Origin of the sequence: Pseudohoeflea suaedae (assembly GCF_004354915.1) — a bacterium.
Lineage (GTDB): Bacteria > Pseudomonadota > Alphaproteobacteria > Rhizobiales > Rhizobiaceae > Pseudohoeflea > Pseudohoeflea suaedae.
This window is the reverse complement of sequence record NZ_SMSI01000001.1, coordinates 793,772-1,714,584: the sequence shown is the minus strand read 5'-3', so window position 1 is coordinate 1,714,584 and position 920,813 is coordinate 793,772. Positions and strand designations below refer to the sequence as shown.

The 920,813-nt window shown below is 62.4% G+C and carries 869 protein-coding genes, 8 tRNA genes, 4 pseudogenes and 3 riboswitches (2 of these 884 running past the window's edge); of the genes and pseudogenes, 407 read left to right on the top strand and 474 right to left on the bottom strand.

The window, feature by feature from the left end; translation table 11 throughout:
• On the top strand, positions 1–1,118 hold the 3' portion of the coding sequence (locus E2A64_RS08055) for a methyl-accepting chemotaxis protein (protein WP_133283858.1). It extends 397 nt beyond the left edge of the window; the window shows 1,118 of its 1,515 coding nt (coding positions 398–1,515); its start codon lies beyond the left edge, outside the window; it ends in the stop codon at positions 1,116–1,118.
• A gap of 6 nt (positions 1,119–1,124) precedes the next feature.
• Here E2A64_RS08055 and E2A64_RS08050 read toward each other — a convergent pair whose 3' ends face one another.
• Entirely contained in the window at positions 1,125–1,997 is an 873-nt protein-coding gene (locus tag E2A64_RS08050; RefSeq protein WP_133283857.1) for a LysR family transcriptional regulator, read from the bottom strand.
• Positions 1,998–2,106: 109 nt separating this feature from the next.
• Here E2A64_RS08050 and E2A64_RS08045 point away from each other — a divergent pair, with 109 nt between their 5' ends.
• The 3 genes from E2A64_RS08045 to E2A64_RS08035 all read left to right on the top strand — a co-directional run bounded on the left by E2A64_RS08045 (position 2,107) and on the right by E2A64_RS08035 (position 4,343).
• A complete protein-coding gene (locus E2A64_RS08045) occupies positions 2,107–3,447 on the top strand; it encodes an aspartate aminotransferase family protein (protein WP_133283856.1) in 1,341 nt (446 codons plus the stop codon).
• Between the two features lie 224 nt (positions 3,448–3,671).
• Positions 3,672–3,756: transfer RNA gene (locus tag E2A64_RS08040), tRNA-Leu, on the top strand.
• A 17-nt stretch (positions 3,757–3,773) separates the two neighbouring features.
• On the top strand, positions 3,774–4,343 hold the full coding sequence (locus tag E2A64_RS08035; protein WP_133283855.1) for a hypothetical protein: 570 nt from the start codon (positions 3,774–3,776) through the stop codon (positions 4,341–4,343).
• A gap of 677 nt (positions 4,344–5,020) precedes the next feature.
• On the opposite strand, the gene E2A64_RS08030 is transcribed toward E2A64_RS08035, so the two are convergent.
• Both E2A64_RS08030 and wrbA read right to left on the bottom strand, forming a co-directional pair.
• Positions 5,021–5,230 carry a cold-shock protein gene (locus tag E2A64_RS08030; protein ID WP_133283854.1) on the bottom strand — a complete coding sequence of 70 codons (210 nt, stop codon included), beginning with the start codon at positions 5,228–5,230 and terminating at the stop codon, positions 5,021–5,023.
• A 435-nt stretch (positions 5,231–5,665) separates the two neighbouring features.
• Entirely contained in the window at positions 5,666–6,265 is a 600-nt protein-coding gene (wrbA, locus tag E2A64_RS08025) for an NAD(P)H:quinone oxidoreductase type IV (protein ID WP_133283853.1), read from the bottom strand.
• Between the two features lie 227 nt (positions 6,266–6,492).
• Here wrbA and E2A64_RS08020 point away from each other — a divergent pair, with 227 nt between their 5' ends.
• The 5 genes from E2A64_RS08020 (at position 6,493) to E2A64_RS08000 (ending at position 13,977) form a co-directional block, all read left to right on the top strand.
• On the top strand, positions 6,493–7,251 hold the full coding sequence (locus E2A64_RS08020; RefSeq protein WP_428977467.1) for a competence/damage-inducible protein A: 759 nt from the start codon (positions 6,493–6,495) through the stop codon (positions 7,249–7,251).
• Positions 7,252–7,358: 107 nt separating this feature from the next.
• Positions 7,359–8,201, top strand: a complete 843-nt coding sequence (locus E2A64_RS08015) for a universal stress protein (RefSeq protein WP_133283851.1) — start codon at positions 7,359–7,361, stop codon at positions 8,199–8,201.
• Positions 8,202–8,395: 194 nt separating this feature from the next.
• Positions 8,396–8,893, top strand: a complete 498-nt coding sequence (gpt, locus tag E2A64_RS08010) for a xanthine phosphoribosyltransferase (protein WP_133283850.1) — start codon at positions 8,396–8,398, stop codon at positions 8,891–8,893.
• 101 nt (positions 8,894–8,994) lie between these two features.
• Positions 8,995–9,510: an NUDIX hydrolase gene (locus E2A64_RS08005; protein ID WP_158285719.1), complete on the top strand. Its 516-nt coding sequence runs from the start codon at positions 8,995–8,997 to the stop codon at positions 9,508–9,510.
• A gap of 660 nt (positions 9,511–10,170) precedes the next feature.
• Positions 10,171–13,977: a vitamin B12-dependent ribonucleotide reductase gene (locus tag E2A64_RS08000; protein ID WP_133283848.1), complete on the top strand. Its 3,807-nt coding sequence runs from the start codon at positions 10,171–10,173 to the stop codon at positions 13,975–13,977.
• Between the two features lie 502 nt (positions 13,978–14,479).
• On the opposite strand, the gene E2A64_RS07995 is transcribed toward E2A64_RS08000, so the two are convergent.
• Positions 14,480–14,791, bottom strand: coding sequence for a GIY-YIG nuclease family protein (locus tag E2A64_RS07995; protein ID WP_133283847.1), 312 nt, complete (start codon positions 14,789–14,791; stop codon positions 14,480–14,482).
• Between the two features lie 393 nt (positions 14,792–15,184).
• Between E2A64_RS07995 and E2A64_RS18145 the strand changes: the two are divergent.
• From E2A64_RS18145 to E2A64_RS07970, 5 genes and pseudogenes are all read left to right on the top strand, one after another.
• Positions 15,185–15,589, top strand: a pseudogene (locus tag E2A64_RS18145) (BrnT family toxin); the annotation flags it as partial.
• Between the two features lie 84 nt (positions 15,590–15,673).
• On the top strand, positions 15,674–15,961 hold the full coding sequence (locus E2A64_RS07985) for a helix-turn-helix domain-containing protein (RefSeq protein WP_133283846.1): 288 nt from the start codon (positions 15,674–15,676) through the stop codon (positions 15,959–15,961).
• Between the two features lie 296 nt (positions 15,962–16,257).
• Positions 16,258–18,039 carry a hypothetical protein gene (locus tag E2A64_RS07980; RefSeq protein ID WP_133283845.1) on the top strand — a complete coding sequence of 594 codons (1,782 nt, stop codon included), beginning with the start codon at positions 16,258–16,260 and terminating at the stop codon, positions 18,037–18,039.
• An 80-nt stretch (positions 18,040–18,119) separates the two neighbouring features.
• The gene (locus E2A64_RS07975) at positions 18,120–18,338 is read left to right on the top strand and encodes an alkylphosphonate utilization protein (protein ID WP_133283844.1); all 219 of its coding nucleotides are present in this window, start codon (positions 18,120–18,122) and stop codon (positions 18,336–18,338) included.
• Between the two features lie 192 nt (positions 18,339–18,530).
• On the top strand, positions 18,531–20,081 hold the full coding sequence (locus tag E2A64_RS07970) for a sensor histidine kinase (protein ID WP_133283843.1): 1,551 nt from the start codon (positions 18,531–18,533) through the stop codon (positions 20,079–20,081).
• 2 nt (positions 20,082–20,083) lie between these two features.
• Here E2A64_RS07970 and E2A64_RS07965 read toward each other — a convergent pair whose 3' ends face one another.
• From E2A64_RS07965 to E2A64_RS07950, 4 genes are all read right to left on the bottom strand, one after another.
• Positions 20,084–21,286, bottom strand: coding sequence for an APC family permease (locus E2A64_RS07965; RefSeq protein WP_133283842.1), 1,203 nt, complete (start codon positions 21,284–21,286; stop codon positions 20,084–20,086).
• 772 nt (positions 21,287–22,058) lie between these two features.
• The gene (locus tag E2A64_RS07960; protein WP_133283841.1) at positions 22,059–23,339 is read right to left on the bottom strand and encodes an O-acetylhomoserine aminocarboxypropyltransferase; all 1,281 of its coding nucleotides are present in this window, start codon (positions 23,337–23,339) and stop codon (positions 22,059–22,061) included.
• A gap of 263 nt (positions 23,340–23,602) precedes the next feature.
• Complete coding sequence (locus E2A64_RS07955) at positions 23,603–23,797, bottom strand: CsbD family protein (RefSeq protein ID WP_133283840.1); 195 nt, start codon at positions 23,795–23,797, stop codon at positions 23,603–23,605.
• 108 nt (positions 23,798–23,905) lie between these two features.
• A complete protein-coding gene (locus tag E2A64_RS07950; RefSeq protein ID WP_133283839.1) occupies positions 23,906–24,442 on the bottom strand; it encodes a CoA-binding protein in 537 nt (178 codons plus the stop codon).
• A 122-nt stretch (positions 24,443–24,564) separates the two neighbouring features.
• Here E2A64_RS07950 and E2A64_RS07945 point away from each other — a divergent pair, with 122 nt between their 5' ends.
• Positions 24,565–24,900: a hypothetical protein gene (locus tag E2A64_RS07945; protein ID WP_244598179.1), complete on the top strand. Its 336-nt coding sequence runs from the start codon at positions 24,565–24,567 to the stop codon at positions 24,898–24,900.
• A 4-nt stretch (positions 24,901–24,904) separates the two neighbouring features.
• Here the strand turns inward: E2A64_RS07945 and E2A64_RS07940 are convergent, their stop codons facing one another.
• The gene (locus E2A64_RS07940) at positions 24,905–25,645 is read right to left on the bottom strand and encodes a GNAT family N-acetyltransferase (RefSeq protein WP_158285718.1); all 741 of its coding nucleotides are present in this window, start codon (positions 25,643–25,645) and stop codon (positions 24,905–24,907) included.
• 11 nt (positions 25,646–25,656) lie between these two features.
• Complete coding sequence (locus E2A64_RS07935; RefSeq protein WP_133283837.1) at positions 25,657–26,478, bottom strand: enoyl-CoA hydratase; 822 nt, start codon at positions 26,476–26,478, stop codon at positions 25,657–25,659.
• 91 nt (positions 26,479–26,569) lie between these two features.
• Between E2A64_RS07935 and E2A64_RS07930 the strand changes: the two genes are divergently transcribed.
• From E2A64_RS07930 to E2A64_RS07915, 4 genes are all read left to right on the top strand, one after another.
• Entirely contained in the window at positions 26,570–27,001 is a 432-nt protein-coding gene (locus tag E2A64_RS07930; protein WP_133283836.1) for a PaaI family thioesterase, read from the top strand.
• Between the two features lie 232 nt (positions 27,002–27,233).
• Positions 27,234–27,698, top strand: coding sequence for a 50S ribosomal protein L13 (gene rplM / locus E2A64_RS07925; protein WP_133283835.1), 465 nt, complete (start codon positions 27,234–27,236; stop codon positions 27,696–27,698).
• Positions 27,698–28,183, top strand: a complete 486-nt coding sequence (gene rpsI, locus E2A64_RS07920; RefSeq protein WP_133283834.1) for a 30S ribosomal protein S9 — start codon at positions 27,698–27,700, stop codon at positions 28,181–28,183. Before rplM ends, rpsI begins: the two co-directional genes overlap by 1 nt.
• An 89-nt stretch (positions 28,184–28,272) precedes the next feature.
• Positions 28,273–28,893, top strand: coding sequence for an FMN-binding negative transcriptional regulator (locus tag E2A64_RS07915; protein WP_133283833.1), 621 nt, complete (start codon positions 28,273–28,275; stop codon positions 28,891–28,893).
• A 6-nt stretch (positions 28,894–28,899) separates the two neighbouring features.
• On the opposite strand, the gene E2A64_RS07910 is transcribed toward E2A64_RS07915, so the two are convergent.
• On the bottom strand, positions 28,900–29,970 hold the full coding sequence (locus tag E2A64_RS07910) for an acyltransferase family protein (RefSeq protein WP_158285717.1): 1,071 nt from the start codon (positions 29,968–29,970) through the stop codon (positions 28,900–28,902).
• Between the two features lie 282 nt (positions 29,971–30,252).
• On the opposite strand from E2A64_RS07910, the gene speB reads away from it, so the two are divergent.
• Positions 30,253–31,194: an agmatinase gene (gene speB / locus E2A64_RS07905; protein WP_133284312.1), complete on the top strand. Its 942-nt coding sequence runs from the start codon at positions 30,253–30,255 to the stop codon at positions 31,192–31,194.
• 93 nt (positions 31,195–31,287) lie between these two features.
• Positions 31,288–32,214, top strand: coding sequence for an N-acetyl-gamma-glutamyl-phosphate reductase (gene argC / locus E2A64_RS07900; RefSeq protein WP_133283831.1), 927 nt, complete (start codon positions 31,288–31,290; stop codon positions 32,212–32,214).
• A gap of 21 nt (positions 32,215–32,235) precedes the next feature.
• Here the strand turns inward: argC and E2A64_RS07895 are convergent, their stop codons facing one another.
• Positions 32,236–32,517 (bottom strand): YrhK family protein, encoded by a 282-nt coding sequence (locus E2A64_RS07895; RefSeq protein WP_133283830.1) that lies wholly within the window; start codon positions 32,515–32,517, stop codon positions 32,236–32,238.
• A gap of 72 nt (positions 32,518–32,589) precedes the next feature.
• A complete protein-coding gene (locus tag E2A64_RS07890) occupies positions 32,590–33,687 on the bottom strand; it encodes a COX15/CtaA family protein (RefSeq protein ID WP_133283829.1) in 1,098 nt (365 codons plus the stop codon).
• 180 nt (positions 33,688–33,867) lie between these two features.
• On the opposite strand from E2A64_RS07890, the gene E2A64_RS07885 reads away from it, so the two are divergent.
• Together E2A64_RS07885 and E2A64_RS07880 are read left to right on the top strand one after the other, a co-directional pair.
• Entirely contained in the window at positions 33,868–34,089 is a 222-nt protein-coding gene (locus tag E2A64_RS07885; protein WP_133283828.1) for a DUF2842 domain-containing protein, read from the top strand.
• A 136-nt stretch (positions 34,090–34,225) separates the two neighbouring features.
• Positions 34,226–35,467, top strand: a complete 1,242-nt coding sequence (locus E2A64_RS07880) for a GNAT family N-acetyltransferase (protein ID WP_158285716.1) — start codon at positions 34,226–34,228, stop codon at positions 35,465–35,467.
• Positions 35,468–35,493: 26 nt separating this feature from the next.
• On the opposite strand, the gene E2A64_RS07875 is transcribed toward E2A64_RS07880, so the two are convergent.
• Positions 35,494–37,740 (bottom strand): GumC family protein, encoded by a 2,247-nt coding sequence (locus E2A64_RS07875; RefSeq protein WP_133283826.1) that lies wholly within the window; start codon positions 37,738–37,740, stop codon positions 35,494–35,496.
• A 320-nt stretch (positions 37,741–38,060) separates the two neighbouring features.
• Here E2A64_RS07875 and E2A64_RS07870 point away from each other — a divergent pair, with 320 nt between their 5' ends.
• From E2A64_RS07870 to E2A64_RS07855, 4 genes are read left to right on the top strand one after another with little or no spacing between them, the layout of a single operon-like run.
• The gene (locus E2A64_RS07870; RefSeq protein ID WP_133283825.1) at positions 38,061–38,591 is read left to right on the top strand and encodes a polysaccharide biosynthesis/export family protein; all 531 of its coding nucleotides are present in this window, start codon (positions 38,061–38,063) and stop codon (positions 38,589–38,591) included.
• 3 nt (positions 38,592–38,594) lie between these two features.
• On the top strand, positions 38,595–39,764 hold the full coding sequence (locus E2A64_RS07865) for a glycosyltransferase family 4 protein (RefSeq protein WP_133283824.1): 1,170 nt from the start codon (positions 38,595–38,597) through the stop codon (positions 39,762–39,764).
• A 55-nt stretch (positions 39,765–39,819) separates the two neighbouring features.
• Entirely contained in the window at positions 39,820–41,373 is a 1,554-nt protein-coding gene (locus tag E2A64_RS07860) for an undecaprenyl-phosphate glucose phosphotransferase (RefSeq protein ID WP_133283823.1), read from the top strand.
• Between the two features lie 59 nt (positions 41,374–41,432).
• Positions 41,433–42,644 (top strand): O-antigen ligase family protein, encoded by a 1,212-nt coding sequence (locus E2A64_RS07855; RefSeq protein WP_133284311.1) that lies wholly within the window; start codon positions 41,433–41,435, stop codon positions 42,642–42,644.
• 138 nt (positions 42,645–42,782) lie between these two features.
• Here the strand turns inward: E2A64_RS07855 and E2A64_RS07850 are convergent, their stop codons facing one another.
• Positions 42,783–42,959 carry a DUF2735 domain-containing protein gene (locus E2A64_RS07850; protein WP_133283822.1) on the bottom strand — a complete coding sequence of 59 codons (177 nt, stop codon included), beginning with the start codon at positions 42,957–42,959 and terminating at the stop codon, positions 42,783–42,785.
• A 443-nt stretch (positions 42,960–43,402) separates the two neighbouring features.
• On the opposite strand from E2A64_RS07850, the gene E2A64_RS07845 reads away from it, so the two are divergent.
• Positions 43,403–44,437: a glutamine synthetase beta-grasp domain-containing protein gene (locus tag E2A64_RS07845; RefSeq protein WP_133283821.1), complete on the top strand. Its 1,035-nt coding sequence runs from the start codon at positions 43,403–43,405 to the stop codon at positions 44,435–44,437.
• A gap of 184 nt (positions 44,438–44,621) precedes the next feature.
• Here E2A64_RS07845 and E2A64_RS07840 read toward each other — a convergent pair.
• From E2A64_RS07840 to E2A64_RS07830, 3 genes are all read right to left on the bottom strand, one after another.
• Positions 44,622–44,698: transfer RNA gene (locus tag E2A64_RS07840), tRNA-Pro, on the bottom strand.
• 235 nt (positions 44,699–44,933) lie between these two features.
• Positions 44,934–45,212 carry a hypothetical protein gene (locus E2A64_RS07835; protein WP_133283820.1) on the bottom strand — a complete coding sequence of 93 codons (279 nt, stop codon included), beginning with the start codon at positions 45,210–45,212 and terminating at the stop codon, positions 44,934–44,936.
• A 35-nt stretch (positions 45,213–45,247) separates the two neighbouring features.
• Complete coding sequence (locus E2A64_RS07830; protein WP_158285715.1) at positions 45,248–46,306, bottom strand: GNAT family N-acetyltransferase; 1,059 nt, start codon at positions 46,304–46,306, stop codon at positions 45,248–45,250.
• Positions 46,307–46,544: 238 nt separating this feature from the next.
• Between E2A64_RS07830 and E2A64_RS07825 the strand changes: the two genes are divergently transcribed.
• Together E2A64_RS07825 and E2A64_RS07820 are read left to right on the top strand one after the other, a co-directional pair.
• Positions 46,545–47,543, top strand: a complete 999-nt coding sequence (locus tag E2A64_RS07825) for a LysR family transcriptional regulator (protein WP_133283818.1) — start codon at positions 46,545–46,547, stop codon at positions 47,541–47,543.
• Entirely contained in the window at positions 47,540–47,743 is a 204-nt protein-coding gene (locus E2A64_RS07820; protein WP_133283817.1) for a hypothetical protein, read from the top strand. Before E2A64_RS07825 ends, E2A64_RS07820 begins: the two co-directional genes overlap by 4 nt.
• Before the next feature lie 25 nt (positions 47,744–47,768).
• Here the strand turns inward: E2A64_RS07820 and E2A64_RS07815 are convergent, their stop codons facing one another.
• The 6 genes from E2A64_RS07815 to E2A64_RS07790 all read right to left on the bottom strand — a co-directional run bounded on the left by E2A64_RS07815 (position 47,769) and on the right by E2A64_RS07790 (position 52,480).
• A complete protein-coding gene (locus E2A64_RS07815; RefSeq protein WP_133283816.1) occupies positions 47,769–48,308 on the bottom strand; it encodes a MerR family transcriptional regulator in 540 nt (179 codons plus the stop codon).
• Positions 48,309–48,562: 254 nt separating this feature from the next.
• Positions 48,563–48,880 (bottom strand): integration host factor subunit alpha, encoded by a 318-nt coding sequence (locus E2A64_RS07810; protein ID WP_133283815.1) that lies wholly within the window; start codon positions 48,878–48,880, stop codon positions 48,563–48,565.
• A gap of 197 nt (positions 48,881–49,077) precedes the next feature.
• Positions 49,078–50,049 (bottom strand): beta-ketoacyl-ACP synthase III, encoded by a 972-nt coding sequence (locus E2A64_RS07805; protein ID WP_133283814.1) that lies wholly within the window; start codon positions 50,047–50,049, stop codon positions 49,078–49,080.
• The gene (gene plsX, locus E2A64_RS07800) at positions 50,049–51,116 is read right to left on the bottom strand and encodes a phosphate acyltransferase PlsX (RefSeq protein WP_133283813.1); all 1,068 of its coding nucleotides are present in this window, start codon (positions 51,114–51,116) and stop codon (positions 50,049–50,051) included. Before plsX ends, E2A64_RS07805 begins: the two co-directional genes overlap by 1 nt.
• A 216-nt stretch (positions 51,117–51,332) precedes the next feature.
• Positions 51,333–51,890 (bottom strand): YceD family protein, encoded by a 558-nt coding sequence (locus tag E2A64_RS07795; protein WP_133283812.1) that lies wholly within the window; start codon positions 51,888–51,890, stop codon positions 51,333–51,335.
• Between the two features lie 5 nt (positions 51,891–51,895).
• Positions 51,896–52,480 carry a ubiquinol-cytochrome C chaperone family protein gene (locus E2A64_RS07790; protein ID WP_133283811.1) on the bottom strand — a complete coding sequence of 195 codons (585 nt, stop codon included), beginning with the start codon at positions 52,478–52,480 and terminating at the stop codon, positions 51,896–51,898.
• A gap of 152 nt (positions 52,481–52,632) precedes the next feature.
• Between E2A64_RS07790 and E2A64_RS07785 the strand changes: the two genes are divergently transcribed.
• Positions 52,633–53,142 carry an outer membrane protein assembly factor BamE gene (locus E2A64_RS07785; RefSeq protein ID WP_133283810.1) on the top strand — a complete coding sequence of 170 codons (510 nt, stop codon included), beginning with the start codon at positions 52,633–52,635 and terminating at the stop codon, positions 53,140–53,142.
• Positions 53,143–53,221: 79 nt separating this feature from the next.
• Here the strand turns inward: E2A64_RS07785 and E2A64_RS07780 are convergent, their stop codons facing one another.
• The 5 genes from E2A64_RS07780 to E2A64_RS07760 form a co-directional block, all read right to left on the bottom strand.
• On the bottom strand, positions 53,222–55,366 hold the full coding sequence (locus tag E2A64_RS07780) for a sodium-translocating pyrophosphatase (protein WP_133283809.1): 2,145 nt from the start codon (positions 55,364–55,366) through the stop codon (positions 53,222–53,224).
• 206 nt (positions 55,367–55,572) lie between these two features.
• Positions 55,573–56,817, bottom strand: a complete 1,245-nt coding sequence (locus E2A64_RS07775; RefSeq protein ID WP_244598178.1) for an MFS transporter — start codon at positions 56,815–56,817, stop codon at positions 55,573–55,575.
• 11 nt (positions 56,818–56,828) lie between these two features.
• Positions 56,829–57,323 carry a transcription antitermination factor NusB gene (nusB, locus tag E2A64_RS07770; RefSeq protein ID WP_133283808.1) on the bottom strand — a complete coding sequence of 165 codons (495 nt, stop codon included), beginning with the start codon at positions 57,321–57,323 and terminating at the stop codon, positions 56,829–56,831.
• 4 nt (positions 57,324–57,327) lie between these two features.
• Positions 57,328–57,783: a 6,7-dimethyl-8-ribityllumazine synthase gene (gene ribH / locus E2A64_RS07765; protein ID WP_133283807.1), complete on the bottom strand. Its 456-nt coding sequence runs from the start codon at positions 57,781–57,783 to the stop codon at positions 57,328–57,330.
• A 172-nt stretch (positions 57,784–57,955) separates the two neighbouring features.
• Positions 57,956–59,581, bottom strand: coding sequence for an MFS transporter (locus tag E2A64_RS07760; protein WP_280177525.1), 1,626 nt, complete (start codon positions 59,579–59,581; stop codon positions 57,956–57,958).
• A gap of 313 nt (positions 59,582–59,894) precedes the next feature.
• Between E2A64_RS07760 and E2A64_RS07755 the strand changes: the two genes are divergently transcribed.
• From E2A64_RS07755 to E2A64_RS07745, 3 genes are all read left to right on the top strand, one after another.
• Positions 59,895–61,592 (top strand): methyl-accepting chemotaxis protein, encoded by a 1,698-nt coding sequence (locus E2A64_RS07755; RefSeq protein ID WP_133283806.1) that lies wholly within the window; start codon positions 59,895–59,897, stop codon positions 61,590–61,592.
• 505 nt (positions 61,593–62,097) lie between these two features.
• Positions 62,098–63,609 (top strand): methyl-accepting chemotaxis protein, encoded by a 1,512-nt coding sequence (locus E2A64_RS07750; RefSeq protein ID WP_133284308.1) that lies wholly within the window; start codon positions 62,098–62,100, stop codon positions 63,607–63,609.
• 107 nt (positions 63,610–63,716) lie between these two features.
• Positions 63,717–64,307: a hemerythrin domain-containing protein gene (locus E2A64_RS07745; protein WP_133283805.1), complete on the top strand. Its 591-nt coding sequence runs from the start codon at positions 63,717–63,719 to the stop codon at positions 64,305–64,307.
• A 16-nt stretch (positions 64,308–64,323) separates the two neighbouring features.
• Here E2A64_RS07745 and E2A64_RS07740 read toward each other — a convergent pair whose 3' ends face one another.
• Positions 64,324–65,247, bottom strand: coding sequence for a LysR family transcriptional regulator (locus E2A64_RS07740; RefSeq protein WP_158285714.1), 924 nt, complete (start codon positions 65,245–65,247; stop codon positions 64,324–64,326).
• A 140-nt stretch (positions 65,248–65,387) separates the two neighbouring features.
• On the opposite strand from E2A64_RS07740, the gene E2A64_RS07735 reads away from it, so the two are divergent.
• Both E2A64_RS07735 and E2A64_RS07730 read left to right on the top strand, forming a co-directional pair.
• Complete coding sequence (locus tag E2A64_RS07735; RefSeq protein ID WP_133283803.1) at positions 65,388–66,080, top strand: hemerythrin domain-containing protein; 693 nt, start codon at positions 65,388–65,390, stop codon at positions 66,078–66,080.
• Between the two features lie 374 nt (positions 66,081–66,454).
• A complete protein-coding gene (locus tag E2A64_RS07730) occupies positions 66,455–66,838 on the top strand; it encodes a heme-copper oxidase family protein (RefSeq protein WP_133283802.1) in 384 nt (127 codons plus the stop codon).
• A gap of 6 nt (positions 66,839–66,844) precedes the next feature.
• Here the strand turns inward: E2A64_RS07730 and E2A64_RS07725 are convergent, their stop codons facing one another.
• Positions 66,845–67,453: a riboflavin synthase gene (locus E2A64_RS07725; RefSeq protein WP_133283801.1), complete on the bottom strand. Its 609-nt coding sequence runs from the start codon at positions 67,451–67,453 to the stop codon at positions 66,845–66,847.
• A gap of 2 nt (positions 67,454–67,455) precedes the next feature.
• Complete coding sequence (gene ribD / locus E2A64_RS07720) at positions 67,456–68,562, bottom strand: bifunctional diaminohydroxyphosphoribosylaminopyrimidine deaminase/5-amino-6-(5-phosphoribosylamino)uracil reductase RibD (protein WP_133283800.1); 1,107 nt, start codon at positions 68,560–68,562, stop codon at positions 67,456–67,458.
• Between the two features lie 169 nt (positions 68,563–68,731).
• Here ribD and E2A64_RS07715 point away from each other — a divergent pair, with 169 nt between their 5' ends.
• Positions 68,732–69,055, top strand: a complete 324-nt coding sequence (locus E2A64_RS07715; protein ID WP_133283799.1) for a hypothetical protein — start codon at positions 68,732–68,734, stop codon at positions 69,053–69,055.
• A 40-nt stretch (positions 69,056–69,095) separates the two neighbouring features.
• Here E2A64_RS07715 and nrdR read toward each other — a convergent pair whose 3' ends face one another.
• A complete protein-coding gene (gene nrdR, locus E2A64_RS07710) occupies positions 69,096–69,584 on the bottom strand; it encodes a transcriptional regulator NrdR (RefSeq protein ID WP_133283798.1) in 489 nt (162 codons plus the stop codon).
• 3 nt (positions 69,585–69,587) lie between these two features.
• Positions 69,588–70,874 (bottom strand): serine hydroxymethyltransferase, encoded by a 1,287-nt coding sequence (glyA, locus tag E2A64_RS07705; RefSeq protein ID WP_133283797.1) that lies wholly within the window; start codon positions 70,872–70,874, stop codon positions 69,588–69,590.
• 249 nt (positions 70,875–71,123) lie between these two features.
• Here glyA and E2A64_RS07700 point away from each other — a divergent pair, with 249 nt between their 5' ends.
• From E2A64_RS07700 to E2A64_RS07690, 3 genes are all read left to right on the top strand, one after another.
• Complete coding sequence (locus E2A64_RS07700) at positions 71,124–71,819, top strand: Ntn hydrolase family protein (protein WP_133283796.1); 696 nt, start codon at positions 71,124–71,126, stop codon at positions 71,817–71,819.
• A gap of 369 nt (positions 71,820–72,188) precedes the next feature.
• On the top strand, positions 72,189–73,070 hold the full coding sequence (locus E2A64_RS07695; protein WP_133283795.1) for an SMODS domain-containing nucleotidyltransferase: 882 nt from the start codon (positions 72,189–72,191) through the stop codon (positions 73,068–73,070).
• Positions 73,048–73,653 carry an SLATT domain-containing protein gene (locus E2A64_RS07690; protein WP_206662423.1) on the top strand — a complete coding sequence of 202 codons (606 nt, stop codon included), beginning with the start codon at positions 73,048–73,050 and terminating at the stop codon, positions 73,651–73,653. Before E2A64_RS07695 ends, E2A64_RS07690 begins: the two co-directional genes overlap by 23 nt.
• A 7-nt stretch (positions 73,654–73,660) precedes the next feature.
• Here the strand turns inward: E2A64_RS07690 and E2A64_RS07685 are convergent, their stop codons facing one another.
• From E2A64_RS07685 to E2A64_RS07675, 3 genes are all read right to left on the bottom strand, one after another.
• Entirely contained in the window at positions 73,661–74,548 is an 888-nt protein-coding gene (locus E2A64_RS07685) for a DUF7946 domain-containing protein (RefSeq protein WP_133283794.1), read from the bottom strand.
• 391 nt (positions 74,549–74,939) lie between these two features.
• On the bottom strand, positions 74,940–75,611 hold the full coding sequence (locus tag E2A64_RS07680; RefSeq protein WP_133283793.1) for an outer membrane protein: 672 nt from the start codon (positions 75,609–75,611) through the stop codon (positions 74,940–74,942).
• Positions 75,612–75,948: 337 nt separating this feature from the next.
• Positions 75,949–77,475 (bottom strand): catalase, encoded by a 1,527-nt coding sequence (locus tag E2A64_RS07675; protein WP_133283792.1) that lies wholly within the window; start codon positions 77,473–77,475, stop codon positions 75,949–75,951.
• A gap of 311 nt (positions 77,476–77,786) precedes the next feature.
• Here E2A64_RS07675 and E2A64_RS07670 point away from each other — a divergent pair, with 311 nt between their 5' ends.
• The 4 genes from E2A64_RS07670 (at position 77,787) to E2A64_RS07655 (ending at position 82,402) form a co-directional block, all read left to right on the top strand.
• Positions 77,787–78,809, top strand: coding sequence for a heme-binding protein (locus tag E2A64_RS07670; RefSeq protein WP_133283791.1), 1,023 nt, complete (start codon positions 77,787–77,789; stop codon positions 78,807–78,809).
• Positions 78,810–78,877: 68 nt separating this feature from the next.
• Positions 78,878–80,725: a caspase family protein gene (locus tag E2A64_RS07665; RefSeq protein WP_133283790.1), complete on the top strand. Its 1,848-nt coding sequence runs from the start codon at positions 78,878–78,880 to the stop codon at positions 80,723–80,725.
• A gap of 22 nt (positions 80,726–80,747) precedes the next feature.
• Positions 80,748–81,419: a hypothetical protein gene (locus tag E2A64_RS07660; protein WP_133283789.1), complete on the top strand. Its 672-nt coding sequence runs from the start codon at positions 80,748–80,750 to the stop codon at positions 81,417–81,419.
• Complete coding sequence (locus E2A64_RS07655; protein WP_133283788.1) at positions 81,416–82,402, top strand: hypothetical protein; 987 nt, start codon at positions 81,416–81,418, stop codon at positions 82,400–82,402. The genes E2A64_RS07660 and E2A64_RS07655 overlap by 4 nt, the downstream gene beginning before the upstream one ends.
• Positions 82,403–82,485: 83 nt before the next feature.
• Here the strand turns inward: E2A64_RS07655 and E2A64_RS07650 are convergent, their stop codons facing one another.
• From E2A64_RS07650 to E2A64_RS07640, 3 genes are all read right to left on the bottom strand, one after another.
• Positions 82,486–83,787: a L,D-transpeptidase family protein gene (locus E2A64_RS07650; protein WP_133283787.1), complete on the bottom strand. Its 1,302-nt coding sequence runs from the start codon at positions 83,785–83,787 to the stop codon at positions 82,486–82,488.
• Positions 83,788–84,171: 384 nt separating this feature from the next.
• Positions 84,172–84,684, bottom strand: coding sequence for a transcriptional regulator LdtR (ldtR, locus tag E2A64_RS07645; protein WP_133284306.1), 513 nt, complete (start codon positions 84,682–84,684; stop codon positions 84,172–84,174).
• 145 nt (positions 84,685–84,829) lie between these two features.
• Positions 84,830–85,267 (bottom strand): DUF6163 family protein, encoded by a 438-nt coding sequence (locus tag E2A64_RS07640; RefSeq protein ID WP_133283786.1) that lies wholly within the window; start codon positions 85,265–85,267, stop codon positions 84,830–84,832.
• Positions 85,268–85,464: 197 nt separating this feature from the next.
• On the opposite strand from E2A64_RS07640, the gene E2A64_RS07635 reads away from it, so the two are divergent.
• The 9 genes from E2A64_RS07635 (at position 85,465) to E2A64_RS07595 (ending at position 94,497) form a co-directional block, all read left to right on the top strand.
• Entirely contained in the window at positions 85,465–86,196 is a 732-nt protein-coding gene (locus E2A64_RS07635; RefSeq protein ID WP_133283785.1) for a helix-turn-helix transcriptional regulator, read from the top strand.
• 83 nt (positions 86,197–86,279) lie between these two features.
• Positions 86,280–87,320 (top strand): porphobilinogen synthase, encoded by a 1,041-nt coding sequence (gene hemB / locus E2A64_RS07630; RefSeq protein ID WP_133283784.1) that lies wholly within the window; start codon positions 86,280–86,282, stop codon positions 87,318–87,320.
• An 86-nt stretch (positions 87,321–87,406) separates the two neighbouring features.
• Complete coding sequence (locus tag E2A64_RS07625) at positions 87,407–87,877, top strand: RDD family protein (protein ID WP_244598176.1); 471 nt, start codon at positions 87,407–87,409, stop codon at positions 87,875–87,877.
• A 182-nt stretch (positions 87,878–88,059) separates the two neighbouring features.
• Positions 88,060–89,871, top strand: a complete 1,812-nt coding sequence (locus E2A64_RS07620; protein ID WP_133283783.1) for an SLC13 family permease — start codon at positions 88,060–88,062, stop codon at positions 89,869–89,871.
• A gap of 131 nt (positions 89,872–90,002) precedes the next feature.
• Positions 90,003–90,752 carry an arginyltransferase gene (locus E2A64_RS07615; RefSeq protein WP_133283782.1) on the top strand — a complete coding sequence of 250 codons (750 nt, stop codon included), beginning with the start codon at positions 90,003–90,005 and terminating at the stop codon, positions 90,750–90,752.
• A gap of 78 nt (positions 90,753–90,830) precedes the next feature.
• Positions 90,831–91,052: an AbrB/MazE/SpoVT family DNA-binding domain-containing protein gene (locus E2A64_RS07610; RefSeq protein WP_133283781.1), complete on the top strand. Its 222-nt coding sequence runs from the start codon at positions 90,831–90,833 to the stop codon at positions 91,050–91,052.
• Positions 91,049–91,438, top strand: a complete 390-nt coding sequence (locus E2A64_RS07605) for a type II toxin-antitoxin system death-on-curing family toxin (protein WP_133283780.1) — start codon at positions 91,049–91,051, stop codon at positions 91,436–91,438. The genes E2A64_RS07610 and E2A64_RS07605 overlap by 4 nt, the downstream gene beginning before the upstream one ends.
• 52 nt (positions 91,439–91,490) lie before the next feature.
• Positions 91,491–92,261, top strand: coding sequence for a DUF3750 domain-containing protein (locus E2A64_RS07600; RefSeq protein ID WP_133283779.1), 771 nt, complete (start codon positions 91,491–91,493; stop codon positions 92,259–92,261).
• Between the two features lie 184 nt (positions 92,262–92,445).
• The gene (locus E2A64_RS07595) at positions 92,446–94,497 is read left to right on the top strand and encodes a methyl-accepting chemotaxis protein (protein ID WP_133283778.1); all 2,052 of its coding nucleotides are present in this window, start codon (positions 92,446–92,448) and stop codon (positions 94,495–94,497) included.
• Positions 94,498–94,587: 90 nt separating this feature from the next.
• Here E2A64_RS07595 and parC read toward each other — a convergent pair whose 3' ends face one another.
• Positions 94,588–96,837 carry a DNA topoisomerase IV subunit A gene (gene parC, locus E2A64_RS07590; protein ID WP_133283777.1) on the bottom strand — a complete coding sequence of 750 codons (2,250 nt, stop codon included), beginning with the start codon at positions 96,835–96,837 and terminating at the stop codon, positions 94,588–94,590.
• Positions 96,838–97,104: 267 nt separating this feature from the next.
• Here parC and E2A64_RS07585 point away from each other — a divergent pair, with 267 nt between their 5' ends.
• Entirely contained in the window at positions 97,105–98,304 is a 1,200-nt protein-coding gene (locus E2A64_RS07585) for a hypothetical protein (RefSeq protein WP_133283776.1), read from the top strand.
• Positions 98,305–98,398: 94 nt separating this feature from the next.
• Here the strand turns inward: E2A64_RS07585 and arsC are convergent, their stop codons facing one another.
• From arsC to aspS, 4 genes are all read right to left on the bottom strand, one after another.
• Positions 98,399–98,815 (bottom strand): arsenate reductase (glutaredoxin), encoded by a 417-nt coding sequence (arsC, locus tag E2A64_RS07580; RefSeq protein ID WP_133283775.1) that lies wholly within the window; start codon positions 98,813–98,815, stop codon positions 98,399–98,401.
• Complete coding sequence (locus E2A64_RS07575; RefSeq protein ID WP_133283774.1) at positions 98,812–99,492, bottom strand: aquaporin; 681 nt, start codon at positions 99,490–99,492, stop codon at positions 98,812–98,814. Before E2A64_RS07575 ends, arsC begins: the two co-directional genes overlap by 4 nt.
• A gap of 80 nt (positions 99,493–99,572) precedes the next feature.
• A complete protein-coding gene (locus E2A64_RS07570; protein ID WP_133283773.1) occupies positions 99,573–99,929 on the bottom strand; it encodes an ArsR/SmtB family transcription factor in 357 nt (118 codons plus the stop codon).
• 532 nt (positions 99,930–100,461) lie between these two features.
• Positions 100,462–102,246 carry an aspartate--tRNA ligase gene (gene aspS, locus E2A64_RS07565; protein WP_133283772.1) on the bottom strand — a complete coding sequence of 595 codons (1,785 nt, stop codon included), beginning with the start codon at positions 102,244–102,246 and terminating at the stop codon, positions 100,462–100,464.
• 262 nt (positions 102,247–102,508) lie between these two features.
• On the opposite strand from aspS, the gene rnd reads away from it, so the two are divergent.
• Positions 102,509–103,666 (top strand): ribonuclease D, encoded by a 1,158-nt coding sequence (gene rnd, locus E2A64_RS07560; RefSeq protein WP_133284304.1) that lies wholly within the window; start codon positions 102,509–102,511, stop codon positions 103,664–103,666.
• A 31-nt stretch (positions 103,667–103,697) separates the two neighbouring features.
• Here the strand turns inward: rnd and E2A64_RS07555 are convergent, their stop codons facing one another.
• The gene (locus E2A64_RS07555) at positions 103,698–104,999 is read right to left on the bottom strand and encodes an SAM-dependent methyltransferase (protein ID WP_133283771.1); all 1,302 of its coding nucleotides are present in this window, start codon (positions 104,997–104,999) and stop codon (positions 103,698–103,700) included.
• 225 nt (positions 105,000–105,224) lie between these two features.
• On the opposite strand from E2A64_RS07555, the gene E2A64_RS07550 reads away from it, so the two are divergent.
• From E2A64_RS07550 to E2A64_RS07535, 4 genes are all read left to right on the top strand, one after another.
• Entirely contained in the window at positions 105,225–105,449 is a 225-nt protein-coding gene (locus E2A64_RS07550) for a hypothetical protein (RefSeq protein WP_133283770.1), read from the top strand.
• 77 nt (positions 105,450–105,526) lie between these two features.
• Complete coding sequence (locus E2A64_RS07545; RefSeq protein ID WP_133283769.1) at positions 105,527–106,606, top strand: glycosyltransferase family 8 protein; 1,080 nt, start codon at positions 105,527–105,529, stop codon at positions 106,604–106,606.
• A complete protein-coding gene (locus E2A64_RS07540) occupies positions 106,603–107,430 on the top strand; it encodes a hypothetical protein (protein WP_244598175.1) in 828 nt (275 codons plus the stop codon). Before E2A64_RS07545 ends, E2A64_RS07540 begins: the two co-directional genes overlap by 4 nt.
• Complete coding sequence (locus E2A64_RS07535; protein WP_133283768.1) at positions 107,423–108,280, top strand: glycosyltransferase family A protein; 858 nt, start codon at positions 107,423–107,425, stop codon at positions 108,278–108,280. The genes E2A64_RS07540 and E2A64_RS07535 overlap by 8 nt, the downstream gene beginning before the upstream one ends.
• A 244-nt stretch (positions 108,281–108,524) precedes the next feature.
• On the opposite strand, the gene E2A64_RS07530 is transcribed toward E2A64_RS07535, so the two are convergent.
• Positions 108,525–109,862, bottom strand: a complete 1,338-nt coding sequence (locus E2A64_RS07530) for a UDP-glucose dehydrogenase family protein (RefSeq protein WP_133283767.1) — start codon at positions 109,860–109,862, stop codon at positions 108,525–108,527.
• Positions 109,863–110,154: 292 nt separating this feature from the next.
• Here E2A64_RS07530 and E2A64_RS07525 point away from each other — a divergent pair, with 292 nt between their 5' ends.
• The 5 genes from E2A64_RS07525 to E2A64_RS07505 are packed head-to-tail and all read left to right on the top strand — an operon-like array spanning position 110,155 to position 113,058.
• Positions 110,155–110,775: a TetR/AcrR family transcriptional regulator gene (locus tag E2A64_RS07525; RefSeq protein ID WP_133283766.1), complete on the top strand. Its 621-nt coding sequence runs from the start codon at positions 110,155–110,157 to the stop codon at positions 110,773–110,775.
• Positions 110,772–111,248 carry an SRPBCC family protein gene (locus E2A64_RS07520; RefSeq protein ID WP_133283765.1) on the top strand — a complete coding sequence of 159 codons (477 nt, stop codon included), beginning with the start codon at positions 110,772–110,774 and terminating at the stop codon, positions 111,246–111,248. Before E2A64_RS07525 ends, E2A64_RS07520 begins: the two co-directional genes overlap by 4 nt.
• A 38-nt stretch (positions 111,249–111,286) precedes the next feature.
• Positions 111,287–111,787 carry a VOC family protein gene (locus E2A64_RS07515; protein WP_194086911.1) on the top strand — a complete coding sequence of 167 codons (501 nt, stop codon included), beginning with the start codon at positions 111,287–111,289 and terminating at the stop codon, positions 111,785–111,787.
• A gap of 1 nt (position 111,788) precedes the next feature.
• Positions 111,789–112,697, top strand: coding sequence for a VOC family protein (locus E2A64_RS07510; RefSeq protein ID WP_133283764.1), 909 nt, complete (start codon positions 111,789–111,791; stop codon positions 112,695–112,697).
• 1 nt (position 112,698) lies between these two features.
• Positions 112,699–113,058, top strand: coding sequence for a DUF1428 domain-containing protein (locus tag E2A64_RS07505; RefSeq protein WP_133283763.1), 360 nt, complete (start codon positions 112,699–112,701; stop codon positions 113,056–113,058).
• Between the two features lie 25 nt (positions 113,059–113,083).
• Here the strand turns inward: E2A64_RS07505 and ppx are convergent, their stop codons facing one another.
• The 5 genes from ppx to E2A64_RS07480 form a co-directional block, all read right to left on the bottom strand.
• Entirely contained in the window at positions 113,084–114,610 is a 1,527-nt protein-coding gene (gene ppx / locus E2A64_RS07500; RefSeq protein ID WP_133283762.1) for an exopolyphosphatase, read from the bottom strand.
• A gap of 53 nt (positions 114,611–114,663) precedes the next feature.
• Positions 114,664–116,922 (bottom strand): RNA degradosome polyphosphate kinase, encoded by a 2,259-nt coding sequence (locus E2A64_RS07495; protein ID WP_244598173.1) that lies wholly within the window; start codon positions 116,920–116,922, stop codon positions 114,664–114,666.
• Between the two features lie 75 nt (positions 116,923–116,997).
• Complete coding sequence (gene hdaA / locus E2A64_RS07490) at positions 116,998–117,702, bottom strand: DnaA regulatory inactivator HdaA (protein ID WP_133283761.1); 705 nt, start codon at positions 117,700–117,702, stop codon at positions 116,998–117,000.
• A gap of 20 nt (positions 117,703–117,722) precedes the next feature.
• Entirely contained in the window at positions 117,723–118,847 is a 1,125-nt protein-coding gene (locus tag E2A64_RS07485) for an AI-2E family transporter (protein ID WP_133283760.1), read from the bottom strand.
• A 60-nt stretch (positions 118,848–118,907) separates the two neighbouring features.
• Entirely contained in the window at positions 118,908–119,444 is a 537-nt protein-coding gene (locus E2A64_RS07480; RefSeq protein WP_133283759.1) for a CDP-alcohol phosphatidyltransferase family protein, read from the bottom strand.
• Between the two features lie 244 nt (positions 119,445–119,688).
• On the opposite strand from E2A64_RS07480, the gene purM reads away from it, so the two are divergent.
• Positions 119,689–120,759: a phosphoribosylformylglycinamidine cyclo-ligase gene (purM, locus tag E2A64_RS07475; protein ID WP_133283758.1), complete on the top strand. Its 1,071-nt coding sequence runs from the start codon at positions 119,689–119,691 to the stop codon at positions 120,757–120,759.
• Positions 120,756–121,448 carry a phosphoribosylglycinamide formyltransferase gene (purN, locus tag E2A64_RS07470; RefSeq protein WP_133283757.1) on the top strand — a complete coding sequence of 231 codons (693 nt, stop codon included), beginning with the start codon at positions 120,756–120,758 and terminating at the stop codon, positions 121,446–121,448. The genes purM and purN overlap by 4 nt, the downstream gene beginning before the upstream one ends.
• Positions 121,449–121,547: 99 nt before the next feature.
• Here purN and E2A64_RS07465 read toward each other — a convergent pair whose 3' ends face one another.
• A complete protein-coding gene (locus tag E2A64_RS07465; RefSeq protein WP_133283756.1) occupies positions 121,548–121,964 on the bottom strand; it encodes a DUF7282 domain-containing protein in 417 nt (138 codons plus the stop codon).
• Positions 121,965–122,115: 151 nt separating this feature from the next.
• On the bottom strand, positions 122,116–122,541 hold the full coding sequence (locus E2A64_RS07460; protein WP_133283755.1) for an organic hydroperoxide resistance protein: 426 nt from the start codon (positions 122,539–122,541) through the stop codon (positions 122,116–122,118).
• Positions 122,542–122,670: 129 nt separating this feature from the next.
• Between E2A64_RS07460 and E2A64_RS07455 the strand changes: the two genes are divergently transcribed.
• Positions 122,671–123,135: a MarR family winged helix-turn-helix transcriptional regulator gene (locus E2A64_RS07455; RefSeq protein WP_133283754.1), complete on the top strand. Its 465-nt coding sequence runs from the start codon at positions 122,671–122,673 to the stop codon at positions 123,133–123,135.
• A 44-nt stretch (positions 123,136–123,179) separates the two neighbouring features.
• Here the strand turns inward: E2A64_RS07455 and E2A64_RS07450 are convergent, their stop codons facing one another.
• The gene (locus tag E2A64_RS07450; RefSeq protein WP_133283753.1) at positions 123,180–125,315 is read right to left on the bottom strand and encodes a molybdopterin oxidoreductase family protein; all 2,136 of its coding nucleotides are present in this window, start codon (positions 125,313–125,315) and stop codon (positions 123,180–123,182) included.
• Positions 125,316–125,407: 92 nt separating this feature from the next.
• On the opposite strand from E2A64_RS07450, the gene E2A64_RS07445 reads away from it, so the two are divergent.
• The 5 genes from E2A64_RS07445 to E2A64_RS07425 all read left to right on the top strand — a co-directional run bounded on the left by E2A64_RS07445 (position 125,408) and on the right by E2A64_RS07425 (position 129,220).
• The gene (locus tag E2A64_RS07445; RefSeq protein ID WP_133283752.1) at positions 125,408–126,262 is read left to right on the top strand and encodes a 23S rRNA (adenine(2030)-N(6))-methyltransferase RlmJ; all 855 of its coding nucleotides are present in this window, start codon (positions 125,408–125,410) and stop codon (positions 126,260–126,262) included.
• Positions 126,263–126,428: 166 nt separating this feature from the next.
• A complete protein-coding gene (locus E2A64_RS07440) occupies positions 126,429–127,319 on the top strand; it encodes a LysR family transcriptional regulator (protein ID WP_133283751.1) in 891 nt (296 codons plus the stop codon).
• Between the two features lie 112 nt (positions 127,320–127,431).
• Positions 127,432–127,857: a hypothetical protein gene (locus E2A64_RS07435; RefSeq protein ID WP_158285712.1), complete on the top strand. Its 426-nt coding sequence runs from the start codon at positions 127,432–127,434 to the stop codon at positions 127,855–127,857.
• Between the two features lie 33 nt (positions 127,858–127,890).
• Complete coding sequence (locus tag E2A64_RS07430) at positions 127,891–128,586, top strand: ribonuclease T2 family protein (protein ID WP_244598172.1); 696 nt, start codon at positions 127,891–127,893, stop codon at positions 128,584–128,586.
• Positions 128,587–128,623: 37 nt separating this feature from the next.
• Positions 128,624–129,220 carry a glutathione S-transferase family protein gene (locus E2A64_RS07425; RefSeq protein ID WP_133283749.1) on the top strand — a complete coding sequence of 199 codons (597 nt, stop codon included), beginning with the start codon at positions 128,624–128,626 and terminating at the stop codon, positions 129,218–129,220.
• Positions 129,221–129,330: 110 nt separating this feature from the next.
• Here the strand turns inward: E2A64_RS07425 and E2A64_RS07420 are convergent, their stop codons facing one another.
• Complete coding sequence (locus E2A64_RS07420; protein WP_133283748.1) at positions 129,331–129,975, bottom strand: outer membrane protein; 645 nt, start codon at positions 129,973–129,975, stop codon at positions 129,331–129,333.
• A gap of 204 nt (positions 129,976–130,179) precedes the next feature.
• A complete protein-coding gene (locus tag E2A64_RS07415) occupies positions 130,180–130,821 on the bottom strand; it encodes an outer membrane protein (protein WP_133283747.1) in 642 nt (213 codons plus the stop codon).
• Positions 130,822–131,103: 282 nt separating this feature from the next.
• Here E2A64_RS07415 and E2A64_RS07410 point away from each other — a divergent pair, with 282 nt between their 5' ends.
• The 8 genes from E2A64_RS07410 to E2A64_RS07375 all read left to right on the top strand — a co-directional run bounded on the left by E2A64_RS07410 (position 131,104) and on the right by E2A64_RS07375 (position 138,035).
• Positions 131,104–132,045 (top strand): calcium/sodium antiporter, encoded by a 942-nt coding sequence (locus E2A64_RS07410; protein WP_133283746.1) that lies wholly within the window; start codon positions 131,104–131,106, stop codon positions 132,043–132,045.
• A gap of 29 nt (positions 132,046–132,074) precedes the next feature.
• Positions 132,075–132,845, top strand: coding sequence for an SDR family oxidoreductase (locus E2A64_RS07405; protein ID WP_133283745.1), 771 nt, complete (start codon positions 132,075–132,077; stop codon positions 132,843–132,845).
• Entirely contained in the window at positions 132,842–134,935 is a 2,094-nt protein-coding gene (uvrC, locus tag E2A64_RS07400; protein WP_133283744.1) for an excinuclease ABC subunit UvrC, read from the top strand. The genes E2A64_RS07405 and uvrC overlap by 4 nt, the downstream gene beginning before the upstream one ends.
• Positions 134,936–135,032: 97 nt before the next feature.
• Positions 135,033–135,617 (top strand): CDP-diacylglycerol--glycerol-3-phosphate 3-phosphatidyltransferase, encoded by a 585-nt coding sequence (gene pgsA, locus E2A64_RS07395; RefSeq protein WP_133283743.1) that lies wholly within the window; start codon positions 135,033–135,035, stop codon positions 135,615–135,617.
• Between the two features lie 11 nt (positions 135,618–135,628).
• Positions 135,629–135,880 (top strand): molybdopterin converting factor subunit 1, encoded by a 252-nt coding sequence (gene moaD, locus E2A64_RS07390; protein WP_133283742.1) that lies wholly within the window; start codon positions 135,629–135,631, stop codon positions 135,878–135,880.
• Between the two features lie 2 nt (positions 135,881–135,882).
• A complete protein-coding gene (locus E2A64_RS07385) occupies positions 135,883–136,359 on the top strand; it encodes a molybdenum cofactor biosynthesis protein MoaE (RefSeq protein ID WP_133283741.1) in 477 nt (158 codons plus the stop codon).
• Positions 136,356–137,045: a uracil-DNA glycosylase gene (ung, locus tag E2A64_RS07380; RefSeq protein WP_428977455.1), complete on the top strand. Its 690-nt coding sequence runs from the start codon at positions 136,356–136,358 to the stop codon at positions 137,043–137,045. Before E2A64_RS07385 ends, ung begins: the two co-directional genes overlap by 4 nt.
• A gap of 102 nt (positions 137,046–137,147) precedes the next feature.
• Positions 137,148–138,035 carry a DMT family transporter gene (locus E2A64_RS07375; RefSeq protein WP_206662422.1) on the top strand — a complete coding sequence of 296 codons (888 nt, stop codon included), beginning with the start codon at positions 137,148–137,150 and terminating at the stop codon, positions 138,033–138,035.
• Between the two features lie 83 nt (positions 138,036–138,118).
• On the opposite strand, the gene ndk is transcribed toward E2A64_RS07375, so the two are convergent.
• The 4 genes from ndk to E2A64_RS07355 all read right to left on the bottom strand — a co-directional run bounded on the left by ndk (position 138,119) and on the right by E2A64_RS07355 (position 140,755).
• Positions 138,119–138,541: a nucleoside-diphosphate kinase gene (gene ndk, locus E2A64_RS07370; protein ID WP_133283739.1), complete on the bottom strand. Its 423-nt coding sequence runs from the start codon at positions 138,539–138,541 to the stop codon at positions 138,119–138,121.
• A 134-nt stretch (positions 138,542–138,675) separates the two neighbouring features.
• Positions 138,676–139,368 carry a glutathione S-transferase family protein gene (locus tag E2A64_RS07365; protein WP_133283738.1) on the bottom strand — a complete coding sequence of 231 codons (693 nt, stop codon included), beginning with the start codon at positions 139,366–139,368 and terminating at the stop codon, positions 138,676–138,678.
• A gap of 121 nt (positions 139,369–139,489) precedes the next feature.
• Positions 139,490–140,101 carry an SH3 domain-containing protein gene (locus E2A64_RS07360; RefSeq protein WP_133283737.1) on the bottom strand — a complete coding sequence of 204 codons (612 nt, stop codon included), beginning with the start codon at positions 140,099–140,101 and terminating at the stop codon, positions 139,490–139,492.
• A gap of 27 nt (positions 140,102–140,128) precedes the next feature.
• Positions 140,129–140,755 carry a DUF2799 domain-containing protein gene (locus E2A64_RS07355; protein WP_133283736.1) on the bottom strand — a complete coding sequence of 209 codons (627 nt, stop codon included), beginning with the start codon at positions 140,753–140,755 and terminating at the stop codon, positions 140,129–140,131.
• Positions 140,756–141,111: 356 nt separating this feature from the next.
• Between E2A64_RS07355 and E2A64_RS07350 the strand changes: the two genes are divergently transcribed.
• The 3 genes from E2A64_RS07350 to E2A64_RS07340 all read left to right on the top strand — a co-directional run bounded on the left by E2A64_RS07350 (position 141,112) and on the right by E2A64_RS07340 (position 144,463).
• Entirely contained in the window at positions 141,112–141,711 is a 600-nt protein-coding gene (locus E2A64_RS07350; protein ID WP_133283735.1) for a hypothetical protein, read from the top strand.
• 156 nt (positions 141,712–141,867) lie between these two features.
• Positions 141,868–143,748 carry an ABC-F family ATP-binding cassette domain-containing protein gene (locus tag E2A64_RS07345; protein ID WP_133283734.1) on the top strand — a complete coding sequence of 627 codons (1,881 nt, stop codon included), beginning with the start codon at positions 141,868–141,870 and terminating at the stop codon, positions 143,746–143,748.
• A 142-nt stretch (positions 143,749–143,890) separates the two neighbouring features.
• A complete protein-coding gene (locus E2A64_RS07340; protein ID WP_133283733.1) occupies positions 143,891–144,463 on the top strand; it encodes a DUF922 domain-containing protein in 573 nt (190 codons plus the stop codon).
• 20 nt (positions 144,464–144,483) lie between these two features.
• Here E2A64_RS07340 and E2A64_RS07335 read toward each other — a convergent pair whose 3' ends face one another.
• Positions 144,484–144,681 (bottom strand): hypothetical protein, encoded by a 198-nt coding sequence (locus E2A64_RS07335; RefSeq protein WP_133283732.1) that lies wholly within the window; start codon positions 144,679–144,681, stop codon positions 144,484–144,486.
• A gap of 463 nt (positions 144,682–145,144) precedes the next feature.
• On the opposite strand from E2A64_RS07335, the gene E2A64_RS07330 reads away from it, so the two are divergent.
• Positions 145,145–147,697, top strand: coding sequence for a bifunctional diguanylate cyclase/phosphodiesterase (locus E2A64_RS07330; protein WP_133283731.1), 2,553 nt, complete (start codon positions 145,145–145,147; stop codon positions 147,695–147,697).
• On the opposite strand, the gene E2A64_RS07325 is transcribed toward E2A64_RS07330, so the two are convergent.
• The 3 genes from E2A64_RS07325 to E2A64_RS07315 are packed head-to-tail and all read right to left on the bottom strand — an operon-like array spanning position 147,694 to position 150,279.
• Positions 147,694–148,299, bottom strand: a complete 606-nt coding sequence (locus tag E2A64_RS07325; protein WP_133283730.1) for a hypothetical protein — start codon at positions 148,297–148,299, stop codon at positions 147,694–147,696. The genes E2A64_RS07330 and E2A64_RS07325 overlap by 4 nt on opposite strands.
• Positions 148,300–148,327: 28 nt before the next feature.
• Positions 148,328–148,786 carry a DNA polymerase III subunit chi gene (locus E2A64_RS07320; RefSeq protein ID WP_133283729.1) on the bottom strand — a complete coding sequence of 153 codons (459 nt, stop codon included), beginning with the start codon at positions 148,784–148,786 and terminating at the stop codon, positions 148,328–148,330.
• Positions 148,787–148,794: 8 nt separating this feature from the next.
• Complete coding sequence (locus E2A64_RS07315) at positions 148,795–150,279, bottom strand: leucyl aminopeptidase (RefSeq protein WP_133283728.1); 1,485 nt, start codon at positions 150,277–150,279, stop codon at positions 148,795–148,797.
• Positions 150,280–150,658: 379 nt separating this feature from the next.
• On the opposite strand from E2A64_RS07315, the gene E2A64_RS07310 reads away from it, so the two are divergent.
• The 6 genes from E2A64_RS07310 (at position 150,659) to rsmA (ending at position 158,382) form a co-directional block, all read left to right on the top strand.
• The gene (locus E2A64_RS07310; RefSeq protein WP_133283727.1) at positions 150,659–151,867 is read left to right on the top strand and encodes an LptF/LptG family permease; all 1,209 of its coding nucleotides are present in this window, start codon (positions 150,659–150,661) and stop codon (positions 151,865–151,867) included.
• On the top strand, positions 151,864–152,958 hold the full coding sequence (lptG, locus tag E2A64_RS07305; protein ID WP_133283726.1) for an LPS export ABC transporter permease LptG: 1,095 nt from the start codon (positions 151,864–151,866) through the stop codon (positions 152,956–152,958). Before E2A64_RS07310 ends, lptG begins: the two co-directional genes overlap by 4 nt.
• A 92-nt stretch (positions 152,959–153,050) precedes the next feature.
• Positions 153,051–155,345, top strand: a complete 2,295-nt coding sequence (locus tag E2A64_RS07300) for an LPS-assembly protein LptD (RefSeq protein ID WP_133283725.1) — start codon at positions 153,051–153,053, stop codon at positions 155,343–155,345.
• A 174-nt stretch (positions 155,346–155,519) separates the two neighbouring features.
• Positions 155,520–156,461 carry a SurA N-terminal domain-containing protein gene (locus E2A64_RS07295; protein ID WP_174235752.1) on the top strand — a complete coding sequence of 314 codons (942 nt, stop codon included), beginning with the start codon at positions 155,520–155,522 and terminating at the stop codon, positions 156,459–156,461.
• An 11-nt stretch (positions 156,462–156,472) separates the two neighbouring features.
• Positions 156,473–157,507 carry a 4-hydroxythreonine-4-phosphate dehydrogenase PdxA gene (gene pdxA / locus E2A64_RS07290; protein ID WP_133283724.1) on the top strand — a complete coding sequence of 345 codons (1,035 nt, stop codon included), beginning with the start codon at positions 156,473–156,475 and terminating at the stop codon, positions 157,505–157,507.
• Between the two features lie 29 nt (positions 157,508–157,536).
• Positions 157,537–158,382: a 16S rRNA (adenine(1518)-N(6)/adenine(1519)-N(6))-dimethyltransferase RsmA gene (gene rsmA / locus E2A64_RS07285; RefSeq protein WP_133283723.1), complete on the top strand. Its 846-nt coding sequence runs from the start codon at positions 157,537–157,539 to the stop codon at positions 158,380–158,382.
• Between the two features lie 14 nt (positions 158,383–158,396).
• Here the strand turns inward: rsmA and gmk are convergent, their stop codons facing one another.
• From gmk to fabD, 7 genes are all read right to left on the bottom strand, one after another.
• Complete coding sequence (gene gmk / locus E2A64_RS07280) at positions 158,397–159,068, bottom strand: guanylate kinase (RefSeq protein WP_133283722.1); 672 nt, start codon at positions 159,066–159,068, stop codon at positions 158,397–158,399.
• A gap of 2 nt (positions 159,069–159,070) precedes the next feature.
• Positions 159,071–159,958 carry a YicC/YloC family endoribonuclease gene (locus tag E2A64_RS07275; RefSeq protein WP_133283721.1) on the bottom strand — a complete coding sequence of 296 codons (888 nt, stop codon included), beginning with the start codon at positions 159,956–159,958 and terminating at the stop codon, positions 159,071–159,073.
• Positions 159,959–160,014: 56 nt separating this feature from the next.
• Positions 160,015–161,226 carry an endolytic transglycosylase MltG gene (gene mltG / locus E2A64_RS07270; RefSeq protein ID WP_133283720.1) on the bottom strand — a complete coding sequence of 404 codons (1,212 nt, stop codon included), beginning with the start codon at positions 161,224–161,226 and terminating at the stop codon, positions 160,015–160,017.
• 133 nt (positions 161,227–161,359) lie between these two features.
• Positions 161,360–162,622, bottom strand: a complete 1,263-nt coding sequence (fabF, locus tag E2A64_RS07265; RefSeq protein WP_133283719.1) for a beta-ketoacyl-ACP synthase II — start codon at positions 162,620–162,622, stop codon at positions 161,360–161,362.
• A gap of 119 nt (positions 162,623–162,741) precedes the next feature.
• A complete protein-coding gene (locus E2A64_RS07260; RefSeq protein ID WP_133283718.1) occupies positions 162,742–162,978 on the bottom strand; it encodes an acyl carrier protein in 237 nt (78 codons plus the stop codon).
• A 277-nt stretch (positions 162,979–163,255) separates the two neighbouring features.
• A complete protein-coding gene (fabG, locus tag E2A64_RS07255; protein WP_133283717.1) occupies positions 163,256–163,993 on the bottom strand; it encodes a 3-oxoacyl-[acyl-carrier-protein] reductase in 738 nt (245 codons plus the stop codon).
• Positions 163,994–164,032: 39 nt separating this feature from the next.
• A complete protein-coding gene (gene fabD, locus E2A64_RS07250; RefSeq protein ID WP_133283716.1) occupies positions 164,033–164,980 on the bottom strand; it encodes an ACP S-malonyltransferase in 948 nt (315 codons plus the stop codon).
• 268 nt (positions 164,981–165,248) lie between these two features.
• On the opposite strand from fabD, the gene E2A64_RS07245 reads away from it, so the two are divergent.
• The 9 genes from E2A64_RS07245 (at position 165,249) to E2A64_RS07205 (ending at position 173,005) form a co-directional block, all read left to right on the top strand.
• Positions 165,249–165,584, top strand: a complete 336-nt coding sequence (locus E2A64_RS07245) for a hypothetical protein (RefSeq protein WP_133283715.1) — start codon at positions 165,249–165,251, stop codon at positions 165,582–165,584.
• A 6-nt stretch (positions 165,585–165,590) separates the two neighbouring features.
• Complete coding sequence (locus E2A64_RS07240; RefSeq protein ID WP_133283714.1) at positions 165,591–166,541, top strand: calcium/sodium antiporter; 951 nt, start codon at positions 165,591–165,593, stop codon at positions 166,539–166,541.
• Between the two features lie 95 nt (positions 166,542–166,636).
• A complete protein-coding gene (locus tag E2A64_RS07235) occupies positions 166,637–167,683 on the top strand; it encodes an aldo/keto reductase (RefSeq protein ID WP_133283713.1) in 1,047 nt (348 codons plus the stop codon).
• Between the two features lie 404 nt (positions 167,684–168,087).
• On the top strand, positions 168,088–168,501 hold the full coding sequence (rpsF, locus tag E2A64_RS07230) for a 30S ribosomal protein S6 (protein ID WP_133283712.1): 414 nt from the start codon (positions 168,088–168,090) through the stop codon (positions 168,499–168,501).
• 12 nt (positions 168,502–168,513) lie between these two features.
• A complete protein-coding gene (rpsR, locus tag E2A64_RS07225) occupies positions 168,514–168,762 on the top strand; it encodes a 30S ribosomal protein S18 (protein ID WP_133283711.1) in 249 nt (82 codons plus the stop codon).
• 168 nt (positions 168,763–168,930) lie between these two features.
• Positions 168,931–169,890, top strand: a complete 960-nt coding sequence (locus tag E2A64_RS07220; protein WP_133283710.1) for a YybS family protein — start codon at positions 168,931–168,933, stop codon at positions 169,888–169,890.
• A gap of 32 nt (positions 169,891–169,922) precedes the next feature.
• Complete coding sequence (rplI, locus tag E2A64_RS07215; RefSeq protein ID WP_133283709.1) at positions 169,923–170,528, top strand: 50S ribosomal protein L9; 606 nt, start codon at positions 169,923–169,925, stop codon at positions 170,526–170,528.
• Between the two features lie 118 nt (positions 170,529–170,646).
• A complete protein-coding gene (locus E2A64_RS07210) occupies positions 170,647–171,543 on the top strand; it encodes a uracil-DNA glycosylase (protein ID WP_133283708.1) in 897 nt (298 codons plus the stop codon).
• 181 nt (positions 171,544–171,724) lie between these two features.
• The gene (locus E2A64_RS07205; protein WP_133283707.1) at positions 171,725–173,005 is read left to right on the top strand and encodes an MFS transporter; all 1,281 of its coding nucleotides are present in this window, start codon (positions 171,725–171,727) and stop codon (positions 173,003–173,005) included.
• 22 nt (positions 173,006–173,027) lie between these two features.
• Here E2A64_RS07205 and E2A64_RS07200 read toward each other — a convergent pair whose 3' ends face one another.
• Positions 173,028–174,038 (bottom strand): DMT family transporter, encoded by a 1,011-nt coding sequence (locus E2A64_RS07200; protein ID WP_133283706.1) that lies wholly within the window; start codon positions 174,036–174,038, stop codon positions 173,028–173,030.
• Between the two features lie 14 nt (positions 174,039–174,052).
• The gene (locus E2A64_RS07195; protein ID WP_133283705.1) at positions 174,053–176,347 is read right to left on the bottom strand and encodes a xanthine dehydrogenase family protein molybdopterin-binding subunit; all 2,295 of its coding nucleotides are present in this window, start codon (positions 176,345–176,347) and stop codon (positions 174,053–174,055) included.
• A gap of 197 nt (positions 176,348–176,544) precedes the next feature.
• Here E2A64_RS07195 and pepN point away from each other — a divergent pair, with 197 nt between their 5' ends.
• Both pepN and E2A64_RS07185 read left to right on the top strand, forming a co-directional pair.
• Positions 176,545–179,181 (top strand): aminopeptidase N, encoded by a 2,637-nt coding sequence (gene pepN / locus E2A64_RS07190; protein WP_133283704.1) that lies wholly within the window; start codon positions 176,545–176,547, stop codon positions 179,179–179,181.
• Positions 179,182–179,469: 288 nt separating this feature from the next.
• The gene (locus E2A64_RS07185) at positions 179,470–181,887 is read left to right on the top strand and encodes a PAS domain-containing sensor histidine kinase (protein WP_133283703.1); all 2,418 of its coding nucleotides are present in this window, start codon (positions 179,470–179,472) and stop codon (positions 181,885–181,887) included.
• Between the two features lie 68 nt (positions 181,888–181,955).
• Here the strand turns inward: E2A64_RS07185 and E2A64_RS07180 are convergent, their stop codons facing one another.
• From E2A64_RS07180 to E2A64_RS07025, 32 genes are all read right to left on the bottom strand, one after another.
• On the bottom strand, positions 181,956–182,474 hold the full coding sequence (locus tag E2A64_RS07180) for an EF-hand domain-containing protein (protein WP_158285711.1): 519 nt from the start codon (positions 182,472–182,474) through the stop codon (positions 181,956–181,958).
• A gap of 94 nt (positions 182,475–182,568) precedes the next feature.
• Positions 182,569–185,544, bottom strand: coding sequence for a bifunctional [glutamine synthetase] adenylyltransferase/[glutamine synthetase]-adenylyl-L-tyrosine phosphorylase (locus E2A64_RS07175; RefSeq protein WP_133283701.1), 2,976 nt, complete (start codon positions 185,542–185,544; stop codon positions 182,569–182,571).
• A complete protein-coding gene (locus E2A64_RS07170; protein ID WP_133283700.1) occupies positions 185,541–186,959 on the bottom strand; it encodes a sensor histidine kinase in 1,419 nt (472 codons plus the stop codon). Before E2A64_RS07170 ends, E2A64_RS07175 begins: the two co-directional genes overlap by 4 nt.
• Positions 186,960–186,966: 7 nt before the next feature.
• Entirely contained in the window at positions 186,967–187,692 is a 726-nt protein-coding gene (locus E2A64_RS07165; protein WP_133284297.1) for a response regulator transcription factor, read from the bottom strand.
• Between the two features lie 194 nt (positions 187,693–187,886).
• Entirely contained in the window at positions 187,887–189,437 is a 1,551-nt protein-coding gene (locus E2A64_RS07160; RefSeq protein ID WP_133283699.1) for a DegQ family serine endoprotease, read from the bottom strand.
• Between the two features lie 182 nt (positions 189,438–189,619).
• On the bottom strand, positions 189,620–190,093 hold the full coding sequence (locus E2A64_RS07155) for a cytochrome c-type biogenesis protein (RefSeq protein WP_133283698.1): 474 nt from the start codon (positions 190,091–190,093) through the stop codon (positions 189,620–189,622).
• A complete protein-coding gene (locus E2A64_RS07150; RefSeq protein ID WP_133283697.1) occupies positions 190,090–192,075 on the bottom strand; it encodes a heme lyase CcmF/NrfE family subunit in 1,986 nt (661 codons plus the stop codon). The genes E2A64_RS07155 and E2A64_RS07150 overlap by 4 nt, the downstream gene beginning before the upstream one ends.
• 55 nt (positions 192,076–192,130) lie before the next feature.
• Positions 192,131–192,601 (bottom strand): cytochrome c maturation protein CcmE, encoded by a 471-nt coding sequence (gene ccmE / locus E2A64_RS07145; RefSeq protein ID WP_133283696.1) that lies wholly within the window; start codon positions 192,599–192,601, stop codon positions 192,131–192,133.
• A gap of 4 nt (positions 192,602–192,605) precedes the next feature.
• Entirely contained in the window at positions 192,606–194,165 is a 1,560-nt protein-coding gene (gene ccmI / locus E2A64_RS07140; protein ID WP_133283695.1) for a c-type cytochrome biogenesis protein CcmI, read from the bottom strand.
• 162 nt (positions 194,166–194,327) lie between these two features.
• The gene (locus E2A64_RS07135) at positions 194,328–194,795 is read right to left on the bottom strand and encodes an RT0821/Lpp0805 family surface protein (protein WP_428977454.1); all 468 of its coding nucleotides are present in this window, start codon (positions 194,793–194,795) and stop codon (positions 194,328–194,330) included.
• 157 nt (positions 194,796–194,952) lie between these two features.
• A complete protein-coding gene (locus tag E2A64_RS07130; RefSeq protein ID WP_133284296.1) occupies positions 194,953–196,338 on the bottom strand; it encodes a sensor histidine kinase in 1,386 nt (461 codons plus the stop codon).
• A 2-nt stretch (positions 196,339–196,340) separates the two neighbouring features.
• Complete coding sequence (locus E2A64_RS07125) at positions 196,341–197,018, bottom strand: response regulator transcription factor (RefSeq protein ID WP_133283693.1); 678 nt, start codon at positions 197,016–197,018, stop codon at positions 196,341–196,343.
• Between the two features lie 68 nt (positions 197,019–197,086).
• Entirely contained in the window at positions 197,087–197,329 is a 243-nt protein-coding gene (locus tag E2A64_RS07120) for a hypothetical protein (protein ID WP_133283692.1), read from the bottom strand.
• 177 nt (positions 197,330–197,506) lie between these two features.
• A complete protein-coding gene (locus E2A64_RS07115) occupies positions 197,507–197,713 on the bottom strand; it encodes a hypothetical protein (protein WP_133283691.1) in 207 nt (68 codons plus the stop codon).
• A gap of 37 nt (positions 197,714–197,750) precedes the next feature.
• Entirely contained in the window at positions 197,751–201,611 is a 3,861-nt protein-coding gene (locus E2A64_RS07110; protein ID WP_133283690.1) for a baseplate multidomain protein megatron, read from the bottom strand.
• A gap of 6 nt (positions 201,612–201,617) precedes the next feature.
• On the bottom strand, positions 201,618–202,067 hold the full coding sequence (locus E2A64_RS07105) for an NlpC/P60 family protein (protein WP_133283689.1): 450 nt from the start codon (positions 202,065–202,067) through the stop codon (positions 201,618–201,620).
• Between the two features lie 9 nt (positions 202,068–202,076).
• Positions 202,077–202,970 carry a DUF2163 domain-containing protein gene (locus E2A64_RS07100; protein WP_133283688.1) on the bottom strand — a complete coding sequence of 298 codons (894 nt, stop codon included), beginning with the start codon at positions 202,968–202,970 and terminating at the stop codon, positions 202,077–202,079.
• Positions 202,967–203,596, bottom strand: coding sequence for a DUF2460 domain-containing protein (locus E2A64_RS07095; RefSeq protein WP_133283687.1), 630 nt, complete (start codon positions 203,594–203,596; stop codon positions 202,967–202,969). The genes E2A64_RS07100 and E2A64_RS07095 overlap by 4 nt, the downstream gene beginning before the upstream one ends.
• Before the next feature lie 11 nt (positions 203,597–203,607).
• Positions 203,608–204,198, bottom strand: coding sequence for a phage tail tape measure protein (locus E2A64_RS07090; RefSeq protein ID WP_133283686.1), 591 nt, complete (start codon positions 204,196–204,198; stop codon positions 203,608–203,610).
• Positions 204,185–204,409, bottom strand: a complete 225-nt coding sequence (locus E2A64_RS07085) for a phage tail assembly chaperone (RefSeq protein ID WP_133283685.1) — start codon at positions 204,407–204,409, stop codon at positions 204,185–204,187. Before E2A64_RS07085 ends, E2A64_RS07090 begins: the two co-directional genes overlap by 14 nt.
• Positions 204,409–204,768 (bottom strand): gene transfer agent family protein, encoded by a 360-nt coding sequence (locus E2A64_RS07080; protein ID WP_133283684.1) that lies wholly within the window; start codon positions 204,766–204,768, stop codon positions 204,409–204,411. Before E2A64_RS07080 ends, E2A64_RS07085 begins: the two co-directional genes overlap by 1 nt.
• Positions 204,768–205,175 (bottom strand): phage major tail protein, TP901-1 family, encoded by a 408-nt coding sequence (locus tag E2A64_RS07075; RefSeq protein ID WP_133283683.1) that lies wholly within the window; start codon positions 205,173–205,175, stop codon positions 204,768–204,770. The genes E2A64_RS07080 and E2A64_RS07075 overlap by 1 nt, the downstream gene beginning before the upstream one ends.
• Positions 205,176–205,201: 26 nt before the next feature.
• Entirely contained in the window at positions 205,202–205,609 is a 408-nt protein-coding gene (locus tag E2A64_RS07070) for a DUF3168 domain-containing protein (RefSeq protein ID WP_133283682.1), read from the bottom strand.
• A complete protein-coding gene (locus E2A64_RS07065; protein WP_133283681.1) occupies positions 205,606–205,941 on the bottom strand; it encodes a phage head closure protein in 336 nt (111 codons plus the stop codon). The genes E2A64_RS07070 and E2A64_RS07065 overlap by 4 nt, the downstream gene beginning before the upstream one ends.
• A complete protein-coding gene (locus tag E2A64_RS07060) occupies positions 205,941–206,507 on the bottom strand; it encodes a head-tail connector protein (protein ID WP_133283680.1) in 567 nt (188 codons plus the stop codon). The genes E2A64_RS07065 and E2A64_RS07060 overlap by 1 nt, the downstream gene beginning before the upstream one ends.
• Positions 206,508–206,626: 119 nt before the next feature.
• Positions 206,627–207,922 (bottom strand): phage major capsid protein, encoded by a 1,296-nt coding sequence (locus E2A64_RS07055; RefSeq protein ID WP_133283679.1) that lies wholly within the window; start codon positions 207,920–207,922, stop codon positions 206,627–206,629.
• A 32-nt stretch (positions 207,923–207,954) separates the two neighbouring features.
• On the bottom strand, positions 207,955–208,518 hold the full coding sequence (locus E2A64_RS07050; protein WP_133283678.1) for an HK97 family phage prohead protease: 564 nt from the start codon (positions 208,516–208,518) through the stop codon (positions 207,955–207,957).
• 49 nt (positions 208,519–208,567) lie between these two features.
• Entirely contained in the window at positions 208,568–208,900 is a 333-nt protein-coding gene (locus E2A64_RS07045; protein ID WP_133283677.1) for a DUF6107 family protein, read from the bottom strand.
• A 41-nt stretch (positions 208,901–208,941) separates the two neighbouring features.
• Complete coding sequence (locus tag E2A64_RS07040) at positions 208,942–210,183, bottom strand: phage portal protein (RefSeq protein ID WP_133283676.1); 1,242 nt, start codon at positions 210,181–210,183, stop codon at positions 208,942–208,944.
• 955 nt (positions 210,184–211,138) lie between these two features.
• Positions 211,139–211,438, bottom strand: a complete 300-nt coding sequence (locus E2A64_RS07035) for a Dabb family protein (protein ID WP_133283675.1) — start codon at positions 211,436–211,438, stop codon at positions 211,139–211,141.
• A gap of 74 nt (positions 211,439–211,512) precedes the next feature.
• The gene (locus E2A64_RS07030) at positions 211,513–212,814 is read right to left on the bottom strand and encodes a DNA-packaging protein (RefSeq protein ID WP_133283674.1); all 1,302 of its coding nucleotides are present in this window, start codon (positions 212,812–212,814) and stop codon (positions 211,513–211,515) included.
• Positions 212,815–213,768: 954 nt separating this feature from the next.
• Positions 213,769–214,278 carry a hypothetical protein gene (locus E2A64_RS07025; RefSeq protein ID WP_133283673.1) on the bottom strand — a complete coding sequence of 170 codons (510 nt, stop codon included), beginning with the start codon at positions 214,276–214,278 and terminating at the stop codon, positions 213,769–213,771.
• 727 nt (positions 214,279–215,005) lie between these two features.
• Here E2A64_RS07025 and E2A64_RS07020 point away from each other — a divergent pair.
• On the top strand, positions 215,006–215,416 hold the full coding sequence (locus tag E2A64_RS07020) for a hypothetical protein (RefSeq protein WP_133283672.1): 411 nt from the start codon (positions 215,006–215,008) through the stop codon (positions 215,414–215,416).
• Between the two features lie 117 nt (positions 215,417–215,533).
• On the opposite strand, the gene E2A64_RS07015 is transcribed toward E2A64_RS07020, so the two are convergent.
• Together E2A64_RS07015 and E2A64_RS07010 are read right to left on the bottom strand one after the other, a co-directional pair.
• A complete protein-coding gene (locus E2A64_RS07015; RefSeq protein ID WP_133283671.1) occupies positions 215,534–217,072 on the bottom strand; it encodes a cryptochrome/photolyase family protein in 1,539 nt (512 codons plus the stop codon).
• Between the two features lie 95 nt (positions 217,073–217,167).
• On the bottom strand, positions 217,168–217,632 hold the full coding sequence (locus E2A64_RS07010; protein WP_133283670.1) for a YcgN family cysteine cluster protein: 465 nt from the start codon (positions 217,630–217,632) through the stop codon (positions 217,168–217,170).
• A 157-nt stretch (positions 217,633–217,789) separates the two neighbouring features.
• Between E2A64_RS07010 and E2A64_RS07005 the strand changes: the two genes are divergently transcribed.
• From E2A64_RS07005 to E2A64_RS06995, 3 genes are all read left to right on the top strand, one after another.
• Complete coding sequence (locus E2A64_RS07005) at positions 217,790–219,967, top strand: transglycosylase domain-containing protein (protein WP_244598171.1); 2,178 nt, start codon at positions 217,790–217,792, stop codon at positions 219,965–219,967.
• Between the two features lie 138 nt (positions 219,968–220,105).
• Complete coding sequence (locus E2A64_RS07000) at positions 220,106–220,693, top strand: DUF1214 domain-containing protein (RefSeq protein WP_133283668.1); 588 nt, start codon at positions 220,106–220,108, stop codon at positions 220,691–220,693.
• Entirely contained in the window at positions 220,683–221,234 is a 552-nt protein-coding gene (locus tag E2A64_RS06995) for a DUF1254 domain-containing protein (RefSeq protein WP_133283667.1), read from the top strand. The genes E2A64_RS07000 and E2A64_RS06995 overlap by 11 nt, the downstream gene beginning before the upstream one ends.
• Positions 221,235–221,404: 170 nt before the next feature.
• Here E2A64_RS06995 and E2A64_RS06990 read toward each other — a convergent pair whose 3' ends face one another.
• Complete coding sequence (locus E2A64_RS06990; RefSeq protein WP_133283666.1) at positions 221,405–221,626, bottom strand: hypothetical protein; 222 nt, start codon at positions 221,624–221,626, stop codon at positions 221,405–221,407.
• 283 nt (positions 221,627–221,909) lie between these two features.
• Here E2A64_RS06990 and E2A64_RS06985 point away from each other — a divergent pair, with 283 nt between their 5' ends.
• Positions 221,910–223,022, top strand: a complete 1,113-nt coding sequence (locus E2A64_RS06985) for a hypothetical protein (RefSeq protein WP_133283665.1) — start codon at positions 221,910–221,912, stop codon at positions 223,020–223,022.
• 12 nt (positions 223,023–223,034) lie between these two features.
• Here the strand turns inward: E2A64_RS06985 and E2A64_RS06980 are convergent, their stop codons facing one another.
• Genes E2A64_RS06980 through E2A64_RS06970 form a run of 3 tightly spaced genes read right to left on the bottom strand, consistent with a single transcriptional unit; the run spans position 223,035 to position 226,309 of the window.
• Positions 223,035–223,385 (bottom strand): DUF1491 family protein, encoded by a 351-nt coding sequence (locus E2A64_RS06980; protein WP_133283664.1) that lies wholly within the window; start codon positions 223,383–223,385, stop codon positions 223,035–223,037.
• A 55-nt stretch (positions 223,386–223,440) separates the two neighbouring features.
• Positions 223,441–224,481 (bottom strand): peptidoglycan-binding domain-containing protein, encoded by a 1,041-nt coding sequence (locus E2A64_RS06975; protein ID WP_158285710.1) that lies wholly within the window; start codon positions 224,479–224,481, stop codon positions 223,441–223,443.
• A complete protein-coding gene (locus E2A64_RS06970) occupies positions 224,456–226,309 on the bottom strand; it encodes a sensor histidine kinase (protein WP_158285709.1) in 1,854 nt (617 codons plus the stop codon). Before E2A64_RS06970 ends, E2A64_RS06975 begins: the two co-directional genes overlap by 26 nt.
• Positions 226,310–226,765: 456 nt before the next feature.
• Between E2A64_RS06970 and E2A64_RS06965 the strand changes: the two genes are divergently transcribed.
• The gene (locus E2A64_RS06965; protein WP_133283661.1) at positions 226,766–227,218 is read left to right on the top strand and encodes a DUF5330 domain-containing protein; all 453 of its coding nucleotides are present in this window, start codon (positions 226,766–226,768) and stop codon (positions 227,216–227,218) included.
• A gap of 123 nt (positions 227,219–227,341) precedes the next feature.
• Positions 227,342–227,761, top strand: a complete 420-nt coding sequence (locus E2A64_RS06960) for a SufE family protein (protein ID WP_133283660.1) — start codon at positions 227,342–227,344, stop codon at positions 227,759–227,761.
• Between the two features lie 4 nt (positions 227,762–227,765).
• Here the strand turns inward: E2A64_RS06960 and E2A64_RS06955 are convergent, their stop codons facing one another.
• From E2A64_RS06955 to E2A64_RS06910, 10 genes are all read right to left on the bottom strand, one after another.
• Positions 227,766–228,572: a DUF6456 domain-containing protein gene (locus E2A64_RS06955; protein ID WP_133283659.1), complete on the bottom strand. Its 807-nt coding sequence runs from the start codon at positions 228,570–228,572 to the stop codon at positions 227,766–227,768.
• A complete protein-coding gene (locus E2A64_RS06950; RefSeq protein WP_158285708.1) occupies positions 228,556–228,918 on the bottom strand; it encodes a helix-turn-helix domain-containing protein in 363 nt (120 codons plus the stop codon). Before E2A64_RS06950 ends, E2A64_RS06955 begins: the two co-directional genes overlap by 17 nt.
• Before the next feature lie 371 nt (positions 228,919–229,289).
• On the bottom strand, positions 229,290–229,727 hold the full coding sequence (locus E2A64_RS06945) for a Ros/MucR family transcriptional regulator (protein ID WP_133283657.1): 438 nt from the start codon (positions 229,725–229,727) through the stop codon (positions 229,290–229,292).
• Positions 229,728–230,128: 401 nt separating this feature from the next.
• On the bottom strand, positions 230,129–230,479 hold the full coding sequence (gene mnhG, locus E2A64_RS06940; RefSeq protein WP_133283656.1) for a monovalent cation/H(+) antiporter subunit G: 351 nt from the start codon (positions 230,477–230,479) through the stop codon (positions 230,129–230,131).
• Positions 230,476–230,874, bottom strand: a complete 399-nt coding sequence (locus E2A64_RS06935) for a cation:proton antiporter (protein WP_133283655.1) — start codon at positions 230,872–230,874, stop codon at positions 230,476–230,478. Before E2A64_RS06935 ends, mnhG begins: the two co-directional genes overlap by 4 nt.
• Entirely contained in the window at positions 230,871–231,344 is a 474-nt protein-coding gene (locus E2A64_RS06930; RefSeq protein ID WP_133283654.1) for a Na+/H+ antiporter subunit E, read from the bottom strand. The genes E2A64_RS06935 and E2A64_RS06930 overlap by 4 nt, the downstream gene beginning before the upstream one ends.
• Positions 231,341–232,912 (bottom strand): Na+/H+ antiporter subunit D, encoded by a 1,572-nt coding sequence (locus E2A64_RS06925; protein ID WP_133283653.1) that lies wholly within the window; start codon positions 232,910–232,912, stop codon positions 231,341–231,343. The genes E2A64_RS06930 and E2A64_RS06925 overlap by 4 nt, the downstream gene beginning before the upstream one ends.
• Positions 232,913–232,933: 21 nt before the next feature.
• Positions 232,934–233,311: a Na+/H+ antiporter subunit C gene (locus tag E2A64_RS06920; RefSeq protein ID WP_133283652.1), complete on the bottom strand. Its 378-nt coding sequence runs from the start codon at positions 233,309–233,311 to the stop codon at positions 232,934–232,936.
• Positions 233,311–233,730 (bottom strand): Na(+)/H(+) antiporter subunit B, encoded by a 420-nt coding sequence (locus E2A64_RS06915; RefSeq protein WP_133283651.1) that lies wholly within the window; start codon positions 233,728–233,730, stop codon positions 233,311–233,313. Before E2A64_RS06915 ends, E2A64_RS06920 begins: the two co-directional genes overlap by 1 nt.
• Positions 233,730–236,102 carry a putative monovalent cation/H+ antiporter subunit A gene (locus E2A64_RS06910; RefSeq protein ID WP_133283650.1) on the bottom strand — a complete coding sequence of 791 codons (2,373 nt, stop codon included), beginning with the start codon at positions 236,100–236,102 and terminating at the stop codon, positions 233,730–233,732. The genes E2A64_RS06915 and E2A64_RS06910 overlap by 1 nt, the downstream gene beginning before the upstream one ends.
• 270 nt (positions 236,103–236,372) lie before the next feature.
• Between E2A64_RS06910 and msrB (E2A64_RS06905) the strand changes: the two genes are divergently transcribed.
• The 3 genes from msrB (E2A64_RS06905) (at position 236,373) to E2A64_RS06895 (ending at position 240,579) form a co-directional block, all read left to right on the top strand.
• The gene (gene msrB / locus E2A64_RS06905; RefSeq protein ID WP_174235776.1) at positions 236,373–236,789 is read left to right on the top strand and encodes a peptide-methionine (R)-S-oxide reductase MsrB; all 417 of its coding nucleotides are present in this window, start codon (positions 236,373–236,375) and stop codon (positions 236,787–236,789) included.
• Between the two features lie 169 nt (positions 236,790–236,958).
• A complete protein-coding gene (locus E2A64_RS06900) occupies positions 236,959–239,052 on the top strand; it encodes a S9 family peptidase (protein ID WP_133283648.1) in 2,094 nt (697 codons plus the stop codon).
• A 348-nt stretch (positions 239,053–239,400) separates the two neighbouring features.
• Positions 239,401–240,579 carry a vWA domain-containing protein gene (locus E2A64_RS06895; protein ID WP_133283647.1) on the top strand — a complete coding sequence of 393 codons (1,179 nt, stop codon included), beginning with the start codon at positions 239,401–239,403 and terminating at the stop codon, positions 240,577–240,579.
• A 98-nt stretch (positions 240,580–240,677) separates the two neighbouring features.
• On the opposite strand, the gene E2A64_RS06890 is transcribed toward E2A64_RS06895, so the two are convergent.
• The 3 genes from E2A64_RS06890 to E2A64_RS06880 all read right to left on the bottom strand — a co-directional run bounded on the left by E2A64_RS06890 (position 240,678) and on the right by E2A64_RS06880 (position 242,854).
• On the bottom strand, positions 240,678–241,646 hold the full coding sequence (locus tag E2A64_RS06890) for a cytochrome c (RefSeq protein WP_133283646.1): 969 nt from the start codon (positions 241,644–241,646) through the stop codon (positions 240,678–240,680).
• Positions 241,643–242,089: a c-type cytochrome gene (locus tag E2A64_RS06885; RefSeq protein ID WP_133283645.1), complete on the bottom strand. Its 447-nt coding sequence runs from the start codon at positions 242,087–242,089 to the stop codon at positions 241,643–241,645. The genes E2A64_RS06890 and E2A64_RS06885 overlap by 4 nt, the downstream gene beginning before the upstream one ends.
• Positions 242,090–242,251: 162 nt before the next feature.
• Positions 242,252–242,854: a superoxide dismutase gene (locus E2A64_RS06880; protein ID WP_133283644.1), complete on the bottom strand. Its 603-nt coding sequence runs from the start codon at positions 242,852–242,854 to the stop codon at positions 242,252–242,254.
• 387 nt (positions 242,855–243,241) lie between these two features.
• On the opposite strand from E2A64_RS06880, the gene E2A64_RS06875 reads away from it, so the two are divergent.
• On the top strand, positions 243,242–244,510 hold the full coding sequence (locus E2A64_RS06875; protein ID WP_158285707.1) for a pilus assembly protein TadG-related protein: 1,269 nt from the start codon (positions 243,242–243,244) through the stop codon (positions 244,508–244,510).
• 128 nt (positions 244,511–244,638) lie between these two features.
• Here the strand turns inward: E2A64_RS06875 and E2A64_RS06870 are convergent, their stop codons facing one another.
• Complete coding sequence (locus E2A64_RS06870) at positions 244,639–245,511, bottom strand: branched-chain amino acid aminotransferase (protein ID WP_133284295.1); 873 nt, start codon at positions 245,509–245,511, stop codon at positions 244,639–244,641.
• A 234-nt stretch (positions 245,512–245,745) separates the two neighbouring features.
• On the opposite strand from E2A64_RS06870, the gene E2A64_RS06865 reads away from it, so the two are divergent.
• The 5 genes from E2A64_RS06865 (at position 245,746) to E2A64_RS06845 (ending at position 250,531) form a co-directional block, all read left to right on the top strand.
• Entirely contained in the window at positions 245,746–246,399 is a 654-nt protein-coding gene (locus E2A64_RS06865) for a haloacid dehalogenase type II (RefSeq protein ID WP_133284294.1), read from the top strand.
• Between the two features lie 179 nt (positions 246,400–246,578).
• Positions 246,579–247,385 carry a trehalose-phosphatase gene (gene otsB / locus E2A64_RS06860; protein ID WP_133283642.1) on the top strand — a complete coding sequence of 269 codons (807 nt, stop codon included), beginning with the start codon at positions 246,579–246,581 and terminating at the stop codon, positions 247,383–247,385.
• Position 247,386: 1 nt separating this feature from the next.
• On the top strand, positions 247,387–248,799 hold the full coding sequence (locus tag E2A64_RS06855) for an alpha,alpha-trehalose-phosphate synthase (UDP-forming) (RefSeq protein WP_133283641.1): 1,413 nt from the start codon (positions 247,387–247,389) through the stop codon (positions 248,797–248,799).
• A gap of 205 nt (positions 248,800–249,004) precedes the next feature.
• Positions 249,005–249,751, top strand: coding sequence for a L,D-transpeptidase (locus tag E2A64_RS06850; protein ID WP_244598169.1), 747 nt, complete (start codon positions 249,005–249,007; stop codon positions 249,749–249,751).
• Between the two features lie 138 nt (positions 249,752–249,889).
• A complete protein-coding gene (locus tag E2A64_RS06845; protein ID WP_158285706.1) occupies positions 249,890–250,531 on the top strand; it encodes a M23 family metallopeptidase in 642 nt (213 codons plus the stop codon).
• Here E2A64_RS06845 and E2A64_RS06840 read toward each other — a convergent pair.
• A complete protein-coding gene (locus E2A64_RS06840) occupies positions 250,515–252,098 on the bottom strand; it encodes a helicase HerA-like C-terminal domain-containing protein (RefSeq protein ID WP_133283639.1) in 1,584 nt (527 codons plus the stop codon). The genes E2A64_RS06845 and E2A64_RS06840 overlap by 17 nt on opposite strands.
• Positions 252,099–252,296: 198 nt before the next feature.
• On the opposite strand from E2A64_RS06840, the gene E2A64_RS06835 reads away from it, so the two are divergent.
• From E2A64_RS06835 to E2A64_RS06825, 3 genes are all read left to right on the top strand, one after another.
• Positions 252,297–253,229, top strand: coding sequence for an L-lactate dehydrogenase (locus E2A64_RS06835; RefSeq protein WP_133283638.1), 933 nt, complete (start codon positions 252,297–252,299; stop codon positions 253,227–253,229).
• 100 nt (positions 253,230–253,329) lie between these two features.
• Positions 253,330–253,701 (top strand): DUF2267 domain-containing protein, encoded by a 372-nt coding sequence (locus E2A64_RS06830; protein ID WP_133283637.1) that lies wholly within the window; start codon positions 253,330–253,332, stop codon positions 253,699–253,701.
• A 405-nt stretch (positions 253,702–254,106) separates the two neighbouring features.
• A complete protein-coding gene (locus tag E2A64_RS06825) occupies positions 254,107–255,492 on the top strand; it encodes a TIGR03808 family TAT-translocated repetitive protein (protein WP_133283636.1) in 1,386 nt (461 codons plus the stop codon).
• Here E2A64_RS06825 and E2A64_RS06820 read toward each other — a convergent pair.
• Complete coding sequence (locus tag E2A64_RS06820) at positions 255,489–256,493, bottom strand: asparaginase (protein WP_133283635.1); 1,005 nt, start codon at positions 256,491–256,493, stop codon at positions 255,489–255,491. The genes E2A64_RS06825 and E2A64_RS06820 overlap by 4 nt on opposite strands.
• Before the next feature lie 134 nt (positions 256,494–256,627).
• Between E2A64_RS06820 and E2A64_RS06815 the strand changes: the two genes are divergently transcribed.
• Positions 256,628–257,461, top strand: a complete 834-nt coding sequence (locus E2A64_RS06815; protein ID WP_158285705.1) for an N-acetylmuramoyl-L-alanine amidase — start codon at positions 256,628–256,630, stop codon at positions 257,459–257,461.
• A 9-nt stretch (positions 257,462–257,470) separates the two neighbouring features.
• Here E2A64_RS06815 and E2A64_RS06810 read toward each other — a convergent pair whose 3' ends face one another.
• Complete coding sequence (locus E2A64_RS06810; RefSeq protein ID WP_244598168.1) at positions 257,471–258,037, bottom strand: TetR/AcrR family transcriptional regulator; 567 nt, start codon at positions 258,035–258,037, stop codon at positions 257,471–257,473.
• A gap of 207 nt (positions 258,038–258,244) precedes the next feature.
• On the opposite strand from E2A64_RS06810, the gene E2A64_RS06805 reads away from it, so the two are divergent.
• Both E2A64_RS06805 and E2A64_RS06800 read left to right on the top strand, forming a co-directional pair.
• Complete coding sequence (locus E2A64_RS06805; RefSeq protein WP_428977453.1) at positions 258,245–258,697, top strand: anthrone oxygenase family protein; 453 nt, start codon at positions 258,245–258,247, stop codon at positions 258,695–258,697.
• Positions 258,698–258,876: 179 nt separating this feature from the next.
• Positions 258,877–259,767, top strand: coding sequence for an EamA family transporter (locus E2A64_RS06800; RefSeq protein WP_133283631.1), 891 nt, complete (start codon positions 258,877–258,879; stop codon positions 259,765–259,767).
• Here E2A64_RS06800 and E2A64_RS06795 read toward each other — a convergent pair.
• Both E2A64_RS06795 and E2A64_RS06790 read right to left on the bottom strand, forming a co-directional pair.
• Positions 259,764–260,513, bottom strand: coding sequence for an SDR family NAD(P)-dependent oxidoreductase (locus tag E2A64_RS06795; protein ID WP_133283630.1), 750 nt, complete (start codon positions 260,511–260,513; stop codon positions 259,764–259,766). The genes E2A64_RS06800 and E2A64_RS06795 overlap by 4 nt on opposite strands.
• On the bottom strand, positions 260,510–261,676 hold the full coding sequence (locus E2A64_RS06790; protein ID WP_133283629.1) for an acetyl-CoA acetyltransferase: 1,167 nt from the start codon (positions 261,674–261,676) through the stop codon (positions 260,510–260,512). The genes E2A64_RS06795 and E2A64_RS06790 overlap by 4 nt, the downstream gene beginning before the upstream one ends.
• A gap of 191 nt (positions 261,677–261,867) precedes the next feature.
• Between E2A64_RS06790 and E2A64_RS06785 the strand changes: the two genes are divergently transcribed.
• The 11 genes from E2A64_RS06785 (at position 261,868) to cysN (E2A64_RS06735) (ending at position 273,522) form a co-directional block, all read left to right on the top strand.
• Positions 261,868–262,200 (top strand): hypothetical protein, encoded by a 333-nt coding sequence (locus E2A64_RS06785; RefSeq protein WP_133283628.1) that lies wholly within the window; start codon positions 261,868–261,870, stop codon positions 262,198–262,200.
• Positions 262,201–262,258: 58 nt separating this feature from the next.
• Positions 262,259–262,942, top strand: coding sequence for a L,D-transpeptidase (locus tag E2A64_RS06780; protein WP_133283627.1), 684 nt, complete (start codon positions 262,259–262,261; stop codon positions 262,940–262,942).
• A 145-nt stretch (positions 262,943–263,087) separates the two neighbouring features.
• Positions 263,088–263,678, top strand: a complete 591-nt coding sequence (gene betI / locus E2A64_RS06775; protein WP_133283626.1) for a choline-binding transcriptional repressor BetI — start codon at positions 263,088–263,090, stop codon at positions 263,676–263,678.
• 1 nt (position 263,679) lies between these two features.
• Positions 263,680–265,212: a choline-sulfatase gene (betC, locus tag E2A64_RS06770; RefSeq protein ID WP_133283625.1), complete on the top strand. Its 1,533-nt coding sequence runs from the start codon at positions 263,680–263,682 to the stop codon at positions 265,210–265,212.
• The gene (locus E2A64_RS06765) at positions 265,209–265,490 is read left to right on the top strand and encodes a cytoplasmic protein (protein WP_133283624.1); all 282 of its coding nucleotides are present in this window, start codon (positions 265,209–265,211) and stop codon (positions 265,488–265,490) included. Before betC ends, E2A64_RS06765 begins: the two co-directional genes overlap by 4 nt.
• Positions 265,491–265,539: 49 nt before the next feature.
• The gene (betB, locus tag E2A64_RS06760) at positions 265,540–267,006 is read left to right on the top strand and encodes a betaine-aldehyde dehydrogenase (RefSeq protein ID WP_133283623.1); all 1,467 of its coding nucleotides are present in this window, start codon (positions 265,540–265,542) and stop codon (positions 267,004–267,006) included.
• Between the two features lie 39 nt (positions 267,007–267,045).
• Positions 267,046–268,725, top strand: coding sequence for a choline dehydrogenase (betA, locus tag E2A64_RS06755; protein WP_133283622.1), 1,680 nt, complete (start codon positions 267,046–267,048; stop codon positions 268,723–268,725).
• A 106-nt stretch (positions 268,726–268,831) separates the two neighbouring features.
• Entirely contained in the window at positions 268,832–270,211 is a 1,380-nt protein-coding gene (locus tag E2A64_RS06750) for an O-antigen ligase family protein (protein ID WP_133283621.1), read from the top strand.
• A gap of 124 nt (positions 270,212–270,335) precedes the next feature.
• Positions 270,336–271,121, top strand: coding sequence for a phosphoadenylyl-sulfate reductase (locus E2A64_RS06745; protein ID WP_133283620.1), 786 nt, complete (start codon positions 270,336–270,338; stop codon positions 271,119–271,121).
• The gene (gene cysD, locus E2A64_RS06740; protein ID WP_133283619.1) at positions 271,118–272,062 is read left to right on the top strand and encodes a sulfate adenylyltransferase subunit CysD; all 945 of its coding nucleotides are present in this window, start codon (positions 271,118–271,120) and stop codon (positions 272,060–272,062) included. Before E2A64_RS06745 ends, cysD (E2A64_RS06740) begins: the two co-directional genes overlap by 4 nt.
• The gene (cysN, locus tag E2A64_RS06735; RefSeq protein WP_133283618.1) at positions 272,062–273,522 is read left to right on the top strand and encodes a sulfate adenylyltransferase subunit CysN; all 1,461 of its coding nucleotides are present in this window, start codon (positions 272,062–272,064) and stop codon (positions 273,520–273,522) included. Before cysD (E2A64_RS06740) ends, cysN (E2A64_RS06735) begins: the two co-directional genes overlap by 1 nt.
• A 23-nt stretch (positions 273,523–273,545) precedes the next feature.
• Here cysN (E2A64_RS06735) and E2A64_RS06730 read toward each other — a convergent pair whose 3' ends face one another.
• The 3 genes from E2A64_RS06730 to mog all read right to left on the bottom strand — a co-directional run bounded on the left by E2A64_RS06730 (position 273,546) and on the right by mog (position 276,833).
• Entirely contained in the window at positions 273,546–275,087 is a 1,542-nt protein-coding gene (locus E2A64_RS06730) for a CYTH and CHAD domain-containing protein (RefSeq protein ID WP_133283617.1), read from the bottom strand.
• Positions 275,088–275,284: 197 nt separating this feature from the next.
• Positions 275,285–275,965, bottom strand: a complete 681-nt coding sequence (locus E2A64_RS06725) for an energy-coupling factor ABC transporter permease (protein WP_133283616.1) — start codon at positions 275,963–275,965, stop codon at positions 275,285–275,287.
• 49 nt (positions 275,966–276,014) lie between these two features.
• Positions 276,015–276,232: riboswitch (cobalamin riboswitch) on the bottom strand.
• Positions 276,233–276,308: 76 nt separating this feature from the next.
• Positions 276,309–276,833, bottom strand: a complete 525-nt coding sequence (gene mog, locus E2A64_RS06720; protein WP_133283615.1) for a molybdopterin adenylyltransferase — start codon at positions 276,831–276,833, stop codon at positions 276,309–276,311.
• A gap of 220 nt (positions 276,834–277,053) precedes the next feature.
• Between mog and E2A64_RS06715 the strand changes: the two genes are divergently transcribed.
• The 7 genes from E2A64_RS06715 (at position 277,054) to E2A64_RS06685 (ending at position 284,563) form a co-directional block, all read left to right on the top strand.
• Positions 277,054–277,848, top strand: a complete 795-nt coding sequence (locus E2A64_RS06715) for an inositol monophosphatase family protein (protein WP_133283614.1) — start codon at positions 277,054–277,056, stop codon at positions 277,846–277,848.
• 188 nt (positions 277,849–278,036) lie between these two features.
• Positions 278,037–279,062: a BMP family protein gene (locus tag E2A64_RS06710; RefSeq protein WP_133283613.1), complete on the top strand. Its 1,026-nt coding sequence runs from the start codon at positions 278,037–278,039 to the stop codon at positions 279,060–279,062.
• Complete coding sequence (locus E2A64_RS06705) at positions 279,062–280,624, top strand: ABC transporter ATP-binding protein (RefSeq protein ID WP_133283612.1); 1,563 nt, start codon at positions 279,062–279,064, stop codon at positions 280,622–280,624. The genes E2A64_RS06710 and E2A64_RS06705 overlap by 1 nt, the downstream gene beginning before the upstream one ends.
• A complete protein-coding gene (locus E2A64_RS06700; RefSeq protein ID WP_133283611.1) occupies positions 280,614–281,663 on the top strand; it encodes an ABC transporter permease in 1,050 nt (349 codons plus the stop codon). Before E2A64_RS06705 ends, E2A64_RS06700 begins: the two co-directional genes overlap by 11 nt.
• A gap of 1 nt (position 281,664) precedes the next feature.
• Positions 281,665–282,036: an endonuclease domain-containing protein gene (locus tag E2A64_RS06695; protein WP_244598167.1), complete on the top strand. Its 372-nt coding sequence runs from the start codon at positions 281,665–281,667 to the stop codon at positions 282,034–282,036.
• Between the two features lie 314 nt (positions 282,037–282,350).
• Positions 282,351–283,292 carry an ABC transporter permease gene (locus E2A64_RS06690; RefSeq protein ID WP_133283610.1) on the top strand — a complete coding sequence of 314 codons (942 nt, stop codon included), beginning with the start codon at positions 282,351–282,353 and terminating at the stop codon, positions 283,290–283,292.
• Positions 283,289–284,563: an amidohydrolase family protein gene (locus E2A64_RS06685; RefSeq protein ID WP_133283609.1), complete on the top strand. Its 1,275-nt coding sequence runs from the start codon at positions 283,289–283,291 to the stop codon at positions 284,561–284,563. The genes E2A64_RS06690 and E2A64_RS06685 overlap by 4 nt, the downstream gene beginning before the upstream one ends.
• Before the next feature lie 14 nt (positions 284,564–284,577).
• Here E2A64_RS06685 and E2A64_RS06680 read toward each other — a convergent pair whose 3' ends face one another.
• Positions 284,578–285,351 (bottom strand): MipA/OmpV family protein, encoded by a 774-nt coding sequence (locus E2A64_RS06680; RefSeq protein WP_158285704.1) that lies wholly within the window; start codon positions 285,349–285,351, stop codon positions 284,578–284,580.
• Between the two features lie 113 nt (positions 285,352–285,464).
• Here E2A64_RS06680 and E2A64_RS06675 point away from each other — a divergent pair, with 113 nt between their 5' ends.
• The 4 genes from E2A64_RS06675 to E2A64_RS17810 all read left to right on the top strand — a co-directional run bounded on the left by E2A64_RS06675 (position 285,465) and on the right by E2A64_RS17810 (position 287,542).
• Complete coding sequence (locus E2A64_RS06675) at positions 285,465–285,818, top strand: hypothetical protein (RefSeq protein WP_133283607.1); 354 nt, start codon at positions 285,465–285,467, stop codon at positions 285,816–285,818.
• A 170-nt stretch (positions 285,819–285,988) separates the two neighbouring features.
• Entirely contained in the window at positions 285,989–286,759 is a 771-nt protein-coding gene (locus E2A64_RS06670) for a class I SAM-dependent methyltransferase (protein ID WP_133283606.1), read from the top strand.
• A 104-nt stretch (positions 286,760–286,863) separates the two neighbouring features.
• On the top strand, positions 286,864–287,358 hold the full coding sequence (locus tag E2A64_RS06665; protein WP_133283605.1) for a BON domain-containing protein: 495 nt from the start codon (positions 286,864–286,866) through the stop codon (positions 287,356–287,358).
• Positions 287,359–287,371: 13 nt separating this feature from the next.
• A complete protein-coding gene (locus E2A64_RS17810) occupies positions 287,372–287,542 on the top strand; it encodes a hypothetical protein (RefSeq protein WP_158285703.1) in 171 nt (56 codons plus the stop codon).
• Between the two features lie 227 nt (positions 287,543–287,769).
• Here E2A64_RS17810 and E2A64_RS06660 read toward each other — a convergent pair.
• Positions 287,770–287,846, bottom strand: a tRNA-Pro gene (locus tag E2A64_RS06660).
• A 185-nt stretch (positions 287,847–288,031) separates the two neighbouring features.
• Here E2A64_RS06660 and E2A64_RS06655 point away from each other — a divergent pair.
• The 12 genes from E2A64_RS06655 to E2A64_RS06600 all read left to right on the top strand — a co-directional run bounded on the left by E2A64_RS06655 (position 288,032) and on the right by E2A64_RS06600 (position 302,767).
• Complete coding sequence (locus E2A64_RS06655; RefSeq protein ID WP_133283604.1) at positions 288,032–289,189, top strand: DSD1 family PLP-dependent enzyme; 1,158 nt, start codon at positions 288,032–288,034, stop codon at positions 289,187–289,189.
• Between the two features lie 148 nt (positions 289,190–289,337).
• Positions 289,338–289,547 carry a hypothetical protein gene (locus E2A64_RS06650; RefSeq protein WP_133283603.1) on the top strand — a complete coding sequence of 70 codons (210 nt, stop codon included), beginning with the start codon at positions 289,338–289,340 and terminating at the stop codon, positions 289,545–289,547.
• A 298-nt stretch (positions 289,548–289,845) separates the two neighbouring features.
• Positions 289,846–290,847 carry an efflux RND transporter periplasmic adaptor subunit gene (locus tag E2A64_RS06645; protein ID WP_133283602.1) on the top strand — a complete coding sequence of 334 codons (1,002 nt, stop codon included), beginning with the start codon at positions 289,846–289,848 and terminating at the stop codon, positions 290,845–290,847.
• Positions 290,844–294,065: an efflux RND transporter permease subunit gene (locus tag E2A64_RS06640; protein ID WP_133283601.1), complete on the top strand. Its 3,222-nt coding sequence runs from the start codon at positions 290,844–290,846 to the stop codon at positions 294,063–294,065. Before E2A64_RS06645 ends, E2A64_RS06640 begins: the two co-directional genes overlap by 4 nt.
• 105 nt (positions 294,066–294,170) lie before the next feature.
• Positions 294,171–294,848, top strand: coding sequence for an HAD family hydrolase (locus E2A64_RS06635; RefSeq protein ID WP_133283600.1), 678 nt, complete (start codon positions 294,171–294,173; stop codon positions 294,846–294,848).
• 265 nt (positions 294,849–295,113) lie between these two features.
• Positions 295,114–296,070, top strand: coding sequence for a sugar-binding transcriptional regulator (locus E2A64_RS06630; RefSeq protein ID WP_133283599.1), 957 nt, complete (start codon positions 295,114–295,116; stop codon positions 296,068–296,070).
• 186 nt (positions 296,071–296,256) lie between these two features.
• Positions 296,257–297,570, top strand: coding sequence for an ABC transporter substrate-binding protein (locus E2A64_RS06625; protein ID WP_133283598.1), 1,314 nt, complete (start codon positions 296,257–296,259; stop codon positions 297,568–297,570).
• Positions 297,571–297,704: 134 nt separating this feature from the next.
• Positions 297,705–298,577, top strand: a complete 873-nt coding sequence (locus tag E2A64_RS06620) for a carbohydrate ABC transporter permease (protein WP_133283597.1) — start codon at positions 297,705–297,707, stop codon at positions 298,575–298,577.
• Between the two features lie 13 nt (positions 298,578–298,590).
• Positions 298,591–299,421, top strand: coding sequence for a carbohydrate ABC transporter permease (locus E2A64_RS06615; RefSeq protein ID WP_133283596.1), 831 nt, complete (start codon positions 298,591–298,593; stop codon positions 299,419–299,421).
• Between the two features lie 10 nt (positions 299,422–299,431).
• Positions 299,432–300,448 (top strand): ABC transporter ATP-binding protein, encoded by a 1,017-nt coding sequence (locus E2A64_RS06610; protein ID WP_133283595.1) that lies wholly within the window; start codon positions 299,432–299,434, stop codon positions 300,446–300,448.
• Positions 300,445–301,218, top strand: a complete 774-nt coding sequence (locus E2A64_RS06605) for an L-iditol 2-dehydrogenase (RefSeq protein ID WP_133283594.1) — start codon at positions 300,445–300,447, stop codon at positions 301,216–301,218. The genes E2A64_RS06610 and E2A64_RS06605 overlap by 4 nt, the downstream gene beginning before the upstream one ends.
• A 79-nt stretch (positions 301,219–301,297) precedes the next feature.
• Positions 301,298–302,767: a mannitol dehydrogenase family protein gene (locus tag E2A64_RS06600; protein WP_133283593.1), complete on the top strand. Its 1,470-nt coding sequence runs from the start codon at positions 301,298–301,300 to the stop codon at positions 302,765–302,767.
• Positions 302,768–302,845: 78 nt separating this feature from the next.
• Here E2A64_RS06600 and mdoH read toward each other — a convergent pair whose 3' ends face one another.
• From mdoH to E2A64_RS06565, 7 genes are all read right to left on the bottom strand, one after another.
• The gene (gene mdoH / locus E2A64_RS06595) at positions 302,846–304,621 is read right to left on the bottom strand and encodes a glucans biosynthesis glucosyltransferase MdoH (protein ID WP_133283592.1); all 1,776 of its coding nucleotides are present in this window, start codon (positions 304,619–304,621) and stop codon (positions 302,846–302,848) included.
• Positions 304,622–304,849 carry a hypothetical protein gene (locus E2A64_RS06590; RefSeq protein WP_158285702.1) on the bottom strand — a complete coding sequence of 76 codons (228 nt, stop codon included), beginning with the start codon at positions 304,847–304,849 and terminating at the stop codon, positions 304,622–304,624.
• Between the two features lie 23 nt (positions 304,850–304,872).
• Positions 304,873–306,423 (bottom strand): OpgD/OpgG family glucan biosynthesis protein, encoded by a 1,551-nt coding sequence (locus E2A64_RS06585; protein ID WP_133283590.1) that lies wholly within the window; start codon positions 306,421–306,423, stop codon positions 304,873–304,875.
• Positions 306,424–306,779: 356 nt separating this feature from the next.
• Entirely contained in the window at positions 306,780–308,393 is a 1,614-nt protein-coding gene (locus E2A64_RS06580) for a GMC family oxidoreductase (RefSeq protein WP_133283589.1), read from the bottom strand.
• 117 nt (positions 308,394–308,510) lie between these two features.
• On the bottom strand, positions 308,511–309,032 hold the full coding sequence (locus E2A64_RS06575) for a copper chaperone PCu(A)C (RefSeq protein WP_133283588.1): 522 nt from the start codon (positions 309,030–309,032) through the stop codon (positions 308,511–308,513).
• Between the two features lie 37 nt (positions 309,033–309,069).
• Entirely contained in the window at positions 309,070–310,473 is a 1,404-nt protein-coding gene (locus E2A64_RS06570; protein ID WP_133283587.1) for a PepSY-associated TM helix domain-containing protein, read from the bottom strand.
• Positions 310,474–310,662: 189 nt separating this feature from the next.
• Positions 310,663–311,082, bottom strand: coding sequence for a hypothetical protein (locus E2A64_RS06565; protein ID WP_133283586.1), 420 nt, complete (start codon positions 311,080–311,082; stop codon positions 310,663–310,665).
• Positions 311,083–311,435: 353 nt separating this feature from the next.
• Between E2A64_RS06565 and urtA the strand changes: the two genes are divergently transcribed.
• The 8 genes from urtA (at position 311,436) to E2A64_RS06525 (ending at position 319,435) form a co-directional block, all read left to right on the top strand.
• Positions 311,436–312,734: an urea ABC transporter substrate-binding protein gene (urtA, locus tag E2A64_RS06560; RefSeq protein ID WP_174235751.1), complete on the top strand. Its 1,299-nt coding sequence runs from the start codon at positions 311,436–311,438 to the stop codon at positions 312,732–312,734.
• 82 nt (positions 312,735–312,816) lie between these two features.
• A complete protein-coding gene (gene urtB / locus E2A64_RS06555; protein WP_133283585.1) occupies positions 312,817–314,856 on the top strand; it encodes an urea ABC transporter permease subunit UrtB in 2,040 nt (679 codons plus the stop codon).
• 4 nt (positions 314,857–314,860) lie between these two features.
• Positions 314,861–316,030 (top strand): urea ABC transporter permease subunit UrtC, encoded by a 1,170-nt coding sequence (urtC, locus tag E2A64_RS06550; protein WP_133283584.1) that lies wholly within the window; start codon positions 314,861–314,863, stop codon positions 316,028–316,030.
• Positions 316,027–316,767, top strand: coding sequence for an urea ABC transporter ATP-binding protein UrtD (gene urtD, locus E2A64_RS06545; RefSeq protein ID WP_133283583.1), 741 nt, complete (start codon positions 316,027–316,029; stop codon positions 316,765–316,767). Before urtC ends, urtD begins: the two co-directional genes overlap by 4 nt.
• Before the next feature lie 6 nt (positions 316,768–316,773).
• Positions 316,774–317,469 (top strand): urea ABC transporter ATP-binding subunit UrtE, encoded by a 696-nt coding sequence (gene urtE / locus E2A64_RS06540; protein WP_133283582.1) that lies wholly within the window; start codon positions 316,774–316,776, stop codon positions 317,467–317,469.
• A 452-nt stretch (positions 317,470–317,921) separates the two neighbouring features.
• Positions 317,922–318,236 (top strand): hypothetical protein, encoded by a 315-nt coding sequence (locus tag E2A64_RS06535; protein ID WP_133283581.1) that lies wholly within the window; start codon positions 317,922–317,924, stop codon positions 318,234–318,236.
• A gap of 57 nt (positions 318,237–318,293) precedes the next feature.
• Positions 318,294–318,584, top strand: a complete 291-nt coding sequence (locus E2A64_RS06530; RefSeq protein ID WP_133283580.1) for a hypothetical protein — start codon at positions 318,294–318,296, stop codon at positions 318,582–318,584.
• 269 nt (positions 318,585–318,853) lie between these two features.
• Positions 318,854–319,435: a transglutaminase-like cysteine peptidase gene (locus tag E2A64_RS06525; protein ID WP_244598165.1), complete on the top strand. Its 582-nt coding sequence runs from the start codon at positions 318,854–318,856 to the stop codon at positions 319,433–319,435.
• Between the two features lie 80 nt (positions 319,436–319,515).
• Here the strand turns inward: E2A64_RS06525 and msrB (E2A64_RS06520) are convergent, their stop codons facing one another.
• From msrB (E2A64_RS06520) to E2A64_RS06505, 4 genes are all read right to left on the bottom strand, one after another.
• Positions 319,516–320,049: a peptide-methionine (R)-S-oxide reductase MsrB gene (gene msrB, locus E2A64_RS06520; RefSeq protein ID WP_133283579.1), complete on the bottom strand. Its 534-nt coding sequence runs from the start codon at positions 320,047–320,049 to the stop codon at positions 319,516–319,518.
• Positions 320,050–320,226: 177 nt separating this feature from the next.
• Positions 320,227–320,781 carry a fasciclin domain-containing protein gene (locus tag E2A64_RS06515; protein ID WP_133283578.1) on the bottom strand — a complete coding sequence of 185 codons (555 nt, stop codon included), beginning with the start codon at positions 320,779–320,781 and terminating at the stop codon, positions 320,227–320,229.
• Between the two features lie 495 nt (positions 320,782–321,276).
• The gene (locus tag E2A64_RS06510; protein WP_133283577.1) at positions 321,277–321,984 is read right to left on the bottom strand and encodes an anti-sigma factor; all 708 of its coding nucleotides are present in this window, start codon (positions 321,982–321,984) and stop codon (positions 321,277–321,279) included.
• Positions 321,981–322,532, bottom strand: a complete 552-nt coding sequence (locus E2A64_RS06505) for a sigma-70 family RNA polymerase sigma factor (RefSeq protein ID WP_133283576.1) — start codon at positions 322,530–322,532, stop codon at positions 321,981–321,983. The genes E2A64_RS06510 and E2A64_RS06505 overlap by 4 nt, the downstream gene beginning before the upstream one ends.
• A 398-nt stretch (positions 322,533–322,930) precedes the next feature.
• Here E2A64_RS06505 and E2A64_RS06500 point away from each other — a divergent pair, with 398 nt between their 5' ends.
• From E2A64_RS06500 to galE, 4 genes are all read left to right on the top strand, one after another.
• Positions 322,931–323,956: a glycoside hydrolase family 25 protein gene (locus E2A64_RS06500; RefSeq protein ID WP_133283575.1), complete on the top strand. Its 1,026-nt coding sequence runs from the start codon at positions 322,931–322,933 to the stop codon at positions 323,954–323,956.
• A gap of 90 nt (positions 323,957–324,046) precedes the next feature.
• Positions 324,047–325,036 (top strand): KpsF/GutQ family sugar-phosphate isomerase, encoded by a 990-nt coding sequence (locus tag E2A64_RS06495; RefSeq protein ID WP_174235750.1) that lies wholly within the window; start codon positions 324,047–324,049, stop codon positions 325,034–325,036.
• 84 nt (positions 325,037–325,120) lie between these two features.
• Complete coding sequence (locus E2A64_RS06490; RefSeq protein WP_133283573.1) at positions 325,121–326,113, top strand: MraY family glycosyltransferase; 993 nt, start codon at positions 325,121–325,123, stop codon at positions 326,111–326,113.
• 190 nt (positions 326,114–326,303) lie between these two features.
• Positions 326,304–327,317, top strand: coding sequence for a UDP-glucose 4-epimerase GalE (gene galE, locus E2A64_RS06485; protein ID WP_133283572.1), 1,014 nt, complete (start codon positions 326,304–326,306; stop codon positions 327,315–327,317).
• Positions 327,318–327,374: 57 nt separating this feature from the next.
• On the opposite strand, the gene E2A64_RS06480 is transcribed toward galE, so the two are convergent.
• Positions 327,375–327,449: transfer RNA gene (locus tag E2A64_RS06480), tRNA-Gln, on the bottom strand.
• A 308-nt stretch (positions 327,450–327,757) separates the two neighbouring features.
• Between E2A64_RS06480 and E2A64_RS06475 the strand changes: the two genes are divergently transcribed.
• From E2A64_RS06475 to E2A64_RS06460, 4 genes are all read left to right on the top strand, one after another.
• Positions 327,758–329,356, top strand: a complete 1,599-nt coding sequence (locus E2A64_RS06475) for a glycosyltransferase family 2 protein (protein WP_133283571.1) — start codon at positions 327,758–327,760, stop codon at positions 329,354–329,356.
• Positions 329,353–330,630 carry a glycosyltransferase family 4 protein gene (locus E2A64_RS06470; RefSeq protein WP_133283570.1) on the top strand — a complete coding sequence of 426 codons (1,278 nt, stop codon included), beginning with the start codon at positions 329,353–329,355 and terminating at the stop codon, positions 330,628–330,630. The genes E2A64_RS06475 and E2A64_RS06470 overlap by 4 nt, the downstream gene beginning before the upstream one ends.
• 133 nt (positions 330,631–330,763) lie before the next feature.
• The gene (locus tag E2A64_RS06465) at positions 330,764–332,785 is read left to right on the top strand and encodes a glycosyltransferase 61 family protein (RefSeq protein WP_133283569.1); all 2,022 of its coding nucleotides are present in this window, start codon (positions 330,764–330,766) and stop codon (positions 332,783–332,785) included.
• Positions 332,785–333,624 carry a sulfotransferase family 2 domain-containing protein gene (locus E2A64_RS06460; RefSeq protein ID WP_133283568.1) on the top strand — a complete coding sequence of 280 codons (840 nt, stop codon included), beginning with the start codon at positions 332,785–332,787 and terminating at the stop codon, positions 333,622–333,624. Before E2A64_RS06465 ends, E2A64_RS06460 begins: the two co-directional genes overlap by 1 nt.
• A gap of 13 nt (positions 333,625–333,637) precedes the next feature.
• Here E2A64_RS06460 and E2A64_RS06455 read toward each other — a convergent pair whose 3' ends face one another.
• Both E2A64_RS06455 and E2A64_RS06450 read right to left on the bottom strand, forming a co-directional pair.
• On the bottom strand, positions 333,638–334,231 hold the full coding sequence (locus E2A64_RS06455) for a hypothetical protein (protein ID WP_133283567.1): 594 nt from the start codon (positions 334,229–334,231) through the stop codon (positions 333,638–333,640).
• A 300-nt stretch (positions 334,232–334,531) separates the two neighbouring features.
• Positions 334,532–335,968, bottom strand: a complete 1,437-nt coding sequence (locus E2A64_RS06450) for a DUF2793 domain-containing protein (protein ID WP_158285701.1) — start codon at positions 335,966–335,968, stop codon at positions 334,532–334,534.
• 157 nt (positions 335,969–336,125) lie between these two features.
• Here E2A64_RS06450 and E2A64_RS06445 point away from each other — a divergent pair, with 157 nt between their 5' ends.
• The 4 genes from E2A64_RS06445 (at position 336,126) to E2A64_RS06430 (ending at position 340,800) form a co-directional block, all read left to right on the top strand.
• Positions 336,126–336,917 carry an ABC transporter permease gene (locus E2A64_RS06445; RefSeq protein ID WP_133283565.1) on the top strand — a complete coding sequence of 264 codons (792 nt, stop codon included), beginning with the start codon at positions 336,126–336,128 and terminating at the stop codon, positions 336,915–336,917.
• Between the two features lie 112 nt (positions 336,918–337,029).
• Positions 337,030–337,758 (top strand): ABC transporter ATP-binding protein, encoded by a 729-nt coding sequence (locus E2A64_RS06440; protein ID WP_133283564.1) that lies wholly within the window; start codon positions 337,030–337,032, stop codon positions 337,756–337,758.
• A 43-nt stretch (positions 337,759–337,801) separates the two neighbouring features.
• Positions 337,802–340,006: a glycosyltransferase family 2 protein gene (locus tag E2A64_RS06435; protein WP_133283563.1), complete on the top strand. Its 2,205-nt coding sequence runs from the start codon at positions 337,802–337,804 to the stop codon at positions 340,004–340,006.
• Complete coding sequence (locus tag E2A64_RS06430; protein WP_158285700.1) at positions 340,003–340,800, top strand: sulfotransferase family 2 domain-containing protein; 798 nt, start codon at positions 340,003–340,005, stop codon at positions 340,798–340,800. Before E2A64_RS06435 ends, E2A64_RS06430 begins: the two co-directional genes overlap by 4 nt.
• 93 nt (positions 340,801–340,893) lie before the next feature.
• Here E2A64_RS06430 and E2A64_RS06425 read toward each other — a convergent pair whose 3' ends face one another.
• The 9 genes from E2A64_RS06425 to cysD (E2A64_RS06385) all read right to left on the bottom strand — a co-directional run bounded on the left by E2A64_RS06425 (position 340,894) and on the right by cysD (E2A64_RS06385) (position 350,221).
• Positions 340,894–341,853, bottom strand: a complete 960-nt coding sequence (locus tag E2A64_RS06425; protein ID WP_133283561.1) for a hypothetical protein — start codon at positions 341,851–341,853, stop codon at positions 340,894–340,896.
• Positions 341,850–342,746: a dTDP-4-dehydrorhamnose reductase gene (gene rfbD, locus E2A64_RS06420; RefSeq protein ID WP_133283560.1), complete on the bottom strand. Its 897-nt coding sequence runs from the start codon at positions 342,744–342,746 to the stop codon at positions 341,850–341,852. The genes E2A64_RS06425 and rfbD overlap by 4 nt, the downstream gene beginning before the upstream one ends.
• Positions 342,746–343,810, bottom strand: a complete 1,065-nt coding sequence (gene rfbB, locus E2A64_RS06415; RefSeq protein ID WP_133284289.1) for a dTDP-glucose 4,6-dehydratase — start codon at positions 343,808–343,810, stop codon at positions 342,746–342,748. The genes rfbD and rfbB overlap by 1 nt, the downstream gene beginning before the upstream one ends.
• Positions 343,810–344,388 carry a dTDP-4-dehydrorhamnose 3,5-epimerase gene (gene rfbC, locus E2A64_RS06410; RefSeq protein ID WP_133283559.1) on the bottom strand — a complete coding sequence of 193 codons (579 nt, stop codon included), beginning with the start codon at positions 344,386–344,388 and terminating at the stop codon, positions 343,810–343,812. Before rfbC ends, rfbB begins: the two co-directional genes overlap by 1 nt.
• 12 nt (positions 344,389–344,400) lie before the next feature.
• Entirely contained in the window at positions 344,401–345,276 is an 876-nt protein-coding gene (gene rfbA, locus E2A64_RS06405) for a glucose-1-phosphate thymidylyltransferase RfbA (RefSeq protein ID WP_133283558.1), read from the bottom strand.
• 99 nt (positions 345,277–345,375) lie between these two features.
• On the bottom strand, positions 345,376–346,296 hold the full coding sequence (locus E2A64_RS06400) for a glycosyltransferase family 2 protein (RefSeq protein WP_244598164.1): 921 nt from the start codon (positions 346,294–346,296) through the stop codon (positions 345,376–345,378).
• 215 nt (positions 346,297–346,511) lie between these two features.
• Positions 346,512–347,378, bottom strand: a complete 867-nt coding sequence (cysQ, locus tag E2A64_RS06395; RefSeq protein ID WP_244598163.1) for a 3'(2'),5'-bisphosphate nucleotidase CysQ — start codon at positions 347,376–347,378, stop codon at positions 346,512–346,514.
• Between the two features lie 33 nt (positions 347,379–347,411).
• Complete coding sequence (cysN, locus tag E2A64_RS06390) at positions 347,412–349,316, bottom strand: sulfate adenylyltransferase subunit CysN (protein WP_133283557.1); 1,905 nt, start codon at positions 349,314–349,316, stop codon at positions 347,412–347,414.
• Positions 349,316–350,221, bottom strand: coding sequence for a sulfate adenylyltransferase subunit CysD (gene cysD, locus E2A64_RS06385; protein WP_133283556.1), 906 nt, complete (start codon positions 350,219–350,221; stop codon positions 349,316–349,318). The genes cysN (E2A64_RS06390) and cysD (E2A64_RS06385) overlap by 1 nt, the downstream gene beginning before the upstream one ends.
• 497 nt (positions 350,222–350,718) lie before the next feature.
• Here cysD (E2A64_RS06385) and E2A64_RS06380 point away from each other — a divergent pair, with 497 nt between their 5' ends.
• On the top strand, positions 350,719–352,644 hold the full coding sequence (locus E2A64_RS06380; RefSeq protein WP_158285699.1) for a nucleoside-diphosphate sugar epimerase/dehydratase: 1,926 nt from the start codon (positions 350,719–350,721) through the stop codon (positions 352,642–352,644).
• Positions 352,645–352,814: 170 nt separating this feature from the next.
• Entirely contained in the window at positions 352,815–353,723 is a 909-nt protein-coding gene (locus E2A64_RS06375) for an MBL fold metallo-hydrolase (protein WP_133283554.1), read from the top strand.
• 3 nt (positions 353,724–353,726) lie between these two features.
• On the opposite strand, the gene E2A64_RS06370 is transcribed toward E2A64_RS06375, so the two are convergent.
• Positions 353,727–354,689, bottom strand: a complete 963-nt coding sequence (locus E2A64_RS06370) for a DUF1499 domain-containing protein (RefSeq protein ID WP_133283553.1) — start codon at positions 354,687–354,689, stop codon at positions 353,727–353,729.
• A gap of 75 nt (positions 354,690–354,764) precedes the next feature.
• Between E2A64_RS06370 and E2A64_RS06365 the strand changes: the two genes are divergently transcribed.
• On the top strand, positions 354,765–355,148 hold the full coding sequence (locus E2A64_RS06365) for a hypothetical protein (protein WP_133283552.1): 384 nt from the start codon (positions 354,765–354,767) through the stop codon (positions 355,146–355,148).
• A 47-nt stretch (positions 355,149–355,195) separates the two neighbouring features.
• Here the strand turns inward: E2A64_RS06365 and E2A64_RS06360 are convergent, their stop codons facing one another.
• Both E2A64_RS06360 and E2A64_RS06355 read right to left on the bottom strand, forming a co-directional pair.
• Entirely contained in the window at positions 355,196–356,287 is a 1,092-nt protein-coding gene (locus tag E2A64_RS06360; RefSeq protein WP_133283551.1) for a YeeE/YedE family protein, read from the bottom strand.
• A gap of 122 nt (positions 356,288–356,409) precedes the next feature.
• The gene (locus E2A64_RS06355) at positions 356,410–357,537 is read right to left on the bottom strand and encodes a zinc-binding metallopeptidase family protein (protein WP_133283550.1); all 1,128 of its coding nucleotides are present in this window, start codon (positions 357,535–357,537) and stop codon (positions 356,410–356,412) included.
• Between the two features lie 499 nt (positions 357,538–358,036).
• On the opposite strand from E2A64_RS06355, the gene E2A64_RS06350 reads away from it, so the two are divergent.
• Positions 358,037–358,321 carry a GIY-YIG nuclease family protein gene (locus tag E2A64_RS06350; protein ID WP_133283549.1) on the top strand — a complete coding sequence of 95 codons (285 nt, stop codon included), beginning with the start codon at positions 358,037–358,039 and terminating at the stop codon, positions 358,319–358,321.
• Between the two features lie 789 nt (positions 358,322–359,110).
• On the opposite strand, the gene ppdK is transcribed toward E2A64_RS06350, so the two are convergent.
• On the bottom strand, positions 359,111–361,774 hold the full coding sequence (gene ppdK / locus E2A64_RS06345; protein WP_133283548.1) for a pyruvate, phosphate dikinase: 2,664 nt from the start codon (positions 361,772–361,774) through the stop codon (positions 359,111–359,113).
• A 166-nt stretch (positions 361,775–361,940) separates the two neighbouring features.
• The gene (locus E2A64_RS17805) at positions 361,941–362,900 is read right to left on the bottom strand and encodes a nucleoside recognition protein (RefSeq protein ID WP_158285698.1); all 960 of its coding nucleotides are present in this window, start codon (positions 362,898–362,900) and stop codon (positions 361,941–361,943) included.
• A 131-nt stretch (positions 362,901–363,031) separates the two neighbouring features.
• On the opposite strand from E2A64_RS17805, the gene E2A64_RS06330 reads away from it, so the two are divergent.
• Entirely contained in the window at positions 363,032–363,484 is a 453-nt protein-coding gene (locus E2A64_RS06330; protein WP_133283545.1) for an Lrp/AsnC family transcriptional regulator, read from the top strand.
• 22 nt (positions 363,485–363,506) lie between these two features.
• Here E2A64_RS06330 and E2A64_RS06325 read toward each other — a convergent pair whose 3' ends face one another.
• From E2A64_RS06325 to E2A64_RS06295, 7 genes are all read right to left on the bottom strand, one after another.
• Complete coding sequence (locus tag E2A64_RS06325; RefSeq protein ID WP_133283544.1) at positions 363,507–365,243, bottom strand: TadG family pilus assembly protein; 1,737 nt, start codon at positions 365,241–365,243, stop codon at positions 363,507–363,509.
• The gene (locus E2A64_RS06320) at positions 365,243–365,665 is read right to left on the bottom strand and encodes a TadE/TadG family type IV pilus assembly protein (protein ID WP_133283543.1); all 423 of its coding nucleotides are present in this window, start codon (positions 365,663–365,665) and stop codon (positions 365,243–365,245) included. Before E2A64_RS06320 ends, E2A64_RS06325 begins: the two co-directional genes overlap by 1 nt.
• Positions 365,666–365,908: 243 nt before the next feature.
• Positions 365,909–369,370 carry a chromosome segregation protein SMC gene (gene smc, locus E2A64_RS06315; protein ID WP_133283542.1) on the bottom strand — a complete coding sequence of 1,154 codons (3,462 nt, stop codon included), beginning with the start codon at positions 369,368–369,370 and terminating at the stop codon, positions 365,909–365,911.
• A 78-nt stretch (positions 369,371–369,448) separates the two neighbouring features.
• Positions 369,449–370,252, bottom strand: coding sequence for a DsbA family protein (locus E2A64_RS06310; RefSeq protein WP_133283541.1), 804 nt, complete (start codon positions 370,250–370,252; stop codon positions 369,449–369,451).
• Between the two features lie 165 nt (positions 370,253–370,417).
• Positions 370,418–371,689 (bottom strand): SAM-dependent methyltransferase, encoded by a 1,272-nt coding sequence (locus E2A64_RS06305; protein ID WP_133283540.1) that lies wholly within the window; start codon positions 371,687–371,689, stop codon positions 370,418–370,420.
• A gap of 169 nt (positions 371,690–371,858) precedes the next feature.
• Positions 371,859–372,362: a DUF721 domain-containing protein gene (locus E2A64_RS06300; protein WP_133283539.1), complete on the bottom strand. Its 504-nt coding sequence runs from the start codon at positions 372,360–372,362 to the stop codon at positions 371,859–371,861.
• A gap of 99 nt (positions 372,363–372,461) precedes the next feature.
• Entirely contained in the window at positions 372,462–373,343 is an 882-nt protein-coding gene (locus E2A64_RS06295) for a DMT family transporter (protein ID WP_133283538.1), read from the bottom strand.
• 84 nt (positions 373,344–373,427) lie between these two features.
• Between E2A64_RS06295 and mutY the strand changes: the two genes are divergently transcribed.
• From mutY to E2A64_RS06280, 3 genes are all read left to right on the top strand, one after another.
• Positions 373,428–374,534: an A/G-specific adenine glycosylase gene (mutY, locus tag E2A64_RS06290; RefSeq protein ID WP_133283537.1), complete on the top strand. Its 1,107-nt coding sequence runs from the start codon at positions 373,428–373,430 to the stop codon at positions 374,532–374,534.
• A 25-nt stretch (positions 374,535–374,559) separates the two neighbouring features.
• A complete protein-coding gene (locus tag E2A64_RS06285; RefSeq protein ID WP_133283536.1) occupies positions 374,560–375,186 on the top strand; it encodes an HAD family hydrolase in 627 nt (208 codons plus the stop codon).
• Positions 375,187–375,290: 104 nt separating this feature from the next.
• Entirely contained in the window at positions 375,291–375,635 is a 345-nt protein-coding gene (locus E2A64_RS06280; RefSeq protein ID WP_133283535.1) for a hypothetical protein, read from the top strand.
• A 58-nt stretch (positions 375,636–375,693) separates the two neighbouring features.
• Here E2A64_RS06280 and E2A64_RS06275 read toward each other — a convergent pair whose 3' ends face one another.
• Both E2A64_RS06275 and E2A64_RS06270 read right to left on the bottom strand, forming a co-directional pair.
• Positions 375,694–376,119 (bottom strand): PACE efflux transporter, encoded by a 426-nt coding sequence (locus tag E2A64_RS06275; RefSeq protein WP_133283534.1) that lies wholly within the window; start codon positions 376,117–376,119, stop codon positions 375,694–375,696.
• A 256-nt stretch (positions 376,120–376,375) separates the two neighbouring features.
• Complete coding sequence (locus tag E2A64_RS06270) at positions 376,376–377,512, bottom strand: site-specific DNA-methyltransferase (RefSeq protein ID WP_133283533.1); 1,137 nt, start codon at positions 377,510–377,512, stop codon at positions 376,376–376,378.
• A gap of 212 nt (positions 377,513–377,724) precedes the next feature.
• Here E2A64_RS06270 and E2A64_RS06265 point away from each other — a divergent pair, with 212 nt between their 5' ends.
• Positions 377,725–378,414, top strand: coding sequence for an HAD family hydrolase (locus E2A64_RS06265; RefSeq protein WP_133283532.1), 690 nt, complete (start codon positions 377,725–377,727; stop codon positions 378,412–378,414).
• Positions 378,415–378,433: 19 nt separating this feature from the next.
• On the opposite strand, the gene E2A64_RS06260 is transcribed toward E2A64_RS06265, so the two are convergent.
• Complete coding sequence (locus tag E2A64_RS06260; RefSeq protein WP_133283531.1) at positions 378,434–378,988, bottom strand: hypothetical protein; 555 nt, start codon at positions 378,986–378,988, stop codon at positions 378,434–378,436.
• Positions 378,989–379,187: 199 nt separating this feature from the next.
• Here E2A64_RS06260 and thrC point away from each other — a divergent pair, with 199 nt between their 5' ends.
• The 4 genes from thrC to E2A64_RS06240 are packed head-to-tail and all read left to right on the top strand — an operon-like array spanning position 379,188 to position 385,474.
• Positions 379,188–380,585, top strand: a complete 1,398-nt coding sequence (gene thrC, locus E2A64_RS06255) for a threonine synthase (protein WP_133283530.1) — start codon at positions 379,188–379,190, stop codon at positions 380,583–380,585.
• 17 nt (positions 380,586–380,602) lie between these two features.
• Positions 380,603–381,901: a M16 family metallopeptidase gene (locus E2A64_RS06250; RefSeq protein WP_133283529.1), complete on the top strand. Its 1,299-nt coding sequence runs from the start codon at positions 380,603–380,605 to the stop codon at positions 381,899–381,901.
• A gap of 16 nt (positions 381,902–381,917) precedes the next feature.
• Entirely contained in the window at positions 381,918–382,538 is a 621-nt protein-coding gene (locus E2A64_RS06245) for a GNAT family N-acetyltransferase (protein WP_133283528.1), read from the top strand.
• A 44-nt stretch (positions 382,539–382,582) separates the two neighbouring features.
• Entirely contained in the window at positions 382,583–385,474 is a 2,892-nt protein-coding gene (locus tag E2A64_RS06240) for an EAL domain-containing protein (protein ID WP_428977452.1), read from the top strand.
• Between the two features lie 48 nt (positions 385,475–385,522).
• Here E2A64_RS06240 and E2A64_RS06235 read toward each other — a convergent pair whose 3' ends face one another.
• On the bottom strand, positions 385,523–386,140 hold the full coding sequence (locus tag E2A64_RS06235) for a YqgE/AlgH family protein (protein WP_133283527.1): 618 nt from the start codon (positions 386,138–386,140) through the stop codon (positions 385,523–385,525).
• A 173-nt stretch (positions 386,141–386,313) separates the two neighbouring features.
• Between E2A64_RS06235 and E2A64_RS06230 the strand changes: the two genes are divergently transcribed.
• Together E2A64_RS06230 and E2A64_RS06225 are read left to right on the top strand one after the other, a co-directional pair.
• Positions 386,314–387,147, top strand: coding sequence for a protein-disulfide reductase DsbD domain-containing protein (locus E2A64_RS06230; protein ID WP_133283526.1), 834 nt, complete (start codon positions 386,314–386,316; stop codon positions 387,145–387,147).
• A 99-nt stretch (positions 387,148–387,246) separates the two neighbouring features.
• Positions 387,247–387,732, top strand: a complete 486-nt coding sequence (locus E2A64_RS06225) for a peroxiredoxin (RefSeq protein WP_133283525.1) — start codon at positions 387,247–387,249, stop codon at positions 387,730–387,732.
• Between the two features lie 60 nt (positions 387,733–387,792).
• Here the strand turns inward: E2A64_RS06225 and rnhA are convergent, their stop codons facing one another.
• The 12 genes from rnhA to coxB all read right to left on the bottom strand — a co-directional run bounded on the left by rnhA (position 387,793) and on the right by coxB (position 397,180).
• Complete coding sequence (rnhA, locus tag E2A64_RS06220) at positions 387,793–388,230, bottom strand: ribonuclease HI (protein ID WP_133283524.1); 438 nt, start codon at positions 388,228–388,230, stop codon at positions 387,793–387,795.
• Positions 388,227–389,219, bottom strand: a complete 993-nt coding sequence (locus E2A64_RS06215; protein ID WP_133283523.1) for a homoserine kinase — start codon at positions 389,217–389,219, stop codon at positions 388,227–388,229. Before E2A64_RS06215 ends, rnhA begins: the two co-directional genes overlap by 4 nt.
• Positions 389,220–389,221: 2 nt before the next feature.
• Positions 389,222–390,229, bottom strand: coding sequence for a 4-hydroxy-3-methylbut-2-enyl diphosphate reductase (gene ispH, locus E2A64_RS06210; protein ID WP_133283522.1), 1,008 nt, complete (start codon positions 390,227–390,229; stop codon positions 389,222–389,224).
• A gap of 107 nt (positions 390,230–390,336) precedes the next feature.
• Entirely contained in the window at positions 390,337–391,077 is a 741-nt protein-coding gene (locus tag E2A64_RS06205; RefSeq protein ID WP_133283521.1) for an SURF1 family protein, read from the bottom strand.
• Positions 391,070–391,462 carry a DUF983 domain-containing protein gene (locus E2A64_RS06200; RefSeq protein ID WP_133283520.1) on the bottom strand — a complete coding sequence of 131 codons (393 nt, stop codon included), beginning with the start codon at positions 391,460–391,462 and terminating at the stop codon, positions 391,070–391,072. Before E2A64_RS06200 ends, E2A64_RS06205 begins: the two co-directional genes overlap by 8 nt.
• A 36-nt stretch (positions 391,463–391,498) precedes the next feature.
• Positions 391,499–391,777 carry a GNAT family N-acetyltransferase gene (locus E2A64_RS06195; protein ID WP_133283519.1) on the bottom strand — a complete coding sequence of 93 codons (279 nt, stop codon included), beginning with the start codon at positions 391,775–391,777 and terminating at the stop codon, positions 391,499–391,501.
• 78 nt (positions 391,778–391,855) lie between these two features.
• Positions 391,856–392,737, bottom strand: a complete 882-nt coding sequence (locus tag E2A64_RS06190; RefSeq protein WP_133283518.1) for a cytochrome c oxidase subunit 3 — start codon at positions 392,735–392,737, stop codon at positions 391,856–391,858.
• A 61-nt stretch (positions 392,738–392,798) separates the two neighbouring features.
• Positions 392,799–393,407, bottom strand: coding sequence for a cytochrome c oxidase assembly protein (locus E2A64_RS06185; protein ID WP_133283517.1), 609 nt, complete (start codon positions 393,405–393,407; stop codon positions 392,799–392,801).
• Positions 393,408–393,425: 18 nt separating this feature from the next.
• On the bottom strand, positions 393,426–393,578 hold the full coding sequence (locus tag E2A64_RS17905) for a hypothetical protein (protein WP_174235748.1): 153 nt from the start codon (positions 393,576–393,578) through the stop codon (positions 393,426–393,428).
• Position 393,579: 1 nt separating this feature from the next.
• The gene (locus E2A64_RS06180) at positions 393,580–394,527 is read right to left on the bottom strand and encodes a heme o synthase (protein ID WP_133283516.1); all 948 of its coding nucleotides are present in this window, start codon (positions 394,525–394,527) and stop codon (positions 393,580–393,582) included.
• 104 nt (positions 394,528–394,631) lie between these two features.
• Entirely contained in the window at positions 394,632–396,287 is a 1,656-nt protein-coding gene (gene ctaD / locus E2A64_RS06175; protein WP_133283515.1) for a cytochrome c oxidase subunit I, read from the bottom strand.
• Between the two features lie 17 nt (positions 396,288–396,304).
• Positions 396,305–397,180: a cytochrome c oxidase subunit II gene (coxB, locus tag E2A64_RS06170; RefSeq protein WP_244598161.1), complete on the bottom strand. Its 876-nt coding sequence runs from the start codon at positions 397,178–397,180 to the stop codon at positions 396,305–396,307.
• Positions 397,181–397,565: 385 nt separating this feature from the next.
• Between coxB and E2A64_RS06165 the strand changes: the two genes are divergently transcribed.
• The 3 genes from E2A64_RS06165 (at position 397,566) to E2A64_RS06155 (ending at position 400,829) form a co-directional block, all read left to right on the top strand.
• Positions 397,566–398,060 (top strand): invasion associated locus B family protein, encoded by a 495-nt coding sequence (locus E2A64_RS06165; RefSeq protein ID WP_428977466.1) that lies wholly within the window; start codon positions 397,566–397,568, stop codon positions 398,058–398,060.
• 143 nt (positions 398,061–398,203) lie between these two features.
• A complete protein-coding gene (gene tldD, locus E2A64_RS06160; protein ID WP_133283513.1) occupies positions 398,204–399,619 on the top strand; it encodes a metalloprotease TldD in 1,416 nt (471 codons plus the stop codon).
• Positions 399,620–399,755: 136 nt separating this feature from the next.
• The gene (locus E2A64_RS06155) at positions 399,756–400,829 is read left to right on the top strand and encodes a polysaccharide deacetylase family protein (RefSeq protein WP_133283512.1); all 1,074 of its coding nucleotides are present in this window, start codon (positions 399,756–399,758) and stop codon (positions 400,827–400,829) included.
• A 12-nt stretch (positions 400,830–400,841) separates the two neighbouring features.
• Here E2A64_RS06155 and pdxH read toward each other — a convergent pair whose 3' ends face one another.
• On the bottom strand, positions 400,842–401,462 hold the full coding sequence (gene pdxH, locus E2A64_RS06150) for a pyridoxamine 5'-phosphate oxidase (RefSeq protein ID WP_133283511.1): 621 nt from the start codon (positions 401,460–401,462) through the stop codon (positions 400,842–400,844).
• 155 nt (positions 401,463–401,617) lie between these two features.
• On the opposite strand from pdxH, the gene E2A64_RS06145 reads away from it, so the two are divergent.
• The 5 genes from E2A64_RS06145 (at position 401,618) to E2A64_RS06125 (ending at position 405,219) form a co-directional block, all read left to right on the top strand.
• Entirely contained in the window at positions 401,618–401,959 is a 342-nt protein-coding gene (locus E2A64_RS06145) for an RT0821/Lpp0805 family surface protein (protein ID WP_158285697.1), read from the top strand.
• A 121-nt stretch (positions 401,960–402,080) separates the two neighbouring features.
• Entirely contained in the window at positions 402,081–403,142 is a 1,062-nt protein-coding gene (locus E2A64_RS06140) for a DnaJ domain-containing protein (RefSeq protein WP_133283509.1), read from the top strand.
• A 127-nt stretch (positions 403,143–403,269) separates the two neighbouring features.
• Positions 403,270–404,088 carry an enoyl-ACP reductase FabI gene (fabI, locus tag E2A64_RS06135; RefSeq protein ID WP_133283508.1) on the top strand — a complete coding sequence of 273 codons (819 nt, stop codon included), beginning with the start codon at positions 403,270–403,272 and terminating at the stop codon, positions 404,086–404,088.
• A gap of 37 nt (positions 404,089–404,125) precedes the next feature.
• On the top strand, positions 404,126–404,722 hold the full coding sequence (locus E2A64_RS06130; RefSeq protein WP_428977451.1) for a histidine phosphatase family protein: 597 nt from the start codon (positions 404,126–404,128) through the stop codon (positions 404,720–404,722).
• A gap of 23 nt (positions 404,723–404,745) precedes the next feature.
• Positions 404,746–405,219, top strand: coding sequence for a GFA family protein (locus E2A64_RS06125; protein WP_133283507.1), 474 nt, complete (start codon positions 404,746–404,748; stop codon positions 405,217–405,219).
• 26 nt (positions 405,220–405,245) lie between these two features.
• Here the strand turns inward: E2A64_RS06125 and E2A64_RS06120 are convergent, their stop codons facing one another.
• The gene (locus E2A64_RS06120; RefSeq protein ID WP_133283506.1) at positions 405,246–405,506 is read right to left on the bottom strand and encodes a DUF1344 domain-containing protein; all 261 of its coding nucleotides are present in this window, start codon (positions 405,504–405,506) and stop codon (positions 405,246–405,248) included.
• A gap of 279 nt (positions 405,507–405,785) precedes the next feature.
• Here E2A64_RS06120 and aroC point away from each other — a divergent pair, with 279 nt between their 5' ends.
• Both aroC and ribB read left to right on the top strand, forming a co-directional pair.
• The gene (aroC, locus tag E2A64_RS06115; RefSeq protein WP_133283505.1) at positions 405,786–406,880 is read left to right on the top strand and encodes a chorismate synthase; all 1,095 of its coding nucleotides are present in this window, start codon (positions 405,786–405,788) and stop codon (positions 406,878–406,880) included.
• Positions 406,881–406,893: 13 nt separating this feature from the next.
• Positions 406,894–407,991: a 3,4-dihydroxy-2-butanone-4-phosphate synthase gene (ribB, locus tag E2A64_RS06110; RefSeq protein ID WP_133283504.1), complete on the top strand. Its 1,098-nt coding sequence runs from the start codon at positions 406,894–406,896 to the stop codon at positions 407,989–407,991.
• A 9-nt stretch (positions 407,992–408,000) separates the two neighbouring features.
• Here the strand turns inward: ribB and E2A64_RS06105 are convergent, their stop codons facing one another.
• Complete coding sequence (locus tag E2A64_RS06105) at positions 408,001–409,191, bottom strand: winged helix-turn-helix domain-containing protein (RefSeq protein ID WP_133283503.1); 1,191 nt, start codon at positions 409,189–409,191, stop codon at positions 408,001–408,003.
• 183 nt (positions 409,192–409,374) lie between these two features.
• Between E2A64_RS06105 and E2A64_RS06100 the strand changes: the two genes are divergently transcribed.
• Complete coding sequence (locus E2A64_RS06100) at positions 409,375–410,148, top strand: NYN domain-containing protein (RefSeq protein ID WP_133283502.1); 774 nt, start codon at positions 409,375–409,377, stop codon at positions 410,146–410,148.
• Positions 410,149–410,175: 27 nt separating this feature from the next.
• Here E2A64_RS06100 and E2A64_RS06095 read toward each other — a convergent pair whose 3' ends face one another.
• Both E2A64_RS06095 and E2A64_RS06090 read right to left on the bottom strand, forming a co-directional pair.
• The gene (locus tag E2A64_RS06095) at positions 410,176–411,078 is read right to left on the bottom strand and encodes an NAD(P)/FAD-dependent oxidoreductase (RefSeq protein ID WP_133283501.1); all 903 of its coding nucleotides are present in this window, start codon (positions 411,076–411,078) and stop codon (positions 410,176–410,178) included.
• Positions 411,068–411,529: an Rrf2 family transcriptional regulator gene (locus E2A64_RS06090; protein ID WP_133283500.1), complete on the bottom strand. Its 462-nt coding sequence runs from the start codon at positions 411,527–411,529 to the stop codon at positions 411,068–411,070. Before E2A64_RS06090 ends, E2A64_RS06095 begins: the two co-directional genes overlap by 11 nt.
• Before the next feature lie 135 nt (positions 411,530–411,664).
• Between E2A64_RS06090 and E2A64_RS06085 the strand changes: the two genes are divergently transcribed.
• From E2A64_RS06085 to E2A64_RS06070, 4 genes are all read left to right on the top strand, one after another.
• On the top strand, positions 411,665–412,591 hold the full coding sequence (locus tag E2A64_RS06085; protein WP_133283499.1) for a histone deacetylase family protein: 927 nt from the start codon (positions 411,665–411,667) through the stop codon (positions 412,589–412,591).
• A gap of 2 nt (positions 412,592–412,593) precedes the next feature.
• Positions 412,594–412,869: an exodeoxyribonuclease VII small subunit gene (locus tag E2A64_RS06080; RefSeq protein ID WP_133283498.1), complete on the top strand. Its 276-nt coding sequence runs from the start codon at positions 412,594–412,596 to the stop codon at positions 412,867–412,869.
• A gap of 111 nt (positions 412,870–412,980) precedes the next feature.
• Positions 412,981–413,901 (top strand): pirin family protein, encoded by a 921-nt coding sequence (locus tag E2A64_RS06075; RefSeq protein ID WP_133283497.1) that lies wholly within the window; start codon positions 412,981–412,983, stop codon positions 413,899–413,901.
• 114 nt (positions 413,902–414,015) lie between these two features.
• The gene (locus tag E2A64_RS06070) at positions 414,016–414,255 is read left to right on the top strand and encodes a hypothetical protein (RefSeq protein WP_133283496.1); all 240 of its coding nucleotides are present in this window, start codon (positions 414,016–414,018) and stop codon (positions 414,253–414,255) included.
• Between the two features lie 82 nt (positions 414,256–414,337).
• Here the strand turns inward: E2A64_RS06070 and E2A64_RS06065 are convergent, their stop codons facing one another.
• Positions 414,338–414,967 carry a glutathione S-transferase family protein gene (locus E2A64_RS06065; protein ID WP_428977450.1) on the bottom strand — a complete coding sequence of 210 codons (630 nt, stop codon included), beginning with the start codon at positions 414,965–414,967 and terminating at the stop codon, positions 414,338–414,340.
• 201 nt (positions 414,968–415,168) lie between these two features.
• Here E2A64_RS06065 and dxs point away from each other — a divergent pair, with 201 nt between their 5' ends.
• The 7 genes from dxs to E2A64_RS06030 all read left to right on the top strand — a co-directional run bounded on the left by dxs (position 415,169) and on the right by E2A64_RS06030 (position 420,967).
• Positions 415,169–417,085, top strand: coding sequence for a 1-deoxy-D-xylulose-5-phosphate synthase (gene dxs, locus E2A64_RS06060; RefSeq protein ID WP_174235747.1), 1,917 nt, complete (start codon positions 415,169–415,171; stop codon positions 417,083–417,085).
• Positions 417,086–417,263: 178 nt separating this feature from the next.
• The gene (locus tag E2A64_RS06055) at positions 417,264–417,533 is read left to right on the top strand and encodes a hypothetical protein (RefSeq protein ID WP_133283493.1); all 270 of its coding nucleotides are present in this window, start codon (positions 417,264–417,266) and stop codon (positions 417,531–417,533) included.
• A gap of 134 nt (positions 417,534–417,667) precedes the next feature.
• Positions 417,668–417,994: an ArsR/SmtB family transcription factor gene (locus E2A64_RS06050; RefSeq protein ID WP_133283492.1), complete on the top strand. Its 327-nt coding sequence runs from the start codon at positions 417,668–417,670 to the stop codon at positions 417,992–417,994.
• A 2-nt stretch (positions 417,995–417,996) separates the two neighbouring features.
• Entirely contained in the window at positions 417,997–418,461 is a 465-nt protein-coding gene (locus E2A64_RS06045) for an SRPBCC family protein (RefSeq protein ID WP_133283491.1), read from the top strand.
• Positions 418,462–418,480: 19 nt separating this feature from the next.
• A complete protein-coding gene (locus tag E2A64_RS06040) occupies positions 418,481–418,897 on the top strand; it encodes a GFA family protein (RefSeq protein ID WP_133283490.1) in 417 nt (138 codons plus the stop codon).
• Between the two features lie 61 nt (positions 418,898–418,958).
• The gene (locus E2A64_RS06035) at positions 418,959–419,720 is read left to right on the top strand and encodes a TlyA family RNA methyltransferase (RefSeq protein WP_244598160.1); all 762 of its coding nucleotides are present in this window, start codon (positions 418,959–418,961) and stop codon (positions 419,718–419,720) included.
• A complete protein-coding gene (locus E2A64_RS06030; RefSeq protein ID WP_133283489.1) occupies positions 419,717–420,967 on the top strand; it encodes a class I SAM-dependent RNA methyltransferase in 1,251 nt (416 codons plus the stop codon). The genes E2A64_RS06035 and E2A64_RS06030 overlap by 4 nt, the downstream gene beginning before the upstream one ends.
• 347 nt (positions 420,968–421,314) lie before the next feature.
• Here the strand turns inward: E2A64_RS06030 and E2A64_RS06025 are convergent, their stop codons facing one another.
• The 4 genes from E2A64_RS06025 to E2A64_RS06010 all read right to left on the bottom strand — a co-directional run bounded on the left by E2A64_RS06025 (position 421,315) and on the right by E2A64_RS06010 (position 426,522).
• Entirely contained in the window at positions 421,315–422,727 is a 1,413-nt protein-coding gene (locus tag E2A64_RS06025; RefSeq protein WP_133283488.1) for a pentapeptide repeat-containing protein, read from the bottom strand.
• 72 nt (positions 422,728–422,799) lie between these two features.
• A complete protein-coding gene (locus tag E2A64_RS06020; protein WP_133283487.1) occupies positions 422,800–423,798 on the bottom strand; it encodes a hypothetical protein in 999 nt (332 codons plus the stop codon).
• A 158-nt stretch (positions 423,799–423,956) separates the two neighbouring features.
• Positions 423,957–424,712: a crotonase/enoyl-CoA hydratase family protein gene (locus E2A64_RS06015; RefSeq protein ID WP_133283486.1), complete on the bottom strand. Its 756-nt coding sequence runs from the start codon at positions 424,710–424,712 to the stop codon at positions 423,957–423,959.
• Positions 424,713–424,737: 25 nt separating this feature from the next.
• Positions 424,738–426,522, bottom strand: coding sequence for an acyl-CoA dehydrogenase family protein (locus E2A64_RS06010; protein WP_133283485.1), 1,785 nt, complete (start codon positions 426,520–426,522; stop codon positions 424,738–424,740).
• 210 nt (positions 426,523–426,732) lie between these two features.
• Here E2A64_RS06010 and E2A64_RS06005 point away from each other — a divergent pair, with 210 nt between their 5' ends.
• Together E2A64_RS06005 and E2A64_RS06000 are read left to right on the top strand one after the other, a co-directional pair.
• A complete protein-coding gene (locus E2A64_RS06005; protein ID WP_133283484.1) occupies positions 426,733–427,707 on the top strand; it encodes an L-threonylcarbamoyladenylate synthase in 975 nt (324 codons plus the stop codon).
• 46 nt (positions 427,708–427,753) lie between these two features.
• Entirely contained in the window at positions 427,754–429,175 is a 1,422-nt protein-coding gene (locus E2A64_RS06000) for an FAD-binding oxidoreductase (protein ID WP_133283483.1), read from the top strand.
• A 10-nt stretch (positions 429,176–429,185) separates the two neighbouring features.
• Here E2A64_RS06000 and E2A64_RS05995 read toward each other — a convergent pair whose 3' ends face one another.
• Positions 429,186–432,068, bottom strand: coding sequence for a DUF1217 domain-containing protein (locus tag E2A64_RS05995; RefSeq protein WP_133283482.1), 2,883 nt, complete (start codon positions 432,066–432,068; stop codon positions 429,186–429,188).
• A 314-nt stretch (positions 432,069–432,382) separates the two neighbouring features.
• Here E2A64_RS05995 and E2A64_RS05990 point away from each other — a divergent pair, with 314 nt between their 5' ends.
• Positions 432,383–432,931: a DUF6101 family protein gene (locus E2A64_RS05990; protein WP_133283481.1), complete on the top strand. Its 549-nt coding sequence runs from the start codon at positions 432,383–432,385 to the stop codon at positions 432,929–432,931.
• Between the two features lie 87 nt (positions 432,932–433,018).
• Here the strand turns inward: E2A64_RS05990 and ubiA are convergent, their stop codons facing one another.
• The gene (ubiA, locus tag E2A64_RS05985; protein WP_133283480.1) at positions 433,019–433,993 is read right to left on the bottom strand and encodes a 4-hydroxybenzoate octaprenyltransferase; all 975 of its coding nucleotides are present in this window, start codon (positions 433,991–433,993) and stop codon (positions 433,019–433,021) included.
• Positions 433,994–434,138: 145 nt separating this feature from the next.
• Positions 434,139–434,489, bottom strand: a complete 351-nt coding sequence (locus E2A64_RS05980) for a hypothetical protein (protein WP_133283479.1) — start codon at positions 434,487–434,489, stop codon at positions 434,139–434,141.
• A gap of 206 nt (positions 434,490–434,695) precedes the next feature.
• Here E2A64_RS05980 and purD point away from each other — a divergent pair, with 206 nt between their 5' ends.
• A complete protein-coding gene (purD, locus tag E2A64_RS05975) occupies positions 434,696–435,970 on the top strand; it encodes a phosphoribosylamine--glycine ligase (RefSeq protein WP_133284282.1) in 1,275 nt (424 codons plus the stop codon).
• A gap of 120 nt (positions 435,971–436,090) precedes the next feature.
• A complete protein-coding gene (locus tag E2A64_RS05970) occupies positions 436,091–436,669 on the top strand; it encodes a plant virulence effector HPE1-like domain-containing protein (RefSeq protein WP_133283478.1) in 579 nt (192 codons plus the stop codon).
• Between the two features lie 67 nt (positions 436,670–436,736).
• Here E2A64_RS05970 and glyS read toward each other — a convergent pair whose 3' ends face one another.
• The 4 genes from glyS to E2A64_RS05955 form a co-directional block, all read right to left on the bottom strand.
• Positions 436,737–438,863 carry a glycine--tRNA ligase subunit beta gene (gene glyS, locus E2A64_RS05965; RefSeq protein ID WP_133283477.1) on the bottom strand — a complete coding sequence of 709 codons (2,127 nt, stop codon included), beginning with the start codon at positions 438,861–438,863 and terminating at the stop codon, positions 436,737–436,739.
• A 98-nt stretch (positions 438,864–438,961) separates the two neighbouring features.
• Complete coding sequence (locus tag E2A64_RS05960) at positions 438,962–440,890, bottom strand: DUF2207 domain-containing protein (RefSeq protein ID WP_158285696.1); 1,929 nt, start codon at positions 440,888–440,890, stop codon at positions 438,962–438,964.
• A gap of 160 nt (positions 440,891–441,050) precedes the next feature.
• The gene (locus E2A64_RS17900; RefSeq protein WP_174235746.1) at positions 441,051–441,200 is read right to left on the bottom strand and encodes a hypothetical protein; all 150 of its coding nucleotides are present in this window, start codon (positions 441,198–441,200) and stop codon (positions 441,051–441,053) included.
• Between the two features lie 91 nt (positions 441,201–441,291).
• Positions 441,292–441,855 (bottom strand): LemA family protein, encoded by a 564-nt coding sequence (locus E2A64_RS05955; protein ID WP_133283475.1) that lies wholly within the window; start codon positions 441,853–441,855, stop codon positions 441,292–441,294.
• Between the two features lie 254 nt (positions 441,856–442,109).
• On the opposite strand from E2A64_RS05955, the gene E2A64_RS05950 reads away from it, so the two are divergent.
• On the top strand, positions 442,110–443,600 hold the full coding sequence (locus E2A64_RS05950; protein WP_133283474.1) for a sensor domain-containing diguanylate cyclase: 1,491 nt from the start codon (positions 442,110–442,112) through the stop codon (positions 443,598–443,600).
• A gap of 13 nt (positions 443,601–443,613) precedes the next feature.
• Here E2A64_RS05950 and E2A64_RS05945 read toward each other — a convergent pair whose 3' ends face one another.
• The 6 genes from E2A64_RS05945 to E2A64_RS05920 all read right to left on the bottom strand — a co-directional run bounded on the left by E2A64_RS05945 (position 443,614) and on the right by E2A64_RS05920 (position 447,650).
• The gene (locus E2A64_RS05945; protein WP_133283473.1) at positions 443,614–444,192 is read right to left on the bottom strand and encodes a hypothetical protein; all 579 of its coding nucleotides are present in this window, start codon (positions 444,190–444,192) and stop codon (positions 443,614–443,616) included.
• 22 nt (positions 444,193–444,214) lie between these two features.
• Positions 444,215–445,189 (bottom strand): glycine--tRNA ligase subunit alpha, encoded by a 975-nt coding sequence (locus E2A64_RS05940; RefSeq protein ID WP_133283472.1) that lies wholly within the window; start codon positions 445,187–445,189, stop codon positions 444,215–444,217.
• 160 nt (positions 445,190–445,349) lie between these two features.
• Positions 445,350–445,541: a hypothetical protein gene (locus tag E2A64_RS05935; RefSeq protein WP_133283471.1), complete on the bottom strand. Its 192-nt coding sequence runs from the start codon at positions 445,539–445,541 to the stop codon at positions 445,350–445,352.
• Positions 445,542–445,563: 22 nt separating this feature from the next.
• A complete protein-coding gene (locus E2A64_RS05930) occupies positions 445,564–446,421 on the bottom strand; it encodes a S49 family peptidase (RefSeq protein ID WP_133283470.1) in 858 nt (285 codons plus the stop codon).
• Positions 446,422–446,562: 141 nt separating this feature from the next.
• Entirely contained in the window at positions 446,563–447,348 is a 786-nt protein-coding gene (locus E2A64_RS05925; RefSeq protein WP_133284281.1) for a tRNA1(Val) (adenine(37)-N6)-methyltransferase, read from the bottom strand.
• Positions 447,349–447,413: 65 nt separating this feature from the next.
• Positions 447,414–447,650 carry a putative signal transducing protein gene (locus E2A64_RS05920; RefSeq protein WP_133283469.1) on the bottom strand — a complete coding sequence of 79 codons (237 nt, stop codon included), beginning with the start codon at positions 447,648–447,650 and terminating at the stop codon, positions 447,414–447,416.
• Between the two features lie 104 nt (positions 447,651–447,754).
• On the opposite strand from E2A64_RS05920, the gene E2A64_RS05915 reads away from it, so the two are divergent.
• The 3 genes from E2A64_RS05915 (at position 447,755) to E2A64_RS05905 (ending at position 451,653) form a co-directional block, all read left to right on the top strand.
• Positions 447,755–448,771, top strand: coding sequence for a polyprenyl synthetase family protein (locus E2A64_RS05915; RefSeq protein ID WP_133283468.1), 1,017 nt, complete (start codon positions 447,755–447,757; stop codon positions 448,769–448,771).
• Between the two features lie 145 nt (positions 448,772–448,916).
• The gene (locus E2A64_RS05910) at positions 448,917–450,749 is read left to right on the top strand and encodes a tetratricopeptide repeat protein (RefSeq protein ID WP_133283467.1); all 1,833 of its coding nucleotides are present in this window, start codon (positions 448,917–448,919) and stop codon (positions 450,747–450,749) included.
• A gap of 7 nt (positions 450,750–450,756) precedes the next feature.
• Positions 450,757–451,653: a 4-(cytidine 5'-diphospho)-2-C-methyl-D-erythritol kinase gene (locus tag E2A64_RS05905; RefSeq protein ID WP_133283466.1), complete on the top strand. Its 897-nt coding sequence runs from the start codon at positions 450,757–450,759 to the stop codon at positions 451,651–451,653.
• Positions 451,654–451,662: 9 nt separating this feature from the next.
• On the opposite strand, the gene E2A64_RS05900 is transcribed toward E2A64_RS05905, so the two are convergent.
• On the bottom strand, positions 451,663–452,178 hold the full coding sequence (locus E2A64_RS05900; RefSeq protein ID WP_133283465.1) for a glycosyltransferase: 516 nt from the start codon (positions 452,176–452,178) through the stop codon (positions 451,663–451,665).
• Between the two features lie 170 nt (positions 452,179–452,348).
• On the opposite strand from E2A64_RS05900, the gene E2A64_RS05895 reads away from it, so the two are divergent.
• Both E2A64_RS05895 and rnhB read left to right on the top strand, forming a co-directional pair.
• Positions 452,349–453,506, top strand: a complete 1,158-nt coding sequence (locus E2A64_RS05895) for a PA0069 family radical SAM protein (RefSeq protein WP_133283464.1) — start codon at positions 452,349–452,351, stop codon at positions 453,504–453,506.
• 153 nt (positions 453,507–453,659) lie between these two features.
• Entirely contained in the window at positions 453,660–454,322 is a 663-nt protein-coding gene (rnhB, locus tag E2A64_RS05890) for a ribonuclease HII (RefSeq protein WP_133284280.1), read from the top strand.
• 70 nt (positions 454,323–454,392) lie between these two features.
• Here the strand turns inward: rnhB and E2A64_RS05885 are convergent, their stop codons facing one another.
• The 9 genes from E2A64_RS05885 to E2A64_RS05845 all read right to left on the bottom strand — a co-directional run bounded on the left by E2A64_RS05885 (position 454,393) and on the right by E2A64_RS05845 (position 461,601).
• On the bottom strand, positions 454,393–454,884 hold the full coding sequence (locus tag E2A64_RS05885) for a F0F1 ATP synthase subunit B (RefSeq protein ID WP_133283463.1): 492 nt from the start codon (positions 454,882–454,884) through the stop codon (positions 454,393–454,395).
• Between the two features lie 14 nt (positions 454,885–454,898).
• On the bottom strand, positions 454,899–455,507 hold the full coding sequence (locus E2A64_RS05880) for a F0F1 ATP synthase subunit B (protein WP_133283462.1): 609 nt from the start codon (positions 455,505–455,507) through the stop codon (positions 454,899–454,901).
• A gap of 66 nt (positions 455,508–455,573) precedes the next feature.
• Complete coding sequence (locus E2A64_RS05875) at positions 455,574–455,801, bottom strand: F0F1 ATP synthase subunit C (protein WP_133283461.1); 228 nt, start codon at positions 455,799–455,801, stop codon at positions 455,574–455,576.
• Between the two features lie 76 nt (positions 455,802–455,877).
• On the bottom strand, positions 455,878–456,636 hold the full coding sequence (locus tag E2A64_RS05870; protein WP_133283460.1) for a F0F1 ATP synthase subunit A: 759 nt from the start codon (positions 456,634–456,636) through the stop codon (positions 455,878–455,880).
• Positions 456,637–456,704: 68 nt separating this feature from the next.
• The gene (locus E2A64_RS05865; RefSeq protein WP_133283459.1) at positions 456,705–457,109 is read right to left on the bottom strand and encodes an AtpZ/AtpI family protein; all 405 of its coding nucleotides are present in this window, start codon (positions 457,107–457,109) and stop codon (positions 456,705–456,707) included.
• Positions 457,110–457,382: 273 nt separating this feature from the next.
• Positions 457,383–458,552, bottom strand: a complete 1,170-nt coding sequence (locus E2A64_RS05860; RefSeq protein ID WP_174235745.1) for a cell wall hydrolase — start codon at positions 458,550–458,552, stop codon at positions 457,383–457,385.
• Between the two features lie 175 nt (positions 458,553–458,727).
• Positions 458,728–460,215 carry a ribosome biogenesis GTPase Der gene (gene der, locus E2A64_RS05855; RefSeq protein ID WP_133283458.1) on the bottom strand — a complete coding sequence of 496 codons (1,488 nt, stop codon included), beginning with the start codon at positions 460,213–460,215 and terminating at the stop codon, positions 458,728–458,730.
• 34 nt (positions 460,216–460,249) lie between these two features.
• Entirely contained in the window at positions 460,250–460,921 is a 672-nt protein-coding gene (locus tag E2A64_RS05850; RefSeq protein WP_133283457.1) for a tetratricopeptide repeat protein, read from the bottom strand.
• A 92-nt stretch (positions 460,922–461,013) separates the two neighbouring features.
• A complete protein-coding gene (locus tag E2A64_RS05845; protein WP_133283456.1) occupies positions 461,014–461,601 on the bottom strand; it encodes an NnrU family protein in 588 nt (195 codons plus the stop codon).
• 224 nt (positions 461,602–461,825) lie between these two features.
• On the opposite strand from E2A64_RS05845, the gene E2A64_RS05840 reads away from it, so the two are divergent.
• Positions 461,826–462,845: a polysaccharide deacetylase family protein gene (locus E2A64_RS05840; RefSeq protein ID WP_133283455.1), complete on the top strand. Its 1,020-nt coding sequence runs from the start codon at positions 461,826–461,828 to the stop codon at positions 462,843–462,845.
• Positions 462,846–462,904: 59 nt separating this feature from the next.
• Here the strand turns inward: E2A64_RS05840 and sbmA are convergent, their stop codons facing one another.
• The 3 genes from sbmA to E2A64_RS05825 form a co-directional block, all read right to left on the bottom strand.
• Positions 462,905–464,230: a peptide antibiotic transporter SbmA gene (gene sbmA, locus E2A64_RS05835; protein ID WP_133283454.1), complete on the bottom strand. Its 1,326-nt coding sequence runs from the start codon at positions 464,228–464,230 to the stop codon at positions 462,905–462,907.
• 221 nt (positions 464,231–464,451) lie between these two features.
• Positions 464,452–466,071 carry a BCCT family transporter gene (locus E2A64_RS05830; RefSeq protein WP_133283453.1) on the bottom strand — a complete coding sequence of 540 codons (1,620 nt, stop codon included), beginning with the start codon at positions 466,069–466,071 and terminating at the stop codon, positions 464,452–464,454.
• Positions 466,072–466,389: 318 nt separating this feature from the next.
• Positions 466,390–467,571 carry a YbfB/YjiJ family MFS transporter gene (locus E2A64_RS05825; RefSeq protein ID WP_428977449.1) on the bottom strand — a complete coding sequence of 394 codons (1,182 nt, stop codon included), beginning with the start codon at positions 467,569–467,571 and terminating at the stop codon, positions 466,390–466,392.
• A gap of 198 nt (positions 467,572–467,769) precedes the next feature.
• On the opposite strand from E2A64_RS05825, the gene E2A64_RS05820 reads away from it, so the two are divergent.
• The 8 genes from E2A64_RS05820 (at position 467,770) to E2A64_RS05785 (ending at position 477,645) form a co-directional block, all read left to right on the top strand.
• The gene (locus E2A64_RS05820) at positions 467,770–468,543 is read left to right on the top strand and encodes a 3-hydroxybutyrate dehydrogenase (RefSeq protein WP_133283452.1); all 774 of its coding nucleotides are present in this window, start codon (positions 467,770–467,772) and stop codon (positions 468,541–468,543) included.
• Positions 468,543–469,625, top strand: coding sequence for a patatin-like phospholipase family protein (locus tag E2A64_RS05815; RefSeq protein WP_133283451.1), 1,083 nt, complete (start codon positions 468,543–468,545; stop codon positions 469,623–469,625). The genes E2A64_RS05820 and E2A64_RS05815 overlap by 1 nt, the downstream gene beginning before the upstream one ends.
• A gap of 96 nt (positions 469,626–469,721) precedes the next feature.
• Complete coding sequence (gene xdhA / locus E2A64_RS05810) at positions 469,722–471,215, top strand: xanthine dehydrogenase small subunit (RefSeq protein WP_133283450.1); 1,494 nt, start codon at positions 469,722–469,724, stop codon at positions 471,213–471,215.
• Positions 471,212–473,551 (top strand): xanthine dehydrogenase molybdopterin binding subunit, encoded by a 2,340-nt coding sequence (gene xdhB / locus E2A64_RS05805; RefSeq protein ID WP_133283449.1) that lies wholly within the window; start codon positions 471,212–471,214, stop codon positions 473,549–473,551. Before xdhA ends, xdhB begins: the two co-directional genes overlap by 4 nt.
• Complete coding sequence (gene xdhC / locus E2A64_RS05800) at positions 473,548–474,363, top strand: xanthine dehydrogenase accessory protein XdhC (protein WP_133283448.1); 816 nt, start codon at positions 473,548–473,550, stop codon at positions 474,361–474,363. Before xdhB ends, xdhC begins: the two co-directional genes overlap by 4 nt.
• A 99-nt stretch (positions 474,364–474,462) precedes the next feature.
• Positions 474,463–474,942 carry a MarR family winged helix-turn-helix transcriptional regulator gene (locus E2A64_RS05795; RefSeq protein ID WP_133283447.1) on the top strand — a complete coding sequence of 160 codons (480 nt, stop codon included), beginning with the start codon at positions 474,463–474,465 and terminating at the stop codon, positions 474,940–474,942.
• Complete coding sequence (locus tag E2A64_RS05790) at positions 474,939–476,081, top strand: HlyD family secretion protein (RefSeq protein WP_133283446.1); 1,143 nt, start codon at positions 474,939–474,941, stop codon at positions 476,079–476,081. Before E2A64_RS05795 ends, E2A64_RS05790 begins: the two co-directional genes overlap by 4 nt.
• Positions 476,082–476,100: 19 nt before the next feature.
• The gene (locus E2A64_RS05785; RefSeq protein WP_133283445.1) at positions 476,101–477,645 is read left to right on the top strand and encodes a DHA2 family efflux MFS transporter permease subunit; all 1,545 of its coding nucleotides are present in this window, start codon (positions 476,101–476,103) and stop codon (positions 477,643–477,645) included.
• A gap of 18 nt (positions 477,646–477,663) precedes the next feature.
• Here the strand turns inward: E2A64_RS05785 and ugpC are convergent, their stop codons facing one another.
• The 4 genes from ugpC to E2A64_RS05765 all read right to left on the bottom strand — a co-directional run bounded on the left by ugpC (position 477,664) and on the right by E2A64_RS05765 (position 481,884).
• Positions 477,664–478,725 (bottom strand): sn-glycerol-3-phosphate ABC transporter ATP-binding protein UgpC, encoded by a 1,062-nt coding sequence (ugpC, locus tag E2A64_RS05780; protein ID WP_133283444.1) that lies wholly within the window; start codon positions 478,723–478,725, stop codon positions 477,664–477,666.
• 8 nt (positions 478,726–478,733) lie between these two features.
• Positions 478,734–479,576 carry an ABC transporter permease subunit gene (locus E2A64_RS05775; RefSeq protein WP_133283443.1) on the bottom strand — a complete coding sequence of 281 codons (843 nt, stop codon included), beginning with the start codon at positions 479,574–479,576 and terminating at the stop codon, positions 478,734–478,736.
• Positions 479,577–479,587: 11 nt separating this feature from the next.
• A complete protein-coding gene (locus E2A64_RS05770; protein WP_133283442.1) occupies positions 479,588–480,469 on the bottom strand; it encodes an ABC transporter permease subunit in 882 nt (293 codons plus the stop codon).
• Positions 480,470–480,576: 107 nt separating this feature from the next.
• Complete coding sequence (locus E2A64_RS05765; RefSeq protein ID WP_133283441.1) at positions 480,577–481,884, bottom strand: extracellular solute-binding protein; 1,308 nt, start codon at positions 481,882–481,884, stop codon at positions 480,577–480,579.
• A gap of 272 nt (positions 481,885–482,156) precedes the next feature.
• On the opposite strand from E2A64_RS05765, the gene E2A64_RS05760 reads away from it, so the two are divergent.
• Genes E2A64_RS05760 through E2A64_RS05750 form a run of 3 tightly spaced genes read left to right on the top strand, consistent with a single transcriptional unit; the run spans position 482,157 to position 485,131 of the window.
• Positions 482,157–483,395, top strand: coding sequence for a urate hydroxylase PuuD (locus E2A64_RS05760; RefSeq protein ID WP_133283440.1), 1,239 nt, complete (start codon positions 482,157–482,159; stop codon positions 483,393–483,395).
• On the top strand, positions 483,392–484,696 hold the full coding sequence (guaD, locus tag E2A64_RS05755) for a guanine deaminase (RefSeq protein ID WP_133283439.1): 1,305 nt from the start codon (positions 483,392–483,394) through the stop codon (positions 484,694–484,696). Before E2A64_RS05760 ends, guaD begins: the two co-directional genes overlap by 4 nt.
• A gap of 27 nt (positions 484,697–484,723) precedes the next feature.
• A complete protein-coding gene (locus E2A64_RS05750; RefSeq protein WP_342210781.1) occupies positions 484,724–485,131 on the top strand; it encodes an OsmC family protein in 408 nt (135 codons plus the stop codon).
• A 184-nt stretch (positions 485,132–485,315) separates the two neighbouring features.
• On the opposite strand, the gene uraH is transcribed toward E2A64_RS05750, so the two are convergent.
• The 5 genes from uraH to E2A64_RS05725 form a co-directional block, all read right to left on the bottom strand.
• The gene (gene uraH / locus E2A64_RS05745; protein WP_133283437.1) at positions 485,316–485,690 is read right to left on the bottom strand and encodes a hydroxyisourate hydrolase; all 375 of its coding nucleotides are present in this window, start codon (positions 485,688–485,690) and stop codon (positions 485,316–485,318) included.
• 11 nt (positions 485,691–485,701) lie between these two features.
• Entirely contained in the window at positions 485,702–486,193 is a 492-nt protein-coding gene (locus E2A64_RS05740; protein ID WP_133283436.1) for an ureidoglycolate lyase, read from the bottom strand.
• Positions 486,190–486,690: a 2-oxo-4-hydroxy-4-carboxy-5-ureidoimidazoline decarboxylase gene (uraD, locus tag E2A64_RS05735; protein ID WP_133283435.1), complete on the bottom strand. Its 501-nt coding sequence runs from the start codon at positions 486,688–486,690 to the stop codon at positions 486,190–486,192. Before uraD ends, E2A64_RS05740 begins: the two co-directional genes overlap by 4 nt.
• A 103-nt stretch (positions 486,691–486,793) precedes the next feature.
• Positions 486,794–487,708 (bottom strand): allantoinase PuuE, encoded by a 915-nt coding sequence (gene puuE, locus E2A64_RS05730; protein ID WP_133283434.1) that lies wholly within the window; start codon positions 487,706–487,708, stop codon positions 486,794–486,796.
• A 70-nt stretch (positions 487,709–487,778) separates the two neighbouring features.
• Entirely contained in the window at positions 487,779–488,978 is a 1,200-nt protein-coding gene (locus tag E2A64_RS05725; protein ID WP_158285695.1) for an NAD(P)/FAD-dependent oxidoreductase, read from the bottom strand.
• Between E2A64_RS05725 and mnmC2 the strand changes: the two genes are divergently transcribed.
• A complete protein-coding gene (gene mnmC2, locus E2A64_RS05720; RefSeq protein ID WP_133283432.1) occupies positions 488,977–489,690 on the top strand; it encodes a tRNA (5-methylaminomethyl-2-thiouridine)(34)-methyltransferase MnmC2 in 714 nt (237 codons plus the stop codon). The two genes, E2A64_RS05725 and mnmC2, sit on opposite strands and share 2 nt — an antisense overlap.
• Positions 489,691–489,693: 3 nt before the next feature.
• Here mnmC2 and E2A64_RS05715 read toward each other — a convergent pair whose 3' ends face one another.
• Complete coding sequence (locus tag E2A64_RS05715) at positions 489,694–493,353, bottom strand: response regulator (RefSeq protein ID WP_133283431.1); 3,660 nt, start codon at positions 493,351–493,353, stop codon at positions 489,694–489,696.
• Between the two features lie 122 nt (positions 493,354–493,475).
• Entirely contained in the window at positions 493,476–494,363 is an 888-nt protein-coding gene (locus E2A64_RS05710) for a DMT family transporter (protein ID WP_133283430.1), read from the bottom strand.
• A 236-nt stretch (positions 494,364–494,599) separates the two neighbouring features.
• Between E2A64_RS05710 and E2A64_RS05705 the strand changes: the two genes are divergently transcribed.
• From E2A64_RS05705 to E2A64_RS05690, 4 genes are all read left to right on the top strand, one after another.
• Entirely contained in the window at positions 494,600–495,994 is a 1,395-nt protein-coding gene (locus E2A64_RS05705; protein ID WP_174235773.1) for a circularly permuted type 2 ATP-grasp protein, read from the top strand.
• A gap of 3 nt (positions 495,995–495,997) precedes the next feature.
• Positions 495,998–496,942 carry an alpha-E domain-containing protein gene (locus tag E2A64_RS05700; RefSeq protein WP_133283428.1) on the top strand — a complete coding sequence of 315 codons (945 nt, stop codon included), beginning with the start codon at positions 495,998–496,000 and terminating at the stop codon, positions 496,940–496,942.
• Between the two features lie 5 nt (positions 496,943–496,947).
• Positions 496,948–497,742: a transglutaminase family protein gene (locus tag E2A64_RS05695; protein WP_133283427.1), complete on the top strand. Its 795-nt coding sequence runs from the start codon at positions 496,948–496,950 to the stop codon at positions 497,740–497,742.
• 164 nt (positions 497,743–497,906) lie between these two features.
• Positions 497,907–498,641 (top strand): proteasome-type protease, encoded by a 735-nt coding sequence (locus tag E2A64_RS05690; RefSeq protein ID WP_133283426.1) that lies wholly within the window; start codon positions 497,907–497,909, stop codon positions 498,639–498,641.
• Between the two features lie 3 nt (positions 498,642–498,644).
• Here the strand turns inward: E2A64_RS05690 and ureG are convergent, their stop codons facing one another.
• The 13 genes from ureG to E2A64_RS05625 all read right to left on the bottom strand — a co-directional run bounded on the left by ureG (position 498,645) and on the right by E2A64_RS05625 (position 507,267).
• Positions 498,645–499,277 carry an urease accessory protein UreG gene (gene ureG / locus E2A64_RS05685; RefSeq protein ID WP_133283425.1) on the bottom strand — a complete coding sequence of 211 codons (633 nt, stop codon included), beginning with the start codon at positions 499,275–499,277 and terminating at the stop codon, positions 498,645–498,647.
• 34 nt (positions 499,278–499,311) lie between these two features.
• Positions 499,312–499,983: an urease accessory protein UreF gene (locus tag E2A64_RS05680; protein ID WP_244598158.1), complete on the bottom strand. Its 672-nt coding sequence runs from the start codon at positions 499,981–499,983 to the stop codon at positions 499,312–499,314.
• Positions 499,967–500,560, bottom strand: coding sequence for an urease accessory protein UreE (locus E2A64_RS05675; protein WP_133283423.1), 594 nt, complete (start codon positions 500,558–500,560; stop codon positions 499,967–499,969). Before E2A64_RS05675 ends, E2A64_RS05680 begins: the two co-directional genes overlap by 17 nt.
• Before the next feature lie 140 nt (positions 500,561–500,700).
• On the bottom strand, positions 500,701–501,159 hold the full coding sequence (locus tag E2A64_RS05670) for a host attachment family protein (RefSeq protein WP_133283422.1): 459 nt from the start codon (positions 501,157–501,159) through the stop codon (positions 500,701–500,703).
• 59 nt (positions 501,160–501,218) lie between these two features.
• The gene (locus tag E2A64_RS05665) at positions 501,219–501,401 is read right to left on the bottom strand and encodes a hypothetical protein (RefSeq protein ID WP_133283421.1); all 183 of its coding nucleotides are present in this window, start codon (positions 501,399–501,401) and stop codon (positions 501,219–501,221) included.
• 294 nt (positions 501,402–501,695) lie between these two features.
• Positions 501,696–503,408: an urease subunit alpha gene (ureC, locus tag E2A64_RS05660; protein ID WP_133283420.1), complete on the bottom strand. Its 1,713-nt coding sequence runs from the start codon at positions 503,406–503,408 to the stop codon at positions 501,696–501,698.
• 16 nt (positions 503,409–503,424) lie between these two features.
• Complete coding sequence (locus E2A64_RS05655; RefSeq protein WP_133283419.1) at positions 503,425–503,871, bottom strand: lysozyme inhibitor LprI family protein; 447 nt, start codon at positions 503,869–503,871, stop codon at positions 503,425–503,427.
• On the bottom strand, positions 503,868–504,191 hold the full coding sequence (locus tag E2A64_RS05650; RefSeq protein WP_133283418.1) for an antifreeze protein: 324 nt from the start codon (positions 504,189–504,191) through the stop codon (positions 503,868–503,870). Before E2A64_RS05650 ends, E2A64_RS05655 begins: the two co-directional genes overlap by 4 nt.
• On the bottom strand, positions 504,191–505,006 hold the full coding sequence (locus tag E2A64_RS05645) for a cyclase family protein (RefSeq protein WP_133283417.1): 816 nt from the start codon (positions 505,004–505,006) through the stop codon (positions 504,191–504,193). The genes E2A64_RS05650 and E2A64_RS05645 overlap by 1 nt, the downstream gene beginning before the upstream one ends.
• A 57-nt stretch (positions 505,007–505,063) precedes the next feature.
• Positions 505,064–505,369, bottom strand: a complete 306-nt coding sequence (locus E2A64_RS05640; RefSeq protein WP_133283416.1) for an urease subunit beta — start codon at positions 505,367–505,369, stop codon at positions 505,064–505,066.
• Between the two features lie 29 nt (positions 505,370–505,398).
• On the bottom strand, positions 505,399–505,977 hold the full coding sequence (locus E2A64_RS05635; protein ID WP_133283415.1) for a HupE/UreJ family protein: 579 nt from the start codon (positions 505,975–505,977) through the stop codon (positions 505,399–505,401).
• 126 nt (positions 505,978–506,103) lie between these two features.
• On the bottom strand, positions 506,104–506,406 hold the full coding sequence (locus tag E2A64_RS05630) for an urease subunit gamma (RefSeq protein WP_133283414.1): 303 nt from the start codon (positions 506,404–506,406) through the stop codon (positions 506,104–506,106).
• Between the two features lie 54 nt (positions 506,407–506,460).
• A complete protein-coding gene (locus E2A64_RS05625; protein ID WP_133284277.1) occupies positions 506,461–507,267 on the bottom strand; it encodes an urease accessory protein UreD in 807 nt (268 codons plus the stop codon).
• A gap of 439 nt (positions 507,268–507,706) precedes the next feature.
• On the opposite strand from E2A64_RS05625, the gene E2A64_RS05620 reads away from it, so the two are divergent.
• The 4 genes from E2A64_RS05620 to E2A64_RS05605 all read left to right on the top strand — a co-directional run bounded on the left by E2A64_RS05620 (position 507,707) and on the right by E2A64_RS05605 (position 510,779).
• On the top strand, positions 507,707–507,976 hold the full coding sequence (locus E2A64_RS05620; protein WP_174235744.1) for a YMGG-like glycine zipper-containing protein: 270 nt from the start codon (positions 507,707–507,709) through the stop codon (positions 507,974–507,976).
• 575 nt (positions 507,977–508,551) lie between these two features.
• Positions 508,552–508,803: a hypothetical protein gene (locus E2A64_RS05615; RefSeq protein ID WP_133283412.1), complete on the top strand. Its 252-nt coding sequence runs from the start codon at positions 508,552–508,554 to the stop codon at positions 508,801–508,803.
• Positions 508,800–510,503: a methyl-accepting chemotaxis protein gene (locus E2A64_RS18105; protein WP_280177523.1), complete on the top strand. Its 1,704-nt coding sequence runs from the start codon at positions 508,800–508,802 to the stop codon at positions 510,501–510,503. The genes E2A64_RS05615 and E2A64_RS18105 overlap by 4 nt, the downstream gene beginning before the upstream one ends.
• A 199-nt stretch (positions 510,504–510,702) precedes the next feature.
• Positions 510,703–510,779 (top strand) — tRNA-Arg (locus E2A64_RS05605).
• A gap of 50 nt (positions 510,780–510,829) precedes the next feature.
• On the opposite strand, the gene E2A64_RS05600 is transcribed toward E2A64_RS05605, so the two are convergent.
• Positions 510,830–511,246 carry a hypothetical protein gene (locus tag E2A64_RS05600; protein WP_133283410.1) on the bottom strand — a complete coding sequence of 139 codons (417 nt, stop codon included), beginning with the start codon at positions 511,244–511,246 and terminating at the stop codon, positions 510,830–510,832.
• A 113-nt stretch (positions 511,247–511,359) separates the two neighbouring features.
• On the opposite strand from E2A64_RS05600, the gene E2A64_RS05595 reads away from it, so the two are divergent.
• Positions 511,360–511,548: a helix-turn-helix domain-containing protein gene (locus E2A64_RS05595; RefSeq protein ID WP_133283409.1), complete on the top strand. Its 189-nt coding sequence runs from the start codon at positions 511,360–511,362 to the stop codon at positions 511,546–511,548.
• Positions 511,545–511,766, top strand: a complete 222-nt coding sequence (locus E2A64_RS05590) for a hypothetical protein (protein WP_133283408.1) — start codon at positions 511,545–511,547, stop codon at positions 511,764–511,766. Before E2A64_RS05595 ends, E2A64_RS05590 begins: the two co-directional genes overlap by 4 nt.
• Before the next feature lie 552 nt (positions 511,767–512,318).
• On the opposite strand, the gene E2A64_RS05585 is transcribed toward E2A64_RS05590, so the two are convergent.
• The 14 genes from E2A64_RS05585 to E2A64_RS05530 all read right to left on the bottom strand — a co-directional run bounded on the left by E2A64_RS05585 (position 512,319) and on the right by E2A64_RS05530 (position 519,169).
• The gene (locus E2A64_RS05585; protein WP_133283407.1) at positions 512,319–513,032 is read right to left on the bottom strand and encodes a hypothetical protein; all 714 of its coding nucleotides are present in this window, start codon (positions 513,030–513,032) and stop codon (positions 512,319–512,321) included.
• Positions 513,029–514,537, bottom strand: coding sequence for a phage tail tape measure protein (locus E2A64_RS05580; RefSeq protein WP_133283406.1), 1,509 nt, complete (start codon positions 514,535–514,537; stop codon positions 513,029–513,031). Before E2A64_RS05580 ends, E2A64_RS05585 begins: the two co-directional genes overlap by 4 nt.
• The gene (locus tag E2A64_RS05575; protein ID WP_133283405.1) at positions 514,534–514,764 is read right to left on the bottom strand and encodes a hypothetical protein; all 231 of its coding nucleotides are present in this window, start codon (positions 514,762–514,764) and stop codon (positions 514,534–514,536) included. Before E2A64_RS05575 ends, E2A64_RS05580 begins: the two co-directional genes overlap by 4 nt.
• Positions 514,765–514,801: 37 nt before the next feature.
• Positions 514,802–515,026 carry a hypothetical protein gene (locus E2A64_RS05570; protein WP_133283404.1) on the bottom strand — a complete coding sequence of 75 codons (225 nt, stop codon included), beginning with the start codon at positions 515,024–515,026 and terminating at the stop codon, positions 514,802–514,804.
• Positions 515,016–515,234: a hypothetical protein gene (locus tag E2A64_RS05565; RefSeq protein WP_133283403.1), complete on the bottom strand. Its 219-nt coding sequence runs from the start codon at positions 515,232–515,234 to the stop codon at positions 515,016–515,018. Before E2A64_RS05565 ends, E2A64_RS05570 begins: the two co-directional genes overlap by 11 nt.
• Positions 515,227–516,465, bottom strand: coding sequence for an HK97 family phage prohead protease (locus E2A64_RS05560; protein WP_158285694.1), 1,239 nt, complete (start codon positions 516,463–516,465; stop codon positions 515,227–515,229). The genes E2A64_RS05565 and E2A64_RS05560 overlap by 8 nt, the downstream gene beginning before the upstream one ends.
• A 14-nt stretch (positions 516,466–516,479) precedes the next feature.
• Complete coding sequence (locus E2A64_RS17800) at positions 516,480–516,755, bottom strand: hypothetical protein (protein ID WP_158285693.1); 276 nt, start codon at positions 516,753–516,755, stop codon at positions 516,480–516,482.
• A gap of 314 nt (positions 516,756–517,069) precedes the next feature.
• On the bottom strand, positions 517,070–517,243 hold the full coding sequence (locus tag E2A64_RS17795; protein ID WP_158285692.1) for a hypothetical protein: 174 nt from the start codon (positions 517,241–517,243) through the stop codon (positions 517,070–517,072).
• The gene (locus E2A64_RS05555; protein ID WP_133283401.1) at positions 517,240–517,950 is read right to left on the bottom strand and encodes a helix-turn-helix domain-containing protein; all 711 of its coding nucleotides are present in this window, start codon (positions 517,948–517,950) and stop codon (positions 517,240–517,242) included. The genes E2A64_RS17795 and E2A64_RS05555 overlap by 4 nt, the downstream gene beginning before the upstream one ends.
• A complete protein-coding gene (locus E2A64_RS05550; protein ID WP_133283400.1) occupies positions 517,947–518,135 on the bottom strand; it encodes a hypothetical protein in 189 nt (62 codons plus the stop codon). Before E2A64_RS05550 ends, E2A64_RS05555 begins: the two co-directional genes overlap by 4 nt.
• Entirely contained in the window at positions 518,132–518,332 is a 201-nt protein-coding gene (locus E2A64_RS05545) for a hypothetical protein (RefSeq protein WP_133283399.1), read from the bottom strand. Before E2A64_RS05545 ends, E2A64_RS05550 begins: the two co-directional genes overlap by 4 nt.
• A complete protein-coding gene (locus E2A64_RS05540) occupies positions 518,329–518,571 on the bottom strand; it encodes a hypothetical protein (protein WP_133283398.1) in 243 nt (80 codons plus the stop codon). The genes E2A64_RS05545 and E2A64_RS05540 overlap by 4 nt, the downstream gene beginning before the upstream one ends.
• Positions 518,568–518,942: a hypothetical protein gene (locus tag E2A64_RS05535; RefSeq protein ID WP_133283397.1), complete on the bottom strand. Its 375-nt coding sequence runs from the start codon at positions 518,940–518,942 to the stop codon at positions 518,568–518,570. The genes E2A64_RS05540 and E2A64_RS05535 overlap by 4 nt, the downstream gene beginning before the upstream one ends.
• Positions 518,939–519,169, bottom strand: a complete 231-nt coding sequence (locus E2A64_RS05530; RefSeq protein WP_244598156.1) for a hypothetical protein — start codon at positions 519,167–519,169, stop codon at positions 518,939–518,941. The genes E2A64_RS05535 and E2A64_RS05530 overlap by 4 nt, the downstream gene beginning before the upstream one ends.
• Before the next feature lie 105 nt (positions 519,170–519,274).
• Between E2A64_RS05530 and E2A64_RS05525 the strand changes: the two genes are divergently transcribed.
• Positions 519,275–519,682 carry an Arc family DNA-binding protein gene (locus E2A64_RS05525; RefSeq protein ID WP_133283396.1) on the top strand — a complete coding sequence of 136 codons (408 nt, stop codon included), beginning with the start codon at positions 519,275–519,277 and terminating at the stop codon, positions 519,680–519,682.
• On the opposite strand, the gene E2A64_RS05520 is transcribed toward E2A64_RS05525, so the two are convergent.
• Positions 519,679–520,950 (bottom strand): tyrosine-type recombinase/integrase, encoded by a 1,272-nt coding sequence (locus tag E2A64_RS05520; protein WP_133283395.1) that lies wholly within the window; start codon positions 520,948–520,950, stop codon positions 519,679–519,681. The genes E2A64_RS05525 and E2A64_RS05520 overlap by 4 nt on opposite strands.
• Positions 520,951–521,073: 123 nt before the next feature.
• Here E2A64_RS05520 and E2A64_RS05515 point away from each other — a divergent pair.
• Positions 521,074–521,164, top strand: a tRNA-Arg gene (locus E2A64_RS05515).
• Positions 521,165–521,213: 49 nt separating this feature from the next.
• On the opposite strand, the gene E2A64_RS05510 is transcribed toward E2A64_RS05515, so the two are convergent.
• The gene (locus tag E2A64_RS05510) at positions 521,214–521,456 is read right to left on the bottom strand and encodes a hypothetical protein (protein WP_133283394.1); all 243 of its coding nucleotides are present in this window, start codon (positions 521,454–521,456) and stop codon (positions 521,214–521,216) included.
• On the opposite strand from E2A64_RS05510, the gene E2A64_RS05505 reads away from it, so the two are divergent.
• The 4 genes from E2A64_RS05505 (at position 521,445) to E2A64_RS05490 (ending at position 525,980) form a co-directional block, all read left to right on the top strand.
• Positions 521,445–522,341: a bile acid:sodium symporter family protein gene (locus E2A64_RS05505; RefSeq protein WP_133283393.1), complete on the top strand. Its 897-nt coding sequence runs from the start codon at positions 521,445–521,447 to the stop codon at positions 522,339–522,341. The genes E2A64_RS05510 and E2A64_RS05505 overlap by 12 nt on opposite strands.
• Before the next feature lie 230 nt (positions 522,342–522,571).
• The gene (locus E2A64_RS05500) at positions 522,572–523,612 is read left to right on the top strand and encodes a helix-turn-helix domain-containing protein (RefSeq protein WP_158285691.1); all 1,041 of its coding nucleotides are present in this window, start codon (positions 522,572–522,574) and stop codon (positions 523,610–523,612) included.
• Between the two features lie 377 nt (positions 523,613–523,989).
• On the top strand, positions 523,990–525,594 hold the full coding sequence (locus tag E2A64_RS05495; RefSeq protein ID WP_487371829.1) for a phosphoethanolamine transferase: 1,605 nt from the start codon (positions 523,990–523,992) through the stop codon (positions 525,592–525,594).
• On the top strand, positions 525,591–525,980 hold the full coding sequence (locus E2A64_RS05490) for a diacylglycerol kinase (RefSeq protein WP_133283390.1): 390 nt from the start codon (positions 525,591–525,593) through the stop codon (positions 525,978–525,980). The genes E2A64_RS05495 and E2A64_RS05490 overlap by 4 nt, the downstream gene beginning before the upstream one ends.
• A gap of 106 nt (positions 525,981–526,086) precedes the next feature.
• Here E2A64_RS05490 and E2A64_RS05485 read toward each other — a convergent pair whose 3' ends face one another.
• Together E2A64_RS05485 and E2A64_RS05480 are read right to left on the bottom strand one after the other, a co-directional pair.
• Positions 526,087–526,626, bottom strand: a complete 540-nt coding sequence (locus tag E2A64_RS05485; RefSeq protein ID WP_133283389.1) for a cytochrome b/b6 domain-containing protein — start codon at positions 526,624–526,626, stop codon at positions 526,087–526,089.
• 3 nt (positions 526,627–526,629) lie between these two features.
• Entirely contained in the window at positions 526,630–526,896 is a 267-nt protein-coding gene (locus E2A64_RS05480; protein WP_133283388.1) for a PepSY domain-containing protein, read from the bottom strand.
• Positions 526,897–527,050: 154 nt separating this feature from the next.
• Here E2A64_RS05480 and E2A64_RS05475 point away from each other — a divergent pair, with 154 nt between their 5' ends.
• On the top strand, positions 527,051–527,719 hold the full coding sequence (locus E2A64_RS05475) for a response regulator transcription factor (RefSeq protein ID WP_133283387.1): 669 nt from the start codon (positions 527,051–527,053) through the stop codon (positions 527,717–527,719).
• Positions 527,709–529,064 carry a sensor histidine kinase gene (locus E2A64_RS05470; RefSeq protein ID WP_133283386.1) on the top strand — a complete coding sequence of 452 codons (1,356 nt, stop codon included), beginning with the start codon at positions 527,709–527,711 and terminating at the stop codon, positions 529,062–529,064. The genes E2A64_RS05475 and E2A64_RS05470 overlap by 11 nt, the downstream gene beginning before the upstream one ends.
• Positions 529,065–529,203: 139 nt before the next feature.
• Here the strand turns inward: E2A64_RS05470 and E2A64_RS05465 are convergent, their stop codons facing one another.
• From E2A64_RS05465 to E2A64_RS05440, 7 genes are all read right to left on the bottom strand, one after another.
• Positions 529,204–529,977 (bottom strand): ABC transporter ATP-binding protein, encoded by a 774-nt coding sequence (locus tag E2A64_RS05465; RefSeq protein WP_133283385.1) that lies wholly within the window; start codon positions 529,975–529,977, stop codon positions 529,204–529,206.
• Complete coding sequence (locus E2A64_RS05460) at positions 529,974–530,972, bottom strand: FecCD family ABC transporter permease (protein WP_244598227.1); 999 nt, start codon at positions 530,970–530,972, stop codon at positions 529,974–529,976. Before E2A64_RS05460 ends, E2A64_RS05465 begins: the two co-directional genes overlap by 4 nt.
• 41 nt (positions 530,973–531,013) lie before the next feature.
• Entirely contained in the window at positions 531,014–532,027 is a 1,014-nt protein-coding gene (locus E2A64_RS18020) for an ABC transporter substrate-binding protein (protein ID WP_158285690.1), read from the bottom strand.
• Between the two features lie 172 nt (positions 532,028–532,199).
• A riboswitch (cobalamin riboswitch) is annotated at positions 532,200–532,397 on the bottom strand.
• A gap of 97 nt (positions 532,398–532,494) precedes the next feature.
• Positions 532,495–533,328, bottom strand: coding sequence for a metal ABC transporter permease (locus tag E2A64_RS05455; protein ID WP_133283383.1), 834 nt, complete (start codon positions 533,326–533,328; stop codon positions 532,495–532,497).
• Positions 533,325–534,194: a metal ABC transporter permease gene (locus tag E2A64_RS05450; protein ID WP_133283382.1), complete on the bottom strand. Its 870-nt coding sequence runs from the start codon at positions 534,192–534,194 to the stop codon at positions 533,325–533,327. Before E2A64_RS05450 ends, E2A64_RS05455 begins: the two co-directional genes overlap by 4 nt.
• Positions 534,191–535,096 (bottom strand): manganese/iron ABC transporter ATP-binding protein, encoded by a 906-nt coding sequence (locus tag E2A64_RS05445; protein WP_133283381.1) that lies wholly within the window; start codon positions 535,094–535,096, stop codon positions 534,191–534,193. The genes E2A64_RS05450 and E2A64_RS05445 overlap by 4 nt, the downstream gene beginning before the upstream one ends.
• A 6-nt stretch (positions 535,097–535,102) precedes the next feature.
• Entirely contained in the window at positions 535,103–536,005 is a 903-nt protein-coding gene (locus E2A64_RS05440; RefSeq protein WP_133283380.1) for a metal ABC transporter substrate-binding protein, read from the bottom strand.
• A gap of 118 nt (positions 536,006–536,123) precedes the next feature.
• Here E2A64_RS05440 and E2A64_RS05435 point away from each other — a divergent pair, with 118 nt between their 5' ends.
• Positions 536,124–536,561, top strand: a complete 438-nt coding sequence (locus tag E2A64_RS05435; RefSeq protein ID WP_133283379.1) for a Fur family transcriptional regulator — start codon at positions 536,124–536,126, stop codon at positions 536,559–536,561.
• A 127-nt stretch (positions 536,562–536,688) separates the two neighbouring features.
• Here E2A64_RS05435 and E2A64_RS05430 read toward each other — a convergent pair whose 3' ends face one another.
• A complete protein-coding gene (locus tag E2A64_RS05430) occupies positions 536,689–537,648 on the bottom strand; it encodes a LysR family transcriptional regulator (RefSeq protein WP_133284275.1) in 960 nt (319 codons plus the stop codon).
• Between the two features lie 94 nt (positions 537,649–537,742).
• Between E2A64_RS05430 and E2A64_RS05425 the strand changes: the two genes are divergently transcribed.
• The 10 genes from E2A64_RS05425 to E2A64_RS05380 all read left to right on the top strand — a co-directional run bounded on the left by E2A64_RS05425 (position 537,743) and on the right by E2A64_RS05380 (position 547,472).
• On the top strand, positions 537,743–538,609 hold the full coding sequence (locus E2A64_RS05425) for an ABC transporter permease (protein ID WP_133283378.1): 867 nt from the start codon (positions 537,743–537,745) through the stop codon (positions 538,607–538,609).
• Positions 538,609–539,406 carry an ABC transporter permease gene (locus tag E2A64_RS05420; RefSeq protein WP_206662421.1) on the top strand — a complete coding sequence of 266 codons (798 nt, stop codon included), beginning with the start codon at positions 538,609–538,611 and terminating at the stop codon, positions 539,404–539,406. The genes E2A64_RS05425 and E2A64_RS05420 overlap by 1 nt, the downstream gene beginning before the upstream one ends.
• Before the next feature lie 39 nt (positions 539,407–539,445).
• Positions 539,446–540,585: an extracellular solute-binding protein gene (locus E2A64_RS05415; protein ID WP_133283377.1), complete on the top strand. Its 1,140-nt coding sequence runs from the start codon at positions 539,446–539,448 to the stop codon at positions 540,583–540,585.
• Between the two features lie 70 nt (positions 540,586–540,655).
• Complete coding sequence (locus E2A64_RS05410) at positions 540,656–541,729, top strand: ABC transporter ATP-binding protein (RefSeq protein ID WP_133283376.1); 1,074 nt, start codon at positions 540,656–540,658, stop codon at positions 541,727–541,729.
• A complete protein-coding gene (locus E2A64_RS05405) occupies positions 541,726–543,090 on the top strand; it encodes an aminotransferase family protein (protein WP_133283375.1) in 1,365 nt (454 codons plus the stop codon). The genes E2A64_RS05410 and E2A64_RS05405 overlap by 4 nt, the downstream gene beginning before the upstream one ends.
• 9 nt (positions 543,091–543,099) lie before the next feature.
• Positions 543,100–544,026, top strand: a complete 927-nt coding sequence (kce, locus tag E2A64_RS05400) for a 3,5-dioxohexanoate:acetyl-CoA acetone transferase (protein ID WP_133283374.1) — start codon at positions 543,100–543,102, stop codon at positions 544,024–544,026.
• A 36-nt stretch (positions 544,027–544,062) separates the two neighbouring features.
• Positions 544,063–545,088 carry a histone deacetylase family protein gene (locus E2A64_RS05395; protein ID WP_133283373.1) on the top strand — a complete coding sequence of 342 codons (1,026 nt, stop codon included), beginning with the start codon at positions 544,063–544,065 and terminating at the stop codon, positions 545,086–545,088.
• Positions 545,085–546,191 carry an NAD(P)/FAD-dependent oxidoreductase gene (locus E2A64_RS05390; protein ID WP_133283372.1) on the top strand — a complete coding sequence of 369 codons (1,107 nt, stop codon included), beginning with the start codon at positions 545,085–545,087 and terminating at the stop codon, positions 546,189–546,191. Before E2A64_RS05395 ends, E2A64_RS05390 begins: the two co-directional genes overlap by 4 nt.
• 27 nt (positions 546,192–546,218) lie before the next feature.
• A complete protein-coding gene (locus E2A64_RS05385) occupies positions 546,219–546,566 on the top strand; it encodes a RidA family protein (protein ID WP_133283371.1) in 348 nt (115 codons plus the stop codon).
• Between the two features lie 135 nt (positions 546,567–546,701).
• Entirely contained in the window at positions 546,702–547,472 is a 771-nt protein-coding gene (locus E2A64_RS05380) for an HpcH/HpaI aldolase family protein (protein WP_133283370.1), read from the top strand.
• Here E2A64_RS05380 and E2A64_RS05375 read toward each other — a convergent pair.
• A complete protein-coding gene (locus tag E2A64_RS05375; RefSeq protein ID WP_133283369.1) occupies positions 547,456–548,139 on the bottom strand; it encodes a type 1 glutamine amidotransferase in 684 nt (227 codons plus the stop codon). The two genes, E2A64_RS05380 and E2A64_RS05375, sit on opposite strands and share 17 nt — an antisense overlap.
• A 212-nt stretch (positions 548,140–548,351) precedes the next feature.
• On the opposite strand from E2A64_RS05375, the gene E2A64_RS05370 reads away from it, so the two are divergent.
• Positions 548,352–549,113 carry a hypothetical protein gene (locus E2A64_RS05370; RefSeq protein ID WP_133283368.1) on the top strand — a complete coding sequence of 254 codons (762 nt, stop codon included), beginning with the start codon at positions 548,352–548,354 and terminating at the stop codon, positions 549,111–549,113.
• 63 nt (positions 549,114–549,176) lie between these two features.
• On the opposite strand, the gene E2A64_RS05365 is transcribed toward E2A64_RS05370, so the two are convergent.
• The 10 genes from E2A64_RS05365 to E2A64_RS05320 form a co-directional block, all read right to left on the bottom strand.
• Positions 549,177–550,997 carry an acetyl-CoA hydrolase/transferase C-terminal domain-containing protein gene (locus E2A64_RS05365; RefSeq protein ID WP_133283367.1) on the bottom strand — a complete coding sequence of 607 codons (1,821 nt, stop codon included), beginning with the start codon at positions 550,995–550,997 and terminating at the stop codon, positions 549,177–549,179.
• A 6-nt stretch (positions 550,998–551,003) separates the two neighbouring features.
• On the bottom strand, positions 551,004–553,073 hold the full coding sequence (locus tag E2A64_RS05360; protein WP_133283366.1) for a 3-hydroxyacyl-CoA dehydrogenase NAD-binding domain-containing protein: 2,070 nt from the start codon (positions 553,071–553,073) through the stop codon (positions 551,004–551,006).
• Positions 553,070–554,356, bottom strand: a complete 1,287-nt coding sequence (locus E2A64_RS05355; protein ID WP_133283365.1) for an acetyl-CoA C-acetyltransferase — start codon at positions 554,354–554,356, stop codon at positions 553,070–553,072. Before E2A64_RS05355 ends, E2A64_RS05360 begins: the two co-directional genes overlap by 4 nt.
• Positions 554,353–556,599: an acyl-CoA dehydrogenase gene (locus tag E2A64_RS05350; RefSeq protein WP_206662420.1), complete on the bottom strand. Its 2,247-nt coding sequence runs from the start codon at positions 556,597–556,599 to the stop codon at positions 554,353–554,355. The genes E2A64_RS05355 and E2A64_RS05350 overlap by 4 nt, the downstream gene beginning before the upstream one ends.
• A gap of 74 nt (positions 556,600–556,673) precedes the next feature.
• On the bottom strand, positions 556,674–558,362 hold the full coding sequence (lhpI, locus tag E2A64_RS05345) for a cis-3-hydroxy-L-proline dehydratase (protein ID WP_133283363.1): 1,689 nt from the start codon (positions 558,360–558,362) through the stop codon (positions 556,674–556,676).
• A 100-nt stretch (positions 558,363–558,462) separates the two neighbouring features.
• Positions 558,463–559,404: a dihydrodipicolinate synthase family protein gene (locus E2A64_RS05340; protein WP_133283362.1), complete on the bottom strand. Its 942-nt coding sequence runs from the start codon at positions 559,402–559,404 to the stop codon at positions 558,463–558,465.
• A 33-nt stretch (positions 559,405–559,437) separates the two neighbouring features.
• Positions 559,438–560,748: a TRAP transporter large permease gene (locus tag E2A64_RS05335; RefSeq protein WP_133283361.1), complete on the bottom strand. Its 1,311-nt coding sequence runs from the start codon at positions 560,746–560,748 to the stop codon at positions 559,438–559,440.
• Positions 560,749–560,751: 3 nt separating this feature from the next.
• Entirely contained in the window at positions 560,752–561,267 is a 516-nt protein-coding gene (locus tag E2A64_RS05330; protein ID WP_133283360.1) for a TRAP transporter small permease subunit, read from the bottom strand.
• Positions 561,268–561,289: 22 nt separating this feature from the next.
• Entirely contained in the window at positions 561,290–562,351 is a 1,062-nt protein-coding gene (gene dctP, locus E2A64_RS05325; protein ID WP_133283359.1) for a TRAP transporter substrate-binding protein DctP, read from the bottom strand.
• Between the two features lie 222 nt (positions 562,352–562,573).
• Positions 562,574–563,281, bottom strand: coding sequence for a GntR family transcriptional regulator (locus E2A64_RS05320; RefSeq protein WP_206662431.1), 708 nt, complete (start codon positions 563,279–563,281; stop codon positions 562,574–562,576).
• A gap of 155 nt (positions 563,282–563,436) precedes the next feature.
• On the opposite strand from E2A64_RS05320, the gene cydD reads away from it, so the two are divergent.
• The 9 genes from cydD to E2A64_RS05275 all read left to right on the top strand — a co-directional run bounded on the left by cydD (position 563,437) and on the right by E2A64_RS05275 (position 573,887).
• Positions 563,437–565,167 carry a thiol reductant ABC exporter subunit CydD gene (gene cydD, locus E2A64_RS05315; protein ID WP_244598154.1) on the top strand — a complete coding sequence of 577 codons (1,731 nt, stop codon included), beginning with the start codon at positions 563,437–563,439 and terminating at the stop codon, positions 565,165–565,167.
• Entirely contained in the window at positions 565,164–566,834 is a 1,671-nt protein-coding gene (gene cydC / locus E2A64_RS05310; RefSeq protein ID WP_133283358.1) for a thiol reductant ABC exporter subunit CydC, read from the top strand. Before cydD ends, cydC begins: the two co-directional genes overlap by 4 nt.
• A 96-nt stretch (positions 566,835–566,930) precedes the next feature.
• Entirely contained in the window at positions 566,931–568,556 is a 1,626-nt protein-coding gene (locus E2A64_RS05305; RefSeq protein WP_133283357.1) for a cytochrome ubiquinol oxidase subunit I, read from the top strand.
• Between the two features lie 12 nt (positions 568,557–568,568).
• Positions 568,569–569,732: a cytochrome d ubiquinol oxidase subunit II gene (gene cydB, locus E2A64_RS05300; RefSeq protein ID WP_133283356.1), complete on the top strand. Its 1,164-nt coding sequence runs from the start codon at positions 568,569–568,571 to the stop codon at positions 569,730–569,732.
• 21 nt (positions 569,733–569,753) lie between these two features.
• Positions 569,754–569,894: a cytochrome bd-I oxidase subunit CydX gene (gene cydX / locus E2A64_RS05295; RefSeq protein WP_133283355.1), complete on the top strand. Its 141-nt coding sequence runs from the start codon at positions 569,754–569,756 to the stop codon at positions 569,892–569,894.
• A 201-nt stretch (positions 569,895–570,095) separates the two neighbouring features.
• A complete protein-coding gene (locus E2A64_RS05290) occupies positions 570,096–571,115 on the top strand; it encodes a TRAP transporter substrate-binding protein (protein ID WP_133283354.1) in 1,020 nt (339 codons plus the stop codon).
• Positions 571,112–571,651 carry a TRAP transporter small permease gene (locus E2A64_RS05285; protein ID WP_206662419.1) on the top strand — a complete coding sequence of 180 codons (540 nt, stop codon included), beginning with the start codon at positions 571,112–571,114 and terminating at the stop codon, positions 571,649–571,651. Before E2A64_RS05290 ends, E2A64_RS05285 begins: the two co-directional genes overlap by 4 nt.
• Positions 571,648–572,937 (top strand): TRAP transporter large permease, encoded by a 1,290-nt coding sequence (locus tag E2A64_RS05280; protein WP_133283353.1) that lies wholly within the window; start codon positions 571,648–571,650, stop codon positions 572,935–572,937. The genes E2A64_RS05285 and E2A64_RS05280 overlap by 4 nt, the downstream gene beginning before the upstream one ends.
• 92 nt (positions 572,938–573,029) lie before the next feature.
• Positions 573,030–573,887, top strand: coding sequence for a transglycosylase SLT domain-containing protein (locus E2A64_RS05275; protein WP_158285689.1), 858 nt, complete (start codon positions 573,030–573,032; stop codon positions 573,885–573,887).
• 8 nt (positions 573,888–573,895) lie between these two features.
• On the opposite strand, the gene E2A64_RS05270 is transcribed toward E2A64_RS05275, so the two are convergent.
• The 7 genes from E2A64_RS05270 to E2A64_RS05240 all read right to left on the bottom strand — a co-directional run bounded on the left by E2A64_RS05270 (position 573,896) and on the right by E2A64_RS05240 (position 579,845).
• The gene (locus tag E2A64_RS05270; protein WP_133283351.1) at positions 573,896–575,032 is read right to left on the bottom strand and encodes an ABC transporter permease; all 1,137 of its coding nucleotides are present in this window, start codon (positions 575,030–575,032) and stop codon (positions 573,896–573,898) included.
• On the bottom strand, positions 575,029–575,946 hold the full coding sequence (locus tag E2A64_RS05265) for an ABC transporter ATP-binding protein (RefSeq protein ID WP_133283350.1): 918 nt from the start codon (positions 575,944–575,946) through the stop codon (positions 575,029–575,031). Before E2A64_RS05265 ends, E2A64_RS05270 begins: the two co-directional genes overlap by 4 nt.
• Positions 575,943–576,899, bottom strand: a complete 957-nt coding sequence (locus E2A64_RS05260) for an HlyD family secretion protein (RefSeq protein WP_133283349.1) — start codon at positions 576,897–576,899, stop codon at positions 575,943–575,945. The genes E2A64_RS05265 and E2A64_RS05260 overlap by 4 nt, the downstream gene beginning before the upstream one ends.
• A complete protein-coding gene (locus tag E2A64_RS05255) occupies positions 576,896–577,573 on the bottom strand; it encodes a CerR family C-terminal domain-containing protein (RefSeq protein ID WP_158285688.1) in 678 nt (225 codons plus the stop codon). The genes E2A64_RS05260 and E2A64_RS05255 overlap by 4 nt, the downstream gene beginning before the upstream one ends.
• Positions 577,574–577,684: 111 nt before the next feature.
• Positions 577,685–578,095 carry a Fur family transcriptional regulator gene (locus E2A64_RS05250; protein WP_133283347.1) on the bottom strand — a complete coding sequence of 137 codons (411 nt, stop codon included), beginning with the start codon at positions 578,093–578,095 and terminating at the stop codon, positions 577,685–577,687.
• Positions 578,092–578,937, bottom strand: a complete 846-nt coding sequence (locus E2A64_RS05245; RefSeq protein ID WP_133283346.1) for a metal ABC transporter permease — start codon at positions 578,935–578,937, stop codon at positions 578,092–578,094. The genes E2A64_RS05250 and E2A64_RS05245 overlap by 4 nt, the downstream gene beginning before the upstream one ends.
• The gene (locus E2A64_RS05240) at positions 578,937–579,845 is read right to left on the bottom strand and encodes an ATP-binding cassette domain-containing protein (RefSeq protein WP_280177534.1); all 909 of its coding nucleotides are present in this window, start codon (positions 579,843–579,845) and stop codon (positions 578,937–578,939) included. Before E2A64_RS05240 ends, E2A64_RS05245 begins: the two co-directional genes overlap by 1 nt.
• A 106-nt stretch (positions 579,846–579,951) precedes the next feature.
• Between E2A64_RS05240 and znuA the strand changes: the two genes are divergently transcribed.
• Positions 579,952–581,001, top strand: coding sequence for a zinc ABC transporter substrate-binding protein ZnuA (gene znuA, locus E2A64_RS05235; RefSeq protein ID WP_133283345.1), 1,050 nt, complete (start codon positions 579,952–579,954; stop codon positions 580,999–581,001).
• A gap of 3 nt (positions 581,002–581,004) precedes the next feature.
• Here znuA and E2A64_RS05230 read toward each other — a convergent pair whose 3' ends face one another.
• The 4 genes from E2A64_RS05230 to E2A64_RS05215 form a co-directional block, all read right to left on the bottom strand.
• The gene (locus E2A64_RS05230; RefSeq protein WP_133283344.1) at positions 581,005–581,892 is read right to left on the bottom strand and encodes a transglutaminase family protein; all 888 of its coding nucleotides are present in this window, start codon (positions 581,890–581,892) and stop codon (positions 581,005–581,007) included.
• Between the two features lie 22 nt (positions 581,893–581,914).
• Positions 581,915–584,320: a circularly permuted type 2 ATP-grasp protein gene (locus E2A64_RS05225; RefSeq protein ID WP_133283343.1), complete on the bottom strand. Its 2,406-nt coding sequence runs from the start codon at positions 584,318–584,320 to the stop codon at positions 581,915–581,917.
• Between the two features lies 1 nt (position 584,321).
• Positions 584,322–587,672: a transglutaminase family protein gene (locus E2A64_RS05220; RefSeq protein ID WP_133283342.1), complete on the bottom strand. Its 3,351-nt coding sequence runs from the start codon at positions 587,670–587,672 to the stop codon at positions 584,322–584,324.
• Between the two features lie 206 nt (positions 587,673–587,878).
• A complete protein-coding gene (locus E2A64_RS05215) occupies positions 587,879–588,346 on the bottom strand; it encodes a chemotaxis protein CheW (RefSeq protein ID WP_133283341.1) in 468 nt (155 codons plus the stop codon).
• A gap of 406 nt (positions 588,347–588,752) precedes the next feature.
• Here E2A64_RS05215 and E2A64_RS05210 point away from each other — a divergent pair, with 406 nt between their 5' ends.
• Positions 588,753–589,982 (top strand): efflux RND transporter periplasmic adaptor subunit, encoded by a 1,230-nt coding sequence (locus E2A64_RS05210; protein WP_133283340.1) that lies wholly within the window; start codon positions 588,753–588,755, stop codon positions 589,980–589,982.
• Positions 589,983–590,005: 23 nt separating this feature from the next.
• Positions 590,006–593,125 carry an efflux RND transporter permease subunit gene (locus E2A64_RS05205; protein ID WP_244598153.1) on the top strand — a complete coding sequence of 1,040 codons (3,120 nt, stop codon included), beginning with the start codon at positions 590,006–590,008 and terminating at the stop codon, positions 593,123–593,125.
• Here the strand turns inward: E2A64_RS05205 and E2A64_RS05200 are convergent, their stop codons facing one another.
• Positions 593,126–593,467 (bottom strand): DUF6665 family protein, encoded by a 342-nt coding sequence (locus tag E2A64_RS05200; protein ID WP_133283338.1) that lies wholly within the window; start codon positions 593,465–593,467, stop codon positions 593,126–593,128.
• Positions 593,468–593,504: 37 nt separating this feature from the next.
• Complete coding sequence (locus E2A64_RS05195; protein WP_133283337.1) at positions 593,505–594,965, bottom strand: MFS transporter; 1,461 nt, start codon at positions 594,963–594,965, stop codon at positions 593,505–593,507.
• Positions 594,966–595,087: 122 nt separating this feature from the next.
• Between E2A64_RS05195 and E2A64_RS05190 the strand changes: the two genes are divergently transcribed.
• Together E2A64_RS05190 and E2A64_RS05185 are read left to right on the top strand one after the other, a co-directional pair.
• A complete protein-coding gene (locus E2A64_RS05190) occupies positions 595,088–595,990 on the top strand; it encodes a LysR family transcriptional regulator (RefSeq protein WP_133284269.1) in 903 nt (300 codons plus the stop codon).
• 363 nt (positions 595,991–596,353) lie between these two features.
• Positions 596,354–597,751, top strand: a complete 1,398-nt coding sequence (locus tag E2A64_RS05185) for a protein adenylyltransferase SelO (protein WP_133284268.1) — start codon at positions 596,354–596,356, stop codon at positions 597,749–597,751.
• Here the strand turns inward: E2A64_RS05185 and E2A64_RS05180 are convergent.
• A complete protein-coding gene (locus E2A64_RS05180) occupies positions 597,748–598,479 on the bottom strand; it encodes a helix-turn-helix transcriptional regulator (protein WP_158285687.1) in 732 nt (243 codons plus the stop codon). The two genes, E2A64_RS05185 and E2A64_RS05180, sit on opposite strands and share 4 nt — an antisense overlap.
• 281 nt (positions 598,480–598,760) lie before the next feature.
• Between E2A64_RS05180 and E2A64_RS05175 the strand changes: the two genes are divergently transcribed.
• Positions 598,761–600,398 carry a long-chain-fatty-acid--CoA ligase gene (locus E2A64_RS05175; protein WP_133283335.1) on the top strand — a complete coding sequence of 546 codons (1,638 nt, stop codon included), beginning with the start codon at positions 598,761–598,763 and terminating at the stop codon, positions 600,396–600,398.
• Between the two features lie 60 nt (positions 600,399–600,458).
• Entirely contained in the window at positions 600,459–601,379 is a 921-nt protein-coding gene (locus tag E2A64_RS05170) for a 2-dehydro-3-deoxygalactonokinase (RefSeq protein WP_244598152.1), read from the top strand.
• Here the strand turns inward: E2A64_RS05170 and E2A64_RS05165 are convergent.
• From E2A64_RS05165 to E2A64_RS05155, 3 genes are all read right to left on the bottom strand, one after another.
• Positions 601,355–602,716: a putative bifunctional diguanylate cyclase/phosphodiesterase gene (locus E2A64_RS05165; protein WP_133283334.1), complete on the bottom strand. Its 1,362-nt coding sequence runs from the start codon at positions 602,714–602,716 to the stop codon at positions 601,355–601,357. The two genes, E2A64_RS05170 and E2A64_RS05165, sit on opposite strands and share 25 nt — an antisense overlap.
• A gap of 130 nt (positions 602,717–602,846) precedes the next feature.
• Positions 602,847–604,763, bottom strand: coding sequence for a response regulator (locus E2A64_RS05160; protein ID WP_133283333.1), 1,917 nt, complete (start codon positions 604,761–604,763; stop codon positions 602,847–602,849).
• 71 nt (positions 604,764–604,834) lie between these two features.
• Positions 604,835–606,121 carry a glycerate kinase type-2 family protein gene (locus E2A64_RS05155; protein ID WP_133283332.1) on the bottom strand — a complete coding sequence of 429 codons (1,287 nt, stop codon included), beginning with the start codon at positions 606,119–606,121 and terminating at the stop codon, positions 604,835–604,837.
• A 131-nt stretch (positions 606,122–606,252) separates the two neighbouring features.
• Between E2A64_RS05155 and mutL the strand changes: the two genes are divergently transcribed.
• On the top strand, positions 606,253–608,070 hold the full coding sequence (gene mutL, locus E2A64_RS05150; protein WP_133283331.1) for a DNA mismatch repair endonuclease MutL: 1,818 nt from the start codon (positions 606,253–606,255) through the stop codon (positions 608,068–608,070).
• A gap of 62 nt (positions 608,071–608,132) precedes the next feature.
• Positions 608,133–608,360, top strand: coding sequence for a DUF2093 domain-containing protein (locus tag E2A64_RS05145; RefSeq protein WP_133283330.1), 228 nt, complete (start codon positions 608,133–608,135; stop codon positions 608,358–608,360).
• A 3-nt stretch (positions 608,361–608,363) separates the two neighbouring features.
• Here E2A64_RS05145 and lpxK read toward each other — a convergent pair whose 3' ends face one another.
• From lpxK to E2A64_RS05115, 6 genes are all read right to left on the bottom strand, one after another.
• The gene (lpxK, locus tag E2A64_RS05140) at positions 608,364–609,407 is read right to left on the bottom strand and encodes a tetraacyldisaccharide 4'-kinase (protein WP_133283329.1); all 1,044 of its coding nucleotides are present in this window, start codon (positions 609,405–609,407) and stop codon (positions 608,364–608,366) included.
• Positions 609,401–610,747: a lipid IV(A) 3-deoxy-D-manno-octulosonic acid transferase gene (gene waaA, locus E2A64_RS05135; RefSeq protein WP_133283328.1), complete on the bottom strand. Its 1,347-nt coding sequence runs from the start codon at positions 610,745–610,747 to the stop codon at positions 609,401–609,403. Before waaA ends, lpxK begins: the two co-directional genes overlap by 7 nt.
• A complete protein-coding gene (locus E2A64_RS05130) occupies positions 610,744–611,391 on the bottom strand; it encodes a lysophospholipid acyltransferase family protein (RefSeq protein WP_158285686.1) in 648 nt (215 codons plus the stop codon). The genes waaA and E2A64_RS05130 overlap by 4 nt, the downstream gene beginning before the upstream one ends.
• A gap of 140 nt (positions 611,392–611,531) precedes the next feature.
• Entirely contained in the window at positions 611,532–611,765 is a 234-nt protein-coding gene (locus E2A64_RS05125) for a DUF4170 domain-containing protein (RefSeq protein WP_133283326.1), read from the bottom strand.
• Between the two features lie 60 nt (positions 611,766–611,825).
• Positions 611,826–612,629: a 3'(2'),5'-bisphosphate nucleotidase CysQ gene (locus E2A64_RS05120; protein ID WP_133283325.1), complete on the bottom strand. Its 804-nt coding sequence runs from the start codon at positions 612,627–612,629 to the stop codon at positions 611,826–611,828.
• Positions 612,630–612,639: 10 nt separating this feature from the next.
• Complete coding sequence (locus E2A64_RS05115) at positions 612,640–613,980, bottom strand: TldD/PmbA family protein (RefSeq protein WP_133283324.1); 1,341 nt, start codon at positions 613,978–613,980, stop codon at positions 612,640–612,642.
• A 102-nt stretch (positions 613,981–614,082) separates the two neighbouring features.
• Here E2A64_RS05115 and E2A64_RS05110 point away from each other — a divergent pair, with 102 nt between their 5' ends.
• Together E2A64_RS05110 and E2A64_RS05105 are read left to right on the top strand one after the other, a co-directional pair.
• The gene (locus E2A64_RS05110) at positions 614,083–615,936 is read left to right on the top strand and encodes a monovalent cation:proton antiporter-2 (CPA2) family protein (RefSeq protein WP_133283323.1); all 1,854 of its coding nucleotides are present in this window, start codon (positions 614,083–614,085) and stop codon (positions 615,934–615,936) included.
• A 13-nt stretch (positions 615,937–615,949) separates the two neighbouring features.
• Positions 615,950–616,366 carry a VOC family protein gene (locus E2A64_RS05105; protein WP_133283322.1) on the top strand — a complete coding sequence of 139 codons (417 nt, stop codon included), beginning with the start codon at positions 615,950–615,952 and terminating at the stop codon, positions 616,364–616,366.
• Here E2A64_RS05105 and E2A64_RS05100 read toward each other — a convergent pair.
• From E2A64_RS05100 to E2A64_RS05090, 3 genes and pseudogenes are all read right to left on the bottom strand, one after another.
• Positions 616,363–617,250 carry a patatin-like phospholipase family protein gene (locus tag E2A64_RS05100; RefSeq protein WP_133283321.1) on the bottom strand — a complete coding sequence of 296 codons (888 nt, stop codon included), beginning with the start codon at positions 617,248–617,250 and terminating at the stop codon, positions 616,363–616,365. The genes E2A64_RS05105 and E2A64_RS05100 overlap by 4 nt on opposite strands.
• A gap of 32 nt (positions 617,251–617,282) precedes the next feature.
• Entirely contained in the window at positions 617,283–617,837 is a 555-nt protein-coding gene (gene rsmD, locus E2A64_RS05095; protein ID WP_133283320.1) for a 16S rRNA (guanine(966)-N(2))-methyltransferase RsmD, read from the bottom strand.
• A 339-nt stretch (positions 617,838–618,176) separates the two neighbouring features.
• Positions 618,177–619,377: pseudogene (locus tag E2A64_RS05090) on the bottom strand (pseudouridine synthase); the annotation flags it as partial.
• Between the two features lie 90 nt (positions 619,378–619,467).
• Here E2A64_RS05090 and E2A64_RS05085 point away from each other — a divergent pair.
• Positions 619,468–619,896 (top strand): nucleoside deaminase, encoded by a 429-nt coding sequence (locus E2A64_RS05085; protein WP_133284266.1) that lies wholly within the window; start codon positions 619,468–619,470, stop codon positions 619,894–619,896.
• A 21-nt stretch (positions 619,897–619,917) separates the two neighbouring features.
• Here E2A64_RS05085 and E2A64_RS05080 read toward each other — a convergent pair whose 3' ends face one another.
• The 5 genes from E2A64_RS05080 to E2A64_RS05060 form a co-directional block, all read right to left on the bottom strand.
• Positions 619,918–620,583 carry a hypothetical protein gene (locus E2A64_RS05080; protein WP_133283318.1) on the bottom strand — a complete coding sequence of 222 codons (666 nt, stop codon included), beginning with the start codon at positions 620,581–620,583 and terminating at the stop codon, positions 619,918–619,920.
• A gap of 171 nt (positions 620,584–620,754) precedes the next feature.
• The gene (gene ileS / locus E2A64_RS05075) at positions 620,755–623,667 is read right to left on the bottom strand and encodes an isoleucine--tRNA ligase (RefSeq protein ID WP_133283317.1); all 2,913 of its coding nucleotides are present in this window, start codon (positions 623,665–623,667) and stop codon (positions 620,755–620,757) included.
• Between the two features lie 342 nt (positions 623,668–624,009).
• Positions 624,010–625,182: a GGDEF domain-containing protein gene (locus tag E2A64_RS05070; RefSeq protein WP_133283316.1), complete on the bottom strand. Its 1,173-nt coding sequence runs from the start codon at positions 625,180–625,182 to the stop codon at positions 624,010–624,012.
• 114 nt (positions 625,183–625,296) lie between these two features.
• Positions 625,297–626,274, bottom strand: coding sequence for a bifunctional riboflavin kinase/FAD synthetase (locus E2A64_RS05065; protein WP_133283315.1), 978 nt, complete (start codon positions 626,272–626,274; stop codon positions 625,297–625,299).
• Positions 626,275–626,289: 15 nt separating this feature from the next.
• Entirely contained in the window at positions 626,290–627,150 is an 861-nt protein-coding gene (locus E2A64_RS05060) for a TIGR01459 family HAD-type hydrolase (protein ID WP_133284265.1), read from the bottom strand.
• A 233-nt stretch (positions 627,151–627,383) separates the two neighbouring features.
• Between E2A64_RS05060 and groES the strand changes: the two genes are divergently transcribed.
• The 4 genes from groES to E2A64_RS05040 all read left to right on the top strand — a co-directional run bounded on the left by groES (position 627,384) and on the right by E2A64_RS05040 (position 630,685).
• Positions 627,384–627,677 (top strand): co-chaperone GroES, encoded by a 294-nt coding sequence (groES, locus tag E2A64_RS05055; RefSeq protein ID WP_133283314.1) that lies wholly within the window; start codon positions 627,384–627,386, stop codon positions 627,675–627,677.
• Between the two features lie 58 nt (positions 627,678–627,735).
• Positions 627,736–629,376 carry a chaperonin GroEL gene (gene groL, locus E2A64_RS05050; RefSeq protein WP_133283313.1) on the top strand — a complete coding sequence of 547 codons (1,641 nt, stop codon included), beginning with the start codon at positions 627,736–627,738 and terminating at the stop codon, positions 629,374–629,376.
• 379 nt (positions 629,377–629,755) lie between these two features.
• Complete coding sequence (locus tag E2A64_RS05045) at positions 629,756–630,202, top strand: hypothetical protein (RefSeq protein WP_133283312.1); 447 nt, start codon at positions 629,756–629,758, stop codon at positions 630,200–630,202.
• Between the two features lie 105 nt (positions 630,203–630,307).
• On the top strand, positions 630,308–630,685 hold the full coding sequence (locus E2A64_RS05040; RefSeq protein WP_133283311.1) for a DoxX family protein: 378 nt from the start codon (positions 630,308–630,310) through the stop codon (positions 630,683–630,685).
• A gap of 80 nt (positions 630,686–630,765) precedes the next feature.
• On the opposite strand, the gene hisG is transcribed toward E2A64_RS05040, so the two are convergent.
• From hisG to E2A64_RS05020, 4 genes are read right to left on the bottom strand one after another with little or no spacing between them, the layout of a single operon-like run.
• Positions 630,766–631,470, bottom strand: coding sequence for an ATP phosphoribosyltransferase (gene hisG, locus E2A64_RS05035; protein WP_133283310.1), 705 nt, complete (start codon positions 631,468–631,470; stop codon positions 630,766–630,768).
• Positions 631,467–632,594, bottom strand: a complete 1,128-nt coding sequence (locus E2A64_RS05030) for an ATP phosphoribosyltransferase regulatory subunit (RefSeq protein ID WP_133283309.1) — start codon at positions 632,592–632,594, stop codon at positions 631,467–631,469. The genes hisG and E2A64_RS05030 overlap by 4 nt, the downstream gene beginning before the upstream one ends.
• Before the next feature lie 5 nt (positions 632,595–632,599).
• On the bottom strand, positions 632,600–634,165 hold the full coding sequence (gene hisS / locus E2A64_RS05025) for a histidine--tRNA ligase (RefSeq protein ID WP_133283308.1): 1,566 nt from the start codon (positions 634,163–634,165) through the stop codon (positions 632,600–632,602).
• A gap of 50 nt (positions 634,166–634,215) precedes the next feature.
• Positions 634,216–635,139, bottom strand: a complete 924-nt coding sequence (locus E2A64_RS05020) for a LysR family transcriptional regulator (protein ID WP_133284264.1) — start codon at positions 635,137–635,139, stop codon at positions 634,216–634,218.
• A gap of 100 nt (positions 635,140–635,239) precedes the next feature.
• Here E2A64_RS05020 and E2A64_RS05015 point away from each other — a divergent pair, with 100 nt between their 5' ends.
• A complete protein-coding gene (locus tag E2A64_RS05015; protein WP_133283307.1) occupies positions 635,240–636,310 on the top strand; it encodes a YeiH family protein in 1,071 nt (356 codons plus the stop codon).
• 60 nt (positions 636,311–636,370) lie between these two features.
• On the opposite strand, the gene E2A64_RS05010 is transcribed toward E2A64_RS05015, so the two are convergent.
• The 3 genes from E2A64_RS05010 to E2A64_RS05000 form a co-directional block, all read right to left on the bottom strand.
• Positions 636,371–636,805, bottom strand: coding sequence for a BA14K family protein (locus E2A64_RS05010; protein ID WP_133283306.1), 435 nt, complete (start codon positions 636,803–636,805; stop codon positions 636,371–636,373).
• A 104-nt stretch (positions 636,806–636,909) separates the two neighbouring features.
• Positions 636,910–637,353, bottom strand: coding sequence for a DUF1801 domain-containing protein (locus E2A64_RS05005; RefSeq protein WP_133283305.1), 444 nt, complete (start codon positions 637,351–637,353; stop codon positions 636,910–636,912).
• Positions 637,331–637,972, bottom strand: a complete 642-nt coding sequence (locus tag E2A64_RS05000) for a DNA-3-methyladenine glycosylase I (protein ID WP_133283304.1) — start codon at positions 637,970–637,972, stop codon at positions 637,331–637,333. Before E2A64_RS05000 ends, E2A64_RS05005 begins: the two co-directional genes overlap by 23 nt.
• Positions 637,973–638,227: 255 nt before the next feature.
• Between E2A64_RS05000 and E2A64_RS04995 the strand changes: the two genes are divergently transcribed.
• Positions 638,228–639,016 carry a L,D-transpeptidase gene (locus E2A64_RS04995; RefSeq protein ID WP_133283303.1) on the top strand — a complete coding sequence of 263 codons (789 nt, stop codon included), beginning with the start codon at positions 638,228–638,230 and terminating at the stop codon, positions 639,014–639,016.
• Positions 639,017–639,285: 269 nt separating this feature from the next.
• The gene (locus tag E2A64_RS04990) at positions 639,286–639,885 is read left to right on the top strand and encodes a L,D-transpeptidase (protein WP_133284263.1); all 600 of its coding nucleotides are present in this window, start codon (positions 639,286–639,288) and stop codon (positions 639,883–639,885) included.
• Between the two features lie 67 nt (positions 639,886–639,952).
• On the opposite strand, the gene glcF is transcribed toward E2A64_RS04990, so the two are convergent.
• From glcF to E2A64_RS04970, 4 genes are read right to left on the bottom strand one after another with little or no spacing between them, the layout of a single operon-like run.
• Complete coding sequence (gene glcF / locus E2A64_RS04985) at positions 639,953–641,290, bottom strand: glycolate oxidase subunit GlcF (RefSeq protein WP_133283302.1); 1,338 nt, start codon at positions 641,288–641,290, stop codon at positions 639,953–639,955.
• Between the two features lie 56 nt (positions 641,291–641,346).
• Positions 641,347–641,742, bottom strand: a complete 396-nt coding sequence (locus tag E2A64_RS04980) for a DUF4870 family protein (protein ID WP_133283301.1) — start codon at positions 641,740–641,742, stop codon at positions 641,347–641,349.
• A gap of 36 nt (positions 641,743–641,778) precedes the next feature.
• Complete coding sequence (gene glcE, locus E2A64_RS04975; RefSeq protein ID WP_133283300.1) at positions 641,779–642,993, bottom strand: glycolate oxidase subunit GlcE; 1,215 nt, start codon at positions 642,991–642,993, stop codon at positions 641,779–641,781.
• Positions 642,990–644,429 (bottom strand): FAD-binding oxidoreductase, encoded by a 1,440-nt coding sequence (locus E2A64_RS04970; RefSeq protein WP_133283299.1) that lies wholly within the window; start codon positions 644,427–644,429, stop codon positions 642,990–642,992. Before E2A64_RS04970 ends, glcE begins: the two co-directional genes overlap by 4 nt.
• Before the next feature lie 182 nt (positions 644,430–644,611).
• Between E2A64_RS04970 and E2A64_RS04965 the strand changes: the two genes are divergently transcribed.
• From E2A64_RS04965 to E2A64_RS04915, 11 genes are all read left to right on the top strand, one after another.
• The gene (locus E2A64_RS04965; protein WP_174235743.1) at positions 644,612–645,490 is read left to right on the top strand and encodes a LysR family transcriptional regulator; all 879 of its coding nucleotides are present in this window, start codon (positions 644,612–644,614) and stop codon (positions 645,488–645,490) included.
• 61 nt (positions 645,491–645,551) lie between these two features.
• Positions 645,552–646,379, top strand: a complete 828-nt coding sequence (locus E2A64_RS04960) for a FadR/GntR family transcriptional regulator (protein WP_133283297.1) — start codon at positions 645,552–645,554, stop codon at positions 646,377–646,379.
• A gap of 32 nt (positions 646,380–646,411) precedes the next feature.
• Positions 646,412–647,188 carry a (Fe-S)-binding protein gene (locus E2A64_RS04955; protein WP_133284262.1) on the top strand — a complete coding sequence of 259 codons (777 nt, stop codon included), beginning with the start codon at positions 646,412–646,414 and terminating at the stop codon, positions 647,186–647,188.
• 9 nt (positions 647,189–647,197) lie between these two features.
• Complete coding sequence (locus E2A64_RS04950) at positions 647,198–648,646, top strand: LutB/LldF family L-lactate oxidation iron-sulfur protein (RefSeq protein WP_133283296.1); 1,449 nt, start codon at positions 647,198–647,200, stop codon at positions 648,644–648,646.
• On the top strand, positions 648,646–649,317 hold the full coding sequence (locus tag E2A64_RS04945; protein ID WP_133283295.1) for a LutC/YkgG family protein: 672 nt from the start codon (positions 648,646–648,648) through the stop codon (positions 649,315–649,317). Before E2A64_RS04950 ends, E2A64_RS04945 begins: the two co-directional genes overlap by 1 nt.
• On the top strand, positions 649,317–650,081 hold the full coding sequence (locus E2A64_RS04940) for a metallophosphoesterase (protein WP_133283294.1): 765 nt from the start codon (positions 649,317–649,319) through the stop codon (positions 650,079–650,081). The genes E2A64_RS04945 and E2A64_RS04940 overlap by 1 nt, the downstream gene beginning before the upstream one ends.
• Before the next feature lie 58 nt (positions 650,082–650,139).
• The gene (locus E2A64_RS04935) at positions 650,140–650,781 is read left to right on the top strand and encodes a LysE family translocator (RefSeq protein WP_133284261.1); all 642 of its coding nucleotides are present in this window, start codon (positions 650,140–650,142) and stop codon (positions 650,779–650,781) included.
• A gap of 1 nt (position 650,782) precedes the next feature.
• Positions 650,783–651,436, top strand: coding sequence for a hypothetical protein (locus tag E2A64_RS04930; protein WP_133283293.1), 654 nt, complete (start codon positions 650,783–650,785; stop codon positions 651,434–651,436).
• 31 nt (positions 651,437–651,467) lie between these two features.
• Positions 651,468–652,214 carry a 16S rRNA (uracil(1498)-N(3))-methyltransferase gene (locus tag E2A64_RS04925; RefSeq protein ID WP_133283292.1) on the top strand — a complete coding sequence of 249 codons (747 nt, stop codon included), beginning with the start codon at positions 651,468–651,470 and terminating at the stop codon, positions 652,212–652,214.
• Positions 652,215–652,375: 161 nt separating this feature from the next.
• On the top strand, positions 652,376–653,749 hold the full coding sequence (locus E2A64_RS04920; RefSeq protein ID WP_133283291.1) for a glutamate--cysteine ligase: 1,374 nt from the start codon (positions 652,376–652,378) through the stop codon (positions 653,747–653,749).
• Between the two features lie 89 nt (positions 653,750–653,838).
• Positions 653,839–654,675 (top strand): DUF937 domain-containing protein, encoded by an 837-nt coding sequence (locus E2A64_RS04915; protein WP_342210780.1) that lies wholly within the window; start codon positions 653,839–653,841, stop codon positions 654,673–654,675.
• A 93-nt stretch (positions 654,676–654,768) separates the two neighbouring features.
• On the opposite strand, the gene E2A64_RS04910 is transcribed toward E2A64_RS04915, so the two are convergent.
• Positions 654,769–655,062, bottom strand: a complete 294-nt coding sequence (locus tag E2A64_RS04910) for a YjiS-like domain-containing protein (protein ID WP_133283289.1) — start codon at positions 655,060–655,062, stop codon at positions 654,769–654,771.
• 140 nt (positions 655,063–655,202) lie between these two features.
• Here E2A64_RS04910 and E2A64_RS04905 point away from each other — a divergent pair, with 140 nt between their 5' ends.
• Complete coding sequence (locus E2A64_RS04905) at positions 655,203–656,150, top strand: LysR substrate-binding domain-containing protein (protein WP_133283288.1); 948 nt, start codon at positions 655,203–655,205, stop codon at positions 656,148–656,150.
• 64 nt (positions 656,151–656,214) lie between these two features.
• Here the strand turns inward: E2A64_RS04905 and katG are convergent, their stop codons facing one another.
• Positions 656,215–658,410: a catalase/peroxidase HPI gene (gene katG, locus E2A64_RS04900; RefSeq protein ID WP_133283287.1), complete on the bottom strand. Its 2,196-nt coding sequence runs from the start codon at positions 658,408–658,410 to the stop codon at positions 656,215–656,217.
• 268 nt (positions 658,411–658,678) lie between these two features.
• On the opposite strand from katG, the gene E2A64_RS04895 reads away from it, so the two are divergent.
• Entirely contained in the window at positions 658,679–659,623 is a 945-nt protein-coding gene (locus E2A64_RS04895; protein WP_133283286.1) for a LysR substrate-binding domain-containing protein, read from the top strand.
• Here E2A64_RS04895 and E2A64_RS04890 read toward each other — a convergent pair.
• The 6 genes from E2A64_RS04890 to E2A64_RS17785 form a co-directional block, all read right to left on the bottom strand.
• A complete protein-coding gene (locus tag E2A64_RS04890; RefSeq protein ID WP_133283285.1) occupies positions 659,607–660,029 on the bottom strand; it encodes an MAPEG family protein in 423 nt (140 codons plus the stop codon). The genes E2A64_RS04895 and E2A64_RS04890 overlap by 17 nt on opposite strands.
• A gap of 59 nt (positions 660,030–660,088) precedes the next feature.
• Entirely contained in the window at positions 660,089–661,591 is a 1,503-nt protein-coding gene (guaB, locus tag E2A64_RS04885) for an IMP dehydrogenase (RefSeq protein ID WP_133283284.1), read from the bottom strand.
• A gap of 234 nt (positions 661,592–661,825) precedes the next feature.
• The gene (locus E2A64_RS04880) at positions 661,826–662,599 is read right to left on the bottom strand and encodes an MBL fold metallo-hydrolase (RefSeq protein WP_133283283.1); all 774 of its coding nucleotides are present in this window, start codon (positions 662,597–662,599) and stop codon (positions 661,826–661,828) included.
• Between the two features lie 153 nt (positions 662,600–662,752).
• Positions 662,753–663,508, bottom strand: a complete 756-nt coding sequence (locus E2A64_RS04875) for an RlmE family RNA methyltransferase (protein ID WP_133283282.1) — start codon at positions 663,506–663,508, stop codon at positions 662,753–662,755.
• Positions 663,505–665,208: a Ppx/GppA phosphatase family protein gene (locus E2A64_RS04870; RefSeq protein WP_244598150.1), complete on the bottom strand. Its 1,704-nt coding sequence runs from the start codon at positions 665,206–665,208 to the stop codon at positions 663,505–663,507. The genes E2A64_RS04875 and E2A64_RS04870 overlap by 4 nt, the downstream gene beginning before the upstream one ends.
• Positions 665,209–665,366: 158 nt before the next feature.
• Positions 665,367–665,531: a hypothetical protein gene (locus E2A64_RS17785; RefSeq protein ID WP_158285685.1), complete on the bottom strand. Its 165-nt coding sequence runs from the start codon at positions 665,529–665,531 to the stop codon at positions 665,367–665,369.
• A 245-nt stretch (positions 665,532–665,776) separates the two neighbouring features.
• On the opposite strand from E2A64_RS17785, the gene E2A64_RS04865 reads away from it, so the two are divergent.
• A tRNA-Gln gene (locus E2A64_RS04865) sits at positions 665,777–665,850 on the top strand.
• A gap of 168 nt (positions 665,851–666,018) precedes the next feature.
• A complete protein-coding gene (locus E2A64_RS04860) occupies positions 666,019–667,038 on the top strand; it encodes a hypothetical protein (RefSeq protein WP_133283281.1) in 1,020 nt (339 codons plus the stop codon).
• A gap of 424 nt (positions 667,039–667,462) precedes the next feature.
• Here E2A64_RS04860 and E2A64_RS04855 read toward each other — a convergent pair.
• Positions 667,463–668,589 (bottom strand): IS3 family transposase gene (locus E2A64_RS04855; RefSeq protein ID WP_133284259.1). Its coding sequence is split into 2 segments (ribosomal slippage): positions 667,463–668,349 and positions 668,349–668,589, totalling 1,128 coding nucleotides; the frame shifts between segments, so codons are not numbered across the junction.
• 20 nt (positions 668,590–668,609) lie between these two features.
• Between E2A64_RS04855 and E2A64_RS04850 the strand changes: the two genes are divergently transcribed.
• Positions 668,610–669,077, top strand: a complete 468-nt coding sequence (locus E2A64_RS04850) for an autotransporter outer membrane beta-barrel domain-containing protein (protein ID WP_133283280.1) — start codon at positions 668,610–668,612, stop codon at positions 669,075–669,077.
• Positions 669,078–669,261: 184 nt separating this feature from the next.
• Positions 669,262–669,726: an invasion associated locus B family protein gene (locus E2A64_RS04845; protein WP_158285684.1), complete on the top strand. Its 465-nt coding sequence runs from the start codon at positions 669,262–669,264 to the stop codon at positions 669,724–669,726.
• A gap of 410 nt (positions 669,727–670,136) precedes the next feature.
• Here E2A64_RS04845 and E2A64_RS04840 read toward each other — a convergent pair whose 3' ends face one another.
• The 3 genes and pseudogenes from E2A64_RS04840 to E2A64_RS04835 form a co-directional block, all read right to left on the bottom strand.
• A complete protein-coding gene (locus E2A64_RS04840; protein WP_244598149.1) occupies positions 670,137–672,092 on the bottom strand; it encodes an autotransporter family protein in 1,956 nt (651 codons plus the stop codon).
• 102 nt (positions 672,093–672,194) lie between these two features.
• Positions 672,195–672,725 (bottom strand): annotated as a pseudogene (locus tag E2A64_RS18165) (autotransporter outer membrane beta-barrel domain-containing protein); the annotation flags it as partial.
• Between the two features lie 615 nt (positions 672,726–673,340).
• Positions 673,341–673,709: a hypothetical protein gene (locus tag E2A64_RS04835; protein WP_133283277.1), complete on the bottom strand. Its 369-nt coding sequence runs from the start codon at positions 673,707–673,709 to the stop codon at positions 673,341–673,343.
• A 667-nt stretch (positions 673,710–674,376) separates the two neighbouring features.
• On the opposite strand from E2A64_RS04835, the gene E2A64_RS04830 reads away from it, so the two are divergent.
• Positions 674,377–674,979 carry an acyltransferase gene (locus E2A64_RS04830; RefSeq protein WP_133283276.1) on the top strand — a complete coding sequence of 201 codons (603 nt, stop codon included), beginning with the start codon at positions 674,377–674,379 and terminating at the stop codon, positions 674,977–674,979.
• 140 nt (positions 674,980–675,119) lie between these two features.
• On the opposite strand, the gene E2A64_RS04825 is transcribed toward E2A64_RS04830, so the two are convergent.
• Entirely contained in the window at positions 675,120–676,415 is a 1,296-nt protein-coding gene (locus E2A64_RS04825; protein ID WP_133283275.1) for an MFS transporter, read from the bottom strand.
• Positions 676,415–678,643, bottom strand: a complete 2,229-nt coding sequence (locus E2A64_RS04820; RefSeq protein ID WP_244598146.1) for a TonB-dependent receptor — start codon at positions 678,641–678,643, stop codon at positions 676,415–676,417. The genes E2A64_RS04825 and E2A64_RS04820 overlap by 1 nt, the downstream gene beginning before the upstream one ends.
• Positions 678,644–678,862: 219 nt before the next feature.
• On the opposite strand from E2A64_RS04820, the gene E2A64_RS04815 reads away from it, so the two are divergent.
• A complete protein-coding gene (locus E2A64_RS04815) occupies positions 678,863–679,894 on the top strand; it encodes a siderophore-interacting protein (protein WP_133283273.1) in 1,032 nt (343 codons plus the stop codon).
• On the opposite strand, the gene E2A64_RS04810 is transcribed toward E2A64_RS04815, so the two are convergent.
• From E2A64_RS04810 to E2A64_RS04800, 3 genes are read right to left on the bottom strand one after another with little or no spacing between them, the layout of a single operon-like run.
• The gene (locus tag E2A64_RS04810; RefSeq protein WP_133283272.1) at positions 679,864–681,633 is read right to left on the bottom strand and encodes an IucA/IucC family protein; all 1,770 of its coding nucleotides are present in this window, start codon (positions 681,631–681,633) and stop codon (positions 679,864–679,866) included. The two genes, E2A64_RS04815 and E2A64_RS04810, sit on opposite strands and share 31 nt — an antisense overlap.
• Positions 681,634–681,635: 2 nt before the next feature.
• Positions 681,636–682,508, bottom strand: coding sequence for a GNAT family N-acetyltransferase (locus E2A64_RS04805; protein WP_133283271.1), 873 nt, complete (start codon positions 682,506–682,508; stop codon positions 681,636–681,638).
• Positions 682,505–684,145, bottom strand: a complete 1,641-nt coding sequence (locus tag E2A64_RS04800; RefSeq protein ID WP_158285683.1) for an IucA/IucC family protein — start codon at positions 684,143–684,145, stop codon at positions 682,505–682,507. Before E2A64_RS04800 ends, E2A64_RS04805 begins: the two co-directional genes overlap by 4 nt.
• 105 nt (positions 684,146–684,250) lie before the next feature.
• On the opposite strand from E2A64_RS04800, the gene E2A64_RS04795 reads away from it, so the two are divergent.
• Complete coding sequence (locus E2A64_RS04795; protein ID WP_133283269.1) at positions 684,251–685,351, top strand: MFS transporter; 1,101 nt, start codon at positions 684,251–684,253, stop codon at positions 685,349–685,351.
• Positions 685,348–686,661, top strand: a complete 1,314-nt coding sequence (locus tag E2A64_RS04790) for a lysine N(6)-hydroxylase/L-ornithine N(5)-oxygenase family protein (RefSeq protein WP_133283268.1) — start codon at positions 685,348–685,350, stop codon at positions 686,659–686,661. Before E2A64_RS04795 ends, E2A64_RS04790 begins: the two co-directional genes overlap by 4 nt.
• A 1,056-nt stretch (positions 686,662–687,717) precedes the next feature.
• On the opposite strand, the pseudogene E2A64_RS04785 reads toward E2A64_RS04790, so the two are convergent.
• From E2A64_RS04785 to E2A64_RS04770, 4 genes and pseudogenes are all read right to left on the bottom strand, one after another.
• Positions 687,718–687,930, bottom strand: a pseudogene (locus E2A64_RS04785) (transposase); the annotation flags it as partial.
• Between the two features lie 822 nt (positions 687,931–688,752).
• Positions 688,753–689,217, bottom strand: coding sequence for a hypothetical protein (locus E2A64_RS04780; protein ID WP_133283267.1), 465 nt, complete (start codon positions 689,215–689,217; stop codon positions 688,753–688,755).
• Between the two features lie 198 nt (positions 689,218–689,415).
• Positions 689,416–690,633 carry an MFS transporter gene (locus E2A64_RS04775; RefSeq protein WP_133283266.1) on the bottom strand — a complete coding sequence of 406 codons (1,218 nt, stop codon included), beginning with the start codon at positions 690,631–690,633 and terminating at the stop codon, positions 689,416–689,418.
• A 330-nt stretch (positions 690,634–690,963) separates the two neighbouring features.
• Positions 690,964–691,866: a LysR family transcriptional regulator gene (locus E2A64_RS04770; protein WP_133283265.1), complete on the bottom strand. Its 903-nt coding sequence runs from the start codon at positions 691,864–691,866 to the stop codon at positions 690,964–690,966.
• Between the two features lie 107 nt (positions 691,867–691,973).
• Here E2A64_RS04770 and hglS point away from each other — a divergent pair, with 107 nt between their 5' ends.
• Genes hglS through E2A64_RS04745 form a run of 5 tightly spaced genes read left to right on the top strand, consistent with a single transcriptional unit; the run spans position 691,974 to position 698,941 of the window.
• Positions 691,974–693,371, top strand: coding sequence for a 2-oxoadipate dioxygenase/decarboxylase HglS (gene hglS / locus E2A64_RS04765; RefSeq protein ID WP_133283264.1), 1,398 nt, complete (start codon positions 691,974–691,976; stop codon positions 693,369–693,371).
• A 4-nt stretch (positions 693,372–693,375) separates the two neighbouring features.
• Positions 693,376–694,815: an FAD-binding oxidoreductase gene (locus E2A64_RS04760; protein WP_133283263.1), complete on the top strand. Its 1,440-nt coding sequence runs from the start codon at positions 693,376–693,378 to the stop codon at positions 694,813–694,815.
• Positions 694,816–694,840: 25 nt separating this feature from the next.
• Positions 694,841–696,367: an L-piperidine-6-carboxylate dehydrogenase gene (gene amaB, locus E2A64_RS04755; RefSeq protein WP_133283262.1), complete on the top strand. Its 1,527-nt coding sequence runs from the start codon at positions 694,841–694,843 to the stop codon at positions 696,365–696,367.
• 4 nt (positions 696,368–696,371) lie between these two features.
• Complete coding sequence (locus E2A64_RS04750) at positions 696,372–697,607, top strand: pyridoxal phosphate-dependent aminotransferase (protein ID WP_133283261.1); 1,236 nt, start codon at positions 696,372–696,374, stop codon at positions 697,605–697,607.
• Between the two features lie 56 nt (positions 697,608–697,663).
• Positions 697,664–698,941 (top strand): NAD(P)/FAD-dependent oxidoreductase, encoded by a 1,278-nt coding sequence (locus E2A64_RS04745; RefSeq protein WP_133283260.1) that lies wholly within the window; start codon positions 697,664–697,666, stop codon positions 698,939–698,941.
• 187 nt (positions 698,942–699,128) lie between these two features.
• Here E2A64_RS04745 and E2A64_RS04740 read toward each other — a convergent pair whose 3' ends face one another.
• Positions 699,129–699,788 carry a GntR family transcriptional regulator gene (locus E2A64_RS04740; RefSeq protein ID WP_133283259.1) on the bottom strand — a complete coding sequence of 220 codons (660 nt, stop codon included), beginning with the start codon at positions 699,786–699,788 and terminating at the stop codon, positions 699,129–699,131.
• Positions 699,789–700,167: 379 nt separating this feature from the next.
• On the opposite strand from E2A64_RS04740, the gene E2A64_RS04735 reads away from it, so the two are divergent.
• Genes E2A64_RS04735 through E2A64_RS04720 form a run of 4 tightly spaced genes read left to right on the top strand, consistent with a single transcriptional unit; the run spans position 700,168 to position 703,520 of the window.
• The gene (locus E2A64_RS04735) at positions 700,168–700,965 is read left to right on the top strand and encodes an ABC transporter permease (RefSeq protein ID WP_133283258.1); all 798 of its coding nucleotides are present in this window, start codon (positions 700,168–700,170) and stop codon (positions 700,963–700,965) included.
• Entirely contained in the window at positions 700,958–701,743 is a 786-nt protein-coding gene (locus E2A64_RS04730) for an ABC transporter permease (protein WP_158285682.1), read from the top strand. The genes E2A64_RS04735 and E2A64_RS04730 overlap by 8 nt, the downstream gene beginning before the upstream one ends.
• A 12-nt stretch (positions 701,744–701,755) precedes the next feature.
• Positions 701,756–702,517, top strand: a complete 762-nt coding sequence (locus tag E2A64_RS04725; protein ID WP_133283256.1) for an ABC transporter ATP-binding protein — start codon at positions 701,756–701,758, stop codon at positions 702,515–702,517.
• A gap of 49 nt (positions 702,518–702,566) precedes the next feature.
• On the top strand, positions 702,567–703,520 hold the full coding sequence (locus tag E2A64_RS04720) for an ABC transporter substrate-binding protein (protein ID WP_133283255.1): 954 nt from the start codon (positions 702,567–702,569) through the stop codon (positions 703,518–703,520).
• A gap of 96 nt (positions 703,521–703,616) precedes the next feature.
• On the opposite strand, the gene E2A64_RS04715 is transcribed toward E2A64_RS04720, so the two are convergent.
• From E2A64_RS04715 to E2A64_RS04660, 12 genes are all read right to left on the bottom strand, one after another.
• The gene (locus E2A64_RS04715) at positions 703,617–704,387 is read right to left on the bottom strand and encodes an ABC transporter ATP-binding protein (protein WP_133283254.1); all 771 of its coding nucleotides are present in this window, start codon (positions 704,385–704,387) and stop codon (positions 703,617–703,619) included.
• Entirely contained in the window at positions 704,377–705,174 is a 798-nt protein-coding gene (locus tag E2A64_RS04710) for an ABC transporter ATP-binding protein (RefSeq protein WP_133283253.1), read from the bottom strand. Before E2A64_RS04710 ends, E2A64_RS04715 begins: the two co-directional genes overlap by 11 nt.
• Positions 705,171–706,004 carry an ABC transporter permease gene (locus tag E2A64_RS04705; protein WP_133283252.1) on the bottom strand — a complete coding sequence of 278 codons (834 nt, stop codon included), beginning with the start codon at positions 706,002–706,004 and terminating at the stop codon, positions 705,171–705,173. Before E2A64_RS04705 ends, E2A64_RS04710 begins: the two co-directional genes overlap by 4 nt.
• A complete protein-coding gene (locus tag E2A64_RS04700; protein ID WP_133283251.1) occupies positions 706,001–706,993 on the bottom strand; it encodes an ABC transporter permease in 993 nt (330 codons plus the stop codon). Before E2A64_RS04700 ends, E2A64_RS04705 begins: the two co-directional genes overlap by 4 nt.
• A gap of 20 nt (positions 706,994–707,013) precedes the next feature.
• Positions 707,014–708,624, bottom strand: a complete 1,611-nt coding sequence (locus E2A64_RS04695) for an ABC transporter substrate-binding protein (RefSeq protein ID WP_133283250.1) — start codon at positions 708,622–708,624, stop codon at positions 707,014–707,016.
• 257 nt (positions 708,625–708,881) lie between these two features.
• On the bottom strand, positions 708,882–709,625 hold the full coding sequence (gene pldH, locus E2A64_RS04690) for a pyridoxal 4-dehydrogenase, SDR-type (RefSeq protein ID WP_133283249.1): 744 nt from the start codon (positions 709,623–709,625) through the stop codon (positions 708,882–708,884).
• Between the two features lie 33 nt (positions 709,626–709,658).
• Complete coding sequence (ppaT, locus tag E2A64_RS04685) at positions 709,659–710,843, bottom strand: pyridoxamine--pyruvate transaminase (RefSeq protein WP_133283248.1); 1,185 nt, start codon at positions 710,841–710,843, stop codon at positions 709,659–709,661.
• 14 nt (positions 710,844–710,857) lie between these two features.
• A complete protein-coding gene (gene pldA, locus E2A64_RS04680; RefSeq protein ID WP_133283247.1) occupies positions 710,858–711,664 on the bottom strand; it encodes a 4-pyridoxolactonase in 807 nt (268 codons plus the stop codon).
• A 63-nt stretch (positions 711,665–711,727) separates the two neighbouring features.
• Positions 711,728–712,663 carry a putative B6 ABC transporter permease subunit 1 gene (locus E2A64_RS04675; RefSeq protein WP_133283246.1) on the bottom strand — a complete coding sequence of 312 codons (936 nt, stop codon included), beginning with the start codon at positions 712,661–712,663 and terminating at the stop codon, positions 711,728–711,730.
• Position 712,664: 1 nt separating this feature from the next.
• Positions 712,665–713,777: a putative B6 ABC transporter permease subunit 2 gene (locus E2A64_RS04670; RefSeq protein ID WP_244598144.1), complete on the bottom strand. Its 1,113-nt coding sequence runs from the start codon at positions 713,775–713,777 to the stop codon at positions 712,665–712,667.
• Positions 713,774–715,354, bottom strand: a complete 1,581-nt coding sequence (locus E2A64_RS04665) for a putative B6 ABC transporter ATP-binding protein (protein WP_244598143.1) — start codon at positions 715,352–715,354, stop codon at positions 713,774–713,776. Before E2A64_RS04665 ends, E2A64_RS04670 begins: the two co-directional genes overlap by 4 nt.
• Before the next feature lie 29 nt (positions 715,355–715,383).
• Positions 715,384–716,397 (bottom strand): putative B6 ABC transporter substrate-binding protein, encoded by a 1,014-nt coding sequence (locus tag E2A64_RS04660; RefSeq protein WP_244598142.1) that lies wholly within the window; start codon positions 716,395–716,397, stop codon positions 715,384–715,386.
• A 130-nt stretch (positions 716,398–716,527) separates the two neighbouring features.
• Here E2A64_RS04660 and E2A64_RS04655 point away from each other — a divergent pair, with 130 nt between their 5' ends.
• Positions 716,528–716,896, top strand: a complete 369-nt coding sequence (locus tag E2A64_RS04655) for a hypothetical protein (RefSeq protein WP_133283244.1) — start codon at positions 716,528–716,530, stop codon at positions 716,894–716,896.
• A 5-nt stretch (positions 716,897–716,901) separates the two neighbouring features.
• Here the strand turns inward: E2A64_RS04655 and E2A64_RS04650 are convergent, their stop codons facing one another.
• From E2A64_RS04650 to E2A64_RS04605, 10 genes are all read right to left on the bottom strand, one after another.
• Positions 716,902–717,927, bottom strand: coding sequence for a TRAP transporter substrate-binding protein (locus E2A64_RS04650; protein ID WP_133283243.1), 1,026 nt, complete (start codon positions 717,925–717,927; stop codon positions 716,902–716,904).
• A 29-nt stretch (positions 717,928–717,956) separates the two neighbouring features.
• On the bottom strand, positions 717,957–719,231 hold the full coding sequence (locus E2A64_RS04645) for a TRAP transporter large permease (RefSeq protein WP_133283242.1): 1,275 nt from the start codon (positions 719,229–719,231) through the stop codon (positions 717,957–717,959).
• A complete protein-coding gene (locus E2A64_RS04640; RefSeq protein WP_158285681.1) occupies positions 719,228–719,737 on the bottom strand; it encodes a TRAP transporter small permease in 510 nt (169 codons plus the stop codon). Before E2A64_RS04640 ends, E2A64_RS04645 begins: the two co-directional genes overlap by 4 nt.
• 32 nt (positions 719,738–719,769) lie before the next feature.
• The gene (gene fhmpcd1, locus E2A64_RS04635) at positions 719,770–720,699 is read right to left on the bottom strand and encodes a 5-formyl-3-hydroxy-2-methylpyridine 4-carboxylate 5-dehydrogenase (protein WP_133283240.1); all 930 of its coding nucleotides are present in this window, start codon (positions 720,697–720,699) and stop codon (positions 719,770–719,772) included.
• Positions 720,696–722,330, bottom strand: coding sequence for a GMC family oxidoreductase (locus E2A64_RS04630; protein WP_133283239.1), 1,635 nt, complete (start codon positions 722,328–722,330; stop codon positions 720,696–720,698). Before E2A64_RS04630 ends, fhmpcd1 begins: the two co-directional genes overlap by 4 nt.
• A 95-nt stretch (positions 722,331–722,425) precedes the next feature.
• A complete protein-coding gene (locus E2A64_RS04625; RefSeq protein WP_133283238.1) occupies positions 722,426–723,148 on the bottom strand; it encodes a class II aldolase/adducin family protein in 723 nt (240 codons plus the stop codon).
• A 69-nt stretch (positions 723,149–723,217) separates the two neighbouring features.
• The gene (locus tag E2A64_RS04620) at positions 723,218–723,676 is read right to left on the bottom strand and encodes a YbhB/YbcL family Raf kinase inhibitor-like protein (RefSeq protein ID WP_133283237.1); all 459 of its coding nucleotides are present in this window, start codon (positions 723,674–723,676) and stop codon (positions 723,218–723,220) included.
• A 30-nt stretch (positions 723,677–723,706) separates the two neighbouring features.
• The gene (locus E2A64_RS04615; RefSeq protein WP_133283236.1) at positions 723,707–724,297 is read right to left on the bottom strand and encodes an amino acid synthesis family protein; all 591 of its coding nucleotides are present in this window, start codon (positions 724,295–724,297) and stop codon (positions 723,707–723,709) included.
• A gap of 59 nt (positions 724,298–724,356) precedes the next feature.
• The gene (locus tag E2A64_RS04610) at positions 724,357–725,505 is read right to left on the bottom strand and encodes an FAD-dependent oxidoreductase (protein WP_133283235.1); all 1,149 of its coding nucleotides are present in this window, start codon (positions 725,503–725,505) and stop codon (positions 724,357–724,359) included.
• A 43-nt stretch (positions 725,506–725,548) separates the two neighbouring features.
• Complete coding sequence (locus E2A64_RS04605) at positions 725,549–726,346, bottom strand: alpha/beta fold hydrolase (protein ID WP_244598141.1); 798 nt, start codon at positions 726,344–726,346, stop codon at positions 725,549–725,551.
• A 218-nt stretch (positions 726,347–726,564) separates the two neighbouring features.
• On the opposite strand from E2A64_RS04605, the gene E2A64_RS04600 reads away from it, so the two are divergent.
• The 4 genes from E2A64_RS04600 (at position 726,565) to E2A64_RS04585 (ending at position 731,000) form a co-directional block, all read left to right on the top strand.
• Entirely contained in the window at positions 726,565–727,236 is a 672-nt protein-coding gene (locus tag E2A64_RS04600) for a GntR family transcriptional regulator (RefSeq protein WP_133283233.1), read from the top strand.
• 40 nt (positions 727,237–727,276) lie between these two features.
• A complete protein-coding gene (locus tag E2A64_RS04595; protein ID WP_133283232.1) occupies positions 727,277–728,821 on the top strand; it encodes a GMC family oxidoreductase in 1,545 nt (514 codons plus the stop codon).
• Between the two features lies 1 nt (position 728,822).
• Positions 728,823–729,236: a carboxymuconolactone decarboxylase family protein gene (locus tag E2A64_RS04590; protein WP_133283231.1), complete on the top strand. Its 414-nt coding sequence runs from the start codon at positions 728,823–728,825 to the stop codon at positions 729,234–729,236.
• Positions 729,237–729,362: 126 nt separating this feature from the next.
• Positions 729,363–731,000: a GMC family oxidoreductase gene (locus tag E2A64_RS04585; RefSeq protein ID WP_133283230.1), complete on the top strand. Its 1,638-nt coding sequence runs from the start codon at positions 729,363–729,365 to the stop codon at positions 730,998–731,000.
• Between the two features lie 33 nt (positions 731,001–731,033).
• Here the strand turns inward: E2A64_RS04585 and pdxR are convergent, their stop codons facing one another.
• Positions 731,034–732,533, bottom strand: a complete 1,500-nt coding sequence (gene pdxR, locus E2A64_RS04580; RefSeq protein WP_158285680.1) for a MocR-like pyridoxine biosynthesis transcription factor PdxR — start codon at positions 732,531–732,533, stop codon at positions 731,034–731,036.
• Positions 732,534–732,666: 133 nt separating this feature from the next.
• On the opposite strand from pdxR, the gene E2A64_RS04575 reads away from it, so the two are divergent.
• From E2A64_RS04575 to E2A64_RS04545, 7 genes are all read left to right on the top strand, one after another.
• Positions 732,667–733,770, top strand: a complete 1,104-nt coding sequence (locus E2A64_RS04575) for a mandelate racemase/muconate lactonizing enzyme family protein (RefSeq protein WP_133283228.1) — start codon at positions 732,667–732,669, stop codon at positions 733,768–733,770.
• A 1-nt stretch (position 733,771) separates the two neighbouring features.
• Positions 733,772–735,265: an aldehyde dehydrogenase family protein gene (locus E2A64_RS04570; protein WP_133283227.1), complete on the top strand. Its 1,494-nt coding sequence runs from the start codon at positions 733,772–733,774 to the stop codon at positions 735,263–735,265.
• 5 nt (positions 735,266–735,270) lie between these two features.
• Positions 735,271–736,566 carry an NAD(P)/FAD-dependent oxidoreductase gene (locus E2A64_RS04565; RefSeq protein WP_133283226.1) on the top strand — a complete coding sequence of 432 codons (1,296 nt, stop codon included), beginning with the start codon at positions 735,271–735,273 and terminating at the stop codon, positions 736,564–736,566.
• A gap of 213 nt (positions 736,567–736,779) precedes the next feature.
• Positions 736,780–737,853 (top strand): extracellular solute-binding protein, encoded by a 1,074-nt coding sequence (locus E2A64_RS04560; RefSeq protein WP_133283225.1) that lies wholly within the window; start codon positions 736,780–736,782, stop codon positions 737,851–737,853.
• Between the two features lie 74 nt (positions 737,854–737,927).
• Positions 737,928–738,998, top strand: coding sequence for an ABC transporter ATP-binding protein (locus E2A64_RS04555; protein WP_133283224.1), 1,071 nt, complete (start codon positions 737,928–737,930; stop codon positions 738,996–738,998).
• Complete coding sequence (locus tag E2A64_RS04550) at positions 738,998–739,864, top strand: ABC transporter permease (RefSeq protein ID WP_133283223.1); 867 nt, start codon at positions 738,998–739,000, stop codon at positions 739,862–739,864. Before E2A64_RS04555 ends, E2A64_RS04550 begins: the two co-directional genes overlap by 1 nt.
• A gap of 4 nt (positions 739,865–739,868) precedes the next feature.
• Positions 739,869–740,726 (top strand): ABC transporter permease, encoded by an 858-nt coding sequence (locus tag E2A64_RS04545; RefSeq protein ID WP_133283222.1) that lies wholly within the window; start codon positions 739,869–739,871, stop codon positions 740,724–740,726.
• A 111-nt stretch (positions 740,727–740,837) separates the two neighbouring features.
• Here E2A64_RS04545 and E2A64_RS04540 read toward each other — a convergent pair whose 3' ends face one another.
• The 4 genes from E2A64_RS04540 to E2A64_RS04525 form a co-directional block, all read right to left on the bottom strand.
• Entirely contained in the window at positions 740,838–742,343 is a 1,506-nt protein-coding gene (locus E2A64_RS04540) for an aldehyde dehydrogenase (NADP(+)) (protein WP_133283221.1), read from the bottom strand.
• A gap of 251 nt (positions 742,344–742,594) precedes the next feature.
• Positions 742,595–743,791 (bottom strand): M24 family metallopeptidase, encoded by a 1,197-nt coding sequence (locus E2A64_RS04535; RefSeq protein ID WP_133283220.1) that lies wholly within the window; start codon positions 743,789–743,791, stop codon positions 742,595–742,597.
• 23 nt (positions 743,792–743,814) lie between these two features.
• Complete coding sequence (locus E2A64_RS04530; RefSeq protein ID WP_133283219.1) at positions 743,815–744,228, bottom strand: cupin domain-containing protein; 414 nt, start codon at positions 744,226–744,228, stop codon at positions 743,815–743,817.
• Between the two features lie 27 nt (positions 744,229–744,255).
• Positions 744,256–745,446, bottom strand: coding sequence for a Tm-1-like ATP-binding domain-containing protein (locus E2A64_RS04525; protein ID WP_133283218.1), 1,191 nt, complete (start codon positions 745,444–745,446; stop codon positions 744,256–744,258).
• A gap of 479 nt (positions 745,447–745,925) precedes the next feature.
• Between E2A64_RS04525 and E2A64_RS04520 the strand changes: the two genes are divergently transcribed.
• From E2A64_RS04520 to E2A64_RS04495, 6 genes are all read left to right on the top strand, one after another.
• Positions 745,926–747,230 (top strand): ABC transporter substrate-binding protein, encoded by a 1,305-nt coding sequence (locus tag E2A64_RS04520; RefSeq protein WP_133283217.1) that lies wholly within the window; start codon positions 745,926–745,928, stop codon positions 747,228–747,230.
• Between the two features lie 192 nt (positions 747,231–747,422).
• Positions 747,423–748,313, top strand: a complete 891-nt coding sequence (locus E2A64_RS04515) for a carbohydrate ABC transporter permease (RefSeq protein WP_428977465.1) — start codon at positions 747,423–747,425, stop codon at positions 748,311–748,313.
• Position 748,314: 1 nt separating this feature from the next.
• On the top strand, positions 748,315–749,274 hold the full coding sequence (locus tag E2A64_RS04510; RefSeq protein WP_133283215.1) for a carbohydrate ABC transporter permease: 960 nt from the start codon (positions 748,315–748,317) through the stop codon (positions 749,272–749,274).
• Entirely contained in the window at positions 749,271–749,504 is a 234-nt protein-coding gene (locus E2A64_RS04505; protein ID WP_133283214.1) for a hypothetical protein, read from the top strand. The genes E2A64_RS04510 and E2A64_RS04505 overlap by 4 nt, the downstream gene beginning before the upstream one ends.
• Positions 749,501–750,601, top strand: a complete 1,101-nt coding sequence (locus E2A64_RS04500) for an ABC transporter ATP-binding protein (RefSeq protein ID WP_133283213.1) — start codon at positions 749,501–749,503, stop codon at positions 750,599–750,601. The genes E2A64_RS04505 and E2A64_RS04500 overlap by 4 nt, the downstream gene beginning before the upstream one ends.
• On the top strand, positions 750,601–751,668 hold the full coding sequence (locus E2A64_RS04495; RefSeq protein ID WP_133283212.1) for an ABC transporter ATP-binding protein: 1,068 nt from the start codon (positions 750,601–750,603) through the stop codon (positions 751,666–751,668). The genes E2A64_RS04500 and E2A64_RS04495 overlap by 1 nt, the downstream gene beginning before the upstream one ends.
• A 67-nt stretch (positions 751,669–751,735) precedes the next feature.
• Here E2A64_RS04495 and E2A64_RS04490 read toward each other — a convergent pair whose 3' ends face one another.
• The 4 genes from E2A64_RS04490 to E2A64_RS04475 all read right to left on the bottom strand — a co-directional run bounded on the left by E2A64_RS04490 (position 751,736) and on the right by E2A64_RS04475 (position 755,574).
• Entirely contained in the window at positions 751,736–752,725 is a 990-nt protein-coding gene (locus E2A64_RS04490) for an NAD(P)-dependent oxidoreductase (protein ID WP_133283211.1), read from the bottom strand.
• Positions 752,726–752,727: 2 nt separating this feature from the next.
• Positions 752,728–753,453 (bottom strand): FadR/GntR family transcriptional regulator, encoded by a 726-nt coding sequence (locus E2A64_RS04485; protein WP_244598226.1) that lies wholly within the window; start codon positions 753,451–753,453, stop codon positions 752,728–752,730.
• 2 nt (positions 753,454–753,455) lie between these two features.
• The gene (locus E2A64_RS04480) at positions 753,456–754,625 is read right to left on the bottom strand and encodes a mandelate racemase/muconate lactonizing enzyme family protein (RefSeq protein ID WP_133283209.1); all 1,170 of its coding nucleotides are present in this window, start codon (positions 754,623–754,625) and stop codon (positions 753,456–753,458) included.
• A gap of 61 nt (positions 754,626–754,686) precedes the next feature.
• Positions 754,687–755,574 (bottom strand): sugar phosphate isomerase/epimerase family protein, encoded by an 888-nt coding sequence (locus tag E2A64_RS04475; protein WP_133283208.1) that lies wholly within the window; start codon positions 755,572–755,574, stop codon positions 754,687–754,689.
• Positions 755,575–755,813: 239 nt separating this feature from the next.
• On the opposite strand from E2A64_RS04475, the gene E2A64_RS04470 reads away from it, so the two are divergent.
• The 3 genes from E2A64_RS04470 to E2A64_RS04460 all read left to right on the top strand — a co-directional run bounded on the left by E2A64_RS04470 (position 755,814) and on the right by E2A64_RS04460 (position 758,985).
• The gene (locus E2A64_RS04470; RefSeq protein ID WP_133283207.1) at positions 755,814–756,668 is read left to right on the top strand and encodes a sugar phosphate isomerase/epimerase family protein; all 855 of its coding nucleotides are present in this window, start codon (positions 755,814–755,816) and stop codon (positions 756,666–756,668) included.
• A 104-nt stretch (positions 756,669–756,772) separates the two neighbouring features.
• Positions 756,773–757,828 (top strand): sugar phosphate isomerase/epimerase family protein, encoded by a 1,056-nt coding sequence (locus E2A64_RS04465; protein WP_133283206.1) that lies wholly within the window; start codon positions 756,773–756,775, stop codon positions 757,826–757,828.
• Complete coding sequence (locus tag E2A64_RS04460) at positions 757,828–758,985, top strand: Gfo/Idh/MocA family protein (protein WP_133283205.1); 1,158 nt, start codon at positions 757,828–757,830, stop codon at positions 758,983–758,985. The genes E2A64_RS04465 and E2A64_RS04460 overlap by 1 nt, the downstream gene beginning before the upstream one ends.
• Positions 758,986–759,024: 39 nt before the next feature.
• On the opposite strand, the gene E2A64_RS04455 is transcribed toward E2A64_RS04460, so the two are convergent.
• From E2A64_RS04455 to E2A64_RS04430, 6 genes are all read right to left on the bottom strand, one after another.
• A complete protein-coding gene (locus E2A64_RS04455; RefSeq protein ID WP_133283204.1) occupies positions 759,025–759,720 on the bottom strand; it encodes an ABC transporter ATP-binding protein in 696 nt (231 codons plus the stop codon).
• On the bottom strand, positions 759,717–760,466 hold the full coding sequence (locus E2A64_RS04450; RefSeq protein WP_133283203.1) for an ABC transporter ATP-binding protein: 750 nt from the start codon (positions 760,464–760,466) through the stop codon (positions 759,717–759,719). The genes E2A64_RS04455 and E2A64_RS04450 overlap by 4 nt, the downstream gene beginning before the upstream one ends.
• Complete coding sequence (locus E2A64_RS04445) at positions 760,459–761,454, bottom strand: branched-chain amino acid ABC transporter permease (protein ID WP_133283202.1); 996 nt, start codon at positions 761,452–761,454, stop codon at positions 760,459–760,461. The genes E2A64_RS04450 and E2A64_RS04445 overlap by 8 nt, the downstream gene beginning before the upstream one ends.
• A 1-nt stretch (position 761,455) precedes the next feature.
• Entirely contained in the window at positions 761,456–762,376 is a 921-nt protein-coding gene (locus E2A64_RS04440) for a branched-chain amino acid ABC transporter permease (RefSeq protein ID WP_133283201.1), read from the bottom strand.
• Positions 762,373–762,987, bottom strand: coding sequence for a LysE family translocator (locus E2A64_RS04435; protein ID WP_133283200.1), 615 nt, complete (start codon positions 762,985–762,987; stop codon positions 762,373–762,375). Before E2A64_RS04435 ends, E2A64_RS04440 begins: the two co-directional genes overlap by 4 nt.
• A 63-nt stretch (positions 762,988–763,050) precedes the next feature.
• On the bottom strand, positions 763,051–764,187 hold the full coding sequence (locus E2A64_RS04430; RefSeq protein WP_133284256.1) for an ABC transporter substrate-binding protein: 1,137 nt from the start codon (positions 764,185–764,187) through the stop codon (positions 763,051–763,053).
• Between the two features lie 165 nt (positions 764,188–764,352).
• On the opposite strand from E2A64_RS04430, the gene E2A64_RS04425 reads away from it, so the two are divergent.
• Together E2A64_RS04425 and E2A64_RS04420 are read left to right on the top strand one after the other, a co-directional pair.
• Positions 764,353–765,177 carry an alpha/beta hydrolase gene (locus E2A64_RS04425; RefSeq protein ID WP_133283199.1) on the top strand — a complete coding sequence of 275 codons (825 nt, stop codon included), beginning with the start codon at positions 764,353–764,355 and terminating at the stop codon, positions 765,175–765,177.
• Between the two features lie 31 nt (positions 765,178–765,208).
• Positions 765,209–765,739 (top strand): gluconokinase, encoded by a 531-nt coding sequence (locus E2A64_RS04420; protein WP_133283198.1) that lies wholly within the window; start codon positions 765,209–765,211, stop codon positions 765,737–765,739.
• 57 nt (positions 765,740–765,796) lie between these two features.
• On the opposite strand, the gene E2A64_RS04415 is transcribed toward E2A64_RS04420, so the two are convergent.
• The gene (locus E2A64_RS04415) at positions 765,797–766,570 is read right to left on the bottom strand and encodes a DeoR/GlpR family DNA-binding transcription regulator (RefSeq protein WP_244598139.1); all 774 of its coding nucleotides are present in this window, start codon (positions 766,568–766,570) and stop codon (positions 765,797–765,799) included.
• A gap of 280 nt (positions 766,571–766,850) precedes the next feature.
• On the opposite strand from E2A64_RS04415, the gene glpD reads away from it, so the two are divergent.
• The 10 genes from glpD (at position 766,851) to E2A64_RS04365 (ending at position 778,051) form a co-directional block, all read left to right on the top strand.
• Entirely contained in the window at positions 766,851–768,452 is a 1,602-nt protein-coding gene (gene glpD, locus E2A64_RS04410; protein ID WP_133283197.1) for a glycerol-3-phosphate dehydrogenase, read from the top strand.
• Between the two features lie 20 nt (positions 768,453–768,472).
• The gene (locus E2A64_RS04405) at positions 768,473–769,561 is read left to right on the top strand and encodes an ABC transporter ATP-binding protein (protein ID WP_133283196.1); all 1,089 of its coding nucleotides are present in this window, start codon (positions 768,473–768,475) and stop codon (positions 769,559–769,561) included.
• An 11-nt stretch (positions 769,562–769,572) separates the two neighbouring features.
• Entirely contained in the window at positions 769,573–770,649 is a 1,077-nt protein-coding gene (locus E2A64_RS04400) for an ABC transporter ATP-binding protein (protein WP_133283195.1), read from the top strand.
• A complete protein-coding gene (locus tag E2A64_RS04395) occupies positions 770,649–771,521 on the top strand; it encodes a carbohydrate ABC transporter permease (protein ID WP_133283194.1) in 873 nt (290 codons plus the stop codon). Before E2A64_RS04400 ends, E2A64_RS04395 begins: the two co-directional genes overlap by 1 nt.
• A gap of 86 nt (positions 771,522–771,607) precedes the next feature.
• On the top strand, positions 771,608–772,384 hold the full coding sequence (locus E2A64_RS04390) for a carbohydrate ABC transporter permease (RefSeq protein WP_244598224.1): 777 nt from the start codon (positions 771,608–771,610) through the stop codon (positions 772,382–772,384).
• 40 nt (positions 772,385–772,424) lie between these two features.
• Entirely contained in the window at positions 772,425–772,703 is a 279-nt protein-coding gene (locus tag E2A64_RS04385) for a DUF2160 domain-containing protein (protein ID WP_133283192.1), read from the top strand.
• Between the two features lie 96 nt (positions 772,704–772,799).
• Positions 772,800–774,485 (top strand): ABC transporter substrate-binding protein, encoded by a 1,686-nt coding sequence (locus tag E2A64_RS04380; RefSeq protein WP_428977464.1) that lies wholly within the window; start codon positions 772,800–772,802, stop codon positions 774,483–774,485.
• 114 nt (positions 774,486–774,599) lie between these two features.
• Entirely contained in the window at positions 774,600–776,093 is a 1,494-nt protein-coding gene (glpK, locus tag E2A64_RS04375) for a glycerol kinase GlpK (RefSeq protein ID WP_133283190.1), read from the top strand.
• Between the two features lie 74 nt (positions 776,094–776,167).
• Positions 776,168–776,890 (top strand): PAQR family membrane homeostasis protein TrhA, encoded by a 723-nt coding sequence (gene trhA / locus E2A64_RS04370; RefSeq protein WP_133283189.1) that lies wholly within the window; start codon positions 776,168–776,170, stop codon positions 776,888–776,890.
• Between the two features lie 12 nt (positions 776,891–776,902).
• On the top strand, positions 776,903–778,051 hold the full coding sequence (locus E2A64_RS04365) for an iron-containing alcohol dehydrogenase (protein WP_206662418.1): 1,149 nt from the start codon (positions 776,903–776,905) through the stop codon (positions 778,049–778,051).
• Between the two features lie 2 nt (positions 778,052–778,053).
• On the opposite strand, the gene E2A64_RS04360 is transcribed toward E2A64_RS04365, so the two are convergent.
• On the bottom strand, positions 778,054–779,115 hold the full coding sequence (locus tag E2A64_RS04360) for an AI-2E family transporter (RefSeq protein ID WP_206662417.1): 1,062 nt from the start codon (positions 779,113–779,115) through the stop codon (positions 778,054–778,056).
• A gap of 121 nt (positions 779,116–779,236) precedes the next feature.
• On the bottom strand, positions 779,237–780,796 hold the full coding sequence (locus E2A64_RS04355) for a CHASE domain-containing protein (protein ID WP_158285679.1): 1,560 nt from the start codon (positions 780,794–780,796) through the stop codon (positions 779,237–779,239).
• A gap of 227 nt (positions 780,797–781,023) precedes the next feature.
• Here E2A64_RS04355 and E2A64_RS04350 point away from each other — a divergent pair, with 227 nt between their 5' ends.
• Positions 781,024–781,221 carry a CsbD family protein gene (locus E2A64_RS04350; RefSeq protein WP_133283186.1) on the top strand — a complete coding sequence of 66 codons (198 nt, stop codon included), beginning with the start codon at positions 781,024–781,026 and terminating at the stop codon, positions 781,219–781,221.
• Between the two features lie 220 nt (positions 781,222–781,441).
• Here the strand turns inward: E2A64_RS04350 and E2A64_RS04345 are convergent, their stop codons facing one another.
• The 3 genes from E2A64_RS04345 to E2A64_RS04335 form a co-directional block, all read right to left on the bottom strand.
• On the bottom strand, positions 781,442–782,434 hold the full coding sequence (locus tag E2A64_RS04345; protein WP_133283185.1) for a sensor histidine kinase: 993 nt from the start codon (positions 782,432–782,434) through the stop codon (positions 781,442–781,444).
• 89 nt (positions 782,435–782,523) lie between these two features.
• Complete coding sequence (locus E2A64_RS04340; protein ID WP_133283184.1) at positions 782,524–782,688, bottom strand: DUF1328 domain-containing protein; 165 nt, start codon at positions 782,686–782,688, stop codon at positions 782,524–782,526.
• A gap of 95 nt (positions 782,689–782,783) precedes the next feature.
• Complete coding sequence (locus E2A64_RS04335) at positions 782,784–783,578, bottom strand: response regulator (protein ID WP_133283183.1); 795 nt, start codon at positions 783,576–783,578, stop codon at positions 782,784–782,786.
• Between the two features lie 149 nt (positions 783,579–783,727).
• Between E2A64_RS04335 and E2A64_RS04330 the strand changes: the two genes are divergently transcribed.
• The 5 genes from E2A64_RS04330 (at position 783,728) to E2A64_RS04310 (ending at position 787,508) form a co-directional block, all read left to right on the top strand.
• Positions 783,728–783,916, top strand: a complete 189-nt coding sequence (locus E2A64_RS04330) for a NepR family anti-sigma factor (RefSeq protein WP_244598223.1) — start codon at positions 783,728–783,730, stop codon at positions 783,914–783,916.
• Positions 783,909–784,463, top strand: a complete 555-nt coding sequence (locus E2A64_RS04325) for an RNA polymerase sigma factor (protein ID WP_133283182.1) — start codon at positions 783,909–783,911, stop codon at positions 784,461–784,463. The genes E2A64_RS04330 and E2A64_RS04325 overlap by 8 nt, the downstream gene beginning before the upstream one ends.
• Before the next feature lie 122 nt (positions 784,464–784,585).
• Entirely contained in the window at positions 784,586–785,329 is a 744-nt protein-coding gene (locus tag E2A64_RS04320; RefSeq protein ID WP_133283181.1) for a Crp/Fnr family transcriptional regulator, read from the top strand.
• Positions 785,330–785,343: 14 nt separating this feature from the next.
• Positions 785,344–786,255 carry a diacylglycerol/lipid kinase family protein gene (locus E2A64_RS04315; protein ID WP_158285678.1) on the top strand — a complete coding sequence of 304 codons (912 nt, stop codon included), beginning with the start codon at positions 785,344–785,346 and terminating at the stop codon, positions 786,253–786,255.
• Positions 786,252–787,508: a DUF2254 domain-containing protein gene (locus E2A64_RS04310; RefSeq protein ID WP_133283179.1), complete on the top strand. Its 1,257-nt coding sequence runs from the start codon at positions 786,252–786,254 to the stop codon at positions 787,506–787,508. The genes E2A64_RS04315 and E2A64_RS04310 overlap by 4 nt, the downstream gene beginning before the upstream one ends.
• 91 nt (positions 787,509–787,599) lie before the next feature.
• Here E2A64_RS04310 and E2A64_RS04305 read toward each other — a convergent pair whose 3' ends face one another.
• From E2A64_RS04305 to E2A64_RS04290, 4 genes are all read right to left on the bottom strand, one after another.
• Positions 787,600–788,112: a Dps family protein gene (locus E2A64_RS04305; protein ID WP_133283178.1), complete on the bottom strand. Its 513-nt coding sequence runs from the start codon at positions 788,110–788,112 to the stop codon at positions 787,600–787,602.
• Between the two features lie 55 nt (positions 788,113–788,167).
• The gene (locus tag E2A64_RS04300) at positions 788,168–788,554 is read right to left on the bottom strand and encodes a hypothetical protein (RefSeq protein WP_133283177.1); all 387 of its coding nucleotides are present in this window, start codon (positions 788,552–788,554) and stop codon (positions 788,168–788,170) included.
• Between the two features lie 78 nt (positions 788,555–788,632).
• Positions 788,633–788,968: an ElaB/YgaM/YqjD family protein gene (locus E2A64_RS04295; protein ID WP_133283176.1), complete on the bottom strand. Its 336-nt coding sequence runs from the start codon at positions 788,966–788,968 to the stop codon at positions 788,633–788,635.
• 115 nt (positions 788,969–789,083) lie between these two features.
• Positions 789,084–790,250 carry a PRC-barrel domain-containing protein gene (locus tag E2A64_RS04290; RefSeq protein WP_133283175.1) on the bottom strand — a complete coding sequence of 389 codons (1,167 nt, stop codon included), beginning with the start codon at positions 790,248–790,250 and terminating at the stop codon, positions 789,084–789,086.
• Positions 790,251–790,588: 338 nt separating this feature from the next.
• On the opposite strand from E2A64_RS04290, the gene E2A64_RS04285 reads away from it, so the two are divergent.
• Together E2A64_RS04285 and E2A64_RS04280 are read left to right on the top strand one after the other, a co-directional pair.
• A complete protein-coding gene (locus E2A64_RS04285; RefSeq protein WP_133283174.1) occupies positions 790,589–790,942 on the top strand; it encodes a BLUF domain-containing protein in 354 nt (117 codons plus the stop codon).
• 735 nt (positions 790,943–791,677) lie between these two features.
• Positions 791,678–792,001, top strand: a complete 324-nt coding sequence (locus E2A64_RS04280; protein ID WP_133283173.1) for a hypothetical protein — start codon at positions 791,678–791,680, stop codon at positions 791,999–792,001.
• 77 nt (positions 792,002–792,078) lie between these two features.
• Here E2A64_RS04280 and E2A64_RS04275 read toward each other — a convergent pair whose 3' ends face one another.
• Genes E2A64_RS04275 through E2A64_RS04265 form a run of 3 tightly spaced genes read right to left on the bottom strand, consistent with a single transcriptional unit; the run spans position 792,079 to position 795,866 of the window.
• The gene (locus E2A64_RS04275) at positions 792,079–793,290 is read right to left on the bottom strand and encodes a glycosyltransferase family protein (RefSeq protein ID WP_133283172.1); all 1,212 of its coding nucleotides are present in this window, start codon (positions 793,288–793,290) and stop codon (positions 792,079–792,081) included.
• 15 nt (positions 793,291–793,305) lie between these two features.
• Positions 793,306–794,079 carry an HAD-IIB family hydrolase gene (locus E2A64_RS04270; protein ID WP_244598137.1) on the bottom strand — a complete coding sequence of 258 codons (774 nt, stop codon included), beginning with the start codon at positions 794,077–794,079 and terminating at the stop codon, positions 793,306–793,308.
• Between the two features lie 8 nt (positions 794,080–794,087).
• Positions 794,088–795,866, bottom strand: a complete 1,779-nt coding sequence (locus E2A64_RS04265; RefSeq protein ID WP_133283170.1) for a sugar phosphorylase — start codon at positions 795,864–795,866, stop codon at positions 794,088–794,090.
• 138 nt (positions 795,867–796,004) lie between these two features.
• Between E2A64_RS04265 and E2A64_RS04260 the strand changes: the two genes are divergently transcribed.
• The 6 genes from E2A64_RS04260 (at position 796,005) to E2A64_RS04235 (ending at position 802,762) form a co-directional block, all read left to right on the top strand.
• Positions 796,005–796,469: a YaiI/YqxD family protein gene (locus E2A64_RS04260; protein WP_133284252.1), complete on the top strand. Its 465-nt coding sequence runs from the start codon at positions 796,005–796,007 to the stop codon at positions 796,467–796,469.
• A 98-nt stretch (positions 796,470–796,567) separates the two neighbouring features.
• On the top strand, positions 796,568–797,578 hold the full coding sequence (alc, locus tag E2A64_RS04255; RefSeq protein WP_133283169.1) for an allantoicase: 1,011 nt from the start codon (positions 796,568–796,570) through the stop codon (positions 797,576–797,578).
• A 106-nt stretch (positions 797,579–797,684) separates the two neighbouring features.
• Positions 797,685–799,043, top strand: a complete 1,359-nt coding sequence (locus E2A64_RS04250) for a uracil-xanthine permease family protein (RefSeq protein WP_133283168.1) — start codon at positions 797,685–797,687, stop codon at positions 799,041–799,043.
• A gap of 105 nt (positions 799,044–799,148) precedes the next feature.
• Positions 799,149–800,354 (top strand): glycosyltransferase family A protein, encoded by a 1,206-nt coding sequence (locus E2A64_RS04245; RefSeq protein WP_133283167.1) that lies wholly within the window; start codon positions 799,149–799,151, stop codon positions 800,352–800,354.
• Positions 800,351–801,520 (top strand): glycosyltransferase, encoded by a 1,170-nt coding sequence (locus E2A64_RS04240; RefSeq protein ID WP_133283166.1) that lies wholly within the window; start codon positions 800,351–800,353, stop codon positions 801,518–801,520. Before E2A64_RS04245 ends, E2A64_RS04240 begins: the two co-directional genes overlap by 4 nt.
• 39 nt (positions 801,521–801,559) lie before the next feature.
• On the top strand, positions 801,560–802,762 hold the full coding sequence (locus E2A64_RS04235) for an ATP-grasp domain-containing protein (RefSeq protein ID WP_133283165.1): 1,203 nt from the start codon (positions 801,560–801,562) through the stop codon (positions 802,760–802,762).
• A gap of 1 nt (position 802,763) precedes the next feature.
• Here E2A64_RS04235 and E2A64_RS04230 read toward each other — a convergent pair whose 3' ends face one another.
• From E2A64_RS04230 to E2A64_RS04215, 4 genes are read right to left on the bottom strand one after another with little or no spacing between them, the layout of a single operon-like run.
• Positions 802,764–803,432, bottom strand: coding sequence for a class I SAM-dependent methyltransferase (locus E2A64_RS04230; RefSeq protein WP_133283164.1), 669 nt, complete (start codon positions 803,430–803,432; stop codon positions 802,764–802,766).
• Positions 803,429–804,214 carry an amidohydrolase family protein gene (locus E2A64_RS04225; RefSeq protein WP_133283163.1) on the bottom strand — a complete coding sequence of 262 codons (786 nt, stop codon included), beginning with the start codon at positions 804,212–804,214 and terminating at the stop codon, positions 803,429–803,431. The genes E2A64_RS04230 and E2A64_RS04225 overlap by 4 nt, the downstream gene beginning before the upstream one ends.
• A gap of 18 nt (positions 804,215–804,232) precedes the next feature.
• Positions 804,233–804,967 carry a cephalosporin hydroxylase family protein gene (locus E2A64_RS04220; protein WP_133283162.1) on the bottom strand — a complete coding sequence of 245 codons (735 nt, stop codon included), beginning with the start codon at positions 804,965–804,967 and terminating at the stop codon, positions 804,233–804,235.
• Positions 804,964–805,677 carry an RraA family protein gene (locus E2A64_RS04215; protein WP_133283161.1) on the bottom strand — a complete coding sequence of 238 codons (714 nt, stop codon included), beginning with the start codon at positions 805,675–805,677 and terminating at the stop codon, positions 804,964–804,966. Before E2A64_RS04215 ends, E2A64_RS04220 begins: the two co-directional genes overlap by 4 nt.
• A 342-nt stretch (positions 805,678–806,019) precedes the next feature.
• Between E2A64_RS04215 and E2A64_RS04210 the strand changes: the two genes are divergently transcribed.
• The 6 genes from E2A64_RS04210 (at position 806,020) to E2A64_RS04185 (ending at position 812,191) form a co-directional block, all read left to right on the top strand.
• Positions 806,020–806,949, top strand: a complete 930-nt coding sequence (locus tag E2A64_RS04210; protein WP_133283160.1) for an ABC transporter permease subunit — start codon at positions 806,020–806,022, stop codon at positions 806,947–806,949.
• Entirely contained in the window at positions 806,949–808,391 is a 1,443-nt protein-coding gene (livM, locus tag E2A64_RS04205) for a high-affinity branched-chain amino acid ABC transporter permease LivM (RefSeq protein WP_133283159.1), read from the top strand. The genes E2A64_RS04210 and livM overlap by 1 nt, the downstream gene beginning before the upstream one ends.
• 2 nt (positions 808,392–808,393) lie before the next feature.
• Positions 808,394–809,821: an ATP-binding cassette domain-containing protein gene (locus E2A64_RS04200; RefSeq protein WP_428977444.1), complete on the top strand. Its 1,428-nt coding sequence runs from the start codon at positions 808,394–808,396 to the stop codon at positions 809,819–809,821.
• Positions 809,818–810,552, top strand: coding sequence for an ABC transporter ATP-binding protein (locus E2A64_RS04195; RefSeq protein ID WP_133283158.1), 735 nt, complete (start codon positions 809,818–809,820; stop codon positions 810,550–810,552). Before E2A64_RS04200 ends, E2A64_RS04195 begins: the two co-directional genes overlap by 4 nt.
• 9 nt (positions 810,553–810,561) lie before the next feature.
• The gene (locus E2A64_RS04190) at positions 810,562–810,912 is read left to right on the top strand and encodes a DUF6867 family protein (protein ID WP_133283157.1); all 351 of its coding nucleotides are present in this window, start codon (positions 810,562–810,564) and stop codon (positions 810,910–810,912) included.
• 184 nt (positions 810,913–811,096) lie between these two features.
• Positions 811,097–812,191, top strand: coding sequence for a branched-chain amino acid ABC transporter substrate-binding protein (locus E2A64_RS04185; RefSeq protein WP_133283156.1), 1,095 nt, complete (start codon positions 811,097–811,099; stop codon positions 812,189–812,191).
• A 121-nt stretch (positions 812,192–812,312) separates the two neighbouring features.
• Here the strand turns inward: E2A64_RS04185 and E2A64_RS04180 are convergent, their stop codons facing one another.
• A complete protein-coding gene (locus tag E2A64_RS04180; protein ID WP_133283155.1) occupies positions 812,313–812,957 on the bottom strand; it encodes a nucleoside triphosphate hydrolase in 645 nt (214 codons plus the stop codon).
• Positions 812,958–813,123: 166 nt separating this feature from the next.
• Positions 813,124–813,212: riboswitch (glycine riboswitch) on the top strand.
• Positions 813,213–813,352: 140 nt separating this feature from the next.
• On the opposite strand from E2A64_RS04180, the gene gcvT reads away from it, so the two are divergent.
• The 7 genes from gcvT to E2A64_RS04145 all read left to right on the top strand — a co-directional run bounded on the left by gcvT (position 813,353) and on the right by E2A64_RS04145 (position 823,454).
• On the top strand, positions 813,353–814,504 hold the full coding sequence (gcvT, locus tag E2A64_RS04175; RefSeq protein WP_487371828.1) for a glycine cleavage system aminomethyltransferase GcvT: 1,152 nt from the start codon (positions 813,353–813,355) through the stop codon (positions 814,502–814,504).
• 22 nt (positions 814,505–814,526) lie between these two features.
• Positions 814,527–814,889, top strand: coding sequence for a glycine cleavage system protein GcvH (gene gcvH / locus E2A64_RS04170; RefSeq protein ID WP_133283153.1), 363 nt, complete (start codon positions 814,527–814,529; stop codon positions 814,887–814,889).
• Between the two features lie 9 nt (positions 814,890–814,898).
• Positions 814,899–817,751 (top strand): aminomethyl-transferring glycine dehydrogenase, encoded by a 2,853-nt coding sequence (gene gcvP, locus E2A64_RS04165; RefSeq protein ID WP_133283152.1) that lies wholly within the window; start codon positions 814,899–814,901, stop codon positions 817,749–817,751.
• A 234-nt stretch (positions 817,752–817,985) separates the two neighbouring features.
• Positions 817,986–818,624: a TetR/AcrR family transcriptional regulator gene (locus E2A64_RS04160; RefSeq protein WP_158285677.1), complete on the top strand. Its 639-nt coding sequence runs from the start codon at positions 817,986–817,988 to the stop codon at positions 818,622–818,624.
• Positions 818,621–819,811 (top strand): efflux RND transporter periplasmic adaptor subunit, encoded by a 1,191-nt coding sequence (locus E2A64_RS04155; protein WP_133283150.1) that lies wholly within the window; start codon positions 818,621–818,623, stop codon positions 819,809–819,811. The genes E2A64_RS04160 and E2A64_RS04155 overlap by 4 nt, the downstream gene beginning before the upstream one ends.
• An 11-nt stretch (positions 819,812–819,822) precedes the next feature.
• Positions 819,823–823,104: an efflux RND transporter permease subunit gene (locus E2A64_RS04150; protein WP_133283149.1), complete on the top strand. Its 3,282-nt coding sequence runs from the start codon at positions 819,823–819,825 to the stop codon at positions 823,102–823,104.
• A 113-nt stretch (positions 823,105–823,217) separates the two neighbouring features.
• Entirely contained in the window at positions 823,218–823,454 is a 237-nt protein-coding gene (locus tag E2A64_RS04145; RefSeq protein ID WP_133283148.1) for an Lrp/AsnC ligand binding domain-containing protein, read from the top strand.
• A 90-nt stretch (positions 823,455–823,544) separates the two neighbouring features.
• On the opposite strand, the gene E2A64_RS04140 is transcribed toward E2A64_RS04145, so the two are convergent.
• Both E2A64_RS04140 and E2A64_RS04135 read right to left on the bottom strand, forming a co-directional pair.
• Positions 823,545–823,621: transfer RNA gene (locus E2A64_RS04140), tRNA-His, on the bottom strand.
• A 207-nt stretch (positions 823,622–823,828) separates the two neighbouring features.
• Complete coding sequence (locus E2A64_RS04135) at positions 823,829–824,293, bottom strand: phasin family protein (protein WP_133283147.1); 465 nt, start codon at positions 824,291–824,293, stop codon at positions 823,829–823,831.
• Between the two features lie 273 nt (positions 824,294–824,566).
• On the opposite strand from E2A64_RS04135, the gene E2A64_RS04130 reads away from it, so the two are divergent.
• A complete protein-coding gene (locus E2A64_RS04130; RefSeq protein WP_133283146.1) occupies positions 824,567–828,679 on the top strand; it encodes a PAS domain-containing sensor histidine kinase in 4,113 nt (1,370 codons plus the stop codon).
• A 243-nt stretch (positions 828,680–828,922) separates the two neighbouring features.
• Here E2A64_RS04130 and E2A64_RS04125 read toward each other — a convergent pair whose 3' ends face one another.
• Complete coding sequence (locus tag E2A64_RS04125; RefSeq protein WP_133283145.1) at positions 828,923–830,875, bottom strand: acetoacetate--CoA ligase; 1,953 nt, start codon at positions 830,873–830,875, stop codon at positions 828,923–828,925.
• A 170-nt stretch (positions 830,876–831,045) separates the two neighbouring features.
• Here E2A64_RS04125 and E2A64_RS04120 point away from each other — a divergent pair, with 170 nt between their 5' ends.
• Positions 831,046–832,953 carry an AsmA family protein gene (locus tag E2A64_RS04120; protein WP_133283144.1) on the top strand — a complete coding sequence of 636 codons (1,908 nt, stop codon included), beginning with the start codon at positions 831,046–831,048 and terminating at the stop codon, positions 832,951–832,953.
• Positions 832,954–832,966: 13 nt separating this feature from the next.
• Here E2A64_RS04120 and E2A64_RS04115 read toward each other — a convergent pair whose 3' ends face one another.
• The 5 genes from E2A64_RS04115 to E2A64_RS04095 form a co-directional block, all read right to left on the bottom strand.
• Positions 832,967–833,788 (bottom strand): ABC transporter permease, encoded by an 822-nt coding sequence (locus E2A64_RS04115; RefSeq protein ID WP_133283143.1) that lies wholly within the window; start codon positions 833,786–833,788, stop codon positions 832,967–832,969.
• A complete protein-coding gene (locus E2A64_RS04110; protein ID WP_133283142.1) occupies positions 833,785–834,681 on the bottom strand; it encodes an ABC transporter permease subunit in 897 nt (298 codons plus the stop codon). Before E2A64_RS04110 ends, E2A64_RS04115 begins: the two co-directional genes overlap by 4 nt.
• A gap of 10 nt (positions 834,682–834,691) precedes the next feature.
• Entirely contained in the window at positions 834,692–835,831 is a 1,140-nt protein-coding gene (locus E2A64_RS04105) for an ABC transporter ATP-binding protein (protein ID WP_133283141.1), read from the bottom strand.
• Between the two features lie 74 nt (positions 835,832–835,905).
• Positions 835,906–837,006 (bottom strand): polyamine ABC transporter substrate-binding protein, encoded by a 1,101-nt coding sequence (locus tag E2A64_RS04100; protein WP_133283140.1) that lies wholly within the window; start codon positions 837,004–837,006, stop codon positions 835,906–835,908.
• Between the two features lie 196 nt (positions 837,007–837,202).
• Positions 837,203–838,639, bottom strand: a complete 1,437-nt coding sequence (locus E2A64_RS04095; protein ID WP_133283139.1) for a helix-turn-helix domain-containing protein — start codon at positions 838,637–838,639, stop codon at positions 837,203–837,205.
• Between the two features lie 246 nt (positions 838,640–838,885).
• Between E2A64_RS04095 and aceA the strand changes: the two genes are divergently transcribed.
• Positions 838,886–840,175: an isocitrate lyase gene (gene aceA / locus E2A64_RS04090; protein WP_133283138.1), complete on the top strand. Its 1,290-nt coding sequence runs from the start codon at positions 838,886–838,888 to the stop codon at positions 840,173–840,175.
• Positions 840,176–840,254: 79 nt separating this feature from the next.
• Positions 840,255–840,494: an SMc00767 family acetate metabolism repressor gene (locus tag E2A64_RS04085; RefSeq protein WP_133283137.1), complete on the top strand. Its 240-nt coding sequence runs from the start codon at positions 840,255–840,257 to the stop codon at positions 840,492–840,494.
• Between the two features lie 76 nt (positions 840,495–840,570).
• Here the strand turns inward: E2A64_RS04085 and E2A64_RS04080 are convergent, their stop codons facing one another.
• Both E2A64_RS04080 and E2A64_RS04075 read right to left on the bottom strand, forming a co-directional pair.
• A complete protein-coding gene (locus E2A64_RS04080) occupies positions 840,571–841,758 on the bottom strand; it encodes a multidrug effflux MFS transporter (protein WP_133283136.1) in 1,188 nt (395 codons plus the stop codon).
• Between the two features lie 344 nt (positions 841,759–842,102).
• Positions 842,103–844,634, bottom strand: a complete 2,532-nt coding sequence (locus tag E2A64_RS04075) for a methyl-accepting chemotaxis protein (RefSeq protein WP_133283135.1) — start codon at positions 844,632–844,634, stop codon at positions 842,103–842,105.
• A gap of 264 nt (positions 844,635–844,898) precedes the next feature.
• On the opposite strand from E2A64_RS04075, the gene E2A64_RS04070 reads away from it, so the two are divergent.
• From E2A64_RS04070 to edd, 5 genes are all read left to right on the top strand, one after another.
• The gene (locus E2A64_RS04070; protein ID WP_133283134.1) at positions 844,899–846,335 is read left to right on the top strand and encodes a glutamine synthetase family protein; all 1,437 of its coding nucleotides are present in this window, start codon (positions 844,899–844,901) and stop codon (positions 846,333–846,335) included.
• 25 nt (positions 846,336–846,360) lie between these two features.
• The gene (locus E2A64_RS04065; protein WP_133283133.1) at positions 846,361–847,650 is read left to right on the top strand and encodes an NAD(P)/FAD-dependent oxidoreductase; all 1,290 of its coding nucleotides are present in this window, start codon (positions 846,361–846,363) and stop codon (positions 847,648–847,650) included.
• 151 nt (positions 847,651–847,801) lie between these two features.
• The gene (gene zwf / locus E2A64_RS04060) at positions 847,802–849,277 is read left to right on the top strand and encodes a glucose-6-phosphate dehydrogenase (protein WP_133283132.1); all 1,476 of its coding nucleotides are present in this window, start codon (positions 847,802–847,804) and stop codon (positions 849,275–849,277) included.
• A 7-nt stretch (positions 849,278–849,284) separates the two neighbouring features.
• Positions 849,285–849,986 carry a 6-phosphogluconolactonase gene (gene pgl / locus E2A64_RS04055; protein WP_133284250.1) on the top strand — a complete coding sequence of 234 codons (702 nt, stop codon included), beginning with the start codon at positions 849,285–849,287 and terminating at the stop codon, positions 849,984–849,986.
• A 42-nt stretch (positions 849,987–850,028) separates the two neighbouring features.
• Positions 850,029–851,846, top strand: coding sequence for a phosphogluconate dehydratase (gene edd, locus E2A64_RS04050; protein ID WP_133283131.1), 1,818 nt, complete (start codon positions 850,029–850,031; stop codon positions 851,844–851,846).
• Between the two features lie 16 nt (positions 851,847–851,862).
• Here the strand turns inward: edd and bglA are convergent, their stop codons facing one another.
• The 3 genes from bglA to E2A64_RS04035 all read right to left on the bottom strand — a co-directional run bounded on the left by bglA (position 851,863) and on the right by E2A64_RS04035 (position 857,033).
• Positions 851,863–853,539, bottom strand: coding sequence for a beta-galactosidase BglA (bglA, locus tag E2A64_RS04045; RefSeq protein ID WP_133283130.1), 1,677 nt, complete (start codon positions 853,537–853,539; stop codon positions 851,863–851,865).
• Positions 853,540–853,734: 195 nt separating this feature from the next.
• Positions 853,735–854,634 carry a bifunctional methylenetetrahydrofolate dehydrogenase/methenyltetrahydrofolate cyclohydrolase FolD gene (folD, locus tag E2A64_RS04040; RefSeq protein ID WP_133284249.1) on the bottom strand — a complete coding sequence of 300 codons (900 nt, stop codon included), beginning with the start codon at positions 854,632–854,634 and terminating at the stop codon, positions 853,735–853,737.
• Positions 854,635–854,813: 179 nt separating this feature from the next.
• Positions 854,814–857,033, bottom strand: a complete 2,220-nt coding sequence (locus tag E2A64_RS04035; RefSeq protein ID WP_158285676.1) for a GumC family protein — start codon at positions 857,031–857,033, stop codon at positions 854,814–854,816.
• A 587-nt stretch (positions 857,034–857,620) separates the two neighbouring features.
• Between E2A64_RS04035 and E2A64_RS04030 the strand changes: the two genes are divergently transcribed.
• On the top strand, positions 857,621–858,949 hold the full coding sequence (locus E2A64_RS04030) for a lipopolysaccharide biosynthesis protein (RefSeq protein WP_244598136.1): 1,329 nt from the start codon (positions 857,621–857,623) through the stop codon (positions 858,947–858,949).
• A gap of 3 nt (positions 858,950–858,952) precedes the next feature.
• On the opposite strand, the gene E2A64_RS04025 is transcribed toward E2A64_RS04030, so the two are convergent.
• The 3 genes from E2A64_RS04025 to E2A64_RS04015 form a co-directional block, all read right to left on the bottom strand.
• Complete coding sequence (locus tag E2A64_RS04025) at positions 858,953–859,837, bottom strand: DUF6492 family protein (protein ID WP_133283128.1); 885 nt, start codon at positions 859,835–859,837, stop codon at positions 858,953–858,955.
• Between the two features lie 28 nt (positions 859,838–859,865).
• Complete coding sequence (locus tag E2A64_RS04020) at positions 859,866–860,666, bottom strand: WecB/TagA/CpsF family glycosyltransferase (RefSeq protein WP_244598134.1); 801 nt, start codon at positions 860,664–860,666, stop codon at positions 859,866–859,868.
• Positions 860,667–860,750: 84 nt separating this feature from the next.
• Positions 860,751–861,923 carry a glycosyltransferase gene (locus E2A64_RS04015; protein WP_342210779.1) on the bottom strand — a complete coding sequence of 391 codons (1,173 nt, stop codon included), beginning with the start codon at positions 861,921–861,923 and terminating at the stop codon, positions 860,751–860,753.
• 151 nt (positions 861,924–862,074) lie between these two features.
• On the opposite strand from E2A64_RS04015, the gene E2A64_RS04010 reads away from it, so the two are divergent.
• Positions 862,075–863,061, top strand: a complete 987-nt coding sequence (locus E2A64_RS04010; protein WP_244598133.1) for a glycosyltransferase family 2 protein — start codon at positions 862,075–862,077, stop codon at positions 863,059–863,061.
• Between the two features lie 16 nt (positions 863,062–863,077).
• Here E2A64_RS04010 and E2A64_RS04005 read toward each other — a convergent pair whose 3' ends face one another.
• From E2A64_RS04005 to E2A64_RS03825, 37 genes are all read right to left on the bottom strand, one after another.
• Positions 863,078–863,605, bottom strand: a complete 528-nt coding sequence (locus E2A64_RS04005; RefSeq protein ID WP_133283125.1) for a hypothetical protein — start codon at positions 863,603–863,605, stop codon at positions 863,078–863,080.
• Positions 863,602–863,982, bottom strand: coding sequence for a hypothetical protein (locus E2A64_RS04000; RefSeq protein ID WP_133283124.1), 381 nt, complete (start codon positions 863,980–863,982; stop codon positions 863,602–863,604). Before E2A64_RS04000 ends, E2A64_RS04005 begins: the two co-directional genes overlap by 4 nt.
• Complete coding sequence (locus tag E2A64_RS03995; protein ID WP_158285675.1) at positions 863,979–864,551, bottom strand: rod-binding protein; 573 nt, start codon at positions 864,549–864,551, stop codon at positions 863,979–863,981. Before E2A64_RS03995 ends, E2A64_RS04000 begins: the two co-directional genes overlap by 4 nt.
• Before the next feature lie 73 nt (positions 864,552–864,624).
• Positions 864,625–865,029, bottom strand: coding sequence for a hypothetical protein (locus tag E2A64_RS03990; RefSeq protein WP_133283122.1), 405 nt, complete (start codon positions 865,027–865,029; stop codon positions 864,625–864,627).
• A complete protein-coding gene (gene fliR, locus E2A64_RS03985; RefSeq protein WP_133283121.1) occupies positions 865,029–865,787 on the bottom strand; it encodes a flagellar biosynthetic protein FliR in 759 nt (252 codons plus the stop codon). The genes E2A64_RS03990 and fliR overlap by 1 nt, the downstream gene beginning before the upstream one ends.
• A complete protein-coding gene (gene flhA / locus E2A64_RS03980) occupies positions 865,784–867,871 on the bottom strand; it encodes a flagellar biosynthesis protein FlhA (protein WP_133283120.1) in 2,088 nt (695 codons plus the stop codon). The genes fliR and flhA overlap by 4 nt, the downstream gene beginning before the upstream one ends.
• A gap of 144 nt (positions 867,872–868,015) precedes the next feature.
• Positions 868,016–868,282 (bottom strand): flagellar biosynthesis protein FliQ, encoded by a 267-nt coding sequence (gene fliQ / locus E2A64_RS03975; RefSeq protein ID WP_133283119.1) that lies wholly within the window; start codon positions 868,280–868,282, stop codon positions 868,016–868,018.
• Positions 868,283–868,309: 27 nt separating this feature from the next.
• Positions 868,310–868,702, bottom strand: a complete 393-nt coding sequence (gene flgD / locus E2A64_RS03970) for a flagellar hook assembly protein FlgD (protein WP_133283118.1) — start codon at positions 868,700–868,702, stop codon at positions 868,310–868,312.
• Positions 868,693–869,142, bottom strand: coding sequence for a flagellar biosynthesis repressor FlbT (gene flbT, locus E2A64_RS03965; RefSeq protein WP_133283117.1), 450 nt, complete (start codon positions 869,140–869,142; stop codon positions 868,693–868,695). The genes flgD and flbT overlap by 10 nt, the downstream gene beginning before the upstream one ends.
• Positions 869,139–869,486: a flagellar biosynthesis regulator FlaF gene (flaF, locus tag E2A64_RS03960; protein ID WP_133283116.1), complete on the bottom strand. Its 348-nt coding sequence runs from the start codon at positions 869,484–869,486 to the stop codon at positions 869,139–869,141. The genes flbT and flaF overlap by 4 nt, the downstream gene beginning before the upstream one ends.
• 51 nt (positions 869,487–869,537) lie before the next feature.
• Positions 869,538–870,590, bottom strand: coding sequence for a flagellar hook-associated family protein (locus tag E2A64_RS03955; protein ID WP_133283115.1), 1,053 nt, complete (start codon positions 870,588–870,590; stop codon positions 869,538–869,540).
• A gap of 8 nt (positions 870,591–870,598) precedes the next feature.
• Entirely contained in the window at positions 870,599–872,062 is a 1,464-nt protein-coding gene (gene flgK / locus E2A64_RS03950) for a flagellar hook-associated protein FlgK (RefSeq protein WP_133283114.1), read from the bottom strand.
• Positions 872,063–872,099: 37 nt separating this feature from the next.
• Entirely contained in the window at positions 872,100–873,290 is a 1,191-nt protein-coding gene (locus E2A64_RS03945; protein ID WP_133283113.1) for a flagellar hook protein FlgE, read from the bottom strand.
• A 112-nt stretch (positions 873,291–873,402) separates the two neighbouring features.
• Positions 873,403–874,074, bottom strand: coding sequence for a response regulator transcription factor (locus E2A64_RS03940; protein ID WP_133283112.1), 672 nt, complete (start codon positions 874,072–874,074; stop codon positions 873,403–873,405).
• Between the two features lie 283 nt (positions 874,075–874,357).
• Entirely contained in the window at positions 874,358–874,924 is a 567-nt protein-coding gene (locus tag E2A64_RS03935; protein WP_133283111.1) for a transglycosylase SLT domain-containing protein, read from the bottom strand.
• On the bottom strand, positions 874,866–876,263 hold the full coding sequence (fliK, locus tag E2A64_RS03930) for a flagellar hook-length control protein FliK (protein WP_133283110.1): 1,398 nt from the start codon (positions 876,261–876,263) through the stop codon (positions 874,866–874,868). Before fliK ends, E2A64_RS03935 begins: the two co-directional genes overlap by 59 nt.
• Positions 876,260–877,855 (bottom strand): chemotaxis protein, encoded by a 1,596-nt coding sequence (locus tag E2A64_RS03925; RefSeq protein WP_133283109.1) that lies wholly within the window; start codon positions 877,853–877,855, stop codon positions 876,260–876,262. The genes fliK and E2A64_RS03925 overlap by 4 nt, the downstream gene beginning before the upstream one ends.
• 1 nt (position 877,856) lies before the next feature.
• On the bottom strand, positions 877,857–879,062 hold the full coding sequence (locus tag E2A64_RS03920; protein ID WP_133283108.1) for a MotB family protein: 1,206 nt from the start codon (positions 879,060–879,062) through the stop codon (positions 877,857–877,859).
• Positions 879,059–879,688 (bottom strand): hypothetical protein, encoded by a 630-nt coding sequence (locus E2A64_RS03915; RefSeq protein ID WP_133283107.1) that lies wholly within the window; start codon positions 879,686–879,688, stop codon positions 879,059–879,061. Before E2A64_RS03915 ends, E2A64_RS03920 begins: the two co-directional genes overlap by 4 nt.
• 256 nt (positions 879,689–879,944) lie before the next feature.
• Entirely contained in the window at positions 879,945–880,922 is a 978-nt protein-coding gene (locus E2A64_RS03910; protein ID WP_133283106.1) for a flagellin N-terminal helical domain-containing protein, read from the bottom strand.
• Between the two features lie 251 nt (positions 880,923–881,173).
• Positions 881,174–882,148: a flagellin N-terminal helical domain-containing protein gene (locus E2A64_RS03905; protein WP_133283105.1), complete on the bottom strand. Its 975-nt coding sequence runs from the start codon at positions 882,146–882,148 to the stop codon at positions 881,174–881,176.
• Positions 882,149–882,416: 268 nt separating this feature from the next.
• Positions 882,417–883,391, bottom strand: coding sequence for a flagellin N-terminal helical domain-containing protein (locus E2A64_RS03900; RefSeq protein WP_133283104.1), 975 nt, complete (start codon positions 883,389–883,391; stop codon positions 882,417–882,419).
• Positions 883,392–883,650: 259 nt separating this feature from the next.
• Positions 883,651–884,625, bottom strand: coding sequence for a flagellin N-terminal helical domain-containing protein (locus E2A64_RS03895; protein ID WP_133283103.1), 975 nt, complete (start codon positions 884,623–884,625; stop codon positions 883,651–883,653).
• A 280-nt stretch (positions 884,626–884,905) separates the two neighbouring features.
• Positions 884,906–885,646, bottom strand: coding sequence for a flagellar type III secretion system pore protein FliP (fliP, locus tag E2A64_RS03890; RefSeq protein ID WP_133283102.1), 741 nt, complete (start codon positions 885,644–885,646; stop codon positions 884,906–884,908).
• Entirely contained in the window at positions 885,643–886,158 is a 516-nt protein-coding gene (locus E2A64_RS03885; RefSeq protein WP_133283101.1) for a flagellar basal body-associated FliL family protein, read from the bottom strand. The genes fliP and E2A64_RS03885 overlap by 4 nt, the downstream gene beginning before the upstream one ends.
• A gap of 14 nt (positions 886,159–886,172) precedes the next feature.
• Entirely contained in the window at positions 886,173–886,880 is a 708-nt protein-coding gene (flgH, locus tag E2A64_RS03880; protein ID WP_133283100.1) for a flagellar basal body L-ring protein FlgH, read from the bottom strand.
• Complete coding sequence (locus tag E2A64_RS03875) at positions 886,877–887,464, bottom strand: MotE family protein (protein ID WP_133283099.1); 588 nt, start codon at positions 887,462–887,464, stop codon at positions 886,877–886,879. The genes flgH and E2A64_RS03875 overlap by 4 nt, the downstream gene beginning before the upstream one ends.
• Positions 887,461–888,585: a flagellar basal body P-ring protein FlgI gene (locus E2A64_RS03870; protein WP_174235767.1), complete on the bottom strand. Its 1,125-nt coding sequence runs from the start codon at positions 888,583–888,585 to the stop codon at positions 887,461–887,463. The genes E2A64_RS03875 and E2A64_RS03870 overlap by 4 nt, the downstream gene beginning before the upstream one ends.
• The gene (flgA, locus tag E2A64_RS03865; RefSeq protein WP_244598132.1) at positions 888,585–889,058 is read right to left on the bottom strand and encodes a flagellar basal body P-ring formation chaperone FlgA; all 474 of its coding nucleotides are present in this window, start codon (positions 889,056–889,058) and stop codon (positions 888,585–888,587) included. The genes E2A64_RS03870 and flgA overlap by 1 nt, the downstream gene beginning before the upstream one ends.
• Positions 889,059–889,073: 15 nt before the next feature.
• Positions 889,074–889,862 carry a flagellar basal-body rod protein FlgG gene (gene flgG / locus E2A64_RS03860; protein ID WP_133283097.1) on the bottom strand — a complete coding sequence of 263 codons (789 nt, stop codon included), beginning with the start codon at positions 889,860–889,862 and terminating at the stop codon, positions 889,074–889,076.
• Positions 889,863–889,890: 28 nt separating this feature from the next.
• Positions 889,891–890,217 (bottom strand): flagellar hook-basal body complex protein FliE, encoded by a 327-nt coding sequence (gene fliE / locus E2A64_RS03855; protein WP_133283096.1) that lies wholly within the window; start codon positions 890,215–890,217, stop codon positions 889,891–889,893.
• Positions 890,217–890,636 carry a flagellar basal body rod protein FlgC gene (flgC, locus tag E2A64_RS03850; protein ID WP_133283095.1) on the bottom strand — a complete coding sequence of 140 codons (420 nt, stop codon included), beginning with the start codon at positions 890,634–890,636 and terminating at the stop codon, positions 890,217–890,219. Before flgC ends, fliE begins: the two co-directional genes overlap by 1 nt.
• A gap of 2 nt (positions 890,637–890,638) precedes the next feature.
• Positions 890,639–891,022 carry a flagellar basal body rod protein FlgB gene (gene flgB / locus E2A64_RS03845; RefSeq protein WP_133283094.1) on the bottom strand — a complete coding sequence of 128 codons (384 nt, stop codon included), beginning with the start codon at positions 891,020–891,022 and terminating at the stop codon, positions 890,639–890,641.
• An 86-nt stretch (positions 891,023–891,108) separates the two neighbouring features.
• Positions 891,109–891,672, bottom strand: a complete 564-nt coding sequence (locus E2A64_RS03840; protein WP_133283093.1) for a flagellar protein — start codon at positions 891,670–891,672, stop codon at positions 891,109–891,111.
• Between the two features lie 6 nt (positions 891,673–891,678).
• Positions 891,679–893,106: a flagellar protein export ATPase FliI gene (gene fliI / locus E2A64_RS03835; RefSeq protein ID WP_133283092.1), complete on the bottom strand. Its 1,428-nt coding sequence runs from the start codon at positions 893,104–893,106 to the stop codon at positions 891,679–891,681.
• Positions 893,107–893,126: 20 nt separating this feature from the next.
• Positions 893,127–893,852: a flagellar basal-body rod protein FlgF gene (gene flgF, locus E2A64_RS03830; protein WP_133283091.1), complete on the bottom strand. Its 726-nt coding sequence runs from the start codon at positions 893,850–893,852 to the stop codon at positions 893,127–893,129.
• Positions 893,852–894,634 carry a DUF1217 domain-containing protein gene (locus E2A64_RS03825; RefSeq protein ID WP_133283090.1) on the bottom strand — a complete coding sequence of 261 codons (783 nt, stop codon included), beginning with the start codon at positions 894,632–894,634 and terminating at the stop codon, positions 893,852–893,854. The genes flgF and E2A64_RS03825 overlap by 1 nt, the downstream gene beginning before the upstream one ends.
• A gap of 199 nt (positions 894,635–894,833) precedes the next feature.
• Here E2A64_RS03825 and motA point away from each other — a divergent pair, with 199 nt between their 5' ends.
• From motA to E2A64_RS03795, 6 genes are read left to right on the top strand one after another with little or no spacing between them, the layout of a single operon-like run.
• Positions 894,834–895,712: a flagellar motor stator protein MotA gene (gene motA / locus E2A64_RS03820; RefSeq protein WP_133283089.1), complete on the top strand. Its 879-nt coding sequence runs from the start codon at positions 894,834–894,836 to the stop codon at positions 895,710–895,712.
• Between the two features lies 1 nt (position 895,713).
• Positions 895,714–896,751, top strand: coding sequence for a FliM/FliN family flagellar motor switch protein (locus E2A64_RS03815; protein WP_133283088.1), 1,038 nt, complete (start codon positions 895,714–895,716; stop codon positions 896,749–896,751).
• A gap of 53 nt (positions 896,752–896,804) precedes the next feature.
• Positions 896,805–897,470, top strand: coding sequence for a flagellar motor switch protein FliN (gene fliN / locus E2A64_RS03810; protein WP_133283087.1), 666 nt, complete (start codon positions 896,805–896,807; stop codon positions 897,468–897,470).
• Position 897,471: 1 nt separating this feature from the next.
• A complete protein-coding gene (locus E2A64_RS03805; protein WP_133283086.1) occupies positions 897,472–898,509 on the top strand; it encodes a flagellar motor switch protein FliG in 1,038 nt (345 codons plus the stop codon).
• A gap of 18 nt (positions 898,510–898,527) precedes the next feature.
• Positions 898,528–899,619: a flagellar biosynthesis protein FlhB gene (gene flhB / locus E2A64_RS03800; RefSeq protein WP_133283085.1), complete on the top strand. Its 1,092-nt coding sequence runs from the start codon at positions 898,528–898,530 to the stop codon at positions 899,617–899,619.
• A complete protein-coding gene (locus tag E2A64_RS03795; protein WP_133283084.1) occupies positions 899,616–900,074 on the top strand; it encodes a hypothetical protein in 459 nt (152 codons plus the stop codon). The genes flhB and E2A64_RS03795 overlap by 4 nt, the downstream gene beginning before the upstream one ends.
• A 12-nt stretch (positions 900,075–900,086) precedes the next feature.
• On the opposite strand, the gene E2A64_RS03790 is transcribed toward E2A64_RS03795, so the two are convergent.
• The 13 genes from E2A64_RS03790 to E2A64_RS03730 form a co-directional block, all read right to left on the bottom strand.
• On the bottom strand, positions 900,087–900,815 hold the full coding sequence (locus E2A64_RS03790; RefSeq protein WP_133283083.1) for a response regulator transcription factor: 729 nt from the start codon (positions 900,813–900,815) through the stop codon (positions 900,087–900,089).
• Between the two features lie 9 nt (positions 900,816–900,824).
• Positions 900,825–901,511, bottom strand: a complete 687-nt coding sequence (gene visN / locus E2A64_RS03785; protein WP_133283082.1) for a transcriptional regulator VisN — start codon at positions 901,509–901,511, stop codon at positions 900,825–900,827.
• Between the two features lie 302 nt (positions 901,512–901,813).
• Positions 901,814–903,514 (bottom strand): flagellar basal-body MS-ring/collar protein FliF, encoded by a 1,701-nt coding sequence (gene fliF / locus E2A64_RS03780; protein WP_133283081.1) that lies wholly within the window; start codon positions 903,512–903,514, stop codon positions 901,814–901,816.
• Between the two features lie 109 nt (positions 903,515–903,623).
• On the bottom strand, positions 903,624–904,013 hold the full coding sequence (locus tag E2A64_RS03775) for a hypothetical protein (protein WP_133283080.1): 390 nt from the start codon (positions 904,011–904,013) through the stop codon (positions 903,624–903,626).
• Between the two features lie 13 nt (positions 904,014–904,026).
• A complete protein-coding gene (cheD, locus tag E2A64_RS03770; protein WP_133283079.1) occupies positions 904,027–904,587 on the bottom strand; it encodes a chemoreceptor glutamine deamidase CheD in 561 nt (186 codons plus the stop codon).
• On the bottom strand, positions 904,584–904,973 hold the full coding sequence (locus E2A64_RS03765) for a response regulator (protein WP_133283078.1): 390 nt from the start codon (positions 904,971–904,973) through the stop codon (positions 904,584–904,586). The genes cheD and E2A64_RS03765 overlap by 4 nt, the downstream gene beginning before the upstream one ends.
• Positions 904,974–906,023 (bottom strand): protein-glutamate methylesterase/protein-glutamine glutaminase, encoded by a 1,050-nt coding sequence (locus E2A64_RS03760; protein ID WP_133283077.1) that lies wholly within the window; start codon positions 906,021–906,023, stop codon positions 904,974–904,976. It lies immediately after the preceding gene.
• On the bottom strand, positions 906,020–906,907 hold the full coding sequence (locus E2A64_RS03755) for a protein-glutamate O-methyltransferase (protein WP_133284245.1): 888 nt from the start codon (positions 906,905–906,907) through the stop codon (positions 906,020–906,022). The genes E2A64_RS03760 and E2A64_RS03755 overlap by 4 nt, the downstream gene beginning before the upstream one ends.
• 35 nt (positions 906,908–906,942) lie before the next feature.
• Positions 906,943–909,267, bottom strand: coding sequence for a chemotaxis protein CheA (locus tag E2A64_RS03750; RefSeq protein ID WP_133283076.1), 2,325 nt, complete (start codon positions 909,265–909,267; stop codon positions 906,943–906,945).
• A gap of 13 nt (positions 909,268–909,280) precedes the next feature.
• Positions 909,281–909,646: a response regulator gene (locus E2A64_RS03745; RefSeq protein ID WP_133284244.1), complete on the bottom strand. Its 366-nt coding sequence runs from the start codon at positions 909,644–909,646 to the stop codon at positions 909,281–909,283.
• On the bottom strand, positions 909,646–909,942 hold the full coding sequence (locus tag E2A64_RS03740) for an STAS domain-containing protein (protein ID WP_133283075.1): 297 nt from the start codon (positions 909,940–909,942) through the stop codon (positions 909,646–909,648). Before E2A64_RS03740 ends, E2A64_RS03745 begins: the two co-directional genes overlap by 1 nt.
• Before the next feature lie 25 nt (positions 909,943–909,967).
• Positions 909,968–911,485, bottom strand: coding sequence for a methyl-accepting chemotaxis protein (locus tag E2A64_RS03735; protein ID WP_133283074.1), 1,518 nt, complete (start codon positions 911,483–911,485; stop codon positions 909,968–909,970).
• A 595-nt stretch (positions 911,486–912,080) separates the two neighbouring features.
• The gene (locus tag E2A64_RS03730) at positions 912,081–912,281 is read right to left on the bottom strand and encodes a YgaP family membrane protein (RefSeq protein WP_133283073.1); all 201 of its coding nucleotides are present in this window, start codon (positions 912,279–912,281) and stop codon (positions 912,081–912,083) included.
• A 420-nt stretch (positions 912,282–912,701) separates the two neighbouring features.
• On the opposite strand from E2A64_RS03730, the gene E2A64_RS03725 reads away from it, so the two are divergent.
• Positions 912,702–913,037 carry an ArsR/SmtB family transcription factor gene (locus E2A64_RS03725; RefSeq protein ID WP_133283072.1) on the top strand — a complete coding sequence of 112 codons (336 nt, stop codon included), beginning with the start codon at positions 912,702–912,704 and terminating at the stop codon, positions 913,035–913,037.
• An 83-nt stretch (positions 913,038–913,120) separates the two neighbouring features.
• Here E2A64_RS03725 and xylA read toward each other — a convergent pair whose 3' ends face one another.
• The 4 genes from xylA to xylF form a co-directional block, all read right to left on the bottom strand.
• On the bottom strand, positions 913,121–914,431 hold the full coding sequence (xylA, locus tag E2A64_RS03720) for a xylose isomerase (RefSeq protein ID WP_133283071.1): 1,311 nt from the start codon (positions 914,429–914,431) through the stop codon (positions 913,121–913,123).
• A gap of 65 nt (positions 914,432–914,496) precedes the next feature.
• Positions 914,497–915,285 (bottom strand): ATP-binding cassette domain-containing protein, encoded by a 789-nt coding sequence (locus tag E2A64_RS03715; protein ID WP_206662416.1) that lies wholly within the window; start codon positions 915,283–915,285, stop codon positions 914,497–914,499.
• A complete protein-coding gene (locus E2A64_RS03710) occupies positions 915,285–916,580 on the bottom strand; it encodes a sugar ABC transporter permease (RefSeq protein ID WP_133283070.1) in 1,296 nt (431 codons plus the stop codon). The genes E2A64_RS03715 and E2A64_RS03710 overlap by 1 nt, the downstream gene beginning before the upstream one ends.
• Before the next feature lie 91 nt (positions 916,581–916,671).
• Positions 916,672–917,703: a D-xylose ABC transporter substrate-binding protein gene (xylF, locus tag E2A64_RS03705; protein WP_133283069.1), complete on the bottom strand. Its 1,032-nt coding sequence runs from the start codon at positions 917,701–917,703 to the stop codon at positions 916,672–916,674.
• Positions 917,704–917,954: 251 nt separating this feature from the next.
• On the opposite strand from xylF, the gene E2A64_RS03700 reads away from it, so the two are divergent.
• The 3 genes in view from E2A64_RS03700 to E2A64_RS03690 are tightly spaced (each overlapping or abutting the next) and all read left to right on the top strand, a layout consistent with a single transcriptional unit that may run on beyond the window.
• Positions 917,955–919,217, top strand: coding sequence for an ROK family transcriptional regulator (locus E2A64_RS03700; RefSeq protein ID WP_133283068.1), 1,263 nt, complete (start codon positions 917,955–917,957; stop codon positions 919,215–919,217).
• A complete protein-coding gene (locus E2A64_RS03695; RefSeq protein WP_133283067.1) occupies positions 919,201–920,640 on the top strand; it encodes a cytochrome c family protein in 1,440 nt (479 codons plus the stop codon). The genes E2A64_RS03700 and E2A64_RS03695 overlap by 17 nt, the downstream gene beginning before the upstream one ends.
• Positions 920,637–920,813 carry the 5' end (the start) of a CRTAC1 family protein gene (locus E2A64_RS03690; protein ID WP_133283066.1) on the top strand. It continues 1,503 nt past the right edge of the window, so only the first 177 of its 1,680 coding nucleotides appear in the window; the start codon lies at positions 920,637–920,639; the stop codon falls past the right edge of the window. The genes E2A64_RS03695 and E2A64_RS03690 overlap by 4 nt, the downstream gene beginning before the upstream one ends.

Sequence of the window (920,813 nt, the reverse complement as noted above, 5' to 3'; positions counted from 1 at the left end):
AGTCGATGGCGAGCAGCGCCGGCGAGGTCACCCGGGTTCTCGACGAGGTATCCGCCCAGATTCGCGAAATCCACGGCTTCTCCGAATCCATTCGCGGCATCGCCACGCAGACCCAGCTGCTTGCGGTCAATGCCGGCATCATGGCAGCCCATGCGGGGGACGCAGGCCGCGGCTTCGCGGTCGTCGCCGATGCGGTCAAGCAGCTCGCCGACAAGACCGGCAACGTCTCGCGCGACATGGTGGCCAGGCTCGAAGCCCTGCGCGGTGTCGTCACCGACCTGCAGTCGCGCAACGCCGAAAACGAAGCCGTCGCGAACACCGCCTATCAGCGCTCGACCGAGATCGACGGCGAGCTTCACAAGTTCACCGGCTTCGGCAAGACCGTCGAGGGCATGATCGGCGATATCGAGCGGATCACCGATCCGGTCGAGCACACGACACAGATCTGCGCCAGGGTGCTCTCGAAGGTCTCCGAACTCGACCGCGACGTCAGTCAGTCGAGCGCGCAACTGACAAGCGCCTCGCAACGCATCGACAAGCTGGTCGGCTTTTCGGAAGACGTCATCGGCCTTGTCGCGGCGAGCGGCATCGAGACCGAGGACACGCCGCTCATTCGCCGCTGCATCGAGGCGGCCGGGGAAACAGGCGCCTTGTTCGAAAACGCCATCGACAGCGGCCTGTGCCGTCTCGACGACCTCTTCGACGAAAACTACGTTCCGATCGCGGGCACCAATCCGCAACAGGTGACGACGCGCTTCTCGCGGCTGACAGACAGGCTGATGCCCCCGATCCAGGAAGGCATGCTCGATTTCGACCCGCGCGTGACCTTCTGCGCGGCCGTCGACCGCAACGGCTATCTGCCGACCCACAACAGGATCTATTCGCACCCGCAGAGCGACGACCCGGTCTGGAACGCCGCCAACTGCCGCCATCGGCGCATCTTCAACGACCGCACCGGACTGGCTGCGGGCCGCAGCACCCGCCCCTTCCTGCTCCAGACCTACCGGCGCGACATGGGTGGCGGCAATTTCGCCCTGATGAAGGACCTCTCGGCCCCCATCCACGTGAAGGGCCGCCACTGGGGCGGCCTCAGGATCGGGTTCAAGATCGCCCTGTAAGGCGCCCTATACCGCTGCGCCGTCACCCGAGGGCAATAGCCTGGCAATGTGATCGCCGAAAGCGCGGGCGGCGGGGGAACGCCCCGTCTCCGCATAGGCGACCCTGATCCCGAGCCGCGGCAGAACCGGCAGCGGAGCGCCCAGGACATGGAGATCGGGCGGCACGGAATTCTCCGTCATCACACTGACCGCGAGGCCCGAGCGGGTGACCGCCACCAGACCCGCATGGCTGTTGCTGGCATAGGCGATCCGGTAACGCAGGCCGGCGCGTTCCATCGCATCGCAGGCCGCGCGGTGATCGAGCGTGTTGGACGCAGTCAGCGCCAGCGGCAGCGGTTCGGCGAAACGGCCGGCTTCCAGGGACCGCTGCGACCCCACCCAGACCAGAGCTTCGGAGGACACGATGTCGTCGGCATCGGTCAGGTCACGGGTGGAAACCAGCGCCAGATCCACCTGTTTGGACTGCAGCAGCCGTCTCAACTGGTCCGTCGATGCGGCCACCACGCGGATCTCCACTTCCGGATGTGCCTTGCCGAAGCCTTCCAGAAGCGGCGGAAAATGCGAGACGAGATAATCTTCCGGGCAGCCGAAGACGATCGACCCCGAAAGCGTCGTGCCGCTGAAGGCCGAAACCGCCTCCTCCGACAGGGTGAGGATGCGCTCGGCGTAAGCCAGGAAACGTTCGCCGCTTCCCGTCAGCCGCACGCCGCTGCCCGCGCGATGCAGGAGGTCCTGCCCCACCAGCTGTTCGAGCCGCCGCATCTGCATCGTCACCGCCGACTGGGTGCGCCCGACCTGAACGGCGGCGGCGCTGAGGGAGCCGAGCCGCGCGGCCTGCACGAATGTGGCGAGAAGTCTGGGATCGAGCTGCGGTTTCATATCAATTTTCCTGATATCTGAAACAGAGAACTATCAATTTTTCACGCAAAGCTCCAGCGGCTATTCTCCATCCAGCAACCACTCGCTTCTTTTCAAAGGAGACCGTTCGATGTCGAAGAACAATGACGCTGCATTCTGGGCTTCCGCCGACAGGCATCTGATCCGCTATGCGGGCGGCGGCGCCTTCGAGCCCGCCATCATCGAGCGGGCCAAGGGCTCCTATGTCTACGACGCAGACCACCGGCCCATCCTCGACTTCACCTCGGGCCAGATGAGCGCCCTCGTCGGCCATTCGCATCCCAGGATCGTCGAAACCGTCCAGCGGCAGATGGAAAAGGCGGCGCATCTTTTCTCGGGCATGCTCTCGCGCCCGGTGGTCGAACTGGCCGAGCGCCTTGCCGCCCTCGCGCCGGGGCTCGAAAAAGTGCTGCTCCTGTCAACCGGGGGCGAATCCAACGAGGCGGCCATCCGCATGGCCAAGCTGATCACCGGCAAGCACGAGGTCGTCGCCTTTTCGCGGTCCTGGCACGGCATGACGGGGGCCGCGGCATCCGCCACCTATTCGGCAGGGCGCAAGGGCTACGGCCCGGCCACGGTCGGCTCGCTCGCCATCCCGACGCCGAACGCCTTCCGTCCGCGCTTCAAGAACGCGGACGGCTCGCTCGACTGGCGCACCGAGATCGACGACGCCTTCGCGCTGATCGACAGCCAGTCGACGGGCAGCCTGGCCGCCTTCATAGCCGAGCCGATCCTGTCGAGCGGCGGCATGCTGGAACTGCCGCACGGCTATCTCGCGGCGCTGAAGCAGAAATGCCGCGAGCGCGGCATGCTCCTCATCCTCGACGAGGCGCAGACCGGCATCGGCCGCACCGGAAAGATGTTTGCGCATGAGCGCGAGGGCGTGCAGCCCGACATCCTCACACTGTCGAAGACCATCGGCGCCGGCCTGCCGCTCTCCGCCGTCATGACCACGCCGGAAATCGAGGCGGAAGCGCATGCCCGGGGCTATCTCTTCCTGACCACGCACGCATCCGACCCCCTGCCCGCCGCCGTCGGAACCGCAGTTCTCGATATCGTCGAGGAAGAAGGCCTCGTCGAACGCTCGGCCCTGATGGGCAAGCGGCTGTTCGACGGATTGTCGGCGCTCAAGGCGGAGCACGAATGCGTCGGCGACGTGCGCGGACGCGGGCTGTTTCTCGGCGTGGAGATCATCCGCGACGCCGAAAGCCGCCAGCCCGATCACGAATTGGGCTCGAAGATCTCCGAGGAAGCGTTCCGCCGCGGGCTGAACATGAACATCGTCAAGCTGCCCGGCATGGGCGGCGTCTTCCGCATCGCTCCGCCGCTGACCATCTCGGAAGAAGAGATCGATCAGGGCGTAAACATTCTGGCCGACTCGATCGCGGCGGTGACGGGAAAGGGACGGAGACAGGCTGCGAATGTGGCGTGAGGGATGCGCTCTGGTGCGGACGACGGGAATCGAACCCGTATGACCAAAGGCCGAGGGATTTTAAGTCCGATCAGAATTTAGCGTTTGTGGGGTTTTAAGTGTGATCTAGTGACAGCGCCGACACAGTTTGGCACAGCTTTGGCACAGTCATCTCTCCCCAATTATGTGTGAAATTTGGGTCTAGGTTTGCAAAGCGGGCGAGAGTCAGTAAACCAGTATGCCGCGCGGGCGTGATGGAATTGGTAGACATACCGGACTTAAAATTCGGAAGCTTTGGCTGTGCGGGTTCGAGTCCCGCCGCCCGCACCATTTGAGGGGAAGCCGGTTTGAAGTTTCAACTGCTCCTAAGTGGCCGCATTCCCTCGGGCAACAAATCCGTTAATCCGGATTTTGCCAAACGTATCAGACTTCAGATCCACGACCAATTGCAAAGCCTTTGGCAATCCCTTCCGCTGTCCGAATATTCGAAGTGGAAAGATTACGATGAATATAGCGATGTTAGTTGGGAGGGGTGTTGCGTCTTTCCCATCCTCGACGTTCGACACATTGCACTAATAAACTCTCGTAATTTTGCTGCGGCGCGGCTCGATATTCACTTTTATGACCCTGAAGGCGGCCTCAACCTCAAGAGCGAAGTTGTTGACGTCGACAATAGATTAAAAGTCTTATTTGACGCACTTCAAATACCCCAAAACAATCGGCACATACCTGACGGTATCGAGAGACTTCATACTCTACTGGAAAATGATCGATTTATCTGGGATGTTTCAGTGCAGCGCCACCGCCTGCTCCGAAAAATTGAAGACAGTGATTTTTTCACGCAAATAATAGTAGAATTTATACCTCAAAGAGTCGTAATCGGCAATTTGTCTCTATTTGGAGTTGAGGCACACTAGCCCCACCACCTAATTGTCGGCATCTCCGTTACCAGATTCACTTCTGGCAACGGAACTGATTTTTATCCCATTGAAAAAACTGGCTTTTCCAGAACACATCGTCACATCCGGCAAGATTTTCCGGATTTGTCGTAGAGATCGCGAACGAGTTTTCGTCAGATGCCAAAAGGATTGAGTGCCAAAAACGCAGATAACGTTGCTTTAGCTGACTTAAAATACAGGTAAGCCATTGTTTTTATTATGGCTAGACGACTCTGGTGGATACAGAATGTTTTAAGTCCCTTGCGTCTACCAATTCCGCCACGTCCGCACGGAGACGACCGGTAGCCGAGCGGCGCGCCGGGATCAAGCCTTGCCAGACCGAACTTCCCCGCGCCCGATCAGATATGCAGGCTCGAGAGCACGATATAGGCGAGGCCGAGACCGATCGCGGCGACGACCAGAAAGAGGATCCAGGCCATCGGTTCCGCTGTAATGTGTCTGAAGAATCTCATTGGACATCGTCCTTCATGATGAAATTCGTCCGGCCGCTCCGTCGGCAGCCTTCATGACCGCATGTTCCGGGCTGTGGGCTGCCGCAAAAAGCAAAAAGGCCGGGCTGTTGCCCCGGCCTTTCCAAACGCCTCGAAGATACCGTGCCAGTACATCCGTGGTCACGGATCAGAAGCGCCATATCGTTACGCTGCCCGCAGGTTCTCTGCAGAACTGCGACCGCTGCGCTGGTCTTCAACGATCTCGAAGCTGACCTTCTGGCCTTCCACAAGAGTGTTCAGGTCGGAGCGCTCGATAGCGCTTGCATGGACGAATACGTCGGACCCGCCACCTTCCTGCTCGATGAATCCAAAACCCTTGGCGGTGTTGAAGAACTTTACTGTTCCAGTAGTCATGTCGATTTCCTTTCAATCGTCCATAGAAAATCCGTTGCTGCGTAACGCACGCAACAATCGGGTCAATCGATTTGAGAGAGGAAGATCGCAGTTGGCGCCAGTGGAGCCAGAGACAAAGTTCGAAAAACAAATTCGATGGACTTTACATATGTCATACCAGCATCGCGCACAAGGGCAGAAAAACTTTTAAATTATTTTGCAGATTTCAGGGCGACAAAGAAAAAGCGGTCCGCGATATATCTCACGGACCGCTTCGTTCAGGTGTCGTCGCCGGAACTGGAGAGACCGACGACTACGCCCGTCAGGAGTGCCCGATCGGGGCCCTTGTGACGACGAGAGTGGTCTGGCGCCCTCGCCGCTCGCATCACCCGGTCATATCGGACTGCCTGGAACGACCGGCTCGTGCAGTTGTCCGGAGCTTTCAGGCCGGAGCCGTCAGCCGTGCAGCTTGATGGCGATCTCGGCGGTGCGCTTACCCTGGAACTTCGCGCCTTCCAGCTCCTGCTCAGAGGGCATGCGCGAACCGTCACCGTCGGACATGGTCGTCATGCCGTAGGGCGCGCCGCCGCGCACCTTGTCGACGCCCATCTGGCCCTGATAGGCGTAGGAGAGCGGAACGATGATCATGCCGTGGTGCTGAAGCAGGGACTGTGTGGATACCAGCGCCAGTTCCTGGCCGCCGTGCTGGGTGGCGGTCGAGGCCATGACCGAGGCAACCTTGTCAATAAGCTTGCCCTGCGCCCACAGACCGCCGGTCTGGTCGAAGAAATTCTTCATCTGCGAGGCCATCATGCCGTAGCGCGTCGAAGCGACGATGATGAAGGCGTCATAGTCGGCAAGTTCGGCCGGGGTGGCGACTTCGCCGACCTTGTCCATCTTGTAGCCGGCGGCCTTCTGCTGCTCTTCGGTCAGGAGTTCGGGGATCTGCTTGATGGTCACGTCGGCCCCGGCTTCCTTGGCGCCTTCGGCGGCGGCTTTCGCCATGGCTTCCATGTGGCCGTAGCTGGAATAGTAGAGAACGAGCAGCTTGGTCATTTCAAATCTCCAGTGTGTCATTTCGTGTCTCCGGCGCCCGCGGGCAACCGGCCTGTGACGGGAAGATATGCCACCACCGACCGATTGACAGCGACGGAATGCTTGACTGACTGTTCACAGCGGCCTCGACGGCAGGCGCGCACATATCCGCGGCTAGGCGTTGACATTTTCACGGCCGGGCTTGCCAATGCGGCGCCCGACCTCCATGTCTGAGGTCTCGAAAGGACCTGCCGATGGACAAACCAGCCCCAGTCACTGCCGCCATGCTCGCGATCGGCGACGAATTGTTGTCCGGGCGCACGAAGGACAAGAATATCGGGCATCTGGCGGAGCTGCTGACGGCAGCCGGGATCGAGCTCAGGGAAGTCCGCATCGTCGGCGACGAGGAGGATCACATCGTCTCCGCGCTCAATGCGCTGAGGCAAGGCTACGACTACGTCTTCACCTCGGGCGGAATCGGTCCAACCCATGACGACATCACGGCGGACGCGGTTTCGCGCGCATTCGGCGTACCCTGCCTTTACGACGACAAGGCCATGGCACTGATGGCAGCGCATTATCAGAAGCGCGGCGTCGAGTTCACCGAGGCGCGCAAGCGCATGGCGCGGATGCCGCAGGGGGCCGAGCACATCGACAATCCGGTCTCCGTGGCGCCGGGCTTCGTGATCGGCAATGTTCATGTGATGGCCGGCGTGCCCTCGGTTTTCCAGGCAATGCTGGACAATGTGATGCCGACGCTGCGCAAGGGCCGGCAGGTTCTTTCGCGCTCCATCGGCTGCCCGCTTCCCGAAGGCGATATCGGCGAACCCCTGCGCGCGGTGGCGCAGGCCAACACCGCTGTGTCCATCGGCTCCTATCCCCGGTTCACCGATACGGGCTTTGCCAACGAGATCGTGGTGCGCGGAACCGAGCAGAGCGACGTCGATGCAGCCATCGAGGCGGTTCAGGCGATGATCGACGATCTGGTGGCCAGACGCGCCGGCTGATCCGCGGCGATCACAACTTCGCTCCGATTGACCCTGATCAAGGCTTTCGGTCGCCGAAAGGTTTCCTATCGGGCCAGTTCCTCTCGCCCCGTGAATGGAGACCTTCCATGACCTACAAGACCGTTCTTGCCGTTCTCTCCTGCCCCGCCGATGTCGATCCGGTGCTCAAGGCCGCGCTCAACCTGCCTGCCGGACGTGACATTCACCTCGTCGGCTGCCATGGCGAACCGTCGCAGTTCGTGATGATGGCAGCGCCCATCGACATGCCGGACGCTGCCACGCTGAACGCGCTCTACGAGGAAGCCGACAGGCGCATGTCGGCGGTTGCCGATGCCTTCACGAAGGCCTGCGAGCGCGAGGGCATCTCGTTCGAATGGCGCAGCCTGCGCACGCCCGGCGGCGACAGCGCGGCCTCGGCGCTGTCTTCAGCGCGCACGGCCGACATCGTGATCGCGCGTCAGGCCGACCCTGCCAGGGACAATGCGCCGGCCACGGATTTCGAGACGATGCTGTTCGAGGGAGGACGCCCGGTCCTGATGATCGGCAGCGAGACTGAGGTGACTACGCCCGCCAAGCGCGTGCTGATCGCCTGGGACGGTTCGCGCGAGGCCGCGCGCGCGGTCCAGGATGCCCTGCCCCTGCTGAAGGCTGCCGAAGAGGTACAGGTGGTGGTGGTCGATCCCGACAAGCTTGCCGATATCGACAGTGCGCTTCCGGGCGCGCAGATCGCCACCAGCCTCGACCGCCACGGCATCCGCGTGAACGTGGAGACGGTCGGCAGCGGCATCCGCTCGACAGCGCAGGTCATCGAGGCGCATGTGAAGGCGACCAACGCCGATCTACTGGTCATGGGCGCCTATGGTCACCCGCGGCTGCGCGAATGGCTCTTCGGCGGGGTGACCCGATCGATAATGGGCAAGGTGCCTGTGCCGACCCTGCTGTCGCGCTAAGACTTTCAGGGATGACGAAAAGGGGCCGTTCGCGGCCCCCTTTGCCTCGCACGCCTTTTTATCCCCAGAACACAATGCTCCCCGGCTTGCCCTTGAGGGCCTTGCGCGGATAATCGACAGCGCATAACGGGTGCCGCTCGATATTGCGCAGCCTTGCGCACCTGCAAACGCCCGACACTTGCGAGGAGCCCATCATGTCGATGCCGGAAAAAGCCTTTCCCGTTTCCTGGGACCAGTTTCACCGCGACGCCCGTGCGCTGTCCTGGCGCCTGAGCGGCACCGGCGAAACCTGGAACGCGATCGTCTGCATCACCCGCGGCGGCCTCGTTCCCGCAGCCATCCTGGCGCGTGAGCTCAATATCAAGCGCATCGACACGGTGTGTGTGGCCTCCTATCACGACTACACCACGCAAGGTGAGATGCAGATCCTCAAGGATGTCCACCCCGACATCCTCGAAACCGAGGGCGAAGGCGTGCTGATCGTCGACGATCTGACCGATACCGGCAAGACCGCAGGCATCGTGCGCGCCATGCTGCCCAAGGGCCATTTCGCGACCGTCTATGCGAAACCGAAGGGGCGGCCGCTGGTGGATACCTTCGTCACCGAAGTCAGCCAGGACACGTGGATCTATTTTCCCTGGGACATGGGCTTTACCTACCAGGAGCCGATCTCGAACGGCCACAAGGGCTGAGCGCCGGGCCGCCAGGCCCCCTGCCCGTTGCGATTGACGCAAGCTTGATTGTGACATGGTATGGTCCGACCATGAAACATGGACAATCAGCGAGTCGTGCCATGAACGCCTTCGACCGCATCTTTTCGATTCTCGATCATTTCCGCCCCATCGGCGCGGGAAAGGTGCGCCCGCATGTCGAGATCGAGGAACGCGAGCCGGGCGCCCGTCAGGCGGCGGCCCTCGTGATGCGCGAACGCAAGGGGCGTCGCGAGATTCTCCTGATCACCAGCCGGGATACCGGTCGCTGGATCGTGCCCAAGGGCTGGATCGAGGACGACGAGGACGGCGCCACCGCCGCGGAACGCGAGGCCTGGGAAGAAGCCGGCGTCATCAGCACCGCCATCGGCAAGTCGCTCGGCAGCTATGAATATCTCAAGCTCCGCCCGAAGAACGGCGATATCGTGTGCAATGTCGATGTCCATCTGATGCAGCTCGAGGAAGAACGCGGCCGCTGGCCCGAACGCAAGCAGCGCAAGCGCAAGTGGGTGCATCTGTCCGAGGCCCTCACGTCGATCGAGGAGCCCGGCCTCGTCGATCTTTTGCGCACGACCCGGCTTTTTTCCGCAGCCGCCTGACCCCTCCGCTCGAAGCCTCGTCCTGGCACAAGAGCTTGTGGGCGGGCCGCGCCCTGGCACGCCTGACGCGCCGGAGCTGTCAATCATGAATTTCGTCGGCAAAAATATCCACCGCGAAAAGGTTAACGCGTAAACGCCTGACAGGGCTTGAATTTCCGCTCCTCCCCGGCGCGCAGGGCTTCCCGAAAAAGGGAAAAAATCTTCACGGCGTCCCCATTTTCCACACCCTCCCCGCACAATATGTTGTATTCAAAAATCCGTCACAAACTACCCCTTGACGCTTGGCGCCGAGTCGATGCTTATAGGGTCAAGGTCGCTGAGCGGCGAGGTCGGGACGGCAAGAGTTGAGTTCCGGATCCGGCCAAATCCTTAAATTCGAGGGCATGAAGCACTGGTTTCGCCGCAGAACGCGGCTCGCCGGTTTGTGGGGTGTCTTGGCCTCGGATCAGGCGGCCTTGTGGGGAAAAAGCGCTGGAAGAAACTTTTTGTTAACACTATATTTAGTGTTTCCGGCGATCATAGACACTAGATAAGGGGCTTCGGGGGACCGAAATAACCTTCACGAGTTGAGTTGAGCTGGCCGGGAAATGACTTTCGGCTTGTGGGGACAATTGCGCCGTCTGAAAGACAGGTCGGCGATACTGCGACATAGAGGTAGAGATGCACATCGACAGGCAATTCACGACCGAGGGCCAATCCGCCTATGCGTCGATCCCGTTCCGCAAGGCGACGAGCGAGATCCGCAATCCGGACGGTTCGATTGTGTTCAAGCTCGAAAATATCGATGTCCCGCAGCAGTTCAGCCAGGTGGCGGCCGACATTCTGGCGCAGAAATATTTCCGCAAGGCAGGCGTGCCCGCGGCCCTGAAGAAGGTCGAGGAAAACGACGTTCCGTCATGGCTGTGGCGTTCGGTTCCCGATGACAAGGCCCTTGCCAAGCTGCCCGAAGATCAGCGTTTCGGCCCCGAGACCGATGCCCGCCAGGTCTTCGACCGTCTTGCCGGCACCTGGACCTATTGGGGCTGGAAGGGCGGCTATTTCGACGGCGAGGAAGATGCCCGCGCCTTCATGGACGAGCTTGCCTACATGCTCGCCACCCAGCGCGTCGCGCCGAATTCCCCGCAATGGTTCAACACCGGCCTGCACTGGGCCTATGGCATCGACGGCCCGGGCCAGGGCCACTTCTATGTCGACCCCTTCTCCGGCAAGCTCAAAAAGTCCGATTCCGCATACGAACACCCCCAGCCGCATGCCTGCTTCATCCAGTCCGTGGGTGACGATCTCGTCAACGAGGGCGGCATCATGGACCTCTGGGTGCGCGAAGCGCGCCTGTTCAAATACGGCTCGGGCACCGGCTCGAACTTCTCCTATCTGCGCGGCGAAGGCGAAAAGCTTTCGGGCGGCGGCAAGTCGTCGGGCCTGATGAGCTTCCTCAAGATCGGCGACCGCGCCGCCGGCGCCATCAAGTCGGGCGGCACCACCCGCCGCGCGGCCAAGATGGTGGTGGTCGACATCGACCACCCGGATATCGAGGAATACATCAACTGGAAGGTCAAGGAAGAGCAGAAGGTGGCGGCCCTCGTCACCGGCTCGAAGGTTGTCGCCAAACACCTCAAGGCCATCATGAAGGCCTGCATCAATTGCGAGGCCGACAACGACGCCTGCTTCGACCCCAAGCAGAACCCTGCCCTCAAGCGCGAAGTCCGCGCCGCCAAGAAGGCGCAGGTTCCGGAAAACTACATCAAGCGCGTTATCCAGTTCGCTCACCAGGGCTACAAGGATATCGAGTTCAAGACCTATGACACCGACTGGGATTCGGAAGCCTATCTGACGGTTTCGGGCCAGAACTCCAACAACTCGGTCTCCATCAAGGACGACTTCCTGCGCGCCGTGGAAGCCGACGCCGACTGGTACCTGACCGCCCGCAAGGACGGCAAGGTGATGAAGACCCTGAAGGCCCGCGACCTGTGGGAAAGCATCTCCTATGCCGCCTGGGCCTCGGCCGATCCGGGCCTGCACTTCAACACCACGATGAACGACTGGCACACCTGCCCGGCGGCCGGCCCGATCCGCGCCTCCAATCCGTGCTCGGAATACATGTTCCTCGACGACACCGCCTGCAACCTGGCTTCGCTGAACCTTCTGCGCTTCAAGGATGCCGAGACCAAGCGGATCGACATCGCGGCCTACGAACATGCCGTGCGTCTGTGGACCATCGTTCTCGAAGTCTCGGTGATGATGGCGCAGTTCCCGTCCCGTGAAATTGCGGAACTGTCCTACAAGTACCGCACGCTGGGCCTCGGCTACGCCAATATCGGCGGCCTGCTGATGACCTCGGGCATTCCGTACGACTCCGCCGAAGGCCGCGCCATCTGCGGCGCGCTGACCGCCATCATGACCGGCGTCTCCTACGCCACCAGCGCCGAAATGGCCGGTGAGCTCGGCCCCTTCCCGGGCTACAAGGAAAACGCCAAGAACATGCTGCGCGTGATCCGCAACCACCGCCTGGCCGCCCATGGCGAGGCGACCGGTTACGAAGGCCTGTCGGTCAACCCGGTGCCGCTCGTCCATGGCGAATGCCCGGACCAGGACCTCATCACCCACGCCAAGGCGGCATGGGACAAGGCGCTCAAGCTCGGTGAGAAGAACGGCTACCGCAACGCCCAGTCGACCGTCATCGCGCCCACCGGCACGATCGGCCTCGTCATGGATTGCGACACGACCGGCATCGAGCCCGACTTCGCGCTGGTGAAGTTCAAGAAGCTCGCCGGCGGCGGCTACTTCAAGATCATCAACCAGGCGGTGCCGGAAGCACTCCGCACGCTCGGTTACTCGGAAAGCCAGATCGCCGAGATCGAAGCCTATGCGGTCGGTCACGGCAACCTCAACCAGGCGCCCGCGATCAACCCGGGTTCGCTCAAGGCCAAGGGGCTGACCGACGAGAAGATCGAGGCGCTCAACGGCGCGCTCAAGAGCGCCTTCGACATCAAGTTCGCCTTCAACAAGTGGACGCTGGGCGAAGAGTTCTGCAGGGACGTCCTCGGCTTCACCGACGAGCAGCTCAACGACTTCACCTTCGAGATGCTGCCGGCACTGGGCTTCTCCAAGAAGGATATCGAGGCTGCCAACATCCACATCTGCGGTGCGATGACGCTCGAAGGCGCGCCCCACCTGAAGACCGAGCACTACCCGGTCTTCGACTGCGCCAATCCGTGCGGCAAGATCGGCAAGCGCTACCTGTCGGTCGACAGCCACATCCGCATGATGGCGGCCGCCCAGCCCTTCATCTCGGGCGCGATCTCGAAGACCATCAACATGGCCAACGAGGCGACCGTCGAAGACTGCAAGAACGCCTACATGCTGTCCTGGAAGCTGGGTCTGAAGGCCAACGCGCTCTATCGCGACGGCTCGAAGCTCTCCCAACCGCTCAACGCCTCGCTGATCGAGGACGAGGAGGACGAGGACGACGCACTGGAAGCCCTGCTCGAGCAGCCGATGGCCGCCCGTGCGGTGGAAGTCACCGAGCGCATCGTCGAGCGGGTGGTCGAAAAGGTGATCCGCGAGCAGGAAAAACTGCCCGCCCGCCGCAAGGGTTACACCCAGAAGGCCAAGATCGGCGGTCACACCATCTTCCTCAGGACCGGCGAGTATGATGACGGCCGCCTGGGCGAAATCTTCCTCGACATGAACAAGGAGGGCTCCGCCCTTCGCGCCTTCATCAACAACTTCGCGATCTCGGTGTCGCTGGGTCTGCAGTACGGCGTTCCGCTCGAGGAATATGTCGACGCCTTCACCTTCACCAAGTTCGAGCCGGCCGGCATGGTTCTCGGCAACGACGCGATCAAGAACGCCACGTCGATCCTCGACTACGTGTTCCGCGAACTGGCGATCTCCTATCTGGGCCGCCACGACCTCGCGCATGTCGACCAGTCCGATTTCGGCGCCACCGCACTCGGCAAGGGCATGAAGGAAGGCAAGGCCGACCTCTTCTCCAAGGGTCTGACCCGTGGCTACAAGCCGACGCTGGTTTCCAGCCAGGCAGGCAGCGGCGAGCCCAAGGGATCGGCGGCCAACCAGCCGATCAAGGGCGGCAAGCTCACCAACGTGACCGCGCTCGCAACCGCAACGGCCCGCAAGATCGAGGCGATCGCCGAGGTGGACGAGGACGAGGCCCGCGCCTTCAAGCGCGACTATGAAGAGCGTGCCGCCGAACTCGCCGAGGAAGTGGCTGCCGAGGAACTGCGCGAAACCAACGCGCTGTTCACCGAGCAGGCCGCCAACGACGCGGCCCAGGCCAAGTCCGAGACGAAGACGGACGCCAAGAAGATCGAGGCCGAGCGCCGCCTCCAGTCGATCGCCCAGGGCTATACCGGCAACATGTGCTCGGAGTGCCAGAACTTCACGATGGTGCGCAACGGCACCTGCGAGAAGTGCGACACGTGTGGCTCGACGAGCGGCTGCAGCTGATCGGCTGAAAGCCTGATGAAATACAGAAGGCCGCCTCTCGGGGCGGCCTTCTTGTTTGCGCTTCGTATCTCGAGTGTACGGGTACGCAACATCACGGTATGGATGCCCGGATCAAATCCGGGCATGACGAAGGTGAAGGGATCGCACGACAGCCGAGGTCGTTGTTGCTGAGCGTCAAAGTTGATCGTTTCCGGTCACTCTCCGGGCAAGAGACGTGCGCTGCGAAGAAGAGCGTCGTTGAAACGCCACTCGCAGGACTAACAGGACGAAGGCCTTCAGTCGGCATTCACCGTCGGAGCAGTTGCAGCAACCACGACTTGAAGAGGCAGCCAAGATCCCTCCTCATCGTCATGCCCGGACTTGATCCGGGCATCCACACCGTGATCCCGCCTCACGGGGTGCGCCCTCGCCCGAGCTCACAGATCGGCACTAAGAGACCGAGCAAATGCCCCTCTTTCGTCATGCCCGGACTTGATCCGGGCATCCATACCGCGATCTCCCGTCATGGCACGCAGCCGCGAGCGGGATACCACCCGATCCCGCGCATCAGATCGAACCAGTCTGGGTTCTCCCGCTCGATCAGTTCCACCTTCCACTGCCGGGGCCAACCCTTGATGGTCCGTTCCAGCTGGATGGCGTCGCGGATATCGAAGTGTTCCTCATGCCAGACGAGCCGCTGGACCGCGTATTTGCCAGTGAAAACCGAGCCATCGCCTGACTGGTGTTCGTCCACCCGGCGCGGAAGATCGTTGGTGACGCCGGTATGGATCGTCCCGCCCCTGCGCGACGCAATCATGTAGACGAAGCGGACCATGACGGGAGGCCCTCGATGGTTCGCAATCAGAAAGATTGATCACGGTATGGATGCCCGGATCAAGTCCGGGCATGACGAAGGTGAAGGGATCGCACGGCAGCCGAGGTCGTTGTTGCTGAGCGTCAAAGTTGATCGTTTCCGGTCACTCTCCGGGCAAGAGACGTGCGCTGCGAAGAAGAGCGTCGTTGAAACGCCACTCGCAGGACTAACAGGACGAAGGCCTTCAGTCGGCATTCACCGTCGGAGCAGTTGCAGCAACCACGACTTGAAGAGGCAGCCAAGATCCCTCCTCATCGTCATGCCCGGACTTGATCCGGGCATCCACACCGTGATCCCGCCTCACGGGGTGCGCCCTCGCCCGAGCTCACAGATCGGCACTAAGAGACCGAGCAAATGCCCCTCTTTCGTCATGCCCGGATCAAGTCCGGGCATGACGAAGGTGAAGGGATCGCACGGCCGCCGGTAGCCCTCCGCACGAGAAGCCCTCCCGGGTTTTGCGATCCGACGAATTCCATTTTAGATTGTCCAGGGACCATCGTTATCGCAACTACTGGATTCCAGTATATGACTATGCTAGAATTCGAATGGGATGACGACAAGGCGGTCGGCAACCTCATCAAGCACGGTATCAGTTTTGTCGACGCCCGGGATGTGTTCAACGATCCCTCGGCGATCGAAAGCGAAGACCGATCGATGCGATACAGCGAGATGCGATGGCGCATCATAGGAATGGGCGAGGGTCGCATCATCACCGTGGTCTATACCGAACGCGGAGACAGATCCGCCTCATCTCGGCCTGCAAATCAACGAAAGCAGAGCGACAGGCCTATGAACAAGCCAGCGCATGAGACGGACAGATCGGATTGGGTACGGGTTGACGCCATGACGGACATGCAAGCGGAGGCCAATGCACGCGCCGATCCCGACAATCCGCCGCTCGACACGGCGGCGCTTTCCGCCATGAGGCGGGTCCCCAGGGTCAAGGTCATCCGCCGGGCGCTGGGCCTGACGCAGCAGGCGTTCGCCGAGCGTTTCGCCATTCCGCTCGGAACATTGCGTGACTGGGAACAGGGGCGCTCCTCACCCGATGCCCCGGCGCGGGCCTATCTCAATGTCATAGCTGTCAATCCCGAAGCTGCAGCGGAAGCCATCCGCAAAGGCGCGACATAAACCTGCTCTGCCCCTTTTGGGGAAATTTCACCACGGGCGACAAAGGGGATAGCCCTCCGCAGATAGCGGCACCTGCCGCGTCTCCCTCCGTCCGGCAAGTCGGACATCTCACCGGCGGGGGAGAGAGGGAGTGCAGTTCTCACACATCGCATTTCAGCGGACCCTCTGGAACTTGTCCCCTGCGACACCTCCGCCGACTTGTCGCGCGGATCTTTTGGCGCGCCTCCCATCCTATGCATTAAGCATGCCGCATATTAGTCGTTGATCAGAAACGGCACGAATGCTGTGAAGGGGGGATGAAACAGGGAATCGGGCAAGGCGGGCACTGGAACATGATGGCGGCAGACAGCAATACGCTCCGTGCGGCAGGCGCGGGGCTTCTCTTTCTCGGCTGCGTCATCGCGCTTCTCTGCCTTCTGGCTTTGCCGTTTACGGCTGCCATCGGTCCGTTCTACTGGGACACGCTCATCTACTATGACGCAACGGCGCGCATCGCGTCCGGCCAGATCCCGACCATCGACTTTCTCGCGCCCGTCGGCCCCTTGAGCTACTGGCTGTTTTACGCGCTGCACGAGCTCTTTCCGGATGGCCAGGGCGTCTATCTTGCGACCTGGTCCATCCTCCTGGTCTCGGCCCCCGCCATGGCGCCGGTCATCTGCGACGCGGCACGCAAGAGCGGGCTGGTGGCAATGGCGCTGGCGGTGCCGTTCCTCGTCTTTTCCGCCCTGCCCTTCAATGTCGAACAGTTCTACCCCTATCCCGGCGTCGATGGTTATGGAATCTATAACCGCCATATAAGCCAGCTTCTCTATGTCGTGGTGGCAGCCCTGATGTTCGCCGGCAGCGCTGTGGCGCGGGTGATCTCGCTGACCATCGCGCTGGCGGCACTCTTTCTGACCAAGATCACCGGCTTTGTCATTGCGCTGCCGCTTGTGCTCCTCGCCCTGTTCGCCCGGCGGCTTCGGTTACGCGAATTATGCACCGTTGCCGCGCTCCTTGCGGCCGTGCTGGCCGGGCTCGAACTGTGGTGCGGCTTGACCAGCGCCTATGTCGCAAGCGTTGCCGAGCTCGTGGCGATGAACGAAGGCGAACTGCTCATCAACATCGCTCATGCGGGCGCCACCCATATCGCCATCCTCACGGCGCTGGGCCTTCTCCTCCTCATGCTGTTCTGGTTCGATCGCGACGACCTTGCCGAGGCATGGGACGATTTCATCGCCGGGCGCTGGGCCGCCGCTATCGGCACTGTCGCCCGGTCCACATGGATGTGGCTGCTGGCCGTGACCATTGGCGGCATGATGCTCGAAAGCCAGAACTGGGGCGGACAGGCGTTTCTGTTCATCTGGCCGGTGCTCCTGAAGGCCGCCCTCCTCGACCGTTCCGCATGGCCGGCGCGCGGTGGCGCCTTCGTCACCGTGCTCATTGCCGCGGCAACGCTTCCGACACTGGCCAATATCGGCGGCCGGGCCATCCGCACCTATGCGGCCCAAATGCAGTATGACGTGGTCCAAATCGAGGAACTCGGTCCGCTCTCGGCAATCTCCAAGCGCGACAAGATCGACCGGCGGGTCGCCCTCATCCGTGAGCAGTCGATCAGCAATCCCGACTATTTCCTGTCCTACGCCGCTGCCGGCGAACTGCCCCGGTTCACCTATTATGCAGACCCTGAATTCCAGCTCGCCTGGCTCGCCGCGATCGGCGAAGGCGTGGCGGCCATCAGGACCTATGAAGCCCGCAACGACGTGCGGTTCGAGACGATCCTGAGCCTGAACTTCGTCAACCCGTTTCCCTATCTGCTGGGCCGCGACGCAGTCCGTCACGTGACCATCGGCAAGGATCCGGCCAGAACACTTCCGCCGATCGATGCGCAGGCCAACGCTGAAATTGCCGATACCGATCTCGTGCTGTGGCCGAAATGCCCGGTCACCGTCGCAAACGCGAAAATCCGCGAGGCCTATGGCGCGCATCTGGACGACCGGGACACGGTCTCGCTTTCCCCTTGCTGGGACGGGCTGATACGGCCAGAACTGGCGCCCGACGCATCAGGATCGGAAACCGCGACGGCAAACGGTGAGTGAGCCGATTTTCGCCGCACGTCGTGTTTCCCTTCGCCCGCCCGCGCGCTACACGCGGCCCAGGACAATGAAGGAATCATCCCATGAGTGACGAAACGCGCGATTCGAACGGCGCCATCCTCAATGACGGCGACAATGTCACCGTCATCAAGGACCTCAAGGTCAAGGGCACCTCGACCACCATCAAGCGCGGCACGCTGGTCAAGGGCATCCGGCTCACCGGCGATCCCGATCTCATCGAATGCCGGGTGGAAAAGGTGAAGGGACTGGTGCTGCGCACCGAGTTTCTCAAGAAGGCCTGACCTGCCCCGGGGCCAGGGCCGGCTCGGGGCCTGACCGGCGCGGTGCGCAAACAGTTGCCGGACGCCCTTTCCTTTCGGCCAAAATGCCACATCTACAGGGTGCAAGGTGTTGCAGAACATTGATCTCGTTGTGTTTCACCGGCCGACGCGATATCGGTAGCTCTTGGCCACATCTCCGGTTGGATTTGCATTGTGACAGAGACTGATTTCCGCCCTGAACCGGCGGTTCGTTCCATCCGGAAGCTCGCATTGTTCGGGTTGTTGCTGGTCGTCATCATGGCGGTCACGATGGTGGTCATGGAATATCGCGCAGAACAGGCCAAGGCCGAGCTTCGCGCCCATACCTCGGCCCATGTCGTGGCCACCCAGTTCGAATGGCTGCTGGAAGCCAGCGCGCAGGCGCTTCGCCGCATCGAGCGCGCCGTCAACGAACGCGCGGAAAACCGCGACAGCGATGCGATCACCAACCTCAACGCGGCGGTGGAAAACCTGCCCTCCAGTTTCCAGTTCTCGGTCTATGACCGGACGGGAAAGCTGACCTACTCTTCCATCGACAACGTCCCCGGAATCAATGTCTCCGATCGCGACTATTTCGGCGAGCTTCAGCGCGGGGCGGAACTTGTCATTTCGCCGGCGCTCGTGTCGCGCCAGGACGGACGGGCGATCTTCATCATCGCGCGGCGGATCATGCGCGACGGTCGGTTTGCCGGCGTTGCCACGATCGCGGTGCCGAGCGCGGTGCTGACGAACCTGTCGGAATCCCTCAGCCTCAGCGGCGCGTCCACCGTCAGCCTGATCCGCTCGGACGGCTGGCTCATCGCCCGTTCGCCGGCGATAGCGGCGGTGGATCTGTCCAAGAGCGAGGTCTTCACCCGGCTCAAGGAAAAGTCCGACGGCTATTATCATGCCACCTCGCCCGCCGACGGGGTGTCGCGCATCGTGGGCTACTGGCGCGTCAACAACTGGCCGGTGGTCGCCCTGGCCGGCCTCGACCAGCGTGCCGTGCGCAGCGAGTTCTGGCGCGTGCTGCAGTTCTGGCTGGTGCTCGCAGCACCGGTGCTGCTGGTGCTCGGCTTCGTCGTCAACCGGCTTTTCAAGACGCTGCGCCGCGACGAGCAGAAGGCCATCGCGCTGCAGCTTGCCAATGAGCGCAACGCCTTCCTGCTGCGCGAAATCCACCACCGTGTGAAAAACAACCTGCAGACTGTCATGTCGCTGATCCGGCTGCAGAAAATGCCGCAGGACGACAAGGACTCGCTGCTCGGGCGCATCGCCTCGATGGTTGCGGTCCATCAGGAGATGTATTCGACCGACCGGTTCGAGAATGTCGAGGTCGCGGCCTATCTCAGAAAGCTCGTCGAAGAGATATCCCAGGCCTATGGACGCGAGGTGGATGTCGCCTTCTCCGCAGATCCGGTGCATTTGTCCGGAGACCGCGCGATGCAGCTCGGGCTTCTCTATAATGAACTCATTTCCAATGCCTTCAAGCATGCCTGGAGCGAAGGCTCCCAGGCCCATCTCGACATCTCGCTGACCGAGGACGAGAACGGGATGGCCGAGCTGATTGTCGCCGACAACGGCCGCGGCTTCGTCGAGACCGGGCAGAAGAAGAACATGGGCTCGCGGCTCATCGTCGCCTTCGTCTCGCAGCTCGGCGGCGAGATGGAGACGGTCAACGACAACGGCACGAAGGTCATCGTCCGCTTCCCGGTCGAACAGCCGGGCCCCGAACCGGTCGAATAAACCTACTCGACGGGCGTGCCGAGGATCGCCATGGCGATGCCGAGGACGGCGAGACCGGCGAAGGCCGCGATGCGCATCGTTCCCCCTTCCCTGCGCCGTGCGGTGAAGGCCGCAAGTGCGGCCTGCACACCGTAATAGGCCGCGAAGGCGCGCGAGGCATAGGCGATGATCTCGAAAATGTCGGCGAGCCATGTCAGCCCCAGGCCGACGGCGACGAGAACGAGATAGGCGTGACGCGGCTCGAGCCTCCTGCCGCTCAATTCGGAGATCAGACCGCCAGAACCGCCCGTATCGGCGATTGCCGCCGAAAACTGAGCGCTCAATGCGGCCACCACGAGAAGGATCGGCAGCGACACGGCGACGATGCGCATCATGTCGATGATCTCGGTCTCCTCGAGCTTTCCGGCCACGGGCGGAAAGGCGTAGGTCAGAAGCACGATGTAGAGGAGATAGATCGCGGTCGAGAGCCATTGCGCCACCCGCATCGAACGGATGCGGGTTTGTGCGTCATAGATATTGCCGAGATAGCGCGATGTCTCGAAGCCCTGGACGGTCACGATGAGGCCGAACCCCAGGGTGATCGCCTGCCAGCCGGTAACCGTGGCGGGCGCCAGCACGATATCGCCGCTCGACACCTGACCGGCGCCATACCAGGCAAGCCCCGCCAGGAGGCCGGCGATGATGGCCAGCTTGAGACCGACGGAAACGCGTTCCAGGCCTTCAAGCGCCTTGAACCCCCTGAACCAGCCGACCGCCAGGACAAGCAGGAAGACCGAAGACGTTACCAGCCGCGCGGCAAGGTCGCCGGCAAAGGGCGTGAGATCGACGGCAAAGGCGCCGAAGAGATTGAGATAGTAGGCCACCGAAATGAAATAGGCGAAAGCCAGCACCCAGGATGCCAGATCGTCCATCCGCTCCTCGAGCATCGGGCGGCTACCGGTCTGGCGTTCGATCGACGCGATATTATAGCGGACCGCCCAGCCGAAGGCGTAGGCGACGGCGCACAGCCCGGCCATCGCAAGCGGGGCGTAGCGACCGAACGAGACATCGAGGATCGGCCCCAGAACCAGAAAGCCGCTGCCGATGATGGACGCCAGCGGTGTTGTCGTCGCCTGCCAGAGCCTGGCGCCGGACAATCGCGGCCAAACGAGTATGGCTCCCACGATCAGCGTGGCGGCAAGGACGAAGATGTCGATGGATGTCATGGAATTCCGGCCGGTTGGCGAAGGCAGAAGGATGTGGACCAAGCCTATATATGGCCGTCAGCGAAAGCCAACCCCAAGCCGAACATCCGTTTGCGCCTCCATGACATTGCGACACGATGCGCGACGCAGACGCGAACAATGTCTATCGCGGCCAGACCCATAGTGTTTCTGGGAACTGAATTGGCCTCCCCCCAGCAGACAGATACAGGCCCCGGATGCATCTCACTGCGATCCACAACATGATCAACCAAGTTATATTTGTAAGCGGGATGAACCACATATCTAGCTGCCTGTGCTGGATGGGCGTATCTGCCGGCACCAATGAAATCAAAGCAACAGCTACGAGAGCTAAAGCGAACAAGCCGATCAGGGCAAGCGAAGTCGTCCTGTACTGAAACACATAATGGCTCTGCTCCGGTCCCGCAGGCTTACCGAGTCTTTTCCGTGCAATAAAGTGTGCGAAGACGATGAATGGCAGGACGATGCCGCCGATGAGAATGAAGGCGTAGTTTCGCGCTACCGCAGATCTCGTTGCGGCTGTTTCTATAGAGGTTTCCATTTCACCGCCGCCGTTCTTTCTAGCCTGCACTCATGCAACCATTGAAAAGTAACAAAATCAATATCGCTACCAGAGAGAGTACAATATTCCCGGCCATTTGGCGTGGCCATTGTCAGCCTCGGTTGCCTCAGAACTGCAAAGGCAAGCGGCAAGCTGGCATAAGGAAATGCCCGGGCGCGAACCCGGGCATCGTCATTCGTCCGCCTGTGCAGATCAGGCCTTGTCGAGCGCCTGCTGGAGATCGGCGATGATGTCTTCGATGTCCTCGATGCCGACGGAAAGCCGCACCACATCGGGGCCGGCGCCGGCCGCTTTCTGCTGCTCGGGCGACAGCTGGCGGTGCGTTGTCGAGGCCGGATGAATGACCAGCGAACGCGTGTCGCCGATATTGGCCAGATGCGAGAACATCTCGAGGCCCTCGACGAATTTCACGCCGGCTTCATAGCCGTCCTTGAGGCCGAAGGTGAAGACGGCACCGGCGCCCTTGGGCGAGTAGCGGGTCTGCATCTCGTGGTTCGGGTCGTCTTCGAGCCCCGCATAGGAGACCCAGGCGACCTTCGGGTGCTTCTTGAGCCATTTGGCGACTTCGAGCGCATTGTCGCAGTGCCGCTGCATGCGAAGGGCCAGCGTTTCCGCACCCGTCAGGATCATGAACGCGTTGAACGGCGAGATCGCCGGGCCGAAATCGCGCAGGCCGAGAACGCGGCAGGCGATGGCGAAGGCGAAGTTGCCGAAGGTTTCGTGCAGTACCATGCCGCCGTAATCGGGCCGCGGCTCGGAGAGGCTCGGATACTTGCCGGATTTCGACCAGTCGAAGGTGCCGCCATCGACGATGACGCCGCCGATCGAATTGCCGTGTCCGCCGATGAACTTGGTCAGCGAATGGACAACGATATCGGCACCGTGGTCGATCGGACGGACGAGATAGGGCGAGGCCATGGTGTTGTCGACGATCAGCGGCAGGCCGTTGTCATGGGCGATCCTGGCGATCGCCTCGATATCGACGAAGGTGCCGCCGGGATTGGCGAGGCTTTCGATGAAGATCGCCTTGGTCTTCTCGTCGATCTGGCTTTCGAAGGTCGACAGGTCCGACGGATCGGCCCAGCGGACCTGCCAGTCGAACGACTTGAAGGCATGGCCGAACTGGTTGATCGAACCGCCATAGAGGCGCCTGGCGGCGATGAAATTGTCGCCCGGGCTCATCAGCGCCTGGAAGGTGATGAACTGCGCGGCGTGACCGGAAGCAACCGCGAGCGCGGCAGTGCCGCCCTCGAGGGCGGCCATGCGTTCCTCGAGCACGGCCTGGGTCGGGTTCATGATGCGGGTGTAGATGTTGCCGAAGGCCTTCAGCCCGAAGAGCGAGGCGGCATGGTCGGCATCATCGAAAACATAGCTGGTGGTCTGGTAGATCGGCGTGGCGCGCGCGCCGGTCGCCGGATCCGGCTGCGCACCGGCATGAATGGCTAGCGTGTTGAAACCCGGTTCCTTGGACATCGTCCTCTCCCTTGAAAATGCGCTCTGGTCTTGTGGGTAAGGGGTTATCTCGCAAGCGGAGGCGAGCGTCAAAGACGATTTTTCGAGGCTTCGGCCGGGAAAGGGAAAAAGCCACCCGTTTCCGGATGCAAAGTGCCGACAGCTTGGTCCGGACTGTCAGAAGAGCCAAACCGCAGGGAGGCCAGAACGCAGGAAGGGACGGAACGCAGGAAGGGACGGAGCGCGGGGGCGGTCCATCCCTTCCGTTCGAGGTGGCGGCGCTATCAGAGGTGCTTGTTCGCCGCGTCCTTGACGGCGGCCTTCGCCTTGCCAAGAGCCTGCTGGCCTTCGCCCTTGAGCTCCTGGGCCTTGCCCTTTGCCTGCATCTCCTTGTTGCCCACGGCCTTGCCGGCAGCCTGTCTTGCCTTGCCGGCGGCTTCGTTGGCCATTCCGGCGACCTTGTCCTTGGTGCTACCCATTGTCGTTATCCTTGTTGATGACCGCTCCGATCAGCGGACGGTGCATCAGTAAACGCGGCCAGGGTCCGGCAGTTCCCGACCGAAACCCGGACGGGACCTGATTTTCGATCACCGCGGCTTCGTCGGATCGCCGCGCAGGCCGAAGCTCTGGAAGCCCTGCCGCATGACCTTCTTGCGTGACGAAATCACGCGGCTGTTCACACCGTTCCAGCCGATCTCGCCCGACAGGCGGGCATATTCGATCTTCGGGCAGCGGTTCATGACGACCTTGATGCCCTTCTCCTCGAGCCGCGCGGCCTGTTCGTCATTTCGCACGGTGAGCTGCATCCAGACCACCTTCGGCAGCGGATCGAGCGCCAGCACCTCGTCGACGACACCGGACACCGCGTCGGACGCGCGGAACACATCGACCATGTCGATCGGCCGGTCGATATCGGCAAGCCTGGCATAGACCTTCTCGCCCAGAATATCCTTGCCGGCCCGGCCCGGATTGACGGGGATGACGTCGAAGCCCTTGTCGAGCATGTATTTGACGACAAAATAGCTCGGCCGCACCTCATTGGCCGACGCGCCGACCACGGCGATCGTCTTCACCTCGTGGAGGATTCCGGAAATATAGGGGTCGTCATAGCTGTCGTGGTTCATGCTGGGGTCCGATCAGGCGCATCGTCAATTCGGCGCGCGGCCCTCGCCACGCCCTCAATAGACCCTATTTGGCAGTGATGATGCCACAAGACAAGAAACAGACTGACAGGAGGACGCCGCCCATGGGTCGCAGACTTTCCCGCGCTCTACTCGCAATCACCGCTTCGGCGATGCTGGCCACGCCTGCACTCGCCATTTCGCGGGTGAACACCGCGAATGCGAGCTGCGCCGCCGTGAAGGGCGTTCTCCAGAGAGAGGGTGCGGCCATCCTGCGCTATCCCTCGTCGCGCTCGAACAAGTTGCTCTATGACCGTTATGTCAGCAACCGGCACTCCTGCATTCTGGGCGAGATCACCAAGCGCGCGACCGTGCCGACCGCCGACACGGCGCATTGTCCGGTGCTCAAATGCTACCGGCCGGACCGGGACAGGCGCTCGAAATTCCTGCGCCGCTTCTGACCGCTCAGCCCGGCTGGCGATAGTAGCAATAGCCGTAAAGATCCTCGGCAAAGCCGAGCCGACCGTAAAGCGAGAGAGCGGGCTCATTGCCGGCCACGACCTGGAGCGCCGCATCGCGCGCGCCCTGCGCGCGAGCCCGCGACATCAGCGCGGCAAGCATTGCGCGCGCATGGCCCCTGCCCCGGAACCGAGGATCGGTGGCGACGGCTTCCAGCACCAGACAGCCGTCGAGAACGACACCATAGGCAATGGAGACAACCTCCCCCTTGTCCCGTGACAGCGAGAAACATGCCGGCGCGGTTATGAGCTTCAACGTGGCGGCAAGGCTTTGCGCCGAACCGCCCGCCATCCTCGTCCGCGCGGACAGCCAGTCGTCCGTCATCCTGTCGGTGAGTTCGATATCGGCCGAGGCAGTCTCGGCGTCGATGAGCGGGGTGTAGAGCGTGCGCGTCGGCCCCTCCCTTCCGTAGCCACGCGCCAGCATCGCTCGATCGTCCAGACCCAGAAAATCCGGCAGCCGGACAAAGGCGGGATAGCCGCGCTCGGCATAGTAGGCTTCCGCCTCGGCCAGAAGCGCAGCGTCCGGTGCCTCAGCGCCCGGCAACGGGTTCAGCGATCCTGTGCGCCGCGTCGCGTCGTCGGTGAAACGGAATTGCCAGCCGCCGCTTTCGTATTCTTCCGCTGCCGGCCAGGCCGCACGGCACGCCATTTCGACGCGCCAGAGGAGATCATCGTTACGGGACATCGGCGAGCGGCTTACTCGCCCGTCCATTCCGGTTTGCGCTTGCCGATAAAGGCGGCGATGCCTTCCTCGGCGTCGCGGGCCAGCATGTTTTCGACCATCACCTGCACCGTGTAATCATAGGCGTCCGACAGCGACATTTCGGACTGCCGATAGAAGGCTTCCTTGCCGATCTTCAGCGTCAAAGACGATTTGGAAAGAATGCTTTGAGCGTAAAGGTTCACAGCTTGAGTCAGATATTGTTTCGGCACGATGCGGTTGACGAGACCGTAGTCGCGGGCGTCCGACGCGCCGATCGTCTCGCCCGTCAGCAGCATTTCCATGGCCTGCTTGCGGTGGACGTTTCGCGACAGCGCCACCATCGGCGTCGAGCAGAAAAGGCCGATATTCACGCCCGGCGTGCAGAAGGTCGAGGTATCGGTACAGATGGCGAGATCGCAGGAGGCGACGAGCTGGCAGCCGGCCGCCGTCGCCAGTCCGTCGATCTCGGCGATCACCGGCTGCGGCAGGTGCACGATCGTCTGCATCAGCTCCGAACAGAGCTTCATGGTCTTCTCGAAGAACGACCGGCCGCGATCCTCGTCGGCGCGATGGAGCGTGAGCTCCTTGAGGTCGTGGCCGGCGGAAAAGAGCTTTCCGGCGGCAGCCAGGATCACCACACGCACGTCCCTGTCCTGTCCGGCCGCATCTAAATGACCCTTGAGCTCTTCCATCAGGGCGATCGAGAGCGCGTTTGCGGGCGCGTTGTTGAGCGTCAGCCGCAGGACACCACCGTCGAACTCCCTCAGGACGAGCGGTCCGGTATACGCAGTTTCGGCGTTCGATGCTTCCGACATGATCAACTCCTGAATTTCGAAGCGCGGAATTTGCATGACTTGACGCGCGAATGCCACCCCCGTCATGTGGACGCAGCGGGAGGAGAAGCAGATGGACAACAGGCCGGTGATGACGGTGGCGGAACTGAGCGCGTTCCTGGACGCGGAGTTTCCGCAGATCAATGCCCGCGGCCGGCACTATACGGTCGCGGAGATATCGCCCGGCGAAGCCGTGCTGCGGCTCGATCCCGACCAGTCGCATGTCCGTCCCGGCGGAACGATATCCGGCCCGACCCTCTTCTCGCTGGCGGATCTCGCCGCCTATGCCGTGATCCTCGCCCATATCGGGCCGGTCGCCCTTGCCGTCACCACCAGTCTCAACATCAACTTCCTGCGCAAGCCGGATGTCGAACCGCTTGCGGGAAAGGCCCGGATTCTCAAGCTCGGCAAGCGGCTGGCAGTGGTGGAGATCGCAATCGAAGCCGCGTCAGGCGGCGATGTTCTCGCCCATGCCACGGCGACATACTCCATTCCGCCACGCTGATTTTATGTGGTAATTAGATACCTATTTTTTAAGCTATTGTTTTTGCTTTACTATTCTGCGCAGAGACTGCGAAACCCGTATTGACGGTCGTTCCGACCTCCCCTATAAGCCTCACATTCGCGGTCCTTCACGGGGCCGCGTTTGGTTGTGCGGGGTTTCCCGCCCAACACAAGCAACAAGAAAAGTCCGTTCGAGCTTCGGCTGATCCGGATCGAAACCAAGAGAGAAAACCATGAAAACCTTCTCGCAGAAGCCTGCTGAGGTGGAGAAGAAGTGGATCATCATCGATGCCGAAGGCATCGTTGTCGGCCGCCTCGCCACCCTCGTCGCCAACCGCCTGCGCGGCAAGCACAAGGCCACCTACACCCCGCATGTCGATGATGGCGACAACGTCATCATCATCAATGCCGACAAGGTCGTCTTCACCGGCAAGAAGTACACCGACAAGAAGTATTACTGGCACACCGGTTATCCCGGCGGGATCAAGGAGCGCACCGCGCGCCAGATCATCGAGGGCCGTTTCCCCGAGCGTGTCGTCGAAAAGGCCGTCGAGCGGATGATCCCGCGTGGCCCGCTCGGTCGTCGCCAGATGAAGAACCTGCGCGTCTATGCAGGCACCGATCATCCCCATGAAGCGCAGCAGCCGACCGTTCTCGATGTCGCCGCGCTCAACCGCAAGAACAAGAGGGTTGCATAATGGCTGAGCTGAACTCGCTCGAAGAACTGGGCGCTGCCACCGGCACCGAAGCACCCGCCGCTGAATCCGCACCGGTTCACGTCCGCAAGGTCGACGAACAGGGCCGTTCCTACGCGACCGGCAAGCGCAAGGACGCCGTCGCACGCGTCTGGATCAAGCCGGGCTCCGGCAAGATCTCCATCAACGGCCGCGAATTCCCGGTCTATTTCGCCCGTCCGGTCCTGCAGATGGTTGTCCAGCAGCCGCTCGTCGCGACTTCGCGCGAAGGCCAGTTCGACATCATCGCAACGGTCACCGGCGGCGGTCTCTCCGGCCAGGCCGGTGCCGTCCGTCACGGCATCTCCAAGGCCCTTACCTACTTCGAGCCTGAGCTTCGCTCGGTGCTCAAGAAGGGTGGCTTCCTGACCCGCGACAGCCGCGTCGTCGAGCGTAAGAAGTACGGTCGCGCCAAGGCTCGCCGGAGCTTCCAGTTCTCCAAGCGTTGATCTTTCGATCCGCTTGTCGGAACTTCGAAGGCCGGGCACATCGCCCGGCCTTTTTCGTTGCAGGCTCACAGTAACTGGAAAGCTTTGCCATGTATCTGCCCGAGCATTTCGCCGAGAACCGGCCCGAGGAAATCGACCGGCTGATCGACGCCTATCCGCTGGCCACGATCGTCGCGCAGACCGAAGCCGGGCTGGCAGCCAGCCACATCCCGTTGCTGCGCGAGGGGACCGACAGGCTGATCGGCCACGTGGCGCTGGCCAACGACATGCACCGCGACATCGGCGAGGATACACAGGTGCTGGCGATCTTCCGGGCCGAGCACGCCTATATCAGTCCGAACTGGTATCCCTCGAAACTCGAAAACCACAAGAGCGTGCCGACCTGGAACTACCAGGCCGTTCATGTGAAAGGCCGGATCCGTTTCGACCACTCGGAGAAATTCAAGCGGATGATCGTCGGCCGCATGACCAAGCATTTCGAGGCTGTCACTTCGGGCGACAAGGCCTGGCGCATGGCGGACGCGCCGCGCGACTATATGGAGATGATGCTGGGCAATATCGTCGGCCTGGACATGACGATCGAGCGGGTGATCGCCAAGTCGAAACTCAGCCAGAACCGCACGCAGGGCGATCACGACAGCGTGGTCCGACAGCTTGATGAACGCGGCGACGGCGCACTGGCGAATGCGATGCGCAACGTCGAGCGCTAGGGCTGCTCAGGCTTTGGCCGTCATTCGGGGCTGCAGGACGGGCCCGGCCCCGCGCGCGGCGAACCGCCTCACGACCAGGCGATTGAGCGGCACCTCGATGAAGCGGTGAAATGTCCAGGCCACGGTGAGCGCGATCGCCGTCATCGCCGAATAGTGCCAGAGCCACATCAACCCCAGATCCGGCATGTGCGGCATGACGATGCGGATATACCCGGCGATTACGAACAGATGGGTGAGATAGAAGGCGTAGGACCAGTCTCCGAGCGCCGCCATGGCAGGGCTGGAAAACCGCATCATCCGCAATCCCCCCAACAATATCATCGCGCCCGGGATGCCCCAGTAAAGCGTGCGGTAATTGCCCGGATCGGTCTCGTGCTGAAGGGCAAGAAAGAGCGTACCGGCGAAAAAGCTCACGAAATAGACGACGTCCCTCCCCTCGTCCGACAGATATCGATGCAGGTGCCAGACGAGGATGCCGAATGCGAATTCGAGCAGGATGGCATCGGTATAGAAAGCCAGTGTCCCGTTCTCGGGTTCGGCGACCCAGCCGACGAAGGCCAGAGCCGAAACGACCGCGACCAGACCATAGAGTTTCCGATCGCCGAAAAGTCCCGCCATCAGCAGCACGAGGGCATAGAAGAACATCTCGTAGTTGAGGGTCCAGCCGACGAGCAGAAGCGGCGCCATGGCTCCCTCCCCGTCGGGCCAGGGCACGAAGGCAAGCGAGGCCGCAAGGCGAGCGACGTCCGCCGTGGTCGAACCCAGTATCGAGGGCACGGCGATTGCCAGCAGAAAGACCGCAAGGGTGGCGATGTAATAGCCGGGCACGACGCGGGCCAGCCTGCGAAAGATGAAATCGCCCGGTCGAAAGGCGCCGGGGCGCGACACGATCATCACCATGACGAAGCCGGAAATGACGAAGAAGAGATCGACACCTGCCGCGCCGACATGGTCGATGCCTGCCGCATTGGGTCCCCAGGTTGCCACCGTCAGGCTGGAGACGTGAAACAGGAAGACCGCCAAGGCAGCGAAGCCGCGCAGATACTGCACGGCCGGGATGAGATTTCCCTGTATCACTCCATTTTCACGCCTGCGGCCGGGCATGCTGCTGCTCCTGTTTCAAATCCGACATATCATGATAATTCGATGATTTGCCGCGAAACCTTCCGTCAACCTTAACGGCGCGCCGCGTGCTTGATTGCCGCAACCCGCTCCCCGCGCGGCAGCGCGGCCGCTTCCAGTCGCGCATTCGGCTTGGCCGAAAGGCTTTTCGACCTGATCGAGCGCTCTGCACTGGCAATTCCGATTGCGACCGCTCATATTCCGGACACCAAGAATTTTCCGGAGGCCCGCCTTTTCATGCCGTCGAAATCGATCGATCACGCTTTCACCGCCTCGCGCCTCACGGGTGCGGCGACCGACCCGACACATGCGGGCGCGCTATCCTTCATGCGGCGGAAATATACCAAGTCGCTCGAGGGCGTGAATGTGGCGGTATGGGGCATTCCGTTCGATGCCGCCGTCTCCAACCGGCCGGGCGCGCGCTTCGGCCCGCAGGCGATCCGCCGCGCCTCGGCGATCTTCGACAACGACCCGCAATATCCTTTCGGGCGCGACCTGTTCGACGAGATGGCAGTCATCGACTATGGCGACTGCCTGCTCGACTACGGCAACCACCAGGAGACGCCGGGCAAGATCGAGGCCGAAGCCGCCAAAATCATCAACGCCGGCGCGTTCCTGCTCACCCTCGGCGGCGACCATTACGTCACCTGGCCGCTCCTCAAGGCGCATGTCGACAGGCACGGTCCGCTGGCTCTCGTGCAGTTCGACGCCCACCAGGACACCTGGGACGATGACGGCGAGCGCATCGACCACGGGTCCTTCGTCGGCCGGGCGGCCAGGCAGGGTCTGATCGACACATCGAAATCGATCCAGATCGGCATCCGTACCCATGCGCCCGAAGACTGCGGCATCCGCATGATCTACGGCCACGAGGTCGAAGACATGAGCGCGCAGGAGATCGCCGATATCATCGTCGAACATACCGGCGGCGCACCTGTCTATCTCACCTTCGATATCGATTGCCTGGATCCGGCGTTTGCGCCCGGCACCGGCACGCCGGTCGCAGGCGGGCCCTCCTCGGCCAAGGCGCTTTCAATTCTCCGCAAGCTCGGCGCTCTCGATATCCGCGGCGCAGACGTGGTCGAAGTCGCACCCGCCTATGACCACGCTGACGTGACCGCGATTGCAGGGGCGACGATTGCCATGTACATGCTCGGTCTGCTGGCCGAAAAGCGATGAGGCTTCTTCTGCCAAACTGATTCAACGGCTTGCCGGATCGATTCCGGTTTTCGAGCCAACCGACTGACAGACAAGAATTTTCCAGGAAAGCCCATGGCTCCCAAAATCTTCATCGACGGCGAACACGGCACCACGGGCTTGCAGATCGTCAGCCGGCTCGGCGGCCGGAGCGACATCGAAGTGATCTCGATCCCGGGCGACAAGCGCAAGGATCCCGAAGCGCGCGCGGAGTATCTGCGCAAGGCCGACATCGCCATTCTCTGCCTGCCGGACGATGCCGCGCGTGAAGCTGTGGCGCTGGCCGGCGATGCCGGAACGCGCTTCGTGGACGCCTCCACCGCGCACCGGACCGCCGATGGCTGGGTCTACGGTTTTGCCGAAATAGACAAGGACCAGGGCAGCAAGATTGCTCGGGCGCAGTTTGTCGCCAACCCCGGCTGCTGGCCGCAGGGACCGATCGCAGGACTTCGTCCGCTGCTGACCGCCGGATTGATCCCGGCCGATTATCCGGTGACGATCAGCGGGATCACCGGCTATTCGGGCGGGGGCAAGCAGATGATCGCCGACTACGAGGCGAAGGGCGACGAAGCATCCGAGTTCATGCCCTACGGCCTGACGCTCAATCACAAGCACGTGCCCGAAATCAGGACCTATGCCAAGCTCGCATCCATGCCGCTGATGCAGCCGGCGGTCGGGGATTTCGCGCAGGGCATGCTGACGCTGGTGCCGCTGCAACTGGGTGCCCTGCCCTCTATCCCCAAGGGCAAGGATCTGCATGCAGCAATCGCCGACCATTTCGCATCGATCCCGGATTCGCTCGTCGATGTCGCGCCGTTCGAAGCGACGGAGCGCAATGCCGCGATCAACCCGCAGCGCCACAACGACACCGACCGGATGACGCTCCACGTCTGCGCCAATGACGACCGCGCACAGGCTGTGCTCATTGCCGTCTACGACAATCTCGGCAAGGGCGCGAGCGGTGCCGCGGTGCAGAATCTCGACCTCATGCTGCGCGGCTGAGCCGAAACCGAAACCGGGGCGTCATTTGCCCCGTTTTTCCAGCATGTCGTCGTAGTCGCCTTCGGAAAAATAGTAGATCTCGCGATAGATGCGGATGGTGGGCTTGAGCGCGAAGCAGATCGAGCCGATCAGAAAGCACCATGTCCCCGGCGTTTGCCAACTGTCGGAGAAGAACATCACCGAGCCGATGATGAAGAGCAGCGCGGCGGCCACGTCGACCGCTGTGTAGACCAGTTCGAAGATGGCATAGGCCTTCTCGTCGTTCTGGTATTTCCGTTTGTGCGATGGCTTGAAAAGCGGCATGACGGGTCTCCTCGGGCCTTGCCTCCGGCTCGCCCGCACCTTCCGCCGCACGGGCTTTGTGACGATGTCGCCTCAGCTTCCCACGGCGATTTCGGTCTCGCGCGGATATTCGCCATAGAAGCCGCGATAATGGGCGACCGCGAAGCCCAGCACCACGACCGCCCCGCCCTGGTGGGTGAGAGCGGCGTCGAACGGCACCTGCAGAAGCAGCGTCACGATACCGACGATCGCCTGGATCGTCACCAGCGCGAAAAGGACGACGGATCGCCGCGCATGGGTCGTTCCGGGCATGCGCGCAAGCGACGTCACCATATGAGCGAGCGCCGCCAGCCAGACGAGATAGCCGAACAGGCGGTGGTCGAGCTGAACGAGCTTGGGGTTTTCGAAAAAATTGCGCCAGACGGGTTCGATGGCAAAAACATCACCGGGAATGAAGGCGCCGTCCATCAAGGGCCAGGTGTTGTAGCTCAACCCCGCATCGAGGCCGGCAACCAGTCCCCCCAGATAGATCTGCACGAGCACCATGAGCACCAGAATGCCGGCAAAGAAGCGCAATCCCTGCGGCGGCTCCTGGCGGTGCGAATGCGGCGCCAGCCCCCGCTGCACCCACATGATCGCGGCGAAGATGATGCAGGCCAGCGTCAGATGCGTCGCCAGGCGGTACTGGCTGACATCGACACGTTCGACGAGGCCGGATGCGACCATCCACCAGCCGACCGCCCCCTGCAGTCCGCCGAGGAAGAACAGGCCGGCGAGCGGCCATCTCAACCGGCTTTCGACGCGGCCGGTGAGCAGAAAGAAGACGAAGGGCACGGCAAACAGCACGCCGACGGAGCGGGCCAGAAAGCGGTGCGCCCATTCCCACCAGTAGATGCGCTTGAACTCGTCGAGCGACATGCCCTTGTTGATCTGCTGGTATTCCGGGATCTGGCGATAGAGTTCGAGCTCTTCCTGCCACTCCTCGACCGACAGCGGCGGAATGACGCCGTGGATCGGTTTCCATTGGGTGATAGAGAGGCCCGAATCGGTGAGCCGCGTGGCACCGCCCACGAGCACCAGCGCAAAGATCGCCACAAGCACCACACCCAACCAGACGCGCATGTGGAACCGGTTGCGGTCGGTGCGCTCGCGCTTGGCAAGCAGGGAACTGGCGGAAGAATGAGTGGTCATGGCGGCTCGCTCGGGCGAATTGGGGGATCCGGGCTTCATGTGCACCACACGAGATTGCAAGGCAAGCCTGCGGCAATTGCGGCATGGGGTCGCGCAAATTCCGACAATTCGGACTTTTGTCTTTCCGGCTAAGCAGCTATCTCATGTCAACGGATACAGACACGGAGGGCTTCAGCCCCAATGCCAGTCAGACTGAAGAAGTTGATCGGGATGATCCTCATCGTCCTTCTTGTCATCGTCTACGCGCTTCTCGCCACGACGATCGCAACATACCGGCTGGCCGAATCTCCCTGGTATGTCCACTTCCTGTATTTCCTGCTCTCGGGCATCCTCTGGATCGTGCCGGCCATGTTCATCATCCGCTGGATGGCCGGGCCGAAGTCCAGCGACAAGCAGGTCTGAAGCGCCTTCCGTTAGGCCAGCGTTAACCCTGAATTCTCATTTGCGGGATCTGACCGGGCCAAGGTCACCAAAAATTCGCAGTCTCGCGTCCATCATCGGACGAAATGCGGAATTCTGGCAGGAACGCGATCCCGGAATGGTACATGTAGACGATATAAACGGACGCCGCGTGATTACCGCGCAGAACAGCCCCAAGGGCGCGTGTTCGGTGGGGCATGTCCGCCTGTCGGCCATGATCATCAAGCGTATCGAGAAAGCCGAGAACGTCTGGCGGGCGATGGAAACCGCACCGCACGTCACCCTGCACCAGACCTATGACTGGGCTCGCGCCTGGGCCACCCTGCCCGGGCTTTCAACGCTCGTGGTGCTCGTCTCGCTCGATGGCCACCCGGCCGTGTTGTTGCCGCTCGAGATCGTGCGGAAATTCGGCGTGCGCGTGGCCAGGCTGATCGGCTCGCCGCACTCCAACCACAACGCGCCGCTCTATTCCGAGCGCTTTCTCGCCGAAGCCGATGCGGCAATGATGGACGAGCTTCTGGACACCTTGTCGGCGCTCAACATTCCCGCCGACGTACTCGCGCTCGACAAGCTCCGTCCCATGGCCGGCCAGCGTGAGGAGCCCCTTCTCGCGTTCAGGCACGTCACGAGCCAGAATGCGAGTTTTCAGCTCCCGCTGAAACCCGACTTCGCCGAGACGCTCAGTCAGATCAATGCCAAGCGGCGGCGGAAGAAATTCCGCACTTCAGAGCGCCGGCTGGAGCCCGTGGGCGGCTATCGGCATATTACCGCCGATGACGATGCGAGTGCCCGGCGCCTGCTGGGCGAGTTCTTCCGCCAGAAATCGCTGCGCCTTACGGAGCAGGGTTTGCCCGACGTCTTCGCCGAACCCGGCATTCACGATATCTTCGGACGCCTGGCGAGCTTCTCGGCCAATGACGGCGCGCCCGTCCTTGCCCTTCACGCAGTCGAGATCGAGGATGACGGGGTCGCCAAGCTGATCGCCATCGCCGGCCTGACCCGTAAGGGTGCCCACATCACCTGTCAGTTCGGTTCCGTCGACGACAGGACCGTGCCGGACGCAAGCGCTGGCGAATTGCTGTTCTACCTGATGATCGAGCAGGCCTGCGCGACTGGCGCCGAGTGCTTCGATTTCGGGGTCGGAGACCAGCGCTACAAGCGGTCCTGGTGCCCGGTCGAAACCCCGCATTTCGACGTCTTCCTGCCGCTCAACAATCGTGGAGCAATGGCCGGGCGTGCCATGGCAGCCATTGTCGGCGCCAAGCGCTTCGTCAAGACGTCGCCGCGCATGCGCGCCATCGCCAGCCGGATTCGGGCGCTGACGCTCAACGAAAAGCCGGCCTCCGAAGACGCCGGCTGATCGAGATTTCCGAAGGTTCAGGCCGTTCAGGCCACCGCGCGGCGGTGACCCGGCCTGTCGGGATACTGGCTCGGCGTCATCAGCAACACATCCTCGAAACCATTGTCGAAGAAATCGCTCAATGCCGCATCGAGCTCTTCCTTGCTCGGATCGACGACCGAGAGCACGATTTCCGTACCGTCGCGGCTGGCGATCCGGCCGACGCTTGCAGCATTGGTCATGCCGCATTCGACGATGACGAGATCATAGGCCTCGGCAAAGCTGTCGAGCAGCATCGGCAGGCGGTCGATTGCGCGCATGGCGCGGCGTGCATTGGCGTTGCCGTGCGGCACGATCTGCGCATCGGACAGGCGATCCGCATGGATGACATCGGCGATCGCCACCTCTCCGCAAAGGAGATCGGTCAGGCCCGGGAGCCTGCGCGATTCGGCCATCAGCTCGGTCGGGCAGCCCGACCCCGTCAGATCGACGAGCAGCACCTTGGCGCCTTCGGCAGCCACGGTGCGCGCCAGCATGACGGCTGACAGCGAACCGCGATCGCCTTCGGGCGAGACGGAGATCGCCATCAGGGTCTGGTCGGCGAGAAGCTGGTCGGCGACGGCCTCGACGGAGAAATCAAAACTGCCTTCGACCACAGGTGCGGCTTCAGGCTTCGGTTCGACAGGCGCGGACAGTACCGACACCTGCTCCCGCCTGCGCTCGGACTGCACGGGCGCACCTGTAACAGCAGCGATGCGGGCAGCGGGGACTTCGGGGGCCGCGGGCGCGGCAGGTTCTGCGGGCGCGGCAGGTTCTGCGCGCGGAGCCCTGCGAGCGACTGCCGGATGGCTGGCGGGGACGTCCACGCGGGCGGTAGCCGCGTCCGCTTCATATGCCCCCTCCGCCGGGCGCAGCGCACGTCCGGAGAGAAGCTCGGTCAGCATGGTCCAGATCGCTGTCAGCAGGAAGGCTGCCAGGGCCGCAACGATGATGATCGGCACTGTCTTGGGGAAATAGGGTTCTGCGGGCGGAACTGCACGCGAAATCACGCGGGCGTCGGCGGGCGCGGAGGCAGGAGCCGAACGCGAGGCCGATTCCCGGAAACGGGCGAGATAGGTCTCCAGCAGATCGCGCTGGGATGCCGCTTCGCGCTCGAGTTCGCGCAGCTCCACGGATTCCTCGCCTTCGCGGGCCGAGCCGGTCTTCAGGGCATTGACCTGGGAGACCAGTTCCTCTTCACGCGCAGCCGCCAGACGAGCATTGCTTTCGAGGCTCGAAAGCACCTTGCGGGTCTCGTTGCGCACCTGGCCTTCGACATCGGCGAGCTGCGAGCGCAGCGCCTTCATGCGCGGGTGACCCTCGAGCAGAGTGGTGGACAGGTCGGCGATCTGGGCGCGGATGTTGCTTTCGCGCTCCTTGAGCCGCTGGACATTGCTGGATGCAAGGACGTCGCCGATCGAATCCGACTGGCCGCTTTCAAGCGCCGCACGGACGTTACGTACGCGGGCCTCCGCATCGGCCTTTTCACCGCGCACACGGCTGAGCTCGGCGGAAATGTCGGACAGCTGCTTGGCGGCGATGGTTTCCGTATCGCTGACCTGCAACAGCCCCTTTTCGGCGCGATAGCGGGCAATCCTCTCCTCGCTCTCGCGCACCTTCTGGCGCAGATTGTCGATCTCCGGGCCGAGCCAGGCGCTGGCATTAGAGTTGTTCTCGATCTTCAGCCCGGCGTTGAACGTCAGATATTCGTCCGCCATCGCATTGGCGACTTCGGCAGCGAGCGCCGGATCTTCCGAAGTGAACTCGATGGCCACAATGCGCGAGGACGGGACGACATAGACGTCGAGCTTCTCGTTGAAGTGCTTGAGCACGCGCTCGCCCGCGCTGCTATTGACCGGGCTCTTCAGGCCGAAGCCGACGAGAATTTCGGAAATCGCCGACGTGTCGGCAGAGGCATCGAACTCCGGACGGGATGCGAGATCGAGCTTCTCGGCAACCTGCGTGATGAGGTCGGAGGATTTGAGAATCTCGACCTGGCTCATGATCGACAACTCGTCGAAGTTGGGCTCCGCCGGCTGCCTTTGACCGCTCTCGCCGGTATAAACGGGTTCACGGGCGGTGATGAGAAGCCGCGCCTCCCCCTTGTAACGGGGGGCGATCGTCGTTGTTACGAGGAAAGCCGCGACCGCAGCTATAATCGTAACAAGTGCGACCGTAATTCGCCGCTCCCAAACTGCGGCGACGAGCCGCCCGAGATCGATATCCACATCTGACTGATTTGCCGCCACGCTCATTGAGCCACTCCATACTTGCAATCGCCGGGCATGGTAAATGAACATGGTAACACAAGTCTTAAAGCCTTGTTTAGCAAGCGTTTACCTTTCAAGGACGCAGCCCAAGCGGGCATAGGCGCCAATTTTCTCCAGCTTCGCCTCGCGCGCGCGTACCGGATTATAACTCCCCTCCCACCGCGATCTCGTCGCCGAAAAATAAGCAGATGCTTTACCCACCGTTAACCCTAACGGGATGATAACTGCCTCACACAAACGGTAGATTGCGGAGCGGCAACGTGGCCTCGGGTCGATTTTCAGTAGCGCGAATTTTTGCGGCAGCGATGACTTCGGTCGTTCTGGCGGGTTGCTCGGGTTACCACCCTGCCCCGAAGGCATTTCATGAGGCCGTCATCCAGCCCTACAGGCTTGATTCCGGTGACCGCCTGCGCGTCACGGTCTTCGAGCAGCAGGGTCTGACCGGCAATTATACCGTGGATCAGGCGGGCTACATCGCCTTCCCGCTCGTCGGCTCCATTCCGGCACGCGGCCACACGATCAAGCAAATCGAGAGCCAGCTCGCAACGAAGCTGCGCGAAGGCTACCTGCGCGATCCGGACGTCTCGGTGGAGGTCGATCGCTACCGCTCGTTCTTCATCATGGGCGAAGTCGGCCAGGGCGGACAGTATTCCTATGTGGCGGGCATGACCGTCCAGAACGCCATTGCGATCGCCGGAGGGTATTCCCCGCGCGCCAACCAGCGCAGCGTCGACATCACCCGAACGATAAATGGTGAAGTCATGACCGGTCGCGTCTCCATTTCCGACCCGATCATGGCCGGCGACACGATTTACGTCCGCGAGCGTCTTTTCTAGGCAATGAGCGAGACAAGGCCCTTGCGCATCCTCCACTGCTTTCGCTCGCCTGTCGGCGGCATCTTCCGCCATGTGCGTGACCTCGCCGAGGAACATGCCCGGGCCGGGCACGAGGTGGGCATCCTTTGCGATTCCATCACCGGAGGATCGTTCGAGGACGCGCTTTTCGACGGCATTCGTCCGCATCTCTCGCTCGGCGTGAGGCGGCTGGCGATTCGCCGATCGATCGGGCCATCGGACATCTCGTCATTCCTGGAGACATACTCCGAGGTCAAGGAATTGAAACCGGACGTCCTGCACGGACACGGCGCCAAGGGTGGCGCGTTCGCGCGGATGGTCGGTTCACGTCTACGGGTATCAGGTAGTTGCGTTGCCCGTTTATACTCTCCCCATGGCGGCAGCCTGCATTACGACCGGCGCAGCGCCAGGGGTCAGCTCTTCTTCGGCATCGAGCGCATGTTCGAACGGTGGACGGACAGCCTTGTCTTCGTCTCCGACTACGAGCGGCGCACCTATGCCGAGAAGATCGGGAAACCGAAGGCCGACTGGGAGCTGATACATAACGGGCTGCGGCCGGGCGAATTCGAGCCCGTGACCGCTCTGCCGGACGCACCGGAATTTCTCTACATAGGCATGATGCGCGACCTGAAGGGTCCCGATGTCTTCATCAACAGCCTGCGCCGCGCCGAACAGATCGTCGGACGCCCGCTTCGCGCCGTGATGGTGGGCGACGGGGACGACAAGCCACGCTATCAGGCGATGATAGACCGGATGGGCATGGGCGCGCGGATATCGATGCACGACGCGATGCCGGCACGCCAGGCTTTCGCGCTCGCGCGGCACGTGGTGGTCCCCTCGCGCGCGGAATCCATGCCGTATATCGTCCTCGAAGCGATCGCTGCGGGCAAGTCCATGCTTGCCACACGCGTCGGCGGCATTCCCGAAATCCTCGGCACGCAATCGGAAGCGCTTGTCGAGCCTGACAATGTGGAAGCAATGAGCCAGGCGATGGCGCATGCCGTCATGGAAGAGAACTGGCTTGCAAACGCCATGCCGGAACGCGACGCGTTCCGTGAACGCTTCTCGGCCTCCCGCATGGCCGCCGACATGCTGGCGCTGTACGAAAAACTGACAAGCGCCTCGCAGCAGGCCAAAGCCACGGCGGCGGAATAAAGCTTTTCTTAGGGGCGATCTGCTATTCCGAACGGCAAGGTTTGGAGTGGGGCTCGTGAACAAGATCGAAAAATCCTCGCAATTTGACAGCGAATCGCTTCGGGAAGCGCTGCAGAAGGCACCGGCTGATCGCGACAGGGTGCCGGAACCGGAAGAACTCAACCGGATTGCCAAACAGACAGCCAAGCGTCTGGCCCAGGAAAGCTATACGCCCACGATGATCACCGGCCTGTTGCGGCTCGCCGAGTTCTCGGCGCTGTTTCTCGTCGGCCTTGCCATCCATCTCATCTATGACGGTCCGGCGCTGGGCCTGACCGGCGTCTATTACCTGCCTGCCCTGCTGTTCGGCTCGCTGATGGCGATCGTCGTGATGCAGCTGTCGGACTGCTACCTGGTTCCGGCGCTGCGGACGGCCATTCATACCTATCCGCGGGTGTTCGCCTCCTGGACCGGCACGCTCGCGGTCCTGGCCGTCATCGGCTTCTTCCTGCAGTTCAGCCTGGTCTATTCGCGCATCTGGTTTCTTGCCTGGTTCATCGCCGGCGCCGCGGTCCTGTTCCTGTCGCGCACGCTGCTGGCCTTCTCCATTCGCCGCTGGGCGCGCAACGGCGTGATGGAACGCCGCGCGGTAATCGTCGGCGGCGGCGACATGGCCGAGGCGCTCATCCGCTCGATCGAGCAGGAGCCCAACAACGACATCCGCATCTGCGGCATCTTCGACGATCGCAGCACCCGCCGCTCGCCCGAGGTGGTGGCCGGCTATCCGAAGCTCGGCACGGCCAGCGAACTGGTGACATTCGCGCGGCTTGCCCGCATCGACATGCTGATCATCGCGCTGCCGCTCTCGGCCGAACTCCGCGTTCTCCAGCTTCTCAAGAAGCTCTGGGTGCTGCCGCTCGACATCCGCCTGGCCGCCCACGCCAACCGGCTGCGCTTCCGCCCACGTTCCTATTCCTATGTCGGCGCCGCACCGCTTCTCGATATCTTCGACCGCCCGATCACCGACTGGGATTCGGTGGCCAAGCGCGGCTTCGACATCTTCTTCAGCCTGGCGGCCATTGCCGCCCTCTGGCCGGTAATGCTGGGCACGGCGATTGCCATCAAGCTCGATTCCAAGGGGCCGGTGATCTTCCGGCAGAAGCGGCACGGCTTCAACAACGAGGTCATCGACGTCTTCAAGTTCCGCTCGATGTATACCGAGATGTGCGATCCGGAAGCCAAGGTGCTCGTATCCAAGGGCGATCCGCGGGTGACCAAGATCGGACGCTTCATCCGCAAGACCTCGATCGACGAACTGCCGCAGTTCTTCAACGTGCTCAAGGGCGACCTCTCCCTCGTCGGCCCCCGCCCCCACGCGGTTGCCGCCGGCACCAAGGACCTCCAGTTCACCGAGGTGGTCGACGGCTACTTCGCCCGCCACCGGGTCAAGCCCGGCGTGACCGGCTGGGCGCAGATTTCCGGCTGGCGCGGCGAGATCGACAATGACGACAAGATCCGCCAGCGCGTCGCCTGCGACCTCTATTACATCGAGAACTGGTCGCTGCTGCTCGACCTCAAGATCCTGTTCCTCACGCCGATCAGGCTTCTCAATACGGAAAACGCATATTGAGCGTGACTGCCACCCATAGCCACGCCGCGCATTATCGCGGCGTCCATCCCGGAATCACGATGCCGCACCGGGCCGGCATCAGCGTGCTCGCCTCGCTGGCGATCGCCTTCGGCGTTTTCCTCTCCGGTTTCGTGATCCGCGAGCCCGCACCCTATGAGCTCTACATGGCCGCGCTCATCGGCCTGTGGGCGATCATGGGACTGCGGCTGTCGCGACATATCGCGCCGCTCATCGCGCTCTACATCACCTTCAACATCGGCGGCATGTTCTCGATCCTGACGATGCCGAACGTGAAGGGCACGCCGATGTACATCGCCGTGTCGCTGTTCCTCGCCATCTCCGCGATGTTCTTCGCGGCCGTGATCGAGGCCGACTGGCGGCGGCTCAACCTGATCTTCAAGGCCTATGTGGTGGCGGCAATCATCACCGCGCTTCTGGGCATCCTGGGCTATTTCGGCCTCATTCCGGGTGCTGCCGCCTTTACCCGCTACGACCGCGCCATGGGCGCCTTCCAGGACCCGAACGTCTTCGGTCCCTATCTCGTTCTGCCTTCGATCTACCTGATGTACGGACTTCTGGACGGCAAGCTGTCGACCGCCCCCATCAAGGCGCTGGGCCTGGTGGTCCTGACGATCGGCGTTTTCCTGTCCTTCTCGCGCGCGGCATGGGGTCTGTTTGCGTTTTCAATGCTCGCCCTGATCTTCTGCATGCTCATCAAGCGGCGGACCGGATCCTTCCGGCTGAAGATCGTGATCATGTCGATGATCGGCGTGGTGGCGCTGGTGGCCGCCGTCGTGGTGGCACTGCAGATTCCCCAGGTCTCGAGCCTTTTCGAAACCCGCGCCAAGCTCGTCCAATCCTATGACGGTGCGCATCTGGGCCGTTTTGCCCGCCACGCCATCGGTTTCGGCTGGGCTCTCGATCATCCGCTCGGCATCGGCCCGCTGGAATTCGGCCTCGCGCTCGGCGAGGACACGCACAATATCTGGCTCAAGGCGCTGATGGATTACGGCTGGATGGGCTTCATCAGTTATGTGACGCTGATCATCTGGACGCTGACGCTGGGCGTGAAATACATGTTCCGCGACCGGCCCTGGCAGCCCTTTCTGATGATGGCGATGGTCCTCATCATCGGCCACACGATGATCGGCAACGTCATCGATACGGACCATTGGCGCCATTTCTACCTTCTGATGGGCATAGCATGGGGCTGCATCGCGCTCGAAAAGCGCTGGCAGACCCGCCTGCGGGCCGAACGCTCCGCGGCCTGACGCCCTTCCCCCGATCAGCATGCCGGACAAGACAAAAACCCGCCGCGCCTTTAAAAGGCGGGCGGGTTTGTTCATTCGCGCGTGCGGCGGCGCCTGGAATTCAGCCCGACCTGGCCGGGCCGGCCGAGCCGATTTGCCTCAGCTTTCTTCCTTCATCGCGGCGTCGTGATACCAGCCGTCGGTCGAGAGTACCGGCACGAGGGCCTGGGCGGACGACATGCCGCGAAACTTTGCATCCTCGGTTGCGCCTGGACGACGGAACTTGCGGGGAAATTCAATGATCTGGGCAGTTCTGCCCTGAGTGTTCATTTCCATCTGCGTTTCCTCCCCCGTTTCCGGGTTGTTCGGGTAAGGCGGCCTCCTACCGCCGTAAGACCTTCAATATAACATCTCCAGAATAGGTTTACAGCAGAAAGACACAAAAAATAGTCATTTGCCTATTATTTAGGCGCTAAATTATTGTGCATTCGCAGAGCCCCGATTTTCGCACCTTGGTGCGAGGAATGCAGGCCGAAGCTGCGTCAGGATGACACCCCCTCACCCGAGCAACAGAGAATCAAGACCTTAGACCCCGGCGCTGCGGCAAGACCGGCGAATATCGGCGAAACCGGCCATGAAGCGCATCATCTCTCCGCGCCACAAGCCAACTGGCATGAAACGTGCATTCTTCCCTGTCGGGATCGGCACACCCGATGGGCGGCGCCGACACACCAGAAAAATCAACGGCCAAGTCCCGGCAGGTCAGGAGACTTTACTACATGACCAAATACAAGCTCGAATACATCTGGCTCGACGGCTACAAGCCCGTCGCCAACCTTCGTGGCAAGACGCAGATCAAGGAATTCGATTCCTTCCCGTCGCTCGAAGAACTCCCGCTGTGGGGCTTCGACGGCTCCTCGACCGAACAGGCTGAAGGCTCCAGCTCCGACTGCGTCCTCAAGCCCGTCGCCGTCTATCCGGACCCGGCCCGCAAGAACGGCGTCCTCGTCATGTGCGAAGTCATGATGCCGGATGGCGTCACCCCGCACCCGTCCAACACCCGCGCAGAGATCATGGACGACGAAGGCGCCTGGTTCGGCTTCGAGCAGGAATATTTCTTCTACGAGGACGGCCGGCCGCTCGGCTTCCCGGAACAGGGCTATCCCGCTCCGCAGGGCCCCTACTACACCGGCGTCGGCTACAAGAATGTCGGCTCCATCGCTCGCGAGATCGTCGAAGAGCACCTCGACCAGTGCCTCGAGGCCGGCATCAACCACGAAGGCATCAACGCCGAAGTGGCCAAGGGCCAGTGGGAATTCCAGATTTTCGGCAAGGGCTCCAAGAAGGCCGCCGACCAGATCTGGATCGCCCGCTACCTGCTGCTCCGCATCTGCGAAAAATACGGCATCGACATCGAATGGCACTGCAAGCCACTCGGCGACACCGACTGGAACGGCTCGGGCATGCACTGCAACTTCTCGACCAAGTACATGCGCGAAGTCGGCGGCAAGGCCTATTTCGAGAAGCTCATGGCTCAGTTCGAAAAGAACCTGCAGGACCATATCGACGTCTACGGTCCGGACAACCACATGCGCCTGACCGGCAAGCACGAAACCGCTCCGTGGAACAAGTTCTCCTACGGCGTGGCTGACCGCGGCGCCTCGATCCGCGTCCCGCACTCCTTCGTCAACAACGGCTACAAGGGCTACCTTGAAGACCGTCGTCCGAACTCGCAGGGCGACCCCTACGCAATCGCTTCGCAGGTTCTCAAGACCGTCTCCGAAGTCGAAAACGAAATGTCGGCCGCAGCCTGACCGACCCACTGGACGCACCAGCGTCCGGACGCAATCACACCCCGGATGGCAACATCCGGGGTGTTTTTCATTGGAGACGACACGACTGCCCGCGCCGCCGACCGCACAGCGGCAAGAGGCGCGCTTGACACCTGAGAAGCCGCGAGGGCGGCGGGACTGAAAGGGAAAAATCGGGGGAAGGAAATGGTCGGAGCGGCGGGATTCGAACCCACGACCCCTTGACCCCCAGTCAAGTGCGCTACCTGGCTGCGCTACGCTCCGAACCGGGATTGGCTGTAAATGATGGAGCCTGAGGGCGCAAGGCCCACCAGCACGAAAATACGTAGAGGCCGGCGATTTCAGTGATCCGCACCGCCCGGCGAGATCCACCGCGGCAGATGATACGTAAACAGACGGCGACCGATGCGCACGGTCGCGCACTGCATGAGAACCGGACGGGCGCGTTCCGTGCAATCGGAGGCGTCAACCCTGCGCCCGCCCGGCCAACCGCAGAGAATCAGACCTCCCCGGCGGTTTTCGAATTCAGAACCACGACGTTCTCGTCGGTCTGCGAATAAGCGAGTTTCATCTTGAGTCTCAGCAGACTTTCCAGATGATCGTTCTTCCCGGACGGCGCCGGGTCGATTCCCTCCCAATCCAGCGCAGTCTGAAAGATCGCGAGATTGATCAACTGCGAAAGATCTTCGAGTCCCATCTTTTCAGCTTCCCGACGACACGACACCAGCGTGCGTATCATCCAGGCAAAGACATCGGCATTGGTCGTCTGCGTAGTCATATCATATTACCAATCCAGCTAGAACTACCTATCCTTCATGCCGCTCCACGATCTGCCGACCGCTCGAGCGGTCCGGGCACGTGCCAGGCCCCCTCGGGGCGGATGATCCGATAGGGTCCGTCGGATATCCTGACAGCTTTCGCCGAAGGCTCGACCTCCTCGACCATCTCGACGAAGGAATGATCGGAGAAGGTGAAGGGCGCGCCGTTCTCCTTCACCTTGAAGCCGAAATGCTGCCAGAAGCGCAGATAGTCCTCCCGCGCATGGCCATAGAGCCGGCGATAGCCCTTGTCCCGGCACAGTTCGACGCTCGCGCGCACCAGGTCGAAGGCCGTTCGCGTATTCCGGAACTCCTTGCGCACGGCCAGACGCTCCATCTTCGCGAACTCTCCGAAGAAGCGGATGCGCATGCAGCCTGCGGGTTCGTTGTCGACGAAAGCGAGAAGGTGGGTGGCAGCGAGATCGTTGCCGTCGAATTCCTCGTCGAAGGGACAGGACTGCTCGCCGATGAAGACCGCCGAGCGGATCGCCGCCACACGCATCATGTCGTCGAAACCGTTGACGACGCGAATGCCGGTGGGATGCAGTGACTTGTCGTGATTGGCGTAGCGAGGCTCCGAAGCCGCCAGCGACTGCGGTGAACGCTTGAGGATGTAGAATTGTTCGAGCCGCTTGCCGTCGAATTCCACCCCTTTTTCGAAGCCGCGATTGATCATTGCCCTGTGGCCGCGCAGCGTGAACGAGGTCGAGACAATGTCGGCCCGGGCATAATGCGGGCTGTCGAATCGGTCGAAGACGCGCGGGATACCAGCGGCCATCAGGCCGGGCGTATAACTCGCCCATACATAGATGACGGCGGGGCTTTCATGCTGAGCCGCGAGGTATTCGGCCTGCGGATCGAGGAGATCGAGTGAGCCGTCGAAAAGCGCGACGCGGCCAGCCTCGTTGAGCAGGAGGGTTGCGACAAATCCCTCGGCGCGATCCCTGCCCTTGCGTGAAAAGATCCACACGGCATCCGGATTCGTATCAGCAATGCGAATGACGGTCTGGACAGAGGCCAGTTGCCCGATGACGGCGCCAGCGGCATCCAGCAATCGCGGCACGTCCTCGTGTCGCATCCGGTTGGAGACGGAGACGAGCGCGGCCGCCCGTGCGAGCTTGTCACCGCTGTTGGTACTGCTACTGATTGCATTTCGCAAACTTGCAATAGGATGAGAAAAACTATCTTCTTGTAAGACCTGCATATTAGCACCCCCTAAGGTTGTTGGGGTGTAAACTAGCGCTACAAAGCCGGCATGGCTTTGGTCAAGTTTGAGACGGAGCGTTCCACCGATGGAACACCTTTTGCGTAACGTCGACTGGAACAGCATCCGCACGCTGTTGGTGGTGGCGCAGACTGCAAGTTTCAGAAAGACGGCGGAGGAGACCGGACAAGCGGTCAACACCATTCGCCGCATCATCTCACGGCTCGAAGACATTCTTGGCTATCCGTTGCTTTATCGCGAGGCGGACGGCGTACGCCTGACGCCGGAGGGGCGCCGCGTCATGCAGGCGGCCCGCGACGTCGAGAACTCGATGGCGGACATGCTGAAAGTGGCGCAGGCAGCGAAGGAGAATGCCAGGGGACCGGTGCGGGTGGCCATCACCGAAGGACTGGGAACCTTCTGGCTGACGCCGAAGATCGTCGACTATATGGAGACGACGCAGAACCAGAGCCGCGTCGAGCTTCAATGCGCCATGCGCTCGGTGGACGTGATGCGGCTCGAGGCGGACATCTCCATCCAGCTCGTCAAGCCGGAGCGCCCGGAACTCGATGTCGTGAGACTGGGCTACCTGCATCTCGTTCCCTTTGCCTCGCAGAGCTACATCGACCGGCACGGCGCGCCCACCTCGTTGAGCGAACTCGCCTCACACCGGGTCGTCGAGCAGGAAACGGAACAGCTGCAGGGCTACAATCTCGACAGGATCTTCAATCCCGAGATCGCCAGCCGGATGGTCCGGCTGAAGACGAATTTCTCCTCGGCCCATTACTGGGCGATCACCAAGGGTGCCGGCATCGGGATGATGCCGAATTATGCCCGGGCGATCGGAGGCGATGTGGTCGCGCTCGACTTCGGCATCAACTTCCGCACCGAAATCTGGCTTGCGACGCACCCTGAAACCAAGAAGTCGGTGCGCCATCAGCAATTCATCGACTTCCTCAAGACCAGTTTCGATGAACGGAAATATCCGTGGTTCGGCAAGGAACTGATGTCACCGGCGACGATAGAAAGGGAATTCGACCGCGAAGACCTGCGTGACTATTTCGAAGGGTTCACGGCGAAGCGATGAAGAAGTCACAGCCTGTCCATCCTATCGTGGGAACCGTCAGCCATGCGACGCAGACCGAGTTGCAGCGCCTTGCGATGATGATGATGCAGCTCGACATGGCCGTTGCCATGGCGCGTGAAAAGGGACTTCTCGAGGCTCAGGGAACACTTGAACTGGCGCTTGCCGAAGCCAGGCGCGCCCGCGACAGACTGCTTCAGTAAGCGCACGCCTCGACGGGCATTGCCGTCAGCGAACCTGGTCGAGAAGCCGCTTGCATTCCAAGAGGTCGTAGAGCGCCTCCTGCAGCAGCGCCCGGTCCTCGCTGGAGACCGGCGCACCGGTTCCCCGCCCCTCGCCCGCGGCCACCGTCTTCTCGTCGCCACCGCGGCTGAAAAAGCGGCGCGATACCGGGGCCTTGGCCTTGCCGAGAATCTGATCGTCCTCCGCAACGGCAGGCGCCACCCTTTCAGGTTCGTCCGGCATGCCCTTGGCCAGCGCCTCGAAGGCGCTCGCATCGCCCGAGCCGATGGCGACGACGAACTTGTTTCCGTTTTGCTTGAGAAGCTTCTGGACGCCCTTGATCGTGTAACCCTGATCGTAGAGCAGGTGCCGGATGCCCTTGAGCAGTTCGACATCCTCCGGCCGATAATAGCGACGGCCGCCGCCGCGCTTCATCGGCTTGATCTGGCTGAAACGCGTCTCCCAGAAGCGAAGAACATGCTGCGGAAGATCCAGGTCCTCGGCTACTTCCGAAATCGTACGAAACGCGTCCGCGCTCTTGTCCATCTCATCCCCTAGAGCGATTTTGATTTTGACGTAATCGGCAAAATCGAAATGCGTAAATGAATTCGGTCGCTTGCCGATCCGATCCGTTTGCACCTCAAGGTGAAACGGTCAGGCGAACGAATCACTCAGCTTGGCAAAGAATGCGCCATTGCAACGATTTGCGGGCTAAATATCAAGTGCCCCGGGACGCAAAGTCCCGGGTTTCCGGCCCGCTTGCGAGCGCGACACGGCCGGCGGGCGGCCCCAAAGGGCGTTCAGCCCTTCGGCTTGCTCTTCTGATGTCCCTTGAGGACCCGGTTCTTGAGAACGTTCGAAGCCTTGAAGGTCATGACGCGACGAGGAGAAATCGGCACTTCCTCACCGGTCTTGGGGTTTCGGCCGATGCGTTCCTTCTTGTCGCGCACCTGAAACGTCGCGAAGGAGGAAAGCTTGACGCTGTCGCCCCGCACAATGGCGTTGCAGACTTCGTCGATGACCATCTCGACCAATTCCGCAGACTCGGTCCGCGAAAGCCCGACCTTCCGAAATACGGCTTCGGCGAGATCAGCGCGTGTTACGGTTTTACCAGTCATGAATCCCTGCCACCGTGCTGCTCCCCATCGAAACAGCCGGATTCAACTTTAGGAGCCATGTCTGCCGAGGTCAAGTAACCCACTGACACCATTGGGCCAGTGGCGGAAAAAAGCGCGGCCGCCAGTGTCAACGCAAAATGAAAATCGCGCCGATCACATCCCGTTTCGGGTCACAGAGGCGGATGAACGGCGCGCCGTTACCAGCGGACGAGCACCGAACCCCAGGTAAAGCCGCCGCCCATGGCTTCGAGCAGAACGAGATCGCCTTCCTTGATCTTGCCTGCGGATGCAGCCTCGTTGAGGGCCAGCGGGATCGAAGCGGCAGAGGTGTTGCCGTGCTTGTCGACCGTCAGGACCACCTTCTCATCGGCAATTCCGAGCTTCTTCGCGGAGGCCTCGATGATGCGGCGATTGGCCTGGTGGGGCACGAACCAGTCGATATCCTCCGACGACAGGCCGGTGGCATCATAGGCGGCTTCGATGACATCCGTGATCATGCCGACCGCGTGCTTGAAGACTTCCCTGCCCTGCATGCGCAACTGGCCCACGGTTCCGGTGGAGGACGGACCGCCATCGACGTAAAGCTTGTCCTTGTGGGCGCCGTCCGAGCGCAGATGGGCGGTCAGGATGCCGCGATCCGAGGTGACGCCCTCGCCTTCGCGCGCCTCGATGATCACCGCGCCGGCACCGTCGCCGAAGAGCACGCAGGTGGTGCGGTCGGTCCAGTCGAGAATGCGGGAGAAGGTTTCCGCACCAATGACCAGCACGCGCCGGGCCATTCCGCTCAGGACATAGTTGTTGGCGGTCGTCAGCGCGAAGATGAAGCCCGAGCAGACAGCCTGCACATCGAAGGCCGCACCGTGATGCATGCCGAGGCGGTTCTGGATATTCACCGCGGTCGCCGGGAAGGTGTTGTCGGGCGTCGAGGTCGCGACGATGATCAGATCGATGTCGTCGGCGGTCAGGCCGGCGCGATCGAGCGCCTGGCGGGCCGCAGCCTCGCCGAGCGATGCCGTGGTCTCGGTTTCGTCGGCAATGTAACGCTGGCGGATGCCGGTTCTCTGGGCAATCCATTCGTCGCTGGTTTCGACGATGCCCTCGATCTCGGAGTTCGCCATCGCCTTTTTCGGCAGGGCAGCCCCGTACCCGCAAATTACTGACCTGATCATTACGCCTTGTCCTGCTCGCCACTCTTCGTATCGGCATCGGAAGCGCCGACGCGCCGGGAGTGGTAGAAATTGAGATCGTGCTCGATGCGGGCTTTCAGCCCTTCGCGCGCCATGTCGAAACCGACATCGACGGCGTTGGCGAAGCCGTCGGCATCCGCACCGCCATGCGACTTGATCACGACACCATTAAGGCCGAGAAACACCCCGCCATTGACTTTTCCCGGGTCCATCTTTTCGCGCAGGCGGTCGAAGGCGCCCTTGGCCAGCAGATAGCCCAGCTTGGCCGTCCAGGTGCGCGACATCGCCGAGCGCAGATATTGAGCGATCTGGCGCGCCGTGCCCTCGGCGGTCTTGAGCGCGATATTGCCGACGAAGCCTTCGGTCACGACCACGTCCACCGTGCCCTTGCCCAGGTCGTCGCCCTCGACGAATCCATGATAGGCCAGATTGGGCATGTTGGCCTCGCGAATGAGACGGCCGGCCTCCTTGACCTCCTCATTGCCCTTGATCTCCTCGACGCCGACATTGAGCAGACCGATGCTCGGGCGCTCGATGGCGAAGAGCGCGCGCGACATGGCGGCTCCCATCATCGCGAAATCGATGAGCTGCTGGGCATCGGCGCCCACCGTGGCACCGACGTCCAGAACAATGGATTCGCCGCGCATCGTCGGCCAGATCGCGGCGATCGCCGGGCGCTCGATATTGGCCATCGTGCGCAGGCAGAATTTCGACATCGCCATCAGCGCACCGGTGTTTCCGGCGGAAATGCAGACATCGGCATCGCCGTTCTTCACGCTCTCGATGGCGCGCCACATGGAGGAACGGTAGCGGCCCTGACGCAGCGCCTGGCTCGGTTTTTCATCCATCGCCACGGCCATTTCGGCGGGCACGAAGGTGGAGGCCTGCTTGAGCGGCTGGTACTTTTCAAGAATGGGTTCGCACTCGGCGGCAAGACCATGAAGGACGAAACGGATATCGGGATGGCGCTCGAGCGCCAGGGCCGCACCGGGAATCGTGACCGACGGTCCGTGGTCACCTCCCATCAAATCCACTGAAATGCGTACCACGCGCCCTACTTCTCCCCTGCATTAAAGCAGATGTTAATTCTCGAATGTCCGTTTTCCAAGCCCGGCCGGTGAGCGGCGTGCAAAACGGCGTCCCTCTTGCCGACGTGTCCCGGCCGTTTCGCGCCAGGGTGGCGCGCACTTTGAACGAGCGCGCAGAAAATACCCGTTTTCATCTGCCGCACAACCGCTTTGTGGAAAGCGGCCGCAACGCCCGGATCACTCGCCTTCATTCCCGGGCTTGGCGAATTTGAGGACCGCAAAGGGCGATTCCTTCTTGTCCTCGGCGGGATCGGATTCGATGAATCCCTCGAATTCGACGCCTTCCTTGCGCGGATAGGGATCAATGGCAAGCGCCGCGAATTCGGCCGCGACGGCTCCCAGATCGATCGAATCGCCGGTGAAGGTCTCGGGGATATCGGCTCCCTCGGGATCGACCACGAGCTCTCCGTCGGTCGTATCCTGACGGGCAAGCCGGGAATTTTCCGGCACGAAAAGCGCCTCGAAACGTTCCGCGATGTCCTGTTCCACCGGTTCGAGCGTCACCACGCATTCCTGCACGATACGGACCTTGACCTCGCCCTTGACGCGCACGCCGTCACGCTTCCAGCGGGCAACGGAGGCCTCGCCGGAGAAGGATTCGACCGCAGGCACATCCCATATCCTGGCGATCTCCCTGCGTTCGGCCTCATCGGCCTCGAAGGTCACGGTGATCGGATTGGCAGCGACATGGCCGACTCGGACCTTGTAACTGTATGCTTGTTTCTCGGTCGTCATATCTCTCAAGCCTTCCGGCTGTTTTCCGCGTTATGGGTATCCGGGCCCGTGTCGGGGCCGGCATCGGGAAACGTCACACGTCCAGCCTCGAATTCGGCTGCGGATACCTCGGCGAGTATTCCGTTCGTCTCCACCATGTAACGCGCGAGCGCCGTCATGGCAGGCCTTGCGTCACCTGCCTCCGGGTGAATGTTGCGTCCCAAGGCTGCCGCCAGCGCATCGGCATCGCCTGCCGCGATCGCTTCCTCGTAGCTCTTGGCGCGACCATAGAACATATGGCTGAACTTCTTCATCCGCTTGGGAACCGAGGTGTCGCCGATTCCCAGTTCGCGGATCGAATGGTCCACATCCTCGAAGAAGGCATCCACGATTTCCTGGGCGATCCGGGCAGCGGTCTCGCCGGCCTTGTTGGATGCCCTGAGATAGAGGATCAGGTGGACCGAGATCATCTCGAAGCGCCCCATTACCGTATCGGGCACATCCATCGACGCATAAAATACCGGCCGACGGGCGGCGTTGGTGATCAGCTCGTACTGGCGTTCGATCACCTGACGGTTGGATTTTTTTCGTTGAAATAGCGAGAAGATCATCAAATTGCCTTTTATGGCAGTTGGGTAGCGCTGTCCGGCCACAGTTGCATCGGGACGGAAGCTGGTTTACCGAATGGGGCGCAAAAGGCAATGGCCGTTCCCGTGCCCCTCGGAATCGGGATTTTGATAGCGCTGCGTACGCCCCAGGGGAGATGTCGTTGACGAATAGATTTTTCAAGGCAGCAGACAGGAACATGGTCCTGGGCGCGGCAATGGTCGCGATCTCGGCCGTTGCGGTTTCCGGCTGCACGACCAAGGAAGTTTTCAATCAGGGTTATGTGATCGACCAGAATGCGCTCGAACTGACACCGGTCGGTTCCAGCCGCGAGCAGGTTCTGCTGTCTCTCGGCACGCCCTCGACCACTGCGACCTTCGACAACGAGGTGTTCTACTACATATCGCAGAAGCGCGTTCGCGGTGCCGCCTTCATGAAGAGCAAGCTCGTCGACCAGAACGTGCTGGCGGTCTATTTCGACGAGGAAGGCACCGTCAGCAACATTGCCAATTACACGCTCAAGGACGGCAGGGCGTTCGACATGATCTCGCGCACGACGCCGACTGCGAGCAAGGACGAGACCTTCATTCTGCAGATCCTGCAGGGTGCCGGTGGTGCGGGTACCGCAAACTCGGTGGCAAAGTCGATATTCGGCACCGGCGGCTGACGCGACCGCCGGACGCAAGCCGACATAAAAAACCCCCGCCGGATCTCTCCCGCGGGGGTTTTCTTTTCAGCTCCCCGTATCAGCCCGAGTGGGCCAGCACGGCGAGAAGCAGAAGGGCCACGATATTGGTGATCTTGATCGCCGGGTTGACGGCCGGACCGGCGGTATCCTTGTAGGGATCGCCCACCGTGTCGCCGGTCACCGAAGCCTTGTGCGCTTCCGAGCCCTTCTCGTGCCTGGTGCCGTCCTTGTCGACAAAACCATCCTCGAAGGATTTCTTGGCATTGTCCCAGGCGCCCCCGCCCGACGTCATCGAAATGGCGACGAACAGGCCGTTGACGATCACGCCGAGCAGCGAGGCGCCGAGTGCGGCAAAAGCCGAGGCGCGGGAACCCGATATCAGCAGCACGCCGAAATAGACGACGAGCGGCGCCAGTACCGGCAGAAGCGAGGGAATGATCATCTCCTTGATCGCAGCCTTGGTCAGCATGTCGACCGCACGACCGTAGTCGGGCTTCTCCCTGCCTTCCATGATGCCCGGCTTTTCGCGGAACTGCCTACGCACCTCCTCGACCACCGCGCCCCCTGCCCGGCCGACCGCCGTCATCGCGATGCCGCCGAACAGATAGGGGATCAGGCCGCCGAAGATCAGGCCCGCGACCACATAGGGGTTGGAGAGCGAGAAAGAGATGTCTCCCATATCCGCGAAATACGGATAGGTGTCCGCATTGGCCGCGAAGAACTGGAGGTCGTTCGAATAGGCGGCGAAGAGCACCAGCGCGCCGAGACCGGCCGAACCGATCGCGTAGCCCTTGGTGACAGCCTTCGTCGTATTGCCCACGGCATCCAGCGCATCCGTCGACTTGCGGACTTCGGACGGCAGACCGGACATTTCGGCAATGCCGCCGGCATTGTCGGTGACCGGACCGAAGGCGTCGAGCGCGACGATCATGCCGGCGATGCCGAGCATGGCGGTGACCGCAATGCCGGTTCCGAACAGACCGCCCAGCTGGAAGGTCGCGATGATCCCCGCCACGATGACGATCGCCGGCATGGCGGTCGATTCGAGCGAGACCGCGAGGCCCTGGATGACGTTCGTCCCGTGGCCGGTGACCGATGCCTGGCTGATCGAGTTGACCGGACGCTTGTTGGTGCCGGTGTAGTATTCGGTGATCACCACGATCAACGCGGTGACGATCAGCCCGACGATACCGCACCAGAACAGGTTCATGCCGTTGACCACGGTGCCGTTCGTCATCGTCATGTCGCCGAAGCCGACGGTGGCCCAGGTGGCAAGCCCGAGACCGACGATCGAAAGCGCACCGGTGACGACGAGCCCCTTGTAGAGGGCGCCCATGATCGAGCCGTTGGCGCCGAGCTTGACGAAGAAGGTGCCGATGATCGAGGTGATGATCGAAGCCCCGCAGATCGCCAGCGGATAGAGCATCGTGGCGCCAAGCACCGCCGAACCGCCGAAGAAGATGGCGGCCAGCACCATGGTTGCGACCACGGTCACGGCATAGGTTTCGAACAGGTCTGCGGCCATGCCGGCGCAATCGCCGACATTGTCGCCGACGTTATCGGCAATGGTGGCCGGATTGCGCGGATCGTCCTCGGGGATACCGGCCTCGACCTTGCCGACGAGGTCGCCGCCGACATCGGCACCCTTGGTGAAGATACCGCCGCCCAGACGGGCGAAGATGGAAATGAGCGATGCGCCGAAGCCGAGGGCGACCAGCGCGTCGATGACCGAACGGCTGTCGGGCGAAAGCCCCATCATGCCCGTCAGATAGCCGTAATAGACGGAGACGCCCAGAAGCGCGAGGCCGGCCACCAGCATGCCGGTGATGGCGCCCGACTTGAAGGCGACGTCGAGGCCGGCGGCAAGACTGCCGGCTGCGGCCTGGGCGGTGCGCACATTGGCGCGGACCGAGACGTGCATGCCGATGAAACCCGCCACGCCGGACAGGATGGCGCCGATCAGGAAGCCGACCGCGGCGAGCGCCCCGAGAAGGATCCAGGTCAGCACGAAAACGACGGCGCCGACGATGGCAATGGTGGTGTATTGGCGCGAGAGATAGGCCTGAGCCCCCTCCCGGATGTAACCAGCGATCTCCTGCATGCGTTCATTGCCCTGGTCGGCTGCGAGAACCGAGCGGACAGCCCAGATCGCGTAAACGATGGACAACAGGCCACATGCAATGACGGCCATGAGTATGGTCATGCGTTCATTCCTCCAGAAGACGGCCGGTCTCTCTAGTCCCCCCGGCCGAGAAACACATTTGGCGAAATTGGGAAGAGCCCCAACTCCCAGGTGTCGGGGCGGATGTTGCGGCAGGGCTTATACATCGTCAAGGGCGCACCCTCGCGCGCCCGAGATGCCAGTGCAATTTTGCGGGAAAAGGGACTGGAATGAAGATCAGTCGAAGGTCAGAGGGCGGCGGCGCGGCGGTCGGAGAGCATCTGCAGGCCCAGAACGGACAGACAGAAGAGCGCCACCGGCCAGAACGTCATGCTCAACGTTTCCCAGCCCCAGGCGTTGAGAACCTTGCCGGACATCAGCGATGAAAGCGCCACGCAGCCGAACAGGGTGACATCGTGGAAGCCCTGTACGGCGTTCCTTTCAGAGGCGTGATAGGTGCTTGTGACCATCGCGGTCGCGCCGATGAAGCCGAAATTCCAGCCAACACCGAGAAGAATGAGCGCGAGCCAGAAGTTCCACAACTCGATACCCGCATGGGCAACGATCGCGCAGCCGAGCAGAATCAGGAGGCCGACCCCCGTGATCACGTCGCGACCGAAACGGCGGATCAGCCGGCCGGTGATGAAGCTCGGCGCAAACATCGCCATGACGTGCCACTGGATGCCGAGTGTGGCGAGGTTCGGTGAGAAGCCGCAGCCGACCATGGCGAGCGGCGCGCCGGTCATCATGAACGACATCAGCGCATAGGTGCCGATGCCGCAGATCATCGCAGTGATGAAGCGGCGCTGGGTGATGACCGCGAGCAGCGGGCGCGCCGGCCTGTCGTCGTGATCCTCGTCACCGGCCACCGTATCCTGCGGGATCTTGAGGAACGTCAGGATCAGGATCGACAGCGCTGCCAGCGGCAGGATGGCGAGGAACGAACCGGCAAAGCTCACCGGCGCGAAGAATTCGCGCGTGTAGATGACAGTCTGCGGGCCGATGATGGCTGCGAAAACGCCGCCCGCGAGAACCCACGAGATGGCCGAAGCCTTGAACGAGGTCGGCGCGCCGTCGGCGGCGGCAAAGCGATATTGCTGCGTGAAGGCCGCGCCCATGCCGATGATGACGAGGCCGACGATGAAGAGGATGAAATCGGAGCGGAACAGCGCGATCGCCGCAACAAGCCCGCCCAGCGCCAGCGAGGCTGCCCCCGTCATGAAACCGTAGCGTCGGCCGATCTGGCGCATGAGCCAAGCTGCCGGCAATGCTCCGAAAGCCACGCCGATATTGAAGCCGGTGACCGGTGCGGTTGCCAGCGACTTGTCGGCGCCCAGCAGATAGAAGCCGGCAAGACCGCCGAGCGAAATCGAGATGGGGCTTGCGGAACCGGCGACAGCCTGGGTCGCGGCAAGGAGAAGTGCATTGCGTCGCGCCAACGCCATTCTGGCATGAAGCCGTCCAGGTCCGTCGGCGCTATCGGCAACACTCATTGACCGGTTCCCTATTCCGCCTTCTTGTCCGCCGGCTTCTGTCGCTTGCGGCGGGCGAGACGGTCGAGGACCGCATTGACGATCTTGGGCTCCTCGTCCTCGTAGAAGGCGCGGGCGATATCGACATATTCGTTGACGATGACCGCCGTGGGCACATCCTGCTTGAACTCGATCTCCCAGGCGCCGGCGCGCAGGATCGCGCGCAGCGTGGCATCGAGGCGCGAGAGCGGCCAGTCCTCGGTCAGCGAGGCGCGGATCTCGGGATCGAGATCGCGCTGGGTCTCGACCACGCCCGCGACGATGGCGCGGAACCAGGCCGGGTCGGCCTTGAGATATTGTTCGCCGTCGATCTCCTGACCGAGACGATGGTTCTCGTACTCGCTCACGATCTCCATCAGACCATTGCCGGCGACGTCCATCTGGTAGAGCGCCTGGACGGCGGCCAGACGGGCGGCACCGCGCTGATTGGCGTGTTTCATCACCGGGGCCTTCGGGTCCTTCGCCATGTCCTCAGTTCCCCAGCTTTTCACGCAGCGCGATCATCGAAAGCGCCGCACGGGCGGCAAAACCGCCCTTGTCGAGATTGTCGGGGGACACGCGCGCCCAGGCCTGGGCCTCGTTCTCGACGGTCATGATGCCGTTGCCGAGCGCAAGCGATTCCGAAACCGCGAGGTTCATCAGACCACGTGAACTCTCGTTGGACACGATATCGAAGTGATAGGTTTCTCCGCGGATGACGACACCGAGCGCGATGAAGCCGTCATAGACCGTGCCGCCATCCTCGGTGGCGTCGAGAGCCATGGCGATCGCCGGCGGAATTTCCAGGCAACCGGGAACGGTGATGGCTTCCCAGGTCGCACCCGCGGCTTCAAGAGCTGCGGTTGCGCCGGCCAGGAGCGCGTCCGACATGTCGTCGTAAAAACGGGCCTCGACGATGAGAATGTGCGGCGCGGATTGGGATGACATGACGAACCTCGGAGAATTCCCTTGAGCGGCAGGCGGCACGGAACGTGCCCGCCCCCTGAAACAGAATGGCGGTAAAATCACTTTGTCCGCCGCTTGGCAAGTCAATTCAGGTATTCGCGCCGCTCATGGCAGCCGGGTCGCCTGCCCGATGCAGCGCGCGGCGCGGGAGGCGCTACTGATCCGCGGTATAAGGCTTGAGCGGCATGTCGTCTGTCAACGGCACGGTCTGGCGTTCGATCATCCGGTGAACGCGGATGGGGCCCTGCCCCTTGTGAAGCTCGCGCAGCTTCTCCGTGACCTCGGCGTCGCCCTTGGTGCGGCGCTCGTTGTGGCGGACATATTCGATCCAGGTGGCGACGTGATAGGTCTCCGTCCAGATGTCCGGATTTTCGAGATCGCGCAGCAGCGCCCATTGCCGCGCGCCGTCACGAATGCGGATGCGGCGGCGATCGGCCATCAGCGCAAGAAAGCGCGGCACGTCTCTCTGATCGATCTCGTAATCCACCATCACCATGATCGGACCGCTTCGGGTCTTCAGGTCAAGCCGCAGTTCGGGTTCGCGGAAGCGGCCCAGCGGATCGAGCTCGTCGCCACCCGCATCCGGCAGGGAAAAGAAGTACCCGATGACGGCACCCGCCACGAGCAGCGCGCCGGCAATGGCAAGCGACGCCGAAGAGCCGTGGGCGCCGGCAAATCCGCCCCAGAGCCAGCTTCCCAGCGCCATGCCGCCGAAGACGCAGGACTGGTAGATGGCGAGCGCGCGCCCCACCACCCAGCGCGGGGTGGAAAGCTGCACCGTCACGTTGAACAGCGACAGCGCGAGAAGCCAGCTGGCACCCGCGACGGTCAGGACGAGACAGTCGACGATCAGGTTGGTCGATTGCGACAATGCGAACAGGGACAGGGCCATCGCGACGAAACATCCGCGCACGATGTGCTCATTGTCGAAGCTCGCGCGCAGTTTCAGGCTCGAAAGTGCGCCGGCGATCGCGCCGACACCGTAAAATCCCAGAAGCAGGCCATAGGTCACGGCCGTTCCGGCCAGGATGTCCCGGGCAATCAGCGGCAGCAGGGCCAGAACCGCCACCGCGCCGAGACCGAAGACGAAACCGCGCGAGAGAACCCGCAGAAGCTTCGGCGACATGCCGACATAACGGACACCGGCGCTGACGGCGAGCATGAAGGGTTCGCGAGGCAGGCCCCTTTCCGGAACCGGCCGACGCCAGAAGAACAGCGCGGCCAGGAGGAAGACATAGCTGCCCGCATTGACCGCGAAGGCGAGCGCCGCGCCCGCAACGGAAACCAGGAAGCCTCCGAATGCCGGACCCACCGAGCGCATCAGGTTGAAGCCCATGGAGTTCAGGAGCACCGCCGAAGGCACATTCTCGCGCGGGACGATGTCGCGCACCGAGGATTGCCAGGCGGGGTTGTTGAGCGCAGTCCCGCAGCCGATGAGAAAGGTGAAGGCCAGAAGCGACCATGGGGTGAGAAGATCGAACCAGGCGGCCAGCGTCAGCCCTATCGAGACCACAAACATGAAGCCCTGAGCGAAAATCATCAGCTTCCGGCGATCAAAGGAGTCGGCCAATGCCCCTGCAGGCAGGGCGAACAGCATGATCGGCAGCGTATTGGAGGCCGCCACCAGCGCGACCTGCACCGGCGAGGTGGAAATCGAGGTCATCATCCAGCCGGCGCCGACGGTTTGAACCAGCGTTCCGAGATTGGAGACGAGTGTCGCCGACCAGAGCATGCGGTAGGTGCCGTTTTCGAGGAGGTCGAGCGGGGATCCGGTTTTCAATGGCCTGGTACTTTCTGATCTGAACTGGCGGTCCCTTCAAGATCACCAGATCGCATGCGGTGCTTCAAAAATTCACACACCCCTCCGCGCAGTCAATCTGCAGTAAAAATCATAAATTTCAAGGGGATGGACGCGCGAATATCCTCCATTCCGTAATTTTACCGACCCCTCATTATATAGGGTATTTTTAATACCTGCTCTTCATACCCTATCAATGCGCCCCCGTTAGTTCTCATGCCGAACATCACGTTATTGGCGCCTGAATCATGAGAACGATCGCCGGAGAGTGACGAGCAAAGAAGGAGATAGTGGGATGAGAATAGGCTTCCTTTCTTCCGGGCACCAGACCAAGGGAATTTTCGACGCCGTCGACAAGTCCATGGCCATGATCGAATTCGATCTGTCCGGTAATATCCTCCATGCCAACAAGAATTTCCTGGATGCCGTCGGCTATGAACTCAAGGACATAGTCGGCAAGCACCACAGGATCTTTGTCGACCCCAGGATCGCCGACACCAGCGAATATCGCGCGTTCTGGGCCAAGCTGGCTGCGGGCGAGCATGACAGCGGCCGCTACAAGCGCTTCGGCAAGGGGGGCCGGGAGATCTGGCTCGAGGCGTCCTACAATCCGATCCTGCGCAACGGCAAACCGGTCAAGATCGTCAAGTTTGCGACGAACATCACCGAAAACATCCGCCGGTCCACGGAATCGAGAGGCATGATCGCCGCGCTTTCCCGCTCACAGGCGGTCATCGAGTTCGAGATCGACGGCACGATCATCACCGCCAACGAGAATTTCCTGGCGACAATGGGCTACAGACTGGACGAGATTGCCGGCAGGCACCACTCGATGTTCTGCGAGAAGGACTACGCAGCGAGCGCTGAGTATCGCGAATTCTGGGCGACCCTCGCCAAGGGCGAGTTCAAATCCGACGAGTTCCTCCGGATTGGCAAGAACAGCAAGCGGATCCATATCCAGGCCACATACAATCCGATCATCGACGATGAAGGGCGCGTCCTGAAGGTCGTGAAATTCGCTTCCGACGTGACCGAGCGCGTCGCCAATGTCGAGACACTGGGCAAGGCGCTCACGGCGATGTCGGAAGGCGACCTTTCGTTGCACATCCATACACCATTCATCCCGGCGCTCGACAAAGTCAGGACCGACTTCAATCGCTCGGTTGAACATCTGTCCGAAGCCATGAGCCAGGTGACGACGAACGCGTCGTCCATCGATGCCGCCGCGAACGAGGTTCGCAACGCGTCCGGTTCCCTCGCGCAACGCTCGGAACGCCAGGCCGCGTCCGTTGAAGAAACCGCCGCCGCGCTCGAGGAAATCACCACCACCGTGGTGGATGCCGCGCAGCGCGCCAAGGAGGCGGGCGCACTTGCAAACGAAACCCGGGAAAGTGCCGAAAGGGCCGGAAAGATCGTATCCGACGCCGTCGAGGCGATGGGGCTGATCGAGAATTCGTCGAGCGAGATCAGCAAGATCATCAGCGTCATCGATACAATTGCCTTCCAGACCAATCTTCTGGCGCTCAATGCCGGCGTCGAGGCCGCGCGCGCAGGTGAAGCCGGCAAGGGGTTTGCCGTCGTCGCCCAGGAAGTGCGTGAACTCGCCCAGCGCTCGGCCACCGCGGCAAAGGAGATCAACGAACTGATCTCGGCCTCGACCGGCCATGTCGGAAAGGGTGTGCGACTGGTCGGGGCGACCGGCGAAACCCTGGCCAATATCGTCGAGCAGATCAGCAACGTGGCCGCGAACGTGGACAGGATCGTGACCGCGTCGCAGGAGCAGTCAGTCGGGCTTCGCGAGATCAACCAGGCCGTCAACACGATCGACGAGGGGACGCAGCAGAACGCCGCCATGGTGGAAGAGTCCGCCGCTGCGGCGCATAGCCTTTCAACCGAAGCGGCGTCCCTGTTCGAACTGGTGGCCAGGTTCAAGCTGAGGAACGATCAGGACGGTTCGAAGGCCGTCAGGTCCGTGTCTTCGCGCGCTGCCTGACGATACCATCCCTGCTGAAGGACAGCCCCGGAGCCCCCGCTCCGGGGCAATTTTCGTCTTCGAGCATGGCACTGTCCTCCCCTCCGCCCCGGCACGGCCATGGTGGCAGAGTTTGCGCGACAGTCCCTCCGTGCAGCACCTCCCCGCCCGCGCCCCACAGCGGAAAATTTCGGCACACGATGTCACGCCGCCCGAGAACTCAATCTCCACGTGCCCCGGCTCTCATCGACCCGACAAGGTAGATAGGTCAAAAATTGCGGTGCCAATTCACCCCGCATAAATATCTGGGCCGCAGATTTACAACCATGCAGGGAGGGTTGCGACCCCGGCAGCCATGACGGCAACGCCATGTGAGTTTCCTCTGCCATGTTGAAAAACCGGCGTTATCGACGCCGCGCGGTTATTCTTTCCGCGTTGTTTTGGGGGAAACATTGTGATTTTCAGTAGAAACCCGGTGGTGCAATCCAGCAAGGCCGATGAAACGCTGGCCGCAATCAGCAAGTCGATGGCCATTATTGAATTCGAGCTGGACGGCACGATTATCACCGCCAACGAGAATTTCTGCGCCGCACTCGGCTACACGCTCGACGAGATCAAGGGCAAGCATCATTCCATCTTCGTCGAGCCGGAAGTGGTCGGATCGGATTCCTACCGCGGCTTCTGGCACAAGCTGGGAACGGGCGCCTTCGACAGTGGTCGCTACAAGCGCATCTGCAAGGATGGCAAGGAAATCTGGATCGAAGCCTCCTACAACCCGGTCTTTCACGATGGCACGCCCTACAAGGTGGTGAAATTCGCAACAGACATCACCGCGAGCGTCAAGAAAGCGGCCGAAACGGAGGGCAAGATGACCGCCCTCTCCCGCTCCCAGGCGATCATCGAATTCGAGATCGACGGCACCATCATCACCGCCAACGAGAATTTCCTCGCGACCCTGGGCTACCGGCTCGAAGAGATCGAAGGCAAGCATCACTCGATCTTCTGCGAACCGTCCTATGTGGCGAGCGGGGAGTATCGCGATTTCTGGCCGAACCTTGCTTCGGGCCACTTCAGTTCCGGCGAATTCAAGCGCTACGGAAGAGGCGGAACGGAAATCTGGATCCAGGCGACCTACAATCCGATCTTCGACGCCGACGGCAGGGTCTTCAAGGTCGTCAAGTTCGCCAGCGACATCACCGAGCGCGTGAAGACCAACCAGTTCATCGCCGATGCGATGGTACAGGTCAGCGAGAACGCCCGCTCCATCGACGCGGCTGCCGGGGAAGTCCGCCAGGCGTCCGACGAACTGGCGCACCGTTCCGAGCGCCAGGCGGCCTCGGTCGAGCAGACCGCCGCGGCGCTGGAACAGCTGACCACGACGATCAGCGATTCCGCGATGCGCGCCAAGGAAGCCGGCCAATTGGCCAACCGCACCCGCGATACCGCCGAAAAAGCCGGATCGATCGTCAATGACGCGGTGGAAGCCATGGGCCGGATCGAGAACTCCGCAGCCGAGATCAGCAAGATCATCGGCGTCATCGACCAGATCGCCTTCCAGACCAATCTGCTTGCGCTCAATGCGGGCGTCGAGGCGGCACGCGCCGGTGAGGCCGGCAAGGGCTTTGCGGTCGTCGCACAGGAAGTGCGCGAGCTCTCCCAGCGGTCGGCCACGGCGGCCAAGGAGATCAAGGAACTGATCGCCAACTCCGATCGCCATGTGGAAACCGGTGTCGGCCTCGTCGGCAAGACCGGCGAAACCCTCACCTCGATCGTCCAGCAGATCATGGAAGTGGCAACGAATGTCGACGCCATCGTCCGCGCGTCGCAGGAACAGTCGTCCGGCCTCAGCGAGATCAACGAGGCGGTCAACGTGATCGACCAGGGTACGCAGCAAAGTGCGGCCATGTGCGAGGAATCCACTGCCGCCGCCCACACGCTCGCCCGCGAGGCAGCCGATCTCTTCGGCCTCATCGAACAGTTCGAGAAGACGCAGGCAGCGAAGAAGAACGCGTCCGACGCCGTCCAGAAGGCCGCCTGACCTCTAACGACAGGCGCAATGGTGTCGGGCGGCGAGCGCCCGGCATTTCCGTTGTGTCGCTGCAGGCAGGCGCTTGAAATCGCGGCGCAACGCCGTAGGTTCGGGCCATGACCACGACGCCCGATCCCTTTCCTCTCGCCAGCCGAGGCGGACTTCCAGACGACCTCACCCTGCTGGTCTCGCAATATCCGCGCGAGATCTGGCAATCGCATGAAAATCTCGGCGACATGGCGACATTCTGGCTGCAACGCCACGACATGTTCCGCGAGATGGGCGCCATGCTGACGGGCGCAATCGGTGACTGGCGCGAGGGCAGGCTCGAGGACAAGGCGTTCGCCGGTTTCTTCGTACCGCGCCTCAATTGGTATCTCGGCAATCTCGACGGCCACCACAATATCGAGGACCACCACTATTTCCCCGTCTTCCGCAAGGCGGAACCGCGGCTGGTGCGCGGGTTCGACATTCTCGACCGCGATCACCATGTCATCCACGATGCGCTGGAGATGAACGCGGAGGCGGCGCGCGGCTTCCTTGAGGGTCTCGAACAGGGCGGCGATGCGCTCAAGCGCGCAGGCGAGGCCTATGCCACCGAGAACGAGCGGCTGATGGGGTTTCTGACCCGGCATCTCGAAGACGAGGAAGATCTCATCATTCCGGTCATTCTCGATCAGGGCGAGCGCAAACTCGGCGTGACCTGACCGCGGAGAGATCGGATCAATCGACCTGACGAACGCCCCATTTGCGGCGTGTGCTGTCGTTGAGCTCGATCAGGAAATCCTCGAAAACCCTGAGCTTGCGCGGCTTGAACCGGTGTCGCGGCTGGACGATGCGCATTGTCGCGGAGGACGGCCGGAAGGTTTCGAGAACCGGCGTCAGCTGGCCGTCCCGGATCGGGTGGTAAACCAGATAGCTCGCCAGTTGCATGATGCCGAGCCCCTTGATCGCGGCGGCCACCGCCATCTCGTTGGATTCGAAGCAGACCCTGCCCTCGACATGGACGGTCATCTCTCCCTCGGGCACACGGAAGCGCCAGGGCAGCTTCTCGTAGGTCAAGCTCGATATGAAGGGCAGGCACTGGTGCGAACCGAGATCGGCGGGGGTGGCGGGTATGCCTGCCCGCGCGAGGTAGGCGGGCGCGGCGACAGTCGTGAAAGGAATGTTTCCGATCACCCGGCAGGAAATATCGAGATCCGGCAACTCGCCGAGGACAATGGCGGCATCGATCCCGTCGCCAACGAAGTCGGGCACCCCGTTGCGCGACAGCATCTCCAGTTCGACATCCGGATAGGCTTCGAGGAACCGGGGCAGCGCCGGCGCGACCACCAGACGGGCAAGGCCGGCGGGGATCTGCACCCTGAGACGGCCGCGCGGACGCCGCTCGGCGGAGCCGACGTCATCCTCCAGCGCATGGAGTTCGTCGAGGAGGTGAATTGCCCGGTCAAGATAGGCGCGACCGTCGTCGGTCAAACGCAGATTCCGGGTCGTGCGCTCGATCAGCCGCACGCCCAGGCGACGCTCGAGCTGCGCGACGACGGCGCTTGCGGCCCCGCGCGCCAGACCGAGATCAGCGCTGGCGGCCGAGAAACTGCCGCGTTCGGCCACACGCCGGAAGATGGACATTGCACGAAACTGATCCATGGCCCGCTCCCGCACCTGTCGGCCCATTGTCGCATTATTTCGGACAGTGTTTCAGTTCTGGCATGGTTTTTCCCGTTTGGAAAGCTGTCTAGAAGCCCGCCCCATAGCGCCGCCGGAGAGAGCGGTCATGGAGAGAGATCATGAAACACGAGACTGCCGTGCCGGCTCATGTCGAGCCGAAGGATGACCTTTATTATGCCATTCACAAGGCGCTGCGCCTTGGCAATGCCCGGATGCTGATCGCCCTGGGGCAGACCGATCCCGAGAGCCCCTCCTCAGTCGCCGGAACGCTCACCATGCTGAGGGAGCATCTGAAGGCCTGCGAAAAGCACCTCGAGCACGAGAACGACTTCGTGCATTCCGCGCTGGAAAGCCGCCTGCCCGGCGGCTCGTCTCACGCCGACGAGGACCACGAGGCCCATGAACGCAGCTTCGCCGAGATCCGCGAGATGATCGGCGCGATCGAGGCGGCAACGAGCGGGCGGTCGCTGCTGTGGCGCAAGCTGTATCAGCGCTTCGCGCTGTTCTTCGCCGAAGACCTCGAGCACATGCACGAGGAGGAAACCCAGGTCATGCCGCTGATCGCGGCGCATTTCTCGCCCGAGGAAACGAAGGCGATCGAGGGGCGCATCATCGCCTCCATTCCGCCGGCAGACATGGTGGAAGGAATGCGCCTGATGATGCAGGCGGCCTCGCAACCGGAGCGACAGGACATGGTGCGCGGCCTGCAGGCCGGCATGCCCGGAGAGGTTTTCGACGGCTTCATGTCCGCCATCACCCGCGGAACCTGGCGGCTGGGCGATTTCGACAGTCTGGAGCGCGGATTATGCTGAAAGGCGTGATGCTAACCCTTGAACGCTGCGCGGTGGCAACGGGCTGGACACGCCCCGGACGCCCGCGCCCCTGCGGCCGCTCCAGCTGCGCCGATTGCCCGATGCGAAAGCACAGCCTCCGTCCGGACTGAGGCCCCGTCACACCGCTCCGGCCCGTCCGGAGCGGCAGGCCGGTGGTGATTGAAACGCCCCTCCATCACACCGGCCACATATCACAGGCTTGCGCGCGCCCCATCGGGCCCGTGCACTCGCCACAATAGCCGGATCGCCCGGATCATCCGCGGCGGTCCGGCTGCGACCTGTAAAAACCCTCATCTTCAATCCGCGAGCCTTTGGCGTATGATCGCCGAGGGACAACATACCGGAGTACGACCATGCGAGGCATATCCTACTGGTTTTATCTCGTGGCGGCCCTGTCCGTCACTTTCGGCATGATCTGGGGGATCGTCATGGCGATCAGCCAGGACCACACCCTCTCGCCCGCCCATGCCCACCTCAACCTGGTGGGTTGGGTGACGATGGGCCTCTTCGGCATCTACTATCACCTAGTTCCGGAATCGGGCGCCACACGTCTCGCGAAGATCCACTTCGTGGTGGCGACGGCGGGTCTGGTTCTGCTGGCGCCCGGCATCGCAATCGCCCTTCTCTATGATTTCGAAGGACTGGCGGCGATCGGATCGCTCGTCACGCTCGCCTCGATGCTGATCTTTCTCTGGACCGTCATTCGCGACGGGCGGGGACGCAAGCTGGCCTTCTGAGACGCCTCAGCGCGGAAATTCGGCGAGCCGGGCCGCATATCGGGCCATCGTGTCGATCTCGAGATTGACGCGGTCGCCCGTCTTGCGCTCGCCCCATGTCGTCACCTCGAGCGAGTGGCGGATCAAGAGAACGTCGAAGCGGTTGCCGTCGACCGTGTTGACGGTAAGCGAGGTGCCGTCGAGCGCCACAGAACCTTTCGGCGCGATAAAGCGGGCGAATTCCGCGGGCGCCTCCAGCGTGAAGCGCCGGGCCTCGCCCTCATCCTCGATCTTCACGATCTCCGCCGTGCCGTCGACATGGCCGGACACCAGATGTCCGCCGAGTTCGTCGCCCATCTTCAGGGCGCGTTCGAGATTGATCGGCATGCCTTCCGACCAGCTGCCGGCGGTCGTCAGGCGCAGCGCCTCTTCCCAGGCCTCGACCTCGAACCACTTGCCGTTGTCCCCCTCGCCCGGCAGTGCCGTCACCGTCAGGCAGACACCGGAACAGGCGATGGACGCGCCGATATCTATGCCCGCCGGTTCGTAGACCGTATCGATGCGCAGACGCACGCCCTGATCGAGTTTCGTGGCGGAGGCGATGCGCCCCACATCCGAGACAATTCCGGTGAACATGTTCAGCCAAGCCTTTCGAATTCGTCGAAGCGATCCTCGCCGAAAAAGTCGGTACGCCGGCGGACGAAGCCGGCCGGGACCGTTTCGGCGGTGACGGGAGCTGCGACACCCTCGCCCGCGACAGTTTTCGTGGATGTATAGATTTGCAGGCGGTCGACAAGCCCTTCTGCGAGGAAGGCGCCGGCAACGGCGGCGCCGCCTTCCACCATCACCGTCGAAAGCCCGCGCTGGGCCACATCCTCGAGAAGCTCGGGAAGCGCGATGCGGTTGTTGATCACGTCGGCCGCGATGAATTCGGCGCCGGCTTCGGCGAGCGCCATACGCGCCGGATCGTCGGGCGGAGCGGATGTGGCGATCCAGAGGGGAGCCTGGCCGATGTTCCGCACGAGCTTCGACGCGACCGGCAGCCTGAGGTTTTCATCGAGGACGAGGCGGATCGGCGAGCGCTCCTCGAGCCCGGCGAGGCGCACCGTCAATTCGGGATCGTCGGCAACTGCCGTGGCGGAACCGACGAGGATGACGTCCGAGCGCGCGCGGGTGACATGTACCTGGCGGCGGGCCAGCGGACCGGTGAGCGCGACCTGCCCTTTCCCCTTGAGGCCGATCATGCCGTTCGCCGAAACCGCAAGTTTGAGAGTCACATGCGCGCGGTTGCTGATGCGTCGAGTCAGGTAGCCGGCAAGGCCCGCGGCGGCCTCGTCGGCGAGCACATGCTCCTCGACCTCGATTCCGGCGGAACGCAATATCGCGTACCCTTTGCCCGACACCCGCGGATCCGGATCCGCCGCGGCGCCGACGACGCGGGCGATACCGGCGGTGACCAGCGTGTCGGCACAGGGCGGGGTGCGGCCGTGATGGGCGCAGGGTTCGAGGGTGACATAGGCAGTGGCGCCGCGCGCAAGCTCTCCGGCCTGGGCCAGCGCCTGCGGCTCGGCATGGGGCCTGCCGCCGACCGCGGTGACGCCCGAGCCGACGATCACCGGACCGTCTGCGGTTTCGCGCACGATGAGTGTCGCGACGGAAGGATTGGAACCGGTGCGCCCCTCATGCAGCCGGGCAAGCCGGATGGCGGCAGCCATGAAGCGACGGTCGCGCGCAGTGTCGGTCATCTCTCATTCCCCGATCGGTACCGGAGATCGGGGATGAAAACCACGAACCCGGGCATGTGCGCGCTTCCTAACAGATCGTCACAGGGCTTGACCAGAGCACGCGCGCGCCCCGATTGACAGGCGCTTTAAACGCGTGCAAGCGTCCGCCAAACGCAACGGATATTTCCCCATGCTCAAAAGACTGTTTCTCGCCGCAACCCTTGGCGCCCTCGCCGCGCCGGTTCTCGTTTCCCCCGCCGCAGCCGATACCAGCTGCCGCCAGGCGCTCGGGGAATACAAGAGCAAGTACGAGCCGTTCCTGAGCGAATTCTACAACATGAACGACAAGGCGGCGCAGTGCGCGCTGGTCGATCAGCGCCGGCGCGAGATCAGGAATTTCGGCACCAAGCTGAAAAGCGCCTGCACCGGCACGTCGACCGACCAGGTGCAGAGTGCGCGTGACGATATCGAGACATTCGCGCTGACCGCGCTGAACATCTGCGGCCCGCAATAGGAGCGGATTTCGGTCGTCGGAAGAGCCCAGCCCTCCCCGCTCAGTCCTCGCTGAGCGGGACGATGGTGTCGCCGGCAATCTGCGCCTGGAGTTCGGCGATGGTGCGCTCGAAATCCTCGGGTCCGGAAAAGTCCCGATAGACCGAGGCGTAGCGCACGAAGCCGACATCATCGAGCGCCTTCAGGGCCTCGAGCACCAGAAGGCCGATCGCATCGGTCGCCACTTCCGTTTCACCCGAGCTTTCCAGACGCCGGACGATGCCCGAGACCGCGCGGTCGATGCGGTCGCGATCGACGGGACGCTTCCGCAAGGCGATCTCGAAGGAGCGCTGCAGCTTCTCGCGGTCGAAGGGCACGCGGCGTCCGGTCTTCTTCAATACGACCAGATCGCGCAACTGCACCCGCTCGAAGGTGGTGAAGCGGCCGCCGCAGCTCGGACAGACACGGCGGCGGCGGATCGCGGCGCCGTCTTCCGCGGGCCGCGAATCCTTCACCTGGCTATCTTCCGAACTGCAATAGGGACAGCGCATCAATCAGCCCATATACGGGTAGAGCGGGAAGCGGTCGGTGAGCGAGATCACCTTGGCCTTGACGGCCGCTTCCACGGCCTGGTTGCCCTCGTCGGAATTGGCGGCCTTGAGGCCGTCGAGCACTTCCGAGATCAGGTTGCCGATTTCGCGGAATTCCGCCTCGCCGAAGCCACGCGTGGTGCCGGCAGGCGTGCCGAGACGCACGCCCGAGGTCACGAAGGGCTTTTCCGGGTCGAAGGGAATGCCGTTCTTGTTGCAGGTGATGTTGGCGCGGCCGAGAGCGGCCTCGGCGCGCTTGCCGGTGGCGTTCTTGGGGCGCAGGTCGACGAGCATCAAATGGTTGTCGGTGCCGCCCGAGACGATGTCGAGGCCGGTGTCCTTGAGCGCCTGAGCCAGAGCCTTGGCATTGGCCACGACATTGGCCGCATAGGTCTTGAATTCGGGCTCGAGCGCTTCCTTGAAGGCCACCGCCTTGGCGGCGATGACGTGCATGAGCGGGCCGCCCTGCAGGCCGGGGAAGACGGCCGAGTTGATCTTCTTGGCGATCGCCTCGTCATTGGTCAGGATCATGCCGCCGCGCGGCCCGCGCAGCGACTTGTGGGTGGTGGTGGTGCAGACATGGGCGTGCGGCACCGGCGAGGGATGGACGCCACCGGCCACGAGACCGGCGATATGGGCCATGTCGACCATCAGATAGGCGCCGATGGAATCGGCGATCTCGCGGAAGCGCTTCCAGTCCCACACGCGCGAATAGGCGGTACCGCCGGCGATGATGAGCTTGGGCTTGTGCTCCTCGGCTTGTCTCTGGATCTCGTCCATGTCGAGACGGTGATCGTCCTCGCGCACGCCGTAGGAGACGACGTTGAACCACTTGCCCGACATGTTGACGGGCGAACCGTGGGTCAGGTGGCCGCCGGAATTGAGATCGAGACCCATGAAGGTGTCGCCGGGCTGCAGCAGCGCCAGGAACACCGCCTGGTTCATCTGCGAACCAGAATTCGGCTGGACATTGGCGAAGTCGCAGCCGAACAGCTTCTTGGCGCGTTCGATGGCGAGCGTCTCGGCCACGTCGACGAATTCGCAGCCGCCATAATAGCGCTTGCCCGGATAGCCTTCCGCATACTTGTTGGTCATGATCGAGCCCTGCGCTTCCAGAACGGCGCGGGAGACGATGTTTTCCGACGCGATCAGCTCGATCTCGTGGCGCTGGCGGCCGAGTTCGTCGGTGATGGCGCCGAAGATCTCGGGATCGGATTCGGCAAGCGGGCGGGTGAAGAAGGCTTCAGTCATCGGGCCTCTACCTCGTGCGTGAGTGGGTGAAGCAAACGCCAGCGGACCGAGTTCAGCCCGCCGGCTGGAATGCGTGGCTGTTTAAACCCCTCGCATGGCGAGAGCAAGACGGACGCGCCTGAATGCGGCGGATGTCAACGGTTTTAGGACGCTTTCGCCGCCTGCCGCGCCGCGCTTTCGCCGCTTGGAACGCAACCATGTCGTCGCGCGACCATTCCCCTTTCGGACAAACCGCGAGAGGAGCATCAAATGACAGTCGTGCTGGCCACCGTGTGCAGGGATGGAGTGGTGCTGGGATCGGACTCCCAGATCACCGACAAGGGACGCGGCATGACCTACCCGGCCGAAAAGCTCCATCCGCTCGGCGACAGGGCCGCATGGGGCGGCAGCGGCGCGCGCTCGGTGCTCTACGACGTCGAGCGGCTGTTCAACGACAACAGCGCCACGATCCTCGATGCGCCCGATATCGGCCGGGCGATCCAGGAACAGGTGCTGCCGATCATGCGCCACCACTACGACACCTTCATCCCCGACGTGCCGGGCGAGGAAGGCGGCGGCACGCCGTCGGCCTATGTGATGGCGGCGGGCTGGCGGAACGACGCCCCGTGGATCATCGAGATCACGCCTTCCGGCATGATCGGCCATTACGGCGATCTCGGCTTCCACGCCATCGGCAGCGGCGCGCCGATGGCGCAGCAGGCGGGCTCGCTGCTTTCGCATTTCCACCTCACCGAACGCTCCACCCGCTTCGGCTGCGCCGCGGTGCTGCGCGTGCTCAAGGCCCTCGACCTCACCTCGCCCACCGTCGGCGAACCCTTCAGCCTGTGCCGGATCGACAAGGATGGCGCGCATCACCTGAGCGAGAAGGAAATCGAGACGGTGAACAAGGACGTGAAGAAATGGCAGGACGCCGAGCAGCGGGTGATCGGGGAAGTCTTTGATTAGGGGGGGGGGGAATCCCGTCCGCAAGCGTGATGTCATCTGAATTGCAGAACGGATGATCATGCGGAGCGTATCGGTCGCAAATTGGCGCGAGTTGGGAAGTGTCGATTTGGGTATACCCCTACGGACAACATCCCATACCCCCGCCTTATGACTGCCCTTCTCACAAGTCACTGGATGTGGAAGATCACACACTCTGCTGATTAAGACGCGACACCCTCGACCGGCTCCACCCCACGGGGGAAACGGCTGCACAACGCAGATTAAATGCCCCCTCGTAAAAATCCGCTGGATTTCTCGTTCCTGAAGTGTTCTGCAATTGCAATCCGTCCTACGTCTTCCTAAGTTCATGCAACTAAATCGAGGGGCACCATGGGCGTTGCTGAGGAATTCATTCAATTCAAGAATGGCTACAATATCGATAAAGAGCTTATCTCCTCTATTTCCTATCGGTATCAGCGCATAACGGGGCAGTTGAACAAGGATTTTCGATCATCTGACAGCAAGACTTCAAACAGCCTTTATGTCGGATCATACGGGCGAGACACATCGGCACGCGGTATCAGCGATTTGGATATGGCCTACCTTCTTCCGGCTAGCGTCTATTGGCAATACAATGCTTACAGCACCAACGGACAGTCAGCACTGCTTCAGGCGGTTAAGAAGTCCATTCAAAATACCTACAAGACATCAGACAGTTTTGGCGATGGACAGGTTGTGGTTGTAAATTTCACCGATGGCGTGACCTTTGAAGTCCTGCCGGTGTTCGATAACACGCAAGGCACATGGACCTACCCAAATGCCAATAACGGAGGGAGCTGGCTGACCTGCAATCCACGTGCAGAGATTGAGGCGCTGCACACACGTAACCTAGCCAGCAATCGCAATTTGAAGCACCTCTGCCGAATGATGCGGGTCTGGCGCGATCACAACAAGGTTCCCATATCCGGCGCTCTGATAGACACCCTCGCATATCAATTCATCGAAAATTGGGAGCACCGGGACAAGTCTTTCCTGTATCATGATTACATGGCGAGAGACTTTCTTGGATACCTCGCGGCACAAGACACAAACAAAACCTATTGGCGCATGCCGGGAAGCGGTTCTTATGTTTGGAAGAAGGGAAATTTCCAAGCCAAGGCCAGAGTTGATTGCACAATTGCGTTCGCAGCTTGCACCCTTCTGAAGGAATACGAGGGTGCGCAGCGTCGTGCTAAATGGAGGTCGGTATTTGGCGCAACATTCCCAAATTGAACCGGAACGTTACGCTCTCGAAAGTCAAATTCGGGAATGCTACGGTCGCTGTGCCTATACACATAAGACACATGAAAAAATGGCGGAACGGCTTCACTCTCGGCATAAGGCGGGGAAGTGGGCCAACATAATTCTTTCGTCTTTAATCACAGGCGGGGCAGTCAGCGCGATTTTTGACAAAGGCTCGACATGGGAGGGGTATGCCATCTACGCCACCGTTGTTCTATCCGTTCTTAGCCTGATCTTTAATGCCTACCTAAAGGACCTCGACCCTGGAGCCCTTGCCCAGCGACACCGTGAAGCGGGCTCGGATATATGGAATGTACGAGAAGCGTACCTAAGCCTGATTGCGGACATCACAGCGCAGAATTCTGACCTGCAAGCGTTGCGCCAACGCAGAGACAATTTACAGGCTGCTTTACATAAGATTTATCATGCCGCTCCGCATACAGACGGCAAAGCTTATGGCAAGGCGCAAGATGCGTTGAAGAACAATGAGGACCTAACCTTTTCTGAACATGAGATCGACGCGATGCTTCCAAACAGCCTTCGTCGTACACCTCAATCCATTGACCGACCGTGACGGGCTGCTAGGGATTAGCGGAGGGCACAACGCGAGTAATCAGGAGGCGTTTTAATCGTCCTGTGCTGCTTTCAAAACGGAAAGCTACAAAACGTACTTCGCCGTCTGCACCAAACCTATCGCGAGCATTTCTCTGCAAGCTTTGGGTAACCGCCTGCACACTTTGGAAATCACGGCAGCCTTCGGCGAGATCGAAAGGAATAGGGCGATGTTCGTTCGAAACGAATATGCGCCCTTTAAATGTATTTATGTTATAGCTGCTAACTCGACCCGTATTTTCAATTGGTCTCTCAACCTGCATTGTTAAATTCACGTAATCAAATGTATCCAAATCAATTTCAGCTATATTGGTAACTGCTCGTTTGTAGGTAGACTTTATAACGGCATTCTCAGCCGTCTTTGATGCGTAGATAGGTCTGTGCATTTCCTTGACAGAACTCTCGCATTTCTCAATAAGAGCGTCCATTTGAGACTGGGTAATCGTAGGTGCTATCGGCTTGCGCTGCCTTTGAACCTCTTCATACTGTTCGCCCAGAGTTTTGTCGAAGTCGACATGAAAACCCAGCGTCTCGTTGACCACATAATCATAGGCCGATGTTACGAGATTGCCCAAAACAGTATCTCTAGGAGCAGTGCCGAGCTGGTGAGCTCCCGCCATAATCATTCCAACAGTAGTGACGACCTTCCAGCTTCCTTGTTCGGGAGATTTTATCAGTATTCTTGCGCCCTTAAGGGAGGGCGCTTGTGTGATTATCTCGCCATTCAATACAAGATGCGTCGTTAATGCCAATGATCGCTGGAAGCCGGTCAAGGCATCAGCCGCATCGTAGAAATCCAACTGATTGTTGTCAGCCTCATTGCCTTCAAACGCTAGCGAAAATTTGACGTTTATCATCCGACCCCTTGCACCCTGTTCGGCATACACCCCTAGATTGATTTCGCATCCTATCGCTGAGACGTTATCTGGACAAGCGACATACCCATAAGTCGCGTTCATGTTGCAAGCGCGCGCCGCATGTGCGACGCAGAGACAAACAAGGGGGACATAGTGTCCCCCTATCCATCCCTGAAAGCCCAGTTTCTAAGGCTTTAAACGAACGGTGGCCTCTCCCTCCAGACCCACCACGACCAGAAGCTGGCCGTGTTCGTTTGCGTTCCGACATGCCGGGCGCAGCCGGTCTGCGCCCCAGCCCTATGCCCCCCCCCAATCGCCCTTCCCCCCCCTTCCAGGCAACAAAAAAGGCGCCCGAAGGCGCCTTTTCCGGAAGTGTTGAACCTGAAACGGATCAGAACTTGACGCCGAGACCGGCCTTGATCGTGTGCTGGGACAGTTCGGTGTCGATGTCGACGTCGCCGAAGGTCAGGATCTCGCTGTCGAACTCGTTGTAACGATAGTCCACGCGGGCGAAGATCCTGTCGTTGATCGCATAGTCGACGCCTGCACCGATGGTGTAGCCGTTGAAGACGGCGTCGTCACGGAACACGTCGCCGCCATCGGCGATTTCGGCCTCGGCCTGAGCGGCCGTCCAGCCTGCTGCGACATAGAACAGCGTGCGGTCGAAGGCATAACCGAGGCGGCCGCGGACGGCGCCCTGCAGGTTCATCTCGGCCGTGGCATCGCCCAGTTCCGTCTCGAAGTCGTCTTCGTTCCAGTGGTATTCGATGTCGCCCTCGACGCCGATCACGACATTGTTGTCGAACTGGTAATTGTAACCGGCAAACGCACCGAACACGGCGCCTTCGAAGTCGTTGCTCTCGACATCACCGTTGTCGACATCGGTAAAATCGCCGCTGGTAAATCCAAAACCGCCCTGGACACCGAGATATCCGCCCGCCCAGGAAAATGCGACGGGGGTTTCGACTGCCACGGGTGCCTCGGGGATATCGAGGATGGCGTCGGCGGCGAAGCTCGGGCCGGCGAGAAGCAGGGCGGTGGTTGCGAGGAGAATGCTCTTCATGGTCGGTTCCTGATTTGGAGGCGTTGTCGTTGCGGAACATTTCAGAGAATGCTCCTTAACCGACTGCTTATTAATGTGCTCCTCAAAGATCAACGTGCAACCGCGAATTCGGCGTCAGGCCTGCCACACGTCATGGCCGCAGTGTGACTATCCGGCAACATGAGCGGCAGCCACAGGAGGGCCCGGCCATGCGACGGCGGCTTTCCTGCCGGGCGCGGGAAGCGCGCCGCGACCGGTTTCGGCGACATGCTCCGCGCCCTCCCCGTCCACACGAAAAGGCCCCGGGTCCGAACCGTCTCCCGGGGCCTTCTCCGATCCGGAATTCGCTTCTTGCACCCTATTCGGCGGCGGCCTTCCCGATGCTCTCGGCGGATGCCATGCCGGGCGCGCCGGAGGTGCCGCCGAGTTTTTCGCGGACGCCCTTTTCCACGTTCCTGCCGGTTTCCTCGTCGATATTGCGCCAGTATTCGAAGGCGCGGAGGAGAATCCTCTCGCTGACACCGTCTGCGAGGTGGCCGACGATATTGTCGACGAGGCGCTTGCGGGCGGCTTCGTCCATCACCTCGCGAATCAGCGCGCGGGCCTGGCTGAAATCGTCGTCGTCCTTACGCGGCGTATAGGCCTGGCGCACCATGTCGCCGTCGGCATGCCAGAGCCCTGCCTCATGGGGATCGGGCCGGGCAGCGGGGCCGCCATAGCTGTTGGGCGCATAGACCGGATCGGAGACATTCTCGACCCGCATCGCGCCGTCCTTGGAGTAGCTGTTGACCGGGCTCTGCGGCTTGTTGACCGGGATCTGCTTGTAGTTGACGCCGAGCCGGGCACGGTGCGCATCCGCATAGGAAAAGCCGCGCGCCAGAAGCATCTTGTCGGGGCTCAGTCCGACGCCCGGCACCATATTGTTGGGCTCGAAGGCCGCCTGCTCGATCTGGGTGTGGAAATCGGTCGGGTTGCGGTCGAGCACCAGCCTGCCCACCTCGATCAGCGGATAATCGGCATGCGGCCAGACCTTGGTGAGGTCAAAGGGGTTGATGCGGTAGGTCTTCGCATCCTCATAGGGCATGATCTGCCATTTGAGCGTCCAGCTCGGATGGTCGCCCCCGGCAATCGCATCGAACAGGTCGCGGCGGTGATAGTCGCCGTCCGAGCCAGCCAGCCTGTCGGCCTCGTCCTGGCTCAGATAGGCGTTGCCGTCGCCCTGGTCGGTGTGGAAGTGGAACTTCACCCAGAATTTCTCGCCATCCGCGTTGACGAGCGAATAGGTGTGGCTCGAATAGCCGTTCATCTCGCGCCAGCTCCTGGGGATGCCGCGGTCGCCCATCAGATAGGTCACCTGGTGGGCGCTTTCGGGCGAGAGCGTCCAGAAATCCCACTGCATGTCGTGGTCGCGCAGGTCGTTGTCGGCGCGGCGCTTCTGCGAGCGGATGAACTGCTGGAACTTGATCGGATCGCGGATGAAGAAGATCGGCGTGTTGTTGCCGACCATGTCGAAATTGCCCTCCTCGGTGTACATCTTGACCGAGAAGCCGCGCGGGTCGCGCCAGGTGTCGGGGCTGCCGCGCTCGCCGGCCACCGTCGAGAACCGCACCAGCGCATCGACCTTCGCGCCCGGCTGGAACACGCTCGCCCTGGTGTAGCGGCTCACATCCGCCGTCACCTCGAAATGGCCGAAGGCGCCGCCGCCCTTGGCGTGCGGCTGGCGCTCGGGAATGCGCTCGCGGTTGAAATTCGCCATCTGCTCGAGAAGGTAGTGGTCGTTCAGAACGATCGGCCCGTCGGGACCGACCGTGAGCGAATGTTCCTCGCTCTGCACGCGGATGCCCGCATCATTGGTGGTGTGTGGAACCCGTTTGTCGTCGCTCATCTCTTCGCCCTCTTGCGCGTTTGAAACCTCTCACTCAACGGCCCCGGAAGACGAAGGTTCCTTGCCGTTCCGGGCGAAGTTCCGCGGGCCGGCAGCTCCTCGCGCCATGCACCCCTCACCCGCCATATTGACAGCAAATACAATTCAAGAGAGAATTTCGCCGCGGCGCGCAACCCACCCATTTCCGCGCTGCAAGCAGCAGTATCCGACCGGCGATTTCGATATCGGCCGGCGCATCAATGCCGGAACCCGGTCAGGCTCTGTGGAGGGCCCGCCCGGAGCGGTTCAGTGCACCCTCGAAAGGAGCTGTCATGCCGATCCAGACCGATTTCAAGTTCGAGCAGAAGCATTCCCGATCCGCCAGACTGCCCAGGACGGCGCGGCAGGCAGCACCCGGCGAGAGCCAGGATTTCCTTGGCCTCCTGCGCGATCTCTGCGGCGAAGCGCCGGCCGGAAATGCCCAACGCACATGGAAGGGCAAGGGCTTCAACATGATCTGGCGGCCCAACAATCCGGTCGTCACGCCCGATTTCGGCGATCAGCGGCACTTCCTGCAATTGAACATGACCGACGAAACACTGGCCTTCACCGATATCAGCGGTCCCACGGGGATCGCCAACCGGGCCCTGCTGCAGGAGGACATCTTTCTCGGCGGCGTGGCCTATCTGCAGACCATCAACGACAGTTTCGACAATTCCGGCCAGCATTTCGAACCCGGCGTCTTCAACAACGTGCCCGCCACCAGCGACCCGGAGGTGCCGGCCTCGATCGTGCGCATGGGCTCGATCCCCCACGGCACGACGATCAACATGCAGGGCCGATCGTTCACCACCGAACAACCGCGCATCGACCCCACGTCGATCGTCCCCTTCCCCATCGGCGGGGTCGATGACGGCGCGACCGGTCTGATCAACTTCCCCGAGCAGGATCTGTCTGTCGAGATGAACTCGCGAACCGATCTGGCGCGGGTCGCCGAACTCGACCAGGCGCATCTGAACGATCCGAACCAGTTCCTCCGCGATGCGCTGCAAGGACAGACGATCACCGAGACCATCGTCCTGACATTCTCGACGGATTCGACGCTGCCCGATGCGGTGCCCGATATCGGCGGCGGCGCGTCCAATATCGCCTTCCTGGTCGGCAGGAGCGAGCCGAACTCCGACATGCCGCGCGCGACGAGCATCTTCTGGATCGAAAAGGGGACGGACCGGGACGGCAAGCCGCTGTTGCAGCTTCAATACACCCAGCGCGTGCTGCTCGATTTCGGCGGGCTGAGCTGGCCGCATGTGACGGTCGCCACACTCCGTATGGTCGAGACACCGTCAGACTACTAGGGCGCAAATGGGGCAACGGTCGCTCCTGTCCGGGGCGATCGCGTTGAAAGGGGGACGTGGAAGACGGCATGAGCGAGACACTCAAGATCATGTGCGTGCACGGGCTGGGCGACCAGCGCCGCAGCGGCTGGGAAGCCAAATGGAAGGATGCGATCGAGACGGTCATCGGCGCCGATGCCGGCGTCACCCCGGAGTTCCGCTTCGTCAATTATGACGATATATTCGCCGATACCGACATCAGCTTCTTCGAAACGATGGAGGCGTTCTGGAAACTGGCGGGTTCGGGGCTCGGGGCCCGCCGCCGACGCGGGCTGATTTCCAAGATCAGCGACCGGCTGCGCTGGACGGCCGGCTATGTCGTCGCCTGGGTCGCCGATGACGGCTTCCAGGAGGAGACCCGCAAGCTCATCCTCGACGAGATTCGGGACTTCGCGCCCGACGTCGTCCTCGCCCATTCCCTCGGCTCGCTGATCACCTACAACGCCTTTTCGCACAAGGACGCCGGGGAGAAGAAAGCGGCAAGCGCCCTCAAGAACGCGCATTATGTCACCTTCGGCTCGCAGATCGGCAATCCCTTCGTCCTCGGCAATCTCACGCATGGCCGCGTCGCGAAACTCGACGTCCGGCACTGGCACCATCTCTTCAACGAACATGACGACATCTTCACCGCGCCGCTCGTGGTGCCGGGCGCGGTGAACTTCAGCCAGCACCTGACGTCTTTCGATCTCGCCGGCTTCGGCGACCATGACGCCGTGTCCTATATCGGCCACAACGTGACACGGAGCTCCTTCTGGGCGCCGCTTATCGACGGCATCGCACAAGCTGCGCAGTCGGGCCGGTCACGCGGGCGGGCGCGCGGCATCGCCGATCCGTGGAGCCGGGCGGTCAACGCCAAGGACCGGCCGGAGAGAAAACGCGCCCTTCTCATCGGCATCGACGACTACCCCAACGATTCCCAGAAGCTCGAGGGGTGCGTCAACGACGTCTATTCCATGAGCGCCACGCTGCAGGATTGCGGCTTCGAGCCGGAGGAGATCCGTATCTGCCTCAATGATCGCGCCACGACCGAGGGGATCCTGTCGCGCTTCGAATGGCTGGTGGAGGATGCACGGGGCGGCGACAAGCTGGTGTTCTATTATTCCGGGCACGGGGCACGGGTGCCGGAATACGGGGCACGCGAGGAACCCGATCACATGACGGAAATCCTCGTTCCCCACGATTGCGATTTCTCGCCGGAACGCTCGATCTCGGACGAGCAGATCTTCGAACTCTACTCGCAGCTTCCCTACGACACGCAAATGCTGATGTTTTTCGACTGCTGTCATTCCGGCAGCATGCATCGGCAGGGGGTCAACAAGGCGCGCGGCGCGGCACCGCCCGACGACATTCGCCACCGCGCGCTCAAATGGAACAGCAAAGTGCAGATGTGGGAGGAGCGCAGTTTCACCGAACTCAATCGCAGCTTTTCCAGCAGGAAGACAGACCGCGCGAAGTTCTTCGGCGACAACCGGTCGACGGTGCGGATCGGCCGCGCGCCGATGCTGCGACAGGCGAAAGAGACCGATTACAAGAAGGCCAAGGCCGAGAGCGACGGCCCGGTCGGCCCCTATCTGCCGCTCATCATCGAGGCTTGTGACGAACAGGAATTCAGCTGGGAGTATCGCCACGGCGCCACGAGCTATGGCGCCTTCACCTTCTGCCTGACCTCGATCCTGAGGGAAGAAAAGAACATCACCTACGAGGAACTGGTGTCGCTGGCCGCCAGGCGGCTTAAGGAACTGGGCTATGAACAGACGCCCAAGATATTGGGGCCGAGCACTCATCTCACCGCGAAGATTCCCTTCAAGACAGGCCAGGCGTCCCGCCGGCGCGTGACGGATCTTCCCGGCTCTTCGACGCCGCGGACTTCGGGATGACCGGGGAATGAAGGAGCCTTTCTTGAACAATCAGCAGCCTCAATTGGCCGATCCGGCCGGAAGACAAGCTTCACCTCCGCAGAAAGACATCCCGCATCCACCCGAAAGCGGCAAGGGGACGGGCCTGAGCCGCCGCCGGAAGCTTGGTGTCGCCATCATCGCCCTCGTCTTCCTGATGATTGCGACCGTCTTCGCGATGAGCCTGGCGGGGCTCGTGTTCACGGACAGCTATGTGTCCGACCCGAATGAGGCCGATCCTGAACTTCTCCTGCCCTGGCGCATCACGACCACCCTTGTCGAACTGGGGGCTCGGACCAATGTCATTTTCGCGGGCTTCATCGCGATCATCGTCACCGGAACGGCCTGGGTGACGGAGGTCTTCCGCAAACCATGGCAATTCTGGCTGATAGTCTTGTCTTGCCTGCTTGGTCTCACGAGCGCCTTTTACCTGATGGTCGAACTCGGCCCCAGGGAGATTGCCCAGCTGAAATTCTATGGCGACCTGTTTGACGGCACGGGAGGCGATCGGGAGCGGCTTCAGCAGACAACGGATGCCTTCAGCGCCTTCGAAATCGGCCTGATCTTGCTTTTCTCGTCCTTTCTGACCTCCAGCCTCGGCATTCGCGCGGCGCCGGACGACGGCAAATTACGGGAACTGTTGAAGAAATATCTTGGAGAGGGAGGCGCTCAATGAAGTGGCATGCCATGGCATTCTTTCTGGCGGGAGCAATTCTATGCAGGGATCCGGCGGTCGCGCAGAGCGTGACCAACAATGTTCCCATCGTCATCGACTGGGCTGACGCGATTGCACCTACGAGCATCTCATTCGATCTGCCGGACGGCGAACAACCCTTCGTTTCAGGCGACAAGCTGTATCGCGGGCAAAGAAGCGGCAGCGGTCCCTGGCTCCAGCACTTCATCTCGCTGCATTATCCAGGCTTTTCCCTGCCGCTTGAACTGCGAACATGGCATGAATCGACCGCGTTGAGATTGAGCGGCCAATTGTGGCAGGTCGGCTGCGACAAGGACGATTTTCGGCGCATCCAGCGTGTCGGAATGAGTTCGAGCTATCGTGAGATCGTCGGGGCCATCATCGCGGCCCGTTACATCTTCAGGATGTCCGACAGTGCCTGTCCTGCGGATGAAACGAGAAAGATGGGCCAGGTCTACTTCAATCTGAGCTGCAACTTCGCGAAGAAGGTGGATTTCTTCGTTCTCTCCGACGATGCCAAGGACGCATATCGCAAGAGCCGCCCGGACGGCGGCAACGAGGCCGAGGCATGCGCGGTTCAGTCGCAAGGCGTGGCGCTCAGGGAATTGAACGAGGCCCACAAGGCCGCGACAGAAAATCACGACTGGGCGCTTGCCGACAAATACACGAATGAACTTCGCGGCCTGCTCGAGGACGAGCAATGGTCTCAAGCCTTCGCAGTGGTCGGCGTGGATCGCACGTCGATCGATGCGCTTGCATTCAAGCGGACCTATGGGCGAACGCTGGAGGCGAGCCAGACGGGCGATTATGCAAAGGCCCTCTCGCTCAACCGGAAACTGCAAGCGGCCTTCGCCATCGAAGACAATCAAGCGGCGTTCAGGGCAGTGAAAATCGACGGCACGCTGCTTGAGACCGATGCGAGATTTTTCGAGGCTCGAATTGCGGCTGACACTTCCTGGAATTAGGCTACCGGGCTATCGAAACTCAGCCCAACAAAAAGCCCCGGTCTCCCGGGGCTTTGCATTTCTCAATCCGCATTGAAGCCGATTTACTGCACACCTTCCTCGGTGGCGTAGTTGGTCTGCATGGCGAGTTCGTCGACACCGTCGCGTTCGTAGATATCGTCGCGGAACTGGACGACACCGTCTTCGGACGCCCAGGCGGTGATATAGACGAAATAGACCGGCACCGGATCGACGAGCGAGATCGGTGTGTTGTTTCCGGTCTGAATGGTCTGCTCGATCTGCTGGCGGCTCCAGCCCGGCGTGTCGCGAAGCAGCCAGGTGGAAAGGTCGCGCACGTTCTGCACGCGCACGCAGCCCGAGGATTCGAAGCGCATCAGCTGCCCGAAGAGCGACTGCTGCGGCGTGTCGTGCATGTAGACCGCATGGGGGTTCGGGAAGTTGATCTTGGTCGACGCCATGGCGTTGATCTTGCCGGGATCCTGACGGAACATCAGGTTCGGCGCCTTCTCGGCGTTCCAGTCGACGGTATCGGGCGAGACTTCATTGCCCTCCCCGTCGAACAGGCGGATCGAGTTGCGCTCCAGATAGGTCGGATCCTTGCGCATCAGCGGCATGATATCCTTCTGGATGATCGAGCGCGGCGAGGTCCAGTACGGATTCAGGATCACTTCGTTGATCTTGGAATTCAGGATCGGGGTCTGGCGGTCGATCTTGCCGACGATCGCGGTATGGCGCTGAGCTACGCGGCCATTCTCCACAGCCTCGATCTGTGCTGCCGGGATGTTGACCATCACGTAGCGGTCACCCAGGAAACCCGACATCGCGTTGAGCCGCACGAGGTTCGTCTGGAGCTGGCCGAGACGGATATTGGCCGAAACGTTGAGCGCCTTGTAGCTATAGGTCCCCAGAACGCCGTCGGCGGGCAGGCCGTGGCGGGCCTGGAAGCGCTTGACGGCGCCATCGACGTAGGAATCGAAGGAATCCGACACGCCGGCCGTGCTGTCGAGGTCACCCGAAATCATCAGCCTCTGGCGCAGGACGCGCACGTTCGGCGAAACGTTGCCGAGCTGCAGTTTCTCGTTCGCCGGCACATTCGGCCAGCCGCCGCGCGAGACGATTTCCTGATACTGGTAGATGGACCGTTCGACGTAACCGACGGTTTCCTGCGAGGTGATCGGCACCTTGGTCGCCACCTGCTTGACGGCGCGCGAGGATTTCGCGTCGAACTGGTCGTCCCAGTTGCCGCGTCGCGGCGCCTTGATGATATCCATGATGGAGGCCTGCGCCATCGCCGTGCCGCTCGCTGCCGCAAGCGCTGCCAGGCTCGTCGCGCCGCCCAGGAACATGCGACGGGGAAGTGAGCGGGGTGCGTTTGGCTTGGTCATCTGGCTATCACTACCTTTGATCTGGCTGAGGCCTTGAAGCTCTCACATGGCTTGGCGGGGTCTGGCCCGCTTTCCGCCGAGAACGGCATTCCGCGAGGAAATACCATGTTAGCGTTAACAAATATATCCGGAGCGCACGGTTTCCAGTGACGCATCGCACAATCGGCGATGCCGGACACGTCGAACCTCAAAGCCGGACGCCCCGATCCAGCTTGCTGTACCTGCGTTTCCACGGATTTGTGGCCAATTGATGGTCCCCTGCCCTGGTTGCGTCCCCATGTCGCGATTAATCGACATGATCCGCCCGGGACGCTGCTCGTGCCTCATAACGCGAAAAGGCGGGCCTGGGCCCGCCTCTATCGATTCGTCCGGTTGGGCTATCGCTCAGAGACGATAGGCGATGGTGTCGTTCCAGAAGCGGTCGAGACGCTGCATGAGCTTGTTGAGAACCTCGAACTCGTTCTCGCCGATGCCGCCGACCTTGGAGATCGAACCGACGTGACGGTCGTAGAGTGCCGAGACGGTCGCGGCGACATCCGTACCCTCATCGGTGAGCGAAATGCGGACCGAGCGGCGGTCGACACGCGAACGCTGGTGGTTGATGTAGCCCAGATCGACCAGTTTCTTGAGATTGTAGGACACGTTGGAGCCGAGATAGAAGCCGCGCGAGCGCAGTTCACCGGCGGTCAGTTCCGAATTGCCGATGTTGAAGAGCAGCAGTGCCTGTACGGCGTTGATGTCGGAACGGCCCTTGCGATCGAACTCGTCCTTGATGACATCCAGTAGGCGACGGTGCAGACGCTCGACCAGTTGGAGGGATTCGAGGTAGAGATCGCGCAGGTCGTTTTCGTCGTGCGCTGCGATTTCGCGGGGGGCCTTTGCGGCTGCCTGGTGCATGATTGCCATTGGTATTGCCTCACTGTCCTGTTTGTGGCGGCTTTTGTGCCGTCCTTGAGGCGAACCTAGCGAATGCGCATAAAATTCTACTTAAAATGCAGGCTTAACAGCTACTTACCAAAGCCGAACCGGCAATCAGGGTGAATCATTTCCTACCCTGCCTTCGATCCTGCCAGTTGCGCAGTGCCATTGCGAGACGCAGCGCGACGAAGAGCCCGACGACCAGCACGGACAGAAGAACGACGAATGGACGGGTGCCGAACAGGTTCGTCATGAAGTGGTACATCACCACCTCGCCGCCTGCCGCCAGACACCAGATGACCACGCCCCAGGCTGCGCCCAGCCACAGGCCGAGCGCGGCAATCGGGAAGAGAACCGAGAGGCAGGCGATGGCAAGCTGCCAGTGCGCCGGCAGAACGTCGAAGCGGAAACCGCCGCCCATGGTGTAGCCGGTCAGCCGCCCCCAGTAATAGAGAGCGCTCATGAGGCAGCTCAGCGCCACCACACGCATGAAGATCATATACAGCGTGTCGAGCAGACCCGACTCGATTGCCGGGCCGGTTTCGATGTCCGAGTCCACCATCACTTTTTCGGTCCCCTTGCCGGGCCAATCAACGCGATTCCAATCGGCGGCGCAAGCTGCGCGGCGGCGCCAGCCTATCATTCGTCCGGCCAGACGATGGCAGCGGCCCGCCCGGCAAGCCTTCGCTACTGTCTTTTCCTGTCAGCAGATCGATGTACACTGACAGTTCCTGTCACCATCAAGTCCTCGGTCTTTCCATGTCCCGCGCCCGCCGTCTGCTCGATCTCGTCCAGGAGCTTCGCTCCCATCGCAATCCGGTCACCGGCGCCAGGCTGGCCGAGGCTACCGGCGTCTCGCTCAGGACGCTCTATCGCGACATAGATGCCCTGAAGGCTCAGGGCGCGCCGATCGAGGGCGAGCCGGGGCTCGGTTACGTCTTGATGCCGGGCTTCATGCTGCCGCCGCTGATGTTCACCGAGGACGAGATCGAGGCGATCGTGCTCGGTTCCAAATGGGTGGCGATGCGGGCCGACGAGAACCTCGGCGACGCGGCGCGCTCCGCCCTTGTGAAGATCGCCAGCGTCCTGCCGCCGGATCTCAAGGCCAGTGTCGAGGATTCGAGCCTTCATGTGGGGCCGGGCGCGCCGGTACCTGAAGGGGTGACGCGATTGAGCGACATTCGCGATGCGATCCGGCGCGAGCGCAAGGTGGTGGTCCGCTACGAGGATCTCGCGGGGGCGGTCACCGAACGGACGATATGGCCGTTTGCGCTCACCTTCTTCGAAAAGGCACGGCTGGTGATCGGCTGGTGCGAGCTGCGTGAAGATTTTCGCAGTTTCCGCGCCGACCGCATTCTCTCCTTCACCGTCTGCGAGCGCCGTTACCTGCGCCGCCGCCAGGTCCTGATGAAGGAATGGCAGGCGCGACAGCAGGCGCGCGAGGCGGACGCCCGGTCCTGCGGGGCGATCGAGCGACGCAGGGCCGGCTGACCCCGCCGACTTACTTGACGACCGGAGCCTGCAGGTTCAAACAAACGGAAATTTTCGCAAGACTACCCCGAAAGGCCGCCGTCATGGACAAGAAGCTGATCAACGAACGGGCGCAGGCTGCCCCCGATGTCGACGGGATCACCGGCCATCGCCGCATGCGCCGCAACCGGAAAGCCGAATGGACCCGCCGGCTGGTGCGCGAGAACCACCTCTCGGTCGATGACCTGATCTGGACGATATTCCTGGCGCCCGGCAGCAATGTGCAGGAGCCGATCGATGCCATGCCCGGCGTCTACCGTCTCTCGGTCGACAAGGCGGTGGAAGCCGCAAGGCGCGCCGCCGATCTCGGCATCCCGGCGCTCGCCACCTTCGGCAATATCGAGCAGGATCTGCGCGACGAGACCGGCTCCAACATCCTGCTGGCGGGCAACCTGATCAACCAGGCCACGGCCGCGATCAAGGCAGCCGTTCCGGAGATCGGCGTCATCACCGATGTCGCCCTCGATCCGTTCACCAGCCACGGCCATGACGGCATCCTGCGGGACGGCGAGATCGTCAACGACGAGACGGTGGCGCAGATTTCGCGGGCGGCGGTCATCCAGGCCGATGCCGGTTCTGACATCATCGCGCCCTCGGACATGATGGACGGCCGGATCGGAGCGATCCGCCGTGCGCTCGACGAGGCCGGTCACCACAATGTCGGGATCATGTCCTACGCGACCAAGTTCGCTTCCGCCTATTACGGTCCCTATCGCGAGGCCATCGGCACCGCCGGGCTTCTCAAGGGCGACAAGCGCACCTATTACATCGACCCGGCCAATGCCGCGGAAGCCGTCCGCGACGCCGCGCTCGACGTCGAGGAAGGTGCCGACATGCTGATGGTCAAGCCCGGCCTGCCCTATCTCGATATCTGCCGTGCACTGAAGGATGCGTTCGGCATGCCGACCTTCGCCTATCAGGTCTCTGGCGAGTACGCGATGATCAAGGCCGCCGCCGCCAATGGCTGGATCGACGGCGAGCGGGTGATGATGGAATCGCTGCTTGCGTTCAAGCGGGCGGGCTGCGACGGCATCCTCACCTATTTCGCGCTGGAAGCCGCCGAAATTCTCAACCGCCGTGGCTGATGCGGCGATTTGAAAGGGACCGGAGCAATCACCATATCTTCTGCAGAGGGTGCGTCCCAGCACCTTGAAAAAGGAGAATGATGGCGATGAGCCAGGCAGAGACCACCTACGCCGTGACCGACATGTACGAAAATCCCGCCCTCTATGACGGGGTCAGGACACGGCGCGTGCTGGCCTTTTTCATCGACTACTCGCTCATCCTGCTTCTGTGCATCCCCGCGGCGATCGTCGTGTTCGTTCTGGGCCTGCTGACACTTGGACTGGGCTTCTTCCTCTACGGCGCCCTCTTCTTCCTGGTGGCCATCCCCTATATCGGCCTGTCGCTCGGCGGTCGCGGCCAGGCCACGCCCGGCATGCGGATGACGGGAATTCGGCTCGAGCGCCTCGACGGCGGGCGGATCGACTTCCTGTTCGCGCTGGTCCACAGCGTCCTGTTCTGGGCAGCCAACGCCATCCTCACGCCGCTCATCCTGCTGGCAACGCTGTTCCTGGACCGAAAGCAGACCGTCCATGACCGCCTGCTGGGCACGGTCGTGGTTCGCACCGACATTTCCTGATCCCGGACTGACCCCGCGCCGGGTGAGAAACGCATGATTTAGCGGAACAATATTCTCCTGACGGGCCATCATTCGCTTCTTCACTTGCCGGAGAGAGGCAAAGCGTGAGAGTTTGAACCTGTGGAGAGGGACTTCGAGGCTGTAATGTCCCCTCGCCTCCGATTTCACGACGAAGCGAGTCCATGGACTTTCATCTTTACGCCACTTTCGCCATCATCGCCGTCACCATCGTCGCCTTCGCCATCGAGCGCTGGCCGCTGGAGGGCGTATCGCTTGGCGCGCTGACCGTGCTCATCCTGCTTTTCGGGCTGTTTCCCTACACGCCGACCGGCGCGGAGGAAGCCCTCGGGATGGACGATCTGCTGGCCGGTTTTGCCGATCCTGCGCTCGCCACGGTGCTTGCGCTGCTGATCGTCGGCCAGGGACTGTTCGCGACAGACGCCGTGGACACGCTGGCACGCGTGATCGGCAAGTTCAGCGGATCGGGAGCGTGGCGGCCGATCATCATGATACTGGTGGCGTCCGGCGTGCTGTCGGCCTTTCTCAACAACACCCCGGTGGTGGTGATCTTCATTCCGATCATGGTGGTGATCGCCGCCCAACGCGCCATCAAGGCAAGCAGGGTGTTCATTCCTCTGTCATACATCACGATCCTCGGCGGCATGACCACGCTCATGGGGTCCTCCACCAACCTGATCGTGGCGGGCGTCGCCCGTGACTACGGGTTCGATCTGGGCTTTTTCGACATCACCGCGCTCGGTGTTCCCCTGGCGCTGATCGGGGGCGTCTATGTGCTCGGCCTCCTGCCCCGCATTCTGCCAGAGCACGATTCAAGTGCCGGGCCGAAGGCGAAATCCGGCGCCCAGTTCATCGGCGAGATCACGCTTGGAAGCCATCATCCCTTTGTCGGGCTGCAATCGAAGGGCGGCATGTTTCCCGGGCTTGGCGACCTGACCCTTCGCATGCTGGAGCGTCGGGAAGAACCTTTTCTGCCGCCGTTCGACGAACTGGAACTCGAGCCCGGCGACACGCTGGTGGTGACCGGCACGCGCCGGGCCTTCTCCCGCGCGCTCGCCCATGGCCGCACGTCCAACGAGCCCGTGGAGGAGACCGAAGAAGTCGAGGGGCCGCCCGGACCGGATTACCATCTCGCCGAAGCCGTGATCGCGCCGGGTTCACGCTATTCGGGCCGCACCATTCAGCTGTCGGGCCTTTCCGTGCGTCTCGGCGTCTCGGTTCTCGGCCTGCAACGCAAAAGCCGCATGGCGCGGACGGCCCTTTCCGAAATCCGGCTCGAACCTGGCGACACGCTGCTGATCGGCGGCCCGATCGAGAACATCCGCGCGCTGCGCGGCAACCACGACCTCCTGCTTCTCGAACATTCCGCCGAAGCCGTGCCGCAGTCGCGCAAGGCGCCCATCGCCGGGCTCATCTTCCTGGCCATCGTCATCTGCGCGGCCTTCTCCATCCTGCCGATCGTGACGGCAGCGATAGCCGGCGTGGCCGCCATGCTCGCGACCGGCTGCCTGACGCTCTACCAGGCCGGCCGCGCCTTCGACCGGCAGATCTATCTCCTCGTCGGGGTATCGATCGCACTGGCGACCGCCATGGAACGGACCGGAGGCGCGGAGCTGATAGCCCATGGCGCGGTGAGCCTGCTCTCCGATGCGCCGCTGGCGGTCACGCTTTCCGGCTTCTTCCTGGTCATTGCCCTCATGACCAACATCCTGTCGAACAATGCCACTGCGGTATTGTTCACGCCCATCGCGATCGGCCTCGCACAGGGATTCAACGTTCCACCGGAAGCCTTTGTCGCGGCAGTGATCTTCGGCGCCAACGCCTCCTTCGCAACGCCGGTGGGCTACCAGACAAACCTGCTGGTGATGGGGCCGGGACATTATCGCTTCTCCGACTTCATCAAGGCCGGAACGCCACTCGTGCTTCTGATGTGGATCGCGTTCTCGATAATGGCGCCCTTGTATTACGGTCTCTGAGCGGTTCGACTACCCCGCCCCGAACCGGGCATGCCCGCCCCGGTTGACCCTTGGCGCGGCTACGCCATGGTAAAACCGGAATCGACCGAGTATGGTGGTCTCATAAAGAAGCCCGGGAATCATAAGCGGACATGACAACTCATTCCGTCAACTCACCGCAGTTCTTTCTCACCGCGCCCTCGGCCTGCCCCTACCTCGAGAGCGAGATGGAGCGGAAAGTCTTCACCCATCTCGTCGGCCCCAAGGCAAGCGAACTCAACGATCTTCTGACCCAGGGCGGGTTTCGCCGGTCCCAGAACATTGCATATCGCCCGGCCTGCGAGACCTGCCGGGCCTGCATCTCCGTCCGGATCCTGGCCGACGAATTCAAGCCCGGAAAGACGCTGCGGCGGGTGACCGGCGCAAACACCGATCTGATTTCCACCGATTACGCCGCCGAGCCGTCCACGGAGCAATACACGTTGTTCCGGAAATATCTGGGGAGCCGCCACCAGTCGGGCGGCATGGCGGAGATGACGATCGGCGACTACGCCATGATGGTCGAGGACACGCATGTGAATTCGCGCGTCATCGAGTACAGGCTGCGCGAGCCCGGAGACGGCATTGCGGAGAATCCCGCCGGCCGCCTCGTCGCGGTCGCCCTTACCGACGTGATGGGGGACGGACTTTCCATGGTCTATTCCTTCTTCGATCCGGAAGAGACGAAACGCTCTCTCGGGACCTACATGATCCTCGATCATATCCGCATGGCGCAGGCCCGCGGACTGCCGCATGTCTATCTGGGCTACTGGGTGAAGAACTCGCCGAAGATGGGCTACAAGACACGCTTCCAGCCGCAGGAACACCTGATGCCGCAGGGCTGGCGGCGCCATGAGGGCTAGATCCGCCCTCTCCTGATCGCGCACCGTTTGCACGGCTGGCGGCCCAATGTTATAACTTCGTTATTACAGGAGATCGTCATGAACACCACCATCCGCAAGATCGGCAATTCCGAAGGCATCATCATTCCGAAGGAAATCCTCCAGCGCCTCGGCCTGAAGGCGGGAGACGAGGTGGAGTTGCGAGAAGGAAGCCGCGGGATCGAGCTCGTGGTCCGGCCCGCCGACCTGTCCGAGCAGCTTCAGGCCGCGCGCAAGGGGATGCAGAAATACCGCAATGCCCTTCGCGAGCTGGCTAAATGATCACGATCAAGTGGTTGTCGCGCAAAGCAGTTGATCTCATCCATGAGGAGCAGATTGCCGAGCACGGCGGCCTGCCGGGTCTGAAAGACGACAACGCGCTTGAAGCCGCCCTCGCACGTCCGCTCAACAAGTCGGCCTATGGGGAGACGGACATACATCGGCTAGCCGCCGCCTATCTCTATGGTATCGTGCGAAACCATCCATTTTCAGATGGCAACAAGCGAACGGGCTTTCTGGCCGCCTATACGTTCCTTGCTATCAACGGCCAGGAATTGATAGCGGAAGAGGCGCAAGTGATAGCTTTCGTTCTTGCCGTTGCCGCCGGCGAGATCGACGAGGACGGCGCTACGCGGTTCTTCGCCGATTTCACCGAGCCGATGGCGTGAGGAACCGGGTGGGCCGTATTTTCGCCACAGCGGCGGACTTCGCTTCCAGGCAATGAAAGCTCTCAAATATTTCGCAGCCTTCCTGCTTGTCTGCTTCCTTCTTCCAGCCGGCGCTTCCGTGGCGCTCTATCTGTCGGGCGAACATCCTGCATCATGGCGCAATGCCGACTGGTCGGCGACCGGCATCCTGCCAGCGCCGCGACCGGACGACGAAGCGGCGATCTATATCATGTCGGCACGCACCGGCGGCCTGAAGGGCGCGCTCGCCTCGCACAGCTGGATCCTGCTCAAACCTGCAAACGGCGCGCCTTACGTGCGGTACGACAAGGTGGGCTGGGGCTCGCCCATAAGGCGCAACGGCTATCCACCCGATGGGCGATGGTATTCGAACATCCCGGAAGTCGTGGGCGCGCTCAGGGGGGAAGAAGCCGCAGGGCTGATCCCCGAGGTCGAGGCAGCGATCGCTGCCTATCCCTACGCGGATCGCGGGGGCTACAGGATCTGGCCCGGGCCGAACTCCAACACCTTCGTCGCGACCGTCCTGCGCGACGTTCCGGCCCTCGGCATCCGGCTTCCACCGGAAGCGGTCGGCCGCGATTATCTCCCCCTCGCCTCGCCGGTCTCGATCACCCCCGGCTGGCGGGATATCGACCTTTCCTTCGGCGGATATGCCGGCTTGGGACTGGGGCTCGATACGGGTATCGAAGTGCGCATCGCAGGCCTTGTGTTCGGGATTGACCTGCTTCGTCCCGCGCTGAAACTTCCCGGCTTCGGGCGGCTCGGACTGCCGCTCGCCGACAGGGTTTCCGCTCCCTCGACCTAACGGCTTTCAGGGGGTCGCCGGACTCTCTTTGTTAACGATGATCGTTTCATAGTGCACCGCATCGGGGAGACCACGTATCCGGCGGTCCGAACCGGATACGCACACCATACCGGCTTGATGCCCCGGACCGGAAACGAGGTCTCGTTCAACGGTCGTGGCGGCGCTTCGACCAGGGGATGAACTCGTGAAGATCAGTACCAAAATCAAGTTGATCGGCATCGCTTCGGCGGTCGGCTTTGCAAGTCTCGTGGCCATTGGATGGACGGCAGGAAACCGCACGTCGAGCACGCTTCAGACCGTCAAGGACGCATCCGCCAATCTCAGCGTCGTCGAGCAGATGAAGATCGCCCAGCTCAACCTGATCCTGGCCGCGATGGACGCCATCGTCGACCGCGAGGAAGGCGCCATCGCACCCGAACGGCTGCAGATCATCCAGTCCTCCATCGACGACATCCGCGAAGGTCAACCCGAAGCCCTCGAAGTGGCGCAGATGCTCGACCGACCGGAACTGATGGACGGTTTCGACGCGAGCCTGAATGTCGTCGCTGAAGCAATCCAGGTCGAACTCCCCCGCCTGATCGAAGCACGTGCGGGCGCCGACGCCTTCGGGGCGATCGACGATGCGATCGACGCGGGCGGCGAACGCATCGGCGAAACACTGGAAACACTCGCCGTCGACGGCCAGGCCTACATCAAGGCCGCGCTGAACTCCACAGAGGAAATGGCCGACGCTTCCACCCTTTTCCAGTCGATCTCGGCGGCGGTCTTCCTCATCGGTATCGGCGCCTTCATCTGGTATATCGGCCGCAGCGTCACCGGCTCGATCGCCGAATTTTCCAGCGACATGAATGCCATTTCAGCCGGCGATCTCGACCATGAAGTCCAGAGTACCAACCGCAAGGATGAAGTCGGCGCCATGGCCGAAATCCTCGTCGGCTTCCGCCAGGCTGCTCTCGACAAGCTTGGCCTGGAGAAAAATTCGGCCGATGCCCGCGACCGCGAAGAACGTGAGCGGAACGCACGGGAAGACGAGCGCACCCGGGACGCAGCGGCACTCAACCAGGCCATAGACCAGTTGGCTGCCGGCCTTGAAAAACTCTCCTCCGGAGACTTGACGGCGCATATCGACACCAGCTTCGAGGGCGATCTCGAGCGGTTGCGGCGCGATTTCAACGAATCCGTCCAGAAGCTTGCGGAGACGCTCGGCGATATTTCCCACGCTACCGGCTCCGTCCGTGGCTCGATCTCGGAAATCACCGCCGCCAGCGACAACCTTTCGCGTCGTACCGAGCAGCAGGCAGCCTCGCTCGAGGAAACGGCCGCCGCTCTCGACCAGATCTCCTCCACGGTGCGCTCTTCGGCTGAGCGGGCAGACGAAGCCTCGTCCATGGTCAGCACGACGAAGAAGAATGCCGAGAATTCCGGCATGATCATGCGCGAGACCATCACCGCGATGGAGAAGATCTCGGAAACCTCCGGACAGATCACCCAGATCATCACCGTGATCGACGAGATCGCCTTCCAGACCAACCTGCTGGCGCTCAACGCAGGCGTGGAAGCTGCGCGCGCTGGCGAAGCCGGCAAGGGCTTTGCCGTCGTTGCACAGGAAGTGCGCGAACTCGCCCAGCGCTCGGCGGGTGCAGCCAAGGAAATCAAGGAACTGATCTCCAGCTCCTCCGACCAGGTGGAAGCGGGTGTATCGCTCGTCAACCGCACCGGCTCGGCGCTCAGCGAAATCGAAACCGAGGTGAGCCGTATCAACGATCACATCAACTCGATCGTGACCTCCAGCCGCGAGCAGAGCACCGCACTCAGCGAAGTCAATTCGGCCGTCAACCAGATGGATCAGATGACCCAGCAGAACGCAGCCATGGTCGAACAGACCAATGCCGCCACCCAAGGGCTCGGCGAAGAAGCGGGTCGCCTCGAAAAACTCGTCGCACGCTTCCGGATACCCGGAACGGGTGCGGCCCGTCCGGCCTTTGCGACGGCCAGCACCGCGTCACGCGCTCCGGCCGCACCGGCCGGCACGACACGGCCGACCGCCCCCCGCGTGCAGACGACCTCCTCCCCGGCCGCCAGACCCAGTGCCGGTCCGCGTATCGTCGAAGCGGGCAAGGCATCCTCTGCCCCTTCCCCTGCCCGCGCGCTGAACCAGAAGCTGGCCTCGGCCTTCACCGGCGGGGCAGCCGCGCCCGCATCGAACCCAAGCACGGATGGCTGGGAAGAGTTCTGAGTACCCGATCATCCGCGCAAACGGAAAACGCCGCCGGTCTGACCGGCGGCGTTTTTCGTTGTGTCTTTCGCAGTGACGGGACGGACAGACCTAGCTGAACTTGCCCGAACGCGGGAACCCCTTCGGCACCGTGCGGCCGGCCTGGGCGCGGTCGCCCATCCATTCGCGCAGCTCTTCGGCGCTGCGGGTGTGAACACGGCCTGCGCTGTCTTCCCAGCTCAATCCCTCCGCGAGGGTGAAACAGCGGATGTCGGAGATGCCGCCATCCTTGTAGCGCTGCAGCCGGACGCCCTTGCCACGCGACATCTCGGGCAACTGGGTCAGCGGGAAGATCAGCATCTTGCGGTTCTGGCCGATGACGGCGACATGATCGCCGCTCACGGGCACGCAGATCTTGGTTTCGGCGGGCAAGCTGACATTCATGATCTGCTTGCCCTTTCGGGTATTGGCCACCATGTCGCTTTCGGAAACGACAAAGCCGTTGCCGATATTGGAGGCGATCAGCAGCTTGCGGTCGGGTTCGTGGTTGAACGCCGTCAACACCGCCTGGTCGTTGTCCATGTCCACCATCAGGCGCAAGGGCTCGCCGTGCCCCCGCCCGCCCGGCAGCTTGTCGGCGCCGATCGTGTAGGCCTTGCCGCCAGTCGTCACGATGACGAGCTTGTCGGTGGTGTGCCCGGGGAAAGCGATCTTGAGCTTGTCGCCATCCTTGAAGGTCAGGCTCGAATAGTCCGAGATGTGGCCCTTCATGCCGCGGATCCACGCCTTGTCGGAGATGACGATGGTGATCGGTTCCTTCTCGATCATCGCCTGGTGGATCGCCTCGAGATCAGCCACCGGCGCATCCGCGAAGGTGGTGCGGCGGCGGCCGAGATCCGTCTCCTTGGAGAAGTTCTTGCGCACGTCGCCGATTTCCCAGGCGACGGCCGCCCACTGCTTGCTTTCCGAAGCGAGCAGTTCCTCAATCTCCGCCTTTTCACTGGAGAGACTGTCGAACTCCTTCCTGATCTCGAGTTCCTCGAGCTTGCGCAAGGACCGCAGGCGCATGTTGAGGATGGCTTCGGCCTGGATATCCGAAAGCTCGAAAGCCTTCATGAGTTCCTGCTTGGGCTCGTCCTCCTCGCGGATGATGCGGATCACCTCATCCAGATTGAGATAGGCGATCAGGAAGCCCGAGAGCAGCTCCAGCCGGCGCTCGATGGCAGCCAGACGGTGGCGCGACCGGCGTTCGAGAACCTCGCGACGGTGGGCGAGCCACTCGCTGAGCACCTCGTTGAGCGCCATGACGCGGGGCACACGGCCCATCGACAGGACGTTGAGGTTGAGCGGGACGCGGCTTTCCAGATCGGTGAGCTTGAACAGGCTTTCCATCAGCAGCGTCGGATCGACGGTGCGGTTCTTGGGCACCAGCACGAGGCGGATGTCCTCGGCGCTCTCGTCGCGGATGTCGTCGAGCAACGGCAGCCTGCGGGCGATCAGGAGCTCGGCGACTTTCTCGATCAGCCGCGACTTCTGCACCTGATAGGGAATCTCGGTGACGATGATCTGATAGCCGCCGCGACCGAGATCCTCGGTCTCCCAGCGGGCGCGGACACGGAAACCGCCGCGGCCGGTCTTGTAGGCCTCCAGCATGGTCGCCTTGTCGTCGACCACGATGCCGCCGGTCGGGAAGTCCGGACCTTCGACATATTCCATCAGATCCTCGACACTGGCGCCGGGCTTGCGGATCAGATGGAGCGCTGCCTCGCAAAGTTCGGCGGCATTGTGCGGCGGGATCGAGGTCGCCATGCCCACGGCGATGCCGGTCGCCCCGTTGGCGAGCAGGTTCGGGAAGGCGCCCGGAAGCACGGTCGGCTCGCGGCCTTCCTCGTCATAGGTGGTCCGGAAATCGACCGAATCCTCGTCGATGCCTTCGAGCAGGAGTTCCGCTACCGCGGTCATCTTGGATTCGGTGTAACGCATGGCGGCGGCGTTATCGCCGTCGATATTGCCGAAATTGCCCTGCCCGTCCACGAGCGGATAGCGGACGGCGAAATCCTGCGCCAGACGCACCAGCGCATCATAGATCGCCTGGTCGCCGTGGGGGTGGAAGTTACCCATCACCTCACCGACGATCTTGGCGGACTTCTTGTGCGAGGAATTGGGCCGCAGCCCCATCTCGCGCATGGCATAGACGATGCGGCGGTGAACGGGCTTCAACCCGTCCCGCACATCCGGCAATGCCCGGTGCATGATGGTCGACAAGGCGTAGGCAAGGTAGCGCTCTTCGAGCGCCTTCTTCAGGTCGACCGGTTCGATATCGTCACCACCGCCACCAGGCGGCAAAATGCTTTGTCCCATAGGGATTTTCCTACTGGACCGGGTGATTCGGGGCAAGGCCGCGACGGGCTTAGACCACAGGCAATGTCAAGATGTGCGTCTTCTCACAGACCGTCATGTTTCAGCCAGCATATGGAAATAGCGTCCTGCCCGACACGGACGCTGCATCGCCACGCCGAAATGCGTTACGGTACTGGTTGCCGCAGGCGTCCGCTATCCGATCAATCCGTGCTCACCCGGGTACGTGAGACTGCCGGCGCGTCGCGCCATTCGTTTGGAGGTTTTTAGATGAATTTGTTCCTTGCATTCTTCCGCCGCGCACATCTGCCGATTGCGGCAGCGCTGCTTGCCGGCACGGCGATTCCGGCGCTGGCGCTCGACGGCGATGCGTTTGCGACCAAGCTCAACGACTCCTATTCGATGAAGGGAGCGAACCTGTCCTATGACAGTGCCGACGTCAGCGGCTCCACCGTCACGCTGAGGAACGCGAAGCTCAACAGCCCGGGTGCGCCTGAGATGAATGCCGGCGATCTGGTTTTCGAAGGTGTCGAGGAAAGTGACGATGGCGGCTACACCGTCGACAGGGCAAGGCTCGACGACATCGATTATGCCGCCGAAAATACCCGTGTCACAATGAAGGACATCGAGGTGGCCGGCCTTGTCATTCCCGGCACGCCAGGCACCGACACGATCGACCAGATCCTCTTCTACGACAGCTTCTCCACCGGCGCGATTGCCGTGAGCGTGGACGGCAAGGACGTCTTCTCACTGGCTTCCGCAGACGGCAGACTGACCCGCCTTGCCGATGATGACGGGTTCGAGATGTCGGCGTCGGCCGGCGGCATCACGATCAACACCGACGGAATCGAGGAGGCCAAGGCAAAGAAGACGCTGTCCGATCTCGGTTATGACAAGCTGACCGGGTCCGCCGAGATGACCATGACCTACGAGCTCGACACCGGCAGGGTCAATGTCGAGGACTACTCCCTCATCGCCGACGATGTCGGCCGCCTGAACATCTCCTTCGACATTTCCGGCTACACGATGGAACTGATGAAGGCGATGCAGACGGCGGGCGCGAAAGCCGCGGAAAATCCCGACGACAAGGCCGCTCAGCAGGCGCAGGGCCTGATGATGCTCGGCCTGATGCAGCAACTGACCTTCACGGGCGCAGAAATCTCCTTCGAGGATGCATCGCTCACCAGCCGCCTGCTCGATTACACCGGCAAGCAGCAGGGCATTTCCGGCGACCAGATGGCGCAAGCCCTCAAGGGCATGCTGCCGCTGATGCTCGGCCAGCTTCAGATCCCTGCCCTGCAGCAGCAGATCACAGCCGCGGCCAATGTCTATCTGGACGACCCCGGGTCGCTGACCATCACCGCAAGCCCCTCGCAGGCCGTGCCCTTCGCCCAGATCATGGGTATCGGCGCAACCGATCCGAGCCAGCTCGTCGATCTCCTCGACGTGAAGGTGACGGCGAACGACTGACGTTCGCACCCCCTCCGACAGCAGGAAGCCCCGTCTTGCGGGGCTTCTTCATTTCAGCGAAAACTTATCGTGGCGAACGCTTCAACGCCGGAGTTCACGATCCCTTCGCGCCGGTGACGACCGTTTCGCCATCTTCCTTGGTGAAGGTGCCGGGACCGGTGGGATCGAGTATCTCGTAAACCTTTTCCGACGGGCGGCAGAGCCGGATTCCCTTGGGACTGACCACGATCGGACGGTTGACCAGAACCGGATGCTCGACCATCGCGTCCAGAAGTTCGTCATCGGTCACGTCCGGGTTCGTAAGTCCCAGTTCCTCGGCCGGCGTCTTGCTCGTTCTCAGCGCGTCGCGCGGCGTCAGCCCCGCGCCGGCAAACAGCGTCTGCAACTGCGCACGGGTCCACCCCGTCTTGAGATATTCGATGACGACCGGCTCGATACCGGTCGAGCGGATCATTTCAAGCGTATTGCGCGAGGTGCCGCACTGGGGATTGTGATGGATGACGACGATCATTCGGAAAACGTCTCCTGCCGGAGTTGCCAGTTGCAATAGACCCAGGCAAGTGCCGCTGCCAGGCACTGGGCGATGATGAAGGGAAGAACGTCTGCGGGGCGGATGCCGGCAAATGTATCGGAAAAGCCGCGCGCGATGGTGACCGCCGGGTTGGCGAAGGAGGTCGAGGCGGTAAACCAGTAGGCCGCGGTGATGTAGAGCCCGACGGCCATCGGCACGGCGGCTTCACGCACCTTCAGGGTGATCAGGATGACGGCGACCAGCCCGAAGGTCGCAACCCCCTCGGCGAACCATTGCGCCCCGCCGCTGCGCACCTTGAGCGAGAACTGCAAGAGCGCCTCGCCAAACATCAGGTGAGCCACCCAGACGCCAATGAGGCCACCGGCGACCTGAGCCAGGACGTAAAGGCCGGCCTCGCGATTTGACAGTTCCTTGCGCAGGCGAAAGACGAGGCTTACGGCAGGATTGAAGTGGGCGCCTGAGATGGGGCCAAACATCGTTATGAGAACGACCAGAATGGCGCCGGTGGGGATGGTATTGCCCAGAAGTGCGATGGCGACGTTTCCGTCAGCCAGCCGTTCGGCCATGATCCCCGACCCGACGACGGTGGCCAGCAGGAGGGCCGTTCCCATGAATTCCGCCGCAAGTCTGCGGGGCAGATCTGGTGAAGTCCTCATACCGGCCACCTCGCCGGAGGTGGCATGTCCGGGGGTACCGGATTCGATCACTGAATATCCCTACCCCCGGCTCATTCTGTTCAGCAGGCTTCGTGGAGGGCCTGATCGAGGACGGGTTCGCGGATGACCTCGTCGAACACCGGCTCGCACAGTTCCGGGCTACCGCCGCAGCAATCTTCCATCAGGAAGCCAACCACGTGGCGAATGCCGGAATAATCCGCAAAATATCTGATCTCTCTGCCGCTCCGCTCGCTGCGGATAAGACCGGCCCGGCTGAGAATGCCGAGATTGGTCGACATCGTGTTCTGCTTCACGTTGAGATGATCACTCACCTCACCAGCGAGCATTCCACGCTCTCCACGCTGAACGAGGAGGCGCAAAACATCGACTCGGGTCTTTTGGCTGAGTGCCGCGAATGCTGTAATGGTCTTGTCCATTCTCATATATCCAGATTGGTAGATTTATACGACGGTTTGATGACGCTGTCACGTTCCATGCGTAAAATCTGATACTAAGTCGGAAAATATTCAACGCGCTTCATTTCTCTCTCTGCGCATATTTCTTGACCATTTGTGCAGACGAGGTCCTCAAGCGTGCACTTGCGTCAAAACATCGGGAAACCTGGCATTCGCCGCGTGGCCGAAATGGATCGGCAGGACGCGAGCCCGTAAAAATTGAAGAGCTCAAGAGATAAAATACAGGGTTGCAGAAACAACTACAGGCATCGTCCTGCCCTGACAAGAGCAAGTGACTTATCGCAATGTGAGCAGATGGGACCGGGTTCTGCCCAATGTCGGGCGCCACCGGGTCGTCGACCGGAAGGAGGGCCGCGCGGATGTCGCAGCCCTACTGCAAGACCCGCCCCGGCTTCGAGTTGGCGGTATCGGCGCGTCGGTCGAACTGACCGGCGCGTCCGGGCAATGAGCTAAGCCAGTTGTCCGGACGCGCCGACGTTTCGTTGCCCGGACTTCATTCCTTGGGCGGAATGACCCGGATGCCGAGATCGCGAAGCTGCGCGGGCGAAGCCGTGCTCGGCGCGCTCATCAGGAGGTCGGCGGCCTGCTGGTTCATCGGGAACAGCGTGACTTCGCGCAGGTTCTTGGCACCGACGAGAAGCATGACGATGCGATCGACGCCGGCCGCCATGCCACCGTGGGGCGGCGCGCCGTACTGGAAGGCGCGATAGAGCCCGCCGAAGCGCTCTTCCACCACGTCCGCCCCCAGACCCACGGCACCGAAGGCCTTGACCATGAGTTCGGGCATGTGGTTGCGGATACCGCCCGAGGCGATCTCGAAACCGTTGCAGACCATGTCGTACTGGTAAGCCTTGATCGACAGCGGATCCTGGTTTTCAAGCGCATCCATCCCGCCCTGGGGCATCGAGAACGGGTTGTGCGCGAAGTCGATCTTCTTTTCGTCCTCGTTGTATTCGAAGAACGGGAAATCGACGATCCAGCACAGTTCGAACCGATCGCGATCGACGAGGTCGAGCTCTTCGCCTACCCGGGTGCGGGCGTCACCGGCGAATTTGTGGAACTTCTCGGGCAGACCGGCGACGAAGAAGCAGGCATCGCCCTCACCCAGACCAAGCTGCTCGCGGATGGCTTCGGTGCGCTCGGGGCCGATGTTCTTGGCAAGCGGACCGGCGCCCTCGAGGCTCTCGCCTTCCTTGCGCCAGAAGATGTAACCGAGGCCGGGCTGGCCCTGGCCCTGCGCCCAGGAATTCATCCGGTCGCAGAATGCGCGAGACCCACCGGTCTTGGCCGGAATACCCCAGACTTCGACCTTCTCGTCATTGGCGATCATGTTGGCAAAGACCTTGAAGCCAGAACCGGCGAAATGGCCGGTGACGGCTTCCATGACGATCGGGTTGCGCAGGTCGGGCTTGTCGGAGCCGTATTTGCGGATCGCCTCGTCATAGGCGATGCGCGGGAAGGTCTCGGTGACCGGCTTCCCATCGGCGAATTCCCTGAAGACGTCGCGGATGACCGGCTCCATGGTCGACAGGATGTCTTCCTGCTCGACAAAGCTCATCTCGAGGTCGAGCTGGTAGAATTCGCCCGGCAGGCGGTCGGCGCGCGGGTCTTCGTCGCGGAAGCAAGGTGCAATCTGGAAATAGCGGTCGAAGCCCGAGGCCATCAGAAGCTGCTTGTACTGCTGCGGCGCCTGCGGCAGCGCATAGAACTTGCCCTGGTGAATACGGCTCGGCACGAGGAAGTCGCGCGCGCCCTCCGGAGACGAAGCCGTCAGGATGGGCGTGGAGAACTCGGTAAAGCCGGCGCCTTCCATGCGCTTGCGCATGTCGGAGATAATTCTGGTGCGCTTGACGATGTTGGAATGCAGCGTATCGCGACGCAGATCGAGGAAGCGGTATTTGAGGCGGACGTCTTCGGGATAATCGGGCTCGCCAAAGACCGGCAGCGGCAGTTCCTTGGCCTTGCTCAGGACTTCGATATCCTGGGCGAAGACTTCGATCGAGCCGGTCGGCAGATTGGCGTTGACGGTATCCTCGGTCCTTTCCTTGACCAGACCATCGACGCGGATGACCCACTCGCCGCGAACCGCCTCTGCCGTATTGAAGGCCGGAGAATCGGGATCGGCAACCACCTGGGTGACGCCGTAATGATCGCGCAGGTCGATAAACAGAAGTCCGCCATGATCTCGTACCCGGTGCACCCAGCCAGACAGGCGGACGGTGGACCCGGCGTCGCTCTTTCTCAGAGCCGCGCAGGTGTGGGAACGGTAACGGTGCATGTTCATCCTCGTGGGGCTTGTAGCTCTCGGGTTTCGGCCGGCTGGCGATCGGCGCTTCGGCGCGCGCGCAAACCGGGAAAAATCGCGCGGAAAAGCGCATGACGCGCCCCATTTGTCAAGGTGAAAGGGGGCGGACGCAACCGCGCGCGCCGCTTGTTTCCATATGCCGGGCAGACGGGAAGCGCATGCCAGCTATTCACATCTTAACAAACGGGGATAGAGACAAAGCCGATCAAACGCGCTAATCGGATGCACCATGGACATGATTACTTCGACCGAGGCGCTTGCTGCCGCCTGCACCAGACTCGCCCGACACCCGTTCATAACCGTGGATACGGAGTTTCTCCGCGAAACGACCTTCTGGCCGAAACTGTGCCTGATCCAGGTCGCCAGCGAAGACGAGGCGCTCATCATCGATCCGCTGGCCGGCAATATCGATCTCGCTCCCTTCTTCGACCTGATGGGCAATCCCGACCTCATCAAGGTGTTTCACGCCGCGCGCCAGGATATCGAGATCATCGTTCACCTGGGCAATCTGGTTCCGCACCCGATCTTCGACACCCAGGTCGCAGCCATGGTGTGCGGCTTCGGCGAGTCGGTCTCCTACGATCAGCTCGTCCAGCGCATCGCCGGCGAACAGATCGACAAGTCGTCGCGCTTCACCGACTGGTCGCGCCGTCCGCTCTCCGACAAGCAGCTCGCCTACGCGCTTGCCGACGTGACCCATCTCCGCGAGGTCTACAAGGAGCTCAAGGCCGAGCTCGAACGCGAAGACCGCACCGAATGGCTGACCGACGAGATGGCCATCCTGGAATCGCGAGGCACCTACGAAACCGATCCGGAAGACGCCTGGAAGCGTCTGAAGATGCGGGTCAAGAAGCCGCAGGAACTGTGCGTGCTCCAGCATCTTGCCGCATGGCGCGAACGCGAGGCGCAGACCCGTGACATGCCGCGCGGGCGCATTCTCAAGGACGATGCGCTTTATGAGCTGGCCCAGCAGCAGCCGACCAGCACCGAGGCGCTCGGCCGTCTTCGCACGATCCCGAAGGGCTGGGAACGATCGAGCCAGGGCCGCGACATCGTGGAAGTGGTCAAGACCGCGCTCGAAACGCCGAAGGAAGACATGCCGAAAGTTCCGCGCCGCCGTCAGCCTCCGGAAGGCGCGCAAGCCGCAAGCGAGCTTTTGCGCGTGCTCCTGAAGATGGTCGTCGAGAAGCAGAACGTCGCCGCCAAGGTCATCGCCAATTCGGACGATCTCGAACGGATTGCCGCGGAAGGCGAGGATGCCGACGTCGCCGCCTTTTCCGGATGGCGCAAGGAGATTTTCGGCGATCTGGCGCTCAAGCTGCTGCGCGGCGAAGTGGCCCTGCGCTATGTCGACGGCGCCGTGACGCTGATCGAACTGCCGACGGGCGCCTGATACTCAGGTACCCGCCGGCTCCGGCGCCCGATCAGACTTCTCGGTAGAGATCGTCGCGCGTCTGCGGCATGACAGAGGGCCCTTGCCTTCGCGGCGTGGCCACCGTCTGGTAAATCCGCGCGCTGCTGCGCTCGAATGCGATCGAGCACGCCGCCAGATAGACAAGCCAGAGGCGGGTGGTGATCTCCCCGCCCTCCTTCACGGCCTTGTCGTAATTTGCATTCAGCCGGTCGTGCCACAGCCGGCAGGTGCGCCCGTAATGCTCGCGCCAGTTCTCGACGTCGTGCACCTCGAACCCGAACTGCTCCATCTGCTGCACCGTGCCGCCGATATTGTCGAGCGCGCCGCCGGGAAAGATGTAGCGGGTAAGCAGCTGCTGGTCGCGGCTCTGCACCCTGTTGTCACGCGGATCGCGCTTGGCCGGACGCGTGATGGCGTGATGCAGAAAGATCCCGGACGGCTTGAGCACACGTTTCACCGTCTTGTAATAGGTGGGGAAATTGTCGAAGCCGACATGCTCGAAGAAGCCCACCGACACGACCTTGTCGAACTCTCCTTCGACGGTCGAATAATCCTTGAGCTCGAAAGTGCAGCGATCCGAAAGCCCCATTTTCTCGGCTTTCTCGCGGGCATAGGCAATCTGGTTTTCCGACAGCGTCACGCCGACCGTGGTCACGCCGTAGTGCTCGGCCGCATAGAGGCAAAGCCCGCCCCAGCCGCTGCCGATATCGAGAAGCCTCTCACCGGGTTTCAGTCGCAGCTTGCGGCAGATCATCTCCAGCTTGTCGCGCTGCATGCGGTCGAGATCGCTTTCCCACGTCCGCGCATAGCCGCATGTATAGACCATCTCACGGTCGAGAAAGAGCTCGTAGAAGGCGTTGGAGACATCGTAGTGGAAGGCGATATTGCGCTTGTTTTCGGCCTCGCTCCCGTCGGTCGGACGGTTGGGCGCGACGTCGTCGAGCGGCCAGGGGCCGCCGCGCGAAACGAGGAGAAACCGTGACAGGGTCGTGAACAATTGCCGCTTGCCGACACGCTTGCGCATTTCGCGGCTGCGCATCTGAGGGCGCCGTTCAAGCAGGTCGAACAGGGTTCCGTTTTCGAAATCGATTCGCCTGGTCACCCAGATATTGGCAAGCGTTTCGGGCTTCGGGCTGCGCAACAGGGCTGCAACCACGCCCTCGTCGGCTATGCGGATGGTGAAGGCGTCCTCCGGCCAGTCCTCGGGCACCAGCGAACCGTCCCAGAGGCGAAAGCCCATATCCAGACTGAGTTCGTCTCGCAGGCGAACGAGGAGCTTGCGAAACGAAATGATGCGGGCAGTCGCACTCATGGGCGATCCTCTTCTGAAATGACTGTCTTGCGCGACCTGTGAAAGCCCCGCTGCAAAGCCGGATTGATATCTCCGGCACGGCGAATATTAGCCGATTATGACGTAATTCGAATGGGCATGCCAGCATTGCCCTGTGTGTGAAGGCGCACAGACCCGCGCCGCGAGAACAGGCATCCGGGTTGGCCATGCGGCAAGGGCCGCGCCGCGGAATTTCGAGACGCCCCGATGAAAACCGTCATATCCTTCGCCTGCCTGATCATGCTGCTGGCCGGCACCTGCATGCATCTGTCCGCCAGTGATTTCCGCGTCCGTTCCGGCCGGACGATCGACCCTGCGACAGCCTCTGTGAACACAGGGATATCCGCTTATCCAGAAATTCGGAATATCAAATTGTTTCCGTTTGACTGGCGGGAGATTGCTTCTATAACGCCGCCCATACACAGCCATTAGAATTAACGACGAGCGACGGTGCCACATCCAGCGATCACTGGTGTGCCCAGGCTCGCGAACTTGAAGCAGCTGCCGCTTTGAAAAACGCTATCTACATGATCACCGATCTTCGTTTCGTGAAGATCACCGGCGCGCTCGGCTCAAGGCTGTCGAAGCAGTGGGGCTGCGACGTTCACGTATTCGTCGAAGGCCGCGGAGCGGAAACCGTTGACGTTCCCGGTGCTGCCAACATCCATATTCATCGCAACAGGATCAAGTTCGATCTCCCGGACGATATTCCGGTATCGGAAAAGTGGCCGAGGGTGGTGTTTCTGCGCAATTACGCGCCGTCCCTGCTCCGCGATTATGACCGCATTCTCTACCTCGACGTCGACATGCTGTGCGAAAAGGTCGACCATTCGATCTGGGACATCGACCTGCCCTACGGCTTCGGCGCGGTCAGCGATACCGCCACGATCGACAAGTCGCCGCGCGGAACCGGGCTTTCCCGCGAGGAGTGGCTGGATCGCATAGGGGTTGAAAGCGGCCGGTATTTCAATTCCGGCATGATGCTGATCGAACCCGCCCGCTGGGACATCGGGCTGCTCGGGCAGCGCCTGGCCAATTATTACAAGAACCGTGACGTTCACGGCATCAAGTCACAGGACTTCCTCAATCACGCGCTGGATGGCCGCTGGACCGAGCTCAGCCCGCGCTGGAACTACCAGCCCCCCTTCTTCGAGCTGGGGGTCGACGATTGGGTCGATCCGGTGTTCCTGCATTTCTGCACGCCCATCAAGCCATGGTTTCTGCCCGATCATCCCGGCGCCTCGAACAGGCGGATCGCCCACGAAGAGGCATTTTTCCGCATTCTCGATGAAGCCGGCGTCGATCCCAGGGACGTCGCCATTCCGGGGCATTACAAGCGGATAAGAGCGCTGCGCAGAAGCTTCAGGCGCATCCTGTCGGAAAAGGGCATCAGAACGCCCAAGGAACGCCGCGAGCGCGCCCTCTGGTCGGAGAGGCGGGAAAAAATGGTGCGCTACCTGCGAAACGCGCAGAAGGACCACCTTTTCGCCGATCCGCTGGCTCTGGAGGCAGAACCCGAACTGTCCGGGCGCCTTCATTTCGACGGACGCAATCTCTGGCTTGATCGCCAACAGGGAGACAAGGCTTGACCTCAACGGGCACGGCAGTGGACGACCCGAGAGCTCCGGTGCTCATCCTGACGATGAAGTGGGGCGATTTCTACGGCCCCCACTTCGTCAACAGGCTGAGGCGCGGCGTCAAGCGTCACCTGTCGCGCCCGCACCGATTTATCTGCTTCACCGACGACACGCGCGGTCTTGACCAAGAGGTAGAAGCGCTTCCCCTGCCCGAGATCGAGCTGGCCGAGGGCATGGACGACACACGCTGGCAGAAGATGGCCTTGTTCAAAAAGGATCTCGCCGGACTTTCGGGCACCGCGCTCTATCTCGACCTCGATCAGGTGATCGTGGGAGATCTCGAGCCCTTTTTCACTTTTCCGGGCAAATTCCGGATCCTGCGCGATGCCGAACTGTTTCGGGCAAAGCCCCTGAGGTGGGTCAACCCGGCGCGCCGCGCGCTTTTGAACTCGGTCGGCAACAGCTCGGTCTTCCGCTACGAAATCGGCGCGCACAGCCATATTCTAGACGCCTACCTCGCCGATCCCGACGGAGCGGTCAGGGATTATGGAATCTCGCAACGATTCCAATCGGCCCAGCTCGCCCGAAGCGACGATCTGCACTACTGGCCGAAAGGATGGTGCGTGAGCTTCAAGAACCAATGCGTCCCCCGGCATCTGTTGAGCTTTTTCAAGGACCCTGCCCTGCCCGAAGGCGCACGCATCGTCTGCTTTGCCGGCCAACCCAAGATGGAAGATGTGTTCAGCGGAAACGGGGGGCGATGGTATCGACGGATCGGCGACGTTGAGTGGTTGCGACGGGCCTGGCAGATGCCGGAGAACGACAGCCATGACTGATCCGAAATGGTTTACCGACCTCAAGCGCCGCGTCCGAAGCGCGCGAATGGCGCATGAGGTGCTGCGGCGCGATCCGGCCAGCCACCCGCACGGGCTTTCCGCGCCGCTGATCGTTTCGCTGACCAGCTATCCGGAACGTTATGCGACGCTTCACCTGACGCTTCGGGCCGTCATCAGACAGACGGTCAAAGCCGACCGGATCATACTGACGCTCACCGAAGGCGACGAGTCGAAGCTTCCGAATGAGATCCTGGGGATGCAGAAGGATGGTCTCGTCATCCGGACCTACAGGAACAATATCAAGTCCTACACCAAACTGGTTCCCGTGTTGCGCGAGCATCCGGAGGCCTTCGTCGCCACCTGCGACGATGATGTCTATTATCAGAAGGACTGGCTTCGGTCGCTGGTCGATTGCGCCAGGCAGCATCCGGGCCGGATCATCTCACACAGATCGCACCGCGTTCTCCACGGCGAGGACGGCCGCCTGCTCTCCTACGAAGCGTGGGATAAAAACATCGGCGAGGCGGCCGAAGGGCCGGACATTTTCGCAACCGGCGTGAGCGGTGTGCTGTACCCTCCGAACGCGCTCGACCCCATGGTTTTCGACGAGGAACGGTTCATGCGTCTGTGCCCGACCGCCGACGATCTCTGGTTTTACTGGATGGCACGGCGTCACGGCACGACGGTTCGGCATATCGGCCCGAAGACGCGTATCGTCGAGTGGCCTGGCTGCGACCTGTCCGGACTTGCCCTGACCAATCGCGGCGTCCCGCATGACAACGACAATGACCGCGCGATCCGGGCGCTGACGTCGGAACTGGGCCTGCCGTTCCTGCCTGCCGACGCCTGACGCCTCGCCACGCGGCGCGAAACCGTCAAGCTTTGTCGCGACCGTCGCGTTTCATCGCCTCGAATAGCCTGAGAAGTGGGATCTCAGACGTATCTTTATCGGCTTCCATATTTTCTGTTCAGGCAGCTTTGCCAAGGCCTTCCACTCGAGGAGCCGGCGTTCCCACGGAGGAAGGGTGATCCTCTGGACGGGATGCGGCGGCTTCTTGAACTTCAGGCTACGCGCCATCGCCTGCATGCACTCGTTAGGAGACGGCGCGTCCGATCCCGCAAAGCGTCAGACCGTGACGGGCAAGAGATGACGGATCATAAATATTTCTCCCGTCGAACACCAGTCGCTCACGCAAGCTATCGCCCAGCAGCTTCAAGTCGGGTGACTGGAACTCCTTCCACTCGGTCATCACCACGAGTGCATCCGCTCCTGTCAGGGCCTGTTCCTGAGACGCGCAGAACACGAGCCCTTCCCGCCCGCGATAGATGCGCCCGCATTCCTCCATCGCCTTGGGATCATAAGCACGCACAGTTGCGCCCGCCGCGAGAAGAGAGTCGATCACCACCCGTGACGGTGCCTCGCGCATGTCGTCGGTGTTCGGTTTGAAGGCGAGTCCCCAGAGCGCGAAAGTCCTTCCGCGAAGATCGGCGCCCAACCGGCTCACGATCTTTTCGAATATCACCTGTTTCTGAAGCTGATTGCGCCGCTCCACGGCCTCCGTGATCAGCGGCTCGAAGTTGACGCCACGCCCCATTGAAATGAGCGCTCGTACGTCCTTGGGGAAGCATGATCCACCATACCCTGCGCCAGGATAAATGAACTGGTTTCCGATACGCGGATCCGACCCGATACCCAGCCGGACGCTTTCGACATCGGCGCCGAGGCGATCGGCGAGGTTGGCGATCTCGTTCATGAAACTGATCTTGGTCGCCAGCAAGCAGTTCGCAGCATATTTCGTCAGTTCGGCGCTTCGCACGTCCATCACGATTATCTTTTCGTGATTGCGATTGAACGGGGCATATAGTTCGCGCAGCGTCCGCTCGGTCGCCGACCCGCCGGCTCGGATGCCGAGAACGATCCGATCGGGCTTCTGGCAGTCCGCAACTGCCGCGCCCTCCTTCAGGAACTCCGGGTTTGAAACGACATCCAGCGAGAGATCGTCGCGCCCCCGGCTGGCGAGCTCCCGCTTGATGGCAGCCTCCACCTGATCGGCGGTTCCAACGGGGACGGTCGACTTGGTGACGACGATCCTGTCATTTTCCATCACCCTGCCGATCGTCGAGGCGACCGCCAGGACATATTTGAGATCGGCCGACCCGTCCTCGTCGGTGGGCGTCCCCACCGCTATGAAGATGATCTCGCCAAACTCCACCGCTTCACGCGGATCGGTCGAGAAGGTGAGACGACCGGCATCCCTGTTGCGTATAATCAGCGCCTCGAGGCCCGGCTCGTATATCGGCACGATTCCGAGCTTGAGGTTCTCGATTTTCGCCGCGTCGACATCGACGCAGGTGACCTTGTTACCTGCGTCGGCCAGTACGGCCGCGAGCACAAGCCCGACATAGCCAGTGCCGAATATGGTCAGCTGCATGAATGCAATCCCATCTGTTCACTGAGTAGACGCCCCACAACCTGTTCGACGCGGGGTGGCCTCTGCCAATGGAAAAGTCAAGGTCGTAACGACCGGCGATTGCAGGGCTGTAAATACGCAGTGGCCATCGCGCGGATCGCTCCGTCCTTGTCGAGAGCCGTTGCATACTGTCCGACAGGCAGCGCACCTTCTTGAGGAGACATGATTTCAATACGTTACACGAATTCAGCAAATACCCATTGCCAAACATACCGACCGGTTGGTATGTAATTTGTCAGAAAGCGAGGAGAATGTGGCTCGAAGACATATCCAGGCCCGGGAGAGATTGCTGGAAGCGGCGCGGGACGTCGTGCGCGCCAAGGGGTTTTCCGCGACCAGCATCGATGATCTCTGCCGCAGCGCCGGTGTGACCAAGGGCGCCTTCTTCCACCATTTCCGCAGCAAGGAGGATCTGGGTGTGGAGGCAGCCCGCTTCTGGGCCGAGACGACCTCCGAGCTCTTTGCAAACGCCCCCTATCACCAGCCCGCCGATCCGTTCGACCGGCTGATCGCTTATCTCGAGTTTCGCAAGCTGCTGCTGGCCGGCGAGGTTCCCGAATTCACCTGCCTCGTCGGCACGATGGTGCAGGAAACCTATGACAGCGCCCCCGCCATCCGCCAGGCGTGCGATGCCACGATCACCGGCCACGCGATGACGCTGGTCCCCGACATTCAGGCCGCCATGGCAGCCTGCGGCGTGACCGGCACAACCGCCGAGAGCCTGGCGCTGCACACCCAGGCGGTGCTGCAGGGCGCGTTCATCATGGCAAAAGCCCGAGGTTCGGCGGAGATTGCCGCCGATACGATCGATCATCTGATCCGCTACATCCGCCTGTTGTTCAACACACCAACTCCGGAGGAGATCCGCCAATGAACCATGAATTCCCCGCCAGCCGCGAACTCGTCCTCGACCGCGTGATCTACGCACCCCGCGCCGCCGTCTGGCGCTGCTGGACCGAGCCGGATCTGATCGTCAAATGGTTCACCCCTGCCCCATGGTCGACGCAAAGCTCGGATGTGGATGTGCGGGCGGGTGGCCGTTTCAATACCGTCATGCAGGATCCGGATGGCAACCCCCACCCGAACACGGGCATCTATCTCGAGGTCGTCCCGGGCGAGAGGCTCGTCTTTACTGACGCGATGACTGAAGGGTTCAAGCCTTCGGACAATCCCTTCATTGTCGCGACATTGACATTCAGCGACGAGGGCGGCGCCACGCGCTACCGCGCCGTCGTCCGGCATTTTTCGGAAGACGCCAAGAAGCGACATGAGGAGATGGGGTTTCATGACGGCTGGAATGCCGCGGCCGACCAGCTGGAGGCGCTTGCGAAGACGCTCGATTACTGAACCAGAAGCACTATGACCCGGTACTGAGGAGAACCGACATGCCGACCCCCGCCAGCAGCTACAAACCCGACAACATGCAACCCGTCTCGCCGCATCTGATCTGCCGTGGCGCGGCCGAAGCCATCGATTTCTACGTCAGGGCATTCGGCGCCGTGGAAAGGGGCCGATTTGCAGGTCCCAACGGCAAGATCATGAACGCCATGATCGAGATCGAGGGATCGTCGATCATGCTGGTCGACGAAAACCTTGCCTATGGCATGAAAGGGCCGCTCGAATATGGCGGCAGCCCGGTTTCGATGCATGTCTATGTCAGGAACGTGGACGATTTCGTCGCCAGGGCGCAAGACGCCGGAGGTACGGTGACGATGCCGGCGGCCAACCAGTTCTGGGGCGATCGCTTTGCCATGATGCGCGATCCCTTCGGTCACGTCTGGTCGTTCGCGACCCATATCTTCGACCCGACGCCCGACGAAATGCAGGCGGGAGCGATGGCGGAGGCGGACGAAGGCTGCGGCGACATGCCCGCAAGGGAGGCCTGAGATGGAAGCCCAGAAAATCGCACCGTTCTTCTGGTTCGACGGACAGGCGGAACAGGTCGCGCGGTTCCATACGGAACTGTTCGGCGGGACGATCACCAATATCTCGCGCTACAGCGAGGCGGGTTGCGACGTCCATGGCCAGCCGGCCGGCCAGGTGATGGTGGCAAGCTACGAAATTCTCGGCTACCGGCTCCATGCCATCAATGCCGGGCCGATCTTCAAGCCATCCCCGGCACTCTCGCTCTTCGTGCAGATGGACAACCGCAGCGACGTCGAGCGCATCTGGAAAGGCCTTTCCGAGGGCGGCGAGGTGCTGATGCCGCTCGACAGCTACGAGTGGAGCGAACTCTTCGGATGGTGCAACGACCGTTTCGGCGTCTCGTGGGAGATCTCGCTCCCGATGGGCGGCGAGGACGTCCGGCCGGTCACCCCGATGCTGATGTTTACCGGAAAGGTCGCGGGCCGCGCGCGGGAAGCCCTCAATTTCTACGCGGACGTCTTTCCGGATTCGCAGGTCGAGCTGACCAATGACTATCCGGAAGCGTCCGGCGAGCCGGCAGGCTCGATCAATCACGGACGCGCCAGGATTGCAGGCACCGGCCTGATGGCGATGGACAGCGCGATGGATCACAAGTTCGGTTTCGATGAAGGCGGATCGCTGACGATCGGCTGTCACAGCCAGGACGAGATCGACCATTATTGGGAAAGGCTGGTGGAAGGCGGCGGCGAGCATGGCCCCTGCGGCTGGCTCAAGGACCGTTTCGGCTTCTCGTGGCAGGTCGTCTCCACCGAAGTGATCGCCCTCTTCTCGCAGCCGGACAAGGAGGCGGCTTCGCGGGCCATGGAGGCGATGATGAAAATGAGCAGGATCGACATCGCGGCAGCCAAAGCCGCAGCAAAGGGAGAGTAGAATGGCTTACGTCCAGGGATTTCTGTTGCCGGTACCGAATGCCAACAAGGCGAAATATACCGAGATGGCCGAAATGGGGTCGCGCATCTTCAAGAAGCACGGCGCGCTCAGTGTCTTCGAATGCTGGGGCGACGACGTGCCCGACGGCAAGGTGACCTCGTTCCCGCTGGCGGTAAAACTCGAAGAGGACGAAACCGTGGTCTTCTCCTGGATCGTCTGGCCGGACAAGGCGACATCCCAGAGCGGCATGGACGCCTCGATGAAGGACTTCGAGACCGAACTGGGCTCCGATCCTTCGAACATGCCTTTCGACGGCAAGCGGATGATGTGGGGCTTCTTCGAGCCTATCGTGGAGGATTGAGGAGCGAGAAACCCGGGACTCGCCCTCACCCCAGCCTGATGGCGAGTTTCTTTCCGGTCAGTTTCGAGAGCTGGTTGAGCCGCCCCTCGACGCGCTCACCGAGGAAATTGGCCATGTCCCGGGGCAAGGTGAAGTAGATTTCCGCATTCTCGTCGCCCGGTTCGGCGCGCTCGAACTTCAGGCGGGGCACCACACCGTCCATCGAGGCCGAGCAGAGATAGATCACGCGCAGCATCCCGCCCAGCAGCTTGGCGAATTCGACATAGCGCGGGGTGGCGATGGTTGCGAGCGAGCGGGACGAGCCGTCGTCGTTGAGCCCCTCGAAGCGGTAGTAATTGGCGAGCGCGATATAGGCGCGGCCGGCGTGGCTGATGCCGGAGAGGGTCGAGTGGGCGATGATGTTGAGCGCCTGCAGGCCGCGATAATCCGGATGGGCGCGCCAGGATATGTCGGCCAGCAGGCAGGCCGCCTGACGATAGCGCGCGTCGTCCTCGGTCTCCTCTATGCCGAAGACCTCGAACATCTTCCCCGTCCATTCGGCAAGTTCCCGGGCATGGCGGGGCGAGCGGGCACGCAGGTTGGCCAGCACGTTCGAGGCCGCAAGCAGCGAGTCCTGAACCGCGTCCTCCTCCGGCAGAAGCGAGTAGAGATAGCCCTCGCGCACACCAAGGGCGGAGAACGACAGCTTCTGGGGTTTCATGATCTCCATGAGCTCCTGCAGCGCTACCGCGCCGAAAGGCAGGAGCGCGCGGCGGTTGCGAGAGATCTTCTTGAGTTCCTCGTCGCGGTTCGGCTTCATCCGCGCGACCTTCGCGAGAAACTCGAGCGCCTCATCGAGCGGGATCTCGTAGGCCTGCATCATGTGCAGCGGGTAGCCGCTCATCTCCATATGAAGCTTGGCGATGTTTCGCCAGGTGCCGCCGACCGAATAGAAGGTTCGCCCCACCCCGCCCTTGAGCAGTTCCGCCTTTCTAAGATGCGTGCGCGCGATTGTCCGTGCCTTGGTGATCGAACCGCCGGAGAGTTCCGACAGCCGCAGACCGCCGAGCGGCAGGGTGATGCCGCCCGAATAATCACGCCCGCGCACATCGACCAGTTCCAGCGATCCGCCGCCGAGATCGCCGGCGATACCGTCGGGATTGTGAAAGCCGCTGATGATGCCGAGCGCGGAGAAACGAGCCTCCTCGACGCCTGTCAGCACGCGGATCTCGCAGCCTATCGCCTCCTCGGCGGCCTCGATGAATGAGGCGCCGTTTTCCGCTTCGCGCGCCGCAGCCGTCGCGAGAACATGGATTTCCATCGCACGCGCCTGATCGGAGAGCGCCCGGAACCGGCGGAGAGCATCGATCGCGCGGCTGATTGCCTCCTCGTCCATCCGGTTGCCGGAGGCGAGGCCCTTGCCCAGACCGCACAGCACCTTCTCGTTGAAGAGGACGGAGGGAGAACGGTTGAGCGCCTCGTAGATGACGAGACGCACGGAGTTCGATCCAATGTCGACGACGGAGACGGGATAGGTTCCCGGCGCTCGCCCATGGGCTTCAGTTTCTATCATGCAGGAAGACTAGTTCGTTTCAGGTGCAACTTGAACTGGGCAAAATGCCGGCTCTAGCGTTCGGGATGAGACACGCGCCGCGCAATCAGCCTCGGAGCATTGGATTTAAGGGCTTCCCCGCGGCCGGAAAGGCTCGGGTTGGTCATGAAATAATGCTGTGCATTGAAAGGTTCCTCGCCTTCTTCGGCGACGATGCGACGCGAGGTGCCATCGGGCAGGATTTCGTAGCTCTGCTGATTGTCGATGACGTTGCCGAGCATGATCTGGGAGAGGATCTGCTCGTGAACAGTCTGGTTGGTGATCGGCACGAGTGTTTCGACACGCCGGTCGAGATTGCGCGGCATCAGGTCCGCCGACCCGATATAGACCAGCGCCTGTTTCGACGGCAGGCCGTGGCCGTTACCGAAGCAATAGATGCGGGAGTGCTCGAGGAAACGGCCGATGATCGACTTGACGTGGATCGTTTCGGACAGGCCGGGAACCTGCGGGCGCAGGCAGCAGATGCCGCGCACCACGAGTTCGACCTCGACACCGGCGATCGATGCCCGGTAGAGCGCGTCGATGATCTGCGGGTCGACCAGCGAGTTCATCTTCATCCAGATGGCAGCCGGACGCCCCGATTTCGCATGGCGGATTTCGGCCTCGATATTGTCGAGGATGCGCGGGCGCAGATTGATCGGCGACACAGCAAGCTTCTCGAGCCCTTCCGGTTCGCCGTAACCGGTGATGAAGTTGAACACACGCGAGACGTCGCGGGCAATCACCGGGTCGCAGGTGAAGTAGCTCAGGTCGGTGTAGATCTTGGCCGTGACAGGGTGGTAGTTGCCGGTGCCCAGGTGGCAGTAGGAGACGAGCTTGCCCTCCTCCCGGCGCACGATCAGCGACATCTTGGCGTGGGTCTTGAGCTCCACGAAGCCGAAGACCACCTGCACCCCGGCGCGCTCGAGATCGCGTGCCCAGCGGATGTTGGCTTCCTCGTCAAAGCGCGCCTTGAGCTCGACCAGAGCCGTCACCGATTTGCCGGCTTCGGCCGCGTCGATCAGCGCCCGGACGATGGGGCTGTCGTTCGAGGTCCGGTAGAGCGTCTGCTTGATGGCGAGGACTTCGGGATCGCGCGCGGCCTGAAAAAGGAACTGCACCACCGCATCGAAGGATTCGTAGGGATGATGGATGACCAGATCCTTCTCCCGGATCGCGGCCAGCGTGTCGCCGGCATGTTCGCGGATGCGCTCGGGGAAGCGGGCATTGTAGGATTCGAATTTCAGGTCGTCGCGCGGCGCCTTGCAGATCTCCGACAAGGTGTCGAGCGCCAGTAGCCCCGGCAGCACGGCCACCCGATTCTCCGGGACATTGAGCTCATGGACGACGAATTCACGCAACGACTGCGGGATCTCGGAATCGAACTCGATGCGGATCACCGAGCCACGCCGGCGGCGCTTGAGCGCGGTCTCGAAGTACCGCACCAGGTCCTCGGCCTCTTCCTCGAGTTCGATATCGCTGTCGCGGATGATGCGGAAGGTACCGGACCCCTTGACCTCATAACCGGGATAGAGCCGTTCGATGAACATCGAAACGACGTCTTCGAGCGTGATGAAGCGGATCACGCCGGTATCGGTGTCGGGCAGGCGCAGAAAGCGATCGAGGGCGACCGGAAGACGCACGAGGGCCGTCATCGGCTCGCGTCCCTTGCGCCGTTCCAGCTGCAGGCAGATCGAGAAGCCCAGATTGGGAATGAAGGGGAACGGATGCGCCGGGTCGATGGACAGCGGCGTCAGCACCGGGAAGATCGACTGGAGGAAGGTTTCTTCCACCAACGCCTTGTCCTCGTCCTCCAGCTGCGCCGGGCGGACGAAATGAATGTTCTCCGACGACAGATATTGCTGGAGGACCGCAAGCGAAGCCTGCTGCTCGAGCTGAAGCCCGTCGACCTCGCCCAGGATACGGTCGAGCTGTTCGGCGGGATTGAGGCCGTCGGCGGACCGGGTTGCGATGCTCTGGCGCACCTGCCCCTCGAGACCGGCAACGCGGACCATGAAGAATTCGTCCAGGTTGGTGGCCGAAATCGAGAGAAAACGGACGCGTTCGAGCAGCGGATGGTTCTCGTTGAGCGTCTCCTCGAGAACACGCCGGTTGAACTGCAGCCAGGAGAATTCGCGATTGACGAAACGGTCCGGGCTGTCGAGCAGGTCGTTGTCCGGGGTTTCCGGCGTCGGCTTGATCAGCGACTTCGTCTCCGGGACCCTGATCTCGGGGGTCTCGGGCGCCTTGGTATCGACGGTCGGGTTTTGCGGGGTTTCGCTCATCTCGTTCATTGCCGTAGCATTCCTTTAATGGGCCGTCCTGTCCAGCGGCAGCCCGGGATCGATTCGCAGAGATAGATCAGAAAACTATGACAATGAGGCGTCGGAAATCCCGCCTTCGAATTCGGCGAGGACTTCCGAAGCCAGCTGGCGGGAGATCTTCGATTGCCGGGAAAGGGCCAGATCGTCGAGGCGGGCAACGATGCGACAGGCCGCATCGAGCGAGCGTTCCATGCGTGAGACGAGGTAGGATACAACCCGCTCGTCCGGCACGATCTGGCGGTCGGCGAAAAGCTTGACCAGCACCTGCGCCAGCAGTTCGTCGTCAGGCTCGCCGATTTCCACCGTGGTCGCGGCCTTCAGGCGCGAGGCAAGGTCGGGGAGCCTGACGTTCCAGGCCGCGGGCCAGAGCCGGCTCGTCATCATCAGCGTGGTGCCGTTCTGGCGCACCGCGTTGATGAGATGGAAAAGCGCGGTATCGTCGAAGCCGATGCGATCGACATCCTCGACCAGCACCGGACCGGCGGCGGCGAGTTCCAGCGTCACCGCATCGGGCCTGTCAACGAGAACGGGAACCGCACCCGATTGCTCCGCCCAGACCGATGCCAGATGCGACTTTCCCGACCCGGTCGGGCCGGCCACGATGACGACCGGCGACGGCCAGTCCGGCCAGCGATCGATCAGGCTTATGACCGCGTCCAGCCGGTCCGACACGATGAGATCCTCACGGCCAGCCGAGGGCTGGTGACCGAAATTGAGCGGGATCTGTCCCTGTTTCGAACTGTGCGGCATGGGGCGCGGCGCTTTCCTCGTCAGATCGCGTCGTCACGCTTGGTCTCGGTGACCAGAAGCTGACGCGACTGGCCGTGATAAAGATCACTGTCGAGATATTTTTCAAGGGCGAAACGGACCAATACACCGAGGGCTGCTGCCGCTGGAACGGCCACCAGCATGCCGACGAAGCCGAACAGCGCACCGAAGGCGAAGAGCGCAAACATCAACCAGACCGGATGAAGCCCCACCGAGGAGCCGACCAGACGCGGCTGGAGGATATTGCCTTCGAGGAACTGGCCGATGAAGAAAATCCCGAGAACCACGCCGATCATGATGTAGTCGGGCCAGAACTGGACCAGCGCCACGCCGAAGGCGAGCACGAGGCCGATCGTCGAGCCGACATAGGGAATGAAGCTGATCAGACCGGCGAACAGGCCGATCAGCAGGCCGAAATTGAGCCCGGCGATCGACAGCGCGATGCCGTAGAACAGCCCCAGCACCATGCAGACAGTGCCCTGCCCGCGAATGAAGCCGGCCACCGTGCGGTCGATGCGCCTGGCGAGTTCACGCACCGTGTCGACGTGATCGCGCGGGATCCAGGCGTCGATCTTGGCCACCATGTCGTCCCAGTCGAGAAGCAGGTAGAAGGCAACGACGGGGGTGACCACCAGAAGGGCGACGACGTCGACAATGGACTTGCCGGAATTCCAGATCTGCTGGAGGACGGAGCCGAGGAACCCGGCGCCTTCCTTGATCAATCCGGAGAAGGAATTCTTCATGCCCTCGATCTGGCCGGCAAGCCAGTCGGGCATGTAGTCGTGCGCCGAGGTCGTGACCAGGTGCTGGAGGTTCTCGAAATAGCCCGGCACCTTCGAAGCGAAATCGGCGGCCTGGGTGACGAGCAGCGGGATGATGATGATGAAGCTCGCGATGAACATCACGACGAAGACAAGCAGGATGAGCGCCGTGGCGGCGAGCCGGCTCATGCCAAGCTTCTGCAGGCGGTCGGCCACCGGATCGAGAAAATACCCCAGCGCCATGCCGGCCACGAAGGGCAGCAGGATCGACGAGAAGACGTAGAGAAAGAAGGCGAACATCGCCAAGGCGATCAGCCAGAAAAATATCTGCCTGCGCAGCGCCGCGCGATCTACGTGGGTCGTCATGCATCGCACTCCTGTTTCGGCGGCGCTGACATGACAGATGACGTGGATGACACCGTCTGTCTAGCTCGTCTCTGCCATATGCCGCATCCAGGTGCGGAGATAGGCTGCCGCGGAAGCTGTGGTCAAGGCCGCCGTTCCCAGACCGAGCCAGAAAAGGATCGCCGACAATTCCGATAGCCCGGCCTGATCGGCAAGGGCCACCGCTACCAGGACGATCTGGATGGTGGTGGTCATCTTGGAGACGAAGATCGGACGGACCTCCACCGGCTGCGACATCAGGTGCGAGATCAGCACCGCACCGACGATCAGCACGTCACGCGACACCACCAGCACCACCAGCCAGCTCGGGATTTCACCGAGATAGCCGAGCGTGATGAAGCCGCTGACCAGCAGAAGCTTGTCGGCGATCGGGTCGAGATAGGTGCCGAGCTGACTGACCTGCCGGAATTTGCGGGCGAGATAGCCGTCGACCGCATCGGAGATGCCGGCAATCAGGAATACCAAAAACGCCCATTCCGTCTCGCCGTCGAGCATTGCGAGAATGAACACCGGAACGAGAACAAGGCGACCCATGGTGATGAAATTCGGCCAGGTCATCGCCGCTAGCACTGCCTCCGTTATCGCAATTCTCCCTCGCTCATAGCAGACTCTAGTTCGTCGAGCCCCGTCCGATTTGCAAGCCGGTGGCGGTTTTACGTGCATGTGCGGGTGTGGATACCCGATGACCGAGGGAATAGCGGCTTGCGCATATGCCGCCAAAATGCGATTTCGCGGGCAGATACCCGCTGCGGGCCGGACCGCCCGCCGGGCAAGGACAAATTGCGAAAGAGGGTGCCGGCGGATGAGCAGCAAGGGCAATGGCCTGACCTACAGCGATGCAGGGGTCGATATCGACGCGGGCAACGAACTGGTCAATCGCATCAAGCCGCTGGTCAAATCGACCCGCCGCCCGGGCGCCGACGGAGAAATCGGCGGTTTCGGCGGCCTGTTCGATCTCAAGGCTGCCGGTTTCACCGATCCCGTTCTCGTCGCCGCCAATGACGGCGTCGGCACCAAGCTGAAAGTCGCCATCGAAGCGGACAAGCACGACACGGTGGGCATCGATCTCGTCGCCATGTGCGTCAACGATCTCGTTGTCCAGGGCGCCGAACCGCTGTTCTTCCTCGACTATTTTGCCACCGGCAAGCTCGATCCCGCACAGGGCGCCGATATCGTGGGCGGCATTGCCGAGGGCTGCAAACAGGCCGGCTGCGCTCTGATCGGCGGCGAAACGGCGGAAATGCCGGGCATGTATTCCGCTGGCGACTACGACCTCGCAGGCTTCGCGGTAGGCGCAGCCGAGCGTGGCCAGCTGCTGCCCGCCGGTGATCTGGCTGCGGGCGACGTCATCCTGGGCCTCGCCTCCTCCGGGGTTCACTCCAACGGCTATTCGCTGGTGCGCAAGATCGTCGGCCTCTCCGGTCTCGCCTATGCCGACAAGGCCCCGTTCGATCCGGAGATCACGCTCGCCGAAGCGCTGCTGGCGCCGACGAAAATCTATGTGAAGCCGCTCCTCAAGGCGATCCGCCAAACAGGTGCCATCAAGGCGCTCGCCCACATAACCGGCGGCGGCTTTCCCGAAAACATCCCGCGGGTGCTTCCCGAAGGACTTTCCGCCGAGATCGATCTCGATGCCGTCAAGGCACCGGCCGTCTTCGGCTGGCTGGCCCGGACCGGCGGCGTGGAGCCCAAGGAAATGCTGCGCACCTTCAATTGCGGCGTGGGCATGATCGTCGTCGTCTCCGAGGAGAACGCGCGCAAGGTCGCCGACATTCTGACCGGCGAGGGCGAAAGCGTCGTCCGTCTCGGCGTGATCGGCACCCGCGCAGCCGGTGCGCCCGGCGTGGCCTACAAGGGAACACTGAGCCTGTGAGCGAGAGCGAAGCCCCTGCCCCGTCCCGCAAGCCGCGCCGCAAGGTCGCCGTGCTCATCTCCGGTCGCGGGTCCAATCTCGGCGCGCTGATCGCTGCCGCCATGAAGCCCGACTACCCGGCGCAGATCGTGGCCGTCATCTCGGACAAGGCGGATGCCGCCGGGCTCGAACGGGCAAAGGGTTTCGACATTCCTGCCAGGGCGGTCGCACGCAAGGATTACGACAGTCGCGAGGCCCATGAGGCCGCGGTGCTGGAAGCGATCGAGGAGACGGGCGCGGAAATCGTCTGCCTGGCCGGCTACATGCGCATCCTCTCCGAGGATTTCGTGCGCCGCTGGAAGGGGCGGATGATCAATATCCATCCGTCGCTGCTGCCGTCATTTCCGGGACTTGATACGCATCACCGGGCCCTGGCAGCCGGCTGCCGGGTGCATGGCGCAAGCGTGCATTTCGTCACCGAAGTCATGGATGACGGTCCGATCATCGCCCAGGCCGCGGTTCCCGTCCTGAACAAGGATACCGCCGAAGCACTGGCCGAGCGGGTATTGAAGGCCGAGCACAAACTCTATCCGGCGGCTCTGGCGCTTCTGGCGCGCGGCGATGTGCGGATGAGCGGAGACGGAATGTCGTCAGCCTCGGGTGCCGGCACGTTCTCCACCGAAGACGAGATGCTGATCGTCACCGGCTGACCCGCATCGACGAAAAAAGTGTCTGCCGGCACGGGGGATTGCCGACAGACACTGCCGCATTTTTCCTGGGAAGGAATGCGGGGGACGTCCAGATGACGTTTACTTGGCTGTGATGACAGTCATGACGAGCTTGCCGTCGACCTTGATCGGGCCGTCTTCCTTGGCGCCGAGGGTATATTCGAATTCACCCTCCTTCATGCCGCCTTCCTCGCCGTGAACCATCAGCATCAGCATGTCGCCGGATGCCACGTCCTCGTCGAGATCGGCAGTGACGTCCTTGTTGTCACCCTTCTTGATCCAGGCATGGCCAACGACCGGACCTGGCTTCATGTCGGCATCGGTGCGGTGAACGACGAGCCAGCCGTCCTGAGCGGTCATGATGTCGGAGGCGGTGACGGTGCCGCCGGAAACGTCCTGGTCGGAACCGGAAATCGAGTATTCGTCCATGGCGCCGGCCATGGCGACCGATGCAGCGAGAGCGGTGGCGGTCAGGATCGAAGTGCGGAAAAATGTCATGTCTGTCTCCTCGTTGTAATTTTGATTGCGTCCGGGGAGACGAGGCCGCACACGGAAAAGTTTCACCTCATCAAGAAATATCGAAAAAAAAATTCGGCCCGGGCGGGAAATTCCCGTCCAGGCCGTTTCTGAACACCTTTGGCCGGCGGGATCAGGCCAGTTCAGGCGTGATCGACAGCGTGCCGGACGTGGCGTGCGAGTAGGGGCAGACCTTGTGGCCGCCGGCGATGAGGTCTTCGGCGACATCCTTCTCTACGCCCGGAAGATCGACCTTGATCTTCACATCGAGACCGAAGCCGGTGTCCTCACGCGGGCCGATGCCGACGGAGACGGTGACTTTCGCGTCGTCGGGCACCTTCACCTTCTTCTGGCCGGCATAAAAGCGCATCGCGCCCATGAAGCAGGCCGCGTAACCCGCGGCGAAGAGCTGTTCGGGGTTTGCACCATTGCCGCTGCCGCCCATCTCCTTCGGAACGGCGAGGTCGAGATCGATCGTGCCGTCCTCGGTGCGGGTGTGACCGTCGCGGCCTCCCCCGGTGGCGGTTGCAGTGGCGGTGTATGCGATCTTGGTCGGCATGACATTCTCCCTGTCAAATTTAATTGCTTACGATTATATCGTGCACGATATATATGGGCGACACGCAAGGCCGTCAAGTCTTGCAGCCCAATCGCGCACGACATAGTTTCGGTACAGGAGTCAAACGCCATGACCGACGAAAAGTTGCCTGAGACCTACCGCCCGGCCCCGGAATCGATGCTGTGCTTCGATCTCTATGCGACCCATCATGCCGTCGGGCAGGTCTATCAGCCTTTGCTCGCGGAACTGGGCCTCACCTATCCGCAATATCTCGTACTGGTCACGCTCTGGACCGGTGACGGGCTGACGGTCGGCGAACTCGGTCAGCGGCTCGGGCTTGAATCCTCCACATTGACCCCCCTCATCAAACGGCTGGAAAACAACGGGGTTCTCTTACGCGCGCGCGACAAGTCCGACGAGCGGAAGGTGCGTATTCACCTCACCGAGGCGGGAAAGCAGATGGAGGGACGCGCCCGCCACATTCCCGGCTGCATCGCGGAAGCCTTCGGACTGCCGCTCGCCGACCTCCACCGTCTGCACGAGACGCTGACCCGTATGCGGGCTTCGCTGAAGGCGAGCATGGAGCAGAGCTAGCAACGCCCTGACACGAAACAGGCCATGAGGGAGAGCGCGACCGGTCAGTCCGCCTTCTTCATCCAGACATGGGTATCGTGGAAAGCGGCACCGCCGAAGGGCGCGATGGCATCCGCGCCGGTCAGCACGTTGATCCCCTCGCCGCGCTCATGCGCCTTGTTGGGCCAGATGCCCTCGGCGATCAGGGTGCCGCGCTTGGCCTCGACCGTCACTTTGGCGTGGAGCACCACTTCACCGCGTCCATTGCCGATCTCGACCCGGTCGCCGGTCGCCAGGCCCGACATTTCGGCGTCATCGGGATGGACCATGAGCTGCGGCCGCCCTTCGCGCTTCACCGAACCCGGCGTCTCGGTGAAGGTGGAGTTGAGGAACTGCCGCGCCGGCGAGGTTGCCAGGCGGTAAGGATGTCCCGCGTCGGCGGTCTCGATGAGTTCGACGTGGTCGGGAAATTCCGGCAGGTCGTCGACAGGCCCCTGCAGGCCCATGGTTTCAGGCGGACGCGTGGCCGTCTGCTGGCCGCGCCAATCGGGCCTGAAACGGTACTTGCCGTCCGGGTGACCGAAGCCGTTGAGGAAATGGGAGGTCTCGAAATCCGGCTGCACATCGGCCCAGCGCTCTTCGGCGAATGTCTCGAAGTTGCCCAGCCCCCGCGCTTCGAGCATGCGATCGACATGCTCGCGCGCGGTCAGCCCGAAACCTTCGCGGTCGGCGACACCGAGGCGTTTGGCGAGTTCCTCGATCACGTAGAGGTTTTCGCGCGGACCTTCCGGCGCCTCGATCAGTTTTGGCCCGAGCAGAATGTGCTGGTTGCCGCCGCCACGATAGATATCGTCATGTTCGAGAAACATGGTGGCGGGCAGGACGACATCGGCCAGTTCCGCCGTCTCGGTCATGAACTGTTCGTGCACGCAGGTGAAGAGATCCTCGCGCAGGAACCCTTGCTTGACCAGCCGCTGCTCCGGCGCGACGTTCACCGGGTTGGTGTTCTGGATCAGCATCGCGGTGACCGGCGGCCCGCCATAGAGTTCGGCCGGATCGTTGGTCAGCACGCGTCCGATCTTGGACTGATCGAGACTGCGGATCGACTTGTCCTCGTAGGACGTGCCCTCGACCAGCGACTTCTCGATATTGAAGATGCCGCCATTGGTATGGAAGGCGCCGCCACCCTCGTATTGCCAGGCGCCGGTGACGCTGGCCACCGAAAGCGCCGCATGCATGTTTGCGGTACCGTTGCGGGAACGCGAAAACCCATAGCCCAGACGGAAATAGGTCCGTCTCGTCTCGCCGACGAGCGCGGCGAAAGCTTCGATTTCCTCCACGGAGAGGCCCGTGATCTCCGCTGCCCATTGCGGCGTGCGGCTCTTGAGGTGCCTTTCGAGCCCGTGCGGGTCGTCCGTGAACTTTTCGAGATAGGGCCAGTCGGCATGGCCGTCGCGGAACGCGACATGCATGACGGCGCAGGCGAGCGCGCCATCGGTGCCGGGTTTCAGCACCAGCGCCATGTCGGCCTGTTTCATGGTCGGCGTATCGTAGACGTCGATGACGACGATCTTCGCGCCGCGTTCCTTGCGCGCCTTGACCGCGTGGGTCATCACATTGACCTGGGTGGTCACCGGATTGGTGCCCCAGATCACCACGCAATCGGACTTGGCCATCTCGCGCGGATCGGGACCACGCAACGCCCCCGTTCCCATGGCGACGCCGGTCCATGCGGCATTGACGCAGATCGTGCCGAAGAAGCCCGAATACCGCTTGGCATGACGCAGGCGGTGGATCGAATCGCGCTGAACAAGCCCCATCGTGCCGGCATACTGATACGGCCAGACGGTCTCGGAGCCGTATTTCTCTTCCGCCGCCAGAAATTTCTCCGCCACCAGATCGAGGGCAGCTTCCCAGCTTGCCTCCTGCCACCTGCCTTCGCCCCGCGCACCGGCACGGACGAGCGGCTTCATCAGCCGGTCGGGATGGTGGACGCGTTCGGAATAGCGGGCGACCTTGGCGCAGATGACACCGGCGGTATAGCTGTTGTCGGGCGCACCGCGAACGCGGCCGATCTTGCCGGGTCCGAGAATTTCGACGTCCAGCGCACAGGTCGAGGGGCAGTCATGGGGACAGGCAGAGTGGCCGATCCGGACCTCGGACGCCTGACCCTTGCTGCGGATGGGGCTCGCTTCGTTCATCGTTTCCCTATATGGGAAAGGCGCGACGACCGCCAGTTGTGCGGGTGAGCTGATTTTCCTCTTTTTGCCCTTTGTGGCAGGCAAATTTTCCCATGAACTACCGCCATATCTATCACGCCGGAAACTTCGCCGATGTCCTCAAGCACGCCATTGTCGCGGCGATCATCACCTATCTGCAGAAAAAGGACGGCGCCTTCCGGGTGATCGACACGCATGCCGGGCTGGGAGCCTACGATCTGGGATCGGAAGAAGCGCAGAAGACCGGTGAATGGCAGACTGGCATCGGCCGTATCGCGCAGGCCGATCTTTCGGCCGAGCTGAAAACCTTTCTCGCGCCCTGGCTCGCGGCGGTCGCCGAGATCAACGGCGGATCGCTCGTGCCGCTGAAACGCTATCCCGGCTCGCCCCTCCTCGCCAGAACGCTGTTTCGCAAGCAGGACCGGCTTTCGGCGATCGAACTGCACCCGGCGGACGCGGCGAAGCTTGCCAGGCTCTTCGAGGGCGACCACCAGGTTCGTGTCACGGAACTCGACGGCTGGCTGTCACTCGGCGCGCATTTGCCGCCCAAGGAAAAACGCGGGCTGGTGCTCGTCGATCCGCCTTTCGAGAAGGAAGGCGAGTTCGCCCGCCTCGTCGATGGCCTCGACCGGGCGACAAAACGCTTTCCCGGCGGGACTTACGGGCTATGGTACCCGCTGAAATCGGATGCCGACACGGCAGGCTTTCATGACAGTCTGAAGGCTCTGGGCCGCCCGCGAACTCTCGTTGCCGAGCTCTGGGTAAGGGATCTGAAGACCGAGAAGGGGCTCAACGGGTCCGGCATGATCGTGGTCAATCCACCCTTCACGCTGGCCGGAGAACTGAAGACAGTCCTGCCGGAACTGACCGCGCTTCTGGCGCAGGACAAGGGCGCTGGCTTCCGCGTCGACATGCTGGTCGGAGAATGAGAGGGACGGCGGATACGGCGAATGGACAGGTAAAAATCTTGTTCAATAAAGTTTAAACCTTTTAACGAGCCGATTTCGTTCCTATCTACAGTTTCGTGTAACCTATCCGGCGCACGCGCCGACATGCCTCGGGGGACCCGGGGAGCAGACAGACATTGGATCGACGATGAGCCAGTCCGACATTGGGTGGGAGCTGTGGCGCAGCTTTCTTGCCGTCATGAGCGAACGCTCCCTTTCCGGCGCCGCCCGCAGCCTCGGGGTGTCCCAGCCCACCATCGGCAGGCACATCGACCAGCTGGAGACCGCCCTCGGGGTGGGACTGTTCACACGCGCGCAGAACGGGCTGACACCCACGGACCTCGCAACGGCTCTCGAACCGCAGGCCCAGGGCATGGCGGCATCGGCCGCCGCTCTGTCGCGCACGGCGTCGGCGGGCGCGAATTCCGAAGACGGCATGGTCCGCGTATCGGCCACGGAAATCATGTCGAGCGAAATGCTTCCGCTCATTTTCGAACCGCTGCTGCGCGAACATCCCGGCCTGCAGCTCGAGATCGACGCCTCGAACCGGACCGTCGACCTGCTGCGCCGCGATGCGGACATCGCCGTCAGGATGCAGCGGCCTGAACAGGGTGCGCTGCTGGCGCGCAAACTCGGCGTATTGCGGCTCGGCCTGTTCGCGACGCGTCAATATCTGGGCAACCGGCCATTGCCCGACAAGCCCTCCGACCTGGCCGAGCACCGGATCATCGGCCCGGACCGCGACCCCATCTACCGCAGTCGCTTCTCGTCGACGGTGCCGGAGATTTCGCCGGAGATCTTCACCTACCGCAGTGACAGCCACACAACCCAGCTCGCTGCACTGCGCGCCGGTATCGGTATCGGCATTTGCCAGGTGTGGATCGCGGAAAACCAGCCCGATCTCGTGCCCGTCCTGCCCGAATCCGTACACTTCGAACTCGAAGTCTGGCTGACGATGCACGAGGATCTGCGCCACAGCCGGCGGATCAAGATGGTCTACGACCACATCGCGGCATGCCTGCCGGCCTATCTCACCTGAGCGATGACGCGCAACTCGGCCTTAAAATCCTTGACCTTTAGGCCGGCCCTGCGCATCTTTCCGCAACTGCTGAATCATATCTGCCATGAAGCGCTCGAGGGCTGAGAGAATGTTGAAATCGTTGCAAGCATTTGTCGCGGCCGCGACCCTGACGACCGCATTTGCAGGCGTCGGAGCCCCGACCCCGGCCAACGCGTTCACCGGCGGCAGCTTTCCCGCCTGTACCGAACAAGGCGTGCTCTCCTACATGGCGCACCGCTTCGTGTGGACGGACGACCACGTCATCCAGCGTGGACTGAGAGTGGACGACATCACCCACGCCCGCGAGAACAAGTACGAGCCGGCAACCGAGATCCATCAGGTCGGCCGCCGCTATTGCCAGGCGACCGCCTGGATGAACGACGGCACCAAGCGCGAGATGTGGTACCTGATCGAGGAAGGCATGGGCTTTGCCGGTCTCGGCGACAATGTGGAATTCTGCATTTCCGGCCTCGATCCCTGGCACGTCTACGGAGCCTGGTGCCGCTCGGTCCGCTGACCCTTGCCTGCGACCAGGCGGATAGCGGGATTTTTGCCGCTCCTCGCCGCCGCGCTTCTTCTGGGTGCCTGTTCGGAAGCAGAAACGCCGGACCAGCCTGCCCCCGAGATCAAGTCGACCTCGGCAAGGCCCGTCGCCGCCGACTTGCCGCAAGGTTCCGGCTTCGATTTCTACGTTCTCGCCTTGTCCTGGTCGCCGACCTATTGCCTTCATGAAGGGCGCGAGCGGCAGGATCGCACGCAATGCGGCGACGGCAGGAGCCATGGCTTCATCGTCCACGGGCTGTGGCCGCAGTTCGAGCAGCGCCATCCGGAATATTGCCCGACACGCCTGAGCGACCGCGTTCCCGACAAGCTCATCCGCTCCCTGATGGATCTGACACCCAGCTACGGGCTGATCGGCCATATGTGGCGCAAGCACGGCACCTGCTCGGGGCTTTCGCAAGACGACTATTTCACCGTGGTGCGGTCCGCGCGGGAGCGGCTCGTGATGCCGGCGGCCTTCGACGCGGCGAAATCGAAGCAGACCATTTCACCGCAACAGGTCGAGACGCTGTTCAGCGAGGCCAATCCCGGCCTGACGGCCGATCGAATGGCGGTTACCTGCACCGGCGGAGAGTTGCGGGAGGTCCGTATCTGCCTTACCACCGAACTGGAGTTTCGCTCCTGTCCCGAGGTCGACCGGTCCGGTTGCCGCGCGACAGCACTCTTCGTTCCGCCGCCCGGCTGACCGCATTTTCCAGCAACTGCCCGACAGAGGTCATGTCATGAAACTGCTTTTCTCTTCCGCCTCCCCCTACTCGGCTAAGGTCCGCATGGCTGCCGAGGTGGCAGGCCTATCGATCCAGTCCGTCCCCATCGCGACGGCTGACGAACCCGCCGAACTGATCGACAACAATCCGCTCGGCAAGATCCCGACACTGATCACGGATGGCGGGATCACCGTGTACGACAGCCGCGCGATCATGGGCTATCTCGACCGCACGGGCGCCCAGCGCATCTATCCGCGCAACGCCGAAAAGCGGACCGAAGTGGATGTGCTCGAAGCCCTGTGCGACGGCATTTGCGACGCGCTTCTGCTGTGCGTCTACGAAAAGCGCTTCCGTCCGGAAGACAAGTATCATCAGCCGTGGGTGGATACCCAGTGGCGCAAGGCCATGCGCGGCCTCGATGCCCTCGAAACGCGCATTCCGCGCATGGGCAAGACGCCGACCGCCGCCCATATCGCGATAGCTGCGGTGACCGGGTACCTGGCGCTGAGATTTGACGGCCAGTGGGAACGCGGCCGCCCCAAGCTCAAGGCCTACGGGAAGAAGTTCGCGGCGAACTATCCGGCACTCGCTCCGCTGATGCCTTCGGCCTGATCTCGTCCGCGCTCACCCTAGCGCGCCAGGCAAAAGAAAAGGCCCGGGACGAACCCGGGCCTTCGAAACGTCCAGCCCGATCGAAACCGGGGCGGAAGTGACGTCGAACGTCAGAACTTGAGGCCGATACCGGCGCGAACGGAATGGGTATCGAAGCCGGTCGACACGTTGGTGCCAGCCAGATTGAAATCCTCCGAACCGTAATCGGTGTAACGGTACTCGAGACGTGCGGTGATGTTTTCGGTGATGAAGGTTTCAGCACCGGCACCGACGGTCCAGCCGATCATCGTGTTGTCGTCAGACGCACCACCACCCGGAGCGGTCACTTCGAGGTTGGTCGCAGCGACACCGGCCGTACCGTAGATGAGGACCGGGTTCAGGTCGTAACCGAACCGGGCACGGATCGAACCTTCGACGCCCTGTTCCGCAGTGGTGCCGACAGAAGAGACGCCATCGGCGCCCGAGTAACCGACATCACCTTCGATACCGTAGACGAAATTGTCGGCCTGCCAGTTGTAACCACCGTAGACACCACCGTTCCAGCCGTCCGTGTCGGAGGCCACGCCGTCGGTGTCACCCCAGTTGTAACCACCGAACACACCGGCATAACCGCCGGCCCAGAGGTATGCGGGAGCGGTTTCGATGGCAACCGGAGGCGCGGGCGGAGCCTCGACGATGGCATCAGCGGCACGCGCCTGCAGCGTAAGCGGCAGCGCCATTGCGGTCGTGGCGAGAGCCAGCGTGAACTTGCGCATGTATGAACTCCTTTTTTGCACACCCGACATAACGGGTGGCAGGACATGTTGTTCCCTGCAGCGGAGAGAATATTTCCAAACTCTGATGCAGCAGGCATTCGGGATATCGCGTTCGAGGGCCCGGAAAACTCTCCGACCCCTTTACTTTCAGGCTGCTGGCCGAATCCTTTCACGAATTCGGCCAAGCGCTGAGGTGGACCGAAATCAGAATTTCAGGCCGATACCGGCGCGGATCGAGTGATCGTCGTAACCCGATGACACGGTACCGCTATCGAGGTTGAAATCATCCGAGCCGTAGTCGCTGTAGCGGTATTCCACCCGCGCAGTCACCTTCTCGGTCAGGAAGGTTTCGACACCTGCGCCGACCGTGTAGCCGACCATGGTGTTGTCGTCGGACGAAGCGCCGTCGGACATTTCCAGATTGGTGGCTGCGACACCTGCCGTACCGTAAACGAGGAACGGGTTCATGTCGTAACCGATACGGGCACGGAGCGAACCTTCAGCGCCGGATTCGGTGCTGAAACCGGTCGCCGCGGATGCACCGTCGGCACCCGAGTAGCCAACATCGCCTTCGACACCGTAGACGAAGTTGTTGGCCTGCCAGTTGTAGCCGCCGTACACGCCACCGTTCCAACCGTCATTGTTGGAAGTGACATCGGTTTCACCCCACTTGTAACCGCCGTAGACACCGGCATATCCACCGGCCCAGAGATAGGCGGGAGCGGTTTCGATTTCGGCGACCGGCGGTGCGGGCGGTGCTTCGGAAATTGCATCGGCAGCACGCGCCTGAATTGTCAGCGGCAGCGCCATGGCGGTGGCGGCGAGAGCCAGCGTAATCTTGCGCATGTAATAACTCCTTATTTGCACACTCGTCTCATTGGACGGACAGACGGATTGCGTTCCGTCTTGGCAATGATATCTGGACCTCGAATGCGGCATCGGAGGAGCCACATTGTGACGACACGGCGGCAGGAAGAAGACTCAATGTGACGTTGCCGAAAAACCACACCGCCTGCATGGGCCCGTATTGCAGGGAGTTGCGCTCTCTCGATTGCATCTGAAGCCCGTCGGCCTATATGAGGGGCAAACCTTTTCGCCATTCAGCCTGCCCGCGAGACACATTCCTTCATGATCAGTTTTTCCATGCTTGTCGCCGGGATGGCGCTGTTGATGTTCGCGGGCGACTATCTCGTCAGGGGCGCGGTCGGCCTGGCGGCCCGTTTCGAGATCAATCCGCTCATCATCGGCCTGACGGTGGTCGCCTTCGGCACCTCCGCTCCGGAACTCTTCGTCTCGCTGCAGGCGGCGTGGGACGGCGTGTCCGGCATCGCCATCGGCAATGTGGTGGGATCCAACATCGCCAACGTGCTGCTGGTCCTCGGCGCACCGGCCTTGATTGCGGCCCTGCACTGCTCGGAGCGCGGAATCGGCGCCTCCCTCGCGGTCATGATGCTGCTGACCGTTCTGCTGATGGCTTTCATGGCCACCGGAACGCTATCGCGGGTCGAAGGCGTCGTCCTTCTCCTGGTGATGGCCGGCTATCTCGCCTGGCAGATCCGTCGCGCCGTGAAGGATCCCGCGCACGCCGCGATCGGTCATGAAGACGACGAAGAGATCGTGCCGCCCGATTCGTCCACGAAGATTGCTCTTTTCATCCTTCTCGGTCTTGTCGGCCTGCCGATCGGTGCCTGGCTCACCGTCGCGGGGGCCTCGGAAATCGCCCGCATGTTCGGCGCGTCCGAAACCGCGATCGGGCTTACCGTGGTGGCCATCGGGACATCCCTGCCGGAACTGGTCACCTCGGTGATGGCCGCCTGGCGGAAATCGGGCGCGGTCGCCATCGGCAACGTCGTCGGCTCCAACATCTTCAATATCGGCTTCATTCTGGGCATCACCAGCCTGGTGCTGCCACTTCATGTCGATGAGCGTGTTATCCATGTCGACATGTGGGTGATGCTCGGCACGTCCGCCCTCATCGTCGCGCTGTCGCACTGGAACCGCCCGATCGGCAAGATCGGCGGCATTGCCATGCTGGCGGCGTTCGCACTTTATATCGTGACGGTATTCTGAGCCGTCGAATCGGCTGAAACGGAGCAACCGTGGTCACGGAAGACACATCGACGATCGCCCTGGTCACCGGCGCCGGCAAACGCATCGGTCGCGCCATCGCGCTCGACCTCGCCGTTCACGGCTTCAAAGTCGCCGTCCACGCCAACACGTCGAAGCACGACGCCGAGGAAACCGCCTCGATGATCCGCGATGCGGGCGGCAAGGCGGAGGTGTTTCTGGGTGACCTGACGAAGGCCGACGTTCCGGCGAAACTGATGGCCGCCGTGACCGAGAGCCTCGGCGCTCCGCGTCTGGTGATCAACAATGCCTCCATCTTCGAGGCGGATTTCGCCGACGAATTCGATGGCGAACTGTTCGACCGTCACATGGCGGTGCACGTGAAGGCCCCCGCCCTTCTGGCCGCCTCCATGGCCAAGGCATTGGCGAAAGATGTCGACGGCCTCGTCGTCAACATGATCGACCAGCGGGTGAAGCGGCTGACGCCCAACTTCTTCTCCTACACGCTGTCGAAATCGGCGCTATGGACCGCCACGCGCACCATGGCGATGGCCTATGCGCCGAAAATCCGCGTCAATGCCATCGGCCCGGGTCCGACGCTCAAGAGCTCGCGCCAGAGTGACGCGGAATTTGCCAGGCAGGTCGAAAAGGTCCCCCTCGAACGCTCGCCGGAACTCGGCGAGTTCGGCGCCACCATCCGCTATTTCTGGGCGAACAAGTCGATCACAGGGCAGATGATCGCGCTTGACGGCGGCCAGCATCTGGCCTGGGAAACGCCCGACGTCCTGGACATAGAGGAATGAGCACCCCCTCCTCACCACGTCGCGAGAAGCGTGGCTCGTCGTCCGATTCGGGCGGCGTGATCTATGACGGGACGGAAACCGACGAGGACGATCAGGATGAGGCTGCTCTCCCCGCCGACACGCCGGCCAACGCCGTCCTGTCATCCATCGAGTGGAACGAGAGCCCGGTCGTCAATCCGGGCCTGAAGGGCGCGGAAGTCATCCAGGCCTTCGTCAAGCACCTGCCCAACCAGCCCGGCGTCTACCGCATGATGAACGGCGACGGCGACGTGCTTTATGTCGGCAAGGCCCGCTCGCTGAAGAAGCGGGTGACCAATTACGCCCAGGGTCGCGGCCATTCCAACCGCATCACCCGGATGATCCGCGAAACGGCGAACATGGAGTTCGTCACCACCCGCACCGAGACCGAAGCGCTTCTTCTGGAAGCCAACCTGATCAAGCGGCTGAAGCCGCGCTTCAACGTCCTGATGCGCGACGACAAGTCGTTTCCCTATATCCTGATCACCGGCAACCACGAGGCCCCCGCGATCTACAAGCACCGTGGCGCACGCGCCAGGAAAGGCGACTATTTCGGCCCCTTCGCCTCCGCCGGTGCGGTCGGTCGCACGATCAATTCGCTGCAGCGCGCCTTCCTTCTGCGCACCTGCACGGATTCGGTCTATGACAGCCGGACGCGCCCCTGCCTTCTCTACCAGATCAAACGGTGTTCGGGTCCCTGCACCGGCGAGATCTCGCCCGAGGATTATGCCGGGCTCGTCGACGAGGCGAAGGGCTTCCTGTCGGGCCGCAGCCAGACGGTGAAGAACCATCTCGCCGAAGCGATGCAATCGGCCTCCGAGGACCTCGATTTCGAGCGCGCCGCGGTCTATCGCGACCGTCTCTCGGCCCTCTCCCATGTGCAGAGCCATCAGGGCATCAATCCGCGCACGGTCGAGGAAGCCGATATTTTCGCAATCCATGTGGATGGCGGGCTCGCCTGCATCCAGGTCTTCTTTTTCCGTACCGGGCAGAACTGGGGCAATCGCGCCTATTTCCCCCGCGCCGACGCCTCGATGGAGCCGGGCGAGATCCTCGGCGCCTTCATCGGCCAGTTCTACGACGACAAGCCGGTGCCGCGTCAGATCCTGATCTCCGCCGAATTCGAGGACCGGGAACTGCTGGCCGAAGCACTCTCCACCCGTGCGGAGCGGAAGGTGACGGTGAGCCTGCCGCAGCGCGGAGAGAAACGCGAACTCGTCGACGACGTGCTGAACAATGCCCGCGAGGCCCATGGCCGCCATCTCGCCGAGACGGCCTCACAGGCGCGGTTGCTCAAGGGCCTGGCAGAAACCTTCGGGCTCAAGTCGGTGCCCCGCCGTATCGAGGTTTACGACAACTCCCACATCATGGGCACCAATGCGGTGGGCGGGATGATCGTCGCCGGCCCCGAAGGTTTCGTGAAGAACCAGTACCGCAAGTTCAACATCCGCTCCGAGGACATCACGCCGGGCGACGATTTCGGCATGATGCGCGAGGTGATGCAGCGGCGCTTCTCACGCCTCTTGAAGGACCACGCCGAAGACATGCCGAAGGCGGCGAGCGACATAACGGAAGCCGGCGAGGACGACGACACCGCGGACAGCCCCTTCCCGGCCTGGCCGGATCTCGTCCTCATCGACGGCGGTCAGGGGCAGATGACGGCGGTGCGGGCCATTCTCGACGAACTCGGCATCCGCGAGAACGTCACCGCGATCGGCGTTGCCAAGGGCATGGACCGCGAAGCGGGGCGCGAGCGCTTCTTCATGGACGGAAGGCAACCCTTTACCCTGCCGCCACGCGACCCGGTCCTCTACTTCGTCCAGCGGCTGCGGGACGAGGCCCACCGCTGGGCCATCGGCAGCCACCGGGCGCGGCGCAAGAAGGAGATGGTCAAGAACCCGCTCGACGAGGTTGCGGGCATCGGCCCCACCCGGAAGCGGGCGCTGCTCCTTCATTTCGGTACCGCCAAGGCCGTCAGCCGGGCGGGCATCGAAGACCTGCGCGAGGTCGAAGGCATTTCGGCGGCCATGGCGGAACTGATCTATAACCATTTTCATGAGGACAAGCGCTAGACTTGCCCGACTAAGGGCCACAGCGGCAGTGCCACCCTTGACGCCGGGCGGGTGGCGGGTTCATTTGGCGTCAAATGACTGATGCGGTAATATTTCCATGGCCTCGCGCGCACTGAATATCCCCAATCTCCTGACCTACGCACGGATCGTCGCTGTTCCGCTGATCGTCCTTTGCTTCTTTATCGAAGGCCGGCTGCACGGCTCGGACTTTGCACGCTGGTCGGCACTCGCGCTGTTCTCGCTCGCCTCCATCACCGACTTCTTCGACGGCTATCTTGCCCGCATGTGGGACCAGACATCGAATATCGGCCGCATGCTCGACCCCATCGCCGACAAGCTGCTGGTGGCCTCCGTGCTGCTGCTGGTGGCCGCCGACGGCACAATCGCCGGCTGGTCGATCTGGGCGGCGATCATCATCCTCTGCCGCGAGATTCTCGTCTCCGGTCTGCGCGAATATCTGGCGGCACTGAAGGTTTCGGTTCCGGTCACGAAGATCGCCAAGTGGAAGACCACGGTGCAGATGTTTGCCATCGCCTTCCTGCTTGCCGGCCCGGCGGGCGACAAGGTGCTGCCCTACACGACGGAGATCGGCATCGGGCTTCTTTGGATCGCGGCGATCGTGACCATATACACAGGGTATGATTATTTCCGCGCCGGTCTCCGGCACGTGATCGACGAATAGGATACCCCACGATGAAACTCATCTATTTCGCCTGGGTGCGCGAAAGGATCGGCAAGGCCGACGAGGAAATCGACCTGCCGGAGGGCGTCGTCACCATCAGCGACCTCATCGAGCACCTGAAGACGCGGGGCGAGGAATACGAGGCTGCCTTCGCATTTCCCGAAGTCATCCGCGCAGCCATCGACCATGAGCATGTCGAGCATTCCGAAAAGATCGGCAGCGCCAAGGAAGTCGCCCTCTTTCCGCCCATGACCGGAGGCTGACCATGGCGAGCGCGCCGCGCGTCGAGGTTCGGGTTCAGGCTGAAGATTTCGATCTCGGCGCGGAAATGGCCGCGCTCACCGGAGGGCGCGCCGATATCGGCGGCGTGGCAAGCTTCATCGGCCTCTGCCGCGACGAAGGCGGCACGCTCGCCGCACTCGAACTCGAACACTATCCCGGCATGGCCGAAAGCGCGATCCGCGCTATTGCGGAACAGGCGGCGGAGCGTTTCTCGCTGTCCGCCATTCTGGCCATCCACCGCTACGGCAAGATCGCGCCCGGAGGCCAGATCGTGCTGGTTGCGGCAGCGGCCCCCCATCGCCATGCCGCCTTCCAGGGTGCGGAATTCCTGATGGACTACCTCAAGACCGAAGCCCCCTTCTGGAAGAAGGAACATCTCGCCGACGGATCGAGCGGAGACTGGGTCTCCGCCAAGGACGCTGACGACAGCGCCCGCGACCGCTGGAAGGCGGGATCGTGAGCGAGGTTCAACTCGAGGCAAGCTGGAAGACCGCTCTCGCGCCCGAATTCGACAGCGCCTATATGGCGGACCTCAAGCGTTTCCTGAAAGACGAGCACGCCGCTGGCAAGGCGATCTTCCCGAAGGGACCGGAATATTTCCGCGCGCTCGACCTCACGCCGCTGGACAGCGTCAAGGTCGTCATTCTCGGCCAGGATCCCTATCACGGCGACGGCCAGGCCCATGGCCTGTGTTTCTCGGTCCAGCCAGGCGTGAAGGTGCCGCCCTCGCTCGTCAACATCTACAAGGAGATCGAGGCCGATCTCGGCATCGCGCGCCCGCGCCACGGCTTCCTCGAGCACTGGGCCAGGCAGGGCGTGCTGCTTCTCAACAGCGTGCTCACCGTCGAGCGCGGGCTTGCGGCGTCGCATCAGGGACGCGGCTGGGAAAAATTCACCGACAAGGTGATCGAGAAGGTCAACGCGCTCGATCAGCCGGTGGTGTTCATGCTGTGGGGATCCTACGCCCAGAAGAAGGCAAGCTTCGTCGACACGTCGAAGCATCTGGTGCTGACGGCACCGCACCCCTCCCCGCTCTCCGCCCATCGCGGCTTTCTCGGATGCGGGCATTTTTCGAAGGCCAACGCCTTTCTGGAGAAGAACGGGCGCGCACCGATCGACTGGAGCCTTCCGGAAACCGTCTCCTGACGCCTGGCGTCAACAGGCGGGCCTTCTACAACTCTGCCGAGGTTTCCGCCGCTTCGTTTTAGCGATATGTGAACGGCGACGACGCGCGGCGGAGACTGACCTGTGACACCCAAGAATGCCGATTTCGGCTCGGCGGCGACCAACCGCAAGGCCATCCTTTTGATGTGCCTGGGCGCATTGCTGCTGGTGATGAACGATACCTCCGCCAAATGGCTGGTCGATCGCTACGATCCGTTCCAGATCACTTTCGTGCGCAGCGTAATCACCGTGCCGATGATCGTGACCCTCATCCTGATGAAGGACGGCTTTCAGGGACTGAGCACGAAACGGTTCGCGCCGCACGCGTTTCGCGGTCTGCTGGTGCTGGCCGCCACCTTCTGCTTCTTCAACGCGCTGAAGGTTCTTTCCCTCGCCGACGCCACGGCGCTTTTCTTCGCAGCCCCCATCTTCATCACCGCTCTTTCGGTGCCGCTTCTCGGCGACAAGGTGGGCGCTCGCCGCTGGAGCGCCGTCCTCGTCGGCTTCGTCGGCGTCATGATAATCGTGCGGCCGAGTGCGGAGACATTCCAGCCGGCTTCACTATTCGCGGTTGCGACGGCATTCGTCTACGCGTTCATCATGATCAGTTCGCGCTGGCTTCACTCCGCCGACACGATGCGAACGGTTGTGTTCTACCTGAGCGCCGTCCCGGCCGTTTACTCGAGCTTCGTGCTGTTCGGCGAGTGGCCGGAAATCACGGGGACGGATTTCGCCGTCTTCGTGGCCATGGCGATCTTCTGGTCGTTCGGCGTGGCCGTCGTCAGCGAAGCCTTCCGGACTGCCCCGGCGGCAGTGGTGGCGCCGTTCGACTATACCGCGCTGATCTGGGCGAGCATCGTCGGCTGGCTGGTCTGGGGCACGATCCCGGACATGACCACCTATCTCGGAGCGGTGATCATCGCTGCTTCGGGCATCTACATCCTGTTGCGGCAGGAAAAGCTCAAATCCTGACCGGGCAACAAAAAACCGGGCCCTTGCGAGCCCGGTTTGATGAGTCATTCCAGCGACTTCGCAGCGGAAGCCGGGAAAGTGATTCAGCCGACGATTTCGGTGCCGGAGAACCAGTAGGCGATTTCCTCGGCAGCGGTTTCCGGAGCATCCGAACCGTGGACCGAGTTCTCGCCGATCGACAGGGCATGGAGCTTGCGGATGGTGCCTTCGGCAGCATCGGCCGGGTTGGTGGCGCCCATGACTTCGCGGTTCTTGGCGATGGCGTTTTCACCTTCGAGAACCTGAACGATGGTCGGGCCCGAGGACATGAATTCGGTCAGTTCGCCAAAGAAGGGGCGTTCCTTGTGGACGGCGTAAAAGCCTTCGGCTTCACGCAGGCTCATCCAGACGCGCTTGGAGGCAACGACGCGCAGGCCGGCATCTTCGAGCATCTTGGTGATCGCGCCGGTGAGGTTGCGCTTGGTGGCATCGGGCTTGATCATCGAGAAGGTACGTTCGATCGCCATGGTTCTCTTTCCGTGGTTGAGCGCGGCCGGAGCGACCGCCGATTGGTGATTGCGAGACCGGGCAGCCATTGGCCGCCCGGAGTTGGCGCTTCAATAGCGGTCAACGCGCCACGAAACAAGGGGCAAGGACCCCATCAGGCGGCGGCAGGCACCTTGCGTCCGGCCCCGTCGAAGAGGTCGAGACAACGCTCGAACCAGGCACTGACCGGATCGTCCTGCGCCAACAGCGTCACGCCGGAGGCGACGCGCGCCCATTGCAGGCCGCCGAAGACGATGTAATCGGAAAACAGCGGTGTCTCGCCGCCGAGGAAGGGCTGGAAGGACAGCGTCTGGCGGAGCGGTTCCAGCCTGGCGGGATAGGCCGCGAGTGCGGCGTCGCCACCGGCTGCCACGTCTTCGAGGGTCTTGCCGAGACGGGCCTCGCGGCTTTCGCGGAAATAGGCCTGATCCTCAGCCGCCAGCTTGTCGTAGATGTCGAGAATGATGACAGGCATCATCGGCGCCTGGACGTTGGCGAGGCTCCAGCGCTCGATGAAACGGGCAGCGGCCTTGCCGCCGGGTCCACCGAAGAGCGAGGGCGCATCCGGATAGGCCTCCTCCAGATATTCGGCAATCGCAAAACTGTCGCCGACGGTCCTGTCGCCATCGACGAGAAGCGGGACCGTTCTGGAGGCGCCGTTCTCGATCTGCGGGATCTTCGTGAAGGATGTCGGGACCGCGTCGAACGCGAGCCCCTTGTGGCGGAGCGCCATTTCCGCCTTCCAGGCATGGGGGGAAAAATGGCGGTCAGTGTCGGCACCACAGAGGGTGTAGAGCTTGCGGGTCATGTGTTGCTCCTGATGGGAAACCTGGCTGGATGTGCTCCGGTATCGGACCGCACTGCGGCGCGCGCAAATCAAAAAGTTTGAACGTCGCCGTGATCGCCGCCCCGCCCCGAAGCGCGCCGCCTCAGTTGGTCGCGCCGCACATTCGCTGCAAGCCGGCCAGTTCCAGACGTTTCGAGCAGAGCGCCCCGCCCCACTGATAGCCCACGCGACCATCCGACAGGGCCACGCGGAACCACTCGAAGTCGTCATGGACGACATGGGAATTCGAAATGATGATCAGCGGCATGCCGTCCGGCAAGGTCGCGATTTCCGGGAATTCGGTGCCGGGTCCTTCGCGCAGCTTGCCGCCGAGCGAATGACCGGGTGCATTGATGTCGGTTTCGCCCATCGGCCGCTCGCCCTCGGCCGGCGGCGCCATGCCCGAAAGATCCGACGGAGCGGCGGCCGCGTCCTCGCACGGAAACTCCGCGCCGCCGAGCACCACCATGGGAGGCATCCTCTCCGGAATGAACTGCACGCCGGATTCCCTGTTCACCCAGGCTCCCTGCCCGTCCGGTGTCAGCAGACCCCCGCGCCCCATTCCGTCAAATCCGCCCACGCCGTTTTCCGGTGCGATATCGATCGTGATGGAGAGGCCGCGTGCCGGATCGCCGCAACGGTAGGATTGAGCGGCAAGGGCAGCGGAAGAGAAGGAGGCGAAGGCCAGGGCCGACGCCAGCAGAAGCGTTTTCATCGGTTACTCCAAGAGAAGGATCGGACGTCAGTACCGGTATCGCGGCGGGATGACCATATCCGGATTTGCGGCGAAAATTTCGCCGTCCCGTTCAATGGTGCGCAGATCGAGTTCCTCGCTGATCATTTCCAGCCTCAGGCGCCGTCTCTCGCGATTGAGCCGGCGAAGCTCAGGTTCCGCTTCGGCCTGCTTGAGCGTGCCGTCGGCGATTTTCTTCCGGAGTTCGGCGATGCTGAACTCCAGCTGGCTTATCCGGCTGTCAAGACTTTCGACGCGGTGGCGCTGGTCATACTCGGTCTTACCGAGGTGATAGCCGCGCAGGAAGCCTTCCGAAGAGTTCACCGGGCAGACATTGTGATAGATCTTGCCCGTCCTGCCCTGCTCGAGGCCATTGAGCGGAGTGCAGTAGCGGACGACGCCCTTCTCGAAGCCCTCATACCAGGCCGTCTGGTCAGGGACGACGCCGGCTTTTTGACAGCTCTTTGCATGCGCGGCGAAACGCGTCTGCGGATCGTAGCCCGCAGCCCCGTCGGTTTCGCCGACCAAGCCCCAGTCGGCGGCCACACATTCATCCCTCGACATCGTCGCACAGGAGCCGAGCATGAGGGGAAGTGCCAGAACCGCTCCACCCAGTGCCAATCGCGAAAACTTCATGGACCATTCCCCTGCGGCCGACCGCGCACCGGGCTGCCGGTGCCTCACGACCTGGCGGAATCTTTAGGAAAGCCCGTGGTGGGTGTCAATTTTCAATCCAAGCCAGCCATATCTCAGTATAGCACATTGCGGCGCAGGACAGGTTCGCGCTCATCACCCGGCAAAAGCGCAATTCAGCATTTGGAATCAGAACTTTCAAAGAATACACATCCATCATATAAAGAATTATATATGTATTTCGTATAGATTATCCTCACCACGCCGGCAGTCGAAGCGGAACCAACCGGCACCACCTCGCATTGTTCTTACAGCCCAGGACAACCCCGGGCAGAAAAGAAAAAACGAGGAACAGCATCATGAGGACCTTCACACAGCGACTTGCTATCGGTCTTGCGGCCGGTTCACTTGTCCTTGCACTCCCGTCGCTTGCCAACGCGCAATCCATCGGCGGCAACAATAATGGCGGCATCGGCGTCAGCGTCGGCGGCGTCTCGGCCGGGATCGGCGGCAATGGAAGCGGCGGCATCGGTGCCGGCGCAAGTGTCGGCGGCGCCGCCAGCGCCTCCGCGAGCGTCGGTGGCAGCGACAGCGTTGCCGATGTCGATGCCAATGTCGGTGGCGCCGGCGGCGTCAACGCCGATGCAACGGTCGACGCCAATAACGGCGTCAATGCCGATGTCGATGTCGGGGTCGGCAATCTGAACGCAGAGGCGGATGCGAGTGTCGGCCAGAACACGGGTATCGCCGCCGCACTCGGCTTCACGAGCAATGACAATGACGACACCACCCCGCCCTCCGGCATCGATCCGGATGCAACTGCGGCGATCGGGAAGCTGAGCGACGCCCAGCTGGCTGACTACAAGAGAAAATGCATCGACGTCCTTCGCTCGCCGCAGCGCTTCGAGCGCGACCTCGTCGACCTGTGCAAGCTGGTGCGCGTAGCGGCCTCGCGCTGACGCGGGGGTTGCTCCCCTGGCACGGACAGGCGGCCCTCTCGGGGGCCGTCCTTTTTGCCGCTCAATACCCTCCCTCGGCGGGTTCTTTTGTCACAATGGCCGGATTTCACGTTCCATGGCTTGCAACGGAACGCCGCCTCCGCCAAAAGCGCGGGCATGATCACGCTCAACGACATTTCCGCCCGCATCGCAGGCCGCCTGCTCATCGAAAACGCCACCGTATCCTTTCCGGATGGCGCCAAGGTCGGTTTCGTCGGCCGCAACGGAGCGGGAAAATCGACGCTCTTCCGGGTGATCACCGGCGAGCTGGCATCGGAGACCGGTTCGGTATCGATCCCGAAGAATACCCGCATCGGCCAGGTGGCGCAGGAAGCACCCTCGGAGGAAACACCGCTCATCGATATCGTGCTCAGAGCCGATACCGAGCGCGCCTCGCTGATGGAAGAGGCGGAAACGGCGACTGATCCGCACCGTATCGCGGAGATCCAGACGCGGCTCGTGGATATCGACGCCCATTCGGCGGAAGCCCGTGCCGCCTCCATTCTCGCGGGTCTCGGTTTCGACGAGGCGGCGCAGCAGCGGCCCGCTTCGAGCTTCTCCGGTGGCTGGCGGATGCGCGTAGCCCTTGCCTCGGTCCTCTTCTCGGCGCCCGACCTGCTGCTTCTCGACGAGCCGACCAACTATCTCGACCTCGAAGGCACGCTCTGGCTCGAGGAATATATCCGCCGCTACCCCTATACCGTCATCATCATCAGCCACGACCGCGACCTCCTGAACACCGCGGCGAACATGATCGTGCATCTCGACCAGCGGAAACTGACGCTCTATCGCGGCAATTTCGACCAGTTCGAGCGCCAGAAGGCCGAGCGCGACATGCTGCAGATGAAGGCGCGCGAGAAGAACCTCGCCAAGCGCAAGCACATGGAATCCTTCGTCGAGCGCTTCCGCGCCAAGGCGTCCAAGGCGCGTCAGGCGCAGTCCCGCCTGAAAGCTCTCGAAAGGATGGGCACGGTCGACGCGGTCATCGAGGACCACGTCAGCGGTTTCACCTTCGCAGCGCCCGAGAAGATCCCCTCCTCCCCGATCATCGCGATCCGCGAAGGCTCCGTCGGCTACGAGCCGGGCAAGCCCGTGCTCAACCGCCTGGATCTGCGGATCGATGCGGATGACCGCATCGCGCTTCTGGGTTCGAACGGCAACGGCAAGTCGACATTCGCCAAGTTGATTGCCGGACGGCTGGAAACCGGGAGCGGCGACATCAAGCTGGCTCCGCAGCTCAAGGTCGGTTTCTTCGCGCAACACCAGCTCGACGATCTGCGCCCCGGCGAAAGCGCCGTCGCCCATGTGCGGGCGCTGATGCCGGAAGCCGCCGAGGCGAAGGTGCGCTCCCGCGTGGCCCGCATGGGGCTGACGACCGAGAAAATGAATACGCCCGCCAAGGATCTCTCGGGCGGTGAGAAAGCACGGCTCCTGATGGGGCTGTCGACGTTCGACAACCCCAATCTCATCATCCTCGACGAGCCGACGAACCACCTCGATATCGATAGCCGCGCGGCCCTGATCACCGCCCTCAATGAATTTCCGGGCGCAGTGATCCTGATTTCGCACGATCGCCACCTGATCGAAGCCACCGTCGATCGTTTGTGGGTGGTTCGTGACGGTACGGTCAGCAATTTCGACGGCGATCTCGAAGACTATCGTCAGGATATCGTGTCGGGTGGAAAGAGCCGCTCGAAGCAGGAAAACGGCGACGGATCGTCGAAGGCGGAGAAACGCCGCGAGGCCGCCGACAAGCGCTCCGCAAATGCGACGCTGAAGAAAAAGATCAATGATCTCGAATCCTTGACCGAGAAACTTGGCAAACAGATTCAGTCTCTTGATGAAGAGCTTGCAGATCCGGAAACGATTGAGAATGCGTCCTGGAAGATCGCCCAGCTTTCCAAGAAGCGCGCAGACAAGGCCAGCGAACTCGAGCGCACCGAAGAGGAATGGCTCGCGCTTCAGGCTGAATACGAACAGGCTGTCGGCGAAGACTGACGGGCTGTGACTGCAGCTATTCTACAACAGGTACCGACAAACCTGCCCAGGCCCCGCGGTCCCGGTTTCAATTTCAGGCAAGTTTCGTAGCCTACCCTTTCCTTTGGAGGAGAAACCAAGGGAACAAGAATGGGGACAGCTGATGAATACTCGAAAGATCGGCGCCACGGCTTCGGCTCTGGCGGTCGCGGCTTCGTGCCTTGCGTGGTGGGGACCCGCAAACGCTGAAGTCACACAGATCGTCAATCACTACGATGTCGGCGGATCCGACATTCAGGGGTTGAAGAACAGCATCCGGCTGGGCGGGCCGCTCGGCGGCAAGGCCTTCGGGCTTACCAATGTGGTGATCGAGCCGCAATTCGCCTACATGTCGGACGGCGTGACCTGCAAGACCGCCAAGGTCCGCGTCAACATGAACATCGACATGACGCTGCCGCAATGGGACGAAGCCACCCCCATCCCGGCCTCGATGTCGGGGCAGTGGAAGACGCTCGAGGACACCGTGCGCGAGCACGAGCAGATGCATGTGACGATCGCAGAAGAATTCGCAGCGCGCATCGAGCACGTCATCTCGAACGCGAGCAGCACGGAAGGTTGCGAGACACTCGAGGCCGGCCTGACCAAGAAAGTCCGTGGCCTGCAGATGGCTCACCGCTTTGCCCAGAAGGCGTTCGACATGGAGGAACGCACGCGGCTGAGGGCGCTTCTGCCCTGAACATCTCTCCCTGGGAGAGATCAGTCGTCGGCCACGGGGCCTTTGCCGTTAGCGGCTTCAGCGCGTTCTTCAACGCGGTCCGCGCCTTTGCGCTTGTCGCGCCCGACCTTCTCCTCGAAGGCCCGTTCGCGCTTGAGCGCTTCCTTTTCGAGCCCCTCGCCGGCCTTCGCGGCGTGGCAGACCTTCATCGTTTGCGAGACTTCCCTGGGTTCGTCCATGACTTCCTCCATACGGTTTCCCTCAATGAATTACGTGCCGGATACGGATTGGTTCCCGTAAGGATGCAGCAAGCGGGAGCCCCGAACCGGTCTCAGGCCCGGCCGCCGCCACCATGCCCCGCGCATGACGGACGCGGATCGACATGCGACGGGGCGCGGCGCGCAGGTTTGCGGGTCACCCCCACCCGGAAAGGAACGGGCGAACGGCCTTCGCGCAAGCCATTGATTTACCTGAATGAAGCCGAGCCAGCCATCAAGCGGCCCGCTTTGGCGATTTATCATACAAAATGGATATTTGATTAACTTTCGCAACGTAGCCTGCGCAAACGAGCGTCGTACAAAGTTCCGGGCGAACCTTTCAACATGATCCTGCCACCCATAGCGCAGCAGCTTCATCGACCGTTTCAGTGCGGAACGGGAATGGTTTTTGGCCGTTCGGGTTCGGAGCGCGGGGTGACGACACATGGCGGCTGAGATGATTGCGGCTACGCGGGACGTTGCCGACGCCGAGCTTGCAGAAGCCTGGAACGGCCTGTTTGCAAGCGCGGCCGTCGGTCTTTTCGTGGTCGATGCCGCCGGTCGCATTCTTCACATCAGCAAGCGCCTCTGCGAATATTCCGGGCTTACCGCCGAACAGTTCATCGGCACCGACGGCATGCATCTGCTGCATCCGGATGAGCGCCTTTCCTACCGCGCGGCCTTCATCGCGCTGACCGAAGGAACGAAGGACAGCTGGACCGCCGAACGCAGAATTCTCAACAAGGACGGCGAATTCCAGTGGGTGCTCTTCTCGACAGCGAAGATGCCCGGCATGAGGGCGAATGGCGGGCCGGCCTTCGTCACTCAGGTTACCTCCATTGGCAAGCAGAAAAGGGCTGAAAAGGCCGCAGCGGATGTGTTGCAGCGGTGGACCTTCGCGCTTGAAAACGCCGGACAGGGCATGTGGGATTACGACGTCGAGAACGACGTCTGGGAGTTCTCCGCCGCCTGGAAGAGAATGCGCGCCTTCGACGAAGACGCGACGGTCGAGTTCATTACCAGTCACGGCTTCGGCTTCATTCATCCCGACGACCGCGACATGGCCACCGACCTTTTCGCCAAACAGAAGTCCGGCGAAGTCGACGAGATTGCCTATGAGTACCGCTATCGGCGTCAGGACGGCAACTGGATCTGGATCATGGTCCGCGGCTGCTGCCTGGAGCGCCGGGAAGACGGCACCCCGCTCCACATCATGGGCACCGACACCGACATCACCGAGCTCAAGAAGAGCCAGGAAACCTATCATGAGTTGAGCGAGCGCCTGCAATTGGCCCTGGACACCTCCCGCATCGGCATCTGGGAAACCGACCCCGCGACGCTGGAGACCATCTGGGACGAGCGGACATGCGAGATCTTCGGATGTTCGCCAGCTGATTTCGAGCATTCGTCGCTGGCCTGGCCGAGCATGCTTCATCCGGATGACCGAGAACACGCGATGGCGATCGCCGGAGCCGGCGTGACGACGCGGAGCAACTACAACTGCCAATACCGCATCATCCGTCCCGATGGCGAAATCCGGCACCTGCGCTCCTATGCCACCTTCTCCCAGCTTGCCGGTGGCGGCTGGAAAATGCTCGGCGCGAACTGGGACATCACGACGGATGTCGAGCGCGCCGAGGCCCTCGACCGCGCCAAAATCCTGGCCGAGCAGCGCAACGTCGAGATCGAGACCGCACGCGCGGCGATGGAACATGCGTCGCTTCACGATGCGCTGACAGGGCTCGCCAACCGGCGCTACCTCGACAGGCTGCTCGATTCCCTCTCCAACGAGCGCGGTTGCGACAACGTCACCATCCTTCACGTCGATCTGGATCGCTTCAAGCAGATCAACGACACGCGCGGCCATGCGGCGGGCGACGCCCTTCTCGTGCACATGGCAGGCATGCTGAGCGCCATAGTCGGCCCGCGCAACACCGTCGCGCGTATCGGCGGCGACGAGTTCGTGGTCATCCTGTCGCCCTCCCCCGGTCCGGAACGGCTGCACGGCATGATCAACGAGATCATCCAGCGCAGCAACGTGCCCATCTACTGGCGCGGCCAGGAATGCAGGACCTCCACGAGTATCGGCGTCGCCATCGCCGACGGCCGGACATCAGCGCGGCAGCTTCTCATCAATGCCGACCTGGCGCTCTACCGGGCCAAGAATCTCGGCCGCAACCAGGCCACCCATTTCGATGCACGGATGCATTCCGAGATCGTTGCCCAGAAGCAGTGCGGCGACGACATCATCAAGGGGCTGGCGCAGGGCGACTTCTTCGCCTTCTACCAGCCGCAGTTCTGCAGCCGCACACTCGACATCATCGGCGTCGAGGCACTGGCGCGCTGGCGGCACCCGGTCGAAGGCATTCTCACGCCCGACCGCTTCCTCAGCGTGGCGCAAGATCTCAACGCCATGCATGAGATCGACCGCGCGATCCTCGAAAAGGTTCTCAAGGACCTCAAACGCTGGGACGAGGCGGGCATCGCGGTGCCGGAAGTGTCGGTCAACGTGTCGGCCAACCGGCTTGCCGACGAAGGCCTGATCGACACGCTCGCCCGAAACGACTGGGCACGCAACCGCATCTCCATCGAGTTGCTGGAATCGATCTTCCTCGACGACAGCGATCCGGTCTACGACAAGCACATCGGCAAGCTGCGCGAACTCGGGGTGGATATCGCCATCGACGATTTCGGCACCGGGCACGCCTCGATCATCGGACTGCTGAAACTGAGCCCGTACCGGCTGAAGATCGACCGGCGACTCATCGCCCCCATCGCGGACAGTCCCTCGCAACGCGGACTGATCAAGTCCATCATCGACATCGGAAAATCGCAGGGGATCCAGGTCTGCGCCGAGGGCGTCGAGACGCGCCAGCATCTCGAGATCCTGCGCGAGCTCGAGTGCGAGTGCCTGCAGGGCTTCTATTTCGGCCAGCCCATGGCTGCCGGCGACCTGCCTCGCTATGTCGCCCGGGAGGACTGGCGCCGCGACAGCTAGCGGCCCCATCTGTGCGAGCGAGGCGGGCGCGGATCGCTGCCCGGCTTCCTGCGCCGCCCCATCAGCGTGAATGCCACGCCACCGATCACGAGAAGCAGGAACCCCGCAGGCGCGATGCGCTCGTCCGGAACCACTGCCTTGCGCCTGACCGAGAGGACGACGCTGGCGAGCTTCACGCCGTTTCCTCTGCGCGCGACGGATATCCGATAGGGCCCGCCATCCATGGGATCGACCAGCAGTGCAAGCTGTGTCTGGCGTGGCCGGCTCGGCTTGAGCGCCCTGTCGTTCGCCGGATAGGTGAACCGAAAGCTGACGTCCCTACGCTCGACCACCTCGGCCCCGCTCGTGACGGTCAGCGCATACACGGCCGTGGAAGGCCCCTCGGCGGGCCTTTCGGCGATATTGGGGACGGCGGCGGTGAGATAGATGCCGACGGGCGCATCGGCCGCCGAAAGTGTCAGCGTCGGACCGCTGGGTGCGGCGGGTATCGTGGCGACGGAATAGCGACCGATCTCCGCGCCGGAGCCCAAGTCGATCCAGGCGGTGTAACCAAAGGCCATCAATGCGCCGGCTATCGCGACGAGAAGAGCGATCAGACGCATGAAACCTTCCGTGCCGCCTCCATCATCTTCACGCCTTGCGCTCCCAGCGCCGGTCGGGTGTCTGCTGCCAGTAGGTCAGCGTGTGATCGCCGGCCTTGAGGTCCTTCCACTGCGCCCGTGCCCGGTCGACCTGCGACTGGTCGTGCCCGTCGAACATCAGGACAAGACGCTCGCAGCCCTCGAGCGAGGGCACATCCGATCCGTCGACGGCAAAACGCACACTGGCCTTGTTGGCCGGTTCGTTCGACAGCGTCAGAAGCACGGGCTGGCGCTCCGCCATACCGTCATCGGCCGCGAAGTCGATGCCGTGCGGAAGGAAACTCTCGTCGCGGAATGTCCAGAGATGGGCATCGAGCGCATCGCGGCGCTCTTCGCTGCCCATGTGGACGGACACCTTCCAGCCGCGTTCCAGACTTTTCTCCAGAAGCGGCGGGAGGGCATCCTCAAGGCGGGTTTCCGTCAGATGATAGAACAGCGCCTCGGCCATTTCGGCACTCAGTTCTCGTGGGTGTCGCGGACGTAGCGGTCGAGCAGGCGAACGCCGAAACCCGATCCCCAGGAGCGGTTCACATCGTTGGACGGCGACCCCATTGCGGTGCCGGCCACGTCGAGATGCGCCCAGGGCGTGTCCTTGACGAAGCGCTTGAGGAACTGCGCGGCCGTGATCGAGCCGGCCGAACGGCCACCGGTGTTCTTCATGTCGGCGAACTTGGAATCGATGAGCTTGTCGTATTCCGGGCCGAGCGGAAGCCGCCAGACCTTTTCCTCGGAGCGCAGTCCGGCGCTGGTGAGCGCGGCGGCGAGATCGTCGTCATTGGAGAACATGCCGGCATGGTGATGACCCAGGGCAATAATGACCGCACCTGTCAGCGTGGCGAGGTTGATCATCACTTTCGGATCGAATCGCTCACGGCAATACCAGAGCGCATCGCAGAGGACGAGGCGCCCCTCGGCGTCGGTGTTGATGATCTCGATTGTCTGGCCGGACATGGAGCGCACGATGTCGCCCGGACGCTGCGCAGCACCGTCGGGCATGTTCTCGACGAGACCGAGTATGCCGACCGCGTTGACCTTGGCCTTGCGGGCCGCCAGCGTGTGCATGAGGCCGATCACGGCAGCCGCGCCGCCCATGTCGCCCTTCATGTCCTCCATGCCGCCGGCCGGCTTGATGGAAATGCCGCCGGTATCGAAGACAACGCCCTTGCCGACGAAGGCGAGCGGCTTGTCCTTCGACTTGCCGCCCTTCCATTGCATCACGGCGAGGCGCGGCGGGCGGGCGGAGCCGATGGCGACGCCGAGCAGCGCCTCCATCTTGAGGTCCTTGAGTTCCTTCTCGGTGAGGATCGTCACCTCGACGCCGAGCTTTTCGAGTTCCGTGGCCTTGGCGGCGAACTCGACCGGGCCGAGTATGTTGGCCGGTTCATTGACAAGATCGCGGGCGAGCTTGACGCCGCCTGCCACTGCCTCGCGGTCGGCGAACGCCTTCTTGCAGGCGCTTGTATCGGAATGAACGATCGTCACCTTGACGGTGCCGGAGGCGTCTTCGTCGTCTTCCTTCGGTGTCTTGTAGGTGTCGAAATCATAGGCGCGCATGATCAGGCCAAGCGCGAGATCGGCGGCAGCCTCCGCATCGGGCTCATCGGCTTCGCCGAGAGCGATCGTGACCGTTTTGGCCGAGCGGATCAGCGTGAAGATCTTGCCGCCGATACGCATCCAGTCATATTCGCTGCGCTCTTCCGGCTTGCCTGCCCCGACAATGGCGATGCGGTCGGCCGGAGAATCCTTCGGCGCCAGAACGTCGACCGTCGCATAGGCTTTGCCCTTGAAGCCGGCGACCGAGACGGCCTTGTCGAGAATATCGGCGGGATCGAAGCCGCGCGCCGCCGCCGAGACCGGCTCTGCCTCCGTACCGATGGCGACTGCGAGGCCGCCGGAAACCTTGGCGGATTTTGCGAAGGAAATATCGATTTCGACAGACATGGGTTCTCCAGAAATGCGTTTGTTCAATTGGGGGCCGGGCTCCGGCCGGCGATCTTCACCCTTTTGGCCCCAAAGGCAAGGTTCGGGTCGCGTGGTTCCGGCGCCGATGGCCGGTCCCCAGCAGGATTGTTATGGTAGTGTATGCCCCTGCCCTTTCAAGCCTGCCCGCCCTTTGGCGCGGTTCGCGCGAAAAGTCCACGGGGCGAATTCCCGTAACAGGAAAAGTGGGATTTGGTTAACCCTGTTTGTTACCTCACAATTAGCCAAATTCATTTGTAATGGGGAGACCGGATCGATTGACACTGTCAGGCGGGGGCGTTACCCGCCCGTGCGCCGTTCCAGAACGTCCTCCGGCGTGTGACTGACGAAACAAGGGTCTATGAGAGAGTTCGAAGGCTATCTTTTCCGGCGCATGGCGGTTCTGACCTTCTGGTCGCTGGTTTCGGCGACCCTTCTGGTGCTGACCACTCAGGTCCTGTTGCGGCTCAACATCCTGACATCGAGCGAACAGGCGCTGCTCGCCTTCGGCAAGATCACCATTTTCCTCATTCCCAGCGTGCTTTCGATCGTCGCCCCGTTCGCGCTTCTCATCGGGATCACCCAGGTGCTCAACGGCATGAACTCGGATTCCGAGTTGGTGGTGATGGAGTCCGCCGGTGCCGGCCAGTGGGTCGTCCTGCGTCCCATTCTCGCGCTGTCGGTTCTCATTTCAGCTTTGACCTTTGCCAGCGCCAACGTGCTGGAGCCGAGGGCGAACCGGGCGTTCGGCGATACGCTTGCCGCAGCCTCCGCCGACCTGTTGTCGCTCGCGGTGCGAAAGGGCAGCTTCCAGCGCCTGAGCGACGGCCTGTATGTCCATATCGACGAGATGTTTCCCGGCGGGGAGTTTGGCGGCATCTTCCTGTCCGACCGGCGCAGCGAGAACACCGACCTGGTGTATTTCGCCAATCGCGGCCGCGTGGTTCAGGTGGCCGACGAGCGCTTTCTGGTACTTGCCGAGGGGCAGGCCCAGCAGCGCGACACGAAGTCCGGCAACATCTCGATCGTCACCTTCGATTCCTATGCGCTGGACCTGTCGTCCTTCCTGCCGAGCACCGGCGACCGCAAGATCTTCCGGCCGCGTGAACAATCGACGCCCTATCTGCTGAACCCGCCGGAAGACGATTTCTTCCGGAAACGGTATCCCGGCGAAATCTCCAAGGAAGTCGTCGAACGGATGACCGGCTGGCTCTATCCGCTCGCCTTCGGCTTCCTCGCCTTCATCTATATGGGCAAGGCCGTGACCAACCGGCAGGAGAAGGTGCAGAGCATCGTCGGCGTCGTCGGCGGCGTGGTGCTGCTGCGTGCCTTCGGCTTCTACTCCGCCGAGGAGGCCGGCCAGTCCACCGCCATGTATCTTGCCGCCTTTGCCGTACCGGTAGCCGCCACGGCCATATCGTTCCTGTTGGCCGCCACCGGCGCAACGCCGCGCATGCCGTCCGCCATTTCACGCCGCATCGCCATCGTCACGCATCGGGTCACGAAGCTCTACGAACAGCTGGAAGCCCGTTATCGCCGGAAGTTGCGGCGGGAAGCGAAGGTGAGATGAGCATCGTGCCCGGAACCCTCTGGCGGTATTTCTTCCGCCATTATCTCAAGACCTTCACCGGCTATTTCTTCGCCGTCGTGCTCATCATCCTTCTCGTCGATTTCAACGAGACGGCCGGGCGGCTTTCGAGTTCTCCGGGCTACACGATCGGTCTCGGGCTCTACATCTCGCTGCTGCGGGTACCTCTCGTGGTGCAGACCGCCATTCCCTTCATCGCGCTTCTTGCGTCCATCGCCACCCTGATGCAGCTCAACCGGAAATACGAGCTGGTGGTCGCACGGGCCTCCGGGGTGTCCGCCTGGCAGTTTCTCGCGCCCTTGCTCGTCGCCAACCTTATCCTGGGCCTGGCAACGATCTTCCTGCTCAATCCGCTGGCCACGAATTCGAACTCGATCGAAGACAATGTGATGCTCGATACCGGCATGCGCTCGGCACAGCCGGCAGAAGACACGGGGCCGCCCTTCTTCAGGCAGCACACCGAAGAGGGTGACACGATCATTTCCGCGGAAGTCAGCGCCGATGGCGGCACGCGGCTCGGAGATGCGACCTTCATCCGCTTCGATGCCGAAGGAGAGCCGCTCGACCGGCTGGAAGCCAAGCAGGCCGAACTCGGCGACGGGGCATGGCTGCTGACCGACGTCACCCGTTTTCGGGCAGGTGCGCCGCGCGAAGCACTCGAGGCCATCGAGGTGCCGACCAACCTTTCATCGGAGTTTCTCGACGAATCACTCGTGCCGCCCGATTCCATATCGATCTACGAGCTGCCCGGGAAAATCGCCGCCGCCCGCTCCTATGGCGTGTCGGCCGACGGATACGCCATGCAATTTCACCGACTTGTTGCACTTCCGGCACTATTCTCGGCAATGACGCTGATTGCGGCCATGGTCTCGCTGAGATTCGTAAGGTTCGGTCAATCAATGGCTGTGATTCTGGGTGGCATCCTCGCCGGCTTCGTGCTTTATGTCGTTTCCGAAGTCATACAGGCCTTCGGCGAGGCTGGAACCCTGCCTCCCGTTGTTGCTGCCTGGCTGCCCGTAGTGGTAGCGGCTTCATTGGGGACGACGGTGCTTCTCCACAAGGAGGACGGATAGTGAGTGCATTGAGCCGATTTGATAAATCAGCTCTGAATGGGGTATTGCGCGCCAGTGCGGCTGCGTGCGCGATTTTTGCCGGGGTGGGTGCAATGGCGCCCTCGCCCGTCTTTGCGCAATCCGTCCCGAGTATCGATGCCCCCGCCGATGCGCGCATGATGCTCACCGCAAACGAACTCATCTACAACAACGACACCGAGAAGGTAATCGCCACCGGTGGTGTGCAGATCGACTATTCGGGCTACAATCTCGTGGCTGATCGCGTCGAATACGACCAGCAGACCGGCCGGATGCGCGCCTATGGCCGCGTGCAGATCCTCGAGCCGGACGGCAACAAGATTTCCGCCGACGAGATCGACATTACCGATGACTTCGCCGATGGCTTCGTCAACGCTTTGCAGATCGTCACGCCGGATGACACGCGTATCGCCGCCGAGAGCGCCGAACGCCGCGGCGGTGTGGAGACGACCTTCAACAATGGCGTCTACACGGCCTGCGAGCCGTGCAAGGAGCACCCCGAAAAGGCCCCCATCTGGCAGGTGAAAGCCGAAAAGGTGGTGCAGGACGAGCGCACGCGCACGGTGAAGCTGCGCAATGCGCGATTCGAGCTGTTCGGCATGCCGATCGCCTACCTGCCCTATCTGGAAGTGCCGGATTTCGACCGCAAGCGCAAAAGCGGTTTCCTGACCCCGTCCTTCGGCAGCGATGACGCTCTCGGCACATGGGCACGCGTTCCCTACTTCCTGACGCTCGGACAGAGCGCGGACGTGACGATCGAGGCATCGGGCTATACCAATCAGGGCTTCCTGCTGGATACCGAATTCCGCAAACGTTTCGAGAACGGCATCGTGACGCTGCGTGCGGCGGGCATTTCCCAGACCGGCCAGGACGAGTTCGATCCGGTCACGGCCGCCGTCGACCGCGCCGCAGAGGAACGCGGACTGATCGGTACGACCGGCGATTTCAAGATCAACCCACGCTGGGCCTTCGGCTGGAAGGTGATGTGGGAATCGGACCCGGCCTTCGCCCAGACCTACGCCATCGACGGATTTGACGACGACCGGCAGAAATCCGAGATCTACCTGACCGGCCTCGGCAAGCGTAATTACTTCGATGCGCGGGCGTTCTGGGTCGATATTCGCGATGGGCGCATCTACGACGGCAGCGTGACGTCATACGGCACGGACAACAGCTATCTCGGCCGTGACATGGCCGATTTCCGTGAGGATCGCGAAGCCCGCGTTCATCCGGTCATCGACTACAACAAGATCTTCTCGCAGCCGGTCGCCGGCGGCGAACTCTCTCTCGACGTCAACGGCCAGTCGATCAGCCGCAAGCGTGAATATGTCGTCGACGACATCTACCGCGGCATCGAGGGTTCCAACGAGCGCGCCACCGCCGAACTGGAGTGGAAGCGGACGCTGACCACCGAGGGCGGGCTGCGCCTGACGCCGATCCTGGCGGCGCGCGGCGACCTCAATCACTTCGACACCACCTCGACGGCTGATACGCTATCCGACAGCAACAGCGCCGCACGCGCCATGCTGACTGCCGGCCTCGAAGCCAGCTATCCCCTTCTCGTCACGGCACACTCGTCGAGCCACGTGATAGAGCCGATCGCGCAGGTCTTCGTGCGCAACGACGAAAGGCTCGCCGGCGGCCTTCCCAACGAGGATGCGCAGAGCTTCGTTTTCGATGCCACCAGCCTGTTCGAGCGCGACAAGTTCTCGGGCTATGACCGGATCGAGGGCGGCACCCGCGCCAATCTCGGTTTCCGCTACACCGGTACCTTCGACAACGGCGTCACGACACATGGGCTGTTCGGCCAATCCTACCAGCTGGCGGGGCTGAACTCCTTCGCCGTGGACAGCCTGACCTATGCCGGCAACAACTCGGGCCTCGAAGAGGACGCTTCCGATTTCGTCGGCTATGCAGGCATCGAGCTACCGGTCGGCGTCGGCTTCTCGGCGAGTGCCCGATTCGACAAGGACGACTTCAATGTCGAGCGCGCCGACCTGACCGCCATGTTCACCCATGAGAAGCTGAGCGGCGCGATCACCTATTCCGACATCAATGCCCAGCGTCCTGCCGGGTCACCCGGCTACGGCTCGGAAGTCGACCGCTCCGGTATCAACGGCTCGCTCAGCCTGAGGTTTGCGGAAAACTGGCGCGTCTTCGGCGCGTCCGGCTACGATCTCGTCGACAACCGCTTCTCCACCTCCTCCGTCGGCGTGGCCTATGAGGACGAGTGCGTTGCCCTGACCATCGTCTACAAGCGCAAGCCGAGCTATGTGAGCGATCCCAAGAAGTGGAGCATCGGCGCTCGTCTCAGCCTCCGCACCCTCGGAGACCTTGACTACGGCGACGCGACCGGGAAAACATTCTGACACGACAGTTAACGCGTCCGCCTGGGCGGCGAAGACCGATGGCAGCCTCCGGCGCCGTCATCCTTTCGCCGCAAGTAGGGGCGAATGAGGCGGGCAATCAGAGCTGACACCTTCCCTGCGAACGGTGTCAGATGAGAGACCGGCGGAGGAGCCGGACAGAAAAGGATACTCGAGATGATTTCAGCGCCCGTCAGTCGCGTTGCCCGCTGCCTTTTCGCGGCGATGGTAACCGCATCCCTTGCAGGTCCGGCCGTCGTCGCCCCTGCGCAGGCAGCCAGCGAAATCAAGATCGTGGTCAACAAGCAGGCCATTACCAGCGTCGACCTGTCACGGCGCGTGGCGTTTCTCCGGTTGCAGCGCCAGAGCGGCAACCTTCAGGAAAAGGCACGCAAGCAGCTGACGGAAGAAGCGCTGAAGATGCAGGAAGCCAACCGGGTGGGTGCCGCCATCCCCGATGCTCAGGTCGAGGCGTCCTTCCAGCGTTTCGCCGCCAACAACAAGATGTCGACGGCGCAGCTTACCCAGGTCCTGTCGCAGGCCGGCGTCACCGCCGAGCACTTCAAGAACTTCATCCGCGTGCAGATGACCTGGCCGCGCATGGTCAAGGCCCGTTACGGTTCCGAAAGCTCGTCGACGCAGGATCTGGTGTCCAAGATGCTCGAACAGGGCGGATCGAAGCCTTCGACGACCGAATACATTCTCCAGCAGGTCATCTTCGTGGTGCCGCAGAACAAGCGGTCGAGTTCCTATCTGGGCGCACGCCAGGGCGAAGCCGAGCGGATGCGCGGCCAGTTCTCCAATTGCAGCGCCACCCACGACATGGTCCGCAGCCTCAAGGATGTGACGGTGCGAGACCTGGGGCGCGTTCTGCAGCCGCAGCTGCCGGGTGACTGGAAGCAGGCGATCGAAAGCACGAAGTCCGGCGGCACCACGCGGACCCGCCAGACGGATCGCGGCATCGAGTTCATTGCGATCTGCTCGTCGAAGACCGTCTCTGACGACGTGGCCGCCGCCATGGTCTTCCAGGCGGAGAACGATGATGGCGCCGGTGACAGCGCCGATGCCGAAAAGTATCTCGACGAACTGCGCAAGCGCGCGGTGATCTCGAACCGCTAGGACAGGCTGCTATGAAACCCGAAGACGGATCGGGCACTCTTGCGCTGAGCTTGGGCGACCCGGCCGGAATCGGCCCCGATATCGCGCTCATGGCCTGGGCACGCAGGGAACCGGCCCGCCTCCCGGCATTCATCGTCGTCGGCGATCCTGCGGTTCTGAAGAGCCGGGCACATGCGCTCGGCCTCGATGTTCCGCTGGTCGAGGCTTCGCCGGAGGAGGCGGCATCCCATTTCGCCGCAGCCCTTCCGGTGGCACCCGTGCACTACCCGGAAGCCGTTTCCGCAGGCAATCCGACCCCGGCCAACGGTCGAGCCGTCATCGAGACGATAAGCCTCTCGGTCGAATATGCCTGCGAGGGGCGGGTCGATGGCGTCGTCACGGCGCCGATCGCCAAGTCCGTTCTCTATGACGCCGGCTTCAAGTTTCCGGGCCACACCGAATATCTGGGTGCTCTCGCGTCAGAGCGGGCCGGGGTCGAACTCCTGCCCGTGATGCTTCTGGCCAACCAGTATCTCCGCGTTGCCCCAGTGACCATCCACATCCCGCTCAACAGGGTTCCCAAGGCGCTCAGGACCGAGGACATCGTGGCGACCGGCCGGGTTCTCGCCGACGGGCTGGAGCGTCGTTTCGGCATTCGCGCCCCCCGCCTTGCCGTTTCCGGTCTCAATCCGCATGCCGGGGAGAACGGAGCGCTGGGCATGGAAGACGAGGAGGTCATCCGTCCCGCGGTCTCGCAGCTGCAGGCGGAAGGCATCCTGTGCTACGGCCCCCTGCCCGCGGATACCATGTTCCACGAGGAGGCACGCGCGACCTACGATGCGGCGATCTGCATGTATCACGACCAGGCACTCATCCCGGTCAAGACGCTCGGCTTCCACGACGGCGTCAACGTGACGCTCGGCCTGCCCTTCATCCGGACCTCGCCCGACCACGGGACCGCCTTCGACATCGCCGGAACCGGCAAGGCGCGCCCCGACAGCCTGATTGCGGCAATCCTGATGGCCGCGGGCATGGCGGCCAGCGAAGCCGCAGCGCGCCAGGACTAGGCCGTGGACCTTCCCGTGAGCAATACCCCATGAGCCTTGCATTCGACGGTCTGCCACCGCTGCGCGATGTCGTCGCCCGGCACGGGCTCGATGCGCTCAAGGCGCTCGGCCAGAACTTTCTCTTCGACCTCAACCTGACCCAGAAGATCGCGCGTTCGGCGGGATCGCTCGACAATCACGTGACCATCGAGATCGGCCCCGGCCCCGGCGGTCTGACGCGCGCCCTTCTCGCCTCCGGCGCCAGGAAGGTCATCGCCATCGAGCGCGATACACGTTGCCTGCCTGCGCTTGCCGAGATCGGCGATCACTATCCTGGAAAGCTGGAGGTCATCGAGGGCGATGCGCTGAAGGTGGATCTGGCGGAGCTTGCAGCGGGCGAGAAGGTGCGGATCGTCGCCAACCTTCCCTATAATGTCGGCACGCAGCTTCTGATCAACTGGCTCACGCGCGATGTCGAAAAGCCGTTCTGGGCCTCCATGACGCTGATGTTCCAGAAGGAAGTCGGCCAGCGCATCGTCGCCAGGCCGGGATCCAACCATTACGGGCGGCTGGGCGTGCTGGCCGGCTGGATCGCCGACACCGAGATCCTGTTCGACATTCCGCCGCAAGCCTTCAACCCGCCGCCGAAGGTCACCTCCTCCGTCGTTCACCTGACACCGAAAGCGACCCGCCTGCCCTGCGCGCTTGCAGACCTGGAACGGATCACGCAGGCAGCGTTCGGCCAGCGCCGCAAGATGCTGCGCCAGAGCCTGAAGCCGGTAGGAGGGGAAGCGCTGCTCGAAGCCGCGGGAATCGATCCCACACGGCGGGCGGAAACGCTTTCACTGGAAGAGTTCTGCCTGCTGGCGCGCCCCCAGAACCAGCGGCGCGGCTGAGGCCTGCGCTGCCGTCAGTTGCGGTCGGTTTCCTTGAGCAGATCGGAGACGAATTCGAACAGGCCCGGTCGACGATCGCGGCGCAGACGTTCCGATTGCACGATGGCCTTCACCGCATCATAGGCGCGCTCGAGATCGTCGTTGACCACGCAATAGTCATATTCGCGCCAGTGCTCGATTTCGGCGCGCGCATTGGCGAGCCGGCGCTCGATGACTTCCGCGGTATCCTCCGCCCGGCGGTTGAGGCGAAGGCGCAGTTCTGCCATCGAGGGCGGCAGCACGAAGATGGAGACGACGTCGGCGGACATGCGTTCCTGGAGCTGTTGCGCGCCCTGCCAGTCGATGTCGAAGAGCATGTCGCGGCCTTCCGACATGGCACGCTCGGCGGCCTCGCGCGGCGTGCCGTAGAAATTGCCGTGGACCTCGGCCCATTCCAGCAATTCGTCGTTGTCGCGCATGCGGGTGAATTCGCGCTCGGTGAGGAAGTGGTAATGCACGCCATCGATCTCGCTGCCGCGACGCGGGCGGGTGGTGACGCTGACGGACAGGCTGAGCTGCCGGTCCGTATCGAGCAGGTTGCGCGCAATGGTGGACTTGCCTGCGCCCGAGGGCGAGGACAGGACCAGCATGAGGCCCCGCCGCTTGATGCGGTTTGAAGGCAGTTCGTCGGGGCTGATGCCGGACATGGTCACTCCAGATTTTGGATTTGTTCGCGAAACTGATCGATGAGCACCTTCAGATCAAGGCCGATGGCAGTCACCTGAGCGGCATTCGACTTGGAGCAAATCGTATTGGTTTCGCGGTTGAATTCCTGCGCCAGGAAATCGAGCCGCCGACCGACGGGACCGCCCTCGGCGAGCAGTTCGCGCACCGCGCCGACATGGGCCTTGAGCCTGTCGATCTCCTCGCGCAGATCGGCCTTCGTCGCCAGGATCGCCGCTTCCATGTGAATACGGTCCATGTCGAGGCTCTGGTGGGCGTCGAGAAGATTGGCAACCTGCTCGGCCAGGCGCGCCCTGATAGCCTCCTGGGAGCGCGCCGGGCTGTTTTCGACGGCATCCGCAAGTTCTGCGATACGGTCGACCTGGCCGGACAGAACGCGGACCATCTCGGCGCCCTCGCGCTCGCGCATGGCGACCAGCGCCTTGATCGCCTCGTCGAGCCCGTTGAGGATCGCCTTGTCGCGGTCGGCCCGCTGACCGGCCTCGAGCTCGGGTTCCCGGAGTTCGAGAATGCCGCGGATATTGAGAATCCCGTCGAGCGTCGGCTTCCGGGCATCGATGCGGTCACCGAGCTTTTCGACGAGACCGATGACGGCTTCGAGCGCCTCTTCGTTGACCACCGCCTCGATCGCCTGCGCGCCCTCGCCCGCCTGGAGCGTGACCTGCATATTGCCGCGGGCAAACGCATCCGAGACAGCCTTTCGGGCGGCAACTTCCAGCGCCTCGAAGCCCTGCGGCAGGCGCATGCGGACATCGAGACCCTTGCCGTTGACCGAGCGGATCTCCCAGACGAACCGGGCGCCGTTCCAGCGGGTTTCAGACCGGGCGAACCCGGTCATGGATTGTACCGACATGCTCCCTCCATCCAGGGCGGCATCGACGGCGCGGCAAGCCGCGCGCGCTCGACCGCCTACTGGCTCCCCTCGGCCTGACCGGCCGCATCGGCTTTCGCCTTGGCTTCCTGCTCGCGCATCAGCTTGCGCCAGCGCGCCACGTTGGCGTTGTGCTCGTCGAGCGTCTTGGCGAATGTGTGCCCGCCATAGCCGTCCGCGACGAAATAGAGATCCTCGGTGCGCGACGGGTTGGCCACGGCCTCCATCGATTCACGCCCCGGATTGGCGATCGGAGCCGGCGGCAAGCCGCTTATCGTGTAGGTGTTGTAGGGCGTGTCCTTTTCGAGATCGGACTTGTAGATCGGCCGGTCGGAGGGTTTCCCCTCACCGCCGAAAATGCCGTAGATCACGGTCGGGTCGGACTGCAGCCGCATGCCCTTGGCAAGCCTGTTGTAGAAGACGCTGGCCACACGGGGCCGCTCGTCGGCCCGCGCGGTCTCCTTCTCAACGATCGAGGCAAGGATGACGAGTTCTTCCTTGCTCTCGAGAGGCAGGTCCGGATCGCGGCGGTCCCAGATCTGGTCGAGAGCGCGGGTCTGCGCCCGTTCCATCTGGGCCAGAATGTCGGCGCGTTCGGCGCCACGCGAGAACTTGTAGGTTTCGGGCAGCAGGTCGCCCTCCTCGGGAAGGTCCTGAGGGAGATCGCCCGTCAGGAGCGGTTCTTCCCGCAGCTTTTCGATGATATGATAGGTGGTATAGCCTTCCGGGATCGTGAAGGAGTGCAGGATCGACCGGCCGTCGCGCATCAGGTCGAGGATCTGGCGCATGGAGGCATGGGCCTTGATCTCGTATTCGCCGGCCTTGATCGTGTCGTCGCCCATGACGGTGCGGCCCGCGACGCGGAACACGCGCTGATCCGAAATGATGCCGCGCTGCTCGAGCGAGGATGCGATCTGGTTGAAGCCGGCGCCTTCGGGGACCATGAAGGCGGTCGTCTGCTCGAGCGGGCCTTCGCCCTCGAATTCGGTCTTGCCGTACCAGAACAGGCCGACGCCCGCGACCGCGACCAAGATCATCATCGTCATGATGAAGTTGAGGAATATCACGACCTGGCTGCGCGCCCGGCGCGAGCGCTTCGGCGGCGGCGGCACTTTTTCCGGCTTGAGGGCCTGGGAGGGAGAAACGGGGACGATGGGACCCTTGGCCTGGCCCGAAGCGCCCTCGTCCTGGCTCTTGTCGGCGCTGGCCCGTCCGAAAGTTACCTTGTTGGCGTGGTTGGATTCAGTCACGTCGCATCCTCATTTCGAATCCCCGAAATTTCAGGGATCAATGTGGCAAAAAGCCGGTTTGCCGCGCAATGGGCATACGCGTGGATTCGGTCTGAAAGATAGGGATAACGCACCGCAAATCGACGTTTGCGGATCAATCCTGATAGCGACGCAGAACCAGCGAAGCGTTGGTGCCGCCAAAGCCGAAGGAATTGGACAGCGCAACATCCACCTGACGCTTGCGGGCGACCTTCGGAACCAGGTCGATCTTCGTCTCCACCTCGGGATTTTCGAGGTTGAGGGTTGGCGGAACGATGTTGTCGCGAATGGCGAGCGCCGAGAAGATCGCCTCGATGGCACCCGCGGCCCCCAGAAGGTGACCGGTCGCCGACTTGGTCGACGACATGGAGACCTTGGAAGCCGAACCGCCGAGCAGACGCTCGGCTGCGCCGAGTTCGATCGTGTCGGCCATGGTCGAGGTGCCATGGGCGTTGATGTAGTCGATGTCCGCGGCCGTGAGACCGGCGCGCTTGAGCGCCATCGTCATGCAGCGATAGGCGCCGTCGCCGTCCTCGGCAGGTGCCGTGATGTGGTAGGCGTCGCCTGAAAGGCCGTAACCGACCACTTCGGCGATGATGTTGGCGCCGCGGGCCTTGGCATGTTCGAGTTCTTCGAGAACGACGATGCCCGCGCCCTCGCCCATGACGAAACCGTCACGGTCGCGATCATAGGGGCGCGATGCCTCGGTAGGCCGGTCGTTGAAGTCGGTTGCCAGGGCCTTGCAGGCGGCGAAGCCTGCGAGCGCGATGCGGCAGACGGGCGATTCAGCACCGCCGGCGACCATCACGTCGGCGTCGCCGAGCATGATCAGACGGGCGGCATCGCCAATGGCGTGCGCACCGGTCGAACAGGCCGTGACGACGGAATGATTCGGACCGCGCAGCTTGTGGCGGATCGAAACCTGACCGGAGACCAGGTTGATCAGGCGGCCGGGAATGAAGAAGGGGGAAATACGCCGTGCGCCCTTGTCGCGCAGCGTGTAGCCGGCCTCGACGATACCTTCGAGACCACCGATACCCGATCCGATCAGCACGCCGGTGGCGATCTGATCTTCGTCGGTTTCGGGTTTCCAGCCTGCATCCTTCAGCGCCAGCTCGGCGGCTGCCATGCCGTAAACGATAAAGGGATCGACCTTGCGCTGCTCCTTCGGCTCCATCCAGTCGTCGGGATTGTAATATCCCTCGTCCGCAGGATCCGTTGGAATCTGCCCGGCAATCTGTGCGGCCAGATCGTCCACCTCGAAGGAGGTGATGCGGCCGATGCCGCTCTGGCTGTCCAGAAGTCGTTTCCAGGTGATCTCGGTTCCGCATCCAAGCGGTGTGACCAGCCCAGTGCCGGTTATGACAACGCGTCTCATCTATTCAGGTCCGGATTAATCTGATGCTGCGGTGTTTAAACTATTCCCTCACGGGAAAGTTGCCACCGGAATCCAAAACCGCCGGAGGATACGCATATCCGTCCGGCGGTCGGGATGGATCAGGCCTGGGCCTTCTCGATGAATTTGACAGCGTCGCCGACGGTCAGAATGGTGTCGGCCGCATCGTCCGGAATTTCGATACCGAACTCTTCTTCGAAGGCCATGACGAGCTCGACAGTGTCAAGCGAGTCCGCGCCGAGATCGTCGATGAAGCTTGCGCTTTCGGTGACTTTTTCTTCCTCAACGCCCAGATGTTCGACAACGATTTTCTTAACGCGGTCTGCGATATCGCTCATAACGGTTTCCTCAACCTGTCCAAGTTACTCCAACGCCCTTTAAAGGCGTCGGCACTACCAATCAAGTTCGGCGGGACTTTTAGTTTGCCGGGTCGCTGCCCGCAAGGGCAGGACTGTGGATTAAGCATCCATGTTCCCCGGTTGCCGCCGGTTCCGCGCCATGGTCGGCGGGACGTAACACGGTTCTTTTGCCGGGAAAAGCCGAAAATTAACCCTGTAATACACGTTCCCCGCCAGTATTGCGAAGGGACCGGCCCAAGCCGCCCCCTCGCGCATATCAGATCATCGCCATGCCGCCATTGACGTGAATCGTCTGGCCGGTCACGTAGCTCGCCTCGTTCGACGACAGATAGGATACCGCCGAGGCCACTTCAGCCCCGGTTCCCATGCGCGACATCGGGATCGCGCCCATGATCGCGCCACGCTGCTTTTCGTTGAGCTTGTCCGTCATCGCCGATTCGATGAAGCCGGGCGCCACGCAGTTGACCGTGACGTTGCGGCTGGCAATTTCCTGCGCGAGGCTCTTGGACATGCCGATCATGCCGGCCTTGGAGGCACAGTAGTTGGCCTGGCCGGGGTTGCCGGTCACGCCGACCACCGAGGTGATGTTGACGATCCGGCCGTGGCGGCGGCGCATCATCGGGTGAGCCAGTTCGCGGGTGAGGCGAAAGACCGAACCGAGATTGACCTCGATGACGTCGTCCCACTGCTCGTCCGTCATCCGCACGAACAGGCCGTCGCGGGTGATGCCGGCATTGTTGACGAGAATGTCCACGCCTTCGAGCGTTTCCTCGGCGCGCTTGCCGAGGGCAGCCACTTCGGCGCGGTCCGACAGGTTGGCGGCAAGGACATGGCAGTTGGAGCCGAGATCGGCGGCCAGCGCCTCGAGCTTCTCGACGCGGGTCCCGTGGAGGCCGACGATCGCGCCCTGCGCGTGGAGCGCGCGGGCCACCGCTTCGCCAATACCGCCGGAAGCGCCGGTGATGAGGGCCTTGCGGCCGGTCAGATCGAACATGGGATCATCCCTTTCAGGGTCGGTTCTTACGTAAAACTATCAGCTTTCGAGGCTTGCAAGGAAGGCGTCGATGTCCGACGGCGTTCCGAGAGCCACTGAATTCAGGTTGCGGTCGATGCGGCGGGCAAGACCCGAGAGCACCTTGCCGGCACCGACCTCGGCCAGCGTGTCGACGCCGTTTGCCGCGAACCAGGCAACGGTCTCGGCCCAGCGAACCTGGCCGGTCACCTGCTCGACGAGCAGTTCGGCGATTTCTTCGGGATCGGTGACGGGGGCGGCACGGACGTTGGCAATGACCGGGACGACGGGCGCCTTCTTCGACACGTCGGCCAGCGCCTGCCGCATCGCGTCGGCAGCGGGCTGCATCAGGGCCGAATGGAACGGCGCGGACACGGGCAGCATGACGGCGCGCTTGGCGCCCTTATCGGTGCAGATGCGGGCGGCATGCTCGACGGCGGGCTTCATTCCGGAGATGACGAGCTGTCCGCCGCCATTGTCGTTGGCGATCTGGCAGACCGCATCGCCTGCGGCAGCTTCCTCGCAGGCGGCCTGAACGTCTGCAGCCTCGAGCCCGATGATGGCAGCCATGGCGCCCTCGCCGGGAGCGACGGCAGACTGCATGGCGTTGCCGCGAATGCGCAGCAGACGGGCGGTATCGGCGAGCGAGAAGGTGCCGGCGGCGCAGAGAGCCGAATATTCGCCAAGGGAGTGGCCGGCGACATGGGAGGCGAGGTCCTCGAGCCTGTGGCCGCGCGCCTCGATCACGCGCATGACGGCCATCGATACCGCCATCAAGGCCGGCTGGGCGTTGGCGGTGAGCGTCAGCGTCTCCTCGGGCCCCTCGAACATGACGGTCGAGAGCTTTTCGCCCAGGGCCTCGTCGACTTCATCGAAGACCGCCCTCGCCTCTGCGAAAGTCTCGGCAAGTTCCTTGCCCATGCCGACGGTCTGGCTTCCCTGACCGGGAAAAGTGAATGCGCGCGCCATGACGTCTCCCTTATCGGTTTTGTCTGATTGCCGGAAATCCCTGCGGGTCTGCCGGCAAACGCTTGTTCGTTTGGGCGCGTTCCATCGACATTCCCGAAGGTAATGTCAAGGCGATGGAGCCGCCATGCAAGTTTTCAAACCGTTTCCCACCACCCAACCACGACTATTTTGTGCTCCCGCAGAGACCCCACTTGAAAGCGCCGCAATGCGCGCTCATCTATTCGCACGCAGCGCTCGATTTCAGCAGCGCCATATTCGGATTGTCGCCATGCCGCATCCCGCCTCCGCCGGTCAGAGCCCGGATACCGCCTCCTCCAGCATCAAGGTGATGGAAAAAGCCCCGCCGGTTCGCCGCAGCCTGATTGCGGCACTTGCGCTGGCCTCCGGCGCGATCGTGCTGATCGGTTCGGAAATCTGGCTCGTCGCCATGCTGCTCTACTGGGCGACCGTCGATTTCATCGGCCACGGCATGGTCATCCAGGTCGTCTTCGGCGCCCTGATCCTCGTGCCCGCCCTCTGGGCCACCTGGAAGCTGGTCGAGATGGCGATCGCGGCGGAACGCTATCCCGATCCCAAGCCCGAAGCCGACGCGCTGGACGCCTGACGCCAGATGTCCACAGCCCTCATCTCGACGCTGCCGGGTCTTCTCGGCGGCCTTGTCCTGCTGTCATTGGGCGCCGAGGCGCTCGTTTCGGGCGCGGTGACGACCGCCCGCCGCTTTTCAATGCCGCCACTCCTGATCGGAGTAACCATCGTCGGCTTCGGCACGTCTTTGCCGGAACTCGTCGTTTCGGTGAAAGCGGCGCTCGATGGAGCGCCGGACATCGCCATCGGCAACGTGGTGGGATCAAATATCGCCAATATCCTGCTGATCGTCGGGGTGGCCGCCCTGATTGCCCCGATCGCCGCGAAGTTCATCGCCTATCGGCGCGATCTCCTGGCGATGCTCGCAGCCAGCCTGCTGATGGTCGCACTCGGCATCTGGGGCGGCGTCGAACGGATTGCCGGCGGCGCCATGCTGCTGATGCTCATCGGCTATCTCACCTATGCGGCGCGCAGCGGCATGGGTGAAGCGGGCGACGAGCAGCCCGATACGCTTCCCGCCTGGCGGCGGTCCATGCCGATTGCGGCGGCTTCGATGCTTGCAGGGCTCGTCGCGCTGTTTCTCGGCGCCAACTGGCTGGTGGGTTCGGCAATCGAGATCTCCCGCGCATTCGGGCTGTCTGAGGCGACCATCGGGCTGACCGTGGTTGCCGTCGGGACCTCGCTGCCGGAACTCGCAACGTCGGTTGCCGCCGCCATCCGGCGGCACGGCGACGTCGCCCTCGGCAATGTCATCGGCTCGAACGTCTTCAACATTCTCGGCATTCTGGGGATCACGGCGCTGATTTCACCGGTCGGCATTTCAGCGGGAATGGCATCCATCGACATTCCCGTGATGGTTCTCACGGCCGTCGCGCTGGCCGGACTGATCGCCGCGGGCCGCGGAATCGGTCGATTGGCGGGGATCGCGCTCCTCGTTCTTTATTGTGGCTATACCGGCTGGCTGCTGCTCGCATGAGCCTGGCCTGAGCTGAGCGGTCGGCAGGGTTGATCTCGACCGCTCAGCCCTTATCTTGCTGCACACCACTCCCGACCAACCGGAAAATTCCTGACATGAAAATGAACCCGCTCGGCCGCACCGGCATGACCGTGAGCGAAATCTGCCTCGGCACGATGACCTTCGACGAACAGAATACCGAGGCCGAAGGCCACGCCCAGATGGACCGCGCGCTCGACGCCGGCGTGAACTTCTTCGATACCGCCGAACTCTACCCCACCTGCCCCCTGCGGGCCGACACCCAGGGCAAGACCGAGGAAATTCTCGGCAGCTGGTTCAGGAAGTCCGGAAAGCGCGACGAGATCATTCTTGCCAGCAAGATCACCGGTAACGGCAATGAGTGGATTCGCGGCGGCGAGGATATTTCGCGCGATTCCATCACCCGCGCGCTCGACATGAGCCTCGAGCGTCTCGGGGTCGATCACATCGATCTCTACCAGCTGCACTGGCCCAATCGCGGCTCATACCATTTCCGCAAGAACTGGAATTTCGACGCTTCGCGTCAGCCCAAGGGCCGCAAGATGCTCGAGGATCTCCTCGACACGCTGCGCGGTCTCGACGATGCCGTGAAGGCCGGCAAGATCCGCGCCTACGGCGTTTCCAACGACAGCGCCTGGGGCATCATGCAGCTCATCCGGCTCGCCGAGGACAACGGCCTGCCGCGCGTCGCCTCGGTACAGAACGAATACAACCTGCTCTGCCGGCATTTCGACCTGGATCTCGCCGAGGTCGCCCATCACGAGGACGTCGGGCTTCTGACCTATTCGCCGCTTGCCGCCGGAATCCTGACCGGCAAATACCAGGACGGCTCGGTTCCGGAAAATTCTCGCCGCTCGCGCGTGGAAAATCTCGGCGGACGCTGGACCCCCGACGTCAAGGCCGCGACCGACGCCTATCTGGCGGTCGCCGGGAAGCACGGCCTCGATCCCGCGCAGATGGCGCTCGCCTTCTGCATGGGCCGTCCCTTCATGACCTCGACCATCATCGGCGCCACGACGATGGATCAGCTCGACAATTGTCTCGGTGCGGTGGACGTGAAGCTGTCGGACGAAGTGCTGGCCGACATCGAAGCCGCACGCCGCGCGCATCCGATGCCGATGTAAACCGGGTGACACCAGTACAGGACGGGACGATCCCGCCCTTCGATCAGGAGGCGACCGGCTCTCTTTCAGGGCCGGCGCTCTCCCGGCGGCTGGCGACGAAGCGGTTGAGAATTGCAGCGCCCAGTTCGTCGGCCGCCCTTCGCATATCCGGGCATTGGAGCGATTGCCCTTGCCATCCAGCGACATTGCGCGTATAGGCCAGCCCGTTCGAACACCCGGTCAATCGGCTGGTGGCTGAACGGAGGGCTGGCAGTCAGCCTGCAGGGGCAGAAGTGCCCCGGCCTCCCGTGTCTCCGCTCACGACCGTCTCGAAACGTCTTTCTTGCGCGGTGCAAACCGACAGGCAAGTCGCTGGGGCTTAGCGCCGATCCGGGTGAAACAAACGCAAGAAAGGCAAAGAAATCATGGCGCTTTACGAGCACGTATTCCTTGCCCGGCAGGATGTATCCGCCCAGCAGCTCGATGAACTTGTGAACACCTACAAGGGCATCATCGAGGAAAATGGCGGCAAGGTCGGGCGTATCGAAAACTGGGGCCTCAAGTCCCTTACCTACCGGATCAAGAAGAACCGCAAGGCCCATTACGCGCTGATGGACATCGACGCACCGGCCAAGGCTGTCCAGGAAATGGAACGCCAGATGCGCTTCAACGAAGACATCCTGCGCTTCATGACCGTGTCGGTCGAAGCTCACGAGGAAGGCCCGTCGGCCATGCTGCAGAAGCGCGATCGTGATGATCGTGGCGATCGAGGCCCCCGTGGCGACCGCGGTGACCGTGGCGATCGTGGTGATCGTGGCCCGCGCCGTCCGCGCGACTAAGGAGAGACAATCATGGTCGATATCAACCAGATCCCGACGCGCCGCCCGTTCCACCGCCGGCGCAAGACCTGCCCGTTCTCCGGTGCCAACGCTCCGAAGATCGACTACAAGGACATCCGTCTTCTGCAGCGCTACGTTTCCGAGCGCGGCAAGATCGTCCCGTCCCGCATCACGGCCGTGAGCCAGAAGAAGCAGCGCGAACTCGCCAAGGCGATCAAGCGCGCCCGTTTCCTCGGCCTGCTGCCCTACGTCATCAGCTAAGCTGATCTGCCGGCGATCCACGGATCGCCGGTCATGCCTCTTTCGGGCGGACTTCGGACCACCCGAACTTCCTTTTCGCGGGAGGCCGCGAAACAGGAGCAAAGCTAAAACCAAGTTGGGGCCCTGAGGCTGACGCCCGCCCCTAACTGCGCACCGCAGGACAGCGACATGCAAGACACCAAAGCCATATCGGCCCAAGTCGGCCTGATTGCCGGGATCGCATCCGCGCTCCTGCTGGCGGGTGCCGTCGCGCCGTCATACATGGCCATGCTTCTGATCGCATCCGCCTCGCTGCCCGTTCTGATCGCCGGGCTCGGCTGGTCGAACCTGGCTTCGATCATCGCGGTCGTCAGCGGTACCGCCGTCATCGCCACCATGTCCGGGCCCCTTGCCGCATTGTCCGCAGCCCTGACCTCGCTCGGCCCCGCTGCGTGGATCGCCCACCTGAGCAATCTGGCGCGCCCCGCCGAGGAGATCGGCGGACCGGAAGGTAAGCTGGCCTGGTACCCGCTCTCCGATATCGTTACGCAGATCTGCATGATCGTCGCCGTCGTGCTCGTCATTCTCGGCGCGGTCATGGGCTATGGCCCCGAGCTTGCCGGAGAGCTGGTCGATTCCTTCGTCCAGATCCTCAACGAAGGCAATCAGGGCCTGACGCTCGACGCGGCGAGCATCGAGGACATGAAGGCGCTGATGCGGGTCATGCTGCCGCTGGTGCAGGGCGCCACCTGGGTCGGCATCCTGTTCGGCATGTATTACATCGCCCGCGGCATCGTCTCGATGTCGGGCCGGGCCAAGCGTCCGCGCGAGGACGTGCCGGCACAGCTGCGCATGCCGCGCACCTCGCTCTACACCTTCGGCATCGGCATCGTGATCACGCTGCTTGCACCCGCGCCCTACGATCTCGTGGGCTGGGTGATCATGGGGTCGTTCGGCGCAGGCTTCGTTCTCTCGGGCTTTGCGCTGATGCACTTCATGACACGCGGCAAGCCCTGGCGGCCGATCGCGATCTGGCTCGCCTACATGGCGGTGATCCTCTTCACCCTGCCGCTCATCCTCTTCCTGGTCTTCGGACTGACTGCCACAGGCCGTCTGGCGACCATGACACCCAACCAACCGAAATCCTGAACTCAAAGAATCACCACGAAAGGACTCTGAAAATGGAAGTCATTCTCCTCGAACGCGTCGCCAAGCTCGGCCAGATGGGCGAGACCGTAAAGGTCCGCGACGGCTACGCCCGCAACTTCCTTCTGCCGCACGGCATGGCGCTGCGCGCAAACGAAGCCAACAAGAAGCGCTTCGAAGCGCAGCGTGCGGATCTCGAAGCCCGCAACCTCGAGCGCAAGTCGGAAGCCGAAACGGTTGCCGAGAAGCTTGCCGGCAAGTCGTTCATCGTCGTCCGTTCGGCCGGCGAAACCGGTCAGCTTTACGGTTCGGTCGCCGCCCGTGACGTCGTCGCCATCCTCAGCGAGCAGGGCTTCACCATCGGCCGCAGCCAGGTCGACCTGAACAACCCGATCAAGACCATCGGCATCCATGCCGTCAATCTTGCCCTGCACCCCGACGTCGTCGTCACCATCGAGTTCAACGTCGCCCGTTCGGCCGATGAAGCAGAGCGCCAGTCCAAGGGTGAAGACCTCACCTCGGCTGATGCCATCTACGGCGTTGACGAAGACGAAGCCGCTGCGGCCGCGGAAGCTGCCGCCAACGACCCGGACTTCGAAGACGACGACGCAGAAAACGCCGAAGGCGAAGAGCAGGCCTGATCGGCTCACTCGCATGTCTTCCAGAACGCCCGGGTCTTCAGGCCCGGGCGTTTTCTTTTGCGGTCTGCCCCGCAGCTCTCCCCTTCCCCCGCGCCGCCCATCGTCGTAGAAGGGGAACATGACCGTTTCCACCGAGCCGACAGATGCAGGTGCGCTTGAGGCGCTGATGATGTTCTATGCCGATGCCGGCGTGGACACGCCGCTCGAGGACTTGCCGGTCGACCGCTTTGCCGAAAGCCAGGAAGAGGCGCGAAAGCGGCAGGCCGCGCGTGCGACCGCACGTCCGGCCGGCAGCGGCGCCCAGGCCACCCAGCAGGATCGGGGTCGCCAGTCGCCGGGCCAGAACGGGGCGGCCAGACAACCCACCCCCAAGCCGCCCGGCGCGCCGCAGCAGCTCACCGTTCCGGATGCCGCAGCCTTCGAGGATGCACGGGCCACGGCAAAAGCCGCGAACACGGTCGCCGAACTCCAGGCCGCGCTCGAGAACTACAATGGCTGCAACCTCAAGCATTCGGCGCGCAACACGGTCTTCATGGACGGCAACCCCGAAGCCAGGCTGATGATTGTGGGCGAAGCGCCGGGCCGGGACGAGGATCTTCAGGGCCTTCCCTTCGTCGGCCGCGCCGGCCAGCTTCTCGACCGGATGCTCGCGGCCATCGGCCAGGACCGGACGAGCGTGTGCATCACCAATGTCATTTACTGGCGCCCGCCAGGCAACCGAACGCCCACGGCGCACGAGGTCGAACTCTGCCGGCCATTCGCAGAACGCCATATCGAACTGATCAAGCCCGACGTGCTTCTCTTCCTCGGCAATGTGCCGACCAAGGCGCTCCTGAAGACGGACAAGGGCATTCTCTCGATCCGCGGCAGGTTTCAGACCTATGAGCGCGACGAACTGGCCATTCCTGCACTGCCGAGCCTGCACCCGGCCTATCTGCTGAGAAGTCCGGCGCAGAAGAAACTCGCCTGGGCCGACCTTCTCGCCCTGTCCGACAAGCTCGGCGCCACCCGCTAGAAGACCGCCTCGCCCCGCCAACTCGATCAAGACGAGAATCGCCTCGCCCGTTGCCACCGCACCATGTCGGGATTTTCCCCGAGAGTGTCGTGGGCGCGCACTTTTTACTTGCGGCGCAATGGCAAAATCCTCATGGGAGAACTTGAAAACGCAACACGCATCTAACCGGGATATCCGCCTTATGATGAGCACCATCGCCCCGGTCGGCGCACTGCTACTTTCCACTTTCTTCGTGCTTGTTGCAGCGGGTCTTTCCGGCTACGTCATTCCGCTCCGCGCGGTCGCCGAAGGCTGGCCGACACTCGTCATCTCGCTGATGGCGACCAGCTATGCGGTGGCCTTCACCGCCTCCTGCGTGATCTCGCCGCGTCTGGTGCGACGCGTGGGCCATGTGCGCGTCTTCGGCGTCATGGTGACCATGCTCTCGGTCTCACAGCTTCTCAACGTGCTGGTGGTGGATCCGACGATCTGGATCATCTCGCGCGGGATGACCGGCTTCGCGCTTGCCGGGAGCTACATGATCATCGAGAGCTGGCTCAACGAGAAGGTGACCAACGAGAACCGCGGGGCGCTGTTCTCGGTCTACATGGTCGTCACGATGGGTGGCCTGACCGTCGGCCAGTACATGGTCCCCTTCGGCGATCCGCTGCTGCCGACGCTCTTCATCATTTCAGCCGTCATCTACTCCTTCGCGATCATGCCGACCTCGCTGTCGAGCGCCCAGTCGCCGCAGCCCCTGCACCAGGTCCGGATGAACATTCCGCGCCTGTTCCGCAATTCTCCGGCGGCTGTTGTCGGCATGGTGATGACCGGCCTGATCGGCGGCATCTGGAACGGTCTGGCGCCGGTTTTCGCCTCGCTGGCCGGCCTGTCGACGGCGGAAGGCGCCACCATGCTCGCGACCGCCATGATCGGCGGCACGGTTTTCCAGTATCCGCTGGGCCGCGCATCGGACCGGATGGACCGTCGCCGCGTCATGGTCGTTGCCGGTGGCATCGGCTCGGTCGCCTGCCTCATCGCAGCGCTCTTCGGCGCGGAATCGCGCTGGGTCTTCTTCGGCGGCATGTTCCTGCTCGGCACCGTGCTGTATCCGATCTACGCGCTCAATGTCGCCCATGCCAACGACCGCGCCGAGCCCGACGAATTCGTCGACATCTCGTCCGGACTGATGATCATTTACGGGGTCGGCGCCATGTTCGGGCCGCTGATTGCGGGTGCGGCGATGGATTCGTCCGGTCCTGCCGGCTTCTTCATTTCGCTGCTGGTCTTCTTTATTGCCTATGGCAGCTATGCCGCCTGGCGCATCACCCGCCGCGAGGAAATGCCGGAAGAAGAGCGCGGCGAATTCCAGGCCACCCTGCCCGGCCAGGAAACGACGCCGCAGACGACCGAACTCGATCCGCGCTCGGATCCGGAGTGGGGCCAGAGCGAGGACGAGGAAGCCGACGAGGCAACGGCCTAGGCGAAGAGCTCAACCAAGGGGCTCAGCCCTGCGATGTGACCAGTCTGCGCTGGGCCTTGCGCTCCAGCCCGAGGCGGTGTTCGCGGAAGATGATCGCGATGCCGGCGGAGACCACGATCGCGGTCCCGATCAGCATGGACAGCGTTGGGGCTTCCCCGAACAGGAAATAGCCGATCGCCAGACCGAAGATGATCGAGCCGTATTCGAACGGCGCGATCGTCGAAACATCGGCATAACGATAGCTCTGGGTGAGAAGGATCTGCGCTCCGCCCCCGCAGATGCCCGCAATGATCAGGAGAACCAGCGTCAGCGGATCGGGCATGACCCAGCCGAGCGGAAAGGTCAGAAGCGACAGGACTGTCGCGCTGAGCGAGAAATAGAGCACGATCGTGTAGGTCTGCTCGGTGAGGACCAGCCGGCGCACCTGAATCGCGGCGGCAGCCGCCAGCACGGTAAAGCCGAGCATGGCGATGAGCCCGAGAGCCTCTCCCGAGCCAAGTCCGCTCTCGATGAGAGTGACCTTCGGCAATGAAATGATCAGGACCCCGAAAATGCCAACGGCCACCGCCGTCCAGCGGAAGAGCCGCACCTTCTCGCCAAGAAACACCGCCGCGAAAATCACCGTCATCAGCGGCATGGCATAGCCGATGGCGATCGCGTCGGGGAGCGGCAGCAACATGACCCCGAGAAAATTGCAGGCCATCGCAGCCGAGCCGACAAGACCACGCCAGGCGTGACCGAGCGGATGCTGCGTCTTCCATGCCTGCACGAAAACCCCGCGCGCGATCATGTAGGCGAAAACCGGCAGCGTGGCGAAGGCGGAGCGGAAGAACACGATCTCGCCCAGCGGGATCTCTTCCTGCCCCGCCAGCTTGATGATCGTGATCATCGCCATGAAGGAGACGAGCGACATCAGCTTGAGCGCGATGCCGAAGAGCGGCGAACTGCCTCCCGGCTCGGGTGTCTTCAGCGCCGGCGCCTGATGGGCGCCCGTCGGCGCGCCGGCGCCGGCCGGAACCTGTTCGGATTTCATTGCCATTCCCGTGGTCAGCCGTTGAGGAGCTGCCACACCTTGAGCGGGGTCACCGGCATTTCCACATGGCGGATGCCTTTTGCGTGTCCGAGCGCGTCAACGACGGCGTTCATGACCGCTGGGCACGCGCCGATCGTTCCGGCTTCACCGGCGCCCTTCATACCGAGCTTGTTGGTCGTCGACGGCACGTTGCGGGTCTCGAACTCGAAGAACGGAACGCCGTCGGCGCGCGGCATGGCGTAATCCATGAAACTCGCCGTCGTCAGCTGCCCCTCGGGTTCGTAGACCACTTCCTCGGCGAGCGCCTGCGCCATGCCCTGAACGATGCCGCCATGGACCTGGCCGAGCAGAAGCGTCGGGTTCACCGTCATGCCGAAATCGTCGACCACGGAATAGTTGACCACCTCGATCAAGCCGGTTTCCCGGTCAATCTCGATCTCGCAGACATGGGTTCCGTTCGGATAGGTGTTCTCGTCCTGCGCGATATCGGCGTCGGCCTTGCGGTCAGCCTCATCCCTAGCAGCCCTGGCGAGCGCGGAGTAATCCATCGACCTGTCTGTGCCGACGATGCGGGCAACGCCGTCCACGAGTTCGATATCGGCAGGCGCTGCCTCGAGTTCGTCGGCAGCAATCTTCTTCATCTTCTCGGCAAGCTTCTCGCTCGCCGCATCGACCGAAACACCGCCCAGGGGAATGGAGCGCGACCCTCCGGTGCCCCCGCCATTGGGAAGGTGGATGGTGTCGCCCTGGCGCACGATGATCTTGTCGAAATCGATGCCGATCCGGTCGTAGATGAACTGTGCATAGGCCGTCTCGTGGCCCTGACCGTTGGTCTGCGTGCCGATGTCGAGAATGATCTCGCCGTCTTCGGTCAGTTCAAGCCGGGCCTCTTCCGATCCGGCGAAGGCACAGGCTTCGATATAGGTGGCGAAACCATAGCCGCGCAGCTTGCCGTTCTTCTCGCTTTCGGCGCGACGGGCTGCAAAGCCGGCATAATCGGTCTTTTCGAGCGCGCGGGTCATGTGACCGTCGAACTCGCCGACATCGTACATGCGTCCGCCCGGCGTGTGATAGGGAAACTGTTCCGGTCTGATGAAGTTGCGGCGGCGGATCTCGGCCCTGTCGATACCGGTCTCATGGGCACACTCGTCGACCAGTCGCTCGATCAGGTAGGCCGCTTCCGGGCGCCCCGCCCCGCGATAGGCATCCACCGACATCGTATTGGTGAAGACGGCATCGACGGTGACGTCCATCGAGGGGATGTCGTAGACACCGGTGGACATGGTGATGCCGCCGGTCGGGATATTGGGGCCGTACTGGCCCATATAGGCGCCCATCGCGGCGGTGAGCCGGGCTTTGAAAGCCAGGAACCGGCCATCCTTGTCGAGCGCCATCGCGGCTTCCACGACATTGTCGCGGCCATGGCTGTCGGCCATGAAATGCTCGGTACGATCGGAGACCCACTTGACCGGTCGGCCGAGCTTTTTCGCGGCGACCATGGTCAGCGGGTATTCGCGGAACATGAACATCTTGGTGCCGAAGCCGCCGCCGACATCCGAGGTGACGACGCGGATCTTGTCGCCGTCCATCCTGAATATCTTCTTCGCCAGCGCGTCGCGCATCTGGTGGACGCCCTGAGAACCGGTGTGGAGCGTGAAGGAGCCCTCGGCCTCGTTCCATTCGGCGAGGCAGGCGCGCGGTTCGATGTAGTTGGAGGCCAGCCGGGTGTTCAGGAAGGAGATCGAGACGACCTTGTCGGCCTTGTCGAAGGCCGCGGCAGTCGCCTCCCGGTCTCCCATCTGGTAGAGGTAGGCGCGGTTGTCCGCGGCATCGTCCCAGACGAGTGGCGCGTCCTCATCGAGAGCCCTGGCCGTAATGGCATTGGCGTCCTTTTCCTGCCAGTCGATCATGATCATCTCGGCGGCGTCCTGCGCCTGCGCGAGCGTTTCGGCCACCACATATGCCACGGCGTCGCCGACATATTTCACTTCGCCGTCACACAGGACCGGAGCCGGACGAAGTGTCGGCCTTGTGCCATCGGGCTGCTTGATGCCGGTGAAAACCGGAACGGCCCCCAGGTCGGCGACATCTTCCGCCGTCAGGATCGCGACCACCCCATCGGCCTCGCGGGCCATATCGAGATCCTCGAAGGTGAAACTCGCGGCCGGATAGGGCGAGCGGACGACATAGCCGTACAGCTGGCCATCGAGGTTCTTGTCTGCCGTATAGGTGCCGTGCCCCTGGATGAATCGCTTGTCTTCCTTGCGCAACGCGGAAGCGCCGACGCCGAACTTCGGTATAGCCGTCATGAATGAGTCCTGAAATCTTCTGAGCAGGTCAATGGCGAATGGCTCGAGGATGCCGTATCGGTGGAATGTATAACTTCACCGGCTTTTGTCGAGGGCCAAGGTAAACGGCCCGCCCCTCAAGGATTGCGACATATGTAGATATTACGTTAGGACATCAAGGTTACTGAGAATGAAAATCGAGTGATTCTGGGGATCTCATGCGGACGGAAACGGGACAGGTATTCCATCTCAAGGACTATACACCGACAGCTTTCGAGGTTGAGCGCATAGACCTCACCTTCGAACTCCACCCGACGGAGACGAAAGTTGCCGCCCGATCCATCCTGAAGCGCCGCAAGGGCGCGGCGGCCGATGCCCCGCTGGAGTTCGACGGCGACGAACTGACGCTCGATGCCTTGCGCATCGACAGCATCGATGTTCCAGACAGCGATTACGATGTCGGCCCGGACAAGCTGACGGTGCGCAACCTGCCCGCATCCGACCCTTTCGAGATCACCATCGAAACCACGCTTTCGCCGGAAACCAATACCCAGCTGATGGGGCTCTACCGCTCGAGCGGCAATTACTGCACCCAGTGCGAGGCCGAAGGCTTCCGGCGCATCACCTATTTCTACGACCGTCCCGACGTGCTGACAGTCTATACCGTCACGATCATCGCGCCGAAGGACGTGCCGATCCTCCTGTCGAACGGCAATTCGCTCGGCACCGGCAATTACGACGCCGGCCGGCACTTCGCTGCCTGGTACGATCCGCATCCCAAGCCGTCCTACCTGTTCGCGCTCGTCGCCGGTGATCTCGGCGTCATCACCGATACGTTCATCACCATGAGCGGCCGCGAGGTCGAGCTGAGGATCTATGTCGAGCACGGCAAGGAAGAGCGCGCGACCTACGCCATGGATGCGCTCAAACGCTCGATGAAGTGGGACGAAGACGCCTATGGACGCGAATACGATCTCGACATCTTCATGGTCGTGGCGGTGTCCGACTTCAATATGGGAGCGATGGAGAACAAGGGCCTGAACGTCTTCAACGACAAGTATGTGCTCGCCGATCCGGAAACCGCGACAGACCAGGACTACGCGAATATCGAGGCGATCATCGCCCACGAATATTTCCACAACTGGACAGGTAACCGCATCACCTGCCGCGACTGGTTTCAGCTGTGCCTGAAGGAAGGCCTGACGGTCTATCGCGATCACACGTTCTCGCAGGACCAGCGATCGGCCCCAGTCAAGCGCATCGCCGAGATCAAGACCCTGAAAGCGCACCAGTTCCCCGAGGATTCGGGTCCGCTCGCGCATCCGGTACGGCCCGCGACCTACAAGGAAATCAACAACTTCTACACGGCCACCGTCTACGAGAAGGGGTCCGAGGTCGTCGGCATGATCCGCACCATCATCGGTCCCGCGAAGTTCCGGGAAGGCATGGACCTCTATTTCGGGCGCCATGACGGGCAGGCTGTCACGATCGAGGATTACATCGCCTGTTTCGCCGACGTCTCGGGCGTGGCGCTCGACCAGTTCATGCTGTGGTACAATCAGGCCGGCACACCGCTGGTCTCGGCCTCCACGACGTATGATGCCGCCGCGAAGACGCTCTCCGTCTCGCTTGAACAGACCGTGCAGCCGACGCCGGGGCAGGCCAACAAGTCGCCGATGCACATCCCGCTGGCCTTCGCGCTCATTGCGCCTGACGGCACCGTGACAACGCCCTCGCCGGACGAGACCGGCCATGAGGGCGGGGTACTGGAGCTTACCAAGCGCTCACAGACCTTCACCTTCTCCGGGATCGAGGAACGCCCGGTGCTTTCGCTCAACCGCGGATTTTCGGCCCCGGTGAACCTCCAGATCGAACAGTCGGCCGGCGATCTCGCTCACATCGCGCGGCACGAGACCGACGGCGTGGCGCGCTGGCAGGCGATCAATGCCTCGGCCACCGATCTTCTGATCAAGGCCTCGAAAGTTGCCCGTGACGGCGGCGACCTCCCCTCCGCCGACGATCTGGCCGACATCCTGATCGCGGCCACACAGGACGACAGTCTGGAGCCGGCCTTCCGCGCACAGGTGTTGCAGCTTCCCTCGGAGGCGGACATCGCCCGTGAAATCGGCAGCAATATCGATCCCGACGCCATCCACACCGCGCGGCGCTTCGCCTTCGACGCGATTGCCAGAAAGGGCGAAGCGCTCTTCGCCAGGCTCTCGGAGGATCTTCCGGACGGCGCCTACTCGCCCGCGGCCGAGGATGCCGGCAAACGCGCGCTGGCGGCCATGGCGCTGTCCTATGTCTCGGCAGCCGTGGACACCCCTTCGCGGGCCAAGGCGGCCTACGATGCCGCCGACAACATGACCATGCTGGCGGCGGCGCTCCAGATCCTCGTTCACCAGTTCCCCGACGCTGAGGAAACGAAGGAGGCCCTCGCCGACTTCGAAAACCGTTTCGGCGACAATCCGCTGGTGATGGACAAGTGGATGTCGATCCAGGCCATGGCGCCGGGTGCCGCAACGAGCGAGCGGGTGATCGAGTTGATGGACAGCCCCCACTACAATGCCGGCAATCCGAACCGCGTTCGGGCGCTCATCGGGGCCTTTTCGGCGGGCAATCCCACGGGCTTCAACCGGGCGGACGGCCAGGGTTACCGCCTGCTGGCCAAGGTCGTCACGGAAACCGATCCGAAGAACCCGCAGCTCGCCGCCCGTCTGCTGACTGCCATGCGCTCCTGGCGCTCGCTCGAAAGCGGACGGCAGGAAGAGGCAAGGCGGGCGCTGGTCGCGATCCAGTCGACCGAAAAACTCTCGACGGATGTCAGCGACATCGTCGAGCGGACGCTGAACTGAGGACATAGCCTCGGCATTCCTGTGCAGACCTTCGGGGGTTCCCCCGGAGAATGCGCAACCGCGTCATCGTCCGGCAACAATAAGTGATTTGCCCCAAATACATGATTTGCATCGCGAATCAGAGTGATTCGCGCTCCCGAACGCGACTCGAATCCGTAAGAAAACGATCAAAAACAAATGGTTAAAAAAGTTTTTACGGAAGCACTGGACAAGCCGAATCGGCAATGATTCATTATGGCAGATTCGGCGATGCGGAAGCCGGATCCCAACGGGGACATAGTGAACATCATGGCGGATGCGCAGCATATCACTGCGGCCGGACGGTCGAGTAATGCCCAATCGGGCGCGCGGGCAAGAGGCTTTTCCGGCCACGCACGCTTCTTCGCCCAACCGGCCTACGAGCGGCTCATCAGCGCAGAGCCTTTTCTGAAGAAATCCATTCCCGTTCTCATCATCGCGTTTCTCGCGGTTGTCGCAATCGCCCGCTTCACGAACATGGTGGACGATTACCAGGCCAAGGAAACGTCGCTCAGGCAGGTGACCGGCCTGACGCTTTCGGCCACCCTCGCCTCACTGGCGGCGGACCCGGTGCCCGTCGGCGAGCGCCAGCGCTGGGAAATCGAGGCGCGCATCAACCGCGCATTCGCAGGCATGCCCGACAACCACACCAACTTCGCCGTTCTGGTGACCAATGCCGACGGCAATATCGTCGCGGCCAATTCGACCGGGGCGGCCTATGTCGGCCAGCCGATCGAGACTTTCGTGCCGGACTGGTCGCCGCTTGCCCTCTTCGGCGCACGTGCGGGCATTCAGGAAATCGAGTTCGACGGCGTTCTGGTTCTGGCGGCAATGGGCAAATTGCCGGAAAAGGGCGGCCAGGTTCTCGTCGCCGCCCCGGCCGGCCATCTGCGGACCGTCTGGCGCCGCTCGGTCTCGGTCAACGCCACACTCTTCATCGCCACCTCGGCGATCCTGCTGGTCATCCTCTACGCCTATTTCTCGCAGGCCGGGCGGGCGCAGGAAGCCGACGAGATCTATCTCGAATCCCATCGACGCGTCGACATGGCGCTGTCACGCGGCCGCTGCGGCCTGTGGGACTGGGACATGGCGCGGGGCCGGCTCTACTGGTCGCGCTCGATGTACGACATTCTCGGACTGGAGAGCCGCGACAGCGTGATTTCCTTCGGGGAAGCCTCGGAACTCATCCATCCCGAAGACGGTAACCTCTACGAGATCGCCCGACAGGTGGCTGCCGGCGAAATCAGCCAGGTCGACCACCTCTTCCGAATGCGCCACGCCAAGGGACACTGGGTCTGGATGCGCGCCCGCGCCCAGGTCGTCGATCCGTCAGCGGCCCAGACGCATCTGATCGGCATCGCAATGGACGTGACCGAACAGCACCGGCTGCAGCAGCGCTCCGCCGAAGCGGACCAGCGTCTCTTCGACGCGATCGAGAGCACATCGGAAGCCTTCGTGCTGTGGGATCACGACGATCGCCTGGTTCTCTGGAACAAGCACTTCCAGGCCGTCCACGGCCTGCCGGACGACTGCCTGGTGCCCGGCGCGACCCGGGCAGCGGTCGAACACGCCGCAACCCGCCCGGTGATCGAACGCCGTCTTGCCACCCCCTTCGCCGCAGGTCAGGCGCGAACCTACGAGGTCCAGCTTGCCGACGGCCGCTGGCTGCAGATCAACGAGCGCAAGACCCGCGACGGCGGCGAGGTTTCCGTCGGCACCGACATCACCCAGCTCAAGCGCAACCAGGAACGGCTGCGCGATTCCGAAAAGCGGCTGATGGCCACCATCGACGACCTCTCGGTCAGCCAGGCGGAACTCAAGCGCAAGGCCATGGAGCTTTCGGCGCTCAACCAGGATTTCCAGATCGAGAAGGAGCGTGCGGAAGCCGCCAACCTCGCCAAGTCCCAGTTCCTGGCCAATATGAGCCACGAGCTGCGCACGCCGCTCAACGCCATCATCGGCTTCTCCGAAATCCTGCAGGCACGCATGTTCGGCCCGCTCGGCTCGGAGAAATACGAGGAATATACCTGCGACATCCACAATTCGGGCATTCATCTGCTCAGGCTCATCAACGACATTCTCGACATGTCGAAGATCGAAGCCGGCCAGATGCAGCTGAATTGCGAGGAAGTCGACATCGCGCCGCTCGTCGACGAGACGATCAGGCTGGTCTCGGTCAATGCCGAGAAGAAGAACATCACCGTCGAGCAGGAAATCGACAAGGAACTCCGGGTGGAAGCCGACCAGCGCGCCATCAAGCAGATCCTGCTCAACCTCTTGTCGAACGCCACGAAGTTCACCGACGACGGTGGCAGGATCTCGGTCCGGGCGCGCAAGACATCGAGCGCGGTCACCCTGACGATCGCCGACAGCGGCATCGGCATCCCGGCGGCCAACCTGCCGAAAATCGGACAGCCCTTCGAGCAGGTGCAGAACCAGTTCTCCAAGAGCCAGGGCGGCTCGGGCCTGGGTCTGGCAATCTCGCGAAGCCTGGCGCTGCTTCACGGCGGCTCGATGCGCATCTTCTCCACCGAAGGCATCGGTACGATCATCAGCGTGCGCATTCCGCTTGAATGCATATGCGACGATGACGACGGCGACCTGCCCCTCGACGAGGATGACGGAGAATTCGCGATGGCTGCCCTGCATGAGAGCGAAGGCCGGCAGGAGATCGCCGCCACCAGCTGACAACAACACGGCCGCCCCTCGCGCGAGGAGCGGCCGTTTTCTTCAGGCCGGAGTTTCGGCGGGAGGGATCAGTCGTCCCAGCCCTTGTGCCATTCGCCGCGACGGTGATCGCGGTCACCCTTGCGACCGTCCTTGCCCCAGCCCAACTCGCGGTATCCCTTGCGGAACTCCTGTTTCGAGATCACGCCGTCATTATTGGCGTCGAGAAGGGCAAAGCGCTTCTCCTGGCGGTCCTTGAGCTCGGAAACGCTGACCTTGCCGTCGCCGTCGACATCGAAGCGGCGCAGGAAGCGCTTCTTCATCCGCTCTTCGCGTCTGGCTTCCCATGCGGCCTTCATTTCATCGAAGGTGATCTCGCCGTCGGCATCTGCATCGGCGCCCTCGATCATGCCCGGACCCATTTCCATGAATTCTTCCATGGAAATCGCTCCGTCGTCATCGGCGTCGAAACGGCCCATCATGCGGCCGCCATGCTCCATCTTGCGGTGCTTCATCGCACCGTCTTCCGGGCCCGTATCCTGGGCGTAGGCCGGCATTGCGATCAGAAGTGCGGCCAGGCCGGCGAATGTCGTCAGGGTCTTGGTCATCATGCATATCCTTTGCATCGTTGTGTCACCCCCGATGCGGGTTCTGGTCCTCTCCCGACGCTCCCATGCGCCGGGGACAACCGGTTGCGGAGCATCAGGCTCCCTTCCCCGCCGCCGCTTCCGGCGACCGGGAATTCCGTGTGATCTCGTCAAACAGCGCGCGGATGTCGCGCGAGGTCATCGTCATGTCCGCCTCGAGCGCCCGCATGTCCGGCGCATTCGCGGCGCGAAGCAGGATGTCCGTCAATCCGGCGGGCGCGTCGTCGGGGTCGAAGACGCCTTCCACGCAGAGCCGCAGGATCTGCGTCTGCGCCATCCAGAGATGATGGGCGGCTACGAGTTTCTCGACGGCCTCCAGTCCGATCCTGTCCGGTCCCAAGGTCTCGAGCACCTCGATCGTTCCCGTCAGCGCCTCACCGGGCGCGAGGCCGTCGGCACGTGCCGTGAGCGAGAGATACTGCGCGATGAATTCGATATCTATAAGGCCGCCAGGGACGAGCTTGACGTCCCACTTGTCTTTCGGCGGCTTCTCGGTCTCGATCAGGCCGCGCATCTCGCGCAGGTCCTTGAGCAGAACCTTCGCGTCGCGTTCCCTGCCCAGAACCCCGTCGATCGTTTCGCGGACATCGGTTGCAAGCCGATCATCGCCGGCAACCACACGGGCGCGGGTCAACGCCATGTGTTCCCAGGTCCAGGCCTCCTCGACCTGGTATTTCGAAAAGGCCCGGATGGAGGTTGCGACGGGCCCCTTGTTACCGGACGGACGCAGCCTGAGATCGACCTCGTAGAGCACGCCCTCGGCCATCGGCGAGGACAACGCCGCCACCAGGCGCTGGGTGAAGCGGGTGTAATAGCGCACCGGATCGAGCGGCTTGTCGCCATCGGAATCAGGCAGGTCCGGATCGCAGTCATAGAGCAGGATGATGTCGACGTCGGAACCCGCAGTCAGTTCGCGGCTGCCGAGCTTGCCCATGCCGAGAACCACGGCGCGCCCGCCCGGCACCGTGCCATGCGCCTCCTCCATCTCCGCCTGCACCGCATCGAGCGCTGCGGCGATGATGAGATCGGCGAGATCGGTGAAAGCCTCGCCGGCACGCGCGGCAGTGATCGAGCCGGTCAGCAGCCGCACACCGATCAGGAACTTCTGTTCCTGGGCGACGATGCGCAGCCGGTCGAGGGTCTCCTCGTAGGACAGTGTCCCGGCAAGCGTGGCGGAGAGCCTTTCTTCCAGATAAGCGCGTGTGGGAAGTTCCGCCATCAGCGTCGGGTCGAGCATGCCGTCGAAGACATGCGGACGGCGGGCGATGAGATCGGCAAGCTTCGGCGCCGCCGTCATGACGGTGACGAGGAACGACAGAAGTCCCTTGTTGTTGCCGATCAGGGAAAAGAACTGGATGCCTGCCGGAAGCCCCTTCAGGAACTCGTCGAAGCGGATGATCGCCTCGTCGGCGCGGCGGGTGGCACCGAACACTTCGAGGAGGCGCGGTGTGAGTTCGGTCAGTTGCTCGCGGGCTTCCGCCGAGCGGGTGGCACGGTAGCGGCCATAATGCCAGGTACGGATGATGCGCGAGACATCGGCGGGTCGCTCGAAGCCGAGCCGCGCGAGCGTTTCCAGCGTGCCGGGATCATCATCCTCGCCGGTGAAGACAAGATTGCCGGCTTCCCCGGAGAGCCGTTCTTCCTTCTCGAAGAGACCGGCATAGATCGTCTCGACTGTCTTCAGCCGTTCGGTGAGCGCCCCGCCGAAGGCCCCGATATCTTTGGCACCGGCCATGAGCGCGACGCGGCGGAGTTCGTCCTCGTCCTCGGGCAGGGTGTGGGACTGCTCGTCGCGCATCATCTGGATACGGTGTTCGATATCGCGCAGGTACCAGTAGCAGGCAGTGAGTTTCTCGGCCGATTCCGGGTCGATCCAGTGAGCCTCGGCCAGCTGGGCCAGCATCTCGTCGGTACGGCGGCCTCGCAAGGCGGGCGTCCTGCCGCCGGCGATGAGTTGCTGGGTCTGGACGAAGAACTCGATCTCGCGAATGCCACCGCGCCCGAGCTTGACGTTATGGCCCCTGACCGCGATCTCGCCGAAACCGCGATGACTGTGGATCTGCCGCTTGATCGAGTGGATGTCGGCGATGGCGGCGTAATCGAGATATTTGCGGAATACGAAGGGCGCCATCTCGGCGATGAAGCGCGCACCGGCTTCCACATCCGCCGCGACGGGACGCGCCTTGATATAGGCGGCGCGCTCCCAGTTCTGGCCGCGGCTTTCGTAATAGTTCATCGCCGCATCCACGGGGAAGGCCAGCGGCGTGGAACCCGGATCGGGTCGCAGCCTGAGGTCGGTGCGGAAGACGTAACCGTCGGCGGTGCGCTCCTGCATGATGCGCACGAGCCGGCGCACGAGCCGGGCGAACGTGTCGGTCGCCTCTTCCGCATCGACGACAATCCCGGCCTCCGGCTCGAAGAAGACCACGATATCGATATCGGAGGAGAAGTTGAGTTCCCCTGCCCCGTGCTTGCCCATGCCGAGGACCACGAGGCCGGAATTCCGCGACGGGTTTTCGGGGTCCGGCAGCCTGAGCTTGCCGCTGTCGTGGGCGGAGCGCAACAGGAAGTCGAAGGCGCCCGCGAGCCCGGCATCGGCCAGCCGCGTCAGACCGGACGTCGTGTCCTTCGCACCCGTCAGCCGGGCGAGATCATGGAGCGCCAGGGCGACGGCCGCGCGCCGCTTGCAACGCCTCAGCACGGTCATCAGGGTCGCTTCGGATACCACCCCGTCCTCGTCGCGCCAGGCATCGCGCATATGCGTTTCGGCATCCGCGAGAAGATCGCCGAGCGGAGTGAAGAGCGCGTCGGCCAGGGCATCCGGATCGACGCGGGCACTGTCCGACAACCAGGGCGAAAGCGAGAGCGCCGCGCACAGGAAATCCCGGGCCACACTCTTCCGGCCGGCAAACCCGGCGAGCCGCGGCTGCTCCTCGCCGAGTTCGACCAGCAGTTCGAGCGCCTCTTGCGCATCGTCCTTCGAGAACGGCTTGATCGGCGAACTGGCGAGATCGACGAGACGGTTTGTCATGACGTCACCCTTGCAGGCAGAATAATCGTGGCGCTGAGGCCGGGGCGCTCCGTATTGCCGGAGTCGGTGGCCGCGAGTTCCAGCGCGCCGCCATGCAGGCCCGCCACCGCGTGGACCAGGCTCAGGCCAAGACCAGTCCCGGGCTTCGTGCGGCTTTCATCGAGACGCACGAAACGCTTGATCACATCCTCACGCCTGTCTTCCGGAATGCCCGGCCCGTTGTCGCTGACGCAGAGCCGGACATTCTGCCGGTCGCCCGCAAGCGTGACCGTGATGCGACTGTCCTGGCCGTCGCCCGCATATTTGACCGCATTGTCGATCATGTTGGCAAGCGCCTGGGCGAGAAGTTCGCGGTTGCCCTTGACCGTGACGCCTTGTGCGATGTTCTGGGTGAGCGTCACGCCCTCTTCCTCGGCCACCGGCTCGTAAAGCTCCGCGGCATCCGCAGCCAGTCCGGACAGATCGACTTCACCCATTTCGGCGACGGAGGAGCCGGCTTCCACGCGGCTGATCATCAGCAGCGCATTGAAGGTGCGGATCAGCTGGTCGCTTTCCGCAATCGTCTCTTCGAGCGCCTGGCGGTAGCCTTCCTTGTCGTCGGTCGAAACAAGTGCGGCCTCGGCCCTGTTTCTCAGCCGCGTCAGCGGTGTCTTGAGATCGTGGGCGATATTGTCGGAGACCTGACGCAGGCCCTCGTTGAGACGTTCGATGCGGCCCAGCAGCGTGTTGAGCGAACGGCTGAGACGGTCGAACTCGTCGCCGGAGCCGTCCTCGGGCAGCCGCTGACTGAGGTCGCCGGCCAGGATCTTGCGGCTGGCGTCCGACATGTGGTCGATGCGCTTGAGCGCGCGTCGCCCGACGAAGAACCAGATGGCGAGCGCGCCGACAAACATGATGGCAAGGGCGCGGGCAAGCGCATGGCGCACGAGGCCGCGGAACTTTTCCGGCTCACCGACATCGCGGCCGACCAGAAGCCGCATACCGTTGGGAAGCGCAACGATCCGCGCCATGGCCCGGTGGGTCTCCTCGCCCTCCTCGGCATCACCGTAGCGTTCATAGGTGAAGGGGGTATCGATCCACCCTTCCCGGTCGAGAACGCCCGGCTGCAGCGAGGCGACGTTGCCGGCAATGATCTGCCCCTGCGGCGCGGCGATGATGTAGAGATTGGCGCCGGGCTGGCGGGAGCGGCGCTCGATGGCGCGGACCATGCCGGCCATGCCGCGCACCTGATAGATGCGGGAGATATCGCGCAGTTCGGCGTGGATCGCGGTTTCGGTCTGCCCCCGCAGCAAGCCTTCCGACAGGGAAGTCACGTAGAAGACGAGCACCACGGCACAGATAGCAAACAGCGCGAGATAGAGGGCGGAGAGCCTGACGGCGGTCGTGCCCAGCATGGCGCGGAAACGGCCCCACATGCCGGGTTCAGTCCCCCGCCTTCATCATGTAGCCGGCACCGCGAACGGTGCGCAGGAGCGGCGCGTCGAAATCCTTCTCGATCTTCGACCGCAGCCTCGAGATATGAACGTCGATGACGTTGGTCTGCGGGTCGAAGTGATAGTCCCAGACATGCTCGAGCAGCATGGTGCGGGTGACCACCTGCCCGGCATTCTTCATCAGATATTCGAGAAGACGATATTCGCGCGGCTGCAGCGGGATGATCTTGCCGGCGCGCTTGACCTCATGGCTCAGCCGGTCGAGTTCGAGATCGCCGACCCTGTACTGGGTATCGGCCTCGCGCACGCTCTTGCGGCGACCGAGGATTTCCACACGCGCCAGCAGCTCCGAAAAGGCGTAGGGCTTGGAGAGATAATCGTCGCCTCCGGCGCGCAGCCCGGTTACCCGGTCATCGACCTGCCCGAGCGCGGAGAGAATGAGCGCGGGGGTATCGTCGCCGGAGGCGCGAAGCCCGGAGATGATCGACAGGCCATCCCGCCTGGGAAGCATGCGATCGACGACGAGAACGTCGTAGTCATTCTCCGAGGCAAGAAAGAAACCGCTGTCGCCGTCGCTGGCGTGGTCAACGGTCATGCCGGCCTCGCGAAAGGCCTTGAGGAGATAGGACGCTGTCTCGAGGTCATCCTCGATGATGAGAATCTTCATGGCGTCCGTCTTAGCGGTATTGCCGCTTTCCCCACAAGCCTCGGCCATGCAAGCCGGCTGTTGCGAGCCGTCGGTCTGGAAAGATACATGGTCGGTCATCACGAGGTCTCCCGGGTCATGGGTTCATGGCCCTTTGGCGACAGCGGGCCGATGGGGCAGCCCGCTGTCTTTGCTTGCATCGCACCGGCCGGGGGGCGACTGGTCGATCGGCCGGTTCCTGCAGGCAGTTCGGCCGGGGCTACTCAGCCCTGGTCGATGGGCAATGCGACGAAGCGCGAGCGGTTCTCGTTCTCGACCTGGAAGAGCGCTGCCTTGCGCCCGTCCTTGGCCGCCTTGTCGATGACCTGGGTCATCTGCTTGGCGTCGGTCACCTGCTGGTTGTTGACCGAGAGAATGACGTCGCCGGCACGAAGACCGCGCTCGGAGGCCGCGCTGTCGGGATCGACATCGGTGATGACCAGGCCCTTGCCGTCATCCGCCGGGACCACGGTGAGACCGAAATCATCGAGCGTCGTCATCTCCGACGGTGCCTGGTCTTCCGGCTGCTCCTGGTCCGTCTGCGCGGAAGCCATGTTCATCGGAAGGGTGCCGAGGGTGACGGTCTTCTCCTGGCTTTTTCCGTCACGCCAGATGGTCAGGTCGACCTCCTGACCGGGCTCGATATTGCCGATCTTGCGGGCCAGCTCACGCGGCCCCTTGACGGTTTCGCCGTTGACCGCAGTCACGACGTCGCCGGATTCGATGCCGGCCTTGGCAGCCGGGGTATCTTCCTGCGGCTCGGCGACGAGCGCGCCTTCCGCTTCGGCGAGGCCGAGCGATTCGGCAATGTCCTTGGTCACAGGCTGGATCTGCACGCCGAGCCAGCCACGCTGGACGGAACCGTCGCGGATAAGATCCTGGACGACGTCCTTGGCGGTCGAGGCGGGAATTGCGAAGGCGATGCCGACATTGCCGCCCGAGGGCGAGAAGATGGCGGTGTTGATGCCGATCACTTCGCCGCTGAGGTTGAAGGTCGGACCACCGGAGTTACCCTTGTTGACAGCCGCGTCGACCTGAATGAAGTCGTCGTAGGGGCCGGCACCGATGTCGCGGCCACGGGCCGAGACGATGCCCGCGGTCACCGAACCGCCAAGGCCGAACGGGTTACCGACGGCAACCACCCAGTCACCGACACGTACCTTGCTGTCGTCCGCGAAATCGACATAGGTGAACTTGCGCGCTTCCTCGACCTTGAGAACGGCGAGATCGGTGCGCGGATCCTTGCCGATCAGCTTGGCATCGAGCTCGGTGCCGTCGTCCATGATCACGGTGAAGGCGGTGCCGTCATCGACGACGTGATTGTTGGTGACCAGATAGCCGTCTTCGGAGATGAAGAAGCCCGAGCCCTGGCTGACGGGACGCGCACGGCCGTGATGCTTGGGACCGGGACGCTCGGCGCGGGGCCCGCGATCATTGTCGCGGCCGCCGAACTGGCGGTCGAACTGATCGAAGAAGCGGCGCAGAGGACTGTCTTCGGGAAGCTGGTCGAGGCCGCGTCCGTTGAAGTCGAAGCTGAAACCGTCATTGGAAACGGGCTCGACATCGGAAGCCACGCGCACCGACACCACGGCCGGGGAAACGGCTTCAACCACATCGGCGAAGCTCGGGGCCTGCGGCGCCTGAACCTTCACGGCGTCCGCAAGTGCCGGATTGGTGTGCATCGGCACGCCGACGGCGAGCATCGCGGCGGCGATGCCGGCGATTGCGGTGGTTGCGAGCAGGCGGTTGGTTTTCCTGGGGGACTTGCTGGACATCTGGGTCTCTTCCTCTTCTCGAAAGAAATTTCGAATTTCGGGCGCCGGGAACTCCCTGATCGGGGACAGGGAGAGACTGGAGGTCCGGCGTTGGAAGAGAGATGTAGAGGAGTGTGGTTTACGGCAACCTTTCCGGAACATTAAAGCTTCGTAAGGTTGGCGGAGCAAAGTACCGCGCGCGGCTATTCCCCGCGCTTCATCAGGCGGTCGATTTCCGCCTGTTCTTCGGCGCTGAGCGCCGGCGTTGCACGCCTTGCAGCGCGGTTGCGCGCACCCATGAGGATGGCCGCGATGCCGATCAGCAGAATGAGAACGGGCGTGCCCCAGAGAAGAATTGTGCGCACCGAGAAACGCGGCTTGAGAAGCACGAACTCGCCATAGCGCGAGACCACGTAATCGAGGACCTGCTCGTCGGTGTCGCCTTCCTTCAGGCGCTCGCGGACGAGAACCCTCAGATCATGAGCGAGATCGGCGTTGGAATCGTCGATCGACTGGTTCTGGCAGACAAGGCAGCGCAGTTCGAGCGAGATCTCGCGGGCGCGGGATTCGAGCGCAGGGTCAGCCAGAACCTCGTCCGGGTTGACGGCAAAACCGGGACGGACGAGGGAAAGCCCCGCCAGGAGCGAAAGCGCGAGAACGAGACAGAAACGCTTCACGCCACCGCCTCCGCGGTCCTGGCCGGACGGGCAGCCTTGCGCGGCGCGCCGATGCGCAGGCGACGGTCGGAGAGCGACAGCGCACCGCCGATCATCATCAGGACCGTGCCGTACCAGATGAAGGTCACCCAGGACTTCCACCAGACGCGGACGACGAGCTTGCCGTTCGATTCCATGTCGCCTAAGGCAACGTAGAGCTGGCTTGCGCCGAAGGTCCGGATCCCCGCTTCGGTGGTTGGCATCTGACGCGCCGGATAGAAGCGTTTCGCGCTTGTCACCCGCGCCACTTCCGCCCCGCCCCGGGAAATGACGAACAGACCGGATTTGGCGGTATAGTTCGGTCCCTGCACATCCCTGAGACCTTCGAACCGGACCGTGTAGCCGCCCGCTTCGACGGTGTCGCCGGCGTTCATCGCGCTGACATGCTCGGTCGAATAGACGCTGGCCGCCACGACACCGATCATGGTGATGCCGAGACCGGCATGGGCGAATGCCGTCCCGAATGCCGATCGCGGCAGGCCCTTGAAGCGGGCCCAGGCCGTTGCGGCGGGAAGCCTGCCGGCGCCGGACCGGTTCACCAGATCCGTCAGCGCGCCAAGGATGACGAAGGCACCGATCGCCATGCCGGCAGCCGCGAGCACCGGTTCGTCAGTGGTGAACGCCATGACGACGAGACCGACGAGGATGGAAATGCCGATTGCCGCGTAGAGCCGTTGTGTCGCGCCCATCAGGTCGCCGCGCTTCCAGGCCAGAAGCGGGCCGAAGGGCACAGCGATCATCAGCGGGATCATCAGCGGGCCGAAGGTCAGGTTGAAGAAAGGGGCTCCGACGGAAATCTTGGTGCCGGTGGTGGCTTCGAGAAGCAGCGGATAGAGCGTGCCGACCAGCACGGTTGCGGTCGCCGTCGTCAGGAACAGGTTGTTGAGCACCAGCGCCCCTTCCCGGCTGATCGGCGCAAAGAGGCCGCCGGTTCTGAGCGCCGTCGCCCGCAGGCCGAACAGCGCGAAGGCGCCGCCAATGAAGACAGCCAGAATGCCGAGGATGAACACGCCGCGCGCAGGGTCTGTCGCGAAAGCATGGACGGAGGTCAGCACGCCCGAGCGCACCAGAAATGTGCCGAGCAGGGAGAACGAGAAGGTGAGGATTGACAGAAGAACGGTCCAGACCTTCAAGGCTTCCCGCTTTTCCATCACCAGCGCCGAATGCAGAAGCGCGGTGCCGGCAAGCCAGGGCATGAAGGAGGCGTTCTCGACCGGATCCCAGAACCACCAGCCGCCCCAGCCGAGCTCGTAATAGGCCCAGTAGGAGCCCATGGAGATGCCTGCGGTCAGGAAGGTCCAGGCGACCAGGGTCCAGGGCCGGACCCAGCGCGCCCAGGCAGCGTCGAGCCGGCCTTCGATGAGCGCCGCGATGGCGAAAGAGAAGGAGATCGAGAACCCCACATAGCCGAGATAGAGGAGCGGCGGATGGATGGCGAGACCCAGATCCTGCAGGATCGGATTGAGATCGTTGCCTTCGGCCGGCGGGTTTGCCAGCCGCATGAAGGGATTGGACGTCAACAGAATGAACAGCAGGAAAGCGACGGTGATCCAGGCCTGCGCCGACAGGACATTGGCGCGCAGCTTGTCGGGAAGGTTTCTGCCAAAATTCGCCACCAGCGCGGAGAACAGCACAAGGATCAGAACCCAGAGCAGCATCGAGCCCTCATGGTTCCCCCAGACGCCGGTGATCTTGTAGAGCATCGGCTTCATGGAGTGGGAATTCTCCACCACGTTCAAAACCGAGAAGTCCGAGATCACATAGGCATAGGTGAGCGTGAGGAAGGAAAACGCGACCAGCACGAAGGAGAGGTTCGCAGCCATCGGGCCGACCGCCATCATGCCTGCATCATTGCGCTGTGCGCCGATGAGGGGCACCAGCGACTGAACCAGCGCGGTGGCGAGCGCAAGTATCAGAGCGTAATGGCCGAGTTCGGTAATCATGGCCTCATCCCTTCGTTCCAGTCCCCGGCCCCGGGCCGCAGGCAGTCTCTCGCAGTCAGTTGTTTGCGGACGCCGGTTTGGGTCCGCCTTCGCCTTCCTGCCACACGCCCTGCGCCTTGAGGGCATCCGCCACTTCCTTGGGCATGTAATTCTCGTCGTGCTTGGCAAGGATCGTGTCGGCAGTGAAAACGCGCGACGCCGGATCGTAGATGCCTTCGGCCACGACACCCTGTCCCTCGCGGAAGAGATCCGGCAGGATGCCGTTATAGGTCACCTCGACGGAATCGTTGGTGTCGGTGACCTTGAAGGTAACTTTGGCGCCCTCGCCGCGGATGACCGTCCCCTCTTCCACCAGACCGCCGAGACGGATCCGTGTGTCGGGGGAAACCGGTCTGGAGTGGATATCCGTGGGCGAGGAGAAGAACACGATCTGGTCGTTCAGTGCCGACATCACGAGCGCCGCGGCAGCTGCGAGAAAGATCGCGCCACCGGCAATGATCGACAGTCGTTTCTGCTTCCTGTTCATCGTTTCAGTTCCGTTCTCCGATGGCCAGATCATTGGCCAGTGCGTCGATTGCGCCGATTTGCTCGGTCTGGCCGCTGAAGGCCGATTTTGCGCGCGCGACGGCATTTCGGGCCTCGTCGCCCTCGCCGAGCACGACATAGGAACGGATCAGACGCAGCCAGCCTTCGATATTGTCGGGTTCGGCAGTCAGCTTCTCGTCGAGCGAGGCAACCATGGAGCGGATCATCGCCTGACGATCGTCGGCCGACATTTTTTCGGCATCGGCAATGGCTTCGGCTGATGGATTGCCGAGTGCGGGGGAATCCGTTTCGGTCTCGCGGGCTTCGCCATTCGGCACGATGAAGGGCTCGCTCGCCGCGCTGCCGTTGCCAGCAGCGGGCGCGGCAACCGGATTGTTGGTCGTCGCCATCGGCACGCCACCCAGTTCGGCCTTCGCATTGAGACCAAGTTCGTTGCCGAGCGCGACGAGCGCCGGCCCCTGGGGAGCTTCAGGGAAGACGACGAGCGCGCGATTGAGCGAACGCTGCGCGCTTGCCTGGTCTCCGACGACAATCTGGGAGCGGATGAGCATCTTCCAGCCGTCGAAATTGTTCGGGTCCCGCGCCAGCCGCGATTCCAGTGTCGACACCATCGAGCGCACCATCTCGTCGCGCTCCTCCGGCGACTTGCCGGCGGCCGCGGCCGCAATTTCCGCAGGCGTAGGACTGTTTGAACCCTCGTTGCTCTCGGCTTGATCGAGCGAGGCGAGCTGCTGCTCGATTGCCGGGATCCAGGGCGCATCCGGCGTGGAACGGTCGATCAGCGCCTGGAACTGGCGGCGTGCCTCGTCGGTCTTGCCTTCCTGGGCCTTGGCCATGGCGAGGAAGAAGGCCGGGCGCGGATCTTCGGGATCCAGTTCACGGGCACTCTGGAAGATGAGGCGGGCTTCCTCGGTGACGATACCGTCGGACTCGCTGACGAGCGTTTCCCCGAGCCCCACCTGACGACTGGCGGAGGGGCCGAGCAGAGCAATCGCCTTGCGGAACGCATTCTCGGCGTCATCGATGCGCCCGATGCGCAGATAGATCGGCGCGAGCACGTCCCAGCCGCGTCCATCGTCCGGGTTGGCGGTCAGATGGCTTTCTGCATCGGCAATGAGAACGGAGATATCGGACTTTTGCGCGTCCTGTGACAGGCGCGCGGAGAGCGGCTGCTGCTCTGCGCCTGGCGCGCCGAGTTCAAGATAGGCGGGAACGGCTGCGAGGGGGACCAGGATCAGAATGGCGGCGGCGACATAGCGTCGACCGGTGCGGCGCGGCTTCCGCGCAGCTTCGCCGGCCTCGACCTTGCGGGCAGCACCCAGAAGACGGCGGCCGATCTCCGCGCGGGCGATCTCGGCCTCCTGCGCATCGATAAGTCCCTCGGCATGGTCGCGCTCGATCTCGGCGATCTGGTCGCGATAGACCTCGACGTCATGGGCTTCGGACGCGCTCGCCGCACCGGCATCGCTGCGCCGCAGAAGAGGCAGCAGCAACGCCATGCAGGCGGCGAAGGTCATAAAGGCGGCTATGATCCAGAAAAACATCGGCTTTCATTATCCGAGAGACCGATTATTGCCAACAGCATTCGGCCCGTCACACAGCCATTAGGGCAATTGGTCGCGATCAACTTTGTGCTAGTTCAAACCGGCAGCGCTTTTTTGACCTGCTCGTTCACAGAAAGCCCGACAACTGCCGGTCAGCACTGCTCAGGTCAAGGGCGTCCAGCTGCCGTCGGGATTGCGGCAAGCCGCCCCCTGCCCCGTGACCGTCTGGCCGCCGATCGTGGCCGAGTGGGTGTACTGGCGGCAATTCTGCTGGCCGACCTGATAGGGTGTCGCCGCGATCACCTGGCCATTGGCACGCCCGTCAAAACTCTTCCAGGCGACCGGCAGTCCGCCCGGCGCGGATTCGAGCGCCTTGTACTCGGCTTCAAGAACCCGCAACCGATCGGATTTCGACAGGTCCGTCATCGATCCTGCCGGCAGAACGCCGCCATTAAGGGCCGAGAGAAGCTGGTTCGAGCCGAGCTCCGATGATTTCCCCGCGCTTGCGAAGGACAATGGTGAAACGCCGGAATTCGAGGTCGCGCAACCGGCGACTGCGAGAGCCAAGGTCAACGATGCCGCCGTGAAAACCGATTTAAGGTTATCAGTCGTTGTGCCGCACGCGATCATCCTGGTCCGTCTCCTCAAAAAATCGTTCGCCGAAAAACAACACGGGGAGAGAGGCCGATCGGACCACTCCACTCGTTCCCCGCCTTGGTGCGGCATTGCTGTGGCGGCAATATGGCGCAGTTCGCCGACAAATCGAGGGTCAAGCGACGCATTGTCGTCAGGCCTCGGCCTGCAAGCCCGGCAGAACCATCCGGGCGGCAAGTCCTCCGGCTTGGGATGTCTCCAGCGAGAAGCTGCCGCCATACTCGGAACAGATCTCGGCCACGATGGACAGGCCGAGCCCGGTGCCGGGCCGTGATTCATCGAGCCTGCGCCCGCGCTTGAGCGCTTCCTTGCGCTCCTCTTCCGTCAATCCCGGCCCGTCATCCTCGACGGAGACCGCAAGCCAGCCTGTCGCTATCGCAGCACCATCCGGGGGATGTGCCGGCGCGACCCGGACCACGACGCTTTTCCTGGCGAAGCGCGCCGCGTTCTCCATCAGATTGCCGAGTGCCTCCTCGAAATCCTGCTGTTCGACGGCAAGCCTGGGCTGGGCGGTTTCGATGGCTTGGGAAAATTCGACCTCGCGGTTCAATTTGCCCATTACCCGTATCATCCGTTCGATGGCACTGCGCGCATCCGCGCGAGCCAGAACGCTGCCGCGCTGGGCAGCGATGCGGGCGCGGTCCAGATAGGTCTGCACCTGCGCCTGCATGGAGTCCACCTGGGCGCGAACCAGGCGGCCCTTCTCGGGCTCGAATTCGCGGCTCTCGTTGAGCAGCACGGCGATCGGCGTCTTGAGGGAATGGGCGAGATTGCCGACCTGCTTCCGGGCACGCTCGACCACGCGGGTGTTCATTTCTATGAGCTGGTTGATCTCGCTGGCCAGCGGCGCGATCTCGCTGGGAAAATCGCCGGTCAGCCTGTCTGCCTGCCCGGCACGAATGCGCTCGAGCGCCCGGCGGGCGTGGTCGAGCGGCTTGAGCCCGACGAGAATGGCGATTCCGTTGATGATCAGGCTGCCTATGCCGAAAAGTCCAAGTGCAAGGAACAGGCGATAATTGAAGCGGGAGATGTCGTTTTCGATCACGGCAAGATTTCCGGCAACGCGGATGCGCGCGGCGCCGGGCCCGAGATCGACCTCGGTTTCGGCGACCACGAGCTCGTTGCCCGCCTGATCGGTTGCCGGGTAGGTCCGGACATAGCTTTCGGAGAAGGGATATTCCTCGACGGAAGGAATTGCGGGACCTTCCCCTCCGAGCGATGCCGATACAAGGCGGCTGCCGCCGGCAGGCGGGATCGGATCGACGATCCAGTACCAGCCGCTGTCCGGCCGCGAATAGGCGAGAGAGCCGAGTTGCGGACTGCCGCTGAGCTCGCCGGTCTCATCCATCGAGACAGCATTGATGATGCCGTTGAGATTGGCACGCAGCAGGAAACGGAAGCCACGCTCGGAGGCATTGCGATAGAGGCCGGAGATGACGAGGGCGATGGCGACGATGCCGATCGCCGCCCATATGGAGCCGAAGAAGAGAACGCGGACGGTAAGGGAATTGAACCGCAGCATCATCCCGCTTCTTGGTCACCGGGCGCACGCATGCGATAGCCGAGGCCGCGTACGGTTTCGATCAGGTCGACACCCATCTTGCGGCGCAAACGACCGACGAAGACTTCGATAGTGTTGGAATCGCGGTCGAAATCCTGATCGTACATATGCTCGACCAGTTCGGTACGCGACACCACCTCGCCAATATGGTGGATGAGGTAGGAGAGAAGCCGAAATTCGTGGGAGGTCAGTTTGAGCGCCACACCGCCGACTGTCGCCTTGGAGGACTTGGTGTCCACCTTGAGTGGACCGCAGGTGAGTTCGGACGAGGCGTGGCCGGCCGAGCGCCGGATGAGCGCACGGATACGCGCCATGACCTCCTCGAGATGAAAGGGTTTGGCCACATAGTCATCGGCACCGGCATCGATACCGGCGACCTTGTCCGACCAGCGATCGCGCGCGGTCAGGATCAGAACGGGCATGGCACGACTTTCTGCGCGCCACTTCTCGAGCACCGTGATCCCGTCCATCTCCGGCAGGCCGATATCGAGAATGACGGCATCATAGGGCTCGGTATCGCCGAGGAAATGCCCCTCCTCGCCGTCGAAGGCACGATCGACCACATAGCCCTGCTCGGTCAGCGCCTCGCAAAGCTGCCTGTTGAGATCGTGATCGTCTTCCACCACCAGAATGCGCACTAAATCCACTCCTCCGCGCTCTTATGATTCATCGTCCGGCTATATATAAGCAAGAGACGTTAGCGCAATCAGGAGCGAACAGTAAGCGTGAGCTTCTTGGGTCGCTCATCGCCGTGGCCCGGAACGAGGACGGTAACGACGCAGACGTTCCGTCCGCCCCTGTTCTGCGGCGTTGCCGACAGAAGCTCTCCGCCAGTCTCCGAGACCACACGGGCAACGGCCCGCGAGCAGTCTGTGGCCGAGCTGGGCGCAGTCAGCGACAGCAGAGCCGCGAGCGCAAGAGTGGTTTTCGTCAAAAGATCAAGTTGCATATCAAGCCCCGTTATCCGCCTGGTTAGCAGGATTTGGCGTTTTGTTGCATCCCTTCTAGGTGAAGCTGGCTGAACGGGGAATGAATGACAAGAGGTATTGCGGGGGCCACTCGTCCCCTGACAGGCAAATGGCCCGCCCTGAGATGCAAATGGCCCGCGCGGCGTCGAAGTTCTCTCTCAGCCGATCCGCTCCTTGGCCACGAGGCGGCCGACGAGCGAAACAAGCGCGCCGACGGACCCGGCCGCGGTCGTCGTCAGCGTGATAAGCGCCTGCTGATCGGCAGGGGTGACGGGCGTGCCGACGATTGCAGCCACCATCGAACCGATCGTGATGATCGAACCCCAGACGGATTTCGACTGGTACCAGGCTTTGGTCTCGTTCATTGCATTCTCCTCTTCTCGCGTTGCTGTGTCGGTATGTTCAGATGACGGGGACATGGGCATTGCGCGGCACGCCCCAGGGAACCGTCCGGCCGCCCTGCTCGATGCGGATGTCGAAGGCGGTCCGTGCGCTGCCGAAATCGGCGATTTCGGCACTTTCCGCGTATGTCCAGGCCGTTTGCGTGGTTTGGGCCACACGGATCTCGGCTTCACCGTCGAGAATCGTGATGCGGTAGCGCTCGCCGGCTTCGACGAAAGGCACCTCCACGGCCGCCCAGTCGTCGGCTTCGGGCGCACGACTGCGCCGGATCCAGCTGAAGCGGACGCCTTCCTCGGTGCGGACGGCTTTGGGATGAACGGGAGATAAGGGCTTGCGCGCCCTCAACCCGCCGGAAAAGGCGCTCGGCGAGGTCCGGCCTCCGTCGCCACCTCCCGCGAGCTCGGCCACATAGTTGCGTGATCGCCCCGCCTCACCCGGTGTCAGGCCCAGCATATTGACAGCGCGGTCGAGCATGAAGACGCGCGCGCCCTCCTCCGCGATCTCCCGCATCATGTCGTCGGTGCCGGCCTGACCGCGCAGGAGCGATCCCAATCGCCACAAACGGGCCTCGATTTCCTCGGCGGTCTCGAACTGCAGGATCTCCCAACCGGAGGCGTGTTCGAGCGCCAGGATATTGCCGCCATCGAGCACGGCCTCTCGGGTCAGGTTCTCAAACCCGCCGAACGGCAGCTGGACGAGAATGTCGTCCGAAGCGTCGAAGCGCCCCTCCACGGCCCCCGGGGCAAGGGCGTCGGCAAGGCGTCCAACGCGAGCCGGCAGGTCGAGACGCGTACGCTGCCGGTACCCCATCGAGCCGGAGGAAGCGGAAATGACGAGTGGTCGCCACGGCTTCATGTGGGCAGCCGCGACCGCCCAGGCGCTTTCGTCGATGCCGGACATCATCGGCAGATCCGCGAGGACCAGATCAGGCGCAAATCCGGCGCTTGCATCGCCGGTCGCAAGCATCCGCAGCGGCGCCGCCGGTTCGAGAGGCAGCGGAAAGGAATGGGCGCGCGCCTGGATGCGGCGAAAGGCGCCATCCTCGATCCGCTCGACGCGAAAGATCCCGTCCGGCGCACCCTCGAATGTACAGCGGAACAGGTCACCCGGCTCGATGGCGACCTTTGCCGGTGACACCGCAAGCCGCAGCGAACGGCGACCGCTCCAGCGATCCTTGAGCCAGAGATCGGCAGTGCCACTCGCGCTTGCCACATCGAGCGCGAGATCGAGAGACAGCGTGGTCTGGTTGATCGATCCGTCGATCAGACGCCGCGAGCGTGCGCTGGCCGTCTTGTAATCTTCAAGCGGATCGAAAAACCGTAACAGGCATTCACCGGGAAGCTCGGTTTCCTGCTCGCGGGCTTCCTCGAAGCGCGGTTCGTCTTCGGGATCGGCCACGACATCGATCCGATGCGGAATGCCCGAAACGGAGAGACGCGAGAAGAACTCCAGGCCGCCGGCTCCTTCCCGCATGTCGATCGCGAATGCTTCCATCAGCGGTTCGAGGATCTGCCGGACCGACCCGGTGCCGTTGACCGCGTGCCCGCCGACGGCGCCGGTGATGCCGGAGACGTCGAACCGGGTGAAGCCGGCCCGCATCAGCACGTCGGCGAAGATGTCCGACAGCACGGCGCCACCCATCCGGCCGTTGAGCCAATGGCCCGTGCGCCAGTTGCCGTGATCCGACCACAGGTCCGCAAGTGCCGGAAATGCGGGATAGGGCCGCGCGTCCCATGTCCAGGCGAAGACCTTTGCCGGATCGACCATGCCATCCGCATTGGCCGGGCCGGTCCAGTGGTCGATATGGGCCGAGAGAAAGGCGCGCTGCACGGTATCGTCGCGGGCTCCGGTGGAAAAATGCGGCAGCCCACCCTCCGCCGAGCGCAGGTCGGGAAAACGGTTGGGTTCGTTTGCGCCCTTGTCCACCGCCGGACAGCCGATCTCAGTCAGCCAGACGGGCTTGGACGCCGGCACCCAGGCGGTAGGTTCGACGGCCTCCACCCCACCTTGGCGGTCGTAATGGGGGTTTTCCCACCAACCCCGGATATCCTTGACGCGGTAGACCCAGTTCTTTCCCGCCAGTCCATCGGCGATCGGGGTGCGGATACGCGCCTTCCGGTCGCCTTGCGAGGCATAATACCAGTCAAACCCCTCACCCGCCGTGATCGCACGGGCGAACCCGTCGCGGTCGGCACCGTGGCGGTCCCCGTCCGGGTTGCCGGTCTCCCGGTCGCCGTCGCGCCAGTCGGAGAGCGGCATGTAATTGTCGATGGCCACTGCTCCGACCGCCGGATCGGCCCATAATTTGTCGAGATGGAAGAGCACGTCGCCGGACCCGTCGTCGGGGCGATGCCCCCAATATTCGCTCCAGTCGGCGGCATAGGTTACCACCGTGTCCGGACCGAGCATGGCTTTGACGTCCTCAGCCAGTTCGCACAGCGCATCGACGAACGGAAAGGCGCCTGTCTCGTCCCTCAGCGGCGTCAGGCCCCGCATTTCCGAGCCGATCAGAATGCCATCGACACCGCCCGCGGCCTTGGCGAGGGCGGCATGGTGCAGGATCATGCGGCGATACCCGTTATCGCCGCCGCTCCAGGTCACGGTACGCCCGGAAACATGAACCTGTCCTGCCGTCATGGAACCGCAGAAGGAAGCCACGTCGGAACGTATCTGCGCGCTTCCATCGGGCGAGCCCGCCTCGCCTGGCGCCGGGTGACAGGTGATCCGGCCACGCCATGGGAGAGCAGCCTGTTCCGGACCGCCATAGGGATCGGGCTGCCCGTTGCCGGCCGGGATGTCCATCATGACGAAGGGATAGAGCAGCACCTCTAGCCCGCGCGCCTTGAGATCGCGTATCGCCTCGATGACCGAGGCGTCGGACGGTGTTCCTCCATAGGCCGGATGGCCATCGGTGCTGCTGACGAGGCGGGCCGAAAAGCGGTTGAAATTGCCGACGCGCCAGGCCGGTCTTTCGAAGGACCGCAACCTCACCTCGACACCGGGTAGAAATTCGCATTCGCTCATCCGCAGGTCGCTGCCCATCCAGGCGGTGACCAGCGCGACGGTCTTCAGCTTGGGACAGAGGGCCGTCAGTTCGTCGATCGAAACGGTCCAGTCACTCCCCCCGCGGAGGGTGTTGCGATTGATCAGCTTTTCTTCGCCGAACCACGGCGTTTGGCTCACCTTGGTCAGGGCATAGCCGTGCTCGGTACTTGCCGGAATACAGGTGACGGCCTCGATGCGGGCTTCCAGATCGCCGATCGGTCGCACCACTTCGAAGTTGAAGACCGGAATGCGGTTGGCGAAATCGCCCAGCGGCAAACGCTCGAAAACGACATAGCTCAATCCGCGCCAGGCCGGCGTCTGGCCCACGCCCTGTTTCGCCTCGATCAACGGATCGGGCAGCTGGTCGTCCGTACCGCGATGAAGCCGCATCTCGATGGTCGAAAGATCGAGCTCGCGCCCGTCGGCCCACACCCGGCGGACGAGTGCGACCGGGCCTTCGCAAAGACCAAAGGCGAAATTGCCGAAATAGACATGCTGCTCGATTTCCACTTGACCGCCGCCACCCTTGCCGCCGGTGCGTTCGGTGCGTATCCGCTCCTCGAAACGGGTGGCCCAGATCAGCGTGCCGCTGATACGCGCGGCCCCCTGGACACGGGCAATCGGACTGCCCTCGTCGGCGGCGGGTATGCGCACGGAAGACAGCCCCTGGCCGCGGATCGTCCGGCTGCTGCCGAACAGGGCGGAATCGATCATGCTGCCGGCGATCGCGCCCGCGGCGGTCCCGACAATCGCGCCGACCGTGCCGAAGACGCCGCCAAGCGCCGCGCCTGCTGCCTGCAGGATGATGACAGCCATGGCGGTTCACTCCCCGGGGAAACGGAAGACACCGACGACCCGGCGCGCCCAGCCCGGTGTCAGCGGCGATTCGATCACGCCTGCCTGCTCGTAGGCGTGGATGAAACGGCGGGGCGCAGAGAGGATGCCGGCATGTTTCGCGGCGGAATGATCGCGCCAGCGAAAAACCAGGATGTCGCCGGGGCGCGCCTGCGTGAAATCGAGCGGTTCGCCGCAATGGGCGCGCGCGGCGTCGAGCAGTCGCTCCTCGCCCGAATATTCGGCCCAGTCGGCGGCATAGGGGGCGGGATGTTCCGGCACCCTGCCGGTGACGTCCTCGAAGACCCCGCGCACCAGCCCCAGACAATCCGCCCCCACGCGGATACGGCTCGCCTGATGACGATAGGGCGTGCCGATCCATCTGCGCGCTGCCGCGACGATCAGATCGCCGCGCGCGTCCTCGGTAATCTTGCTCATGAAACGTCCTCAGGTAATCAGTGGACGGGCGTCATGCTCGGTCTCGCCATCGGCATAGCCGTAGGCGAAATCGCTGCCCGGCATGAAGGGAAAGCCCTGAAAGTTCAGAATATTGGCGAAACGGTCTCGACAGGTCTCGCGCCGCTTGTCGCAGCCCGCCACGATGGTGAACCCGTCGCCGGGTTCGGGCCGCGCGGAGGGCGGCGACCAGAGCGTGATCCGCGCCCCGCCATCCACATCGTCATGTTCTGCGACGAGGAAGGAAATGCCTTCGAGAGGGCCGGAGGAAAACCGGATCTTTCCCTGCCTGAACCAGCCGTCCTCGTATCCCTCCAGTCCCGAGACACCGAACACGTCGTCGGCGAAGACGTCGCTGACGGCGCCCGAGGCGGTATAGGCAAGGCTGTCGAGATCGACGCGGCATCGCCCGTCGCCGAGTTCGGCATCGCAGCTTCGGGAATAGACCCGCCCACCGGGCCGGTCGAGCCGGGCGGCGAGACTTCTCAGTTCGGCGTGAAAGGCGTCCGGCCCGCTTCGCACCTCGCCGAGTTCGCGTGTCGAACGCAGCACATGTTCGTCCGGAGACTGCCAGTTGACCAGGAACGTCTCCACCAGCGCCCCGTCGTAGCGACCTGCGGTCAGGTCGGCGCGGGTGATGACATCCGCGCAGAAGGCACCGATCACTTCGGCTGCATCGGCGCCCAGACCGAGGCCGCTTTCCACCTCGCTGCCATCGGCGAAACCTGTCATGGCCGCGAAGATCGTTCCGTCGAACAGGAGATCGCGATCATGATCGGTGAAGCCCATCACCATCCCGTCCGGGCGGGTCAGCCGCCAGGCGTGGCAGGTCGTGGTCGCATCCCCTTCAAGGTGAGCGGCGAGCATGTCCGGGATCTGTCTCATGGCCGGATCTCCACCAGCGGCACCGTGGGGGCCGAGCCGGCGCGAAAGGCCGCCAGATTGACCTCGATCCTGTCGGCGTCGAACCGCACCGGGATATCGAACGCGTAGCCGGCGGAAACGATCGCACCTGCGGCCGGAATTGCTCCCGCTTCGAAGATGATCTCGCCGGACGTCTCGTCGGCGATGACATCTGCCGCATCGATTGCCACACCGTCGACGGCCACCAGAACGCTTCCCGCGACAGGCTTGCCGATGATCCGCTTCGTTTCACCATAGTGCTTGATGAGCTGAAAGACTGACGTCTCACCGTCGCCGATGCCGATCTCCTGATCGGTCGCGGCAATCGGAGCGCCCGGCGCCGCGCTCGCGTGGTCAACCGGATCGCGGAAGCGGAAGCCGTAGAGTTGCCCGCGCCTGGCCTCGAAGAAGGCCGTGAGCGCATAAAGGTCCTCGATCGACCGGATGCCCGTCCCCACATCGTAGCGGCGGCGGGAATCGGCCCAGCGGGCATTGCGCGTCTCGCCTCCATTCGACAGCGCCACGATATCGGTGCGCCGCGCCGGGCCGCCGCTCGCTCCCAGCGCCAGCCGCAATGGCAGTGAAACCTCGTGAAAACCTTGGGTCATTCTCCCCCTCCTCACAGCCCGCGGCGACCGCGCCCCACCGCACGCACCAGCATGGCGGTGACCTGTGCCTCGGATTTCTTGAAGCTCGCGGCATCGGGCGTCGTGACGTTGAAAGTCACCTGCACGGATGCTGCCGTGCCGCCGCCTGCCACGCCCAGCCGTCCGTCGGGGCCACGCGCAAGCGGCAGGATCGCTTCCGTTCCCGCCTCTCCCATCAGACCGACATCGCCTCCCGGCATCGGGAAAAGCGTCGGCCCGCCTACCAGACCGCCATCCGCGAAGGGGATCGTCCGCCCCGGCACCCCACCGTGCTCGAAGGGCAGAAGATTGCCGATCCCCGCTGTCAGGCTGGAGGTGAGATTTCCGGCGAGTCCCGAAAGCAGGTTCTCGAGCGGAGCCAGCCCGGCGTCGAGTGCGATCGCCGACATGCGTGCAGCCAGACCGCGCAGCACATCATCGAGGCTGCGCCCGTCGATGACCGCCTGCTGCAGGGCACGGGTGATCGCCGAACCGAACGAATTGGCCCGCCGTTCGAGTTCGGCAAGTCCGCGAGCCGTCTCCTCGATATCGTAGTCGGGCAGGTTCAGGTCATCCTCGGCCATGTCTCTCTCCATCGGGGTAGCGCTGCGCCAGCGCTTCCAGTTCGGCGCGTCCCGGCATCGCCAATCGCAAGGGTGCCGGCGGGGTGGCCATCACCCTCACTTCGGCCAGGCTGAGTGCCCAGAATGTCTCGGGGGAAAGCCGCATCCGCGTGAGCCCGAACGCCATCAGCGCCGACCAGGGGATCGGCGCGTTCGAGTGAGGCTTCGTCATCACGGATGCGGCTTCGGAGGGTTTGGAGCGTCTCCCGTCCCGAAGGCCGAGACGAGCAGTTCGGCGGCGATGCGCGCCATTTCCGGCACCCCGCCGACGAAGCTCATGGCCGCGACGTCCTCGTCGCTCGCCACATTGCCGCCGCCCCGCAGTCCGGCCGCAAGAATGCGGATCAGATCGGTCGAGGAAAAGCTGCCGGCGGCCAATCTGGCGCAAAGTCCCGCCAGTCCGTCTGCCTCATAGGCCCCTTCGAGTTCGGCGAGCGCGCCGAGGGTGAGGCAAAGGATCCGGCTTTCGCCGTCGATTCTCGCCGACACCTCGCCGCGCAACCGGTTGGGTGGTCGTCCGAAACTCGCCATCAGGCCGCTCCGAACACAAGTTCACCGGCGGATTCAAGCGCCATCTCGAATGTCACCTCGCCATCATGTCGACCGGCATATTCGAGAGCCACGATCTGAAACGGTCCGGTGACGGTTCCAAAGTCGGGGATCATCACCTGCCAGGAACGTATCTCGCCGGAAAAGAAGACCTGGCGGACGAGCGCGTCACTGGTCGCGTCCTTGAACAACCCGCCGCCGGATAGCGAAGCGCGCTGAACGCCCGCTCCGGCCAGCAATTCACGCCAGCGCCCGGCGGACTCGGCGTCGGTCACATCGACAGCCGCGGCATTGAAGGCGAGCCGCCGCGCTCTCAGTCCGGCCACCGTCACATATGCGCTGCCATCATCGATCTTGAGCAGCAGGTCCTTGCCCTTTTGTGCGGACATATCGCGTCTCCCTTCGAGGGTTGAACTCAGAATGCGGCGGGTTCGAGAACCGCGCGGAACGCGATCCGCGCCCGGATGTGCCGCGATTTCGGCTCGCGCCCGCTCCGGGTTCGCGTGTGCCGCAGATTGACCAGGTGAAAGCCCGGCAAACCAAGCGTCGCATCGTGAAGTGCGGCGCGAACCGCTTCGGCAAGGCTTGCCGCCTGCTTGCGGCCCCGCGCATCGGACCAGATCTCGATCTCGAAACGGTGCTCCGCGCCCTCTTCCGATCCAGTCGACCAGTCGTCGATCCGCCAGTCGCCGAAAACGAGGTAGGGCGGCTGCATCCGTTCCGGACGGCCGTCGAAAACCTTGCCCGGGCCTGCCAGCGCGGTGACATCGGCGTCAGCGGTCAGCCGCTCGAAGACTGCCCGCTGCAGCGCGTTCGCACTCATGGAGCCATCTCCCGGCACATGCAGTCGAGATAGGCACCGCTCTCGTCGGGGTCGCTGACGGCTTCAATGGCCAGTACCCGCCCCCGCCAGGAAAAGCGCATGCCGCGCAACACGTCGTCGCGCGCCCGGATGGTCACCCGATGCGTAAGCGTGGCGTTAGCCACGGCCGCTTCCTCGCCCGGACGGACCGAAACCGGATGGACGGCGCCCCAAAGGCCTGCCACGCTCACCCAGTCACGTGTTGCGCCCCCCTGCCCGTCCGCCGCTTCGGATGGCACCTCCAGTGTCAGCCGCGCGTCGAGCCAGCCCGGATCATTGAAGCTCCGGCGCATCAGATCGCCCTCCGCACCCACGGACCGATCAGCGAGCGGTAGCCGTGCGGAATGGCGGCGGGCTGCATGTCGGGACTTACCGCGCCGCGGAATTCATACATCAGCGCCACATGCAGAAGCATGGCGCGCTTGAGTTCTGGCGGTATGTCGGCGGCGGTGCCGAAGCCTGCGGTGAAATCGATCTCGATCCCGTTGATCCCCCGCGCGGCCGGCGGTCGGCCAGCAGTGAGAAGCCGCGCGGGGCGTGCCCGCCCGTCGAGCGTCATGGCGGTGAGATCGAGTTCGAGCGACTCGCCGCCGGAATCGAAAACAGTCACCGAATCAATGGTCTCGACCGGAGATTTGGGGATTTGAATCACCGGCGTGTCAGGCCAGTCGTCGAGGAACAGCCGGAAGCTCTGGGTCATCAGCGCCAGTCCCGTTTCCGCCTCGCAATGGGCGCGCGCAGCCGCAATCAGGCTGCCGACGAGATCGTCATCGGCGCTCGTGTCGAGACGCAAGTGGCCCTTCGTTTCGGCGAGCGTCAGCGGCTCGCCGAGCGCAGGCCCGGTAAGGATCAGGGTCATTGAATATCTCCGATGAAAGGGAGAATGCCGCCCCGGCTTGCGGGAGGTCGGACAATTCGGAACGGCATCCCGATCTCCCCGCGCCGTACGGCGCAAGGAGATGTCGCTGTCGTGCCGGCCTACGCCTCGGCGAATTTCAGCATCTTGATGGCTTCGAAATTCTGTACCCCGCCGCCCACGCGCTTGGTGGTGTAGAAGAGCACGTAGGGTTTGACGGAGTACGGATCGCGCAGCACCCGCACGCCGACCCGGTCGACCACCAGATAGCCGCGGCGGAAGTCCCCGAAGGACAGCGCCAGCGCATCGGAAGCGATATCCGGCATCGCCTCGGCTTCGGTGACCGGGAAGCCCATCAGCGAAGCCTCGCCACCTGCGGCTGCCGGCGGCATCCACAGATAGGCCCCGTCGGCATCCTTGAACTTGCGGATCTCGGCCTGGGTGGAGCGGTTCATCATGAAGCGCCCGTTCTGGCGATAGCCGGATTTGAGCGCGTAGATGAGGTCGATCAGCTTGTCGGACGGATTGGCGCCGAAGCCGCCATCCACGCCTGTCGCCACATGGCCGAGCTTGCCCCATGTCCAGGAACCGTCGGCAATCGTGTCGTAGTCGATGAGCCCGCGCGGCTTCTTCACTCCGTCGCCGGCGATGAAGGCCTCGGCTTCCTGCTCGGCGAAAGCTGCTTCGACTTCCGAGGCGATCCAGGCTTCCACGTCGATTGCCGCGTCGTCGAGCAGCGAGGCGGTCGCCGCCGGCATGGCGTAGAGTTCCATGGTGGGAAACTGCAGTTCGGCAAGCTGGGCATTCGCCGTCTGCGGCCGGGCGTCCTCCTCGCCCACCCAGCCGGTCGCCATGCCGGAGATCGCAAACGGCTTCTTCAGCACCGCGCCCGATACCTGCCTTACGGTGGCGACAGACCGCACCGGCGACAGCATCGTCAGACGGCGACCGATCTCGGTATCGAGTTCATCGGGCACCAGATAGCCGCCATTCGGATCGCTGCCGACCGACATCGCCTTTTCCTCCACCTGGCGTAGCTCATGCTCGTCGCCACGGCGGATATAGGCGGAGAACGCCTCCTTGTGCTCGCTCGCGCCCGCATCCTGGCGGGCTCTGCCGAGCGGCGGACGGGCTCGCTTGAGAACCAGATCGTCAAGCATGCGCTTGTGCTCGTCGATGGCACGGTTGATCCGGTCCACCTTCTCGACCGAAATGACGTCCGGGGCAGACCGGCGCTCGATCTCGTCGAGACGCCGGTCGTTGGCCTCGCGAAAGTCCTGGAAGGTTTCCATGAACTCGTCGAAGGCCGCGGCGACATCGCTGTCGGCGACCTTTGTCTCGAGCCCGCCCGCCGGCTCCTTCCGCCCCTTGGTCTCGAGCTCGTTCTCGTCCGGGCGCGCGCCCGTCTCACGCATCATCTCCATGTCCTTGGTCCTTTCGGTTGAAAAAGTCAGTGGCGTCCGCCGATCTGTCGTGTCGCACGGCGGATTGCGGCGACGAGGCCTGATCGCTCGCCTGCCTGCCCGGTCAGGTGCTTGACGCTGGTCACCCGCGCGCCCGGCTGCATCGGGAAAGTGACGACCGAGATCTCCCAGAGGTCGGCCGCGAGAATGCGGCGGATGCCGTCCCCGCCCTTGCGCGCGGCGCGCACCGTTCGAAAACCGATCGACAGGCCGTCGACGGCGCCCGATTTCATCAGCTCGTGCACCTCCCGGCCGCGCGCGGTCGCAAGGGTGAGCTTGCCCTCGACGAAAAGCCCGCGCCCGTCCTCGCGGATCTTTGTCCAGCGCCCGATCGGCTGGTCCGGGTCGTGCTGGAACAGCATCCGGATCTCGCCCGGACGGCGTTTTCCCAGGCACGCGGCGAAGGCGCCCGGTTCGATCACGTCGCGGCCGAGATCGACCGCGCCGAAAATGCTCGCATAGCCGGAAAACCGGCCGTCGCCCGCCACCGTGTCGAGTTCGAGCTCGACACGCTTGTTCTGCCAGCCGCCCGGTCGCGCGCCTGTCACCATGATCCGTCCTTTCGAAATTGATCCCTGAACTGTCGCGGCTCTTACCGCCTCAATCCCGGCCGCTCTTGCCGTCATTGCGGCCTGCCCTGTCGGCGATGCGCACCAGCGCGCCAAGCACCCACCAGACGCTCATGCTGGCTGCGGCCGAACCCATCAGCAGGATTTCCGGCGGCCCGACCTGCGCGGTGATCGCAAACCTTTCCGCCAGCGCAGCGCCCACCGGGGCACCGAAGACGAGCCCCGAAGCGACGCCCGCAAGCGCCCGCGCGGCCGCTTCCCGCGTACTCTTCGGCATGAGATAGACAAGCGACACCAGCGCGCCCGCCACCGATCCGCAAAGCCGTGCGGCCAGCATCGCGGGATCGGGATCGATCGAACTCATCGCCCTCTCCTTTCGCCTCGCCGCTTCTTTGAAAGATTGATTCAACTGTCTTGCGAACTGAGTCCGGTTTTCTCGCCAAGCCTCTGATATCCAACGGCTTCGCGCTTCTCGTCGGCGGTCAGGAAATCCGCTTCTCCGAGCCGTTTCCACAATTGCTCGCGCTCTGAGGCCAAGCCGGGCAGCTGGTCGGCATCGAAGGTCAAACGCAGTTTTCCGCCGTAGACCGGGGCCAGCCAGCCGGTCATCGCCTCGGCCGTGCGGGCCACCAGCGGCAGTACCGTGTGGCGGCAGAAGGCGCGGTTGGCTTCCTGATAGTTCGCATAGGTCAGGTCGCCGGGAATGCCGATCAGCATCGGCGGCACGCCGAGCGCCAATGCGATATCGCGCGCCGCCCCGTTGCGGGCTTCGGAGAAATCCATGTCCTTCGGCGTCAGCCCCATCGCCTTCCAGTCCAGCCCGCCCTCGAGCAGCATCGGCCGGCCGGCGCGGCTCGCACCCTGATAGCCCTCCTCGAGCTGCGCCTTCAGCCGGTCGAACTGTTCCTCGGTCAGGTTGCCGCCATCCTTGGGCTGATAGACGAGCGCGCCGGATGGCCTTGCGGAATTGTCGAGCAACGCCTTGTTCCAGGTCATCGCCTGGTTGTGCATGTCGAGCGCCATCTGCGCCGCTCCCAGCGGCGCGAAGCCCGCATGGTCGTCGAGCGGATGGAACAGCCGCAGATGCAGAAGCCCCCGCCCTGCGATCGGCTCCACCGGATAGCGGCGCCGCGCCTCACCGACTGCATATTCGTGCGCCACCGGCCAGCCGTCGGCGCCTTCGATCACCCGCACCCGGTCGGGCCGCAAAAGATTGAGCCCGATCGGCCCGTCGGACCCCTCCACCGCCTCGATCCAGGCGTTGCCCGCAATCAGCAGATGGCCGTAGAGCGTTTCCAGAAACTCGGTGCCGGAGCACTGCGCATTGGGGCGGGAGAGAAGTTCGAGCAGCGGATGGTCGTCGAGTTCGTTCGCGCCGTCGAAAAGCAGCCAGGGCGCAGCGGCCGCGGTTTCCGAAATCATCCGGACCGCCCGATGGGCCACCGGGTTTTTCATGAAGCCCTCGCGGGCCAGCGCCGCATAGCCGCGCCCCGACCATGCCGCGCCCGTTGCGCCCGCGAGCGCCGCCAGCACCGCCGGGTTTGCGGCTGCCGCCTTGCCGTCCGGCGGCCGAAGCCTTGTCTGTGAGCGATCGGCACGCGAAGAGACGCGCGCGCCACCGAATGGCAGCCGCGGGAACCAGGCCATGAACTGTCCTCCAACAAAAAAACCCGCCGGAGCGGCGGGCTTGCTATCTCTCTATCTCGTCATGCCCGGACGTGATCCAAGGATCCATACCGTGATGTCACCGCCTGCAGTTCGCCATGCTGATGCGGCGCATTCCCATTCGAGCATGAGTTCGAACCCGTTGCGAGGCTTGAGGTATGGATGCCCGGATCAAGTCCGGGCATGACGAAGATCGTTGGTTCCGCGCGCCAGATGTGTGCAGAAGATACCGTTTTGCCGTCGCAGCTTCCCACATCCAATCCCGTCGTCCCCGGGCGCCCTCTCTCCCGTCGTCCCCGGAGCGCCCCTCTCTCTTCTCGTCATCCTCGGACTTGATCCGAGGATCCATACCGTGATGTCACCGCCTGCAGTTCGCCATCCTGATGCGGCGCATTCTCATTCGAGCGTAAGTTCGAACCCGTTGCGAGGCTTGAGGTATGGATGCCCGGATCAAGTCCGGGCATGACGAAGATCGTTGGTTCCGCGCGCCAGGTGTTTGCAGAAGATACCGTTTTACCGTCGCAACTTCCCACATCCAATCCCATCCTCCCCGGGCGCCCCTCTCTCCCGCCGTCCCCGGCGCTCCCTCTCTCCCGTCATCCTCGGAGCGCGCCCTCTCTCCCGTCATCCTCGGAGCGCCTCCTCTCCCTTCGTCATCCTCGGGCGAGCGAAGCGAGACCCGGGGATCCAGCAGCGCGCAAGTCCTTGCGCGCGGGCATCCATTCCGTGATCTCGCAGCGTTGCGAAAGCGTTTCATCTTGCTCCCCTCTCCCCCCTTGCGGGGGAGATGTCACCAAAGGTGACAGAGGGGGGGTGGTGCGGCGAACTCCATCTCTCTTCTCGTCATGCCCGGATCAAGTCCGGGCATGACGACCATTATTGGCTCCGCGCCCAGACTATCTCGTCAATCTCGCCGGCATGGGACTTTGCTCCGCCGCTACTCCGCTTCCGGCACCACGTAATCCGCGGCGACACGCATCTCTCTGAGCGGTCGAACGAGGTCGATCGATTCCTGGTAGACCGGATGCGCCTTGTAGGCGGCCAGCTGCTCCTCGTCGTCGAATTCGCCATAGACCACGAAATCAACCGTTTGCGAGATCGCGTCGAGCTTCTTGTCCACGCAGCCCACTTCCAGGTGGCGCTTGTGCGGATTGGTCTTCAAGAGTTCGAGGCCCTTTTGGACCTTCTCGCGGTTTTCCTCGGCGGCAACGCTGAAGAAGACGATATGGCGCAGCATGTCATGTTCCTGAATGTCATCGGGTGCGATCCGCCTAGCCCATGCGGCGTCCGCGGTAAAGCCTTGCACGTCCTTTACAATTGCCGCACCCCCGGTTCCCCGCGACGATTGAGCACCAGTTCGGTCAGCGCCCAGACCAGCGCGTCGAGCCGGTCCGGCGAGTGGCCGGAACTCAGGCCGTCGGGACCGAAATCGCACATCTGGTCTTCCAGCGCGGGAAAATGGCCCGCATGGACCACCCGCCCCTGCTCGTAGAGAGCCGCCACCGGTTCGGCGCGCAGCCACTTGCCGCGTGTCGCCCGCACTTTCCGGATTGGCAGCCTGGCGTCGACGGTCCTGAGCACCGCCTCCACCATGTCGCCGCCCTGGTTGATCTCGGCGACGATGCAGTCCGCGTCATAGCGCCGGTAGAGCGCCGTCGCCTTCTGCGCCCATTCCTGCGGCCGCGCGTTCTCGACAGATCCGTCATGCAGGACCAGGGCCTGCCCGTCTCCGTCCAGACCGGCGACCACGATCCCGCAACAGCTGCCGCGCGCCGCACTGCTCGCCGGCGGATCGACCGCCACGACGATGCGCCTGAGCGGCCCGTGCTTGCGCACCACCAGCGCATCGAGCTGGCCCCGCCGCCAGAGCCCGTCCTCGCGATCCTCGATCAGCTCGCCATCGAGTTCCTGCCGTCCGAGCCGCGTGCCGCCATAGCGCTCGGTCAGCGCGCCGATAAAGCCGCGCGCCAGGTTCTGCGCATTGGCCGCCGTCGAAATCCGCGTGAGCCGCGTGCCGGGATCGGCGACCAGCGCCTTCATCAGGGGCGTCGGTCGCGGCGTCGTCGTGACCAGCTGCCGCGGGTCGCGCCCGAGCCGCAGCCCGAATTGCAGCATGTCCCAGGTCTCGCGCTGGTGACGCCATTTACCGAGTTCGTCGCACCAGGCCACATGAAACTGCGGACCGCGTAACCCCTCGGGATCTTCCGAGGAAAACAGCTGCGCCACGGCGCCCGACGGCCAGACCAGCCGCCGCCGCGTCGCCTCGAAATGCGGCCGGTCATGCCGCGCGATCGCGCAGATCCCCGACACGCCGTCGATCATCACCTCGCGCGCATCGGCGAATGTTTCGCCCACCAGCGCAATGCGGCCGTCGCCGCCGAGCCCTGCGAACTGCCCGGTCGCCAGTCCATGCACCCATTCCGCCCCGGCGCGCGTCTTTCCCGAGCCGCGCCCGCCCATCAACAGCCAGTTGCGCCATTCACCGGAGGGCGGCATCTGCTCCGGCCGCCCCACCAGCTGCCAGTCGCCCGCCAAGGCCCCTGCTTCCCGGTCGTCGAACACCTCCAGCTGCGCGAGAAGCCAGGCGCGGTCGAGGTCTGGGGCGGTCGGCATGCGTTACGTCACCTCGTCAGATCGATTGCCCCGATGGTCTTCAGGCGTGGATCCCCGGGTCAAGCCCGAGGATGACGCGTGGAGGGTTCGGCTCCCGCCACTCTCCCCCCTTCGCGGCGGAGATGTCGGCGCCAGCCGACAGAGGGGGGATGCCGCACACTCATATCTCGCGGGGCTCACCCCCTCTGTCACCTCCGGTGACATCTCCCCCGCAAGGGGGGAGAGTGGACCGGCCTACTTCCCGTCATCCTCCCGCCGCCCCGTCCCCGTCTTCGGTGCCCTTCTCTCCATCCTCGGCGCCCCTCCTTCTCCACCCTCCGGCGCCCGTCTCCGTCCTCGGGCGCCCCTCTCTTCTTCGTCATCCTCTCCATCCTCCGGCGCCCCCTCTCCATCCTCGGGCCCCTCTCTCCTTCGTCATCCTCGGGCGAGCGGAGCGAGACCCGGGGACCCAGCGGCGATCATGTCCATGATCGCGAAAGACCATTCCGCCGCAGGCCCTGGATCCCCGGGTCAAGCCCGAGGATGACGAATGGATGGTTCGGCAACCGCCACTCTCCCCCCTTCGCGGGGGAGATGCCGGCGCCAGCCGACAGAGGGGGGATGCCGCACATTCATATCTCGCGAGGCTCACCCCCTCTGTCACCTCCGGTGACATCTCCCCCACAGGGGGGGAGAATGGACCGGTCTACTTCTCTCCATCCTCGGGCGCTCCTCCCCCATCCTCGGGCCCCTCTCTCCTTCGTCATCCTCGGGCGAGCGGAGCGAGACCCGGGGACCCAGCAGCGGTCATGTCCATGATCGCGAAAGACCATTCCGCCGCAGGCCCTGGATCCCCGGGTCAAGCCCGGGGATAACGAGTGGAGGGTTCGGCAACCGCCACTCTCCCCCCTTCGCGGGGGAGATGTCGGCGCCAGCCGACAGAGGGGGATGCCGCACACTCATATCTCGCGAGGCTCACCCCCCTCTGTCACCTTTGGTGACATCTACCCCGCAAGGGGGGAGAGAGGCATGTCCATCGCCCTCGTCCCGCATCCGCGCAACCTTCCGTTCCGCCAGCGTGTCGATCAGATCGGCCACCGTCTGGCGCAGGGCCAAACGGTCGCCGGGCGTCATCTGCTGGCGCTCGGCATCCACCTCGGCCATCTGACGCTCCAGCTGGTCGACCTTTTCGAGCGTACGGGCAATCAGCGAGACCAGATCCACCGCCGCCTTGCCGTCGACGCCAACGCCGTCGGGACCGCTCGCGGCATATGCGAACCTGTCGAGTTCGCGCGACAGCACGCCGCGCATCTGGGCCAGCATCTTCGCCGTCCCGGACGGATCGGCCCGTCCCGCCCCCGCCTCGACGCGGCTGTCGAGCGCCTGCTTGATCTCGAGAATGCGCGCGACCGGTGCCATCTTGTCCTCGGGGCGTATCCCGGGCCCGCCGCGGAAATCATCCGCCTCACGCATCGGCTCACCCATCCCGCGCCTCCTTCACCAGCCCAAAACAAAAACGCCCGCGAAACCCGCGAGCGTCCACCCAACCCAAATTGTCCGTAAAATAGACCGGTTGCCCGGCGTGAAATCTTGTCTGTCAGAGAGGTTCTTCAGCCGCCCCGATCACCCGATCCGGACGCAATTTCCTGACGATGACACAACCCTACCAAACCACCGTTGCGCTGTCAAGGAATTTTTTCCTATTGCGTGACACGCTCAAGCGGATACTGAGGACGCCCCGAAATCTCACGCTAGCAAATCAGCGCCATAGAAAAAGAGCGATCAACCCTCCAGCAAGTAATCGTAAACCGTAACTTAGTGTGTTTTACTCCGCAAAGTTCAGTTGCGGAGGAGGCTCATGATTTGGAGAGTTGCAGCAGTAGCTGCGTTGGCTGTTTTAGCGTCTAATTCCATAGCGGACGACGGAGATGCGGCAACGCTCGTTTATCAAGACGGGCCGAAGGTATCATACACGACTGGAGCGATGGCCGACGTTTTGCTGGAGCAAGACGGTAAGGCGCTTGCGGACTGCCCTTCTGGGACGTTTTGGTTTTCGATAGATGGTCAACTCATAGACTGCTCAAATGGCGAGGCTTACGCGGTCGTTCCAACTGGGAACGGCAATAGTATTTTCCCCGCCCGGATCGAACGCATTGGTGACCCCAGCGATAAAACAGATGAACCGGGGCCGAGCGCAAAATAGGGGTAATCGATGGGCGACGAAGATTTGAAAGCGCGCCGCGAAAAAGTAATACAAACCAAGGCGGACATCACCGGAAACATTAGCTCGACCTGCCGGTTCGTAGGATTTGGGCTTCTTGCAATTTTCTACACAATACAAACAGGCGATAGCGGCTATGCCCAAGCCGTACGTCTATCCCTTGGCTGGTGGCTTTGGATTGTTGGAGTCTCTGGAGCAATCACCATCCTGCTTGACTACCTTCAATACGTATTTGCGTGGCGTTCAGTGGCATCCGCGTTGGCGGACCCCGAGTATTTGTATGATACGAAGTCCCTATCGTATTGCAGCTGGACTACCCTCTTTATCCTGAAACAATGTGCATCTGTGTTTGGTGTTGCAGCACTTTGCGCGGTCGTCATTTTTTCAGACTTCTGTGTTTAACAAGAAGCCTTCGCGCCTTCTGCTTAAGCGTATGCGGCTTCACCAATCCGCCGATAGTTTAGGCGCTTTCCGCCGATGCGTGAAAGCAGATCGTCATGGCGCTTTAGGCATCACAACCTACCCCATCCCTTCGATCACCTCCTTCGCCCGTTTCCTCAGCGCCTTTTGCGTCTCCTCGTCCATCCGCTCCCAGTTGGAATAGATCCGCCCCATGCGCGGATTGCCCTTCAGCGTCTTTTCGTGGCGGGCGACGAAATCCCAGTAGAGCGAGTTGAACGGGCAGGCGTCGTCCTCGGTGCGCTTCTTCACGTCATAGGCGCAGTTGTCGCAATAGTTCGACATGCGGTCGATATAGGCGCCCGAGGCCGCATAGGGTTTGGAGCCCAGAATGCCGCCGTCGCCGAACTGGCTCATGCCGAGCGTGTTGGGCAGCTCCACCCATTCGAAGGCGTCGATATAGACGGCGAGATACCATTCGTGCACCTGGCGCGGCTCGACGCCGTAGATGAGCGCGAAGGTGCCGGTGATCATCAGCCGCTGGATATGGTGGGCATAGGCATGGTCCCGCGTCTGGCCGATCGCAGCCTTCAGGCATGCCATGTCGGTCTCGCCCGACCAGTAGAACCAGGGCAGGTCGCGCTGCGCCCGCATGGCGTTGCGCTCGCGATAGTCCGGCATTTCCCGCCAGTAGATGCCGCGCACATATTCGCGCCAGCCGAGGATCTGGCGGATAAATCCTTCCGCCGAGTTGAGCGGGATCTTCCCGTCCTCATAGGCCTCAGCCACCTGCCTGCAGACATCGAGAGGGTCGAGAAGGCCGACATTGAGATAGGGCGAGATCAGCGAATGCCAGAGGAAGGGCTGCCCCTCCAGCATCGCGTCCTGATAGGTGCCGAAATCCCCAGCCGCCGCGCCGAGGAAATGTTCGAACGCCTTTTCGGCGTCCTGTCGCGTCACCGCCCAGCCGAACTCTTCGAGAGTGCCGAAATTGTTGGCGAACTTTTCGCCCACCATCTCGATCACCTCCGCGGTGATCCTGTCCGGCTCGAAGCGCTGGCGCTTGGGGAGAAACAGGTCGTCACCGGCAGGCTTGCGGTTCTCCTTGTCGTAATTCCACTCGCCGCCGGCGGGCTTGTCGGCCTGGGTCATCAACAGCCCGGTCTTCTTGCGCATTTCGCGGTAGAAATACTCCATCCTGAGGCTCTTGCGGCCCTCGGCCCAGTCCTCGAATTCGGATTTCGAGCAGATGAAGCGCTTGTCGGGCAGGCAGTCGACGTCGATCTCGAATGTCTGCGACCAGCCGTCGACCATCTCCTGCACGCGGTATTCGCCGGCATCGGTGATCACGATGCGGTCGGGCTCGTGCCGCTTGATCGCCCGCTCCACCTCGCCGGTGAAACTGCCGCTGTTGGCCTTGTCATCCAGACGGATGTAGTCGACCGTCCAGCCGGCCTCCTCCAGTTCGCCGGCGAAATGGCGCATGGCCGAGAGGATGAAGGCGATCTTCTGCTTGTGGTGGCCGACATAGCTCGTCTCCTCCTCCACCTCGCACATCAGCACCACGTCGCGATGCTTGTCGGCGGAGGAAAGACTGGTCATGCCGGGTGACAGCTGGTCGCCGAGAATGACGACGAGAGACGGGCGATCTTCGGGCATGGGCGGCTGCTCCTCCTGGCAATGCTTCCTTGCTAGATGGAAGCGTCAGGGAAAACGGCCAGCCTCGAAATCAAGCCGTCAGGCGATTTCGCGGGCTACTTCGCGCCCTCGGGGATCTCGTCGGGCCAGGAGACGAGATAATCCTCGTAATCCTCCACATCGAGGCCTTCCTCGCTTACCGTCCTGCCGCGCACGGAGACGCCCGCCTCGTGCACGGTGTCGCGATCGCCGGATACGAGATAATGCCACCAGTAGAGGTCCGCGCCCTCGTCGACCAGCCGGTAGGCGCAGGTGGGCGGCAGCCAGGTGATCTTGCGCACCATCTCGGGCGTCAGGCCGATACAGTCGGGCACGATCTTCTGCCGGTTCTCGTAGTCGGAACAGCGGCAGCTCTCGCCGTCGAGAAGCTGGCAGCCGATATTCGTCCAGACGATTTCGCCGGTATCCCAGTCCTCGAGCTTGTTCAGGCAGCAGCGGCCGCAGCCGTCGCAAAGGCTTTCCCACTCGGCGCGCGTCATCTCGTCGAGCGTTTTTTGTTGCCAGAATGGCACTGTGTTCATCAAAATCTCCGGATATGGCGCAAGCCACGTCCCAGTCATGCAAGTTACTTGTCCTTGCGCGGAAAATACGCCAAAAGCGGGATTATGCCAGACCGCAAGGGGCAGCAAATGCGCGCTGGTCGGCCGGCCCTTTGGGCCGATACGGGAGCTTGAGCCGTTGCAAGATCCTTTTGACGGGAAAAATCGCCCGCGCAAGCGGTCAAACATTCTGTTGCGGATCGATTCATGGATCGACTCGACGATGTGGAATGCCGGTTTCTCGGCCTCGCAGCGTTGGGAAGACATCACGATCTTCTTCCGCCGGTTCCGCACCCGCGGGCCGATGAAGGTTCTCTTCGAGATCGCCGGCGAAGGCATGAATCTCGGCGCCGCAGGTGCCGTGCTCATGCTCGCCCTCGCCCTCCCCGCCTTCGAGGAAACCGCCGGCAACTGGCGCGCCCGCGACGATTTTGCCGTCACCTTCCTTGATCGCTACGGCAACGAGATCGGTCACCGGGGCATCATCCACGAAGATTCGGCACCCGTCGACCAGCTGCCCGATCATCTGGTCAAGGCCGTGCTCGCCACCGAGGACCGCCGCTTCTTCGAGCATTTCGGCATCGACGTCCTGGGCCTTGTCCGCGCCATGACCGAGAATGCCCGCGCCGGCGGCGTCGTCCAGGGCGGTTCGACGCTCACCCAGCAGCTCGCCAAGAACCTCTTCCTCACCAACGAGCGCACCATCGAGCGCAAGATCAAGGAAGCCTTCCTCGCCCTGTGGCTCGAAGCCAACCTGTCGAAGAAGGAAATCCTCTCGCTCTATCTCGACCGCGCCTATATGGGCGGCGGCACGTTCGGGGTGGCGGGTGCGTCACAGTTCTATTTCGGCAAGTCCGTCACGGAAGTCTCGCTGGCGGAATCCGCCATGCTCGCGGGCCTCTTCAAGGCGCCTGCCCGCTACGCGCCGCACATCAACCTGCCGGCCGCGCGCGGTCGCGCCAACGAGGTCCTGACCAATCTCGTCCAGGGCGGCCTGATGACCGAAGGCCAGGTCATCGGCGCGCGTCGCAACCCAGCTACCGTCATCGACCGCGGCACGATCGAGGCGCCGGACTATTTCCTCGACTGGGCCTTCGACGAGGTCAAACGCCTCGCGCTCCGGTTTGACGAACACTCGCTGATCGTGCGCACGACCATCGACATGGGCCTGCAGAAGGCCACGGAAAGCGCCGTTGAAAGCGGCCTGCGCCAATACGGCAAATCCATGCATGCCGGCCAGGGCGCCGCCGTGGTGATGGAAAACGGCGGAGCCATCCGCGCGATGGTCGGCGGGCGCGATTACGGCGAGAGCCAGTTCAACCGGGCCAGCCGCGCGCTGCGGCAGCCGGGATCGTCCTTCAAGGTCTATGTCTATGCGACCGCGATGGAGAACGGATACACGCCGGAATCCACCATTTCCGACGCTCCGATCACCTGGCGTGGCTGGTCGCCGCGCAATTACGGGCGTTCCTATGCCGGCCGGGTCAATCTCACCACCGCGCTTGCCAAGTCGATCAACACCGTTCCGGTGCGGCTGTCGCGCGAACTCGGCACCGAAGCCGTGGCCGCCAAGGCCCGGGCGATGGGCGTCGAAACGCCCATCCGCACCGACAAGACAATGGCGCTCGGCACCTCCGAGGTCACGGTTCTCGACCAGGCAACCGCCTACGGCGTCTTCATGTCCGACGGCATGCAGACACGCCGCCACGGCATTACCCAGATCCTCGACTACAAGGGCGACCTTCTCTACGACTTCTGGCGCGATGAGGCGCCGGCGGAGCGCGTCCTGACCAAGCAGGCTTCCGATTCGATGAACCAGATACTAAGTCAGGTTCCGGAGTGGGGCACGGGGCGGCGCGCGAAACTCGACGGCATCAGGACTGCGGGCAAGACCGGCACCACCCAGGCCTACCGCGATGCCTGGTTCTGCGGCTACACCGGCAACTTCTCCACGGCGGTCTGGTTCGGCAATGACGACTACACCTCCACCAACCGGATGACCGGCGGCTCGCTGCCGGCAATGACCTTCAAGCGCATCATGGAATACGCCCATCAGGGCATCGAGCTGAAGCCGATCCCGGGCATCGAGGATCCCCTGCCCGATCCGGAAGCCGCTGCGGAGGCCACCATCGCAGCCAATGCCGCCAATGCGGAAGATGGTTATGTGCCTGCGGTCCGCCCGCGCACCCTCGGCGCGCAGACGACTGCCTTGTTGCGAGATCTCATCGGTGTCTTCCGCTCGACCGAGCCGCTCAAGGCCAGCAGCGAGAAGATCGCGGCGGCGCAAACTCAGGTTCCCCAAACGACCAAACAGTGATAATCGAATTGCGGTGTTTCGGAAGGCGGCGCCGGAGCGCGTTTTCCTCTTTCGACCGCCGAGATTGTCAGTCATCAGACGTCCCGTGGTGCCAATCGTGGCGGGACGGCACCAGAGCCCGAGAAGCCGTCCCCAACCGTGTTCCGTCTTCCGATTTACGTCCTGCTCTCTCTTTCCATCGCATTTGGTGGCGGCACCTGGGCGAGCATTCGCATCCTCAAGGCGACATCCGGCTTCGGCGCGATCACCGTCGGCCCCTGGCAGGCATTTCCGGAACTCCAGACAGCCGATGCCGATCCCTATGCGCGCGCGCACCGGGCCGATGACGGCCGGCTGCTCTTCGGACGCGCCGAAGGGCTCGTCTTCACGGCCGCGCGGGATTCCGACGGCCGAGCGCTGTCGGCCTTGTGCTCCTATCGCCTCGACGGGCAGACCCCGCCGGCGCGTTTCTGGACCCTGCGTGTCACCAACCGCGCCGGAACGCCTGTCGCGCCGCAGCCAACCACGCCCCGCAGCCTGCAATCATGGCGTCTTCTGCAAGACAATGACGGCACTTTCCACGCCACCATCGGCGGCAGGCCGCATCCAGGCAACTGGATCTCGATGACGGGCGGCGGAGACGTGAAATTCGTCCTCACCCTCCTCGACACGCCGACGGCGGCCTCGGTCTCGCTCGGTGAGGTTCATCTGCCCGATATCACGCGGGAGGCATGCGATGACGCGTAATCTCATCCTCTCCGTGCTGACCGGTCTCGTGGGGGCAGCACTGCTGCACATCATCATCGTGCTCGCATTGCCGGGCTGGGCCGGTCGCGATGCCTTCAGCCGCGTGGTCGGCCTGGGTGAGACGGGGCAGTTCTATTCGCTTGCCAACGAGGAAAATCCCACCGGGCTTGCCAATGAAGATCCGCATATCCGTTCAGCGGTCTGCCGGTTCGATCTGTCGGCGAACCCAGTGCGGATCACCGCCCGGACGCCGGTGCCGCTCTGGACACTCGCGATTTTCGACGATGCATCCGACGAGGTCTATTCGATGTCGGACCGCTCGGCCATCGGCAACGGCGTCGACATCACGCTCGTCACCCCGGCGCAGATGCTGCAGCTGCGGCGCAACATGCCGCCGGCGCTTGCCCAGTCGGTGCTCGTGGAATTGTCGGATGTCGAAGGGTTTGTCGTCCTGAGGGCGATCGCCCCGGAGACCAGCGGCGAACGCGCCGCGCGTAGTTTCTTGTCGGAAGCCAACTGCCTTCCGCTCGTCTTCGGCTGATTTTCTTCGGATTGCCCGCAGTCCGCCTCCCCGTCTTCGGAAAAGGGCACGTCCGGCCGGCTCGGTTTCGATCTCGACGGCTCCGGCAAAACCGGAAGGCCTGAACGATCTCGGCAACGTGCCGAGGCTATCCGTTTACGCGTGAAAGCCTGACGGACGAATGCGGCCGGTCACTTGCAGGTTTCGCCGATCATCTGACGCTTGCCGAGCTTGTGGCTGATCGAGGGACGCTGTCTCACATTGCGCGGGCCGTCGGCCGCGACGAAGACGGCCTCCTCACGGCGCTCGTAACGAACACCCGTGAAGAACAGTACTTTCGCGGGGCCTTTGCACGCGCCGCCGCGTGGCGCAACTCGTCGCGGTTCGGGATCGAAGGTAATAATCTCCGCCATCATCGGTCTCCATCGTCCCTGCGGGCGGACCGTGGTCACGCCCAGGTGAATGTGCCGAGAATCGGATGCTCAGGGACGTCTACATCCATCTACGGCCGGGAATGACGCGCAACATGATGTTCCCTTGTATTGCTGTATCAAGCCATCACATAGTTAACAGCTTGCTAACGATTACGAGGTAATTTTATCGATAGTGTGTATTGCGTCTATAGGTGTACCAGTGTCGAACAGGTTCCGTGACCTCGAAGATCCGTCCGCAGGCAACAAAAAGGACATTGTCCTCATGGCCGCGGTCAGCGGGTTCGAAAGCCTGACCCGCCCGACCCGCGAAGACAACGTCCGTTTCTCCGCGCTCTTTCCCAACCTCTTCGAGAATGCCAGCGAGGAAACGCGCCGCACGGCCGCTGCCGCCCTCTCCCGGCTCAAGCATGTCCCCGACGACATCGTGGAATTGATCGTCAATCAGCCGGTCGATATCGCAGCCCCCTTCATCAACCACTACGAAAATCTCTCGGAAGCGACGCTTGCCCGCGCGATCGGTCGTCACGGTGCCGGCCATGCGCGCGCTGCCGCCCGCCGCACCGATCTCTCCCATGTCGGACTTCACGTTCTCTGGGCGCTCAAGGACAAGGGCGTCGACCAGGCACTCAAACTGCGCGGCCTGACCGTCGACAGCCTCTTCGGGACCGAGCTCGACAACCCGACGTTCGATGCGCTCGATGCGCTTGAGAACATGGCGAATGTTCCGCCGCTCGCCCGCATGGATGAACTCAACGGCACCGACGCCGCCTCCGAAGGCCTCAGAGACGTGTTGCGCCAGATGGCGACGGCGGAAGTTCGCAAGACTGCGAGCGCTGTCCGTCCGGCCGCCCACCACATGTCCGATCTGAAGGACGCCTATTGGAATTACGGCCCCGACGTCGTGCGCGAGGGTCTCGGCGTCGCCGCGCATCTCGAGCGCATGGCGCGCTTTGCCGCCAACGGCAATGCCGAGTGGTTTGCCACGGCGCTGGCCGACGCGATGGGCACCGGCTTCGCGCTTGCCGAGCGCATCATGCTGGATCTTTCCGGCCGCCAGCTCGCCACCGCCATGCTGGCGCTCGGTGCGCATCGCGACGTCATCGTGACCGCGCTCGAAACCTATTTCCCGCATCTCAAGACGGCCACCGACGGGCGGTCGAAGGCCGAGCACGAGATCGATGCCCTGCACAAGCACGAGTGCCTGGCCCGCCTTGGCGCCTGGCAGCGCGCCGACGCCTATACCCGCCATCTCGAGGGCGCCGACAGCGAGCCGACGCCGAACCCTGCCGATCAGTGGGACGACTTCGATATTCCGGACGCGTCCAACGACGACCGGCACGAGCCCGCGCCACTCGATCATCGCCGAAGGGCCTGAGGCGCTCAGCCCTCAGCGGTTCGCGTTGTCGATGTCCAGATAATCCTCCGGCCGCTCGGTCTCGATCTCCACGATCCAGATATCGGGATCGAATTCCCGTTCGCGTGCCAGCGCCTCGCCCACGTCCCATTCGGGCACGCGGGCTTTGCGGATCTCGAAGAGCCTTTCTTCGGGCCTGCCTGTCTCGAAAAAGGACTGCGGCGCCGGCGACAGCCACGTCTCGGTACCGTCGCGGTGACGGACACGCACGTGGATCGCGCCGGCTTCGGGCGCGCCGCGCCGTTCGATTGCGCCCGTGCCACCTTCGGCGAACATCCGCCTCAGGAGCGCTGCGACAAAAATATCTGACTTGAGCCGGCTCATGGGCCGTTCTTAGGCTGCTTCGGCGCCGCTGGCAAAGGTGTTGAGAGGAAGCGCCTCAGAGGGCGCCTATTTCCTTGAGCTTGTTCAACACCGCATCATTGGGCTCTCCGGTCACCGGCAGGCGATAGTGCTTTTCGAAAGCGCGGATCGCGTTCTTCGTCTGCTCTCCCGCATAGCCGTCCACCGCGATATCGGCATAGGCGATATTGCCGAGCCCCGCCTGGATCTTGCGGACCATCTCGTCGCCACCGGTAACGGCAGGGATAGCGGCCGCGCTCCTGTTGGCGCTGGCATTGATCAGATCGCGCAGTGTCGGCTCGCTGCCGGCATCGGACCGGCTCGCGATCTCTGCCGCAGGCTTCGGCCGCACCTGGGCGCTACGCTCCGCCTTCGGCTTGCTGGCCGGTGCAGGCGCGGCTGCGGGGACGGCGACGGGGGGCTCCACGCGCTTGACGATGGAATCCGGACGACCGCCGATCTTGAGACTTTCGAGAACCAGTGCGGACGGCTTGCCGTCGATATCCATCCCCGCCTTGCGCTGCCAGTTGGTGATGGCCGCGGCACTCATCGGCCCCATCAGTCCGTCGACATCGCCGCCGTAGAAACCCTTGCGCTTGAGCTCCTTCTGGATCGCGCTCAGCACCGGATCGGGTTCGGGCATGGAGGGCGCGGCCTGCCTGTTGCCGGCAATCGAGGCGGGTTGGCTGGTCACCTGCAGCCCGGTTTCAGGGCGATGGCTGGGAACCGGAATGCTCGCGGTCTGCGGGTTGTCCTCGGCGCGCTCGATCTTGAAGGCGCTGACTTCGCGTTCGGGGGAAGCCTCGATGGCCTGGCGCATCGCGGCGTCGTCCGGGGCCACGGCGATTTGCTGGCTTTCGACTGCAGCGCCGCGCGTCGGCAGGATCGGCGCGGGATGACGGCCGCTCTGGTAGAACAGCGCGTTGATCGAGACGAAGCCGAATATGACCGCAAAGGCTGCACTGCCCCCGGCAATCGACGGATAGGCCGCGATCAGTTCGCCAACGCCGGCGAGAAAGCCGCCCTGGAATTCCTCGTCGTCGAGATAAGGATCAGGCAATGCGCGCTGTCGCGTCATTATCGCTCTCCTGTTCGTTTCCGTCTTTTCCGGGCTCGGCTGAAAGGCGCGGCGGGAAGGCCAGCATCTGGTCGTGCACCACGTCTCCGCTGGACATGCCTTCTCCGTTCGCCGGAAGCTCGATGGAGATGCTTGTTCCCTCGCCTTCGCGGCTTTCGATAAGGAAGCTGCCGCCATGGAGCGATACCAGCCCCTTGACCAGCGACAGGCCGAGACCCGTGCCTTCGTAATTGCGCGAGAGTGAATTCTGTCCCTGCACGAAAGGTTCTCCGATACGGGCAAGCTGATCTTTCGGAATGCCGACGCCGGTATCCGAGACGACGATGCGCAGGGCATCGCCGGCGCGCTCTATGTCGGTGCTGACCACGCCGCCGGGCTCCGTGAACTTGATGGCGTTGCCGACGAGATTGATGAGGATCTGCTGGATCGCCCGGCGATCGGCGACGATCTCGCCGGCATCGCGCGCCAGGCGCTTGGTCAGCGTCACGCCCTTTTCCTCGGCCTGCAGCCCCAGCATGGCCACGCAGTTCTCCACCGATTCGGAAAGCGGGAAGGTTTCGGCAACCAGCTCGTAGCGCCCGGCCTCGATCTTCGACATGTCGAGCATGGTGTTGACCAGCGACAGGAGATGATGGCCGGAGCGATGGATCAGGCCGACATATTCGCGCTGGCGATCATTGGCGAGCGTGCCGAAATACTCCCGCGCCAGAATGTCGGAGAAACCGATGATGGCGTTGAGCGGCGTGCGCAGCTCGTGGCTTACGGCGGCGAGAAAGCGGCTCTTGGCATCATTGGCGTTCTCCGCCTGAGCGACCGCGCCCGCCAGCTGCGTGCGGTTTTCGACGAGCTCGGACACGTCACGGCTCTGCACCACGGCACCGAGGAAAGCCCCCTCCTCCGTGCACTCGGCCATCAAGTCGACGGCCAGATGCGAAAACTGAGGTTCACCCGATCCTAGGCGCTCCATGCGCAGTTCGACGCGACGGCGGCTTTCGCCACGACGCAGCGCATCGAAGGCATCGAGAAATGCGATCCGGTCGCTGATGTGGATGCGCGCCAGGAAGTGATTGCCGACCGGGTCGCCCATCCAGTCGATGAACGCCTTTCTGTCGGCGCCGGCGGCACGGATGACCTGACCGTTGCGATCGTGAAGCGTCACCAGTCCCGGAAGGCGATCGAAAATGTCTGACGGATCGAAGGCGGCCGCTTCCGGCTCTTCATCCTCGACCGGCTCTTCCTCGACGACGCGCGGTGCCGCCGAGAGGCTTAAGGCGCGCGCGCTGCAATAGACGACGAGGAAGACCAGCGTTGCAGCCGTCGCGTTCGCAGGAACCGCAGAGACGACGCCCGAAAACGAGGCGATGGCGGCAGCGCTCACGACCGCGGCACTTGCCACGAGCCCGGCCACCACGCAGCGCAAGCCGCGACGGGCGAAAGCCGATTCGAAGGGCAGGAGAGCCGCGAGCAGAAGGAAGGGAGAGCCGAGGCCGCCGGTTGAAACGGCGAGTGCCGCCATCCCCAGACCGCAGGCTGCGAGTGCCGTCAGGCGACCTGCGGTGAGCGAACCGGTACCGGCGAGCAGCCCGCAAGCCGCGAGCGGAACGGATGCAGCATAAAACCCGCCGGCAATCGCCAGCGGCAGGTTGAGGCTGATCGCGAGGACCGGCACGGCGATCGCAAGAAGCACGATGCCAGCGCCGAGCCAGTCGACGATCTGGTCCAGCGCCTCATCGCGTTCCGGACCGGACAGCGCACCACCGGCGAGCCAGCCATCAGCCGCCTCGACCAGCAGGTCCTCCAGTTTTCCGGTAAAATTCGCCTTCCGCATTCCTGCCGATTCCATACACGCCGCAGTTTCTTGTTAGCTGGGCCAACACTGCCAAAGGCGACTTAAGGAATGGATAAGGCTGCGCTTGGAAATCACCCGGAAGAAATAGTGAACGCACGGTTTTTCGCTCAAATCGGAAGGACTTCGTGCAACGTGGTTAACAGCGGGTTCAGGCAGACGGGCCGCACGGCCGGTTTTCCCGGTTTTACAGATGTTCGGGGCGGATTTTGCCCATCTGCCCGCATCGAAACGGAACAGGTTTGGCCCCGAAAAGACCTGCTTCTGTGAATTGTGTAAAATTTGAATCAAATCCTGCCGCGCAACACAAACCCGTTTTGGGACATTTCCCTGATGATCGCCCTGTCTTCGGAAAAATGCTTTCCGGCCCGACGGACGAAGGGCCACCGGCAAGCAGGCACGCCGAGGGCGGGGACAAGGACAGAAAGACACGGGACCATGTGGTTTTTGATCAAGACGACGTTTTGGGGAATGCTGGTGCTGGCCGCGCTGCCTTTCTTCGTGAAGGCCGATGTGGAACCCACCAGCCAGCCGCAGGAAGAACAGGCGCAGATCGGCGTGACCGAAAGCATCGGAGCGGCCATTTCCGCGCTGAACGACATTCGCCAAATCTGCGGCCGCCAGCCCGAAGTCTGCGAAAAGGGCGGTGAAGCGCTGCACGCACTGGGCTTGCGCGCCCGTGACGGCGCACTGATCGCCTATCAGCTGATCGATGCGAAGCTCTCGGACGAGGACAAGGCCGCCCTCGCCCCGATTGCCGCGGACCTGGCGGAAGCCGGCATCGACGAGAACGATGTCGCCCAGATCATCACCGGCTCGCTGCCGGCGTCCCAGGAATATCCCGGTGAGCCCGAACCCGCCAACGTGCCGGTTCCGACCTTCTACCGGTAACGCCTGCAACCGGCATTGTCTTGAAACCGGCCTTCTACGGCCGGTTTTTCATTGCCTTCACTCGGCTACGGGTGGCAATTCGTCCGCGTTTTAGTATATCGGCTCACATAAACGGAGCCGCAGATGACCGATATCCAGACGATCAAGGACGATTTCGCCTTTCTCGACGATTGGGAAGACCGCTATCGCTATGTCATCGAACTCGGCAAGGCGATGCCGGATCTGCCGGAAGCAGACAAGACCGACGAGAACAAGGTGCGCGGCTGCGCCAGCCAGGTCTGGCTGGTCACCGAAACCTCGGGCAGCGGCTCCGATCCGGTCATGACCTTTCGCGGCGATTCCGATGCCCATATCGTGCGCGGCCTGGTCGCCATCCTTCTGGCCGCCGCCACCGGCCGCAAGGCCTCCGATCTTGCGACACTTAATGCCGGCCTGCTGCTCGATGAACTGGGCCTGGGGGACCACCTGACGGCCCAGCGCGCCAACGGGCTGCGGTCCATGGTCGAACGGATCAAGGCGGAAGCCGCGCGCGCCGGCGCCTGATCGCTCATCCTCTCAGATCGGCTTCGATATCCGGACGAAATCCCTCCGCACCCCAATTGCGGATCGGTCGCGACGTCGCCCCTCCCGGTTCGTAATGCCGCGCCAACATGTTGAGTGCGGCAAGCAGCATGAGTTTCGCGGAACGCTGCGGCCATTGTCTCTCGCGCTCGACCAGTTCCAGCCCCTTGAGGTGACAGCAGACATCGACGAGCAGGCCCGACAGTTCCGGGCCGACGGCCTTCATTGCCTTCTCCACCCGCATCCGGGCCGCAAGTGCTGCTTCCGTCATTTCGGCAACCCCGCCACCGCGCGCGGCATTGCCGCGACTTGTCACCGGTTCGAGGCGCGCGCCCATCGCCTGCATGTATTGTCCCCGGGTGAAGTCGGCGCGCAATCGGTCGCCGGCTGCAATGAGTGCCGGGGCGAACCAGCACTCGCCGTCCTTCCTCTTGAGCCGGGAGAGCGAGGCCAGCGGGGATTCGGTCAGGTTGACGGCCACCTGACCTCCGTCCTCAACCGGCCGAAAGGCGATGTCCCGGTGCTGGGCCGCGAACCGGTCGCTGCCCGCGTCGATCCGGCGCAAGGCCGCCTGTCCTGCGGCGGTAAGCAGCAGTCTCTTTCGCCGGCGCAACGCGATTCCGCGACGCTCGAGATCAAGCAGGATCGCGGTGGAAATGCGCGCGCGGCTTCCATCCTGCTTTGTGAGGACGGCCAGACCGGCTTCGCCATCTGTAATGCCGCAGCCTTCGCCCCCGGCGGATGCGAGCAGCCTGATCAGGGAGATCACCGACCTCTCAGCTGCGCGCGACATCACAGTCCTCGTCCGCCTGCCCGAAAACCACGCGCACGCATTGCTCGCAGCGATCCATGAAAGCGTCGTAGTCCGGCGCGTCCCGCCGGTCCTCGATCGCCGCACATCCGTGAATGACTGTGGAACGGTCGCGGCCGACAGCTTCGGCGATGTGCTGGTAGGGCATCGAAAGGACCACCCTGCAAAGATACATGGTAATCTGGCGCATGTGGCAGCCAGGACGCCTGGCGGCCGTTCCGGCGCCGAGCGCCCCCTGACATCCGAGATCGAACAGCTGGGCCACGAGCTTCTGGATAATGGCAACCTGCGTCTGGCGGGAGGCACGGCGCTCCCGCCCCCCGGACATTCCGGCTGTCGCCGATGCATGGTCGCTTTCGGACCGGGGAGAAGTTATGTTCGTTGCGGGCGGCATATCGGCCCTTTGCCGACATTGTCCCGTGCATGCTTCCTGTCTCATGGTTCGCCTCCGTGATAGGAATATATTCTTATCACTTAAGCAGAAAGAGGGGACTTGCAGCCAGAACCAGCGCACAACCGAGCGTTGTTTTTTCTGGGATATTTGCTGTTCAGCCGGGAAATTCGAAGATTTTTTCTCCTCTCCGTTTCCCTGGACACCTCACGGCAGGGCAACTCAGTCCGGACCGCGCCCGATCAGAGCCGCCAACGAAAAAGGCCCCGGAGAATTCCGAGGCCTTGATCCGGATAAGACAACTGACGTCAGGCAGCCTTGGACTTGCCACGGCGGCGCTTCTGACCCAGGCCCATCTCCTTCGCAAGGCGCGAACGGGCTTCGGCATAGGCCGGGGCAACCATCGGATAGTCCGCCGGCAGATCCCACTTTTCGCGGTACTGTTCCGGGGTCAGACCGTAATGGGTCATGAGGTGACGCTTCAGCGACTTGAATTTCTGGCCATCCTCCAGGCAGATAATGAAGTCGTTCTGCACCGAGCGCCGGACCGGAACTGCGGGCTTCGGCTTTTCGGCTTCCTCGGCCTTGTCGCCGAGAGCAACGCCGCCGAGGGCGTTATGGACGTTGTTGATCAGCGTCGGCAGATCGGTGGCAACAACAGCATTATTGCTCACATATGCGGCGACGATGTCTGCAGTGAGTTCGATGAGGAGAGTTTTGTTGTCCTCGTGGGAATGTTCGCTCATTTCTTGATCCTTATTACGTCATGCATGCGGCGCAATTTATCGGAAGATTTCATTTCTTCCCGAAATTACGATGATCACTTCCAAACCCCCACCCAAGTCTGGAACCGATTCAATTTGTGAATACTCTCTATTCTTGAAAAGACAAGAGAAATACAATTCGTGTATCCATTTTGAATACACCCTCCACAAAAATCGGGCAAAAAAAAGGAGGAACTCGCTTAGAATCCGTTAAAACTAAACCTATGCTTGCATAAATGGCGCTCGACACTCTACTGACGCCCCCATAACTATGAATTCTAACCTGCAATAAATACTTGGAACTTGTTGCGTAACGCCAGAATACATCTGGAAAGCAAGAATTTAGCAACTACGGAAATACTAAAAGCTGAAAATTGTAACGTTTAGTCACGCTCGGCGGGCGTGTGGTCGGCCATCTCATCGCGTACGGCATTAGGCCCCAGACGGTAGCCGACCGAATAAGCAGCCTTGGCAAGAAGATGGGCTGAAATCGGCGCCGTCAGCAGGAAAAACACCACACCGGCGAGTGCACGGGCAAAAACACCGGCATCAGCTGCATGGACGGCCAGCGCTATCAGCAGCAGCCCTGACCCCATCGTGCCGGCCTTGGAAGCGGCATGCATCCGGCTGTAGAGGTCCGGCAGCCGTAACAGGCCGATGGACGCCACAAGCGCGAAGAACGAGCCGATCAGCACGAAAGCTGCGGTTAGAAGCATGATGACGTCGCTGATCATCGGTTCAGCCTTTCTTCCTGCCTGCGCGCCTTCTCGATGCGCTTTCTCTCCTCATTCGCCTTCTTGCGTGCGTCCTCCGCAGCAGTGCGGACCTCACGCAGGATGTCATCCTCGGTCTTGCCGCGAGACAAAACGAAACGGGCAAAGGCAACGGTCGCCAGGAAGCCGACGAGACCGAGCGCGATGGCGATATCGATATACAGAATGAAGCCGGTCTTGATGCCGATCGCGGCGATGAAGCCGATGGCGGCGGCCACCAGCATGTCCAGACCGAGGATCCTGTCCGGCAAGGTCGGACCGCGCACAATGCGGATAATCGTCAACAGGAAAGAAATGCTGAGAATGACGAGGGCAATATTGACCGAATAATCGAGAACGGTTTCCGCAAAGTTCATCGGAAGGCCTCCATGATCTTGCGTTCGAAGCCCTCGGCAATGTCGCGGCGCGCCTGTTCCGGATCCGAGGCGTCTATCGCATGAACGTAAAGCGTGCGGCGATCATCGGACACGTCCACCGACAGCGTACCCGGCGTCAGCGTGATGAGGTTTGCCAGCAGGGTGATCTCGAAATCGCGATCGACCTTGAGCGGATAGGCGAAAATGCCGGGCTTGAGGTTCATCTTCGGCGACAAGACGAGTATCGCCACCCGCATCGCAGACAGGATCAACTCATAGATGAACAGAAGGAACAGGGAGATGATCCGGCGGGCGCGCGAGAAGTAGCCGACCGAGCCCACCTGCTCGCGGATCAGCGACAGCGTTGCCATTGCCAGCACGAAGCCGAAGGCGAGGTTGAGGAAGGTGAACGACCCCGTCACCGCCGCCCATGCAAGGGCGAGAAGGACATTGACCAGGAACAGGCTCATTGCGGCACCTCCCCGGGAAAGACCGACAGGACGAAGGACGAGGTATCGATCAGACCCCGCGCCGCATCCTGGGATATGGCGATCAGCGGCTCGGGCCAGAGGCCGAACACGACGGTAAGGACCGTCAGCATACCCAGGCCGATCACCGACGTCATCGGCACCTTCTGGCTTGCCGGATCGAGCGGCTCGGCGTCCGCGGCCCTCGGTTTCCAGTAGGCGAGCGCCCAGATGCGGCCGACGGTAATGGTGGTCAGGAAACCGGTGACCAGGATCGCGCCGGCCAGCCACCATTCACCGACATCGAGCGCTGCCTTGACCAGCATGACCTTCGGCCAGAGGCCCGAGAAAGGCGGAAGTCCGGCCATGGAGAGGAACAAGGCGAGCGTCGCAAAGGCCAGAACCAGATGCGAGGGATAGATGCCGCCGGAACGCGACAGAAGGAAACTCCCCGACACGCGGCCGCCTATGCCCGCGGCAAAGTAGATCGCCGTCATCACCACCATGGAATGGGCGGCATAGAGAATGGCGCCCGCCAGCCCGCTGGGGCTTCCGAGCGCGATGCCCGCGAGCATCATGCCGATACCGGAAATCACCAGGAAGCCGACCGCGCGGCGGGTATCGTTCTGCGCCAGCGCACCCAGCACACCAAGCAGCATGGTGCCGGCAGCGAGCACGGCGATCACCCAGCCGAGTTCGGCCCGCTCGATCGGGAACAGCATCACCAGAACGCGCAGCAGCGCATAGATGCCGATCTTGGTCAGCAGGCCGCCGAACAGGCCGGAGACCACCAGCTTCGGGGTATGATAGGACGCCGGCAGCCAGAAATTCACCGGGAAAGCCGCCGCCTTCATCGCGAAGGCGAGCAGATAGAGACATACCAGCGTCATCAGCGGCGCGGTCTGGCGCAGTTCCGGCGCCTTGATCAGGATGTCGGCCATGTTGAGCGTGCCGAACAGACCGTAGAGATACCCGGTCGCCACGAGGAACAGCGTCGTGCCGACGAGGTTGAGGAAGGCGTATTTGGTCGCGCCGTCGATCTGCTCCCGCTCCGAGCCCAGCACCAGAAGGCCGAAGGACGAGATCAGGAGAACCTCGAACCAGACATAGAGGTTGAACACGTCGCCGGTCAGGAAGGCACCGGAAACACCGGCCATCAGCAGAAGCAGGAAGGGATAGAAGCCGTAGCGGCGACCCGTGCTGTCCACGTCATCGCGACCGAAGATGCCGGCGGCCAATGCCACGAGACCCGACGTCATCGTGAAAAAGGCGCCCAGCAGATCCACCGTAAAGGCGATGCCGAAAGGCGGCAGCCAGCGGCCCATCACCATGGTGAAGGGCCCCTCCTCCAGAACGCGCCACAGCAGCGCGGCATCGAGAAGGCACAGACCGACGAGGGCCACGATACCGATCGACGCCTGCAATTCGGTGCGCTTGCGCAGCATCAGGAGAATGGCGCCCGCCAGCAGGCACCAGACCACCGGCATGACCACCAGCCAGTCGGCAAGCGGCGTCGGGTCCACATTCATGGCCTGGGAAAGATCGACACTGTGAGATGATGTAGCGGCCATCTGGTCGCGGGTCTCCTGGTGTTAATAGCCCAGCGGCGGGGCTTCTTCGTCAGCCGGCTCGGCGACACGCATTTCGTCGGTGTCGTCGGTCTCCAGTTCCTGGAAGGCGCGATAGCCGAGAACGAGAAGGAAGGCGAAGAACGAGAAGGAAATAACGATCGCCGTCAGGATGAGCGCCTGAGGCAGCGGATTGGCGGCAGCCTGCTGCAATGTGTATTCGTCGGCCGCGATGACCGGCGGCACCTCGCGCAGAAGGCGGCCATTGGTGAAGATCAGAAGGTTCACGGCATTGCCGAGGATCGCCACGCCCATCAGCACACGGATGATGTGCTTGGAGAGGAACAGGTAGATCGATACGGCGAACAGCGCGCCGACGAGAACGGAGAAGAGCGCTTCCATCAGTCGCGGTCCCTTTCCTCGAGTGCCAGCGCGATCGACGTGATCGCTCCGACGACGACGAAATAGACGCCGATGTCGAAGATCAGAACGCTCGACAGGTCGATATCGACGCCGAAGAACGAGAGCTGCATCCAGTTGCCGGTCATGAAGGGAACGGACAGCGGCAGCGAAATCATGCCGGCGATCGACGACATGAACAGGCCGAAAGCAGAGATCGCCATGGGATGGAAATAGATGGCCCTGCGCACCGGTGCGACGCCGCAGGCGATACCGTAGATCGCAAAGGCGGAGGCCGCAATCAGCCCGCCGATGAAGCCTCCACCCGGTTCGTTATGGCCGCGCAACAGCACGAAGATGGAGAAGAGCACCATCAGGCTGGTGAGATAGGGGGCGACCGTGCGGAAAATGACCGTGCGCATCACTTCTTCTCCTCAGTCGGAGCGTCGGGATCGTTCTCCGCCAGCATGCCCGGTTTCCAGCCCGGCCGCACGCGGATGAGCGACAGGATCGCCAGGCCTGTGACCATCACGACTGCGATCTCGCCAAGCGTATCCGTCCCGCGGAAGTCGACGATGATGACGTTGACCACATTGGCGCCGTGGGCGATCACCTTCGAATAGGCGATGAAGAAGTCGCTGAGATAGCTGCGGAACGGCACTTCCGTGACCGCCAGCAGGTAGAGCATGAAACCCGCACCGCAAGCGATGGCGACCGTAGCATCCCCGATCTTCTGGCCGGTGGGCCGATGGTCGGATAGCGTCAGGCGCAGGCGGGTCATGACGAGCGCGAGGATGACCACCGACAGCGTTTCGACCATGAACTGGGTGAACGACAGGTCAGGCGCACCGAAGAGCATGAAGATCAGCGCCACGGCAAAGCCCTGGATACCGAGCGATACGATCGCCGTCAGCCGGTCCTTCGCCGCGATCACCGCACCCAGGCCGATAAAGGCGATCAGGATGACGGCGAGTTCGTGAATCTCGGCGTCGGCCGGCCATGCGGGCATCGCCGGCAATTCGTCGAAGATGATCATCGGGGCAAGGAGCGTCACCGCCACGGCGGCGAAGGTCACCGTCATATAGATGTCGAGCTGGCCCGGCTGGGCGATTTTCGTCACCCGCCGCGACAGCCGGACCATGCCGGAAACGAACTGGTCGAAGCCCTTGTCCGGCCCCCAGCCAATCGCCGTCAGCGTGGCTGCGATAGCCGAACGTGCGCTGTCGACCTTGAGGTAGACGAGGACCGCGAAGACGATGGTGACGAGCGACAACAGAAGCGGCATGCCGATATGCGGCACCAGCGATATGGTGACCTCCTCGGCCTCGCCCGACACCGCCGAAACCATCGGCGAGGACACATACTGGTGGAAGATCGGCGAGAACACCGCAGCAAGAAGACCGCCCGTCGCCAGCGTCGCCGGCCCGATCCACATCAGGAGCGGGGCTTCGTGCGCGTGTTTGGGTGTCTTCACCTCCCGGCCGAGGAAAGGCTTGATGGCGATGGCGAAGCCGACCACGAACATCAGCCCGTTGCCGACGATGGCGACCACCGTCATGAAGATCGACCAGGGATCGGCATGCCAGAGGCCGTAATAGATTTCCTCCTTCGACAGGAAGCCGAAGAAGGGCGGCAGGCCGCCCATCGAGAAGGCCGCGGCCATGGCGGCGAGGAAGCTGATCGGCATCAGCTTGCGCAAACCGCCGAGCTTGGTGATGTCGCGGGTTCCGGCCTCGTGATCGATATTGCCGGCGAGCATGAAGAACGCGCCCTTGAACATCGAGTGAGCGATCAGATAGAGCACGCCCGCTGCCGCCGCATGTTCCGAGCCGAACCCCGTCATCATGACCATCAGGCCGAGCGACGACACCGTCGTATAGGCGAGCATCAGCTTGAGGTCGGTCTGGCGGATCGCCAGGAGAGAACCGACGATCAGCGTCGTTCCGCCGAAGACCGGCAGGATGGTTTCCCAGGCCACCGTGTCACCGAAGGCAGGATTCATGCGCATGACGAGATAGACGCCGGCCTTCACCATGGTGGCCGAGTGCAGATAGGCCGAAACGGGCGTCGGCGCTTCCATGGCGTTGGGCAGCCAGAAATGGAAGGGAAACTGGGCAGACTTGGTGAAGGCACCGCCGAGCAACAGGATCAGCGCCATCAGGTAGAACGGGCTCGCGCGCACCTCGTCGCCGAGATTGACCAGAAGCGAGAGCTGCGTCACGCCGGTGATGTTCCAGACGACAAGAAGTCCCGCCATCAGCGAGAGGCCGCCGAGCCCGGTGACGACAAGCGCCTGCAGCGCCGAGCGGCGCGAGGCCTCGCGACCATGGTCGAAGCCGATCAGCAGGAACGAGGTGATCGAGGTCAGTTCCCAGTAGACGAAGAGCATCAGGAAGCTGTCGGAGATCACCAGCCCCAGCATCGCGCCCATGAACAGGAATATGAAGGAATAGAAGCGGCCGAGCTGCGCGTGTCCCTTCAGATAGCCGCCCGTATAGAACACGATCAGTGTGCCGATACCGGAGATCAGCAGGGCGAATATCAGCGAAAGTCCGTCGATGAACCACGAAAAGCTGACATTGTAGGACGGCACCCACTGGAAGCCGCCGGTGATGGCGCTTCCGGCCGAAACCTCGGGCAGGAATTCGAGAAAGCGGACGAATACGAAAAACGGAAACAGCGCGAGCACCCAGGCCGCATTGTGGCCGAGACGGCGAACAAGGGCGGGAGCAACGAGTGCTGCGATAAAAGGCAGGCCGAGAGCAATGATCGTCATGCCATCCAGGGCAGCCATCAGTTCTCCATGGGTTTCGGGCCGCAAAAGCGGCATTGGCGGTTGAATTGACACTTAAATTCTGTAGGTCCGCATCGCAAGCCGAACTGGTGGCCATCCCGTGGAAATTCGCCGTTTCCCGGATGCGATCCAGTTGCGGGACACCTTTTTTCTTACACCCTGGCGGCCCGCAACCCCCTGCCCTGTCTCATTTGTTCAACTTCGCGTCACCGGCCTTGTGAGAACAGTCACGCGACACTATGTCCCGGTATGTCAATCCGGCTTCAAACCATCAGCGAGTTCAAGAATCCCATGCCGCATAAATCGAAAGAAGAACTGCGCAGAAAACTCACCCCTGAGCAGTATAAAGTCACCCAGGAACACGGCACCGAACGCGCCTTTACCGGCCCTTACCTCGACAACAAGGATGACGGCCTGTACCGCTGTGTCTGTTGTGGCAAGCCGTTGTTCCGTTCGGAAACGAAATACGAATCCGGCAGCGGCTGGCCGAGCTTCTACGCGCCGGTCGACGAGGAGGCCATCGCCGTGTTCCGCGACCAGTCGCACGGCATGATCCGCAACGAAATCCGCTGCGCGGAGTGCGACGCCCATCTGGGACATGTTTTCGAGGACGGTCCGCAACCGACCGGCCTGCGTTTCTGCACCAACGGTCATGCGCTCGATTTCGACAAGGACGAGAACGCCTGATCCTCAGCCGACGAGGGTTTTCAGCCGGCTCCACGCCGTCGCCCGGCCAGGCGGCGGCGTTTTTCGTGTGTAGCCGCCGGTTCGGGCTTCCCGCTGGCCGGTGCCGACTTGATCGGCCGGATGGCAGGACTTAAATCGGGGCACCGAAATCGCATACCGGAGTCCTCATTTGTCCGCCTTCAAGAACCTTCCTGCCGCCCCGCGCGCCGAGAGCCGTCCGGCCAGCGATACCCGCCACGGCATTACCCGAACCGACAATTACGCCTGGCTGAGAGCCGACAACTGGCAGGCGGTCTTCAAGGATACCGATCTCCTCGATCCCGCCATCCGCTCGCATCTGGAAGCCGAGAACGAGTACCAGAAGGCAGCGATGGCCGACACCGCGGAGCTGCAGAAGACGCTGCTTGCGGAAATGCGCGGCCGCATCAAGGAAGACGACAGCTCGGTGCCCTCGCCCGATGGCCCTTGGCGGTACGGCGTGCGCTATGTCACCGGCGGCGAGCAGCCGATCTACTTCCGCCTGCCACGCGAGGGTGGCGAAGAGGCCGTTCTGCTGAACGGCGACGACGAAGCCAGGGGCAAGGCCTATTTCCGTCTCGCCGGCACTTCGCACTCGCCCGATCATGCGCGTCTGGGCTGGGCGGCCGACGACAAGGGCTCCGAGTTCTTCACGCTGCATGTGCGCGACACGGCGACCGGAAAAGATCTGCCGGACACGATCGAGAACACCGGCGGCGGCGCTGCCTGGGGCGCCGACAGCCAGGGCTTCTTCTATACGGCCGTCGACGACAATCATCGCCCCACCCATATCTATTACCACCGGCTGGGCACCGAACAGTCGCAGGATATCGTCGTGCGGGAGGAGACCGATTCCGGCTTCTTCATGAGCGTCGGCACAAGCCGCCTCAACGATTTCATCTTCATCGAGGTCAACGATCACGAGACCAGCGAGTGCTGGATCCTGCCGGCAGACCAGCCGAATGCCGCACCGCGTCTCGTCGCCGAGCGGCGCACCGGCGTCGAATATTCGCTCGAGGAAGGCGGCGACGTCTTCTTCATCCTCACCAATGCCGATGGCGCGAAAGACTTCAAGATCGTCGAGGCGCCGGTTTCGGCACCCGAACCCGAGAACTGGAAGGAAGTCGTGCCGCACGAGCCGGGCCGGCTGATCCTGGCCGTCTCCGCCTATGCCGGACACGTCGTCTGGCTCGAGCGCAAGGACGGGCTGCCGCGGCTCATCGTACGCGATCGTGCCACCGGTGAGGACCATGCCATCGCCTTCGACGAGGAAGCCTATTCGCTCGGCTTCCAGGGTTCCATGGAATACGACACCGAGACGGTGCGGTTCAGCTATTCCTCCATGACCACGCCGGGTCAGCTGTTCGAATACAATATGCGGACCCGCGAGCGGACGCTTCTCAAGCAGGATGAAGTTCCCTCCGGCCACGATCCGGACGACTACGTCACGCGCCGCATCATGGCGCCCGCCCATGACGGAGAAGAGGTTCCGGTCACCCTGCTCTACCGCAAGGACACGCCGCTCGACGGTTCCGCTCCCTGCCTTCTCTATGGCTATGGTTCCTACGGCATCTCGATCCCGGCCGGCTTCAACACCAATTGCCTGTCGCTCGTCGACCGCGGCTTCGTCTACGCCATTGCGCATATTCGTGGCGGCAAGGACAAGGGTTTTGCCTGGTACGAGAACGGCAAGCGCGAGAAGAAGGCCAATACGTTCCGCGATTTCATCGCCGCAGCCCGCAACCTCGTGGAGAAAGGGTTCACCAGCCACGACAGGATCGTGGCGCAAGGCGGCTCGGCCGGCGGCATGCTGATGGGTGCCGTCGTCAACATGGCTCCCTCCGCTTTCGGAGGCATCATTGCAGCCGTGCCCTTCGTCGACGTCCTGAATACCATGCTCGACGACACGCTGCCTCTCACCCCGCCCGAATGGCCCGAATGGGGCAATCCGGCGGCGTCCGAGCGCGACTACCGGACGATTGCCGCCTATTCGCCCTATGACAACGTCTCACGGCAAGCCTATCCGCCGATACTGGCGCTTGCTGGCCTCACGGACCCGCGCGTGACCTACTGGGAACCTGCAAAATGGGTTGCCCGCGTGCGGGAGTTCTCGACCAGTGGGGAACCGGTATTGTTGCGCACCAACATGTCGGCCGGGCATGGCGGAGCCGCGGGACGTTTTCAGCGTCTCGAGGAAATTGCGTTCGAATACGCCTTTGCGCTCAAGGTTACCGGCAGGGACTGAGCAAGCCCCGCTCCAGGCGCCACGTGACCGCGCGTGGCACGGCGGAACGCGATATTTTCGACTGCTTCCAGCTTCGAGCTTCCGGCGCACCGCGCCGGGAGCTTTTTTATGTGCATGAGATCGACCCGAACAGGGCAAGCCCACCCGTTTCCCGGCAAGGGGAGGCAGACGTTAATAGATGTCTCTAATATACGAAGAGGTGATCGCCTCATATCCGGGGCTCGGAGGACCGCAGCGGACGCGGCGAAAAACGCGCGTTCATTCAAATTTTACATACAATCTTAGGATGATCATTACCGGCGATTGCTAATTTTCGCCTACGAGGTGTCTTACCAGAAGGGTTGACAGATGTTTTTGCGACGGCTTGCGCATACCGTTCGCTCCTTCGTTGCGAAGGAGGACGGCAATTTTGCAATTGTTGCGTCTCTCGCGATTCCGATGACATTTGCAGCAGGTAGTCTCGCGGTTGATTTCGCGAGCATGACATCGATGAAAACGCGCCTGCAGAACGCGGTGGACGGAGCGGCTCTTGCGACAGCGAACCAGCTGGCGAAGAAAACAATCACCCAGGACAATGCGCAGCAATATGCGCTGAATTTCTTCAACGGAATGATTGCGGGCGATTCTCAGGCCTATAACGGCTTCACGGCCTCTCCCACCGCGACCGTCACGCCGATCGCGAACGGGCCATCGACGATCTGGAAGGTCGAGGTCAAATCCACCGGCACGCAACAGTTGACGCCGATGGCTCATGTCGTCGGCCATGACAGCATCACCATCAAGGTCTCCGGCACGTCCGAAGCCACGGTCGACGCCACGACGCCGCTGTCGATGTTTCTCGTTCTCGATCGCTCCGGATCGATGGGACAGAGCTCGGGTCAGCAGGTAAATCCGAACGAAACCTGCAAGAAATTTCTGAACTTCTACACCTGCAAGACGTACACCAAGCTCGACATCCTGAAGGCAGCGGTCAGTGATCTCGTTGACCACATCAAGTCTTCGGACCCGGAAAACAAGTACTCCCGGATGGGTGCGATCGCCTATAATACCAAATCGCTGGCTGCCGACATGCTCGTGGCTGACTGGAACAAGGACCGGATAACGACTTTCACCAATCAGCTTGTGGCAGATGACGGGACCAATTCTTCGGCAGCGATGAAATGGGCACGACAGCAGATGGTCAACGACAAGAACACCGAAGAGAACGCCCACCTTGCGATGAACGGCTCGAACAAGCCGGAGAAATTCATCGTCTTCATGACCGACGGGCAGAATGAAACCGGTTCGGACTGGGGTGACGATGACGTTGACCGTCGGACGAAGCAATACTGCAACGAAGCCAAGGCTGCCGGCGTGACGATCTTTTCCGTCGCGTTCCAGGCGCCCCTGCGCGGCGAGCAGCTGCTGGAAGCGTGCGCAAGCGGCATGGAATATTATTATGATGCCGACAGCGCCGACGCGCTTATCCAGGCCTTCAAGGAAATCGGGGCGAAAGCAACGAAGATGTCCACACGCCTCGTCATGTGAGACGACATACATCATCTGAATCAGCACATGCGGGCTGAGCACGCAACGCCGGGCTTCTCCAGGAGGCCCGGCGTTGCGCTATTTTCTGGTTTGGCTGCTCAATACCCGTTGGGATGTGACGGCACGGCCTTGAGGTAGGCTGCGATAGCCTCCCGGTCCGCGGCTTCGAGCTCGGCCATGTTTTTCTGCACATCGACCATTGATCCGCCGACGGAATCGAAATCAGGCGTGAAGCCGCTTTCCAGGTAATAGGCGATGTCGGAGGCACTCCAAGCAGAGATGTCCGGGCCACCGGGCGTGATGTTCGGCACGATACCCTCGCCTTCCGGGTTTGGCGCACCCGCCAGCCACTCGGCGGCCTTCAGACCGCCCAGCAGATTGCGCGGTGTATGGCATTCGCCGCAATGGCCGGGACCCTCGACGAGATACTGGCCACGCGACAGCTGATCGTCGGCGTTCGCGAGCTCCACACGCGGATCGTTGTTGAGGAACAGAAACTTCCAGCCCCCCACCAGACGCCGGATCGAAAACGGGAAATTCAGCTCGTGAGGCGCGTTGATCTCGTCGCTGGCAGGCAGCGTCTGCATGAATGCATACAGGTCCGCCACGTCCTGATCGCTCATCCTTATGTAGGAACCGTAAGGAAAGGACGGATATAGATGGCTGCCGTCAGGGCCGATGCCCGCCAGCATGGCATTGGCGAAAGACTTCAGATCCCAACCGCCCATCCCCGCCTTCGCATCGGTCGATATGTTCGGCACCACGAAGGTCCCGAAATCACTCGTCAGACGGTGGCCGCCGGACAGCACCAGGCGATCTTCGCCTTCCGCGCCGTCCGCAGCGTGGCAGGAGGCGCATCCGCCGGCCCAGAACAGGCTTTCACCGCGCGCGGCATCCGCATCCGCCGCTTCGATTGCGGCGAGACGTTCGTCGGAGACGGGATGAGGTTCGGTGACGAACCAGAAAATGCCAGCCCCGATGACTGTCGCAAGCGCCAGCCCGCCCAAAACATAAACGCCCGCCCCTTTCGAGGCGGGACGCTTGGCTTCACCGGAAGGAGAACTCATCCCTCTTTCTTCAGCCTGTAGGTTTCATGGCAGCTGCCGCAGCTCTTGGTGAGCGGTCCGAACATGGCCTTGAGGCCGTCGAGATCCGCCGGCGGATTGGCAATGCCAGCATCCGCCTCTTCCTTCAGCGACATCGCCTTGGCCTCGAAATCGTCCTTCTTCTCCCAGATCGCCGGAGCGGCTTCGGTGTCCATGCCGGTCTCCGAGCCTTCGGGGAACTGCGCCGGGAATTCCGCCATGCTGCTGGAGATCGTCGTCAGCGCCTCGATCACCTTGGCCTGGTCGAAATCTTCCTGCCCCTTGACCATCTTGGCCATGGCGCCGGTGGCTCCGCCAACCTGCTTCATCATCTCCTGGCGAACTTCCTGCGGCTCGGCAGCATAGGCTGCGACGACGGCGGCCAACCCGAAGGTCGCTGCGGTGATCAAGGTTCGGACAGTCATTAAATTCTCCGTGAATTGCTCGGGTAAGGATGGCCCATGATTGCGGCAAGTGCCTCCGGGGAAAAGTCACATAAGCGTGAACCACTTCACGCCCGGAGCATCAAAAAAGCCTCCGGGGCGATAAACCCCGAAGGCTGGTGTTTCGTTCCGTGTCTGGAAAGGTCAGACGGCGGCTTCGTACATTTCGAGAACATGATCCCAGTTGATCAGGTTATCCACGAAAGCCTCGAGATACTTCGGACGCGCATTGCGGTAATCGATGTAATAGGAGTGCTCCCAGACATCGACGCCGAGAATCGGCTTGGCGCCGTGCATCAGCGGGTTTTCGCCGTTCGGGGTCTTCATGATCTCGACCTTGCCGTCCTTGACGGCGAGCCAGGCCCAGCCGGAGCCGAACTGGCCGACGCCGGCTGCGACGAAGTCCGACTTGAACTTGTCGAAGCCGCCGAGATCGGAGTTGATCGCCTTTTCGAGCGCACCCGGAAGCTTGTTGCCGCCTCCGCCCTTCTTCATCCACTGCCAGAAATGGATATGGTTGTAGTGCTGGCCGACATTGTTGATCACGCCGGCATTGCCGTCCTTATAGGCGGCCGCGCAGATCTCTTCGATCGACTTGCCTTCATAGGGGGAGCCCGAAATCAGCTCATTGCCCTTGGTGACATAGGCCTGATGGTGCTTGTCGTGGTGAAACTCGAGCGTTTCCTTCGACATGTATGGAGCAAGTGCCTCATAATCATACGGCAGGGCCGGCAGTTCGAGAGCCATGGTTTTATCTCCCTTTTTCAGGTTGTCGGCGCACGCGGCGCCCTTTGGAAAAATCGTGCTGTTCGCACCTTGAACTTGAATGGCGCAGGTGGCGGTCAACCCACGCTGGAAATAGCTTTATCAACGTCTTGCGACCAACATAGTGCTGCACCCTTGCTCTGGCAACGCAAGCCGCGAGGCTTTTGTTCCGTTTGCCCACGAGGTCTGCAAGCGGGGCGGCGGCCGATACCGTTAACGAGCGCTTAATCCTGTATCCAAGATTTGAGGGGAGCGTTGGGTAAAGTCCTAACTTTTCTAATTTAGGCTCCTACCAAGAAATAAGCTGGAGTGGGATCCATGGTTGATCTGAAGAAGAAGTTCGCGGCGGACAGGCGCGGAAATTTTGGCATGATAGCGGCGCTTTGTATCGTTCCGCTATTCGCGGCCGCCGGCCTCGGTCTCGACATGACGAACGCCTATTCGGCCAAGACGAAACTCGACAACGCCGCCGATTCCGCCGCGCTCGCGGCCCTGCAGAGCGCCGCCAGAGCATCGCCCATAGCTGGCAGCGTGGAGAATTTCTCTGCCCAGGAACTTCTCGGCAACACGATGATGATGACGAATATCGAGCAGGAATACGGCATCTCGATCAATTCGTTCACCGTGGAAGTCGCCAATAACGGCACAGCGCTCGAGGCGAAGGCCACCTACGACGCCAATCTCGACACGACCATCATGCGGGTCTTCAGCCGCGATCAGATCAGAATCTCCAACACAGTGCTTGCCGCCACGTCGCTGAGCAAGAGAATGAACCTCTACATGCTCCTCGACAACACGCCTTCCATGGGCGTGGGCGCAACGCCGTCGGACATATCGGCTTTGGAGAGGGCGACGAAGAATCACCCTAATCAGGCTTTGCGCGATTGCGCCTTCGCCTGCCACACGACGGAAGAGGAAATCGGCACGTCGAACTACGACATCGCCAAGAATATTGGCGTGGACATGCGTATCGACGTGGTGCGCACCTCCACCCGCAATCTGATCGAGGACATCAAGCGGAAGCAGGCCTATTCGGGCCAGGTCAAGGTCGGGATCTATTCTTTCGGCACGGCTGCCGAAGATTTGAAGCTGACGGAACTGGCTGCACCATCCAGCGATTTCCACATGCAGATGATGCGGCTCAAGCGCCTCGACCTGATGACGATACCCTATCAGCGCTATAAAGAGGACCAGCTCACCGATTATGACGGCACGCTGAAGTCACTGACCAAAATCATCAAAAGCGATGAGGCCGGAGGTGACGATTCCGAGAAGATCGTCTTCCTGGTTACCGATGGCGTCGGCGATTCCTTCAAGCCGTTGAGGTGCACGCGCCCCACCGTGGAGAGCGTGAACAATGTCTATGGGCGCTGTGTCGAGCCGATAGACGCGAGGGTCTGTGACTCAATCAAGAACAATGGCTACAAGCTGGCCATTCTCTACACGACCTACCTGGCGCTGCCAGACAGCCCCTTCTATGTCAAATGGGTCAGCCCGTTCCACCGCGACCTGTCCAAGAAGCTCGAGAGCTGCGCCACCGCCGGCATGTACGCCGAGGTCGGCTTCGGCAGCTCGGTGCCCGACGCCATGATTTCGCTCTTCAACGCGGCAACGGCTGCCCCGCGCCTGATCTACTGATCGCACGAGCATCTGCCTTGCATCCAACGCCGGCCTTTGGGCCGGCGTTTTTTTGTTTCAAGGTTTGCAGCTAACCGACGCGGCTGGCACTCAATTGAAAGACCGAAGCCGGACCATGTCCCTGGGGGTCAGGAGTGTGCCCAGTCCATATAGGCCTCGCGCGCCAGGCGCGCGACCGGGCCTGCCTGGAACTCGCGATCCTCGAATTTCGTCACCGGCACCACCTTCGAGTGATTGCCGGTGGAGAAAATCTCGTCGGCCTCCAGGAAATCCTGCACGCTCAACGTCTTCTCGACCACTTCGGTACCGGCAGCGCGCATCAGTTCGATCACGCGGTGGCGCGTGATACCCGCCAGGAAACTTCCGTTCGGGATCGGCGTGAAGACGACGCCATCCTTGACCATGAAGATATTCGACGCCGCCGTCTCGGCGACATTGCCGTTCATGTCGAGCATCAGCGCGTTGTGATAGCCTCGGGACTGAGCCTCCCGCATCGCGCGACCGCTGTTGGGATAAAGGCAGGCAGCCTTGGCATTGGTCGGCGCCACCTCGATGCTGGGGCGGCGGAAAGGCGAGACGGTCATCGAGAAGCCGGTCGCCTCGAGCATCGGCGATTCGAACAGGCAAAGGCAGAAGCGCGTCGATGCCGGGTCCGCAGTCACGCCCATGAAGCCGCCTTTTTCCGCCCAGTACATCGGCTTGATATAGATGGCGGTATCGCCCGAAAACTTCTTGATCCCCTCGCCCGCGAGCGCCTCGATCTCCTCAGCCGTCCTGGTCGGTTTCAGGCCGAGCGCCTCGGCGGAACGGTTGATGCGCTGGCAATGCATATCGAGATCGGGCGACACGCCATCGAACCAGCGCGCACCGTCGAACACCACCGAGGCCAGCCACATGGCATGGGACATCGGGCCCAGAAGCGGCGGGTTGCCGGACAGCCATTCGCCATCGACAAAGGTCCAGCTTTCGAGCGGGGTTGCGGCATTCGCGGCCATGGTCATCTCCTCGACACTAATCTGCGCAGCCAACCAACTCCCCCGGCCCGACCGCGTCAAGGCGAAATGCGCCGCATCGAACTGTTTTGTCTAATATAAGCAGCATCGTTTCACAAAGCTTCGCCGCCGCGCATGATCGCGTCTCGGACGACCATGCGCGGACCGCGCGAGACTTGACGTGGACGATAGAGAATGAACATCGTCGCCCGCGTTTTCTTTCCGGGGGAGCAGGAGTATCCCATGCCGCATGCCGCTTTTGTCTTCGATGCCTATGGCACGCTTTTCGACGTTCACGCGGCGGTGCGCAAACATTCGGACCGGGTGGGCCCCGACGGCCAGTTTTTCTCGGAGATCTGGCGCGCCAAGCAGCTCGAATATTCCTGGACCCGCACGCTGATGGGCGCATACCGCGACTTCTGGGTTCTGACCGAGGAAGCGCTGGATTATGCGTTCGCCCGCGTTCCCACGGCCGATCGCTCTCTTCGCGCCGACCTGCTTGATGCCTATTTCAAGCTCGACTGCTATCCGGAAGTCCCTGCCGTGCTGAGAGCATTGAAGGAAACCGGCTCCAGGGTTGCCATCCTGTCCAACGGCTCGCCGGAAATGCTGGCGTCCGCGGTCAAGAACGCGGCGCTCGATACCGTGATCGACGACGTCTTCTCCGTCCACCCCATCAAGCTGTTCAAGACCGCGCCCGACGTCTACGACATGGTCACGACCGCCTACCGTCTCTACCCGGAGGCCGTCTCGTTCCAGTCGTCAAATCGCTGGGACATTGCCGGCGCCACGAAGTTCGGTTTCCGCACTGTCTGGATCAATCGCTCGCAGATGCCCGACGAATATCCCGACCTGAAGCCCGACATGATCCTGCCGGACCTCAACGCCCTCGCCTGACTGCGTTTTCCCGGACCGGCGCGCTGCCCACAGGGAGGGCAGAACGAAATTCTGCCCTCAAAATTTGCATCGCACTGCAACAACGGCTATACTGCAAGTGCTAAATAACTTTTGGAAAGTGATGGAACCTTCCCGCCACGCCGATGTTAATCGGTATAGCGTAGCGGGAGCAGGACATAATGGAAAACTCAACAAGCTTTTACCAATTCGTCGGGTTTCAGCCGCCACAGAGCCACGACACTGACGGAATTGAAGAGCTCGACATCGACCCCGGCGAACACGCCCTGTTTTCCGATTTCGACGGCACGATCGTCGACATCGCCCCCAGACCAGACGCGATCCGGTATACCGGCGAGGATGCCGGCCTTTTTGCAAAGGCAATGAAGAGCTTCGGCGGCGCGGTTGCCATCGTGTCGGGACGAAATCTCGACGACGTCGCAGGCTATGTCGGCGCATTCGACGGGGTGATTTCAGGCGGGCACGGGACCGAGCTCCGCATCGGCGGCGAGATCGAGCGCCACGAACTCCCCGATCCGCAACACCTCGAGCACATCAAGGCTGCGGTCGCGGAATTCGCCGTCATCGATCCCCGGGTGATCCTGGAGGAAAAGACCTACGGCATCGTGCTTCACTTCCGGCAGAATCCCGAGATGGAGTTCAAGGCCCGCAAGTTTGCCGAATGCCTTCTCGAAGGCCGCGACGACTTCGAAATACAGCCCGCCAAGATGGCGCTGGAGATCAAGCCGAAGAACATTTCGAAGGCAGCCGCGATCGAAAAGATCATGCTGGCGCCGGCGTTCTACGGCAGAACCCCGATCTATGTCGGCGACGACGCGACGGATGAAAGCGCCTTCGCCTATGTCAACGAACATGGCGGCATATCGATCAAGATCGGCGACGGCCCCACTGTCGCCCAGTACCGAACCGGAAGCCCGGCAAGCTACAAGACGTGGCTCAGCCGACAAATCAGCAAACGGAGAGACTGACGTGCCCAGATTGGTGATCATTTCCAACCGAGCCCCCTCGCTGGATGGAGCGGGAGATTCGGGAGGACTGGTCGTAGCCCTCAAGGACGCGCTCAAGTCACGTGGCGGACTTTGGATCGGCGGCGCACCGGCGACTTCGGAGAATCCCTCCCCCACCATCCTCATGCACGAAAGGCCAGATTTCGACATCGGCCTCTTCGAACTCGAACCTCAACTGCAGCACGACTATTATCTCGGATATTCGAACTCGGTTCTATGGCCCGCTTTCCACGGACGCCTCGACCTGATCGATGTTCGGGAGCACTACACCTCCGCCTACAAGGAAGTGGCCCGCCGTCTGGCCGAGATGGTCGCCAAGGTGATTGCAGACGACGATATTCTCTGGATTCACGACTACCAGCTGATTCCGCTCGCCTTTGAACTCAAGAAGCTCGGCGTGAGCAACAAGATGGGCTTTTTCCTGCACATCCCGCTTCCCGACCTGCAGACATTCAAGGCAATTCCGAACTGGATGGAATTGTCGGAGTGGTTCGCCGCTTTCGACATGGTCGGCTTCCAGACCCGGCGCGATCTCGCCCACATGATCGACATATTCCGCCAGACGATGCGCGGCGAATTGCGCTTCAACGGCAATATCGACATCAATGGTCGCGAGATTTCGCTCGGCTGCTATCCCATCTCAATCGACGTGAAGGGATTTGCGGAGATGGCGGCGGAGAAGGCGCAGACCGTCGATCCGGCGCGGCTCACCCGCCTGATCGGCGTCGACCGCCTCGACTATTCCAAGGGCCTGCCGCAGCGGCTTGCGGGATACGAACAGTTTCTCGCCGACTATCCCGACTATTGCGGCAAGGTTTCCCTGCTGCAGATCGCCCCGCCGACACGCGACAATGTCGAAGCCTATCAGGACATCCGCGAGGAGATGGAAGCGACGTCGGGCCGCATCAATGGCCGTTTCGGCACCATCGACTGGGTGCCGGTGCAATACATGCACCGCGCCTTGCCGCGTGACGAACTCGCCGTTCTTTATCGCTATTCCTATATCTGCCTCGTCACTCCGCTGTTCGACGGGATGAACCTGGTGGCCAAGGAATTCGTGGCGGCCCAGGATCCTGAAGATCCGGGCGTGCTTCTTCTGTCTCAGTTTGCCGGCGCGGCGGAAGAGATGAAGGAAGCCGTCATCATCAATCCGCACGATCCCCACGGCCTCTCGCGCGCCATAAAGCAGGCGCTCGACATGTCGCTCGAGGAACGCAAGGAGCGCCATAACGCCCTTTACGAGCGGCTGGCGGCCAATGATGTGTCGAAATGGAGTGCCGAATTCCTGCGCCGGCTCGAGAAACCGGCCGGCATTCCAGGCGCCAGGCACCCCTCTCTCAAACTCCCGGATGTGCCCTTTCACGCGGGCCAGTAACACGGTCCCGCGATAGCCTCGTGGACGCATTCGCATTTTTCGATGGAACCAACCCGGCCCTGAACACTTTCTGCGAGGGGGCCGGGTTCACGCTTACGTCATGTCGACAAGTGCCAGGTGTGTCCAGCCCGCCACAAGCTGGCCGTCGGATAAACACATTCGCGCGCACAGTGCCGGACTGAAACGGCCCATCACGGAAGATGAAATGACTGACATTATGCGTAACCCCGCGTCCTCCACCGGCTTCTCGCGCCGCAACCTGCTGCGCCTCGGTGCCGGCGGTGCCGCGGCAGGCCTCCTCGGTGGTTGTGCCGCCCCGCAATCGACTGCCAATTTTCGCGCCCAGACCGCGCCGATCTATCGCTCGGACAACCAGCCCGAGCGCGGCCTGACACGTCGCGATCCCTTCTACGACGAAATCTACGGCCCCAAGCCCGACGAGGAATTTCCGCTTCCGGCGATCCCCTACTGGGAAATCGAGCCGCAATATCTGCGCCAGGAGGTGGAAGACCCCACCGGCGAGCGACCCGGCTCGATCGTCGTCGATACCCAGCAGCGCTTCCTCTATCTCGTCCGCGAGGGTGGCCGCGCCATGCGCTACGGCGTCGGCATCGGCCGTGACGGCTTCTCCTGGTCGGGGCGCGCCATCGTTCAGTGGAAGCAGCGCTGGCCGACATGGACCCCGCCCGCCGAGATGATCGCACGCCAGCCCGAGCTCGAGCCCTATTCGGCGGAGAACGGCGGTATGCAGCCGGGCCTGATGAACCCGCTCGGCGCACGTGCGCTCTATATCTTCCAGGGCGGCGAAGATACGCTCTACCGCCTCCACGGCAGCCCGGAATACAAGTCGATCGGCAAGGCCGTGTCGTCGGGCTGCGTGCGCCTGTTGAACCAGGACATCTGCGACCTCTACGATCGGGTACCGGCCAAGACACCGATCCTGGTGCGCTGAGCCAGCACCCGAAGACGAATGAGAAGGCCCGGAGCACCGAGTGCTCCGGGCCTTCTGATTTATTGGTTCATCACTTTATTTTTCCACTTTAGGTGGTATTTTCCCTCGGGGCTGAGCGCATGTGAGCGGGGGAGCGACATGGCGCGAGGGCATGCATTCGCGATCATGACTGCGAGCTGTACCGCTGCCGCGGCCTGTTCGGGTTGCGTGCCGAGCGGCACCGGCTGGGCAGCTCCCTATCTCGAGGATCAGAGCCCGAAGATCGCCGTTGTCATGCCGGCGCGCGCGCCGTCCATCTCGCAGGAATTCCGCTACAACGAGAATATCGCCGGCCATGAGGGCATCGACATCCTGGCGCCGGTCCGCACACCGGTGATCGCCGCGGCCGATGGGGTTGTGCGAAATTCGCTGTTTGAACCGATGTACGGCAACCGGCTTGTGATCGACCATGGAAGCGATGCCGCAGGGCGGCGGATCGTCACCGTCTACAAGCACCTCAAGGCACGGATAGCCAATCCGGGCTCACATGTGCAACGCGGAGAGACGATCGCCCTTTCGGGCAATACCGGCGCGCTTGCCGGCGGAATTCCGCATCTGCATTTCGAGGTTCACCGCCAGGCTCACTCGCAGAGCGCCGGAATGTCGCCGATAGACCCGCACCTGGTATGGGCGAACGGCGCGGGCCGGGTCAGCTGTTACACCCCCCACGCGCAAGAACAGCCGCAAAGTGACGCGCTGACCTATCCCCTCGCCTGCGGTCCGCTCAGAACCCCTTCTTGAGGGATCCGAGAATGCCGCGAACCAGCGCCCGGCCGATCTGGCTGGCGGCTGTGCGGGCAACCTGCTTGATAACGACCTCGGTCACCGTCTGGCGCTGATAGCCGGACCGTCTGCGGGTGGAGGATTTGCGGCGCCCGCGATCGTCGCGGTCGTCATCGTCATCGTCGCCGCCGAAGCCCGGCAGTGTCCAACGCCGGTTCTCGGGGATCTCCCTGTCCTGTTCCTCCTCCTTGCGACGGCGTTCTTCCTCTTCCTTCGCCGCCTCCTCTGCCCGCCTCGCCAGGATCTCGTAGGCACTCTCGCGATCGATATCCGTGTCGTACTGGCCGGCAACCGGCGAGACAGCCATCACCTTCTGCCGTTCGGCCTCGGCGATCGGACCCAGCCGCGACGCCGGCGGGCGGATCAGCGTGCGCTCGACCATGGAAGGTACGCCCTTGGATTCGAGTGTGGAGACCAGCGCCTCGCCAACGCCGAGCTGGGTGATAGCCTCGAAGCAGTCGAACTCGGGATTGGGGCGGAACGTCTCCGCCGCCACCTTCACCGCTTTCTGTTCGCGCGGCGTATAGGCGCGCAGCGCATGCTGGATGCGGTTGCCGAGCTGGGAGAGCACGGTTTCGGGCACGTCGAGCGGGTTCTGCGTGACGAAGAACACCCCCACGCCCTTGGAGCGGATGAGCCTGACCACCTGCTCGACGCGTTCGATCAGCGCCCGCGGCGCATTGTCGAACAGAAGGTGGGCTTCGTCGAAGAAGAACACGAGCCGCGGCTTGTCGGGATCGCCGACCTCGGGCAGTTCCTCGAAGAGTTCGGAGAGCAGCCAGAGAAGGAAAGTCGCATAGAGGCGCGGGTTCATCATCAGCTTGTCGGCTGCGAGAACGGAAATCGCGCCTCGTCCGTCATTGGTGGTGCGCATGATATCGGAGATCTTGAGCGCGGGCTCGCCGAAGAACTGCTCCGCGCCCTGCTGTTCCAGCACCAGCAGATCGCGCTGGATCGCAGCAACCGACTGCGGCGAGATGTTGCCGTAGACACGCGAGAGTTCGGCCGCATTTTCCGACATGTAGGTCAGCATCGAACGCAGATCCTTCATGTCGAGGATCGGCAGACCGCCATCATCGGCGATCTTGAAGGCGATGTTGATCACGCCTTCCTGCGCGTCAGTCGCATCCATCAGCCGCGACAGAAGAAGCGGACCCATTTCCGATACGGTCGTGCGGATGCGGTGGCCCTTCTCGCCGAACAGATCCCAGAAGATGACAGGGAATTCCTGCAGGTCGTAGGGATCGAGGCCGATGGCCTGAGCGCGCTTCTCCAGAAAATCCTTTCGCTCGCCCACCGCCGCGATCCCCGAGAGATCGCCCTTCACGTCGGCACAGAACACCGGCACGCCGGCATTGGAGAAACCTTCCGCGAGGATTTGCAGCGTGACCGTCTTTCCGGTGCCCGTCGCTCCGGTCACCAGCCCATGACGGTTGGCGTATTTGAGGTCTAGATACTCACCCTTGTTGATCGTGTCGTCCGGTTTGCGGCTCGTGCCGACATAGATCTTTCCGTCCTGGAGCATTCCAACCTCGTCCCTCGCTGCAAGCCGCGAACCTCTTCGGGCAAGTCCTCGATGAAAACTTATAGGCATGTTCCACCGCGCAAACAATGCTCGCCAGAGGTCTCGGGAAACGACCGTTGACCTGTCATGCAAGCCTCCTATGGTGGCATTGTGCGGTGCGAAAGCACCCTGACGGGAACCGGACAAGGAGCCTTGGTCATGAAAGTCGGAATCGTCGGGACCGGCATGGTCGGAAGTTCGGCGGCCTATGCGATGGCGCTTCTGGGCGTCGGCAACGAGATTGTGCTGGTCGATGCCAATCAGAAACTGGCGCTGGCCCAGGCCCAGGACATCGCGCACGCCACGCCCTATGCGACGACGACCTCCGTCCGCGCGGGCGGCTATGGCGACCTCGCGGATGCGAGTATTGTCATCATCGCGGCAGGCGTCAGCCAGAAGCCCGGCGAGGACCGGCTGGCCTTGCTCGAGCGCAATGTCGAGGTGTTCAGGAAGGTCATCGACGGCATCATGGAAGCAGCGCCCGGGGCCATCCTGCTGATTGCCTCGAACCCGGTCGACATCATGACCTTCGCGGCACAAAGACTGTCCGGACTTCCCGCAAGCAGGGTCATCGGCTCGGGCACGATCCTCGACACGGCTCGCTTCCGCAACCTGCTCGGCCGGCATCTGGAAATCGCGGCGCGATCCGTCCACGCCGACATTCTGGGCGAGCATGGCGACAGCGAAGTGGCGATCTGGTCGTGGGCAACCGCCGGATCGATGCCGATCATCGCGTTCGCGGAGGAAATCGGCAGACCGCTCGACGTCGAGACACGCAAGCGCATCGCGGTCGAGGTGCGGGATGCCGCCTATACCATCATCGAGGGCAAGGGCTCGACCTATTACGGCATCGGTGCGGGGCTGGCGCGCATCGTCCGCGCAATTCTCGCCAATGAGCGCGCGGTGCTCACAGTCTCGCAGGTCACGCCCGAGATAACCGGCGTGCCGGAGGTTGCCCTGTCACTTCCCCATATCGTGGGCGCCCAGGGCGTAGCCGCCGCGATCATGCCATCGCTCGACGATGACGAACGTGCCGCCCTCCAAAAAAGCGCGGAGCTCATCGGCAGCTATTGCGGCAATCTGTCATTGTGACGGACAGGGAACCAAGCTTAAATTCGACACGCGGCGCTTGCATCCAAACCTTACCTTGTCTAGGCGTTACGTAAACATTTTCGGGAGAAGGAGCCCATCCATGGAAGAACTCATCAAGCGCATCGAAGCAGCAACCGGTCTCGACGCCGAAACCGCGCAAAAGGCCGTCGGCGCCATCCTCAACTTCCTCAAATCCGAAGGCCCGGACGGCAAGGTCGCCGAAATGCTGGCCAAGATGCCCGGCGCTGACGTCTTCATGGAAATGGCGCAGGGCGAAGGCGGCGGCATGCTCGGCGGACTGATGGGCGGCGGCGTCATGGGCCTCGGCTCGAAGCTGATGGGCATGGGCCTCGACATGGGCCAGATTTCGTCGGTCGCCCGGGAAACCGTCGGCTTTGCCCGCGAAAACGGCGCTGGCGATGCGGTCGACGACATCATCAACTCGATCCCCGGCCTGAGCCAGTTCGTCTGATCGGCAATAGATCCAAAGCGAAAAGGCCCGGCGGTCGATCCACCGGGCCTTTTTTTTCGGCATGAGCACCCGCTGAAACATGCAGCGGCAATCTCGACGGACACGCATCGGTGATGCGCCTGTCCGTTGGTGACCTGTGGTGAGAGCGTCGTCGGACGGGCGGCTCCTGCGGAAGGCTCCCGCCTTGTTGCACTCCCGGGTACACCGCTTCCGTCCGACGCATATGACAATAATGCCGGCATGAAGCGGCGCTTTGACCTGCATCAAACGAGTCTGATTTTTCCATGCTGGCCGAGCAGGCTTGCCGAAATGCCCCTTACCGCCGACGCCGATGAAAGCGACCGGCCTTAACCTTTTTCATTCCTCTGCGGTTTATGTTGACCTGGTTTGTGCCCAGGACGTGTCATGACCAGTAACCGCGTATTTTCACGACGAAGCCTGATCGGCGGCGTCCTTGTCTCCAGCTGCGCCATGTCCGCCTCCCCCGGACGGGCAGCGAGCGGGCTTTTCACCGATATCGGCTTGCGCGGCGGGCATGACGCAGACCTCGCCGATCTCCTGCCCGACACCGCCGACGACCAGAGCCGCCGGCTGCAGGACGCAATCGACAGCTCCGCGAAGGCAGGCAGGATCCTGCGGCTGCCGCCCGGCAGTTTCCATTTTTCCAACCTCACGCTGCCTGACGGCACCCGCATGGCCGGCGTGCCCGGCGCGACCCGGCTCATCTACACAGGACAGGGCCATGGTCTGCTGGCGGAATCGGGGCGATCCGTGCGGCTTGCAGGACTGACCATCGACGGTGCCAATCAGCGGCTGGGCGAACATGTTCGCGGCCTCGTTCACCTCCGCCTCGTCGAACAGGTCTTTCTCGATGACGTGACGATCGCCGGCTCCTCACGCGACGGGCTGGTGGTGGAAGGCTGCGGCGGACGCGTCGAACGCTGCGACATCTCGGGGGCTGCCGATTCCGGCCTCTTCGCCGTCGAAAGCCGGGAGCTCGCGATCACCGGAAATTTCGTCCACGATTGCGGCAATGGCGGCATCCTCGTCCATCGCTGGACACAAGGCGCCGACGGCACCGTCGTTTCCGACAACAGGGTAACGCGGATTGCCGCGCGGCGCGGCGGCACCGGCCAGTTCGGCAACGGCATCAACCTGTTTCGCGCCGGCAACGTCACGGTCAGCGACAATCACGTAAGCGATTGCGCCTTTTCCGCCATTCGCGCGAATTCGGCCGACAATGTGCAGATCCTGTCGAACAAGGCGCTACGCTCCGGCGAGACCGCGCTCTACGCGGAATTCTCCTTCGAGGGGGCGCTGATTTCCGGCAATCTGGTCGATGGCGGGACAATGGGGATATCGGTTGCCAATTTTGCCTCCGGCGGACGGCTGGCCGTGATCTCGGGCAACATGATTCGCAACATGCGCGCCGACGGACCCTATAAGGCCGAAAACTCAGGATTCGGCATCGGGATCGCGGTGGAAGCCGATGCGACCGTGACGGGCAACACCATCGAAGGCGCCCCCAAATGGGGCATGATGGTGGGATGGGGTCCCTATCTGCGCGATGTGGCGATCACCGGCAACGTCATCCGCAACGCAGGCCTCGGCATCGCCGTGACTGTCGTCGATGGCGCCGGCAAGGCGCTGATCAACGACAACGTTTTCTCCCATACCCGCGGCGGCGCCGTCGTCGGCACGCGCTGGAACGATGCGGTCACGGGCGACATGGCCAAGACAGGCGCATCCGCCTGGCCGCATCTGACAGTGGAAGGCAATACCGTAAGCTAGGCCAGTTCGCCGGCGGGCTGCAAACCACCGACCATCATCTTGTTCCAGTTGGAAAGTTTCGGCCGCGCCATCTCCGCCAGTTTCGCGGACAGCTCGGCGTCGTCCGTCAGAAGCTTGGCGAGCACCGCGGCGATCATCACGTTGGCCGCGCGCTCAGCGCCGTCCTCGCACTTGAGCGCTATGCCGAGACCCAGTTCGGGGATCGCGCCGCAATACACGCCCTCGGCCCCCACCTTGACGAAGATCCGGCCCGGCGCGAGTTCCATCAATTCGGTGCATGCGCGCCCTGTTCCCGCGACATAGAACGGCTCGGCCATGCAGGCGCTCATCAGCATTTTTGCGGCCTTCGCGCGTTCCGCCCCCAGCCGAACGCCGGTCGCCATGCGGGCAAACCCGTGAGCGATGGATTTCAGCGGGACCGCATAGGTGGGGATCGAGCAGCCGTCGTAACCGCAGACATCGGTGCCGAGCGGCGCGCCGGTCAGATCCTCCATGACGTCGCGGATCCCCTCCTGAACGAAGTGGTCATATCCGGTGTAGCCGTGGTGGTCGACGCCCGCATGGCATGACACGCAGAGAAAGCCGGCATGCTTGCCGGAGCAGTTGTTGAAGAGCTGATCCGGCTTGTTGTGGTCGCGCACCTGCTCGATCATCACCTTCGGATAGAAGCTCCAGTGCGAACCGCATTCGAAATCGACTTCCGACAGCCCGGCGCGCGCGACCATGTCACCGGCGGCGGCGACGTGTTCCGGCTCGCCGGAATGGGAAGCGCAGGACATGGCGAGTTCCCGGTTGCCGAACCCGTAGGCCGCGGCGGCGCCGTTCTCGACCAAAGGCAGCGCCTGCATGGATTTGACCGCAGAGCGCGGATAGACCGGCAGCTCGATCTCGCCGAGCCCCATGACGAGATTGCCATCACCATCGACTACCGCGACCATCCCCCGATGGGCGCTTTCGACACGGTCCCCGCGGGTAACCTCGACAAGAACGGGATTCTGCATGGTTGAAGGCTCCATTATCTGAGGGGAGTTTCCATCGCAGAAAGGCGGTTCCTGCGCAAGAAATTCACCGCGCTTTCGTCCACCTCCGCAGCAACCGGCCGATCATGGGAGCCTGTTGGCACAGGAGGACATCCATGCGCATCGACACTCACAGGCTCATCGGCAATGACGGCGCACCGGTCACATTTCTCAAGGCAGCGCATTCGGGCGGACAGATCATCCCGCGCTTCGTGGTCATTCACTATACCGCCGGTGGCAGCGCGGAGGCCACGGCGCGTTACTTCGCCTCCGACGCGGCACGCGCATCGGCCCATTTTATCATCAGCCGGGACGGCGCCGTGATCCAGCAGGTGCCGACCGACAGTGCCGCCTGGCATGCCGGCAAGAGCTCCTGGCAGGGGCTTTCGGGGCTGAACGCCCATTCCATCGGGATCGAACTTGCCAATTGGGGCAAGCTGTCGCGCAGTCCGGGCGGGTACGCGAGCCATACCGGCACGCCGGTGCCCGCCTCCCGGGTGGTGCTTGCGGCGCACCGCAATGCGCCGGACCGGGAAGAGGCATGGGAACGCTTCGACGCGCCCCAGCTTGCTGCCGCGGCCGAAGTGGCCACTGCCCTTCTGACTGCCTACGGGCTGACTGAAGACGCGATCATCGGGCATGACGACATCGCCCCGGGACGCAAGATCGATCCCGGGCCCGCCTTCGACATGCGCGCCTTTCGCGGGGCGGTTGCCGGACGCGGCGAGGATGGCGAGCTTGCGCAAGACATCCGGGTGGTAACCGCGCCCGCCGGGCTGAACCTGCGCACTGGCCCCGGCATCGATTTCGCACCGGTCGCGCTCATGCCGGACGGCATGCGCGTGCGCGTGGTCGCGCCGGGCGCTCCCTGGGCTTTCGTCGCGGCGCGTGAACACGGCTATGACGGCCCGAGCGGCTATGCCCACACGGCCTGGCTGAGAGTGATATGAGAAGCCGGGTCAGTCAGGGCTCTCGGGAAGCATTTTGCTGAAACGCGCCAGGCTCCTGGCCGCATCCTCGGGCTCCATCGTCAGCGCGTCGCGCACGGCAGCGGCAATAAGAACGATCACCAGTCGGCAGAACCGGGTGCGTTCCTCCGCGTCTCCCTGCCCCGCCACGCGTTCAATGGCGTCGAAAAGGAGACCGGCCAGATATTTCCCGTCTTCAGCATCAAGCCTCTGAAGCATGCGGTCACCCTGCGTCGCTTCCCAGATGACAAGCATGACCGGATGACTGACGAACATGTCGTAATAGTCATGCGTAATCCGCTCCAACGCCACGCGCAACACGTCCGGGCGATCCAGTCTGGCCAGTTCATCCGCAACGCAACGATGACCGAGATGATTGTAACGCTCGGCAAGCGTTGCGATGACCGATGTCCGATCGGGGAAATACTGGTAGAGCGAACCGAAAGGCACGCCCGAACGCTCGGACAGATCGCTCATCTTGAAGCCCTCGGCCCCCTTCTCCATGAGAAGTTCTTCCGCGCAGGCGAGAATGAGATCGTATCGCACCTGGCTGCGCATTTGTTTAGGTCGCGGCCTCGCAAGAACCTGCGGCCCCTCCCCGTTCGCATCCTCGGTCTCTCGTTTCGCACTTTCCGAACCCGTCATGCACATCCCCAGATTTACGAGAATATCTCGTTTTCACTTGACTCCAGAAATACGAGAGTTTATCGCCTTTTGCAAATACGAGATGTTCTCGCATATTTGCTCAGAAGGAAATGCGCTATGATGACTGTGCTCTTATGGTTTGCAGCCCTCGGCACCGGCCTGATGGCAGGCGTGTATTTCACCTTCTCCGGCTTCGTGATGGCCTCGCTTGCCAGATTGCCGGATGACCGCGCGGCAGCAGCAGTGAACACGATCAATGACGTGATCTTGCGGTCGCCCTTCATGCCACTCTTCATCGGCACCACACTGGCAGCGGCTGTCATTGCCATTCTTGCGCTGTCGCGCTGGAACGAGCCCGGATCGGCCATTCTTGCCGGCGGTGGCGCTATTTATGTGGTCGGCATGTTCGGCGTGACTGCGACCTTCAACGTTCCGCTCAACAACCGGCTCATCACCGAAGCGGCAACGCTTTGGCCGGCTTATCTGGACACCTGGACCAACTGGAACCACGTACGCACATTCGCCTCGCTCCTCGCGGCCGCCGCCTTTACCTATGGCATCGCCGTCAGATGAGCGTTTCGTCCATGACGGGGCACGAGGAGCGGTCCCGACAGACCGCTCCTGTCCGCAGGTCGTGAGAAGCGGCTTCATTTTACCATCTGGACAAAACCCGACCCCGGGAGTCATGGTCCCAGCTCACCGGCGCGGCCGGTTCCTCACTATAGAACGTCCGTTTCCGGACCGGATCGCCCATGCTCCAGACCATCCTGACCTCCGTCCTCGGCCCGATGCTTTGGGGCACGTCCTATGTGAACTTCACGGAACTGCTGCCGGTCGATCATCCGTTCTTCGTCGGGGCGATCCGGGCGCTCGCCGGCGGGCTGATCCTGCTGGCGATCAATCCGCGCATGCCCCGGCCCGCCGTGATGGCCCGCTACGCGGTGCTCGGCACGCTCAACATGGCGCTGTTCTTCGCCCTTCTTTTCGTGGCCGCGGCACGCATGCCCGGCGGACTTGCCGCCACGCTCGGCGCCGTCCAGCCGCTTGTCGTCATCGCCCTGTCGTCGCTCCTCATCCGCCGCATGCCGCATCCGGTGCAACTTGCCGCCGGCGTTGCGGGCGTGATCGGCGTCGGCCTGCTCGTCCTGTCGCCGTCCGAGCACAAGCCGGATCTGATCGGCGTTCTCGCAGCTATCGGCGGCACCTGCTCGATGGCCGTCGGAACCGTGCTGATCGACCATTGGGGGCGCGACGGCAAGCCGCTCGAGATGGCGACGTGGCAGTTGATCCTGGGCGGGGCGATCCTGTTGCCGGTCGCGTGGATCAAGGAAGGCCTGCCGCCCGTCCCGGACGGCCCGGCGCTTGCCGGCTACGCCTGGCTGATCCTGCTCGGCACGGCCTTCGCCTATTATGTCTGGAACCGCGGCATCACCCGGCTGGGCCCGAGCGGCGCCTATCTGGCCCTCGCCAGCCCGGTCGTCGCAACGCTCATCGGCACGATCTGGATGAGCGAGATCTTCAGCATCTGGCAGTGGATCGGCATCGTGCTGGTTCTGGGCGCCATCATCGCCGGCGTCAGCGTCAAGCGGCGCGCGCCCGTCGATCCCAATCCGGTGCCGACTGCGGCGGCGGGGAAAGCCTAGCCTTCCGTCGTGATGCCAGCCGACAGGAATCCGCCATCGACGGCCAGCACATGGCCGTTGATGTAGCTGGCTTCCTCGGACAGGAGGAAGAGAATGGCATTCGCGACCTCGCCCACATTGCCGTAGCGGCGCATCGGGGTGCGCGACGTCCAGACCTTGCGATCGTCTGCCGTGTGCAGCGTGCGCACCATCGGACTGTCGATCGGCCCCGGCGCGATCACGTTGACGCGCACGCCATGGCCACCCCACTCATTGGCGAGCACCTGGCTCATCATCACGACGCCGGCCTTCGACGCGCCATAGGCCACGCGGCCCGCATTGGCGCGCAGCCCGGACACCGAAGCGATGTTGACGATCGAGAGCCGGTCATCCATCTGCTCGAGCGCGGCCTGGCACATGATGAAGGAACCGGTCAGGTTGACGTCGAGGATCTGGCGGAATGTCTCGACCGGGGTCTTCTCGGCGGGCATGTCGCGCGCGATCCCGGCGCAGTTGACGAGGCCTGTCAGCGGACCGAAGGCACCGGCGGCCTCTGCAAGCCGCTCGGCCACTTCGTCCTCATCGGTCACATCGCAGGTGAAGGCGGCGATATCCTCGCCCTCGAAACGATCCTCCATGCGCATGACCGCATCCCGGTCGGCATCGAGCACGGTGACCGCCACGCCCTCGTCGAGAAGCGCGACTGCGGTGGCCTCTCCTATCCCCGACGCTCCGCCGGTGATGACGACGTGACCGGAAACCGTCACCGAATCCGTTCCAGGATGGAAACGTAATTGGCGACTGCCGCACCCCCCATGTTGAAGATGCCGGCCAGCGTGGCGCCAGGGATCTGGATGCCGCCCGCCTCGCCCGTCAGCTGCATCGCAGAGAGCACATGCATGGATACGCCGGTGGCCCCGATCGGGTGCCCCTTGGCCTTGAGGCCGCCAGACGGATTGACCGGCAACCGGCCATCCTTCCCGGTTTCACCGGACATTGCCACATCCGCGCCCTGCCCGGGCCTGGCGAGCCCCATGGCCTCGTATTCGATCAGTTCGGCGATTGTGAAACAGTCATGGGTTTCGACCAGCGAAAGATCGTCGAGCGTGGTGCCAGAATTCGCAAATGCCCGTTTCCAGCCCTCCGCGCAGCCCTCGAAGGCGAGGATGTCGCGCTTCGACATGGGCAGGAAATCCTGCACGTGCTCTGCGGCGCGGAACAGGATCGCGCGCGGCGCGGTCATCGCGGCGGAAACGTCGGAAAGAACGACGGCGGCCGCTCCATCGGAGACGAGCGAGCAATCGGTGCGCTTGAGCGGGCCGGCGACGAACGGGTTCTTTTCGCTTTCGGTGCGGCAGAACTCGAAGCCGAAATCCTTGCGCATCTGGGCGTAGGGGTTTTCGACGCCGTTCCTGTGGTTCTTCGCCGCGATCGCCGCCAGCGCGTCGGACTTGTCGCCATAGCGCTGGAAATAGCTGTCGGCGATCTTGCCGAAGACCCCGGCGAAACCGGCGGGCGTCTCGCCATCCTCGGGCAGATAGGACGCCTTGAGAAGATTGAGGCCGATCTCCGGTCCGGGTGTGGTGGTCATCTGCTCCACCCCGACGACGAGCACGCGCCTTGCAGCCCCCGCCCTGATCGCCTTGATCCCCTGATGAACCGCGGCCGAGCCGGTGGCGCAGGCGTTCTCAACCCGTGTGGCCGGCTTGAAGCGAAAATCGTCATCGGCCTGGAGCACCAGACTTGCGGTGAAATCCTGAGCGGAGAAACCGGCATTGAAGTGCCCGAGATAGATCTCGTCGATATCGCCTGCCGCAAGACCCGCATGCTCCACCGCCTCGCGGGCAACGCGGGTGATGAGGCTTTCGACGGTCTCGTCCGGATGCTTGCCGAACGGCGTGTGGGCCCAACCGATGATACAGGCGGTCATGCAGAACTCCTCCATAGTCATGTGCGGGGAATGATGCGCCAAACAGATCGCTTGTAAAGGCCATTCCGGTTTATCCCGGCTTCGGGCTAGCTCCGCCCGGCCTGTCTTTCGCCGCCCAGCTCACCCGATTGTGATCCCGAAAATGCCTTTCCCCGCTGGGAAGACCATTCTTTTCCGGTAGACAGGGCGGCATGTGCATCCGTCGCCTCATTGTCTGCTGCCTCCTGTTCCTGGCGCTGGTTTCCGCCGGCCCCTTCGGCGCCTCGCTGTCGGGCCGGGATTCGGCAAACGCGCCCATCAGGGTTGCGACGTCCGATGCTGCGATGACGGCCAAGACGCGTGGTGTCCGGCACTGCCAGCGCGGTATCGCCGGGCTCGTGAGCTGCAGCATCGACAAGACGATTGTGCGGACCGAGTTCGGGCCGCGATCGGACGGCGCGGGAAACAAGCTCGACGTCTCCGAAGCACCGCTGCCTTCCGACCAGCACGTGTCCGAGCATTTCCGTCCGCCGCGCCTGTCCTGAGCCTGCACACGCGCGCGCGGCAGCGCGCCTTCGTCATTTCAGACCTCAGGACAATACCATGATCACCCGACGCATCTTCATGGGGGCCGCCGCCTCCGTCGCTCTTTCCGGCTGCACGACGGCCGGCACGAACGGAGGGATCGCCGTTCCCGCCGCTCCGAAACCGGCCATGCCGGATTATTACGGCCCGGTGCCCGACGAACTCTTTCCCATTCCGGCCGTCCCCGCCGGCGTGGTGCCCGAGCGCTACTGGCGGACCACGGTGGATAACCCCTATCCGCAATTCGCGCCCGGCACGGTGGTGGTCGATCCGGGCCGCTTCTATCTTCACCATATCGAGCGTGACGGCAGCGCCACGCGCTACGGCGTCGGCGTGGGCAAACAGGGTTTCTCCTGGGCCGGGAACGCCGTGGTTCAGTACAAGCGCAAATGGCCGCGCTGGAAGGCGCCCGACGACATGGTGGCACGCAATCCGGAACTCGCTCCGTATTCGGTCGCTGCCGGCGGAATGGATCCGGGGCTGATGAACCCGCTCGGCGCGCGGGCTCTCTATCTGTTCGAGAACGGCAAGGACACGCTCTACCGGCTGCACGGCAACCCGGAAGCCGATTCGATCGGCAAGGCCGTTTCCTCCGGCTGCATCCGGCTGCTGAACCAGGACGTGATCGATCTGCATGATCGCGTTCGCGACGGAAGCCGCGTGGTCGTGCTCAACGCGTCGATGCCCGACGGGCTCGCCTGACGGCAGGACAAATCCTGCGAAACCCGCTCGCGCCGGTCCGGTGGAACCACGCCAGGCTCCGCCGGCCGAGGCTTTTGCCTGCCGCCCGCACGGGTTGATTGATCAATCAATCAATTCTATTCTTCGTCTTGAAGGAGCACTGCTCATGGCGAAGACAGGAATTGAAACAGAACGGCGCAAGGCGCTGACGGCTGCCGCGATCAAGGCCGTCGGCGCGCAGGGGTCGATGGACGTGACGATGGCCGACATCGCCGCACGCGCCGGCGTATCGCCTGCCCTCGCCCACCACTATTTCGGCTCCAAACAGGACCTGATGACCGCCTCCGTCCGTGCGCTGCTCGCCGAACTGAGGGCAGATACGGTAACCGCGCTCAGACAGACGCGGACACCGCGCGGCAGGGTTTCCGCGATCATTCAGGTTTCCTTCTCCGCCAAGCAGTTTTCAGGCGACATCGTCGCGGCCTGGCTCGCCTTCTACGTCGAGGCGCAGCGCAATGCGGCTCTCTCGCGGCTGCTCGGCATATACGGCCGCCGTCTGCACTCGAACCTCGTCAGCGGTCTGAAGCCGCTGGTCGGCGAATACGAGGCCGGCCGTATCGCGGAAGGCGCGGCCGCCATGATCGACGGACTTTATATCCGCAAGTCGCTCGGCTCGGCCGGCACCCGCGCTGAACCTGTCGCGCTGGTGGAAGACCACATCGAGACCCAGATCGCTTCGGTAAGGAGATTTGCCTGACATGAGTGCGCCGTCCCACCCCAATATCCTCGTCCTGATGGTCGACCAGCTCAATGGCAAGCTCTTTCCGGACGGTCCGGCAGATTTCCTGCATGCGCCCAATCTCAAGAAGCTCGCGGCGCGCTCCTGGCGCTTTTCCAACAACTACACGGCCTCTCCGCTTTGCGCGCCGGGCCGGGCGTCCTTCATGTCGGGCCAGTTGCCGCGCCGCACCCGCGTCTACGACAATGCCGCCGAGTTCGCCTCCGACATTCCTACCTTCGCGCATCATCTCCGGCGCGCGGGCTACCAGACCTGCCTGTCCGGCAAGATGCATTTCGTCGGCCCCGACCAGCTGCACGGTTTCGAGGAGCGGCTGACGACGGACATCTATCCCGCCGATTTCGGCTGGACCCCGGATTACCGCAAGCCCGGCGAGCGGATCGACTGGTGGTACCACAATCTCGGCTCGGTCACCGGCGCCGGCGTCGCGGAAACCTCGAACCAGATGGAATATGACGACGAGGTCGCCTTCTTCGCCAACCAGAAGCTCCACCAGCTCTCTCGCGAGAGCGAGGACGATGACCGCCGCCCCTGGCTCCTGACAGTGTCCTTCACCCATCCGCACGACCCTTACGTGGCGCGGCGAAAATACTGGGATCTCTACGAGGGCATCGACGAACTCAAGCCCGACGTCGACGCCATCGCCTTTGAGGACATGGATCCGCACTCCCAGCGTCTCTACAAGGCGAGCGATTGCGCCAATTTCGACATTACCGAAGAGAATATCCGCCGTTCGCGGCAGGCCTATTTCGCCAATATCTCCTATCTCGACGACAAGATCGGGATGCTGCTCGAAACGCTCGAAGCGACCCGCATGGACAAGGACACGGTGATCCTGTTCTGCTCGGACCATGGCGACATGCTGGGCGAGCGCGGCATGTGGTTCAAGATGAGCTTCTTCGAGGGGTCATCGCGCGTGCCGCTCATGATTGCCGTGCCCGGCAATGATGGCGGCTCGGTCGTGGCGCCCGTTTCCAATCTCGACATCGCCCCGACCATGGCGGATATCGCAGGCGTCTCGATCGCGGATATCGCGCCGTGGACCGATGGCGAGAGCCTGATGCCGCTCACACGCGGGACGGCCCGCACCTCGCCGGTGCTGATGGAATACGCGGCCGAAGGCTCCTATGCGCCGCTCGTGAGCATTCGGGAAGGCAGGTTCAAGTTCAACCATTGTGAGCTCGACCCGCCGCAACTGTTTGATCTTGAATCGGATCCGTTCGAACTCGACAATCTTGCCGGGGAGCCGGAATTCGCCGACCTGGTGGCCGGCTACATGGCCCGCGTGCGCGAGCGCTGGGACATGGCGGCCTACGACGCCGAGGTACGCCAGAGCCAGGCGCGCCGCTGGATCGTCTACGAGGCACTGCGCAACGGCTCCTACTATCCGTGGGATTTCCAGCCGCTGCAGCGGGCCTCCGAACGCTACATGCGCAACCACATGGATCTGAACGTGCTTGAGGAAAACAAGAGGTTTCCCCGCGGAGAATGACGAACCGATATGAACTCGAACGGGCCCACGCCCATTGCACGCACAACCGCGCAGAACTTGAGAAGAGCCGCCGCTGCGGCTGCTTCCACTGCGAATCCGTGTTTACGGCCAGCGCGGTCCTGCATTGGATCGACAAGAGCGAGCCAAGCGAGAAATGGACGGCGCTCTGCCCGAGCTGCGGGATCGACGCCGTGCTGGGGGATGCCGCCGGTTTCGGCATGAGCCCGGTCTTCCTCCGTGAAATGAGGGATCGATGGTTCGGCTCGGGCCGCGCCTGATCCCCTCCCCGCAAAGATACACAGACTCCAACCGCCAGAGGCCAGACACATGACCGCCGCACAGCCGAAAGCTTCCCACTATATCAACGGTGCCTATCGCGACGATACATCGGGCAAGTCCTTCGAGAGCCGCTACCCCGCAACCGGCGAGGTGATTGCGACGCTCAACAGCGCCTCCCTCCCGCTCGTGGATGAAGCCGTCGCCGCAGCCCGTGCCGCCCAGCCGGCCTGGGCGAGGATGACCGGGATCGAGCGCGGCCGCGTGCTGCGCAGGGCCGCCGACATCATCCGCGAGCGCAACGCGGAAATCTCCCGCATCGAGACGCTCGACACGGGCAAGGCGATCCAGGAAACGCTGGTGGCCGATGCCGCTTCGGCTGCCGACTGCCTCGAATATTTCGGCGGTCTGGCCGGCGGCATCACCGGGGAAACCGCCGATCTCGGTGGCGACTTCGTCTACACCCGCCGCGAGCCGCTTGGCGTCTGCGCCGGCATCGGAGCCTGGAACTATCCGATCCAGATCGCGGGGTGGAAGGCCGCGCCGGCGCTTGCCGCGGGCAACGCCTTTGTTTTCAAGCCTTCCGAAATGACTCCGCTGACAGCGCTTGTCCTGGCTGAAATCCTGACGGAAGCCGGCCTGCCCGACGGGGTCTTCAACGTGGTTCAGGGCTTTGGCGATGTCGGGGCGCACCTCGCCTCGCATCCGGGCGTCGACAAGATTTCGCTGACCGGCTCGGTGCCGACCGGCGAGAAGGTGATGGGCGCCGCCGCAACGACGCTCAAGGACATCACGATGGAGCTTGGCGGCAAGTCGCCGATCCTCGTTTTCGACGATGCCAATCTCGAAGACGCCGTCGGCGGCGCCATGCTCGGCAACTTCTACTCGACGGGCCAGATCTGCTCGAACGGCACCCGCGTCTTCGTCCAGCGCGGCGTCTATGACCGTTTCGTCGACCGTGTCAGCGAGCGCACGGAAGCCATCCGCATCGGCGATCCGCTGGATCCCGACACCCATCTGGGTCCGCTGATCTCGGCGGCACAGCTTGAAAAGGTGCTTGGCTATATCGAAACCGGCAGGACCGAAGGCGCACGTCTGGTGGCCGGAGGCAACGCGCTGTCCCTGCAGGGCTTCGAGAACGGCCACTACATCGCGCCCACCATCTTCGCCGACGTCACCGACGAGATGACCATCGCGCGCGAGGAGATATTCGGACCGGTGATGTCGATCCTTCCCTTCGACACCGAGGAAGAGGCGATCCGCCGCGCCAACGACACCGAGTTCGGTCTGGCGGCCGGCGTTTTCACCGCCGATCTCACCCGCGCCCACCGCGCGGTCGCCGCGCTCGAAGCCGGCACGACGTGGATCAACACCTACAACCTCACGCCCATCGAAGCTCCCTTCGGCGGCATCAAGCGCTCGGGCATCGGGCGCGAGAACTCCCGGGCGGCGCTGGACCACTATACGCGGCTCAAGAGCGTCTACGTCGCCAGCGGCCCGGTCGACAGCCCCTACTGAAGCACCTTCCGCCCAAGAACGTGAAGTCGAGGATTTTTCATGGAAGCTGATTTCGTCATCGTGGGCTCCGGCTCTGCCGGTTCGGCTCTTGCCGCCCGCCTTTCGGAGGACGGCAAGAACTCGGTCATCGTCATCGAATATGGCGGCTCCGATGCCGGACCGTTCATTCGCATGCCGGCAGCCCTGTCCTACCCGATGAACATGGGCATGTATGACTGGGGCTATTCGAGCGAACCGGAGCCCAATCTCGGCAACCGCCGCCTGGCGGCGCCCCGCGGCAAGGTCATCGGCGGCTCCTCCTCCATCAACGGCATGGTTTTCGTGCGCGGCCATGCGGAAGACTTCAACCACTGGTCCGAAATGGGCGCGACGGGATGGTCCTATGCCGACGTGCTCCCCTACTTCAAGCGGATGGAAACGTCGCACCAGCACGGGGGCATTGGCGGCGAGGCCGGATGGCGCGGCACCGACGGCCCGCTGAACGTCCGCCGCGGCGAGCTGAAGAACCCGCTGTTCAAGGCATTCATCGAGGCGGGACGCCAGGCGGGTTTCGGCGTGACCGAAGACTATAACGGCCGCCGGCAGGAAGGCTTCGGCGAGATGGAGCAGACGATCCATGACGGTCGTCGCTGGTCGGCCGCCGACGCCTATCTCAAGCCCGCGCTGAAGCGGCAAAACGTGAATCTGGTCAAGGGACTGGCACGCCGCGTTGTCATCGAGAATCACCGCGCCACAGGTGTCGAGATCGAGGTTCGGGGCCGGGTTCAGGTCATCAGGGCAAGGCGCGAAGTCGTGCTTGCCGCCTCGGCCTTCAACTCGCCGAAGCTATTGATGCTGTCGGGCATCGGACCGGCGGAGCATCTCGCGGCCCACGGCATCCAGGTCGTCGCCGACCGCCCGGGCGTCGGGTCCAACCTGCAGGATCACCTGGAGCTCTATATCCAGCAGGCGTCGACCAGGCCGGTCACGCTGAACGCTCATCTGAACCTCTTCTCTAAGGCGCTGATCGGTGCGCAGTGGCTTTTTCTCGGCAAGGGGCTCGGCACGTCCAACCAGTTCGAGGCGGCAGCCTTCGTCCGCTCGGCAGCCGGTGTCAAATATCCCGACATCCAGTTCCACTTCCTGCCGGGCGCGATCCGCTACGATGGCAAGGCGGCAGCAGCCGGGCACGGGTTCCAGGCCCATGTCGGGCCGATGCGCTCGCCATCGCGCGGCACGGTGCGGCTGAGATCGGACGACCCGAAGGCGGCCCCTGAGATCCGCTTCAACTACATGAGCAGGGAGGAGGACTGGCGCGACTTCCGCCACTGCATCCGCCTCACCCGCGAAATCTTCGGCCAGCAGGCCTTCGATGAATGGCGCGGCGAGGAGATATCTCCAGGCAGCCGGGTGCAGTCCGACGAGGACCTCAACGCCTTCATCCGCGACCACGCCGAGAGCGCCTACCACCCCTGCGGCACCTGCCGGATGGGGCGTGCGGACGACCCGATGGCCGTCGTCGATCCCGAAACCCGCGTGATCGGCGTCGAGGGTCTGCGGGTCGCTGATTCTTCCCTGTTTCCCCGCATCACCAACGGCAACCTCAACGGCCCGTCGATCATGACCGGGGAGAAGGCCGCCGACCACATTCTCGGCAGGACGCCGCTCGCGCCCTCGAACCTCGAACCGTGGATCAACCCGGACTGGGAAACGACGGACCGGCTGGTCGAGACGGCATAGCGCGTCCGGATGCCAATCCGGCCAACATGGTTAACGGGGAATTAACCAGGCGCGAGGCAATGTCGGGCCGGTATTCTTTCCGGCAGGGACGGGTTGGCTTCGCATCATGGCTCAGGCGCCGACGACATATGGACAGCTGTCATCCGGTTTCGGATATGGCGGCACGGAGCGCCTTTCCACATCATCCCCGCTGATCCGGCTGATTATCGTGATCCTGTGCTTTGCGGGGCTTTCGCTGATCCTGATATCGCTGCGCCCGTTCCAGGCGCAGAGCATCGTCGCGGAAATTCCCGATAGCGGCGACCAGCTCAAACAGGTCGGCTTTCTCGCCGCAGGGCTCGTTTTCGGCCTTGCCCTTCTCACCATGGCCGACCCGCGCAGGATCCGCAGCCTGATGACCCCGAGCTTCGCGCTTCTCGGCGGCCTCATCGCCTTCGAGATGCTTCGCGCACCCGACGGCATGGCGACGGTGCGCGCGCTGATCCTCACCGTGATCGGCATGATGATGACCCTTGCCCTCATCATCCTGCCCCGGACGGAGCGAGATTTCCGCAGCGCTCTGGCGCTGGCCGCGATTGCCCTGATGGCCGTTTCCTACGCCGGGATCATATTGCTGCCGGATCTCGCCATACACGGCTACGACGCCTATGAGCCCCAGCATGCGGGGCTCTGGCGCGGTCCGTTTTCGCACAAGAACGCCGCCGGGCCGGTGATGAGCGTGATCACCATCTTCGGGATCTACATGTTCAGGTCCGGAATGCGGTTCTCCGGCCTCGTCGTAGCCCTCGCCGCGTTCGTTTTCGTGCTGAAGACCGGCTCGAAGACCACCTCCGGCTTCCTGCCTTTGTCGATCCTGATCATCGGACTGGCCGCAGCGACCGGCAAGACATGGATCGCCATTCTCGTCCATGTCGTGGCGTTCTCGGCGGCAGCGGTGCTCACCCTCGGCGCGGCCTTCGACAAGGGGATCTTCTCCCTCGTTCGCTCGCTTCTCGGCGACGGAACCTATACCGGCCGGACGACGCTGTGGGAGTTCAACGCCTCGATGGTACCGAACCATCTCTGGTTCGGATACGGCTACGACAATTTCTGGCTCAAACCTCCCGTCCTCAGCCTCGACGAACCGTTCTGGGCGGCGTGGGACTATCGCTACATCATCCATGGCCACGAGAACTTTCTGGACATCCTCAACAATCTCGGCGTGGTGGGTGGATCCATCGTGTTCTGGGTGCTCTTCATCGGCCCCCTCTTCAACTACGCAAAGGCGCGGAAAATTCCGAACAACCGGAAGCTCGCCGACATGTTCGCCACCATCATCGTTTTTCTGACGCTGATGTCGCTTCTGGAAACCTTCTTCCTGCGCCGCGTCGACCCCATCTGGGCGATGCATTCGCTGGCGGTCTTCGGGCTGCACATCACCGCCCGCTTCGATCTCGGCGGCATCCACAGGCGCCGCCGGAAAGGGCGTCGCGTCGCACAGGCGTGATATTTTCCTGTCACATTTCCATTGAATAGAACGTATGCCCGCATGCGACGGTGCAAAAAGGATCGTCATTCCTCGCGACTTCGTGCGCCAGCAGCGATGATCGGCAGCGAAACGGAGAGTATCCATGCAAAACGCACGGGACGCGGCACACAGCCATAAATCGCGCCGTCATGACGAAGCACACGCACTTGCAGTCGAGCTTGCCAGGGTTCCCCTTGACGAGCGGCTGAGGCGGGCTGCCGAGCTTGGCCGTGCGGTGTTCACCACGTCTCTCGGTCTCGAGGATCAGGTCCTGACCGCAGCCATCGCCCGTTCGGGTGCGGCAATCGCGGTCAAGACGCTCGAAACCGGGCGTCTCTTTCCCGAGACGGTCGAGCTTATCGGCGTGACCCGCCAACGCTACGGCATCGAACTGGAAGAGGTTCATCCGGCGGAGGCCGACGTGCAGGCTTTCGTGAACGCCTACGGTCTCAACGGCTTTTACGAGAGCGTCGAGGCCCGTCACGCCTGCTGCGACGCGCGGAAAATGAAGCCGCTTGCCATTGCTCTTGCAAGCGCGGACGTCTGGATCACCGGCATACGCCGCGGCCAGTCGCAGAACCGCGCGGACACGCCGCTCGCCGAATACGATCCCGTCCGCGATCTCATCAAGATCAATCCGCTCGCGGACTACGATCTCGAAACCCTGAAGGATCTGGTGGCCATCGAGGACATCCCGGTCAATCCCCTGCATGCACGCGGCTTCCCCTCGATCGGCTGCGAGCCCTGCACCCGCGCCATCAAGCCGGGCGAACCCGAACGGGCCGGCCGCTGGTGGTGGGAAAACGACGAAAAGCGCGAATGCGGCCTGCACGTCCCCTCGGCTGCAAGCCCGATCAAGACAGAAGCCGGAAAGGCACACACGGCATGACTTCCACTCCCCATATCGTCGAGCACGGGCGCGGACGCCCGCCGCTCGATCCACACCTGAAGGCCCTCGAGAACGAGGCGATCCACATCTTCCGCGAAGTCGCGGCCGAATTCGAGCGTCCGGTGATGCTCTATTCGATCGGCAAGGATTCCTCGGTTCTCCTGCATCTGGCACGCAAGGCCTTCCATCCCGGAAAGATCCCCTTCCCGCTGCTTCACGTCGACACGACCTGGAAGTTCGCGGAAATGATCGAATTTCGCGACCGGATCGCTCAGGAATACGATCTGGATCTTCATGTGCATACCAATCCGCGCGGCCGTGAGGAGAACATCACTCCGTTCACCCATGGCTCCGCGCGCTACACCGACATCATGAAGACCGAGGCGCTGCGCCAGGCGCTCGACGCCGGCAAGTATGATGCGGCCTTCGGTGGCGCACGACGCGACGAGGAAGCCTCGCGCGCCAAGGAACGCATCTACTCGTTCCGCACGCCCGATCACCGCTGGGACCCGCGCAACCAGCGCCCCGAACTCTGGTCGATCTATAACGGCATGATCCGCCCCGGCGAGAGCGTCCGTGCGTTCCCGCTGTCAAACTGGACCGAGGTCGATATCTGGCGCTACATCGAAGCCGAAGAGATCCCGCTCGTGCCGCTCTACTATGCGGCAAAGCGCAAGTTCGTCGAGCGCGACGGCATGCTGATGATGGCCGAGGACGAGCGGTTCGAACCGCTTCCCGGCGAGACGATCCAGGAAGACTTCATCCGCTTCCGCACGCTCGGCTGCTGGCCGCTCACGGGCGCCATCCGTTCGCGCGCCTCCAACCTCACCGAAGTTATCGACGAGCTCGAAATCGCCACGGTCTCCGAGCGGCAAGGCCGCGCGATCGACCGCGACCAGTCGGGCTCCATGGAAAAGAAAAAGCGCGAGGGATATTTCTGATGACCGCACCCTCAACTCCCGCCGTCAGCCTCGTCAACTTCGAGGACGACGCGCCTGCACCCCAGCATGCCGGCAAGGATTCCAGGCCGCTGCGCTTCATCACCTGCGGCTCCGTCGATGACGGCAAGTCGACGCTGATCGGCCGGCTGCTCTGGGACACCAAGGCCGTCAAGGAAGACCAGGCGGCAGCGCTGTCGCGCGATTCCACCGGCAAGCAGAACGATCTCGGGCTTCCCGATTTCGCCCTGCTGCTGGACGGGCTGCAGGCCGAGCGCGAACAGGGCATCACCATCGATGTCGCCTATCGCTATTTCTCGACCGACAAGCGCGCCTTCATCGTCGCCGATACGCCCGGCCACGTGCAGTACACCCGCAACATGGCGACCGGCGCCTCGACCGCCGATCTCGCCGTGCTTCTGGTCGATGCGCGCACCGGTCTCCTCGAGCAGACCCGCAGGCATGCCACGATCGCGGCGCTCATGGGCATCCGTCAGTTCGTGCTGGCGGTCAACAAGATCGACCTCACCGATTACGACGAGGCCGGCTATCACAAGATCGCGCGCGATTTCCGCGAACTGGCGCTGACACTCGGCGTCAACAACGTGGTGTCGATCCCCGTCTCCGCGCTGAAGGGCGAGAACATCGTTCTTTCCGCCAAGGCATCGATGCCGTGGTATGACGGCCCCACGCTTGTCGAGGTACTCGAACGCGCCACCCAGCGCGGCGGACAGTCGACCGGTTTCCGGCTTTCGGTCCAGCGCGTCTCCCGCCCCGGCGAAGGGTTTCGCGGCTATCAGGGCACCGTCTCCGGCGGCTCGATCAAGCCGGGCGACAGTGTCGTGGTCCTGCCCTCGGGCGTGGAAGCCAACGTCAAGCAGATCGTCACCTTCGACCTGATCCGCAACGCCGCGGTATCGGGCGATGCGATAACCCTGGTGCTGGACCGTCCGGTCGACATCGCCCGCGGCGACATGATCGTGGCGCTCGACCAGCGTCCGCAGACCGGCACCGCGTTCTCCGCACGCCTCGTGGCGCTGTCGCCGGATGCCATCGAACCGGGCAAGCGCTACTGGCTGAAGGCCGGCTCGCGTCGTCAGCGTGTCACCGTGACGCCGACCCAGAATCTCGATCTCAATTCGGGCAAATGGCAGCCGGCGACCACGCTGCCGCTGAACGCCATCGGAACCGCCGATCTCGATTTCGACGAAGCGGCAATCTTCGACGCCTACGAGACCAATCGTCAGACCGGCGCGTTCATCCTGATCGATCCCGACACCAACAACACGGTGGCCGGCGGCATGATCCAGGGCCGGCGGAAGTCATCCGATGGCCTTGCCCGCGACGGTGCCGACAAGGTGACGGTGACGATCCCCGCGCATCTGCTCGAAGCATTCCGCGCAAGCGACTTTGCCCGCGACCATGCCGGCGAAATCCGGATTTCGGCTGACGAGGACGAGTAGTCTTCCCGTGATCGGCCGGCCCCTTACTTCCAGAAGGGGCCGGCCTTCTCCAGATCCTTCCAGAGATCGGCGGCGTGCGCCCATTCAAGCCGCGCCTTGACCTTTCCCGATCCGATGACCCAGCCGATCGCGCGCTGCAGGCCGGGGTCCGTCTCTTCGATCAGACCCGCATCCCGAAAGAGCTGGCGCGCCACGTTTGCATCCACGACATCGCCGAGAACCGTCTGGATAGACTTGAGCTGCCCGAGGAACGCCTTGACGTCCTTCTTCCTGTACAGCGGGGCGAAGAACTCGACGAGATAACGGAGCTTCTTGAGCTCCTTGCGCAGTTCGTGTCGCCCCTCGATCTCGAGTTTACCGACCTCGTCTCCCGCCTTCTTCCGCGCCTTGTGCCAGCGTCTGGACAGCGCCTTTTCGGCAAAGCCGGAAAGAGGCTGGTCAAGATCGCCGGCTTCGGCGCTGCCCTCGCCCAGAGTTTCGGACATCAGCGACAGGTCGAGCAGGAAACCTTGGGTGCGCACGTCGCCAAGCAGTGCGCGCAGCCTGGCGCGCCGGCTTGCGGCCTGGCGTTGGAGAGCTGAAATCAGTGCCTCGAAACCGGTCTCCTCGGGATTGGCCTCGGCGAGCGGGCGGATGACATCGGCAATCACGGCTTCGATGTCACGCAATTCTCCCGCGCCGGAAAAAAGCCAGCGGGCATCTGCCGCCAGGAGACGCAAGCGGGTTTCGTCGGCCACCGGTCCGAAGACCATGAGGAGGCTTCTGAGACGCCTGAGACCGATCCGCAGCTGGTGGGGGCCTTCCGGTTCGATGGTCTGCTCGACCACCGGGATGTTGAGGGAAATCTGCTCGATACATTCACGAAACGTTGCACGCATGGCGTCCCGCACGCTCTCATCGGGATCGAGCGCAACGGGCCTGGCGCGGCGCGCCGTGGGTTCGGGTTCGATCACGCCTTTCTCGGCCAGCATGTAGCCACGCTCGGCCTTGGAGAAGCGTGAAAACCGCAAACCCCCTTCCGGAAACAGTTTTCCCGCCAGCGCATAAAGCGAGCGTGCTTCGCCCTCGACCAACTCGATCTCGACTTCGCAGAAATCGACGGAATGGTCGCCGGCGGAAATCAGGCCGGTATCGAGCGCGAGCTCGACCACCGAGCCGTCATCGAGATGGATCTTGTCGGCGCGGCGATTGATCATCGTCCAGCAGACCGGCTCGACCGGATCGTCGCCGATCTTCGAGCGGACCTTCCTTCGTGCCTTGTCATCCGGAATGGCCAGAAGCTCGACCGTCTTGCCGGGCACCTCCACCTCGAACTCCTCGGCCCGCGACAGGCCGGCATTGAGCCGCCGCTTGTATTTGACCGTCTGGAGCCACCTGTCGCCGTCGCGGCGGATACGCAGCGATATTCCTGCCTTGCGCAGCCGCTTGTCCGGTGTGTCGTAATAGATGCTTTCAAGCTGGCGTACGGACGGTTCGGCATGGGCATAGCCGAGTTCGATGGCGCGGTTCCAGACCGGCCTTCCCCGTCCCTCCTCGACCATGAACTTGAGTTCGATCTCGCTCACAGACGTACTCCATACTACCCGGCGTCCCGATCAGGGACGGCTCTTTTGCCATGACCATGCATCAGGCTGGCGATAGATTGCAAATATTGCAGTTTGAAGAAGAAGCCCGTGGCGATCTGGGGACAACGAAAAACCCCGGCCGTTTCGGGCCGGGGCTTCACAGTCAAACAGCAAGAAGCCGCTTGTTTCTGAATCGCTTACGCGGCCTGGTGAAGGCGCGAGTAGAAGAGCGGGCCGGAGGACAGGGTCCGTGCTGCCTTGGCGCCGGCGAGCACGGCCAGATCGATGAGCGGCTCGAGCACGATCACCAGCATGTAGGCTGCACCGAACGAGCCGATCGAGGCCAGGTTGGCGGCCGTGAAGCCGTGACCGTAGAGCGCCCAGAAGCCGACCCAGCCGACGATACCGGCCTGGTAGGCGCTCGACAGCGCCAGCGCCTGACCGTAGCCCAGATCGACGTATGCCGTATCCTTGCGGATGATCTTCCCGGCAAGCACGGAAACGCCCCAGAGCGGCACCAGAAGCGTGGTGACGTTCATGCCGTATTGCGGCAGGTCGAAAGGTGCGAAGAACAGGCCCTGCAGGAGAAGTCCCATGGCCAGACCGATGGCAGCCGGGCCGGCGCCAAAGAGAAGATAGAGCGTCGAGCCGAGAATGAGGTGAACTTCGGATACGCCGACCGGGTAGTGCGGCAGGATTTCGAAGAACGAGAAAACGAGGCCGGTGGCAATCACCGAACGCGACAGAAGGGCTGAAACGCCGCCTTCCTCGCCGAGGGTTTTTGCCGACATCCTGGCTGCGAGGCCGAGCGAGGCGATTGCGGTCGCATAGCTGAGCGCGATCTTGGCGCCGTCGACGACGCCGGGTTCGATATGCATCTGTGTGCTCCTGTCCGCACCCACCGTGCGGTTCCGGGTTGAAGGTTGGACATTTCCGTCCGCTGGATGGCAGGTTTCCTGGCTCGCGGTTCTCGCCTCATCCGCCTTCCCGGCACATTCGCGCCAGTGGCATGTCCGGATTCGGCAACCGCTTACAGTTGCGGGGGCAGCCACGGTTTCGGTCCCTGATGGGTACGCCTCACCGTGTTCCCTTTTACATCCCGCCTCGCTTCGTCTGACGCGGGAACCATCGCCGACCAACCTATGCGAACCGCGCAACACCCCGCAAGTGGCGAAAGAGACAATTCATTGGCTATGGGCGACGTCGTACAGACCTGCAGTCTTACGCACCCTTCGGGCGGAACGCCTTTATGAAGCCTTCATTGGCCTCGACACGGCCGGCGCCGATCAAGTCGAGGCAATAGGGTATGGCCGGGAAGACGGCCTTCAGGCAGGTGTCGATCGCGGCAGGCTTGCCGGGCACATTGACGATCAGCGTCGTGCCGCGCACGCCTGCCGTCTGACGCGAGAGGATGGCCGTCGGCACCTCCTCGAGGCTTACCCGGCGCATCAGTTCGCCAAAGCCGGGCAGTTCCATGGTGATGACTTCACGCATGGCTTCCGGTGTCAGGTCGCGCGGGCTCGGGCCCGTGCCGCCGGTGGTCAGGATCAAATCCGCCTTCTCGTTGTCGCAAAGATCGATCAGCGTATCGCGCACGCTCTCCATGCCGTCCGGGACGATGCGGCGGACCATCTCGAAATCCGAGGCTATCGCCTTGCGGCACCAGTCCTCCAGCGCCGGGCCGGACTTGTCCTCATACTCGCCCTTGCTGGCGCGGTCGGAAATGGTAACGGCGACGATCTTCATGCGGCACTCCTTCGCTCTCAACACGAGACCTAGTGGAAAAGGAGCGGCAGGAAAAGCGCTGGCCCGTTTCGCCAAGGGCCGTCATCAAACCTTCACAGGCAAACATGCAAGGGGATAGCGCCCCAAGCGGGTTGGCAAGCCGGAACGCCGGGAGTATCCGGATGCAGCCAGTCGCGCGGGGATCATCCCTGCCCTTACCGCATTCCGAAAGGACGCCTTCATGGCCGACAATTCCGACCGCCTCTCCTTTGCCATCGATCTCGCCCAGCGCGCAGGTTCGAGCGCGCTTGCCTCGTTCCGCAAGCTCGAAACGCTGACCATCGAGAAAAAAGGCCATCAGGATCTGGTATCGGAAGCCGATCGCGACACCGAAACATTCATCCGTGCGGAGATTGCCAAGGCTTATCCGGATGATGCGATTGTCGGGGAAGAGCATGCGCCAACATCCGGCACCTCCGGATGGACCTGGGTCATCGACCCGATCGACGGTACCGCCAATTTCGTCTCCGGCATTCCGCAATGGTGCGTGATCATCGCAGCCGTCAAGGATGGCGAGATCGAAGTCGGCGTCATCGAGGAACCCTGCAGCGGCGAGACCTTCTCCGCCGCACGCGGCAAGGGCGCCTTCGTCAACGGCCGTCCGATGAAGGTGTCGGACGCCACGAGCCTCGGCGAAGGTTCGGTCGGCGCGGGCTATGCGGCCCGGGAAGACGAGAAGGCCGCAATTGCCGTTCTCGCCGACCTTCTCGGACAGGGCGGCATGTTCTTCCGCAACGCGTCCGGCGGCCTGATGCTCGCCTATGCCGCCGCGGGCCGGCTGATCGGCTATATCGAGGAATCGATGAACCCGTGGGACTGCCTTGCCGGAATGCTGATGATCACCGAAGCGGGCGGCACGGTGCTGATGCCGGCGCCGGAAGCACTTACGGCCCAGCGCGTTCCCCTCGTCGCCGGTGGCCCCGGCGTCTATGACGCGATCGAGACACTGGCCAGGACCCATCTGCCGACCGTCTGATACCCGGACGGTCCGACCAATCGACCAGCGCAGACGACGCCAAAACAGGCACCCCGAAGAGGTGCCCAACGACTGTGCATTTTTATGGGATTTCGCAATGTTCGAGCATTGCCAACCCCAAGGTAGTCTTTTAACGTTTGGTCAAAATTTCAAGAAAACGGGACCAGTTTCAAACAGGAGCGTCTGACATGTCGAACTCTTCGAATTTCCTCTTCAAGCGTCGCCAGATTCTGGCGGCGAGCGCGCTCGGCGCCCTCGCCCTGACCGCACCCGGGCTCCTTGGCACGGCTTACGCGGAAGACCCGATCAAGGTCGCCGCCATCTACACCGTGCCGGTGGAGCAGCAGTGGGTGAGCCGCATCCACAAGGCGGCCCTCGCCGCCCAGGAACGCGGCGACATCGAATATGTCTTCTCGGAAAGCGTTTCCAACAACGATTATGAGCGCGTGATGCGGGAATATGCGGAAGCCGGCAACGAGTTGATCGTCGGCGAGGCCTTCGCCGTGGAAGACGCCGCCCGCGCGGTCGCCGACGATTATCCGGACAAGGCGTTCCTCATCGGTTCGTCCTTCAAGCCCGACGACGCGCATCCCAACTTCGCGGTCTTCGACAACTATATCCAGGACGCCTCCTACCTGACCGGCATCATTGCAGGCGCGATGACCAAGACCAACAATATCGGCATGGTCGGCGGCTATCCGATCCCGGAAGTCAACCGCCTGATGCAGGCCTTCATGGCGGGCGCCAAGGAGATCAATCCGGACGTGAAGTTCCAGGTGGCCTTCATCGGTTCGTGGTTCGATCCGCCCAAGGCCAAGGAAACCGCTTTCGCGCAGATCGATGCGGGTGCGGATATCCTCTACGCCGAGCGCTTCGGTGTTTCCGACGCAGCCAAGGAGAAGGGCCTGCTCGCCATCGGCAACGTGATCGACACCCAGGCCGACTACCCGGACACGGTCGTGGCCTCGGCGATCTGGCACTTCGAGCCGACGCTCGACGCGGCCATCGAGAAGGTCAAGGCCGGCAACTTCAAGGCTGAAGACTACGGCGTCTATTCCTTCATGAAGGAGGGCGGCGCCTCTCTCGCTCCGCTCGGCACTTTCGAAGGCAAGGTTCCGGAAGAGGCCATGAAGATGGTCGACGAAAAGCGCGAAGCCATCACGTCCGGCGCGTTCACCGTCGAGATCAACGACGAGGAGCCGAAGTCCAACTGATGGACGAGAATGCTGCGGGAAAGGCGGAGGAGGTTCTCCGCCTTTCGGGGATCACAAAACGTTTCGGCAAACTGACCGCGAACAACGCCATCTCGCTGACGCTCAGGCGCGGCGAGGTGGTGGCGCTCCTTGGCGAGAACGGTGCCGGCAAGACAACGTTGATGAACATTCTTTTCGGCCACTACACGGCCGATGAGGGCGACATCGAGGTCTTCGGCGAACGCCTCGCCCCGGGCGATCCCCGCGCAGCGCTTAATGCAGGCGTCGGCATGGTGCATCAGCACTTCACGCTCGCCGAACAGATGAGCGTTCTCGACAATATCGCCCTCGGCACGCAGTCGATCTGGCGCCCCTTTCTCGACCGCAGGGCCGCACGCGAGCGCATTTCGAAGCTCGCAGCCGATTACGGCCTCGCAGTCGACCCCGACAGGCAGATCAGCGACCTTTCCGTTGGCGAACGCCAGCGCGTCGAAATCCTCAAGGCGCTCTACCGCGATGCCCGCATTCTCATACTCGACGAGCCGACAGCCGTTCTGACCCCGATGGAGGTCGAGGCGCTCTTCAACACGCTGAAGAAACTGGTCGCGGACGGTCTGTCGGTCATCTTCATTTCGCACAAGCTTCACGAGGTGATGGCTGTCTGCGATCGCGTCGTCGTGTTGCGTTCGGGCACCGTGGCCGGTGCACGCCAGATCGGCGAAACCGATACGCACGACCTCGCCCAGCTGATGGTCGGCTCCGAACTTCCCCAGGACGACGTCTCGCCCGCCATCCCGGGCAAGGTGCTTTTCGCCCTGGAGAAGGCGTCGACCAAAGCCGAGGGTGGCGCGGGCCTCGACGCCATCACGCTCGAACTGCGCGCCGGTGAAATCACCGGGCTTGCCGGCATTTCCGGCAACGGCCAAGCAGCACTTGCCGCGGCAATCGCCGGCACGCTGCCGCTGACGTCGGGGTCGATCCGGATCCACGGTGAAACGATGAGCGGCTGGAGCCCGCGCAAGGCGCTCGCCAACAAGCTCGGCCGCATTCCGGAGGATCGCCACGCGACCGGCATGATCGGCGACATGAGCGTGGCGGAAAACGTCATCTCCGAGGCCTATCCGACCCGTCGCTTCTCCCGCTTCGGCATCATCGACTGGAACGCTGCCGCGGCCTTCGCCCGCGAGATCATCGCGGACTACGACGTCAAATGCCCGTCCGAGAATGCACGCGTGCGGCTTCTGTCGGGCGGCAACATGCAGAAGCTCATTCTCGGCCGGGCGCTCGATGGCGATCCGGACGTCATCCTCGCCAGCCAGCCGACGCGCGGGCTCGATATCGGCGCGGTTTCCTATGTGCACCGCAAGCTGATCGAGGCGCGCGACCGCGGTGCGGCCATCCTCCTGATCTCCGAGGATCTCGACGAAATCCAGTCGCTGTCCGACCGCATCGTGGTCATGTCGGAGGGCCGGCTATCGGCACCTTCCCTGCGCGGCGAACGCAGCCAGCGCGAACTCGGCATCCTGATGGCCGGTCACGGCATGGATCAGGGCCCTGCGGGAGACACCATCCATGCGGCTTGAACCCCGCCCCAACCCGTCGCTTGCGCGCACGCTCGGCTTCACCGCGCTTGCCATCGCGGGTGCCGTGATCTTTTCCTCGATCCTCGTGATGCTGGCGGGCGCCAATCCGTTCAACGTCTTCTCGCTGGTGATCAAGGGTGCCGCCGGAACACAGTTCGCGCTTCTGGAAACGCTGACGCGCGCCACGCCGCTCATCTTCACCGGCCTGGCCGTTGCGGTTGCCTTCCGCGCGCGGCTCTGGAACATCGGGGCGGAAGCCCAGCTCTATATCGGCGCGGTGATGACCGTGGTGCTCGGCACCGGGGCGATCACCATTCCGTCGTTCGGGCTGATCCCGATCATCATGGTCGCGGCGATGCTGGCAGGCGCCCTCGTTCTGCTCGGCCCGGCAATCCTGAAGACCCGTTTCGGCGTGGACGAAGTGGTGACCACGCTGCTTCTCAACTTCATCGTGATCCTGTTCGTCTCGCTTCTGCTCGAAGGTCCGCTCAAGGACCCGATGGGGCTCGGCTGGCCGCAATCCAAACGCATCATCGCCGAAGCCAAGCTGCCGCGCATCATAACGGGCAAGCGGCTGCATTACGGGTTCGTTCTCGCCATCGTGTCGGCCGGCATCGTCTGGTTCATCATGAAGAAGACCGTGCTCGGCTACGAGATGCGCGCCGTCGGCCACAACGCGGAAGCCGCGCGCTTTGCCGGCATTCCGGTCAATCGCGTGATCGCCAAGACAGCGCTGATTTCAGGCGGCCTTGCGGCACTGGCCGGCTTCTCGGAAGTCGCGGGCCTGAAGGGCAACCTGACGCTCGATCTGTCGCCGGGATACGGCTACACCGGCATCGTCGTCGCCATGCTCGCCATGCTCAATCCGCTCGGCGTCGTGCTCGCCGCGATCTTCGTGGCCGGCATCTTCGTCGGAGCCGATGCCATGAGCCGGTCGGCAAACGTTCCGAGCTACATCGCCCAGGTCATGGTCGCCTCCGCCCTTCTCACCATGGTCACCGCCATGATGCTCATGCGCTACCGGATCAGGTGGAAGTAAGATGATGGTTGCCAGCCACCACCCCGTCCCGCCGCGCAATCGCGCCAACGCCAAACGCATGCGACGGACAATGACGGATGCCGAGCGCAAGCTCTGGTACGAATTGCGCGGGCACCGCCTGATGGGGCTCGGGTTCCGGCGGCAATCTCCAATCAAGGGCTTTATTGTCGATTTCGCATGTCCGGAGCGTCGACTGATCGTGGAACTCGACGGCAGCCAGCACGCGCGAGCCTCGGCGGAAATTTCGGATCAGGCCCGAACAACTGCTCTGGAGGCTGATGGGTGGACCGTCTTGCGATTCTGGAACGATGATGTGCTGAAATCTATCGGCGACGTGTGCGAGCATATCGTCCGCGTCGTGGAGGGGCGTTAATGGCCAGAGCACTTCATCCAGCCGTGAGTCACCCCCCTCTGTCGGCGATGCCGACATCTCCCCCACAAGGGGGGAGAGAGGTGCGAGGCGCGACCTCCCGGTTACATGGAGGCCTCGGCGACAGGGGATACAGCCGAGTACAGTTCTCACTCCCGGACTCCGGCTTCGACCTCACTATCCCGGAAAAGACGAAGCACTCGATCTGGCCGGATGACGGCCGCACATTCCCCTCTCCCCCCTTGTGGGGGAGATGTCGGCATGGCCGACAGAGGGGGGTAACGCGGCAAACCCAAATGCTGGAGGCGAACTGACCCATGGAAGCCTTCGAGATTCTTCTGACGGCGAGTTTCTGGGTGGCGGCCATCCGCATTGCCTCGCCGCTGATCTTCGCGACCATGGGCGAACTCGTATGTGAACGCGCGGGCGTGCTCAATCTCGGCATCGAGGGGATCATGACGGCAGGCGCGTTCGCCGGCTGGTTCACGGTCTATCTCGGTTTCGGGCTCTGGACGGGTGTCCTCGTTGCGGCACTCGCCGGCGCGGCATTCGGCCTCCTGCACGGGTTTCTGACCGTCCCGCTCGGCCTGTCGCAGCACGTGACCGGCATCGGCATCACATTGCTTGCGACGTCGCTCACCTATTTCTCCTATCGCATCCTTCTGCCCGAGGTTTCTTCGCCGCCGAAGATCGAGCCGTTCCAGCCCTTCGAGGTTCCGGTCCTTTCGGATATCCCCGTCATCGGCCAGGCGCTCTTCAACCAGACGCCGCTCACCTATTTCGCCTTCGTCTGCGTGGCACTCGTGGCCTGGATCCTCTACCGGACGCCCGCAGGCGTGGCCGTTCGCGCAGTCGGCGAAAATCCCTCCGCCGTGGAGGCGCAGGGGATTTCCGTGACGACGGTACGCATGGGCGCGGTCATGGCCGGTTCGGCGCTGATGGCGATCGGCGGGGCGTTCCTCACCATGTCGTCCTTCAATTCCTTCTTCTTCGAGATGATCAACGGCCGCGGCTGGATCGCCATCGCGCTGGTGGTCTTCGGCTCGTGGAGGCCGGGCAAGGCGCTGATCGGGGCCATCCTGTTCGCCGCCTTCGATGCCTACCAGGTGCGCCTGCAGCAACTGACCGGCGGCGTGATCCCCTATCAGGTGTTCCTGATGCTGCCCTATGTGCTGTCGATCGCAGCACTCGTGCTGGTGGCACGACGCGCCGGCTATCCGAAGGCGCTGATGACCCCCTATCAGAAAGGCGAGCGATGAGTTTCGACCTCCTCCTCAAGGGCGGCACCCTGCCCGATGGCAAGACAGCCGATATCGCGATTACCGGCGGCAAGATCGCGGCGGTGGAAGACGACATTACCGGCGAGGCCCGCGAGACGATCGACGTCTCCGGCCACTTGGTCAGTCCGCCCTTCGTCGATCCGCATTTCCACATGGATGCGACGCTGTCCTACGGAACGCCGCGCATCAATGCGAGCGGAACGCTGCTCGAGGGCATTGCGCTCTGGAACGAACTCAAGCCGGTCCAGACGATCGAGGAAATCGAAAAGCGCGCCGTGGATTATTGCGACTGGGCGGCCTCCATGGGGCTGCTCGCCATCCGCACCCATGTCGATACTTCCGACGAGAACGGGATGAAGGGTGTCGAGGCGCTTCTTTCGGTTCGCGACAAGGTGAAGGACTATCTCGACCTGCAGCTCGTCGCCTTCCCTCAGGACGGGCTCTACCGCGCCCCCGCAGCCCGGGACTGCACCATCCGCGCACTCGACATGGGCGTCGATGTGGTCGGCGGCATTCCGCATTTCGAGCGCACCATGGAGGATGGGCGACGCTCCGTCACCGAACTTTGCGAGATCGCCGCCGAGCGCGGCCTGATGGTCGACATGCACTGCGACGAGAGCGACGATCCCCTCTCCCGCCATATCGAGCAGCTTGTCCATGAAACGCAGCGGCTCGGCCTGCACGGCCGTGTGGCAGGCTCGCACCTGACCTCCATGCACTCGATGGACAATTACTACGTCTCGAAACTGCTGCCGCTGATGGCGGAAGCGGAAGTGGCCGCCATCGCCAATCCGCTCATCAACATCACGCTGCAGGGGCGGCACGACACCTATCCGAAGCGGCGCGGAATGACCCGGGTGCCGGAAATGCTCAGATACGGCATTCGCGTCGGCTTCGGCCAGGATTGCGTTCTCGATCCCTGGTATTCGCTCGGAACCGCCGACATGCTGGACGTCGCCTTCATGGGCTTGCATGTGGCGCAGATGACGAGCCCCGCCGACATGACCCAGTGTTTCCATATGGTGACGCGGGAGAACGCCGCGATCATGGGTCTGGAAGGCTACGGGCTCGCGAAGGGTTCGGTCGCCAGCCTTGTGGTGCTTGATGCGAACGGGCCGGTGGAGGCCGTTCGTCTGCGCGCCCAGCGCCTGCTCGTCGTCTCAAGGGGCAAGGTCATCGCGCGTCGCGAGAAATCGCCGATGACGCTGTCGATTCCGGGACGCCCGGCGTCGGTCGACCGGCGGTTCTAGACCACCGGCCCCCGTCAGAAATCGATGCTGAACTTGCGGATGAGCGCGAACGACAAGCCGTACTGGTCTCTCGACCCTTGCGCGGTGATCGGCGAATCCCCCGCATCGCCCTGCAATCGGCTCCAGCTCGCCTTGCTCTCGGCGGCCCATGTATCGTTGAAATCGTAGCGCGCGCCGACTTCGAGGCCGGTGCTCAGAAGGCCTCCATCCACCGCGGTCTCCGGGAAGGCCGAGACCGCCGCTTCCGCCGCCGAGACGCCGAAATAAGTATTGGTGAACTCGTCATCGGCAAAGCCGAAGCGCGGGCCTGCATAGATCGCAAGCTTTTCGGTCGGCTTGAAGAGCGCGTCGACGCCCACTTCGCCGCGAATTCCGTGATGCCCGCCGAAGCCGTGGCGGATGTCGCCGGACACACGCAGGTTCTGGAACGTGTAGCTGGCGCTCAGGCCAAGCTCGACGGCCGCATCGACCGTGTCGAGGCCGGCGAGAACCGGATGATCGGAAGCCGAACGCTTGCCGATGAAATCAAACGAGGGACCAATCGAGAATCCGGTCTCCGGGCCGCCGCCGAAGGTCCGGCCATTGGGCAGCGTCAGACGCTGAATGCGAATGACAGGAACGGGCGACAGGATATAGCTGCTGGAGCCGAAATATTCCGGCGAAACGCCTGCACCTAGACCCAGTTCGAAATCGATGCCGGGCGCCTGTCCGTAGCTGTCCTGGGCATGGGCCGTGGCAGGAAGGAGAAGTGCGAGGGCGAGGCTCGCGGAACGGAGCGGCTTGATCATCGAGGATATCCCACTGTGCATGCAATTCTTCAGCGCAGGCGCAATGTGGGGCAAAAGTCGTTTCCAGTCTGCAAATGCAGCGGGAAATCGCTCGCTCGGCGCGGGGAAGGACGATGGCTGTGACATTCCCGCAACTCGACCCGATCACGGAACGGTTCCCGCCGAAAAGCGTTTTGCCTGGAAACGGGAGTATTGTCATGAGCAAAGAGAATTTCGAAATCGAACAGCGTCTTAACGGCTACAGCTTCGTGATCGACAATCGCCATTCACCTGTCTATTCGACCCGCGAGATGGCGGAGACCGCCGCGCGCGAAGAACTCAAGACCTTGAAAGAGCGCGAAGACGATGAGGACGAACTCAACGAAGGTCTGGAAGATACCTTTCCGGCCAGCGACCCTGTTGCGGTGACATCGAGCGGACATGCCGGCGAACCGGGCCGCGGAGAGAACAAGCACAACGAGCGTTAGGCGTTAGGCCTGAGGCCCGAGAGCCACGGATTGCGGGCGAGGTTGCCCTGCCCCCGAGCCAGGCCACGGCGCGACAAGACATGTGAAGCCTCGGCCCGCCGGGGCTTTTCTTTTGCCCGGCCTTTATCTGCAGTGTCGCTTTTGGGAACGTCGCTCGTTAAAGACGATCCATGGGACGGTGGCAGAGACAAATTCTCGACTGGCTGAAGGTGGCCGTATCGCAGGGATTGATGATCGCCCTGCTGATCGGCGCGGCTCGACTATCGATTGTTCCGTCCGGAAACGTCGCGGCCATCGTCGCGGCGCAGGCAATCGGTGCCGCCGCGATAGGCCTTCTGCTGCGTCTCCGGCTCATCTGGCTGCCGGTGCAGCTTCTTCTTCCGGTCGGCCTCGTCTATGGCGGCGCCGCTCCGGCCTGGATCTATCTTCTCGCCTTCGCCGCCATCGCGCTCGTCTCATGGAACGCCCCATCTGAGCAGGTGCCGCTCTATCTGACCAACCGGAAGACGCGCGAGGCGCTCGCCAGACTTGTCACCGAGAGCGGAGCCTCATCTTTCGTCGACCTCGGCTGCGGCACCGGCAGCGTTCTCGCATCGCTCAAGCGAAGCCATCCGCGACTTGCCGTAGCGGGGGTGGAAACCGCGCCGCTGGTCTTCGCACTGGCCTGGTTGCGGCTATTGCCTTTACGGGGAAGAGGAGTCGCCTCAGTGGCTTACCGGAGCCTGTGGAAGGAAGATCTCAGCCGCTACGATATCGTCTATTGCTTCCTGTCCCCCGCCCCCATGGCCAAGCTCCACGCCAAGGCGACGTCCGAGATGAAACCGGGCGCACTGTTCGTTTCCAACAGCTTCAAGGTTCCCGATGTCGAACCCGAGCGGACCATCGAACTCGGCGACGGACGCCAGACGGGCCTTCATCTCTATCGTCCCGGCGGCGTCTGAGGCCAGCCAAATAGGCGTCTGAGGCCAGCCAAATAAGAGCGCTCCCGTCGAACCAAATCGGCAGCCAATCGTTGTTCCATCGAAGAACAAGAAGGAGCCCGATCATGGCGAGACCGAAACGAGACCCCTCCGCCCTTTCCCGTGAAGAAGACTATCGCGATTACGAAGCCCGCGAGATCGAAGAGGGGTGGCCCTATTCGGACGAGGACGGCGAGAAGAAGGCGGCCAATGTCGGCTATGGCAATTCAGAAAGCAATTTCGACGAGTCCGAGGTCCCGGGCGCCGAAATCTCGAGCAATACGGCGATCGAGAGCACCGGTGGCCCATCCCCATTCCCCGAGGACGAGGATTCCATCATCGAGGACGATGCCATCGGCGAGCAGATCGCCCTCGCCTATGAGAGCAACGATCTCGACGACCATGACGTCACGATTACCGTCCGCGACGGCATCGCCGCACTTGCAGGACGCGTGGATTCCGACGAGGACAAGGCCAAGCTTCTCCGCGTGGCGCTTGCCGTGCCGGGCGTCAGGAACGTGACGGACGGCATCATCCTCTCAGGGGTCGACACCCACATTCCGTCCGACGTCACCGAGTAGGAGGAGAGAGAAGATGCAACGCCGGATTCCCTCGGAGTTCGGCCGGCGGATGCCGCAGGTCTTTCCGGCGGCGGCATCAAGCCAGACCGAGGTGACGGCCAGGCGGCGGCTCATGTGGTCGCTGCTGGTCGCCGGCATATCCATCATCTGCCTTGCCGGAGCTTTCGCCCTGCTTGCGGGCTGATCGATGGCATCCCACCCCAAGAGGCGTCGAGCGCGCCATCGCCGTCCTGCCGAGGGGACGGCGGCCAAAACAAACCACCGGCCTGACGGAACGGCGTGACGCGGCATTCGTTTAGTGTGCTGAACTCCCGATGCGAGAATTCAATGCATAGACGCAGCTGTCTGAGTGGAAATGCCGGCGCACGACCGGCAGATACGAAAAAACCCGCCGAGGCGGGTTTTGCTGGCTGGTCGGAGCGAGAGGATTCGAACCTCCGACCCCCTCGTCCCGAACGAGGTGCGCTACCAGGCTGCGCTACGCTCCGATCCAGCGGCGTCCGTATAGCCGCCCCGTTTCCGTTCATCAAGCCCCCTCATGCGGGTTTTGATACAATTGGGCATGGCCACGCCGGAAGACCCGGCTTTGCATGGCGCGGGAAAAGGGCGCATAGTGCCCGCAACCCAGCGAATCTCGCGTCAAAGCAGGGAATCCGGCTCCGGAGGCCCAGGCATGAAAATTGACAAGTTCCTCGATGGATTGACGGTCGGATACGACATTCCGGCCTTGCCTGGCATGCGTCAGGAGGAGATCGTCACCCCCTGCCTGGTGATTGATCTCGACAGACTCGAAACCAATCTCAGGACGATGGGAGATTTTGCCCGCAGGAGCGGCGTGAAATTGCGGCCGCACGGCAAGATGCACAAGTCGGCGGACATTGCGCGTCTGCAGATGGAGATCGGCGGAGCTACCGGAATATGCTGCCAGAAGGTCAGCGAGGCGGAAGCCTTCGTGCGGGCGGGCATCACCGACATCCTGATTTCAAACGAAATCCGCAATCCCCTGATGATCGACCGGCTGGCGCGGCTTTGCGCCGAGGGTGCCAAGATCTCCGTCTGCGTCGATGATCCGGACGCCGTCACCCAGCTCCAGGAGGCCGCGGTCCGGCATGAGACGACGATCACCTGCCTTGTCGAATTCGAAACCGGAGGCCGGCGCTGCGGCGTCAGCACTCTGACGGAACTGCTCGAAATCGCCCGCGCCATCGTTGCCGCCGACCGCCTCGATTTCGGCGGCGTGCAGGCCTATCACGGCATGATGCAACACATCGTGAGCTACGAAGACCGGCGATCGGCCGCCATCAAGTCGATCCAGCATGCCAATGCCGCAGTCGAGATGCTGAGGGTCAACGGCATCAGATGTCCGAGGGTGACGGGCGGCGGCACAGGAAGTTACGCCTTCGAAGCAGGCTCGCGCTTGTATACCGAGCTGCAATGCGGCTCCTATGCCTTCATGGATGTCGACTACGCCCGCATCGAGGACGAAAGTGGCAGGCGCTGCCAGGATTTTGACCAGGCGCTGTTTCTTCTGACCAGCGTGATGAGCACCTCAAGCGCCGGCCGCGCGGTCTGCGATGCGGGGCTCAAGGTGCAATCGGTCGACAGCGGCCTTCCCCTCGTCCACGACCGCGACGACGTGGCCTATGTCTCCGCCTCGGACGAACACGGCACCCTCACCGATCCCTACGGGCATCTGGCCGTCGGCGACCGTTTGCGCCTCGTCCCGGGCCATTGCGACCCCACCTGCAATCTGCACGACTGGTATGTCGTCATGCGCCACGGCAGGGTGGAAACGATCTGGCCGGTAACCGCGCGCGGCAAGGCTTTCTGACCCGATTTTCGTGCTGCAATCCGACTTCTGCACGGCTATATCCAAGGTGCCGGAAAGCTGATACACTCATAATCGTAGAAATACTAATATATGCATTTAATGAGCCATAGCTTCGGTTACGCTCCACCGCCCCTATGGAGGTGAGTCCATGTCTGAATACGAATACTCTGCCCTTTCCGTTTCCTGTCACCGCTGCCAGAAACAGAATACGATCGTCGGCAATATTCCCGAGTTCGAGATCGTCAATTGCTCCGGTTGCGGCAAGCCCATGGGCCAGCTGCGCGTGCTCATGGCCGATGCGATGATCGAATCGCACGAGCCAGGCGCACAGATCAACGAGGCCGGCACCCCGGCCTGACGGATATCCGGGCTGCCTCGATGGGGCCCGGTCCGACCAAAGTTCCAAAGCCCTGACCGTTTCCCGCTGACATCAGGTTGAACGACCCGGCTTTTCAAAGCATCTCCGCCCGGCCAGCTTCAATTGGCCGGGCTTTCGGCTTTGCCGCATCCCGGCAGCACTCGCGGGAGCGGGTCTTGACTATCGGGCATTGCATATACACCTACATCAATATAAATGGTCGTTGATATTAGAAAACGACGCAGTATCGGTGATGAACGGCCGCTCTGAAGCGAAACGCCGTTCGGGGTTGGATGATATGACATCACGTTTGGCACCCGCTCTAGCCGCGGGACTTTCTCTCTACGCGGGCAGCCTGTCCTGCAGCGCGCCCGCACTTGCGGAAACCATTACGCTTGCCCCTGTGAGCGTGACGGAGTGGAAGGCCGTCCACGGCAGTGTCGAGACCCGCGACGTCGCCCCTGCCCGGGCCCGTATCGGCGGCGTCGTGGTCGAGTTGACCATCACCGAAGGCGACGAGGTCGAAGAAGGCCAGGCAATCGGGCTCGTGCGCGACGACAAGATCAGTTTCCAGATCGAGGCTCTCGATGGCCAGCTCGCCGCTTTCGAATCCCAGCTCAAGACCGCCGACACCGAACTCGACCGCGCGCAAAAGCTGATCGCGCAAGGTGTGGTCACGCGCCAGCGGCTCGACCAGCTTTCCACCCAGTCCGACGTGTTGCGCAACCAGATTGCATCGACCAGGGCCAACCGTGCCGTTCTCGAACAGCAGCAGAGCGAGGGAGAGATCCTGGCGCCGGTCTCCGGCAAGGTTCTCTCCGTGCCGGTCACCCCCGGCGCCGTGATCATGCCCGGCGAAGCGGTGGCGACGATCGGCGGCGGCGGCTTCTTCCTGCGGCTCGCGCTGCCGGAACGGCTTGCGCCGATGCTGGCCGAGGGTGCGGAGATCCGCATCTCTACCGATACCGGCGAGAAATCCGGCACGCTCGCCAGGATCTATCCGCAGATCGAGGGCGGCCGCGTCACGGCTGACGTGGAGGTGGAAGCACTTTCCACCCGGTTCGTCGATGCGCGTGTGCTCGTGGACGTGCCTGTGGGCGACCGGCAGGCGCTCACCGTTCCGCAATCGGCCATTGCCAGCCGCAACGGCCTCGACTTCGTGACGGTGGACACCGGCGCGGGGACCGCCGAACGCGTGGTCGTCACCGGAGGAGCGGTCGAGACGACCGACGCCGGACAGGGCGGGCTCGTCGAAATCCTCAGCGGCCTATCGGCCGGGGACCGGGTGATCGTGCCATGACCACGCCCGACGCATCGAAGAGCCCCGGCCTGGGCATCGCCGGCGCCTTGACCCGTGCCTTCATCAAGTCGCCGCTCACGCCGCTGTTTCTCATTGCCGCCTTCGCCTTCGGCCTGGTGGCGTTGATGACGCTGCCGCGCGAGGAGGAGCCGCAGATCTCCGTTCCGATGGTGGATATCCAGGTTCGCGCCGACGGGCTGAACGCAGCCGACGCCGAGAAGCTGATCACCGAACCGCTTGAAACAATCGTCAAGGGCATCAACGACGTCGAGCACGTCTATTCGCAGACCCATGACAACAAGGTTCTGGTCACCGCACGCTTCATCGTCGGTACCGAGGCGGATTCGGCGGTGTTGCGCGTCCACGACAAGGTACGCGCCAATCTCGACCGCATTCCGGTCGGCATTCCGGAGCCGCTGATCGTCGGGCGCGGTATCGACGACGTCGCCATCGTCACGCTAACGCTCACCCCCAAAAACGCATCCGATACCGAGGTGACGGCAGCCGACATCTCGCGCGTGGCGCGGGAATTGCGCACCGAACTCGCCAAGATCGACGATGTGGGACTTACCTATCTCGTGGGAGAGACCGACGAGATCATCCGCATCTCGCCCGATCCGAAACGTCTTGCCCTTTACGGCGTGACGCTGCAGCAACTCGCGCAAAAGGTCACCGGCGCCAACCGCGCCTTCCCGGCGGGCCAGGTGCGCGACGACGGCGCCCAGATCGAACTCATGGCAGGCGAGACGCTGTTCGCACCGGCCGAGATCGGCAATCTGCTGATCACGAGCCGCGACGGTCGCCCGGTCTATGTCCGCGACGTGGCGTCGATCGAGCTGGCGCCTGACAGTTCGGAGCATATCGTTTCGACAATCCGCCGCGAGAACGGCGCGACCATACGTGTCCCGGCCGTCACCATCGCACTCGCCAAACGGGCCGGATCCAACGCCGTAAGCGTCGCTCACAACGTGCTTGAACGGGTGGAAGCGCTTGACGGCCGGCTGATCCCGGATTCCATGTCCGTCGAGATCACTCGCGACTATGGCGAAACGGCCAACGAGAAAGCCAACGAGCTGCTCTACCACCTCGGCCTTGCGACGGTGTCGATCATCGCGCTGGTCTGGATTGCGATCGGCTGGCGCGAAGCCTTGGTGGTCGCGGTGGTGATCCCCGTCACGATCCTGCTCACGCTCTTCGCCTCGCGGGTGATGGGCTACACGCTCAACCGCGTGTCCCTTTTCGCCCTCATCTTCTCGATCGGCATTCTCGTCGACGACGCCATCGTGGTCATCGAGAACATCGCGCGGCACTGGGGGATGAAGGACGGGAGGGACCGGCAGTCCGCCGCTATCCAGGCCGTGGCGGAAGTCGGCAACCCGACGATCGTGGCAACTCTCACGGTGGTCGCGGCGCTGCTGCCGATGCTCTTCGTCTCCGGCATGATGGGGCCGTATATGAGCCCGATTCCGGCGAACGCCTCGGCGGCGATGGTGTTCTCCTTCTTCGTCGCGGTCATGGTCACGCCCTGGCTGATGCTGAAGGTCGCCGGCAAGGCTGAGCTGCATCACGGCGCGGGGAACGACGGCGCTCATGCCGGCGGCGCACTGGGCCGCGCCTACCGCGCGGTGGCGACCCCCATTCTCGCCAGCAAGACGCGCGCCTGGCTTTTCCTGCTTCTCGTCGGTGCCTTGACGCTTGGATCGCTCACCCTCTTCTACACGAAGGACGTGACGGTGAAGCTGCTCCCCTTCGACAACAAGTCGGAGCTTCAGGTGACCGTCGACATGCCGGAGGGGACCGCGGTGGAAGCCACCGACGCGGTGCTGCAAGCAGTCGCGCAGAAGGCGCTGACGCTCGACGAGGTTCTGTCCGCGCAGACCCATGCCGGAACCGCTGCGCCGTTCAACTTCAACGGGCTGGTTCGCCATTCCTTCTTCCGCACCGACAGTTTTGTCGGCGACGTGGCACTCAACCTCGCCCCCAAGAATGCCCGGGAGCGGACGAGCCATGAGATCGCGCTGGATATCCGCGCGCGGCTCGCCGACATTCCGGTGCCGGACGGCACCGTCTTCAAGGTCGTCGAGCCCCCGCCCGGTCCGCCGGTCATGGCAACGCTTCTGGCCGAGATCTACGGGCCCGATCCCGAAAGCCGGCGCGCTGTCGCCGAGAAAGTGGAAGCTGCCTTCCTGTCGGTGCCCTTCATCGTCGACACCGACAATTCGTGGGGGCAGCCGGCCCGACGCCTGCGCGCCACCATCTCGACTAACGACGCCGAGTTCTACAAGGTGGAGGAAGGCGACGTGTTCGACACGATGGCGATCCTCAACCAGGGCCGGACCGTGGGCTATTCGCACCGTGGCGGCGGCCGCCAGCCGATCGCCATCCGGCTCGAACGCTCCAGGGGCGAACGGGTGGTGGACGAGGATTTCCTGACCACGCCGATTCCCGCCAACGTTCTGCCTGGCGGACGCGGGGTTGTGGAGCTGGGTGACGTCGTCCATGTCAGCGAAGAGCGCGCCTCTTTCCCGATCTTCCGGCACAATGGCCGGCCGGCGGAACTGGTGATGGCCGAACTGGCGGGCGACTACGAAGCACCGCTCTACGGCATGCTGGCGGTGCAGGAGGCGCTCGACGCGCAGGACTGGACCGGCCTCGACAAACCCGAGATCAGGCTGCACGGCCAGCCCGCCGACGAAAACGCGCCGGTGCTGTTGTGGGACGGCGAATGGGAAGTCACCTGGGTGACGTTCCGCGACATGGGCGCCGCCTTCGGCGTTGCTCTTCTGGGGATCTACATCCTCGTGGTGGCGCAGTTCGGATCGTTCAAAGTGCCGCTCGTCATCCTGACGCCTATACCCCTGACCTTCATCGGCATTCTCGGCGGCCACTGGCTGTTCGGCGCGCCGTTTTCGGCCACCTCGATGATCGGCTTCATCGCGCTTGCGGGCATCATCGTTCGCAATTCGATCCTGCTCGTCGATTTCATCCGCCATGCCGACCATGAAGGCCGGAGCCTGACGGATATTCTGGTCGAGGCCGGCGCCATCCGCTTCAAGCCGATCCTTCTGACGGCGCTTGCCGCGATGATCGGGGCGGGCGTGATCCTCACCGATCCGATCTTCCAGGGGCTGGCGATCTCGCTTCTTTTCGGCCTCGCCTCCTCGACACTTCTGACGGTGCTCGTCATACCGGCGATCTACCGGGTCCTCAGGACCTGAGAGGCTGATTGACAATGGGGCGGCTTAACCGGCAAGAACAGGCCGGAGCCGCCCTGCCCCTCCTCTGTTCAGGGACGGTCGAGGAGAGAGAGTGTTCGCCGTCCCATGGCAAGCCCGACGCCCCCTGTAGAGCTGGTGATCTTCGACTGCGACGGTGTCCTCATCGACAGCGAGATCATTTCCGCGCGCGTGCTTCTGGCATTGCTGAAGACCGTCGGCGTGAGCGTCGATTTCGCCCATTTCCAGGCCAATTTCCTGGGCCGCAGCTGGCCCAAGGTCGTCGCCGACATCCGGATCAATTACGGGCTGTCGCTGGGCGAGGAGTTCGAGGAAAGCTACCGCGGCAAACTGCTCAAGGCCTTCGAGACGGAGCTCGAAACCACGCCGGGTGTGCGCGAGATCCTGGCCGGATTGAAGGTCGCTTCCTGCGTTGCGACGAGTTCGACCCGGCGGCGGCTCACGCGATCGATGGAGATCACCGGCCTGGACCGCCATTTCGGCGACAATACCTTCACAGCTTCCCAGGTGGAAAACGGCAAACCTGCGCCTGACCTCTTCCTGCTGGCCGCCCGGACAATGGGCGTGACGCCCGAACGCTGCCTGGTGATCGAGGACTCCGCGCCCGGCATCGAGGGCGCCAGACGCGCGGGCATGCGATGCTACCACTATACCGGCGGCAAGCATCTGCGCGGCCATGAGGTTCCAGACAGCGGCGTGATGCGCATAAGCGACTGGCATGAACTCGCCGGATTCGAACCGGCCCTGTTCGAGACCTCGACCTGAAACCCATTCCCGAAATCGTCTTCCTGGCGCCGTCGCCGGCGTGTTCACGGTCCCCGGACAAAAATGCTCTCGCTGAGTGGATAAACGGAAAAATCGGTGCCATACGCACTGAAATCGTCCTGAAGCCGCGACTGCCTGACTGGAGGTATTCGAGGACATGGGGCCAAGCATCCGGCAGCGGGCTCAAAACCCCACGCAACACGCCGGGCTTGACATCAGGGGCAACGCCGGAACGCTATAGGCGGGGAAACGAGGGAGGCAGGAGATGGCTGGAAAAGCTGATGGCGAGGCAAGTCGCCTCGACGATGCGGCACGCGCCGGCTGGCTCTATTACGTCGCCGGCAATACCCAGGACGAGATTGCCCGCAAGCTCGGCGTCTCGCGTCAGTCCGCCCAGCGCCTGGTTTCGCTCGCCGTCACCGAACGGCTGGTGAAGGTAAGGCTCGACCATCCGATCGCCAAATGCATGGAACTGTCGATGCGGCTCAAGGAGCGCTTCGGGCTGCTGGGCTGCGAGATCGTTCCGTCCGACCCGGATGCGCCGAACTCCATGACCGGCGTGGCGCAGGTGGGCGCCGTCGAGATGGAACGGCATCTGAAATCGCACCACCCCAAGATCATCGCCATCGGCACCGGCCGGGCGCTGCGCTCGGCGGTGGAGCAGCTTCCGCCGATGGACTGCCCGCAGCACCGCATCGTCTCGCTGCTCGGCAACATGATGTCGGACGGCTCGGCGACCGCCTACAACGTCGTCATCCGCATGGCCGAACGGGCCAATGCCCGCCACTACCCGATGCCGCTTCCGGTTTTTGCACGCTCGGCCGAGGAGAAGAAGATCCTCCACAACCAGGAGCCGGTGCACAATATCCTCGAACTCGCCCGCCAGGCCGACGTCACCTTTGTGGGCGTGGGCAATATGGGGCTCACGGCCCCCCTCTTCGTCGACGGCTTCCTGACCCGCGACGATGTCCGCTCGCTCGACCGCGCCGGGGCCGTGGGCGAGATCACCAGCTGGGTGTATGACGCCGCGGGCAAGCTGATCGATGGCCTGGTCAACGATCGGGTGGCGAGTTCGCCGCTGATGGTGAACCCGGCGAACCCCGTCGTCGGCATCGCCGCCGGAGAAGCGAAGGTTCAGGCCATTCTGGGGGCGATGCGCGGCAAGCTGATCAACACCCTGATCACCAACGAGCACACGGCAGAGCTTCTGCTCGAGAGCTGAGCAAAAGAATTCCCCAGCTCAAATACCTGATTTTACGCGCAAATGCTTTTCAGTCGCTGCAGTGCAGCGACGATTTCCCGGTATGCGGTGATTGACTTGGACACGCGGCTTTGTGAATATTCGCCCGCCAGTTAGGCAAATGCCCAACGTAAGCGAATGCCCTTTGAGGGATTTTGGGAGGATACCATGAAGACTTTCGTTCGCGCCCTTCTCGGCGCGTCTGCGATGTGTGCCGTTGTTTCCGCCGCACAGGCCGAGAAACTCACCATCGCCACCGTGAACAATGGCGACATGATCCGGATGCAGAAGCTGACGGACGAATTCACCAAGGCCAATCCGGACATCGAACTCGAGTGGGTGACGCTCGAGGAAAACGTGCTCCGCCAGCGCGTGACCACCGACATCGCCACCAAGGGCGGTCAGTACGACGTCATGACCATCGGCACCTACGAAGTTCCGATCTGGGGCAAGCAGGGCTGGCTCGTCAGCCTCAACGACCTGCCCGAAGCCTATGATGTCGACGACCTTCTGCCCGCCATCCGCGGCGGTCTGACAGTCGACGGCGAGCTTTATGCCGCTCCCTTCTACGGCGAAAGCTCGATGGTCATGTACCGGAAGGACCTGATGGAAAAGGCCGGCATGGAAATGCCGCAGGAACCGACCTGGGCCGACATCAAGAAGGCCGCCGAGGCCATGACCGACAAGGACAATGAAGTCTACGGCATCTGCCTTCGCGGCAAGGCCGGCTGGGGCGAGAACATGGCCTTCCTCGGCGCCATGGCCAACTCCTATGGCGCGAAGTGGTTCGACATGGACTGGAAGCCCCAGTTCGACACCGAAGAGTGGAAGGCCGTTCTCACCGACTATCTCGACCTGATGAACAATTACGGCCCGCCCGGAGCTTCCAACAACGGCTTCAACGAAAACCTGGCGCTGTTCCAGCAGGGCAAGTGCGGCATGTGGCTCGACGCCACCGTGGCTGCGTCCTTCGTGACCAACCCGGATGATTCGACCGTGGCCGACAAGGTCGGCTTCGCGCTGGCCCCGAACAAGGAAGGCGTCGAAAAGCACGCCAACTGGCTGTGGGCATGGTCGCTGGGCATCCCGGCCGGTTCCCAGAAGGTCGATGCGGCGAAGAAGTTCATCGCCTGGGCGACCTCGAAGGACTACACCAAGCTCGTCGCCGAGAAGGAAGGCTGGGCCAACGTGCCTCCGGGCACCCGTACTTCCCTCTACGAGAACGAGGAGTACAAGAAGGTCCCCTTCGCCGAGATGACGCTCGAATCCATCAAGGCGGCCGACCCGAACAATCCGACGGTCGACGAAGTGCCTTATGTCGGCGTCCAGTTCGTGGCGATCCCCGAGTTCCAGGGTATCGGCACCGCGGTGGGCCAGCAGTTCTCCGCAGCGCTGGCAGGCCAGGTTTCGGCCGAGCAGGCGCTCCAGAGCGCCCAGCAGCTCAGCGAACGTGAGATGACCAAGGCTGGCTACATCAAGTAAGTCTCCTCCAGGGCAGAGGCCGGTTTGCACACTCCGGCCGGCCTCTCCCACTTCGCTTTTTCTATCGAACCGACTTCGTCCGACCGCGCGTCTGGCCTCAATGGCGGACCGGTTGACCAATGGGGATGATGACGATGGCCACCGCTCACTCGAGAACCGCCGCCCGTTTCATGATCGCGCCCGCGGTGCTTCTGCTCCTGGCGTGGATGATCATTCCCCTGTCGATGACGCTCTACTTCTCGACCCTGCGCTACAATCTGCTGATGCCGGGGATGGAAGATTTCATCGGCTTCGACAATTACAGCTACTTCCTGACTGATCCGGCCTTCTTCGCGGCCCTGACCAACACGCTTCTGCTCGTGGGCGGGGTGCTGCTGATCACCGTCATCGGCGGCATTCTCCTGGCCCTCCTCCTCGACCAGCCGATGTTCGGCCAAGGGATCGTGCGCATCCTGGTGATTGCGCCGTTCTTCGTCATGCCGACCGTGTCGGCGCTGGTGTGGAAGAACATGTTCATGAACCCGGTCAACGGTCTGTTCGCCTTCCTGACCAAGGCCGTCGGGCTGCAACCCTTCGATTTCCTTTCCCATGCGCCGCTGACCTCGATCATCATCATGGTCGCCTGGCAATGGCTGCCGTTTGCGACGCTCATTCTGCTGACCGCCATGCAGTCGCTCGACAGCGAGCAGATCGAGGCGGCCGAAATGGACGGCGCCGGTGCGTTCGCGCGCTTCTTCCACATCGTTCTGCCGCATCTGACGCGCGCCATCACCGTGGTGGTGCTGATCCAGACGATCTTCCTCCTTTCGGTCTTCGCCGAGATCCTGGTGACCACCAATGGCGGTCCGGGCACGGCATCGACCAACATCACCTATCTCGTCTATGCCCAGTCGCTTCTCCAGTTCGACGTCGGCAGCGGCTCCGCGGGCGGCATCGTCGCCGTCATTCTCGCCAACATCGTTGCGATCTTCCTGATGCGGATGATCGGCAAGAACCTGGACATCTGAGGGAGGAACGGACATGGCAAGACGCGTTCCCACGAGCCGCAAATGGTTGGTCACCATCGCCGCATGGGCGATCGGCTTCCTGATCTTCTTCCCGATCCTGTGGACGATCCTGACCAGCTTCAAGACGGAAGCCGAGGCCATCGCCTCGCCGCCTTCCTTCCTGTTCTTCGACTGGACGCTCGACAGCTACCGTGAAGTGCAGTCGCGCTCGAACTACTTCCTGCACTTCTACAATTCGGTGATCATCTCGCTCGGCTCGACGCTGCTCGGCCTCGTCATCGCCATTCCCGCCGCCTGGTCGATGGCCTTTGTGCCGGCCAAGCGCACCAAGGACGTGCTGATGTGGATGCTGTCGACCAAGATGCTGCCGCCGGTTGGCGTGCTCATCCCCATCTACCTGCTGTTCCGCGATTTCGGTCTGCTCGATTCCCGCTTCGGGCTGGTGATCGTGCTGACGCTCATCAACCTTCCGATCATCGTGTGGATGCTGTTCACCTATTTCCGCGAGATCCCGGGCGAAATCCTGGAAGCGGCCCGCATGGACGGCGCGACGCTCTGGGCCGAGATCGTGCACGTGCTCACCCCGATGGCGGTGCCGGGTATCGCCTCGACGCTCCTTCTCAACGTCATCCTCGCCTGGAACGAGGCCTTCTGGACGCTCAACCTGACGGCTGCCAAGGCCGCCCCGCTGACCGCGTTCATCGCCAGCTATTCCAGCCCCGAGGGCCTTTTCTACGCAAAACTTTCCGCAGCTTCGACCATGGCGATCGCGCCGATCCTCATCCTTGGCTGGTTCAGCCAGAAGCAGCTTGTTCGCGGCCTCACCTTCGGCGCCGTCAAATAAGGAGTTCGACATGGGACAGATCAAACTCGAAAAGGTCACCAAGGCCTTCGGCAATACCCAGGTCATCCCGCCGCTCGACCTCGAGATCGAGGATGGAGAGTTCGTGGTCTTCGTCGGACCGTCGGGCTGCGGCAAGTCCACCCTGCTCCGCCTGATCGCGGGTCTCGAGGATGTGACCTCCGGCGACATCGTGATCGACGGGACGAACGCCACGGCACTGCCTCCGGCACGCCGGCGGCTCGCCATGGTGTTCCAGTCCTACGCGCTCTATCCGCACATGAGCGTGAAGAAGAACATCGCCTTCCCGCTCAAGATGGCGAAGATGCCGGAAGACAAGATCGAGGAGAAGGTGAAGAACGCCGCCCACATCCTCAATCTGACCGACTATCTCGAGCGTCGCCCCGGCCAGCTTTCGGGCGGCCAGCGCCAGCGCGTCGCCATCGGCCGCGCCATCGTGCGCGAACCCGCAGCCTTCCTCTTCGACGAGCCGCTGTCGAACCTCGATGCGGCGTTGCGCGTGAACATGCGGCTCGAGATTTCCGAACTCCACCAGTCGCTCAAGACGACGATGATCTACGTCACCCACGACCAGGTTGAAGCCATGACCATGGCCGACAAGATCGTGGTGTTGCGCGCGGGCAATATCGAGCAGGTCGGCTCGCCGCTCGATCTCTACCGCAGCCCCAACAACCTCTTCGTCGCCGGCTTCATCGGCTCGCCCAAGATGAATTTCCTCGAAGGCGAGGATGCCGCAAAGCACGGCGCGCACACGATCGGCGTGCGACCCGAGCACCTGCGGGTGATCCACGGGGCGACCACGAGCAGCGGATGGACCGGTACGGTGGGCGTGATCGAACATCTGGGTTCTGACACGTTCATGCACGTGCATCTCGACGGCGATCGCGGCACCATCACCGTCCGTGCCGACGGCGACAATCCAGCAAAGGTCAACGACAAGATCACCGTCGAAGCCCTGTCCGAAGATCGCATCTATCGCTTCGACAAGGGTGGAATGGCCATCCGATGAAACGGCTCGCAGGCAAATCCGCGCTGATCACGGGGTCGGCGCGCGGTATCGGACTGAAATTCGCCGAAGCCTATGTCCGTGAAGGGGCAAAGGTGGTGATCGCCGATATCGATCTCGACCGCGCGAAGAAGGCGGCAAGCAATATCGGCGATGCCGCCATCGCCGTCCGCATGGACGTGACCGACCAGTCCTCGATCGACGAGGCGATCCGGACAGCCGACGAGGCCTTCGGCGGCATCGACATTCTCGTCAACAATGCAGCGCTGTTCTCCGCCGCGCCGATCGTGGAAATCGAGCGGCCCGATTACGACAAGCTGTTCGCCGTCAATGTCGCGGGCACGCTGTTCACCCTGCAGGCTGCGGCAAAATCGATGATTGCGCGCGGCAAGGGCGGAAAGATCATCAACATGGCAAGCCAGGCAGGCCGCCGGGGCGAAGCGCTCGTCGCCGTCTACTGCGCCACCAAGGCGGCCGTGATCTCGATCACCCAGTCGGCAGGGCTCGATCTGATCAGGCACGGCATCAACGTCAACGCCATTGCACCGGGCGTGGTCGATGGCGAGCACTGGGACGGTGTCGACGCCTTCTTCGCCAAATACGAGAACAAGGCACCCGGCCAGAAGAAGAAGGAAGTGGGTCAAGCCGTCCCCTTCGGCCGAATGGGAACTGCCGAGGACCTGACGGGCATGGCGATTTTCCTCGCCTCGCCGGAAGCCGATTACGTCGTCGCACAGACCTACAATGTCGATGGCGGGAACTGGATGAGCTGAGCCCGGCAACAGGGCAGAACCGCAATGACCGAAAGAGCGTGACGGCCGGTCGGCCGCCGCCAAAAGGAAGGGGTCGAAAATGATCCACAAGCTTGCTCCCGATGAAGGCGTTTCGCCCGCGAACGCGCTTTCGCGCCCGAAATACGACCGCTCGCGGTTGAGCGCCGGCATCGTGCATATCGGCGTCGGCAATTTCCATCGCGCCCATCAGGCCCACTATCTGCACCGGTTGTTCAACACCGGCCGCGACCATGACTGGGCGATCATCGGCGCGGGCATCAAGTCCTTCGACGCATCGATGCGCGACCGGCTGGAGCAGCAGGACTGGCAGACGACCGTCATGGAACTCGACCCGGCGGGCTTCTCGGCCACGATCGTCGGTTCGATGATCGATTTCGCGCCGATCGATCCGCAGGCGATCATCGACACGATGAGCCGCCCCGAGATCCGCATCGTTTCGCTGACGGTCACCGAAGGCGGCTATTTCATCGACGCCAAGACCGGCAGTTTCGACGCGAGCCATCCGGAAATCGTGGCTGATGCCAACAATCCTCGAACCCCGAAAACGGTCTTCGGCATCATCATCGCCGCGCTGCAGCAGCGACGCGAGGCCGGCCTGCCGCCTTTCACGATCATGTCGTGCGACAACCTGCCGGGCAATGGACACGTCACCAAGACCACGGTGATGGGGCTCGCAAGCCAGATGGGCGGCGACATTGCGTCCTATATCGAGGACAATGTTGCCTTTCCCAACGGCATGGTCGACTGCATCACGCCGGCCACGGGCCCCCGCGAGATCAAGCTCGTCAACGAGACCTTCAATCTCGATGACAAGGCGCCCGTGGTGTGCGAGCCCTTCCGTCAGTGGGTGCTGGAAGACGTGTTTCCGCAAGGACGGCCAAAACTCGAGGATGTGGGCGTCGAGTTCGTGGAGGACGTCGCGCCCTACGAGCTGATGAAGCTGCGCATCCTCAATGGCGGACACGCCGTGATCGCCTATTCATCCGCCCTCCTGGGACACACCTACGCCCATGAAGGCATGGCGGATCCGCTGGTCACCGGCTTTCTCGAAAAGCTCGAATTCTCGGAGATGATCCCGACGGTTCCGGAAATTCCGGGGGTCAGCCTGACCGACTACTACCACAAGATAGCCGAGCGCTTCGCCAATGCCGAACTCGGCGACACGATCGCGCGGCTTTGCCTCGACGGTTCGAACCGTCAGCCGAAGTTCATCCTGCCGACGGTCGCCGACCGGCTTGAAGCAGGTGAAAGCGTCAACGGGCTGGCTCTCGAATCCGCTCTCTGGTGCCGTTACTGCACCGGAACCGGTGAAGACGGAAGCACGCACATGATCGACGACGTGCATGCCGAGCGGCTCAAGGCCACGGCCCTGGAGGCCAGGTCCAATCCCGACGCCTGGCTGGCAATGCACGATATCTACGGTGCGCTCGGAGAGGACGAAACCTTCCGCAAAGCCTTCGCGAAGGCGCTTAAGGCCATCTGGACGGACGGCACGCGCGCCACGTTGGAAGCGTATATCAAGGGTTGACGCGACAGCGCATAAGACGACAAAGCCCCTGGTTTCCGAACCGGGGGCTTTTCGTTTGCCGGTGTCTTTCAGGCGAACTCAGGCGATTGCCAGTTCGGGCCCCTCGCCCTCGGGATCCGGGCCCTCCGGCCGGCCTTCCCAGGCGGCCAGATAGCGGTCGTGAAGGGCGAGAATTGCCGGCGGATTGGTGTCGCCGGGAACCTGCATCATCGAGGTGCGCGCGGGCAGCGAACTCCAGCGCAGGATGATGGCGGAGAGGATCATCGGGACGCCGACCGGCAGGAGCCAGGGAAACAGGACCGGAGCGAACTGCCAGGTGATCGCCAGACCGCCGGCACCGATCGCGGTGATCCACCAGGACGCCAGGAAGCTTTCCTCATAGGTCAGGCGGCCGTCACCGCGATTGTTGGACGGCCAGCCGCCATCGCTGCCGGAGAGAACCTGCCAGACCGAACGGGTCGCGTACATGAGAAGCACGGGGGCGAGAAGCGAGGTGAACAGAAGTTCGAGAACGGTCGAGGCGAAGGCATCCGCCGCTCCGCCAAAACCCCGGGCCCGGCCGGTGATCGACGCCTTGAGCGCGATCAGCAGTTTCGGCACGACCAGAAGACCGAAAACACCGATGAAAAGACCGACTGCCTTCCAGGCCTCGGAGGGCGGGAAGTAAGGGAAAGGCCAGTTGGGTTCGGGAAAATAATCGGGCTCCGCGACGAAGGCCGGCGCCATGACGGATGCTGCGATGAACCCGAGCCAGAAGAGCGGCGCGATATAGGCCATGATTAACTGTGCGAAGACAAAGCGCGACCAGAGGCGGATCCGCGGCGCCCCGATGATCCGGGCGTGCTGCAGGTTGCCCTGACACCAGCGGCGCTCGCGCTTGGCGTAATCGACGATGTTTTCGGGGCCTTCCTCGAACGAGCCTTCAAGATCGTCGTCGACGCGCACCGTCCAGCCGGCGCGGGCCAGAAGTGCCGCTTCCACGTAATCATGGCTCAGGACATGGCCGCCGAAAGGCGGTTCGCCGCGCAGGGCCGGCAGGCCGCAGGATTCGGCGAAGGCCTTGACGCGCACGATCGCATTGTGCCCCCAGAACGGGCCGGTATGCCCCTGCATCATCGCAAGGCCGCGGCAGAAGACCGGCGAGAAGAATGACGCCGAGAATTGCATGGCGCGACCGAAGCGCGAGCTCGCATTGACGATCTTGGGAAGCGTCTGCAGCAGGCCGAGCTTCGGATCGGCCTGCATGCGACGGATCATTTCGAGGATGGTTTCGCCTTCGATCAGGCTGTCGGCATCGAGAATGACCGCATAGTCATAGGCGCCGCCGGACCGCGTGATGAAATCCTCGATATTGCCGGCCTTCTTGCCGGTATTGTCGGCACGGCGGCGATAGAAGAAGCGACCGATGCCGTCATGTTCGGCCACGAGCTTGGCGAACAGCAGCTCCTCGCGTTGGGCGATATCGTCCCTGCGGGTATCGGACAATACGGCGAAGTGGATGTCGGCAGCGGTGCCGGTAGCACGCAGGGAGCTTTCCATTGCCGCGAGCCGGGTGAAGGTCGCGACCGGATCCTCGTTATAGACCGGCATCAGGATGATCGTCTTGCGCTCGATGGGGCGCGAGCGGTCATATTCCGGCGCACGTGCGGTCGTCGTCAGGCCGATCAGGCCGAGAGCGGCGCCCCAGGCGAGCCACAGCGTGGATATGAAGATCAGCAGCGCACGGACGACATCGAGCGTATCGATGCCATCCGCGCCGCCGAACTGCAGAAAGAGTATGAAGGCGCCGGCAGCGGTCAGGAGCGAGAAGGCAACCGCCGCGCTTCGCAGACCCCAGAGGCCGATGCCGCCCATTCAGACGCTCCGTTCGGGCGAGCCGAGCGGCAGGCGACGGGCCTGAAGCCTGAGCGCCTTGACGACCCGGCGACCGAGCGAATGCTCGCGCTCCAGTTCCTGGCGCGGCATGGTGAGCGGCGCTTCGGGAAGCGCGCAGGGACCGGAGATCAATTCCGCCGGTGTCATGAATTCGTCGGAGCGGACGTTTTTCACTGCAAACTGGTCATGGCTGAGTGGCATGTTCATGGACATGGGAGATTCCTTGAATGTCACGGTTTGATCCATTGATACGCCCAGGTTTCACTGAGCTTTCGTTCGTAACCTTCGAGACGGGCGGTAAGTTCCACGGTTGCATTACTTTCCGCTGAAATATCCATCACGAAGCGCCAAACCCCCTCCTCCGGGATTGGCGTAAGCGTCTCATGCTCGATCTTGCCGTTGATGACAGTGGCAACAGGCCTGATGTGATCGGCTTCGGACGCGGGCAGGTTGGTGAGCGGACCACCCTTGAAGTCGACCACGAACTTGCGAAATCCTTCGGTGTTCTCGACGCCGGACACGCCACCGCTGCCGGCTCTGCTTGCCAGCACGTAAGCCAGATCGCCATCTTCCTGCGGCGGCAGATCGCCCCAGGAAAGACGATATTCGAATTCGAGCGCATCGCCGGCCTTGCCGTCCCGCTCGGGAATCCAGAAGGCGACGATGTTGTCGTTGATCTCGAGATCCGACGGGATCTCCACCAAGCGCACCACACCCTTGCCCCAGTCGCCCTTGGGCTCGACGCGAAGGGACGGACGGCGCTCGTAGGCCGCCGAGGCGTCCTGGTAGTGGTCGAATTCACGCTCGCGCTGGTACAGGCCGAAGCTCCTCGGATTGGTCTCCGAGAAATAGCTCGATGCAAGCCGGCTCGGGTTGGAAAGCGCACGCCAGATGTGGGTACCGTTCTGGTCCTCGATCATCAGGCCGTCGCTGTCGTGAACCCGCGGACGGTAATCGTCGAACTTCTCGCGATTGCGCTCGCCGTAGAGATACATGGAGGTCAGCGGCGCCACGCCGAGCTCCCTGATGTCGGAACGCAGGAAAAGGCGCGCGGTCACGTCCATCGTGGTTGCCTCACCCGGGGTGATGACGAAGCGGTAGACGCCGGTCAGCGAGGGGCTGTCCATCAGCGCATAGATGTTGATCGAGATGTCGCCGGAAACGGGACGTTCGATGTAGAACCTGGTGAAAACCGGAAACTCCTCCGGTTCCGAGGTGCCGGTGTTGATGGCCAGACCGCGAGCCGAAAGGCCGTAGGTCGAACCGCGGCCCAGCGCCCGGAAATAGGAAGCTCCCTGGAAGGCAATCAGCTCATCGAGGATGTCGGGGCGGTTGAGCGGGCTGTGCAGACGGAAGCCTGCGACACCGGGAAGCTCCCAGTCGGCCGGCAGCTTGCCCTGGGCCTCGCGCTGGTAGAGAAAATCCTCGGTGGTGAACTTCATCGGCCTGGCGCGATCGCCCTCGACCTCCATCAGCGTGATGGGGTTGGAGAACAGCCAGCCGAGATGGAAGGCCTGAAGCTGAAAATGGCTGCGCGGCACATCGGCGAAGCGGGCGCGGGACGGGTTGAAGCGGATCAGGCGATAGAGGTCATAGTTCAGCTCGGAAAGGAAACCGCCGACCTTGGCCGGTTCCTTGTAATCCTCACCGGCCTTGCGACGCATTTCATCGGTCAGCAGATCAAAGCTGAAGGGCTGCGAGCCATCCGCAGCCGGCATCAGCTTGTCGTCCGCATCCGCATTCTCCGACGCTGCATCCTGCGCGTGGGAAGATCCGGTCATGGCCAGCAGAACGCCGGCAGAAGCCGAGGCAAGAAACTTCCGGCGACAAAAAAAACGAGACTGGGGCGCGGTGCCGTCCCATCGCGAATTAAAGGAATCCAAGATCAAACAATCCTTACGTCAGTCACTCACGAAAACGTCTTACAATGCGGCAGGCGCGTACGCCAACGGTCGAAACCATTGTGCACTGCCGAAACGCTTATGCGCGAGAAAAGTTCCTGCCTGAAAATACGGAAAATTTGGGGCAGATTCCGTATCCCCTGCCAAAAAGGCTCATACGCCCGGTAAGCTTTGGTTACAATCGGATAAATTACTGACTTTTATCTGTTTTCTGTGAACAACCTGCGCGGGGTGCCTCACAGGTTGTACTTCATTTCGCCCGCAATTTTCTCGGCAATCATGACTGTCGGGGCATTGGTGTTTCCGCCAATGAGGCTGGGCATGACGGAGGCATCGACAATTCGCACATTCTCAGCACCTCGCAATCGCAGCATGGGATCGACGACCGAAACTGCATCGCTTCCCATGCGGCAGGTGCCGACCGGATGATAGATCGTATCGGCCCGGCTGCGGATGGCGTCCATCAATTCGGCGCCCCGCATCCGATCTTGGCCGTGGATCTCACCCTTGTCGTAGGGAGCCATCGTGGAGGCGCGCATGATCGTCTGGAGGATTTCAGCGCCCCGGATCAGTGTCAGCGCGTCGCGTTCGTCGGACAGGAAACGGGGATCGATCCTCGGTGCGTCAGCCGCATCGGCGCTTCCCAGCATGACCGAACCGCGCGAATGCGGTCGAAGCACGCAGACATGCGCGGAATAGCCGTAGCCCGGATGGAACTTGCGCGAATGGTCGTCGACGATGCCCACGGTGAAGTGGAGCTGCAGGTCCGGCACGTCGAGTTCGGGATGCGACTTGAGGAACCCGCCGGCCTCCGCGGCCGGCGTGGCACACAGCCCCTCCCCGGTTCGCCACCACTTCACGGCTTCGGTGGCGAGACGCCATCCCCCGCGAAAGCCGTAGCCGACGCTCTCGGTGCTCGATGTCCGGAAGTTCATGACAAAATCGACGTGGTCCTGCAGGTTTTCGCCCACCTGCGGCACATTCGAAAGGACCGGGATACCGTGCCGCGAGAGTTCGTCGGCAGGACCGATGCCCGATAGTTTGAGCAACTGGGGCGATCCGAAAACGCCTGCGCACAGAATCACTTCGGCCCGCGCCTTAACAATCCGATTCGTGCCGTTACGACGGAATTCGAGCCCGGTCGCACGGCTGTTTTCGAAGAGAATACGGGTCGCATGCGCATGGGTTATGACATGAAGGTTCGGCCAGTCCAGGCGTGGATGAAGATAGGCGGCGGCCACCGAGCAGCGCTCGCCGCGCTTCTTGCCGTCGAAGAACTGTGTGACCTGATAAAGCCCCACGCCTTCCTGTACCCGGCCATTGAAATCATCGTTGAGCGGATAGCCCGCTTCCCTTGCGGCGGCGATGAAGGCCTTGCTCATGGAACGGGGCTGTTTCTGATCGCCGACCTGAAGCACGCCCGAAAAACCGTGATAGGCATCCGTGCCACGCTCGTTGCGCTCTGAAAAGCGGAACCACGGCAGCACATCCTCCCAGCCCCAGCCGGTGCAGCCCCTGGCGGCCCAGCCGTCATAGTCGGAGGGATGGCCGCGCGTGTAGAGCATGGCGTTGATGGCGCTCGATCCCCCGAGACAGCGACCACGCGGCTGATAGCCGCGGCGTCCGTTCAGGCCGGCCTGCGGCTCGGTCTCGTAGGCCCAGTTGGCGAAGCGGAAGAAGGGAAATGCGGGTACCGTTCCGGCGACACCCAGCGGCATGCGGATGGCAAGCTGGCGCCCCGAGCCGCCCGCCTCGACCAGACATATCTTCAATCTGGGATTTTCGGCCAGCCGTGCGGCCATGACACAGCCGGCGGAGCCGCCGCCGACGATCACATAATCGAATTCCAAGGCTCTCCTCCCGCCGCACGCTTTCGAAATGCGACGGGAGGAGACTACGCCCTCGGGTGGGCAAGACAAGCCGTAATGACACGCGGCTTCGAGGATCGGTTCGCCAAGGCTGGCCGATCATTTGGAATGATCGGCGTGAGCGTCCCCTTCCATCTTGGAATGATCCATCTTCGAGTGATCCATGGCGCCATCGGCAGGCTTCGGCGACTGGACGGCGAATTCGACCGCGACGTCACCGGCATGTTCGAAGCTCAGCGTGGCCGCCTTCATTTCGCCTTCCTCGAGCGGCTCTGTGAGCTTCATGAACATGATGTGCAGGCCGCCCGGCTCGAGCTTGACGGTCTCACCCGGCGCGATCTCGATGCCGTCTGCGAGCTGACGCATCTTCATCACGCCGTCGTTCATGGACATTTCGTGGATCTGCACCTCCCCTGCGAAATCGGCCTTTCCCGAAACCAGGCGGTCGGCCTTGCTGCCGTTGTTGGTGATCTCCATGAAGCCGCCACCGACGGGCTGGTTGGGCAGGGTGGCCTTGGCCCAGGGGTGATGAATGGCGAGATCGCCGACAGTGAAGTCATGGGCCTGGGCGATGCCGGCCATTGCGGAAAACGCCAGAACGGCGGCCAGAAGCTTATTCATGAGTCTTTTCCTTTGGTTGAATGTGGGATTTGAAACATCAGTTGACCGCCCGCCGGAGCGCCGGCAGCCGTGAGATGACGAGAGAATCGAGGATCAGCACCGCAAGAAGCGTGAGCCCGACCAGCGGGAAGAGCATCGCGGTGAACAGCATGACGATGGTGGCAGCCCGCCATTCGGGCATGTTCGACGGGACCGGAGGCGCGGCAAGACGGAAGCCACCCGAAGGACGACGTTTCCACCACATGACGAAACCGGTTCCCGCGAGCACGACGATCGACAGGCAGAAGAGCGTGTTGACGGCGATATTGATCACGCCCATGTCGCCTTCGTGCAGCGCGATGCCGACGGCCAGGGCTTTGCCGGGTACGGAATAGTCCTGATAACGGATATCGGCGAGGATCTTGCCGGTGTAGCGATCGACATGGACCGTGCGGTCGCTCGTCGGATCCGCATTGTCGTTGCTCATCGAATCCTGCGACAGCGTCCAGACCCCGGTCTCGCCGGACGGATAGTTGACATGGAAGCGCTTGGAGAAACCGAGCTTGCGACCGAGCGCGACGAGAGACGAGAGGCTGGGCTCGACGCCTTCGGCAAGCCCGGCCCTTCCCGCGGCCGACCCCGAAGCCGGCATCGGCGTCTGCTCGATCGCCCAGGGCACATGCTTGATGCCGTCGTGATTGAGCGAGGCGTGAGTGACATCGGACAGTGGAATATCGTCCCATTTTTCCGCCGGGAAAGTGCTCCAGGCCTGCACGAACTTCTCGCCCCAGATACCGGTCCAGGAATGGCCGGACAGCAGGAAGGCAACGAGAAGCGGTGCGGCGCAAAGGCCGATCACCCTGTGCCACCGCTTCCACTTCTCGCGCGGCGAGGGTCTTGCCGGGGTCCGGCGCGACTTGCGCGGCCAGGCGAGATAGACGCCGGTGATGGTGAGCACGATGGCAAAACCCGCCGCCGTCTCGATCAGCCGGTCGCCGAGCGTGCCGGCCATGAGCGTGCCATGAATGGTTTCGGCGAAATCATAAAGACTGTCGCGGCGCGGCCATTCCTGAACGATCAGCCCCGTATAGGGATCGACCGCGACCATGATTTGCGCTCCGTCCTCGGCGATGCGGAAGACCGAGACCGTGTCGTCGGTACGGTTGCCGATCCACTCGACGAGCGAGCCGCCGGGATGGGCTGCGCGAACCGAGGCTTCCTGGGCGGCGACTGATATTTCCGGCGCGGCGGGCACGACGTGGATCTTCTCGCCGTCGCGCCCCGAAAGGACCGAAGAATAAAGCATCATCAGGCCGGTGACGGCGAGCATGACGAGGAAGGGCGCCACGAAGAGACCGGCATAGAAATGCCAGCGCCAGGCGGCTGCATAGAAGCGTGATGTGGAGGCCTTTGTTTTCCCGCCCGCGTCTGAAACGGAGAAATCGCCCGAGATGTCTGACATTGTTGCCTGTCGTGAAGTGCCGGCGGATTTGCGGACCCACCGGATTACCGGGGACCGAAGGCGGATGACCTTCGGCGGACACCGGATTTCCTTCCCGTCGCATCCGGACGCCGATCGGCACGGGAACGAAAGGAGTGGGCGCGTCATCGACCCCGAACGGGTATCATAGCACGACCGGAAACCGGGAGATCAGGCGACAGTAGCTGGAGGGCCCTGCGGCGGCGCGGCGGGCCAGAAGGCAGGTTCGCCCCGAAGAAGACTTGCCAACGTGACGGGAGAGACACGCTTTGCGGCGTCGATCGGGGCACCATGGAGAGCGGGCGGAACCGCAATGGCAATCGCACCGGCGATGCGGCAGAATTCGCAGGCCGCATTCCCCTGGTGATGGTCGCCATCTTTCTCGCCAGTGCCGGTCAGACAGATGACTGGAAGCGAGCCGTCCGGCAGGGCATAGGCGAGGAAATTTGTCGCCGGGGCTGCATTGACGGGCGCTGCGCGGTGGGCAAAGGCGGTCAAAGCCAGTGCGACGACGACCATGAGCCGGACGAGGAGAAGCCCCCCGCCCGCAAATATCGCCCGCCCCGGCGCTATGTGCGAATGCCTGCGCATGAGGAAATTCTATAATTCGCGTCGCTGGATGGAACAAGTCGGAATTGCGTGGTGCTGTCTGCGTCTGAATGCCGCCCTGTCTCCGTGTTCCTCCAGTTCGAGCGACGAGCCGGCAGCATTCCAAAATCTTCAGTCCGATGTCTTCCGCTGACGGACATCAACGAAAGCACATACTTTAATCGCTGCCTATATTTTAGGCTTTATCGCGTATTTTTTCGCCAGATTTTCAGGGCGTTCCTGTCGGCACCGCCGAAACCGTCCTGAAAACCGGCCCGGTCAGCGGGACCGGTCCGAACTGGCAAAGGTCTTGCATTGCACTGCCCCGTGGACACGCAACAGCACGGAGGCTGAAAATGAAATTCTCTACCAAGACTTTGCGGTTGGCGGGCGTTGGCGCCCTTCTGGCAACCACCATGACCTATTCCCCCGCCCAGGCCGCCGACGACACCATCAAGGTCGGCGTCCTTCATTCTCTTTCCGGCACCATGGCCATCTCCGAGACGACGCTGAAGGATACGGTCCTGATGCTGATCGAAGAGCAGAACAAGAAGGGCGGCGTACTCGGCAAGCAGCTCGAAGCCGTCGTCGTCGATCCCGCATCCGACTGGCCGCTGTTTGCAGAAAAGGCCCGCGAGCTGCTGACCGTCGAGAATGTGGACGTCATGTTCGGCTGCTGGACGTCGGTTTCGCGCAAATCCGTGCTGCCGGTGATCGAGGAACTGAACGGGCTGCTGTTCTATCCGGTGCAATATGAGGGCGAGGAATCCTCGAAGAACGTCTTCTATACCGGTGCCGCGCCGAACCAGCAGGCGATTCCGGCGACCGACTACTACCTGGAAGAACTCGGCGTCGAGAAGTTCGCGCTTCTGGGCACCGACTACGTCTATCCGCGCACGACGAACAAGATCCTCGAAGCCTATCTCAAGGACAAGGGCATCGCCGAAGAGGACATCTTCGTCAACTACACCCCGTTCGGTCACTCCGACTGGTCGAAGATCGTGGCCGACGTTAAGGCGCTCGGCGCCGACGGCAAGAAGGTCGGCGTGATCTCGACGATCAACGGCGACGCCAATATCGGTTTCTACAAGGAACTGGCGGCACAGGGAATTTCCGCCGACGACATTCCGGTGGTGGCCTTCTCGGTGGGTGAGGAAGAACTCTCCGGCCTCGACACCACCAACCTCGTCGGCCACCTCGCCGCCTGGAACTACTTCCAGAGCGCCGACGTGCCGGTCAATGCAGAGTTCATCGAAGCCTGGCACGCCTATACCGGCGACGAGGAACGCGTGACCAACGACCCGATGGAAGCCACCTATATCGGCTTCAACATGTGGGTGAATGCCGTCGAGGCAGCCGGCACCACCGACGTCGATCCGGTGATCGACGCCATGATCGGCCAGAAATATCCGAACCTGACGGGCACCGAAGCCGAGATGCTGCCGAACCACCACCTGACCAAGCCGGTGCTCATCGGCGAGATCCAGGCCGACGGCCAGTTCGACATCATCTCGCAGACCGAGCCCGTGCCCGGCGATGCCTGGACCGATTTCCTGCCGGAATCCGCCGTTCTGGAGTCCGACTGGAAGGATCTGAAGTGCGGCATGTACAACACCGAGACCAAGACCTGCGTGCAGATGAAGTCGAACTACTGATTTCATCACTGACCTGCCACGCAACAGGGAGGCCCGGCAATGGGCCTCCCGCCACCTTCCCCTGGCTCCCGGTACCATCCTCATGCTTCGACCGATCCTGATCGCCGCCCTGCTTGCGCTCGCCGCGCCGCATCTCGCGCATGCGCAAGACGCCGCCTCGCCGAGCGACACGCCGGCTGCCAGCGAAGAAATCCTCGACGACGCGGGGCCAGCACAGGCGACGGCGCCGGCCCCGGCCGGTCCGCTGCAGGCCATCCTGCAGGCGCATAAGGACAAGGTCGCCAAGGCCTCGCGCCGAACCGTCGATGAAGTCATCACAGCCGTCCGCGAGGCCGGGCTGCCGCAGGGGCTGACCTTTCTCGAACGCTGGGGCGACCGCGAACTCTGGCAGCGCGAGGAAGACGGGCTCTTCTTCTTCACCAGGAAGGCCGACGGCCAGAACCTCACCCTCATCGACATCGATACCGGCGAGGAAGTCGGCACCATCTCCAAGGGGGAGATGAACCAGCTCAAGCCCAATAGCGGCGTGCGCACGGTCATCGCGTCGAGCCTTGTCGCCAGCCAGCTCGAGGATGCCGATCCCGCACGGCGCCGCCAGGCCCTCAATGCGCTCGAACGCAATGCCGATGAAAGCCATCTCGAACCGCTGCGCGCCTCCATAGCGAAAGAAGACGATCCCGCCCTCAAGGCACGCAAGGAACGCCTGCTCCGCGTCATCACCATTTCCTTCGGCCAGACCACGGAAGACCGCGTCGAGGCAATCCGCAGCTTCTCGCAGGATCTCAGCATCGACGCCCGCGCCGCGCTCAATCCGCTGGTCGTCACCCGCATTGGCTATTCCGAGGGCAATCCGGAGGGCGTCAACGTGGCCCGCCTGCTGACACCGGGAAAGACCATTGCCCGCGAGGACGCCTACAGGCTGCTGGTCGACGACGGCAAGGCGGTGGCCGCGCGCACACGCGGCGAGCGCAAGGCCGCGCTCGAAGCCAATATCGAAGATGGCACGGTCGGCGGCGTGCCGGTGGCCGAACTCTCGTCACAAGAGGCGCGCGACCGGGCCTATTCGAACCTCGTCGCCGACGGCAAGGCGCCTGCTTTCGTCACCGACGAGACGATGGACGCGGAACTCGCGAAGTACACCTTTTACGAGGCCTATGCGGATTCGAACACGGACGTGACCACCGCGGCGGCAGAGACGCTCGATTCGATTGATCAGTATGTCGGACTGAACCGCTTCTTCTCGCTGGTTCTCGACGGGATTTCCCTCGCCTCGATCTACTTCCTGGCCGCCATCGGGCTGGCAATCACATTCGGCGTGATGGGCGTCATCAACATGGCCCATGGCGAATTCATCATGATCGGCGCCTATACCGGCTATGTCGTCCAGCAGATCATCCCGAACTACACGGTGTCGATCATCGTCGCCCTGCCGCTCGCCTTCATCATCGCGGCAGCCGCCGGAATTGCGCTCGAGCGCCTCGTCATACGCCATCTCGCCAGTCGCCCGCTCGAAACACTGCTCGCGACCTTCGGCGTATCCATCGCGCTCCAGCAGATCGCCAAGAACGTGTTCGGCACGCAGGCGCGACCGCTGACCTCGCCATCCTGGCTCGACGGCGCCTGGGTGATCAACGACGTGGTGGCGGTCTCCTATATCCGCATCGCCATCTTCGTGCTCGCCATCCTCTTCTTCGCCCTGCTGCTCTTCGTGCTCAACAGGACCCGACTGGGACTCGAGGTGCGCGCCGTGACGCAGAACCCGCGCATGGCGTCCTCCATGGGCATCAATCCCGACCGCATCAACATGCTGACCTTTGCCCTGGGTTCGGGCATTGCCGGCATTGCGGGCGTGGCGATCGGGCTGTTCGCCAAAGTCACCTCCGAACTCGGCCAGGCCTATATCGTGCAATCCTTCATGACCGTGGTGGTCGGCGGGGTCGGCAATATCTGGGGAACGCTGGCGGGCGCGACCATGATCGGCTTCCTGCAGAAGGTGATCGAATTCTTCAATCCGTCCAACACGCTCGCCGCCCAGACCTACATGATCATCTTCATCATCATCTTCATCCAGTTCCGGCCGAAGGGCATCATTGCCCTCAAGGGCCGCGCGGCGGGGGATTGAGGCCATGAAAAACACCTTTCTCGCACGCCAGCCATCGGTCATCGTCTTTATTCTCGTCCTGGCCGTCATCACCTTGCTCGCCACCGTCTTCTCGGAGGCCTACGGCAGCGGACTGCTGCCGACGAACTACGTCAAGATCCTCGGCAAGACGCTCTGCCTGTGCCTCATCGCAATCGCGATGGACCTTGTCTGGGGGTATTGCGGCATTCTCTCGCTCGGCCATTTCGCCTTTTTCGGGCTCGGCGGCTACATGATCGGCATGTGGCTGATGTATGCCCGGACCGAGGACATCGTGATTGCCTCGATGTCCAAGGCCGCGCTTCCACCGACGCCCGGCGAGGTGCGCGACGCGATCGGCACGCAGATTTTCGGCGTGGTCGGCGGTTCCGACGTTCCGGTGATCTGGAGCTTTGCCCACAGCCTGCCCATCCAGCTGGCCCTCGTCGTCATCGTCCCGGGATTGCTGGCGCTCGTTTTCGGCTGGCTCGCATTCCGCAGCAGGGTGACGGGCGTCTACCTCTCGATCCTCACCCAGGCGATGACGCTGGCCTTGTCACTCTATCTCTTCCAGAACGACAGCGGCCTGCGCGGCAATAACGGCCTGTCGGGCCTGCAGAACATTCCCGGCCTGACGGACATCCCGCAATCGGTGATCTCGATCTGGTTCATGTGGGGTTCCGCCCTCGCACTCGGGATCGGATATGTGTTCGCCGGCTGGATCGTCTCCGGCAAGTTCGGCAACGTGGTCAAGGCCATTCGCGACGATGAGGCGCGCATCCGCTTTCTCGGCTATTCGGTGGAAGCCTACAAGCTCTTCATCTTCACCATCACCGCCGTGATCGCCGCCATCGCAGGCGCGATCTATTATCCGCAGGCCGGTATCGTGAACCCGGCCGAGATTGCCCCGATCGCCTCCATCTATCTTGCGGTCTGGGTAGCGATCGGCGGACGCGGCCGGCTCTACGGCGCCGTGATCGGCGCAGCTCTCGTCTCTCTATTGTCATCATGGTTCACCGGCGGACAGGCACCCGACCTGCCGTTAGGCTTCTATACGATCAAGTGGGTCGATTGGTGGCAGGTGCTTCTGGGGCTGTCCTTCGTGCTGGTGACGCTGTTCGCGCCACGCGGCATTGCCGGCATGTTCGATCGCCTCGTCAGAAAGGATGCGGCATGAGCGCGCTCCTCGAAGTCCTCGGCGTCTCCGTCACCTTCGACGGATTCCGCGCGATCAACGACCTGTCCTTCTCGATCCAGCCTGCCGAACTGCGTGCGATCATCGGGCCGAACGGCGCAGGCAAGACCACCTTCATGGATATCGTGACCGGCAAGACCCGTCCCGACAGCGGACGTGTGCAATTCGGCACGCCCCCGGTCGATCTGCTTCGGCTGCGCGAGAGCGATATCGCCAAGATCGGTATCGGGCGGAAATTCCAGCGGCCGACAGTGTTCGAGGCGCAGACGGTCTTCGACAACCTTTCGATGGCGCTCAAGAACGAACGGTCGCCATTTGCGGCGCTCGGTTACAAGGCGGACCGCCGCGATATCGGGCGCATCGAGGAGATCGCCGCCGAGATCGGGCTTGCCGATCATCTCCGGCGGCTCTCAGGCGAGCTGTCGCACGGACAGAAGCAATGGCTCGAGATCGGCATGCTGCTGGCGCAGGATCCGCAGCTGCTGCTCGTCGACGAGCCCGCGGCCGGGATGACGCTCGGCGAGCGCGAGCACACGACCGACCTCCTGGTGCGAACGGCCAAGACCCGCGCCGTCATCGTGGTCGAACACGACATGGAGTTCGTCCGTCGCCTCGCATGCCCGGTCACCGTTCTGCACGAGGGATCGGTGCTGGCGGAAGGATCCCTCAGCCACGTCACCGCGAACCCCGACGTCATCGAAGTCTATCTGGGGAGATAAGCCGCCATGCTCGAAGTCTCAGACCTCACCCTCCATTACGGCCAGTCCAAGATCCTCAACGGCGTGTCGCTGACGGCGGAGGTCGGCAAGGTCACCTGCCTGATGGGCACGAACGGGGTCGGCAAGACCAGCCTTCTGAAAGCCATTTCCGGCGTCAAGCACCGCTCGGGCGGAGACTACCGGCTGGACGGCGAGGAGATCGCCTACCCGCCGGCCCATGCGCTGGCCGCCAAGGGGATCGGCTACGTGCCGCAGGGCCGCGACATCTTTCCGCTCCTGACGGTGACCGAGAACCTGCAGACGGGTTTTGCCTGCCTTCCGAAGGAGGAGCACACAATTCCCGATCACATCTACGAGCTGTTTCCGGTGCTCAAGGATATGCGAGGCCGGCGCGGCGGCGACCTCTCCGGCGGCCAGCAGCAGCAGCTCGCCATCGCGCGCGCGCTCATCACCAAGCCGAAACTCCTGCTGCTCGATGAACCCACCGAGGGCATTCAGCCCAACATCATTCAGCAGATCGGCCGGGTGATCGCGCATCTGAGGGATCAGGGACAGATGGCGATCGTTCTGGTCGAGCAATATTTCGAGTTCGCCTACGACCTGGCTGACCGGTTTACCGTATTGAAGCGCGGAACGGTGGTGATGGAAGGCATGAAGGACGAACTCAGCAAGGATTCGCTGCGGGATTCCGTCTCCGTCTGACCGAATGCCTCACGAAATTCACGCCATCGAGCTCTTCGGTTTCGGACTTGGGGCGAAAAAAGCCGGCATTGTTCACCGCACACGAACGCTGCGGTCAGGAATTAAACTTTATTATAGCCCTTTTGCGCGCGACCTCACACGGACGCGAGGAATTGTGACATATTCATCCTATTGTTTTTAAACATTATTCTCGCCCTGTAAATTGAAATATGACAATTTCAAGAGCACAAAAATGTCAGCCCGGAACACAATAACGTTCTTTGAAACCAATCGCTTCAAGGCGCATTTGCACTCCATCGACGGCGGGCAATAACGCACCGCCCGATCGGAAAGCCGCCCAACCGGCACATGCAATACGGCTGACGCCGGTAGCTTCCGAACGAAACTTTCGGGTCGCCCTCCCCGTAACCCAAGATACGGGACGGCAACGACCCAACTGATGGAGAGATGAAATGAAAAACGTTCTTATCGCACTCGGCCTGTCCCTTGCAGCCACCACCGGCGCTTTCGCACAGAGCTCGATCCTCGACGTTCAGGATACCCCTGAATTCACGGCCGGCAACGCCGCAGTATCGGCCCCGCTGAGCACCTATGACGGCAGCAACGAGCTGACCAACAACGGTCCGTTCGACGATCGCTCGCCGACCTATGCCGCTCCGGTCAACGCCGGAATCGACTACACCGCCACGGCATCGATCGACGACGGCCAGCCTGGCCCGGCAGTCGTTCGTCAGCCGCGTCTCGGCGACGGCGTCCTCCCCTACTAAGGGGCGGACAACCGACCTTCAGATCAAACAAATCAATTCGGATTACGGAGTAAGAAAATGAAAAACGCTCTTATCGCACTCGGCATCACCCTCGCAGCAACCTCCGGCGCCTTCGCCGCCACCACGGCACGTGACGCACAGTTCCTGCCGCAGGAAACCGCAGCCTCCAACCCGGCCGCACAGATTGCCCGGAGCACCGATGCAAACGGCTTCGTCAACACCGGCCCGTTCGGCGACCGTTCGCCGACCTACACCGGCCCGGCCGCCACGCAGATCGACTACACTGCCACCTCGACCATCGGCAGTGGCGTGAACGTGCCGCTCAACAAGAGCCCGCGCGCCTACTAATCCCGATTTCCCCCATCCGGGGAAAACAGGTTTCATCCGGCAGTCGCCACCGTTCGGATGAAAAGGGCGGAACACCGCCTGGTCCTGACGGAGACCGATAAGCATTTCCGTTGCCGATGGGGGCGCGACCTGGTCGCGCCCCCATCTTCGTATCATACGGGGTTATTCGCATCCGGTGTCATCAAAACGCTGCAAAACCGTGACAGCTGTTGACGTAACCAGGATTTGCGGCACATTCTAGCCGCACTGGAAGCGAAAGGAGCCGCCCCTTGAAAAAGGCCCGTATCTACCTCTCTTCCGCGGCTTGCGCCGCCGCATTTCTCACTTCGCCCGCCGCTCACGCGTCTGTCTGGCTGAAGACGGGAGGCGAAACGTCGCGCCCCTATGGACATGTCGAGTATTGCAGGACGCACAGCGCCGACTGCCGCGCGCAATCTGCCAATGTGCTGCCGCCCGCCAATCTCTCGATGCTCAACCACGTCAACAGGACGGTCAACCGGTCGATCAAGCCGATGTCCGACATCAAGCAGTTCGGAAAGCGGGAGTACTGGACAGCCAATACGAATGCCGGCGACTGCGAGGATTTTGCACTCGCCAAGCGCCGGGCCCTGATGGCGCGCGGCTTCAAGCCGGCCAATCTCCTTCTCACGATGACGCGACGGCGCGGCGAGGCGCACACCGTTCTCGTGGCGCGCACGCGCGATGGCGATTTCGTTCTCGACAACATGCTCGACGACGTCCTGCCGGTGAACCGCACCGGGCTCGGTTATGTGAAGATGCAGTCCGACCGCAATTCCGCGCGCTGGGTGAACATTACCGGAAAGACGCAGAAGGTGGCCGAAGTGCAGTGACGGCACTCCGGACAGCGATATAGAAAAAGGCCGCCCCGGAAGGCGGCCTTTTCGTTTTGCCGGATGAACGGGCAAGGACGTCAGCCCGATGTCGTACCGCCGGCTTCCGCCGCCACGAAGGTGAGTGCCACGCCGTTGAGGCAATGCCGTTTTCCCGTCGGTTCCGGTCCGTCATCGAAGATGTGGCCGAAATGCCCGCCGCAGCGCCGGCAATGCACTTCCGTACGTCTCATGAAAAGGGAGTTGTCCTCCTTGGTACCGATCGCGTCGGGCAAGGACTGCCAGAAGCTCGGCCAACCGGTTCCACTGTCGTATTTCGCCTCGGACGAATAAACCGGCAGGTCGCAGCCCGCACAGTTATAGATGCCCTTGGCGTAATTCTTGTTCAGGGGACTGGTGAAGGGGCGCTCGGTGGCCTCTTCGCGCAGCACCGCAAATTGCTCTGCGTTGAGCTTCTTCTTCCACTCCGCCGGCGTCAGCGATATCTCGAAATCGCCTTCGGTGGCCTCCGCCTTGCCGGAGAACGGCCGCAGCAGCGCGGAGAGCCCGACGATGGCGCCTCCGCCAACGGTCGCAAGCAGTACGGATCTGCGATTCAATCTGGATGAGGTCATGATCTTCTCCTTCCTCTCCATAGCTAGCGGAGCACGCGCCGTCTTTCAAAACAAGCAGGCTCAACTGACCGTGAGCGCGCGTGAGCGGACAAAACCAGACAACCCCGCGCGTTGCCGCGCAGGGTTGTCCGGCCTCGCCGGCGGGTGATGAGGCCAATGCCCGCCGGCTTTGCGATCTTACATCTTGGGCAGAAGAACCTTGTCGATGACGTGGATAACACCGTTCGACTGATCGACATCGGCAATGGTCACATTCGCGACATTGCCGTTCTCGTCCTCGACCATCACCTTGTCGCCTTCATAGGTGATGTTGAGCTTGCAGCCCCCGACCGTCTCGACCGGGTGCGTGCCGCCATCGTCATCGACCATTTTCATGATCGCGGCGGCATGCGCATCGGCGGCCACCACGTGGCAGGTCAGGACCTTGGTGAGCTGATCCTTGTTCTCGGGCTTCAGAAGCGTCTCGACGGTGCCGTCGGGCAGGGCCTCGAAGGCTTCGTTGGTCGGCGCAAAGACGGTGAAAGGTCCTTCGCCGTTGAGCGTATCGACCAGACCGGCAGCCTTGACCGCGGCAACCAGCGTCGTGTGATCCTTCGAATTGACGGCGTTCTCGACGATGGTCTTGTCGGGATACATCGCTGCGCCACCGACCATCGGGTTCTCGGCATGCGCGACGGTCAGTCCGGCGGCCATGACGGCAGTGGCTGCGAGCATACGAAGTGCGATTTTCATGATTGAAACCTCCTCACGGGGACCGATTTTCTTACAGTCCCTCCTTTCGCAGCATCGGCTGGATGCCGACGCCTACACAGGAAACGACGAGGCTGACGGCGATAAAGTTTCAGGAAAAATTGGTTGCGCCGGGATATATCGACGGTAGCAGCAGGGATTTACGGTACCCCTGAACGCAACAACCCCCGCGCGGTAGCACGGGGGCTGTGCCGGATACCAACAGGCGGTGCGGCGAATTGCCCGCTGGCATCGACTTGGAATCCCTGGAGCTGACGTCTCGCCGGAACATCCCGGCTCATCCGCTCCATCTGTTTGCCGGGATAGAGGGTCTCAGCCCTTTCAACCACCGGTTAGCATTGTCTACGAGCGAGCCCGACGACTGGATCTAATTTTTACAGAAAATCCTCATATCCATTTATTCCGATTTTGCAATGCCAAAGTCACAGATAAAACTACCTATCGCGACTTCGGCCTCCGCACGGCCTTACACTCTTGCTACTGGAGCGCTCCGGCCACAAGCACCGGCCCGGTGGGTGACCCCGTGGGCGAGCCGCCGGAAGGCTCGAGGCTGACTGCGAGCGTCACGCCCTGGCCGAGCTCATCGGCCTGGCTGCGATCGATGGCGATCAGACCGCCGTCGGGCGGAACCAGACCAAGCGAGCGCGGCACGCCGTCGCCCGGCACCGCCCAAAGCTCGAGCGAATGCCCACCGTCGTCCTGCATCGCGGCCGGCACGATATGGATGGTGTTGTTGCCGCTATTGAAGTGGGCGACGAGCCCGATCGGCGCATTCTCGCCGGCGAGATCGGCAATCAGAACCGGCGCGCTGTCGCCGGTCGGCGCCACGATACCGGATATCGTGACCGCGAGCCCTGCGGCGACCAGGACCGAAGCCAGCGTCAGTCCGCGCCAGAAGGCGAGCGAGCCCCAGAGGCCTGCAGACTGCGCAACCTCATCACCGAAAAGGCGGCGCTCGATGCGCGCGGCGATCGCCGGCGGTACGTTCTCGGGCGCAAAATGTTCGTCGAGCACGGCCAGATCGGACTGCCAGCTTTCAACCATGGCAGCGAAAGATCCGTCGGTCGCCATCCTGCGCTCGGCTGCGCTGCGCTCAGCCGCAGGCAGCACTCCGAGCACATATTCACCGGCGAGTGCGATATCGCGCTCGCGTCCCGGTTCCATGGCTGTGGTGTCGCTGCTCATCGCTGCAGGCACTCCTTGAGTTTGATCAGGCTGCGCCGGAGCCAGGTCCGCATCGTATTGAGCGGCACGCCGTGCTCCTCGGCGAGTTCCTGATAGCTGTATCCTTCAACATAGGCACTGACCACGGCGTTGGCCCGGTCGGTGTCCAGCTCTTCCAGGCACATGTCGATCCGACGCCCCTCGCCGGCGCTTACGGCGGCGGCTTCGGGGTCGGGCTTCTCGTCTGCCACGGCCGGTGCGTCATCGATATCCACCGGATCGGGACGGCGCGCGCGGATCACGTCGATACAGTGATTGCGTGCGATCGTCACCAGCCACGCCATCGGCGCGGCCTTGCCTGCGGCAAAGCTTGCGGCGCGCCGCCAGATTTTCACGTAGATTTCCTGGAGTGCGTCTTCGGCTTGGGCCTGTTGCCTGAGGATACGAAGGCAGACGCCAAAAAGTTTCGGGCTTGTCGTCTTGTACAGAGAAGAAAAGGCAGCGCGGTCGCCCATGGCGATACGGGAGATCATCTGGCCGAGTTCGTCATCGCTGGCGATTGTCGACATGTTGTAAGAACGCCCCCCTGCTTCGGCCCTGCGACCGCCGTTCAAGATTATAGACGAACAATCTAGGGGCTCAATGGGCAGGAGCAAGGCAGGCGCCTGACAAAGCTTGCAAAACGGCTGCCGAAGCAGGCGGGAGGCCGTTTACCGGCTCTTTACCAATTAACGAGTGTTACCGACGGTTCTTCCGGCAAAGGCCTGCAATGCCACGCCGAACGCATCCGGAAGACGCAATCATTTCAATTCCTTGAGCCTAGAGCGCCTTCGCCGGGTCCGTTTCATGAGCCAAAGCACGGCGTCGTCCCGAAACCGAACGGAATTCAGTCTTTCTTCGCAATTCATCGTTAAGGATGAGGACTTGTACGAACCGTCACCCCCACACGTAAAGAGTTCGGGTCATCATGCGGATCTCAGCCTATAGCGGCACTGCCCTGGCAGTCCTTCTCAGCCTTCTCGCGGGCTGCACATCGTCAGGTATCGACGCACTGGATATCGTAAAATCCAGCAAGATCGATCCCGCTGCCACCGCTTCCATCCGCCCCATGGTTCCGCCAACCGGCCTGGATGTTGCCGAGGCGCCTCGTCAGACGGCATCCACCATCGAGGTGACGAGCGAACTCGGCTTTGCCGCCGAGCATGCCCAGTCGCCGGTCGAACTGGCCGTCATTCGCGCCGAAGAGCCGGTGGCTCCCGCCGCGATCCCGGTGCCGGCCCCGACCGACTTTGCCCGACCCAAGGTTTACAAGGCATCGTTCACCGACGCCAAGCCGATCAATTTCGGCCGCCTCTCACCTCACCCGTTCGAGGTTCACGGTGTCGACGTTTCCCGCTGGCAGGGCGACATCGACTGGCAGAAGCTCCGGCGCGACGGCGGCAATTTCGCTTTCATCAAGGCAACCGACGGCGGCGATCACACCGATCCCAATTTCCGCACGAACTGGAATGCCGCACGAGAAGCAGGCGTTCCGCGCGGCGCCTACCACTTCTTCTACTGGTGCCGCACCGCAAGTTCGCAGGCCGACTGGTTCATCCGCAACGTGCCGAAGGAAAAAGGCGCCCTGCCCCCGGTGATCGACGTGGAGTGGAACCACACCTCGAGCTGCAAGAAGCGCCCGTCGCCTGCGACCGTGCGTGAGAAGATGCAGGTTTTCATGGACAAGCTGGAAGCGCATTACGGCCAGCGTCCGATCATCTACACGGCGCCGGACTTTTACGAAGACAATCTGCAGGGTGCCTTCAAGGACTATCCGTTCTGGCTGCGCTCGGTGGCGGCTCATCCCTCGAAGGTGTATCCGAACCGGGATTTCGTGTTCTGGCAGTATTCCGGCACCGGGTTGGCGGCAAGCCACGATACCCGCATCGATCTCAACGTCTTCAACGGCTCTGAGGCCGGATGGCACAAGTGGCTGGCACGCAACCGGCACTGAAGCCGTCGGGTAAAAGCCGGGAAAGTCTTTGCAACAGGGGCCCATGACGACTATTGAGGCGTCCTAGACGTTCCTCTGGAGTTGATGGCGATGCTCGACAAATCGCAAAAGATCGGTGCCGACGAGATACTCGCGCATGGGCGCGACGTGATCGCGATGGAAGCCGAAGGTCTTGCGGCGCTCGCCACCTCGCTGGATGGCGCTTTCGCCGAGGCAGTCCACGCCTTTCTCAATGTCGAAGGACGTGTCGTGATTTCCGGCCTCGGCAAATCCGGCCATGTCGGCAAGAAGATTGCCGCCACCCTGGCTTCGACCGGCACGCCCGCCTCCTTCGTTCACTCCGCCGAAGCTGCTCATGGCGACATGGGCATGATCTCGTCGCGCGACGCGCTGATGCTGCTGTCCAATTCCGGCGAGACAGCCGAACTGATGCCGGTGATCGAGCACGCGCACCGGATCGGAATTCCGGTGATCGGAATATCGTCCGGCAGCGATTCGACGCTGATTAAGGCGGCCAGCATTCCGCTCGTCCTGCCCGCCGCCCAGGAAGCCTGCCCCATCCGCATGGCGCCGACGACCTCGACCACCATGATGCTGGCGCTTGGCGATGCGCTCGCCATGGCGACGATGCGCCTGCGCGGTTTTTCGCGTGAAGACTTCCAGAAGCTCCATCCCGGCGGCAGCCTGGGGCTCAAGCTGATGAAGGTGCGGCAGTTCATGCACTCCCGCGACCGCCTGCCGCTGATCCCCGCGGACATGCCGATGGCGGAAGCCGTCATGGTCATGACGTCGAAGAGCTTCGGGCTCGCGGGCGTCATCGACGCCGACGGCCAGCTGATCGGCGTCGTCTCCGACGGCGACTTGCGCCGGCACCTGCACGAGCTGAATTCCGCGCTCGCAGGCGAAGTGATGAACAGCCATCCGCGCATGATCCAGGCCGACATGCTGGCGGAGGACGCCTTGCGATTTCTCAACGAGCAGAAGATCACGGCGCTCTTCGTGGTTGAAGACGAGACTGCCGACCGCACGCCGGTCGGGATCGTCCACGTCCACGATTTCATTCGTCTCGGCCTTGCCTGATCACCGATTTGCAGCCTTGCGCGCGGACCGCTTAAGATCGGACCGTGTAACCGCACAGCGCAAAGGGGGCAGATCGGAATTGTGATGTTGATCACCGCCATCGCAACAGCTCTTGCCGCCGGTGCAGGCGCCTTCGTGCTGATCGCCGCGCTCAATCGCCTGTTGCCGACAGGCATGCTGGCAGCCGGCATCACCGACCGTTCCGCGCATGCGCACCCGGCCCGTCAGTTCGGCGGCCTGGGCGTCGTTCCCGCAGCCCTTTTCGCCGCTTTCATCGGCTGCGGCCTCTACGGCGCGGACGCAGCGGCACTGCTCGGTCCCGCGACCGGCATGGCCCTGCTTTTCGCCCTGGGCATGATCGATGATATCCGCGACGTCGGGCCGTTCATCAAGCTGCCGGCCCAGATCGCTTCGGCCGCGCTGGCGCTGACAAGTCTCGACCCTGGTGCCGGCTGGCTTGGCCTTCTGCCCTCCCCGCTTGCCTATGTTGTCGCCATGATCGTGATCGTGGGCTTCATCAATCTCGTCAACTTCATGGATGGCATCGACCTCATCAGCGCGGCGGGCGCCGGAACCGGCCTGCTGTTTCTCGGGCTCAGTTTGCTGATATCCGGGCATGCGACCGTCGGACTTATGGCACTGGCACTCTGGGGCGCGATGATCGGGTTCGGCTGGCACAACCGGCCGAAGGCAAAGGTGTTCCTGGGAGATTCGGGCAGCCTTCCGCTCGGCCTGGCCGCGGGCTATCTGACGCTGGTTGCGGCGCAGGACATTGTCCTCCCCGCGGCCCTGCTGCCCTTTGCATATTATCTTGTCGACGGCCTTGCCACGCTGGCGATGCGACTGAGGGACGGCGAGAACATTCTTCAGGCGCATGCCCGCCATGCCTATCAGCACGCCAGACGCTGCGGCTTGAATGAATGGCGGATCGTCACGGAGATTGCAGTCGTGACCTTAACCGGCGGCCTCGCCGCGTTGCTGAGCCCGGGCATGCCGCCCCTCCTGGCATGGCTTTTCATCGGAGGCGGCTGGCTGATGGCGATCGCCCTGTACTGGCGTTTCCGGCTTCTGTCCTGACAGGTCAACCGCAGACGGCAATTCGGGCAGACCAGCCCGCATCAGCTCGTTCCGGCCGGCACCGCTTGGGAATTCTGCCGCGCAAACCCCCATCCGGAATTGCGAAAGAGGCCTTATCGAAAGGGCAAGACTTTCCGCCTATGCTCATTTTCGCCGCGCGAAATGACATGCAGATTTCCTGGGGGAAGATATGACCAACGTCCTGGTGACCGGCGGTGCCGGATATATCGGCGCACATACCTGTGTCGCGCTTGTCGAAGCCGGCTACAGTCCCGTCATATACGACAACTTCCACAATTCGTCGGCGGACGTGCTCGATCGCATCGAGGCGATTTGCGGCAGGCGCCCGGTTCTGGTTCAGGCGGACGTCCGCGACCGCGCGGCGCTGGACCGCACATTTGCGGACCACAGGATCCAGGCGGTCATCCATTTCGCCGCATTGAAGGCGGTCGGAGAGAGCGCGGCGATCCCGGTCGATTACTACTCCGTGAATATCGGCGGCACGCTCACGCTGATCGAGGCGATGAAAGCCGCAGGGGTCAGGTCGCTCGTCTTCTCGTCATCCGCCACGGTCTATGGCGAGCCGGCCAGCGTGCCGGTCCGTGAGACCTTTCCTCTTTCGGCAACCAACACCTATGGCCGGACGAAACTGATGGGCGAGATGATCCTCGAGGATCTCGCTCGGGCGGAGCCGGACTGGCGGATCGCGCGGCTTCGCTATTTCAATCCGTTCGGGGCCCATGAATCGGGACTGATCGGGGAGGATCCGCACGGAGTACCCAACAATCTCGGCCCCTATATCGCCAAGGTCGCCAGCGGCGAGCTCGACCAGGTCTCGATATTCGGCGACGATTACGACACGCCCGACGGAACCGGCGTGCGCGACTTCATCCACGTCATGGATCTGGCCGAAGGCCATATTGCCGCCCTGCAGGGCATTGCCGCATCGCCGGGGCTCATGACGGTCAACCTGGGCACGGGCAAGGGCTATTCGGTCCGCGAGCTCATCCACGCCTTCGAGCAGGCGAGCGGGCAAGCGATCAGGTTCACGATCGCGCCGCGCAGGCCCGGCGACGTCGCCCAGTCCTACGCCGACCCGACGCTGGCGGAAAACCTGCTCGGCTGGAAAGCCCGCCGCGGTATCCAGGAGATGTGCCGGGACACCTGGCGCTGGCAACGCCGGAGAAGCGGGGCCGAGGCGTGAGCCGCCCCTGTCCTGCCGCAACATCATCGCAATTGAAGGTCATAAGCCGGACCGTGATGGCTGGGGCGCCTGGATTCGAACCAGGGAATGGCGGTACCAAAAACCGCTGCCTTACCACTTGGCTACGCCCCACCGTCATGTGTGCCGTGACCGGCGTTCACTCACGGTGCGCGGGACTTACCCAATTCACGTTTCGAATGCAATCCTGGACGGAGCGCGCCTGACCAAATATAGCACAAGCCACGGTTGCGCGAAGGCAAGCGGGCGTTTTTCCCAATGCTAAAGCCGTGATATGGTTATATCCAGATACAACCAGACCTCCTCTCCAGCCTTTACGCCTCCCCCATACTGTGGCATGCGATACATGGATCACGGGGCTTAAAAGACAGGCGGACAAACACGCTGTGAACATCAAGCGGCTAGCGAAAGCGGTTTTCAAATTGTTGCCAGAATTCATCCAGACACCGCTGCGGCGCGCGTTTGCCGGGCACGGAATTACGCCGGCCCGGGCCAAGCGCGCCGCCAAGAAAGATCTTGTGACGGTCGCCGACACGGCGGACCTCGCCGCCGGTGCGGGTGCAGGCGCCGGTGCAGGCAGGGCAGCGGTTTCCCAGCCGGTTCCGGAACCGGAGGCCGCCGCCCGGCTGCCGGCGCCGCGCGGGCATCTGGACATGGTGATCCGCTGCCCCGACGATTCGGTGATCGTCGTCGGCTGGGCGCTGCCCTCCGGCTCGCCGCTGCTGATGGTCGAAGGGGCCGGCACGACGGCCTGCCTGACGGACTCCTTCTCCTCCTACCGGCCCGACCTGACGGGGCCGTTCGGCGGCGAATTCGGCCCGATGGCGGCCTATGGCGGCTTCATCCTGCGGCTGCCCAGGCAGACGACGGCGCCGGCCAGCGTGGCCCTGTCGCTGGCGTCCAGCGGCAGGATCATCCATTCGGTCAAGGCCGAGCAGATCGGCGCGCAGCCCATCGAACTGGCGCGGCGGCTGTTCTCCGTCGATACGCCGCCGCATCTGCTGACCGAACGCTTCTCGACCACCGACCTTCCGGCGATCGCCGCGGCGATGAAGGAGAACGAGCGGATCGTCGAAACCTATCCGGTCGAGCGCTGGCAATTCGGCGAGGCGCCGGTAGCGCCCGCGACCAGTCTCATCATCCCGCTCTATGCCCGCTGGGACTTCGTCGAGCACCAGCTGCTGGCCTTCTCCCGCGATGCCGACATCCTGTCGCGGTGCGAGATCATCTATGTGGTGGACGATCCCAACATCCTGCCGCACTTCCTGGCACAGGCGCGTGAGCTGAGCGAACTCTACGGCGTGGCCTTCACCATCGTCTGGGGACAGGTCAATCGCGGCTATGCGGGGGCCAACAATCTGGGCGCCGGCCAGGCGCGCGGCGACAAGCTGATCCTGATGAACAGCGACGTCATTCCCGACGCGCCGGGCTGGGCGGCGACGCTGACCGACCTGCTCGATGCAAATCCCGGCTTCGGCGTCATCGCGCCGCGGCTGATGTTTCCCGACGGCGGCATCCAGCATGCGGGCATGGCCTTCCAGTGGGATGCGCGGCTGCAGGTCTGGCTCAACGACCATCCGCTTCTCGGGCTGCCGCGGGAAGCCGACCCGACGGTCGGACTGAGCGAAAGGCAGGCGGTGACCGGGGCCTGCATGGTGCTCCGGCGCAGGGAGTTCGAGGAACTCGGCCGCTTCGACACGGGCTACCTGATCGGCGATTTCGAGGACAGCGACCTGTGCCTGAAATACCGCGAGCGCGGGCTGCTGCCGGGCTATTGCGCCGATGTGGAACTCACCCATCTGGAACGCCAGTCGCTGCGCAGCGCCGGCGATCCCGGCTTCCGCCAGAAGGTCACCATCCTCAACGCCGTGCGCCACCAGGAACGCTGGGGCGCGACGATCGCGCGGCTGGCGGGCGGCGGGCTTACGAGCGGGGGACTGGCGGGCGGGGGGCTGGCGGGCGCCGGACTTAAGGGCGGGAGACTGCTCGGGCAGGACGACGGCAAGGAGAACCGCCCATGACGCGGCCCGAGACATCTGCGGGCAAGCGCATCGCCATCATCGCCCACGGCCACCCGGATTTCAGCCTCGGCGGCGCGGAAATCGCCGCCTACAACCTGTATCTGGCCTATCGCGACCATCCCGAGATCGAATCCGCGGTCTTCCTGGCCGCACACCGGCGCCCCGGCGAAGGCCCGACCAACATGATCACGCCCCGGCGGCCCGGCGAATATCTGTGGAGCCGGGAAATGATCGACTGGCACATGTTCAAGGGGTTCAACCGGCTGCAGGCCAACCAGCGCTTTGCCGCATGGCTCGAAATGGTGCGGCCCGACATCGTGCATGTGCACCATTATGCCCATATGGGCATCGAGATGTTCGACACCATCCGCAAGACCTGCCCGGACACGCAGATCATCCTGACGCTGCACGAGTATCAGGCGATCTGCAAGAACCACGGCCAGATGGTCAAGACCGGCGAAGGCACCAGACTGTGCCTGAGGGAATCGCTCGAGGACTGCCACCGCTGCTTTCCCTCGCTCAGCCGCGAGGATTTCTGGCTGCGCAAGAATTTTATCCAGACCCATTTCTCGGTCATCGACGGTTTCGTGGCGCCGTCGGATTTCCTGCGGCAGCGCTATGTCGACTGGGGCATCCCCGACGACAGGATCACCACGATCGAGAACGGCCAGATCCTCAACGCGCCGACGCCGCACCGCGAGGCCGGGCCCGGGGGCGCGCGCAACCGTTTCGGCTTCTTCGGCCAGCTCAACCCGTTCAAGGGCATCGACGTCATGCTCGAGGCGCTCGCCATCACCATCGAACAGGACGCGGCCCCGGTCCAACTCGAGGTGCACGGCGCCAATCTGGAAATGCAGGCGCCGGAATTCATCGAGAAGATCCTGGCGTTGCGCGACAAGCTCTTGCCCACCGGCCGGCTGCAATGGCACGGCCCCTACGAGCAGGAAAACCTCGCCGCGCGGATGCGCAACATCGACTGGGTTGTCATGCCCTCCATCTGGTGGGAAAACTCACCCATGGTGATCCAGGAAGCCTATATGCACCGCCGCCCGGTCATCGCGTCCAATATCGGCGGCATGGCCGAGAAGACGGCCACGGGCACGCCGGAGACGCATGTGGAACCGCGCAGCCCGTTGGCGCTTGCCGAAGCGATGACGACGCTCGCGGCCGATACGGCCCTGTGGGAGGAAAACGTCGCGCGCATCCCCCCGCCGCTCACCAACACCGACAGTGCCGCCGCGCATCTGGCGTGGTTCGGAGAGATGGCGAGATAATTACTCTGTGTACCCATTGGGAACACGATGAGTCGCTACACTTCAAATCCGGCCCATAGATTGCCCGCCTTCATCGTGCTTTATTGGCTCCGAATCTGAACTCATCCCTTTCCAATTCAACCAGAGAACAGCAATGAATAGTTTGGCAATCGTCATGATGCAGCGAAACGAAGGAGAGCTTCTCTCTAGCTGGATCAAATATCATCAGGATATCGTAGCCCCCGAAGATATTCACATACTGGATAACAATTCAGATGACATATCTACATTGTTTTACCTTTCCGAAGCTAAAAAAGCTGGCTGCAATGTAACTTATGGAATTGAGGATTTCGAAAAGAAAGGGAGAATTGTTAGCGAACTTATCGGCAATCTTACTGAGACATATAAATATGTCGCCCCCTTGGATTGCGATGAATTCATCGGCGTTCTGGATAACTCTTTTCAATTCCAAAATGATATCGAGAGCATCATATCAGAACTCGACCGATCATCAGGAGAACTTGAAATCTATCTCCGCGTGCAAGAGTCCATCTGGAACATCCCCTTTAGCACCAAAGGGTACCACCTACCGATTAAGAAAATTATTGTTTCGAGAATGAGAAATCCACGACTCGACCTCGGATTCCACTTATATGATTGGTACACGAATGGTCCGACCGTTCCTCCGGAGACAATTCGCACGTCACGTATTTGCTACCTCCATTATCACAACGGGCCATTTGAGAGAGTTATTACATCGGCACGACGCAAACTTGCTCAGCGCCTAGATGGCTTTACCAAAAAAGACTTCGAAAACTACAAAGGTGCAGGAAAGCATCTTTTGAGATACTTTACTATTAGCGAACAGGAATACATGGAGAGCTTCCCTCAAGCGACCCACGACCTAAGCGCAGCATTTCTTAATAAAGGCGGAGACATGCCCTTTGTGGCGAGGGACATATTGCTGCGCACGGCGAAAACATGGTCCGACAACAATCACGCGCTACAGCTAGCAAAATGGACGGAGATACCGAAGGCGGAGGTGAACGAAACCCCTCAAGGCCCGACGATAGTACATTTGGCTGAGGCTGGGACCGCTACAAGGAAGCCGCCATTCGCGGTCCATGACCCCGAGGAACTGGGGTTGTGTGACAATCTAAGAAACCCCATTGAGGTTAAAGTCAGTTCACGTGAAGTTCTAGTGCTGCCCCGTTCACGCCTATTCGGCCAACGGATGCTAGCCTCCAACGGGCACCTATATAGTGACTTTGAACTAAACTCGAACCACATTGACCGGTATATAAACAACCGGTTTGACGTGCGGCAAAGCGAATATCAGCTTTCAGCGGGCGCCGATGGTTACTGGTCCAACAAACTTCAAAGCGACCCGATTAAGATTGAAGGGCGGACGGCACTCGTCAGCTCCTCTGAACCCGTGAATTACGGCGCCTGGCTAATTCGGGTGATTCCGAAGATCGAGGCGGTGAGACGCCTATTCAAAAGCGACGTGCGCTTTGCCGTTTTTGCAGAGCGGGATTGGCAACGAGAAATCCTTTCGCATTTGGGGATAGGAGAAGACAGACTCATACGTCAGCATTTCGGAAAGACCTATGAGCTTGAGCAAGCCGTTGTCCCCAACTGGCCTAATAGACACAAATACCTCGACACCCATACGTTGCAAGCGTTAGGGCACATTCGCGACGAGGCGCTTGCTAGCGACACTCGGACTGACCGGGCGAAGGCGATTTATGTTTCAAGGCGGTCATGGGGAGCGGCGGCTCCAAGCGCTATAAAGCGCAGAGAATTTCTCAATGGGGAAGAATTTGAGATTGCACTAGCATCGCGCGGGATCAAAATTGTAGAGCCGGAAAAAGATGGCTTCGAGGAAACCATCAGGAATTTTGCCTCTGCCGAACTCGTAATTGGCCCACAAGGATCAGGCTTGTTCAATTGTGTGTTCTGTTTTCCCGGCACGACAGTGATCGACATAGAACACTTGCCGAATTTCTTAGAAGGCCACTCGAACCTGTTCGCGAGCTGCAATCTGAATTATGCGCTCATTGTTGCAAGAGCCATTGATGACGCAGGTGCAGACCCTGTGCATCGGTCGTTCAGCTTAAACATCCCAGCAGCCTTGGCATTTATCGACGGCATTTTAGAAGGGAGATACCGCTGATGGTCTCTTCGATCTTTACCAACACACCCCTTACTCAGTCTGAACTGCGATATATTATACGGGTCCGAAAACCACTATTTGATCAAAAATTCCCCTTAGTGCTCATGTGGTCGGAAAAATCCGGGTGCACGACAGTAGTTCAGTGGTTCTTTTGGCAAATTAATGAGCTAGAGAACGCAAGGAATTATTCGAGCTGGATCCACAACTATGAAAATTACGTCTTTAAGAAGCGCGAAGATTACTACGACGAACTACAATCATCGCTTGTCAATCAGGACAAGCCTCTAATCAAGTTTGTACGAAACCCCTTTCAACGAGCTGTCAGCTCCTATCTATTATTGCTAGGCAATGAGGGGATAACACAGCCCAATCATTTCGTTTCAAAAACTTGGCCTAAAATTCGTCTCCACTTCTATGGAAGCGAAACTGACAGTCGCGGCATTTCTTTTAGAAATTATCTTCATTGGCTTCAGGCGAACGGGGTTGCAGCAGGCGATGTCAACAATCATTTTGCCCAGCAGTACATTGAGGGCGAAGAGCACTTAAGTCCCCGATATGTAAAAATCGAAGATATGGCCAATGTGCTTGCGACCCTAGAGAATGAAGCCGGCCTGCCGCGCGGGCCCGAATTCCTATATGGAAAACAACACCAGTCACCGTATGGCGACAAACGGATGAGTGCCGCAGATGAAGCATTCAAGGAGGGCGACAGAAACCGAACAAAAATTCCGAATTGGAAATCTTTCTACGATCTCGACACTATAAATATGGTCCGCGACCTATTTAGCGCGGACTTCTCCCTCTATGAATATAATACAAATCTAGATATTGACGCTTAGTCTGCCAAAGCCTCTATCCCCACAGGACAGAATATCTAGCAATGTACTCTGCAATCTCCCTCTGATCTTCAACGCGCTCAGCACGGAACACGGCTAGCCGCCCGTATCCCTCAATTATATTACAGAATTTCTCAACGATGTGATAGTGTTCGCGATCACGATAATCATCGAACAAAATTTTCGTCCCCTTTTCGCATGCCATCAATGTGTATAGAAACGATGCCACTCGAAATCGTCCGTCAATTAACACAAGATCTGGCTTGAGTTTAGCTCGATCAGCCATATGCCAAGGCTTACACATATACTGCCAGAACTTGGTCACATGAGTGCGATCAATTGGCGACCCCCAATCGCCGACTGGACCAATATCGCAGTGCTCAATCATCAACTGATTAGGTGTAGCGGTTTGAACGGAAGTTCGAATCGTGTCTGACCATCGCTTATCTGAATCGATCGATACGACGTGCGGCACTTTAGCAGTTTCCACGGCATATATGGTTGAACCACCGCTACCATACTCAAGATAGCATTTTGATTTCCCAACGCATTCCTTAAAGACAGTGAGGCCCTCAGGCTCCATGTGCGGCAGTGATGGCAATTGAACCATAGCGGCGTCTCCTATCGAGTTCTATTGTTGGGACTTCGGCGAGAAACGTGATCGTTCGAAATGCTCCGCCCCTTAGCTTGTTTTTCAGGCGGCACTACGAGCCACCTAATATCTAAACAATTTTGCTCTTGCTCGCTGTCTTTATGCCTATCCAGATCATGGCGCTCAATCTTAAATGCAAATTCATTTGACCGTTGCAGTTCAGCCAAGTTGGTTTCGACCAATCGTGAACTCGCATGACAAAAAACCGTACGCTGCAACTACAGACACATTCCAGTTCGCGGCTCCTTCGCCGCAGCCTCAAGCAAACACGCCCCCGCTTTGCGTCGTTCCGGCATTGTCGTTCGGGAAATAGCTCGCGCCGCCGCCATTGGTGTGCACGATGGCATTGGTCTGCACCACATGGCGATAGCCGCCGAGGGCTGCGCCGTTGAAGGTGTTGGCATAGGCGAAGACGATGCCGCCGATGCTGGCGAGGGCGAAGATGCCGACATTCGGTGATGCGGTGAGGTCTATGCTGGCACCCTCAATCGTCAGATATCCGTTTCGCGACGCCATGAGCAGGGTATAGCACTGATCCGCCACGACCAGCGTGCCCTTGACCTCCACATAGGCGTTGACGCTGGCCATGATCGTGTGGGTGCGGCCTGCACCCGACATCTTGTTTCTGGTCGCAAGCTCGATGCGTGCGCCCGCGAGTGCGCGGACAAGGTTCGTGGTCGTCGTGCGGGTGACATGCAGCCCCTCCAGAGCAATTTTCGTCCCCGCATTCTGCACATCGATGACCGCTGAGGAGCCCGGATTGTCGCGGATTGTGCAATTATCGGGGGTGTCGGTGTCGCCGCGCAGGACGATCCGTCCGGCGCCGACCTGGGGATCGAGCACCTCGAAACCCGCATAAGCGCCCGAGGCGAGCTGTATGGTGATGTCGAAGCCGCCGAGATCGAGCGTGCCGTAAACAACATCAACAGCCTTCTGCAGGGTGGCGAAGGGGGTGGCGGGGGTGCGGCCGTCATTGGCGTCGTCGCCGGCCGGGGCGACGTGATAGCTACGCGGGGCTGTAAGTTTCTCGCGCACGCCGCCCGAGGGAAAGGCGATCCTGCCCGTGCCCGCCTCGACCGTCAGCGCCTCGCGCCAGGTCACCCCGTCGGCGCTGACCTTGACGACGAAATCGTCGCTGCCGGCGGTTCCCATTTCGGCACGTCCGCTCCAGCCGGTCTGGAACACCAGCGAGGCGGTGCCCGCTTGCGCCTGCCGGTTGAGCACGGCGCGTATGTCGCCGCTGCCCGGCGTCACGTCGTCATGGCTCAGCAGCACCGCATCGGACTTCACCGCCAGGCGGTTGGTCGCGTCGGCATCGGTATTGACGCCGAAACGCGGCGCGCGCGCCGTCTCCACCGCCGCCGTCCAGCCTTCGCCGGGGCGATAGCGCAGGAGCGCCTGTTCGTCGTCGACATAGGCGAGCCAGCCCGGCCCCGGTTCATGAAAGGCCCAGGCGCCGTCGACGAAATGGGCCAGCCGGTCCTCCCGCCCGCTCCATGCGCCCGCCGCGGGGGCGGCCACGATATAGCGCGCACCGGGGGCCGGATCATCCGGCGGGGCGGCCAGCGTGCGGCTTGCTGCGGCGGGCTGGACGAGGGCATCGAGCGCGTTGAGCGCCTCGTTGTGGGTGACGTGTTTCTGCGCCTGCTGCGGCATGATAAACGGCAGGGCCAGATTGGGTGTCGCGTCCGTCATCGGCGTGTCCTTGCGTTGGCGCCGCCCCGGCGGCAGCTTCGCGCACAGCCTAGCGCGGGCGCGGGCAAGGTGGACGGAACGGTCCCGCGCCACGCATTGCCACCGCGCGCATGGCCGTGGTAACTGCCCGAATTCCTTGCAACCGGAGGGCGCCGACATGGCTTCGCCATTTGCCGAGGCGATCGGCGATTTCCACACCGCACTGAAGATGCGCCCCGTCTGGATGGCGCTCGCGCAGGAGGATATCGGCGAACAGCACCGCCGCACCACGCTGGGGCCGTCCTGGCTTTTGATCAACTACCTTCTGCTGGTGGGCACCTTCATCGTGGTCTTCGGCTACCAGACCGATCCGCGCGCCTTCGCCCGCTACGCGGCCAGCGGCATGCTCGTCTGGCTCTACATCACCGACATCGTGACGCTGTCGACCTCGCTGTTCGTGCGCGAGGCGAGCTTCATCAAGGGCACCCGCCTGCCCTTCTCGGTCTATGTGCTGCGCCTGCTGATGCAGGCGATCATCCGCTTCGGCTACATGGCGCTCGGCTGGGCCGGGATCATGATCCTGACCGGCGCGCCGGTGAGCCCCGGCTGGCTGTGGATCGTGCCTGCGCTTGCCGTCATCCTGCTTGCCACGGTGCCCGCCATCATCGTCTTCGCCGTCAGCGGCGCGTTCTTTCCCGACCTGCAGTTCATCATGCAGAACCTCGTGCGGGTCGGCATGTTCCTCACCCCCGTCTTCTGGGGAATGGACGGCAGGATCGCCGGGCTGCGCGGGCATCTCTACACGTTCAACCCGTTCACCCATTTCCTCGAGATGTTCCGCGAGCCGGTCCTTCACGGAACGTTACCCGTGCCATCGTTCGTCATTTGCACCGCCATCACCTTGGCGTTATGGCCCATGGCTCTCTACCTGCTCGGCAAGACGCGCAGGCAGATCGTTTTCGTGGTATGACGCACAAGTTGAACTGAGTGATTCCCGTTACCTCAAGTAGCGCGAGCCGGCTCCGGCCGCCGTCCCGCAGGTTGTGGCGGCGCGGGCAGAAGGTGAAGGAAGCGACCCTCCGATGAGCGGTGCATCGATCAAAGCGAGCGAGATCGGGCTGACCTACAGGCTGATGAGGCGCCTGTCGTTCGCCCGGGGCCGCCATGCGCCCGTGCATCACCGCGTCGAGACGGAGGGACGCAAGCAGTTCGTCACCGCGCTCGACGGTGTGAGCTTCGAATTGTCCTCCGGCGACCGGCTCGGCCTGATCGGGCACAACGGCGCGGGCAAGACGACGCTCCTGAAGGTGCTTTACGGGGTCTACGAACCCACCTCCGGCTCGGTCGACATCAGCGGGCGCGTGGACGCGCTCTTCAACATCAATCTGGGCTTCCGGCAGGAGGCGACCGGGCGCCGGAACATCGTGCTGCGCGGGCTGGTGACCGGCTGGAAACTCGACCAGATCGAAGCCAGGATGGACGAGATCATCGCCTTCAGCGAGCTCGGCGACTTCATCGACATGCCGCTGAAGACCTACAGCGCCGGCATGTCCGCCCGCCTCGCCTTCTCGATCGCCACCAGCTTCGACCCGGAAATCCTGCTGATGGACGAATGGATCGGCGCCGGCGACGCGGATTTCCGCCAGAAGGCGCAGACGCGCATGCGGGAGCTGACCGAAAAGGCGGGGATCATCGTGCTCGCCAGCCACAGCAAGGAGCTTCTCGGACGGGTCTGCAACAAGGTCATGACGCTGGAGGACGGCGCCATCAAGTCGCTTCAGTCGATCGACGAATGGAAGGCCGCGCAATGAGATTTGGGACGCCGGGCCGGTGAAACCGCTGTCGCACCCATCCATGACCGCACTCGACGGCCTCGAGCGCGACGGCGACCTGTTCACGGTCACCGCCGGGCGACCCGAGATCTCGATCGAGCCGGACCGGCCCTTTGCCGCCGGCTGGTACCGGATAAGCCTGATCTTCGGTGCGCAGGTGGCGGGCGGCCCGCGCATCGTCTTCACCACCGGCGAGGACGGGGAAAGCTTTCCGGTGTGGCTGCAGACACGCGGCGGACGCAGTTTTTCGGCGCTGTTCCGCCTTCCCGTGGAGGCCCGCCGCATCAGGATCGAGCCGGACGGTTCCGTCGCCTCCTTCCGGATCGAGGATTTCCAGGTCCGGCGGCTTTCGAGCCCGGAAACGTCGATGCGGCTGGGGCTGCATGCGACGCGGATCTTCCTGCGCGATCCGGCCGGCTTCGCCCGACGGCTGCCGGAATACTACACCGCGCTCCGCCGCCTGCAGCCCATCCATCTGCGCGAGGGACGCGCGGCGCGGCAGAGCTCGGTATCCTACAAGACCTGGATCAGCCGGCACGACTTCGATCCGGCCGTCGATGGGGACGCGCTCCGTCGCGAGATCGAGGCCATCGCCGCGCCGCCGCTGATCAGCATCGTGATGCCGGTCTACAATACGCCGCGGCACTATCTCGATGCCGCAATCGAATCCGTTCGCGCCCAGATTTATCCGCATTGGGAGCTTTGCATCGCCGACGACGGCTCGACAGCCGGGCATATCCGTCCGCAGCTCGAGGCCTGGCGGCAAAGGGACGAGCGCATCAGGGTCGTCTCGCGCGAGACGAACGGCCATATCTCCGAGGCCACCAATTCCGCCTTCGCGCTGACGTCCGGCGACTGGATCGCGCTTCTCGACCATGACGACATCCTCCGCGAGAATGCCCTGGCCGAGGTCGCCCTGCAGATCGAGCGCGCCCCGGCGTCGCAGGTCATCTATTCCGACGAAGACAAGATCGACGACCGCGGCAACCGCTTCGACCCCTATTTCAAACCCGACTTCTCGCGGGAACTCTTCCGCTCGCAGAATTACCTCAACCATCTGACGGTCCATCGCGCGGACAACATCCGTGCGGTCGGCGGCTGGCGGACCGGCTTCGAAGGCAGCCAGGACTACGACATCACCCTGCGCATATTCGAGCGGGTCGGCGCCGAAGCGATCTCCCACATCCCCAAAATCCTCTACCACTGGCGCGCGGCCAGCGGCTCCACCGCAGCCGCAGGCTCGGAGAAGAGCTACGCCTACGAGGCCGGGTTGCGCGCCCTGCAGGAGCACCTGGACCGCGCCGGCATCCCCGGCACCGCCGAGGAAGCGCCGGAGGTCCCCTATTACCGGATCCGCCTGCAGGTTCCCCAACCCGCTCCCCTCGTCAGCCTGATCATCCCGACGCGCGACAAGGTGGACGTCCTGCGCTGCTGCGTGGAATCGATCCGGGCCAGGACCGACTATCCCAACTACGAGATCACGATCGTCGATAACGGCTCGAAGGCTCCGGAAACACTCGCCTATTTCGACGAGCTCCGCCAATCGCCTGGCATCTCGATCCTTCCCCATGACGCGCCGTTCAATTTCTCCGCGATGAACAATCGCGCGGCCTCGCAGGCCCGGGGCGAGATCCTGGGGCTGATCAACAACGACATGGAAGTGATTTCACCCGCCTGGCTGACCGAGATGGTCTCATGGGCTTGCCGCACGGAGATCGGCTGCGTCGGGGCCAAACTCTTCTATCCCGACGGCAGGATACAGCATGCCGGAGTGATCACCGGAATCGGCGGCGTCGCCGGACATGCTCACAAGTATTTCCAGCGCGACGATCCGGGCTATTTTTCCCGGCTCAAGCTCCTGCACAACGTCTCCGCCGTGACCGCCGCGTGTCTTGTCATCCGGAAATCCGTCTACGAGGAGGTCGGCGGGCTGGACGAGCGATCTCTGCAGGTCGCCTTCAACGACGTCGATTTCTGCCTGAAGGTCCGCGAAGCCGGTTACGCGAATGTCTGGACACCCTATGCGAAGCTCTATCACCACGAGAGCGTTTCGCGGGGCTCCGAGGACACGGTCGAGAAACGAAACCGCTTTGCCAACGAAACCGAATTCATGATCAGGAAGTGGGGTGCGGCATTATGGAACGATCCCTATTACTCGAGAAACCTGACCCTGGAGCACGAGGATTTTTCCATCGGCTCACACCGGCACGGCGCCTACCAGCCATGAGACGGTCGGTATTCTTTCTCCACATTCCCAAGACGGCCGGGACGTCCTTCAACTCCGTCTTCCGGCCCGAGTTCGGCTGCGACCGGTTTTTCGACCACTGCGAAAGCAGGCCGCCGACGATACTCAAGGAAATCCAGCAGGATGAGCAGCCGTTCTTCGCGTCCGGCCATATTCAGTTCACCCATTGCGCCTCCCTCATCAGGAACCCCGGCGTATTCAGCTTCACGCTGGTCCGGGAACCGCGGGCGCAACTCAATTCCCACCTGAACTGGGTGAAGGCCTATGGCGACAGGCGGAAGCCGGAGCGACTGAAAGAGATCGCACCGAAGATAGCCGAACTGGCCAGGCAGCTGTGGGATGTGGACCTCAACGATATCGATCGCATCCGCCCCATTCTCGACAACGATGTCGGAATGAGACTGTTTGACAACTCCCAGACCCGCTACCTCCGCCAGGTGACAAAGACCAGGTCGATCACGCAGGAGTGCTTCGAGACCGCGCTGAAAGCCTATGACAGCTTCAGCCTCGTGGCGACGATGGAAGATATCAGATCGGCAAATGCCTATTTGAAGAGCCTCTTCCCCCGTATCAAGCTCGTCCATCACGAGAACAGGTCGCGACTATCCGGCGGCATCGACTTCGACAACGCGAAGTCGCGCGAGTTCTACGAGAGGTTCATCAATTACGACCGGAGGCTCCACCAGTCATATCTCGAAAGATCCCGGGAGGACTTCTTCCCCGCACAGGAAGCCCGGCCGAAACTCATGAACCGCTTTCGCGCTCTTCTTCGCTGACGGAAAGCGCATCAGACCGCGTTCACGTGGCGGCGAACTGGCCAGCGATCCGAATGAGGCCGACATCACTTCCCATGCCGCCCGGGAGGGACATCAGAGCTTTTCTCCAGCCTCGTTCCACACACCGAAGTGCCAGCAGAATTCGTTGAAACTCGGCGTCCGGACCGGATCGACCATGGCGGGATGAGTGGCGGAAATGACATTGCACAAGGGGCCATGCACGAGGATCTTGTAGCCGTCATCGACATGCCGCGCTATGAAGCCTCGCCCGCCTCGCCACGTATCCCTGGGCAGCCTCGCCCAGATATCCTCGTGGATGTCTTTCATCGAGTGCCAGCTGCCATCCTCCATCACGGCCCCGAATTCGCCTGCCTCGAACCGGCGCTGCGCTTCCAGCACGGCATCGCGCAATTGGTCTGCCATTGCCTCCATCTCCGCAAACCTCTCGGAGGGTATGACGATCACACCCGGTCTGGGGAAAAACGGTCCCTGAACGAGGCCGGCTGCATTACCCGCCAAAATCGTTGCCGCGACGAGGACGACACCCGACAGCATCGCCAAGGCCAGCGATCCGGGCGAAGGTCGGGGACAGCTGGCGACATCTCCGTCCGAGCCGGCCCGGTCATCGGCCGGAATGGCAGCCGCGAAGGCTTCCGGTCCGCCTTCGCCTGCAGGTTCAGCATCGTCGTATCGAGCGCTCTTGTCTTCCGATGAACGTTCGGAGGGGTTGCTCAAACCGCTCTGTGAAACGGAAGCCTGGAGAGGCTTCGACTGCGGCCCGGCGTTACTCTCATTGACGAGGTCCATGATGGCCGCGTCGACTGCCCTCTCCAGAGCCTCGGGCTGGTCAGGACTCGTGCTGCGCATGACATCAATGCGTTCAACAAGCCTTGCCTTCACCTTCCGCAGGGCCTCGGCCTTTGCGGTTTCGCGATCCATCCCTTCCGACAGATTTCTGGCGAAAGCCGCATCGTAGCCACGCCTGAGTATCGACGCCACTCCTTGTACCAGAGTGGGGTCCAGCGCCGTTGCGCCATCCTCATTGTTTGTCATATCGCCGCGTCTGACTTTCTTATCCTCGACAAGACCTTTTCAATATTCGACCGGGTCGGTGAGGTTCGGAAGCCGAAAGTAGCAGCAAAGGCGGATCCATCAAGTCGTGAATTGGCCGGGCGACAAGCTTTCGTAGGGTATTCTACTGTCGAGATGTTCACGACTTCGGGCCGCTTGCCGCCGAGGGCTGCACTTTCGGCAAATATCATGCGGGCGAAATCGGCCCAGTTCATGGCCTCGGGGCCCGCGAGATTGTAGGTTCCGGCCAAGCGATCATCCGCACTCGCGGAGATATGATCCACCACAGCGAGAATGCCGCAAGCGATGTCCCCCGCCCATGTCGGATTGCCGTATTGATCGGCAACCACGCGCAACTCGCTTCTCGTTTCTGCGAGATGCAGCATGGAGCGAAGAAAATTCCGGCCGAAGGCGCTGTATACCCATGCCGTGCGCAGGATCACATGGCTGTTCGGCGCGGCCTCGCGTACAGCCTCTTCGCCCTGCAGCTTGGATTGACCATATACGCTTGCAGGCCCTGTCGGATCCTCCTCGCGCCATGGCCGGGTGCCGAAACCGTCATAAACATAGTCGGTGGAAAGATGAATGATCCAGGCGCCGGCCCGCGCCGCTTCGTCTGCGAGGATACCGGGCGCCTCGCCATTGATCCGCCGGGCCAGTTCGGGCTCGTCCTCCGCGGTATCGACGGCCGTATAGGCGGCGGCGCTGACGATGATATCAGGCGCATGCTCGCGTATGGCCGCGCGGATCGTCTCGGGACTTGCGAGGTCGAATTGCGGCCGGGACACAAACACGAATTCCTCCGACCGCCCTTGCGCGGCCTCAGACAGCGAGCGGGCAACCTGGCCGTCCCGCCCTGTCACGAGGATGCGCATCAGCCCCTGCCCCCCGCCGTACCAAGACGCTGCCCTGCCAGCCGGTTGTGCAGCGGGCGCCACCACCATTCGCTTTCGAGATACCAGGCCACCGTTGCCGCCAGACCGGTTTCGAAACTGTGCGCCGCCGTCCAGCCGAGTTCGGTTTCGATCTTGCCCGGGTCGATGGCATAGCGACGGTCATGGCCGGGACGGTCGGTCACCATCTCGATCAGCCTGGCGTAACTGTCGCCGCCCTTGCGCGGCTTCATCTCATCGAGGACTTCACAGATGGCGCGAACCACGTCGATGTTGCGGCGTTCGGCGCGCCCTCCGATATTGTAGCTTTCTCCGAGCCGGCCGTTGCGCGCCACGGCTTCCAGCGCTGCGGCGTGATCCTCGACATAAAGCCAGTCGCGAATGTTCTCGCCCTTCCCGTAAACCGGCAGCGGCTTCTCATCGAGCGCATTGAGAATGACCAGCGGGATCAGCTTTTCCGGGAAATGGAAAGGACCGTAATTGTTCGAGCAATTGGTCATGACGACCGGCAGCCCGTAGGTGCGGTGCCAGGCTCGAACGAGGTGGTCGGAGGCGGCTTTCGATGCGCTGTAGGGAGATGACGGATCGTAGGGCGTGTCCTCCGTGAATATCCCCTCATCGAAAGGCAGATCGCCGAAAACCTCGTCGGTGGACACGTGATGAAAGCGGAAACGGTCGCGACGCTCGCCGTCGAGACTTTCCCAATAGGCGCGCGCGGCCTTCAGGAGCCGGAAGGTGCCGACGATGTTGGTCTCGATGAAGGCCTCGGGACCATCGATCGAACGATCGACGTGGCTTTCGGCGGCGAGATGCATGAGGACGTCTATTTGCTCGTCCCGCAACAAGGCCTCGATCGCATCCTCGTTGCAGATGTCGGCCTGCACGAACCGGTAGTTCGGCTGATCCTCTATGGACCGGAGGGATGCAAGATTGCCGGCATAGGTGAGCGCGTCGACATTGACGACCCGGTTGCCCGGATCAGCAGCCAGCCGGCGGCAGACGGCCGAACCGATGAAGCCTGCCCCGCCGGTGACAAGAAATCTCATCATTCGCTCCTGTCCGCTTGGTAGACAAAGCCCGTTTCCATTTCCGAGAGCGGGCCGGCTGCCGCGTCCTTCGACGACAGGACGGCCTTGCCGGGGGCGAGTGGCCAATCGATCCCTAGTTCCGGGTCGTCGAAGCGGATCGCCCGATCATGCTCCTTCGAATAGAAGGCGGAGACCTTGTAGGCCATTTCCGTGTCCGCTTCGAGCGTGACGAATCCATGGGCGAACCCCGCCGGCACGAAGAGCTGGTTCCACTTTTCGGCAGACAGCTCGACGCCAACCCATTTACCAAAGTCGGGCGAGCCCTTCCGGATGTCGACAGCGACATCGAAAACGCGCCCGCGGGTGACACGCACGAGCTTTGCCTGGGCATGGGAAGGAGTTTGAAAGTGCAGCCCCCGGACTGTTCCGACATCGCGAGAGAGCGAGAAATTGTCCTGAACAAAGTCGACAGCGATGCCGCCTTCCTTCCAGAGACGCGCATTATAGGTCTCCGAGAAGAACCCGCGATCATCGCCGAAACGATCGGGCACGACCTCGACGACACCATCGAGCCCCAGATTTTTGAATTCCGGCATCAGGACACCCAGTTAATTTTCGTCTCGCGCGCAACGGCGCAGATAGGCGGCATAATCGGACTTACCCATCTCATCGGCCTGCCTCATGATCTGTTCGCGCGACACCCAACCGTTGAGAAGACCGATCTCCTCGGGGCATGCGATCTTGAAACCCTGGCGATGCTCGATTGTTCGCACGAATGCGGAAGCCTCATGCATGGAATCGGGCGTGCCGGTGTCGAGCCAGGCAAATCCCCGTCCCATTCGGGAGACCGTCAGGTCGCCCCGTTCCAAGTAAGCCCGGTTCACATCCGTGATCTCCAGTTCTCCGCGTCTGGACGGCTTTACGCCTGCCGCGATGTCGACCACGTCATTGTCGTAGTAGTAGAGACCGGTGACGGCCCAATTGGATTTCGGATTGACCGGCTTCTCCTCAATCCCCAGGGCGGTCGAGGTTTTGGGATCGAAGTGTACCACGCCGTAGCGCTCGGGATCCTGCACGAAGTAGGCAAAGACCGTGGCCCCGCTCGGCTTTGCGGCAGCGCTCCGGCATTTTTCGGAAAGCCCCGCTCCGAAGAAGATGTTGTCGCCCAGGACCAGCGCGCAGGAATCGTTGCCGATGAAGTCCTTGCCGATGATGAATGCCTGGGCCAGCCCATCCGGGCTCGGCTGTACCGCATAGGAAAGATTGACGCCGAATTGCGAGCCGTCGCCCAAAAGCGCCTCGAAGGCGGGCAGATCACGTGGGGTCGAGATGATGAGGATGTCCCGAATTCCCGACAGCATCAGCACAGTCAGGGGATAGTAGATCATCGGCTTGTCGTAGACGGGAAGCAACTGCTTGGAGACAGAGACCGTCATCGGATAGAGACGGGTCCCCGTCCCCCCTGCGAGTATGATCCCCTTCATGGTGCACTCCTGCATCTATACAAGGCATGTGAGCCGATTTTACCTGCGAAGCATGAGACAATAATCTGTCAATCGCATGGCCCGAAAAGCCCGGCTTACTTAGAGCAGCCGCATCATGCAAGCTGCGTAGAGGCTTGCCTGGCCGAAAACAGTCTGTCTGTAGACACCTGAGCGCCAAAGGTTGAGCATGCGCAGATGCAGCGACCGATCGCGCGCTTGCCGAAACGTCGAAAGGCATTTCCGGTTATCGTCGGAAAGCAGGTCAATACACAGGTCGAGAGCTGCAAGATTGAGATCGGTCCACCGGCGGAAACGCCCGTTGAACAGCATGCGAAGCCGGGTGATCCTCGAACTCAGGGTAGTGTTGGCCCCCACCAGATTGCCTTCGTGCTGGCGGTAGAGAACATACGGAACCTGCGAGAAAAAAACCCGCCCCCCTGCTCCCGTCACAAGAAGGTAGGTCCACCAGTCGTGGCTTGCAAAGGATGTGCGTGCGGAGGCGGTACGCAGAAGCTCGAAGGCTGCCCGGTTCATCACCATCGTATTGGCGCCGGCGATCGACTGCACAAGCGCATTCCTGAAGACCGGCGGGCGCGAGAACGGCGGGGACATCGAGTGCCGGCCGGGATCCGGAAAGAGTTGTGTACGACCGCAGAACAGGGCGGGCATCGGGATCGGTTGCGCAGCGAGCCAGTTGACCGCTTCGGTCAGCTTCTCCTCGCGCCAGATATCATCCTGATCACTGAAGCAGACATAGGGCCCGCGGACGTCGGCACCATTTATCAGCGAGCGGAAATTTTCCGCAAAACCCGCCTGCGGGCCACGTGCGATCGTGACCCGGCCCTTCTTCCACCGGCGCGAAAACGCCTCCAGGATTTCAAGCGTCCGATCGGTCGATCCGTCGTCGGAAATCACGACATCGACAGACGGCCAAGTCTGCGTTTCCAGTGACTTGAGCTGTTCCTCGATATATTGGGCGCCGTTATAGGTCGCCATGAGGACCGTCACGATATCGGTCACGTCGTCAATCCAATCCAGGACTTTGGTTGATACCGCGCCGCCATTTTCAACCCGTCGCGTTCTTATGATCTTTCAGGCGAGAGCGATCAAGGCCGGCGGCAGGGCCGGATCGTTGACGCAAATTGCCGGAGGTCAAAAATCGAAAATACATCACTTAATCATTATATCGCGATTCTTTATTTCTGCAGCCGGGAAACCGTCGCCATTCGAGATGGTTACCGCGCCGTGCCGCGCACCTCGCCCTTTATCCGCGAAACGCCCTCGCGGCTTGCCGAGATGAAAAATGGATTTGCAAAATCGACGTCGTTTGCCTGGTTGCGCTTGCCGTAGACAAGCGGCTTTTCGTCAAGCGTGATCGTCACGCCGCCGGCAGCCCGCAGAACGGCATCGCCCGCAGCCGTGTCCCACTCCATCGTCCGGCCATAGCGCGGATAAAGATCGGCCTCGCCCTCGGCGAGAAGGCAGAATTTGAGCGATGAGCCGATCGCACTCATCGTCGCGCCGTCGAAGCGGGCGATGAATTCGTCAGTTTCGGGCGTGCGATGGGATACCGAGGCGACGATGCACGGCGGGGCCTGCCACCCGCGGCACACGAGACCACGCGCATCACCAAGGGTGCCGTCGTCTTGCACGTCCGCAGACCATGCATGATGCCCGCTCGCGGCCCAGAGCGTCCGTCGCATGGGCGCGTAGACGACACCGGCGATGGGGCTTCCCCTCTCGATCAAGGCAATATTGACGGTGAAATCCGGACGCCCCGCAATGAATTCGCGGGTTCCGTCGAGCGGATCGACAAGAATGAAGTGATCCCCGAGCGTTGCGGGCACGTGACCGGCAGAAGCCGCTTCCTCGGCAACGACGGGCACGCCGGGACAAGCCTCGGCGAGACCGGCAAGAATCAGCGCCTCCGCTCGCCTGTCGGCTTCGGTGACCGGCGAATGATCGGCCTTTTCCATCACCGCGGCACCACGCGCGCGGATGTCCAGAATGATCTCCCCGGCACGGAGAGAAAGGTCGGCAAATGCCTCAACCATCCTTTCCAGGTCTGCCGTCCCGAATTCGCTTGCATTGTTCATGGTCATCAGTCCTGTCCCGGCTCTCACATCCGGCCCGCCTCAGGCGACAAAGCCGCGCGCCCTCAGCCACGCGATGATACGCTCAACCAGATCCTCCGGCGTGCTGCCGGTCGTCTCCAGGCGCAGATCGGGATTCTCGGGCGCCTCATAGGGCGAATCCACACCGGTGAAATTCCGGATCTCGCCGGCGAGCGCCTTGGCATAGAGGCCTTTCGGATCCCGTCGCGCGCATTCCTCGAAGGGCGTGTCGACGAAAATCTCCACGAATTCGCCCTCGCCGACCAGTTCGCGCGCCATTCGCCGTTCCGCCTGAAACGGCGATATGAAGGAGACCAGGACGATAAGGCCGGCGTCCGTCATCAGTTGCGCAACCTCACCGACCCGCCGGATATTCTCGACACGATCCTCCTCGGTAAAGCCGAGGTCGCGATTGAGGCCGTGGCGGACATTGTCACCATCGAGAAGATAGGTATGGCGACCGTCGGCGTGAAGCCGTTTTTCCAGGAGGTTGGCAATGGTCGACTTGCCGGACCCCGAAAGCCCGGTGAACCAGAGAACGGCCGGCTTCTGGTGCTTCTGCTCGGCGCGGGCGGTGCGATTGATATCGAGCGCCTGCCAATGAACATTCGTCGCCCGCCAGAGCGGATGGGTGATCATGCCCGCAGCGATGGTCGCATTGGTCATCCGGTCGATCAGAATGAAGCCGCCCGTCAGCCGGTTCTCCTCGTACGGGTCGAAGGGAATGGGCTTGCCGAGCGAAATATTGACCACCCCGACGGAATTGAGTTCGAGTGATTTCGCGGCTTCATGTGCGAAGGTGTTGATGTCGAGCGCATATTTGAGAGCACTGACTGTCGCGGGCATCTCGGCGGTCTCGGTCCGCAGCAGGTATTGGCGACCTGGCAGGAGCGGCTGCTCCGCGAACCAGACAAGACGCGCCTCGAACTGGTCGGCGACCTGCGGGCGGTTGTCGGGAGCGACCAGCATGTCGCCGCGGGAAATATCGATTTCCTCTTCAAGCGTGAGGGTGACCGACTGGCCGGCCCGCGCTTCATCGAGATCGGCGTCGCCGAGCAGGACGCGCGCAATGTTGCCCGTCCGCCCGGATCGGGCTTCCACGACCTGATCGCCGACGCGCACCCGCCCCGAGGCGAGTGTCCCGCAATAGCCGCGGAAATCGAGGTTGGGCCGGTTCACATACTGGACCGGGAATCGAAGCGGCGCGGCTTCGGTTGCGTCGCCAACCGGCACATCTTCGAGGTGTTCGAGCACAGAGGGACCGTCATACCACGGCATGTTGCCGGAGCGCTCGACCACATTATCGCCAAACCGGGCGGAGACGGGAATCGGGCGGATGGTTTCGAACCCGAGATCGGCGGAAAACTGCATGTAGTCGGAGACAATGCGGTCAAAAACCATCTTGTCGTAGCCGACGAGATCGATCTTGTTGATGGCAAGCACGATGTGACGGATGCCCAGAAGCGAAGCGATGAAAGAATGACGCCGCGTCTGAGACAACACACCCTTGCGGGCGTCGATGAGCACCACGGCCAGATCGGCCGTGGAGGCACCGGTTGCCATGTTGCGGGTATACTGTTCGTGGCCGGGCGTATCGGCGACGATGAACTTTCGCTTCGGCGTGGCGAAAAAGCGATAGGCCACGTCGATCGTGATGCCCTGCTCGCGCTCGGCCTCGAGCCCGTCGACCAGCAGAGCGAAATCGAAATCCTCGCCGGCGCTTCCGTGACGCCGGGAATCCTTTTCGAGAGTGGCGATCTGGTCTTCGAAAATCAGCTTGGTGTCATAGAGAAGGCGACCGATCAGCGTGGACTTGCCATCGTCCACGGATCCGCAGGTCAGGAAGCGCAGCAGCGTCTTGTTTTCCTGCTCGGCCATGTAGGCCCTGATGTCGTCTTCCTCGACGGAGAGCGCGGAACTTGTCATCAGAAGTAGCCCTCCTTCTTCTTCTTCTCCATCGAGCCGGCCTCGTCATGATCGATCATGCGTCCGTGACGTTCCGAGGTTCGCGCGACGAGGGTTTCGGCGATGATGGCCTCGAGAGACCGGGCCTCGCTTTCGATGGCGGCGGTCAGCGGATAGCAGCCGAGCGTGCGGAATCGAACCATCCGCTCCGTCGCGACCTCCCCGGGAGCCAGGGCCATGCGCTCGTCGTCGCGCATGACGAGCATGCCGTCACGCTCGACCACCGGACGGCGGGCGGCGAAATAGAGCGGCACGATTTCGATATTCTCGCGCAGAATGTACTGCCAGATGTCCAACTCGGTCCAATTGGAGAGCGGGAACACTCGAATCGATTCACCCCTTGCGATCCGCGTGTTGAAGGTTTTCCACATTTCCGGTCGCTGGTTCTTCGGATCCCAGACATGGCCGGCCGAACGAAACGAGAAGATCCGCTCCTTGGCCCGGGACTTTTCCTCATCGCGGCGCGCGCCGCCGAATGCCGCGTCATACCCGCCCGCATCGAGAGCCTGACGAAGGGCGACAGTCTTCATGATGTGGGTGTGCATCGACGAGCCGTGACTGAACGGACCGACCCCTTCAGCCATTCCCTCCGCATTCTTGTGGACAATCAGGTCGATGCCCTTCTCCGCTGCCATTCGGTCGCGGAACGCGATCATCTCGCGAAATTTCCAGTTCGAATCGATGTGGAGAAAGGGGAATGGCGGCTTGGCCGGCGCGAAGGCCTTGAGCGCCAGATGCAACATGACCGACGAGTCCTTGCCGATCGAATACATCATCACCGGGTTGGAAAATTCGGAGGCAACTTCCCGAATGATATGAATGGCTTCAGCTTCGAGGCGCTGAAGATGTGTCATCGGCTCGGCCATGGATACCCTGCTTCAGTCAATTCCGGTGAACGTGCAATCTCTCTTGCAAACTTGCATCGTCTCTTGCCAGCACGCCAGCATTGAAACAAGCCTCTTGCCCAACCGTATCCGGCCGCCCGGCTCTGACGCTGAAATCCGGATTTTCAGGTGGATATCCAGAAAATCGCTGTCGGAAACCAAAACTTAGCACTTTCAATTAGAAAAGTGCCAATTAGAAAAATGCGATCTCTGACGGCCGGGCGTTTCGCCTGAGCGTGAAAACGTGGCCTGTGCCGCCCCTGCGCCGGACCAAAATCAACAACCAACAACCTTCACGAGATGACCCGCGGTCTCATTTGTAATAGGTTGCAGATAGAAAATGAATCATTATATTCCGCAATTGTGATGCAACTGCTAATTTTCCCGGGTATGCATTTCTCAGCTTCCCCGATAGACCAGCGTCACCAGCAGGCAAACGGGACATCTCCGAGATGGTTTCAAATTCCAGGCTACTGCGGTTGAGTGCCCTCACCTACGATTTGTGTGTCTGCCTCTTTGCGTTTCTGTTCGCCAATATCATCGTCCACACCTCCGGATGGACGGTAACGGTTTCCAGCCCGGGCCTTAAGACCCTGTCTTTCGTCGCCGCCGGTGCGCTGAGCATATTCGCGATGCGTCTGAACCGCGGCGTCTGGCGCTACGCCTCGATCCCCGACATCATCGCCATCGTCAAGGCGGCTTCGATCATGGTCGTCCTCTATATGGTGGGGGCTTTGCTCGTCACCGGGAGTGACGACGTATCGCGACTGGCCATGTTCCTGACCTGGCTGTTTGTGATTATCGGCATGGGCAGCGGCCGCATTGCCTATCGCGTCCTCAAGGAGGCCGTGCTGATGCCGCATCTGCGGTCGCAGACGCTCTCCTCGAACGTCCTGCTTTATCCGCTATCCGACACCACGGACGCCTATATCCGCACCCTGCGCCTGCTTCACACATCCGAGCGCAACGTCGTCGGTGTCGTGGATCGAAACCCGGCCTCGAGCCGCCGCGTTCTTCAGGGCGTGCCTGTGATCGGCAATCTTCGATCGCTTTCGAAGACCGTCAAAGTGCTGGAAGCGCGCGGGCAAAGCGTTTCCGAGTTGATCGTCACGGATCCCGAGGTTTCGGGCGCGGAAATGGCCGAACTGCTGGAAAGCTGCAACGAGGCATCCCTGACCATCAAGCGCCTTGCGTCGCCGCTTCCCGGCAAGGACCTGCAGTTGGACAATCCGACCATCACGCCGAACCTGGTTCGCCTCGACGACCTTCTCGGCAGGCAGGAAGTACCGTCGGATCCTGTCGCGATGCGCGCGTTTCTCACCGGAAAATGCATCCTGATCACAGGCGCGGGCGGCTCGATCGGTTCGGAACTCGCCAAGCAGATCGCGGAATTCTCGCCGGCCCGGCTGGCCCTTCTGGATTCGAGCGAGCAGAATCTCTACGACATCGAGCGGGTGCTGCGGCAGGAGCATCCCGACCTGCCGATCGGCCAGCTTCTGTGCGACGTCCGGGACGTGGCTCGCGTCGACACGATCATGCAGCGTGAAAACCCCGACATCGTCTTCCATGCCGCCGCGATCAAGCATGTGCCGATCGCGGAAGCCAACCCGCTGGAAGCCGTCAAGACCAATGTATTGGGCACCGTCAGCGTCGCCGACGCCGCGGTTCGCGCTGCGGTCAAGGCGTTCGTGCTCATCTCCACGGACAAGGCCGTAAACCCCTCCTGCATCATGGGGGCGGCCAAGCGCGCGGCCGAACTCTATTGCCAGGGCCTCGATATCACCAATTCGGTCACGCGCTTCCGCATCGTCCGCTTCGGCAACGTGCTGGGCTCGGCCGGTTCCGTCGTCCCGCTGTTCCAGGAGCAGATTGCACAAGGCGGCCCCCTTACCGTGACAGACCCGGACATGGAACGTTACTTCATGACCGTTCAGGAGGCCGTTCACCTCATTCTCGAGGCAAACTCTCACGGCATCGACGAAGGCAGCCAAAGGGGTGCCGTCCTTGTTCTCGAAATGGGCAAGCCGGTCCGTATTCTCGAACTGGCGCGCCGCATGATCCAGCTCGCCGGCTTCATTCCCGGACGTGACATCTCCATCATGTTTACCGGCATGCGCCCGGGCGAGAAGATATCCGAAGAGCTGCTCAACGCGAACGAGGACGACATCATCCAGCGACGGAAGGGCTATTTTGTCGCCCGCACGCGGACTGTCGATTGGCGCACCCTGAACGGATGGCTCAGCGATCTTCGCCACTCCTGCCAGGAAGAGGACTGGCATGGCGTCCTGCAGACGCTCAAGACCATAGTTCCCAGCTACACGGCGCTGGACAATGGCCGAGTCTCCGAGGTCGCAAGTGACAATCCGGACCGGTTTCCCGTCTACTCCAGCCGTCACCTGCACTGATCCGCACGATCTCGCGCAGTCCTCGATCTCCCGGATCCCGCACTTGCCTCCCGCACTGGTAAAGGTGCAGGGCAAGCGACTATGGTGCCGGCGGTCGCATCTGCCGCTCACGCACGGCGCGCAGGTCGACCGCTCCGCCCAGCATGTCCAACGACCAGGATGGCATTCACTTGAAAGACCCCGAATTCGATCGCGCCTTCGAGGCGGCCCATGGCCAGTCCGTGTCAGTGGAAGACGGCATATTGCGGGTGACGGCGCCGAACTCGGGCCCGCTCACATTCACCGGCACGAACAGCTACGTCGTCGGCACCGACACTCTCGCCGTCATCGACCCGGGGCCGGAGGATGAGAGCCATTGGCGCACGCTCCTTTCGGCCATCGGCGGGCGACCGGTCAGCCACATCTTCGTCTCCCACACCCACAAGGACCACTCGCCGCTCGCATATCGCCTGAAAGCTAAAACCGGCGCCACGATCGTCGCCGAGGGTCCGCACCGGGCGTCCAGGCCGCTTCACGACGGCGAGATCAATCCGCTCGAGGAAAGCTCCGACATGGACTTTCGGCCCGATATCGCGGCCGCCCATGGCGATGTTTTTCACGGCGACGGCTGGGAGATCGAGGTTCTGCACACGCCCGGCCACACGGCCAACCATGCCGCCTTCGCCGAACGCCGCGCCAATGTCCTGTTTTCAGCCGACCATGTGATGGCCTGGGCGACCACCATCATCGCGCCGCCGGATGGCGCGATGCGCGATTTCATGGCCTCGCTCGACCTGCTGATCAAGCGCGACGACCGGATCTACTATCCGGGCCACGGCGGCCCGGTGCAGGCGCCGCAGAAATTCTCCCGCGCGCTCAAGGCCCACCGGCGGATGCGGGAAAGCGCAATCCTTTCGCGCATAGAGAAGGGCGACAGGACGATCCCGGAAATGGTGGCGGTGATCTATCGCGACACCGACAAGCGCCTGCACGGAGCCGCCGCGCTTTCGGTGCTCGCGCATCTGGAAGATCTGGTCGAGCGCGGCCGGGTGGTCACCGATGGGCCGCCGGCGCTCAGGGGCGTTTACCAACGCGGCTAGCGGTCAGCCGCCTGCGATCCCCAGAAGCGCGACGTCGAGATCGTGGAGGAAACCTTCCAACAGCCGGGCATTGAGGCCGAGATCGTGCTGGCCCGTGCGGGTGGCCGCGCGAACATCGACGAAGGTCGTTTCCTCTTCTTCCACCAGCCGGATCATGATGTCCTGCCGCAAGCCGAGAATGAGGCTGCGATCGGTGAACTGCAGCCGCACGACCGGGGCGGAGACGGCTGCCACACCGTCACCGGTTTCAGGCCTCGGGACCGGTATCGGGACCACGCTTTCGCCCTTCGTGGTTTCCTGCGCGGCGCCCGGCGGCTCCTGATCCGGGACCAGGAAGTCGGCACCTTCGGTTTCGACCAGTTTCCATTTGCGCTCCTGGGTGAGCGCGGAGATGGCCTCGAGCACGCGATCGATCGCACCGCCATAACGGCGACCGGTCAGCTGCGGATAGGCCGCGAACTGTTCGGCACGCTCTTCCGCATCGACCGTTTTCGAGCGCGGCAGCCAGCTCGCCTCGATCGGCGGTTCCTCGAGCCATTCCGGCGGCGTGATGGAATCGGTGGTCACGTCGTGGATGGGAGGGAGCGTGATGTAGCGAGCCGCGCCCACGCCCACCGGCGTCAGCACCACCAGCGCCATCATCATGCCCCAGAAGGAGGCGTGCCCCCCGCGCGCGCCGATCAGCCACAGCATGGTGAAGCCGATGGCAGCGAAGGCCACGGCGAGGATCGCGATCGCGGCTGCGAGAAGGATGACCGCGATGGCGTTGGCAAGCGCGATCATCTCGAAACGCTGGAGCACGAAGGTCGTCAGCGCGAGCGCCAGCGCGAACAGGCCGAGCCGGCGCGACCACACGGCAGCTATGGAGACGGGGCGTTCGGGGCGATAGGGCATCGGGATGGAAGCCTGCTGGAAACGGACGGGCACCGAGCCATATCGCGCCACGCCCGCAACGGCAAGCGTCACACTTCAGCCACTCTTGATGGGAACCATCGATACGGGTCGGGGGTTTTGTATCGCGGCTGTATTGGAGATGTGCACATGCAAGACGTCACTCATGACATCGCCCCGGCCACCGGGGCTACCCCGTTCCCCCACCTGACCGGTCGTGCGCCCTCGATGGGGCGGATCCGGAACGTGATCGGCGAAACGACGCTCGGCCGCGCCGACTTCGTGACCACCGTTCAGGCCGCGGCGCATGAACTGGGTGCCGAATATCTTTTCGAACTTCCGGCCTCCGGGCTTGCCCTCGACTGCGAACGCATCGCCATGCTGCGGATGAAGACCGAGGGGAAAGATGATATTTTCCTGCTCGTCAAACTCGGCATGGACGGCCGCACGCTCACCGTCGCGGAGCCGGAAGAGAACACGAAGGGCGTCACCGATTTTGCCCGCGCCTTCGTCAACGTATTGACCCGGCTCTGAAACCAGAGCCGGGCCGTACAGGTCCGGAAAATTCTTGTGGCTGAAACCTATTCGCCCGGCTGCAGGCGCGCCTGGGCGAAACGGCCGTTCTCGACCTGCTGGAGCACGAGGTCGGTGACGGCGGCGCCAGCGATCATCGAAACCAGGCCGATCAGCGAGGACAGCGCCAGCACCGACCCGCCGGTAAAGCCCGCGCCGATGGTGCAGCCGACCGCCAGGATGCCGCCGAAGCCCATCAGCACCGCGCCCGCCGTATAGCGCAGCACGGACGGCGTGCCGGGCTCGGCGAAAGTCGCGATGCGGAACTGGCGGAACAAAAGGGCCGCGGCGAAAGCGCCGGCCAGGATGCCGGCCAGTATGCCCTGATCGAAGCCGTAGAGCGCGTCGCTTTCGGTCGCATAGACGATCGAGGTGGCGAGCGGCCGGATGAAGGACAGGCTTTCGGCCTGCACGGGCTCGAAGACCTGGATCGACATCTCATAGGTGAAATACCAGCCGCCGACGATCGTGGCGCCCACGATCGCGCCGCCGACATAGCGCAGCGCCGAGATTCTGGCGCGGAAGGCTACTAGCAACGAAGCGGCGAGCAGGATCGCGCCGATGACGACGCCCGCCACCTGCGGCTGGCCGAGGATCGCCAGAAGATCGTTGCCGCCGGTCGCCTGCGTGCTCATGAGCCCGCCGACCGCATCGCGCAGCGGCACCAGCACGCCCGTATAGGTGGCGTAGCCGACGGCCGCGATGACGAGGATCGCGTAGAGCGCGCGCAGATTGCCCGACGCGCCGAGAACCAGAAGCCGCGAGACGCAGCCGCGGGCCAGCACCATGCCGATGCCGAAGACGAGGCCGCCGATCAGCGCACCCGAAAGCGACTGCGCGGTGGAGAAGAAGCGGGTTTCCATCACATCGACGCGGCCCGACCAGACGAGCAGCTGGACGCCGAGGATGGCGACCGCGAAACCGGCCAGCCAGGTGGCGAAGGCGGAAAAGCCGGCGCGGCGGGTGAAATCGAGCACGGCCGAACGGGTGCAGAAGGCGGTGCGCTGCGCGAAGAAGCCGAACACGGCGCCCAGAACGGCACCGCCCAGAAGCGCGGTACCCGCTTCGCCGTAGCTGTCAAAGAAGGGGACGAGGTCCATGGGATCTATCTCCGGATGAGTTGGCGGTAGAATAACTTTTCGCCAATCCTTGTGCGTGGTCGCCGGTTACGGCCATCCGCGCCGAAAGAGAAAATTATTCTGCCTCTTCCCTCACTCGAGGATCAGGCTTGCGCGCCCGGCCGGTTTCCGATGCGCCCGCGCACCAGATCGTGGATGAAGCCGAGCTTGTCGATGACGGCCGGCGACAGCACGAAGGGATAGAGATCCCCGTGGCCCATCGAGCGGTTGAAGGAATTGAGCGAGGCCGAGAGCACAAACCAGGCGTCCGCAATGGTGCGCATGTCGACGTCTTCGGCATAGGGATCGAAACCGATGCTCGTCGAGAGCTGTTCCGGCTCATCGATATGCGGGGCTATGGTGACGCCCCAGGCGTGGCCGGTGTCCAGCGTATCGATGATGTGGAGGTAATGCGCCCAGGTCTCGGCAAAGTCCTCCCAGGCGTGGGAGGCGGCGTAGAAGGAGACGAAATTCTCCTGCCAGCCGGGCTGCGGACCGTTTTCGTAATGGGTCTTCAGCGCCTCGGCGTAATCGGCCTCGTCATTGCCGAACACCGCGCGACAGGCTTCGAGCGTGCCCGGCGCGCCGTCGCGCACCAGCCGGTCCCAGTACCAGTGGCCGACCTCGTGACGGAAATGGCCGAGCAGCGTGCGATAGGGTTCGCCGAGCTGGGTGCGCCTTCGCGTGCGCTCGGCCTCGTCGGCTTCGGCGAGCGCGATCGTGATCAGCCCCTCGTCATGGCCGGTCATGACCTTCTTCTTCTTCGGGTGATCGGGATCGGCAAGGAAATCGAAGCCGAGGCCCTCCGGGTCCTCGTCCCGGGTGACCAGCGGCAGCTTGAGATGCAGAAGCGTATAGAAAAGCCGCCGCTTGGCGATCTCCATCGCCTGCCAGAGCTTGGCGTTGTCGCCCTCCTCCGGATTCGGCACGGTGACGTTATGGCGGCAGGCGAGGCAATAGACATGCTCGCCGCCCAGCGCCGCCTCATCGGCCGGCACCAGCCAGTTGCACACGCCGAAGCGGTAATTGTCGCAATAGCGCAGCGCCGGGATCATGCCCTGCCCCGCGTCATCGGTATAGGTGCCGACCGGCTGCCAGACTTGGCCCGCCTGCGCCAGCGCCACCATGCGGTCGGCAACCGGATCATAGCCGGTGGCATGGCCGCAGCGCACGCAGGTGACGTTTTCGAAATAGACCGCCTGGCCGCAGGCCGGGCAGGAAAAGAGCTTCATGGGAATTCCCCGTGGATGGCCGGGCGGATCGCGCGGCGCGTGTGCCGGTACAAGTCGCCAGCGGCACGAGGGTTCCGTGGGGGGCCTGGGGAGCGTCCCTCTCCCCCCTTCGCGGGAGTTGGCGGCCGGGTTGCCCTCCACTCGTCATGCTCGGGCTTGACCCGAGCATCCATGCCCCTTCGCCGGCATCGCGAAATGGATTCTCGGGTCAAGCCCGAGAATGACGAAGGAGAGTGGATGCTTTTCCCGCAATGATGACCCGCCCGCGCCGGGACGTTTCCCGTATGGCCAATGACGACGAAGGCGGCAGTATCGCATGGAGCGGGTATTCTGCGCTGAGAACGCAAGACATGCGGGACAGAGGCGTGCGGCATGCAAGGACTCCGTGGGCTGGAATGGCCTCCCCCTCCACTCGTCATTCTCAGGCTTGACCCGAGAACCCCTCCATTCGTCATGCTCGGGCTTGACCCGAGCATCCATATCCCAACACATTTCCCGCATGACGGGATATGTCTACATCGTCACCAACCACAAGAACGGTACGCTCTATATCGGCGTGACGTCCGACCTCGCGCGTCGGGCCTATGAGCATCGCGAAGGGCTGACACCGGGCTTTTCGTCGAAATATGGCTGCTCCCGACTGGTCTGGTACGAGGAGCATTTCGACATTCGCGATGCGATCCAGCGAGAGACATCCCTCAAACGCTGGTACCGGGAATGGAAGATCGAGCTGATCGAGCAGATGAACCCGGACTGGCGGGATCTGTATCAAGAGTTGTGGTGATGGTGTTGGGAGGGGGCAGTACCGCCCAGGATGGGAGTGGACTAAGGTCCCCCGTACTAGTCATTCTCGGGCTTGACCCGAGAACCCCTCCACTCGTCATTCTCGGGCTTGACCCGAGCATCCATACCGTTTCGCCGGCTTCGCGAATGGATTCTCGGGTCAAGCCCGAGAATGACGAAGGAGAGTGCGAACGTCGGCTGCCAGCCACGAAGCAACGGAGACACCGCCCGCGCCGGGACCTTTCCGGCGCGTTCGATGACGGAGGAGACGGCAGTTTCGCATGGGGTGGGTATTCTGCGCTGAGAACGGCAAGAGATGCGGGACAGAAGCGTGCGGCGGGCAGGGACTCCGTGGAGCGGAATGGCCTCCCCCTCCGCTCGTCATGCCCGGACTTGCCCGCGCCCCTTCCACTTGCCATTCTCAGGCTTGACCCGCGCTCATTCCACTCGTCATTCTCAGGCTTGACCCGAGAACCCCTCCGCTCGTCATTCTCGGGCTCGACCCGCGCCCCTTCCACTCGTCATGCTCGGGCTTGACCCGAGCATCCATATCCTTTCACCGGCATCGCGGAATGGATTCTCGGGTCAAGCCCGAGAATGACGAAGACGAGGGATCGGCGCTTGCCCCTGCCCTCCGCTATGACTCCGGGCGTTCGTCGCCCGAAAAGCCAAATCGTCAGTCTTTGGCTGACCGCTCCGCTTCTCCCCTCTCTTGCAAAAGCTAAGGACTTGGCATGGCCATGCCCAAGCTTTTGCTTTCGCCCCTCCGAGGGGGAGATTGGATCGCGCGCTACCCCTCTTTGACAGCCGCCTGCGCCGCAGCCAGCCGGGCAATCGGCACCCGGAACGGGGAGCAAGAGACGTAATCCAGCCCGACGCTCTCACAGAAGCGGATGGAGGCCGGGTCGCCGCCGTGTTCGCCGCAGATGCCGAGCTTCATGCCGGGGCGCGTGGCGCGGCCGTTTTCGCTCGCGATGCGGACGAGCTGGCCCACGCCCTCGGTGTCGATGGTGACGAAGGGATCGGTCTCGATAATCCCCTTCTGGCGGTAGGTCTGCAGGAAGGATTGGGCGTCGTCGCGGGAGATGCCGAAGGTGGTCTGGGTCAGGTCGTTGGTGCCGAAGGAGAAGAACTCGGCGGCCTCGGCGATGGAGCCGGCCTGGATAGCGGCGCGCGGCAGCTCGATCATGGTACCGACGAGATAGGCGATCTCCTGCCCCGCCTCCGCCATCACGTCGCGCGCCACCGCATCGATGCGCGCCTTGACGAAATCGAGCTCGGTGCGCAGGCCCACGAGCGGCACCATGATTTCGAGTTCCACCGGTGCGCCGGTGGTTTTTGCGGCTTCGATGGCCGCCTCGAAGATGGCGCGGGTCTGCATTTCGGCGATCTCCGGCCAGGAGATGGCGAGCCGGCAGCCGCGATGGCCGAGCATGGGGTTGAACTCGTGGAGCTCGTCGATGCGGGCGGCGAGCGCCTCGGCCTCGACGCCGATCGAGCGCGCCACCTCGGCGATCTCCTCGGCGCCCTTGGGCAGAAACTCGTGCAGCGGCGGGTCGAGCAGGCGGATGGTGATCGGCAGGCCGTGCATGATCTCGAACAGCTCGATGAAATCCGAGCGCTGCATGGGCAGCAGCTTGTCGAGAGCGGCGCGGCGGCCCGCCTCGGAATCGGCAAGGATCATCTCGCGCATGGTGGAGATGCGGCCGTCCTCGAAGAACATGTGCTCGGTGCGGCACAGCCCGATGCCCTCGGCCCCGAAGGAGCGCGCGGCGCGGGCATCCGCCGGCGTCTCGGCATTGGTGCGCACCGTCATGCGGCGGGTGGCGTCGGCCCATTCCATCAGCCGGCCGAAATCGCCCGAGAGTTCGGGCTGGAGCATGGGGACTGCGCCCCTGAGCACCTGGCCGGACGAGCCGTCGATGGTGATGACGTCACCGGGGCCGAGCTTGGCGCCCATCGCCAGAAGCGTGCGGTTGCGCATGTCGATGCGCAGCGCGCCGGCGCCGGAAACGCAGGGCTTGCCCATGCCGCGGGCAACGACCGCCGCATGGCTCGTCATGCCGCCGCGCACGGTGAGAATGCCCTCGGCAGCGTGCATGCCGTGAATGTCCTCGGGGCTCGTCTCCACGCGCACCAGAATGACCTTGCGGCCGGCGCGCACGGCGTCCACCGCCTCCTCGGAGGTGAACACGATCTCGCCGGTTGCAGCGCCGGGAGAGGCCGGCAGGCCCGAGCCGATGACCGGGCGTTCGGCGGCGGGATCGATGGTGGGGTGCAAGAGCTGGTCGAGCGAGGCGGGCTCGATGCGGCGGACGGCTTCCTCCCTGCTGATCATGCCGGAATCGGCCATCTCGACGGCGATGCGGATCGCCGCCTTGGCCGTGCGCTTGCCGGTGCGGGTCTGCAGCATCCAGAGCTTGCCACGCTCGATGGTGAATTCGAGATCCTGCATGTCGAGATAATGCGCCTCGAGCCGCTCGGTGATCCTGACGAATTCCGCATAGGCCTCGGGCATGGTCTTTTCGAGCGACGGCCTGTCGGAGCCGGACTCGATGCGGCCGGCTTCGGTAATCGACTGCGGCGTGCGGATGCCGGCCACCACGTCCTCGCCCTGCGCGTTGATCAGGAACTCGCCATAGAGCCGGTTCTCGCCGGTCGAGGGATTGCGGGTGAACGCCACGCCGGTGGCCGAGGTATTGCCGAAATTGCCGAAGACCATGGCCTGCACGTTGACCGCCGTGCCCCAGGAGGTGGGGATGTCGTGAAGCTGGCGGTAGGTGATGGCGCGCGCGTTCATCCAGCTCGAGAAGACCGCGCCGATGGCGCCCCAGAGCTGCTCGCGCGGATCCTGCGGGAAGGCTTGCCCCAGTTCGTCGGAGATCGTCTGCTTGTAGCGGGCGATCACCTCCTGCCACTCGGCGGCGGACAGATCGGTGTCGAGCTCGTGGCCAAGGCGGGCCTTCTCGTCTTCGAGAATTTCCTCGAAGACCTCGTGGTCGAGCCCCATGACGACATCGGCATACATCTGGATGAAGCGGCGGTAGGAATCCCAGGCAAAGCGCTCGTCGCCGCTCTCGCGGGCCATGGCGAGCACGCTGTCGTCGTTGAGGCCGAGATTGAGCACCGTGTCCATCATGCCGGGCATGGAGGCGCGCGCGCCCGAACGCACCGAGAGAAGCAGTGGACGGTCGGGATCGCCGAAGCCGCGGCCCGCCATCTCGCCGACCTTCTGGAGCGCGGCCATGACATCCGCCTCGAGCCCCTCGGGGAAGGACTTGCCGCCGTCATAATAGGCGTTGCAGGCTTCGGTGGTGATCGTCAGCCCTGGCGGAACGGGAAGGCCGAGCGCGCACATCTCGGCGAGATTGGCGCCCTTGCCGCCCAGCAGATGGCTATCCCTGGCCGAACCCTCCGCACGGCCGTCCCCGAAGACGTAAACCCATTTCGTCATGTCTCGCATTCCCCTTCAATTCCGTCGGACCCTGACGGTTCTTGCGCCGCAACATAAGTCCGTCACAAGGCTTAGGCGCGGCGGACGGGCAAGGTCAAGTCGCGCGCCGGCTCAGGGGCGCCTCATATCGATTGAAAGGGCAACAAGTCCGGTTGCGTGGCCCGGTTCACGCCTTCTGGCGGTAGAGCCTGGCCATGAAGGTGGCTTCGGACACGCCGCGCAGCAGAAGTGCGATGATGCCGGTGGCGATGACCGCGAAGATCACCCGGCCGACGAGAACCGTGTAGATGTCCGCGCCGAGCGCCAGCACCAGGATCGTGTCCTCGATCACCGAGTGGGCGAAACCCATGAAGGCGCAGGAGAGGAAGACCTGGCGCGGCGACACCCGGCCCGAGCGCGCTTCGCGCACGAGAAAGCCGGCGCCATAGGAAATGCCGAGAAACAGGCCGATGGCGGTGAGTTCACCTGCCTCGCCCCTGATGCCCGCAAGCCGCAACATGGGTGAGAGCGCGCGCATCAACAGGCCCATCAGGCCGACCAGCTTCATGATCTCGAGCACCCAGAAGAGCCCGACGAGAATGACGAACATCCAGACCATCGCCTCGCCCAGGCCGAGGAAGAAATCCGGCCAGGTGGTCACGCCCGACAGCGGCACCCAGACGGGATCGACGGGGGCGGACAGCCAGCCGGTGGCCGAGCAGATCCGGTGGATGATGAAACCGTAGACGAGCGCACCGGCGATCCTCAGGACGGTGGTCGCCATCATGCCGGGGCCAGCCTTCTGGATGATCTTCTGCTCGATCGGCAGCCCGTGGGCAAACAGCATCAGCACCGAGAAGATCGTCACGTCGGCCACGCTGAGGGTGGAAATATCGACGAGCGAGAACAGGAGCGGCACGGCGCCCCACATGCCGACGATCATCGCGGTGAGCCAGGCGAGCCCGAGTTCCGGCGGCAGGCCGACGAGGTTCATGACCGGCGAGAAGACCGGCGCCATCCACTCGATCACCCCCATGCGCGAGGCCAGCTCGGCCAAAATGGTAATCGGCACCGTGATGCGGAAGAGCATCCAGTAGATGCTGAAGGTTTCCGGCGTCCGGCGAAGGATGTCGATGAGCTTGGACAAGGGGTGGCTCCTGGCGGGGACGGGTCTGTCTACCGCCATCATCTACCGCATGCCACTTCGAATTTGCGGTCAAAGATTGCACTATCTTGCAATTTTATTGCAACGCGCCCTGAAGGGGTTAAGTTCGGGCGATGGACCGCATCGATCGCAAGATACTCAACCTCATGCAGCGCGACGCCTCGCGAACCAATGCAGACATCGCCGAGGCGGTCGGGCTTGCGCCATCGACCTGCCTGCGGCGGGTGCAGCGGCTCAGAAGGAGCGGCGTGATAGAAAAGATCGTCGCGATTCTCAATCCCTCGCGGGCGGGCCGCGGGATCAAGGCCCTGGTGACGGTAGAACTGAAGCTGCACAGCGAGCAGCAGTTGCGGCGGTTCCTCGAGGTGGCAGCCGCGGAGGACGCAGTCTCCCATGCCTATACGGTGACCGGAGAGACGGATGTCGTCCTGATGCTGCGGCTTGCCGACATGGAAGAATTCGACGTCCTGTGCGACAGGCTGTTCCGGGAACAAACCAATGTGGCGCGCTTCTTCACCATGATGATCATACGCACCGCCAAGGAAGAAACGGCGATCCGGCTCTAGCCGGATCGGGTAAGCCTCGGGCCTACTGCACCAGAACCGGTCGCCCGCAATCGACGTCCGTGACGCTGACATCGGCCTCACCGACCTTCACGCCGAAGGCGAGAAGGGTGTTGTAGAGCACGTTGTCGAGCGGCGCGGCGGCATCCTTGAGAAGCTGCCCGACGAGAGACAGAACCACGTCCGGGCTCACAAGTGAGAGACCGAGGACTCTGGCCTCGAGGCGCGTCTTCTCCGCAAGGCTTCCGACCAGCGAGCCGATGAAATTGCGCGTGGAGACATTCCGGACCTCGTGGTTGTGAATACTGGAGCCGGAAAAGGTTATGGTTCGCGCGGATGTGTTGGAGACGGACACATCGGCAATGCCCGAGATCTCAAGCAGAGGTGTCGTCACGAGCTTGGCCTTCTGCAGCGAGAGCGGGCGGGAGAAGTCGTCGAATTTCGACGCATCGAGCTGCGCGACCGCAATTTTGGCAAGGCCGGGCGTCACGTCGAGCTTCACGGCGTCCCCGACATAGCTGGTTCCGCAGGAAATGGACCGGAGGCGGGCTTCCGCGAATGCCGTTTCGACAAAGATGGGCAGATGAATTTTGGTGCCGAGCAACGCCAGGAGGCCCGACAGCTCCGTATCGATCAGAAGCCGCATCTGTGCCGTCCTCACGGCATCGCCGAGCGAACCGGTTGCGATCATCGACGAATGCGCCGGCGGCTCGCCGATGGCAAGCCTCGCCGTCGTCCTGCCGAGCCCGGGAACCACGGTGCCGAGATCGATCGCGACCTGCCTGCCCTGCTTCGACAAGGCCGAGGCTGCGGTCACCAACTGCAGAAGGTTGCCGTGCACTTCAAGGCTCTGCTGACTGCCGATCTGATCGTCGCCGATCGCACCCAGATCAATAAGGTCACCGAGCTGTATCTTGGCGTCGGTGTTCCCGATTGCTCTTTCAATGCTTGCAAGCGCACTTTCGGCCGCACCGCTGACACCCTGTGTGGCTCTCATCGCGCTCAGCATTTTCGGAAGACTGACATCGGAGGCAAGCAGGTCGTTGAAGGTGCCTGCCTGAAGCGAGACGTCGGTCGCCAACGCCTTGGAGAAGGAAAGAAGGTCGAGATCGACCGAGGCGAGCGCATTGTAGTCCATCACGCTCAACGACAGTTCCGTGCCCAGCAGCCCGCTGGTGATCTTGTTGAGGATGCCGCCATCCAGGGAGGCGAGCCGCGAACCGATCCAGAAGGAAGCCTGTTTCGTCGCCGACGCGGTTCCGGTCACCTCGAAGTCGAACGGATCTGTCAGGACCGAGGCAAAATACAGCTCGGCCTTCTGGCGCGCCTTCACCCGGACCGCATCGGGTTCGGCCGGTCCCGCGGGCACGAAGCGATCGCTGACCTGCAGGCTCGGATCGGGCATGTAGCTGCCGGTTTCGATCTCGATCAGACCGTCCTTCCGCTGCTTCATCTCCTCTTCGCCGACGATCGAACCGTCGGGCAGGAGATAGCCATTGCCGAGGGAGATCGCGTAATCGAGATCATTGTCCTGGAGATAGCGCCTGACCATCTCCTCGGGCTTGCCTATATCGCTTGCGGCCTGAATCGCCATGATATCCACCATCGCCTGCGCCCGGCGGTTCTGGAGGGTGATCGCGCCGTAGTCCACACCGAGGGCGAGCGTGCCGACAATGAGCATGAGCGATGCTGCGGCGGGTACCGCAATGCTACCCGAACGGTCTTCCGAGACGCGGGAGAACGGCTTGAGAAACGGCGTCATTATACACCTCCCACGCGAATGGTCGAATAGCGCGAGATTTCCTTGCCCGGCATGGCAAAGGAGTAGAGCGACCAGATCGGCAGGTCCGAGGCGTCATAAGTGAGCGTGACCGTGAACTGGTAGCTGTTGTTGGTGTCGTCTTCCACACGCACGGCGAGTTTGTCCTGGTCGAGGAAGCCGTTCGAGATCTTGGAGGTGTGGATATAACTGTTCGCAAGCTGCTGGCGCTCTGCTTCGCTCAGGCCGGCGATCGAGGCGCGCGCGGCGTCGGCCGCCAGTTGCTGCACCGAATGGGCAACGCTCAAATAGATCCCGTAGCCGACGAGGCTGAGGAGAATAAGGATGAAGAGCGGTGCCACGATGGCAAATTCGATGGCAGCGGTTCCGTGAGTATCTCTTAAAAGACAGCGACGCTTGAGCACGACTTTTCCTCCTTATTTGGGAGGATATTGAAAGCCGTAAGTAGAAATTATTATGTAGACATACCTTGGGTAGATTGAGCCCGTAAATTCTGACCACCTGAGGTGGATTTGCACAATATATCCATTTATTTTGATGGGATTTGCGGTCGAGGGGTCACGGACTCCTTAACATTTTAGCGAGCCCGAACTGTCGGTCGAAAATCCGGATGCGCGGCAAACCCGACAGTTTCGCGCTCCTGGCTTCTAGCTCGCCTCGCGCAGCTGCTCGGCCGTTTCGAGATCGACGGAGACGAGCTGGCTCACGCCCTGCTCGGCCATGGTGACGCCGAAAAGGCGGTTCATGCGGGCCATGGTGATCGGGTTGTGGGTGATGATGACGAAGCGGGTTTCGGTGGTCCGCGCCATCTCGTCCATCAGGTTGCAATAGCGCTCGACATTGTGGTCGTCGAGAGGCGCATCGACCTCGTCGAGCACACAGATCGGAGCGGGATTGGTCAGAAACACCGCGAAGATCAGCGCCATGGCGGTCAGCGCTTGCTCGCCACCTGAAAGAAGCGTCATCGTCTGCGGTTTCTTGCCCGGCGGACGGGCGAGAATTTCCAGTCCAGCCTCAAGCGGGTCGTCGCTTTCGATCAGCTGGAGTTCCGCCGTGCCGCCGCCGAAAAGATGGGTGAAGAGCCGCTGGAACTGCTCGTTGACCACGGTGAAGGCGGCAAGAAGACGTTCGCGCCCCTCGCGATTGAGGCTCTGAATGCCGGCGCGCAGCTTGCGGATCGCCTCGATCACGTCCTCACGCTCGGTGACGATGAGATTGAGACGCTCGGAAAGCTCGGCCTGTTCCTCATCGGCGCGCAGGTTGACCGCGCCCAGCCGCTCGCGCTCCACCCGCAGGCGGTCGAGATTGCGGTCGAGGATCGCCGGATCGGGCAGAGCGTCCTCGGGCTTCAGGCCGGACTGGCGGATCGCTTCATGCGGAGAACAGTTGAGCGCCTCGCGAATACGCGCCTCACCTTCCTCGCGACGTTCGCGCGCAGCCATCAGCCGTTCCTCGGCGCGTCCCCTGCTCTCGCGTGACTGGGACAGCGCGGTGATCGCCTCGGTGGCAACCTTGTCGGCCTCGCGCGACGCCGTCTCGGAGACCGCAAGCTTGTCGGCGGCGTCCTTGCGGGCGGTCTCCGCCTTGGTCAATTCGCTCATCAGCTGACGGCGCTTGAGGTCGATCTCATCCGGCGCGTCGGCGATCTTCCCGGCCTCTTCGCGCGTGCCGCTCAGGCGCTCGGTGAGCGCAGCCAGATGACTTTCCGCCTTCGCAGCGCGATCGATCCAGCCCTGCCGCTCATTGGCGATCGACGACAGGCGATTGCGGCGGCTTGCATTCTCGCGCTCCACGCCCTCATGGGCCGCACGGGACTCGGCGACGCTTGCACGGTCGCCGGCGACTTTCGCCTGGATCTCCGCGAGCGCCCGGTCGAGATCGGAAAGATCCGGTGCATCTGCCATCGCCCGGCCGGCTCCGTCATGGGCCTCCATCGCCTCGGCGAGCTGCGCGCCAACCTGTGCGCGGGATTCGGTCAGGACTTCACGCCGGTTCGACAATTCGCCGGCGGCGCGTTCGGCCCTGGCCAGTTCGTCGCGAGCGCGGCCCAGAGCCGACGTCGCCTCGCGGATGCCATCGCGGCACTGGCGCTGTTCATTGCCGAGAGCGAGGAGCTTTTCGCTGGCCTGCCTCAGTCCGTCCTCGGCCCGGCGCAGCCCGGTCGTGGCCTCGATCACCTCGGCGTCCAGTTCGGCGAGCCGGTTCTTCTGTTCGAGCCGCAGGGCTGCCGCGGTCGGCGCGTCGGCGGAGGCAACATAGCCGTCCCAGCGCACCATTGCGCCGTCCTTCGTCACCAGCCGCTGCCCCGGCTTGAGCTGCGCCTTGAGCGACAACGCCGTCTCGAAATCGCTCACGATGCCGATCTGGCCAAGGCGGCGGGAAAGCTCGGCCGGAGCGCGCACATGGGTGAGAAGCGGCGTGGCGATAGCGGGCAGCGAAGGATCGTCCTTCGCATCGGCAAGCGCCCAGTAGGCCGGAGCCGAAGCATCGGTCGGCAAGTCCAGATCGTCGCCGAGGGCCGCACCCAGCGCCGTCTCGAAACCGCGATCGACCTTGATCTTCTCGAGGACCGGCGGAAACAGCTCCGAGCTGGCACCCGCGTTGAGCATGCGGGCGATCGTGCGGGCTTCGGTCTCCGCCGCGTTCAATCGCGCCCTGGCTTCGGCCACCGGGCCGCGGGCTTCGGTCTCGGCGGAGCGGGCCGCTTCAAGGGCAGCCTCGAGTTCAGCCAGCCTTGCCTCGGCGGCGGCAAGCGTTGCGGCAGCGCGTTCCACATCGGCATTTTTGGCGACGGGATCCGGCAGGCCGGCTATGCGTTCGGCCAGCGCCGAGAGCTCGTCGTCCTGCCTCGCTATCTGCGTCTCCAGGCGCTGCCTGCGTTCGGCCAGTTCGCGGATCGACTTTTCGAGCTGGCTGCGTTCGGCGGCGGCTTCCGCCCGATTGCCGGTAATGCGGGCGAGTTCGGCTTCGCTGTCAACCAGTTGCGCCGCAGCGCTCTCATAGGCCTGCCTGAGTTCGACCGACCGGCCGCCGGAGGCTTCGAGTGCGGCATTGAGTTCGGCTTCCTCTTCCGACAGACGCGCCAGCACGCCCGCATTGTCGGCGATCAGAACATTCTCGCGCTCGATGTCGGCCTCGAGCTGACGGACCCGTTCCTCGAGCTCGGCCTTGCGACGGGCGACGCGGGTCGCCTCTTCCTCGATCTGGGTACGTGCAATCTGCAGGCGCTGGAGCGCCGCGGCAGCGTGCGCCTCCGCCTCGCGCAGTTCCGGCAGCTTGTGGGCGGCGATTGCCTGCGCCTTGGCGGCCTCCATCTGATCCTGCGCCTTCTGGGCGACCAGACTGGTGGCCTGCGAGAGCGCACTCTCGGCTTCCGCCTCCTGCTCCTTCGCCGCCTTCCAGCGAATGTGGAGGAGCGTGGCTTCGAGCTGGCGGATTTCTGCCGACAGCGAACGGAAACGGTTCGCCTGGCGGGCCTGGCGCTTCAGGCTCTCGATCTGGCTTTCGAGTTCGGAGGTGACGTCGTCGAGGCGCTCGAGATTGGTTTCCGCCGCGCGCAGGCGAAGCTCGGCCTCGTGACGGCGGGAATGGAGGCCGGAAATGCCGGCGGCTTCTTCAAGCAGCTGGCGCCGGGCCTGGGGCTTGGCCTGAATGAGTTCGCCGATGCGGCCCTGCCCGACCATCGAAGGTGACCGCGCGCCGGTCGAGGCGTCGGCGAAGAGAAGCTGCACATCCTTGGCGCGGGCTTCCTTGCCGTTGATGCGATAGACCGACCCGCTTTCGCGCTCGATGCGGCGGGTCACCTGGACCTCGTCCTGATCGTTGAAGGCGGCAGGCGCGGTGCGGTCGGAATTGTCGAGATAGAGGCCGACTTCGGCGGTGTTGCGCGCCGGGCGGTTGCCGGAGCCCGAGAAGATGACGTCGTCCATGCCGGACGCGCGCATGTTCTTGTAGGAGTTTTCCCCCATCACCCAACGCATGGCTTCAACCAGGTTGGACTTGCCGCAACCATTGGGACCGACGATGCCGGTCAGACCGCGCTCGATGACGAATTCGGTGGGTTCGACGAAGGACTTGAAACCGAGAAGGCGCAGGCGGTTGAACTTCACGACCGGGCGCCTCCGGTCATGAGGTCGGGACGCGCGGAAGCCGCGGGCGTCACCACCCGCGGCTTCCGCACTTTGAAATCAAAGCAGCGGGTCGATGATGGCAGACATCTGACCAATCGACATATCCCCCGAATACCGCTTTCCATCGATGAAGAAAGTCGGCGTCGCGTCAACCCCGAAGTCCTCGGCAGCCTTGGTTCTGACGCTGTTCACATCATCGAGAAGCTGCTGGTTCGTCAAGCAAGCCTGGAAGCTCTCTTGTGTAAAACCGGCCAGCTTGGCGATATTGAGAAGTTCCGTGCGTGCATCCTGGGCAGTCGCCCAGACCGTCTGGCGCTTGAAGAGCACGTCGACCATGGGGAAATACTGGTCGTTCGGCGCACAACGGGCCAGCATGATGGCAGCGGCAGCACGGGGATCGAGCGGGAATTCACGCAGGATGAAACGCACCTTGCCGGTGTCGATGTATTTTTCCTTGAGCGCCGGATAGGTATTCTCGTGGAACTCGCGGCAATGCGGGCAGGTCATCGACATGTACTCGACGATCGTGACCGGAGCATTTTCCTCGCCTTCCGCCATTTCCTTCATCGGACCGGCCGCCATCAGCTTGTCCACGTCGACTTCGCCACGCGCTTCGGGTGCCTCGGTTGCGCCTGCCGTCTCGTCGGCGGTTTCGGCCTGGGCCAGCTCGACGGCATCGGTCTTGGCGGGAGCGGCGGTATCGCTGCCCTCGGCCGGCGTGACGGAGGCCGTGGTTTCCATCGAAGGCGCGGGCGCCTCGGCCGTGACAGACGTGTCGGAACTGTCGGAGCAAGCCGTGAGCGCGAGTGCGATTACCGCGGCGGACAATGCGGTGGTGAGCCTGCTGGTCATTGAAGCCATAAGTGAATTCCCTGTGTTGTCGTTCGCAAGGTGCTGCCCGGATGGCCGGGCGACACCAGCCGCGTGCAAAGCGGCAGTTGCCGTTTTCCTATAGGTTCAAATGTGGCCAAACAAGAGCGCCCGCTCTCACACCGCTGTGATGAGGCCCGTCAGGGGCAGGATTGCTCACTTGCCGAGCGCCATCTGCGCCGAACCGACGACCCGTTCCAGAAAGCCCGCCTCAAGGGACGCCAGACGCATTTCCTCGGTCTCGATGTAATTGCGGGTGATCGGAACCGCGTCGCGCTTGTTGCCCAGCTGCAGCTGGAAGACGTGGGAAGTACCATCCATGAAGCTGGCTTCGCACATGGCGAGATAGAACTCCCACATCTTGCAGAACCGTTCGCCCATGATCCGTACCGCGGCATCCCGGTTGTCGGCGAAACGTTTGCTCCAGTGAGCAAGCGTGTAGCCGTAATGCTGGCGCAGGATCTCGCAATCCAGAAGCCAGAGATTGGCGTTCTCGACGGCTGTCATCGTCTCCGAAAGAGCCGGCGTGTAGCCACCCGGAAAGATGTATTTGTGCAGGAACGGCATCGAGCCTCCGGGCGGAGCGATCGAAGAAATGGCATGGATCAGCGCCACGCCGTCGTCGGCCAGGCGCTCGCGCACGGTGGTGAAATACTCAGCGAGATAGCCGGCGCCCACATGTTCGAGCATTCCAACGGAGACGATCCGGTCGAACTTCCCGGTGACCGCGCGGTAATCGAGCAGCTCGAACTTCACCCTGTCGGCAACACCCAGGATTTCGGCGCGGCGCTGGGCCACCTGCAACTGATGCTCGGACAGCGTGACGCCGACAACCTCCACATCGGCCAGGTGAGCGAGATAAAGGCCCATGCCGCCCCAGCCGCAGCCGATATCGAGAATCCGCTGGCCGTCCTCGATCTGCAGCTTGGCCGCGATGTGGCGCTTCTTGAGCGTCTGGGCGTCTTCGAGCGTTTCCGCCCCGGTGGGGAAATAGGCGCAGGAATATTGCAGGTCACGATCGAGGAAGAGGCGATAGATCTCTTCGCCGATGTCGTAGTGGACGGCGACGTTCTTCCTGGCGCGGCCGGCGGAGTTGTATTGCTGGATGAAGCGGAAGCGGTGGGCGACTTCCTGCCAGAACCGCTGGAAGGGCGACTGGTTCATCCGGTCGCGGTTGATCATGAAGATGCGGATCACGTCGTGGAGCGTGCCCTCCTCGATGACCAGCTTGTCATCGATGTAGGCTTCCGGGCCGCCGAGTTCCGGATTGAACAGGATCTGCCGTTCCACGCCCGGCTCCATGAAGCGGATGGCCGCGTCGGGGCCGGGCTCATGGCCGCCGAACTGAACGCGGCTGCCATCGGTCTTGGTCACCTTCAGGCGCCCCGCCTTGATTGCACGGTGAAGAATGGGATCAAGCAGACTCATTCGCCGAACCTCGCCACATTTGGGCGGTGGCAACTGTCCGGTGTACAGGCTGGCCGAAGCCGGTCGTCTTGCCCCATCGATACCACCACGCCGCATGAAATGGTGAATAGCGGATCAAGCCCGGAGCTCTCTCCGAATAAACTATTAGAAAGCGTGGATTGTCAGAAAATCAAGTCTGCCGGTTCTTCCGGGCCAAGACACCGGTTCCCAGGCGCTCGAGAGCCGCGCGCAATTTCGGGTCCTCGACTTCATCCAGGATGTCGTCGAGCTTGCGCTTCTGCAGCCTGTCGAGTTTCGGCTCGGGCGGCTTCTGCGACGGCTGGCGAACCGGCTTCTGCACGAAGCGGATACGGTCCACGGCCGCGAAGCCGAAAAAGGCGTTGACGCGGGAGACCAGCTGGCGCTCCTCGTGCATCAGAAAGACCGCACTTGCCCCTTCGCAGGCAACGGTCAGCTGGCCGGGCGAGAAACCGGCACCGGTTTCAGCCTCCCCATTGTCGCGCGGCCAGCGGATGCGTTCGGGCCGCGAGGTCTCCGAAAAGCGCTCGCCGACGATCTCGCCCCATGACGACAGAAGCATGGAGTTGATGCCTGCCTTGCGGGCAAGCAGCGGATCGACCAGCTTGTTGGCCAGTTCGGCAAGGGTGGCGACGCGGCGCGGTTTGTAGGCCATGAATGCGGGCAGTCTCTCGTGATGACCGGAAAACGATAGCACATCTCGAAGCCCGAGCGCGAGCGCTCCACACACCCGGCCGCTTCGCGACGTCGAGGCTCAGGCGGCTTCCTTCACCCTGCTCTCGCGCCAGATGACGTAAATGCCGCTGGCGGTGATGACGACCGCGCCGACATAGGTCGCAAGATCGGGCATGTCGCCCCAGAACATGAAACCAAGGATCGTCGCCCAGATCAGCCCGGTGTAGTCGAAAGGTGCGACGATGGCAGCGGGCGCGAGGCGGAAGGCCTGGCTCATCATCGTCATGCCGGCGGTGCCGAAGACGGCGATGCCGAGAAACTGCCAGATGTGTTCGGCCTGAAGCGGCACCCAGACGAAGGGAACCGCGAAAGCGCTCAGAACCGCACCGGTGCCGGTGAGCCAGAGCAACAGCGTCCAGACGCTTTCGCGCGGATCGACCCAGCGGGAGCTGATCATCAGGAAGGCATAGACCGCTGCCGCACCGATCGGCAGGAGAGCCGCCGCCTGGAACGCCGCGCCGCCGGGCCGCACCACGATCAGCACGCCGACGAAACCGATGCCGACCGCGAGCCAGCGCCGCCAGCCGACATGTTCCTTGAGGAGGATCGCAGACACCGCCGTGATGAACAGCGGCGCGACGAAGACGATGGCCGTCGCCTCGGCCAGTCCCAGATGCATGAGGCTCGTGAAGAAGAACATCGTGGCAGCGATCCAGAGCAATCCCCGCACGAAATGGGCCAGAGGCCGGCGGGACCGGAGCGCCGCGACGCCGCTCATCCGGATCGTCAGCAGGATTGCGATCGGCAGCGCGATGATGTTGCGCATGAAGAGGATCTGCAGCGGCGAGTAGACGTCCGTCAGCGCTTTGGCCATCGCATCGTTCACGCACAGGCTCGCCACGCCCACGCACATGAAGGCGATACCTGCGGCGGAATGTTGCGGAGTATTATCGTTTGCCATAAGCCGATCCTGATGCTGCCCCACGCCGAATGATTGCGAGACACGCGTTCTAGTGCCCCCGAACGAAAGACGCCACCCGCCCCGATGACTTCCGAAATCGCTCCCCACCTTCTTGCCTGGTACGATCGTCATCACCGGTCGCTGCCCTGGCGGGTCACGCCGGCCGATCGCGCGGCGGGCGTCGTCAACGATCCCTATGCCGTGTGGCTTTCCGAAATCATGCTGCAGCAGACGACAGTGAAGGCGGTCAGACCCTATTACGAGCGCTTCCTCGAGCGCTGGCCGACGGTGACAGAACTCGCGAGCGCGGAAGACGAGGATGTGATGCGGCTCTGGGCGGGGCTCGGCTATTATTCCCGGGCCCGCAATCTCATCGCCTGCGCAAGGACAGTTGCCGGGGATCATGGCGGCCGGTTTCCGGAAACCGCCGAGGGGCTTTCCAAACTTCCGGGCATCGGCCCCTATACCGCCGCCGCGATCGCTGCCATCGCTTTCGATGAGAGCGTCGCGGTGGTCGACGGCAATGTGGAGCGCGTCTTCACCCGGCTTTACGCGATCGACACGCCGCTGCCGAAAGCCAAGACGGAGATCAAGGCACGGGTGAGCGAAGCCCTGCCAAAAACCCGCGCGGGCGACTTCGCTCAGGCCCTGATGGATCTCGGCGCCACGATCTGCACGCCGCGATCGCCGGCCTGCGCGATCTGCCCGCTTCTGGAGGACTGCGAGGCCGGCGGCGCCGGCAATCCGGAAGCCTTTCCGGTCAAGCCGCCCAAAAAGGCCAAGCCGGTGCGCGTGGGCGCCGCCTTCGTGGCGCAGCGGCCCGATGGAGCGGTGCTTCTGGTCCGCCGTCCCGACAAGGGCCTGCTCGGCGGCATGCGCGTCGTTCCCACAACCGGATGGACCGCGCGGCAGGACGGGGCGACCGGCACGGAGGCTGCCCCGTTTCCCGCAAACTGGGAGGAAAAGGGGCAGGTCATCCATGTGTTCACGCATTTCGAATTGCGCCTGAGCGTCTTTCACGCTCTTGTCACATCCGAGGACAAGAGTGCCGACGCATTCGACACGGCCATGGACGCCCGCTGGAGCGATGCCGCAGACCTCGCCGGCGAGGCGCTGCCCAGCGTGATGAAAAAGGCGCTCACCGCTGCCCTGCCCGATGCGTTGAGACCGCGCAAACCGGGCAGGGATTGACCTGCAGACCGAAAGGAAGAGCTCCATGACCGAGACCAACCCCGTCCGCCATATCGTCTTCGACATCGGCAGAGTGCTCATCCATTACGATCCCCACATCCCCTATAGCCGGCTGATACCCGACGATGCGGAGCGCGCGGAATTCTTCGCCACCGTCTGTACCCACGAGTGGAATCTCGAGCAGGATCGCGGCCGAAGCTGGGAGGAAGCCGAAGAGGTTCTGATTGCCGAGCACCCGGAGAAGGAGGAGCTGATCCGCGCCTTCCGTGTCCACTGGCCGGAAATGGTGTCGCACTCCTATGACGACAGCGTCGCCATCATGCTGGACTTTATCGAGAACGGGCACGACGTGACGATGCTGACGAATTTCGCGTCCGATACGTTCAAGCAGGCGCAGGAGAAATTTCCCTTCCTCAAGGCTCCGCGCGGCGTGACGGTTTCCGGCGAGATCGGCCTGATCAAACCGGATCGGGCGATCTATGACCGTCATGTCGACGTTTTCGACCTCGATCCCGCCGCCTGCCTCTTCATCGACGACAGCCTGGCCAATGTCGAAGGCGCGATCGCAGCGGGCTGGCAAGCCGTGCATTTTGTCGAGCCGGCACAATTGAAGCGCGACCTGAACGCGCTCGGGCTGCTGGAAAACGCCTGATTTTTCGGGGTTTTCGCCAGGGAGTCAGATTGACGACCAATTGGCGAAATTTTTTCGGAACCGTATCGAGGTTTGCGCGTTCACCCCGCAAGGGAGTTATTGCAATGACATCGAAGACCGATTTCTGGGACCTCGAAAAGCATTTCTGGACCGATGGTCCGGGCTTTTACCGTGACAACATGTCCCGCAACGCGATCATGGTCTTTCCGGCCCCTGTCGGCCTTCTGAGCGGACAGGAAATCATCGACGGCATCGATGACGCGCCGGGCTGGGACGACATCGAATTCGAAGACCGCAGGAAGCTCGAGCACGGCAAGTTCACCGTGCTGTCGTATCGCGCGGGCGGCCGGCGGACCGATGGCGACAGCTATTCCGCTCTGTGCTCGACGAGCTATTACAAGGAAGGTGGGCGCTGGAAGCTGTTCTCCCACCAGCAGGCGGTGGCCTGAGGATAAAAGCCCCTTATCGGATTGAAGACGCCCGGCCCACAGCCGGGCGTTTTGCTTATCAGCGGGAGGTCGCGGCCTCGGGCGGAAAAACGAGGTCGTAGCCCCATGTGAAGACGAAGGCGTAGACCATGTAGAAGGCCGCGAATGCGATATCGATCAGGAACGCCTCGAAAAGCGAAATCCCCATCCACCAGGCGAATATGGGAAGCAGCAGGACGAGAAGCGTGAGTTCGAAGCCGACAGCGTGAAGGATCCTGAGCGGCAACGTCTTCGACGTGGTACCGCGCCATGCGCGCAGCAAGTGATCGAAACCGAGATTGAAGATGTAGTTCCACAGCGTCGCGCCGGTGGCACCCATCAGCACGAGGATGCCGGTCTGATCCATGGGATGGGCAAACAGCCAGGCAAAGAGCGGGGTGACTATAATGAGGCCGATGATCTCGAAACTCAGGGCCTGGCGGATACGGTCTTTGGTACTGCGCATGGGGTGCTCCGATTGTCTTGAACCGGGCCGTCCCGCATGATGACCGCAAGGGCCGGACGAAGCCGTCTTCGTCCGTGGCTGGATATAGGCCCTCAGGCGGTGCAAGGCAATATCCGCGTCCTGACAGGAAAAGCGCCCGGCCTTTGGGAAGCCGGGCGCTCTGCGTCCACCGGTGACTGGAGGTACTCGACAACCAGTGGGTAGTTAGCGCATCAATCCGGCGAGGTCTCCACACCCCGCCAGATCAACGCGAAATTCAGCCGGCGCGCGCCATTTCCGCGCGAACGATGGTCCGGAATTCGTCGATGGGCGCGAGTTCGCCGTCCTTTTCGGTGTGCCAGAACGTCCAGCCGTTGCAGGCATCGAAGCCCTGGACGGCAGCTCCCACCTTGTGGATGGACCCGGCGACATTGTCCGCGACCACGGTGCCGTCGGCGCGCACGATCGCCTTGAAGCGCTTGCGGCTGTCGGTCAGCACCTGGCCGGGACGGATAAGGCCGGCTTCGATGAGCACGTTGAAGGCGACGCGCGGCTCGGCACGCTTGCCGGTCATGACCGTGAGTTCGGCCTTGCCGAGCGGCTCGACCGCATCGATGCGCTTGCGGGCGGCATCGATGTAGCTGTCCTCGCGCTCGACGCCGACGAAATGACGGCCGAGGCGGCGGGCCACGGCGCCGGTCGTTCCGGTACCGAAGAACGGATCGAGCACCACATCGCCCGGCTTCGACGACGCCATCATGATGCGGGCGAGAAGCGCTTCGGGCTTCTGGGTCGGGTGGACCTTCCGTCCGTTCTCGTCCTTGAGGCGTTCGCCGCCGGTGCAGATCGGGAACAGCCAGTCCGAGCGCATCTGCACATCGTCATTGGCCGCCTTCATGGCTTCGTAGTTGAACGTGTAGGACTTGGCGTCGGCATCGCGCGAGGCCCAGATCAGCGTCTCGTGCGCATTCTGGAACCGGCGGCCACGGAAGTTCGGCATCGGGTTGGTCTTGCGCCAGACGACGTCGTTCAGGAGCCAGAAGCCCAGATCCTGCAGCGAGGAGCCGACGCGGAAGATGTTGTGGTAGGAGCCGATCACCCAGATGGTGCCGTTGGGCTTGAGCACCCGGCGGCAGGCCAGAAGCCAGGCGCGGGTGAAGGCGTCATAGGCCTGGAAACTTTCGAACTGGTCCCAGTGATCGTTGACCGCATCGACCGCCGACTGGTCCGGACGGGTGAGATCGCCGCCGAGCTGAAGGTTGTAGGGCGGATCGGCAAAGATCATGTCGATGGAGCCGGCCGGGAGGGCTTCGAGGGCTGCCACGCAGTCGCCCTTGATGATGGTATCAAGCCAGGATTTGTCGGCTTCGGGGGAGAGCTTACGGATTTCGGCAAGCGAAACAGAAGAGGCCATCGCGGTACTCGCTACTAGGACGCAGAACAATTGGCATCATGGTTACCGAACAGAGTAAACAACCGGTGAATGACTGACATTTTTCGGGAAAGATGGTTGCAGGACGTCCGGCCTGCCACCCGCGCCAACGGGCACAAAGCCCTGCCATGCCTTGCATCCGCCCCATCCTTCAGGTAGCCCGCCATCGTCACGAAAAAGGAGACGGGAAACCCATGTCAGGTTTCGACCTCATCATCTTCGATTGCGACGGCGTGCTCGTCGACAGCGAGATCATCGCCGCCCAGGTGGAAAGCAAGCTGCTCGGCCAGGCCGGCTATCAGATTTCGCCGGAAGAACTCGCCCAGCGCTTCGCGGGATTGACCTGGAAGGACATTCTTCTGGAGGTGGAACGCGAGAGCGAGATCCCGCTGCAGGCGTCACTTCTCGACAAGAGCGACAAGATGATCGACCAGCGTCTGGCACGTGACCTGCTCGCGATCGACGGCGCTGCACGCGCGGCAGCCCTTCTGCCGGGCAAGAAGTGCATCTGCTCGAATTCGGGTTCGAAGCGGCTGGAGATGATGCTCAAGCGCACCGGCCTTGCCCCGATCTTCGGCGCGAACGTCTTTTCCGCGATGGACACGCCGGACGTGCGCACCAAGCCCGCGCCCGACATTTTCCTTCATGCCGCCAGGCAAATGCAGGCCAAGCCCGCCAATACGGTGGTGATCGAGGATTCGGTCCACGGTATCGAGGGTGCGCGGGCAGCAGGCATGCGCGTGGTGGGCTTTACCGGCGCCACCCACAGCTATCCCGGCCATGCCGACCGGTTGACGGATGCAGGCGCGGAAACGGTCATTCACCGCATGTCCGACCTGGCCGCCACGATCGAAGCGCTTTCGGCCTGGTCGGAACTGGGTTGAAACTGACGGATCCGGTGCGTTACGGCGTGTCGTAGGGCCCCGGATCGAAGCCGACCCAGACCTTGACGTTGGCCGCCTGGCTGGCGGGGAACGTCACGGTGTTGTTGGTGAACAGGAACTGTGCGGTCGGATCGCCCGAGGGGAGGTCCACGCTCGTCTTCTGAAGTTCCGAATAGAGCGTAGTCTCGTTGCTGCGCACCACGACGCGAAGCGGAAGCTCGACGGCACCCGGACCGCCGGCCGGACCGGCAACCACGCGGCCGGAGGCCTGCACGGTCATGACGATGTCCGAACCGGAGAGACGGCACTGGCGCGTCGTGTCGGAAATCGACGCCTGGTGAACCACCTTCGTCGCGTCACCATCGCCGCCCTTGGCGTATTTGGTGAAGTAGGCCGTGCCCTCCCTCAGCGCAAGCGCCGGACACTCACCCTGCACGACAGCCGACTGGGTTTTCTCGTCGATGCCGGATTTGAGGTTTGGATTGAGAACCTTGGCGGTATCCGTGCCCTGACACGCCGTCAGAATTGCGGCGAGCGTCAGGGCGGTGCCGATACGCGATAACGAATTGAACACGATCTAACTACCCTCGAAACAACCCCTTTTATGCAGATCAAGGGGCCTTTGCATGTCAATGTGGCTTGGTTTATACCAGCGCCGCGGCGGAAATGCGACCGGCGTTATGTCATCTCGCGCCGTTCGCGTCCAGCATCGGACATGATCCGCTTTCAGGGCCGTCAGCTTAACCGGCCCAATCCATATCGGGGAAAGTCAATTGGAATACATCTCGACACGCGGCGAGGCCCCTGCCCTCGGCTTCAGCGACGCACTTCTGGCGGGGCTGGCACGCGATGGCGGCCTTTATGTTCCGCGTGAATGGCCGCAGTTTTCGAGCCGTGACATCCGGGCGATGCGCGGACAGAGCTATCAGGAAATCGCCTTTCGCATCATCTCTCGTTTCGTCGGCGGTGAAATCGCGGACGAAGCGCTCCGCACGATGATCGACGAGGCCTATGCCACCTTCCGGCATCCGGCCGTAGCGCCCCTCGTCCAGTCGGGACCCAATTCCTTTGTCCTCGAACTCTTTCACGGCCCGACCCTCGCCTTCAAGGATGTGGCGATGCAGTTGCTCGCCCGGCTGATGGATCACGCGCTGGCCGAACGCGGGGAGCGGGCGACCATCGTGGGCGCCACGTCCGGCGACACCGGCGGCGCCGCCATCGACGCCTTTGCGGGACGCGACCGCACCGACATCTTCATCCTCTTCCCCAAGGGGCGTGTCTCCCCGGTGCAGCAACGCCAGATGACCAGCTCGACCGAGGCCAATGTCCACGCACTCGCCATCGAGGGCAATTTCGACGACTGCCAGGACATCGTCAAAGCGATGTTCAGCCATGCCGGGTTCCGCGACAAGGTGCAGCTTTCCGGCGTGAACTCGATCAACTGGGCGCGGATCATGGCCCAGATCGTCTATTACTTCACGGCAGCGGTTTCGCTCGGCGCCCCCTCGCGCAAGGTGTCGTTCACGGTGCCGACGGGCAATTTCGGCGACATCTTTGCCGGCTACGCCGCCAAGCGCATGGGACTGCCGGTCTCCAGGCTGGTGATCGCCACCAACGAGAACGACATCCTGGCGCGTACCTTGCGCACCGGGCGCTACGAGATGAAGGGGGTGAAGGCCACCACCTCACCCTCGATGGACATCCAGATCTCGTCGAATTTCGAACGGCTTCTGTTCGAAGCCTCCGGGCGCGATTCGGCCTCGGTGCGCTCGGCCATGGGGCAGATGCGCCAGTCGGGCGGTTTCGATCTCGAGGAAACCACGCTGAAGGCGATCAAGAAGGAATTTTCGGCAGGCCGCGCCAGCGAGAAGCAGGTCAAGGCCAAGATCGCCGAAATCGCCGGTCAGACCGGATATGTGATCGACCCCCACACGGCTGTCGCCATGCATGTGGCGGCGAAGGCCGAAAAGGCCAACGCCCCCATGGTTGCGCTGTCGACCGCCCATCCGGCGAAATTCCCCGAAGCGGTAAATTCCGCAAGCGGTATTGACCCGGCGCTTCCGCCGTGTCTGACTGACCTGATGCAACGGGAGGAACGGTTCCAGGTGTTGCCCGCAGACCAGGGTAAGGTTGAAGCCCATATCCTGGCTCAAGCGCGGGCCGTCCGCTGAACCGGGAAAGCACAAGCATGAACGTACGCACTACCACGCTCTCCAACGGCATGACTGTCGTCACAGAGACGATGCAGCACCTGGAGAGCGCCGTTCTCGGCGTCTGGGTACGCTCGGGATCACGAAACGAAAATCCGGACGAGCACGGGATCGCTCATCTTCTCGAACACATGGCCTTCAAGGGCACCAGGCGTCGCACCGCCCGCCAGATCGCCGAGGAGATCGAGAATGTCGGCGGCGAGGTGAATGCCGCGACGTCGACGGAAACGACCTCCTATCACGCCCGCGTGCTCAAGGATGACGTGCCGCTGGCAATCGATATCCTGGCGGACATCCTCACCTCCTCGACATTCGATGCCGGTGAGCTCGAGCGCGAGAAGAACGTCATCCTTCAGGAGATCGGCGCGGCCAACGACACGCCCGACGACGTGGTGTTCGACCGTTTCGCCGAGGCGGCCTATCGCGACCAGACGATCGGACGTCCCATTCTCGGCACTCCGACGACCGTGAAATCGTTCACGCCTGACCAGCTGCGCGGCTATCTCAAGTGCCACTATACCGGCGACCGGATCGTCGTGGTGGCCGCCGGTGCGGTGGATCACGATCAATTCGTGAAGATGGTGGAAGACGCGTTCGGCGACATGATCGCTCCGACCAACGCAGCACTGCCCGAGCTGACCGAAGCCAGGTATACCGGCGGCGAATACCGCGAGATGCGCGACCTGATGGACGCGCAGGTTCTCATCGGCTTCGAGGGACGGGCCTACCAGGCGCGCGATTTCTATGCGTCTCAGGTTCTCGCCAACATTCTGGGCGGCGGCATGTCCTCGCGGCTTTTCCAGGAAGTGCGCGAAAAGCGCGGGCTATGCTACTCCGTCTACGCCTTCCACTGGGGTTTCTCGGATACCGGCATGTTCGGCATTCATGCGGCCACCGGCCAGGAAGACCTGGGCTCGCTGATGCCGGTGATCTTCGACGAGCTGTCCAAGGTCGCCGACCATGTCGACGTCAGCGAGATCAACCGTTCGCGCGCCCAGACCCGCGCGGCCCTTCTGATGTCGCAGGAAAGCCCGTCGGCCCGCGCCAGCCAGATCGCCCGGCAGATGCTGCTCTTCGGTCGTCCCGTCTCCAACGCCGAACTGATGGAACGGCTCGATGCGATCACGCCCGACCGGCTGACCGATCTCGCGGGCCGGCTGTTCTTCGAGACGCCGCTGACGGTTTCGGCGGTCGGTCCCGTGACGCCGCTGATGGACGGCGACACCATGAAGGCCGCCCTGTCCGGCTCGCGCCGGATGCAGACGGCCGCCGAATAGCGGCACGCCCGGGAATATGCTGAGACCGACCTTCCGCTTCCGCCAGCGCATCCGCGATATGACGGTGCTGGAAGGGCAGAAGGTCTATCTCGCACATCCTCGCCAGGAAGACTTCGACAACTGGCGCGACCTGAGACGCACAAGCCGCGCCTTTCTCGAGCCGTGGGAGCCGCGCTGGCCGGTGGACGACCTCACCCGCGAGGCCTTCCGCCATCGCATCCGCCGCTACGATGCGGACCGCTCGGGCGGCTTCGCCGATCCCTATTTCATCTATCTGACCGAAACGAACGCGCTCGTCGGCGGGATCACCATCGGATCGATCCGCCGGGGCGCCGCGGAAAGCTGCATGCTCGGCTACTGGATGGGCGAAAGCTACGCCGGACAGGGGCTCATGTATGCCGCCCTGCAGGTCGTCATTCCCCACATCTTTGAAAGGCTGCGGTTGCACCGCATCGAGGCGGCCTGTATTCCCGAAAACCAACGCAGTTCCAAACTCCTTGAAAAAGCCGGGTTTCGCCGAGAGGGGTATCTGCACAGCTACTTGCGCATCAACGGCGTCTGGCGTGACCACCTCCTCTACGCGATGATCGCGGACGATTGGCGGGAGCGGCAGGCCGCCTTGAAGGCCACGAGGTGAATTTGTCCCACTTCCGATCTCATCATCACAGCGGACCAGGTTGGTTGAGGAACGCCGTGATCGTGCTCGGGCTGATGACGATCGCGCTCATCGAACTCACGGGCGCTGCCCGCGCGCTCGAGCCGGTCCGCATCAGCCGCGAGGACACCGCACTCGACCTGACCGCCACGACGGAAATCTACCGCGGACGCGGCGAGGCCTTTCAGGTCTCCACCGCGCCGGGCGCCGACGGCATCGTCCGACGCATCGAGGTGCGTGCCTCGGATGCCAAGCATTCCGGCGACTGGGCCGTCTTCGCGCTCGCCAACGTCTCGGACGAGCAGCTCGACAGGCTGATCGTGGCGCCGCATTTCCGCCTTGCCGGCTCCGGCGTCCTGTGGCCTGATCTCGGTGCCGAGCGCATTCTTTCGATCACGCCCAGCGAGGGCTTCGCACTCGACCGTGTGCCGAATGACGAGGACGACGTCTTCCGCATCACGCTCAATCCGGGAACCGTGGTCACCTTCGTTGCCGAACTTGCGACCCCGGACCTGCCGCAGATCTATCTCTGGGAACCCGACGCCTACAAGGACACGGTCAACGCATTCACGCTCTATCGCGGCGTGGTCATGGGCATTGCAGGCCTGCTGGCGGTGTTCCTGACGATCCTCTTCGTGGTCAAGGGCACCTCGATGCTGCCCGCAACCGCGGCGCTGGCCTGGGCGGTGCTCGCCTATGTATCGGTCGATTTCGGCTTCCTGTCGAAGCTGATCAGCGTCACGCCCGGGGACGAGCAGATGTGGCGAGCCGGCACGGAAGTGTTTCTCGCAACCGGCCTGGTGGTCTTCCTCTTCGCCTATCTCAACCTCAACCGCTGGCATATCAATCTGGCCTTCGTGACGGCTGCCTGGATCATCGGCCTGGGCGCCCTGTTCGCGGTGGCGATCTACGATCCTGCAATCGCGGCGGGCATTGCGCGGCTGTCGCTGACGGCCACGACGATCGCCGGCGTGGCGTTGATCCTCTTTCTCGGCTTCAACCGCTACGACCGCGCCATCATGCTGGTGCCGACATGGGCCCTCGTGGTGTGCTGGATGTTCGGCGCCTGGCTGACGGTCACCGGCCAGTTGTCCAATGACATCATCCAGCCTGCGCTCGGCGGCGCGCTGGTGCTGATCGTGCTGCTGATGGGCTTCACCGTGGTGCAGCACTCTTTCGCCGGCGGCGCGTTCCATCACGGCCTGTTCTCCGACATGGAGCGACAGGCGCTTGCGCTTACCGGCGCGGGCGACATCGTCTGGGACTGGGATGTGCTGCGCGACCGTCTTGTCACCATCCCGGACATATCGCCGACCTTCGGCTACTCGCCCAACAGCCTCTCCGGCCCGGTCAGGAACTGGCTTCCTCATATCCATCCGGATGATCGCGATCGCTTCCGCACCTCGCTCGACGCGCTGCTCGAACATCGCCGCGGACGGCTCAACCTCGAATTCCGGGTCCGGGCCGAGGACGGCCATCACCACTGGATGCAGCTGCGCATCCGTCCGGTACTCGGCTCCAGCGGCGAAGTGATCCGCTGCGTTGGCACCATCGTCGACGTGACCGAGCAGAAGGCGGCGGAAACCCGCCTGCTTCACGATGCGGTGCATGACAACCTGACCGGCCTTCCCAATCGGCAGCTCTTCGTCGATCGCCTGGAAATGGCCATCGCGGCGGCCGAAGCCAATCCGATCATGCGGCCGACCGTGTTCATGATCGACCTCGACGATTTCCGCCGTGTCAACGAAAAGCACGGCATGTCGGTGGGCGATACCATCCTGCTCGCCGTCACCCGGCGGCTGAAGCGTCTGTTGAAGCCGCACGATTCGCTTGCGCGCATAGCCGGCGACCAGTTCGGGCTGATCCTTGTTTCCGAACAGGAACCTGCCCGCGTGGCGGCACTGGCGGAAGCCATCAGCACCGCCATTTCGGCACCCATCGATTTCGCCAACCAGGAAATCCATCTGACGGCCTCCATCGGCCTCGTCACGTGGGTCGAACGCGGCGCGGTGCCCGAGGAGTTGATGAAGGATGCCGACCTCGCCATGGCGCAGGCCAAGCGCTTCGGCGGCAATCGCATCGAGCCCTTCCGGCCCGCCTTCCGCACCGTCGGCTCCAATCGCCAGCGTCTCGAACAGGATCTGCGCCGGGCGATCGAACGCGGCGACCTGACCTTGGTCTACCAGCCGATCGTGCGGATGGAAGATGCCGAGATCGCCGGTTTCGAAGCGCTGCTTCGCTGGGACGACCCGAAGCGCGGCGTGGTTTCGCCTTCGGAATTCATCCCGATCGCGGAGAGTTCGGACCTGATCCTGCGTCTGGGCATGTATGCGCTGCGCGGGGCGGCCAACGACCTATCGAACTGGCTGGCCGCAGTCGGCGACATTCCGATCTTCATGTCGGTCAACCTGTCCTCGGCACAGCTGTTGAAGGCCGATCTCTGCAACGATGTCATCCACGCGATCTCGGACTCGCGCTGCGCGCCCGAGCGTTTCAAGCTGGAACTCACCGAAACTCTGGTGATGCACAATCCGCAGCAGGCGCTGGTGACGCTCTCACGGCTCAACGAAGCCGGCATCGGGCTGTCGCTCGACGATTTCGGCACAGGCCATTCGTCGTTGTCCTACCTCACCCGCTTCCCCTTCTCGACGATCAAGATCGACAAGTCTCTGGTCAGCGAGCCGACAGAGCGGCGCGGCGTACTGCTGCGCTCGATCGTCAAGCTCGCCAAGGATCTCGACATGACGGTGGTGGCAGAAGGCGTGGCAAACGAGGACGACGCGGAATTGCTGGCCGAAATGGGCTGCGATTACGCTCAAAGCTTCCTCTACGGCCCGCCCATCGGCCCGGATTCGGTAATGCGGCTCCTGCGCGAACGCTACAGCCATTCCAGCGGTGGAACCGGCACGGACGGATAGCCGTCAGGCGGGATCCCGACCGAATTCACTTGATAGGGAAAGGCCGGATCAGGCGCGACCGGCCTGCATGGACAGCATGGCAGGCTGCACGCCCATCATCTTGAGAACCCGCTCATACTTGTCGTCGGTATAGGCGTCGAAGACGATGTCGTCATTGGCGGGACAGCTCAGCCAGGAATTGGCGGCCATCTCTTCCTCGAGCTGCCCCGGCGACCAGCCGGCATAGCCCAGAAGCATGATGCCGCGCTCGGGGCCCCTGCCCTCGTTGATCGCGCGCAGGATATCGACGGTCGCCGTCAGACAGAGTTCGTCGCTGACCGGCATGGTCGACTGGCTGTGATAGTCGTCCGAGTGCAGCACGAAACCCCGGCCCGTATCCACCGGCCCGCCCGAGAGGACGGGGAAATCGACGGCATCGCCCGATGCGCGGCCGATGGACCTGGCGCGATCGGCGTTCTGGAGATCCAGCTTGCTGATAAGCTCGGAAAAGCACATGTCCTGCGGGCGATTGATGATGAACCCCATCGCGCCGTCGTCAGAATGGGCGCAGATGAAGACGACGCTGCGCTGAAAACGCTCATCGGCCATGTTGGGCATGGCGATGAGAAAATGGCCGTCCAGACAGCCACGTTCCCGAACTGACAGGTGATCTTCAGGTTTCGTCATATATCCAGCGTAGCAAGTTTTGCGCGGTTGGAAAGGGCTATTCCTTGGCCGGTTCCGGTCATTTCTGACGACAGCCGTCTCACGCGGATATGATTGGCGGTGAAACCTCATCACTGGCAAACGGTTATCCGCCGCGATAGTTTCTCCGGCAGCAAGGCTTCAAAGGAGACAGGATGCACCCCAAATCTGCCGTAACGGCACTTCTGGCCGGTTTTTTGTCTGTTTCGGGCATTCCCGCATTGGCACTCGACAGCGGCTGGGTGGAGACGGAAGGCGCGCGCATGCGTCTGGTCGTCGATCCCGAACCGGATGCTTCCGGCATCACCCGGGGTGCCCTCGAGATCGATCTGGACGAAGGGTGGAAAACCTACTGGATCGATCCCGGCGCCTCCGGAATACCGCCGCAGGTCGATCTCTCGGCCAGCAGCGGCATCGAACTTACGGCCCTTCGCCTGCCCGCCCCCATCCGCGTCGATGACGGTTACTCGGTCTGGGCCGGCTACAAGCATCCGCTCAGCTTCGCGATCGAGATGAAGCGTGACGGCGGTGCTGCCGATCTGAGGGCCAAGGTCTTTCTCGGCCTTTGCGAGAAAATCTGCGTGCCCTTTCAGACGGAGTTCGACATCGCTCTTCCCGCTCCGGCGGATATTAATGGCACAGACGTGCGCGCGAGGGTCGCCGTGGAGAAAGCCTTCGCCGGACTTCCTGGCCCGGCAAGCGAGGATTTCGACGTTCTCTCCGCCCGGAGCGATGAAGGTGACAGCACGATCACCGTGGATGTGAAAGTGCCCCAAGGCGCCGAAGATCAGGCTTCAATCTTCGTGCATGGCGAGGGAGGCTGGCTGTTCGGCACGCCTGAACCGGCTGTAAGCGAAGACGACAAGCTGCACTTTTCGCTCCCGATCGAGGGGCGCCCCAGGCCGGATGCAGAGAACGCCGAACTCGATGTCGTGGTGACGCTGGGAGAGCGTTCGATCGAAAAATCGGTCCTTCTCGAAAGAAACTGAATGATGCGCCATCTCGCCTTTTCTGCTTCCGCTGTTGCAAACCCATGCCATAAATGCCGGCGCATTCATTTTTCATAACCATCAGATACGGAGATAGACATGAGCATTTCGATCGGCGACAAGCTGCCTGAATTCACCCTGAAGGAAACAGCGCCCGAAGGCATGAAGGAAGTGACCATCAGCGAGATCTTCAGCGGCAAGAAAGTGGTCCTTTTCGCCGTGCCCGGCGCCTACACCCCGACCTGCACGCAGAACCACATGCCGGGCTATCTGAAGAACTACGACGCCATCAAGGCGAAGGGTGTCGACGATATCGCCGTCGTAGCCGTCAACGACGCCTTCGTGATGGATGCCTGGGCAAAATCGACCGGCGGTGCAGGCAAGATGCGCTTCCTCGTGGACTGGGACGCCGCCTTCACCAAAGCGCTCGGCATGGAAATGGACCTGTCCGGCGGCACGCTCGGCATCCGTTCGAAACGCTATTCGATGATCGTCGAGGACGGCAAGGTCACCCGGCTCAACATCGAGGACAGCCCGAGCGAGGCGGTCACCTCGGGTGCCGAAGCGCTGCTCGAACAGCTGTGATGAACAACAAAAGCGGGCCATGGCCCGCTTTTTCATTACCTGCCGATCGCGCCTTGCGGGCTACTTCTTGAAAGGCGCCATGCCTGCGCGAGCGAGTTCGTCGGCGCGTTCGTTTTCCGGGTGCCCGGCATGGCCCTTGACCCAGTGCAGCGTCACCTTGTGGCGGTTGCGCGCCTCTTCCAGCTGCTGCCAGAGTTCGGCGTTCTTGACCGGCTTCTTGTCCGCCGTCTTCCAGCCGTTCTTCTTCCAGCCGAAAATCCACTTGGAGATCCCGTCCTTCACATAGGCGCTGTCGGTGTAGAGATCGATTTCGCAAGGGCTCTTGAGGGCATTGAGCGCCTGGATGGCCGCCATCAGTTCCATGCGGTTGTTGGTGGTCTGGGCCTCACCGCCCGACATTTCCTTTTCCTTGTCGCCATAGCGCAGGATGGCGCCCCAGCCGCCCGGGCCGGGGTTTCCGGAACAGGCGCCGTCAGTGAAGATATCGACATGTTTCATGGGGCAGTTTCCTCGATATGGCCCGCGCGGCGCAGGCCGTATTCGGAGGCATTGTCGACAGCGCGATGGAAGCGCAGCTTGCGCAGGTATTCCCGCGGATCCTTCTTGACCACGAGCGCGCCCTCGGGCGTCGTCAGCCAGTCATAGAGGCGGGTGAGCAGGAAGCGTAGTGCGGCACCCTGAGCAAGGATCGGCAGGGCTGCGACCTCTTCCGCTGAAAGGCTGCGCACGTCGGTGTAACCGTCGATCAGCGCCATCCCCTTGGTGAGGTTGTAGGAGCCGTCGGGCTCGAAGCACCAGGCATTGATGCAGATGGCAAGGTCATAGACGAGGAAGTCGTTGCAGGCGAAATAGAAATCGATGATGCCTGACAGCTCGTCGCCGATGAAGAAGACGTTGTCGGGGAACATGTCGGCGTGGATGACGCCCTCCGGCAGGCCCTTGGGCCATCCCGCTTCGAGCGCATCGAGCGCCTGGGTGATTTCGATGGCGAGACCTTTCTCCACCTCGTCGGCGCGGGCGGCGGATCTCTCCCAGAGCGGACGCCAGGAATCGACGGACAGCGCGTTGGGGCGGACGATCTCAAATCCCTCACCGGCGACGTGCATGGCGGCAAGCGCCCGGCCGGTCTCGCGGCAATGGGTTACGGAGGGCTTGCGCGGCCACATGCCTTCGAGAAACGAGATGACGGCGGCAGGACGGCCGGCCAGTACGCCAAGCGTCTCGCCATCCCTGCGCCGGATGGGCAACGGACAGGACAGGCCGTTGCCGGCCAGATGATCCATCAGCCCGAGGAAGAACGGCAGATCGTTCGGATTCACCCGCTTTTCGTAAAGGGTGAGAATGAAATTGCCCTGCGACGTGTGGAGCTGGAAGTTGGAATTCTCCACGCCCTCTGCAATCCCCTTGTAGGAGAGCAGCTGGCCGATATCGTAATCGGCGATGAAAAGCTGGAGATCGGTTTCCGAAACGTCGGTATAGACGGCCATGGTCAGTTGGTCCCGTTCACGAAGGCCATGTCGTCGATGGTCAGCTCGACGTCGCGCAATTCGCGGTTGACGAGAAAGTTTTCGGTTTCCTGCGTGGTTTCCGCCAACTCGATGGTGACATCGAAACGGTCCCGGAAGGCATCGATGATTTCCGCCACGACGACTTCGGGCGCCGAGGCGCCAGCAGAAAGGCCGAGCGTCGATATCTCGCCGATATCGTCCCAATCGATCTCGGAAGCGCGCTGCAGCAGGATCGAGCGCTCCGCACCGGCCTTCAGCGCCACTTCCACCAGCCGGCGGGAGTTGGAGGAATTCGGCGCGCCCACCACCGCGAAGAGATCGCAGCCCGGCGCGGCTGCCTTCACCGCATCCTGCCGGTTGGTGGTGGCGTAGCAGATCGATTCGGCCGCAGGCGCGGTGATTGCGGGGAAGCGCTCGTGAAGCCGCGTGATCACCTGCGCGGTATCGTCGACCGAAAGGGTAGTCTGGGTGACGAAGCCGAGCGCCTCGGGGTCGGCGGGCGACAGCGCGTCGACATCGTCCACCGTCTCGATCAGGGTGACCGCCCCTTCCGGCAACTGCCCCATCGTGCCGATGACTTCGGGGTGTCCCCTGTGGCCGATCAGGAGCACATGGCGACCGAGGCGTTCATGGCGCATGGCCTGCTTGTGGACCTTCGAGACAAGCGGACAGGTGGCATCGAGATAAAAGAGATTGCGGCCTTCGGCATCCGCCGGCACGGATTTCGGCACGCCGTGGGCGGAAAATATCACCGGCTGGCCGTGATGCTCCGGCGGGATCTCGTCGAGTTCCTCGACGAAGACCGCTCCCTGCGCTTCAAGTCCCTCGACGACGAAACGGTTATGGACGATCTCGTGGCGGACATAGACCGGTGCGCCGTATTTCTTCAACGCCAGCACCACGATCTGGATGGCGCGATCCACCCCGGCGCAGAAACCGCGCGGGCCGCAAAGCCTGATCGTCAACTTGTGTCGGGTCATGGGTCGCATCTCACGGCTGTTTCTCGCGGACATCGAACGGCCCGGCGAGGCATCGTCCTGTTCTCGCCCTTAGACAGATTCGGCGTGGCTCCTGTCAAGGCGCGGGCGGTGCGGTTTCACGTCTGGCGGCGAAGAAACCGGGCGGCGAACACACCGGCGAGCGCCAGCGCCAGCCCGTACCAGGTGACGGCATATTGAAGGTGATTGTTGGGCAGCGAAATGATCGTCACCCCGCCCACCGGCCAGCCGCCGGGGTTCGGTGTGTCGTCCGCATCGACATAGAGGTCGACGACGCGGGCCGGGTCGAGACCGGCATTCTCCGTGAAGCCGTCGAGGTCCTTCCAGTAGAAGATGTTGTTGGCCGGATCATTCTCCGGCACGACCCATGACGGCTTCCGGTGAAGCGTATCCCGGGCAAGACCGGTGACCGTCACCTCGCCTTCGGGCTGACTTTCGGGACGGGTCGCAGGATCCTTGAAATCGATGCCGACGAAACCGCGATTGATGAAAATGACCGAGCCGTCGGCCCGCTCCATCGGCGTATAGACATAATAGCCCGAAAAGCCTTCATGGGTTGCGAAGAAGAACTGCTCGCGATCATTGAGAAAACGGCCGGTCACGGTGGTGCGGCGGTATTCCACCGGTTCACCCTCAACCTGCATGGCGAGGATTTCGCCGAGCGGGCGCGGCTCTGCATGGCTGCGCTCGTCGATGGCCGCCAGCAGGGCTTCCTTCCAGAAAAGCCGCTGGACCTGCCATGTGCCGAGCGCGATCAGGATCGCGAAAGCAACGAGGGCCAGTACCGAGACGAGAACGCCGGGTCCGCGCCGTGTCTTGCCCGAAGCAGTCTCAACCACGATCGATGCTGCCCTCTGCAGCCTTGTTGCGGTATTGCAGCGCGATCAGCAGGCCCTTGCTCATCCGCAGTCCGGCGAGACACAGGGCGGTTGCCACAGGCAGCCAGATCAACGCCTGCAGCCAGACCGGCGGTGAATAATTGATCTCGAGCCACATGGCGAAGCCGACGACAATGAAGCCGACGATCATGATGACGAAGACGGCGGGACCATCACCCGCGTCGGCGAAGGAATAATCCAGCTTGCAGCTGGCGCAGCGGTCCTTGACGCTCAGAAGCCCGTCAAACATCGCGCCCTGCCCGCAGCGGGGGCAGCGGCCCCTGAGCCCGACCGATACCGGATCGACGGGCGGGAAATGAGCGGTGTCCTTGCTGTGGTCTTCCATGATGGTCCTGACGTGTTTCGTTCGGGGGCGCCGCTCTCAGTTGACGACGTCCTTCCATTCGGGATGGCGGATGGCCTGCGCCTTGAAGAAGGGGCAGAGCGGAAAAATCTTCCAGCCCCCTGCCCGGGCCTCTGCGACTGCGTGTTCGGCGAGCGCCTGCCCGACCTTCTTGCCGCGGAGTTCGCCCGGCACACCGGTATGATCGATGATGATCAGTTTCTCGGATGCGCGTGAATAGGTCATCTCGGCTTCATAGCCATCGACGGTGGTGACATAACGGCCACCGGAAGCGGTCTTTTCCTCGGTTATATCCATTTCGCAACTCCTGAAAAAGCGAGGGGCGGCTGCGCAAGCACAACCGCCCCGTCGGAAGAATGACCAGCGACCGGTCCGTTACATGGCTTCGTGGATCGGCGCGCCCCAGCTGCCCCATATATAGATGGAGAAGAAGAGGAAGAGCCAGACAACGTCAACGAAGTGCCAGTACCAGGCAGCGGCCTCGAAACCGAAATGCTTCTGGGGGGTAAAATCCCCGCGAGCGGCACGGATCAGGCAAACCAGCAGGAACACGGTGCCGACGAAGACGTGGAAGCCGTGGAAGCCGGTGGCCATGAAGAAGGTGGCGCCGTAGATCGAATCCGCGAACGCGAACGGAGCGTGCATGTACTCATAGACCTGCACGAAGGAGAACAGCACGCCGAGCAGAACGGTCAGCGTCAGGCCGGACACGATGCCCTTGCGGTCATTGTGCAGCAGTGCGTGGTGCGCCCAGGTCACGGTGGTCCCCGAAAGAAGCAGGATCACGGTGTTGTAGAGCGGCAGATGAAGCGGATCGAGAACCTCGATACCGGCAGGTGGCCACTGGCCGCCGGTGAATTCGGTGCGGGCAACCTGGTGCAGGTCACCGGGGAAGAGGCTTGCTTCGAAGAAGGCCCAGAACCACGCAACGAAGAACATCACCTCGGAAGCGATGAACATCATCATGCCGTAACGCAGGTGAAGCGAGACGACGCGGGTATGATGGCCCTCGTGGCTTTCCTTGATGGTATCCGACCACCAGCCGAACATGGTGTAGAGCACGATCAGAAGGCCGATGAAGAACAGCCAGGGGCTGGCCCAGTCGATGCCGAACATGAGCATCTGGCTGCCTTCGACATACTTCATGTAGCAGATGCCGCCAAAGGCCATGACCAGCGCGCCGACCGAGCCGACGAAGGGCCAGGGGCTCGGATCGATGATGTGATAGTCGTGGTGCTTGCTGTGAGCGTCGGCCATTAGGTTACCCCCGATAAGGTCACGTCTCGCACCGGGTCTCTCCCAACCCGGCGCAGATTGATCAAAGTTGTTTGTTGTCTTGCACCGGCTTTGCAGCCGCCGCAACGGGTTTTTCCTTCTCGTGCGGATAGAAGGTGTATGACAGTGTAATCGTCGTGATGTCCTTCGTGTCCTCGTCATTGACGATGTCGGGATCGACGAAGAATACCACCGGCATTTCGAGTTTCTCGCCCGGCTTGAGCGTGGTCTCGGTGAAGCAGAAGCACTGGACCTTGTTGAAATAGGCGCCCGCCGACTGCGGGGTGACGTTGTAGGTCGCCTGCCCGGTCAGCTCGTGATCGGTGTTGTTGACCGCAAGATAGTTGGCCTGCACGGTCTCGCCGATCTTGAGCTTGATCTCGCGCCTTTCCGGGCCGAAATCCCAGGCGAGCCCGGAGCCGGTATTGGCGTCGAAATGAACCTTGATATCGCGATCGAGCACGGTCTCGGAGGCCTGGTCCACGCGCTGGGTCGTGCCGCCATAGCCGGTGACCTGGCAGAACATGGCGTAAAGCGGCACGGCGGCGTAGCTCATGCCGACCATGCCGCCGACGAATGCAAGGCACGACACGACGATCCGCAAATCCTTGCGGGCCCTCTTGTTCTCCTTGTCGTTGGTATGTTCGGTCATGGCTCTTTCCAGATCGGTTTACATGGGGCGGTTGAACAGGTTGGGCCCGAGCTTGATCACGGTGATCACATAAAAAAGGACCGCGAGCGCGGCAAGCACCAGGCCGAGCGCGATCGAGCGGCTGCGGCGGGCCTTTTTCTGCGCCTCGGTGAGTTCCACCTTGTTGTCCATATCAGGCCACCATCGCCAGAAGCTGCGGCACCAGCGCGTCGACCAGAAGCGCGGCGAAGATGATCGCGAGATAGAGCAGCGAGAAGCCGAAGAGCTTCTTGGCCGGGATCATCCGCTCGTCGCCTTCAGGCATCCGGAGAACGGCGACCGAGTACCATACGAAGCCGGCACCGAGCAAAAGGGCAACCGCGCCATAGGCAAGGCTTGCGAAGCCAAGCGCTGCCGGCATCACGCCGGAAATCGCGGTCAGGACCGCATAGACAACCATCTGGCGCTTGGTCGAGGCTTCGCCCACGACGTTCGGCATCATCGGGACGCCGGCCTTGCCGTAATCGCCGGACTTGAAGAGCGCCAGCGCCCAGAAGTGGGCCGGCGTCCACAGGAAGATGATCATGAACAGGACGACGCTTTCGATCGTCACGTCGCCCGTGACGGCCGCCCAGCCGATCACCGGTGGCAGCGCTCCGGCGGCGCCGCCGATGACGATGTTCTGCGGCGTCGAGCGCTTGAGCCAGATCGTGTAGACGACGGCGTAGAAGAAAATGGTGAAGGCGAGCAAGCCGGCGGCGAGCCAGTTCGCTGCGAGCCCGAGGGTGACGACCGAGAAGGCGGCAAGCGTGAGGCCGAAGCCCAGCGCGCTCGACCCGTCGATGCGACCTGCGGGAATGGGACGATTGGCGGTGCGGCCCATGACAGCGTCGATATCGGCGTCGTACCACATGTTGAGCGCGCCGGAGGCGCCGCCGCCGATGGCGATGCACAGGATCGCGATAAAGCCGATCACCGGATTGATGTGTCCGGGGGCGACCAGCATGCCGACGAGGGCTGTGAATACGACGAGGGACATCACCCGCGGCTTGAGCAGCGCAAAGAAGTCGCGCGCGTCACCATCCGTAAGGATCGGAGCTGTGCCGAGGGGCAGGTTTTCGTCTGTCGAAGTGACGGACATGGATCTTCCCGATTTTTGTTTTCCTGGCCGGCAAAGATCCGGCTGGGTGGGAGACAGGCCGGGCTGTCGAGCGGGCGGCCTGTCTCCTTGTCTCGTTCCGGCGCTTACTTGATGCGCGGAAGCTTTTCCCACTGGTGGTACGGCGGGGGCGACGAAAGCTGCCATTCGAGCGTCGTCGCGCCTTCACCCCAGGGATTGTCGCCAGCAACGCGCTTCTTGGCGAAGGCTTCCCAGACACCGTAGAGGAAGACCACCACGCCGAAGGCCGAGATGTACGAGCCGTAGGACGAGATCGCGTTCCAGCCGGCAAAGGCATCCGGATAGTCGATGTAACGGCGCGGCATGCCGGACAGGCCGAGGAAGTGCTGCGGGAAGAACACCAGGTTCACGCCGACGAACGTGATCCAGAAATGCGCCTTGCCGATGGCCTCGCTGTACATGTAGCCGAACATTTTCGGGAACCAGTAGTACCAGCCTGCGAAGATCGCGAAGACGGCGCCGAGCGACAGCACGTAGTGGAAGTGGGCAACCACATAGTAGGTGTCGTGGAAGGAGCGGTCGAGACCGGCATTGGCGAGCTGCACACCTGTCACACCGCCGACGGTGAACAGGAAGATGAAGCCGATCGCCCAGAGCAGCGGCGTCCGGAAGGTCAGCGAACCGCCCCACATGGTGGCGATCCACGAGAAGATCTTCACGCCCGTCGGAACCGCGATCACCATGGTGGCGAAGACGAAGTAGCGCTGGGTGTTGAGCGACAGGCCGACCGTATACATGTGGTGGGCCCACACGATGAAGCCGACGGCACCGATCGCGACCATGGCATAGGCCATGCCGAGGTAACCGAAGACCGGCTTGCGCGAGAAAGTCGACACGATGTGGCTGACGATGCCGAAGGCCGGCAGGATCAGGATGTAGACTTCCGGGTGACCGAAGAACCAGAACAGGTGCTGGAAGAGGATCGGGTCACCGCCGCCGGCCGGATCGAAGAAGGTCGTGCCGAAGTTGCGGTCGGTCAGGAGCATGGTGATGCCGCCTGCCAGAACCGGCAGCGAGAGCAGCAGCAGGAAGGCGGTCACGAGCACCGACCAGGCAAACAGCGGCATCTTGTGCAGCGTCATGCCGGGGGCGCGCATGTTCAGGATCGTGGTGATGAAGTTGATCGCACCCAGGATCGACGATGCACCGGCAACGTGGAGCGACAGGATCGCGAAGTCCATGGCCGGTCCGGGCTGGCCCGAAGTCGACATCGGCGGATAGATCGTCCAGCCGCCGCCCGTGCCGTAAGCGCCTGCCGGACCTTCGACGAACATCGAAAGCAGAAGCAGGATGAAGGCGGGGGGGAGAAGCCAGAAGGAGATGTTGTTCATCCGCGGGAAGGCCATGTCCGGCGCGCCGATCATGATCGGCACCATCCAGTTGGCGAAACCGCCGATCAGCGCGGGCATCACCATGAAGAAGATCATGATCAGGCCGTGAGCGGTGGTGAACACGTTGTACATGTGCTTGCCACCGTCGATGGCGGCGTCGCCCTCGAAGCCGTAAACCATGGCCGCCAGACCGTGGAAGATCTGGATGCCGGGCTCCTGGAGCTCCATGCGCATGGCCACCGACAGCGCGCCGCCGATAATGCCCGCCATGATGGCGAACATCAGGTAGAGCGTGCCGATGTCCTTGTGGTTGGTCGAGAAAAGCCAGCGACGGACAAAACCCTGCGGCTTGTGGTCGTGGTGTTCGTGAGCTGCAGCTGAACCTGCCATGTTTCCCACTCCCTTGATTATTCTGCGTTGGCAGCGACGTCGACGGACTTGGCGTCGTCGATGGCTGCCATCAGGTTCTTGTTGGCCGTCTGGAGATCGTCGGCGGCGGCCGAGTACCAGCTGTTGTACTGGTCTTCGGAGACGACGCGGATGGCGATCGGCATGAAGGCGTGGTCCTTGCCGCAAAGCTCCGAACACTGGCCGTAATAGAGGCCTTCACGCTCGGCATGGAACCATGTCTCGTTGAGGCGGCCGGGCACGGCATCCATCTTAACGCCGAATGCCGGCATCGCGAAAGAGTGGATGACATCGGCGCCGGTCACGAGGAGGCGGACGGTCTTGTCGACCGGAACGACGACCTCGTTGTCGACTGCCAGAAGACGCGGATAGGCGGCCAGATCTTCCTTGCCGGCACCAGCGCGGTCACCTTCCTGAAGCATGAGGGAGTCGAAGGAAACCTCGTTGTCGCTATCGGTCTGGTACTCGTAGCCCCAGTACCACTGATAGCCGGTCGCCTTGATGGTCATGTCGGCTTCAGGCGGAGAATATTGCGCAGTCAGGAGATTGAAGGAGGGGAATGCGAGGAAAAGCAGGATGAACACCGGCCCGAGCGTCCAGATTATCTCGATCGTGGTGTTGTGGCTGGTCCGCGACGGCACGGGGTTCGATTTCGCCCTGAAGCGGAACATCACGTAAATGAGCAACGCAAGAACGAAAAGCGTGATCGGGATGATGAACCAGAGGGTGTAAATCTCAAATGACGTGATCTGCTCCATGATGCCGGTTGCGGCATCCTGGAAGCGCATTTCCCAGGGCTTGGGCTGGTCTGCCCAGGCAGCACCTGCCAGGGCGGCATAGGACGTAATCGTCCCAGCGAGTAGTTTCGTTTTCACACTGTATCTCCCTCAAGTGGGCTGCCATGTCTGCGACACACGGAATCCCTCTTATCTCGGGGCAGCTTAAAACCACAGTTTCACAGCGCCCGCAACTGCCCCCAGAATGCGCCCCTGCGGCATTTTTTCGCAAGAGCCAGCCTCAGTTTTTCCTTGCGGGCACCTCAAAATCAGGGGGTCCAACCATGACCGCAGCATCGCAAGCGCGCAGGGACTGTGCGTTGCCACAACTTTTCGCCGGCCGATTGCAAGCCTCATTTTCGCCGTCAGTCCGTGAAAGAGGCCTGAAAACGGGTTTCAATTTGGTCGCTGCCCACTAAACAATACACAAAGTGATTCGCTGCACGGGTTGGTTATGAGAGTGACGTTCGCCAAAAAACTGTTCATCGGCCTGACGGCCGCAGCATTCTCGACGGGCGTTGCGGGTATCCTTCCCGTCTCGGCACAACAGGCCGGCACGGTGAAATCGAGCCATGGCGCCTGGTCTATCGTCTGCGACACGCCCGCAGGCGCGCCCGAAGAACAATGCGCACTCATGCAGAACGTGATTGCCGACGACCGCCCGGAAGTCGGGCTTTCCGTCGTCGTGCTCAAGACGGCCGACCAGCAATCGAAGATCCTGCGCGTGCTCGCGCCGCTCGGCGTGCTTCTGCCCTCGGGCCTCGGCCTCAATGTCGACGGCAAGGATATCGGCCGGGCCTATTTCGTGCGCTGCTTCGCCGACGGGTGCTATGCCGAGGTGATCCTCGACGAAAACCTGTTGAAGACGCTTCAGGGCGGCACCCAGGCCACCTTCATCGTCTTCCAGTCGCCCGAGGAAGGCATCGGCATCCCCGTCGATCTCTCCGGCTTTACCGAGGGCTACGCCGAACTGCCGTGAGGCAGCGAGCCGCGACGCCTAAATTTCCGACCATGTGAACTACGGGGTGAAATGGCGCACCGGATCGCCTACCTATAGGCCAAGCGCCGATACCAGCGCGGGCGGGCAGCAGCCCTGCCCCGCACCACATTCCGGAGAATTTCATGTCGCAAGACCTTCTTTCCCAGTTCGATATCGATGAAGCCGCGGTCGAGCGGATCGTCGGCGATGCGCTCGACGGGGCCGAGGACGGTGAGCTCTTCCTCGAATATGGCGAGGCCGAAACACTTCTCTTCGACAATGGCAGGCTCAAATCCGGCTCCTATTCGTCGGACCGGGGATTCGGCCTCAGATCGGTTTCGGGAGAGACGACAGGCTTCGCGCATTCGGGCGAATTTTCCGAAGCCGCGCTCAAGCGTGCGGCAGATGCGGTTTCGGCCGTCTCGCGCGGCTCGGGCGGCACTTATTCCGAAGCTCCGCAGAGGACCAACCGCATTCTCTACACGGACGCCAATCCGCTGGGCGAGCCGGGGTTCGAGCAGAAGGTCAGACTGCTCCAGGAAATGGACGCATATCTGCGCGACAAGGATGAGCGGGTGCGTCAGGTCACGGCTGCGCTCAGCGCAAGCTGGCAGGTCGTCGACATCCTGCGGGCCGACGGTCACCGGGTGCGCGACGTCCGCCCCATGACGCGGCTCAACGTTTCGGTCATGGTCGGCGAAGGCGACCGACAGGAAGCCGGCTCGTTCGGCATGGGCGGTCGCCAGTTGTTCGGCGATTTCCTGACCACGGAAAGCTGGCAGGACGGTGCGAACGAGGCGCTGCGCCAGGCGCTGGTCAATCTGTCGGCGATCGACGCCCCGGCGGGTACCATGGACGTGGTGCTCGGTGCCGGCTGGCCGGGCGTGATGCTGCACGAGGCCGTCGGCCATGGACTGGAAGGCGACGCCAACCGCAAGAAGACATCGGCCTTTGCGGGCCTCATGGGGCAGCGCGTGGCATCGAAGGGCGTGACAGTCGTCGATGACGGCACGATCGAAGGCCGCCGCGGCTCGCTCTCCGTCGATGACGAAGGCACCCCGTCGGGCTACAACGTCCTGATCGAGGACGGCATTCTGGTGGGCTACATGCAGGACCGGCAGAATGCGCGACTGATGGGCGTCAAGCCCACCGGAAACGGGCGCCGCCAGTCGCACGCCCACCAGCCGATGCCGCGCATGACCAACACCTACATGCTCGGCGGAGACCACACCAAGGACGAAATGATTTCTTCGGTGAAGAAGGGCATCTATGCGGTCTCGTTCGGCGGCGGCCAGGTGGACACGACGAGCGGCAAGTTCGTGTTCGGCTGTACGGAGGCCTACATGATCGAGGACGGCAAGATCGGCGCTCCGGTCAAGGGCGCGATGCTGATCGGCAACGGCCCCGAAGCGATGCAGCGTATCGCCATGGTCGGCAACGACATGGCGCTCGACACCGGTATCGGCATGTGCGGCAAGCAGGGGCAGAGCGTGCCCGTCGGCGTCGGCCAGCCGCACGTGCTGATGAATGCGATGACGGTTGGCGGTACACGAGTGTGACTCGCCCGCTAATTGCAACTCGTATCAACGCACCTCGATTCAAGATCGGTTAAACCTCGCTTGCTATATCGATAGCGAGAATACTTCCGGAGTTTGCTGTTTTAGCGACTTACGTGGAGCAAGGGATACCGTATTGATGCTGCAGGGACCAAAAGCAGTGGCTGCAAGGCGCTGGATCAAGCAGACCGCGATTCTGGGCGGTCTCGAGATTATGTCGCTTGCATCGAGAACCGGCCTTGCCCCGGACGTGCGCGGCAAGGGCGCGATATTCACGCTTCACCATGTCCGTCCGCACGAGACAAAGGCATTCGACCCTGTAGCGCATCTGAACGTCACACCCGATTTCCTCGAAGCCGCGATCGTTGCGGTCAAGGCGGCGGGCATGACGCCGATCGCGCTCGACGACCTTCCCGAGCACGCCAAGAAGGCCGACGAGACCAAGCCCGTCGTCATGTTCACGCTGGATGACGGCTACAAGGACAATCTCGAACATGCCGCTCCGGTTTTCGCCCGCCACGGCATTCCGTTCACCGTCTTCGCCACCGGCGGCTTTATCGACCGGACCCATTCGATCTGGTGGAAAACGGCAGAGGAGCTGATCCGCAAGCTCGATCGCTTCGAATTCGATTTCGGCGACGGCGTCGGCGTCACCAGCCTCGTGACTGAGACGCTGCAGCAGAAATACGCCGCCTATGACCGGCTCTACCGCTCGCTTGCCTGCGCTTCTCAGCACCAGATCATCGCACGGCTCGACGAGTACGCTCTCGACAACGGCATCGATCCGCTCGCCATCGTCGACCGGGAGGTCATGGACGAGGCAGGCCTGAGGGAACTGATCAAGAACCCGCTCGCAAGTCTCGGCGCCCATACGATCAGCCATTGCAACATGGCGCATGTCCCGGATGAACAGCTGCGCGCGGAAATCGAGCAATCGGTAAGCCGCATCGAGGCAATCACCGGCAAGCGCCCATCTGCCTTCGCCTATCCCTATGGCGGGCGCTGCGCGGCGGGCGAAAGGGAATTCCAGGCGGTCAGGGAGTCGGGCGTGGAACTCGCGGTCACCACGACCGCGGATATCCTGCGCATGGAAGACGCCAATGCACGCCACCGGCTCAACCGGATCTCGCTCAACGGCTATTATCAGAAGACCCGCTATGTGGAAGTACTCGCTTCCGGACTGCCGTTTGCGGCCAGGAACCTTGTTTTCTGAGGTTTTACGGCTCTAGGGATAGAGCCGCGTCTTCGACCAGTCCTCACCCTCGCCGCCGCGCTTGAACACCACGCGATCGTGCAGCCTGAACGGGCGGTCGTGCCAGAATTCGATCTGGGTGGGCATGATCCGGAAGCCCGACCAGTGCTCGGGCCGCGGGATCGAACCCACTGCATAGCGCGCGGTATATTCAGCCACGGCCTTTTCCAGCGCCCAGCGTCCTTCCAGCGGACGCGACTGCTTCGAGGCCCAGGCGCCGATGCGGCTGCCGCGCGGACGCGATTCGTAATACTCGTCGGCTTCCTCGCTGGAGACGATTTCCACAGGTCCGCGCACACGCACCTGGCGGCGCAGGCTTTTCCAGTGAAAACAAAGGGCTGCCTTCATCGTCGCAAGGATTTCCTGCCCCTTCGCACTCTCGAAATTGGTGTAGAAGACGAAGCCGCGCTCATCGAAGCCCTTGAGCAGAACCATCCGCACATCGGGCAGGCCATCTGCATCAACTGTGGCCAATGCCATGGCATTGGGGTCATTGACCTCATTTTCGCCTGCATCATTTAGCCAGTCTGAGAAGAGAGCGAAGGGTTCTCCAGCTTCGGTAAAGTCACCAGTTGTTAACCCTGAATCCGGCATTGTTCGACCTCGGTAGGGGTGAAATGGGCCCCGACTGCCCGCCAGGGAATTGCATGAGTGAATTAGCAGAAGCGAGAATGAGGGAAAAGAGGGGCGGCCGTCGCGGCTTCGCTCCCGCATTTGTTTGCCTTTGCGCGCTCGCCCTGTCGGGATGCATGAACACGCTCTCCAATCCTGTCGCTGCGCTTTCCGTCGACAAGACGACGACGGCTTCCGTTCCCGACCGTGCCCCGGATGCCGAGACGCTGTCCGATGAGGCGACGATCGCGACCGCGGTCGGCCTTGCACGTCCCGGCCTTCCCTATCCCTGGTCGAACAGCGTCACCGGAGCGGCGGGCGTGGTCACCGACGTGGCCGAGAGCTATGCAACCGGTCGCCAATGCCGCGCCTTCAAGACCAGCCGGCACGGCTTCGAGGGCATCGCGCTTTACGAAGGCTCGGCCTGCCTCTCCTCGACCGGCCTGTGGGAACTGCAGGACTTCCAGCCCACATCGTGACGCACTGCCGCTGATTTCCGATTTATCTCGCGCGTACACTGATGGTTAGCAAATGGTGATTACCCTTTGCTGACACGCCCCGCGTGTTTTGTCTGCGGGGCCGAGAGTGCGGGAACAAGTAATGCGTAGTCCCTATGCTGTCCTCGGCGTGCCGAAATCTGCCGATCCGGGCACGATCAAGTCTGCCTATCGTTCGCTTGCCAAATCCTGGCACCCGGACCAGAACCCCAACGATCCATTGGCGGGATCGCGGTTCGCGGAAATCACGCAGGCTTACCAGATACTGGTCAATCCGGAGCTGCGGGAGCGCTTCGATCGGGGCGATATCGACGCCCGCGGTCGCAGGCGCAAGTCGCCGGAACCCAAGACGGATCCCTTCGCGAATTTTCGTGCGGCATGGCGCAAGCGCCCGCAGGCTTCGGCTCGCCCCGGATCGTCGGACGGTGCGGCGGCGCCAGGCGCTTCGGGAGACACCGGCACCTATGACGATCTCGCCGGCTTCGACGCCATGATCAAGCATATCTTCGGCGACCATGCCGATGCCTCGCACGCCGCCCAGGCGGGTGACGCGGCCAGGCGGGATGATCCGCTGGCGGCGCTCGACGCATTGTTTGCCAAGTGGAAGACTATTCACCGCGCCGCGCCGGAGCAGCCGCGCCCGCAGCCCCAGCCGAATGCCGAGCGTCGGGAACGTTCGGAAAGCCGGCAGCTCGTCGAAGTCGATCTCGAAAAGGTTCTCTCGGGCGGCAAGACGGACATCCTCCTGCCGGACGGATCAACCGGCTGGATCGAAATCCCGGCGGGAATCGCCGACGGCACCGAGATCCGCCATGAGACCACGAGCGGCGACCGGGTTCACACGACCGTCGCCACCATCCGGCACATGACGCACCCCTCCTTCCGAACCGAAGGCAAGACGCTGCACATGGATCACGTGATCGAGCTGGCGCAGGCCGTTCTGGGCGGGCATATCGTCATTCCCACGCTCGACGGTCCCGCCCGCATTCCGCTTGACGAGTGGACCACCGGCGGCCAGCCGGCGATCGTCGAAAGCAAGGGACTTCCCGGCGCCGACGGCGTGCGCGGCGATCTGCACGTGCACCTGCGGATCCGGCTTCCCGGCAAACCCGATCCGCAGCTCATGGACATGATGCGCTCCAAGCGGAAATCGGTCTTCATGTAAGCCGGCAGTGGTGCTGGCGGCTTTCCTGTAGATTCCCGATGGGTAAGCTTGTCTGTACATGGCTTCGACTTGTAAGCACATTCGTGCTGTGCCATAGCCAGCGCGACATGACTATTAGGAGATTATCATGGCGGACACCTCAGGCCTGATGAAGGGCAAGCGCGGCCTCGTTATGGGCGTGGCCAACAATCGCTCCATTGCCTGGGGTATTGCCAAGGCATGCGCCGATGCGGGCGCGGAAATCGCGCTCACCTATCAGGGCGACGCCCTCAAGAAGCGCGTCGAACCGCTTGCCAACGAACTGGGCGCCCTGCTCGCCGGCCATTGCGACGTGACCGATCCGGCCACGATCGACGCCGTCTTTTCGGAGCTGGAAGCCAAGTGGGGCAAGATCGACTTCCTCGTCCACGCGATCGCGTTTTCGGACAAGGATGAACTGACTGGCCGCTACGTCGATACCAGCCGCGAAAACTTCGCGCGCACCATGGACATCTCCGTCTTCTCGCTAACCTCCGTCGCCAAGCGCGCCGAGCCGCTGATGAACGAAGGCGGCTCCATGCTGACGCTGACCTATTACGGCGCGGAAAAGGTGATGCCGCACTACAATGTGATGGGTGTCGCCAAGGCTGCGCTGGAGGCAAGCGTTCGCTACCTCGCCGTCGATCTCGGCAGCAACGGCATCCGCGTCAATGCGCTGTCGGCCGGCCCGATCAAGACCTTGGCGGCCTCCGGCATCGGCGATTTCCGCTATATCCTCAAGTGGAACGAGTACAACTCGCCGCTCAAGCGCACCGTGACGATCGACGAAGTGGGCGATTCGGCGCTCTATCTTCTCTCCGACCTGTCGCGCGGCGTCACCGGCGAGGTCCATCACGTCGATTCCGGCTATCATACCGTCGGCATGAAGGCCGTCGACGCGCCCGACATCTCGACCGTCAAGGACTGACATTCTCCACGCGCCCTGAAAGGCACGCTCCCGGATCATGAAGGACCTGTCGCTCTACGTCATCCGCCACGGGCAGACAGATTACAATCGTGAGGGTCGCCTCCAGGGCGCGCGGGATATCCCGCTCAACGCGCTCGGCCGCAGCCAGGCCGCCGCCAACGGCCTGCATCTCGCGGCCCTTCCCGGCTTCGAGCCATCCGCCCATGCATGGGTTTCCAGCCCGCTGTCGCGCACCCGCGAGACGATGGAGCTGGTGCGGGCCAATGCCGGTCTCGAGCCGAAGGCCTACGAGACGAACGATCTCCTGATCGAACTGAGCTTCGGAGACTGGGAAGGCCGGACCTTTCCCGACATCGAGAAAGACTATCCCGGCATCGCCGAGGATCGTGATTCGCGGAAATGGGACTTCTGCCCGCCGGGCGACGGAGCGGAGAGCTACGAGATGCTTGCGAAACGCATCGACCGGTTTCTCGAAAGCGTGACCGGCCCGATGGTCGTGGTTGCCCATGGTGGCGTGATCCGCGCGCTGTTCAACCGTATAGGCGGGATCGCGGGCGACGAGGCGGCGATGATCGACATTCCACAGGACAGGATCCTCAGGGTCACCCCAGACACGATCGGCTGGCTTTCGTAAACCGAGCGACCAGGGAGGATGGCATGCACGCGAATTCTTGGCCGGGCGGGTGCTGCTGCACCAGGCTCCGTTACCGGTTGAAGGCCGAACCGATGGTGGTCCATTGCTGCCACTGCACCCAATGCCAGCGGATGACGGGTAGCGGCTTCGTCGTCAACGGGGTGATCGAGACGTCCAATGTGGAAATCGAGACAGGCAGCCTGAAGCCGTTCCGCCTCCCCAGCGAGACCGGCCGGCCCCTGATCGTTTATCGTTGTGCTGATTGCGGGACCGACATCTGCACCGACTACGGCGCTCGTGAGACGATGATCTTCCTCAGGATGACGACACTCGATGATCCGAAGCGTTTCGGACCCGACGTCCACATATTCACCCGCAGCAAGCTGCCGTGGGTTTCACTGCCGCCGCAAGTGCCGGCTTACGAAGGCTTCTACCCCGCCTTCGAGGAGGTCTGGACCTCCGAAGCACTCCAGCGCCGCAGGGCGCTCGGCTTCTGAAGGCCTTCGGGACCAAAAACTGGAAACTACTGGATGACTTCCAGATCGTTGATGACGCGCTTGCCGTCGATGACGGTGTAGAAAACCGTCACGCGCACACCCGACTCGAGGCCTTCGAAATTGAATTCCGACGGAGTGGCATAGGTCTCGCCGTCATCGAGAACGATCTGCGCCTTCTCGGTCGAAACGTCGGTGATCGTCGCTTCCACATCCGCGCTCTGGGCAAAGGCTGCGAGCGGAGAGAGAAGCGCCGAAGTGGCGAAGAGAACTGAGATTACGAAACGCATAGAAGTCTTCCCGGCGGTTTATTCGTGTGTGTCTATTAAGAGCCTGAATGTGGCGAAATTGGATTTTGCGGCATGTTTAAATCGGAAAACCGCTTCCCGCATTCGCGGAAGTGAGTCTGCTGAAACACTAGGGAGACATGGTCTCCGATTTATTGCAAGCCGCCGGACATCCAGGTTCGCGCGGCCGGGCCGCGGCGCCTTGGGATTTGACATGACCGATGCTTGCGATAGAAGTCCAGCGCGCGCTGATGGCGCTATCGAAACCAACCGGTCACGGATATGTCGCACAACACTTTCGGCCATCTTTTTCGGGTCACCACCTGGGGCGAGAGCCACGGGCCGGCAATCGGCTGCGTGATCGACGGCTGCCCTCCGGGCATCGCGTTCTCGGAAGCCGAACTGCAAGCCTTCCTGGACAAGCGCAAGCCCGGCCAGTCGCGCTTCGTCACCCAGCGGCGCGAGGCGGATGCGGTGCGCGTTCTCTCCGGCGCCATGCCGCAGGATGACGGCTCATTCATTTCGACCGGCACGCCGATCTCTCTGATGATCGAGAACACCGACCAGCGCTCGAAGGATTATTCCGATATCGCCAAGCGCTACCGGCCGGCCCATGCCGACTACACCTACGACGTCAAATACGGCATTCGCGACTATCGCGGCGGCGGCCGCTCCTCGGCACGCGAAACCGCCACCCGCGTGGCCGCCGGCGGCCTCGCCCGCAAGGTGGTACCCGGCATGACGGTTCGCGGCGCACTGGTCCGGATCGGCAAACACCCGATCGACCGTTCGCGCTGGGACTGGGACCAGGTCGACAAGAACCCCTTCTTCGCTCCCGATCCGGAAATCGTGCCGGTGTGGGAAGACTATCTCGACGAGATCCGCAAGGCCGGCTCGTCGGTGGGCGCCGTCATCGAGATCGTGGCCGAAGGGGTGCCGGCAGGCATCGGCGCGCCGATCTACGCCAAGCTCGACCAGGACATCGCCTCGGGCCTGATGTCGATCAACGCCGTCAAGGGCGTGGAAATCGGCAACGGCTTCCAATCCGCGGAAATCACCGGCGAGGAAAACGCAGACGAGATGCGCATGGGCCCGGACGGCAAGCCGGTCTTTCTGTCCAACAATGCCGGCGGCATTCTGGGCGGGATATCGAACGGCGAACCGATCGTCGCGCGGTTTGCGGTCAAGCCCACCTCCTCCATCCTCACCGAGCGGCAGTCCATCGATTCCGACGGCAACGAGGTCATGGTGCGCACCAAGGGCCGCCACGACCCGTGCGTGGGCATCCGCGCCGTTCCGATCGGCGAGGCGATGGTTGCCTGCGCAATCGCGGATCACTATCTCCGGGACCGCGGCCAGACCGGCCGGCTCGACTGACAGGAATACCCCAATGGCCTATGATCAGAAGCGTGTCGTGGAGGCCATCCGGGCCTTCGAAGCCGGCGAAATCGTCGTCGTCACCGATGATGACGGACGCGAGAACGAAGGCGACCTGATCGTCGCCGCCGTCCATTGCACACCGGAGAAAATGGCGTTCATCGTGCGCCACACTTCCGGCATCGTCTGCACGCCCATGCCGCGCGAGGAAGCCAAGCGGCTCAATCTCACGGCCATGGTGTCGGAAAACGACGCGCCGCATTCGACCGCCTTCACCATCTCGGTCGATTACAAGCACGGTACCACGACAGGGATTTCCGCCGATGACCGCACGCTGACGGTACGCAATCTCGCAAACCCCAATGCGGGCGCGGTCGATTTCGTCCGCCCCGGCCACATCTTCCCGCTCGTTGCCCGCGAGGGCGGCGTGCTGATGCGTTCGGGCCATACCGAGGCTGCCGTTGATCTCTGCAAGCTCGCAAACCTGCCGCCGATCGGCGTGATCTGCGAACTGGTCAATGACGACGGCACCGTGACGCGCGGCGAGCAGGTTTCGGAATTTGCACGCACCCACGGGCTCAAGCAGGTTTCGGTCGCAGATCTCATCGCCCACCGCCAGCGCAAGGAAACGCTGATCCAGCTGGTCGACAGCTTCTCGGTCGCAACCGTTGCCGGCCCTGCGAAGGCCCATGCCTACGCGCTGCCCTGGGACCCCATGCATCACCTCGCCGTAGTGTTCGGCGATGTGCGGGACGGCGAGGATGTTCCCGTCCGCCTTCATCTGGAATCGGTCGTCGACGATGTTTTCGGCCAGCGCCGCATACTCGACGAGATCATGACCCGGATGAAGTCAGAGGGTCGCGGCATCGTGGTCTATCTGCGCGAGGGATCCGTCGGCGTCGGCCATCGCGGGCCGCGCCCGACGAGCACCGAAAACGAGGAACATGCCGAAGCCCAGGCCCGCGAGGACGAGTGGCGCGAGATCGGTCTCGGCGCCCAGATCCTGCGCGATCTCGGCGTGTCCTCGATCAAGCTCTACACCTCGCGCGCCCGGCACTACGTCGGCCTCGAGGGTTTCGGCATCAAGATCAACGACACCGAGATCCTCTGACCCGATCCGTCAGGCGTCCAGCCAGTCGTCGGCGAGAACCACCTCGCCGACACCGGCAAAGGCCGCGATGCGGGCGAGTTCCGAGGCGAGCTTGTCCATCCGGCCCGCCGAAGCCCTGACCTTCGGCTCCCACCACAATTTGCGGACATTGAGCGTGCCGGCCTTGCGGTCCGCCTTCATGTCGATACGGCCGATCATCCGCTCCCCCTCCATCAGCGGGAAGACGTAATAGCCGTATTGCCGCCTGGGTTCGGGCACGAATATCTCGATCCGGTAGGAAAAGCCGAAGAGACGCTCGGCGCGGTTGCGGTCTCTCAGCACCGGGTCGAACGGCGAGAGCACCCTCACCCGGCCCGGCGGTTCCGGCCAATCGTCCGGATCAGGCGACAGGCCAGGCAAGGCATAGGAAGGCCGCTGCCTGCCGTCCACGGTCTCGATGGCGACATCGATCAGCTCGTCGCGATTGTCGGCGATCCAGGTCTTGGCTTCCTCCGGCGTGACCATCGCCCAGAAGGCCGCGATCTCTCCATGCGTGGCGAAGCCGAGCCGTTCGAGCGCCGAGCGGCAGGCCCAGTCGATAAAAGCCTCGTGGCTGACCTCCGCCTCGCGGTGATGGTCGGGGATCACGCGTTCGCTGAGATCATAGACCTTCTGGAAATTGCGCCGCGAGTGGATCGAGAGCTTTCCGGTCTGCCAGAAATATTCGAGCGCCGTCTTGTTGGGGTGCCACTGCCACCAGCCGCCCGACTTGTGCTCGTCGGACTTCATCTCGCGCGCCATTACCGGTCCGTTCTCGGTGATATGGGCGAGCGTCTCGGCGAAAGCGCTATCGTAGTCTTCGCCGCGCCACCTGGTCCAGCGCTCACGAATACGCGCGTCCTTGCGCAGGAAGAAATGCTTCCAGTAGCGGTAAAAATCCGTCGGGATGATCGAGGCGTCGTGGGTCCAGTGCTCGAAAAGCGCGCGATCCTCTTCGATGAGTTCGGTCAGCTGGCCGGGCCGGAAGGTCTGGTTGCGCGAAAACAGGATCATGTTGTGGGCGCGCTCGACGGTGGAGATCGAATCCACCTGAACGAAGCCGATGCGGCGGATCAGGTCGAGCAGCCCGTCATTGGAGAGCGCCGCGCCCGGCGGGCCGGATAGCCCCTGCTTGGCGAGAAAGATGCGGCGTGCGGTGGAATTGGCGAAATGAAGCGTCATCCCGCCACTGTGCACGGCGCGGAACGCGGTTCAAGCGGGGCAGATGTCAGCTTGTGGCAGTAGCTGCCTTACTCAACCACTCCTGCATGGAAGGAGGGGTATGCTGGAAGCAAACACAATCCTGAACGGGGATCCGCAAGGTTTTGACCGCAAGAACGAGGTGCGGCAATTGACGATTAAGGGATGCAAGCCTATCTATTACAAATCACCCACCCGCAGCTTGCTGCGGGCTCAAAGGTCGCGAAGGGGAAACTCTTCTGCGGCCTTTGCTTTTCAGGCTATACTTGCTTGATGCGAACCATAGTCTATATCGACGGCTTCAATCTCTATTATCGCATGCTGAAAAGCCGGCCTGCAAAGAAGTGGTTGAATCCACTCGCGTTGGCCAAGGCGGTTCTCCAGCCAACTCATACGATCCTGCGCGTAAACTACTATACCGCGCGCATTTCTGCTCGCGCCTATGACCCTCAAGCACCGGCTCGTCAGGCGATGTATCTCAACGCGCTGGAATCAGTGCCCGAGGTTGTCGTCCATGAAGGAAGCTTCATGACGTCAGAACCATGGATGCCATTGGCTTATCCGCCGCAAGCCAGGCCGAACGACTATCAATGGTCGTTACCGACTCCCCAAGTCGTGCGCGTCATCAAGAGTGAGGAGAAGGGCAGCGACGTGAATCTCGGTGCGCATCTTGTACGAGACGCGTTCACTGATGCTTTTGATGTCGCGGTTGTTTTAACGAATGATTCCGATCTGGTAGAGCCAATTCGTATTTCCAAGGATGAAGCAGGCAAAAGGGTGGGCTTGCTCGTTCCCGTCAAATATCCCACGCAAAGCCTCATCGACGTCGCGTCCTTCCACCTTCACATTCGCCCAGGTCATCTCAACAAAGCTCAATTCCCGGATAGGGTCGAACTTTTCGACGGCAGAGCGGTACAGCGACCGCCCTCATGGATTTAGCTGCCCCGGCACCGCATATCGATCTCCTCACGCGGCCTTTGCCGGTTCGAACACCAGCGAGCGGTGCGACGCAGCGGCGGCCATGGCGCCGTCGCTGACGGCGAAGGCCACATTGCCCGTCAGACGGACATTGTCGCCCGCTGCGTAGACGCCGGGGATCGAAGTCGTGCGCATGTCGTCGGTCTTCACCCATGAGCCCAGCGGGCCGTCCTCGAACGCGCAGCCGAGCTGTTCGGCGAGCGGGCTCGCCATGACCATGCGGCCCGTGGTGAACAGGCCGGCGACGGGAATGATCCGACCATCGGCGAGATGGACATCGGCGCGCTCGCCACCGATGGCGCGGACACGCGTCTCCTCGATCGTCACGCCGCGCGCGGCAAGGGCCGCGGCCTGCTCCGCATCCGGTGCGACGGCCCCGTTGAGGAAGAAGGTGGTCTGTCCCCATTCGGTCAGCAGCAACGCCTGATGCATGGAATGCTCGCCGGTGGCCAAAACGCCGACCGCGGCCCGGTTCAGTTCGTAGCCGTCGCAATAGGGGCACATGAAGACGCTGTCGCCCCAGCGGTCGGAGAGGCCCGGAATATCCGGCAGGATGTCGGCAACGCCGGTCGCGAGGATCAGGCGACGGCCGTGATGCAGCGATCCGTCTGCCAGCTCGATCCTGAAATCGTCGCTCACACCGGAGGCCGACACCGCCTCCCCCTCAATGAAGGTGACGTTCGGATAAGCAGCGATCTGGGCGCGTGCTCCGGCGATGATCGCGCCCGGAGCCTTGCCGTCCTGACCGAGAAAGCCGTTGGAGTGAGCGGCGAAGCGGTTGCGCCGAAGCCCGAGATCCACGACCAGTACCTTGCGCCGCGTCCGCGCAAGCTGCAGGGCGGCGGACAGGCCTGCAAAGCTGCCGCCGACGATGATCACGTCATGCATCATCCGGATGATCCTTCCTGTAATTGTGATGGGCGTTGAAAGGCTCGCGAACGCTGTCCCAGATATCGGCCAGGGTGATCGCCCGCATCCGTGCAGTGAAGACGGCGCGCATCTCGTCCATCGCCGCATCGAGTTCGCGATTGACCGCCCTTTCGATGAGGCAGCCGGGACTTTCGTCCTTGTTGGAGAACCCGACGACATCAGGTTCTCCAAGGCTTTCATGGATGTCGAGAAGACTGATGCCGGCCAGCGGCCGGGCGATGGTCCAGCCTCCGCCATGACCCTTTTCCGAGCTCACCAGCCCGTTCTCGCGCAGGCCCGCCATCGTGCGGCGGACGACGACCGGATTGGTGTCCATGCACAGGGCAAGCTCGGCTGAGGTCATAGGCTTGCCTTGCGCCTGCATGTGAAGGAGCCCGTGAAGGACGATCGAGAGGCGGCTGTCGCGTTTCATGTAACTTTATTTGTTTCATGATAGTGCGGATGTCAAGCCCGGTCCGGCCGCTTTCGTTCTCCCGCCGCAAGAATCCTCCGTGCGCCGTCGCGCTAAAAGCTGTTCGCCGGTCGCAATTTTCTGTTACAAGCCGGCATGACCACCTTTCTCTATTCCAATCCGATTTGCCTCGAACACCTCACGCCTCCCGGACATCCGGAGCGGCCCGACCGCATGCGCGCGCTCGAAGCGGTGTTCGAACACGAAAACTTCAGTCCGCTCGTGCGCAAGCAAGCGCCCGCGGCCGCTGAAGAGACCGTTCTGCTGTGCCACCCGGAAAGCTACCTCGAGCGGGTGAAAGCGGCGATTCCGGAAGAAGGGCTTGCGCGGATCGACGAGGACACGACCGCAAGCCCGCGCTCGCTGGAAGCCGCCCTCATCTCGGTCGGGGGAGCCATAGAGGCCGTGGATGCCGTCATGGACGGTGTGACCGACAACGCCTTCGTCGCCACGCGCCCGCCGGGGCACCATGCCGAGCGCGACAAGGCCATGGGGTTCTGCCTGTTCAACCAGGCAGCCATCGCCGCCCGCCACGCGCAGAGGAAATATGCCGTCGAGCGCGTCGCAATCGTCGACTGGGACGTCCACCACGGCAACGGAACGCAGGACATCTTCTACGACGACAGGTCGGTGGTCTACTGCTCCACGCACCAGATGCCGCTCTATCCGGGGACAGGCGCTCCGAACGAAACCGGACAGGGCAACATTTTCAATGCGCCGCTTTCGGCCAATGATGGCTCGGACCATTTTCGCGATGCCTTCAAGAGCCGCATCCTGCCGGCGCTCGAGAACATGCGGCCGGATCTCATCATCATCTCCGCCGGTTTCGATGCCCACCACCGCGATCCGCTCGCCGAGATCAACCTGGTCGCAGATGATTTCGACTGGGCGACCGGCAAGATCATGGACATCGCCTCGCGCTATAACGGCAACCGGGTCGTCAGCCTTCTCGAAGGCGGATATGATCTGCTCGGGCTCGCCGAATCGGCGGGTTCGCATGTACTGCGCCTGATGAGAGGATAGGAATGTCCGACGCCACCAATGCCACCGCCAGCGAAAATGCGGCTCCGGACATCTCGAACATGAGCTTCGAGACCGCGGTCGCCGAACTCGAACGGATCGTCGACCATCTCGAACGCGGCGACGTGCCGCTCGACAAGTCGATCGAGATCTACGAACGCGGGGAAGCGCTGAAAGCCCATTGCGAAAAGCTTCTCGGCGCCGCAGAAAAACGTATCGAGAAGATCCGCCTGGATCGCGAAGGCAAGCCGACCGGCACCGAGCCCCTCGATCCCGATTGAGCGGGCCCGATTGAGCGGGCCCGATTGAGCGGGCCCGATTGAGCGGGCCCGATTGAGTGGGCCGGATTGAGCGGACATGTCAGCGATCGCTGCGTTTGAACGGAGGCACCCATGAGCATTTTCAACGCAGATGATCCCAAGCTCGGGGACGCCTTCTCCTGCGATGCGATCGAACACCTGATCATTCCGTCATCGCGCGAGATCGGGAATTTCGCCGTAAGACGTGCCTTGCCGACGGCCAGGCGCCGGATGGTCGGCCCCTTCATCTTCTTCGACCGGATGGGTCCCTCGATCATCGAGAGCGGCAGCGGGCTGGATGTCGCCCCTCACCCGCATATCGGGCTGTCCACGGTGACCTATCTGTTCGACGGGCAGATCCGCCATCGCGATTCACTCGGCAGCGAGATGGTCATTCGCCCCGGCGACGTGAACCTGATGACGGCGGGGCGCGGCATCGTCCATTCCGAGCGCTCGCCGGAAGAGGACCGCACGCATCCGCTGGAGCTCTCCGGCCTGCAGACCTGGGTGGCGCTGCCCGAAGCCCATGAAGAGGACGCCCCCTCGTTCTCGCACACCGGCGACAAGGAACTCCCGCGTTATTCCGGCGACGGCATCGACCTCAATCTGGTGATCGGCCGCTTCGGCGGACTGAAATCGCCGGTGCCGATGCTGTCCGAAACGATCTATGCCGACCTGCATCTTTCAGCGGGCGCCAGTTTTCCCTTCGATCCGCAGTGGGAGGAGCGCGCGCTCTATATCCTCGAAGGCGCCGTGGAGATCGCCGGCGATGTCTTCGGCCCGGAGCAGCTGCTCATTTTCCGTCCCGAGGACGCGATCTCGCTCAAGGCAGGACCTCAGGGCGTCCGCGTGATGATATTCGGCGGAGATTCCATGGGCTCGAAGCGTCATACCTGGTGGAACTTCGTTTCCTCCTCGAAGGAACGCATCGAGCAGGCAAAAGAAGAATGGAAGACCGGACGCTTCGATATCGTGCCAGGCGACGAGGAAGACTTCGTTCCGCTGCCAGAATAACTAAATTATAATTATAGAATATAGATTTTATTCTTCGCAGGTCCATTGGAATCATTGACTGACCTGCACATCAAGACAATGATGAAATCCTTACAGACATGCTGGAGGGACTTCGTGAAAAAACTGATTATTGGCGTCGCGCTGACATTTGCGCTCGTGTCACCCGCAATGGCCGGCAAGGCAACGCTGAAGAAGGACGGTAAGACCTATGCACTGACGTGCGAAAATGCCGGCTGCTTCATTTCCGAAAAGATTTCGATGTTCAAATCGGGTCCGAAAAAGAAGCTCGGGCCCGGCGGAGTGGCAAACTTCAAGAAGTGGCACGCCAAGTACAAGGCGGACGGCTACAAATAAGCCGACGACGGATGATTTGAGCGGCGTTGGCATGTTGCAGCGCCGCTCAGACCCAAAAATCGCGCCGCCGCCGGCGGGAGCGTCACGTCGGCCGGGTGCCGATGACAGATGGACGGGCGGCCATGCGCTGCCACCATGACTGAAGCTTCGGAAACGCGGCCATCAGCTTCGCTCCCTCGGGCGCCTGCCGGAAACAATCCACCATCGGCGCCCAGTAGATGTCGGCAAGGGTGAGCTGGTCACCCAGCATCCATGGCCCCTCCTCCATGACGTCGCACAGCGCCGTGAGAACGATCTGCGATTGCGCGATCGACGCGGCCAGCTTTGCCTCGTCGGTCTCCGCTCCGTCTTCGGGTTTGGAGACCCGCTCGACATACACACCCCAGACCATGTGGCGATAGGCGTAACCGTCGGCAATGCTGATCAGCTGGTTGCAACGAGCCCGCGCCGCGGGATCATGCGGCTGGAGGTCCGGCCCCTCGAATGCCTCGTCGACATAGCGCGCGATCGCACCGGTTTCGTAAAGGCGGAAGCTGCCATGTTCGAAAGCGGGGATACGCGCGAAGGGGTGGCGTTGCAGATAGTCCCTCGGGACACCCTCACTTGCGAAAACGTCCACCGGCACGAGGGTGTAGGACACGTTCTTTTCGGCAAGGCAGAGCCGCGCGATGCGGACATAGACGCTGTAATCCGATCCGAACAGGCGTACCAACCGCTTCTCCCTCGATACAAGGACCGTATACCGCATCGGGAGCGGAAAGTCGTGTCCATCTCGCCGCCTCGAAGGCGGAGCCTGCGAGCGGGACCGTCGGGCCTCTTGCCGCAGGCCGAGTTAGACCCACCTTTCAGGGGACACATCCTTTACAGGATGCCCGTTCCGCGATACCCGGAACGACATGAAAGGTGCCATCGCGTGAGCAATTATCCCCATACGCCGCTTCTCGATACGGTTCATGTTCCGTCCGATTTGAAAGCCATCGATGACGAACAGATGCCGCAGCTCGCCGCCGAACTGCGCGCCGAGATGATCGACGCCGTTTCGCGCACGGGCGGGCACCTGGGCGCGGGCCTCGGCGTGGTCGAGCTCACGATCGCCATTCACAAGGTTTTCGATACCCCGCACGACCGGCTGATCTTCGATGTCGGCCACCAGTGCTATCCGCACAAGATCCTCACCGGCCGCCGCGACCGTATCCGCACCTTGCGCCAGGAAGACGGGCTGTCCGGTTTCACCAAGCGGTCCGAAAGCGAATACGATCCCTTCGGCGCGGCCCACTCTTCGACCTCGATCTCCGCCGGCCTCGGCATGGCGGTGGCGAGCGAGGCGCAGAATATCCGCCGCAACGTCATTTCGGTGATCGGCGACGGTGCGATGTCGGCCGGAATGGCGTTCGAGGCACTCAACAATGCCGGCGCGCTCGATGCGCGGCTGATCGTCATTCTCAACGACAACGACATGTCGATCGCCCAGCCGACCGGCGCGATGAGCGGCTATCTCGCCCGCATGGCCTCGGGGCGCACCTATATGGGCATCCGCGAGACCGGCAAGAAACTGACCGCCTATCTCGGCAAGCATGTCGACCGCGCCATCACCCGCGCCGTCGAGCACGCCCGCGGCTACGTGACCGGCGGCACCATGTTCGAGGAACTCGGCTTCTACCATATCGGGCCGATCGACGGTCACAATTTCGAGCACCTGCTGCCGGTCCTGCGCAATGTGCGCGACAATGGCGACGGGCCGGTGCTCATTCATGTGATGACGCAGAAGGGCAAGGGCTACGCGCCTGCCGAGAAGGCCGCCGACAAGTATCACGGCGTGTCCAAATTCGACGTCGTCACCGGCGCGCAGGCCAAGGCCAAGCCCAACGCGCCGAGCTACACCAATGTCTTCGCAGAGGCTCTGATCGAGGAAGCCAATCACGACGACAAGATCGTGGCGGTAACCGCCGCCATGCCGTCGGGCACCGGGCTCGACAAGTTCGGCGACGTGTACCCGAGCCGCGTCTATGATGTCGGCATTGCCGAGCAGCACGCCGTGACGTTTGCGGCAGGCATGGCGACCGAGGGCCTCAAGCCCTTCGCGACCATCTATTCCACGTTCCTGCAGCGCGGCTACGACCAGGTCGTCCACGATGTGGCGATCCAGAACCTGCCGGTCCGCTTTCCGATCGACCGCGCCGGTTTCGTCGGCGCCGACGGCTCGACCCATGCCGGCTCCTTCGATGTCGCCTATCTCGCCTGCCTGCCCAACTTCGTGGTGATGGCGGCCGCCGACGAGGCGGAGCTCAAACATATGGTCCGCACCGCCGCGGCCCATGATAGCGGCCCGATCTCCTTCCGCTATCCGCGCGGCGAAGGCGTCGGCGTGGAGATGCCGCAGCGCGGCCAACTGCTGGAGATCGGCAAGGGCCGGGTGATGAAGGAAGGCTCCAAGGTCGCCCTTCTCTCCTTCGGCACGCGTCTGGCCGACTGTCTTCTGGCAGCCGAGGATCTTGACGCCGCAGGCCTTTCCACCACGGTTGCGGATGCGCGTTTCGCCAAGCCGCTCGACACCGACCTGATCCGGCAGCTGGCGACGAACCACGAGGTCCTGATCACCATCGAGGAAGGCTCGGTGGGCGGCTTCGGCAGCCACGTGCTCAACTTCCTCGCCCATGAGGGTCTGCTCGACGGCGGCCTGAAGGTCCGTCCGATGGCGATGCCCGACATCTTCATGGACCAGGCCAAACCCGAGGTGATGTATGCCAGGGCCGGGCTTGACCGGGCGGGTATCGTCAAGGCCGTCTTCACCACGCTCGGCGTCTCCGCAGAGGCAGCCAAGCACGCCTGAGCCGCCACATTCCTTCATCAATTCGTTAACATCGGCCGCGAAATTTCGCCCATGATAACTGCCGAGCAACCATGTCGCTTGGCATTTCCTTGACCATGCTTCCTGAGCCTTCCGAAAGGCTTTTCCTCTAAGTTTCCTCACGGCTTGGGCCGGTTTGTAGAAGTTGGGGAACTGAATAATGGCACGGGGGAATACAGCTGCAGTGTGTGCCGCGGCGCTCTTTGTTTCGTCATCGACGCTGGGGGTGTCGGCGCAGGAGCGGCCCGCCTATGACCGCATGATCGAGGAAGCGGCCATTGCGCGCGTGCAGACGAAACTCGGGCCGATGCGCGGACCGCTCGGCCTCAATGCCGGGGGGCAATTCGATCCTGAAATCCCGGCGACCACGACCGTGCCGTGGGTCTGGCTGAACTTCACGCCCCCGGCCGGCAGCCCGATTTCCGGCTGAGCGAAGCCTCTCAGATCCATTAATTTTCAAAGGTTTAGACCAGGCAGCGGAGCATTTGATTCCGATGCTTGAGAAACTGATTCATATTTGCCGCTTTACATGCAGGCATTTACCTGCATATTCTTCCCGCCGAGATGAAGGACACGACCAATACCGACCGGGTCTTCAAGGCCCTGGGTGATCCCACACGGCGCAAGCTGCTCGATCTGCTGTGCGAGCGGAACGGCCAGACGCTCAACGAATTGTGCGAGCACCTCGCCATGGCGCGGCAGTCGGCCACGCAGCATCTCGGCATACTGGAGGCGGCCAATCTGGTGAGCACCACCAAGCGCGGCCGCGAGAAACTGCACTTCATCAACCCCGTGCCGCTGCACGAAGTCTACGAGCGCTGGGTGAGGAAGTTCGAGGTTCAGCGGCTGAGCCTGCTGCACCAACTCAAAACCGAGCTCGAGGGAGAATGAGCATGAGCAGTGAAAGAACGACACTCGTCTACGTCACCTATATCGCCTCGACCGCCGAGAAGGTCTTCGCCGCCATCACGCGGCCCGAAATTTCCAGGCAATATTGGGGCCATGAGAACGTGTCCGACTGGCAGGTCGGCTCCGACTGGGCCCATGTGCGGGATAATGACGAGCACACCGTCAATCTGGTCGGAAAGGTCGTCGAGATCGCCCCGCCCCATCGTCTCGTGGTCTCCTGGGCGAACAATTCGCAGAAGGACGATCCGCAGGCCTATTCCAAGGTCAGCTTCGAAATCGAGGATTATGACGACATGGTGCGGCTGACCGTGACCCATGACGATCTGGTCGCCGGTTCCGGCATGCATATGGGCGTCAGCAAGGGCTGGCCGATCGTTCTGTCCAGCATGAAGTCCTATCTCGAAACCGGCCGGGCGCTCGACATCTTTGCCAAGCCCAAAGCCGCGTGACAGGCGCGGGAGAAAATCCATGAGCACGCACTATTCCGGCGGCTGCGCCTGTGGCGCCCTTCGCTACGAAACCGGAGCAGAATCGGTCTTTTCCAACCACTGCCAGTGCACCGACTGCGCCAGGCGCAGCGGCACCGGCCACGGCTCCTACCTCACCTTTCCCGACAGGGACGCCGTAAAGGTGACCGGCGAGGCGCGGACATGGACCGTCCGCGCCGATAGCGGCTTCGACAAGCATCACGCCTTCTGCCCCGCCTGCGGAACCCCGGTCTATCTGACCTTCGAGAGGATGCCGGGCATCTTCACGGTCCATGCGGCGAGCCTCGACGATCCCTCGGTCTTCGTGCCGACGGTGATCACCTATGCCCGCAGCGCATTCGCCTGGGACGAGATGAGCCCCGCGCTGACGGCTTTCGAGACCAGCCCGAACGCCTGACCGGCGCCGGCCGGCCCCTCTCGCCCCTTGCGGGTTCTCCCCGAAACCGCCATGAGGGGGCATGATGACGACGACCGCCCCCAAACCCCGCCTGCGGCTCGACCAGCATCTGGTCGAGCACGGGCATTACGACACGCGATCGCGCGCCCGTGACGCGATCGCCCGCGGGGCGGTGAGCGTCGACGGACGCGTCGTCAGCAAGCCCGGCGCGCCTGTTGCTCACGACGCAGCCATCACGATCTCCGATCCGGCGAAAGCCTATGTGTCGCGCGCGGCGCTGAAGCTGATCGCCGGGCTCGACGCTTTCGGTTTCGATCCGGCGGAGCGCGACTGCCTCGATGTCGGCGCATCGACCGGAGGTTTCACGCAGGTGCTGCTCGATCGCGGAGCGCGGCATGTCACGGCCATCGATGTCGGCCATGACCAGATGGATGCGCGCATTGCGTCGGATACGCGCGTAAGCAATCGCGAGGGGCTGAATGCCCGGGATCTCGCGGCCGCCGATATTGGCGAGCGGGTCATTGAGGCCGTCGTCTCCGATGTCAGCTTCATCTCGCTCAAGCTCGCCCTGCCGCCGGCGCTGGACCTCGCCCGACCCGGGGCCTTCGCGGTTCTCCTGGTCAAGCCGCAATTCGAGGCGGGCCGCGAAGCGATCGGCAAGGGCGGGCTTCTCAAGGATGCGGCACGCGGCCCCGGCATCGCCGACGATCTTTCCGTCTGGCTCGGCAACCAGCCCGGCTGGCATATGACAGGCCTCGTGCCCTCTCCCATCGAGGGCGGCGACGGCAATCAGGAATTTCTGCTCGGCGGAGTGAAGGCATGAGTGCGACCGAACTGACGATCAACGAACTGGGCGGCCAGGGCGACGGCGTTGCGAACCATGACGGCCAGCCCGTCTTCGTGCCCTTCACCGCCCCTGGCGACCGCATCACCGCGGCAGTGGAAGCCACGCGCGGAACGCTGATCTCGCTGCTTGCGCCGGGCGAGACCCGCGCGTTGCCGCCCTGCCCGCATTTCGGCCCGGACGGCGACAACGCCGGTTGCGGCGGCTGCTCGGTCCAGCATGTCGGTATGGACCTCTATGCCGAATGGAAGCGCGGTCTGGTGGTCGCGGCCCTGAAGTCACGCGGCATCGAGATCGACGTCGCACCCCTCGTGCCCGCCAAACCCGGCGACCGCCGCCGCGTGGTCTTCGCCGCCAGGCGGGCGGGCGACGGCGCCGTTCTCGGCTTCAACCGCGCCGGCACGCATGAGATCGTGAACATCGAGACCTGCGCCATCGCCACGCCGCGCATCGTTTCGGCACTGCCGCTCTTCAAGGCACTGGCGGCGCAGGCCGCCGTCGCTCCCAAGCCCATGCAGATGGGAGTGCTCGACACGCAGTCGGGTTTCGACATCGCCTTCGAGGCGCCGTTCCAGCTCAAGGAGAACGACCGGCTGCGGCTGGTGGCCGCCGCGCGCAAGGCCGCCAGCGTGGCGCGCATTTCCTTCAACGGCGAAACGCTGATCGAGAAACAGCCGCCGCAGCTCGATTTCGGGCGCGTGACCGTGACCCCGCCGCCCGGCGCCTTCACGCAAGCCAGCGCCGATGCCGAGGAAGCCATGGCGGCGCTCGTCATGAAACACATGAAGAAGGCCAAGCGCGTGGTCGATCTCTATGCGGGATGCGGCACGTTTTCGGTACGGCTGGCGGAGAGCCACATCACCCATGCGGTGGAAGGTTTCGCGCCGGCGATGAACGCGCTCGACCGCGCCATGCGCAGGATGCAGGGCCTCAAGCCGGTGACCATGGAGATCCGCGATCTCGCCCGCCGCCCGCTGATGGCGTTCGAACTGAAAAACTATCAGGGCCTCGTCTTCGACCCGCCCCGCGCGGGCGCCGAGTTCCAATGCCGCGAGATCGCCAAGTCCACGATCCCGCGCATCGCCGCCGTCTCCTGCAATCCGGCGACACTCGCCCGCGACCTGCGCATCCTGATCGACGGCGGCTACAAGCTCAAATCGGTCACCCCCATCGACCAGTTCCTCTGGACCCCGCACGTCGAAGCCGTGGCGCTTCTGGAGAAGTGAGGCGATTTCCTGCCCCGAGCGAGCGCGGCCCCCCCTTGCCGTAGGGTCCGAAGGCCGGCCGAGACCGCTGGCCCAGCTCACCGAGCGTGACAAAGGGGGTGAACGGCAGCCCCCCTCCTCCTTCTTCATGCCCGGACTTGATCCGGGCATCCATTCCGTGATGCCGAACCGCGGTAGATGATCATGTCCGACGATGTCAAAGGACCAACTCCATGAGGCTCACGCGAGAACCAGCGTGCCGCACCTCTTAGGGTATGGATGCCCGGATCAAGTCCGGGCATGACGACCGAAAGAGCAGGACAGGCAAGCAAAAACACGCCTCGGCCAAGGACGGCGCCTCGCTGGCCCTACTTCAACCTGAACCGGTTCCGCAGCGCGAGCAGGAAGAGAAACAGCAAAACCCCGCCGAAGATATTCTGTACGACGCCGAGGCCGATCAGCCAATCGACGGTGGCGGTGTGTTGCTCGAGCCCATCGTAGTATTGCTGAAACCAGCTCACGTGCTTTTCGGGCGCAGGCGCGAAGCGGAAGAGTGAGCCGAGGAGCGGGATGGAATTCTTGAGGGAGAGGAAGGCGGAAAATTTCCAATCCTCGAGTTCCACATCGCGCATGAATGTTAGCAACCATGCATTCAGACCGCTGAAGACAGCCCAACTCCCAATCCACCAGCAAACCGGGCGCCCGAAACTCTGGCCGAAATCTGACAGCCACCAATAGAGCGCGTTGGACGCTAGCGCCCATAAGCTTTTCGTTTCCGTACCGCGCTTGGCCAGCATTTCAGCCGCGAAGAAATCACCGTCCTTTTCGTGGTCATGGACGGAGAGCGCCATGGATTTTAGTTTACGGAGCTTGAGAACGTCCTTGGGCTCCGTGGCCATTCCGAGCCAACTTAGTTTTGGTCGGGGAACCTTCATCCCTGCGACGTCAGGCGGACGATCGAACTTGGCGTCCGTGAAATCGGGAATTTCAGCGAAGGTTGAGCCGGCGAAGCTGGCGTTCCCGGCGACGGTACAGCTACTTAAATCGACTGAGCGGCTAAATTCACCGCGAAATTCGATGCTTCCGGCGAATGAAGCGCGAGGCCAATATATCTCAGTGCCACCCACCTTTCTTGGCAGAAAAAACACCTGCCCTCTGCCAAATCTCGCATCAGCAAAAGCCACGGCCCCACGCCCAAATTCCGCGTCGGAGAACCATACGTACCCATCACCAAAATCTGCCTCGCTGAAAATCACGTCACCAGAAAACTTTGCTCCCCCAAATGACACATCGCCATCCCCAAAATCGGCTTGCATGAACCAAACGTCACCTTTGCCGAAATCGACATCGCTAAACCCAACATCACCTTTGAGAAATACAGCGCGGTCGAAGCTTACTGTTTCGGAACCAAACTTAGCTCCTGCAAACGTCACCGAGCAGGGGAAGAGAAAATTTGCGAAGTTCGTATTTGCTGCTTTGAAATCGAACTGATCAAAATGAATTTGGAATGCCCCACGTACCGCGTCTCTATCAGCGTCCTCCAGCGAAGCGATTTTTGCCGCAAAAGCCTTAGCAATTGCGTTCCAGTTATTTTTGTCAGCAAGTCTCTTTGCGTTTCTGTTGACGATTTTAACCTGAGCGAGACTGAGACTTTGCGTTTCACTCCAAGGAGTTGGCCACTTCCCCGCCGGCCCATCAATCAACCAATCCTCAAACGCCTCGAAATCCTTGTGCCACCATTCGGGCTTGACCCACTCGACTGCGCCGTCTTCGTCTGCCATTTCCCCGCCCGCTCGTTCCGTTCGCGCTGCAACTGCGCGTGGAATATCCAAATGCTCTCTGGATGAGAAGCCCTACCCGTTGGAGACCTTCAGCTCTCCTTCGAGGGAGACTTTGGCGCAGTTGAGGGTGGTGCCGTTCAGGGCTGCGGGGCGGAAGGTGGAATGGCACTCCCCGGCGCGGCAGTCCTGGAAGGAGAGCGTGCCGGCGCCGAAGACGGAGCGATCGAAGGAGACGAGGCCATCGCCGAAATCCACCTGATCGAAACTGACGTCGCCCTGGCCGAAATCGGCGCCGTCGAATGTCGTCTCGCACGCCTCGAACCGGGCCTTTCGGAAGTCCTTGGTTCCCGTCCCGAAAAGCGTGTCGTCGAAGGAGATGGTGCCGTCCGCGAAGGTGGCGCCGGCAAAGGAGACCGGACCATCGCCGAAGGTCGCGCCGTCGAACCAGACATCGCCGGGTTCGAAGCGCGTCAGGCCGAAACTGATTTCGCCATCGGCAAACGACGCGCCGCCGAAATTGACCAGATCCGCGCCGAAGCCGACGCGATCGAAGCTGACACGTACCGGATCCGGCCCGCTGCCGAACCTGGCACCGGCAAAGGAGATATCCCCGGAGCCGAAGCGCGCGCCGGCGAACGAGATCATGCGCCCGGCGAAGCTCGCGCCGGCGAAACAGACCTCGCCATCGCCGAAGTCGCTATCCTCGAAGCTTGTGGAACATGGAAAGCGGAAGCCGGAGAGATCCGTGCGGCCATCCCTGAAGCTGCGAGCGTCGAAGCGGATCATGAAGCGCGCCCGCACTTGTTCGCGATGCTCGTCCGGCACACCGGCCAGGGCCCATTCGAAGGCATCGACCCGGGCATGCCATCCCGCCCCGCAATCGGGGGCGGTCAGAAGCGCGGCATTGTCGGCGCTTATGCGCGCCTGCTCGCGGTGGGGGCAAACCGGCTCGCCACGCTTGAGGTTCCAGCCTGCCCGCGGCCGCTCGACCAGCCAGTTCGAAAACGGCATGAAGTCCTGGCTGCGCAGGAACTCCTCGATTCCGACGCCTCCCTCGTTGCTTTCGGACATTCCCCCTCCCAAGAGATGTCTGTTAGTCCGTGCGCACCTTTGCAACTTGGAGGCACAAAATCAAATGATATTCATCTGGGCGGGAACTGTATCCGACTTTCCAACAGCATCTTTCCCGAGACCCGTAAGACATTATATTATAATGATATTTACGCCGGCTACTTCCTGCGCGCCATGAAAGCCTGGAACGCGGCCATGGCCTCGGCTGACTGCAGGCGTTCGGCAAAGAGGCGCACCTCGTCATCGATGCGGGCGGAGATCGCCTCGCGTTCGGTGCGGCGCAGGAGTTCCTTGGCGATAGCCATGGCCTGGGGCGGCTTCTTCGCCAAAGCCATGGCAGCTGCCAACGTCTCGCTGTCGAGCGCGCCTTCCTCGACCACCTTGTAGATGAGCCCGGCCTCCTTGGCCTCCCGAGCCGGAAACGGCAGGCCGGCGGCCAGCATGGCATAGGCGCGCTGATGGCCCGCGAGCAAGGGCACGAGAAGGCTCGAGCCTGCCTCGGGCACGAGGGCCAGATCCGTGAACGGCGTGTGGAAGACGGTGCGCGGCGTGGCGAAGGTCAGGTCGGCATGGAAGTGGATCGTCGTGCCGATCCCGACCGCGATGCCGTCGGCGCCGGTGACGAACGGCTTCTTCAGTCCCGCCATGTTGTGCAGGAAGCGCTGGACCTCGCTGCCCGAAAGATCGCCTCCGCTCGCCATCTTCATGAAATCCGAGATGTCGTTGCCGGAGGTGAATATGCCTTCGACGCCGAGCATGACGTGGACGCGGATCTCCTCGCTCGCCTCGCCCTCCTCCAGCGCCGCGTTCATGGCGCCGTACATCTCCTGGGTGAGCGCGTTCTTCTTGTCCGGACGGTTGAGCCTAATGATGTTGAGGCCGTCGCGGCGCTCGATGAGAATATGGTCGGTCATGGAAACTCCTCCTCCCTGTCCGTGATCAGTCGAGCGCGGTAGACGCAGCCTCGGCGAGCCTGTCGCCGCCGCCGGTCACCACGCGCCTGAGAGCGGCGGTTTCGGGCAGCAGGTTGAGGGCTGCGAAGCGGGCAAGGGCCGCGCGCGACGTCCCTCCGCCGTCATTGCCGCCACGCACCGCGCCACGGGCCATCAGCGCGCCGCCGGCTGCCAGGCCGAAGAGCCGGAGATAGGGCGTCGCCCCCGCCAGCGCCGCGTCCTTGCGGCCATCCTTGAGCGCGTTTCCGAGCCATTCGGTCGCGGCCTCCAGATCGTCGAGCGCAGCTGTCAGTGCATCGGCCACACCATCGAGTTCGGCAGAATTGGACGCACGGACGCTTTCTGCATCTTCACGGAGTTCGGCGATCAGTCCCGCGACCGCTGCGCCGTCGGACAGAGGCAGCTTGCGTGTGACAAGGTCGATCGCCTGAATGCCGTTGGTGCCCTCGTAGATCGGCGCGATGCGGGCATCGCGGAAGAAGCGGGCGGCCCCCGTTTCCTCGATAAAACCCATCCCGCCGTGAACCTGAACCCCGAGCGAGGCGACATCCATGCCGGCATCCGTGGAGAAAGCCTTGGCGATCGGCGTCCAGATGCCGGCGCGCTCGGCCCATCTGGTCTTCTCGTCACCTTCGGAAACACGCGCCAGGTCGATGGCATGGGCACAGCAGTAGGAAATGGCACGGCTTGCGGCCGTCAGCGACTTCATGGTGAGCAGCATGCGGCGCACATCCGGGTGTTCGATGATCGGGCTCATGCCCGCCCCCTCATGGCCGGCTGCCTTGCCCTGGGTGCGCTCCCTGGCATAGGCGAGCGCCTTCTGATAGGCGGCCTCCGCCACGGCCACGCCCTGCATGCCGACATGAAGACGTGCATTGTTCATCATCGTGAACATGCAGGCGAGGCCCTTGTTTTCCTCGCCGACCAGATAGCCGATCGCACCCGGCTCGTCGCCGAATTTGCCGTCACCATAGATCATCACGCAGGTGGGAGAGCCGTGAATGCCGAGCTTGTGCTCGAGGCTGGCGCAGAACACATCGTTGCGCGCCCCCAGCGACCCGTCGTCATCGACCATGAATTTGGGCACGAGGAACAGCGAAATGCCGCGGGTCCCCGCCGGCGCATCCGGCAGGCGCGCAAGCACCAGATGAACGATGTTGTCGGTCAGATCATGCTCGCCATAGGTGATGAAGATCTTCTGGCCGAAAATGCGGTAGGTGCCGTCGTCCCGGCGTTCGGCGCGGGATTTCAGCGCCGCGAGATCGGAGCCGGCCTGCGGCTCGGTCAGGTTCATCGTGCCCGTCCATTCGCCGGAGACGAGCTTTTCGAGATAGGTCTGCTGCAGTTCTTCGGAGGCGTGCTTCTCCAGCGCCTCCACCGCGCCGATGGTCAGCGTCGGACCTATGGCGAAGGCGAGCGAGCCCGAGTTCCACATTTCGAAGGCAGCCACGGAGAGAAGCGTCGGCAGCCCCTGCCCACCGAATTCCTCCGGTCCCGTCAGCGCGTTCCATCCACCGCCGATCCAGTCGCGATAGAGTTTCTTCCAGCCCGTGGCGGTGGTGACTTCGGCATCCTTGAGGGTCGCGCCCTCGCGGTCGCCGATTTCATTGATGGGGGCGATTTCCTCGGAGGCGAAACGCCCGGCCTCGGCGAGGATGGCGTCGACAAGGTCTTCGGACAGATCGCCGAAGCGCCCGTCCTCGATAGCCTTGCCAAGACCCGCGACATGTTTGAGCACATGGGCGATTTCGTCGACCGGGGCGCGATACATGCGTCTTCCTCCCTTGGTATGCGATCGGACCGCGATATGGTCCTTTATCTGGTGCTTTTCGGCTCCATTGGTAACGTCTGCGCTCGGTCTTTGCCAGAAAATTTTGACGTTTACGTCAAGATTAATTGCGACGAAACACACAGGCGCCGCATTGCGCCGTGGGCGGCAATGGGCTAGTGCGGCGGCGTCTTGAATTCAGCCGGAGCGCCCATGAGCGCGGAGATCCTCACAATTGCCGATCACGAGGCTGCTGCCTTCGGGCGCGCCCTGACCGAGTTGTCCGCAGGCCGCCCGATCGGGCTGCCGACCGAGACCGTGTACGGGCTTGCGGGCGACGCAACGGACCCCGCCGCAATCACCCGGATCTACGAGGCAAAGGGCCGGCCGCGCTTCAATCCGCTGATCGCTCACGTGTCCGATATCGCAATGGCCGAACGCCAGGTGACGTTCTCGCCGCTGGCACGCCGGCTGGCGGAGAGGTTCTGGCCGGGCGCTTTGACGCTGGTGCTGCCTCTGGCCCGCTATCGAACTGTCCATGACCTGGCGACCTCGGGCCTCGACACGCTCGCGGTGCGCGCGCCGCAAGGCTTTGCCGGGCGGCTGATCGGCGCCTTCGGCAAGCCGCTCGCAGCGCCCAGCGCCAACCTTTCCGGCAGGATAAGCGCCACCACTGCCGGTCATGTGGCGGACGATCTGGGCGACAGGATCAATCTCATCCTCGATGCGGGCGCCACCCCCATCGGGGTGGAATCGACCATCCTCAAGGTCGAGGACGACGTCCTCACGCTGCTGCGCCCGGGTGGCATCGCCACTAGCGACATCGAGAATGCGGCGGGCCGCGAGGTGATACGACCGGCCGGCGACGGCAGGATCGAAGCGCCAGGCATGCTGACCTCCCACTACGCGCCGGAAGCCGGCGTCGCGCTCGACGCCCGCCACGCCGAGCCGGGCGATGCGGTGATCCGCTTCGGAGGCACCGCGCTTGACGGAGACGGTGAGGCACGGATCATCCTCGACCTCAGTCCGTCGGGCGATTTCGCCGAGGCCGCGGCCAATCTCTTCGGCTACCTCAAGAAGGCGGACGCAAGCGGCGCCAAAATCATCCGCGTCGGACACGTGCCGGAACGCGATCTGGGTGAAGCCATCGTCGACAGGCTCAGGCGCGCTGCGGCCCCCCGCGGATAGGCCCCGGCGCTCGACACCCGGCCCATCCGGGACTACAAGACGAGCCATGTCAAAGACCGCAAACACTGCCCTCCTCGCCCGCTTCATCGCAATCGTCGGCGAACGCAATGTATTGACCGATCCGGCCGATATCGCCCCGCATCTCGAGGAAACGCGCGGACTGTTCCATGGCGACAGCCCGCTGGTTCTCAAGCCCGGCAGTGCCGAGGAAGTCTCGGCAATCATGAAGCTCGCCACCGAGACCGGCACGGTCATCGTGCCCCAGGGTGGCAATACCGGCCATGTGGGTGGCCAGATCCCGCATGACGGCGCGATCGTTCTTTCCATGGCGCGCATGAACCGCATCCGCGACGTCGATCCTGCCGGGGGCACGATCACCGTGGAATCCGGCGTCATCCTGCAAAGGCTGCAAGAGGCAGCGAACGAGGCGGGACTGATGTTTCCGCTCTCGCTTGCCTCCGAAGGCACCTGCCAGATCGGCGGCAATCTCTCCACCAATGCCGGCGGCACGGCGGTGCTGGCCTATGGCAATACGCGCCAGCTCTGCCTCGGGCTCGAGGTGGTGCTGCCGACCGGCGAAATCTGGAACGGCCTGCGGCGGCTGAAGAAAGACAATACGGGCTACGACCTGCGCGACCTGTTCATCGGCGCGGAGGGGACGCTCGGCGTGATTACCGCAGCGGTGATGAAGCTCTCGCCAAGGCCCAAGAGCATCCAGACCGTCCTCGCGGGGGTCGTCGACCCGGATGCGGCGCTGAAGCTGTTCCGGCTGGCGGAGAATACCTGCGGACCGGCGCTGACCGGTTTCGAGATCATGCCGCGCATTTCGCTCGAATTCGTGCTCAGGCACATCGAGGGTGCCCGCGATCCGTTCGACGACGCCCATCCCTGGTACGTGCTGTTCGAGATTTCCTCCGGCCAGTCGGAGGAAGCGGCGCGGGGGCTGATGGAAAGCCTGTTCGAGGCCGCAAACGAGAATGGGCTGATCCGCGATGCGGTGGCCTCGGAAACCGAAGCGCAGCGCCAGTCCCTCTGGCTCCTGCGCGAGTCGATCTCGGCCTCGCAGAAACCCGAGGGCGGATCGATCAAGCACGACGTCTCGGTGCCCGTCGCCAAGGTCCCGGAATTCCTGGAAAAGGCCGACAAGGCCGTCAGGGAGCGCATTCCCGGCATCCGCGTGGTGTCCTTCGGGCATCTGGGCGACGGCAACATCCACTACAACCTCTCCCAGCCGGTGGGCGCGGACAAGGCTCAATACATTGCCCGCTGGCGCGAGATGAACGAGATCGTTCACGGCATCGTGCTGGAGATGGGGGGCTCGATTTCCGCCGAACACGGGATCGGCCAGCTGAAGCGCGACGAACTCGCCGCCATCCGTCAGCCGATCGAGATCGAGCTGATGCGGCGGATCAAGATGGCGTTCGACCCGGCCGGCATCATGAACCTGGACAAGGTCGTCAAGGTATGAGTGTTGCGCCCTAGCGCAGCTTGAGCTGCGCCAGCGTCAGCAAGGTCTCGGAGCTGACGCCGCCCGTCGTGTTGCCGAACAATGCGCTGGCGATCGATGCCGAATCGTTGGTCTCCAGATCGTACATCGCGGTAAAGCGCTGAACCAGCTTGCCGAGTGCTTCCGGATCCGCCAGGTCCTCGAGGTTGAGATATTTCTCGACGAGTGCTGCCTGCCTGTCGACATCCATGCCGGAGATTTCGCTCGGCATCGAGAATGTCGTCTTGAAGAAGGCGTAGAGGGCGGTATCCGACAGAATGTCGTATGCCGAGGTGATAGTCGGCGCCATGCGCTCGAAATAGAGCGCGAGCCGCACGCCTTCGTTCTCCACGCCCTGCTCTTCCTCGATAGTCTGGCGCAGGAACATGTTCATCGTTTCGACGGTGCTGCGCGTCGACACACCAGCGGTGCCATCGCGCGTGATATTGCCTTCCGCATCGAAGTTGAACGAGGCGACCAGCTCGGCCAGCCGGTAATCGCCATATTCATTGGCAAAGCTTCGGGGATCGTTGAGGTCGGAGCCGAATGCCCGTTTCAACATGTCGTCCGAAAAATTGCTCGGGTTCATGCCCTTGGCGGTGATTGCAAAATCCAGGATGCGGCGATTGGCGAGAAGTTCGCCGACATTCGACAAGCCTGCAACGGCGTCTGCGTAGTAGCTTGCCTCTTCCTCTGCCTCCTTCTTCACGCGTGCCGCCTCGTCACCCTCGAGGAAGCGGCTCTTCTGGACGATGTAATCCTTGGCCAGTTCCTGAATGGTCGCCTGGTCCTGGGCGACGCGCGGAGCCGCGAAATTTCCCTCGGCATCGAAATTGAAGAGTTTCGCGAACTGAACGTAGCGATCATCCTTCAGGCTGTAGACGAAGCTCTTGGGGTCCTGCAGGTCGCTGGTGAGCACCTTGCGCATGATCCGCTGTGGAACGGCCTCGCCATCGAGACCGACCGCCTTCAACACGAAATTGTAAGCGCCCGTGCTCTGGAAGAGATCGTCGATGGTCGAGCCCGAGCTGGAAAGCGCGGTCAGGTCGAGTTTCAAACGCTTGATCGCAAGTGCGTCGTCTTCCTCGTACTGGTCGTCGTAACCACTGAAATAGCGGCTGGACACCATGTCGAGCTTGGAGGCATCGATGGGCGGCACGCCCTCGTCAAGCGTGCCGTCCTCCTTGAAGTTGAAGGCACGGGACAGCGCGACGAGGTCGTCATAATAGTCGCGGCCGGAATGGAAGCGGACGAGATAGTTGTTCGGGTCTTCGAGATCGGCATCCGTCGAAGGGGTCGTCATCGCGTTCGCCAGCGTGGAGGAGACGACCGACAGCGAGGTCGAAAGATTGAAGGCGTCCTTGAGTATCTCGACGATCCGCGCATCGGCCATCAATTCGTCGACCGTCGTGAAGGTGTTGATCTTGTCACGGAAATACTGGTCGTTGAGTAGGGCGCCGGTCTTGGTCGTGCGCTCCTGGGAAAAGATGTAGCGCTCGGTGGTCTTCGCCAGTTGCTGTTCGGTCTGGAACCCCTCGGCGGGCACCGTTCCGTCCGGGTTGAAACTGTAGGCTTCAAAGAGGGTCACGAACTTGTCGGTCGCGCCGATATAGCTCGAGGCCTTGCTCGCGGCGGCATAGAGTTCGGCCTGCAGCGCCGCAGTCTCCTCACCCGGCGGCGGCAGGGTGCCGTCATAGGAGGCGATTTCGGCGTCCTTCGCGGCAATCGCGTCAACGACGTCGGCCGCCGTGACGACAAGAGTGTCCCGGCTGGTCTCGATCGCCGCGCGTTCCCCGTCGATCTCGGCCTGCAAGGCCGCCACGTCGGCGCCCGGCTCATTTATCGCTTCGGTCAGGTTCGCGATTTTCTGGATCGACGTCACGATGGCCCAGCGCGCATCGAAATCCGCGGTCCAGGCCGTGATCTTCTCATCAAGCGCCAGGGCCGCGGGGCTGTCGCCCTCACCGGCCGCGATCATGGCGGCCTTGTCTTCCTGCATCGCGTAGAGGCTCATTTCCACGAAATCGGCGTAGCGCAGATGCATCGTGGCGGTCTGCCCGTCTATCTCGTTCTGCAGCGCCGCCGTATCGGCGCCGGGCTCGCTCATGGCAGCCTGCGCATCGGCTATCCGGGTTTGCGCGTCCGAAATGGCAGTCTGAAGCTGGACGATGTAATCGCGCTCCCCGATGACGGTCTGGCGCGCGGCAATCGCCGTCAGGATCGGATTGTTGCCGTCGATCGTGGCCAGGGCCGCATCGCGCTTGGCCACGATCTCGGTGTTGTAGAAGCTTGCCGGATCGGATGCGTCGCTCGTCAGGAGCGCACGCAGATAGGACTTGTCGACGGTATCGCCATCGAAGCCGTAGGTATCGAGCATGTAGTCGTAGAGACGGGCATTGGCGAGAAACCCGTCGACCGAGCCGACACTGGTGAGCATCGCCTTGTAATAGGCGGTGTTCTCGGCGATCTGGTCATCCAGGCTCGCAAAATGCCCCTCATACAGCCCTATCGCCTGATCCATCTGGCTCTCCGTCATCACCGAGCCGGCATTGGAGGAGAACTGGAAGGCGGCGGCGAATTCGCGGTAGCGCTTGTCGGTGAGCTTGTTGGCGTAGCTGTTGGTGTCGGAAAGGTCGCTTTCGAGCACTTTCAGCATGAAGGCCTTGGCGTAGGTCATCTCTTCGAGACCGTGCGCCTTCATCGCATAGGAGTAGAGCCTGTAGTCCTCGACGAACTCCTCGGCTGAAGTGATGTTGCCGATATTTTCCTTGAAATATGCCGCCTCTCGGCTGACCTGCGCCTGCTGAGCCGTCAGGTTCATCGCCGCCTTGATGTCGCGGGCAACGAGATTGTAGCTCAGATAGGTCGAAATCATTTACGGCTCCGGATGGCCTTCGCGCTAATATGACGCAAGGCTAATCCCGCAAACTTGTACGAGGCTGGCATTTTCTCGCTTTGGCAGAGACGGCCAATGCCCGAGCAGGCGCCCCTCATCGCAACTTATGAACGAAACCTTGCACCCGGTTGCGTTTCGCTAACCATCTCGAAAAGCGAGATTTTCTTAACCGTGAACCTTAAGCCGGAGGGAAAGGAACCCGCGTAGTCTCCATGCCATCAGAGGACGGAAAACGTCCCGACCGAAAGATGACCGGAACACCGGCTCTCAAGGGTAATGGAAGGCGATCATAAATGAAGAATGCGAACATCAAGCCCGATTGGGCCGGGTACGAGCTGCGACTGGATCCGGCGCATTTTCCACAAAGGGTTTCCTATGCGGGGCGCGACGATGCGACGGAGGTGAATGTCACCCTGGACCAGCGCGGTGCGGTGATGAAGAAGAACCTGGCCAAGAGCCGCCTGCCGCTCTCTATCGCTCTGCCCGCCCGGGCCTTTGCCGGCGTGGCCGCCCGCGCCATCGACCATGGCGACGGCACCGTGACGGTAACGCTCGAACTTCACCACACCGATCCGAGCCTGTCGGTGCCGCTTCTGGTGGCGCACGATCTCTCGGACATCGCCGCCGACTGGCGGATGTGGTCCGAACTCTACGATATCCCGATGCTGATGGTGGAAGCCGACGGCATTGCTCGTCCGCTCGATGCCCAAGACAGGACCCCGGCCCCGCGACGTCGCGGCAACATCCAGAGCCGCCGTCCGCGCTTCCTGGTTCGTCGCAAGACCGGCACGATGGGCGTCAGCATGAAGCTCGAAGGCCGCGAGATCATCGCGCGCCGCTGAGACTTCCAGCCAGACGACAAAAGAACGGCCCGGATCGCCTGACGGAGATCCGGGCCGTTCTGCTTGCGGGACTTCAGCTGGCGCGAGCTAGTTGGCCACGGTCCAGAGGCAGGCGACAAGAAGGCCGAAGAAGAGCACCAGACCCACCCGGCTGTTGGTCTTGAACAGGGCGAGGCAGGAATCGGGATTGTCGATATCCAGCCGTGCGATCTGCCACCCCAGCATGCCAGCGACCGCCGCAAGCCCGACCCAGGCGGGCAAGGAGACGCCGGAAAGCGCGAAGGCGATCGCGGTGAGCAACACGAAGCCACCGTAAAACACCACCATCCATCGCCAGGTATTCTCGCCGAACAGACGCGCAGTCGATTTGACCCCGACGAGCGCATCGTCCTCCTTGTCCTGATGGGCGTAGATCGTGTCGTAGCCTATCGTCCAGGTGATCGCGGCTGCGTAGAGCAGGACCGGAGCCAGGGCGAGCGATCCGAATTCCGCCGCCCAGCCCATCAGCGCGCCCCACGAAAAGGCGAGGCCGAGCACGAATTGCGGCCAGTTGGTCACCCGCTTGGCGAAGGGATAGGCGGCGACAACGGCCAGCGACGAGATTCCGAGCAGGATGGAAAAGAGATTGAACTGGAGAAGGACCAGCAGGCCGACGAAAGCCTGTGCGGCGATGAAGGCATAGGCCGCCTTGCGGCTGATGCGTCCGGCCGGAAGAGGGCGCGAGCGCGTGCGGGCGACCTGGGCGTCGATCTTGTGATCGACCAGATCGTTCCACGTACAGCCGGCGCCCCGCATGGCAACCGCACCGATGGCAAACAGAATGAGGTGAACGAAGACCCGTCCGGGCGAAATGGTCCCCTCACCTGCCGCCACATTGGCCGCGAGCATCGCCGACCACCAGCAGGGCCACATGAGCAGCTGCCAGCCGATGGGCCGGTCCCAGCGCGCGAGTTGCGCATGCGGCCAGAGCGCGCGCGGCAGAAGACGGTAGACGAAATTGTCGGAAGGCGCGTCGTGGACGCGGCCGGTTGCGAGAGCGTCGTGTTTTGAAGTGCCGTTCATCGCGCCTCATTGGCAGGCGGGCGGGAGCGGGTCAAGCAGGAGAGCACGAGGAAAGGCCAGGCTCCGGCATGGAGCCTGGCCGCGCGGACCGAAAGTGTGGGGCATAACCTTCGACCCGAACTCGTAGCCGCCGACGCGTCGGGTATCAGAAGGCGCAGCGCAACTGGCGGGCGCTCACGCCGTCGATGCGGATGCAGACCTTCTTGTAGTAATCGCCGCTGGCGTCGGTGTACTGGGTGTAGGTACAGGAGCACTCGCCCTCGACCTTGGTTATCACCTGCTTCCGCTCGGGAGTGCAGTTATGGGTTACGCAGGGACGAGCCGCCGAGCGGGCGTCGAGGGCCGAGCTGGTGCTGGCGCCACCGCCATGTCCGCCACGACCGCCGTTGCCACCACCGTTACCGCCGGGGCCGCCGGCCTGCTGTGCAGCTGCGAGCGAGATGGAGCCGGCCAAGGCAGCGGCTACGAGAAGTGTTGTTGCGATTGCGTTTTTCATTGTGGTCTCCAATGGGTGTTTGTTTTCGATGAGGAGAACCTACCCAATGCCGCCAGCCGCATCTGTGCAGGATTGCACAGGGTGAAATCGCCCCTGTCCGCCTCCCGTGCTTGACGCTTGCGCTCCAAGGTCCTACTCCCCGCAGCACATGGACAACGCCCTTCGCGAGACGGGCCGGAAACAGGGATTGATCGATGTCGGACAAGGTGAATGTGCTGCTGATCGGATCGGGCGGACGCGAACATGCGCTGGCCTGGAAGCTCGCCGCCTCCCCTCGCCTCGGCACGCTCTATGCAGCGCCTGGAAATCCCGGCATCGCGGCCTCCGCCGAACTTGTGACGCTCGACGTCACGGACCATGAGGCGGTGAAGTCGTTCTGCTCGGAGAAATCGATCGGGCTCGTGGTCGTCGGCCCCGAAGCGCCGCTCGTGGCGGGGCTTGCGGACGATCTCGCCGAGGCCGGCTTCGCGGTCTTCGGCCCCTCGGCCGGTGCGGCACGCCTGGAAGGCTCCAAGGGTTTCACCAAGGATCTCTGCGCCCGCTACGATATTCCGACGGCTGCCTATCAGCGTTTCAACAACGCCCCCAAGGCCAAGGCCTATATTCGCGAGGTCGGTGCGCCGATCGTCATCAAGGCCGACGGTCTGGCCGCCGGCAAGGGCGTCACTGTCGCCATGACGCTGCCCGAGGCTCTGGCCGCCATCGACGAATGTTTCGAGGGCGCCTTCGGCGATGCCGGCGCGGAAGTGGTTGTCGAGGAATTCCTCACCGGTGAGGAGGCAAGCTTCTTCTATCTCTGCGACGGCACCACGGCATTGCCGCTTGCGAGCGCGCAAGACCACAAGCGCGTCGGCGAAGGCGATACCGGTCCGAACACCGGCGGGATGGGCGCCTATTCCCCGGCTCCGGTGATGACTGAGGAACTCTCGCAACGCGCGTTCGACGAAATCATCGCGCCGACCATGCGCGGCATGGCGGAGATGGGCTGCCCGTTCAAGGGTGTGCTCTATGCCGGGCTGATGCTGACGGAGACCGGCCCCAAGCTGATCGAGTACAATGTGCGTTTCGGCGATCCGGAATGCCAGGTGCTGATGCCGCGGCTCGAAAGCGACCTGATCGAACTTCTGGAAGCAGCCGCGAAGGGTGAACTGGCCGGAAAGTCCGCGACATGGAGCGAGGATACCGCGCTCACCGTGGTGCTGGCGGCACGCGGCTACCCCGCCGCAGCCCGCAAAGGCGGAGCGATCAACAATCTGGACCATGCCCAGTCTGGCGGCGCGGTCATCTTTCACGCAGGCACCGCGATGAAGGACGATCAGCTCGTCGCCAATGGCGGGCGCGTCCTCAATGTCACGGCTCTCGGCAGCTCGGTGACCGAGGCACAGGCGAATGCCTACCTCGCTGTCGATCGTGTCGAATGGGCCGATGGTTTCTGCCGCCGCGACATCGGCTGGCGCGAGATTGCCCGCGAACAGTCCTGAACGACTAAAAAACAAGGCCGGAGCTTAACCCGGTCTTAACCAGTTTCCCAAACCTCCCCGTAACTCAAAGCGGGTACAACCTTCCTTGAAAACCGGGAAACCGGAGGGAAGGATGTGACCATGCGCGCAGTATTGTTGACCGGGCTTCTGGCCCTTGGCGTCACTCACGCAAATGCCGGCTCGATCGAGTATCTGACGTCTTCAGATTCTCCGACGTCGCGGAGCGTGACCGAAATAGGCTGTCCGACCTGCTTCAAGCAAGAGCAGAAGAAAAAGGCCGAAGACGACATGCTTCCGCCGGGCACCGAGGTCAAGAAGATCGAGGTCATCGACGGTGAACCGCATCTCGTGACCACCGAGAACTGGCTGGGCGGCAATCCCGTGACGATCGTTCGCAAGGCGTCGGAGCGCGATATAGCGCAGCTCGACCCGCAGGCAGGCGCCAAAACGGAAGTCGCCGAAGCCCCTGTGACCCAACCGGAAGAGCCCGCCATCACGACCGCTTCGCAGACGATCCCGGGCGGAGAGCTGACGGTTGTCAGCGCGACATCCGCACCGCTCGTCATTCCGGAGCCGCCGGTCGTTGCCGAAATTTCCGGCACGCCGTCCGAACTCGTCAGCGAGCCCGACTCCGTGGCTTCAACCTCCGGCGTTCCGGAGGAGCTGGATATGTCCGACTTCGCGCTGCGGGTCGAGTAACCGGAAACCAGAGATCAAAAAAGGCCGGCGCAATGCCGGCCTTTTCATTTGTGGAAACAGTGACCGATCAGCCGGAAATCCTGGAGAAATCCGCAACCGTCGCGGTTGCCGCGCGGATGCGGGCGACGAGCGCCAGACGGTTGGCGCGAACGCTTTCATCCTCGGCATTGACGAGAACGGCCTCGAAGAAGGCATCGACAGGCCCGCGGAGTTTCGCAAGCGCGGTCATGGCCGCCGGGTAGTCCTCGGTGTCGATGGCGTTCTGCGCTTCGGTCGTTGCGGTTTCCACCGCATCGTTGAGCGCCCGTTCCTCGTCCTGCGTGAAGAGCGCGGGATCGACGCCCTGGGCGATTGCGGTACCCTTCTTCTCCTCGGCGGCAAGGATGTTGGCAGCCCGCTTGGCGCCAGCGAGCAGGTTCGCGCCGTCCTCCGAATCGAGGAAGATGCCGAGGGCTGCCACGCGCGAGGTGATCGAGAGAAGATCGTCGCTCATGGGAGTAATGACTGCGTCGATCAGGTCGTGACGGGCGCCCTGGTCACGCAGATAGACCTTCAGGCGATCATGGAAGAAGGACAGGAGATCCTCAGTCACGCCCAGATCGGACAATGGCAGCTTCACGCCGTTCTCCACCACGATGCGGATCACGCCGAGTGCCGCGCGACGGAGGGCGTAAGGGTCCTTCGAGCCTGTCGGCTTTTCGTCGATCGACCAGAATCCTACCAGCGTATCGAGCTTGTCGGCGAGCGCGACGGCGATCGAGACCGGATCGTTCGGCACCGCGTCGGAGGGTCCCTGCGGCTTGTAATGCTCCTCGACGGCCGCCGCCACCGAGGCGTCCTCGCCCTGGAGGCCGGCATAGATGCGGCCCATGGTACCCTGCACTTCGGGGAATTCCTGCACGACTTCGGTCTGGAGGTCCGCCTTGGACAAATGGGCGGCGCGCACCGCAAGCGCCGGATCGGCGTTGACGACCGGGGCGAGTTCCTTGGCCAGTTTCGCAATGCGGGCAACCCGCTCGCCCTGGCTGCCGAGCTTGGCGTGGAAGGTCACGTCGAGCCGGTCGAGGCGCGCCATGCGCTGGTCGAGCGGCTTCTTCAGGTCGAGGCCGAATTTTTCCGCGCTCGCTGCAAGTTCGGCAAGATCCGGAAGGTCGGACTGGTCGGTGTTCCAGAAATAGAGCGCATCGGAAAGACGCGCGCGCACCACCTTGCCGTTGCCGAAGGCGATCTCGCGGCCGCCGTCCTTCGCCTCGATATTGGAGACGAGGATGAAACGGTTGGCGAGCGCGCCCTCGCCTTCACCGGCCGCGGCGCGACGGGTGACGAAGCACTTCTGATTGGTCTTGATCGTCAGGCGGATGACATCGTCGGGGATTTCCAGAAACTCGCGCTCGAACTCGCCCATCAGGGTAACCGGCCATTCGACGAGGCCGGAAACTTCATCGAGAAGCCCCTCGTCCTCGACCAGTTCGAGACCTGCGGCGAAGGCCAGGTTCCTGGCATCGGCCAAGATGATCTCCTTGCGCCGCTCGGGATCGAGCACGACCTTGGCGGCCATCAGCTTGTCGATATAGTCGTCGAAGCGTCGCACGACGATGGCGTCGGGTGCATGGAAGCGGTGCCCCCAGGTGAGATTCGAGGCCACGATCCCGTCGACCTCGAAGGCGATGACGTCCGGCTCCTCGGTCTCGGGACCGAAGGTGCAGAGGATCGACTGCAGCGGACGCACCCATCGCAAAGCACCGGGCTTGGCCGACGCCTTGCCCCAACGCATGGACTTCGGCCACGGAAAATCACGGATGATGCCGGGCATGATGTCGGCGATGATACCGGCGGCATCGCGGCCGGGCTTCTCGATGATGGCGACGTAGAATTCGCCCTTTTTCGGATCGGACTGGATCTGGGCCTCGGAGACGGACGACAGTCCCGCCGAACGCAGAAAGCCTTCGATTGCCTTTTCCGGCGCATCGACGCGCGGCCCCTTGCGCTCCTCGCGGATATCGGCGGAACGCGCCGTCAGCCCGCGAAGGTCAAGCGCAAGGCGGCGCGGCGTCCAGTATTCACGCGCGGCCTCGTAGGTCAGACCCGCATCGACCAGCGCATCGGTGACAAGCTTGCGCAGATCGCCCGCGGCTTTCCGTTGCATACGAGCGGGGATTTCCTCGGAGCGGAGTTCCAGCAAAAGGTCAGGCATAAAGGTCCACGCGGATTGAGATTGAAGTCGGGCCGGACTTAGCAAGCACGGGGCCGCTTGTCACCGGTGATGTGGTGGAAATGCACGCCCCCGGCCGGCTACCAGCCTCCACCGCCGCCGCCGCCGCCGCCGCCACCGGAAAACCCTCCGCCCCCGCCGGACGAACCCGAGGATGATTTCGGCGCGGGCATCGCCGAGGCCATGGCCGAGGAAACTGCCGCGACCGATGCTGCCGTGGCGCGACCGAGACCTTCCGTCGACCAACTGGAACGACCGCGATACCAGCCGGGCCGATAGGCGGAGGCCTGCGCAGGCGACATGCGGCGCATTTGCGCAGCCCAGGCATCCGTCCAGGGTTCCTCGACGCCAAGACCCGCCGCATAGGGCAGATAGCGCTCGAACAGTTCCTCGCTGAGTTCAGGTGCATCGCGCATGTTGAGCCGGTTGGTCTCCGCGGTGGTGAGATAGAGCTTGAAGCCTTCAATCCCGTTGAGAACGTCGACGCCCTTTTTCGTCGGCGCGCCCAGCAGCCTGACCATCAGGGCCGCGAAGGCGACGTTGAACATCAAGAGCACGCCCAGGACGCGGTACCAGAAAATACCATCGGCAAAGATCATGACCGACAAACCGGCGGCAAGGACCAGACAGCCGATTGCCATCAGCAGCCCCGCCACGGAATGGCGGAAATTGCCGCCGATCCCGTCGGTCCACATCCCCAGTCCGATATAGAACGCAATGCTGCCGAAGATCGCGGTGATGAGAGCCGGAACGAGATAGGTCGATGCGGCGTCGGGCGGCGATTGTGTTGCCAGGCCGAGGATCAGCAAGGGGATAAAAACAACAAGTCCGAGGATGAACCAGCCCATGTTGAGCCGATAGAACTTTCCCGAGTGCCGCGATCTGATCGCGCTCTGAAAGGCGCTTCTGGCGGACAAGAGCGTCTTGCCGTTGGCCTTGTTCAGCTCGATGCTTTCCCGTGAGCCGAGCAATTTGTCATAGAGCGCGCGCTCCCCATGCGGCAGACCGCCCTGCACCGTCGCCTTTCCTCGGCGAAACCTGACGGAGCCATAGTCCGGGTCATCGATAACAAGCCGCTTCTTCACGCCCAGCGAAAGCAGCGCCGCAATGAAGGAGAAATCCTTCGTGCCGGAACTCTTGAAGCCGTTGAAATGTGCATAGGAGACCGCAGCCGGCTCCATGTCCTCTGGCGGATGGAACAGCGGAATGACAGGCGGCCCGGGCGGATCGCGCCCGACGCGGAACCAGGCAAACAGGTAGTACAGCGGCAGGAGGATGCCCGCGACAAACAGGATGACGTAACCGATATTGGCCGAGAAAATCGAACCCGCAGTCTGTTCCTGGAGTGCCACGACGCCCTTGGTAAAGCCGACGGCAACTGTCAGGCCTTCTTCCACGTCGAGCGGGCGGGTCGCCTCGAAGCGCACCTCTGCCCCCCCGGTCGCTCCTCCGGTGTAGTCCGCCCCTTCAGTGCCGTAGGCGCCGGTATAGGCCTTGGCCTGCCTGGCGACCGCGCCATCGGGGAGATAAACAGTTGCGCTGGCTCGAAGGATCGGAAAGGCCCAGAAATTGCCGGTGACGTTCCAGTAGACCTCATCGTAATCGTCGAAATAGCGCAGCTGGCGGGTTGTCTCGTAGCGGATCGTGTAGGTGTGAACACCCGGACGAAGAAGAACGGATTCCCTGCCCAGATAGATGCGCAGGAATCGTCCGTTCCATTCGGTCCTGTAGGTTTCGGGCTGTCCGTCGCGCTCGACGGCGAGAAGCTTGAAACCGTTCTTCTCCCACAGGCCACCGTAGGTGAAGGTCTTCAGCGGAATATCGCGAAAGATGCCGCGGCGGATCCTGTCGCCCTCCGCCATGACGGTGATCGTCTCGGTGACATCGAGCGTTCCGCTTTGCTGAACCAGGATATCGGCATGGTAATTGCGAATGAGTTCGCCGGTATGGCCGCCGGCATCCTGAGCCGTTACCGGCAAGATTGAACCGACGAGGAACAGGACTGCCATCAGGCATCCGGCGAGAAATCGCATTTTCGAACTCCATCCCTGCGACACGTGCGAATCTACAGCAAGGCCTTGCCAGTTCAACTCGTCCAGACAAATGAAGCCCGGCTTCGTTTCGAAACCGGGCCTCGCTGAATTATGAATGCTAATATATGCGATCGGTCTATTTTTCCTGGACGGCGATGCCATCCTGACCGATCGAGAGTTCGACGCCTTTCGGCTCGGTCTGCTCGTGATAGACATAACCTCCGAGAACAACCACCGCGACTACGAGTGCGCCGATGATCATGTAGAGACCGTTCTTGCCGTTCATGCGAGTTCCTTCCTTCACGCTGACGCCATGGGCGTCCGATCGGATGGGAAATGCCTGCCGGGCCGATAGGTTCCGGCCCAAATGTCACCGGTTATTTCTCGAAGGATACTTTCGGCACGGCACGATCGGTCGCTTCCTCGATCTCGAAATATTCGACCTTGGAAAAATTGAACTGACTGGCGATCAGCACCGAAGGAAAGGATTCCACCGCGATATTGAGGTTTCTGGCCGCTCCATTGTAGTAGCGGCGCGAGAGCGCGATCTCGTTTTCCGTTTCCTCGAGCGCGCGCTGAAATTCCACGAAATTCTGGCTGGCCTTGAGATCGGGATAGCTCTCGGCCACCGCCATCAGGCGCCCCAGCGCGCCCGATAGCGCATTCTCGGCCGCAGCGCGTTGTGCAGGCGTGCCGTTCTGGACGCCGACCGCCTGACTGCGGGCGCGGGTCACTTCCTCCAGCACTTCGCGCTCGTGGGTCATGTAGCCCTTCACGCTTTCCAGCAGGTTCGGAATCAGATCGGCGCGTCGCTTGAGCTGAACGTCGATGCCCGACCAGCCCTCCGCCGTCATCTGCCGCAGCCTGACGAGGTTGTTGTAGAGATAGACGCCATAAAGCGCGATTGCCGCGAGGACGACGAGGATGGCGATCGTGCCCATGGAAAACTCCGGAATGATTGTCAGCCGCTGATCTAACCTAGAGCGCTTGAGGCCCGGAGGAAAGCGACAGCGCGGGCACATAATGAAACCGGAACGCTGCCGGCCACGTCGAAAATGCCGAAATGACGGGGTACGGAAGAAAGATCGTAAATAAAAGCTTTACCATTCACCCCTCAGTATCGAGGCGATGACACACCAATTGCCGCGCTCTCGCGACCGGTGAGACTGTTGATAATCACGGGATTTTTTTGCTAATGCCCCACATCGATTCCAACGTTTTCAAGCTCGCCCCGGTAGCGATGTGGATTGAGGATTTCAGCGGCGTCAAGGCGTTGTTCGACGGCTGGCGCTCGGAGGGTGTGACCGATATCCGCGCCCATCTGAAGGCCGACATGGCGCGCGTGGCCGCCTGCTCGAGACGTATCAAGGTGGTCGGCGTCAACGACAAGACCCTTGAACTCTTCGAGGCCGAAGACTTCGACCATCTGGTGCAGAACCTTTCCATGGTCTTCCGTGGCGACATGCTGGAAAGCCACATCGACGACCTCGAGGCGCTGTGGAACGGCAAGACCAGCTTTTCCTCAGACACGGTGAACTACTCGCTTTCCGGCCGGCGCATGGACATCCAGCTCAAAGCGACCGTCATGCCGGGCCACGAGAAGGATCTCTCCTGCGTCCTGATGACGACCGAGGATGTCACCGATCGCGAAGAGGCGCGCCGGCAGGAAGCACGCTCACGTCTCCACGCGGAGGGCCTTTTCAAGCACTCGCCGATTTCGCTCTGGGTGGAGGATTTCAGCCAGATCAAGGTCCTGCTCGATGACGTTCGCGACCGCGGCATCGACAATTTCCGCGTCTTTCTCGAGGTGCACCCGGAATTCGTTCACCAGTGCATGTCGGAGATCCGTGTACTCGACGTCAACCAGGCAACGCTCGACCTTTTCAGCGCTCCGGATTTTCACACGCTCCTGCGACGGCAGGTCGAAATATTCCGCGACGATATGGAGAAGCCTTTCCGCGAACAGCTCATCGACCTGTGGGAAGGCCGGCTCGTCCATAGCCGCGAAGTCGTCAATTATGCGCTCGACGACACCGTCAGGCACATACTCCTGCATTTCGCCGTTACTCCCGGCTACGAACACGACTGGAGCCGGGTCCAGATCGCCCTGGCCGACATCACCGCGCGCAAGAAGGCCGAGGTCTATCTCGAATATCTGGGCAATCACGACGTTCTGACGAAGCTGCACAACCGCAATTTCTATACCGACGAGCTCAACCGTCTCGAACACAAGCGTCTCCGCCCGGTTTCCGTCCTGATCGTCGATCTCAACGGGCTCAAGGAAGCCAATGACAATCTCGGGCACGATGCCGGGGATGCGCTTCTCAGGCGCTTCGGCGAGGTGCTCAACAGCGTGGTGACGTCACCCTTCTGCGCCGCGCGCATCGGCGGCGACGAGTTCGCGGTCCTGATGCCGGGCGCCGAGAAAAAGGCGGCGGATGCGATGATCGACACCATCTACGAACTGATGGCGATCAACAACCAGTTCTACTCGACGTCTCCCCTGTCGGCCGCGATCGGGGTCGCCACGAGCCGCGACGGCGAGACCATGGAAGAAACGGTCAAGCGCGCCGACCACGCCATGTATGAAGACAAGCAGAGATTCCACAAGGGACTGACGGATGGCCGTTCCCGCAACGGCAGCAAGATAATCAGCCCCTCGAAGGGAAAGATCTCCGTGGCTTGAGTGCCGCGATATCCTAGAGCAGTTTGGCGGGCGGATCGCGCGGGTCGAACGCCTTGCGCCCGCCCTTGAGAACTTCGCGGATGGCTATCGGGCCGCCGACGAGGATAATGAAGATCGCCATCAGCGGCAGATCGCCTGTCCTCGTGGCGATGACCACCACGAAAATCGCCAGCGTGATCATCAGAAGCGCCGCGCCCGCCCACATCAGCATGAAGAGCGTGTTGCCCTGCGTGAACTTCGCATCGGGTGCGGCTTCGGCCACGCGGCGGCAGAGTTCGCGCATAAACGCGCCATAGGTCGCGCGACGGTTCTCGAACCGTGCCAGACCCTTGTAATGATGCGAGCGGATCTTGATCGCGCCGCCGTCGCGGGTCTCGATTGTGGCCTGCGCGATCGTCGCGCCGGCACCGGCATAGGTGATCAGGTTAATCGCGGAAATGTCGGCATAACGGATCGATTGCGTCTGGCCGTTCTCCGACCAGTTGATGCGATCGGGGCCGAGCGAAAAGGCGCGTTCGGTGTCGGTCACCGCATTGCGGACGGAATGGGCGGGCCCTGCGGATACGCGCCGTCTCCCGTTGCCATCCGTCATCGCGAACTGCTCCCCGAGATTGCTATTCCGCCGCTTCCTGGAAGTTCACGCCGCCGGCATCGGTGAGCAGGAAGGCTTCGCCGCACTGGCGGGCCAGATTGCGCACGCGCAGGATGTAACTCTGGCGTTCGGTCACCGAGATCACGCCGCGGGCATCGAGCAAGTTGAAGACGTGCGAGGCCTTGATGCACTGGTCGTAAGCCGGGAGCACGCATCTGTGGAGCGTCCCCGTCGCGCCTTTGGCGCTCCCCGCCTCGTGTTGTGCGCCGGCCTTGAGGATCGCCTCGCATTCCTTCTCCGCGTCGATGAAATGCTGGTGCAGGATGGCGGTATCCGCCATCTCGAAATTGTAGCGCGAATATTCCTGCTCGGCCTGCAGGAAGACGTCGCCATAGGTGACCTTCTCGTCGCCCTCGCGGCCGTTGAAGTTCAGGTCATAGACGTTGTCCACGCCCTGCACATACATCGCGAGACGCTCGAGCCCGTAGGTCAGTTCGCCTGCCACGGGCGCGCATTCGATGCCGCAGACCTGCTGGAAATAGGTGAACTGGGAGACTTCCATGCCGTCGCACCAGCATTCCCAGCCGAGCCCCCAGGCGCCGAGTGTGGGACTTTCCCAGTCGTCCTCCACAAAGCGGATGTCGTGCAGCAGCGGATCGATGCCGATGGCCTCGAGCGAGCCGAGATAGAGCTCCTGCAGGTTCGACGGGTTCGGCTTCAGGATCACCTGATACTGGTAGTAGTGCTGCAGACGGTTGGGGTTTTCGCCATAACGGCCGTCCTTGGGACGACGCGACGGCTGAACATAGGCCGCGTTCCACGGCTTTGGTCCAAGCGCGCGCAGGGTCGTGGCCGGGTGGAACGTGCCGGCGCCGACTTCCATGTCGTAGGGCTGGAGAACAGCGCATCCGTAATCCGCCCAGTAGCGGTGCAGCGTCAGGATCAGCGCCTGAAAGGAGCGCTTCGGGTCCATGTGAGACGGCAGTTCAGCGGACATGCCTGTTCCTTCGATCTGTAAACAATGCCCGGGCGGGACACCCGAAAACAGTGGCGCGACGGGTGCCATGAATGCGTGAGGGGGTCAAGTGCGCGGCACTCGCAGACACGGCTTTGCGGTATCCCCGCAAAAGGCCACGGGCAAGAGAGGACGGATAAACCTATTCGTCCGGCTTGCGGATCCGGTATTCACCCGTCTCGGGATCCTCGATGAGCGTACCCTGAGCGCCGGTCTTCCGTTCGCGCTCGGCCTCGCGGACGCGGGCATTGACGCGATCTGCCTCGGCGAGGAAGCGCTTGTAGCCGAACCAGGCGACGGCGCCGACTATGGCGATGAGTATCAGTTGCGGCATCGGCTTCCCCTCCCGTTCGGCGTCACAGGCCGTAGCGGCTCCACAGCGCCCGGTCCTCGATCGCATTCAACCCCTGATGCAGCGCACCTGCAAGCATTTCGCCGTCCATGCGCACCGCCGCACCCGGCGTGCGACGGCCGAAAAGACCCCTGGGAGCGGTGACGAGCTTGAGCTTGACCTTATCGCCATAGCGCTTCCTGAGCGTCGAGCGGACATCGCCCAGACCGTCGACAAGACCGAGTTCAAGGCCGCTCACACCGCTCCAGAACTTGCCGGTAAACAGTTCCGGCTCGTCGGCCAGCTTGTCGCCGCGGCGTTCCTTGACGAGGTCGATGAAGGTCTTGTGGACTTCGAGCTGGAGGTCCTTGAGATGCTGGACGTCTTCCTCCTTCTCGGGGCGGAAGGGATCGAGCACGGACTTGTTCTGGCCCGCGGTATAGACACGTCGCTCGATGCCGAGCTTGTCGATGAGGCCGACGAAGCCGAAGCCCGCCGAAATCACGCCGATGGAACCGACGATGGAGGACGGATCGGCGATGATCTCGTCACCCGCGCAAGCGATCATGTAGCCGCCTGAGGCCGCCACGTCCTCGAGGAAGACAAGAACCTTCTTGTCCTTCTCCACGGCCAGATCGCAGATGCGCTTGTAGATCAGACGCGCCTGCACGGCCGAACCGCCGGGTGAATTGATGGTGATGGCCACCACCGGCGCCTTCTTGTCGGAAAACGCCTTGTCCAGCTGCGAGGCAACGGTCGCCAGATTGAGATTGGACCGGAACTGGCTGCCGCCTGCCATGATGGATCCCTGCAGACGCACCACCGGGATGATCGTCTCGTCAGTTCGGAAACGGGCAGGAAGAAAGCGCTTGAAGCTTGGCATACGGGTCCTTCGAAAAGTCGTTCTCGCGTGGAAAATCTGGTGGTTGCAGAGATGTAAGTGCGTTTTAGCGCGTTGCAATGGGATCCGGAGGGAAATCGCCGTGCCCCGACGTCGCAGCCGATCGACGCGAAAGTGGCGAGTTCAGCGCGCCGGACGTGCGGGACGCCGCCGCGGAAGGGCGGATCGCCCGTTGTTGAGCGCGTTCATGCGCTCGCCGAAACTGTGGCCCGGTCCGTCATGAATGATGAGCGCCGGCTGGAAATTCACCCAGCCCCTGCTCTGCTTGATGGCCGTGACGAGAATGCGGATCGCCTCGCCATCGGCGCGCGAATGAACCGGCGTGACTTCCGTGTCGCCGAAACGGCCGGCGAGCGCATCGAGGATCGGGCGGATCGAACGCGGACGCGCGATGATGCACACCTGGCCACCCGGCCGCATGATCGCGCCGGCGGTCCTGAGCCAATGGTCGAACATCTCGCCGTCGCTCATGGCATGCGCTTCGGCGCGAAGCGGATCGGGCGTCAGCCGGTCTCCGGGCTCGTTGAACGGCGGATTGAGGATCACCCAGTCATAGGCGTCGTCGGCGAGCCCTACCGCCCGCCGCGCAGCCCCCTTCAGGGACACGTCGGCAGCGATGATGTCGACCCGATCCTTCGCCCAGGCATTCTGTTCGAGAGCCAATGTACGACGGGCAAAATCCAGCATGATCTTCGAGCGTTCGACGAGCGTGACGGCAACACCCGGAACGCGGGCCGCAACGGCAAGCCCCGCCGCGCCCGCACCGGCGCCGAGATCGGCGACGCAGCCGCGCGCGTCGTCCGGGATGGTCGCCGCGAGCAGCATCGCATCCATGCCGGCGCGGTGACCGCCCTTCGGCTGGACGAGATGATACTTGCCGTAATGGAAGGCATCGATCGTGAAGGGCATCTCCTCGCCGGCGGGCGAGGAGACGACCGTTTCAGACGCGTCAGGCGATCGTTCGACCTGCGAGCTCACTGCGCGCCGTCCCAGGGGCGAAGTTCGTGAGCCAGCCCCGCATCCGCGATGATCTTGCGGGCATTCTCCGTCTCGTCGCCATCAATCATGATCCGCCGCGGCAGCATGCCGATGGAGCCGTCGAGGATGCTCATGTTCGTATCGGCCACCATGCAGCCGATGCCCGCGTCGCGCATCAGGCTTTCCACGAAGGAAATGAGGACCGGATCATTGGTGCGAATGAGTTCGTGCATGTGAATTTCCGCGTTCGAACAGGCCTCCCGCGCCATTTCACCGCTTGCCGGAGGCAGGTCCGGGACCTATTGTAACGCCCAGAATAACACAAGGAGTTCCCGGTTTGGGCGTCGTCATATCACTAAAAGAAGGAACCGACCGGCAGGCATCCGTCAAGCCCCTCGTCGAACTGACGAAGGGAGATATGGAACGGGTCAACCAACTCATCCTGTCGCGCGCCGGCTCGGACGTCCAGATGATTCCCGAGGTCGCCAACCACCTGATCTCGTCCGGCGGCAAGCGGCTCAGGCCCATGCTCACCCTGGCTTCGGCCACCATGTGCGGCTACGAGGGTGAAGGCCATATCCGGCTCGCGACCAGTGTCGAGTTCATGCACACCGCCACGCTGCTGCACGACGACGTCGTCGATGAAAGCGACATGCGACGCGGCAAGTCGACCGCCCGGATGATCTGGGGCAACCAGGCAAGCGTGCTGGTGGGCGATTTCCTTCTGGGCCAGGCCTTCAAGATGATGGTCGAGGTCGGCTCGATGGATGCGCTCGACGTCCTGTCCACCGCCGCTTCGGTTATCGCCGAGGGCGAGGTCCTGCAGCTGTCCATCGCCAAGAACATGGAAACGACCGAGGACGATTACCTCGCCGTGATCCGTGCCAAGACCGCCGCCCTCTTCTCGGCGGCCTGCGAAGTGGGTCCGATCGTTGCCGGCAAGGGCAAGGCCGAGCGCAATGCGCTGAAATCCTACGGCACCAATCTGGGCCTCGCCTTCCAGCTGATCGACGACGTGCTCGACTATGGCGGATCGGCCAAGGATCTGGGCAAGAATGTCGGCGACGACTTCCGCGAAGGCAAGATCACGCTGCCGGTTGTGCTCGCCTTCCGACGCGGCACCGCCCAGGAGCGCGAATTCTGGCGCGAGGCCATCGAGGAAGGGCGGAACGACGATGCCGCCCTCGAAAAGGCAATGGCGCTCATCACCAAGCATGACTGTCTCCCCGACACGATCGCGCGGGCCGAACATTACGGATCGATTGCCCGTGACGCGCTGGCGCCCCTTCCCGATTCGCCGGAGAAGGATGCGATGCTGGAAGTCATCGCCTTCTGCCTTCACCGGGCAAACTGATCCGGATTTTCGGGCAGATCCCGCAAACTTGAAGGCGTGCAACAAAAAAGCCATGGTGCGCTGTCAGGAAGATCAACTGACTCGACTCCGCGGCAGCCCGATCTTGGCCAGGGGCGCGCGACCCAAAACGAAGAGAGATTGCTTTATGCAGCAGAAATGGATCCGTCAGCTGGTGGCGGGAACCGCACTTTTCGCTTTCGCACTGCCCTTCGTGCCGCCCTCGGGGCTGGTCTCCGAGGCTTCGGCGACCGAAGTCGCCGATACGAAGGAGGCGGCTGCCGACAGGCCTGTCGAGATCAACAGTTTCTCCGCCGCCTTCCTCGCGGCCCAGACGGCGGATGCCGATTACGACACCAGGTCGGCGATCGAGTTCTACCGTCGCGCGCTCGATTTCGACCCCACCAATGACCGCATCCGCGAAAGGCTGATGGTCGATCTCTTCATGGCCGGCGACTTCGATGAGGGCGTCGCCATCGTCAGGGAACTCGAAGGCGACCCGGCTATCAACCAGGTCCGCGATCTGGCGCAGGTCATCGACCTGATGCGGGACGGCGAGTACGAGACGGCTTCCGACATCCCCGATGTCGAGAGCACCAATCCGATCGACCGGCTTCTCAATACCCTGATCAAGGCGTGGGCGGATGCCGGTGCCGGCAAGGGCGAGGAAGCGGTCAAGACGCTTCAGGCGCTCGACGGTCCGCCCTGGTATCCGGTCTTCACGATGTTCAATGCCGGCGCGATCGCCGAACTCGACGGCGACTTTTCCACCGCGCGCCAGATTTTCCAGGATGCGATCGTCGACAAGTCGATCGCGGGCGCCGCGCCCGACACGTTCGTGCGCACGGTGATGGCGCTTGCGGCGCTCGAAGCCCGGCAAGGCAATGTACGTGCTGCACTCGATACGCTTGCAACCGGCGAGGACGTGGTGCCGAACTATGCGCCGCTGGCCGCCATGCGCCAGCGGATCGAAGGCGGCGGTCCGCTGCCGGTGGAAATCGAGAATGCGCGCGACGGTGCGGCAACCGCGCTTTATTCGCTTGGCGCCGCGGTCAACCGCGACGGCGCCGAAGAGACTGTGATGCTCTATCTGCAGTTCGCCCGCGCGCTCGATCCGACGAATGCCTTCGCGCTCGTCACGCTCGGCAATCTCAAGGAAAAGCTGAACCAGCAGGCCGAGGCGATCGAACTCTACAAGGAGATCCCCGAAGGCTCGCCCATGCGGCGGATTTCGGAGCTGCAGCTCGGGCTGGCCCTTTCCGACATGGGCGATCACGAAGAGGCCCGCGAGCATCTCAAGGCGCTGATCGAAGAAGACCCGAAAGATATCCGCAGCTATCTCGCCTATGGCAGCGTCCTTTCCGAGGACAAGGCCTACAAGGAAATGGCCGAAAATTACGAGGCTGCCCTCGCAGCCATCGGTCCGGCGCAGTCCAGCAATGACTGGAACCTCCATTTCCAGCTCGGCATCGCCTATGAGCGGCTGAAGGAATGGCCCAAGGCGGAAAAGGCGCTCAAGCGTGCGCTCGAACTCCAGCCCAACCAGCCGCAGGTGATGAACTATCTCGGCTATTCATGGATCGACATGAACATGAACCTCGATGAGGGCATGGACATGATCCGCGCCGCCGTCGATCTGCGCCCCAATGACGGCTACATCGTCGATTCGCTCGGCTGGGCCTATTACCGCCTCGGCCAGTACGAGGACGCGGTCCGCGAACTCGAGCGCGCGGTGGAACTCAAGCCTGCCGACCCGACGATCAACGATCACCTGGGCGATGCCTATTGGCGCGTCGGCCGGAAGACGGAAGCCGGTTTCCAGTGGAACCGTTCGCTGATCAACGATCCGGAAGCCGACCTCAAGGCCGAGATCGAGAAGAAGATCGCCGATGGTCTTCCGGAGAAATCCGGCGAACTGCCGGCTGCCGACAATCAGAGCGAAAAAGGCGGCGACGCCAAGACCGCAGACGACCGGAGCTGACCGCGCGATGGCCGAAACGGAAGCGTCCCCGGCGGAGATGACCGGGGAGGCCGCTCCGGCCAAGATTAATCTCGCCCTCGCGGTAACGGGCAAACGTGCCGACGGCTATCACCTGCTGGAAACCCTCGTCGTCTTCGCCCGGCACGGGGACCGTATTGAGGTCGCCGAGTCGAGCGAGGATTCGCTCGTCATCGACGGCCCGCATGCGGACGCACTCAAGGACGGCGATCTCTCCGACAATCTCGTGACGCGCGCGCGCGACCGGCTGCGCTCGCACCTCCGGCAATCAGGAAAGAGCGCGCCGCCCGTTGCCCTGCGGCTCGAGAAGAACCTGCCGGTCGCCTCGGGCATCGGCGGCGGTTCGGCAGATGCGGCGGCCACACTGCGGCTTCTGATCCGGTTCTGGAACGCCGCTGTCAGCGAACAGGATCTGCGCGTTCTGGCGCTTTCGCTCGGCGCGGACGTGCCGATGTGCCTTGAAAGCGCCCCCCTCATGGCACGCGGCATCGGCGAGGACATCGAGCCGGTCGAAGACATGGCCTGCCTTCCGATGGTGCTGGCCAATCCGGGGGTCGCCGTGTCCACCCCTTCGGTGTTCAAGGCTCTCGTCTCGCCCGACAATCCGCCGCTGCCTCCGCTTCCCGCAACCCGCGGCATTGCCGGCATGGCAGGATGGATGAAGACCGCGCGCAACGATCTTGCGGAGCCCGCCCTGTCGCTCTCGCCTCAGATCGGCACATGCCTTGCGGCCATCCGCTCCTCGGGAGCGCTGGTTCACGCCATGTCGGGTTCGGGAGCCACCTGTTTCGGCATCTATGAGAGCATGGAGACGGCGAGGCAGGCCGCAAGACAGATCGGCCGGGAATGGCCGCGCTGGTTCGTGGCAGCGACCGAAACCCGCTGACGGGGCCGTTCAGGCCAGCGAGAGAACGGAGGCCGGCACGATTTCGCAGTTGAGCTTGTGCGTGGCGACACCGCGCACGACGGCTTCCACCGAACTGCCCGACCGGCAATTGGCGATCGCCTGCCGCTTGGGCATCAGCACGCCGTGAGTGAGCGCCGAGGGGCGCTTCATGATCCGTGACAGAAAGGGCAGACGGTATTCGCGCGACGGCGAGAAACGCGCCGGCTTGCCGCCACTCATCACATGCTGGTGCAAATGCTCCACCCAGCCCAGAAGCGGACGTGCCCCGGCCTCGATGAACAGGATCCACTCGCCGCGGACCTCGCGGACGACCTCGCGCAGATCGGCCTCCACGACATATCTGCAGCCGGCTGCATCGGCGAGAACGGCCGTGCCGTCCGTCGAGCCGCGATCAACGACAACGACCTCTGCCACCAGCCCCTCGACCGCCCCTTGAACGAGGGACGAAAGAGTGACCGACAATTCGGGTTCCTGGTTCCGGCATACGATGACGACGCTGATCATGATCGCTGTTTTAGCGAATTGTCTGACGCCGCGCCAGCACCGCCGTTCATGCCACCTATGTCTAAATCCCTCTCTTTTGTTCTTGCTATGTTCCGTTGCGACTGATAGGAAAATAGTCATGCAACGCATGCGATTCCTGAAACCGGGGACGGGCCTGACGGAGAATGGACATGACGACGATTGTTAATCTTGCGGAGACCGTTTTCGAGCCTGGGCTGACTGCCGCGGAAGCCGAAAGCCGCATGGTCGCGGTCGGCCTGAGACCGGACGCCGAACGGCGTCGAGGGCGCGGCGCGGGACTGAATTTCTCCGGCCGTTTCGAGATGAAGACCCGGGAGGTCTTCGATGACGGCTGGAACACCATCGACGATCTGCCGCCGTTCAAGACCGAAGTGCAGGTCGAGAAGCCGCGGACGATCATCACCCGCAACGATTCGCCCGACATCAGCTTCGACCGCTCCATCAATCCGTACAGGGGCTGCGAACATGGCTGCATCTACTGCTTCGCGCGACCGAGCCATGGCTATATGGGACTTTCGGCGGGCGTCGATTTCGAAGCCAGGCTGTTTGCCAAGCCGGACGCGGCGCGGCTTCTCGAACGTGAACTCTCCAAACCCGGCTACAAGGTGCAGCCGATAGCCATCGGCACCAATACCGATCCCTATCAGCCGATCGAAAAGGAATGGCGGGTGATGCGCCAGATCCTCGAAGTGCTGGAAGCGGCCAACCATCCTGTCGGCATCGTCACCAAGTCGGCCATGGTGACGCGCGACATCGATATCCTGTCGCGCATGGCCGACAAGGGGCTCGCGCGGGTGGCGCTCTCGATCACCACGCTCGACCGCAAGCTCGCACGGGCCATGGAGCCGCGGGCGGCCACGCCGCCCAAGAGGCTGCAGGCAGCCAGGGAGCTTTCGGATGCGGGCATTCCGGTCTCGGTGATGGCAGCTCCGATGATTCCGGGTCTCAACGATCACGAGCTCGAACGCATTCTGGATTCGGCCAAGGCTGCCGGGGCGACCTCGGCCGGCTATATCCTGCTGCGGCTTCCCCATGAGGTCAGTCCCCTCTTCCGGGACTGGTTGCTCCGGCACTATCCGGATCGCTACCGGCATGTGATGTCGCTTATCCGGTCGATGCGCGGCGGCAAGTATTACGACGCGGAATTCGGCAAGCGCATGCGTGGGGCCGGCCCCTATGCCTGGCAGATCTCGCGGCGTTTCGAGATGGCGGTCGAGAGGCTGGATCTGAAAAGGCGAAAGGCGTCGATGCGAACGGATCTCTTCGTCCCTCCGCGTGGCGAGGGCGTGCAATTGTCGCTTCTCTGACAACCGGGCCGGCTTCGGCCCCTCCTCTTCCGGATCGCCCATCCGTCCCCCCCAGGGTTTTGCCGACCCTATCGCGATCCGGACACCCGCGCGGCCGCCGTCCCCGCCGCGCGGGACTTGCAGGGAATCGGGCTGTGGTGCATGTCTTACCGCATGAGGCGAAACACCCAGCCCGATTCCCTATTTTCAGCCGACGACCTGGCGGCGCTGCAGACCGGGCCGGATTTCGCGTTCGAACGCCGCGCGATCGACGAGGGCTTCCCCCTCATCGCAGGCCTCGACGAGGCCGGGCGAGGCCCTCTTGCGGGCCCTGTCGTGGCCGCCGCGGTCATTCTCGATCCCGACAACATTCCCGACGGCCTGAACGATTCGAAGGCCCTGACGGCCGCAAGACGGGAAGAGCTGTATGCCCTCATCCTCGCCAATGCCACGGTCGCAATCGCATCGGCCAGTGCGGCGGAAATCGACCGCACGAACATTCTGCGCGCCAGCCTCGCCTCCATGCGCCGGGCACTCTTCTCGCTGCCGCAAACAGCCAGCTACGCGCTGATCGACGGCCGCGACGTGCCGCCGGGCCTGCCTTGCCCGGGCAAGGCGCTGGTCAAGGGCGATGCGCGGTCGGTGTCTATCGCAGCCGCCTCGATCGTCGCCAAGGTTACCCGCGACCGGATCATGACGCGCGCCTGCTCGCTCTTCCCCGCATACGGCTTTTCCAGGCACATGGGCTATGCGAGCGTCGTCCATCGCGCCGCGATCGCCGAGCATGGCCCCTGCCCGCTGCACCGCATGAGTTTCCGGCCGCTGCGCAAGGACTGACGGACATCCCGCAACGAAAAAAGCCCGGTCGAAACCGGGCCTTTCAATTTCAGATCAATGCATGCGCGGATCAGTTGAGCTGGCCTTTCAGCTCCGTCAGCGAGGACTTGAAGAGATCGTCGGCCTTCTTGGCGTCGACCTTTTGGGCCATCACCTTCTCGGCGGCAGCGACTGCGAGTTCGACAGCCGAGGCACGAACCTCGTTGACGGCCTCGGTCTCGGCCTGCCTGATCTTCTGCTCAGCGAGCGAAGTCCGGCGTGCGACGTATTCTTCGGTCTTCTGCCTGGCGTCCTCGCGGAGCGCCGCAGCTTCCTTCTCGGCAGCAGCGACAATCGACTTGGCCTCTTCTTCGGCCTCGTTACGCTTGCGCTGGTACTCTGCGAGAAGCTGCTGGGCTTCTTCGCGGAGCTTCTTGGCCTGCTCGAGTTCAGCGGCAATGTCGTTTGCACGCTTGTCGAGATTCTTGGCCATCATCGACGGCACCTTGAAATACACGAGGATGCCGAGGAAGATGAGAAGGCCTGCGAAGGCCCAGAATGATGCCCAGGATGTGGCGTCCATGTCGGTCGGTCTCCCTACTTGCCGGCGACGTCGCGAACGGCGGCGTCAACCTCGGCCTTGGTCACCGAACCGCCGAGCAGGTGCTTGACCAGATCGGTGGCGGTATCGACTGCGATGGCGTCGACTTCCTTGAGTGCCTTGGCCTTGATGTCGGCGATGGATTTCTCCGCCTCGGCCATGCGCTCGGAAAGTTCGGCCTCAACCTTGCTGCGCTCGGCGTCGGCTGCTGCCTTGGCCTTGTCGCGGGCTTCCTGGCCGATCTCGGACGCCTTGTTACGGGCGGTGGCGAGATCCTGCTCGTAGGCGGCAATGGCGTTGTCAGCCTCTTCCTTGAGCCGGTTGGCCTCATCGAGATCCTGGGCGATCCGGTCACGCCGGTGTTCCAGGATACCGCCGATGCGCGGCACCACGACCTTGTTCATGAACATGTAGAACAGGCCAAAGGTGATCGCCAGCCAGAGCAGCTGCGACGGGAAGGTTGACGAGTCAAACGGCGGGAAACCGGCCTCGTGGCCGCCACCATGATCCGCTACGCCGGTTTCGGTGTGCATCTCTGCCCCACCGTTACCCGACTGCATTTCCTCGGTCTCTTGCGCTTGGGCAAATGCCGGGGTCACGAACATATGCGCCTCCAGAATGAACGGCCACGCCGGCGCGCGGCGTGGCGAGCGGTCAATCGTATCTGCCGATTAAACGGCGAAGAGGAGCAGCAGTGCGACGAGCAGCGAGAAGATGCCGAGAGCTTCCGTCACGGCGAAGCCGAAGATGAGGCGGCCGAACTGGCCGTCAGCTGCCGACGGGTTGCGCAGGGCGCCCGAGAGGTAGTTGCCGAAGATGGTGCCGAGGCCGATGCCTGCGCCACCCATGCCGAGGCAAGCGATGCCGGCGCCGATGAACTTTGCTGCTTCTGCTTCCATGGTCGAACTCCTTATGGATCTAAATTGAGCAACTTCGATTTGGCGGAGATCCGCCGGTTAAGGGTTTTCCGCCGCCTCAGTGCCCCGGATGGAGCGCGTCGTTGAGGTACATGCAGGTCAGGACTGCGAAGACGTAGGCCTGCAGGAAGGCGACAAGAAACTCGAGGCCGGTCAGCGCCACGGTCATGGCGAGCGGCAGGATCGCGCCGCCGATGCCGATCGCGCCCATGGAACCGAGCGAGAAGACGAAACCGGCGAAAACCTTCAGCGTGATGTGTCCGGCCAGCATGTTGGCGAACAGACGGACCGAAAGGCTGATCGGGCGCGACAGGAAAGAGATGACTTCGATCATGACGACCAGCGGCATGAGGGCGCCGGGCACGCCCGAAGGCACGAAGAGATTGAGGAAGTGAAAGCCGTGCTTCCAGAAGCCGTAGACGACCACGAGCCCGATCACCAGCATGGAGAATGCGAAGGTGACGATGATGTGGCTGGTCACGGTGAAGAAGTAGGGCACCATACCGACGAGGTTGGCCACCAGGATGAACATGAACAGCGAGAAGACGAAGGGAAAGAAGCGCATTCCCTGCGAGCCGGCGCCGTCACGCAGCATCGAGGCCACGAACTCATAGGACATTTCCGAAATCGACTGCAGACGGGTCGGAACCAGACCGCGATTGGCTGTCGTCAGATAGAGGAAGCCCGCGGTCACCACGGCAACGATCACCATGAACAGCGAGGAATTGGTGAAGGAGAGGTCCAGACCACCGATATTGACCGGAATCAGGTCATTGAGATGGAACTGGTGAATGGGGTCGACTTTATCCGTGGCCACCTGCCGCCTCTTCGTTCTTTCCGCCCCGCGTTACGCGGCGCCTTGAATGCCCGCCCGGAAGATCCGGGTTATTGATTATGCGTGCCCTGGTCCGTCGAGCCGCTCCTTGATCCGGGAACCGGAGTGGAGACGGCGCCCGTCGAGCGCAGGACGTTCAAAACCCCGGCGCAGAAGCCAAGGAGCAGGAATACGATCATGCCCCACGGCGTCGTGCCGGCGAAACGGTCGAGGATATAGCCGAGTAGCGCGCCGACAAGCACACCAGCGATGAACTCGCTGGACAGTTTGACGGCCAAAGCAAACCCCTGAGGTTTCTCCCGACCTTCGACTTCCGGCGCTTCGGGAGCGCTGCGGGCGGCGAGTTCGGTGGCCAGGCGTTTGCGTCGTGCCTCGAGACTATCCCCGCCCTTTTCCGGATTTCCGCCACCGGCGCCGGGGTTGGCGTTACGGTCAGCATCATTGCTGTCGACCATGGGACCCACCCTCTGCATGCCTGCGACGACCGAAAAGGCCGTTTTCAAGTCGGGCGCAACATAGTTTTAGCCTCCCCCATAGTCAAGGCGGGAAGCAGACTCCTCGGCTGCAGCAATTACCCATTAAAAACAACAGGATGGCAATATTTTGGAGAGCCCTGCGACAATAGTCGGGGAAAATGCGCGCTTTTCCCGCCACCGGTGTGGCGAAAAGCGCACCGGTCAACGGGAAAAACAGGTCTTTTTGCGGCTATCGGGGCGATGGAGACGGAATCAGCTCCAGCCGCCGCCATAGGTGATGAAGAAGATGTGACGACCGACCTTGCCGAGGCGCTTCATGTGGCGCGCCCAGGGCGGGCTGACATAGTCGGCATGGTAGTGCGTGGCGATTCCCACATCCTCGAGCCAGATCTTGCCGGCGGAGACCGCAAGGGCGATTTCCTCGGCCATTTCCCAATGGCGTGGCGAGTTGACGCGTTCGCGAATGCCGTCGCAGGCGAAGGAGAACTGGCAACGGTTACGCCAGTCCTTGTTCTGGTAGACCACGCCGCAGACCGTGTTGGGATAGGCCGGGTTGCGCACGCGGTTGAGGATCACCTGAGCGACTGCCGCCTGGCCTTTCACGCTTTCGCCGCGGGCCTCGAAATAGATGCCGGCCGCAAGGCAGCGCTGTTCGGAAGCTTTGAAGGTGTCGGCCGGAAGGGCGGTCGACGCCCAGTCGAAGGCCTCCTTGCCGACGGGCGGGATGAAACGGCCGCGCTTGGTCTCGTCGCGCAGAATCGAGGCGAAGGGCGACTGGCGGGAATAGTCCGGCGCGGGCGGCGCATAGGCCGTCGCCAGGATATCGGGATTGTCGTTGTTGACGAGGCCGGCGAGCATGGTCGGAACCTGCGGATCGGCTTTCTTGTCCCGGCGCGGATAGAAGGCCTGGGCGATCTCGATTTCCTTGCCCCGGATCTCCGGCATGACGAACGCCATGGCATTGTCGAGATCCTCGACCGGCTTCATCAGGTTCGACTGGCGTTCCAGCACCGAGCCGGCGGAGAAGTCCTTGGGCGGAGCGACCGGTTCGATCGTCACCACCCTGCCCTTCTTCATCCCGCGGGTCACGCGTTCGGAATCAGGCCGCGGATCGTCGGCGCCGATCTTGCCGGTGAAGGCAATCGTGCGGCCATCGGGAAGTGCGAGGCCCGCACCGCCTGAAGTCGAATTGGTGAGGATCGGATCCGTGAAGGCGAGGTTCGCGGTCTGGATGGACCCCGCCGGCGCAGCGGTCAGGTGGGTCTTCCAGCGGCCATCAACCGATTCCAGCGACGACAGATAGGCCGCAGTGTCGGCAAAATCCGTGACGGTGGGAGTGGCGAGAAAAATTCCGAGACCAAACAGGACGGGCGCGGACAGGCGATTGACGAGGCCGCCTTGGCGGTGACGCAATTTATGCACGCAAACTCTCCGGTACACTTACGCATTACAGTGGCATGGGGAGAGAATGGACTATTAACCTTGATGGAGGGTTAATCGCGAACCGCTCATGTCTTTTTGTGGGCAATCGCCAAAGCAGAACACCCCGCCAGCCGGACGGCGGACGGGGTGACGATCCTGATGCAGGAATGAGGGATTACTTCTTCTTCGGCTTGGCGCGGCTGACCGGCCTGCCCTTGTTGACCTGCCGCACCGCCTCGCGCTTCGCGGGTTTCCTGCTCGGCGCAAAAGGGTTCTCGCCACCGCGATAGAAGATGCGGATCGGAATGCCCGGCATCTCGAAATCGCCGCGCATGCCGTTGATCAGATAGCGCGTATAGGATTCGGGCACGGCCTCGGGCCGCGTGCACGAAATCATGAAACCGGGCGGACGGGCCTTGACCTGGGTGATGTATTTCAGACGCAGGCGACGTCCGGAAACGGCGGGCGGCGGGTGATGGCCCTGCACGAAATCGAGCCAGCGATTGAGCTTGGCGGTCGAGATGCGGCGGTTCCATATCTGGTGCGCGAAGGAAATGGCTTCCATCAGCTTGTCGATGCCGCGGCCCGTCTGGCCCGACAGCGGAACGGCGCGGATGCCGCGGACCTGGGGCAGCAACCGGTCCGTCATCTCGCGCAGCTGCGCAAGCACGGCCTGGCGATCCTCGACCAGATCCCACTTGTTGAACGCGATGACCGGCGCCCTGCCCTCGCGGATGACCAGATCGGCGATCTGCAGGTCCTGCTTCTCGAAGGGAATGGTCGCGTCGAGCACAATGACAACGACCTCGGCGAAATTGACGGCGCGCAGCGCATCGGCGACCGACAGTTTCTCGAGCTTTTCCTGCACGCGCGCCTTCTTGCGCATGCCGGCGGTATCGAAGAGACGAATCTTGCGACCCTGCCATTCCCAGTCGACGGAAATGGAATCGCGGGTGATGCCCGCTTCTGGGCCGGTCAGCAGGCGATCCTCGCCGAGACAGGTGTTGATGAGCGTCGACTTGCCGGCATTGGGACGGCCGACGATCGCGACGCGCATGGGTCGCGTCGGATCATAGTCGGGACCTTCGTCCTCGTCCTCGACCGGCTTCGGCGCGATGTCGATATCGGCAACCGCCTCCTCGGCCACGTCCTCGGCAAAGGCGCGCTCCTCGCCCAATGCCTCGACGATGGCATCGCGAAGATCGAGCATGCCCTGACCGTGCTCGGCCGAGATCGGCACCGGCTCGCCGAGACCCAAGCGATAGGAATCATACATTCCGGCCTCGGCGCCCCGCGCTTCGGCCTTGTTGGCCACGAGCACCACAGGCTTGTTCTTCTTGCGCAGAACATCGGCGAGGATTTCGTCGACCGGGGTAAGGCCGGATTTCGCGTCGACCAGAAACAGCGCGATGTCGGCATCGTCGATGGCCGCTTCCGTCTGGGCGCGCATGCGGCCTTCGAGCGTATCGGGACCGGCGACTTCCAGACCGGCGGTGTCGATCATGGTGAAGCGCAGGTCGACCAGACGCGCGTCTCCGGGCCGGCGGTCACGGGTGACGCCGGGGGTATCGTCGACGAGGGCGAGCTTCCTGCCGGCGAGCCTGTTGAACAGGGTCGATTTGCCGACATTGGGCCGCCCGACGATTGCGAGGGTGAAACTCATGAGCGTCCCGTTTCAGGGCCGAGGCCGAAAACCCTCAGGAGGTTTCGCCGCGGCCAGCTATGAGGTCGAGCATCACGCCGGCGCGCTGACGGATACCTGCAGGGGTCTCGGTGTCGGCGTCAATTTCGTTGAACCAGTCCCGCGCGCGATCCATATCGCCGCCCTTGTAGGCGGCGAGACCGAGGATTTCACGAGCCGAATGGCGTGCGCCGTTTTCGGGGACGGCGAGCACTTCCACGGCTGCGGAGACTGCGTTGTAATCAGCCACGTCGACGAGAAGATAGCCGGCGCGGACGCGGGCGATATCGCGAAGAGCGGCGGGAATGGAGCTGTCATTGGCGGCGAGCAGGAACTGGTCGGCGGCGGCCTGCTTGTCGCCGCGGTCCGCAGTGACGGTCGCTGCCCGAAGGCGGGCGAGCACCGGATAGGAGCCGTCACCGTTTTCCTCCAGCGCGGAGAAGGCGGTAAGAGCTTCGTCGGTCTTGCCTTCCTGGGCGAGATCGAGGGCCGCGAGGAACTTGTCGCCGGACCGTGCAGCGGTGGTTTCCCGCCAGTACTCCCAGCCGCGCAGCGCAGCCGTTCCAACCACGATGAGTACGGCCAGGCCGATGATGATCGGCCGGAAGCGCTGCCAGAACTTCTTGAACGCGTCAGAGCGAAGCTCTTCGTTGACCTCGCGGATAAAACTGGAATCGTCTTGGGACATTACCTCTGCTCCGGTCAGCCGGGCCCTTTTCGTTTGCCGCCTTCTAGTTCGGATCGCGCCTGATGAAAAGGCCCTGCTCCAGAGATTCGGGCCTAAAGATTCGGGAAAGGTGCGACACCGAAGAGGAACTGGTGGAGGTAGAGCACGAAAGCGACGTAGACGACGACGCCCGCGAGCACTGCGGCAATGTCCCATTTCACCGGGCCGGGCGCGGGATCGACGGCAAGTCCCGCCCTGACGCGCTTCTTGATGGAAATGCGGTCGAGAACGGCCCAGGCGAGGAAACTGCCGAAGAGCAGAATGGAGGCCAGATCGCCGTTGACGAGAAGGTGCGCCGGCGCCCAGATCTTCACCGAAAGCAGCATCGGATGCTTGACGGCAGCCTTGATGCGGCCCGCGGGAAACTGCGAGACCACCAGAAAGATGATCGCGAACAGCATCAGCAGCGCCGTCAGGTGGCTCATCCATGCGGGCGCGACCCAGAAGACGACCGGATCGAGCCGGGCGATGGAGTAGCCCCAGACGATCAGCGCCAGCCCGATCAGGGCTATCACCGTGTAGAGGATTTTCCAGGTGTTCTCACCCCGCGTCACCAGTTGCACGTCGCGAAAACCGGGGGCGAAGATGCGCACCGAATGGATGCCCAGAAATAGAACGAGACCGAGGATTAGGATCAGCACTGGAAAGCTCCGGATTTGAGTTCGGGAACCTTTATACCGGTAGGAGAGGCATCGGGACAGGTCTTGAAGCATTGCGCCAACAGCAAAGATCCGGCGCGTACCACACTGCGGGAGCATTCACTTGGCTGGCGACGGGCCAACAGCACCTGCCGGGCCGATCGTGACGAGCCGTGAAACGCCCCTGCTGCAGTGCCGACCATACACTTGCCTCAAACCCGCCCTAGATGCTCGCGGGTTCAGTGACCCGGAGTTCTGTCTTGTCGCGTATCGCCCGCCCCGCCCTGCTTTTCACCAGTCTCGCCGCCCTGGCCCTTCCCGTACAGGCGGCGGAAACCGCCAGGACCGAGCAGCTCGTCATAGTCTCCTTCGATGGCGCCCATGACAATGCGATGTGGGACCGCAGTCTGAAGATCGCGGACAAGACCGGCGCGCATTTCACCTATTTCCTCTCCTGCACCTTCCTGATGAGCAAGGCCGAGCGGAAGAGCTACACGGCTCCGGGCAAGTCCGCGGGCGCGTCGAATATCGGTTTTGCGCCGGACCATGACGATGTCGAAAAGCGGCTCGACCACATCTGGACGGCCTATCGGGCCGGTCACGAAATGGGCAGCCATGGTTGCGGACATTTCGACGGCGGATCCTGGACCGCCTCGCAGTGGTCGGCGGAGTTCGACCAGTTCGACACCGCCCTCAAGTCTGCCTGGGCGACGATCGGCAGCAAGGACCGGGAACCGGACGGCTGGCAGGACATGGCCGCAAACGCGATCAAGGGGTTTCGCGCGCCCTATCTCTCCTCGGGCGACGGATTGTTCGCCGCCCTCGCCGAGCATGGTTTCACCTATGATGCGAGCACCGTTTCGCGCGGTCCGGCAGAGCCCGAGACCGGCAAGACACCGGCGCGTTTCTCGCTGCCCCTCATTCCCGAAGGCCCGCGCGAGCGCCCGGTGATCGCAATGGATTACAATCTCTTCGTCCGTCACTCGAAGGGCGAGGAAACGCCTGAGCACAAGGCGGAATATGAGAAGCGCTCGATCGAGGCCTTCGAAGCCGCCTTCAAGGCGCAGTATGAGGGTGAGCGCATTCCGCTGCAACTCGGATTTCATTTCGTGCCGATGAATGGCGGGGCCTATTGGGATGCGCTGGACACATTTCTCACCGATGTCTGCGGCAAGCCGGACGTGAAATGCGTGACCTATTCCGAAGCGTTCGAGCGGCTCAAGAAGGCGGATCCCTCAGCGAGCTGACGGGCTCTCGATAACGAACAAGGAAAAAGGCCGGCGAAATCGCCGGCCTTTCTTGTGGATCAGGATTTGTCCTCGAAGGATTGGGCCTGGTCGGGGCCGACCTCTCCCGGAGCGGGATCGGCCGGGCTCGGCTGGATGCCGGAGGCCTCGCGCTCGAGATACTTGCGATCGATCTCGTTGAGTTCTTCTCCGCGGAACACCGCCTCGAAGGCCCTGAGACGTTTGTAGATCGAGAGAAGATCGACGATCGTCGTCCATGAATTGATCAGGAACTGGAAGGAGTTCGACACCTGGCCGAAGGCGGTGAGGATCTGCTGCCAGATACCGAGGGTGATCTTGCCCGCGACGATGGTCGGCACCAGCAGGATGTCCACATAGATGTTGTCGGCCTGCAGATAGAAGCCGCGGGCGACGTTGAAATACATGTAGTGGAAATAGAGGCGGAAATAGTTCTTCCGCACATTGCTGAACAGCTCGTTGACGGTCGGCGGCTGGGCGCGGTTCGGGTCGTCCTCACCGTAGACAAGCTCCTTCCGGTAGGCGGCTTCCACGCGCTGATTGCGGAATTCGAGGCCCGGCAGCTTGATGCCGACGAGGCTCAAAAGCGCGGTACCGAAGATCGCCCAGAAGATAAGCGCGACGAAAAGCGCGTGCGGGATCTCGCCGACGATCGGCAGTTCGGTGACATACTGGGACAGCCCCCAAAGCACGGGCAGGAACGCCACCAGCGTCATGATCGCATCGACGAAGGCGACGCCGAGGCCCTCCATGATAGAGGCGAAGCGCATCGTGTCTTCCTGCACACGCTGGGAAGCCCCCTCGATGTGACGGACGCGCGGCCAGCGTTCCATGTAGAAATCGTTCATCGCCGTGCGCCAGCGGAACACATAGTGCGAGACGAAAAAGCGGGTGATGACGAAGACGCCCATCGAGACGAAGGCGATTTCGGCAAACAGGAAGGTGAGACTGTAGAGATCCCAGGCCGTCACCGTTCCGTCGCCCGAAAGGGCCGTCTGGAAGGTATCGAAGAACGGCCGGCGCCAGTTGTTGATGGCGACGGACACCTGGACACCGAAATAGGTGGTGAACAGGATGAAGATCGAGCCGAGCACCGACCACATCTGCCATTTGTGCGGCGAATAGACGAACCAGAAGGCAGCGAAGGAAAGCGTCCAGACCGCGTAGAACAGATAGAACCAGAGAAATTCCGGCGTGTAGAAATAGGCCAGACCGATGACCGGCTCGTCACGCTGGACCGGCAGCGGGAAACCGAGCGCGGCGCCTATCAAATCGCCCAGGATATACCAGACGAAGATGCCGACTGCGGTCCAGGCGAGAACCGACGGAAAGAAGATCTTTGGCTTCGGGAAAAAGGATTCAAACACGGGGTGCCTTCCTGGAGAAAGGATGCGGGCGAGTGCGCGACCGGCGGGAATGCGGGTGTTTGCGCCCTGTCTATGGTCCGCACTGGAACCCTACCTAGGCCAAACTGTGACGCACCGCAATCAGGCTCGCGAATTTGTGCGGCGATGCGGCAATTGGTGGAAGGCACCACGAAAAAGGCCGGCGATTTCGCCGGCCTCTCCCAGTGTCAGGATTATCCGGATCAGGACTTGAGGGCCTTGCGCTCCTCGTTCAGGCCTTTCCAGATCGACCACATCATGACGACCAGCAGGAGCGCGAAGGGCACGCCCGTCGTCACCGCAGCCGCCTGAAGCGCACCCAACCCTCCGCCGATCAGCAGGACGATGGCAACGATGCCTTCGAAGGTCGCCCAGAAAACACGCTGTGCGACCGGGGGCTCCTCGATGCCGCCAGAGGTGATCGTGTCGATCACCAGCGAGCCCGAATCCGACGAGGTCACGAAGAACACCATCACCAGAACGATACCGATGAAGGAGGCGATCTGCGTGAGCGGGTAGGACTTCAGCATCTCGAACAGCATCACCGCCTGATCGGAATCGGCGACCGCCGTGTTGCCGTGGTCGATGACCTGGTCAATCGCCGAACCGCCGAAGGTCGACATCCAGATGATGGAGACGATCGTCGGAATGACGAGCACGCAGGTGATGAACTCGCGCACGGTGCGGCCGCGCGAGACGCGGGCAATGAACATGCCGACAAAGGGCGACCAGGAAATCCACCAGGCCCAGTAAAAGGCCGTCCAGCCCTGCAGGAAATTGGTGTCCGTCCGGCCGAACGGGTTGGACAGCGGCAGGATGTTGGTGACGTAGGCGACCGTGTTCTCCCAGAGGCCGGTCATGATGACGAGCGTCGGGCCGAAGAAGAAGATGAACAACATCAACAGCAGTGCCAGCACCATGTTGATCTCGGACAGCCGCTTGACGCCGGCATCGAGCCCGGCGACCACGGAAGCCAGCGCGATCGAGGTGATGAACAGGATCAACACGATCTTGGCCGTCTCGGTGACCGGAATTCCGAACAGGAAGTTCAGGCCCGCCAAGGCCTGTTCTGCACCGAAGCCGAGCGAGGTCGCCAGGCCGAAGAGCGTGGCGAAGACCGCGAGCGTGTCGATGACGTGACCGGGCCAGCCCCAGATACGTTCGCCGAGCAGCGGGTAGAAGGCCGAGCGCAGGGTGAGCGGCAGGCCGCGATTGTAGCTGAAAAAGGCCAGCGCCAGCGCAACCACGGCGTAGATTGCCCAAGGGTGCGCACCCCAGTGGAAGATGGTCGCGGCCATGGCGTTCAGACGGGCGGCATGCGCGTCGCCTTCCGCACCCGCAAGCGGTGCCCAGTCGGTGCGCACGCCATTCTCCATGACGACGCCGCCGAAGGACGAGGCGTAGTGGGACAACGGCTCGGACACACCGAAGAACATCAGGCCGATGCCCATGCCGGCGGCAAACAGCATGGAAAACCAGCCCATGTAACCGTAGTCGGGCCGCGCTTCGGCGCCGCCGAGACGGATCGAGCCCAACGGCGTGAAGATGAGAATGAGAGAGAACACGACGAAGAGATTGCCGGCAATCAGCAGCATCCAGTCGAACATGTTGGTGATGGCGGGACGAAGCCAGTTGAAGAAGTCCGACGCAGTTTCGCCGAACATCAGCGTCAGAATGACGAAGCCGACGATGACGACGGCGGAAACGAAGAAGACGGGATTGTGGACGTCTAGACCGAGAACCTGAACGTTATCCTGCCCTGCCTCGAAATCGGTATCGATCAGCAGATCGGGATCCTGGTCCTTGTGCATTGGTTCGGACATGTAGCCCCCTTTATCTCGACGCCCCGTGCCGCGGCCAGGTAGCGTCGCTGTTTCTGGGAAGTGACTGCCGGCGACAACGTGCGTCCACAGGCATACCTTCCCCCGTTCCGCGCCGGCATTCATTTGTCCCCGAACACCGGCACACGATTAAGCGACACGAGAAAGTGTCTGCGACTTTCTAGCACAGCCCGGTGCAATTTACGACTTGAGCCTGTCTCGAAAACGACAAAGTCTCGCCACAATTGGCACCGGGCCTCTCACATAGGGCGGCATTAATGGAGGGCAAGCGCCTGTATTTATGGTTTGACTAAAATATACTCAGCCGCGGCGCAGCGGTATTGCAAGGCCCGCCGCCAATACGAGCGCCGCGACCGCGGACATGCTGCCGAGCACGTAATTGCCGGTAAAGTGCGCGAGATTTCCCGCGACCACCGGTCCGATGATCTGACCGACACCGAAGGCGGCCGTCATGAGAGCGAAGGCGCGACGCGGGCTGTCGCCGGCATATTCGCGACCGGCCTGAAGGCCGTAGGCGGTGATCATCACGAATGTCAGCCCCAACAGCACGCCGCCGATCATCGGGCCAACGGGCAATGGCAGCAGCACGCTTGCGGCCACTCCTATCGCCTCTGTCATGCAACCGGCGACGAAGGTCATCACCAGACCGAAGCGTCGTGCGAAAATGCCCCACAGCGCCACGGAAGGAGCGGCTGCGAGACCGGTCGCAAGCCAGACCAGCGCTTCCGAGGTGGACGAGCCGCCCGCTTCCCGCACGATTGCCACGAGAAAGGTGGCGGTCACGATATAGCCGAAGCCGAAGAGACCGTAAGCGACCGTCAGGAGCACAAGAGGCCTTGTCCAGACGAGCGGAGGCTCCTTCCTTACCGGGCCCGTGCGCGATACCTGGCGTGGAAGGAGGACAGCCGCAAGCACGCAACCGCCAAGCGCGGCGATGCCGCCGGCAATCCATGCGCCGCGCCAACCGCCTTCGAACAGAACAACGGCGGCAAAGAGCACTGCAGAAAGCGCGATGCCCAGGCCGACCCCGCCGAAATGTAACGACTGGACGACCGGTCGCCCTCTGGCGAGACCGAAGGACAGCACAAGGGAAGAGGTGAAGATCATCGCAAGTGCACTGGCAACGCCGGCCAGGAAGCGGATGACGGAAAAGGCGAGGATGTTTGTCGTCAGGCTCATCGACAACAGCAGAAGCGCCGTCGCCAGCAGGCCCGACAGCGCCACCCGACGCTCCATACCCTCCGCCCAGCCATAGGCGGCAAGGACCGCACCGACGAGATAACCGACATAATTGGCCGAGGCGACATAGCCGGCTTCCGTCGGCCCCATCGGCACACCGCTCATCATCGCCGGCAGAATGGGGGTGTAGTAGAACCGGCCGAGCCCCATGGCCACAGCCATCGCGACGGCGCCCGCCATGCCGACGAGAGCCGCTGACGGGCCGGCGGGCGAAGGAGTGGATGGCGCGCGATTGGCAGTCATGCCCTCCCTTTGTCTGGCAAAAGCCGGACTGACAAGTCAGAAAGTTTGATGCATGGATCCGCAGGGCGAAGTCCCTCGTCCCGCAGCACATGTCCGAAATTTAATGAACGTTCCCGTGTTGAAGCGGTTGGCGGCTTCCAATTCGCACCTATTTGCAGGTAACAGGAATTGTGCATTGCAGCACGAAAGGAGCATGTCATGAAAACCGCACTTATCACGGGCTCTACCTCCGGCATCGGCTACGGGATTGCCGAAGCCTTCGTCAGGAACGGCTACAACGTCGTCATCAACGGCCTCGGCGATCCCGACGAGATCGAGCAAGAGCGCGCCAAGCTCGAAAATCTCGGCGACGGGCAAGTGATCTACGATCCGGCCAACATGCTCAAACCCGACGAGATTGCCGCCATGGTGGCCAAGGCCGAGAAGACCTTCGGCTCGCTCGATGTCGTCGTTCCCAATGCCGGCATCCAGCATGTCTCCAAGATCGAGGATTTCCCGATCGAGAAATGGGATGCGATCATCGGCATCAACATGTCTTCCGTCTTCCACGTCATCCGATCGAGTTTTGCCGGAATGAAGGCGCGCAAGCATGGCCGCATCATCGCCATCGCCTCGGCCCACGGCCTCGTCGCCTCGCCGTTCAAGAGCGCCTATGTGACCGCCAAGCACGGCGTTCTCGGACTCATAAAGACGGTCGCCCTCGAAGGCGCGGAATTCGGCGTGACGGCCAATGCCATTTGCCCGGGCTATGTCGAAACCCCGCTGGTCAAGGGCCAGATCGCCGACACCGCGAAAGCGCGCAACATGAGCGAGGAGGAGGTCATCCAGAAGGTGATCCTGGAAGCCCAGCCGACCAAGCAGTTTGTGCAGGTCGAACAGATCGCGGCACTCGCCCTGTTCCTTGCAAGCGACCAGGCGGCGCAGATCACCGGCAGCGCGCAATCCATGGATGGCGGCTGGGTGGCCCACTGATGGCCGAGATCAAGCAGATGAACCTCGCGCTTCAGGGCGGAGGCGCTCATGGCGCCTTCACCTGGGGCGTTCTCGACCGCTTGCTGGACGAACCTCATCTCGAGATCGAAGGCGTTTCGGGCACCAGTGCCGGTGCGGTCAATGCAACGCTTCTGGCCCACGGACTGATGGAGGACGGACGCAGGGGTGCGCAGAAATCGCTCGCCGAATTCTGGGAAAGAACCAGCCACGCCGGCTCGATCTGGTCGCCGCTGCCGACCTTGCCGAAATCCCTGATCCCCGGCGGGGACATGATTGCGGCGGCGACCTACACCATCTTCGACACCCTGACGCGGACGTTTTCGCCCTATGAACTCAATCCGCTGGATATCAACCCGTTGCGCGACCTGATCGCCGAATGCGTGGATTTCGACGCCCTGAGGTCCCACGAGGCGATCAAGCTGTTCCTGAGCGCCACCAATGTGCGGACCGGCCGGGTGAAGGTGTTCGATTCGCGTGAGGTCAGCCTCGACGTGGTGATGGCCTCCGCCTGCCTGCCCTTTCTCTACAAGGCCGTCGAGATCGACGGTGAGCACTATTGGGACGGCGGCTATATGGGCAATCCGGCGCTGTTTCCGTTCTTCTATGTCTGCAAGAGCCGCGACGTGCTGATCGTTCACATCAATCCGATGGAGCGCGACGAGGTGCCGATGAGCGCGCCGGAGATCATGAACCGGATCAACGAGATCTCCTTCAACGGCTCGCTGATCAGCGAGCTGCGCGCCATCAACTTCGTCAGCCGCCTGCTCGACGAGGGCTGGCTGAAGGACGATTACAAGGACAGGCTGAAGAAGATCCTCGTTCACTCGATCCGCTCGGACGACAGTCTCGAGGATCTCTCCGTCGCATCCAAGTTCAACGTCGACTGGGCGTTCCTGACCGACCTGCGCGATCGCGGCCGTCTGGCGGCCGAGAACTGGCTCAGGGAGAACCACAAGCATGTCGGCAGGAAATCGACAGTCGATCTTGCCTCCAACTATCTCAGGTCAGCGGACCCGAAAGGTGAAAGACACGAGGTCACGGGAAAGGAAGCGGCGGAGTAAACGTGCCAGGACGCAAAGTTAGCGGCTTTGCATATTTACTTTCGCAAAGGCAGGAGACACGCTAAAGTTTGACCAAACATACAAATTTGGGGTCCCATGTCGTCAGCCATCCGCTCATCAATCCGCTTTCTTCTGAACGATCAAACCGTCGAGCTGTCCGGCTTCGCTCCCGACTTGACGGTGCTCGACTGGTTGCGCATCGAACGCCGTCTGACCGGCACGAAAGAAGGTTGTGCGGAGGGCGATTGCGGAGCCTGCACGGTGCTCGTCGGCAGGATGATCGACGGGATGCTGACCTATGAAAGCGTGAATGCCTGCATCCGCTTCGTCGGCTCGCTCGACGCCACGCATGTGGTCACCATAGAGTATCTCAACCGTCCCGACGGGGAGCTGGCGCCCGTACAGCAGGCCATGGTGGACTTGCACGGATCTCAATGCGGCTTCTGCACGCCCGGCATCGTGGCATCGCTGCAGGCTCTCTGGCTGAGCGATCCGGAGCCCGGTGTCAAGGATGTCGAGCGTGCGCTGCAGGGCAATCTGTGTCGCTGCACCGGCTATGAACCGATCGTTCGGGCTGCCCTCGCTGCATCGAAGATCGAGCCCGACGAAGACAATGACCGGCTGGTCCGCGCCCGCGAGGAAACGGCCCGGAAGCTCATCGAGCTTGCGGACGGCGCCCGTGTCGAAATCGACCATCCCGAGGGCAAAACATTCATACCGGCCAGCGCCGACGATCTGGCCGAAATCTATGAAGCCAACCCGAAGGCAACGCTCGTGGCAGGCTCCACAGATGTGGGCCTTTGGGTGACCAAGGGCATGCGCGCCATCGCGCCGGTGATCTTCGTGGGTCATCTCACCGACCTGCAGACAATCGAAGAAACGGAAGAGGGCCTGAAGATCGGCGCCGGCGTGAGCTATTCGATGGCCCGCGGCGCGATCCTGTCTCAGGTCCCGCAGCTCGCGGAATTGTGGGACCGGCTCGGCGGCGAACAGGTGCGCAACATGGGCACGATCGGCGGCAATATCGCCAACGGCTCGCCCATTGGCGACACCCCTCCCCCGCTGATCGCGCTCGGCGCCACGCTGACACTGCGCAAGGGATCGGCGCGCCGGACGCTGCCGCTCGAAGATTTCTTCATCGCTTACGGCAAGCAGGACCGCGCCGGCGGCGAGTTCGTGGAAAGCGTCACCGTGCCGGCGGTGCCGGAAGATGCGCACTTCGCGGTCTACAAGATTTCCAAGCGGCGCGACGAGGATATTTCCGCGCTCTGTGCCGCCTTCCTGATCGAGCTCGACAGCGACAGCCATGTGGCAACCGCGCGCATCGCATTCGGCGGCATGGCGGGAACGCCCAAGCGGGCCACACATGTCGAAGAGTGCCTGATCGGCGCGCGCTGGGGCTGGACGGCGGTTCAGGCGGCCCAGGCCGAACTCGAGAACGACTATTCGCCGCTGACCGACTGGCGGGCGTCTGCCGACTACCGGATGCGGGTGGCGCAGAACCTTCTGACGCGTTTCTTCCTCGAAACCTCCGGCGCACCGGCCCGGCTCGACACATCCGAGCCGCTGATGATGGAGGCAGGCGAATGAACAAGTCCTTCAAACCCGACGTCAATGCCGAAACTGTCGATGGCGGCGCCCATGTCGCCCGTCCGCATGATTCCGCGATCAAGCATGTCACCGGCAAGGCGATCTATATCGACGACATGGCCGAACCGGCCGGTACGCTTCACGCCTATCTCGGCCTGAGCACGCGCGCGCATGCCCGGATCACCTCCATGGATCTCGCCCGCGTCAGGGCAGCGCCAGGCGTCAAGCTGGTTCTGACGGGCGGGGACGTGCCCGGCATCAACGACATCTCGCCGGCCGGCCTGAATGACGAGCCGGTGCTGGCCGAGGGCGAGGTGAAGTTCTACGGCCAGCCCGTGTTCTGCGTCGTCGCCGAGACCCGGCATCTGGCACGCAAGGCCGCCCAGCTTGCTCAGATCGAATATGAGGACCTGCCCTATGCCACGGACGTGGTGGCCGCGATCGAAGCGGGCCACGACCATGTCTGCACCCCGCTCACGCTCAAGCGCGGCGATGTGGATGCGGGGCTGGCCAGGGCGCCGAACCGGCTGAAGGGCGAGATGCGCGTCGGCGGTCAGGATCACTTCTACCTCGAAGGCCATATCTCCATGGCCATTCCGGGCGAAGACGACGAAGTCACCGTCTGGGCCTCAACCCAGCACCCGAGCGAGATCCAGCACATGGTGGGCCATGCGCTCGGCGTTCCCTCGCACTCCGTCAACGTCCAGGTGCGCCGGATGGGCGGCGGCTTCGGCGGCAAGGAAACGCAGGGCAACCAGTTCGCAGCCCTCGCGGCGATCGCCGCGAAGAAGCTCAACGTGCCGGTCAAGATCCGCCCGGACCGCGACGATGACATGTCGATCACCGGCAAGCGGCACGATTTCCATATCGACTACGATGTCGGTTATGACGACGACGGCCGCATCCTGGCCTTCGACGGTACATTCGCGGCCCGTTGCGGATTTTCCGCCGACCTCTCGGGTCCCGTGACCGACCGGGCGCTGTTTCACGCCGACAACTGCTATTACTATGAGGACGTGCGGCTGGCCTCGCGCCCGATGATGACCAATACGGTCTCCAACACCGCGTTTCGCGGCTTCGGCGGCCCGCAGGGGCTGATCGGGGCGGAACGTGTCATCGAGGAAATCGCCTACAAGCTCGGCCGCGACCCGCTGGATATCCGCAAGATCAATTTCTACGGCGGCGAAGGCCGCAATCTCACGCCCTATCACCAGACCGTCGAGGACAACATCATCGGCCGGATCGTCGAGGAGCTGGAGGAAAGCTCCGACTATCAGGCCCGGCGCAAGGCGATCGTCGCGTTCAACGAAAACAGCCCCGTGATCCGCAAGGGGATAGCGCTGACCCCGGTGAAATTCGGCATCTCTTTCACCGCGACCTGGTACAATCAGGCCGGCGCGCTGGTCCATGTCTATCGCGACGGTTCGCTGCATCTCAACCATGGCGGCACCGAGATGGGCCAAGGCCTGAACACCAAGGTCGCCCAGGCCCTTGCCGAGGAATTCCAGGTCGATTTCGCGATGATCAAGATCACCGCGACCAATACAGGAAAGGTGCCGAACACGTCGGCGACCGCCGCCTCGTCCGGCACCGACCTGAATGCGATGGCTGCCGTCAATGCCGCCCGGCAGATCAAGGAGCGCCTCGTCGATTTCGCCTCGGAGAAATATTCGGTGCCGAAGGAGACCATCGTCTTCGAACCCAACCGAGTGCGGGTCGGCAATCAGGTCTTCTCCTTCGCCGAGTTCATCGACCAGGCCTATATGGCGCGCGTCCAGCTATCGGCGGCGGGCTTCTACAAGACGCCGAAAATCCACTGGGACCGCGCGACAGGCAAGGGACGGCCGTTCTATTACTATGCCTATGGCGCTGCCGTCTCCGAAGTATCCGTCGATACGCTGACCGGCGAATACCAGGTCGACCGCGCCGACATTCTCCACGATGTGGGCAAGTCGCTGAACCCGGCAATCGACAAGGGACAGGTCGAAGGCGCCTTCATCCAGGGCATGGGGTGGCTGACCACCGAGGAACTCTGGTGGGACGACAAGGGAATGCTGCGCACGCACGCACCCTCGACCTACAAGATCCCTCTTGCCTCCGATCGCCCCCGCATCTTCAACGTGAAGCTCGCGGACTGGTCTGAAAACCGGGAAATGACGATCCGCCGGTCCAAGGCGGTCGGCGAACCGCCGTTCATGCTGCCGGTTTCGGTGCTCGAGGCCATCTCCATGGCGGTTGCCTCCATCGGCGATTACCGCACCTGCCCCTGCCTCGATGCCCCGGCCACGCCCGAGCGTGTGCTGATGGCGGTCGAAAGGCTGAAAGCGGGCGCATGAGCTCCGGCCTGAAGGCCTTCCGGGCGTTTGCCGAGGATGCGGGCGCGGACGGTTTCGTCCTGGTCCGCATCACCGAAACCAGGGGGTCGGCGCCGCGCGAGGCTGGGGCCTTCATGGCGGTTTCGGCCAATGCCACCTTCGAGACCATCGGCGGCGGCACCCTCGAATTCGAGGCGATCGACCGCGCGCGCGCCATGCTTGGCGGCGCCGAGACGAGTGACCTCGACTGGGTTCTCGGCCCGGACAGCGGCCAGTGCTGCGGCGGACGCGTGAAACTCTCCTTCGACAGGATACCGGCTGACCGGACCGAACAGGTCGAGATGCTCGTGGCAGGCGAGATCGAACGATACCCTCAAGTCTGGATTTTCGGCGGCGGACATGTGGGGCGGGCGCTGGCGGGTTTCCTGATGGCGCTTCCCGTCGAGGCCCATCTGGTGGAAAGCCGGGAGGCCGAGATCGCGACTGTGCCTGATGGCGTCATCGCCCATCTTGCCGCGATGCCGGAAAGTCTGGTGTCCGCGATCGCGCCCGGCTCGGCCATCGTGGTCCTGACCCATGACCATGCCATCGACTTTCTGGTCGTCGAGGCGGCGCTCGGGCGCGACGACCTCGCCTTCATCGGAATGATCGGCTCGAAAACCAAGCGTGCGACGTTCGAGAGCCGTTATCGCAAGGAAGGCGGCGATCCGGCGCGTCTTTCGAAACTCGTCTCGCCCATCGGCCGCAAGCTCGACGACAAGCGGCCGGAAGTGATCGCCGTGACGATCGCCTCCGAACTGATGGCCGCTTTCTCCGGCCCCTCGCCTGCCTGAGCCGCCAACCTCCCTACCCACGTTTTCGTATAATCTTCGCACGTCCGCGTATGGTCATCCACGTTGATATGATGAGCATGCTTATTATATATCCAGCTCATGACCGACGCGAACATAGAAAATCTGGGTTTCATGGTGCACGACGTGGCGCGGCTTCTTCGCCGCCGCTTCGAAGCACGCGGACGCGAATACGGCCTGTCGGCCGCCCAATGGCGGGCGGCTGTCAGACTGGTCAAGCATGGGCCGATGAGCCAGGCAAAGCTTGCCGAGGTGCTCGAAATCGAACCCATCAGCGTCTCCCGGCTGATCGACCGGATGGAGCAGGCCGGATGGGCTGTTCGCCGGCCCGACGAGAACGATCGCCGCGCCAACGTGATCCATCCCACCGATCTGGCCGTCGACGCCTTTTCCAAGGTGAAGTCGATGGCCGGAGGAATTTACCAGACCGCCCTCGAGGGGCTGAGCCAGGACGAGCGCCGCACGCTGATCAAGGCGCTGGCGACGATGACCGAGAATCTGGCGAAGGACGAGACAGCGTCCGATGAGGCCGCACCTATCAAGAAGCAGGTAGCAAGATGACTATTCAGGAAAAGAAGCCGACCGAAGGCGCTCCCACGGAAGCCCCGGCAGATATCAGGGCGGATGCCCCCACCGCACCGGAAAAGCCGAAGCGCAAGCGCGGACGGCGCTTGGGGCTGATGCTCCTCGTTCCCGCCCTTCTGGTCGGCGTCGGCGGTTACATGTGGGTGAGCGGCGGCCGCTATGAGGAAACGGAAAACGCGAACCTCCTCTTCTCCAAGATCGCCATCGCTTCGGAACTTTCCGGTCGCGTGACCACATCGAACGTGACCAACAACAAGCAGGTCAGGAAGGGCGACGTTCTCTTCCAGGTGGATCCGGCTCCCTTGAAGATCGCCGTCGAACAGGCCAAGGCGGCCATCGAGACCGCGCGGCTGAACGTGACCCAGCTTCGCGCCGGTTACCAGCAGGCGCTCGCCCAGCAGCATGCCGCGGAAAACGATGTGGCCTATTCCCAGGACAACCTGAAGCGCTACAAGACGCTGTCCAACAAGGGGGTGGCGACCGCGTCGAGCTACGACGATGCCACCCATGCCGCACGCAAGGCCGAGGACGCGCTGACGGCGGCAAAGGAAGCCGTCGCCAATGCCAAGGCCGCGCTCGGCCCCGCGCTGGAAGGAGACATCGACGAGCATCCGAGCGTGATCTCGGCCAAGGCAGCCGCGGAGAAGGCCGAGTACAATCTCGAGGTTTCGACTGTCCATGCGCCCGCCGACGGCATGCTCTATGAGGCCGCGGACTTCAAGCCGGGCCGCTTCGTTGCGGCCGGCACGTCGCTCTTCACGCTTGTCGAGACCGAGCAGCCCTGGGTCGAAGCCAACTTCAAGGAAACGCAGCTGACCTACATGGATGTGGACCAGCCGGCCGAAGTCTCCTTCGACGCCTTCCCTGACAGGACGTTCCGCGCAACCGTCAAGTCGATCGGCGCCGGCACCGGTGCGGAGTTCTCGCTGCTGCCGGCGCAGAACGCGACCGGCAACTGGGTCAAGGTGACCCAGCGCATTCCCGTACATCTGAAACTCGACAACGAGGACGCCCATTTCCTGATGCGCTCGGGACTGAGCGCAACGGTTACGGTCGACACCGGCCACAGCCGTCATTTCGGCGATCTGCTGGAATCCGCCCACGCTGCCGAGTAAAGCCTGAAGGCATCCCGCCATGTCCGCCCAAGCCGCTTCAGCCTCCGCGCAGTCGCATGCCGACGTTCCAAATCGCGGCCTGATCACCGTATCGATCATGCTCGCGACGATCATGCAGGTGCTCGACACCACGATCGCCAACGTCGCACTGCCTTCGATGACCGGCGACCTGTCGGCATCGCGTGACACGATCAACTGGGTGCTGACGTCCTATATCGTCGCCGCCGCGATCATGACGCCCGTCACCGGCTGGCTGGCGGACCGCTTCGGCCGCAAGCAGCTTTTCCTGATTGCGATCGCAGGGTTCACCGTGTCCTCGATGGCATGCGGCCTGGCCTGGAATCTGAACGTCATGGTGGGCTTCCGCCTGCTGCAGGGCGTCTTCGGCGCGGCCATCGTTCCCCTGTCCCAGACCTTCCTTCTCGACATCAACCCCAAGGAAAAGCACGGCCAGGCCATGGCGATCTGGGGTGCGGGCATCATGGTCGGGCCGATCGTCGGGCCGACGCTGGGCGGCTATCTGACCGAATATTTCAACTGGCGCTACGTGTTCTTCATCAACCTGCCGGTCGGCATTCTCGCCTTCGCGGGCTGCATCGCCTATCTCCCCGAGGCCGCCAAGCGACTGCGCAAGTTCGACTTCTTCGGCTTTGCCATGCTCTCGCTCGGTGTCGGCGCGCTGCAGCTGATGCTCGACCGCGGCGGCGAGGTCGACTGGTTTTCGGCAATGGAAATCTGGATCGAACTCGCCCTCTGCATCACCGGATTCTGGGTCTTCATCGTCCATATCCTGACGTCGGACGATGCCTTCATCGATCCGAAGATATTCATCGACCGCAATTTCGCGACCGGCCTGATCTTCATCTTCATCGTGGGCATCGTGCTTCTGGCCAGCCTCGCGCTCTTGCCGCCGATGCTGTCGAACATCTTCGGCTATTCGACGATATCTGTCGGTCTCGTCATGGCCCCGCGCGGCGTCGGCACAATGATCTCCATGCTGCTCGTCGGCCGGCTAGTGCGTATCGTCGATCCGCGTCTTCTGGTCACCGCCGGACTTGGGCTGACAGCCTATTCGCTCTACCTCATGTCCGGCTTCACGCCGCAGATGAACAGTCAGCTGATCATCGAGACGGGGATCATCCAGGGGCTGGGGCTTGGCCTCGTCTTCGTGCCGCTGTCGACCGTGGCCTTCGCCACCCTGCCCCCGGTCTTCCGGACGGACGCGACGGCACTCTTCAGCCTGACGCGCAACATCGGTTCGTCGATCGGGATTTCCGTCGTGACCGTGTTCCTGACCCGCAATATCCAGATCAACCACGCGGAACTGTCGACCTTCATCAATCCGTTCAACCAGCAACTGCTCGACGTCATGCCGCAGCAAAACCCGCAAATGCTGGAGGTGATGGACAATCTGGTGAACCAGCAGGCCGCGATGATTTCCTACAATAACGACTTCAAGCTGATGATGATCATCACGCTCGCCGCCATTCCGCTCACGCTTTTTCTGCGCAAGCCGAACCATGCGCCGTCCAAGGACGAAGAAGGCGCGATGGTGATGGAATAGCGACCACAAGCCCGGCCGCTACAGCCGGGCTCCCGTCGCGCCGTCGAACATCAGGACCGGCGACTTCTCGAGATCGAGCCACGCGGTTCCTTCGGGGATCGCGTGTTCGTGCGAGGTGTGCACGGTGAAAGGCTGACCACCGACCGTGCCGTGAAACAGGCGAATGGCGCCCAGCTCTTCCACGTGATTGATGGCAAACGGCAGCGCGCCCTGGGTCTCCGTCGCGAGCATTTTCGCATTTTCCGGCCGCACGCCGATCTTCACCGACCCGGCACGGCCCGTCTCGACCGGAGCGGGCATATCGAGCCCGCCCTTGAGGTAGACGCGGCCATTGCCCTTGTAGTCGGCATCGATGAGGTTCATCGGCGGCGCGCCCATGAAGCTTGCCACGAAGGTGCTCTGCGGCTGGTGATAGATTTCCGACGGCGTGCCGATCTGCTCGATGCGCCCGGCATTGAGCACCACGATGCGATCGGCCATGGTCATCGCTTCCACCTGGTCGTGCGTGACATAGACAGAGGTCACGCCGAGACGGCGCTGGAGCGCGCGGATCTCGATGCGCATCTGGCCGCGCAATTTCGCGTCGAGGTTCGAAAGCGGCTCGTCGAAGAGGAACAGGGCCGGGTTGCGCACGATGGCGCGGCCCATGGCGACACGCTGGCGCTGCCCGCCTGACAGCTGGCTCGGCTTGCGGTCGAGGAACTCCCCGAGATTGAGCATCGTCGCCGCATCGCGAACCGCCTTGTCGATCTCCGCCTTCGACGTGCCACGATTGCGCAGGCCGTAGGCCATGTTGTTGAACACCGTCATGTGCGGATAGAGCGCATAGTTCTGGAACACCATCGCGATGTCGCGCTCGGCGGGCTCGACGTCGTTGACGCGTTTGCCGGCGATTTCCAGATCGCCTTCGGTTATCGCCTCGAGCCCGGCGATCATCCGGAGGATCGTCGACTTGCCGCAACCCGACGGGCCGACGAGCACGAGGAACTCGCCCTTCTCGATCTCGAAACTCGTCGGGCGAACGGCCGTGACGCCGTTCGGATAGGTCTTGGAGACGTTTGTGAGCGTGACCTGTTTCATCGTCGCACCTATTTGTCGCTTTCGGTCAGGCCCTTGATGAACCAGCTCTGGAAGACGATGACGACCAGAATGGGCGGCACCATCGCGAGCACGGCCAGAGCGAAAGCCTGATTGTAATCGGGGATCTGGGCACCGACCCAGACGAGGAGGATCTGCTTGATGCCGCGCACGAGCGTGAAGAAGCCTTCGTCGGTGGTCATCAGCATGGGCCAGAGATACTGGTTCCAGCCGTAGACGAACATGATGATGAAGATCGCGGCCATCATGTTGCGCGACAGCGGGACCAGAATATCGACGAAGAACTTGAAGGGGCCGGCGCCATCGATGCGGGCGGCCTCGAGTATCTCTTCGGGCACGGATTTGAAGAACTGGCGGAAATAGAATGTCCCGGTGGCCGAGGCCAGAAGCGGAACGATGAGGCCCGAATAGGTGTCGACCAGCCCGAGCTTGGTCATCACCTCGTAGGACGGCAGGATGCGCACCTCGAGCGGCAGAAGCAGCGTGGTGAAGATCATCCAGAAGAACACCACACCCATGCGGAAGCGGAAATAGACGATCGCATAGGCTGCCAGCATCGAAAGGACGATCTTGCCGACGGCGAAGCCGATGCCGAGGATGAAGGAGTTCTTCAGCATGGCGAGGCCGGTGACCTTGCCGGTAAAGCCGCCCTTTTCGAAGAGCACCTTGTCATAGGTCTGGACAAAGTCATTGCCCCAGCTCGCCATCAAACCCTTCATGTGGATCTCGTAGGGATCGTGCGTCGAGGTCAGGAAGGCGACGAGGATCGGACCGACCATGAAGGCGACGCCGAGAAGAAGGACGACATGATCGAAGAAACGTGTGCGGTTCATCGCTGCCGTCCTCAATTATAGTGCACGCGCCGCTCGATGAAGCGGAACTGGAAGACGGTGAGCACGAAGACCACCAGCATGAGAATGACCGACTGGGCCGAGGATCCGCCGATATCGTTGCCGCGGAAGCCGTCCATATAGACCTTGTAGACGAGCGTGATCGGGTTGTTGGCAGCCTTGTCCTTCACCGTCGTGTCGATGATGCCGAAGGTGTCGAAGAGCGCGTAGGTCATGTTGATGATCAGAAGAAAGAACGCCGTGGGCGACAGGAGCGGCAGGATGACCGTCCAGAACCGGCGTATCGGCGAGCGGCAGTCGATCGCAGCCGCCTCGACGACCGAACGGGAAATTCCCTGGAGGCCAGAGAGGAAGAAGATGAAATTGTAGGGGATCTGCTTCCACACCGAGATGGTGATCATGGTGATCGCCGTATCCCAGTAGTCGATGCCGACCCGCATTTCCCAGCCGAACCAGGCCGCGAGTTTGACGAACGGGCCGATATGCTGGTCGAAGAACATCACACCGATCAGACCGGCGACCGGCGGTGCCACGGCGTAGACCGAGATCAGGAGCGTCTTGTAGGCGCTCGATCCGCGGATGACCTTGTCCGCCTTGACGGCCAGAAGCAGGCCTATCGACAGCGAAAGGACAGTCACCAGCAGCGTGAAGATGACCGTGAAATTGACGATCTTGAGATATTCCGCGGAGGTCAGGATATCGTGGTAGTTCGACAGGCCGACAAAGGTGGCGCCGAAACCGAAGGGATCCTCGATATAGAAGGACGACTGGATCGCCTGCGCGGAGGGCCAGTAGAAGAAGATGACGATCACCGCCATCTGCGGAAGGATCAGCAGAAAGGGCAAAAGCGGGCGGTTGAATTGAACGCGTTTCATGAACGGCCGTATCCGGATCTTCCAGCGAGCGGGGCGGAAGACGCCTCACCGCTCAATGCGGCACCCGGGGTGATCTGCCCCGGGCGCCGGTTTGATCGCGACTGAAATCAGCCGGACGTCTTGGCAAAGCGCGACAGCAGCTGGTCGGCTTCGTTCTTGATGGTTTCCATGGCTTCCGCAGGGGTGGTTTCGCCCGAGAAGATGCGGCCGTATTCACGTTCCATCACTTCGCGGATCTGCGGGTAGAAGCCGAGACGGTAGCCCTTGTTCCACTCGCCACCCGGCAGGGAAAGCTGCTTGATGCCGACTTCGGCAACCGGCTTTTCGTCGTAGTATCCCTGCTCCTTGGCGAGGCCGTAGGCCGCCTCGGTGACAGGCACGTAACCGGTGGACTTGTGGTAGAACACCTGGATTTCCGGCGAGGTGAGGAACTGGAAGAAGGCGGCGGTGCAGTTGTTTTCAGCGTCCGGCTTGCCGGCCATCGCAAAGAGGGCCGCGCCACCGATGAAGGAGTGCACGCCAGCGCCGTCGATCGAGTTCCAGTAGGGAAGGAAGGTCGCATCGAACGGCATCTGAGCCGTCTTCTGCAGGCCGCCGAAGGAACCCGACGAACCGATCCAGAGTGCAGCCTTGTTTTCCTCGAAGACCTTCTGGTTATCCGACCAGCCGGCACCGTAATAGCCGAAATAGCCTTCGTCGGCCCAGGCCTTGAGCTTGTCGTACATCATGACGTGCTCGGGCGCGGTGACATTGATCGTGGTGTCGATCACGCTGTCATAGCCGTTGTTGTTGGAGGCGAACTGGACGTCGTTGCGCGAGAAGAAGTTCTCGGTGAACTCCCAGGTCAGCTGCGACTGGACGAGCGGCACGTAGCCAGCTTCCTTGAGCTTCGGTGCGATGGACTCGAATTCTTCCCAGGTCTTGGGAGCCTCGACACCGGCTTTTTCAAGCGCCTGAGTGTTGATGTACATGATCGGCGCGGACGAATTGAACGGCATGCCGATGAACTTGCCGTCGGCATCGGCGTAGAAACTGCGCACACCCGCGATGAAGGCGTCACGATTGAACTCGTGGCCGGCATTCTTGATCAGGTCTTCGGCAGCGATGGTTGCGCCCTTGGCGTTGATGATGGTGGCGGCGCCCGCATCGAACACCTGAAGGATGTTGGGTTGCTCGCCCGAGCGGAAAGCGGCGATGCCGGCGGCAAGCGCTTCCTCGTAGGTGCCCTTGGATACCGGGGTCAGGCTGCATTCGCTCTGGGCATCGTTAAACTTGGTGGCGATCTCGTTGATCACGTCGCCATTGTGGCCACTCATGCCGTGCCACCAGGTGATGTCGGTCTGGGCCTGGGCGGCGGAGCTTGCAAGCACGCCGGCTGCAACGGAAACGGACAGAAGGACTTTGTGTCCAGACATTGGGCTTCTCCGATTTCTTGTTCGGGAGTGAGGGTCGAAATGCCCGTTCCGTCTAGGCCCGCCCTGTTTCGGTTCGGTGACGCTTTTGTATCGTTTTTATGAAACCCGCCTTCTCTCCACAGAGGCGCTGGCCCGCATGCGCGAGGCACGGTAAGGAAGGTCTTTCCAAGCGCATGCGTCTCGCGCATGATGCGGCGCAGCTGTGTATATTAGCGGTCGGAGGGGTGTCCGGACGCACTTCGATTATGACAAGGACTTTGGGGGTATTACGGATGTACGAGTTTGCGATTGCCTGGGAATGGATGGCCTTCGCCGTCCGTTGGCTGCATGTGATCACCGCGATCGCATGGATCGGCTCGTCATTCTATTTCATCGCGCTCGATCTGGGATTGAGACAGCGCCCCGACCTGCCCGAAGGGGCCCATGGCGAGGAATGGCAGGTCCATGGCGGCGGCTTCTACCATATCCAGAAATATCTGGTGGCGCCCAAGGAGATGCCCGAGCACCTGACCTGGTTCAAATGGGAATCCTATGCCACCTGGCTGTCCGGCTTCGCGATGCTCTGTGTTGTCTATTACGCCGGAGCGGAGCTCTTTCTCATAGACCCCGAAAAGATGGAACTGCCGGTCTGGGCCGCGATCGCCATCTCCTTCGGCTCGATCGCCCTCGGCTGGGTCGTCTACGATCTGCTCTGTAAATCGCCCATCGGCGAGCATACGAACGGGTTGATGCTGGTCCTGTTCGCCATCCTGGTCGGCATGGCCTGGGGCTACAATCAGGTGTTCACCGGTCGCGCCGCGCTGCTGCATCTGGGTGCCTTTACCGCCACGATCATGACCGCCAATGTCGCCCATATCATCATACCGAACCAGAAGATCGTGGTCGCCGACCTGATCGCCGGACGCACACCGGACCCCAAATACGGCAAGATCGCCAAACAGCGCTCGACCCACAACAACTACCTCACCCTGCCGGTCCTCTTCCTGATGCTGTCGAACCATTATCCGCTGGCATTCGCGTCTCAGTACAACTGGGTGATCGCGAGCCTGGTCTTCCTGATGGGCGTGACGATAAGGCACTGGTTCAACACGCGGCACGCGCGGCGGGGCAGCCCGTACTGGACCTGGCTTGCGACCGCGATCCTGTTCATCTGCATCATGTGGCTGTCGACCATCCAGGCACCGGTCAATGAAGACGCCGAGGCGGCAGCACTGCCCGCGGGGTTCACCCGCTTTGCAGAGAACGCCCATTTCGATGCCATCACGGAAACAGTGACAAGCCGGTGCTCGATGTGTCATGCCGCAGAACCCGTCTGGGAAGGCATTCACCGCGCGCCGAAAAACGTGAAACTGGAAACGCCGAACGAGATTGCCATGCATGCCCGAGAAATCTACCTCCAGGCCGGCCGCGCCCACGCCATGCCGCCAGGCAACATCACGATGATTTCCGGCGAGGAACGCCGGCTGATCGTCGCCTGGTACGAATCCGCAGTTTCGGGCGAGGCACAATGACGGCCAAGATACTTCGCGGACGGCTTCTGTCGTTCGTATCGCGTCCCGCCGACCGGGCCGACACCGCAAGCTATTTCTACGAGGAAGACGGCGCGCTGCTGATAGCGGAGGGACGGATCGCTTCCTGCGGCACCTTCCAGGACATCAGGGGCGAAGCGGCTGACGATATCGAGGTCATCGATCACCGGCCGCATCTGATCATGCCGGGCTTCATCGACCCGCATATCCATTTCCCGCAGATGCAGGTCGTCTCCTCCTACGCGGCGAGCCTGCTCGAATGGCTCAACACCTACACCTTCGTCGAGGAGCAACGCTTCGCCGGCAGGGAACATGCGGAGCGTTTCGCAGGGCTGTTCTTCGACGAATTGCTGCGGCACGGCACCACGACCGCCTCGGCCTTCTGTTCGGTCCACCCGGCGTCTGCGGACGCCTTCTTCGAAACCGCCTGCCAGCGCAAGCTGATGATGATCGGCGGCAAGGTGATGATGGACCGCAATGCGCCGGGCAAGCTCACCGACACGCCCGAGAGCAGCTACGAGGACACCAAGAAGCTCATCTCGCGCTGGCATGGCCGCGGCCGTTCGCTGGTGGCGATCACGCCACGCTTCGCGATCACCTCGACGCCGGAACAGTTGGAAATGGCGCAGACGCTGGCCGGGGAATTCCCTGACCTGCACATCCAGACGCATCTGTCGGAGAACGATGCCGAGATCGAGCTCACGATGAAGCTCTATCCCGAGGCGAAGGACTATACCGACATCTACGCCCACTACGGACTGCTGGGCAGAAAGACGCTTCTGGGGCACGCCATCCACCTCTCGGACCGTGAAATGGGCGCGATCGCCGAAGCCGGTTCGATTGCCGTGCACTGCCCCACGTCGAACCTCTTCCTGGGTTCCGGGCTTTTCGACCTCAAGCGGATCGATGCCCACAATGTGCGGGTCGCGGTCGCCACGGATATCGGCGGCGGCACGAGCTATTCCATGCTGCGCACGCTCGACGAAGCCTACAAGATCCAGCAATTGCAGAAGAACCGCCTCTCCCCCATCGAAAGCTTCTGGTGGGCGACGCGCGGCAATGCCGAAGCCCTGGGGCTCGAAAAGCGGATCGGCACGCTGGCCGCAGGAACCGATGCCGATCTCATCGTCCTGGATTCCGGATCCACCCCGACAATGGCCATTCGAAAGGAAACGGTGGGATCCCTCGAGGAGGAACTGTTCCTCCTGCAGACCATGGGCGACGACCGTTCCATCCGCGAGGTCTATGTCGCGGGCCGCGCCTCGCATCCCGACCGGCGCTGACGAACCGCAAGGCAGGAGAGGCACATCATGGAAACCACGGTCGAGCTGCGCAATGTTCCGGGAACGGGAGCGGCCATGGGTTGGGCCGGCGGCCATACCGTCGTCATCGATCGGCACGAAGGCAAGGCCGGCGGCTCCGGGCTCGGCTTCAGCGGCGCACAAATGCTCGCCCTCGCCATGGGCGGCTGCTTCTGCAACAGCCTGCGTTTTGCCGCCGAATCCCTCGGGATCGAGGTCGATACGCTGGAAGTCACGGTTACGGTGAAACTCGGCGGCGAGCCGCTCGTCACACAGGAAGCGCATCTTTCCGTTCACTGCACCCGCAAGGACGGCGGCGACACTGCCGAACTCGTCGCAAGGGCGGAACAGACCTGCATGGTCGCCAATACGCTTCAGCGAGGCGTGAAGGTGACGGTCGGACATCGGGCGGCCTGAGCCGGCGAAGCTTCAGCCGAACTAATCACCTTCTGTCACGAAACCGTCTTAACCATTTGTTAACCAAGCTGTTGCAAGCTGTTCTTCAGCAGCAGTCTTCGGATTGTTTAGGGTCGCGTGTGCACGGATGTACTGCCACGCGGCTTTTGCTTTTTCTGGCCATGAAATTTCAGTCGAACCTGCCTCAGCTGCCACGATAGGTGGAATAGCTGTAGGGCGAGACGAGCAGCGGCACGTGATAGTGGCTCTGTGAATCGGCGATCCCGAAGCGGATCGGGATGACGTCGAGAAAAGCCGGATCCGGTAGTGTTACGCCGTTCTCGCGGAAATAATCGCCAGCATGGAATACCAGGCGGTAGGTGCCCGCACGCATTTCCATGCCGAGCAGCAATGCGCCGTCCACGCGGCCATCATAGTTGGTCACAACCGACCGGATCGAGACCCATTCGCCGTTCTCCAGACGAAAAAGCTCGATCTGCATGCCCGACGCGGGCTGGCCGCTCGCGGTGTCGAGAACGTGGGTGGTCAGGCGGCCTTCGCCCTGCTTGACGTTCGTCATGTCAGTCTCCCTCACGGTGCTGTCAGAATATAGGGGGCCGGATAATCGGCCTCTTCCAGATTGTTGCCCGGTCCTTCGCGGTCCACGACCAGAAAGTCGCTCACCCTACCGACGGCGATCAGCGGATGGTGCCAGACATTCCGACCATATTGCAGGCCGACATTGCCCGGGACGACAAAGGCGCGCGGCGCGCCGGGTCTGCCGCTCTCGTCGCCGGCCACGACCGCGATCCAGTCCCCGCCCGTGACAGGGAAAAAGGCCTGACTGCCGAGCGGGTGTCGCTCCATCATGCCGACCCGGTACGGAAACCGGCGTGGTTGCCCGCGAAACAGCGAGACGATAGTCCTGCCGTCCTCCGTTTCGGTATCGGCCGTCGCCAGTGCATGAAAGCGTTCGGTCGTGCCGCCATTGATCATGCGCAGTTCGGCGCCCTCGATGGTCATCACCTCGCCGAAAGGCGCGAATACCTCCCTGCCGATGGGTTCGCAGACGAGGGCCGTCACGCAGCGTCTCCCTTGATCATGTCGGCGATACGGAACCCGGCGATGCGCTCGACCTGGCCGCAGGCGACGTCGAACTCGTCGTCCTCGGAATGGGTCACGCGCTCCTCGAAAGCTTCGAGGATGGAGGTCTTGTCATGCCCCCTGACCGCGATGATGAAGGGAAATCCGAATTTTTCCATGTAGCGCTGATTGAGCTCGGTGAACCGTTCCAGCTCTTCGGGCGTCAGCCGGTCGAGACCGGCGCCGGCCTGCTCTGCCCTGGACGAGGCGGTGAGCTGGTTTGCGAGCGCCAGGCGTCCGGCCAGGTCCGGGTGCGCCCGCAGCACCTCCGTACGCGCCTTGCGGCTTGCGGTCCTAAATTCCGCGCACATGGCTTCGTGGACGCCGACACTCGTCAAGGGGTCATCGATGCGATCGTGATCCCAGGCACGTTCGGCGATCCAGGGCGAGTGTTCGAACACGCCGCCGAACTGCTCGACAAATTCCTCTCGGGTCATGGCTGGTCTCCGTCTGGGCCGTTTCACCTTCACATGCAAAGCTGTAGCCTCATCAGGCTACCGAATTCACGCAGGCATTCCGGTTGTTCACAATCGAGATCGGCTATTTCGGCGGGTGCCGGGTGAGCCAGTGATTGGCGATATCGATGCGGCGGCAGACCCATGCCTTGTCATGCGACGCCACATAATCGAGGAAACGCGCAAGGGCAGCCGCGCGGCCGGGACGTCCGACCAGACGGCAGTGAAGGCCGATCGACATCATCTTGGGGCTGCCTGCGGCCCCTTCGGCCATCAGCACGTCGAAACTGTCCTTGAGATAGGCGTAGAACTGGTCGCCCGAGTTGAAACCCTGTGGAGTGGCAAAGCGCATGTCGTTGGCGTCGAGCGTATAGGGCACGATCAGATGCGGCCCGTTTGGACCGTCAACGTAATAGGGCAGTTCATCGGCGTAGGAATCGGCCGAATAGACGAAGCCGCCCTCTTCCATCACCAGTTTCAGCGTATTGGCGGAGGGCTTGCCCTGATAGATGCCGAGCGGACGCGAGCCGGTGGCCTCGGTATGGAGGCGCACGCATTCGGCGATGTGACGGCGCTCTTCCTCCTCGGCGAAGTCCTTGTACTCCAGCCAGCGCAGACCGTGACTGGCGATTTCCCAGTCGGCTTCCTTCATGGCCGCCACGGCTTCGGGATTGCGCGCCATGGCGAGTGCCACACCGTAGACGGTCAGCGTCATGTTGCGCTCGGTGAACATCCGCCACAGCCGCCAGAAGCCGGCGCGCGAACCGTATTCATAGATCGATTCCATGTTGAGATTGCGCTGCCCCGGCCATGGCTGCGCGCCGACGATCTCCGACAGCAGCGATTCCGATGCGGGGTCGCCATCGAGGATATTGCTTTCGCCGCCTTCCTCGTAGTTGAGCACAAACTGAACGGCGAGATGTGCGCCGTTCGGCCAATCTGCGAAGGGGACCTCGCGGCCATAGCCGACAAGATCGCGCGGATAAGTGTCGTTCGTCATGAAATGTCCCTGCCTCAATACCAGGCGAGACTAGCAGCGCACGGCATAAAGTCGAGTGCGGCCAATGACTTCAGGCATGGTTTTTGGCAAGCCGCGATTTCGATTTCGCGATATGGGCCTCGGGCAGGAATGTTGGCGGAATGGCAGGCCCATGGCCTCCGGTTATCGAAGCCAGTACCGCATCCGCCATGTAATGGGCGATGCCGAAGGTAATCTTGTAGCCACCGGCGACGGCATACACGTTCGGGCAGCCGGGCACTTGGCCGAGCATCGGGTCACGCCCTGCCGGACGGGGCCGGAGATTGGCCCAGCGCTCTACCAGCCTGGCGTTTGCCAAGGCCGGCGAGAGACGTCTGGCCTTTTCCATCACCGCATCGAGCTTCTCATCCGTCGTGAAAGGGTCGAGAAATTCCGTCTCGCTCGTCGCGCCAACCGCAAGCGTTCCATCGCCATGGGCGATCACATAGGTGCCGTCGCCGAAAATGACCGGCAGGTCATCGGCCAGCGCGGGAAGAGATTTGACTGCGAACAACGCCGCCTGCCCCTTGACCGGATTGCCGAGCGAACCGCCTGGACAGCCTGTCAGGCTCTCGATCAACGGAAATGCGCCGAGGCCCGCGGCGATGACCAGATTGCCGAAGGAAACGACCGAACCATCAGTCAGTTCAAGAGATGCGACGTCGCTATCGATGGCTGCCGCTTCACCCTTCACCATCCGGAATTGCGCGTTGGCGGAGGATGCCGCGTCCAGGGCGCCGAGCAGATGAGAAGGCGAAACGCGGGCGGACAGATCGTCATAAACCGCTCCGAACGGCGCCGCGTCGGGGTCGAGCCATGCGGCATGGTCCTCGAGCGCCGGGAGACTGTAGGCAAAGCGCCCGTTCCAGACCGGCCTTGCCGCCTCGATCCGGGCTTCCGCCTGCATCCTCTGGCGCTCCGAGAACAAGGGGGTCAGGCGCCCCACGCGGCGATAATGGACAGGCAGACCGGTTTCGTCTTCAAGCCGCGCGGCTTCGCTCTCAAGCGCACAGAGAGCCTCGTACTGGAACTGCTTCTTGTCATCCCAGCGCTCCGGCATGTGCGGCATGAGCGCACCCATGAAACCACCGCTGGCGCCCGCCGCCAGCCCCGACTTTTCGACGAGGATGACGGAGAGACCGGCACGCAAGGCCTTGAGTGACGTCCACAGTCCCGCAACCCCGCCGCCGATGACGACGAGGTCGGCGGTCGATTGACCGCCGGGCGCAAGCTGGTTATCGGCTTGCGGCATGAGCGAGAATTCCGGAAAGAAGGACGGGGCTGCCCCGTTCGGCATCGAATGGCATGAGGGCGATATGCCCTATTCGCCGCTTTTTGGCGACCATTTTTACTCCCGGGCCGACGGGCGGCAGGAATGCGCCCACGTCTTCATCGCGGGAAACCGCCTGCCTGACCGCTGGCCGGACACAAGCGAATTCACGATCGGCGAGACAGGTTTCGGGACCGGTCTGAACTTCGTCGAGACATGGCGGCATTGGAAGCTGCTTGACGCCCCGGCATCGCTTCGTTTCGTCAGTTTCGAGCGTTATCCGATGACGCGGACGGATATCACGCGTGCACTGTCAGTCTGGCCGGAAGTCGCCGGGGAAGCCGACGCGCTTGCGCGGGCCTGGCCGGAAACGGGCCCCGAGGCCGATATCACGCTCGTATTCGGAACCGTTTCGCTCACCATCTGCGTCGGCGCTGCAGAAGACAGGATAGCCGATTGGACCGGACTGGCGGATGCCTGGTATCTCGACGGCTTCGCGCCATCGCGCAATCCTGACATGTGGTCGGCGGAATTGATGGCGGAGATCGCACGGCACACGCAGCCGGGCGGCACCTTTGCGACCTACACCTCCGCCGGCTGGGTGCGCCGCAATCTCGCTGCCGCGGGTTTCATCGTGACCAAGCAGCCCGGCTTCTCCGGCAAGCGGGAAATGTGCGCGGGTCGTCTCGGCTGAAACCTAGCCTTCGGAGATGAGCCGCTCTGAAATTGCCAGCGGCAGCCATTGGCGAACCTTGGTGTCCAGCTTTTCCGGGCTGATCGGCTTGGAAAGATAGTCGTCCATTCCTGCATCGATGCAGCGTTCGCGGTCACCGGGAAGCGCATGCGCAGTCACGCCGATGATCGGGGTATGGCCCAGTGACCGGTCGGCCTGCTCGATCTCACGGATAGTCCCGGTCGCGCGGTAGCCGTTCATCACCGGCATCGATACGTCCATCAGGACGATCGACGGGCGGTGCTCGCGCCATGCGGCGACTGCCTGCGCACCGTCGGAGACCAGAAGATAGTTGGCCCCCATCTGCTCGAGGATCTGGGTGAAGACGATCTGGTTCACCTCGTTGTCCTCCGCGACCAGGATATCGACTGTTCCATTGCCCGAGGACGGTTTCGCCACGATCTTCCGGAGGGGCGCCTCGATCTCGTCTTCAGCGCCCTGCCCTGCATTCATCTCATCGAGCCAGTCTTGCGGCGACGCGGGCGCGGCTTCCTCCGGGCGGGGCTGATCGACCTCACCCACGAAGTCATCTTCTGGCACGAGCGAAGGCGCTTCTATCTCGACAAGCGCGGAGAGTTCCCCGGTCATTTCAGCGGCGGCGCCATCCGCCTTGGCCGTCACGCTGAACTTGCCGCTTGAAGCGCCCGTCCGGATGGCGTCGACAAGGGTCTCCAGAAGCAAGGCGGAGCGCGCCGGCTTCATCAAGGTGGCCTGGACGTCGAGAGCGGCAAAATCCGGCTCGGCACTGCGGATGTCCATCGAGGTGAGCATCAATATGGGCAGTTCGTCGGCCGGATATTTTGCACGGATCGAACGGGCAACTTCGGCGCCATTGCGCTCCGGCATCTGGTAATCGAGGATCAGGGCATCGACATGCATGCCGAAACGGCGGGCAACCTCGAGCACGTGCTCACCTTCGTCGCCGGAGCTGGCCGCGCAGCCATCAAGGCCCCATGCCGCGAGCTGTTCGGTCAGGATCTCGCGATTGACCGCGTTGTCGTCGATGACGAGAATCCGTGCGCCCTTGATGTCGATCTGCGGCCGGTCGACGGGGACGTAATCGGTATCGCGCGACATCTCCAGACGCACCGTGAAAACCGAGCCCTCGCCGTGCGTGCTTTCGACACTGATTGAACCGCCCATCATGTCGAGCAGGCGCGCGGTGATCGCAAGTCCCAGCCCGGTTCCCTCGTGGCGGCGGGTGGACGAGGCGTCGACCTGCGAGAATTTCTCGAACACCGTATCGAGCTTATCCTCGGGAATACCGATACCGGTGTCTTCGACACGAATGGTCAGGGCCAGGCGGTCGGCAGATACCGGTTTGCCGTCGAGCTCGACGAGGACGTGGCCGCTTTCCGTAAACTTCACGGCATTGCCGACGATATTGGTCAGCACCTGGCGCATGCGGCCGACATCGCCTGCAACGCGCGCATCGAGTACGGGATCGGCACGAACGATGAGCTCGACATCCTTCTCCATTGCGCGGGCGGAGACGAGGGCCGCAACGTCCTCGACGGTCTCGCGCAGATCGAAGGGGGCGTTTTCGAGAACGAGCTGGCCTGCATCGATCTTGGAGAAATCCAGAATGTCGTTGATGATCGTCAGCAGCGCATTGCCGGATTTGGCGATGATGTCGGTAAACGTCTTCTGGCGGCTGTCGAGCTGGGTGCGCGCCAGCAGTTCGGCCATGCCCAGGACACCGTTCATCGGCGTGCGTATCTCGTGGCTCATGTTTGCCAGGAACTCGGATTTGGCGCGGTCGGCGGCTTCCGCCTTCACAAGCAGTTCGCCCAGACGGGCCTCACGGTTCTTGGCGTCCGTGATATCGGTGTAGGTGATCACAAGCGTGTTGTTCTCGGTCGCCTGCGAATGGATCTTGACCCAGGTGCCGTTGGGCAGACACCGTTCGGTCTCGTAGGAGCGGCGGTCTTCCGCCGCCTCGATGATCATCTTCGTCGTCGCTTCGCGGCCCATGGAATCGAAATCGCCCCGATCGGCGCAATATTGGACGAAGTCGCGGTACTCGAGCCCCGGCTTCACGACCTCTCCGGGAACGTCGAGAAGCTCACGGAACTTGGCATTGGTGAAAGATACCTTGCCATCGACCACGATGACCATGCCCTGCACCATGGCGCCGGTCGCCAGACCGAGCATGCCCGCAGCGGATTCAGCCGTCTCGCGCGCCAGACGAAGCTCGTTCTCGCGATCCTTCATGTTGGTGACGTTGACCGTCGAGCACAAAAGGTACTTCTCACCGCTCACGGCGGTAAAGCGCGCCTTGCGGGTCAGATAGGTCAGTTCGCGACCTTCGTCGTCCGGGATGTGAACCTCGAGTTCCATCGGCTCACCGGTCTCGAGCACCTCGATATCGGTCTCCATGACCGGCTCTCGCGGCTTGGCCAGAACCTTGGCGCCGTCATCGCCGATCAGCGTTTCCGCCGGGGTCTTGGCGAATTCGGCGAAAGCACGGTTGACGAAAACGAACTTGCTGTCCTCGTCCTTGATGAAGGACGGGATCGGCAGTTCTTCGAGAACCGCGCGATACAAGCCGTTTTCCGTTTCCTTTCGGGTCAGTGCCTGCTCACGCTCAACGAGCTCCGTGACATCCAGGCGAAGGCCGAGTGTCGATCCGTCGGCGAGCTTCTGGTTGACCATCCTGAGCCAGCGGCCATTGCCGAGCTTGTCGATGAAGACCTCGCCATAGGCATGGTGGCTGCCCATGCGCGACTTCACCCACTCGTCGCGATCCTCGGGGATGTTCTGGCTTTCCCAGGCCGCCTGCAGTATTTCCCTGCGGCTCATGCCCGGCTTCATTTCGTAGGTATCGCCGATCAGCTTGAGCAATGCCGGGTTGGCATAGATGTACTTGTCGTCCGGCCCGTAGAGCACGATACCGACATCGATCTTGTCGAGCGCCTCGTGCAGACGCGCATTCACGCCCTCGACCGCGCGCGCGACGGAAGCGAGCGTGGCCGGCTTGCCGTCGCCTTCTTCCGCGGATGCCTTGCCTTTAAGCAGCCGCCCGCCCAGCGGGAGGTCCGTTTCGGTGAAGGTACCGCGATATCCCAGATAGGAGGCGCTGGCCGCAACCAGCCTGCCCCTGTCATCCTCGACCGCCATCGGGATACCGGCCTGTTCGATGGCGGATTTCAGCAAGAGATGATCATTGCCCGCCGCCGCATCCGGATCGTCGGCTTGAACCGACACCTGTGCGGGGCGTGACCGCGTGCCGGCCTGAACGGAAGTATCGTCGTGACGTGCGCCAGAGACAGGCTCGAAATGCCCGCAAACAAAGGGTTTGCCGTCCGGGTCACGAAGTCTTTCGATCAGAATGCGGTAGCACTGGTTGTTCAGCGGGTGGGTGAAAAGGGCGACTTGCTCCTTGCCGAAGACGAGGCTGCGGCGCTCCTTCTCGTCGCGATCGGCATGTTCGCTGGCTTCGAAATGCTGGTGGCTCTGCTGGCCGACAAGCGCGGCAGGCGAGATATCCCACAGGGCGGCATAGGCATCGTTTACCGCGACATATCGCAGTTCGGAGTCTTTTACGTAAGCTGGATTGGGATCACGCCCGATAGCTGCACATGCCTCGTCTAGCGCATTATTGCTTTCGTAACCGTCGGACACCCTCTTCTCCACGCCCTGTTCCGCGTCGATTTGCCCCGAAGGTGACAGCCAAGAATCAAGAAAGCGTTAACCATGATTGTGGCGGGCAAAATATTTCGAGAATTCCAGATATGCACTGCCGTTCACGTGACGAGCCGCGTAGGCCGGTTGGTCAGCCACACGCCGATCACGACCACGACAGTACCTGCCATCATGGGCGCGGTAAGCGGTTCGTCGAAATAGAGCCAGCTCTGGATCGCGACGGCCGGCGGGACGAGATAGATCAGCGAAGCGGCGCGGCTGACCTGACCTCGACGGATCAGGTAGAGAAGCAGCGCGATCGAAACGATCGAGAGGCCGAAAACCGACCAGGCGAGCGCAATGACGAATTCGAGATTGAAGTCGACGCGCATGTCCTCGATGAGGAACGTCAGCGGCACGGTAAAGAGAAGCGCGCCGACATATTGCAGCATGGCAATCGAGCGCAGGTCGCCCTCCTGCAAGTGCCGCTTCTGGTAGAGCGTGCCGATGACCACCGAGAACATCGCCGCGACGTTGATGAAGAGGGGCAGGATCTCGCTGCGCAATTCGTCCGCATCGAGCGCCAGCAATCCCGGCAGGATGGCTATCGCCAGACCGCCGAACCCGAGAGCGATACCCAGAAACTGACTACCCCGCAAACGCTCGCCGATCGCAATCGGCGCGATGGCGGCAGTCAGCAATGGCTGGAGCGCGGCGATGAGGCCGGAAACCGAGGACGGCAGGCCCTGCGAGATCGCCCACCACACACCGCCGAGATAGATCCCGTGAAGAAAGACGCCCGAAATGATCGCATGACACCAACCGGCCGGCGTCTTCGGCAGCGAGGCACCGCTGAGCGCTACGAAAACCAGGAGCACAAGGGCGGCGGAAGCGAAGCGAATATCGAGAAACGTCAGCGGATCGGCATGGGGCGCCGCGTATTTCGCAACGATCCAACCCGTTGACCAGAGCAGCACGAACAGGGCGGGCGCAAGGCGTTCTAGCCGCATGGGAGGAACCTTAAGGGAAATGCGTCGTTGTTTTACTGTCCCGTTAAAGCCGGCGCGGCGGACAAGCAAGGGCAGCCTGCGCGTTCAGCATCGCGATTCTCCCAGTTTTCCGGCGATTGGCGACCAAGGCGCCACAGAAACGCCTCCAGTAGCAATTGCCATGCCATGCTTGCTTTATTTCTTGCCGTACGTTCATATGAAGAAAAACAAGGGGACACACTTTGCCATTCGATGAGATGCTGATTTCAGACAGTGAGCCGCGCGATCCATACAAGAAATATTTCGACTGGTACGCGAACCAGGAATCATCCGAACTCATCAAGAAATCGCGCGACGCGGAACGCATTTTCAGGCGGACGGGTATCACCTTCGCTGTCTACGGCCAGGAAGATTCCGCCGAGCGGCTGATCCCGTTCGACATCGTGCCGCGGATCATTTCCGGTGCGGAATGGCGCCGGCTGGCGCAGGGGATCGAGCAGCGCGTCGCGGCCCTCAACGCCTTTCTCGAAGACATCTATCACAAGCAGGAAATCATCAAGGCCGGCCGTATTCCCCGTCACCTGATCGAGAAGAACGAAGCCTTCCTGCCCGAGATGATCGGCGTGCGTCCGCCGGGCGGGGTTTATACCCATATCATCGGCACGGATATCGTGCGTACCGGCGAGAACCAGTTCTATGTTCTCGAGGACAATGCGCGCACTCCCTCGGGCGTTTCCTACATGCTGGAAAACCGGGAAACGATGATGCAGATGTTCCCGGAGCTGTTTTACCAGAACCGGGTCCGGCCGGTGGAAAACTACCCGAAGCTGTTGCGCAAGTCGCTGCAGGCGCTCGCCCCTCCAGGATGCACGGGCAAGCCGAGGATCGCGGTGATGACGCCGGGCATCTACAATTCCGCCTATTACGAACATGCCTATCTCGCCGACCAGATGGGTGTCGAACTCGTCGAAGGATCCGATCTCAGAGTGATCAACGGCAAGGTGTCGATGCGCACGACACAGGGCTACGAGGCCATCGACGTGCTTTATCGCCGCGTCGATGACGACTTCCTCGATCCGCTGACCTTCCGCCCGGATTCCGCGCTCGGCGTACCGGGCATCATGGATGTCTACCGGGCCGGCAACATCACGATCGCGAACGCTCCCGGCACCGGCATTGCCGATGACAAGGCGATCTACTCCTACATGCCGGAAATCGTTGAATTCTATACGGGCCGCAAGGCGATCCTGGAAAACGTGCCTACCTGGCGCTGCTCGGAGCCCGACAGCCTGGCCTATGTGCTCGAACATCTCGGTGAACTGGTCGTCAAGGAAGTCCACGGCTCTGGCGGCTACGGCATGCTGGTCGGCCCGGCGGCGTCGAAGAAGGAACGCGCGGAATTCGCCAAGAAGCTCGAAGCAAGGCCCGGCAATTACATCGCCCAGCCGACGCTTTCGCTCTCCACCGTTCCGATCCTCGTCAACAAGGGGATCGCGCCGCGGCACGTCGACCTCCGTCCGTTCGTCCTGGTTTCCAACGAGATCCGCATCATTCCGGGCGGACTGACGCGCGTTGCGCTGAAGGAAGGGTCGCTGGTGGTCAATTCGAGCCAGGGCGGTGGCACCAAAGACACCTGGGTGCTGGAGGACTGATAGATGCTGGGACGGACAGCCAACGGGCTATACTGGATGTTCCGCTTTATCGAGCGGGCCGAGAACACCGCACGCCTGATCGATGCGGGTCTGCGCATGTCGCTGACGAGCATGCAGGGTCAGGACGACGAATGGGGTTCCGTGCTGCAGAGCGCGGGGGTGTTTTCCCATTACATGGCGAATTATGACGAGGTGACGTCGGCGGACGTGGTGAACTACCTGCTGCGCGACCGCGACAATCCGTCGAGCGTCATGCAGACGATCGAGCAGGCGCGCAACAACGGCCGCATGGTCAGAACGGGTCTCACCCGCGAAGCCTGGGAAGCGACCAACGAGTGCTATCTGGAAATGAAGGAACAGTTGCGCCGCAAGGTTCCGGCCGCTGAACTTCCCAATATCATCGATTCCATCAAGCAGCGCTGCGGGCTCATCCGAGGGGCGTTCCACGGCACGATGCTCAGAAACGAGATCTACAATTTCGCGCGTATCGGCACGTTCATCGAACGCGCGGACAACACGGCGCGCATTCTCGACGTGAAATATTACGTGCTTCTGCCGGCCGCATCCTATGTCGGCACCTCGCTCGACAACGTGCAGTGGGAATCCATCCTTCGTTCGGTGTCAGCCCACCGGTCCTATACGTGGGCCTATGATACCGACTACAATCCGGTGAACATTGCGGACTTCCTGATCCTCAACGGCCAGATGCCGCGATCGCTCGCCTATTGCTACGAGAAGATCGTCTCCAATCTGGGCTATCTGGAGCGGGAATACGGCGACCGCCACAATGCCCACGATACCGCCGCCGGCATCAAATCGATGCTACATCGCCGCGAAATCCAGCAGATCGTCGACAACGGCCTGCACGAGTTTCTCGAGGATTTCATCGGCCAGAACAACAGGCTAGGCAACGAGATTTCGGAAGCCTACCAGTTTTACCAGACCTGATCGCCATGCTGCTGAAAATCTCCCACGTGACGGAGTACACCTATACGAGCCCCGTCAATTACGCCCTCCAGCGCTTGCGGCTGCGGCCGCATAGCGGTCGCATGCAGAAGGTCCTGCAATGGCAGTCGCAGGTGGAAGGCGCGAACGTGGAGGCGAGCTATACCGACCAGTTCGACAATTTCGTCGAGCTGGTCTCGATCACGGGACGCCCGGACAAGATCAGGATCGTGGCAAGCGGCACGGTGGAAACCTATGATACATCCGGCATTTCGGGTCCGCACGCGGCTTACATGCCGTTGTGGATGTATGAGCGCGAGACGCAGCTGACCAAGCCCGGCAAGTCGCTGAGGGATTTCGCGCGCTCGCTCGAGAAGGCCTCGACGCTCGACATGCTGCATGCGGCGAAGTCCGCGCTCAACCAGAAAATGAAGTTCGAGCCGGGCCAGACCACTGCGCAGACCACGGCCGAGGATGCTTTCACCGCAGGTGTCGGCGTCTGCCAGGATCATTCCCACGCCTTCATAGCCGTCGCGCGGCTTCTCGGCTGCCCGGCACGCTACGTTTCGGGTTACCTGCACATGGAGGATACCGGCGAGCAGGTGGCAAGCCATGCCTGGGCGGAAGCCTTCGTGGACGGACTTGGCTGGGTGGGTTTCGATCCGGCCAACGACAAGTCGCCGGACGAAAATTACGTGCAGGTCGCCTACGGGTTCGACTACACAGATGCTTCGCCGGTTTCGGGCATCAGCTGGGGGGCGGCCAACGAAAACCTGTCGGTCTCCATCACTGTGGAGCAATAGGGCAGCCGCCTCGCCTCACCGACAATTTCTGTAGCCAAAAATAGCGGAATCGGTACAGATACGCCGATCAGCTACGCGCAATGTCCATGCCCGATCATGTGGGGTGATTTCGTGGTGGGCGTCCGGCGGCAGGATGAATCCGCATTACTGGGGACTGGCGGGAAATGACCTATTGCGTGGGGCTCAGGCTCAAGAGCGGTTTGATGTTCATGTCCGACACCCGGACCAATGCAGGTGTCGACAACGTCTCGAGCGTTCGCAAGATGTATACGTGGGAAAAGCCGGGCGACCGGCTTATCACGCTTCTTTCAGCCGGCAATCTCGCCACCACACAGACGGTCGTGAGCCTCATCGAGGAACACATGAAGGCCGCCAACGAGCGCAATCCGTCGATCATGGAAGTGCCCTCGATGTTTGCCGCCGCCCAGCTGATCGGCGAGACGGTGCGCGACGTCATCAAGACGGCGTCCGACGGCGGACTGCAGAGCGAGGCGACCTTTTCGGCGACATTCATACTCGGCGGCCAGGTCGCCGGGGGCCAGCCGCGCATGTTCCTGATCTACCCCGAAGGCAACTTCATCGAGGCGACGAGCGACAATCCGTTCTTCCAGATCGGCGAACACAAATACGGCAAGCCGATCCTGGTGCGCGCCTATAACGAGGACATGAGCTTCGAGGAAGCCACCAAGCTGATGATCGTCTCGTTCGATTCCACGCTGAAATCGAACCTCTCCGTCGGCCTGCCTCTCGACATGCAGATGTATGAGCGCGATACGCTGAAACGCGGCTTCGAAAAGCGCTTCCTGGCTGACGACACCTATTACCGGAGAATTTCCGAGGGCTGGTCGGATGCCTTAAGGCTCGCCTTCGAGAGCCTTCCCGACTTCCAGATGAACTGAGCGCTATTCCGCCGCCAGGCGCGGGGTCAGGCCACCGTTCCTTTCGAGAAAATCAACGACGTCCTCCACCCCGTGACCACGGCGCATGTCGGTGAAGAGATGCGGCCGGCCGGCACGCTGGCGCGTGGCGTCACCATCCATCACCGCCAGATCGACGCCGACATGGGGCGCGAGATCGGCCTTGTTGATGACCAGCAGATCCGAACGCGTGATGCCGGGTCCGCCCTTGCGGGGGATTTCCTCGCCCTGGCAGACGGAAATCACGTAGAGGGTGATGTCGGCGAGATCGGGTGAGAAAGTCGCGGCCAGATTGTCGCCTCCGGACTCGATGAAAATCACGTCGAGATCGGGATGCCGGGCATTCATTTCGGCGATCGCGGCAAGATTGAGCGAGGCATCCTCCCGGATGGCGGTATGCGGGCAACCGCCGGTCTCCACCCCCTTTACCCGGTCGGACGGCAGCGCCTGCATGCGCACCAGCGCCTCGGCATCTTCTTCCGTATAGATGTCGTTGGTGATGACGGCGATCGAATAGCGTCCGCTCATCGCCTTGCAGAGCTTCTCCGTCAGGTGCGTCTTGCCCGATCCCACCGGGCCTCCGATTCCGACGCGCAGGGGACCGTTGGACACGCTCATGAGGAAACTCCTTCGACTGGCAGAGAGACGGCGCTCAGGAAACGAAAATCCGCGACGGCATCGTCTCGTGCCGCATTGCGGCTATGTCCGCATTGAGCGTGCTGGAGCCGAGATCGTCAAGGGTCGAACGGCTCGCGCGGGCAGCGATTTCGCCGATCAGCGGTTCGAGCGTCGAGAGCACGTCGATCCCGCCCGTCTGCCCGATCGGCATGAGGCGCTGCGCTGCCTGAACCTGATTGGAGAGAAAGGCCTGCAGATAGGCCGCCAGTGTGGCTTCGAGCGGCAGTCCGGAACGGGCGGCGCAGGCGCCCACGGCGACGGGCAGAGCAGCGCGCGGTCCCAGCCCCGCGGCGATCCCCTGCCCCCATGCCGAGGCTGCGGCCAGAAAGGCGCTGCCCTGGTTCATCGTTTCGAGATGGCGCTCGGAGGAGCCGGCCAGCGCCTCGGCGAGCTGCGCCGTTTCGGCGAGATCGCCGCCCTCACCTGCCTGTCGCCAGGCTTCGGCAAGCAGGACGAGGTCGTTCCACGCTGAACCGCGCGTCGTCAGGGCATCGAGCCACGATTTCAGCGTCTCGCGGTCCGAAACGAGTTCGGCGGCGACAGCCTGTTCCAGCCCATGCGAATAATTGAAGCCGCCGACCGGGAAGGCGGGTGACAGCCAGCTCATCAGGCGGACGAGCGCCGCCGTGTCAATCGTCATGGCCATCGCCATCGTAATCGCTGTGCGTGGCGGAGTGGCCGTGGCGGTGGCCGCTCTCATGGCGCCCGTACATACCGAGATGATCGTGGTCGTGCCCGGCGCCGTGCGGACGGCCATGGCCGCCGTGATCATGGCTGTGCCCATGCGCCTCATAGGCGCCGCCCTCCGGATCGAAGGCTGCCGTCACCTCGGCAACGGTCGCGCCGAGACCTTCGAGCATGGTGCGGATCACATGATCGCGGCGCAGGCGGATCGTCGTTGCCGTTATCTCGGCGGGAAGGTGCCGGTTGCCGATCTGCCAGGCGAGCACGAGCAGGTGACGCGCATCATTTGCGGTAACCTCCATCAGTTGTTCCGGCGCGGCGCGAACCTCGATGACGCGGCCATCGGAGAGAACAAGCCCCTCCCCCTGTTTCAGAAGCCGCGCTTCCGGAAGGTCCAGCAGAAACTCGACCGAGGATCCATCCGCCAGCCGGTCGGTGACCATGCGCATGCGCCTTCTGTGACGCGAGGTTTCATCGAGCGTGATGGTGGCGAAACGACCTTCCGCGCTTGCGCGGACTTCGGAAACCTTGAGGAGCATTTTGAACGCACTGCTGTTGCGACTGACCGTGGATGCGATGTTACCGCCAATCGACCGGGCGGCAACAGTGTTTCGGCAGGGCAAGGGAAAAATCTGCTCTCCCGGTGTTGCAGGACCGGGAGAGCGGTTGCGGCTGCGCGCTATGCCGCGTCGTCGGCGAGAACGAGCTGCTCGATCTTGTCGACCGGGTGATTGGTGAGATCCTTGTCGATCTCGGCGATGATCCTGTCGGAGACTTCCTTGTGAAGTTCCTTACGCATCTCGCCAAGCACGGCAGGCGCGGCGATCAGAACGAGATCCTTGAACTTCTGCTTGTGCGCCTGGCGATAGAGGATGTTTGAGAGATCTTTGGCGAAGCGGTCTTCGGCCAGCTGGTGCCAGTCCGTATCGGCAACGGCGGAACGGTGCCCCTTGCCGCCGCCCGGCATGCGCCCCGGCTTGTGGGTGCCCTGTTCATGGGTCGGAGGATTGTCCTGCTCTTCCTCGCGAAACACCTCGAGATGAGGAAACTTCTCATCCCCTTCGTTGCGCAGGAAAAGGGCCTTCGAGCCATCTGCGACGACGACCCATCCATCATGTTTCAGGCGGATATCGGACATTTTCATTCTCCTTTCAGATTACAAAAGGAGAACGCGGAGCCCTGGCCGTGGTTGCAGTCTCAGAAGCGGGAGATGTAATCGCGCATGGCCTGATCGCGGGTGGTGCCGCGCTCGCGGAATATGTGATCCGGAGTGTGGTAAATGTCCATGGCGCCCTTGGTGAAAGCGATCGTATCGGCGGCGTGATCGAAGAAACGTCGTACGCCGGCGAAAGTGCCCGCTCTGGCAGTCGTCTTGGTCATGTCTTCATCCCTTTGGAAGCTTGCACTTCAATCTGGCGCTCATGCTGCACTGCAACAAGCGCATTTCGCGAACATCCGCCATGCGGATCGCACATGGGTTCCGCAGACAGGCATCGCGTTCCTGCACGCGCCATTCCGCGGGCGCCAGAAGCCCCGGGCAGGAATGTCCTGGCGAGAGTTTGCGCGTCCGTGGCAAACCACCCCCGGGCTATCTCCTTCCAGTCCGCGAATTCACGGTCGGGGAACCGGTAGACGAGATCGGTCATATCCGGCCGCCGGTCATGAACCCATCACCTAAAACAGGAAATAGCGCTGCGCCATGGGCAGGACCGTGGCGGGTTCGCAGGTCAGCAACTCGCCATTGGCGCGGACCTCGTAGGTTTCGGGATCCACCTCGATCGCCGGCATGGCATCATTGAGCAGCATCGACGACTTGGAAATGCCGCCGCGGGTGTTTTCGACCGCGACCATCTTCTTGGCGGTGCCCAGCTTGTGGGCGAGCCCATCCTCGATCGCCGCAGCGGATACGAAGGTGACGGAGGAGTTGGTGCGCGCCTTGCCGTAGGCGCCGAACATCGGGCGGTAATGCATCGGCTGAGGGGTCGGGATCGAGGCGTTCGGATCGCCCATCGGAGCAGCCGCGATCATGCCACCGAGCAGGACCATTTCAGGTTTCACACCGAAGAAGGCCGGGTTCCACAGGACCAGATCGGCACGCTTGCCGACCTCGATCGAACCGATCTCGTGGGACATGCCCTGCGCGATCGCCGGGTTGATGGTGTATTTGGCGATGTAGCGCTTGACGCGGAAATTGTCGTTGTCGCCCGTTTCCTGCGGCAGGCTCCCGCGCTGGCGCTTCATCTTGTCGGCGGTCTGCCAGGTGCGGATGATGACCTCGCCGACGCGCCCCATGGCCTGGCTGTCCGAAGCAATGATCGAGAACGCTCCCATGTCGTGAAGGATGTCCTCGGCGGCGATCGTCTCCTTGCGAATGCGGCTTTCGGCAAAGGCAATGTCCTCGGGGATCGAGGCGTCGAGATGGTGACACACCATCAGCATGTCGAGATGCTCGGCGATGGTGTTCTGCGTGTAGGGCCGCGTCGGGTTGGTCGAGGACGGGATGACATTCGGCAGCCCGCAGACCTTGATGATGTCCGGCGCGTGGCCGCCGCCCGCCCCTTCCGTGTGGAAGGCGTGGATGGTGCGGCCATTGATGGCGCTGACGGTGTTCTCGACAAAGCCGCTCTCGTTGAGCGTATCGGTGTGGATCATCACCTGGACATCGAACTGGTCGGCGACAGACAGGCAACAGTCGATGGCTGCGGGCGTGGTCCCCCAGTCCTCGTGAAGCTTGAGCGCGCAGGCGCCGCCGAGCACCATTTCCTCGATGGCGGCCGGGAGCGCCGCATTGCCCTTGCCGGAGAAGCCGATATTCATCGGAAAGGCGTCCGCAGCCTCGATCATCCGGGCGATGTGCCAGGGACCGGGCGTGCAGGTGGTCGCCAGTGTGCCATGCGCCGGCCCCGTGCCGCCGCCGAGCATGGTGGTCAGCCCGCTCATCAGCGCTTCCTCGATCTGCTGCGGGCAGATGAAGTGGATATGGCTGTCGAAGCCGCCGGCGGTCAGGATCTTGCCTTCGCCCGCGATCGCCTCCGTTCCAGGACCGACGATGATGTCGACATTGGGCTGGGTGTCGGGATTGCCCGCCTTGCCGATTGCCGCGATGCGGCCGTCCTTGAGCCCGATATCGGCCTTGTAGATGCCGGTGTGGTCGACCACCAGCGCGTTGGTGATCACCGTATCGACCGCTCCTTCGGCGCGGGTGACCTGGGATTGCCCCATGCCGTCGCGGATCACCTTGCCGCCGCCGAACTTCACTTCCTCGCCATAGGTGGTGAAGTCCTTTTCCACCTCGATAAAGAGTTCGGTATCGGCCAGCCGCAGCTTGTCGCCGGTCGTGGGACCGTACATTGCGGCATAGGACGAGCGGGTTATCTTGGCTGGCATCTTGTTGGTCCCCTGGTCAGTTCGAGCCGCTCAGAATTTCGCGGAAATAGGCGTTTCGCTCTTCGGTCAGTCGCGTCTGGCAGATGACGCCGGCAACAGGCTGCATGGTGCCGCCGAAATATTCGTAAGCCTCGTATTCGCACTGCCGGTCACGAAAATCGATCCAGGCACGCTGGGCCGTGCGCAGCGCTTCAAACGAACTCGGCACGCCGCGATCGGCATATATCGTGCCCTGATCGGCGTCGAAGGCCTTTGCCTTGGCGACAACCTCCGGCCAGAGCGCGTTCAAGGTCGCGTCCGCCTTCGCAAGGTCCTCGCCGGCGCAATAGTTTATTTCGACCTGTGCCACCGCGTTTTCGCAGTCGACCTCCGGTTCCTGGTCCGCCTCCTCGGCGGCAGCGCCTATCACCAGAAAGGCCAGGATGCCCGGAATCAGAACGGTGTGGGCGAGACGGTGGATCATTTGGATGTCCTCTTGCGTTTGGCGCCACCAAGGCGCTTCTTGTTGGCGGCGAGCGTTCGCTTGGCCGGGGCCACGGCCGCATCGGCTATCTGCCTCTGCGACTTGCCTGTCGCCGCCGCCATTCCGGCTTTCATCGCGCCCTCGACGAGGGCCGCCTGCTTTTCGGCGACCATGCGGGTGTTCTCGCCCTTTGCCGCCACACCGGTTGCCATTCCCAGCATCCTGGCGGCTATGACGAACTGCGCATCGGCCGCCATGCGGGCCATGTCGAAACTCGCACGGACCATCGATGACGCGAGGCTCTTCTGCCGGCGCGCCACTAGATCACCGCCATGACGCGGGCAGGCCCGCCGGTGCCGTCGCGATGCTTGGGCGCGCCCACGAAAAGGGTGGCGCCGGAGGCCGGTAACTCATCGAGGCTCGCGAGGTTCTCGATGCCGAAACGTCCCGCGGGCAGCCAGGAATTGTGGACCGCGAAATCGGCCGAATTGCCCGGATCGAGCGACAGCGTGTCGACGCCGATCGACCCCGCACCCATCTCCATGAGCATATCGGTCGCAGCCTTCGAGAAACCCGGAAAGGCAAAATTGCCCTCCGCGTCAGTGCGATAGGACTCCGTCCCGAGCTTCGCTTCCCAACCGGAATTCATCGCCACGCAAGCGCCTTGGGGGATGTCGCCATTGGCGCTCACATAGGCCTCGATATCCTGAGGCTCGACCATTGCATTCGCATCGTCGGCGGCCTTCGCCTTGATGTCGACGATGCAGAGCGGGCAAACGAGGTTCTGCGGATCGAGCTCGGCGACCGAGGTGTTGTCCTTGGAAAAATGCAGCGGCGCGTCGATATGCGTGCCGGAATGTTCGAAGATCGTCAGTTCCCAGAGCTGGTAGCCTGATTGGTCGAAATTGACGTTTTCGGTGTAGAGGATGCCGGGCTTGCCGTCGAAAGTGGGAAAATCGCCGTCGAAGACATGGGTCAGATCGACGACCTTGCCGCTCGCCCGAGCCAGCGCCGGACGCGCCGAGACCGCGCCCGCCGCAGTTGCGGCAAAGCCCGCAGCGGCCGATTTGCGGAAGAAGTCACGACGCGAGAGCATCGAGGATTTCACGTTGTTGATGACGCAGACGTGGCACATTCCATATTCTCCTTCTTCGTTTGAACCGTTGCTGGAATCCAAAGGGCTCCGGTGGATTCAGAGAGCGCCCATGACTTTCTGCTGGAAACCGTAGACCGCGCGCTTGCCGGCGAGTGGAACGAGCGTGACGTCACGTTCCTGGCCCGGCTCGAAACGCACTGCCGTGCCGGCCGCGATATCGAGCCGCATGCCCCTGGCGCTCTCGCGGTCGAACGACAGTGCTTCATTGGTCTCGAAGAAATGATAGTGGCTGCCGACCTGTACCGGACGATCCCCGGTATTGGCGACCTTGAGCGTTACGGGAGACGCGCCCGCATTCAGTTCGATTTCGCCGTCCTTGACGATAACTTCACCGGGTATCATGGGCGCATCCCTTCGTTTCATTCAAATCATCATGCGGCGAGCGCGAGCGCTACGCCGGCGGCCGCGGTGGCGAGACCGGCGGTGCGGGTCAAGGCGGCGTTGCCGAAACGGCCAAGTCCCAGACCGAGGGCGATACCGGCCGCATGAAGCGCGGCAGTCGCTGCGATGAAGCCCAGCGCAAAGCTTACCGCGCCTGCCGAACCAAGCTCGCCGCCATGGGCATGGCCGTGGAAGACCGCGAAGAAGGCAACGCTTGCCGCCATGCCCGCAGTCGAGAACGGCAGCGCCAGCGCGATCATCAGGCCGATGAAGATCACCGATGAGAGGACCACCGGCTCGACGAAGGGGAGCGGCATTCCCAGAATGGCGGCCGCGAAACCGATTGCCATTGCGCCGACGAATGCTGCCGGAACGGAAAACATCGCCGTCTTGCCCAGCGAAGCGGCCCACAGGCCGACGGCAACCATCACCAGAATGTGGTCGAGCCCGAAAAGCGGATGGGAGAAACCGGCGGCGAACGAGCCGTGCTCGGCTGGATTGAGGTGCGCGAAGGCCGGAGCGGTGGCTGCGGCAAGCGCGGCGGCAGCGATAGCGATACGTCTGATCATTTTGAAGTTCCTTCTTTGGTCGATACGGCGCCCGCGATTGGTCGCGCCGTCAAAATGAATGCGTGTGGCGTGGCCGGCGGGCATGTCGGAGGCCGATCGGGCCCGCGGTCCGGCATCGCCTTTTCCTCAACGGATGGGTTCGTGGACGGTGACCAGCTTGGTTCCGTCGGGAAAGGTAGCCTCGACCTGGATGTCATGGATCATCTCGGCGACACCTTCCATCACCTGGTCGCGGGTAATGACATGGGCACCGGCCTCCATCAGCTCGGAGACCGGGCGGCCGTCGCGCGCGCCCTCGACGACGAAATCCGTCACCAGTGCAACGGCCTCGGGATGATTGAGCTTGACGCCGCGCTCGAGCCGACGCCGTGCCACCACAGCCGCCATGGCCACCATCAGCTTGTCTTTTTCCCTTGGGGTCAGGTTCATTCTTGTCTCTCGTCTCTTTGTCGTCTTGCCGCGACGCGGCCTGGGGTCAGTACCTTAGATTGACCATATTTTAGGCAATCCTGCTCCGGGATTGAGCAGCCCTATCAGCGGTGTGAGGGTCTTGCGCAATGAATAACCGTCCTCTGCCACGACCCTCGCAAGAAGCTTGCCAGTCTGGCCGACGGTCCAGGCCGAAACGCCGCCATTGTCGTTGATGACGCGCCGGGCCGGCGCCAGCCGGTCTTCGGCATCGGGTCCGACGAGAAGCAGGGTGGCGAAGGCGCGCGCATGACCGGCAGCGGCAGCATGCGCCAGCCCGTCTTCAATCCCGGGACCGATCGAAAAATCCTCGGCGTGGACGAGCCGGCCCTGGACGCGGACACGCCAGCGGTCGCGGAAGACCCCGCTCCGCACCGCTTCGCCCATGGCCTTGCGACCGAATATGACCGGTTCGACGATCAGGGCGCGCGCATCGGCGGCCAGTTCGATATCGAGTTCGCGCACCAGTCGCGCCTGATCGAAAAGGATCGTTTCCTGAGGCAGCCAGCACAGGCTCGCGCCGGCGCCGGCAGTCAACGACACGCCGACTTCGGCGCAGGTCGCATCCGCGGCCTTGTAGGTCTTCTCGCAAGCCTGGGTGGTCAGGGTGAGTTGCGTGCCGGGCGCGGCCTCGCATGCCCATGTCATGCGATCGCCGCCGGTCAGTCCGCCGGCCGTGTTGATGAGGACTGCTTCAAGCCCCGGCGTGACCGGGCGGGGAACACGGATCTTGGCCGCACCGTCCTGGAAGAGCCGATCGATGCGGGTGCGTCCGCCTGCCCGCTTGACCAGAATGCGCCCCTCGCCGCGGGCGCGCTGCATCGGGGGAACCTCAAGCCGGCTGGCTTCCACCTCGTCGCTCGCCGCAATGATAGCGCGCAGGTTCATGTTCCGGTCCCCGTCCTGTTTCGGCGATCATGGGAAATGCCGTGCCGCGGCGCAAGAGCGTTTTCGCTTCACCCGCTCCACTGAAACATTTCCCTGCTTCCGCACCGTCGCGAGACCGCCATGTGCAATTGCGCACAGCGGATGCAACCATTTTCTTGCATATACGTTCTTATCAAAGACGAAAGCGGGCATGCCGCCCGGAAAGGAACACGAAAATGCTGATAGCCCTGGTAGCGTTGACGATGAGCCTGGCCCTAATGGCGTCCGCCCTCGTCATCATCCATATGGAAGGCCAAACTCGTGAAGCCGACCAGAAAAAAGTCGCATTTCGCGCAAACTGATTAACGCCGTTAATCCAAGGAGGGATTTCATAATGCGTATTGTCACTTCGGCTATCTGTGCAGTTGCCCTGATCGCAGTTGCTGGTTGCACCACGACCGAAAAGCGCGCCGCTGGAGGCGCTGCAGTCGGCGCCGGCACTGGCGCTCTCGTTGCCGCGGCAACCGGTTCGGGCGGCGCGGGTGTTGCCACCGGCGCACTCATCGGCGGTGCCGCAGGTGCCCTGCTCGGCGCGGCCACCACTCCCGGCCAGTGCCGCTACCGTGACCGCTACGGCAATGTCTACACGGCTGATTGCCCCTGATCAGACCGTTCTGAACGGTTGGACAAGACGGCTGGTGCGTGATCGCACCGGCCGTTTTCTTTTGGGATGGCCTCCCCTTCCAAGCCGGCAGCCCTCCCATGTGGGCGGGGCCTGGCTTCCGCCGACATCCAAGGCGCCTTGACCACCTTCGTCTCCATACACCTTCGCCTTCGACGAGAAGTCGATACTCAGGCTCGCCGGCACCTTGAACGGATGTTTCCGGAGGGGACGGGACGGGCCCCGGACTGAGGCCCCGACTGTGGCCCCGACTGTGGTTTGCTCAACCGAGCGCCCTCTCGAGGTGGCGCGAACGGCCGGCGGATCCGCGATCCCTAACGATCCGTTGCGATTGGATACCCCCCAAAATCTTCCAGTATTCTTAACCACGCCTTAGGCGAAAACTGCGATTGGTAGAGCCAACCATGACGGCCACCCTACGACATGATGTCGTGCTTCGATAATCACATGCGTGGGAACCAGACATCATTCCTTCCGTCGACACATCCATTCTGCCCGGGCGGCGCAGGGCGCTGGCGAACTGGCTCCTGGCGAGCAATCTGGCCGCAGCATTCCTGGTGATTGCCGCGGTTGCGATCGTGCCCACGGGCCCGCGCCTCGTCGTCATCGGCGCGCCCTGGGCGGATGCGGGCCATCTGGCCTCGATCATCGCGAAAGCGGACGGTCGGATCGTCAACGGAGGGGCGACGAACTGGATCGCCATTGCCGAAGGAAGCTCGGCGGATTTTGCAACAAACCTAATCAAATCCGGCGCGCTGCTCGTCCTTGACGGAAAGCTCGCCTCGGCATGTATCGGAACAGCAACATGACTGGATTGTCTGCCATCCGTAAGATGGCCTCTGATCTCTCACTCGCCCTTATCTGGCTGAATGTGGTTCTCGTGATCGCGCGGGCCATCTGGGGCACGGATGCAAACACCCTGGTGCTCATCGCCGGCGCGCTGGCGCTTGCCGGCACCACCACGCTGCTGTGGTACATGGACCGGACGGGCACGCAGACCCGCATTGCCTCGGGCGTGGCGCAGGCCGGCCTTGTGGCACTGCTGGTCTATGCCTTCACCGAATCGACGCTGCAGATCGACATTCACATGTATTTCTTCGCCGCGCTCGCGGTGACGGCATTCTGGGTCGACTGGCGCCCGATGCTCTCCTTCACCGCGACGACCGCGGTTCACCACCTCGTTCTCTACGTCGTGCTGCCGCACGCGGTCTTTCCTGGCGAATCCGACTTCAGCCGCGTGCTGCTGCATGCGGTCATCCTGGTGATGGAGGCGGGCGTCCTGTTCCAGATGACGCGGATCATGAGCCGTTCCTTCGTCGAAACCGAGACGGCACTGTCGGAATCGAACCAGGCACGCGAGGACGCCGAGCGCAGCCACGCCGCCGCCGACGAGGCCCGCCACACGGCAGACAGCGAGCGCCGCTCGCGCGAACTGGCCAAGGAAAAAGAAGCCGCCGCCGTCCGTGATGTCGTCCAGCGTCTCGCCAAGAGCCTCGAGGGCATGTCGCGCGGCGATCTGACGGTGAGCATCACCGACGCGTTCAGCCAGGAATTCGAGCAGCTGCGCGTGGATTTCAACACCTCGGTCGACAAGCTCCGCGGCGCCATGTTCTCGGTCAGCGAGAATGCCTCTGCCATCAGGGGCGCGTCCGACGAGATCCGCTCGGCCGCCGACGATCTGGCCCGCCGCACCGAGCAGCAGGCGGCATCGGTGGAACAGACGGCTGCCGCCGTCGACGAACTGACCGCGTCGGTCAAGGAATCGGCAATCCGTGCCGACGAGGCCGGCGCTTCCGTCACGCGGACCAAGAGCTCCGCCGAAAGCTCCGGCGAAGTGGCAAAACGCGCCGTCGAGGCCATGCAGGCGATCGAGGGCTCGTCGAAGCAGATCGGCAACATCATCGGCATGATCGACGAGATCGCCTTCCAGACCAACCTTCTGGCGCTCAATGCCGGCGTCGAGGCTGCGCGTGCCGGTGAGGCCGGAAAGGGCTTCGCCGTCGTCGCGCAGGAAGTGCGCGAACTGGCGCAGCGCTCGGCGGACGCCGCCAAGGAGATCAAGACGCTGATCGAGACCTCCGCGCGGCAGGTGAGCACCGGCTCCGGCCTCGTCGGGGAGATCGGGCGGGCGCTCGAGACGATCGTCGCCGAGGTTCAGGACGTCAATGTCAACGTGCTGGCGATCGTCGGCGCGGTGAAGGAACAGTCGACCACGCTGCAGGGCATCAACCAGGCGATCAACGAGGTCGACAAGGGCACGCAGCAAAATGCGGCCATGGTCGAGGAGTCGACGGCAGCCAGCCACGGCCTGGCCGGGGAAGCCGCCTCGCTCTCGCAGCTGCTGGCCCAGTTCCGCCTCGGCGCGGGAGCCACCTCGGCCGCGCCGCGCACCGGGCCGGTGGAAGCGGCGGCACCGCAGCCAGAGCCGCGGCCCGCGGCCCCCGTCGCCAAGATCCATGCCATGCAAGGCAATGCGGCGCTGAAAGCCGACGACTGGGAAGAGTTCTGATCGCCGGGCCGCGCCCGCCCCTGCGGGCAGGCCTGTTCTGACGCTTCGGGCGGAGATCGGAATCCGGTCTCCGCCCGAAGCATTTTGCAGCAATCGAAACTGGGGCAAGGAAAGCATTGAAGCGCCGTGCCACATGAGCTAAGAACCCGCTTGCATGATTTGCCGAGGGCGGGAAACGATCTTCCGTTCTCGACCGGATGCACCCGTAGCTCAGCTGGATAGAGCGCTGCCCTCCGAAGGCAGAGGTCACAGGTTCGAATCCTGTCGGGTGCGCCAATAAAATCAAAAACTTACGACACAGTCGCCCAACAGCTTCAAAAGCTGTGTCACCGCTCTGTCACCAGCAGCGTTGCTAGATTGCAATTTTGGCGGGATCGGTCATGCTCCCTTCTACACACAGAGAGGGTGGGAAAATGATTGAAGAAGGTCGGGCCGAAGGCAGCGTGATAGCCACCAAGCACTTGTTGAAGCTCTTGGTAAGCAAGGGGCTCATCAGCCGGCAAGACGTTGAGACCCTGCACGATGACGCTCAGAAAGAACTTTCCGACATGCGCGACCGGGGGGTCATCAGCAAGGCAGAGGCTGTTAAGGGCGCCCATGCTATTGGTTACCTCTACGTCCTCGACTAGCACAAAGGATTTGAGAAATTGGCGAGAGACGGAATCCGACAGGCCGATATCGAGCGCCTGATCAGGGCGGCCATGAAATACAACTCGGTTGTTCAGGTCGATCTCCGCACCCACGTCGCCACGATCATTCCCGGCGCCGCACCACACTGGCGGGAAGGAACGTCCCTTGAGCTAATCCGGAATGCCGAAAACGATGGACCGCATCTGGAGAACTGGGATTAAGCTCAATGCTCGATGAGCGAGGCCGACCCCTCGTCTGGACCCCCGAGATGATCGCCGAACGTTGGGGATGTCACGCAAAGACCGTGCGCAACATGCTCAACGATGGCGAACTGAAAGGCTTCCGCGTCGGCCAAAAGCTGTGGCGGGTGCGCGTGGAGCATCTGGACGAATACGAGATGGGAATTCAGCAGTGACCAGGAAAGCCCTTCTAACAGCCGCCGATGCCCGCAGGTTGACCGAAGCCGCCAAGGCTTCCGGCTGCGCGATCGTGGTGAAGAGCGGTGAAGATACGATCACGATCATTCCCGATGGTCACAGCCAGCAATCCGCCATCCTCGACAGGGACCACAACGAACCACCGGTTACTCTAGAAGGTTGGAGGAAAAGGCGTTTAGCGCGGGGACTAACCTAACGGGAATCTATACCGGCCCCGGCATCCGCCCCGGCCCTATCCGAACCCACGGCGCCTCTTCCCCGGTTATTTCGAGCAAGGCAACGCCGATCGCATCGTGAAGCGCAAGGAGGCCCCTGTAGTGGCTATCTTGCGGCTTGAGGTGTCTCAGCGTCTCGGTGATCTGATCGTGCGCTCTCTGCGCCTCTGAGAGCAATTGAGCGATCTCGCGGTCTCTGAGTTCGGACCTGCGCATGTGTCGTCGTGTCATCGGTAACTCCCACCGTTGGAATCACCGTCCCCGGCGCGACTATAGCGACCAGAGATCGAACCGCAATCACCCAAGCGATCGCGCCGCCGGCACATTTCCCGGTGAAGTCAGCACGGCGTATGCATGGCGGGCATCGGCCTGTTGCTCGGGTGTCAGCCGGCGATATTGCTTGATCGACATGCCCAGGCCGAAGGCTATAGGGGCGATTGCACGGTTCGGGCCGCGCATCTTCCGCAATCGCCAGTGATCTACGTCAGTGAGCGGTCGCATGGTTCCGACGCCGGGGATTTCGATCCGCTCGATCAGGGCTTCACTCCGGCATGACTTCCGATCTCGTCGGGCCAGGTCTTGAGCGTCTTCACCGATATGCCGGCCGCCGACACCATGGCCAAATCGCAGGAGCCGCCCACGGTAGGGATCGGCTCTTGAATACCGGGCACGGTCACCAGAGTGCGCCGCTGCGCTTCCATGATCTTCAGGCCATCAATTTCCGGATCGAGCGCAAACACGTCCTCACGGCTCGCCAGGGGCTTACCAAGCACGGTTTCCATCTGTTCGGAAGGCAGAGGCGACAAACTGCAAATTCCGCACTCCCTGACCTCGTACGGCTCGGCGCCTGCCCCTTCGAGCGGGCCATCCTCATCCGGATGCGACGACAGGCAAAAGAACACCGGCTTGCCGTGCCATTCATCCCAAGCAACCACCGACATTTCGACTTTCGCGGCCCCATCATGAAGGCCAAAGAAACGGGAACTCGGTCTTGCGCTGCGATAGATCTCCCTGCAGTAGTCGGGCAAAGCTTCGAGAAGGTCAGACAGCTTTTCGACCTCGCCGAAGTCCTTCTCGACCTGCGCCGGCACGTTGCCGATGCCCCGGATGACAGTGACGGCATTGCAGCGATCGAGCACGGCGATTTTTCTACTCAGGCGTCGGATGATGCCCGTGCCGTCATAGAAGGCTGTATCGGAGAGGAGAGCGCCCCAGGACGGCGTGAGGATGATGTTTGCGGCTGTCATATCGTCCCTCCGATGACCATCGCGCCGCCGTTGGCAAACCGCGGCATTGAGCCGAATAGCCCACTGAAAATACCCGAAAGCAAGCTGCCACCCGCTCCACCGCCGAAGCTCACTTTCGAAAGGGCGATTTGAGCGAGACTCATCAGCACATCGGCGAGCACATCCTTCCACTTCTTTGTGCCGTCGATCAGGCCCCGGAGAGACTGCCCAACACCCTCGCCGAAACGCTGCATGCCTTCGAACGTCTGTTCGGTCACGGTGCGCAGGCCGGCCCATGCGTCAACGGCGCTGTTCGCCCCTTCCTTGAAGGCTGCAGCCGCGCTCCGGCCACCATCTCCGGCAACCTTTTTGACCTTCTGCACGGCTTCCTCGGTTTCGTCCAGGAGACCGCCCCAGAAGACTTCCATTTGCTGCGGCACGTCACCCAGCCGGGCGCCGTCGAACACCTGCCGAACGCGGTCCGTGGTGGCCTGCCGGATCGATCCGCTGCCGGTGCCGAAGGAGTAGATCTTGGCGATCGTCTCCTCGACGCCATCGAGATAACGCTGGGTTTCGGAAAGCCCACTGAAGAGCTCTTTCGCGCCTTTCACATAGTTGCCGGTCTGGAAATAGAACGCGGCCTTTGTCGCCGCGGTGATGTCCATCGCCACGCCTTTGAACGCTGCCCCCACCCGCACGACGCCGGCGGCGAGATGCTTCAAGGTCATGATGACCGGCTCGAACGCGGATTTCAGATTGCTCGCATCGGTCTGCATGGAGACCAGCAAGTCGGACAGGTCCGCCATGTACGGAATCAGCGCCTCGCCGATCTGCACCACGACACCGGAGAAGGTTTTCTGCAGCCGGGCAAGGTTGTCGTTGAACCGCTCGGAAGCCTTGGCCGTCTGAGTGTCGATGACGATGCCCAGCCGTTCCGCTTCGGCGTACATGTTGCGCATGCCCTCGGCGCCGGAATTGAGCATGGGAATGAGGGCCGCACCCGATCGGCCGAACAGCGCCATTGCCAGGTCGGTTTTGGCCGCACCATCCTGTAGCCGGGACAGCTTGTCGGCGACTTCGAGCATGAGATCGCCTGTCGGCTTCAACTGGCCTTGAGCATTGCGCACCGAGATCCCCAGGCTCTGGAATGCCTCCGTCGCTCCCGATTTCGCCCCGGCCGCAACGTCGGCGATGCCCTGCGAGAATTTACGGAGACCAGTGGACAGCGTTTCGAAGCTTGCGCCGCTCATGTCGGCGGCGTGCTTCATTTTCGAAAGCTCCTCGGTCGTCAGACCAAGCGATTGCGCGGCTTTCAGTGTCTCGTCGGCCAAGCTCGCCGTTTTGAAGATGGATGCGCCCAGGGCGGCGGTAAGGCCCGCCAGTGCACCAACAGCGGCGAGTGCTCCCGCCTTCGCAGCACTGGCGAATTTCTGCATGCGCATCTCGGCTTTGGACAAGCCCTGAGAGAATGCGGCGGTATCAGCGCCTAAAGTGACCCTCAAGGCTCCTATCACGGCGGAGGTCATGGTTTATCCTTTCGTGAGAGAGCCACCAGCGAGGCCAGATAGCCGTCCGGGTCACTTTCGGCCTCGGCGATCGTCAACGCCACTGTGAGGGCTGTCAGGCCGATCTGGCGCTCGGATATGCCCAATTCCCTCGCCAGGGCCGTAGCGTTTGCAAACACCTTCGCGGCGGCATCCGCGTCCTTCGGCGCGAAACTAATTCTGTTCTGCACTCCGACCGCCGGTCCCATGGTGCTTTTCCGTCCCAGACGCATCCGCCCCCCCCTGTCACTGTTTCCGAAGATGCGGCTCGAGATCGCTGTCGGGCACACCATTGTCCCGTGCCGCGGATGCGAAAAGGTGCTCGAACTCCGCCTGATCGGGAAGCCGGCCGTGTTCCTTCTCGAACTCGCCGACGCTCCGATAGGTGGCGGCGATCGCTGCCTTCATGTCCGGGCGAAGCGCACGGGAATCGATGGTGCGGCGGTTGTCGTTGTCGTTTTCAACGTTCATTGGTGGTGATCCTTCTTCCGAGTTTGAGAACGGCGCCGAGCGGGCCCGCGTCATGGATGGAGGGCATACCCACCCGCCCGGCACCGAGCTTTTCGGCCAGTCGCGCGCGGCGGGCCTTGTGTTCATCCCAGCGGGCTTGGCCGTAGATCTTGACTCCTGCCTCGTCAGAGACGAGCGGCTTTCGGTTGCGATGTTCGAGGTCAGCCATTGAGGTCACCCCGCTTCACGGCAAGCTGCCAGTGATCCGACGAGCCAGGGGTAGCGCCTTCGGGCACATCGACAACGGCAGCCCAGAGTGCACCCGCATACGTGACGAGTGCGCCTTTGCGGTAGGAAAGCGCCCGCTGGTGGACGCCCGCGAAATGCTGCGATCGGGCTTCAAGCTCCGCGATGCGCTCTTCGGCTTCTTCCATCCGATGGCCGGTCCATTTCTGGTGCGCTTTCAACACGCCGGCGAGAAGCATGACTAGGTCCAGGGTTGCGGGATCGTCGGGCGAACCCATCTTCTCGCCGGTCATGTACATTTCAGCGAGGTGGAATTCTTCGAAGGCGCCGATCGCGGCTTTAAGGCGATCGTGCTCGCCGGCTTTGCGTGCGCCTTTCGGATATTCGGGTTCCGGCAAGCCGCGCTTGATCTCCCACAAATCTCTGTCCCGGCCGGTAGCCTTGGACCGGGCAGCTTTCGGCTGTTCTTCTCCAGGATCGGGCCGACCGCTTTCGATCGCGAACTTGCGGCGATAGAGGCTTTCGAACTCCGTCTTGAGTTCTTTCACCTCGGCAGTGAGGGCATCGGCTTCGTGATAGGGAATCCCATCCGAATAGAGCCGTCGCTCGGCACGATCGATCTCTCGCTGGATATCATCGAGGCGGGACTGAATATCGCTCTGTTTGTCGACACCTGATTTTGCGGAATCCTTTCCCGGCTCGGGCGCTGGATCGTAATGGACCACAGGCGTCTTCTTGGCTGGCGCGGTCGGTGCCGATCGCGGCGCGGCTTTCTGACTGCGACGGCTTCGGGCTGTCTCGACTCGTCCGTCGGGATTGCATGGAAAGCCTACGATGCTGACCTCGGCAATCCGCCAGTCCGTGATGTGCCTTGTACCGTCCGCTGCAACCTCGTTGGATTTGGGTTCGAAGCCGACCGAGACGCCAACCTTTTGCCGGGAGGTGATGCGGGAATACAAATCCGCCGAAGTGACCGAAGCGCGAAACCTGACCTTGTCGCCGTCGCGCCAGATCTCTTGGACTTCCCCGATCTGCAAGTCATGGCTATGATCACTCAGGAGCGGCAGCGGGGTTTTCCAGGTTGCCCCCTCGGGTTCGAGAATTTCGCCCTGATTGTCCTTGCGACCCGAAGAGCAGATGCCTTCGATGACGCGTTCGGTGTCATCAACTGCGTTGAGTTTGGCGGATCGGGTATTGAGGATCTGGATCGTCATCGGCGGCTCTGTTTTCAGTTCTCCCCGATCATAGCCCTCCGAAGTTCCTCGCGGCGTGACGCCGTAACGAAATCGTACTGTTCCGGTGACATTGCGTCTTTGAGCCAGAAGCTGAGCGCCAGGGCGAACACCCGCTTGTCGTCGGCCAATTCTTCGGGCAGCCATCCGACCGCGATCAGGAATTCCACGGCCTGCACCTCGTCGACATCGACGAGCACCGGCATCTTCCCGGACCGCTGCCGCTCGCGGAGCCGGCGCATTCTCTCAGCTGCCGTGGGGTCTTTTGCCATCGTTCATCCTCATTGAACAATTCTGCTCGATTGTTACAAAAAACTGAAATTCTTACGATTTAGCGCACGTGAAGACCGTCCGCCGGTGTCATTTCGCTTGGCCCGTATCCTCGGAAGCCCCCCGCCAGATTGGGCGATCGAGAACATCAATGTGGCTTTTCGCGCTTTTTCCAGCGACCACCGGGGACAGATCGGCTGCCTTCATGCATGCCACCTCCCCGCCCCTAGGCTTCCCTACTGGCGTCCGCGATGGTACAAATCTCGAGGCAAGTTTCCGGTCCTCCCAGCCATGTAGCCGCGGGGCGTCGTCATCATCAGGCGGCGCCCCGTTTCTGTTCTCCGAAGGCCGGCCGGTACACCTTCGCGGGCTCGGGATACTGAGGATCGAAATCGGGCATCGTCCGCACGATGATCGGCGTCAGGTCGATGATCTCAGCAGTGGGCCGCTTCTCAGCCCACTCGAACAGCGTCGGTTGGTCGGTGCTCATGCTGCCATCCTCCGGTAGATTTCGGTTGTCATCTGCCCAGCCCGCAACAGCCTCAACGCCTCGCGATGGTGAGCGCGATCGGGGATGTGCTGGAATATCCAGACTGCGAACTCGGTTTCTTCGGTCGGGAAGACAGTGCCACAAGAGAGGTCTTCCCTTTCAGAGAGAGAAGAATCTACAGGTGTTCTATTCAGGTAGTTCTCACGTAGGTGTTTAGGTGGCAGCGTTGCAACCTCGAAATCATCACCATTTGCAACCTCGACACCGGTATCATTTGCAACCTCGCGAGGTAGCAGCGGTGCAACCTCGGACTGGTTTTGACGCCTCTGCCGAGCCGCTTCCCGGGCCCGATCCTCGCGATCCGCCTTCGCATCAAGGATGACGCCAACACGCTCGGTGACGAACGTGTAGAAATACGGCTGGGTTCGATCGATGCGGATGCGATGGAGCCAGTGACAGCCGCCATCTGGCTCGCTCAACCGGGTCAGGCTGCGCCTCACGGTATCCCGCGAAACGCCGATCTGAGCGGCGAGCCTTTCGATCGAGGGCCGAGCCTCTTTGGCGCGAGCGTTGACGTGCTGCATCAGCCGGAACGCGACCCGATAGTCGATATCCCGAACATTCGGATCGCACGACATGGCGTCCAGGACGTCCAGCTTCCATGAGGTGAAGCTTTGGCGTTCGGCTTCGCTGATCTCTTCTGTCATCCGGTTGCCCTCCCCTTCGCCCGGTACTGATCGGCAAGGCGGATCGCCTCGACGGCTTCGACCGCGTGCAGCCCGAACATGTTGCGCAGGTGAGGCACCGCTGGACGCGGCACCTCCTGCTGTTGTGAAAGCCACTGTGCGGCCTCTTCCACCGCGGCTGAGTGCTGGTGATCGGTGCCGGTCACTTGATCACCCCCATGTCGATCTGAGCGAGCAGGAGCCGTTCGTGAGCCTCATAGAGCACGTCCGCGATCGCCTCGAGATCGGTATCGCAGGCGTCCGGTGACTTGAGCGCCATCCAGACCGTGAGCACGATGCTTTTGGCCAAGTGGATTTCGTCACAGGCGTTTAGATTGGCAGGCTTCAGCTTTTGAACCGTCATGCGCCCTGCCCTCCCCAGATGAAGCCTGGTAGGTCATCTTCTCCGGCGTCCTCGTTGTCGGCGTCGTCAAGCTCAAGGTCGTACTCAAGCCGGCCATTGATATAGCGAGGCGGACAGATCAGCGTCGGCTCTGTGTCGCCATTGTCTTCAAGATCCGGATCACCATCGAAGAAATCGAGGGCGGCGATCAGCTGTTCGATCTGGTCTTCGATCATCTGGCGCTTGATGGAGGGGTTCATGAGCGCGCCTCCCGCCGATGGCCGACGACGAAGGCGACGTGCAGGTCATGCCGCACGGTCGCAACATAATCGTGATCGGGATGCATGGCGCCCATCGCTTCCGCCAGGGCGTTGGCGTGATAGCGGGCCTTATCTGCGTCCGTCGCTGTCGCCAGGAAGCAGTCGATCGACAGATCAGGTTTGGCCGCTGCCGTCACCGGGACCGCCGCAACGGCCATTCCGGCGAGCATTGTACGACGAGAGATTGCCGCCTTGAGCTGATTTGTGATATGCACTCGCATGTCATTCTTCCTTTCGTGGGGTAGGATCGATACCGGCTCGGCAGCGCTGCAACGCTCGCCGGGCCTTTTCTTTTTCTGGGCTGCCGTCATGACGCATGCCTTTCGGCCGTCGAGTGGACAGGCTTGGACAGGTACTCATTTGCCCAGGTGTCGAGGTCTTCCGGCCGGTAAAGCGGAATGCGTCCGGCGTACTGCATGACGGGACCGCCGCCGATGCTCGCGAGCTTGTTCAAGGTCGCGACGGCAAGAGGGATCCCGTGTTTCTCCATCATGTAAGCCGGAACTTCGGTCCGGCGCATGCGCGGTCTATGGGTCAAGACTTTTCTCCCGTTTTATCGAAACGCCCGGCGTAAGCACCGTGCTTAGATTTTTTATCTGGAGTGTTATTGATTTGTCAATAAGCACCGTGCTTAATCGCGCGCATGGCGAGAAAAGACCCCCAGGTAAACGTCCGGCTTCCGGCGAGTTTGAAACAGCGAATTGAGATGGCTGCGGCCGAAAGCGGTCGCTCATTCACGGCTGAGGTCGTTATCAGGCTTCAACAGTCGTTGACGGGCGCCTTCGTGGATCTTTCTAGCGAGGGATTTGGCGCTCTTATCAAACGGCTTGAAGCGACAGTCGAAACGTCCGACGTTCTGTTCCTTCGGCTTCGAGACCAGATTCGCGCCCTAGAGGGGAAAGAGCCGAATAGCGGTGCTGTTGAGATCCCGGCGATGGCATTTGAACAGTTGCAAGATGCCCTTGAAAAGGGAGAAACTGAGCGAGCGAAGGCAGTCTTGGACGACGCGGTTAGAACGCAGCTTTCTTCACTTCGGACGAGCGACACCTAAGCCCGCCGCGGCAACTCCACCACCTTGCCCGGCTCGGCCGTCATCATCCGCCAGATCTTACCGCTCACTTCGTTGGCGACCTCGAGCAAGACCGAATCGAGCCGGTGAACATATCGGCTGGTGATCGTGCCGGACTTGTGCCCGAGAAGGGCGCCGATGGTGTTTTCGGTGAAGTTGAGATCGGCGGCGACGGACGCAAAAGAGTGCCGGAGCGTGTGAGCCGTGACGCCCTCTAATTCCGCGGACGCCATTATTCGCCCCATAGCTGCCTGTAGAGCGCCGAAAGGCTTGTCGGGCTGTCGAGTGCCGGGGAACACATAAACCGCGTCAGCGGCTCGCTGTAGCCCGGAAAGCACCCTTGCAGCATCGGCAGAGAGTGGACGGGTAGAAGCGCCGGTTTTGGTATCTCCGAACCGCAGCGCATTGCCGGTGAAATCCACCTCCGACCACTTCAGGCTTTCGATCTCCCCTCGCCGGCATCCAGTCAATGCCAGAAGCCGGATAGCGGCCACCGCCTGCCAAGGCTCCGTTTCTACCGCGTCCAACGCCTTGCCGATCGCCCGATATTCCTCTTCGGACAAACGACGTTCCCGCGTCCCGTCCGCCGGCCGCTCGACACCATGCACTGGATTGGCATCGATCACCCCGTTCTTGACCGCATAGGCAAGGATGCCCGACAGGAGGCCAGTGGTTCGGGATGCAGTCCCTGCTCCACCCTGCACCACCGACTTGCCGCGGAGCCGGCCGGTCTTCTCCACCTTGGCCGTCTTGCCAGTGGTGACGTCCGCCACGAATTTGTTGATGTCTGCCCGGGACAGATCGACCACCAGCTTCCCGCCAAGCAACGGGCGAATGTGCCTCTCTATCCGGCCGCGATCGATATAGAGCGTCGAGGGCTTTTTCGGGCGCCGGCCTTTTCCCAGGATCAAACCCTTCTCGGCAGCGTCGAGATAGTCGTCGCAAAGCTGGTTGACCGTGAGCGACTTCCGGCGTGTCCGGCGCTCGTTCGCCGGGTCTTCACCCTTCACCGCATCTCCGAGCACAATGCGCGCCTGGTTGCGGGCTTCCTCGACCGTGAGCTTCCCATAGGCGCCGATCGACATCCGCCGGCGCTGCAGCGTGTCACGGGTCCGGTAATCGCAATAGAATACCTTCCGGCCGGAGGGGAACACCCGAACGCCGAACCCGACCAGATCCGAACACCACACGATATAGGGTTGGTCCCGCGGCTCTTGCTTGTCGAGAAAGGTCTTCGTGATCTTCGGCATATCGGCTTCCCATGACTTGGTGTCACCGAAGTGTCACCACAAAACAGGAAAGTTGGGAAGCCTCGGGAAACGTCAGGAAATTATTATCCGCCATCAAGCCATTGAGCTATATGCGATAATCCAGCATCGGAAATCTGCGGATAACTCTGGAAACGACTATCGATCTGCCCTCCGAAGGCAGAGGTCACAGGTTCGAATCCTGTCGGGTGCGCCATTTCACGTCAATTCCGAAGCGAAATATCGAGGACGTCTTCCTTGGGGTTTTAGGCGGCAATCGTTTGGAACAGGCGATGAGAGCCGTGCGAACGCATTTCGCCCCGGTACGCCATAGCTCCCCAAGCCAATTCATCCACAATCGCATCGGCATTTTCGGATATAACAATTGACAAGAAGCTCATAAACGTTGCTTCTTGAAGTCCGCTGCAGCCCGGCTTGTTGCGGCGATACCTTTGGGCTAAACGCCCGCAAGCAAAGTGCATACCCGTGGAGCGACGATGATCGTCCAAGTCATTTTACCCGTAGCCCTGGCCGTCATCATGTTTTCGCTCGGCCTTGGTTTGCGTCCCGCCGATTTCTGGCGGATTGCCAAACAGCCCAAGGCCTTCGCGGTCGGCGCCTTCAATCAATTGCTCATCGTCCCGATCGTGGCTTTCTGCGTGGCCATACTGTTCTCGCTGCCCCCGGAATTGGCTTTCGGCGTCATGATACTCGCGGCGTGTCCCGGCGGGGTGCTGTCCAACTCCGCTTCGCGGTATGCGGAGGGCAATGTGCCCTTGTCCATTTCCCTGACCGCGGTCATTTCGCTCGTGGCTACGATCACGCTGCCGATCCTCGTGGCGCTGAGCGCAAGCTACTTCGTTCGACAGGATGCGCCGGCCGTCAACGTCACCGCACTGGGCGCCCAGGTTTTCGTGCTGACTGCGGCTCCGGTGGCATTGGGCATGCTGGTGACCAAACTCGCGCCGCGATTTGTGGCGACCGCGTCACCCTTCATTTCGAAGTTTGCCTTCGCGCTCTTCATGCTGTTGATCGTGGCGGCGCTGATCAGCAACTGGGATGCGTTTTCATCCAACTTCTGGACGCTGGGGCCGGCACTGATCGCCATGAACGCCGCGCTGCTGCTGTTCGGGCTCGTCAGCGGCCCCCTGTTCGGCCTCCAGCCCCGCGACATCACCACCATCGCCATAGAATCGGGCACGCAGAACGGGTCGCTGGCCATCGCCGCGGGGCTCCTGGTCCATGGCGCCAGCACGGGATTGCCCGACACGACCCTGCCGGCCGTGATCTATTCGATTACCGCCTGGTTCCTGACCACGCCCTTCGTTCTGTGGCGCCGCAGGTTGAAGACCCGGGAGGAAAGGGTCCACCAGCCCGGCCTCCAAGGCAGTTGAAACAGGGGCCGCATTACGTTAGGGAAGATCGATTGGCCGGGACACTGGCCAGCCAGACCAGGAAAAGGACGTTCCAGGCGGCGCAAGCGCCCCGCAACGGCCAACTTCCGGGGTATTTCGTGGCGTTGACCCACTGCAGTTATTTCTGCAGAAGTTAATGTATAAGCGGTTCGGACCATCGAATCCGAGCCGCAATGATGCAGAATCGAGAAGCATTCCGGATAGGACGCATGACAGTCGGCGGCTCTGTGGAAAACGAACTCAGGTTGGTGCCAAGCCTGAAATTCTCTACTGACACCATTCGCAAGGAAGAACAGTTTGATGCCTGGGCGGCGTTCAACTCCATGGCGGAGTTAAAGCCGATCGGGTCCCGAACGGATGGTTTCAAGGCCAGTTCGTCGTCCCATCAGCTGGGTCGGCTGCAACTGACGTCCTTCCAGCTCGCCCCCATGCACCTGGACTACACGCCTGCCGCGCAACGCCGGCTGGGTATGGATCACTGGTGCATGAGCGTGGTGACGAAGGGACCGGTCGGCTATGAAAGCAATAGCAGCCAGGTCGCGGTGTCCCCCGGGCGCCTGCTTCTGCATTCCTATGCGGACCCCTTTTCAGGGGTGATGGACAACACCCAGTACAGCAGCCTTTTCTTCGCGCGCGACGACTTCTGGGACGTTGCCGAGCACCTCGAAAGGGGCGCGCACCAGCTTGCGCAGGGCCCGATGGCGCAGATCCTGCGGGATTTCATGCTGTCCGCGATTTCCCGGGCGGACGGACTGACCCAGATGGACGCAGCGGCGCTCAACGATGCCTTCGGCAGCCTGGTGCGCGCGCTCGTGACCAACAATCCGACCGAGATCGAGGCGGCCAAGGCGCCGATAGCCGCCGCGCAGTTCGACAGGGCGCGACGCTTCATCAATGCCAACCTGAAAATGCCGGGCCTGACCCCCGATGCGGTCTGCGCCAGTATCGGTGTATCGCGCCGGCAATTGTTCTACCTCTTCGAACGGCAGGGAGGCGTGGCGACTTACATACGCAATCGGCGCCTTGCCGCCTGCTATTCGGCCCTGGTCAATGCGGAGAACGGAAAGCAGATCAGTACGGTTGCCTATGAATACGGCTTCACCACCATCAGCTCCTTCTACCGCCAGTTCACCGCGCGCTACGGTTTCGGGCCGGGTGAGGCCCGCGCGGCCGCGCGCAGCGGCGAGTTTCCCTCGCACAAGAGAGAAACCACATTCGTCGACTGGCTGAACCGGCTGGTCGAGCCCTGACATACGGACAAAGGGACGGCAGCAGCCCTTCCCTCGCGTCGTGCGATACGTGCCAATGCCCGCACTATGCCCCGCCCCACCGTGCCGGGTGCACGGCCGGCATTCCCCTGAAGCCCCCCGCTGCAAAATCTCCGAGACCGTAACGGCGACACAGGCACCCGGCCGTTGACGACGCGTGTCCGGGGTAAGCCCGAGACGCATGACAGCCTCCATCCACAGCCTCCCGACGACAGACGAGCACCAGACCGGTCTCCTCGCGCCGGTTACCTGACCCCGTTCAGGTGTCTGTCAGGTTTGGCAGCCATTGCAGCGGCTCCCGTCGTCGTTGCATGGAAGGAAGCGGCTTGTTCAAATCGCTTTTTGGTTTCAGGCCACGGATGCGCAGCGAATGGCTGTCCATCCTCACCGCAGTTTACGTCCTCTCGTTCCTGAACGCGACCTTCTGGAACAAGTCGTTCGCCTATCTCAATGGCGACGCCATGGCGCTGCTCGCGCTCGGGGTCGGAATATTGGCGATCTTTGTCGCCCTGTTCGTCTCGCTGTCGGTCAAGTATCTCACCAAGCCCGTCCTCATCCTGTTCGTTCTGGCCAGCGTCTCGGGCGCCTGGTTCATGGACCGCTTCGGGGTGATCATCGACAGCGAGATGGTCCGCAATGTCGTGGAGACCAACCAGGCGGAAGCCGGCCATCTCATCACGAGCGCCTTCATCATGCACATGGTGATCTTCGGCCTCCTGCCGTCGCTGCTCATCGCGACGGTGGAAATCGTGCACCGCCCGATCCTGAAGAAGGTGGGCGTCAATCTGCTGATCATCATTCCCTGCCTGGCCGTATTCGCACTCGCCGGGTACTCGCACAGCGGCACCTTCATGTTCAACATCCGCCAGCATCGTGATTGGTTCCATACGCTCAATCCGCTTTTCCCGATGGGAAGTGCCGTCAAGCTCTTCATCCGCAAAGGCGAGGAGCAAACCATCATTGCCCAGCCGCTCGGCACGGATGCGAAGGTCGCCGACGACAGGAAAAGCGTCGATCGCAAGCCGAGGGTGACCGTCGTGGTCGTCGGCGAGACGGCACGCGCCGCGAATTTCCAGCTCGGCGGCTACGGACGCGAAACCAATCCCGAACTGTCCAAGCGCGATATTCTCTACTTCAAGAACACATCGAGCTGCGGCACGGCGACCGCCGTATCGGTGCCGTGCATGTTCTCGGTCTATGGCCGCCAGGACTATTCGCATTCCAAGGCGCTGGCATCGGAGGACCTGATGGACGTGCTCACCCATGCCGGCGTCAAGACCGAATGGTGGGACAACAATACCGGCGACAAGCAGGTGGCCGACAGGATCAAGAAGATCGAATTCTTCAGGTCCGGCGACCCGCGCTTCTGTTCCGGCGGCGAATGCCTCGACCAGATCCTGGTAGACGGGCTCGACGCCTGGCTGGACAAGGTCGACGGCGACGCGGTTCTGGTGCTTCACCAGCTCGGAAACCACGGGCCGGCCTATTATCTCCGCTATCCGGAGGAATTTAGGACATTCACGCCCGATTGCCGTACCGTGGACTTCGACGCCTGCACGCCGGAAACCATCACCAACGCCTACGACAACGCCCTGCTCTACACCGATCACATCCTCTCCGAGGTGATCGACAAGCTCGGCGCTCATGCCGACCGGCTCGATACGGCAATGATCTACATGTCCGATCACGGGGAGTCGCTCGGCGAAAAGGGGCTCTACCTGCACGGGGCGCCCTACATGTTCGCGCCGGACGAGCAGACGCATGTCCCCTTCGTGCTATGGACCTCACCCGGCCTCAGGCAGTCGACCGGCATCGACACGTCCTGCCTGTCGGCGAAGACGGACGCGCATCAATCGCAAGACGAACTCTTTCACAGCGTCCTCGGCCTGATGCGGGTGGAGACCAAGGTCTACGACCCTTCGCTCGACATCTTCGCCTCCTGCCGCGACGGCGTTTCCTCATGACGCCTCATGCCGGATCCGCGCCGCCCAAACAGACGGGCCTTGCCCATCTGTGGGCCGCAACCTGCTATTCGGCCGGCGGCCTGGTGCGCCTGGCAAGGGAGGCCGCTTTCAGGCACGAGGCCATGGCCGGCGCAGGCCTGGCGGCAGTCTACGCGGTCATGGACGTCACTGCAGCGGTGCGCCTGTCCGCCGCCATCCTGTTTCTCCTGCTGATTGCCATCGAAGCGGTCAACACCGCGATCGAGGAGATCATCGACCGGATTTCGCCTGAAATATCGGAGACCGGGAAACACGCCAAGGATCTCGGTTCGCTCGCCGTGCTCTGCCTGGTCGCAGCCAACTCCATCCTGTTCTTCTATGCCCTTGCCGTTCAGTTCTGGGCGTGACGAGCCGGCCAACACCGCCAGGGAAAGCACTATCCATGATGCTGGTCCGCGCACGAAAAAGGACGCCGCGGGCGGCGGCGTCCTTTCCATTCGGCGTGATGCGAGTTCAGAGAATATCGCCGCTCGCGGGTGCGCGCTTGCGGCCCGTGATCATGGCGCCAACCAGGTTTTCGCGGTGACGGAAGCTTGCATGAACGACGCCGGCGACATGCAGCGCGATCGCCACCAGAAGCAGTTCCGCCAGGACTTCATGGGTCTCCTGAACCCATTCCACCCCCCAATAGGCATCGGTGGTCTGCATCCAGCCGGTAAGGCCGATCGCGGCCACCATGACAAGCAGCGTGACCACCATCGCGGCTCCGAGCGGATTGTGCCCCAGATAGCGGGGTTCCCTGTGGCCAAGCATATCGCGGGCATAGCTCAACGTGCGTCCGGGAGAGCGCATGAACTGGCTGAAGCGAGCGTAACGCGTTCCGGCAAGTCCAAGGATGAGCCGCAATCCGACGAGGCCCGCTGCCGTATAGCCTGCCACCTCGTGGACGCGCTGCAGTTCGTCCGCCGTCACCCAGCACAGGGCGACGCTGGCGGCGAGGCTCCAGTGAAAGAGCCTGACCGGACGATCCCAAACCCTGACCGTCTTGTTCACCGATCAGTCCTCGACCTTCGAGGCGACCGACTGGAAGGTCTGGGGGTTGAAGTAGGCTTCGACCTTCTTGCCATCGGCGTTGATGGCATAGGCCTCATAGCAACCATCCTCGGTCTTGATCGAGCGGACCTTCCAGCCTTCGCCTTCGAGCTTGGCCTGCAAGGCTTCGCGCGGCTGCCAATCGGCCATCGCCACACTGCATTTCTCGGATGCGAGGGCGGGACCGCTGAAGGCAGTTGCGACAACGAGGGCAATGATGATCTTTTGCACGATGTATGCTCCTTTCCTGTGTTGGGCATGGACCGGAATGTCGGCGACCAAGCTGACAGCCACCTGAAGACGTTTCGGCGGCCTTGCGGGTCGCTCGGCAGCCTGTCACTTTCAGGCCCGACGAAGCGCGGATCCCTCGAATTGGAGCAATTGAATGCGCGTGCTCTTGGTTGAAGACGACGAGATGCTGGGAGACGCGGTCAAGACCCACGTCCACCGCCAGGGGCATGCCGTCGATTGGGCACAGTCGCGCGACGATGCCGAAGCCAGTCTCGAAGCCGTCGCCTACGATCTCGTTCTTCTCGATCTGCGGCTGCCGGACGGCAGCGGGCTCGACATCCTCAAATCGCTTCGCGACCGCCGTGACGAAACCCCCGTCATCATCATGACAGCCCATGATCAGGTCTCGGACCGGATCGCCGGACTGAATGCCGGGGCCGACGACTATCTCGTGAAGCCGGTCGATCTCGGCGAACTGCAGGCACGCATCCACGCCGTTTCGCGGCGCTACGGCACGCACACTCTTCCCGCTCTCGTCATCAACGGGATCTCGGTCTATCCGTCGGAGCGCCGGATCGTGGCGGGCGACGGCGCGGAAATCCTTCTCTCCTCGCGCGAATGGGCGGTGCTCGATCGCCTGGTTGCACGGAAACGGGCGATCATCTCCAAGGCGCAGATAGAGGAAGCGCTCTATGCCTTCGGCGCGGAAGTGGAGAGCAATACGGTCGAAGTCTATGTCAGCCGCCTGCGCCGGAAACTGGGCAAGGAAGCGATAGAGACGGTCCGCGGCGTAGGCTACAGGATTTCGACCGATGCGGCTTAAACCTCGCAGCCTTGCCGGACGTCTTGTCCTGTCCATGTCGGTGCTGCTCGGCCTGTTCTGGACGATCGGCGTGGCCCTTTCCATCCACGTCATGCGCGAGGAGTTCGACGAGGTCTTCGACAGCGCGTTGCAGGAAACTGCAGAACGTCTGGCCCCGCTCGTCGTCGACGATTATTTCCGCCGCAGCGATGACACGGGACCGAGCGAAGTCTCGGCCCTCAATCCCGGCAAGAGAGACGAATACCTGACCTATCAGGTGCGCGATGCGGCCGGGCAAGTCGTCCTGCATTCGCACAACAATGGCGCCGAACCCTATCCCGCACCGTTGCGACCAGGCTTCTGGAGCGGCGAAGACCTGCGCATCTACACAATCGCAACGGTGAGCGACACCGTCTTCATACAGGTCGCGGATTCGCTGGCCCATCGCCGCGAGGCAACGCTCGAAAGCGCCTTCACGCTGCTGGTGCCGATCCTTCTTCTCCTGCCGCTCGGCATGGTCGCCACACGCCTGGTCGTCATGCGTGCGACAAGGCCGGTCAACAAATTGCGTGATGCAATCAGCACCCGGGACGGGAGCAATCTCGAACCGATCGCGCCGGGCAGCCTGCCGACCGAAATTGCCACCATCACCAGTTCCGTCAACAGGCTTCTCGGCCGGCTGAAGCACGCGCTTCACGCCGAACGGGATCTCGCGGCCAACAGCGCGCATGAACTCCGGACGCCGATTGCCGGTGCGCTCGCCCAGATGGAGATCCTGAGCGGGCAACTGACAAGGGCCGAGGACAAGGCGCGTGCGGATCAGGTGCTCACGGCGCTACGACGCCTGTCGGTGATCCTCGAGAAGCTGTTGCAGCTCTCGCGCGCCGAAGCAGGCATCGGCCTGTCGCAAACCCCGACGGATCTCGTCAGCCTCGTGGGACTGCTGGTCGAAGGTTTCCAGCGTTCCCATATGGCGACGGCCGTGAATGTGGAACTGGCGCCCGGCGTCAGCACGCTGCCACGCACGGTCGATCCGGACGCCTTTGCGATCGTCGTGAACAATCTTCTGGAAAACGCCCGGCGCTACGGCATGCCTGACAGGCCGATCACCGTCTCCATCGCAGCGGATGGATGCATCGTCATTGCCAACGCCGTCGAAGGTCCGATCGACCCCGATGCCGATGTCTATCGCGCACGCTTCAAGCGCGGCCAGACGACGGAGAGAGGTTCGGGTCTCGGGCTGACGATCGTCGACAAGCTGATGGAGCAGATGAAAGGAACGATGACGCTGCGGGTGGTGGAAACGCCGGGTGCGGACAAGCGCTTCGAATGCGCCCTCTCGTTCCCGCCGCATGATCCGCGGTGAGAAAAGGATTCCGAATATGTTCGTAACATGCTGGAATTTCAGGGAGCTGGATCAGATACCGAACGCCTGATTGCTTCGTTCGACGTTCAGCGCAGGCACACCATCGGCCTGCAGGACGGGCACCCATGAGGAAAGCGCCTCATCGGCGGTCCTCCAGACTGTGAAAGCGGAATACTGTCGAATTATCAGCGGGATCTGTCAGCGCGGTAACGTGAACCCGGAAGATCGACGCCACGAGCTCCGGGCTCAGCACGTCTCCGGGCGCGCCACAGGCGACAAGACGTCCCTGCTCCATGACGCCCAGGCGGTCGCAGTTCATCGCCTGATTGAGGTCGTGCAGCGCCATGATGACGGTGACGCGCAATTTGCTGACCAGGCGCAATAGCGACAGCTGGTGATGAATATCGAGGTGGTTGGTCGGCTCGTCGAGCATCAGCAGGCGGGGTCGCTGCGCCAGGGCGCGAGCGATATGCACCCGCTGGCGTTCGCCTCCCGACAAGGTCGCCCAGGCGTGATCCTCCATATGCCCCATGCCTGCCGCGTCCATCGCTTCGGTCACGATACGCCGGTCCTCGTAACCGAACGGCGACAGCGCAGACAGCCAGGGCGTCCGGCCGAGTTCAACGGCGTCACGCACGGTCAGCGCCTCGGACGTGTCGGCCATCTGTTCCACGAAGGCGACGCGCCGGGCGATGTCGCGCCGGCTCATGCCCTCCATCGGCACATCGTCGAGGAGCACCCGCCCTCGCGCGCGTGGCATGAGACCGGCGAGAAGGCGGAGCAAGGTGGATTTCCCGGACCCGTTCGGCCCGACGAGCCCGAAGGTCTCGCCCGGCACGATGTCGAGCGAAACACCGTCAACGATCGCCCTGCCACCGGCGCACCATCCAAGGTCGGATGCACTCAGTTTCATGCCCGTCTCCGGTTGCGTATCAGGATGAGGGCGAAGCCCGGCGCACCCACCAGGGCCGTCACCACGCCGATCGGGACGACCTGGCTCGGGATCAGGACCCGCGAGGTGACATCGGCGGCAATGAGAAAGACAGCACCGGCAAGGGCAGCGGCCGGGACGAGGCGATAATGACGCGGGCCGACCATGAAGCGCATGGCGTGCGGAATGACCAGGCCGACGAACCCGATCGAACCGACAAGGCTGACCATCGTGGCCGTCATCAGCGTCGTCGCTCCGATGAGGATGACCTGCACCCTGCGCACCGCAATTCCGAGCGATGCGGCGGAGGAAGCCCCGAAGGAGAACGCATCAAGTGCGCGGGCGAACCACAGACACGCGACCAGCCCGGCAAGAGCTGCGGGTATGGCAAGAGAAACATCGGGCCAGCGGATGCCGGACAGGTTTCCCAACAGCCAATATGTGATCCCCCTCGCCTGTTCGGCATTCGCGGACTTGGTGATCAGGAACGAGGTCAGCGCATTGAAGAGCTGCGATCCAGCGATACCCGCGAGCACCAGTTGCGGCGAACCGCCGCCGGCGGCGCGGGCGAGCAGGACCACGAGGAGGAAGGAGAGCGAAGCGCCGGCAAAGGCTCCGGCGGACATGCCGACCAGCCCGCTGCCGAGACCCAGGATCGTCACCGCCACCGCACCCGTTCCCGCGCCGGCGGAAACGCCCAGCAGATAGGGGTCGGCCAAGGGGTTGCGCACGATCGCCTGCAAGACCACGCCGGAGAGCGCCAGACCTGCCCCGCAGGCCGCAGCGACCAGCGTGCGGGGCACCCGGTAACTCCAGATGATACCGGCGTCGATGGGGTCGACGGCATGGCCGGCGTTCCACAGATTGTTGGCGAGCACCGCAAGCACCCTGGAAAGGGGCAAGGGTGTCTCGCCGACCGTGATGCCGAAGACGATCGACAGCACCAGCAGGCTCGCCCCCGCAAGGCCCCAGAGCACAACGGGTCGCAGAGCGCTGGCGGCGGGGGCGAAAAGACGGCTCACTTCAGGTCGAACCCGGCCAGACCGTCGGCCAGAGTTTCCAGTGCCGAGATGTTGCGGATCGACGGGTCCATTCCGTGTGCATCGAGGATCACGATCCGGTTGTTCCTGACCGCATCCATCTGGCTTGCGACCGGATCTGAGTGGAGAAACTCGAGCTTCTTCTCGATGTCGTCGGCAGGAAAGCGGCGGCGATCCATGCGCGCGGCGACGATCACCGTCGGATTGGCCCGGGCGATGGTCTCCCAGCTGACGGTGGGCCATTCCTCGTTGCTCTTGACCACGTTCTCGAGGCCGAGCGCATTCATCATGTAAGCGGGCGCGCCGCCCTGGCCGGCGACATAGGGATCGATATCCATTTCGGCCGAGGAGAACCAGAATACGGCGGAGACATCGTCGGGGAGGTCGAGTGCGGCGGCCTTCCCGATCGCCGCGGCTTCGCGCGCCTTGAGATCGGAGACCAGCGCCTCACCGCGCTCGGCGACGTTGAATATCTCGGCCAGTTCCGAAATACCCTTGTAGACGTTGTCCATCTTGTAGAGTTCGAGGCGGGTGCCATCGACGCCGACGGAATTGTCCTTTCCGAGGCAATCCGACGGCAGGGTGTAGACCGCAATGCCGACATCGGCAAACTGCTCGCGGGTGGCGACGAGACCCTGCGGTCCGACATGCCATTCATATTGCACCGTCACCAGATCGGGGTGCCTGGTGACGACGCTTTCAAAGCTCGGGTCGTTGTCCGACAGACGCTCGATGCCGCTGTCGAGTTCGGCAAATTCGGGCAGGACATCGGTGAACCACACCGAGGTTCCCTTCAGCCGGTCGCCAAGTCCCAGCGAGAAGAGGATTTCGGTGGCCGCCTGCCCCACCGTCACCGTGCTCTCGGGTTCGGCTTCGATGGTGGTTTCCACGCCGCAGTTTTTGAGCGTGAGCGGATAGGTCGTTTCCGCGAGTGCAGGCAGCGCAAGAGAAGCGGCACCGAGCGCCGCCGCGATCAATGATTTGACTGACATGAATAGTCTCCGGTTCGAGATGCGACCGGACACAGAAAGGAGCAGTCGTTCGGACGGCCATGACCGGCGAATGACTTCAGGTCGGGCATGACCGGATTGGCCGAAGCCGCCCTTTCGGGCATCTGATTTAAATACATGGTCCGACACCTCCCCGGACACCCCGCCCGGGCCGCGTTGCTGTTGTGTGCCGGCAGGTCTCCTGACTGACGGGTCGCTGTGTCTCACCGCCTTCCCATGACCCCAAGGATCACAGTGGCTTTCCGGTTCGACACTCGCCGCCTACAGTTGCGGGGGCAGTTCCGTTTCACCGATCATTCGGCGACGGATTCCCTTTCAATTCCTTCTGGAAACCGACACGGTTTGCGTAACCAACTCACACCCTCGTGGCAAGCCACATTCGACCGTCCTGCAGATCAAACCGATGATACCGCCCAAGCGGACGGCTTCGCCGGAATTCGTCGCCAGATTCAAGCGCCTTGTTGCCCGCCCCTTTCCCTGAGGCTTCTGAAGGAAAGAGCCATGAGGAAGAAGAGCGTCAAAATCAGGATGATGGTCGGCGCGGGCGCGCTGTCGAGAAAGAAGCTGAGATAGACGCCGGCGAGCATGGCGGAGAGACAGACCGCGACCGCAACGATCAGCATCCTGCCGAAGCTTCGCACGAGCAGGAATGCGATGGCGCCCGGCGAGATCAGGAGGCCGACGGCGAGGATGAGCCCTGTTGCGGTCAGCGTCGCGACGATGGTCAGCGACAGGATCGTCAAGAGCCCGTAGTGCAGAAATCCGACGCGCAGTCCGGACGCCCGCGCCTGTACCGGATCGAAGGCATGCAACAACAGATCCTTCCACTTGAGCAGCAGCGCTGCGGAAACCGGAAGCGAGATCAACGCCGCGGTCCACAGGTCTTCCGGGCCAACACCCAGCATGTTGCCGAACAGAATATGGTCGAGATGCACATTGGTGTGGATCGAGACGTAGAGCACAATTCCCAGACCGAACATGCCCGAGAAGACCACGCCCATGACCGTATCCTGCTTGACACGACTGTTCGCCGACAGGTAGCCGGTGGCAACCGCGGTCAGCATACCGGCTCCGAAGGCACCGACGATCAGGGGCAGGCCGGCGATATAGGCCAGAACGACCCCGGGCAGGATGGCATGGCTGATCGCGTCCCCCATCAGCGCCCACCCCTTGAGGACGAGAAAGCAGGACAGGAGAGCCGTGGGAACGGAGACGATGACGGCGATCCAGAATGCATTCTGCATGAACGGAAACTGGAGCGGCATGAGCAGCTGGTCGATCATACCGCCGCTCCGCCATCACGGCCCGCAGCGCCCCTTGCCCGTGCCCGCGCGGCGAGAAGGCCGTGTTTGGGCGCGCAGATGAACGTCACCAGGAAGATCAAAGTCTGCAGCACCACGATGATCCCGCCGGTGGCACCATCGAGGAAATAGCTCGCATAGGCGCCAGCAAAACTGGTTCCGGTACCGATCAGGACCGAGGTCGCGATCAACCGCGGGAAGCGGTCGCACAGCAGGTAGGCGGTCGCGCCGGGCGTGACCACCATGGCAACGACCAGAAATGCGCCCACCGTCTGCATGGCGGCAACGACGCAGGCCGAGAGCAGCATGAAGAACACCGCCTTCAGCAATCGCGGTCTGAGACCGATCGATCGCGCGTGACCTTCATCGAAGAAGACGACGACCAGATCCTTCCATTTCGCGAGCAGGACCGCCAGCGAGACGAAGCCGATAATGGCAAGTTGCAGTGTATCCTCGGGCGTGATGGCGAGAATATTGCCCATCGTGATGGTCTGGATGGAGACCGACATGGGATTGACCGAGGCCATGAACAGGCCGAGCCCGAAAAAGGAGGTGAATATGATCCCTATGATCACATCCGCCTTGAGGCCGGACCGGTCGGAGAGAAAGAGCATGGCGGCGGCAGCAAGCCCGCCGGAGATGAATGCGCCAAGCGCGAAAGGCAGACCGAGGAGAAAGGCGCCCGCCACCCCCGGAACGACCGAGTGCGACAGGGCGTCGCCGATCAGCGACCAGCCCTTGAGCATGAGATAGGAGGAGAGGAAGGCGCACACCCCGCCGACGAGCGCCGAGACCCACATCGCATTGGTCATGTAGCCATAGGTGAAAGGCTCGAGAAGCACATTCATCGCGGCTTCTCGGTCACGCGCGTCTTGCCGCCATACTGGATGAAGGGCCGCTCGTCATCCGTCACGATCGAGATCCGGCGGGGATCGTCGTCATCGTGAAGATCCGCTCCCCCCAGAGTAACCTGACGCAGGACGCCGCCGAAGGCCTTTTCGAGATTGGCGCGGGTAAAGGTGGTCTCGGTCGGTCCGTAATCGAGAACCGTACCCTTGACCAGAACCACGCGGTCACAGAATTCGGGGACAGAGCCGAGATTGTGGGTCGAAACCAGCATCACCCTCCCCTCGTCCCGCAATTCGCCCAACAGCGCCACGATCTGTTCTTCGGTCTTGACGTCGACGCCGGTGAACGGCTCGTCGAGCAGGATGACCTGGCCGTCCTGCGCGAGCGCGCGGGCGAGAAATACCCGTTTCTTCTGGCCGCCGGAGAGTTCGCCGATCTGGCGGTGGCGGTAAGCCTGCATGCCGACACGCGTGAGCGCCTCGTCCACGGCGTCCCGATCCCGCTTCGCGGGCCGCCGCAGGAAACCCATATGGCCGTAACGTCCCATCATGACCACGTCCTCGACGAGCACCGGGAACGACCAGTCGACTTCCTCCGACTGCGGCACATAGGCCACGAGATTTTTCTCGAGCGCTTTCCTGACGCTGTGTCCGAGAAGCCTGATCTCGCCCCTGGCCACCGGGACAAAACCCATGATCGCCTTGAACAGAGTGGATTTTCCTGCCCCGTTCACGCCGACCAGCGCCGTGACAGTCCCGCGGGGAATTTCGAACGTGGCCTCACGCAAGGCCGTGTGGCCATTGCGATAGATGACCGAAACATCCCTGCAGGAAATGCCTTCCCCTCTGGTAGTCTCGTTGCCCTGCGGCGTGTCCGGTGAGTGGCTATCGCTCTTGATCATGTCCGTTCACTTCACGCCTGCGCCAAGGCCGTCCGCAATGGTCTGGGAGGTGACCTTCAGCAGGTCGAGATAGCTCGGCACCGGACCATCCGCCTCCGAGAGGCTGTCGACATAGAGAACGCCGCCATAGTGGCTTCCGGTCTCCCGCGCGACCTGCTCGGCCGGGGCGGTATTGACCGTGCTCTCGCAGAAGACCACCGGAATGTCGTTGTTCCTGACACCGTCGATGACGGCGCGCACCTGTTGCGGCGTGCCCATCTGGTCTGCGTTCATCGGCCAGAGATAAAGCTCCTTCATCCCGAAATCGCGCGCAAGATAGCTGAACGCGCCCTCGCAGGTGACGAGCCAGCGCTGCTGTTCGGGAATTGCGGCAATCCGGTCGCGCAACGGCTGCAGCGTCGCGCGCAGTTCGGTCTTGTAGGCTTCGGCGTTGCGAGCATAGATCTCGGCATTCGCCGGGTCCTGTTCGGACAGCGCCTTCCGGATGTTGTCGATGTAGATGACCGCGTTCTCGAGCCCCATCCACGCATGGGGATTGGGCTTGCCCTCATAGGCGCCGGAGGCGATCGAGATCGGGTCGATGCCCTCGGTCAAAGTCGCCGCAGGCACGTCCCTGAGGTTTGAGAGGAACTGCTCGAACCACAACTCCAGATTCAATCCGTTCCAGAGGATGAGATCGGCGTCATGGGCCCGCACGATATCGTGGGGTGTCGGCTCGTAACCATGAATTTCCGCGCCCGGCTTCGTGATCGACACCACCTCGGCGGCATCGCCGGCAACGTGCCGGGCCATATCGGCGAGCACGGTGAAAGTGGTGACGACCTTCAGGCGTTCGGCGGCAGTGGCGGTTGCGCAGGTGAGCGCGAGGACTGCGGCGACGACACCCGATGCGGCGAGTTTCGAGAACATTCAAATCTCCGATCTTGACCATTAAATGCTTCTAGGAATGATTTGCAATTGTCAATCCTGTTGCGAATGGTTTGCAAAAAGCCTTGCGCCATTTCGTTGCTTCGTGGCATGACGGGCCATGACCAATGCCCAACAACGTGCCGAGCATTTCACACAGGCTCTCCGCGCTGCGGGTGTGCGCATCACGCGCCAGCGGGCGGCACTTCTGGACGTTCTCGCCGAGGCAGAGGATCATCCGGATGCCGTCGAGCTGCACCGGCGCAGCAAGGACCGCGCGCCCGGCATCTCGCTTTCCACGGTTTACCGGACGCTCACCGCGCTGGAGGAACAGGGCGTCATTCAGCGTCACCAGTTCGAAGGCGCCTCTGCGCGGTTTGAGCATGCCGACGGCGAGCACCACGACCACATGATCGATGTGGAAACCGGGGACGTCATCGAATTCTGTTCGGACAGGATTGAACGACTGCAGGCGGAAATCGCGCGCGAGATGGGCTACGACATCGTCCACCACCGGATGGAGCTCTATGTTCGCCGCAGATCCAACGGCAAGGCCTAGCCGAAACCGGTTACCGGTTTTCCTGGCTTGAACAGCGGCGGCGCCGGCTCAGCCGGCACCGAACCCAGCCGTCTTGATGACTTGGGGTGGAGCGCTCTTCGCGTCGTTCGGGTGCGGCTTTCGGCTGTCAGTAATAGGTACGTTCCGACATCGGTATGGTTTCGATCCGTTCGAGGAGTTCGGCCAGCAGGAGCTCCTCGGCGCGGTTGTTGCGGGCGTGCGGGTTCCACACGACGTTGACATCAATCTCCGGCACGTCCGTATAGGGCGGCAGGCGCCACAGGAGGCCGTCCTCGGTGTCGCGCTTGACGACGTGGATCGGCAGCGGTCCGATGCCGAGGCCCGCAATGATCATCCGCCGCACTTCCTCGAGGTGGGCCGACGTGCCGACAACCTGCTTGTCGAGGCCGGCGCGTGCGCGCAGCAGCGCCACGGTGCGCAAGGCGTCGTCCATCTGGTCGGTCACGAAACTGACCGAGGAATGTCCCGCGAGATCGCCGATCGAGAGGTCCGAGCGGCCGAAGAGCGGATGGGTGGGGCCGCAGAACAGGCCGAAGAACTCGCGATAGAGCCTGCGGTATTCCAGCCGCGGACTGCGCTCGTGGACGAGGCAGATGGCGAGCGAGGCGCGGCGCGCGACGACTTCGGCGATCGCGAACTTGCTGGCGGCTACATCGATGGAGATCGTCGCGGCCGGGTGAGCGGTGTGAAACGCACTCAGCGCGTCGTTGAAGACCGGCGAGAGCACATGGCTCGCCACCGCGATCCGCACATGGCCGCGCACTTCCTCCGCCACGTCGCGCATCAGGGTTCCGAGCCGCAGGATCGCGCCCTGGATATCGATCGCCTCGCGATAGAGAAGATTGCCGGCATCGGTCAGACGGAAGTGACCCGGCGAGCGGTCGATGAGCTTGCGGCCGAGCCGGGATTCGAGCCGCTTGAGCGCACTCGATACGGTCGGCTGCTTGAGGCGCAGCCGGTCGGCCGCCGCGGTCACGCTGCCCGCTTCCGCCAGGATGACGAAAGTACGCAGCAGGTTCCAGTCCAGTTCACGTGCCAGACGTTCGAGATCCGAATTCGCGGCCATCATAGATTTCTTCTATAGTTAGAATTCTAATTATCTATTTGATCAATATCCGGCAGCTTGGCAAGCTTTCCCCACAAGAACAAAGGGGAACTGGATGGGTGTCGAGGCGCGGGAAGCCCGCCAACCATGGATTCTGTTGTCGCCTGCCCTGGTTGCGATCACGCTTCTGCTGTTCGTTCCGCTGGGCTTCATCCTCGTCTACTCGTTCTGGCTGCGTACGGCCACGGGCGCCGACGTCGCGGGCTTTCACCTCGACAACTGGGCCGAGGCGCTGACCGACAGGTTCTATCGCGACATCCTGTTGAACACGCTCAAGATCGCGGCGATCACGACCGTGGTCTGCGCGGTCGCCGGCTATCCCGCCGCCTATTTCATCGCCCGGTCAAACAGGAACAAGGGCTTCCTGCTTCTGCTTCTGATGCTGCCCTTCTGGGTGAGCTACATCATCCGCACCATGTCGTGGATCAACATTCTCGGCGTATCGGGCGCCCTCAATTCGTTGCTGCTCTGGATGGGCCTCATCGATGAGCCGCTGGCGATGCTCTACAACGAGGCAACGGTGATCCTCGGGCTCGTGCACTTCCTCATGCCCTTCATGATCCTCAACGTCTTCGTCTCCGTCGACGGGATCGACCAGAACCTCGAATCCGCGGCCAACTCGCTCGGCGCGACGAGGGTCCAGACCTTCATCTCGGTCACACTGCCGCTATCGCTGCCGGGACTGGCGGCGGGCGGTCTGCTCTGCTTCGTCCTTGCCGCAGGAACCTATATCACCCCGCTGGTGCTCGGCGGTCCGCGCGACGCCATGTTCGCCAATCTGGTTTTCGAAGCGATCATCACCCAGCTCAACTGGCCTCTCGGTTCGGCGCTCTCGCTGATGCTTCTGGCCGTGCTCGGCGCGCTGGTGCTCGTCTACAACCATTTCCTGGGCATGGCGCAGCTGATGAAGGGGATGGGCTGATGAACCGCGGCATGGGCTGGAGCCTCATCCGTTTCTGGACGTTCCTCGTCTACATCTTCATGTTCCTGCCGGTCGCCGTCGTGGTGCTGCTGAGCTTCAACGCGAGCGAATTCGGCGCTTTTCCGATGAGCGGCCTGTCGTTCAGGTGGTTCGTCGAGCTCGCCCGGAACGAGGCGATCCTGCGGGCTTTCCAGACCTCGATGATCCTGGGCGCCCTGACCGCGCTGATCTCCACGACCATCGGCGTTCTGGCGAGCCTGGCGCTGATCCGCTACAAGGTGCCGGGGCAGAACCTGATCTCGACCATCCTGATCGCGCCGATCCTGGTTCCGGAAGTGGTGCTGGCGGTGGCACTTCTGCTCTTTCTCAACGCGCTGTCGATCAACAAGAGCTTCGCCCTGCTGCTCGCCGGCCACGTGATCTTCACCCTGCCCTTCGTCATCCTCGTGGTTCAGGCTCGCCTCGTCTCGATCCGCCGCGATGTCGAGGAAGCGGCGATGAGCCTCGGCGCAAGCCCGATCCAGACCTTCTTCTCGATCACGCTGCCTCTGCTTCTGCCGGCGGTGCTGGCAGGCGGGCTTTTCGCCTTCACCATTTCCTTCGACGACATCACCGGAACCCTGTTCTGGAAACCGGGCGGCGTCGAAACCGTCCCCACCCAGATTTTCGCGATGCTGCGCAATTCGATCTCGCCGGAGATCAACGCGCTCGGCACCGTGATGATCGCGCTCACCGTCGGGCTCCCGCTTCTGGGGCTGGCCATCGCCCGACGCATGTCCGCCAACTCCGGTGGATGATCCGCATTTGCCTGGCCAAAGCAGCAAAAGGAGATACAGATGGACAGTACCAAACGATATGAACGGCTCCGGGAACGCTATCTCAACGGAGACCTCGACCGCCGCGTCTTTCTCGGCCTGATCGGCGCAGCCGGCCTTGCCTATGGCGTCCGCACCCCCTTCGTGCGTGAAGCGCGCGCCGCGGCCTCCGAAGTCCGTTTCGACGGCTGGGGCGGCGTGGTCTCGGAAGCCTTCCGCGAATACGCCTTCGATCCCTACACCGAGAAGACCGGCGTCAAGGTCGTCGACGGAACCTTCGGCGGCGGCGACGAGTATCTCTCGCGGGTCAAGGCCAGCCAGCCCGGCGGATACAATATCGCCCACCTCTCCGGCGTCTTCGACTATGCCCGCTATGCCGGTCTCGGCCTCGCCTCGGAACTCAACGAGGACAATATCCCGAACCTGAAATATGTGATCCCCAAGCTCGTCGACGTGTTTCGCCCGATCACCGGCGGCAAGATCTCCTGCGTGCCCTACGACTACGGCACTACCGGCCTCGCCTTCAACCGCAAGCACATTTCGGAAGACGAGATGAAGGAGAAGGGCGCCAAGATCCTGCTCGATGAGACGTACAAGGGCAAGATCGCGGGCTGGTCGGACTGGCGCACCCGCATCTGGTACGCGTCGCTGCAGACCGGACAGGATCCGAACAACGCCACCGACATGGATGCGATCTGGGAAGCGATCCGCACCCACCGCGACCTGTCGCTGAAATACTGGACCTCGGGCGCGGAACTGATGAGCCTGCTTGCGGAAGAGGAAATCTACGTGACCGAAGGCTGGTCCGGCCGCATCTACGCGCTGCAGGAGCAGGGTCACGATATCGGCTACATGGATCCGCCGAACGGCTTCGGCTGGCAGGAGTGCCTCTTCGTGCTCAAGGGCTCGCCGATGCCCGAATGCGAGGAACTGCTCAACTTCATGCTTGCTCCGGAAACCTCGATCGCGGTCGCTGAGGGGCAGAACTATCCGCCCGCACTCGATCCGCAGAAAGTCGATCTCGGCAAGAAGATCCCCACGCTGCCCGCCTTCGATCCGACGGGTACACTGGCGGGACTGACCTTTGCCGATCCGGAATACTGGAACGGGCATGAGGCCGAATGGTCGAAGGAATTCGGCCGCATCCAGAAGGGCTATTGAGGCCTCTTTCCACTTGACCGGTCCCCGCGGCAAAGCGGGGACCACCCTGCCCCTTCGAAAGGCCAGAGATTTGAGCACCGTCAAACTCACCGATATCGAAAAGCGCTTCGGCGACTATGTCGCCGTCCATCGCATGTCGCTGGAAATGCCCGAGGGCGGTTTCGTCACCCTTCTCGGGCCGTCGGGTTGCGGCAAGACGACGACGCTCAGGATGATCGCAGGCCTTCTCGATCCGACCGCGGGCGAAATCCAGATCGACGGCAAACGCGTCAACGACGTGCCGATCCACAAGCGCAATCTCGGTCTCGTCTTCCAGAACTATGCGCTGTTCCCGCACAAGACGGTGGCCGACAACATTGCCTTCGGGCTGAAATATCGCGGCGTCGGCAAGTCAGAGACGGCGCAGAAGGTGAAGGACGCGCTGGAACTGGTGCAACTGCCGCATGTGGCCGAGCGCTATCCGCGCGAATTGTCCGGCGGCCAGCAGCAGCGCATCGCGCTGGCCCGGTCCATCGTGATCGAGCCGGACGTGCTTTTGCTCGACGAGCCGCTGTCGGCGCTCGACGCAAATCTGCGCGAGGACATGCGTGTCGAACTCAAGCGCATCCAGGAACGCATCGGCGTGACGACCGTCTTCGTGACCCACGACCAGTCCGAAGCGCTCGCCATGTCCGACCAGATCGTGGTGATGTCCGCCGGCCGGGTCGAGCAGATGGGCGCGCCGCAGGACGTGTATAACACGCCCGGCAGTGAATTCGTCGCCCGCTTTCTCGGCGCCTCCAACATTGTCGAGGCCCGCTGCACCGCGCGCGACGAGACGTCCATCGTGCTCGAAGCCCCCGATCTCGGCCGCATCGTCATTCCGGCAGACCGGGGACCACAGGTGAACGGAACCGGGCCGGTGAAACTGGTGCTGCGCGCCGAGAAGCTGGCTTTGTCGGAAGACAAGCCGTCCGATGGCGTCATCTCGCATTCGGCCAGGGTGGAGACCGTCGACTATCAGGGACAGGCGGCACGCTATTTCATCCGGCTCGGGGAGTTGCAACTGCAAGCCATCAACATGATCGACACCCACCCGCATGGCGAGGGAAGCGAGGTCTCCGCTTCCTTCCGTCCGTCGGACTGCACGGTATTGCCCGCATGACTACATCTCCCGAGCGGCCCAGGAGCCACCTGTTCTATCAGTCCCGCCGACGCCGACCGCTGCTCGACCAGGCGCGCGGCGTCTATCTCTGGGATGTCGACGGCAAGCGCTATCTCGACGGCTCTTCCGGCGCGATGGTGTGCAATATCGGTCATTCCAACGAGCGGGTGCTCGAGGCGATGCGCCGGCAGATGGAGAAAGCCACCTTCGGCTATCGGCTCCATTTCGAAAACGAGGCGGCGGAGAAGCTTGCGGAGAAGACCGCGCAACTTGCGCCTTCGGGCATGGAGCGGGCCTTCTTCGTCTCCGGCGGCTCGGAAGCGGTGGAGAGCGGCATCAAGCTCGCCCGCCAATATGCGCTGGCGAAGGGCGAAGCCCTGCGCTGGAAAGTGATATCGCGCTTTCCGAGCTACCACGGCGCCACGCTCGGCGCGCTGGCGGTGACCGGCTACACGCCCATGACCGCACCTTTCGAGGCCATGATGCGGCCGATGCCGAAGATCCCGGCACCGCGCGCCTATCTCGACGGGCTTGATCCGGACGACCCGGCCACCGGCGCGCATTATGCCGAGATGCTCGAACGCAGGATCGTGGAGGAAGGCCCCGAGACCGTGCTCGCCTTTATCGTCGAACCGGTCGGCGGCGCCTCCACCGGCGCGCTGGTGCCGCCCGCGGGCTACATGCGGGCGGTACGGGAGATCTGCACGAAATATGGCGTTCTGCTGATCCATGACGAAGTGATGTCGGGTGGCGGCCGCACCGGGAAATTCTTCGCCGGAGAACACTGGAACGTCGATCCGGATATCCTCGTCGTGTCGAAGGGCTTTGCCGCCGGCTATGCACCGCTCGGCGCGATGCTGGCGCAGGATCATATCGTCGACGCGGTGCTCGACGACGGCGGGTTCATCCACGGCTATACCTATGCCGGCAATCCCCTCGCCTGCGCCGCCGGCCTCGCGGTGATCGAGGAGATCGAAAACCAGGGCATGATGGCGAATGCGGCGAAGATCGGAGCTCTCCTCAAGGAACGCCTGAAGGGGCTCATGAACCGCTTTCCCTTCATCGGCGATGTGCGCGGCGAAGGCTTGCTGCTTGCCTTCGAACTGGTCTCCGACCGCGTGACGATGACGCCTTTCCCGGCATCCCTCGGCCTTCACGACAAGCTTGTCGAGATCGCCTATTCCAAGGGGCTGATCATCTACTCCCGGCGCACGCGCGGAGGCTATGAGGGTGATCATTTCCTGGTCTGTCCGCCGATGATCGCCACCGAGGCACATGTCGACGAAATCATGGAAACGCTGACGGACTCGCTTGCCGGGCTCGAAGCCGAGATCGGGCCGCTGCTCGACCGGAGCGCGTGAGGCACTCGCATGGACAAGATCATCATCACCTGTGCGGTGACGGGCTCGATCCACACCCCGTCAATGTCGCCCCACCTGCCGATCACCGCCGACGAGATCGCAGAACAATCGATTGATGCAGCCGAAGCCGGCGCTTCGATCCTTCATCTGCATGCGCGCGACCCGGCGGACGGCCGCCCCTCGGCGTCACCGGACCATTTCATGGGCTTCCTGCCGCGCATCAAGCAGCGAAGCGATGCGGTGATCAATCTGACGACCGGCGGCAGCGCGCTGATGAGCCTCGACGAACGTCTCGCCGCCCCCATGCTGACCGAGCCGGAAATGTGCTCGCTCAACATGGGCACGATGAATTTCGCGCTCTACCCGGCAGCCGACCGCATCAGCGAATGGAAACACGATTGGGAGAAGCCGTTCCTCGAAAATTCCGACGAACTGATCTTCCGCAACACTCCGCGCGACATCGCGCACGTGCTCACCGAGATGGGCGAGAAGCGCGGCGCCCGTTTCGAGTTCGAATGTTATGACGTGGGTCATCTCTACATGCTCAGGCACTTCGCCGACCGGGGCATGGTGCAGGCGCCCTTCTTCATCCAGTTCGTCTTCGGTGTGCTCGGCGGCATAGGGGCGGACCCGGACAACCTCTTCCACATGAAACGCATGGCCGACAAGCTGTTCGGCGACGACTACCGCTTCTCCGTCCTCGCGGCCGGACGCCAGCAGATGCCGATGGCGACAATCGCTGCGGCCATGGGCGGGCATGTTCGCGTCGGCCTCGAGGACAATCTGATGATCGAACGCGGGGTTCTCGCCAGATCAAATGCCGAGCAGGTCGCGAGGATCCGCGGCATCGTCGAGGGGCTGGGACGCACGGTCGCAACCCCGGCGGAAGCGCGCGACATGCTCGGCCTCAAGGGTGCGGACAGAACCGCGTTCTGACCGAAACAAAAACATGAACAACTCGGGATATTACCGATGAAAGCCATTCTCGACCCGCGCCAGTCCGCGCATGACCCCAAGCACTTCATGGCCAATGGCAGCAGACTCGCCAATCCGGAGCAACCGCGCCGCATCGAGGTGCTGAAGGGCGGAGCGGAGGCCGCCGGCTGCACATTTCAAGCGCCGCGGGATATCGGGCTCGGACCGATCGCCGCCATCCATTCGGCCGAATATCTGACCTTTCTCAGAACCATCCATGACCGCTGGAAGCGGATCGAGGGGGCGGCCGACGAGGTGATACCCAACGTTCATCCGGCCAACCGCACCGACAGCTATCCGCGCTCGGCGGTTGGCCAGGCCGGGTACCACCAGACCGACACGTCCTGCCCGATTTCTTCGGGAACATGGGAATCGGCCTACTGGTCGGCGCAGACCGCTCTCTCCGGTGTCGATGCCATCGCCGGCGGCGAGACGGCCGTCTATGCGCTCAGCCGTCCTCCGGGCCATCACGCCTTCGCCGACCTCGCCGGCGGGTTCTGCTTTCTCAACAATTCGGCCATCGCCGCGGACGAATTCACCCGGCGCGGGCTTCGCACGGCGATCCTCGATGTCGACGTCCATCACGGCAACGGCACGCAGGGCATCTTCTACCGGCGCAAGGATGTGCTGACCGTATCGATCCATGCCGATCCGATGCGTTTCTACCCCTTCTACTGGGGCCATGCAGCCGAGCGCGGCGAAGGTGAAGGGCTCGGCTACAACCTCAACCTGCCGCTCGAACGCGGCACCGGCGACGAGGCCTATCTGGCAACGCTCGAAACCGCGCTGTCACGCATCGGCGATTTCGGCCCCGACGTCCTTGTCATCGCGCTCGGGCTCGATGCCTATGAGAACGATCCGCTCAGGGGACTCGCGGTGACCACGCCGGGTTTCGCCCGGATCGGTGCGGAGATTGCCAGGGTTGGACTGCCCACCCTGATGGTGCAGGAAGGCGGCTATCTCAGCGAGGAACTCGGCCACAACCTGCGCAGCTTCCTCGAAGGCTATCAGTCGGCATCATGATCCAGACAAGCGATTTCCTCGTCATCGGTGGCGGCATCGCCGGCATATCCGCGGCAGCCTTCCTGTCGGAAACGGCACGGGTCACCGTGCTCGAAACAGAGACGACGCCCGGTTACCACGCGACCGGACGCACCGCTGCCATCTATATCCGCAACTATGGCAACGCCACGCTCAGGGCGCTGAATGCCAATGCCCACGGCTTCCTCGAGCAGCCGGAAGGCGTGAGCGAAACAAGCCTTCTCTCCCCGCGCGGCGAATTGATGATCGCCACCGAGGACGAACTCCCGACCTTCGACGCCTATGTCGCCGGAGCCTCCGGCATGGATCGCCTGACCGCTGCGGAAGCCGTCGAGCTGTTTCCCATCCTGCGCCCCGAGCCGATTGCCGCAGCGGCAATCGAGCGGGATGCGATGGATATCGACGTGGATCGCTTTCTCCAGGGGCTCATCCGGCTGTTGCGCCAGCGTGGCGGCAATATCGTTACCGGTGCTCCGGCCGGCGCGCTGATGCGCAAGGACGGCCTATGGACGGCCGAAACGCCTCAGGGCCGCTTTTCCGCGCCGGTCGTCATCAATGCCGCCGGCGCCTGGGCCGATCAGATTGCCCGACTTGGCGGGGCGAAGCCGCTTTCGATCACCCCGATGCGGCGGTCGGCGGCACTCCTGCCCGCTCCCGATGGCTACGCGATCGACAGCTGGCCGCTCGTGGCATCGGCCAGCGAACGCTGGTACGCCAAGCCGGAAGCCGGCAAGATGATGGTGTCTCCGGCGGATGAAACACCGGTCGAGGCGCATGACGCCTGGGCAGACGAGATGGACCTGGCCGAGGGGCTTTTCCGTTTCGAGCAGGCGGTGACCACGCCGGTCACCCGGGTGGAGACGAGCTGGGCCGGCTTGCGCAGCTTCGCGCCCGATCGCACGCCTGTTTGCGGGTTCGACGCGGAGCGCGAGGGTTTCTTCTGGCTGGCTGGCCAGGGCGGCTACGGCATACAGACGGCGCCGGCGCTCGCGCGACTGACTGTCCAATTGTGCCGCGGCGAAAAAACCGATCTAAACGCCACGACCATCGCCGCGCTTGATCCGAGTCGGTTCGGCGACGCTTAAGAACTACAGTCAGGAAGGAAACGACACATGAGCGACATTACAAGACACGATACCGGCCCACGCATGAGCCAGGCCGTCGTCCACAATTCCACGATCTACCTTGCCGGTCAGGTGGGTGCGAAGGGCGAAAGCGTCACCGCGCAGACGTCCGCCATTCTCAAGAACATCGACGATCTCCTGGCGCGCTGCGGATCGGACAAGACAAAGATCCTCCAGGCGACGATCTGGCTCGATTCCATGGACGACTTCGCCGAGATGAACGCCGTCTGGGATGCATGGGTACCGGAAGGCCACACGCCTGCCCGCGCCAGCGGCGAAAGCAAGCTCGCCTCCCCCGAATACAAGGTCGAGATCATCGTCGTGGCTGCGGCCTGAGGCCTCTCGGCTTCACCATCGACCTCTCCGTTCGCTCGCGCTTGCAAGCAGCATGTGGCGGTGCCACGTTAGCGCGGGCGTGTGCGGACGGAGAGGTGCCAACCGCATATGTCCGGCGTCATGGCAGGAGGTATGATGGCACATTTCTCAAATCCGCTCCGCAAGGTCTGGGCCGAGGGCCGCACAGCCGTCAATGGATGGCTGGCCGTGCCCTCGGTGATCAGTGCCGAGGCCATGGCGGTGGCCGGCTGGGATTCCCTCACCATCGACCTGCAACACGGGACGGCGGATTATTCCGACCTCCTGTCGCTTCTGCCCGTCATAGAGAAATCGGGAGCCGCCTCGATGGTGCGCGTTCCCTGGGTGGATGAAGCCTCGATCATGCGCGCGCTCGACGCCGGGGCCATGGGCATCATCGCTCCGATGATCGAGACTGCGGCGGACGCCGAGCGTTTCGTGTCCTCATGCCTCTACCCGCCGGAGGGCAGACGGAGTTCGGGGCCGATCCGGGCACGGCTCGCCTTCGGGGCCGGCTACCAGCCGTCCGCCAATCGGGAAATCGTCACGCTCGCGATGATCGAAACCCGATCCGCCGTGGACGAACTCGAGGCAATCCTTAAAGTGCCGGGCCTGACGGGGGTCTATATCGGGCCGTCGGATCTCGGATCGGCATTCGGCCACGGGCCGGGGTTCGACCGGAGCGAGCCCGAAGTTCTCGAGCTTATCGAGCATATCCGCAGAACGACGGCCGATGCCGGGCTGGTGTGCTGCCTGCATTGCGGCGCCCCCGATTACGCGCGAGACGTTGCCGCACGCGGCATGAACCTGGTGACAATCAGTTCAGACGCCCGTTTCATCGAAGCCGGCGCAATGGAAACCGTGAAAGCCTTCAGGCGAACTGCCTGAATGTTCCTGCGGCGCGGTTCGCCATCAGATCAGCGGGCACGTCGGCGCGGGCCATGCTTTCCAGCGCACGCTCGGCCAGATCCGGGTCGATACCCTTGCCGAGAATAACGCCGATTTCGCGGGTCAGAAACGCACGCGAATATTCCGGATGAAACTGCATGGAAAAAGCCGGAAACTCGTAATCCAGCATGCCGACGGGGCAATAATCGGCAAAGCCGCTCACACGCGCGCATGGCGGAACGAGGACGACCTGATCCTGATGCCAGACATTCGCATATGTCTCGACGCCGTCGAGCGTGAAACGTCTGGCGCCGACCGCGATCCCGGCGGCCGCCTTTTCCGCGTGTCCACCAAAGGTGTGGGCCATGATCTGGTGGCCGAAACAGATGCCGACCAGCGGTTTGGCTGCATCCCGTGCCGCAAGCAGAAACGCCTTGAGCGGCTCCATCCACGCGACCTGATCGTAAACGCCCGCCTCCGATCCGCTGATGATGAAGCCGTCATAGGCGTCAGGCACCGGAAGCTGGAGGCCCTGAGCGATATCGAGGATGGTGAATTCACTCCCCGGCAGCGCGGGAGCGATCCAGTCGCGGATCTGCCGGCCGGTTTCGGCGAAGGCGGAGGTGCCCGGAAACGGCAGGGTCAGGTTCAGGATCGCGATCTTCATCGTCAAACTTTCCGGCAATTCTATCTCGCCACCTTGCTAACGGGTATGATCGCCGGATGACAAGCCGGTCCGCTCGATGCTCGGCAATTGCAACATTGTTCACATCGACATCGAACTGGATCAGGAACATTCGCAAGTCCCATTCATTTGTCGTCTCAGGGCCAGGGCAACCGCGCCCCGCACGACGATCAACGCACCGGGGAAATGGCAAGATGAGGCAACTGGCGGACAACTTCTGGACCTTCCGCGGCGATTTCAAGATTGCCAAGGTCATCAGTGTCGGAACGCACATGTCTCTCGCAAGACGCGCGAATGGCAGGTTCCTCCTGCTCGACAGCTACGAGCTTGATGAAAGCGACCGCAATTCACTTCTCGCGCTGACGGATGGCGGGCAGGCAATCGAGGCGATCATCAATGTCCATCCCTTCCATACGCTTCACTGTACCGCTGTGCACCGACTGCTGCCGCATGCCCGCCTGATCGGCACCGGCCGCCATCACAGGAAGGCACCGGAATTGCCGTGGGAACAGGGGATCATCGAGGACAAGGCCACGCAGGCACAGTTCGCCGAAGACCTCGATTTCTCGGTGCCGGCGGGCGTGGATCTCGTCTGCGCAAACGAGAATGTCCATTTCTCATCGGTTCTCGTTCGCCACAGGGAGAGCGGCATCGTCCATGTCGACGATACGATCATGGTGCTCGCGGCACCTGGACTGCTCGGCAAGCTGCTGCCTCAATCCAGGCTCAGGTTTCATCCGACGCTGGCAAAGGCGCTGCAGGACCGGCCGGATGCATCCGACGACTTCGAGAAATGGGCCCGCGACATCGCCGACCGCTGGGCTGGTACGCCAATCGTCTGCGCCGCTCACTCTTCGGTCCGCAAACTGTCTCCCGGCGGCTGGCGAAAGGAGATACTGGACGCGCTCTCCGGCGTCGAAAAGACCCTTGCCAGACATCGAGCTGCCCGGCGCTGACCGGATACGATGCAAGGGACGGGAAAGGGCCGATCCTGCCGGCCATTCCCGCATGAACCGAGTTCAGCGGCTCTTCGCGACCAGTCTCAGCGCGCCCTTGAGTGCAATGCCCGAAAGGCTGACTGTATTGGCGGAAAAACCCATGCGATCGAGGGCTTCTTTCTCGTGGGGGTGGGGCTTGGCCGTGAAAGCGGCCGCCGCAAGGCGGATATAGCCCGTGACGGATGATGCCTCCTGCTTGAGGCGGGCGAGCACCGGCAGGAGTTCTTGCTCGATCTCGTCAAAATCCGTGCCGAGCGGAAAGGCCGGCAATAGCTCACGATGCGGGCCGAGCCAGGCCGAAACCGTTTCAGGCAGATTATGCCTTGCGCTGTCTGGCAGCACGTAGCTGCGGGGCAGCTTGCCTGCCTTCTTGGCGCGGGCAACGAGATCCTCCTGGAAGCGGCTGTCGGCGATCTCGACAAGGGCGGCGATGACTTCGGCGTCCGACTTGCCCCAGATATCGGCGACGCCGTACTCCGTGACCACGATGTCGCGCAGGTGGCGGGGAACGGTGGTGCACTCGACGTCCCATGCGATGTTGGAGTGCAGTCTTCCGCCGGACCTGCGGGTCGCCGCAAGCGTGATGACGGAGCGGCCACCGTCGAGCGCCAGAGCCTGTTCGACGAAGTTGAACTGCCCGCCGACGCCACTGACCACGCGACCATCGCCGATCGCGTCCGACATGACGTCGCCCAGAAGGGAAACCTTCATCGCACCATTGATGAAGCGGGCTTTCACCCGCGCGGCGCGCTTCTTCTCCTCGTCGCCGTAAAGCGCATTCGTAAAACTCACCGGGACCATGGCGATCTTGTCGCGGCGGGCTTGCGGCATCTCGCGCAGCGCGCGGTAGAAGTCCCGGGTCTCGACGAAGAAGCCGGCATAGATTGCGCGGCCATCGACTTCGCGTTTGACCACGCCCTCCTCGAAGAGTTTCAGAAGACCGCCGACCAGCATTTCGCTTACGCCGTGAAGGCCCTTTTCGAACGGTTGCGTATCGCCCTGGGGAACCGGGAACGGGCAACCGGCATATATCGCGCCGGCTTTTCCGTGATGGCGCAGCAAAAGCGCGTGGGCGACGGAATCCCCGATGGCGCCGATGCCGATCTGCAGGGTGCCGCCATCTTCAACCAGCCGCGAGACATGCAGGCCGATCGCATGCGCCGTCAGATTGACCGGCCGTTTCACGGCGGAGAAAAGTTCGAACTTCTCGTCCGGATCGAGGACGGCATGAAACTGCTCCTTGTCCACCACAGCGCCCGGCCCGGTCAGGAAAGGCATGTCATCGCTGATTTCGGCGAAGGCGGCAAAATCGAGTTTGCCCTGGTCGCGCAGTCGGAACAGATCGGTGGAAATATCGGTATTCGAGGAGAGACTAAAACCGCCCTCTCCCTCCGCGACCAGCTGAACGAGCACGTTCGGACGGCGTGAAACCAGCACGTCGAATGCGTGCGTGTAATTGGCGGAAAGGTAATTCTGCTGGACCGTATCATTATCCAGCCAACGCCCGGCGAGCAGGAAAAACTCGGAGACCTCGATATTGGCGGGCAGCGCATCCTTGCGAAGCAGGTCCGCATAGAGAAGGCCCGGATAGGCGCCGAACAGACGATCACGGGCGGGGCCGAGGAACCGCCCCTGGATCCCCTCGCCCGCCTCCGGCACCTCAAGTGTCAGGGCCGTGAAGATCTGGAGCCTGATTGCCGGATCGTCGCAAGCGAGCTTGACCAGCGCATTGATCAGGGTGACAGGCTTGCCGAGGCCCAGCGGCAAACCGACCCGGATATCGCCACCCGTCGCCGCCACGATCTCGCGCGCGGCGGCCTCGGCATCTGTCAGTCTGTGCATGGCGATTTACAAGTCGGCCCACCCCGGGTCCGGCGCGAACCGGTTTCCGTGACGCTCCGCGAGTTCCTCAAGACGTTTACGGATTTCTTCGGTACCACGGGTTCTGGCGTAGTGCATAGGCCCGCCGCGGAACGGCGCGAAACCGGTGGCGAAGATCATGGCACCATCCACTTCGTCCGCGCTTTTCGCCACGCCCTTGCGCAGACATTCCACGCAACCGTCGAGCATCGGCAGGATCAGCCGATCGGTCAGGTCGTCGGGTCCGGCTTTGTCCGTATCCGGGCGCGGCGTGCCGTCGGACCAGTCATAGAAGCCCTTGCCGGATTTCTTGCCCTTATTGCCCGCTTCGACCTTACGGCGAAGCTTGTCGCTGCTTGCCGGCATAGGCTTTTCGAGCGATGATTTGAGGCTCTCGGCGACATGCAGGCAGATATCAAGCCCCACCTGATCGGCGAGCGCGACAGGTCCCATCGGCATGCCGAAATCGATCGCCGCCCTGTCGATGATTTCCTTATCGACGCCTTCCTCCATCAACACCATCGCCTCCATGAGATATGGCGTCAGCGCGCGGTTGACGAGGAAGCCGGGATAATCGGTGACAGGCACCGGAAGACGGGAAATCTCGCCGCAAAACGCCATCAGACGTTCAAGCACGTGTTCATCGGTGCCCTCCTGACTGACGACTTCGAGGAGCTGCATCTTCGAGACCGGGTTGAAGAAATGCAGTCCGGCAAAGCGGCCCGGATTCTTCAGTTTCGAGCCAAGCTCGGAGAGGCGCAGGCTGGACGTGTTGGTCGCAAGTATCGCATCCGGCTTCATGCGCTCTTCGGAATCGGCGTAGATCTTTTCCTTGAGTTCCGGATTTTCCGTCGCCGCTTCGATGACCAGATCGGCCTTGGCCAGCCCGTAGCCTTTCGGATCCGGGATCAGCCGATCGAGCACGTCGCGCGTCTCGATACCCGTCAGATGCTTGTCCTTGCAGATCCCGGCCGCGGTTTTCACGGCCTTTCCGAGCGGCTTGAGATCGATGTCGCCGAGCGTGACGCGCTTGCCGCGAATGGCCGCCCAGGCGGCAATCTCCGCGCCCATCTCGCCCGCGCCGATGACGTGGACATGATCTATCCCGTCTTCGCCGCGGGCGGCGTTTTTCAGGCCCTGCTGCAGGAAGAACACACGCTGCAGGTTCTGCGAGGTATCGGATTTGAGCAATGCGGCGAAACTCTCGATCTCCGCCTTCTGCATCGCCTTCCGGTCGTCGCCATGCTCTTCCCAGATATCGATCAGGGCATAGGGCGCGGGATAGTGCTCCTTCTTCGCCTTCTTGCCCGTTTCGGAGCGCATGCGGTTGGCGACCAGCCCGCGCGCCGCCTCGAACTGCAGCGCCTTGGCCTTGAGACCCGGCTTGCGGCGTTCGACCTTGCCCGCGACGACAGCTTCAACCGCCGCCTCGACGTGGCGCTCCTCGACGACCGCATCGACAATGCCGAGCGATCTGGCCTTCTTCGTATAGGCCGTCTTGCCGGTCAGCATCATCGTCATGGCTTCGAGCGGATCGATGAGCGCGGGCAGTCGACAGGTGCCGCCCAGACCGGGGTGAAGGCCGAGATTGACTTCCGGGAAGCCGAATGTGGCGCCGTCAACGGCTATGCGGTAGTCGCAGGCGAGCGCGATCTCGAAACCGGCGCCAAGCGCCATGCCGTGCACGACCGCGATGGTCGGGCAGCGCAGTCTCTCGAAGCGATCGAGGACTTCGGCACCCTTCCGGAGCATACCGACCGCGCCATCGCCGGTCATCTCGCGGAAGCCGTTGATGTCGGCACCGGCTGCGAAACCGTTTTTCTTGGCCGAGCGCAGGACCACCGCCTTGGGCGGAGATTTCTCCAGCGCTTCGACTTCGGCATTGAGTCCTTCGAGGACGGCTTCCGAAATGGTGTTTGTCGAGGTGTCGGCGCAATCGAGCACCAGCCAGACGACGCCGTCGGCCTCGGCCCTGCGCCACGGATGGCCTTCGGCGTTTTCGGCCGGGCCGAGCGCCAATCTGGTTTCACCGAGATAGGAGAGAACGGGCTTGCTCATTGGACGGCCTCCAGAAGCATGGCTCCGCCAAGACCGCCGCCTATGCATTCGGTCGCAATGCCGTATCTGCCGCCGGTGCGCCTGAGCGCATTGGCGAGATGCAGGACGATGCGGTTGCCGCTGGTGCCGACCGGATGACCGAGGGAAATCGCGCCGCCGTCGATATTGAGCTTGTCGCGGTCGATGCGCCCGAAGGCGCCGTCGAGACCGAGAACCTCGCGACAGAAACCGGGATCCTCCCAGGCCGCCAGGCAGGAAAGCACCTGGGCTGCGAAAGCTTCGTTGAGTTCCCACAGGTCGATGGTGTTGAGTTCGAGCTCGTTGCGCCTGGCAAGCGGCGTCGAGCTCATCACCGGACCGAGCCCCATGACGGAGGGATCGAGGGCTGCCCATTCGCTGTCGACGATGCGGGCGATGGGCTTGAGGCCGTGTTTTTCAACGGCCTCCTCGGATGCCAGGATCACCCAGGACGCGCCGTCGGTGATCTGGCTCGAATTGCCTGCGGTCACCTTGCCATAGGGGCGCTCGAATGCGGGTTTGGGTTTTGCCAGACCGGCGAGATCGCTGTCGGGACGCACGCCGTCATCGGCCTCGTAGACATTGCCATCGCGGTCGATGGCCGGCACCACTTCGTCATCGAGCCAGCCTTCCTTCTGCGCCCTGGCGAGCCGGTGATGGCTCTCCATTGCGTAGGTATCGGCCATCTTGCGGGTGATATCGAAACGGTGGGCGAGAATTTCAGCCGTCTGACCCATCGAGAGTTCGGTCACCGGATCGGTAAGACCGCGCTCGAGGCCCACGACGGGCTTGAAGAATTCAGGCTTCAGGCCGGCCATGGCCTTCGCCTGATCGAGCGGTCCCTTGGCCATGGCAAGCTTGCCGAACCATTCCGACGCGCTCTGGCGCAGGACCAGCGGCGCATGACTGAGGGATTCAGCGCCACCTGCCAGGATCATGTCGTGGCTGCCGTCGCGGATATAGCGGTAGGCGGTGTCGATCGACTGCATTCCGGAGCCGCAATTGATCTGCACGGTGAAGGCCACCATGTCCTCGCCGAGGCCCAGCCGCAGCGCAGCGACGCGCGCGGGGTTCATCTCGTCGGCCACCACATTGACGCAGCCGAGAATGACGAGATCAAACGTTTGCGGATCGAAGCTCTGCCGTGCCAGAAGCGGGCGGCCGCACTGCACCGAGAGATCGACGGGAGTGAAAGGGCCGGGGTTGCCGCGCGCCTTCAGGAATGGCGTGCGGGCTCCATCGACGAGATAGACTGGACGGCTCATTCTGCTGCGATCCTCGAAGCGTCCTCAGGCTTGAAGCCTTCGTAATAGCGGGCCAGCTCTTCCGGCGTGAAGTCATCGACTGCCGTGACTTCGCCGACCAGCTTCTCCATGTGGGCGATCTTGCCGCGTTCCTCGTCGGTGATCGTGCCGGCAGCCAGACCATCGTCGGGCGTCTGCCTTGCCTTGCGGAGTTTTCTCATCACGGGGTCGAGCTCCACCACGGCCGCATAGGCTTCGTTGAGCTTGGCCACTCCCGGCCGCTGCCCGGCCGCGCCGAGATGTCCGGTGATGCGGTCGCGGGTCGCGGACGGCTCGTAAATCAGGTTGGCGCATTCCGCGATCAGTTCGTCGCTCGGACCCGTCGTGCCACCACCTGGCAGCGTGACTAACCGGGCCACGGCGCGGGCGAATGCCGACGGCATGTTTTCCAGCACCTCGTTGAGAAGACGACGGATCGTGTTGAAGGAGCGTGTGGCCGCATATTCGAGGATCGGGAGATCCGCATCCTGCTGGCCTTCGTCCTCCCAGCGCTTGAGCGCTGCCGACATCAGATACATCTCGGACAGGATGTCGCCCATGCGGATCGAGATCATCTCACGGCGCTTGAGTTCACCGCCGAAGACCAGAAAGCACAGATCGGCGACGAGTGCGTATGACGCGGACCAGCGGGCGAGTTCGCGATAGATATGCGCGACCGGGGCCGAGCCGTTCGGCGCGGGCGCAACCCAGCTTCCGCTCCAGGCGCGGATGAAAGCACGACCCGCGGTCTTCACGCTGTGGCCGACATGTGCCCAGAACGACTTGTCGAAAGCATCGAGGCTTTCTTCATCGTCCTCCATCGCCAGCGCCTGCATCTCGTCGAGCAGATGCGGGTGGGCGCGGATCGAGCCCTGACCGAAGATGATCAGCGCACGGGTGACGATATTGGCGCCCTCCACGGTGATGCCGATCGGCACCGCGCGATAGAGCGGGAGCAGATAATTGGAGGGACCGTCGATCACGGCCTTGCCGGAATGAACGTCCATCGCGTCGTTACAGGCCTCACGCATGCGAAGCGTCGCATGGGCCTTCATGATGGCGGAGATGACGGAGAGCGCGCGGCCCTCGTCGAGACCGGCACAGGTGAGCCGGCGGGCTGCATCCATGACGTAGGAATCGACCGCCATCCGGGCCATCGGGATCTGCACGCCGCCGAACTTGCCGATGGGCAGGTTGAACTGCTGGCGGATACGGGCATAGGCACCGGTCGTGTGAGCGGACATGGCGATGGCTGCCGTCCCCATGGACGGCAGGGAGATGCCGCGACCGGCGGCAAGCGCGCTCATCAGCATCATCCAGCCGCGACCGGCATAGTCCGGCCCGCCGATGATGTGGTCGAGAGGCACGAAGACGTCCCTGCCGGTCGTCGGCCCGTTCATGAACATGGTGGTGGAGGGAATATGGCGACGCCCCGTCTCGACACCGTCGAGATCGGTCGGAACCAGCGCGCAGGTGATGCCGACTTCCTCACCCTTGCCGAGGTGGTTTTGGGGGTCCCGAAGCTTGAATGCGAGGCCCAGAACCGTGCAGACGGGCGACAAGGTGATGTAGCGCTTGGCCCAGTTGAGACGGATGCCGAGCACCTCCTCGCCGTTCCACATGCCCGTCTCGACGACGCCCTCGTCGACCATGGCCGATGCGTCGGAGCCTGCCTCGTTGCTGGTCAGGCCGAAGGCGGGAAGCTCTGTGCCGTCGGCAAGACGCGGAAGCCAGTAGTCCTTCTGCGCGTCGGTGCCGAACTGGTGGATCAGTTCACCCGGGCCGAGCGAATTGGGGACCATCACGGTGACGGCGGCTGCGACCGAGCGGGTGGAAATGAAACGCACGACCTCGGAATGGGCAAAAGCCGAGAAACCGAGACCGCCATGCTTCTTGTGGATGATCATGCCGAAGAAGCCGTTCTTGCGCAGGAAGCTCCACACTTCGGGCGGCAGGTCGGCATCCTGCTGGTTGATCTTCCAGTCGTCGATCATCTCGCAGAGTTGCGCGCAGGGTCCATCGAGAAACGCCTGCTCTTCCGCCGTCAACGTCGGCGCCTTGACCGCGTGCAGTTTCGAATAGTCGGGATTGCCGGAAAAGAGATCCGCTTCCCACCAGACTTCGCCGGCGTTGAGCGCTTCCGCTTCCGTCATCGACAGACTGGGCAGGGCCGTCTTTGCCCAGCGGTGAATCGGTCTTGTGAGCATTTTCTTACGGATGTCCATCATAAGACACCAACGCGCAAAAGCGCCGAGGGTTCCCGCAGCCCCGACCCGGCAGAATGTCGCAGGTCAACGGGTCATTTTGCGAGCCAGTCCGGCATGCGCGGCGGGGCGGATCCCGTCAGTGCCGCACGGATGCAGTCATCGAGCCCGGCAAGGCGCACATGGCGGCCGGAAAGACCGGGACCGTAATGGGCATATTTGCCTGAATTGGTCAGAACGACCGTTGTTTCACGCGGGAAGACCGGCTCGCCTATCGAACACCAGCAGATGTCCGGGAAGACGCGGACACCGGATTTCTTCAGATCGTGGAGTATGCCGTCGGTGCGGGCCTCGTCGATGATCCGGCGACCGGCGGTCGCGATGATGGGCACGCGGGTCGTCTCCCCTCCCAGCGCATCGCGCAGACGCCGCAATTCGGCGAGCGACGCGTGCGGGCTGCCGATTGCTATCAGATCCACCTCTTCGGGACCGTAATTCAGCCGCGCCCATGTCTCGCGCAGGTCCTCGCGCGTGATACGGACCGTAGCGGCCTGCGGCAATGGATCGAGATCCGCCTCAGGCGTCACGCCTTCGACATGCAGCATGGGAGCGGCCGACATGGTACCGAAAGCCGCACAGAGCGCTTTCAGATCATCGGGTCCGGTTTCCGCCAGCCCCCTGAGAAGCGGGATGCAATCAGGCGCACGGGCTCCGGCGACATAGCCGATCAGCGGCCAAAAGGCGTCTTCGACCTGCCCCGGCATGTCCACATCGAGGATGATGGCAGGCCTTCGGTTCGCATCGAGATAGACGCCGGAGCACGGCGCACGCCCGGTGACCGCGATGCAGAGATCGAGGAAATCAGGGTGTTTGGTGGTGCGGGCGCCGAGGACGGTGTTGGCGAAGACGACGGCGTTGGATTCGGCCCAGGCAATCGCTTCGGCCTCGTGAGGCGCGGTTTCAAGCAGATAGGGCGCGCAGGTGAATGTCGGCGCGCAGCCCATTTCGACATAGGCATCGGCAAGGCGCTGCGCCGGGACGCCGAATTCCGGATCCATCCCCTGCCCGCGCCAGTTCTCCCGGTCGACGGAGATCGCATTCATCGTGGTGGGCACCGTGACTTCGGCGCCGAGCTCGAGCATCCGTTCGGCAAAGGTGAGGTTGGCGGGGCTCGCATAGATGCAGCCATCGATATGAGCCTGGCTGACGGGAACCAGCGAACCCGCTCCCTGCTGGGCCGCCATGGCGCAGATCACCCGCATGGCGACTGCCGCCGCCTCTCCCTTCGCGCCGTCCAGCATTGCCTGCTCGTCTGCGGCAAGATCGAGTTTGGCCGCTCGCGCCGGCGCCAAGGGCACTTCGCACTCTCCGGCGACGATCCGGTTGTCCTCGATGGCGATCTCGCCGACCAGCGAGAGCTTTCGGAAGACGTTCCGGGAGACGCGCAAAACCGGCAGGGAACTGCCGAACATTTCCTTTGCCACCAACGCGCCGAGCGTCAGGACATCCTCCGGTTCCGAGAAGATGATCGCCGCGGGGCCACGGCCACCGAGGACAAGGTCGAGCAGGACGCCCGACCCCGTGCAGGAGCCCCGGCTCAGCGGCAGCATCAGGATTGCGCCTGAGATGCTGCACCCCTTCAGCGGATGGGAAGCATCGATGACCAGGCCGGTCGCCGGATCGACCCCGCCCCAGAAACTCAGCGGTTCGTCACTGGCGACGACCGGGCCATTTGCCCGTCCGGAAATGATTGCGATGGCATCTGTCACTGGCGGGCCCTTCATCGAGTTCGCGAGCTTAGGAGCAATCGACGGCCGATCACAAATGAAAACGGCGGCGGAGCCCGTGGCCCGCCGCCGTTTCCGACAGATCCGTTCGCCGCGATCAGCCGAGATCGGCCGACCATTCCGCATACCAGGTGCGGAAAAGCTTGTACTGGGCTTCGACATAGTTGCGCTGGGCATCGTCGAGCGCATCGGTCTCGTTGAAATGCAGCTCGTATTCGCTCTCTCCGTTGAGAACGAGCAGATACTTGTAGAAGAGCACGAGATCCGGGCCTTCGTCGAAGGACGAGAGAACGGCGAGCGCGCTTTCCAGTTCGAGCGCCCGTGCACGCGCCTTGACGTCTCCCTTGGCTGCCTTCTCGCAGAGCGCCACGAGATGCAGAACTTCCCTGGGCAGCGCGTTGCCGATGCCGGTGATCGCGCCGCCGGCCCCGCAATTGACGTAACCGTGGAACACGTTGGTATCGACGCCGACCATCAGGGTGACCGTGTCGTCACGCGATGTGATGTTCTCGGCTGCGTAGCGCAGGTCCGCAGAGCCGCCGAACTCCTTGAAACCGATCAGGTTGGAGTGTTCCGCGCGCAGTGCGAAGAAGAGATCGGCGCGGGTCGCGAAACCGTAATACGGGCTGTTGTAGATGACGGCGGGGATGCCGGGTGCGGCCGAAAGGATCGCCTTGAAATGCGCCTTCTGCGCGGCCGGGGACGAACCGCGGGAGAGAACGCGCGGGATGACCATCAGCCCCTTGGCGCCGACCTTTGCGGCGTGGGCCGCGTGCGCCACGGCCGAAGCCGTGTTCACCGCACCGGTACCGACGATCACCGGGACGCCCGCTTCGGTCAGCCGCGCCACGCCTTCCATGCGCTGCGCGTCGGTCAGGAGCGGCCAGTCACCCATCGATCCGCAATAGACGACGGCGGACATGCCGGCTTCGATCAATTCCTTGCCCTTGCGGACAAGCGCATCGAAATCCGGGCTGCGGTCGGCCTTGCACGGCGTCATGAGGGCCGGAATGCAACCGGTGAATATGGAATCGTTCATGGGATACTCTTCTTAGGGTTGTTGGTCAGACTATCAGAAACCGACGATTTTCGAAGGCAGCCAGGTCGAAAGGGCCGGGAACAGCGCGACGAGAGCGAGGGTAAGGATCTGCAGGATGATGAAGGGGACGACCCCCCGGCACATCTCGCCATAGGTCATGTCCTTCGGCGCGATGGATTTGAGGTAGAAGATCGACGAAGCCATGGGCGGCGTCAGGTAGCTCGTCTGGATGACGACGATCATCATCGTGCCGAACCACACGGGATCGATACCCGCCTGGCGGATGAAGGGGGTGAACAGCGGCACGGTGATCAGCACGTTCGCCGTCCAGTCGAGCACGAAGCCGAGAAGCAGCACGATGATCAGGAACAGGACGATCATGCCCGCATCGCCGAAGCCGGAAAGTTCGACCATGGAGCGGATCAGGCGGGAACCGCCATTGGCGGCAAAGGTGCCCATGAACATGGTGCCCGCCGCCACGATCAGAAGGATCATCGCCGAGATACGCACGGTGATCGCAAGGGAATCGAACAGCATCGGCAATGAGAACTTGCGATAGACGATGGCAAGGATCGTCGCGCCGAGCGCGCCGACGGACGCGGCTTCGGTGGGCGAGGCAATACCGGCCAGGAGCGAGCCGAGAACCGCGAAGATCAGGACCACGATCGGCAGCAAGGACGTGACGGTCAGCTTCAGCTTCTCGCCGAGCGGCACGTCGGGCTCGATATTGTCCGCGTCGGGCCGTGGCGGGGCCACGACGCCCTGGATGATCAGATAGACGATGAAGAGCCCGACCATCAGCAGACCCGGCAGCATCATGCCGGCGAGCAATTCGCCCACCGACATCTGCGCGAGCGACGCGTACATGACAGCGATGACTGAGGGGGGAATCATCGTGCCAAGCGAACCGCCCGCGCAGATGGTTCCTGCGATCTGGCTGTTGCGAAAACCACCGCGCTGCATGGCGGGGATCGCCATCATGCCGATCATGACTTCAACGGCACCGACGACGCCTGCGGCGGCGGCGAAGATCGCGCCCATGGCGATCGTCGCAACGGCAAGCCCGCCCGGCAGGCGCGTCATCCAGAGCTGCATCACGCGGAACAGGCGCTCGGCAATGCCGGACCTTTCCAGGATCGCGCCCATGAGAACGAACATGGGAATCGCGGCGAGGATGAAGTTGGTCGAAGCCGAGTAGAAGGCGCCGTAGAGCTGACCGAAGGCATGGGGGCCGAATTTGGCGAGACCGGCCGCCGCCGACACGATGGCCAGCGAGAAGGCGATGGGGATCCCGGTGAGTACCAGCGCGAAGAGCGCCGGGAACATGAGTGAAGCGATAAGCATCTATCAGGCTTCCAGTTCAAAGCTTTTTTCGTTTTCGCCCATCAGCAGGCGAAGCCCATGGACGATCTGCTGCATGGTCAGAGCGATCAGTCCGAGAGCGAGCGCCGCGTAGAAGGGCCACATGAGCGGCGCCCAGGGGCTGACCATCTCGACCTCGGAGGTGAGGAAGGCGCGCCAGGTCTTCTCGACGGCAAATTTGGAAAGGAGCGCGAAGATGGGCGCGATGACGAAGATGAAGAGCAGCCCCTCGTACCAGCGGCGGAACGTCGGGTTCATCTTCTGGGCCAGGAAGTCGATCCGGACGTGGCCGTCTTCCTTGAGGGTATAGGCGGCGCCGAGCACGAAGAGCACACCGGTCGCCATGTAGGAGATGTCGAAGGCCCAGATGGTCGGCGCGCCGAAGAAATAGCGCGCCACCACTTCATAGATCATGCTTGCAACGAGAACGACCGTCACGAGCCGCGCCGCCCAGGCGAGGAGGCGGGTGAAAGCCTCGACTATTCCGAACAGCTTGTTCATGACGGTCGTCTCCGTTTCAAACTTACTTCTGGTTCCGGATCAGGTAGCTCGATTCCGATTCCCAGAGCGTCTTGAACGCCTGATAGTCGGCAAGGATATCGGACATCGTCGCGTTGCCTTCGCCCTTCTGGGCCTCGGCGGTCTTGGAGATCCAGTCATTGCCCGCGTCGGAGAGTTCCTTCACGAATTCCGGCGACAGGGTGATGATCTCGTTCTTGCCGTTGCGATAGGTGTCCATCGCCACGACATCCTCACCGTAGAAGTGGATGAGCGCCTGCATCGTGGTCAACTCGGCAGCCTTTTCGAGGAGCGGCTTGATATCCTCGGGGAGCGCATCCCAGGTTTCCTGCTTCATCACGACTTCCCAGAGGAAGGTCGGCTGGTGGACGCCCGGCACGATGATGTACTTGGCGGCCTCGTGGAAACCTTCCGGCATGTTGCCCGAGGGCGGGCCCCATTCGATGAGGTCGACGCCCTTGCGCTGCAGCAGCGTGTAGATTTCACCCGGCGGAACGACGGTCGGCACCGCGCCGAAATACTCGCTCATGACGGCAGCCCACGGACCGGAGGTGCGATACTTGAGGCCCTTGAGGTCTTCCGCCTTGGTCACCGGCACGTTGGAGTGCGCCATGATTTCGGACGAACCGATACCGACGATGAGGTTTTTCAGGCCATCCTTGGCGCGCAGTTCGGCGAGCTTTTCCTTGCCGCCCTTTTCGTAGATCCAGGTGATGAAGGCCTCGGGGCCCATGCCGCCCGGAAAGCCTGCGAAGATGGCATTGGTCGGATCCTGGTTGACCAGATAGCTCGGGGTCGAGTGGCCGGCCTGGATGATGCCGTCCTTGACGCCGTCGTAGACCTGCAGGGCCGGAACCAGGACCCCTGCGCCGAACGGCTCGATCTTGACGCGGCCTTCGGTCAGCGCGTCGGCATTATCGGCGAAGCGCTCGAGGAAATTGACGTAGAAGGGCGAACCTTCCGGAACCGAAGTCGGGATCTGCCAGGTCACTTCCTGGGCGACCGCGGACAGCGGAGCGAAACTCAGCACTGATACCAGCGCAAACTTTTTCAGTTTGTCGAACATGAAACCCTCTGTGGTTGGCCGCTGCACGGATGCGCGGCCGGTTGGTCTTGGCAGGCGAGACGGAGATTCCACCGAAAGCGGTTCCCCGCCGCCTTTGCGTCTCTCGGAACGAAGACATATCGACTATGCACGTTTGTATTTTTCTTGTCGACAAAAAATATTTTTGAATTTTCGACCGAATGCGCCGTCTCCAGTCTGAGGCTTCACCCGCAGGCAATTTTCCTAGAGTTGGATGTCGGCGTTCAGGCGCCGGTCCTCGGTGATGTAGGCCTGGATCTGGCGGACGATCTGCTGGGCGTGCTGCTGCGCAATCCGGTCGGCTGCGGCCACGTCGCGATCCGCCACAGCCTGAACCATCTCCTCGTGCTCATCGAGATAGAGCTGCGGCAGTTCGTCATTGAACGAGGAATAATATAGCCTGAGCAAGCGGCGCCCCTCGTCCAGCAGACGCTCGAAGAGGTCGGTGTAGTAGCGGTTCTTGCCGGCTCGCGCGATCTCCGCATGAAAGTCGCGGTTCACCTCGATCATCGCGGACACGTTCTTTTCCGACACCGCGTCTTCGTAGCTCTTCTGCAATTGGCGGATACGGACGATCTCCGCCTCGGTGCGGTTGGTCGCGGCGAGCCGGGTGGTTACACGATACATCAGCGTCAATGCATCGAAGAAGTGAGCGAGGTTCTGGAAATCGATCGGAGCCACCACCGTCGAACGGTTGGGCAGGGTGACAACAAGCCCCTCGCTGGCGAGCTTGACCAGCGCTTCGCGGATCGGCGTGCGCGACATCGAGAAGCGCTCGGTCAGCTTCACCTCGTCGATCGGGCTGCCGGGCTGAATGGTCAGATCGAGGATTTCATGCTTGAGGATCTCGTAGACAGTGCCCACGCCCTGCCCGCGCCTGCGCTTTGCCGGCGTCGCCTCGGTTGCTATTATTTCTGCCACGAATGCCCTCGCTGATTGTATGTTCTCACGGCGATTCGGATCCTACTCCCTAAAAATACAACTTGTCGACAAGACAATCGCCTGCGTCCCCATGGCGCATCGCTCCCATTGGTGTGCGGAAGCTCCATGGCGTATGGATAGCCTCGATGACCCCGCCCGCATCCATGACAGATGACGTAACCGATCCCGGAACGACCCAGACCTCCGAGGATCGCGCACGGCTTCGGCTGAACCTGATGAGCGCACCCGAAGCCACCCGGCTTCGCCGCGCGGAATGGCTCACGGTCATTGCCAGCCTTCTGTGGATCGGGCAGGCGGCGGCCGCGGCGATGGTGATCGACGATCTGGTTTCGGGTCAGCCGGACGTCACCAATGCGCTCTATGGCTCATCGGTCTTCGTCCTGCTCGGAGTGCTGCGGGCCGCGCTTTCCCACCGCTCGGGATCGATCACTCTTGCCGCGGCGCAGGCGGTGATCTCGCGCGAGCGGAACAGGCTCCTGGCGCGCGAAGCCTTGCGCTCGCCATTCTCGGAGGGAGGGCGCAGTTCGGCGGAGATTGCGGCTCTGACCGCCGACAAGCTGGCGATGACGATTCCCTATCTCACCCGCTACCGCCCGGCGATGGCGCGGGCGCGGATCGTCCCCGCAGCAATCCTTCTCGTTGCCCTGCCCTTCTCCTGGATCGCCGCCTTCATCCTTCTTATCGCCGGACCGCTGATCCCGGTCTTCATGGCCCTGGTCGGCATGGCCGCGCAGGACGCGAGCGAACGGCAGATGAAGGAAATCGGCTCGATGAACGGGCTGCTGATGGAGCGGATTCGCGCGCTCACAGATCTGCGCCTCATCGACGCCACCGACCGCACGATCCGGGATTTTCGGCGCTCGGCCGAACGTCTGCACCGCAGGACGATGAAGGTCCTGGCGGTCGCGTTTCTCTCGTCGACGGTCCTTGAGTTCTTCTCCGCGATCGGTGTTGCACTGATGGCCGTCTATGTCGGCTTTTCGCTGATCGGTCAGATCAACTTCGGTGCCTGGGCGAAACCGCTCGGCGTCGGCGAAGGTGTGTTCCTGCTTCTGCTCGCGCCCGACTTCTTCCAGCCGCTGCGCGATCTCGCCGCGGCCTGGCACGACAAGGCACAGGCGGCTGCAGTGGCCGTCGAACTCGATGCTGTCGAGACAGCGCCATTCGAGCCTATGCTGGGCAAGGGAAGTGCCGCGACATTGCCGGCGCCCCCGCAACTGGCGACCCGTTCGCTGCGGTGGATCACACCCTCCGGCCAGACCATCTCCTATCCGGATTTCGACCTCGCGGCAGGTCAATCGCTCGCGGTCGTCGGGCCAAGCGGAACAGGGAAGTCGAGCCTGCTTGCGCTGATCGCGGGTCTTACGCCTGCAGAGACCGGTGCCGTCTTCGTCGGAGACGGCACCCTGGACGACGACACCGCCGACGGGTGGCGGCGACACATCGCCCTCATCCCGCAGAGCCCGCATTTCGCCCATGAGAGCCTGCGCGCCAATCTCCGCCGTTTTGCTGCCGAAGCAAGCGATGCCGGCCTTCGGGCGGCACTGAACGCGGCATCGGCGTCCGATATTCTCGCCCGCCTCCCCCGCGGCCTCGATACACGGCTCGGCGAAACCGGACATGGCGTTTCGGGCGGGGAAGCGCGACGGCTGATGATCGCCCGCGCCTTCTGCTCTTCCGCCGCGATCATTCTCGCGGACGAGCCGACCGCCGATCTCGATGCCGAAACGGCGCATGCCGTCACCGAGGGATTGCTGGCCCTGAAGATGCGCGGGGCGAGCCTCATCGTCGCCACCCACGATCTCGCGCTCGCCGCCCGCATGGACCGTCGTATCGTCCTCGGAGACGGAACATGAGCGCGCTTCTCCGCATCGCCCGCCGGCTTCTCGCGGAAGAATGGTGGTCGCTCCTGCGCGGGACACTGCTTGCCGTGGCCGTGCTGGCCGCCGGAGTGGCGCTCCTCGGCCTGTCGGGCTGGTTCATCACCGCAGCCGGTGTTGCCGGACTGGCGGGCGCCGGTCTCGTCTTCGACGTGTTCCGCCCGAGCGCCGGTGTGCGCTTTCTGGCGCTCGGCAGGACAGCCGCCCGCTACGGCGAGCGGATGCTGACCCACGACGCCACGCTGAAAAGTCTCGCCCGCCTGCGGGTGAGCCTGCTCACGGCCCTGTCGCGGAGCCCCTTTCCCCGTCTTGCGGCCTTGCGCGCCGGCGAGCAGCTCAACCGCATCCTGCGCGATGTGGACACGCTCGACGGACTGGTGCTGCGTCTGATCATCCCCTTCGCCGCCGCCACGCTGGCGCTGACCGGAGCGCTGGTGGCGCTGTGGCTTCTCGTCGATCCCCGGCTCGCAGCCTGGGTGCTCGCGGGCTTCGGCACCGGATCCATCGCAGCGCTGGTGATCGTCGCGCTGCGCGCCCGCCGGCCGGCGCGCCTCGCCTTCTCCGCGCAGAACGCTTTGCGGCTGAGAACCATGGACCTGATCGCCGGGCGCGGCGAATGGCTGGTTGCCGGACAGACGGACCTCCGGAAGGCCCGTGTCCTGTCGGCGGAGGCGCGCCTGCAGGATGCGAATACCGAAACGGACAAGGCCGAACGCCTGAGCGGGCTCGTCATGTCGATCGCCGAAACGGTGGTATCCGGCGGTGCGTTGCTGATCGGCGCCTGGCTGGTGATTGAGGGCGTGATCGATCCCGCGATTGCGGCCATCGGCTTCTTCGCCACGCTGGCGCTTGCCGAGATCCTCGGCCCGATCCGCCGCGGCCTCGCGGAGCTCGGCCCCATGACCGACGCGGCGCGGCGGGTCACCCGGATGCTCGATGTGCCTGCGCCTCTCCCCGCCACGCCCAAGACACGGACCGCACGGGCTGACGAGGCGTTGGTGTCATTCGACCGGGTTTCCTTCGGATATGGTGGAGAGCGGCCGATTCTCGACGGCTTCTCTCTCGATCTGGCGCCTGGTGAAATCGTGGCGCTCACCGGCGCGAGCGGCGCTGGAAAGTCGACGATCCTCATGCTTGCCGCGGGCATGCTGGAGGCGACGCGCGGCACCATCATGCTCGGCGGCCTGCCGCTCGGGGAATGGACGGATACAGAGCTGCGCCACGACGTGGCATTCCTGCCCCAGCGCAGCACGCTTCTTGCCGGCTCGATCCGCGATGCCATCCGCATGGCGGATCCTGGCATCGACGACGGCGCCATCTGGTCGCTCCTGTCCGCCGTCGCGCTCGACGAGACCATCGCAGCCAGAGGCGGGCTCGACATGCGGCTCGGAGAAGCGGGCAGCGGATTGTCCGGTGGGGAAAGCCGCCGCCTGGCGCTCGCCCGCACGCTCGCCCGACGGCCGCGCCTGCTATTGCTCGATGAACCGACCGAAGGCCTCGATCGCGAAACGGCACACAAGGTTCTTTCAGGCATCCATCGCCAAATGCTTGAAAACGGTGTTATTCTTCTCGCGTCGCATCGGGCGGCGGAGCGGGAGTTCGCTCACCGGTGTCACCATGTCGCAGCTCCTGCGTCAGTTTAGACACTCCCGAAAGAACCGTCGGCAATGGTATCTGCCTGATACCCATCGCCTGGCTTCCTGCCCGCCAGTCCACGCCCCGCGCGAAAGGAGATTTAGATGGAAATCGGCGTCGTAGAGCTGTCCCGCCTGCAATTTGCAATGACGGCGATGTATCATTTTCTTTTCGTCCCGCTGACGCTCGGACTTTCCATCATCGTCGCGATCATGGAGACGGTCTACGTGATGACCGACCGGCCGATCTGGCGGCAGATGACGAAGTTCTGGGGCACGCTGTTCGGCATCAATTTCGTGCTCGGCGTGGCGACCGGCATCACCATGGAATTCCAGTTCGGCATGAACTGGAGCTATTACAGTCATTATGTCGGCGACGTCTTCGGCGCGCCGCTTGCCATCGAGGGCCTGATGGCCTTCTTCCTCGAAGCGACCTTCGTGGGCCTGTTCTTCTTCGGCTGGGAGAAGCTGAGCAGGCTTCAGCACCTGGCGGTTGCCTGGCTCGTGGCCGCCGGCTCGAACTTCTCCGCTCTCTGGATCCTGATCGCCAACGGCTGGATGCAGCATCCGGTGGGTGCCGAGTTCAACCCCGACACCATGCGCATGGAGATGACGAGCTTCTTCGATGTGGTCTTCAACACGGTGGCGCAGGCGAAATTCGTCCACACGGTCTCGGCCGGCTACGTGACGGCGGCGGTCTTCGTGCTCGGCGTCTCCGCCTGGTATCTCCTCAAGGGCCGGCACATCGAATTGGCCCGCCGCTCGATCGCCGTTGCCGCCAGCTTCGGCCTTGCATCCGCGCTTTCCGTGGTCGTGCTGGGTGACGAGTCGGGCTATTCGGCCGGCGAATCCCAGAAGATGAAACTGGCGGCCATCGAGGCGATGTGGGAGACCGAGCCCGCACCGGCAAGCTTCACGCTGTTCGGCATTCCCGACCAGGAGAAGCGCGAAACGAAGTATGCGGTCCACATTCCCTGGGTCATGGGCCTGATCGGCACCCGGTCACTGACCGAAGAGATCTCGGGCATCAACGAGCTCGAGCAGGAACATGTCACCAATATCCGAAACGGACTGATCGCCTATGATGCGCTGATGACGATCCGGCAGGATCGGGACCAGACGCCGCCCGAGGTGCGCGCGCGGTTCGAAGCCCATTCCGACGATCTGGGCTATGCACTGCTTCTCAAGCGCTATGTCGACGATCCGAGAGAGGCGACCGACGCCCAGATCGCACAGGCTGCCGAGGATACCATTCCCCATGTATGGCCACTGTTCTGGGCGTTCCGGATCATGGTCGGGCTGGGCATGCTGTTCATCGGGACGATGGCTTATTTCTTCTATCGCGCCAACTTCAAGCAGATGCGCTTCCCGCGGCCCGCTCTCTGGGTGGCGGTCTGGATGATCCCCGCCCCGTGGATCGCCGCCGAAATGGGCTGGATCGTTGCCGAATACGGCCGTCAGCCCTGGACGGTGGACGGAGTGCTTCCGACCGCCCTGTCGGTATCGCACCTGTCGGTCGGCGATCTGCTGGTCACGCTGGCGGGCTTCATGATCTTCTACACGGTGCTCTTCGTCGTCGAGATCGGGCTGATGCTGAAATATATCCGCAAGGGCCCGGTCGAGGATGTCGAGACCACCGCGGAGTGGACCAAGCGCCATGTCAGGCGGCTGAGTACCAGCGGCTTCGACCCGGCGGCCGAGTCGTCCCCCGCACCGCAGCCGGCCGAGTAGGAGGGCTGAAAGATGATCCTTTTCGAACTCGTTCCCTTCGATCTTCTGCGCGTCGTCTGGTGGGTGCTGCTCGGTGTCCTGCTGATCGGCTTCGCCATGACCGACGGTTTCGACATGGGCACCGGCGCATTGCTGCCCTTCGTCGCAAGAACCGACATCGAGCGCCGTGTGGTCATCAATACGGTCGGGCCCGTCTGGGAAGGCAACCAGGTCTGGTTCATCCTCGGCGGCGGCGCGATATTCGCCGCATGGCCGCCGCTCTATGCGGTCTCGTTCTCGGGCTTCTATCTCGCCATGTTCGCGATCCTGGCCGCGCTCATCCTTCGTCCGGTCGGCTTCAAGTACCGCTCCAAGCGCGAGGACAAGCGCTGGCGGAACGGTTGGGACTGGGCGCTCTTTGCGGGCGGAGCCGTGCCGGCGCTGATCTTCGGCGTGGCGGTCGGCAATGTGCTTCAGGGCGTCCCCTTCCGTCTCACCGAAGACCTGATGCCGATCTACGAGGGCACCTTCTACGGCAAGTTCCTGGGTCTGCTGAACCCGTTCGCCCTGCTCACGGGCATCGTTTCCCTCTCGATGCTGATCATGCATGGCGCGGCCTGGCTCGCACTGAAGACCGAGGGCGACATCGCGCGGCGCGCCCGGGCCTATGGCACGATGGCCGGTCTCGTCGCGATCGCCGGTTTCGCGCTTGCGGGCCTGTGGCTTGCCTTCGGCTTCGAAGGTTACCGGCTGATGGGACAGGTGATCACCGACGGCCCGTCCAATCCGCGCTATTCGGAGGTTGCAAGGGACACCAGCTGGCTCGCGGCATACGGCGCGCGTCCCTGGATCCTTGTCGCTCCTGTCCTTGGTTTCGCGGGCATGTCGATGGCGCTGATGAAGCTTCGCGGCGTCGGCGAGGTCTCGGCACTCCTGTGGTCGAAGCTCGGCATTCTCGGCGTCATATCGACCGTCGGGCTGACGATGTTCCCCTTCATCCTGCCGTCCTCGATCGACCCGAAATCGTCGCTGACCGTGTGGGACGCATCGTCCTCGCACATGACGCTTTTCGTCATGCTCATATGCGTGATCATCTTCATGCCGCTCATCCTTCTCTACACCGCCTGGGTCTACAAGGTGCTGTGGGGCAAGGTGACCGAGGATGACGTGACGTCCAATTCCAACAACCTCTACTGAGCCGGAAGAAAGGAAACAGACATGTGGTATTTCGCCTGGCTTCTCGGCCTCCCGCTTGCCGCCGGCTTCGCCGTGGTCAACGCGATGTGGCTTGAAATGCAGGAAGACCGGAAAATCATTGCCGAGAGCGACCGCGCGACCGGAAATTCTCCCGAAAGCTGACGCGAAGCCTTTCATGGCCTTGCGCCAGAGCAGCCCGCGCTAGTTCGTTCCGACCATTCCGATCATATTAACAGGTCCTGACCCTGGGTCCCGGCCTTGCGCTTGACTCCGAAACGGCTGAATGTTCATTCGAGGCTACCGCCCCGGGCCGTTTCCGGGGCGTATTCATGGAAGCACCATTCCACCAGGGGACAATTCGCCATGACCAGTTTTTTCCGCACGGCTCTTCTTTCCACCGCACTGACGCTGACGTCTTTCGCAGCCCAGGCCGAAACCGTGCTGAACATGGCGAGCTGGCTGCCACCTGCGCATCCGATCGTCTCCGACGCGCTGACGAATTACGCCAAGAAGGTCGAGGAAGCTTCCGAGGGCCGCGTCAAGCTCAACATTCTCTCCGCTCCGCTCGCCCCGCCGCCGGGCCAGTACGATCTCGCCGTCAACGGCGTGGCCGATATCGCCTATGGCGTCCAGGGCTATACGCCGGGCCGCTTCAAGACCGCCTCGATCACCGAAGGCCCCTTTCTCGGCACCAGCGCCACCGTCACCTCCGTCGCCTACTGGCGCACCTTCGAGAAGATGCTCAGGAGCGCGGGCGAATATGACGACGTGAAGGTTCTCGCCGTCTTTACCCACGGCCCCGGAGAAGCCTTCGTAAAGGGACGCGATCTGTCCAACCTTCCCAGTCTCGAAGGCGCGAAGATCCGCGTCGGCGGCGGCCTCGTCCACGAAGTCGCGACCGCGCTGGGTTCGGTGCCGGTCGAAGGCCCCTCCTCCAAGACCTATGAGCTGTTGTCGCAGAAGGTTGCCGACGGCATCTTCTTCCCGCCGGAATCCGTCAACTTCTTCGGACTGACCCCGCTTCTCGATCAGGCCCTGTTCGTCGAAGGCGGGCTCTACAACACCTCCTTTTTCGTGGTGATGAACAAGGCCAGGTGGGAAAGCCTTTCGGACGAAGACAAGGCGGCCATCGACAGCGTGTCGGGCGAAGCCCTTGCCCGCCAGTTCGGCCAGATGTGGGACCGTGTCGATGCCGAAGGCGTGAAGGCCATGGACGGGCAGATCACGATCCACCAGGCAACCGCCGAACAGATGGACTTTCTCAGGGAAAAACTGCAGCCGGTGATCGACGCTTCGCTCGAGGACTTCTCCCAGAGCGGCCTCGACGGCAAGGAAGCGCTGGACCTTCTGAAAGCGGAAATCGAGAAAGCAGCCGCCGAATGAGTGAAGCCATGCGGCCGGATCACTTCGGTCCGGACGAAGAGCGGCGAGGCGGGCCTTTGCGCCTGGTTCTCGCCTCGATCTGCGCCGCCATGCTTCTCGCCATGATGGGGATCACGCTCGTCGACGTCATCGGGCGCTATCTTCTCAACAGCCCGCTCGTCGGCGCCACCGAACTGACCGAACTGATGCTTGTCGGGGTGGTGTTCCTGGGGCTGCCGGCCGTCACTCTCGATCGCGGCCATGTGTCGGTCAGCCTCCTTTCGGACCGGCTGCCGGCACGCTTCCAGCCGCTGCGCGAGTTCATCCTGTCGCTCGTCATTGCCGCTCTTCTGTCAGCCATCGGCTGGCGCATCTTCCAGCAGGGCAACCAGATTGCCGGCTATGGCGGCACCACCGAAACACTCGACGTGCCGCTGGCGCCCGTCGCCTGGTTCTGTGCAGCCTGTATCGGCGTGTCGGCGCTGATGACGCTTTGGCTCGGCATGAGCGGCCTGCGGGGAGCACGCGTCTCCCGAAATCGAGTGAGCGAAGAATGAGCGAATGGCCAATCGGCGTCGCCGTCCTCGCCGCACTTCTTCTGACGGGCATGCCAATCGCCTTTGCCCTGGCGCTTGTCGGCCTCGTCGGGACAGCCTCCATCATAGGCTGGCAACCCTCGCTGGCGCTGATCGGACAGACCTTCTTCGAGAACGGCCGCAACTACTCGCTCTCGGTACTGCCGCTGTTCCTGATGATGGGCAACTTCGTCGTCCAGTCCGGCATCGCGCGCGATCTCTACGCCGCGGCACACGCCTGGCTGCGCCATCGTCCCGGCGGCCTCGCCATCGCGACCGTGATCGCCTGTGGTGGTTTCTCTTCGGTCTGCGGCTCCTCGATCGCCACTGCGGCAACCATGTCGAAGATCGCGCTGCCGTCGATGCGCCGTTTCGGCTATCCCGACGAGATCTCCACGGCCTCGATCGCGGCGGGCGGCACGCTCGGCATCCTCATTCCGCCTTCGGTGATCCTGGTCTTCTACGGGATCATGACGCAGCAGGACATCGGCAAGTTGTTCCTGGCCGGCATCATCCCTGGCATTGTCGGGGTCATCGGCTACGCGATCGCGGTGATGATCTCGGTGAAGCTGCGCGGAGGCACGCTGCGGACCGAACCGAAGCTGCCGCTCCGGGCGCGTTTCGCCGCTCTGGGCCGGACCTCGGGCGCGCTGGCACTGTTCGTCTTCGTCATGGGCGGGATCTATTTCGGCATCTTCACGCCGACGGAAAGTGCTGGCATGGGCGCTGCGGGCGCGTTCCTGCTCGTGCTTGCCAGCCGCCGGCTCAACTTCCGCGAAACGCTCGAAACGCTGTTCGAGACCGCGCGGACGACCGCGATGATGTTCTTCATCCTATTCGGTGCACTGACCTTTACCAACTACGTCAATCTTTCCGGCATGACCACGGACATGCAGGCGCTCCTGACCGTCTTCGGCGGCTCGCCCCTGTCGGTGCTTCTGACGATCCTGGTGATCTATCTGGTGCTCGGCTGCATGCTCGAGGGGCTGTCCATGATCATGCTCACAGTGCCGATCTTCTATCCGGTCGTCGCCTCGCTCGGCATCGATCTCATCTGGTTCGGCATCTTCGTGGTGATCGTCACAGAGATCAGCTACATCACGCCGCCGGTCGGAATGAACGCCTTCGTTCTGAAATCGGTGGTCAGGGACGTCAGCCTGAAAACCATCTTCTCGGGCCTCGTACCCTTCCTGGTGCTCGACATCGTCCGCGTCGCGCTGATCATCGCCATTCCCGGCATCGTCCTGCTTCTGCCGTCGAGCATGTAACGCCGCTTGAGAATTCCGGCTCCGACGTTCATCATCGGGATCGCATGTAACCGTCGAGGCGATGGATGAGAAGACTGGAAGGCCGATCACCATTGCCCCGCGCATTCATCGCCTGCGTTGCGATGGCCGCGTGCATTCTCGCCTCAGGGCCCGCCGCGGCGCAGGAGGAGGAGGCTGCCAGCGTCGACCGGATCTGCACGCTGATCGCCGATCAGGCGAAGGCCAGCGGTGTGCCGGATGCTCTCATCGCCCGGCTTTTCTTCTTAGAAACTGCCTTCGATCCCGCCTATACTTCGCCGACCGGTGCAACGGGCGTTGCGAAATTCAATGCGATCATCGCCGAAAGCGAGAGGCTGTCGGACGCGTCCGATATCGAGCTTGCCATTCCCGCGGCCGTTAATCGGATCGCCGCTCTGAACGAAGGTTTCGGCAATCTGGGCCTCGCCCTTGCAGCCTACCAGGGGGGCGAGAAAGCCGTTCGGCGCTGGATCGACGGCAAGGGCTACCTGCCGGTCTCGACCATGATATTTCTGAGAAAGATGACCGGGGAGAACCCTGATCATTTCCGCGATCCCAAGGCCAAGCTCGATGTCCGGCCGCTCGAGACACGCTTCGGCTTCGCTGATGCCTGCCGTCGCTTGCCGCTGATTGCGAGCGGAGACGCCTCACTTGAAGCACCATCGGAAATGCCGTGGGCGGTGGTGGTCGGCTCCGGCATCGACATCGACGCCGCAATGACATTCTGGAGCGCGGTCAAGGAACGCACCGGTTTCCGGATCGGCGGCGGAAAGGTCTACGTCATGCCGGTCGCTGCGGGGATGGGGCGCCGGAGCCACTATTCCGTGCGCATCGGATCGGAAACGCGCGGCGGCGCGCAGGCGATCTGCTCGAAGCTGCGCGGACTGGGGGGCGCCTGCATGGTCGCCAGGAACGGTCAGACGGAACGGTAGGTTACCGCCTAGTCGAGGGTTCGCCTGAACCGCAGGAGCGCAAGCCCGGCATAGATCAAGACGAACAGGAAGAGCGCCCCGATCTCGTTGGATATGGTCACGAAATCCGTACCCTTGAGCATCACCGCGCGGATGACCCTGAGAAAGTGCGTGAGGGGAAATATCTCGCCGAGCATCTGCGCCCAGTCCGGCATGCCGCGGAAAGGAAACATGAAGCCCGAAAGCATGAGCGAGGGAAGGAAGAAGAAGAAGGTCAGCTGCATGGCCTGCATCTGCGAGCGCGCCAGTGTGGAGAACGTATAGCCGAGCAGCACCAGCGACATGACGAAGATCGCTATCCCGCCCAGAAGAAGAGGCATCGAGCCGACGAAGGGCACGCCGAAGAGAAAGCGGGCGGCGCCGAGCACCACGAGCACCTGAACCGCCCCCACCATGAGATAGGGGATGACCTTGCCCAGCATGATCTCGAGCGGGCTCGCGGGCATTGCGAGCAGGTTTTCCATGGTGCCACGCTCGGTTTCGCGCGTCAGGGCCATGGAGGTCATCATCACCATCGTCAGCTGCAGGATGACGCCGAGCAGGCCGGGGACGATATTGTACTGGGTGATGCCTTCGGGATTGTAGAGCCGGTGCACGACGACCTCGAGCTCTCTCGCCTTCTCGCGCGCCGACTGGACTTCCGCCGACTGCTCGCGCAACAGGGCCTGGGCGGCAACGGTCGAGAGCGTGGAGATCGCACCCGATGCGACGGACGGGTCGGTCGCATCCGCCTCGATGAGGATCTGCGGATGATCGCCCCGGATCACCCGGCGCGCAAAATCGCCGGGGATGGTGACGACGAAGGAGACGGTGCCGTTCTCGAGGAGCCTGTCGCCCTTCTCGGCGCTGTCGACGAGGTAGTCGAAACGGTAATAGCCGGTATTTTCAAGCGCCGAGACCATGGCGCGGGTATATTGGTCCTGGCTCGCTGTAACCAGCGCGGCAGGAAGTCCCTTCGGATCCAGATTGATCGCGTAGCCGAAGAGAATGAGCTGCACCAGCGGCACGCCGAGCATCATGACGAATGTCACCCGGTCGCGACGCATCTGGATGAGCTCCTTCAGGATGATGGCGTGGAGCCGTCTGAGCGAAAACAGCGTGTTCATGCCATGTTGTCCCGTGCATTCGCCATGAACTGGATGAAAACGTCCTCAAGGCTCGTCTCGCCTTTCGTCCACTGGCTGCCCGTCTCCGACGAGACCTGCCGGACGGCGGCTTCGAGCTTGTCGTGATCGGTGCCGACCACGTGCAGCGTGACGCCGAAGGGTGCGACCTGGTCGACACCCTCGATCCGGCGCAGCCGCTTCTGAGCCTCGGCGAGGTCTCCGCCCGTCACCAGAAGCGTGAAGAGCCCGGCATTGTCGACCACCTCGTCGACCGTGCCGCTCGCAATCAGCTTGCCGTAGGAAATGTAGTGGATGCGGTGGCAGCGCTCCGCCTCGTCCATGTAGTGGGTTGAGACCAGCACCGTCAGGCCGTCGGCGGCGCGGGCATGGATCTCATCCCAGAATTCGCGCCGGGCATTGGGGTCAACACCGGCGGTGGGTTCGTCAAGCAGGAGAAGGCTCGGCTTGTGCATCAGGCAGGCGGCAAGCGCTAGCCGCTGTTTCCAGCCGCCGGACAAGGTGCCCGCCAGTTGCCGGCGGCGGGAGTAGAGCCCGAGATCCTCCAGCGTGTCGCGTACCGCCTGACCGACCGGCTCGAGCTCGTAGAGCCGTGCGACGAATGCCAGGTTCTCCTCGATCGAGAGATCCTCGTAGAAGGAGAAGCGCTGCGTCATGTAACCGACCTCGCGCTTGATCCTGAGCCCCTCGGTCAGCAGATCGTGGCCGAGCACGGTCCCGTGGCCGGTATCGGGTTTCAGGAGACCGCACATGACGCGGATGGTCGTGGTCTTGCCCGAGCCGTTGGGCCCCAGAAATCCGGAAATCTCGCCGCGCCCGACCGCCATGGAGACATGATCGACAACGGTCTTGCCGTTGAAGCTCTTGGTCAGGTCGTGGACGTCGATCACGTTCATTTTTTGGCCATTTCCAGATCGACATCGACGATCTGGCCCGGCTTGAGCGCCGTATCGCCTGTCTCCGGCCGCGCCTCGACGAGATAGACGAGCTTCTGGCGATTTTCGAGCGAGTAGATGACCGGCGGCGTGAATTCGGGGTCGGGCGAGATATAGGATATCCTGGCGCGCGTCTTGTCCGAGCAGCCGTCGCAGCGGACCGGGAGTTCGTCGCCGAGCGCGATGGAGGACAGCGCGCTTTCCGGCACGTAGAGCTTGAGCTTGATCGCTCCGTCGGGCAGCACCGACAATACCGGCGCCTGCGGTCCCGCCACCTCGCCGGGGTTCCTTATGATGTCGTAGACGATGCCGTTGACCGGGACCGAGATCGAGCGCTGCGCCAGCCGCCATTCCGCCTGTTCGAGCGTTGCCTGCGCCTGTTCCACCTGGGCGTTGGCGGCGGCAATCTCGTCCTTTCGGGCAGGCAGTTGCGCCACCGCCAGATTGGCCTCCAGTTCCGTGACCTTGGCGCGGGCGAGTTCGAGACCGGTTTCGGCGCTGTCATATGCGGCCTGGGTGGCGATGCCGCGTTTGAGAAGGTCCGACTGCCTGTCGAAGGTCTTCGACGCCTGACCGGCCTGGGCCTTCGCGCTGGCAAGCGAGGCCTGAATGGCGGCTATCTCCTCGGGCCGCCTGCCCTGGCGAAGATTGGCGAGATTGCTCTCGGCCTGCGCCAGAGCGGCACGCGCCTGTGCCACTGCGATTTCCGCGTCCCGCTTTTCCAGTTCCACCAGCGGCGCATCCGATTTCACGCGATCGCCGCGCTCGACGGACACCGAGACGATCTCGGCCGTCTCGATCGGGGCGGCAAGAACGAATTCTCCCTCGGCATAACCGACGGCCAGCGGATGGGTAACGGGACAGGCGGAAAGCAGTCCGCCGATCAGCGGTATGGTACAGAGAAACGCGCTCATGAACCGGCTCCTGTCTTGTTGGCTGCTGCAAAGGCGCGAATGTTTCCGACCACGACCTCGCGGATCGATGCGATCTCATCGGGGCCGAACGTTTCCCACTCCATGCGACGGGCGACGATGTGCGCGCCAAGACGGAAATAAAGAACCTGGCCGACGATCGTGAAGACGCCCAGCCGAATGATCTCGTCTTCCGGATCCCGCCCCGTTGCCACTCCCATGAGCCGGCACATCCGCGAATGGACCGGCTGGAAGACCTGTCCGTAAAGCCTTTCGAAGACCTCGCCGGGACGAGCGACCTCGCCAAGGATGAAGGCCGCCAGGTCGCGTGCGCGGTCCTGCCCCAGCAGGAAGCCGAGTGCTGCGGCAATCGCCGTCTCGATGATCTTCAGCGCCTGCTCGGGATCCCCTTGCGGATCGCTTTTCAGAACCACTTCGCCGATGACGCGACTGATCTGTTCGGCCGCCATTTCAGCGCAGGCCATCCTGAGCCCGTCCTTGCCGCCGAAATGGTAGGCGATGGAGGCGATATTGGCGTTGGCCTCGGCCGCGATCTCGCGTGTGGAGGTGGCCTCGAAACCCTTGGCGCCGAACAGCCTCGTAGCCGCACTCACGAGTTCCATGCGGGTTTCCTCACCCGCCCTGCCTGCATCCCTGTTCCACGCACCTTTTGCCATCACATTCTCCATCGACGACAGGAGAATAGCACCAAGCAAGATTTAATCAATCGTTTGATTTAATCTTGCTGAATTCGTCGCGCTTCGCGGTGCCTTGCTGAAATGGAGAAATCAGGCGGCTCGGCAGTCGGCGCAGAAACCGCGCAGTTCGACAACGGATTTGCTGAGCGCAAACCCTGTCGCCTCCGCCAGCTCGCGCAGCCGGTGGTCGAGTTCGGAATCGGAGAGTTCGGTCACCTGCCCGCATTTCTCGCAGATCGCGAAGGCGGCGGCGGAATGGGCTTCGCAATCCTTGTGACTGCAGGCAACGAAGGCATTGAGGCTCTCGAGGCGGTGAACCATGCCGAATTCGACCAGCTTGTCGAGCGCGCGATAGACCTGAAGCGGTGCGCGAAATCCTTCGGAGCGGAGCTGGTCGAGGATGGTATAGGCCGACAGCGGGCCCTCGGCCTTCGACAATTCGCCGAAAACCAGCGCCTGGTTCTTTGTCAGTGCCGCGTGATCGTGAACATGCGCAGTCATGGCCGAAATCCTTCCTCCCTGGCGTCGTTCGCCCGCGCAGTCCTGCGACGGTCGACAAGCCGAGCCAGTGGCGACAAGCTTAGCACGAAAAGACAGAGGGCGGCGACGACGATTGCGGGGCCGGACTGGGGATCCCACAGCCTTGATGCACCGAGGCCCAGACACACGGACACGACGCCGAATATCGCGGCGAGGATCGCCATCTGCTCCGGTCCGGTGGCAAATCGACGGGCGGTGGCCGCAGGTATGACAAGCATCGCGGTAATGAGCAGAACGCCGACGACCTTCATCGCGATGGCAATGACGACTGCCATCAGAACCATGAAGATGAAATTGGCCTTCGTGACATTCATGCCTTCGGCTTCGGCCAGTTCCGGGCTGACGGTGGCCGCGAAGAGCGGCCGCCAGATGAGGGCGAGGACGGCAAGCACCGCGGCGCCGCCGATCCAGATCAGCGCGACGTCGATGCGCGATACCGACAGGATGTCGCCGAACAGCAGACCCATGAGGTCGACGCGGAGCCAGGCCATGGTCGATATCACCACGAGACCGAGCGCGAGGGCAGAATGCGAGAGTATGCCGAGCAAGGCGTCGGAAGAGAGCCCGGCGCGGCGTTCGAGAGCCAGAAGCGCCAGCGAGACGAAGAGCGCCACGGCGAAGACCGCGAGCGTGACGTTGATCTCGAGCAGGAAGGCGAGCGCCACGCCGAGAAGCGCGGCGTGCGCCAGGGTGTCGCCATAATAGGCGAGCCGGCGCCAGACGATGAAGCAGCCGAGCGGACCGGCGACAGCAGCCATGCCGATACCGGCGAAAAGGGCGCGGACGAAGAAGTCATCGAGCATCAGTTCCGCCCTTCCCTGTTTTCGTCTTGAGCATGTTGCGGGTGGTGATGGTCATGATGATGGGAACCGTGATCATGGTCGTGATGACCGTCATCGGGATGGCAGTGCGCGGTGATGGACCCGTCAGCATGGCGCACCCGCCCGTCTTCGAGGTGGGTGTGATCATGATGATGCTGATAGACCGCGAGCTGCGGCGCGCCACGCGCTCCGAAAAGCTGGCGGTACTCCTCACTGTCGGCGACGGATGTCGGCGTGCCCTGGCAGCAGATATGACCGTTGAGGCACAGAACCCGGTCGGTCGCGGCCATAACGACATGGAGATCGTGAGAGATCAGGAGAACGGCGCAATTGAGCTCGTCACGGATTTTGCCGATCAGATCGTAAAGGGCGATTTCCCCGGCAAAATCCACGCCCTGTACCGGCTCGTCGAGGACCAGGAGTCCGGGCTTGCGGGCGATGGCGCGAGCCAGCATCACCCGCTGAAACTCGCCACCGGAAAGGTTGCGCACTTCCGATCCGGCAAGATGGGCCACGCCGGTGCGCGCGAGCGCCGCATCGCTCTCGGCTTTCGACAGGGACCGGGTCAGCCGCATGAAGCGCTCGACGGAGAGCGGCAGGGTCCAGTCGACCGACAGTTTCTGCGGCACGTAGCCGACGACGAGATCCGGCGCACGCCAGGCGCTGCCCTCATCCGGCTTTTCAATCCCGAGCACCATCTTTGCGGTGGTCGACTTGCCCGATCCGTTGGGCCCTATCAGCGTCAGGATCTCGCCCGGACGGATCTCGACATCGATCCCGCGCACCAGCCAGCGCCCCGAACGGAAAACGCCGGCGCCCCTGAGCGACACGATAGCGGGGCCTGTCGTGTCAGGCGCTTGCTTCATCGAAGCGGTTGGAGTTTCGGCCATGTGGTCCATGAGGCGGTCCTGAATATTCTCTCTTGCGGCGACCTATTGCACACGTTATACAATTACGCAATGTTATCTTATAACATGACATAAAAAGGACTGCTCCATGCGTTTTCAACTCCCCCTGCTCCGCTCCACGCTTGCCCCCGCCCTGACAGGCCTGGCGCTCTCCGTTTCACCGTTCGCGGTTTCGATGGCCCATGCCGAGCCCTCAGTCATCGCGTCGATCAAGCCGGTTCACTCGCTCGTCGCGGCGGTCATGAAAGGTGTCGGGGAACCGGAACTTCTCGTCGATGGCGCATCGTCGCCGCACGGGTATCAGATGAAGCCGTCGCAGGCAGGCCAGCTGCAGAGCGCCGACGTGGTGTTCTGGGTCGGGCCGGAGCTCGAATCCTTTCTGGTCAAGCCCGTCGAGACAATCGCCGGTTCGGCCCAGTCCGTGCCGCTGATCGATGCAGCCGGGGTCACCAGGCTCGCACCGCGCGAGGGCGGAACCTTCGAACACCACGATCATGCTCACGAAGGCGAAGCCCATGAGAACCATGAGAGCGACGACCATGCCCACTCCGAGCATGCGGACGAGGCTCACAAGCATGAACACGAAGAAGCGCATGAACACGGCCATGACCATGGAGAGGTCGATCCGCATGTCTGGCTGGACCCGGAGAATGCCAAGGCTTTCGTCGCAAAGATCGTGACGGTGCTGTCGGCCGCAGACCCGGCCAACGCCGAAACCTATGCCGCCAACGGCAAGGCGGAAGAAGAAAAGCTCGACACGCTGATCGAGACGGTGAACCAGACGCTCGATCCCGTACGCGACCGCAGCTTCATCGTCTTCCACGATGCCTATCATTATTTCGAGAACCGCTTCGGCATGGAAGCCTCCGGCTCGATCACCGTCAATCCCGAACTGCGTCCCGGTGCGGAGCGGATCAGCGAGATCCAGACCAAGCTGAAATCGCTCAAAGCGGCCTGCGTCTTCGCCGAACCGCAATTCGAGCCGAAGATCGTGTCTGTCGCCATCGAAGGCAGCGACGCCCATGCGGGCACACTCGACCCGGTTGGCGCGGAACTGACGCCGGGGCCGGACCTCTACCCGGCTCTCATCGAGAACCTGGCGAAATCGATGAGCGATTGCCTGTCGGAAAAATCGTAGGCATCAGTCTGACGAACCGAGCGGAATGACATCGACGGCCTGATCGCTGGTCTGGCCGCCCGCCGTCCGCATGCTCCCCTTTACCGGGGCAACCTCGCCATAGTCCCGGCCATAGGCCACCACCACATGGTCGGGACCGGCGAAGGTCGCATTGGTGGGGTCGTATTCGACCCAGCCGACATGCGGTCCGCACCAGGCGGAAACCCAGGCATGCATGGCATCGGCGCCTTCCAGCCGAGGCTGGCCGGGCGGCGGGATGGTGCGGATGAAACCGCTGACATAGCCTGCCGGAATACCCAGGCTCCGCAGACCCGCAATCATGATGTGGGTGAAATCCTGACAGACGCCGCGACGTTCGGCGAAGGCTTCCGCCGCCGGCGTGTCCACGGTCGTGGCATCCGGATCGAACGTCATGTCGCGATTGAGAGCCAGCCCCAGTGCCTCGACCCTGCCGGCCACGCTGCGATTTGTCGCCGTGACGTCGCGCGCATAGGCGGCGATTGCCGGATCGGCGGGCGCCCGCATGGTCGGCGCGCAGAAATGAACCGGCGAGGACGGACCGAGATCGCGCCACCCGGCGATTTCGGCGGCCAGCGCATCGGGTGGCGTCGGCAGTCCTTCCGGAAAGGCGCTTCCCGTCACCTCGACGCGTGCCTGCAGGCGGATGTCGACTTCCTTCACCGCACCGTCAAGCGCCACCGCCGTTTCGGCGTTGCCGAAGAAATCGAACCTGTCCTCCCGCCGTGTCGGCAGCGGCGTGATCGACAGATTGCCGGCGATCAGCCGCTGGCGGCCGGGCCGGTCCGCCGGCATGAGATGCACGATCTGCCGGGCATTCACCGCTGCGGCCTGGTAGACGAAGGTCATTGTGAGCGAGATGTCATAGCGCATGGCGGCGTGGCGGCTTCGATCTTCAGTTGAAATATGTCTCGCCCAGATCGTTCGACAGGTCGTAGATCTGCGCGGCAAGCGTGCTGAGCGCCTTGGCGTCGAGCGTCTCGGGCGTATGGACGGAAATATCGGTCGACAATCGCAACGCTGCCTTGGCGAGCGGTGAGAGCCGTCCTGCCTCGCCGGCGCCGGGCAGCAGGTTGATGTGACTGACGATCTCCTCGATCTGGCTGGCGACCGACCGCGGATTGAGGGGATCGAGCCCCAGAAGGTCCGTGACGGTCGCGCGGTTGATGTTGACCGAATAGCGGCGCCGGTGGGTCATGACGCTGTCGCCGATCTCGATACAGAGGTCGAGCCCGCCTTCCGGCGCAATCGGGTCGGCAAATATCTGCAACAGATGCACGGTGCTGATGGCGCGCTCGAGTGCCCGGCCGAGCGATAGGAATCGCCAGCCGGCAAAGCGGTACATGTTGTCGTGAACCAGACCTGAGAAGCCGGTGATCTTGCGCAGGAGAACGCCCATGGCGACGGCGGCGTCGTCACCCCGGTCGACGGATTTGCTCATCCGCTCGACTGTCTTCTGCAGGTCGGCAAGCGAGGCCCAGGCGTCGATGGAAAAGCGGTCGCGCAGCCGGTTGGCGCTGCCGGTCGCAGCCCCCAGCTCGCCGATAAGGGCGTCGGGAATGCCGTCTTCGGTCGAGATACCCCGCGCTTCCAGATAGCTCGCAAGTGAGGGGATCAGAGGGGTCGAGACCTCGGACATCTCGTTGATGCGGCCGTGATAGGCGCGGAGAAGACGCATCGTGCCTTCGGCGCGTTCGACATAGCGGCCGAGCCAGAAGAGATTGTCGGCAGCACGGCTCGGCAGCCAGCCGCTCTGCGCCCGGCCGAATTCGCCAGAGCCGCTTTCCAGAATGCTCTCGCCGATGACCGGCTTGTCGGAGATCACCCAGACATCGGCCACGGAGCCGCCGCGACTGAGAGACACGGCGGAGGGATCGGCATCGCTTGCCGCGATCCGCCCGTAGCCGCCCGGCATCACCTGCCAGCCCGACGGCGTGCGGGCCATGAAGACGCGGATCGACATCGGGCGGGGAACCACCCTCCCCTCGCTCCAGACCGGAGTGGTGGACAGGGTCACAGCTTCCTGGCCGACCAGCTGCGGACCGGAGGCTTCCAACCACTCGGCCAGGCTTCCGGCGGAAGCCGGACGGAGCTCGCCGCCGAGGCTCGTCTCGCGATCGGGTTCGAGCGGCATGTGGAGCGAATTGGCCGGGCCGATCATCAGCCTGCCCGCATTGGCGAGCACGTGCGCGCGCTCGGCCTCGGAACCGCACCACCAGGTGGCGATATTGGGAATTGCCAGCGGCTTGCCGGTCAGGACTTCGCAGAGGCGCGGCAGGAAGGCCATGAAGGCGCGGGCCTCGAGAACGCCGGACCCGAGCGCGTTGACCATGTGGACGGTCCCCGCTCGCAGTGCGGACAGAAGCCCGGGCGTGCCGAGGCGGGAGGTCTCGTCGAGCTCCATCGGATCGGCCCAGTTGGCATCAAGCCTGCGCCACAGGACCGAGACGGGCTGCGGGCCGGAGATGGTGCGTACCATCAACTGGCCGTCGATCACCGTCAGGTCTTCGCCTTCCAGAAGCGCCATGCCGAGATAGCGGGCGATATAGGCATGCTCGAAATAGACATCGTTCATGGGCCCTGGGGTGAGGATGCCGACGCGGCTGTCCTCTTCCTTGCGCAGCCGGTTGAGCCCGTCGCGGAAGGCCTTGAAGAAGGCACTGACGCGGACGACGTTCGCATTGCGGTAAAAGCCCGCGAAACTGTGGGTGGAGGCCATGCGGTTCTCGAGCGCATAACCCGAGCCCGACGGCGCCTGGGTGCGATCGCCCAGCACCCACCATCGGCCATCCGCGCCGCGCCCGATATCGAAGGCGACGAAATGGAGATAGCGGCCGGAGGCGGGCCTAAGGCCCACCATGGGCCGCAGCCATTCGGGATTGCCGGCAACCAGCATGGCCGGCAGATGGCCGTCGCGGGTCAGCCGGTTATCACCGTAAAGATCGGCGAGCACGGTTTCGAGAAGGTCGGCGCGTTGCCTGAGCCCGCTCTCGATCTCGGTCCACTCATCCTGCGAAATGACGACGGGGACCGGGCTTAACGGCCAGTCGCGCTCCGAACGGTCGGCATCGCCATATTGGCGGTAGAAGACGCCGGCCTCGCGCAGATAGCTCGCGCCGCGTGCGAACTGGGCATCGAGCTGCTCGGACGATCGTGACGCGAGATGGGTTATCAGATCCGTCCAGACCGGCCGGACCGAGCCGTGGGCGTCGAGGAGTTCATCGGGTGCCCCGGGTATCGGCGCATATCCCGAGAGAAAATCGCCGATACTACTGTCCGGGAGAGGCTTGGTGGTGATCATGTCAGACCATGGGTGGCCGCCGCAGATCGAGCGTCATCGGGAACTCCGGATGCGGGATCTCGTAGGGCGGGTTGTAACTTCCCGGGTTATGACCCCGTGGTTCGAAACGCGCAAGCCGCCGCGCTTCGGCTTCGTTGCCGTTGACCGGGAAAGTGTCGTAATTCCGCCCGCCCGGATGGGCCACATGGTAGACGCAACCACCGAGCGCCCGACCCGACCAGGTGTCGTAGATATCGAAAGTCAGCGGCGCATGGACAGGAACGACGGGATGCAGCGCCATGGCCGGCTGCCAAGCCTTGTAGCGAACCGCGCCGACAGACACGCCATTGGTCGATGTCGGCGTCAGCGGCATCTTGCGTCCGTTGCAGGTAACGACATAGCGGTCCGGGTCGGCGCTCGCCAAGCGCACCTGCAGGCGTTCGACCGAACTGTCGGTGTAGCGAACCGTACCGCCGATCGCGCCGGTTTCGCCCAGAACGTGCCAGGGCTCGAGCGCCTGGCGAAGTTCGAGCTGCGCACCGTCATACTCCACGGAGCCGCAGAACGGGAAGCGGAACTCCGCCTGCGCCTCGTACCAGTCCGGCCTCAGCGAGAAGCCGTGCCGGTCGAGGTCGGCGAGCACGTCGAGGAAATCCTCCCAGATGAAATGGGGCATCATGAAACGGTCGGAAAGCGTCGTGCCCCAGCGGGTGAACCTGCCCTTGACCGGGTTCTCCCACATGCGCGCGATCAGCGCCCGCAGCAGCACCTGCTGCGCGAGGCTCATGCGCGGATCGGGCGGCATCTCGAAGCCGCGGAACTCGACGAGGCCAAGCCGCCCGGTCGGGCCATCAGGCGAATAGAGCTTGTCGATACAGATTTCGGCCCGATGGGTGTTGCCGGTCACGTCAACCAGAAGGTTGCGCAGAAGACGATCGACGAGCCAGGGCAACGGCGCATCGCCCTCACCCGGGCGCGGGATCTGCGCGAGCGCGATCTCGAGTTCGTAGAGGCTGTCATGGCGGCCTTCGTCGATGCGCGGCGCCTGACTGGTGGGGCCGATGAACATGCCGGAGAAGAGATAGGACAGGCTCGGATGACGCTGCCAGTGCAGGATCAGGCTCGCAAGCAGGTCCGGGCGTCTCAGGAACGGGCTGTCGAGCGGCGTCGCACCGCCCACGACGACATGATTGCCGCCGCCGGTTCCGGTGTGCCGGCCATCGATCATGAACTTGTCGGCGCCCAGCCGGCACTGCCGGGCTTCCTCGTAGACGCCCTCGGTGATCGCCACGCATTCCTCCCAGCTGGCAGCCGGGTGGATGTTGACCTCGATGACGCCGGGATCGGGAGCGACGCGGATCACATTCATGCGCGGATCGTGCGGCGGCTGGTAGCCCTCGATATGGACCGGAAGCCCCAGCGCCCTGGCCGATTCTTCCGCTGCCGCCACGAGTTCAAGATAGTCCTCCAGGCGGACGACCGGCGGCATGAAGACGCAAAGCCGGCCATCGCGCGGCTCGACGGAAATCGCGGTGCGAACCGCACCTCCGAGTTCCCCGATCTCCTGCTCAACGATCTCCTGACCGCCTTCGGCGGCCGTGAAGCGGGCCACGCGCTGATCCGGTGTCGCAGGATGCGTCTCGTGCGGATCAGCCGGCTTCAGGGCCTCCGGCTCTGGCAGATCGCCGCGCGGTTCGGTCGGGTCCTGCGGGTTGATGAAGGGATAGGAGGCTTCCGGCACGTGCGGCAGCGAGCCGAGCGGCAGGCGGTATCCTACCGGGCTATCGCCGGGGACCAGGAAGATCTTGCCACGGCGCAGGGTCCACAGTTCCGATTGCCAGCCGCCGCCAGCCGCTTTCGACTGCCATTTCTGGATCGGCAGGACGAAGCCGCTGGGTTTCGACAGGCCTCGCTCGAAGACGGTCGCCATGCGGTGACGTTCCTCGGCGTCTTCGATCTTGGAGTTTTCGGGCGTGACGTTGTCCGGCAACTTGCCTTCCTTGAGGATCCATTCGGCCGGATCCTCGAAGGCGGGCTGGACGTTTTCCCGCTCGACGCCCAGGCGGGAGGCGAATGCCTTGAGAAGCGCCTCGGCATTTTCGGGCGTCGCCTTCTCGTTTTTCGCATTCTCCTCGGCAATCAGCGACGGATCGCTCCAGATGGGCTTGGTGTCGCGGCGCCAGTAGAGCGAGAAGGTCCAGCGCGGCAGTGTCTCGCCCGGATACCACTTGCCCTGGCCGTAATGGAGAAAGCCACCCGGCGCGAACCGTTCGCGCAGACGGCGGATGAGCTTGTCGGCCAGATCGCGCTTCTGGGGACCGACGGCCGCAGTGTTCCATTCGGCGCTCTCGAAATCGTCGATCGAGACGAAAGTCGGCTCGCCACCCATGGTCAGACGGACGTCACCCGCCTTGAGATGCTCGTCGACCTTGCGTCCGAGCGCATTGAGATCGGCCCATGCCTCCTCGCTGAACGGCCTGGTGATGCGCGGGTGCTCGGCAACACGCCTGACCTGCATGTCGAAATCGAAATTGACTTCGGCATAGGACGCCATGCCCGAAATGGGCGCGGCGTTGCGATAATGCGGGGTGGCGGCGAGCGGAATGTGGCTTTCGCCGGTCAGCAGGCCAGAGGTCGGGTCGAGGCCGATCCAGCCGGCGCCGGGAATGAAAACCTCGGCCCATGCGTGAAGGTCGGTGAAATCGTGATCGGTGCCCGACGGACCGTCGAGCGCCTCGAGATCAGGCTTGAGCTGGATAAGATAGCCCGAGACGAAACGAGCGGCGAAGCCGAGATTGCGCAGGATCTGGACGAGCAGCCAGCTCGAATCCCGACAGGACCCGGTACCCGCGGCGAAGGTTTCCTCGGGCGTCTGGACACCGGGCTCCATGCGGATGACGTAGCCGATCTCGTTGGCCAGTCGGGCATTCAGCCCGACGACGAAATCCACGGTGCGCTGGGTATCGCGCGGCACGGTATCGAGAAAAGCCTGAAGCCTGGGACCGACGGGCTCGGGTTTCATGTAGATCGACAGATCGTCCAGCAATTCCTCGGGATAGCCGAAGGGCCATTCCTCGGCCCTTTCCTCCACGAAGAAATCGAACGGGTTGTAGACGGTCATGTCGGCGACGAGATCGACCTCGATCTTCAGTTCGCGGACGGGATCGGGAAACACGTAACGCGCCAGCCAGTTGCCGTAGGGGTCCTGCTGGTAATTGACGAAGTGATTGTCGGGCGTGACCTTCAAGGAGTGGGAGATGACCCGGGTCCGGCTGTGCGGCGCGGGACGCAGGCGGATGACCTGCGGGCCGAGAGTAACCGGACGATCGTATTTGTAGTGAGTGAGATGGTGAATACTTGCTAGTATGGCCATACAGGCGTCCGCACTCCTGAAACAGAAAAGGTCCGGCTTCGACAACAGCTAGGCGAAGAAGCACCAATTCAAAGTGTTACAGGGACGGACATTGGTCAAGGACGATCGGGCGGAATAAGTTCCGGCGCTCCCCCGGAACGACCCCGTCGGCGCAAGCAAAAACGCCGCCCTGACGGACGGCGTCTGCAAACTGCGCGGCGGGCAGATCAGGCGGCGAGCTGGCCGATTTCCTGCAGCACGGAGTCCAGGTCGAGATGCGAGATCATCTGGTTTTCCTGGGAGATGATGGCGGAGGTCATGGCCTGGACCGAATTGCCGCCGACTTCCGGAACGACCTGCATCTGCTCGGTATCGACAGTGATCATGTCCGAGACATATTCGACGAGAAGACCGACGAGCTGATTACGGACATCGGCAACGATGATGGCGGAGCGTTCGGTCGGCTCGATCGGCTCGAGACCGAGGCGGACCGCCATGTCGATGACCGGAATGACCGAACCGCGAAGATTGATCACGCCAAGAACGTGAGCCGGTGAGTGAGCGAGCGGCGTGACAGGCGCCCAACCGCGGATTTCGCGCACCGACATGATGTTGACGCTGAAGACCTGGTCGCCGAGATGAAAGGAAATGATCTCGAGTCCGTTGCCCTTGGAAGAAGTCTGGTTGAAGCTCATCGCATTCCCCGGTTCGCTCGCGGGACCGTGAGGGCGCCGTCTCGCAGAGCGCTCCCGCCACATGTCCAAATCTGTGTTGAACACCCCTGACGCCGGCAAGAGAAGACCGGAAGCGCCACATGTTGTGCGGATCGCCAAGAGACCCTTCGAGAACTGGCTTCATGCCGGGCGCATGGCCCTGTCCTCGCCCCATAGAACACAAGGGAAGTTAACAGAGGCGTAAACAATGAAAGGCGAGTTTTTGGGGCGCACTTTCCCCCTCCCTTCACCATCACATCGCCGCAATGACGTTCATTACATAAAGTTTAGTTGAGGCCATGCCGGTTAGGCATCAAAATGGCGCTCATCAATATGCGTATTTTTACCTGCCCCTCACCTCGGGCTCCCTCATCTCGGAAAGCAAAGCATGAAATTCTGGAAACAGCTGCTGGCCTCGATCGTCGTCCTGGCCATCGCCCTTTTCCTCTGGATCAAGTTCGATCCGAATGCCGGCACCACCCTTGCCGGCATGGGCGTGCCGGTTCCCCAGTCCATGCTGGCAGAGGCGGACGGAAGTGCCGGTCAGACCGGCAACGGCCGCCGCGGCTTCGGTGGGCGCGGCGGGGCGAAGGCCATGGTCGAGCCGGCCGAAACCGGGATCATCAATGATCGCTTCTCTGCCATCGGCACCGGCGCTCCGGTTCGCACCGTCTCGGTACAGCCGCAGGTCTCGGGGCAGATTGCGAGCATCGAGGTCCGCTCCGGCGCGGTCGTGGAGGCTGGTGACGTGCTGGTGAAGCTCGATTCCTCAGAAGAGGAAATTGCGCTCGACGTGGCGAATGTCACGCTCAAGAGCGCCGAAGACAAGATGGCCCGGACCGAGAACCTGCTCCAGCAGCGCACGATCAGTTCGGTGGAGGCCGACGACGTCCGCACAGCGCTCGAGAACGCCCGTCTCTCGCAGCGTCAGGCCGAACTCAACCTCGAGCGCCGCACCGTGACGGCTCCGATCGGCGGGGTGATCGGCATCCTCAACGTCAACCGCGGCGACTTCGTCACCAATCAGACGGTGATTTCCACCATCGACGACCGCGAGCACATCCTCATCGACTTCTACGTGCCGGAACGCCTCGTCGGCGCCATCAAGATCGGCACGCCGGTGGTTGCGACCTCCGTGGCCCGTCCCGGTGAAAATTTCGAGGGCGAGGTGTTTGCGCTCGACAACAGGCTCGACGAAGAGAGCCGCACGCTTCGGGTCCGCGCCGACATTCCCAATGTCGACGACAGACTTCGCGCGGGCATGTCCTTCCAGATCCGCATGAGTTTTCCGGGTGAAACCTATCCAAGCGTCGATCCCCTTGCGATCCAGTGGGATTCGAACGGTTCCTATGTCTGGCGCATCGCCGACGGCAAGGCCGAGCGCGTCGACGTCGCCATCATCCAGCGCAACGCGGAGTCGGTCCTCGTGGATGCGGAGATCGCGACCGGCGATCTGATCGTGACCGAAGGCGTGCAGAACGTGCGCGCCGGCGGCGACGTCGAGATCGTAGGCCCCAACGCGCCCCGACAGGACGACGGCAGCCAGGAAGGCGCGAAGAGCGTCAAGAACAAGGGAACCAGCCAGCCCGGCGTGAAGAACGAAGCGGAGGCAGGCTGATGGCGGAGAACGGGAAACAGCCTGTGAGTGAAGCCAATGCCCATGCCGGCAGCGGCGGACTGTTCGTCCGCCGTCCGGTGCTCGCCATCGTCTTCAGCCTGCTGATCGTGGTGGCCGGTATTGCCGGCATCCTCGGCGGCGAGATCCGCGAACTGCCGGATGTCGATCGCCCGGTGATTTCGATCACCACGACCTATACCGGCGCGGCACCCGAAACGATCGACCGCGAGGTGACCGCCATCATCGAGGGCGGCGTGGCCCGCGTTTCGGGCGTGACCGACATCTCGTCGTCATCGTCCTTCGGTCGCAGCCGGGTCACGGTGGAGTTTTCCGACAGCACCGACCTGTCGGGGGCCGCAGCGGACGTGCGCGACGCCATAGGACGGGTGACCCGCAACCTGCCCGACGACGCCGACGATCCGCAGATCGTCAAGGCAGACGCCAATGCGGAAGCCGTGATGCGGCTTGCGGTCACATCGGAGACGATGAGTGTCCAGGACATGACTGTGCTGGTCGAGGACGAGGTGGTGGATCGCATCGCCTCGGTCCCCGGCGTCGCCGATGTCCAGGTCTATGGCGACCGCAACAAGATTTTCCGCGTCGATATCGACCAGTCGCGCCTTGCGGCGCTGGGGCTGACCGTCGGCAATCTCAAGTCCACGCTCGACAATGTCGCCTTCGACGTACCCGCCGGAACGCTGACGGCGACCACGCAGGACATCGTGGTCCGCGCCACCGCCGACGTGACGACGCCCGAGGAATTCGAGGCGCTCTACATCAACGACCGTGTGCGCATCGGCGATGTGGCCAATGTGACGCTCGGCCCGGACCCCGGTGATTCCACCCTGCGCGCCAACGGCAAGACCGGCATCGGGCTCGGCATCATCCGGCAGGCGAAGTCGAATACGCTGGAGATCTCGGAAGGGGTGCGTCAGGCGGCTGCCGATCTCCAGCAGATCCTTCCGGAAGGCGTCGACATCCGCGTGACCGGCGACGATGCGACCTTCATCGCCGGCGCCATCGACGAGGTGGTGCGTTCGCTGCTGATTGCGACCGGCGTCGTGATCCTCGTCATCTTCGTCTTTTTGCTCGACTGGCGCGCGACGATCATTCCGGCGGTCACACTGCCGGTGGCGCTGATCGGCACATTCGCGGCGATCTACCTGATGGGGTTCTCGATCAATATCCTCACCCTGCTGGCGCTGGTGCTCGCGACCGGCATGGTGGTCGACGATGCGATCGTGGTGCTCGAAAACATCGTGCGCAAGCGTAACGAGGGCCTGGGCATCCGGGCTGCAGCCGTGATCGGCACCAGCGAAGTCTTCTTCGCCGTCATCGCCACAACGGCAACCCTTGCAGCGGTGTTCATCCCGCTCTCCTTCCTGCCGGGTCAGGCCGGCAGCCTGTTTCAGGAATTCGGCTTCGTGCTGGCTTTCTCCGTGCTGCTCTCGAGCTTCGTCGCGCTGACGCTCTGCCCGATGCTTGCCTCGCGCATCATCAAGGCCAAGCCGCCAAAGAAGGACGGCGAAGTGGAGAAGCAGAGCATGGCCGGTCGGCTCGGCGCCTGGCTGTTCAACAGCTACAAGCGCCTGCTCCACATGTCGCTCGACTTCCCCGTGGTGGTGGCGCTGATTGCGGTCCTGGTCTGCGGCTCGGCCTTCGCGCTGCTGTCGGCGGTTCCCCAGGAACTCACGCCGCAGGAGGACCGGTCGGTCGCCCTGATGCGCATTTCCGCGCCGCAGGGCGTGAGCCTCGACTACACCTCGGCGCGCATGCGGGAACTCGAAACATTGCTGCAGCCACTGCGCGACAGCGGCGAGATCCAGAACATGTTCGCCATGGGAGGTCGCGGCGGCAGCGCCAATTCCGGCTTCATGGTGCTCACCCTCGCCCCGTGGGACGAGCGAACCCGGACACAGGCGGAGATTTCCGCCGACATCAATGCGGCTGCGGCGAAGATCCCGGGTATCCGTGCCTTCGCCTTCCAGCCCAATAGTCTGGGAATCCGCGGCGCCGGCCAGGGCCTGCAGTTCGCGTTCGTCGGCAACAGCTACCAGAAGCTTGGCGACGCCGCGCAGAAGATGGTGGAGAATCTCGAGAACGATCCGCGCTTCGAGCAGGTGCGCATGTCCTATGAGACAACGCAGCCGCAGCTTGCCGTCTCCATCGATCGCGAGCGTGCCAACGATCTCGGCATCGACATCAACGGGCTGGCGGAAGCCATGCAGGCGCTGCTCGACGGCAGCGAGGTCACGGAAGTCTTCATCCAGGACCGGTCCTACCCGGTCAAGCTGATCTCGACGACATCGCCGATCAACGATCCGACGGATCTGGAAAGCATCTATCTCAAGACCAGCGACGGCCGCATGGTGCCCATGTCCACCATCGCCACGCTGACCGAAAAGGCCGTCTCGCCATCGCTCAATCGCGAGGAACAGCTTCGCTCGGTCTCGATCACGGCCGGACTGACCGACCAGATTGCGCTTGGCGACGCCTATAACGAAGTGGTGCGGATGGCCGAGCCCCTGCTGCCGCCCGGCGCACGGGTCATTCCGCTTGCAGAAGCAGCGACGCTCGACCAGTCCTCGCAGGACATGATGCTGACCTTCGCCATCGCCATCATCGTGGTGCTTCTGGTGCTGGCCGCCCAGTTCGAGAGTTTCGTCTCCGCGCTCATCATCATGGCGACGGTGCCGATCGGGCTTGCCTGTGCGATCTTCGCCATCCTGCTGACCGGCGGAACGCTCAATGTCTACAGTCAGATCGGGCTGGTGCTGCTTGTCGGCGTCATGGCCAAGAACGGCATCCTCATCGTCGAGTTCGCCAACCAGCTGCGCAATACCGGACTGTCTGTCCGCGAAGCCGTGGAACAGGCATCGCTGATCCGTCTGCGCCCGGTCATGATGACGATGGTGTCGACCGTGCTCGGCGCCGTTCCTCTCGTGTTCGCCTTCGGCGCGGGAGCGGAAGCCCGGACGGCACTGGGCTGGGTCATCGTCGGCGGACTTGGACTTGCGACGGCGGCCACGCTGTTCGTCACGCCGGTGGCCTATCTGGCGCTGGCGCGGTTCTCGAAACCGACCGTGGAAGAGGAAGCTCGTCTCCAGCGCGAACTCGACGAAGCGGCGGGACACGGCGTCTGATCAGCGAGCGGCACCGGACTTTCGCGGTCTGGTGCCGCCCAGCCGGGCAAGCACTTCGCCCGGAATGCCATAGAAGCGGATCGCCTGACGGTGATCGCGGACCCCGCAAGCCTCGCGCTGGATGAAATAGCGCCAGACCGCATCGCTGGCGTCCCAAAGGCACTCGTCGCGCTCGGACGAACCCGGCGAGGTCTCGTTGAGACGGATGATCGCCATCTCGACATCGCGGCCGGCCTTGCCGAGCGAATAGGCCTGTTCCTCGGATGCCTGCACCTCGATGGGCGCAATCCCCGATATTTCCTCGAATTTGCGGATCATGTCGTGAGAGAGTTCGACAGGCATCGTGCTTCCCGCGTTGACCGTTTCCCGTGACGTCGTGCTAGCGCCTCGCCCGATAGCCTAGCACGGCACCGCCCAGGGCAACCACGGTGAATGCAACGACCGAATAGATGAGCGCGGTCCGCAAGGCTTCGATGAAGACCGGCTGCGGGGAACCTGCCGCCTCGCCGCCGAAATGGCTGAAGAAGATCTGTCCCATGACGGCCACGCCCAAAGCCGCGCCCGCCTGCTGAAAGGATTGCAGGCTTCCGGATGCCGATCCCGCGTCGCGCCCCTCGACGTCCGACAGAACGGTCTGGAAGAGTGCCGGTATGGTCGTGCCCAGGCCGATGCCGGCCATAAACAGCGGTGCGATGAAGTGCCAGCCGACGATGTGATCGGCGAGAGAACCGACGACAAAACGCAGTCCGAACATGGCCAATACCAGCAGAAGTGCGCCGATGATCAACCGCTGCACCATGAAACGGCCGCCGAGCCGGTTGGCGACAAGGGACGCGGTCAGGACACCCACAGAAAAGGGCATGGTGGTGAGCCCGGACTGGAGCGGGGTCAGGCCAAAGCCGATCTGCAGGAACACGGCGAGCACCAGAAACAGGCCGGGTATCGACGAGAACAGCAGTGTCGTCAGCATCGCGCCGCTGAGGAACTGGCGATTTTCGAGCACGCTTGCAGGCATCAGCTGCGGCTTGTCATCGCGGGCCCTCGCCTTCTGCCAGCGGTGGAAGGCGAAACCCGTCGGGACACTTGCCGCCAGCATGACGAATATCCAGACCGGCCAGCCGAAGTTTCGCCCCTCGACCAGCGGAAAGACCAGAAGCAGCATCGTGGTCATGGCCAGGAGAATGCCGACGACGTCGAAACCGACATCCGGATTGACCCTGCCCCTGGGGATGAATTTCAGCCCCGCAGCGATCGCGATGACGCCGATGGGAATATTGACGAGGAAGATCGGCCGCCAGTCGAGCCCGAAAATATCCGCCCCGATCAGAAAGCCGCCGAGAACCGGACCGGTGACGGTGGCGAGGCCCGCGGTCAGACCGAACAGCGAAAAGGCCGTGCCGCGCTCATGCGGCGGAAAGATCACCTGCGCGATCGCCAGCGTCTGCGGCGTCATCAGCGCTGCGGTCAGGCCCTGTACGGCGCGGGCTGCAATCAGCATCTCGATATTCGGCGCGATGCCGCAGAGAGCCGAGGCGATCGTGAAACCGGCAACGCCGCACAGAAACACGTTCTTCCGCCCCATCAGGTCACCGAGCCGGCCGAAAGGCAAAAGACCGATGCAGAAGGAGAGAATATAGGCTGCGGCCACCCACTCGATCCCCGAATCCGTCGCGCCGAGATCGCGCTGCAGGCTCGGCAGGGCCACATTGACGATGGTGACGTCGATAAGGTTCATGAAGCCGGCAATCAGCATCACCGTCATGGCCACCCAGCGGCCTTCATAAAGCGGCGCTGCGGCCGATGGCCCCGTTTCTGAGGGCGGAACGATCTGTTCTGACATGAAGAGTTTCCGGTGACATGCCTGAAGCGGCTGGTACGGACATAGGCCTCCGTCGGCACGCCGGCAAGTTCACCACAGCACTTCACCTTCCCCTTCAGGCCGATTAAGACAGCCGGATGGCATTGAACTGGGACGACATAAGGGTGTTTCTGGCAGTGGCGCGATCGGGGCAGATCCTGGCCGCGGCGCGTCGGCTGGGTCTCAACCATGCGACTGCGGCTCGGCGCATCACGGCGCTCGAGACCGCGCTCGACAGCCAGCTCGTCATCCGCCGCACAAATGGCTGCGTGCTGACCGGCGAGGGTGAGGCGTTCCTGGCCCATGCCGAACGGATGGAAGCCGAGATGCTGTCCGCGCAATCAAGCCTCGGGCGCACCGACAGCGCGATCTCCGGTACAGTCAGGATCGGGGCTCCAGACGGTTTCGGCGTCTATTTTCTCGCCGCACGGCTCGGCGAACTCACCGCCCGTCATCCCGACCTCAAGCTTCAGCTCGTGCCGGTGCCGCGCTCCTTTTCCCTGCCGCAGCGTGAAGCCGATATCGCGATTACCGTCGAACGGCCGGCGGCCGGACGGCTGGTGTCCAGGAAGCTCGTCGACTATTCGCTCTCGCTTTATGCATCGCAGGCGTATCTCGCCGAGATGGGCGAGCCGAAGGTGGCCGAGGATCTGCGCGACCACCGGCTGATCAGCTATGTCGAGGACCTGATCTTCTCGCCGTCACTGCAGTTCACCCGCGAGATCCTTCGCAACTGGTCGGCGCATTTCGAGATCTCCAGCGCCATCGGGCAGACCCGCGCGGTGCGGGGCGGCGCAGGCATCGCCGTGCTTCACGATTACATCGCCGCCGACTATCCCGACCTGGTGAATGTGCTGCCCGAGCTTCGGATCGAGCGCGGCTACTATATCGTCTTCCACGAGGCTGCCCGCGATCTCGCCCGGCTCAGAACGGTGGCCGATTTCATTGCCAAGGCAACGGCGGAGGAACGCTCGCGCTTTCTCCCGGACAGCGGCTCGGCCACCTAGCGGTTGCGCAAACGAAAACACCCGTCCGGCCAAGCCGAACGGGTGCTTTTATTCGTCGCCCGAGACTGGAGGCCAGGGTGGGAGGGGGACAACCTGGCGCGCTCAAGGGCGGCGCTTGCCGGGACCTGGAGGGGGGAGAGAAATCCCGGCGTTGAACATGATATGGTATCGCGAACTGGCGCCTTCAAGGCAGCATGTCAATTTTTTGGAAACGCACGCGTTTTGGAAAGCATTCGCTTATGTAAGGAACGTCGCCGTGACCTCTTTCGGCCTGGCATTGCTGCACCATATGGTGGGTTCAGGAGTTGAGTTTTGACAGATACGAAATCCGCCCCCCGGCCGGCAGGGACCTACACGGCCGATATGCGCCACACACGCCTCGGCCCGGACTTTTACGACCCCGTGAAGGCCGCGGCGTTTCCCCGCGCAGAACTGAGGTTCCGCAATGACCGGGCAGCCGCCGAAATCGGGCTCGATGGCCTGAGCGACGAGCAATGGATCAGGCATTTCGGCCGCTTCGAGCCACTTCCGGACAATTTGCCCGAGCCGCTCGCGCTCAGATATCACGGTCACCAGTTCCGGGTTTACAACCCTGACATCGGCGACGGGCGCGGCTTCCTTTTCGCGCAGATGCGCGATCGTGCAGGCCGGCTGATGGATCTGGGAACAAAGGGATCCGGCACGACGCCCTGGTCGCGCAGCGGTGACGGTCGCCTGACACTCAAGGGAGGGGTCCGCGAGGTGCTGGCCACCGAGATGCTGGAAGCGCTCGGGGTGAACACGTCGCGGTCTTTGAGCCTGATCGAGACCGGGGAAAGCCTGATGCGCGGAGACGAGCCCTCCCCCACCCGGTCGAGCGTTCTTGTCCGGCTTAATCACAGCCATGTGCGGATCGGCAGCTTCCAGCGGCTCCTTTATCTCGAGGAGCACGAAAACATCCGGAAGCTGCTCGATTATTCGATCGCCGAATACTGGCCGGATGCGACGGGGCCGGCCGATTTTCTCGGCCATGTCGTCGATGCCGTGGCAAAGCTGGGGGCACAATGGTTTGCGGCAGGTTTCGTCCACGGCGTGCTCAACACCGACAACATCACCATTACCGGCGAAAGTTTCGATTACGGACCGTGGCGGTTCCTGCCCGATCTCGACCCGAACTTCACCGCCGCCTATTTCGACCATCAGGGTCTCTACGCCTTCGGTCGTCAGCCCGACGCGCTCTACTGGAACCTGGCACGGCTCGGCGAATGCCTGATCCCGCTCGTCGATGTCTCGGAATTGCAGCCGGTTCTCGAGACATTTCCGAAAAGGTTTGACGAGGCCCTGGCTGATACGACGCTCGGCCGGCTCGGCATCGAGCCGGATCGCGAGAACCGTGAGCGTGATCATCGGCTCACCGCGCTGTTCTATTCGGCGCTCCGCGACAACCGCGTGCCCTTCGAGCAGACTTTTCTGGACATGGCCTGCGGCGCCGACGACGACCGTCTTGCCCAAAGCCCGCAGTCGCACGCCTATGACACCGATGCCTGGCGCATGGTCATCGCCGCATTGAGAGATCGCGATCTGACCGAAGGCGCCACGACTGCCCTGAAAGCCGGCACCTTGCCCGTCCGGGCTCAGAGCATGCTCATCGATGAAGTGGAGGAAATCTGGAAGGACGTCGCCGAAAGCGACGACTGGACCGCGTTCCACGCCAAGATCGAAGCGGTGAGAGGTTATGGCCGGGAGCTTGAGAAAGTCCCGGCCACAAGCAACAGGATCTAGTCGATCCAGCCGTTGCGCAAGGCTGAGGCCACGGTCTGCGTTCTGTTCACAGTACCGCTCTTGCGCGTGGCATTGTTGAGGTAATGGTTCACCGTGTGTTCGGAGAGATTGAGGATCTTCGCAATCTCGACGCTTGTCTTGCCTGCCGCCGTCCAGACAACACATTCAAGTTCGCGCTCGGTCAAGGGTGAAGCCTGAGGCTTGTCTTGCGCGGACACCATCGTCAGTCGGTCCTTTGCCTTCGACGACAGCAGCGCCAATTCCGCCAGTTCGAAAGCTTTCAAGGAGGGCCTGTTACCAAGGTACGAGATCACGGCCTCGCCGGCACCCGGTGTGAAAACCGGCACGATCAGCCAGGTCGAGAGATCGAACTCCGAAAGTATCTGCTCCACCCGATCGAACTTGCGGCTGTCGCCCCTTTCACGCTCGCCGAACCGCACCTCGAAGGGCGCTCCGGTCGCGCGAATGGCTGCAACCACAGGATTGGATTCAGAGCTTTCGAATCCGTCCTGACGCTTTATCAAATCTGACGGGGCAGAAGTAATGATAACCGTATCCGACAAGCGAAACTGGCTATCTCTCGGCATTGAATTCACGGAGAAATATCGGAACCCGTAACTCTGTGTTACTTCTCTAAGGCACCGAAAAACATCAAATTGGGAAGTACAGGCACCTAGCTGCTGCAACAGCAGGTCGGCGCGACCAGCTTCGACAGTCATTTGTTCCATTCTTTTTCCTGAAGAACGCGACGGTTCCATCCAGGCCCCTTTTTGTTGCCTCTAAAATTCCGCCGCAGGTACAAAGTAACACATATATTTTCAGAGTGCGAGAAAGATCGCGCATTCTTGATACATTTTTCTAACGGTTCTAAAAAAGGGTAACCAAATCGCTTTCAAGAGCCGAAATGCAATCAGGCCGAGCATGTATTTTTGCTAATTATTTCAGTTGTCTCCACCTTTCCGCGACCTAATATGGGGCCTGAGGAATTCGGCATTCACGGGAGGAAGAAATGCTCGGACTCATGCAGGAATGGCCACTTTTGGCCCATACCATACTGGATCACGCTGCTCGCATGCACGGCAAGCGCGAGGTGGTTTCAAGATCCGTAGAGGGTCCGATTCACCGAATCACTTACGCCGATCTGCGGACCCGTTCCCTGAAGCTTTCCGAGCGCCTATCCGCCGATGGCGTGAAACCGGGAGACCGGGTGGCCACGATGGCGTGGAACACCTGGCGGCATCTGGAAAGCTGGTACGGCATCCTGGGTGTCGGAGCGATCTACCACACGCTCAATCCGCGCCTGTTCCCCGAACAGATCGCCTGGATCATGAACGACGCCGAAGACAGGATGCTCTTCGTCGACCTGACCTTCGTCAAGCTCGCCGAGGCGCTCGCGCCAAAGGTGCCGTCGCTCGAACGCGTGGTCATACTGACGGATGACGCTCACATGCCCGAGACGTCCCTGCCCGGCGCGATCTCCTATGAAAACTATATCGCGGAGGCGGACGGCGATTTCGAATGGCTGCGTTTCGACGAGAACACGGCCGCAGGCATGTGCTATACCTCCGGCACTACCGGCGACCCGAAGGGCGTCCTCTACTCCCACCGCTCCAACACGCTTCACGCGATGATGGCGCTGCAGCCCGACATGATGAACATCGGCGCGGCCGACCGCTTCATGCCGGTGGTGCCGCTGTTCCACGCCAATGGCTGGACGACCGCTTTCGCGGTCCCTATGGCGGGCGCCACGATGGTGATGCCCGGCGCGGGCATGGACGGCAAATCCGTCTACGAGATGCTGACGAACGAGAGGGTCACGATTACCGCCGCCGTTCCCACCGTGTGGCTGATGCTGCTGCAATACATGGAGGAGAACGACTGCAAGCTGCCCGATCTCAACCATGTGATCATCGGGGGCGCCGCATGTCCGGAAGCTGTCATTCGCAAGTTCCAGAACAATTACGGCGTCGAGGTCATCCATGCTTGGGGCATGACCGAGATGAGCCCGCTCGGCACGCTGTGTTCGATGAAGCCTGAATATGCCGGCCTCGAGGGCGACGACAAGATCGCGATCCAGAAGAAACAGGGCCACGCGCCCTACTCCGTCGAAATGAAGATAACGGACGACGACGACAATGAACTTCCCTGGGACGGCTCGACCTTCGGGCGCCTGAAGGTTCGCGGTCCGGCGGTTTCCGGCGCCTACTACAAGAACAGAGGCGCCGATCAGTTCGGCAGGGACGGCTGGTTCGATACAGGCGACGTCGCCCACATCGACGAGCACGGCTACATGCAGATCACCGATCGCTCCAAGGACGTCATCAAGTCCGGCGGGGAATGGATCTCGTCGATCGACATCGAGAACCTCGCCGTCGGCCATCCGGATGTCGCCGAGGCCGCGGTCATAGGCGTCAACCATCCCAAATGGTCCGAGCGCCCGCTGCTGATAATCGTCCTCAAAGCGGGACGAACCGCAACGAAAGAGGACATGCTCGCGTTTCTCGAAGGCAAGATCGCCAAATGGTGGATGCCGGACGATGTCGTCTTCACGGACGAAATCCCGCATACTGCGACCGGTAAGATCAAGAAGACCGTTCTGCGCGATACATTCGGCGACTACAAATTGCCGACGGCTGGCAGGGACTGAAACCCCTCCTGCCTCCGTCCGGAGAACAGAAGGAAGAGGCAACTGAGCACGGTACCGAGAGTGGCGGCAGTCGACTGGGGAACCAAGAGGTTCCGCCTCTGGCTGATGGGCAATGACGGCACCGTGCTCGCGGGCTCAACGAGCGACGACGGCATTGCCGCGGCGCGCGAAGCCGGATTCCACGCGATACTGGAGAAGCATCTTGCCGGGCTCGAAGCGCCGTCGGGCCTTCCCGTCGTCATCTGCGGCATGGCCGGTTCGCGGCAGGGCTGGAAGGAATCCGGTTACCTTTCCGTGCCCGCGGAACTGGACGATCTCTGGAGACACGCGACGCAAGTGAGCGGGCTCGATCGCCCGGTCACGATCCTCCCGGGAATCTCGCAGGCGCCTGGCCAGTCGAGCGACGTCATGCGGGGAGAGGAAACCAAGCTCTTCGGCGCCAGCATGGAAGGGCACGGCGCCCACAGCTACTGTATTCCCGGCCAGCATTCGAAATGGGTGCTGATGGCCAAGAGCCAGGTTCAGGGCTTCCGGACCTTCATGACCGGCGAGATGATCGATGTGCTGAGCAGGCAGACCATCCTGCAGCATTCGCTTGAAGGGGCCGCCGAGGTGGAAGCGGGCGATCCGGCCTTTTCCACCGGCGTGCGCGACGGATGGCTCAATCCGGGTAAGCTGACCAACACCCTGTTTTCCATCCGGGCGGGCGACCTGCTGGAACACCGCAGTCCAGACGAGAACCGGGCGCGATTGACGGGACTGATGATCGGCGCCGAACTTGCGGGCGCGGAGCCCGGCACTGACGGCGTGGCTCTGGTGGCATCCGGACAGCTGGCGCAGCTGTACCAGTCAGCCTTCGCGACCTGCGGCATCGAGGTGAGACTGATCGATGCCGAGATTGCCGTGCAGCGAGGATTGTTCGAGGTCTGGCGCGCGCTTGTCAGCGCCGCCTACGCTCACGCGCGCAACTCGCGCTCCTGACGCGACCGCGTTTCGCGCTCCAGCTTGATGAGCGTGTAGGTGGTTTCGGCGTTGACGGCCTTGCCGAAAAGATATCCCTGGCCGGCACGGCAACCGAGCTCTAGCAGCTTGGCCGCCTGTTCGGGCGTCTCGATACCCTCGGCGATCACCTTGAGATCAAGCCCTTCGCACATGGCGAGGATTGCCTTGACGATGGTGCCGGACGAGCGGTCGACCGTGATCTCGTTGACGAAGGAGCGGTCGATCTTGACCTTGTCGAAGGCAAAATCACGAAGCCTTCCGAGGCTCGACTGGCCGGTGCCGAAGTCGTCGAGAGAAACGCGGATGCCGAAGGAGCGCAGTTCGTTGACCACCTCGCCTGCCGCTTCGGGGTCGCTCATCATCGCCGTTTCGGTGATTTCGAGCTCGACACGTCGCGGGTCCAGCCCGACGGAATTCAGAATGGCTATGACGTTGTGACAGGTCGCGGGGTCGGTCAACTGGATCGATGACATGTTGAACGACAGGAACAGATGCGACGGCCAGTTCTTGGCAGTCTCCGCGGCCTTGCGCAGAAGGGTGTCGGTCAGCGAGTCGATAAAGCCGCGCTCTTCCGCGAGCGGAATGAAGAGAGCAGGCGAGATGAAGCCGAGATCGCGGTCGGTCCAGCGCGCAAGCGCCTCGAAACCGAGAAGCGCACCATCGGCAATATTGATGATCGGCTGGAAATTGACCGCCACCTCGTCGGCGATGATCGCGCGGCGCAGGGCCTGCTCAACCTCGGTCGACCGGCGCATCTCCTCGGCGATTTCCTCGGAATAGACGGTGATCTGGCTACGGCCGCGCCGCTTCGAGCGGTAGAGCGCGGTATCGGCGCTCTTCATGAGTTCGGCGAACTGCTCGCCGGCGAAGGGGTAGATGGCAAAGCCGAAGGAAGCCGAAAGGCGCACATTTCGATCGCCCAGATCGTACGGCGCCGACAGGACTTCCTTGAACATGCGGCCGATCTTTTCGGCGCCCTTCTTCTCGAAGATCAGAGGCAGGACGAATGCGAACTCATCGGAATCAATGCGCGCCACGAACCCGCCGTCAGGCAGGCAGGCGTGCAGACGATGGGCAATCTGGCAGAGAATCTCGTCGCCGGCAGCGTGACCGAACAGATCGTTGATGGGCTTGAAGCCGTCGACATTGGCGATACCAATGGTGAAAGGCGCCGGATCATCGGCGCGTTCGGCCGCGAGCTTGCGCACCTTGTCCATCAACCGTCGCCTGTTGCCGAGTCCCGTCAAGGGGTCGGTCAAGGCCACGATATTCGGATCTGCAATTTCAGCCTGGCTCAACTCGAGCTGTTCTTTCATGGCTATGTTTGCCACCTGCATTCACAATCGCCGATTTTAGTAAAATGCAATAGATTCCTTAACTTTGTCCTATCGCAAGTTGCGGGGATCGACAGGAAAACGAACACGTTCAGCACGCCCTTTCCGTCCGTCACGCGACCTGCTGGCCGTGCCGGGTCGGGACCCACAGATTGATCGCCGCTTCGAGCTTTTCGGGGCTGACGGGCTTGGTCAGATAGTCGTCCATCCCTGCCGCATAGCAGGCGTCGGCATCCCCCGCCATGGCATGAGCGGTGACCGCGAGGATGGGCACGTGATGATCGCTCGACCTGGCATTTTCCTCCTCGCGTATCCTGCGAGAGGCTTCATGACCGTTCATCACCGGCATGGAAACGTCCATCAGGATGAGATCCGGCTTCATCTCCTCCCACGCTTCGACCGCCTCTTGGCCATTGGAGACGATATGGTAGTCGACGCCGATGCTGGTGAGGATCTGCTCGAAGACGATCTGGTTCACGTCGTTGTCCTCTGCGACGAGGATGCGGACCGTGGAGGTCTTGAGTGCCCGCGGCGCGGCCGGGGGAACGGGAATCCGGACCGGCGCGGGTTCGGGCGGCGCAACGACCGGCTGGACAGCCGTCTCGGCCTCACCACCATCAGTCGCGACAATTGCATCCGAGGCCTCGTCATCGACAGCCGGATCGTCGGGAAGCTGCTGGTTTTCAGCGACCGGAGGCATTTGCCTTGCTGCTTCTTCCCGCTGTTCGGGGACTGAATCCGAGGTTTCCGCTTCAACATGCCGAACGTCGGTGGGCCGCTCCGCTTCCACTTCCGCCGACCGCTGCGCTTCGGCTTCGGCAGTACGACGGGCGATGTCGCGTGAGACACGCTCGGCCAGCAGACGTGTGAGCACGGGGTATTCCGTCGCCGCGGGATTGGCGGCCAAAGCCGCTCCGATCTCGTCCGACACCTCGATGACATCAACGCTCACATCCATGCTGCGCGCTGTATCGAGGAACGAGAAAAGCTGATGCAGATCACCGATCGCGAGTGTCTCGACAGTTTCGCTCCTGAGCGCGGCTGCATGCTCCTCCGCCCGGGCACGGTCCTGATCGACGATGAGGATACGCTTTCTGGTCCGCTCCGCCTGTTCCGGTCTGGAGGAGACGGTTTTCCGGCCGGCGTGATAGAGGCCGGACTGCGTGGTTATGCGATCGATTGAGATGACGATATAGCAGCCATTCGATGTACGTACCCGGTTCTGGCGCGTGATCGAACGGATGAGCGAGCCGTCCGCATGAGGAATGTCCTCGACGAATTCCAGCGGCTCTCCGGTTTCCATGACCCTGCGTTCGCGCTCCTCGAAGACGCTGGCCGCTTCCTCGCCCACCACCTCGGCGACCCGGCGCCCGAGAATTTCATGTTCCTTGTACCCAAGCAGGCTGCAGAAGGCCTTGTTGACGAGAACGACCTGCAACGTCTCGTCCTTGACGAGGATCGGATTGGGAAGGTTGTCGACCACATCCTTGGCCAGCCTTTCCCCGTCCTCGGCGGCCTTCAGCTCATTGCTGCGGCGCATCTGGTCGGAGATGTCGGTGATGTGAGTGATGAGCAGCCCACCGGGCAGACGGCGCTGGCCAAGCCTCACCCAGCGACCATGCGGCAATTGCTCGACGTGATCGTAGCGCTCGCGCCAATGGATGGCGATGCGCTCGGCGATCCAGTCATTCCGGGAGACAGCACCGCGCTTCTTGCCCGCGACACCGAAACGCGCCCCGCAATCATAGATGGCACCGAGGAAATCGCGGAGCCGGGTGCCGATGACCAGACTGTCGTCGGGAATATCGAAGAAGCGGTTGAAGTTTTTCGATGAGTAGATGAGCGTGTCGTCGCGGTCGTAGATAGCGACGGACGTGCCGAGCGACCCTGCGAGCCCCTCGACGAGAGCCAGCTGCATATTGTCCTTACTGATGTCGCCCGCACTCAACTTGCCGCACTCGCTCTGCGTCTTCAGATTGGAGCGCTCGAGATCACCAGCGTGAAAGACGCACATCACATACGCGATCATTCACCGGCGAATGTCTGTTTCCACGCTCCGCAAGCACGATGTCAGAGCCAAGTTAAGCCGGACTTAATATATCAGAATACTTTCGGAGGACTGATCAGGATCAACCGGAGGTCGTTCACGTTGGTCAATGTCGGACCTGTCATCACCAGGTCTCCGGTCGCCGAAAACAATGTGTAGGAATCGTGATCTGCCAGATATTTCGCCGGCTTCAATCCTCTTGCCTCGGCACGGTAAAGCGTGCCGGGGTCGATAATCGCACCGGCATTGTCCTCACTACCGTCGATGCCGTCGGTATCGCAGGCGAGCGCACAGATGCGCGGATCTCCATCGAGAGCCACGGCCAATGCCAGAAGATATTCGCAGTTGCGGCCGCCGCGACCTCCAGGCCTGTCGACGGTGACCGTGGTCTCCCCGCCGGACACGATGAGGACCGGCCTTGCGTCCGGCTTCATCTTCTCGGCCAGATCGAGGGCCATCCTCGCCTGCGCCTTGCCGACCTCGCGAGCTTCCCCCTCGATATCGGCGCCGAGCGAGATGACATCATACCCCATGAGCCGCCCTGCCCGGGCGACTGCTTCGACCATGTCCGCGGGCCGGGCGATCAGCACGTAGCTGTTACCTTCAAATACCGGATCACCGGGCTTCGGCGTTTCGCTCCCGGGATCATCCAGGTGCGCGCGCACCTCCTCCGATATCGCAATGGAGAATCTCGCGATCACATCGAGAGCATCGGCAAGCGTGGTCTTGTCGGCAACCGTCGGGCCCGAGGCGATGACGGAAGGGTCATCGCCCGGCACGTCGGAAATGCCGAGCGTGACGACACGGGCGGGATGCGCGGCCTGGGCGAGCCGCCCGCCCTTGATCGCAGAGAGATGCTTGCGCACCGTATTCATCTCGCCGATCGGCGCACCGCTTGCGAGAAGGGCCTTGTTGATCGCCTTCTTCTGCTTGAGCGTCAGTCCTTCCGCGGGCAGACCCAGAAGCGCCGATCCCCCGCCGGATATGAGGCACAGGACCAGATCGTCCGGTCCGAGCCCCGTGACGGTCTGCATGAGCTTGCGGGCCGCGACCTCGCCCCGGTCATCGGGAACCGGATGCGATGCCTCGATGACCTCGATAATGCGGCACTCCGTGCCATGGCCGTAGCGGGTCACCGCAATGCCTTCGATATGGCCCTGAAAATTGTCCTCGACCGCGCGCGCCATGGAGGCTGCCGCCTTGCCGGCCGCGATGACGATGGTGCGACCCTCGGGAGGCGCAGGCAGGTGCGGAGGCACGCAGACAGCAGGATCAGCGGCCTTGAGACCGACATCGAACAGGGCACGGAGAGCCGCGCGGTCCGCATCATATGACGTCATCTTACAACTCCAGAACCCGAGTAGAGACAGAAAAGCCGCCACGCCGCGCGATTGCAACAAAGCAGGACGAATTTGTAGGGAATTCTTTCTCCTGGTCATTGCAGCTTGATCCGAATCCGGGAACATGGGGGATGGCCGTCCAACAACTACCCGACACGCTCATCAACCAGATTGCCGCCGGCGAGGTCGTCGAGCGGCCGGCAAGCGTCGTCAAGGAACTCGTCGAGAACGCCATCGACGCCGGCGCTAAGCGCGTCGAGATCGCGACCGCCGGCGGCGGCAAGTCGCTGATCCGCGTCAGCGACGACGGTTCGGGGATGTCACCCGAGGATCTCGCCCTTGCCGTGCGCAGGCATTGCACGTCGAAACTCGGCGGCGGGCTCAACGATATCCGCACGCTCGGCTTTCGCGGTGAGGCACTGCCGTCGATCGGCTCTGTCGCCAAGCTCAAGATCGTCAGCCGGGAGCCCGGAGCCGAGAGCGGCTACGAAGTCCGCGTCGATGGCGGGGCGGGCGGGGAACCGAGACCGGCCCCTGCCAATCCCGGCACGATGGTCGAAGTCCGCGATCTGTTCTTCGCCACGCCTGCGCGTCTGAAATTCATGAAGGGCGAGCGAGCCGAGAGCGGCGCCATAACCGAAGTGATCCGTCGGATGGCGATCGCCTTCCCCCATGTGCGCTTCGTGCTTTCCGGGCCGGACCGGATGACCACCGAATTCTCCACCGCCGCCAGGCCCATCGACCGGATCTCGCAGGTTCTCGGCCGCGAGTTCGCAGACAATGCGATCGAGATCGAGGCCGTGCGCGAGGATGTGCAACTGTCCGGTCACGTCGGGGTACCGACATATAACCGCGCCAATTCGCTCAACCAGTACGCCTTCGTCAACGGCCGTCCGGTGCAGGACAAGCAGATCATGTCGGCGCTGAGGGCAGCCTATTCCGACAGGATCCCGCGCGGTCGGTTCCCGGTTGCGGTGCTGATGATCGAGCTCGACCCGGCGCTGGTCGACGTCAACGTCCATCCAGCCAAGGCCGATGTGCGGTTCCGCGATCCGGGTCTGGTGCGCGGCCTGATCATCGGCGCCATCCGTCAGGCGCTGGAACGCGAAGGCGACCGCGCATCGACGTCGGGCACGACAGGAATGCTGTCGGCGCTGCGGCCGCAAGGTGCCGCGCCAGCCTACCGGCCCGCCAACGTCTCCTATCGCCCGCCTGCAAACTGGTCGCAGGAGGCATCCCCCTACAGGCCCCAGAACACCGAGGTTCCCTTCGGCTTCGCGGAACCCGTACAGCCGGGCTTCATCGACGCCGAAATTCCCTCTGCCCGTGCCGAAGACATTCCCCCGCAGACCGCAGCACCGCAGGCATCCCATCCGCTGGGCGCCGCGCGCGCGCAGGTGCATGAAAACTACATCGTAAGCCAGACGCAGGACGGTCTCGTGATCGTCGATCAGCATGCCGCTCACGAGCGGCTGGTTTTCGAAAAGCTGAAGGGAGCGATGTCGGGCGGACGGCTGCCTTCGCAGATGCTGCTCCTGCCGGAGATCGTCGATCTGCCGGAAGAGGATTGCGACAGGCTCGCGGAGAAGGCTGCCGATTTCGAGCAGCTTGGTCTCGGCATCGAGCGTTTCGGCCCCGGCGCCATTGCCGTTCGCGAAACGCCGGCCCTTCTGGGCGAAGTGGACGTGCCGTCCCTGGTCCGCGATCTTGCCGACGAGATTGCCGAATGGGGCGACGCGGCGGGCCTTCGCGACCGGCTGGAATCGGTGGCCTCCACCATGGCCTGTCACGGCTCGGTGCGGTCAGGCCGACTTTTGAAGCCCGAGGAAATGAATGCACTTCTGCGGCAGATGGAAGCCACTCCGGGCTCCGGCCAATGCAACCACGGGCGCCCCACCTACATCACGCTCAGTCTCGCCGACATCGAACGACTTTTCGCCCGAAGGTAAGCTCGCCTTGCAATGGGAGAAAGCGCAAGGATAATAGAGGCGTTCTTGCCCACGGAGATTTCATGAACCGTTTCGAAGGGCCGGGTTCCCGTCCGGCATCGCTCAAATATCTCGACGGAGACATTCAGGTGGTCACGCCCGGCAGCTATGTCGTGTGTGCTGTCACCGGCGAACGCATTGCCATCGACGAGCTGAAATACTGGAGCGTCGACCGCCAGGAAGCCTATGTCGATGCGCAGGCCTCGCTCGATGCGGAAAAGAAGGCTGGCACCCTGCCGGTCAGAAAATAACCGTCAGATCGGTCTGTGACCTGACGCCACCAGCCGGCGCTTGCATTTCTCGATCGCCGATTTGACGATCTTTCCCGCCGTGTCGGACTGATCGAAGTCCAGACGCACTTCCAGCACCTCAACCCGCCCGGCCATTTCCTGGGCCTTGCCGTGTCCGCCCTGAAGGCGAACGAGATCTTTCGCGGTGGTCACCAGCTTCAGGCCGTAGAGATCGGCCTCGTCGAACATTTCCTGGATTTCGTCGTCGGCGAACGTGTGATGATCGGGGAAACCCCTTTCATGCGCCACACGAATGCCGGCCGCCTCGAGCGTTTCGAAGAACTTGCCGGGATCTCCGATGGCCGCAAAGGCGAGGCAGTTCTGCCCCTTGAGTCTTTCGGGTGCCAACGGGACGAGATGGGCTGTGTGAACGGATTTCGCGGCTCGCGCCGCCATGCGGATAATCCTGTCGGCGGCCGTTCCCTCGCCCACGACAAGCAGGGAATCGGCATGGCGGAGCTGGGCGACGATGGGTGCGCGCACCGGGCCTGCCGGAAAGACGCGACCGTTACCAACGCCCTTGCGCGCATCGATGACCATGACGGCATGGTCGAAGACCAGACGCGCGCTCTGAAACCCGTCATCCATGATGATGATGTCGGCGCCTTCCGACATCAGCAGCTCCGCGCCCGCCGGTCTGTCGGGCGAAGCGACGGTGAGCGCGCGACGAGCCAGAAGCATCGGCTCGTCACCGACAAGGCGCGCGGAATGCTGTTGGGGATCGACCACGGTCGCGTGGCGGATATTGCCGCCATATCCGCGGGTCAGGAAACCGGGCTTCAGGCCGACCGCCTCCACCGCATCGGCGAGCGCCAGCGCGGTCGGCGTCTTGCCGGAACCGCCGACGGTGAAATTGCCGACACAGATGACCGGAACGGAAACTGCCTTGCGCTGGCGCTTTTCCATGATGCGGCGCGCCACGCGTCCGTAAACCCATCCCACCGGGGAGAGAAGAGCCGCCTGCAGTCCGGGCTTCTCCCACCAGAACGGTGGCGCCTCGCTCACCATGTCCGCCTCCTGCCCTCGGCCGCCTCCTTGCCTGCGTCACTCGACTGCAGGCGTGCCTTGACCGTAAGCGGGTTGAGATAGGGCTCGAGGGCGCGCACGGTCGTCTGCAGGCCGCCGCGCAGGTCGCGCAGGGTCTTTTCGCCGCCGGCGGCCATGGCGGCGCGGGCCTTGGGATTGGCAAACAGGAAGTTCACGCCCTTGGCCAGCATCGCGCCGTCGCGGACGAAGCGGCCACCGCCATTCTTGAGAAGCTTGGCGTAGACATCGCGAAAGTTGGTCACATCGCTGCCGGAAAGCACCGCGCAGCCAAGCATGGCCGGCTCCAGCGGGTTCTGCCCGCCGCCCATCTTGAGCGAGCGGCCGACAAAGACGACCGAGGCAAGATTGAGGTAAAGTCCCATCTCGCCGATCGTGTCACCCAGATAGATGTCGACGCCGGGCTCGATCTCCTCGCCGCGCGACCGGCGGGCAACGACGAGGCCCCGCGCTTCGAGCATGGCTTCGATCGCGTCGCCGCGCTCGGGGTGGCGCGGCACGATGATGGTCAGCTGCCCGTGCACGGGCTTGAGGCTCTGGTGCACGTCCGCTGCGATTTCCTCCTCGCCCTCGAAGGTCGAGGTCGCGGCCCAGACGAGACGATCGCCGACCTGCCGGCGCAGAAGTCCCAGTTCCCTCGCATCCCATGGCGGGGCGACGGTATCGACCTTGAGGTTGCCGGATACGGCGACCTGGTGAACGCCGAGCGTGGAGAACCGCTCGGCATCGAGATCGGACTGGGCAATGACGAGCGAAAGGTTCTCGAAGAGAGCGTCGGCCAGATTGGGCCGGCTTTTCCAGCGCTCGAACGAGCGGTCCGACAACCGGCCGTTGACCAGCACCTGCGGCGTGCGGCGGGCTCCGAGCTCCAGAATGGTCATCGGCCAGATTTCGGATTCGGCGATGATCGCCAGATCGGGCTTCCAGTGATCGAGGAAGCGCGAAACCGGCGTCTTGATGTCGAGAGGCACATACTGGTGAATGACCGAATTTCCGAGACGCTCCTTGGCGATGGTCGCGGATGTCACGGTTCCGGTGGTCAGCACCACGTTGACCGAACGGCGGCGCACCTCGCTGATAAGGGGGATGACGGCGGAGGTTTCGCCGACGCTTGCCGCATGGAACCAGACAAGCGGGCCTTCAGGACGAGGAATGTCGGACCGGCCATAACGCTCGCGGCGACGGCTGGAATCTTCCTTTCCACGCGCGGCACGGACGGCAAGATAGGGCCAGAGCAGCGGGTGAAGCAGCGCACCCAGCCAGCGATAGGTAAACAGTGTCGCGCGGGCCCAACCTGTGCTCACTTCGCCCCCTCCACGGCCCGATAGGCATCGCGGGTAACCCGATCGAGTTCCTCGGTGACCTTCTGGCGCATTGCGGGTTCTTCCTCGCGTGTCGCGACGTAGATCGGCTGACCGATTTTCAGGCAGCGCTTGCCGAACGGCAAATTGATCGTCGTCTTGTCCCACGAATTCTGGAGAACATGGTAGCGGCTGGTGGCAATCGCGATCGGAACGATCGGCCGCGACGAAAGCCGCGCGATGCGGACGATGCCCTCACCGGCCTGGCGGGGCTTGCCCTTGGATATATCGGCAACCATCACGATGCTGTAGCCATCCTTCAACGCATCGCATATGGCCTTCGTCGCGCCGACGGCACCTTTCTTCGCCGCGGCACGCGCGCTGCGCCCGCCCGAGCCACGGATAACCCCGTGACCGGTTCGCTCGATGACACGCGCGTTTATCTCGGCATCCGCACTTCTCGATACGAGCGACTTGAAAGAAATGTTCTCGGGCGCCGCATAAGGCGAAAGCAACTGCTGGCCATGCCAAAGGGCGAATATCGCCGGCCAATGTCCGTCAAGAACGACAGGATCGTCACTCTCGTCGACCTCGGCATTGCTGGTCCAGGTAAACCGCAGCCATCGTTCGACGATCGCGGAAGCCACGTTCTGAAAGCCGTCTGACCGCAGAATGGTTTTGCCAATTTGACGCATACAGCCGTACTTGCCGGTTTTTGGCCGGGCTCACAAGCAAATCTGTCCGAAACGTACGACCGTCCCCAGCCGAAACGCCTAACGGTTCAGCTTCACGCGTTTTCAGGATCGAGAAGACGATGCATGTGGACGATGAAGTAACGCATGTGGGCGTTGTCGACCGTCATCTGCGCTTTCGATTTCCAAGCCTGGTGAGCGGCAGCGTAGTTCGGGAAGATACCGACGATATCGAGGGCGTCGAGATCGCGGAACTCGGTCGAGGTCACGCTTTTCAGCTCACCGCCGAACACGAGATGGAGAAGCTGTTTGGATTCTATTTCTGCCATGGGATTCATCCGGTCCTGATGGGAATGTTGGCGGCGGTTTGGGCGAAATCTTTCGAAAGGTCAATGCCCCAAAACTTCCGGAAAACAACCTCTGAGCGGGGCGACATCATCGCTCGCTGCCGCCATCAGGAAACCGTGGGACGGATCCGGGCGATTGAAGGATACGCGTTCCATATGCTCATCCACAAGGCAGTGGCCGGTTTCGCTCAGCAGAACATCGGCTGCGGCCAGATCCCATTCGTTGGATCTCGGCCTCACGAGCACCGCTCCCAGATCGCCGGATGCGACACGCGCTATCCTCAGCGCCAGCGACGGCCCGCCCGGCGCCCGCTCCACGGGAAAACCGGGATCCTCGATCGCCTTGTCCGCCAGCGCATCCGGCATGGACAGCTTCAGCGGACGCATCGGCGCGCGATCGGCGGCCATCGTCAGACGTTCGGAATTGAGGAAGGCGCCATTTCCGCGCGACGCCCACCATATGTCCCCGCGTGCGGGAGACGCGAGCGCACCGACGACGGCAACCCCGTTTTCGACGATGGCGACCGAAACGCACCAATCCGTCTTGCCGCCGATGAAACCGCGTGTGCCGTCTATCGGATCGACGATGAAGACGCGCTCCCGCGCCAGGCGGGAAGGATCGTCCAGGCTCTCTTCCGACAGCCACCCGTAGGAAGGACGGGCGGCAAGCAGCGTGTCGCGCAGGAACCGGTCGGAAGCCATGTCCGCCTCACTGACGGGTGAGCGTTCTTTCCCCTTGTACCAGGTCTCAGGCGAACGCCCGAAATAGGAATGCGCGATCTCGCCGGCCTTTCGGGCCGCATCGACGAGAAGTGCCAGATCGTCTTCTATCCAGTCGGAGCTCATGGTCACTCCGTCATTCGCCGGCCAGCGTCATGCCTTCGATGGCGATGGTGGGGGCTGCAGTGGAAAATTTCGGATCTATGTCGTTCGCGAGAATCATGCGGTTGAACATGTCCTTGAGGTTGGAGGCGATGGTGATCTCCGACACCGGATAGGCGATCTCGCCGTTCTCGATCCAGAAACCGGATGCGCCCCGGCTGTATTCGCCCGTCAGCATGTTCACGCCGTGACCGATGAGTTCGGTTACGTAAAGACCGGTGCCGATCGACTTGATGAGTTCCTCAGGCGACACGTCGCCCGGATCGCAGATCACATTGGTCGAGGAGGGGACGGTGGAGTTGCCGCCGCGCTCGGCGCGACCATTGGTGGCAAGCCCCAGTTCCTTCGCGGTCGGTGACGCCAGGTACCATTGTTGGAGGACGCCATTTTCGACCATGAGGAGCGGACCGGTCACGACGCCCTCGCCGTCGAATGGACGCGAGCCGGGACGGCGGGGCAAATGCGGATTGTCGTTGATGGTCAGACCGGAGATGGCGATCTTCTCGCCCATCCGGTCCTTGAGGAAGCTCGTCTTGCGGGCGACCGACGAACCGTTGATGGCCCCCACAAGGTGACCGATCAGTCCGCGCGACACGCGCGGGTCGAAGACCACGTTCATGTTGGAGCCGGTCGGCACGCGGCGCGGATTGACGCGCCTTGCTGCCCGCTCGCCGGCATTGCGGCCAATCAGTTCGGGATTTTCGAGATCGGAGAAGAAGACGCGGCTGTCGAAATCATAGTCGCGCTCCATCTTCGTGCCTTCACCGGCAATGACCGCGACCGAGCGACCGAAGCCCGAGCGCTGGTAGGAGCCCGCAAAGCCGTGCGAGGTGGCCAGAACCAGACCGAACATGCCGGCGGATGCGCCGGCGGCGACCGAAGCGGTAACGCCGGGAACCGCAAGGGCAGTCTCTTCCATCGCCATCGCGGCCTCAGTCAATGCCTCCGAGCCCGGTTCGGTCGGATCGTAGAGATCGAGATCCGGCCAGTCCTTCGCCAACAGGCTTTCATCCGCCAGGCAGGCATATTGATCTTCCGGCGAAACACGGGCCATCGCCACGGCGCGTTCGGCAAGCGCCTTCTCGTCCGCTCCGTGCCCGGCGGAGACGCTGCCCACCCGCTGACCGACGAACACCCGAAGGTTGAAATCGTCGGCTTCAGAGGCCGATGTATTGTCGACCTTGCCGTTTCGGACCGAGACCGAACTTGCACGCTGGCGTGCGACGACGGCGTCGGCCTTGTCCGCCCCGGCCTTGATTGCGAGATCGATGAGTTTTTCCGCCCGCTGAAGCAGGTCCTGGGATCGGGTCAAGATGGCATTCCGTTTGTTTATTGGTTAGGCAATCATGTATTGTTCATGCTGTCCTGCATCAAGTGCAGGCGCGTCCAGTTCATTTCTGTCTTGTGGTGTTTTTTGATGGCGGCTGCCGGTTCCGAATTCTACCTTGAGGGCCTTGTCCTTCTGGGAGGCGCACTCGTTGCGGCTCCGATTTTCAAACGGATCGGCCTCGGCACCGTGCTGGGCTATCTGGCCGCGGGTATCGTCATCGGTCCGCTTCTTCGGCTGATCACCGACGGCGAGGAGATCCTGCATTTCGCCGAACTCGGCGTCGTGATGCTGCTCTTCCTCATCGGGCTCGAACTCAAGCCGAAGCGTCTGTGGAAGATGCGGCGCGATATTTTCGGGATGGGAAGCGCACAGGTCGTCATCACCGGCGGTGTTCTCTCGGTGCTCGCCTACTACGTCGCCGGCCAGAATTTCAGCGCCTCCGTCATCATCGGCATGGGCCTGGCGCTGTCATCGACCGCCTTCGCGCTGCAATTGCTCGGCGAAAGCGGCGACCTGAACACCGCCTACGGCCAAAAATCCTTCTCCATCCTCCTGCTTCAGGACATCGCCATCGTTCCGCTCCTGGCGCTCATTCCCATTCTCGCCCCGTTCAGCAGCGGTGAAGACAGCTCGGTGCTAACGAGCGCCCTGATCGCCGTCGGCGCCATCGCGGCGCTTCTGGTTGCCGGGCGGTACCTGCTCAATCCGCTGTTTTCGCTGATCGCCAGCACCGGTGCGCATGAAGCGATGATTGCGGCCGCGCTCTTCGTGGTCCTTGGCGCCGCGACCCTGATGGGCGTGGCAGGCATGTCGATGGCGCTCGGGGCATTTCTTGCCGGCGTCATGCTGGCCGAATCGAGGTACAGGCACGAGCTCGAGGCGGATATCGAACCCTTCCGCGGCATTCTGCTCGGACTATTCTTCATGGCCGTGGGCCTCTCGCTCGACCTGCGGGTGCTGGTCGACAATATCTGGCTCATTCTTCTTTGCGTGCCGCTGCTGATGCTGGTGAAGGCGATGGTGCTTTACGGGCTCACACGCCTGTTCGGCAGCTCGCATAATGATTCGATCCGCATTGCCGCCCTTCTGCCGCAGGGCGGCGAGTTCGGCTTCGTGCTGTTTTCGGCGGCGGTCGGCGCGCGGATCTTCGCGCAGGACACCGCCTCCATTCTCGTCGCCATCGTGACGCTCAGCATGGCGCTGACGCCGATCCTCTCCTCCCTGTCAAAGCGGCTGATGCGCGAGGCGCCCGACGAGGAGATGGAGGAAGATTTCGAAGGCGCCGGCGCAGACGTTCTCATCATCGGGTTTTCGCGCTTTGCCCAGATTGCCGCACAGGTGCTGATGGCCGGCGGAACCGACGTGACCATCATCGACCACTCCGCCGAGCGCATCCGGGCCGCGGGACGGTTCGGCTTCCGCATCTATTTCGGCGACGGCACCCGCAAGGATGTTCTTCTGGCAGCGGGCATCCAGCGTGCCAAGGTCGTCGCGGTGACCACCCAGAAGAAGGAAATCACCGACCGGGTGGTCGACCTGATCCAGAACGAATTCCCCGATACAAAGCTCTATGTCCGCGCCTATGATCGTGCCCACACACTCGCCCTGCGGGCCAAGGGTGTTACCTATGAGATCCGCGAAACGCTGGAATCCGGCCTCGTCTTCGGTCGCAAGACGCTGGAAGCGCTCGGATCATCCGAATCCTGGGCCATCGAGGTAGAGGACATGATCCGCAAGCTGGACGAGGAGCGGCTGGCGCTGCAGGCAGCCGAAGGCATCTATGCGGGAGCGGAGAAAGTTCTGACGCGTCCGGTGGTGCCGGAACCACTGATCAAGCCCAAGGACAAGAAGAACCGTCCCGACACCCCCGAGGGTGAAGGACCCTCGGCCAGGAAACACAAGAGCAAGGGCTCGCACGAAGAACTTTCGGGCCAGGCCTGACAGGAGCATGGACATGACGCCTTTTCATCTCGCCTTTCCGGTCCGCGACATAGAGGAGACGCAAAGCTTCTACCGCGACGTTCTCGGCTGCAGCATCGGCCGCAGTGCCGAAACATGGGTCGATTTCGATCTCTACGGCCATCAGATGTCGGCCCATCATCGCCCCGAGAGCGCGCAACCGCCGGCGTCCGGTCAGGTCGACGGCCATGCCGTACCGATCCCGCATTTCGGCGTGGTGTTGCAGATGGACGACTGGAAGGCGCTCCGGGACCGTCTGGCGGCGCGCGACGACATCGACTGGGTGATGAAGCCCAATCTGCGCTTCGAAGGGCAGCCGGGCGAACAGGCCACGCTCTTTATCCGGGACCCTTCCGGAAACGCGCTCGAATTCAAGGGGTTCGCGGATCTTTCGCAGGTATTTGCGAGCTAGAGCTTCTTCCGGAATGCGAAGGCGGCGTCGAGATCATGCTTGAGCTGTTCGCCAATGCCCTTCGAGGCTTCCAGGATTTCCTTGGCCTTGAGGAAGTCGAGCATCCGATACTGGTGAACTTCCGGGCGCAGGAAGATATCCGGCGGCGCGGCCTTGCGGCGCATCTCGATGATCGACTGCATCATCAGCTGGCTGGCCCCGAACATCAGATCGGTCGTGGTCAGCTTTTCGCCGGGCATGCCGCTCGGCAGGCCGACCACATCGATACCGACAATGATATCCGCAAGTCCCGCCAGGTGATCGAACGGCACCGGGTTGTAGATGCCGCCATCGACATAAATCCGTCCGTCGCGCTCGACCGGCCGGAAGACGGCGGGAATGGCCGCCGATGCCGCGATCGCATTGCGCAGATCACCCGTCTCGCAGATCTTCTCGCAGTGATCGAAATAGTCGGTGATCACGATCTTGGTCGGGATCGAGAGTTCCTCGAACGTGGCGGGGACCGCCTCGGGCAGGAACGCACCGACAATGCGCTCGGCGTTGAACTGGCCGAGCCGCCAGCCATTCTCGATCGCCTGCCGCATCGTCTCGGGACGTGCGCTCCATAGCCTGGTTAGCGCCGTCGTCGGCTTGCCGATGGTGTTGAGCGCATGGTCGCGGATTTCGGCGCCAGTCATACCGGCTGCCATTCCGGCCCCCATCATCGCGCCGATGGACGACCCGGCAATGGCGACCGGACGGATGCCGAGATCGTCGAGCGCTTCGATGACATGGATATGAGCCAGTCCGCGGGCACCGCCCCCGCCAAACGCTATGGCAACGGTCGGGTCCGAGCTTTGCGACGCGGCAAGCGACTTGCTCTCAAGTCCTTCGGCAAGGCTCATTCAAGGCTCCCGGAGCTCTCGTGGTTGTTTGTTCAAGAATAGCGGAAAAACCGCATCCGTGTCTCGCCAAATTGGCGCATCTCGAGAAGTTCGAAATCGGCGCCGGGTTCCGGCTCGGCCTCGATATTTTCCTCGAGGATAACGAGAGCGCCCGGAACGAGCCAGCCGCCATCCGCGGCAGAGCGCAGCGCGCGCTCGCCGAGCCCCTTGCCGTAAGGTGGATCCGCGAAGACGAAATCGAAGGGCGCAACAGTTCCCGCGGCTCCCAGATGGGTGGCGTCACGGCGGAATATCTTGGCCTTTCCCCTCAGCGAAAGCGCTTCGATATTGGTCTGGATCAGGCCCCGCCCCTCGACGCCCTGCTCGACGAAGAGCGCAAAGCGACATCCGCGCGACAATGCCTCCATGCCGACGGCACCGGTGCCGGCAAAAAGGTCGAGCATGCGTGTGCCGTCGAGCGCTTCGGGATAGCCGTGGCTCAGGATGTTGAAGAGACTTTCGCGGGTGCGGTCTGTCGTCGGGCGGATCGACTGGCTCTTCGGCGCGGCAAGATTCCGGCCGCGAAGATCACCTCCGACGATCCGCACCCGGGCCTCCCCTGCCCTTCGGACCCCGGGCCGGACCACTGGCCGGACCACGATCGGATCCCCTGTCGGGCCCACGGTCGGGTCCACGGCCGGAGCGATCCCCGGAGGACTTGCCTCCCGGCTTTCCACTGGGCTTGCCAGAGCCGCCGAAGCCCGGCTTGCCATTGGGCTTGCCATCGGCCCGGCCGGCAGGCCTGCCCTTGCCGAAACCGCCATCCTTGCGGGCCGGACGGCCTTCGCCCGAACGGCCGTCGTCGGATTTCGAGAACCGCGGCTTGTCGCCGGCGGGCTTGCCGCGGCCGACGGACTTTCCAGCGCTTGCGTCACGGTCGCGCCGTTCCGCACGCTCCGCGGCCGCTGCCTGTTTCTTCTCGCCGAGCGGGCGGGCGCCCGGAGCCATCCAGACATTGGCCGAACGGCTGCGTGGTGGAGCCGGGCGACGCTTTTCATCCTTACCGCCGGCCGGCTTGCCGCGTTCGCCGCCCCGGTCCCCGAACTTGCCGGGCTTGTCGCCGAATTTGCCCGGCTTGGTGTCGAGCCGGTCGCGGGCGCGTTCACGGCGCTCGGAAGCGGAGATCCATTCGCGTTCGGGCTTCCTGGGCTTTTCAGCCTCGCTTTCGGCCTTCTTCTGCTCCTGCTTGTGATCGATGATCGGCGCCTCGAAATTGAGGCCTGCTTCCTCGATCACCTTCTGGCCGAGCTGGTCACGCAAGGTCTTGCTGCGCACCTCGACCACATCGCCTTCAGGCAGGTCGCCGAGCTGGAAGGGACCGTAGGAGATACGGATCAGGCGATTGACCTCGAGACCGAGCGCGCCGAGCACGTTCTTGATCTCGCGGTTCTTGCCCTCGCGCAGTCCCATCGTGATCCAGACGTTTCGGCCCTGCTGACGGTCGAGCGTCGCTTCGATGGCACCGTAGAGAACGCCGTCGACGGCAATGCCGTCCTGCAGCTTGTCGAGCGCGGGCTGGTCGATCTCGCCATGGGCGCGCACGCGGTAGCGGCGCAGCCAGCCGGTGGAGGGCAGTTCGAGCTGACGGGCAAGCCCGCCATCATTCGTGAGAAGCAGCAGGCCCTCGGTATTGATGTCCAGACGACCGACGGTGACCACACGCGGCAATTCGGCGGGCATGCGTTCGAAGATCGTCGTCCGGCCTTCGGGATCGCGGTTGGTCGTCACGAGACCGGCCGGCTTGTGATAGATCCACAACCGCGTGCGCTCGATCGCCGCGATCAGCTTGTCGTCAACCTCGATCTTGTCGGAGGTAGAAACCACGATCGCAGGGGATTCGAGCAGCTTGCCGTTTACCTTCACGCGGCCGTCGGTGACCATGCGCTCGGCATCGCGGCGTGAGGCCACGCCGGCGCGCGCCAGGATCTTGGCGATACGGCCTGTTTCAACCGCATTGCCATCGGCGGCGGTGTCGGTCGTTTGCGGCCCTGCCTTCTTCCGTGCGGGGGAAGATGGCTGCTTGCCTTTGCGATCCGTATCCTCGCGCCGGGGGCGCTTGCCCCGGGCGGGCTTGTCTTCGTTGGTCATTTGGTGTTTGCCTGCGTTCAGGGGGTGTCTATCAGATCCCGGGCGGACGGTTAAGGGAATTCGAATTGCGTGTCGAGTAATTCCGGACATATGGACCTTGCGCTGGCGGAGGCCAGGGCGGCGGCCGAGCGTGGCGAAGTGCCCGTGGGCGCGGTCCTCGTCATCGACGGCGAGGCGGTCGCCCGGGCCGGCAACCGCACACGCGAGCTGTCCGACGTGACCGCTCATGCCGAGATCCTGGTGATCCGGCAGGCTGCCGAAACCCTTGGCGCCGAAAGGCTTTCAGAGGCGGATCTCTATGTGACGCTCGAGCCCTGCACCATGTGCGCAGGCGCCATATCGTTTGCCCGCATCAGGCGGCTCTATTACGGCGCCGAGGACCCGAAGGGCGGCGGTGTGGCTCATGGCGCGCGGTTTTATGCCCAACCGACATGTCACCATGCGCCGGAAGTATATTCCGGACTTGCAGAAACGGACGCTTCAGAGATCCTCAGGGGATTCTTCCGCGCCCGTCGCTAAATCACTCGAACGATGATCGGCTTACCAGGGAAGCGAGAACTTCGGCAGCTGGAAACCCTTCTTCTTGGTCGCAGCCGCGATGCGCTCCCGTTCCTTCTGCTTTTCCGGTTCGCCCAGCTCGCCGACGGCAGCGGTTTCGGCAGGCTTGCGGTAATCGAGCGGCGGATCGGAAAGGAAGCGGCGGCGGTCCGAATAGGCGCCCTTCTGGATCTTCAGATTTTCGCGCAGCGACCGGTTGGCACTCTCCTGGCGCATGACCGAGAGCGGAGACGGCGAACCGCTTGAAGCGGAGGGCTTTGCCGTTGCCCTTCCGGTCGACTTGTCGCGGCGTGCGAGAGGCGAGCGGTAGGCGAAATCGTTCCCGCTGGCATCAGCTTCGGCGACGAGGCGCTTGCGCGAGTCTTCCGGCGATTCCACCCAGTTCGGATTTTCTGCCGCCACGCTCTGCTGCGGCTGCGGCAGGTTTGCGGTTTCCGGCGGGCGCACCAGCGCGGGCCGCGGCTTGTAATCGATCGTGGGACCGCGGTCCGGCTTGATCGTCGCAATGTTGGAAATATCATCGACGAGCTGCTCGGTCGACGACTTGTCCGTGCCGTAGGTCGGGCCAAGGCAAGCTGAGAGACTTGCTGCTGCTGCTGCAAGTGCGGCCGCCTTCGCCGTGGCGCGGATCCCTTTACTTATACGCATTCGAAGTATCCCGTCCCTGAGAACTCGTCGGATTTTGCGCCTTCTGCCCCGACAATCTGTCCCTTTTGCGGCACCGTTGTACCGGATCGTCCAACGCGGTGCAATTGCACCGACATTTTATAGGCATGGGAAGGAGCGGCGAGGCGTTCCCGCCACTCCCGTCCGCAGGTTTTACGCGGCCGGCTTGATTCCCAGCTCACGCAGCGCTGCGGCATCACGCGCCGAAACGTCGGGGTAATCCGGATCCGAACCGACATCGTCGGTCAGGCGCCAGGAACGCTCGCACTTGCGACCGGTGGCTCTGGCCGGCACGACGGCGACATTGGCAACATCATCGAGCCGGAACGCATCGGAAGGGCCTTCGCCCTCCTCGACGACGATGCCCGAAGTGATGCAGACCTCCGCGAAATCGGTATCCTTGACGGCTGCAACCAGCTCCGGATCGTTGATGTAGACCACGGGGGCCGCCTCGAGCGACGAACCGATACGCTTCTCGCGACGTTCGACTTCAAGCGCCCCGGTGACGACATAACGCACATCGCGAACTTTTTGCCATTTGGCTTCCAGTTCCGGAGCCAGCCACTCGGCCGGGATGTCGGGGAACTGCTCCAGATGAACCGAGTCCGCCTCCGGATACCGCAGCAGCCAGGCCTCTTCCATCGTGAAGACCAGCATCGGTGCGAGCCAGGTCACGAGGCAATCGAACAGCTTGCGAATCACGTAGAGGGCAGACTTGCGGCGTGTCGAGGACGGCGCATCGCAGTAAAGCGCATCCTTGCGGATATCGAAGTAGAAGGCGGAGAGTTCGATATTGGCGAAGTCCGTGAGCGTACGGACGACCCGCTTGAAATCGAAATCGTCGTAGCCCTTGCGCACGACCTTGTCGAGCTCGGCCAGCCGGTGAAGCATCAGACGCTCGAGCTCGGGCATGTCGGCAAGCGCGACGTCCTCGCCGGTGTCATGGGCAAGGGTGCCGAGCATCCAGCGGAGCGTGTTGCGGATCTTGCGATAGCTGTCGACATTGGTCTGGATGATCGTCTTGCCGAGGCGCTGGTCTTCCCAATAATCGGTATTCATGACCCAGAGGCGCAGGATATCGGCACCGGACTGGGACATGATGTCCTGCGGGAAGACCTGGTTGCCGAGCGACTTCGACATCTTGCGGCCATCCTCGGCCATGGTGAAGCCGTGGGTTACCACCGCATCATAGGGCGCCCGGCCACGGGTGGCGCAGCTTTCGAGCAGCGAGGAGTGGAACCAGCCGCGGTGCTGGTCGGAGCCTTCGAGATAGACGTCGGCCGGCCATTTGAGGTCCGGGCGGTCTTCCAGGACGAAGGAGTGCGTGGAGCCCGAATCGAACCAGACGTCGAGAATATCGGTGACCTGCTTCCAGGGCTCGCCGGCACGCGAGCCGAGGAAACGCTCGCGCGCGCCGTCGGCAAACCAGGCGTCGGCGCCTTCGGCCTCGAAAGCCTCGATGATGCGGTCATTGACCGCCTCGTCGAGGAGAACCTTGCCGTCCTCGTCGGCGAAGACGCAGATCGGCACGCCCCAGGCGCGCTGACGCGAGAGCACCCAGTCGGGGCGGCTTTCGATCATCGCGCGCAGGCGGCGCTGACCGGCTGCGGGCACGAAGCGTGTTTCGTCGATCGCCTTGAGGGCGCGCGAACGCAGCGTGGTGTCGTCGCCGAGGTCCTTGTCCATATAGACGAACCATTGCGGCGTGTTGCGGAAGATGACCGGCTTCTTGGAGCGCCAGGAATGCGGATAGGTGTGCTTGAGGCGACCGCGGGCGAAGAGATTGTTCGCCGCGATCAGCGCCTTGATAACGGCGTCGTTGGCGTCGCCCTTCTTGCCCTTGTCATCGATGACGCGCGCCGCACCGCCCTCGCGGTCCGGACCGAAGCCGGGCGCGTCCTTGGTGTAGAAGCCGCCATCATCGACGGTGAAGGGAATAGCGAACGAGATGCCGCGCGATTCCAGATCGCGGGCATTGTCCATCCATGCCTCGAAGTCTTCCACGCCGTGCCCGGGCGCGGTGTGCACGAAGCCGGTACCGGCGTCGTCGGTTACGTGATCGCCGGCAAGAAGCGGGACGTCGAACTCGTAGCCGCCGCCGAAACCCTTCAGCGGGTGGGCGCAGGTGATGGCGCCGAGAACCTCGGCCGGTACATCCTGAAGACGATTGAACTGCAGCTTGGCCTTGACGAAGCTCTCCTCGGCGAGTGCATCGGCGAAGACCAGCTTTTCGCCGGCCTGCGGACCGAAATCGTTCTCGGCGGCGGTCACCTCATAGAGGCCGTAGGAAATGCGCGGCGAATAGGCGATCGCGCGGTTGCCGGGGATGGTCCACGGGGTGGTCGTCCAGATGACGACTGACGCATCGGCAAGCTGGTCAGAACCTGCCATGACCGGGAACTTCACCCAGATCGTGTCGCTCTCGTAGTCCTGATACTCGACTTCCGCTTCGGCAAGCGCGGTGCGCTCGACGACCGACCACATGATGGGCTTGGAGCCGCGATAGAGCTGGCCGGACCTGGCGATCTTGAGCAGTTCGCCGGCGATGCGGGCTTCCGCATGGAAGTTCATCGTCGTGTAGGGCTTTTCGAAATCGCCCTCGATGCCGAGGCGCTTGAATTCGCCGGTCTGCACATCGATCCAGTTCTGGGCGAACTCGCGGCATTCCTTGCGGAACTCGTTGATCGGCACTTCGTCCTTGTTCCTGCCCTTGGCGCGGTAGGCTTCCTCGATCTTCCACTCGATCGGCAAGCCGTGGCAGTCCCAGCCCGGAACATAGTTGGAATCATATCCGCGCATCTGGAAGGAGCGGGTGATGACGTCCTTGAGGATCTTGTTGAGTGCATGGCCGATGTGGATGTTGCCGTTGGCGTAGGGCGGGCCGTCGTGGAGCACGTATTTCGGCCGGCCGGCAGCCGAGGCGCGCAGCTTCTTGTAGAGATCCATCTGCTGCCAGCGCTCGACGAGTTCCGGCTCCTTCTTCGGAAGGCCGGCGCGCATGGGAAATTCGGTCTGCGGCAGGTAGAGCGTCTTGGAATAGTCGATCTTGTCGGTCGTATCGGTCATGACATCGGTCTTTCAGGCATCAGGCTCGGGCGAGCCGAAGCGCGTCTTTCGCGCGAAATCGAATTGCGGGTGATGAAAACGGCATAGGCCAAAAGCCCGGCCTCCCGCCCCTCTTTCTCAGAGAGCGCGGAAGACCGGGACCATAATTCGAATAGCGCTGCCCGGCACTTGAACCGGGCATGTCGAAAGGTCAGCGGTCCGCATGGCCGCGGTTCATAACGCGTTTGCACGCGTATGAAAAGCGGTTTGAAAGCGAAGACGCGCAGCCATGTTCCGAGGATTTCGGCACGGGTAGAACCCGGCGCCGCCGGCTCATACCCGCACGGCTCATCCACCGGCGGATCAAGCCGCAGTGGTTTCGGCTTCACCCTCGTTCGAGGTGAACCCGACGACGCGATTTCGTCCGCCGCTCTTGGCCACATAGAGGCAATGGTCGGCCTCTGCCACCCAGGCATCGAGCGGCCGGTCGGCGCGATCCATGACTGCGAACCCGCAGGAGAACGTGATACCGAAAACGGCCTCCCCGAAGCGGATGTCGCGGCTTGCGATGGCGCTGCGCAAATGCTCGAGGACGATGCGCGCGGCAGACGCGTCATGTCGCGGCAGGCAAAGACCGAACTCCTCGCCGCCAAGGCGACCGAAAATCGTATTGACCGGCGTCGCGGACCGGACATGCTCGCAAAACTGGATCAGCGCCTCGTCGCCGCCGCCATGGCCATGGGTGTCGTTTATGCGCTTGAAGTGATCGAGATCGATGATGGCAATGGCACCGCCGGTCGTCGCGGCGAGCGTGGCGGCTTCCTCCATGAAGCGCCGGCGGTTGAGAATTCCGGTGAGTGCGTCCGTGGAGGCAAGCCGGCGTTGATCCTCGCTCACATATTCGAGTTTCAACACGATAGTGATGAGAAAGGCGCCGAGGTTGAAGATGGTCAGCAGCATGCTGCTCGGGCCGAGCCAGTCGGATTCCGGCACCCCATCGACGATGCTGAGCGGATAGATGGCCGCGATGACACCCGTGGCGACGTTGAGAAGCCCGAAGAGGCTATAGAAGACAATGGCGATGCGGCTGGATGGCAGTTTGCGGCCACGCGTCGCGCGGACCATCACGGCGGCTGCGAAAAACAGGTTGGCGGCGGTCCCGAAATAGATGAACGGGACCCGGGCGGGGCTGGGGTAGCCGAGCCACCGTACGGCGAACAGGCAGACAAAGGTCACGAGCGAAACGGCAAAAGCCTCCCGCCAACGATAGGGAAGCCCGAAGAACTCCTTGAAACCGATCGCCAGCAGGCCCGCCATGCTGACATAGACGATACCCGCCAGATATTCGATTGCCTTGAGGCCAACGACGTCGGGCATGCTCATCATGGCGCCGCCGACCACGATCGACCACGCGGCAAGGCACCAGATCAGCAGCTCCTTGCGGCTACGATTGCTCAGCCATCCGACCGTCGTCGCCAGCGCGACAGCCAGATTGAGCGTAGCCGTATAGATGAAAACCGTGCTGAGTTCGAGCATTCGCCGCTTCTGCGCCAGTGGGAAGTCCGGTCATTAGACATCCGACAGGTTTCAGAAGAGTTGACTGCCGGAAAAGGCTTGAGACAGCGACTGTTTCCGGGGGGCCGGCGGACCTCAGAACGAGATCGTCTCATCCAGCTGCCCGAGCGGTCGAACGCCGGCCAAAACCGCCCTCGCCTCTGCGTCGTCGGCCTTCATCTGGACGACGAGCTCGTCCAGCCCATCGAATTTTTCCTCCGAACGGAGAAAGCCGAAAAGCGAGACGTCGCAGATCTCGCCATAGAGATCGGGCGCGGCATCGAAGACGTAGGTTTCCAGCAACAGAGGCGCGTCCGGCTCCTCGACGGTGGGGCGCCGGCCAAAGCTTGCGACACCATCGTGCAAGCTGCCGTCGGCGCGGCGCAGGCGCACGGCGTAAATCCCGGGTGCAAGGCCGGTTTCTTCCGGGACAGGCATGTTGGCGGTCGGATAGCCGAGCGTCCGGCCGAGTTTCTTGCCGTGAACGACTTCGCCCGAGATCGTGTAGCGATAGCCAAGCAGACCGGCTGCCTGTGACACGTCGCCCTTTACGAGCAGGGACCGGATACGGCTCGATGAGATGATCGCGCCGCCCTCATCCTCGAAATCGGCGGCAAGGCTGGTGTCGAACCCCAGTTTCGCGCCGGCAGCGGCAAGCATCGCCGCATCGCCGGCGCGGCCCTTGCCGAAGCGAAAGTCACCGCCGGTCACGACATGGATCGCACCGAGATCGCGCACCAGCACGTCGTTTATGAAGTCCCCGGCGGACATGGCGGCATAATCGCGGGTGAATTCCTGCTCGAAAATCGCGGTTACGCCACAGAGCCCCAGAAGACGGGCCTTCAGCTCTGCGGGCGTGATCCGGTAGACCGGTTCGTCCGGGCGGAAGGTGGTTCGCGGATGCGGCTCGAATGTCAGAAGGTGGAGGCTGGTGCCCCGCGCCCTGGCGATTTCAAGCGCCTCGGCGAGCACGGCCTGATGGCCGCGGTGGACTCCATCGAAATTGCCGATGGCAACGACACCGCCGCGGTATGTTTCGGCCAGCCCGGAAAGTTCCTGAATTCGCTCCGCCACGGTCGCCCCGTCCGTTCAAACCAGCCAGTCGGCCCAGAGGGTCGGCCAGGTGTTCTCGCGGTTGAAAAAGGCATTCAACCGGTCGGTGTCGACCGTCTTGCCCTCGTAATATTCGCCTGCATGGATTCCGCGAGCGATGAAGAGAACATCTATCCCGGCGCCGACCGCGCCGCTGACATCGGTCGCGATGCCATCCCCGATGGCCAGAACCCGGTTGTTCGGCGTGTTGCCGCGCAGCGTCTCGACCCGGCGAAGTGCTTCCGCATAGATGGGCGAATGGGGCTTGCCGGCGATGCGGGTTTCTCCGCCGAGTTTTTCGTAGGCCCGGGCGATCGCACCGGCGCAGTAAACCATCTTCTCGCCGCGCTCGACGACCTGATCGGGGTTGGCGCAGATAAAGGGCAGCTTGCGCTCGACCAGACGCGAAAGCAGCGCGGTATAATCGTCGGGTGTTTCCACCTCGTCGTCATAAGGGCTGGTGCAGAGGATCGCTTCCGCCTCGTTCTCGCCGACGAGTTCGACGCCGAGACCATCGAAATGGGCGTGGTCGCGCTCCGGGCCGATGAAGAACAGCTTCTTGGGGCCTTTCGAGACCAGCGTGCGGGTCACGTCCCCGGAGGTGACGATATCGTCCCAGGCAGCAGTCGACACACCAATGACATCAAATTGCTTGATGACACCCTCGCCCGGTCTCGGCGAGTTGGTGATCAGCACCACGGTCTTGCCGGCCGCACGCCAGGCTTCCAGCGCCTGGACAGCGAAAGGAAAAGGATTGATGCCGTTATGGACGACGCCCCAGACATCACAGAGCACCACGTCGTAATTCGCGGCAACTTCATCCAGTCGATCGATCTTGGTGGCGGTCTGTACGGGCATGGAATTCCTCTCAGGCTTCATCGCCATGTCGCCCAGCTTGCGCGGGAAAACAAGCCCTTCCGCAAAAAACCGATCCGCCATCCGATGCAGCCGACAAAAATTGCGGGACAAATCCTTGACTCATTTTCAAGCCATGCCTATCTCGGCTGCTGTTAGCACTCCCGGAGAGTGAGTGCTAATTCAGTTTCAGGGTTGAAACGCCCTTCCATGTCATTCGATCAAGGGAAAAGACAATGACAATCAACTTCCGTCCGCTGCATGACCGTGTGGTCGTCCGCCGCGTCGAATCCGAAGCCAAGACTGCCGGCGGCATCATCATTCCGGATACCGCCAAGGAAAAGCCGCAGGAAGGCGAAGTCGTCGCCGTCGGCACCGGCGCCCGCGATGAAAACGGCAAGATCGTCGCGCTCGACGTCAAGGCCGGTGACCGCGTGCTGTTTGGTAAGTGGTCCGGCACCGAAGTCAAGCTCAATGGTGAGGATCTCCTGATCATGAAGGAATCCGACATCATGGGCATCGTCGGCTGATCAGCTCCATCGCATTCAACAGATATTTTAAGGGCTCCTAGCCCGGGAGAAACGATACATGTCTGCCAAAGAAGTCAAATTCGGCCGCTCCGCGCGCGAAAAGATGCTGCACGGCGTCGATGTCCTCGCCGACGCAGTGAAAGTCACCCTCGGCCCAAAGGGTCGTAACGTCGTCATCGACAAGTCCTTCGGCGCTCCGCGCATCACCAAGGACGGAGTTTCGGTCGCCAAGGAAATCGAACTCGAAGACAAGTTCGAGAACATGGGCGCACAGATGGTGCGCGAAGTTGCCTCGAAGACCAACGACATCGCCGGTGACGGCACCACCACCGCGACCGTCCTGGCCCAGGCCATCGTTCGCGAAGGCAACAAGGCCGTTGCCGCCGGCATGAACCCGATGGATCTGAAGCGCGGTATCGACGCCGCCGTTCAGGACGTCGTCAAGGATCTTGCCGCCAAGGCGAAGAAGATCAACACGTCGGCAGAAGTCGCACAGGTCGGCACCATCTCGGCCAATGGCGACAAGCAGGTCGGCCTCGACATTGCCGAAGCCATGCAGAAGGTCGGCAACGAGGGTGTCATCACCGTCGAGGAAGCCAAGACCGCCGAAACCGAACTGGAAGTCGTCGAAGGCATGCAGTTCGACCGCGGCTACCTGTCGCCGTACTTCGTCACCAACCCGGAAAAGATGGTTGCCGAGCTGGACGACTGCTACATCCTTCTCCACGAGAAGAAGCTGTCGAACCTTCAGGCCATGCTGCCGGTGCTGGAATCGGTCGTCCAGTCGTCCAAGCCGCTCCTCATCATCGCTGAAGACGTCGAAGGCGAAGCTCTTGCCACGCTCGTCGTCAACAAGCTGCGTGGCGGCCTGAAGATTGCTGCCGTCAAGGCTCCGGGCTTCGGCGACCGCCGCAAGGCCATGCTCGAAGACATCGCCATCCTCACCGGTGGCCAGGTGATCTCGGAAGACGTCGGCATCAAGCTCGAAAACGTCACCCTCGACATGCTGGGTCAGGCCAAGAAGGTCTCGATCACCAAGGAAAACACCACCATCGTCGACGGTGCCGGCAACAAGGCCGAAATCGAAGGCCGCATTGCACAGATCAAGGCGCAGATCGAGGAAACCTCCTCCGACTACGACCGCGAGAAGCTGCAGGAACGCCTTGCCAAGCTCGCAGGCGGCGTTGCCGTCATCCGCGTCGGTGGTGCCACCGAAGTGGAAGTGAAGGAAAAGAAGGACCGCATCGACGATGCCCTGAACGCGACCCGCGCGGCCGTCCAGGAAGGCATCGTTGCCGGTGGTGGCGTGGCTCTGCTGCGTTCGTCGACCAAGATCACCGCAAAGGGTGAAAACGACGACCAGGACGCCGGCATCAACATCATCCGCCGTGCCCTTCAGGCTCTCGTTCGCCAGATCGCGACCAACGCAGGTGACGAAGCTTCGATCGTCGTGGGCAAGATCCTCGACAAGAACGAAGACACCTTCGGCTACAACGCCCAGACCGGCGAATATGGCGACATGATCGCCATGGGTATCGTCGACCCGGTCAAGGTCGTGCGCACCGCCCTGCAGAACGCTGCATCGGTCGCCGGCCTGCTGATCACCACCGAAGCCATGATCGCCGAACTTCCGAAGAAGGATGGCGGCGCTCCGGCAATGCCGGGCGGCATGGGCGGTATGGGCGGCATGGACTTCTAAGAAGTTCACCCCACCATCCCATCGAAAGGGCGGCCCTCGGGTCGCCCTTTTTTATTGGGTTCGCCGCCTTATATGGCCTTGTCGAGGCACTGCCCGTGCAAGCGGAGCCTGAACCCGCCGGCACTACAAGAAATCACATTCCCGAGATTGAACTTTCAGGAATGGACAATCCTCGCGAAAGTTGTAAAGATTAATACTTAGGGGCGGATAACCATTAAATTGGAGGGGCAATATCGAGATTCAGTCGATTTCGATCAATTTGTATTTCGATTACAGGTTGAAATACGCTCGCCCTGGATGAACGCTATCGGCGCATACATCCCAGCCTGGCGAAGACCATCGGCTTTCGATTGAACGAGCGACATTGCGGGCGAACACCATGGGCTTTTTCAAGCTTATCAAGCATGGCGACCAGGAGCAGGCAAACGCCGTGGCGCAATCCCTGGCGCCTCAGGCCCGTGAGGCATTCGCGCATTTCCTGATGTCGGAAACGTGGTCGCTGCAACTGGGCACCGGAATCTTCGAACTGGGACCTATCGCGCGCGCGCGCCATTCCATCCGCAGCGAGGAGCGCTGCGGCCTTCTCACATTGCTGCGCTGCTATCCGGCAGTGGACCGGCCCAGGGTGATGGAACTGTTCGAGGCAGCCTCGAGCGAACCGGCTGCATTCTGCTTCGCCACCGTCACCCTTCATCCCGATCAGGGTGAGCAGCCTTTTACGTGTATTGGGGAGACGGCTCATTTCTGCAATGACGGGAACGGCGTGATCTCCGGCATCTTCGTTTTCCCGCGGGTCTCGGGTCCGGCCTGCAAGACCCAACACTGACTGCCAATGGGTAAGCGTTTTGTGAACAATGCGTCCAGCATTGTTCGGCTATCGAAAACAGCCATATCGCCTTAGATACTCTCCGACACTAACTGGAGAGTTCAAATGTCCAATTCCCTTCATATCCTGCTCGGTCGTATCCTGATGAGCATCATGTTCATCATGTCCGGCTGGGGCAAGCTGATGTCACCCGCAGGGACCGCAGGCTATTTCGAAAGCGTCGGCCTGCCGCTTCCGCAGGTCACCGTCTGGGTCGTCATCGCGGTCGAGCTGCTCGGCGGCCTCGCCATCCTCGCAGGCTTCAAGACCCGCTACGTCGCCTACCTGCTGGCAGCCTTCACCCTCGCCGCTGCCTTCATCGGGCACTACAATCCGGCCGACCAGATGCAGATGATCATGTTCATGAAGAACCTGGCGATCACGGGCGGCTTCCTGGTTCTCGCTTCGGTGGGTGCCGGCAAGTTCTCGATCGACCGCCGCTAAGTCTCGATCCTCCCAAGACCAAGACGAGAGAACCGCGCCATCACCGGCGCGGTTTTTTTCTTGCCCAGTCAGACGATCGGTCAGGCCGCGGGCAGCACGGCACGAACCTTTGCGACGATCTCGGCGACAACCGGATTGCGGTCATGCTCGGGCTTGCGGGCGCGCACGAGGCAGGCCTCGGATTCCAGCATGACGCCGTCGGAGAGGATCCGCAGATGATTGGCGCGCAATGTCGAACCGGTCGAGGTGATATCGACGATGATGTCGGCGGCACCGGACGCCGGTGCACCTTCGGTGGCTCCGAGGCTCTCGACGATCCGATAGAGCTGAATGCCGTGGCCCTTCGAGAAGAAGGTGCGGGTCAGCCGGTGATACTTGGTGGCGATCGCCAGACGGCGGCCATGGCGCGCGCGGAAATCCGCCGCCACATCGCCGAGATCGGCCATGGTCGTGACATCGAGCCAGATTTCCGGCACCGCGACCACGACGGAGGCATGGCCGAAGCCGAGCCGGGCCTCGAAAGCCGTCGCGCGATCGGCGTCCGGCAGGCTTTCGCGGACCAGGTCCTCGCCCGTAACCCCGAAATCGACCGCACCCGCGCCAAGCTCCCGCGCTATCTCGGAAGCGGACAGGAACGCGATCTCGATATCGTCACGGCCTTCGACGCGGCCACGATAGGAGCGGTCATTGCCTGTCTGGACAATGGAAAAGCCAGCGCGCGAGAAGACGGCCATTGCGTCGTCCTTCATGCGGCCTTTCGACGGCAGGGCGATGGTGATGGTCATCGGCCCGTCTCCTTCGCATTGCGCGCGGTCTCGATGCGGTCGATCCAGAGCGAAAAGCCGACGGCCGGAATCTCTTCGGTCGCGCCAAGCAGCGTCATCATGCGGTCGTAGCGGCCGCCACCGGCGAGAACGGCGCCGTCTGCGCCGATCTCGAATACGAGGCCGGTATAGTAGTCGAGCGGGCGTCCGAAGGCTGCGCGCCAGCGCATCGTCGACAGATCAGCGCCCGACGCCCCGATCCTCTCCACGCGGGCTGCGAAGAGTTCGAGTGCCGCTCCGGTCGCGAGGCCCGCGTCCCTTGCGAAGCCGTCAAGCGTGGCGACGGCTTCCGAGAGCGGCGCGTCGAGCGACAGAAAGGTCTTGAGCGCCGCGAATGCCTTATCGGAAAGCCGGGTCTTTTCCAGTTCGGTCTTTTCGACCAGACGGCTGGCAATTTCCTCGGGCGAGCGGCTGGCGTGGCTCGAATAGCCGGTTTCTTCCATCACGGTTGCGATATGATCGGCAAGTGCTGCGATATTGCCCGCGGCGATGAGCTCGCCGAGCTCGCTTTCCTCGACGGTCGACGACTGTGCCGACGCCAGGCTCTCGATCATGCGTGCCAAGGCCGCGTCATCGCCGAAAGCATGGATAAGGCGCTTCTGCCACCCGGCCGGGAGGCCGAGACCGGCGACAACGGCTTCGAAGAGCGCCTGGTCGCCGATCGTGATCGACAGATCGGTTCCAGGCAGAAGCTGGCCGAGAAGACCGGCGGCATCGGCGATGGCGCGCGCATCGGCCGCTGCGGTGTCCGTCTCACCCAGATCCTCGATACCGGCCTGGAAGAATTCGTTGCCGCCTTCGCGGCGCTGGCGGAACACCTGGCCGAGATAGGCATAGCGGCGCGGGGTGCCGACCTGACCCGCGATATGACCGAGGCAGACGGGAATGGTGAATTCCGGCCGCAGGCACAGGCTGTCGCCGTTCTCGTTCTCCGTGAGGTAGATGCGGCGCCGCAGATCCTCGCCCGCCATGTCGAGAAACGGCTCGGCCGGCTGAATGACGGGAATCTCGGCCCGATTGGTGCCGCGCGCCGCCATGGCGGCGACGAGCTCGTCGGCGAAGTCGGGCAGCTGCACGGCGGTCACCGGTTTCAGGCCCCCGTGCCCAGCAGGCCGTGCCGCGCCAGGACCGCGCGAACCGCGGTGACGACGTCGGCTTCGTTGACCAGTTCCTCGCCGGCCTTGGCTTCGCGCCATTCTGCGTTGTCGGTAATCGTTTCGGCAATCTTCTTGCCCTCGATCAGGTCCTTGACGATCAGCTGTCCGGCCTCCTTCTCGTTGCCCCCCTGAATGACGGCGACGGGCGAGCCGCGACGGTCCGCATAGCGCAGCTGCTTGGCGAAATCCTTCGGGTTGCCCTGGAAAAGCTCGACCGGAATGGTCGGGCCCATCGGCTGGCCGTCGGGACCGAGCGGGTTGAGCGCCCCGCGCAGCTTCTGCGCGATCTGGGCATAATCGCCGATGCGGTCGCGGTCCATGATGGTGACGAGCACGGGGCCGGACGTCGCTTCGGTGTCGAGCTTGCCGAGATTCTTGAGCGCGGTCATCAGCCGCGAGACACCGATGGAAAAGCCGGTCGCGGGCACCGGCTGGCCCATGAAGCGGGAGACGAGCCCGTCATAGCGCCCACCACCGCCGACAGAACCGAACTGGACCGTCTGGCCCTTCTCGTTGGTCACGTCGAACAGCAGTTCCGCCTCGAAGACCGGGCCGGTGTAATATTCGAGACCTCGGACCACGGAGGGATCGATCTTGACGCGATCGGGGCCATAGCCCGACGTTTCCGCCATCGCCGAAATGGACCTGAGTTCGGCGATGCCTTCCACGGCAGACTTGCTGTCGGCGAAACGTTCCTCGATTGAGGCGAGTGTTTCTGCGACCGAAGTCGCGGCATTGTCCTCGAGGAAGCCCACGACGCGCGTGATCGCGGCGTCTTCCAGCCCCGCACCCGGTGTAAAATCGCCCTCGCCTTCCTTGCCCCCGTCCCAGCGGCCTTCGCCGAGGAGAAGCTTCACACCTTTAATGCCGAACTTGTCGAGCTTGTCGATGGCGCGCAGCACGGTCAGGCGGCGGCCGGCATTCTCGTCGCCGGCGAGGCCGATGGCTTCCATCACGCCATCGAGCACCTTGCGGTTGTTGACGCGGATCACGTAGTCGCCACGTGGAATTCCGAGCGCTTCCATCGTGTCGGCCATCATCATGCACATCTCGGCGTCCGCCGTGACACCCGGCGCGCCGGCGATGTCGGCGTCGAACTGCATGAACTGGCGGAAGCGGCCCGGTCCCGGCTTTTCGTTGCGGAACACCCAGCCCGCGCGATAGGTGCGGTAGGGCAGCTGGATATCGTTGAAGTTCTCGGCGATATGGCGGGCGAGCGGCGCGGTCAGGTCGTAGCGCAGCGACAGCCACTGTTCGTCGTCGTCCTGAAACGAGAAGACACCCTCGTTCGGACGGTCCTGGTCGGGCAGGAACTTGCCCAGCGCATCGGTGTATTCGACGAAGGGCGTTTCGATGGGCTCGAAGCCGAAGCGCTCATAGACCCGCTTGATCTTGGCCATCATTTCTTCGGTCGCACGGATATCGCCCGGCGAGCGGTCCGGGAAGCCGCGCGCAAGGCGGGCCTTCAGCTTCTGCGGCTTTTTCTTCTTCTCGCTCATGAAACCTACCCGTTCTGACCAGTTGGCATTGCGCGGGTCGTCTTAGGAGATCATCGGCAAACGGGCAAGTCCGCGCGTGGATCGGACGCCGCGACCGATAGCGAGAATTCGGCCAGCTTCTGCGCCGCGCGTCCCAGATTACGGTCGCGATGCCGCAACAGGCGGAAGGTCCGCGAGGGCAGCGCGATGTCCACACGCACCAGATTTCCGGTCGTCAGATGCGGTGCGGCGACATGGCCGGAGACGGCCGTCGCACAGAGACCGGAACGTGCGGCCGAAAGCACCGCCTCGTTCGAGGGCAATTCAAGGGCGATTTCCAAGCGCTCAGGATCGACGCCCTTCCGGGCGAGCGCGTGCTCGAACTCGGACCGGGTGCCGGAACCCGGCTCGCGCAGCACCCAAGCCGTTTTGCCGACCAGGTCGTCGGCGGAGATATCATGTCTTCCCGCAAAGGCGTGATCGGGACCGACGACGATCATCAACTCGTCGTCAACAAGCGAATCGATCCGTAGCGCGGGATCTGCAATCTCGCCCTCGACAAACCCCATCTCGGCCGCGCCTTCGGCAACGGCCTCGGCCACAGTCGCGGTATTGCCGATCGTCAGCGACAACCGGATGCCGGGATATTCCGCGTGAAAGCGCATGAGAACCGGCGGCAGCCAGTAGCTCGCAACGGTCTGGCTGGCGAAGACGGATATCTCGCCGCGCTGCAGGCCGCCCAATTCGCCCAGCAGGCGTTCGGCGGCACGGGCGCGTGCAAGCATGGGCCGGACTTCCTCGAGGAAAATGCGGCCGGCAGCGGTGAGCGATATGCCGCGGCCGATGCGGTCGAACAGGGGAACGCCATAGGCCTCCTCGAGACGGCGCACCGCCGCACTCACCGCGGAGGGGGTGAGCGCCAGCGCGTCGGCAGCCTGAGTCAGATGCTGCCGCTCCGCCACCTCGGCGAAGATCGCCAGCTGCTCCAGGGTCATTTTCATTCGCATAATACGAACGATATGCGAAATATCATTCGATGGAAATCCACAATCGCACATGGGACAGACCGTAGAACAATTTTCTACGGAGACACCCATGACTGCCGTCACCCCGCCGCCCGGTTCCGCCGCTCCATCTCCTGTCCAGTCGCTCCTGCGGCGCGGTAGCACCATCGCTCCCGGGCTTTTCCTCGCAATCGTGGTTTCGCTTGCAGCCTTTGGTGCCGAGATCCTCGAAACGCGGGTATTGGGGGACCGCTATCTCGAGAATCTCGTTCTGGCGATCCTGATCGGCGCCCTCATCCGCTCGGCCGGCCGGCTCCCGCGTGCGTTCGAGCCCGGCATTCATTTCGCCGCGCATTCCGTACTCGAAGCGGCCATCGTCCTCCTGGGCGCAACCATCAGCCTGCAGGCGCTGGAAGCCGCTGGCGGCGCGCTGATTTTCGGCATCGTTGCCGCGATCATTCTGACGCTCCTGATCAGCTACGGGCTCGGGCTGGCTCTCGGACTGCACAGCAAGCTCGCGCTACTGGTTGCTTGCGGCAATTCCATCTGCGGAAACTCCGCAATCGCCGCAGCCGCTCCCGTCATCAATGCGGATGCCGACGATGTCGCCGCGTCGATCGCCTTCACCGCCGTCCTCGGCGTGGTCGTGGTGCTTGCACTTCCTCTGCTCAGTCTGGTCGTCGAGCTCGACGCGGTATCCTTCGGGGTTCTGTCCGGCATGACCGTCTATGCGGTACCGCAGGTTCTGGCAGCGACCCAGAGCGGCGGCACGCTTGCCGTCCAGACGGGCACGATCGTCAAGTTGATCCGGGTGATGATGCTCGGGCCGGTCATCTTCCTGCTGGGGCTCATCGGCCCACAGCGTGAAGGCCGCGAGACGACCGAACGCTTCAGACTGCACACGATGGTACCGTGGTTCATTATCGGCTTCGCAGCCATGATGGGTCTGCGCCTTTCCGGCGTTGTCAGCGACGAGGCGTCAGTTCAGTTCGGCAGCATTTCCAACGTGCTGACGGTCCTCGCCATGGCTGGGCTCGGCCTCGGCGTCGACGTGCGGGAACTGGCTCATTCGGGGGGACGCGTGATCCTCACAGCCACGCTTTCGATCGTGGTGCTGGCGCTTCTCGCCTTCGCGCTCATCGGCCTTCTGGGCCTGGCTTGAGCGGGAATCAAAAAGGGCGGCAGAAGCCGCCCTTTCCGGGAATTCAGATGTCGCGCGGGATCACCAGTAAGGTGAGCGGCACTGACGACGCGGGCCGTTATACGGCTGGAACGAGTTATCATACTCGCGATAGCTGCGGTAACGGTCGTAGCACCAGCGGACGTGGCGCGGGCCGACGCGACCCGAGCGTACGCGGTTCTGATTGGCGACCGCTCCGCCGATGATAGCGCCGATGGCAAAGGCTGCCGGCGGGAACCAGTAACCATTGTGATAGCGGTAACCGTGGTGGTGACGGCGATAGCCGCGATGACCGTTATAGTAACCGCGTCCGTTGTTGACCCAGAAACCGCGCCGGTGACGGACGTTGACGACAGGTGCGTCGCTTTGCTGGGTAACTGCCGGCTGCTGAGGCAGACGTGGCATTGCCGAAGCAGGCGAGAACGAGGTGACTGCGATCGCAGCACCGGCCATGAGTGTAATGAGTGGTTTGAACATTTTGTGCTTCCTCCTGGACTTGACGAAGTCATGCCGCAGCTGCCCCAGTGGCATATGTCTGGAAACGCGCCGGGACTGTTCAGGTTCCCTTGAATAATTTTATTTCAGGCCGGGCGCCGCTTGGCCCGTTTGCCCAGATGCCAGGTCATGGCCATGGAAACGCAATGGGTAACGGCGTCTGTCGATTGCCCGGAGCGCCTTAGGATTATCGCCCGTCTTCCCTCGAATTCGAGTTCGTCCCGGTAAAGCTCGCGAAAACTCGAGACGATATCCGTATGGCAAATGAACATCAGGCCGACCGAGCCGTCCTCGCGCGGACTTATCCTCACGGAGGTCCCGATCCCAGGCCGTGAAGGCGCATAGCTCGGCTCACCCCATTTGAGGCTTTCGGTGAGGTCCGACACCTCGTCGAGTTTCGATGCCGTGCGGTAGATCAGTTCCCGGAGCTCGATGGCTATCGCCCTGGCACGTGCCGGAGCGGCGTCGAAAACGGGACGGATTTCGTCAGATGCCGGCGGAACGCCTCTATCTTCGGACTGGTCGCTCAAAATCCGCCCTCGCCTTGTCCACCTTTGCCCGGCACTCGCAGCCCGCGATGTGATCGTTGACGAGACCCATGGCCTGCATGAAGGCATAGACCGTGGTGGGGCCGACAAAACTCCAGCCGCGCTTCTTGAGGTCCTTCGAAATCCTCGTCGATATCTCGGTGGTCGGATTGGCGCGCAGCGTCGCGTAATCCATGGCAGCGGGCCGGTCGGCCGCTCCCGGCTCCCAACTCCAGAAATAGGCGGCCAGAGAACCGCATTCCTTCTGAAGCTCGATCGCACGATTGGCGTTGTTGATCGTCGAGACGATCTTGCCCCGATGGCGGATGATGCCTGCGTCCTGAACCAGCCGTTCGACATCGGCGTCACCGAACGTGGCGACCTTGTGAAAATCGAAGCCGGCGAAGGCGGAGCGGAAATTCTCGCGCTTGCGCAGGATCGTCAGCCAGGAGAGGCCTGACTGGAACCCTTCGAGGCAGATCTTTTCGAAGAGCCGGACATCGTCGGCGACCGGCAGGCCCCACTCATGATCATGATAATGAAGATAATCGGGAAGGTCCCCGGGCCAGAAGCAACGCGTCACCCCGTCTGCTCCGACGATAAGTCCGTCGTGATCCGTCATCAAAAACTCCTGCGCCTGTACTCGGAACGCCAAAGGTTAACAGCCGCGCCCCCGCCGTCCACCCGATTAAGAGCACGCTAACCGCTTTCCTCAAACCGGCAGTAACCCTACCCCGAGCTTTATCAGATCGATCGCCATTTAGCGGCAGCAGATTCACCTTTTAATCGCCGATCGGAGTCAGGGTTTGCCTCAAGCGGGCAGCTCTCACTCGAGGGTTTTGCACGTCCGGTCCGTTTTTGTTTGGAGTTCGGAACCATGAAAAGCCTTGTTTCTCTCGCCCTTGCCGGCTTCGTTGCCGCCGGGGCGCCTGCCGCAGTCGCGGGCGAACGCTATGTCCAGCGTCCTCCCGTCGTCCTAAGCCCCGACCTGTCGGCCCCCTGGGTCATGCAGCTCGGCGGAAACGCGGCCCCGCGTGGCGGCGTCGTCTATCAGCAGCCGCAAAGGGTCAAGCGGACACAGGCCGCCTACCAGATACGGCCAACGAGGCGGGACGGCGTAGTCCTTCCCTCACAGGTCCGGCGTCCGGCCCCGGCCGCCTATGCGGCGCCGAAGCCACAGGCCAAGCAGCAGGCCACTCCGCAGATCGATCCGCGCTACCTGCCGCAAGACGTCGCGTATGACAGCCAGGAAAAGCCCGGAACCATCATCATCGACACCAACACGCGCCATCTCTATTTCGTACTCGGCAACGGCAAGGCCCGTCGCTACGGCGTCGGTGTGGGCAAGCCCGGTTTCGAATGGGCCGGCACGCACAAGATCACGCAGAAGCGCGAATGGCCGAGCTGGACCCCGCCGAAGGAAATGATCGAGCGCGTGCGTCTGAACGAAGGCCGCATCCTGCCCACGCACATGGAAGGGGGCCCGGCCAATCCGCTCGGCGCACGCGCCATGTATCTCGGCTCGACCCTCTACCGCATTCACGGCACCAACCAGCCCTGGACGATCGGCCAGGCCGTCTCCTCGGGCTGCATCCGCATGCGCAACGAGGACGTGATGGATCTCTACGAGCGCGCCGAGGTCGGCGCCAAGGTGATCGTCAGCTGATGCCCCGGTCCCGGTGGCGCATCGGCGTCATCGGGACCGTCTCCTCATCGCAACCGCGCGTGCCGGGGCAAGGCCCCGCGCCGGAGCGATCACATTTCCGTCAAATTCTGGCTTCCGGAGGTTGATCACCCGGGCATGAATGTTAGTTTTGCCCAGGGGCCAGATCATTTGATGGAGAACATGCCGTGCCGACGAGACGACTTTTCATAGCCGCCATCGCCGCGTTTTCGATTGCCGGAAATGCCGCCCATGCCTTCCCGCTCGGCACCATGCCAAGCAACGATCAGCAGGATCGCCTGCCGGTCGTCGAAGTCGCATCGAAGAAACCGAAGCCGGAATTCATGCGCAAGAAGGTGCGGCTCGAAACCAGCGAGCGGCCCGGCACGATCATCGTCAACACCAATACGAAATATCTCTATTTCGTCGAGGGCAACAACCGCGCAACCCGCTACGGCGTGGGTGTCGGTCGCGACGGTTTCGGCTGGGGCGGTACCGTGAAGGTGGGCCGGAAGGCCGAGTGGCCGGACTGGCGTCCGCCCGCGACCATGATCCGCCGCGAAGCCGCCAAGGGCCGCAAGATCCCGCATTTCGTCGAAGGCGGCATCAACAACCCGCTCGGCGCGCGCGCCATGTATCTCTACAAGGGCGGCCGCGATACGATCTACCGCATCCATGGCACCAACCAGCCCTGGACCATCGGCCTCAACATGTCGTCGGGCTGCATCCGGATGATGAACCAGGACGTCGAGCATCTCTATTCACGCGCGCCGGTCGGCACCAAGGTGATCGTCGTCGGCCCCGGCCAGAGCGCCGACACATACTACCGGGATCGCGGTTTCGACTTCTTCGGAACCATCTTCGGCGGCTGACCGCCAAGGACCGACGGACATACGACGACGTACGGGGGGCGCTCAGGGCGCCCCTTTTTATTTCGCGCTATCCGGCCGCTTCCACCGCCTGCTCGGACGGCAGGGGCTCGACGCCATCGAGCTGCCGGGGCCTGGGGCCGCCATATGCCCAGTCGAGAAGTTCGACGGTATGGACGACAGGAATGCCGGTGCCGCTGCCGATCTGGGTGATGCAGCCGATATTTCCGGCAGCGATGACCTGCGGCTTCGTCCGCTCGATGTTCCTGACCTTGCGATCGCGCAGCTTGGCGGAAATCTCCGGCTGCATGATGTTGTAGGTACCGGCCGAGCCGCAGCAAAGGTGACCCTCGGCAGGTTCGCGGACGGTAAAGCCTGCATTGCGCAGGAGCGCCTTGGGCTGCACCGTCACCTTCTGGCCGTGCTGGAGCGAACAGGCCGCGTGATAGGCGATCGTCAGCTTGCCGATAGCCGCAGGCTCGGGCAATTCGATCGCGCCCAGATATTCGGTGATGTCCCTCGCAAGCGCCGAGACTTTCGCCGCCTTTGCCGCATAATCCGGGTCGAGCCGCAGCATGTGGCCGTAATCCTTGATCGTCGTGCCGCAGCCCGACGTCGTAATCAGGATCGCATCGAGCCCGCCATTGTCGATGAGCCCTGTCCAGGCATCGACATTGCGCCGCGCCGCAGCGAGCGAATCGTCCTCGCGGCCCATGTGATGGACGAGCGCGCCGCAGCACCCCTCGCCTTCCGCCGCCGCGATTTCGATCCCGGCACGGGCGAGCAGGCGCCTTGCAGCCGCATTGATGCCCGGATCGAGCACCGACTGCGCACATCCCGCCAGAATGGCGACGCGTCCCCTTGGAGAGATCGTCGGAACGGGCGGTGCGGAACGATCGGGCTCCGGCACCGATTGCGGCGCAAGGCTCAGCATGGCCGCGATCGGGCGCGCCGGCCTGATCGCCTTGAAAAGCGGAATGAAAGGCCGCCCCAGCGCCGAGGCCTTGAGCGCCCATCGGAAACGCGAGGGATAGGGAAGCACGAAGGCCAGCATGTTGCGGATCAGGCGGTCGGCGAGCGGGCGCCTGTAGGTTTTCTCGATATGGACACGGGCGTGATCCACCAGATGCATGTAGTCGACGCCCGAGGGACAGGTGGTCACGCAGGCCAGACAGGACAGGCAGCGGTCGATATGGGTGACCACCTCCTTGTCGGCCGGGCGGTCGTTCTCGAGCATGTCCTTGATCAGGTAGATGCGCCCGCGCGGGCTGTCGAGTTCATTGCCGAGCGTGACATAGGTCGGACAGGTGGCCGTGCAGAAACCGCAATGGACGCATTTGCGCAAGATCTTTTCGGACTCCGCCACGCCGGGATCCTGAAGCTGCTCGGATGTGAAATTAGTCTGCATGCCTGCGTCCTGTGTTGCCGGCGGCGACGTTCGACCGCCGGCCTGCGAGAATGGGTTCAGATAAGCCAGCTATCCGGATGAAGGATCGGCTTGTTGCGGCCGAGTTTCTGCAGGCCGATGACAAGGCGAACGACCATCAGCACCGCGACCGCGACCATCAACGGCATGCCGATCAGCACGACGAAGAGCAGGAACGAGATGAAGCCGTAGAGAAGCCCGAGCCAGAAGGTTCTGATGAGCCAGGTATAGTGCGTCTCCAGCCACTCGGAACATTTGCCGCGGTTCATATAGGCCAGCACAACGCCGATGATGACGGTGATGCCGCCAAGCGCGCTCACCAGATAGAGGGCGTAGATCACCTGAAGATTGGCCTTGCCCGGTTCGAGCCATCTGTCGGTATTTACCCCTTGATCCTCGCTCGGAGGCGCGGGTGGCTGCATCCGATCACTCATGCCATTCCCCTTTCCTGAACTGAAGATGCGTTTGCTTCAGGCCGCCGGCGCCATGCGCCCCGGATTGAAGATGCCTGCGGGATCGATGGCCTGGCGTATGCGCGCCGAAAGCGCGCCGAGCGCGGCCGGTTCATTTTCGAAGACCTGGACGGAGGCTCTGACAGGCTCCGCCGCGCGAACGAGCGTCGCATGCCCGCCGCCGAGCCGGGCGATGAAGGTGCGGATCATTTCGTCTTCCACATCCTGCTCCATCTGCAGCCAGACGAGGCCGCCCTGCCAGTCGTAAAAGGCATCGACGCCCGTATTGAGCCTGAGGGCCGCGACAAGCTGGTGGCCGGCGGAGGGCGCGACCGAAACGCGCCAGAGCGGCTTGGCGCGATGCTCGGCGAACGGCATCACATCGCGGACCTCGCGCCAGATCGCCGCGCTCTCCTGCGCATTCAACAAACGCGAGTCGCCGAAAGCCGCCATGGCCGTCGCCAGCTTGTCCTTGCGCACGAGAACGGATTGCGAGAGCCCTTCCAGCCGCAGAAGCGTTACCGGCTCCCAGTCGAGTTTGCCACCCAGAAAACGGTTGACCACGCTGACCGGCAGATGAGCGGCGGACGACACCTCAACGGGCAGAGCCATGGCAGCGGCCATCGCAGCCGCGGCTTCGGCATCGTTGAGACCGGAAACGACCAGAGTTGCCGTGGTCTCGGGCTTCGGCAGCACCTTGAAGGTGACCTCACTCAGCACACCGAGCGTGCCCCAGGAGCCTGCCATGAGCTTGACGAGGTCGAGGCCGGTCACGTTCTTCATCACCCTGCCGCCGGACTTGATGATCTCGCCGCGGCCGTTGACGAAGCGGACGCCGAGAAGACTGTCGCGGGCGGCGCCCGCCGTCAGACGGCGCGGCCCGGAGACGTTCGCCGCGAAGACGCCGCCGATCGTCGGCTCGCCGTCGCTGCCGAGAACAGGGCGATGATCCATCGGCTCGAAGGTCAGCATCTGGCCGTTGCGGTCGAGTTCGTCCTCGATCAGCCTGAGCGGCGTGCCTGCCTTTGCGGACATGACGAGTTCGGCAGGGTTATAGGCGGTGATACCGGCGTGACGGGACAAGTCGAGCGTGGTAGCCGCCTGCACCGGCCGGCCCATCCCGCGACGTGTACCGCCGCCGAGGATTTCGAGCGGCGTTGCTGTCGATGCCGCATCCGCGACGACGGCAGCGATCTCCTCTTCCGAGGCCGGCGTGAGGGGATGGGTCCTCATTTGCCCGACCGTCCTTCGAGCGGGAAAACCTTTGAGGGATTGAAGATCCATTTGGGATCGAAGGCCGAGCGCACCCGCATCTGCTGATCGAGGTCGGCGGCGGCGTATTGATGGGTCATCAGGTCGCGTTTCTCGATCCCCACCCCGTGCTCGCCGGTCAGGCAGCCGCCGGCATCGACGCAGAGCTTGAGAATGTCGTTGCCCGCGAGTTCCGCCTTCTGCGCTTCCTCGGGATCGTTGGCATTGAAGAGGATGAGCGGGTGCATGTTGCCGTCACCCGCGTGAAAGACATTGGCGACGCGCAGGCCGTATCTGGCGACGATCACGCTCGTTTCCCTCAGCACGTGGGAAAGCTGGCCAAGCGGCACGGTGCCGTCCATGCAGATATAGTCGGCGATGCGCCCGGTAGCGCCGAAGGCCGACTTGCGTCCCTTCCAGATGAGTGCGGCCTCGGTGGCCGACTGGGATTCCTTGATCGTGCTGACCCCGTGCCGCCTGGCGATTTCGATGATGCGGGCCAGCATGGCGTCCATTTCCTCGTCGGAGCCCTCGACCTCGACGATCAGCAGCGCATCGACATCCATCGGATAGCCCGCCTGGGCAAAAGCTTCGCAGATCTCGATGGCCGGCTTGTCCATGAATTCGATGGCAACAGGGATGATGCCCGCGCCGATGACTTCCGAGACACAGGCGCCGGCCGCTTCCGATGTGGGAAAGCCGAAAAGAACCGGACGCGCGCCTTCGGGCTTGGCGAGCAGACGGACAGTCGCCTCGGTGATGATGCCGAGCTGGCCTTCGGAGCCGCAAATGAGCCCGAGGAGATCGTAACCCGCTGCGTCGAGCGCCTTGCCGCCGATCTCCACGATCGATCCATCGAAGAGAACCATGCGCACGCCGAGAAGATTGTTGGTCGTCACCCCGTATTTCAGGCAGTGCGCGCCGCCGGAATTCATCCCGATATTGCCGCCGATGGTGCAGGCGAGCTGGGAGGACGGATCCGGTGCATAGAAAAAGCCGTCCGCATCGACGGCCTGGGAAATCGAGATGTTGGTGACGCCCGACTGGACCACGGCACACCGGTTGGGGAGGTCGACCTCGATGATCCGGTTGAGCCGGGACAGGCCGACCACCACCGCATCCTCCTGCGGGATCGCGCCGCCCGACAGTGACGTGCCCGCCCCACGCGGAATGACCGGAATACCCTCGCGGTGACAATATCTGACGACGGCGGCCACCTGCTCCGTCGTCTCCGGCAATGCCACGGCCAGCGGCAGACGGCGATAGGAGACGAAGGCGTCGGTCTCGAAGGGCACCAGTTCCCGCTCTTCGGTGACCAGCGCATCGTCGGGCAGAAGGTCGGCAATATCGGCGAGGATGGCCGCACGCCGGCTCAGAATGGCCGGGTCCGGCTTGAGAAATGCAATCATCTCGCTCACGTCGCTCTCCTCCCGCAGCTTGCAACAGGCTTTGCGCGAAGTGGTATATATTTCTTACCACTCTTGCAATAGCGGCTTTCGTCGCACCTCACCGCCAGCTGCTGGCATCGGCCCGCAACCATGATAACCATAGCAAGGACGCGGTCAAAACGGGAGTAAGCGGATTGGGAAAACTCGAGGACATGCAAGTTTTCGCCCAGGTGGTCGCCACGGGCTCGCTTTCCTCTGCGGGCCGCGAGCTCGGCCTCTCCCCGGCAGGCGTGTCGAAACGGCTGCGGCGGCTCGAGGAAACGCTCGGCACACGGCTGCTGCAACGGACCACCCGGCAGATCTCGCTGACGGAAGCCGGCCAGGCCTATTTCGAGCGCATCGGCCCCCTGCTTGCCGGCATAGAAGACGCCGAACACTTCATCTCCCGCCGGTCCGACGCGGTGCGCGGCACGCTCAAGGTGTCGGCGCCGACCTCGTTTGGACGGATGCATATCGCGCCCCACATCAATGATTTCATGCGAAGCCATCCGGAACTGGCAATCAACCTGCAGCTCAGCGATACCTTCGTCGACATCGTCGGCGAAGGCTTTGATCTGTCTATACGTATCGGAGAATTGACGGATTCCAGCCTCGTCGGTCGCAAGCTCGCGCCCGTGCGCCGCATTCTCTGCGCGGCGCCTTCCTATCTCGACCAGCGGGGGATGCCGGAGACGCTGGCTGATCTCGCGGATCATCTCTGCCTGCCGCCGCACAATCACGACACCTGGAAGCTGGAAGGTCCCGAAGGGCCTGTGACCTATCGGCCCGATGGCCCGTTGAAGACCAATTCCAGCGAGGTGATCCGCGAAGCTGTCATCGGCGGCGCCGGCATCGCGCTGCGCTCCACATGGGATGTCACCGCGGAACTGGACGCAGGCAAGCTCGTGCAGGTACTGCCTGCCTATGAGGGCAGCCGCAATGTCGGAATCTACGCGCTCTATGCCAGCCGCCAGTTCCTGCCAGCCAAGATCCGCGCATTCATCGACTTTCTGGTGACACTCTATCAGCCGATGTTCGGCGAAAGCCATTGAGTGGATAAGTTTGTTGACCATGACGCGTTCCCATTGCTAGTTTCGCAGCCCGGAGAAGCGCATGAGCGAGAACATTTTCGACCGGATCGACCACGGCCGCACGGCTGACGAAGTGGTGTTCCAGATCGAGGTCCTGGTTTTGGAAGGTGTGTTGCGGGTCGGCGACCGTTTGCCGGGCGAGCGCGAGCTTGCGCGCCAGTTCGACGTGTCCCGTCCGATCCTGCGCGAGGCGCTCAAGGAGCTCGAAAGCCGCGGACTTCTCGTCACCCAGCACGGCGGCGGCACCTATGTGGCCGACGTGATCGGCCAGGTCTTCACCCGGCCGGTGATGGAACTGATCGCGCGCCACGGCAAGGCCACACAGGATTACCTCGAATATCGCCGCGAGGTGGAAGGTACTGCCGCCGAGTTCGCCGCCCTGCGCGCGACCGAGGACGACAAGGCGCTGCTGACGCGGATCATCGATTCCATGAAGGCCGCGCACGTCAAGGACGACTTTGCAGAGGAAGCGGCGATCGACGTCGAGTTCCACAATGCGGTCGGCGAGTGCGCGCACAACATCATTCTCCTGCACACGCTGCGCTCGTGCTACCGGCTCCTGTCCGAAGGCGTCTTCTACAACCGCGCGATGATCTACAATCTCGGCGGCGCGCGTGAGAAACTGCTCGCACAGCACGTGGCCATGTACGAGGCCATCATGGCGCATGACCCGCTGGCGGCGAAGGCGGCGGCGCGCGAGCACATGGATTTCGTGGTGCGCGCCATGGCCGAGGCGCGACGTACCGGCGAGTGGGAGCGGGTATCGCGCCTTCGCCTGCAACAGAGATTACCGACGCTGGGTCCGACCGGCAAAACGAGAAAAGCAAGACCGTCGGAGGCGGCGCAGTGAATCATTCGACGACCCCTACCCCTTCCTCGGCTCTGACCCCGGATCCGGAAAACCGCCCACGCGTGGCCCTGTTCGTGACCTGCCTGGTGGATCTGTTCCGCCCGTCCGTCGGTTTTGCCGCGGTCAAACTGATCGAGGATGCGGGGTGCGAAGTGCATGTGCCGGCGGCACAGACCTGCTGCGGCCAGCCGGCCTACAATTCCGGCGACAAGACCGATACGCGCGAGATCGCCGAACAGGTGATCGAGGCCTTCGAGGGATTCGACTTCATCGTCGCGCCTTCCGGGTCCTGCGGGGCCATGATGAAGAAACATTACCCGGAACTCTTTGCGGGCGACCCGGCATGGGAACCCCGCGCCAGGGCCTTCGCGGAGAAATGCCACGAGCTCGTATCCTTCCTCACCGACGTGATGATGGTGCGCGATACGGGTGCCGCCGTTTCGGCCGAGGTGACCTATCACGATTCCTGTTCGGGGCTTCGCGAACTCGGCATCAGGGACCAGCCGCGCAAACTGCTCAATGCCGTCGAGGGCATCACCATCAAGGAGATGCAGGACCCGGACGTCTGCTGCGGCTTCGGCGGCACGTTCTGCGTCAAGTATCCCGACATCTCCAACGCCATCGTCACCAAGAAGACGGGCAACATCGAAGGCAGCGAGGCCGAGATGCTGCTGGCCGGAGACCTCGGCTGCCTGATGAACATGGCCGGCAAGCTGAAGCGCTCGGGCTCGACCGTCGAAGTCCGGCACGTTGCCGAAGTTCTCGCCGGAATGACCGATACGCCACCGATCGCCGGAAGCGGCAAATAGGAGCGGCAGATGGAACTGACGTCAGACCGTTTCAAGGAACATGCGCAGAAGGCGCTTCTAGACGCGCAGTTGCAGCGTGCGCTCGGCAATGTCGAAAAAGGCTTCATAGGAAAGCGCCAGATGGCCGCCGATGCGCTGCCGGAATTCGACGCGATCCGCGACAATGCCCGCGACATCAAGAACCACACGCTTGCCCACCTCGATCTCTATCTCGAAGCCTACGAGAAGAAGGTGACCGAAGCCGGAGGCATCGTCCACTGGGCGGAGAACGCGGAACAGGCGCGCGCGATCGTTCTCGACATCTGCCGCAAGGCCGGCACCAGGACGGTGAACAAGGGCAAGTCGATGATCACCGAGGAGATCGGGCTCAACGACTATCTGGCAGAGAACGGCGTCACGCCGGTCGAGACGGACCTCGGCGAATACATCATCCAGCTCCGCGGCGAACATCCGAGCCATATCATCGCGCCCGCCGTTCACCTCAACAAGGAACAGGTGGAGAGCGATTTCCGCCGCGTCCACACCCATCTCGAAGCGGCGCGCGACCTGTCGGAACCGGCAGCCCTGCTCAGCGAAGCCAGACAGGTGCTCCGGCAGAAATATTTCGAGGCCAAGGTCGGCATAACCGGCGCCAATTTCCTGATCGCCGAAACGGGTTCCTCGGTGATCGTGACGAATGAGGGCAATGGCGACCTGACCCAGACGCTGGCGGATGTGCATGTCGTCGTCGCCTCGATCGAGAAGATGGTGCCGACGCTCGAGGACACGGCGCAGATCCTGCGGCTCCTGGCGCGTTCGGCGACCGGGCAGGACATGAGCTGCTACACGACCTATTCGACCGGCCCGCGCCGGAAGGGCGATCCCGACGGGCCGAAGGAATACCACGTCGTTCTTCTCGACAACGGCCGCTCGTCGATGCTCGGCACCGAATATCAGGAGATGCTCCGCTGCATCCGCTGCGGGGCCTGCATGAACCACTGTCCGGTCTATCAATCCGTCGGCGGGCACGCCTATGGCTCGGTGTATCCCGGGCCGATGGGCGCCGTCCTGACGCCTTCGCTCAACGGCATCGAAAAGACCGGACAGCTGCCGAACGCCTCGACCTTCTGCGGCCGATGCGAGGCCGTGTGCCCGATGCGCATTCCGCTGCCGAAGATGATGCGGCACTGGCGCGAACGGGAGTTCGAAAGACACCTCACGCCCACAACGGCTCGCTACGGGCTGAAATTCTGGGCCTTCTTCGCCAAGCGACCAAAGCTCTACCGAATAGCGGCATCCTTCGGCATTCCGGCGCTCAGCGTCCTCGGAGGCACGAAGCACCGCTTCCGCTCGCTGCCCTTTGCCGGCGGCTGGACGCGCCATCGCGACCTGCCCGCGCCGCAGGGACGGACCTTCCAGCAGCAATGGCAGCAACGCGAGGCGCTCAAGCAGAATCCCAGTCAGGAAAGGGCCGCCTGATGAGCGCGCGCGATTCCATTCTCGCACGGATCCGCAAGGTCAACGCATCCGGAGGGGATGAAGAAGGCCGCAGGCAAGCCGTATCCGCCCGGCTTTCCGGTTCGCCGCGCGGCATCATGCCCAAACGCGGTCAGCTTGCCGATACCGAGCGGCGGGAGCTGTTTCAGGCGATGGCGCAGACATTCGGCGCGACCATAGCCGAGGTCGGCGACTATGCGGATGTGGCGGGTGCGGTCTCGACCTATCTGCGGGAGCACAATCTGCCGGCCAGCATCCGCATCGGCGATGACGCACGGCTGAAGAATGCCGGATGGGACGGCGAGCGCACGCTCGACGTCCTTCATGGCGCATCCGACGGCAACGATCTGGTCGCGGTCAGCCATGCCCTGGCAGGTATCGCGGAAACCGGCACGGTTGCGCTTCCCTCCGGCGCCGACAATCCGACGACGCTCAATTTCCTGCCCGACCACCATATCGTCGTGGTCAAGGCGGCGGATATCGAAGGCGATCTCGAAAGCATCTGGGACCGGCTGCGCGGTGCGCTCGGAAAGGGGCAGATGCCCCGCGCGCTCAATCTGGTGACAGGCCCGTCGCGCTCCGGCGATATCGAGCAAAAGATTTTGCTCGGCGCCCACGGCCCCCGCGCGCTGCACCTGATCATCGTCGATTGATGGCGAGCGGCATCGCCATAGAGGATGCCGCAACGCCCGACGGCACGCGCCTCGTTGCCATCGGTGACATTCACGGCTGCCTGGGACTACTGGATACCCTGCTCGAAGCCATCGACGCAGAAATCGCTGCGGACCGTCCCGACGACTGGCGCATCCTGACGCTCGGCGATCATACCGATCGCGGCCCGAATTCGCGCGGCGTCATCGACCGGCTGATCGAGCGCTCCGACGATCCGCGACATCTCTCGCTCTGCGGCAATCACGATGCCGGGATGCTCAGTTTCCTGACGAACGGGGACAGCCATCGCCTCTTTGTCGAATTCGGAGGCTTGCAAACGGCTGCCAGCTATGGCGTCACACTCGATACATCGGATGGAGCGCGGCTCGAGGCTTCCAGGCAGGCGCTCATCGATGCGGTGCCTTCAACCCATCTCGCCTTCCTGACCGGCCTGCGGGCGTCGGCCGGTTTCGGCGACTATTTCTTCTGTCATGCGGGCATCCGTCCGGGCATACCGCTCGACCAACAGGCACGCGAGGACCTGATCTGGATCCGTCAGGAATTTCTCACCTGTGGCGAACTTCATCCCAAGCTGATCGTGCATGGCCACACACCTGCGGATCATCCCGAAATCCTGCGCAACCGGATCAACATCGACACACGCGCGTATTCCACCTCGGTGCTGACCGCGCTCGTGGCGGAGGGAACCAAGAAATGGCTTTTGCAGGCGAGCGAGGATGGCGTCGCCCGCCGCGAACTGGCTTGACGGAGGGACGCAATCAGGGCTTGCTTGGCTTCCAAGGGATGGGACCGGCCTCATGGATATTTCGCTTCACCTCTATCTCGCCTTCATCGCAGCATCACTGATCATCCTGGTGATCCCCGGGCCGACCATCGTTCTGGTGATCGGGCAGGCGCTGGCACAGGGACGTCGCGTGGCATTCGCCAGTGTCGCGGGTGTTGCCCTTGGCGACCTGATCGCCACCGGGTTCTCAATGGCCGGTGCAGGCGCAATCCTCGCCACATCGGCGACGCTCTTCCAGATACTGAAATTCGCGGGCGCGGCCTACCTCGTGTGGCTCGGGCTCAAGATGTGGCGCACTCCGGTCGCCCTGCCGGAGATTCCGTCGCAGGGCGTCGAGAGCGAAGCGCCCGCAGCGGCACTCCTCCCGGTGTTCCGCGACTCGTTCCTGGTCACCGTCCTCAATCCCAAGGGCATCCTGTTCTTCGTCGCCTTCGTACCGCAATTCATCGATCCAGCGGGCGCCTACGGCACACAGGCGATCGTCTACGTGCTTACCTTCATGCTGCTCGGGGTGATCAATGCGGCCGCCTATGCGCTGCTGGCGTCATCCGCGCGACGGATCGTCCGGCGCCCTCAGGTCCTCAGAGCCGTGACGCGGACGGGCGGATCGCTGCTGATCATGGCGGGGGCTGCCGCCGCTCTCACACGCAGGGCAGGCTGACATGCCATATCAAAATCGCGTCGATCCGGCGGGCGATCTCTTTTCCTCGGAATCGAGGGGCCTGTTCATCGGCAACCGCGGCGTCATACACGATCCGGAGACGAAGACGCTCGGCGGCAAGCGCTGGTCGACGACAGCCTGGATCTGCTGCGCGCTTTCCTACAGGGAGAGAAAGCGCGACGTCTGGGGCAAGAACGGCCGAAACGGCGGCGCAGGCTGGACGGAATTGTTCTTCCTCGACGAGATCACCGCGCTGGCCGCCGGGCATCGGCCCTGCAACACCTGCCGGCGGGAAAATGCCACCAGCTTCAAGGCAGCATGGTGCGAGGCCAACAAGGGCAAGGGTGCGGCCACCGACATGAACAGGACCCTGCACGCCGAGCGGCTGCATTCGCGTTCGAGGAAGCCGGAGACGGTCAGGCCGGCCTCGCTCCCCGACCTTCCGGACGGAACGATCGTGCTGGCCGGGGCGACCTATTTTGCTCTCCGCGACGGCCGGGCGCTTCCCTGGGGGTTCAGCGAATATGCACCGGCGCTCAACTTCTCGAACCTGAATATCGAGCCGATCACGGTGGTGACCCCGAAATCCGTTATCGGCTGCCTGAAGGCCGGCTACAGACCGGAATGGCACCCTTCCGCCGACCAGGCGGCTTGACCCGCGCGCCCGGCATCTTCATTGCTGGACCATGCGTGCAAACTACAAACTCAAACGCCTGTTCGTCGACGCTCCCATTTCCGCCGGTCTGGCCATCGCGGCGGAAAAGGAGCAGTCGCATTATCTTCTGACCGTTCTCAGGATGGAGCCGGGAGCCGAACTCCTTCTGTTCAATGGCCGCGACGGCGAGTGGCGGGCGCGGCTCGAGAGCCCCGCGAAGAAAAAAGCGGTTCTCGTCCCGCTGGAACTGGAGCGAGCCCAGCCCCCTGCGCCCGATCTTGTCTTCTGCTTTGCGCCGATCAAGGCGGGCCGTCTCGACTGGATGGTCGAAAAGGCCGTGGAGATGGGCGCCGGCGTCATTCAGCCGGTGATGACGCAATTCACCCAGAACACCCGCCTCAACCCAGACAAGATGCAAGCCTGGATTCTGGAAGCGGCGGAACAATGCGGCGTGCTGGCGATCCCGGAACTCGCGAATGCGACGAAACTCGACGATCTGCTTGAGCGCTGGGACCTGTCCCGCCATCTCGTCTTCTGCGACGAGGACAGCGCCACCGACAATCCGGCGGCGATACTCGCGACGCTAAAGGGCGAAAGGCTCGGGCTACTTGTCGGACCGGAAGGCGGCTTTTCCGACGACGAACGCGAAACGCTACGGGCAAAACCCTTCGTGACCGCAATTCCGCTCGGGCCGCGCATCCTGCGTGCCGACACGGCCGCGGTCGCGGCTCTGACAGCTGTGCAGATGGTTTGCGGCGATTGGGGCAATCGCAGCTGAGACGGACGGTCACCCGACGCCTCATTGTTCAACCATCTTTGTACCAGTGTTCAGAGCTTTTGACTTGCGTGATGGATCATTTGTCTCCAATCAGGTACGGCTTTCGCCCTTGAGCCATAAATGGCACGAGAGATCGACCCGACTGCTCTGACGGAACTCCCATGGCACGTGATACCACCGACGATACGCTGATCAGCTCGCCTGACGAACTGTCCGGTTACCTTGCAAGCGGCTGCAAGCCGAAGTCCGACTGGCGCATCGGGACCGAGCACGAGAAGTTCGTCTTCTTTGCCGAGGGCAACCGTCCGGTGCCTTATGCCGGGGAGCAATCGATCAGCGCCCTGCTCGAAGGCATGTCCGGGATGCTCGGCTGGGAACCCATCATGGATTCGGGCAAGATCATCGGACTTGTCGAGCCGACGGGCCAGGGGGCGATCAGCCTCGAGCCGGGCGGACAGTTCGAACTCTCCGGCGCGCCGCTTGAAACCATCCACCAGACCTGCCGCGAATCGAATGCCCATCTCGCGCAGCTGCGCGAGATCGCCGATCCGCTCGGCATTCGCTTCATCGGCATGGGCGGCAGCCCGAAATGGGGGTTCGGCGAAACCCCGCGCATGCCGAAATCGCGCTACGACATCATGACCCGCTACATGCCGAAGGTCGGCAGCCAGGGTCTCGACATGATGTACCGGACCTGCACCATCCAGGTGAATCTCGACTTCAGCTCGGAAACCGACATGCGGCGGAAGATGCAGGTCGGCATGAAGCTGCAGCCGCTCGCGACCGCGCTCTTTGCCTCCTCGCCCTTCACCGACGGCAAGCCGAACGGCCTGGTCTCCTGGCGCGGCGACATCTGGCGCGACACCGACAACCAGCGCGCCGGGCTTCTGCCCTTCGTCTTCGACGACGATTTCGGCTTCGAAGCCTACACCCAGTGGGCACTCGACGTTCCCATGTATTTCGTCATTCGCGACGGCAAATATATCGACGCCACCCATGTGACCTTCCGTCAATTCATGAACGGCGCGCTGAAGGGCGAGATCCCGAACCCGGAACCCACACGCGGCGACTGGACCAACCACCTGTCGACCGTCTTCCCGGACGTCCGCCTGAAGAAGTTCCTCGAAATGCGGGGCGCCGACGGTGGACCGTGGCGCCTCATCTGCGCCCTGCCCGCATTCTGGGTCGGGCTTCTTTACGACGACACGGCCCTCGACGAGATCCACGCTTACACGAGCGACTGGACGCTGGACGACGTGCAGGCCATGCGCGACGAGGTTCCGCGCCAGGGATTGAAGACCATGTTCCGCGGACAGAGCCTGCAACAGGTCGGCAAGACGGTGCTCGGCATTTCCCGCAAGGGGCTCGTCGCGCGCGCGCGGCTGAACTCGGAAGGCCATGACGAGAGCCACTTCCTTGCCCCTCTCGAGGAAACCGTGGCGCGCGGCACCACGCTTGCCGAGGAAATGCTGGCGCAGTACCGGGGGCGCTGGGAAGGTTCCATCGAACCGCTGTTTGCCGAATACGCCTACTGAGCCGGCGCCTCGCCTTCAGCCGTCATTGCCGCCTGCGCAACGGCAAGTTAAGCTCCCCCATACCAATCAGATGGGAGGACGCCGCGATGATGCCGCTTTACGATATGATGGCCCAGAACACCGAGGCCATGAAGGCGATGGCGCGTCAGTTCGGTCTGAGCGAAGCGCAGGTCGACCAGGCGATGGAAGCCTTGATGCCGGCCTTTTCCGCTGGGCTCAAGCGCAATGCCAACAACCCGATGGATGTCGGCAATTTTCTGCAGGCCCTCGCCGGCGGCCATCACGCCCAGTATTTCGAGAACATGCAGAAGGCCTTCTCACCCTCGGGCATCGAGGAAGGAAACGGCATTCTGGGCCATATCTTCGGCTCGAAGGACGTCAGCCGCGCCGTCGCCGCCCAGGCCGCAGCCGTGACCGGCATAGCGGAGAGCATTTTCAAGCAGATGCTGCCGATCATCGCCTCGATGGTCATGGGCGGGCTTTTCAAGCAATCCACCGGACAGATGCGCGGCAGCGCGGGCGGAGGATCGGGCAATGTGATCGCCGACATCATGACCGAGATGATGAAGGGCGGGTATGCAAGGCCGGGCGGTTCGTCAGGAGCGAACAATCCGCTGGGACAGATGCTCGAAAACATGATGGGCGGTTATTTCGGCGGCGGGCAAACCTCCGGCGCACAATCGCAGGACACCAACCCTTTCGCCAACAACCCCTTCGCCGACATCTTCAAGCAGATGATGGGCGGGGCGACCAGGCAGCCCGAACCCCAGCCGCAACCCGAACCAGACCCCGAACACAAGCCAAATCCCTATGAGGAGATATTCGGCCAGATGTTCGAATCCGGCCGGGAGATCCAGCGCGGCTATCAGAAGGACATGGAATCGATCTTCGACCAGTATCTTCAGGGCATGAAGGGCGGACGCTAGGATAAAAAAACCCGGCCGCAACAGGGCGCGCGGCCGGGGAAATGGCGGGCTGGGAACTTAGTTGGACAGCCCGCCGGGGACCTTTGAAATCCTTCAGAGACGGCGCATCTGGCGAGCGTTGGTGCGCGCTTTCCAGGCAAGCTCGATGGTCGGATCAAACTGATCATTGGCGACGAAGCTGTGGCGCAGATCGGCGCGGGTGAGACCGATATCGGCGAGCTGCTCGTCCGTCATGTCGTACAGTTTGTGCGCAGCGATGCGATTGCGCAGCGCCTGGTAGACGGCACGCAGGCGGCGGCCGAGCCTTGCCGATCCATAGTCGAGCGTTACTGCCCCGGATGCCTGATCTATGGGCAGTGGTGGGTTTATCCGGGAATGCCTGGTCATCGTTTTTTCCACTTCGTCTGGACCGGAGGCGCAACGACGGTCGGCGCCTTCTCCGGTGTCGACAACATGTCGAATGAGTATTGATCAGTCCAACGAATGTTTTTAATGTTGTTCATCAACAATCTTGATGGGACAAGTCCATGCCCGCACCTCTCGACATCGATCAGTTGCAGACCTTCATTGCCATCGTCGATTCAGGCAGTTTCACGCGTGCCGCGGAAAAGGTTTTCAAGACGCAGTCGGCCGTCTCGATGCAGATGCGACGGCTGGAAGAGCGGATCGGCAAGCCGCTTTTCATCAAGGATGGTCGCACCAACCGGCTCACGGACGAGGGCGAGCGACTGCTCGGCTATGCAAGGCGGATGATCCGGCTCAACAACGAGACGATGGCGGCCTTCGACGACCAGAAACTCGAGGGCATGATCCGCATCGGCACTCCGGACGACTATGCCGACCGCTACATGCCGGGCATCATCGCACGTTTTGCCAAAACCCATCCGGGCGTCGAACTCTATATCGAATGCGAGCCCTCGTCGGAATTGTCGGCGCGGCTGCAGCGCGGCGAACTCGATGTGGCGCTCGTTACCCACGATCCCCTCGAGCGCAGCTCCGAAGTTGTCAGGACCGAACCGCTCTACTGGGTCACCTCGATGAACCATACGGTGCATGAGGATCCGGTCGTGCCACTGGCTGTCGGACGGACGTCGTGCCGCTGGCGACACCTCGCCTGCGCCGCGCTCGATGCCTCCGGACGCGAGTACCAGATCCTGTTCACCAGCTGGTCGGCTACCGTCGTGACGTCGGCCGTCCTGAGCGGGCTTGCCGTCTCGCTGCTGCCCGAGTGCGCGGTCAGGCCGGGCATGCGTATCCTTTCGCAGCTCGACGGTTTCCCCGCCCTCGCCCCCGCCCAGATCGGGCTCATGCGCCGGCCGGGCGCGCCGAAGGCGCTCGTCGATGCCCTGTGCGGCCATATCGCGGCCAGCCTCGACAACATCACGCCCGTGACCGAGGAAGACGAAACGGCCAAGGGCAATAGTCGCCGCGATCGCGGCATACGGGCCGATGCGCCCACCCTTGCCGCCTGGTAGGCCGGGCAACAAAAAACCGGGGCCGTAAGGCCCCGGTTCCGTTTCATGTCGATGCCGGAAGGGTTCAGGCAGAAAGGTCGAACCGGTCGGCGTTCATCACCTTGTTCCAGGCCTTCACGAAGTCGGCGACGAACTTGCCATTGGCATCGTCAGCCGCATAGACCTCGGCCAGCGCACGAAGCTGCGAGTTCGAACCGAAGACGAGGTCGACGCGGCTTGCCGTCCACCTGACTTCGTCGGTAGCGCGATCACGGCCCTCATAGACGTGTTCGTCGTCTTCGGCCTGCTTCCACGCCACGCCCATGTCCAGCAGGTTGACGAAGAAATCGTTCGTCAAAGTACCCTTGCGATCGGTGAAGACACCGTGCGGCATGTCGCCATGATTGGCACCAAGCACGCGAAGGCCGCCGATGAGAACGGTCATCTCCGGAGCGGTCAGGGTGAGAAGCTGGGCGCGATCGACCAGAAGCTGCTCGACAGGCACGGTGAACTCGGCATCCACATAGTTGCGGAAGCCATCGGCACGCGGCTCGAGCGGCTCGAAGGATTCGGCGTCGGTCTGCTCGGCGGTCGCATCTGTGCGTCCCGGCGCGAAAGGCACGGAGACGTCATGGCCGGCGTCCTTTGCAGCCTTCTCGATAGCGGCGGCACCGCCGAGAACGATCAGGTCGGCCAGCGAAACCTTCTTGTTGCCCGACTGGGCGCCATTGAAGTCCTGCTGAATGCCTTCATAAACGGCAAGGACCTTCCTGAGCTGTTCCGGCTCGTTGGCTTCCCACTCGTTCTGGGGCGCCAGACGGATACGCGCACCATTGGCGCCGCCGCGCTTGTCGGAACCACGGAAGGTCGAAGCCGACGACCAGGCGGTGTAGACGAGTTCGCGGACGGAAAGACCGGATGCGAGGATCTTCGCCTTGAGGCCGGCAATATCGGAGGCATCGACAAGTTCGTGATCGACGGCGGGGACCGGGTCCTGCCAGATCAGCTCTTCGGCTGGCACTTCCGAACCAAGGTAAAGAACCTTCGGGCCCATGTCGCGGTGGGTCAGCTTGAACCAGGCGCGCGCGAAGGCGTCGGCGAACTTGTCCGGGTTGGCGTAGAAATCGCGCGAGATCTTCTCGTAGGCCGGATCAAGGCGAAGCGCGAGGTCGGAGGTCAGCATGTTGGGCGTGCGGCGCTTGCCCGGCTCGTGCGGATCCTCGATGGTGCCCTGTGCCTCGGCATTCTTCGGCTGCCACTGGTGCGCACCGGCCGGGCTCTTGGTCAGCTCCCACTCGTATTCGAACAGGTTGTGGAAGAAGCCCATGCCCCATTTCGTGGGTGTATCGGTCCAGATGACTTCGAGGCCCGAGGTGAAGGCGTTCTTGCCACCCTTGCCGTCGCCCGAGGTCCAGCCAAAGCCCTGTTCGGCGATATCAGCGCCTTCCGGCTCGGCGCCGACGATGTCGGCAGTACCCTGACCGTGGGTCTTGCCGAAGGTGTGGCCGCCGGCGATCAGCGCGACCGTTTCCTCGTCGTTCATGGCCATGCGCGCGAAGGTATCGCGGATATCCCTGGCCGAGGCCAGCGGATCCGGCGTCCCGTTCGGGCCTTCCGGGTTCACATAGATCAGTCCCATCTGCACGGCAGCGAGCGGGTTTTCGAGAGCACGGCCTTCGCTGTAGCGCTTGTCGCCCAGCCACTCTTCCTCGGTGCCCCAGTAAATGTCCTGCTCGGGCTCATAGATGTCGTCGCGGCCGCCGCCGAAACCGAAGGTCTTGAAGCCCATGGTTTCCAGCGCAACGTTGCCGGCGAGAATCATCAGATCAGCCCAGGATAGCTGCTTGCCGTACTTCTTCTTGACCGGCCAGAGCAGACGACGGGCCTTGTCGAGGTTGGCATTGTCCGGCCAGCTGTTGAGCGGGGCGAAACGCTGCGAGCCGGAGGTCGAGCCACCGCGTCCGTCGGCTGTGCGGTAGGTGCCGGCGGAGTGCCAGGCCATGCGGATCATGAAGGGACCGTAATGGCCCCAGTCAGCCGGCCACCATTCCTGGCTGTCGGTCAGAACCTTGGCGATATCCGCCTTCACTTCGGCGAGGTCGAGCTTCTTGAACTCTTCGGCATAGTTGAACGCCGGGTCCATCGGGTTACCTGCCGGCGCATTCTGGTGAAGAATGCCGAGATTGAGCTGGTTCGGCCACCAGTCACGGTTCGAACGACCGCCAAAACTTGTGTTGTGCATGACCGGGCACTTGCCCGATTTCTCGACTTTAGCGTCCATATTCCGTCTCCCATCCTCAAGGATGTTATTGATTTTCCACTCCGAAAAGGAGCGATCTCAAGCGCGTTGAAATTCCGTCCGCCGAGCACGGTTCAACCGTGTTTAGCGCTGCCACCTGACAGTTGCACGACAACGTCGTGGATGCCGGCTCAGCGCTTCGGAGTCGAATTCCTCCCTCTCGCGCGACTTCTCGCGCGGATGACAATGAGGGATCGTCTCGATAATTTCCAATTGTATTTTTGTATTTTATCGATAGCTTTTCCCTATCATGATCACGCTCAAGCAAATGACCTATTTCGATGCCCTGGCGCGCCGCCTCCACTTTGGTCAGGCGGCACAGGACGTCCATGTTTCGCAACCGGCGCTATCCACCCAGATCGCCGAGCTGGAGCGCCGGCTCGGCTGCGTTCTGATCGAGCGCAATCGCGGCGCGGTGGTGCTGACGGAGGCCGGAGAACAGCTTTTGCCGGGTTTCCGCCGCGTTCTCGATGAAGTGCGCCTGATCGAGGAACAGGCGCGCCAGGAACAGGGCGTGCTGAGCGGAACCCTGAAGCTCGGGCTCATTCCCACGATCGCGCCCTATCTGCTCCCCTCTCTCGCCCCGGTGCTGACCGAACGCTTTCCGAAGCTCGAATTCCGTGTGAAGGAAGCGGTGACCGAGACGCTGGTTCAGCAGCTTCATGCAGGCAGTCTCGACGCAATCGTCGCGGCACTGCCGATCAACGAACCATGGATCGGGCATACGGAGTTGTTTGCCGACCGGTTCTTCATGGTGGCAAGCGAAAGCGACGATGTCCTGGTCTCCCCGCTCAACCAGCATCATGTCGCACTCGACCGGCTCCTGCTCCTCGAGGAGGGACATTGCCTGCGCGACCAGGCGCTGGCGCTCTGCGAGGACAGGCCAGAGGCCAATCTCGTCAATTACGGCGCGACGTCACTGACGACACTTCTGCAGATGGTCGCGAGCGGCATGGGCCGGACGCTGCTGCCGGAAATCGCGCTGCCGGCGGAAAGCCTCAGGCGTGGCGACATCCGGATCATGGAGTTCGCGCCGCCTGTGCCTGAGCGGAACATTGCGCTGTTCTTCCGTCGGGGCACACACCGCCGCACGGATTTCGATGCTCTTGCGACCATCATCACCCAGATCTCGGCTTCGATCATCGACGACGCTCGGCAGGCGCTGGCGTCATACGAGGTCAGAGCGACGCCATGAGAAGGTGAACGGCGAGCCAAATCCACAGAAGCAGGCAGGCGAGGAAGCCGACGATGAAGATCGGACGGCGCAAACGCAGCTTGTTGGAGCCGATATGGATGATCGTGTGGGCAAGGCGTGAAATCACGAAGACCCAGGCGAGCAGCAGCACCGCGTAATTGACGCCCGCCGTCATCTGCAGCGACAGGCAGACGACGAAGAACAGGACCGGCAGTTCGAACTGATTGGACAGGTTGCGAACCGCCGTGGCGCTGTATTCGGGCTCGACGGTCGGCACCTTGTAATCCGCCGGTTTCGCGCTTCCCCGCCGCACCCCTTCGAGCCGGCGGCGGGACATGATGATGTAGACGGCGAAGGTAAGTGCCGCCTGGATGATCATCGGCCAGAATAGTGCGGTATTCGTCATGGCATACTCCTCGAGAGCCGATGATCATGAGATCTTGTCAGCCGGCAAGCCTGTTCCGATCAGGCGCCGCCGGGATAGTTCGGGCTTTCGCGCGTGATCGTGACATCGTGGGCATGGCTCTCGCGCAGGCCCGCGCCGGTGATCTGAACGAAGGCCGCGCGTTCCTGGAACGACTTGATGTCGGCGCCGCCGACATAGCCCATGGCGGCGCGCAGGCCGCCGGCGAGCTGGTGAAGAACACCCGAAACCGGCCCCTTGTAGGGGACCTGCCCCTCGATGCCTTCCGGCACCAGCTTGAGGGTGTCGCGCACCTCCGCCTGGAAATACCGGTCCGCCGAGCCGCGCGCCATGGCGCCGACCGACCCCATGCCGCGATAGGCCTTGAAGGAACGGCCCTGGTGCAGGTAGACCTCGCCGGGGCTTTCATCGGTGCCAGCCAGAAGCGAACCGACCATGACGGCTGATGCCCCGGCTGCAATCGCCTTGGCGAGATCGCCGGAGAACTTGATGCCGCCATCGGCGATCACCGGGATGCCCTGGCGATTGGCTTCCTCGACCGACGACATGATGGCGGAAAGCTGCGGCACGCCGACGCCCGCGACGATGCGGGTGGTGCAGATCGAACCCGGGCCGATCCCCACCTTGACGGCATCCGCGCCGACATCGATGAGCGCCTTGGTGCCGTCGGCCGTGGCAACATTGCCGGCCATGATGCGTACCGAGTTCGACAGTTTCTTCACCCGGGCGACGGAATCGAGAACGCGCTGGGAGTGGCCGTGCGCCGTATCGATGACGATAAGGTCGATACCGGCATCGAGCAGGCGCTCGGCGCGCTCGAAACCGTCATCGCCGACGGAAATCGCGGCAGCGGCGCGAAGGCGCCCCTGCGCATCCTTCGAGGCATTCGGGTTAAGCTGCGACTTCTCGATGTCCTTGACGGTGATGAGGCCGACGCAGAGCCCCTCGCCGTCGACAACGAGCAGCTTCTCGATGCGGTGACTGTGAAGCAGCCGCTTGGCTTCCTCCTGGTCGACACTTTCCTTCACCGTGACCAGGTTTTCCTTGGTCATCAGCTCATGGATCTTCTGGTCGGGATTGGAGGCGAAACGGACATCGCGGTTCGTCAGGATACCGACGAGACGGCCGGGGCCATTGGGGTCGCGGCCCGCATGCTCGACCACCGGAATGCCGGAAATGCCGTGCGCACTCATCAGTGCGAGCGCTTCCGACAGCTTGGCTTCGGGCTGGATGGTGACCGGGTTGACCACCATGCCGCTTTCAAACTTCTTGACCTGACGGACCTGCTCGGCCTGCTCGACCGGGGTGAGGTTCCGGTGAATGACACCAATACCGCCGGCCTGGGCCATGGCGATGGCGAGGCGACCCTCGGTGACCGTGTCCATGGCCGAGGACAAGATCGGCAGATTGAGGTCGAAATCCTTGGCGATGCGCGTGGAGATGTCGGTCTGCCCCGGCATGACCTCGGAATGGCCCGGCTGGAGAAGGACGTCGTCGAATGTGAGGGCGTGGGTGCCCGTGGCTGTTTGGAGAATGTGCGCCATCGCTAGCTTCCTGTCAGATGCAGATTTCGGGAATCCGCCTTTCGCGTTGGCAAGGGCTGGTAACACGCCTTTGTGCGATGCGGAAGACCGGATCGGCCCAAATGGACAGAAAGTTCGTTCGCACCCCTGTCAGGCCGCCATCAGCGTTTCGCAGGACCTGCATGCGCCGTCCGGAAACAGAAAAGCCCGGCGCGCGATGCGCCGGGCCTTCGTTCGTATCACTTACGAGCCGGGTCAGCTGTACCACTCGGCCATCTTCACTTCCGTCTGCCCCTCCACCAGCTTGGCGAATTCGGCCGGATCCTGGGTACCGCCATCCTTGCCGCGATAGTGGTAGGGATAGACATATTTCGGCTTGAAGGCGGCGATCGCCTCGGCGGCCTGTTCCACATCCATGGTGAAGGGCAGGTTCATGCAGAGGAATGCCAGGTCGATGTTCTCGAGCGAGCCCATTTCCGGGATGTTCTCGGTGTCGCCGGAAATATAGACGCGGAACCCGTTGAATCCCAGCACATAGCCATTATCGCGGCCCTGCGGGTGGAAGTTCTTGCGCTCCTCGGTGATGTTGTAGGCCGGAACGGCGTCGATCGACACGCCCTGCCACTCACCGGAATCGCCATTGGCCATCGACTTGGCCTTCTCCCTGAGGCCGTCGGGCAGCTTGTCATGGACGGCCGGGTTGGTGATCAGTTCGACATCGTCCTTCACGAGTGCCGTCAGCGTGTCGGCATTGAAGTGATCGCCATGTTCGTGGGTGACGAGAACAAGGTTCGGTGCGGGAAGATCCGCGTAGAGCGAGGGATCGCCGACCGGATCGGAATAGATCACACCCGCAGGCGTCTCCAGAACGAAGGAGGCGTGCTCGACCGGATGAACGACAAAGTCGCCGGCCTCGGCAGTGAATGTATCGGCTGAAGCCGCGAAGGCGCGGGTGGCATAAGGCAGTATCATCACAGTGCCGGCGGCGGCCGCTGCGGTGTGGATGAAATGTCGGCGCGTGAACGTCATCTTGCTCTCCTTGGTTGATCTCCCTGTCTGATCACGTCGAGATGGAGCAGAAACGTGACATGACAACACACATATTCGTTATTGGCGGGCGCTGCGGTCAATCGTCGCTTTCGCGGCCAGCCCGAAGCCTCGCCTCTTACGGTGACGAACACCTCAGTCCGTGTCGGCCTCCTCGCCTTCATCGCTGTGCCTGCGGCCCTTGAATCCCTTGGCAAGAACGAACATCTCGACCGATTCCGCTCGGCTGGCGGGCGGTTTGACGTGGACGACGGATCTGAAATTCTGCTTGAGGAAAGTCAGCAGTTCCCGCTCCGCACCGCCCTGGAACGTCTTGGCGAGGAAGTGTCCGCCGGGCCTGAGAACATCCACGGCGAAATGGGCCGCGACCTCGCAGAGATACATGGTGCGCAGATGGTCGGTGCGCGAGTGACCGGTGGTGGGCGCAGCCATGTCCGACAGCACGAGGTCGGGCGAACCGCCCAACGCATCCATGAGCTTTCGGGGCGCTTCCTCGTCGAGGAAATCCATCTGGATGAAACGGACACCGGGCACCGGGTCCATCTCGAGAAAGTCGATGGCAGCGACCTTCGGGTCGAGGTCCGTCGATTCGGTGACGCGCGCGGAAATCTGCGACCAGCCACCCGGCGCCGCGCCGAGATCGATGATGCGCTTGGCGCCCTTGAGGATCTGGTGTTTCTCGTCGATCTCGAGCAGCTTGTAGACGGCGCGGGAGCGGTAGCCCTCGTGCTTGGAGCGTTGCACATAGGGATCGTTCAGGTGCCGCTCGAGCCAGCGCCGCGAGGAAGCCTTCAGCTTGCTCTTCTTGACCTTCTGCCCGAGCTTGCGGCCGCCCGGTGTGGTACGGGTCGGGCCGTTGGACGGCCCCTTGGGAGATGGCGGTTTGGTCATTTGCGATTTCCTTCGCCATGGCTACCGGCGCGCATGCGCGCCCGATACCGGCGTCCCGCGCGGCGCCATGCGCCGTCACGACCCATCATTTCATTGAGAAGGCCTTCCCGCAGGCCCCTGTCGGCAACGCGCATGCGCTCCGACGGCCAGCGCTTGCGGATGGCTTCGAGGATGGCGCAACCGGCGAGTACCAGATCGGCGCGATCGGCGCCGATGCAGGGATTGGCGGCGCGTTCGTTGAAATTCCAGGACAAGAGCCGCTCGAGCGTCGTATCGACATCGGCGCGGCTGAGCCAGACGCCATCGACCTTGCGGCGGTCATATCGCGGCAGTTCGAGATGGAGCCCCGCAAGCGTGGTGACCGTGCCGGACGTGCCCAAAAGGTGATATCGCGCATCCCCGTCGCCGGAAAAGAAGGAGGGCAGGTCCTGCGGCATGAAGGCGGCCAGATGGCTCTCGACATCGGCGACCATCGCGTCGAAGGTCTCGCGCGTCACGGTTCCGCCGCCATAGCGCTCGGATAGCGTGACCACCCCCATCGGCAGGGATGTCCAGGCGCGGATGTGATCGGATAGCCGGTTGGTGCGGTTTTCCGACAGGTCGATCAGCGCGATCTCGGACGAACCGCCTCCGATATCGAAAAGCACCAGCCCGTCGGTCCCGCGGTCGATCAGCGAGGAGCAGCCGGCCACGGCAAGCCGTGCCTCGGTTTCCCGGTCGACGATCTCGAGATCGAGCCCTGTCTCCTCGCGCACCCGGTCGAGAAAGGCCGGGCCGTTCTCGGCCGCGCGGCATGCCTCGGTGGCAATCAGGCGCTTGAGGCGCAGCTTGCGGCCGGCGATCTTGGCTGCGCAGACCTTCAGCGCCTCGACCGAGCGTTCCATGGCCTCGTCCGAGAGCCGCCCGGTCGCCGCAAGCCCCTCGCCGAGCCGGACAATGCGCGAAAAGGCATCGACGACGCGGAACTGGCCGGGCCGCGTCGGCTGCGCGATCAGCAGACGGCAATTATTGGTGCCGAGGTCGAGAGCGGCATAAAGATCGTCGTCCTGCTGACGCGCCGTGTCCGAGCGCCCGCGCTGCGAGGCGGCCCGGTCGGCCGGATCCCGGCTGACATTTCCCGCCGCGCCCGGCTGTCTTGGCTTGTTCTTCCCCGATTTTTCCTTGTTCGCCGGAAGCGTGTGGCCCTGCAGTTCCCGCAGCTTTCCATCACCTCCGCGACCCCGCCTGCGACGGCGCTTCGACTTGGATGGCGCCTGGCTCTCGCTGGTGCTGGCGCCTTTATTGGCGCCGCTCGAGTTGCTCGACCTGGCGTCGGGAGCGGAACGGGACGCGGGCTCTCCCGACCGGCCATGGGGTCCGGCATCGCCTGGGACGTCGCCAGCGCCGGCCGCGCCTGGAACTACAGCGCCGGGGGCTGCCGAGGCAGGGGCTGCGGACCGGGTTTGTGATTTCGGGGAAGCGCCGTCGCGGCCGCGACGTCTGCGCCGGCGTTTCTTGCCAGCCTTCCAGGAATTGGGAGATGCGGGGGCATGCGCGCCACTGGACGGTGTTCCGCCACTGGCACCGGTAGAGGACGAGGCATTTCCGCCCGCATCCTGCCCTGTTCCTTCGGCCGCAGCCCTTGAGGCGCTTGCCGACGAAGCCTTGCCGTTCCGTATCTCCACTTGGTGCGGCTTGGAGCCGTCCGCGGAGTCGGTCACGATATATCCTGCCGCGCCGGTTCGGGACTAGCCCGTAAAACCATCCCGTAGAGGCGCGCTCTTGTTTTGCGTTGGCACCAGACTAACAAATCCCGGTCGCTTCGCAAAATGTTTTTCAGGAAAATCGAAAGTCGGCGGACAGGCTCCGTCCCTCCCGATCAGGATGCGGACTGTTCCATTTCCGGTTCGAGCGCGATATCGAAATAGAGTTCCGACGCGCCCCAGACCACCAGGGCGGCGACAAGCGACGCACCGAGTACAATGAGAACCCTGCTGGAATTTTCACCCTGCTTGGCCTTCTTCTGCGGGACTTCTTCCGTCATGAAAACACTCCGTCTTCTCTTTGCGGCGAGCGACACCGGCAAGCCGGCCTCGCATTTGCAATGAAACACTTAGATGCGCGAAGAGGTTCCAACATTTGCCGGTGACGGGCGACCGCCGGCGCCGCAAAAACTGTTTCGTCATGTCGAAACAGGGCTTGATCCAGGTGGCAAGTATGTTAAATAGCCACCCGTTCGGGCGCGGCCAGCGCTGCAATGCGCATCCCCCTCCCCCGACGACCCGGCTTTGGGGAATAGGTTAACGGTAGACCCACGGACTCTGACTCCGTTAGTCCTGGTTCGAATCCAGGTTCCCCAGCCAATCCCTATTTTTACATTAAAATCAATGCCTTGGAATAAACCCTGGCACCTCATGTGTTACAGTCGCGCGTATGTTTCGAGTGTAACAATTTTACTGCGCAATCGCTCACCTTGCGCCCAAGCGTCATATTGCCGAAGATTGAGGCAGGGAAAGGGAAGCCTCTAAGAGATGACAAAGGATAACATAGCTAAAAGTCAGATCGATAAAATCCGTGATTCCGCTGCATCATTCCACGTGGGCGATGACAGCGACGGAGCCGTGACGTCACTTATCACAGTGAACGATCGCCTATACGTTATCAAAGAGAGAGCCATCTACACGGTGGCCCTTGCCGATGACATCGACCCGGATCGCACGCGCGCCGATATCCCAAATACCATACAAAAATTCTTCGATCTCGGATCTGACCACGAAATCGTGGTGAGGATCCTGCTCACGGCAACAGAGTTGTTTAAAGAGGGATATTTAGTTGAAGGGATCGATCACGAAGCCTTAATGTCTCACGTGATGGATTGCTTACTAGATCTTGGTGGAGCTTACGTTATATCACGTAATTTTAAATTATATCTAGCGGAAGCGCGTAAAGATGCGGTCACATCCAAAGATAATTCCGCGTCAATACCTTCGTATCCTTCGCTTCGCAGCGATGTAAAAAGCTTTATTCAAAAAATTGACCACTTTGTTCAAGATATTTTTGGAATCATTATTGCTTTCTACGACGAGCAAACAATTCGTAAGTCCGGGCCCTGGCTGGATGGATTGGCAGAATACTTAAGAACAAGTAGCAACAACACAGAAGAATTTGCGATGTTCGCCAAAGAATTTGCTGAATTCGGAAAGATGGCGCGGAACATTCGACATTGTATAGAACATCCAAAGCCAGACCAAAGAATTGAACTGCTTGATTTTTGCGTAACCGCAAATCGAACCTTGGAAGAACCGACGATAGCAGTAAAACACAAAACGACGCCCGTTGAGGCGACGCACGTCTCTGATTTCATGAATTTTTTCTATCAGCAGGCCCTTGCGGGTAGTGAAGTCTTGATGGCCTTTTTAGCCGGCCACCACACTAAAAGCTTCGGCAAATTCCCGATCATCGTCGGCGAGATCCCCGAAGCTCAGCGACAAAATAGGGTCCGCTACGGTTACTTAATCAAATTGGGCGCTTCATTCCAACGGCTTGGATAATGTTCGAGTTGTCAGATCTTCTTTATCTTTGCGTTCTTGACACCATTAAACTCGGATTTTTTCCCAAAGGCTACTGCGCTATTATGTAAAAGATTGCTTTGACTGAAATGGGGACGGAACTTGAAATTCAATACAATTGGGCGAAAGTTGCTCCTAGCAAATAGAAAAAGTGGGGAAAATTTCCTTAGGTCGTATGAGAGCGAGTTCATCCATCTAAATAAGTCGCTTGCGGGGTTCGCCGGCTTAAAGGCTGATATTGATGTCGGATATGATGAAGAGAGCTTAGATGTAGTTAGGTTTTCAGCACTCGCAAATGATATTTTTACCTTTGCGATGCGGCCTGCCGAAAAAATGGTAGAGTCCGCTTTTTCAGAACCCCATAAGCGCAAAGTGAATAGCCCCGAGTTTCGTGGACGCCCTCGGGTTACATTTCCTTCTGCCTTTCGAACTCCATGGGTGACAGCATCCCGTTCCTGACGTGCTTCCGTTTTGGGTTGTAGAACATTTCAATGTAGTCGAACACGTCTTGCCTTGCCTCTTGGCGTGTTCGATAGGTTTTGCGCCGTATCCGTTCACGCTTGAGCAGATTGAAGAAGCTCTCTGCCACGGCGTTGTCGTGACAGTTTCCGCGCCGGCTCATCGAATGCTCAAGATTGTGGTGCTTCAGGAAGGCCGCCCAGTCCATGCTGGTGAATTGCGAGCCCTGATCGGAATGGACCAAAACGCTGTTCTCCGGCTTCCGACGCCACACCGCCATAAGCAATGCCTGCAGCACGACGTCGGTGGTCTGCCGGCTCTGCAATGACCAGCCGATTACGCGGCGCGAGAACAGGTCGATCACCACGGCCAGATAGGCAAAGCCCTCTTGGGTGCGGATGTAGGTTATGTCTGTCACCCACGACCTGTCCGGCGCATCGACATCGAACTGCCGGGCAAGAGTGTTGTCGACAAAAACTGACGGCTTGCCGCCATAAGAGCCAGGACGGCGCTTATAGCCGATCTGCGCCTTGATCCCGGCCAGCTTTGCAAGACGGGCAATACGGTTGGCGCAGGCGGTTTCTCCCTGATCGAGAAGATCGTCATGCAGCTTGCGATAGCCATAGACCCTGCCGCTCTCGTTCCACGCCTTGCTGAGGAGTTCAGTCTGACGTGCGTCTTCCCGAGCTCGTTTGCTAAATGGGGCCTTCAGCCAGGCATAAAAACCGCTGGGGCGGATGCGCAGGCAGCGACACATCGCGCGCACAGCAAATTGCTGGCGATGCTCGGCGACAAACGCGTATCTCACTTTGCATCCTTGGCGAAATACGCGGTGGCTTTTTTTAAGATGTCGCGTTCCTCAGTGACGCGCGCCAGCTCCTTCTTCAGACGACGTATCTCAGCCGCCTGATCTCCATCGCCTCCCGATGGCTTCGAGAACTTCTCCTTCCACGCATAGAGCGAGTGCGGGCTCACGCCGAGCCGTTTGGAAACCTCCGCAACCGGATAGCCCCACTCAGTGATCTGCGCGACTGCATCGCGCTTGAACTCATCAGTGAAATTGCCAGACCCCATCATGGCCTCCTTGCCTCAAAATTAGGGAGGAAGGCGTCCACAAATCTAGGGGCTATTCACTCGGCGGCTCGGCCTTCGAACCCTTTGCGGGTCTTGCCTACACCCATCTCAGGACCGATGGCTTCAGTGAAAGTGGTGGCACGGCGGCCCTGCGCGTGGAGGGTACCACCATGGACACGACCTATACCACGCTCGGCATGCGGGCCTCGCGCAATCTCGAGCTTGGTGGCGTCGTCACCGTGTTGCGCGGCTCGCTCGGCTGGCAGCATGCCTTCGGCGATGTCGACCCGACCTCCACGGCCCGCTTTGAGACGGGCGACAGCTTCACCGTATCGAACACCCCGATCGACGAGGATGTCGCGCTGATCGAGGCCGGTCTCGACTTCCAACTCGACAATGGCGCCACCATCGGCATCGGCTATTCCGGCCAGTTCGGCAGCCAGGCCGAAGAAAACGGCGTGAATGCCAAGATGCGGGTGCAGTTCTAAGCCCGACGCAGGACATCCGGCGGCGTCTCCCTCACAACGCCGCCGGATCCAGCCAAGCCCGTCTCAGAGATCGGTCCCTATCATGGTAAGTCTGCTACCCATCCTTGCCTCTCTCTTCGCCGCCCTTGCGAGCCCTGCTTCGCCCTCATGGACCCAGTCCCAGTCGCTGCAGGAGAGGGATGGAGTGTCCGCAGGTGCCCCGGTACTGCAGGAAAGCTACGGTGACTGGGGCGTAATCTGTACGAATAAAGACAAGGCGACGCTTTGCCTGATGCGACAGGAGCAGCGTACGAAGAATACCCACGAGATAGTACTGGCGGCGGAACTGCGGCGGAACTGGACCGGCGATATGATACTCACCCTGACCATGCCGTTTGGGGTGCGTCTTGCCGATGGCGTGACCATGCAGGTGGACGATGGCAAACTATCTAAAACCATGGCGTTTTCGACCTGCCTACTGGTCGGCTGCCTCAGCGTGTTTGAAATTGACGGCGAGCTGGAAACAAAGCTGCGCAACGGCAAGGTTCTCAACCTTGCAGTCACCCGCTTTGAAGATGGCCGGAGTTTCACACTCCCGATCTCGCTCAATGGCTTCGCCCCCGCCTCGGACCGCCTCGGGCAGCTGGTCGGCGCAAAACCAGACAATTGAGTATCTGGGCAGTAGCTAAACTCAACACGAATGTGGCCCGGAGTCCCGGCAATCGCCCTCACATGATACGGCAAATGCAGGCCTATCGCGTCCTATCGCGTCCTATTGCGTCCGGGGCACCGTCGGCATCGTCAATCTGCACGTCACCGGAATGATGGTTTGCCGTTCGGTCTTTCATGGGCCGCCGTCATTCCGGGAGCCGGGTTTGCCAACAGCTGCATCTCCCGCCGCCTTACATGTTGCCCGGCAGGAAGATTGGCCTCTTCATCCCAGTCGTCCCGGTCACAACCGGACGCATGCTGAAGCCGCCGTGCCTGCCGAACCGGCATAGGCTCGGGAGGCTCCGGCGATGTTATCCACGGCAAGGCAAGGCCTCCCCCGGCCTGCCTGATTGACGGGCCCGTTCTGCCTCAGAACCGCGCGTTCACCCCTGCGGAGAGCGCGTGGTCTTCCTGGTCCGGTGCGAAGGCGCCGGTGTAATCGATGGTGATCGGCATGTCGGGCGTGACGGCGAAGTTGAGGCCGACGCCGACGAGGCCGACATCGCGTGCCGCGGCATTGCCGGGAACGGTGAACGACGTATTCGTCGAGCCGAAGGTCATGGTCGTTGCCGGCGTGATGTCGCCGAAGGTGTGATTCCAGGCAACGGAACTTGCGAGCGATACCCCTGTGCCGCCGTAAAGCCGTCCGAGATCGAAGGTGCTGCGCAGGCCGAGGGTGGTCACCGGAAGCATGCGGGAAGCCCAGGCACCGGTCAGGGCCGAGGCGCCGCCGGTTTCGGTAAAGCCGCTGGTATACTGGTAGACCAGCGCCGCACCGGCGAAGGGCTCGATCAGGAAGCCGTTCTGGTTCGTCAGCGCATAGCCGACCTCGCCGAAGGCCTGGACGGTTGCGGAGCGATAGTCGGCCGTCAGCGTCTCGTCGATGCTGGAGAAGCGCACATTCCGCTCGGTGCCGATTTCGTTGACGCTCACCGCCGCCCCGTACATCAGGCGAAGCGCCTCATAACGGCGGGCGGCGTAGAGGCCGGCGGTAAAGCTGTCCATGCCCGACTTGGACTCAAGCTCGCCCACATTGGTCTGGGTGTGGCTGTAGCCGAGGAAACCGCCGAGGCGCCAGTCGCTGCCGTAGCCGATCTCGACGCCGGTCAGCAGGCCGCCGGTGGAGCGCTCGGTGGTGTGGCTTTCGCCGCTCCCCAGCGTCTTTCCCATCGCGCCATAGGCCTTGCTCCAGACGGCGTGGCCGCTGGCGGTCCCGATCGACCCGGTGGTCGTGCCGTCGACGCCTGCCGGCGTGCCTTCGTCCCCGGCATAGGCGAGTTGCGCGAGATTGCCGGTCATGGAGTCCATGGAGACGACATCCGCGTTATCGACCGCGAGGGAGGAGCGCAGGCGCCAGGTGATGATGTCGCGGACCATTCCGGCGCTCTGGATGGCCGATGTCTGGATCGAGGCATGGGCCTCGCCGGACAGCCAGATAGTCCCCTCGATCACCTGGTCCCTGTTGTTCATGAAGAGGAACTCGTCATAGAGGGGATTGCCCCAGTCGAGGCTTTCGACGGCGTCGGCAATGGCGGCCTGGGTCCTGGTATCGGTGACGTCGGAAAAGGCGAGGCCGTTGCGCTCCGGGGTCAGATCGATGGTCGTGGGCGTATAGGCGAGCGCGATGTCGAGGAAGAGCAGGTCCTCGATAACGGAGTCGAATTCCCCGTCGATCTCGCCGGCGGTCATGATGGTGGTGCTGATGCCGAGCTCAAAATCGAGCGTACGACTGCCAGCAAATGCGACATGCGCATCCTCGTCGATCGTGACGGTCCCGGAGACGTCGAGAATGTCGTCGGCGTCGAGATCGACCAGCAAGGTGGAGCCCGCGTCGAAATCGGCATCGCCGTCGATGCTTCCTTCGCCCGCCAGCGTGCCGCCAGACAGCACGGAGAGCGAGCCGCGGAAATCCGTGTCGATGGAGAGCATCCCCCCGCTGATCTCGCCGGTTCCGGTGAAGCCCGACCAGTCGCCCGTCAGATGCGTATTGCCGGCCTCTTGCTTGAACAGGCCGTCGCCGGATACCGTGGCATCGAACTCGTAATCCGTTTCGGTGTGATTGAGGACGATGGTTCCGTCGCCCGCGCCGAATTCGATGACGGCGACCGCACCGTCGGCGCCCTGCAATGCGCCTGCCGCCTGCGCGTCCTCGCCGGACGCAGCCCCGATATTGATCGTGCCGGTCGAGCCTGCATTGACTGCAACGCTGAAGCTGCCAGCTTCGACAACGCCCTTGTCGGTCGCCGTCAGCGTGCCGTTGCCGTCACGTCCGACCTGCAAATCGCCAGAACTGGTCCAGGACGAGCCTGCGCCGGTGACCGTCACAACCCCGGTGCTGCCGGAATTTCTGCTGATAGATCCGCTGGTGTTGCTCACCGATCCGCCGTCGGCAACGGTCAGCGTGCCGTTGCCACCATTTCCGACAGCCAACAGGCCAGAATTGGCCCAGGACGAGCCCGTGCCGGTGACCGTCACAACTCCTGTGACGCCGGAACCAACAGAGCCGATAAGTCCGTTGTCGTTGCTCACCGATCCGCCGTCGGAAACGGTCAGCGTGCCGTTGCCAGAAACTCCGACAAACAAATTGCTAGAATTGGTCCAGGACGAGCCTGTGCCGGTGACCGTCGCAACCCCGGTGCTGCCGGAATCCAAGCCGATAAATACAAAGCCGCTGCTCACCGATCCGCTGTCGGAAACAGTCAGCGTGCCATTACCGCCAAAGGCGCCGACCAATAAATTCATGGAATTGGTCCAGGACGAGCCTGTGCCGGTGACCGTCACAACGCCGGTGCTGCCGGGATTTCTACCGATAAATCCGTTGGCGTTGCTCACCGAGCCGCCGTTGATGATCGTGAGGGAGCCCTCGGCTGACGCGCCAATATTCAAGTCGTCAGGATATGGCTGAGCAACGCCATCGACCACGATATCTTCATCCACATCAGTCGCGTGACCGGGCATGGGAGAGGCGAACAGAACAGCCGTCGAGGCAAGCAGCAGCGCCCGGATGGAATTTGCAGGTCGGACAGTGGAAAAGGGGGGCATGAACAAGCTCTCTGCTTAACGGTGAATCAAGCCGGCAACCGCGGCAGGTCTTGTCAAATCGTGAACTCAAGCCCCTTAAATAAGGTAAAGGCTTTGTATTGATTTTGTTTTCAGCCTCAGGCCGTTGCAAGAAATCTTGCACTTTCAGATGAGTAATCGCCTTATGAGTGTAACCTCCAGAATATCGGGATCATATTCGCGCCACTGTTGCTATATCCGTAAGATATCTTACGCAAGACTCCCCTTTTGCCATTCCGGCTGTTGCCATCCAGCAACATTTTTTACGCAAGGCGCTTGACCCGCTGCGAAAATGCCAAGCTCGTTCTGGTGGATCCTGGCAAGAGGAAGCTGCATATCTGCTGCCTGGGTCACTTTGGTACGCAAGCTGAGTGACCACGTATCCTTTCGAATAAGGCAAGTCGTGACCGTCTCTGCCAAATTCTGAACGCGTAAGTGGCACAGGCCGTCGCACATCGGCTTCCGGGCTCGCGCTTGCAACGCGTCTTCACGAACGCCGGCGAATTCTCAACATCAGACGCAACTGCCACCCACCTCGCTCCAAGGTGGAATGGTCCAGCCGCGAGGCTTTTGGCTTCCGGCATGCAACCAGGCCCGACTGGCCGCCTTGAGGAGCGCCCGCTTCGCGAGACGGCCATGGCGTAAAAGCTCCATCAGGATCTGTTCGTCCGACAACCGAAACCGTTCGAAGAGGGCGTCGTTCATCATCAGGGCCAGAACGTAAGACGTGCTACCGGCTTGCTCGGCGGCCGGCTGCTCATCGTTGTTGGCATGCGCCACTTTCGCCAAGCGTTCATCGAGAACCGATTGCAGGAGGAGCCAATCCCGGATGGCGATTTTCTGACGGATCGGCAATTGAACTCGCGCATCTTCAAAGCTCAAACTGTTGGAACCGCTTGCGCGCGAAAACGCCGAAAGCTCGCCGTGCCGTTGACAGCTCACAGCACCCCAGTCCCGCATAACGACAATGCCGAACCGGATAACCGCAATCGCCGCCCGCGTTTCGACCGCAGGCTCCCGGGCTCGCACAGGGCTTCAGGCATTTCAGGCAATTTTGAACATGAGGTGGTAATTACCAAAATTCCGGCAAATCATTGATATTTTAATATCTCCCCATTTAAAGATCGGTGCCGTGCTTGAAGAATCCCATGAGAGACCCGCTAGAGTAAAATAAACCCCAGCCCGACCTTCCAGAATTATCCTTAAATTTCAAAGGCTTGAAATCCTTCCGTTCCGACCGAGACGCAATAGGAGCCTGAATGTCGGTCTGGAATCGCCGGGTGTCTCAGTCGGCCAATTCGGGGAGACTTCCCATGGGCGAAGTCGCCTGCGATGGACCGCTATGTCTCATACAGAGAGATCAGGACGCCATGACGACCTGCCTCTTGAACAAGGAATGATCCGGTGTTTCGGACCAGACGTGAATTTCTGAAATCGGCCTCGGCCTTCGCCCCTTCCGAAATAAGATGCCTATGCCGGAATGATGACCTGGTTCGAAGCGGAGTGATGCAGACACGCGCGACGCCCGCCAATTCGGGACGGACATGACATGGCTGGCAAGGACGTCTTCAGAAGAGCCAAGCCCATCATCGCCGTGATGAACCTGATTTCGGGCCTGATGCCGCGCTTCCTGTTCACGGCAACCTGGCCGATCGTCGAACTGGTCCCGTGGAAATTGGGGATCGCGATCCGGTATCTGTGGGCGAAGCGCCTTGCCAAGTCCTGCGGCGACAATGTGGTTTTCGAAACCGGCGTGCGCGTGACCTATTGGGAGCAGATCGAGCTTGGCAACAATGTTTCGATCTTCGAGACCTGCTATCTCGACGGCAAGGGTGGGATCCGCATCGGCGACGATGTCTCGATCGCCCATCAGAGTTCGCTCATCAGCTTCGATTTCGATTTTGCCTCATATGACGGACCGATGAAATACAGCCCCATGAGGCTGAAGCGGATCGAGATCGGAAACGATTGCATGATCTTTTCCGGGGTCCGCATCTTCGGCGGCGCGCAACTGGCGGGACGAACCGTAATCGCCGCCAATGCTGTGGTGCGCGAGGGCACATATGAACCGGGCATTTACGCCGGCATGCCGGCCGAGTGGAAGAAACCGGTCGGCGGTACCGAAAACACCAAATTCGGAAGCGCCGGCTAAGGGTTCGGACTCAGATGACCGCAATTTGTCTCAGGTCACACACGAGTTTAGATGCTTTGCCCGCAACCTGTGTCAGGTGAACTGAGACGCTGAACTTCCTCCAAATTTTGGGAGAGTTCGCCAGTCTTTTGCTCCGAGATTCACTGTGGTGCCCGGGTTCTGGACCTGGCGAGCTGGAAAACCAATGGGACTGCAAGGGCCGACAGGGCTGTGGCGAGGCCGAACAGGGCGCCATAGCCGAGACGATCGGCAAGCAGGCCGGACACGCTCGAGCCGATCAGATAGACGAGCAGCTGCGCGCAGGCCAGAATGGTGAAATCCGTGCCAGGCTGCTCGGTCGAGGCCACGCTCATATAGATCGAATAGAGTACCACGATCTCCATGTAGCGGATGAATGTCTGAAATGCCGCAGCACCGATGACGATGCCGTCCGGTTCGGCGAAACCCCATGCATGAGCGGCGAAGAGCGCAAAGCAGATCGTCCGCAAGGCACCGAGGGTGACGAGCGCCCTGACATTGCCCTGCCCCTTGATCAGCCCGACGGCGACGACCGAACCGATCAGCCCGGCCGTCGCCGCCGATAGTCCGGAAAGATAGCCGATCCAGGACAAAGGAAGACCAATATCGACGAGATACGGCCCTTCCATCGCCTTGACCAGACCTTCGCTCACCCGGAAGATCAGAGCGATCGCCAGGATCGACCGCGCCTCGGGCCGCATGAAGAACGCCTTGAGTGAGGGGCGCGACCGGCGGGTGAGTTCGTCCGGGGAAGGCTCCTTCATCAGCGGCGTGACCAGAACCGGCAGCAGCGACAGCACGGCGATGAAGAGCAGGGTCGGCTGCCATCCGAACCGCTCGAACAGCACGAGTGAAAACGTGCCGCCGACGATGACGCCAAAGGCGACGGAGCCACCCTGGATGGCGTTGCCCACGGCGCGATGGGCCGGGGTGAGATGGCGGGTCGCGTAGCCATCCGTGGCAATGTCCTGGGTCGACATGGCAAGCGCGATGGTCATGCAGACAATGAAAAGCGCGGCAATATCCGTCGGCTCGACAAATGCCATCACGGCGATGCCGGAAGCAGTCAGAAGCTGTGTCGGCACGATCCAGCCGCGGCGATGCCCCAGACGCGGCAGAGGACGCCAGCGGTCGACGAGCGGCGCCCAGAGAAACTTCAGCACGAGCGGCAGCATCAAAAGCGAGAACAGGCCGATGGTGCTGCGGGAAACGCCTGCTGCGCGAAGCGTCGGCGGCAGCGCGGCGGCGATGAGATAGGTGGGAATACCTTGCGCGAGATAGAGACCGGCAAGGGTGAGATAGAGCGAAACAGGCTGCCCTTGCACCGGTTCCGCCGGATCGACAGCGATCCCGGTCGCCGATCGATCGCCTTCGCGGTCTCCACCGGACGGCAGCGAAAGATCGTGCCGCCCAGCCATCAGAACACGGCCTTGTAGGACACGCCGATCGTCCGCCCGAGGCCCGGCACCTCGATGCCGCGCGTCGCCGATGCCGTCGGATTGGCATAGTCGGTGTCGAAAACATTGTAGATGCCGACGCCGAGCTTGTGACCGTTCTCGAAGGTCTTCTGTGCACTCAGATGCAACAGCGCGACCCCTTCGAGTTCGGGATATGCGTCGCGCTCGCGGCCGGAGAAGAATTCCACATCGGCGCGCGTGCTGATGCCGTTTTCGAACCGGTAATCGGCGTAGACATCGCCCTTCCAGGTCGTCGCGATCCGGTTGTTGGGCAGGTAGCTGTCAATGGTGCCGTCGCCGTCGGCGTCATATCGGCCCTCGACATAACCGAGAATGCCGCCGAGCGTGAACGCATCGCTGACATCGAAGGCGACGGTCAGCTCGCCGCCCCAGATCCGTTCCTTCTGCTGGGTGACCGTGTTGGTTCCCGCATCGAAGGTCAGGCCATTGTCCGAAAGCGACAGAAAGGCCGATGCGGAGGCGCGCAGGCGTCCCCAATCGGCGCGCGTCCCGATCTCGAACGTGTTGACGAGCTGCGGCTCTGGCGCGATGTCGGCGTAGCTTACGAAAAAGTCGGGCGCGGGAGACGTGGTGCACAGGCCAAATCCCGCGAAGGCGTTCCCATAGGCATCGCAGAATTCCGCCGATCCGAAGCCGCCATTGGCGCCGGCCCGTCGGGTGAATGCGCCGATATCGGCCAGCTCATAACCCTGCGAGAAATTGCCGTAGAGTTGGGCTGCATCCGTCACATCGTAGATCGCACCGGCATTGAAAGTGGCCTGCTGATAATCGAATTGTCCGCCGCCCACACCGATGGGAGGCAGCGCCACGGGAAGCCCGACATCGTAAGCCGGCCGCGTAAAATCCTTGACGTCGAGCCAGAAGGCATCGAAGCGCATGCCGCCCGAAAGACGCAGGCGGTCCGTCACCGGCACTTCGAGCTGCCCGAACAGGCCGATCTGATGCTGGTCGAGCGGGGACGCCACATCGCTGCCCGTTCCCACCTGTTTCTGCGTGATGTGATCGAAGGTATAGTCGGTGCCCCAGACGAATTCAGCTCCGTCGAAGAGCCGATCGGCGGGCGTCCGCACGGTCGCTCCGAGACCGAAACGCTGGCCCTCGAGCACGGTCTGGTTCAACCCGTCGGCAAGAACGAAGGGATTGGCCGGGCTCAACCGGGTTTCCGGAGATTGCTTCTCGATGTCGTTGTAGAAGGCGATCAGTTCGAGACCGCCGAGGGAAAAGGCGTCGTCGGCAAACCGCGCGGTCACATATTTACTATCCTCGACAAGAGGCTCGCCGGTGTAGGGGTCGCTGTAATCGGGGCGCACGCGAGTACCGGAATAGTCGGTATAAAAATCCGGATGCTGCTCGCCATAGGTCCAGTCGAAAGAAAGATCGAAGCGGCGCGCGCCCTCCTCGTAACCCAGGCGCCCGAACAGGCTGCCGAAACCGGTGCGATCGCCGCCGCCCTGACCGAGCAGTCCGTCCGATGCCATTTCGTTGCCGTTGGCATCATAGAGACGGCGTGACAGATCTCCGGAGCCGGAGAGGAAATAGTCGAAACTGCCCTTGCGACCCTCCACGCTCACCGTCACGCTGGGAGCAAGGGACTCTTCGGGATGCGACGTCTGCGCCTCGAGGCGGGTTTCCACCGTCCAGCGCGGCGTCTCGCTCTCGCCCTTGCGGGTGATGAAGTTGATCACGCCGCCGGTCGCGCCAGCGCCGTAGAGGCTCGACGCACCGCTGACCACTTCCACGCGCTCGATCGTGTCGAGATCTATCAGAGACAGAATGCGGCTGTTGTTGCGAAGCGGCGTGGTCCGCGGAACGCCATCGATCAGGATCAGCATCGAGCGGCCGCGATAAGTTTCCGAGGCGCCGCTGATCGTCTGGTTGTCGGGCTGAAAACCCGGAACGAGTCGCGAAACGAGATTGGCAGCATCGGTGTTGCCGATCGTCAGCTTCTCGATCTCGTCGCGCTCGACGACCTTGACGTTCTGGGCCACATTGGCGATCTCGCTTTCGCTCCGGCCGGCGGTCACCACCAGGGTGTCCAGTTGGGTGACCGCGCCCGCGCCGGTGAGTGGCGCCTCCCCGGCACCGGCCTCGTCTTCGGCCGTTTGAGCGAAGGATGGCATTGTCCCGAGCCCGATGCAGAGTGCGAGAAGGCTGATCTGAAAACGCATGTTGACCCCCTTGAAGACGACCTCTTTCCCAAGGCCCGACCTGATTTCCATCCTCTCTTTCACATATTTATGAGTGGAATAGTCAAGATTAATTCTTTAAGTTGACTTTTACACTCATGATTGTTGTAATTTCGCCACAATCCGCGCACACCGGCTCCCATCGGAAGCCCTGAGAGGTGCGCGTGACCGTGTTTTCAGAGACGGAAGGTCGATACGCATTTGGAAAAGCCCTTTCAGACCACCACGCTTCTCGCGCTTGCGCCGAGCGAAGCTTTCGCGCTGTTCGAGGAGAAGGGGCGCAATCTCGACGTCCCGGTGGAGCGCGACGCCGATCGGCGCCTGACGCTGACGACCGCTCGCGGTGACGTGCAACTGACAGCAAGCCCAGAGGGGGTGCAGATCACACTCCGTTCGCATGATCGCGCCCTGCTGCATACGCTGCAGGAGACCATCGACGGAAATCTCGATGTTTTCGGACTGAAGGACGAGCGGATCTGGTCGCTGAAGGATGTCGGCACGCGACCCGCCAATATCGCGTTTGCCGCCGTGACCGCGTGCGCGCGCCTTTCCCCGTCCTATTTCCGTGTCGAGCTTGCCGATCCGGCGCTCAGGCGCTTCTCGGAGACCGGGCTTCACTTCCGGCTGCTCTTTCCGCCGGCAGACCATGAAGGACAATGGCCGGAGATTGGCGAGAACGGCCGAACCGAGTGGCCGGGAGGCGTCGCCGCCTGGCATCGCCCGGTTTACACGATACGCTCGGTCGAGCCGGACAGCGGCACCGTCGTATTCGATGTCTTCATTCATGAGGGGGGACGGGTATCGGCCTGGTGCGAAACCCTGCGCCCGGGCATGTCGGTCGCGCTGATGGGGCCAGGCGGCGAATGGTATCCGAAGGCAGGCTGGCTGGCGCTTTTCGGCGACGAGACCGCGCTGCCGGCCATTGCCCGCATACTTGCCGCCTGCCCTGACGATACGCGCGGTTCCGCCACAATAATGGTCGGTCGAAAGGGCGACCTCCAGGAATTGGAGAAACCGCCGGGCGTCACATTGAACTGGCTGCTGCGCGATAGCGGGACGTCGCTGCTCGAGCCATTGGAAAGCCTGGCGCTGCCCGAGACCGATCGGTTCGTCTGGTTCGCCGGCGAGCGGTCCGAGGTCAAGGTCGCGCGGACGATCCTGTCGGGCAAGGGCCTGTCGAAATCCGAGATGCGGGCGGCATCCTACTGGACGGCGGATACCTTGTCGGAGTGATTGCAGCCGGCAGCATGCCGAAGATCGTCGGTGTCGGGTTCGGCCAGCGGATTGGCGAGATCGACGCCCCGCGCGGGCAAGGGACGACTGGCCGAATCCTCATAACCGATCTGGAAACGAACGCGATTGATCGCCACGCGCGGCATTTCCGCACTGAAAAGATCGAACAGGGCGAAACGCTCCGACAGGTCCGGGTGCGCGGCCGCATGTGCCATCAGGCAGTCGCGCAAAACCGCGTAGAAGCGTGCCTCGTCAATCACCGAGCGTCGCGCCAATCCCGCAGAGAGAAAACGCAGAACCGTGACGAAATGCGCGGTCTGGATATTGTGCACGATATAGGCGGGCGGCTTGCGCGGAAGGATCGCCCGCGCCGCATCGGGCAGGCTGTCGCTTTCCGGGAAATCCCGATCCACGAGATCGAGATCGCCTTGGAAGTCCTTCACTGTGATCCCCACCGGCACATGCCCCTCCAGCACCACATTGATGTTCTGGCCATGCGCGATGAAGCCCAGCCCGTATTTGCACAGGATATGCCACAGCGGCAGCACGCTGACCGAAAACAGACGCCTGAGCCAGTCTTCGATGGACAGTCCGGCCTTCTGCGCGAATGCGGCAGCGAGCGGCAGGCCGTCCGCGCCTTCGTGAAACAATGCGGCAGTCATCAGCACCTGTCGTCCCGGCAGACGCGATTCACCCGTTTCCCGCCAGATCGCGCCCAGCGTCTCGTGCCAGCGATAGGGCGCGTCGGGTGCCTGCGCCATCAGCGGATCGTTCCACCAGAGACCCAACACTTCACGCTGAACGGTGACGCGGGCGGCGGTCACCGGATCGTCCGCCAGAATTCCGGCCAGCCAGTCCGAAATGGCGGCGCCCTGGGCGATGTATTTCCCGGGCATTCCGCGCCAGGCCGAGGTATTGAGGATCGCCAGCGCCAGCTTCACCTCGTAAGGGCCGCCGTCGCGCGGAACCAAGGTCCGCAGGCTGGGGCTTGCGACGAATTCAGGCCCATAGGCGCCCAGATAGCGCGCCCGGCCCGCAGCGAGATCGGCAACGAGACTTTGCGCCAGGCAGTTGTCCCATTGCCAGGGGTGAACCGGCATCAGGACACGGTCGCCGTCTCCGGCGGCTTTCTCGAGGCGAGCGAATTCCTCGGCGCCGATGGCGGATCGAAGCAGGTCACCTTCCTCGATCGCGGCGCCGCGCCCGGTGACGACATGTGTCCGATCGAGCGCCAGCCATTCCAGCCGGATCGGTGCGGCATTTTCCGGCGCATAGGCGGCGTGATCGTCCAAACCCCAGCCCAGGCGCCCCTTATTGGCGACCGCTTTCGGATGACCGCATAGCGCAGCATGAAGCTCGTTGGTCGGAAGTGCGGCCAATTCGCTCGCACTCAATCCGCCCCAGCGCGCCTCTATCGCGCAATCCTGACGCAGCGTGTTCTTCACTTCGCGGATGAACATGGCTTCCGTCGCCGGAGACATCGCCATCTCGGTGCGCGCATCGATGATGAATTGCAGTGGGTCGGGCACTTTGCCGTCACGCAACAGGCTTTCGGGTTCTATGTCGAGATTGTCCCAGATCCTGCGCGTCGACGAATAGGTGTAGACGACGCCGGACGCCAGTTCGAGGCAGTTTTCGGTCGCTGCAAAGACCCCTTCCCAGGCCAGTTCGCTGATGGTCTTGGCCAGCCAGCGGCGACCGGTGGTCGAATAATGGTCCAGGGTGACGGGATCGTTCATCGTCAGAACCTGACTTTCCGGAAGAAGACGTCGCGGTCGCAATGCATCAGCGCCGCGCGCTTGTGCGGAAAGTCGAACTCCCGCACCTTCCGGTAGCCCATCGGCTCGGTGTAGCTCAGCAGCTTGACGTTGTCCGCGCGCGGCTCACCTACGATCTTTTCCGTGAGCGGGCAGTCGAGGAAGAGATAGTGATTGAGCGAACGAATCCAGGCCGATGTCTTCTTGCGACCGAGATGTTTCCGTTCTCCGATCAGTCCGTGCCAGCCCCGGTCCCAGGGATGGGCATCATAATAGGCCCCGAGCCGGTCCTCCTGCCCCCAGTAGAATTCGAGATAACCCGTCGGATCGCCATCGAAACTCGAGACGACCGGCAACACGCTCGGATTTGCGATGCGAATGGCGAGGTATTCGGCAAGTTCGGCTTCGGACTTGTCCTCTTCCCAGAAATGGGCCACGCGCGGATCGTTCTGCCATTTGTGGAACAACCCCAGATGCCGATCGATCTCGAGCACTTCAAAGCTGACCCGACCGCCCGCATCCCGGTCGAACCGGTCATAGAAGATCCCTTCAGGCTTTGTCGGACGACGGGGATGATCGCGCCCGTCGGGGCCGGGAACTGGCTCCGTTCCAAGATGGAATGCCGGGGAATGATTGGTCCACAGGCCGGCCGACTGGTAGAAGCCGCCCCGTTCGACAACAAATGTATCGCCTTCCCGGTACCCGCATCGCAGATCGCGCGGCGCGATGCCCCGTTCGTCGAGCGACCGCCACGGCATCGTCAGGCGCTCCGCGTCTGTTTCGGCAAATCGCCTGTCGAACTCGCGCCAGATTTCGGCAATCGGCGACAAGGCCGGAACGGGATGAATGACGGTCATGCGGCCTCGCTTCGCGCAAGAGGGTTTTCAAGATCGATGAATTGGGCAAGCTGCGCCTCCGAACCACCATCGGCTTCATTGACGCCGGACAGGGAGGTTGCGAAATTTGCCTTGGCGGTGAGACGCGGCTCGGCCACCAGCTTTCGGTACAAGGCGGCATCGCCAGGGGTCTCGCGGGCAGCGCGCTCGAGAAATGCACGCCACACATCGTAAAGCGCGGCCTCGTCCGCCAGACCGTCCAGCGCGATCGTGGCCAGCGTGTTCATCACGGAATTGACGACCACATAATAGGTCAGGAGATTGTCACCGGTCTCGGCGTCGAGGATGTTTTCCGCGCCCTCTCCGATACCCGGGCAGATGGCGGCCAGACGGTCGTGAAAGCCGATGAGATGTCCGGTGCCCTGACAGTCGCGGATCACCACGCCATCCGGCCAGCCGTCGTTCAGCCGCAACATCATGTTCTGTTGATGCGACCCGAAGAGCAGCCCCCATCGGGCGCGCATTTCCAGGATCGGGTGGATGGCCTTATCCAGGAAATCGGCGAACCAGCGCCGCGCGACCGGGCCCGGTTCTCCTTGCCCCGCAAGTCGCAGGATCATGCGGCCGAGCGGCGAGACACCCTCTCGTGGCATCTCGCAGAGTGCGGCAAGAATGACGGGACCGGCCTGTCCTGCGTCACGGAACGGATTGTCGCGCAAGACGGCGATGGTTTCCGCCACTGCCGCGCCCTCCGCTCCCTTGAGCGCCACGAAGGCCGGTTCGGTCAGGACTGTCAGCTTCGGAAAGGCCGTGGCGATCTCGTCACCGATGCTGCTTTTGAGAAGGTCGGTAACGTGAAGGCCCCGCAGGACCTCGCGCGGAGCCAGAAGCCGTATCGAATTGGTCAGACGGATATTGAGAGAGAACTTGACCATGTAGGGAGCATGGAACGCGTGAACCGCCCGCATGGAGGCCGTGGACCGCCAGTTTGCGCGCCCCTCTCCGAGCGGGATAATTCCGCGTTCTCCGGAGCTCTCCAGCGCTGCGCGGTTCCGGTCGAACCGCCCGAGCTGTAACGGATGAACCGGCATGGCCTGGAGGCCATGGGGCACGCGGATACCGTCCGCCATGGCGAGTTGGTTGAACCCGTCTGTCGCGGCACCACCCGATGCCGTGCACCCGGGCTCGACGGCGAACCAGGACAAGGCGAAGGAGCGGCCCGATTCCGGTGCGTAGCGCCACGCCTCGCGGGCGGTGAGCCCGTCCCGGCTGCGCGGATTTGGATGAAGGACGTGACCGAAACGCAGTGCCATCTCGGCTTCGTCAAACGTCCAGCCCTCCGGTTCACCATCCGCGTCGGCGATATCCCTCACAGTCGCCACACTGTCGGCGACACGCGCGGCGAAGACGGGATCGGCATCAGCGGTCAGCCGCGCGAGCAATTCCGCCACGCCGATCCGAATACCGCCGCTCGTCACCGGATGAGAGAAACGGCAGCGGAAACGGCTCTGCGCCGAGACGGTTACGCATGCAAGCTCCCCGTCCGGAAGCCGGAACTCCAGATGCCGGTCCGTCATCCGGGCCTCGGCGAGCAGACCCTCGCGCAAAGCCGCATTGAGAAAGGCGTTCAGGGAAGGAAGATCGGATTTTTCGTCCATGACAAGGGCTTGCTCCGGTGGTCTCGTCGGGCAAATTATAAACATGAGGATTAGAGTCAAGTTTTTTCTTGACGTGAAGTCGCAGCTATGAATTTCTCCCTTCCCATGAAAGCATCACTCGGTCCGGCCCTGGTCGGTCACGCATTCCAACAGACGGCCCTCATGGCCATGCTGCCGCTGATCGCGGATCGCCTCGGCCTGTCTCAATCGGCCGTCGGCACCGTCGTTGCGTTCGGAATGGCGGCGGCCGCGTTGGCGATTCCGCTGATTGGCGTCTTCGGCAACTCGGACCTGACGAGACCTTCCCTTCTCGTCATGATCCTGTGTTCGTTGGGGCTTGCGGCGCTCCTGTTACTGCCGGCCCCGCCGGCCCTGGCCCTCCTTGCCCTCCTGGTGCTGCGGCTCAGCCAGGGTCTCGCCGCTGCAACGCTTCTCGTGCACGCACAGATCGGCAGTCTCGCCCGCCGAGGCGAGGGTCGCGCGCAGCTTGCCAGGACCCAATCCTTCGGCGGCATGGGTCGTGCGGCGAGCGCCATTGCGGTCGGACCGCTGGCGGCGCTTCATATCGTCTTGCCGATCCTTCCCGCCATTGCCGGGGCAATGTGGAGCCTGTTTTCGGAACGCCCCCGTCGGACCGAGGCTCAGCCGCGCAGAGCAGGATTGTCGCGGCCGGATTTCCACGCCCTGATCCTGCCATTGACAGTACAGGCCAGCCTGGGCGTCACGCATGTTTCGCTTGCACCGCTTCTCGCCGCCCAGCCGGGGACGAGCAATCTGACTGCCGCGAGCATTGCCGGCCTGTCGCTGGCGGCAGCCAATCTCGGACTTGTTGTGGCGCAACGTTACCTGACCGCAAAGGCCGGTCCGGCAGCCCTCCGCCTCGCAGCGCTCGCGGGCGGAGCCGCCCTGCTCGTCGTCGCCGCACTGCCCTTGCCCGCCATCGTTGTCGGCCTGTCCGCCGTCATCGGCGCCGCCAGCGCGATGCTTCTGACCTGCAACCTCTTCACCGTGCTCAGCGCTGCGCCTGAGCATGGTTTCAGCCGTGCCGCGTGGAATGCCACGGCTTCGACGGCCGGCCTCGCGCTTGGTGCGCTTGCGGGCTCCGCCGGCCTTCATGCCGGGCCTTCCTTCTCGCTCACCCTGTCCGCCGCCCTTATGGCGTCGGTCGCTCTGATGCTCACTTCGACGAGGAAAACAGCAACATGACACATGAGCAACAAGTGTTTGATCTCGCGGGCATAGGCCTTGGTCCCTTCAACCTCAGCCTCGCCGCGCTGGCCGATGGCATCGAGACAGTTTCCGCCGCCTTTTTCGAGCGCCAGCAGACGTTCGCCTGGCATCCGGGCCTGTGTTTTTCCGACGCCATCCTGCAGACGTCGCCGCTCAAGGACCTCGTCACGCCGGTTCGTCCGACGAGCCGCTGGAGCTTCCTGAACTATCTGGTCGAGAAAGGCCTGTTCTTCGACTTCATGGCGGCGCGCTTCGAGACCGCATCGCGGCAGGAATTCAGCGCCTATCTCGCCTGGGCGGCAGAAGGCATCGGTTCCGCACATCTCGGCGCGGACGTGGAGGAGGTCACCTTCGACGGAGATCGGTTCCGGCTGCGGTTTGGCGACCGGCCGGATGCGACCTCCCGCGCCCTCGCCATCGGAACCGGCCGAGCGCCGGTCATCCCGGACGGCATTTCCACGGACAATGCGTGTTTCCATGCCGGCAACTATCTGAAGATGCGCCCCGAAACCGGAGGAAAGCGCGTTGCCGTTATCGGCGGCGGGCAGTCCGGCGCCGAAATCCTGCTTCACCTGATGCAGCAGGAGGGCGCGCAAAGGCCGGCGGCGATCAACTGGATCAGCCGCCGCGACGGCTTCTGGACGCTGCAGGAGGGCGGCCTCGTCGACCAGTTCTTCACGCCGAACTATCTGAACGCCTACCGGACGCTGGGACCGGAGGCGCAGTCGAGAGCGCTGGCATCGCAAAAATTCGCAAGCGACGGGCTGACGAGCGCCACCGCCGACGAAATCTACCGCCTGCTCTACCGGAGACAACATCTGGAAGGGCGGAGGGACGTCGATCTTCATCCGGGACGCACCGTCGTCAAGAAGCTGCGAAACGGAGCCAGCCAGTCGATCGTCATGCGAAATATCGAAGGCGATGAGGAAATGCTCGACGCCGACATCATCGTTCTCGCAACCGGCTACGGACCAGCCGCGCCCGCCTGCCTGAACGGGCTTGCAGACCGGCTGAATTTCGAGCCCGACGGTGCACTGGCGCTTGGAGAAAACTATCGTGTTCGATGGAACGGCCCCGATAACAACCCGATCTACGGGCTCAATCACGGCAGCCGCTCCTACGGCGTCATAGATCCGCAACTGTCGATGGCCGCCTGGCGCAGCGCCGTCATTCTCAACGACCTCGTCGGACGCACCGTCTTCGAGGGTATCGAAGGCAGCGACCGGTCACTCATCAAATGGACGCCCGATTTCAAGCAGGCAGCCCGCTATTCGCCGGCGGCATAGACATCCGATGAAGACAAGAAATCGCCAAATTAGGTTTCGATCAAGGCTGACCATCTTCTAGGCTTGAATGAACCGACAACGGCATTCACCCGTCCATGGTCAACCATAATCGTTGTCATCGCCCACCAGCACGCGGCTCAAACATCAGAACCCCTAATACTCTCGGCTATCCGGCCGCACCTGCTGCTTCAAGTGCCCGCGCATTGCCGGAGCAGATTCCATCTATGCTTGCGCCATATATCTATCCGCACTACATTAGATATATCATTTTGAGGATATTCTTCATGAGCCAGCGGGTTGACAAACGATCTATGCTGCTTGCTTCATCCATAGTCGCATCAGCTTGACAACAAGCCTGCTGCAAAGCTTCTTTGGCAGATACGGCAAAACTGATTATATATTATATTCTGGCATTTTTTGTTCGATCGCAAATTTATCCATATCCGTTTATGGAACAGCCCGAACACGCTACCGAAGAACGTGGATTTTTTATTTTATTTTATCATTATTTAGCTTTATTTTTTTGGATTTATGACATTTATAGACTATTGGAGAATATTATTAATTTTGTACAATTAGATAATCCATCCATAGAAGATAATTCTATAGAATAATTTCTATCGTCACATATACTATATACGACAATATTCTCATACTATCGCCGCCCAGGTCCTGTTGACAAAGTTGGATTGGGCGCTTGTGAGTGATTGCGATCTGGATATGTTCAGCGGATGACAATCGCTTCGTGCCCAGTCTATATATTTAGAAGTCCAGGCTTCACCCCATCCGGCGACACCGTGGTCGGTGTAGCACCACTGGACCGCGTTGTTGCGGTTTACGGCGACGGGGGCGTGGTTGGCGAAGGCGGCCTATCTTCCGCGTTCGGCGGTGCAGCGGTCTTCAAGAACGACGCTTCAGGGGAATGCTTCATTGGCGTGTGGGGAGCCCGCAACGCCTCTCGTTTCCGCAGTGAACTTCGGGCTCACATGCAAATTGCTGTTATTAAGGAAGCGCCGAAGGCTCAGCTCGCCTTCTGGGGAGCGGAAAGGGGGCACCCTAAAGGGGCCTCGCGCACATGAAGGGCAACCATATTTTGACTGAGGCAAGAGCAAGGAAGCCCGCAAACGAAGCCTTCGTTTTGTCGTAACGCGTTGCGATCCGCCTGAACTGTTTAAGCTTGTTAAACATCCGCTCGATGCGGTTCCGGTCTTTGTAGGCGATGTAATCGCAAGATGGCGGATGCTTTCGCGTGGAGCGTGGCGGGATTACAAAAGGCAGTCTTGAATCATGCTTCGACCGATTTGGGAATCCACTTTGTCAACACGGCCTAGGCCCACCGGCTCCCGGATCAGCGTTCAAACACAAATAATACAAACGTACATTTCTGCTATTCTGCGCCCCAGCCGCGAAACTCACCCCTGCTTTACGGGCCAGATAGCCAATTCCGCAAAAATGCGCAGATTGATCCTAGTATGGATCGAAAGACATGAGCAACAATCTCTCAATATCGTTGATCTGCCAGACGTCAGTTCCAGATGCCACAGGCACGACATTGCCCGCTTCGTCGCCGCCAGCCATCACCAAGCAGGCCCCCGTCAACGGCTCCCTGCACGAAGCATGTACTCATTGTCACAAATTAAGGGCGCCCATCAATATATCTATCCGCCATGACGCTGCTACATACCCGCCTGCATAATACGTGATGCCGGCCCCATTTTTCGCCAGAACAGCACAATCTGTTTTAGTATTTTATGTAAAAAAACGTCGATATTACAACATAAAACACGCTACCTATGCAAAACAGGAAAATTATATCTTCTTTTTTGCTATGCCTTTCTCGAAACCAAGAAATCTTCCCACCTCTAAAGTCATAGTAATCCCACAATATAGTTGCCGCAATAATTATGATAGCACAGAATATTTGATTCAAATCAAAGGTCATTATCATCGCCATTGATGCACCCCATCGGTTTTATTTATATATTACAAAATATGAAATTTCTGATACACGCCGGACGTTGAGCCATTCCTCTCATTTGCATAGTCGAACAAGTGTCGCCTTGCCTTATCAAATAAACGCAACAGGCTTAGTCAATTTAGCTTCTCCCCGTCGGCTTCCGTGCCCATATGCATATCCCATACACGCATCTTTATATCATGCGCGATCATGCTATTTACATTCGAGCGGATTACAGTTTCAATGAAACGCCTACGCTTTTCACAATCCCTCGTAAAACTCTTAGGCATATCTATGCGAATCTTGTCATTAACGACCAGATTATCGTACACGGCAAACGCCTCACCATATTCGGCGATTAACTTATTAATTAGATTATTTGTTTCTAATTTTAGCTTGCCTGTCCCCTCAACATACTTTCTAATCTTGGTGAAATTCTCGTCTAATAAATCCTGATACCCATACACTCCATCCATAACTTTCTGCATATCTTCTATTATACCTGGATAAATTACGATTAAATCTCGCAACATATTGTTAACTTCGTCAATGTTGAGAAACTCTGCTTTGTAGTATTTTATTCCGGTGTTTTTCGACATACAGATTGTTTTGGACAGACACTTGCCCGACATCGAGCATCTTAGTCTAGACTACAGCATATTAGCAAATGGCGGAAAACACCGAGACATGCACCGGAACTGGAATGTGATGTTCGACGACACCGATGTCTGGAGCACGGAACTGCCGTCGCGAGGATCACCTGAAGATAGCCGCCCCTTATCGCGCCCTCCGCGTTGCTAGACGCGAGCGGAACTCGTTTCGGGTCCTGCAGGCAGCATGGCGCGGCTCGACAAGGCCCGCATGACCAGTACATTTCCGGTCAGGCACAGCGTGGAAAGCGCCAATATCAGCGCATTGAAGCCGATGAGGTCGGTGAAGATGCCGACGATCAATCCTGCCAGGGGATAGGATAACGCGGTTATCATCACCATCAGGCCAAGCGTCTTTCCGAGGTGCTCGCTCGGTATGTGCCGCACACGTTCGGTGCGCAGATAGACACTGGTGAGGGCGTCGGCGGCCACCACAAGCGCGAAGCCGATGAAGAACATCCAGAACTGTGTCGACAGCGCCACCATGAGACCACCCGACGCGATGCCGAGAACCGACAGGATTCCGATTCCCGACATCGAAAGGCGCCTCTTCAGCGCCGGCACGAGCATCATCACCAGGAGGGTGAAGAAGCCGGCAGTGAAAATCAGGGCTCCGTAATAGGCGTCAGCCAGGCCGAAGGTTCCCGCAACCGTCGCCGCGCCGACCGACAGGAGCGAGCAATAGACGATGTTGTTGAACGTGGTGAAAAGACACAACAGGATGAGATCGGTGTTTCGGAACAGGGTCCTGGCGCCCGTCACGAGGTCAGCCAGGGGCGACGCCTCGTGGGTCATGGCCGACAACTCGCCGATCCTGCCGGACAGGAGCATGCAGGCAAGGCTGACGAGAAATGTGCCTGCCGCCACGATATAGAGCTGCTCTCCCCCGATCATCGCGACCAGACCGGCAGCCGCCACCGGCCCCACGAGCAGACTGAGCTGCTCGATCGACTGCAGCATGGACTGGGCCTTGTGAAGGTCCGCCTGCGGAATGTATTTCGGCACCGCAGATTCAAGCGCGACATAGGCAAGGTTCAAGCAGAAACACAGCGCACCCGCGCAGACACTGACCACGAGGAATATGTCGTCCGGAAAGCTGATCATCAGCAGGAAGCACAGGATGCAGATGAGAAACCGGGCGATATCAGCAATGATATAGAGGCGTGTCGCGCCGACGCGGTCCGCCATGACCCCGCCCAGAGGCAGGGAAAGGGCTCCTATCCCCTGCTCGATCGCATAACTCAGGCCTGCATAGGACAGGCTTCCGGTATGATGATAGACCAGCAGAGGCGCCGCGAACAATGTGATCTGCGAACCTATCGAGGAAACAAAGGCGGCAATGAAGAATCTTGAAAAACTTTTCATGTTGAAACTGGATTAAACCCAATGCTTCAACTTGCAAAATATTCCATTTATCCAGCTACTTAGAAGTATCTGAATTCAAAGGCGTCGCTGCCACGACAAGCCGCTGCTCCCGGATGGCAGGGCGCACAATATCGGGTTGAGCTTCCATGGCCGGCGGCTATCGGATCTCGGGGTCCACGAGACGACGGGAGACGTGGCCGATGCCGGGGCCTTACATGCACAACGGGCTTTTCGACGATCTCGACAGTATCGCTCGGCTCTACCAGATCGGGACCCCGACCATGACCGGGAAATCGGAACGGGCGCACCAAGCGCGGCGGCCTTCCTGCCTCATCCGGCGGGGGAGACCTGCGACAGGATCCACGTCTCGAAGGCTCTCGCCGCCGGGATATCCGTCTTACCCTCGGGCGAAACGAGATAGTAGTTGTTCTCGGTGGTCAGTGACCGGTCGATGACCACCTCGAGCCGTCCGGACGCCAGCTCTCCTTCGATCAGATAGCGCGGCAACAGCGCGAAACCGAGCCCCGCGGCAGCGGCCTCGATGATCATGTTGAACTGGTCGAAACGGTGGCCGTGAAAGGCGAGAAGACCGGTCCCGCCATTCTGCTCGAACCAGTCCGCCCATTGGCGGGGCCGCGTCGCAAGATGCAGCAAGGGGCATGATTCGAAATCCTCTACCGCCCGAACGGAATGCCGCGACAACAGACGGGGGCTTCCGACCGGCAGGATGACTTCGCTGCACAGATAGGTGCAGTTGGCACGTGCCCAGACCGGCTGTCCGTAATGGATCGCCAGATCGAAATCCTCCTCCGCGAGATCGAATGGCAGGGAATGCGAAGCAATGTTGACGGCGATGTCGGGATGCCTGGCCGTGAAGTCGGCAAGCCGCGGCAAGAGCCACCGGCTGGCAAATGTCGGCAGCGCGGAAAGGGAAAGCGAACTTCGTCCGTCAGCAGACGCCATCGCGCGCTGCACCATTTCCTCCGACTGCGCGAGAATGCGCAACACCGAGGGCAGCAGCGACCTGCCGATGGCCGAGAGAACCACATGCCGCCTCACGCGCTCGAAAAGCGTGACGCCAAGCTGCGTTTCAAGCGCACGGATCTGGCGGCTCACCGCGCTCTGCGTCAGGTTGAGTTCCGCCGCCGCCTGAGTGAAACTTCCATGGCGCGCCGCACACTCGAAGGCCTGCAGCACGGAAAGGTCTGGCATGAGATTGCGGTTGATATTCATTCCGTTTTCGCATGAATTGAGGCGAAATCATCGCGATAATTTTATCAAGTCGTGCGTTATTATGATCAATCAGAATGATTACGCCAGACAAAATGACGACGAGACCCATGCCAGAGACCAAGTTTGCATCCGCCGATTCGCTGCGCGCCGCTTTCTCGGCCGCAATGTCAGACATGTACCGCAAGGAAGTTCCGGCCTACGGAACGCTGATCCGTCTGGTCGAAGCCGTGAATGCGGAGACCCTGACCGCGGATCCTGAACTCGCCCGGCGGCTGGAGGCGACCGATTCCCTCGACCGGATCTCCGCCGAAAGGCACGGCGCGATCCGGCTGGGGACGGCCGACGAATTGAAGATGATGCGGCGCGTCTTCGTGGTGATGGGCATGTATCCGGTCGGATACTACGATTTGTCGACCGCCGGGGTCCCTGTCCATTCGACGGCCTTCCGCCCCGTGGACGACGACCATCTCAAGCGCAATCCCTTCCGCGTCTTCACCTCGCTGCTGCGGCTGGAACTGATCGCCGACGAGGAACTGCGCGCCGAGGCCGCGAATATCCTCGCGGCGCGCGACATCTTCACACCGGGGGCGCACGCCCTTGTCGAGAAGGCCGAACGCGACGGCGGCCTGTCGCCGGCGGACGGAGAACGTTTCGTGGAGGAAGTTCTCGAAACCTTCCGCTGGCACGACAAGGCGGTGGTCGACACGGCCATGTACGACCGGCTGCATGCGGCGCACCGTCTGATTGCCGACATCGTCTCGTTTCGCGGGCCGCATATCAATCACCTCACGCCGCGCACCCTCGACATCGACAGGGTGCAGGATCGCATGCCTGGCGAAGGTATCGCGCCCAAGGCGGTGGTCGAGGGGCCGCCGACGCGACGTTGCCCCATCCTTCTGCGCCAGACGTCCTTCAAGGCGCTGGAGGAACCGGTTGCCTTTGTCAGCTCCGACGGCAACTGGGAGAAAGGCTCTCACACGGCCCGCTTCGGCGAGATCGAACAGCGGGGCGTGGCCCTGACGCCGAAAGGCCGAGCGCTCTACGACGCGCTTCTGACCAAGGCGCGCGCCAAGGTTCGCCCTGCCGCCGACGGATCGAATGCCGGCGATTATCGTGAAGCCCTCACGGAAGCCTTTGCTGAATTCCCCGACGACTGGAATGAAATTCGCCGCGCGGGATTGGGCTATTTCGCCTATTCCCTGACGGAGAAAGGGCAGCGTACGGAGGTGAAGAACGGCGATATCGAGACCGCGATCGAGGCCGGGCTCATTCAGTTCGATCCGATCGTCTATGAGGACTTCCTGCCCGTGAGCGCCGCCGGCATCTTCCAGTCCAACCTCGGGGACGGCGCGGCTCAGGAGTTCGTCGCGGGCCCGAACCAGCGCATGTTCGAGAACGATCTCGGCGCCGCCGTGCTCGATGAATTCGCCCATTATGCCGCAATCGAGGCCGCCTCCATCCGCGATTGCATGCGGGCGCCCGGCTCGACCATGGCGGCGGAATGACATCATGACGGCAGGCCAGACGGATCATGTCGATGCGCTGCGTGCGTTGCTGGGCGAGAAGGGGCTCGTCGCCGGCGGCGATCTCTCCGCCTACGAGACGGGCGCGCGCTATGATCATGGCCGGGCTGCCTTCGTCATGCGTCCCGCCACCACGGCCGAACTTTCGGACGCGGTTGCCTATTGCGTCCGTCACGGCATTGCGGTGATCCCGCAATCGGGAAATACCGGGCTGGTTTCCGGATCGACGCCCGACGACACTGGTTCCCAGGCCGTCCTGAGCCTGGAAAGGATGACCACCGTCTACGATATTGATCCGGTCAACCGGACCGTGAGGGCGGGAGCGGGCTGGCGCCTGTCCGCGCTCAACGAGCGCCTCGACGCTCACGGGCTGTTTTTCCCCATCGACCTCGGGGCCGATCCCATGCTCGGCGGCATGATTGCGACGAACACCGGCGGCTCCCGCTTCCTGCGCTATGGCGACGTCCGCAGCAATACGCTCGGCCTGACCACCGTGCTCGCCGATACCGCAGGTACCGTGCTCGACCTCGGCTCCGGCCTGCGCAAGGACAATACCGGCATCGACTGGAAACAGCTTTTCATCGGCAGCTGCGGCGCGCTGGGCGTGGTGACCGAGTGCGTGCTCAAGCTCGAGCCCTTGCCGCAGCAGAGCGCCACCACGCTTCTGGTTCCCAGCTCGGCGGATGCGGTGCCGGCGCTTCTGGTCGCCATGGAACGGGCCTGCGGCGCGACGCTGTCGGCATTCGAGGGCATGTCCGGCAACGCGATCCGCGCGGCATTCGCGCACGTGCCCTCCCTTCGCAATCCGTTCGAAAACGGCAATGTCCCGGAATTCGTCATCCTTGCAGAACTGACCCGTTCCAACACCGCACGCGAGGGCGAACAGCCACTCGACGCCATGCTGGAGGAAGTGCTCGCGGAGATATGGGAAAACGGCGAGGATTTGCTGGCCGACGCCCTGATGGGGCCGCCGCAGGAAATCTGGGCGCTCCGTCATGCCCTGTCGGACGGCGTGAAGAACGCCGGCAGGCTTATCGCATTCGATCTGGCGTTCCGTCGCGGGGATGTGATGAAATTCCTCTCCCACATGAAAGCCGAACTGGCGGTAGCCTTCCCGATGCTGAGCGTCTGCGATTTCGGCCATCTCGGCGACGGCGGCGTTCACTTCAATCTGGTCACCCCGCGCGATCATGCAGCCCTCGCCGAACCCGGCTTCGAGACTTCGGTGCGGGACCTCGTCTATTCCGTCGCGGTCGAGCGCTTCGACGGCAGCTTCAGTGCCGAACACGGAATCGGGCGAAAGAACCAGATCTACTACGACCGCTTTACGCCCGAGGTCATCCGCGATCTCGCGGCGCGGCTGAAAAAAGCCATTTCACCGGCCCCCCTCGGCGCGGCCGATTTTTCGAACACCATCACGAAATAACGACAGAACAGGACGGAGAGACAGCATGACCAGCATAGTGGACGTGAAGAAGGAAACGGGCGCGATCCTCGACAAGCTCGGGGTGCCACGCTCCGCCTGGACCGGCGGCGACATGGCGTCCTTTTCCCCGGTGACCGGCGAGGAGATTGCCCGGTTGCCGGCCATGTCGTCAGGCAATTGCGGGGCGGCTATCGATTCCGCCGAGACCGCTTTCAAGGCCTGGCGCAAGGTCCCTGCCCCGCGCCGCGGTGAACTCGTCCGGCTGCTGGGCGAGGAACTTCGCGCGGCCAAGGACGATCTCGGCCGGCTGGTATCGATCGAAGCCGGCAAGATCCCGTCGGAAGGCGCCGGCGAGGTGCAGGAAATGATCGATATCTGCGATTTCGCGGTCGGCCTGTCGCGGCAGCTCTACGGCCTGACCATCGCCACCGAGCGCCCCGGCCACCGGATGATGGAAACATGGCACCCGCTCGGCGTCGTCGGTGTGATTACCGCCTTCAACTTCCCCGTCGCGGTCTGGTCGTGGAACACCGCGCTCGCCCTGGTCTGCGGCAACTCGGTCGTCTGGAAGCCGTCGGAAAAGAGCTCGCTTACCGCCCTTGCCTGCCAGGCCATCCTCGAACGGGCTCTCAAGCGCTTCGGTGACGCACCCGACAACCTCATGCAGGTTCTGATCGGCGATCGTGACGCCGGCGAGGCCATTGTCGACAATCCCAAGGTCGCGCTCGTCTCGGCCACCGGCTCCACCCGGATGGGACGCGAGGTCGGTCCGCGCCTCGCCAAGCGCTTTGCCCGCGCCATCCTCGAGCTCGGCGGCAACAATGGCGGCATCGTCTGCCCCTCCGCCGATGTGGACATGACGCTGCGCGCAGTCGCCTTCGGAGCGATGGGAACTGCCGGCCAGCGCTGCACCTCCATGCGTCGCCTCTTCGTCCATGAGAGCCTCTACGACAAGCTGGTTCCCCGCCTGAAAGCGGCCTATGAGAGCGTATCGATCGGCAATCCGCTCGAAACCTCGGCGCTCGTCGGTCCGCTGATCGACAAGCTCGCCTTCGACAACATGCAGAAGGCGCTCGAGGCGGCAAAGGCTGCCGGCGGCAGCGTGACCGGCGGCGAAAGGATCGCCGAGGCCGGAAAGGACACCGCCTATTACGTGCGCCCGGCCATCGTCGAGATGCCGGATCAGACGGGTCCCGTGCTCGAGGAAACCTTCGCACCTATCCTCTATGTGATGAAATATTCCGACTTCGACGCCGCGATCCAGGCCCACAATGCCGTGGGCGCAGGCCTTTCATCGTCGATCTTCACGCTCGACATGCAGGAAGCCGAACAGTTCCTCTCCGACGAGGGGTCCGACTGCGGCATTGCCAACGTCAATATCGGCACGTCGGGCGCGGAAATCGGTGGTGCCTTCGGCGGCGAGAAGGAAACCGGCGGCGGCCGTGAATCGGGCTCGGACGCCTGGAAGGCCTATATGCGCCGGGCAACCAATACGGTGAACTACTCCAAGCAGCTGCCGCTCGCCCAGGGCGTTTCCTTCGACATCGAGTAAAGCCATGACCATCGCGTCCAGCATGGAGGAAGCGGGTTTCCGACCCGCTTCCCGCATCGCCTCCATCGGCGTTTCGCAAATCCTCGAGATCGGCCGCAAGGCCGCCTCGCTCAAGGCCGAGGGCAAACCGGTCATCGTCCTGGGAGCGGGCGAACCGGATTTCGATACGCCCACCACGATCAAGGACGCGGCGAAGGCCGCCATCGATCGCGGGGAGACCAAGTATACCGCGCTCGACGGCACGCCCGCGCTGAAACGGGCAATCGTCGAGAAGTTTCGCCGCGAAAACGGCGTGGACTACACGACGGACGAAGTGACTGTCGCCACAGGTGCGAAACAGATCCTATTCAACGCCTTCATGGCGAGCCTCGACCCGGGCGACGAGGTGATCATCCCGACACCCTTCTGGACCTCCTATTCGGATATCGTCGAGATCTGCGGCGGCGTCCCGGTACTGGTTCCGTGCGACGGTGCTGCGGGGTTCCGCCTCAAGGCGGACCAGCTCGAGCGCGCGATCACCCCGAGGACACGCTGGGTGCTGCTCAACTCGCCATCCAACCCGTCAGGTGCCGCCTATTCGGCTGAAGACTACCGTCCGCTTCTCGATACGCTTCTTCGCCATCCGCAGGTCTGGCTGATGGTCGACGATATGTACGAGCATATCGTCTATGACGGCTTCGACTTCGTCACGCCGGCGGCACTCGAACCGCGTCTCAAATCGCGGATCCTGACGATCAACGGCGTCTCGAAAGCCTATGCCATGACAGGCTGGCGGATCGGATATGCCGGTGGCCCCAGGGACCTGATCAAGGCCATGGCGGTGGTCCAGAGCCAGTCGACATCGTGCCCCTCCTCCGTCAGCCAGGCAGCCGCGCTCGCGGCACTGACCGGACCGCAGGGTATCCTCGCCGAAAGGCGCGAGAGTTTTCGCGAACGCCGGGATCTCGTCGTCAAGGCACTCAATGAAATCGCCGGACTGAACTGCCGCGTGCCTGAAGGTGCCTTCTACGCCTTCGCCGGCTGCGCCGGCATGATCGGGCGCATCAAGCCCGACGGCGCATCCATTGCCAGCGACAGGGATTTTACGGACTATCTGCTCGACAGCGCTCACGTGGCCGTGGTCCCGGGCTCGGCTTTCGGGCTCTCACCCTATTTCCGGATTTCCTACGCGACCGCGAAGAGCGAACTGGAAGAGGCGCTCGACCGCATCGCCGAAGCGTGTGGCCGTTTGAGACGATAGACGTCCCATCTCGTGACCGGTCCGCAGCCGCGTGTCGGAAGAAAGGCCAAATCCCGATGTCCTCCATCGCGTTTTCCATCCTCTGGCGCGCAAGTTCAATCGAGAATGTCGAGGCTCCGCCGATCGATGACGACAAGACCGTCGATCTCGCGGTCATCGGCGGCGGCTTCACGGGCCTGTCGGCCGCGCTCGAAGCCGCGCGCCGGGGCGCTTCGGTCTGTGTCCTGGAAGCCGGTACATTCGGCCATGGCGGATCGGGCCGGAATGTCGGCCTCGTCAATGCAGGCCTCTGGCTTCCGCCGGATACAATCGTCGGGGAACTGGGAGAGACCGCGGCACGCAAGCTCATCGACATGCTGGGCGCCGGGCCCGGCGAAGTCTTCGCGCTGATAGAACGCGAGAACATCGCATGCGAACCGACGCGCAAGGGCACGCTTCACCTCGCCCATTCGCCAGCCGGCCTGAAGGATCTCGAGGAGCGGTTCCGGCAGGGTAACAGGCACGGCGCGCCGCTGAGCCTGCTCGACCGGAGCGAAACGGCGAGGCGGACCGGCTCGAATGCCTTCGAGGGCGCCTTGTTCGACCCGAGGGCGGGCACCATCCAGCCGCTTTCCTATTGCCGCGGCCTTGCCCGCGCCGCCTCGGCGAAAGGCGCTGCCCTCCATGAACATTCGCCGGTCGCAGCGATCCGGCGCGAGAGCGACATGTGGGTCGTCGAGGCACTCGGGAAAAGCGTTCGCGCCCGCAATCTGCTGATGGCGACAAACGCCTATCACCGCGACATAAACGCCCCGTACACGCCCGCCTTCATTCCCTTCAACTATTGTCAGTTCGCCACCGCGCCCCTGCCCGAAAAGGCACGCGAGAAGATCCTCGCCGGTGGCGAGGGATGCTGGGACACGGCCATGGTGATGTCATCGATCCGGCTCGACGCTGCGGGCCGGATGATCGTCGGAGGCGTCGGCAGCATGGAACACGCCGGCAAGGGCTTTCACCAAGCATGGGCCAGGCGCAAGCTTCGCGGCCTCTATCCTGAACTGGGCGACATCCCCTTCGAGCACGGCTGGAGCGGCCGCATCGCCATGACAGGGGATCACATTCCGAAGATCGTCGCCTTCGGGCCGAATGCCTATGCGATCTTCGGCTATTCGGGACGCGGCATCGCCCCCGGCACCGTCTTCGGGCGGACGGCGGCTGCGGCACTGCTCGACACTGCACCCGAGCTTTTGCCCTTGTCGCCCGTATCCGGCCACCAGGAGCGCTTCACCGCCGCCAAAGCGGCCTATTACGAAGCGGGCGCCACGTTTGTCCACAGCCTGGCCAGGCGGTTCTGACGGGGCATCGAGGAGACCGAACCATCATGTGGATCATGCAGCAACGGCACCACTTTTCGTCGGAGGCGTTGCTCCCCCGAAGCGGAGGGACCGGCCGACGCTGCCTCCACCCCCGCCATAACCGACCAGTGCGTGACGGCATGCCTCAAAACATGCGCAAGGCAGCAACGGATCGGTCGGACGGTCTTCAGACGGGAAAGGTCTGCTTGGCCGAGGCACGAGCGTTGGAGACATGCTTCATCGCCGCCTTGCGGGCATCGCGCGTATTGCGGTCGGCAATGGCCTGATGGATGGCGCGCATTTCCTCATGGCTCTTGAGGGCGCGACCGGGCAGCGACATGGACCGCTTGCGCAGATAGCTGATGCGGGCCAGCAGGCCGGCCAGCATCTGCTGGATGATCTTGTTGCCGCAACGGCTCAGGATAAGCTCATAGAATGCGGCAGCGGCATCCGCGAGATCATCGGCGTTCTCGTCGCGGGCGGCACGATGAAAGGTCTCGAGACGCTCTGCGAGTTCCGCGATGTCGTCATCGCTCATCCGGGCGGCGCAGCGCAGCGCCGCCTCGCCTTCCAGAAGCTCGCGCACCTCATAGATCTCTTCGGCGTCCTCCCAGGTGAGTACCGGGATATGAGGACCGCGGTTCGGGATGATCTCTATGAGGTGCTCCGCCTGAAGGCCGCGCAGGGCTTCACGAAGCGACGAGCGGCTGACGCCGAGCGCCTCGCACAGATCGGCTTCGACAAGACGATGACCGGGCGCGAAGGTGCCCGAGAGGATCGCCTGCCTGAGCTTGTCGACGACCTCCTGCTGCACCGTTTTGCGCGTTATTCGCAGATCCAGATCCATTCCCCACCGCAATAATTCCAAGAAGCCTTCTACTTTCAGTTGATCTCGTCCGATGTCCATAGGGCGATTGCGTGAAACCCGATCTATTCACCACTATCGATGGCAATGATGCCCTGCCGTGCAGAAAACCGGATGAACTGCCAGAATCATAACAGTCAATCAGATTGACAGACAATAATACCTATGGTCTGCTCCTCGATGGATGGCGGAGATACGGCAAGTCCGCCGGCCATGCAAAGGACTTCGGGCCAACCGGGGCACATGATTGCCGCCACCAAAGGGAGATTTTGGTGAACCCCGGTTTCGTTGTTTTTCGAGGCCCGGTCAGGCAATGGCATCATTGCAGGACGGACGGCTCACGTATTGAAGCGAACGTGCAATGAGCAGCACGGGCAAGGCCACGATATTTGCAAGCAGGGCGACGACGGCGCTGAAGGGCGTCATGGGCGTCCTCGCCGCCTTTGCCGCGTGGGAAGTCGTGCGGCAAACGGGCTTCATCGACAAGCGCGATCTGCCCGCCGTCATCGAGGTGATGGAAGCGGCCTATTCCGGCCTCGTGCACGGAGACATCTCCTCGGCGTTGCTCGAGACGTTGCAATCGTGGATTTCCGGCCTCGCGCTCGCCACGGTGATCGGAATTGCGGGCGGCCTCGCGCTTGCCCTGCTTCCGGGGCTTGAACTCGCCACGCGTCCGATCCTCGAGTTCCTCCGGCCGATCCCTTCGGTGGCTCTCATACCGGTCGCGCTCCTGGTGCTTGGCATCGGAACCTCCATGCAGCTGTTCATGATCAGTTTCGCCGCCGTCTGGCCGGTGCTGTTCAGCACCAAGGCGGGTGTGGAAAGCATCGATCCGCGCTTTCTCGAAACCGGGCGCGTGCTCGGCTTCAACCGTGCCGAACGCGTCATGCGCATCCTCCTTCCCGCAAGCCTTCCCTATATCGCCACCGGCATCCGCACCGCAGCCGCGATCGCCCTCGTCCTGGCCATCACGGTCGAAATGCTGACCGGCCGTCCCGGTATCGGGTTCTATATCGAGAACGTGCGCCTGAACGGGCTGACGGCCGAAATGTGGGGCGGCATCCTCGTGACCGGAATCTTCGGTTACCTGGTCAATGCGCTCTTCGTCGGGATCGAAAGGTTCACCCTGCCCTGGAGCCCGGAGAACCGTGATGCCTAGGGATATCCGCCTGCGCGCCCTGTTCTGGCAGACCGCCACCGTGCTTTTCCTGCTCGCGCTTTGGCAATGGTCGGCGGTGACACATCCCGCTCCCTATCTGCCGCCGCTCAAGCCGGTGGCCCTTGCCTATCTGTCGCTTCTCAAGCCCGGCAATTTCATGGATACCGTGTTCCCGAGCCTCTCGCGCCTGGCGATCGGCTTCGGGCTGGCCGTGGTGCTTGGAACCGTCCTGGGCACCGCGCTCGGCTACCTGCGCCGGCTCGACCCGTGGATCCGCCCGGTGCTCGAATATCTTCGTTTCGTCCCGACAGTCGCCATCCTGCCCGCCGCTCTGCTGCTGTTCGGCGCCACCGATACGATGCGCATCTTCGTCATCGCTTTCGGCTCGGTGTTCCCGGTGCTGCTCGCAGCCATCGACGGAGCAAGGCGCGGCAATGCCCTGCTTCTCGATGTGGCGCGGATTCTCAAATTCTCGCTCGCGGAAAAGCTTTTCAGGGTTGTGCTTCCCGGCGCCCTGCCCTCGATCTTCGCGGGCGTTCGCATCGCGCTGTCGATCGGGCTGGTGATGATGGTGATTTCGGAGCTTATCGCGGCCAATGACGGGCTCGGCTTCTACATTCTGCGCAATCAGCGCCTGTTCCAGACCGCCAACGTCTATGCCGGCGTGCTGATGCTGGGGACTATCGGCCTGATCCTGACGCTGGGACTGCTTTCAATCGAAAAACGCGTTCTCGCCTGGCACCGCGGATGGCGCGGCCTGTCGGACGCACGCAGCTGATACGGAGACGACATGAGCCAGCCGCTACTTTCCATGGAAGGCGTCTCGAAAGCCTACTCGGCGGACGCCCAGATTCTCCGGGACGTGACATTCAAGCAGGGATCGAACGAGTTTCTTGCCATCGTGGGTCCCTCCGGCTGCGGCAAGACCACCATGCTGCGCTGCATCTCTGCACTGATGAGCCCGGACAGCGGCAGCGTCTTTCACGAAGGCCAGTCCTTCGACGATCCGCCGCCGTGGCTCTCCATCGTCTTCCAGGATTACAATCGCAGCCTCTTTCCGTGGCTTTCGGTGCGCCGCAATGTCGAACAAGGGCTGCGGGACGTCGCGCGGAGTGAACGCGACGACCGGGTGAGCGAAGCACTCACGGCGGTCAAGCTCGACCATGCGGCCGACCTCTATCCCTGGCAGTTGTCTGGCGGAATGCAGCAGCGATGCGCGCTCGCCCGATCCATCGTCACCGCGCCGCGCCTTCTGCTGCTCGACGAGCCCTTCGCCTCGGTCGACGCGCAGACGCGGATCGACCTGCAGGATCTCGTCATGGACATCTGCGAACGCATGTCGCTGTCGGCGCTCCTCGTGACGCACGACATCGATGAAGCCGTCTTCATGGCGGACAAGGTGGTGGTGCTCTCCACCCGGCCGGCAACGGTGGTCGAGGAAATACCGATCGACCTGCCGCGCCCGCGCGATCAGCTGACCACCAAGGAAACACCGGAGTTCCTCAGCCTCCGGCACAAGGTCTACACGCTCGTGCGCCAACAGGCGCAGTGAGCCAAAAACAAGAAGAACAAGTGAAATCGAAACAACAGGAGTTGGGAACATGAACCTGAAGAACCTGGCGGCTGCGGCACTGTTTGCAGCCGGCTCAGCCCTCGCCTCGCTCGGCGTGCCGCATGCAGCTTTCGCCGAAACCACCAAGCTCAAGGTCGGTTATCTGCCGGTCGGCGTCTATTCCTATTTCTGGCGCGCCCAGGACGCGGGCTACTTTGCCGACGAGAACCTGGAAGTCGAACTCGTGCCGATGGCCGGCGGCGGCCAGATCATCCCGGCGCTCCAGTCGGGAGCCCTGCAGTTCGGCATTTCGGACGCGCTCGGGGTACTCAACGCCCGCAAGGGTGGCCTGCCGGTGACCTATGTGTCGTTCAACTTCTCGCAGAGTTCGGACAACCCCGTTCACGCAGTGCTGACCACCAACCCCGACATCAAGTCGCCCAAGGATCTCGAGGGCAAGGCGGTCGCCACCAATCTGAGCTACAACACCGACTGGACGATGATGCGTGAATGGCTGCGCAAGAACGATGTCGACATCGACAAGGTGACCTTCCGCGAGATCCCCTTCCCTGACATGCTGCCCGCTCTGCGCAACGATACCGTGGCCGCGGTCGGCGCGGTCGAGCCCTTCGTGACCTTCGGCAAGGAACAGGGCGCCAATGTGCTCGGCCACTATTTCACTGACGTGAAGTCACCGGTCGTGCTTTCCGGCATTGTCGCCATGTTGCCCTACGTCGAAGAAAATCCGGACATCGTCAAAGGCTTCGTCAAGGCGGTCAATCGCGCCATCGAGGACTTCAAGGCCGACCCCGCCGTGGCGCGCGAGACGATCGGCGCACACACCAAGATCCCGGCGACGGCGATCGAGGCGATGAATCTCGGCGACTGGGAAACGGAAGTCCCGCCGTCAGAAATGCAGTTCTGGGTCGATGCGGCCGAGAAGGAAGGCATTCTCAATGAAACGGACGACCTGAACAGCCTCGTCTGGTCGCCCAAAGAGTAAGCGCGTCAACCGCTGAAAGAGAACCGGCCGGCAATCCGCAAGGACGGCCGGCCGGTTTTTTTTTGCGTCGAGCTGACGGCGGAACCGACCGAGAGTTCACCGCCACGTGGGTATGGCGGCAATCAGGGCCTTTCCGGTATCTGATCGAGGATCCGAGAAGACCGCGTCGGCATCGCCGGTCTCGACGATCCTGCCCTGATCCATCACCGCCACGCGGTGGGAGATCATCCGCACCACCGCTGGATCGTGGCCGATGAAAAGAAAGGAAATCCCCTCGTCCCTCTGCAGCCGCACCAGGAGTTCCAGCATCTGGCCGCGCAAGGAGACATCCAGCGCGGAAAGGGCCTCGTCAAGAACGACGAGCCGGGGACGGCTGGCGAGAGCCCGCGCAAGTGCGACGCGCTGACGCTGACCGCCCGACACCTCGTGTATCCTGCGGCTCGCCATATCGGCGGAGAGGCCAACGCGCTGCAGCAATTCGGCGAGTGCCGCCATTCGCGAGTGACGCTTGCCAACAGCGTGTATGCGAAGCGGATCCATGATCGCCTTGCCGATCGTGGTGCGCGGATTGAAGGCGGACAGCGGATCCTGGAACACCATCTGGATGTCGCCCCGCCGATGGCGCAGCGCTTTCGGCGACAGCGACCGCCAGTCCTCGCCATCGATCAGGATACGGCCCGCATCGGGTTCGATCAGGCGCAAGAGAACCCGGGCCAGGGTCGACTTGCCGCTTCCCGATGGCCCGACGATGCCGAGCGTTTCGCCCTTCCGGATGGAAAAGCTGACATCGTCCAGCGCCCTCACCGAACGGCCGCGTCCGGCGAAGCGTTTCGACAGGCCTTCCACCATCAGCAGGTCACCGGACATCCGCCGCCCCTACAAGCCGAGGTGAATGAAGATCGATATGGGTGGCCAGCAATTGCCGCGTGTAATCGGCCCGGGGCGCATTTACGACCGACCGGGCGTCTCCGCATTCCACCAGTTCGGCAGTCCGGAAAACGGCGATCCGGTCGGCGAGGCTGGCGGCAAGTCCGATGTCGTGAGTAACGAAGATCAGCGTCATATCGCCATTCGTCACCAGATCCTCCAGCAATGCGGCAATCTCGGCCTGAACGATGGTGTCGAGCGCGCTCGTCGCCTCGTCGGCGATCAGCACGGCAGGCCCGGCTGCAATGGCGGCGGCAATCGCAATTCTCTGCTGCTGACCACCGGAGAACTGATGCGGATAGGCGCCAGCCGCCTTCTCCGGCTGCGGAATGCGAACACGCGAAAGCAGTTCTATCGCCTTGTCGCGGGCGGCCTTCCGGCCCAGACCGAGATGACGGCGCGCACCCTCGCCGACCTGATCCCCTATCGTGAGAACGGGATTGAGGCTGGAACCGGGGTCCTGGAAAACGATGCCGATGTCGCGGCCCGCCCGGGGGGCGGAGCCGAGACCCGGCCAGGACATGACGCCATCGACCATGGCTTGACGCGCCAGCAAGCCCGTGAGTGCAAGCGACAGGGTGCTCTTGCCCGAACCGCTCTCCCCGATGATCGCAAGCTTCTCCCCGGCAATGATGTCGAGACTGACGGATTTCAGCGCGTGCTGCGCACCGGTCGGGGTCGGATACGCAACGCTGAGGTCTCGAATGCTGCAGAGCACTTTCGTCACGCGCGTCTCCCGCGGATCGACAAGGCTTCCACCAGCCCCTCGCCAAAGAGATAAATCCCGACGACGGCACTGACGAGACCGAGGCCGGGAATGATGGAGAGAAACGGGGCCGATCGCAGCAGGTTTCGCCCCTCGGCGATCATCCCGCCCCAGGTCACCGCGTTCGGATCACCCAGCCCGAGGAAGGACAGCGCCGCCTCGATCAGCACGGCGGCCGCGACGATCACGGAGACCAGCGAGAGGACCGGCGGCAGCGCGTTGGGCAGCACTTCGCGAAAGGCAATCTCGGCCGGGTGCATGCCGATCACCCGCGCCGACGCGACATAGTCCCGCTCGCGTATCGACAGCACTTCGGCGCGTGCAAGGCGCGCCGGACCGGTCCAGGCGCCCAGTCCGACGGCAAGGACAATGACAGCGAGGGAAGGCCCGGCGACGCTGACGAAGGCAAGTGCCAGAAGGAAGCCCGGGACGATCTGGAACGCATCGACGACGCGCATGAGCGCCTCGTCGACAAGTCCGCCGGCGAGCCCCGCCACGGTACCGACAAGCGTGCCCGCAAGGATTGCCACCAGAGCGGACGACAAGCCGACCGTCAGCGACGCCTGCGCCCCGTAGACCAGCCTGGTCAGGACGTCGCGGCCAAGCTGATCGGTTCCGAGCGGAAAGGACGCATCGGAAAAAGGCGGCAGAAGCGGGCGTCCGACGATGGCCGCCGGATCGCCCGGCAGGATGATCGGCGCCAGCACCGCGGCGAGCGCCAGCAGCAGAAGAACAAGAGCGCCCGCGATACCTTCCGGCGAGGACATGAAACGTCTGACAAACGCCTTCATCTGCCTGCCGCCTCCGAACCGCCGACCCGCGGATCGAGCCAGGCATAGGCGATATCGACGAGAAGATTGACGAGGATGACCAGCACCGCGGAGACGATGATGATGGCCATCAGCAGAGGCGCATCGCGGCCCGCCACGGCTTCCTGCGCCAGCCTGCCGAAGCCGGGTATGGCGAACACGCTCTCGATCACCACCGAGCCTCCGAGCATGGTGGCTGCCTGCAGGCCGAGCATGGTCACGAGCGGCAGAAGAGCATTGCGGGCGACATGATGGATCACGATGCGCCTGCGGCTCAGCCCCTTGGCTTTCGCTGCAAGCACGAAATCCTGACGCCACACCTCGCCCATCCCGGCACGCATCATGCGCAGGAAAAGCGCCAGGTAGATGAAGCCGAGAGACGCGACCGGAAGAACCAGATGCCTGGCGATGTCGAGGACACGGGCGATGCCGGTCTTGCCCGAAGCGATCGTTTCGATGCCCGAGGTGGGAAGCCAGCGCAATTGCACCGAAAAGACCAGGATCAGGACGAGCCCGAGCCAGAAGCCCGGCACGGCATAGAGCGTGAGGGAGCCGATCGACAGCACGCGATCAACCGCGCTTCCCGGCCGTGCGCCGGCGATGATCCCCAGAAGAGAGCCTAAGGTGAAGGCCAGTGCGGTGGCAGCCCCCATCAACCAGAGCGTATTGGGCAATCTTTCCAGAACGACGTCCAGGATCGGCCGGTTGAAAACGATGGACCAGCCGAGATCCAGCCGGGCCAGCGAACTCACATAGAGCCACAGCCGACTGATGGCGGACTGGTCGAGCCCGTAGCTTTGCCGAAGGGTCTCGGCCAGCCCGGCATCGCCGCCGCCCAGCGACACGAGATAGGCATCGACGGCGTCGCCCGGCGCGAGTTCCATCAAGAGGAACGTGCCGAGGATGACGATCGCCAGCACCGGAATGCTGGCGACCAGCCGCCGTTTCGTCAAACGCCATGCACGATGCACGGTCTACCCCCTGCCCCGGACTACGCCGCGATCTCCGTATCGGCCCAACCGGACACGACCCAGCGCGGATTGTTGCCCACGTTCAGCACATCGACGCTCACCACCGAGGTAAAGCCCCAGTCGGCGACGTTGATCAGCGGAAGATCGGCAGTCACCCGTTTCTGGAACTCGTCATAGAGCTCGATCCGCTTCTGCGTATCGACCGTGACGAGCGCCTCCGCGATGATCTTGTCGATCTCCGGATTGGCATATCCGCCCTGGTTGGAGAAGAAGGTGCCATCGGGAATCCCCGACTGAACGAGATTTGTCGTCGAAATCGCAGGGTCGCCGCGGAACACCGCCGCACCGATGGACAGATCGAAATCGTGATCCTTGTAGACCGCATTGAGATGGCCCGGCGCATCGTTCGAAACCAGTTCCGCCTCGACGCCGATGACAGCAAGCGCCTGTTTGAGGTAATCCCCCATCGCCCGTGTCTCGGAAAAGAATGGCGCCGGCAGGAGACGGATCGAAAAACGCGCACCGCCGTCTTTTGCCGGATAGCCGGCCTCGTCGAGCAGCGCCTTGGCCTTCTCGACATCGAAGGGATATTGCGTGACGTCGGGTTCGTAGAATTCCGGCGCATTCTTCGGGACCGGACCGGTGGCCTCGGCTGCATATCCGAGGAATACCGTATCGACGACGAAGGTCTTGTCGATGGCGTGGGCGATGGCCTGGCGGACCTTGAGGTTCTTGAGGACCTCGTTGCGGTGGTTGATCTCCACGATCAGCTGGTAGGTCAGCGCCTCGTAGCCCTTGGTGACCACCTCGAGCTCGCTGTTGGCGGAAATGCGCTCAAGATCCGACAGCGGAACCTGGGAAAAGGCCGCGAGCTGAATTTCGCCGGCCTCGAGCGCTGCGGCCGCCCCTGCCCGGTCCGGCAGCACCCTGAAGATCAGTTCGTCGAGTTTCGGCTCACCGTCACCCCAATAGGCTTCATTGCGCGTCAGCCGGTAATATTCGCCCGGCCGGTGTTCGGCGAAAACGAAGGGCCCGGTGCCCACGGGTTCGTTATTGGCCGGATTTTCGGCAATGTCGGTGCCCTCGTACAAATGCCGGGGCAAGACGCTGCTCACGACCGGAAGCGCGTTCCGGATCAATTGCAGGGGCGTCGGCTCGGAGAACTTGAAAACGGCCGTCAGCTCGTCGGGCGTGTCTACCGTTTCGAGATTGGCGAGCACCGTGCGACCAATGTTCTGGAGAGATTTCCAGACCTCCATCGCCGAGAAGGCGACATCGGCGGAGGTGAAAGGCTTGCCGTCGTGCCAGGTGACGCCTTCACGAAGCTTGAAGGTGACCGAAAGGCCGTCGTCGGACCCTTGCCAGCTCGTTGCCAGCCGCGGCGCCAAACCGTCCGGTCCGTCAAAGGAGGCTTCGGCCAGCGGCTCGATGATCTTCGACGCGATGTAAAACACGCCGTTGGAGGCCACGATGGCCGGATTGAGGTTTCGCGGTTCGGAATCGGCAGCCACCACAAGGCGGCCTCCCTGCATGGCGTCCTGCGCAAATCCCCACCGCGGCAGCACGGCGGCACCTGCGAGGACGGCCGTGCTCTGCATCAGCCCTCGACGAGAGATCTCCGGAATGGACATGGCGTGCCTCCTTTGTTGCGACGGATCCACCGTCATGGCGAAGGTGCGGCTCGGCGAACTGCACCCGGTTGACTTCATATCGACCTTTCGATGGAGACTATATCTGGCGGCGGCGGACGTGACGTCCAATTTCGCCGCCAGAATAGAAAAATCGATCCCAACCGTCTCGTGTTCACGCGCAAAGGGACAGCTGCGACGAGCAGCCGAGTTCATCAACGCGTTTCAGTTCCGCCGATCCGGTCGAGTTCGAGCTTGCCCTAGAGACGGATCATACCGGCGTCGACGTTGACGCACTGGCCGGTCATCCAGCCGGCACCGTCGGAAACGAGGAAGGCCACCACCTTTGCGACATCCTCGGGCTGTCCCTTGCCGGGCATGGCCTGGAGCATCTCGACGAAGCCGAAGCTTTCGGCGTGCGGGCTGCCCTTCACGCCGTCGGAATCGATCAGGCCCGGCGTGACCGCATTGACGCGGATGCCATACTTGCCCACTTCGGTGGCAAGCGCACGCGTGAAGCCGATGACACCGCCCTTGGCCGACACATAGGCCGACATGTTGGGCGTGCCGGCGTAAAATGAATTGGAGGCGATGTTGAGCACGGTGCCCTTGCGGCCGGCGGCGCGCATCATGTCGGTGGCCTTGCGGCTGGCGATGAAGACACTTGTCAGGTTCGTGTCGATGATCTTCTGCCAGTGCTCAATGTCGACGTCGTCCCAGGCGATGTAGGGAACGATGGAGGCATTGTTGACGAGGATGTCGATTGCGCCGTTCTCGGCTGCGTCCTCGAGCATCTTGTTGACCTGATCGACCTTGGTGGAATCGCAGGTCACACCCACGGCGCCGTGACCGATATCGGCAGCGGCGGCCTTGGCGCCCTCGCCGTTGATGTCGGAGATGACGACCTTCGCGCCGGCTTCCGCGAGTGCCCTGGCAATGGCCTTGCCGATGCCCTGCGCCGCTCCCGTGACGACTGCCTTGCGGCCTTGAAGACTTGTACTCATTCCCTTTTCCTTTCTTGTATGCCCCTGCGGGCCTTAAGCGTCGATTGCTGCGTCCCAGGTGGCCTGGGCTGCGGCGAGACCTGCAGCCACGTCCACCTTGGCGCCGAGAGCCTTGAGCGCGCCGCCCATGGCCGAAACAGCCAGAAGCGCATAGCCGGGCTGCGCGGTCGGGCCCATGTGGCCGATGCGGATCAACTTGCCGAGGGTCTCGGCGCGACCGGCCGACATCGATACGCCGTAACGGGCGCGCGCTTCCCTGAGCACGACGCCGGCGTCGATGCCGTCCGGCATCTTCACGGCCGTGGCGGTCGGCGAGGCGATGTCTTCCGATACCGGCCAGAGCTCGATGCCCATGCCCTTGATGCCTTCACGGCAGATCCTGGCCGTCAGCGCATGACGCGCCCAGACCTCTTCCGGTCCCTCGTCGAGATAGCGGTCGAGTGCCGCGCTCAGGCCGTTGAGTTCCGCGACAGAAGGCGTGAAGGGGAACGGCTCGGTCTTCTTCCAGGCGTTCTTCCAGTCCTTCAAGCTCAGCATGGAGGCAAACGGCGCATCGGGATTGGCCTCGATCTTCTCCCAGGCTGCTTGCGAGACGGCGACCAGCGAGAGAGACGGCGGACAGCCGAGGCACTTGTTCGGGCCGGTGACGTAAATGCCGGCCTGACTGGCAGTCGGGCTTGTCGGCATGCCGCCCCAGGAGGATACGGCGTCGACGAGAAGAAGCGCACCGGCTTCGGCAACGATGGCGCCGATGGCGTCGATGTCGTTAAGCGTGCCGGACGGCGTGTCGTGATGGCACACGCAGACGATCCTGACCTCGGGATGCGCCTTGAGGAAAGCGCGGACCTGTTCGGGGTCGATCGCGGTGTCATAGGGGACCTCGATCTCCTCGACCTTCCTCGCATAGCGCGCGGCCCAGTAGCCGAAGCCCTTGCCATAGACGCCCGAGGCGAGGTTGAGCACCACGTCGTCCCTGGCGATCAGCGAGGCCGCGGCCCCTTCGAGCGCCAGCACCGGCTCACCCTGGAGGATGAGTGGCGGCAGGTCGCAGCCCATCGCTTCCTGGGCCTTGAGCGTGAGGTCCTCGAAGAAGGCCTGGAAAGCCGGATCGTAATCGTAGAGCACGGTCGTTCCGAGCGCGCGCAGCACTTCCGGATAGGCATCGACCGGACCCGCCGTCAGCGTGAAGACCGGCGGTTTCGTTTCGGGATACTTCATGACTCGCCTCCAGTTCAGCCGTAGTAATTGACGCCGATCTTGTAGTCCTTGAAGCTCTCCGGATCGTGGCTGAAGAGCACTTCGGCGTTCTTCTGCTTCTCGATTTCCTTGAGGCGGCGCATGGAATTGACGCCGGCCACGGGATCGATGTGGAAGCCCGCATTGATGTCGTGGTCGTAGTTCTTGCGCGTATAGGCCGCGTCCAGCGTGAGAAGCAGCGGACGGCGATTGTCGAACTCGACAAGCAGGGAATAGTGCCCGACCGTGTGGCCCGGCGTGTAGACGAGCGTCACGCCCGGAGCGAGTTCGACATCACCCTCGATGGTCTCGTATCTGGTGTTTGCCGCCGTCTGCCCCATGGTGAGCTGATCGGACATGCCGCGCGCCTCGGCGACTTCCGCCGAGAAGGCGAGGTCCGAATAGCCGAGCACCTCGAATGGCTGGCACCTGGCCGCCTGGCTCAGTTCGTCCTTGTGGCAGATCTTCTTGGTGTCGGGGAAGAACTTGTTGCCGCCCACGTGATCGAAGTGAAAATGCGAGTTGAAGACGAGATCGATGTCCTTCGGCTCGAGGCCCAGAAGCTTGAGTGCCCCGGGAATTGTCTGCTGTTCGCTCTGCTGCGGCTTTTCGAACGGGAGTACCTTCTGGACGTGATCGAAGTCGTAGCCGGTATCGATCAGGAACTTGCCCTTCGGATGATCGACCAGAACCGAGTAGACGGGGAAGCGGACCTCACCGCCGGGTCCCTTGTTCCACCAGATATGGAAACCATCGAGCACCAGCGAACCGCCGTCGAGCAGGAATACCTTTGTGTCTGCCATGTCACTTCTCCTGTTTGTTGTCCGGACCCCTCTCCCGGGTCCTTGGGTTTGGTGACGGCGCCCTCAGCGGGCGCCGCGTTCATAGGCTGCGCCCAGAGCCGAGGGCAGTTTCGCCCGACGACCGAAGAGCACGAGGACCAGCATCACGGCTGCAAACGGCAGCATCTGGATGACGTCGGTCGGGATATTGGAGCCGGCCACCTGCAGGGCGGTCGTCATAGAAAGGGCCGCGCCGAAGATCAGCGAGCCGATCAGCACCCAGAGCGGCCGGCCGCGTGCCAGCATGGCCAGCACGATGCCGATGAAGCCCGCACCGCCGGTCATGAAGGGAATGAAGAGCCCAGCCCCGATATTGGCGAGATAGGCGCCGCCAAGCCCGGCCATGCCGCCGGTAAAGAGCGTGGCGAAGACCCGGATACCGAGCACGTTGCCGCCCGCGACGTCGAGTGCAGCGGGCCGTTCGCCTGCCGCACGCAGCGTCATGCCGAGATTGGTGCGGCGGTAAAGATAGGCCAGGACCGCCACCGCGATCAGCGCCAGATAGACGATCAGGTGGCGCCCGAAGAGCGACGGCCCGATCACCGGAAGATCGGTCAGGCCCGGAATGTTCAGACGCTCGGGTGCCGGCAGGCGCGGATAGGTGCGCGAGAACTGGAAGTGGTGCAGCAGAGCCGTCAGCCCCTCCACCCCGAGCGTCAGGCCGATGCCGATGACGATCTGGTTGAGGCCGAGGCGAACGCAGAGCACCGCCATGACGATGGCCACCAGAACCCCACCGAGAATGCCGCCCAGGAAACCGAGCCACAGCGATTCCGTCTTGAAGGCGACAAGGAAGCCCATATAGGCGCCCATCAGCATCATGCCCTCGATGCCGATATTGAGCACGCCGGCCTTTTCCGACATCTGCTCGCCGAGACCGGCGAGAAGCATCGGGATCGCCGCGACGATGGCGCCGGTGAAAAGAGACGACAGAAACGCCTCGGTTAGCAATCCGCCCATCTCAACGTTCCTTCTTGCGTTTGTGCTGGTCGATATATTCGCCGAGGCCGAGGCAGATCAGCAAACTGGCGACGAGCACCAGCGTGAAGTTCTGCGGAACGCCGAGACGTCGGGCGGCACTTTCGCTGCCGATCATCAGGGCGGAGTAGAAGAAGACGAGCACGATGGCCCCGACACCATGGAAGCGGGCGAGGAAGACCAGCGGGATGACCATCAGCCCGTAGGCCGGGTTCCAGTTGGCGCGCACATTGCCGGCTACGCCGAGGATTTCGGATGCGCCCGCAAGACCGGCGAAACCTGCCGACAGGCCAAACGTCGCCATGGTCAGGAGCGGCACCGAAAGACCCGCATGGGTAGCGGCAGCGGGATTGGCGCCCACCATCCTCAGACGCAGACCGAAAGAGGTCCGGGTCATCATCAGGTGAACGAGGATGACCGCGATCAGGCCCCAGACGAGGCCGCTCGAGATCGAGGTCTCGAACAGGCGCGGCAGACGATCGGCGACAGGCAGCGTCCTGGTCTGCGGCACCGTGGTGGTGGGATCGCGAAAGGCGAGCTTGACCAGGGTGGAGGCGAGCAGAACGCCGAGGAAGGACATCATCAGCGTGGTGATGATCTCGTTGACCCCCTGATAGGCTTTGAGAAGCGCCGGAATGATCGACCATATCGCACCGACGAGAGCGGCGAGCAGGAAGCCCACCAGAAGAACGGCCCAGCCCGGCAGGACACCGACCAGCAACGGCGCGGTCGCGGCCGCAATGACCGCACCGAGCAGGAACTGACCGTCCGTGCCGAGATTCCAGATGCCGGCACGGAACGCGATGATCAGGCTGGCAACGAGGAACAGAAGCGGCGCCATCCGCGTCGCCGTCTGTTCCAGCCCGAGGCTTGAGAAGAGCGAGCGATCGAGGATGTAGCCATAATAGGTAAGTGGGTTGACGCCGACGAGCATCAGGATGATCGCCGATAGCAGAAAGGCGGCAACGATCGGACCGACCGTCACAGTAAGGAAGCGCTGGAACGCGGAACGCTCCGTTGCTGTCGCGCTTGCGGCACCGGAGGCGGCTGCCTCCGTGTCCACCGAGCTGGGATTGGTATCTTGTTGCATGGTCATGCCGTCGCCTGCTTGTGTTCTTCCTCGCCGGCCATCATGCGGCCGATGCGAAGGCGAAGGGCCTCGCCGGTTCCGTCGTTTTCGACGACACCGCGAATACGTCCACCTTCCATCACCGCTATCCGGTCCGACAGCGCCATCAGTTCGTCGAGGTCGGTGGAGATGAGTACGACGCCCAGACCGCGCCCGGCGATCTCGGCGATGCGCTGGCGCGAGGCATCGATATTCTGGAGATCGAGACCGTAGGTCGGCTTGTTGAAGACGACCACGCGGGCATCACCCGATAATTCCCGCCCCAGAAGCACCTTCTGGATGTTGCCGCCCGACAATCGGCCGATCGGGGTCTGCTCGCCCGGCGTGCGGACGGAGAATGTCCTGATCAGTTCCCGGGCATGTTCGGCGATCCGGTTCGGCCTTTCGATGCCGTTCACCCAGAACGGCGGCTGGCCGATATCCTTGAGGACGGTATTTTCGGAGATCGGAAAGGCCCCGACAGATCCTTCGGACAGGCGATCGTCGGTCAGATACCGAAGTCCCTTGCGGCGGCGCTGTGCGACGGATGCGCCGGTGATGTCCTCGCCGTGAAGTTCCACACGACCCGATGTCAGTGCACGCTGACCGGCCATGGCTTCGGCAAGCTGTTTCTGGCCGTTGCCGTCGATACCGGCGATACCGACGATCTCGCCGGCGCGCAGCGAAAGGGAGATGTCGTGAAGGCCCATGACGTCGGCATCGCCCTGTGTCGAAAGGTTCTCGACCTTCAGCGCGATCTGGTCACGGGCGGTACTGGCGCGATGGTCTGTCGAGGTCTGGCCGGCTTCGCGACCGAACATCAGCCGGACGATCTCGTCGACGGCTTCGTCCTCGGTCATGCCCTTGAGTTCCTCAGGCCCCATCTCGCCGGCAAGCGCGCCCTGCTTGAGCACGGAAATACGGTTGCCGTAGCGATAGGCCTCGGCGAGCTTGTGGGTGATGAAGATCACCGCGAGGCCGCTCTTGACCAGTTGCTGCATGCGCTCGCCGAGCTCCTGCGCGCCCTGCGGCGTGAGCATGGAGGTGGCCTCGTCGAGGATCAGCACCTTGCTGTCGCGCAGCAGGGCGCGGGCAATCTCGATCTGCTGCTGCTGACCGAGGGAGAGTTCTCCGGTGATGGCGTCGAGGGGGAGCGAGAGCGCGAATTCGCGTTTCAATTCGTCCATGCGCGCGGCGATCTGCGCGCGAGGCGGACGCTGATACCAGGGAGCCCCGAGTGTCAGGTTTTCCAGGACTGTCAGCGTGGGCACGAGCATGGAATGCTGGAAGACCGTGCTGATGCCGGCGTCGAGGCTGGCCGAGGGGCTTGCCAGGCGGGCCTTCTCGCCGTTGAGCGAAAGGTAGCCCTCGTCGGGTTCCTGCAGACCGGAGAGAATGCCGACCAGCGTCGACTTCCCGGCACCGTTCTCTCCCAGCAGGACATGCACCTCGCCCGGATGAAATTTCAAGGACACGTTGTCGACCGCAACCACGCCGGGGAAGCGCTTGGTCACACCGTGCACACCGATGACGCCTGCCCCCGTTTCCGGGGACAGGTCGTTCAATTTATCCGTTGCAACAGCCACGGTGCGTCTCACTCGGCCACTGTGACCAGAGCGCGGACATCTTCGGCTTCGAACTTGGGTTCGACCTTGATGTCGCCGGCGATGATCTGCTCGCGCAGGGCCATCACCTCTTCCCAGGCCTTCTCGTCGACCTGCGGGGTCTTGACCAGCTTGACGGAATCGTCGGCCAGGCTGATCGAATAGCCGTGAGTACCGAACTTGTCGGCCTTCAGGTCTTCGATCATGGCGGTATAGACCGGCGTCATGTCCCAAAGGACCGAGGTCAGCAGATGACCCTTGTCGAGTTCGGACTTGTCGCCGATCACGTCGATGAACAGGACGTCCGAACCGTCGGTGGCCTTGTTGGATTCGACGGCCTGGATCATGCCGAAGCTGGAGCCGTTGCCCTGACCGAAGATGATGTCGGCACCGGCTGCGATGACCGAGGTGGTCACGCGGTTGCCGCCGGCGGCATCCGAATAGGCTGCCGGGCCGATGACCGAGTACAGGATCTTCACATCCGGGTTCTCGGCCTTGACGCCTTCGGCAAAACCGGCCGACTGCGAGTTCCAGGAGGGCGGCTCACCGGAGACGACGATACCGACCGTGCCGGTGGTCGTCATCTTGGCGGCAAGACGGCCTGCCAGGTAGGCGCCTTCATGACCCGAAAGGGTGTAGTCGGCGACCTTGCCGGGCACCAGCGCATCGGGGCTGTCGACAATGGCAACCGCCACGCCGGTTTCCTCTGCGATTTCCGGACCGGCCGTGTTGTAGCCGCTGGCGTGAGCGATCATCAGATCGGCGCCGTCGGCGGCGATTTCGCGCATCGGTGCACGGACGTCGCCGTATCCGAGGCCTTCAGCCACGATGATCTCGACGCCGGTGGCTTCGGCTGCAGCCTTGGCCGCATCGACGCCCTGCTGGTTCCAGCCGTAGTCGCTGCCTTGTTCCGGAGTAAGGATGGCTATGGTATCAACATCGGCGGCAAATGCCGGAGCCGCCAGGACCACGCTGAGCGCGGCAGAAATGAGTAGGTGTTTCATCATGATGTTCCCACAATGGTTGTCGGTTTCCCGTTCACAAGTGAAAGCGGTGAGCAGACTTTCTTTTGTTGTTATGGCCCTGTCTGCTGGGCTTGGTACGCTCCCGGCCGGAGCCGAGAGCGGAGCTTACGTGCCTTATTCAGGCATCATTCACGGCACCGAAGGCGCGGAACCGGTCGAGATCACGGTCGCCAATGCCACGTCCTCCACGCTCAACTGCGAGGCGGCGCTTGCACACTGGTATTCCGACAAGCTCGGAGCGGTTTCTCCCGGCGCCGAACTGAATTTGACGCTGTGGCACGACCGCAAGACCGGCGTCTTCAACCTGATGAACGCCACGAATGATCGGATGCCGGTCGAAGCCCTCTGGTGCGCAGGCGAAGCCGGCCGCACGCGTCTTACCCTGCCGATCGCAGCCGGCCCGGCGGAAGCGACGCTGCGCTATTCCTGCCATGCCAGCGACGATGCCGGTCTGAGCTGCGACGCTGCGGGCGGCTAGGCTCGTCATTTCGCGCGGACCTCTTCGAGCTTGGCTTCGATGCGATCCTTGACTTCGATGACTTCGGGCTGGTCGGCGATGACGTCGTCGGCCGCCTTCGCGAAGGTCGCCTGAAGCTCTTTCTGCTGGTCTTCGGGCAGCATGTGAACTTCGCCGCCATTGTCGAGCCACACCTTCTCGGCGCGCTCCACATTGTCGACGCCCCACGGGAAGACCGTTGTCTCGGCCGCGCGACCGGCTTCGATGATTGCCGTCTTCACCTCATCGGACTGCGACTGGAACCAGGCTTCGTTGACGAGCGTCACCGAGACGATCTGGTTCATGTTGATGTTGGTGACGTGCTTGGCCGTGTCGTAGAACTTGAACGCCGACAGGATCGGGATGCCTGCAAGCATGCCGTCGATACCGCCGGCCTGCAGCTGCGGAATGACCTCCGAGAGCGCCAGCGGGGTCGGGGTGACGCCGACGGCTTCCATCGGCTTCATCTGAAGCGGGGAAGCGAAGGTGCGGACCTTGAGACCGTTCATGCCCTCGATGGTGGTGACCGGCTCGCGGGTCAGCATCTGGGTCGGCGAGTTGAAAATCGCGCCGACGATGCGCACGCCCTTGTCGAGAAAGAGCGTCTCCAGGTAGTCGCGGAAATCCTTGTCGTGAATGACCGCATCGACTTCGTCGGCATTCTTGAACATGCCCGGAACGTCGAAGGCCTGGAAGCGCGGGTCCACATTGGTCACGAACGAGGTCGGGGTGGTGAAGGCCTCGATCGTTCCGAGAAGAACCCCTTCGGACATGCGCGGGATCGCGCCGAGCTGCGAGGCCGGATAGATCTCGATCTTCAGCTCCTCGCCGACGCGGGCTTCGATTTCCTTCTGGAATTCCTTCTGCCACTCGTGCTGCACGTCGTTGATGGTCGCCGAAGCGAGCTTCATGGTGCTCTGGGCGTAGGCGGAGCCACCGAAAGGCAGGAGGACTGTGAGGGCTGCCGCTGCGAGAGCGCGGCGCGTCAACTTCAAACTGGTCTGCAATGTCATTCTGGTTACTCCGTGTTCTTTGCTTTCGATCAGGACATGCCGTGAAGCAGCCATAGCGAGAGCGCTGGGACGAGGGTGATGAGCGCGAGGGCGGAGACCTGCACCCCGATGAAGGGCAGGACGCCCCGGTAGATTTCCGATGTCCGGATGCCGAGAACCGACTGGGCGACGAAGATGTTCAGGCCGAAAGGCGGGGTGAACATCCCGATGGCGAGATTGACGGTCATGACGATGCCGAAGTGGATCGGATCGATGCCGAGTGAAACCGCGATCGGCACGAGGAGCGGCGAGAGCACGAGGATTGCGGAAGTCGGATCCAGTACACAGCCGATGGCGAGAAGAAGAAGGTTCACACAGAGAAGGAAGCCGAGCGGGGAGAGACCCGCATCGGCCGTGGCCGCAATCAGGGCCTGCGGCACGCCTTCCACTGTGAGAACCCAACTGATGACGCCCGCTGCGGCGACGACGATCATGATCCGCGCGGTCATCATCGCGGAACTGACGGCTGCTTCGAGCAGGCTCCTGAAGCTGACCGTACGGTAGATGACCATGCCGATGAAGGCGGCATAGGCGCAGGCAAATCCACCGGCTTCGGTCGGCGAGAAGAGGCCCGCATAGATCCCGACCATGACGAAGGCCGGCATGGTGAGCGCCCAGAATGCCTGCTTGAACGCCTGCCAGGCTACGCGGGCGCGGAAGCTTTCCTCACGCGGGATCCTGGCCAGGAGAGCCGAGATCGAGATGTAGCCGGCCATGAGGAGCGCCATGACGATGCCGGGAATGATGCCGGCGATGAACAGCTTGGCGATCGACTGTTCGGCCGAGGCGCCATAGAGGATCATCGCGATGGACGGCGGAATGACGATGTCGATGGCGCCGCTCGAGGTGATGATGCCGGCAGCACGCGTGCGGCCATAACCGTTCTCGATCAGCTGCGGGTACATGTTGCGACCGACCGCGGCGACGGCCGCCGCCGACGAACCGCAAATGGTGCCGATCAGCGTCGACCCGCCGAGCGCCGCGATACCGAGCGATCCGGGAACTCGGCCGAAGAGCGCACGCACGAGGTTGATCAGCCGGTCGGCAATGCCGCTGATCGCCATCAGTTCGCCGGCGAAGACGAAGAACGGGACCGACAGAAGCGCATAGGCATCGAGCCCTCCGAAGATCGTCTGCTGAAGCGCAATCAGCGGCGGTCCGGGAAAGAAGAGGAGCGCGAGCGCGGCCGCCGACAGCAAGGCGACGAAGATGGGCGCCCCGAGCGCGATCAGGGCAGCGACGCTGAGACCGAGAACCCAGGTCATTGCGCTGCTCCCTTCGATGCGGTGAAGCGGAAGATGTCGACGAGCGTCAGGAAGGCGGTGACGGCTGCAATGCCGATAAAGCCCACCAGGATCGCGGAATGCGGAATGACCATCGGAATGCCGAGGCCCATGCTTGTCTGGTTGAGCGCGGAAATGCGTTCGATGAAGACGAAGCTGTGCCAGGCGATGAAGATCGAAACTGCAACGGTCGCGATATCGACAAAGAGCTGGATGACGGCGCCCAGCCGCCCGTTCATCGCGGCCGGCAGCAGGTTGACGGAGAGGTGATCGCGGTTGCGTGCGGCGAGGATGGCGCCAAGCATGACGATCCAGATCATGCCGTAGACAAGGAGCTCGTCGGCGCCGACCAGCGAAAACCAGCCCGTATACCGCCCCATGGCGTTGGCAACGTTGACCAGGACCATGGCAATGAGCCCGAGACCCAGAAGCAGCCCGACGAGTTTCACGACGAGCGCCTCGGCCCGGATGATCCCGTTTTCACTCATGAGCTCCTCTCCCCGTCTCGTCGCCATGGCCTTTAGTCGCGCCCCTCGAGAATGCGGCGTATCGCGACCAGTTTCCGCGCCCGCTCGGGCTGCAGCTCGGCGATGCGCTCCGGTGTGTAGGAGTAGACCCCCTCGCCCGACTTGATGCCGAGCTTGCCGGCATCCATCTGCTTCCTGACCAGGGGCGCGACATCCTTGCGGTCGCAGAGGTCTTCGTTGAGGAAGGACGAAACCGAATGGTAGATGTCCATCCCGGCCATATCGAGAAGCGCCATGGGACCGACGACCGCAAGCTTGTAGCCGATGCCCCAGGACACGCATGTATCGATGTCTTCAGGCTCGATGACGTCGCGCTCCACCAGATCGACGACTTCGCGCAGCAGCGCGTAAAGCACGCGGTTTTCCACGAAACCCGGCACGTCCTTCTTGAGAAGAACGGGCAGCAGGCCAAGCGACCTGATGAAGTCCCGAATGGTCTCGACCGTTTCCACCGCGGTCTGTTCGCCACGGATGACCTCGATCATCGGGATGATGTGCGGCGGGTTGGACCAGTGCATGCCGACCATGCGGGACGGGTTCGAGATATGCGCCTGGAGCTTGGTGATCGGTATACCCGACGTGTCGGACGCGACGATCGTATCTGCCGAAATCATCCCGTCGATCTGCTTGTAGACCGAGGCCTTGATCTCTTCCTTCTCGGGCACGTTCTCGATGACGAGATCGGCGCCCTTGACGGCATCCTCGAGGTCGTCGGTGAAGCGGACATCGGCAGCGCCCTCCGCGGGCGCGTCGATGCCGAGCGCATCGAGAACACCATTGGCGGTGGCCATCATGTTGCGGGCGCGTTCGAGCGCTTCGGCCGAAATGTCGTAGGCAGCCACTTCGACGCCGCCGCGCGCCAGGCGGGCCGCCATGCCGGGGCCCATCGTTCCAAGTCCGATTATGGCAACACGCTTGATCATGCCGCGACCTCATTCATTTTCCGGGAGTCCTTGATGAAATCGGCCGCCTTCTCAGCGATCATGATCACGGCCGCATTGATGTTGCCGGACGGAAGATCCGGCATGACGGAGGCATCGACCACGCGCAGGCCGTCAACGCCGCGAACGCGCAGCTGGGGATCGACGACGGCATCGGCATCGCTACCCGCGCGACAGGTGCCCGCCGGGTGGTGCACAGTGATGCAGGTATTGCGGATATGGGCGTCGATCTCTTCGTCGCTCTGGCAGTTCGGGCCGGGGAAGAACTCGGCCTCGATAAACGGCGTCATCGACGGCTGGGCCGCGAGATCGCGGGCGACGCGGAAACCGGCGCGCAGCGAATCCCAGTCCTTCTGGGCATGCAGGAAGTTCTGGTGGATCAGGGGAGCGGCCATCGGGTCGGACGAGGCGAGCTTCACCGATCCGCGGCTTTCCGGCTGCGTGGCGACGATGCGGGTCGCGAAACCGTCCTGGAACGGCGCCTTGAAAGGCTCCATGTAAGGCCATGCGGCAAGCGGGGCCGCGGTGAAAAGAAGCTGCACGTCGGGGATCGGCCGATCCGCCCCGCTCTTCAGGAAGGCCACCACTCCGCCCGGCACGTCAGCCGAGAACCCCTTGCCGGTGAGATAGGTCTTGATGAAGTCGAGGCCGATGCGGTCGGCGCGCATGTTCTTGAGGAACGGACCGCCGGGCTTCTTGCGCTTGTACATCAGGATCACCGAGACATGGTCCTGGAGATTCTTGCCGACAGAGGGAAGGTTCACTTCGGTCGCGATACCTTGGGCGGAAAGTTCGTCCGGTGCACCGATGCCCGAGAGCATCATGAGCTGCGGCGTGTTGATGACACCTCCCGAGAGGAGAACCTCGGCGCGCGCGTTAAAGGTGCGTTCGGTGCCGTCATGGTCGATGACAACACCCGTGGCGCGTCTGTTCTTGAGAACGATCTTCTTTGCCGTTGCCTTGGTGAGCACGGTGAGATTGGGGCGCTTGAGGGCCGGGCGCAGATAGGCGGAGGCGGTGGAGGCGCGACGACCGTTCGAGATCGTCATCTGCAGGCGGCTGAAGCCTTCCTGCCGCTCTCCGTTATAATCCTCCGTCTGAGGGTAGCCCGCCTCGATGCTCGCATCGGCGAAGGCCTCGATCAGCGGGTCTTCGTATTTGCAGTGCTGGGTGTTGAGGGGGCCGTCGCCGCCGCGCCAGGCATCCGCTCCGCCTTCCCAGGTTTCCTGCTTCTTGAAGTAGGGCAGCACCTCGTCATAGGAAAAGCCGGTGAAACCATTGGCGGCCCAGCGGTCGTAATCGCCGCGGTTGCCGCGCACATAGGCCATGGCATTGGTCGAGGAGGATCCGCCGATCACCTTGCCGCGTGCGCATTCGACGGAGCGTCCGCCGACATTGTCTTCCGGTTCGCAGAAATACATCCAGTCGTGGCGGCGTTCGGTGAGGATCTTTCCCCAGCCGAGCGGAATGTGAATCATCGGGTCGCGATCCCAGCCGCCTGCCTCGAGAAGCAGCACGGAACATTTGGGGTCGGCGCTCAGACGGTGGGCGAGTACGCAACCCGCGGATCCGGCTCCAACGATGATGTAGTCATAGCTTTCCGCGTGCGACATAGCTTCCTGCTTTCACCTGATGTCCCGGAAGACCGGGACCTCTCGAGAAGTCGGGAAACCCCGGCCGGAAGCCGGGAGTCCCGTTGATCTCGGGCCTACTTGAGCAGCCCGGCCTGACGGAGGGTCATCGTCCAGTGATCCCAGCCGCGGTCGATCTGGGCCCCGACCAGCTTTCCAGCGGTCTTGACCTCGCCGGGCGAGAGATACTTGACGTTGCCCACCGAGAGGCCGGCGGTCAGTGCCTTGGCTTCCTGCTCCGTGTAGAAGGCGCGGAAGACAACTTCGCGAACCGAATTGCCGACATTGACCACGCCGTGGCGGGCCATCAGAACGACAGTCTGATCGCCGAGCGCTTCGGCGATGTCGGCGCACACGTCATGGCCGCCACCGAACAGGTCGGTCGCATCGCCGTGCTTGTCGCGAATTTCGTAGACGGGAACAGCCTCGCCCATGAATGCACCCATGTGGGTGACCGGCTTGAGCGGCTGATCGGTAAAGCAGTACGGCAGGACAGCCGGGGAATGGCTGTGCAGCACGCAATTGACGTCCGGGCGCGCCTTGTAGATCTCGCTGTGAATGTAACGCTCGAGATAGGACGGCCGGTTGTCCTCGGTTTCACCTTCAAGGTTGAAACGCTGGATATCGCCTGTGGTGATGTGACTCGGAGCAAGCTTCTGAGCCAGGAAGAAGGCGTTGGGATCCTCGGGATCGCGGGCACTGATATGGCCGAACGTGTCGAGAATGCCTTCGTGAAGAAGGATCTTGGTCGCGATGACCAGTTCTTCGAAAACTGTCTGCCGAGCAGATGTGGTGGTCATTGTGGAAGTCTCCCAGGTCGCTGCGGTCTCGGCGGATTATTGTTTTTGTTGCCGCCGAGACCGTGCACTTCACTTGTTTTCGTAAAGGCCGACGATCCTGTTCTGTTCGATGATGTTGTCAGCATATTTGGCGAGGAACTCTTCGCGGGTCGGCGTTCCCTCGACATTGGTGTCGAGCGCGTAGACCCAGAAGTAGTAGTGGTGCTTGCCGTGGCCGGCGGGCGGCTGCGGGCCGTAATACTGCATGTGACCGGCGCCGTTCGGACCGACCCTGTACTTTTCCTGCGCGTCCGACAGATCGGTCGCCGAAGGGTCGATGGCGTAGACGGTCCAGTGGGTGAAGCCCTGGGCGAGCGGAGCGTCCGGATCGTGACAGATAACGGCCAGTTCCTTGGCCTCGGCCGGCACGCCGCTGACGGTGAGCTTGGGCAGAACGTTGCCCTTGTCGCCGGCATGCTCGTCCCGCATCATTTCCAACGGCTGGAAATCGGAACTGGTGATCTTGAGGTCTTTGATGTTCAGGGGCATGAAATGCGTCCTTCCGTCTGGATTTGAGAGTTACTTGGCAGTCGCCAGGTCGGCGACCGTCTTGCCACCCACGCGCTCATGGACGCGAGGACCGCTCGCCACCGCAACGCAGATGAGGATTTCGTCGGGACGCGGGCCGTCCGGGACGCAGAAGGTGATGGCGTCGTAGTGCGAGCGGATGTAGAGCTCGTCCTTGTGAGCCAGCGGGATGTCGATGGACGTTCCGGCCGAGCCTACCTTGCTCACCGAGGAGATCCAGGCTTCGCCGCCACCGACTTCTTCGCGCAGCGGGTTGCCGAATTCCGTGGTGACGCAGGCCACGACGTGCTCCTGCTCGCCGCCGACCCCTGCGATACCGCCCTTGCCGTAGCTTTCGACGGCGCGGCCGCCCAGAAGTGCGGCGGCCCGCTCGCCGAGCGCGTGGCCGATCGAGGCGCTCGGGGCAGTCAGTGCGGAGAGGTCCGCCTGGTACTTGCCCACGAAGGGATTTCGGATCACGACGCCGACGGCAGCCTTGATCAGAGGTTCGCCGATCTCGCCGCCGTCATGCCGGATTTCTTGTACAGTCGAATACCAGCCACGCACGTCGTAGTGCTTTTCAACTTCGGCTGTATGGTCCATTTTTCTCTCCTTGGGAACACGCACAATGGCGCGCAAGTCTTGGTGTATCTGGCTGGTCGTTACTGGTTCTGCGGCCAGGAATAGACGCGCTTGATCGGATCGTAGCGTGCTGCTTCCAGAGCTTCGTTGGTGAACATGTTGCCCTTCGAGAGCGAGCGGTTGGCCGCGTATTCGCCGGAAAGAGCCTGGGTGTGATCGGTGATCGGGCGGATGCGCTTCTCCCATGCGGCAAGAGCGTCTTCGACCGACGAATGCTCTTCGAGATCCTGCGGGAGGCTGAAGGCGTTGACCATGGCACAACCCGCGCCCTGGGCGAGCGCCGGGCACATGGCGTGGGCCGAGTCGCCGACGAGGGCGACCTTGCCCTTGACCCAGCTGTCGAGCTTGGTGGTCGCATACTTGTCGTAACGGGCCTGCTGCAGCTTGGCGGCGTCCGCCAGGCAAGGCTCGAGGAACGGGAACATTTCAACCCAGACGTCGAGATCGAGCGGCACCTTCGAGCCGCGCGGATCGGCCGCCGGAGCCATCAGGCCGAGATAGAGCTCGTCCTTGTTGCAGGGCGAATAGAGGATACGCTGAACACGCGGTTCGAAGTTCCACATGTCGATCGTGTTGTCCCAATTCGCCTCGTCGCCGAGCTTGTCCTTGTGCCGCGGAACGATGAGGCGGATGATGCCGTCGGTGGAGACCCAGCGATCCTGCTTGAAGCCGAGCGAGTCGCGGACCTTTGAACCGACGCCATCGGCGCCGACGATCAGGTCGGCTTCCAGCACTTCGCCGGTCTGCAGCGTCAGCCGGCCTTCGGCTTCGGCGGACACGGCCTCGGAATTGGTACGAACCTTGACGCCGACCTCGTGGGCGCGCTTGACGAGCGCGTTGTGAAGGTGCGCGCGGGTCATGATGCGCCAGGGAAGACCGTTGAAGGTTTCCTTCGAGACGGACTTGTTCTGCATCCAGGTCTCGTAGGCCGGCGGCGTATGGGTGCCGTGGAGGACGTCATTGAGGGCGTCGATGCCTTCGAGAACGCGCAGCCCGTTGTGCCACAGATAGATGCCGGCGCCGAAAGCGCGGAGCTCGGAATCCTTTTCATGCAACGTGACATCCCAGCCGTTCTGACGCAGCGCGATCGCGGCCGTGAGGCCGGCGAAGCCGGCGCCGGCGACCTGCGCCGTACGATGTTTTCCGGATGTCGAGTTTATGTTCGCCATTTTCCAAGTCCTGTTAGATTAAGCAGACGTCCCAGAAAGGCCGTCAGGCATCGATGAAGTTGGTGATTGCTTTGACCGTGATGTCGGGCGACACCTCGTTGACGTAATGGTCGGCACCGGGAACGACGACGACCGGCAGGTCGGGCCGCAACCGGCTGGTTTTGGCCAGCGCATCGGCCGACACCAGCTTGCTGACCTCGCCCCTGACGAGGAGCACCGGCTTGCGAACATCGCGATAGACCTGCGTCAGATCCGCACGAAGTCCCTCGGCGGTCTGCGCCATGGCTTCCGGCGAAGCGAGCGGCCGCAGCCCTCCCTCGACGGACTGGTAACCGCTTTCGGCCCGGATCCTGATGGCGGGTGCAGGAATGTTCGGGTAGCGGCCGGCGAGATACGCCTCCACGGCTTCGATATCTTCGAAGACCTGGTCGCCGGCATTCACGCGGGACGACAGCGCATCGAAGACTTCGGTTTCGATATAAGGCGTGAAGTCGATTGCAACGACCGAACGCACGAGATCCAGATACCTGGCGGCGGCAGTCACCGAATTGCGCGAACCGAGCGAGTGACCGACCAGAATGGCCGGACCGCGGTCGAGCTTGCGGATCAGGCTGGCAATGTCTTCGGCGAAATCATCCGCTTCATAACCCGTGGCCGGCTTGTCACTTCGCCCGTGCCCGCGCTGATCGACCGCGATCACGTTGAAGCGGTCGGTGAACTGCGAGGCGACCGGCCATAACGTTGCGGAGTTTGCCGTGATGCCATGGAAGAAAAGCATCGGCTGGCCTTCACCGGCTTCGCGGACGTTCAGCGTGATACGGCCCGTATCGATACGGTGCATGCGCATGTCTTGGGAGGAGGCATCAGCCGCCATTTTCGTTACCCCGTTTTGTCTTTTCTTGTTGGGGTGAGCATGACACAAAAAGTTCCGCCGTCAACCCGATTGTCTGACATTCTTTCAATCTTATTTGTTGACATTGGGACAGATCATGCTGTCAATATCGAAGTGGAACGCTTGGGAAACCGGCGGTTCCGATCCGACCAAGCGAGATCAAGCCGATGCCGCCAGATCTGAATCTGAGAGTGTTGCCGCGAACTGTGCAGCAGGAGACCGTGGACAAGCTGCGGCTCGCAATTTTCTCGGGCGTCTTCGAACCAGGGAGCCGCCTGGTGGAGAGCCAGCTCTGCGTCCAGCTCGGCATCAGCCGCCCCTCATTGCGCGAGGCCTTGCGCAGCCTTGCCGCCGAACGCCTGATCGAAATCATACCCAACCGCGGCCCCTCGGTGACGCAGCTCACCTGGGACGAGGTCAACGCCATCTACGAGGCCCGCGAACTTCTGGAAGTCGAAGCCGTGGGGCGCTGTTCGCGGCAGATAACACCCGCCGAACTGAGAAAACTCGAGGGAGCGCTCGCCGCTTTCGAAGAGGCCGCAGCGAGTAATGACGGGCTGGCGCGCATTACCACCGCAGCGGAATTCTACTCCATCATCCTGGCCAATTGCGGCAATCCGATACTGGAAGAAATCCATCGTGGGCTCGTTGCGCGGATCAGCCTTTTCAGGTCTCGCTCGATGTCCCAGGAAGGCCGCGCCATGAGCAGCCTGGCGGAAATGAGAGACATTTTCGACGCGATCGCCGCCGGCGACGAGAAGGCCGCACGCAAAGCTTCCAAGACCCACGTTCTCAAGGCGAAAGCGGCGACCAAGCAGTCGCTCCAGCAGGCAGGCTAGATTTCGCTCACACTTCCACTTCCGCACAGCAGGATTTCCCATGACATCAGAGCCCCACTTCGCCCCCGACATCATCATCGTAGGCGCGGGCTCCTCGGGCAGCCTGCTGGCAGCGCGACTGAGCGAAGATCCTGCCCGCAAGGTGCTGATGATCGAAGCCGGCAAGGACGAGACCGACCCGGACATCTGGAATCCCCAGGCATGGCCTGCCCTCCAGGGCCGCAGCTACGACTGGGATTACGTCACCGAGCCGCAGGACGGCACCGCAGGGCGAAGCCATCACTGGGCACGCGGACGCATGATCGGCGGATCGAGCTGCCTTCACGCCATGGGCTACATGCGCGGCCATCCGGACGACTTCAGGCATTGGGCGGAGGCGACCGGCGACGCGCAATGGAGCTGGGAAGGCCTGCTGCCCGCCTTCGAAGCGAACGAAGACCGCGAAGACGGCGCGGAGACTGCCGGCCCGCTTCCGGTCCACAGGACCGATGCGGAAGCAAGCCCCCTCACCCACGCCTTCATCGAGGCAGGCATGGCGCTCGGCCTCAAGCGGCTGCAGGGCCACAATGACGGCGAGATGATCGGCGTCACCCCCAACTCGATGAACATCAGGAACGGCAAGCGCGTGACCGTCGCCGATGCCTGGCTGACAGATGAGGTGCGCGCGCGCAGCAATCTCTTCATCCTCACGGGCTCGCGGGTCCGGCGTATCGTCATGAACGGGACCAGGGTGGCACACCTCGAGGTGTCCGGCCCGGATGGCGTCAGCGAACTCGCCGCGCCAACGATCCTTCTGTGTGCCGGTTCGCTGGAAACGCCCGCGCTTCTCATGCGATCGGGCATCGGCCCGAAAGACGTACTGGAAGCCGCCGGTGTCGATTGCAAGATCGAGATGGCGGAGATCGGCCTCAACCTGCAGGACCACCTTCTGGGCGCTGGAAATGTCTACGCCACAAAAAAGCATCTGCCGCCCTCGCGCCTGCAGCACTCGGAATCCATGTGCTACATGAAGGCGGGCGATTTCACCGCCACCGGACAGCCCGACATCGTGGTCGGCTGCGGTGTCGCGCCGATCGTTTCGGAATGTTTCGACGGACCTGCGCCCGGCACGGCATTCTCGTTTCTGTTCGGCGTGACGCACCCGACCAGTCGCGGCAGCCTGAAGATTACCGGTCCGGAACCTGGCGATCCGCTGGTGATCGACCCGAATTACATCAGCACCGAGAATGATCGCGAGAAATTCCGGGCGGCGCTGAAGGCCGCCCGAACCATCGGCCAGCGCCCCGAGCTCGACGAATGGCGCGATCACGAGATCTATCCCGGCTCTCTCGAAAGCGACGCCGAACTCGACGACTTCATTGCCAGGGCAGCCATTACCCATCACCATCCCTGCGGGACCTGCCGGATGGGAAAGGATGAGGCTGCGGTCGTCGACGCCGATCTGAAGCTCAGGCCGCTCGACAATCTCTATATCGTCGATGCGTCGGTCATGCCGACGCTGACGGCGGGGCCCATCCATGCCGCCGTACTCGCCATAGCCGAGACATTTGCCCGGACGATGATCGCCAGAAACGAGGACGCATAAGATGACCGACAGACGACCGGAATTTCAGGGAGAGCAGTTCGAGAAGGGTCTCGCAATCCGCCGCGAGGTGCTCGGCAGCAGCTATGTCGATCGCTCCATCGCAGGCGCCGATGACGTCACCGCGCCATTGCAGAAACTTCTCACCGAATGGTGCTGGGGCGAGATCTGGGGCCGGCCCGGTCTCGAACGCAAGATGCGTAGCGTGCTCAATCTCGGCATGCTGATGGCACTCAACCGGGCCGACGAGTTCAAGCTGCACGTGCGCGGCGCGCTCAACAACGGCCTCACCCGCGAAGAAATCGTGGAAATCATCCTGCAGGGCGCCATCTATTGCGGCGCGCCGGCGTCGCTCGACGCCATGCGTTCGGCCAAGGCGATATTCGCCGAATTCGACGCGGAAACGGAGAAGGGCTGAGCTCCCGTCCCACCGGAACGCGATTGAAAATGGCATCCTCGTTTTCGTGAAATGGATCACGACAAGGGTCCACCTTGCCTCTTAGCTATTGATAGGTAATAGCATCGGGCATGAAGGACTGACGGGATGGGCGGCGTGACGGAGCGGGAGGAGTTCGATTTCATCATCGTCGGCGCCGGCTCGGCGGGCTGCGTTCTTGCCAACCGGCTTTCGGCCGATCCGAAAACGCGCGTCCTGCTTCTCGAGGCCGGCGGCAGCGATTTCAATTTCTGGGTCAAGATGCCGATCGGCTACGGCAAGACCTTCTATCATCCGAAAATGAACTGGCGCTATCTGACCGAGGCGGTTCCGGGGATCGGCAACCGGCCCAGCTACTGGCCGCGCGGCAAGGTGCTCGGCGGATCGAGCTCGATCAACGCGATGGTCTATGTGCGCGGGCAGCACGAAGATTTCGATTCCTGGGCGGCGCTCGGCAATCCCGGCTGGGCGGCAAGCGACATCCTTCCCGTCTACAAGCGCATGGAAAACAACCTCGCCGGCGCAGACCAATGGCGCGGCACCGGCGGCCCGCTGACCATCACCAACATGACGGGATCGACGCACGCGCTTGCCGATGACTACCTGGAATCTGCGGCAGCGGCAGGCATTCCCTTCAACCCGGATTACAACGGCGAGAAGCAGGATGGCGCATCGATCTACCAGATCACCATGCGCAACGGGTTGCGTTGCTCATCGGCGGACGCCTATCTGCGGCCCGCACGGCGCCGCCCTAATCTCGAAATTCGCACCGGCGCGCAGGTGACCCGGCTCATCTTCGACGGCCACGCCGCGCCAAGCCTGGAATACATGCGCGGCGGCAGGCTTTTCACCGTGCGCACCAATCGCGAGGTCATCCTCTCGGCGGGGGCGGTGAACTCGCCCCAGATATTGATGCTTTCGGGCATCGGCGATGGCGCGAAGCTCTCCGGGCATGGCATCAAGACGAATTACGACCTGCCGCAGGTGGGGCAAAACCTGCAGGATCACCTGGGTTTCGACTACATCTACGAGGCCAATTGCCAAACCCTGAACGACGTCTTGCGCCCTCTGCATCGCCGAATGGCGGTCGGCATGCAGTATCTTGCGACCCGCACGGGACCGCTATCGCTCAGCATCAATCAGGCTGGCGGGTTCGTGCGCTCCGACGAGAGCCGGAAGCGCCCCAACATCCAGCTTTATTTCTCGCCGCTCAGCTATACCCGCGCCATTCCCGGAAAGCGTGCCCTGATGCGCGCGGACCTCTTTTCCGGCTTCATGCTGGGCACGTCGAACTGCCATCCGCTGAGCCGCGGCGAGATCGACCTTCGCTCCCCGGATCCCTTCGCCGCTCCTGTCATCCGTCCGAACTATCTCTCGGACGAGCGGGATGTCGAGGAGCTGGTGCAGTCTGCCCGCATCCTCAGAAAGATCGCTGCGGAACAGCCGCTGGCGGACAAGATCGTCCGCGAGATCACGCCCGGACCGGAAACGGAGAGTTACGAAGATATGGCTGCGGACATCCGCGCACGGTCGGGCTCCGTCTTCCATGCCTGCGGCACCTGCGCCATGGGTCCGGATCAGCGCAGCTCGGTGGTGGACCCGCGGCTGCGCGTCCATGGGGTACCGGGTTTGCGCGTGGTCGATGCATCGATCTTTCCGCTCATCACCTCGGGCAACATCAACGCCCCCTCGATCATGGTCGGCGAACGTGGCGCGGACTTCATTCTCGAAGACATGAAGCGCTGACTTGAAGACATGAAGCGCTGAACGGCAGCCCGCTCAGGCCTTGCCGTCGCGGATATCGCGCAGAAGTTCGCCGAGCTGGGCCACGGATTTCGTGATCGAACGCGGCGGAACGGCCCCGAAACCCATGATCAGCCCCTGACCGACCGGCGCGAAGGCGAGACGATTGAAGGAGGACAGGATGATCCCACGCTCGCCTGCCTTGCGCGCAACCTCGACATCATCGAAACCCTCCGCCAGATGCCCGACGGTCTGGAGACCGGCGGCAGCAGGCCTGACGTCGAGAAGACCGCCGAGATGCTCCTCGGCAGCCGAAAGAAGCGCGTTCTGGCGCTCCGTATAGATCCGGCGCATGCGGCGAATATGGGTCGCCAGGTGGCCCTCCGAGACGAAGGTCGCCATCGTGGCCTGGAGATTGGCCGGAACGCCCTGCATCGTCGCGCCGGCAATACGCCGAAACACCTCTGCGAGATCGGGCGGAGCCACCACATAGCCGATGCGCAGCGCAGCGAACATCACCTTCGAGAAACTGCCGACATAGATCACGCGGCCGGTCTGATCGATGCTCTTGAGCGTCGGGGCCGGATAGCCGGAATAGTGCAGCTCGCCGTTGAAATCGTCCTCGACGATCCAGGCACCGCAGCGTTCGGCCGCATTCAGCAGCTCGAGCCTGCGGGTCAGCGACATCGTCACGGCGAGCGGATGCTGCGCGGCTGGCGTGACGAAGGCAAGGCGGAAGGATTTCGACAGGGCAAGACCGACCGAAACATCCATCCCCTCGCTGTCGACCGGCACGGGCACGAGCGTTGCCCCGTTGGAGATCAGGCTGTTGCGTGCGCCGATGTGGCCCGGGTTCTCGAACCAGACCTTGTCGCCTTGATTGAGCAGCATCTGCCCGATGCGGTTGAAGGCGTCCTGGGCGCCGTTGAAGATGAAAACCTCGTCGGGCGTGCATGAAATGCCACGATTGGCCCAGAGATGCCGGGCGATCGCCGCGCGCAGTTCGGGCAGGCCGGCGGCATCGGAATAGCCCAGGACAAGGCTCGGCGAGCGTCGCCAGTACTGGGCGGACAACCGTGCCCAGAGCGCCATCGGGAACTGGTCATAGGCCGGCATGCCGGTCACGAAGGCGCGCGGCACGTTCGGGTGATCGATGCGCGGAAAGAACTGTTCGGAGGCATCGAGGCTCAATCGCGCCAGACGCGGCGGCTTGCTGCCCTTCATCGGGCTTGGCGCGGTGACGGGCGCCTGTGGACGGTCACGCTCGACGGCGTCGGAAACGAAGGCGCCGGCCCCCACCCGCGACTGGATCAGCCCCTCGGAGGTCAGCTGCTCATAGACGTTGACGGCAGTGGTTCGGGACACGTTCTGCTCGCGGGCGAAAGTACGGCTCGACGGCAGGCGCTGGCCGGCGGCCAACTGGCCCGACAATATGAGATTGCGCAGCGCGCCAGCGAGCTGGACGCTGATAGCGGCATCGTCGTTCCGATCGATCCTGATCGGCGGTATCAGTGCTCCCGCTGCATATTTGACCACTCCGCCCGTTCTCCCCTTCAACACGGAATGGCCTGCAAGTTATTCCAAAATGGCCCTTAGTCAAAGGCCAATTTGGCATCAGACTACAAGCCAATTCAGAAACACCACAAGTCTTGGGCGGAGCGTCGGGCACATGAAACTGAAGTCGATCGAGACCTTTTCGACGCGCTATGTCGGCTTTGTCCGGATCACCGACGAGACGGGCGCCACGGGCTGGGGCCAGGTCTCGACCTACAATTCCGACATCAGCTCGCAGGTGCTCCACCGTCAGGTCGCTCCCTATTCTCTCGGGGTGGAGATCGATGATCTCGACGATCACCTCGATCTCGTCTTCGAGCGCGAGCACAAGTTTCCCGGCTCCTATCTCTGCCGTGCGATGGGCGGGCTCGACACCGCCATCTGGGATCTGCGCGGCAAGCTTGCCGGCAAACCGGTTGCCGAACTCCTGGGCGGCTCGGCAGGCACGTTTCCTGCCTACGCCTCCTCGATGAAGCGCGACGTTACCCCGCGCGACGAGGCAGAGCGCTTCAAGCGGCTGCGTCAGGAGTTCGGCTTCAATGCGTTCAAGTTCCGCGTCGGCGCCGAAGTCGGCCGGGGCAAGGACGAATGGCCCGGCCGCACCGAGGAGATCATCCCGCTCATCCGCAAGGAACTGGGTCCCGAGGCCATTCTCCTGGCGGATGCCAATTCCTGCTACGGTCCCGTACAGGCAATCGAAGTCGGCAGGATCATGGAAGCCAACGGCCTCTCCCATTACGAAGAGCCCTGCCCCTACTGGGAGCTCGAGCAGACCCGGCAGGTCACCGAAGCACTCGATATCGACGTCACCGGCGGCGAGCAGGACTGGGACCTGTCGATCTGGCGACGGATGATCGAGATGCGCGCGGTCGACATCGTCCAGCCGGACATCTCCTATGTGGGCGGAATAAGCAGGACCCTGCGGGTGGCCAGAATGGCCGAGAAGGCCGGCTTGCCGGTCACGCCGCATGCCGCCAACCTTTCGCTCGTCACCCTTTTCACAATGCACCTGCTGCGCGCCATACCGAACGCCGGCAAGTATCTCGAATTCTCAATCGAGGAAGCCGACTACTATCCCTGGCAGTACGGACTGTATCGCAACGATCCGTACAAGATCGTCGACGGCAAGGCGACCGTCACCGACGAACCGGGCTGGGGTGTGGAGATCGAGCCGGAATGGCTGGCGCGTTCAACCTACCAGATCAGCGAAAGCGAATAGCATGACCAGATCCGCCGCCAGCTACATCGAGGAATATTTCAGCTCCGGCACGATTGCCGACCTGCCCAGGGACCACTTCATCGGCGGGGCATGGGTCGCCCCTGCCAGCGGGCAGACGATGGAAACCTTCGACCCTGGCAAGGGCCGCGCCTATCACCGTTTCGCCGCCGGCAATGCCGAGGATATCGAACGTGCGGTGCAGGCCGCTGCATCGGTCGAAAGGGAATGGGGGCAGATGAAGCCCTCCGCACGGGGTGCCATTCTGGCGCGCGCCGCTCAACTGATCCGCGAAGAGAGTGCGTATCTGGCAGTGGTCGAGAGCCTCGACAGCGGCAAGCCGCTTGGCGAGGCGGAGGGCGATGTCGGCGGTGCCGCGCGTGCCTTCGAATACTATGCGGCCGCGGCCAATGCGCTGCAGGGCGAGAGCTTTCCGCTCGGCCACGAATATCTCGGCTATTCGCACCCGGAGCCGGTCGGCATCACCGCTCACATCATTCCGTGGAACTTCCCGCTCTCGACGGCGGCACGCGGCATTGCACCCGCGCTTGCTGCCGGTTGCACGGTCGTTGCAAAACCGGCCGAAACCACACCTTTGACCGCACTCCTGCTGGCCGACATCCTGTTTCGTGCGGGATTGCCCGCTGGCGTGTGCAATGTCGTCACCGGAACCGGCCCGCAAGCCGGAGCACCGCTCGTCAAGCATCGGGCGGTGCGTCATGTCACCTTCACCGGCTCCGTGCCGACGGGCATCAATGTCATGCGCGAGGCGGCTGAAAACGTCACTCGCGTTCTTCTCGAACTGGGCGGAAAATCCCCGGTCGTCGTTCTGGCGGACGCCGATCTGGAAGCGGCTGCGGACGGTGTGATCGGGGCGATCTACGAGAATGCGGGCCAGATCTGCTCTGCCGGTTCACGGCTGGTTGTCGATCGCAAAATTCACGCCGCGCTCGTGGAACGGATCGTGGCGAAGGTGAAAAAGCTCGAGCTCGGCCACGGGCTGAAAGGCTCCCAGTTCGGTCCGGTCAATTCGGGACTGCAACTCGATCGCATTGCCGGCCATGTCGACCGCGCCCGTGAGCGAGGACTGTCGATCGTGGCGGGCGGAAACAGGGCGACCGATCCGGCGACCGGAGAGGGCTGGTTCTTCGAACCGACGATCATCGACAATGTCCCGGCAGACGATCCGGCCGCACAGGAAGAAATCTTCGGCCCGGTGCTGGTCGTCCAGCCGTTCGACGATGAAGCCGAAGCTCTCGCACTGGCCAACGGGACCGAATTCGGCCTGGTCGCCGGCATCTATACGAGCGATTTCTCCGCTGCCCACCGTTTGGCGCGTGACATCGACGCCGGGCAGGTCTTCATCAACGAGTATTTTGCCGGTGGCATCGAAGTTCCCTTCGGTGGCAACAAGCATTCCGGCTTCGGCCGCGAGAAGGGGCTCGAGGCCGTGAAGGCCTATTGCCGGATCAAGAGCGTTGCAGCCAGGATAGGTTGACAGGGATGGACGCGGCTTTCACGCAGGATGCCAAACTGACGCCCTTCTGGTGGGAGGCCGCGCCACCCTACGACACCCCACTTGAAAACCTGCCGCGCAAGGTCGATGCGCTGATCATCGGTTCGGGCTATACCGGCCTTCATGCGGCGATCGAACTGGCGCGCGGCGGACGTTCGGTTCTCGTCTGCGATCGCGACGTCATCGGCAACGGCTGCTCGACCCGCAACGGCGGACAGATATCCACCGCCGTGAAGCCGACCTTCTCGGCGCTGGCAAAGGCCCATGGCGTCGAAACGGCCAAAGCGATCTTCCGGGACGGACGCCGCTCCCTGGCGTGGACCGGCGAGTTCATCCGCGCGGAAGGCATAGACTGCGATTTCAAGGTCTGCGGCCGCTTCCATGTCGCCCATAACGACAAGGCGTTTCGCGCCCTGGCCAGTTCCATCGCGCATCAGCCGCAGGGGTTCGAAGTGCCGGCGCATGTCGTCCCCCGGGCCGAACAGCGCCGGGAACTTGGGACCGGCATCTATCACGGCGGCGTCATCTTCGAAAACCACGCATCCCTCGATCCTGGCCGCTACCATGCAGGGCTGGTCAAGATCGCGCTCGAGGCAGGCGTGCTGCTTGCCCCGCGCTGCGAGATCACCGGCCTTTCGAAAAGCGGCAAGGGGCATCGCGCCACGACCGCTCGAGGCGAGATCGAAGCGAGCGACGTCGTGCTGGCGACGAACGGCTACTCCGGCAAGCTCTCGCCCTGGCATCAACGTCGCGTCATGCCGATCGGCAGCTATGTGATTGCCACGGAAGAACTGCCCGAGCACGTCGTCGACGAGATCATCCCGAAGGACCGCATCGTCTCCGACAGCCGTCACGTGCTCTATTATTTCCGCGCCTCACCGGACCGGAAGCGCATCATCTTCGGCGGCCGCGTGAGCATCTCGGAAACCGATCCGCGCACCAGCGGCAAGATCCTTCACCGCGAACTCGTGCGGCTTTTTCCGCAATTGGAGGGATATCGTGTCAGCCATTCGTGGATGGGTTTCGTCGGCTACACCTTCGATACGCTCGCCCATGTCGGCAACCGGGACGGCATCCATTATTCGCTCGGCTACTGCGGTTCGGGTGTGGGAATGGCCGGTTTTCAGGGCAGGAAGATCGGGCAGCGCATCCTCGGCCTGGCAGAGGGAGAAACAGGCTACACGAGGACACCGTTTCCAGGCCGTTTGTATTATTCCGGCAAGCCGTGGTTTCTCGGTCCGGCAATCCATGTCTATCGAATCCGTGATCGGCTGGGGATTTAGGAGTGGACAGTAACGAATAAATTGGCCCTTAATCTTGCAAGGAATGGACCTTCCAAGGTGACCAATATGAGCTTCCAATGAAGCCATTGTGGAGGAATGCGGGGCTGTCATCTGATCGATAACCAAGACGGTTAGCGATTTGGGCGGCAGTCGCGCCAATAAGAAGAATGCGATGATCTTCCATCATTTTCACGCATAGAGGAGTGAACAACAATGAAACTGGGAACCAAGCTACTTGCAGCCACCACCATGATGGTCGCTGCCTCCGTAACTCTCGCGCAGGCAGAGAACCTGCGCATTCTCACCTGGGGCAGCTATGCGCCCGAGGAACTGGTCAAGAAGTTCGAGGCTGAAAATCCGGACATCAAGGTCGAGGTGACATTCTCCAACAACGAGGAAATGATCGCCAAGCTGCGCGCCACCGGCGGCACCGGCTACGATCTCGCCCAGCCGAGCCACGACCGCATTTATGCGGCGCAGGTCGAATACAACATCTACAAGCCGCTCGATCTTTCGAAGATCAACATGGACCAGCTGTCGCCCAACCTGGTCGAAGGCGTGAAGGCCAACACCACGATCGACGGCGAAGTCTATGCCGTGCCGCACCAGTGGGGCACATCGGGCATGATGGCCAACGTCAAGGAGGCACCCGAGGCCAAGAGCTGGCTGGACCTGTGCAACCCGGAATACAAGGGCCGCACCTCGATGCGCCTTCGCCGCACCATCCTTCTGGGCATGGGGTTCGCTATGGGCATGGATCCGTTCGCCCTCTATGAGGACAAGGACGCCTATCAGGACATGCTCGACAAGGTGACCGCCAAGCTCATCGAGTGCAAGGACAACATCAAGACCTACTGGACCGGCGGCGACGACCTCTCGGCCCTGATGCTGTCGGGTGAAGTGGTCCTGTCGGAAACCTGGGACTCGACCGCCTTCAAGCTTTACGGCGAAAATCAGGACATCCATTTCATTCCGCCGGAAACCGGCGCTCTGGCCTGGATCGACACTTTCGCCATTCCGCGCGGCGGCGAAGCCGACGATGCGGCCTACAAGTGGATCAACTTCGTCACCAAGCCCGAGAACGTGAAGATCATGTCCGCGGCGACCGGCGCGCTCGCCGCTGTTCCGGACGCGATGTCGCTTCTGCCGGACGACAAGCGTGCGGCCGTGGAAGCCGGCTTCACCGAAGCCGACATGGACAACCTGAAGTTCTTCGCCAACATTCCTCCGGGCATCGAAGACATGGAAGGCCTCGCTCTCGAGCGCATCAAGGCGGCGTCGAACTGAGTTCACGCCGAACGTCAATACCCGGCCGGGACAATGGCGTCCCGGCCGGCCAGTACTTGAATGGGTCTTGAGCGATGGATGATCTCAACTGCGCTAATCTGGTGAAGAAGTTCGGCGACTTTACCGCCGTCTCGGGCGTTTCGCTCGATGTTCCCGCCGGTTCCTTCTATTCGATCCTTGGTCCCTCCGGCTGCGGCAAGACAACGCTGATGCGGATGATCGCCGGCTTCGAGGCTCCGACTTCGGGCGACATCAAGATCAAGGGCGAAAGCGTCGTTTCACTGCCGCCAAACAGGCGCAACGTGAAGATGGTGTTCCAGCACCTGGCGCTCTTTCCGATGATGAATGTGGGCGAAAACATCGCCTATGGCCTGCGATGCCGCGGCGACAACAAGGCCGACATTCCGGCCAAGGTCGCCCGCGTGCTCGAGCGCGTCGGCCTGCCCGGCGTCCAGGAAAAACAGATCGGACAGCTTTCCGGCGGGCAGAAGCAGCGCATCGCCATCGCGCGCTGCATGGTGCTCGAACCCGATGTGCTGCTGCTCGACGAACCGCTCGGCGCGCTGGACCTCAAGCTGCGCGAGCACATGAAGATCGAGCTCAAGCAGCTCCAGCACCGGTTCGAGACGACCTTCCTCTACATCACCCACGATCAGTCCGAAGCTCTCGTCATGTCGGACAAGGTAGCGGTGATGAATGCCGGCAGGTTCGAGCAGATCGGCACCCCCAAGGAGCTCTACGACGCGCCGGCATCCGGCTTCGTTGCAGGCTTCGTCGGTGACTCGAACCGTTTTTCCGGCAAGATCGCCGATGTTCGCGGCTCCCAGGCCCTCATCGAACTCGATGGTGGCGGACAGATGCTCGGCGAGATGGCCGAGCCGCTTCAGAAGAATGCGCCGGTCGATATCTTCGTACGCCCCGAGGCGCTCACCATCGGCGGAAACGAGCCGGCGACGACGCTGTCGGGTACGGTCGACAGTCTTCTGTTCAACGGCGCCAACTCGCGTGTTCTCGTGCGCACGGGAACCGGAGAGCTGGTGGAGATGGCCGATGCCATGCAGGCCTCAGGCGTCTCGGAAGGTGCGAAGATCGACCTGAGCTGGCAGCCCGAGCGCGCCCGCATCTTCGCGCAGAGGGCGGGCTGATGAATCGCGATGCCGGACGCCTGTCGCTGATCCTCCTGTTCGCGCCGTTCGCGCTGTGGATCGGCCTGTTGATCGTCCTGCCGCAGATCGGCATCGGTTACGTGTCGCTGCGCGAAAAGGTCGGCATCAACGAATATGAATACGGCTTCTCGAACTACATGGCCTTCTTCGGCGAGCCGATTTACCGCAACACGCTTCTGCGCACGGCCTGGATGTCGATCCTGGTGACCGCGCTTGCACTGGTGATGGGCTTCCCTGTCGCCTATTACATCGCGAAGATGGCACGCCGGCAGAGCCGCGCGGCACTGTTTCTCATGTGCCTTATCCCGCTCTGGGTAAGCGATCTGGTTCGTGCCTATGGCTGGATCGTCCTGCTGCGCGAAACCGGGGTTATCTCGACGACGCTCGTCGATCTCGGGATCATCTCACAGCCGGTCGAAATGCTTTACAATGACATCACCGTCATCATCGGCCTCGTCTACACCGTAATCCTGTTCATGATCGTACCGCTGGTCTCGACGCTGCAGGGCATGGACGATGCGCTTCTGGAGGCCGGCTACAATCTCGGCGGCTCCCGCTGGACCGTCTTCCGCCGGATCATCGTGCCCTATGCGATGCCGGGCATCGTATCGGGCTGCATCATCACCTTCATGCTCGCTGCCGGCAGCTACCTTACGCCGATCCTTCTGGGCGGCAAGAACTCGAGCTGGTTCACCGAGCAGATCTACAACCAGTTCATCACCCGGTATAACTGGGAATATGGTGCCACCTTCGGCGTCCTGCTTCTCGTGTTCACGTCCTTCGTGGTCTGGGCGGGGCTGAAGCTGACCGGCCAGAGCCTGGCGACAACCGTGGCAAAGGATTGAGCTCATGAAGACACCCGCTCACCTCCTTTTCATCTATCGCGCCTATGTGGTGATCTTCTTTCTCTACCTGGTCGCGCCTCTCATCGCGGCCGGTGTGTTCGCCTTCAACGATTCCACATTCCCCTCGCTGCCATGGCAGGGGTTCACGCTGGACTGGTTCTTCTCGCCGGTTGCGCCGAAACTTGGCCTCTTCCACGACGAGAGGCTTCTCGACGGCATCTTCAACTCCGTCTATATCGGGGTAATCGTGTCGCTTCTGTCGGTGTTTCTCGGCACCTGCAACGCCTTCCTGTTCGAGCGCAAGCAGTTCCCCTTCAAGCCGTTCTTCTTCGTCTTGATGGTGGTGCCGCTCGTCATTCCGGGCGTCATCCTCGGCATCTCGATCCTGGTCTTTGCCTCGATGGCTGCCAATTTCGCGGACCGGGAACTGGGGCTGTTCCTCACCTGGCTTCGGCCGGGCATCCCGCTGGTCGTTCTCGGCCAGTGCGCATTCCTGACGACGATCACCTCGCTGGTGATTGCGGCACGATTGCAGAAATTCGACATCGCGCTGGAAGAAGCCGCGCTCAATCTCGGCGCCAGCCGGGTAAGGGTGCTCTCCACCATCACCCTGCCCTTCCTGGCTCCGGCGCTGTTCTCGGCTTTCGTGGTGGCCTTCCTCGTTTCCTTCGAGAACTTCAACACCACGCTCATGCTCGTCGGCTCCGACGCACCGCTGACCGTGACGATGTACGATCGCATGGTGAAGGTCGGCTCTACGCCGGTTCTCAACGCCGTATCGGTTCTGCTGATGCTGGGCTCGGGCCTGCTGGCGCTCGTCAGTGTGGTGGTCCAGCGCGAGAAGACGCCGAAGGAAGCCTGAGGCCTTTCATCCTGACCTGAAAAAACGAGCGCGCACCGGATGGTACGCGCTCGTTTTTCATTTCGTGGCTCTTCGGCGGACCAGGCCCGCCGAAGAGCCGTTGGTGATCGCTTACTTGAATGCTTCCGGCAGCAGTTCGTCCGGCATGTTCTGGTAGCAGACCGGGCGCAGGAAGCGGCGGATCGACAGCGTGCCCACCGAGGTTGCACCGAAGTTCGTGGAGGCCGGGTAAGGGCCGCCGTGAACCATGGAATCGCAAACTTCCACGCCGGTCGGGAAACCGTTGACGAGGATGCGGCCAGCCTTGCGTTCGAGCACCGGCATGAGCTGCCTGGCGTCGGCGGTGTCCGCGTCGTCCATGTGGATGGTCACGGTCAGCTGGCCGTGAAGCGTCCGGGCGATCTTACGGACTTCGTCGAAATCGGCAGCGCGGACGACGAGGCCGAGCGGGCCGAAGACCTCCTCGCCCAGTTCCTCGTTGTCGAGCCACTGCTTGCCGGTTGCCGAGAAGAGGAAGGGCGTCGCCTCGCGCTCGCCCGGCTCGGTGGAAACGAGTTCCTGCACGCCGTCAACGCCGGCAACGCGATCGCGGCCCTGGCGATAGGCTGCGGCGATGCCGTCCGTCAGCATGGTCTGGCCGCCCATTCCCTGAAGGGCCTCGGTTGCCGCCTTCACGAAGGCATCGGCGTCCGGGCCGTCGAGAACGACGGCAATCCCCGGATTGGTGCAGAACTGGCCGGCACCCATGGTGAGCGAACCAGCCCAGCCCTTGCCGAGCGCTTCGCTGCGGGCCTTGAGCGCTTCCGGCATCAGGAACATCGGGTTGACCGAACCGAGCTCGCCGAAGAACGGGATCGGCTCCGGGCGCTGGGCGCAGAGATCGAAGAGGGCGCGACCGCCGCCGAGCGACCCGGTAAAGCCGACGGCCTTGATCAGCGGATGCTGGACGAGGCTCTGGCCCACGTCACGCTTGCCGCCCTGAATGAAGGAGAAGACGCCAGGATTGACGCCGGTCTTCTTGATGGCTGCATCGATGGCCTGCGCCACGATCTCGCCGGTGCCGGGGTGAGCCGAGTGGCCCTTGACGACGACCGGGCAGCCGGCTGCAAGAGCAGCCGCGGTGTCCCCGCCGGCGGTCGAGAAGGCGAGCGGGAAGTTCGAGGCGCCAAAGACGGCAACCGGGCCGATCGGACGCTGGATCATCTTCAGGTCCGGACGCGGCAGCGGCGCGCGATCCGGCAGGGCCGCGTCGTGACGCAGGTCGAGATAGTCACCCTTCTCGATGTGCGAGGCGAAGAGGCGCAGCTGGCCGGTGGTGCGTCCGCGCTCGCCCTGAAGACGCGCTTCCGGCAGGCCCGTTTCGGATGTACCGATCGCGGTGATCTCGTCGGCGCGTGCCTCGATCTCGTCAGCGATCGCGTTCAGGAACGCGGCACGCTCGGCGCGGGTCGAGTAGCCGTAGCTCCAGAAGGCTTCCTCGGCAGCCTTGGCGGCGGCATCGACATGCGCCGGGGTACCGACCGAAAATTCGCGGGCTTCGCCGTGAGCAGGCTCGGAGGTGAACTTGTTTTCGCCCTCAACCCACTCGCCAGCGATGAGGTGTTTTCCGTTCGTCATTATGTTCTTCCGTTCAAATCGGGTTGCACGCAAAGAAATGCGCATGAATCGGTAAGTCTGGACGCCCCTTCGGGCGCGGTCGGCCGCCGCGCTATCGGAAGCAGGCAGCCGGTCTCCCCGGACGGTATGCGTTACACCATTCCGGAGGGATCGAGTAAAGACTTGACCTCGCACTTCATTGTCCCAGGCGGGCGGCGGAGCGGCATGTGGCATGTCCCCGCGAGCACTGCCGCTGACGAAAAGCGGGGCACCTAGCGTTCACTGACGATCCAGCCGCGATTGTCGGGACCGAGGAGTTCATGGCCGCCCTCCGCTATGATGACCGTGTCCTCGAGCTTGATGAAACCGCGTTTCGGATGCTGCATGGTCGTCTCGACCGAGAGAACCATGCCCGGCGCAAAGGGCCGGTCCGCATCGATCCCGTCATAGGCGACCGGGTGATTGGTCATCAGAAACGGTGCCTCGTGCGTGATGAGCCCCATGCCATGGGCAAAGAAGTCGTTGCAGGCCGCATTCGGGCCGCGTTTGAGTTCGGCCTCGCCGGCGGCGATCATCTCCGCGCCTGTCCTGCCTGGCGCTATCCGGGCGAAGGCTGCCTGCTGCACGGCCTCGACTTCCGCCAGAAGATCCTCAAGTTCCGCGTCCGGCTCGCCGAGCACGCCCATGCGGCAGATGTCACCGATATAACCATGCAGATTGCCGCCGGAATCGATGGAGAGAACCTCGCCCCTCGCCCAGGCCTGGTCGGAACCGGATCGGACGTGGCTGTCGCCGAGCGTGAGCAGGCAGTATTCGAAGGCGAGTTCGCGGGCGGTTTCCTCCTGCCGCAAGGTCTCGATGATCCGGTTCTTCGTGGAGCCCTCGCCCGAAGCCCGGATCGTCGCGACCATCGACTGGTCGATCCGGCTTGTGGCTTCCCGCAGGAGATCGAGCTCGTTTGTCGACTTGATCATCCTGAGGCGCGTCAGCGTCATGCTGGCGTCGGCAATCCGCGCCTGCGGAATGGCGCCGGCCAGCGCGTCATATCCATCCTTGGGCATGAAACCGGGCTCGATGCCGATCTTGCCGCTCGCCAGACCGCAATCCTGCAAATATTGCCCGACGGCCTCCATCGCATCGACGGAGCCCCAGAATTCCGGACGAAACTCCGGCACCCAGAACGGGGCGGACCTGTGCTCGTGGATTTCCATCTTGTTGGCGAAATAGCCTGTCTTGTCCGCCTGCCCCCTTACATAGACGAAGGCCGGCAGGTAACGGCTTCGGCCAATGGCATCCATGGCGGCGAAGAAGATGAACTGGTAGCCCCCGAGCAGATAGCGGACATTGTGCTTGGATGTCGCCACCAGCGCATCGAGCCCCGCCTCTTCCAGCGCCTTGTCCAGAGCGCCGAACGAATAGGGCAGTTCAGCGGGTGACGCCGCACGGAGCGGCCCGATGTCATGTTTCATGTCAGTCTCCTCCCAAAGACGGCTTATCCGTGCGGCGGCGGAACGAGGCGGAAATCCGGAAGCTCGCGCAACACCTCTTCCGGCCCCGCGGGGCTATAGACCACAAAGAGCTTCATCGGCCTGTCTCCGGTATTCAGCGTCGAGTGGAAGCGGCTTTCAGGCACGAAGATGGTGCAGCCCGCCCTTACGGTTTCGGTGACCGGATTGCCCTGCATATCCTCTACCATCTGCTCGCCCTCACCTTCGAGCACATAGATGATCTCCTCGGAGCCGGGGTGGTTGTGCCTCGCATGCCCCTCGCCAGGCGGCACGTGGACGACGCCCGCCGAGAACGTCCCGGCTCCGGTGACCTTCGGTCCACAGGTGATCGAGAGGTGCCCCCAATCGAAGGCAAACCGGTCGACCGTTTCGGGATAGACGAAAAACGTCTCATTCATGCGCGGGCTCCTCTCCCATGCTCGAATTCATATGATGGACAGAAATGCGTCGGCCGCCGCTGTCGCAAAGGCCGGATCGTTGATGTGGAACGGAAGCCGCTCGATGCGACGGTCAGCCGTTGCCTCGAAGCTTTCCTCGATGGCCTGGAACAGCGCGGCGTCGGCCTCGGGATCGAAAAAGACGCCGCCCTCCACATCGAGCGCGGAGACGCCTTTCTCCGGAATGAGGAACCGCACCGGGCCGGTTGCCGCACTCAGTCTTTCGCCGATCCAGGCGCCGATCCGGGCGCATTCCTCCGCCGTCGTGCGCATCAGCGTGATATTGGCGTTGTGCTTGTAGAACTGCCGACCGGAAAACCTGTCCGGCACCGTTTCCGGCGCCCAGAAATTGACCATGTCGAGCGCGCCGACCGAGCCGACAAAGGGCACGCCGGTCCGGGCGATCGCTCCGAAACGGTCGTCAGTCGCTGCCAGCACGCCGCCGAGCAGCATGTCGCAGACTTCCGTCGTGGTGATGTCGAGAACACCGGAGAGAATGCCGTCGTCGACGAGCTTTTCCATGGTACGCCCGCCCACGCCAGTCGCGTGGAAGACCATGCAATCGAAGTCGGGTTTCAGCCGCTCGACGATTGCCGTCACGCAAGGGGTCGTCACGCCGAACATGGAAAGACCGATGGATTTCATATCGTCTTCGGTTGTTTCCGGCTTGGCCACCATGCAGGACATCGCGGCTGCGGCATTGCCGAGCACCATCCGGCTCAAGCGATTGAGACCGGCGAGATCGGTAATCGACGGCATCATGATAATGTCGGAGATATCGACGAAAGCGGAGACATCGCTCGACGCCATGGTCGAAACCATGATCTTGGGCAGGCCGTAGGAAAGTTCTCGCATGCCGGCCGTTATGATCGAGGTGCCACCGCTGCCGCCGATCCCGATTACGCCCGCGATGTCGTCGCGTCCACGCAGAAAGCGAGCGAAGGCCACCCCCATTGCGGAAACGGCTGCCCCGCGATCACTGCCGCCGAGAACCGCTTCCGCTCCGTCCGGATGACAGGCTGCAATCTCCGCGGAACCGATGTCGGTTGTCGATGCCGGACCTTTGGTGCCGACATCGACGGTAAGGACGGCTGCGCCAGAAGCGGAGATAGCCGCGGCAAGCCACGCAAGCTCCTCCCCCTTCGTATCGGCGGTGCCGACCACGAGAATGCGTTTCACCTGTTTCCTCCCGCACCCCTGTCGGGGCATTTCTCAAACCGCAGTGACGTTGCCGCCTCTCGGCCCGGTCCGCCCCTCCTCAAGCGCGCACTCCGCCACCGGAACCACCGCGCCATTAGTCTGACAATTCGGATGGAAATGCAAATCTGGCCTTACCAGATCGACACACGCATCGAAATTTCAGGGCGGCATTCATATCACGGCTCCCCGCCAGAACGAAATGAAATCCCCTCTATTGTCGCGAGTTTTCTCCCGCAATCCCGAGTCAAAGCCGGTTTCCGCAGGCCTATGGAAGCTTCTTGACTGACCCGATATTTGGTAATACCAATTTATAACTGGCAGATGGCGTCAAGGAGGCCGACAGGAAAACCGGAAACGAATGCGGGACGGCTTGAGGAGGCCTTCCGGTCACCATTCAAAAATTCGGGACAGCCAGCGCCAATACCAGATCGAATGTGCATTTTTGGGAGGAGAACATCATGCGCAGGAGAATGATTGGAATTGCAGGAGGGCTGGCACTGGTGCTCGCAAGCAGCACCTCGGTCCTTGCCCAGGAACTGACGATCTTCTGGGCCGAGTGGGACCCCGCCAACTACCTTCAGGAACTGGTGAACGAATACGAAGCCGAAACCGGCGTCCAGGTGACCGTGGAAACCACTCCCTGGCAGGATTTCCAGACCAAGGCCTTCACAGAATTCAACGCCCGCGGCTCCGCCTACGACATGGTCGTGGGCGATTCCCAGTGGCTGGGCGCGGCTTCCGAGGCCGGTCACTATGTCGACCTCACCGACTTCTTCAACGAGCACAATCTCGGAGAAGTCATGGCGCCGGCAACCGTGAAATACTATGCAGAGTATCCCTCCGAATCCGGAAAATTCTGGGCGATCCCCGCAGAGGGCGACGCCGTCGGCTGGTCCTATCGCAAGGACTGGTTCGAGGATCCGAAGGAAATGGAGGCCTTCAAGGCGAAATATGGCTACGATCTCGCCCCGCCGAAGGACTGGAAGGAACTGCGCGACATCGCCGAATTCTTCCACCGTCCGGACGAGAACCGCTACGGCATCGCGATCTACACCGACAACTCCTATGACGGCCTTGTGATGGGCGTCGAGAACGCGATCTTCTCCTTCGGCGGAGAGCTGGGCGACTACGCCAACTACAAGGTCGACGGCATCATCAACTCGGACCAAAACGTGAAGGCACTGGAGCTTTATCGCGAGCTCTACACCTACACGCCGCCGGGCTGGGCCAAGTCCTTCTTCGTGGAAAACAACCAGGCGATCACCGAGAACCTGGCCGCGATGAGCATGAACTACTTCGCCTTCTTCCCGGCTCTGGTGAACGAAGCCTCCAACCCGAACGCCAAGGTCACGGGCTTCTTCCCCAACCCGGCAGGTCCGGGCGGCGACCAGTTCGCGGCCCTCGGCGGCCAGGGCATTTCCGTGATCTCCTATTCGGAGAACAAGGAAGAAGCCATGAAGTTCCTGGAGTGGTTCATCAAGGACGAGACCCAGAAGCGCTGGGCCGAACTCGGTGGCTATACGGCCAGCGCAGCAGTTCTCGGCTCCGACGAGTTCCAGAACGCCACGCCGTACAACAAGGCCTTCTACGAGACCATGTTCAGGGTGAAGGACTTCTGGGCCACGCCGGAATATGCCGAACTTCTGATCCAGATGAACCAGCGCGTTTATCCCTACATCACCGCGGGCGAAGGTTCGGCCAAGGAAGCGCTCGATGCGCTCGCCGGGGACTGGAAGGAAACCTTCGAGAAATACGGCCGCTGATCGGGTCGCCGGAAGGGAGTGCGGTGCGCTCCCTTCCCTTTCCCCGTATGCCAGTCAACAGGTGCGCCGGGATCGGCGCGCCGCCGATGCCCCGCGTTCGCGGGTGGGAAATTCGCAATTGAATGGACATGACCGCGGCCGGGCCGCGGGGTGTGGCAGCTCTCGGAGGAGCGGAGTTTGACGACCTTGACAATGACACGGCTGGACCCGCAATCGCGCGCCGCGCGGCGGGGAATGAGCGACATCTCCATCAGGAACCTCTTCATCATTCCGACGATCCTGTTCCTGATCATCTTCAACATCTTTCCGCTGCTCTATTCGCTGTACTACTCGTTCACCGATTTCAGGGCCTCGACCAATGCGCCGGCCAACTGGGTGGGGCTTGCAAACTATCGCGAACTGCTCAACGACCCCTTCATCTGGACCAATTTCACGATAACCGCGAAATACGTGATCGTTTCGGTGGCGGGCCAGGTGGTGGTCGGCTTCGGCGTGGCGATGCTGCTCAACCGCGACATCCCGTTCAAGGGCCTGATCACCACGCTTCTGCTGTTACCGATGATGTTGTCGATGGCCGTGGTCGGGCTGTTCTGGAAACTGCTCTACGACCCGTCTTTCGGCATCATCAACTACGTCTTGGGGCTCGGTCGCTTCGAGTGGCTCTCGGACCCGGACATGGCGCTCTATGCGGTTGCGATCACCGATATCTGGATGTGGTCGCCCTTCGTCATGCTGCTCTCGCTCGCCGGCCTCTCGGCGGTGCCCAAGCACCTCTACGAGGCCGCCGCGATCGATCGGGCGGGGCCGCTCTACACCTTCTTCCGCATCACCCTGCCGCTGGTGGCGCCAATCCTGATGATCGCGATCATCTTCCGCACCATGGAGGCGTTCAAGACCTTCGACATCGCCTACATCATGACCAGCCAGCCGACGACCGAGATGATCGCCATCCGGCTCTACAAGATGGCGTTCCAGGAATGGCAGACCGGCATGAGCTGCGCCTTCGCCTACATCGTGCTGATCATGGTGGTGGCGATCACCAACATCTACGTGAAGTACCTCAACAAAGTGAAGGAGCGCTGAGATGGCCGCCGTCCAGACAACGAGCGAACGCGCGCTCAACAAGGTCGCCATAATCTCGGTGCTGATCGTCACGATCATCTTCCTGGCGCCGATCTACTGGATCGTCTCGACCTCCTTCAAACCACGCAATCTCGCGACGACCGTGCCGCCGACCATCGTCTTCGAGCCGGAGATCTCGCCTTTCGTGAAGCTGACCCTGCGTCGCTCGCAATTGCGCGAGCAACCGACGCCCGAGGAATACGCGGCCGCGCCCTGGTGGGAACGGCTGGTCTTCGACGGCGGCGAGAAGATCGTTCGGTCGGGGCGAGGCGAAGTCCAGCTTTCGGGCTATCCGAGCCGCTTCGTCAACTCGCTGATCATCGCGATCACCTCCACGGTCCTGGCGGTGGCGATGGGAACGTTCACGGCCTACGGCTTTTCGCGCTTCAAGATGCCGGGAGAGCAGGACTGGCTGTTCTTCATATTGTCCACCCGCATGCTGCCGCCGGTGGTCGTCGCAATCCCGATGTTCCTGATGTATCGCGCGGTCGGCCTCAACGACACCCATGTCGGGCTCATCATTCTCTACACCGCCTTCAACCTGTCCTTCTCGGTCTGGCTGATGAAGGGTTTCATCGACGAGATTCCGAAGGAATACGAGGAAGCAGCACTCGTCGACGGCTATACGCGCATGGAAGCCTTCTTCAAGGTGGTGCTGCCTGAAGCCGCGACCGGCATCGCGGCCACGGCCGTCTTCTGCTTCATCACGGCGTGGAACGAATACGCCTTCGCGCTGATCATGACCCGGCGCGATGCCCAGACCGCACCCCCCTTCATTCCCAGCCAGGTGGGCTCGGGCCTTCCCGACTGGACGGTGATTGCCTCGGGCACGTTCCTGTTCCTGCTGCCGGTCGCAATCTTCACATTCCTTCTGCGCAACCACCTTCTGCGCGGCATGAGCTTCGGAGCGATCCGCAAATGAGTTTTCGTGACATCAACAGCAAGTATCTCGAACCCGGCTCCATGTGGCTGATGATCTTCGGCATCGTGGCACTCTGCCAGCCGTGGATCTTCGTCCTGCACCGCTACGGGGCGACGATCATCGTTCTCGGCCTGATCTGCTTCCTGATCACGTCCCATATCGGGCCGAAGCCCTTTGTCGTCGAAGACGAGGTCTTCGACGTGTCCGACCACAGGGAGGGCAAGGCATGACGACCGAGATCGAGCTTCGCAATATCCAGAAATGGTTCGGCTCGAACCAGGTGATCAAGGACTTCAACCTGACGATCGCACCGCATGAATTCATCGTCATGCTGGGCCAGTCGGGCTGCGGCAAGACGACCACCCTGCGGGCGATTGCCGGGCTGGAGACCATCGACGACGGCGACATCCTGATCGACGGCGAACCGGTGCAGCACCTCAAATGTTCGGACCGGGACATCGCAATGGTGTTCCAGTCGTTCTCGCTCTATCCGCACATGACGGTCTACGAGAACATCGCCTTCCCGCTCAGGGCCACCCGCATGGGCAAGGCCGATATCGACAAGGCGGTCAAGGAGATTGCCCGCATCCTGCAGATCTCCGATCTTCTCGACAAGCGGCCCTCGGCGCTCTCGGGCGGCGACATGCAACGTGTCGCGATCGGCCGGGCCCTGGTCCGCCAGCCCAAGGCCATGCTGATGGACGAACCCATCGGCGCGCTCGACGCCAAACTGCGCGAACAGATGCGCGCCGAGATCAAGCGACTTCACGTCAAGCAGGGATCCACGACAGTCTACGTGACCCACGACCAGGTGGAGGCCATGAGCCTCGCCGACCGCATCGTCATCATGCATGACGGCAAGCTGCAGCAGGTCGGACGGCCGGAGGAGGTCTATCTGCATCCGGCCAATCTGTTCGTCGCCCAATTCGTCGGTTCGCCGGTGATGAATGTCGCCGACATCGACATCGGCACCGCCGACAGCGCGACAGAGATCCGTCTGCAGGGCTCCGAGAAGGGATTTGCCTTCGGAGACGCCGCCCTTACCGGCATCCGCCGCGATGCCCCGGTCGCACTCGGCATCCGACCCGAGGCCGTGCTTTTGTCGCACTCGAAGAGCAACGACCACCTCTCCGCAGTCACGACGAATATCGAACCGCTCGGCTCGCACGACATCGTCGATGTAAAAATCGGCGGCCAGACCCTTCGGGCACGCACGGAAAGCGGCTTCGTGGCCGGTGAAGGCCAGGAAGTCTGGGTCAATCTCGACCCGGAACAGGCTCACTTCTTCGACCGCGAAAGTGGTCTCTCGCTTCGGAAGGCACAGTAATGGCAGGCATATCACTTCGCGGGATTACCAAGACCTATGGCGGCACGCGGGCGCTTCGCGGCCTCGATCTCGACATCGAGGATGGCGAGTTCTTCGTCCTTCTGGGCCAGACCGGCGCGGGCAAGACCACGACGCTGCGGCTGATTGCCGGTCTCGAAAAGCCGACCGGAGGCGAGATATTCATCGACGGCGAGAATGTCGCAGAGTGGAACGCGGCCGAGCGCGACGTGGCTCTCGTCCTGCAGCAATATTCGCTCTACCCCCGGCTGACCGTGCGCGGCAATCTCGAATTTCCGCTGAAATCGAAGGTCCGCAACCTGTCACAGGACGAGATCGACCGCCGGGTGAACAAGGCAGCCGAAACGTTGCAGATCACCAAGCTTCTCGACCGAAAGGTCGAACGGCTGTCGGGCGGCGAGATGCAGCGTGTCTCGATCGGCCGCGCCATCGTGCGCGAGCCGCGGGTGTTCCTGATGGACGAGCCGCTTTCCGCGCTCGACGCCAAACTGCGCGAGGCGCTTCGCGTCGAACTGAAGAAGCTGCACACCGAGCTGAAGGCCACCTTCCTCTTCGTGACCCACGACCAGGTGGAAGCCATGTCGATGGGCGACAAGATCGGCGTTCTCAACCGCGGCAAGCTGGTGCAGGTCGGCACCCCGACCGAGGTCTATCACAACCCCTGCAACACATTCGTGGCGCGCGCGGTCGGCTCGCCGCCGATGAACCTCTTCGACGGTCGTGTCGCGGGGGGCCAGATGGAAATCGGTTCTGTCAGGCTGCCGGTAGGCGCAAACGGCGAAGCTCTCGACGGGCGCGACCTGACCGTCGGCGTGCGGCCGGAAAACATCCGGCTGGAAAGCGGCGCGCCGGTGAGCGCCCGCGTCTTCGACATCGAGGACCACGGGGTCGTGAAGATCCTGACCATGCAGCTCGACGATGAGCGCATCTACGCAACCGTGCCAGCGAAGACGCGAGTCCGGCTCGACGAAACAGTGCAGTTCGGCTGGCAACCCGACAAGACGTTGCTCTTCGACCGGCAGAGCGGCGCGAATATCTCGGCTCTCTGATGCCGGGATGGCGAAGGCGGAAGACCTGAGGCGGGGGGCTTGACGGCCTTCCGCCTTCGTATCGGCTTCAGGTGTCGGCGAGGAAGCGCTCGCGGTAGCGCGGCCAGACATCCGGATTGCAGAAATTGACCGGCTTCCCGCCTGAAAGAATGGCGCGGGTCTCGTGCACGACCCCCTGGCCCATGCGCAACATGCTTTCCGCGGTGATCCCGGCCATGTGCGGTGTCAGAATGACATTCGGCAAAGCCATGAAAGGGTGATCCTGCGGCAACGGCTGGGTATCGAATACATCAAGCGCCGCGCCGGCAATCCGTCCCGCTGCGAGTGCTTCGGCAAGCCCCTGCTCCTCGACCACCGGGCCGCGCGCAACATTGACCAGGATCGCATCCGGCTTCATCGCGGCAAGCTGGTCGCGACCGATCATGCCCCGCGTCTTGTCATTCAGCGGACAGCAGAGAACGAGGATATCGGCAGCCTCGAGCGCCTCATCGAGTGATGCGAGCGTCGCGCCGTCCGGGAGCGATTCCGGATGACTGGTGACGCCGAGAACCCGCATGGCAAAACCGGCTGTCGCAATCCTGGCGATCTGGCGGCCGACATGCCCCATGCCGACGATGCCGATCGTGCGACCCGATATCTCTAGGCCATGATCCGAATGGGCACGCCCCCTGGCCCAGCCGTCATTTCGTAAGTCTGAGCTGACCATGGGATAGCGCCGCAACAGTGCCATCGACGACCACATGACATGTTCGGCCACCGTCACCGCGTTCACACCGGGCACATTGGCGACGAGAACGCCGGCCTCGGTCGCCGCCGCCATCGGGATCATGTCGAGCCCCGCCCCGTGACGGACGGCGGCCCGCAAGTTCGGCTCGCGGGCAAAGATTTCGGCCGGGATCGGCGCGCGGACCACGATGATCGACGCCCCTCGCGCGCCTTCTGTTATCGCCGCAGGCGTGGGTTCGGGCGCGATGACGAGATCGCCGAGTTCGGACAGCGCCTCGGTCACTTCCGGGTGAAGCGTGTGCGTGGAAAAGATGGTGTCGCGATCCGCCATGTCTAGACGTGATCGGGCTCGGCGGCGGACTTCTTTTCCGCTTGCTCGCGGGCGCCGTCGAGAAGCTCGGTCCAGTAGCTCATGGCGCGGCCGAGATGGGTGTTCATCAGCGCCTGAGCCAGGATCGCATCGCGCCGGTAGAGGGCGTCGAATATCTGCTGGTGCTCGGCATGGGATTTGATCGAACGCTCGATCTGCCCGAAATAGACCGGCATACGCTGAAAGCTGGCCGCATAGAAACTCGCGCAGATCTTGTGAAAGAGATCGTTCTGCGTCGCCCGTACGATTTCGAGATGGAATTCACCGTCGAGCTCCTGCAGGCCCAGCCCGTCGGCGATCTGCCGTTCCGAGCGCTCGAGTATGTCGCGCAGACGTTCGAAATTCGCTTCGGTCGCACGGTTGGCGGCAAGTTCGGCCGCCTTGATTTCGTGGATCTTGCGCAACTCCACCGCCTGAAAAATCTGGGCCGCGTCGAGCTGCACCCCGGCACGCGCGAGAAGGGCCATGCTGTCGAGCCCCGCCGCGTCGAGCGTGAGATAGATGCCGGACTTGGCGCGACGCTGAATGATGCGCATGGCCTCCAGAATGGCGAGACTCTCGCGCACCTGGCCGCGGCTGACTGCAAAATGCTCGGCAAGTTCACGCTCGGAGGGAGCCTTGTCGCCGTTGGTCCGCGCCGCCTCCACGATGTAGGCGACGAGCTTGGGCAGGAAATCGACTTCGGTGATGCTCATAAGGCTTTCGCGTATTTCGACAGGACATTCTCGTCCATGGTGAAGCCGAGCCCCGGACCTTCCGGTATCCGGATCATTCCGTCCCGCACCTCGACCTTCTCCTCAACTATATCGTGAATCATCGGGTTGGCTCCAAGCGAAAACTCAACGGTGAAACTTGCAGGTGAGGCCGCGCAGACATGGAGACCAGCGAAGAAACAAGGTGCGCCTGCCCAAAGATGCGGCGCCAGGCGCAAGTTGAAAGCCGACGCAATCGTGCCGATCCGCATGGCTTCGGTGATCCCGCCGCAGAAGGCGGGATCCGGCTGGAATATATCGGCCGCTCGCCGGACCGCCAGATCGCGGAAGGCGAAGCGCGTCGCCTCGCTCTCTCCGGTTGCGATCGGAATCGGGATCGTGGCGCGCACTTCGGCGATACCCGCCTTGTCATCGGCAATGATCGGCTCCTCGAACCAGGCGAGATCGCAATCGGCAACCAGCTGCGCGAAACGGCGGGCGCCGGAGACGGTGTAGGTACCATGCGCATCGACCGCGATCTCGATATCCGGACCAAGCGCCTTGCGCGCCGCGCGCACCCTTTCGGCGGAGACGTGCGGGGCGGCGTCCATCGCACCCACCCGCATCTTGACCGCGCCGAAGCCGCCGGCGGAGATATAGGACTTGAGCTGCTCGCCGATATGCTCGGCATCAGCCCAGCCGCCCGACGCATAGGCAGGCAGACGATCGGCCTTGCGCCCACCCAGCAGCTTCCACACCGGCTTGCCATCGGATTTGCCGAGAATGTCCCACAGAGCGATATCGATGGCGCTGATGGCGGAAACCGTCAGTCCCCGCCGCGCCATTTCCGGCATGGCATGGCCGGAACGCGCTGCTTTCCCGGCGCGGACACCGTTGTAGAGATCTTCCCAGATAAAGGTGATATCGGCCGGATCGCGCCCGATGAGGCGCGGTCCGAAATCATCGTTGAGGAGACGGACGAGAGTTCCGTAATTGCCGGCGCTGCCGGCGGCGTTCTTCCCCTCGCCCCATCCAACGAGGCCGTCATCGGTCTCGATCTTCAGGATGGCGGCATCGAAGGTTCTCAGCGTCCCGAAATCACTGGTGTGCTGACGCGCCTCCTCGATCGGGATCTGGATCCACCAGGCTGTGACTTTTGTTATTCTCATGCCAGGGCCCTTCGAACCCCGCTGGCGAGCGTGCCCGCCCCCGGTGGGTCGCCTCTTCCCGTTACTTGATCAGCGGCAGCAGGGTCTCGGCGGTGATCCGCATCTGGTCCGAATAGAAGTCCTCGGTCAGAAGGCTGGAGCCATGATCCTGGATGAATTTGAGCTGTTCGGGAGAGATGTCGACCGGATTGGTCTCGACCATGTCGGGATACATGGTGGCCGGCGTGCGATCGACAGGGGCGACGAACTCGTTGGTGAGCGCGCCGTCATACCCGATATCCCTGAGCGTCGAGACGATCTTCTGCCAGTCGAGATGACCCAGGCCCGCGGCGAAACGGTTATTGTCGGCCACGTGGAAGTCGAACAACCGGTCACCGGCAAGCCGGATCGCTTCATACATGTCGTTTTCCTCGATATTGATATGGAACGCATCGAGACAGACGCCGCATTCCGGGCTCACCGCGTCGGCGAGCGCCAGCGCCTGGGCGCAGCGGTTGAACAGATAGGTCTCGAAACGGTTGAGCGGCTCGACGGCGATCTTCACGCCCTTCTTCTGCGCATGATCGAAACATTCCCTGGTGGCATCGACCACCCATTTCCACTCTTCCTCCGGCGTGGCATCCGGCACCACCTTGCCGACCGTGGCCGGCACCAGCGTGATGATCTCGCCATCGAGTTCGGAAACCATGGTAATGACCGACTTCACGTAATCGACAGAGCGCGCGCGCTGGCCTTCATCCCTGGCGGCAAGATTGCGTTCGCCGAGGGTCAGCGTGACCGCCCCCCAGCAACGAATGCCGTGCTCCTTGAGCAGCGCCCGCGTTTCCTTGACGTCGTACTGGTCCGGTTCGCCGGAGATTTCGATGCTCTCGTAGCCAAACTGCTTGATCCGCTTGAGAGTGACTTCCAGCGGTTCGGCGCGCATCCAGTTATGTGTCGACAGGTGCATTCTTTCCTCCCTTGAGCAAGGGCTCCCGCCCCTCGCATCTCGTCTTATCTGGTTCTACCAGTTACTCGCATAACGAAACGAAAATCAAGCGCGCATTTCAAAAGATCGCGCAATTGGCGCGCCAATTGCGATCCTAGAACTCCTATATGCCGGAGATAAAACCGAAACGTCACGCGAGATTCGGCTTTTCAGATATGGGCGTATTTGGTATGACCAGTTTAGCCGCATGGGAGGGTAGGTTGAAAATAGGAATGAACATGTTCCTGTGGACGACGCACGTCGTCCGCGAGCACGAGGATTTGCTTCGCAGCATCAAGTCCGCAGGCTTCGACGGCGTCGAAATTCCGGTTTTCGACGGCGATCCGGACCACTATGCCGATCTCGCCAGGATGCTGGCCGATATCGGGCTCGACTGCACTGCCGTCAGCGCAATGGGCAACCCGGACATGAATCTGATCGGCAGCGACGTGGCGCGGCAGAACGGCATCGAACACATGCGCGCGGTTCTCGACCGGACGCAAGCACTCGGCGCCTCGCTGATCTGCGGCCCGCTTCACTCGACGCTCGGGCATTTCAGCGGCGAAGGCCCGAGCGCCCAGGAGATCGAACGCGCCATAGCCACGCAACGGGAGATCGGAGAGCTGGCAGCACAGCGCGGCATCACCGTCGCTCTCGAGGCGCTCAACCGGTTCGAATGCTATCTGGTCAACACGATGGACGGGCTGGCAGCCCTCATTCACCAGATCGGCCATCCGAATATCCGCGGCATGTACGACACGTTTCACGCCAATATCGAGGAAGCCGATCCGACAGGGGCCATTGTCCGCAATATCGACGTCATCTCCCACATCCACATTTCCGAGAATGACCGCGGCGTACCGGGACGCGGCAACATCCCTTGGGCCGATACCTATGCGGCGATCCGGGAGAGCGGCTACGACGGCTGGCTGACGATCGAAGCCTTCGGCCGCGGCTTGCCCGACCTTGCGGCAGCCACGAAAGTCTGGCGCGATTTCGCCGAGAACCCGGAGGCCGTCTATCGCGAGGGTTACCGGCATATCGACGCATCCATGCGCCAGGCCGGGCTTCGCTAGCGCAAAGACAAGAGAATGCTTGAATAATTTTCAACTCGGGGTCGAAGCAGCCGCATATTTCGGCCTATAGTCCGGCAAAACAAATTCCACTGGGAGGAATGACAATGAAAACAATGAAGGGCCCGGCCCTTTTTCTGGCGCAGTTCGCCGGCGACGAAGCTCCGTTCAATTCCTGGGATTCGATTACCAAATGGGCGGCCGATTGCGGCTACAGAGGCGTGCAGGTTCCGTCCTGGGACGGTCGCCTCATCGACCTGAAGAAAGCGTCGGAATCCAAGGACTATTGCGACGAGTTCAAGGGCAAGGCCCGCGAGAACGGCGTCGAGGTGACGGAGCTTTCCACCCACCTCCAGGGCCAGCTCGTGGCCGTGCATCCGGCGTATGATACGGCTTTCGACGGCTTTGCGGTGCCGGAAGTGCGCGGCAACCCGAAGGCGCGCCAGGAGTGGGCGGTCAAGCAGGTGATGATGGCGCTCGATGCATCGAAGAAGATGGGCATCGGCGCGATGGCAAGCTTTTCGGGCGCGCTGGCCTGGCCCTATGTCTATCCCTGGCCGCAGCGCCCCGCCGGATTGATCGAGGCCGCGTTCGACGAACTCGCGAAACGCTGGAAGCCGATCCTCGATCATGCCGAAGACTGCGGTGTGGACGTCTGCTACGAGATCCACCCGGGCGAGGACCTGCACGACGGCATTACCTACGAAATGTTCCTCGAGCGCACGGGCAATCACGCACGGGCCTGCATGCTGTACGACCCTTCTCACTACGTACTGCAGTGCCTAGACTATCTCGACAATATCGACATCTACAAGGATCGGATCCGGATGTTCCACGTCAAGGATGCCGAGTTCAATCCGACCGGACGTCAGGGCGTGTATTCCGGCTACCAGAACTGGGTCGATCGCGCCGGACGCTTCCGTTCGCTCGGCGACGGGCAGGTGGATTTCGGCGCCGTGTTCTCCAAATTGACCGCCGCCGATTTCGACGGCTGGGCGGTCGTCGAATGGGAATGTTGCCTCAAGCACCCGGAGGATGGAGCCCGGGAAGGCGCGGACTTCGTCAAGGCCCACATCATCCGCGTGACCGAGAAGGCATTCGACGACTTCGCCGACAGCGGCACGGACGACGCCGCCAACCGCCGCATGCTGGGGATCGACTGATGGCCATCGAAGGACGCAACGAGACGCACTCCCGCCGCATCCGGCTCGGCATGGTCGGCGGCGGCAACGATGCCTTCATCGGCGGGGTGCACCGCATCGCCGCGCGTATCGACGACAAGTACGAGCTTGTCGCCGGCGCCCTGTCCTCGACACCGGAGAAGGCGCGCGCCTCGGGCGAAGCCCTCGGCCTTCCGCGCATCTACGAGGACTTCAAGGAAATGGCGATCCGCGAGGCGCGGCGGAAGGACGGGATCGAGGCGGTCAGCATCGTCACGCCCAATCACGTGCACTATGCCGCGGCGCGCGAGTTCCTGAAGCGCGGCATCCACGTGATCTGCGACAAGCCGCTGACCTCGACGCTGGCGGACGCCAAGAAGCTGGTGAAGGCCGCGGAAGAGTCCGACGCGCTCTTCATTCTGACGCACAACTACACCGGCTATCCGATGATACGGCAGGCGCGCGCGATGATCGCCAATGGCGAGATCGGCAGGATCCGCGTCGTGCAGGTGGAATATCCGCAAGACTGGCTGAGCGAGGAGCAGGATTTCAAGCAGGCCGAATGGCGCACCGATCCCAGCAGGTCGGGCGCGGGCGGTTCGACCGGCGACATCGGCACCCACGCCTTCAACCTTGCCTGTTTCACAACCGGTCTGGAGGTCGAGAGCCTGGCGGCAGACATCCAGGCATTCGTGCCGGGACGCAAGGTGGACGACAACGCCCATGTGCTCCTGCGCTTTGCCGGCGGCGCGCGTGGCATGCTGTGGTGCAGTCAGGTGGCGCCCGGTAACGAAAATTCGCTCAGGCTGCGCATCTATGGAGAAAAGGGTGGGCTGGAATGGAGCCAGGAAGACCCGAACTATCTCTGGTACACGCCGCTCGGCGAGCCCAAGCGCCTGATCACCCGCAACGGCGCGGGCGCCGGCGATGCGGCGGCCCGCATGAGCCGCACGCCCGGCGGCCATCCGGAAGGCTATCTCGAAGGTTTCGCCAATATCTATTCGGAAGCCGCCGAGGCGATCCTGGCCGCGCGCGAGGGCAGGAAGCCTGGCAAGGAGGTCATCTACCCGACCGTCCAGGACGGGCTCGCCGGCGTCAGGTTCATCGACGCCTGCGTGCGTTCCTCGGCCCGGAATGCCGCCTGGGTGAAACTCGACTGAAATCGAAACAGATACCGGCGGCTTCGGCCGCCGGACGTCCTAACCCGCCACACCCAGATGCCGAGCGGCGATCTCCGCAGTCAGTTCGGCTGGCTTTCCTTTCCAGACATCCTCGCCTTTCTCGATGATCACGTAGCGGTCGACCAGCGTCGAAAGCTCGGTGAGCGACTTGTCGATGACGAGGATCGCGAGGCCCTCGGTCTTGAGCTTGTGGAGCGAGCGCCAGATTTCCTGCCGTATGGCGGGCGCCAGACCTTCTGTCGCCTCATCGAGAATGAGAAGACGCGGATTGGTCATCAACGCCCGCCCGATCGCGAGCATCTGCTGCTCGCCACCCGAAAGCGTGCGCGCGGTCTGACGACGGCGTTCTGCCAGACGCGGGAAAAGCTCCGAGACGGTTGAGAAATCCCAGTGACCGGGACGTGCAGCGGTTATCAGGTTTTCCTCCACGGTCAGCGGCGCGAAGCAGCGTCGTCCTTCCGGCACGAGGCCAATGCCGAGCCGGGCCACCCTGTGTGGCGCGAGCCCCTTCGTGTCGCGGCCTGCGACCTCGACACGGCCGGCGGTACGCGGCAGCAGACCGCATATGGTCTTGACCATCGTCGTCTTGCCCATGCCGTTGCGGCCCATGAGGGCCACGGCCTCGCCTTCCCCGACAGACAGTGAAACACCGAAAAGCGCCGGCGACACGCCATAGGCGGCCTCGACTTTTTCGACGGTCAGAAGCGGGCTCACGGGGCGTCTCCCAGATAAGCGCTCTGGACGGTTGCATTGGACCGGATCTCGCCGGCATTGCCTGTCGCCACGATCTGGCCGCCGACCATCACCGAAATGCGGTCGGCGAGCGCGAAGACCGTCTCCATGTCATGCTCGATCAGCAGAATGCCCATATCGCCGCGCAATTCGTTCAGCAGGGCGGCAAGCCGTGCCGAGCCTTCGGCGCCCATGCCTGCCATCGGTTCGTCAAGCAGCAGCACGCGCGGCTCCAACGCCAGGGCGATCGCGATTTCGAGCTGACGTCGCTCACCGTGCGACAGGCCAGCCACCGGAATGGTGGCGCGATCGAGCATGCCGACCCTGGCAAGGATTTCCTCCGCCCGGGCCTTGAGACCGGTGTCACGCGCGATGGGACGGAAGAAATGGAACACGCCGCCCCTGTGCTGCAGGAGCGCAAGCACGACGTGTTCGAGGCCGGTCATCGAGGGAGCAAGCGCGGAGACCTGAAAGGATCGCGCCATGCCCATGCCGGCGCGCGCGGTCATGGGCAATGTCCCGACGGGCTTGCCGAGCAGATGAATGGAGCCTGAATCGGGCGCGATCTCTCCGGAGACCAGCTTGACGAAGGTGGATTTGCCGGCCCCGTTGGGACCGATCAGCGCATGAATCTCGCCGGCCCGAATATCGATATCGACCCCGTCGCAGGCCTTCAGCGCACCGAAGCCGCGCGACAAACCCCTGGTCGTCAGAAGCGGCTCAACCATGGGCGGCCGCCTTCCTTACGCCAGTCCGTTCGAACAGACCGGCCAGGCCACCAGAGCCCATGAGGACGATCACGATCAATGCGACTCCGAGCAAGAACTGCCAGTATTCGGTGAAGCCGCCGAGCACCTGTTCGAGCAATATGAAGACGCATGCACCCGCGACCGGGCCGCCCAGACGTCCTACGCCGCCCAAAATGACGAAGACCATGATTTCGCCGGACATGTGCCAGGACAGCATGGACGGGCTGACGAAGCGGTTGAGGTCGGCATAGAGCGCACCCGCAAGGCCGGTGACGATCGCCGAAATGACGAATGCCGTCAGCAATACCCGCCTCGGCGCCACGCCGATATTGCCGAGCCGCAACGGATTTTCGCGCGCCATGGTCAGGGCAAGGCCGAAACGCGAGCGCGTCAGGACGGCGATGAAGACCAGTGCCACGGCCAGGATCGCGTAGCAGATGAGAAACCAGCTCCACGGGTCCATGGTGGACAGACCGCCAAGCTCGTTGCGGACATAGAAGGAAAGCCCGTCTTCTCCGCCATAGGCCGGCCAGGAGACGGCGAAGTAATACAGCATCTGCGCGAAGGCGAGCGTGATCATGATGAAATAGACGCCGCCGGTGCGCAGCGACAGAAGGCCCATCGGCAGGCTGAAAAGACCGGCAGCCAGCATGGCGACGATCCAGATCAAAGGCGCGGAAGTGGTGCCGGCCAGCTCGACCGGCCATGACATCAGCGGCTCGTAATTGCGTGCATGCGAGGCGAGGATGCCCGCCGCGTAGCCGCCGATCCCGAAGAATGCGGCATGGCCGAGCGAAACCAATCCGCCATAGCCGAGCGCGATGTTGAGACCCGCCCCGGCAAGCGCGAAAATCGCCGCCTTTGCCGCAAGCGTCAGAAAGAAGGGCTCGTCGCCGAGATATCCGTAGAGACCGGCGGCCAGAAGGGCTGCCATCGCAGCCAGGGTAAAGATCATGTCGCTGCGCATCTCACGCCTTCTCTCCGAAAAGCCCCGAGGGACGGAAGACGAGGACCAGCGCCATCAGGATGTATATCAGCATCGAGGCCAGCGCCGAGCCGGTGGCGTTTGCGCTCGCCGGGTCGGTGAAGCCGGCGAAAACCATGGGCAGGAAAACCCGGCCCATCGTATCGGTGATGCCGACGAGGATTGCCGCAACCAGCGCGCCGCCGATCGAACCGATACCGCCGATGACGATGACCACGAAGCCCAGGATCAGCACCGGCTCGCCCATGCCGACCTGGACTGACTGCACCGAGCCCACCAGAGCGCCCGCAAACCCCGCAAGCGCTGCGCCCAGTGCGAAGACGATCATGTAGAGCCTGGAGATATCGACGCCGAGGGCTGCGATCATCTCGCGGTCGGCCTCACCGGCGCGGATGCGTATGCCGAGCCTTGTGCGGTTGACGGCAAGAAACAGAAGCGCCGCGACGAGCAGACCCACGAGAATGATCATCAGCCGGAACAGCGGGTAGTCGATGCCGCCCGGCAGATGCACGGTCCCCTGCAGGGCAGGCGGGATGTCGAGATAGAGCGGATAGGAGCCGAAAAGCCAGCGGGTGCCTTCGGTAAAGACGAGGATCAGCGCGAAGGTTACGATCACCTGGTCGAGATGGTCGCGGCGATAGAGCCGGCGCAGCACCAGACCTTCGACGATCACGCCGGCGAAGGCGGCAGCAACGAAGCTTGCCAGCAGCCCTAAAGTGAAAGATCCCGTGGCCGCCACGACACTCGCACAGGCAAAGGCGCCCACCATGTAGAGCGAGCCGTGAGCCAGGTTGATCAGCCCCATGACGCCGAAGACAAGCGTCAGTCCCGCAGCCATGAGGAACAGCATGACGCCGAATTGCAGCCCGTTGAGGAGCTGCTCGAAGAAAAGCGCTGCACTCATGACAGCCGGGCGGTCAGAAGCTTGGAGGCGAAGCCCGCGAAGAGCGCGGCGGAAAGGCCGTTGATCCATCGCGACATGCGCCGATAGGCAGCCATCGGACCCGAGCGCGAGAACAGGAACGCATAGCCGAAATTGATGAGCGCGCTCTGGACGAAGAGCGCCGCGACCACGATGGCAAGACTGAGAGCGGGTTGTCCCGGCTTGAGGATGACCGAATAGAGCGCGGCGAAGAACAGGATGGCCTTGGGGTTGGTCGAATGGATGAACAGACCGCGCAAATAGGGCCGCGACTGCGACACCTGCCCTTCGCCGATCCCGCCTTTCAGCGCGGCGCGCGCCGATTTGTAAGCGAGCCAGAAGAGATAGGCCGAGCCCGCATAGCGAACGATCTCCAGCGCCCAGGCATGCTGACTGGCGAGCGTTGCCAGACCGGCGGCGGTCAGGACCGACCAGATGAGCGAGCCCGTGAGAACACCGGCCGCCATGCGCAGACCGGGCCCAAGCCCCCGGGTCATGGAGGTCGAGGCGATCGCCAGGGTGGCCGGGCCCGGCGAGGCCTGGGCGATGAGCGCGGTGACAAGGATCACCGGCAGGCTGATGAGGACATCCATGGTCTTTTCCCGACGGCGGCGCGAGGGTTCAGCCGCGCCGCCGGAATTCACCCTTTCGGGTGCTCACATCTTGCAGTCCTTGGCATAGGCGTCGTCACGGTCCGTCATAGCGGTGGCGACGATCTTGTTGGTGTAGATATCGCCTTCCTTGACCACCTCGCGGACATAGATGTCCTGGACCGGGTGGTGGTTCGGGCCGAAGGAGAACTTGCCGCGAACGGAATCGAACTCGGCAGCCTCGAGAGCGGCGCGGAAACCGTCGGCATCGGAGACCGGAGCCTTCTTGAGTGCCGCGAGGATCAGGTTGCCGGTGTCATAGCCGTAAGCCGCATAGATGGACGGAAGCCGGTCATATTCGGCCTGATAGGCTTCGACGAACGCCTTGTTGGCTTCGTTGTCGAGATCCTTGGACCAGTTGGCGGTATTCTTCACGCCAAGCGCGGCATCGCCGACGGCCTGCAGGATGTTCTGGTCGAACGAGAAGGCCGGACCGATGAGCGGTTGCTCGGCACCGGACTGGGCATATTGCTTCATGAAGGCGATGCCCATGCCGCCGGGCAGGAAGAAGAACACGCTGTCGGCGCCGGATGCCTTGATCTGGGCGATCTCGGCGGCGTAATCGGTCTGGCCGAGCTGGGTGTAGATCTCGCCGGCGAGTTCTCCCGTGTAATAGCGCTTGAAGCCCGAAAGCGAATCCTTGCCGGCCGGGTAGTTGGGCGCGAGGATGAAGGTCTTCGCGTATCCCGCGTCGGTTGCGTACTGTCCGGCAGCCTCGTGCAGGTTGTCGTTCTGGTAGGAGACCGAGAAATAATCCTTGTTGCAGCCCTGGCCGGCAAGTTGCGAGGGCGCGGCATTGACCGAGAGATAGAACTTGCCCTGACCCGTGGCGGACGGCACAACGGCCATCGCCAGGTTCGACCAGATGATGCCGGTCAGGATATCGACCTTGTCGGACTGGATCATCTTGTCGGCGATCTGCACGGCGACATCGGGCTTCTGCTGGTCGTCCTCGACCACGGTTTCGATCTCTTCGTTGCCGCCTTTCTTGAGCGCCAGCAGCAAGCCATCGCGGGCATCCACGCCGAGGCTCGCACCACCGCCTGACAATGTGGTGATGATGCCGATCTTCGTCGGCTCGGCATAACTTGCCGTCGCCATCAGCGCCGTCATGGCCACGGTCGCGAGGCCCTTGATTGCCATATTCATGGAGTTCTCCCCCTCCTCTTGTTTTGCCCCTGTTCGGGTTTCCATCCATAAAACCCTGATCGGAAGGATCGTCAAGGACTCGCGGCAGGGAGGCAGGGTTGAATCCGCCTGCGCAAAGGCTCAAAGAAGGCCGGAGAGCATTTCCGAGGGAGACACGACATGCCCGCCATCACCGATTGGGATCTTGCCTATTCCAACCGCGACCACTCCCCCGACTGGCCGTCGTTCATCGAGAAATGGACCGCGGCAGCGGCTGCCTGGCGGGCAAGGCTCGCAAAAGAAGGACGCATGAAGGCCGACGTGACCTATGGTGACGGCGAGCGCAACAAGCTCGATCTCTTCCTGCCCGAAGACGAGCCGCAAGGCCTGGCGATCTTCATTCACGGAGGCTACTGGCGCAGCTTCGACAAATCGCTCTGGTCCCACCTGGCTGAAGGCGCCCTGGCCAACGGCTTCGCGGTGGCGATGCCCTCCTACACGCTCTGCCCCCAGACCACGATTTCCGGCATCACCCGAGAGATCACCGCAGCCATAGAATGCGCGGCGGGACTGGTGGACGGCCCGATCCGGTTGTCCGGCCACTCCGCCGGCGGCCACCTCGTTACCCGCATGATCTGCACGGATACGACGCTTTCATCGGCAACGCTCGCGCGGATCGGCCCGGTGCTCTCGATCTCCGGCGTTCACGATCTGCGTCCGCTGATCAGGACCGAGATGAATGCCGATTTCAAGCTGACGCGAGAAGAAGCGGCGGCGGAAAGCCCGGCATTGCTGACACCGCTCGAAGACCGCAAGGTCACCTGCTGGGCGGGCGGCGCGGAACTGCCCGAATTCATTCGTCAGAACGACCTGCTCGCCAATATCTGGACAGGAATGGGGATGGATACGGAGATCGTCCACGAACCCGGAAAGCACCATTTCAGCGTCGTCGACAGCCTTGCGGACCGGCATTCCGCTTTGACGCAAAAATGGCTCGGCCTTTAGAAGCGGCCGAGAGCGAGCAGCAGGATCTTTCATGACACAGGCGCAGCAGACCGGCGGGCATCATGCCGACCATTTCATCGTGATGGGAGTGGCAGGTGCCGGCAAATCGACCATCGCGGAGCTCCTGGCCGAGCGCCTGGGCTATCCTCTCGTCGAAGGCGACGCCCATCATCCGCAGGCAAACATCGAGAAGATGTCGGCAGGTATTCCGCTCGACGACAGCGACCGGGCACCCTGGCTCGAGGAACTGGGTGCGCTGATGCGCAGGAGCGACGGCCCCGTCGTTCTCACCTGCTCTTCGCTCAAGCGGAAATATCGTGATCTCTTGCGCGGCTCTTCGGGAAGCGACATCCTGTTCGTCTACCTGCATGGAAGCCGGAAACTGCTGTCCGAACGCATGAACAGCCGAACCGGCCACTTCATGCCGCCCAGCCTTCTCGAAAGCCAGCTTGAAAGCCTGGAAGTCCCCGGGGACGACGAAAATTCACTCCGGGTGGATATCGGGCCGAAGCCCGAGGTCATCGTCGACAGGATCATTGCGTCCCTCAACAGCCGCGCCTGATGGTCGGCGGAACGATCTGGATCCTGTTCAACCGGTGGCAGAGGACGATGTGAGCAGTCAGCCCCCGGCGACGAACACCTCGGTGCCCCATTCACGACAGCGCGACGTCAATTCCTTCGAGAACGGCCTGTCGGTGTAGACCGCATCAAGCTCCCGGATCGATGCAATGCGAACGGGAGCGGAGCGCTCGAACTTGGAATGATCGGTCACCAGGAAGACCTTGCGGGCATGCCGGATGATCGATTTCGACACCCTCACCTCCCGCAGGTCGAAGTCGAGAAGGTCGCCCTCCTCATCAAGCGCCGAAGCGCCGATGATCGCGATATCGACCTTGAACTGTTCGATCATCTGGGTGGTGAGATCTCCCACCAGACCGCCATCGCTGCGTCGGAGGGTTCCGCCCGAGACGATGATCTCGCAATTCTGGTTGGCCGCCAGAATGTTGGCGACGTTCATGTTGTTGGTCACGACCGTGAGATTGGTATGGTCAAGGAGTTCACGCGCCACGGCCTCGGTCGTCGTCCCGATATTGATGAAGAGCGAGACGTCATCGGGCACATCTTCGGCCACCCGTCGCGCGATTGCCTCCTTGGCCTCGGAGAAGAGGTTTCGGCGTTCTTCGTACTCGATGTTCGTGACGCCGGAGCGGATGACCGCCCCGCCATGGACACGCGAGACCTTGCCGTCGATTTCCAGCTCGCCGAGATCGCGCCGTATCGTCTGGACCGTCACTCCGAAGTGATCGGCCAGCGATTCCACCGTCGCCTTCCCCTCCAACCGCATGAGCGACAGGATTTCGTTCTTGCGCAGGCCGAGATTGTTCTTTCGCACTTACATCCCCTCCCGGAACGGGCCGAAACTAACCCATGGACGGCTCAGGCGAAAGCGAAACGAACATTTGCGGGGAATTTTCCGAACATCCGGATGCTTATCCACACGCCAAAACACCCAATCCCAATCAAATAATTAAGATAAATCATCTGGTTACGGCCCATGAGGAGGAAAAGGAGAGAACTCTCAACTTCCAAAAGCGAAAAAAAAGGAAAATTTCCAGGTTGTTTCGATTTTCGTTCCGTGCTTGAAATTCATGCGGGAGGAAGTCGTACTGATCATGCGCGACGCGAGTTCGGGGATGTTTGACCTGTTGATCATTGGCGGCGGCGTCAATGGATGCGGGATCGCGCGCGATGCGGCGGGACGCGGCTACAGCGTCGCTCTGGCCGAGATGAACGACCTTGCGTCGGCGACCTCTTCCTCATCGACAAAACTCTTTCATGGCGGCTTGCGCTATCTCGAATATTTCGAGTTCCGGCTGGTGCGCGAGGCGCTGATCGAGCGCGAGACGCTGCTCCAGGCCATGCCGCACATCAGTTGGCCGATGCGCTTCGTACTGCCCTACCATGCCGACATGCGCTTCGAGAGCGAGACGCCGACCTCCAGGCTGCTCTCGGCCGTGATGCCGTGGATGCGCGGCCGCCGTCCGGCATGGCTCATCCGGCTCGGCCTGTTTCTCTACGACCATCTCGGCACGCACAAGATCCTGCCGGGCACGAGCACAGTCGACCTGCGCAGCGATCGTGCCGGACGTGCGCTGCAGTCGCGTTTCGAGAAGGCTTTCGAATATTCCGACTGCTGGGTCGAGGATTCGCGGCTGGTGGTTCTCAATGCCCGCGACGCCGAACGGCTCGGCGCGCGCATCATGACGCGCACGCAGGTCACGGGCGCCGAACGCCACGCCGACCACTGGACCGTTCATCTGCGCGATTCCGAGACCGGCGAGACGCGCAGCGTCGAGGCCAGGGCCATCGTCAACGCGGCCGGGCCGTGGGTCGAATCCGTCGCCCGCTCCAAGCTGGACATCAAGGCACGCGAAGGCGTGCGCCTCGTGCGCGGCAGCCATATCGTCACGCGCAAGCTTTTCGATCACGACAAGTGCTATTTCTTCCAGGGTGAAGACGGACGGATCATCTTCGCCATCCCCTATGAGAACGATTTCACCCTGATCGGCACCACCGACCAGGAGCATGAGGGCAAGCCTTCCGAGGCCGTATGCACGCCCGAGGAACAGGATTACCTGTGCGACTTCGCTTCGCGCTATTTCGCAAGGCCGGTCACGCGCGACGACATCGTCTGGACCTATTCCGGGGTAAGGCCGCTCTATGATGACGGCGCTTCCTCGGCAACGGCAGCCACTCGCGACTATGTGCTGTCCCTGAACACAGATGGCGGCGCGGCGATCCTGAGCGTTTTCGGCGGCAAGATCACCACCTATCGGCGGCTTGCGGAAAGCGCGCTCGAGAAACTGGCACATGTCTTTCCCGGAAAGTCGGGCGACTGGACGGCCGGCAAGCCGCTGCCTGGCGGCAACTTTCCGATCGACGGTTTCGACGAACTGGTCGAGAAACTCGAGGCTGCCCATCCCTACCTGCCGCATGCCCAGGCGCGCCGGTACGTCCGCGCTTACGGAACCGACGCTGCACAGATGCTCGAAGGCAGGCATTCGGCCGACGATCTCGGACGCGACTTCGGGGCCGGACTGACCGAGACCGAGGTCAACTGGCTGATGGACAAGGAACATGCCGCCACCGCGGAGGATGTGGTGTGGCGGAGATCGAAACTGGGGCTGCGCCTCACGATGGAAGAGATTGCAGAACTCGACCATTGGATGAAAAATGCACGGAAGGCCGGCAACGGCAAACTCGCCGCGGAATAGATCCGCCTGGAGGAGGCGAAATGACATTGAAACTTGAAGGCGTCGGCAAATCGGTGGGAGGACAGGTTCACGTCCATCCGACCGATCTGGAGCTGCAGAAGGGCACGATGAACGTGCTTCTGGGCCCGACGCTTGCGGGCAAGACCACCTTGATGCGCCTGATGGCCGGGCTCGAGCCGCCCACGCGCGGCAAGATCTACTGGGAAGGCAAGGACGTCACCGGCATGCGCGTCCAGGACCGCGAGGTGGCGATGGTCTATCAGCAGTTCATCAACTATCCCTCGATGACGGTCTATGACAACATCGCCTCGCCGCTGCGCCTGAAAGGCAAGAACAAGCAGGAGATCGACGCGGCGGTGCGCAAGACCGCTGACATGATGAAGCTTTCCCCCATGCTCAAGCGCAGGCCGCTGGAGCTTTCCGGCGGCCAACAGCAGCGCTGCGCACTTGCCCGCGCCCTGGTGAAGAATGCCGGCCTCGTGCTTCTCGACGAACCGCTCGCCAATCTCGACTACAAGCTGCGCGAGGAACTGCGCATAGAGATCCCGAAAATCTTCGAGGAATCCGGTTCGATCTTCGTCTACGCGACCACCGAACCGGAGGAAGCGCTGCTTCTCGGCGGCCATACCGCGACGCTGTGGGAAGGCCGGATCACCCAGTATGGCTCGACGCCCGAGATCTACCGCAATCCGGCGGACGCGACGACGGCGCGCGTGTTCTCCGATCCGCCGATGAACTTCCTGCAGATCTCCAAGGCGGGCTCCAGGATCATGTTCGGAGACGGGCAGTCCGTACCCGCTGCGGGTCGCCTCTCGGATGTCGCCGACGGCCGCTATCTCGCGGGTTTCCGGCCCAACCATCTGGAAATCAACCGGCACACGAGCGATGCGATGCGGTTCAAGTGCAAACTCGCAGTGACCGAGATCACCGGATCGGAAACCTTCATCCACCTCGACCATCAGGGCGAGCGCTGGGTGGGTGTCGTCCACGGTGTGCACGATCTTGAACCGGGCAGCGAGATCGAGGTCTTCCTCGATCCCTCCCATGTCTACATCTTCGGCGAGGCAGGCGATCTGGTCGCCACCGCGCCCTATGCACAGGCAGCCTGAGGGAGGGGACGATGGCCAGGATCACGCTTGAAAATCTCGCACATTCCTATCTCCCCAATCCGGAGAGCGAGGACGATTACGCCCTCAAGGAGATGACCCATGTCTGGGAAGACGGCCAGGCCTATGCGCTGCTCGGCGCCTCGGGCTGCGGCAAGACCACGCTGCTCAACATCATTTCCGGACTTCTCATTCCCTCGCAGGGCCGTATCCTGTTCGGCGAGCGAGACGTCACCGACGCGCCCACGACCGAGCGCAACATTGCGCAGGTCTTCCAGTTTCCGGTCGTCTACGACACGATGAGCGTACGCGAAAATCTCGCCTTCCCGCTCAAGAACCGCGGCTCGGATCCCGCCTATATCGCGCGCCGCGTGGAAGAGATCGCCAGGATGATCGGCCTGGAGGACGAACTCCGGAGAAAGGCGCGCGGGCTGACCGCGGACGCCAAGCAGAAGATCAGCCTCGGCCGCGGCATGGTGCGCGAGGACGTCAACGCGATCCTCTTCGACGAGCCGCTGACGGTGATCGACCCGCACATGAAATGGGCGCTTCGCACCCAGCTGAAGTCTCTGCATCGCCAGTTCGGCCACACGATGATCTACGTCACTCACGACCAGACCGAGGCGCTTACCTTCGCCGACAAGGTGGTGGTCATGCATGACGGCCGCGTGGTGCAGATCGGCACGCCGGAAGAACTCTTCGAAACGCCGGCGCATACCTTTGTCGGCTATTTCATCGGCTCGCCCGGCATGAACCTCCTGCCTGCCAACATCGAGGGCAATCGCGCCTATGTGAACGGCACGGAAATCGATCTCGGACGCGGTTACGGCAAGCCCCAGGGCAAGGTCGAGATCGGTGTTCGTCCGGAATATCTGAAGCTTTCCTCCAAGGCCGGCCTGCCGGTCAACATCCGGCGCGTCGAAGATGTGGGCCGCCACAAGATCGTGCGCGCCGAGTTCTTCGGCCACGACATCAACATCGTGGCGCCCGAGGGCACTGAGGTCGGTGCTGACATGACGAAGGTCACGTTCGATCCCGCCAGGATCAATGTCTATGCCGATGACTGGCGCATTGCCGGGGAGGCCGCGTGATGGAAAAGACAACCAACCAGAAGGCCTGGTTCCTCGTGCTGCCGGTGTTGATCCTGGTCGCATTCTCGGCGGTCATTCCGCTGATGACGGTCGTCAACTACTCGGTCCAGGACACCTTCGGAAACAACGTCTTCTTCTGGGCGGGTCTGGAGTGGTTCGAGGAAATGCTTGCCTCCGAGCGGATGCATTCCGCCTTGGGCCGGCAGGCCATCTTCTCGGCGGTCATTCTGGCCATCGAGGTGCCGCTTGGCATCTTCGTGGCGCTCAACATGCCCAAGCGCGGCTTCTGGGCCTCGTTCTGCCTGGTGGTGATGGCGCTGCCGCTGCTCATCCCCTTCAACGTGGTCGGCACGATCTGGCAGATCTTCGGGCGCCTCGACATCGGCCTTCTGGGCCATACGCTCGAAGCCATCGGCATCGACTACAACTACACCAACGATTCGGTCGACGCGTGGATCACCGTGATCGTGATGGACGTCTGGCACTGGACGAGCCTGGTTGCGCTTCTCGCCTATGCCGGACTGCAGTCCATTCCGGAGGCCTATTACCAGGCCGCCAAGATCGACCAGGCCAGCCGCTGGAGCGTGTTCCGCTACATCGAACTGCCGAAGATGCAGGGCGTGCTGCTGATCGCGATCCTGCTGCGCTTCATGGACTCCTTCATGATCTACACCGAACCCTTCGTCGTCACCGGCGGCGGCCCGGGCAATGCCACGACCTTCCTGTCGATCGACCTCGTGAAGATGGCGATCGGTCAGTTCGACCTTGGTCCGGCAGCCGCGTTCTCGATCATGTATTTCCTCGTCATCATGCTGATCTCGTGGGTCTTCTACACGGTCATGACGACGATCGACAAAAAGGAGATGGTGTGATGTCGGATACCGCCATGACAACCACCGCCGCACGTTCGGGCAGCAAGGGCATCGCCCTGCCGCGCATCAATGGCAGCTTCATCGTGATGACGCTCTATCTCCTGTTCCTGATGCTGCCGATCTACTGGCTCGTGAACATGAGCCTGAAGACCAACCAGGAGATTCTGGGCGCATTCTCGCTGTGGCCGCGCAACCTGACCTTCGACAACTATCTGACCATCCTGACGGATCCGAGCTGGTACATGGGCTACGTGAATTCGCTGATCTACGTGGTGATGAACACGGTGATCTCGATCTCGGTGGCACTGCCGGCCGCCTATGCCTTCAGCCGCTACAACTTCATGGGCGACAAGCACCTGTTCTTCTGGTTGCTCACCAACCGCATGGCACCGCCGGCGGTCTTCGCCCTGCCCTTCTTCCAGCTCTATTCCTCGATCGGCCTCTTCGACACCCATATCGCGGTTGCGCTCGCGCACTGCCTGTTCAACGTGCCGCTGGCGGTGTGGATCCTCGAAGGCTTCATGCGCGGCGTGCCCAAGGAGATCGACGAGACCGCCTATATCGACGGTTACTCGTTCCCGAAATTCTTCATCAAGATCTTCATGCCGCTGATTGCGAGCGGCATCGGCGTCGCCGCCTTCTTCTGCTTCATGTTCTCGTGGGTGGAGCTGCTTCTGTCGCGCACCCTGACCTCGGTCGACGCCAAGCCGATCGCCGCGACGATGACGCGAACCGTATCGGCATCGGGCCTGGACTGGGGCGTACTGGCTGCGGCGGGTGTGCTGACCATCATTCCGGGAGCGCTGGTGATCTATTTCGTGCGCAACTACATCGCCAAGGGCTTCGCCCTGGGGAGAGTCTGATGGAATTGCGCGCAGCAACAGTCAACGGAGGGCAGGACTGATGGATCTTTCGTGGATGGCATGGACCTGGCCGACGGCGATTTTCTTCATCGTCATCGCGCTCCTGCTTGTAACCTTCACCATTCTGGCGATCCGGTTTCCGGAAACGCCGCGCACCGGAATCCTGCGGATCGAGACGACCCGCGGCGACCGGCTCTTCATCACCCTTCTTGGCTCGGCCTTCATCAACCTGGCCTGGCTTGGATTGATCGGCGCCCCCCAATGGTGGGCCCTGGTCGTTTGTCTGATCTACGCGGCGGCAGTCTTCCGCTACGTGTAGATTTCAACCGGGAGGTCAGGGAGGCCTCCCCCAACACCCTGAAATCGGGAGGATTTCATGAAGAAGCAAATGACGATCACCGCCGCGATGGCGCTGATGCTCGCCGCCGGCAGCAGCACGTTCGCCTATGCCGGCATGGACGAGGCCAAGGAGTTCCTCGACTCCGAGATCGGCGACCTGTCGACGCTGTCACGCGCCGACCAGGAAGCGGAGATGCAATGGTTCATCGATGCCGCCAAGCCCTTTGCCGGCATGGAAATCAAGGTGGTTTCCGAGACGATCACCACCCATGAATACGAATCCAAGGTTCTCGCGCCTGCCTTCACCGCGATCACCGGCATCAAGATCACCCACGACCTGATCGGCGAAGGCGACGTGGTCGAGAAACTGCAGACGCAGATGCAGTCGGGCGAAAACATCTATGACGGCTACATCAACGATTCCGACCTGATCGGCACCCACTGGCGCTACCAGCAGGCCCGCATCCTGACCGACTGGATGGAAGGCGAAGGCAAGGACGTCACCAACCCGAACCTCGACCTCGACGACTTCATCGGCAAGTCGTTCACCACGGCACCTGACGGCAAGCTGTACCAGCTTCCCGACCAGCAGTTCGCCAACCTCTACTGGTTCCGCTACGACTGGTTCAACGACGAGAAGACCAAGGCCGACTTCAAGGAGAAGTATGGCTACGACCTCGGCGTGCCGGTCAACTGGTCGGCTTACCAGGACATCGCCGAGTTCTTCACCGGCCGCGACATGAGCTATGCCGGCGGTCCGAAGAGCGTCTACGGCAACATGGACTACGGCAAGAAGGACCCCTCGCTCGGCTGGCGCTACACCGACGCCTGGATGTCGATGGCAGGCATGGGCTCCGAAGGCGAACCCAACGGCCTTCCGGTCGACGAATGGGGCATCCGCGTCAACGAAAACTCGCAGCCCGTCGGCTCCTGCGTGAGCCGTGGCGGTGCCACCAACTCGCCGGCCGCCGTCTACGCCGTCCAGAAGGCCATCGACTGGCTGCAGAAGTACTCGCCCCCGGCAGCAGCCGGCATGACCTTCTCGGAAGCAGGTCCGGTTCCCGCACAGGGCGAAATCGCCCAGCAGATGTTCTGGTACACCGCGTTCACCGCCGACATGGTCAAGGAAGGCCTGCCGGTGATGAACGAGGACGGCACGCCGAAGTGGCGCATGGCCCCCTCCCCGCACGGTGCCTACTGGACCGAGGGAACCAAGATCGGCTACCAGGATGCCGGTTCGTGGACGCTGATGAAATCGACCCCGGTCGACCGGGCCAAGGCCGCATGGCTCTATGCCCAGTTCGTCACCTCCAAGACGGTGGACGTGAAGAAGTCCCATGTGGGCCTCACCTTCATCCGCGAATCCACCATCCAGGACAAGTCATTCACCGAACGCGCGCCGAAGCTCGGCGGCCTGGTCGAGTTCTACCGCTCGCCGGCCCGCGTCCAGTGGTCGCCGACCGGCACCAACGTGCCTGACTATCCGAAGCTGGCACAGCTCTGGTGGCAGAATATCGGCGACGCGATGTCGGGTGCGAAGAGCCCGCAGGAAGCGCTCGACGGCCTCTGCGAAGCGCAGGAGAAGGTGCTCGAGCGCCTCGAACGCGCCGGCGTGCAGGGCGATCTCGGTCCGAAGCTCAACGAGCCGAAAGACCCGCAGGTGTGGCTCGACGAGCCGGGCTCGCCGAAGGCCAAGCTGGAGAACGAGGAGCCGAAGGGCGAAACCGTCTCCTATGACGAGCTGGTCAAGAGCTGGCAGTAACGCGTAACCTCCCTGACCGGGGCCTTCCGGCCCCGGTCGACGAAGCAGCGTTCGCCGCGGACTTCACGGTTCGCGGCGAACCTCGTCCGGGCCGCCAGAAACCGAAAGTAGAAGATGACCTACATACTCGCCATCGATCAGGGAACGACCTCCAGCCGCGCCATCATCTTCGACGCCGAGATGACCATCAAAGCGACCGCGCAGGAGGAATTCGAGCAACACTACCCGAAAAGCGGATGGGTGGAGCATGATCCCTCGGATCTCTGGTCGACGGTGGCGAGCACCTGCCGCGGCGCCATCGAGCGCGCGCAAATCACTGCCGCCGACATCGCGGCAATCGGAATTACCAACCAGCGCGAGACAACCCTGATCTGGGACAGGGAAACCGGGGAGCCGATCCACAACGCCATCGTCTGGCAGGACAGGCGCACCGCCCCTTTCTGCGACGAATTGCGTGAGGCCGGCCACGAACCGATGCTGAGCGAACGGACCGGGCTCATCATCGATCCCTATTTCTCCGGCACCAAGGTCAAATGGCTTCTCGACAATGTGGAAGGTGCGCGCCAGAAGGCCCTGGACGGCAAGCTTCTCTTCGGTACCGTCGACAGTTTCCTCGTCTGGAAACTCACCGGCGGCAAGCGCCACGTCACCGACGCATCGAATGCCGCGCGCACGCTGCTCTACGATATCCGCAAGGGCCGCTGGAGCACGACAATCTGCGACCTCTTCGGCATCCCGATGAGCATGCTGCCAGAAGTCCTCGACAATGCGGCCGAGTTCGGTCACACGCGCGGCGATCTCTTCGGCCGCGAAATCCCCATTCTCGGCATGGCGGGCGACCAGCAGGCGGCGACCGTCGGCCAGGCCTGTTTCCAGCCGGGCATGATGAAGTCCACCTATGGCACGGGCTGTTTTGCATTGCTCAACACCGGATCGGAGCCGGTGACGAGCAACAATCGTCTTCTCACCACAATCGCCTACCAGCTCGACGGCAAGACGACTTACGCCATCGAAGGGTCGATCTTCATCGCCGGTGCTGTGGTGCAATGGCTGCGCGACGGACTGAAGATCATCCGCGAGGCCAAGGAGACCCAGCCGCTTGCCGACCAGTCGGATCCGAACCAGAACGTGATCCTGGTGCCTGCCTTCACCGGGCTCGGCGCACCCTACTGGAACGCCGAATCCCGCGGCGCGATTTACGGCCTCACCCGCAATTCAGGTCCCGCGGAACTGGCCCGCGCGGCGCTCGAAAGCGTCGGGTTTCAGACCCGTGATCTGCTCGAGGCGATGCGCGCCGACTGGGCCGAGGCTTCCAGCGAAGGCGTGCTGCGTGTCGATGGAGGCATGTCGGCATCGGATTGGGCGATGCAGTTCCTGTCCGACATCATCGGCGCCCAGGTCGATCGTCCGAAGGTTCTCGAAACCACTGCCTTGGGTGCCGCCTGGCTCGCCGGCATGCAAGCCGGCGTCTATCCGGGGCCGGACGAATTCTCCAAGAAATGGGCGCTCGACAGACGTTTCGAGCCCGCGATGGAAGAAGGCGAGCGCGACCGGCGGTATGCCGCATGGAAAGAGGCGGTCAAGGCCACTATGTCGGTTAGAACGTAACGCATCGTGTTTCCCGCTCGCAGAGGTGACGATCAACCACCGTCATGTTCCGGTTGATTTCGGTAACTACATGAATGCTAGAGTTTCGAAAAAGATGCGCGAAGGATGGCGACGGCAAGGTGATTACCGATTTCAAGGACGCGGCAAGGGTGGTGAATTGGCGCTATGATCGCACCGAGATCATCGCCGACGGCATCGTACACGGCATCGGCCTGATTGCCGCCATCATAGGCATCACGGCGCTGATCTTCTATTCGACCGTCTGGGCGACCAGCGGGCAGCTTGCCGCGGTGTGGATCTACGGGCTCGGTCTCGTGATCGCGCTCGCGGTCTCCATGACCTACAACATCTGGCCGGTGTCGCGAACCAAATGGATTCTTCGGCGCTTCGATCACTCGGCCATATTCGTGCTGATCGCGGCCACCTACACCCCGTTTCTCCAGCGCGGCTGGGACGATCCGTTCCTGTTCGGCCTGCTGATCGCGATCTGGATCGCGGCTTTCGTCGGCATTGCGCTCAAAGTGCTGTGGCCGGGCCGCTACGACCGGCTGGCGATCCTGTTCTATCTCGGCATGGGGTGGAGCGGTGTCATGGCGGCCGGTCCGCTCACGCCCTATCTGTCGACGACCACTCTGGCCCTGATCGTCATCGGCGGGGTGATCTACTCGGCAGGCGTGATCTTCCACATCTGGGAGAAGCTCCGATTCCAGAATGCGATCTGGCACACCTTCGTCGTGACCGCCGCGCTGGTGCATTATGCAGCCGTCTTCACCTGCGTGGCCGCACCCGTTGCTTGAGGGCACCCCGTCTTGACCGTCAACCTCGACATCGCAGTTCCGGCCCGCATCATTTTCGGCCGCGGGAAGGCTGGTGGGATGGCAGGCGAGATCGCCGGTCGCGGCAAACGTCTCATGCTTGTCCACGGCAGCAATCCAGAGCGCATCGGCTGGCTTGCCGACGAACTCCGCCGCAGCTGCCAGCTCACGACATTCACCTGCTCAAAAGAACCGGACCTGCCACTCGTGGAGGCGGCTGTAGCGCTTGCCCGCGACCAGGGGGTCGATGCGGTGGTCGCCATCGGCGGCGGATCCGTGATCGACCTCGGCAAGGCCGTGGCCGGGCTCGCGGGTTCGACGGGGAGCGTCCTCGACTATCTCGAAGTCGTCGGCCTGGGCAAGCCGATAGAGGCTGATCCACTGCCCTTCATCGCCCTGCCAACCACATCCGGCACGGGAGCCGAGGCCACCAGGAACGCAGTCATCGACGTGCCGGAGAAGAAGCGCAAGGTCAGCCTGCGCGACCGTCGCATGCTGCCCGAACTCGTGATCGTCGATCCTGCCTTGACCGACGATTGTCCGCGATCGGTCACGCTTTCAAGCGGGCTCGATGCGATCACCCAGCTGATCGAGCCCTATCTTTCGGTCAAGGCCAATGCGTTCACCGATGGTCTGGTGGACCGGGCGCTGCCGGATGCGCTGACGGCGATCCGCGTGCTCGCCGAGCGTGAAGATGCGCGAGCGCGGGATGCCATGGCCTGGGCCAGCCTTTCGAGCGGGATGGCCCTTGCCAATGCCGGGCTGGGCGCCGTTCACGGTTTCGCGGGCGTCATCGGAGGCGCCACCGGCGCGCCGCACGGGGAAATTTGCGCCAGCCTGCTGGCGGCCTCGCTGCACGTGAACAGGGAGGCGGCAATCGCGGCCAGTATGTCGCTCGAACGGATCGACGAGATCCAGGCGATGCTCGCCAGGGCCTTTAACGATCAGTCCGGCAATGACGGGTTTGCGAAACTGGGGCGATGGATCACCGCCAACGGCGTTCGGGGCATCACCGAACTCGGTGTGCCACGGAGCCGGTTCGAGACCATGGCGGAGGCCTCCAGGGTCTCGTCTTCCATGCGCGGAAACATGGTCGAACTCTCGAATTCCCAACTCGTCGACATTCTTGAACGCTCAGCCTGAATTCAGCGCTTGCGCATCTCGTTGGAGGGGACGATCGGGACGATGTGGTAGATCGTAACCGACACCACGAGCAGAAGCGGCGTTGCGATGAAGCCGCCGATCGGGCCCCACATCCACAGCCAGAAGACCAGGGTGAGAAACACGATGAAGGGCGACACCGTCATCTGCCGGCCGAGGACGCTCGGCGTGACGAACTGCGCCTCGATGAAGTTGATGAACAGGTAGGCCGCCGCCGGTGCCAGAATCCAGGGAAATACAGTGAAGGTGGACACGCCGACGCCGAGCAGAATGACGACCATGACCGCCGGGCCGATATAGACAATGTAGTTCAATGTACCTGCCAGCATGCCCCACAGGATGGGCGACGGCACACCGAGAAGAAACATTGCGAGCGCAACGACCGCCCCGAGGCAGACATTGATGACCGTGATCGCCATCAGATAGCGTGAAACGAGGTTTTCGGTATCGCGGAAAATATGGGCGACGCGCCAGCGCAACCTGCGGCTCATGCACAGGCGCAGAATACCATTCCTGATCCCGTGCCTGCTCGACAGGAAAAAATAGAGGCTCGCGAGAAAGATGACGACCTGCGCCAGGATGTTGGGCGCAAGATAGGCGAGATCTGCCGCCGTACTCGACTCGTCGATCTGGACCTTCATCCCCTCGTTGTTTCCGGTCAGTTCGCGGAGCTGGTCACCCAGCGAGCCGACGGAGGTCATCACGCCTTTCCAGTCGGCAACGATGGACCTTATCCGGTCCCAGATCAGCGGCAAGCGGTTGACCCAGTCGCTGAGCGGTACAGCGAAGGCAAGCGCGAAGATCATGATGAGAATGAGGAAGCTCAGCACCACAACCACGGCCGAGATCGCGGGCGGCAGTCCAAGGCTTTCGAGCCTGTCCGCCATTGGACCGAACATCAGCCCGATGACGATCGCAAGCGCGACCGGCGCCAGGATGGGTTGGCCATACTCAAGAATGATCGAAAATGCGACGAGCCCTACGAGGATCGAAGCCAGTGAGGCAGCGTTCGTGAAAACCTGCTCGAAACCCGAGGCTGACCGCAATGGGAAAGCCGTCGGTTTGAATTTCCCATAGCGCATAGGTGTCAACCTCCGTATCACAACGCGTTACACGCTGAGATGTTCCCGGGCAGACAACAAAGAGCCAACCTTCAGGACGGGCCTTTTACCTTGCCTCCCTGGGTACCGAGATTTCGAGCCGCAGCCCGTTTTCAGTGAGTTCGCGGCGGAGTTGCCCTCCCAGTTCGCCGGCCACCAGGGAGTGAATCAGCCGCGTACCGAAACCGCTGCCCTCCTGGCGCGTGATCACGGCGTCGAGGTTTTCTTCCCAGCGGATCTCGAGACGTCCGTCGTCGGCCAGCTGCCACCGGATGTCGAGCCTGTTGGCGCCGTTGGCCATGTCGGCATATTTGAGCGCGTTGGTGGCAAGCTCATGAAAGACCAGCGCGAGTGCCTGGGTTGCCTTTGCGCCCAGATCCACCTTCGGTCCGTCGATCGAATAATTGTCGAAATCCTGATCGAACACCTGCAGCAATTCATTTCGCAAGAGATCGCCCAGGCGAGCCGTCTGGTGGTGCGACTGGGTCAGCAGGTCCTGAGCTGCAGCCATGGCCTGCAACCGTTTCGTGAAGGAGGCGATGAAATCTTCGAGACTTTCGGAATGATTGGCTGTCTGCCGGGCGATCGCCAGGACCCGGGCGATGGAATTCTTGATGCGGTGCTTCATTTCCTGAAGCAGGAAATCCTTCTGCACGGCCGCTTCGTCTGTGACACGCACCACCTCGCGCGAGGCGGCAAGCGCCTTCATCTGCGAGCGCAGCGAAAGCGCGAGCGCGGCGGCCATCAGGATCATGATGGAGGCGAGAAGGAAGGCGATAGCTCTCTCTGTTCCCTCCCGGAACTGGTCGGAGGGCTGCATCTGGTAGTGCCAGGTCTGGCCGGCGACATCCACCGAGACCAGGTATTCATAGGCTGCGTTGAAACCGCCAAGCCTGTTGGCGCTTTCGAACACGAGGTTCTCCTGCGTCGGCTCTCCCAGATAGATGCTCATGTGGACCGGCGCGATGCCACCGCGATTGAGGGTTGCGCCGATGAGGTCGCCGATGCGGAAAGGCGCGTAGATGAAACCGCGCAGGTTTCGCGGCAGCGCATCACCTGCGATCGCCGGCCCGCCATCCAGAAAGAAGGGGAGATAGACCAGAAAACCCGGCTGCTTCTGGTCATCGATCTCCTGAACGAGCTCCACCTTCGTCGTTGCCCGCACCTCGTTCGAGCGGGCCGCGGCCTGCATGGCCTCTCGGCGGATGCTTTCGGAATACATGTCGAAACCGAGCGCAGCCAGGTTACGCTCATCTGACGGTTCGAGCATGATGACGGCGGTGCGGACCGCCGCATCACTCGTCTTCGGAAAGATGCCGCGGTCGACACCGTAGTTGGAACTGATTTCCCTCCAGACGGCCTCTTCCTGACCGTCCTGCACGATGCTGGAAAAGCCGATGCCCTGAACGCCATCGAAACGATTATTGATGTCGAGATGGTCGACGAAGGACGCAAATTTCCCCTGGGAGATTTGCGCACCTTCTGCCTCGAACAGGGCGCGCGTGGCCTCGAGCAGCGAGATGTGTTCGCCAATGCGCAAGGATATGCGATCGACGGTGTCGTCGGCGATGCTCTGAAAGCGCAATATGTTGGCCTGCTCGCCGGAACGGTAGACGGCGACTGGCATAACGAGCCCGACTGAGGCCGTTATTACGAATACGAGAACTGCAAGTCTCACCGGACCCTCATGATTTGCTCCGGAGAGACGTTTAGCAAAGCCGGGCAATCCCGCAATCAAATAAAACATGCGCCCTGGAGACGGGAACCGTCGCGAATGACAGACGTTTCTCATGTACCGGAACGAACCGGTCAAACAACGAATAATTCCACCGATCAGACGCTAGGAGTGAAACAATGAACTGGGATCGCATCGAAGGCAATTGGGCTCAATTCAAGGGCAAGGCACAGCAGCAGTGGGGCAAGCTCACAGACGATGATCTGGATGTCATCGAGGGCAAGCGCACCGAGCTCGCAGGCCGCCTGCAGGAGCGCTACGGCAAGTCCAAGGACGAGGCCGAACGCGAAATCGACGACTGGATGTCGAAGCACTGATATTTTTTTAATGCGCCGGGGAACCAAACCTTTTTTGGCGCATTTTGCTATCAACTGCCGACACCCCGTCCCCCACTCCCCCAACGGCAGTTGTCTCCAGCGCCCCCCTGCTGGACATGGCCCGGCTTAGGTTCCCCCCAACCAAGCCGGGCCCAAAATTTTTCATCAGCAGTGTTGTGGAATTGAATGCCTGGCGCCGGCGAGCGCGCTTCCGGTCGGTCTACGCCGAACGGAAGTGCAATCGATAGACGACATGGTGCGGCCGGATGTCGTAATCAGCCGTGCCGTCGAGGGCGGCCGGGACAACGCGTTCCAGCACGGTGCTGCCGAACTTCTTGCCGTTTATTCCGTTGATCTCGTCTTCCGACAGCGTTCGGTCGTGGACCGTTCCGGTGTCCTCGTCCCAGATGACCGAGAAACAGCCTTCTTCATCACCTTCGCAGGACAAGTGAACATGGCCGGCGCGATTGGAAAGTGCGCCGAACGCCACGGAATTCGTCACCAGTTCGTGCAGCGCCAGCCCCAGATGAGTGGCACCGTTCGGCGAGAGAATGACGTCGTCGCCGGTCACGGACACACGCGTGTCGCCTTTTTCGACGTAACGCAGGAACTGGTGCATGGCGAGTTCGCGGAAATTGGCGCCGCGCCAGTTGGAATCGGTGACCAGATCCTGGGCCGATGACAAGGCGGCAAGGCGGCCACGGAACTTGGTCAGGAAGAAGCCCAGATCATCGCTGGTTCGTGCAGTCTGAGACGCAATGCTCTGAACGATAGCCAAGAGGTTCTTCGAGCGGTGACTGACTTCACGCAGCAGCGCCTTGAGCGTATCCTCGCGCTTACGTTCGCGCGTCAGGTCCACGAACGTGATGAGAACCGACTGGATGCCGGCACTCTCGTAGCGCTGCACCGTACACTCGCACGCCGAATATTGCTTGTTGGATGTCTTGACGAGTTCGAGCACGACTTCCTGCCCGCTCCTGAGAACCTCGTCCTGGGCTTCCAGGATCTGATCGTGCCAGTCGTCCTCGAAAAGATCGGCGTCGGTAGCGCCGGGAAGCGTGATCTGCGGAAAATATTCCGGCAGCCCAGAGGCATAGAGGTAGCTGCCATCCTGGGCCTTCACGACAACGCCAACCTCGGCGCTCTTGAGCGCCATCAGCAAGAGCGGAGCGAGAGCGCCACGTGTCTCATAGGTAAGCCGGGTTGAAGGCATAAGTTACAGAAAACCCCCAGTTTGCCCCATGCGCGCGCAAAGGCGGCCCCCGACGAGGACCGCCTTTGAATTCTCAATTTTCCTGTCTGTTAGGCGCGACGGAAGAAGCCGGCCACCAGAGAGATCACGAGAAGTGCCAGGAAAATAAAGAAGAGCACCTGAGCAATGCTTGCGGATGCGCCCGCAATACCACCGAAACCAAGAACGCCGGCGATAATCGCGACGACCAGGAAGACCAGAGCATAGTACAGCATTTTGTTTCTCCATCATTGTCTGATGACGGGAAAACGACCGAACCGCTCTTTGGTTCCCGGACACACGCATTACCTCACGCAACGATTAAAGTTTGTCACGCCGCCTTGGCGTCGACGCGTTCAAAGAAGAGCGCCTGACTGATCAACGCCTTGACCATTTCCGGATTGAACGGCTTGGTGACGAGGAATGCCGGCTCGGGACGGTCACCCGTCAGGAGACGCTCCGGGAACGCGGTGATGAAGATCACGGGAATTTCCGCAGTCTTGAGAATATCGTTGACCGCGTCGATGCCCGAGCTGCCGTCGGCGAGCTGGATATCGGCCAGAACCATCTTCGGGCTCGTTTCCTCGAACAGGCGAACGGCTTCCGCATGGGTACGGGCGATGCCGGTTACCTTGTGGCCGAGCGATTCAACCATTTCCTCGATGTCCATCGCGATAAGCGGCTCGTCCTCGATGATGAGGATGTCGGTGGCAACCTGATTGGAAATCTGGCGCGACGCGTCCTCGAGCAGGGACTCCACTTCGCCCTTCGGCTTGTCGAGGATCTCGCAGACCTGATCCTCATTGAAGCCCTCCACCGCGACGAGCAGGAAGGCCTGGCGAGGCAGAGGCGCCAGATGCATCAAATTGTCCGCTGCGCGCTGCTCCCAGGCATAGGGCGACAGGGCCTCGCCGACATCGATGTTGATGGAACCAAACAGCGCCACGAAAAGTTTATAAAGCGAGATGCGGTCGTTAGAGGCGTCCGGGAAAATCGAAATATCCGCTATGAGAGCCTCGAGGACGGCAGCGACGTAAGCATCGCCCGACGTTTGCGACCCCGTGACAGCACGGGAAAAACGGCGCAGATAGGGGAGATGGGGCGCGATGCGCGCAGCAATCGACATCAATGAACTCCTTGAGATGACGTTTGTTATGTCTCAGAGATAACGAGCGAAGTCAAAAAAGGCTCCAACGGTATGGAACTTTTTTTATCGTGACGCATTTCGACAGGGAAGATGAACCGAAGAGTAGTCAAAAAATGCCGCATGAGCATATGGGAAAAGGCTTGGATCGATTGAACGGGCAGAAGGATCCGAACCGCATCATCAGCCAGAAGCTGAAGGCGCTTTATTCCGCCGTCGAGCAGGAAGGCATTCCGGACAAGTTCCTGAGCCTCCTCGAAAAACTCGACGAAGCCGAGAAAAAAGGCGCCGGCAGCAAGACGGAACACGCTGATGAGTGAGGCATCGGATCCCTTCAAGCGCGACCTGTTGGCTGTCTTGCCGAACCTTCGCGCATTCGCGGTTTCGCTCTGCGGCAATGCAGACCGGGCCGATGATCTGGTGCAGGATGCCATCCTGAAGGCCTGGGGCGCCCAGGACCGCTTTGAGATCGGCACCAACATAAAGGCGTGGATCTTCACGATCCTGCGCAACGAATTCTACAGCCAGGCCCGCAAGAAAGGCCGTGAGGTGCAGGATTCTGACGGCGTGTTCACCGAAAAGCTGGCGGTCCATCCGGGCCAGTACGGATCTCTCGACCTGCAGGATTTCTCCAAGGCGCTGAACCAGTTACCGGAGGATCAGCGAGAAGCGCTGCTGCTCGTTGGTGCGTCGGGCTTTGCTTACGAGGAAGTGGCCGCGATCTGTGAATGCCGCGTCGGCACCATCAAGAGCCGCGTCAGCCGCGCCCGCGCACGTCTTCAGGAGATTCTTCAAATCGACGGAGAAGCCGATTTCGGGCCGGACAAGACCTCGGCGGCGACCACGCTGCGCTCTTTCGCATCCTGATATTTTTTTCAGCCGGGTGGCTCCTGCCACCCGGCCTTTTTGTGTCTACCCTGCCCTCGGGAACCAATGTCCCCTTATGAGCTTTTGCTTCTGGGCGGACAGCGAACATACCGGAGGGGCAATTGGACAAGGACAAGAAACGTGTTTCCTGCAGCGAGTGCCCACTCAGGTCGCTGCCGGCCTTCCGCGACTTTTCCGACAAGGAACTGGCGTTCGTCTCGGATTTCAAGACAGGCGAACTGGTCGCCGATCCGGGGGCCACGATCCTGGTGGAAGGCGCGCACAGCGCGCATCTCTACACCGTTCTGAGCGGCTGGGCCTTTCGTTACAAGACGCTTGCCGACGGCCGGCGGCAGATCCTCAATTTCGTCATGCCCGGCGATCTGGTCGGCCTTCAGGGTACGCTGATGGACGAGATGCAGCATTCCATCGAGGCGCTCACCCCCGTTCGTCTCTGCGTGTTTGAACGCGGCAGGATTTCCAAGGTCTATACGCAACATCCGACGCTTGCCTTCGACATCACGTGGATGGCGGCGCGGGAAGAACGTATTCTTGACGAAAACCTCCTGAGCGTCGGACGCCGGTCGGCTTTCGAACGGGCTGCCTATCTGCTCGTCTATCTCTATCAGCGGGCCAAGCTCGCGGGTCTTCTCACGGGCCGCTCGGCGGAAATACCGGTAACCCAGCAGCATGTTGCAGACACTCTGGGACTTTCCACGGTGCACACCAACAAGACGCTGCGCAAGCTCGCCGACCGCAACCTCATCAAATGGCGCGAGCGCGCCTGCGATATCCTCGACGAGGAAGGCCTGTTGACCGTTTCCAGTTGGGAAGGTTTCGAAGAGTCAAGTCGTCCCTTCATCTAGAGGTCAGGTGGACCATGAAATTTCGTGCAATTCTGAACAAGGACGGCGGCACTCTCAAGAGTACCGATATCGACACATTCGGGGAGTTCATCAGGGAAACCTTCCAGGCGGCGGGAAATTCTATCGAGGTGCACCCTGTCAGCGGCGACGAACTGATCGACGCGCTTCAGAAAGCGTTCGATGACGACGCGGTCGAAGGCGTGATAGCCGGCGGTGGCGACGGCACGGTATCGGCGGCAGGTGGAATGGCGCTCAGGGGCGACAAGCCTCTCGGCATACTTCCCGCCGGAACGATGAACCTTTACGCCCGCGCGCTCGGCATTCCGCTCGATCTCGAGGATGCGGTTCGCGCACTGGCTCCGGGCAGGATCGGGAAGAGCGATATCGGACGCGCCAATGGACGCCCCTTCCTGCACCAGTTCTCGATCGGCTTTCACTCGCGCATGGTGGCCGAGCGCAACAGCTACAATTTCGCTTCCAAGCTTGGAAAGATCCGCGCTTCGATCATCGCTGCGCTCGACACGATCCGCAGGCCGCCTTCATTCCCGATCGACATGGAAGTCGACGGCAGGAAAATTCGGGAGAAGGTGAGTTCTCTGGCGGTGACCAACAACCCCTATGGCGAGGGGCACCTACCCTATGCAGACGACGTGACGAGCGGCATGCTCGGCATCTATTACGCCAGGCCGGCGACCGCCGCCGCCAATGCGAAGATGCTCGCCGACCTCACCTTCGGCAACTGGTCCAACAATCCCGACATCGTCCAGGAGGGCGGCCGGAAGGTCCACATCTCCTTCCCCCAGAAGCGGAAATCGGCAAAGGCCGTGATAGACGGCGAACTCGTCGATCTCGACCCATCCGTCGATATCGAGATCCTGCCGGGGGCACTCAAGGTCGTCCTCCCGCGGAATGAGGAAGAGGCATGAGGCTACGCGAACAGATCAGGCGGATGCCGCAGACCATTTTCGTGCTGCTGACGATGCCGGCGATGATCGCGCTCAGCATTGCCGCCATGCCGCTGCCGCTCTACTGGATCGACAGCAATTATGCCGAGGGCATCATGAGCCCGTTCGTGCTTCAGATCGATCCGGAGAGCGCACACACGCTTCTGTCCGCCGTGGCGACCGGCGCGGTCACCGCGCTCAGCCTCACCTACTCGCTCGTGCTGCTGGTCTTCACACTGGCTGCCGGCAATATCGGCCCGCGGCTGCTGCGCAGGTTTACCACGGAGCCGGTCAATCAGGTGACCGCCGGCATTCTCGGCGGCACGTTCCTCTACAGCCTCGTCACCATCATGATGATCCGAGAGGACTTCCTGCCGAAGATCACGATTTCCGTCGCAGGCTTTCTGGCCATCCTTTCGGTGGTGCAGCTCATCTATTTCGTCCGCCATGTTTCCACGACGGTGACGATCGACGACGAAATTGCGGCGATCTCCCGCAAGCTCTTCAAGGACATCGAAGAGCTGATGGACCGGGATGCGAAATGGGACATCGCCGAAGACGAACACGAATATAACTACTCCATCCCGGCCGGGAAGACCGGTTATGTCGGCCACATAGACGAACTCGAGGCGGTGCGGCGGGCCAAGGAGCTCGGGATCGCCATCCGTCTGGCCCAGCCAGCCGGCGACTATCTGCTCGAAGGGGAAAAGCTTCTGCTGACCACCCGAAAGGTGGAGGACGAGAATGAGGCAAAGGAACTGGCCATGCTCGTCAATATCGAGGAGTCGCGGTCGGATTCCCGCAATGTCGAATTTTCGATCAACCTGCTGATCGAGATATCGCTTCGCGCGCTTTCGCCGGGTGTGAACGACACCTATACGGCCCGCGCCTGCGTCGACAGCATCACCTATGCGCTCTCACAGCCGGTCCGAGAGGGGCTGCCGACATATCGGCGATGCGACGACGAGGAGAATTTGCGGCTCGTCATCCCCGGGCTTTCGCTGCAGGCAATGATGGACACCGCCTTTCATCCGCTGCGCCGCGCCTCGCGGGACAACATCATGATGGCCAGTGCCGTCGCATTGGCGCTCGACCGGCTCGCAGCGATTGCCTCGAAGGATTCGCTGCTGCTTATCCGCACGCACGCCGAACTCCTGATGAAGACCCTCGAACTCGAGAAGCACCCGGAAGAGGATCTCGAGCTGGTGCGCCGTCACCTCCCTTCCCTGTCCTGACACGCTGCACCGTTCCGGCAACTGAGCAACAAGAAAGGCCCGGCCGAATTGCTCGACCGGGCCTTTTGACGTGATGTCGATCGTCGTCCGATCAGGCGATATGCGCGCGCAGCATCCAGATTGCCTTCTCGTGGAAGGTCAGAAACTGGGTGAGCATGTCTTCGGTCACGAGGTCACCGGCGTCACCGGCCTTCTCACCGGCTTCACGCATGGTGCGCACGGCGGCTTCATGATCCTTGACGAGATCCTCGACCATCGCCTCGGCCGTCTTGTGGTTGAGCGACTTGCCATCGGGCGCGAAGCTCGAGGCATCGCCGAACTTCTCCGGCGCGAGATGACCGAGCGCACGGATACGTTCGGCGATCACGTCGGTCGCGGCGAAAAGAGCGTTATAGTGCTCTTCCGTCAGCTCGTGGAGCGGTTTGAAAAGGGGGCCCACGACGTTCCAGTGGTAGACATGGCTCTTGATCGTGAGCTTGTAGGTGGCGGCGAGAATGTCGGTCAGGCGACCGGTCATGTCATCGCGATAATCGGCTTCCAGACCCGTGTTGATATCCTGGGCGTGGCTTCTGGTCTTCAAGACAGCTGCAGCCTGACTGCTCATCGTCTATTCTCCCTGTTATCGGCCGTTACGGCTCAAGTTGATGTCATTTTGCATTTCATGCTTCGAAGTCGGAATCGTCGCCGGAGCCCGTTCCGAGAACCTTTGCCAGAAGCGCGCTCCCGCCGGCGGCTACCGCGAGCATCATCAACGGCCTGGACCGCATGATCATCGGCAAGGCGACAAGGGCCGCCGTGGTATAAAGCGACGACTTCGCTTCACGCGCCCGCGCCTTGCGACGCTCCACCCGCTCCAGCACCATGAGCGCCGCGATGACCAGCAGGGCCAGCGCCGCTATGATGCCCGCAACCGAGAGGGTGGCGGTGAGCGGGTCGGTCGTGCGCGAGAACCAGATCACGCCCGCAACGACCAGAAGCGCCCAGACGCTGACGAACAGAAGGCCCGCCAACGACAGAAAAATCGCCCGACGCTTGGCGCGTTTCATCCAGTATCCGGTCTCACCTGAGATCAGGCCGGAGAGTATCGACACTGCGGGATAAGGTACCCTCATGGCTGCCAGCTATTACCGGCGCGCGAGAAGTGCGACCAGGAAGCCGACGCCCGCAGCAGCGGCAATTGCCGTCAGCGGACGCTCGCGGACATGGCCGCTCACGGTCGCTTCGATCTCGTCCAGTTGCTCGCGCAAGTCGCGGATGGTGGCTTCCGACTGGCGACGAACCTGTTCGCCGCGCACGCGGGCGTTACCCTTGACGTCCTTGGCGATGACGGAGCCGGCATTCGACACGCTCTCGGCCAGCTTGCTCATTTCCGCTTTCAGGTGCGCGATCTGCGCTTCCATGTCGGCGCTGATATCGCCGGTCGCCTTGGGAGCGGAATTGGAAGTTGCTGCACGTGCCATGTTTATCTCCGTAAAATTAATTGAACTCGCTGATTCAACGTAATCGGCCTTGTGAAGTTCCAAAAAAAAGCCGGCCCAAAAGGCCGGCTTCTCAAGATTTCAAGGTTTTGGTTGCTTACGACTTGGTAGCCTTCAGCGAACCGGCTTCCTTGTCGTTCTTGTAGCTGTCTTCGTCGTAGGCAGCCTGCTGCTCAAGCTGATCCTGGGTGAACGGGGTGAAGACGACGATGTTACCCGATTCATCCTTGCGGAAGTCCAGATCGGACGCGTTCACGGCGACTTCCTTTTCGCCGATGCCGAGGAAACCGCCGACGTCAACGATGAAAGCTTCGATCTTCTCGTTGTCGCCGAGGATGATGTCGCCGATCTCACCGATCGATTCATTGTCCGAATTGTAGACGGTCGCACCGTCCAGTTCGTCGGCGGACATGGTGCCGGCATCGACAGTCTGCATGCTGTCGCGATCAACGGCGAGCTTTTCTTCAGCACCAGCGGTGGCGCTGTCGGTGGTGATCGCACCGGTGGTCATCTCGTCCGAAGACGTGTCGTCGGCCATTGCCTGCTCTTCATTGGCAGTCGTGTCAGCCGGGGCTTCAGCCATTTCTTCGGCCGGAGCGGCAGTCTCTTCGGCCGGAGCCTGGGCCGTTTCTTCAGCCGGAGCTGCGGCCGGATCAGCCGGGGCAGCGGCCATGCCGGTAGTGTCGGTCGCCATGCCCGAACCGTCAGCCGGAGCGGTCATTGCCGTGTCGGTGCCGGTATTTTCCGGAGTGGTCATCGCAGCGATATCGAATGCCGGAGCATTTTCGAGCGATTCCTTGGACGCGTCGAGAACGAAGCGCTCCTCGCCCTTTTCGCCGGTCACTTCGACCTTGTCGTACTGCACGGCGACGTTCTTCTCGCCGATGCCGAGGAAGCCGCCGACGCCGATCACGACAGCTTCGACCTGACCGTCCTTGGACAGGATGATGTCGTTGATGTCGCCAATGGCTTCAGCTTCTTCGCCGGTGCCGTTGTAGACCGAGGTGCCGATCAGGCGGTTGGCGAGAACGTCGCCGACCTCGGCAGTGTCGTAAATGCTGTCGCTCGGAAGAGCCTCTGCGGTCTGCTCGGTGCCTTCGACTTCGGCGCCGGCATTTGCATCGACCTGCGCGCCGGTGGCGGCAGTGCCTTCAGTCTGCATTGCGGGGTCAGCGGCCGGAGCCGTGGTGTCCTCGGACTGGGCGAACGCGCCGGTCTGCAGAATCGCGACCATGGCGGTAGTAGTCAACAGAGTGCGGATCATGATAGCCTCTCCTTGTATGTCTGATCGATGTACTGTCCGGCTCGCCATTTCGTTTTCCAGACCAAGTGTGCGAGTCGGACTTTTTTCGTCTTGCAGGGGAAGAACGTGAAGCCACGGCATTCGTTCCGTGAGAGTGCCGCTTCTCTTGAAGATATTTCCAAGGGACCCTGGGCGAGAGCAACGCGAGACCCCTTCCTCACCGTAGTTCCCCACGCACGCGCGCGCGATCTTATAAATCCCCGGAATTAGCAAAGTTAATTGCGGCCCTGCTCGCGCCGGTTCTAAACCCCGGGAATATACGAGCCCTCAAGGGCAAAATAATTTCAGGAAGGAAAGACATGTTTCGCTTGTTTTATGTCAGCACGGCTGCTCCGGATTTCACGCCGGGCGATATCAAGCCGCTGGTGGAGACCGCCTCAGCCAAGAACCGCGAGCTGGGGATTACCGGGGCCTTGAAGTTCAACGGCATCAATTTCGCCCAGGTTCTGGAAGGCGAGAAGGATGCGGTTCTGCGACTGATGTCGACGATCCGCTACGACAAGCGCCATACGGGCGTGATCGTCGTGGCAGAAGCCGAGGCTGACGACCGCATGTTCGGGCACTGGGACATGAGTTTCGTCGACGGGCTGGATTTTCAGGATTTCGTCAATGCGATGTCTTCGCGAGAGAAGACCCACGACCAAGACGCATGACCAAACGCCAGGAACCCCGTATGAGCGGGGTTCCTGGCGGGGCGCGAGACGCAATACTGACTTCGCGCACCCGATCGGATCGGCCCGGGAACGCAAAACATTTCACCCAGGCCAGAACTCTCGCCATGGGTCGCGATTGGACAGCGACCGCACGGATTGCGGCAGGGAGAAAAGTGTCTCCCCTTCGCCCTGAATGTGCCGGGGCTCTCCTTCGATTGCGTTCACGCCGTCCCGTAAAATTTTGCAGGTACCTTGATCCGCCCCGGCGCCCAGCGTCTGGTCTGGCAAGCCGCGTGCGATGGACCGGGCATGGGAGATACAGGAACAGGGGAATAGTGGCTGAATGGCTGCCGGGTTCGCTCCGTACATCCGGGAGCGGTTCACCCGGCAGCCGTTCGCCGCGCGCCATGTGAGGCCGCGTCATGGTCCCCCTCTGGACCTTCCATAGCAATGCATGGACCGTGCCAACTTGCGTTTCGCAAGATAATTCACTCATTTCGGAGAGAAAAAGGCCGCCCGAGCAGCCACCACTCACGAAATGCCAAGATATTGACCATCCAAATCCTGCGTTCTGCCTTCTCTTTGTGCTGGCGGGCAGAAACACAGCTGCGTGATGGGTGAAATTGCATCCGCTTTTTTGGGAACTAACGTGGGAGCCGTTGGTTATCTCCGTGACAATACGAAGCCGGGACGAACCCGGCCGACAACAAAAACAAAGACACGAAGGATCAGACCATGAAAACGTTCATCAAGATCGCAGCCGCTTCTGCAATTGCCCTTTCCGCCGCTGCCGCACCGGCACTGGCCAAGTCGACCGCTCTCGACACCACCACCTACTGGGAAGAAAATGCCCAGGAAGTTCAGCCGGGCGTCTACAAGCTGATGTATGATGCCGACGCCAAGGCCATGCGCAGCGACGACGACTTCGCCGCCATGTGGGGTGAAGCATCCGCCGAAGACCAGGAAGCGTTCAAGGCTGCCTGCTCGGAATGGGAACAGGACGAAGCCCTGTTCTCCGACAGCGTCAGCGCACGCTGCAAGATGGCTGTCGCTCCGTAATAGCCAGCCATAACAAGTTTGAAGATGCCAGGCCTTCGTGCCTGGCATTTTTTTGCCGCCAATCCGGTGGTACCGCTTCAGGCGTTGTCTTCCTCGACCGCCGCGCGCAGCGCACGCATGATGTCGGGTTCAGCCGAACGTACCCGGCTCCAGTTCGCGATGAACGGCGTCTCCATCGGATTGTCGATGAAGGTCTTGCCGGCTTCCATGATGTTGGCCGCGAACAGTTCGACGGCCTGCTCTTCCTTGTGCCGGTCGAGATGCAGGCCGTTCATCATCGCGTCGTTGTAGTACATTTCGATCATGTCGAGCGCGATGCGGTAATAGACCGCCTTGATGGTGCGGAAAGTGCCGCCCGTAAACTCCATTCCCTCGGTGGCGAGCTTGCGGAACAGCGACTTCGAAATATCCATCGACATGCGCGAAAGACCACGGCTTGCGTCCTCCTGCGACAGCGGCTGATGCTTGTGGTCGTAGGTATCGGCGATATCGACCTGGCAGATCGCATGGCGCGAGAGATTGCGAGAAACTTCCGACAGAACGCCGATTTCCAACCCCCAGTCGGAAGGAATGCGGATCGAGGAAAGCACCGACGTGCGCATGGCGAACTCGCCCGCGAGCGGGTAGCGGAACGCCTGCAGGTAATCGACGTAATCCGTCCGGCCACAGGTCTTTTCGATCGCCATGAGGAGCGGCGTGACCAGAAGGCGTGTCACCCGGCCGTTCAGCTTGCCGTCGGCGACACGCGGGTAAAAGCCCTTGGCGAAGTAGTAGGGGAAGGAGGGATTGGCGAGCGGATAGACCAGCCGCGTGAGCATTTCCTTCGAATAGGTGACGATATCGCAGTCATGCAGCGCGACGATCTCGCTGTCACGGCAGGCCAGATTATACCCCATGCAGTACCAGACGTTCCGCCCCTTCCCCAGTTCCTGCGGCGCAAGTTCCTTTTCGGCGAGACGATTGTGGATCTCGGTCAGGCGCGGGCCGTCATTCCAGAGGATCGAATGCTTCTGCGGCAGACGTGAGAAATATTGCTTGGCGAAGGCGAACTGCTCGGCATTGGCGCGGTCGAGACCAATGACGATGTGATTGAGATAGCGCACGTCCGATAGCGTATTGACGATATTGTCGAGTGCCGGCGCCTCCAGTTCCGAGAACAGGGAGGGGAGGATCAGGTTGATCTTCCGGGTCGCGCTGAATGCCTCGACATGGCGCTCGAGATCGGAGGACGACCAGGTTCCGAAATTGTGCAGGGTCGCCACGTGGCCGGGTTGCTGAAAATCGCCCATTGATGCTCCAGTTCGTCAGCGCGTATCGAGAACGCGCAGCATTTCTTCATTCCATCCTTCGGGACCGAACTTCACCGAACGGATGATCTTTCCGCTCACCTCGCTCCCGAGGGATCCGATCCCCGCATGTGCACGGTTTGCGATTATGATCCCGAGGTCGGCGTTCTCCAACATCGGGACGTCGTTCGGCGCGTCGCCGAGCGCCACGGTCTTCGGAACTTTGCCGGCATCGGGATACATCGCAAGGACAGCTTCCATCCGCGATGCCTTCGTCGAACCATGCGACAGGGTGAAGAACCGCCCTCCCCTCACACCCGTAATTCCCGACTTCGAAAGCCGGGTAACGAATTCCTCGAGCTCCGTATCGGAACCGGACCAGACGCCGGGCTCCGAGAAGCGCCGCCTCGCTGCCTTCTCGGCCTGTTCCGGCGCCAACCCGGTGCGGCGCGCGATTTCCGCGATGCCCCAATCGGAAAAACCCTCGAAACGAGAGCGCAGTCGCTCAGGCAGATCGGAAAGAGCGGCCCGGATCGCCTCATGCGCCGATCCATCGCAGGTCTCACCGCTTTCACCCGCCTGCAGAAGTCCGGCACCGTTTTCCACGATTGCCGGGCAATGGGCAAAGCCCATAGCCTCCCGCAGCGGCGCGATCTCGGCGGCTGTCTTGGAAGACGCCAGCACCAGAACGTGCCCTTCGGATTTCAGCCGTTCGAGCGCCGGTTTCGCCGCGTCGAACGAATAGGTCTCGTGGTCCAAGAGCGTGCCGTCCAGATCAGAAAACACGATCATGCGAGAGGTCATGAGGGCTTTCGGTTGTTGGTGATCCAGCGCGCCTGATAGGGGCGGAAGGATATATCGGTGGCGTTCATCCGGATGATTTCACCGGTCAGGATGTCCTCCCAGTGATCGCCGCCAATCAGGTTCAGCGACATCAATGGAATGGTCGTCTCTTCCGCGGTGAGATTGAAGATCGCGAAAATGCTCTGCGAGCGGTCGAGGCTCTGGCGCCAGAAGCCGAAGAACTGTTCCCCCAGCTGCAGGGTGAATTGCGTGGCGTTCGGATGAAACGCTTCCTGGCGGGAACGGATCTGAAGCATCGACTTGATGGTCGTGAAGGTGCGCGCCGGCAGGCTGGTTTCATCAGCAAGATCGTCGAGCAGGGTCGCGGAATCGATCGCCCTGCGGTTGATGGCGCGATTGTAGCCAAGCCGCCCGACGCCTTCGAGATCGTTGCGACTTGCCACGAGCGAGTGAATGTAGAAGGCCGGGATGCCTTCCAGCGACAAGACGATCGCCTGGCTCAGGATGAAGCGTTCGAACTGATACTCGTCCGGCCCTTCGGTCGTGCCCGCTAAGGCATCGTAGAGGGAGACGTTGATCTCGTAGGGCTTCTTGCCGCCGTCGGGCAGCGAACGATAGCTCACCAGTCCACCGAAGCTCTCGATCGCGGCAATCATGCCGCCGATCTCCTCATCCGGTATCAACCCCTCTGCCGGGCGGACGCCGATGCCGTCGTGAGAGGCGGAGAAATTGAAATAGGCGCAGCCGAGCTGAGCCGGCGGCATGCGCATCTGCCAGGCATTGAGATAGCGCGAAGTGCCGTTCAGCAGTGCATGAAGCAGCAGCGGAGGCAGAGAGAAATTGTAGATCGCATGCGCTTCGTTGCGATTGCCGAAATAGGAGAGATTTTCCAGGTTCGGAACGTTGGTCTCGGTGATGAGGATGATCAGCTCGGGATGGAAATCGGCCAGAAGCCGGACCAGCCGGATGATGGCATGGGTCTGCGGCAGGTGGATGCAGGTGGTGCCGAGTTCCTTCCAGATGAAGGCCACCGCATCCATGCGGATCGTCCGCACCCCGCGCGCGACATGATAGGACAGGATGTCCATGAACTCGACGAGCACATCGGGATTGGAAAAGTCGAAATCCACCTGGTCGTGACTGAACGTGCACCAGACGTGCTTCACGCCGTTGGCCGTCTCGACCTCCCTCAGGAGCGGATGGGTCCGTGGCCGCGTCACCATGCTCACATCATCGGTCGGCAGGGCTTCGTAGAAGAACCTGTCGTAAGGCGCGTGCCCCTGAAGATAGTCGCTGAACATCTTCGACTGGCTTGAACAGTGGTTGAGCACAAGGTCGCTCATCAGCCGGAACTTCGATGCGATGCGACCGATATCCTCCCATGAGCCGAGGCGGCTATTGACCTCGCGATAGTCGGTGACCGCGAAACCGTCATCGGATGTGAACGGAAAATAGGGAAGGATGTGAATGCCCTTGAAGACAGGGGCGAGATGGGTCTCGGCAAAGTGCCGCAAGACGTCGAGCGGATTGTGCTCGCCGTCATAGATCGTGTTGCCGTAGGTAATGACGTAGTTGTCGCGCTCGCTCCAGAAACTGTTGCCGGGTACGCGCGCACGCCGGCGCGGAGCGGAACTGCCGTAAAAGGCATCGATGACCGTTTGGACGAGCTCGTCGGACGCCTTGTCCGGATAGATGAAATCGAGAAGCTGGCGCACGCCGTGCCTGAGCCTGGACGGCGCATCGATTGCGGTTTTCTCGATCTTTTCAGAGTTCATCTGGGGCGGGTCACGCTAATCCGTTGATGCTGCATTGCGGGATGATGCAATGCGAGCCCGCCCATTGCAAGTCCGCAGCCGGCCATCGGCCGCCGGGATGCGATTGACATCATGGGCGTCAGCCCGCAAACCGCCCGCATGGACAACGCACTGAAAATTCTCGTGGACGCCGACGCCTGCCCGGTCAAGGCGGAGATCATCAAGGTCGCGCAACGGCTGGAGATCGAAACCGTTTTCGTCGCCAATTCCTGGCTGCGCCTGGAAAGGGACCCGCTGATCTCGATGGTCGTGGTACCCGGCAATTTCGATGCCGCCGACGACTGGATTGCCGAACGCGCCGACGGGAACACGATCGTTATCACCGCCGATATTCTTCTCGCCGAGCGCTGCGTAACCGCAAATGCCTGGGCCGTTCTCGGACCCAATGGCAAGCCGTTCACAGCCAACTCCATCGGCATGGCGGTGGCGACCCGCGCCATCATGTCCGATCTCAGGGCTGGCGGCGCGCAAGTCGGTGGCCCGCCACCGTTTTCCAAGGCCGACCGGTCGGCCTTTCTCTCCGCGCTCGACCTCGCCATCATGCGGCACTGTCGCCGGGGTTGAACCAAGCCTGCCCTTGCCGGATCGCGAGAAAAAGGCCAGAAAAAAGAACGCGGGCTTTCGCCCGCGTCCATCGACGCATCTTTCGCAAGGATCCCCGCATGAGCATGAGCCCTGAAATCCAGGTTCCCGACTTCGTCCGCAAGGGCATCAACCTGGCCTCGGCGGGCCTCGGCGCCAGGGGGCTTCACGCCACCGACGAATTCTTCGCTCCGCTCGAACGCATGCTGCAGGATACGCCGCCGGTCTTCATTCCAGACAAGTACGACGATCACGGCAAGTGGATGGACGGCTGGGAAACCCGCCGCAAGCGCGTGCTCGGCCACGACTTCGCCGTCGTTCGCCTCGCCGTTCCCGGTCGCATCCACGGCTTCGACGTGGACACCGCATTCTTTACCGGCAACTATCCGCCCGCCTGCCGGATCATGGCCTGCTCGGTCGAGAACGACCCTGTCGAGGGAACGGAATGGACCGAAATCCTGCCGACCGTGCCGCTCGGGCCGAACAGCCACCATTTCTTCGAGTGCGCCTCGGGTGAAAGCTGGACGCATATACGTCTGCACATCCTGCCGGACGGAGGCGTGGCGCGGCTGAGGGTCTATGGCCAGCCGAAGATCGATCCCAAACATGCGGAAGGCGATGATTTCGAGCTGACGGCGGCGCTCAACGGCGCGCGCATCGTCGGCTTTTCGGATGCGCATTACGGCGCCTATCACCGGATCCTGGCACCCGGCCGGGGCGAGAACATGGGCGATGGCTGGGAGACGAGCCGCCGGCGCGTGCCCGGAAACGAATGGATGGTCATAGCGCTCGCCCAGCGCGGCACCATCTCCCGCGCCATCGTTGACACCGCCAATTTCAAAGGCAATTTTCCCGATCAGTGCTCGCTGCAGGCCGCCGACATGAGCGCCTACGGATCGGACGCCGACCAGGCCGTCATCACCTCGTCGATGTTCTGGCCGACGGTTGTTGCCAATCAGAAGCTCAAGGCCGATCATGTCCATGATCTCAGCGCGTTCATCGAGACTGTCGGGCCCGTAACGCATGTGCGGCTCAACATCTATCCAGACGGCGGCGTCAGCCGCCTGAGGCTGTTCGGACGGATAGGCTGATCGGATACCCGCGCTGCCGACAGGCGTTCCGCGCAAGACGGAAACAGGCAGCGCGGAGATGAGGGGAGCAAACGGCAGGGCGGGTCAGTTCAACGGGGGATAACTCATGACTGATGCGACCATGGGAACGGCCGAACAACGGCGCGATCCGAATTTCACACCGCCACTGGCGCAGGCCGTGCCGCTCGGCATCCAGCATATTCTCGCGATGTTCGTGTCCAACGTGACGCCGGCCATCATCATTGCCGGCGCGGCGGGGATCGGTTTCGGCTCGGATCAGGGCGCGCTGGGCTTCCCGGACATGACCTACATGATCCAGATGTCGATGCTGTTTGCCGGCATCGCCACGCTGTTCCAGACCATCGGCTTCGGCCCCGTCGGCGCGCGCCTGCCGATCGTCCAGGGCACCAGCTTCGCCTTCGTTCCGATCATGATCCCGGCTGTCGCGGGGCTCGGCACCGCGGGTCTCGCCGGGCTGATGACCGGGATCATCGTCGGCGGATGTTTCCACTTCTGCCTCGGTTTCATCGTCGGCAAGATCCGGCATGCCCTCCCGCCTCTGGTGACGGGTCTCATCGTGCTGATGATCGGCCTGGCGCTGATCCGGGTCGGCATCCAGTACTCCGCCGGCGGCGTGCCATTGATGGGCAAGCCGGAATTCGGCTCTCTCTCGATGTGGTTCCCCGCGCTCGTCGTGATCGTGGTCACGCTCGCGATCAAGTTCTTCACCCGCGGCTTTCTCGCCGTCGCCGCCGTGCTGATCGGCATTCTGGCCGGCTACGTCGTCGCGCTGCTGATGGGTCAGGTCAGTTTCGGCAATGTCGGCCGGGCGAGCTTCTTCGAGCTTCCCATGCCTTTCAAGTGGGGTTTCGAGTTCAACATCGCCATCGTCATCGGCATGTGTTTCATGGCGGTGATCTCGGCGATCGAGACCGTTGGCGACACGTCGGGCATCACCAAGGGTGGCGCGGGACGCGAAGCCACCGACGAGGAGCTCGAAGGCGCCACGTTCGCCGACGGACTCGGCACCGCGGTGGCCGGCGTCTTCGGTGGCCTGCCCAACACCTCCTTCTCACAGAATGTCGGGCTGATCGCCATGACCGGGCTCATGAGCCGCCATGTCGTCACCATCGGCGCGATCTTCCTCATCGTCTGCGGCTTCATTCCGAAAATCGGCGCCGTCATCAACACCGTGCCGATCAACGTTCTCGGCGGCGGCGTCGTGGTGATGTTCGGCATGGTCTGCGCGTCGGGCGTGCGAATGCTGGCCGACGTGAACTGGAACCGCCGCAACATGGTGATCTTCGCGATCTCGCTATCGATCGGCCTCGGCCTGCAACTCGAACCGAGCGCGCTCCAGCATCTGGGCAACACGGCCCAGATGCTGCTGACGACAGGGCTTCTGCCCGCGGCCACGATTGCAATCATTCTCAACCTCGTCCTTCCCGAAGAAATCGACGAGTGACGCAGAACGCATCTCCGACGGGCGCGACACCTGTCCGCCCGTCGGCAAGCATGACACAAGCTTGATTTGAGACTTTCCGGGCCGACAAGCCGCGGAAACCGAGTGATGACAGACCTGACGATTTGCGTGCCGACACGGAACCGGCAGCGCTATTGCATAGAAACCATACGGGCTCTCGCACAAAACGAGGGCCAGGATTTCGAGGTCGTCGTCGCCGACAATTCCGATGATCCTTCGGTGCTGGCCGAATTTTTCGCAAACGATTTCCACGATGACCGTTTCCGGTTGCTGCCGCCGGGCGAGCGCGTCTATTCCATGGTCGACAACTGGGAAAGGACCATTCCCGAAACGTCGGGTCGCTGGATCGTCGTCATCGGCGCCGACGACTACATCGATCCGCGCGTCACCGGTCTGCTGAAAAGCTTCGAGAAGCTCTACAACGGTGTGGAGGCGATCGGCTGGAGCCGGATGAACTTCAACTGGCCGGATAACCGCACCCGCCCGACACTGGCGACCATACCCTGCGCATTCAGCGTCCTCGTCGGACGAAAGAAGCCGGACCAGGACAGGCTCTACCGCTGGAGCGAACGGGACAGACGCCCATCGGCCGGCTTCGGGATCTATCACGGAGCGGTCAAGCGCACGCTGATGGAACGCATCAAGCGCAAATTCGGCAACCGCTATTTCGAACATCCCAATGTCGACTACGACAATTCCTGCAAGGTGCTGGCCGAAGCAAAGCTGATGGTTCACTGCCAGCGCGGTTTCTCGGTTCTCGGCGCTTGCGCCTCCTCGAACTCGGCCGCGGCGCAGAACCGCGACATCCGGCTCGAGCGCACACGCATCTTCATCGAGGAAACGAAGGGGAACGTGCCGCCGCAACATCCGGACTTTCCGTTCACGATATCGGATGAAACCAGCTCGGTCTGCGTGAGCGTGGCCCACACGACCTACTGGTTCTGCAAGACCTACGGCTTCGACCTCACCGGCTTCCCCGAGAATTTCGCCGCCGCAGCGACCAAGGAATGCCTCAGTTCGCGCGACAAGGAAGAATACGAGCAGAAGGTCGCCGCATTTCGCCGCGGTTTTGCGGAATGGGAAGGCGGGAAATGGGCATCGGCCTTCGCTCCGCCGCCCTTCGCGCCCGGCGAACGGATCCTCAACCAGACGAGCGGCGTGATCGGCAAGGTGCTCTATATTCGTGAAAACACGCTCAAGGTCGAGACACCCGGAGAATTCTACCGTTTCGGCGAACACGCCATGCTGCCGGTCGATCTCGTGATCTCCGGCGCAAGGACTTTTGCGCGATGACCATTCTGTCGATCTGCATTCCGACGCGCAACAGGCAAGCCTATGCCATTGACGCCGCGCGCCACATGCTCAAGTCGGAGCGTGACGATTTCGAGATCGTCATCGGCGACAACTCGGATGATCCCCGCCCCATATCGGCCTTCGTCGCGGAAGCGGCCGACAGCCGGCTCAAGATGATACCGCCTGCGGATCGACCGCTGACGATGCTGGAAAACTGGGAGCGGATCGTTCCCGAGACATCCGGAGAATGGATCACCTATATCGGGGACGACGATTACGTCGATCCTGAACTCTGCGAGATCATCCGGGTGGCGACCGCACGGGTGGAGACCGTGGATTCGATCTCCTGGGGCCGGGCCTACTACACATGGCCGGACGCGCGCGCGGAGCGGGAGATCACGACGCTGCCGACCTCGAGCCATCTGCACGGTCTGGAGAAAAAGGACCTGATGAAGCGGATGTTCTTCTGGGACCAGGCGACGGACCGTCCCGGCTGCCCGTTCGGCATCTATCACGGCACCATTCGCCGCAGCCTTCTCGAGCAGATCAGGGAAACCTTCTCCGGCCGCTATTTCGAGCATGGCAACCTGGACTACGACAATATCTGCAAGGTGGTGATGCTGGCGCGCAACTTCGTCCTGTGGGAACGCCCGCTCTCGGTCTTCGGCACCTGCCGCGCCTCCAATACCATGGCCTTGCGCGATCGAAGCCTCGCGGCGGAACGCTCCGCGCAGTTTCTCGCCGAGAACGCGGAGGGCTTTTACGCGGACGGCTTCCCGTTCCCCGCAGATCTCGGAATTACCGCCTCCATCGGCCACACGATCGAGCGCTTCAAGCAGAAATACGGGATCGAACTGTCCGGTTGGGAAGACAATTTCATCGCAGCATGCGCGAAGGACTGCGAGACCACCGTCGACAGGGACCAATTCGATGCCCGAAAAAGCGCCTATGGCGAAGCCATTGCCGAATGGCGCGGCAAGGATGCTCTCAAGAGCTTCAGGCCGGAGTTCAAATGGCGCCCCGAAGTGCCGCGCTATGTCGGGCTGCACGAAGACAAGCTCTATATCGACATGGGCATGGGCGACACCGGAAGCGCCGGCGAATATTACGAGATGATCGATGGAATGCTGTTTCCCGTTCACCTGCTCGAGGGCCGGCTCAAATAGGGCTGCACCTTGCCGTTTCGTCTGCCTTGAGGGCTCTCCATGACCCACGCTCACACACGGAAAGCGACGATCCTGCTGCTTGCGGCCGGCGAGCCTCTGGTCAAGGCGATCGAGAGCCTGAAACGGGGCGGGTTTCGCGTCATCGCGATGGACCGCAACGAAGACGCGCCGGGCCATGCCATCGCCGACGGCAGCATTTTCGGCAGCATCGAGGACGCCGATGCGGTGACCGAGGCGGCGCGCGGCTGTGGCGCCGACCTCGTGATGGCCGCGACCGAGGCCGGCGTTCTGGCAGCCGCTACCGCAAGCCAACAACTCGGCCTGCCGGGTATCGGGGTCGAGGTTGCGCTCAACTGCCTCGACAAGGGCAGGATGCGCCAGGCCTGGAAACAGGCAGGCCTGTGTCAGCCCGATTTTCGACTGGCGGATACGGAAGACGGGCTTCGTCGCGCCGTGCACGACATCGGGCTGCCCGCCGTGATCAAACCCCGCCGGTCCTGGGCGAGCAAGGGGGTTTCGGTGGTCACCCGCCACGACCAGCTCGACGAGGCGATCGACGGCGCGCTCCGCCACTCGGGTTCACACGGCTGCATCGTCGAACGCTTCATCGACGGCCCTCTCCTGACCTGCGACGGCTTCGTCAACGACGGTCATGTGACGTTCAGCATGATCGGCGACGTCGAGTTTCAGGACCATGACCGCTACCGGGTGAACATGAGCCTCAATTACCCGGCAAATTATCCGGCGGCGGTGATCGCGGAGGCGCGCGCGCTCGTTGCCGGGGCCATCGAAGCCGTCGGCCATCGCCAGGGCGCCTTTCATTGCGAGTGCATTGTTTCGGACGACGGCGTCCATCTCGTCGAAATCGGTGCGCGCCCCGGCGGCGGACATCTGTTCGCCCATGCGATCGAACAGGCAAGCGGCCTCGATGCGCCCGTGGTTCTCGCCCGGCTTCTCCTGCGGTGGGATGTCGATCCCGCGCCACGGAAGTCCGGAGGCGCCTGCTACCGGTTTCTCGCGGCACCCGCGGGGCGCTTCATTGCTGCTGATGGCCTTGAGGCGGCGAGGAACCATCCGGGTGTCGCAACGATCGGACTGACCATCCGGCCCGGTGACACGGGAGGAGCGGTCAGCCATGACAATGCCCGTCATGGCTGGGCAGTGACCGGCGGCGCCGATCGCCAGGAGGCACTTGAACGCGCCAGGGCTGCTCTCGCCGCCATCCGGCTCGAAATGGAATGACCTAGCCGCAATCCGCCTCGAAGGGCGCAAAAACCGTCAGATCGCCGAAATCGCTGCGCTTGTCGACGAAGACCGTGAATTCGAAGGGCATGTAGTCGTGCCGGATCTCGACACGCCGCGAATGGGACAAGGCGAGATCGAGAACCCATGCGGGGCTGGCGTAGTAGTTCCCGGCGTTGCGGTGATTGACCCGGTCCGACAGGAAGTTGATCGCGAAGCCACAACGCGAGGACGCGTCGAAGAGTTCGAACGTCCGGCGGATATAGGCTTCGTTGTCCGTGAGCGCGTAATTGTGCGCGCCTGACGAGACGATGACGTCATAGACCCTGTCCAGCCCATCCTCGATCGGCGAACCGGCTTCCAGATCGAGATGCGGAAAGACCCTGCGGCCCGCGGCGACCAGATCCTCGCTCAAGTCGATACCGTGATAATCGACGTCGAGGCCGCGCGCTGCGCAATAGACGGCAAGATCGCCAAAGCCGCAGCCGAAATCCAGAAGGCTCGCCGAGCCGTCGAGCGGATCGGGGCCGCCGAACCAGTAATCCACCAGGATCTTGTAGCGAAGGCGATGCTTGGGCTTGGTCCAGCCCAGCGTCTCGGGCGAATAACCCGTTTCGGCCAGCCGCGCGGCATACATCGCCCGCATCCGGTCCCATTCGTCATCCTTCATTCGGCGGGCTCCGGCAAGCGCAGGAAACGGCTCAGATTGTTGAACCCCACATTGGCGCGCTCTTCGGGGGACAATCCAGCGGACAGCGCGTCGAAACGGGTGCGCACCTCCGCATGGGTGTATTCGGGGTGGTCGACACCGAAACAGGTGCGGCGGTTGAAACCGCGCATGACATAGGCGAGATCGAGATCGAGCGAGCTGCCGGTGTATTTCATCATGGTGAAGGACAGGTCGATCAGGATGTTGGGCGAATGTCTCACCAGCTGCATGTAGCGCATGAGCTCCACGTCGCCGCCATGCAGCAGGACGAGGCGGATGTCCGGCACTGCGCGCAATGCGCGGGCCAGGCCATAGAGGGGATCTTCCAGCGGCGCCCGCTCCACCGGACCATGGCAGTAGGTGCAGAGAAAGACCGGCAGATCGACGGCGCGGGCGGCCCGGAAGGCCTCGATCAGGCAATCATCGCCCATGGCAAAGGCGGAAAGTCGCGGATGCAGCTTGATGCCGCTGAAACCGAGCTGCTTGACCCGGCGCAGCTCGGCCACGAGATCGCCACGCGGATCGATCCCGGCGATCGGGACGAGTTCGGCATAAGGCCGGCAGGCCTCGATGAAGGCCTCGTGCTCATAGCCCTCGACACCGGCCAGGCCAACGGCACAGGCACGGCTGTAACCGCTTTCGCGCAGGCGCTTGACGAGCGCCTGCCAGCCGGCATCGAGATCGCGCGCGAACCATCGACCGCTCAGGGTGGGATGGGACAGGGAATCGAACAATCCGCTCATGCCGCCCCCGAAATCACTCTATTTGACGCAGCGCAGATAGCCGCGCGGCGAGCTCGTCATCAGCATCTTGCCGTTATAGACCGGATCGATCTCGAACCGGTCGCTGCCTTGGAGAAACTCGTCCATGGCCGCCATCGGGTCGTTGCCGTTGCCCCAGCCGTGGGGCGGCGTGAAGTTGTCCGTCTCGATCGCCAGCCCCGTATCGGCCACGATCATGAACTGGCCCTCGGTAACGAGGGGCGCGTAAGCCGCCAGTTCATTCTTCACATGCTCATAGGAGTGATCGGAATCGAGGATGACCATGACCTTCGCACCCGGCTCGATCATCGACCTGACGGTGCTGACGATCTCCGGGTCGGTCGACGATCCCTCGATCAGACGGACCCTGTGGCCGAGCGGATGGCTCTCGATGCTGTCGCGGTTATGGGCGCGGATATCGATATCCACGCCGATCACCGTACCGCGTCCGAGGAGCTGCATCATCGACGCAAAGAAGATCGCGCTTCCACCACGGGCGATGCCGGTCTCGATGATGATATCCGGTCTGGTCTCCCAGATGATTTCCTGCATGGCGACGACATCGGACGGGACCTGGATGATCGGCACGCCAAGCCAGCTCCAGAGATAGGTGAAGCGGTGCTTGCCGGCTTCGCGCATCAGGTGGAGCCCGTCGCGGTTGAGGGCGTCGTCCTGCCCGAGGGCAATCGCGTCGCGCCTCGCCTGTTCGCTGAACTCCGCGCGATCGTCCTTCATTCCTTGGTCTCCCCGGAAACCAGCGGCGATCCCTCGCGCAGCCGGTCGAAGCGCGAGAACACGCTCTTCTCGTCGAAATATTTCTTCTCGCAGACGGTCTCGTAAGTCGTCATGCCGGCGGTATCGATGCAGTGGAACCAGGCATCTTCCTGGAGCTCGATGAAATCGAGCCGCTCAAGGAAGTCTTCCGTCATCCACTCCTTACCGATGATCGCGACACCGGAATCATCGCAGACGGCGATCGCGCCGTCGTAGCGGCGGCGCAATTCCTCGGCTTCGGCGGGTTCCGGCGCCGAATTCTTGCGATTGAGCGCGCCGACCGGCGTCACCCCTTCGCACCAGATGGGGTAGTTCTCCATCTTCAGAGTGTGCGCGTCGCGCACGAGGCCGCAGACGACGAGGGCTGCCGCTTCGCGGTACAGAAGCAGGAACTTGGCGACCAATGCGCCGAACATGGCGTAGTCTTCGTAATCGAATGCGTGGAAGATGACGATTTCGCCGGGCTGAACCGCACTCGCCTGTTCGTGGAGCTCCCAGTTGCTGCAATTCCACGCCGTGACAAGCCGGACAGGTCCGACCCGGAAATGGCGTGGGTTCAGCGCAGAAACGCCTTTGAGCACCCCGGTCTTTCCAAGGCAATCCGTGACTTCCGACGTCGAGATGCGGTTGCGCCGGATTTTCTCGATGACCGAATTCGAGAGGGCTTTCATGGAACGAGACTCCAGAAATTTTTCAGCGTTCTCGGGTGACTCGAACTGCAACCGATTCTCCGGATTGTTCCGGCTTGAACCGTGTTACGCGGCTCACCTTTCCAGATCAAGCATGTCCCGCCTCGCCGCCTGCCTGCGACGCCCTGTTTTCCGGCCGGAGTGGCCCGCTCAATTCATTCGCATGCCGTCCTGCCATCGCGGCAGTGGCTGTGAATTGGGCAGGAATCTTCCCGACTTTGCAATTTTTGATTTGCGACGGCGCCATTCTTGTGGAAGATGCGCGTAGGGGATGCGGGTACGTCCAAGTACTCGCCAATAAACAAATACAGGGTAACAACTTTCATGGAATACCTGATCCAGCAGCTCATCAACGGGCTGACCCTCGGATCGATTTACGGTCTGATCGCCATCGGCTATACGATGGTCTATGGCATTATCGGCATGATCAACTTCGCCCATGGCGACGTCTTCATGGTCGGTTCCTTCATCGCCCTCGCCGTATTTCTCATACTCACTTCGATTTTCGGCTTCGCCTTCCTGCCGCTGGTTCTGCTCATCGTCCTTATCGTGTCGATGCTGTTCACCTCGGCCTGGGGCTGGACCGTCGAGCGCCTGGCCTACCGGCCTTTGCGCGGCTCGTTCCGGCTGGCGCCGCTGATCACCGCAATCGGCATGTCGATCGTTCTGCAGAATTTCGTGCAGGTCACCCAGGGTGCGCGCGTCAAGCCGCTTCCGCCGCAGATTTCCGGCGGCATCACCCTGATGGAGGGCAGCACGGAAGCCGGCACCATCGCCGTTCAGCTCTCCTACATGCAGATGATCATCATCGGCGTGACCTTCCTCCTCATGGTCGGCTTCTCGCTGCTGATCGCCAAGACTCCGCTCGGCCGCGCTCAGCGCTCCTGCGAGCAGGACCAGAAGATGGCTGCGCTTCTCGGCGTCAACGTCGACCGCACGATTTCGCTGACCTTCGTCATGGGCGCGGCGCTCGCCGCCGTCGCCGGCATGATGTTCCTGCTTCTCTACGGCGTGGTCGATTTCTACATCGGCTTCCTCGCCGGGGTGAAAGCCTTCACCGCAGCTGTGCTTGGCGGTATCGGTTCGTTGCCGGGCGCCATGCTCGGAGGACTGCTGATCGGCCTCATCGAGACCCTCTGGTCCGGTTATTTCACCGTTGAGTACAAGGACGTGGCGGCATTCTCGATCCTGGCGATCGTGCTGATCTTCATGCCGTCGGGCCTGCTCGGAAAGCCTGAAGTCGAGAAAGTCTAATGTCCAGCAACGATACCCAACCGGCGGACGTCAACCATCCGGAAGGGGCGCAGATCAAACGCGAAGAGCGTCTGGCTGCCCCCAATCTCCCGGCTGACGATCCCGCAAATTCCTACGCCGCCGCCATCAAGGACGCAGCAATCGCAGCTCTGCTTGCCGGCGTTCTCGGCTTCTTCTTCCTCGCCATCCGCACCGACATCGCGCCGGGCGGTCTGGAAGTCACCACACGCTGGGCGCTCTGGATCATCTCCATGATCGTCGTCTTCGGCGGACGGCTGGCGATCAGCCTGTTCTTCCGCGGCGGCAAGGCGAAAGGCGCGGGCAACAAGGTCGTCAGTGCCGTCGCCGTCCCCGGCCTCGGCACGTGGCTGGGCCGCATTCTCTTCGCCTTCGCGGTGATCCTGCCCTTCTTCTTCGTCTATTTCTTCCCCGGTCGCGACCGCCAGTTCATCGACCTCGCAATCCTGATCATGACCTACATCATGCTCGGCTGGGGACTGAACATCGTGGTGGGCCTCGCCGGCCTTCTCGACCTCGGCTACGTCGCGTTTTACGCAGTGGGCGCCTATTCGTTCGCGCTTCTTGCGACGCATTTCGACTTCATCGGCTTCTGGATCGCCCTGCCTCTGGCAGGCATCCTGGCGGCATTCTGGGGCATGATCCTGGGCTTCCCCGTCCTGCGTCTGAGGGGTGACTACCTCGCGATCGTGACGCTCGCCTTCGGTGAGATCATCCGTGTGGTGCTGCTTAACTGGTACGAGTTCACCGGCGGCCCCGACGGCGTGTCCGGCATTCCGAAGCCGACGCTGTTCGGCCTCGAATTCACGCGCGGCGAAGGCGGCTTTGCCGACTTCTTCGGACTCGAATACGATTCCATCCAGCGCTTCATCTTCCTCTATTACATCATCTTCATACTGGCGATCGCGACCAACCTGATCACCATGCGTCTGCGCAAGATGCCGATCGGCCGCGCCTGGGAAGCTCTGCGCGAGGATGAGATCGCCTGCCGTTCGCTGGGGATCAACACCACCAACACCAAGCTGACCGCCTTTTCGACCGGCGCGATGTTCGGCGGCCTTGCGGGCTCCTTCTTCGCCACCCGTCAGGGCTTCATTTCACCGGAAAGCTTCACCTTCCTCGAATCCGCGATCATCCTCGCGATCGTGGTTCTCGGTGGTCTTGGTTCGCAGATCGGTGTCGTCATCGCCTCCATCGTGATGATCGGCGGCATCGAACTGCTGCGTAACCTCGACTTCCTGCAAGCTATCTTCGGTTCGAATTTCGATCCGACCCAGTACCGCATGCTGATCTTCGGCCTCGCCATGGTTCTCATCATGGTCTGGAAACCGCGCGGTCTCATCTCCTCCCGTAATCCGTCCGCGATTTACAAGGAGAAGAAGGCAATCGGCGCCGATATGGTCGCACAGGGTGAGGGACACTGACCATGGCAGACACCAAGGACATGACCGCGCCGGCCTCGACGGGGCGAGCGTGGGAAAACGACGCCGTACTGACCGTCGAGCATCTGACGATGCGCTTCGGCGGCCTGACAGCGGTCAACGACCTGTCGTTCAATGTGGGACGGGGTGACATCACCGCCCTCATCGGCCCGAACGGCGCCGGCAAGACGACGGTCTTCAACTGCGTAACCGGTTTCTACAAACCGACCGAAGGGCGCATCACGATGCGCCACGGCAAGGTCTCGAACGATTTCATCGAACGGGTGACCGATACCGGCGAGCGATATCGCGTCGAAGGCAATGCCGGGGTCTATCTGCTCGAGCGGATGCCGGACTTCACCATTTCCGACAAGGCCAAGGTGGCACGTACCTTCCAGAACATCCGGCTGTTCGCAGGCATGACGGTTCTGGAAAACCTGCTCGTCGCCCAGCACAATCGTCTGATGGTGGCATCGAACTTCACCTTCGGCGGACTTCTGGGCCTCCCGGGCTACAGGAAGGCCCGACAGGCCTCGATGGAGAAGGCCATCTACTGGATGGAGCGCGTCAACCTGCTCGACCGTGCCGACGATCCGGCGGGTGATCTGCCCTATGGCGCGCAGCGGCGTCTCGAGATCGCCCGCTCCATGTGCACCGACCCGCACCTTCTCTGCCTCGACGAGCCGGCGGCGGGCCTCAACCCGCGTGAATCGGCCGAACTCAACGATCTGCTTCAATTCATCCGTCGCGAGCATGGCACCTCGATCCTCTTGATCGAGCACGACATGGGCGTGGTGATGGAAATCTCGGACCATGTGGTCGTGCTCGACTACGGCGAGAAAATCTCCGACGGCGACGCGGAAGCGGTGCGCAACGATCCCAAGGTGATCGCCGCCTATCTCGGCGTCGACGACGAGGAAGAGATTGAGGAAATTCTCGAAGAGGATGCCGAGATCGCCAAAGCCCACGCCAGGGGCGAGGAAGTTTCCGACGACGTCGTGATGCCGGAAAAAGCAAAGGCCAAGAGCAAGGCAAAGCCGAAAGCAAAGAAGGCCGCGCCGGCGAAAGCCAGATCCGAGCCGGTTCCCGCGGCAGCCGGTGCGACGCCGGCGCCTGCCATGGCGGGCGGCCTGAACGCGCCGCGCGACGGCAAGGGCGACAACCTGACCCGCATCAAGGGCATCGGTCCGATCAACGAGAAGAAGCTGAATGCACACGGCATCTTCCACTTCGACCAGATCGCTGCCTGGAAGGCTGCCGACGTCAAGCAGGCCGAGGACTATCTGGCCTTCGACGGACGCATCAAGCGCGAAGAATGGGTCAAGCAGGCCAAGACCCTCGCCAAGGGCGGGGATACCGATTTTTCAAAACGGGTCGACAAGGGCGCCGTGCCCTCCAGCCGATCCGGTAAAGGCAAGGGAGGCAGCAAGTGAGCGAGACCTCAGCCCCGCTTCTCTCCGTCTCCGGCGTCGAGACCTATTACGGCAACATCGTCGCCTTGCGCGGCGTCGATATCGATGTTCATCGTGGCGAGATCGTCACGCTGATCGGTGCGAACGGCGCCGGCAAGTCGACGCTGATGATGACCATCTGCGGCAATCCCCGCGCCCGTCACGGACAGATCGTCTATGACGGCACCGATATCTCGGCGATGCCGACCCACGAGATCATGCGGCTCGGGATCGCCCAGTCGCCGGAAGGTCGCCGCATCTTCCCGCGCATGACGGTGATGGAAAACCTGCAGATGGGCGCCCAGCTCGTCGACGACAAATATTTCGACGACGACGTCAAGCGCGTCTTCGATCTGTTTCCGCGCCTGAAGGAACGTCAGGTCCAGCGCGGCGGCACGCTCTCGGGCGGCGAACAGCAGATGCTCGCCATCGGGCGCGCGCTGATGAGCCGGCCGAAACTGCTTCTGCTCGATGAACCGTCGCTCGGTCTCGCCCCGCTGATCGTGCGGCAGATCTTCGACATCATCGGCGACCTCAACAAGAACGAGGGCCTGACCGTCTTCCTCGTGGAGCAGAACGCGTTTCATGCGCTCAAGCTCGCCCACCGCGGCCATGTCATGGTCAACGGCAAGATCACGATGAGCGGAACGGGAGCCGAACTCCTCAAGCGCGAGGAAGTCCGCGCAGCCTATCTCGAAGGCGGAAAGCACTAGGATACGAAGATGGAACTTGAAAACGCCCTTCTCTGGGAAGTCTCGGCCTTCGAATTCATCCTCGTCACCGTCGTCCTCGGCGGTGCCGCGGCATGGATGACGGGGCGCTCGGTGGCCCATTCCTGGGAAACCAACAAGCTTCTCGGCTTCTATATCGTGCTCCTGACCGCAGCCGTGAGGTTCATTCACTTCTCGCTCTTCAACGGCTCGCTGATTTCGCTGCACTACTACATCGTCGACCTGATCGTTCTGCTCGGGATCGCTTTTGCCGCCAAGCGTTTCACCCGCTCCAGGCAAATGGCGTCGCAGTACAGTTTCAAGTTCACGAGATCGGGACCTTTCTCCTGGAAAGATCGCTGATAACCAGGGTTTAATACAACCTGGCCCGAGAAAAGAAAAAACCTCGAGAACCCTTTCAATCCGCAAAAATTTGGGATTTGATGGCTTCCAAGCGGGCGTTGGCCTGCTGTGTACAGGTAGACCGGACCGACACCGACCGTTCTGCCGCATCTTGCAACCGGTGTGTAAAAATTGAGGGAACACAATGAAAAAGGCACTCTTGGCAGGCGCTGCACTCGGCCTTCTGATGTCGACCTCCGCCTATGCGGACATCATCATCGCAACGGCGGGTCCGATGACCGGCCAGTACGCTTCCTTCGGTGAACAGATGAAGACCGGCGCCGAGCAGGCCGTGGCCGACATCAATGCCGCTGGCGGCATCAACGGCGAAATGCTGAAGCTGGAAGTGGGCGACGATGCCTGCGACCCGAAGCAGGCCGTCGCCGTTGCCAACCAGTTCGCTGGTGAAGGCGTCGTCTTCGTTGCCGGTCACTTCTGCTCCGGCTCGTCGATCCCGGCTTCGGCCGTTTATGCCGACGAAGGCATCGTGGAAATCTCGCCGGCTTCGACCAACCCGAAGTTCACCGACGAGCGTCCCGGCCCGGGCATCTACCGCGTCTGCGGCCGTGACGACCAGCAGGGCGCCTTCGCCGGCCAGTACCTGATGGACAACTTCGCCGACAAGAAGATCGCGTTCATCAACGACAAGACCGCTTACGGCAAGGGTCTCGCCGACGAAACGCAGGCAGCCTACGAAAAGGCTGGCGGCAAGCCGGCACTGGTGGAATCCTACACTGCCGGTGAAAAGGACTATTCGGCTCTCGTCTCGAAGCTGAAGGCCGAAGGCATCAACGTTCTCTATATCGGCGGCTACCACACCGAAGCCGGCCTGATGGCTCGCCAGGCCAAGGAACAGGGCATGGACCTTCAGATCATCTCGGGCGACGCCCTGGTGACCGATGAATACTGGGCCATCACCGGTGACGCCGGCGAAGGCACGCTGATGACCTTCTCGCCGGACCCGACACAGTATGAATCGGCCAAGAAGGTCGTGGACGCACTGCAGGCCGCCGGCAAGACCACCGAAGGCTATGTGCTTTACACCTATGCAGCGATCCAGGCATGGGCCGACGCCGTCAAGGCTGCCGGTTCGACCGACTTCGACGCCGTCACCAAGGCGCTCGACGAGGGCACGTTCTCGACCGTCCTCGGCGACCTGTCGTTCGACGACAAGGGCGACGTGTCGCTGCCGGGTTACGTCATGTATGAATGGCACGAAGGCAAGTACAGCCAGATGTAATCTGGTTTTCCGATCATTCGGAAAGAAGGCCCGGTCTCGCGACCGGGCCTTTTCATTTGCGGCAACCATGTGTGCGGCAACCATGTGTGCGCCGACCACGTGTGCGGCAAGCGCTTGCCGCTCAGTTCCGCCAGACGATGTCGGCAGGACGGGATCTGGTCAGCACGAGATCGGCATTGATCATGTCGTTGCCCTGCGCCCTCGCCTTTGCCGCGTCGGCGTCATGGCCATGCGCAAGCCAGCGCCGGACCAGCCGGTCTTCCAGCGTCTTGCGGTCGGTCTCGATCATCACCGTGAGATCGAAAAGCGGTGCGAGCGAGCTCCACGGCGCTTCATCGAGAAGAAGATAGTTGCCTTCGGTCAGCACGATGGGGCTTCCGGCGGGAACGACGCCGGCACCGGCGCGCGCCAGATCGAGATCACGATCGAAAAGCGGCACCATGACATCGCTGTCACGGTCGTTGCGCAACCGTTCGACGAGGGCGCGATAGCCCGCCACATCGAAGGTGAAGGGCGCGCCTTTCCGCGGGAGGTGCCCGCGTCCGGTCAAGATCGCGTTGTCGAGGTGAAACCCATCCATCGGCACGACCGGAACCGAGCCATGCGCACTCGACAGTTTATCCCTGAGCTCGTCCACAAGGGTCGACTTGCCTGCCCCCGGCGGTCCGGCAATCGCGACGATGAAGCGCTCAGCCCCGATCGCCCGCATGCGGATCGTGTTCGCCAGTTCGCTTAGGTTTTCAATTGTAACTGAGGTCGTCTGCATTCTTCTTCTCTCGTTCACGTTCCATTTCGCACGAGGCAGGAGCGCAGGCAAGCAAGAGCGGCGCAGGCAGGCCAGCACAGGTCGCCTGAAGGCTCGCAAATTGCTGTGAGTTTTGTCCGCGCCCGCTGATCGCTCTTGCATTCGGCCTCCGATTACGCGAACATCTTCAAACCTGTTGGGAGAAGCCGGTTCAGCACCGGTGCCGAAGGAGCAACCGCCCCGGAAACTCTCAGGCGAAAGGACCAGCAGGCAAATACGGACTCTGGAGACAGGCGTGCCCGACGCGCCGGCCGAAGGGATAGCAATCTCAGGCAAACGGACAGAGGGGGTACGAATCCGGATGAATGACGTCCGATACCTTTGCCCCGTGCGCGGCGACAGCCAAGCACCTTCGTGTGAGATTGCCAGTGGAAACTGACAAACCCCTTTCCAAGACTCCGCTTCATGACCTGCATATAGAACTTGGTGCCAAGATGGTGCCCTTCGCCGGCTACGACATGCCGGTACAGTATCCGCTCGGCGTGCTGAAAGAGCACCTTCATACGCGTGCGGCAGCCGGCCTGTTCGACGTTTCCCACATGGGACAGATCCTGATCCGCCCGAAGAGCGGCAACGTGGAAGACGCGGCCCTGGCGCTCGAGAGCATTGCCCCCATCAACGTGGCAGGCCTGAAGGAAGGCCGACAGCGCTATGGCCTGTTCACCAATGACGAGGGCGGTCTCTTCGACGACTTCATGGTCGCCAATCGCGGCGATCACCTCTACGTCGTCGTCAACGCCGCCTGCAAGGAGCAGGATCTCGGCCTGATCCGCAAGGCCTGCGCTGCAAGCTGCGATATCGAGGCTCCGTTCGAGCGCGGCCTGATGGCGCTTCAGGGACCGTCAGCCGAAGCGGTCCTGGCCGCCCTGGCTCCCGAAGTCGCGGACATGACGTTCATGGATGTTCGCGACGTCGACCTGGACGGCATCTCCGCGGTGGTCTCGCGCTCGGGATATACCGGCGAGGATGGCTACGAGATCTCGGTCGCCGCCGGCGATGCCGGGAAGCTCGCGCGCAGGCTGCTGTCAGACGAGCGTGTCGAGGCGATCGGGCTCGGCGCGCGGGATTCTCTCAGGCTCGAAGCCGGTCTCTGCCTCTACGGCCACGACATCGACATGACCACCACGCCGGTGGAAGCAGCCCTCACCTGGGCCATCCAGAAGGTGCGCCGCACCGGCGGCGAGCGGGCGGGCGGTTTCCCGGGCGCGGACATCATCCTGCCCCAGTTCGAAAACGGCGCGGAAAAAATCCGTGTCGGCCTGGCGCCGGAGGGCCGCGCTCCGGTGCGCGAAGGCGCAGATCTGTTTGCCGACGAGACGTCCACCGAGCCGTTCGGCAAGGTGACGTCCGGCGGCTTCGGCCCGTCCCATGGCGGTCCGGTTTCCATGGGTTACGTGCCGAGCGCCCAGGGCGAACCCGGCACGATCGTCTACGCCGAAGTGCGCGGCAAGCGTCTGCCGCTTCGCGTCGCCTCCCTCCCCTTCGTCCCCAACACCTACAAACGTTAAGCTTCAGACGGGAACCATCCACATGATCAAATACACCGAAGACCACGAATGGCTTAAGCTCGACGGCGATGTCGCAACCGTCGGCATTACCGAACACGCAGCAGAACAGCTCGGCGATCTCGTTTTCGTCGAGCTGCCCGATGCAGGCGCCGAATTCGACAAGGGCGATGAAGCTGCAACGGTTGAATCCGTCAAGGCGGCTTCCGAAGTCTACTGCCCGCTCAAGGGCGAGATCACCGAAGTCAACGAGGCGATCGTCAACGATCCGTCGCTTGTCAATTCCGATCCCGCCGGTGCGGGCTGGTTCTTCAAGCTCAAGCTCGCCAACCCGTCCGATATCGAGGCGCTTCTCGATGAAGCCGCCTACAAGGCGATCATCGACTGAGGATCACGCATGACCGTCAAGCTTTCCGACTACAATCCGTATGACTTCGCCAATCGTCGTCACATCGGCCCCTCGCCCGCCGAGATGGAAACGATGCTGCAGACGATCGGCGTGTCTTCCGTCGACCAGTTGATCGACGACACCATTCCCGCATCGATCCGCCAGAACTCGCCGCTCGCCTGGGGCGAGCCGATGAGCGAACGCGAGGTGCTCGACCATCTGCGCGAAACCGCCAAACGCAACAAGGTCATGACGTCCATGATCGGCCAGGGCTATTACGGCACGGTGATGCCGCCGGTGATCCAGCGCTGCGTTCTGGAAAACCCCGCCTGGTACACGGCCTATACGCCATACCAGCCGGAGATCAGCCAGGGCCGTCTCGAAGCCCTTCTGAACTTCCAGACGATGATCTCGGACCTTACGGGTCTCGACATCGCCAACGCCTCGCTTCTCGACGAGGCGACCGCGGCCGCCGAAGCCATGGCGATGGCGCATCGCGTGTCCAAGTCCAAGAGCACGACCTTCTTCGTCGACAAGGACTGTCACCCGCAGACCATCGACGTGATCCGCACCCGCGCCGAACCGCTGGGGCTCGACATCATCGTCGGCGATCCGTTCACCGATCTCGACGCCTCCAGCGTCTATGGCGCGGTGTTCCAGTATCCCGGTACGAATGGCGATGTGCGCGATTTCACCGGCGTGATCTCGAAACTGCATGAGGAAAAGGCGATCGCCACACTGGCATGTGATCCGATGGCCCTCGCGCTGATCAAGTCGCCGGGTGACATGGGTGCCGATATCGCCGTCGGCTCGGCCCAGCGCTTCGGCGTGCCGATGGGCTATGGCGGCCCGCATGCAGCCTTCATGGCGGTACGCGATGCCTGGAAGCGCTCGATGCCTGGCCGTCTGGTCGGCGTCACGGTCGACGCGCGCGGCAACCAGGCCTACCGGCTTGCCCTGCAGACCCGCGAGCAGCACATCCGCCGCGAAAAGGCGACATCGAACATCTGCACCGCGCAGGTTCTGCTCGCGGTCATCGCCTCGATGTACGGCGTCTTCCACGGCCCAGTCGGAATCCGCGCCATTGCCGGCCGCATCCACATGAAGGCGGCCAAGCTCGCAGCAGGCCTGAAACAGCTCGGCTTCACGGTGGAGACCGAAGAGTTCTTCGACACGATCACGGTCAATGTCGGCGACCAGCAGGATGCGTTGATGGCCGCCGCGCTTGCCGAAGGCATCAATCTTCGGCGTATCGGCTCCGGCAGGATCGGCATTTCCTGCGACGAGATCACCCGTCCGAAGACGGTGGAAGCGGTGTGGCGCGCCTTCGGCGGCTCGATTATCTTCGCCGAGCTGACGGCCGAACCGGCCATCACCGACGCGATGGCACGGACCTCCGAGTTCATGACCCATCCGGTCTTCCACATGAACCGCGCGGAAAGCGAGATGACCCGCTATATCCGCCGGCTCTCGGACAAGGACCTGGCACTCGACAGGGCGATGATCCCGCTCGGTTCCTGCACGATGAAGCTGAATGCGACAGCCGAGATGCTGGCCATCAGCTGGCCGGAATTCGCCGAGATGCATCCGTTCGCGCCGGCCGACCAGGCCGAGGGCTACAAGTACATGGTCGATGATCTGAGCGACAAGCTCTGCCAGGTCACCGGCTATGATGCCATGTCCATGCAGCCCAACTCCGGTGCGCAGGGCGAATATGCAGGCCTGATGACGATCCGCGCCTATCATGAATCGCGCGGCGAGCCGAACCGCAGGATCTGCCTGATCCCGACCTCGGCACACGGCACAAACCCGGCATCGGCACAGATGGCGGGAATGACGGTGGTCCCCGTCGGCACCCGCCAGAACGGCGATATCGACATCGAGGATTTCCGCGCCAAGGCCGAGAAATACCGCGACGAGCTGTCATGCTGCATGATCACCTACCCCTCCACCCACGGCGTCTTCGAGGACACCGTGCAGGAGGTGTGCAAGATCACGCACGACAATGGCGGTCAGGTCTATCTCGACGGCGCCAACCTCAATGCCATGGTCGGCCTCTCGCGGCCGGGCGATATCGGCTCCGATGTCAGCCACCTCAACCTGCACAAGACCTTCTGCATTCCGCATGGCGGCGGTGGTCCGGGCATGGGGCCGATCGGCGTGAAGTCGCATCTGGCGCCGTTCCTGCCGGGCCACTGCGCGACGGACGGCAAGCCGGGCGCGGTTTCCGCCGCGCCCTACGGTTCTGCCTCCATTCTTCCCATCTCCTGGGCCTACTGCCTGATGATGGGGGGCGAAGGTCTGACGCAGGCGACACGTATCGCCATCCTCAACGCCAACTACATCGCCGCACGGCTTTCCGGCGCCTACGACATCCTCTACACATCGAAGAGCGGTCGGGTCGCCCATGAGTGCATTCTCGACACCCGTCCGCTCGATGACAGCGCAGGGGTGAGCGTCGAGGACATCGCCAAGCGGCTTATGGATGCCGGCTTCCACGCCCCGACCATGAGCTGGCCGGTTGCCGGCACGCTGATGATCGAACCGACGGAATCGGAAACCAAGGCGGAGATCGATCGTTTCTGCACGGCCATGCTCGCCATCCGTGAGGAGACCCGTAAGATCGAAAGCGGGGCAATGGATCGGGACAACAACCCGCTCAAGAATGCGCCGCATACGATCGAGGACCTCGTCGGCGCCTGGGATCGACCCTACGACCGCGAGGCCGGCTGCTTCCCGGCAGGCGCCTTCCGCAACGCCAAGTATTTCCCGCCCGTCAATCGGGTCGACAATGTCTATGGCGACCGGAACCTCGTCTGCTCTTGTCCGCCCATGTCTGAATATCTGGAAGTTGCAGAATAAATACCGGCACTTGGCTGAAAGACATGGCCCGCGGGACCGAAAGTCCCGCGGGCCTCTTTCGTTTTGATCGCCATCGTCTAATTCTCGCCAAAATTTATTAAGCATTCTCGATCACAACTTGGTGAGACCGGCCGGTTTCAGCTCCCATCCACTTGCGAATGAATGTTCATTCACTATATTGCGATGCAATACCACGTGCCTGTTCACTCCGAATTTGGGGAAGCTGACGCCACCATGGATGCGCCAACTATCGATTTTTCCAACCAGAAGGTCCTCGGGATCCTGATCGCGGTGAAGTCCGTCTTCGCCTCGAAGGGCTTCGACGGCGCCTCGATGCAGGATCTGGCGCAAGGCGCGCAGATGAGCGTCGGCAACTTCTATCGCTACTTTCCGTCCAAGAATGCCATCATCCAGGCGATGATCCAGTTCGACATGAATTGCCTGGATGCCGAATTCGCCGAGATCGAGACCGCTGAAAATCCACGCGAAGTCTTTCTCGCCAAGTTGAGCGACCGGATCGAGAATCTTTCGAACGAGGAAGCCGCCTTGTGGACCGAGATGCAGGCAGCCTCCTTCCGCGTGCCTGAGATCGCGGCGGTGAAGCGAACGATGGAACGGATGATCCGCAAGAAGTTCGTCAATGCGCTGGTGCGTATCCATGGCGGAAGCTCTCCCGCCGATCTCGAGCGCTACGAACAGCATGCGCAGCTAATCATGCTCATGGTCCACGGCTTTGCCCAACGCCGCTACGGCTCGCTCAAGACGGACCAGGCAGACGACAAGGCGCTCGGCCAGCTCGTCTTCAAAACCTTGCGCATGGCCTTCGAGGCCTCTGCAACCACCACATCCGACGAACAGGTTCTTTCCCAATGAAACGGACAGCACTCTTCGCAGCCGCACTTTCACTCGTTTCCTTCTCCGCAATGGCGGCGGAAGAAGCCGCGGACAGCGCCAAGACAAATCTCGCCCCTCCCATCATCGCGGTGCGGGCCGAGACGAGCCAGGTCGTCGACCGCATTCTCGTGAGCGGCCTGATCGCCGCGCAGGAGGAAATCCTCGTCCAGCCTCAGGTCGAGGGCCTGGCGATCGACGAACTTCTGGCTGCCATCGGCGACACCGTTAAGAAGGGGGACGTGCTTGCGCGGCTTTCCGACGATCAGCTGATCCTGCAGAAGAGCCAGCTCGCCGCCAACAAGGCCAAGGCGGAAGCCGGGCTCGCCCAGCTCGAAGCGCAGAAGGTGGAGGTCGAGGCCAATACCAACGAACTCGAAAAGACGGCCGAGCGCGCCAGGCAGCTGGCAGCAAAGGGCACCTTCTCGACCGTTCAGGCGGAACAGGCCGAAGCGAAGGCCGTGGCCGGTCGCGCCAAGGTTCGCTCCGTCGAGGAATCGATCAAGGTCGGACAAGCCGACATCGATGTCGTCGAGGCCCAGATCAAGGACATCGATCTGAAGCTTGCCCGCACGGAAGTGAAGGCTCCGGCGGATGGCGTGATCACCGCACGGGCTGCCAAGGTCGGCACCATCGCCAGCGCTTCCGCCGGCGCGATGTTCACGATGATCCGCGACGGCAGGCTCGAACTGAGAGCCGATGTCTCCGAAACGGACCTCCTGCGCATCGAGCCCGGCATGAAGGCCGATATCCAGGTTTCCGGCCTGAAGGATCCGCGCACCGGCACCGTTCGTCTCGTGGAGCCGACGCTCAGCACCACCTCGCGGCTCGGTACCGTGCGCATCAACTTCGACAATTCGGATCGTCTCAAGGCCGGCCTTTTTGCCGAAGCCGAGATCATTGCAGCCAAACGCGAAGGCGTGACCGTGCCGGTAACCTCTGTCAGCCTGTCGCGCGACGGCGACAGCGTTCTCCTCATCACAAACGGCCAGACACACCGGACGGAGGTCGAAACCGGCATTCGCGATGGCGACCGTATCGAGATCGTCGACGGATTGTCGGCGGGCGACCTGATCGTGGCCAAGGCCGGCGCCTTCGTGCGTGACGGCGACCGGATCAATCCAGTTGTCGGGGGCGACCCTGAAACCACAGCGGCGATCGCCGACTAGGAGAAACCGAGATGAACTTTTCCGCCTGGTCCATTCGTAACCCGATCGCGCCGCTGCTCGCCTTTGTGCTGCTCATCGTGCTCGGAATTCAGTCCTTCTTCTCGCTGCCGATCACGCGCTTTCCGAATATCGACATCCCGCTCGTTTCCATCGCGGTCACGCAGCCGGGCGCCGCACCGTCGGAGCTCGAAGCGCAGGTGACCAAGGAAGTCGAGGACGCGGTCTCTTCCATCACCGGTGTCGACGACATCATCTCGACAGTCTCCGACGGCCTGTCGCAGACCAATGTCCTGTTCAAGATGGAAGTGCCCACGGATCAAGCAGTGCAGGACGTCAAGGACAAGATCGACCAGATCCGTGGCGACCTGCCGGCTGATGTGGAAGAACCGATCGTCACGCGCGTCAATGTCGAAGGCCAGGCTATCCTGACCTATGCCGTTCATGCGCCCGGGATGACGCTGGAAGAGGCTTCCTGGTTCGTCGATGATACGATCAAGCGCGCCCTTCAGGGGGCCGAGGGAGTGGGCAAAATCGACCGCTATGGCGGTGCCGACCGGGAAGTCATGGTGGCACTCGATCCGGCCCGTCTCGACAGCTACGGCATCACGGCCAGCCAGGTGAACCAGCAGCTGCGCGCGACCAACGCCAATCTGGGCGGCGGCCGCGGCGAGATCGGCGAGCGGGAACAGACCATCCGGACGCTGGGGGACGCTTCAAGTCCCGAAGATCTCGCCAACCGCACGATCTCGCTTCCGAACGGCCGCTTCGTCCGCCTGTCCGAGCTCGGCACAGTGAGCGACAGCTATGAGGAGCTTCGCTCTTTCGCCCGCTATAACGGCGATCAGCTGGTTGCCTTCGCGGTTTTCCGCGCCAAGGGCGCCAGCGAGGTCACCGTCGACGAGGCCGTGACCGAGAAACTCGACGAGATCCGTGCGAAATATCCCGATGTGGAAATCGTTCCGGTCGACGACACCGTCTTCTTCACCTATGGCAACTACGAATCCGCTCTCCACACGCTGGTGGAAGGCGCGCTCCTCGCCGTTCTCGTGGTCTTCCTGTTCCTGAGAAACTGGCGCGCGACGCTGATCGCTGCCGTGGCCCTGCCGCTGTCGGCCATCCCGACCTTCTACATCATGGAATTGCTCGGCTTCTCACTCAACCTGGTGAGCCTGCTCGCCATCACGCTGTCGACCGGTATTCTCGTCGATGACGCGATCGTGGAGATCGAGAACATTTCGCGGCATATCAAGATGGGCAAGTCGCCCTATCGCGCGGCGATCGATGCGGCAGACGAAATCGGCCTTGCGGTGATCGCCACCACTTTCACGATCATCGCCGTGTTCGTTCCGGTTTCCTTCATGCCGGGCATTCCGGGCCAGTATTTCGTGCAGTTCGGCCTGACGGTGGCCTTCGCGGTGCTTTTCTCACTGCTGGTCGCACGTCTGATCACGCCGATGATGGCAGCCTATCTGATGCGCACAAGCGACGCCCATGAGGAAGGCGAGCAGAACGGGCCGATCATGAGGGGCTATACCAACCTCATCCAGCATACGCTGCGCTGGCGCTATTCGACGCTCCTGGTCGCCTTTGCGTCCCTCGGTGTGGCGATCTACTTCATGGCGCAGATCCCCGGCTCCTTCCTGCCGCCCGACGACGTCTCGCGCATCTCGGTCAGCGTGGAGCTGCCGCCCGGCGCGACGCTTGCGGATACCGACCGGACCACCGAGAAGATGCGCGAGCTGATTGTCCCGATCCCGGGCGTGGAGAATGTCTTCATCCTCGGCGGCAGCTCGCCGCGGGGCGAGATGGACATCCGCCGGGCATCGATCGCGGTCCTGCTGCAGAAGAAAGAGCATTCGATGCTCAAGACCCTCGTCAACGGGTTCGTCGACAACGTACCGCTCGTCCATTACATCTTGCCGCGCATGACCGAAAACGGGCGTGTCAAATCCCAGGCGGCAATCGAGGTCGAAGTCTTCGACAAGCTGGCTGCCATTCCCGACGTGCGCGCCTACAAGCTCAATGACCGTGGCGAGCGCGATATCTCCTACAATGTGGTCTCGAACAACGAGGCCGACATCGAACGGGCGGTCGCGCTGCTCGAACCCAGGCTGCGCCAGGACCGATCGATGACCGGCGTCAGCGTCTCGGGCGCCCTGCCCCGGCCCGAGATCCAGGTGCGGCCGAAGAACGACGAAGCCGCGCGCCTCGGCGTGACGACCAACCAGATCGCCGAAACCGTCCGCGTGGCAACCATTGGTGACGCCGATTCCGCGCTTGCCAAGATCTCGCTCGACGACCGCCAGGTGCCGATCCGCGTCCAGCTCGATCGTGACTATCGCAGCGATCTCGACCGTATCGCCAATCTCAAGGTCACGACATCTTCCGGCGAGCGCGTACCGCTGAAATCCGTGGCCGATATCGAGATCACCCAGGGACCGAGCACCATCAACCGCTTCGACCGGCAGCGCCAGGCGACAATCGGCGCCAGCCTTCCGATCGGCGTCGCTCTCGAGACGGCGAAGAAGAACTTCATGGAGATCGTCAACACCACCGATCTTCCCGCCTCCGTCAGCGTACTGGAAAGCGGCGATGCGGAGGTGCAGGCCGAACTTCTGGCCAGTTTCCGCAATGCCATGCTGATGGGCCTGCTTCTGGTGCTGACGGTGCTGATCCTGCTCTTCAAGGACGTGATCCAGCCGTTCACCATCCTGTTCTCGCTGCCGCTCGCGATCGGCGGCGTGGCGGCCGGCCTCATTCTCACGGGCTACTCGGTTTCCATGCCGGTGCTGATCGGCATCCTGATGCTGATGGGTATCGTGACAAAGAACGCGATCCTGCTCGTCGATTTCGCCATCGAGATGGTTCGTGGCGGGATGGACCGGATGCCCGCGATGATCGAGGCCTGCCAGAAGCGCGCGCAGCCCATCGTGATGACGTCCATCGCGATGTCGGCGGGCATGCTGCCCTCCGCGCTCGGCGTTGGCGAAGGCGGTTCGTTCCGCTCGCCCATGGCCGTGGCGGTTATCGGCGGCATCATCGTCTCCACCGTGTTAAGCCTGATCGTGGTGCCGTCCTTCTTCCTGATCATGGACGACCTCTCGGGACTTCTGGGGCGGATCTTCTCCCGCTTCGTCGGCCCGACGGAAGAGGAACCGGAAGAAGAAGATCTCGGTGCCACTGTCTCGGCCAATGCCGAGGAGATCGGCGAACTCAGGGAGCGCCTAGCCCGGATCGAGGCCGGCGAACAGCGCGGCCCGCGCCTGATCGTTTCGAGGGATGCCGCCGAATAGGCGGCGGCATTTCCCGCGACGGCTATTGGCAGGGCGCGCCCGCTTGCCTTAGAAGGGGAACCTGAATTGCGAACAAGCGCCCGCCGGGCGCCCAACGAAGCAGGACGGTTTCCATGCAATGTTTCTTCGTCGAATTTCGCTGCGAACTCGGCAAGGCCTATTCGGTCGCCGAGGAACTGGCCAATCGGGAAATCGCCTCCGAAGTCTACTCCGTCAGCGGTCCGTTCGACCTGCTCGCCAAGTTCTATGTCAGCGACGATGTGGATATCGGCCATTTCGTTGCGGAGAACATCCACTCGATCAACGGCATCGAGCGCACCCAGACGACATTGACGTTCAAGGCGTTCTGACGGCAGGGACAGGCCCCACTGCGGACGGCAAGGACCTGCCACCGTGGCTTGCCGGTTCATGCACATGTTCAGTTTGTCGAGAAAAATGGGTGGTACGATTGGCTGGGTTCGAACCAGCGACCTCCGGATCCACAATCCGGCGCTCTAACCAACTGAGCTACAATCGCACAGGACGAGCGCCGCGCGGGCGCTTCGTTCCAACTGCCGCTCAAATACTTTCCTCATGCCGCTTTTGCAAGAGGGGTCGGCAGGGTTTTGACAAAGAGACATCCGAAGCTCTTCCCCTTTCCATGCCGCCCGGATGATTGCGGACATGAAAAAGGCCGGGGCGAACCCGGCCTCTTCAGTGCGGTAGTGAGCGATCCGAAAACGGATCAGGCAGCCTTGACCTTGGCTTCCACTTCGCTCATCGCCTTCTCGGTTGCGTCCCGGGTCGGCTTCGACACGTCTTCGGCGAGCTTGCGGGCTGCTTCCTGCATGGCCTTGGTCTGGTCGACCATCAGGTCGGCCTGCTTGCGGAAGAAGGTGCTCTGCAGCTCGATCATTTCGGCCATCGACTTGACGCCGAGCAGGGCTTCGAGATGCGACAGCGAATTGTCGGTGCTGACACGGATGGCGTCGATGCCCTTGAGGCTGAGTTCGACGGTACCGGCCTGGGCCTTCTCGAGGGTCGCTTCCATGGTCTTGGTCGCGCCTTCGGCGGTTTCCTTCATCTTGGCGTAGTTTTCCTTCGACTGCGCCATGGCCTTCTCGGCATAATCACGGTAAGTTTCGGACATCTTGCTGACGTCGAAAGCCGGGAACTGAAACATTTCTGCCTGCTTCTTGGTAGTAGCCATTTCATTCTCCTCGGTAACGTTGTGCGGTTCGGAAAAACGCGTTCCCATCCGCTTCTGCAGCCTATATAGCACCGATTATTGTGCATTGCAACATCTCCGCAAGAATTTTTGTGCACTGCACAATACGTTAACCTCAAATTGACATTGATCCTCCACGGCGCAAGGCCTTGCTAGACCGGAAAAGGCGTCCCAGCTATTAATGAGGCGTTAACTGTGACTCTGCTGGCCCGAACGCGGAGCACACGATTGCCGGCGACTCGGGTACAGGACAGTATGCAGTACGAAAGTCATCCATTCATCGATCTTGCCGTGCACAAGGACATTCGCGAGCGCTTCGCCCGCGGTGATGCCCTTGTCGTTGCGAGCCCGGATCTGGAGACCATCGTCTGGGCCAACGGGCCGGCTGCGAACCTGTTCGGCTATGCCAGCATCTACGAATTGATCGAGGACGGTATCGGCACCCGCCCCGCCATCAGGCGGCAGATCGCGGGCGCCGTGGTCGGCCTGGCCCGCAAGGACGGGCAGGATTTCCTGATCCGCGTTTCCGAAGGTTTCCAGCGCAAGGTGGTTGGCGCGCGCGTAGAGCTCATCCAGCTGCCAGGCGGCGCGCCTGCGGTGCTGATTTCCGCCGAGCGCGACTATCCCGGCGGGCTGGCCGGTCGCGCGCGCCAGATCATCAGCGGCTTCGAGGAAGCCGATGCCCATGTTGCCGTGCTCGACGACACCGGCGTGCTTCTCGCGGCCTCCGCATCCTTCGAGGCGGCCGAGCTTTCCGCAAGCGACCTGAAAAAGATGGCGCGCGATGTCGAGCAGCAGGGCGACCGGCTGATCAAGCGCATGATTCACAGCGCACGCGGGGAAATGCCCGCAGCGATCGGACGGCTGACCGACGACCCCGCGCTCAATCTCGTTTTCGTGGTCGATACCGGCGCCAGCGAGACTGACGCACCAGACGAACCCGCCAGCACGGATGTCCCCCTCGCCTCCCAGCCTGCCGCCTTCGACGCAGACAAGGTGCGGGAAGAACTCGCCGCCACACCGCCTCCGGTCATGGATGAAGAGGTCCTCCCCCCGCCATTTGCCGCGGCGCAGGACATTTCCGCCAGCGACGACACCGGTGACGGGCAGCCCGCCGCCGAAGATGCATTCGAGGATGACGCGCTCTGGGCGGAAGTCCCGCCCCAGACTTCGATGCAAGAGCCGGTAGCCGATCGATACGACTGGCCAGAAGGGGCCGACGAGCCGGACGAGGACGACCTCGAGGAGGCGTTCGAGGACGACCTCGAGGAGGCGTTCGAAGACGACGACGAGACCAGGGACGAGACTGGCGACGAGACCGGGTCCGGAGATATCTCCGCGGAAATGGTCGAGGACCATGAGCCGGAGACGACCGCGCCGGAAGATGAATTCACCTTCGATCCCGACGGCCGGCCGGTGCGTTTCGTCTGGAAGATCGACCGCAGCGGCACCTTTTCGGAGCTTTCCTCCGAATTTGCAGAGGCCGTCGGCCCGAACGCTGCCGACATTCTGGGACGCAGCTTCCCGGATGTCGCCCGTGTCTTCAATCTCGACCCCGATCACGTCATCACCGATCTGCTGAGCCGCCGGGACACATGGTCCGGCAAGACCGTCTACTGGCCGATCCAGGGCACCGGCATGGTGGTGCCTGTCGATCTGGCCGCACTGCCCACCTACACCCGGGAACGCCGCTTCGACGGCTTCCGCGGCTTTGGCATCGTGCGCATCGGCGAAGCCCGCGACGATGATGAAGCGATAGGCCTCGCCCTCGTGCCCGGCCCTTACACCCCGGTAACGCGGCATTCGCCCCCGGCGATCAAGGACACGCCTGAAGATCTGGCCGACGAACTGGCCCGCAGCGAAGCGGAGACGACCAGCGAGGAAGCTGTCGCCGAAAGCCCTCGGGACGACGGCCCGGCACAGCCCGTGGCGGAGTTGCCCGCCACCGGTGCCAGCGGTGATGATCTCGATGCGACTGACGAGCCGACCGGCTCTTGGGACGATGTCGCTGCGCCATCCGACGAGGACGACACACCTGGCTCCGATGACGAGCCGGCGACCGTTGAAGAGCCCAAGGATGATCCCTTTCAGGGCGAAAAGCCCGCCATTACCTTCACGCCGGATCCCGTGCGCCCGGAAAGCGACAAGGTCATCCACCTCGAGACACGCCGGGCCAAGGCGCGCGAGACGCTGACGCCGCTCGAGCAGGCGGCCTTCCGCGAGATCGGTGAAAAGCTGGGTCTGAGCCTGGAGGCCTTCCGTCCGCCAGAAGCCGCCGAAGAGCCGATCGCCGACGGCGCCGATGACGAGCCGGAGACAGTGACGACGCTGAAGTCCGAACTGCCGGTCGACAGGTTGGACGAGACATCCTCATCCAGGCGGCTGCAGGAACCGGAAGAAGTCAGTGCTCTGTTTGACAATGTCGACGGTCCCGCCAGTGACGATGCCGAAGACGTCGTGGAAAGCTCTGAAGAGCCCTCAGCCGAAGCCGGCTTCGAGGCCGCCGATGCGGCCGAGCAAGGCACTGAAACTCGAGCTGACGACGGGGCTGGCGACGAAACCGCGCCTGAAATGGCCGAACTCGACGACGAGGACCGCGACGCCGTAGAATCCGCCTCCCGAAACTGGGACGTTCCGGAAGTTGACGAGCCCCGCGCGGAGGAGGCGGACGTATTCGACGAGCCGGATCCGGCTTCCGAATATGCCGACGAGGACCTCGATCCGCTCGAAGCCCATGACGGCGAAGAAGAAGAGATCGAGGCCGGCGAGCCTGAAAGCGCATCACGCCAGCCGCATTTCGGATTGCCGCCGCGCAATGCGATCGCGTCGGGCATGACCGAAGACGTGATCGACATGATCCCGGCCGCGCTCCTGGTGCATGCGGGTGACGATCTCATCCACGGCAACCCTGCCTTCTTCGGGTTGACCGGCTACAGCTCGCTTTCGGATCTCGACGAGGCTGGCGGGCTCGACATGCTGCTGACCAGCGACGAGGAAACCGGCGCAATGCAGATGCGCCATTCGGACGGCGAACTGGCGCCGGTGATCGCGCGACTGCGCTCCATCAACTGGCATGACAGTCAGGCCCTTCTTCTGAGCCTCGCACTCAAGGACCCGATGATCCCCGTCGCCGTTCCGGAAGACGGGCCGGAGGCGGAAGCCGTCGATGACGCGCCGCAGGATAGCGTCGCCGAATTGCCTGCCGAAGATGCCGCAATCGACGAGGAAGCCGATGCGCGCCTGACAGCCCTCGAGATCGAAGTCCGCGAACTGCGCTCCATCCTCGAGACGGCGACCGACGGCGTCGTCATCATCGGCGACGACAACCGCATCCGCTCGATGAACGGCTCGGCGCATGTGCTGTTCGGCTATGACGACAGCGAGACGATCGGCCAGCCCTTCGCCATGCTGTTTGCCCATGAGAGCCAGCGGGCTGTCATGGACTATCTGTCGGGCCTGGCCGAGAACGGCGTATCCAGTGTGCTCAATGACGGGCGCGAGGTCATCGGCCGCGAAGCCAATGGCGGACTGTCGCCGCTCTTCATGACGATTGGGCGTCTGTCGGGATCCAACGGCTATTGCGCGGTGCTGCGCGACATCACCCAGTGGAAGCGCAGCGAGGAAGAACTCCGCGAAGCCAAGCGCGCCGCAGAGACCGCGAACTCGCACAAAAGCGATTTCCTGGCGCGGGTCAGCCACGAGATCCGCACACCGCTCAACGCGATCATCGGCTTCTCGGAGATGATGGTCGAGGAACGTTTCGGCCCGATTGGCAGCCCGCGCTATCTGGAATACGCGAACGACATCGGCAATTCCGGCAAGCACGTTCTCGACATCGTCAACGACCTTCTCGACATATCGAAGATCGAGGCCGGCGAGATCGATCTCGACTTCGACGCCGTGATGCTGAACGACCAGCTGGCCGAATGCGTGTCGATGCTGCAGCCGCTTGCCAACAGCCAGCGTGTCATCATCCGCACCAGCCTCTCGGCCACCCTGCCCGATGTCGTCGCCGACACCCGCTCGGTCAAGCAGATCGCGCTCAACCTCCTGTCGAACGCCATCCGCTACACGCCGTCCGGCGGCCAGATCGTCGTCTCGACCGCCTATGAGCTCAACGGCAATGTGGTGATCCGCATCCGCGACACCGGTATCGGCATGACGCGCAAGGAACTCGAGCAGGCGATGAAGCCCTTCGGCCAGGTCGGCCCCACACCGCGCAAGCGCGGTGACGGCACCGGTCTCGGCCTGCCGCTGACCAAGGCGATGGTCGAAGCAAATCGTGCCATGTTTGATATCGTTTCGGCCCCCAAGGAGGGGACGCTGGTAACGATCACCTTCCCGTCCCAGCGGGTACTCGCCGACTGATTTAGCAGCAATATCCGAAGCCAGACAAAAAAGGAGGGGCCCGCTGGACCCCTCACTAAAAAAATCGGCTTGCTGAACTTCACGTGGGCCAAGGCGGCCCTCGTTGGTATCCACTAATGCGCGTGAGGCTTTAACGAGACCTTACCGGACTTGTCTGCATTTTAAGGGTCTCCGGCAACCTTTCCGCGAGTGGTTAATTCCTTGAAAAGGTTTTATTAATATATTCGCAAGTGCTAAAGATTATCAGCGCGCGAGCTCTTCGACATGTTCGTACAGGGCCAGAGCCTCGGGATTGGCGAGAGCTTCCTGGTTCTTGACCGGCCGGCCATGCACCACATCGCGGACCGCGAGTTCGACGATCTTGCCGGATTTTGTTCGCGGAATATCGGCAACCGCGATGATGCGAGCCGGCACGTGGCGCGGCGAGGCTCCCTTGCGGATCACCGTCTTGATCCTTGCCTTCAGCTCCTCGTCGAGGGTCACCCCTTCTGCAAGGCGAACAAAGAGGACAACGCGCACATCGTCATCCCACTCCTGGCCGATGCAGATCGCTTCGAGCACTTCGTCCAGCTTCTCGACCTGATTGTAGATTTCGGCCGTCCCGATACGCACCCCGCCCGGGTTCAAAGTGGCATCCGAGCGACCGTGGATGACGAGACCGCCATGTTCCGTCCATTCAGCAAAATCGCCATGACACCACACATTGTCGAAACGGTCGAAATAGGCGCCGTGGTAGCGCGCGCCGTCGGGATCGTTCCAGAAGCCGACGGGCATGGCCGGAAACGGCTTGGTGCAGACGAGTTCGCCCTTCGCGCCGCGGATCGGCTGCCCGTCATCATCCCAGACGTCGACCGCCATGCCGAGACCCGGCCCCTGTATCTCGCCGCGCCACACCGGTTTGACCGGAATGCCCAGGACGAAGCAGGACACGATATCTGTGCCGCCCGAAATCGAGGCGAGATGGATGTCGGGCTTGATGCCCTCATAGACGAAGGTAAAACCTTCCGGTGAAAGCGGCGAACCGGTCGATGTCATCATCCGCAGCGAGGACAGGTCATGGCTTTGGGCGGGGGTGAGGCCTGCCTTGCGCACGGCGTCGATATATTTGGCCGACGTGCCGAACACGTGGAAGCCGGCCTCGGCGGCATAATCGAACAGGACGTTGCCGTCAGGATAGAACGGCGAACCGTCATAAAGGCAGAGCGTCGCGCCGACCGCGAGACCGGAGGTCAGCCAGTTCCACATCATCCATCCGCAGGTGGTGAAATAGAACAGCCTGTCGCCTTCCGTCAGACCGCAATGGATCCGGTGCTCCTTGAGATGCTGGAGCAGCGTCCCCCCGGCCGAGTGCACGATGCATTTCGGAATACCGGTCGTACCCGAGGAAAACAGGATGTAAAGCGGATGGGAGAACGGCAGGCGCTCGAAGGTGAGTTCGCGCGGTTCGTGATCGCTGATGAAGCGATCCTGGGTGACGGCCTTGTCGATGCGGCCCGCAACGTCGTCAGCCTGCCCCAGAAGCGGCACGATGATGACGGCCTCGGGTCCGATCTGATCGGCGATGGGGCCGAGCTTGTCGGCCACGTCCTGGCGCTTGCCGTTGTACCAGTAACCGTCGCAGGCGATGAAGACCTTCGGTTCGATCTGGCCGAAACGGTCGACCACACCCTGGATGCCGAAATCGGGCGAACAGGACGACCAGATGGCGCCGAGGGAAGCGACCGCCAGCATGTGCGCGATGGTTTCGGGCATGTTCGGCATCATCGCCGCGACCCGGTCTCCCTTGCCCACGCCATGGGCCTTGTAGGCCTGCTGCAGGCGGGAGACGAGTGCACGCAGTTCGTTCCAGCTGATCTGGGAGGCGTGGGCATTCTCGGCGCGAAACAGCATTGCCGGGCCGTCACCTTCCGTTCCGAGAAGGTTCTCGGCGAAATTCAGCGATGCATCGGGGAAGAAAGCTGCGCCCGGCATGGCGTCGCCATTTTCGACCAGGCGCCCGCCCTTCTCGCCCACGACGCCGCAATAATCCCAGACAGCCGACCAGAAGTCGCCCCGCTCTTCGATCGACCAGAGGTGAAGGTCGTCGGGCTCCGACAGATCCCGGCCGGCCCTCTCTCCCGCGAAGGCGGCAAACTTCATCCATTCGCTCGACGCGATACGCTTGGCGGAAGGCGTCCAGAGTGGGGCATCAGTCATGAAAAATCTCCTCTAACGGGCAGCGTGATATCACCGGAGGCAGGCAGAGCGAAGCTGAAATCTGGACGCGCATTGCCGAGGGACGAAGCTTTACGGGTGATTGCAATCAATTGAGCGACACCTTATCCAGAATACCCGTAAAACACACGCGTATCGGACCGGAGAGCGCCTTGGGAGCATGGTTGGGAAAATGGCGGCTCAGCCGCTCCATCGTCCTTTTGGCGTTGCTGCCCGTCCTCGCCATTCTCGCGGTGCTGCTTCTCGTTCCCTTCGCGGTCTCGAGCGACGTCGTGCGCGACCGGCTGGAACGCGACATCGGCAACTGGGCGGGACAACGGGTGATGCTCGGCAATGCGCCGCGGATGACTTTCTGGCCGGTCCCGCGCATCCAGCTCGACAACGTCAAAATCCTGCCGCTCGGCAATCGCGACAGCGATCCGATCATGCGGGCGGATTCCATCGTTGCGAACTTCAATCTCTTCTCGGCAGCGATCGGCTCCCCCAGCTTCTCCGAATTCCGCCTCGTGCGGCCGACCTTCAACCTCGAAATCTATCCGGACGGTTCTACCAACTGGACGTCTGGCGAAGGCGAACTGACACGCGGTGTCGAAGCTGCCGTGGCGATCGACGAAGCCGCGCAATCCGATGCCACGCCGGCACCCCAGGTCCGGATCCCCGAAAATTCCGCCTTCGGCTCGGTCACCATGGTCGACGGAACGCTGAACTGGGTCCGCGATCCCGGCGCACCCGCCGAGCGCCTGTCGGCGATGAACGGCACGGTGATCTGGCAGTCGCCGGGCTCGGTTGCCCGGACGAACCTCTCGGCGATCTTCCGCGGCGAACAATTGAAGATCGAGGCATCATCTGCTTCGCCACTCCTTCTTCTGGGCCGCCGCAGCGCCCCGGTGGAAGCCGTCATCACCTCTTCTCCCCTCAATCTGGAGTTCAACGGAGAGGTCAACCTGTCATCGACAGGCTTCGCCAATGGCGAACTCAGCATGAAGACGCCCTCGGTTCGGCGTGCGCTCGAATGGTCGGGGACGGATATCCGCCCCGGCGAAGCCATCGGCGCCCTGGAGCTGAGCGCGGATCTGACCTCCAGCGAGATGACGGCCAAGCTCGACGATCTCATCATCGTCGTCGACGACAACCGGGGCATCGGCGTTCTCGACCTCGCCTTCGACAAGACCGCGCCTCCGCTTATTGCCGGCACACTCGCCTTCAACACGCTCGACGTGACGTCGTTCCTGAAGGCCTTCACGCCTCTTCCCCATTCGGGCGCCGATATCGCCTCGACGATCGACACCCGCTTTCTGCGCGAGCTCCGGCTCGACCTCCGGCTTTCGGCCCAGTCGGCCAAACTCGGGCCCATCACCATGGCAAACATGGCAGCCGCCGCGCGCATTGAACGCGGTCGCGCCACATTCGATCTCGGCGATGCCATGGCCTATGGCGGCAACATGCTGGGACGCGTCCTGCTGACCGAGGCCGGCGACGGCGGAGGCGCGAAGCTGCAGCTTTCGGTGCGCAACATGGAATTCGGCAGCCTGTTCGACAAGCTGGGCCTTGCCGGCCCGCTGCCTCGCGGACGGGGCACGCTCGACCTCGAACTCGACACACCCTATCCCACCTGGGCTACAGCACCGCGCGATTTCACCGGACATTTCTCGCTTTCGGTCGGCCCCGGCAGCATCGCCGGCCTCAACCTCGCAGAATTCCGCGAACTGGCAGCCAGCCGGCCGTTCTTCCAGCTCGAGGATACCGACACCGGCTCGTCCTTCCAGTTCGAGACGGTCAGCTTCGCCGCCGATATCGCCGACGGGGCCGCGGAAATCACGCGTGGCGAGATCGTCGGCGAGGACGAGACGATCACTCTTTCGGGCGTGATCCCCTATGCGCGCGGCAGTCTCGCGGTTGCCGGAAGCCTTGCCGACAATGTGCCCGACAGCGAAATGGCGAACGAGGAAACGCCGGGCGCCGGGTCGGCGGCGTCGAGGCAGCAACAAGAGCCCCTGCGCTTCTTCCTCGGCGGCTCGTGGCCGGAGCCGGTGATATCACCGGTGGTTTCCGGCCGCTGACCGCCCCGACGTTTCAGCCTTCCTGGGCGGCCTGCTGTTCATCGAGCTTGCGCTGGATGTCGCGCCTTCGCCCGACAATGGAAGCAATCAGCACACCCGTTGCCACTATCCCGATCAGGATTGTGCAGACCGCGTTGATTTCCGGCGTCACGCCGAGGCGAACCTGCGAATAGATCTTCATCGGCAGCGTCGTCGCGCCCGGTCCGGAGTTGAAGGAGGCGATCACCAGATCATCGAGCGACAGGGTGAAGGCCAGCATCCAGCCCGAAATCACGGCCGGCAGGATGACCGGAAGCGTCACCTTGTAGAAGGCGTGGAACGGCGTGCAGCCTAGATCCTGGGCGGCCTCCTCCAGCGATTCATCGAAGGAGACAAGCCGCGACTGCACCACCACCGCCACGAAACACATCGAGAAGGTGATGTGGGCGAGCGTGATGGTCAAGAAGCCACGATCGAAACCGATCGCGACGAAAAGCAGAAGAAGCGACAGACCGATGATGACATCCGGCATGACCAGCGGCGCAAAGACCATGCCGGTGAACAGCGTCCGACCGGGGAAACGGGTATAGCGCGTCAGTGCGAGAGCTGCGAGCGTGCCGAGAACGGTAGCGACGGAGGCCGAAAGAAGTGCAACGCGCAACGTCACCCACGCGGCATCGAGAAGTGCCTCGTTGCGAAAGAGCGCCCCGTACCATTTGGTGGAGAATCCCGCCCAGACCGTGACCAGCCGGGATTCGTTGAATGAAAAGACGATGAGGATCACGATGGGCAGGTAGAGAAAGCCCATCCCGAAGATCACCGAGGTGATGTTGAACCACGTCCAGCGACCGCTCATTTGCCTGCCTCCGTGGCCTTCGCCTGTGCATTCTGGAACAGCACGATCGGCACGACGAGGACGATCAGCAGCACCATCGCGAGCGCCGAGGAAATCGTCCAGTCACCATTGTTGAAGAACTCCGTCCAGAGCACCTTGCCGATCATCAGCGTCTGCGATCCGCCGAGAAGATCGGGAATGACGAATTCGCCGACGGCGGGAATGAAGACGAGAAGGCAGCCCGCGAGGATGCCCGGAAGCGCCAGCCTGATCGTCACCTTCCAGAAGGCGCCCAACGGCGTGCAGCCGAGATCCTGCGCAGCCTCGATCAGCGAGTAGTCGAGCTTTTCGAGCGTCGAATAGATCGGCAGCACCATGAAGGGCAGATAGGAATAGACGATACCGATATAGACCGCTGCATTGGTGTTGAGGATCGTCAGCGGCTCGCTGATGACCCCGAGCCAGAGCAGCAGCTGGTTGAGCAGGCCTTCGGGCTTGAGGATACCGATCCAGGCGTAGACGCGGATGAGGAAGCTCGTCCAGAACGGCAGGATGACCAGCATCAGCAGGATGGGCCGAAGACTGGTGGAAGCACGGGCCATGCCGTAGGCGAGCGGAAATCCGATAGCCAGCGTGAACATCGTCGAGAAGAACGCGATGATGACGCTGGAGATATAGGCATTCCTGTAAAGCGCGTCGGAGGCAAGAAAGCGGTAGTTGTCGAGATTGAGCATCCCGAGCTTGTCGATGAAGCCGGCCCAGCTCTCGAATTCGAACTGCGGCACATAGGGCGGGCTGCCGTATTCTAGAATGGAAACCGAAATGCGGAAGACGATCAGGAATGGCAGCAGGAAGAGAACCAGCAGCCAGATATAGGGAATGAAGATCGTCAGACGGCGGAACATGTTGCTCATGGCGCGGTCCTCACCTGTCCAGCAGCGTGCCGCCATCCGGCTCGAAAGAGACCCAGATGACTTCATCGTAACCGATGGGGTTTTCGACCGCACGCTTCCGGTTGATCGTCGAGGCGCGGACCATCTTTCCGCCGTCGAGCTTGACGATGTAATTGGTCACATCGCCCATGTAAGCGATTTCCCACACCTCGCCGGAGGCCGCATTCGCATCCGTCGGCCGCTCGCGTGTCAGGTTCATCTTCTCGGGGCGGATGGCGAGGAACAGCTTCTGGCCGGTTTCGAACTTGTGGTCTTCGACGGCCTGGATCTCGGAAAAACCGTCCGGACTGTCGAGCTTGACGAGTCCGTCGGCGTTTTGCTTCACCTCGCCTTCGAAGATGTTCACCGAACCGATGAAGTCCGCGACATAGCGGGAATCGGGTGCCTCGTAGACTTCCGCGGGCGTGCCGATCTGCTTGACGACGCCCGCATCCATCACCGCGATGCGGTCGGACATGGTCATCGCCTCGTCCTGATCGTGGGTGACGATGACGAAGGTTAGACCCAGTTCCTGCTGAAGATCCATCAGTTCGAACTGGGTTTCCTCACGCAGTTTCTTGTCGAGCGCGCCGAGCGGCTCGTCCAGCAAAAGCAGCTTGGGACGTTTGGCGACAGAGCGGGCGAGCGCAACCCGCTGGCGCTGGCCGCCGGAAAGCTGGTGCGGCTTGCGCTTGGCGAATTTCTCGAGCTTGACCAGCTTGAGCATCTGCTGGACGCGGTCGCTGATCTCCGACTTGTTCATCTTCGCCTGCTTGAGGCCGAAGGCGATGTTCTGTTCGACCGACATGTGCGGGAACAGCGCATAGGACTGGAACATCATGTTGACGGGCCGGTTGTGCGGCGCCACGCCCTTGAGCGACTGTCCGTCGAGAAAGATATCGCCCTCGGTCGGGTTCTCGAAGCCGGCAAGCATTCTCAACAAGGTGGTCTTCCCGCACCCCGAAGGTCCGAGGAGGGAAAAGAACTCGCGCTCGAAGATGTCGAGAGAGAGATTGTCGACCGCGGTGAAGTCCCCGAACTTCTTGGTCACGTTCTCAAAGCGAATATAGGGGACCGATTTCGGATCGATCCAAGGTGCGAACGAACGACGCACATTCCCTAAAGATTTCATGCTGGCACCCCGCCCCGACGAAAAACACGAAGAAAAAACCCCGGGCCAGACAGCCCGGGGGTGGAGAGGCTTGCTTACTGGCCCGTCTTGACCTCGGTCCAGGCCCTGTTGAGCTCCCGCTTCTCGCGGGCGTTTTCAGGCGAAACGGTGTAAAGGCGGCCCATGGCCTCATCGCTCGGGTAGATGGCCGGGTCACCGATCACGTCTTCATTGAGGAATTCCTGGGAGGCCTTGTTGCCATTGGCGTAGTAGACGTAGTTCGACGCCTTCGCCATGACTTCCGGCTTCATGATATAGTTCAGGAACTCATGCGCTTCCTCGACATGCGGCGCATCGGACGGGATGGCCATGTTGTCGAACCACATCAGCGCACCTTCCTTGGGGATGATGTATTCGACGGTCACGCCGGCATCGGCTTCCGCCGCGCGGTCACGGGCCTGCAGCACGTCGCCCGACCAGCCCATCGCCATGCAGATATCGCCGTTTGCGAGCGCATTGATGTATTCCGAAGAGTGGAACTTGCGAATGTCCGGGCGGATCTCGAGAAGCTTCGCCTTGGCCTTTTCAAGCGTTTCGGCACTCTTGTCGTCCGGATCCAGGCCGAGATAGTTGCGTGCAGCCGGGAAGGTCTCGGTCGGCGCGTCGAGCATGAAGATGCCGCAATCGGCCAGCTTGTCGGCGGTTTCCTTGTTGAACAGCAGATCCCAGCTATCAAGCTCGGTATCCTCGCCCAGGATCTGCTTCACCTTGTCGACATTGATGCCGAGACCGGTGGTGCCCCACATGTAGTTGATCGCATACTCGTTTCCGGGATCGTATTTGGCCAGGCGCTCGGAGATGGCCGGATCCATGTTGGACAGGTTCGGCAGCTTGTCCTTGTCGAGCTTCTGGAAGACGCCGGCCTTGATCTGGTTGGCGAGGAAGGTCCCCGTCGGCACGACGATGTCGTAGCCGGTGCCACCGGCGAGGAGCTTGGTTTCGAGAACCTCGTTGGAATCGAAGACATCGTAGACGACCTTGATGCCGGTCTCCTTGGTGAAGTCGGACAGGATGGACTCATCAATGTAATCCGACCAGTTGTAGACGTTCACCACGCGCTCCTGGGCGGAGGCGAGCATCGTGGTCGCCGCGAAGATCGCGGCCGCAGCGGTGAATATCTTCGATGTGGTTTTCATGGGTGACCCCTCTGTCGTTTTGTCGTTCTAACTGCTGCACTATCGGCGCTGCCGGTTGGGCCATTTGGCTGCTCCTTCACACCTTTGCAGCAACCCTAAAAATTAATTGTGGTCGCCACAAGAGGTATGACCAAGCATTTTGCAGTCAATGCCCAAGCGTAAAAATGAGGCATCAACCGCGAGGCGTTTGCAAGCCCTACTGGAAATCGAAAACGGATATGCCGGTCACCATCTCGTCGAGTCCGAGAGGCCGGGTGATCGGCGGCTCTGCGCGTGCGAGGCAGCCCGATCTCTCACACAACCTGCAGGCGGGGCCTATCGGAACGGTCAGGCTGCCGCCCGGCGCGCCCGGTCGCGGCGGAACCGTGTCGCCATAGACCACATCGCCGCGATGGGCGATATCGCAGCCGAGAAGGACTGCCGTGCGGCGCGGCCGTTCGGCATAGGCTCCCTGAGGCCCCTCCAGTGTACGCGATACGGTCAGGAACTCGGCACCTGACGGCGATTCCACCGCCTCGACCAGAATTTGGCCCGGCTGGGCGAAGGCGGAATGGATGGAGAGCTTCGGGCAATGACCGCCGAAACGCTGGCGGGGAAAACCCTGTGCGCCGGCGCGGCGAAACTGGTTTCCCGCCACGTCCACCTCGAGCATGAAGAAGGGCACGCCGCCGGCATCCTTGCGGCATAGCGTCGTGGCGCGATTGGCGGCCTGCTCGAAGGAAACCCCGAAGCGCGAGCGCAGCACGTCCATGTCATAGCGAGCGCGCTGCGCGGCTGCCAGGAAGGCCGCATAGGGCATCATCAAGGCATGGGCGGCGTAGCGGGCCATTTCGAAACGGGCGATACGGCGGGCCTCGTCTCCCGAGAGCCCCAGCTGATTGACCGCGGCGGTGATCGCCACCTGCATGCGGATGAGCGCCGCCTCCATGGCGACTTCACGCAACTGGTCATAGAGCGAAAGACGTTCGGAAATGAACAGGCGATGCGAATGCCTGTCGTAGCGGCGGCGCCAGTTGGGCATGGTCGCGACCGGCAAGGTGCGAACCACGATACCGTGCTCGCTTTGCAGCCATCCCCGCAACGCGCCCATCAGGTCGTCGCCGGGCTTGAGGAGCGCATGAAAGGCTTCGGCCTCTTCCTCGATCGCCGCAAAATGATTGGGGCGGGTTTCGAGAACCTCGCGCACCTCGTCCATCGGCATCCTGGCAGCAGGCAATTCGGCCACCCGCCCCTCGCCGGCAAGCATCGCCGAAATGTCCGACATGCGGCTCGCCTGCTCCTTGTAGGCGCGATAGAGCTTGACCACGGCCGCCGCGGCGTTGGGGGCAGCCTCGGCAACTTCCACCATTTCCTCGTCGCCGGGCAATTCGCCGGCGAGCAACGGATCGGCAAAAGCCTCTCTCAGGGCCACAAGGGTCTGCCCGCCTTCGCCCTGAAGGACCTCCGCATCCACCTTGTAGACAGAGGTGAGCTTGAGGATCAGCTGCACGGTCAGCGGCCGCTGGTTGCGCTCGATGAGGTTGAGATAGGACGGCGATATGCCCAGCGCCTCGGCCATCGCGGCCTGGGTAAGCCCGCGTTCCTTGCGAATGCGCCTTATGCGGGGTCCGGCAAATATTTTCTGGTCGGCCATGGGTCAACTTTACGAAAATTGACAAAACTCGACAACGCGAAGCTGCCGTGCGGACTTTACATTCTTTACAAATTTACAGCCCGGCCTTGTCAAACGCAATACAGCATGACCTCAATTTCCTCCCGCTATTCCGGGATTTTCTGGAGATCGCGGAGAGAAGATGTAAATCCAGTTACATCGAGCGCGGACAAAGCGAGCCTCCCGGGCGGTCCGCCGAAAGAACAACAGAAAGACTGGAGACAGGACATGACCGATTTTTACAATCTCGTTCCGGGTGCAGCCGATGGCCGCTTCGACGGCATCGAGCGCCCCTATTCGGCGGCGGATGTCCAGCGCCTCCGCGGGTCGGTCCAGATCAAGCACACACTGGCCGAAAACGGCGCGAACCGCCTGTGGCAGCTGATCAACTCGGAAGACTTCGTCAACGCGCTCGGCGCGCTGTCGGGCAACCAGGCCATGCAGATGGTCCGCGCCGGCCTCAAGGCGATCTATCTTTCGGGTTGGCAGGTCGCCGCAGATGCCAACACCGCTTCGGCCATGTACCCGGACCAGTCGCTCTACCCGGCGAATGCCGCGCCGGAACTGGCCAAGCGCATCAACCGGACGCTTCAGCGCGCCGACCAGATCGAGACCGCCGAAGGCAAGGGCCTGTCCGTCGACACCTGGTTCGCGCCGATCGTCGCGGATGCGGAAGCCGGCTTCGGCGGACCGCTGAACGCCTTCGAGATCATGAAAGCCTTCATCGAGGCAGGCGCCGCAGGCGTGCACTTCGAGGACCAGCTGGCCTCTGAAAAGAAGTGCGGCCATCTGGGCGGCAAGGTTCTGATCCCGACCGCAGCCCATATCCGCAACCTCAATGCCGCGCGCCTGGCAGCCGACGTCATGGGCACGCCGACCCTCATCATCGCCCGCACCGACGCCGAGGCCGCGAAGCTGCTGACCTCGGACATCGACGAGCGCGATCAACCCTTCGTCGACTACGATGCCGGCCGGACCCCCGAGGGCTTCTACAAGGTCAGGAACGGGATCGATCCGTGCATCGCCCGTGCCATCGCCTACGCACCCCATTGCGACCTGATCTGGATGGAGACCGGCAAGCCGGACCTCGAGCAGGCCCGCAAGTTCGCCGAAGCCGTTCACAAGGTCCACCCGGGCAAGAAGCTCGCCTACAACTGCTCGCCGTCGTTCAACTGGAAGAAGAACCTCGACGACGCGACGATCGCCAGGTTCCAGCGCGAACTGGGTGCGATGGGCTACAAGTTCCAGTTCATCACGCTCGCGGGTTTCCACCAGCTCAATTACGGCATGTTCGAACTTGCCCGTGGCTACAAGGATCGCCAGATGGCGGCCTATTCCGAACTCCAGGAAGCGGAATTCGCCTCGGAAGCCAACGGCTATACCGCGACCAAGCACCAGCGCGAAGTCGGCACCGGATATTTCGACGCCGTCTCCATGGCCATCACCGGCGGATCGTCCTCGACCACCGCGATGGGCGAATCCACCGAGACGGAGCAGTTCAAGCCGGCGGCCGAATAGGCCTTCACCGCACTCCGCCTTGGGCGGAGGGCATAACCGAAACGCAATCAAGAACCCCGATTACAAGAGGAGAAATGCCATGACACCGCAGACCCGAGTCAAGGAACGGGCGGAGGAGCAGTCCACGTCCATGTCGACCGACCAGCAGGCAGCCATCCGCATGGTGGCAAACGACCTGCACCGCCTCAATCACGCCGTCATGAAGGCGGTCGATGCCGGGGTTTCAGTGGAACTGGTGCGTTCGGCCCGCCATCACGGCGGGGAAGGAAACTGGGGTGACCTGCTGATCCCGGTCATCGTTACCCAGGGTCGCAGCTAGGCCCTTCGACCTCCAGTCGAAAAGAAGCCGCCGCGGTTTTCCTCCACGGCGGCTTTTTTTGTGCGCCTGCCCTGCTTCAGACGACCGGGATTTTGCGGGCGCTTGCCGATGCGGTGAGCCGGAGCACGATGAAGGTCAGCACGGCGCAAAGCGCGATGGCAACCACCATGGGCAGCGGAGACACCGAGAAGAACGGTGCCACCACAGCCGTCATCAAGCCTCCGACCAGCATCTGCAGCATGCCGCCGAGCGAGGACGCCAGACCGGCGATCTCGCCGTGATCGTCGAGCGCGACAACCATCGATGTCGGGATCACCAGGCCAAGACATGCATTGGCGAGGAACAGGCAGGCGATGATGAGGTAGAGCGAATCGAACCCGGCCCCCACAAGGGCAGCAAGGAGCAGGGACATCACCAGAAAACCCGTCACGCCGCGCGCGATCATCGTTCCCATGCCTATGCGCTCTCCGAGCGGGCCGGCAAATTGCGAGGCGGAGAAAAAGCCCAGCGCGTTCGCGGCGAATGCAAGGCTGAACTCGACCGAACTCAGACCGTAATAGCCCGTGTAGACGAACGAGGCGCTCGCCAGGAACACGAGAAAGCTCGAAAACCCGAATGCGCCGACAAAAGTCGCGCCCATGAAGACGCGATCGGACACCAGAACCTTGGTGCCGGCCCAGAGATTCTTCATGTCGATCGGCACGCGGTGTTCCCGCGCCAGCGTCTCCGGCTGAAGGAAGATCGTCACGAGGATCGAGGCGACACCGGCAAGCGCCAGCACGACAAAGATCGTCCGCCATCCGGAGAGCGCGATGACACCGGAGCCGGCCAGTGGCGCGAGCATCGGCGACACCGAGATCACCAGCATGACCATCGCCATCAGCCTCGTTGCGGCAGGCCCGGTATACTGGTCGCGGATGATGGCGCGCGGGATCACCATCGCCGCTGCACCGCCGAGCCCCTGCAGGAACCGGAAGGCGATGAAGGTGGAGATGTCGGGTGCGATCACGCAGCCGGCAGAGCCGGCGATGAACAACACCAGACCGGCGATCAGCGGCGGCTTGCGACCGTATTTGTCGGCCAGCGGCCCGTAGACGATCTGCGCGAGACCGAAGGCAATGAAGTAGGCGGTGATCGTCATCTGCGTTGCCGCAACGGTTCCGCCAAGCGTCCGCCCGACCGCGGGCATGGCCGGCAGATACATGTCGATGCTGAACGGACCGACACAGCACAGGAGACCGAGAATGAGGGCAGTACGGAACATTCCGGATGCCATGAGGAGTACCTCTCGAAAAAGGGCGGTGAGCGCTTTCGCTCGCCAAAACAGGAAATGCGGCGCGAGGCAGAAAATGCTCGCGACCGGGGCAGCGCGAAGACGCGCAGGCGGTCGGGTCTGAAAAACGGACAGGAAGCTTAGACCGGTACCGGGCGCAGCGCGGCGCTAATCAATTCTCGGCAAGGTGTTCATCGGCCCGGACTCCTTCGAAGCGGAAGCAGGCGCGAACCTACGCCCGCGCCCGCCCGATGCCAAGACCAGCATATTTGAAATGGCTTGATGACCGCCCGCTGTTGCACTTTTGCCACCGCGGCCGGCCGCCTGCGCTTCTGTTACGCAGCCGCCGGATGCCGCGCTTCATCCTTGGATTCCACACTGGTCCTGAACTGCTTCACAAGCTCCGTCAGCGCGACGGATTCATGGGCAAGCGACTGGCTGGAAGCGTTCACCTCCTCCACCATGGCCGCGTTCTGCTGGGTCATCTGGTCCATCTGGCTCACGGAGCTGTTGACTTCCGCCAGACCGGTAGCCTGTTCGCTGCTGGCGCGAGCGAGCGCCTCGATATGCCGGGTGATCTCGTTGATACGCTCGTTCACACGGCTCATGGCTTCACCGCTCTGGTTGACCAGCGACACACCATTGTGCACCTCGACGGCGGAGTGTTCGATGAGCGCCTTGATCTGCTTCGCAGCCGTTGCCGAACGACCGGCAAGCTCGCGCACCTCCTGGGCGACCACGGCAAAGCCTCGTCCAGCCTCACCGGCTCGCGCGGCCTCGACACCGGCATTGAGCGCCAGGAGGTTGGTCTGGAAGGCGATCTGGTCGATAACCTCGATGATGTGACCGATCTTGCCCGATGCGGCATCGATGCGGCCCATCGCGTCGACGGCCTCGGCGACCACTTCACTCGAACGGACCACGTCGGAACAGGTTTCCATGGCAAGGCTGTTGGTCTGGGCGGCGGCCTCCGACGAGGACTGGACGGTCGACGAGATCTGCTCGACCGCGGCGGCAACTTCCTCGAGGGAAGCGGCCTGTTGCTCGGTCCGACGTGCGAGGTCGTCGGCGGCAGCCTGCATCTGCCCACCATTGGACTGGATCATCTCGGCATTGTCGCGGATCCGCGACATCGCCTCGCGCATGCGGTCGACGGATTCGTTGAAATCCACGCGCAGCACGTCGAGATTGCCCTCGAAGGGCGTTTCGATCCGGCTGACAAGATCGCCGTGCGCTAGATTGTTGAGCGCCGCACCAAGAGCCGCGACGGCGGCCTGGACGGAGGCTTCGGCAACGGCCTTTTCCTCATCCATGCGGGCGCGTTCGGCGGCGGCGCGTTCGCGGGCGCCTTCGCTCTCCCGCTCGACGCGGACCTTGTCGATCGCATTCGTACGGAAGATGCCCAGGGCACGCGCCATCTCGCCGATTTCGTCGCGACGATCGGTATCGGAAACCTCGGTGCCGAGATCGCCCTGCGCGACATTGCGCATGCCGTCCACCAAACGCATGATCGGACGCTTGAGTGCTGCGACCAGCAGCGTGGCCGCCAGCACGGCGATCAGACCGGCGATGGCGGCGCCGCCAAAGGTAATTCCGTCGGCGCGCTGCTTGGTGTCTGCGGCAGCGCTACGCTGGCTGTCGGCGAAGACGAGTATCGATTGCCACCCCTCCTCGATCCGCTGAGATGCCAGATCGAAAGCGTTCTCGCGGGTTGCGATCGTATCCATGAGGCTGCCGGCATTCTGGTTGACCATGCGAACCCGTTCCAGCTGCTCCGCACCGATCAGTTCGATGATCGCGGGGCCGCCTTCCTCGAGTTCCATTTGCTGGATCACCTGATCGACGCGAACCAGGCCCACGGCCATGTTTTCCGCACGCGTCTCGTCCGGGAAGCCGAGAAATTCAGCGATCAGAAGCTCCAGATTGACGGCGCGATTGGCGAATTCGGTGATGCCGTTGATCAGCAGCCGGCCCTGGACGACCTGCGGGTCGATCTCGATGAAGCGCTTGGCGGCCTCGCTCGAGAGCTTGGAAGCAAGCCCCTGGAGGCGAATTCCGACGGGACGAAGATTGTTGGCAAAACGCTGGATGCGATTGACCGAAGCGGGGTTCACCACATCCGCCTTCAGCAGATCAAGAATGCCCTTGAGATTGTCCGAAATGATGCTGTCGAGACCGGGCTGACCATCGGGAATGGCGCGCGGCAGCTTCGTCTTCATCCGGCGCATGTTGCGGCTGAGCTCTTCAGCCGCCGCAAAGACTTCGGCTGGTTCCGAGGGCGTGGCGATGGCAGTCGCGATCTCGACGACCTCGCGGGCGCTGGCATCGAGAAAGTCCGCCTGACGCAGAAGCTCCTTGGCTTCCTCTTCGGCTCCGGTGATCTCTTCGAGGATTTCAGCACCGCGTGACGTCGCCCGCGCCGCCATTTCCTCAAGAAGCGTGTTGATTTCGCCGAACTCGCGGCGAATGCCCATTTCCTGACCGTGAAGGGCCCAGAGCGCATCGACGTTGGTACGGAGATCCCCGGCTACTTCGCTGGCATTGGTGAGTGCATCCCGTTCGACGTCGCTGGAGGCGAGCTGCTGCTTGCCGGCCAGGCTCTCGATTTGCGCGTCGAGCTGACGGGTGACTTCATTGCGCTTGTCTTCCGTGGTGTGCTCGAGGAATTCGTTCATTCCCGAATAGGCTTCCTGAAAGCCGCTGAGCGACTCTATCGACGCGCCGGTGCCGTTCAGCCTCTGGCCGAGCAGCGACCCGGTATAGAAGTTTATGGCAGCCAATGAAGCGATCCCGCCAATCAGAGGCACCACGAAAATGAGGACCTTGGTCTGAATGGAGAAACGCGCGAGCAGGCGGTCGATAGACATAGCGATATCCGGGAGACAAAGAACTGAACTGGCAGCGCTGCCCCTGCTGCATCATGCATTCCGTGGGAAACGCGCAAAAGGCACGATCCGCATGGCGAGGTTGGCTAATACAACTACGGGTTAGCGGTTAACGGCACCTGAAGCGCGCCCATGAATTTTCATCGAAAACTTCTTCAGCGTAACCGGTTCCTGCAATGCAGCGGAGTCTGGCGCTCTCATGAAATCCCGTTATGATGGCGCCGTTCACAACAGAAACGGTGACTTATGGTACTGAACAAGGCGGGCAAACCAACCGGAACTCCGGCCAAACCGCGCAAGGGAAAATCGGCACATATCGAATCCAAGAGAGGCGTGAAGAGCTGGAAGGAAGCCGACGACTGGCTGAGGGCCCGCGGCATCGAAGACATCGAGTGCATCACCCCCGACCTTGCCGGCGTCCCGCGCGGCAAGATGATGCCGACCTCGAAATTCACGTCCAACACGTCACTGTCGCTGCCGTCCTCCGTCTTCAAACAGACGATTTCGGGCGAATATCCCGCCGAGACCGGCGACTTCCGCTACGACCCGCTCGACGGCGACCTCAAGCTGATGCCGGACCTTTCGACGCTCGCCAGCGTACCGTGGGAAACGGATCCGACGGCACAGGTCATCTGCGATATCGTGGACAAGAACGGGCAGCCCGTCGCCTACACCCCGCGCTCGGTCCTGCGCCATGTGCTCGAACTTTATGAAGAGCGCGGCTGGCGCCCGGTCGTGGCACCGGAAATCGAATTCTATCTGGTTGCGCAGTCGGAAGACCCGGATCTCGCGCTCAAGCCACCACGTGGCCGTTCGGGCCGCACAATCGTGGGCGGCCAGTCCTATACGATCGCCGGCGTCAACGAGTTCGACGAGCTGGTCGACGATATCTACGACTTTTCGGAAAAGCAGGGCCTCGAGATCGACACGCTGATCCACGAGGAAGGCCCTGCGCAGCTTGAAATCAACCTGCGCCACGGCGATCCGATCGAGCTCGCCGACCAGGTCTTCATGTTCAAGCGCACCATTCGTGAAGCCGCGCTCAATCACGGCATGTACGCCACCTTCATGGCCAAGCCCATGCAGGAGGAAGCCGGATCGGCGATGCACATCCACCAATCGGTGGTCGACGCCAAGACAGGCAAGAACGTCTTCTCCAACGCCGACGGCAGCCCGAGCGAGGCCTTCTTCCATTTCATCGGCGGCATGCAGCACTTCATCCCGAAGTCTCTCGTCATGATGGCGCCCTATGTGAACTCCTACCGACGGATGGCGCCGGACATGTCGTGCCCGGTCAACAATGCCTGGGGCTATGACAACCGCACCACGGCCTTCCGTGTTCCATCCTCCGAACCGGTGGCGCGACGGGTGGAAAACCGGCTGCCGTCATCGGATGCCAATCCATACCTGGCGCTCGCGGCATCGCTGGCCTGCGGCTGGATCGGGATGGTCAACGAGATCGTGCCGGGCAGCCCGGCGGAAAAGGCGGTCAACGAAGGCTCGGTGGATCTGCCGCGCGGGCTTCTGGAAGCCGTTTCCCTGCTGGAAAGCGAGCCCTATTTCGCCCGTGTCTTCGGCCAGGATTTCGTCGACACCTATGCCGGCGTGAAGCGTGGCGAATTTGAAACCTTCATGCGGGTGATCAGCCCGTGGGAACGTGAGTTCCTGCTGCTCAACGTCTGAGCAGACCTTTCTCGAGAAGACAGACATGACCACCCATCAAAGCCCGATTGCGCCTGGCATCAGCTTCTATCAGGCGACGCTGAGCGATCGCCCCCTCTATCCCGAACTGCCGGGCAATGCCGAAGCCGATGTGTTGATCGTCGGCGGCGGCTTTACCGGTTTGCAGGCGGCCTACCATCTGGCCAGGGCCGGCAAATCGGTGATCGTCATCGACGGCGCGCGCTTCGGCGATGGCGCCTCGGGCCGCAACGGAGGACAACTCGGCACCGGACAGCGATCGTGGCCCGAGGAACATGAGGCGGAAATCGGCCGCGAACGCGCCACGCACCTCTTCAGGATCGCAGAACGCGCCAAGGCTCACCTGCACGCATTTGCGGCCGAGCACGGTATCGAGGCCGACTACCGGCCCGGACAGATCTCGGCGGCGCACAAGAAATCCTACGTCTCCGCCTACCGCGATCACGCGAAGATCGTGCGTGACCGGTACGACTACCCTCACATCACGTTTCTCGACCGCGAGGAACTGGCGAGCAAGCTCGGCAGCACCCATTACCACGCCGGCATCATCGACACCGGAACGGGGCACATCAACCCGCTCAAATATGTCGTGGGACTCGCCAGAGCGGCCGCGGATGCGGGTGCTCGCTGTTACGAGAATACCCGCGCCAGCTCGATCACGTCGGAAGCTGGCAAGGTCACGGTCACGACGCCCCATGGCACGATCACGGCCGGCCGGGCGCTTCTCGCATGCAATGCCTATATCGACGGGCTCGAGCAGAAGGCGAGCGCGCATGTCATGCCGATCCGGTCGTTCATCGGCGCCACCGTACCGCTCGGCCACAACTCCACGGTCCTTTCCGGCGGCGAATCCGTGGACGATTCCCGGTTCGTGGTCCGCTATTTCCGGAAAAGTGTCGACGGGCGCCTGCTTTTCGGCGGCCGCGAAGCCTATACGTCGGACAACCCGACGGACATCTCGCAGCATATCCGCCGGCAGATCACCGAGATCTATCCCGAACTGAACGAGATCGAGATCTCCCATGCCTGGGGCGGTTCGGTCGGCATCACCCTTCCGCGCCAGCCCTATGTCGAGGAGGTCATGCCCAACGTGACCGCCATCGGCGGCTATTCCGGCCATGGCGTGATGCTGTCGAACTTCTGCGGCAAGCTTTACGCCGACCATGTGCTGGGTGGCTCCGAGGACCTCGAAGCCCTGCGCGCGCTCGACGTTCCGTCGTTCCCGGGCGGACGCACATTCCGCAAACCGCTTCTTTTCCTGGCATTGACCTGGTTTGCCATGCGCGACAGGTTCTAGGCACGCGGACCGCCGCAATCCGCCAAACAGCCATGGAACGACGCTGCAAACAACGGCATCGATGATATAAACCCGCCCAAGACCAAGCTTGGGTCTGGAATTTTTAAATCGATTAGATTACGGTCTTCGCAATCGCATACAGGAACACGTCATGAGCAGCCAGATCATTCCCGTCGATCCGTTTGACTACATCGTCTTCGGCGGCACCGGGGACCTCGCGGAACGCAAACTCCTACCCGCGCTCTTTCACCGCCAACTTGCGGGGCAGCTGACCGATCCGACGCGGATCATCGGCGCATCGCGGTCGGAGATGTCGGACGAAGAGTATCGCGACTATGCGCGCAAGGCGCTTGAAGAGCACGTCAAGGAAGAGGAACGCGACGCCGAACACGTCAAGAAATTCCTCTCGCGGCTGTATTATGTCTCGATCGATGCCACCTCGACACGGGGCTGGGATACGCTGAAGGCGCTCTTGGCGGAAGGCGAAGACCGGGTTCGCGCCTTCTATCTCGCCGTGCGCCCGTCGATCTTCGGCGACATCGCAACCCATATCCGCGACAACGGCCTGATCACCGAAAAGACACGCATCGTCGTCGAGAAGCCGATCGGCCGCGACCTCAAGTCTGCCGAGGAACTGAACAACACGATCGGCGAGGTGTTCACCGAGGACCAGATCTTCCGCATCGACCACTATCTCGGCAAGGAGACGGTGCAGAACCTGATGGCGCTGCGCTTTGCCAATGCGCTCTACGAGCCGCTGTGGAACTCCGCCCATATCGATCACGTGCAGATCACGGTCGCCGAATCCGTGGGCCTCGAAGGCCGGGCGGATTACTATGACCGCGCAGGCGCGTTGCGTGACATGGTGCAGAACCACATCCTCCAGCTTCTCTGCCTCGTTGCGATGGAAGCCCCCTCCTCGATGGAGGCCGAAAGCGTGCGCGACGAGAAGCTGAAGGTGCTGCGCTCGCTCAAGCCGATCACCGCGAACAACGCGGATGAAGTCACCGTGCGCGGCCAGTACAAGGCCGGGGCATCCTCCGGCGGACCGGTCAAGGGCTATCTGGAGGAACTCGAGGGCGGGGTCTCCAATACCGAAACCTTCGTGGCGCTCAAGGCAGAGATCAACAACTGGCGCTGGGCCGGCGTGCCGTTCTACCTGCGTACCGGCAAGCGGCTTGCGACGCGGATGTCGGAGATCGCCATCACGTTCAAGCCGATCCCCCACTCGATCTTCGACGAGACCGCCGGAAAGGTGATCGCCAACCAGCTCGTCATCCGCCTGCAGCCCGACGAGGGTGTGAAACAGTGGCTGATGATCAAGGATCCGGGCCCGGGCGGCATGCGCCTGCGCCATGTTCCCCTCGACATGAGCTTCGCCGGCAGTTTCGAGGAACGCAATCCGGACGCCTATGAACGGCTTCTCCTCGACGTGATACGCTCCAACCAGACGCTGTTCATGCGGCGCGACGAAGTGGAAGCGGCCTGGAAATGGGTCGATCCCATCCTCAGCGCCTGGGAGTCCACCAACCAGAAGGCGCATGCCTACACGGCCGGCACCTGGGGACCGAGCCAGGCGATCGCGCTGATCGAGCGCGACGGCAGAACCTGGCATGAAAGCGACTGATGCGACCATGAAAGCCGAGATGAAACAATTCGACGACCGCGCGGCACTCGCCAGCGGTCTCGCCGCTGCGGTGGCGAAGAAGCTGTCGGCGGCAATCGAGAAGGATGGCGACGCATCGCTCGCGGTTTCCGGTGGCTCGACGCCGAAGAAGTTCTTCGAAGAGCTGTCCCACGCCAGGATCGACTGGTCGAAGGTGACCGTCACGCTGGTCGATGATCGCATGGTGCCGCCCGACCACGAACGTTCCAACGAGCGGCTGGCTTATGAACATCTTCTGACCAACGAAGCGATGAAGGCGAAATTCGTGCCGCTGTGGAGCGACCTGTCGGACCATGTCGACACGCTCGCCGAACATGCCTCCAAGACGATCGGTCATATCGAGCGGCCGTTCGACGTCGTCATTCTCGGCATGGGAACGGATGGTCACACCGCATCGTTCTTTCCCGAGGGCAACAATCTTCGCGCAGCGATCGACCCTGACGGCAAGACGGCCGTCATCTCGATGCTGGCGCCGGGTGCCGGAGAGCCCCGGCTGACAATCACCCTGCCCCGTCTCGTCGAGGCGGACATGCTGGTTCTGCATATCGAGGGCGACGAGAAACTGAGCGTGCTCGAAAAGGCACGCGAGGGTGGACCGGAGGAAGAGATGCCGATCCGCGCCGTGCTCTCGAAAGCTCCCCGACCGGTCACCGTCTACTGGGCCCCCTGACCAAGCGGAACGCTGAACCGGCCCTACAAAGAGAGGTACGCCATGACTGTCGATACCCGCATTGCCGCCGTTACCCGCCGCATCATCGAACGCTCCAAGCCGACCCGCGAGCCCTATCTCGCGCGCGTCAAGGACGCCGTTTCCAAGGGGCCGCATCGTTCGGTCCTTTCCTGCGGCAACCTTGCTCACGGCTTTGCCGCCTGCGGCGTGACCGACAAGGCCAATCTTTCCGGCGACACGGTGCCGAATATCGGCATCATCACCGCCTATAACGACATGCTCTCTGCGCACCAGCCGTTCGAGACCTATCCGCAGATGATCCGTGACGCGGCGCGCGAAGCCGGCGGCGTGGCTCAGGTGGCCGGCGGCGTGCCTGCCATGTGCGACGGCGTCACCCAAGGCCAGCCGGGCATGGAGCTGTCGTTGATTTCGCGCGATGTCATCGCCATGTCCGCGGCAATCGGTCTGTCGCACAACATGTTCGATGCCGCGCTCTATCTCGGCGTCTGCGACAAGATCGTACCGGGCCTGTTCATCGCCGCCCTCTCCTTCGGCCACCTGCCGACGATTTTCGTGCCCGCCGGCCCCATGACGTCCGGCCTGCCGAATGACGAGAAGGCGCGCATCCGTCAGCTCTATGCGGAAGGCAAGGTCGGCCGGGAAGAACTGCTGGAAGCGGAATCCAAGTCCTATCACGGTCCCGGCACCTGCACCTTCTACGGCACGGCCAACTCGAACCAGATGCTCATGGAGATCATGGGCCTGCACATGCCCGGCGCCACCTTCGTCAATCCGGGTACGCCGCTGCGCGATGCACTGACGAAGGAAGCGACCAAGCGGGCGCTGGCCATTACGGCCCAGGGCAACGAGTTCACCCCTGTCGGCGAGATGATCGACGAACGCTCGATCGTCAACGGCGTCGTCGGACTTCACGCCACGGGCGGCTCGACCAACCACACGCTGCACCTCGTCGCCATGGCGCGTGCGGCCGGCATCATTCTCACCTGGGAAGACATCGCCGACCTGTCGGATGCCGTGCCGCTTCTGGCACGCGTCTATCCCAACAGCCTCGCCGACGTGAACCACTTCCACGCCGCCGGCGGCATGGGCTACCTCATCTCGCAGCTTCTGAAGGCGGGTTACCTGCACGAGGACGTTCGCACGATCTGGGGTCAGGGACTTTCGGCCTATGCGGTTGAAGCCAAGCTCGGGCCGGACGGCACGGTGATCCGCGAGGCGGCTCCCGAGGTCAGCGCCGACCCGAAGGTCATCAGCCGGGCCGAGGACCCCTTCCAGCCCAATGGCGGGCTGAAGATGCTCACGGGCAATCTCGGCAAGGCCGTGATCAAGATTTCGGCCGTGAAGGCCGAACATCAGGTGATCGAAGCCCCGGCCCGCATCTTCCACAGCCAGCATGACCTGCAGGCAGCCTTCAAGGCCGGAGAGCTGACAGGGGACTTCGTCGCCGTGGTCCGCTTTCAGGGACCGAAGGTCAACGGGATGCCGGAGCTGCACAAGCTCACACCGCCTCTGGGCGTCCTGCAGGACCGGGGCCAGAAGATCGCGCTCGTGACCGACGGGCGCATGTCCGGGGCGTCGGGCAAGGTCCCGGCCGCGATCCATGTCACGCCGGAAGCACTCGACGGCGGTCCGATCTCGAAAATCCGCGAAGGCGACATGGTTCGCGTCGATGCGCGGGCCGGAACGCTGGAAGTGCTCGTCGATGCCGCCGAGTTCGATGCCCGCAAACCGGCCGAAGCCGATATCTCGGAATACGAGACCGGAATGGGCCGCGAACTCTTCGGCCGCTTCCGCGCGCTGGCGGCGACGGCCGACCAGGGCGCCGGCATCCTCGGCTGAAGCGAATGCGTGGCGCCTAGCCTGCGATTTCCGCGAAATAGGCATCATAGGACGGGATGCTGATCGTCCCGTCCGGCTTCATGATGCCCGAAAAGCAGTGCTGTTCGAGCCATTCGAGCCTGATGCCCTGGGGCACGGTGATTTCCTGCGTCTCGGTCGAGAAATTGAAGGCGCAGAAAATGGCTTCCTCGTCAGTCCGGCGAATGAAGCTCAGGATCGCATCGTCAACGTCCACGAACTCGATGTCACCCTTGGCGAGAGCCGGGTGCTGGCTGCGGAATTCGAGCATGCGGCGATAGTGGTTGAGGATGGAGGCCTGGAGATGGTCCTGGCTCTCCACCGACATGGCACGATGCTCCGGCGGTATGGGCAACCAGGGATGTCCCCCGGTGAAACCCGCAGAGTGGGCGTGTTCTTCCCACACCATCGGCGTGCGGCAGCCATCGCGCCCCTTGAAGTCCGGCCAGAACTGGATGCCGTAGGGATCGCGGAGATCCTCATAGGCAAGCTCTGCCTCGGTCAGCCCCAGTTCCTCGCCCTGATAGAGGCAGACGGAACCGCGCAGCGACATGATGACCCCGGCAAGCAGCTTGATGTAATGGTCGCGGTCGGCGACATTGCCAGCCCAGCGGGTGGCATGGCGCACGACGTCGTGGTTCGAGAATGCCCAGCAGACCCAGCCATCGGGCGCGGCATTGAAGAAATCACCCACCACTTGGCGCACCCGCCGCGGCGTCAGCGGCTCGTTGGCGAGGAACTCGAAGGCGTAGCACATCTGCATCTTGTCGTTGCCGGACGTGTAGTCGGCAACGATCGACAGGCCACGCTGTGCATCTCCCACCTCACCGACAGAGGCGATCGCCGGATATTCGTCCATCAATGCGCGGAAGCGCTTGAGGAACTCGATGTTTTCCGGGCGGTTCTTGTCATACAGGTGGTTCTGGTAATTGTAGGGGTTCACCGCCGGCGCGATGGAATCGTTGCGCTCCTCGGGCGGCAGCGCCGGATTGTCGCGCAGCTCATCGTCGCAGAAATAGAAATTGATCGTGTCGAGGCGGAAACCGTCGACACCGCGGTCGAGCCAGAAGCGGGCGACGTCGAGCACCGCATCCTGAACTTCCGGATTGTGGAAATTGAGGTCCGGCTGCGACGTCAGGAAATTGTGCTGGAAATATTGCAGCCGCGTCGGGTCCCAGGCCCACGCCGTGCCGCCAAAGATCGACAGCCAGTTGTTGGGCGGCGAGCCGTCCGGCTTCGGGTCGGCCCAGACATACCAGTCGGCCCTGGGATTGTAGCGGCTCGCGCGACTTTCCACGAACCACGGATGCTGGTCGGAGGTGTGCGAGATCACCAGGTCGATCATGATGCGGATGCCGCGGTCATGGGCCTGCTTGATCAGATAGTCGAAGTCGCTCAGCGTGCCGAACATCGGATCGACATTGTTGTAATCGGAAATATCGTAGCCGAAGTCCTTCATCGGCGAGGTGAAGAAGGGCGAAATCCAGATCGCATCCACGCCGAGGCTTTCGATATAGTCCAGACGCTGGGCGATGCCGTAGAGATCACCGATCCCGTCGCCGCTCGTATCCTGATAGGAGCGCGGGTAGATCTGGTAGATGACGGCGCCGCGCCACCAGTCCTCGTCGAGTGTCACGGCACCCTTGGCCGTCTTGTGCGGGTGAGCCGAGGTCATCGTCGTGCTCCTGTCTCTGGAAGTCTGCCTCCGGGCGGAGAGTATGAGCTCTGCGGCATGACGCCGGTGGCAACGTGCCCTTCGGCCTGTCTGTGGCGTGAATTCCGTTTCCCGGTTCGTGGGGAGCCTAGCCAAAGAGCCGGGCCGGAACAAGGCGGCAGAAGCCGGGGTGGCCTTCCGCCTCCCTTGGGGAACTCAGAAAGAGGGTTCGGGTTGCGCGTTGGCGCGAAAAGCCGCGGTGACCGTATTGGCCATCAGCATGGCGATGGTCATCGGCCCGACGCCGCCCGGCACCGGCGTGATGGTGCCAGCGACGTCCGCGCATTCGGCAAAAGCCACGTCGCCGACCAGACGGGTCTTGCCCTCTCCGCGCTCAGGTGCAGGAATTCGGTTGATGCCGACATCGATGATGGTGGCGCCGGGTTTCACCCAATCCTTCTTGACCATCTCGGGGCGACCCACAGCGGCGACGAGGATATCGGCGCGACGGCAGACCTCGGCAAGATCCTTCGTCCGCGAATGACAGATGGTGACGGTCGCATTTGCGGCCAGAAGCAGCGCGCCCATCGGCTTGCCGAAGAGGTTGGAGCGTCCGATGACAACGGCGTTCAGGCCCGAAAGGTCCGCGCCATGCGTCTGCCGGACGAAGAGCATGGCCCCGGCTGGCGTGCAGGAAATGAGCCCCGTCTTCAGATCGCCGGTCATCAGCTTGCCGGCATTGATCACATGCAGCCCATCGACATCCTTCTCGGGCTTGATCGACTGGGTCACGGCGTCGGCGTCGAGATGATCGGGAAGCGGCAACTGCACGAGGATGCCGTGGACGGTCGCGTCACCGTTGAGTTGCTCGACGAGCGCCAGCAGATCCGTCTGCGAGGTTTCGGCCGGCAGCGTGTGCTGGACCGAGTTGAAGCCGCACTCCTTCGCCATGCGGCTTTTGGACGAGACATAGACATGCGAGGCCGGATCGTCCCCGACGATGATCACCGCAAGCCCGGGCTTCACGCCGGCAGCGGCTTCAAGTTCGGAGGATGCGGCCCTGACCTTCTCGATCACCGAAGCCGCGACCGCCTTGCCGTCGATTACGTTCGCCATCATGACAACTCCCATGTCTGATCCGACCGGAGTTTGGGGAAAGCGGATGCGCGGCAATCATTCAGCCGCGACCCGCGCCGGTCATTTTCCGCCCTTCTGGGAGATAAATCGGGAAAGGTAAAGGCGGCCTGGCGCTTTAATTGCAACCAGTGCCCATCCAGGAGTTCGGACGGATCGCCTCAGGCGCTGCGGCGATGGGTGCGGCGGTCGATCCGGTGACGCAATTCGCGCATCTGCGACCGGATCCGGCGGATCTCCTCGTCCGAGCGATGGTCCTCGGAAAGATCGCGATCCGCGGCAGCAGCCGCGGCGCCGACAGGCTGGGCCGGAGCATGTGGCTGTGCCACCCCGGCCTGCGGCGCGTAGGGCTGAGCGTGTTGCGGCATTGCGGGATAGGCCGGCTGGGCATAGGCGGCAGGATGGGGCCATGGCGCGCCGTGGAACCAATGCGGCTGCGGGGCCTGAACCATCATCGGATGCAGCGGATAGGGCTGATAAGCCGGATAGGCGGGAGGAGCCGGATAGGCGACCGGATAGGCCTGCTCCGGTTGCGCCTGCATCTCCTGCGGATATGCCGGATGGAAGGCCGGCTGAGGCTTGTGGGCAGGCTGCGGCGGCTGGGCAGGCTGCGGCGCCTGGGAAGGCTGCGGCGTCGGGGCAGGCGCGGCCCTGGCGACCTCGGGCTGCTGCCATTCGGGTGCGGCGACAGGCTCCGGTTCGCGGGCGGCAGTGACACTGGCGGCGGTCGATCCGGTGGCGGTGGCGGCGGCCACATGTCCCTGCTCCCGGCGTGCCGCGACATGGCTGGCGGCGCCCGAGTCCGGTGCAGGCGAGTACGGAGATCTGCGCCCGCCTCGCGGCGCGCCGGGCCCATCATCGGGCAGTAAGCCGCGGAGAATCTCGAGGAAACCGAGAGCCAATGCAATGCCGACACCCGCCAGCGTGCCGAGGATCGCGCCAGCAATGGCGATCAGCTTGCGCGATGGCCCTGCAGGATCGAGGGGCGGTTCGGCGGCGGAGATGACACGCACGTTCTGCGGATTGAGATTGCCGCGCTCGCTGGTCTCGCGCGACCGCTTGAGGAAGCTTTCGTAGATCTCGCGGGTGGCACTCGCCGTGCGCTCCAGTTCGCGCAGGGTGACCAGTTCTTCGGAATTGTCGAGCGACTTCGTCTTGGCAACAGCCAGCTGGCTCGACAGTTCCTGTTCGGTTTCCACGGCACGCTGAAGTTCGGCCTGCGACGACGCCACGATGCGTCGCAGTTCGGAGCGGATCTGCCCGCGCAGCGACGCAAGCGATGAATCGGCCGCGACATATTTCGGGTGGAGGGGTCCCAGGCTGGAGGCGAGAGAATCGGCGTTGGACTTGGCCTGAGAATATTGCTTGCGCAGTTCAAGCAGGTTGGCCGACAGGAACTCCTCGGGAAACGCCCCGTCGATGACGTCGTTGACGTCGGCCTTGGCGAGATTTTCCGCCTTGACCCGGACCGAGACCTTCTGGGCAAGCGCATTGGCGCGTTGCTGGTTGAGCGCGACGACTTGCTTGTCGTCGATGAGTTCGCCGCCGACGCCGACGAGATCGTTTTCGGCGCGAAAGTTCTCGACTGCCCGCTCGGCTGCATTCAGATCGGAGCGCAGGGAATCGAGGCGGGAATCGAGCGCCTCCGATGTTCGCTCCATCAGGCCGGACTGGGCGGCGTCTTCGGAAGCGAGATAGGTGTCGACCAGCGTGTTGGCGATGAGGGTCGACTTGTCCGCATCACGGGTGGTGACGCCCACATTGATGACGAAGGTCTGCGGGTCGCGCGAGATGGCCAGCGCCTTGCCGAGGGTGTCGATCGCCTCGGTCTCCATCTCGTCATTGACTTCGCTGCCGGAAAGCAGCTGCCTGATGAGCGCAATGCCGCCCGCAATCCCTCCTGCGGTAGCCGAACCGTTGAATTCCGGGTCACGGATCAGATTAAGCTTGTCGACCACCTGCGACAGCACGTGGTTCGAAGACAGGATCTGGATCTGGCTGTCCGCCAGTGCGATCATGGCCTCGGTCGACAGGTTCTGATTGCGCAGATCGTCTTCGGTGACCCGGATTTCACGCGGGTCGATGAACATCTTGGTCTCGGCATAATAATGGTTCGGCGTGCTCAGCGCGATCAGCACGCCGGCAATCGCTCCGATAACGGTCGTCGAGACGATAAGCCGGCGATGACGCCAGACGGATGCGACGAGAACCCCGATATCCACCAGGGGGCGGTCATCGTCGTCATCGTAATAGCGTTCTGCGCGCGGGTAGCTCTCACGCGGCACGCTTTCCTCGTAGCTTCTCCTGACAGGCCCGGCTCGCGGTGCGGCTTCGGCTCGCCGCTCATATTCCGGCTCCGGCGCGCGATATGGCCTCGACACGTTCTCGGGATTGTCTCCCGCAACGGGTTCCTCACTGCGCCGGCCATCACCGGCGAAGGTCAACATGCTGGCAATGTGATTGCCGAAAGAGCGCCGCTGCGTGTGTTTCCGACCCTCGGGCGCGGGCGTCTCGTGCGGGGACGTCCTCGGTTCGGAGTACGAGGCTTCCGGACCATAACCGGCTGGTCGCGTGGAAACACGCGCCGCTCGCGGTTCCGCGCCGAGCAGCGAGCTGGACAGCGCCGGCTTTTCAGGACGGCCCTGCCCGCGCGATGAGGCTGAAATACGTGCGCCACCCGACGAACCGGCCCCCTGATCGAGCAGGGATCCGCGTCCGCCGCGCCTATTTCTGTCCTGATCGGAGTCCCACATCGCGGTCGGCTAGGCCTTCAAAGAATTTCACATTGGTTAACCAAACCTATTCAGACATAGATAATAAAAGGTTAATACCGGGCCGCGCGCAGCGAAAACAGCCTTGCAAATCAGCCTCGTCAGCAAGGCCATCGAACCTGCGGAATTGCTGGTTTCCGGACGGTCGATCGCGCCGTCATACCGCGAATTAACACATGTGATGTAAACCGAGATCCATGACGACGGGGATCGACCACGAGGAACATGCTTCCATGCACGGGGAAACCACACGGTTTTCGCGCGTGATGGCGTTTGCAACGGATAATCGCACGGCGATCCGGGCCTATCTCTCGATGATCGGCGGAACGGGGGGCAGGCTCATCATCTCGATGGCCTATTTCATTGCCGTCGCGAACACTCTGTCGATCGCCGATTTCGGCCTGTTTGCCACGGCCTCCGCCTGCGGCGTGATGCTCTCGCGATTGCTGGCCTTCGGCTTCGTCTCACCGCTCTACCGGATCGCGACCGTCAAGCAGCGGCTTCTGGGCACCTATACGGCCGGGTTTCTCGCCGGGCTCGTCCTGTCGCTGCCCGTCGTGGCGCTGGCAAGCGTGGTGACCTTCTACATCGTCTTCCACGGCGAGATCACGATCGGCGTCTTCGCCCGCATCTTGATCGCCGAGATCCTGTGCTGGCGGATCATGGAGATCGTCGTCATCGTCTCCTACGGCATCAACCGCTTCGGCGCGGGTTCGCTGCTGGTCGTGTTCGCCACCGCTCTCAAGGCGCTCGCCGCCCTCGCCTTCGCCTATTCCGGAACCGATGCGCTGGCGGCCTGGAGCTGGTGGTATCTGTTCGCCAACGGCCTTGCAGCCATGATCGCCATCATCTTCTACTACCCCCGCGTCAGGCTACGCTGGTCGCCGCGACTGTATCTCAGGCGCTGGATCGATGCCGTCTCGGTGGCAGGCGCCGAAATGCTGTTCTATGTCCAGTCCGAACTCGACAAGGTGCTCGTTCTCACGTTCGGCGGGGCGGAGGTCGCCGGCATCTACGCGATCATCATGCGGCTCGTCGATCTGACCGCCCTGCCGGTCCGATCCTTTCTGACGCTCCTCGTCCAGCGCCTGATGCGCGCGCCGGCGATCATCGAAACGCTCAAGGTCCGCGCCGGTCTCGAAGCCCTGGTAGCCGGCGTCTCGATCGCCGGGCTTGTTGCGCTCGTCGCCATGCTCTGGGTCTTCCCGAAACTGCTCGGTTCCAATGTTGCCGAGGCGACACCGCTTCTGGTCTTCGTGCTCGCCGTCCCCGCACTCCGGAACCTGCTCGAATATCACTCCGAACTTCTCTACGGGACGGGTCGAACCGTCGTCCGCACGGCGATCCTCGCGCTCCTGGGCGCGGCCAAGGCCGGGCTCTTGGCGATACTCCTGACACAGGGACTGCCCACGCAGAGCTGGGTCGGCCTCATGAACCTCGTGTTCCTGGTGCTTTACCTGATTTCAGCGATCGTGACCTACGGCGCGCTTGCCTACAAGAGCGAGACACGCCGCCGGGTGATCTGAGGCTCAGAGCGCAGGCGCAGCCGGCAGTCCCAAGGCAAGCTCGCGGATGTCGGAAAGCGGATGTCCGACGAAGGATTGCACCGCGATCGCGATCTGGTCGTCGGAGAGGCCGCGCATGAACTCGACCAGTCCCGCGCGGTTCTCGGAAAAGATACCTTTTTGCCACAGGACATGACAGAGCGGCCGGGGATCGTGAGAGTGCCCCGCTCCATCCAGGACCTCATCGACGAAACGCCCGTAGATCATGCACTCGGAGATGTCGCGCGACGACATGACCGCGCGCAACCATCCGGTACCCGAAATCCTTTCGATATGATCGAGCAGCGCGCGCGCCGTATCCACCCGCCAGGGGATCGCGGCGGTGATGTAATCATGGGCAAAGCCTGGATCGCGCGGCAGACCGAGCAGGTCCCCGGCATGGGCAATCCAGCGCGGATGATCGGAAGAGACAGTCCCCTTCCCGTCTTCGACCCTGTAAAACCGCATCCTGCCGTCGAACCAGAGGCTCGCCGGGTCGAAAGGCCGGACGATGACCACTTCGGAATCGATCGATAGCAGCGTATCGGCCTCGATATGGCGCGCGAGCGCGAGGCGGCGCAACTGCTGCGCATGCCAGCCCCGCAAAGGCAGTGTGAACGGGGTCGGCCAGATGCGGCGGCTGGAACCGAGGGGATCGGGAAAGGAGCGTAACCAGGCGGGGAAAAGCTCGGCCTCGCTGACGACGCTGCGACGCTCACCGGCAAATTGCCGGAACAAGTCCACATCCCGCCGCTCGACGAGCAGATAGTGATGCCAGTTGCCCGAAAAGAAGCGATCGATGGTTTCGCAGAGTAGCCTGCATCTTTCGAAATCGCCGACATAGGATGCCGTCATGATTGCCGTCTTCATGGCCGCTTCCCGATAAGATGCGACGGTCTTATTCCGCCGCAGAAGTTTCAACTCGATCGTGCGTCAGTCTGTAACGGAACACACGGTAGATAAAAAGCGGATTGCCGACAATATAGCGGTGCCAGAGGCGCCCCGGTTCGACAAGCAAGCGAAAAACCCATTCGAACCGCAAATCCCGCACCCATTGCGGCGCGCGGCGAACCTGTCCGGACACGAAATCGAACAGGGCTCCGACCCCCATCACCAGACGACCGTGTTCAGGCCCGATATTGCTTTTGATCCAGAGTTCCTGCAGCGGGCTGCCCATCGCGACCAGGGTGAAATCGGGGGCGAAGGCGGCGAGATCCTGCTTCACCCTTTCGCTCCCCTCTTCACCGAAGTAACCGTCGGAAATCGCGCGAAATTCGTGCCAGGGCGCCAACTTCTTGAAATTGATCGCCGCCTGTTCGACTGCCGCGGCACTGCCCCCGATCAGGGCCACCCGCAGCGGGCGATCAATATGGAGGAGCAGCGCAGGGATGAAGTCGGTCCCGTTGAGATTGGCGGGGAATGCCTCACCCGCAATGGCCTTTGCGGCGATATCCATGCCGATGCCATCGGGCAGAAGCATGTCGGAGGCGGCAAGGGCCTCACGATAGCCGGCATTGCCGTAGGCGATATTGGCATTGTTGGCGTTGAGGAAGTTGACGATCCGCTGTTTGCAGCCTGGCCGGAGTCCGGAATCGAGCACCTGCAGGGCATCCTCCCAACCGAAGGCTGTCACGCGCATTCCCAAGACATCGCGATAGTTGCCAGACGTCTGCATCAAGGTTCCCGAAATCAAGATCAAGCTCGCCTATTCAAGCGTTAGCAAGCTTTTAAAAAGGATGAAGCGCGGGTTGGGGAATGAGGGTAAGGATATTTTAGGATTCCATTAACCGTGCGACAATCGTTCGATGCCGATTGCAAGCGCCGCAGTCAAGCCGTTGAGTTGCGATTCATGGAAGGCGCGACCGTCCACGTCAAGATTTTCACCGGAACGCGCACGGTTGACCAGATCGATGAGCGCCTCGGCAAAGCCAGCGTCGTCGTCGGCGACCCTGCAATTCGCCGGCGGTTCGGCGATGCCGCGGACCGAGCTCCGCGTCGCCACCGCCGGAATTCCGAGTTCGAAGGTCTCGATGGACTTGAGCTGAACCCCCGTCCCCACCCGCGAAACGAGCGGAACGACCCGAACCGAACGAACGAAGTCGCGCGCATCCGGCACCCGGCCCAGAAACCCGACATTGGCGGACATGCCTGCGGGAGTATCCTCGAGACCGCCTGCGACAGCGATTTTGAAATCAGAAGGGAGGCGCGGCACGATCCTTTCGAGAAACCAGTCGAGGCCCGCACGATTGGCTGCCCATGTCCATGAGCCGACGAGGCCGACATCGAACTCCGGGGCGCGTGACGCGGGAGGAGCCGGCGGCTCGATAGAGGTCACCAGCGGCAGGACGCCGGAACGATCCGGCCCCGGGACCCCGAGAGCCGCCCTGTCGGCATCGGCGAGCGTGAAGACATGGTTCGCGAGCGCGCAGAGCCTGGTCTCGACGTCGCGCAACAGCCGCGCCTCGCGCGAAAACAGGAACCGCGACGACGGGCTGCCGGCAGTCGAGGCGTTCTGCGCCGCCGAGGCCGCTTCCACATTATGCGCCACATAGAGGCAGGGCGAAGAGCTGAAAAGGTCGAGAAAGGCGCCGGGAAGCTGGACGGAATTCAGCACGATACCGTCGAACGGTCCGACGGAGGCGAGCGCCTGGCGCAGCTGGCCGCGGCTTGCCGCATGCATCTTGGCCACCGAGACAGGCTCGCCATGGCGAAATGCGGAAGCAAGCCACCGCAGCTTCTGTGCCGCGCCGACCTTTGCATTCGTGACTTCCAGCTCGCCGAGAAGCACCGTGTTGTCGCGATCCGCCACCGCAGCGCCCGGCTGCAGGAATCCGATGACCGAGACATGATGGCCCATCAGGCGCAGGGCATCGACAATGACGCGATTGGCGATATCGTAGCCTGAGCGGGGCTCGGTGACGGGGACCAGCGATGTGACGAATACAAGGTGCAGCATTGTTGCCGTTCATAGAAACATGTTTTCTCCGGTAGTACCACCGAGGCCTGAAGGCGCTCTTAACTTTGAGGGACAGCGTCCTGCCCCTGTCCTTCAGGCAATCTTCAGCATTTTCTGCTGTTCTGGGATGAACAACAGACCGGATGAAGCCGTGAGCCAGCCCCTCGACAAATCGATCGCCTTCCGCTCCGAGCGCCTCGACGCGCCAACTGTCACGCATGTGATCACACTGCCCACATTCCGTCGCCCGGTCCATCTCGTCGAGACGCTGGAATCGCTGGCGCGGCAGAAGACCGACATCCGTTTCGCCGTCATCGTGATGGAAAACGATGCCGATGGGATGGAAGGCGCCGAGGCCGCCAGAGCATGGTTCGAAAGCGCGCCGGTCGACGGCATGGTTGTCGTCGCGCACCGTCGCGGCAATTGCCACGCCTACAATGCCGGCTGGGAAACCGCGCTGTCGGAATTCGAGAATTTCACTCACATAGCCGTCATCGACGATGACGAGATCGCCACGCCCGACTGGCTTGCCCTGTTATCGAACACAGGGATGACGACGGGCGCCGATATTATCGGCGCTCCCCAGCTCCCGGTCTTCGAGGATCCGCAGCTTGCACCGCTGGCACGCCATCCGGTTTTTACCCCGCCTTACGGTCAGACGGGCCAGGTGCCCATTCTCTATTCATCGGGCAATGTGATGATCGCGCGGCGCGTGCTCGAAACCATGCCGCGGCCGTTTCTCGATCCCGCCTTCAATTTCATCGGCGGCGGCGACAGCGATTTTTACCGGCGCTGCAGGGCGAAGGGCTTTTCCTACGGCTGGTGCCAGGAAGCACCGGTCATGGAGACCGTGCCGGCGCGGCGCGGGGAGTTTTCCTGGCTGAATGCCCGTAGCCTCCGCAACGGCGCGATTTCGACCATTATCGACCAGCGGCAAAACCCCGGCATGTCGTCCCGGGTCCGGATCCTGGCCAAATCCCTGGCACTTCTGGCAACCTCGCCGTTCCGCGGACTGAAGCTCTATGCCAAAACCGGTTCACCGGTCATCGCGCTCTATCATGCACAGGTTGCCTGGGGGCGGCTGATGGCGGAATTCGGCAAGGTCAACGAGCAATACCGAAACCCGGAAGCCAATTGAGCGCCCAGACCGATTGTCAGTGGCCTGCGTCAGGGCCTGTCTCGCCGACGCGCTGCTGGGACTTGGACATCGACCGCTCGCCCCTCTGATTGTTGGCGCGAATGTCGGCCTTCGACAGGAAATCGATCTGGTCGATGATGATGTCGTGGAACACCTCTTCACCGATACGCTCGTTGATGGCGGTCTTGACGTGTTCCTTGAAGGCATCGATGTCGAACTGGTCGAGGTGGTTGATATCGATTTCCTTGTTGCCGACCAGTTCGGTGTAAAGCGCATCGGTGACAAGCTGGTCGGCCGGAATGGTGAGCCGGTCGAGATACCCACCGTCGACCGTGAAGGCCAGGCGCGTCAGGAAGTAGCCTTCCACGCCGTCCTTGCCGAGTATCGGAACGGAAATGATGTCGCCACGCACGGTTTCCAGACCACCGAGGAAATCCGGGACCTTCTCGGTGACGGGATCCTCATTGGTCACCTGCACCGAGAAATAGACCGATGCCAGGGTCACCAGACAAACCCAGATTCCGACACCGAAAAGTTTGATCATGACAGGTCGTAGGCCAGGAAGTCGTCAGCGGAATAGGTTCCGTCGGCTTCCGCCTCTGTGGCCACGTCCCTGAGCATTTCGGCGACTTCGCGCACCGCATCCATGTGCGCCTTGACCTTGAGCGTGTTGATCTCGAGCTTCTTGCGGATATCTCCGAGCTGAGCTTCGGCTTCCTTGCCGATCCTGCGGGTTCCGCTATCGCGCATCAGGACCGACATCTCGTACAGACAGCGGCTCTTGATCGCGTTCGTCCGGCTCAGGTCGAAAGTCTTGTCCTTGCCGAGCTTGGTGTTTTCCTCGTCGAGCACTGCTTCGAGGCGACCGAGCAGGCCGCCCAGCGAATGCTCACGCGCGCCATGTCCATGTGAAAGGCTCATAGGACCTTGCCTCCCTTATCCTTGGCATGATCACCGATACCGGTCACGTCGTCCAGAATTGTCATCTGCACTTCGCTGACCAGGTTTGCCGTTTTGTTAACAACGGATTCGGAAAGCGCTCCGGCCGGCACAACGAGATTGGCTGCCTGCTTGGCCATCCGCTCGGCGATACCGATGCCGCCGCCCTCGGAAATCACCTGGCCGATCTTGTCGGCCATCATGCCCTTCCAGATGTCGCCGGCCGTGCCTTTGCCGTAGACGTCTTCATTGTCCGACGGCAGCATGGACTGGACGAAGTTGCCGAGCACCATGGCTTCGAACTTGCGGTAGGCTTCCGGCACCTCGACTTCGCTCGCCGCGGCTTCGAGCCGTGAGCGCAGATCGACGAGGCTCGCGCTCGTGTCGCCACGAAGATCGGCCACCTCGGTGGTGAATCTGTCGGTCGCAGCGCTCGCCCGTGCCTTCGTGGCGGCGGCAGCGGCGAGCATGTTCTCAGCCTTGCGCGCGGCTTCCGGACTGGCCGCATTGACCACATCCAGAACCAGGTCGCTGGGCACCGAAATCGCCATGTTTCCTCCGAATACGGTCCCGAGAACGGATGCGGTCCTCCGCATCCTGTTGCCGTACAATCGCAGATGAAACTTACGCTGGGCTTGAGCCGCCTTTTCCCGCCAGGGCCGAGTCGAGAAGGTCGAGAAGACCGTCATCCTCTGCCGCGCGCTCCTCGACAAGCGATGCGTCGCGAGCCTGGTCGTCCAGCCTGTCTGCCTTGGTCTTTTCCATGAGGATGCGCTTTTCCTGCATGGCCTGCATGCCGGTCAGCCTCCGGTCGCGGTTCTCGAGGCCCGAAAAGCGTTTCGAGTAGTGTATCGACATCGACTGGTGCAGCGGCGACAGGGAGCCCATCGCGTCAACGATGGCGGAGCGGGTGTCCTCCACGATCGCCCGCTCCCGCAGGATGATACCGAGTTCCATTTCCGCAACCCGCTCCAGCTGACGCTGGACCCTGACCAGGCGCTTGAGCTTGTCGGCGCGACTGTCGCTCATCAGCCCGCCCCACCGGTAAAGAGCGTGGCGAAGGCATCGACGAACAGCGAGAAGAACTCGATCGACCCGAAATAGAACAGAAGCATGCCGCCGAACAGGATGAACGGGATCGAGATGAAGTAGACCGGGATCTGCGGCGCAAGCTTGTTGACGAAGCCGATCGCCAGATTGAACACCAGGCCGTAGATGATGAAGGGGCTGGCAAGCCGCAGCATGACCATGAAGGTGGAGGACAGGGTGTCGGTGAGCGTCACCAGCGCCATGCGGGGGGCAAACCCGTCGCCCATCGGCATGAAACTGTAGGATCCCATCAGGGCGCGGATGACCATGTGATGGAAATCGGTGAGAAAGAGGATGAGCAGGCCGGTGAAGGTGATCAGGGAGGTCATCTGCCCCTCCTGTTCGCTTTCCGTCACCGACATGCCGCCCGAGGTGTTGAAGCCGATCACCATCTGGATGGCCGTGCCGGCAAACTGCAGCCCGAGCACGATGTAGCGCGCGATCATGCCGAAGGCGACGCCGATCATCAGTTCCGATCCGATCAGGTAGAGATATTCCGAGCCCGGGTTCTGGACACGGGGATAGATGGTGTCCCAGAGAAGCGGGGTGAGCGCCATGGAGACGGCGAGCGAGAGGAACAGCCTGATCTGCAGCGGAACGCGGAAGCTCGAAAAGCCGGGCAGAACCATGATGCAGCCGCCGATCCGGCAGAAGGCCGCAAAGACGGCGAGCACCGATCCTTGCGGATCTTCTATCACGCGACAGACCCGATGATCTTGATTTCGGTGCCCTTGGCCAGTTCGACATGGGAGAGAACCGGCAACGTGGCGAATATGCGCTCGATGATCATGCGTACATAAGGGCGCGCATCGGGCGCGGTGACAAGTACGAAGGGCTGCCCCTTGTCCATGTGTCCACGGATAACCTCGGTCGCCTGCTCGGTGAACTCCTCGAGCTGGCGCGGATCGATGTCGAACTCGACGATCTCGCCCTTCGGATCGCGCTTGAGCGCCTGATGGAACGCCAGATCCCACTTGCTGCCCAGCCGAACGACATTTAGCACGCCGTTGCGGGCGATGTCGCCACATATCTGCTGCGACATCCGGATGCGCACATGCTCGACGATGGCCTCGGTCTTGCGGACGTGGGGCGCCAGTTCGGCCACGGCTTCGAGAATGAGGTGAAGGTTGCGGATCGAGACGCGCTCGGCCAGCAGCAGCTTCAGCACGGCCTGGAAACCGGAATAGGTCATGTGCGAGGTGCAGATTTCGTCGGCGAGCTTGCGGTATTCGGTATCGAGACGATCGATGAGCACCTTCATGTCCTTGTAGGAAAGAAGCTGCGGGAGGTTGTTGCGGATCACCTCGCTCAGGTGGGTGAGGACCACCGAGACATTGTCGATCGGCTGGAAGCCCTCGCGCTTGAGATCGTCGGCGAAGGATTCGGGCAGCGACATGGCCGGAAGGCCGAAAGCCGGTTCGCGCAGCTCGTCGCCCGGAAGGCTCGGCCGCCGCTTGCCTGCGAGAACGACCATCACGTCGCCGACGCGCAATTCGTTTGCCGCGATCGTCGTGCCGTGAATACGGATATGGTAGCTCTTGTCCTTGACGCCGAAGTCGTCGGTGACCTTGATCTCGGGAACGACGAAACCGTATTGCGAGGCGAATTTCTTGCGCATCTTGGAGACACGGAAAGCGAGTTCCTCGTGGCTTCCGAGGAGGCGGGCTGCGACCTGCTTGCCGAGCACGAGTTCGATCTCGGCCGTTTTCAGGATCGATTTGACGGAATCCTTTTCCTTGCTCTTCTGTTCCTGCTCGGCCCGATGCACTTCCTGCGCCTCGGCACGCGCCGCGGCATCGCGACGGCGAGGAATGATCCAGCTCGCAAACGCCAGACCACCCGCAAGCGCGGCAAACGGAATGAAGGGCAGACCCGGCATAAGGGCAAGCACGGCAAGCAGGCCGGACGCAGCGAAGAGCGCGCGCGGATAGGCGCCGAGCTGATCGATGACGGCTTCGTCGGTCGAGCCGAGCTGACCGCCGCGCGAGACCAGAAGACCTGCGGCAAGCGACACGATCAGCGCCGGAATCTGCGAGACCAGGCCGTCGCCGACCGACAGCCGGACGAAGGCGTCGGCCGCCTCGCCAACCTGCATGTCGTGGCGGGCATAGCCGATGACGATGCCGCCGAACATGTTGATGCCGGTGATGATGAGACCGGCGATCGCGTCCCCGCGGACGAATTTCGAAGCACCGTCCATGGACCCGAAGAAGGAGCTTTCCTGCTCGAGTTCGGTCCGGCGATGGCGCGCATCCTTTTCGTCGATCAGGCCCGCCGACAGGTCGGCGTCGATCGCCATCTGCTTGCCGGGGATGGCATCGAGGGTGAAGCGCGCGCCCACTTCCGCGATGCGGGTGGCACCCTTGGTGATCACGATGAAATTGACCGTCACCAGGATGAGGAAGACGATGAGGCCGATGACGAAGTCACCCGACATGACCATCTGCGAGAAGCCGCCGATGACATTGCCCGCAGCCTCCGGGCCCAGGTGGCCTTCCGACAGGATCACGCGCGTGGTGGCGATATTGAGCGAAAGCCGCAGCATCGTGGCAATCAGCAGGATCGTCGGGAAGGACGAGAAGTCGAGCGGCCTGCGGATCCACAGGGCCACCATCAGGATCAGAACCGAGAAGGAAATGGAGAATGCCAGGCCGACGTCGATGAGGAAGGTCGGGATCGGCAGGAAGAGAACCGACAGGATGACGACGATGCCGAAGGCGAAGCCGAGATCCTTGCCATGGAAGCCTGCCTTTGGAAGGGGCACTGCCTGAGTCTCGGCCATGTCGTTTCATCTCCACCGTTTCGGCCTGCCCTCATGGCGGCCCGGTTCAGCCAACACCCGTACCGTCCGCATGCGGACGGCCGGGATCATGCCGGTGAAAATAGAAGCTGAAACTTGCGCGAGGGTGGCAGGCGTCAAGCGGCGCTAGAAGCCGCTTTCGATGCGCTGGAAGACGATATTGGTGAATGTCGAGATCTGGGCGCCGACGAAGGGCGCCGAAACCGCCACGGTGATCAGGATGGCGACGATCTTCGGCACGAAGGTCAGGGTGATTTCCTGAACCTGGGTCAGCGCCTGGACGAAGGCGATGGCGACACCGACGACCATGGCGACGAGAACGGCCGGGCCTGACGCAACGAGAACGGTCCAGATTGCGGTCTGGACGATATCGAGTGCGTCAGCTTCGTTCATCTGAGTATCCTTTGGCTCAAAGGCCTGTCAGCGGATCGTCATGCCCGCGCCGACAACGGCCTTGGTCCCATCCTCGAGGGTGGCGACAAGTCCGTCCGAATAGACCTGGACAGATGTTACCACACCCGAGATCGTGCCATCGGCGCTTTCAAGCGTGCGCCCGATGATGGCGCCTGCCTGATTCAGTGTCGAGCTCAAAAGAAGCATTTCCAGGTTTTCGTTGGTCTTGATGGTCTGCTCCACCTGCGAGAAGGTCGCAAGCTGGGCGATCTGTTCGGTGGAATCCATCGGTTCCGTCGGATCCTGGTTCTTCATCTGGGCGACGAGGAGCTTCAGGAACGTGTCGTAATCCATCGTGGCCTTGGCCGATGCCTGGGACGAGGCGCTCGCCGTGGCGCTTGAAACCGCGCTTACGTCCATGGTGCCAACTCCTTGCGGATCTGTTCCAGCGTAGCTGCCGGCATGGCCGGAGAATTCAGGATCTGTTCCTCGATCGGGTACAGCGCGCGGATTGCCTTGAGCGCCTCGAAAGCACGGCCCTGTGTCACCATGCCGTCGATGTGCTTGAGCTCTGCGAGAACTTCATCGTCCTTGAAGCAGGTCAGCAGCATGACGACCGACTTGCGGAACATGCCCATGGCCTGCTCGGCCCCTTCCGGATTGATCAGCATCATCTGGACGATGAAATAGAGCTGGCGAAGCGGCGTTTTGGCATCCTCAGGCTGGAGAACATGGTTCTCGAGCAGGAAGGTCACGTCGTTGAGGAACTCGAGCGCCACTTTGCGATCGACGCGAAGGACGGCGCCATTGATGAAAATCCGTTCGCCGGCCTTGAGGGAAATACGCAGCGAGCTTTTCATTTCAGCCCCTCCTTGATGATGGTGGAGATGTCGATGACACCCTGGAAATTGTCGGATTCGCCGTGGCGGATCTTCTCGGTTTCCTTGATGATCCAGATACCGATCGAGATGAGATTGGCCCTCAGCTCGTCCTGCAGCTCGTTTTCGGGCGAAGCCAGATCCTCGACAAAGCGAACCCAGAGGCGGCTTGTGAAGTGTATCGCATCGATGCACTCGCGGGTTTGACGGCCCTTCTTCATCGCCAGGCGAAGCAGGTTGATGGAATGCGTGATCGCTTCCCGCTCCCGCTCGCGCGCTTCGGCGACGCCATCCTCTTGAACATCCGCATACGAGAACTGGTACATTCCCTTGCCCTCTATTGTTTCCGGAAAGCTTTCATGCCCCGGTTTTCAGCCTTACAGGAAGTTGGTCAAGTTCAGCTGCGATATACGTGCAGTAAGCTGATATGACGTTTCAACCTGAGCCAGCAATGATTTCATTCTTGTCGAGGCCTCGTAGGCATCGACACCCTCCAGATCCGCAACGTGCAGCTTGTAGATCTTTATCTGAGCTTCCAATGCTTCATTCGCCTTGGTGACACGGTTCTCCGAAATCCCCAGTTTACTGCGAACCGAATCAATTTTGTTGACGGCTTCACCAGCATACTGAATAGCTCGTGAATTCACGGCAGAGCGGACCTCGTCCGAAATCGGGGCAGAGAGAAGCTCGAGGCCGATAACGGCGGCCAGCGCGAATGCGCGCACACCCTCGGTATTGGCATTGGTATTGCTCTCGACCACCTCGGTCCGGGAGATCCGGCTGGAGACGTTGATGTCGGAAGCCGAGGACCAGTCGGAATTCCAGTTCGCCCCGTCAAACATCGGCTCCAGCGTATTGGAGATGAAATCGTCCATCTGCGCCACGGTGATGCCGGAAGCAGCCGGGTCGGTCTGGGTAAAGCCGAAATAGGTGACGAAGGCATTGTCGAATGTCGTCTTGGCGGCAGATCCGGCAGCCTGGTAGTCGGCCAGCGGCACGGTATCGGTGTTGATCCCGCCCAGGAGATATTCGCCGTTCGACGACGTGTTGGCAGCACTGGTAAAGGTCGAGAGCGCCGTGGTGATCGACTGCTTTGCGACCGCCAGGCGGTTGGCGTCATCGGAACTGTTGACGGAAATGAATGCTTCCAGAAGATCCTGCGCCTGGCTCGACATTTCAGTCAGCGCAAGCTGGGTCGATGTCAGTCGCTGGGTGACGAGCGAATTCGAATCGCGGATCGTCTCGAGCCGGTAGACATCACGGTTGAGCGTGACGCTGCGGGAGGCCGAAGCGCCGAGCGCCTCGCCGAGATCCGCATAGCGGCCGGTAACGACTTCCTTCTGAAGGTTCTGGATTTCGACCTGACTGCGCTGGATCGTCAGCCGCATGGCGTTTTGGGCTGCAAGGGTCGATACGAAACTCGTCTTCATCTCAAATCCTATCCGGCTGCTGCCAGCAATGCCTGCAGCATCTCATCGACCGCGGAGATGATCCGCGTGGACGCCTTGTAGGACTGCTCGAGTTCAAGAAGGATGGCCATCTCCTCATCGAGGGAGACACCGGTAAGATTGGAATAGGCTTCCAGCGTGCGGTAGACGTAGGCATCCTTGGTCTCCGAGGAGGCCGCCGCATCGCTGCGGTTCTGCTCCAGCCAGCCGATGGAATCGGCCGCGAACTCGGAGAGCGTCATGGTATTGCCCAGTCCGGCAGCCCCGTCGAACGTCATGTCCTTGTCAAAACCCTGGACGTAACCGTCGAGCAGACCGGAATAGCCTGCGCCGCCCGTCGGGTTGGAGACGTAGGCGGCTCCGTTGATACCGCCGTCACGCAACAGCATCGGATTGCCGCCGGACGCCGTCACCAGCGCCGGATTGACCCTGATCGACGCGGCGACACCCGGCTCCAACGTGCCCGAGGTGAGCATCGTGCCGCCGGACCAGGTAAACAGGCCCGGCATGTCCGGCTGCGTCGGGACAGCCGACTGGTCCTTTTCCGCAAAAGCCATGATCAGGCCGCGCGCGATCTCGTCGAGCTGACGCTGAAGTCCCGGCGCATATTCGTCGCGGATCTGCAGGTTCGCCTGAAGGGTACCCTGGCTGCTCGTCGCGGCACCGGAACCGACCTCGAGCGGCTGACCGTCGATAAAGACCGCGTTACCGGTTATGTTTGCATCGAACCCACCCGTCGGCGCGAAAGTCACGGTACGCGGGCTGGTTTCGAAGAGCGTGAGTCCGCCGGCGGTATAGAGCGCCATATCGTTGGCGTCGCGCATATTGATGTCGACCGGCACGATCTCGACGATACGCTTGAGGATGCGGTCGCGCTCGTCGAGTTCCGAATTGACGTCGCGCCCGGCGCGCGTGCCACCGACGACGGCGTCGTTGGCCTTCTTGAAGTCCGCGAGAAGCGTGTTGAGGGTCTCGACGTCGATTGCAATCTGCTTGTCGGCGTCCTTGCGGGTCTGCTGCACATCGGCGGATGCATGCTGCAGGCCGAGTGCCAGCTGGTTGGCATCCGCAATGACGGATTCGGCAAGCGTCGCCTCGGACGGCTTCACCGCGAAGGTCGAAAGCGTGTCCCGGAAGCTCGCCATCAACGATGCAGGCGACGTCTCGTAATCATTGCCGCCGAATATGGACTTCAGGCGCTCGAGACCGCTGAGCAGCGTCGCCTGACCGATCGAGGCCGACGTCCCCTGCAGGCCCTGATTGAACAGGACCTGGTTCTGGGAACGCTCGGTGTTGGCAACCGTCGCTCCGAAGGTCGTCGATGCCAGGATTGCGCTGCGCCGGTTGTAGTCGGGGTTGTTTGCATTGGAAATGTTGCGCGAAACCACGGATGTCTGCGTCGAATTATTCGACAGGGCAGACTGAGCCGTTCTGATCGCGGAGGTGAGTGACATTTCCGTTGCGCCCTGGGAACCCGCCTACGAGTCCGGATTATCGTTTCAGATTGACAAGAACATCCATGAGATCGGAGCCGGTCTGGAAGACCTTCGAGTTTGCAGTGTAGTTGCGCTGCGACTCGATCATGCTGGTCAGTTCCTCGGCGATATCGACGTTGGAATCCTCCAGTGTGTTGGAGATGATCGAACCGAGCCCACCATTTTCCGGATAACCGACCACCACAACGCCGGAATCGCGGCTTTGCGAGTAAACGTTGCCGGCAAGCGGCTCGAGCATGTCCGGGCTCTGCACCGTCGCGAGCGCCAGGCGGTATTTCGGAACCAGCTCGCCATCGGCATATTTGAGCGAGACGACACCATCCGCACTGATTGCATAATCGACGACGGCCGTGGCGCCCTTGCCATCGATGTCGCCATCGGCCGAGAACTCGCCACCCAGCTGGGTGGTGTTGGACAGGTCGATCGTGATCGCGTTGAGCGACGTGCCGCCGATCATCTGCGCAGTGGTGGTGATCGATGCCGGACCGATGAGATTGCCGCTGGGATCGAAGGTCACCGCCGTCGGGCCGGAGATCGTGGTGCCGTCGTAATCGACGGTCAGCGACCAGGCGTTGTCGGCCGTCTTGGTATAGGTGAAGTTCAGGAGCCGTTCGTTGCCCTGGCTGTCATAGGCCACAAGCGAGGTCGGCTTCGAAAAACCAACCACCTCGTTGCCCGGCAGGTTGCCGCCGAGTACGCCGTTTTCCGAGGGCGTTGCCGCGAGCCTGTCATCGCTGAGGACAACCGGCTCGAGACCGGCGAAGCCGTTGATGACGATCGTCGGGTCCGCGGTCGTCGAATAGGGGTAGCCCATCAGGGTAAAGCCGGCCGTGTTGACGAGCGTGCCGTCCGACTGGACCGTGAAAGCGCCCGCACGGGTGAGGTACTCGACGCCATCCGTTCCCTGAACGATAAAGAAGCCTTCGCCCTTGATGGCCAGGTCGGTGACGGAGCTGGTGTTCGTGTAGGTGCCGGCTTCGGAAATGGAATAGCGCGTATGCGGGATGACGCCGCCCGAATTGTAGGCGCCGCCGCCGCTGGGGAGGATGAGCGATTCGAACTGCGTCGACGCCTTCTTGTAGCCGGTGGTGTTGGAATTGGCGATGTTGTCTGCGACCGTACCGAGACGGCTGGCCTGCGCGTTCATGCCGGACGCACCGGTGCGCATCATTCCTGACAGGCTCATTGCAGTTCCCCTTGTTTCATACTGGATAGGATTTTAGTTGCCGGGCCTTGCGTGAACCTGATTGGCTCAGAACCCGAAGGTCCGGAGATCATCTCCGGACCTGGAGGACCTGTCAGGCCCAGTCGATCAGGTAGCCAAGGAAACGCTTGGAATCGATCGGGTCGAAGTCGAGGCGCTTGCGCAGCTTCTTGCGCAGCTTGGAGATGTGGCTCTCGACGACGTTCTCTTCGACGTCCTCGTCGAAGATGCCGTAGATGGCATTGAAGATCTGCTGCTTGGTCACCCGGCGGCCGCGGTTGGCGACCAAATATTCCAGGATGCGGCGCTCGCGGCGCGGCAGCGGGAAGGTGCGGCCTTCGATTTCGGGATCGCGACCGTCGGAGTAAACGCGGATCGGGCCGATATCGGTATGGTTGGCCAGCGCCTTGAGGCGGCGGCGGATCGCGGCGGCCCGGGCAAGGATCTCACGCGGATGGACCGGCTTGCGGACGACGTCATCGACACCGCTGTCAAAGAAGGCAAGCGTGGATTCCAGCGAGGGCGTTTCGGAGACTGCTATAACGGGAGCCTGCGAGCGATCGCGGATGGCGCGCGGCAATTCGAGAGCCTGATCGCCGTTTCCGATGAGAAAGGCCTCGACTGCGTCGAGGTCGGAATCTGCTGCAGTGCTTACCCATTCGCCGAATTCGGCGCTGTCGAAAGCTGCGGACGGCACCCCCTCACGTCCGAAAAGTGAAGTGTAGCCGCTTTTCACGAGCTCCCGGTCATCAACTACTACGATCATTCGCCCCGTCTCCGAATCAGTGAAGTACCCCTTGTCATAAGGAGTACGAGGGGTCTGATTCCCTCTCAACAATAGGAATTACTCCCAAATTATTAACAGTTGATTAACCATAAAATTTAATGATTTGCCCATATGTTGTGGCAAGGCCGGAAGCACCCACAAAAATTTCTGGAAAAAGTTAACGCGAAAGCGAAACAAGCTTGTGGAAATTTACGAAATCGGACTCGGGCCACTGCACCCGCCTGCGAAGATCGCGGAATCCGAATTTCCATTTAAGGTTGTATCATTCGCAGAATTTCCGGGCCGGCGGGGTCCAGGCTCCGTGCCCGGCATCGACCAGGTTACGGATCACCCGGCAGACATATCGTTTCTGCGCAGGATCGTTGTTCGGGCCTGCATGATAGCGGGCAACCGCCATCGTCCATGTCTGGTGCCGGGAATGCAGGTCCGCGAGAAAGCGGGCGGCGTAGTCGACATTGCTCTCGGGATCGAGCATCTGGCCGGCAGAGGCGAAAGACCCGCCGTGATAGCGGAAATTGATCTGCATGCAGCCCAGGTCGATGAGAGTATGCCCCTCCTCCCGCGCCTTCTCGAACTCGGCAAGCGCCTCGGCCCGCGACGCCGCAAAGACCGTGCGCCCCTCGATATTGAGCGCGAAAGGATAGAGCGCGCCCTTGCGTCCCGTCTCCGTCAAGCCGACGGAATGGAGAATGCCGGCCGGAACGTTCCACTTGTGCGCGGCCTTGAGGATTTGCGCCTCACAGAGACCGGATCCGTTCGAGGCGGAAGCCTCAGAGATAGACCCCGTCAGAAGCGCCAGAAGAAGAAGTATTGCCTGACACGACTTCATGACCGAGTTCTCCGCCGTTCTGACCTCCAGTGGACCGGCCGCGGCCATCACCGCTATTGCCGTTGCCGCCAGACCCGTTCTGCGCCATTCCTTCCCGGAACTGGAACTGCTGGCCGGATGTCTGCCCCTGCTGGGCGTTCATGCCGCTCTTGTCGGAGCCGGCATTCGTCTGCTGCACCGTGATCTGGTCGATGCCGTAGCCCTGCTGGCGCAGCGCCTTGGCAATCGCGGAGGAATCGTCGGTCAGCTGGCGATAGGCCTCCGCCGACTGCACCTTCAACTCGACCTTCAGCTCGCCGTCGCTCAGGCGCATGACGGCCGTCACCTGGCCGAGCGATTCCGGATTGAGCTGGATGCGCAGGGTATGCAGCGTCTGGCCGCTACGCGGCGCCATCGCCGCGGCGTTTGCACGCTCGGCGGCGGCGGCATGCCTGAGCGCTGCAGCTTCACCGGTTTCCGCGGTCGTCTGCGGGTTCAGCCCGCTCGCATCCCGCACCAGAGCCTTGGCGACATTTTCGGCGTTCTGGGACATGCCTGAAACGGAGCGCTTCTCGAGCACCTCGACCTTGTCCATGGCGACATCGCCCTCGCCGCGGACCGAAGCGGATTTGGCACGCAGGACCGGATCGAGTTCCGCCATGTCGGCCTCCCCCTTCCGCTGGCCTTCCCTGCCGGCATTTGCACCCGCATCATCGGATTTGCCGCCACCGGCGACCGCTGCTTCGGAGATCCTGCGCCCGTCAGCGGCGCCATCGGCTGCATTGGCCGCGGCCTCGCCCTTGTCCGCATTGCCGGTTACCGGCTTGGTCTGCTGAGCGATGATGGTGGCCCGGGGATTGCCGTCGGCAACGGCAGCGGCGGCCACGGCCTTGCCGTCAACGCCGTTATTGCCATGTCCAAGCTTCTGCATGGCTTCGAGCGCAGTCTCGTCGACAGCCGGCTCATCCTCGTCGGAGGCGTCCTCGACGACCTCGATGACGATTTCGTCTGCGCCGTCCTCGTCCGCGTCGTCTTCGCTGTTTTCGGCACGCTTTGCCAGAAGCGCCAGAAGATCGATGGCCTGGCTGCCGTCGGCGTCGTCGGATTGATCCGTCTCGTCGATCTCGCGGTCATCGGAGGCTGCAGCCTGCTGCGTATTGTCTACGGCCTCGTCACGCACGGGTGCATTGTCGTCGCCGTTCCGCGTTCTCTGTTCGGGCCTGTCCGGACGGCCCGACGACAAGGCCGATGCGAAGCTGCCGGACTGACCCGAGCCCTGGTCACGCGCACCCGCGTTGGAGGAGACGTTGGGCGAACGGGTGGGAACCTGTCGGGAAAAAAGGGCATCAAGGGCATTCACGGCTTGTCTACTCCATCATTTCCCGCCAGCAGGCTGTCGATCTCGTCAATCAGCTTGTTCTGGCCTTCCAGATAACTGCGAAACTCGTCATCCACCGCGCCGGCTGCAGCGGCAGTATCGGTCGGCAGTTGCTCCCCTTCCGGCGGTTGAGACCCATCGTCCGGCATGCCGGCAAGCGGGTCGTCCGCAGCCGGCCCCGCGGACATGGTCTCGCCTTCAGTTTGCCCTTCGATGCTAGGACTGAAGGCTTGCGTGAGGCTGTTTGGGTCGGGCTCGCGGATGATTTCGTTGGCAATGAGGCGGGCTGCATCCCTCAGCGCCGCGTCGCGCGAGGAAAGCGGCATGTCGACCAGTTCGTCGAGCGAACGATCGACCTCGACCACCTGTTCGGAAGGCACGCTGGCCAAGCCCGAATAGAGCCCCGCAAGCGCCGCCGGAGCGGGATCCGACGGATCGCTGAGTTCCTTCGCCTTTTCCGCCGCGAGCAGGGCAAGGTCCGCCTGACCGTTGATCGCGGCCTTGCGTGAAATTCTGAGATAAACTTCCCGCTGACGCCGCGCGTCCATGAAGGCGAGAATCCGCTGCAGCTGGTCCGTGCCGAGAACGTCGATATGATCCGTTCCGAGTTCCACCAGCTGATCGGCATACTGACCGGCATAGGGCGAGTTGATGAAACGACGGGCGTAGAGCGAGGCATAGTGGACCGCCGCATCGATCCTGCCTTTTTTCGCCGCAACGAAGAGAGACCGGCGCAGCGCGGCCTCCTCGATGATGGTTCCCGGCGCCTCGAGACGCGCCCTGTCGAATATCTCGAGCGAGCCCTCCTCATTGAGCCCCGCCTTGACGTTTGCCGCGATGAGCGCGAGGTAGGCCGCGATACGGGTGCCGGCATAGATGTCCAGGAGTTCATCCAGCGAGGTCTGCGTGCGCACGGTCATTCCGTCGAGATAGGCGCGCAAGACAGTAGTCACCTCGTTGTCGAAATGGCCGAAGCGATCCTTGGCGGCGAGCAGATCGAGTGTATCCGGATTGCCTCCGCTCATCGCATAGACGAGTGCCGCATCGACATTGCGCGGATTGTCGAACACGCTCTGGTCGGCCTTGCGGAGCCGTTCGTCGATAACGCCGAGAAGATAGCGCTGCATCTCCATGGCGGCATGATCGCCCTGAACCACCGAATCCTGCACGTATTGAAGCGAGCGGATCAGCTGGTAGGGCTGAAGCTCCGCTGAGGTACGATTGGCGCCAGAAGCCTCCGGCGTGATCGAGCGGATGTAGTTGTCGATCGCCTGTTGTTGAGTGAGATCCTGCGGATCGGGATCCGGCGCCTCGACCTCAGCCGCCTTCTCGGCGTCTTCCCCGTCCGCATGACCGGTTTCAGCTTCCGCATGCTGCCCGCCGCCGGAGCCGGCACCCTCCGCCAGTGCCGGATGCTTGTCACCACTATGCTCCCCGCCCTGGGCCAGAACGTCGGCAACGACGTCCTCGCCATGCGACGATGAAGCTGCCCGGGCGGTCGGCGGGCCGAAAACGGCAAAGACCGCCACGATGGCGGTCGCCGCAGACAGTCGCGCGAGACGAGCCCCGAGCATATTACCCTCCGTCCACCTGGAGGAGAATTTCGATCCGCCGGTTCACTTCGGAGAACGGGTTGTCCGCATCCTTGAGCTTGCGGTCGGCAAAGCCCGAAAGTTCGACGATCCGGTCTTCGGGAACACCGCCGCGCACCAGCATGAAATAGGCGGAATGCGCGCGCTCCATCGACAGACGCCAGTTGTCGTCCGTCCCGTTGCTGAAGGGGCGGGCATCGGTGTAACCGCGGATATCGATTTCGCCTTTTCGCTTCGACAGGATCTCCCCGATTTTCTCCAGTGCGAGAACCAGCGACTTTTCGGGAACGGCCGACCCGACGCGGAACATCTCCGAATTGAGCTGATCGGTCAGCGAGACCAGGAGCCCCCCTTCCGCCGGTACGACGGTCAGCGCGTCCGACAGGCGGCCGGCCGAAATACCCTGGAGGGCGTCCTCGATTTCCTTCTTCAGCGCGCCGGCGGCCTGCAGGGCATCCGGGCTGGGCACAGCGGCATCGCCATCCTTGCCCTCTTCGCTTGCGGCCAATGCAGCCTGCTCCTGCGCCGCGCGTTCCTGCTCCGCCTTGGCTTGCGCCTCGGCAGCGATCTGCTCCCGCAAAGCGATTTCGCTTTCGGCGATGGCTTCCTTGTCGGCCTCCACCTGCTTGGACCAGAAATCCGGGTCGAAGGGGTCACGATAGGCTTCGCCTCCGGTGGCGCCGGTCGCCGGACCGGAATTTGCCGCACCACCGTCGCCGGCTTCCGACACGTTGGTATTCGTCCCGGTTTCCTGAACGATTTCAGCGAGAACGGCATAGGGATCCTTGAAGTAATCCGCTTCCGAATATTGGGTCTTCTCGCCGACGGTCGTGCTTTCCTGTTCACCCTTGTTCGCGGCTTCCCCGCTGCTGCCGGATTCACCGGGGATCGCCGATTTCGGCGCGGACTGCTCCCCGCTCTGGCTGTTGCCTTGCTCCTTCAGGCCCTTTTCGGACGGGTTGTCGTCAGTGAGCTTGATGGGATTGAAATAGCTTGCGACAGCGGCCTTTGTTTCCTCGTTCGCAGCGTTGATCAGCCACATGACGAGAAAGAACGCCATCATCGCGGTCATGAAGTCGGCATAGGCGATCTTCCAGGCGCCGCCATGGGCTTCATGCTCGCCGTCGTGGCGCCGTCGAACGATGATGATCTCGTTCTTGGTCTGGTGGATGGAAGCATCTTCGCTCAAGGCGCTTCCTTCCCGAATGTTTGTGCGAGCGCATCGAACCGGCTGCGAAGACGGGTTTCGTCGATGACGACCTCGACATCGGCGCGCGCGGCCTCGGTAAAGGTCACGCTGCCGGCCTTTTCGGCGAGCACGGCTTGCACCAAGTCCAGCCAGATGGCCGGACCGGTCACGGAAATCCTCTCGGCGGCCTCCATGTCCAGTGCGTCGCGGATCTCGGCGGCGAGAGCCTCTACCATGTTCCGGCGCAACTGATCCTCGACGAGCGGCTCCAGGATCCGCGCCACTTCATCGGAAAGACGCGCGGCGAGACCGTCCGCTCTTTCGGCAATGGCTGCCGGGAACGCCTCGGCGACAGTCTTCAGGAGCTCGACTTCGCGCGCGGCCATGGCGCGGGCGTGCTCGGCTTCCATGTCCGCGAGTTCGGTGGCGTGTTTCATCGCGAGTTCGCGCTCGGCCTCCATGCGGCCTTCGGCGCGCGCCTCCTCGCGGATCGCTTCGATCAGGGACGGATCGGGGTCGCGCCGCTTCTCCACCTCGCGCGGGGCCTGTGGCACGGCATCCGGTATCGCGCGCGCGCGGGCGGGCATATCGAATTCCGGAAGCAATTGCGCAAGCGCCAGTGACATGACTTTCTCCGTTGCGGCGGGCGGCATAGCGGCCTTCCCCGGCGGGCTCATCCCGAACCGCTGATATTGAGATCACGTAAACGCGGAATGGCGATCTCGTCCGGGACAAAGCTAGGCAGTCAAACTTGTGCGAACATGAACGAAAAGGACCGCACCAAGGGCAATTTGGTGCGGTCCGGCTATCCGCCATGACCGATGACCGGCGGCACGGCAGAGTCTCTGGTCTCTCAGGCCCTGTCGAGAGGGCCTAACTTCCTTAGTTCTGGAAGAGCGAGAGGATGTTCTGGGAGTTGGTATTGGCGATCGACAGCGACTGGATGCCCAGCTGCTGCTGCGTCTGCAGCGCCTTCAACCGCGTGGATTCCTCGTTCATGTCGGCATCGACCAGTCGTCCGATACCGCTGTCGATGGAATCCATCAGGTTGGCCACGAAGTCTTCCTGCATCGACACGCGCTTCTGGATGGCACCGAGATTGGATGCCGCGTCCGTGATCTGGCTCAGGATCGAATCGACGACGCGAACCATCTCGGTCACGGCAGCATCGGAAGTGGTCGCCGTCAGAGCGATGGCGTTACCGGATGCAGGCGTACCGGTCGTCGTGCCGGTGTCGATGAGATAGTAGTTGGCAGCCGTACCGGTGGTGCCATCGGGATTGAGCAGGTCGGCGTCGATATCCTTGGTGAAGATACCGAGGCTCTCGTTGTTCGCACCGATCAGCGTGATCGAGGTCACGTCGATATCGAGCGTGGTAATGGTGATGAGACCGTTCACATCGCGGTTGAAGCCACCGACGATGGATTTGGTGCCGGCCACAGTCAGGGCTTCGTTGTTCAGCCAGTTCTCACCGGAGAACGATGCGGATTCCGCAATCGACTGCAGCTGGTTCTTGAGCTCGGTGAGCTCCTTGTTGATCTTGGTCTTGTCGACGCCGGGCTCGCGAGCGGCCACCAGCTTGTTCTTGATTTCAGTGACGACCTCGATCGAGGATTCCATCGCGGTGTAAGCGACGTCGACCTTAGCGGCACCGAGGCCCAGGGCGTCCTTGACGGTCGACATGGCCTGGTTGTCGGATCGCATCGTCGTGGCGATCGACCAGTAGGCCGCGTTGTCGGCAGCTGTTTCGACCCGGTATCCCGAGGAGACGCGAGCCTGCACGGTTTCCATGTCGGAGTTGATTGTACGAAGAGTCTGAAGCGCGGCCATAGCCGCGGTGTTGGTCATGATACTTGACATAAGGGAACCCCAATACTTGCCCACGGGGAGAAAAAAATACCGGCTCTCCGGCTACGGTGGTGGAGCGTCATGCGGCGGTCGAATCGCGACCGGAACCATCGTGGTTACCCTTTTGTAAAGCCTTATGGTTAATCACCGGTTAATGCAATCAGGATGCTGAATATTTTTCCCCGATGACATGAAAAAGGGGCCGCGCAGCGCGCGACCCCTGGTTTGAACCGATACCCCGGAAAGCCGGAGCAGGCTTTGGCTTATCGGAACAGGGACAGGATGTTCTGCGAGTTGGAGTTGGCGATCGAGAGCGACTGGATGCCCAGCTGCTGCTGCGTCTGAAGCGCCTTCAACCGCGTGGATTCCTCGTTCATGTCGGCATCGACGAGACGGCCGATACCACTGTCGATGGAATCCTTGAGGTTGGCGATGAAGTCTTCCTGCATCGAGATGCGCTTGTTGACCGCACCGAGGTTGGAGGCGGCATCCGTCATCTGGCTCAACATGGAATCCACGACGCGGAGCATGTCGGTGACCTGCTGGTCGGTGGTGGTCGCCGAAAGCGTGATCGCCGTACCCGAAGCAGCCGTACCGTTGGTTGAGCCGGTGTCGATCAGGTAGTAGTCGCGGGCCGTGGTCGAGGTCGAGTCGGCATCGAGCGCGTTGGCATCGATGTCCTTGGTCAGGATACCGAGGCTTTCGTTGTCGGCGCCGATCAGCGTGAGCGAGGTCACGTTGATGTCGAGCGTCGTGATCGAAACCAGGCCGGCGGAATCGCGGTTGAAGCCACCGACGATCGACTTGGTGCCGGCTGCGGCAGTGGTCTCGTTCTTCAGCCAGTTCTCGCCGGAGAAGGAGGCCGAGTCGGCGATCGAGGAGAGCTGGTTCTTCAGCTCGGTGATTTCCTTGTTGATCTTGGTCTTGTCGACGCCCGGCTCACGCGCGGCGAGAAGCTTGTTCTTGATCTCGGTGATCACTTCGATCGAGGATTCCATGCCGGTGTAGGCGGTGTCCACCTTTGCGGCACCGAGGCCGAGGGCATCCTTGACGGTGGAGAGAGCCTGGGAGTCCGAACGCATGGTGGTCGCGATCGACCAGTAGGCAGCGTTGTCCGCTGCGGTCTCGACACGATAGCCCGAGGAAATGCGCGCCTGGGTCGTTTCCATGTCGTTGTTGATCGAACGCATGGTCTGGAGAGCCGCCATTGCGGCGGAATTGGTCATAATGCTGGTCATGAGAGTGTCCCTTGAACATGACTTACGTGGGACATACCGGGTTAGGGAACCGGCAACGGCATCAAGACCTCATGTCAACTACGAAATACATTCGTTGAACGTAGCGCGCCATTACGCCGTCATTAATAGCGCATTATCCTTACCGAATATTTAAGTGCGTTATTATAAAAATGACGTGCTGCGCGTCGCACGGGACAGCCGAGGCACGAAAAAGCCCGCCGGCGAATGTCGCCGGCGGGCCATCCCCACCCTGATTGTCGGCCGCTTGTTAGCGGAACAGCGACAGGATGTTCTGCGAGTTGGAGTTGGCGATCGAAAGCGCCTGGATGCCCAGCTGCTGCTGCGTCTGAAGCGCCTTCAACCGCGTGGATTCCTCGTTCATGTCGGCATCGACGAGGCGGCCGATACCGCTGTCGATGGAATCCCTCAGGTTGGCCACGAAGTCTTCCTGCATCGAGATGCGCTTGTTGACCGCACCGAGGTTGGAGGCGGCGTCCGTCATCTGGCTCAGCATGGAATCGACCACACGAACCATGTCCGTCACCTGCTGATCGGTTGTGGTGGTGGCGAGAGCGATCTCGGTACCCGAGGAGGCCGTACCGGCCGTACCGCCGGAATCGATCAGGTAGTAGTCGCGAGCCGCGGTGCCGACGGCATCGGCGTCGAGAGCATTGGCGTCGATGTCCTTGGTGAGGATGCCGGTGCTTTCGTTGTCTGCACCGATCAGCGTGAGCTTGCTGACGTCCACATCGAGCGTGGTCAGCGAGATCATGCCGTTCACATCGCGGTTGAAACCACCGACGATCGACTTGGTGCCGGCTGCGGTCGCCGACTCGTTCTGGAGCCAGTTCTCACCGGAGAAGGTCGCGGATTCCGCGATCGACTGCAGCTGGTTCTTGAGCTCGGTCAGTTCCTTGTCGATCTTGGTCTTGTCGACGCCGGGCTCCTTGGCAGCAAGGAGCTTGTTCTTGATCTCGGCAACCACTTCGATGGCCGAATTCATACCGGTGTAGGCGGTGTCCACCTTGGCGGCGCCGAGGCCGAGAGCGTCCTGAACGGTCGACAGCGCGCCCGAGTCGGAACGCATGGTGGTCGCGATCGACCAATAGGCCGAGTTGTCGGCCGCCGAGTTGACGCGATAGCCGGAGGAGATGCGCGACTGGGTGGCTTCCATATCCGAATTGATGGAACGCATGGTCTGGAGAGCGGCCATTGCGGCCGTGTTAGTCATGATACTCGACATGATTAGTTGTCCCTAAAAATACAACAAAAACTGGGACATACCGGATTTGAAGACCGGCGATGGCATACGGACTTCATGTCAACTACGAGATACAACGTCACACGTAGCACGCCATTCATGAGCGCATTAGTGACGTCTAAAAGTTACGTAAAATTTAAGGGGCATTGGAAATGTCGGCCCAAACATCCCTCAACGACGTCGACCCCGCCGGCGAATGATGCCGGCGGGGTCGATATCAGATTTCTCAGCTGTTTCCGGATTAACGGAAGAGCGAGAGAACGTTCTGCGAGTTGGCGTTGGCGATCGACAGGGCCTGGATACCCAGCTGCTGCTGTGTCTGCAGGGCCTTGAGGCGGGTCGATTCCTCGTTCATGTCGGCATCGACGAGACGGCCGATACCCTTGTCGATGGTGCTCATCAGGTTGGAGACGAAGTCTTCCTGCATCGAGATGCGCTTGTTGACCGCACCGAGGTTCGAGGCAGCATCCGTCATCTGGCTGAGCATGGAATCCACCGCACGCACCATGTCGGTGACCTGCTGATCGGTGGTGGTCGCCGAAAGCGTGATCGCCGTACCCGAAGCAGCGGTACCGTTGGTGGAACCGGTGTCGATCAGGTAGTAGTTGCGAGCCGTGGTGGTGGCCGCATCCGGGTCGAGCGCGTTGGCGTCGATATCCTTGGTCAGGATACCCAGGCTTTCGTTGTCGGCGCCGATCAGGGTCAGCGAGGTGACGTTGACGTCGAGGGTCGTGATCGAGATCTGGCCAGAGGAATCACGGTTGAAGCCACCGACGATGGACTTGGTGCCGGCTGCGGTGGTCGCTTCGTTCTGCAGCCAGTTTTCGCCGGAGAAGGAAGCCGATTCCGCGATCGAGGAAAGCTGGCTCTTCAGCTCGGTGATTTCCTTGTTGATCTTGGTCTTGTCGACACCCGGCTCCTTGGCGGCAAGAAGCTTGTTCTTGATCTCGGAAACCACATCGATTGCCGAGTTCATGCCGGTGTAGGCGGTGTCCACCTTCGCGGCGCCGAGGCCGAGAGCGTCCTTGACGGTCGACAGGGCCTGGTTGTCCGAACGCATCGTGGTTGCGATCGACCAGTAGGCCGAGTTGTCGGCAGCGGAGTTGACGCGGTAGCCGGAGGAGATACGCGACTGGGTTGCTTCCATGTCGGCGTTGATAGACCGCAAGGTTGCCAGAGCGGACATTGCGGAGTTGTTGGTCATGATGCTTGTCATTGGGATTGTCCCTTGAAACTCGTTACTAATGAGGGACATACCGGACTTCTATACTTACCGGTGATGATGGATGGCGTCATGCCTGAGGGATCGTTTACTCACGAAAACCCGCGTCCGTCATGTTGAGAAGGAAGATCGCACCGGCCGGCCTTCAATTCAATTAATTTCGATAGGCCAATGTGGCTAACGCAGTTCAGGGTAAACGGAATATTTCCCGCCCCTCCGCAGATGTCGCAATATGGATGAAAGTGAGAGCCGGCTCGCCTGCGCAAGTCGGCGCTTATCCCACGAAGGATCGCACCAGACTGCCGACAAGCAGGTTCCAGCCGTCGATCAGCACGAAGAACAGGATCTTGAAGGGCAGAGAGATCGCTGTTGGCGGCAACATCATCATGCCCATCGACATGGTGATCGTTGCAACCACGAGGTCGATGACGAGGAACGGCAACACGACGAGGAAGCCGATCTCGAAGCCGCGCCTGATCTCCGAGATCATGAAAGCGGGCACGAGTACACGCATGTCGATCTTGCCCTCGGTTTCGGTTTCCTGGCCTCGCTCAGTGGCGAGATCCACGAAGAGGGCGAGATCCTTGGGGCGCGTGTTGACCAGCATGAAGTCGCGAAAGGGGTCGGCAATACGTTCGATGGCCTGCTGTTCGGTGATCTGGTTTTCGAGAAGCGGGTTGACGCCCTCGTCCCATGCGCGATCGAAGGTCGGCGCCATGACGTAGAAGGTCATGAACAGCGCAAGACTGACGAGTATGAGATTGGCGGGCGTGGACTGAAGCCCCATCCCGGTGCGCAGGATCGCGAAGGCGATGATGAAGCGCGGGAAGGATGTGACCATGATCAGGATGCCGGGCGCGATGGACAGCACCGTCAGCAGCCCGAATGTCCTGATGATCCAGCTCGCAACCGAACCGTCGACCGGCGTCTGGAAGATGCCGGGGTCCAATCCCTGGGCCGTCGCTGCGGCCGGTGCCGCGACGAGCGCCGCCAGAAGAATTAGAAAACGGATCATTCGATCACGAAGGTCCTGAATATCACATCCGTGACATCGCCCTGCGAGCGCAAGCGCGCCCGTTCGACAATGTCATCCCGGAGGTACTCAAAACCGCGCGGTCCTTCAATCTGTTGAAGCGAAACAGTACGCAGATAAGCGAGGATATCCTCATTTATCCGGTCCGCGAGGGCCTCATCGGGCGTTTCCTTGAACAGCAGGGAGAGTTCGAGACGTACCCAGCTGTCCGAAGGATAGGAGAGATTCGTCGTGATCGGGCCGATCGGATAGAGCGAGGGGCGGACATGCTCCTCCTCCGCCGTCGCCTTTTCCTCACCGCCGCCGTGGCCGGCCTGCGCCTGCTTGGCTTCCTCTTCCTTCTGCTTGATCTCCGGCGCAAGCATGCCGCCGACGATCCAGCCGCCGCCGCCGCCCACGAGCGAGAGCACCAGGACCGCCGCAAGGGTGACGATCAATCCGCCCTTCTTCTTCGGGGCGTCTCCGGCGGCGTAGTCGATCTCGGCGTGTGACATGGCGGCGCTCCGGATCAGATCGGCGAGAGGATATCGACGAGCTGCTGGCCGACGGGCGGTTGTTGAACTTCCGTCAGGCGGCCGCGGCCGCCATAGGAGACGCGGGCCTCGGCGATCTTGTCGTAGGCGATCGTGTTGTTGTGATCGACGTCCTGCGGCCTGACGATACCGGCAATGTTGAGAATGCGCAGCTCGTGGTTGACGCGGACTTCCTGCGAGCCGGAGATGATCAGGTTGCCGTTCTGCAGCACGCCGGCAACGACGGCCGCAATCTTGAGGTTGAGCTTTTCGGAACGCTCCGTGGTACCGGTGCCCTTGGTGGATGTGTTCGAACCGTAATCGACACTTCCGCTGCCCTCCGCGCCGATGGCGGGAATCCCGAGGGTCGCGCTGATGCCACTGGAGTTGACCCGGCTGCGATCGGTAGCGTTGTCGAAGGTCGCCTTGTCGTTGATCCTGAGATCGACGGTCAGGAGATCGCCGATCGCATGGGCGCGGGAATCGGTGAAAAGCTTGGACTGACGATCGTCCCAGAGCGAGAAATTGTTGGCACGCTGCGGCGGCTGTTTCGGATACATCGCCATTTCAGGCGTCGACGAATAGGCAAGGCCCGAGCCCACGGGGCTCATATCCGGCGCGCGGCCCACTTCCTTGATCGTCTGCGACGCGCAGCCTGTGAGCAGCGCGGCAGCGGCGACGGTGAGGATACCAAACCTGGTCATGACGGATCCTTCGGCTGCTCGGCGGCAGCGGCATTAGCAATGATACCGGCCAGCCCTGCGGCTTTTTCCGGATCCATTTCATTGAGAATCTGGCTGGAAAGCCGCGCATTGAGCTTCATTACGATGGCAGCGGCGACGCCGGGATTGATCAGCGACAATTGCGCCGCAGCGGCGTCGGGACGCATTTTCTTGTAGATGTCGACGAGCGTTCCTTCGGCGACCTTCATGAAGTCATCGCGCTTGCCGAGCCATTTCTCGTACTCGTCGCGACGCTGTTCGAGGACCGCGATACGTTCGTCGACCTTGACCTTGAGGCTTTCCAGCTCGTTTTTCTGCCGGAGATAACGCTGGTCCCGCGCGGCATCCGCGATGTTTGCGCAATAGGCCTCGATCTCGCTCTCATAGGACTTTTGTTCGACGGCTCCCTCCGTGCCCGGATCATTCGAAATCCGGTCGTTGAGGACCTCCGTCGTGTCAGCAGTTTCCGCCTGAGCGGGGATGGCAACGCCGTAGCCGGCGGCCAGCGCCAAGCCGATGACGGCGGCAAAGCGCCGGGTGCGGATGATGGTGAGGCGCGTCGTCATTGCAGTACCAGTTCAGCTTGCAGAGCGCCTGCCGACTTGATGCCCTGAAGGATTGCGATGATCCCGTCCGGCTTCACGCCGATGGAGTTGAGACCGGCAACCAGCGTGCGCAGATCCGGGCCGCTGATGATCGCGACCTGTCCGCCGTCCACGCCCGCCGTGATGTCGGTCAGCGGCTCGATGGCGGTCACACCGTCGGAGAAGGGAGCCGGCTGCACGACCGTCGGCGTCTCGTTGACCTTGACGGTCAGCGTTCCGTGGCTGACGGCGACTTGCGAGACGCGGACATCATTGCCGATGACGATGGTACCGGTACGTTCGTTGACGACCACCCTGGCCGGGCTGTCCGTCTCGACCACCAGCGCCTCGAGTTCGGCCATGAGGCGGGCGAGGTCGGCGGTGTCGGGCTTGCGAACCGCGATGGTGGTGGAATCGCGGGCTTCCGCGATTGCCTGACCATAGCGGTTCGTCGCATAGGAATTGATCACGTCGGCAATGCCGACTGCGGTCGAGAAATCCGGGTTGCGCAGCTGGAAGATCAGGCCACCGAGCTGTTTGAAGCTCGCCGGGATTTCACGCTCGATCGTGGCTCCGCCCGGCAGCCGACCCGCGGTCGTCACACCCTGCTGGAGTGTCGCGGCATCGCCCTCCGCCGTCACGCCGGAGACGATGACCGAACCTTGCGCGACTGCATAGACCTGGCCGTCGGCACCCGACAGCGAGGTCATGACCAGCGTTCCGCCACGCAGCGACGTGGCATCGCCCAGCGAGGATACGGACACATCCATGCGCGAACCGACCGTCGCAAAGGGCGGCAGGTTGGCCGTAACGATGACGGCCGCGATATTGTTGGCGCGGGAGGCGCCGCCTTCGGTGGAGATACCGAGGTTCTGGAGCATGGCGCGCAGCGACTGCTCGGTGAACGGCGAGTTGCGCAGACTGTCGCCCGTCCCCTGCAGGCCGACGACGAGACCGTAGCCGATCAACTGGTTGTCACGCGCGGCCTGAAGCTGCGCGATATCCTTGATGCGCGACGCCGCACCCGCCGACTGCGCAGCGAGAATGCCGATCGTGCCGGCGATCACCAGCAGAGCCAGGAAACGTGCGCGGCGCCAGGTCATCATTTCCGCACCACCCTGATGGTTCCGTTCTGCATCACGGTTCCCGAGACGATGATGCCGGAATCGACGTTGCGCACGCGGATGAGCTCGCCGACGGAGGCGTTCTGCAACGGCGTGCCGGGAGCGCTGATCGTCAGCCCCCCTTCCGAGAAGAAGATGGTCACGGCCGAACCGCGCTGGACGGCCCAGGCCTCACGCAGCGAGGCGACGGGAATGGTCCGGCCCGCCAGCAATGTCCGGGTGGCGACCATGCCGTCGATTTCGCCGAAATCGACGGCGAATCCGGGGGCCAGGTTCGGATTGGTGATATCCACGCTGCGGACCATCTGGCTGGTGATCGTCTCGCCGGGATAGATCGTGCGTTCGGGCACCAGGGCCACGCCTGCCGCATGAGCGGCGAACGGCAGGACGCTGACGCCCAGCGCAAACGCCAGACGGGCCGTGGTTCTGGTAATCGACCTGGCAAACATCATGTCCGCCGCGCTCCTTTACCTCAGGTTCTTGCTGACCACCGATGCCATTTCGTCGGCGGCCTGGATGATCTTGGAGTTCATCTCGTAAGCACGCTGGGCGGAAATCAGATCGGTGATTTCCTTGACGGGATCGACATTGGAGGCTTCCAGATAACCCTGCTGGATATGGGCATACCCCGGATCATCCGGAATGCCGACGATCGCCGGGCCGGATGCCGGCGTCTCGGCGAACAGGTTGTCGCCCAGCGGCTCGAGGCCGGCTTCGTTGACAAAGTTCGCTAGCGTGAGCTGACCGAGCTCGGTCATTTCGGTGTCGTCGCCGAGACGGGCGAAGACCTGCCCGGTGCGGGAGATTTCCACTTCGGTGACATTGTCGGGGAAGACGATACCCGGGACGACGGTGTAGCCGTCGATGGTGACGAGCTGGCCGTCGGCATTGGTGTTGAAGGTGCCGGCGCGGGTGTAGACCGTGTTGCCCGCCGGGTCCTCGATCTGAAACCAGCCGCGACCGACGAGGGCGACATCGAGCTTGTTGGATGTACCGACCAGCGATCCCTGGATGTGAAGGTTGCGGACTGAAGCCGCCTTCACGCCGAGACCGATATGCGCGCCTTCCGGCACGATCGCCTGGTTGGCGGCGTTCGGCACGCCCTGGCTGCGTTCGACCTGGTAGAGAAGATCGGTAAATTCGGCGCGTGCGCGCTTGAAGCCCGTGGTGTTGATGTTCGCCACGTTGTTGGCGATCACCTCGAGATTGAGCTGCTGGGCGTTCATGCCTGTGGCTGCGATGGCCAATGCCTTCATGGCGTTCTTATCCTTGCTTCTGAGTACGTCAGATCTGCATTCGTGAAACTTCGAGGTAGGCGGTTACCAGCTTGTCGCGGATGGCGATGGCCGTCTGCAGCGATTGCTCCGCGCTCATCAGCGCATCGACGACCTGGCGGGTGTCGGCCTCGCCCTTCACGGCTGCGAAGGACTGCGCTTCCGCGCCCTTGAGATTGTCGATCACGCCCGTTCCGAGCGACTGCAACACGTCCGAAAAGCTCGGACCGGCTGCCTGTCCGGCACTTGCGCCCTGGACGGAAGATCCTGCGCCAACCGCCTGCTCGACGGCCTGACCGATCGCACGGCCGGCGACGCCTCCAACGAGTTCAATCATTATGACGGCCTCAACAGATCAAGTGTCATGGAGACCAGTTCCCGCGTCTGCTTGATCGTCTGCAGGTTGGCCTCGTAGGTTCGGTTTGCCTCGCGCATATCGGCGAGTTCGATGAGCATGTTGACGTTCGGCTGCTTGACCATGCCGTTGGCGTCTGCCGCCGGGTGGCTCGGATCGAACTCGACGTCGAAGGCGGACTGATCCTCGCCGAGACGCTCGACGCGAGCCATCGCCGCACCGCTTGCCCGATCGAGCTCCCAGGAAAAGGAGATCGTCTTGCGGCGATAGGCGTCGGCCCCCGGCGTCGAGCCGGTGGATTCGGCATTGGCGAGGTTTTCCGACACGATGCGAAGGCGCGTCTCCTGAGCCTTCAGCCCGGACGAAGCGATCTTCGAGGAAAGGGTGAGAGGATCAACCATGCTCAGCTCTTCACCGTCATCAGCATCATGCGGTGGAAGCTTTTGACGAGACCGGCATTGATTTCATACTGCCGCTTGATCTCGGAGGTCTTGGCGATCTCGTCCGGCAGCGACACCGTATTGCCCGAAGGCAGGATCTCGACACCGTCCTGAATCTGGGAACTCTGGCTGACCGAGCTGCGGATCGGGTCTTCCGTCATGTGGCCGGGCCTGGTCGCCGCCATCCGCATGCCGGTCTCCTGCAACACCGCATCGAAAGCAGCCACGTCGCGAGCCTGGTAGCTCGGCGTGTTGGCGTTGGCGATGTTGCCGGCAACGACCGTCTGCCGGACCGTCAACCAGTGGGCCTGCTTGGATGCGAGATCGAATAGCTGGATCGGCTGCATGAAGATATCCCCTTCTTACAGCGCAGACTATGCAGCTAGGCTTGTGTGTAACTTGCGGCTTCGTCCGCCGCGGCTGTCGCGTCCGGCTATTCGCCGACTTCATCGCCATTCGAGGTGATGAGGACCCATTTTCCGTCACGCTCCTCCATCGCCGTGAGGATGGAGTTGTCCGGCAGCGGAGAGCCCACCTGGATGAGATACATGCCCGAGCGATCCTCGATGAGCGCGCGGCCGTTGGCGACGTGAAGGAGCTGGTAGCTCGGCGCGCCTGGAAAATCCTGGTCGAGAGAGGCGTTGACGGCATCGGACGTCAGGCCGCCGCCTTCCGCGGCATCGCCGACCGTCGCGGTGGTGATCGGATCGAAGAGCTTTTCGGCGGACATGGTGCCGCTGTCTCCATCGGTCAGGGCGAGCGGAGAGATCGAATTGATCTGCATGGCCGGCTTCTCGGGGAGGTCGCGGTTCTCGTCCCAGGGCATGACGGTGATGTCGAAACGGTCCTGGTTGAAGAAAACGAACCATGGAAAGAGCGCGGCCGCCGCAGCCAGCGCGAAGCCCGAGAAAACGAGCACGCGGTCACCGCTGCTGCGCCTGTCGAAAAGCCGCCCGGCCTCGTCCACGGCCCCGGCCTTTGCCCCCAAGTCTGACATCCCCGCCTAGCCTTTCCTGTCCTTTTGCCCCGCAGCGGCCGCTATCCCCGCAGCCTGCTTCATTGCTTCCGCAAGTTCCCCGAATGCGTCTGGGCTCGGAGGATCGTCCGGGCCCTGTCTGAGTATCTCGTAGATCACCGGCGTCTGCTTGACCGCCATGTCCAGCTCGGCGTCCGTTCCGGCGCGGTATCCGCCGATCAGTCTGAGGTCCGAGGTTTCCTCGAACTTGTGAATGAGCGCCTTGAGCCTGAGCGCGAGCTTCTCCTCGTCGCCCTTCCACGCCTTACGCGCCAGACGCGAGATCGAGGTGAGCGGATTGACCGGCGGGTAACGCCCCTCGTCCGCCAGCCTCCGGTCGAGGACCAGATGCCCGTCCAGAATGCCGCGGGCGGCGTCGGCTACCGGGTCATTGTGATTGTCGCCGTCCACAAGCACGGAAACGATCGCAGTGATGGCCCCCGTTCCTTCCTGTCCCGGCCCCGCCCGTTCGAGAAGGCCGGGAAGCGCGGTGAAGACCGAAGCCGGATAGCCGCGCGCGACAGGCGGCTCGCCGGACGCCATGCCGACCTCGCGCAGCGCATGCGCATAACGCGTCAGGCTATCGACCACGAGAAGCACGTTTTCGCCCTTGTCGCGGAAGTGCTCGGCGATCGTCATGGCGGTCAGCGGCGCCATCCGGCGCAACATCGGGCTCTCGTCGCTGGTCGCCACGACTGCGACCGTCTTCTTCATGTTCTCGCCGAGAGTATCCTCGATGAATTCCCGGACCTCGCGGCCGCGTTCGCCGACGAGGGCGATGACCGCACGGTCGAAATCGGCGGCACGCGCAAACATGGACAGGAGCGTCGACTTGCCGACACCGGACCCGGCGAAAACGCCCATGCGCTGCCCGCGGCAGAGCGGCGCGAAGATATCGACGACCTTCACCCCGGTGCGGATGGCAGTTGTCACACGATCGCGCTTCATCGACTGCGGCGGGGCGGCGTCGAGAGGGCGTTCGGACACGCCCTTGCATAGCGGACCGAGCCCGTCGACCGGCTCGCCGAGCGCATTGATCGTGCGACCGCACCAGCTTTCGTCGGGCGACAGCATGAAAGGACCGCGCCGCCACACCCGTTCACCGATGGAGGCTGCCGCCTCGCCCGCGGTTCCCTCGATCGGGCAGACGATCGCCTCCTGAGGATCGAGGCGGACGACTTCAGCCAGCCTGCGCTTGGGGCCACTGCGGAATTCGACGAGATCGCCCAGGCGCAGGTGGCGCGACAGGCCGGCGATCGTGTAACGGCCGGCTGCGGCGGCCGTTACCTTGCCGGAAATCTCGATGGCATTGTCGGGGCGGGAGAAATGGGAAATGCGGGATGCGAGTGTGGCGAGGCCGGAGGCGGAGGAGGACTCCGTTCCCGTCTCCAGTCGCGTCTGCTTCTGAAGTCCCATGGCCTCCCCCGAACGGTTCATCAGCGCCCGTTACCGAGCGTCTTGATGGCTTCCTTGAGGGTTTCCTCGGTATCGCGCATCATGATCGAGGAATTCTCGAACGCGCGAGAGACCATGATGAGCTGGGTCATCTCGGAAACCGGATTGACGTTGGATTCTTCGAGGAAGCCCTGCGTCACGCCGATATCGGTACGATCGACAACCGGTTCCGGCTGGTCGGCGGTGATGATGCCGAGCGAGCCGGCGCGGACAAAACCGGCGTTCACGTCGGCGGTGTAGAGGCCGATCTGTGCGACACGCGCATTGTTCTGATAGATACCGCCATCCTTGCCGACCTTCGGTGCATCCGCGTTCGGATTGAGCTGGATGGGGGCGCCACCGACGTCGAGCACCGGATAGCCATCGACGTTGACCAGTTCCCCGGCAGGCGAAAGATTGAACCTTCCGTCGCGGGTCAGAACGTTGCCATTGGGCGTTTCGAGCTGAAACCAGCCATCTCCGGAAATGGCGAAATCGAAGGGATTGCCGGTCTTTGCGAAGCCGCCATTCATGGTCGAGAGGAACTCGTTGCCCTCGTTGACATAGGAGACATCGGCCGCGCCGAGGTCCTGCACCACTTCGTCGAACTTGATCTCGGTCGCCCGGAAGCCGGTCGTGTTGGCATTGGCGACGTTGTCGGCGATCGTGTTCAGCCGGCGTTCGAGCGCAAGCTGCGACGACAGTCCGACATAGAGCGAGGTCTGCATCAGCGGCCTCCGAGTTTCAGGTTGTTGAGCGTGAGCATCAGGTCGGGCGAAATGTCGAAACCCGACGAGGACGACATCAAGAGGCTGGACGTCCCGAGGCTGCTGGAACTGTTTTCAAGATCCCACATGATGGTGAATCGCTGCAGGAAGGTGCCGAGCTTTTCCGGGTCCTGAAAATCGCCGAGGTCCAGCTTGTCCTCGAGATACGCCGCCTGCTTGTCGATGTCGCCTGCGGCAAAGGCGTCGGAGAGGCCAAGCACGGTTCGCACCACGCGGTACAACGCCTCGTCGGCCATGATCGAGAAGGCGGACGTCAAGTCGGATGCATTGCGTTCGAAGTAGAGCGCCAGCCGGACACCTGTATCGTCGGTACCGGCTTCCTCCTCGAGCGTCTGGCGCATGTACATGTCCACCGCACCCTGCTGGGCGCGGGTGAACACCGTGGCGGTTTCGCCGTAGCGGTTGAAGTTGAAAGCCTCGGCGAATGCCTTGTACTTGTTGTCGGAGAGCTGGTTGGCGAAAGCGTCGTCGTTGTCGATGCCTTCCGTCAACACCTTGCGCATGAAGGCCTTGGCATAGGTCATGTCCTCGAGCCCGAAGGCCTTCATCGCGTAGGTGTAGATGCGGTCATCGGACATGAAATCGTCGATCGACTTGATGTCGCCGATTCTGGACAAATAGTATTCGGTCTCGCGCTGCACCTGAGGCTGCTGCGAAATCCGTTCGATCGACCGGTCTATATCCGCGGTGATCAGCCGATAATTCGTATAGGTCGTCGTCACGCCTTTTACCTCCGCCGCCAAATTGGAGCTGCCACTTCATGCAGCCGGACTCCCCACAGTCGGCATGTTCCAGAATAAGGCAAAAGTCTTGCGCGAGGCTGATCGTTTAAAGTCTATGGTTACGAGAGTGTAGGATTCAGCTTCACACAAGGCTGGCGACGTACTCAAAGAGACGCAATTTGGATAGGCGGTCTCTGGCATGAATATCATCATCGGCCTCGTGATCACGCTGGGCTGCATTCTCGGCGGCTACATGGCGATGGGCGGACATCTCGACGTCCTCATGCAACCCTTCGAGCTCGTCATCATCGGCGGCGCTGCGATCGGCGGCTTCATCATGTCGAACCCGATCAAGACCATCAAGGATACCGGCAAGGCACTCGGCGAGGCCTTCAAGCACGCGGTCCCGAAAGAGCGGCAATATCTCGACACGCTCTCGATCCTCTACATGCTGATGCGCGACCTGCGCACGCGCTCGCGTAACGAGATCGAAGCCCATATCGACAATCCGGAAGAAAGCGAGCTGTTCCAGGCTGCACCGACGGTACTGAAAAACAAGGAACTGACCGCATTCATCTGCGATTATGTGCGTCTGATCATCATCGGCAATGCCCGTCCGCACGAGATCGAGGCGCTGATGGAGGAAGAGATCCAGACGATCTCGGCCGACAAGCTCAAGACCTACAACGCCATGTCGGTGATGTCGGAATCCTGCCCGGCCATCGGCATCGTGGCGGCCGTTCTCGGGGTCATCAAGGCAATGGGCGCCATCAATGAATCGCCGGAAGTCCTGGGCGGCAAGATCGGCGCGGCGCTCGTGGGCACGATGCTCGGCATCTTCCTGTCCTATTCGATCTTCACGCCGATCGCCAACAACATCAAGGTGGTCCGTACCAAGCAGAACCGCCTCTACACGATCGTCAAGCAGACCCTGATCGCCTACATGAACGGCTCGGTTCCGCAGGTGGCGCTCGAGCATGGCCGCAAGACCATCTCCGCCTACGAGCGCCCCTCCATCGATGCGGTCGAGCAGGAGATGATGAACCCGGGCGGTGGCAGCGACGCCAAGGCGGCTTGACATGAGCGAGACCGAAGACACCACGGTTGAGGAGCCGATCGCCGGAGCGACGGAAGCCGCGACGCAAATGGCTTCCGAAAGCGTCGGGCCTGCATCCAATGCGGCTCCACGCCGTCCGGCTGCCCTTCCCGCAAGCCTGGTGGATCGAATGGTCGGCCGGCTCGGCACTTCAAGCCAGATGCACGAACGCGGCGTGATGTTCCAGCAGGCACTCGGGCCTGCGCTCGAGGAAATGCTGCAGCTCTCCACCGGTCTCGAAATCGATGTCCGCCCCGGCAAGATCCGCATGGGACGCCGTCGCGAACTCTGGGCGGAACTCATAGACGGCTCCGTCTACTGCACCGGCCATGTGCGCAAATGGGCCGATGAGGTAAGCTATTTCTGTGGCGCGCCACTGGTCATAGGACTGGTCGAGTGCCTGTTGGGCGGCGCGGACCCCGAGACGATCGAGGCCGTCACCCGCCCCTTGTCGGCCATCGAGCTCGACATGTCGCTGGTGATATTCGAGAATCTGAGCGACGTCGTGGCATCGGCTGTGAGCCAGGCCGGCGAACCCCTGAAGGCAAACGTCGACGCGCCTTCAGCGGTGGTACCGGAAGAGATCGATGATCCCGCACCCGATTGTCACGCCGCGGCCATCGGCTTCGAGATCGAGTTCGCGGGCAGCTCGACCGTTGCCTATTTCATCGCGCCTCAGGAGCAGCTTCTCAAGACGAAGCCGGTCAAGCGCGCCACCATCAAGGACGACGAAGCCAAGGCGCAGAGCGACTGGCGCGAGCGACTGAGCAAACGTGTCGTGCGCTCCGATGTGAGGCTCGAGGCACGCATTGCGCTCGACCAGATGCGCCTGGCCGACATCAGCCGGCTTCAGCCCGGCGACGTGCTGGCGTTCCCCGAGGAGACCGGTGCACGGGTCATTCTGGGGGGAAATGGCAAGGACATCTACAATTGCGCCCTGGGGCGGACCGGTCAGCGCTACATGGTTCGCATCGAGGACCCCACGGGTGTTGATGAGAACTGGCGCGCCGCCTTTACCTGAACAGTTTTGCCCCAGCGCAGGGTCCGGGCAAGCTTGAGATCGGATAAGTAGCCATGGCCAAAGAGAACCCACTCGACGATTTCCCCGATACTTCCCCGCTCCGCGGAGAGGAAACCGATATCGACCAGCAGGTCGACGGGCTTCGCGGTGTGTTGAAGAAGGACGCGGGAGAACTTCCAATCGTGGATGACGACAGTGCAGGCGGCGCCAACATGGCGGATTTCGGGAGCGACTTCGGTAGCGATTTTGCCGCCGAGCCGGAGGCCAGCGGCCTGAATGATCCCTTCGGCCTCGAGGATAGCGGCGCCGAAGCCGACTTCCCGGCCCCCGGTGGCGATTTCGGCGGCGACTTCGGTGCCGGCACCGGAGGTTTCGGTGGCGGGGCGAATGCATTCGGAGGCGATTTCGGCGCGGCCGAGACGTCTCACCCCGCGCAGAAGCTCGGCCCCACGGGTGAAGCCACCCGGGCCGATGTGGTGCTCGACATTCCGGTCGACGTCCAGATCATCCTCGGGACCAGCCGCATGTCCGTTTCCTCGCTGATGGACCTCTCGGAAGGCGCGACGATCGCGCTCGACCGCAAGATCGGCGAACCCGTCGAGATCACCGTCAACGGCAAGCTTATCGGCCGCGGTGAGATTACCGTTCTCGAAACCGACGAAACCCGCTTCGGCGTTCGGATGATCGAAGTTTACGGCGCGCCTGCCAAGAAGGACTGACATGATGGAAGCCTACGCCCCCGGTGCACTTGAAGCCCCGCTGAGCCCGCCGGAAAAGGCGGCCGCGGTTCTCCTGGCCATGGGCAAGCCGGTGGCGGGCAAGCTGCTGAAGTTCTTCGAGCAGGACGAACTGCAGACCATCATCAAGAAGGCACAGGCGCTGCGCACCATCCCGCCGCAGGAGCTTATCGAACTCGTCAACGAATTCGAGGACCTGTTCAGCGAAGGCGCCGGCCTGATGGACAATGCCAAGGCGATGGAAGGCATTCTCGAAGAAGGCCTGACGCCGGACGAGGTTGACGGCCTGCTCGGCCGCCGCACGCAATTCCAGGCATTCGAACAGACCATCTGGGAAAGGCTGCAGGACAGCGACCCCGACATGATCGGCGCCTTCCTCGCCAAGGAACATCCGCAGACGGCGGCCTACATCGTTTCCATGCTTCCCTCTGCCTTTGCCGGCAAGACGCTGATGAAGCTGCCCGATGAAGTCCGCGCGACCATCCTGCACCGCGCCGTCAACATGAAGAACGTCAATCCGCGCGCCGCCGAGATCATCGAGCGCCGGGTCGAGGAACTCGTCGCCACGATCGATGCGGAGAAGGGATCCGCCGGTACCGCGAAGGTTGCAGAGATCATGAACGAACTCTCGAAGCCGGAAGTCGACACCCTTCTCGGCCAGCTCGAGACCGTCAGCAAGAAGGATGTCGAAAAGGTTCGTCCACGCATCTTCCTCTTCGACGATATCCGCCTCATGCCGCAGCGCAGCCGCTCGACGCTGTTCAACGACATTTCGGGCGAAGTCATCACCATGGCTCTTCGCGGAGCGGAGATGGAACTGAGCGAAGCCATTCTCTCGGCGATCGGCGCACGCCAGCGCCGCATGATCGAATCGGATCTCGCGGCAGGGGACCAGGGCATCAATCCGCGCGAGATCGCCGTTGCCCGACGCACCATCACTCAGGAAGCCATTCGTCTGGCGGGTCAGAATCAGCTAAGCCTGCGCGAAGAAAACACGGCCCAGACGCAAGAGGCGGCTTGATCAGCAAGCCGGTAGGCCATGGCTGACAGTCCCGACAAGGACTCCAAAACAGAGCAACCGACCGAGAAGAAGATCCGCGACGCGGTGGACAAGGGCAATGTGCCCTTCTCCCGCGAGGTGCCGATTTTCGCGTCTCTGCTCGCCATCCTATTCTACACCGTCTTCATCCTGCCCGATGCTGCGGGATCGCTGTCCGAGCAGCTCAAGGACGTGTTTTCCAAGGCCGACGACTTCCGGCTGGACAATGGCGGCGACGCCATGGCGCTGTTCCAGCAGCTCTTCCTGATGGCGGGCGGCGTCCTGCTGCCGGCCTTCGCCCTGTTCATGGTGTTCGGCCTGGCGGCATCGGTCTTTCAGAACATGCCGAGCCCGGTGCTCGATCGCATTCAGCCGAAACTGGAGCGCATTTCACCGCTGGGCGGCTTCAAGCGCATCTTCGGCCCCAAGGGATTGGTGGAATTCGGCAAATCGCTGATAAAGATCCTGGTGGTTTCGGCCATTATCGGCGTCGTGCTGCGCGGCGACTATTTCGGCGTGCTCGCCGACATGTTTTCAGATCCCCGCGGCATTGCGCCCGAAATGGCACGTCTCGGGATCAAGATCATCACCGTCGTCCTGATCGCCACGCTCGTCATCGCCGTCGCTGACGTCTTCTGGACCCGCTACACCTGGCATACCGACCTGATGATGACCAAGCAGGAGATCAAGGACGAGGTCAAGCAATCGGACGGCGACCCGATCCTGAAGGCGCGCCAACGCTCCCTCGCCCGCGATCGCGCCCGCAAGCGCATGATGACCCAGGTGCCGCGCGCCACACTGGTGATCGCGAACCCGACCCATTATGCCATCGCACTGCGCTATGTGGCCGGGCAGGACGGCGCGCCCATGGTCGTCGCCAAGGGACAGGACCTGATTGCCCTGAAAATCAGGCAGATAGCGGAGGAGAACGGAATTCCTGTTTTTGAAGATCCCCCGCTCGCCCGATCCATGTTTGCGCAAGTCTCGGTCGATAACTTCATTCCCACGGAGTTCTACAAAGCCGTCGCGGAGCTTGTGCACCGCGTTTATCAGTTGAAGTCGAAACCCATGAGTATGAGCGGGCCAAGATGAAGCCAACCTACCCCTCCCGGGACCGTGAAAAGATCGTAGCCGATGCCATCTGGCCCGTTGCGAGCGAATTGCGGATGATCGATGTTGTGGATCTGATTTCCATGCTTCGCTTCGAGCGTTACGCCAATCTGGCGGACATCGTGGCGACCGCGGCGGAGCTTTATTATCTGCCGGACACCGTGAAGCTCGGGATCGGCGGCGACTACAAGCTCGACTGGGATACGGCTGCGAAAGTCGTTCTCGACCTCGAACTGCGGCCGATCGGCGTGACCATCTATGTCCGCCTGACGCTCGAGCACGACAAGGCAGGCGTCGAGATCGCCCATATCGTCTTTGATCAACCGGACGAAGATCCCGACGTCAATACGGCGTTTCTGGAAGCTGCCCTTGCAACGGCGGCCTACCGCCCGCTGCCCGAGGCAATGAGTGCGGAAAGCCGCCCGGAAGCGGCCTGAGACAATCCTTGTCTAGCTGATCAGGCCAAGGCGGATCGCCTTGGCGATCGCCTGGATGCGGTTGACCGCATCGAGCTTGGAGGTTGCCGAGCCGAGATAGGCGTTGACGGTATGGACGGACAGGCCGAGGCGATCACCTATCGCTTCGCTCTTGAGACCGTCGCCGACAAGTTGCAGGCACTCGATCTCACGCTCGCTCAGAAGCTCCGAGGTCGTCAGGGTGCCGAACTCGAGCTTGAGTGCGTCCCGCATGAGGCCGATGGCTTTGCGGTGCAGGTCGAGGCAAAGATTGACGTTCATCTCCACCCGTACGTCGAACAGAATGACGTAACCGTTGCCCATGGCGCCGAGCTGGACGGGGAATGCCAGGCCGAAAGCACCGTTCGGCGGACGCCTGTTTGCGTGATCGGGTCCGGCGAGCAGACAGGGCTCGATGCCGTCGGCATTGAAATGCAACGGCATCGGCGACTTCCACAGGTGCGAAATAAGAACCTCGCCATGGGCCTTGAGAAGCGCCTGCAGGCCGTCAGCGTCCTTATCCCCGGCGCTGTGCATCCTCACAGTCAGGTTGCGCGGGCTCAGCGCCGTCTGCGCATTCACGGACAGAACGGCGAATGCAGCAGCATCGGCGGCATGCTGGAGCGCATTCGCCTTGGGATAGAGATCCGACAATGCCGTGCCGAACTTCCTGGGCTCAGTTACAGTGAAAGATGTTTCGATGGTTTCGGAGAATGCCGCCATGCCAAGCCCTCAAATGATCTGGTTTCGCACACCGAATGCAACGGCTTCCGAACGGGTTCGTGCGCCAGTCTTGTTCATGATGGACGTGATGTAGTTGTTCACCGTGTTGCGCGAAATGCCGATGATCAGCGCGATCTCGTCGCTGGTCTTGCCCTCACCGATCCACGACAGGCACTCGATCTCACGCTCGGTGAGATCGGCCGAGCGGTCCGAACGGCCGCAATCGCCGGGAAATCCTGCTGCGAAATAGGAGATCGCCACCGCTGAATCGCGAAGCCGGTCCTGGGAAAGATACAGTCCGTCATCGAAGAGCAGCATCAACAGCATCCGCGCTTCGCCGGCATTGAAAGGAATGATGCAGACCCGGCGGGACAGTCCGGTCGGGATGACGACATCCTCCGGCATATCGTGGAAGGTCGGTTCGAAGGCACCGAGGCAGCGCCGGAACTCGCTGCTTCTGGAATGAGAACTGATGAGGGAGGTACCGAGAGAACGGACCAGATCAAACGGCCAGTCGGACGTCACGATCGTATCCATGTGGGCATCGGAATACTGGTCAAACCGCGCCACCAGAAAATGGCGTGCCCCAGCATAATCGCGAATCAATTCCAATCCGGAATGCCATCCGCTGTCGCTCAGCTCGTACAAAGACCCCAGGAAGGTCCCGCGCGTCACTATGATCACCCCTTGCCGCATTCACCGCGCCACAAACGCGGGAAAATTCCGTCCATCCAGACAACCGTATCAGCCAGTGGCCTGCGAAATCTCCTCCCTTTCGCGATACGTAAAAATAACGTGCCTTGACCACTGGTATATGCAGATTCGCGAAATCCTACAAAAATTAAATCGCTTGTATGTGGGTATTTACAAGTGGAAAAATTTAAGAGTGGCCTGAAAAACACTCAAGTCACAGAAATGCGCAGCTAATTAGGAAGTGCGCCTGAACCGCCTCATACTGTGGTTATCCCCAGATTTCAGTAAAGGGGCAGCTCAGACGTTCAGGCGGCGTCCGCGCTTGCCCACTGACGAAGTATCTTGGCCGCGCGTTCCTCGTTGATCTCGACCATGCGCGCCAGTCTGCGCTCCGGACCTTCCTTGATCCGGCGACTGGAAACCTCGTTCTCTTCCAGTTCGAAACCACCGACGCCCTCGTTCGGGTCGAAGCCGAAGTCCGCGCCGAAGCCTTCCATCGACATGCCGCCAGCACCGCCCTCTGCCCCCATTGCGGCGGGGCTGAAGTCCGGCAATTCGAGACCGAGATCGTCGCCGTCCAGTTCGTTCTCGGCTGCCGCCTTGCGTCCGACCGCGGTTCCGAGAAGCGGACGGAAGCCGAAGAAGACGAGCAAAGCTGCGACGGCAACAAAGGCGATCGCGTTGATGATCGTGCCGATCTGGGCCTGAAGCGCATCCATGAAACCTGGCTGGGCCGTATCGGCCGTCAGCAATTCGCTGGCAAGAAACTCCATCGTGGTGATGGAAGCGGTGTCGCCTCGATCCTGATCGAGCCCCGCGGCGGTGTCGACGATCTGACGAAGCTCGGCGATATAGGCGTTGATCTGGGCATCGCTGGGCTGACCGCCGAGCATGCCCGCCACGCGGGCCTTGTTGACCACCACGGCAATGGAAAGCTTTTCGACCGAATAGCTGTTGCGCACGGTATTGATGGTCTTCTGGTTGATCTCGTAGTTGGTCTGTTCTTCCTTGCGCTCGGCCTGATCGCTCGATTTCGGACCGGCCGCACTGGCAGCGGGAGCCTGGTCGGGAATGTTCTGCTCGACGGTTGCGGGCGCCTGACTGGACGACTGGTTCGACTGCTGGTTCTCGCGGGTGACGCGCGTGGAACGCTCGACACGCGATTCGGGATCGAAGATCGTTTCCTGGATCTGCTGGCTGTCGGTATTGACGGCAGCCGTCACGCTGGTGCGGAAATTCTCGACGCCGAGGAAGGGCGCGAGCGCGCGATCGATATTGTCCTGCACCTCGTTCTGGACGAGCTGGACGATCGACATGGAGCGGTTGAGATTGGAATTGGAGAAGTCGTCGCCCGAAGCAAGCAGCTTGCCGGTGGCGTCGAGGACGGTAACTTCATCCACGGTCAGACCCGGTACGGACGATGCGACGAGGTGGCGGATTGAATCGGCGGCACGATTGGCGGTCGCATTGTTGGTGCGCACCATGACGGAAGCCGACGGCTTCTGTTCGCCGCGACGGAAGTTGCCACGGTCGGCAAGAACGATGTGGACGCGGGCGGCGGAGATGCCGTTGATCGATTGAATCGTGCGCGCGATCTCGCCTTCCAGCGCACGGACGCGCGTGACCTCCTGCATGAAGCTGGTCAGGCCCAACGAGCCGACCTGGTCGAAGAGTTCGTAGCCCGACGTGGTGGAAGACGGCAAGCCGCGCTCGGCAAGCAGCATGCGGGCGCGTCCGGTCATGCCGGCGGGAACGGTGATGGACGTTCCGTCGGTGCCGGTGGAGAAATCAATGTTGGCTTCGGCAAGAACCTGGGAGATCTGGGCGATATCTTCGCCGGACAGGCCGATATAGAGCGTTTCACGGGTCGGTTTGTTCAGGAACATGCCGGCGACCACGATCAACGCGATTGCCGCCGCCCCCACGGCGCCCAGTCCGATCAGTCTTGCCTGGCCCAGCCCTGCAAGGTTTTTCCCGATTTGTGTTAGCTGGTCGAACAGATTCATTCTGTACCCACGCTGCCCGTAAGAGTTCCAGGCTCCCAATGCCCTTTCGGCACACTAGAAGCTGAAACTTGCGCGAAGGTGTTCGAAGATTGCTCGCCGCCGTCCGGCGTCAGAAGAAGTCCAGATCGCCCGAGGCCAGCTGATAGGTCTCAGCCGACTGCTTGGTGTCGACGGCCGCACGCAGCCGCATCTTCATGTCCGACAGCGTCACCAGATTGAGCGCGGTGGTTATGTCGACCAGATGGCTGACATCCAGCTCGTCGCTGACGCTGTCGAGAAATGCGGCGAGCCCCCGGGACTTCTGAACCGCGAGATCGATGCCCTGCAACAGGCGCATGTGCTCGGGCGATTCGAGATATTCGTCGGACTGAGCGTCCGACAGCATCGGCTCGAGCTGCTCGATGAGCTTCGCCACGTCCCGCAACTCGGTGCTGACTCTTCCGATGACATCGAAAAGGGGCTCGTGCGAGAACTGGGATGTTCCCTTTCCAGTAGCCATTGTACGAACCTCTCTAGAAAAATTCGATCGACGTTTCCGCCGACTTCCGGACTTCCGGCTTGGGAGCGGACTGCTCCTCCGCCACGGTCTTCCGCGTTTCCGCACCTGTGAGTGGAATCTGGCGTGCCCGGCCGCTGACCGGCCAATATTCCAGTTTCCTTCCGTTGTCGCCGCCTACGTTGATCCCGACAATCTTGATGCCTTCATCCTTCAGGAACTGCTGGGCGAAGGCCGCATTCTGTTCGCCGATGTTGGAAAAGGATGCGATGGTCTTGGCGCCGCCGATGATCTTGGCTTCCAGCCGGTCACGGCGCGCGCCGGCCTTCAGCAGACCGTTGATCAGAAGCTCCATCAGGTGAACGCCGTAGCGACTGGCCTCAGAGCCCGTCGCCCCGCTCCCGACACTTCCCGGGAGAAGAAAGTGATTCAGCCCGCCAACCCCTGCGACGGGGTCACGCATACAGGCGGCCACACAGGAACCAAGGATGGTGCAGAGCACGACATCCGGATCGCTGGAAACCTTGTATTCGCCCTGTATGACGTGAATTCGTCGCGTTGACGGATCATGGATCACTTGAGCGCTCCAAACACGGCTTCGATAGCCGCCTGCATCTTCGGGATGGTGAAAGGCTTGGCCAATACGTTGTTGGCGCCCAGCGCCGCCGCTTTTTGCACCAGAGCGCGATCGCCCTGCGCGGTCAGCATGATGAACGCCGCGCGCTTGGTTGCCGGATTGGAACGCACTGCCTCGAGCAATCCGAGACCGTCCATCTTCGGCATGTTGAAATCCGAGATCACGAGATGATGGGGCTGCTGGGCCATGATCTTCATGCCCTGTTCGCCGTCACCCGCGACCGTGATCTGCTTGAAGCCGAGCTGCTGCAGCGCATCGCCGAGAAGCAAACGGCTTGTGACCTGATCGTCTACGATCAATACCTTGATTTTTTCTGCAATAGACATTTACGCGACCCTATCCTTGCGTGTGGTGGTGGAGCGGAGAATCTCCTCCCCGATATCGTTCAGAGGCACTTGGGTCCCGACCGCACCCATTTCGTACGCAACGCGAGGCATTCCGTAGACCACGCAGGTCTTTTCGTCCTGACCGATGGTCGTTGCACCGGCTTGCCGCATGTTGAGAAGTCCGCGCGCGCCGTCGCGCCCCATTCCCGTGAGAATCACTCCGACCGACCGGCTGCCGGCCAGACTGGCGACCGAATCGAACAGCACATCGACCGACGGACGATGACCGTTGACGGGATCGCTTTCGATCAGCCGGCAGGAGGGAGCCGAAGCGTTACTCACTTCGAGATGATGATCGCCGCCGGGCGCGAGATAGATGCGGCCGATTTCCAGCCTGTCGCCGTTCTCGGCTTCCTTGACCTTCGGCTTGCACAGGCGGTCGAGCCGCTGCGCGAAGCTTTTCGTGAAGGCTGCGGGCATGTGCTGCGTGATCACCGTCGGCGGGCAGTTTTCCGGAAACTTCGACACGACCTGGATCAGCGCCTCGACCCCGCCGGTGGATGCGCCGATGGCGATGATCTTGCGCGAAGGAGCATACTGAAACGCCGCAGAGGTGCGCGTCTCCATCACCGGCGCAGGTGCGGCCGTGTGTTTGTGGCGTTGCGAACGGGCAGCAGCCTTTACCGTCTCGATCAGCCCGACGAAGGGCGCGGGGTCTCCCGGAACCGGCTTGCCCACGCAATCGAAGGCACCGATCTCGAGCGCGGCAAGTGTTGCCTCGGCACCCCGATGGGTCAGCGTCGAGACCATGATGACAGGCATCGGCCGAAGCGTCATGATCTTTTCGAGAAACTCGAGGCCGTTCATGTTCGGCATCTCGACATCGAGGGTAACGACATCGGGATTGAGCTGCTTGATGGCCGCCCGCGCCTCCATCGCGTCACCGGCCTCGCCGACGACCTCGATATGCGGATCACTCGAGAGCACGCCGCGGATCAGGCCGCGCATGGTCGGGGAATCGTCAACAACAAGTACGCGTGCCATCGTCATTTCCGCGCTCCTCCCCGATAGCGGTAAGTGGTGATGCCGACATTGTCGAACCAGTCCTTCGCGTCGCCCCAGAGACGCTCGGAATGACCGATATAGAGATGGCCGGAAACAGCGAGCATCTCGGCGTAGCGTGTCCAGATGCGGGCCTGCGTGGGCTCGTCGAAATAGATCACGACGTTGCGGCAGAAAATGACATCGAACGGCCCCTTGAACGGCCAGGGCTGCATGAGGTTGAGTTCGCGGTAGGTGATGAGCGCCTTGACCTTCGCATCGACGGCAAAGCCGCCCTCGGCAGAACGCTTGAAGAAATTGTGCCTCATGCCGGGTTCGACGGCTTCGATCGCAGCCTCGTCGTAGATGCCGTTCTGCGCCTTGTGCAGGATCTTCGGATCGATATCGGTGGCCAGGATCTTGAAGTCGTGATTGGCGACGTCCGGGAACGACTTCAGAACGGTCAGGGCGATCGAGTACGGCTCGGAACCGTCGGAACAGCCCGCCGACCAGATACGGACCCGGCCACCGGCCTTGGCGCGCGCTATCAGCTCGGGCAACACCGTCTTTTCGAGGTGATCGAAATGGTGGCTCTCTCGGAAGAACTTGGTGAAATTGGTCGTCAGCGCGGACAGCATCTCCCGGCGTTCGGCCGCCCCCTCTTCAGCGGCGACGAAACGGCAGTATTCGCTGAAGGCCGCGAAGCCCAGCCGACGCAGACGCTTCGACAAACGCGAATAGACGAGCGACGCCTTGCTGTCGTTGAGGGAAATCCCGGCATCGGCATGGATCATGGCGGCAATATCCGCCAAATCCTTCCGGGTCATCGGGAATTCCCCGCTGACCACGCATTCTTCCTGTTTCCCGCTAGGGGCAACCACACTGGTGTTCATCGGCATCGACTTTCCTGATGGTCGCGACCGGCATGCTAGCCAGCAGCCGCGAGCGACATCTCTCCACGCATTGACTGTCCCCGCGACGCCGCCACCACGGAATCCACATCCAGAATGAGAGCGACACGCCCGTCACCGAGGATGGTTGCGGCCGCAATGCCCGGCACGCTCGTGTAATTTGCCTCCAAAGACTTAATGACTACCTGACGCTGGCCCTGAATTGCATCGACCATGAGCGCGCGCTGCCCGCCGCCCTCGCTCTCGACGAGGAGCGCCACGCCCTCGACCGGATCGGCATAATGCGGACGGAAGCGCAGGATGTGGCCCACATCGACGAGCGGGCAGAACGTATCGCGGATTGCGATGAGACGCTGGTTGGAGCCGAAGGAATGGATGTCCTGCTTCTCGGGCTGCAACGTCTCGACGATCGCGGTCAGCGGAACGACCAGCGTCTGGCCGGCAACAGTGACCACCATGCCGTCAAGGACGGCGAGGGTGAGCGGCAGGCTCATCGTGAAGATCGAGCCCTTGCCCGGCGTCGAGGTAATGTTGATACGACCGCCCAGCGACTGGATCGAACGCTTGACCACGTCCATGCCGACCCCGCGACCGGAAATGTCGGAGAGTTTCTCCGCCGTCGAGAAGCCCGGATGGAAGATCAGGTTGTCGATCTCTTCGTCCGGCAGGTTCTGCTCCGCCGTGATCAGGCCGTTGTCGATCGCCTTCTGGCGCACCCGTTCGCGGTTGATGCCGGCGCCATCATCGGCGATTTCGATGACGATGCGGCCTGAACGGTGCTTTGCCGAAAGCCGGAGAACGCCTTCCCTGCTCTTGCCGATGGCCTCACGTTTTTCGGGCGTCTCCAGACCGTGATCGACCGCATTGCGGATCATGTGGGTGAGCGGCTCGGCGAGCTTGTCGATGACCGTCTTGTCGACCTCGGTGTTTTCCCCTTCGGTGACGAGACGAACGGTCTTGCCGGTCATGTCGGCAATTTCGCGAACGATACGCGACATGCGCTGGAACACCGGCTTGACCGGTTGGGCGCGGATCGCCATGACCGAATCCTGGATCTCGCGGGTAAGCTGCTGCAGCTCATCGAGACCCAGATTGATGGCGGAGGCACCGCCGGTTTCATTCTCGACGACACTCTGGGCCAGCATGGCCTGGTTGATCACCAGCTCGCCCACGAGGTTGATGAGGCGGTCGACGCGATCGAGATCGACGCGGATTGTCTGCGGAGCGGCCGGTACGGCAGCGACGGCGGCCGCCTTCTGCTTTTCCGCGTTTGCGGCGATTGCGGCCGTTGCTGCCGGCAGTTCAGGCGCAGGCTGCCCGGCGTCGGCAGGTTCCCCCGATGCCGCCGTGACCTGCGCAATATCGGTCTCGGCAGGTGCTGCGGCTTCAGCGGCGGCAGGCTCGTCGTCGAGAAGGGACAGATCGAACGGCACCACGGCCATCGGAGCGTCTTCCGGCTCTTCGACCGCGGCCGTTTCCGGCATTTCCACGCCCGGCTCCCCGGCGGTGACTTCCAGCTGGCAGTCCCATTCGGCGAATTCGAAGACGGAGCGGATCTCGTCTTCCGCGGAGTTGGTCGATATCTCGATCAACCAGGCGAGGTAGGCGCCTTCAGGATCGAGCTTGTCGATTGCGGGAAGACCGTCCGTTTCGCACCGCACCCGCATTTCGCCGAGCTTGGCGAGATCGCGCAGAAGCAGCACCGTTTCGTTGCCGTTGGCGTAAAGATCCGAGCGCGGCTTGAACCTGACTGTGAACTTGTTGCTGTAGCTTTCGGAACCGGTCGTCTCGACGGGCGCGGAAACGTCGCCCTCCTCGTCCGAGAAGTCGTCGAAGGAGAACGGTACCGGCTGAAAGCCGCTCTCGTCGGTCGGCTCGGAGACCGGCTCCGCTGATGCGACCACCGGAGGCGGCGCCGCTGCCGCGGGAGCGGCTGCGACCGGGGCGGCGGGCAGCGCTTCGCCCTTCGCAAGCGCTTCGAGTTCCTTGGCCAGAACGGCGGTTCTTTCCGCCTCCACCGATCCGCCTTCGCGCGCTGCGGCGGTCAGATCCGCCAGCACGTCAGCCGAGCGAAGCATGACCTTCAGGACATCCTGCGTCGGCTCCAGCGTCTGGGATCGAACGCAATCAAGCGTGGTCTCGAAGACATGGGCGAAGCCGACCAGATCATCCAGGCCGAAAGCACCCGCCCCGCCCTTGATGGAGTGAACGGCTCGGAAAACGGCGTTGACCGTCTCGATATCCGTATCACCATCGTTGAGAGCGAGCAGACCCGATTCCAGTTCGGCGAGTTGCTCCTCGCACTCCTGGAAGAAGATCTCCTTGATTTCGTTCATGTCCATAGCAGCTGTCCTGTCAGGCGGTAACACGCTCGATCGCGGCAATCAGTTTTGTGGGGTCGAACGGCTTGACGATCCAGCCGGTGGCCCCGGCCTCGCGTGCGCGGTTCTTCTTCTCCGGATCGCTCTCGGTGGTGAGAACGAGGATCGGAATGGCCCGGTACCGGTCGTTACGCCGTACGCCTTCGATGAAGCCGAAGCCATCGAGCCGGGGCATGTTGATATCGGTGACGATCACGTCGGGATCGGATTCCTCGAGAACCTCGAGACCTTCCACGCCATCCTCGGCCTGCACCGTTTCGAAACCCGCATTGTTGAGGGTGACGAGCAGCATGTTGCGGATGGTGCGGGAGTCATCCACCGTCAGAACTTTCTTCTTCATCATATGATCTCCATTGGAACGACAGATTCATCCGTCACCCCGAGAAGCTGAAGAGTTCTCGCGAATGTTTCGGATGACTGGTTGACCGAAAACGCACGGCCTGCACGACGCCAACTCTCTGCCGCTGAAAGCAGAACCTGTATGCACTGCGCACCGACCCGCGAAACCTCCGACGCGTCGACTGCGATATTCTTCTCCTGAAGCGTGAGCACCTGCTCATGCAACCTGCTTGCGGCCGGCAAATCCAGAACCGCCGGCAGCTTCAGCACATGCGGTGCCTCATCTGCGCTCGTCATTGGCTCCTCCAAGTTTCAACAACGTTCATCCTGCCAGTCTCCGACCGGCAATCTCGACATGCTCGAACGTGCGGCATGAGCGGATGCGCGCACCAAGATCCGCGATGATCGCGCCAAGGTCGCCGGCGCCTTCCGCGACGGTTTCCGCGCGCCTCGATTCGTTGCCGACCCGGTTGCCCGCCACGCCGATCTGCTGTGCGGCGCCTTCGATTTCGCTGGCATGGCTGAGGCCGGATGCCCCGACACCGCTCACCGCATCGTTGATCCGTTCGACCTGGGCCACGAGGTCGGAAATGACCGAGCGCGTATTGCCCACCAGTTCGACGCCCCGACCGACCTGCGTCTTCGTTCCGGCAACCAGTTCCTTGATCTCGCTGGCGGCACCCGCCGAGCGTTGCGCCAGAGCGCGGACTTCCTGGGCCACGACGGCGAAGCCGCGACCGGCATCGCCGGCACGCGCCGCCTCGATACCGGCGTTCAGAGCCAGGAGATTGGTCTGGAATGCGATCTCGTCGATCACGCCGATGATCTTGCCGATTTCCTCGGCCGATGTTTCAACCCCAGCCATCGCATCGATGGCACGGGCAACGACACGGTCGCTTTCCTCGGCGCTCGTACGAGCGACCGCGATGACATCCTCGGCGCTCCTGGCGCCTTCGGCCGCGCGGCGAATGTCGCGGGCGATTTCCGAAAGGCGCTCGCCTCCCGACACGAGATCGTCGGCGGTCTCATCCAGGCCGGCGCGAACGTTCGCCGCTTCCCGCGAGAGCTCCCCGAGCCGCGACGCCGCGCCCTCGGCCCCCTCGCCCGTGTCCTCGAGCATCGAGGTCAGGTGATCGATCATCGCATTGAAGCGGTCGGCCAGGTCCGAGTGCGGCCCGGCGTCCCCGGCTTGCACCCGCTCGTCGAGGTGGCCTTCGGCCAGCGCATCGATCACACGGCCAAAGCTTTCGGCCACGCGTGCATGCGCCTGTTCGAGGTCGATCCGGTGCGCCTCGTCGCGCTGGCGCAGTTCTTCGCCCAGGCGGTGGGTGAACTGGACATCGATGTCGAGCAATACAGCCTTGACCGCAGCGATGACGTTATCGGCGAATTCCGCGCGGTCGCGTCCGTTCGAGAACAGGCTGAAACGGCTGGAGCTCTTGAGGGCCAGCTTGCGGATGACAGCCTCGAGAACCATTGCATGCCCGCCGATGGACCAGCCTGGCTCGAGACCGATGCGCTGGCGGACATCGCCGAGGATAACCGAGCGGTCCGCATACAGGCTGTCGAAGCGAGCATCGGCGAGGATCGACCAGTGAGAGACTTCCAGTTCCTGCAGACGATCGATCTGGCGGGACGAGGAGAAAAGACGCGTGGTATCGGGCTGGACTTCGAGTTTGCGGAAATAGTCGGTAAGCGCGCTGCGAGCCTCTGCTTCGACCAGCGGACGCATGGCGCTCAGACGTGCGCGATCGGAATCGTTCATCCCGATCAGGCCGAGGCGCGATTGAAGCCCGGCAAAAGCCGCCGGATCCCGCGCCGTCTGGTTGGCTTGCGTCACGTCGTCCCCCGTTTCCGCTCCGTACCGCGTGAATCGCGGGCAGAGCCGCTTCCCGAATGCGGAGACGATCCACACCGGGTGCGCTTCTCAGAACTGCTGCTGTTTACTCGACTAATTCCGGGCGCAACCGGAGCAGGAGGAGCGGCTTCATGCCTGTGCTGTCCGTCACCCCGAATTCGGTCGGTCGCACTCCGTCCCGTTCCCCATAATCATTATGGTTAATTCCTTGCTCGAAGGTTAACACATCGTTGCGGCTTCCGGGGATCAGACCAGTTGCGTTAAGAGATTGTTAAGATTTGAAAAATCAGTACTCAGGCAAGGCTCGCGCAAGACAAACCGGCGATATTGGCCGACAACAAAGGCAATGAAGCCTTCGGAGTACGAGCAATGACTGTTCTTGGAATTGGTGCCCTGGTGATCGCTGCCGCTACACTTGCGAGTGTCTCGGCTCTTCTTCATTGCGTCGAGAAGCGCCCTCGGCTTGCCATGACGTTCTGAAGACAGTTGCACGACGCGGAAAGATACGGCGCTCCTGCCTCAGGGGCGCCTTTTTCGTGAGCGTCGTTCGAAATGTCAGCTCGTGAAGCCTTGAGCTTCAGAACGCCGGACCGGGCTTTATACCGAGCTTCCGGAAGACGACCGCGGCGGGACAGAGCCCGGTGAACGCGGATTGCAGCATGTTCGCGCCGATAAAGACGGTGAACCATGCGAAGTAGGGCGACACCCAAACCGTGAGCGCGACCGACACAAGAACCATCAATCCCGCGAATGCGAGCACAAGCCTGTCAACCGTCATAGCGGCCTCCATATCAAAGATACTCTTTATATAGAGATATATTTATACTAAGTCTCATTTGTAAGTAGGTCTTTGAAAAAATTCATCCTTACCATGCGTAAGTTTTTGCATTGCAAAACGAGAATTCACGTGCCGCAGGAAAATATCGCGCGGGTCCTCGACGCATTACGCGCAGCTGTCAAAATGACACGCGCACTGGTTACATACGCTCTTGATGATTTAACGGTAAGTTTTCTGACACAATGTCAGAATACTTGTATTCCTTACTTTCCGACAATGGGTTAGTCATGCTAAGTCCTTGCGATCCGCATTGATTGCGATTCAAGAAATCGGCGTGGATGTGTGGTTTCTGCTCCTGTCTCGGAGCATTTTCCACGGGGACATGATCTAGCGGCGAAAGAAATTCTACATCCTGATGATATGAACAACTTGCAACCATCCAAGATGCGTGAAAGCGCGGATGCGGCCTCGGAGCTTTTGGCTGCGGCGGCAAATCGCAACCGCCTGATGATTTTGTGTCATCTGGTGGACCGGGAGGTCACCGTCACCGAGCTGATGGAGCTTGTGGGCATGAGCCAGTCGGCCATGTCGCAGCAACTCGCGAAGCTTCGTGCGGCCAATCTCGTTTCCACCAGACGTGACGGCCAACAGATCCACTACAGCCTGGCGTCCGAAAAGGTCGAACGGCTGCTTCAGTTGATCTACGGCATGTACTGCATTGACGAGACACAGGGTCTGATCCTCAAGAAAGCCTGACCTCGCGATCGCGCGGGGCCTCCAAAGTGGGAACAAAAAAGCCGGGCGGAACGCCCGGCTTTTCTTTTTAGTTCGCCTGGAATTCAGACGTAACGATTGACGATGTTTTCGAGATATTCCTGACGGCCGGAGCGCGGCTCGGGATTGATGTTGTCCCGCTCCACCTTCTCGGCAATCTGATCGAGGCTGTACTCGCCCTTGAGCATCTTCTGCGCCTCGGGCTTGGCCCAGCCGGCATAACGCTCGTCGAGCGGCTTCTGCAGGGCGCCGTCCTCGACCATCCTCGCGGCTGCCTTCAGCCCACGGGCGCAGCAATCCATGCCGCCGATATGAGCGATCAGCAGATCCTCGGGATCGATGGACTGACGGCGCAGCTTGGCATCGAAATTGGTGCCGCCGGTGGTGAAACCGCCAGCCTTGAGCACCTGGTAATAGGCCAGCGCCATTTCCGGCACGTTGTTGGGGAACTGGTCGGTATCCCAACCCGACTGGTAGTCGTTACGGTTCATGTCGATCGAACCGAAAATGCCGAGCGTCGATGCGAGCGCAAGCTCATGCTCGAAAGTATGACCGGCAAGGATCGCGTGCCCCTGCTCGATATTCATCTTCACTTCGTTCTCGAGGCCATATTTCCTGAGGAAGCCGTAAACGGTGGCGACATCGAAATCATATTGATGCTTGGTCGGCTCCTGGGGCTTCGGCTCCACGAGGATCGCGCCCTTGAAGCCGATCTTGTGCTTGTAGTCGACCACCATGTGCAGCATCCGGGCCATCTGGTCGAACTCGCGGCTCATATCGGTATTGAGCAGCGTCTCGTATCCTTCGCGGCCACCCCAGAGAACGTAGTTCTCGCCGCCGAGCTTCATGGTGGCATCCATGCAGGATTTGATGGTCGCCGCCGAATAGGCAAACACATCCGGATCCGGGTTGGTGGATGCCCCCGACATGAAGCGACGGTTCGAAAACAGGTTTGCCGTGCCCCACAGAAGCTTCACACCGGTCTCTTCCTGCTTGCGGGCGAAGTAGTCGACGATTTCCTCGAGGTTCTTCCTGCTCTCGGCGAATGTCCGGCCTTCGGGGCGCACATCGGCGTCATGGAAGCAGTAGTAGGGAGCGCCGAGAATCTTGAACATCTCGAAAGCGACATCGGCCTTCAGCTTGGCCTTGTCCATTTCCCCGTCATACCACGGACGATCGAAGGTCCGGCCACCGAAAGGGTCGCCGCCTTCCCAGGCAAAGGAATGCCAGTAGGCAACCGCGAAACGGAGGTGATCCTCCATACGCTTGCCCATGACGACCTCGTCCGGATCATAGAAGCGATAAGAGAGCGGGTCGGTCGAATCCGCGCCTTTGAACGGAATTTTCTCGATAGTGCCGAAAAAGCCGGTTCCCATTTGGTTTCCTTCCCTATGGTTTGTCGCGTGGGCGGCCTGTCATGCGCGGCCGCCTCATTGTCATGTCATTCGTGGATGGCACCGGGTCCGGGGATCGCGCCCGGAGGGCACTTTCCGGCGATGATCATGCCCAGCAGGTCGTCAGCGCTGACATCCTCGACATTGGCCGTGCCGACCAGCTGCCCGTTTTTCATGACGTTGGCCCGGTCGCACAATTTCTTCACCTGATGGACGTCGTGATCGATCAGGAAGATGCCGAGCCCCTGGCGCTTGAGCTCCTGGATCAGGTCGGCCACCATCTGCGTCTCGTGCGGGCCGAGCGCCGCCGTCGGCTCGTCCATGATCAGGATCCGGGCATTGAAGTGCACCGCGCGGGCAATCGCCACGGACTGACGCTGGCCGCCCGAATAGGAGGAGACCGGCGAGGTGAAGTTCTTGAAGTTCGGATTGAGCCGATGCATCACCTTCCGCGTCTCGGCCTCCATCTTGTTGTCGTCGAGCAGCCCGGTGGGGCCGACGATCTCGCGACCGAGAAAGAGGTTCGAGGCGGCATCGAGGTTATCGGCGAGCGCCAGCGTCTGGTAGATGGTCTCGATATTGTGGCGACGCGCATCGCGCGGATTGCTGATCGAGACCTTGTCCCCGTTGATGTAGATGTCCCCCGAATCCTGCTGATAGGCACCCGAGAGGCATTTGATCAGCGTCGACTTGCCGGCGCCGTTGTGGCCCAGAAGGCCAACCACTTCACCTGGAAAGAGATCGACGGTCACGTGATCGACGGCCTTCACCCCGCCGAAGGCGATCGAGATGTCGCGCATTTCGACGAGGGGCGTTCCATTGCGGTCGATAGCCATCACTTCGCTCCCGTACGCTTGCGGTAGATGGTGTCGATAAGGACTGCGATCACGAGAACCGCACCCACGACGATGTTCTGGAAGGGGGCATCGACGCCAACCATGGCCATGCCCGATTGCAGCGACTGCATGATCAGCGCACCGAGAATGGCGCCGTAGATCGTGCCGACGCCACCGGCAAGCGCGGTGCCGCCGATGACGGCCGCGGCGATGACGCGCAGTTCGTCAAGCGTGCCGATATCGTTGGAATGGAATGACAGGCGGGCCGAAGCCACGAGTGCCGCCAGTCCGCACAGGCCGCCCATGATCGCGAAGATCTTGACCGTCAGCAGCCGGGTATTGATGCCCGAAAGTGCCGCGGCATCCGGATTGCCGCCCGTTGCGAAAATATAGCGGCCCAGGCGGGTGCGGCGTGCGACGATCGTCATGACGACGGCAACCGCGATCAGAAGCAGAACGGAGATCGGCAGGCCGTAACCCTGGGTGAAACCGTCCGGCATCACCTCGCCGCGCGCCTCGAACATCTGCTGCAGGCGCCGGCGCGGGACGTCGTAATTGTTCAGAACAGCGACAAAGCCCATGATCGCGACGGCCGTGATGGCGGCCATGACGATTTCCGCCCATATCGGCTTGACCGGAAAGTCGTGTGAGATCTTGCTGCGGCGATTGCGCCAGAACGAGTAGAAGGCGAAGAGCACGGCGATCAGGCCGATCACCCAGCTCCAGGTTTCGCCCAGCGTGCCGTTGATGCCGCCGAACTGCATGAAATTGCGGTCGAGCGGGCCTATCGTCTGACCGTTTGTCAGATACCAGGCGACGTTGCGCCAAACCAGAAGGCCGCCGAGCGTGACGATAAAGGCCGGCACGCCGAGATAGCCGACGATATAGCCCTGGAACGCGCCGATCAGGACGCCTGTCGCAATTCCGACGACGATCGCAATCGGCGCGGTTGCCGGATGGTTCAACCCGAGACCGAAAACCTCCGGGGTGATGAAGGTCTGGGTCATCGCCATGACCGCCGAGCAGGTGGCCAGCAGCGATCCGACGGACAGATCGATATTGCGGGTGACGATCACGAACACCATGCCGGTTGCCATGATGGCCACGCTGACTGTCTGGATCGTCAGATTGAAGATGTTTCGCGAGGTCAGGAACCTGCCATCCGTGATGAAGTGAAAACCCAGACACAGGATCACGAAAGCGCCGATCATGCCGAGCAGACGGGTATCGATTTCAAGCTGTGCGAAGAGGTTCTTCTTTTGCGCCGGGCGGGCTGGTTTGTCAGCGTCGGTCATCGGAAAAGTCCGTTATTGCGTCGGGTGAAGCGCCCAATAAACACCGCGCCGCAAAATCGCGGCGCGGTGAAGTTCTGATGTGAAGACAGTCTTAGTTGCAGGGAGCCGGGCCGCCGGAGACGCCCTGGCAGAGATCTTCCTTGCTGATCCAGCCTGCATCGACGACCGTGGCGAGATTGTCCTTGGTCACCGGAACCGGCTTGAGGAACTTGGCCCACAGTTCGGTGCCTGCCGGCGAGGTCCACTGTTCGGCGCCCTCGATGCCAGACATTTCGGTACCGCGCGCCAGTTCGACGGCGATCTTGCCGGCTTCGTGGCCGAGTTCGCGGGCATCCTTCCAGACCGATACGGTCTGGGTCCCCTTGGCAACACGGTTCAGGGCGGCGTGATCGCCATCCTGACCGGATACCGGGATGCCTTCCATGCCCTGCGCGGTCAGAGCAGCGACAGCGCCGCCTGCAGTACCGTCGTTCGATGCCACGACAGCATCGACCTCGTTGTTCTGCGCGGTCAGGATCTGCTCCATGTTGCGCTGTGCGTTGGCCGGGAGCCAGCCATCGGTGTAGGCTTCGTCAACGATCTTGACCTTGCCGGCATCGATTGCTTCCTGCAGGACTTCCTGCTGGCCGCCGCGAAGGAAGTCGGCGTTCGGGTCGGTCGGCGACCCCTTGATCATGACATAATTGCCCTCAGGCGCCGCCTCGAGAACCGCACGCGCCTGCATACGGCCGACCTCGACGTTGTCGAAGGTCAGATAGAAGGCGCGGCTGTCTTCGATGAGACGGTCGTAACCGACGACCGGAATGCCGTTGTCGGCGGCGGACTGGACGGCCGGGCCAATGGCCTGCGAGTCCTGAGCCAGAATGATAAGGCCGTCGACACCCTGCGCAATGAGGCTTTCGATATCGGACAGCTGCTTGGACGAGGAGCTCTGCGCGTCGGTGGACACGTATTTCGCTCCCATTTCCTCGAGCGCCTTCTTGATGGCTGCTTCGTCGGTTTTCCAGCGCTCTTCCTGGAAGTTCGACCAGGACACGCCGATGGTTTCGCCTTCGGCCATTGCCGCAGTCGAAACGCTCATGGCCAGCGCGAAGCCGGCCAGTGCCAGAATGTTCTTCTTCATAGTTTCCTCCCGATGCGCCCGACCAGACGGGGCGCGAATAAACCGTTCGATAATCCGGTCCTCCCCTTCTCCAGCGACATGCGATCAAGGAGAAGGTTCCGGATGACCCTTTAATTCGAGGGTCGAAAAAAAGAGTGACGCAGCACCCCTGCTGTGTCAAGATGAATCTTCAACCGGCCAACTCGTTGCATTGCAACAACTTTTTGCTGCAGCGCCAGAAAAACGAGGGTCGGACAGGGAGGAATTAACGGATGACACTCATCGCCCGCTCGGACGATTTGCGTCGGGAGAACCAGCGTCGGGTACTCGCCGCACTGCGCGCCGACAGCCCGTTGTCGCGCACCGAACTCACGGCTACCACAGGGCTGAGCGCATCGACAGTGACCTCGATCACGAGCTCGCTTCTGGCCGCGGACTACCTGGTGGAAGCCCCGCGCAAGGATGGCGGTACGGGCGATGAAAACGCCTCCCTCGCCCGCCGCGGGCGGCCGCAGGTCGCGCTCGCGCTCAATCCCAAGGCAGCCTCCATCGGTGCGTTGACGCTTACGCTCAACCGGCTCTCCGCCGTCCTCGTCGATTACTCCGGCAGCGTCATCCTCGAAGTCACCGAAAAGGTGGAAACGCAGAGCCTGGCACGCGGAGAATTCGGCCGGCGCTTTGTTTCGCTGCTGAAGAAGGCGGTCGACGACGCGGGCGCTTCTGCGGGACCGCTTCGTCACATTGCGCTCACCGTCCAGGGTGTGAGCGACGCCAAGGGCACCCGCATCCACTGGTCCCCGATACTCCGTCACCGCGATCTGCAGATCGACGACGATCTGAGAGAAGCCTTCGGGACCTCTGTGTCGATCGCCAACGACGCCAACATGATCGCGACGGCGCTCAAGTCACGCGAACCCCAGATCTACGACCAGTCCTATGCGGCAATCCTGCTGTCGCACGGCATCGGCATGGGGCTGGTGCTCGGTGGCCGCACCTTCAACGGCATCCTCACCTCGGCCGCCGAATTCGGCCATATGTGCCACATCCCGCAAGGCGCGCTCTGTCGCTGCGGACGTCACGGCTGCATCGAGGCCTATGCGGGCGATTACGGCATCTGGCGCACCGCCACCGGCGGCGATCCGGAAGTCGTGCCTGACTGGGATATCGACAGGGAGACAATGGCCGAGCTTGCGGGCCGGGCCAAGGCCGGCGACGAGCGCGCCCGTGCCGCCTATACGTCGGCGGCCTCGGCCATCGGTCACGGTCTGCGCAATCTGTTCACGCTGCTCGATCCCTTTCCCATCGCCTTCGTCGGCTCGGGGGTATTGGCCTTCGACCTGATGGAGCCGATGATCCGGACGTCGCTGGGGCGCAAGGGTATCGGCCTCGCCTATACCGATGCTGAATTTCACTGTTACGAGAATGATCTCGAGCTCACTCTCCTCGGCACGATCGTCACCGGGCTCACCACGCTCGACCGATCGCTGCCGGTCAACAAGGAAGCTGCGGGGGGAGACTATGCGACTGCGGACTGATCTGAAGGCGGGCCTTCTTCTGGCGCTGGGCTTTGCAACCGTTACCGCCGCCCCTGCCGAGGACAAAAAACTGCCTGCCCCCTGGGAAGAACGCGCAATCACCGCGCCGCTCGACCGGGCCGATTTCTCCGGCATGCTCACACGCGAGAAGCTCGACGAGCTGACGAGTATCGGGGAACATCTCTTCGGCGCGCACTTCACGCCGCTCGACGGCGTTGGCCGTCCGATGGCGACACAGGCGATCATTCCGACCAAGCGGCGGCGTGAAACCCGTCTCTCCTTCCAGCGAATGGCGGGCATGGATGCAGCGTCCTGCGCGAGCTGCCACAACATGCCGGTGGCTGGCGGTGCCGGCGATTTCGTCGCCAATGTCTTCGTTTCGGAAGGCTTTTCGAACGCCGATTTCGATTCCATCGACCCGCAATTTTCCAACGAACGCAACACCAACCACCTCTTCGGTGCCGGGCTGATCGAGCTTCTCGCCCGCGAGATGACGGTGGACCTGCAGGCAATCCGCGAGGAAGCAGCCCGACAGGCGCGTGCCGGTGGCGGGACCGTCACCCTGCCGCTTGAGACGAAGGGCGTATCCTTCGGGTCGATCACGGTGGAAGCCGACGGGATGGTCGATCTGTCGGGACTCGATGGCGTCGATACCGATCTCGTCATCCGCCCTTTCAGCCAGAAAGGCGTGATGACCTCGCTCCGCCAGTTCACCGTCAACGCGCTCAACCAGCACCACGGGATGCAATCGACCGAACGCTTCGGCGCCCGCTGGACCGGCGAAGCCGACTATGACGAGGATGGCAAGGGCGACGAGATCTCGCCGGGCGATGTCTCCGCCATGGTCGCCTGGCAGGCAACGCTCGAGCCGCCCTTCGCAACAATACCGGACGACGAGGCGTGGCGGACGGCTTCGGCCAATGGCGACAAGATCTTCGACAGCATCGGCTGTTCCTCCTGCCATATCCGTGCGCTGCCGCTCTCTTCGCTCGAATTCGCCGATCCCGGCCCGGTCGACGCGGCCGGAACGTTGCGCGGCGATGAGGACGGCGCGGCCGCCGTCTACGATCTGGGGCTTTATGAATGGGCGGCGCGGCTCGAACGCAACGAGGCGGGCCAGGCGATGGTCCCGCTCTTCGGCGACCTCAAGCGCCATCGCATCGCCGACCAGAAAGTCGCCATTCTCGGCAATGAATTGCTGGCACAGCGTTTCGTCGACCGCGACGTCTTCATGACCGGCGAGTTGTGGGGCATCGCCGATACGGGACCCTACGGCCATCGCGGCGACCTGACGACGCTCGACGACGTGATCCGGGCCCATGGCGGCGAGGGCTCGCAATCGGCCCGCGCCTATGAAGCGCTTGCCGAAACGGACCGCTCCGCCCTCATCGCCTTTCTCAAGACGCTGGTGATCGACCGATGAACCGCAGCCCGTTCAAGATTTTCCTCACCTTGCCTGTCCTTCTGCTGGCCGGGCCGCTCGCGGCATCCGGCGACGAGCCCACGCTGGAAGCGCGGCACGTCGCGATGGACGTGCCGGCGATGGTGGAAGAAGCACTGCGGGCAGGAATCGACCACAGCTATGTCGGCCCCTGG

Coding starts and splice junctions, on each gene's coding strand:
- E2A64_RS08050 (WP_133283857.1), bottom strand. CDS start 1,997: ATGAAACCGCAGCTCGATCCCAGACTTCTCGCCACATTCGTGCAGGCC.
- E2A64_RS08045 (WP_133283856.1), top strand. CDS start 2,107: ATGTCGAAGAACAATGACGCTGCATTCTGGGCTTCCGCCGACAGGCAT.
- E2A64_RS08030 (WP_133283854.1), bottom strand. CDS start 5,230: ATGACTACTGGAACAGTAAAGTTCTTCAACACCGCCAAGGGTTTTGGA.
- wrbA (WP_133283853.1), bottom strand. CDS start 6,265: ATGACCAAGCTGCTCGTTCTCTACTATTCCAGCTACGGCCACATGGAA.
- E2A64_RS08015 (WP_133283851.1), top strand. CDS start 7,359: ATGACCTACAAGACCGTTCTTGCCGTTCTCTCCTGCCCCGCCGATGTC.
- gpt (WP_133283850.1), top strand. CDS start 8,396: ATGTCGATGCCGGAAAAAGCCTTTCCCGTTTCCTGGGACCAGTTTCAC.
- E2A64_RS08005 (WP_158285719.1), top strand. CDS start 8,995: ATGAACGCCTTCGACCGCATCTTTTCGATTCTCGATCATTTCCGCCCC.
- E2A64_RS08000 (WP_133283848.1), top strand. CDS start 10,171: ATGCACATCGACAGGCAATTCACGACCGAGGGCCAATCCGCCTATGCG.
- E2A64_RS07995 (WP_133283847.1), bottom strand. CDS start 14,791: ATGGTCCGCTTCGTCTACATGATTGCGTCGCGCAGGGGCGGGACGATC.
- E2A64_RS07985 (WP_133283846.1), top strand. CDS start 15,674: ATGACGGACATGCAAGCGGAGGCCAATGCACGCGCCGATCCCGACAAT.
- E2A64_RS07980 (WP_133283845.1), top strand. CDS start 16,258: ATGAAACAGGGAATCGGGCAAGGCGGGCACTGGAACATGATGGCGGCA.
- E2A64_RS07975 (WP_133283844.1), top strand. CDS start 18,120: ATGAGTGACGAAACGCGCGATTCGAACGGCGCCATCCTCAATGACGGC.
- E2A64_RS07965 (WP_133283842.1), bottom strand. CDS start 21,286: ATGACATCCATCGACATCTTCGTCCTTGCCGCCACGCTGATCGTGGGA.
- E2A64_RS07960 (WP_133283841.1), bottom strand. CDS start 23,339: ATGTCCAAGGAACCGGGTTTCAACACGCTAGCCATTCATGCCGGTGCG.
- E2A64_RS07955 (WP_133283840.1), bottom strand. CDS start 23,797: ATGGGTAGCACCAAGGACAAGGTCGCCGGAATGGCCAACGAAGCCGCC.
- E2A64_RS07950 (WP_133283839.1), bottom strand. CDS start 24,442: ATGAACCACGACAGCTATGACGACCCCTATATTTCCGGAATCCTCCAC.
- E2A64_RS07945 (WP_244598179.1), top strand. CDS start 24,565: ATGGGTCGCAGACTTTCCCGCGCTCTACTCGCAATCACCGCTTCGGCG.
- E2A64_RS07940 (WP_158285718.1), bottom strand. CDS start 25,645: ATGTCCCGTAACGATGATCTCCTCTGGCGCGTCGAAATGGCGTGCCGT.
- E2A64_RS07935 (WP_133283837.1), bottom strand. CDS start 26,478: ATGTCGGAAGCATCGAACGCCGAAACTGCGTATACCGGACCGCTCGTC.
- E2A64_RS07930 (WP_133283836.1), top strand. CDS start 26,570: ATGGACAACAGGCCGGTGATGACGGTGGCGGAACTGAGCGCGTTCCTG.
- rplM (WP_133283835.1), top strand. CDS start 27,234: ATGAAAACCTTCTCGCAGAAGCCTGCTGAGGTGGAGAAGAAGTGGATC.
- rpsI (WP_133283834.1), top strand. CDS start 27,698: ATGGCTGAGCTGAACTCGCTCGAAGAACTGGGCGCTGCCACCGGCACC.
- E2A64_RS07915 (WP_133283833.1), top strand. CDS start 28,273: ATGTATCTGCCCGAGCATTTCGCCGAGAACCGGCCCGAGGAAATCGAC.
- speB (WP_133284312.1), top strand. CDS start 30,253: ATGCCGTCGAAATCGATCGATCACGCTTTCACCGCCTCGCGCCTCACG.
- argC (WP_133283831.1), top strand. CDS start 31,288: ATGGCTCCCAAAATCTTCATCGACGGCGAACACGGCACCACGGGCTTG.
- E2A64_RS07895 (WP_133283830.1), bottom strand. CDS start 32,517: ATGCCGCTTTTCAAGCCATCGCACAAACGGAAATACCAGAACGACGAG.
- E2A64_RS07890 (WP_133283829.1), bottom strand. CDS start 33,687: ATGACCACTCATTCTTCCGCCAGTTCCCTGCTTGCCAAGCGCGAGCGC.
- E2A64_RS07885 (WP_133283828.1), top strand. CDS start 33,868: ATGCCAGTCAGACTGAAGAAGTTGATCGGGATGATCCTCATCGTCCTT.
- E2A64_RS07880 (WP_158285716.1), top strand. CDS start 34,226: ATGGTACATGTAGACGATATAAACGGACGCCGCGTGATTACCGCGCAG.
- E2A64_RS07875 (WP_133283826.1), bottom strand. CDS start 37,740: ATGAGCGTGGCGGCAAATCAGTCAGATGTGGATATCGATCTCGGGCGG.
- E2A64_RS07870 (WP_133283825.1), top strand. CDS start 38,061: ATGACTTCGGTCGTTCTGGCGGGTTGCTCGGGTTACCACCCTGCCCCG.
- E2A64_RS07865 (WP_133283824.1), top strand. CDS start 38,595: ATGAGCGAGACAAGGCCCTTGCGCATCCTCCACTGCTTTCGCTCGCCT.
- E2A64_RS07855 (WP_133284311.1), top strand. CDS start 41,433: ATGCCGCACCGGGCCGGCATCAGCGTGCTCGCCTCGCTGGCGATCGCC.
- E2A64_RS07850 (WP_133283822.1), bottom strand. CDS start 42,959: ATGGAAATGAACACTCAGGGCAGAACTGCCCAGATCATTGAATTTCCC.
- E2A64_RS07845 (WP_133283821.1), top strand. CDS start 43,403: ATGACCAAATACAAGCTCGAATACATCTGGCTCGACGGCTACAAGCCC.
- E2A64_RS07835 (WP_133283820.1), bottom strand. CDS start 45,212: ATGACTACGCAGACGACCAATGCCGATGTCTTTGCCTGGATGATACGC.
- E2A64_RS07825 (WP_133283818.1), top strand. CDS start 46,545: ATGGAACACCTTTTGCGTAACGTCGACTGGAACAGCATCCGCACGCTG.
- E2A64_RS07820 (WP_133283817.1), top strand. CDS start 47,540: ATGAAGAAGTCACAGCCTGTCCATCCTATCGTGGGAACCGTCAGCCAT.
- E2A64_RS07815 (WP_133283816.1), bottom strand. CDS start 48,308: ATGGACAAGAGCGCGGACGCGTTTCGTACGATTTCGGAAGTAGCCGAG.
- E2A64_RS07810 (WP_133283815.1), bottom strand. CDS start 48,880: ATGACTGGTAAAACCGTAACACGCGCTGATCTCGCCGAAGCCGTATTT.
- E2A64_RS07805 (WP_133283814.1), bottom strand. CDS start 50,049: ATGATCAGGTCAGTAATTTGCGGGTACGGGGCTGCCCTGCCGAAAAAG.
- E2A64_RS07795 (WP_133283812.1), bottom strand. CDS start 51,890: ATGACGACCGAGAAACAAGCATACAGTTACAAGGTCCGAGTCGGCCAT.
- E2A64_RS07790 (WP_133283811.1), bottom strand. CDS start 52,480: ATGATCTTCTCGCTATTTCAACGAAAAAAATCCAACCGTCAGGTGATC.
- E2A64_RS07785 (WP_133283810.1), top strand. CDS start 52,633: ATGTCGTTGACGAATAGATTTTTCAAGGCAGCAGACAGGAACATGGTC.
- E2A64_RS07780 (WP_133283809.1), bottom strand. CDS start 55,366: ATGACCATACTCATGGCCGTCATTGCATGTGGCCTGTTGTCCATCGTT.
- E2A64_RS07775 (WP_244598178.1), bottom strand. CDS start 56,817: ATGAGTGTTGCCGATAGCGCCGACGGACCTGGACGGCTTCATGCCAGA.
- nusB (WP_133283808.1), bottom strand. CDS start 57,323: ATGGCGAAGGACCCGAAGGCCCCGGTGATGAAACACGCCAATCAGCGC.
- ribH (WP_133283807.1), bottom strand. CDS start 57,783: ATGTCATCCCAATCCGCGCCGCACATTCTCATCGTCGAGGCCCGTTTT.
- E2A64_RS07755 (WP_133283806.1), top strand. CDS start 59,895: ATGAGAATAGGCTTCCTTTCTTCCGGGCACCAGACCAAGGGAATTTTC.
- E2A64_RS07750 (WP_133284308.1), top strand. CDS start 62,098: ATGGCCATTATTGAATTCGAGCTGGACGGCACGATTATCACCGCCAAC.
- E2A64_RS07745 (WP_133283805.1), top strand. CDS start 63,717: ATGACCACGACGCCCGATCCCTTTCCTCTCGCCAGCCGAGGCGGACTT.
- E2A64_RS07740 (WP_158285714.1), bottom strand. CDS start 65,247: ATGGATCAGTTTCGTGCAATGTCCATCTTCCGGCGTGTGGCCGAACGC.
- E2A64_RS07735 (WP_133283803.1), top strand. CDS start 65,388: ATGAAACACGAGACTGCCGTGCCGGCTCATGTCGAGCCGAAGGATGAC.
- E2A64_RS07730 (WP_133283802.1), top strand. CDS start 66,455: ATGCGAGGCATATCCTACTGGTTTTATCTCGTGGCGGCCCTGTCCGTC.
- E2A64_RS07725 (WP_133283801.1), bottom strand. CDS start 67,453: ATGTTCACCGGAATTGTCTCGGATGTGGGGCGCATCGCCTCCGCCACG.
- ribD (WP_133283800.1), bottom strand. CDS start 68,562: ATGACCGACACTGCGCGCGACCGTCGCTTCATGGCTGCCGCCATCCGG.
- E2A64_RS07715 (WP_133283799.1), top strand. CDS start 68,732: ATGCTCAAAAGACTGTTTCTCGCCGCAACCCTTGGCGCCCTCGCCGCG.
- nrdR (WP_133283798.1), bottom strand. CDS start 69,584: ATGCGCTGTCCCTATTGCAGTTCGGAAGATAGCCAGGTGAAGGATTCG.
- glyA (WP_133283797.1), bottom strand. CDS start 70,874: ATGACTGAAGCCTTCTTCACCCGCCCGCTTGCCGAATCCGATCCCGAG.
- E2A64_RS07700 (WP_133283796.1), top strand. CDS start 71,124: ATGACAGTCGTGCTGGCCACCGTGTGCAGGGATGGAGTGGTGCTGGGA.
- E2A64_RS07695 (WP_133283795.1), top strand. CDS start 72,189: ATGGGCGTTGCTGAGGAATTCATTCAATTCAAGAATGGCTACAATATC.
- E2A64_RS07685 (WP_133283794.1), bottom strand. CDS start 74,548: ATGATAAACGTCAAATTTTCGCTAGCGTTTGAAGGCAATGAGGCTGAC.
- E2A64_RS07680 (WP_133283793.1), bottom strand. CDS start 75,611: ATGAAGAGCATTCTCCTCGCAACCACCGCCCTGCTTCTCGCCGGCCCG.
- E2A64_RS07675 (WP_133283792.1), bottom strand. CDS start 77,475: ATGAGCGACGACAAACGGGTTCCACACACCACCAATGATGCGGGCATC.
- E2A64_RS07670 (WP_133283791.1), top strand. CDS start 77,787: ATGCCGATCCAGACCGATTTCAAGTTCGAGCAGAAGCATTCCCGATCC.
- E2A64_RS07665 (WP_133283790.1), top strand. CDS start 78,878: ATGAGCGAGACACTCAAGATCATGTGCGTGCACGGGCTGGGCGACCAG.
- E2A64_RS07655 (WP_133283788.1), top strand. CDS start 81,416: ATGAAGTGGCATGCCATGGCATTCTTTCTGGCGGGAGCAATTCTATGC.
- E2A64_RS07650 (WP_133283787.1), bottom strand. CDS start 83,787: ATGACCAAGCCAAACGCACCCCGCTCACTTCCCCGTCGCATGTTCCTG.
- ldtR (WP_133284306.1), bottom strand. CDS start 84,684: ATGCACCAGGCAGCCGCAAAGGCCCCCCGCGAAATCGCAGCGCACGAC.
- E2A64_RS07640 (WP_133283786.1), bottom strand. CDS start 85,267: ATGGTGGACTCGGACATCGAAACCGGCCCGGCAATCGAGTCGGGTCTG.
- E2A64_RS07635 (WP_133283785.1), top strand. CDS start 85,465: ATGTCCCGCGCCCGCCGTCTGCTCGATCTCGTCCAGGAGCTTCGCTCC.
- hemB (WP_133283784.1), top strand. CDS start 86,280: ATGGACAAGAAGCTGATCAACGAACGGGCGCAGGCTGCCCCCGATGTC.
- E2A64_RS07625 (WP_244598176.1), top strand. CDS start 87,407: ATGAGCCAGGCAGAGACCACCTACGCCGTGACCGACATGTACGAAAAT.
- E2A64_RS07620 (WP_133283783.1), top strand. CDS start 88,060: ATGGACTTTCATCTTTACGCCACTTTCGCCATCATCGCCGTCACCATC.
- E2A64_RS07615 (WP_133283782.1), top strand. CDS start 90,003: ATGACAACTCATTCCGTCAACTCACCGCAGTTCTTTCTCACCGCGCCC.
- E2A64_RS07610 (WP_133283781.1), top strand. CDS start 90,831: ATGAACACCACCATCCGCAAGATCGGCAATTCCGAAGGCATCATCATT.
- E2A64_RS07605 (WP_133283780.1), top strand. CDS start 91,049: ATGATCACGATCAAGTGGTTGTCGCGCAAAGCAGTTGATCTCATCCAT.
- E2A64_RS07600 (WP_133283779.1), top strand. CDS start 91,491: ATGAAAGCTCTCAAATATTTCGCAGCCTTCCTGCTTGTCTGCTTCCTT.
- parC (WP_133283777.1), bottom strand. CDS start 96,837: ATGGGACAAAGCATTTTGCCGCCTGGTGGCGGTGGTGACGATATCGAA.
- E2A64_RS07585 (WP_133283776.1), top strand. CDS start 97,105: ATGAATTTGTTCCTTGCATTCTTCCGCCGCGCACATCTGCCGATTGCG.
- arsC (WP_133283775.1), bottom strand. CDS start 98,815: ATGATCGTCGTCATCCATCACAATCCCCAGTGCGGCACCTCGCGCAAT.
- E2A64_RS07575 (WP_133283774.1), bottom strand. CDS start 99,492: ATGAGGACTTCACCAGATCTGCCCCGCAGACTTGCGGCGGAATTCATG.
- E2A64_RS07570 (WP_133283773.1), bottom strand. CDS start 99,929: ATGGACAAGACCATTACAGCATTCGCGGCACTCAGCCAAAAGACCCGA.
- aspS (WP_133283772.1), bottom strand. CDS start 102,246: ATGCACCGTTACCGTTCCCACACCTGCGCGGCTCTGAGAAAGAGCGAC.
- rnd (WP_133284304.1), top strand. CDS start 102,509: ATGATTACTTCGACCGAGGCGCTTGCTGCCGCCTGCACCAGACTCGCC.
- E2A64_RS07555 (WP_133283771.1), bottom strand. CDS start 104,999: ATGAGTGCGACTGCCCGCATCATTTCGTTTCGCAAGCTCCTCGTTCGC.
- E2A64_RS07550 (WP_133283770.1), top strand. CDS start 105,225: ATGAAAACCGTCATATCCTTCGCCTGCCTGATCATGCTGCTGGCCGGC.
- E2A64_RS07535 (WP_133283768.1), top strand. CDS start 107,423: ATGACTGATCCGAAATGGTTTACCGACCTCAAGCGCCGCGTCCGAAGC.
- E2A64_RS07530 (WP_133283767.1), bottom strand. CDS start 109,862: ATGCAGCTGACCATATTCGGCACTGGCTATGTCGGGCTTGTGCTCGCG.
- E2A64_RS07520 (WP_133283765.1), top strand. CDS start 110,772: ATGAACCATGAATTCCCCGCCAGCCGCGAACTCGTCCTCGACCGCGTG.
- E2A64_RS07515 (WP_194086911.1), top strand. CDS start 111,287: ATGCCGACCCCCGCCAGCAGCTACAAACCCGACAACATGCAACCCGTC.
- E2A64_RS07510 (WP_133283764.1), top strand. CDS start 111,789: ATGGAAGCCCAGAAAATCGCACCGTTCTTCTGGTTCGACGGACAGGCG.
- E2A64_RS07505 (WP_133283763.1), top strand. CDS start 112,699: ATGGCTTACGTCCAGGGATTTCTGTTGCCGGTACCGAATGCCAACAAG.
- ppx (WP_133283762.1), bottom strand. CDS start 114,610: ATGATAGAAACTGAAGCCCATGGGCGAGCGCCGGGAACCTATCCCGTC.
- E2A64_RS07495 (WP_244598173.1), bottom strand. CDS start 116,922: ATGAACGAGATGAGCGAAACCCCGCAAAACCCGACCGTCGATACCAAG.
- hdaA (WP_133283761.1), bottom strand. CDS start 117,702: ATGCCGCACAGTTCGAAACAGGGACAGATCCCGCTCAATTTCGGTCAC.
- E2A64_RS07485 (WP_133283760.1), bottom strand. CDS start 118,847: ATGACGACCCACGTAGATCGCGCGGCGCTGCGCAGGCAGATATTTTTC.
- E2A64_RS07480 (WP_133283759.1), bottom strand. CDS start 119,444: ATGACCTGGCCGAATTTCATCACCATGGGTCGCCTTGTTCTCGTTCCG.
- purM (WP_133283758.1), top strand. CDS start 119,689: ATGAGCAGCAAGGGCAATGGCCTGACCTACAGCGATGCAGGGGTCGAT.
- E2A64_RS07465 (WP_133283756.1), bottom strand. CDS start 121,964: ATGACATTTTTCCGCACTTCGATCCTGACCGCCACCGCTCTCGCTGCA.
- E2A64_RS07460 (WP_133283755.1), bottom strand. CDS start 122,541: ATGCCGACCAAGATCGCATACACCGCCACTGCAACCGCCACCGGGGGA.
- E2A64_RS07455 (WP_133283754.1), top strand. CDS start 122,671: ATGACCGACGAAAAGTTGCCTGAGACCTACCGCCCGGCCCCGGAATCG.
- E2A64_RS07450 (WP_133283753.1), bottom strand. CDS start 125,315: ATGAACGAAGCGAGCCCCATCCGCAGCAAGGGTCAGGCGTCCGAGGTC.
- E2A64_RS07445 (WP_133283752.1), top strand. CDS start 125,408: ATGAACTACCGCCATATCTATCACGCCGGAAACTTCGCCGATGTCCTC.
- E2A64_RS07440 (WP_133283751.1), top strand. CDS start 126,429: ATGAGCCAGTCCGACATTGGGTGGGAGCTGTGGCGCAGCTTTCTTGCC.
- E2A64_RS07425 (WP_133283749.1), top strand. CDS start 128,624: ATGAAACTGCTTTTCTCTTCCGCCTCCCCCTACTCGGCTAAGGTCCGC.
- E2A64_RS07420 (WP_133283748.1), bottom strand. CDS start 129,975: ATGCGCAAGTTCACGCTGGCTCTCGCCACGACCGCAATGGCGCTGCCG.
- E2A64_RS07415 (WP_133283747.1), bottom strand. CDS start 130,821: ATGCGCAAGATTACGCTGGCTCTCGCCGCCACCGCCATGGCGCTGCCG.
- E2A64_RS07410 (WP_133283746.1), top strand. CDS start 131,104: ATGATCAGTTTTTCCATGCTTGTCGCCGGGATGGCGCTGTTGATGTTC.
- uvrC (WP_133283744.1), top strand. CDS start 132,842: ATGAGCACCCCCTCCTCACCACGTCGCGAGAAGCGTGGCTCGTCGTCC.
- pgsA (WP_133283743.1), top strand. CDS start 135,033: ATGGCCTCGCGCGCACTGAATATCCCCAATCTCCTGACCTACGCACGG.
- moaD (WP_133283742.1), top strand. CDS start 135,629: ATGAAACTCATCTATTTCGCCTGGGTGCGCGAAAGGATCGGCAAGGCC.
- E2A64_RS07385 (WP_133283741.1), top strand. CDS start 135,883: ATGGCGAGCGCGCCGCGCGTCGAGGTTCGGGTTCAGGCTGAAGATTTC.
- ndk (WP_133283739.1), bottom strand. CDS start 138,541: ATGGCGATCGAACGTACCTTCTCGATGATCAAGCCCGATGCCACCAAG.
- E2A64_RS07365 (WP_133283738.1), bottom strand. CDS start 139,368: ATGACCCGCAAGCTCTACACCCTCTGTGGTGCCGACACTGACCGCCAT.
- E2A64_RS07360 (WP_133283737.1), bottom strand. CDS start 140,101: ATGAAAACGCTTCTGCTGGCGTCGGCCCTGGCCTTCGCCTCCTTCTCT.
- E2A64_RS07355 (WP_133283736.1), bottom strand. CDS start 140,755: ATGAAGTTTTCGCGATTGGCACTGGGTGGAGCGGTTCTGGCACTTCCC.
- E2A64_RS07350 (WP_133283735.1), top strand. CDS start 141,112: ATGAGGACCTTCACACAGCGACTTGCTATCGGTCTTGCGGCCGGTTCA.
- E2A64_RS07345 (WP_133283734.1), top strand. CDS start 141,868: ATGATCACGCTCAACGACATTTCCGCCCGCATCGCAGGCCGCCTGCTC.
- E2A64_RS07340 (WP_133283733.1), top strand. CDS start 143,891: ATGAATACTCGAAAGATCGGCGCCACGGCTTCGGCTCTGGCGGTCGCG.
- E2A64_RS07335 (WP_133283732.1), bottom strand. CDS start 144,681: ATGGACGAACCCAGGGAAGTCTCGCAAACGATGAAGGTCTGCCACGCC.
- E2A64_RS07330 (WP_133283731.1), top strand. CDS start 145,145: ATGGCGGCTGAGATGATTGCGGCTACGCGGGACGTTGCCGACGCCGAG.
- E2A64_RS07325 (WP_133283730.1), bottom strand. CDS start 148,299: ATGCGTCTGATCGCTCTTCTCGTCGCGATAGCCGGCGCATTGATGGCC.
- E2A64_RS07320 (WP_133283729.1), bottom strand. CDS start 148,786: ATGGCCGAGGCGCTGTTCTATCATCTGACGGAAACCCGCCTTGAGGAT.
- E2A64_RS07315 (WP_133283728.1), bottom strand. CDS start 150,279: ATGTCTGTCGAAATCGATATTTCCTTCGCAAAATCCGCCAAGGTTTCC.
- E2A64_RS07310 (WP_133283727.1), top strand. CDS start 150,659: ATGAGAGAGTTCGAAGGCTATCTTTTCCGGCGCATGGCGGTTCTGACC.
- lptG (WP_133283726.1), top strand. CDS start 151,864: ATGAGCATCGTGCCCGGAACCCTCTGGCGGTATTTCTTCCGCCATTAT.
- E2A64_RS07300 (WP_133283725.1), top strand. CDS start 153,051: ATGGCGCCCTCGCCCGTCTTTGCGCAATCCGTCCCGAGTATCGATGCC.
- E2A64_RS07295 (WP_174235752.1), top strand. CDS start 155,520: ATGATTTCAGCGCCCGTCAGTCGCGTTGCCCGCTGCCTTTTCGCGGCG.
- pdxA (WP_133283724.1), top strand. CDS start 156,473: ATGAAACCCGAAGACGGATCGGGCACTCTTGCGCTGAGCTTGGGCGAC.
- rsmA (WP_133283723.1), top strand. CDS start 157,537: ATGAGCCTTGCATTCGACGGTCTGCCACCGCTGCGCGATGTCGTCGCC.
- gmk (WP_133283722.1), bottom strand. CDS start 159,068: ATGTCCGGCATCAGCCCCGACGAACTGCCTTCAAACCGCATCAAGCGG.
- E2A64_RS07275 (WP_133283721.1), bottom strand. CDS start 159,958: ATGTCGGTACAATCCATGACCGGGTTCGCCCGGTCTGAAACCCGCTGG.
- fabF (WP_133283719.1), bottom strand. CDS start 162,622: ATGAGACGCGTTGTCATAACCGGCACTGGGCTGGTCACACCGCTTGGA.
- E2A64_RS07260 (WP_133283718.1), bottom strand. CDS start 162,978: ATGAGCGATATCGCAGACCGCGTTAAGAAAATCGTTGTCGAACATCTG.
- fabG (WP_133283717.1), bottom strand. CDS start 163,993: ATGTTCGATCTGACCGGCCGCAAGGCCCTCATCACCGGCGCTTCCGGC.
- fabD (WP_133283716.1), bottom strand. CDS start 164,980: ATGGCGCGCGCATTCACTTTTCCCGGTCAGGGAAGCCAGACCGTCGGC.
- E2A64_RS07245 (WP_133283715.1), top strand. CDS start 165,249: ATGCCGCATCCCGCCTCCGCCGGTCAGAGCCCGGATACCGCCTCCTCC.
- E2A64_RS07240 (WP_133283714.1), top strand. CDS start 165,591: ATGTCCACAGCCCTCATCTCGACGCTGCCGGGTCTTCTCGGCGGCCTT.
- E2A64_RS07235 (WP_133283713.1), top strand. CDS start 166,637: ATGAAAATGAACCCGCTCGGCCGCACCGGCATGACCGTGAGCGAAATC.
- rpsF (WP_133283712.1), top strand. CDS start 168,088: ATGGCGCTTTACGAGCACGTATTCCTTGCCCGGCAGGATGTATCCGCC.
- rpsR (WP_133283711.1), top strand. CDS start 168,514: ATGGTCGATATCAACCAGATCCCGACGCGCCGCCCGTTCCACCGCCGG.
- E2A64_RS07220 (WP_133283710.1), top strand. CDS start 168,931: ATGCAAGACACCAAAGCCATATCGGCCCAAGTCGGCCTGATTGCCGGG.
- rplI (WP_133283709.1), top strand. CDS start 169,923: ATGGAAGTCATTCTCCTCGAACGCGTCGCCAAGCTCGGCCAGATGGGC.
- E2A64_RS07210 (WP_133283708.1), top strand. CDS start 170,647: ATGACCGTTTCCACCGAGCCGACAGATGCAGGTGCGCTTGAGGCGCTG.
- E2A64_RS07205 (WP_133283707.1), top strand. CDS start 171,725: ATGATGAGCACCATCGCCCCGGTCGGCGCACTGCTACTTTCCACTTTC.
- E2A64_RS07200 (WP_133283706.1), bottom strand. CDS start 174,038: ATGAAATCCGAACAGGTTCCGGCCGGCGCCGGCGCGCCGACGGGCGCC.
- E2A64_RS07195 (WP_133283705.1), bottom strand. CDS start 176,347: ATGACGGCTATACCGAAGTTCGGCGTCGGCGCTTCCGCGTTGCGCAAG.
- pepN (WP_133283704.1), top strand. CDS start 176,545: ATGCGGACGGAAACGGGACAGGTATTCCATCTCAAGGACTATACACCG.
- E2A64_RS07185 (WP_133283703.1), top strand. CDS start 179,470: ATGGCGGATGCGCAGCATATCACTGCGGCCGGACGGTCGAGTAATGCC.
- E2A64_RS07180 (WP_158285711.1), bottom strand. CDS start 182,474: ATGACCAAGACCCTGACGACATTCGCCGGCCTGGCCGCACTTCTGATC.
- E2A64_RS07175 (WP_133283701.1), bottom strand. CDS start 185,544: ATGACAAACCGTCTCGTCGATCTCGCCAGTTCGCCGATCAAGCCGTTC.
- E2A64_RS07170 (WP_133283700.1), bottom strand. CDS start 186,959: ATGTGGGGCCGTTTCCGCGCCATGCTGGGCACGACCGCCGTCAGGCTC.
- E2A64_RS07165 (WP_133284297.1), bottom strand. CDS start 187,692: ATGGCCGAGGCTTGTGGGGAAAGCGGCAATACCGCTAAGACGGACGCC.
- E2A64_RS07160 (WP_133283699.1), bottom strand. CDS start 189,437: ATGTCCAGCAAGTCCCCCAGGAAAACCAACCGCCTGCTCGCAACCACC.
- E2A64_RS07150 (WP_133283697.1), bottom strand. CDS start 192,075: ATGATTACCGAACTCGGCCATTACGCTCTGATACTTGCGCTCGCCACC.
- ccmE (WP_133283696.1), bottom strand. CDS start 192,601: ATGAACAGGAAGCAGAAACGACTGTCGATCATTGCCGGTGGCGCGATC.
- ccmI (WP_133283695.1), bottom strand. CDS start 194,165: ATGTTTTTCTGGATCATAGCCGCCTTTATGACCTTCGCCGCCTGCATG.
- E2A64_RS07135 (WP_428977454.1), bottom strand. CDS start 194,795: ATGATCGCGTGCGGCACAACGACTGATAACCTTAAATCGGTTTTCACG.
- E2A64_RS07120 (WP_133283692.1), bottom strand. CDS start 197,329: ATGCAACTTGATCTTTTGACGAAAACCACTCTTGCGCTCGCGGCTCTG.
- E2A64_RS07115 (WP_133283691.1), bottom strand. CDS start 197,713: ATGAACGAGACCAAAGCCTGGTACCAGTCGAAATCCGTCTGGGGTTCG.
- E2A64_RS07110 (WP_133283690.1), bottom strand. CDS start 201,611: ATGGCTGTCATCATCCTGCAGGCAGCAGGCGCGGCGCTTGGCGGCGTC.
- E2A64_RS07105 (WP_133283689.1), bottom strand. CDS start 202,067: ATGAGCAAGATTACCGAGGACGCGCGCGGCGATCTGATCGTCGCGGCA.
- E2A64_RS07100 (WP_133283688.1), bottom strand. CDS start 202,970: ATGAGACAGATCCCGGACATGCTCGCCGCTCACCTTGAAGGGGATGCG.
- E2A64_RS07095 (WP_133283687.1), bottom strand. CDS start 203,596: ATGACCCAAGGTTTTCACGAGGTTTCACTGCCATTGCGGCTGGCGCTG.
- E2A64_RS07090 (WP_133283686.1), bottom strand. CDS start 204,198: ATGGCCGAGGATGACCTGAACCTGCCCGACTACGATATCGAGGAGACG.
- E2A64_RS07085 (WP_133283685.1), bottom strand. CDS start 204,409: ATGACGAAGCCTCACTCGAACGCGCCGATCCCCTGGTCGGCGCTGATG.
- E2A64_RS07080 (WP_133283684.1), bottom strand. CDS start 204,768: ATGGCGAGTTTCGGACGACCACCCAACCGGTTGCGCGGCGAGGTGTCG.
- E2A64_RS07075 (WP_133283683.1), bottom strand. CDS start 205,175: ATGTCCGCACAAAAGGGCAAGGACCTGCTGCTCAAGATCGATGATGGC.
- E2A64_RS07070 (WP_133283682.1), bottom strand. CDS start 205,609: ATGAGTGCGAACGCGCTGCAGCGGGCAGTCTTCGAGCGGCTGACCGCT.
- E2A64_RS07065 (WP_133283681.1), bottom strand. CDS start 205,941: ATGCGCCGGAGCTTCAATGATCCGGGCTGGCTCGACGCGCGGCTGACA.
- E2A64_RS07060 (WP_133283680.1), bottom strand. CDS start 206,507: ATGACCCTGATCCTTACCGGGCCTGCGCTCGGCGAGCCGCTGACGCTC.
- E2A64_RS07055 (WP_133283679.1), bottom strand. CDS start 207,922: ATGATGCGTGAGACGGGCGCGCGCCCGGACGAGAACGAGCTCGAGACC.
- E2A64_RS07050 (WP_133283678.1), bottom strand. CDS start 208,518: ATGGTGACAGGCGCGCGACCGGGCGGCTGGCAGAACAAGCGTGTCGAG.
- E2A64_RS07045 (WP_133283677.1), bottom strand. CDS start 208,900: ATGAGTTCGATCGATCCCGATCCCGCGATGCTGGCCGCACGGCTTTGC.
- E2A64_RS07040 (WP_133283676.1), bottom strand. CDS start 210,183: ATGGCCTGGTTCCCGCGGCTGCCATTCGGTGGCGCGCGCGTCTCTTCG.
- E2A64_RS07035 (WP_133283675.1), bottom strand. CDS start 211,438: ATGCTGCGCCATATCGTCTTCTTCAGCGTTGCCGCCGAGGAAAACCGC.
- E2A64_RS07030 (WP_133283674.1), bottom strand. CDS start 212,814: ATGCCGACCGCCCCAGACCTCGACCGCGCCTGGCTTCTCGCGCAGCTG.
- E2A64_RS07025 (WP_133283673.1), bottom strand. CDS start 214,278: ATGGGTGAGCCGATGCGTGAGGCGGATGATTTCCGCGGCGGGCCCGGG.
- E2A64_RS07020 (WP_133283672.1), top strand. CDS start 215,006: ATGGGCGACGAAGATTTGAAAGCGCGCCGCGAAAAAGTAATACAAACC.
- E2A64_RS07015 (WP_133283671.1), bottom strand. CDS start 217,072: ATGCCCGAAGATCGCCCGTCTCTCGTCGTCATTCTCGGCGACCAGCTG.
- E2A64_RS07010 (WP_133283670.1), bottom strand. CDS start 217,632: ATGAACACAGTGCCATTCTGGCAACAAAAAACGCTCGACGAGATGACG.
- E2A64_RS06995 (WP_133283667.1), top strand. CDS start 220,683: ATGACGCGTAATCTCATCCTCTCCGTGCTGACCGGTCTCGTGGGGGCA.
- E2A64_RS06990 (WP_133283666.1), bottom strand. CDS start 221,626: ATGGCGGAGATTATTACCTTCGATCCCGAACCGCGACGAGTTGCGCCA.
- E2A64_RS06985 (WP_133283665.1), top strand. CDS start 221,910: ATGGCCGCGGTCAGCGGGTTCGAAAGCCTGACCCGCCCGACCCGCGAA.
- E2A64_RS06980 (WP_133283664.1), bottom strand. CDS start 223,385: ATGAGCCGGCTCAAGTCAGATATTTTTGTCGCAGCGCTCCTGAGGCGG.
- E2A64_RS06975 (WP_158285710.1), bottom strand. CDS start 224,481: ATGACGCGACAGCGCGCATTGCCTGATCCTTATCTCGACGACGAGGAA.
- E2A64_RS06970 (WP_158285709.1), bottom strand. CDS start 226,309: ATGCGGAAGGCGAATTTTACCGGAAAACTGGAGGACCTGCTGGTCGAG.
- E2A64_RS06965 (WP_133283661.1), top strand. CDS start 226,766: ATGTGGTTTTTGATCAAGACGACGTTTTGGGGAATGCTGGTGCTGGCC.
- E2A64_RS06960 (WP_133283660.1), top strand. CDS start 227,342: ATGACCGATATCCAGACGATCAAGGACGATTTCGCCTTTCTCGACGAT.
- E2A64_RS06955 (WP_133283659.1), bottom strand. CDS start 228,572: ATGTCGCGCGCAGCTGAGAGGTCGGTGATCTCCCTGATCAGGCTGCTC.
- E2A64_RS06950 (WP_158285708.1), bottom strand. CDS start 228,918: ATGTCCGGGGGGCGGGAGCGCCGTGCCTCCCGCCAGACGCAGGTTGCC.
- E2A64_RS06945 (WP_133283657.1), bottom strand. CDS start 229,727: ATGAGCGAACATTCCCACGAGGACAACAAAACTCTCCTCATCGAACTC.
- mnhG (WP_133283656.1), bottom strand. CDS start 230,479: ATGATCAGCGACGTCATCATGCTTCTAACCGCAGCTTTCGTGCTGATC.
- E2A64_RS06935 (WP_133283655.1), bottom strand. CDS start 230,874: ATGAACTTTGCGGAAACCGTTCTCGATTATTCGGTCAATATTGCCCTC.
- E2A64_RS06930 (WP_133283654.1), bottom strand. CDS start 231,344: ATGAGCCTGTTCCTGGTCAATGTCCTTCTCGCCCTTGCATGGGCGGCG.
- E2A64_RS06925 (WP_133283653.1), bottom strand. CDS start 232,912: ATGGCCGCTACATCATCTCACAGTGTCGATCTTTCCCAGGCCATGAAT.
- E2A64_RS06920 (WP_133283652.1), bottom strand. CDS start 233,311: ATGGAAGCGCTCTTCTCCGTTCTCGTCGGCGCGCTGTTCGCCGTATCG.
- E2A64_RS06915 (WP_133283651.1), bottom strand. CDS start 233,730: ATGCGCACGGTCATTTTCCGCACGGTCGCCCCCTATCTCACCAGCCTG.
- E2A64_RS06910 (WP_133283650.1), bottom strand. CDS start 236,102: ATGGCTGCCCTGGATGGCATGACGATCATTGCTCTCGGCCTGCCTTTT.
- E2A64_RS06895 (WP_133283647.1), top strand. CDS start 239,401: ATGTTTTTGCGACGGCTTGCGCATACCGTTCGCTCCTTCGTTGCGAAG.
- E2A64_RS06890 (WP_133283646.1), bottom strand. CDS start 241,646: ATGAGTTCTCCTTCCGGTGAAGCCAAGCGTCCCGCCTCGAAAGGGGCG.
- E2A64_RS06885 (WP_133283645.1), bottom strand. CDS start 242,089: ATGACTGTCCGAACCTTGATCACCGCAGCGACCTTCGGGTTGGCCGCC.
- E2A64_RS06880 (WP_133283644.1), bottom strand. CDS start 242,854: ATGGCTCTCGAACTGCCGGCCCTGCCGTATGATTATGAGGCACTTGCT.
- E2A64_RS06875 (WP_158285707.1), top strand. CDS start 243,242: ATGATAGCGGCGCTTTGTATCGTTCCGCTATTCGCGGCCGCCGGCCTC.
- E2A64_RS06870 (WP_133284295.1), bottom strand. CDS start 245,511: ATGACCATGGCCGCGAATGCCGCAACCCCGCTCGAAAGCTGGACCTTT.
- E2A64_RS06865 (WP_133284294.1), top strand. CDS start 245,746: ATGCCGCATGCCGCTTTTGTCTTCGATGCCTATGGCACGCTTTTCGAC.
- otsB (WP_133283642.1), top strand. CDS start 246,579: ATGGAAAACTCAACAAGCTTTTACCAATTCGTCGGGTTTCAGCCGCCA.
- E2A64_RS06850 (WP_244598169.1), top strand. CDS start 249,005: ATGACTGACATTATGCGTAACCCCGCGTCCTCCACCGGCTTCTCGCGC.
- E2A64_RS06845 (WP_158285706.1), top strand. CDS start 249,890: ATGGCGCGAGGGCATGCATTCGCGATCATGACTGCGAGCTGTACCGCT.
- E2A64_RS06840 (WP_133283639.1), bottom strand. CDS start 252,098: ATGCTCCAGGACGGAAAGATCTATGTCGGCACGAGCCGCAAACCGGAC.
- E2A64_RS06835 (WP_133283638.1), top strand. CDS start 252,297: ATGAAAGTCGGAATCGTCGGGACCGGCATGGTCGGAAGTTCGGCGGCC.
- E2A64_RS06830 (WP_133283637.1), top strand. CDS start 253,330: ATGGAAGAACTCATCAAGCGCATCGAAGCAGCAACCGGTCTCGACGCC.
- E2A64_RS06825 (WP_133283636.1), top strand. CDS start 254,107: ATGACCAGTAACCGCGTATTTTCACGACGAAGCCTGATCGGCGGCGTC.
- E2A64_RS06820 (WP_133283635.1), bottom strand. CDS start 256,493: ATGCAGAATCCCGTTCTTGTCGAGGTTACCCGCGGGGACCGTGTCGAA.
- E2A64_RS06815 (WP_158285705.1), top strand. CDS start 256,628: ATGCGCATCGACACTCACAGGCTCATCGGCAATGACGGCGCACCGGTC.
- E2A64_RS06810 (WP_244598168.1), bottom strand. CDS start 258,037: ATGCGCAGCCAGGTGCGATACGATCTCATTCTCGCCTGCGCGGAAGAA.
- E2A64_RS06805 (WP_428977453.1), top strand. CDS start 258,245: ATGACTGTGCTCTTATGGTTTGCAGCCCTCGGCACCGGCCTGATGGCA.
- E2A64_RS06800 (WP_133283631.1), top strand. CDS start 258,877: ATGCTCCAGACCATCCTGACCTCCGTCCTCGGCCCGATGCTTTGGGGC.
- E2A64_RS06790 (WP_133283629.1), bottom strand. CDS start 261,676: ATGACCGCCTGTATCATCGGTTGGGCCCACACGCCGTTCGGCAAGCAT.
- E2A64_RS06785 (WP_133283628.1), top strand. CDS start 261,868: ATGTGCATCCGTCGCCTCATTGTCTGCTGCCTCCTGTTCCTGGCGCTG.
- E2A64_RS06780 (WP_133283627.1), top strand. CDS start 262,259: ATGATCACCCGACGCATCTTCATGGGGGCCGCCGCCTCCGTCGCTCTT.
- betI (WP_133283626.1), top strand. CDS start 263,088: ATGGCGAAGACAGGAATTGAAACAGAACGGCGCAAGGCGCTGACGGCT.
- betC (WP_133283625.1), top strand. CDS start 263,680: ATGAGTGCGCCGTCCCACCCCAATATCCTCGTCCTGATGGTCGACCAG.
- E2A64_RS06765 (WP_133283624.1), top strand. CDS start 265,209: ATGACGAACCGATATGAACTCGAACGGGCCCACGCCCATTGCACGCAC.
- betB (WP_133283623.1), top strand. CDS start 265,540: ATGACCGCCGCACAGCCGAAAGCTTCCCACTATATCAACGGTGCCTAT.
- betA (WP_133283622.1), top strand. CDS start 267,046: ATGGAAGCTGATTTCGTCATCGTGGGCTCCGGCTCTGCCGGTTCGGCT.
- E2A64_RS06750 (WP_133283621.1), top strand. CDS start 268,832: ATGGCTCAGGCGCCGACGACATATGGACAGCTGTCATCCGGTTTCGGA.
- E2A64_RS06745 (WP_133283620.1), top strand. CDS start 270,336: ATGCAAAACGCACGGGACGCGGCACACAGCCATAAATCGCGCCGTCAT.
- cysD (WP_133283619.1), top strand. CDS start 271,118: ATGACTTCCACTCCCCATATCGTCGAGCACGGGCGCGGACGCCCGCCG.
- cysN (WP_133283618.1), top strand. CDS start 272,062: ATGACCGCACCCTCAACTCCCGCCGTCAGCCTCGTCAACTTCGAGGAC.
- E2A64_RS06725 (WP_133283616.1), bottom strand. CDS start 275,965: ATGCATATCGAACCCGGCGTCGTCGACGGCGCCAAGATCGCGCTCAGC.
- mog (WP_133283615.1), bottom strand. CDS start 276,833: ATGAAGATCGTCGCCGTTACCATTTCCGACCGCGCCAGCAAGGGCGAG.
- E2A64_RS06715 (WP_133283614.1), top strand. CDS start 277,054: ATGGCCGACAATTCCGACCGCCTCTCCTTTGCCATCGATCTCGCCCAG.
- E2A64_RS06710 (WP_133283613.1), top strand. CDS start 278,037: ATGTCGAACTCTTCGAATTTCCTCTTCAAGCGTCGCCAGATTCTGGCG.
- E2A64_RS06705 (WP_133283612.1), top strand. CDS start 279,062: ATGGACGAGAATGCTGCGGGAAAGGCGGAGGAGGTTCTCCGCCTTTCG.
- E2A64_RS06700 (WP_133283611.1), top strand. CDS start 280,614: ATGCGGCTTGAACCCCGCCCCAACCCGTCGCTTGCGCGCACGCTCGGC.
- E2A64_RS06695 (WP_244598167.1), top strand. CDS start 281,665: ATGATGGTTGCCAGCCACCACCCCGTCCCGCCGCGCAATCGCGCCAAC.
- E2A64_RS06690 (WP_133283610.1), top strand. CDS start 282,351: ATGGAAGCCTTCGAGATTCTTCTGACGGCGAGTTTCTGGGTGGCGGCC.
- E2A64_RS06685 (WP_133283609.1), top strand. CDS start 283,289: ATGAGTTTCGACCTCCTCCTCAAGGGCGGCACCCTGCCCGATGGCAAG.
- E2A64_RS06680 (WP_158285704.1), bottom strand. CDS start 285,351: ATGATCAAGCCGCTCCGTTCCGCGAGCCTCGCCCTCGCACTTCTCCTT.
- E2A64_RS06675 (WP_133283607.1), top strand. CDS start 285,465: ATGGCTGTGACATTCCCGCAACTCGACCCGATCACGGAACGGTTCCCG.
- E2A64_RS06670 (WP_133283606.1), top strand. CDS start 285,989: ATGGGACGGTGGCAGAGACAAATTCTCGACTGGCTGAAGGTGGCCGTA.
- E2A64_RS06665 (WP_133283605.1), top strand. CDS start 286,864: ATGGCGAGACCGAAACGAGACCCCTCCGCCCTTTCCCGTGAAGAAGAC.
- E2A64_RS17810 (WP_158285703.1), top strand. CDS start 287,372: ATGCAACGCCGGATTCCCTCGGAGTTCGGCCGGCGGATGCCGCAGGTC.
- E2A64_RS06655 (WP_133283604.1), top strand. CDS start 288,032: ATGAAAATTGACAAGTTCCTCGATGGATTGACGGTCGGATACGACATT.
- E2A64_RS06650 (WP_133283603.1), top strand. CDS start 289,338: ATGTCTGAATACGAATACTCTGCCCTTTCCGTTTCCTGTCACCGCTGC.
- E2A64_RS06645 (WP_133283602.1), top strand. CDS start 289,846: ATGACATCACGTTTGGCACCCGCTCTAGCCGCGGGACTTTCTCTCTAC.
- E2A64_RS06640 (WP_133283601.1), top strand. CDS start 290,844: ATGACCACGCCCGACGCATCGAAGAGCCCCGGCCTGGGCATCGCCGGC.
- E2A64_RS06635 (WP_133283600.1), top strand. CDS start 294,171: ATGGCAAGCCCGACGCCCCCTGTAGAGCTGGTGATCTTCGACTGCGAC.
- E2A64_RS06630 (WP_133283599.1), top strand. CDS start 295,114: ATGGCTGGAAAAGCTGATGGCGAGGCAAGTCGCCTCGACGATGCGGCA.
- E2A64_RS06625 (WP_133283598.1), top strand. CDS start 296,257: ATGAAGACTTTCGTTCGCGCCCTTCTCGGCGCGTCTGCGATGTGTGCC.
- E2A64_RS06620 (WP_133283597.1), top strand. CDS start 297,705: ATGGCCACCGCTCACTCGAGAACCGCCGCCCGTTTCATGATCGCGCCC.
- E2A64_RS06615 (WP_133283596.1), top strand. CDS start 298,591: ATGGCAAGACGCGTTCCCACGAGCCGCAAATGGTTGGTCACCATCGCC.
- E2A64_RS06610 (WP_133283595.1), top strand. CDS start 299,432: ATGGGACAGATCAAACTCGAAAAGGTCACCAAGGCCTTCGGCAATACC.
- E2A64_RS06605 (WP_133283594.1), top strand. CDS start 300,445: ATGAAACGGCTCGCAGGCAAATCCGCGCTGATCACGGGGTCGGCGCGC.
- E2A64_RS06600 (WP_133283593.1), top strand. CDS start 301,298: ATGATCCACAAGCTTGCTCCCGATGAAGGCGTTTCGCCCGCGAACGCG.
- mdoH (WP_133283592.1), bottom strand. CDS start 304,621: ATGGGCGGCATCGGCCTCTGGGGTCTGCGAAGCGCGGCGGTTGCCTTC.
- E2A64_RS06590 (WP_158285702.1), bottom strand. CDS start 304,849: ATGAACATGCCACTCAGCCATGACCAGTTTGCAGTGAAAAACGTCCGC.
- E2A64_RS06585 (WP_133283590.1), bottom strand. CDS start 306,423: ATGACCGGATCTTCCCACGCGCAGGATGCAGCGTCGGAGAATGCGGAT.
- E2A64_RS06575 (WP_133283588.1), bottom strand. CDS start 309,032: ATGAATAAGCTTCTGGCCGCCGTTCTGGCGTTTTCCGCAATGGCCGGC.
- E2A64_RS06570 (WP_133283587.1), bottom strand. CDS start 310,473: ATGTCAGACATCTCGGGCGATTTCTCCGTTTCAGACGCGGGCGGGAAA.
- E2A64_RS06565 (WP_133283586.1), bottom strand. CDS start 311,082: ATGCGCAGGCATTCGCACATAGCGCCGGGGCGGGCGATATTTGCGGGC.
- urtA (WP_174235751.1), top strand. CDS start 311,436: ATGAAATTCTCTACCAAGACTTTGCGGTTGGCGGGCGTTGGCGCCCTT.
- urtB (WP_133283585.1), top strand. CDS start 312,817: ATGCTTCGACCGATCCTGATCGCCGCCCTGCTTGCGCTCGCCGCGCCG.
- urtC (WP_133283584.1), top strand. CDS start 314,861: ATGAAAAACACCTTTCTCGCACGCCAGCCATCGGTCATCGTCTTTATT.
- urtD (WP_133283583.1), top strand. CDS start 316,027: ATGAGCGCGCTCCTCGAAGTCCTCGGCGTCTCCGTCACCTTCGACGGA.
- urtE (WP_133283582.1), top strand. CDS start 316,774: ATGCTCGAAGTCTCAGACCTCACCCTCCATTACGGCCAGTCCAAGATC.
- E2A64_RS06535 (WP_133283581.1), top strand. CDS start 317,922: ATGAAAAACGTTCTTATCGCACTCGGCCTGTCCCTTGCAGCCACCACC.
- E2A64_RS06530 (WP_133283580.1), top strand. CDS start 318,294: ATGAAAAACGCTCTTATCGCACTCGGCATCACCCTCGCAGCAACCTCC.
- msrB (WP_133283579.1), bottom strand. CDS start 320,049: ATGACCTCATCCAGATTGAATCGCAGATCCGTACTGCTTGCGACCGTT.
- E2A64_RS06515 (WP_133283578.1), bottom strand. CDS start 320,781: ATGAAAATCGCACTTCGTATGCTCGCAGCCACTGCCGTCATGGCCGCC.
- E2A64_RS06510 (WP_133283577.1), bottom strand. CDS start 321,984: ATGAGCAGCGACACCACAGCCATGGAACCGGGACGCGAGCGCGATATC.
- E2A64_RS06505 (WP_133283576.1), bottom strand. CDS start 322,532: ATGTCGACAATCGCCAGCGATGACGAACTCGGCCAGATGATCTCCCGT.
- E2A64_RS06500 (WP_133283575.1), top strand. CDS start 322,931: ATGCGGATCTCAGCCTATAGCGGCACTGCCCTGGCAGTCCTTCTCAGC.
- E2A64_RS06495 (WP_174235750.1), top strand. CDS start 324,047: ATGCTCGACAAATCGCAAAAGATCGGTGCCGACGAGATACTCGCGCAT.
- E2A64_RS06490 (WP_133283573.1), top strand. CDS start 325,121: ATGTTGATCACCGCCATCGCAACAGCTCTTGCCGCCGGTGCAGGCGCC.
- galE (WP_133283572.1), top strand. CDS start 326,304: ATGACCAACGTCCTGGTGACCGGCGGTGCCGGATATATCGGCGCACAT.
- E2A64_RS06470 (WP_133283570.1), top strand. CDS start 329,353: ATGACGCGGCCCGAGACATCTGCGGGCAAGCGCATCGCCATCATCGCC.
- E2A64_RS06465 (WP_133283569.1), top strand. CDS start 330,764: ATGAATAGTTTGGCAATCGTCATGATGCAGCGAAACGAAGGAGAGCTT.
- E2A64_RS06460 (WP_133283568.1), top strand. CDS start 332,785: ATGGTCTCTTCGATCTTTACCAACACACCCCTTACTCAGTCTGAACTG.
- E2A64_RS06455 (WP_133283567.1), bottom strand. CDS start 334,231: ATGGTTCAATTGCCATCACTGCCGCACATGGAGCCTGAGGGCCTCACT.
- E2A64_RS06450 (WP_158285701.1), bottom strand. CDS start 335,968: ATGACGGACGCGACACCCAATCTGGCCCTGCCGTTTATCATGCCGCAG.
- E2A64_RS06445 (WP_133283565.1), top strand. CDS start 336,126: ATGGCTTCGCCATTTGCCGAGGCGATCGGCGATTTCCACACCGCACTG.
- E2A64_RS06440 (WP_133283564.1), top strand. CDS start 337,030: ATGAGCGGTGCATCGATCAAAGCGAGCGAGATCGGGCTGACCTACAGG.
- E2A64_RS06435 (WP_133283563.1), top strand. CDS start 337,802: ATGACCGCACTCGACGGCCTCGAGCGCGACGGCGACCTGTTCACGGTC.
- E2A64_RS06430 (WP_158285700.1), top strand. CDS start 340,003: ATGAGACGGTCGGTATTCTTTCTCCACATTCCCAAGACGGCCGGGACG.
- E2A64_RS06425 (WP_133283561.1), bottom strand. CDS start 341,853: ATGACAAACAATGAGGATGGCGCAACGGCGCTGGACCCCACTCTGGTA.
- rfbD (WP_133283560.1), bottom strand. CDS start 342,746: ATGCGCATCCTCGTGACAGGGCGGGACGGCCAGGTTGCCCGCTCGCTG.
- rfbB (WP_133284289.1), bottom strand. CDS start 343,810: ATGAGATTTCTTGTCACCGGCGGGGCAGGCTTCATCGGTTCGGCCGTC.
- rfbC (WP_133283559.1), bottom strand. CDS start 344,388: ATGCCGGAATTCAAAAATCTGGGGCTCGATGGTGTCGTCGAGGTCGTG.
- rfbA (WP_133283558.1), bottom strand. CDS start 345,276: ATGAAGGGGATCATACTCGCAGGGGGGACGGGGACCCGTCTCTATCCG.
- cysQ (WP_244598163.1), bottom strand. CDS start 347,378: ATGACCATGAACAATGCAAGCGAATTCGGGACGGCAGACCTGGAAAGG.
- cysN (WP_133283557.1), bottom strand. CDS start 349,316: ATGACAAGTTCCGCGCTCTCCGTCGAGGAAGACGACATCAGGGCCTAC.
- cysD (WP_133283556.1), bottom strand. CDS start 350,221: ATGGCCGAGCCGATGACACATCTTCAGCGCCTCGAAGCTGAAGCCATT.
- E2A64_RS06365 (WP_133283552.1), top strand. CDS start 354,765: ATGCAAGACGTCACTCATGACATCGCCCCGGCCACCGGGGCTACCCCG.
- E2A64_RS06360 (WP_133283551.1), bottom strand. CDS start 356,287: ATGGACCTCGTCCCCTTCTTTGACAGCTACGGCGAAGCGGGTACCGCG.
- E2A64_RS06355 (WP_133283550.1), bottom strand. CDS start 357,537: ATGAAGCTCTTTTCCTGCCCGGCCTGCGGCCAGGCGGTCTATTTCGAA.
- E2A64_RS06350 (WP_133283549.1), top strand. CDS start 358,037: ATGACGGGATATGTCTACATCGTCACCAACCACAAGAACGGTACGCTC.
- ppdK (WP_133283548.1), bottom strand. CDS start 361,774: ATGACGAAATGGGTTTACGTCTTCGGGGACGGCCGTGCGGAGGGTTCG.
- E2A64_RS06330 (WP_133283545.1), top strand. CDS start 363,032: ATGGACCGCATCGATCGCAAGATACTCAACCTCATGCAGCGCGACGCC.
- E2A64_RS06325 (WP_133283544.1), bottom strand. CDS start 365,243: ATGACGCCGTTTCTCAAGCCGTTCTCCCGCGTCTCGGAAGACCGTTCG.
- E2A64_RS06310 (WP_133283541.1), bottom strand. CDS start 370,252: ATGGCTTCAATGACCAGCAGGCTCACCACCGCATTGTCCGCCGCGGTA.
- E2A64_RS06305 (WP_133283540.1), bottom strand. CDS start 371,689: ATGAGTCTGCTTGATCCCATTCTTCACCGTGCAATCAAGGCGGGGCGC.
- E2A64_RS06300 (WP_133283539.1), bottom strand. CDS start 372,362: ATGGCCTACAAACCGCGCCGCGTCGCCACCCTTGCCGAACTGGCCAAC.
- E2A64_RS06295 (WP_133283538.1), bottom strand. CDS start 373,343: ATGGCAAACGATAATACTCCGCAACATTCCGCCGCAGGTATCGCCTTC.
- mutY (WP_133283537.1), top strand. CDS start 373,428: ATGACTTCCGAAATCGCTCCCCACCTTCTTGCCTGGTACGATCGTCAT.
- E2A64_RS06285 (WP_133283536.1), top strand. CDS start 374,560: ATGACCGAGACCAACCCCGTCCGCCATATCGTCTTCGACATCGGCAGA.
- E2A64_RS06280 (WP_133283535.1), top strand. CDS start 375,291: ATGACATCGAAGACCGATTTCTGGGACCTCGAAAAGCATTTCTGGACC.
- E2A64_RS06275 (WP_133283534.1), bottom strand. CDS start 376,119: ATGCGCAGTACCAAAGACCGTATCCGCCAGGCCCTGAGTTTCGAGATC.
- E2A64_RS06270 (WP_133283533.1), bottom strand. CDS start 377,512: ATGGCCTCTTCTGTTTCGCTTGCCGAAATCCGTAAGCTCTCCCCCGAA.
- E2A64_RS06265 (WP_133283532.1), top strand. CDS start 377,725: ATGTCAGGTTTCGACCTCATCATCTTCGATTGCGACGGCGTGCTCGTC.
- E2A64_RS06250 (WP_133283529.1), top strand. CDS start 380,603: ATGAACGTACGCACTACCACGCTCTCCAACGGCATGACTGTCGTCACA.
- E2A64_RS06245 (WP_133283528.1), top strand. CDS start 381,918: ATGCTGAGACCGACCTTCCGCTTCCGCCAGCGCATCCGCGATATGACG.
- E2A64_RS06235 (WP_133283527.1), bottom strand. CDS start 386,140: ATGACGAAACCTGAAGATCACCTGTCAGTTCGGGAACGTGGCTGTCTG.
- E2A64_RS06230 (WP_133283526.1), top strand. CDS start 386,314: ATGCACCCCAAATCTGCCGTAACGGCACTTCTGGCCGGTTTTTTGTCT.
- E2A64_RS06225 (WP_133283525.1), top strand. CDS start 387,247: ATGAGCATTTCGATCGGCGACAAGCTGCCTGAATTCACCCTGAAGGAA.
- rnhA (WP_133283524.1), bottom strand. CDS start 388,230: ATGAAACATGTCGATATCTTCACTGACGGCGCCTGTTCCGGAAACCCC.
- E2A64_RS06215 (WP_133283523.1), bottom strand. CDS start 389,219: ATGGCCGTCTATACCGACGTTTCGGAAACCGATCTCCAGCTTTTCATC.
- ispH (WP_133283522.1), bottom strand. CDS start 390,229: ATGCGACCCATGACCCGACACAAGTTGACGATCAGGCTTTGCGGCCCG.
- E2A64_RS06200 (WP_133283520.1), bottom strand. CDS start 391,462: ATGGAAGACCACAGCAAGGACACCGCTCATTTCCCGCCCGTCGATCCG.
- E2A64_RS06195 (WP_133283519.1), bottom strand. CDS start 391,777: ATGGATATAACCGAGGAAAAGACCGCTTCCGGTGGCCGTTATGTCACC.
- E2A64_RS06190 (WP_133283518.1), bottom strand. CDS start 392,737: ATGGCCGACGCTCACAGCAAGCACCACGACTATCACATCATCGATCCG.
- E2A64_RS06185 (WP_133283517.1), bottom strand. CDS start 393,407: ATGACCGAACATACCAACGACAAGGAGAACAAGAGGGCCCGCAAGGAT.
- E2A64_RS17905 (WP_174235748.1), bottom strand. CDS start 393,578: ATGGACAACAAGGTGGAACTCACCGAGGCGCAGAAAAAGGCCCGCCGC.
- E2A64_RS06180 (WP_133283516.1), bottom strand. CDS start 394,527: ATGTCCGTCACTTCGACAGACGAAAACCTGCCCCTCGGCACAGCTCCG.
- ctaD (WP_133283515.1), bottom strand. CDS start 396,287: ATGGCAGGTTCAGCTGCAGCTCACGAACACCACGACCACAAGCCGCAG.
- tldD (WP_133283513.1), top strand. CDS start 398,204: ATGTCGCAAGACCTTCTTTCCCAGTTCGATATCGATGAAGCCGCGGTC.
- E2A64_RS06155 (WP_133283512.1), top strand. CDS start 399,756: ATGCTGCAGGGACCAAAAGCAGTGGCTGCAAGGCGCTGGATCAAGCAG.
- pdxH (WP_133283511.1), bottom strand. CDS start 401,462: ATGCCGGATTCAGGGTTAACAACTGGTGACTTTACCGAAGCTGGAGAA.
- E2A64_RS06145 (WP_158285697.1), top strand. CDS start 401,618: ATGAACACGCTCTCCAATCCTGTCGCTGCGCTTTCCGTCGACAAGACG.
- E2A64_RS06140 (WP_133283509.1), top strand. CDS start 402,081: ATGCGTAGTCCCTATGCTGTCCTCGGCGTGCCGAAATCTGCCGATCCG.
- fabI (WP_133283508.1), top strand. CDS start 403,270: ATGGCGGACACCTCAGGCCTGATGAAGGGCAAGCGCGGCCTCGTTATG.
- E2A64_RS06130 (WP_428977451.1), top strand. CDS start 404,126: ATGAAGGACCTGTCGCTCTACGTCATCCGCCACGGGCAGACAGATTAC.
- E2A64_RS06125 (WP_133283507.1), top strand. CDS start 404,746: ATGCACGCGAATTCTTGGCCGGGCGGGTGCTGCTGCACCAGGCTCCGT.
- E2A64_RS06120 (WP_133283506.1), bottom strand. CDS start 405,506: ATGCGTTTCGTAATCTCAGTTCTCTTCGCCACTTCGGCGCTTCTCTCT.
- aroC (WP_133283505.1), top strand. CDS start 405,786: ATGTCGCACAACACTTTCGGCCATCTTTTTCGGGTCACCACCTGGGGC.
- ribB (WP_133283504.1), top strand. CDS start 406,894: ATGGCCTATGATCAGAAGCGTGTCGTGGAGGCCATCCGGGCCTTCGAA.
- E2A64_RS06105 (WP_133283503.1), bottom strand. CDS start 409,191: ATGACGCTTCATTTCGCCAATTCCACCGCACGCCGCATCTTTCTCGCC.
- E2A64_RS06100 (WP_133283502.1), top strand. CDS start 409,375: ATGCAAGCCTATCTATTACAAATCACCCACCCGCAGCTTGCTGCGGGC.
- E2A64_RS06095 (WP_133283501.1), bottom strand. CDS start 411,078: ATGATGCATGACGTGATCATCGTCGGCGGCAGCTTTGCAGGCCTGTCC.
- E2A64_RS06090 (WP_133283500.1), bottom strand. CDS start 411,529: ATGAAACGCGACAGCCGCCTCTCGATCGTCCTTCACGGGCTCCTTCAC.
- E2A64_RS06085 (WP_133283499.1), top strand. CDS start 411,665: ATGACCACCTTTCTCTATTCCAATCCGATTTGCCTCGAACACCTCACG.
- E2A64_RS06080 (WP_133283498.1), top strand. CDS start 412,594: ATGTCCGACGCCACCAATGCCACCGCCAGCGAAAATGCGGCTCCGGAC.
- E2A64_RS06075 (WP_133283497.1), top strand. CDS start 412,981: ATGAGCATTTTCAACGCAGATGATCCCAAGCTCGGGGACGCCTTCTCC.
- E2A64_RS06055 (WP_133283493.1), top strand. CDS start 417,264: ATGGCACGGGGGAATACAGCTGCAGTGTGTGCCGCGGCGCTCTTTGTT.
- E2A64_RS06050 (WP_133283492.1), top strand. CDS start 417,668: ATGAAGGACACGACCAATACCGACCGGGTCTTCAAGGCCCTGGGTGAT.
- E2A64_RS06045 (WP_133283491.1), top strand. CDS start 417,997: ATGAGCAGTGAAAGAACGACACTCGTCTACGTCACCTATATCGCCTCG.
- E2A64_RS06040 (WP_133283490.1), top strand. CDS start 418,481: ATGAGCACGCACTATTCCGGCGGCTGCGCCTGTGGCGCCCTTCGCTAC.
- E2A64_RS06035 (WP_244598160.1), top strand. CDS start 418,959: ATGATGACGACGACCGCCCCCAAACCCCGCCTGCGGCTCGACCAGCAT.
- E2A64_RS06030 (WP_133283489.1), top strand. CDS start 419,717: ATGAGTGCGACCGAACTGACGATCAACGAACTGGGCGGCCAGGGCGAC.
- E2A64_RS06025 (WP_133283488.1), bottom strand. CDS start 422,727: ATGGCAGACGAAGACGGCGCAGTCGAGTGGGTCAAGCCCGAATGGTGG.
- E2A64_RS06020 (WP_133283487.1), bottom strand. CDS start 423,798: ATGTCCGAAAGCAACGAGGGAGGCGTCGGAATCGAGGAGTTCCTGCGC.
- E2A64_RS06015 (WP_133283486.1), bottom strand. CDS start 424,712: ATGACCGACCATATTCTCATCGAGCGCCGCGACGGCCTCAACATCATT.
- E2A64_RS06010 (WP_133283485.1), bottom strand. CDS start 426,522: ATGTATCGCGCCCCGGTCGACGAAATCGCCCATGTGCTCAAACATGTC.
- E2A64_RS06005 (WP_133283484.1), top strand. CDS start 426,733: ATGAGCGCGGAGATCCTCACAATTGCCGATCACGAGGCTGCTGCCTTC.
- E2A64_RS06000 (WP_133283483.1), top strand. CDS start 427,754: ATGTCAAAGACCGCAAACACTGCCCTCCTCGCCCGCTTCATCGCAATC.
- E2A64_RS05995 (WP_133283482.1), bottom strand. CDS start 432,068: ATGATTTCGACCTATCTGAGCTACAATCTCGTTGCCCGCGACATCAAG.
- E2A64_RS05990 (WP_133283481.1), top strand. CDS start 432,383: ATGAAGAATGCGAACATCAAGCCCGATTGGGCCGGGTACGAGCTGCGA.
- ubiA (WP_133283480.1), bottom strand. CDS start 433,993: ATGAACGGCACTTCAAAACACGACGCTCTCGCAACCGGCCGCGTCCAC.
- E2A64_RS05980 (WP_133283479.1), bottom strand. CDS start 434,489: ATGAAAAACGCAATCGCAACAACACTTCTCGTAGCCGCTGCCTTGGCC.
- E2A64_RS05970 (WP_133283478.1), top strand. CDS start 436,091: ATGCGCGCAGTATTGTTGACCGGGCTTCTGGCCCTTGGCGTCACTCAC.
- glyS (WP_133283477.1), bottom strand. CDS start 438,863: ATGCCTGACCTTTTGCTGGAACTCCGCTCCGAGGAAATCCCCGCTCGT.
- E2A64_RS05960 (WP_158285696.1), bottom strand. CDS start 440,890: ATGGCAGTCCTGTTCCTCGTCGGTTCAATCTTGCCGGTAACGGCTCAG.
- E2A64_RS17900 (WP_174235746.1), bottom strand. CDS start 441,200: ATGAACGGCAAGAACGGTCTCTACATGATCATCGGCGCACTCGTAGTC.
- E2A64_RS05955 (WP_133283475.1), bottom strand. CDS start 441,855: ATGGGCACGATCGCCATCCTCGTCGTCCTCGCGGCAATCGCGCTTTAT.
- E2A64_RS05950 (WP_133283474.1), top strand. CDS start 442,110: ATGCCCCACATCGATTCCAACGTTTTCAAGCTCGCCCCGGTAGCGATG.
- E2A64_RS05945 (WP_133283473.1), bottom strand. CDS start 444,192: ATGACGGATGGCAACGGGAGACGGCGCGTATCCGCAGGGCCCGCCCAT.
- E2A64_RS05940 (WP_133283472.1), bottom strand. CDS start 445,189: ATGTCCGCTGAACTGCCGTCTCACATGGACCCGAAGCGCTCCTTTCAG.
- E2A64_RS05935 (WP_133283471.1), bottom strand. CDS start 445,541: ATGCCGCAACTGATACTCATCGCCATAGTCGGCGCCGTCGCCTGGTTC.
- E2A64_RS05930 (WP_133283470.1), bottom strand. CDS start 446,421: ATGCCAAGCTTCAAGCGCTTTCTTCCTGCCCGTTTCCGAACTGACGAG.
- E2A64_RS05925 (WP_133284281.1), bottom strand. CDS start 447,348: ATGCCCTTCACGATCGATGCCTTCCATTACGGCAAGTATCATCTCGTC.
- E2A64_RS05920 (WP_133283469.1), bottom strand. CDS start 447,650: ATGCACGAACTCATTCGCACCAATGATCCGGTCCTCATTTCCTTCGTG.
- E2A64_RS05910 (WP_133283467.1), top strand. CDS start 448,917: ATGCAGCAGAAATGGATCCGTCAGCTGGTGGCGGGAACCGCACTTTTC.
- E2A64_RS05905 (WP_133283466.1), top strand. CDS start 450,757: ATGGCCGAAACGGAAGCGTCCCCGGCGGAGATGACCGGGGAGGCCGCT.
- E2A64_RS05900 (WP_133283465.1), bottom strand. CDS start 452,178: ATGATCAGCGTCGTCATCGTATGCCGGAACCAGGAACCCGAATTGTCG.
- E2A64_RS05895 (WP_133283464.1), top strand. CDS start 452,349: ATGACGACGATTGTTAATCTTGCGGAGACCGTTTTCGAGCCTGGGCTG.
- rnhB (WP_133284280.1), top strand. CDS start 453,660: ATGAGGCGAAACACCCAGCCCGATTCCCTATTTTCAGCCGACGACCTG.
- E2A64_RS05885 (WP_133283463.1), bottom strand. CDS start 454,884: ATGGACGCCACATCCTGGGCATCATTCTGGGCCTTCGCAGGCCTTCTC.
- E2A64_RS05880 (WP_133283462.1), bottom strand. CDS start 455,507: ATGTTCGTGACCCCGGCATTTGCCCAAGCGCAAGAGACCGAGGAAATG.
- E2A64_RS05875 (WP_133283461.1), bottom strand. CDS start 455,801: ATGGAAGCAGAAGCAGCAAAGTTCATCGGCGCCGGCATCGCTTGCCTC.
- E2A64_RS05865 (WP_133283459.1), bottom strand. CDS start 457,109: ATGGTCGACAGCAATGATGCTGACCGTAACGCCAACCCCGGCGCCGGT.
- der (WP_133283458.1), bottom strand. CDS start 460,215: ATGAGTTTCACCCTCGCAATCGTCGGGCGGCCCAATGTCGGCAAATCG.
- E2A64_RS05850 (WP_133283457.1), bottom strand. CDS start 460,921: ATGTCCCAAGACGATTCCAGTTTTATCCGCGAGGTCAACGAAGAGCTT.
- E2A64_RS05840 (WP_133283455.1), top strand. CDS start 461,826: ATGCTCGCGGGTTCAGTGACCCGGAGTTCTGTCTTGTCGCGTATCGCC.
- E2A64_RS05830 (WP_133283453.1), bottom strand. CDS start 466,071: ATGTCCGAACCAATGCACAAGGACCAGGATCCCGATCTGCTGATCGAT.
- E2A64_RS05825 (WP_428977449.1), bottom strand. CDS start 467,571: ATGACTGCCAATCGCGCGCCATCCACTCCTTCGCCCGCCGGCCCGTCA.
- E2A64_RS05820 (WP_133283452.1), top strand. CDS start 467,770: ATGAAAACCGCACTTATCACGGGCTCTACCTCCGGCATCGGCTACGGG.
- E2A64_RS05815 (WP_133283451.1), top strand. CDS start 468,543: ATGGCCGAGATCAAGCAGATGAACCTCGCGCTTCAGGGCGGAGGCGCT.
- xdhA (WP_133283450.1), top strand. CDS start 469,722: ATGTCGTCAGCCATCCGCTCATCAATCCGCTTTCTTCTGAACGATCAA.
- xdhB (WP_133283449.1), top strand. CDS start 471,212: ATGAACAAGTCCTTCAAACCCGACGTCAATGCCGAAACTGTCGATGGC.
- xdhC (WP_133283448.1), top strand. CDS start 473,548: ATGAGCTCCGGCCTGAAGGCCTTCCGGGCGTTTGCCGAGGATGCGGGC.
- E2A64_RS05795 (WP_133283447.1), top strand. CDS start 474,463: ATGACCGACGCGAACATAGAAAATCTGGGTTTCATGGTGCACGACGTG.
- E2A64_RS05790 (WP_133283446.1), top strand. CDS start 474,939: ATGACTATTCAGGAAAAGAAGCCGACCGAAGGCGCTCCCACGGAAGCC.
- E2A64_RS05785 (WP_133283445.1), top strand. CDS start 476,101: ATGTCCGCCCAAGCCGCTTCAGCCTCCGCGCAGTCGCATGCCGACGTT.
- ugpC (WP_133283444.1), bottom strand. CDS start 478,725: ATGAAACAGGTCACGCTCACAAACGTCTCCAAGACCTATCCGAACGGC.
- E2A64_RS05775 (WP_133283443.1), bottom strand. CDS start 479,576: ATGAACCGCACACGTTTCTTCGATCATGTCGTCCTTCTTCTCGGCGTC.
- E2A64_RS05770 (WP_133283442.1), bottom strand. CDS start 480,469: ATGAAACGCGTTCAATTCAACCGCCCGCTTTTGCCCTTTCTGCTGATC.
- E2A64_RS05765 (WP_133283441.1), bottom strand. CDS start 481,884: ATGTCTGGACACAAAGTCCTTCTGTCCGTTTCCGTTGCAGCCGGCGTG.
- E2A64_RS05760 (WP_133283440.1), top strand. CDS start 482,157: ATGTACGAGTTTGCGATTGCCTGGGAATGGATGGCCTTCGCCGTCCGT.
- guaD (WP_133283439.1), top strand. CDS start 483,392: ATGACGGCCAAGATACTTCGCGGACGGCTTCTGTCGTTCGTATCGCGT.
- E2A64_RS05750 (WP_342210781.1), top strand. CDS start 484,724: ATGGAAACCACGGTCGAGCTGCGCAATGTTCCGGGAACGGGAGCGGCC.
- uraH (WP_133283437.1), bottom strand. CDS start 485,690: ATGACGAACGTCAAGCAGGGCGAAGGCCGCCTGACCACCCACGTTCTC.
- uraD (WP_133283435.1), bottom strand. CDS start 486,690: ATGACCCGAGAGGAATTTGTCGAGCAGTTCGGCGGCGTGTTCGAACAC.
- puuE (WP_133283434.1), bottom strand. CDS start 487,708: ATGACGAACGACACTTATCCGCGCGATCTTGTCGGCTATGGCCGCGAG.
- mnmC2 (WP_133283432.1), top strand. CDS start 488,977: ATGAGCGAGAATTCCGGAAAGAAGGACGGGGCTGCCCCGTTCGGCATC.
- E2A64_RS05725 (WP_158285695.1), bottom strand. CDS start 488,978: ATGCCGCAAGCCGATAACCAGCTTGCGCCCGGCGGTCAATCGACCGCC.
- E2A64_RS05710 (WP_133283430.1), bottom strand. CDS start 494,363: ATGCGGCTAGAACGCCTTGCGCCCGCCCTGTTCGTGCTGCTCTGGTCA.
- E2A64_RS05705 (WP_174235773.1), top strand. CDS start 494,600: ATGCTGATTTCAGACAGTGAGCCGCGCGATCCATACAAGAAATATTTC.
- E2A64_RS05700 (WP_133283428.1), top strand. CDS start 495,998: ATGCTGGGACGGACAGCCAACGGGCTATACTGGATGTTCCGCTTTATC.
- E2A64_RS05695 (WP_133283427.1), top strand. CDS start 496,948: ATGCTGCTGAAAATCTCCCACGTGACGGAGTACACCTATACGAGCCCC.
- E2A64_RS05690 (WP_133283426.1), top strand. CDS start 497,907: ATGACCTATTGCGTGGGGCTCAGGCTCAAGAGCGGTTTGATGTTCATG.
- ureG (WP_133283425.1), bottom strand. CDS start 499,277: ATGAGCGTGTCCAACGGTCCCCTGCGCGTCGGAATCGGAGGCCCGGTG.
- E2A64_RS05680 (WP_244598158.1), bottom strand. CDS start 499,983: ATGGCCATGACGATTGACACGGCGGCGCTCGTCCGCCTGATGAGCTGG.
- E2A64_RS05675 (WP_133283423.1), bottom strand. CDS start 500,560: ATGCTCCTCAAGGTTTCCGAAGTCCGCGCAAGCGCGGAAGGTCGTTTC.
- E2A64_RS05670 (WP_133283422.1), bottom strand. CDS start 501,159: ATGTCCGATATCCGCCTGAAACATGATGGATGGGTCGTCGTCGCAGAT.
- E2A64_RS05665 (WP_133283421.1), bottom strand. CDS start 501,401: ATGACCAAGACGACTGCCAGAGCGGGCACTTTCGCCGGCGTACGACGT.
- ureC (WP_133283420.1), bottom strand. CDS start 503,408: ATGCCAGCCAAGATAACCCGCTCGTCCTATGCCGCAATGTACGGTCCC.
- E2A64_RS05655 (WP_133283419.1), bottom strand. CDS start 503,871: ATGATCCACCGTCTCGCCCACACCGTTCTGATTCCGGGCATCCTGGCC.
- E2A64_RS05645 (WP_133283417.1), bottom strand. CDS start 505,006: ATGTGCCACGTCTGCGTCATCAACAACGTGAAATCCTCGATGCTCTCG.
- E2A64_RS05640 (WP_133283416.1), bottom strand. CDS start 505,369: ATGATACCCGGTGAAGTTATCGTCAAGGACGGCGAAATCGAACTGAAT.
- E2A64_RS05635 (WP_133283415.1), bottom strand. CDS start 505,977: ATGATCAGACGTATCGCTATCGCTGCCGCCGCGCTTGCCGCAGCCACC.
- E2A64_RS05630 (WP_133283414.1), bottom strand. CDS start 506,406: ATGAACCTGACCCCAAGGGAAAAAGACAAGCTGATGGTGGCCATGGCG.
- E2A64_RS05625 (WP_133284277.1), bottom strand. CDS start 507,267: ATGCAGCGCGCCCGCGGCGAGGGGCGCATTCTGGTCAAGCGGGCAGGC.
- E2A64_RS05620 (WP_174235744.1), top strand. CDS start 507,707: ATGCGTATTGTCACTTCGGCTATCTGTGCAGTTGCCCTGATCGCAGTT.
- E2A64_RS18105 (WP_280177523.1), top strand. CDS start 508,800: ATGACTGGATTGTCTGCCATCCGTAAGATGGCCTCTGATCTCTCACTC.
- E2A64_RS05595 (WP_133283409.1), top strand. CDS start 511,360: ATGCTCGATGAGCGAGGCCGACCCCTCGTCTGGACCCCCGAGATGATC.
- E2A64_RS05585 (WP_133283407.1), bottom strand. CDS start 513,032: ATGACAGCCGCAAACATCATCCTCACGCCGTCCTGGGGCGCTCTCCTC.
- E2A64_RS05580 (WP_133283406.1), bottom strand. CDS start 514,537: ATGACCTCCGCCGTGATAGGAGCCTTGAGGGTCACTTTAGGCGCTGAT.
- E2A64_RS05575 (WP_133283405.1), bottom strand. CDS start 514,764: ATGGGACCGGCGGTCGGAGTGCAGAACAGAATTAGTTTCGCGCCGAAG.
- E2A64_RS05570 (WP_133283404.1), bottom strand. CDS start 515,026: ATGAACGTTGAAAACGACAACGACAACCGCCGCACCATCGATTCCCGT.
- E2A64_RS05565 (WP_133283403.1), bottom strand. CDS start 515,234: ATGGCTGACCTCGAACATCGCAACCGAAAGCCGCTCGTCTCTGACGAG.
- E2A64_RS05560 (WP_158285694.1), bottom strand. CDS start 516,465: ATGACGATCCAGATCCTCAATACCCGATCCGCCAAACTCAACGCAGTT.
- E2A64_RS17800 (WP_158285693.1), bottom strand. CDS start 516,755: ATGGCAAAAGACCCCACGGCAGCTGAGAGAATGCGCCGGCTCCGCGAG.
- E2A64_RS17795 (WP_158285692.1), bottom strand. CDS start 517,243: ATGAGCACCGACCAACCGACGCTGTTCGAGTGGGCTGAGAAGCGGCCC.
- E2A64_RS05555 (WP_133283401.1), bottom strand. CDS start 517,950: ATGACAGAAGAGATCAGCGAAGCCGAACGCCAAAGCTTCACCTCATGG.
- E2A64_RS05545 (WP_133283399.1), bottom strand. CDS start 518,332: ATGACGGTTCAAAAGCTGAAGCCTGCCAATCTAAACGCCTGTGACGAA.
- E2A64_RS05540 (WP_133283398.1), bottom strand. CDS start 518,571: ATGAACCCCTCCATCAAGCGCCAGATGATCGAAGACCAGATCGAACAG.
- E2A64_RS05535 (WP_133283397.1), bottom strand. CDS start 518,942: ATGACGGCAGCCCAGAAAAAGAAAAGGCCCGGCGAGCGTTGCAGCGCT.
- E2A64_RS05525 (WP_133283396.1), top strand. CDS start 519,275: ATGGCGAGAAAAGACCCCCAGGTAAACGTCCGGCTTCCGGCGAGTTTG.
- E2A64_RS05520 (WP_133283395.1), bottom strand. CDS start 520,950: ATGCCGAAGATCACGAAGACCTTTCTCGACAAGCAAGAGCCGCGGGAC.
- E2A64_RS05505 (WP_133283393.1), top strand. CDS start 521,445: ATGATCGTCCAAGTCATTTTACCCGTAGCCCTGGCCGTCATCATGTTT.
- E2A64_RS05500 (WP_158285691.1), top strand. CDS start 522,572: ATGACAGTCGGCGGCTCTGTGGAAAACGAACTCAGGTTGGTGCCAAGC.
- E2A64_RS05495 (WP_487371829.1), top strand. CDS start 523,990: ATGCGCAGCGAATGGCTGTCCATCCTCACCGCAGTTTACGTCCTCTCG.
- E2A64_RS05490 (WP_133283390.1), top strand. CDS start 525,591: ATGACGCCTCATGCCGGATCCGCGCCGCCCAAACAGACGGGCCTTGCC.
- E2A64_RS05475 (WP_133283387.1), top strand. CDS start 527,051: ATGCGCGTGCTCTTGGTTGAAGACGACGAGATGCTGGGAGACGCGGTC.
- E2A64_RS05470 (WP_133283386.1), top strand. CDS start 527,709: ATGCGGCTTAAACCTCGCAGCCTTGCCGGACGTCTTGTCCTGTCCATG.
- E2A64_RS05465 (WP_133283385.1), bottom strand. CDS start 529,977: ATGAAACTGAGTGCATCCGACCTTGGATGGTGCGCCGGTGGCAGGGCG.
- E2A64_RS18020 (WP_158285690.1), bottom strand. CDS start 532,027: ATGTCAGTCAAATCATTGATCGCGGCGGCGCTCGGTGCCGCTTCTCTT.
- E2A64_RS05455 (WP_133283383.1), bottom strand. CDS start 533,328: ATGATCGACCAGCTGCTCATGCCGCTCCAGTTTCCGTTCATGCAGAAT.
- E2A64_RS05450 (WP_133283382.1), bottom strand. CDS start 534,194: ATGAATGTGCTTCTCGAGCCTTTCACCTATGGCTACATGACCAATGCG.
- E2A64_RS05445 (WP_133283381.1), bottom strand. CDS start 535,096: ATGATCAAGAGCGATAGCCACTCACCGGACACGCCGCAGGGCAACGAG.
- E2A64_RS05440 (WP_133283380.1), bottom strand. CDS start 536,005: ATGTTCTCGAAACTCGCCGCATCGGGTGTCGTCGCCGCAGTCCTCGCG.
- E2A64_RS05435 (WP_133283379.1), top strand. CDS start 536,124: ATGACCAATGCCCAACAACGTGCCGAGCATTTCACACAGGCTCTCCGC.
- E2A64_RS05430 (WP_133284275.1), bottom strand. CDS start 537,648: ATGGCCGCGAATTCGGATCTCGAACGTCTGGCACGTGAACTGGACTGG.
- E2A64_RS05425 (WP_133283378.1), top strand. CDS start 537,743: ATGGGTGTCGAGGCGCGGGAAGCCCGCCAACCATGGATTCTGTTGTCG.
- E2A64_RS05420 (WP_206662421.1), top strand. CDS start 538,609: ATGAACCGCGGCATGGGCTGGAGCCTCATCCGTTTCTGGACGTTCCTC.
- E2A64_RS05415 (WP_133283377.1), top strand. CDS start 539,446: ATGGACAGTACCAAACGATATGAACGGCTCCGGGAACGCTATCTCAAC.
- E2A64_RS05405 (WP_133283375.1), top strand. CDS start 541,726: ATGACTACATCTCCCGAGCGGCCCAGGAGCCACCTGTTCTATCAGTCC.
- kce (WP_133283374.1), top strand. CDS start 543,100: ATGGACAAGATCATCATCACCTGTGCGGTGACGGGCTCGATCCACACC.
- E2A64_RS05395 (WP_133283373.1), top strand. CDS start 544,063: ATGAAAGCCATTCTCGACCCGCGCCAGTCCGCGCATGACCCCAAGCAC.
- E2A64_RS05390 (WP_133283372.1), top strand. CDS start 545,085: ATGATCCAGACAAGCGATTTCCTCGTCATCGGTGGCGGCATCGCCGGC.
- E2A64_RS05385 (WP_133283371.1), top strand. CDS start 546,219: ATGAGCGACATTACAAGACACGATACCGGCCCACGCATGAGCCAGGCC.
- E2A64_RS05380 (WP_133283370.1), top strand. CDS start 546,702: ATGGCACATTTCTCAAATCCGCTCCGCAAGGTCTGGGCCGAGGGCCGC.
- E2A64_RS05375 (WP_133283369.1), bottom strand. CDS start 548,139: ATGAAGATCGCGATCCTGAACCTGACCCTGCCGTTTCCGGGCACCTCC.
- E2A64_RS05370 (WP_133283368.1), top strand. CDS start 548,352: ATGAGGCAACTGGCGGACAACTTCTGGACCTTCCGCGGCGATTTCAAG.
- E2A64_RS05365 (WP_133283367.1), bottom strand. CDS start 550,997: ATGCACAGACTGACAGATGCCGAGGCCGCCGCGCGCGAGATCGTGGCG.
- E2A64_RS05360 (WP_133283366.1), bottom strand. CDS start 553,073: ATGAGCAAGCCCGTTCTCTCCTATCTCGGTGAAACCAGATTGGCGCTC.
- E2A64_RS05355 (WP_133283365.1), bottom strand. CDS start 554,356: ATGAGCCGTCCAGTCTATCTCGTCGATGGAGCCCGCACGCCATTCCTG.
- E2A64_RS05350 (WP_206662420.1), bottom strand. CDS start 556,599: ATGGACATCCGTAAGAAAATGCTCACAAGACCGATTCACCGCTGGGCA.
- lhpI (WP_133283363.1), bottom strand. CDS start 558,362: ATGAAGGGCCCGCCAGTGACAGATGCCATCGCAATCATTTCCGGACGG.
- E2A64_RS05340 (WP_133283362.1), bottom strand. CDS start 559,404: ATGAACGATTCCATATTCACCGGTTGCATTCCGGCCCTCATGACGCCG.
- E2A64_RS05335 (WP_133283361.1), bottom strand. CDS start 560,748: ATGCTTATCGCTTCACTCATGTTCCCGGCGCTCTTCGCGCTGGTACTC.
- E2A64_RS05330 (WP_133283360.1), bottom strand. CDS start 561,267: ATGAACAAGCTGTTCGGAATAGTCGAGGCTTTCACCCGCCTCCTCGCC.
- dctP (WP_133283359.1), bottom strand. CDS start 562,351: ATGTTCGACAAACTGAAAAAGTTTGCGCTGGTATCAGTGCTGAGTTTC.
- cydD (WP_244598154.1), top strand. CDS start 563,437: ATGACCCCGCCCGCATCCATGACAGATGACGTAACCGATCCCGGAACG.
- cydC (WP_133283358.1), top strand. CDS start 565,164: ATGAGCGCGCTTCTCCGCATCGCCCGCCGGCTTCTCGCGGAAGAATGG.
- E2A64_RS05305 (WP_133283357.1), top strand. CDS start 566,931: ATGGAAATCGGCGTCGTAGAGCTGTCCCGCCTGCAATTTGCAATGACG.
- cydB (WP_133283356.1), top strand. CDS start 568,569: ATGATCCTTTTCGAACTCGTTCCCTTCGATCTTCTGCGCGTCGTCTGG.
- cydX (WP_133283355.1), top strand. CDS start 569,754: ATGTGGTATTTCGCCTGGCTTCTCGGCCTCCCGCTTGCCGCCGGCTTC.
- E2A64_RS05290 (WP_133283354.1), top strand. CDS start 570,096: ATGACCAGTTTTTTCCGCACGGCTCTTCTTTCCACCGCACTGACGCTG.
- E2A64_RS05285 (WP_206662419.1), top strand. CDS start 571,112: ATGAGTGAAGCCATGCGGCCGGATCACTTCGGTCCGGACGAAGAGCGG.
- E2A64_RS05280 (WP_133283353.1), top strand. CDS start 571,648: ATGAGCGAATGGCCAATCGGCGTCGCCGTCCTCGCCGCACTTCTTCTG.
- E2A64_RS05270 (WP_133283351.1), bottom strand. CDS start 575,032: ATGAACACGCTGTTTTCGCTCAGACGGCTCCACGCCATCATCCTGAAG.
- E2A64_RS05265 (WP_133283350.1), bottom strand. CDS start 575,946: ATGAACGTGATCGACGTCCACGACCTGACCAAGAGCTTCAACGGCAAG.
- E2A64_RS05260 (WP_133283349.1), bottom strand. CDS start 576,899: ATGAGCGCGTTTCTCTGTACCATACCGCTGATCGGCGGACTGCTTTCC.
- E2A64_RS05255 (WP_158285688.1), bottom strand. CDS start 577,573: ATGGCAAAAGGTGCGTGGAACAGGGATGCAGGCAGGGCGGGTGAGGAA.
- E2A64_RS05250 (WP_133283347.1), bottom strand. CDS start 578,095: ATGACTGCGCATGTTCACGATCACGCGGCACTGACAAAGAACCAGGCG.
- E2A64_RS05245 (WP_133283346.1), bottom strand. CDS start 578,937: ATGCTCGATGACTTCTTCGTCCGCGCCCTTTTCGCCGGTATCGGCATG.
- E2A64_RS05240 (WP_280177534.1), bottom strand. CDS start 579,845: ATGGCCGAAACTCCAACCGCTTCGATGAAGCAAGCGCCTGACACGACA.
- znuA (WP_133283345.1), top strand. CDS start 579,952: ATGCGTTTTCAACTCCCCCTGCTCCGCTCCACGCTTGCCCCCGCCCTG.
- E2A64_RS05230 (WP_133283344.1), bottom strand. CDS start 581,892: ATGCGCTATGACATCTCGCTCACAATGACCTTCGTCTACCAGGCCGCA.
- E2A64_RS05225 (WP_133283343.1), bottom strand. CDS start 584,320: ATGATCACCACCAAGCCTCTCCCGGACAGTAGTATCGGCGATTTTCTC.
- E2A64_RS05220 (WP_133283342.1), bottom strand. CDS start 587,672: ATGGCCATACTAGCAAGTATTCACCATCTCACTCACTACAAATACGAT.
- E2A64_RS05215 (WP_133283341.1), bottom strand. CDS start 588,346: ATGAGCTTCAACCAGACTTCTTCCAAGGGCAACGGACTCGAGATCATT.
- E2A64_RS05210 (WP_133283340.1), top strand. CDS start 588,753: ATGAAATTCTGGAAACAGCTGCTGGCCTCGATCGTCGTCCTGGCCATC.
- E2A64_RS05200 (WP_133283338.1), bottom strand. CDS start 593,467: ATGCCTGTCGAACTCTCTCACGACATGATCCGCAAATTCGAGGAAATA.
- E2A64_RS05195 (WP_133283337.1), bottom strand. CDS start 594,965: ATGTCAGAACAGATCGTTCCGCCCTCAGAAACGGGGCCATCGGCCGCA.
- E2A64_RS05185 (WP_133284268.1), top strand. CDS start 596,354: ATGCGCCACACACGCCTCGGCCCGGACTTTTACGACCCCGTGAAGGCC.
- E2A64_RS05180 (WP_158285687.1), bottom strand. CDS start 598,479: ATGGAACAAATGACTGTCGAAGCTGGTCGCGCCGACCTGCTGTTGCAG.
- E2A64_RS05175 (WP_133283335.1), top strand. CDS start 598,761: ATGCTCGGACTCATGCAGGAATGGCCACTTTTGGCCCATACCATACTG.
- E2A64_RS05165 (WP_133283334.1), bottom strand. CDS start 602,716: ATGAAAGAACAGCTCGAGTTGAGCCAGGCTGAAATTGCAGATCCGAAT.
- E2A64_RS05160 (WP_133283333.1), bottom strand. CDS start 604,763: ATGATCGCGTATGTGATGTGCGTCTTTCACGCTGGTGATCTCGAGCGC.
- E2A64_RS05155 (WP_133283332.1), bottom strand. CDS start 606,121: ATGACGTCATATGATGCGGACCGCGCGGCTCTCCGTGCCCTGTTCGAT.
- mutL (WP_133283331.1), top strand. CDS start 606,253: ATGGCCGTCCAACAACTACCCGACACGCTCATCAACCAGATTGCCGCC.
- E2A64_RS05145 (WP_133283330.1), top strand. CDS start 608,133: ATGAACCGTTTCGAAGGGCCGGGTTCCCGTCCGGCATCGCTCAAATAT.
- lpxK (WP_133283329.1), bottom strand. CDS start 609,407: ATGGTGAGCGAGGCGCCACCGTTCTGGTGGGAGAAGCCCGGACTGCAG.
- E2A64_RS05125 (WP_133283326.1), bottom strand. CDS start 611,765: ATGGCAGAAATAGAATCCAAACAGCTTCTCCATCTCGTGTTCGGCGGT.
- E2A64_RS05120 (WP_133283325.1), bottom strand. CDS start 612,629: ATGAGCTCCGACTGGATAGAAGACGATCTGGCACTTCTCGTCGATGCG.
- E2A64_RS05110 (WP_133283323.1), top strand. CDS start 614,083: ATGGCGGCTGCCGGTTCCGAATTCTACCTTGAGGGCCTTGTCCTTCTG.
- E2A64_RS05105 (WP_133283322.1), top strand. CDS start 615,950: ATGACGCCTTTTCATCTCGCCTTTCCGGTCCGCGACATAGAGGAGACG.
- E2A64_RS05100 (WP_133283321.1), bottom strand. CDS start 617,250: ATGAGCCTTGCCGAAGGACTTGAGAGCAAGTCGCTTGCCGCGTCGCAA.
- E2A64_RS05085 (WP_133284266.1), top strand. CDS start 619,468: ATGGACCTTGCGCTGGCGGAGGCCAGGGCGGCGGCCGAGCGTGGCGAA.
- E2A64_RS05080 (WP_133283318.1), bottom strand. CDS start 620,583: ATGCGTATAAGTAAAGGGATCCGCGCCACGGCGAAGGCGGCCGCACTT.
- ileS (WP_133283317.1), bottom strand. CDS start 623,667: ATGACCGATACGACCGACAAGATCGACTATTCCAAGACGCTCTACCTG.
- E2A64_RS05070 (WP_133283316.1), bottom strand. CDS start 625,182: ATGCTCGAACTCAGCACGGTTTTCATCTATACGGCTACGCTCAATCTG.
- E2A64_RS05060 (WP_133284265.1), bottom strand. CDS start 627,150: ATGCCCGTACAGACCGCCACCAAGATCGATCGACTGGATGAAGTTGCC.
- groES (WP_133283314.1), top strand. CDS start 627,384: ATGACAATCAACTTCCGTCCGCTGCATGACCGTGTGGTCGTCCGCCGC.
- groL (WP_133283313.1), top strand. CDS start 627,736: ATGTCTGCCAAAGAAGTCAAATTCGGCCGCTCCGCGCGCGAAAAGATG.
- E2A64_RS05045 (WP_133283312.1), top strand. CDS start 629,756: ATGGGCTTTTTCAAGCTTATCAAGCATGGCGACCAGGAGCAGGCAAAC.
- E2A64_RS05040 (WP_133283311.1), top strand. CDS start 630,308: ATGTCCAATTCCCTTCATATCCTGCTCGGTCGTATCCTGATGAGCATC.
- hisG (WP_133283310.1), bottom strand. CDS start 631,470: ATGACCATCACCATCGCCCTGCCGTCGAAAGGCCGCATGAAGGACGAC.
- hisS (WP_133283308.1), bottom strand. CDS start 634,165: ATGAGCGAGAAGAAGAAAAAGCCGCAGAAGCTGAAGGCCCGCCTTGCG.
- E2A64_RS05020 (WP_133284264.1), bottom strand. CDS start 635,139: ATGACCCTGGAGCAGCTGGCGATCTTCGCCGAGGTGGCGGAGCGGCAG.
- E2A64_RS05015 (WP_133283307.1), top strand. CDS start 635,240: ATGACTGCCGTCACCCCGCCGCCCGGTTCCGCCGCTCCATCTCCTGTC.
- E2A64_RS05010 (WP_133283306.1), bottom strand. CDS start 636,805: ATGTTCAAACCACTCATTACACTCATGGCCGGTGCTGCGATCGCAGTC.
- E2A64_RS05000 (WP_133283304.1), bottom strand. CDS start 637,972: ATGACGGATCACGACGGACTTATCGTCGGAGCAGACGGGGTGACGCGT.
- E2A64_RS04995 (WP_133283303.1), top strand. CDS start 638,228: ATGAAAAGCCTTGTTTCTCTCGCCCTTGCCGGCTTCGTTGCCGCCGGG.
- E2A64_RS04990 (WP_133284263.1), top strand. CDS start 639,286: ATGCCAAGCAACGATCAGCAGGATCGCCTGCCGGTCGTCGAAGTCGCA.
- glcF (WP_133283302.1), bottom strand. CDS start 641,290: ATGCAGACTAATTTCACATCCGAGCAGCTTCAGGATCCCGGCGTGGCG.
- E2A64_RS04980 (WP_133283301.1), bottom strand. CDS start 641,742: ATGAGTGATCGGATGCAGCCACCCGCGCCTCCGAGCGAGGATCAAGGG.
- glcE (WP_133283300.1), bottom strand. CDS start 642,993: ATGAGGACCCATCCCCTCACGCCGGCCTCGGAAGAGGAGATCGCTGCC.
- E2A64_RS04965 (WP_174235743.1), top strand. CDS start 644,612: ATGCAAGTTTTCGCCCAGGTGGTCGCCACGGGCTCGCTTTCCTCTGCG.
- E2A64_RS04960 (WP_133283297.1), top strand. CDS start 645,552: ATGAGCGAGAACATTTTCGACCGGATCGACCACGGCCGCACGGCTGAC.
- E2A64_RS04950 (WP_133283296.1), top strand. CDS start 647,198: ATGGAACTGACGTCAGACCGTTTCAAGGAACATGCGCAGAAGGCGCTT.
- E2A64_RS04945 (WP_133283295.1), top strand. CDS start 648,646: ATGAGCGCGCGCGATTCCATTCTCGCACGGATCCGCAAGGTCAACGCA.
- E2A64_RS04940 (WP_133283294.1), top strand. CDS start 649,317: ATGGCGAGCGGCATCGCCATAGAGGATGCCGCAACGCCCGACGGCACG.
- E2A64_RS04930 (WP_133283293.1), top strand. CDS start 650,783: ATGCCATATCAAAATCGCGTCGATCCGGCGGGCGATCTCTTTTCCTCG.
- E2A64_RS04925 (WP_133283292.1), top strand. CDS start 651,468: ATGCGTGCAAACTACAAACTCAAACGCCTGTTCGTCGACGCTCCCATT.
- E2A64_RS04920 (WP_133283291.1), top strand. CDS start 652,376: ATGGCACGTGATACCACCGACGATACGCTGATCAGCTCGCCTGACGAA.
- E2A64_RS04915 (WP_342210780.1), top strand. CDS start 653,839: ATGCCGCTTTACGATATGATGGCCCAGAACACCGAGGCCATGAAGGCG.
- E2A64_RS04910 (WP_133283289.1), bottom strand. CDS start 655,062: ATGACCAGGCATTCCCGGATAAACCCACCACTGCCCATAGATCAGGCA.
- E2A64_RS04905 (WP_133283288.1), top strand. CDS start 655,203: ATGCCCGCACCTCTCGACATCGATCAGTTGCAGACCTTCATTGCCATC.
- katG (WP_133283287.1), bottom strand. CDS start 658,410: ATGGACGCTAAAGTCGAGAAATCGGGCAAGTGCCCGGTCATGCACAAC.
- E2A64_RS04895 (WP_133283286.1), top strand. CDS start 658,679: ATGATCACGCTCAAGCAAATGACCTATTTCGATGCCCTGGCGCGCCGC.
- E2A64_RS04890 (WP_133283285.1), bottom strand. CDS start 660,029: ATGACGAATACCGCACTATTCTGGCCGATGATCATCCAGGCGGCACTT.
- guaB (WP_133283284.1), bottom strand. CDS start 661,591: ATGGCGCACATTCTCCAAACAGCCACGGGCACCCACGCCCTCACATTC.
- E2A64_RS04880 (WP_133283283.1), bottom strand. CDS start 662,599: ATGACGTTCACGCGCCGACATTTCATCCACACCGCAGCGGCCGCCGCC.
- E2A64_RS04875 (WP_133283282.1), bottom strand. CDS start 663,508: ATGACCAAACCGCCATCTCCCAAGGGGCCGTCCAACGGCCCGACCCGT.
- E2A64_RS17785 (WP_158285685.1), bottom strand. CDS start 665,531: ATGACGGAAGAAGTCCCGCAGAAGAAGGCCAAGCAGGGTGAAAATTCC.
- E2A64_RS04860 (WP_133283281.1), top strand. CDS start 666,019: ATGACAAAGGATAACATAGCTAAAAGTCAGATCGATAAAATCCGTGAT.
- E2A64_RS04830 (WP_133283276.1), top strand. CDS start 674,377: ATGGCTGGCAAGGACGTCTTCAGAAGAGCCAAGCCCATCATCGCCGTG.
- E2A64_RS04825 (WP_133283275.1), bottom strand. CDS start 676,415: ATGGCTGGGCGGCACGATCTTTCGCTGCCGTCCGGTGGAGACCGCGAA.
- E2A64_RS04820 (WP_244598146.1), bottom strand. CDS start 678,643: ATGCGTTTTCAGATCAGCCTTCTCGCACTCTGCATCGGGCTCGGGACA.
- E2A64_RS04810 (WP_133283272.1), bottom strand. CDS start 681,633: ATGAACGATCCCGTCACCCTGGACCATTATTCGACCACCGGTCGCCGC.
- E2A64_RS04805 (WP_133283271.1), bottom strand. CDS start 682,508: ATGACCGTCATTCATCCCGTTCCGGCCTTGTCGCCGATTGCCGAAATC.
- E2A64_RS04800 (WP_158285683.1), bottom strand. CDS start 684,145: ATGGACGAAAAATCCGATCTTCCTTCCCTGAACGCCTTTCTCAATGCG.
- E2A64_RS04795 (WP_133283269.1), top strand. CDS start 684,251: ATGAAAGCATCACTCGGTCCGGCCCTGGTCGGTCACGCATTCCAACAG.
- E2A64_RS04790 (WP_133283268.1), top strand. CDS start 685,348: ATGACACATGAGCAACAAGTGTTTGATCTCGCGGGCATAGGCCTTGGT.
- E2A64_RS04780 (WP_133283267.1), bottom strand. CDS start 689,217: ATGTCGAAAAACACCGGAATAAAATACTACAAAGCAGAGTTTCTCAAC.
- E2A64_RS04775 (WP_133283266.1), bottom strand. CDS start 690,633: ATGAAAAGTTTTTCAAGATTCTTCATTGCCGCCTTTGTTTCCTCGATA.
- E2A64_RS04770 (WP_133283265.1), bottom strand. CDS start 691,866: ATGAATATCAACCGCAATCTCATGCCAGACCTTTCCGTGCTGCAGGCC.
- hglS (WP_133283264.1), top strand. CDS start 691,974: ATGCCAGAGACCAAGTTTGCATCCGCCGATTCGCTGCGCGCCGCTTTC.
- E2A64_RS04760 (WP_133283263.1), top strand. CDS start 693,376: ATGACGGCAGGCCAGACGGATCATGTCGATGCGCTGCGTGCGTTGCTG.
- amaB (WP_133283262.1), top strand. CDS start 694,841: ATGACCAGCATAGTGGACGTGAAGAAGGAAACGGGCGCGATCCTCGAC.
- E2A64_RS04750 (WP_133283261.1), top strand. CDS start 696,372: ATGACCATCGCGTCCAGCATGGAGGAAGCGGGTTTCCGACCCGCTTCC.
- E2A64_RS04745 (WP_133283260.1), top strand. CDS start 697,664: ATGTCCTCCATCGCGTTTTCCATCCTCTGGCGCGCAAGTTCAATCGAG.
- E2A64_RS04740 (WP_133283259.1), bottom strand. CDS start 699,788: ATGGATCTGGATCTGCGAATAACGCGCAAAACGGTGCAGCAGGAGGTC.
- E2A64_RS04735 (WP_133283258.1), top strand. CDS start 700,168: ATGAGCAGCACGGGCAAGGCCACGATATTTGCAAGCAGGGCGACGACG.
- E2A64_RS04730 (WP_158285682.1), top strand. CDS start 700,958: ATGCCTAGGGATATCCGCCTGCGCGCCCTGTTCTGGCAGACCGCCACC.
- E2A64_RS04725 (WP_133283256.1), top strand. CDS start 701,756: ATGAGCCAGCCGCTACTTTCCATGGAAGGCGTCTCGAAAGCCTACTCG.
- E2A64_RS04720 (WP_133283255.1), top strand. CDS start 702,567: ATGAACCTGAAGAACCTGGCGGCTGCGGCACTGTTTGCAGCCGGCTCA.
- E2A64_RS04715 (WP_133283254.1), bottom strand. CDS start 704,387: ATGTCCGGTGACCTGCTGATGGTGGAAGGCCTGTCGAAACGCTTCGCC.
- E2A64_RS04705 (WP_133283252.1), bottom strand. CDS start 706,004: ATGAAGGCGTTTGTCAGACGTTTCATGTCCTCGCCGGAAGGTATCGCG.
- E2A64_RS04695 (WP_133283250.1), bottom strand. CDS start 708,624: ATGTCCATTCCGGAGATCTCTCGTCGAGGGCTGATGCAGAGCACGGCC.
- pldH (WP_133283249.1), bottom strand. CDS start 709,625: ATGAGTACAAGTCTTCAAGGCCGCAAGGCAGTCGTCACGGGAGCGGCG.
- ppaT (WP_133283248.1), bottom strand. CDS start 710,843: ATGAAGTATCCCGAAACGAAACCGCCGGTCTTCACGCTGACGGCGGGT.
- pldA (WP_133283247.1), bottom strand. CDS start 711,664: ATGGCAGACACAAAGGTATTCCTGCTCGACGGCGGTTCGCTGGTGCTC.
- E2A64_RS04675 (WP_133283246.1), bottom strand. CDS start 712,663: ATGGGCGGATTGCTAACCGAGGCGTTTCTGTCGTCTCTTTTCACCGGC.
- E2A64_RS04670 (WP_244598144.1), bottom strand. CDS start 713,777: ATGACCATGCAACAAGATACCAATCCCAGCTCGGTGGACACGGAGGCA.
- E2A64_RS04660 (WP_244598142.1), bottom strand. CDS start 716,397: ATGAAACACCTACTCATTTCTGCCGCGCTCAGCGTGGTCCTGGCGGCT.
- E2A64_RS04650 (WP_133283243.1), bottom strand. CDS start 717,927: ATGACATTGCAGACCAGTTTGAAGTTGACGCGCCGCGCTCTCGCAGCG.
- E2A64_RS04645 (WP_133283242.1), bottom strand. CDS start 719,231: ATGACCTGGGTTCTCGGTCTCAGCGTCGCTGCCCTGATCGCGCTCGGG.
- E2A64_RS04640 (WP_158285681.1), bottom strand. CDS start 719,737: ATGAGTGAAAACGGGATCATCCGGGCCGAGGCGCTCGTCGTGAAACTC.
- fhmpcd1 (WP_133283240.1), bottom strand. CDS start 720,699: ATGATCAAGCGTGTTGCCATAATCGGACTTGGAACGATGGGCCCCGGC.
- E2A64_RS04630 (WP_133283239.1), bottom strand. CDS start 722,330: ATGTCGCACGCGGAAAGCTATGACTACATCATCGTTGGAGCCGGATCC.
- E2A64_RS04625 (WP_133283238.1), bottom strand. CDS start 723,148: ATGACCACCACATCTGCTCGGCAGACAGTTTTCGAAGAACTGGTCATC.
- E2A64_RS04620 (WP_133283237.1), bottom strand. CDS start 723,676: ATGCCCCTGAACATCAAAGACCTCAAGATCACCAGTTCCGATTTCCAG.
- E2A64_RS04615 (WP_133283236.1), bottom strand. CDS start 724,297: ATGGACCATACAGCCGAAGTTGAAAAGCACTACGACGTGCGTGGCTGG.
- E2A64_RS04610 (WP_133283235.1), bottom strand. CDS start 725,505: ATGGCGAACATAAACTCGACATCCGGAAAACATCGTACGGCGCAGGTC.
- E2A64_RS04605 (WP_244598141.1), bottom strand. CDS start 726,346: ATGCACCGTATCGATACGGGCCGTATCACGCTGAACGTCCGCGAAGCC.
- E2A64_RS04600 (WP_133283233.1), top strand. CDS start 726,565: ATGCCGCCAGATCTGAATCTGAGAGTGTTGCCGCGAACTGTGCAGCAG.
- E2A64_RS04595 (WP_133283232.1), top strand. CDS start 727,277: ATGACATCAGAGCCCCACTTCGCCCCCGACATCATCATCGTAGGCGCG.
- E2A64_RS04590 (WP_133283231.1), top strand. CDS start 728,823: ATGACCGACAGACGACCGGAATTTCAGGGAGAGCAGTTCGAGAAGGGT.
- E2A64_RS04585 (WP_133283230.1), top strand. CDS start 729,363: ATGGGCGGCGTGACGGAGCGGGAGGAGTTCGATTTCATCATCGTCGGC.
- E2A64_RS04575 (WP_133283228.1), top strand. CDS start 732,667: ATGAAACTGAAGTCGATCGAGACCTTTTCGACGCGCTATGTCGGCTTT.
- E2A64_RS04570 (WP_133283227.1), top strand. CDS start 733,772: ATGACCAGATCCGCCGCCAGCTACATCGAGGAATATTTCAGCTCCGGC.
- E2A64_RS04565 (WP_133283226.1), top strand. CDS start 735,271: ATGGACGCGGCTTTCACGCAGGATGCCAAACTGACGCCCTTCTGGTGG.
- E2A64_RS04560 (WP_133283225.1), top strand. CDS start 736,780: ATGAAACTGGGAACCAAGCTACTTGCAGCCACCACCATGATGGTCGCT.
- E2A64_RS04555 (WP_133283224.1), top strand. CDS start 737,928: ATGGATGATCTCAACTGCGCTAATCTGGTGAAGAAGTTCGGCGACTTT.
- E2A64_RS04550 (WP_133283223.1), top strand. CDS start 738,998: ATGAATCGCGATGCCGGACGCCTGTCGCTGATCCTCCTGTTCGCGCCG.
- E2A64_RS04545 (WP_133283222.1), top strand. CDS start 739,869: ATGAAGACACCCGCTCACCTCCTTTTCATCTATCGCGCCTATGTGGTG.
- E2A64_RS04540 (WP_133283221.1), bottom strand. CDS start 742,343: ATGACGAACGGAAAACACCTCATCGCTGGCGAGTGGGTTGAGGGCGAA.
- E2A64_RS04535 (WP_133283220.1), bottom strand. CDS start 743,791: ATGAAACATGACATCGGGCCGCTCCGTGCGGCGTCACCCGCTGAACTG.
- E2A64_RS04530 (WP_133283219.1), bottom strand. CDS start 744,228: ATGAATGAGACGTTTTTCGTCTATCCCGAAACGGTCGACCGGTTTGCC.
- E2A64_RS04520 (WP_133283217.1), top strand. CDS start 745,926: ATGCGCAGGAGAATGATTGGAATTGCAGGAGGGCTGGCACTGGTGCTC.
- E2A64_RS04515 (WP_428977465.1), top strand. CDS start 747,423: ATGACACGGCTGGACCCGCAATCGCGCGCCGCGCGGCGGGGAATGAGC.
- E2A64_RS04510 (WP_133283215.1), top strand. CDS start 748,315: ATGGCCGCCGTCCAGACAACGAGCGAACGCGCGCTCAACAAGGTCGCC.
- E2A64_RS04505 (WP_133283214.1), top strand. CDS start 749,271: ATGAGTTTTCGTGACATCAACAGCAAGTATCTCGAACCCGGCTCCATG.
- E2A64_RS04500 (WP_133283213.1), top strand. CDS start 749,501: ATGACGACCGAGATCGAGCTTCGCAATATCCAGAAATGGTTCGGCTCG.
- E2A64_RS04495 (WP_133283212.1), top strand. CDS start 750,601: ATGGCAGGCATATCACTTCGCGGGATTACCAAGACCTATGGCGGCACG.
- E2A64_RS04490 (WP_133283211.1), bottom strand. CDS start 752,725: ATGGCGGATCGCGACACCATCTTTTCCACGCACACGCTTCACCCGGAA.
- E2A64_RS04480 (WP_133283209.1), bottom strand. CDS start 754,625: ATGAGAATAACAAAAGTCACAGCCTGGTGGATCCAGATCCCGATCGAG.
- E2A64_RS04475 (WP_133283208.1), bottom strand. CDS start 755,574: ATGCACCTGTCGACACATAACTGGATGCGCGCCGAACCGCTGGAAGTC.
- E2A64_RS04465 (WP_133283206.1), top strand. CDS start 756,773: ATGAAAACAATGAAGGGCCCGGCCCTTTTTCTGGCGCAGTTCGCCGGC.
- E2A64_RS04460 (WP_133283205.1), top strand. CDS start 757,828: ATGGCCATCGAAGGACGCAACGAGACGCACTCCCGCCGCATCCGGCTC.
- E2A64_RS04450 (WP_133283203.1), bottom strand. CDS start 760,466: ATGGTTGAGCCGCTTCTGACGACCAGGGGTTTGTCGCGCGGCTTCGGT.
- E2A64_RS04445 (WP_133283202.1), bottom strand. CDS start 761,454: ATGCGCAGCGACATGATCTTTACCCTGGCTGCGATGGCAGCCCTTCTG.
- E2A64_RS04440 (WP_133283201.1), bottom strand. CDS start 762,376: ATGAGTGCAGCGCTTTTCTTCGAGCAGCTCCTCAACGGGCTGCAATTC.
- E2A64_RS04435 (WP_133283200.1), bottom strand. CDS start 762,987: ATGGATGTCCTCATCAGCCTGCCGGTGATCCTTGTCACCGCGCTCATC.
- E2A64_RS04430 (WP_133284256.1), bottom strand. CDS start 764,187: ATGGCAATCAAGGGCCTCGCGACCGTGGCCATGACGGCGCTGATGGCG.
- E2A64_RS04425 (WP_133283199.1), top strand. CDS start 764,353: ATGCCCGCCATCACCGATTGGGATCTTGCCTATTCCAACCGCGACCAC.
- E2A64_RS04420 (WP_133283198.1), top strand. CDS start 765,209: ATGACACAGGCGCAGCAGACCGGCGGGCATCATGCCGACCATTTCATC.
- glpD (WP_133283197.1), top strand. CDS start 766,851: ATGCGCGACGCGAGTTCGGGGATGTTTGACCTGTTGATCATTGGCGGC.
- E2A64_RS04405 (WP_133283196.1), top strand. CDS start 768,473: ATGACATTGAAACTTGAAGGCGTCGGCAAATCGGTGGGAGGACAGGTT.
- E2A64_RS04400 (WP_133283195.1), top strand. CDS start 769,573: ATGGCCAGGATCACGCTTGAAAATCTCGCACATTCCTATCTCCCCAAT.
- E2A64_RS04395 (WP_133283194.1), top strand. CDS start 770,649: ATGGAAAAGACAACCAACCAGAAGGCCTGGTTCCTCGTGCTGCCGGTG.
- E2A64_RS04390 (WP_244598224.1), top strand. CDS start 771,608: ATGACGCTCTATCTCCTGTTCCTGATGCTGCCGATCTACTGGCTCGTG.
- E2A64_RS04385 (WP_133283192.1), top strand. CDS start 772,425: ATGGATCTTTCGTGGATGGCATGGACCTGGCCGACGGCGATTTTCTTC.
- E2A64_RS04380 (WP_428977464.1), top strand. CDS start 772,800: ATGCTCGCCGCCGGCAGCAGCACGTTCGCCTATGCCGGCATGGACGAG.
- glpK (WP_133283190.1), top strand. CDS start 774,600: ATGACCTACATACTCGCCATCGATCAGGGAACGACCTCCAGCCGCGCC.
- trhA (WP_133283189.1), top strand. CDS start 776,168: ATGCTAGAGTTTCGAAAAAGATGCGCGAAGGATGGCGACGGCAAGGTG.
- E2A64_RS04355 (WP_158285679.1), bottom strand. CDS start 780,796: ATGCCAGTCGCCGTCTACCGTTCCGGCGAGCAGGCCAACATATTGCGC.
- E2A64_RS04350 (WP_133283186.1), top strand. CDS start 781,024: ATGAACTGGGATCGCATCGAAGGCAATTGGGCTCAATTCAAGGGCAAG.
- E2A64_RS04345 (WP_133283185.1), bottom strand. CDS start 782,434: ATGCCTTCAACCCGGCTTACCTATGAGACACGTGGCGCTCTCGCTCCG.
- E2A64_RS04340 (WP_133283184.1), bottom strand. CDS start 782,688: ATGCTGTACTATGCTCTGGTCTTCCTGGTCGTCGCGATTATCGCCGGC.
- E2A64_RS04335 (WP_133283183.1), bottom strand. CDS start 783,578: ATGTCGATTGCTGCGCGCATCGCGCCCCATCTCCCCTATCTGCGCCGT.
- E2A64_RS04330 (WP_244598223.1), top strand. CDS start 783,728: ATGGGAAAAGGCTTGGATCGATTGAACGGGCAGAAGGATCCGAACCGC.
- E2A64_RS04325 (WP_133283182.1), top strand. CDS start 783,909: ATGAGTGAGGCATCGGATCCCTTCAAGCGCGACCTGTTGGCTGTCTTG.
- E2A64_RS04315 (WP_158285678.1), top strand. CDS start 785,344: ATGAAATTTCGTGCAATTCTGAACAAGGACGGCGGCACTCTCAAGAGT.
- E2A64_RS04310 (WP_133283179.1), top strand. CDS start 786,252: ATGAGGCTACGCGAACAGATCAGGCGGATGCCGCAGACCATTTTCGTG.
- E2A64_RS04305 (WP_133283178.1), bottom strand. CDS start 788,112: ATGAGCAGTCAGGCTGCAGCTGTCTTGAAGACCAGAAGCCACGCCCAG.
- E2A64_RS04300 (WP_133283177.1), bottom strand. CDS start 788,554: ATGAAACGCGCCAAGCGTCGGGCGATTTTTCTGTCGTTGGCGGGCCTT.
- E2A64_RS04295 (WP_133283176.1), bottom strand. CDS start 788,968: ATGGCACGTGCAGCAACTTCCAATTCCGCTCCCAAGGCGACCGGCGAT.
- E2A64_RS04290 (WP_133283175.1), bottom strand. CDS start 790,250: ATGATCCGCACTCTGTTGACTACTACCGCCATGGTCGCGATTCTGCAG.
- E2A64_RS04285 (WP_133283174.1), top strand. CDS start 790,589: ATGTTTCGCTTGTTTTATGTCAGCACGGCTGCTCCGGATTTCACGCCG.
- E2A64_RS04280 (WP_133283173.1), top strand. CDS start 791,678: ATGAAAACGTTCATCAAGATCGCAGCCGCTTCTGCAATTGCCCTTTCC.
- E2A64_RS04275 (WP_133283172.1), bottom strand. CDS start 793,290: ATGGGCGATTTTCAGCAACCCGGCCACGTGGCGACCCTGCACAATTTC.
- E2A64_RS04270 (WP_244598137.1), bottom strand. CDS start 794,079: ATGATCGTGTTTTCTGATCTGGACGGCACGCTCTTGGACCACGAGACC.
- E2A64_RS04265 (WP_133283170.1), bottom strand. CDS start 795,866: ATGAACTCTGAAAAGATCGAGAAAACCGCAATCGATGCGCCGTCCAGG.
- E2A64_RS04260 (WP_133284252.1), top strand. CDS start 796,005: ATGGACAACGCACTGAAAATTCTCGTGGACGCCGACGCCTGCCCGGTC.
- alc (WP_133283169.1), top strand. CDS start 796,568: ATGAGCATGAGCCCTGAAATCCAGGTTCCCGACTTCGTCCGCAAGGGC.
- E2A64_RS04250 (WP_133283168.1), top strand. CDS start 797,685: ATGACTGATGCGACCATGGGAACGGCCGAACAACGGCGCGATCCGAAT.
- E2A64_RS04245 (WP_133283167.1), top strand. CDS start 799,149: ATGACAGACCTGACGATTTGCGTGCCGACACGGAACCGGCAGCGCTAT.
- E2A64_RS04240 (WP_133283166.1), top strand. CDS start 800,351: ATGACCATTCTGTCGATCTGCATTCCGACGCGCAACAGGCAAGCCTAT.
- E2A64_RS04235 (WP_133283165.1), top strand. CDS start 801,560: ATGACCCACGCTCACACACGGAAAGCGACGATCCTGCTGCTTGCGGCC.
- E2A64_RS04230 (WP_133283164.1), bottom strand. CDS start 803,432: ATGAAGGATGACGAATGGGACCGGATGCGGGCGATGTATGCCGCGCGG.
- E2A64_RS04225 (WP_133283163.1), bottom strand. CDS start 804,214: ATGAGCGGATTGTTCGATTCCCTGTCCCATCCCACCCTGAGCGGTCGA.
- E2A64_RS04220 (WP_133283162.1), bottom strand. CDS start 804,967: ATGAAGGACGATCGCGCGGAGTTCAGCGAACAGGCGAGGCGCGACGCG.
- E2A64_RS04215 (WP_133283161.1), bottom strand. CDS start 805,677: ATGAAAGCCCTCTCGAATTCGGTCATCGAGAAAATCCGGCGCAACCGC.
- E2A64_RS04210 (WP_133283160.1), top strand. CDS start 806,020: ATGGAATACCTGATCCAGCAGCTCATCAACGGGCTGACCCTCGGATCG.
- livM (WP_133283159.1), top strand. CDS start 806,949: ATGTCCAGCAACGATACCCAACCGGCGGACGTCAACCATCCGGAAGGG.
- E2A64_RS04200 (WP_428977444.1), top strand. CDS start 808,394: ATGGCAGACACCAAGGACATGACCGCGCCGGCCTCGACGGGGCGAGCG.
- E2A64_RS04190 (WP_133283157.1), top strand. CDS start 810,562: ATGGAACTTGAAAACGCCCTTCTCTGGGAAGTCTCGGCCTTCGAATTC.
- E2A64_RS04185 (WP_133283156.1), top strand. CDS start 811,097: ATGAAAAAGGCACTCTTGGCAGGCGCTGCACTCGGCCTTCTGATGTCG.
- E2A64_RS04180 (WP_133283155.1), bottom strand. CDS start 812,957: ATGCAGACGACCTCAGTTACAATTGAAAACCTAAGCGAACTGGCGAAC.
- gcvH (WP_133283153.1), top strand. CDS start 814,527: ATGATCAAATACACCGAAGACCACGAATGGCTTAAGCTCGACGGCGAT.
- gcvP (WP_133283152.1), top strand. CDS start 814,899: ATGACCGTCAAGCTTTCCGACTACAATCCGTATGACTTCGCCAATCGT.
- E2A64_RS04160 (WP_158285677.1), top strand. CDS start 817,986: ATGGATGCGCCAACTATCGATTTTTCCAACCAGAAGGTCCTCGGGATC.
- E2A64_RS04155 (WP_133283150.1), top strand. CDS start 818,621: ATGAAACGGACAGCACTCTTCGCAGCCGCACTTTCACTCGTTTCCTTC.
- E2A64_RS04150 (WP_133283149.1), top strand. CDS start 819,823: ATGAACTTTTCCGCCTGGTCCATTCGTAACCCGATCGCGCCGCTGCTC.
- E2A64_RS04145 (WP_133283148.1), top strand. CDS start 823,218: ATGCAATGTTTCTTCGTCGAATTTCGCTGCGAACTCGGCAAGGCCTAT.
- E2A64_RS04135 (WP_133283147.1), bottom strand. CDS start 824,293: ATGGCTACTACCAAGAAGCAGGCAGAAATGTTTCAGTTCCCGGCTTTC.
- E2A64_RS04130 (WP_133283146.1), top strand. CDS start 824,567: ATGCAGTACGAAAGTCATCCATTCATCGATCTTGCCGTGCACAAGGAC.
- E2A64_RS04125 (WP_133283145.1), bottom strand. CDS start 830,875: ATGACTGATGCCCCACTCTGGACGCCTTCCGCCAAGCGTATCGCGTCG.
- E2A64_RS04115 (WP_133283143.1), bottom strand. CDS start 833,788: ATGAGCGGTCGCTGGACGTGGTTCAACATCACCTCGGTGATCTTCGGG.
- E2A64_RS04110 (WP_133283142.1), bottom strand. CDS start 834,681: ATGAGCAACATGTTCCGCCGTCTGACGATCTTCATTCCCTATATCTGG.
- E2A64_RS04105 (WP_133283141.1), bottom strand. CDS start 835,831: ATGAAATCTTTAGGGAATGTGCGTCGTTCGTTCGCACCTTGGATCGAT.
- E2A64_RS04100 (WP_133283140.1), bottom strand. CDS start 837,006: ATGAAAACCACATCGAAGATATTCACCGCTGCGGCCGCGATCTTCGCG.
- E2A64_RS04095 (WP_133283139.1), bottom strand. CDS start 838,639: ATGGCCGACCAGAAAATATTTGCCGGACCCCGCATAAGGCGCATTCGC.
- aceA (WP_133283138.1), top strand. CDS start 838,886: ATGACCGATTTTTACAATCTCGTTCCGGGTGCAGCCGATGGCCGCTTC.
- E2A64_RS04085 (WP_133283137.1), top strand. CDS start 840,255: ATGACACCGCAGACCCGAGTCAAGGAACGGGCGGAGGAGCAGTCCACG.
- E2A64_RS04080 (WP_133283136.1), bottom strand. CDS start 841,758: ATGTTCCGTACTGCCCTCATTCTCGGTCTCCTGTGCTGTGTCGGTCCG.
- E2A64_RS04075 (WP_133283135.1), bottom strand. CDS start 844,634: ATGTCTATCGACCGCCTGCTCGCGCGTTTCTCCATTCAGACCAAGGTC.
- E2A64_RS04070 (WP_133283134.1), top strand. CDS start 844,899: ATGGTACTGAACAAGGCGGGCAAACCAACCGGAACTCCGGCCAAACCG.
- E2A64_RS04065 (WP_133283133.1), top strand. CDS start 846,361: ATGACCACCCATCAAAGCCCGATTGCGCCTGGCATCAGCTTCTATCAG.
- zwf (WP_133283132.1), top strand. CDS start 847,802: ATGAGCAGCCAGATCATTCCCGTCGATCCGTTTGACTACATCGTCTTC.
- pgl (WP_133284250.1), top strand. CDS start 849,285: ATGAAAGCCGAGATGAAACAATTCGACGACCGCGCGGCACTCGCCAGC.
- edd (WP_133283131.1), top strand. CDS start 850,029: ATGACTGTCGATACCCGCATTGCCGCCGTTACCCGCCGCATCATCGAA.
- bglA (WP_133283130.1), bottom strand. CDS start 853,539: ATGACCTCGGCTCACCCGCACAAGACGGCCAAGGGTGCCGTGACACTC.
- folD (WP_133284249.1), bottom strand. CDS start 854,634: ATGGCGAACGTAATCGACGGCAAGGCGGTCGCGGCTTCGGTGATCGAG.
- E2A64_RS04030 (WP_244598136.1), top strand. CDS start 857,621: ATGACGACGGGGATCGACCACGAGGAACATGCTTCCATGCACGGGGAA.
- E2A64_RS04025 (WP_133283128.1), bottom strand. CDS start 859,837: ATGAAGACGGCAATCATGACGGCATCCTATGTCGGCGATTTCGAAAGA.
- E2A64_RS04015 (WP_342210779.1), bottom strand. CDS start 861,923: ATGCTGCACCTTGTATTCGTCACATCGCTGGTCCCCGTCACCGAGCCC.
- E2A64_RS04005 (WP_133283125.1), bottom strand. CDS start 863,605: ATGATCAAACTTTTCGGTGTCGGAATCTGGGTTTGTCTGGTGACCCTG.
- E2A64_RS04000 (WP_133283124.1), bottom strand. CDS start 863,982: ATGAGCCTTTCACATGGACATGGCGCGCGTGAGCATTCGCTGGGCGGC.
- E2A64_RS03995 (WP_158285675.1), bottom strand. CDS start 864,551: ATGGCGATTTCGGTGCCCAGCGACCTGGTTCTGGATGTGGTCAATGCG.
- E2A64_RS03990 (WP_133283122.1), bottom strand. CDS start 865,029: ATGAGCGACAGTCGCGCCGACAAGCTCAAGCGCCTGGTCAGGGTCCAG.
- flhA (WP_133283120.1), bottom strand. CDS start 867,871: ATGGCCGAGACTCAGGCAGTGCCCCTTCCAAAGGCAGGCTTCCATGGC.
- fliQ (WP_133283119.1), bottom strand. CDS start 868,282: ATGAACGAAGCTGACGCACTCGATATCGTCCAGACCGCAATCTGGACC.
- flgD (WP_133283118.1), bottom strand. CDS start 868,702: ATGGACGTAAGCGCGGTTTCAAGCGCCACGGCGAGCGCCTCGTCCCAG.
- flbT (WP_133283117.1), bottom strand. CDS start 869,142: ATGAAAAGCTCGCTGCGTATTTCCCTCAAGGCCGGCGAACGGATTTTC.
- flaF (WP_133283116.1), bottom strand. CDS start 869,486: ATGTACCAGTTCTCGTATGCGGATGTTCAAGAGGATGGCGTCGCCGAA.
- E2A64_RS03955 (WP_133283115.1), bottom strand. CDS start 870,590: ATGAAGACGAGTTTCGTATCGACCCTTGCAGCCCAAAACGCCATGCGG.
- flgK (WP_133283114.1), bottom strand. CDS start 872,062: ATGTCACTCACCTCCGCGATCAGAACGGCTCAGTCTGCCCTGTCGAAT.
- E2A64_RS03945 (WP_133283113.1), bottom strand. CDS start 873,290: ATGAGCCTGTCAGGAATGATGCGCACCGGTGCGTCCGGCATGAACGCG.
- E2A64_RS03940 (WP_133283112.1), bottom strand. CDS start 874,074: ATGATCGTAGTAGTTGATGACCGGGAGCTCGTGAAAAGCGGCTACACT.
- E2A64_RS03935 (WP_133283111.1), bottom strand. CDS start 874,924: ATGAAGTCGTGTCAGGCAATACTTCTTCTTCTGGCGCTTCTGACGGGG.
- E2A64_RS03925 (WP_133283109.1), bottom strand. CDS start 877,855: ATGCTCGGGGCTCGTCTCGCGCGACTGTCTGCGGCGACCGCCATCGTG.
- E2A64_RS03915 (WP_133283107.1), bottom strand. CDS start 879,688: ATGTCACTGGCGCTTGCGCAATTGCTTCCGGAATTCGATATGCCCGCC.
- E2A64_RS03910 (WP_133283106.1), bottom strand. CDS start 880,922: ATGTCAAGTATCATGACCAACACCGCGGCTATGGCCGCGCTTCAGACT.
- E2A64_RS03905 (WP_133283105.1), bottom strand. CDS start 882,148: ATGACCAGCATTATGACCAATTCCGCCGCAATGGCGGCTCTCCAGACC.
- E2A64_RS03900 (WP_133283104.1), bottom strand. CDS start 883,391: ATGTCGAGTATCATGACTAACACGGCCGCAATGGCCGCTCTCCAGACC.
- E2A64_RS03895 (WP_133283103.1), bottom strand. CDS start 884,625: ATGACAAGCATCATGACCAACAACTCCGCAATGTCCGCTCTGGCAACC.
- fliP (WP_133283102.1), bottom strand. CDS start 885,646: ATGATCCGTTTTCTAATTCTTCTGGCGGCGCTCGTCGCGGCACCGGCC.
- E2A64_RS03885 (WP_133283101.1), bottom strand. CDS start 886,158: ATGTCACACGCCGAGATCGACTACGCCGCCGGAGACGCCCCGAAGAAG.
- flgH (WP_133283100.1), bottom strand. CDS start 886,880: ATGACCAGGTTTGGTATCCTCACCGTCGCCGCTGCCGCGCTGCTCACA.
- E2A64_RS03875 (WP_133283099.1), bottom strand. CDS start 887,464: ATGACGACGCGCCTCACCATCATCCGCACCCGGCGCTTTGCCGCCGTC.
- E2A64_RS03870 (WP_174235767.1), bottom strand. CDS start 888,585: ATGACCTGGCGCCGCGCACGTTTCCTGGCTCTGCTGGTGATCGCCGGC.
- flgA (WP_244598132.1), bottom strand. CDS start 889,058: ATGATGTTTGCCAGGTCGATTACCAGAACCACGGCCCGTCTGGCGTTT.
- flgG (WP_133283097.1), bottom strand. CDS start 889,862: ATGAAGGCATTGGCCATCGCAGCCACAGGCATGAACGCCCAGCAGCTC.
- fliE (WP_133283096.1), bottom strand. CDS start 890,217: ATGATTGAACTCGTTGGAGGCGTCGCCGGCCGTGCGATCGGTCAGGCC.
- flgC (WP_133283095.1), bottom strand. CDS start 890,636: ATGGTTGATCCTCTCACCCTTTCCTCGAAGATCGCTTCGTCCGGGCTG.
- flgB (WP_133283094.1), bottom strand. CDS start 891,022: ATGCAGCCGATCCAGCTATTCGATCTCGCATCCAAGCAGGCCCACTGG.
- E2A64_RS03840 (WP_133283093.1), bottom strand. CDS start 891,672: ATGTCAGACTTGGGGGCAAAGGCCGGGGCCGTGGACGAGGCCGGGCGG.
- fliI (WP_133283092.1), bottom strand. CDS start 893,106: ATGGGACTTCAGAAGCAGACGCGACTGGAGACGGGAACGGAGTCCTCC.
- flgF (WP_133283091.1), bottom strand. CDS start 893,852: ATGCAGACCTCGCTCTATGTCGGACTGTCGTCGCAGCTTGCGCTCGAA.
- motA (WP_133283089.1), top strand. CDS start 894,834: ATGAATATCATCATCGGCCTCGTGATCACGCTGGGCTGCATTCTCGGC.
- E2A64_RS03815 (WP_133283088.1), top strand. CDS start 895,714: ATGAGCGAGACCGAAGACACCACGGTTGAGGAGCCGATCGCCGGAGCG.
- fliN (WP_133283087.1), top strand. CDS start 896,805: ATGGCCAAAGAGAACCCACTCGACGATTTCCCCGATACTTCCCCGCTC.
- E2A64_RS03805 (WP_133283086.1), top strand. CDS start 897,472: ATGATGGAAGCCTACGCCCCCGGTGCACTTGAAGCCCCGCTGAGCCCG.
- flhB (WP_133283085.1), top strand. CDS start 898,528: ATGGCTGACAGTCCCGACAAGGACTCCAAAACAGAGCAACCGACCGAG.
- E2A64_RS03795 (WP_133283084.1), top strand. CDS start 899,616: ATGAAGCCAACCTACCCCTCCCGGGACCGTGAAAAGATCGTAGCCGAT.
- E2A64_RS03790 (WP_133283083.1), bottom strand. CDS start 900,815: ATGGCGGCATTCTCCGAAACCATCGAAACATCTTTCACTGTAACTGAG.
- visN (WP_133283082.1), bottom strand. CDS start 901,511: ATGCGGCAAGGGGTGATCATAGTGACGCGCGGGACCTTCCTGGGGTCT.
- fliF (WP_133283081.1), bottom strand. CDS start 903,514: ATGAATCTGTTCGACCAGCTAACACAAATCGGGAAAAACCTTGCAGGG.
- E2A64_RS03775 (WP_133283080.1), bottom strand. CDS start 904,013: ATGGCTACTGGAAAGGGAACATCCCAGTTCTCGCACGAGCCCCTTTTC.
- E2A64_RS03765 (WP_133283078.1), bottom strand. CDS start 904,973: ATGTCTATTGCAGAAAAAATCAAGGTATTGATCGTAGACGATCAGGTC.
- E2A64_RS03760 (WP_133283077.1), bottom strand. CDS start 906,023: ATGACGATGGCACGCGTACTTGTTGTTGACGATTCCCCGACCATGCGC.
- E2A64_RS03755 (WP_133284245.1), bottom strand. CDS start 906,907: ATGAACACCAGTGTGGTTGCCCCTAGCGGGAAACAGGAAGAATGCGTG.
- E2A64_RS03750 (WP_133283076.1), bottom strand. CDS start 909,267: ATGGACATGAACGAAATCAAGGAGATCTTCTTCCAGGAGTGCGAGGAG.
- E2A64_RS03745 (WP_133284244.1), bottom strand. CDS start 909,646: ATGAAGAAGAAAGTTCTGACGGTGGATGACTCCCGCACCATCCGCAAC.
- E2A64_RS03740 (WP_133283075.1), bottom strand. CDS start 909,942: ATGACGAGCGCAGATGAGGCACCGCATGTGCTGAAGCTGCCGGCGGTT.
- E2A64_RS03730 (WP_133283073.1), bottom strand. CDS start 912,281: ATGACGGTTGACAGGCTTGTGCTCGCATTCGCGGGATTGATGGTTCTT.
- E2A64_RS03725 (WP_133283072.1), top strand. CDS start 912,702: ATGAACAACTTGCAACCATCCAAGATGCGTGAAAGCGCGGATGCGGCC.
- xylA (WP_133283071.1), bottom strand. CDS start 914,431: ATGGGAACCGGCTTTTTCGGCACTATCGAGAAAATTCCGTTCAAAGGC.
- E2A64_RS03715 (WP_206662416.1), bottom strand. CDS start 915,285: ATGGCTATCGACCGCAATGGAACGCCCCTCGTCGAAATGCGCGACATC.
- E2A64_RS03710 (WP_133283070.1), bottom strand. CDS start 916,580: ATGACCGACGCTGACAAACCAGCCCGCCCGGCGCAAAAGAAGAACCTC.
- xylF (WP_133283069.1), bottom strand. CDS start 917,703: ATGAAGAAGAACATTCTGGCACTGGCCGGCTTCGCGCTGGCCATGAGC.
- E2A64_RS03700 (WP_133283068.1), top strand. CDS start 917,955: ATGACACTCATCGCCCGCTCGGACGATTTGCGTCGGGAGAACCAGCGT.
- E2A64_RS03695 (WP_133283067.1), top strand. CDS start 919,201: ATGCGACTGCGGACTGATCTGAAGGCGGGCCTTCTTCTGGCGCTGGGC.